The 922746-nt window shown below is 69.8% G+C and carries 793 protein-coding genes, 39 pseudogenes and 1 riboswitch (1 of these 833 running past the window's edge); of the genes and pseudogenes, 351 read left to right on the plus strand and 481 right to left on the minus strand.

Annotated features, from left to right (window positions below; translation table 11 throughout):
* The 5 genes and pseudogenes from MJQ72_RS00730 to MJQ72_RS44980 form a co-directional block, all read right to left on the minus strand.
* On the minus strand, positions 1-1995 hold the 5' portion of the coding sequence (locus MJQ72_RS00730; protein WP_240597058.1) for an amino acid adenylation domain-containing protein. The gene continues 1041 nt to the left of window position 1, outside the view; 1995 of the gene's 3036 nt are visible here — the first part of the coding sequence; the start codon lies at positions 1993-1995; the stop codon falls past the left edge of the window.
* Positions 1996-2106: 111 nt separating this feature from the next.
* Positions 2107-7434, minus strand: a complete 5328-nt coding sequence (locus tag MJQ72_RS00735; protein ID WP_240597059.1) for a type I polyketide synthase — start codon at positions 7432-7434, stop codon at positions 2107-2109.
* 10 nt (positions 7435-7444) lie between these two features.
* Positions 7445-10900, minus strand: coding sequence for an acyl carrier protein (locus tag MJQ72_RS00740; protein WP_240597060.1), 3456 nt, complete (start codon positions 10898-10900; stop codon positions 7445-7447).
* Entirely contained in the window at positions 10897-13341 is a 2445-nt protein-coding gene (locus tag MJQ72_RS00745; protein ID WP_396427035.1) for a beta-ketoacyl synthase N-terminal-like domain-containing protein, read from the minus strand. Before MJQ72_RS00745 ends, MJQ72_RS00740 begins: the two co-directional genes overlap by 4 nt.
* Before the next feature lie 3 nt (positions 13342-13344).
* A pseudogene (locus tag MJQ72_RS44980) lies at positions 13345-14324 on the minus strand (AMP-binding protein); the annotation flags it as partial.
* 1000 nt (positions 14325-15324) lie between these two features.
* Between MJQ72_RS44980 and MJQ72_RS00755 the strand changes: the two are divergent.
* Complete coding sequence (locus MJQ72_RS00755; protein WP_240597062.1) at positions 15325-16302, plus strand: hypothetical protein; 978 nt, start codon at positions 15325-15327, stop codon at positions 16300-16302.
* Positions 16303-16406: 104 nt separating this feature from the next.
* Here MJQ72_RS00755 and MJQ72_RS00760 read toward each other — a convergent pair whose 3' ends face one another.
* On the minus strand, positions 16407-17192 hold the full coding sequence (locus MJQ72_RS00760; protein WP_240597063.1) for a trypsin-like serine protease: 786 nt from the start codon (positions 17190-17192) through the stop codon (positions 16407-16409).
* A 296-nt stretch (positions 17193-17488) separates the two neighbouring features.
* Between MJQ72_RS00760 and MJQ72_RS00765 the strand changes: the two genes are divergently transcribed.
* Complete coding sequence (locus MJQ72_RS00765; protein WP_240597064.1) at positions 17489-18289, plus strand: SAM-dependent methyltransferase; 801 nt, start codon at positions 17489-17491, stop codon at positions 18287-18289.
* An 18-nt stretch (positions 18290-18307) separates the two neighbouring features.
* Here MJQ72_RS00765 and MJQ72_RS00770 read toward each other — a convergent pair whose 3' ends face one another.
* The 3 genes from MJQ72_RS00770 to MJQ72_RS00780 all read right to left on the minus strand — a co-directional run bounded on the left by MJQ72_RS00770 (position 18308) and on the right by MJQ72_RS00780 (position 20737).
* Positions 18308-19507, minus strand: a complete 1200-nt coding sequence (locus tag MJQ72_RS00770; protein ID WP_240597065.1) for an NAD(P)/FAD-dependent oxidoreductase — start codon at positions 19505-19507, stop codon at positions 18308-18310.
* A 463-nt stretch (positions 19508-19970) separates the two neighbouring features.
* Positions 19971-20429, minus strand: coding sequence for a hypothetical protein (locus MJQ72_RS00775; protein WP_240597066.1), 459 nt, complete (start codon positions 20427-20429; stop codon positions 19971-19973).
* Positions 20405-20737: a hypothetical protein gene (locus MJQ72_RS00780; protein WP_240597067.1), complete on the minus strand. Its 333-nt coding sequence runs from the start codon at positions 20735-20737 to the stop codon at positions 20405-20407. Before MJQ72_RS00780 ends, MJQ72_RS00775 begins: the two co-directional genes overlap by 25 nt.
* A 409-nt stretch (positions 20738-21146) precedes the next feature.
* On the opposite strand from MJQ72_RS00780, the gene MJQ72_RS00785 reads away from it, so the two are divergent.
* From MJQ72_RS00785 to MJQ72_RS00795, 3 genes and pseudogenes are all read left to right on the plus strand, one after another.
* Positions 21147-21824, plus strand: a complete 678-nt coding sequence (locus MJQ72_RS00785) for a sensor histidine kinase (RefSeq protein WP_240597068.1) — start codon at positions 21147-21149, stop codon at positions 21822-21824.
* A gap of 5 nt (positions 21825-21829) precedes the next feature.
* Entirely contained in the window at positions 21830-22480 is a 651-nt protein-coding gene (locus tag MJQ72_RS00790; RefSeq protein ID WP_240597069.1) for a response regulator transcription factor, read from the plus strand.
* Positions 22481-22579: 99 nt separating this feature from the next.
* A pseudogene (locus MJQ72_RS00795) lies at positions 22580-23202 on the plus strand (response regulator transcription factor).
* Here the strand turns inward: MJQ72_RS00795 and MJQ72_RS00800 are convergent.
* The 15 genes and pseudogenes from MJQ72_RS00800 to MJQ72_RS00870 all read right to left on the minus strand — a co-directional run bounded on the left by MJQ72_RS00800 (position 23163) and on the right by MJQ72_RS00870 (position 41344).
* A complete protein-coding gene (locus MJQ72_RS00800) occupies positions 23163-24527 on the minus strand; it encodes a hypothetical protein (protein WP_240597070.1) in 1365 nt (454 codons plus the stop codon). The pseudogene MJQ72_RS00795 and the gene MJQ72_RS00800 sit on opposite strands and share 40 nt — an antisense overlap.
* Positions 24528-24830: 303 nt before the next feature.
* Complete coding sequence (locus tag MJQ72_RS00805) at positions 24831-28835, minus strand: DPP IV N-terminal domain-containing protein (RefSeq protein WP_240597071.1); 4005 nt, start codon at positions 28833-28835, stop codon at positions 24831-24833.
* Positions 28836-28899: 64 nt separating this feature from the next.
* Positions 28900-29874 (minus strand): zinc ribbon domain-containing protein, encoded by a 975-nt coding sequence (locus MJQ72_RS00810; RefSeq protein WP_240597072.1) that lies wholly within the window; start codon positions 29872-29874, stop codon positions 28900-28902.
* A gap of 3 nt (positions 29875-29877) precedes the next feature.
* Positions 29878-30417: a phage tail protein gene (locus MJQ72_RS00815; RefSeq protein ID WP_240597073.1), complete on the minus strand. Its 540-nt coding sequence runs from the start codon at positions 30415-30417 to the stop codon at positions 29878-29880.
* On the minus strand, positions 30414-32375 hold the full coding sequence (locus MJQ72_RS00820) for a putative baseplate assembly protein (protein WP_240601598.1): 1962 nt from the start codon (positions 32373-32375) through the stop codon (positions 30414-30416). The genes MJQ72_RS00815 and MJQ72_RS00820 overlap by 4 nt, the downstream gene beginning before the upstream one ends.
* Positions 32375-32785: a GPW/gp25 family protein gene (locus MJQ72_RS00825; RefSeq protein WP_240597074.1), complete on the minus strand. Its 411-nt coding sequence runs from the start codon at positions 32783-32785 to the stop codon at positions 32375-32377. Before MJQ72_RS00825 ends, MJQ72_RS00820 begins: the two co-directional genes overlap by 1 nt.
* Before the next feature lies 1 nt (position 32786).
* Positions 32787-33068, minus strand: coding sequence for a PAAR domain-containing protein (locus MJQ72_RS00830; protein ID WP_240597075.1), 282 nt, complete (start codon positions 33066-33068; stop codon positions 32787-32789).
* Positions 33069-33206: 138 nt separating this feature from the next.
* Complete coding sequence (locus MJQ72_RS00835; RefSeq protein WP_240597076.1) at positions 33207-35027, minus strand: VgrG-related protein; 1821 nt, start codon at positions 35025-35027, stop codon at positions 33207-33209.
* Positions 35020-35784, minus strand: coding sequence for a LysM peptidoglycan-binding domain-containing protein (locus MJQ72_RS00840; RefSeq protein ID WP_240597077.1), 765 nt, complete (start codon positions 35782-35784; stop codon positions 35020-35022). The genes MJQ72_RS00835 and MJQ72_RS00840 overlap by 8 nt, the downstream gene beginning before the upstream one ends.
* 2 nt (positions 35785-35786) lie before the next feature.
* Entirely contained in the window at positions 35787-36233 is a 447-nt protein-coding gene (locus MJQ72_RS00845; protein WP_240597078.1) for a phage tail protein, read from the minus strand.
* Between the two features lie 11 nt (positions 36234-36244).
* The gene (locus tag MJQ72_RS00850) at positions 36245-38737 is read right to left on the minus strand and encodes a hypothetical protein (protein ID WP_240597079.1); all 2493 of its coding nucleotides are present in this window, start codon (positions 38735-38737) and stop codon (positions 36245-36247) included.
* 7 nt (positions 38738-38744) lie between these two features.
* Positions 38745-38903 (minus strand): DUF6760 family protein, encoded by a 159-nt coding sequence (locus MJQ72_RS00855; protein ID WP_016333592.1) that lies wholly within the window; start codon positions 38901-38903, stop codon positions 38745-38747.
* Positions 38900-39339, minus strand: a pseudogene (locus MJQ72_RS00860) (hypothetical protein). The gene MJQ72_RS00855 and the pseudogene MJQ72_RS00860 overlap by 4 nt, the downstream one beginning before the upstream one ends.
* A gap of 4 nt (positions 39340-39343) precedes the next feature.
* Positions 39344-39787 carry a phage tail protein gene (locus tag MJQ72_RS00865; RefSeq protein ID WP_016333590.1) on the minus strand — a complete coding sequence of 148 codons (444 nt, stop codon included), beginning with the start codon at positions 39785-39787 and terminating at the stop codon, positions 39344-39346.
* 15 nt (positions 39788-39802) lie between these two features.
* Complete coding sequence (locus MJQ72_RS00870) at positions 39803-41344, minus strand: phage tail sheath family protein (protein ID WP_240597080.1); 1542 nt, start codon at positions 41342-41344, stop codon at positions 39803-39805.
* 198 nt (positions 41345-41542) lie between these two features.
* Between MJQ72_RS00870 and MJQ72_RS00875 the strand changes: the two genes are divergently transcribed.
* Both MJQ72_RS00875 and MJQ72_RS00880 read left to right on the plus strand, forming a co-directional pair.
* Positions 41543-45028, plus strand: a complete 3486-nt coding sequence (locus tag MJQ72_RS00875; protein ID WP_240597081.1) for a hypothetical protein — start codon at positions 41543-41545, stop codon at positions 45026-45028.
* 122 nt (positions 45029-45150) lie between these two features.
* Positions 45151-45606 carry a hypothetical protein gene (locus MJQ72_RS00880; RefSeq protein WP_240597082.1) on the plus strand — a complete coding sequence of 152 codons (456 nt, stop codon included), beginning with the start codon at positions 45151-45153 and terminating at the stop codon, positions 45604-45606.
* Positions 45607-45667: 61 nt separating this feature from the next.
* Here MJQ72_RS00880 and MJQ72_RS00885 read toward each other — a convergent pair whose 3' ends face one another.
* From MJQ72_RS00885 to MJQ72_RS00895, 3 genes are all read right to left on the minus strand, one after another.
* Positions 45668-46399 (minus strand): DUF4157 domain-containing protein, encoded by a 732-nt coding sequence (locus MJQ72_RS00885; protein WP_240597083.1) that lies wholly within the window; start codon positions 46397-46399, stop codon positions 45668-45670.
* Between the two features lie 112 nt (positions 46400-46511).
* A complete protein-coding gene (locus MJQ72_RS00890) occupies positions 46512-48500 on the minus strand; it encodes an ATP-binding protein (RefSeq protein ID WP_240597084.1) in 1989 nt (662 codons plus the stop codon).
* Positions 48497-49156: a DUF4255 domain-containing protein gene (locus MJQ72_RS00895; RefSeq protein WP_240597085.1), complete on the minus strand. Its 660-nt coding sequence runs from the start codon at positions 49154-49156 to the stop codon at positions 48497-48499. The genes MJQ72_RS00890 and MJQ72_RS00895 overlap by 4 nt, the downstream gene beginning before the upstream one ends.
* A 166-nt stretch (positions 49157-49322) precedes the next feature.
* Between MJQ72_RS00895 and MJQ72_RS00900 the strand changes: the two genes are divergently transcribed.
* Positions 49323-49880 carry a hypothetical protein gene (locus MJQ72_RS00900; protein ID WP_240597086.1) on the plus strand — a complete coding sequence of 186 codons (558 nt, stop codon included), beginning with the start codon at positions 49323-49325 and terminating at the stop codon, positions 49878-49880.
* Positions 49881-50171: 291 nt separating this feature from the next.
* Here MJQ72_RS00900 and MJQ72_RS00905 read toward each other — a convergent pair whose 3' ends face one another.
* Positions 50172-51344, minus strand: a complete 1173-nt coding sequence (locus MJQ72_RS00905) for a carboxylesterase family protein (protein ID WP_240597087.1) — start codon at positions 51342-51344, stop codon at positions 50172-50174.
* 26 nt (positions 51345-51370) lie between these two features.
* Between MJQ72_RS00905 and MJQ72_RS00910 the strand changes: the two genes are divergently transcribed.
* Complete coding sequence (locus MJQ72_RS00910) at positions 51371-52294, plus strand: LysR substrate-binding domain-containing protein (protein ID WP_240597088.1); 924 nt, start codon at positions 51371-51373, stop codon at positions 52292-52294.
* Between the two features lie 5 nt (positions 52295-52299).
* Here MJQ72_RS00910 and MJQ72_RS00915 read toward each other — a convergent pair whose 3' ends face one another.
* The 9 genes from MJQ72_RS00915 to MJQ72_RS00955 all read right to left on the minus strand — a co-directional run bounded on the left by MJQ72_RS00915 (position 52300) and on the right by MJQ72_RS00955 (position 60188).
* Positions 52300-53295, minus strand: coding sequence for an amidohydrolase family protein (locus tag MJQ72_RS00915; protein WP_240597089.1), 996 nt, complete (start codon positions 53293-53295; stop codon positions 52300-52302).
* A gap of 1 nt (position 53296) precedes the next feature.
* Complete coding sequence (locus MJQ72_RS00920) at positions 53297-53818, minus strand: 3-hydroxyanthranilate 3,4-dioxygenase (protein ID WP_240597090.1); 522 nt, start codon at positions 53816-53818, stop codon at positions 53297-53299.
* On the minus strand, positions 53815-54243 hold the full coding sequence (locus tag MJQ72_RS00925; RefSeq protein WP_240597091.1) for a RidA family protein: 429 nt from the start codon (positions 54241-54243) through the stop codon (positions 53815-53817). The genes MJQ72_RS00920 and MJQ72_RS00925 overlap by 4 nt, the downstream gene beginning before the upstream one ends.
* The gene (locus tag MJQ72_RS00930) at positions 54240-54998 is read right to left on the minus strand and encodes a 2-keto-4-pentenoate hydratase (protein WP_240597092.1); all 759 of its coding nucleotides are present in this window, start codon (positions 54996-54998) and stop codon (positions 54240-54242) included. Before MJQ72_RS00930 ends, MJQ72_RS00925 begins: the two co-directional genes overlap by 4 nt.
* A complete protein-coding gene (gene dmpG / locus MJQ72_RS00935) occupies positions 54995-56002 on the minus strand; it encodes a 4-hydroxy-2-oxovalerate aldolase (protein ID WP_240597093.1) in 1008 nt (335 codons plus the stop codon). Before dmpG ends, MJQ72_RS00930 begins: the two co-directional genes overlap by 4 nt.
* Complete coding sequence (locus MJQ72_RS00940; protein ID WP_396426920.1) at positions 55999-56931, minus strand: acetaldehyde dehydrogenase (acetylating); 933 nt, start codon at positions 56929-56931, stop codon at positions 55999-56001. Before MJQ72_RS00940 ends, dmpG begins: the two co-directional genes overlap by 4 nt.
* Positions 56928-57719, minus strand: a complete 792-nt coding sequence (locus MJQ72_RS00945; protein ID WP_240597094.1) for a 2-keto-4-pentenoate hydratase — start codon at positions 57717-57719, stop codon at positions 56928-56930. Before MJQ72_RS00945 ends, MJQ72_RS00940 begins: the two co-directional genes overlap by 4 nt.
* Positions 57716-59185 (minus strand): 2-hydroxymuconic semialdehyde dehydrogenase, encoded by a 1470-nt coding sequence (locus MJQ72_RS00950; protein WP_240597095.1) that lies wholly within the window; start codon positions 59183-59185, stop codon positions 57716-57718. Before MJQ72_RS00950 ends, MJQ72_RS00945 begins: the two co-directional genes overlap by 4 nt.
* An 82-nt stretch (positions 59186-59267) precedes the next feature.
* A complete protein-coding gene (locus tag MJQ72_RS00955) occupies positions 59268-60188 on the minus strand; it encodes a phosphotransferase (RefSeq protein WP_240597096.1) in 921 nt (306 codons plus the stop codon).
* Between the two features lie 418 nt (positions 60189-60606).
* Between MJQ72_RS00955 and MJQ72_RS00960 the strand changes: the two genes are divergently transcribed.
* Together MJQ72_RS00960 and MJQ72_RS00965 are read left to right on the plus strand one after the other, a co-directional pair.
* Complete coding sequence (locus MJQ72_RS00960) at positions 60607-61959, plus strand: MFS transporter (RefSeq protein WP_240597097.1); 1353 nt, start codon at positions 60607-60609, stop codon at positions 61957-61959.
* A 10-nt stretch (positions 61960-61969) separates the two neighbouring features.
* A complete protein-coding gene (locus MJQ72_RS00965; RefSeq protein WP_240597098.1) occupies positions 61970-62692 on the plus strand; it encodes a dienelactone hydrolase family protein in 723 nt (240 codons plus the stop codon).
* 22 nt (positions 62693-62714) lie between these two features.
* Here MJQ72_RS00965 and MJQ72_RS00970 read toward each other — a convergent pair whose 3' ends face one another.
* Genes MJQ72_RS00970 through MJQ72_RS00980 form a run of 3 tightly spaced genes read right to left on the minus strand, consistent with a single transcriptional unit; the run spans position 62715 to position 67397 of the window.
* Positions 62715-65747, minus strand: coding sequence for an amino acid adenylation domain-containing protein (locus MJQ72_RS00970; protein WP_240597099.1), 3033 nt, complete (start codon positions 65745-65747; stop codon positions 62715-62717).
* A gap of 31 nt (positions 65748-65778) precedes the next feature.
* Positions 65779-66144, minus strand: coding sequence for a VOC family protein (locus tag MJQ72_RS00975; protein ID WP_240597100.1), 366 nt, complete (start codon positions 66142-66144; stop codon positions 65779-65781).
* Positions 66141-67397 (minus strand): cytochrome P450, encoded by a 1257-nt coding sequence (locus MJQ72_RS00980; RefSeq protein WP_240597101.1) that lies wholly within the window; start codon positions 67395-67397, stop codon positions 66141-66143. The genes MJQ72_RS00975 and MJQ72_RS00980 overlap by 4 nt, the downstream gene beginning before the upstream one ends.
* Positions 67398-67617: 220 nt before the next feature.
* Here MJQ72_RS00980 and MJQ72_RS00985 point away from each other — a divergent pair, with 220 nt between their 5' ends.
* From MJQ72_RS00985 to MJQ72_RS00995, 3 genes are read left to right on the plus strand one after another with little or no spacing between them, the layout of a single operon-like run.
* Positions 67618-68211 carry a PadR family transcriptional regulator gene (locus MJQ72_RS00985; protein ID WP_240597102.1) on the plus strand — a complete coding sequence of 198 codons (594 nt, stop codon included), beginning with the start codon at positions 67618-67620 and terminating at the stop codon, positions 68209-68211.
* Positions 68208-69848: a DHA2 family efflux MFS transporter permease subunit gene (locus MJQ72_RS00990; RefSeq protein WP_240597103.1), complete on the plus strand. Its 1641-nt coding sequence runs from the start codon at positions 68208-68210 to the stop codon at positions 69846-69848. Before MJQ72_RS00985 ends, MJQ72_RS00990 begins: the two co-directional genes overlap by 4 nt.
* On the plus strand, positions 69845-71035 hold the full coding sequence (locus tag MJQ72_RS00995; protein ID WP_240597104.1) for a cytochrome P450: 1191 nt from the start codon (positions 69845-69847) through the stop codon (positions 71033-71035). The genes MJQ72_RS00990 and MJQ72_RS00995 overlap by 4 nt, the downstream gene beginning before the upstream one ends.
* Before the next feature lie 10 nt (positions 71036-71045).
* On the opposite strand, the gene MJQ72_RS01000 is transcribed toward MJQ72_RS00995, so the two are convergent.
* The 9 genes and pseudogenes from MJQ72_RS01000 to MJQ72_RS01040 form a co-directional block, all read right to left on the minus strand.
* Positions 71046-72245 (minus strand): cytochrome P450, encoded by a 1200-nt coding sequence (locus tag MJQ72_RS01000; protein ID WP_240597105.1) that lies wholly within the window; start codon positions 72243-72245, stop codon positions 71046-71048.
* The gene (locus tag MJQ72_RS01005; RefSeq protein WP_240597106.1) at positions 72242-73687 is read right to left on the minus strand and encodes a prenyltransferase/squalene oxidase repeat-containing protein; all 1446 of its coding nucleotides are present in this window, start codon (positions 73685-73687) and stop codon (positions 72242-72244) included. Before MJQ72_RS01005 ends, MJQ72_RS01000 begins: the two co-directional genes overlap by 4 nt.
* A complete protein-coding gene (locus tag MJQ72_RS01010) occupies positions 73684-74499 on the minus strand; it encodes a hypothetical protein (RefSeq protein ID WP_240597107.1) in 816 nt (271 codons plus the stop codon). The genes MJQ72_RS01005 and MJQ72_RS01010 overlap by 4 nt, the downstream gene beginning before the upstream one ends.
* A pseudogene (locus MJQ72_RS01015) lies at positions 74496-75293 on the minus strand (class I SAM-dependent methyltransferase); the annotation flags it as partial. The gene MJQ72_RS01010 and the pseudogene MJQ72_RS01015, both read right to left, overlap by 4 nt.
* Before the next feature lie 61 nt (positions 75294-75354).
* Positions 75355-76602 (minus strand): cytochrome P450, encoded by a 1248-nt coding sequence (locus MJQ72_RS01020; protein WP_240597108.1) that lies wholly within the window; start codon positions 76600-76602, stop codon positions 75355-75357.
* A 544-nt stretch (positions 76603-77146) separates the two neighbouring features.
* Positions 77147-79840 (minus strand): LuxR C-terminal-related transcriptional regulator, encoded by a 2694-nt coding sequence (locus MJQ72_RS01025; RefSeq protein WP_240597109.1) that lies wholly within the window; start codon positions 79838-79840, stop codon positions 77147-77149.
* A gap of 287 nt (positions 79841-80127) precedes the next feature.
* Positions 80128-80769, minus strand: a complete 642-nt coding sequence (locus MJQ72_RS01030) for an FMN-binding negative transcriptional regulator (RefSeq protein ID WP_240597110.1) — start codon at positions 80767-80769, stop codon at positions 80128-80130.
* The gene (locus MJQ72_RS01035; RefSeq protein ID WP_315860821.1) at positions 80769-82310 is read right to left on the minus strand and encodes an FAD-dependent oxidoreductase; all 1542 of its coding nucleotides are present in this window, start codon (positions 82308-82310) and stop codon (positions 80769-80771) included. Before MJQ72_RS01035 ends, MJQ72_RS01030 begins: the two co-directional genes overlap by 1 nt.
* Before the next feature lie 130 nt (positions 82311-82440).
* Positions 82441-84582, minus strand: coding sequence for an AAA family ATPase (locus MJQ72_RS01040; RefSeq protein WP_240597112.1), 2142 nt, complete (start codon positions 84580-84582; stop codon positions 82441-82443).
* Positions 84583-84661: 79 nt separating this feature from the next.
* Between MJQ72_RS01040 and MJQ72_RS01045 the strand changes: the two genes are divergently transcribed.
* A complete protein-coding gene (locus MJQ72_RS01045; protein ID WP_240597113.1) occupies positions 84662-85237 on the plus strand; it encodes a PadR family transcriptional regulator in 576 nt (191 codons plus the stop codon).
* Between the two features lie 208 nt (positions 85238-85445).
* Here MJQ72_RS01045 and MJQ72_RS01050 read toward each other — a convergent pair whose 3' ends face one another.
* The 8 genes and pseudogenes from MJQ72_RS01050 to MJQ72_RS44990 all read right to left on the minus strand — a co-directional run.
* Complete coding sequence (locus MJQ72_RS01050; RefSeq protein WP_240597114.1) at positions 85446-86255, minus strand: family 16 glycosylhydrolase; 810 nt, start codon at positions 86253-86255, stop codon at positions 85446-85448.
* A gap of 15 nt (positions 86256-86270) precedes the next feature.
* A complete protein-coding gene (locus MJQ72_RS01055) occupies positions 86271-94001 on the minus strand; it encodes an SDR family NAD(P)-dependent oxidoreductase (RefSeq protein ID WP_396427036.1) in 7731 nt (2576 codons plus the stop codon).
* 29 nt (positions 94002-94030) lie between these two features.
* Positions 94031-99313, minus strand: a complete 5283-nt coding sequence (locus tag MJQ72_RS01060; protein WP_240597116.1) for a type I polyketide synthase — start codon at positions 99311-99313, stop codon at positions 94031-94033.
* Between the two features lie 16 nt (positions 99314-99329).
* A pseudogene (locus MJQ72_RS01065) lies at positions 99330-103871 on the minus strand (type I polyketide synthase); the annotation flags it as partial.
* A 101-nt stretch (positions 103872-103972) separates the two neighbouring features.
* Positions 103973-109111 (minus strand): SDR family NAD(P)-dependent oxidoreductase, encoded by a 5139-nt coding sequence (locus tag MJQ72_RS01070; RefSeq protein ID WP_396427037.1) that lies wholly within the window; start codon positions 109109-109111, stop codon positions 103973-103975.
* Complete coding sequence (locus MJQ72_RS44575; RefSeq protein ID WP_315860928.1) at positions 109108-116229, minus strand: SDR family NAD(P)-dependent oxidoreductase; 7122 nt, start codon at positions 116227-116229, stop codon at positions 109108-109110. Before MJQ72_RS44575 ends, MJQ72_RS01070 begins: the two co-directional genes overlap by 4 nt.
* A pseudogene (locus MJQ72_RS44985) lies at positions 116184-120902 on the minus strand (type I polyketide synthase); the annotation flags it as partial. The gene MJQ72_RS44575 and the pseudogene MJQ72_RS44985, both read right to left, overlap by 46 nt.
* 141 nt (positions 120903-121043) lie before the next feature.
* Positions 121044-123872: pseudogene (locus tag MJQ72_RS44990) on the minus strand (type I polyketide synthase); the annotation flags it as partial.
* Between the two features lie 291 nt (positions 123873-124163).
* On the opposite strand from MJQ72_RS44990, the gene MJQ72_RS01085 reads away from it, so the two are divergent.
* Together MJQ72_RS01085 and MJQ72_RS01090 are read left to right on the plus strand one after the other, a co-directional pair.
* On the plus strand, positions 124164-124973 hold the full coding sequence (locus MJQ72_RS01085) for an SDR family NAD(P)-dependent oxidoreductase (RefSeq protein ID WP_240597119.1): 810 nt from the start codon (positions 124164-124166) through the stop codon (positions 124971-124973).
* Positions 124974-125050: 77 nt separating this feature from the next.
* Positions 125051-126991 (plus strand): NPCBM/NEW2 domain-containing protein, encoded by a 1941-nt coding sequence (locus MJQ72_RS01090; protein ID WP_240597120.1) that lies wholly within the window; start codon positions 125051-125053, stop codon positions 126989-126991.
* A gap of 63 nt (positions 126992-127054) precedes the next feature.
* Here the strand turns inward: MJQ72_RS01090 and MJQ72_RS01095 are convergent, their stop codons facing one another.
* Together MJQ72_RS01095 and MJQ72_RS01100 are read right to left on the minus strand one after the other, a co-directional pair.
* Positions 127055-128812, minus strand: a complete 1758-nt coding sequence (locus tag MJQ72_RS01095) for a hypothetical protein (protein ID WP_240597121.1) — start codon at positions 128810-128812, stop codon at positions 127055-127057.
* Between the two features lie 219 nt (positions 128813-129031).
* Positions 129032-130000: a GlxA family transcriptional regulator gene (locus MJQ72_RS01100; RefSeq protein WP_240597122.1), complete on the minus strand. Its 969-nt coding sequence runs from the start codon at positions 129998-130000 to the stop codon at positions 129032-129034.
* A gap of 71 nt (positions 130001-130071) precedes the next feature.
* Here MJQ72_RS01100 and MJQ72_RS01105 point away from each other — a divergent pair, with 71 nt between their 5' ends.
* Positions 130072-130887 (plus strand): dienelactone hydrolase family protein, encoded by an 816-nt coding sequence (locus MJQ72_RS01105; protein ID WP_240597123.1) that lies wholly within the window; start codon positions 130072-130074, stop codon positions 130885-130887.
* A gap of 97 nt (positions 130888-130984) precedes the next feature.
* On the plus strand, positions 130985-131485 hold the full coding sequence (locus MJQ72_RS01110; RefSeq protein WP_240597124.1) for a GNAT family N-acetyltransferase: 501 nt from the start codon (positions 130985-130987) through the stop codon (positions 131483-131485).
* On the opposite strand, the gene MJQ72_RS01115 is transcribed toward MJQ72_RS01110, so the two are convergent.
* Complete coding sequence (locus MJQ72_RS01115) at positions 131482-132258, minus strand: endonuclease I family protein (RefSeq protein WP_240597125.1); 777 nt, start codon at positions 132256-132258, stop codon at positions 131482-131484. The genes MJQ72_RS01110 and MJQ72_RS01115 overlap by 4 nt on opposite strands.
* 174 nt (positions 132259-132432) lie before the next feature.
* Here MJQ72_RS01115 and MJQ72_RS01120 point away from each other — a divergent pair, with 174 nt between their 5' ends.
* Positions 132433-132864, plus strand: a complete 432-nt coding sequence (locus MJQ72_RS01120) for a PPOX class F420-dependent oxidoreductase (RefSeq protein ID WP_240597126.1) — start codon at positions 132433-132435, stop codon at positions 132862-132864.
* Between the two features lie 129 nt (positions 132865-132993).
* A complete protein-coding gene (locus tag MJQ72_RS01125; protein ID WP_240597127.1) occupies positions 132994-133413 on the plus strand; it encodes a hypothetical protein in 420 nt (139 codons plus the stop codon).
* Here the strand turns inward: MJQ72_RS01125 and MJQ72_RS01130 are convergent.
* Both MJQ72_RS01130 and MJQ72_RS01135 read right to left on the minus strand, forming a co-directional pair.
* Complete coding sequence (locus MJQ72_RS01130; RefSeq protein WP_240597128.1) at positions 133405-134580, minus strand: FAD-dependent monooxygenase; 1176 nt, start codon at positions 134578-134580, stop codon at positions 133405-133407. The genes MJQ72_RS01125 and MJQ72_RS01130 overlap by 9 nt on opposite strands.
* Before the next feature lie 17 nt (positions 134581-134597).
* Positions 134598-136040, minus strand: a complete 1443-nt coding sequence (locus MJQ72_RS01135; RefSeq protein WP_240597129.1) for an MFS transporter — start codon at positions 136038-136040, stop codon at positions 134598-134600.
* A gap of 100 nt (positions 136041-136140) precedes the next feature.
* On the opposite strand from MJQ72_RS01135, the gene MJQ72_RS01140 reads away from it, so the two are divergent.
* Both MJQ72_RS01140 and MJQ72_RS01145 read left to right on the plus strand, forming a co-directional pair.
* On the plus strand, positions 136141-136770 hold the full coding sequence (locus tag MJQ72_RS01140; RefSeq protein ID WP_240597130.1) for a TetR/AcrR family transcriptional regulator: 630 nt from the start codon (positions 136141-136143) through the stop codon (positions 136768-136770).
* A gap of 114 nt (positions 136771-136884) precedes the next feature.
* Positions 136885-137781, plus strand: coding sequence for an alpha/beta fold hydrolase (locus tag MJQ72_RS01145; protein WP_240597131.1), 897 nt, complete (start codon positions 136885-136887; stop codon positions 137779-137781).
* A gap of 5 nt (positions 137782-137786) precedes the next feature.
* On the opposite strand, the gene MJQ72_RS01150 is transcribed toward MJQ72_RS01145, so the two are convergent.
* Positions 137787-138449 (minus strand): response regulator transcription factor, encoded by a 663-nt coding sequence (locus MJQ72_RS01150; RefSeq protein ID WP_240597132.1) that lies wholly within the window; start codon positions 138447-138449, stop codon positions 137787-137789.
* On the minus strand, positions 138446-139558 hold the full coding sequence (locus MJQ72_RS01155; protein WP_240597133.1) for a sensor histidine kinase: 1113 nt from the start codon (positions 139556-139558) through the stop codon (positions 138446-138448). Before MJQ72_RS01155 ends, MJQ72_RS01150 begins: the two co-directional genes overlap by 4 nt.
* Before the next feature lie 72 nt (positions 139559-139630).
* On the opposite strand from MJQ72_RS01155, the gene MJQ72_RS01160 reads away from it, so the two are divergent.
* The 4 genes from MJQ72_RS01160 (at position 139631) to MJQ72_RS01175 (ending at position 144024) form a co-directional block, all read left to right on the plus strand.
* Positions 139631-140197: a Chromate resistance protein ChrB gene (locus tag MJQ72_RS01160; protein ID WP_240597134.1), complete on the plus strand. Its 567-nt coding sequence runs from the start codon at positions 139631-139633 to the stop codon at positions 140195-140197.
* Positions 140194-140616, plus strand: a complete 423-nt coding sequence (locus MJQ72_RS01165) for a YkvA family protein (protein ID WP_240597135.1) — start codon at positions 140194-140196, stop codon at positions 140614-140616. Before MJQ72_RS01160 ends, MJQ72_RS01165 begins: the two co-directional genes overlap by 4 nt.
* 114 nt (positions 140617-140730) lie before the next feature.
* Entirely contained in the window at positions 140731-143040 is a 2310-nt protein-coding gene (locus tag MJQ72_RS01170) for a PQQ-dependent sugar dehydrogenase (protein ID WP_240597136.1), read from the plus strand.
* Positions 143041-143445: 405 nt separating this feature from the next.
* Positions 143446-144024: a hypothetical protein gene (locus MJQ72_RS01175; protein WP_240597137.1), complete on the plus strand. Its 579-nt coding sequence runs from the start codon at positions 143446-143448 to the stop codon at positions 144022-144024.
* A 2-nt stretch (positions 144025-144026) separates the two neighbouring features.
* On the opposite strand, the gene MJQ72_RS01180 is transcribed toward MJQ72_RS01175, so the two are convergent.
* From MJQ72_RS01180 to MJQ72_RS01190, 3 genes are all read right to left on the minus strand, one after another.
* A complete protein-coding gene (locus MJQ72_RS01180) occupies positions 144027-144461 on the minus strand; it encodes a VOC family protein (RefSeq protein ID WP_125737675.1) in 435 nt (144 codons plus the stop codon).
* On the minus strand, positions 144461-145447 hold the full coding sequence (locus MJQ72_RS01185; RefSeq protein ID WP_240597138.1) for an aldo/keto reductase: 987 nt from the start codon (positions 145445-145447) through the stop codon (positions 144461-144463). Before MJQ72_RS01185 ends, MJQ72_RS01180 begins: the two co-directional genes overlap by 1 nt.
* Before the next feature lie 63 nt (positions 145448-145510).
* Entirely contained in the window at positions 145511-146059 is a 549-nt protein-coding gene (locus MJQ72_RS01190) for a cysteine hydrolase family protein (protein WP_240597139.1), read from the minus strand.
* Positions 146060-146120: 61 nt separating this feature from the next.
* Here MJQ72_RS01190 and MJQ72_RS01195 point away from each other — a divergent pair, with 61 nt between their 5' ends.
* The gene (locus tag MJQ72_RS01195; RefSeq protein ID WP_240597140.1) at positions 146121-147962 is read left to right on the plus strand and encodes a cellulase family glycosylhydrolase; all 1842 of its coding nucleotides are present in this window, start codon (positions 146121-146123) and stop codon (positions 147960-147962) included.
* 6 nt (positions 147963-147968) lie between these two features.
* Here the strand turns inward: MJQ72_RS01195 and MJQ72_RS01200 are convergent, their stop codons facing one another.
* Complete coding sequence (locus MJQ72_RS01200; protein WP_240597141.1) at positions 147969-148379, minus strand: VOC family protein; 411 nt, start codon at positions 148377-148379, stop codon at positions 147969-147971.
* A gap of 5 nt (positions 148380-148384) precedes the next feature.
* On the minus strand, positions 148385-148933 hold the full coding sequence (locus MJQ72_RS01205) for a PadR family transcriptional regulator (protein ID WP_240597142.1): 549 nt from the start codon (positions 148931-148933) through the stop codon (positions 148385-148387).
* 124 nt (positions 148934-149057) lie between these two features.
* Here MJQ72_RS01205 and MJQ72_RS01210 point away from each other — a divergent pair, with 124 nt between their 5' ends.
* On the plus strand, positions 149058-149441 hold the full coding sequence (locus MJQ72_RS01210) for a nuclear transport factor 2 family protein (RefSeq protein ID WP_240597143.1): 384 nt from the start codon (positions 149058-149060) through the stop codon (positions 149439-149441).
* Positions 149442-149512: 71 nt separating this feature from the next.
* On the opposite strand, the gene MJQ72_RS01215 is transcribed toward MJQ72_RS01210, so the two are convergent.
* The 6 genes from MJQ72_RS01215 to MJQ72_RS01240 form a co-directional block, all read right to left on the minus strand.
* The gene (locus MJQ72_RS01215) at positions 149513-150184 is read right to left on the minus strand and encodes a DNA alkylation repair protein (protein ID WP_240597144.1); all 672 of its coding nucleotides are present in this window, start codon (positions 150182-150184) and stop codon (positions 149513-149515) included.
* Between the two features lie 67 nt (positions 150185-150251).
* Entirely contained in the window at positions 150252-153620 is a 3369-nt protein-coding gene (locus MJQ72_RS01220; RefSeq protein ID WP_240597145.1) for a hypothetical protein, read from the minus strand.
* Positions 153621-153673: 53 nt separating this feature from the next.
* A complete protein-coding gene (locus tag MJQ72_RS01225) occupies positions 153674-156751 on the minus strand; it encodes an ATP-binding protein (RefSeq protein ID WP_240597146.1) in 3078 nt (1025 codons plus the stop codon).
* Entirely contained in the window at positions 156751-157377 is a 627-nt protein-coding gene (locus MJQ72_RS01230) for a hypothetical protein (protein WP_240597147.1), read from the minus strand. The genes MJQ72_RS01225 and MJQ72_RS01230 overlap by 1 nt, the downstream gene beginning before the upstream one ends.
* A gap of 21 nt (positions 157378-157398) precedes the next feature.
* Positions 157399-159033: a CATRA system-associated protein gene (locus tag MJQ72_RS01235; RefSeq protein ID WP_240597148.1), complete on the minus strand. Its 1635-nt coding sequence runs from the start codon at positions 159031-159033 to the stop codon at positions 157399-157401.
* A 3-nt stretch (positions 159034-159036) separates the two neighbouring features.
* Positions 159037-159630, minus strand: coding sequence for a TIR domain-containing protein (locus MJQ72_RS01240; RefSeq protein ID WP_240597149.1), 594 nt, complete (start codon positions 159628-159630; stop codon positions 159037-159039).
* A gap of 222 nt (positions 159631-159852) precedes the next feature.
* Here MJQ72_RS01240 and MJQ72_RS01245 point away from each other — a divergent pair, with 222 nt between their 5' ends.
* Positions 159853-160788 (plus strand): SEFIR domain-containing protein, encoded by a 936-nt coding sequence (locus MJQ72_RS01245; RefSeq protein WP_240597150.1) that lies wholly within the window; start codon positions 159853-159855, stop codon positions 160786-160788.
* A 303-nt stretch (positions 160789-161091) separates the two neighbouring features.
* On the opposite strand, the gene shbA is transcribed toward MJQ72_RS01245, so the two are convergent.
* Together shbA and MJQ72_RS01255 are read right to left on the minus strand one after the other, a co-directional pair.
* Positions 161092-161742: an RNA polymerase sigma factor ShbA gene (shbA, locus tag MJQ72_RS01250; protein ID WP_315860822.1), complete on the minus strand. Its 651-nt coding sequence runs from the start codon at positions 161740-161742 to the stop codon at positions 161092-161094.
* A 4-nt stretch (positions 161743-161746) separates the two neighbouring features.
* The gene (locus MJQ72_RS01255; protein WP_240597151.1) at positions 161747-162334 is read right to left on the minus strand and encodes a hypothetical protein; all 588 of its coding nucleotides are present in this window, start codon (positions 162332-162334) and stop codon (positions 161747-161749) included.
* A 69-nt stretch (positions 162335-162403) separates the two neighbouring features.
* Between MJQ72_RS01255 and MJQ72_RS01260 the strand changes: the two genes are divergently transcribed.
* Positions 162404-164866: an ATP-binding protein gene (locus MJQ72_RS01260; RefSeq protein WP_240597152.1), complete on the plus strand. Its 2463-nt coding sequence runs from the start codon at positions 162404-162406 to the stop codon at positions 164864-164866.
* Between the two features lie 107 nt (positions 164867-164973).
* Here MJQ72_RS01260 and MJQ72_RS01265 read toward each other — a convergent pair whose 3' ends face one another.
* Complete coding sequence (locus MJQ72_RS01265) at positions 164974-165954, minus strand: hypothetical protein (RefSeq protein WP_240597153.1); 981 nt, start codon at positions 165952-165954, stop codon at positions 164974-164976.
* 262 nt (positions 165955-166216) lie between these two features.
* Between MJQ72_RS01265 and MJQ72_RS01270 the strand changes: the two genes are divergently transcribed.
* From MJQ72_RS01270 to MJQ72_RS01285, 4 genes are all read left to right on the plus strand, one after another.
* Positions 166217-166375 (plus strand): hypothetical protein, encoded by a 159-nt coding sequence (locus MJQ72_RS01270; RefSeq protein ID WP_240597154.1) that lies wholly within the window; start codon positions 166217-166219, stop codon positions 166373-166375.
* A 182-nt stretch (positions 166376-166557) separates the two neighbouring features.
* Positions 166558-168735 carry a helix-turn-helix transcriptional regulator gene (locus MJQ72_RS01275; RefSeq protein ID WP_240597155.1) on the plus strand — a complete coding sequence of 726 codons (2178 nt, stop codon included), beginning with the start codon at positions 166558-166560 and terminating at the stop codon, positions 168733-168735.
* 207 nt (positions 168736-168942) lie between these two features.
* The gene (locus tag MJQ72_RS01280; protein WP_240597156.1) at positions 168943-169290 is read left to right on the plus strand and encodes an STAS domain-containing protein; all 348 of its coding nucleotides are present in this window, start codon (positions 168943-168945) and stop codon (positions 169288-169290) included.
* A 22-nt stretch (positions 169291-169312) separates the two neighbouring features.
* The gene (locus MJQ72_RS01285) at positions 169313-170563 is read left to right on the plus strand and encodes a CdaR family transcriptional regulator (RefSeq protein ID WP_240597157.1); all 1251 of its coding nucleotides are present in this window, start codon (positions 169313-169315) and stop codon (positions 170561-170563) included.
* A 4-nt stretch (positions 170564-170567) separates the two neighbouring features.
* Here MJQ72_RS01285 and MJQ72_RS01290 read toward each other — a convergent pair whose 3' ends face one another.
* The gene (locus MJQ72_RS01290; RefSeq protein ID WP_396427038.1) at positions 170568-170915 is read right to left on the minus strand and encodes an STAS domain-containing protein; all 348 of its coding nucleotides are present in this window, start codon (positions 170913-170915) and stop codon (positions 170568-170570) included.
* A 148-nt stretch (positions 170916-171063) separates the two neighbouring features.
* Between MJQ72_RS01290 and MJQ72_RS01295 the strand changes: the two genes are divergently transcribed.
* Positions 171064-172002 carry a universal stress protein gene (locus tag MJQ72_RS01295; RefSeq protein ID WP_240597159.1) on the plus strand — a complete coding sequence of 313 codons (939 nt, stop codon included), beginning with the start codon at positions 171064-171066 and terminating at the stop codon, positions 172000-172002.
* A 3-nt stretch (positions 172003-172005) separates the two neighbouring features.
* On the opposite strand, the gene MJQ72_RS01300 is transcribed toward MJQ72_RS01295, so the two are convergent.
* A complete protein-coding gene (locus tag MJQ72_RS01300; RefSeq protein WP_240597160.1) occupies positions 172006-172365 on the minus strand; it encodes a hypothetical protein in 360 nt (119 codons plus the stop codon).
* Between the two features lie 71 nt (positions 172366-172436).
* Here MJQ72_RS01300 and MJQ72_RS01305 point away from each other — a divergent pair, with 71 nt between their 5' ends.
* Entirely contained in the window at positions 172437-173519 is a 1083-nt protein-coding gene (locus MJQ72_RS01305) for a glutamate--cysteine ligase (RefSeq protein WP_240597161.1), read from the plus strand.
* 132 nt (positions 173520-173651) lie between these two features.
* Here MJQ72_RS01305 and MJQ72_RS01310 read toward each other — a convergent pair whose 3' ends face one another.
* From MJQ72_RS01310 to MJQ72_RS01325, 5 genes and pseudogenes are all read right to left on the minus strand, one after another.
* Positions 173652-174008 carry an SCO4402 family protein gene (locus MJQ72_RS01310; RefSeq protein ID WP_240597162.1) on the minus strand — a complete coding sequence of 119 codons (357 nt, stop codon included), beginning with the start codon at positions 174006-174008 and terminating at the stop codon, positions 173652-173654.
* Between the two features lie 12 nt (positions 174009-174020).
* Positions 174021-174287: a DUF6098 family protein gene (locus tag MJQ72_RS44995; RefSeq protein WP_396426921.1), complete on the minus strand. Its 267-nt coding sequence runs from the start codon at positions 174285-174287 to the stop codon at positions 174021-174023.
* A 188-nt stretch (positions 174288-174475) separates the two neighbouring features.
* Positions 174476-175399 carry an alpha/beta hydrolase gene (locus MJQ72_RS01315; protein ID WP_240597163.1) on the minus strand — a complete coding sequence of 308 codons (924 nt, stop codon included), beginning with the start codon at positions 175397-175399 and terminating at the stop codon, positions 174476-174478.
* Positions 175386-177409 (minus strand): annotated as a pseudogene (locus MJQ72_RS01320) (CocE/NonD family hydrolase). Before MJQ72_RS01320 ends, MJQ72_RS01315 begins: the two are co-directional and overlap by 14 nt.
* A gap of 3 nt (positions 177410-177412) precedes the next feature.
* Complete coding sequence (locus MJQ72_RS01325) at positions 177413-178711, minus strand: acetyl-CoA carboxylase biotin carboxylase subunit family protein (protein ID WP_240597164.1); 1299 nt, start codon at positions 178709-178711, stop codon at positions 177413-177415.
* Positions 178712-178785: 74 nt separating this feature from the next.
* Here MJQ72_RS01325 and MJQ72_RS01330 point away from each other — a divergent pair, with 74 nt between their 5' ends.
* Genes MJQ72_RS01330 through MJQ72_RS01340 form a run of 3 tightly spaced genes read left to right on the plus strand, consistent with a single transcriptional unit; the run spans position 178786 to position 182423 of the window.
* Entirely contained in the window at positions 178786-180300 is a 1515-nt protein-coding gene (locus tag MJQ72_RS01330) for an FAD-dependent oxidoreductase (RefSeq protein ID WP_240597165.1), read from the plus strand.
* Positions 180300-181397: a glutamate--cysteine ligase gene (locus MJQ72_RS01335; protein WP_240597166.1), complete on the plus strand. Its 1098-nt coding sequence runs from the start codon at positions 180300-180302 to the stop codon at positions 181395-181397. Before MJQ72_RS01330 ends, MJQ72_RS01335 begins: the two co-directional genes overlap by 1 nt.
* 18 nt (positions 181398-181415) lie before the next feature.
* Positions 181416-182423 carry an iron-containing redox enzyme family protein gene (locus tag MJQ72_RS01340; RefSeq protein WP_240597167.1) on the plus strand — a complete coding sequence of 336 codons (1008 nt, stop codon included), beginning with the start codon at positions 181416-181418 and terminating at the stop codon, positions 182421-182423.
* On the opposite strand, the gene MJQ72_RS01345 is transcribed toward MJQ72_RS01340, so the two are convergent.
* Complete coding sequence (locus tag MJQ72_RS01345; RefSeq protein WP_240597168.1) at positions 182391-182606, minus strand: CDGSH iron-sulfur domain-containing protein; 216 nt, start codon at positions 182604-182606, stop codon at positions 182391-182393. The two genes, MJQ72_RS01340 and MJQ72_RS01345, sit on opposite strands and share 33 nt — an antisense overlap.
* Positions 182590-183282: a methyltransferase gene (locus MJQ72_RS01350; RefSeq protein WP_240597169.1), complete on the minus strand. Its 693-nt coding sequence runs from the start codon at positions 183280-183282 to the stop codon at positions 182590-182592. Before MJQ72_RS01350 ends, MJQ72_RS01345 begins: the two co-directional genes overlap by 17 nt.
* A 125-nt stretch (positions 183283-183407) precedes the next feature.
* Here MJQ72_RS01350 and MJQ72_RS01355 point away from each other — a divergent pair, with 125 nt between their 5' ends.
* From MJQ72_RS01355 to MJQ72_RS01385, 7 genes are all read left to right on the plus strand, one after another.
* The gene (locus tag MJQ72_RS01355) at positions 183408-183545 is read left to right on the plus strand and encodes a hypothetical protein (RefSeq protein ID WP_240597170.1); all 138 of its coding nucleotides are present in this window, start codon (positions 183408-183410) and stop codon (positions 183543-183545) included.
* 75 nt (positions 183546-183620) lie between these two features.
* Positions 183621-184052 carry a DUF4383 domain-containing protein gene (locus MJQ72_RS01360; protein ID WP_240597171.1) on the plus strand — a complete coding sequence of 144 codons (432 nt, stop codon included), beginning with the start codon at positions 183621-183623 and terminating at the stop codon, positions 184050-184052.
* 28 nt (positions 184053-184080) lie between these two features.
* The gene (locus MJQ72_RS01365) at positions 184081-184230 is read left to right on the plus strand and encodes a hypothetical protein (protein ID WP_240597172.1); all 150 of its coding nucleotides are present in this window, start codon (positions 184081-184083) and stop codon (positions 184228-184230) included.
* The gene (locus MJQ72_RS01370) at positions 184227-184838 is read left to right on the plus strand and encodes a flavodoxin family protein (RefSeq protein WP_240597173.1); all 612 of its coding nucleotides are present in this window, start codon (positions 184227-184229) and stop codon (positions 184836-184838) included. The genes MJQ72_RS01365 and MJQ72_RS01370 overlap by 4 nt, the downstream gene beginning before the upstream one ends.
* 41 nt (positions 184839-184879) lie before the next feature.
* The gene (locus tag MJQ72_RS01375) at positions 184880-185260 is read left to right on the plus strand and encodes a hypothetical protein (protein WP_240597174.1); all 381 of its coding nucleotides are present in this window, start codon (positions 184880-184882) and stop codon (positions 185258-185260) included.
* Positions 185261-185358: 98 nt separating this feature from the next.
* Positions 185359-186033: a DUF6766 family protein gene (locus MJQ72_RS01380; protein ID WP_315860929.1), complete on the plus strand. Its 675-nt coding sequence runs from the start codon at positions 185359-185361 to the stop codon at positions 186031-186033.
* A 62-nt stretch (positions 186034-186095) separates the two neighbouring features.
* Entirely contained in the window at positions 186096-186659 is a 564-nt protein-coding gene (locus MJQ72_RS01385; RefSeq protein ID WP_240597176.1) for a hemerythrin domain-containing protein, read from the plus strand.
* 98 nt (positions 186660-186757) lie between these two features.
* Here the strand turns inward: MJQ72_RS01385 and MJQ72_RS01390 are convergent, their stop codons facing one another.
* The 6 genes from MJQ72_RS01390 to MJQ72_RS01415 are packed head-to-tail and all read right to left on the minus strand — an operon-like array spanning position 186758 to position 192445.
* Positions 186758-187429, minus strand: coding sequence for a PhoU domain-containing protein (locus MJQ72_RS01390; protein WP_240597177.1), 672 nt, complete (start codon positions 187427-187429; stop codon positions 186758-186760).
* On the minus strand, positions 187426-188163 hold the full coding sequence (locus MJQ72_RS01395; protein ID WP_240597178.1) for a metallophosphoesterase: 738 nt from the start codon (positions 188161-188163) through the stop codon (positions 187426-187428). The genes MJQ72_RS01390 and MJQ72_RS01395 overlap by 4 nt, the downstream gene beginning before the upstream one ends.
* Positions 188160-188969: a nucleotidyltransferase family protein gene (locus MJQ72_RS01400; RefSeq protein ID WP_240597179.1), complete on the minus strand. Its 810-nt coding sequence runs from the start codon at positions 188967-188969 to the stop codon at positions 188160-188162. Before MJQ72_RS01400 ends, MJQ72_RS01395 begins: the two co-directional genes overlap by 4 nt.
* Positions 188966-190015 (minus strand): NAD-dependent epimerase/dehydratase family protein, encoded by a 1050-nt coding sequence (locus MJQ72_RS01405; protein WP_240597180.1) that lies wholly within the window; start codon positions 190013-190015, stop codon positions 188966-188968. The genes MJQ72_RS01400 and MJQ72_RS01405 overlap by 4 nt, the downstream gene beginning before the upstream one ends.
* Before the next feature lie 28 nt (positions 190016-190043).
* The gene (locus tag MJQ72_RS01410) at positions 190044-191081 is read right to left on the minus strand and encodes an FUSC family protein (RefSeq protein WP_240597181.1); all 1038 of its coding nucleotides are present in this window, start codon (positions 191079-191081) and stop codon (positions 190044-190046) included.
* Positions 191081-192445 (minus strand): aldehyde dehydrogenase, encoded by a 1365-nt coding sequence (locus tag MJQ72_RS01415; protein ID WP_240597182.1) that lies wholly within the window; start codon positions 192443-192445, stop codon positions 191081-191083. Before MJQ72_RS01415 ends, MJQ72_RS01410 begins: the two co-directional genes overlap by 1 nt.
* A 105-nt stretch (positions 192446-192550) precedes the next feature.
* Between MJQ72_RS01415 and MJQ72_RS01420 the strand changes: the two are divergent.
* Positions 192551-192994 (plus strand): annotated as a pseudogene (locus tag MJQ72_RS01420) (catalase); the annotation flags it as partial.
* Positions 192995-193058: 64 nt separating this feature from the next.
* Here MJQ72_RS01420 and MJQ72_RS01425 read toward each other — a convergent pair.
* The 8 genes from MJQ72_RS01425 to MJQ72_RS01460 all read right to left on the minus strand — a co-directional run bounded on the left by MJQ72_RS01425 (position 193059) and on the right by MJQ72_RS01460 (position 203005).
* The gene (locus tag MJQ72_RS01425) at positions 193059-193913 is read right to left on the minus strand and encodes an SDR family oxidoreductase (RefSeq protein ID WP_240597183.1); all 855 of its coding nucleotides are present in this window, start codon (positions 193911-193913) and stop codon (positions 193059-193061) included.
* Positions 193914-194074: 161 nt separating this feature from the next.
* Positions 194075-195085 carry a TauD/TfdA family dioxygenase gene (locus MJQ72_RS01430; RefSeq protein ID WP_240597184.1) on the minus strand — a complete coding sequence of 337 codons (1011 nt, stop codon included), beginning with the start codon at positions 195083-195085 and terminating at the stop codon, positions 194075-194077.
* Complete coding sequence (locus tag MJQ72_RS01435) at positions 195082-196491, minus strand: cation:proton antiporter (RefSeq protein WP_240597185.1); 1410 nt, start codon at positions 196489-196491, stop codon at positions 195082-195084. Before MJQ72_RS01435 ends, MJQ72_RS01430 begins: the two co-directional genes overlap by 4 nt.
* Positions 196492-197313 (minus strand): dimethylargininase, encoded by an 822-nt coding sequence (ddaH, locus tag MJQ72_RS01440; RefSeq protein ID WP_240597186.1) that lies wholly within the window; start codon positions 197311-197313, stop codon positions 196492-196494.
* Between the two features lie 80 nt (positions 197314-197393).
* Entirely contained in the window at positions 197394-198647 is a 1254-nt protein-coding gene (locus MJQ72_RS01445; RefSeq protein ID WP_240597187.1) for an ATP-grasp domain-containing protein, read from the minus strand.
* Positions 198644-199846, minus strand: a complete 1203-nt coding sequence (locus MJQ72_RS01450; protein WP_240597188.1) for an FAD-binding oxidoreductase — start codon at positions 199844-199846, stop codon at positions 198644-198646. Before MJQ72_RS01450 ends, MJQ72_RS01445 begins: the two co-directional genes overlap by 4 nt.
* Positions 199847-199892: 46 nt before the next feature.
* Positions 199893-201254: a carbamoyltransferase C-terminal domain-containing protein gene (locus MJQ72_RS01455; RefSeq protein WP_240597189.1), complete on the minus strand. Its 1362-nt coding sequence runs from the start codon at positions 201252-201254 to the stop codon at positions 199893-199895.
* Positions 201255-201547: 293 nt separating this feature from the next.
* Positions 201548-203005, minus strand: coding sequence for an NB-ARC domain-containing protein (locus tag MJQ72_RS01460; protein ID WP_240597190.1), 1458 nt, complete (start codon positions 203003-203005; stop codon positions 201548-201550).
* A gap of 187 nt (positions 203006-203192) precedes the next feature.
* Between MJQ72_RS01460 and MJQ72_RS01465 the strand changes: the two genes are divergently transcribed.
* On the plus strand, positions 203193-203885 hold the full coding sequence (locus MJQ72_RS01465; RefSeq protein WP_240597191.1) for a hypothetical protein: 693 nt from the start codon (positions 203193-203195) through the stop codon (positions 203883-203885).
* On the plus strand, positions 203869-204219 hold the full coding sequence (locus tag MJQ72_RS01470) for an MmcQ/YjbR family DNA-binding protein (RefSeq protein ID WP_240597192.1): 351 nt from the start codon (positions 203869-203871) through the stop codon (positions 204217-204219). The genes MJQ72_RS01465 and MJQ72_RS01470 overlap by 17 nt, the downstream gene beginning before the upstream one ends.
* Positions 204220-204546: 327 nt before the next feature.
* Here MJQ72_RS01470 and MJQ72_RS01475 read toward each other — a convergent pair whose 3' ends face one another.
* Genes MJQ72_RS01475 through MJQ72_RS01530 form a run of 12 tightly spaced genes read right to left on the minus strand, consistent with a single transcriptional unit; the run spans position 204547 to position 217837 of the window.
* Positions 204547-204876: a hypothetical protein gene (locus MJQ72_RS01475; protein WP_240597193.1), complete on the minus strand. Its 330-nt coding sequence runs from the start codon at positions 204874-204876 to the stop codon at positions 204547-204549.
* Positions 204873-206117 (minus strand): glutamate synthase-related protein, encoded by a 1245-nt coding sequence (locus tag MJQ72_RS01480; protein ID WP_240597194.1) that lies wholly within the window; start codon positions 206115-206117, stop codon positions 204873-204875. The genes MJQ72_RS01475 and MJQ72_RS01480 overlap by 4 nt, the downstream gene beginning before the upstream one ends.
* Complete coding sequence (locus tag MJQ72_RS01485) at positions 206114-207109, minus strand: asparagine synthetase A (protein ID WP_240597195.1); 996 nt, start codon at positions 207107-207109, stop codon at positions 206114-206116. The genes MJQ72_RS01480 and MJQ72_RS01485 overlap by 4 nt, the downstream gene beginning before the upstream one ends.
* Positions 207106-208416, minus strand: a complete 1311-nt coding sequence (locus tag MJQ72_RS01490) for a methylaspartate mutase (RefSeq protein ID WP_240597196.1) — start codon at positions 208414-208416, stop codon at positions 207106-207108. Before MJQ72_RS01490 ends, MJQ72_RS01485 begins: the two co-directional genes overlap by 4 nt.
* Complete coding sequence (locus MJQ72_RS01495) at positions 208413-208877, minus strand: cobalamin B12-binding domain-containing protein (RefSeq protein ID WP_073842209.1); 465 nt, start codon at positions 208875-208877, stop codon at positions 208413-208415. The genes MJQ72_RS01490 and MJQ72_RS01495 overlap by 4 nt, the downstream gene beginning before the upstream one ends.
* A complete protein-coding gene (locus MJQ72_RS01500; protein ID WP_240597197.1) occupies positions 208874-210154 on the minus strand; it encodes an ATP-grasp domain-containing protein in 1281 nt (426 codons plus the stop codon). Before MJQ72_RS01500 ends, MJQ72_RS01495 begins: the two co-directional genes overlap by 4 nt.
* Positions 210151-211902, minus strand: coding sequence for an ABC transporter substrate-binding protein (locus tag MJQ72_RS01505; RefSeq protein WP_240597198.1), 1752 nt, complete (start codon positions 211900-211902; stop codon positions 210151-210153). The genes MJQ72_RS01500 and MJQ72_RS01505 overlap by 4 nt, the downstream gene beginning before the upstream one ends.
* Positions 211903-211933: 31 nt before the next feature.
* Entirely contained in the window at positions 211934-213190 is a 1257-nt protein-coding gene (locus MJQ72_RS01510) for an MFS transporter (protein WP_240597199.1), read from the minus strand.
* 6 nt (positions 213191-213196) lie between these two features.
* Complete coding sequence (locus MJQ72_RS01515; protein ID WP_240597200.1) at positions 213197-214816, minus strand: class I tRNA ligase family protein; 1620 nt, start codon at positions 214814-214816, stop codon at positions 213197-213199.
* 2 nt (positions 214817-214818) lie between these two features.
* Entirely contained in the window at positions 214819-215184 is a 366-nt protein-coding gene (locus MJQ72_RS01520; RefSeq protein WP_037344297.1) for a cupin domain-containing protein, read from the minus strand.
* A gap of 23 nt (positions 215185-215207) precedes the next feature.
* Complete coding sequence (locus tag MJQ72_RS01525) at positions 215208-216521, minus strand: lysine N(6)-hydroxylase/L-ornithine N(5)-oxygenase family protein (protein WP_240597201.1); 1314 nt, start codon at positions 216519-216521, stop codon at positions 215208-215210.
* Between the two features lie 59 nt (positions 216522-216580).
* The gene (locus tag MJQ72_RS01530) at positions 216581-217837 is read right to left on the minus strand and encodes an ATP-grasp domain-containing protein (protein ID WP_240597202.1); all 1257 of its coding nucleotides are present in this window, start codon (positions 217835-217837) and stop codon (positions 216581-216583) included.
* A gap of 147 nt (positions 217838-217984) precedes the next feature.
* Here MJQ72_RS01530 and MJQ72_RS01535 point away from each other — a divergent pair, with 147 nt between their 5' ends.
* On the plus strand, positions 217985-218536 hold the full coding sequence (locus MJQ72_RS01535) for a dihydrofolate reductase family protein (RefSeq protein WP_240597203.1): 552 nt from the start codon (positions 217985-217987) through the stop codon (positions 218534-218536).
* Positions 218537-218584: 48 nt separating this feature from the next.
* Here MJQ72_RS01535 and MJQ72_RS01540 read toward each other — a convergent pair whose 3' ends face one another.
* On the minus strand, positions 218585-218992 hold the full coding sequence (locus MJQ72_RS01540) for a VOC family protein (RefSeq protein ID WP_240597204.1): 408 nt from the start codon (positions 218990-218992) through the stop codon (positions 218585-218587).
* A 159-nt stretch (positions 218993-219151) separates the two neighbouring features.
* Here MJQ72_RS01540 and MJQ72_RS01545 point away from each other — a divergent pair, with 159 nt between their 5' ends.
* The 3 genes from MJQ72_RS01545 to MJQ72_RS01555 all read left to right on the plus strand — a co-directional run bounded on the left by MJQ72_RS01545 (position 219152) and on the right by MJQ72_RS01555 (position 220795).
* On the plus strand, positions 219152-219742 hold the full coding sequence (locus tag MJQ72_RS01545) for a GNAT family N-acetyltransferase (protein WP_240597205.1): 591 nt from the start codon (positions 219152-219154) through the stop codon (positions 219740-219742).
* Positions 219743-220103: 361 nt separating this feature from the next.
* Positions 220104-220583 (plus strand): DUF2975 domain-containing protein, encoded by a 480-nt coding sequence (locus MJQ72_RS01550; RefSeq protein ID WP_240597206.1) that lies wholly within the window; start codon positions 220104-220106, stop codon positions 220581-220583.
* Positions 220583-220795: a helix-turn-helix transcriptional regulator gene (locus tag MJQ72_RS01555; protein ID WP_240597207.1), complete on the plus strand. Its 213-nt coding sequence runs from the start codon at positions 220583-220585 to the stop codon at positions 220793-220795. The genes MJQ72_RS01550 and MJQ72_RS01555 overlap by 1 nt, the downstream gene beginning before the upstream one ends.
* Here MJQ72_RS01555 and MJQ72_RS01560 read toward each other — a convergent pair.
* Complete coding sequence (locus tag MJQ72_RS01560) at positions 220792-222105, minus strand: cytochrome P450 (protein ID WP_240597208.1); 1314 nt, start codon at positions 222103-222105, stop codon at positions 220792-220794. The two genes, MJQ72_RS01555 and MJQ72_RS01560, sit on opposite strands and share 4 nt — an antisense overlap.
* Before the next feature lie 71 nt (positions 222106-222176).
* On the opposite strand from MJQ72_RS01560, the gene MJQ72_RS01565 reads away from it, so the two are divergent.
* The gene (locus MJQ72_RS01565) at positions 222177-222797 is read left to right on the plus strand and encodes a UdgX family uracil-DNA binding protein (RefSeq protein WP_240597209.1); all 621 of its coding nucleotides are present in this window, start codon (positions 222177-222179) and stop codon (positions 222795-222797) included.
* Position 222798: 1 nt separating this feature from the next.
* On the opposite strand, the gene MJQ72_RS01570 is transcribed toward MJQ72_RS01565, so the two are convergent.
* Positions 222799-222990 (minus strand): hypothetical protein, encoded by a 192-nt coding sequence (locus MJQ72_RS01570; RefSeq protein ID WP_240597210.1) that lies wholly within the window; start codon positions 222988-222990, stop codon positions 222799-222801.
* A gap of 118 nt (positions 222991-223108) precedes the next feature.
* A complete protein-coding gene (locus tag MJQ72_RS01575; RefSeq protein WP_240597211.1) occupies positions 223109-224071 on the minus strand; it encodes a TIGR03557 family F420-dependent LLM class oxidoreductase in 963 nt (320 codons plus the stop codon).
* Positions 224072-224182: 111 nt separating this feature from the next.
* On the opposite strand from MJQ72_RS01575, the gene MJQ72_RS01580 reads away from it, so the two are divergent.
* From MJQ72_RS01580 to MJQ72_RS01590, 3 genes are all read left to right on the plus strand, one after another.
* Entirely contained in the window at positions 224183-224515 is a 333-nt protein-coding gene (locus tag MJQ72_RS01580; RefSeq protein ID WP_240597212.1) for a plasmid stabilization protein, read from the plus strand.
* 64 nt (positions 224516-224579) lie between these two features.
* The gene (locus MJQ72_RS01585; protein ID WP_240597213.1) at positions 224580-225008 is read left to right on the plus strand and encodes an anti-sigma factor; all 429 of its coding nucleotides are present in this window, start codon (positions 224580-224582) and stop codon (positions 225006-225008) included.
* Between the two features lie 19 nt (positions 225009-225027).
* The gene (locus MJQ72_RS01590; RefSeq protein WP_038515256.1) at positions 225028-225816 is read left to right on the plus strand and encodes a SigB/SigF/SigG family RNA polymerase sigma factor; all 789 of its coding nucleotides are present in this window, start codon (positions 225028-225030) and stop codon (positions 225814-225816) included.
* 215 nt (positions 225817-226031) lie between these two features.
* Here MJQ72_RS01590 and MJQ72_RS01595 read toward each other — a convergent pair whose 3' ends face one another.
* From MJQ72_RS01595 to MJQ72_RS01605, 3 genes are all read right to left on the minus strand, one after another.
* Positions 226032-226361, minus strand: coding sequence for a DUF3140 domain-containing protein (locus MJQ72_RS01595; RefSeq protein ID WP_240597214.1), 330 nt, complete (start codon positions 226359-226361; stop codon positions 226032-226034).
* A 28-nt stretch (positions 226362-226389) separates the two neighbouring features.
* Positions 226390-226854: a hypothetical protein gene (locus MJQ72_RS01600; RefSeq protein ID WP_240597215.1), complete on the minus strand. Its 465-nt coding sequence runs from the start codon at positions 226852-226854 to the stop codon at positions 226390-226392.
* Between the two features lie 95 nt (positions 226855-226949).
* Positions 226950-227411, minus strand: a complete 462-nt coding sequence (locus MJQ72_RS01605; RefSeq protein ID WP_037344283.1) for an SRPBCC family protein — start codon at positions 227409-227411, stop codon at positions 226950-226952.
* A gap of 136 nt (positions 227412-227547) precedes the next feature.
* Between MJQ72_RS01605 and MJQ72_RS01610 the strand changes: the two genes are divergently transcribed.
* The 6 genes from MJQ72_RS01610 to MJQ72_RS01635 are packed head-to-tail and all read left to right on the plus strand — an operon-like array spanning position 227548 to position 232155.
* A complete protein-coding gene (locus tag MJQ72_RS01610; protein ID WP_240597216.1) occupies positions 227548-227961 on the plus strand; it encodes a phage holin family protein in 414 nt (137 codons plus the stop codon).
* The gene (locus MJQ72_RS01615; protein ID WP_240597217.1) at positions 227958-228260 is read left to right on the plus strand and encodes a DUF3618 domain-containing protein; all 303 of its coding nucleotides are present in this window, start codon (positions 227958-227960) and stop codon (positions 228258-228260) included. Before MJQ72_RS01610 ends, MJQ72_RS01615 begins: the two co-directional genes overlap by 4 nt.
* Positions 228257-228523: a DUF4235 domain-containing protein gene (locus MJQ72_RS01620; RefSeq protein WP_007030245.1), complete on the plus strand. Its 267-nt coding sequence runs from the start codon at positions 228257-228259 to the stop codon at positions 228521-228523. Before MJQ72_RS01615 ends, MJQ72_RS01620 begins: the two co-directional genes overlap by 4 nt.
* 2 nt (positions 228524-228525) lie before the next feature.
* Positions 228526-229821 (plus strand): NAD(P)/FAD-dependent oxidoreductase, encoded by a 1296-nt coding sequence (locus MJQ72_RS01625; RefSeq protein ID WP_240597218.1) that lies wholly within the window; start codon positions 228526-228528, stop codon positions 229819-229821.
* A 10-nt stretch (positions 229822-229831) separates the two neighbouring features.
* On the plus strand, positions 229832-230335 hold the full coding sequence (locus MJQ72_RS01630; protein WP_240597219.1) for a hypothetical protein: 504 nt from the start codon (positions 229832-229834) through the stop codon (positions 230333-230335).
* A gap of 29 nt (positions 230336-230364) precedes the next feature.
* Entirely contained in the window at positions 230365-232155 is a 1791-nt protein-coding gene (locus tag MJQ72_RS01635; protein ID WP_240597220.1) for a thiamine pyrophosphate-requiring protein, read from the plus strand.
* Between the two features lie 3 nt (positions 232156-232158).
* On the opposite strand, the gene MJQ72_RS01640 is transcribed toward MJQ72_RS01635, so the two are convergent.
* The 3 genes from MJQ72_RS01640 to MJQ72_RS01650 form a co-directional block, all read right to left on the minus strand.
* Entirely contained in the window at positions 232159-232920 is a 762-nt protein-coding gene (locus MJQ72_RS01640; protein WP_240597221.1) for a glucose 1-dehydrogenase, read from the minus strand.
* Between the two features lie 36 nt (positions 232921-232956).
* A complete protein-coding gene (locus MJQ72_RS01645; RefSeq protein WP_240597222.1) occupies positions 232957-233553 on the minus strand; it encodes a TetR/AcrR family transcriptional regulator in 597 nt (198 codons plus the stop codon).
* Between the two features lie 397 nt (positions 233554-233950).
* The gene (locus MJQ72_RS01650; protein ID WP_240597223.1) at positions 233951-234319 is read right to left on the minus strand and encodes a helix-turn-helix domain-containing protein; all 369 of its coding nucleotides are present in this window, start codon (positions 234317-234319) and stop codon (positions 233951-233953) included.
* Between the two features lie 78 nt (positions 234320-234397).
* On the opposite strand from MJQ72_RS01650, the gene MJQ72_RS01655 reads away from it, so the two are divergent.
* Positions 234398-234922, plus strand: a complete 525-nt coding sequence (locus MJQ72_RS01655; protein WP_240597224.1) for a GNAT family N-acetyltransferase — start codon at positions 234398-234400, stop codon at positions 234920-234922.
* On the opposite strand, the pseudogene MJQ72_RS01660 reads toward MJQ72_RS01655, so the two are convergent.
* A pseudogene (locus MJQ72_RS01660) lies at positions 234919-235994 on the minus strand (TetR/AcrR family transcriptional regulator). The gene MJQ72_RS01655 and the pseudogene MJQ72_RS01660 overlap by 4 nt on opposite strands.
* A gap of 107 nt (positions 235995-236101) precedes the next feature.
* On the opposite strand from MJQ72_RS01660, the pseudogene MJQ72_RS01665 reads away from it, so the two are divergent.
* Both MJQ72_RS01665 and MJQ72_RS01670 read left to right on the plus strand, forming a co-directional pair.
* A pseudogene (locus MJQ72_RS01665) lies at positions 236102-237291 on the plus strand (cytochrome P450).
* Between the two features lie 26 nt (positions 237292-237317).
* Positions 237318-238175, plus strand: coding sequence for an LLM class F420-dependent oxidoreductase (locus MJQ72_RS01670; protein ID WP_240597225.1), 858 nt, complete (start codon positions 237318-237320; stop codon positions 238173-238175).
* Here the strand turns inward: MJQ72_RS01670 and MJQ72_RS01675 are convergent.
* A complete protein-coding gene (locus MJQ72_RS01675; RefSeq protein WP_240597226.1) occupies positions 238150-239547 on the minus strand; it encodes a serine/threonine-protein kinase in 1398 nt (465 codons plus the stop codon). The two genes, MJQ72_RS01670 and MJQ72_RS01675, sit on opposite strands and share 26 nt — an antisense overlap.
* A 229-nt stretch (positions 239548-239776) precedes the next feature.
* Here MJQ72_RS01675 and MJQ72_RS01680 point away from each other — a divergent pair, with 229 nt between their 5' ends.
* Positions 239777-240469 (plus strand): IclR family transcriptional regulator, encoded by a 693-nt coding sequence (locus MJQ72_RS01680; protein WP_240597227.1) that lies wholly within the window; start codon positions 239777-239779, stop codon positions 240467-240469.
* 339 nt (positions 240470-240808) lie between these two features.
* On the plus strand, positions 240809-242371 hold the full coding sequence (locus MJQ72_RS01685; RefSeq protein WP_240601602.1) for an amidase: 1563 nt from the start codon (positions 240809-240811) through the stop codon (positions 242369-242371).
* A 232-nt stretch (positions 242372-242603) separates the two neighbouring features.
* Here MJQ72_RS01685 and MJQ72_RS01690 read toward each other — a convergent pair whose 3' ends face one another.
* Positions 242604-243143 (minus strand): TetR/AcrR family transcriptional regulator, encoded by a 540-nt coding sequence (locus tag MJQ72_RS01690; RefSeq protein ID WP_240597228.1) that lies wholly within the window; start codon positions 243141-243143, stop codon positions 242604-242606.
* Between the two features lie 125 nt (positions 243144-243268).
* On the opposite strand from MJQ72_RS01690, the gene MJQ72_RS01695 reads away from it, so the two are divergent.
* On the plus strand, positions 243269-243760 hold the full coding sequence (locus tag MJQ72_RS01695; protein WP_240597229.1) for a DUF1772 domain-containing protein: 492 nt from the start codon (positions 243269-243271) through the stop codon (positions 243758-243760).
* On the opposite strand, the gene kstD (MJQ72_RS01700) is transcribed toward MJQ72_RS01695, so the two are convergent.
* The 6 genes from kstD (MJQ72_RS01700) to MJQ72_RS01725 all read right to left on the minus strand — a co-directional run bounded on the left by kstD (MJQ72_RS01700) (position 243745) and on the right by MJQ72_RS01725 (position 248894).
* Positions 243745-245487 (minus strand): 3-oxosteroid 1-dehydrogenase, encoded by a 1743-nt coding sequence (gene kstD, locus MJQ72_RS01700; protein ID WP_240597230.1) that lies wholly within the window; start codon positions 245485-245487, stop codon positions 243745-243747. The two genes, MJQ72_RS01695 and kstD (MJQ72_RS01700), sit on opposite strands and share 16 nt — an antisense overlap.
* Before the next feature lie 131 nt (positions 245488-245618).
* A complete protein-coding gene (locus tag MJQ72_RS01705) occupies positions 245619-246656 on the minus strand; it encodes an LLM class flavin-dependent oxidoreductase (protein WP_240597231.1) in 1038 nt (345 codons plus the stop codon).
* Positions 246656-247174: an SRPBCC family protein gene (locus tag MJQ72_RS01710; RefSeq protein ID WP_240597232.1), complete on the minus strand. Its 519-nt coding sequence runs from the start codon at positions 247172-247174 to the stop codon at positions 246656-246658. Before MJQ72_RS01710 ends, MJQ72_RS01705 begins: the two co-directional genes overlap by 1 nt.
* Positions 247175-247222: 48 nt before the next feature.
* On the minus strand, positions 247223-247738 hold the full coding sequence (locus MJQ72_RS01715) for a helix-turn-helix domain-containing protein (RefSeq protein WP_240597233.1): 516 nt from the start codon (positions 247736-247738) through the stop codon (positions 247223-247225).
* Between the two features lie 60 nt (positions 247739-247798).
* A complete protein-coding gene (locus MJQ72_RS01720) occupies positions 247799-248722 on the minus strand; it encodes a tol-pal system YbgF family protein (RefSeq protein WP_240601603.1) in 924 nt (307 codons plus the stop codon).
* 10 nt (positions 248723-248732) lie between these two features.
* The gene (locus MJQ72_RS01725) at positions 248733-248894 is read right to left on the minus strand and encodes a hypothetical protein (protein ID WP_240597234.1); all 162 of its coding nucleotides are present in this window, start codon (positions 248892-248894) and stop codon (positions 248733-248735) included.
* Positions 248895-249259: 365 nt separating this feature from the next.
* Between MJQ72_RS01725 and MJQ72_RS01730 the strand changes: the two genes are divergently transcribed.
* Positions 249260-249673, plus strand: a complete 414-nt coding sequence (locus MJQ72_RS01730) for an SsgA family sporulation/cell division regulator (protein WP_038515280.1) — start codon at positions 249260-249262, stop codon at positions 249671-249673.
* Positions 249674-249730: 57 nt separating this feature from the next.
* Here MJQ72_RS01730 and fgd read toward each other — a convergent pair whose 3' ends face one another.
* From fgd to MJQ72_RS01755, 5 genes are all read right to left on the minus strand, one after another.
* A complete protein-coding gene (fgd, locus tag MJQ72_RS01735) occupies positions 249731-250735 on the minus strand; it encodes a glucose-6-phosphate dehydrogenase (coenzyme-F420) (protein ID WP_016333459.1) in 1005 nt (334 codons plus the stop codon).
* Between the two features lie 330 nt (positions 250736-251065).
* Positions 251066-251542 carry a DIP1984 family protein gene (locus MJQ72_RS01740; RefSeq protein ID WP_240597235.1) on the minus strand — a complete coding sequence of 159 codons (477 nt, stop codon included), beginning with the start codon at positions 251540-251542 and terminating at the stop codon, positions 251066-251068.
* A gap of 43 nt (positions 251543-251585) precedes the next feature.
* A complete protein-coding gene (locus tag MJQ72_RS01745; protein ID WP_240597236.1) occupies positions 251586-252113 on the minus strand; it encodes a hypothetical protein in 528 nt (175 codons plus the stop codon).
* A 17-nt stretch (positions 252114-252130) separates the two neighbouring features.
* On the minus strand, positions 252131-252547 hold the full coding sequence (locus tag MJQ72_RS01750; protein ID WP_240597237.1) for a CBS domain-containing protein: 417 nt from the start codon (positions 252545-252547) through the stop codon (positions 252131-252133).
* Positions 252548-252607: 60 nt separating this feature from the next.
* Positions 252608-253801, minus strand: coding sequence for a zinc-dependent alcohol dehydrogenase (locus tag MJQ72_RS01755; RefSeq protein WP_240597238.1), 1194 nt, complete (start codon positions 253799-253801; stop codon positions 252608-252610).
* Between the two features lie 89 nt (positions 253802-253890).
* Between MJQ72_RS01755 and MJQ72_RS01760 the strand changes: the two genes are divergently transcribed.
* Positions 253891-254250 (plus strand): VOC family protein, encoded by a 360-nt coding sequence (locus MJQ72_RS01760; protein WP_240597239.1) that lies wholly within the window; start codon positions 253891-253893, stop codon positions 254248-254250.
* Between the two features lie 77 nt (positions 254251-254327).
* Here MJQ72_RS01760 and MJQ72_RS01765 read toward each other — a convergent pair whose 3' ends face one another.
* Positions 254328-254528, minus strand: coding sequence for a hypothetical protein (locus MJQ72_RS01765; RefSeq protein WP_240597240.1), 201 nt, complete (start codon positions 254526-254528; stop codon positions 254328-254330).
* Positions 254529-254662: 134 nt separating this feature from the next.
* Here MJQ72_RS01765 and MJQ72_RS01770 point away from each other — a divergent pair, with 134 nt between their 5' ends.
* On the plus strand, positions 254663-255169 hold the full coding sequence (locus tag MJQ72_RS01770; RefSeq protein ID WP_378371688.1) for a GNAT family N-acetyltransferase: 507 nt from the start codon (positions 254663-254665) through the stop codon (positions 255167-255169).
* On the opposite strand, the gene MJQ72_RS01775 is transcribed toward MJQ72_RS01770, so the two are convergent.
* Positions 255094-256029 (minus strand): DMT family transporter, encoded by a 936-nt coding sequence (locus MJQ72_RS01775; RefSeq protein WP_240597242.1) that lies wholly within the window; start codon positions 256027-256029, stop codon positions 255094-255096. The genes MJQ72_RS01770 and MJQ72_RS01775 overlap by 76 nt on opposite strands.
* 388 nt (positions 256030-256417) lie before the next feature.
* Between MJQ72_RS01775 and MJQ72_RS01780 the strand changes: the two genes are divergently transcribed.
* A complete protein-coding gene (locus MJQ72_RS01780; protein ID WP_240597243.1) occupies positions 256418-258700 on the plus strand; it encodes a helix-turn-helix domain-containing protein in 2283 nt (760 codons plus the stop codon).
* Positions 258701-258789: 89 nt separating this feature from the next.
* Here MJQ72_RS01780 and MJQ72_RS01785 read toward each other — a convergent pair whose 3' ends face one another.
* Positions 258790-260010 carry a cytochrome P450 gene (locus MJQ72_RS01785; RefSeq protein WP_240597244.1) on the minus strand — a complete coding sequence of 407 codons (1221 nt, stop codon included), beginning with the start codon at positions 260008-260010 and terminating at the stop codon, positions 258790-258792.
* A gap of 130 nt (positions 260011-260140) precedes the next feature.
* Between MJQ72_RS01785 and MJQ72_RS01790 the strand changes: the two genes are divergently transcribed.
* The gene (locus MJQ72_RS01790; RefSeq protein WP_240597245.1) at positions 260141-261649 is read left to right on the plus strand and encodes a GGDEF domain-containing protein; all 1509 of its coding nucleotides are present in this window, start codon (positions 260141-260143) and stop codon (positions 261647-261649) included.
* Positions 261650-261770: 121 nt separating this feature from the next.
* Here MJQ72_RS01790 and MJQ72_RS01795 read toward each other — a convergent pair whose 3' ends face one another.
* The gene (locus MJQ72_RS01795; RefSeq protein ID WP_240597246.1) at positions 261771-262718 is read right to left on the minus strand and encodes a phosphatase PAP2 family protein; all 948 of its coding nucleotides are present in this window, start codon (positions 262716-262718) and stop codon (positions 261771-261773) included.
* A 110-nt stretch (positions 262719-262828) separates the two neighbouring features.
* On the opposite strand from MJQ72_RS01795, the gene MJQ72_RS01800 reads away from it, so the two are divergent.
* From MJQ72_RS01800 to MJQ72_RS01815, 4 genes are all read left to right on the plus strand, one after another.
* Positions 262829-263518 carry a response regulator transcription factor gene (locus MJQ72_RS01800; protein WP_043848050.1) on the plus strand — a complete coding sequence of 230 codons (690 nt, stop codon included), beginning with the start codon at positions 262829-262831 and terminating at the stop codon, positions 263516-263518.
* The gene (locus MJQ72_RS01805; RefSeq protein WP_240597247.1) at positions 263515-264918 is read left to right on the plus strand and encodes a HAMP domain-containing sensor histidine kinase; all 1404 of its coding nucleotides are present in this window, start codon (positions 263515-263517) and stop codon (positions 264916-264918) included. The genes MJQ72_RS01800 and MJQ72_RS01805 overlap by 4 nt, the downstream gene beginning before the upstream one ends.
* Entirely contained in the window at positions 264915-265412 is a 498-nt protein-coding gene (locus MJQ72_RS01810; RefSeq protein ID WP_240597248.1) for a hypothetical protein, read from the plus strand. Before MJQ72_RS01805 ends, MJQ72_RS01810 begins: the two co-directional genes overlap by 4 nt.
* Before the next feature lie 196 nt (positions 265413-265608).
* Positions 265609-266277, plus strand: a complete 669-nt coding sequence (locus MJQ72_RS01815; RefSeq protein ID WP_240597249.1) for a hypothetical protein — start codon at positions 265609-265611, stop codon at positions 266275-266277.
* On the opposite strand, the gene rnhA is transcribed toward MJQ72_RS01815, so the two are convergent.
* The 6 genes from rnhA to MJQ72_RS01845 all read right to left on the minus strand — a co-directional run bounded on the left by rnhA (position 266274) and on the right by MJQ72_RS01845 (position 270464).
* Positions 266274-266756, minus strand: coding sequence for a ribonuclease HI (gene rnhA, locus MJQ72_RS01820; protein WP_240597250.1), 483 nt, complete (start codon positions 266754-266756; stop codon positions 266274-266276). The genes MJQ72_RS01815 and rnhA overlap by 4 nt on opposite strands.
* A 22-nt stretch (positions 266757-266778) precedes the next feature.
* The gene (dinB, locus tag MJQ72_RS01825; RefSeq protein ID WP_240597251.1) at positions 266779-267969 is read right to left on the minus strand and encodes a DNA polymerase IV; all 1191 of its coding nucleotides are present in this window, start codon (positions 267967-267969) and stop codon (positions 266779-266781) included.
* A 42-nt stretch (positions 267970-268011) separates the two neighbouring features.
* Positions 268012-269004, minus strand: coding sequence for a MerR family transcriptional regulator (locus tag MJQ72_RS01830; protein WP_240597252.1), 993 nt, complete (start codon positions 269002-269004; stop codon positions 268012-268014).
* Complete coding sequence (locus tag MJQ72_RS01835) at positions 269004-269663, minus strand: HEAT repeat domain-containing protein (RefSeq protein ID WP_240597253.1); 660 nt, start codon at positions 269661-269663, stop codon at positions 269004-269006. Before MJQ72_RS01835 ends, MJQ72_RS01830 begins: the two co-directional genes overlap by 1 nt.
* 62 nt (positions 269664-269725) lie before the next feature.
* The gene (locus tag MJQ72_RS01840) at positions 269726-270019 is read right to left on the minus strand and encodes a putative quinol monooxygenase (RefSeq protein WP_240597254.1); all 294 of its coding nucleotides are present in this window, start codon (positions 270017-270019) and stop codon (positions 269726-269728) included.
* Between the two features lie 25 nt (positions 270020-270044).
* Entirely contained in the window at positions 270045-270464 is a 420-nt protein-coding gene (locus tag MJQ72_RS01845; protein WP_240597255.1) for a DUF6010 family protein, read from the minus strand.
* 93 nt (positions 270465-270557) lie between these two features.
* On the opposite strand from MJQ72_RS01845, the gene MJQ72_RS01850 reads away from it, so the two are divergent.
* The gene (locus tag MJQ72_RS01850; protein ID WP_240597256.1) at positions 270558-271496 is read left to right on the plus strand and encodes a GlxA family transcriptional regulator; all 939 of its coding nucleotides are present in this window, start codon (positions 270558-270560) and stop codon (positions 271494-271496) included.
* Here the strand turns inward: MJQ72_RS01850 and MJQ72_RS01855 are convergent.
* Positions 271493-271783 carry a hypothetical protein gene (locus tag MJQ72_RS01855; protein ID WP_240597257.1) on the minus strand — a complete coding sequence of 97 codons (291 nt, stop codon included), beginning with the start codon at positions 271781-271783 and terminating at the stop codon, positions 271493-271495. The genes MJQ72_RS01850 and MJQ72_RS01855 overlap by 4 nt on opposite strands.
* Before the next feature lie 118 nt (positions 271784-271901).
* Here MJQ72_RS01855 and MJQ72_RS01860 point away from each other — a divergent pair, with 118 nt between their 5' ends.
* From MJQ72_RS01860 to MJQ72_RS01880, 5 genes are all read left to right on the plus strand, one after another.
* Positions 271902-273161: an MFS transporter gene (locus tag MJQ72_RS01860; RefSeq protein WP_240597258.1), complete on the plus strand. Its 1260-nt coding sequence runs from the start codon at positions 271902-271904 to the stop codon at positions 273159-273161.
* 316 nt (positions 273162-273477) lie between these two features.
* Positions 273478-274776 carry a diguanylate cyclase gene (locus MJQ72_RS01865; RefSeq protein WP_396426922.1) on the plus strand — a complete coding sequence of 433 codons (1299 nt, stop codon included), beginning with the start codon at positions 273478-273480 and terminating at the stop codon, positions 274774-274776.
* A gap of 25 nt (positions 274777-274801) precedes the next feature.
* Positions 274802-276244, plus strand: coding sequence for a glycosyltransferase family 39 protein (locus MJQ72_RS01870; RefSeq protein WP_240597259.1), 1443 nt, complete (start codon positions 274802-274804; stop codon positions 276242-276244).
* A gap of 67 nt (positions 276245-276311) precedes the next feature.
* Positions 276312-277529, plus strand: coding sequence for an HNH endonuclease signature motif containing protein (locus MJQ72_RS01875; protein WP_240601605.1), 1218 nt, complete (start codon positions 276312-276314; stop codon positions 277527-277529).
* Between the two features lie 1127 nt (positions 277530-278656).
* Positions 278657-284149: a carboxyl transferase domain-containing protein gene (locus tag MJQ72_RS01880; RefSeq protein ID WP_240597260.1), complete on the plus strand. Its 5493-nt coding sequence runs from the start codon at positions 278657-278659 to the stop codon at positions 284147-284149.
* Positions 284150-284219: 70 nt separating this feature from the next.
* On the opposite strand, the gene MJQ72_RS01885 is transcribed toward MJQ72_RS01880, so the two are convergent.
* Positions 284220-284762 (minus strand): bifunctional nuclease family protein, encoded by a 543-nt coding sequence (locus tag MJQ72_RS01885; protein ID WP_240597261.1) that lies wholly within the window; start codon positions 284760-284762, stop codon positions 284220-284222.
* A 23-nt stretch (positions 284763-284785) separates the two neighbouring features.
* Positions 284786-286543: a cytochrome c oxidase subunit I gene (gene ctaD / locus MJQ72_RS01890; RefSeq protein ID WP_240597262.1), complete on the minus strand. Its 1758-nt coding sequence runs from the start codon at positions 286541-286543 to the stop codon at positions 284786-284788.
* Positions 286544-286671: 128 nt separating this feature from the next.
* On the opposite strand from ctaD, the gene MJQ72_RS01895 reads away from it, so the two are divergent.
* Positions 286672-287679 carry a serine hydrolase gene (locus MJQ72_RS01895; RefSeq protein WP_240597263.1) on the plus strand — a complete coding sequence of 336 codons (1008 nt, stop codon included), beginning with the start codon at positions 286672-286674 and terminating at the stop codon, positions 287677-287679.
* Here the strand turns inward: MJQ72_RS01895 and MJQ72_RS01900 are convergent.
* From MJQ72_RS01900 to MJQ72_RS01925, 6 genes are all read right to left on the minus strand, one after another.
* Entirely contained in the window at positions 287676-288818 is a 1143-nt protein-coding gene (locus MJQ72_RS01900; protein ID WP_240597264.1) for a glycosyltransferase, read from the minus strand. The genes MJQ72_RS01895 and MJQ72_RS01900 overlap by 4 nt on opposite strands.
* Positions 288819-289610 carry an alpha/beta fold hydrolase gene (locus MJQ72_RS01905; RefSeq protein WP_240597265.1) on the minus strand — a complete coding sequence of 264 codons (792 nt, stop codon included), beginning with the start codon at positions 289608-289610 and terminating at the stop codon, positions 288819-288821.
* Between the two features lie 2 nt (positions 289611-289612).
* Positions 289613-289912: an acyl carrier protein gene (locus tag MJQ72_RS01910; protein WP_240597266.1), complete on the minus strand. Its 300-nt coding sequence runs from the start codon at positions 289910-289912 to the stop codon at positions 289613-289615.
* On the minus strand, positions 289909-294144 hold the full coding sequence (locus tag MJQ72_RS01915; RefSeq protein WP_240601606.1) for a beta-ketoacyl synthase N-terminal-like domain-containing protein: 4236 nt from the start codon (positions 294142-294144) through the stop codon (positions 289909-289911). Before MJQ72_RS01915 ends, MJQ72_RS01910 begins: the two co-directional genes overlap by 4 nt.
* Before the next feature lie 36 nt (positions 294145-294180).
* The gene (locus MJQ72_RS01920) at positions 294181-300651 is read right to left on the minus strand and encodes a type I polyketide synthase (RefSeq protein WP_240597267.1); all 6471 of its coding nucleotides are present in this window, start codon (positions 300649-300651) and stop codon (positions 294181-294183) included.
* A 399-nt stretch (positions 300652-301050) separates the two neighbouring features.
* Positions 301051-301956: a LysR family transcriptional regulator gene (locus MJQ72_RS01925; protein WP_240597268.1), complete on the minus strand. Its 906-nt coding sequence runs from the start codon at positions 301954-301956 to the stop codon at positions 301051-301053.
* Positions 301957-302027: 71 nt separating this feature from the next.
* Between MJQ72_RS01925 and MJQ72_RS01930 the strand changes: the two genes are divergently transcribed.
* Positions 302028-303017 carry a YeiH family protein gene (locus MJQ72_RS01930; protein ID WP_240597269.1) on the plus strand — a complete coding sequence of 330 codons (990 nt, stop codon included), beginning with the start codon at positions 302028-302030 and terminating at the stop codon, positions 303015-303017.
* On the opposite strand, the gene MJQ72_RS01935 is transcribed toward MJQ72_RS01930, so the two are convergent.
* Both MJQ72_RS01935 and MJQ72_RS01940 read right to left on the minus strand, forming a co-directional pair.
* Complete coding sequence (locus MJQ72_RS01935) at positions 302995-304170, minus strand: MFS transporter (RefSeq protein ID WP_240597270.1); 1176 nt, start codon at positions 304168-304170, stop codon at positions 302995-302997. The two genes, MJQ72_RS01930 and MJQ72_RS01935, sit on opposite strands and share 23 nt — an antisense overlap.
* A 156-nt stretch (positions 304171-304326) precedes the next feature.
* Complete coding sequence (locus MJQ72_RS01940) at positions 304327-305223, minus strand: DMT family transporter (RefSeq protein WP_240597271.1); 897 nt, start codon at positions 305221-305223, stop codon at positions 304327-304329.
* Between MJQ72_RS01940 and MJQ72_RS01945 the strand changes: the two genes are divergently transcribed.
* Together MJQ72_RS01945 and MJQ72_RS01950 are read left to right on the plus strand one after the other, a co-directional pair.
* Entirely contained in the window at positions 305222-306646 is a 1425-nt protein-coding gene (locus MJQ72_RS01945) for a PLP-dependent aminotransferase family protein (RefSeq protein ID WP_240597272.1), read from the plus strand. The genes MJQ72_RS01940 and MJQ72_RS01945 overlap by 2 nt on opposite strands.
* A gap of 37 nt (positions 306647-306683) precedes the next feature.
* Positions 306684-307382 (plus strand): Crp/Fnr family transcriptional regulator, encoded by a 699-nt coding sequence (locus MJQ72_RS01950; protein ID WP_240597273.1) that lies wholly within the window; start codon positions 306684-306686, stop codon positions 307380-307382.
* A gap of 10 nt (positions 307383-307392) precedes the next feature.
* On the opposite strand, the gene MJQ72_RS01955 is transcribed toward MJQ72_RS01950, so the two are convergent.
* A complete protein-coding gene (locus MJQ72_RS01955) occupies positions 307393-307989 on the minus strand; it encodes a hypothetical protein (protein WP_240597274.1) in 597 nt (198 codons plus the stop codon).
* A gap of 173 nt (positions 307990-308162) precedes the next feature.
* On the opposite strand from MJQ72_RS01955, the gene MJQ72_RS01960 reads away from it, so the two are divergent.
* Entirely contained in the window at positions 308163-309659 is a 1497-nt protein-coding gene (locus MJQ72_RS01960) for an exo-alpha-sialidase (protein WP_240597275.1), read from the plus strand.
* A 56-nt stretch (positions 309660-309715) separates the two neighbouring features.
* Here MJQ72_RS01960 and MJQ72_RS01965 read toward each other — a convergent pair whose 3' ends face one another.
* The 5 genes from MJQ72_RS01965 to MJQ72_RS01985 form a co-directional block, all read right to left on the minus strand.
* Positions 309716-311125 carry a DHA2 family efflux MFS transporter permease subunit gene (locus tag MJQ72_RS01965; protein WP_240597276.1) on the minus strand — a complete coding sequence of 470 codons (1410 nt, stop codon included), beginning with the start codon at positions 311123-311125 and terminating at the stop codon, positions 309716-309718.
* Between the two features lie 89 nt (positions 311126-311214).
* Positions 311215-311682, minus strand: a complete 468-nt coding sequence (locus MJQ72_RS01970) for a hypothetical protein (protein ID WP_240597277.1) — start codon at positions 311680-311682, stop codon at positions 311215-311217.
* Between the two features lies 1 nt (position 311683).
* Positions 311684-311956: a DUF1905 domain-containing protein gene (locus MJQ72_RS01975; RefSeq protein ID WP_240597278.1), complete on the minus strand. Its 273-nt coding sequence runs from the start codon at positions 311954-311956 to the stop codon at positions 311684-311686.
* Positions 311957-311995: 39 nt separating this feature from the next.
* Positions 311996-312502: a flavodoxin domain-containing protein gene (locus MJQ72_RS01980; RefSeq protein WP_240597279.1), complete on the minus strand. Its 507-nt coding sequence runs from the start codon at positions 312500-312502 to the stop codon at positions 311996-311998.
* An 88-nt stretch (positions 312503-312590) separates the two neighbouring features.
* A complete protein-coding gene (locus MJQ72_RS01985; RefSeq protein WP_240597280.1) occupies positions 312591-313799 on the minus strand; it encodes a nitric oxide synthase oxygenase in 1209 nt (402 codons plus the stop codon).
* A 376-nt stretch (positions 313800-314175) separates the two neighbouring features.
* Here MJQ72_RS01985 and MJQ72_RS01990 point away from each other — a divergent pair, with 376 nt between their 5' ends.
* Both MJQ72_RS01990 and MJQ72_RS01995 read left to right on the plus strand, forming a co-directional pair.
* A complete protein-coding gene (locus MJQ72_RS01990) occupies positions 314176-315192 on the plus strand; it encodes a GTP-binding protein (protein WP_240597281.1) in 1017 nt (338 codons plus the stop codon).
* Positions 315193-315477: 285 nt separating this feature from the next.
* Complete coding sequence (locus MJQ72_RS01995) at positions 315478-315747, plus strand: hypothetical protein (RefSeq protein WP_240597282.1); 270 nt, start codon at positions 315478-315480, stop codon at positions 315745-315747.
* Positions 315748-315804: 57 nt separating this feature from the next.
* On the opposite strand, the gene ligD is transcribed toward MJQ72_RS01995, so the two are convergent.
* The 3 genes from ligD to MJQ72_RS02010 are packed head-to-tail and all read right to left on the minus strand — an operon-like array spanning position 315805 to position 319079.
* Positions 315805-316812, minus strand: a complete 1008-nt coding sequence (gene ligD, locus MJQ72_RS02000) for a non-homologous end-joining DNA ligase (RefSeq protein ID WP_240597283.1) — start codon at positions 316810-316812, stop codon at positions 315805-315807.
* Entirely contained in the window at positions 316809-317888 is a 1080-nt protein-coding gene (locus tag MJQ72_RS02005) for an ATP-dependent DNA ligase (RefSeq protein ID WP_240597284.1), read from the minus strand. The genes ligD and MJQ72_RS02005 overlap by 4 nt, the downstream gene beginning before the upstream one ends.
* Before the next feature lie 39 nt (positions 317889-317927).
* Positions 317928-319079 carry a DUF1015 family protein gene (locus MJQ72_RS02010; protein ID WP_240597285.1) on the minus strand — a complete coding sequence of 384 codons (1152 nt, stop codon included), beginning with the start codon at positions 319077-319079 and terminating at the stop codon, positions 317928-317930.
* 111 nt (positions 319080-319190) lie between these two features.
* On the opposite strand from MJQ72_RS02010, the gene MJQ72_RS02015 reads away from it, so the two are divergent.
* On the plus strand, positions 319191-320711 hold the full coding sequence (locus tag MJQ72_RS02015) for an MDR family MFS transporter (protein WP_240597286.1): 1521 nt from the start codon (positions 319191-319193) through the stop codon (positions 320709-320711).
* A 5-nt stretch (positions 320712-320716) separates the two neighbouring features.
* On the opposite strand, the gene MJQ72_RS02020 is transcribed toward MJQ72_RS02015, so the two are convergent.
* On the minus strand, positions 320717-321607 hold the full coding sequence (locus tag MJQ72_RS02020; RefSeq protein WP_240597287.1) for a TIGR03854 family LLM class F420-dependent oxidoreductase: 891 nt from the start codon (positions 321605-321607) through the stop codon (positions 320717-320719).
* A gap of 137 nt (positions 321608-321744) precedes the next feature.
* On the opposite strand from MJQ72_RS02020, the gene MJQ72_RS02025 reads away from it, so the two are divergent.
* Positions 321745-322491 (plus strand): thioesterase II family protein, encoded by a 747-nt coding sequence (locus MJQ72_RS02025; protein ID WP_240597288.1) that lies wholly within the window; start codon positions 321745-321747, stop codon positions 322489-322491.
* Here MJQ72_RS02025 and MJQ72_RS02030 read toward each other — a convergent pair.
* Positions 322481-325192 (minus strand): AAA family ATPase, encoded by a 2712-nt coding sequence (locus MJQ72_RS02030; protein ID WP_240597289.1) that lies wholly within the window; start codon positions 325190-325192, stop codon positions 322481-322483. The two genes, MJQ72_RS02025 and MJQ72_RS02030, sit on opposite strands and share 11 nt — an antisense overlap.
* A 111-nt stretch (positions 325193-325303) precedes the next feature.
* Between MJQ72_RS02030 and MJQ72_RS02035 the strand changes: the two genes are divergently transcribed.
* Together MJQ72_RS02035 and MJQ72_RS02040 are read left to right on the plus strand one after the other, a co-directional pair.
* Positions 325304-325900 (plus strand): hypothetical protein, encoded by a 597-nt coding sequence (locus MJQ72_RS02035; RefSeq protein WP_240597290.1) that lies wholly within the window; start codon positions 325304-325306, stop codon positions 325898-325900.
* A complete protein-coding gene (locus MJQ72_RS02040; protein WP_240597291.1) occupies positions 325897-326409 on the plus strand; it encodes a YceI family protein in 513 nt (170 codons plus the stop codon). Before MJQ72_RS02035 ends, MJQ72_RS02040 begins: the two co-directional genes overlap by 4 nt.
* On the opposite strand, the gene MJQ72_RS02045 is transcribed toward MJQ72_RS02040, so the two are convergent.
* Complete coding sequence (locus tag MJQ72_RS02045) at positions 326410-326841, minus strand: DUF6292 family protein (protein WP_240597292.1); 432 nt, start codon at positions 326839-326841, stop codon at positions 326410-326412.
* A 100-nt stretch (positions 326842-326941) separates the two neighbouring features.
* Positions 326942-327385: a MarR family winged helix-turn-helix transcriptional regulator gene (locus MJQ72_RS02050; protein WP_073847073.1), complete on the minus strand. Its 444-nt coding sequence runs from the start codon at positions 327383-327385 to the stop codon at positions 326942-326944.
* 104 nt (positions 327386-327489) lie between these two features.
* Here MJQ72_RS02050 and MJQ72_RS02055 point away from each other — a divergent pair, with 104 nt between their 5' ends.
* Complete coding sequence (locus tag MJQ72_RS02055; protein ID WP_240597293.1) at positions 327490-327888, plus strand: DUF5313 family protein; 399 nt, start codon at positions 327490-327492, stop codon at positions 327886-327888.
* A 299-nt stretch (positions 327889-328187) separates the two neighbouring features.
* Positions 328188-329210, plus strand: coding sequence for an IS110 family transposase (locus tag MJQ72_RS02060; RefSeq protein WP_240601607.1), 1023 nt, complete (start codon positions 328188-328190; stop codon positions 329208-329210).
* Between the two features lie 75 nt (positions 329211-329285).
* On the opposite strand, the gene MJQ72_RS02065 is transcribed toward MJQ72_RS02060, so the two are convergent.
* On the minus strand, positions 329286-330473 hold the full coding sequence (locus MJQ72_RS02065; RefSeq protein WP_240597294.1) for a hypothetical protein: 1188 nt from the start codon (positions 330471-330473) through the stop codon (positions 329286-329288).
* Between MJQ72_RS02065 and MJQ72_RS02070 the strand changes: the two are divergent.
* Positions 330463-331420: pseudogene (locus tag MJQ72_RS02070) on the plus strand (RluA family pseudouridine synthase). The gene MJQ72_RS02065 and the pseudogene MJQ72_RS02070 sit on opposite strands and share 11 nt — an antisense overlap.
* A 41-nt stretch (positions 331421-331461) precedes the next feature.
* On the opposite strand, the gene MJQ72_RS02075 reads toward MJQ72_RS02070, so the two are convergent.
* Together MJQ72_RS02075 and MJQ72_RS02080 are read right to left on the minus strand one after the other, a co-directional pair.
* A complete protein-coding gene (locus MJQ72_RS02075) occupies positions 331462-332613 on the minus strand; it encodes an IS481 family transposase (protein WP_240594785.1) in 1152 nt (383 codons plus the stop codon).
* A 164-nt stretch (positions 332614-332777) separates the two neighbouring features.
* On the minus strand, positions 332778-333383 hold the full coding sequence (locus tag MJQ72_RS02080; RefSeq protein WP_240597295.1) for a hypothetical protein: 606 nt from the start codon (positions 333381-333383) through the stop codon (positions 332778-332780).
* Positions 333384-333748: 365 nt separating this feature from the next.
* Here MJQ72_RS02080 and MJQ72_RS44765 point away from each other — a divergent pair, with 365 nt between their 5' ends.
* Positions 333749-334093 carry a hypothetical protein gene (locus MJQ72_RS44765; protein WP_315860825.1) on the plus strand — a complete coding sequence of 115 codons (345 nt, stop codon included), beginning with the start codon at positions 333749-333751 and terminating at the stop codon, positions 334091-334093.
* On the opposite strand, the gene MJQ72_RS02090 is transcribed toward MJQ72_RS44765, so the two are convergent.
* Positions 334065-334886: an alpha/beta fold hydrolase gene (locus tag MJQ72_RS02090; protein ID WP_240597296.1), complete on the minus strand. Its 822-nt coding sequence runs from the start codon at positions 334884-334886 to the stop codon at positions 334065-334067. The genes MJQ72_RS44765 and MJQ72_RS02090 overlap by 29 nt on opposite strands.
* Before the next feature lie 57 nt (positions 334887-334943).
* Here MJQ72_RS02090 and MJQ72_RS02095 point away from each other — a divergent pair, with 57 nt between their 5' ends.
* On the plus strand, positions 334944-335570 hold the full coding sequence (locus MJQ72_RS02095) for an alpha-ketoglutarate-dependent dioxygenase AlkB (protein WP_240597297.1): 627 nt from the start codon (positions 334944-334946) through the stop codon (positions 335568-335570).
* Between the two features lie 3 nt (positions 335571-335573).
* On the opposite strand, the gene MJQ72_RS02100 is transcribed toward MJQ72_RS02095, so the two are convergent.
* Positions 335574-336848 (minus strand): cytochrome P450, encoded by a 1275-nt coding sequence (locus MJQ72_RS02100; RefSeq protein WP_240597298.1) that lies wholly within the window; start codon positions 336846-336848, stop codon positions 335574-335576.
* Positions 336849-337104: 256 nt separating this feature from the next.
* Here MJQ72_RS02100 and MJQ72_RS02105 point away from each other — a divergent pair, with 256 nt between their 5' ends.
* Positions 337105-340230: an AAA family ATPase gene (locus MJQ72_RS02105; RefSeq protein ID WP_240597299.1), complete on the plus strand. Its 3126-nt coding sequence runs from the start codon at positions 337105-337107 to the stop codon at positions 340228-340230.
* Positions 340231-340254: 24 nt separating this feature from the next.
* Here the strand turns inward: MJQ72_RS02105 and MJQ72_RS02110 are convergent, their stop codons facing one another.
* From MJQ72_RS02110 to MJQ72_RS02130, 5 genes are all read right to left on the minus strand, one after another.
* Positions 340255-341106: an ABC transporter permease gene (locus tag MJQ72_RS02110; protein WP_240597300.1), complete on the minus strand. Its 852-nt coding sequence runs from the start codon at positions 341104-341106 to the stop codon at positions 340255-340257.
* Positions 341103-342083, minus strand: a complete 981-nt coding sequence (locus MJQ72_RS02115; RefSeq protein WP_240597301.1) for an ATP-binding cassette domain-containing protein — start codon at positions 342081-342083, stop codon at positions 341103-341105. Before MJQ72_RS02115 ends, MJQ72_RS02110 begins: the two co-directional genes overlap by 4 nt.
* A gap of 23 nt (positions 342084-342106) precedes the next feature.
* Positions 342107-342661 carry an NADPH-dependent FMN reductase gene (locus MJQ72_RS02120; RefSeq protein ID WP_240597302.1) on the minus strand — a complete coding sequence of 185 codons (555 nt, stop codon included), beginning with the start codon at positions 342659-342661 and terminating at the stop codon, positions 342107-342109.
* Positions 342662-342762: 101 nt separating this feature from the next.
* Positions 342763-343662 carry an ROK family protein gene (locus MJQ72_RS02125; RefSeq protein WP_240597303.1) on the minus strand — a complete coding sequence of 300 codons (900 nt, stop codon included), beginning with the start codon at positions 343660-343662 and terminating at the stop codon, positions 342763-342765.
* Positions 343659-345068, minus strand: coding sequence for an APC family permease (locus MJQ72_RS02130; protein WP_240597304.1), 1410 nt, complete (start codon positions 345066-345068; stop codon positions 343659-343661). The genes MJQ72_RS02125 and MJQ72_RS02130 overlap by 4 nt, the downstream gene beginning before the upstream one ends.
* A gap of 217 nt (positions 345069-345285) precedes the next feature.
* Here MJQ72_RS02130 and MJQ72_RS02135 point away from each other — a divergent pair, with 217 nt between their 5' ends.
* Positions 345286-345783, plus strand: coding sequence for a hypothetical protein (locus MJQ72_RS02135; protein ID WP_240597305.1), 498 nt, complete (start codon positions 345286-345288; stop codon positions 345781-345783).
* The gene (locus tag MJQ72_RS02140; RefSeq protein WP_240597306.1) at positions 345780-346703 is read left to right on the plus strand and encodes a hypothetical protein; all 924 of its coding nucleotides are present in this window, start codon (positions 345780-345782) and stop codon (positions 346701-346703) included. The genes MJQ72_RS02135 and MJQ72_RS02140 overlap by 4 nt, the downstream gene beginning before the upstream one ends.
* A 6-nt stretch (positions 346704-346709) precedes the next feature.
* Here the strand turns inward: MJQ72_RS02140 and MJQ72_RS02145 are convergent, their stop codons facing one another.
* Positions 346710-347543, minus strand: coding sequence for a S9 family peptidase (locus MJQ72_RS02145; protein ID WP_240597307.1), 834 nt, complete (start codon positions 347541-347543; stop codon positions 346710-346712).
* Between the two features lie 184 nt (positions 347544-347727).
* Between MJQ72_RS02145 and MJQ72_RS02150 the strand changes: the two genes are divergently transcribed.
* On the plus strand, positions 347728-348807 hold the full coding sequence (locus tag MJQ72_RS02150; RefSeq protein ID WP_240597308.1) for a DnaJ domain-containing protein: 1080 nt from the start codon (positions 347728-347730) through the stop codon (positions 348805-348807).
* Between the two features lie 82 nt (positions 348808-348889).
* Here the strand turns inward: MJQ72_RS02150 and MJQ72_RS02155 are convergent, their stop codons facing one another.
* The gene (locus tag MJQ72_RS02155) at positions 348890-351388 is read right to left on the minus strand and encodes a M14 family zinc carboxypeptidase (RefSeq protein ID WP_240597309.1); all 2499 of its coding nucleotides are present in this window, start codon (positions 351386-351388) and stop codon (positions 348890-348892) included.
* Positions 351389-351622: 234 nt separating this feature from the next.
* Between MJQ72_RS02155 and MJQ72_RS02160 the strand changes: the two genes are divergently transcribed.
* Positions 351623-352312: a DUF998 domain-containing protein gene (locus MJQ72_RS02160; protein ID WP_240597310.1), complete on the plus strand. Its 690-nt coding sequence runs from the start codon at positions 351623-351625 to the stop codon at positions 352310-352312.
* Between the two features lie 92 nt (positions 352313-352404).
* Entirely contained in the window at positions 352405-353070 is a 666-nt protein-coding gene (locus tag MJQ72_RS02165) for a trans-aconitate 2-methyltransferase (RefSeq protein ID WP_240597311.1), read from the plus strand.
* Here the strand turns inward: MJQ72_RS02165 and MJQ72_RS02170 are convergent.
* A complete protein-coding gene (locus MJQ72_RS02170; RefSeq protein ID WP_240597312.1) occupies positions 352976-353620 on the minus strand; it encodes a hypothetical protein in 645 nt (214 codons plus the stop codon). The genes MJQ72_RS02165 and MJQ72_RS02170 overlap by 95 nt on opposite strands.
* Positions 353621-354312: 692 nt before the next feature.
* Here MJQ72_RS02170 and MJQ72_RS02175 point away from each other — a divergent pair.
* The 9 genes and pseudogenes from MJQ72_RS02175 (at position 354313) to MJQ72_RS02215 (ending at position 363370) form a co-directional block, all read left to right on the plus strand.
* Positions 354313-355625, plus strand: a pseudogene (locus tag MJQ72_RS02175) (helix-turn-helix transcriptional regulator).
* Complete coding sequence (locus tag MJQ72_RS02180) at positions 355622-356326, plus strand: hypothetical protein (RefSeq protein WP_240597313.1); 705 nt, start codon at positions 355622-355624, stop codon at positions 356324-356326. Before MJQ72_RS02175 ends, MJQ72_RS02180 begins: the two are co-directional and overlap by 4 nt.
* Positions 356317-356907: a dCTP deaminase gene (dcd, locus tag MJQ72_RS02185; RefSeq protein WP_240597314.1), complete on the plus strand. Its 591-nt coding sequence runs from the start codon at positions 356317-356319 to the stop codon at positions 356905-356907. Before MJQ72_RS02180 ends, dcd begins: the two co-directional genes overlap by 10 nt.
* Complete coding sequence (locus tag MJQ72_RS02190) at positions 356891-357973, plus strand: thiamine-monophosphate kinase (protein WP_240597315.1); 1083 nt, start codon at positions 356891-356893, stop codon at positions 357971-357973. Before dcd ends, MJQ72_RS02190 begins: the two co-directional genes overlap by 17 nt.
* A 375-nt stretch (positions 357974-358348) precedes the next feature.
* The gene (locus MJQ72_RS02195) at positions 358349-359152 is read left to right on the plus strand and encodes a BTAD domain-containing putative transcriptional regulator (RefSeq protein ID WP_378372847.1); all 804 of its coding nucleotides are present in this window, start codon (positions 358349-358351) and stop codon (positions 359150-359152) included.
* Positions 359153-359253: 101 nt separating this feature from the next.
* Positions 359254-360150 carry a helix-turn-helix transcriptional regulator gene (locus MJQ72_RS02200; RefSeq protein ID WP_240597317.1) on the plus strand — a complete coding sequence of 299 codons (897 nt, stop codon included), beginning with the start codon at positions 359254-359256 and terminating at the stop codon, positions 360148-360150.
* A 137-nt stretch (positions 360151-360287) separates the two neighbouring features.
* Positions 360288-361097: a 2-amino-3,7-dideoxy-D-threo-hept-6-ulosonate synthase gene (locus MJQ72_RS02205; RefSeq protein ID WP_240597318.1), complete on the plus strand. Its 810-nt coding sequence runs from the start codon at positions 360288-360290 to the stop codon at positions 361095-361097.
* Between the two features lie 26 nt (positions 361098-361123).
* Positions 361124-362196 (plus strand): annotated as a pseudogene (locus MJQ72_RS02210) (3-dehydroquinate synthase II family protein).
* A gap of 61 nt (positions 362197-362257) precedes the next feature.
* Positions 362258-363370, plus strand: coding sequence for an AMP-binding protein (locus tag MJQ72_RS02215; RefSeq protein WP_240597319.1), 1113 nt, complete (start codon positions 362258-362260; stop codon positions 363368-363370).
* Here the strand turns inward: MJQ72_RS02215 and MJQ72_RS02220 are convergent.
* Both MJQ72_RS02220 and MJQ72_RS02225 read right to left on the minus strand, forming a co-directional pair.
* Complete coding sequence (locus tag MJQ72_RS02220) at positions 363354-364148, minus strand: AfsR/SARP family transcriptional regulator (RefSeq protein ID WP_240597320.1); 795 nt, start codon at positions 364146-364148, stop codon at positions 363354-363356. The two genes, MJQ72_RS02215 and MJQ72_RS02220, sit on opposite strands and share 17 nt — an antisense overlap.
* Positions 364149-364191: 43 nt before the next feature.
* Positions 364192-365637: an MFS transporter gene (locus MJQ72_RS02225; RefSeq protein WP_240597321.1), complete on the minus strand. Its 1446-nt coding sequence runs from the start codon at positions 365635-365637 to the stop codon at positions 364192-364194.
* Between the two features lie 293 nt (positions 365638-365930).
* Here MJQ72_RS02225 and MJQ72_RS02230 point away from each other — a divergent pair, with 293 nt between their 5' ends.
* From MJQ72_RS02230 to pcaB, 8 genes are read left to right on the plus strand one after another with little or no spacing between them, the layout of a single operon-like run.
* A complete protein-coding gene (locus MJQ72_RS02230; protein ID WP_240597322.1) occupies positions 365931-366440 on the plus strand; it encodes a flavin reductase family protein in 510 nt (169 codons plus the stop codon).
* Positions 366437-368023: a 4-hydroxyphenylacetate 3-hydroxylase family protein gene (locus MJQ72_RS02235; protein WP_240597323.1), complete on the plus strand. Its 1587-nt coding sequence runs from the start codon at positions 366437-366439 to the stop codon at positions 368021-368023. The genes MJQ72_RS02230 and MJQ72_RS02235 overlap by 4 nt, the downstream gene beginning before the upstream one ends.
* Positions 368024-368036: 13 nt before the next feature.
* Positions 368037-369662 carry a class I adenylate-forming enzyme family protein gene (locus tag MJQ72_RS02240; protein WP_240597324.1) on the plus strand — a complete coding sequence of 542 codons (1626 nt, stop codon included), beginning with the start codon at positions 368037-368039 and terminating at the stop codon, positions 369660-369662.
* Entirely contained in the window at positions 369659-370720 is a 1062-nt protein-coding gene (locus tag MJQ72_RS02245) for an acetylserotonin O-methyltransferase (RefSeq protein ID WP_240597325.1), read from the plus strand. The genes MJQ72_RS02240 and MJQ72_RS02245 overlap by 4 nt, the downstream gene beginning before the upstream one ends.
* 7 nt (positions 370721-370727) lie before the next feature.
* Positions 370728-372695, plus strand: a complete 1968-nt coding sequence (locus tag MJQ72_RS02250; protein WP_240597326.1) for an FAD/NAD(P)-binding domain-containing protein — start codon at positions 370728-370730, stop codon at positions 372693-372695.
* Complete coding sequence (locus MJQ72_RS02255; protein WP_240597327.1) at positions 372680-373486, plus strand: SDR family NAD(P)-dependent oxidoreductase; 807 nt, start codon at positions 372680-372682, stop codon at positions 373484-373486. The genes MJQ72_RS02250 and MJQ72_RS02255 overlap by 16 nt, the downstream gene beginning before the upstream one ends.
* 13 nt (positions 373487-373499) lie before the next feature.
* Positions 373500-375158: an FAD-dependent monooxygenase gene (locus tag MJQ72_RS02260; protein WP_240597328.1), complete on the plus strand. Its 1659-nt coding sequence runs from the start codon at positions 373500-373502 to the stop codon at positions 375156-375158.
* Positions 375155-376534 (plus strand): 3-carboxy-cis,cis-muconate cycloisomerase, encoded by a 1380-nt coding sequence (pcaB, locus tag MJQ72_RS02265; protein ID WP_240597329.1) that lies wholly within the window; start codon positions 375155-375157, stop codon positions 376532-376534. The genes MJQ72_RS02260 and pcaB overlap by 4 nt, the downstream gene beginning before the upstream one ends.
* 67 nt (positions 376535-376601) lie before the next feature.
* Here pcaB and MJQ72_RS02270 read toward each other — a convergent pair whose 3' ends face one another.
* On the minus strand, positions 376602-376784 hold the full coding sequence (locus tag MJQ72_RS02270; protein WP_240597330.1) for a hypothetical protein: 183 nt from the start codon (positions 376782-376784) through the stop codon (positions 376602-376604).
* Between the two features lie 169 nt (positions 376785-376953).
* Here MJQ72_RS02270 and fabG point away from each other — a divergent pair, with 169 nt between their 5' ends.
* The 7 genes from fabG to MJQ72_RS02305 all read left to right on the plus strand — a co-directional run bounded on the left by fabG (position 376954) and on the right by MJQ72_RS02305 (position 383271).
* A complete protein-coding gene (gene fabG, locus MJQ72_RS02275; protein WP_037344135.1) occupies positions 376954-377715 on the plus strand; it encodes a 3-oxoacyl-ACP reductase FabG in 762 nt (253 codons plus the stop codon).
* A 3-nt stretch (positions 377716-377718) separates the two neighbouring features.
* Complete coding sequence (locus tag MJQ72_RS02280; protein WP_240597331.1) at positions 377719-378171, plus strand: MaoC family dehydratase; 453 nt, start codon at positions 377719-377721, stop codon at positions 378169-378171.
* A gap of 90 nt (positions 378172-378261) precedes the next feature.
* On the plus strand, positions 378262-379287 hold the full coding sequence (locus tag MJQ72_RS02285) for a phosphotransferase family protein (RefSeq protein ID WP_240597332.1): 1026 nt from the start codon (positions 378262-378264) through the stop codon (positions 379285-379287).
* A gap of 2 nt (positions 379288-379289) precedes the next feature.
* Positions 379290-380513, plus strand: coding sequence for an acyl-CoA dehydrogenase family protein (locus MJQ72_RS02290; protein ID WP_240597333.1), 1224 nt, complete (start codon positions 379290-379292; stop codon positions 380511-380513).
* A complete protein-coding gene (locus tag MJQ72_RS02295; RefSeq protein ID WP_240597334.1) occupies positions 380510-381691 on the plus strand; it encodes an acyl-CoA dehydrogenase family protein in 1182 nt (393 codons plus the stop codon). The genes MJQ72_RS02290 and MJQ72_RS02295 overlap by 4 nt, the downstream gene beginning before the upstream one ends.
* Positions 381688-382803, plus strand: a complete 1116-nt coding sequence (locus MJQ72_RS02300; RefSeq protein ID WP_240597335.1) for an acyl-CoA dehydrogenase family protein — start codon at positions 381688-381690, stop codon at positions 382801-382803. The genes MJQ72_RS02295 and MJQ72_RS02300 overlap by 4 nt, the downstream gene beginning before the upstream one ends.
* An 81-nt stretch (positions 382804-382884) precedes the next feature.
* Complete coding sequence (locus MJQ72_RS02305; RefSeq protein ID WP_240597336.1) at positions 382885-383271, plus strand: hypothetical protein; 387 nt, start codon at positions 382885-382887, stop codon at positions 383269-383271.
* A 3-nt stretch (positions 383272-383274) separates the two neighbouring features.
* Here MJQ72_RS02305 and MJQ72_RS02310 read toward each other — a convergent pair whose 3' ends face one another.
* From MJQ72_RS02310 to MJQ72_RS02320, 3 genes are all read right to left on the minus strand, one after another.
* Entirely contained in the window at positions 383275-383892 is a 618-nt protein-coding gene (locus MJQ72_RS02310) for a TetR/AcrR family transcriptional regulator (RefSeq protein WP_016333237.1), read from the minus strand.
* Positions 383893-384117: 225 nt separating this feature from the next.
* Complete coding sequence (locus tag MJQ72_RS02315; protein WP_240597337.1) at positions 384118-385101, minus strand: phosphotriesterase; 984 nt, start codon at positions 385099-385101, stop codon at positions 384118-384120.
* Between the two features lie 5 nt (positions 385102-385106).
* Positions 385107-386762 carry an AMP-binding protein gene (locus tag MJQ72_RS02320; protein WP_240597338.1) on the minus strand — a complete coding sequence of 552 codons (1656 nt, stop codon included), beginning with the start codon at positions 386760-386762 and terminating at the stop codon, positions 385107-385109.
* 76 nt (positions 386763-386838) lie between these two features.
* Here MJQ72_RS02320 and MJQ72_RS02325 point away from each other — a divergent pair, with 76 nt between their 5' ends.
* The gene (locus MJQ72_RS02325) at positions 386839-387669 is read left to right on the plus strand and encodes an enoyl-CoA hydratase-related protein (protein WP_240597339.1); all 831 of its coding nucleotides are present in this window, start codon (positions 386839-386841) and stop codon (positions 387667-387669) included.
* A gap of 217 nt (positions 387670-387886) precedes the next feature.
* Here the strand turns inward: MJQ72_RS02325 and MJQ72_RS02330 are convergent, their stop codons facing one another.
* On the minus strand, positions 387887-388672 hold the full coding sequence (locus MJQ72_RS02330; protein ID WP_240597340.1) for an SDR family oxidoreductase: 786 nt from the start codon (positions 388670-388672) through the stop codon (positions 387887-387889).
* Positions 388669-389424, minus strand: coding sequence for an SDR family oxidoreductase (locus MJQ72_RS02335; RefSeq protein WP_240597341.1), 756 nt, complete (start codon positions 389422-389424; stop codon positions 388669-388671). The genes MJQ72_RS02330 and MJQ72_RS02335 overlap by 4 nt, the downstream gene beginning before the upstream one ends.
* A 124-nt stretch (positions 389425-389548) precedes the next feature.
* On the opposite strand from MJQ72_RS02335, the gene MJQ72_RS02340 reads away from it, so the two are divergent.
* Entirely contained in the window at positions 389549-390163 is a 615-nt protein-coding gene (locus MJQ72_RS02340; protein ID WP_072027781.1) for a TetR/AcrR family transcriptional regulator, read from the plus strand.
* A gap of 158 nt (positions 390164-390321) precedes the next feature.
* Entirely contained in the window at positions 390322-391695 is a 1374-nt protein-coding gene (locus tag MJQ72_RS02345) for an MFS transporter (RefSeq protein WP_240597342.1), read from the plus strand.
* Here the strand turns inward: MJQ72_RS02345 and MJQ72_RS02350 are convergent.
* A complete protein-coding gene (locus MJQ72_RS02350; protein WP_240597343.1) occupies positions 391654-392613 on the minus strand; it encodes a YafY family protein in 960 nt (319 codons plus the stop codon). The genes MJQ72_RS02345 and MJQ72_RS02350 overlap by 42 nt on opposite strands.
* A gap of 118 nt (positions 392614-392731) precedes the next feature.
* Between MJQ72_RS02350 and MJQ72_RS02355 the strand changes: the two genes are divergently transcribed.
* The gene (locus MJQ72_RS02355; RefSeq protein ID WP_240601608.1) at positions 392732-393196 is read left to right on the plus strand and encodes a nucleoside deaminase; all 465 of its coding nucleotides are present in this window, start codon (positions 392732-392734) and stop codon (positions 393194-393196) included.
* Here MJQ72_RS02355 and MJQ72_RS02360 read toward each other — a convergent pair.
* Positions 393193-394452: a GGDEF domain-containing protein gene (locus tag MJQ72_RS02360; protein ID WP_240597344.1), complete on the minus strand. Its 1260-nt coding sequence runs from the start codon at positions 394450-394452 to the stop codon at positions 393193-393195. The genes MJQ72_RS02355 and MJQ72_RS02360 overlap by 4 nt on opposite strands.
* A 228-nt stretch (positions 394453-394680) precedes the next feature.
* On the opposite strand from MJQ72_RS02360, the gene MJQ72_RS02365 reads away from it, so the two are divergent.
* On the plus strand, positions 394681-395631 hold the full coding sequence (locus MJQ72_RS02365) for a chitinase (RefSeq protein WP_240597345.1): 951 nt from the start codon (positions 394681-394683) through the stop codon (positions 395629-395631).
* 199 nt (positions 395632-395830) lie between these two features.
* Here MJQ72_RS02365 and MJQ72_RS02370 read toward each other — a convergent pair whose 3' ends face one another.
* The 13 genes and pseudogenes from MJQ72_RS02370 to MJQ72_RS02430 form a co-directional block, all read right to left on the minus strand.
* The gene (locus MJQ72_RS02370; protein ID WP_240597346.1) at positions 395831-397372 is read right to left on the minus strand and encodes an ABC transporter substrate-binding protein; all 1542 of its coding nucleotides are present in this window, start codon (positions 397370-397372) and stop codon (positions 395831-395833) included.
* Positions 397373-397391: 19 nt separating this feature from the next.
* Positions 397392-399416, minus strand: coding sequence for a hypothetical protein (locus MJQ72_RS02375; protein WP_240597347.1), 2025 nt, complete (start codon positions 399414-399416; stop codon positions 397392-397394).
* Between the two features lie 181 nt (positions 399417-399597).
* A complete protein-coding gene (locus MJQ72_RS02380; RefSeq protein ID WP_240597348.1) occupies positions 399598-400119 on the minus strand; it encodes a hypothetical protein in 522 nt (173 codons plus the stop codon).
* Positions 400120-400239: 120 nt separating this feature from the next.
* Complete coding sequence (locus MJQ72_RS02385) at positions 400240-400509, minus strand: hypothetical protein (RefSeq protein ID WP_240597349.1); 270 nt, start codon at positions 400507-400509, stop codon at positions 400240-400242.
* A gap of 117 nt (positions 400510-400626) precedes the next feature.
* Positions 400627-401229: a TetR/AcrR family transcriptional regulator gene (locus tag MJQ72_RS02390; RefSeq protein WP_037344111.1), complete on the minus strand. Its 603-nt coding sequence runs from the start codon at positions 401227-401229 to the stop codon at positions 400627-400629.
* Positions 401226-402065 (minus strand): NAD(P)-dependent oxidoreductase, encoded by an 840-nt coding sequence (locus tag MJQ72_RS02395; protein WP_240597350.1) that lies wholly within the window; start codon positions 402063-402065, stop codon positions 401226-401228. The genes MJQ72_RS02390 and MJQ72_RS02395 overlap by 4 nt, the downstream gene beginning before the upstream one ends.
* Positions 402066-402133: 68 nt before the next feature.
* Positions 402134-403300: an acyl-CoA dehydrogenase family protein gene (locus MJQ72_RS02400; protein ID WP_240597351.1), complete on the minus strand. Its 1167-nt coding sequence runs from the start codon at positions 403298-403300 to the stop codon at positions 402134-402136.
* Positions 403297-405249: a biotin carboxylase N-terminal domain-containing protein gene (locus MJQ72_RS02405; protein ID WP_240597352.1), complete on the minus strand. Its 1953-nt coding sequence runs from the start codon at positions 405247-405249 to the stop codon at positions 403297-403299. Before MJQ72_RS02405 ends, MJQ72_RS02400 begins: the two co-directional genes overlap by 4 nt.
* 5 nt (positions 405250-405254) lie before the next feature.
* The gene (locus MJQ72_RS02410) at positions 405255-406853 is read right to left on the minus strand and encodes an acyl-CoA carboxylase subunit beta (protein WP_240597353.1); all 1599 of its coding nucleotides are present in this window, start codon (positions 406851-406853) and stop codon (positions 405255-405257) included.
* Entirely contained in the window at positions 406850-407998 is a 1149-nt protein-coding gene (locus MJQ72_RS02415) for an acyl-CoA dehydrogenase family protein (RefSeq protein WP_240597354.1), read from the minus strand. Before MJQ72_RS02415 ends, MJQ72_RS02410 begins: the two co-directional genes overlap by 4 nt.
* Positions 407995-409691 (minus strand): annotated as a pseudogene (locus tag MJQ72_RS02420) (acyclic terpene utilization AtuA family protein). The gene MJQ72_RS02415 and the pseudogene MJQ72_RS02420 overlap by 4 nt, the downstream one beginning before the upstream one ends.
* Positions 409688-410482: a TIGR03084 family metal-binding protein gene (locus MJQ72_RS02425; protein WP_240597355.1), complete on the minus strand. Its 795-nt coding sequence runs from the start codon at positions 410480-410482 to the stop codon at positions 409688-409690. Before MJQ72_RS02425 ends, MJQ72_RS02420 begins: the two are co-directional and overlap by 4 nt.
* 397 nt (positions 410483-410879) lie before the next feature.
* Complete coding sequence (locus MJQ72_RS02430) at positions 410880-411740, minus strand: NAD(P)-dependent oxidoreductase (protein ID WP_240597356.1); 861 nt, start codon at positions 411738-411740, stop codon at positions 410880-410882.
* Between the two features lie 50 nt (positions 411741-411790).
* On the opposite strand from MJQ72_RS02430, the gene MJQ72_RS02435 reads away from it, so the two are divergent.
* From MJQ72_RS02435 to MJQ72_RS02490, 12 genes and pseudogenes are all read left to right on the plus strand, one after another.
* The gene (locus tag MJQ72_RS02435; RefSeq protein ID WP_240597357.1) at positions 411791-412183 is read left to right on the plus strand and encodes a MerR family transcriptional regulator; all 393 of its coding nucleotides are present in this window, start codon (positions 411791-411793) and stop codon (positions 412181-412183) included.
* Complete coding sequence (locus tag MJQ72_RS02440; protein ID WP_240597358.1) at positions 412180-412650, plus strand: tetratricopeptide repeat protein; 471 nt, start codon at positions 412180-412182, stop codon at positions 412648-412650. Before MJQ72_RS02435 ends, MJQ72_RS02440 begins: the two co-directional genes overlap by 4 nt.
* A 42-nt stretch (positions 412651-412692) precedes the next feature.
* Positions 412693-413532, plus strand: a complete 840-nt coding sequence (locus tag MJQ72_RS02445) for an enoyl-CoA hydratase-related protein (RefSeq protein WP_240597359.1) — start codon at positions 412693-412695, stop codon at positions 413530-413532.
* A complete protein-coding gene (locus MJQ72_RS02450; protein ID WP_240601609.1) occupies positions 413529-414137 on the plus strand; it encodes an acetoacetate decarboxylase family protein in 609 nt (202 codons plus the stop codon). The genes MJQ72_RS02445 and MJQ72_RS02450 overlap by 4 nt, the downstream gene beginning before the upstream one ends.
* Before the next feature lie 222 nt (positions 414138-414359).
* Positions 414360-417350: a ribonucleoside-diphosphate reductase subunit alpha gene (locus MJQ72_RS02455; RefSeq protein WP_240597360.1), complete on the plus strand. Its 2991-nt coding sequence runs from the start codon at positions 414360-414362 to the stop codon at positions 417348-417350.
* A 75-nt stretch (positions 417351-417425) separates the two neighbouring features.
* Positions 417426-418501: pseudogene (locus tag MJQ72_RS02460) on the plus strand (ribonucleotide-diphosphate reductase subunit beta).
* A 189-nt stretch (positions 418502-418690) separates the two neighbouring features.
* Positions 418691-418978, plus strand: a complete 288-nt coding sequence (locus tag MJQ72_RS02465) for a transposase (RefSeq protein WP_240597361.1) — start codon at positions 418691-418693, stop codon at positions 418976-418978.
* Complete coding sequence (locus MJQ72_RS02470) at positions 418975-419856, plus strand: IS3 family transposase (protein ID WP_240597362.1); 882 nt, start codon at positions 418975-418977, stop codon at positions 419854-419856. The genes MJQ72_RS02465 and MJQ72_RS02470 overlap by 4 nt, the downstream gene beginning before the upstream one ends.
* A gap of 146 nt (positions 419857-420002) precedes the next feature.
* A riboswitch (cobalamin riboswitch) is annotated at positions 420003-420226 on the plus strand.
* 100 nt (positions 420227-420326) lie between these two features.
* On the plus strand, positions 420327-422600 hold the full coding sequence (gene metE / locus MJQ72_RS02475) for a 5-methyltetrahydropteroyltriglutamate--homocysteine S-methyltransferase (protein WP_240597363.1): 2274 nt from the start codon (positions 420327-420329) through the stop codon (positions 422598-422600).
* A gap of 138 nt (positions 422601-422738) precedes the next feature.
* Positions 422739-424184, plus strand: a complete 1446-nt coding sequence (locus MJQ72_RS02480) for a cytochrome P450 (protein WP_240597364.1) — start codon at positions 422739-422741, stop codon at positions 424182-424184.
* Between the two features lie 209 nt (positions 424185-424393).
* Positions 424394-426241: a bifunctional diguanylate cyclase/phosphodiesterase gene (locus MJQ72_RS02485; RefSeq protein WP_240597365.1), complete on the plus strand. Its 1848-nt coding sequence runs from the start codon at positions 424394-424396 to the stop codon at positions 426239-426241.
* A 17-nt stretch (positions 426242-426258) separates the two neighbouring features.
* The gene (locus MJQ72_RS02490; RefSeq protein ID WP_240597366.1) at positions 426259-426723 is read left to right on the plus strand and encodes a peroxiredoxin; all 465 of its coding nucleotides are present in this window, start codon (positions 426259-426261) and stop codon (positions 426721-426723) included.
* Here the strand turns inward: MJQ72_RS02490 and MJQ72_RS02495 are convergent.
* From MJQ72_RS02495 to MJQ72_RS02510, 4 genes and pseudogenes are all read right to left on the minus strand, one after another.
* Positions 426710-427240: a GNAT family N-acetyltransferase gene (locus MJQ72_RS02495; RefSeq protein ID WP_240597367.1), complete on the minus strand. Its 531-nt coding sequence runs from the start codon at positions 427238-427240 to the stop codon at positions 426710-426712. The two genes, MJQ72_RS02490 and MJQ72_RS02495, sit on opposite strands and share 14 nt — an antisense overlap.
* A 293-nt stretch (positions 427241-427533) precedes the next feature.
* Positions 427534-428742, minus strand: coding sequence for an LCP family protein (locus MJQ72_RS02500; protein ID WP_240597368.1), 1209 nt, complete (start codon positions 428740-428742; stop codon positions 427534-427536).
* 94 nt (positions 428743-428836) lie between these two features.
* Positions 428837-430099, minus strand: coding sequence for a cyclopropane-fatty-acyl-phospholipid synthase family protein (locus MJQ72_RS02505; protein WP_240597369.1), 1263 nt, complete (start codon positions 430097-430099; stop codon positions 428837-428839).
* 21 nt (positions 430100-430120) lie between these two features.
* Positions 430121-430815, minus strand: a pseudogene (locus MJQ72_RS02510) (alpha/beta hydrolase).
* A gap of 131 nt (positions 430816-430946) precedes the next feature.
* Here MJQ72_RS02510 and MJQ72_RS02515 point away from each other — a divergent pair.
* Positions 430947-431674: pseudogene (locus MJQ72_RS02515) on the plus strand (SIS domain-containing protein).
* A gap of 89 nt (positions 431675-431763) precedes the next feature.
* Positions 431764-432957 carry a serine hydrolase domain-containing protein gene (locus MJQ72_RS02520; protein WP_240597370.1) on the plus strand — a complete coding sequence of 398 codons (1194 nt, stop codon included), beginning with the start codon at positions 431764-431766 and terminating at the stop codon, positions 432955-432957.
* 3 nt (positions 432958-432960) lie between these two features.
* On the opposite strand, the gene MJQ72_RS02525 is transcribed toward MJQ72_RS02520, so the two are convergent.
* On the minus strand, positions 432961-434826 hold the full coding sequence (locus tag MJQ72_RS02525) for an ABC transporter ATP-binding protein (RefSeq protein ID WP_240597371.1): 1866 nt from the start codon (positions 434824-434826) through the stop codon (positions 432961-432963).
* A gap of 146 nt (positions 434827-434972) precedes the next feature.
* Here MJQ72_RS02525 and MJQ72_RS02530 point away from each other — a divergent pair, with 146 nt between their 5' ends.
* A complete protein-coding gene (locus MJQ72_RS02530; protein ID WP_240597372.1) occupies positions 434973-436274 on the plus strand; it encodes a glycosyltransferase family 87 protein in 1302 nt (433 codons plus the stop codon).
* Here the strand turns inward: MJQ72_RS02530 and MJQ72_RS02535 are convergent, their stop codons facing one another.
* The 6 genes and pseudogenes from MJQ72_RS02535 to MJQ72_RS02560 all read right to left on the minus strand — a co-directional run bounded on the left by MJQ72_RS02535 (position 436275) and on the right by MJQ72_RS02560 (position 443972).
* Entirely contained in the window at positions 436275-436484 is a 210-nt protein-coding gene (locus MJQ72_RS02535) for a helix-turn-helix domain-containing protein (RefSeq protein WP_003071237.1), read from the minus strand.
* A 178-nt stretch (positions 436485-436662) separates the two neighbouring features.
* Positions 436663-438291 carry an ABC-F family ATP-binding cassette domain-containing protein gene (locus tag MJQ72_RS02540; protein WP_038515461.1) on the minus strand — a complete coding sequence of 543 codons (1629 nt, stop codon included), beginning with the start codon at positions 438289-438291 and terminating at the stop codon, positions 436663-436665.
* A gap of 142 nt (positions 438292-438433) precedes the next feature.
* Positions 438434-439101, minus strand: a pseudogene (locus MJQ72_RS02545) (acVLRF1 family peptidyl-tRNA hydrolase).
* Positions 439102-439338: 237 nt separating this feature from the next.
* Positions 439339-439647 (minus strand): hypothetical protein, encoded by a 309-nt coding sequence (locus MJQ72_RS02550; RefSeq protein WP_240597373.1) that lies wholly within the window; start codon positions 439645-439647, stop codon positions 439339-439341.
* Entirely contained in the window at positions 439563-442232 is a 2670-nt protein-coding gene (locus tag MJQ72_RS02555; RefSeq protein WP_240597374.1) for a S8 family serine peptidase, read from the minus strand. The genes MJQ72_RS02550 and MJQ72_RS02555 overlap by 85 nt, the downstream gene beginning before the upstream one ends.
* Positions 442233-442409: 177 nt before the next feature.
* Entirely contained in the window at positions 442410-443972 is a 1563-nt protein-coding gene (locus tag MJQ72_RS02560; RefSeq protein WP_240597375.1) for a deoxyguanosinetriphosphate triphosphohydrolase family protein, read from the minus strand.
* 43 nt (positions 443973-444015) lie between these two features.
* Between MJQ72_RS02560 and MJQ72_RS02565 the strand changes: the two genes are divergently transcribed.
* Positions 444016-445143: a lycopene cyclase family protein gene (locus tag MJQ72_RS02565; protein WP_240597376.1), complete on the plus strand. Its 1128-nt coding sequence runs from the start codon at positions 444016-444018 to the stop codon at positions 445141-445143.
* Between the two features lie 72 nt (positions 445144-445215).
* On the plus strand, positions 445216-446898 hold the full coding sequence (locus MJQ72_RS02570) for a GGDEF domain-containing protein (RefSeq protein ID WP_240597377.1): 1683 nt from the start codon (positions 445216-445218) through the stop codon (positions 446896-446898).
* Between the two features lie 34 nt (positions 446899-446932).
* Here the strand turns inward: MJQ72_RS02570 and MJQ72_RS02575 are convergent, their stop codons facing one another.
* The 3 genes from MJQ72_RS02575 to MJQ72_RS02585 form a co-directional block, all read right to left on the minus strand.
* On the minus strand, positions 446933-448093 hold the full coding sequence (locus MJQ72_RS02575) for a sulfotransferase (protein ID WP_240597378.1): 1161 nt from the start codon (positions 448091-448093) through the stop codon (positions 446933-446935).
* A gap of 184 nt (positions 448094-448277) precedes the next feature.
* The gene (locus tag MJQ72_RS02580) at positions 448278-449060 is read right to left on the minus strand and encodes an SDR family oxidoreductase (protein WP_240597379.1); all 783 of its coding nucleotides are present in this window, start codon (positions 449058-449060) and stop codon (positions 448278-448280) included.
* On the minus strand, positions 449057-450226 hold the full coding sequence (locus tag MJQ72_RS02585) for a hypothetical protein (protein ID WP_240597380.1): 1170 nt from the start codon (positions 450224-450226) through the stop codon (positions 449057-449059). Before MJQ72_RS02585 ends, MJQ72_RS02580 begins: the two co-directional genes overlap by 4 nt.
* An 87-nt stretch (positions 450227-450313) precedes the next feature.
* On the opposite strand from MJQ72_RS02585, the gene MJQ72_RS02590 reads away from it, so the two are divergent.
* Positions 450314-451192, plus strand: coding sequence for a helix-turn-helix domain-containing protein (locus tag MJQ72_RS02590; RefSeq protein ID WP_240597381.1), 879 nt, complete (start codon positions 450314-450316; stop codon positions 451190-451192).
* A gap of 57 nt (positions 451193-451249) precedes the next feature.
* Here the strand turns inward: MJQ72_RS02590 and MJQ72_RS02595 are convergent, their stop codons facing one another.
* A complete protein-coding gene (locus tag MJQ72_RS02595) occupies positions 451250-451717 on the minus strand; it encodes a nuclear transport factor 2 family protein (RefSeq protein ID WP_240597382.1) in 468 nt (155 codons plus the stop codon).
* 77 nt (positions 451718-451794) lie between these two features.
* Between MJQ72_RS02595 and cysD the strand changes: the two genes are divergently transcribed.
* Positions 451795-452703 (plus strand): sulfate adenylyltransferase subunit CysD, encoded by a 909-nt coding sequence (gene cysD, locus MJQ72_RS02600; protein ID WP_240597383.1) that lies wholly within the window; start codon positions 451795-451797, stop codon positions 452701-452703.
* Positions 452703-454529: an adenylyl-sulfate kinase gene (gene cysC, locus MJQ72_RS02605; RefSeq protein WP_240597384.1), complete on the plus strand. Its 1827-nt coding sequence runs from the start codon at positions 452703-452705 to the stop codon at positions 454527-454529. Before cysD ends, cysC begins: the two co-directional genes overlap by 1 nt.
* A 73-nt stretch (positions 454530-454602) precedes the next feature.
* On the opposite strand, the gene MJQ72_RS02610 is transcribed toward cysC, so the two are convergent.
* The 4 genes from MJQ72_RS02610 to MJQ72_RS02625 are packed head-to-tail and all read right to left on the minus strand — an operon-like array spanning position 454603 to position 458117.
* A complete protein-coding gene (locus MJQ72_RS02610; protein WP_240597385.1) occupies positions 454603-455640 on the minus strand; it encodes a serine hydrolase in 1038 nt (345 codons plus the stop codon).
* Between the two features lie 18 nt (positions 455641-455658).
* Positions 455659-456312 carry a response regulator transcription factor gene (locus MJQ72_RS02615; protein ID WP_240597386.1) on the minus strand — a complete coding sequence of 218 codons (654 nt, stop codon included), beginning with the start codon at positions 456310-456312 and terminating at the stop codon, positions 455659-455661.
* Positions 456309-457538 (minus strand): sensor histidine kinase, encoded by a 1230-nt coding sequence (locus tag MJQ72_RS02620; protein ID WP_240597387.1) that lies wholly within the window; start codon positions 457536-457538, stop codon positions 456309-456311. The genes MJQ72_RS02615 and MJQ72_RS02620 overlap by 4 nt, the downstream gene beginning before the upstream one ends.
* Positions 457539-457547: 9 nt before the next feature.
* Complete coding sequence (locus MJQ72_RS02625) at positions 457548-458117, minus strand: TetR/AcrR family transcriptional regulator (protein ID WP_240597388.1); 570 nt, start codon at positions 458115-458117, stop codon at positions 457548-457550.
* A gap of 89 nt (positions 458118-458206) precedes the next feature.
* Here MJQ72_RS02625 and MJQ72_RS02630 point away from each other — a divergent pair, with 89 nt between their 5' ends.
* Together MJQ72_RS02630 and MJQ72_RS02635 are read left to right on the plus strand one after the other, a co-directional pair.
* The gene (locus tag MJQ72_RS02630; protein ID WP_240597389.1) at positions 458207-459424 is read left to right on the plus strand and encodes an MFS transporter; all 1218 of its coding nucleotides are present in this window, start codon (positions 458207-458209) and stop codon (positions 459422-459424) included.
* 13 nt (positions 459425-459437) lie between these two features.
* Complete coding sequence (locus tag MJQ72_RS02635; RefSeq protein WP_240597390.1) at positions 459438-461402, plus strand: AarF/ABC1/UbiB kinase family protein; 1965 nt, start codon at positions 459438-459440, stop codon at positions 461400-461402.
* On the opposite strand, the gene lepB is transcribed toward MJQ72_RS02635, so the two are convergent.
* The 9 genes and pseudogenes from lepB to MJQ72_RS02680 form a co-directional block, all read right to left on the minus strand.
* Positions 461326-462126, minus strand: coding sequence for a signal peptidase I (gene lepB / locus MJQ72_RS02640; protein ID WP_240597391.1), 801 nt, complete (start codon positions 462124-462126; stop codon positions 461326-461328). The two genes, MJQ72_RS02635 and lepB, sit on opposite strands and share 77 nt — an antisense overlap.
* 18 nt (positions 462127-462144) lie before the next feature.
* Positions 462145-462474, minus strand: a complete 330-nt coding sequence (locus MJQ72_RS02645; RefSeq protein ID WP_125687586.1) for a YnfA family protein — start codon at positions 462472-462474, stop codon at positions 462145-462147.
* 303 nt (positions 462475-462777) lie between these two features.
* The gene (locus tag MJQ72_RS02650; protein ID WP_034311811.1) at positions 462778-463185 is read right to left on the minus strand and encodes a metal-sulfur cluster assembly factor; all 408 of its coding nucleotides are present in this window, start codon (positions 463183-463185) and stop codon (positions 462778-462780) included.
* Positions 463182-463631 carry a Fe-S cluster assembly sulfur transfer protein SufU gene (sufU, locus tag MJQ72_RS02655; RefSeq protein ID WP_240597392.1) on the minus strand — a complete coding sequence of 150 codons (450 nt, stop codon included), beginning with the start codon at positions 463629-463631 and terminating at the stop codon, positions 463182-463184. The genes MJQ72_RS02650 and sufU overlap by 4 nt, the downstream gene beginning before the upstream one ends.
* Positions 463631-464956, minus strand: coding sequence for a cysteine desulfurase (locus tag MJQ72_RS02660; RefSeq protein ID WP_240597393.1), 1326 nt, complete (start codon positions 464954-464956; stop codon positions 463631-463633). Before MJQ72_RS02660 ends, sufU begins: the two co-directional genes overlap by 1 nt.
* A 39-nt stretch (positions 464957-464995) precedes the next feature.
* Positions 464996-465766 (minus strand): Fe-S cluster assembly ATPase SufC, encoded by a 771-nt coding sequence (gene sufC, locus MJQ72_RS02665; protein WP_007029703.1) that lies wholly within the window; start codon positions 465764-465766, stop codon positions 464996-464998.
* Between the two features lie 36 nt (positions 465767-465802).
* A pseudogene (gene sufD / locus MJQ72_RS02670) lies at positions 465803-466974 on the minus strand (Fe-S cluster assembly protein SufD).
* Between the two features lie 2 nt (positions 466975-466976).
* On the minus strand, positions 466977-468425 hold the full coding sequence (sufB, locus tag MJQ72_RS02675) for a Fe-S cluster assembly protein SufB (protein WP_038515497.1): 1449 nt from the start codon (positions 468423-468425) through the stop codon (positions 466977-466979).
* Positions 468422-469222 (minus strand): helix-turn-helix transcriptional regulator, encoded by an 801-nt coding sequence (locus MJQ72_RS02680; RefSeq protein ID WP_378372403.1) that lies wholly within the window; start codon positions 469220-469222, stop codon positions 468422-468424. Before MJQ72_RS02680 ends, sufB begins: the two co-directional genes overlap by 4 nt.
* 280 nt (positions 469223-469502) lie before the next feature.
* On the opposite strand from MJQ72_RS02680, the gene mptB reads away from it, so the two are divergent.
* From mptB to MJQ72_RS02705, 5 genes and pseudogenes are all read left to right on the plus strand, one after another.
* On the plus strand, positions 469503-471089 hold the full coding sequence (gene mptB, locus MJQ72_RS02685) for a polyprenol phosphomannose-dependent alpha 1,6 mannosyltransferase MptB (protein ID WP_240601233.1): 1587 nt from the start codon (positions 469503-469505) through the stop codon (positions 471087-471089).
* Positions 471090-471108: 19 nt separating this feature from the next.
* Entirely contained in the window at positions 471109-472035 is a 927-nt protein-coding gene (locus tag MJQ72_RS02690; protein ID WP_037344043.1) for an ABC transporter ATP-binding protein, read from the plus strand.
* Positions 472032-472831: pseudogene (locus MJQ72_RS02695) on the plus strand (ABC transporter permease). The gene MJQ72_RS02690 and the pseudogene MJQ72_RS02695 overlap by 4 nt, the downstream one beginning before the upstream one ends.
* Positions 472832-472895: 64 nt before the next feature.
* Positions 472896-473864 carry a heme A synthase gene (locus tag MJQ72_RS02700; protein WP_240597394.1) on the plus strand — a complete coding sequence of 323 codons (969 nt, stop codon included), beginning with the start codon at positions 472896-472898 and terminating at the stop codon, positions 473862-473864.
* A 103-nt stretch (positions 473865-473967) separates the two neighbouring features.
* On the plus strand, positions 473968-474915 hold the full coding sequence (locus MJQ72_RS02705; protein ID WP_240597395.1) for an acyl-CoA desaturase: 948 nt from the start codon (positions 473968-473970) through the stop codon (positions 474913-474915).
* Positions 474916-474990: 75 nt separating this feature from the next.
* On the opposite strand, the gene MJQ72_RS02710 is transcribed toward MJQ72_RS02705, so the two are convergent.
* Both MJQ72_RS02710 and MJQ72_RS02715 read right to left on the minus strand, forming a co-directional pair.
* Entirely contained in the window at positions 474991-475857 is an 867-nt protein-coding gene (locus MJQ72_RS02710; RefSeq protein WP_240597396.1) for a RimK family alpha-L-glutamate ligase, read from the minus strand.
* Positions 475854-476162 carry a hypothetical protein gene (locus tag MJQ72_RS02715; RefSeq protein WP_240597397.1) on the minus strand — a complete coding sequence of 103 codons (309 nt, stop codon included), beginning with the start codon at positions 476160-476162 and terminating at the stop codon, positions 475854-475856. Before MJQ72_RS02715 ends, MJQ72_RS02710 begins: the two co-directional genes overlap by 4 nt.
* A 95-nt stretch (positions 476163-476257) precedes the next feature.
* Between MJQ72_RS02715 and MJQ72_RS02720 the strand changes: the two genes are divergently transcribed.
* On the plus strand, positions 476258-477229 hold the full coding sequence (locus MJQ72_RS02720) for a quinone oxidoreductase (protein WP_240597398.1): 972 nt from the start codon (positions 476258-476260) through the stop codon (positions 477227-477229).
* Positions 477226-477753, plus strand: a complete 528-nt coding sequence (locus MJQ72_RS02725) for a GNAT family N-acetyltransferase (RefSeq protein ID WP_240597399.1) — start codon at positions 477226-477228, stop codon at positions 477751-477753. The genes MJQ72_RS02720 and MJQ72_RS02725 overlap by 4 nt, the downstream gene beginning before the upstream one ends.
* 54 nt (positions 477754-477807) lie before the next feature.
* Here the strand turns inward: MJQ72_RS02725 and MJQ72_RS02730 are convergent, their stop codons facing one another.
* The 5 genes from MJQ72_RS02730 to MJQ72_RS02750 all read right to left on the minus strand — a co-directional run bounded on the left by MJQ72_RS02730 (position 477808) and on the right by MJQ72_RS02750 (position 483579).
* On the minus strand, positions 477808-478056 hold the full coding sequence (locus MJQ72_RS02730; RefSeq protein WP_240597400.1) for a cold-shock protein: 249 nt from the start codon (positions 478054-478056) through the stop codon (positions 477808-477810).
* Entirely contained in the window at positions 478056-478628 is a 573-nt protein-coding gene (locus MJQ72_RS02735; protein ID WP_240597401.1) for an FKBP-type peptidyl-prolyl cis-trans isomerase, read from the minus strand. Before MJQ72_RS02735 ends, MJQ72_RS02730 begins: the two co-directional genes overlap by 1 nt.
* Positions 478629-478638: 10 nt before the next feature.
* A complete protein-coding gene (locus MJQ72_RS02740; protein WP_240601234.1) occupies positions 478639-480894 on the minus strand; it encodes a UvrD-helicase domain-containing protein in 2256 nt (751 codons plus the stop codon).
* A 70-nt stretch (positions 480895-480964) separates the two neighbouring features.
* The gene (locus tag MJQ72_RS02745) at positions 480965-482146 is read right to left on the minus strand and encodes an MFS transporter (RefSeq protein WP_240597402.1); all 1182 of its coding nucleotides are present in this window, start codon (positions 482144-482146) and stop codon (positions 480965-480967) included.
* A 452-nt stretch (positions 482147-482598) separates the two neighbouring features.
* Positions 482599-483579 (minus strand): heme o synthase, encoded by a 981-nt coding sequence (locus MJQ72_RS02750; RefSeq protein ID WP_125736362.1) that lies wholly within the window; start codon positions 483577-483579, stop codon positions 482599-482601.
* Positions 483580-483879: 300 nt separating this feature from the next.
* Between MJQ72_RS02750 and tkt the strand changes: the two genes are divergently transcribed.
* The 7 genes and pseudogenes from tkt (at position 483880) to MJQ72_RS02785 (ending at position 493836) form a co-directional block, all read left to right on the plus strand.
* Entirely contained in the window at positions 483880-485982 is a 2103-nt protein-coding gene (gene tkt, locus MJQ72_RS02755) for a transketolase (RefSeq protein WP_240597403.1), read from the plus strand.
* A gap of 18 nt (positions 485983-486000) precedes the next feature.
* Positions 486001-487113: a transaldolase gene (gene tal / locus MJQ72_RS02760; RefSeq protein WP_240597404.1), complete on the plus strand. Its 1113-nt coding sequence runs from the start codon at positions 486001-486003 to the stop codon at positions 487111-487113.
* Between the two features lie 8 nt (positions 487114-487121).
* Entirely contained in the window at positions 487122-488741 is a 1620-nt protein-coding gene (locus MJQ72_RS02765) for a glucose-6-phosphate isomerase (RefSeq protein ID WP_240597405.1), read from the plus strand.
* Positions 488738-490267, plus strand: coding sequence for a glucose-6-phosphate dehydrogenase (gene zwf / locus MJQ72_RS02770; RefSeq protein WP_240597406.1), 1530 nt, complete (start codon positions 488738-488740; stop codon positions 490265-490267). Before MJQ72_RS02765 ends, zwf begins: the two co-directional genes overlap by 4 nt.
* Positions 490264-491265, plus strand: a complete 1002-nt coding sequence (gene opcA, locus MJQ72_RS02775; RefSeq protein ID WP_240597407.1) for a glucose-6-phosphate dehydrogenase assembly protein OpcA — start codon at positions 490264-490266, stop codon at positions 491263-491265. The genes zwf and opcA overlap by 4 nt, the downstream gene beginning before the upstream one ends.
* Positions 491262-492017 (plus strand): 6-phosphogluconolactonase, encoded by a 756-nt coding sequence (gene pgl, locus MJQ72_RS02780; RefSeq protein ID WP_240597408.1) that lies wholly within the window; start codon positions 491262-491264, stop codon positions 492015-492017. The genes opcA and pgl overlap by 4 nt, the downstream gene beginning before the upstream one ends.
* A 617-nt stretch (positions 492018-492634) precedes the next feature.
* Positions 492635-493836: pseudogene (locus MJQ72_RS02785) on the plus strand (sensor histidine kinase).
* 12 nt (positions 493837-493848) lie between these two features.
* On the opposite strand, the gene MJQ72_RS02790 reads toward MJQ72_RS02785, so the two are convergent.
* The 7 genes from MJQ72_RS02790 to MJQ72_RS02820 form a co-directional block, all read right to left on the minus strand.
* A complete protein-coding gene (locus MJQ72_RS02790; RefSeq protein WP_034311760.1) occupies positions 493849-494190 on the minus strand; it encodes an RNA polymerase-binding protein RbpA in 342 nt (113 codons plus the stop codon).
* A gap of 65 nt (positions 494191-494255) precedes the next feature.
* The gene (secG, locus tag MJQ72_RS02795) at positions 494256-494486 is read right to left on the minus strand and encodes a preprotein translocase subunit SecG (RefSeq protein WP_016333144.1); all 231 of its coding nucleotides are present in this window, start codon (positions 494484-494486) and stop codon (positions 494256-494258) included.
* A gap of 140 nt (positions 494487-494626) precedes the next feature.
* The gene (gene tpiA / locus MJQ72_RS02800; RefSeq protein ID WP_063273001.1) at positions 494627-495412 is read right to left on the minus strand and encodes a triose-phosphate isomerase; all 786 of its coding nucleotides are present in this window, start codon (positions 495410-495412) and stop codon (positions 494627-494629) included.
* Positions 495412-496620 carry a phosphoglycerate kinase gene (locus MJQ72_RS02805; protein ID WP_315860897.1) on the minus strand — a complete coding sequence of 403 codons (1209 nt, stop codon included), beginning with the start codon at positions 496618-496620 and terminating at the stop codon, positions 495412-495414. Before MJQ72_RS02805 ends, tpiA begins: the two co-directional genes overlap by 1 nt.
* 9 nt (positions 496621-496629) lie before the next feature.
* Complete coding sequence (gene gap, locus MJQ72_RS02810; protein ID WP_240597410.1) at positions 496630-497634, minus strand: type I glyceraldehyde-3-phosphate dehydrogenase; 1005 nt, start codon at positions 497632-497634, stop codon at positions 496630-496632.
* A 178-nt stretch (positions 497635-497812) separates the two neighbouring features.
* Positions 497813-499000: a winged helix DNA-binding domain-containing protein gene (locus tag MJQ72_RS02815; protein ID WP_240597411.1), complete on the minus strand. Its 1188-nt coding sequence runs from the start codon at positions 498998-499000 to the stop codon at positions 497813-497815.
* 355 nt (positions 499001-499355) lie between these two features.
* The gene (locus tag MJQ72_RS02820) at positions 499356-499778 is read right to left on the minus strand and encodes a nitroreductase family deazaflavin-dependent oxidoreductase (RefSeq protein WP_240597412.1); all 423 of its coding nucleotides are present in this window, start codon (positions 499776-499778) and stop codon (positions 499356-499358) included.
* A gap of 87 nt (positions 499779-499865) precedes the next feature.
* Here MJQ72_RS02820 and MJQ72_RS02825 point away from each other — a divergent pair, with 87 nt between their 5' ends.
* Positions 499866-500804 (plus strand): AraC family transcriptional regulator, encoded by a 939-nt coding sequence (locus MJQ72_RS02825; RefSeq protein ID WP_240597413.1) that lies wholly within the window; start codon positions 499866-499868, stop codon positions 500802-500804.
* A 122-nt stretch (positions 500805-500926) separates the two neighbouring features.
* On the opposite strand, the gene MJQ72_RS02830 is transcribed toward MJQ72_RS02825, so the two are convergent.
* From MJQ72_RS02830 to MJQ72_RS02850, 5 genes and pseudogenes are all read right to left on the minus strand, one after another.
* Positions 500927-501343 (minus strand): type II toxin-antitoxin system VapC family toxin, encoded by a 417-nt coding sequence (locus tag MJQ72_RS02830; RefSeq protein ID WP_240597414.1) that lies wholly within the window; start codon positions 501341-501343, stop codon positions 500927-500929.
* On the minus strand, positions 501333-501599 hold the full coding sequence (locus tag MJQ72_RS02835) for a type II toxin-antitoxin system Phd/YefM family antitoxin (RefSeq protein ID WP_037320919.1): 267 nt from the start codon (positions 501597-501599) through the stop codon (positions 501333-501335). Before MJQ72_RS02835 ends, MJQ72_RS02830 begins: the two co-directional genes overlap by 11 nt.
* 45 nt (positions 501600-501644) lie before the next feature.
* A pseudogene (locus MJQ72_RS02840) lies at positions 501645-506110 on the minus strand (hypothetical protein).
* A gap of 10 nt (positions 506111-506120) precedes the next feature.
* Positions 506121-506861, minus strand: coding sequence for a hypothetical protein (locus MJQ72_RS02845; protein WP_051071906.1), 741 nt, complete (start codon positions 506859-506861; stop codon positions 506121-506123).
* A 47-nt stretch (positions 506862-506908) separates the two neighbouring features.
* Entirely contained in the window at positions 506909-508360 is a 1452-nt protein-coding gene (locus tag MJQ72_RS02850) for a hypothetical protein (RefSeq protein WP_240601235.1), read from the minus strand.
* Between the two features lie 109 nt (positions 508361-508469).
* Here MJQ72_RS02850 and MJQ72_RS02855 point away from each other — a divergent pair, with 109 nt between their 5' ends.
* The 3 genes from MJQ72_RS02855 (at position 508470) to MJQ72_RS02865 (ending at position 512359) form a co-directional block, all read left to right on the plus strand.
* Entirely contained in the window at positions 508470-508907 is a 438-nt protein-coding gene (locus MJQ72_RS02855) for a PPOX class F420-dependent oxidoreductase (RefSeq protein WP_240597415.1), read from the plus strand.
* Positions 508908-509218: 311 nt separating this feature from the next.
* Positions 509219-511723: a PQQ-dependent sugar dehydrogenase gene (locus tag MJQ72_RS02860; protein WP_240601236.1), complete on the plus strand. Its 2505-nt coding sequence runs from the start codon at positions 509219-509221 to the stop codon at positions 511721-511723.
* 126 nt (positions 511724-511849) lie between these two features.
* Complete coding sequence (locus MJQ72_RS02865) at positions 511850-512359, plus strand: NUDIX domain-containing protein (protein ID WP_240597416.1); 510 nt, start codon at positions 511850-511852, stop codon at positions 512357-512359.
* Here the strand turns inward: MJQ72_RS02865 and MJQ72_RS02870 are convergent.
* Complete coding sequence (locus MJQ72_RS02870) at positions 512334-512945, minus strand: TetR/AcrR family transcriptional regulator (RefSeq protein WP_240597417.1); 612 nt, start codon at positions 512943-512945, stop codon at positions 512334-512336. The genes MJQ72_RS02865 and MJQ72_RS02870 overlap by 26 nt on opposite strands.
* 85 nt (positions 512946-513030) lie before the next feature.
* On the opposite strand from MJQ72_RS02870, the gene MJQ72_RS02875 reads away from it, so the two are divergent.
* Positions 513031-513909, plus strand: a complete 879-nt coding sequence (locus MJQ72_RS02875) for a sterol desaturase family protein (protein ID WP_240597418.1) — start codon at positions 513031-513033, stop codon at positions 513907-513909.
* Here MJQ72_RS02875 and MJQ72_RS02880 read toward each other — a convergent pair.
* Positions 513883-514887 (minus strand): glucosyl-3-phosphoglycerate synthase, encoded by a 1005-nt coding sequence (locus tag MJQ72_RS02880; RefSeq protein WP_240597419.1) that lies wholly within the window; start codon positions 514885-514887, stop codon positions 513883-513885. The two genes, MJQ72_RS02875 and MJQ72_RS02880, sit on opposite strands and share 27 nt — an antisense overlap.
* A gap of 86 nt (positions 514888-514973) precedes the next feature.
* On the minus strand, positions 514974-515897 hold the full coding sequence (locus MJQ72_RS02885; protein WP_240597420.1) for a hypothetical protein: 924 nt from the start codon (positions 515895-515897) through the stop codon (positions 514974-514976).
* 51 nt (positions 515898-515948) lie between these two features.
* On the opposite strand from MJQ72_RS02885, the gene MJQ72_RS02890 reads away from it, so the two are divergent.
* The 4 genes from MJQ72_RS02890 (at position 515949) to MJQ72_RS02905 (ending at position 521765) form a co-directional block, all read left to right on the plus strand.
* Entirely contained in the window at positions 515949-518702 is a 2754-nt protein-coding gene (locus MJQ72_RS02890; RefSeq protein ID WP_240597421.1) for an FHA domain-containing protein, read from the plus strand.
* Positions 518703-518896: 194 nt separating this feature from the next.
* On the plus strand, positions 518897-520111 hold the full coding sequence (locus MJQ72_RS02895) for a glycosyltransferase family 1 protein (protein ID WP_240597422.1): 1215 nt from the start codon (positions 518897-518899) through the stop codon (positions 520109-520111).
* Positions 520105-520812, plus strand: a complete 708-nt coding sequence (locus MJQ72_RS02900) for a class I SAM-dependent methyltransferase (protein WP_240597423.1) — start codon at positions 520105-520107, stop codon at positions 520810-520812. Before MJQ72_RS02895 ends, MJQ72_RS02900 begins: the two co-directional genes overlap by 7 nt.
* Entirely contained in the window at positions 520809-521765 is a 957-nt protein-coding gene (locus MJQ72_RS02905) for a prenyltransferase (protein ID WP_240597424.1), read from the plus strand. The genes MJQ72_RS02900 and MJQ72_RS02905 overlap by 4 nt, the downstream gene beginning before the upstream one ends.
* Before the next feature lie 61 nt (positions 521766-521826).
* On the opposite strand, the gene whiA is transcribed toward MJQ72_RS02905, so the two are convergent.
* The 4 genes from whiA to uvrC are packed head-to-tail and all read right to left on the minus strand — an operon-like array spanning position 521827 to position 526662.
* Positions 521827-522816 (minus strand): DNA-binding protein WhiA, encoded by a 990-nt coding sequence (whiA, locus tag MJQ72_RS02910; protein WP_005152315.1) that lies wholly within the window; start codon positions 522814-522816, stop codon positions 521827-521829.
* Between the two features lie 18 nt (positions 522817-522834).
* Positions 522835-523809: a uridine diphosphate-N-acetylglucosamine-binding protein YvcK gene (yvcK, locus tag MJQ72_RS02915; protein ID WP_240597425.1), complete on the minus strand. Its 975-nt coding sequence runs from the start codon at positions 523807-523809 to the stop codon at positions 522835-522837.
* The gene (gene rapZ / locus MJQ72_RS02920) at positions 523796-524653 is read right to left on the minus strand and encodes an RNase adapter RapZ (RefSeq protein WP_240601237.1); all 858 of its coding nucleotides are present in this window, start codon (positions 524651-524653) and stop codon (positions 523796-523798) included. Before rapZ ends, yvcK begins: the two co-directional genes overlap by 14 nt.
* Before the next feature lie 50 nt (positions 524654-524703).
* A complete protein-coding gene (gene uvrC, locus MJQ72_RS02925; RefSeq protein ID WP_240597426.1) occupies positions 524704-526662 on the minus strand; it encodes an excinuclease ABC subunit UvrC in 1959 nt (652 codons plus the stop codon).
* A gap of 249 nt (positions 526663-526911) precedes the next feature.
* On the opposite strand from uvrC, the gene MJQ72_RS02930 reads away from it, so the two are divergent.
* Positions 526912-527646, plus strand: a complete 735-nt coding sequence (locus MJQ72_RS02930) for a trypsin-like serine protease (RefSeq protein ID WP_240597427.1) — start codon at positions 526912-526914, stop codon at positions 527644-527646.
* A gap of 92 nt (positions 527647-527738) precedes the next feature.
* Positions 527739-528518, plus strand: a complete 780-nt coding sequence (locus MJQ72_RS02935; protein ID WP_240597428.1) for an exodeoxyribonuclease III — start codon at positions 527739-527741, stop codon at positions 528516-528518.
* 63 nt (positions 528519-528581) lie between these two features.
* Here MJQ72_RS02935 and MJQ72_RS02940 read toward each other — a convergent pair whose 3' ends face one another.
* The 5 genes from MJQ72_RS02940 to rpe form a co-directional block, all read right to left on the minus strand.
* The gene (locus MJQ72_RS02940) at positions 528582-529025 is read right to left on the minus strand and encodes a PH domain-containing protein (RefSeq protein ID WP_240597429.1); all 444 of its coding nucleotides are present in this window, start codon (positions 529023-529025) and stop codon (positions 528582-528584) included.
* Positions 529026-529042: 17 nt separating this feature from the next.
* A complete protein-coding gene (ribH, locus tag MJQ72_RS02945; protein ID WP_037343973.1) occupies positions 529043-529549 on the minus strand; it encodes a 6,7-dimethyl-8-ribityllumazine synthase in 507 nt (168 codons plus the stop codon).
* A complete protein-coding gene (locus tag MJQ72_RS02950) occupies positions 529546-530820 on the minus strand; it encodes a bifunctional 3,4-dihydroxy-2-butanone-4-phosphate synthase/GTP cyclohydrolase II (RefSeq protein WP_240601238.1) in 1275 nt (424 codons plus the stop codon). Before MJQ72_RS02950 ends, ribH begins: the two co-directional genes overlap by 4 nt.
* Positions 530821-530876: 56 nt before the next feature.
* Positions 530877-531500: a riboflavin synthase gene (locus tag MJQ72_RS02955; protein ID WP_007029651.1), complete on the minus strand. Its 624-nt coding sequence runs from the start codon at positions 531498-531500 to the stop codon at positions 530877-530879.
* A gap of 112 nt (positions 531501-531612) precedes the next feature.
* The gene (gene rpe / locus MJQ72_RS02960; protein ID WP_007029650.1) at positions 531613-532281 is read right to left on the minus strand and encodes a ribulose-phosphate 3-epimerase; all 669 of its coding nucleotides are present in this window, start codon (positions 532279-532281) and stop codon (positions 531613-531615) included.
* A 146-nt stretch (positions 532282-532427) separates the two neighbouring features.
* Between rpe and MJQ72_RS02965 the strand changes: the two genes are divergently transcribed.
* The 3 genes from MJQ72_RS02965 to MJQ72_RS02975 all read left to right on the plus strand — a co-directional run bounded on the left by MJQ72_RS02965 (position 532428) and on the right by MJQ72_RS02975 (position 535564).
* Positions 532428-533663, plus strand: a complete 1236-nt coding sequence (locus tag MJQ72_RS02965) for a sensor histidine kinase (protein WP_240597430.1) — start codon at positions 532428-532430, stop codon at positions 533661-533663.
* Positions 533660-534319, plus strand: a complete 660-nt coding sequence (locus MJQ72_RS02970) for a response regulator transcription factor (RefSeq protein WP_240597431.1) — start codon at positions 533660-533662, stop codon at positions 534317-534319. The genes MJQ72_RS02965 and MJQ72_RS02970 overlap by 4 nt, the downstream gene beginning before the upstream one ends.
* A 129-nt stretch (positions 534320-534448) precedes the next feature.
* A complete protein-coding gene (locus MJQ72_RS02975; RefSeq protein ID WP_240597432.1) occupies positions 534449-535564 on the plus strand; it encodes a serine hydrolase in 1116 nt (371 codons plus the stop codon).
* Here the strand turns inward: MJQ72_RS02975 and MJQ72_RS02980 are convergent.
* The 4 genes from MJQ72_RS02980 to ggt form a co-directional block, all read right to left on the minus strand.
* Positions 535561-536067: a flavoprotein gene (locus MJQ72_RS02980; protein ID WP_240597433.1), complete on the minus strand. Its 507-nt coding sequence runs from the start codon at positions 536065-536067 to the stop codon at positions 535561-535563. The two genes, MJQ72_RS02975 and MJQ72_RS02980, sit on opposite strands and share 4 nt — an antisense overlap.
* Complete coding sequence (locus tag MJQ72_RS02985) at positions 536064-537506, minus strand: RsmB/NOP family class I SAM-dependent RNA methyltransferase (protein ID WP_240597434.1); 1443 nt, start codon at positions 537504-537506, stop codon at positions 536064-536066. The genes MJQ72_RS02980 and MJQ72_RS02985 overlap by 4 nt, the downstream gene beginning before the upstream one ends.
* Positions 537503-538429, minus strand: a complete 927-nt coding sequence (fmt, locus tag MJQ72_RS02990; RefSeq protein ID WP_016333112.1) for a methionyl-tRNA formyltransferase — start codon at positions 538427-538429, stop codon at positions 537503-537505. Before fmt ends, MJQ72_RS02985 begins: the two co-directional genes overlap by 4 nt.
* Positions 538430-538610: 181 nt before the next feature.
* Positions 538611-540422, minus strand: coding sequence for a gamma-glutamyltransferase (ggt, locus tag MJQ72_RS02995; RefSeq protein WP_240597435.1), 1812 nt, complete (start codon positions 540420-540422; stop codon positions 538611-538613).
* A gap of 97 nt (positions 540423-540519) precedes the next feature.
* On the opposite strand from ggt, the gene MJQ72_RS03000 reads away from it, so the two are divergent.
* Positions 540520-541899 carry a hypothetical protein gene (locus MJQ72_RS03000; protein WP_240597436.1) on the plus strand — a complete coding sequence of 460 codons (1380 nt, stop codon included), beginning with the start codon at positions 540520-540522 and terminating at the stop codon, positions 541897-541899.
* 76 nt (positions 541900-541975) lie between these two features.
* Here MJQ72_RS03000 and MJQ72_RS03005 read toward each other — a convergent pair whose 3' ends face one another.
* The 13 genes and pseudogenes from MJQ72_RS03005 to pyrR form a co-directional block, all read right to left on the minus strand.
* Positions 541976-544066 (minus strand): primosomal protein N', encoded by a 2091-nt coding sequence (locus MJQ72_RS03005; protein WP_240597437.1) that lies wholly within the window; start codon positions 544064-544066, stop codon positions 541976-541978.
* Positions 544067-544304: 238 nt separating this feature from the next.
* Positions 544305-545507 (minus strand): methionine adenosyltransferase, encoded by a 1203-nt coding sequence (gene metK / locus MJQ72_RS03010; RefSeq protein ID WP_240601239.1) that lies wholly within the window; start codon positions 545505-545507, stop codon positions 544305-544307.
* Between the two features lie 96 nt (positions 545508-545603).
* Complete coding sequence (coaBC, locus tag MJQ72_RS03015) at positions 545604-546824, minus strand: bifunctional phosphopantothenoylcysteine decarboxylase/phosphopantothenate--cysteine ligase CoaBC (RefSeq protein WP_240597438.1); 1221 nt, start codon at positions 546822-546824, stop codon at positions 545604-545606.
* Positions 546817-547086: a DNA-directed RNA polymerase subunit omega gene (gene rpoZ / locus MJQ72_RS03020; RefSeq protein WP_005152353.1), complete on the minus strand. Its 270-nt coding sequence runs from the start codon at positions 547084-547086 to the stop codon at positions 546817-546819. Before rpoZ ends, coaBC begins: the two co-directional genes overlap by 8 nt.
* Positions 547083-547739, minus strand: coding sequence for a guanylate kinase (gene gmk, locus MJQ72_RS03025; protein WP_240597439.1), 657 nt, complete (start codon positions 547737-547739; stop codon positions 547083-547085). Before gmk ends, rpoZ begins: the two co-directional genes overlap by 4 nt.
* On the minus strand, positions 547736-548053 hold the full coding sequence (mihF, locus tag MJQ72_RS03030; RefSeq protein ID WP_003096398.1) for an integration host factor, actinobacterial type: 318 nt from the start codon (positions 548051-548053) through the stop codon (positions 547736-547738). Before mihF ends, gmk begins: the two co-directional genes overlap by 4 nt.
* Before the next feature lie 107 nt (positions 548054-548160).
* Positions 548161-549000 (minus strand): orotidine-5'-phosphate decarboxylase, encoded by an 840-nt coding sequence (pyrF, locus tag MJQ72_RS03035; protein ID WP_240597440.1) that lies wholly within the window; start codon positions 548998-549000, stop codon positions 548161-548163.
* Positions 548997-552310: pseudogene (gene carB, locus MJQ72_RS03040) on the minus strand (carbamoyl-phosphate synthase large subunit). Before carB ends, pyrF begins: the two are co-directional and overlap by 4 nt.
* Positions 552310-553443, minus strand: coding sequence for a glutamine-hydrolyzing carbamoyl-phosphate synthase small subunit (gene carA, locus MJQ72_RS03045; RefSeq protein ID WP_240597441.1), 1134 nt, complete (start codon positions 553441-553443; stop codon positions 552310-552312). The pseudogene carB and the gene carA overlap by 1 nt, the downstream one beginning before the upstream one ends.
* Positions 553443-553952 carry a transporter gene (locus MJQ72_RS03050; RefSeq protein WP_240597442.1) on the minus strand — a complete coding sequence of 170 codons (510 nt, stop codon included), beginning with the start codon at positions 553950-553952 and terminating at the stop codon, positions 553443-553445. Before MJQ72_RS03050 ends, carA begins: the two co-directional genes overlap by 1 nt.
* Complete coding sequence (locus MJQ72_RS03055; RefSeq protein ID WP_240597443.1) at positions 553949-555241, minus strand: dihydroorotase; 1293 nt, start codon at positions 555239-555241, stop codon at positions 553949-553951. Before MJQ72_RS03055 ends, MJQ72_RS03050 begins: the two co-directional genes overlap by 4 nt.
* The gene (locus tag MJQ72_RS03060) at positions 555238-556170 is read right to left on the minus strand and encodes an aspartate carbamoyltransferase catalytic subunit (RefSeq protein ID WP_016333100.1); all 933 of its coding nucleotides are present in this window, start codon (positions 556168-556170) and stop codon (positions 555238-555240) included. Before MJQ72_RS03060 ends, MJQ72_RS03055 begins: the two co-directional genes overlap by 4 nt.
* A complete protein-coding gene (pyrR, locus tag MJQ72_RS03065; RefSeq protein WP_240597444.1) occupies positions 556167-556763 on the minus strand; it encodes a bifunctional pyr operon transcriptional regulator/uracil phosphoribosyltransferase PyrR in 597 nt (198 codons plus the stop codon). The genes MJQ72_RS03060 and pyrR overlap by 4 nt, the downstream gene beginning before the upstream one ends.
* Positions 556764-557023: 260 nt before the next feature.
* On the opposite strand from pyrR, the gene MJQ72_RS03070 reads away from it, so the two are divergent.
* Positions 557024-557512 carry a transcriptional regulator gene (locus MJQ72_RS03070; protein WP_003096372.1) on the plus strand — a complete coding sequence of 163 codons (489 nt, stop codon included), beginning with the start codon at positions 557024-557026 and terminating at the stop codon, positions 557510-557512.
* A 109-nt stretch (positions 557513-557621) separates the two neighbouring features.
* Here the strand turns inward: MJQ72_RS03070 and nusB are convergent, their stop codons facing one another.
* Genes nusB through MJQ72_RS03085 form a run of 3 tightly spaced genes read right to left on the minus strand, consistent with a single transcriptional unit; the run spans position 557622 to position 559779 of the window.
* Positions 557622-558086, minus strand: a complete 465-nt coding sequence (gene nusB, locus MJQ72_RS03075; RefSeq protein ID WP_063274190.1) for a transcription antitermination factor NusB — start codon at positions 558084-558086, stop codon at positions 557622-557624.
* Complete coding sequence (efp, locus tag MJQ72_RS03080) at positions 558086-558649, minus strand: elongation factor P (RefSeq protein WP_240597445.1); 564 nt, start codon at positions 558647-558649, stop codon at positions 558086-558088. The genes nusB and efp overlap by 1 nt, the downstream gene beginning before the upstream one ends.
* 38 nt (positions 558650-558687) lie before the next feature.
* Positions 558688-559779 (minus strand): Xaa-Pro peptidase family protein, encoded by a 1092-nt coding sequence (locus MJQ72_RS03085; protein ID WP_240597447.1) that lies wholly within the window; start codon positions 559777-559779, stop codon positions 558688-558690.
* A gap of 139 nt (positions 559780-559918) precedes the next feature.
* Between MJQ72_RS03085 and MJQ72_RS03090 the strand changes: the two genes are divergently transcribed.
* Complete coding sequence (locus MJQ72_RS03090) at positions 559919-560338, plus strand: B-4DMT family transporter (RefSeq protein ID WP_240601240.1); 420 nt, start codon at positions 559919-559921, stop codon at positions 560336-560338.
* Here the strand turns inward: MJQ72_RS03090 and MJQ72_RS03095 are convergent.
* The 11 genes from MJQ72_RS03095 to MJQ72_RS03145 form a co-directional block, all read right to left on the minus strand.
* Positions 560293-561777 (minus strand): beta-xylosidase, encoded by a 1485-nt coding sequence (locus tag MJQ72_RS03095; protein WP_240601241.1) that lies wholly within the window; start codon positions 561775-561777, stop codon positions 560293-560295. The two genes, MJQ72_RS03090 and MJQ72_RS03095, sit on opposite strands and share 46 nt — an antisense overlap.
* A 60-nt stretch (positions 561778-561837) precedes the next feature.
* Positions 561838-562764 carry a GNAT family N-acetyltransferase gene (locus tag MJQ72_RS03100; RefSeq protein WP_240597448.1) on the minus strand — a complete coding sequence of 309 codons (927 nt, stop codon included), beginning with the start codon at positions 562762-562764 and terminating at the stop codon, positions 561838-561840.
* On the minus strand, positions 562761-563192 hold the full coding sequence (gene aroQ, locus MJQ72_RS03105; RefSeq protein ID WP_240597450.1) for a type II 3-dehydroquinate dehydratase: 432 nt from the start codon (positions 563190-563192) through the stop codon (positions 562761-562763). The genes MJQ72_RS03100 and aroQ overlap by 4 nt, the downstream gene beginning before the upstream one ends.
* Complete coding sequence (aroB, locus tag MJQ72_RS03110; RefSeq protein WP_240597452.1) at positions 563189-564298, minus strand: 3-dehydroquinate synthase; 1110 nt, start codon at positions 564296-564298, stop codon at positions 563189-563191. The genes aroQ and aroB overlap by 4 nt, the downstream gene beginning before the upstream one ends.
* Before the next feature lie 8 nt (positions 564299-564306).
* Positions 564307-564714, minus strand: a complete 408-nt coding sequence (locus tag MJQ72_RS03115) for a hypothetical protein (protein WP_240597454.1) — start codon at positions 564712-564714, stop codon at positions 564307-564309.
* Complete coding sequence (locus MJQ72_RS03120; protein ID WP_240597456.1) at positions 564711-565235, minus strand: shikimate kinase; 525 nt, start codon at positions 565233-565235, stop codon at positions 564711-564713. Before MJQ72_RS03120 ends, MJQ72_RS03115 begins: the two co-directional genes overlap by 4 nt.
* Complete coding sequence (gene aroC / locus MJQ72_RS03125) at positions 565232-566419, minus strand: chorismate synthase (protein ID WP_037343929.1); 1188 nt, start codon at positions 566417-566419, stop codon at positions 565232-565234. The genes MJQ72_RS03120 and aroC overlap by 4 nt, the downstream gene beginning before the upstream one ends.
* 47 nt (positions 566420-566466) lie before the next feature.
* Entirely contained in the window at positions 566467-567078 is a 612-nt protein-coding gene (locus MJQ72_RS03130) for an A24 family peptidase (protein ID WP_240597458.1), read from the minus strand.
* Positions 567079-567644: 566 nt separating this feature from the next.
* Positions 567645-568274, minus strand: coding sequence for an anti-sigma factor (locus MJQ72_RS03135; RefSeq protein ID WP_240597460.1), 630 nt, complete (start codon positions 568272-568274; stop codon positions 567645-567647).
* On the minus strand, positions 568271-568783 hold the full coding sequence (locus MJQ72_RS03140) for a sigma-70 family RNA polymerase sigma factor (protein WP_125675061.1): 513 nt from the start codon (positions 568781-568783) through the stop codon (positions 568271-568273). The genes MJQ72_RS03135 and MJQ72_RS03140 overlap by 4 nt, the downstream gene beginning before the upstream one ends.
* Positions 568780-569148, minus strand: coding sequence for a hypothetical protein (locus MJQ72_RS03145; protein ID WP_240597462.1), 369 nt, complete (start codon positions 569146-569148; stop codon positions 568780-568782). Before MJQ72_RS03145 ends, MJQ72_RS03140 begins: the two co-directional genes overlap by 4 nt.
* Positions 569149-569279: 131 nt before the next feature.
* Between MJQ72_RS03145 and MJQ72_RS03150 the strand changes: the two genes are divergently transcribed.
* On the plus strand, positions 569280-569723 hold the full coding sequence (locus MJQ72_RS03150; RefSeq protein WP_240597464.1) for a ubiquinol-cytochrome c reductase iron-sulfur subunit: 444 nt from the start codon (positions 569280-569282) through the stop codon (positions 569721-569723).
* A gap of 62 nt (positions 569724-569785) precedes the next feature.
* Here MJQ72_RS03150 and MJQ72_RS03155 read toward each other — a convergent pair whose 3' ends face one another.
* Positions 569786-570241: a PTS glucose transporter subunit IIA gene (locus tag MJQ72_RS03155; protein ID WP_219153092.1), complete on the minus strand. Its 456-nt coding sequence runs from the start codon at positions 570239-570241 to the stop codon at positions 569786-569788.
* Positions 570238-570483: pseudogene (locus MJQ72_RS03160) on the minus strand (glucose PTS transporter subunit EIIB); the annotation flags it as partial. The pseudogene MJQ72_RS03160 and the gene MJQ72_RS03155, both read right to left, overlap by 4 nt.
* 225 nt (positions 570484-570708) lie before the next feature.
* Between MJQ72_RS03160 and MJQ72_RS03165 the strand changes: the two are divergent.
* The 8 genes from MJQ72_RS03165 (at position 570709) to MJQ72_RS03200 (ending at position 580230) form a co-directional block, all read left to right on the plus strand.
* Entirely contained in the window at positions 570709-571497 is a 789-nt protein-coding gene (locus MJQ72_RS03165; RefSeq protein WP_240597471.1) for a GntR family transcriptional regulator, read from the plus strand.
* Positions 571494-572747 carry a PTS transporter subunit EIIC gene (locus MJQ72_RS03170; protein ID WP_240597473.1) on the plus strand — a complete coding sequence of 418 codons (1254 nt, stop codon included), beginning with the start codon at positions 571494-571496 and terminating at the stop codon, positions 572745-572747. Before MJQ72_RS03165 ends, MJQ72_RS03170 begins: the two co-directional genes overlap by 4 nt.
* A gap of 40 nt (positions 572748-572787) precedes the next feature.
* Positions 572788-573054 (plus strand): HPr family phosphocarrier protein, encoded by a 267-nt coding sequence (locus MJQ72_RS03175; protein WP_034318300.1) that lies wholly within the window; start codon positions 572788-572790, stop codon positions 573052-573054.
* A 233-nt stretch (positions 573055-573287) separates the two neighbouring features.
* Complete coding sequence (locus tag MJQ72_RS03180) at positions 573288-574103, plus strand: serine hydrolase (RefSeq protein ID WP_240597475.1); 816 nt, start codon at positions 573288-573290, stop codon at positions 574101-574103.
* A gap of 142 nt (positions 574104-574245) precedes the next feature.
* Positions 574246-575265 (plus strand): iron ABC transporter substrate-binding protein, encoded by a 1020-nt coding sequence (locus MJQ72_RS03185; protein WP_240597482.1) that lies wholly within the window; start codon positions 574246-574248, stop codon positions 575263-575265.
* Between the two features lie 62 nt (positions 575266-575327).
* Entirely contained in the window at positions 575328-576767 is a 1440-nt protein-coding gene (locus tag MJQ72_RS03190; protein WP_240597489.1) for an iron ABC transporter permease, read from the plus strand.
* Entirely contained in the window at positions 576764-577780 is a 1017-nt protein-coding gene (locus MJQ72_RS03195) for an ABC transporter ATP-binding protein (RefSeq protein ID WP_240597491.1), read from the plus strand. The genes MJQ72_RS03190 and MJQ72_RS03195 overlap by 4 nt, the downstream gene beginning before the upstream one ends.
* A complete protein-coding gene (locus tag MJQ72_RS03200; protein WP_240597493.1) occupies positions 577777-580230 on the plus strand; it encodes an AMP-binding protein in 2454 nt (817 codons plus the stop codon). The genes MJQ72_RS03195 and MJQ72_RS03200 overlap by 4 nt, the downstream gene beginning before the upstream one ends.
* Here MJQ72_RS03200 and MJQ72_RS03205 read toward each other — a convergent pair.
* Positions 580164-581105 carry a D-2-hydroxyacid dehydrogenase family protein gene (locus tag MJQ72_RS03205; protein WP_240597495.1) on the minus strand — a complete coding sequence of 314 codons (942 nt, stop codon included), beginning with the start codon at positions 581103-581105 and terminating at the stop codon, positions 580164-580166. The two genes, MJQ72_RS03200 and MJQ72_RS03205, sit on opposite strands and share 67 nt — an antisense overlap.
* A 48-nt stretch (positions 581106-581153) precedes the next feature.
* On the opposite strand from MJQ72_RS03205, the gene MJQ72_RS03210 reads away from it, so the two are divergent.
* Together MJQ72_RS03210 and MJQ72_RS03215 are read left to right on the plus strand one after the other, a co-directional pair.
* Positions 581154-581489, plus strand: coding sequence for an NIPSNAP family protein (locus MJQ72_RS03210; protein ID WP_240597496.1), 336 nt, complete (start codon positions 581154-581156; stop codon positions 581487-581489).
* A 13-nt stretch (positions 581490-581502) separates the two neighbouring features.
* Positions 581503-582132, plus strand: a complete 630-nt coding sequence (locus MJQ72_RS03215) for a maleylpyruvate isomerase family mycothiol-dependent enzyme (protein ID WP_240597498.1) — start codon at positions 581503-581505, stop codon at positions 582130-582132.
* A 68-nt stretch (positions 582133-582200) separates the two neighbouring features.
* Here the strand turns inward: MJQ72_RS03215 and MJQ72_RS03220 are convergent, their stop codons facing one another.
* A complete protein-coding gene (locus MJQ72_RS03220; RefSeq protein WP_240597499.1) occupies positions 582201-583400 on the minus strand; it encodes an endonuclease/exonuclease/phosphatase family protein in 1200 nt (399 codons plus the stop codon).
* 138 nt (positions 583401-583538) lie between these two features.
* Between MJQ72_RS03220 and MJQ72_RS03225 the strand changes: the two genes are divergently transcribed.
* Together MJQ72_RS03225 and MJQ72_RS03230 are read left to right on the plus strand one after the other, a co-directional pair.
* The gene (locus tag MJQ72_RS03225) at positions 583539-583961 is read left to right on the plus strand and encodes a hypothetical protein (RefSeq protein WP_240597501.1); all 423 of its coding nucleotides are present in this window, start codon (positions 583539-583541) and stop codon (positions 583959-583961) included.
* Between the two features lie 17 nt (positions 583962-583978).
* The gene (locus MJQ72_RS03230; RefSeq protein WP_240597503.1) at positions 583979-584644 is read left to right on the plus strand and encodes a TetR/AcrR family transcriptional regulator; all 666 of its coding nucleotides are present in this window, start codon (positions 583979-583981) and stop codon (positions 584642-584644) included.
* Positions 584645-584749: 105 nt separating this feature from the next.
* Here MJQ72_RS03230 and MJQ72_RS03235 read toward each other — a convergent pair whose 3' ends face one another.
* From MJQ72_RS03235 to MJQ72_RS03270, 8 genes are all read right to left on the minus strand, one after another.
* Entirely contained in the window at positions 584750-586009 is a 1260-nt protein-coding gene (locus MJQ72_RS03235) for a GrpB family protein (protein ID WP_240597505.1), read from the minus strand.
* 548 nt (positions 586010-586557) lie between these two features.
* Positions 586558-587412, minus strand: a complete 855-nt coding sequence (locus MJQ72_RS03240; RefSeq protein ID WP_396426923.1) for a shikimate dehydrogenase — start codon at positions 587410-587412, stop codon at positions 586558-586560.
* Complete coding sequence (gene mltG / locus MJQ72_RS03245; RefSeq protein ID WP_240597507.1) at positions 587402-588847, minus strand: endolytic transglycosylase MltG; 1446 nt, start codon at positions 588845-588847, stop codon at positions 587402-587404. The genes MJQ72_RS03240 and mltG overlap by 11 nt, the downstream gene beginning before the upstream one ends.
* Before the next feature lie 352 nt (positions 588848-589199).
* A complete protein-coding gene (ruvX, locus tag MJQ72_RS03250; RefSeq protein ID WP_043848020.1) occupies positions 589200-589703 on the minus strand; it encodes a Holliday junction resolvase RuvX in 504 nt (167 codons plus the stop codon).
* The gene (gene alaS, locus MJQ72_RS03255) at positions 589696-592359 is read right to left on the minus strand and encodes an alanine--tRNA ligase (RefSeq protein WP_240597509.1); all 2664 of its coding nucleotides are present in this window, start codon (positions 592357-592359) and stop codon (positions 589696-589698) included. Before alaS ends, ruvX begins: the two co-directional genes overlap by 8 nt.
* Before the next feature lie 100 nt (positions 592360-592459).
* Positions 592460-592768: a hypothetical protein gene (locus tag MJQ72_RS03260; RefSeq protein ID WP_037343894.1), complete on the minus strand. Its 309-nt coding sequence runs from the start codon at positions 592766-592768 to the stop codon at positions 592460-592462.
* Positions 592765-593163: a DUF948 domain-containing protein gene (locus tag MJQ72_RS03265; protein WP_007031187.1), complete on the minus strand. Its 399-nt coding sequence runs from the start codon at positions 593161-593163 to the stop codon at positions 592765-592767. Before MJQ72_RS03265 ends, MJQ72_RS03260 begins: the two co-directional genes overlap by 4 nt.
* An 84-nt stretch (positions 593164-593247) precedes the next feature.
* Entirely contained in the window at positions 593248-595347 is a 2100-nt protein-coding gene (locus tag MJQ72_RS03270; RefSeq protein ID WP_240597511.1) for a bifunctional polysaccharide deacetylase/glycosyltransferase family 2 protein, read from the minus strand.
* 47 nt (positions 595348-595394) lie between these two features.
* On the opposite strand from MJQ72_RS03270, the gene MJQ72_RS03275 reads away from it, so the two are divergent.
* Positions 595395-595601 carry a hypothetical protein gene (locus MJQ72_RS03275; RefSeq protein WP_240597512.1) on the plus strand — a complete coding sequence of 69 codons (207 nt, stop codon included), beginning with the start codon at positions 595395-595397 and terminating at the stop codon, positions 595599-595601.
* Here the strand turns inward: MJQ72_RS03275 and MJQ72_RS03280 are convergent.
* Complete coding sequence (locus tag MJQ72_RS03280; protein WP_240597514.1) at positions 595585-595938, minus strand: hypothetical protein; 354 nt, start codon at positions 595936-595938, stop codon at positions 595585-595587. The two genes, MJQ72_RS03275 and MJQ72_RS03280, sit on opposite strands and share 17 nt — an antisense overlap.
* 154 nt (positions 595939-596092) lie before the next feature.
* On the opposite strand from MJQ72_RS03280, the gene MJQ72_RS03285 reads away from it, so the two are divergent.
* Complete coding sequence (locus tag MJQ72_RS03285; RefSeq protein WP_240597515.1) at positions 596093-598171, plus strand: phosphocholine-specific phospholipase C; 2079 nt, start codon at positions 596093-596095, stop codon at positions 598169-598171.
* 151 nt (positions 598172-598322) lie between these two features.
* A complete protein-coding gene (locus MJQ72_RS03290) occupies positions 598323-599015 on the plus strand; it encodes a VOC family protein (protein WP_240597517.1) in 693 nt (230 codons plus the stop codon).
* An 18-nt stretch (positions 599016-599033) separates the two neighbouring features.
* On the opposite strand, the gene MJQ72_RS03295 is transcribed toward MJQ72_RS03290, so the two are convergent.
* A complete protein-coding gene (locus MJQ72_RS03295; RefSeq protein ID WP_240601243.1) occupies positions 599034-600338 on the minus strand; it encodes an MFS transporter in 1305 nt (434 codons plus the stop codon).
* A 467-nt stretch (positions 600339-600805) separates the two neighbouring features.
* Here MJQ72_RS03295 and MJQ72_RS03300 point away from each other — a divergent pair, with 467 nt between their 5' ends.
* On the plus strand, positions 600806-603181 hold the full coding sequence (locus tag MJQ72_RS03300; RefSeq protein ID WP_240597519.1) for a chitinase C-terminal domain-containing protein: 2376 nt from the start codon (positions 600806-600808) through the stop codon (positions 603179-603181).
* A gap of 79 nt (positions 603182-603260) precedes the next feature.
* On the opposite strand, the gene MJQ72_RS03305 is transcribed toward MJQ72_RS03300, so the two are convergent.
* The 11 genes from MJQ72_RS03305 to MJQ72_RS03355 form a co-directional block, all read right to left on the minus strand.
* A complete protein-coding gene (locus tag MJQ72_RS03305; RefSeq protein WP_240597521.1) occupies positions 603261-603839 on the minus strand; it encodes an acireductone dioxygenase in 579 nt (192 codons plus the stop codon).
* Positions 603836-604468 carry a methylthioribulose 1-phosphate dehydratase gene (gene mtnB / locus MJQ72_RS03310; protein WP_037343883.1) on the minus strand — a complete coding sequence of 211 codons (633 nt, stop codon included), beginning with the start codon at positions 604466-604468 and terminating at the stop codon, positions 603836-603838. Before mtnB ends, MJQ72_RS03305 begins: the two co-directional genes overlap by 4 nt.
* Positions 604465-605181 carry an acireductone synthase gene (gene mtnC, locus MJQ72_RS03315; RefSeq protein ID WP_240597523.1) on the minus strand — a complete coding sequence of 239 codons (717 nt, stop codon included), beginning with the start codon at positions 605179-605181 and terminating at the stop codon, positions 604465-604467. Before mtnC ends, mtnB begins: the two co-directional genes overlap by 4 nt.
* Complete coding sequence (locus MJQ72_RS03320) at positions 605178-606188, minus strand: methylthioribose-1-phosphate isomerase (protein ID WP_240601244.1); 1011 nt, start codon at positions 606186-606188, stop codon at positions 605178-605180. The genes mtnC and MJQ72_RS03320 overlap by 4 nt, the downstream gene beginning before the upstream one ends.
* Entirely contained in the window at positions 606188-607318 is a 1131-nt protein-coding gene (locus MJQ72_RS03325; RefSeq protein ID WP_240597525.1) for an acyl-CoA dehydrogenase family protein, read from the minus strand. Before MJQ72_RS03325 ends, MJQ72_RS03320 begins: the two co-directional genes overlap by 1 nt.
* Entirely contained in the window at positions 607315-608043 is a 729-nt protein-coding gene (locus tag MJQ72_RS03330; protein WP_240597527.1) for a nucleoside phosphorylase, read from the minus strand. Before MJQ72_RS03330 ends, MJQ72_RS03325 begins: the two co-directional genes overlap by 4 nt.
* Positions 608040-608897, minus strand: coding sequence for an ABC transporter permease (locus MJQ72_RS03335; protein WP_240597530.1), 858 nt, complete (start codon positions 608895-608897; stop codon positions 608040-608042). Before MJQ72_RS03335 ends, MJQ72_RS03330 begins: the two co-directional genes overlap by 4 nt.
* A complete protein-coding gene (locus MJQ72_RS03340) occupies positions 608894-609898 on the minus strand; it encodes an ABC transporter permease (RefSeq protein WP_240597533.1) in 1005 nt (334 codons plus the stop codon). Before MJQ72_RS03340 ends, MJQ72_RS03335 begins: the two co-directional genes overlap by 4 nt.
* Positions 609895-611412: an ABC transporter ATP-binding protein gene (locus tag MJQ72_RS03345; RefSeq protein ID WP_240597535.1), complete on the minus strand. Its 1518-nt coding sequence runs from the start codon at positions 611410-611412 to the stop codon at positions 609895-609897. Before MJQ72_RS03345 ends, MJQ72_RS03340 begins: the two co-directional genes overlap by 4 nt.
* Positions 611393-612430: a BMP family ABC transporter substrate-binding protein gene (locus tag MJQ72_RS03350; protein ID WP_240597537.1), complete on the minus strand. Its 1038-nt coding sequence runs from the start codon at positions 612428-612430 to the stop codon at positions 611393-611395. Before MJQ72_RS03350 ends, MJQ72_RS03345 begins: the two co-directional genes overlap by 20 nt.
* 68 nt (positions 612431-612498) lie before the next feature.
* Positions 612499-614067 (minus strand): metallophosphoesterase family protein, encoded by a 1569-nt coding sequence (locus MJQ72_RS03355; RefSeq protein ID WP_240597540.1) that lies wholly within the window; start codon positions 614065-614067, stop codon positions 612499-612501.
* Between the two features lie 309 nt (positions 614068-614376).
* Between MJQ72_RS03355 and MJQ72_RS03360 the strand changes: the two genes are divergently transcribed.
* The gene (locus tag MJQ72_RS03360) at positions 614377-615630 is read left to right on the plus strand and encodes an HNH endonuclease signature motif containing protein (RefSeq protein ID WP_240597543.1); all 1254 of its coding nucleotides are present in this window, start codon (positions 614377-614379) and stop codon (positions 615628-615630) included.
* 430 nt (positions 615631-616060) lie between these two features.
* Here MJQ72_RS03360 and MJQ72_RS03365 read toward each other — a convergent pair whose 3' ends face one another.
* The 11 genes and pseudogenes from MJQ72_RS03365 to MJQ72_RS44580 form a co-directional block, all read right to left on the minus strand.
* Positions 616061-617428 carry a replication-associated recombination protein A gene (locus tag MJQ72_RS03365; RefSeq protein ID WP_240597545.1) on the minus strand — a complete coding sequence of 456 codons (1368 nt, stop codon included), beginning with the start codon at positions 617426-617428 and terminating at the stop codon, positions 616061-616063.
* Between the two features lie 43 nt (positions 617429-617471).
* Complete coding sequence (locus MJQ72_RS03370) at positions 617472-618320, minus strand: SGNH/GDSL hydrolase family protein (protein WP_240597548.1); 849 nt, start codon at positions 618318-618320, stop codon at positions 617472-617474.
* A gap of 75 nt (positions 618321-618395) precedes the next feature.
* Positions 618396-619583 carry a phosphotransferase gene (locus tag MJQ72_RS03375; RefSeq protein WP_240597550.1) on the minus strand — a complete coding sequence of 396 codons (1188 nt, stop codon included), beginning with the start codon at positions 619581-619583 and terminating at the stop codon, positions 618396-618398.
* A gap of 79 nt (positions 619584-619662) precedes the next feature.
* Positions 619663-620604: a DUF389 domain-containing protein gene (locus MJQ72_RS03380; protein ID WP_240597553.1), complete on the minus strand. Its 942-nt coding sequence runs from the start codon at positions 620602-620604 to the stop codon at positions 619663-619665.
* Positions 620604-622375, minus strand: a pseudogene (gene aspS / locus MJQ72_RS03385) (aspartate--tRNA ligase). Before aspS ends, MJQ72_RS03380 begins: the two are co-directional and overlap by 1 nt.
* A 117-nt stretch (positions 622376-622492) precedes the next feature.
* Positions 622493-623068, minus strand: a complete 576-nt coding sequence (gene merB / locus MJQ72_RS03390; protein ID WP_240597563.1) for an organomercurial lyase — start codon at positions 623066-623068, stop codon at positions 622493-622495.
* Positions 623069-623368: 300 nt separating this feature from the next.
* Positions 623369-625276 carry an intein-containing Rv2578c family radical SAM protein gene (locus MJQ72_RS03395; RefSeq protein WP_240597566.1) on the minus strand — a complete coding sequence of 636 codons (1908 nt, stop codon included), beginning with the start codon at positions 625274-625276 and terminating at the stop codon, positions 623369-623371.
* A 66-nt stretch (positions 625277-625342) separates the two neighbouring features.
* Positions 625343-626386, minus strand: a complete 1044-nt coding sequence (locus MJQ72_RS03400; RefSeq protein WP_240597568.1) for a hypothetical protein — start codon at positions 626384-626386, stop codon at positions 625343-625345.
* Positions 626387-626420: 34 nt separating this feature from the next.
* Positions 626421-627383, minus strand: coding sequence for a sucrase ferredoxin (locus tag MJQ72_RS03405; protein ID WP_240597571.1), 963 nt, complete (start codon positions 627381-627383; stop codon positions 626421-626423).
* Positions 627384-627468: 85 nt separating this feature from the next.
* Entirely contained in the window at positions 627469-628659 is a 1191-nt protein-coding gene (locus tag MJQ72_RS03410) for a cupin domain-containing protein (RefSeq protein ID WP_240597573.1), read from the minus strand.
* Positions 628660-628791, minus strand: coding sequence for a hypothetical protein (locus MJQ72_RS44580; RefSeq protein WP_005157133.1), 132 nt, complete (start codon positions 628789-628791; stop codon positions 628660-628662).
* Between the two features lie 171 nt (positions 628792-628962).
* Here MJQ72_RS44580 and crcB (MJQ72_RS03415) point away from each other — a divergent pair, with 171 nt between their 5' ends.
* A complete protein-coding gene (gene crcB, locus MJQ72_RS03415; protein ID WP_240597575.1) occupies positions 628963-629373 on the plus strand; it encodes a fluoride efflux transporter CrcB in 411 nt (136 codons plus the stop codon).
* Positions 629370-629744 carry a fluoride efflux transporter CrcB gene (gene crcB, locus MJQ72_RS03420; RefSeq protein WP_240597576.1) on the plus strand — a complete coding sequence of 125 codons (375 nt, stop codon included), beginning with the start codon at positions 629370-629372 and terminating at the stop codon, positions 629742-629744. Before crcB (MJQ72_RS03415) ends, crcB (MJQ72_RS03420) begins: the two co-directional genes overlap by 4 nt.
* 1 nt (position 629745) lies before the next feature.
* Here the strand turns inward: crcB (MJQ72_RS03420) and MJQ72_RS03425 are convergent, their stop codons facing one another.
* Positions 629746-630171, minus strand: coding sequence for a MarR family winged helix-turn-helix transcriptional regulator (locus MJQ72_RS03425; RefSeq protein ID WP_072027882.1), 426 nt, complete (start codon positions 630169-630171; stop codon positions 629746-629748).
* Positions 630172-630258: 87 nt separating this feature from the next.
* Between MJQ72_RS03425 and MJQ72_RS03430 the strand changes: the two genes are divergently transcribed.
* A complete protein-coding gene (locus tag MJQ72_RS03430; protein WP_240597577.1) occupies positions 630259-631335 on the plus strand; it encodes an NAD(P)/FAD-dependent oxidoreductase in 1077 nt (358 codons plus the stop codon).
* Positions 631336-631386: 51 nt separating this feature from the next.
* Here the strand turns inward: MJQ72_RS03430 and MJQ72_RS03435 are convergent, their stop codons facing one another.
* The 3 genes from MJQ72_RS03435 to MJQ72_RS03445 are packed head-to-tail and all read right to left on the minus strand — an operon-like array spanning position 631387 to position 635323.
* Entirely contained in the window at positions 631387-632337 is a 951-nt protein-coding gene (locus MJQ72_RS03435) for an LLM class F420-dependent oxidoreductase (protein ID WP_240597579.1), read from the minus strand.
* Positions 632334-634448, minus strand: a complete 2115-nt coding sequence (locus tag MJQ72_RS03440) for an alpha/beta fold hydrolase (protein WP_240597582.1) — start codon at positions 634446-634448, stop codon at positions 632334-632336. Before MJQ72_RS03440 ends, MJQ72_RS03435 begins: the two co-directional genes overlap by 4 nt.
* A 20-nt stretch (positions 634449-634468) precedes the next feature.
* Positions 634469-635323, minus strand: coding sequence for a PPK2 family polyphosphate kinase (locus MJQ72_RS03445; protein WP_240597585.1), 855 nt, complete (start codon positions 635321-635323; stop codon positions 634469-634471).
* A gap of 156 nt (positions 635324-635479) precedes the next feature.
* Between MJQ72_RS03445 and rocD the strand changes: the two genes are divergently transcribed.
* Together rocD and MJQ72_RS03455 are read left to right on the plus strand one after the other, a co-directional pair.
* Positions 635480-636682 (plus strand): ornithine--oxo-acid transaminase, encoded by a 1203-nt coding sequence (gene rocD, locus MJQ72_RS03450; RefSeq protein ID WP_240597588.1) that lies wholly within the window; start codon positions 635480-635482, stop codon positions 636680-636682.
* A 31-nt stretch (positions 636683-636713) separates the two neighbouring features.
* Entirely contained in the window at positions 636714-638075 is a 1362-nt protein-coding gene (locus MJQ72_RS03455; RefSeq protein ID WP_240597589.1) for a DUF2252 domain-containing protein, read from the plus strand.
* Positions 638076-638339: 264 nt separating this feature from the next.
* Here MJQ72_RS03455 and MJQ72_RS03460 read toward each other — a convergent pair whose 3' ends face one another.
* On the minus strand, positions 638340-639215 hold the full coding sequence (locus MJQ72_RS03460; protein WP_240597591.1) for an FAD-dependent oxidoreductase: 876 nt from the start codon (positions 639213-639215) through the stop codon (positions 638340-638342).
* A gap of 70 nt (positions 639216-639285) precedes the next feature.
* Here MJQ72_RS03460 and MJQ72_RS03465 point away from each other — a divergent pair, with 70 nt between their 5' ends.
* Positions 639286-639891: a phosphatase PAP2 family protein gene (locus tag MJQ72_RS03465; RefSeq protein ID WP_240597594.1), complete on the plus strand. Its 606-nt coding sequence runs from the start codon at positions 639286-639288 to the stop codon at positions 639889-639891.
* On the opposite strand, the gene zapE is transcribed toward MJQ72_RS03465, so the two are convergent.
* Positions 639845-640879, minus strand: a complete 1035-nt coding sequence (gene zapE / locus MJQ72_RS03470; RefSeq protein ID WP_240597603.1) for a cell division protein ZapE — start codon at positions 640877-640879, stop codon at positions 639845-639847. The genes MJQ72_RS03465 and zapE overlap by 47 nt on opposite strands.
* A 97-nt stretch (positions 640880-640976) precedes the next feature.
* On the opposite strand from zapE, the gene MJQ72_RS03475 reads away from it, so the two are divergent.
* From MJQ72_RS03475 to MJQ72_RS03520, 10 genes are all read left to right on the plus strand, one after another.
* A complete protein-coding gene (locus MJQ72_RS03475) occupies positions 640977-641723 on the plus strand; it encodes a pyrimidine reductase family protein (protein WP_240597604.1) in 747 nt (248 codons plus the stop codon).
* Entirely contained in the window at positions 641720-642277 is a 558-nt protein-coding gene (locus MJQ72_RS03480) for an RNA polymerase sigma factor (RefSeq protein WP_240597606.1), read from the plus strand. Before MJQ72_RS03475 ends, MJQ72_RS03480 begins: the two co-directional genes overlap by 4 nt.
* Positions 642277-642702 carry a hypothetical protein gene (locus tag MJQ72_RS03485; RefSeq protein ID WP_240597608.1) on the plus strand — a complete coding sequence of 142 codons (426 nt, stop codon included), beginning with the start codon at positions 642277-642279 and terminating at the stop codon, positions 642700-642702. The genes MJQ72_RS03480 and MJQ72_RS03485 overlap by 1 nt, the downstream gene beginning before the upstream one ends.
* 134 nt (positions 642703-642836) lie before the next feature.
* Entirely contained in the window at positions 642837-643298 is a 462-nt protein-coding gene (locus MJQ72_RS03490; protein WP_240597610.1) for an Asp23/Gls24 family envelope stress response protein, read from the plus strand.
* On the plus strand, positions 643298-643474 hold the full coding sequence (locus tag MJQ72_RS03495; protein ID WP_005157087.1) for a hypothetical protein: 177 nt from the start codon (positions 643298-643300) through the stop codon (positions 643472-643474). The genes MJQ72_RS03490 and MJQ72_RS03495 overlap by 1 nt, the downstream gene beginning before the upstream one ends.
* Positions 643471-643827, plus strand: a complete 357-nt coding sequence (locus MJQ72_RS03500) for an Asp23/Gls24 family envelope stress response protein (protein WP_240597612.1) — start codon at positions 643471-643473, stop codon at positions 643825-643827. The genes MJQ72_RS03495 and MJQ72_RS03500 overlap by 4 nt, the downstream gene beginning before the upstream one ends.
* A 14-nt stretch (positions 643828-643841) precedes the next feature.
* Positions 643842-644378, plus strand: a complete 537-nt coding sequence (locus MJQ72_RS03505; protein WP_240597614.1) for a DUF6286 domain-containing protein — start codon at positions 643842-643844, stop codon at positions 644376-644378.
* Positions 644375-644962 carry an alkaline shock response membrane anchor protein AmaP gene (locus MJQ72_RS03510; RefSeq protein ID WP_240597617.1) on the plus strand — a complete coding sequence of 196 codons (588 nt, stop codon included), beginning with the start codon at positions 644375-644377 and terminating at the stop codon, positions 644960-644962. The genes MJQ72_RS03505 and MJQ72_RS03510 overlap by 4 nt, the downstream gene beginning before the upstream one ends.
* A gap of 28 nt (positions 644963-644990) precedes the next feature.
* Positions 644991-646070, plus strand: a complete 1080-nt coding sequence (locus MJQ72_RS03515) for an ATP-dependent DNA ligase (protein WP_240597619.1) — start codon at positions 644991-644993, stop codon at positions 646068-646070.
* A gap of 108 nt (positions 646071-646178) precedes the next feature.
* Positions 646179-647699 (plus strand): alpha/beta hydrolase, encoded by a 1521-nt coding sequence (locus MJQ72_RS03520; RefSeq protein WP_240601245.1) that lies wholly within the window; start codon positions 646179-646181, stop codon positions 647697-647699.
* A 102-nt stretch (positions 647700-647801) separates the two neighbouring features.
* Here MJQ72_RS03520 and MJQ72_RS03525 read toward each other — a convergent pair whose 3' ends face one another.
* Positions 647802-648044, minus strand: coding sequence for a DUF2630 family protein (locus MJQ72_RS03525; protein WP_016333014.1), 243 nt, complete (start codon positions 648042-648044; stop codon positions 647802-647804).
* 90 nt (positions 648045-648134) lie between these two features.
* On the opposite strand from MJQ72_RS03525, the gene MJQ72_RS03530 reads away from it, so the two are divergent.
* The gene (locus MJQ72_RS03530) at positions 648135-648491 is read left to right on the plus strand and encodes a co-chaperone YbbN (RefSeq protein WP_240597622.1); all 357 of its coding nucleotides are present in this window, start codon (positions 648135-648137) and stop codon (positions 648489-648491) included.
* Between the two features lie 82 nt (positions 648492-648573).
* On the opposite strand, the gene MJQ72_RS03535 is transcribed toward MJQ72_RS03530, so the two are convergent.
* Entirely contained in the window at positions 648574-649503 is a 930-nt protein-coding gene (locus MJQ72_RS03535; protein WP_240597624.1) for a proline dehydrogenase family protein, read from the minus strand.
* A gap of 16 nt (positions 649504-649519) precedes the next feature.
* The gene (pruA, locus tag MJQ72_RS03540) at positions 649520-651157 is read right to left on the minus strand and encodes an L-glutamate gamma-semialdehyde dehydrogenase (RefSeq protein ID WP_240597627.1); all 1638 of its coding nucleotides are present in this window, start codon (positions 651155-651157) and stop codon (positions 649520-649522) included.
* Positions 651158-651363: 206 nt separating this feature from the next.
* Between pruA and MJQ72_RS03545 the strand changes: the two genes are divergently transcribed.
* A complete protein-coding gene (locus tag MJQ72_RS03545) occupies positions 651364-652878 on the plus strand; it encodes a CdaR family transcriptional regulator (protein ID WP_240597628.1) in 1515 nt (504 codons plus the stop codon).
* Positions 652879-652960: 82 nt separating this feature from the next.
* Here MJQ72_RS03545 and MJQ72_RS03550 read toward each other — a convergent pair whose 3' ends face one another.
* The 5 genes from MJQ72_RS03550 to MJQ72_RS03570 all read right to left on the minus strand — a co-directional run bounded on the left by MJQ72_RS03550 (position 652961) and on the right by MJQ72_RS03570 (position 656611).
* A complete protein-coding gene (locus MJQ72_RS03550; RefSeq protein WP_240597631.1) occupies positions 652961-653197 on the minus strand; it encodes a S1 RNA-binding domain-containing protein in 237 nt (78 codons plus the stop codon).
* Between the two features lie 152 nt (positions 653198-653349).
* Positions 653350-654390: an LLM class flavin-dependent oxidoreductase gene (locus tag MJQ72_RS03555; protein WP_396426924.1), complete on the minus strand. Its 1041-nt coding sequence runs from the start codon at positions 654388-654390 to the stop codon at positions 653350-653352.
* 7 nt (positions 654391-654397) lie between these two features.
* The gene (locus tag MJQ72_RS03560) at positions 654398-654790 is read right to left on the minus strand and encodes a DUF6221 family protein (RefSeq protein WP_240597634.1); all 393 of its coding nucleotides are present in this window, start codon (positions 654788-654790) and stop codon (positions 654398-654400) included.
* 224 nt (positions 654791-655014) lie between these two features.
* Positions 655015-656034 (minus strand): DNA polymerase domain-containing protein, encoded by a 1020-nt coding sequence (locus MJQ72_RS03565; RefSeq protein WP_072027894.1) that lies wholly within the window; start codon positions 656032-656034, stop codon positions 655015-655017.
* A 19-nt stretch (positions 656035-656053) separates the two neighbouring features.
* Positions 656054-656611, minus strand: coding sequence for a GNAT family N-acetyltransferase (locus tag MJQ72_RS03570; RefSeq protein WP_240597636.1), 558 nt, complete (start codon positions 656609-656611; stop codon positions 656054-656056).
* Between the two features lie 24 nt (positions 656612-656635).
* On the opposite strand from MJQ72_RS03570, the gene MJQ72_RS03575 reads away from it, so the two are divergent.
* From MJQ72_RS03575 to MJQ72_RS45000, 8 genes and pseudogenes are all read left to right on the plus strand, one after another.
* Positions 656636-657322, plus strand: a complete 687-nt coding sequence (locus MJQ72_RS03575; protein WP_240597642.1) for a TVP38/TMEM64 family protein — start codon at positions 656636-656638, stop codon at positions 657320-657322.
* 166 nt (positions 657323-657488) lie between these two features.
* Positions 657489-659090 (plus strand): serine/threonine-protein kinase, encoded by a 1602-nt coding sequence (locus MJQ72_RS03580; protein ID WP_240601246.1) that lies wholly within the window; start codon positions 657489-657491, stop codon positions 659088-659090.
* Between the two features lie 72 nt (positions 659091-659162).
* Positions 659163-659468, plus strand: a complete 306-nt coding sequence (locus MJQ72_RS03585; RefSeq protein WP_240597644.1) for a hypothetical protein — start codon at positions 659163-659165, stop codon at positions 659466-659468.
* A gap of 19 nt (positions 659469-659487) precedes the next feature.
* The gene (gene msrB, locus MJQ72_RS03590; RefSeq protein WP_034318341.1) at positions 659488-659910 is read left to right on the plus strand and encodes a peptide-methionine (R)-S-oxide reductase MsrB; all 423 of its coding nucleotides are present in this window, start codon (positions 659488-659490) and stop codon (positions 659908-659910) included.
* A gap of 77 nt (positions 659911-659987) precedes the next feature.
* Entirely contained in the window at positions 659988-660827 is an 840-nt protein-coding gene (locus MJQ72_RS03595) for a TIGR04222 domain-containing membrane protein (RefSeq protein ID WP_240597646.1), read from the plus strand.
* 113 nt (positions 660828-660940) lie between these two features.
* A complete protein-coding gene (locus MJQ72_RS03600; RefSeq protein ID WP_240597648.1) occupies positions 660941-661864 on the plus strand; it encodes a TIGR04222 domain-containing membrane protein in 924 nt (307 codons plus the stop codon).
* Entirely contained in the window at positions 661854-662669 is an 816-nt protein-coding gene (locus tag MJQ72_RS03605; protein ID WP_240597649.1) for a DUF692 domain-containing protein, read from the plus strand. Before MJQ72_RS03600 ends, MJQ72_RS03605 begins: the two co-directional genes overlap by 11 nt.
* A pseudogene (locus MJQ72_RS45000) lies at positions 662666-662983 on the plus strand (hypothetical protein); the annotation flags it as partial. The gene MJQ72_RS03605 and the pseudogene MJQ72_RS45000, both read left to right, overlap by 4 nt.
* A 42-nt stretch (positions 662984-663025) precedes the next feature.
* On the opposite strand, the gene MJQ72_RS03615 reads toward MJQ72_RS45000, so the two are convergent.
* The 4 genes from MJQ72_RS03615 to hemE are packed head-to-tail and all read right to left on the minus strand — an operon-like array spanning position 663026 to position 667548.
* Positions 663026-664372 carry a CoA transferase gene (locus MJQ72_RS03615; protein WP_240597651.1) on the minus strand — a complete coding sequence of 449 codons (1347 nt, stop codon included), beginning with the start codon at positions 664370-664372 and terminating at the stop codon, positions 663026-663028.
* Positions 664373-664383: 11 nt separating this feature from the next.
* On the minus strand, positions 664384-665076 hold the full coding sequence (gene hemQ / locus MJQ72_RS03620; protein ID WP_126731581.1) for a hydrogen peroxide-dependent heme synthase: 693 nt from the start codon (positions 665074-665076) through the stop codon (positions 664384-664386).
* 25 nt (positions 665077-665101) lie between these two features.
* The gene (gene hemG / locus MJQ72_RS03625) at positions 665102-666481 is read right to left on the minus strand and encodes a protoporphyrinogen oxidase (RefSeq protein ID WP_240597655.1); all 1380 of its coding nucleotides are present in this window, start codon (positions 666479-666481) and stop codon (positions 665102-665104) included.
* Entirely contained in the window at positions 666478-667548 is a 1071-nt protein-coding gene (gene hemE / locus MJQ72_RS03630) for a uroporphyrinogen decarboxylase (RefSeq protein WP_240597657.1), read from the minus strand. The genes hemG and hemE overlap by 4 nt, the downstream gene beginning before the upstream one ends.
* 88 nt (positions 667549-667636) lie before the next feature.
* Here hemE and MJQ72_RS03635 point away from each other — a divergent pair, with 88 nt between their 5' ends.
* The 3 genes and pseudogenes from MJQ72_RS03635 to MJQ72_RS03645 all read left to right on the plus strand — a co-directional run bounded on the left by MJQ72_RS03635 (position 667637) and on the right by MJQ72_RS03645 (position 671151).
* Positions 667637-668200, plus strand: a complete 564-nt coding sequence (locus tag MJQ72_RS03635; RefSeq protein WP_240597658.1) for a DUF3000 domain-containing protein — start codon at positions 667637-667639, stop codon at positions 668198-668200.
* A 901-nt stretch (positions 668201-669101) separates the two neighbouring features.
* Entirely contained in the window at positions 669102-669818 is a 717-nt protein-coding gene (locus tag MJQ72_RS03640) for a response regulator transcription factor (RefSeq protein WP_034318331.1), read from the plus strand.
* A 68-nt stretch (positions 669819-669886) separates the two neighbouring features.
* Positions 669887-671151 (plus strand): annotated as a pseudogene (locus MJQ72_RS03645) (HRDC domain-containing protein).
* A 110-nt stretch (positions 671152-671261) separates the two neighbouring features.
* On the opposite strand, the gene MJQ72_RS03650 reads toward MJQ72_RS03645, so the two are convergent.
* Positions 671262-671918 (minus strand): TetR/AcrR family transcriptional regulator, encoded by a 657-nt coding sequence (locus tag MJQ72_RS03650; protein ID WP_240597660.1) that lies wholly within the window; start codon positions 671916-671918, stop codon positions 671262-671264.
* A 177-nt stretch (positions 671919-672095) separates the two neighbouring features.
* Here MJQ72_RS03650 and MJQ72_RS03655 point away from each other — a divergent pair, with 177 nt between their 5' ends.
* From MJQ72_RS03655 to MJQ72_RS03680, 6 genes are all read left to right on the plus strand, one after another.
* Positions 672096-673562 (plus strand): amino acid permease, encoded by a 1467-nt coding sequence (locus MJQ72_RS03655; RefSeq protein WP_240597662.1) that lies wholly within the window; start codon positions 672096-672098, stop codon positions 673560-673562.
* An 11-nt stretch (positions 673563-673573) separates the two neighbouring features.
* Positions 673574-674407 (plus strand): urea amidolyase associated protein UAAP1, encoded by an 834-nt coding sequence (locus MJQ72_RS03660; protein WP_240597664.1) that lies wholly within the window; start codon positions 673574-673576, stop codon positions 674405-674407.
* Entirely contained in the window at positions 674404-675018 is a 615-nt protein-coding gene (locus MJQ72_RS03665; RefSeq protein WP_240597666.1) for an urea amidolyase associated protein UAAP2, read from the plus strand. The genes MJQ72_RS03660 and MJQ72_RS03665 overlap by 4 nt, the downstream gene beginning before the upstream one ends.
* The gene (gene uca / locus MJQ72_RS03670; protein ID WP_240597667.1) at positions 675015-678581 is read left to right on the plus strand and encodes an urea carboxylase; all 3567 of its coding nucleotides are present in this window, start codon (positions 675015-675017) and stop codon (positions 678579-678581) included. Before MJQ72_RS03665 ends, uca begins: the two co-directional genes overlap by 4 nt.
* Positions 678578-680191 carry an allophanate hydrolase gene (gene atzF / locus MJQ72_RS03675; protein ID WP_240597668.1) on the plus strand — a complete coding sequence of 538 codons (1614 nt, stop codon included), beginning with the start codon at positions 678578-678580 and terminating at the stop codon, positions 680189-680191. The genes uca and atzF overlap by 4 nt, the downstream gene beginning before the upstream one ends.
* Positions 680192-680317: 126 nt before the next feature.
* A complete protein-coding gene (locus MJQ72_RS03680) occupies positions 680318-680905 on the plus strand; it encodes a D-alanyl-D-alanine carboxypeptidase family protein (RefSeq protein ID WP_315860898.1) in 588 nt (195 codons plus the stop codon).
* 106 nt (positions 680906-681011) lie between these two features.
* On the opposite strand, the gene bla is transcribed toward MJQ72_RS03680, so the two are convergent.
* Entirely contained in the window at positions 681012-681920 is a 909-nt protein-coding gene (gene bla, locus MJQ72_RS03685; RefSeq protein ID WP_240597671.1) for a class A beta-lactamase, read from the minus strand.
* Between the two features lie 185 nt (positions 681921-682105).
* Here bla and MJQ72_RS03690 point away from each other — a divergent pair, with 185 nt between their 5' ends.
* Complete coding sequence (locus tag MJQ72_RS03690; protein WP_240597673.1) at positions 682106-683338, plus strand: thiolase family protein; 1233 nt, start codon at positions 682106-682108, stop codon at positions 683336-683338.
* A 1-nt stretch (position 683339) separates the two neighbouring features.
* Positions 683340-685451, plus strand: a complete 2112-nt coding sequence (locus MJQ72_RS03695) for a 3-hydroxyacyl-CoA dehydrogenase NAD-binding domain-containing protein (protein ID WP_240597675.1) — start codon at positions 683340-683342, stop codon at positions 685449-685451.
* A gap of 156 nt (positions 685452-685607) precedes the next feature.
* On the opposite strand, the gene MJQ72_RS03700 is transcribed toward MJQ72_RS03695, so the two are convergent.
* Positions 685608-686165: a permease-like cell division protein FtsX gene (locus MJQ72_RS03700; protein ID WP_240597676.1), complete on the minus strand. Its 558-nt coding sequence runs from the start codon at positions 686163-686165 to the stop codon at positions 685608-685610.
* Between the two features lie 66 nt (positions 686166-686231).
* On the opposite strand from MJQ72_RS03700, the gene MJQ72_RS03705 reads away from it, so the two are divergent.
* Positions 686232-687833, plus strand: coding sequence for a PHP domain-containing protein (locus tag MJQ72_RS03705; RefSeq protein WP_240597678.1), 1602 nt, complete (start codon positions 686232-686234; stop codon positions 687831-687833).
* A 16-nt stretch (positions 687834-687849) separates the two neighbouring features.
* On the opposite strand, the gene MJQ72_RS03710 is transcribed toward MJQ72_RS03705, so the two are convergent.
* The 5 genes from MJQ72_RS03710 to MJQ72_RS03725 all read right to left on the minus strand — a co-directional run bounded on the left by MJQ72_RS03710 (position 687850) and on the right by MJQ72_RS03725 (position 692066).
* On the minus strand, positions 687850-688674 hold the full coding sequence (locus tag MJQ72_RS03710; RefSeq protein WP_240597680.1) for an aldo/keto reductase: 825 nt from the start codon (positions 688672-688674) through the stop codon (positions 687850-687852).
* Between the two features lie 25 nt (positions 688675-688699).
* Positions 688700-689827 carry a cell wall metabolism sensor histidine kinase WalK gene (locus MJQ72_RS03715; protein WP_240597681.1) on the minus strand — a complete coding sequence of 376 codons (1128 nt, stop codon included), beginning with the start codon at positions 689825-689827 and terminating at the stop codon, positions 688700-688702.
* Positions 689824-690501 (minus strand): response regulator transcription factor, encoded by a 678-nt coding sequence (locus tag MJQ72_RS03720; protein WP_007033550.1) that lies wholly within the window; start codon positions 690499-690501, stop codon positions 689824-689826. The genes MJQ72_RS03715 and MJQ72_RS03720 overlap by 4 nt, the downstream gene beginning before the upstream one ends.
* A gap of 81 nt (positions 690502-690582) precedes the next feature.
* Positions 690583-690867, minus strand: coding sequence for a CdaR family transcriptional regulator (locus MJQ72_RS44585; RefSeq protein ID WP_256464119.1), 285 nt, complete (start codon positions 690865-690867; stop codon positions 690583-690585).
* On the minus strand, positions 690849-692066 hold the full coding sequence (locus MJQ72_RS03725; RefSeq protein ID WP_256464120.1) for a PucR family transcriptional regulator ligand-binding domain-containing protein: 1218 nt from the start codon (positions 692064-692066) through the stop codon (positions 690849-690851). Before MJQ72_RS03725 ends, MJQ72_RS44585 begins: the two co-directional genes overlap by 19 nt.
* Before the next feature lie 111 nt (positions 692067-692177).
* On the opposite strand from MJQ72_RS03725, the gene MJQ72_RS03730 reads away from it, so the two are divergent.
* From MJQ72_RS03730 to MJQ72_RS03750, 5 genes are read left to right on the plus strand one after another with little or no spacing between them, the layout of a single operon-like run.
* Positions 692178-693629 (plus strand): sodium:solute symporter, encoded by a 1452-nt coding sequence (locus MJQ72_RS03730; RefSeq protein WP_240597682.1) that lies wholly within the window; start codon positions 692178-692180, stop codon positions 693627-693629.
* Between the two features lie 22 nt (positions 693630-693651).
* On the plus strand, positions 693652-694605 hold the full coding sequence (gene speB, locus MJQ72_RS03735) for an agmatinase (RefSeq protein ID WP_240597683.1): 954 nt from the start codon (positions 693652-693654) through the stop codon (positions 694603-694605).
* Positions 694602-696251: a thiamine pyrophosphate-binding protein gene (locus MJQ72_RS03740; RefSeq protein ID WP_240597685.1), complete on the plus strand. Its 1650-nt coding sequence runs from the start codon at positions 694602-694604 to the stop codon at positions 696249-696251. Before speB ends, MJQ72_RS03740 begins: the two co-directional genes overlap by 4 nt.
* Positions 696248-697654 (plus strand): aminobutyraldehyde dehydrogenase, encoded by a 1407-nt coding sequence (locus tag MJQ72_RS03745; RefSeq protein ID WP_240597686.1) that lies wholly within the window; start codon positions 696248-696250, stop codon positions 697652-697654. Before MJQ72_RS03740 ends, MJQ72_RS03745 begins: the two co-directional genes overlap by 4 nt.
* A 21-nt stretch (positions 697655-697675) precedes the next feature.
* A complete protein-coding gene (locus MJQ72_RS03750; protein ID WP_063274499.1) occupies positions 697676-699118 on the plus strand; it encodes a cytosine permease in 1443 nt (480 codons plus the stop codon).
* Here MJQ72_RS03750 and MJQ72_RS03755 read toward each other — a convergent pair.
* A complete protein-coding gene (locus MJQ72_RS03755; protein ID WP_240597688.1) occupies positions 699115-699930 on the minus strand; it encodes an oxidoreductase in 816 nt (271 codons plus the stop codon). The genes MJQ72_RS03750 and MJQ72_RS03755 overlap by 4 nt on opposite strands.
* A gap of 91 nt (positions 699931-700021) precedes the next feature.
* Here MJQ72_RS03755 and MJQ72_RS03760 point away from each other — a divergent pair, with 91 nt between their 5' ends.
* Positions 700022-700600, plus strand: a complete 579-nt coding sequence (locus MJQ72_RS03760; protein WP_240597690.1) for a TetR/AcrR family transcriptional regulator — start codon at positions 700022-700024, stop codon at positions 700598-700600.
* 17 nt (positions 700601-700617) lie between these two features.
* On the opposite strand, the gene dxs is transcribed toward MJQ72_RS03760, so the two are convergent.
* Entirely contained in the window at positions 700618-702522 is a 1905-nt protein-coding gene (gene dxs, locus MJQ72_RS03765) for a 1-deoxy-D-xylulose-5-phosphate synthase (protein ID WP_240597692.1), read from the minus strand.
* 216 nt (positions 702523-702738) lie between these two features.
* Between dxs and MJQ72_RS03770 the strand changes: the two genes are divergently transcribed.
* From MJQ72_RS03770 to MJQ72_RS03790, 5 genes and pseudogenes are all read left to right on the plus strand, one after another.
* Positions 702739-704223, plus strand: a complete 1485-nt coding sequence (locus tag MJQ72_RS03770) for an aldehyde dehydrogenase family protein (RefSeq protein WP_240597694.1) — start codon at positions 702739-702741, stop codon at positions 704221-704223.
* Positions 704224-704240: 17 nt separating this feature from the next.
* A pseudogene (locus tag MJQ72_RS03775) lies at positions 704241-705751 on the plus strand (APC family permease).
* The gene (locus tag MJQ72_RS03780) at positions 705748-707301 is read left to right on the plus strand and encodes a GMC family oxidoreductase (RefSeq protein ID WP_240597695.1); all 1554 of its coding nucleotides are present in this window, start codon (positions 705748-705750) and stop codon (positions 707299-707301) included. Before MJQ72_RS03775 ends, MJQ72_RS03780 begins: the two are co-directional and overlap by 4 nt.
* A 230-nt stretch (positions 707302-707531) precedes the next feature.
* Positions 707532-708074 carry a DUF1062 domain-containing protein gene (locus tag MJQ72_RS03785; RefSeq protein ID WP_240597696.1) on the plus strand — a complete coding sequence of 181 codons (543 nt, stop codon included), beginning with the start codon at positions 707532-707534 and terminating at the stop codon, positions 708072-708074.
* Positions 708075-708493: 419 nt separating this feature from the next.
* Positions 708494-709751, plus strand: a pseudogene (locus MJQ72_RS03790) (DUF222 domain-containing protein).
* A 259-nt stretch (positions 709752-710010) separates the two neighbouring features.
* On the opposite strand, the gene MJQ72_RS03795 reads toward MJQ72_RS03790, so the two are convergent.
* The 3 genes from MJQ72_RS03795 to MJQ72_RS03805 all read right to left on the minus strand — a co-directional run bounded on the left by MJQ72_RS03795 (position 710011) and on the right by MJQ72_RS03805 (position 713837).
* A complete protein-coding gene (locus MJQ72_RS03795; RefSeq protein WP_240597698.1) occupies positions 710011-710355 on the minus strand; it encodes a hypothetical protein in 345 nt (114 codons plus the stop codon).
* Positions 710356-710607: 252 nt separating this feature from the next.
* Positions 710608-711813: a class I SAM-dependent RNA methyltransferase gene (locus MJQ72_RS03800; protein ID WP_240597700.1), complete on the minus strand. Its 1206-nt coding sequence runs from the start codon at positions 711811-711813 to the stop codon at positions 710608-710610.
* On the minus strand, positions 711810-713837 hold the full coding sequence (locus tag MJQ72_RS03805) for an APC family permease (protein WP_240597701.1): 2028 nt from the start codon (positions 713835-713837) through the stop codon (positions 711810-711812). Before MJQ72_RS03805 ends, MJQ72_RS03800 begins: the two co-directional genes overlap by 4 nt.
* Before the next feature lie 97 nt (positions 713838-713934).
* On the opposite strand from MJQ72_RS03805, the gene MJQ72_RS03810 reads away from it, so the two are divergent.
* Positions 713935-714600 (plus strand): TrkA family potassium uptake protein, encoded by a 666-nt coding sequence (locus tag MJQ72_RS03810; protein WP_240597703.1) that lies wholly within the window; start codon positions 713935-713937, stop codon positions 714598-714600.
* Entirely contained in the window at positions 714600-715256 is a 657-nt protein-coding gene (locus tag MJQ72_RS03815) for a TrkA family potassium uptake protein (RefSeq protein ID WP_016332961.1), read from the plus strand. The genes MJQ72_RS03810 and MJQ72_RS03815 overlap by 1 nt, the downstream gene beginning before the upstream one ends.
* On the opposite strand, the gene MJQ72_RS03820 is transcribed toward MJQ72_RS03815, so the two are convergent.
* Both MJQ72_RS03820 and MJQ72_RS03825 read right to left on the minus strand, forming a co-directional pair.
* A complete protein-coding gene (locus MJQ72_RS03820) occupies positions 715253-715981 on the minus strand; it encodes a DUF3159 domain-containing protein (protein WP_240597704.1) in 729 nt (242 codons plus the stop codon). The two genes, MJQ72_RS03815 and MJQ72_RS03820, sit on opposite strands and share 4 nt — an antisense overlap.
* 9 nt (positions 715982-715990) lie before the next feature.
* Positions 715991-716371 (minus strand): OB-fold nucleic acid binding domain-containing protein, encoded by a 381-nt coding sequence (locus MJQ72_RS03825; protein ID WP_005164535.1) that lies wholly within the window; start codon positions 716369-716371, stop codon positions 715991-715993.
* 103 nt (positions 716372-716474) lie between these two features.
* Between MJQ72_RS03825 and MJQ72_RS03830 the strand changes: the two genes are divergently transcribed.
* Positions 716475-717182: an alpha/beta fold hydrolase gene (locus MJQ72_RS03830; RefSeq protein WP_240597706.1), complete on the plus strand. Its 708-nt coding sequence runs from the start codon at positions 716475-716477 to the stop codon at positions 717180-717182.
* Here MJQ72_RS03830 and MJQ72_RS03835 read toward each other — a convergent pair.
* Complete coding sequence (locus MJQ72_RS03835) at positions 717179-717838, minus strand: DUF3710 domain-containing protein (RefSeq protein ID WP_240597707.1); 660 nt, start codon at positions 717836-717838, stop codon at positions 717179-717181. The two genes, MJQ72_RS03830 and MJQ72_RS03835, sit on opposite strands and share 4 nt — an antisense overlap.
* Positions 717838-718320 carry a dUTP diphosphatase gene (gene dut, locus MJQ72_RS03840; protein ID WP_007033571.1) on the minus strand — a complete coding sequence of 161 codons (483 nt, stop codon included), beginning with the start codon at positions 718318-718320 and terminating at the stop codon, positions 717838-717840. Before dut ends, MJQ72_RS03835 begins: the two co-directional genes overlap by 1 nt.
* Before the next feature lie 24 nt (positions 718321-718344).
* Here dut and MJQ72_RS03845 point away from each other — a divergent pair, with 24 nt between their 5' ends.
* Positions 718345-718845 (plus strand): DUF3093 domain-containing protein, encoded by a 501-nt coding sequence (locus MJQ72_RS03845; RefSeq protein ID WP_240597709.1) that lies wholly within the window; start codon positions 718345-718347, stop codon positions 718843-718845.
* Positions 718846-718929: 84 nt separating this feature from the next.
* Here the strand turns inward: MJQ72_RS03845 and MJQ72_RS03850 are convergent, their stop codons facing one another.
* Positions 718930-719238 (minus strand): DUF4193 domain-containing protein, encoded by a 309-nt coding sequence (locus tag MJQ72_RS03850; protein ID WP_005164528.1) that lies wholly within the window; start codon positions 719236-719238, stop codon positions 718930-718932.
* A 454-nt stretch (positions 719239-719692) separates the two neighbouring features.
* On the opposite strand from MJQ72_RS03850, the gene cei reads away from it, so the two are divergent.
* Positions 719693-720376, plus strand: a complete 684-nt coding sequence (gene cei / locus MJQ72_RS03855; RefSeq protein ID WP_240597711.1) for an envelope integrity protein Cei — start codon at positions 719693-719695, stop codon at positions 720374-720376.
* Between the two features lie 3 nt (positions 720377-720379).
* Here cei and MJQ72_RS03860 read toward each other — a convergent pair.
* Positions 720380-721199, minus strand: a pseudogene (locus tag MJQ72_RS03860) (inositol monophosphatase family protein).
* A 67-nt stretch (positions 721200-721266) separates the two neighbouring features.
* On the opposite strand from MJQ72_RS03860, the gene ppgK reads away from it, so the two are divergent.
* The 3 genes and pseudogenes from ppgK (at position 721267) to MJQ72_RS03875 (ending at position 724286) form a co-directional block, all read left to right on the plus strand.
* On the plus strand, positions 721267-722028 hold the full coding sequence (gene ppgK, locus MJQ72_RS03865; protein WP_240601247.1) for a polyphosphate--glucose phosphotransferase: 762 nt from the start codon (positions 721267-721269) through the stop codon (positions 722026-722028).
* Between the two features lie 246 nt (positions 722029-722274).
* Positions 722275-723674 (plus strand): annotated as a pseudogene (locus tag MJQ72_RS03870) (RNA polymerase sigma factor).
* A 93-nt stretch (positions 723675-723767) separates the two neighbouring features.
* Positions 723768-724286 carry a pyridoxamine 5'-phosphate oxidase family protein gene (locus tag MJQ72_RS03875; protein ID WP_240597713.1) on the plus strand — a complete coding sequence of 173 codons (519 nt, stop codon included), beginning with the start codon at positions 723768-723770 and terminating at the stop codon, positions 724284-724286.
* A gap of 40 nt (positions 724287-724326) precedes the next feature.
* Here the strand turns inward: MJQ72_RS03875 and MJQ72_RS03880 are convergent, their stop codons facing one another.
* Both MJQ72_RS03880 and MJQ72_RS03885 read right to left on the minus strand, forming a co-directional pair.
* Entirely contained in the window at positions 724327-725526 is a 1200-nt protein-coding gene (locus MJQ72_RS03880) for a hypothetical protein (protein ID WP_240597714.1), read from the minus strand.
* A gap of 46 nt (positions 725527-725572) precedes the next feature.
* The gene (locus MJQ72_RS03885; protein ID WP_240597715.1) at positions 725573-725950 is read right to left on the minus strand and encodes a hypothetical protein; all 378 of its coding nucleotides are present in this window, start codon (positions 725948-725950) and stop codon (positions 725573-725575) included.
* Between the two features lie 62 nt (positions 725951-726012).
* Between MJQ72_RS03885 and MJQ72_RS03890 the strand changes: the two genes are divergently transcribed.
* Both MJQ72_RS03890 and MJQ72_RS03895 read left to right on the plus strand, forming a co-directional pair.
* A complete protein-coding gene (locus tag MJQ72_RS03890; RefSeq protein ID WP_240597716.1) occupies positions 726013-726804 on the plus strand; it encodes a bifunctional 2-polyprenyl-6-hydroxyphenol methylase/3-demethylubiquinol 3-O-methyltransferase UbiG in 792 nt (263 codons plus the stop codon).
* Positions 726801-727991 carry a hypothetical protein gene (locus MJQ72_RS03895; protein WP_240597717.1) on the plus strand — a complete coding sequence of 397 codons (1191 nt, stop codon included), beginning with the start codon at positions 726801-726803 and terminating at the stop codon, positions 727989-727991. The genes MJQ72_RS03890 and MJQ72_RS03895 overlap by 4 nt, the downstream gene beginning before the upstream one ends.
* Here MJQ72_RS03895 and MJQ72_RS03900 read toward each other — a convergent pair.
* Positions 727983-728192, minus strand: a complete 210-nt coding sequence (locus tag MJQ72_RS03900) for a hypothetical protein (protein WP_240597719.1) — start codon at positions 728190-728192, stop codon at positions 727983-727985. The two genes, MJQ72_RS03895 and MJQ72_RS03900, sit on opposite strands and share 9 nt — an antisense overlap.
* Positions 728189-728773 carry a hypothetical protein gene (locus tag MJQ72_RS03905; protein WP_240597720.1) on the minus strand — a complete coding sequence of 195 codons (585 nt, stop codon included), beginning with the start codon at positions 728771-728773 and terminating at the stop codon, positions 728189-728191. The genes MJQ72_RS03900 and MJQ72_RS03905 overlap by 4 nt, the downstream gene beginning before the upstream one ends.
* A gap of 110 nt (positions 728774-728883) precedes the next feature.
* Here MJQ72_RS03905 and MJQ72_RS03910 point away from each other — a divergent pair, with 110 nt between their 5' ends.
* The 3 genes from MJQ72_RS03910 to MJQ72_RS03920 all read left to right on the plus strand — a co-directional run bounded on the left by MJQ72_RS03910 (position 728884) and on the right by MJQ72_RS03920 (position 732326).
* On the plus strand, positions 728884-730062 hold the full coding sequence (locus MJQ72_RS03910) for a sensor histidine kinase (protein ID WP_240597721.1): 1179 nt from the start codon (positions 728884-728886) through the stop codon (positions 730060-730062).
* On the plus strand, positions 730059-730721 hold the full coding sequence (locus MJQ72_RS03915) for a response regulator transcription factor (protein ID WP_240597736.1): 663 nt from the start codon (positions 730059-730061) through the stop codon (positions 730719-730721). Before MJQ72_RS03910 ends, MJQ72_RS03915 begins: the two co-directional genes overlap by 4 nt.
* A gap of 165 nt (positions 730722-730886) precedes the next feature.
* On the plus strand, positions 730887-732326 hold the full coding sequence (locus MJQ72_RS03920; RefSeq protein WP_240601248.1) for an APC family permease: 1440 nt from the start codon (positions 730887-730889) through the stop codon (positions 732324-732326).
* Here the strand turns inward: MJQ72_RS03920 and MJQ72_RS03925 are convergent.
* From MJQ72_RS03925 to MJQ72_RS03935, 3 genes are read right to left on the minus strand one after another with little or no spacing between them, the layout of a single operon-like run.
* On the minus strand, positions 732301-732960 hold the full coding sequence (locus MJQ72_RS03925; protein ID WP_240601249.1) for a DUF6885 family protein: 660 nt from the start codon (positions 732958-732960) through the stop codon (positions 732301-732303). The two genes, MJQ72_RS03920 and MJQ72_RS03925, sit on opposite strands and share 26 nt — an antisense overlap.
* A complete protein-coding gene (locus MJQ72_RS03930) occupies positions 732960-733376 on the minus strand; it encodes a GNAT family N-acetyltransferase (protein ID WP_240597737.1) in 417 nt (138 codons plus the stop codon). Before MJQ72_RS03930 ends, MJQ72_RS03925 begins: the two co-directional genes overlap by 1 nt.
* A 46-nt stretch (positions 733377-733422) precedes the next feature.
* A complete protein-coding gene (locus MJQ72_RS03935; RefSeq protein WP_240597739.1) occupies positions 733423-734217 on the minus strand; it encodes a DMT family transporter in 795 nt (264 codons plus the stop codon).
* Positions 734218-734556: 339 nt separating this feature from the next.
* On the opposite strand from MJQ72_RS03935, the gene MJQ72_RS03940 reads away from it, so the two are divergent.
* From MJQ72_RS03940 to MJQ72_RS03950, 3 genes are all read left to right on the plus strand, one after another.
* Positions 734557-734736: a hypothetical protein gene (locus tag MJQ72_RS03940; protein ID WP_016332937.1), complete on the plus strand. Its 180-nt coding sequence runs from the start codon at positions 734557-734559 to the stop codon at positions 734734-734736.
* 105 nt (positions 734737-734841) lie between these two features.
* Positions 734842-735705, plus strand: coding sequence for an alpha/beta fold hydrolase (locus tag MJQ72_RS03945; RefSeq protein ID WP_240597741.1), 864 nt, complete (start codon positions 734842-734844; stop codon positions 735703-735705).
* Positions 735686-736294: a TetR/AcrR family transcriptional regulator gene (locus MJQ72_RS03950; protein ID WP_240597742.1), complete on the plus strand. Its 609-nt coding sequence runs from the start codon at positions 735686-735688 to the stop codon at positions 736292-736294. Before MJQ72_RS03945 ends, MJQ72_RS03950 begins: the two co-directional genes overlap by 20 nt.
* 24 nt (positions 736295-736318) lie before the next feature.
* Here the strand turns inward: MJQ72_RS03950 and MJQ72_RS03955 are convergent, their stop codons facing one another.
* From MJQ72_RS03955 to MJQ72_RS03975, 5 genes are all read right to left on the minus strand, one after another.
* Complete coding sequence (locus tag MJQ72_RS03955) at positions 736319-737500, minus strand: ROK family transcriptional regulator (RefSeq protein WP_240597744.1); 1182 nt, start codon at positions 737498-737500, stop codon at positions 736319-736321.
* A gap of 11 nt (positions 737501-737511) precedes the next feature.
* Entirely contained in the window at positions 737512-738972 is a 1461-nt protein-coding gene (locus MJQ72_RS03960; RefSeq protein WP_240597746.1) for a sugar ABC transporter permease, read from the minus strand.
* Between the two features lie 23 nt (positions 738973-738995).
* Positions 738996-739769 carry an ATP-binding cassette domain-containing protein gene (locus MJQ72_RS03965; RefSeq protein WP_005164482.1) on the minus strand — a complete coding sequence of 258 codons (774 nt, stop codon included), beginning with the start codon at positions 739767-739769 and terminating at the stop codon, positions 738996-738998.
* Between the two features lie 87 nt (positions 739770-739856).
* Complete coding sequence (locus tag MJQ72_RS03970; protein ID WP_240597747.1) at positions 739857-740990, minus strand: sugar ABC transporter substrate-binding protein; 1134 nt, start codon at positions 740988-740990, stop codon at positions 739857-739859.
* A gap of 326 nt (positions 740991-741316) precedes the next feature.
* Positions 741317-743071: a DEAD/DEAH box helicase gene (locus MJQ72_RS03975; RefSeq protein WP_240597749.1), complete on the minus strand. Its 1755-nt coding sequence runs from the start codon at positions 743069-743071 to the stop codon at positions 741317-741319.
* Positions 743072-743336: 265 nt separating this feature from the next.
* Between MJQ72_RS03975 and MJQ72_RS03980 the strand changes: the two genes are divergently transcribed.
* On the plus strand, positions 743337-744461 hold the full coding sequence (locus tag MJQ72_RS03980; RefSeq protein WP_240597751.1) for a YihY/virulence factor BrkB family protein: 1125 nt from the start codon (positions 743337-743339) through the stop codon (positions 744459-744461).
* Between the two features lie 122 nt (positions 744462-744583).
* On the plus strand, positions 744584-747709 hold the full coding sequence (locus MJQ72_RS03985) for an efflux RND transporter permease subunit (RefSeq protein WP_240597752.1): 3126 nt from the start codon (positions 744584-744586) through the stop codon (positions 747707-747709).
* A 59-nt stretch (positions 747710-747768) separates the two neighbouring features.
* Here the strand turns inward: MJQ72_RS03985 and MJQ72_RS03990 are convergent, their stop codons facing one another.
* Positions 747769-748605, minus strand: coding sequence for a hypothetical protein (locus MJQ72_RS03990; protein WP_037343687.1), 837 nt, complete (start codon positions 748603-748605; stop codon positions 747769-747771).
* A 120-nt stretch (positions 748606-748725) separates the two neighbouring features.
* The gene (locus MJQ72_RS03995) at positions 748726-748968 is read right to left on the minus strand and encodes a DUF3039 domain-containing protein (protein WP_007033595.1); all 243 of its coding nucleotides are present in this window, start codon (positions 748966-748968) and stop codon (positions 748726-748728) included.
* 58 nt (positions 748969-749026) lie between these two features.
* Here MJQ72_RS03995 and MJQ72_RS04000 point away from each other — a divergent pair, with 58 nt between their 5' ends.
* From MJQ72_RS04000 to MJQ72_RS04015, 4 genes are read left to right on the plus strand one after another with little or no spacing between them, the layout of a single operon-like run.
* Positions 749027-749833 carry a sporulation protein gene (locus tag MJQ72_RS04000; protein WP_240597753.1) on the plus strand — a complete coding sequence of 269 codons (807 nt, stop codon included), beginning with the start codon at positions 749027-749029 and terminating at the stop codon, positions 749831-749833.
* Entirely contained in the window at positions 749833-750477 is a 645-nt protein-coding gene (locus tag MJQ72_RS04005) for a hypothetical protein (protein ID WP_240597754.1), read from the plus strand. Before MJQ72_RS04000 ends, MJQ72_RS04005 begins: the two co-directional genes overlap by 1 nt.
* Before the next feature lie 9 nt (positions 750478-750486).
* Complete coding sequence (locus tag MJQ72_RS04010) at positions 750487-751401, plus strand: pseudouridine-5'-phosphate glycosidase (RefSeq protein ID WP_240597756.1); 915 nt, start codon at positions 750487-750489, stop codon at positions 751399-751401.
* The gene (locus tag MJQ72_RS04015) at positions 751398-752270 is read left to right on the plus strand and encodes a carbohydrate kinase family protein (protein WP_240597757.1); all 873 of its coding nucleotides are present in this window, start codon (positions 751398-751400) and stop codon (positions 752268-752270) included. Before MJQ72_RS04010 ends, MJQ72_RS04015 begins: the two co-directional genes overlap by 4 nt.
* Positions 752271-752652: 382 nt before the next feature.
* On the opposite strand, the gene MJQ72_RS04020 is transcribed toward MJQ72_RS04015, so the two are convergent.
* Together MJQ72_RS04020 and MJQ72_RS04025 are read right to left on the minus strand one after the other, a co-directional pair.
* Positions 752653-753006, minus strand: a complete 354-nt coding sequence (locus MJQ72_RS04020) for a DUF3099 domain-containing protein (RefSeq protein WP_038515872.1) — start codon at positions 753004-753006, stop codon at positions 752653-752655.
* A 17-nt stretch (positions 753007-753023) separates the two neighbouring features.
* A complete protein-coding gene (locus MJQ72_RS04025; RefSeq protein WP_240597759.1) occupies positions 753024-754289 on the minus strand; it encodes an amidohydrolase in 1266 nt (421 codons plus the stop codon).
* A 27-nt stretch (positions 754290-754316) separates the two neighbouring features.
* Here MJQ72_RS04025 and MJQ72_RS04030 point away from each other — a divergent pair, with 27 nt between their 5' ends.
* The 4 genes and pseudogenes from MJQ72_RS04030 to MJQ72_RS04045 all read left to right on the plus strand — a co-directional run bounded on the left by MJQ72_RS04030 (position 754317) and on the right by MJQ72_RS04045 (position 759566).
* The gene (locus MJQ72_RS04030; protein ID WP_240597760.1) at positions 754317-755813 is read left to right on the plus strand and encodes a methyltransferase; all 1497 of its coding nucleotides are present in this window, start codon (positions 754317-754319) and stop codon (positions 755811-755813) included.
* Positions 755813-756238, plus strand: coding sequence for a D-aminoacyl-tRNA deacylase (dtd, locus tag MJQ72_RS04035; protein ID WP_240597767.1), 426 nt, complete (start codon positions 755813-755815; stop codon positions 756236-756238). The genes MJQ72_RS04030 and dtd overlap by 1 nt, the downstream gene beginning before the upstream one ends.
* Positions 756239-756484: 246 nt before the next feature.
* The gene (locus MJQ72_RS04040; protein WP_016332919.1) at positions 756485-757516 is read left to right on the plus strand and encodes a sigma-70 family RNA polymerase sigma factor; all 1032 of its coding nucleotides are present in this window, start codon (positions 756485-756487) and stop codon (positions 757514-757516) included.
* 390 nt (positions 757517-757906) lie between these two features.
* Positions 757907-759566, plus strand: a pseudogene (locus tag MJQ72_RS04045) (fumarate hydratase).
* A 66-nt stretch (positions 759567-759632) separates the two neighbouring features.
* Here MJQ72_RS04045 and MJQ72_RS04050 read toward each other — a convergent pair.
* From MJQ72_RS04050 to MJQ72_RS04090, 9 genes and pseudogenes are all read right to left on the minus strand, one after another.
* The gene (locus MJQ72_RS04050) at positions 759633-760040 is read right to left on the minus strand and encodes a hypothetical protein (RefSeq protein ID WP_016332917.1); all 408 of its coding nucleotides are present in this window, start codon (positions 760038-760040) and stop codon (positions 759633-759635) included.
* Positions 760041-760212: 172 nt separating this feature from the next.
* Positions 760213-760680, minus strand: coding sequence for a hypothetical protein (locus MJQ72_RS04055; RefSeq protein ID WP_240597769.1), 468 nt, complete (start codon positions 760678-760680; stop codon positions 760213-760215).
* A 51-nt stretch (positions 760681-760731) separates the two neighbouring features.
* Positions 760732-761529 carry an ABC transporter permease gene (locus MJQ72_RS04060; RefSeq protein ID WP_240597771.1) on the minus strand — a complete coding sequence of 266 codons (798 nt, stop codon included), beginning with the start codon at positions 761527-761529 and terminating at the stop codon, positions 760732-760734.
* Positions 761507-762361: a 2-aminoethylphosphonate ABC transporter permease subunit gene (locus MJQ72_RS04065; protein ID WP_240597772.1), complete on the minus strand. Its 855-nt coding sequence runs from the start codon at positions 762359-762361 to the stop codon at positions 761507-761509. Before MJQ72_RS04065 ends, MJQ72_RS04060 begins: the two co-directional genes overlap by 23 nt.
* Positions 762358-763413, minus strand: coding sequence for an ABC transporter ATP-binding protein (locus MJQ72_RS04070; protein WP_240597773.1), 1056 nt, complete (start codon positions 763411-763413; stop codon positions 762358-762360). The genes MJQ72_RS04065 and MJQ72_RS04070 overlap by 4 nt, the downstream gene beginning before the upstream one ends.
* Positions 763410-764429 carry a 2-aminoethylphosphonate ABC transporter substrate-binding protein gene (locus MJQ72_RS04075; protein ID WP_037343652.1) on the minus strand — a complete coding sequence of 340 codons (1020 nt, stop codon included), beginning with the start codon at positions 764427-764429 and terminating at the stop codon, positions 763410-763412. The genes MJQ72_RS04070 and MJQ72_RS04075 overlap by 4 nt, the downstream gene beginning before the upstream one ends.
* Before the next feature lie 16 nt (positions 764430-764445).
* Positions 764446-765120, minus strand: coding sequence for a phosphonatase-like hydrolase (locus MJQ72_RS04080; protein WP_240601250.1), 675 nt, complete (start codon positions 765118-765120; stop codon positions 764446-764448).
* Positions 765114-766226 carry a TIGR03364 family FAD-dependent oxidoreductase gene (locus MJQ72_RS04085; protein ID WP_240597774.1) on the minus strand — a complete coding sequence of 371 codons (1113 nt, stop codon included), beginning with the start codon at positions 766224-766226 and terminating at the stop codon, positions 765114-765116. The genes MJQ72_RS04080 and MJQ72_RS04085 overlap by 7 nt, the downstream gene beginning before the upstream one ends.
* A 181-nt stretch (positions 766227-766407) precedes the next feature.
* Positions 766408-767183: pseudogene (locus MJQ72_RS04090) on the minus strand (GntR family transcriptional regulator).
* Positions 767184-767510: 327 nt separating this feature from the next.
* Here MJQ72_RS04090 and MJQ72_RS04095 point away from each other — a divergent pair.
* On the plus strand, positions 767511-768317 hold the full coding sequence (locus MJQ72_RS04095) for a trypsin-like serine protease (RefSeq protein ID WP_240597775.1): 807 nt from the start codon (positions 767511-767513) through the stop codon (positions 768315-768317).
* Positions 768318-768393: 76 nt separating this feature from the next.
* Here MJQ72_RS04095 and MJQ72_RS04100 read toward each other — a convergent pair whose 3' ends face one another.
* Together MJQ72_RS04100 and MJQ72_RS04105 are read right to left on the minus strand one after the other, a co-directional pair.
* On the minus strand, positions 768394-769500 hold the full coding sequence (locus tag MJQ72_RS04100; protein ID WP_016332907.1) for a nitronate monooxygenase family protein: 1107 nt from the start codon (positions 769498-769500) through the stop codon (positions 768394-768396).
* A gap of 8 nt (positions 769501-769508) precedes the next feature.
* A complete protein-coding gene (locus tag MJQ72_RS04105) occupies positions 769509-771125 on the minus strand; it encodes an acyl-CoA synthetase (RefSeq protein ID WP_240597776.1) in 1617 nt (538 codons plus the stop codon).
* A gap of 73 nt (positions 771126-771198) precedes the next feature.
* Here MJQ72_RS04105 and MJQ72_RS04110 point away from each other — a divergent pair, with 73 nt between their 5' ends.
* Positions 771199-771987: a crotonase/enoyl-CoA hydratase family protein gene (locus MJQ72_RS04110; RefSeq protein WP_240601251.1), complete on the plus strand. Its 789-nt coding sequence runs from the start codon at positions 771199-771201 to the stop codon at positions 771985-771987.
* An 85-nt stretch (positions 771988-772072) separates the two neighbouring features.
* Here the strand turns inward: MJQ72_RS04110 and MJQ72_RS04115 are convergent, their stop codons facing one another.
* A complete protein-coding gene (locus MJQ72_RS04115; RefSeq protein ID WP_240597778.1) occupies positions 772073-773632 on the minus strand; it encodes an acyl-CoA synthetase in 1560 nt (519 codons plus the stop codon).
* 53 nt (positions 773633-773685) lie between these two features.
* Here MJQ72_RS04115 and MJQ72_RS04120 point away from each other — a divergent pair, with 53 nt between their 5' ends.
* The 3 genes from MJQ72_RS04120 to MJQ72_RS04130 are packed head-to-tail and all read left to right on the plus strand — an operon-like array spanning position 773686 to position 776935.
* Positions 773686-774714, plus strand: coding sequence for a Zn-ribbon domain-containing OB-fold protein (locus MJQ72_RS04120; protein ID WP_396426925.1), 1029 nt, complete (start codon positions 773686-773688; stop codon positions 774712-774714).
* A gap of 8 nt (positions 774715-774722) precedes the next feature.
* Positions 774723-775778, plus strand: a complete 1056-nt coding sequence (locus MJQ72_RS04125; protein WP_240597786.1) for a thiolase domain-containing protein — start codon at positions 774723-774725, stop codon at positions 775776-775778.
* Positions 775775-776935: a thiolase domain-containing protein gene (locus MJQ72_RS04130; protein WP_125687929.1), complete on the plus strand. Its 1161-nt coding sequence runs from the start codon at positions 775775-775777 to the stop codon at positions 776933-776935. The genes MJQ72_RS04125 and MJQ72_RS04130 overlap by 4 nt, the downstream gene beginning before the upstream one ends.
* On the opposite strand, the gene MJQ72_RS04135 is transcribed toward MJQ72_RS04130, so the two are convergent.
* Genes MJQ72_RS04135 through MJQ72_RS04145 form a run of 3 tightly spaced genes read right to left on the minus strand, consistent with a single transcriptional unit; the run spans position 776932 to position 780059 of the window.
* Positions 776932-777954 carry a YhjD/YihY/BrkB family envelope integrity protein gene (locus MJQ72_RS04135; RefSeq protein ID WP_240597787.1) on the minus strand — a complete coding sequence of 341 codons (1023 nt, stop codon included), beginning with the start codon at positions 777952-777954 and terminating at the stop codon, positions 776932-776934. The genes MJQ72_RS04130 and MJQ72_RS04135 overlap by 4 nt on opposite strands.
* Before the next feature lie 48 nt (positions 777955-778002).
* Complete coding sequence (locus tag MJQ72_RS04140; RefSeq protein WP_240597788.1) at positions 778003-778791, minus strand: transglutaminase family protein; 789 nt, start codon at positions 778789-778791, stop codon at positions 778003-778005.
* A 41-nt stretch (positions 778792-778832) separates the two neighbouring features.
* Entirely contained in the window at positions 778833-780059 is a 1227-nt protein-coding gene (locus MJQ72_RS04145; RefSeq protein ID WP_240597791.1) for a cytochrome P450, read from the minus strand.
* A 243-nt stretch (positions 780060-780302) separates the two neighbouring features.
* Between MJQ72_RS04145 and MJQ72_RS04150 the strand changes: the two genes are divergently transcribed.
* Complete coding sequence (locus MJQ72_RS04150; RefSeq protein ID WP_240597796.1) at positions 780303-781466, plus strand: steroid 3-ketoacyl-CoA thiolase; 1164 nt, start codon at positions 780303-780305, stop codon at positions 781464-781466.
* Here MJQ72_RS04150 and MJQ72_RS04155 read toward each other — a convergent pair.
* Both MJQ72_RS04155 and MJQ72_RS04160 read right to left on the minus strand, forming a co-directional pair.
* A complete protein-coding gene (locus MJQ72_RS04155) occupies positions 781463-781948 on the minus strand; it encodes a pyridoxamine 5'-phosphate oxidase family protein (protein ID WP_240597798.1) in 486 nt (161 codons plus the stop codon). The two genes, MJQ72_RS04150 and MJQ72_RS04155, sit on opposite strands and share 4 nt — an antisense overlap.
* Positions 781949-781988: 40 nt before the next feature.
* Complete coding sequence (locus MJQ72_RS04160) at positions 781989-782834, minus strand: SCO6745 family protein (RefSeq protein WP_240597800.1); 846 nt, start codon at positions 782832-782834, stop codon at positions 781989-781991.
* A gap of 63 nt (positions 782835-782897) precedes the next feature.
* Between MJQ72_RS04160 and MJQ72_RS04165 the strand changes: the two genes are divergently transcribed.
* Positions 782898-783764 (plus strand): N-acetyltransferase, encoded by an 867-nt coding sequence (locus MJQ72_RS04165; RefSeq protein ID WP_240597802.1) that lies wholly within the window; start codon positions 782898-782900, stop codon positions 783762-783764.
* Between the two features lie 79 nt (positions 783765-783843).
* Here MJQ72_RS04165 and MJQ72_RS04170 read toward each other — a convergent pair whose 3' ends face one another.
* Positions 783844-784365 carry a hypothetical protein gene (locus tag MJQ72_RS04170; RefSeq protein WP_240597804.1) on the minus strand — a complete coding sequence of 174 codons (522 nt, stop codon included), beginning with the start codon at positions 784363-784365 and terminating at the stop codon, positions 783844-783846.
* Between the two features lie 217 nt (positions 784366-784582).
* On the opposite strand from MJQ72_RS04170, the gene MJQ72_RS04175 reads away from it, so the two are divergent.
* A complete protein-coding gene (locus MJQ72_RS04175; RefSeq protein ID WP_396426926.1) occupies positions 784583-785284 on the plus strand; it encodes an NUDIX hydrolase in 702 nt (233 codons plus the stop codon).
* Positions 785281-787224: a 5'-methylthioadenosine/S-adenosylhomocysteine nucleosidase gene (locus tag MJQ72_RS04180; protein WP_240597807.1), complete on the plus strand. Its 1944-nt coding sequence runs from the start codon at positions 785281-785283 to the stop codon at positions 787222-787224. The genes MJQ72_RS04175 and MJQ72_RS04180 overlap by 4 nt, the downstream gene beginning before the upstream one ends.
* A gap of 36 nt (positions 787225-787260) precedes the next feature.
* Here the strand turns inward: MJQ72_RS04180 and MJQ72_RS04185 are convergent, their stop codons facing one another.
* Together MJQ72_RS04185 and MJQ72_RS04190 are read right to left on the minus strand one after the other, a co-directional pair.
* On the minus strand, positions 787261-788166 hold the full coding sequence (locus MJQ72_RS04185) for an SDR family oxidoreductase (RefSeq protein WP_240597813.1): 906 nt from the start codon (positions 788164-788166) through the stop codon (positions 787261-787263).
* Positions 788163-788960 (minus strand): SDR family oxidoreductase, encoded by a 798-nt coding sequence (locus MJQ72_RS04190; protein ID WP_240597815.1) that lies wholly within the window; start codon positions 788958-788960, stop codon positions 788163-788165. The genes MJQ72_RS04185 and MJQ72_RS04190 overlap by 4 nt, the downstream gene beginning before the upstream one ends.
* 91 nt (positions 788961-789051) lie before the next feature.
* On the opposite strand from MJQ72_RS04190, the gene MJQ72_RS04195 reads away from it, so the two are divergent.
* The 5 genes from MJQ72_RS04195 to MJQ72_RS04215 are packed head-to-tail and all read left to right on the plus strand — an operon-like array spanning position 789052 to position 793249.
* The gene (locus MJQ72_RS04195; RefSeq protein WP_240597816.1) at positions 789052-789801 is read left to right on the plus strand and encodes an enoyl-CoA hydratase family protein; all 750 of its coding nucleotides are present in this window, start codon (positions 789052-789054) and stop codon (positions 789799-789801) included.
* Positions 789801-790661: a CoA transferase subunit A gene (locus MJQ72_RS04200; RefSeq protein WP_240597818.1), complete on the plus strand. Its 861-nt coding sequence runs from the start codon at positions 789801-789803 to the stop codon at positions 790659-790661. Before MJQ72_RS04195 ends, MJQ72_RS04200 begins: the two co-directional genes overlap by 1 nt.
* Positions 790658-791383 (plus strand): CoA-transferase subunit beta, encoded by a 726-nt coding sequence (locus MJQ72_RS04205; RefSeq protein ID WP_240597819.1) that lies wholly within the window; start codon positions 790658-790660, stop codon positions 791381-791383. The genes MJQ72_RS04200 and MJQ72_RS04205 overlap by 4 nt, the downstream gene beginning before the upstream one ends.
* Entirely contained in the window at positions 791380-792426 is a 1047-nt protein-coding gene (locus MJQ72_RS04210; protein ID WP_240597821.1) for a nitronate monooxygenase family protein, read from the plus strand. Before MJQ72_RS04205 ends, MJQ72_RS04210 begins: the two co-directional genes overlap by 4 nt.
* A 31-nt stretch (positions 792427-792457) precedes the next feature.
* Positions 792458-793249, plus strand: coding sequence for an alpha/beta fold hydrolase (locus tag MJQ72_RS04215; RefSeq protein WP_240597822.1), 792 nt, complete (start codon positions 792458-792460; stop codon positions 793247-793249).
* A gap of 1 nt (position 793250) precedes the next feature.
* Here MJQ72_RS04215 and MJQ72_RS04220 read toward each other — a convergent pair whose 3' ends face one another.
* Positions 793251-793727, minus strand: a complete 477-nt coding sequence (locus tag MJQ72_RS04220; RefSeq protein ID WP_240597824.1) for a DUF2000 domain-containing protein — start codon at positions 793725-793727, stop codon at positions 793251-793253.
* Positions 793728-793830: 103 nt separating this feature from the next.
* On the opposite strand from MJQ72_RS04220, the gene MJQ72_RS04225 reads away from it, so the two are divergent.
* Positions 793831-794298, plus strand: coding sequence for an Lrp/AsnC family transcriptional regulator (locus MJQ72_RS04225; RefSeq protein ID WP_240597826.1), 468 nt, complete (start codon positions 793831-793833; stop codon positions 794296-794298).
* On the opposite strand, the gene MJQ72_RS04230 is transcribed toward MJQ72_RS04225, so the two are convergent.
* The 4 genes from MJQ72_RS04230 to MJQ72_RS04245 form a co-directional block, all read right to left on the minus strand.
* Positions 794295-794852 (minus strand): sugar O-acetyltransferase, encoded by a 558-nt coding sequence (locus MJQ72_RS04230; protein WP_240597827.1) that lies wholly within the window; start codon positions 794850-794852, stop codon positions 794295-794297. The genes MJQ72_RS04225 and MJQ72_RS04230 overlap by 4 nt on opposite strands.
* A 244-nt stretch (positions 794853-795096) precedes the next feature.
* Entirely contained in the window at positions 795097-796230 is a 1134-nt protein-coding gene (locus MJQ72_RS04235; RefSeq protein WP_240597832.1) for a DUF1996 domain-containing protein, read from the minus strand.
* A gap of 202 nt (positions 796231-796432) precedes the next feature.
* On the minus strand, positions 796433-797188 hold the full coding sequence (locus MJQ72_RS04240) for an anti-sigma factor (protein WP_038515970.1): 756 nt from the start codon (positions 797186-797188) through the stop codon (positions 796433-796435).
* Positions 797185-797736 carry a sigma-70 family RNA polymerase sigma factor gene (locus MJQ72_RS04245; protein ID WP_034317190.1) on the minus strand — a complete coding sequence of 184 codons (552 nt, stop codon included), beginning with the start codon at positions 797734-797736 and terminating at the stop codon, positions 797185-797187. The genes MJQ72_RS04240 and MJQ72_RS04245 overlap by 4 nt, the downstream gene beginning before the upstream one ends.
* Positions 797737-797994: 258 nt before the next feature.
* Between MJQ72_RS04245 and MJQ72_RS04250 the strand changes: the two genes are divergently transcribed.
* From MJQ72_RS04250 to MJQ72_RS04270, 5 genes are read left to right on the plus strand one after another with little or no spacing between them, the layout of a single operon-like run.
* Positions 797995-798555: a hypothetical protein gene (locus MJQ72_RS04250; RefSeq protein WP_240597833.1), complete on the plus strand. Its 561-nt coding sequence runs from the start codon at positions 797995-797997 to the stop codon at positions 798553-798555.
* The gene (locus MJQ72_RS04255) at positions 798539-799306 is read left to right on the plus strand and encodes a DUF4142 domain-containing protein (protein ID WP_240597835.1); all 768 of its coding nucleotides are present in this window, start codon (positions 798539-798541) and stop codon (positions 799304-799306) included. Before MJQ72_RS04250 ends, MJQ72_RS04255 begins: the two co-directional genes overlap by 17 nt.
* The gene (locus tag MJQ72_RS04260) at positions 799299-799904 is read left to right on the plus strand and encodes a ferric reductase-like transmembrane domain-containing protein (protein WP_240597836.1); all 606 of its coding nucleotides are present in this window, start codon (positions 799299-799301) and stop codon (positions 799902-799904) included. The genes MJQ72_RS04255 and MJQ72_RS04260 overlap by 8 nt, the downstream gene beginning before the upstream one ends.
* Before the next feature lie 19 nt (positions 799905-799923).
* The gene (locus MJQ72_RS04265) at positions 799924-800160 is read left to right on the plus strand and encodes a ferredoxin (protein WP_007033644.1); all 237 of its coding nucleotides are present in this window, start codon (positions 799924-799926) and stop codon (positions 800158-800160) included.
* On the plus strand, positions 800153-801475 hold the full coding sequence (locus MJQ72_RS04270) for an NAD(P)/FAD-dependent oxidoreductase (protein ID WP_240597837.1): 1323 nt from the start codon (positions 800153-800155) through the stop codon (positions 801473-801475). The genes MJQ72_RS04265 and MJQ72_RS04270 overlap by 8 nt, the downstream gene beginning before the upstream one ends.
* 301 nt (positions 801476-801776) lie before the next feature.
* Here the strand turns inward: MJQ72_RS04270 and MJQ72_RS04275 are convergent, their stop codons facing one another.
* Positions 801777-802223: a helix-turn-helix domain-containing protein gene (locus MJQ72_RS04275; protein ID WP_240597839.1), complete on the minus strand. Its 447-nt coding sequence runs from the start codon at positions 802221-802223 to the stop codon at positions 801777-801779.
* Positions 802224-802290: 67 nt separating this feature from the next.
* Between MJQ72_RS04275 and MJQ72_RS04280 the strand changes: the two genes are divergently transcribed.
* Positions 802291-803433: an MFS transporter gene (locus MJQ72_RS04280; RefSeq protein WP_240597845.1), complete on the plus strand. Its 1143-nt coding sequence runs from the start codon at positions 802291-802293 to the stop codon at positions 803431-803433.
* Here MJQ72_RS04280 and MJQ72_RS04285 read toward each other — a convergent pair.
* Genes MJQ72_RS04285 through MJQ72_RS04300 form a run of 4 tightly spaced genes read right to left on the minus strand, consistent with a single transcriptional unit; the run spans position 803417 to position 807056 of the window.
* Entirely contained in the window at positions 803417-804568 is a 1152-nt protein-coding gene (locus tag MJQ72_RS04285) for an acetyl-CoA C-acetyltransferase (RefSeq protein WP_240597846.1), read from the minus strand. The genes MJQ72_RS04280 and MJQ72_RS04285 overlap by 17 nt on opposite strands.
* A complete protein-coding gene (locus MJQ72_RS04290; protein WP_315860830.1) occupies positions 804561-805166 on the minus strand; it encodes a TetR/AcrR family transcriptional regulator in 606 nt (201 codons plus the stop codon). Before MJQ72_RS04290 ends, MJQ72_RS04285 begins: the two co-directional genes overlap by 8 nt.
* A gap of 7 nt (positions 805167-805173) precedes the next feature.
* Positions 805174-805941, minus strand: coding sequence for an SDR family oxidoreductase (locus tag MJQ72_RS04295; RefSeq protein ID WP_240597849.1), 768 nt, complete (start codon positions 805939-805941; stop codon positions 805174-805176).
* Positions 805938-807056: an acyl-CoA dehydrogenase family protein gene (locus MJQ72_RS04300; protein ID WP_240597851.1), complete on the minus strand. Its 1119-nt coding sequence runs from the start codon at positions 807054-807056 to the stop codon at positions 805938-805940. The genes MJQ72_RS04295 and MJQ72_RS04300 overlap by 4 nt, the downstream gene beginning before the upstream one ends.
* A gap of 72 nt (positions 807057-807128) precedes the next feature.
* On the opposite strand from MJQ72_RS04300, the gene MJQ72_RS04305 reads away from it, so the two are divergent.
* From MJQ72_RS04305 to MJQ72_RS04325, 5 genes and pseudogenes are all read left to right on the plus strand, one after another.
* The gene (locus MJQ72_RS04305) at positions 807129-808619 is read left to right on the plus strand and encodes a FadD3 family acyl-CoA ligase (RefSeq protein WP_240597852.1); all 1491 of its coding nucleotides are present in this window, start codon (positions 807129-807131) and stop codon (positions 808617-808619) included.
* The gene (locus MJQ72_RS04310) at positions 808616-809449 is read left to right on the plus strand and encodes an enoyl-CoA hydratase (protein ID WP_034317229.1); all 834 of its coding nucleotides are present in this window, start codon (positions 808616-808618) and stop codon (positions 809447-809449) included. The genes MJQ72_RS04305 and MJQ72_RS04310 overlap by 4 nt, the downstream gene beginning before the upstream one ends.
* Positions 809449-810573, plus strand: a pseudogene (locus MJQ72_RS04315) (acyl-CoA dehydrogenase family protein); the annotation flags it as partial. The gene MJQ72_RS04310 and the pseudogene MJQ72_RS04315, both read left to right, overlap by 1 nt.
* Positions 810574-810577: 4 nt before the next feature.
* A complete protein-coding gene (locus tag MJQ72_RS04320; RefSeq protein ID WP_240597854.1) occupies positions 810578-811507 on the plus strand; it encodes an acyl-CoA dehydrogenase family protein in 930 nt (309 codons plus the stop codon).
* Entirely contained in the window at positions 811504-812475 is a 972-nt protein-coding gene (locus MJQ72_RS04325; RefSeq protein ID WP_240597856.1) for an acyl-CoA dehydrogenase family protein, read from the plus strand. The genes MJQ72_RS04320 and MJQ72_RS04325 overlap by 4 nt, the downstream gene beginning before the upstream one ends.
* A 25-nt stretch (positions 812476-812500) precedes the next feature.
* Here MJQ72_RS04325 and MJQ72_RS04330 read toward each other — a convergent pair whose 3' ends face one another.
* Positions 812501-813592 carry an RNA polymerase subunit sigma-70 gene (locus MJQ72_RS04330; protein ID WP_396426927.1) on the minus strand — a complete coding sequence of 364 codons (1092 nt, stop codon included), beginning with the start codon at positions 813590-813592 and terminating at the stop codon, positions 812501-812503.
* Between MJQ72_RS04330 and MJQ72_RS04335 the strand changes: the two genes are divergently transcribed.
* The 4 genes from MJQ72_RS04335 to MJQ72_RS04350 all read left to right on the plus strand — a co-directional run bounded on the left by MJQ72_RS04335 (position 813488) and on the right by MJQ72_RS04350 (position 817371).
* Positions 813488-813880, plus strand: a complete 393-nt coding sequence (locus MJQ72_RS04335) for a nuclear transport factor 2 family protein (RefSeq protein ID WP_240597858.1) — start codon at positions 813488-813490, stop codon at positions 813878-813880. The two genes, MJQ72_RS04330 and MJQ72_RS04335, sit on opposite strands and share 105 nt — an antisense overlap.
* A 352-nt stretch (positions 813881-814232) precedes the next feature.
* Positions 814233-815405, plus strand: a complete 1173-nt coding sequence (locus MJQ72_RS04340; protein WP_240597860.1) for a cytochrome P450 — start codon at positions 814233-814235, stop codon at positions 815403-815405.
* On the plus strand, positions 815402-816268 hold the full coding sequence (locus MJQ72_RS04345) for a bifunctional 2-polyprenyl-6-hydroxyphenol methylase/3-demethylubiquinol 3-O-methyltransferase UbiG (protein WP_240597861.1): 867 nt from the start codon (positions 815402-815404) through the stop codon (positions 816266-816268). The genes MJQ72_RS04340 and MJQ72_RS04345 overlap by 4 nt, the downstream gene beginning before the upstream one ends.
* Before the next feature lie 71 nt (positions 816269-816339).
* Positions 816340-817371, plus strand: coding sequence for an acyl-CoA desaturase (locus MJQ72_RS04350; RefSeq protein ID WP_240597863.1), 1032 nt, complete (start codon positions 816340-816342; stop codon positions 817369-817371).
* Here the strand turns inward: MJQ72_RS04350 and hsaB are convergent.
* Genes hsaB through MJQ72_RS04375 form a run of 5 tightly spaced genes read right to left on the minus strand, consistent with a single transcriptional unit; the run spans position 817337 to position 822482 of the window.
* Positions 817337-817891, minus strand: coding sequence for a 3-hydroxy-9,10-secoandrosta-1,3,5(10)-triene-9,17-dione monooxygenase reductase subunit (hsaB, locus tag MJQ72_RS04355; RefSeq protein ID WP_240597864.1), 555 nt, complete (start codon positions 817889-817891; stop codon positions 817337-817339). The two genes, MJQ72_RS04350 and hsaB, sit on opposite strands and share 35 nt — an antisense overlap.
* Positions 817888-818802: an iron-dependent extradiol dioxygenase HsaC gene (hsaC, locus tag MJQ72_RS04360; protein ID WP_240597865.1), complete on the minus strand. Its 915-nt coding sequence runs from the start codon at positions 818800-818802 to the stop codon at positions 817888-817890. Before hsaC ends, hsaB begins: the two co-directional genes overlap by 4 nt.
* A complete protein-coding gene (gene hsaD, locus MJQ72_RS04365; RefSeq protein WP_240597866.1) occupies positions 818802-819665 on the minus strand; it encodes a 4,5:9,10-diseco-3-hydroxy-5,9,17-trioxoandrosta-1(10),2-diene-4-oate hydrolase in 864 nt (287 codons plus the stop codon). Before hsaD ends, hsaC begins: the two co-directional genes overlap by 1 nt.
* Positions 819665-820840: a 3-hydroxy-9,10-secoandrosta-1,3,5(10)-triene-9,17-dione monooxygenase oxygenase subunit gene (gene hsaA, locus MJQ72_RS04370; protein ID WP_240597868.1), complete on the minus strand. Its 1176-nt coding sequence runs from the start codon at positions 820838-820840 to the stop codon at positions 819665-819667. Before hsaA ends, hsaD begins: the two co-directional genes overlap by 1 nt.
* 43 nt (positions 820841-820883) lie before the next feature.
* Positions 820884-822482, minus strand: coding sequence for an FAD-binding protein (locus MJQ72_RS04375; RefSeq protein WP_240597870.1), 1599 nt, complete (start codon positions 822480-822482; stop codon positions 820884-820886).
* A 141-nt stretch (positions 822483-822623) separates the two neighbouring features.
* Between MJQ72_RS04375 and kstD (MJQ72_RS44595) the strand changes: the two are divergent.
* The 7 genes and pseudogenes from kstD (MJQ72_RS44595) (at position 822624) to MJQ72_RS04410 (ending at position 829081) form a co-directional block, all read left to right on the plus strand.
* Positions 822624-824251, plus strand: a pseudogene (gene kstD / locus MJQ72_RS44595) (3-oxosteroid 1-dehydrogenase).
* Positions 824248-825387: a Rieske 2Fe-2S domain-containing protein gene (locus MJQ72_RS04385; protein ID WP_240597871.1), complete on the plus strand. Its 1140-nt coding sequence runs from the start codon at positions 824248-824250 to the stop codon at positions 825385-825387. Before kstD (MJQ72_RS44595) ends, MJQ72_RS04385 begins: the two are co-directional and overlap by 4 nt.
* Positions 825384-825644, plus strand: coding sequence for a hypothetical protein (locus MJQ72_RS04390; protein ID WP_240597873.1), 261 nt, complete (start codon positions 825384-825386; stop codon positions 825642-825644). The genes MJQ72_RS04385 and MJQ72_RS04390 overlap by 4 nt, the downstream gene beginning before the upstream one ends.
* Positions 825641-826666, plus strand: coding sequence for a ferredoxin--NADP reductase (locus tag MJQ72_RS04395; RefSeq protein WP_240597874.1), 1026 nt, complete (start codon positions 825641-825643; stop codon positions 826664-826666). Before MJQ72_RS04390 ends, MJQ72_RS04395 begins: the two co-directional genes overlap by 4 nt.
* A 191-nt stretch (positions 826667-826857) precedes the next feature.
* On the plus strand, positions 826858-827721 hold the full coding sequence (locus tag MJQ72_RS04400) for a MaoC/PaaZ C-terminal domain-containing protein (RefSeq protein WP_240597876.1): 864 nt from the start codon (positions 826858-826860) through the stop codon (positions 827719-827721).
* 52 nt (positions 827722-827773) lie between these two features.
* Complete coding sequence (locus MJQ72_RS04405; RefSeq protein WP_240601253.1) at positions 827774-828523, plus strand: class I SAM-dependent methyltransferase; 750 nt, start codon at positions 827774-827776, stop codon at positions 828521-828523.
* Between the two features lie 99 nt (positions 828524-828622).
* Complete coding sequence (locus MJQ72_RS04410; RefSeq protein ID WP_240597877.1) at positions 828623-829081, plus strand: riboflavin kinase; 459 nt, start codon at positions 828623-828625, stop codon at positions 829079-829081.
* Positions 829082-829162: 81 nt separating this feature from the next.
* Here MJQ72_RS04410 and MJQ72_RS04415 read toward each other — a convergent pair whose 3' ends face one another.
* The 7 genes from MJQ72_RS04415 to MJQ72_RS04445 form a co-directional block, all read right to left on the minus strand.
* On the minus strand, positions 829163-829732 hold the full coding sequence (locus MJQ72_RS04415) for a DUF5134 domain-containing protein (protein ID WP_240597879.1): 570 nt from the start codon (positions 829730-829732) through the stop codon (positions 829163-829165).
* A 73-nt stretch (positions 829733-829805) separates the two neighbouring features.
* On the minus strand, positions 829806-830975 hold the full coding sequence (locus MJQ72_RS04420; protein ID WP_240597880.1) for a lipid-transfer protein: 1170 nt from the start codon (positions 830973-830975) through the stop codon (positions 829806-829808).
* Positions 830975-831370, minus strand: coding sequence for a MaoC family dehydratase (locus tag MJQ72_RS04425; protein ID WP_038516056.1), 396 nt, complete (start codon positions 831368-831370; stop codon positions 830975-830977). Before MJQ72_RS04425 ends, MJQ72_RS04420 begins: the two co-directional genes overlap by 1 nt.
* Positions 831367-832281: a bifunctional MaoC family dehydratase N-terminal/OB-fold nucleic acid binding domain-containing protein gene (locus MJQ72_RS04430; protein ID WP_240597883.1), complete on the minus strand. Its 915-nt coding sequence runs from the start codon at positions 832279-832281 to the stop codon at positions 831367-831369. The genes MJQ72_RS04425 and MJQ72_RS04430 overlap by 4 nt, the downstream gene beginning before the upstream one ends.
* Positions 832278-833450 carry an acyl-CoA dehydrogenase family protein gene (locus MJQ72_RS04435; protein WP_240597884.1) on the minus strand — a complete coding sequence of 391 codons (1173 nt, stop codon included), beginning with the start codon at positions 833448-833450 and terminating at the stop codon, positions 832278-832280. The genes MJQ72_RS04430 and MJQ72_RS04435 overlap by 4 nt, the downstream gene beginning before the upstream one ends.
* 4 nt (positions 833451-833454) lie before the next feature.
* Positions 833455-834519 (minus strand): acyl-CoA dehydrogenase family protein, encoded by a 1065-nt coding sequence (locus MJQ72_RS04440; protein ID WP_240597885.1) that lies wholly within the window; start codon positions 834517-834519, stop codon positions 833455-833457.
* Positions 834520-834606: 87 nt separating this feature from the next.
* Positions 834607-835998, minus strand: coding sequence for a wax ester/triacylglycerol synthase family O-acyltransferase (locus MJQ72_RS04445; RefSeq protein WP_240597886.1), 1392 nt, complete (start codon positions 835996-835998; stop codon positions 834607-834609).
* Positions 835999-836064: 66 nt separating this feature from the next.
* Here MJQ72_RS04445 and MJQ72_RS04450 point away from each other — a divergent pair, with 66 nt between their 5' ends.
* On the plus strand, positions 836065-837309 hold the full coding sequence (locus MJQ72_RS04450; RefSeq protein WP_240597887.1) for an alpha/beta hydrolase: 1245 nt from the start codon (positions 836065-836067) through the stop codon (positions 837307-837309).
* 47 nt (positions 837310-837356) lie between these two features.
* On the opposite strand, the gene MJQ72_RS04455 is transcribed toward MJQ72_RS04450, so the two are convergent.
* The 3 genes from MJQ72_RS04455 to MJQ72_RS04465 all read right to left on the minus strand — a co-directional run bounded on the left by MJQ72_RS04455 (position 837357) and on the right by MJQ72_RS04465 (position 843497).
* Positions 837357-838541, minus strand: a complete 1185-nt coding sequence (locus MJQ72_RS04455) for an SWIM zinc finger family protein (protein WP_240597888.1) — start codon at positions 838539-838541, stop codon at positions 837357-837359.
* Complete coding sequence (locus tag MJQ72_RS04460) at positions 838541-841327, minus strand: DEAD/DEAH box helicase (RefSeq protein ID WP_396426928.1); 2787 nt, start codon at positions 841325-841327, stop codon at positions 838541-838543. The genes MJQ72_RS04455 and MJQ72_RS04460 overlap by 1 nt, the downstream gene beginning before the upstream one ends.
* Before the next feature lie 94 nt (positions 841328-841421).
* The gene (locus tag MJQ72_RS04465; protein ID WP_240597890.1) at positions 841422-843497 is read right to left on the minus strand and encodes an acyl-CoA dehydrogenase; all 2076 of its coding nucleotides are present in this window, start codon (positions 843495-843497) and stop codon (positions 841422-841424) included.
* Between the two features lie 145 nt (positions 843498-843642).
* On the opposite strand from MJQ72_RS04465, the gene kstR reads away from it, so the two are divergent.
* Entirely contained in the window at positions 843643-844290 is a 648-nt protein-coding gene (gene kstR, locus MJQ72_RS04470; RefSeq protein WP_038523880.1) for a cholesterol catabolism transcriptional regulator KstR, read from the plus strand.
* A gap of 54 nt (positions 844291-844344) precedes the next feature.
* On the opposite strand, the gene MJQ72_RS04475 is transcribed toward kstR, so the two are convergent.
* From MJQ72_RS04475 to icmF, 3 genes are read right to left on the minus strand one after another with little or no spacing between them, the layout of a single operon-like run.
* The gene (locus MJQ72_RS04475) at positions 844345-845334 is read right to left on the minus strand and encodes a TIGR03557 family F420-dependent LLM class oxidoreductase (protein WP_007033688.1); all 990 of its coding nucleotides are present in this window, start codon (positions 845332-845334) and stop codon (positions 844345-844347) included.
* On the minus strand, positions 845331-846176 hold the full coding sequence (locus MJQ72_RS04480) for an LLM class F420-dependent oxidoreductase (RefSeq protein ID WP_240597891.1): 846 nt from the start codon (positions 846174-846176) through the stop codon (positions 845331-845333). The genes MJQ72_RS04475 and MJQ72_RS04480 overlap by 4 nt, the downstream gene beginning before the upstream one ends.
* 43 nt (positions 846177-846219) lie before the next feature.
* Positions 846220-849456 carry a fused isobutyryl-CoA mutase/GTPase IcmF gene (gene icmF, locus MJQ72_RS04485; RefSeq protein ID WP_240597892.1) on the minus strand — a complete coding sequence of 1079 codons (3237 nt, stop codon included), beginning with the start codon at positions 849454-849456 and terminating at the stop codon, positions 846220-846222.
* Between the two features lie 135 nt (positions 849457-849591).
* Here icmF and MJQ72_RS04490 point away from each other — a divergent pair, with 135 nt between their 5' ends.
* The 3 genes from MJQ72_RS04490 (at position 849592) to MJQ72_RS04500 (ending at position 851244) form a co-directional block, all read left to right on the plus strand.
* On the plus strand, positions 849592-849930 hold the full coding sequence (locus MJQ72_RS04490; protein ID WP_240597893.1) for a helix-turn-helix transcriptional regulator: 339 nt from the start codon (positions 849592-849594) through the stop codon (positions 849928-849930).
* Positions 849923-850576 (plus strand): DUF899 domain-containing protein, encoded by a 654-nt coding sequence (locus MJQ72_RS04495; RefSeq protein ID WP_240597894.1) that lies wholly within the window; start codon positions 849923-849925, stop codon positions 850574-850576. The genes MJQ72_RS04490 and MJQ72_RS04495 overlap by 8 nt, the downstream gene beginning before the upstream one ends.
* 110 nt (positions 850577-850686) lie before the next feature.
* A complete protein-coding gene (locus MJQ72_RS04500) occupies positions 850687-851244 on the plus strand; it encodes a dihydrofolate reductase family protein (RefSeq protein ID WP_240597895.1) in 558 nt (185 codons plus the stop codon).
* A 42-nt stretch (positions 851245-851286) separates the two neighbouring features.
* Here MJQ72_RS04500 and MJQ72_RS04505 read toward each other — a convergent pair whose 3' ends face one another.
* The 4 genes and pseudogenes from MJQ72_RS04505 to MJQ72_RS04520 form a co-directional block, all read right to left on the minus strand.
* A complete protein-coding gene (locus MJQ72_RS04505; protein WP_007033694.1) occupies positions 851287-851850 on the minus strand; it encodes an ATP/GTP-binding protein in 564 nt (187 codons plus the stop codon).
* Between the two features lie 28 nt (positions 851851-851878).
* Positions 851879-852625, minus strand: a complete 747-nt coding sequence (locus MJQ72_RS04510; protein WP_240597896.1) for a DUF742 domain-containing protein — start codon at positions 852623-852625, stop codon at positions 851879-851881.
* A gap of 7 nt (positions 852626-852632) precedes the next feature.
* Positions 852633-853084 (minus strand): annotated as a pseudogene (locus tag MJQ72_RS04515) (roadblock/LC7 domain-containing protein).
* Positions 853081-856473, minus strand: a complete 3393-nt coding sequence (locus MJQ72_RS04520) for a nitrate- and nitrite sensing domain-containing protein (protein WP_240601254.1) — start codon at positions 856471-856473, stop codon at positions 853081-853083. Before MJQ72_RS04520 ends, MJQ72_RS04515 begins: the two are co-directional and overlap by 4 nt.
* A 969-nt stretch (positions 856474-857442) precedes the next feature.
* On the opposite strand from MJQ72_RS04520, the gene MJQ72_RS04525 reads away from it, so the two are divergent.
* Both MJQ72_RS04525 and MJQ72_RS04530 read left to right on the plus strand, forming a co-directional pair.
* A complete protein-coding gene (locus tag MJQ72_RS04525) occupies positions 857443-857865 on the plus strand; it encodes a DUF485 domain-containing protein (RefSeq protein WP_240597897.1) in 423 nt (140 codons plus the stop codon).
* Positions 857862-859436 (plus strand): cation acetate symporter, encoded by a 1575-nt coding sequence (locus MJQ72_RS04530; protein ID WP_240597898.1) that lies wholly within the window; start codon positions 857862-857864, stop codon positions 859434-859436. Before MJQ72_RS04525 ends, MJQ72_RS04530 begins: the two co-directional genes overlap by 4 nt.
* Before the next feature lie 58 nt (positions 859437-859494).
* Here MJQ72_RS04530 and MJQ72_RS04535 read toward each other — a convergent pair whose 3' ends face one another.
* Positions 859495-860064 carry a TetR/AcrR family transcriptional regulator gene (locus MJQ72_RS04535; protein WP_240597899.1) on the minus strand — a complete coding sequence of 190 codons (570 nt, stop codon included), beginning with the start codon at positions 860062-860064 and terminating at the stop codon, positions 859495-859497.
* Positions 860065-860201: 137 nt separating this feature from the next.
* Between MJQ72_RS04535 and MJQ72_RS04540 the strand changes: the two genes are divergently transcribed.
* Entirely contained in the window at positions 860202-861131 is a 930-nt protein-coding gene (locus MJQ72_RS04540) for an MFS transporter (RefSeq protein ID WP_240597900.1), read from the plus strand.
* 627 nt (positions 861132-861758) lie between these two features.
* Here MJQ72_RS04540 and MJQ72_RS04545 read toward each other — a convergent pair.
* On the minus strand, positions 861759-862568 hold the full coding sequence (locus MJQ72_RS04545; protein WP_240597901.1) for a GntR family transcriptional regulator: 810 nt from the start codon (positions 862566-862568) through the stop codon (positions 861759-861761).
* Positions 862569-862722: 154 nt separating this feature from the next.
* Here MJQ72_RS04545 and MJQ72_RS04550 point away from each other — a divergent pair, with 154 nt between their 5' ends.
* The 10 genes from MJQ72_RS04550 (at position 862723) to MJQ72_RS04595 (ending at position 870254) form a co-directional block, all read left to right on the plus strand.
* A complete protein-coding gene (locus MJQ72_RS04550) occupies positions 862723-863196 on the plus strand; it encodes a hypothetical protein (RefSeq protein WP_192744128.1) in 474 nt (157 codons plus the stop codon).
* A 303-nt stretch (positions 863197-863499) separates the two neighbouring features.
* A complete protein-coding gene (locus MJQ72_RS04555; protein ID WP_240597902.1) occupies positions 863500-863757 on the plus strand; it encodes a hypothetical protein in 258 nt (85 codons plus the stop codon).
* Positions 863738-864052, plus strand: coding sequence for a helix-turn-helix domain-containing protein (locus MJQ72_RS04560; protein ID WP_240597903.1), 315 nt, complete (start codon positions 863738-863740; stop codon positions 864050-864052). Before MJQ72_RS04555 ends, MJQ72_RS04560 begins: the two co-directional genes overlap by 20 nt.
* The gene (locus tag MJQ72_RS04565) at positions 864049-864309 is read left to right on the plus strand and encodes an AMED_5909 family protein (RefSeq protein WP_240597904.1); all 261 of its coding nucleotides are present in this window, start codon (positions 864049-864051) and stop codon (positions 864307-864309) included. Before MJQ72_RS04560 ends, MJQ72_RS04565 begins: the two co-directional genes overlap by 4 nt.
* Before the next feature lie 10 nt (positions 864310-864319).
* Complete coding sequence (locus tag MJQ72_RS04570; protein WP_240597905.1) at positions 864320-864604, plus strand: helix-turn-helix domain-containing protein; 285 nt, start codon at positions 864320-864322, stop codon at positions 864602-864604.
* A 350-nt stretch (positions 864605-864954) separates the two neighbouring features.
* Complete coding sequence (locus MJQ72_RS04575; protein ID WP_240597906.1) at positions 864955-866538, plus strand: FtsK/SpoIIIE domain-containing protein; 1584 nt, start codon at positions 864955-864957, stop codon at positions 866536-866538.
* Positions 866535-868208, plus strand: a complete 1674-nt coding sequence (locus tag MJQ72_RS04580) for a replication initiator (RefSeq protein WP_240597907.1) — start codon at positions 866535-866537, stop codon at positions 868206-868208. Before MJQ72_RS04575 ends, MJQ72_RS04580 begins: the two co-directional genes overlap by 4 nt.
* Positions 868209-868222: 14 nt before the next feature.
* Complete coding sequence (locus MJQ72_RS04585) at positions 868223-868435, plus strand: helix-turn-helix domain-containing protein (protein ID WP_240597908.1); 213 nt, start codon at positions 868223-868225, stop codon at positions 868433-868435.
* 41 nt (positions 868436-868476) lie between these two features.
* A complete protein-coding gene (locus MJQ72_RS04590) occupies positions 868477-869628 on the plus strand; it encodes a site-specific integrase (protein WP_240597909.1) in 1152 nt (383 codons plus the stop codon).
* A gap of 38 nt (positions 869629-869666) precedes the next feature.
* Positions 869667-870254, plus strand: a complete 588-nt coding sequence (locus MJQ72_RS04595) for an MFS transporter (protein WP_240597910.1) — start codon at positions 869667-869669, stop codon at positions 870252-870254.
* Here MJQ72_RS04595 and MJQ72_RS04600 read toward each other — a convergent pair.
* The 5 genes and pseudogenes from MJQ72_RS04600 to MJQ72_RS04620 form a co-directional block, all read right to left on the minus strand.
* The gene (locus MJQ72_RS04600; RefSeq protein ID WP_005166062.1) at positions 870251-870604 is read right to left on the minus strand and encodes a DUF3817 domain-containing protein; all 354 of its coding nucleotides are present in this window, start codon (positions 870602-870604) and stop codon (positions 870251-870253) included. The genes MJQ72_RS04595 and MJQ72_RS04600 overlap by 4 nt on opposite strands.
* 23 nt (positions 870605-870627) lie before the next feature.
* Positions 870628-870998 (minus strand): annotated as a pseudogene (locus tag MJQ72_RS04605) (hypothetical protein).
* 128 nt (positions 870999-871126) lie between these two features.
* Positions 871127-872011, minus strand: a complete 885-nt coding sequence (locus tag MJQ72_RS04610; RefSeq protein ID WP_240597911.1) for a lytic transglycosylase domain-containing protein — start codon at positions 872009-872011, stop codon at positions 871127-871129.
* A gap of 131 nt (positions 872012-872142) precedes the next feature.
* Positions 872143-872625, minus strand: a complete 483-nt coding sequence (locus tag MJQ72_RS04615; protein WP_240597912.1) for a helix-turn-helix transcriptional regulator — start codon at positions 872623-872625, stop codon at positions 872143-872145.
* 352 nt (positions 872626-872977) lie between these two features.
* Positions 872978-873133, minus strand: a complete 156-nt coding sequence (locus MJQ72_RS04620) for a hypothetical protein (protein ID WP_162182762.1) — start codon at positions 873131-873133, stop codon at positions 872978-872980.
* A gap of 133 nt (positions 873134-873266) precedes the next feature.
* Here MJQ72_RS04620 and MJQ72_RS04625 point away from each other — a divergent pair, with 133 nt between their 5' ends.
* Both MJQ72_RS04625 and MJQ72_RS04630 read left to right on the plus strand, forming a co-directional pair.
* Entirely contained in the window at positions 873267-874052 is a 786-nt protein-coding gene (locus MJQ72_RS04625; RefSeq protein WP_240597913.1) for a crotonase/enoyl-CoA hydratase family protein, read from the plus strand.
* Between the two features lie 10 nt (positions 874053-874062).
* Complete coding sequence (locus tag MJQ72_RS04630; RefSeq protein ID WP_240597914.1) at positions 874063-874587, plus strand: GNAT family N-acetyltransferase; 525 nt, start codon at positions 874063-874065, stop codon at positions 874585-874587.
* 74 nt (positions 874588-874661) lie between these two features.
* Here the strand turns inward: MJQ72_RS04630 and MJQ72_RS04635 are convergent, their stop codons facing one another.
* Positions 874662-875810, minus strand: a complete 1149-nt coding sequence (locus MJQ72_RS04635) for a CaiB/BaiF CoA-transferase family protein (protein WP_034322467.1) — start codon at positions 875808-875810, stop codon at positions 874662-874664.
* A 29-nt stretch (positions 875811-875839) separates the two neighbouring features.
* The gene (locus tag MJQ72_RS04640; RefSeq protein ID WP_240601255.1) at positions 875840-876991 is read right to left on the minus strand and encodes an acyl-CoA dehydrogenase family protein; all 1152 of its coding nucleotides are present in this window, start codon (positions 876989-876991) and stop codon (positions 875840-875842) included.
* 104 nt (positions 876992-877095) lie between these two features.
* Here MJQ72_RS04640 and MJQ72_RS04645 point away from each other — a divergent pair, with 104 nt between their 5' ends.
* The 3 genes from MJQ72_RS04645 (at position 877096) to MJQ72_RS04655 (ending at position 880300) form a co-directional block, all read left to right on the plus strand.
* Complete coding sequence (locus MJQ72_RS04645) at positions 877096-877710, plus strand: TetR/AcrR family transcriptional regulator (protein ID WP_240597915.1); 615 nt, start codon at positions 877096-877098, stop codon at positions 877708-877710.
* A gap of 76 nt (positions 877711-877786) precedes the next feature.
* Positions 877787-878569 (plus strand): hypothetical protein, encoded by a 783-nt coding sequence (locus MJQ72_RS04650; RefSeq protein ID WP_240597916.1) that lies wholly within the window; start codon positions 877787-877789, stop codon positions 878567-878569.
* Between the two features lie 117 nt (positions 878570-878686).
* A complete protein-coding gene (locus MJQ72_RS04655; RefSeq protein ID WP_240597917.1) occupies positions 878687-880300 on the plus strand; it encodes a succinic semialdehyde dehydrogenase in 1614 nt (537 codons plus the stop codon).
* A gap of 73 nt (positions 880301-880373) precedes the next feature.
* On the opposite strand, the gene MJQ72_RS04660 is transcribed toward MJQ72_RS04655, so the two are convergent.
* From MJQ72_RS04660 to MJQ72_RS04695, 8 genes and pseudogenes are all read right to left on the minus strand, one after another.
* Positions 880374-883400 (minus strand): helix-turn-helix transcriptional regulator, encoded by a 3027-nt coding sequence (locus tag MJQ72_RS04660; protein WP_240597918.1) that lies wholly within the window; start codon positions 883398-883400, stop codon positions 880374-880376.
* 63 nt (positions 883401-883463) lie between these two features.
* The gene (locus tag MJQ72_RS04665) at positions 883464-883676 is read right to left on the minus strand and encodes a hypothetical protein (RefSeq protein WP_240597919.1); all 213 of its coding nucleotides are present in this window, start codon (positions 883674-883676) and stop codon (positions 883464-883466) included.
* Positions 883677-883837: 161 nt separating this feature from the next.
* The gene (locus MJQ72_RS04670; protein WP_240597920.1) at positions 883838-884047 is read right to left on the minus strand and encodes a DUF397 domain-containing protein; all 210 of its coding nucleotides are present in this window, start codon (positions 884045-884047) and stop codon (positions 883838-883840) included.
* Positions 884048-884059: 12 nt separating this feature from the next.
* Positions 884060-884946, minus strand: a pseudogene (locus MJQ72_RS04675) (helix-turn-helix domain-containing protein).
* Positions 884947-885401: 455 nt separating this feature from the next.
* The gene (locus MJQ72_RS04680; RefSeq protein WP_240597921.1) at positions 885402-886301 is read right to left on the minus strand and encodes an acyl-CoA thioesterase II; all 900 of its coding nucleotides are present in this window, start codon (positions 886299-886301) and stop codon (positions 885402-885404) included.
* Positions 886302-886711: 410 nt separating this feature from the next.
* Positions 886712-888136, minus strand: a complete 1425-nt coding sequence (gene pyk / locus MJQ72_RS04685; protein ID WP_007033718.1) for a pyruvate kinase — start codon at positions 888134-888136, stop codon at positions 886712-886714.
* Between the two features lie 111 nt (positions 888137-888247).
* Positions 888248-888913, minus strand: coding sequence for a DUF2461 domain-containing protein (locus MJQ72_RS04690; protein WP_005166098.1), 666 nt, complete (start codon positions 888911-888913; stop codon positions 888248-888250).
* A 72-nt stretch (positions 888914-888985) separates the two neighbouring features.
* The gene (locus MJQ72_RS04695; protein ID WP_240597922.1) at positions 888986-890206 is read right to left on the minus strand and encodes a glycoside hydrolase family 18 protein; all 1221 of its coding nucleotides are present in this window, start codon (positions 890204-890206) and stop codon (positions 888986-888988) included.
* Positions 890207-890370: 164 nt separating this feature from the next.
* On the opposite strand from MJQ72_RS04695, the gene MJQ72_RS04700 reads away from it, so the two are divergent.
* Positions 890371-890679 (plus strand): metalloregulator ArsR/SmtB family transcription factor, encoded by a 309-nt coding sequence (locus MJQ72_RS04700; RefSeq protein ID WP_016332802.1) that lies wholly within the window; start codon positions 890371-890373, stop codon positions 890677-890679.
* Here the strand turns inward: MJQ72_RS04700 and MJQ72_RS04705 are convergent.
* Positions 890673-891014 (minus strand): helix-turn-helix domain-containing protein, encoded by a 342-nt coding sequence (locus tag MJQ72_RS04705; protein ID WP_240597923.1) that lies wholly within the window; start codon positions 891012-891014, stop codon positions 890673-890675. The genes MJQ72_RS04700 and MJQ72_RS04705 overlap by 7 nt on opposite strands.
* A gap of 104 nt (positions 891015-891118) precedes the next feature.
* Here MJQ72_RS04705 and MJQ72_RS04710 point away from each other — a divergent pair, with 104 nt between their 5' ends.
* Positions 891119-891493, plus strand: a complete 375-nt coding sequence (locus tag MJQ72_RS04710; RefSeq protein ID WP_240597924.1) for a group II truncated hemoglobin — start codon at positions 891119-891121, stop codon at positions 891491-891493.
* A 131-nt stretch (positions 891494-891624) separates the two neighbouring features.
* Positions 891625-893067: an aromatic amino acid ammonia-lyase gene (locus MJQ72_RS04715; RefSeq protein WP_240597925.1), complete on the plus strand. Its 1443-nt coding sequence runs from the start codon at positions 891625-891627 to the stop codon at positions 893065-893067.
* 68 nt (positions 893068-893135) lie between these two features.
* Here the strand turns inward: MJQ72_RS04715 and MJQ72_RS04720 are convergent, their stop codons facing one another.
* Both MJQ72_RS04720 and MJQ72_RS04725 read right to left on the minus strand, forming a co-directional pair.
* The gene (locus MJQ72_RS04720) at positions 893136-894641 is read right to left on the minus strand and encodes an amidohydrolase family protein (protein ID WP_240597926.1); all 1506 of its coding nucleotides are present in this window, start codon (positions 894639-894641) and stop codon (positions 893136-893138) included.
* Between the two features lie 133 nt (positions 894642-894774).
* A complete protein-coding gene (locus MJQ72_RS04725; protein ID WP_034322513.1) occupies positions 894775-895800 on the minus strand; it encodes a 6-phosphofructokinase in 1026 nt (341 codons plus the stop codon).
* 283 nt (positions 895801-896083) lie between these two features.
* Between MJQ72_RS04725 and MJQ72_RS04730 the strand changes: the two genes are divergently transcribed.
* Positions 896084-897160 carry a 3-deoxy-7-phosphoheptulonate synthase gene (locus tag MJQ72_RS04730; protein WP_240597927.1) on the plus strand — a complete coding sequence of 359 codons (1077 nt, stop codon included), beginning with the start codon at positions 896084-896086 and terminating at the stop codon, positions 897158-897160.
* A gap of 88 nt (positions 897161-897248) precedes the next feature.
* On the opposite strand, the gene MJQ72_RS04735 is transcribed toward MJQ72_RS04730, so the two are convergent.
* Both MJQ72_RS04735 and MJQ72_RS04740 read right to left on the minus strand, forming a co-directional pair.
* Positions 897249-897734 carry a polyadenylate-specific 3'-exoribonuclease AS gene (locus MJQ72_RS04735; protein WP_016332795.1) on the minus strand — a complete coding sequence of 162 codons (486 nt, stop codon included), beginning with the start codon at positions 897732-897734 and terminating at the stop codon, positions 897249-897251.
* A gap of 20 nt (positions 897735-897754) precedes the next feature.
* Positions 897755-898516 (minus strand): 1-acyl-sn-glycerol-3-phosphate acyltransferase, encoded by a 762-nt coding sequence (locus MJQ72_RS04740; RefSeq protein ID WP_240597928.1) that lies wholly within the window; start codon positions 898514-898516, stop codon positions 897755-897757.
* A 214-nt stretch (positions 898517-898730) separates the two neighbouring features.
* Between MJQ72_RS04740 and MJQ72_RS04745 the strand changes: the two genes are divergently transcribed.
* From MJQ72_RS04745 to MJQ72_RS04755, 3 genes are read left to right on the plus strand one after another with little or no spacing between them, the layout of a single operon-like run.
* Positions 898731-899501: a carboxylesterase gene (locus tag MJQ72_RS04745; RefSeq protein ID WP_240597929.1), complete on the plus strand. Its 771-nt coding sequence runs from the start codon at positions 898731-898733 to the stop codon at positions 899499-899501.
* On the plus strand, positions 899498-899989 hold the full coding sequence (locus MJQ72_RS04750) for a hypothetical protein (protein WP_240597930.1): 492 nt from the start codon (positions 899498-899500) through the stop codon (positions 899987-899989). Before MJQ72_RS04745 ends, MJQ72_RS04750 begins: the two co-directional genes overlap by 4 nt.
* Positions 899990-900009: 20 nt before the next feature.
* Positions 900010-901152: a glutamate--cysteine ligase gene (locus MJQ72_RS04755; RefSeq protein ID WP_240597931.1), complete on the plus strand. Its 1143-nt coding sequence runs from the start codon at positions 900010-900012 to the stop codon at positions 901150-901152.
* Between the two features lie 61 nt (positions 901153-901213).
* Here MJQ72_RS04755 and MJQ72_RS04760 read toward each other — a convergent pair whose 3' ends face one another.
* The 7 genes from MJQ72_RS04760 to MJQ72_RS04790 all read right to left on the minus strand — a co-directional run bounded on the left by MJQ72_RS04760 (position 901214) and on the right by MJQ72_RS04790 (position 906524).
* Positions 901214-902086 carry an NUDIX domain-containing protein gene (locus MJQ72_RS04760; protein ID WP_240597932.1) on the minus strand — a complete coding sequence of 291 codons (873 nt, stop codon included), beginning with the start codon at positions 902084-902086 and terminating at the stop codon, positions 901214-901216.
* 4 nt (positions 902087-902090) lie between these two features.
* Entirely contained in the window at positions 902091-903050 is a 960-nt protein-coding gene (locus tag MJQ72_RS04765; protein WP_038516178.1) for an ROK family protein, read from the minus strand.
* Between the two features lie 16 nt (positions 903051-903066).
* Positions 903067-903486 (minus strand): hypothetical protein, encoded by a 420-nt coding sequence (locus tag MJQ72_RS04770; RefSeq protein ID WP_063275077.1) that lies wholly within the window; start codon positions 903484-903486, stop codon positions 903067-903069.
* Entirely contained in the window at positions 903483-904664 is a 1182-nt protein-coding gene (locus tag MJQ72_RS04775) for an ArsA family ATPase (RefSeq protein WP_240597933.1), read from the minus strand. Before MJQ72_RS04775 ends, MJQ72_RS04770 begins: the two co-directional genes overlap by 4 nt.
* A 14-nt stretch (positions 904665-904678) precedes the next feature.
* Positions 904679-905119: an SRPBCC family protein gene (locus MJQ72_RS04780; protein WP_125688204.1), complete on the minus strand. Its 441-nt coding sequence runs from the start codon at positions 905117-905119 to the stop codon at positions 904679-904681.
* Between the two features lie 197 nt (positions 905120-905316).
* Positions 905317-906105 carry a metallophosphoesterase gene (locus tag MJQ72_RS04785; protein ID WP_038516186.1) on the minus strand — a complete coding sequence of 263 codons (789 nt, stop codon included), beginning with the start codon at positions 906103-906105 and terminating at the stop codon, positions 905317-905319.
* 8 nt (positions 906106-906113) lie between these two features.
* Positions 906114-906524: a polyketide cyclase / dehydrase and lipid transport gene (locus MJQ72_RS04790; RefSeq protein WP_072028015.1), complete on the minus strand. Its 411-nt coding sequence runs from the start codon at positions 906522-906524 to the stop codon at positions 906114-906116.
* Between the two features lie 125 nt (positions 906525-906649).
* Here MJQ72_RS04790 and MJQ72_RS04795 point away from each other — a divergent pair, with 125 nt between their 5' ends.
* Complete coding sequence (locus MJQ72_RS04795) at positions 906650-908440, plus strand: long-chain fatty acid--CoA ligase (protein WP_240597934.1); 1791 nt, start codon at positions 906650-906652, stop codon at positions 908438-908440.
* Between the two features lie 159 nt (positions 908441-908599).
* Here the strand turns inward: MJQ72_RS04795 and MJQ72_RS04800 are convergent, their stop codons facing one another.
* The 3 genes from MJQ72_RS04800 to MJQ72_RS04810 form a co-directional block, all read right to left on the minus strand.
* Complete coding sequence (locus tag MJQ72_RS04800) at positions 908600-909697, minus strand: NAD(P)/FAD-dependent oxidoreductase (RefSeq protein WP_240597935.1); 1098 nt, start codon at positions 909695-909697, stop codon at positions 908600-908602.
* Between the two features lie 67 nt (positions 909698-909764).
* Positions 909765-910709, minus strand: coding sequence for a ferritin-like domain-containing protein (locus tag MJQ72_RS04805; RefSeq protein WP_240597936.1), 945 nt, complete (start codon positions 910707-910709; stop codon positions 909765-909767).
* 333 nt (positions 910710-911042) lie between these two features.
* Complete coding sequence (locus MJQ72_RS04810) at positions 911043-912287, minus strand: aminotransferase class I/II-fold pyridoxal phosphate-dependent enzyme (protein ID WP_240597937.1); 1245 nt, start codon at positions 912285-912287, stop codon at positions 911043-911045.
* A 175-nt stretch (positions 912288-912462) separates the two neighbouring features.
* Between MJQ72_RS04810 and MJQ72_RS04815 the strand changes: the two genes are divergently transcribed.
* Positions 912463-912936, plus strand: a complete 474-nt coding sequence (locus MJQ72_RS04815; protein WP_240597938.1) for a hypothetical protein — start codon at positions 912463-912465, stop codon at positions 912934-912936.
* On the opposite strand, the gene MJQ72_RS04820 is transcribed toward MJQ72_RS04815, so the two are convergent.
* The 10 genes from MJQ72_RS04820 to MJQ72_RS04865 form a co-directional block, all read right to left on the minus strand.
* A complete protein-coding gene (locus MJQ72_RS04820) occupies positions 912937-913431 on the minus strand; it encodes a hypothetical protein (protein WP_240597939.1) in 495 nt (164 codons plus the stop codon).
* Positions 913428-913916, minus strand: coding sequence for a hypothetical protein (locus MJQ72_RS04825; RefSeq protein ID WP_240597940.1), 489 nt, complete (start codon positions 913914-913916; stop codon positions 913428-913430). The genes MJQ72_RS04820 and MJQ72_RS04825 overlap by 4 nt, the downstream gene beginning before the upstream one ends.
* Entirely contained in the window at positions 913916-915151 is a 1236-nt protein-coding gene (locus tag MJQ72_RS04830) for an MCE family protein (protein ID WP_240597941.1), read from the minus strand. Before MJQ72_RS04830 ends, MJQ72_RS04825 begins: the two co-directional genes overlap by 1 nt.
* Entirely contained in the window at positions 915148-916350 is a 1203-nt protein-coding gene (locus tag MJQ72_RS04835) for an MCE family protein (protein WP_240597942.1), read from the minus strand. The genes MJQ72_RS04830 and MJQ72_RS04835 overlap by 4 nt, the downstream gene beginning before the upstream one ends.
* On the minus strand, positions 916347-917528 hold the full coding sequence (locus MJQ72_RS04840) for an MCE family protein (RefSeq protein WP_240597943.1): 1182 nt from the start codon (positions 917526-917528) through the stop codon (positions 916347-916349). The genes MJQ72_RS04835 and MJQ72_RS04840 overlap by 4 nt, the downstream gene beginning before the upstream one ends.
* Positions 917525-918556 carry an MCE family protein gene (locus tag MJQ72_RS04845; protein WP_240597944.1) on the minus strand — a complete coding sequence of 344 codons (1032 nt, stop codon included), beginning with the start codon at positions 918554-918556 and terminating at the stop codon, positions 917525-917527. The genes MJQ72_RS04840 and MJQ72_RS04845 overlap by 4 nt, the downstream gene beginning before the upstream one ends.
* Positions 918553-919590: an MCE family protein gene (locus MJQ72_RS04850; RefSeq protein WP_240597945.1), complete on the minus strand. Its 1038-nt coding sequence runs from the start codon at positions 919588-919590 to the stop codon at positions 918553-918555. Before MJQ72_RS04850 ends, MJQ72_RS04845 begins: the two co-directional genes overlap by 4 nt.
* 130 nt (positions 919591-919720) lie before the next feature.
* Positions 919721-921055 carry an MCE family protein gene (locus MJQ72_RS04855; protein ID WP_240597946.1) on the minus strand — a complete coding sequence of 445 codons (1335 nt, stop codon included), beginning with the start codon at positions 921053-921055 and terminating at the stop codon, positions 919721-919723.
* On the minus strand, positions 921052-921900 hold the full coding sequence (locus tag MJQ72_RS04860) for an ABC transporter permease (RefSeq protein WP_016332769.1): 849 nt from the start codon (positions 921898-921900) through the stop codon (positions 921052-921054). The genes MJQ72_RS04855 and MJQ72_RS04860 overlap by 4 nt, the downstream gene beginning before the upstream one ends.
* Position 921901: 1 nt before the next feature.
* On the minus strand, positions 921902-922687 hold the full coding sequence (locus MJQ72_RS04865) for an ABC transporter permease (protein ID WP_125675589.1): 786 nt from the start codon (positions 922685-922687) through the stop codon (positions 921902-921904).
* Positions 922688-922746 lie beyond the last annotated feature (59 nt).

The following is a 922746-nucleotide window of genomic DNA, read 5'->3' on the forward strand; positions in this document are numbered from 1 at the left end:
CGCTTTGACGAACGTCGGGCGGCCGCCGTCGACCACCGCTCCCCCGGCGGTGAGGGTGCCGAGCAGTGTCGTCACGGTGAGGTCGAACGACGGCGACGTGTGCAGCAACGCACGCCCGGCCAGGCCGGGGTACGCCTCACGCGCCCACGCCAGGTACGTGTCGACGGCCCGATGCTCGACCTCGACACCCTTGGGCCGCCCGGTCGATCCCGACGTGTAGATCACGTAGGCGACGTCGCCCGGCCCGGCCGCCGGTTCCGGATCCTCGGCGGCCGCGGCGGACCACTCGGCCGGGTCGTCCAGGGCCAGCGTCTTCGTGTCCAAAGTGGACTCGCCGGTGACCAGCACGAACGGGACACCCGCGTCGGCGAGGATCAGCTCCTGCCGTGGGGCCGGGTTGTCCGGGTCGAGCGGGACGTAGGCCGCGCCGCTCTTCAGCACCCCGAGTACGCCGGTCAGCAGGTCCGCCGAGTTCGGCACGCAGACGCCGACGACGGTGCCGGGACCGGCGCCCAGCTCGCGCAGCCGGTGTGCGACACGGTTGGCCCGCGCGTTCAGCTCGGCATACGTCAAGCGAACCCCGCCGAAGTCGACGGCGGGTGCGTCCGGAGTTCGCCGCGCCTGGTCCTCGAACCTGACGTGCACCGGCTGGGTGTCCGAAGTGGACACTGCCGGGTTCCAGCCGGTCAGGACCAGTTCACGTTCGGCGTCCGACAGCAGCGGCAGATCCGCGACCGACTGAGCGGGATCGGCGATCGCCGCGGTCAGCAGCCGCACGTATCGCTCGGCCAGGGCTTCGGCGGTCTCGCGGTCGAACAGGTCGGTGCGGTAGACGAGCCTGCCGTCCACGGCGGTCAGATCGATCGCGATGTCGTCCTTCGCGGTGGCCGAGCGGATCGGCTCCAGCCCCGAGTCGGGCAGGAAGTTGAACCCGAGCTGGTACAGCGCCTGCACGCCGGGGTCGCGTTCGGCCCCGACCGCCTCGGCGACCGCCTGGAACGGCACCTGGCTGTGGTCGATCGCCTCCAGCAGCGTGGTCCGGACCCGGCCGACCAGCTCGGTGAACGCGGGCGCGCCGGAGCAGTCGACCCGCACGGCCATCTGGTTGACGAACATGCCGATCAGATCGGCCAGCTCGGGCAGGTCGCGGCCGGCGACCGGGACGCCGACGACGATGTCGTCCACTCTGGACAGTCGCGACAGCAGTGCCGCGTAGCCGGCCAGCAGCACCATGAACGGCGACGCCGACAGCTCCCGGCTCAGCTCGCCGACCCGGTCGATCAGACCGTCCGGGAGGGTGAAATGCACCTGGTCACCGGCGAACGTCAGCTCCGACGGCCGCGGCCGGTCGGTGGGCAGGCCGTGCACCGGCGGCAGCCCGGCGAGCTGCTTGCGCCAGTAGTCCAGCTGTTCGCTGGACGTTTCGAGCTGCCCGCGCTGCCAGGCCGAGTAGTCCGGGTACTGGATGGCCAGCTCGGGCAGCTTCGGCTCGCGGCCCTCGAACACGGCGTCGCACGCCTCGCCCAGCTCCGTGCCCAGCACCAGCACCGAACCGGCGTCGAAAACGGTGTGGTGCACGACGAACGTGAGCACCCACTCGTCGTCGGCCATCCGGCACACCTGGGCCCGCCACGGCGGCGGCGCGTCGAGCGGGATGGCCCCGCGCGACACATCACCGACGAGCTCGGCGAGCCGCTCTTCACGGGCGCCGGCGGGCAGGTCCCGCAAGTCGTGCACCTCGGGCTCGATCGGCACCTCGGCGTGCACCACCTGCATCAGCGCGCCGCCGTCCATGCGGAACGACGTGCGCAGGGCCTCGTGCCGCCCGACGATGACGCCGAGCGCGGCGCGCCACTGCTCCGGGGTCAGCGGGCGGTCCAGCCGGGCCTGGCAGTGCAGGTTGTACACCGGGGACGCCGGGTCGAGCTGGCCGGACAGCCAGATCCGCTCCTGCCCGAACGAGGCTGGGAACGTCCATTCCTTCGTGTCGCTCATGATTTCCTGTTCAGTGGGAGGTCAAGCGAAAGTGCCGCGGCGGTCCAGGTGGTCGTGAGTGCTGAGGACGGTTCTAACCGTCCTCAACACTCACGAGACCGCACCCACGGCTCAGCGCTCGAGCTTCGGGATGGTGGTCCGGGCGGGTTCTTCGGCGGGTGCCTCGGCCTTGTCGGCGCGCAGCTCCTCGATCCGCTCGGCCAGGGTGGCCACTGTGGACGCTTCGAACAGCGTCTTCATCGCCAGCCGTGTGCCGGTGGCCTTGCGCACCTGGGCGATGAGCTGGATCGCGACCAGCGAGTTGCCGCCGAGGGCGAAGAAGTCGTCGTGCACGCCGATCTTCTCCACGCCGAGCAGCTCGGTCCACTGGCGGGCGATCTCGGCCTCCAGGTCGGTGCGCGGGGCGACGTAGTCGTCCTCCGAAACCGTCACCGGCGTTTCGCCGGGTTCCTCCAGTTCTTCGGCGCCGACCTGGCGCTCGATCAGCTCCCGCACCGGCAGGGTGGCGATCACCACCTGCCCGCCGAGACCGGGCGACAACGCCCGGACGAACGCCTCGGCGCCGTCCACCGGCCGGATCCCGGTCGACGTCTTGTCCACAGTGGACACAGCTGAGGTCGCGGTCAGGCCGCCGCCGACGGCCTCTTGATCCACTTGCCGCAGCACGAAGTCCTCGATCGTGACGAGCACTCGGCCGGTCTCGTCGCACAGCGACAGATCGGCCGCCACCACCTGGTCGCCGCCGGTGTCGCGGTAGCGCAGGTGGCTGCGGAAACTCGCCGGGAGCGCGTCGTGCACGACGATCCGGCCGTAGCTCATCGGCAGGTAGGTGCCGCTCCCCCGGCCGCGGCCGAACGCGGTCGCCACGTCGAGCAGTGCCGGATGCAGGCCCCATGCGCCGAGGTCACCCGCCGCCGCGCCGGGAGCCGTGATCGTGGCCAGCTCCTCCTGCGCGCCGATACGGTGTTCGCGCAGCGCCGCCCAGCGCGGGCCGAAGGTGACCATGCTGGTGCGGCCGGTGCCGAAACCGTTCCCGTCGTCGATCGGCTCGGTCCGCCCCGTCACCGCGTCGATGTCCACAGTGGACACCGCCTCGGCCGCCGTCCACCCCGCGGCCCCGCGCACGTGGGTCCGGCTCGCGCCGGCGACGTGGCTGGTCACGGTGAATTCGTCGCCGTCGAACTCCACGCGGTACTCCGCGGTCGAGCCGTCCGGGACACCGAACGGCTCCAGGAACACGACGTCCCGCAGTTCGACGACGTGTCCCTCACCGGGCTTCGGCAGCGCCGCGGCCACCGCCGCGCGGACGGTCTCGAGATGTCCCGTGCCCGGCACCACCGGCACCCCGGCGATCCGGTGCTCGTCGAGCAGCCAGTGCGTGGCCGCCGAGACGAGACCGTGCGCGCCGTTCTCGGTGCGCGTGGTGAGCACGGGGTGCTCGACCGGGCCGAGCGCCCGCGACCGGGCGGTGCGGATCGTGGTCGGCGCGGCCACCTCCGCGGCCATGCCGACCTCGTCCCAGCCACCCCAGGCATGCGAGACCAGCCGCGCCTGCCAGCCGTGGCCGCCCCGCGCGTAGGCGTCGAGGAAGTTGTTGGCGGCGCAGTAGTCGACCTGCCCGATACCGCCCGCCACCGCGGTGATCGACGAGCACAGCGCGACGAAATCCATCGGCAGGTCGGCGAACGCCTCGGCCAGCGCCAGCGTCCCGGCGATCTTCGGGGCCAGCACGGCCTCGGCCGCGGCCCGCTCCTTCACCTCGGCGACGCCACCACCGGGCAACCCGGCGGCGTGCACGATCCCGTCGAGACCGCCGAACTCGCGCTCGGCCAGCTCACGCACCTCGCGCAGGCGCGCCGCGTCGGTGACGTCGGCGGCGACGACGTGCACCACCGCGCCCGCGGCCTCCATCCGCCGCACGGCGAGCATCGCGCGCCCGGCGCGGTCGGTGCCGCCGTGCGCGGCGAGGTGCGCGTCCCACTCAGCCCGCGGCGGCAGCCCGGCGCGGGTGAGCAGCACGAGCTTCGCCCGCACCCGGCGGGCGAGGTCCTCGGCGAGCGTGATGCCGATGCCGCCGGTCCCGCCTGTGATCAGGTACCGGCCGCCGTCGCGCAGCACCGGCTCGGCGGCCGCGGGCAGTTCGAGCTGGGTGTAGTCCAGCACCCAGCGACGACCGGCCCGCAGCGCGACCTCGGCCGCCGCGTCGGCCGGGCGGAACAGCTCGGCGACGGCGTCCATGACGTCGGCAGCGTCGATCACGTCGATCCGGCGCACCACCGTGCCCGCGATCTCCAGCGGCACCACCCGCGCGATACCGGCGAGGGTCGCGTGCTCGGGCCGGGTCAGATCGGTTCCGGTGACGTCGGCGGCGCCGGTGCTCACCACGTCGATCCGCACCGGCTCGCCCCAGGCCTGGACGAGGTTCAGCACGCTGAAGAACCCGAGGTCCTGTGCGGCCATGCCGCGCTCTTCCCCGGCCATCGTCCAGGCGTGCACGACCCGCTCGGGCCGGGCGGGCAGCGCGGCGACGAGCGCGTCGTAGTCGTCGCGCACTCCGGGCCGGACGGTGAAGCCGGTCTCCGTCGCGGCGAACGCGTCGCCGGGCCGCACCTCGGTGACCGTCACACCCGCGTCGCGCAGCAGTGCGGGCAGGACGTCTTCGGCGGCGAAGACGAGCGCGTTCGCGAACGGCTCGCGTCTCAGGTCCGGTTCCGCCTGCCGCCACGCGGGAACCGCGAACCACTCGGGCAGCGGCAACGGACCACTCGACCGCACGGGCTGGGTGGCCGTCACCGGGTCCGGGTCGACCCAGTACCGCTTGCGCGCGTACGGGTAGCCGGGAAGCGGGACCCGGTGGCCGGGCGCGCCGAACGTCCGCGGTTCCAGGGAAACCCCGTTCGTCCACAAGAGACCGGCCGCGCCGTAGAGCGTTTCGACGTCGCCGATGCGCTCGGTACGGCCCGGCAGGCTCGGCTGCGGCGCGGGCATGCCCTTCGGCACCTGGCCGCGGGACAGCCCGGACAGCTGATGACCCGGGCCGCATTCGACGAGCGCCCACCGTCCGCCGCGGGCGAACAGGTTCTTGACGCAGTCGCCGAACCGGACGGCCTGACGCAGGTGCGAGGCCCAGTAGGCGGGGTCGGTGGCCTGCGCGTCGGTGATCCACTCGCCGGTGACGTTCGACAGGAACGGCAGCGCGGGCGCGGTGCGCGCGACGGCGGCGACGGCCGCGGTGAACTCGGCGAGGATCGGGTCCATCATCGGCGAGTGGAACGCGTGCGAGGTCACCAGCTCGCGGCATTGCACGCCGCTGGCCTTGAGCGTCGCCGCGAACTCCGCGACCGCTTCCGACGGCCCGGCCACGACGCAGGTGCCGGGCCCGTTCACCCCGGCGATCGCGAGCGTGTCCGGCAGCCGCGAGGCGACGCTCTCCTCGTCGAGCTGGACGGCCAGCATCGCCCCGGCGGGCATCGACTGCATCAGGCGGCCGCGGGTGGCGACCAGGTTCAGCGCGTCCGGCAGGGTGAAGACCCCGGCGACGGTGGCGGCGACGTATTCGCCGACCGAGTGACCGATCATCGCCGCTGGCCGCACACCCCAGCTCTGCCACAGCTTCGCCAGCGCGTACTCGACGACGAACAGCGCGGGCTGGGTCACGCGGGTTTCCCGCAGCGCCTGCTCGCCGCCGCGCCCGAAGATCAGCTCGCGTAGCTCCGGCAGCTCGGATTCGAGCAGCCGCAGGCACTCGTCGACGGCCGCGGCGAACACCGGCTCGGCGTCGTACAGCTCGGCGCCCATCCCGGCGTACTGGGAACCCTGCCCGGGGAAGAGGAACGCCACGTTCGTCTCCCCGGCCCGCGCGGACACGAGACGCCGGGGATCGCGCAGGCCGTCGACCGCGTCCTCCGGGTCACGGGCGACGACGACCGCGCGGTGCGGGTACTCGGTGCGCCCGGCGGCGAGGGTGTACGCCACGTCGGCGAGATCGAGGTCGACGTCCCCGGCCAGCCGGTCGGCGAGCCGGTCGACCGCGGCCGAGAGCGCTTCCGCGGTGTTGGCCGACACCCGCAGCAGATGCGCCGGACGCGGTGTCCGGGACCGCTGCGGGCTCGGCGCCTCTTCCAGCACGACGTGCGCGTTGGTGCCGCCGACGCCGAACGAGCTGACGCCCGCCCGTCGCGGCGCCCGGCCCGCCTCCCATTTCGTCACCTCGCGCGCCGGGTAGAACGGGGTCGCCGGGAAGTCGATCCCCGGGTTGGGTTCGTGGTAGTTGATGGTCGGCGGGATCAGCCCGTGCTCCATGACCAGGACGGCCTTGATCAACGCGACCACGCCCGCGGCCTGCGACAGGTGGCCGATGTTGGACTTCACCGAGCCGATCGCGCACCAGCCGGTGTCCGTGACCCGGTCACCGTACACAGTGGACAGTGCGGTGATCTCGATCGGATCGCCCAGCGCGGTGCCGGTGCCGTGTGCCTCGACGTAGCCGATGGTGCGCGGATCGACGCCTGCCATGCCGACGGCCTGCGCGACCGCTTCCGTCTGCCCGGACACGCTGGGCGCGGAGAAGCCGACCTTGGTGGCGCCGTCGTTGTTGATCGCGTTGCCCAGCACGACACCGCGGATGTGGTCGCCGTCCTCGATCGCCTGCGACAGCCGCTTCACCAGCACGACCCCGACGCCGCTGCTCCAGACCGTGCCGTTGGCGCCCGCGTCGAACGCGCGCACGTGGCCGTCCGGCGAGGTGAAACCGTCGACGCCCATGTAGCCGACGCCGTGCGGCATCTCCACGTTGACCCCGCCCGCCAGCGCCATGTCGCACTCGCCGTTGCGCAGCGCCTCGCAGGCGAGATGCACCGCGACCAGGGACGTCGAGCAGGCGGTGAACACCGCGAGGCTCGGGCCGCGCAGGTTGAGCTTGTACGACACCGAGGTCGTCAGGTAGCTCGGCTGGTTGCCGGTCGAGATGCCGATCCCGCCGTGCTGCGAGGCGAGGAGCCGCTCGTTGCGCATCAGGTTCTCGGTCAGGTAGCCGGTGCCGCCCGACCCGCCGTAGACGCCGATCGCGCCGTCGAAGCGGGCCGGGTCGTAACCCGCGTCGGTCAGCGCGGCGTGGCACGACTGGAGGAACAGCCGATGCTGCGGGTCGGTGATCTCGGCCTCGCGGCTGGTCATACCGAACAGTTCGGCGTCGAACTCGTCGAAGCCGTCGACCACGGCGGTGGCGTTCACCCAGCTCGGATCGTCCACCGTGTCCGGCGCGGCGCCGCGGGCGATCATCTCCTCGCGGGTGGCGGGCACGATCGACTCGACACCGTCGACGAGATTGCGCCAGAACTGGTGCGCGTCACGCGCGCCGGGCACGCGCACGTCGAGTCCGACGATCGCGATCGGTTCGGCTCCGGGATCGCCGGTGCCGGTTTCGGGGAGGTGGGTCACGGTGGTGCTCCTATCCGGGGCCGGCCGGGCCGGCGGTGCGACGGGGTCTTCTGGTCTGGATGCGGCCGCGGCGGGCGGCGACGCGTTCGGCGGCACGGGCCAGCTCCGGGACGGCGGCGCCGCCGGAGTGCAGGTGCGCGGCGAGGGCGCGGACGGTGGGGTGGGTGAACAGGTCGACCATCGGGATCCGGCGGCCGAGCCGGTCGGTGACCTGGGCGTGCACCCGGGCGAGGGCGAGCGAATGGCCGCCCACGTCGAAGAAGTTGTCGGTGTGCCCCACTTCGGCGACGCCGAGGACGTCGCACCAGGCGCGCGCGATCACGGCCTCGGTCGCGGCGAGCGCCGCCGGGTCCGCGGCCACCGACGGCGGCCGTGCTTGGACGCGGGTCGCCGCGGCCGGCGCGGCGGTGCGGACGCTCACCCGCGGCAGTTCCGGCACGCTCGTCCCGACCGGCGCGTCCGGCGCCGCGGCCAGCGCGCCGAGCAGGGCGACGTAGTCCTCGGCGAGCCCGGCCATCCGGGCGTGGTCGAACAGATCGGGGTTGTACAGCAGTTCGACGCCGTCGTCGTGGACGTACACCGTGAGGTCGAACGGCGACCCCGGCTTGTCGACCGGCAGCCACGCCGAGGCCACACCGGGCAGGTCCAGGCGTGGCTCGGCGAAGTTCAGGACGTTGAACATCACCTGCACGAGCGGGGCGCGCGCGGGATCGCGGGGCACGCCGAGCGCCTCGACGAGCCGCTCGACCGGCGCGGCCGGATGCGCGGTCGCGGCGAGGAGTTCCGCGCCGCCGTCGCGGACGTGCGTGGCGAAGGCCGCGGCGTCGTCGGCCCGCAGCCGCACCGGCACGATGTCCACGAAGAACCCCGCGACGTCCTGGCATTCGGCGAGCTGCCGGTCCGCGACGACCGTGGCGACCAGGTGGTCGGCCGCGCCGGTGAGCCGCCGCAGCAGCTGGCCGAACGCGGCGAGCAACACCCCGGCGCGGGTCGTGCCCGTGCGGGCGGCCAGTGCCCGCACCGATTCGGCGGCACCGTCCGGAAAGGACTGACGCAGGCTCGCGCCCCGGTAGGTCTGCACGGCCGGGCGCGGCCGGTCCCTCGGAAGGTCCATTGTGGCCGGTGCACCGGCCAGATGTTCGGTCCACCAGGCGACATCCACCGCTTCCCGGCGTTCGTCGCGGCCAGCCCGCCACACCGCGTAGTCCGCGTAGGACGCCACCGGCGGCGGCAGCGTTTCGCCCCGATAGGCCGCCGACAGGTCGGCGCACAGCAGGTCCTGCGACCAGCCGTCGAACACCGCGTGATGCAGCGTGAAGCCGAGCACGTGCTCCGACTCGCCGAGCCGGTAGAGCCGCACGCGCCAAGGAGCCTCGCGGTCGACGTGCACGGGCGTCGCGGCGTCGGCGGCCAGCCGGGCCCTCAGACCGTCCTCGGTCACCGGCGCCACCGGCAGCGGAACGTCCGACGGCGGCAGGCGATCCGCCACCGGCGCGCCGTCGACGGCCCGGATCCGCCAGCGGAGCACGTCATGCCGCTCGGCGACCGCGCGCAAGGCTTGGCGCAGCGCGTCGACGTCCAGCGGGCCGGTCAGCCGGAACGCCATCGCGATGTTGTACGGCGCCGCCTCCGGGGCGAGCTGGTCGAGGAACCACAGCCGTCGCTGCTGCGGCGACAGCGCGGGCGCGTGCCCGGTGGTCAGCCCCTGGCCGGTCAGCGGCGACGCGGCCGCGACCCGCCGGGTGAGCCCGTCGAGCGTGCCACCGGCCAGGACGTCCTCGGTGGCGACGTCCGCGGCCAGCTCCGTCCGCAGCGCCGCGACCAGGCGCATCGCGGCGATCGAGTTCCCGCCCGAGGCCAGGAAATCCGTCCCCGCGCCGTCGCCGAGCACTCGCCGCCAGATGGCCGCGACCGCGCGTTCGGCCGGGGTGCCGAGCGGGCCGAGGTCTTGCTTGCCCGCCAGTGCCGCTTCGGCCAGGTCGCGTAGTGCGGGCCGGTCGATCTTGCCGGTGAGCGGGTTGACCGGCAGGCGATCGAGCACCCGGATCGCGGCCGGGCGCATCGCCGCGGTGAGCCGGTCCCGGCCCAGTTCGTCCACATCGGACGGTGCGGACGCCGGCGCGAGGAAGGCCACCAGCCGCGTGCCCGCCGGACCGGAGACGGCCGCCACGGCGGCGGCGTCGACGTCCGGGTGGGTCGTGAGCGCGGCCTCCACCTCGCCCAGCTCGATCCGCTGGCCGCGGACCTTCACCTGCCGGTCGGCGCGGCCGAGGAACTCCAGGCGGCCGTCGGGCAGCTCGCGGGCCAGGTCTCCGGTGCGGTAGAGCCGTTCTCCCGGCGTGGCCGGGTCGTCGACGAACTTCGCGGCGGTCAGCTCCGGGCTGCCGAGGTAGCCGTGCGCGACGCCCGGCCCGCCGATGAGCAGTTCGCCGATCTCGCCGGGCGCGACCGGACGCAGCCCGGCGTCCACGACGTACGCCCGGTGGTTCGGCGTCGGGCGGCCGAGCGGCAACGGGTCGCTGGGGATGCCGGTGACCTCGTCGGTGACGACCACGACGGTGGTCTCGGTCGGACCGTAGGCGTTGAAGAACCGCCGTCCCGGCAGCCAGCGCGCGGCGAGCTCCGCGGGCACCGGCTCGCCACCGCAGGCGATGACGCGCCAGCCGGGAACCGCCGCGGGGTCCACCATGGACAGCAGCGTCGGCGTGACGAAGCCCCATTCGACGTCGTGGTCGACGAGGAACCGCCGCAGCCGTTCGGGGTCGGCCCGGTCGGCGGCGCCGGCGAGCTGGACCGATCCGCCGTGCGCCAGCGGGACGAACACGTCCATGGTGAAGGCGTCGAAGGCGGGCGAGGAGATGCCGAGCGCCCGGGCGCCGGGCCGGATCCCGAGCGCGGCGGCGAACCCGGTGACGAACGCGACCACGTTGCGGTGGCTGGTCAGCACGCCCTTGGGGCGGCCGGTGGAGCCGGAGGTGTAGAGGAGGTGGACGAGGTCGTCCGGCCCGGCTGGGCATTCGACGGGTTCCTCCGAAGGCGGTGGCACAGCGAACGCCTCGATGCCCCCCTTGGCACCGAATTCGGCCCGCGCGCGATCACCGACGACGAGGGAGATCTCGGCGTCCTCGGTGATTTCGGCCAGCCGCGCCTTCGGGCCGCCGGGTTCGAGCGGTACATAGGCGGCGCCGGACAGCAGAACCCCCACGACGGTCGAGATCAACTCCGGCCGACGGTCGGCGCAGACGCCGACGCGGGTGCCGGGCCCGGCACCCCTGGCCCGCAGCAGCCGGGCGACGCCGGTCGCCGACGCGATCAGTTCGCGGTAGGTGAGCCGCGCTTCGCCTTGCCGGACGGCGACGGCATCGGGCGTGCGCGCGGCCTGGGCGAGGATCAGCCCGCTGAGCGTCGTGTCCGGATAGGACAGTGGCGGGCCATGGCCACCCGCGACGGGCAAGGTGTCGGTCACCGAGGGATCTCCTGGTCGGTCGTGTGCTGAGGCCGTGGTTCGATCCAGTGCCGCTCGCGCTGGAACGGATAGCCCGGCAACGGGACACGGCCGGGTTCGCCGCCCGCGCCCCACTCGATCTCGCCGCCCCCGGCCCAATGGGCGGCCAGCTCCCGCTCCGTCCCGGCCGGGCCTTCGACGTCGGTTCCGTTCGCCAGCACCGCGTCGAGCGCGGCGACCGCCGACGCGGCCGAATCCGCCACCACGGCGGCCCGGCACGCGAACGCCCGCCGGACGGAAAGCGTGTACGCCACGTCCCCGAGGTCCGGCGCGTCCGTGGCGAGCCGGTCACGCAGCCGGGAAACCGCCTCGCGCAACGCCTTCGCGTCACGCGCGGAAACCGGCAGGACGAACGGGCCGCGCGCCTCCGGCCGTGGCGGGACGGCGGGGGCCTCCTCCACGATCACGTGCACGTTCGTGCCGCCCATGCCGAACGAGCTGACCCCGGCCACCCGCCGCTCGCGGGCGGGCCAGTCGGCGGCCTTCGCCGGGACGTACCAGGGGCCGCCCGCCAGATCGACCTCCGGGTGCGGGGCCGTGAAGTGCAGGTTCGGCGGGATGACGCCGTGCCGCACGGACAGCACGGCCTTGATCAGCCCGGCGATACCGGACGCCGCGTCGAGGTGCCCGATGTTCGTCTTCACCGAACCCAGCGCGCACGTTTCCGGCGGCACGTCCCGGTAGACGCGGTTGAGCGCGGCCACCTCGATCGCGTCGCCGAGCGGGGTGCCGCTGCCGTGGGCTTCGAGCAGCGCGACCTCGTCCGGGGCGACGTCCGCGACGGCGAGCGCCTCGGCCACCGCGGACGCCTGCCCGGCCGGTCCCGGCACGGCGTAACCCGCGCGGTCCGGGCCGTCGTTCGTGATCGCCCAGCCGGGCAGCACGGCGTAGACGTGGTCGCGGTCGGCGAGCGCGTCCGCCAGCCGCCGCAGCACGACGGCCCCGGCGCCCGAGCCGAACCCGGCGCCCGCCGCGGCGACGTCGAACGCGCGGCACCGGCCGTCCGGCGAGACGAGCCCGCCACTGCGGTAGCGCGGCCACGTCACGCTCGCCCCGCCGGCCAGCGCGACGTCGCACCGGTAGTCCAGGAGGCTCTGCGCGGCCAGCGCCACCGCCGCGAGCGAGCTGGAGCACGCGCTCTGCACGGCCACCGCCGGCCCGGTCAGCCCGAGCCGGTACGCGACCTGGCCGGGCAGATGGTCGGTGAGCTGGCGGCCGGGCAGCCGCCCCTCCCAGTCGTCCGGGTCGACGTCGCCGGTCACCGCCGGGTTGCCGAACAGGTGGAACAGGAAGTAGCGGTTCACCGAGGTGGACGTGAAGACCCCGACCGGCCCGGTCTCGGCGGCGGGATCACGTCCCGCGTCCTCCAGTGCCTGCCACGCGGTTTCGAGGAACAGCCGGTGCTGCGGATCGGTCCGCGCGGCCTCGTCGGCGGTGAACCCGAAGAACCCGGCGTCGAACTCCTCGACACCCTCGATCCGGCCGCCCGACCGTACGTACGCCGGGTCGGCCCGCAGGCCCGGCCCGATGCCCAGCGCCGCCAGCTCTTCGTCGGTGTGGTCGTGGATCGAGTCGACGCCCGCGCAGAGGTTCCACCAGAACGAGGCGGCGTCCGGCGCGCCGGGGAACCGGCAGGCCAGCCCGACGACGGCGATGAGGTCCCCGGTCTGTTCCTCCGCGGCGACCGGCTGCCGGGTGTCCGAAGTGGACTCCGTGAGCCAGGCGGCCTGCCCGGCGATCGTCGTACGCTCGAACAGGGCGAGCAGCGGGACGTCCACCCCGAACTCGTCGGCCAGCCCCGCCTGCACCCGGCCGAGCCGCAGCGAGTCGCCGCCGGCGTCGAAGAACGCCTCGGCGCGCCCGACGCGGTCACGGCCCAGCACCGTGCACCAGATCCGGTGCACGCGTTCCTCGGCCGGGGTCAGCCGCTCGGACGGCACGGTCGTGATCGTCCGCGGGTCCGGAAGCGCCAGCTCGTAGAGTTTCCCGGTGACGGTCAGCGGAAAACCGTCCAGCACCGCGACGGCGGCGGGGACCGAAGAGGCGGGCAGGACGTCCGCCAGCGCGGCGCGCAGTACCCGACCGTCCGGACGCGGACCGTCCGCGGTCACATAGGCGAGCAGGTCGCCGTCGCGCACGATCGCGCGCGCCTCGGCCACGCCGGGCTGTTCGGCGAGCCGTGCCTCGATCTCGGTCAGCTCCACCCGGAAGCCGCGGACCTTGACCTGCCGGTCGAGCCTGCCGAGGCAGACGAGATTGCCGTCCGGCAGCAACCGTCCGAGGTCGCCGGTCCGGTAGCGGCGGCCGCCGTCGGCCGTCACCCCGAACGCCGGGCTCGGCTGGTCGAGGTAACCGTCGACGAGGTGCCGCCCGCGCACCTCGATCTCGCCGCTGTCCAGCACGGTGAGCGTGAATCCGGGCAGCGCCCGCCCGATCGGCAGCGGCCCGTCGGCGTCCGGGCCCAGCTCGGCGGCGGTCGTCCGGTAGTGCGCGGCGAAGGTCACCTCGGTGGCGCCGTAACCGTTGACGAACACGCAGTCCGGCGCGAACCGGCCGCGGCGGACATCGGCGTGGGTCGCCTGCTCGCCGCCGAGCAGCACGGTCCGCACGGACGGTAGGCCGGTCTCGTCGAGGACGTCGAGCAGGTGCCGGTAGACCGTGGGCGTCGAGTGGTAGACGGTCACCTCGTGCCGGGCCAGCTCGCGCGCGGCGTGGGCGAGGCCGTGCGCGCGCAGGTCGACCGGTATGAGCGCGGCGCCGCTGAGCAGGGCCGGGTAGAGGTCCGGGATCGCCGCGTCGAAACCGAACGACGCGAGCAGGCTGAGCCGATCGGCCGAGGTGATACCGAGCGCGGTGATCTGGTTGTCGACGACGTGCAGGAGGTTGCGATGGGTCTGCGCGACGGCCTTCGGCCTGCCGGTGGATCCGGAGGTGAACAGCACGTACGCCGGGCTGTCCGGATCGGGCTCGGGCACCGGGAGCCGCGCGGTCTCCGTGCCCGACCGCACGAGCCGCGCGGATCCGGTGCGGCACAAGGACTCCGCGAGCTCTGCGTGGTCCGGATCCGCGAGCACGGCGGTCACCCTCGCGGCCGCGAGCTGGTGGTCGAGACGCTCCCGGGGAAGGTCGGGTCCAGCGGGACGTAGGTGCAGCCCGCGGCGAGGGTGCCGAGGATCGCCGCGATCGCGGCACCGCCGTGCCGGGTGACGAGCCCGACCCGCTCCCCCGGCCGGACACCGGCGTCGCGCAACCGCAGCGCGTGGCCGCCCGCGAGCCCGGCGAGCCCGGCGTAGGTGAGCACGGTGCCGTGTTCGAAGACCGCGATCCGGCCGGGCGATCGCCGGGCGAGCACAGCGAATCGGCCGACGCAGCCGTCTTGTCTCATCGGGCGTCGAGCAGTCGCTCCGAGGCTTTTCGGGCGCGCGACAACAACGGCGTGGACTTCATCTTGCTCCCCAGTGACCGTGCAGGTGAAGAATTACGCAAGGTTAAGACGACCGGCCGCGACGAGGAATACGATTTCCGTCTATTTGGTCCGAATGGCGCATTGATCTTGGACCACAAGACGCAGTTATCCACGTCTTCCAGTCCAATCGCCGTCCCTGACGGCTTTCGCGGCGAACCCCGCCGGCCACCATCGACACTCGGTTGATCACCTTCGGTAATGGTCGGATATTAACCGACACTATGCCCGGGAATGTATTCACGAAAACAAAGTGGACAATTTTCCACAATCGATTCAGAAATGCGAACCACCCCCGGAACGAGTAAGAATTCACCCTTGCTCGCGGCAAGGTGCGGTCGTCGCACATCGCGCGGCAATGGACGAGCCCGGCTCCCTGAGCCGATCGACGACGCCGTTGGCGATCAGCGGCCGAGCTGTCTCCGGCGGGGCGGGCTTCGATGCGCGGCAGGGCGGCGAACGCCCGGCCGATGGATCTCCCGAAGGCCTTGACGGCACTGGCTCGCGGAGCCCTTGGCCGCCCCCTTGAGAGTCAAGGTGAATCCGGCATGATCGGCTCGCATCCACGAAGAACCCTCCCCGATGCCCGATTTGAGCGCTTTGCACCGGGGTCGTGAGTGGCAATGATCGTTCCAACGCTCTCTTTCACTCAGGACCCCCGACAAGAAGCGGACATCACGGCAGCTCATCGAGGATGAACTGTCCCTTGCGGACACTTCGCGGACTCATGCCGGCCGCCGGTCCGAAACCGTGCCTTACTCCTCAAGCGATCCACCGCGCGGCATCGTCGGCGATGCCCGGCGCCGACCGCTCCCCCGCCGCCGTGTCGGTTCGGCGGGAAAGGACGTGAGTCGCCGGAACCACACGCGCCTCCGGCGAGTCCAAGTTGAGAACTGGACGTACGACGACTACAAGGGAACGAATGAAGACGCTACTCAAGAAGGCGACGATCACCGCCGCGGCGAGCACGCTCCTGCTCGGCCTGACGGTGGTGGGCAGCGCCTCCGCTGAGGCCGCGGCCATCACCTGTGACACGAAGTCCAGCGGCAAGGACGGGCCCTTCTACCACGGGGAATCCGCCTCTTACGCCTACGACAACCGGTTCGGCAAGAGTCACCCCGTCCCCGCGCTGGAGACCAACATCCCGCAGGGCACGGCAACCTGGTCGAACTGGGACGGTTCGAACGACCTGATCCTGGTCACCTCGTACGAGTCGGGCCACCGCAGCGCGATCATCATCGGCATCGACGCCAAGACCGGCAAGCAGGTCGGCCAGGCGCTGCTCGCGTACTCGCACGTCGGCGGGATCGCCGTGTTCGAGAAGCAGGGCTGGGCGTTCGTCTCCGGCAAGGGCGACACGATCCGCAAGTACTCGCTGGCGAAGCTGAAGAACGCGATCAAGAAGTCGCTGCCCATCGAGCAGGAGGGGACGGCGCAGACCGTCTACGCCTCCTCGTTCCTCACCAGCCACGGCCCGACGAACACGCTGTGGGCGGGGAAGTTCGAGGACGCCAAGCGCGGGCTGATGCACTCGTACACGGTCGGCTCCGACGGCAAGCTGAGCTACCGGCCGGGATCGTGGGAGGTGCCGACGAAGACGCAGGGCCTCATCGTCACCAAGGACCTGTTCATCTACAGCACGTCGCACGGCAGGAACAACCGCAGCAACATCTATGTCGTCCGGCGCGGTGCCGGCGACAAGGACCTGGACACGGCCAAGAAGCACTGCTTCCGCGCGCCGAGCATGTCCGAGGGGCTGACCGTCTACGGCAGCAACGTCTACCTGGCGTTCGAGTCCGGCGCGCACTACTACAGCAAGGCGGCGGACAAGCCGAGGAACATCATCTCGAACCTGCACAAGGCACCGCTCTCGTCTTTGGCGGAGCTCGCGCCCCGGTGACGGGCCTGGGCACCGGTTCATAGCGAACGGGCGAGGACGGCCGCGTGCCGTCCTCGCCCTGCGACCGTCCCAGCCGCCACATGTCCACTGTGGACCTACGTGCGTCAGGCCACGCTCGGGTGACTCGCCTGCTGCTCGGCGATCCAGTCCCGGTACACCGTCACATCGGTCCAGATGCCCAGGCCGCTGGCGCACTTCGGATCCGCGTCACCGTCGCGGCTGGTGGCACCGACCAGTTCCCACTCGCCCGGCCTGCCCTTGATCTGCGGGCCGCCCGAGTCGCCGTAGCAGCCCATCGCGTCCGGCGTGTCGGAGCCGGTGCAGATCTCCTTGCCCGCGGCCAGATTGCGGCAGTCCTCCGCCGGCCGCACCTTGGTGTCCAGCTCCTGGAGGATCTCCGGCGCCCCGCAGGTCTGGTCGGCGCAGTGCTCACCCCAGCCGAGGATCCGGGTCGCCGTCCCCGCGTCGCCCACCGCCTCGGCGATCTTGATCGGCTTCTCGGTCACCGGTTTGTCCAGCCGCACCAACGCGATGTCCCCGCCCGGCGGGTTCTGCCCGACGAAGTCCGGGTGCACGATGATCCGGCTGACGCCGGTCTCGGTGCCCCCGCTGTTGTGTTGCCGCGCCCCGATCCTGGTCCTGATCTCCCCCGGCTGCGCCCCCTTCACGCAATGCGCCGCGGTCACCACCCAGTTCTCGCTGATCAGCGAACCACCGCAGAAATGGTCGCCGCCCTGCTGCAGCGACACCATGAACGAGTAGTCCTCGGTGGCGTCGTGCCCGCCGATGACGAAGGGCGTCGGCCCGCCGGCCGCCGAAGCGACCCCCGGGATCAGCATCGCTCCCGCCGCGGCCAGCCCGACCGCCAGTACCCCTGTTTTGCGAAGCATTATCGTGATCTCCCCGTAGACGACGAATTACTGACAGTCGTCACACTATGGGGTGGTGATCACCGCTGGATCGGCTCATCGGCCGGGTCCCCATCGGCCGAATGGCCGACCCAGCGTGACCGCGCCACTCGATCGGTGGCGGCGATCATCGTCGAGACACGAGCCTGTCCGGATCCGCGAAAAAGGTAACGACCCCTGGCAAAAGGCCCCGACCGACGGTTTGCCAGCGGCACCGAAGTCGGTACGGTGCTTGTGACAACAGGGGTTCCGCCGGTCGACGCGTTATGAGGTGCAGGGTGTCCGTGCAGGGTGAACGGGTTCCGGAGGGTGTCGACGTCCGCTTGCCCAGCGCGGCCCGGGTCTACGACTGGCTGCTCGGCGGCAGCCACAACTTCGACGCCGATCGCGCCGTCGGGGAAAAGGTCGTGGCCGTCCTGCCGTCCGGGCGCCGGGTCGCCGCGTCCAACCGGGCGTTCCTCCGCCGAGCCGTGCGATACATGGTCTCCCACGGCATCACCCAGTTCCTCGATCTGGGCTCCGGGATCCCGACCGTCGGCAACGTGCACGAGATCGCGCAGGACATGGACCCCGGCTGCAAGGTGGTCTACGTCGACTACGACAAGGTCGCCGTGGCCCACAGCCGCCTCATCCTCGGCGAAAATCCGAACGCCGCCGTCGTCGAGGCGGACCTCTGCCGGCCAGAGGAGGTACTGAACTCCCCGGCGGCGCGGGAAATGCTGGACTTCGATCGGCCGATCGGGCTGCTCATGGTGGCCGTGTTCCACTTCATCCCGGACAGTCTGCGACCCGCCGAGATCGTCGCCCGGTACCGCGAGACGCTGCCGCCCGGCAGCCTGGTGGCGCTCTCGCATCTGACCGCCGACCACGCGCCCGAGGCGATGGCGGCGGTCACCGAGGCGATGAAGAACAGCCGAGACCCCATGTACTTCCGCCCCTACGCGGAGGTCGCCGCCCTCTTCGACGGACTCGACCTGGTCGAACCCGGTGTCGTGAGCGCGCCGCTGTGGCACGCGGAACCGGGCCTCCGCGACGTCGAGCCGGACGACGTCTACGCCGGCGTCGGACGCAAGGTCTGAGAAACCCGGCCCGCCCGGTCAGCCGGCGACGACCTCCGCGAGTGGCACCGAGGTGTCGGCGAGCCTCTCCGGGTTCACCGGCCGTCCGCCGCGGATCAAGGCCTTGATCGGGTCGGTGACGTCCCAGACGTTGACGTTCATCCCCGCCAGCACCCGGTCTTCCTTGAGCCAGAAGGCGATGAACTCCCGGGCCTCGACGTCGCCGCGGAAGACGACACGGTCGTGACCGGCGTTGTGGCCGAGGTACTCCATCCCGAGGTCGTACTGGTCGGTGAAGAAGTAGGGCAGTTCGTCGTAGGTTTCGTCCTTGCCGAGCATCCCGGCGGCCGCGACGGCCGGCTGCTTGAGCGCGTTCGCCCAGTGCTCCACCCGGACCGGGCGGCCGAGGAACGGGTGATCGGCGTTGGCGACGTCCCCGGCGGCGAAGATGTCCGGGTCGCCGGTGCGCAGGTGGGCGTCGACGCGGACCCCGTTGTCCACCGTCAGCCCGGCGGCTTCGGCCAGTGCGGTGTTCGGGACCGCGCCGATCCCGACGAGAACGGCGTCGGCGTCGACCCGTGTGCCGTCGGCGAGCCGGACGTGCCTCGCGCCCGTTTCGGTCACCTTGACCCCGAGCCGCAGGTCGACGCCGTGTGCGAGGTGCAGGTCCGCGAACACCTTGGCCGCGTCGGGCCCCAGCACGGGCAGCAGTGGCAGCTCGAGTGCCTCCAGCACCGTCACGTCGAGACCGGCCTGCCTGGCCGCCGCCGCGGCTTCGAGACCGATCCACCCGGCGCCGACCACGGCGAGCCGGGATCCGCTCGCCAGTACCTGCCGCAGCCGCTCGGAGTCGCCGAGGCGGCGCAGCGTGAGCGCGTCCTCCGCACCCGGCAGGACGCGAGGTTCGGCGCCCGTCGCCAGCAGCAGCTTGCTGTAGCCGACCCGGGTGCCGTCGGCGAGCTCGACCTCGTGGGCGGCGCGATGGATCGCGGTGACACGGGCGCCGAGCCGCAGGTCGACCTCGTGGCCGGAGTACCAACCCTCGTCGTGCACGAAGGCGCTGTCGGACCCGGCCTTCCCGGTGAGCATGTCCTTCGAGAGCGGCGGCCGTTCGTACGGACGGTGCGCTTCCTCGCCGAGCAGCACGATCCGCCCGTCAAATCCCTTGTCGCGTAAGGCTTCCGCGGCCTTCGCACCGGCAAGGCCGGCGCCGATGACCACAAACGTCGGCGATTCCACTGGTCAGCTCCTCAATGGTCGGGCTACAGGTCGGCCGCCCCCGGTCGCGACCGCTCCGTGCACCGGCCGCTTCGCCTGCTCCGGGTCGTTCGTCGTGATGACCCCTTTTCGCCAATGAAGTTTGGTCTTATTCTCGTCGGCGGTCAAGTCCGCAGGCAGGAGTTACCCGATCGAAGCTGGTCCAGCGGGTGACGGTGTTAGTGCCGACGCCCCCAACATCGCCCCCGTAGCCACTCCGCGTGACTGGTGGCATCTGCTTGTCACCGTGTGGAAACAGGGACGTTCACCGTCTCTAGCTCCACACACCCCGTCGTGACCGGTCCTGTCACGCGGGGACCGTGTGGATTTCCGGTCATCCAACGCCCCGAAATCCACACAGTCGCGGGCCGAAGGCTCCCTTCGCCGCGTCTGATGCGGCGAAGGGAGCCTTCGGCCCGAGTCGGGTCACTCGACGGCGGTCGGCCTAGTCGGGACGGCCGACCTGGGTGTTCGACAGGTCGAGCCCGATGGCGAAGTCCGCCACGTAGCCGGTTCCGCTCTGCTGCGGGCGCAGCAGCATTTGGGATCCGCCGTTGCGGTAGATCGAGTCCCGGTTGTTGGTCGTGTCGGCCGGGCCTTTCCGCCGGTACGGATCGGTCCGCAGATAGGCCGCGCCGAACTCGGGCGTGAAGTAAAGCTGCGAGGTGAACTCGTACGGCCTGCCGTTGGTGCCGGTGGTGCGTATTTTGACGTGGATATGCAGCGTGCGTCCGGTGTACCAGCCGGGAAGAATGGTGGTGAACCGGGCCGTGCCCGCCTGGTCGGTGTTCTGATAACCGCGCAGGAAACGGCGGCCGCGGCTTCCCTGGGACGGAATGTCGGAGTACAGCCCGAACGCGTCGCACTGCCAGAGGTCGATCATCGCCCCGGCAGTGGCGTGCACTGCTGCTGGCGAACCTGCTGAATGGTGAAATTGATTACCAGCGCGGTGCCGGGAACCAGTTGTCCAGTGGACGGCTCACTGCGGATATCGGAGCGATTCAGCCGTTCGTCGACGAAATACGGACCCTCCATCTGCTCCGGCTTGACCACGCAATCCAGCGTGCAAACCTCGGGCGTGCCCGCGGTGGAGGTGGTGGCGCTCGCCGTGGCGGAGCCGGCGGCGGCGAGTGTCGCACCGGCGGCGCCGAGCAGAATCAATGCCTGCCGCCTGCCGAGCACCCGGCCTACCGGTTCATCATCGTCATGCATGGGTTTCCTTTTCGCCAAATGATGGGAGCAGGGAACTGAGCGCAACAGACGGAAATTGTTCGCAGGGTGCCGCGCGGATCCGATTGTCCTTCACGGTCTCGTCCACTGTCGAGAAAATTCACTCGCGCGCATCATACTTCGCAGCACGCACCCTCATTTGATGACCCAAATTCTCGAACCCCTATTACGGCATTCGCCGCTGGGCGGGTGCTGACTGCCGGAGGCCGCCGTCCGCATCGGCTCCAAACCGTTACCTGAACCGGCGGCGGACGGGGAAACATCGGGACCGGGTCGCGCGACTAGAACAGCGAGTGACCAGAACGCTACGCCCAACCGAGCCGCGCCACCTGCGAGAACCGGTTCCCCGGACACCAGGGGAGCCGGCTCATGCCGCCCGACGGGGGAGAAGATGCGCCGGACATTCGTCGTCACCGACGTCGTTCATCCTGCCGGGTACGAAGACCGGCTCCGGACGGTGCTCAACGACCTCCACGACGGCGTCGGACCGACACTCGCCATGGCCGTGCTCGGCTTGCGGGCGGCCCGTGACCTGATCGTCCGTGACCGGGCCGGGGCCGAGCGTCTCCTGTGCCGGCTCGAGGAAGAACTCCACGGCGCCATCACCGAACTGCGCCGCATCGTGACCGACGCGCGCCCGCCCGCGCTCGACGAAGCGGGGCTCGTCACGGCCGTGCGCCGGTACGCCGGGATGCTCGCCGACCGGGTACCCGCCGAACACGGTCCGCTCGCGGTGACCGTGGAGGTCCGCCGCGAGCTGCCGCCGCTGTCGACCGAGGTGGAGGTCACCGCGTACCGGATCATCCGCGAGGCACTCGTGAACATCGCCCGCCATTCCGGCGCCCGGCAATGCGCGGTGCGCCTCTGGCCGCTGGACGGCGATCTGCGCGTGGAGATCGTCGACGACGGGGTCGGCACGAGCGGCGAGGCGCCCCCCGTCGTCGGCGGGACCGGGCTGCGTTCGATGCGGGAACACGCCGTCGACCTCGGCGGCGGCTGCGTGATCGAGCCGGTGCCCTCGGGCGGGACCCGGATCGCCGCCTGGCTGCCGCTCGCGACCCAGGAGTGAGCGCGATGTTCCCGCCCCTCCGTGTCCTCGTGGTGGACGACCATCCCGCCTTCCGGGCGGCCATCTGCGCGATGCTCGACGGCACCCACGGCATCGAGGTCGCCGGGCAGGCCGCCGACGGCCGCACCGCCGTCGCGGAAGCGGGCAGGCTGGAGCCCGACGTCATCCTGATGGACCTGAACCTCCCGGACCTCGACGGCGTCGAGGCGACCCGACGGATCGTGAAGGCCTGCCCGCACACCGGCGTGCTCATGCTGACCATGTTCGAGAACGAAGCCGCGGTGTTCGCCGCCATGCGCGCGGGTGCGCGCGGCTACCTGCTCAAGGGGGCGCGCAACGAGCAGGTCGTCCGCGCGGTACGGGTGATCGGCGACGGCGAGGCGATCTTCAGCCCGGCGATCGCGACCCAGGTGCTTTCCCTGCTGGGCACGGAATCCCCGCGCGACGAGTCCTTTCCGAAGCTGACCGCGCGTGAACGGGAGATCATGCGGCTCATCGCGCAGGGCATGGGGAACGCCTCCATCGCCGACCAGCTGGTGCTCAGCCCGAAAACCGTGCGGAACCATGTGTCCCACATCTTCCGCAAGCTCCAGGTCACCGACCGGGCCCAGGCCATCGCCAAGATCAGGAAGGCGGGCGTCGCTCGATCGGAGTAGCAAAGCGGGACATATCGGGACTCCGGATCCCTGTTGGCGAAACCCCGTCCGCACGATCCTGGTGAAGGACGAAACGCCGTTCGCGGGAGGGGTTCATCGATGCTCGTCGACCAGATCCCGGTGCTGCTCCATGCCACCGACACCATCACGCACGCGGGGGTCACCGCCGCGCTGCGCGCACGCCCTGAGATCCGCTTCGCCGACGACACCGACGAGCCGGCCGTCGTACTGGTCATCGTCGAACGCCTGAACGAGGAGGCACGGCAGTTGCTGCGCAGCCTCCATTGCGCCGGCTGCGCCGGGGTCGTCCTGGTCGCCGGGGAGGTGGACGACTCGGAATTGCTGGACGTGGTGGGCAACGGTGTCTCCGCGATCATCCGGCGGGCCGACGCCACCCCGACACCCTGGTGCGGCTGGTGAAGGCCGCGGCCGCCGGGGAAGGCGCGCTGCCGCCGGACCTGCTCGGCCGTCTGCTGTCCCGGGTGTCCCGGCTGCAGCGTGACGTGCTGAAACCGAACGGCTGGGATCTGGCCGGGATGTCGCACCGCGAGACCACGGTGCTGCGGATGGTCGCCGACGGGTTCGAGACGAAGGAGATCGCCGACCGGCTGAGCTATTCCGAGCGGACGGTGAAATCGATCCTGCATGACATCACCAACCGTTTCCAGCTCCGCAACCGCGCTCACGCCGTCGCATTCGCCTTGCGCGAGGGATTGATCTGATCCGGTCTATTCGATCCGCCCGAGAAGGAGACCGACGGCGTGCACCGGCCGCCGCCTCCCGGTGTCTGGCAGCTGACCGCGAGGACGATCTTCTCCCCAGGGGCGAACCGCCATGCCTGCAACCAGTGGTGGTCGAGGTCGCGGAAGTTCGCGAGGCCGACTTCCAGCAGGACGGTCTTGGTGCCTCCGGCGTCCCGCAACAGCCGCAGGGTTCCGTTGTCACCACGCGGGTTCTGCAGGATGAGGTCGGTGACGACCAGCGTTTTCGTGGCGTCCGGCATGGCGTAGGGGAATTCGGCGAAGCGGTTGACGTTCGAGTCGACGGCCGCGTCCGCCGCCACCCGGAAGTCGGTCGGTGTCCCGTTGGCGTTGCCCGCCGGGTTGGGGACACCGTTCGACGCCCTGGGGCCGGGAGGCGCGCCGTCCGGAGGCGGGGTCAGCCCGACGGCCTTCATCGCGTCTTCGGAGTTCTGTTTGGCCTGATCGGCCTCCTTCTTCGCCTCCCCCGCGGCACCGCCGGCCTCCTGCGCGGCCTTGATCACCTCCTGGTTCTGCTCCTGAGCGGCTTCACGGGCGGCCGACTTCACCGCGGGCCTCAGCACGGTGAACCACAGTGTCACCAAGGCCAGCAGCAGCACCAGCAACGCGGCCAGCGCCGGCAGCAGCCACTTCGGCAGCAACTGCCGCTGCACCATGGTGCCTTCGGTTTTGAGCGGTTCGGCATCGTCGGCGACGACGAACACCTGGAAGCGATGACGGACAGGTTGCCCGCGCAGGAACCGTTTCCGCGGCCGGGTCCGCAGACGGATGAACGCGGCGGTGCCCGGCGCGAGATCGGCCCGGTTCCGTTCGAGCTCGAAGTCGAGCTCGTCCTCGGGGTCGAGGGCGCTCAGTTCGATGGCGACCGGGTGGTTGCCGCGGTTGTCGACCGCCACCTCGAAATCGGCCTTGGCACCGGCCTCCACCTTCGCCGGGACGACTTCGGCGGTCACCTCGGTGAACGCGCCGAGCTGGAGGGTGCCCTCCTCGACCACCGACCCTGCCGGGTCCTCGCTCGAGAAAACCCTGACACCGAAGGGAATCAGCCCCGCCCGGACGTCGGACGACCGTGGCGGCGCGAACCGGACGACGACCGTGCCCGTCTCCCCCGGCAGCAGGTTCACCGTCGCCGGTTCCGCGGTGGCCCAGGCACCCGGGTCGCCGACCACTTCGATCGCGAACTGATCGACCACCCGGCCGGCGTTGCGAACGGTCACCGAGCAGCTGATCTCCTGGCCCGGTTCCGCGACCAGGCCCGACTCCGACAGCGTCGCCGTTGCTCCCATACCCGGAAGTCTGCGCGTCCGTCGCCGCGATCGGCACCAGCGGACGGGTGTGCGGCCGTGCGCCGGTCGTTGCCCATAGGGGCAGTGGCCTCCTCGGCCTGCTGGCGGGCTCTGTTGCCGGCCTGGTGTGCGGAGTGGCCGACGCGTCGCGAAAGTGGCTTTCGCGACATGCCAGAACCTCAAGGAGAAGGTCAACCGTGCCGTGTGCGGGGCGGGTGGTGGCTAAAAGCTCCCTTCGCCGCGTCTGATGCGACGAAAGGAGCCTTCAGCCCAGGCGGCGGGCGATCGTGACCCCACAGAAACTCAGCCTCGGGTGATGAACGGGGGTTGCTGGGTGCGGAGCACCACCAGGATCGGATTCGACCCCACCGTCCCGAATTTCACGCCGCCCACCGAGGTCACGTTCACCGTGCGCGGGCCGATCAGGTCGTGGTGGAAGATCAGGAAGCGGGCCTCGAATCTTCCGTCGGCGCCGACGGTGACCAGTCCCGGTGCGGAGATGCCCGCCGACCAGGCCAGCCGGACCACCGCGCCCGGCGGGAAATCCGTTCCCCGCACCCGCGGGACGAAGCCGAGGGTGCCGATCTTCGGATCCAGCTCGACCACCGGCTGCCGGACCACCACACGCGCGTTCGCCGTGTTGTCCGCGGCGTTGTTGTCCGGTCCGGTCGTGCTCACCGTTCCGGACACCTGGCCTTCGAAAGCGGCCTTCGCGGCCAACGAGATCCGGACCGCGACCGTCTGTCCCGGCCCCAGCGTCCCGAGCGCGCAGCTTCCGCCACCGGGCACACAGCCGGGCGCGGCCGAAGTCGCGGGAAGCCCGGGCGGCAGCTGGGTCACGAGCCGGACGGCCGGCATCGCGGCCTGGGAACCGTTGTGCACCAAGTAGGTCAGCACCACGTCGTCGCCGCCGGTGAACAGCGGGACCGCCGAGACCGACATCCCGACCGACAGGGATCCGGGCGTCACCGGCGGCGCCGGTTTTTCGCCGACCGTCACGACCGCGGTCGCGGAGTTGTCCCGTGTGTCGGCGTCCGGGGCGGTCGTGGTGGCCGTTCCGGTCGCCGCCTGTGCCCCGGCTGCCAGGCCGGTCGCGCCGAACCGCACCCGCACCTCCTCGCCCGGCACCAGGGTGCCGAACGCGCACACCAGCTCGGGCGTACAGGTGCCCTTGGTGGGGATTGCGGCCGACGGCCGCAATCCGGCCGTCAGCCGGACGAACAGCCCCACCACGGGCGACGCGGTCGCGCCGCGGTTGGTGACGACGAATTCGACCGTGGTGAGCCCCTCGAACGGGATCGCGGCGGGTACGGCGCTCGTGCTCACGGCGAGGTCGGGGATCCGCTGGAACGTGGGCTGCGAGGCGCCACCGGGGCCGTCGATCAGGATCCGGCCGTCGCCGCCGGTGAACGGAACGACCGCGATCCGTGGCGGATCCTCGCTCGGCGAGTTCGTGTACGCGACGAGCCCGCCGTCCGGCGACCAGGCCGGATCGTCGACGTATCCCGTGCGCTGCACCAGGATCCGGGCCGCACCCCCGTCGGCGGGAGCCACGCAGACCAGCCCGTAGCCGCTCTGGAACGCGAGGGTGGCCCCGTCCGGCGAGACGTCCGCCGCGCCTTCTTCGCCGGTGCCGCAACCGGGGCCGAACAACGACGAAAGGTCACGCTGGTCTCCCGGCACGACGACGTCCGGCGAAGGCTGGGTCAGGGTGACCTGCCACAACTGCCTCCGCCGGTCTTCGCCGGGCGGGGCGACGGCCATGACCGCGGTCTCGACGGCGGTACCGTTCTTTCCTCTCGCCGTGCATGCCACCGTGGTGGCACCGACCGGGAACAGGCTTCCGGACAAGGGAACGCAGCTCGGCTCGAGCCTGCTCCCGTCCACGTCCACCGCGGTCGCGGGGTACTCGATCACCATCGGGCCGGTCCCGGTCACCGTCCGGTCGTGCAGCGTGATCAGTGGCAGAGCCGGATCCTTGACACGCACGGTGACGTTCTCGGTGTAACCCGGCCGCACGGTGGTTTCCCCGTTCAACCGGAACTCCACGCGGCAACGCAGGAAAGAACCCAGCGCGGCCGTCTGGGACACCGTCGCCGTTTCGGTGAACCGCGCCTTCGCGCCGCCTGGAACGCTTTGCGGGCCCGCGGGATCGAACGTCATCGTCAGGCCCGGATCGCAGAAGCTCACCGGCTGGACGCTGACCGGGAGGTCACCGATTCCCGCGATGATCGCCTCCGAGATCCGGCCGGGGTCGGTGCCGGGCGTGAGCACACCGTTGGTGGCGCTGGTGATCGCGGTCGCCTGTCCCCGCGCGTCGAGGCCACGGTCGGGATCCGTGCTCGGCCCGCCGGTGACCGCGGGAACGGCCACCACGCTGATCTTCGCCGCGTTCAAGGCGGCGATCACCTCCGCCCGGGTGTCCGGTGGGGTCTCGTGGCTCGCCGCGTCACCGACCAGGACGATGACCCGGCTGCTGCCCGGGCGGAAGGTGATGGCTCCGGTCGCGATCTTCCGCAAGGCCAGAAGCCAGTCCTCGGCGGTGTCTCCGCCGCCGTCCGACTTGATCCGGGCGAACGCGTCGGACAGCAGTTTCCGCTCGGCGTCGGTACCCGCCGGGGTCAGCGGCTGCTGAACGTGGAACGGCCGCGGGGCCGGGTCTTTCGCGTCGCCGAAGGCCACGACGGCGAAGTTCGCTTCCTTCTCCCGCTCCCGCACGCTGTCGATGACCGCGCCGAGGTTCGTCTTGACGTCCTCGATCACCCCGCCCATGGAGCCGGTCTGGTCCATCAGCAGGACGACGTCCGGCAGGGACCGGATCCGGTCGGTCTCCACCGTCTTGCCGATCCGCGCCGAACCGCCGCGCCCGACCGGGACGTCCACCACCGCGGGGTCCACTCTGGACGGTCCCGGCGGCCCGATCCGGGTGGCCGCGCGGGTGAGCGTGATCTTCGTCCCGTCCGCCGACCACACCGGCTGTGAGTCGTCACCGCGCAGGTGTGCCGGGATCGGGATGTCACCGAGCGGACGGCCGTCCGCGACGCGCACGATCCGCACGAAGCTGTCGGAACCCTCGCCGCTCGACACGGTCCGGGTGAACGCGATCTTCGTCGCGTCCGGCGACCAGGCCGGGTGGCGTTCCCGTTTGCCGCGCTCGGCCGCGGTCAGCGGTCGCGGTGCGTCGCCGTCGGCGTTCGCCACGACGACCTGACTGTTCCGGCTCTCGCCGGTGCCGAATTCCGTGTAGGCCAGCGAAGTCCCGTCCGGGGAGAAAGCGGGATCGGCTTCGTCCGCGTCCGGCCGGTTCGTGAGGTCGCGGCGGTCGCCGCCGCGCGCGTCCGAGCTCCAGATGTCGGTGGTGGCGCCACCGTGGAGCCGGGTGAACACCGGCTGCCCGTCGGCACGGAAGGTCGGTTCGGTCTCGCCGACGCCGGACAGCGCGGAGATCACCGAGACCTGACCGCCCGCGACCTGTTTGACGTCACCGAGCGGATCCGGTTGCCGGGTGGTGAAGGCCAGCCGCGCGCCGTCCGGCGACCACGCGGGCTCGGACGAGTCGCCGGGCTCTGGGACCGCCCGGGTGACCGCGCCACCGGTTTCGGCCATGACCACGACGTCCCCGGCCGGGTCGAACCTGGTGGTGGTGAACGCGATCCGGGAACCGGTGGGGGCCCAGGCGGGCTCGGTGTCGGCACCGGGGTCGTTGGTCAGGCGCGTCGGCGCACCGCCGCCGGACGGCACGGTGTAGAGGTCGCCGGCCGGATCCTCGCCGGTCCCGCTGAACACGAGACGGCCGCCGTCGGGCGACCAGCTCGGCGAATCGTCGGCGGCCGGTCCGGAGGTCACTTGGCGGAGCCCTCGTCCGTCCACGCCGATCACGAAGATGTCCTTGCTGCCCGTACGTTCCGAGACGAACGCGATCGACGAACCGTCGGGCGACAACGCCGGACGTGTGTCGGCGGTCGCGTCGTCGGTCAGGCGCACCGGCACCCGGGTGCCGTCCCGCAGGTACCAGATCTCGCCGTCGCGTTCGGCACCGTCGCGGACGGCCCGTTTGCTCACCCACGCCAGGCCGCCTTTGCCCGCGGACGCGTCGGAATCGACGCCCCCGGCGCCCGGGGGCAAGGCGTCGCCGGTGGCCTGGACCAAACCCGTGGTCGCGGCGCTGACGTAGCCGACGCGGTACGGCGCGGCGGGAGGCGCGGGCTGCTGCGCCGCGGTCGGCGCGAGCACCCCGGTGATCGCCGCTCCGCCCAGCACCGCGACGAACACGATCGCCGCCACCGCTCGGTTCGGGCGCATGGTCATCCGGTCCTTCCTCGGGGGTGGCTGAGGGATCGTGTCGCGAAAGCCACTTCCGCCGTACCTCTCGTCAGCCGGTCTCGAACAGTTCGATCTCGGAGATCGCGACGTCCATGCCTTCCAGCGAGCGATGCAGCCCGACCACGTGCAGCTCGACGCCCGTCGCGCCCGCGCTGTTCTCGATCGGGACCTCCTGGGCGTCCGGCGTGTCGGCCAGCACCATGTCGTAGGTCTTGCCGGTGGAGAACACGAGATGCAGGGTCTTCGGCCGATGCGCGGCTTGGTAGTTCGCGGGGTTGCCGGACCGCACGATCGCCTTTCGCAGGTCCACCGGACGGTCGAAGGTGAACACCAGCACGGGCTCGTTCTGGACGCCTGCCGCCCAGAAGGTGTTCGTGGCGTTGTCGCTGGCCAGGTTTCCCGGATGGCCGGCCGACTGCGCGTTCGCGGTCACCTTGCTCGGGCGCACCGGGTTCAGCTTCGTCTCGAAGATGCCCGTCACCTGGCCCCACAGGCCGACCGCGGCGGTGTTGATCGCGCCACGGAACGGCTGGTACAGCGCGTAGATCAGCGCCGAGAGCACCAGCATCACCGCGATCACCCGGCGGACGGCCTTGCCGACGCTGCGTCGCACGGCACCGGCCCGGCCGACACGGCGGCGGACACCGTCCTTGCCCGGCCGCTCCCCCGCCTTGTGCTCCCGGGGGCCGCGGCGGAACAGCCGGCGCCACCACGAGGTCTTCACGACCTCGGACTCGGCCAGCGACGCACCACACCGGCCGCAGAAGTTGCGGGTGGGCACGTTGCCCTTGCCGCATCTGCCGCAGATCAGGTCGCCCGGATTGAGCACCTGCTCCTCAAGCGTCCGCTGTTGCGGCTGCCGGACCGGCGCCAGCGGCTCGGCCGGCTGCACGACCTGGGCCTGGGCGACCGGCTGGCGCACCGCGACGGGTTCCTCGTCGTCCCATTTCAGGTACCGCCCGCATTCGCCGCAGAACTCGACGTCGGCGGGGCCCTGATGCCCGCATTCCCGGTAGATGACCATCCGCTACCCCTCCACCACTTCGACCGTGACGCGCACGTGGGCGGGTACCGCGTCCACGACCGCCGCCGTCAGCCGCCGTTCGTCGATCCGGTCCCGCTCGGGCACCCGCACCCGCACGTGGACCCACGCCTGCCCCGGATCCGGGAGCGGCGCCCCGGGCTCCGGCGACGCCACGACACCACCGCTGTCGGTCACCTCGACCGCGCCTCCGGTCAGCAGCCGCACGTGCTCGGCGAGGCCGCGCTGCGTACCGCGCCACCGATGCAGCTCGACCGACCGGGTCACGAGTTCGCGCAGCCGCACCGGGCTCCAGCCCTCGTCGACCCGCAACGCCACCCAATGCGCCAGCCAGCCGACGAAATCCTCCGGCGCCAGATTCGGGTCGAGGTAACCGGCGAAGTTGTCCAGCGTCGCGAAGACCGGCGCGAGCACTTCGTCGAGCGCACCGGTGAAGCCCTGGACGAACCGGTCCTCGGCGTAGACCGAGGGCAGTTGCTCGCCGATCGGGTGCGGGCTCGGCAGACCCGGCACGGCCGCTCTCATCGGTCCCCCTCCCGGACCCGGACCTGGTGCCCGAACGAGAACGCGAGCGCGTGGGGCGGCAGGTCGAGCCGGTCGACCTGCTCGCCGCGTTCCCGCGTGACCGGGTTGGCCGCGAACAGGCGCACGTCCTCGACCATCTCGACACCGGGAAGCCGTTGCAGCACCGCGAAGACCTCGCCCGACTGCACCGGCCGCCCGAACGGCCAGCCGTCGCCGTCCGGTCCGCCGGTGAGCGGGTTGAAGTAGTCGTAGAGCGCCTGTGTCGCCCGCGGGCCGAGGGCGCCGGGGCTGGTCCGGCGGCGCGACCGCAGCCGGGCGACGACCGTGACGCCGTGGTAGAACGGCGCTTCCACGGACACGAGCGCCCCGACACAGCGGCGTTCGTCGAGATGGCGCTCGATCCGGGTCCGCATCCCGGGGTCGAGCATCAGCGTCGCGAACTTCAGCTCGCCGGTGTCGGGAACGGCGGGCACGACGAGAACGCGGATCGCGCCGGTCTCACGGCCGTCGGGGCCGTGCGCGGGCACGCAGCGCACCCTCGCCGCCTCGGGCGCCGCTTCGCGCGCGAGCTGCTCGTAGTCCTCGGCGGTGACGGCGCGGTCGCGGGTGCGCAGCAGCAGCGGACCGCGGACCGCCGCGTCCCGCACCGACTCGCCGTCCACCCCACCGGTCGCCGGGCGCCGGTTCACCACGGTGCTGACGAACGGGATCGGATCCCGTTGCACCTCGAGCACCTCGCGGGCGACGTTCCCGCGCCGCCCGCCACCGGCCCGGTAGGCGGGCACCCGGATCGCGGCGGACTTGGCCGGAACGGCGCCGTAGTACCGGATACCGCCCTCGGGCTGGCGCACGGCGGGGCCGAACGCGATCTCACCGGCGACCCGGTCGAGCTGGACGTGCCGGTCGTCCGGGCCCGACTCGGCGAACGAGGACACCTCGGTCCACTCCTGCCAGCCGTCGGGACCGGACACCTCCACGATCAGCTCGTCCCCGCCGGCGACCACCGGACGCCTGCCGAGCGGGAACCGCTGTCCCGGCAGACCGTCCGAGGTGCCGACGATCTCGCCGCGCACGACGTCGGCGTGCACCGCGCCGACCGTGCCGCCGATCGTCGACGCCTCGACCGAGCGCAGCCGCGGCGACCGCTGGAAGAACGGCTGATGCTGCTTCGGTTCCGTCAAACGGCAACGGATCCAGCCCGCGTGCCGCCCGGCGAGCACCGACTCCGTGTGCTCCGGCGGCACGTGCAGCACGACGTCCCCTGGCCGGTTGAACGCGCCGGTGCTGTCCCGGTCGATCTCGCCGACGGCCCAGCCGTGCCCGTCCCAGGCCTCCCACACCCACGGCGGGTCGTGCGGGTCGACGCCCTGCCCCTCGACCTCGCAGTCCATCCGCAGCAGCACCGCGCAGCCGGGCACGGCGCCCGACAGTCCGAAGTAGACGGCGTCGCCGGGCACCGGGCCTTCGCCGAAGCACGCGGGTTCGCCGCCGACCAGCAGCTCGTCGGTGCGGTCGACCGGTGGCACACCGGGGTCGGCGCCGGCGGTCGCCAGGCCCGCGAGCGAACACGGCACGATCGTCAGCGTGCGCTCCACGGTGAACACGACCGGGTCCTCGGCCTCGTCGCGCACACTGGCGACCTGTTTCCCCGCGGTGACGACCACCGGGACGTCACGTGCCGCCGAGAGCCAGAAGGTCACGTCGGTGCGCGCGGCGGTCGGTGCGAACAAGCGCACGCCGATGAGGTCGAGGAACCGCAGGTAATGCAGGTCCGGCACCCGGTTGAGCCGGTAGAGCACCTGGTCGACCATCTGCGCGAACGTCTCGATCAACGTCACCCCGGGGTCGGAGACGTTGTGATCCGTCCATTCCGGACAGTTGCGCTGGACGAGGTACTTGGCTTCGTCGACGAGGTCCTGGAACCGGCGATCGTCGAGGTTGGGCATGGGCAGCGACATCACGCACCGTCCTCAGTGGACTCGTGCGGCGGGATGACGTAGAACGGGAAGACCAGGTTGCGCGGGTCGTTGGTGCCGCGCAGCTGGTATTTGATGTCGATCAGCAGCGTGCCGCGTTCGGCCTCCGAGAACCCGACCACCACGTCGGTGAGCGTGATCCGCGGCTCCCACCGCTCCAGCGCGGTGCGCACCTCGTAGGCGATCTGCCCGGCGGTGGCCGAGTCGGCGGGCGCGAACACGAGATCGTGCACCGCGCAGCCGAACTCCGGACGCATCGGCCGTTCACCGGGAGCGGTGGCCAGTATCAGCCGGATGCTCTCGACGACCTCGCGTTCACCACTGACCAAGGCGATCGACCCCGTCGCGTCGGTGCGCACCGGGAACGCCAGTCCCCTGCCGAGGAAATCCACGTCAGCCTCCGATCAGGACGGTCGGGCAGCCCAGGACGATCGGCGCGCCGCAGGCGGCCAGGTCGCCCATACGCGCCGCGGGCAGACCGCCGATCAGCACCGTCGGGCAGCCCGGCGGCACGATCGGTGTCGGCGGATGCACCGCGGGCGGCGGGAACGAGCAGGTGTGCGGCGTGCCGACGGTGGCGGCGGGCATCCCGCCGATGAGCACGGTCGGCACCCCGGGCCCGGCGATGACGCCCGGATGCCCGGTCGGGTCGCCGACCCTCGCGGCTGGTGGCATGCCTGCTCCCTTCAGTGTCCGTCGGCGGGTATCGGTTGCTGGTCTGGCCGGTGTGCGGAGTCGCCGGCGCGTCGCGAAAGTGGCATTCGCGACATCCCGCAAGCGTCCGTGCCGGTTTCCGCAGACATCTCCGCCCCCTCAGTTGATCTTGACCACGCTGCCGCGCACGGTCACGACACCGCTCGCGGTCAGCTCCGCCTGGCCCTGCCCCTTGACCGACACCGTCGCGCCTTCGACGTTCACGCCCGCCGTGCCGGACAGCTTCAGGCTGCTGCCCGCTTCGATGGTCGCGTCGGTCGACGACTTCACGGAAACCTTCTGGCCCTTGAGCTCCAGCGGACCGGTGCCCGCGTCGATGCTCACCCCGTTCCGCGCCTTCACCGTGACGCCTTTGCCGCTGGTCACTTCGATCATCTGGTTCTTCTGGTCGAGCTTGACCACCAGCTTCCCGTCCCCGGAGGCGACGACGATGCCGTCCTGCTCGGCGAATTCGAGCTTGTGTCCCTTGCGGGAGACGAAGCCCCGCACGGCGATCTCGCCGCTGGTGCCGTCGATCGGCGGCGCGGTGAACTTCGGGACCGCGTCGGCGCCGTTGTAGAGCCCGCCGAGGACGTACGGGGCCTCGAAGTCGCCTTGTTCGAAGCCCACGAGCACTTCGTCGCCGACCTCGGACATCACCATCGCGCCCCGCCCGTTCCCGGCACCGGGTTGCACAGTGCGCGCCCAGTTGCTGGTGAACTCCTGATCCAGCCAGGGAAAAGTGAGCTTGACCCGGCCGAGCCCGGCGGGATCCTTGGCGTCGCTGACCACCGCGGGCACCACTCCGGGCCACGCCGACGTCCTGGAGCCACCGGCGACCAGCCCGTAGAGGGAGCGTTCCTGCCTGCCGGAGACGGCGAACTCGGTGGTGTAACCGACTTCCGCGTTGAACAGATGCCGGGTGCTGGTGAGCGTGTACTTGCCGGCGAACGGCTTTCCGACACCGGTCAGCGTCACCGCCGCGCCCGCCCGGAGCTTCGGGTTGCCCTTGGCCACCCCGTCGAGTTCGGTGCAGGCGCCGCCGAGCCGTTCGGACAGCGCGACCGCCGCCGCCTTGGCCTCGGCCTGGGTCCGGCGCGGGGTGTCCGCCGAGACGTACTTGGGGCTGGAGAACTTTTTCGCGAGCGCGACCGGGTCGACGCCCTCGACCTCGGTTCCCGCGTTCTTCGGCTTTTCGACGGCCACCAAGGGTTTCTTCGCCGTGATGTCCCAGCCTCGGGCCTCGACCTCGGGCACCTGCTCGGCCGCGGTGACACTGGCGCGCAGGCTGACCAGCGTCCGGTGCGCTTCGAGCACCAGCGGGTCGGTGTTGGCCTTCGCGGTGGTGGCGGGTGCGGCCGAAGGCTTCTCCGCGAGGCGGAAGTTCAGCGCGCCCCCGCGCACGGCGATCTGGGCGCCGACCGACTCCGCCAGCCGGGACAGGAAGTCCCAGTCGCTCACGTTGTCCTGGCTGAACTGCGTATGCGCGCGGCCGCCGACACCGGGGACCGGATCGATCTTGCCGACCTTCAGCCCGGCGCGCTGAGTCACCTTCGTGACGACGTCCGCGAGGGTCATGCCCGGGTAGACCGCGACCCGGCGGCCACGGAACAGGCGATGCGCGTGGTCGTAGCCGCGGATCTCGGTGAAGGTGCCGATCCGGTCGAGGTCGATCGCGACCGCGGTGACCTCGCCGGAAAGCAGTTCCTGCGGGGCTTCGGGATCGGAGGTCTGCACCTTCAGCTTGATCTGCGCGCCGACGGTGAACTTCCCCTTGTCCAGCACCACGTGCCCGGAGTCGCGGAACCGCAGGACGAACATGTCCGGCAGGTTCCGGCTGTCGTCGACATAGGCGTAGGAGAGCAGCGTCTTCACGTCGTCGGGCAGCGGTCCCCCGGCGACCTCGACGATGAGGTTGTTCGCGAAACTCTCGTTAGCCATCGAGTTCCTCCAGCGCCGGCACGAGCAGCCGGGTGCCGGGCCGCAACCGCATCGGGTCGTCGATGTCGTTCGCGTCGGCGATCTCACGCCACTTCGCCGCGTCGCCGTAGGCACGGAACGCCACCGCCTGCAGGGAATCGCCGGCGACGAACACATGGGTGTCCCGTGCCGCCAGCGCGCCCGAGGTCGGGTTCTGCCCGCTCAGCTCACCGGCGATCTCCTCCAGGTTCACCGTGCAGACCGCGCGCACCGGGGTGCCCGACGGCGTGAACAGCGTGTACTTCGCGGTCACGTTGGCGACATACGCGGGGAAGCCGGTCATCCCGCCCCATTTGAAGATCACCCACGGCGGCGAACCCTTGCCGTGCTGGCGGCTTTCCTCGGTGGCGACACAGCAGGTGAAGAGCTGCTCGACCTTCTTGACGACGGCGTCGTCCATCTTGTCCGTGGCGTCGAGGAACATCTCCAGCGCGAGCTTGCACGGATCCGAGCCCTTGAACTCGGGTGGCCCGCTCTTCTTCGCGTTGCGCTGCGGATCACGGGCCCATTTGGCGTTCTTGGTGAGCGAGAGTTCCTTGGGGTTGAACTGGAACTTGATCTCGAACAGTTTGGCGCCGGGCTGCCCGGTGCCACCGGACTGCGGGGGTTTGCGGACCTCGAGCAGTGCGCGCTGGAGGTTGTTCGGCGCCGGTTCGCCGGAGCCGTACGCCGCGGGCGGCTGGGATCCGGCGGAGGTGAAGGTGACGGGTGAGGACATGGCTAGCCCTTCTTCGCCGGGCTGAGAAAGCCGTGGTGGGCCAGTTCGAGCGTCTCGGTGGCGACCTTCGGCGAGTCGGGCGAAAGTTGCGGCCCGCTCCAGCGCACGGGCACGACCCCCTCCAGCGACCAGCTGGCGATCACGGTGCCTTCGAGGGTGCGCGCTTCGATGGTCGCGGTCTTGCGCTCGATGCCGCCCGCCATCCCGGCGAACCACTTCGTGATCTGCGAGCTGGCTTCGGTGACCGGACGGGAGAGTTTGATGTTGGAGTACTTGATCCGGGTCGGGAGCTGCCAGACCATGCCGTTGTTGCCGCCCTCTTCCCGCTGCTCCATGACGAACTCGCAGCCCAGCCCGTCACAACTGCTGAACGTGCCGAGGTTCCCGAGGTTCTTGTCGTCGAGCTTGACGACGTAGCAAACGGCGACGGCTTCTTCCGCGTCCGGCATCGGCTTCTCCTTCAGTGCGGGCGATCGGTGAGGGCGCCGCGGCGCTCACGGTCGAGTCGGAGTTCGGTCTTCAGCCGCCGCAGCAGCGGGTCGAAAAGCTTCTTGACGAGTTCCTCGGTCTCCGGCTGCGCGGCCGGTGCAGCCGGACCCGCCGTCGCGGGCACCGGCACCGGCGCCGCGGCCGGCGGTGCGACGGGCTCCGGCGGTGATGCTTCCGGCTCGCGCTGGACGGCCGGGACTTCGGCCGGTCGCGGCACGACGACGGGCGGCAGGTCGAGCACAAGGCCGTTCTCGCTCGGCGCAGCGCGTCGCGCCGTCCGCAGAACGTCCATTGTGGACCGTTCGCCGTTCACGGCTTCGACGGTCCTCGCCACCGGCAACGGCCCGGTTCGCTCGCCGCCCGGCTCAGCGGTTCCCGCCCTTGGAAGCGCCTGCCACGGGGAAGCTCCGGCGTCATTCCGTTGAACGACCGGCGGCAACGCGACCTTCGTGGCCGTAAGCGTCTCCGCGACCTGCGGACTCGGCTCGTGGGCGCGCTGGATCGCCGGTGGTGCCGAGACGTCCACGACACGGGCGGACGGCAGCGCGTTCGTGATCGGCGGAGCCTCGATCACGCGGGACACAGGCAGTTCCGGAAGCGGCGTGGCAGCGCTCCCCCCGCCAGTCAAGGCGGCGAGGGTCGGCCGGTCCACCGCTTCCGGTGTGGGTGATGCCGCGACCGTGCCGTCGACGACTCGTGCCACCGGCAGCGGTGACGTCGAGGTCGCCGCTGCCGGTGGCGCGCCCACCGAGCCGCCCGGTGTCCCGGGCGGCTCCGAGGTTTCTGTTGTCCCGGACCGGATCCGTGGTGATTCGGGCAGGTGGACCGTGGTGCCGGGGGAAGATCGCGACGACGTGACCGTCGTCAGGCCCGGCGGCGGTTCGCTCGCCCGGGAGACCAGGATCGGGGCGTCCGGAGTCTCCCGCGGCGGCTCGTGCACCGGCGTCCGAACCGAGGTCTCGGACTGCGGCACCATGTCGGGTTTCGGCGACGATTCGACCGCCCGCGAGACCAAGATCGGCGCGACCGGAGTCTCGCCCGACGGCTCGTGCGCCGAGTGCCTAACCAAGATCGGCGCGACCGAAGTCTCCCCCGGTGGCTCATGCACCGGCCTCCGAACCGCGGCATCGGACCGCTGCACCACCTCGGGTTCAGCCGGCGATTCGACCGCCCGCGAGGCCAGGACCGGCTCATCGTCCCGCAGACGCTGCACCGGTTCCTGGGCCGAAGGCACGTCCTGCGGTTTCTCCCGGACCGGTTGGACGACCGGATGCCGGGCGGGCTCCGGCGCAAAGGACCGAACCGAAGCCCCGGACCGCGGCACCTCCCGGTGGTCCGGCGCCGGCAGCTCCCGGACCGGGTCGATGTCCGAACCCCGGGCGGCCACCGGCGCGGTGGTAACCGTCGTCTCCACTGCCGTGGCCGGAGGAGCCCACTCCTCCCCCGCCACCATCCGGGCCACCGGCCGCGGGACCTCGTCCGCCACCGGCGCCGGGGCGGCAGGCTCCGCGGGAAGCACCGAGGTCTCGACGTCGCCCGCCAGCGGAGCGTCCGCTTCGGCGACATCGTTTTCGACGACGGGTACCGGGGGAACAGGAGTCTCGATGGGGCCCGGGTCCGGCAGGATCGGTGCGCCGAGCCCCAGCCGCCGCGGGACCGCCTCGACCTGTTCCGTCCGCTGGACGACCGGTAGCGCGGGCCTAGGCGGTTCGACCGGCCGCGAGGTCACCACGTCCGCGGCGGGAAGCGGGTCCGGGGCCTCGACCGGCACGGTCTCGGCGACAACCGGATCGGGCTCGGTCGCGATCGGGCCAGAGGGTGTCGAAGGGAGTTCGACCGCGGGCTCCGGCGTGTGCTGCGGAGCGCTCGGGGTTTCCGCCCGGATCGCCTGGACCGTCCTCACCGGCGGGCGGTCCGGGACCATCGATGGGCCGGCGGAGGTCAACGGCATCGACGGCCGGCCGGCTTCACGCGGCGCGGCCGCGACGGCAGGCAGCACCAGCGCGGCCGTCGGCTCGAAAGCCTCCGGCAACGGCTGCGCGGTCGCCGCCGAGGACGCCGGAGCATCCGGTTCGGGGGCGAGGCTTTCGGCCTCCGGGGCATCCGGTTCGGCGGCACGCTGCACGGACATTCCCCAAAGACGTGACAGCACACCACGTTTGCGGGCCGACCGCTGCACCACGGGCAGGTCCGGCACGGGGGTCTCGGCCGTCCGCGCGAGACCATCGATGACACCCGAGGGCTCCGCCGGACCGACCCGATGCCCCAGCGGCTCCAGGTAGGCCGGGCTCTGCCAGGAGGTCAGCGAGGAACTGAATCGCCGCACCGGATTGATCAGCGGATGTTCGGCGACGGCGCGCTGGATCGGCGGCAGGCTTCGCCATTCGGCACGGGTCACCGGCAGCGTGGCCGGTGACGGCGTTTCCGGGGGCGAGCCCGGCTCCTTCCTGCGCCACGTCCACATCGAAGCGTCACCGTCCCTCGCTCATCCGAGTGTTGATCCGGGCGATCTCGGCGACGTAGGTCAACCGGTCGTGGTGTTCGAGGTCGAGGATGTCGTCCAGCGACCAGTGCAGGTGATAGGCGACGTACGCGACTTCCTCGTGCAGCCGTCCGGCCGCGTACGTCACGATTCCCCCAGGCGGCCGCCGGCGACGTCGACGACGAACTCGTGGCCGCACTCCGGGCAGGCGACCCCGCCCGCGTATGGCCTTCGCTGTTGATCCGCCGGTACATGTCCTGCAGGAACGCCAGATCCGAGGCGAACAGGTTCTCGACGACCCCGGCGTGCACATCGGTGACGTCGCCGATCCGGGTGATCACCCTGGCCAGCAGCACCACCGTGAGGAAGGCCGAGTTCTCGCGGACCCGGTCGTCCCGCAGCGGGACGAGCTCGTCCCGCGCGGTCGCCAGCCGCATCACCCCGGAGTGGTGCACCTTGCCCGCGTCGTCGACGTACCCGCGCGGCAGTTCGAACGCGAACTCGGTCCGCAGCTTCGGCCTGGCCTGCGTCTCCGGCACGACGGGGGCTTCTTCGGCCGGCGCCGACGCCATCACCCTGCGCATGGGCTCACTCGACTTCCATCTGCTCGTAGGTGACCACGAGCTTTTCGGTGAGCACGCTGGTGTCGCCCGCCTTCAGCGAACCGATCTCCAGGCTCTTCGGCCACGCGTTGGTGAGCTTGTAGCGTTTGAGCGCGGTGCCTTCGTAGTCGTAGACGATGATCGCGCCGCCTTTACGGGCGGAGCCCATCTTGCCGAAGTGCGCGTCCTTGACCCACTTCTCGAAGCTGCTGTCGTCGGTCAGGCCGCGGGTCAGCGTCACTTCGCCCGCCTTCGGCCGGCCGGGGAGCTTCTTGATGACGTACTTGCCGTCCACGGTGTTCTGCTTGAGCTCGATGACGTCCTGCTCCATCTTCAGTCCGGAGACCTCGGAGATCTGCTTGATCTGGACGCCATCGATTTCGAGCCCGAAGGAGTGACCGACGGCCTTGTCAAGGTCGGGAAGTGCCATTTCGGAGCCCTTTCACTATTCGTTGACGAGGCTGGTGCCGCCGGACATCTGGGCCAGCCGGAAGATCACGAACTCCGCCGGTTTGACCGGCGCGATGCCCACTTCGCAGATCACCTGGCCGAGATCGATCCCCTCGGCCGGGTTGGTCTCCCGGTCGCACTTCACGAAGAAGGCCTCGTCGGGAGTGAGGCCGAACAACGCGCCCTTGCGCCACTCCATCACCAGGAAGGCGCTGATGGTGCGCCGGATGCGGGCCCACAGCGCGTCGTCGTTCGGCTCGAACACGACCCACTGGGTGCCGTTGAGGATCGACTCCTCGAGGTAGTTGAACAGCCGCCGCACGTTGAGGTAGCGCCACGCCGGATCGCTCGACAGCGTGCGCGCGCCCCAGATCCGGATCCCCTTGCCCGCGAAGGAGCGCACACAGTTCACGCCGATCGGGTTGAGCAGCTCCTGCTCCGCCTTGGTCAGATGCGTCTCGAGCGCCAGCACGCCGCGGACGACCTCGTTCGCCGGTGCCTTGTGGACACCGCGGGTCGCGTCGGTGCGCGCCCACACGCCCGCCATGTATCCGCTCGGCGGCACGTAGGTGTTGGTGCCGCTCGCGGCGTCGAGCACCTGCACCCACGGGTAGTACAACGCCGCGTACTTCGAGTCGTATCCGGCTTGGTCCATGCGCCAGGAGCGGACCTCCTGCGGGTTGAGCCCGGGTGGCGGGTCGACGATCGCCATCCGGTCGCCCATCAGCTCGCAGTGCGCGATCATCGCCAGCTGCACGGCCTTGACCCCGTCGAGGTCGATCAGGTCGCGCTGGTGGGCCGCCATCAGGTCCGGCACCGCGACCATGGTGATCTCGTCGATCGCCTCCAGGCCACCGAAACCGGTGCGATCGGCGACGTCGCCGACGTAGTCGTCGGCCGCGATGCGACGCGGGACGGGCGGTGGCTGCGGCGGCTCGGTGAGCACGGCGGTGCCACGGTCCGGCTTCGCCACGGCGCCACCGGTCGCGAGCTCTTCGATCGTGATGAAGCTGGACTTCTCACGCACCAGCGTGACGACGTTCTCCTTGGTGCGCTTGGTGGTCACGTTGTGGGTCTCGACGACCTTGCCGTCCTTCTTGACGAGCACGGTGAACCGGTCGTCGCCGGGGTTCTCGCCGGCCGGTTCGGTGACCTCGACGGTGAGCTCCCCGGTCTGTCCACCACTCTCGAGCTCTTTCGCGACGAAACGGTAGCCGCCGAGCACGGCCTGGCGAGTCGCCGCCTTGGGCGCCGCACCGTTCTCCTGACCCCGGGGACCGCCGATGCGGACGATGTAGCAATTGGCGCCGCCGTTGAGGAAATAGCCGTAGACCGACTGGGCCAGATAGCAGCCTTCGACGAAGTCGCCGAACGTCTGGGTGAACTGGGTCCAGTTGGACACCAGGGTGGGTGTGTTGAAGGGACCGTCCGCCGCGAAACCGACGAAGGCGGCTACGGCGGTGCCCACACCCTCGATCGGCCGGGCGCCCGCCTCGATCTCCTCGACGTACACACCCGGGGTGAGATAGGTGGGCATGCGGGGCCTCCTTTGTCGGCGCAGTCGGCGCACTCTCTGTCATCGGCGATGCTCCGGTGTGGGCGCGCGCGGCGAAACGACCAAGCGGATAGGTCGGCGGGAACCAATCTCTGCCCGAAAAGGCAGCTGCCCGTTCGGGCAGCCGGGCCCGCCCGTCCGGCTGTTGGCATTCGACACGGCGAAGCCGAAAGTGAAGGCATGCCGGCGGGCCGGGACAAGGTGACACAGGCCCCGGCCGCGCAACCCGCGCGGCCGGTCAAGCCCGCGCGCCGTGCCACCCCGCCCGCGCTGCTGCGGCTGCAGGCCGCCGCGGGCAACGCGGCGGTGACCCGCCTCGTCGGTTTGCAGCGCAGCAGCTGCCCCGCTCCCCCGGTCGCGCCCACCGGCGTGACGCCCGCCTCGGACCCGAAATTCGGGTCGCTCAGGAAGGACGTCAGCGGGCAGGCGAAGGCGGCCAAAGCGCATCCGCCCGCCTCCGCGGAGGTCAGGAAGGCGCAGGACGCCGCGGTCGCGCCCGCCGACGACAAGGAAGCCCAAGCCAAGGCGGCGCAGGCGGACAAGATGGCCGCGGCCAAACCCGCGGGGTTCGACAAGGCCGCCTTCGTCGCCGCGGTGAACGCCGCCGTCGCCAAGCAAGCGCCGAAGAATCTCGACGAGGCCGACAAGTTCGCCTCGTCCGGCAAGGCGGACCAGATCAAGTCCGAAGTGATGGGCAAGGTCACCAGCGGCAAGGACGCTTCCGCCAAGGACGTCACCGACCGCACCAAGGAAGCGCCGGACACCAGCAGGGCCACGGAAAAACCGGTGAAGCCGCTGCCGGAAACCCCGCCGCCGCCCGCGTTGTCCCCGCCGGATGCGCGCAAGGCCACCCCGGACAAGGCCCCGCCCGCCCAAACCGACCTTCGCGCCGACCAATGCGAAACCCACGGCAAGATGGCCGAGGCCGGAGTCACCGACCAGCAGCTGGCGCAGTCCAACGAACCCGAGTTCACCGGCGCCCTCGCGGCGAAACAAGAAGGCGAACAGCATACGGCGTCCGCGCCCGCGGCGGTCCGCGAATCGGAGGCGGGCCAGTTGGCCGCCGTCACGGGCGCGGCGCAGGCGTCCGGGCAGGCCGCGATGGCGGGTATGACCGGCGCGCGGTCGTCCGCCGGGCAGCGCGGGCAGGCGGCGAAGTCGGCCACGAAGGCCAAGGACGAACAGGACCGGGCGCGGATCACCGCGGAGATCAAGGCGATCTTCGAGGAGACCAAGACGAAGGTCGAAGGGGTCCTCGGCGCGCTCGACGACCAGGTGGCCAAACGGTTCGAGACCGGGGAGGCGGCGGCGAAGGCCGCGTTCACCGCCGACCACCAGGCCCGGATGAAGAAGTACAAGGACGAACGCTACGACGGCGTCACCGGCGCGGCCCGCTGGACCTACGACCTGTTCGCCGGCCTGCCCGCCGAGGCGAACAACCTCTTCCTCGAAGCCAAGAAGGTCTACGAGTCGAAGATGCAGGCCGTCATCGGCGAGATCGCCGATTTCGTCGGGCAGCAGCTGACCGAGGCGAAACGGCTGATCGCCGAAGGCCGGGAGCGCGTGCGGCAGAAGGTCGACTCGCAGTCCCCCGCCCTGCGCAAGATCGCGGGCGAGGCGGCCAAGGAGTTCGGGAGCCAGTTCGACGAACTCGAGAACTCCGTCGACGAGAAACAGCAGGCACTGGTCGAGGACCTGGCACAGAAGTACAGCGAAGCCCGCAACGCGGTCGACGAGGAGATCAAGGCGCTGCAGGCGGAGAACAAAGGCCTGTGGGACAAGGCGAAGGAGGCGATCGGCGGCGCGATCGACACGATCCTCAAGCTGAAGGACATGCTGCTGAGCGTGCTGTCCCGGGCGGCGAACGCGGTCGGCCTGATCATCGCCAAACCGATCGAGTTCCTCGGCAACCTGGTCAACGCGGTCAAGACCGGCGTGGTGAACTTCGGCGCGAACATCGTGCAGCACCTCAAGGACGGCCTGAAGGCCTGGCTGCTCGGCAACCTGGCCGGCGCGGGCATCGAGATCCCGGAGACGCTGGACGCCAAGGGCATCCTGAAGATGATCATGTCGATCCTCGGGCTCACGTGGGCGAGTGTCCGCGCGCGGATCCTCCGCTTCATCCCGGAACCCGTGCTCGCCAAGCTGGAGCAGACGCTCGAGGTGGTCAAGATCCTGATCACCGAAGGCGTACCGGGGCTCTGGCGCTGGGTGGTCGAGAAACTGGGCGATCTCAAGGAACTGGTGCTCGGCCAGATCAAGGAATTCGTGATCGAGAAGATCGTCAAGGCGGGCATCACCTGGATCATCTCGATGCTCAACCCGGCGGCCGCGTTCATCAAGGCCTGCAAGGCGATCTACGACATCGTCATGTTCTTCGTCGACAAGGCCGCCCAGATCAAGGAGTTCGTCTCGTCGGTGCTGGACTCGGTCGAGTCGATCGCCCGCGGCGGGGCGGGCGCGGTGGCCGGGCTGATCGAGCGCACGCTGGCGAAGGCGCTGCCGATGGTGCTCGGATTCCTGGCGAGCCTGCTCGGGCTGGGCGGGATCTCGGAGAAGATCAAGTCGATCCTGGAGAAGGTCCAGGCCCCGGTCGCGAAGGTGATCGACACGGTGGTCGGGACGATCGTCAAGGCCGGCAAGAAGATCTGGTCGAAGGTCAAAGGCGTCGGGCGCGATGCCAAGGACAAGGTCATGTCACTGTTCGCGCCGGTGAGGAAGAACGCCGGTATGAAAGGCGCTTCCCATGAACTCACCGCGGCTCCGGGGCCCCCGTTCCAGCTGACGATGGCGTCGAACAACCCCGGCCGCATGGTCGGCCGCATCGACTTCGCCGCCGCCCAGCTCCGGCGTCGCGCGCCGCAGGCCACCGACCAGCTCGACGCACTCGCGAAGCTGCGCGAGTTCGCGATCATGATCGAGAAGACCGGCCTGCGGGCGACACGAGGAGACAACGCCGCCGCCAAGAAACTCGAAAGCCAGCTGGCGCAGCTCGGAACGATGGTGGTCGAGTACGCCAACCGGTTCAACGCGCGCGACTTGGACGATCTCGACCCGGCCAACGATGTGGAGGCGACCGTCCGGACCGCGGAGGCCGCGGCCAACCAGAAGCGCTTGGCCGCCGTCGACATCGCGCTCATCCGGATGCAGATCGAGCGGCATATGGGCCCGGCGTGGCGCGAGTTCGTCGTCACGCTCGGCTCCAACATCTGGACATTGAGCCGCGAATCGCTGATCGCCGTCTATGGCCGGGAGGAAGCGACACGATTGATCAACCACCCGGCCAAGCCGCTGGAGGGCAACGGGCTCTACGATGGCAAACGCAATCAGATGTTCGTCAAGATGGGCCGGTCGATCAACGAGGTGTCGTCCAGCATCATCCACGAGAGCACTCACTCGTTGCAAGAACGGTTCGGCGGCGACATGGCCCGGTTCGAGAAGGAATTCCAGGCCTTCAGCGTGCAGCGGACCTTCCTGCTGCGCCTGAGCCCCGGGGCCCAGGAAAAACTGTCCGACAATTACAAGGCCCTACTACGCTGCGACACGGACCAGAAACTCCGCGACTTCGTTCAGGGCAAATACAACTTCGAGGTCAAGGGCATGCTCGACCAACGTGCGAACGTTCAGCTGATCAAGCGGCTCGTCAAACGGGAGTTCGGACTTTGAGTACCGTCGAACACGCGCGCCGTGTCGTGGCCGAGCATCTCCTGTCACCGGGCGATGAGATCGAAAGCGTCCAAGAAGACTCGAACGGTGTTCTCGTCGAGAGCCACCACTGGCGTTGGCGGATGACGCCCGCACCGGTGTCCACATCGGACTGGCAGCTCTACGACGTAGAACTCGATCTCTTCACGGACCCGCCGATGACGCCCTACGGTTTCGCCGTCGACACGGACGGACGGGTGCTGCGGCTGGACGACCGTTCAGGGTTGTCGGAGTTCTTCCGTCTCGCCGGCACATCGCTGGCACGACGCGACATCGCGATACTGCTGACTCACTACCACGGCGGCCCAGCGCACCTTCTGGACGACGTCACCGACCTCGACCGTGTCGTGGGCCCAGAGGTCGCGGCGGGGATCGACAGCCTTACCGCCCTGGTGACCGAAACCAAGGGTGCGCTGGCCTTCTGCACCTGGCGCGTCGATGCCGACGGCACCGTCGCGATCGACCGCTGGGACGTCGACTTGCCGGAGTGGGAAAAACGCACGCTCGCGAGTCACCTGCCTTGGCGGCGAAGCGGCTGACCCGGGATGAGCACGCCGTCCAAACACCGGCCGTGCCCCAGTTGCCAAGAACGACTGCCGGCTACACCTCTTCTTCGGTTTCTTCCTCCCGCTGCACGTACGTCTGCGCCATCTTCTCCTCTTCGCCTTCCTCGGCTTCAGGAGCTTCTTCACGCTGGACGTGCGCCTCGCCGCCGTCCTCGCACCGCTGAACCGCGGGTCCGGCCGAGGCCGGCGCAGGGGCAGACATCAGCCGGTCCGCGTTCGCGACGGCCTCGCGTTCGAACCGGTCCGAGGGATCCGAAACCTTCACCCCGCCACCGGCGTCCGTGCCCTCGACCGGCCCGCTGCGTTGCTGGACGACATGGGTCAGCTCGTGGGCGAGCATATGCTTGCCCGCGTCGGAACCAGGGTCGTATTTGTCCCGCTGGAACACGATGTTCGAACCCACCGTGTAGGCCTGCGCGTTCACGGACTTCGCCGAATCGTGCGCGGCGCCGTCGGTGTGCACCCGGACGTCGCCGAAGTCGTGCCCGAAGCGGCCCTCCATGTCCGCACGCGTCGCGGTGTCCAACGGCGCGCCGCCGCCGGAGCCGACGACGTCGTGCACCGGCGAGCGTTCTTCTTCGACCAGCGTGCTCACTCCCGCGTTTCCCACCGCCCGCTGCAGGTCCAGCATTCCGGCGGCGCCGAGGACGTCGGTGCGCCCGGCCGCGGCGGCGCGGCCCAGCAGGCCGCCCTCGTCGCGGTCCGCCCGGTCGCCCTTCGGCCGCAGGCTCGGTTCAAGGTCGTTGTCGTGACTGTGCCCGCGCATGGTCCGCTCCCTCGGTCGCTACGCCGCCCGTCCAGCTTGCGCCGTCGCCGCGCCGCGCGCCAGGCTGCGATGCGCGGCCGGAAGGGCGGCATCGGCTGCCCGAACGGGCAGGTCAGCCATCGGTCACCAGCGCCAGGTACGGGCCGAACTCGCGGTCGAGGCAGAGTCTGCCCAGCTTGCGGTACTCCCGCGCGACCGCGCCGACCAGATCCGCCATCGCCACCGGGCGGCCGGCTTCCGCGGCCAGATACGCGCCGGTCACCGCGGCCGAGCGGATATGCCCGCCCGCCAGCTCGAAGGCCTCCGCGAGGAACCCGAGGTCCAGGTCGCCGGAACGGGGCATCCGCTCGCCGAGGCAGCGGTCCCACAGCTGACGCCGCAACTCGACGTCCGGCAGCGGGAAGTCCACGATCACGTCAAGCCGCCGGGTGAACGCGTCGTCGAGGTTCGCTCGCAGGTTGGTGGCCAGCACGGCGATGCCGTCGAAGGTTTCCATCCGCTGCAGCAGGTAGGCGCTCTCGATGTTCGCGTACCGGTCGTGCGCGTCGCGCACCTCGGACCGTTTGCCGAAGATCGCGTCCGCCTCGTCGAACAGCAGCACCCCGTTGACTCCGGCGGCCTCGGTGAAGATCCGTTCCAGGTTCTTCTCCGTCTCGCCGACGTACTTGTCGACCACCGTCGCCAGGTTCACCGTGTAGAGATCCAGCCCCAGCGAGGCGGCGACGACCTCGGCGGACATCGTCTTGCCCGTCCCCGAATCCCCGGCGAAGAGCCCCGTCACACCCCGGCCGCGGCCGCCGCCCGGCCGCATCCGCCACTCGTCGAGCACCTGGTCCCGGTAGCGTGCCCGGGCGGCCAGTTCGTCCAAAAGGGACAGTACGCCCGCGGGCAGCACGAGGTCGCTCCAGCCGACCGCGGGTTCGATCCGCCGGGCGAGCCGCTGCAGACCGGCCGCGTTCTGGCTCCGCGCGCCCGCGCGAAGATGGGACGTCCGCACCGGCCCGCCGTCGGCGAGCGCCGTCACCGACGCCGCCTTCGCCGCGCGGGCGATCTGCCCCGGCCCCAGCACGAAATGCGCGGTCGCCTCCCCCGGATCGACGTCCGGAGCGAGCCTGCCGTCGAGGTGGCTGCGCCAAAGATCCACCCTGCTCGCCGCGGACAGGGGGAAAGCGTCGAGCTGCAACGGCGGGACGGCGCTCCATCGCGGGTCCCAGGCCCCGGTGCCGTGCACGACGAACGGGACCGCCGGATGAGCGAGCCGCTCCAGACGCGGCGAATCGTCGACCGGGCCCAGCACCAGCCCCGCACCGCGCAGCAACGCCTCCCGCACCAGCGAACCGGTGAGCTCGCCCTGCCGGGATTCCGCCTGCCAGCGTGCCGCGTCGACCACCAGCGCGGGAAAGCCAGCACCGGTCAGGGCCGCGACACCGAGCTCTTCCGCGCCTCCGCCTGGATGCTCCTTCAGATAGACCAGCCCGACCTGGCCTCTGATCGCCCGCGCGAGCCGATCGGCGCCGGCCACGTCGGTGCTCTCCGTGCCGAGGCGTGCGCATCCGGCGAGTTCCGGGGCGAGCCGGTCGTCACCCAGCAGGTGGTTCACCACCCGGTCGGGTACCCGGAGCGTGCGTGACAGGAAGGGGCGTTCCTCCTCTTCCATGGTGAGCAGGCCACAGGTGATCAGCGGGGCGTCGGCGTCGAGCCGCGCCCGGCCGGCGGCCGACGCTTCGGGGACGCCGCAGAGGCGCAGGGCCAGACCCGCCGTCGCCCGGCGGCGGGTCACGTCGTCGTTGAGGTAGCCGTAGAACTGCTCGAACCGGCTGTCGAGGTCGGGCGCGAGCGCGACGAGCAGCAGTTCGACGTCGACACCGGTGAGCCCCGCGCGTTCCGCCAGCGGGTACAGCCGACCGCCCGGCACGGAGTCCGTGAACGGCGGGAACGGCTCACGGTGGCCCTCCAGCAGCGCGTCGATCGTCTCGTTCGACAGGTACAGCCCGCGGAAGGGATCGTCGGGGTTCGGGTCGGCGGCGCGGCGGCTCTCGACCGCGTCGCGGATCCGCTGTTCGAGCCGGGCCAGCCGCTCGAACAGGTACTCCAGGCTCATCGGGGCTTCCGGTGGGTGCGCGCCATCGCGACCCGGCGCTGACCTTCGACCGTCCCGCTCTCCGCCACGTGGTGCCCGACCAGCTCGCCGTCGTGGGTGTCGAGCTTCAGGCCTTCCTTCGGCGGCTGTTCGGCCGGGTACACCCGTCCACTGTGGACCGGCGCGGAGATGACGACGTCCAGCGACGGTTTCAGTTCGCCGCCCAAAGCGGTCCAGACGTCGGCGAAGGCGCGGTCCTCGGGCGGCGGCAACGCCACCGTCATCGGCACCGGCAGGCCCAGCTCGGCCAGCGACCCGGTGAGCGCCGACGCCGGGACGGCGTCGTAGGCGAGCAGGCCGAGCAACAGGTCGGACAGCACGCGATGCTCGTCTTCCGGGCGCTGCGTCCATGCGGTGACCAGATAGGACAGCTTGATGTGCCGCGGCGGGAGGTGCCGAGCCGAGACCTTGCCGAGCTGGTCGTACTCGTTGAGCAGGCCCCGCGAGCGGCGTCGCAGGTCTTCGCGGACGTCGTAGAGATAGACGTTCACCGTGGGGGCGTTGCGCCGCGCCGCCCATTCCTTGTTGGGCGCGTCGAACGCGACCTCGATCTCGCTGCCGCGCCGGGTCTCGCCGCGGACGAGCCGCCGCAACGCCTCGTCGACCTCATGGATCACTGCGGACCTCCTCGGACGGCGGTCTTCCCACGATGATCGCGGCGGCGCCGACCGGCCAGCCGCGCAGCGGCAGACCTTCGGGTACGCCAGGCTGCCCGTACGGGCAACACCCCTGGCCGCACCCACATCACCGTGGTCGGACGCGTCGTCGGTTACAGTGCCGGTCGTGCCCGAACAGACATGGTCACCCGCTCCGGGGACGCCCGTAATCGAGTACCGGTCCAGTCGCTGGTTGTTCATCGGCGGACTGGCCCTGTTGATCTTCTTCGGGTTGGCCGCGATCTTCCCGGAAGCCGGGAACTCGTCGTCGTCGCGCAAACTCAAGATGCCCGCGGAACCCGCGGCCTTCATCTTCGGCGCGCTCGCGGTGGGCGGTCTGCTGACGGCGATCGGCTCGGTCCCCCACATGATCCGCTTCGCGGCCGACGAACGTGGACTGTGGTGGCGAGCCGGGCGCAAATCCGACCTGATCGCGTGGGACGAGCTGCGCGCGGTGCGCGGCCAGGAACTACTCCCGCGGGACCAGAGCGACCCGAACTCGAAGGCCGTCCTGCCGGCCATGGTGTTCATCCCCAAGGACCGGTACTTCGAAAGCCGCCACGCGAAACTGTTCACGCGCCCGTCCACCCCCGGTCCCGAGGTGGAACTGAGACTGCCGAACAGCACCATCGTCCGGCAGCTGACCCAGGGGATCGCGAGAGTCCGGCCGGACCTGGTCACCTAGCGCCGCAAGTCCGGTGGTTCCGCGTGTTCGGCCGGACGACACTCGTGATGGGATGGACGACACGCGTGTCGGCGGGGTCTTGCCGAGAGTCGTCCACCTGGACACGCGTGTCGTCCATCGGATCACACGCGCCGTCCCTCCAGACACGCGCAAGTGCCCGACAGCACCTAAGACACCCAGTCCGAATCGCCACTCGCGGCCCGTATCCGACCAAGGGCCGAAGGCTCCCTTCGCCGCATCAGACTCGGCGAAGGGAGCCTTCAGCCCACCATCGGTCCAAGAACACCGGCGTCACCGAAGACCGGCGAACGTGATCGGACGGCCCGAGACCGGAGCGGGGTCGAGCTTCCCGGTACGGGCGAAGGTCGCCCAGACGGAGCGAAGGGCGGTACCGAAGGCGTCGACCTCGGCCCACGGGACCTCGCCCAGCATCGGACTGTCCTGCCAGGCGTGCCGGGTCCCGAGCAGCAGCGGCAGTTCCAGGCAGTGGGTCGCACCGAACTCGGCGCCTTCGGGCCGCCAGTCCAGGCGATACGACGAGACACCGGCTCCCGCCGAGCGCAGCCGGTCGCCGAAGGCGGCCAGCGGTCCGACGTAGACCTCGTCGGTCCCGGCGGCGCCGGGGAACGCGGTCATGTCGTCGGCGTTCCAGCCGTACAGCACATCGAGGTCGCGCACGTTGTCCGCGAAGGGCGCCTTGTCCAGGCTGTCCACCGGAACGAACGCGGGCGCCATCGGGTCGCCGCTGAGCCGCAGGTTGGCCAGCGCGGTTTCCTTCTGCGCGGCGAGGATCTCCGTGATCCCTGCGGTGCGCGGGTCGGTGCCCAGCGCCTCGGCGAACACGTGGCCGAGCCTGTCCGCCTGGTCCGGCGCCCGGGTGGCGAGGCCGAGCGGCGCGCTCTGCAGGATCGCCCGCCGGAACAGGCCGCGCGCCTCGGGCAGGTCCATCAGCAGCCGGATGGAGATACCGCCCGCCGACTGCCCGGCGACCGTCACGTTGCCCGGATCCCCGCCGTAAGCCGCGATGTTCGCCCGCACCCAGCGCAGCGCCTCCAGCTGGTCGGCCAGCCCGAGGTTGCCGGGGCTGACGCCGTCCAGGTACAGGTAGCCGAGCGCGCCGAGCCGGTAGTTCACGCCGACCACCACGAGGTCGCCCTCGGCGGCCAGCGCGCCGCCGTCGTACCAGTCCAGCAACCCGCCACCGCTGGAGAATCCGCCGCCGTGCAGCCACACCAGCACGGGCCTGCGCGCGGCATCCAGGCCGGGAGTGCTGATCGTCAGGTTGAGACAGTCCTCGCCCTGCGGGAGCCGGTCACGCGGCGGGCCCATCACGCGGTCCAGCCGGGACGGCGGCTGCGGGCTGATCTCCCCGCTCGACGGCGCCTGCCCCGAAACGGCGACCGGCGGCGCGAACCGGGCCGCCGTGGCGTAGCGAATCGGTCCGGTTCGGACAATCGTGGTCATACGCACCTCACGGGTAGGATCGGCCGGTGATCTTGCCACGCCTGCTGGACGGCCGACTGAAGTTCCGCCATCTCGTCCTGCTCGACGCGCTGGCCAGGCAGGGCACCGTGGTCGGCGCCGCCGCCGAGCTGCACGTGACGCAACCGGTGGCGACCCGAAGTCTGCACGAACTCGAAGAGATCCTCGACGTGCGGTTGTTCGAACGCGGCCCGCGCGGTGTCACCCCGACCGTGTTCGGCGAGGCGTTCACCGGGCACGCCCGGGCGGTACTCGCCCAGCTCGAACAGGCCGGGCGGCACGTCGCCGAGCTGGCCGACGCGGAACGCGGCACGGTCGTGGTCGGCACGCATCTCGCCGGGTCGAACATGTTGCTGCCGCGCGCCATCGCCGCGATCAAGACCGAGCGGCCGTACCTCACCATCGTGGTCCGGGAGGGTTCTCCGGAAGCGCTGCTGGTGGAGCTGGAGGCGGGCCGGGTCGACCTCATCATCGGCAGGCTGACCGCGCCTTCGGACGAGCGGATCGAGCGGCGCAAACTGTACGACGAGTCGGTGGATCTGGTGGTGCGCACCGCGCATCCGCTGGCGGGCGCGACCGAGGTCGCGCTGGCCGACCTCGCGGAGTACCCGTGGATCCTGCCCGGCGCGGAGACCGCGCTGCGCCGCGAACTGGAACAGTTGTTCACCCGCAACGACTTCCCGCTGCCCGCGAACCGGGTGGAGACCACGTCGTTCCTCACCGTGCGGCAGCTCCTGCTGGAGACCGACGTGATCGCCGCGCTGCCGAGCCTCATCACCAAGGACGATCCGAGGATCACCAGGGTCGCGCTGGCGCTGGAACCCATCGGGCACAGCGTCGGGCTCACCCTGCCCGCCCAGCGCACGCTCAGCCCGTCGGTGGACGCGCTCATCCGCAGCCTGACCGAAGTCGCCACCGGAATGTCCCCTTAGGACGGTCACAACAGGGAGAGGAAGCGTTCGGCGTTCCCGCTGGTGATCAGCCGCCGCTCGGCCTCGGTCAGGAAGCCGCTCTTGCGCACCACCTCACCGACCGGGCGTTCGCCGAGCGGATACGGGTAGTCGCTGCCGACCATCACCCGCTCGGCGCCGAGGGTGTCCACGAGCAGCCGCAGCGCCCGCTCGTCGAAGACCACCGAATCGACGTGGAACCGGTCGAGGTAGTGCGACGGTGGGAACTCCGAAGTGCCGATCACGTCGTTCCGCCGATGCCAGGCGTTCTCCATCCGGCCGAGCCAGAACGCGAACGATCCGCCGCCGTGCGCGAAACAGATCTTCAGGCTCGCGTCGATCCGGTCGAAGACCCCGCCGAGCACCAATGCCAGGATCGACAGATGCGTTTCGGCCGGCATCGCGGTCAGCCATCGCGCCATCCACCGGTCCAGCCGGGGCGAACCGTCCATGTCCCACGGATGCACGAACACCGGGACCCCGAGCGACGCGCAGTGCTGCAGAAAGGTCTCCACCCCGGCGCTGTCCAGATCGCGGTCGCCGACGTGGTTGCCGATCTCCACTCCCCGGTGCCCCGCGGCCAGGCAGCGTTCCAGTTCACGGCACGCGGCGTCGGTGTCCTGCAACGGAACCTGGCAGAACGGGATCAGCCGGTCCGGCGCCGGTGCGACGATCTCCAGCGCCAGATCGTTGAAGATCCGGGCGATCCGGCCCGCCTGCTCGCCGGTCCGGCCGTAGTTGAAGAAGGCGGGCGTCGGGGAGACCACCTGGGTGCGCACGCCGTCGGCGTCCATGTCCAGCAGCCGGGTCTCCGCGTTCCAGCAGTCCGCGCCGATCCGGCGGAACTCCTTGTCCCCCATCATGATCATCGCTTCGGACTCGGTTTCCGCGCGCAGCCACGGCGCCTCCGGTCCGGCGTCCGCACGCAGATCCGGCCAACCGTTCGGCACGTAATGCGTGTGGATGTCGATCAGGCCGGTCATCTCAGCCCTTCCCGGGGTGCAAGGTGCCGCAGTTTCCGCAGGTGCGGGCCTGCTCGTCGCCGTAGAACGCGGTGAAGACCGGCGGCAGATCCTCGACGATGTCGCGCACCTGGAGCTCCACCTCGTGCACCAGAGACGCGCATTCCAGGCAGTACCACTGGAACTTCTCCAGCGTGCCCTCTTCACGGACGCGCTCGATGACCAGGCCGATCGAATCCGCCTCCGGGCGCTGCGGCGAATGCGGGATGTCGCCCGGCAGCAGCCAGGTGTCGCCTTCGGAGATGCGAACGGTCTTCTGACCTTCTTCGGTCATGATGTTCACGTGCATGTTCCCCTTGAGCTGGTAGAACCATTCCTCGTAGGGGTCGACGTGAAAGTCGGTGCGCTGGTTCGGCCCGCCGACGATCTGCACGATGAAATCCTTGCCCAGTGCCATGGTCCGGTTGTTCACCGGCGGCTTGAGCAGATGCTCGTGCTCCGCGATCCAGGCCTGGAAATTGACGACCTCGGGAATGCCGGTCATCGGGGGACCTCCGTGTCTTTCGGTAGCTGGGCGATGGCCTGGATTTCGATCAGCAGATGCGGATGCGGCAGCTGATGCACGGCGACCGTGGTGCGGGCAGGGCCCGTTTCGTCGAAGTACTCGCCGTAGATCTCGTTGTAGCCGCCGAAATCGTTCATCGAAACCAGGAACGTGGTGATCTGCGTGATGTCGGCGAGATCGGCGCCGACCTCGTGCAGGATGCCGCGGATGTTCTCGATCACCGCGCGGGTCTGCGCCCGGATGTCCAGGTTCGTGGTGCCGAGCTCGTCCACCTCGACACCCTCGAACGTGTTGTCCGGGCGCCGGGAACTCGTCCCGGACACGAAGACCAGATCTCCGGCGACCTTCACATGCGGGAACCGGCCCCTCGGCTTGGCCAGCCCGGCGATCACGCGCCCGTTCATGCCAGCCCCCGCACCGAGACCCGGCCGAGCCCGGCGATGTCCGCCTCGGCGACGCCGGGCGCGAACGGCACCGCTTCGGTCGCCGCCCCGGCCAGCACCACCTGCCCGGCCCGCAACGGGATGTCCCGTTTCCGGCACAGCTCGACCAGCGCGTGCAGCGCGCGCACCGGATCGCCGAGGATCGCCGACGTCGAGCCGATCACCTCCCGGTCGCCGGAGCGCAGCCGCACCGCCCGGTTCGCCACCTCGCCGAACGCGCGCCACGGCCCGAGCACATATCCCGCGGCCGAGGTGTTGTCCGCGACCACATCGGTGTGGGTGAACCGGAAATCCCGGTACCGGGAGTCGATGATCTCGATCGCCGGGGCCATCGCGTCCACAGCGGACTCCACGTCGAACGCGGGGTCGGCGAGATCGATGTCGCGGGCCAGCCGGTACGCGACCTCCGGCTCCACCTTCGGATGGATGAAGCGCGCCAACGGGACCTCGCCGCCGTCGGCGACCCGCATCGCGTCGGTGAGCCTGCCGGCGATCACCTCGGACACGCCCATCTGCGCCATCTTCGCCTTACTGGTCAGTCCCAGTTTGACCCCGATCACCCGCTCGCCACGGGTCTCCCGCCGCGCCACCAGCGCGGCCTGGATCGCGTACGCGTCGGCGATGTCCAGCGCGTGGTCGTCGGCGAGGCTCGGCGTGTCCACACGCGTCGTCTGCGCGGTGTCCAGGCGCTCGGCGAGCGCCGCGATGGCCGTCATGTGCCGCTCCGTACCAGGTCGAGTGCGATGTCCACGATCATGTCCTCCTGCCCGCCGACCAGCTCGCGCCTGCCGACCTCGGTGAGAATCCGCCGGGTGTCCAGCCCGTAGCGGGCCGCCGCGCGTTCGGCGTGCAGCAGGAAACTCGAGTACACCCCGGCGTAGCCGAGGGTCAGCGTCTCGCGGTCCACCTGGACCGGCCGTTCCCGCAGCGGGCGGATCAGGTCGTCCGCCGCGTCCTGCAACGCGAACAGGTCCGCGCCGTGCTCCCAGCCGAGCAGGTCGGCGACCGCGACGAACGGTTCGGCCGGGCAGTTGCCCGCCCCCGCGCCCTGCCCGGCCAGCGCGACGTCCACCCGGGACGCGCCGTGCTCGACCGCGGTCACGCTGTTCGCCACCGAAAGGGAAAGGTTCTCGTGCGCGTGGATGCCGATCTCGGTCCGCGCGTCGAGCACCTGCCGATACGCGTCGATCCGTTCAGCGACCCCGTTCATCGTCAGCCGCCCACCGGAATCGGTGACGTAGACGCACTGCGCACCGTAGGACTCCATCAGCCTGGCCTGTTCGGCGAGCGCGGCCGGCGGGGAAAGGTGGCTCATCATCAGGAATCCGGATACGTCCATACCGTGTTCGCGGGCCCAGGCGATGTGCTGCGCGGCCACGTCGGCCTCGGTGCAGTGGGTGGCGATCCGCACGCTGCGCACCCCGAGGTCGCGGGCGCGGCGCAGCTGTCCGATGGTGCCGATTCCGGGCAGCAGCAACGTGGTCAGCGTCGCGTTCTCGATCACCTCGGCGGCCGCGGTGATCCATTCCTCGTCGGTGTGCGCGCCGAAACCGTACGTCGCGCTGGACCCGCCGAGTCCGTCGCCGTGCGCGACCTCGATCGCCGCCACGCCGGCCTTGTCCACGGCGGACACGATCCGCCGGACCTGGTCCACCGTGTACGCGTGCCCCATCGCGTGCATGCCGTCGCGCAAGGTCACGTCCTGCAGGTAGACCTTCATCCGAGCCACCCCCTCAGTTCGGCGATCCGCTCGGCCGTGCGCAGCGCCGCCGAGGTCATGATGTCGAGATTTCCCGCGTAATCCGGCAGATAGTGGGCCGCGCCGAGCACTTCGAGGAACACCGAGACCTTCAACCCGGTGAGCTCCCGGCCCAGTCCGGGCACCCACTGCCGGCGCACCGGGTCGAACTGCACTTCCTGTTTCAGCGTGTAGCCCGGTACGTACTCGCGTACCCGTTCGGCCATCTGCCGGACCGCCGCCGCGATCTTCTCCCGGTCCGGCTCCCCCTCGACGAGGCAGTACACCGTGTCCCGCATGACGATCGGCGGGTCGGCCGGGTTCAGCACGATGATCGCCTTGCCCGTCGCGGCGCCACCGACCTCGCGGATCGCGGCCGCCGTGGTCTCGGTGAACTCGTCGATGTTCGCCCTGGTCCCGGGCCCTGCCGAACGGGACGAAATGGAGGCGACGATCTCCGCGTACGCGACCGGCGCGACCGAAGACACCGCGGCCACCATCGGGATCGTGGCCTGTCCGCCGCAGGTCACCATGTTCACGTTCGGCGCGGCGAGGTGCTCGTCGAGGTTCACCGGCGGCACCACGAACGGGCCGAGCGCGGCCGGGGTCAGGTCGATCATCAGCTTGCCGTGTGCCTCGGCCACCTCGGCGTGCCGCCGGTGCGCACCGGCCGACGTCGCGTCGAAGATCACCCGCACACCGGCGAACTCCGGCAGCGCGACGAGGCCGTCGATGCCGCCGTGGGTGGTGGCCACCTTCAGCCTGGCCGCCCTGGCGAGCCCGTCCGACGCCGGATCGATGCCCGCCATCGCGGCCATCCGCAGCGTCTTCGACAACCGCAGCACCTTGATCATCAGATCGGTGCCGATATTGCCGGAGCCGATGACGGCGACCGGAACCGTTGCTGTCACTGAGTTTCCTCCTCGATCACCGCGTCGACCTCGCCGAGCCCGTCCAGCCGCAGCCGGAACCGGCCCGCTCCCGTGACCGGCACCATCGGGCCGAGCGCCCCGGACATCACCACGTCGCCGGCGCGCAACGGCTGCTCGCGGGCGGCCAGCTCGCGGGCCAGCCAGGCCACGGCGGCCACCGGCGAACCGAGGCAGGCGTGGCCCGCGCCGAAGGACACCGGCTCGCCGTCCAGCTCCAGCGTCATCCCGGTCGCGGCGAGATCCCGGCCGGTCAACGAGAACGGCGTGCACCCCAGCACCACCGCCCCACTGGACGCGTTGTCCGCCACCGTGTCCACAATGGACAGGTCCCAGGCGTCGATCCGGGAGTCCACGATCTCGATCGCGGGCACCACGAACTCGGTCGCCCGCAGCACGTCCGCGACCGAAGCACCCGGCACGTCCAGATCACGGCCGAGCACGAACGCGATCTCGCCCTCGGCCCGCGGTTGCAGGAAGCGCCGATATGGAACGGGCTCGGTGTGCGCGTACAGCATGTCGTCGAACAGCACACCGAAATCCGGCTGGTACACGCCGAACTGGCGCTGCACCGAGGGCGCGGTCAGCCCGATCTTCGCCCCGGCCACCCTGGCGCCCGCCGCGACCCGCTCGTCGCGCAGCCTGCGCTGCACCGCGTAGGCCGCGTCGATGTCTTGCGTACCAAGGAACTCCCGCACCGGCGGGCACGGCGTCGTGGTGCTCGCCGCGGCCGTGAGCCGCGCGGCGGCCGCGTCGACCGGCGCGGTCACAGCCGCACGCACACATTCGTCGGCTCGGTGTAGAAGTGCAGCGAAGACGCGCCGCCCTCCCGGCCGATGCCGGAAAGCCCCATCCCGCCGAACGGCGAGCGCAGGTCGCGCAGGAACCAGGTGTTCACCCACGACATGCCGACGTGCATGGCCTGCGCGACGCGGTGCCCCCGGCGCAGGTCCCGGGTCCACACCGAGGACGCGAGCCCGTATTCGGTGTCGTTGGCCAGCGCGATCGCCTCGTCCTCGGTGTCGAACGGGATCAGCGCGGCCACCGGGCCGAAGATCTCCTCCCGCACTGGCCGGTCCTTGTTGGTCAAGCCGGTCCACAGGGTCGGCTCCAGCCAGGAGCCGCCGTCGAGTTCCGGCCCGAGCTCGGGGATCCCGCCGCCGGTCAGGGTCTTGGCGCCGGCCTCCTCGGCCAGCGCGAGGTAGTCCAGCACCTTGCGCCGGTGCTCCGGCGAGATCAGCGGGCCGGTGGTGGTCCGCTCGGCCTTCGGGTCGCCGAGCCGCAGCCCGCGCGCCCGCTCCACCAGCCCGGCCGCGACGTCGTCGAACACCGAGCGCTGCACGTACACCCGCTCGGTGCACAGGCACACCTGCCCGGTGTTCGCGAACACCGACCGGGTCAGCCCGGCCAGCGTCTCGTCGAGATCGGCGTCCTCGAACACGATGGCGGCGTTCTTCCCGCCGAGCTCGAACGACACCGGCCGGACCCGGGGCGCGACCGTGCGCATCACCTGGGTGCCGGTGGCCGACGAGCCGGTGAACGTCACCCCGTCGATGCCGGGATGCTCGGTCAGATATTGCCCCGCCGAATCGCCGCCGAACCCGTGCACCACGTTGTAGGCGCCTGCGGGCAGGCCGGCCTCGGCCAGCACTTCGGCCAGCAGGGTCGCGGTGGACGGCGTCTGGTCGCTCGGCTTGACCACGACCGCGTTGCCGCAGCCGAGCGCGGGCGCGACCTTCCAGGTCAGCAACAGCAGCGGCAGGTTCCACGGCACGATCACCGCGACCACGCCGAGCGGTTTGCGCACCGCGTAGTTCAGCGCCTGCGCCCCGCCGGGCAGGTCGGTGACGAACGATTCCTGGCCGGCGGCCGCGATCACGTCGGCGAAGGTGCGGAAGTTCGCCACCGCGCGGGCCACGTCCAGCTCGCGGGCCTGCGTGACCGGCTTTCCGGTGTCCGCGACCTCGGCCGCGACGAACTCCTCGAACCGGGCCTCGATCCGGTCGGCCACCCGGCGCAGCAACGCCGTCCGCTCCCGCACCGGGGTGTCCGCCCAGCCGTCGTGCAACGCGGCGCGGGCGCCGGTGACCGCACGGTGCACCAGCGCCCGGTCCGCCTCGTGCACCCGGGCGAACTCCGCGCCGGTCGCCGGATCGACCGCCGGGAACCCCGGTCCGTCCGGCTCGGCGAACCCACCGTCCACGAAGTTGCGGATCCACCGCACTGGCTGTGTCATGCCGTCCACTGTGGCCCGCCGGGCCATGCGGAACAAATGCGTATCCGCTCCCCTGCTATAGCCAAACGAACATATCCCAGGGTCAGGCGTTCGCTCGCCGAAGACGTTCGGCCGCCTGCGCGCGGAGAGCGTCGTCAGCCTTCGGAGCCGTGCCGTGCAGCGCTTCCCAGCGGACGTCGTGCGCCGCCGTCCACAGGCTGGCCGCCCACGCGACCTCCTGCTCCTCCGCGGTGAACCGTCGCCCACGATGGTCCTGATAGGCCGCCAGGAACGCGTCGGAGCTCTCGATCGGCGGCAGCATGGCAGGCCCGGTCTTGGGGAACACGCCACTCGCCGCGCCCACCAGCGCCGCCTCCGGCTGCCACGCCAAGCTGTCCCAGTCGTGCACCGACCACACCTCCGTGCCGTGCCAGCAGAGGTTCTGCGCTTCGAAGTCCGCGTGGCCCAGCACGCACGGCAGCTTCGCGGCCAGCAGCCGCTCGCGTACCCGGCGCGCCGTGTCGACGACATAAGCGGGCACCGCGCTCTGATCCAGCTCGTCGAGAGACCGGATCGACGGCCACACCCCGGGATCCCGGTGATCCCACCGCGACCAGCGCGGATTCGGCAACGGCGGCGAGACGGCCAAGCCGGACAGGCCGGCCATCAGCCGGGCGAACACCTCCGCGTAGCGCACGGCGACGTCCGGCGAGTCGCCGGGCAGCGGCTCACCGCCGGGCCGGAACTCCTCGGCGTGCACGGCCAGCAGGCCGACGCCGATCGCGGACGTGAGCGGCCGCGGACAAGGAAACCCCTTGTCCGCCAACCAGGTCTGCGCGGCGAGACAGGACGCAGCCCGCCCGTCGTCCTCGCGCGCCTTCACGACGACGTCCCGCCCGCCTGCCAGCCGCAGGCCGAAGACCTCCGACATCGACCGCAGTTCGAACCGGACGCCGACCGGTTCGGCCCCCAAGTGCTCCGCACACCAGGCCGGCAGCCAGTCCGGCAGATCGTCCAACGCCACAGGGGGACTGTGCCAGGTTCGCCACCCTCCCGCGCCCCGCCCCGGACCTTGATCAACGGAAGATTCAGGACGCTCACCGTCCCCGATCTTCCGCCAAGCCCGTCGAGCGGGGAGGATTTCGGACGTTGGACGTCCGAAATCCTCCCCACTCACCTCGCCGGCTCCGCCACGGCACCGAGCCGCGATCAGGGTCCGGAGGGTGAGCGACCGACCCGGCCATCGTGTTGCGAAAGCCACTTTCGCAACACACCGCGGCAACGCAAGCCCACCCAAAGCGCCCCACCTCGCCAGCTATACCCATATGGACATAACAGACTGACGATTCGGCATTTGTGGCCTATGCCTCACGGTGTCAGGCTTCTGCCCAATCGCCAGCAGCCGCGCTCGGCTGTCGCCCGACTCGATTGGGTTATCGCAGATGAACGCTCCCGCGCCCCGCAAGATCGCCGCCGCCACCCTCGCCGGGACCACCCTGGAGTGGTACGACTTCTTCCTCTACGGCACCGCGTCCGCGCTGATCTTCAACAAACAGTTCTTCCCCTCGCTCAGCCCCGCTGTCGGCACCCTCGCCGCCTTCAGCACCTTCGCCGTCGGCTTCATCGCCCGCCCGCTCGGCGGTCTGGTGTTCGGCCACTTCGGCGACCGGATCGGCCGCAAGTCCACGCTGGTGGTCTCGCTGATGCTGATGGGCGTCGGCTCCACGTTGATCGGGTTGATCCCGAACTACCAGGCGATCGGCATCTGGGCGCCGATCCTGCTGGTCGCGATGCGGATCGTGCAGGGCATCGGGCTCGGCGGCGAAGGCGCGGGGGCGACCCTGATGTCGATGGAACACGCGCCCGCCGGACAGCGGAACCGGTACGCCGGGTTCCCGCAGATGGGCACGCCCGCCGGGCTGGTGCTGGCGAATCTGCTGTTCCTCGGCAGCAGCGCGGTGATGCCCGCGAGCGTGTTCGCCGCGTGGGGCTGGCGGATCCCGTTCCTCCTGAGCTTCGTGCTGGTCGCGATCGGCCTGATGATCCGGCTGCGGATCACCGAATCACCGTCGTTCACCCGGGCGGCGCAGGACGACAAGGTGGTCCGGTTCCCGCTCGGGGCGGCGTTCAAGGTCGGCTTCGGCAGGCTCGCACTGACCCTGCTGGTCGGCGTGGCGAACTCGGCGGTCGCCTACGTGTTCATGGTCTTCACCCTGTCCTACGGGACCCAGAGCCTCCACTACGACCGGCAGTTCCTGATCCTCTCGGTGACCGGGTCGGCGGTGCTGTGGTTCGCCACCATCCCGCTCTGGACCCGGATCGCCGACCGCCACGGCAGGCGCACCATGTTCGTCGCCGGGTCGGCCGCGCTCCTGCTGTGGTGTCTCGCCTTCTTCCCGCTGCTGAACACCGGGAACACCGGGCTCGCGATGCTCGCGCTGGCGGGCATGGGCCTGGTCGTCCCGATCACCCATTGCGTGCAGGGCGCGATCATCGCGGACACCTTCCCGGTCAACGTCCGGTTCTCCGGGATGTCGCTGCTGCTGCAGGGCGGCGCGATCCTCGGCGGCGGGCTCGCCCCGATGATCGCGACCGCGGTGCTCAACGCCACCGGCTCGACCACCGGCATCACCTGGTATCTGGCCGCGATCTGCGGCGTCAGCATGGTCAGCGCGATGGCCCTGTTCCGCCTGGTCCCGTCCCGCGCCGCGGAATCCACAATGGACGGACCTCGCGACGGGGACGCCGTTCCGCTGTCCGTGAACACCGGCCCGGCCGGGCTCGACGATCATTAGAGTCCGGTTCATGCCGGTCACGACACGCACGGTCGAATACCCCGCCGACGGGCTGACGATGGTCGGGCGCCTCGCGCTCCCCGCCGGGGCCGGCCGCCGTCCCGCGGTCCTGATCGGTCCCGAAGGGCCGGGGCTGAACGACTTCCAGCGCCGCCGGGCCGACGCCCTTGCCGAGCTGGGGTACGTGGCGCTGGCGTTCGACATCAACGGCGGGCGCTGGTTCGCCGACCCCGAAGAGATGCTGGCGTACGCGATGCCGCTGCTCGCCGATCCCGGCCGGATGCGGGAAATCGGTCACGCGGCCCTCGATGTGCTGCGCGCCGAGCCGCGGACCGACCCGGACCGGATCGCCGCCATCGGATACGGCACCGGCGGCGCGATCGCGCTGGAGCTCGGACGGGACGGCGTCGACCTGCGCGCGATCGGCACGGTCAACGCGCTGACCACCGGGCGGCCGGGCGAAGCGGCGCGCATCCGCTGCCCGGTCTGGGCCGGGGTCGGCTCGGAAGACCCGATCATGCCGCCCGCGCAACGGGAAGCGTTCACCGCCGAAATGCAGGAGGCGGGCGTCGACTGGCGGCTCGTGGTCTACGGCGGCGCCGAGCACGCCTTCCACCACCCGACGGTCGACCACGCCGTGCTCCCCGGCGTCGCCTACCACGCGCGGCACGCGGAGCGGGCTTGGCGCGACGTCGTCGGCCTGCTCGCCGAATGCCTGCCCGTGACGGAGTGATCCGAGGCGTCGCGGACCTCGGTCAGCTCGACGCCGAGGCGGCTCGCACGAAGTCCGCGAGTGCCGCCGGCGCCGGATGGGCGAAGACGTCGGCGAGGCGCACCCGTACACCGGTCAGGTGTTTGACCTGCTGGGCCAGTTTGGCCGCCAGCAGCGAATGGCCACCGTGCGAGAAGAAGTTCGTGCCGGGCCCGATGTCACCGCGGTCGAGCAGCTCACGGAACAGCGCGACCACATCGGCGGTCAACGGGTCGAGTTCCTGCTCCTCGCCGGGCGTGGTCGCGCGCTCCGCGGCCCTGTCCGCCGCCCGCCGCACGAGTTCCGGGTAGTCCACCTTGTCGTTGCCGGTGAGCGGGATCCGGTCGACCACGACGAACTCCTGTGGCACCGCGGACTTCGGCAGCAGGGCGCCCGCGTGCGCCCAGAGCCGCTCCTCCAGGCCGGGTTCCGTGTCCGCCTCGACATAGGCGACCAGTACGTCGTCGGACACGACCACCGCCGCGCCCGCGACCTCGTCATGGGCGAGCAGCACCGATTCGACCTCGGTCAGCTCGATCCTGTTGCCCCGCAGCTTGACCTGACGGTCGGCCCGGCCGAGCAGCTCCAGGGTGCCGTCCTCCAGCCAGCGGGCCAGATCCCCCGTCCGGTAGAAGCGGCCGTGGCGGGGGTGCACGGAGAACCGCGCCTCGGTGAGCTCCGGCCGGTCGTGATAGCCCTCGGCCAGCCCCGCGCCCGCGATGCACAGCTCGCCGGTCACGCCGACGGGCAGTTCCCGGCCGCTCGGATCGGCGAGGAACACCGTCGTGTTGCCGATCGGGGCGCCCGCGGTGATCCGGCCGTCGTGCACCCGGCCCGCGGTGGACCAGATCGTCGTCTCCGTCGGGCCGTACACGTTCCACAGCTCGCATCCGGTGTCCACCAGCTGACGCGCCAGCGACGACGGCAGCGGTTCACCGCCGCACAGCACGGTCCGGCCGGCCAGCTCGCCGGACACGTCGTCGACGACCAGACGCCAGGTGGTCGGGGTCGCCTGCAGGGTCGACACCTCGTGGCGGCCCAGCAGTTCCTTCAGCACGCCGCCGTCGACGCGCGCTTCGTCCGGCGCGACGACGAGCCGTCCGCCGGTGGCCAGCGGGAGGAACAGTTCGAGGGCCGAGATGTCGAAGGAGAACGTGGTCAGCCAAAGCGTTCCGGTTTGGCCTCGGTGGCCCAGTTCGTCGGCGAAATGACTGATCAGGTTGGCCAGCGCCGGATGTCCGACGACCGTCCCTTTAGGACGTCCGGTGGAGCCGGACGTGTAGATGAGATAGGCGGGCGCGTCGGTGGCGGGGAGCGGGAGCGCGGGCTTGGCCGGGACGGATCCGATCGGGGTCAACGCGAGTGCCCGGCAGCCGGTCCCGCCCGGGATCGCCGCCTCGGCGAGCGCGACCTTGGCGCCGGAATCCGCCAGCTGGTAGGCGATGCGCTGTTCGGGGTGGTCCGGGTCGAGCGGCAGGTAGGTGGCACCGGCCAGCCAGACACCGAGCGCGGCCGCCGCGAGTTCCGCGCTCCGCGGCGCGACGAGCGCGACGACCTCGCCGGGGCCGACGCCGGCGTCGCGCAGCCGCTCACAGGTCGCGGCCGCGGTGTCCCACAGCTGCCGGTAGGTCACCTCGCGGTCGCCGTCCTCGACCGCGACCGCCTCCGGTGCCGCCTCGACGGCCGCGGCGACGGCCGACGGCACCGAGGGCCACGCGACCGGTTTACCGGTGCGGTTCGCCTTCCCGATCACGGCGTCGTCCTCGGCGCTGAACACCAGGGCGTCACCGACCGGGCGATCGAGATTCTCCGCCAGCGACGACAGCAACGCTTCATAACGCCGGACCAACGCCTGCACGTCCGCCTGCCCGAGCACCTCGGTGTAGTACGCGGCACGCACGCGGAGGCCGTCCGCGGTCGGCAGCAGGAAGAACTCCAGATCGAACTTGCTGAACCCCGGCTCGGCCGCGAGCGGTTCGGCGGGCAGGCCGCCCAGCCGGAACGACGGCGTGCCGGTCTCGGGGATGTAGTTGAACACGTGCCGGAACACGGTGTGCCGCCACGAAGAACCCGTCCGCGGGATCTCGGCGAGCAGGTTGTCCACCGGGACGTCCAGATGGGTGAGCGCGCCGAAGAACACTCCCCTGACCCGCCGGACCAGGCCGCGGAAATCCTCCGCCGGGTCGACCCGCAGCCGCAGCGGCGTCACGTTGACGTGATAGCCGACGGCCTTGGCGGTCTCCCGCCCCCGGACGTTCATCGGCGAGCCCACGACGAGGTCCGGGCCGGCGCCGTGCGCGTGCAGCAGCAGGTAGTAGGCGGCCAGCAGCACCACGGCTTCCGGCACCCGCAACGCTTTCCGGAGCTCCTGCACCACCTCGACGGTCTCCGCGGCGAACTGCCACGTCACCTGCGCGCCCGTGAGATTCGGTTCGGCCACGTCCGGCCTGCCGCAGGACAGTTCGAGCTCGCCGGGCCGGACCTCGCGCAACTGGTCACGCCAGAAGGCCAGGCTCTCCGGCTTCGGCTCCACCTCGTCGAGGGTCACCGCGGTGCCCTCCAGCTCCGGCGGCAAGGCGTCGCCGGCGGCGAAAGCGTTGTAAGCCGCGACGAATTCCTCGTGCAGCACGGCCGCGGACACCGTGTCGAAGTTGAGGTGGTGCACCACGACACAGCACACGTCCTCCCCCGCGCACCGCAGCCGCAGCGCGCGCAGCAAGGCACCGCCGTCGAGTTCGAAAGGCTCGGCGACGAAGGCCGCGAGGCGTCCGTCCACCTCGTCCGCGGGGCACTCCTGGTCTTCGAAGGCGACCGGAAGGTCCTCGTGGATTTCCTTCGACAGGCCGGTCTCGCCCGCGCGGTAAACGGTCCGCAGCGCCGGATGCCTGCGCACCAGCATCGACAGCACCCGGTCGAGCAGCACGAGGTCCAGCTCGCCGGACGCCCGGAAGGCGAGGTGCAGGTTGTTGACCCCGCTGCCCGGCACCAGCCGCTCGAGCAGCCAGAGTGCCTCTTCCTTGCGGGTGGCCGATCGCATCACGCGGGTTCCTTCACGGTCGATGAGCCGCTCAGAGCTCGGCCAGCACGAACAGGTTGCCGAACGGATCCTTGAAATGCGCGAACCGGCCGCCCGCCGACTCGGTCGGCTCCAGTTCGAACTCGACGCCCTTGGCCACCAGCTCTTCGTGCAGGCCGATCAGGTCCTGGCATTCCAGGACGATGCGCGTGAAGACGCCCGCCTTGTCGTCGTGGTGATCCAGCCAGGTGTACGGCGTGAGCACGGTTTCCGCGCCCGGCGGCGCGACCTCGATCCACCTTCCCCGTTCGACAGGGACGTCGACCCGCTTTTCGAAACCGAGGACACCGACGAAGAACTCGACGGCCACGTCCTGGTCGGTGACCGGTACTCCGATGGAAGCCGCCCTGGTGATCACTGCTCGGCCTTTCCGTTCAGCCGGACCGGCAACGACCGGAGTCCGTGGATGAGCGTGCTTTGGGTCCACGCCAGGTCTTTCTCGTCGACGGCCAGCGCGATTTCGGGGAAACGCTCCAGCAGCCTGCCGAGCGCGATACGGCCTTCCATCCTGGCCAGCGGCGCGCCGACGCAATGGTGGATGCCGTGCCCGAAGGCGAGGTTGGAGGTCTGCGGCCGGGACCAGTCGAGGACGTCGGGCCGCTCGAACTGGGCCGGATCGCGGTTGGCGGCGATCAGGGAGACGAGGACCAGCTCGTCCGCCGGGATCACCACGTCGCCCAGCGGGAGCTCCGCCGTGGTCGTCCGGAAGGTGCCGTGACTGCTCGGGCTCTCGTGGCGCAGCAGCTCGTCGACGGCCCGCGGGAGCAGGGAGCTGTCGGCGCGAAGCCGCTCCAGCTGGGGGCGATCGCGAAGCAGGGCGTACACGCCGTTGCCGATCAGGTTGATCGTCGTCTCGTGCCCCGCGATGAGCAGCACGAAGGTGATCGGCACCAGTTCCGCGTCGGCGAGCTGGTCACCGTTCTCGTTGGCCCGGATGAGCTCGGAGAGCAGGTCGTCCGAGGGGTCGGCGCGCTTCCGGGCGACCAGATCGGTCAGGTAGGCGCCGATCTCCTCGGAGGCGGTGGCCATCTCGGCGGGTGAGGCGCCGGAGACGAGACCCTTCGTCCACGACCGGATGGCGTCCTCGTCGGTGGCCGGGATGCCCAGCAGCTCGCAGATGACGATGATCGGCAGCGGCGAGGCGTAGGAGACCAGCAGATCGGTCTCGTCGACGCCGTCCAGCCGGTCGAGCAGATCCGCGGTGATCTGTTCGATCCGGGGTTCCAGCCGCTGCACCGCCCGCGAGGTGAACGCCTTGTTGACCAGCTTCCGCAGCCTGGTGTGGTCGGGCGGGTCGGCGTGCAGCAGGTTGCGGGACAACGCGACGGAGAACGCTCCCCGGCTGTTCCCCGCCCCGCCGCCGAAGAAACGGGCGGTGCGCTGCAGGTCGTTGCTCAGCCGCGGGTCGGCGAGCGCGGCCCGCGCCTCGCGGTAGCCAGTGACCAGCCACACCGGCAGTCCGCTCCACGGCCCCGCGCCGGGCGGCATGATCACGCGCTGCACCCCGGCGCCCGTCTCGTGCAGGCTCCGGTACAGCTCGTGCGGCCGCTGCGACAGGGAGTCGTCCAGTCTCAACGCCGGTTCGGCGGGACGCCCTTGAAGTGCCGACACAGTCGGGAACCACCTTCCTCAGCCTGCGGGTGCGTGCTCGTCCCCAGCGCGTTTGCACAGCTCAGAGCCCCAGAGACGGCTCGACGCTAACAGCGGCCAGCACCGGCGAGGCACCCCTAACGTGCCCTTACCGCGGCGGTCGGCGCCCCGCCCGCCGACCTGCCCGAGGCCAAATAGTCTTTTTGGACTATACTGATCGGACTCGATCGGAGAAGTGTCTATGCGAACCCTCACCATCCTCGGTCTGGCCGTGCTGCGACTGCTCAGCCAGCAACCCCAGCACCCCTACGAAGTCCGGCAGCGCCTGCGAGAACAAGGACTCGATCACTTGATCAAAGTCACCCACGGCGCGCTCTATCACACGTTCGACGTGCTCACGAAGGCCGCGCTGATCGAAATGGTCGAGACCACCCGGGAGGGCAAGCGCCCGGAGCGGACGGTCTACGCGATCACCGACGAAGGGCGCGAGGTCGCCCTCGAACGGCTACGTGAACTGCTTTCCACGCTCCAGCCGGAGTACCCGACCTACTGCGCCGCGCTCGCCTTCATGTCGCTGCTCTCCAAGGAGGACGCGGTCGCACAGCTGGAGCAGCGGGCCGTGCTCCTGGAGGCGTCGCTGGCGTCGGCGACGACCGGGAGCGACGCGCTGGTCAAACGCGGCGTGGCGGCGATCGACATCGTCGAGATCCGGCACCTGCAAGCACATCTGCGCGCCGATCTGGACCTGACGCGCGCGATCGTCGAGGACATCCACGAGGGCCGCCTGGACTGGCGGGCCGGCGAACAGTCAACCGAAGAGAAAGCGGACGGATGAGTAAACTGCGGGGGAATCCCTGGGCCGTGCTGGTGGCCCTCTGTCTCGGGTTCTTCATGACCCTGCTCGACACGACGGTCGTCGGCGTCGCGATCCCGAACATCGTCGAGCGGCTGGGCACGTCCTACAACGAGGTGCTCTGGGTCAGCAACTCCTACGTGCTGGTGCTGGCGGTCTTCCTGATCACCGGCGGCAGGCTCGGCGACCTGTTCGGGAAACGCGGCGTCTACCTCGCCGGGGTCGCGGTGTTCACGCTCGCGTCCCTGCTGTGCGCGCTGGCGCAGGACCCCGGCCAGCTCATCGCGGCCCGCACGCTGCAAGGCCTCGGCGCCGCTTTGCTGATCCCCCAGACGATGTCGATCATCATGAGCGTCTTCCCGCCGGAGCGGCGCGGAGCCGCACTGGGGGTCTGGGGCGCGGTGGCCGGCGTCGCCACCATCACCGGACCGCCGCTGGGCGGCTTCCTCGTCGGCGTGCTCGACTGGCGCTGGATCTTCACCATCAACGTGCCGCTGGGCATCCTGATCCTGGTGTTCGCGCCGATGATCATCCCGGCGGGGGCCAAGCCGCCGAGGACCGGCCGCTTTGACGTGCCCGGCGCGGTGCTGGTGATCCTCGGCCTGTCCTGCCTGGCGTTCGGCCTGCAGGAGGGCCAGCGCTACGGCTGGGGGACGATCTGGTCGTTCGTGAGCATCCCGCTGCTGCTGGTGCTGGGCGTGGTACTGCTGGTCGCGTTCGGCTTCACCCAGCGCAGGCCCGGCACGCGCACGCCCATGGTGCCGTTCGCGCTGCTGGCCAACCGCAACTTCAGCCTGATGAACGCCAGCGCCATCGGCTTGTCGGTCGGCATCATGAGCATGGCGATCGGCTTCCAGCTCTACGCGCAGTCGGTGCTGGGCTTCTCGGCGCTGGCCGCGGGCATGATCAGCCTGCCGATGTCGGCGATCTCCGTGGTGCTCGGCCCGTACGCGGGCAGGCTCAGCGACAAGGTGGGCGGCAAACCGATCGTCGTCACCGGCCTGCTGCTGTTCGGCCTCGGCCTGCTGATCTTCTCCCTGACGTCCACTGTGGACAGTACAGTGTGGACGCTGCTGCCCGCGATGATCGTGATGGGGCTGGGCCTCGGCGCGACGTTCGCACCACTGACCACCGTGGCCATGTACGACGTGCAGCCGATGATGGCGGGCTCGGCGGCCGGCGTGCTGAACGCGACCAGGCAGATCGGCGCGGTGCTCGGCACCGCCGGTTTCGGTGTGCTGCTGCAGAACCAGCTCGTCGGCAACCTGGTGACCCGCGCCGAGTCGGTGGCCGCGACGCTGCCTCCCGAGGTGCGCGGGGAATTCGTCGACGGAGTGCGGCGTGCCACCGGCAGCGGCCTGGACTTCGCCGATCTGCAGGCCGGCACCGCGGTGCCGGTCCCGAGCGGGGCCACCCCGGCCGTCGCCCGGCAGATCACGGCCGCGGCGAACGAGGTGTTCTCCGGCGGTTACGTCGCGGCCATGCACGGCGCGATGGTCCTGCCGATCGCCGCGGTGCTCCTCGGCGCGGTCTGCGGGCTGCTGGCCAAACGCAGGCGGCCACCGGCGCCGGCCGCGGTGGACAGCACGGCGGAACAGTCCGTGGCGTCCGGGGCATGACCGAGCCCGTCGACGGGCCGCTGCGGCTGCCCCAGCCGAGGACCTGCCCGTACGGTCCGCCGACGGCGTATCGCGAGCTGCACGCCCGGCGGCCCGTCTCCCGGGTCACCTTGCCCAACGGCGATTCCGGTTGGCTGGTCACGGGTTTCGCCGAAACCCGTGACCTGCTCGCGGACCGGCGGGTCTCGGCGGACCGGACAAGGCCGGGTTTCCCCGCGCTGCTCCCCTCCCCCGCCGAGGGCACGCCGCTGCGGACGCTGGCCGGGATGGACGACCCGGAGCACCATCGCTTCCGCCGGATGGTGACCTCCTGGTTCACCGTCCGGCGCGTGCGGGAGATGCGCCCGGCACTGCGGCGGCTGGCGGAATCACTCGTGGACGAGATGGCGAACGACGCCCGGTCCGCGGACCTCGTGGCCGCCTACTGCCTGCCCCTGCCGTCGATGGTGATCTGCGAGATGCTCGGGGTCCCCTACGCCGACCACGAGTTCTTCCAGCACCGCACCCGCACGATGATCACCGCCGACGACCAGGCCGAAGTCGTACGGGCCGCGACGGAACTGATCGGCTATCTCAGCGAATTGGCCGAGGCGAAGGCCGATCACCCGGGGCCGGATCTGATCAGTCATCTGCTGGCCGAACAGGTCCTGCCCGGCCGGATGACCATGGCGCAGCTGGTCAACACGATGGTGCTGCTGCTCGGAGCCGGGCACGAGACCTTGTCGAGCAGCATCGCCCTCGGCGCCGCGCTGCTGGCCGGTGACGCGGAGCGGCTGGCCGCGCTCCGCGCAGCACCGGAGGCCGCGGTGGAAGCCCTCGTGCGGCACACCTCCGTGACCGACACGGTCGTCAACCGGGTGGCGACCGCCGACATCGACATCGCCGGCGTCCGGATCCTGGCCGGGGAGGCCCTGATCTTCTCCACCGCGGTCGCCAACCGCGACCACCGCGAGAATCCCGACCCGGACCGGCTCGACCTGAGCGACGGCCACCGCAGGCATGTCGCCTTCGGATTCGGGGTGCACCAGTGCCTCGGGCAGAACCTGGCCCGTCAGGAACTCGAAGTCGCGTTGACGGTGCTTTTCGAGCGGTTGCCGAGGCTGCGGGTGGCGATCCCGGCGGCCGAACTCCCGATCAAGTCGTCGCCTTTGGTCAACGGGCTCAAGGCTTTGCCGGTGCGGTGGTGAACGGCGCCGGTCACCACCGCACCGGCAGCTCCCGCAGGCCGCGGACCACCCGATCGGTGTGCCAGCGCAGTTCCCCGGGCTCCACCGCCAGCCGAAGGCCGGGTACCCGCTCCAGCAGCGCGGTCAGCGCCACCACGAGTTCCATCCGGGCCAGCTGCGCGCCCAGGCAGAAATGCGGGCCGTGCCCGAAGGCCAGATGCGGCGGCCCCACCCGGTCCAGCCGTAGCTCGTCGGTGTCGTCGTACAGGGCCTCGTCGCGGTTGGCCGAATCCAGGTCGACCAGCACCGCGTCACCCGCTTGGATGGTGACACCGCCGAGCGGCACGTCCTCGGTGGCCACCCTGGTGAACCCGGCGCTGGTCGCGATCGGGGTGAAGCGCAGCATCTCCTCGACGGCGCCCGGCAGCCTGGTGAGGTCTTCGCGCAGCCAAGCCATCCGCTCGGGACGGCTGAGCAGATGCCAGGCGAAGTTGCCGATCTGATTGGTCGTCGTCTCCAGGCCGGCCAGCAGCAGTGTCACGCTGATGCCGACCAGTTCCTGCTCGGTGAGCCGGTCCCCTTCGTCGCGCGCGGCGACCAGGACGCTGAGCAGGTCGTCCCGCGGTTCCCGGCGGCGCTCGGCGACCAGGCCGGTCAGGTAGCTGTCCAGCTCGCCGATCGTGGCGATGATCTCGGCAGGCGCCAACCCGGCGCCGCTGACCATGATCTCGGCCCAGCCGAAGAACTTCTCCTGATCTGCGGCGGGCAGCCCGAGCAGCTCCGACATCAGCGCGCTAGGCAGCGGCTTGGCCAGATCACGCACCAGATCGGCGGGTGGTCCCTCGGCCAGCATGCGATCCACCAGCCCTTCGGCCAGCCGCACCGCGTGAGGACGGAGCGCCTCGATGCCACGCGGGCTGAACGCGGGGGCGACCAGCCGCCGCAACCTCGTGTGTTCCGGCGGGTCCATGGTCAGGATGGTGCTCTTCGTCAGCACCCGCGGGGTCACCCTCGGCACGTCGGCGCCGACCAGCGCGGCCCGGCTGAACCGGCGGTCGGACAGCACGGTCTTCACCTCGTGGTGGCCGACCACGAGCCATCCTTCGCCGCCGTACGGCAGCGTGACCCGGCTGACCGGGGCCTCACGACGCAGCTCGGCGGACCGTGGGTCGGTTTCGAGCCGCTCCGCCTGCCGGAACGGATACGGGCAGGCGCCGCTCGTCCCGGTCACCGGCGGCCTGCCTTCGTGGCGGCCAGCACCGCGGCGCAGATCAGGTTCACCGGCGCGTAGAGGTCCTTGCCGACCCAGAGGGCCGGATGCGGATCCGTCGTGCCGGCGCGTTCGAGGTGAGCGACCCCGCCCGCGATCGCGTCCTGGTGGTCTCCGGGCACCCCGGCCAGCAGCAGCACGGCGTACGCGGTCTCCTCGGCCGTGCCGCCGCGAACACCCCACGAACCGTCCGCGTGCTGCCCTGCCCGCACCATCGCCACGGCCCGGTCGAGTGGTTCACCGATCCCGGCGACGGACAGCGCCGCTCCGCAGGAAAACGTGGCGTAGTAAGGCGAAACGTGCCAACGGTCGTGCCAGCCGCCGTCGGGCCGCTGGTTTTCCGCCAGGTAGCGGGCGACGCGCGCCACGGCGTCGGCGTAGCGATCGGCGTCCGGCGGATCCTGCCGCCGGTACCGGTCGAGCACTTCGAGCACGCGGGCGTTGCTGATCACCGACGGCGCGCCGACCGGCACGGTGGTGAGGAAATGCGTGTCCCGGTCGTACTCCCACAAGCATTTCGGCTCGGCCATCCCGCCGGTGCGGTCGGCCTCGGCGAGCAGAAGCAGCGCCGCGGATTCGGAGTCGGCCGCCGCTCCCGGCGCCGAGGGCGCGCCCGTCCGGCCGACGTCGGTGGGCAGACCGGCCAGCAGTGGCGCGATGACCGCCGGGTCCTCGCCCGCCGCGGCCAGCACTCGATAGGACCAGGCTCGCTCGAAGTACGTCATCGAGGTCAGCCCGGCGACCGGACCGTCCAAAAGGGACTGGGTCCGCACGAGGAAGTCCGCGGACGCGTCGCCCGGCTCCGGGGCCTCGGGGCCGAGCCAGGCCGCGGTGGCCGCGGCCGAGCAGCCGATCACGCCGTTCACCGGGGTCACCGCGGCCGAGCCGACCGCCGCGGGGCCGACGATCTCCAGATAGAACGCCGACACCGGATTCCGCCAGCCGTCGGTGCGCAGCGCGGTCAGCGCCGCCGGGTCGAGGCCGTCGGGCAGGGCGAGGCGTTCGTGGCCGAGGCGCTCGTTGATGTCCGCGACCAGCGCGGGCACGATCAGGAAGGGGATCAGCGTCTCCGGCAGCCCGTCGCGCCCCACCTCGGCCAGCAGCCGGGTGGCGGCGGCCAGTCCCCGATCGACGGCGGCGCCGGTCCGGCCCGCGGCGAGCAAGGCCTCCACCGCGCTGAGCGTCGGGACCAGTGCGACCGTGCCCGGCCCGCTCCACGCCCCGTCCGGTTGCTGCGCGGAAAGCAGGAAGCCGATCCGCCGGTCGTGCCCGGCCAGCCAGGGCGCCAGGGAGACCAGCCGTCCCGTTTCGTACACCGAGGGGTACAGCCCGCCGCCGGGATCGGCCACGAGGTCCGCGACCACCTGGCCGGTGGTGTCGTTCAGCGCGTCGATGCCGGTCATCGCGGCACCCTCCCCTTCGCGAGGACCTCGGTGGCGGCGGCCGCGACCGCCGTCGTGCGCAGCAGGTCGGCGTGTTCGACGTCGAAGCGCAGTTCCCGGTCGGTGAGTTCCGCCCGTGCGGCGGGGTCGAGCGGGTTCAGGCCGCTGGTCGGCGTGGCCGAGCTGAACACGTACGCTCCCGCCCAGCGCTTGCGGTGATCGGCCTGCGAAGCCGCGGTGAGGTAGCGGACGAACGAGCGGTAGGTGCCGGTCAGTTCCTCGACGTAGTCCTCTTCCAGGCCCGCTTCGGCGCACGCCGCCCGCGCGGCGCCGACGAAGATCTCGACGAGCGCCGCGCCCACCTGTTCGACGCCGTCGGCCTCGGCCATGGCGCGGTCGCCGTCCGCGACGGCGGCCGCGGTCCGCTCCGCGCCGAGCACCGCGGCCAGGCTCTCCACCACCTTGCGGTACTGGTAGTACATCGTCAGCGGCGTCGGCGACTCGGGATCGAACAGCAGCAGCGGCACCTCCCGCCCGTCACGCTCGGACAGCCGCGCGACGAGCTCACCGGCGAACGCGGCGCCCGCGCAGTACCCGAGCACGGCCTCGACGGGCCGGTCGGGGAGCTCCGCCACCCAGCCGTCCACGTAGTCGGCGAGACCGAAACCGTCCTCCGCGCCGAGTGACGGCTGCACCGTCTCCCACACCGGTCGATCCACGGCTAGGTCACCGAACGCGGCCTCCGGGCGGCCGCTGGCCGCGTAGTCCACCGCGAGCACGATCGGCCCGCCGGGATCGGCGCCGAGGCTCCGCCATGACGGCATCGTGGTCATTTCGCTCCTCCGGTCGCGGGCAGCCGCCCGAGGTAGTGGAAGACGGGGTACACGGCGGTCACCGGCCCGTCCCCGGCGCGGGAGGACAGCTCGGCGGCCAGTTCCGCGGCCACCTCCTCGCGCCGTGCGGCGGGCACGAGTTCCCAGTACACGCGCAAGCCGTTGGACCAGGTCCAGTCGATCAGCGCCTGTGCGGTCGGTGCCGTGAGCACGACGTCGTGGCGTTGTTCGGCGACGTCGGTGAATCCGGCGGCACGCAGGGCGTCGCAGATCCGGCCGGGCCTGCCGAACGGATATTCGCCGTAGAGCGCCGCCACTCTCGGATGCGCGGCGGCGAGCGCCGCCGGATCGGCCGCGGCGATGATCCGGTCGACCCGCAGCGCGCCCAGATCCCATTCGGACAGTGCGGGCGGTGGCACCGGCCCGGTCATCCCGATCCGGCCGCCCGGCCGCAGCAGCCGCGCGTAGTTCTCCGCCGTGGCGAACGGATCCGGGAAGTGCGCGGCGCTCATACTCGCCGTGATCAGGTCGAACGACGCGGCGGGCAGCTCGGGCGCGATCCCGTCGAGCACCTGGACCTCGACGTGGTCGAGTGCCCGCGCCGCCACGTCGGCGGCGGTCGCGGTGACCATCGCCTCCGCGATGTCGATCCCGAGTACGTACCCTTCCGGGCCGACGGCGGACGCGGCCGGGAACAGCACGGCACCCCGTCCGCATCCCACGTCGAGCACGTGCTCCCCGGCCGCGGATCGAGCAGTTCGAGCAGCTTGTGCGCGATCGGGCCGAAGAACTCGACGCCGGTGTTGTCGTACTGCCCGGCCAGTTCGTCGAACACGATGGTGCGCTCCGTCGACTTCACCACGCGACCGGCACCTCGTGGACGCCGTAGATGTTCGCGCCGACCTTGTACCGCAGGTCGTCGACCGGCGCGGTCACCCGCAGGCCGGGCAGCCGCTGGAACAGCGTGCCGAACACGACCTCCAGCTCCAGCCTGGCCAGGTGCAGCCCGATGCACTGGTGGGCGCCGTGCCCGAAGGCCAGGTGGCCGCGGGCCTTGCGCCGGATGTCCAGCCGTTCCGGCTCGTCGAAGACCGACGGATCCCAGTTGGCCGCCCCGGCCAGCGCGATCACGCCTTCGCCGGCGGGGATCGTCACGCCGCCGATCTCGATGTCCTCGAGGGCGACGCGGGAACCCGCCGGGTCGGAGACGCTGAAGTAGCGCAGCAGCTCGTCGACCGCGCTTCCCGCCAGGCCCGGGTCTTCGATCAGCAGCTCGAGCTGGCCGGGGTTCTCCAGCAGCCCGAGGGTGCCCATCGAAATCATGTTGGCGGTGGTCTCGAACCCGGAAATGAGCAGGAACGCCGCCACGCCGACGATCTCGTCATGGCTGAGCACGCCCAGCTCGACGTTGCGCCGCACGATCCGGCCGAGCACGTCGTCCGCCGGATCGGCCTCCTTGGCCTTGATCAACCCGTCGAGTTTGCCGAGCACGTCGAGGTTGGCCTGCAGACGCTGCTCGACCGTGCTCGACTGGTCCACCATCGTGGTCGTCCGGTCGAGGAAGTACTGCCTGTCCTCCTGGGGGACGTCGAGCAGCTCGCAGATCACGCGGGACGGCACCGGCAGCGCGAGCGCCGACATCAGTTCGGCGGGGCTGCCCGCCGCCACCATCTCGTCCAGCACGTCGTCCACGATCTCCTGGATCCGCGGCCGGAACGCCTGCACCCGCCGCACGGTGAATTCCGGTACGACCAGCCGTTTGCGTTCGGCGTGCTCGGGACCGTCGACCCCGAACGCCCGCCCGATGACGGCGGACCCCTTCTTCATCTGCTCGGTCTGCTGCGCCGCCGTCTGCACCCGGCGGAACTGATGCGGGAATCCGCCGAGGAAACGATTGGCGCTGACCCGCGGATCGGTCAGGATCTCTTTGACCAGCTCGTGACTGGCGACCAGCCACACCGGTTTTCCCGACGGGAGAACCGCTCGGCTGACCGGCCGCCGTGTGCTCAGGTCCGCGTATTCCGCGGGCGGGTGCAACGGACAACCCCGGGCCATCGGATACGCGGGGAATTCCGCCGGATCGACGTTATCGGTCGTGCTCACGAGGCAAGGCCCCCAATTCCGGAAAACGAAAGGTGGCAAATTTCCATGCGAAGAGAACGAAGCGAGGCGAGGTGGCGTGATCGAGGCCGTCTCGGGTCATGACGTTCTCGCGGTCACGGCGTGTCGCGAAAGCCACTTTCGCGACGCCTGATGTCCCGAAAGTGGCTTTCGCGACACGAACCCTGGGGGCGGATCGGCGGCGCCGGGGCGAAGGGGACTTTCCCCACATCCGACGCGACGAAAGCCTCCTTCACACCACCTTGCACCTTTGCCTGCTCTTCAAGAGAACGCCCGGCGGGCCGGCCCTTCCCGGAAACGATTATGTCGCCGCCACCGCGCCACCGTCACCATTCCGGCCGCCCCTAGACGACCCCTACCCGACTCCTATCGACCCTGCGGAACCACAGGGATCCACAGCGGACGCGAGAGTCCTGGATGACGTGAAGGGAGCTTTCCCCGCATCGCGTGCGGGGAAAGCTCCCTTCACGTCGTCCGAAGGCCGGGATCGACGCCTCGTTCGGCCTCCTCAACCGTCCATAATGGACTATCGACCCTGCGGTGACGCGGCGGTGCGGGCATAGGCCTCCACCCGGCTTTGCAGATCGCGCCGGGTGGCCGGCCCCGCCTGTGCCGGCAGGCCGAGGTCGGCGGGCAGATCACTCCGGCTCACGTTGAGCTTGCGATAGACGCGGGTGAGGTGCTGTTCGACCGTGCTGATCGTGACGTGCAGGCTGCGGGCGATCTCCCGGTTGGTGTTGCCCCAGGAGGCCAGCTCGGCCACCAGCCGCTCGGCGTCGCTGAGCGATTCCAGCCCCTGCTCGGCACCCGTGCCCCCGGCGCGGGCGGGCCGTTGCTGGCCGGTGAGCCCGGAGACCAGCGGCTCGGCACGGCACAACGTGGCCAGGTGCAGCGCCCGGCGGGTCACCATCCGCGCCCGGCGGCCGTCCCCGGAGGCACGATGCGCGTCACCCAGCACGGCCAGCGCCTTGGCCAGCTCCAGCCGGTCCTGCGCCGCCTCCAGATGCTCCACCGCGACGGCGGCGGTCCGGGCGCGGCTGCGGTCTCCCCGGTCGGTATTGCTCGCCCGGATACGGGCTTCGACCCCGCGCAGTTTGCCGCTGTCACCGCCCGGCAGGCTCGCCTGCTCGTCCAGCAGCCGCACCACTTCCTCGCTCTCGCCGAGCTGCAAGTGGACCTCGGCCGCGTCGGACCGCCAGGGCAGCAGAACCGGGCTGTCCAGCTTCCATTCGGCCATCAGCGAACCGATCGACCTGAAGTCGCCGAGAGCGGCACGGAAACCCCCGGTGTGGAGGTAGTAGTAGCCGCGCGAGCGCAGGAATCGCAGGCCCCACACGGTGCGGAACATGGCGGCGGGCACCGGCCTGCCCAGCTCGGCGGCCGCGTCCTCGAACCGGCCCATCCCCACCAGCGCGGCGACGAGCGTGCTCAGCGGGCCGCCGATGGCGGTGCCCCAGCCTTCGGCGGGCAGGACGTCGAGCGCCCGCCGGGCATGCGTCTCGGCGGCGGGCAGGTCGCCCGCGGTCAGCGCGATATGCGCACGGGAGCCGAGCAGCGTCGCCTCCAGCGACAGGATGCCGCGCCGCTCGGCCTCTTCGAGCAGCTGATCGCACCAGTGCGCGGCGCTGCCCAGCTCGTCGGCGTAGACCAGGGACAGCAACGCGAACAGGCAGGGTTCGAGCGGCATCCGGCGCAGGGCGCAGACTTCCAGCAGGCGCAGCGCCTCGCGCACCAGGTCTTCGCTCGGGCCGTTGACGATCACGGCGCGCAGGACGTGCATCGAATGCAGGAGCGCGTCGCTGGCCCTGGTCACCACGTCGTTGCGGGCCCGCTCGGGATCCACGGAGGCGAGATGCCCGGTCATCCCCGGATGGGTGATCGCGATATGCAGCGAGAGGGTCTGCACATCAGCGGCGTCGTCCGGGGCGAACTTGTCCTCGTTCGTGGCCAGCCAGTCCAGGATCGGGCCTGCCTCGTCGTACCAGCCGTGCCAGAGGAGCTGCCCGGCCAGCATGATCGCCTCGCGGGCGGTGAATCCGCCGCTTTCGACGGCCTGGACGGCACCTCCGAGCCAGCGCGGAACGGTGGCCGGGTCGAGCAGCCAGCCCAGCGAGATCGCGCGGGCGTCGACGCCGGAGGACTCGCGGCCGGGACGGGGATGCGCCGCCAGATGCAGGTACCGGCGCGCCAGGTCGACGTCGCCCTCGTCCAGGCAGCGGCCCGCCGCGTCGAACAGCGCGGTGACCCCCCATTCGTCCGGCGCGCAGCCCGCTTCCAGCAGGAGCGCCGCGACCTCGCCGTCGTCGGCGCCACGGGAACGCAGCGCGGAAGCCGTGCGGACCCGCAGATCGGTGGCACGAGCGGCACTGACCACGGAAAGCACGGCGGCGGCCAGCCCCGGCGACCGGAACGCGGGAGCGTCCCCGTCGGCGAACAGGCCGATGCCGCCCAGAGTGCGCACGAGCGCGGGCAGCCGTGCCTCGTCGACGCCCAGGACGGCGGCGAGCACGGCCGGATCGATCGCTTCGCCGAGCACGGCGGCACATTCCGCGAGCTCGGCCGCCTGCGGTTCGATCCGGCTGAGACAGACCGACACCACCTCGCGGAAGGCGTGTCCCGGTGACAACGGCAGCCGGTCTTCCGGGTCCACGGCGAGCAGGTCTTCCACGAGCGCGCGCACGAGCAGCGGGTTTCCGGCGGTCATGGCGTACACCTCGGCGACGAGCCCGGGGTCGCCGGGGCCGTCCAGGTGGCCGGACAGCACTTCCAGCACCCCGGACGACGTCAGCGCGGGCAGCCTGATCGAGCGGAAACCGGGCAGCCGCAACAGTTCCGCGTACATCGCGGCCCAAGCCGGGGTGACCTCGACGTCACCGGCCAGCACGACCAGCACGCCGAGGGCGCTCAACCGCGCCGCGGCGGCGGGCAGTTCCACCGGGGCGGCGCCCACCCGGTGCAGGTCGTCCACGAACACGGCCAGCGGGCCCTGTGCGACCAGTTCGGTGAGCGCCGCCATCGGGTCGGCGCCCCGGTGCCCCGCCGCGGCGGCGACCTCGGCCGTCAGATTCCAGTGGTTCGTACCGCTCGAAGCGGCCGTGACCGTGACACAACGCACTCCGCCCTCGGCGGCCAGCCGGGCGAATTCCGCCAGCAGCACGGTCTTTCCGCTGCCGATGGAACCGCGCACCGTCACGACACCGCCAAGGCCGGCTTTCACCATCCCTTCCAAGGTCGTCAATTGCCGATTACGTTCGACCAGCGCAACCACAAAGACCCCCACGGCACATTTATTTTGCACAGCGGAGCCAGACCGGCATAATCGCCGGCCGAAAGACCCCAGACACACCCCAGTCATCGGGAAATGAGACTCGGCCCCGATGCTTCGTGTTGATCACGATACCAGAGGAGTAGCCGGGATGTCAGGTTACGCAGAGCAGTCCCGCTTATCACCCATTTGAGCTATTGATATGCGACAGCCGATTCAAAAAGCGTCCACTCTTACACCATTCATGAATATTTGGGAAACGGGTTGTGCTGTTCCAGCGCTTCTGCCATGCGCAGCGAACTCTCGGTTCCCCGTGCCCGAAATGCCTTCGCTTGGGCGGCCATGTCCCGTGGTGTCTTGTTCTGCCCGAGCTTGAATATGCCGTCGATCCGGCCGATGAAGATCTCGAAGCCCTGGATGAGTTGCAGATACTCGTCGAAAAGCTCCGAGGACTCCCGAGGCAGCACGAAGGGCTCTTTGGGGGCCAGACGAGCCTCCTGATCGGCGATCAGGTCGGTCAGCTGCCGCACCGTCCTGGCGTCGTCGAGCAGCCGTGGCCGCCCCTTCACGTGCACCGCCGCGTAGGCCCAGGTGGGGAAATGCGGCTGGCTTTCGTAGTGGTCGGGAGAGATATACGAGCTCGGGCCGGTGAAAGCGACCAGCACCTCGACGTTCTCCGACAACGCTTTCGCGATGGGATTACCCCTGGACAGGTGACCACGCAGCTTGCCGTACGGCCAGGAGTCCCGGTCGAGCACGAACGGGAGGTGCACGGCGGCGGGCGAGCCGAACATGGACAGGGTGAGCAGACCGAACGGGTATTCCTCGATGAGGTCGTGCTGCGCCTCCAGATCGGGGGCGCGGAAGTATTCGGGCCGGTACATCAGTCCTCCACCAGTGCGAAACTGTCCAGTGCGGACAGATAGTCGAGTACCGCCTGCGCGTCGTCCGCCGGCGCGACGAGGCCGATGTAGCCGTCCGGCCGTACCAGGACGAGCCGGTCGTCCGGCGCCGCGTACGCCTCGGGATGTTCGGTCAGGAGGACGGTCCGCACGTCGCCGGGCTGCCGGTCGGCCACGGCGCCCAGCGCGGCGGCGGTGCTCGCGCCGACACCCACCAGCGTCAGGTGCGGGCCGCGGAAGACGTCGAACAGCGTGGTCGCCTCGTCGCCGGCCCCAGGACACGGCGAATCGGGCGCCCGGTCACCCGCGCGGAGCAGCCCGCCGTCGACGAGGTCGCGGCTGAGCGGACCTTCCCGGTAATTCAGGCCGAGCTGCAAGGACTCCTCGGTCAGCCCCTTTTCGGCGCCGCCCTTGCCTGCCAGCATGGCCTCGAAGATCAGGTCGCCCGCGTCGCAGGCGGTCTTGAGCGTCCACTCGGCGATGGGCACCCGTTCGCGCTCGTAGGTGTCGAGCAGCCCGTCGTCGGCGCCGCCGAGGACCCTGGCGAGCTTCCAGCTCAGGTTGTACGCGTCCTGCACTCCGGTGTTCGCGCCCAGCGCGGCCGTGACCGGATGCACGTGGGCGGCGTCCCCCGCCAGGAAGACACGGTCGACGCGGAGGGTGTCGACCATCCGCACGTTCCGCTTCATGGTCGACATCCAGGTGGGGTTGCCGAGCCGGATCGGCATCCCGGTGATCCGGTCCACCGCGGACTGCAACGCCTCGAGCGACGGACCCATCGGCGTGCCGTCGGCGTCCATCGGCGGCGACGCCTGGATCTGCCAGGTGCCGGTATCCGCGAGCGGGCACAGCAAGAGGATGCCGCGCTCCATGTCGTACCACTGGTACCAGGCGTCCGGCTCCAGCCCGTCGACCTCGACGTCCCCGACGAGCAGCTTGCGGTCCTCCTCGGTGAACCCGCGGAACTCCAGCCCGAGCGCCTTGCGCACGGTGCTCGCCCCGCCGTCGCACCCGACCAGGTAATCGGCGGTGACCTCTTCGGACCCTTCCGCCGAGCCGAGTGTCGCTTTCACCCCTTCGGTGCCCTGCTCGAACCGCAGCAGCTCGACACCGGACTCGACCGTGTATCCCGTTTCCGCGAGCCGATCCCGGAGGATCCCCTCGACCAGTGACTGCCGGACGAACAGCAGCCGCCGGTACGGCGCGTCCGGCCGCGGATCGTTGGCCTCGTACGGGACCGCTTCGCTGACGATCCGGTCGCGGTGGTAGCGCCGGAACGGCAGCCGGGTGGTGCCCACCCGCATGACCTGGTCGACGATGCCGAAATCGTCGAACACTTCCTGGGTTCGCGGCTGGATCCCGGCTTTGCCCCGGGACGCGGTGGTGAACTTCGCGTCCCGGTCGATGATGCGCACCGAGACACCTCGCCGAGCGAGGTCGTAGGCCAGTGTGAGACCGGTGGGACCGGCGCCCACGACAAGAACATTGACAGAATTCATTGTTATTCCACATCCAGAATTCATGAGATCTCGCCGACAAGGAGAATCGCCTCAACGATTCACTCACGTTATCCAGCCGCCGAATCCTCCCCCACCCCTAGCCGACCCTTACGCTCCTCTCCGAAACCCGCACCATCTCGGATTCCACTGTGGCCTAATGGATTTCGGCCAGCACACGGTCACCGGCGAGAGCCGCCGGGAGCGGCCGGGCGTGCACGACGTGAAGCCTGCTCACCGCACGGGTCAACGCCACGTACAAACGCTGGAGTCCACGGGGCTCCGCGTCGACGATGCGGCTCGGCTCGACGACCAGGACAGTGTCGTATTCAAGACCTTTCGCCAGGGTGACCGGGGCCAATGTCACGCGTTCCGCGTCCAGGACATCGCCGCCGAGGACAGTGTGCCTGATGCCTTCGGCCGTCAAGGCCGCTTGCAGTTCCGGAATCTCTTCGTCGGCGGCGATGAGGCAAACCGAACCTTCCCGCGACAGCGCGGTTTCGCAGGCCTCGATGAGCGTTTCGGTCCGCCTGTCCTCGCTCGTCCGGGTCACGTGGAGCGCGTCCGCGCTGTGGCGGAAGGAGGTCGGGCCCGTCAGGTCCGGGGCGATATGCGGCAGGAGGCGGGCCGCGTAGTCCAGCACCTCCGCGGGCACGCGATAGCCACGGTCGAGCACTTCGATCCGCCCGCCGGGACGGTCGAGGTGGGCGAGCACCTCCGACCAGTCCCGCACCGCCGACGGACTCGTCGCCTGTGCCAGATCTCCCAGCACCGTGCAGGCACCCGCGACCCGGCGGGAGATCGCCCGGAAATGCATCGGGCTGAGATCCTGGGCCTCGTCGATCACGATGTGGCCCAGCCGGACCGGCCGATCGACCAGGCCCGCGGCTTCGTCGAGGAGGGCCAGGTCGAGCGTCGACCAGACCATCGCCTTGACACTGCGCGGACGCGGGCTGAGCAGGATCGTCCGCTGATCCTCCGGCGACAGGACGCCGTCGGCCGCGGCGGCCAGCCGGTCCGGATCCGTGAGGAGGTCGAAGACCAGGCGGGCGGGATCGATGGCGGGCCACATCCGGCGGATGGCCTGGCCGATCGCCCTGTTGCGGCAAAGCTGGGTCAACGTGGTCCCCGCGCGGCCGACCCGTTCCATCTGGCGCAGCACGCGGTGCGCCAGGCGCTGGACGAGCAGTTCGCGGCCGGCGCCGTAGCCGGTCCGCCTGCCGAGCACGTCTTCGAGTTCGGCGGCCTGCTCCTCGACGGACACCCGCCAGGTGCGGTGCTGGTGTTTGAGTTCGAGCGGCTCCGTCGGCTCGGCGATCTGCGACCACAGGTGACGCCGCAGCACCTCCGCCATCTCCAGGCCGCCTTTGACGTGCGCCGCCGCCGGGCTGTCGACGCGACCGGCCGTGCGGCCCTGACCGGTGAGATCGTCGATGGTGACCTGGGAGACCTCGATCTCGCCCAGTGCGGGCAGGACGTTGCGGATGTAGGCGAGGAACGAGCTGTTGGGGCCGATGACGGCGACGCCGCCCTCCTTGCGCAGCCTGTCCCGCTCGGAGAAGAGCAGGTACGCCAGCCTGTGCAGGCCCACCGCGGTCTTCCCGGTGCCCGGCGCGCCCTGGATGCACAGCGTCTGGTCGACGGCGGCGCGCACCAGGCGCATCTGCTCGGGCTGGATCGTGGCCACGATGTCGCGCATCGGTCCCTGGCGGGGACGCTCGATCTCCGCCGCCAGCAAGCCGCCACCGTCGTCGGAGCGGTTCTCGCCGGTGAGCGGTTCGTCTTCGTAGGCGGTGAGCACGCCGTTCTGGTCGAAGCCGTACCGGCGCCGGACGCGCACGCCCATCGAGTCGCCGGAGGACGCTTCGTAGAACGCGCGCGAAAGCATGGCGCGCCAATCGATCACGATGGGCTCGCCGTCTTCGTCGCGGACACCGCGGCGGCCGACGTAGACGAGATCGCTGTCCTCGGTGCGCGTATGGGAGTCACCGCCGCGGACCGCGTCGGCCTTGATGTCGAAGACATCGCCCGCCGGGTAGTCGAGGCGGCCGAAGAACAGCGGCACGTCGTCGAAGCCGGACAGGTCCTTGACCACCTGCTTGCGGAACTCGCGCAGCGCGTGGTTGAAGTACTTGTCCGTGACGGCGTCGCCCTCGGCCGCGCCGCTGTCGAGCATCGCGGTGACCTCGCCGCGCATGCGGGTCAGCTTCGCGCGGCAGTGCTCCATGAAATCGCGCTCGACGCGGATCTCCGCGTCCTCCTGATGTCCGGTGGGGAGCTTCACGTCCCGCGCAGCCATGTCCGTCGCCCCCTGAAGCCGTCCGTGCAAAATAGTACAATCAGACTATACTTGCCGGACCAAGTTGCGGGGAGCAGGAGTGCGGACTCTCACTGCGCTGGGCCTCACGGTGCTGCGCCTGCTCACCGATCGGCCGCAGCACGCGTACGAGCTGCAGCAGCGGATGCGGGAACAGGGGCTGGACCAGATCGTCAAGGTCACGCACGGGGCGCTGTACAACACGGTGGACACGCTGGCGAAGGCCGGGCTGATCGAGCCGGTCGAGACCGTCCGCGACGGCAGACGCCCCGAACGCACCGTCTACTCGATCACCGCGCCGGGCCGCGAGCAGGCCCGCGAACGGTTGCGCGAGCTGCTGGTCACCCTCACCCCGGAGTACCCCGCGTACTGCGCCGCGCTGGCATTCATGTCACTGCTGACCGCGGAGGACGCCGCGAGCAGGCTCGAACATCGATGCGTGCTGCTCGAAGGCAGGCTCGCGGCTTCGCAGGCCGAGTACGACGCGCTGACCGGGCGCGACGTGCCACGCGTCGCGCTGGTGGAGATGCGGCACCTGCGCGCCCATCTGCGGGCGGACCTCGAGCTCACTCGCGCCCTTGTCGACGAGATCCACAGTGGGCGGCTGGAGTTGAGCGGTTCCGCCGCCGTGCGGTGAAGGCCTTGGCGGGAGGCGAAGGTGGCGTGTCGCGAAAGCCACTTTCGAGACATCCAACGTCGCGAAAGCGGCTTTCGCGACATACGCCCAGCACTCCCGTGGCTCAGATCGCCCGGTTGATGTCGACTTGACCGATCACCGACGTACGTGAAGGCCCCCTTCACTGCGCTAGACGCAGTGAAGGGGGCCTTCACGTACTTGAGCCGGGTCAGGCGGGCGGCGCCACCTCCGCGACGGTGACGCGGTCGACGAGCATCGTCGTCGGGAAGGCGGCGGGATCGGGTTCCCCGGGCATCACGGGGCCGCCCGGGCTGCCGACCACCACGAGCAGTCCGACGAAGACCTCCTGGTTGAACAGCCAGCCCTTCGGGGTGGTGTCGGCCGGGGTGAGCCGCAGGTACTCACGGCCGTCGAGGTACCAGGTGATCGAGTCCGGGTCGCGGGTCCACACGACGGAGTAGGTGTGGAAGTCCTCGCTCAGCGGCCGTCCGTCCGGCGTGGCGGTGGCGGTGCCCATCCCCAGTGACGGCAGCTGGTGGCACTCCGGCGAGTGCACGACGCCGTACACGTTGGCGGGTTCGGAGTTCACCACTTCGAAGATGTCCAGCTCGCCGGAGAGGTACCAGCCCTGCAGCGGCTCGGTCTCCCCGAGGTGACGCATCCGGTTCGCCCACGCGAACATCGCGCAGTCGAGGCCCAGTCCCGGCGCGGTCTTGACCACGGCCTCGATCTTGAGCGCGCCGCCCGGCGCCGGGACGAAATCCTCGCGCACCGTCTCGATCCAGGCCGAGACGTAGCCGTCCTCTTCGCTGTGCGTGGCCGTCATCCGCAGATGGCCTTCGCCGTCCAGGCTCAGGTGGCCGGTGTCGTCCGCGTAGGACTCGATGCCCGCCGCCCAAGGCTTTCCGGTGATCACCTTCCAGCGGTCGCGGTCGAGCGGCGCTCCCCGCGGGCCGTCGAAGTCGTCCTGCCACAGGACCTTCCAGTCCGTCGAGGTGGGCGAGTTCAGCGTTTCCATGGTTCCTCTTCCTTCTTACGGGGTGGCCAGCTCGGCACGCAGGTAGCGCATGAGCTCGAGGGGGGTCGCGTGGTCGAAGACCAGCGTCGGCGCCAAGTCCAAACCGGTCGCCGTGGCCAGCCGGTTGCTCAGCTCGACCGCGGTCAGGGAGGCGAAGCCGAGGTCGAGCAGGTCGGCCTCCGGCGGCACCTCGTCCGGGGAGTCGTGGCCCAGCACGGCCGCGATGGCCGCCCGCAGCAGATCCAGCACCGCCTTGTCGCGGCCGCTCTGGTCCAGTGCGTCGAGCTCCTGGCGGAGATCGGCGACGACGACTTCGTCCGGCTCCGTGGCCGGGCCGGCCGTGACCGGCTCGGCGTCCAGCCAGAAACGCTTGCGCTGGAACGGATAAGTGGGCAGGTCGACCCGGCGGGCCGCGGTCCCTTCCAGTACCGCGGGCCACTCCACGCCGACGCCGCGGACGTGCAGGGCGCCGAGCGCGGCCAGCACCGACTCCGGCTCGGGCCGGTCGGCCCGCAGCAACGCGGTGGCGCCCGGCGTCAGCGCGGAGAGCGGTCCGTCCGGGCCGATCTCGACGAAGGTCGTCACGCCCGCGGCCTGTGCCGCGGCCACGCCGTCGGCGAAGCGGACCGTCTCGCGCACGTGACGGACCCAGTACTCGGGTGAGCGCAGTTCCTCGCCGCCCACCCGGCCGGTCAGGTTCGACACGATGGGCGTCGACGGCTCGCGGAATTCGACGTCGTCGAGCACCCGGCGGAAGTCGGCCAGCATCGGCTCCATCAGCGGCGAGTGGAACGCGTGGCTCACCCGCAGCCGTTTGGTCCGGCGGCCCCAGGCACGGACGGTCTCGGCGATCCGGGTGACCTCCGCGTCGGCTCCGGAGACGACCACCGCCGACGACCGGTTCACCGCGGCGAGGCTCACCGACTCGGTGAGCAAGGGCGTCACCTCGGCTTCGGTGGCCTCGACCGCGACCATCGCGCCGCCTTCCGGCAACGCCTGCATCAGCCTGCCGCGGGCGGCGACCACCCGGCAGGCGTCGGCCGTCGACCAGAGCCCGGCGACGTGCGCCGCCACGAGTTCACCGATCGAGTGCCCGGCCAGCACTTTCGCCGTCACGCCCCACGATTCGAGCAGCCGGTGGAGCGCCACCTCGAACGCGAACAGCGCGGGCTGGGCGAATTCGGTGCGGTCGAGCAGCTCGGGCTTGTCCCACACGATGTCGGCCAGCGGGCCGAACTCACCGCAGATCCCGTCGAAGGCCTTGGCGAACACGGGGAACCGGGCGGCCAGTTCCCTGCCCATCCCGGCGCGCTGGGAACCCTGGCCGGAGAACAGGAAACAGACCGCGCCGGATTCGGGCACGCCGACGCTGACCTGCGCGGCCGGAGTGCCGGTCGCGATCGCGGTCAGGCCGCGCTCCAGGTCCGCGCGGTCGCGGGCGATCACCACAGCCCGGTGGTCGAAGAGGGTCCGGGTGGTCGCCGACGACCACGCGATTCCCGCCGGGTCCTGATCGGCCACGAGCCGGAAGCGCTCGGCCTGCGCACGCAAGGCCTGTTCGGTCTTCGCGGACAGCAGCACCGGGACGGCGACGTCGTCACGCGGCTCCGGAGGCGTGGCGAGTTCGGCGGGCGGGGCTTCGAGGATCACGTGTGCGTTCGTTCCGCTGATACCGAAGGACGACACCGCGGCGCGACGCGCTCGGCCCACCTCAGGCCACTGCTGTTTCCTGGTGAGCAGGGCGACCTCGCCTGCCGTCCAGTCGACGTGGGAGGAGGGCTCGTCCACGTGCAGGGTCTTCGGCAGCACGCCGTGCCGCATGGCTTCCACCATCTTGATGACCCCGGCGACGCCCGCGGCGGCTTGGGTGTGCCCGAGGTTCGACTTCACCGAACCCAACCACAGCGGGTGATCGCGGTCCTGGCCGTACGTGGCGAGCAACGCCTGCGCCTCGATCGGGTCACCCAGTGTGGTGCCGGTCCCGTGCGCTTCGACGGCGTCGACGTCGCGGGCGGCCAGGCCCGCGCTGTCGAGAGCCTGACGGATGACTCGCTGCTGTGACGGGCCGTTCGGCGCGGTGAGGCCGTTCGAGGCGCCGTCCGAGTTGACCGCGCTCCCCCGCACGACCGCCAGCACCGGATGGCCGAGGCGCCGGGCGTCCGACAGCCGTTCCACCAGCACGGCGCCCGCGCCCTCGCCCCAAGCGGTCCCGTCGGCGGCTTCGGCGAACGATTTGCACCGGCCGTCCACCGCGAGCCCTCGCTGGCGGCTGAAGTCCACGAACGCCGCGGGTGTCGCCATGACCGTGACGCCGGAGGCGATGGCGGAGTCGCACTCCCCCTGCCGCACGGCCTGCGCAGCCAGATGCAACGCGACCAGCGACGACGAGCACGCGGTGTCGATGGTGAGCACGGGACCTTCGAGCCCCAGCGTATAGGCGAGCCTGCCGGAGGCGACGCTGCCCGCGTTGCCGCTGCCCAGGTAACCCTCGACGTCCTCGGGAACGGTCAGGAGACGGGCGGCGTAGTCGTGGTACATCATCCCGGTGAACACGCCGGTCCGGCTGCCGCGCACCGAGCGCGGGTCGATCCCGGCGCGCTCGAACAGTTCCCACGTGATCTCCAGCAGCAGCCGCTGCTGAGGGTCCATCGCGATGGCTTCGCGCGGCGAGATGCCGAAGAACGCCGCGTCGAACTGGGCCGCGTCGTGCAGGAATCCGCCTTCGCGGACGTAAGACCGGCCGCGGCGGTCCGGGTCCGGGTCGTAGAGCCCCTCGACGTCCCACCCGCGGTCCGCCGGGAAGGGCGTGATCGCGTCCCGGCCCGCCGAGACGAGATCCCACAGCTCCGACGGCGACGTGACCCCGCCCGGATAGCGGCAGCTCATCGCCACGATGACGACCGGGTCGTCGTCGGCAGGCGCCTGGCGTGCCGTCACCACGCGCTCCGGCGAGGCGCCGTGCAGTTCCTGGCGCAGATGCTCGGCCAGCGCGGCCGGCGTCGGATGGTCGAAGACCAGTGTCGCCGTCAGCCGCAGGCCGAGGGCGGCGTTGAGCTGGTTGCGCAGCTCGACGGCGGTCAGCGAATCGAACCCGAGCTCCTTGAAGGCGCGGTCCGGGTCGATGGCGCCCGCGCCGCCGTGGCCGAGTACGGCCGCGACTTCGGCCAGCACCAGGTCCAGCAGTTCGGCTTCGCCGGGAACGCCGGTGGCGCGGGGTGCCGGAGTCCGGGCAGGTACCCGGACCAGGTCCCGCACCAGCGGATGGGGCTCGGCCTGGTCACGCAGGACGGCGAGGTCGAGCTTGATCGGGACGAGGGCGGGGTGGTCCGAGCCGAGCGCGGCGTCGAACAGCGCGAGACCTTCGTCGGCCGTCAGCGCGGCGGTGCCCCCTCTGGTCATCCTGGCCAGATCGTTCGCCCCGAGGCCGCCCGCCATCCCGCCTTGCTCCCACAGGCCCCAGGCCATGGACGTCGCCGGGAGGCCGCGGGCGTGGCGGGACTGCGCGAACGCGTCGAGGAAGGCGTTGGCCGCGGCGTAGCCCGCTTGGCCCGCTCCGCCGAAGACACCGGCGGCCGAAGAGAACACCACGAATTCGGTGTCGTCGTCGGTGAGCTCCTCGAGGTGCAGGGCGCCGTCGACCTTCGCGCGCAGCACCCGGTCGACCTGGTCCGCGGACAGGCCGCCGACCACACCGTCGTCCAGGATCCCGGCCGCGTGCACGACCATGCCGACGCGTCCCACCCGGGACAGCGCGTCGGCCAGTGCGGCGCGGTCGGCGACGTCGCAGGCGACGACCTCGACGCCGTCCCCGATCCCTTCCGGCACGGTGCCCGTGCGGCTGAGCAGCACGAGGTCGCGGACCCCGTGCTCGGCGGCCAGATGCCGGGCCACCAGCAGACCGAGCCCACCGGTGCCGCCGGTGATCAGCACCTTGCCCCGCGGCTCGCGGCCGTCCGGTTCGTCCGGCAGGGCGGCCCTGCTCAGCCGTGGCACCAGCACCGCGTCGCCGCGGACCGCCAGCTGCGGTTCGGCCGAGGCGGGCACGGCACCGCGCTCGTCGAGGTCGACGAGCCGGAAGCGGCCCGGATGTTCGGTCTGTGCCGACCGGACCAGGCCCCAGACCGCGGCGTTCGTCAGATCCGGCTCGTCGCCCGGTCCGGTGGAGACCGCGCCGCGGGTGGCGAACACGAGCCGCCCTGGCCGGTCCTCGGCCAGCCAGGCCTGGATCAGGTTCAGCGCGCGGCGGGTCGCCGCGTGGATCTCCTCGACGGTGCCGCCACCGGCCGGGAACTCCTCGACGACGGTGTCTTGTTCCGCTGCTTCGCCCGGCTGGGCCGGCTTCCATTCGAGGGTGAAGAGCAAGTCGTGGCCCGCGGGGAGCGGACGCGGGACCAGGGAGCCGATCGACAGCACCGGACGTCCGCCCTCGTCGGTGGCGAGCAGCGAGATCCCTTCCGGTGCCGACGGCGTGATCCGGACCCGGAGCGCGGTGGCGCCGGTCGCGTGCAGGGTCACGCCTCGCCAGGCGAACGGCAGCCCGCTGCCCGCGTACTCCGCCAGCGCCGAGGCGTGCAGCGCGGAGTCGAACAGGGCCGGGTGTAATCCCTTGCCGCCGCTTTGTCCGCCAGGCAGCCGAATTTCGGCGAAGATCTCCTCGCCGCGCGTCCACACCGCTTCCGCACCACGGAAAGCAGGCCCGTACCCGATGCCGTGGTCGGCGAACCGGCCGTACAACTCGTCGATGTCCGCGGGTTCCGCGCCACGCGGCGGCCACTCGTGCATCGCGTCGAAGGAGAAAGCCTCGCCCGCCGTCGTCAGTGAACCGGTCGCGTGGCGGGTCCATGGCCCGTCGGCCTGGCGTGCGAAGAGATTCAGCTCGCGGCGACCCGACCCGTCCGGCTCGTCCGCGGTCAGCTGGAGCTCCACCGCACCTTCGGCGGGCACGACGAGCGGGGCTTCGAGCACGAGGTCGTGGAGGTGGCCCGCACCGATCCGGGCCGCCGCCTGTAGCGTGAAGTCGACGAGAGCCGTGCCGGGAGCGACGACCGTTCCGTGCACGGTGTGCTCGCGCAACCAGGGCTGCGCGGCGACCGAGAGTTCACCGGTGCACACGAAGCGATCCCGGCCGGCGATCTCCACCATCGAGGTGAACGTGGCGGGCTCGGCCGAGCCGTCCCTCAGCCAGTAGCGCTCGCGCTGGAACGGGTACGTCGGGAGGTCGACCCGGCGGGCGCCGTCGAACAGCGGCGCCCAGTCGATCGGCACCCCGCGGACGAACAAGCGTCCCAGCGCGGCCATCAGGGCGGGCTCTTCCGGGCGATCCGCGCGCAAGGCCGCGACGGCGCCCTCGTCCGCCATCGCCGTCAACGCTCCGCCCGGCCCGATTTCCAGGAACGTGGTGACACCGCGAGCCCTGGCCGTGGCGACCCCGTCGGCGAACCGGACCGGCTCACGCACATGCCGCACCCAATAGTCCGGCGAGCACAACTCCTCCCCCGCCACCACACCCGACAGGTTCGACACGACTGTTTTCGAGGGTGTCCGGAACTCCACTTCCTCAAGCACACGACGGAATTCGGCCAGCATCGGCTCCATCAACACCGAATGGAACGCATGACTCACCCGCAACCGCTTCACCTTGCGACCGAGCCCGGTGAACTCCGCGGCCACCGCCAGCACCGCTTCCTCCACACCGGAGATCACCACCGACGAAGGACCGTTCACCGCCGCGACACCGGCCCCCTCGGGCAGCAACGGAAGAACTTCCGCCTCCGACGCCTGCACCGCCACCATCGCGCCGCCCGAAGGCAACGCCTGCATCAGCTTTCCGCGAGCGGCCACCACCCGGCACGCATCATCCAGCGACCACACACCGGCCACATACGCCGCCGCGAGCTCACCGATCGAATGCCCCACCAGCACATCCGCGACGACACCCCACGACTCCAGCAACCGATACAGCGCCACCTCGAACGCGAACAACCCCGGCTGCGTGAACCCGGTGAGATGCAGCTCCTCCGAAGACCACACGACCTCCCGCAGGGACCCGAACCGAGCGCATATCTCATCGAAAGCCTCAGCGAACACCGGGAACCGCGCCGACAACCCACGACCCATTCCCACCCGCTGCGAACCCTGACCAGCGAACAGGAAACCCAGCCGCCCATCCGCGATCGCGGTACCGACGGGCCCGCCGCCGGCGATGGCGTCGAGGCCGCGCAGCAGCTCGTCCCGGTCGGCGGCGACGAACGCCGCCCTGCGTTCCAAACCCGCTCTCGTGGTCGCCAGTGAGAAGGCCACGTCGGTGGGCTCCAGATCCCGCGCGGTCGCGCGCACCCGCCGAGCCGACTCCCGGACCGCCTCGGCGTCGCGACCGGACAGGACCACCGGAAGGGGCACCGGGTCAGCGGGTTCCCTCGGCTCCACGGCGGGCTCTTCGACCGCTTCGAGGATCACGTGCGCGTTCGCGCCGCTCACCCCGAACGACGACACACCGGCCCGGCGCGGCTCGGCGCTCTCGGGCCAGGCGCGGGCTTCGGTGAGCAGCCGCACGTTCCCGGCCGACCAGTCGACATGGGTGGTGGGCCGGTCGACGTGCAGCGTCTTCGGCAGCAGGCCGTGCCGCATGGCGAGCACCATCTTGATCACGCCGGCCAGCCCGGCGGCGGCCTGGGTGTGGCCGATGTTGGACTTCACCGATCCCAGCCACAGCGGACGTTCGCGCCCTTGGCCGTAGGTGTCGAGGATGGCCTGCGCCTCGATCGGGTCGCCGAGGGTCGTACCGGTCCCGTGCGCCTCGACCACGTCGACCTGGCCGGCGGTCACCCGCGCGTTCGCCAGTGCCTGCCGGATCATCCGTTGCTGCGAAGGGCCGTTGGGCGCGGTGAGCCCGTTCGAAGCGCCGTCGGAGTTGATCGCCGACCCGCGGACGACCGCCAGCACGGGATGCCCGTTGCGCCGGGCGTCGGAAAGGCGTTCCAGCAACAGCACGCCCGCGCCCTCGGCCAGGCTGGTGCCGTCGGCGGAGTCGGCGAACGTCTTGCACCGGCCGTCGGGGGCGAGCGCCTGCTGGCGGCCGAACTCGGCGAACGTGCCCGCCGTGGCCATCACCGTGACCCCGGCGGCCAGCGCGAGGGTGCATTCGTCCTGTCGCAGGGACCGGCACGCCAGGTGCAGCGCGATCAGCGACGACGAGCACGCGGTGTCGACGGTGAGGGTGGGGCCTTCGAAGCCGAAGGTGTACGAGACCCGGCCGGAGGCGATGCTGCCCGCGCTGCCGTTGCCGACGTACCCGGCCACTCCGGGCGGGATCGACCGCAGCCGCGAGCCGTATTCGTTGTTGAGCACGCCCGCGAACACGCCGGTCCGGCTCCCGCGCAGGGAGCGGGGATCGATCGCGGCGCGTTCGAGCACCTCCCACGACGTCTCCAGCAGCAGCCTCTGTTGGGGGTCCATCGCGAGCGCCTCGCGCGGCGAGATCTCGAAGAAGGCGGGGTCGAAGTCCGCCGCGTCGTAAAGGAAACCGCCGTGGCGGACTTCGCCGGTGCCGCGCCCGTCGCCGCCCCAGCCGCGGTCGTCCGGGAAGTCCGAGATGGCGTCGGTCCCGCCAGCCAGCAGGTCCCAGAACTGCTCCGGGGAGCGCACGCCACCGGGGAACCGGCAGCTCATCGACACGATCGCGATGGGCTCGTCCGCCGCGGCGGTGAGCTGCCGGAGCCGTTCGGTCTCCTTGAGCGAGGCTCGCAGGGCCTCGACGACCTTGTCGTGCGATGTGGTCATCGGCCCGCTCCCGCTTCCAGCGCCAGGTCGACCAGACCGGCGACGTCCAGTTCGTCGATTTCCGCGACGGCGTCGCGCTCGGGTGCGGTCACGTCCGAAGGTGCTTCCTCCGCCGGGAACAGCCGCTCGCGCAGGAACCCGGCCAGCGCCGCGGAGGTCGGGTGGTCGAACACGAGGGTCGCGGGCAGGCGCAGCCCGGTCGCCGAGCTGAGCCGGTTGCGCAGTTCGACGGCGGTGAGCGACTCGAATCCCAGGTCCGTGAAGGCGCGCCCGGACTCGATCTCCTGTGGCGACGAGTGCCCGAGCACGTTCGCGACATGCCCGCGCACCAAGTCGACAAGTGCCCATTCCCGCTCGCCCGTGGGAAGCCCGGCGAGCCGCTGCCTCAGGCCGCCGTCGACGGCCACGCCCGCCGAGGCCCGGCGCACCGGTGCCCGGACGAGGTCGCGCAGCAGCGTCGGGACGGTCTCCGGACGGGCGCGCAGTTTGGCGGTGTCGAATTTGACCGGCACCAGCGCGGGATGGGCCGAGCCCAGTGCCGCGTCGAACAACGTCAGCCCGTCCCGGGAAGCCAGCGGGATCATGCCGCCCTTCATCATCCGCGCGACGTCGGTTTCGCCGAGGTGCTCGGTCATGCCACTGCGTTGCGCCCACAACGCCCACGCCAGCGACACGGCGGGAAGGCCCTGGGCGCGGCGGTGGTGGGCGAAGGCGTCGAGGAACGCGTTGGCGGCGGCGTAGTTCGCCTGTCCCACGCTGCCGAATGTGCCTGCCGCGGAAGAGAAGAGCACGAAGGCCGAGAGCCCGGCGTCCTTGGTCAGCTCGTGCAGGTTGACCACGGCGTCGACCTTCGGGGTGAACACCCGGTCCACCCGGTCCGGGGACTGGGCGGTGACGACGCCGTCGTCCAGGACGCCGGCGACGTGCACGACCGCGGACAACCGCCCCTCCAGCCCGGACAGCACCTTCGCGAGATCGGCGCGGTCGCCGACGTCGCAGGCATGGATCTCCACCTTCGCCCCGAGCCGTTCCAGCTCCCCGTCCCCTTCGCCGGCGCCGCGACGGCTGAGCAGCACGAGGCTCCGCACCCCGTGCGCCTCGACGAGGTGCCGGGCGACGAGCCTGCCGAGCGTCCCGGTCCCGCCGGTGACCAGCACCGTCCCGGAGAGGTCGACGGAGGTGTCGTCGCCGGGCGAGGTCGCGCGGGCCAGTCGTGGCGCGTGGATCTCCCCCGCGCGGATCGCCAGCTGGGGCTCACCGGTCGCCAGCGCGGCCGGGAGAGCGGCCGCGGACGCCGGGTGTTCGTCGATGTCGAGCAGGACGAACCGGCCGGGGTGCTCGGTCTGCGCGGTCCTGAGCAGGCCCCACACCGTGGCCGCGGCCAGATCCTGGCCGGGGTCGCCGGTCCCGGTGAGCACCGCTCCACGGGTGCGGAACACCAGCGTGCTCTCGGCGAGGCGGTCGTCGGCCAGCCATCGCTGGACCAGTTCCAGTGCCTGTCCGGTGACCGCGCGGGCCTCGGCCGCCAGATCCCCGGTTCCTCCTGCCAGCGTGGCGAGCACGATGGCGGGCGGGGATCCGGCCGCTTCCGCGGGTGAGCCGTAGCGCTCGACGCGCAGGCCGGTGTGCGCGGCGAGCCCAAGGTCGTCGCGGAGCACGCCGATCGTCTGATCGTGCGGCGGATTCCCTTGCCGGACCGGCTTCCAGGTGACGTGGAACAGCGAGTCGTGGCCGGTGCGCAGCCGGTCCTTGGTCACCGGGCGGACCGTCAGCGATTCGACGGTGAGCACCGGCGCGCCGCTCTCGTCGGTCAGCGCCACCCGGTAGGTCTCCGGTCCGGTCGCCGCGACCCGCACCCGGACCGCGGCCGCACCGGCGGCGTGCAGGGTCACGCCCTGCCAGGAGAACGGCAGGTGGGCCTGGTCCGGCTGGGCCGCGGTGAGCGCGACCGCGTGCGAGGCCGCGTCGAGCAGTGCCGGGTGCAGGCCGTAGTGCCCCGCGTGGCCGGTGTGCTCTTCGGGCAGGCGGACCTCGGCGTACACCTCGTCGCCGTGGCGCCACGCGGCGCGCAAGCCCTGGAACGCGGGCCCGTGGCCGTAACCGCGCTCGGCGAACGCAGCGTAGAAACCTTCGACCGCAACAGGTTCCGCGCCCGGCGGTGGCCAGGCCGCGGCCGTGTCGAAGCCGGGTTCGCCGGGTTCGGGGCTCATCACGCCGGTGGCGTTGCGCACCCATTCGCCCGCGTCGCCGGTGCGGGTGTGCACCTGGAACGCCCGGCCACCGTCGTCGCCCTCCGGTTCGGTCACGACCTGGATCCGCACCCCGTCGCCTTCCGGGAGCACCAGCGGCGCCTCCAGCACCAGCTCGTCGACCCGGCCGCAGCCGGCGAGGTCGGCCGCGTGCACGGCGAGCTCGACGAATCCGGTGCCGGGCAGCAGAACCGAGTCGAAGACCCGGTGCTCCGCCAGCCAACCGTGGTCGCGCAAGGAGATCCGGCCGGTGAGGACCAGAGCGCCGTCCGGCGTCTCGAGGGCCGCGCCGAGCAGCGGGTGCCCGGCCTGCCGCAGACCGGCCGACTCGAGATCCGCGCCCGTCGACCCCGACACCGGGAGACGGTGGCGCTGCCGCTGGAACGGATAGGTGGGGAGGTCGACGCGATGCGCTCCGGTGAAAGCCGGGGCCCAGTCGACATCGACGCCCTGAACGTAAGCCTCGCCCAGCGACAACAACATGCGGTCGAGGTCACCGTCGTCCCGACGAAGAGTGCCAACAGCCACCGCGTCTTCCGCGGTCTGCTGAATCGCCATCGTCAAGACCGGATGTGCGCTCGTCTCCACGAACACACCGAAACCCTGCTCCGACAACGACCTGATCGCATGCTCGAATTCGACGGTCTGCCGCAGATTCCGATACCAGTACTCCGCATCCAAACCCGAACCATCGACCAACTCGCCGGTGACGGTGGAGAACAACGGAACCCGGCCCGCCACCGGACCAACCGCGCTCAGCACCTCCAGCAACTCGGCACGGATCTGCTCCACCTGAACCGAATGCGACGCGTAATCCACCGGAATCCGCTTCGCCCGAACCCCGTCCTGGCCACAAGCCGCCATGAACTCGTCCAGCGCCGCGGGATCACCCGACACCACCGTCGCCCCGGAACCATTCACCGCCGCCACAGACAGCGACTCCCCGAGCCGGATGCGCACCTCATCGACCGGCAACGCGACCGACACCATCCCACCCTGACCAGCCAGAGCCGTGATCGCCTTACTCCGCAACGCAACCACCCGCGCACCATCGACCAGCGACAACGCACCACTCACACACGCCGCCGCGATCTCACCCTGCGAATGCCCCACCACCACATCAGGACGGACACCGTAGGACTCCCACACCGCCGCCAACGACACCATCACCGCCCACAACACCGGCTGCACCACATCAACCCGCACCAACGCGGCCTCGTCACCAAGCACATCCGGCAACGACCAGTCCACAAAGGACGAAAGAGCCTCCGCACACTCATCCAACCGTGACGCGAAAACCGGGGAAGACTCATACAACTCCAGGCCCATCCCCGCCCACTGCGAACCCTGACCGGGGAACACGAACACGACCTTGCCCGGATCGCCCGCACTCCCCTGCACCAGACCGGCGACCTCCTTGCCGTCGGCCAACGCCCGGAGTCCCTGTTCGGCCGAGCCCCCGTCGCGGGCCACCAGGACGGCTCGGCGCTCGAAGCCGGAGCGAGTGGTGGCGAGCGAGAAGCCGACGTCGGGCAGTCCGGTGCCCACAAGCGGGGCGAGCTGCCAGGCCGCTTCGCGCAGCGCGGGCTCGGTCTTGGCCGAGAACACCAGCGGTACGACCGAGTCCACAGTAGACGGTTCCGGCTCCTCGGCCGGGACGTGTTCCAGGATCACGTGGGCGTTGGTTCCGCTGACGCCGAACGACGACACACCGGCACGACGCGGACGGTCCACCTCCGGCCAGGGCCGCGCTTCGGTCAGCAACGACACCTTCCCCGCCGACCAGTCCACATGGGACGAAGGCTTGTCCACGTGCAAAGTCTTCGGCAGCAGGCCGTTCCGCATCGCCAGCACCATCTTGATCACACCGGCGACGCCGGAGGCGGTCTGGGCGTGGCCGATATTGGACTTGATCGACCCCAGCCACAACGGTTGCTCGCGGCTCTGCCCGTAGGTCGCCAGCAACGCCTGCGCCTCGATCGGGTCGCCCAGTGTGGTCCCCGTGCCGTGTGCTTCCACGGCGTCGACCTGGTCGGCCGAGAGCCGGGCGTCGACGAGGGCCTGCCGGATGACCTCCTGCTGGGAAGTGCCGTTCGGCGCGGTGAGCCCGTTGGACGCCCCGTCCTGGTTGATCGCCGAACCCCGCACGATCGCCAGCACCGGATGCCCGAGACGGCGCGCCTCCGACAGCCGCTCGACGAGCACGAGGCCGACGCCCTCGGCCAGCCCCATCCCGTCGGCGGCGTCGGCGAACGCCTTGCAGCGGCCGTCGTGGGCGAGCCCGCGCTGCCTGCTGAACCCGGTGAACGAGGCAGGCGTGGCCATCACCGCGACCCCGCCAGCCAGTGCGCGCTCGCACTCGCCGTGCCGCACCGCCTGGACCGCGAGGTGGAGCGCGGTCAGCGAAGACGAGCACGCCGTGTCGATGGTGACGGCGGGGCCTTCGAGCCCCAGCGCGTAGGCGATCCGGCCGGACACCACGCTCGGGTTGCTCGCGGTGACGACGTAGCCCTCGTAGCTGTCCGGCGCCTGCTTCAGCAGCACGCCGTGGTCCTGGTAGTGGCAGCCGACGTAGACGCCGGTGCGGCTGCCCTTGAGCGACAACGGGTCGATGCCCGCGCGTTCGAGGGTCTCCCACGCGGTCTCCAGCAGCAGCCGCTGCTGCGGGTCGGTGGCGGCCGCTTCGCGTGGCGAGATCCCGAAGAACCCCGCGTCGAAGTCGTCCACATCGGACAGGAAGCCGCCTTCCCGCACGTACGTCCGGCCGGGTGTGTCCGGATCCGGGTCGTAGAGCGCGTCGGCGTCCCAGCCACGGTCGGCCGGGAACCCGGAGACCAGATCGGCCTCGGCCACCAACAGCCGCCAGAGCTGCTCCGGCGTGCGCACCCCGCCGGGGAAACGGCAGCCCATGGCGACCACGGCGACCGGGTCGGGTGCCCTGTCCTCCACCTCGGCGAGCCGGCGGCGGGTCTGCCGCAGCTCCGCGGTCACTCGTTTGAGATAGTCCCGGAGTTTCTGTTCCTCAGCCATTTGCGCGGATCCCCCGTCAGGCACTGCCGAACTCGGCGTCGATCAGGTCGAATATCTCGTCGTCGGTGGCGATGTCGAGGCCGTCGTCGGCCGCCGGGTCCACCGCACCGGCGAGGTCGGTCCACTTCCACACCATCGACCGCAGCCGGGCGATGATCTTGGCGGCCGCCTCGTCCCCGGTCTCCGCGCCGAACAGCGCCGCCTCGATCCGGTCGAGCTCGTCGAGTACGGGGGTGGCACGGGGAACCAGCTGAGCGTGGACATAGCGGGCCAGCGCCGCCGGGCTCGGGTGGTCGTAGACCATCGTGGCCGGCAGCCGGACCCCGGTCGCCGCGGTCAGCTTGTTGCGCAGCTCGACCGCGGTCAGCGAGTCGAACCCCATCTCCTTGAACGGCCGGGCGGGCGCCACGGCGTCGGGGGCGGAGTGCCCGAGCACCACCGTCACCTGCGCGCGGACCAGGTCGAGGACGAGACGTTCGCCGTCGGCCGCGGCGGCCACCCTCCGCGCGAGATCGGATCCGGCCGCTTCGGGCACGGTGCCGGCCTGCACCGCGCCTTGGACGTCGGGCAGGTCGTCGAACAGCGGCCGCGCCCTGGTCGAGGTGAAGACCGGGACGAACTTCGCCCAGTCCACGTGGGCGACGGTCAACGTCGTCTCGTCGTGGTCGAGGACGTGCTGCAGCGCGGTGAAAGCGAGCGCGGGATCCATCAGCGGCAAACCGCGGCGGCGCAGCTGATCGTTGTCGATGCCCTCGATGGCCCGGTCGGTGTCCCAGGGGTTCGCCGCGGCCCAGACGCCCCAGGCGATCGAGGTCGCGGTGCGCCCTTCCGCCCGGCGACGCGCCGCGAGCGCGTCGAGGAAGGCGTTGGCCGCGGCGTAGGCGCCGTGGTCTCCGCTGCCCCACACTCCGGCGATGGAGGAGAACAACACGAACGCGTCGAGGTCGTCGTCACGGAAGATCTCGTCGAGATGTCCGGCGCCGTCCGCCTTCGCACCGACGACGTCGGCGAAGTCGGCCAGCGTCGTCTCGTCGAGGGAGCCGAGGCCGATCTGCGCGGCGGCGTGGATGACGGCGCGGATCGGCGGACCGCTGCGCCGCACCCGCGACACGAGGTCCTCCAGCGCCGCCCGGTCGGCCACGTCGCACTCGGCCGGTATCAGCTCGACGCCCTGCCCGGCCAGCTCCGCGGTCAGTTCGGGCATGCCCGGCGCGGCCGGTCCGCGCCGGGAGGGCAGCACGATCCGAGCCGCGCCGTTGCCCGCGAGCCACCGCACGATATGCGTGCCCAGTACGCCGGTCCCGCCGGTGAGCAGGACGGTGTCGCTCGGCCGCCAGGTCCGGTCCGGCTTGCCCGTCCGCGCGGCCCTGACCAGTCGGCGGACGAGGACACCCGGTTCCCTGATCGCCAGCTGATCCTCGGCGCCCGCGCCTGCCAGCACCGCGCAGAGCCGGCCGGCGGCCGCCTCGTCGAACTCGGCGGGCAGGTCGATCAGGCCGCCCCAGCGGTCGGCGTGCTCCAGTCCCGCGACGCGACCGACTCCCCAGGCGTGGGCCTGTACCGGGTTGGTCAGCGGGTCCCGGGGCCCGGTCGTCACGGCACCGCGGGTGAGGATCCACAGTGGAGCGTCGTGTCCGGCGTCGCCGAGTGCCTGGATCAGCTGGACGGTCCTGGCCAAGCCGTCGGACAGCGCCGGGGTGACGGCGTCCGGTCGTTCGTCGAGCGCCAGCAGACTCACCACGCCGCTGAGCACGCCGAGCCCGCGCAGCCGGTCCGCGAGGGCTTCCCGGCCGGGGTCGACGGGCAGGATGCGGGTCTCCGCGCCGCGGGCTTCGAGACTCCGGACGACCGGGTCCACGAGGTCGCTGTCCGTTCCCGCGGGCACGGTGACCAGCCACCGCCCGGTCAGCGATGCTTCGGGGAGAGCTTCGATCGTCTTCCACGTCACCCGGTACCGGATGTCGTCCAGCGGGTCCGCGGCCGTGCCGCCCGCCGTTCGCTGGAGCCAGAACCGCTCGCGCTGGAACGGATACGCGGGCAGGTCGACACGGTGCGCGCCGGCGAAGGCCCGGGTCCAGTCGACCTCGACGCCTTGGACGTACGCCTCGCCGAGCGACAACAGCACACGGTCCAGACCGCCTTCGTCACGGCGAAGGGAACCGGCGACGACCGCGTCCTCGACGGTCTGCTGGATGGCCATGGTCAGCACCGGATGCGCGCTCGTCTCCACGAACGCGCCGAAACCCTGCTCCGACAGTGACCGGATCGCGTGGCCGAATTCGACGGTCTGCCGCAGATTGCGGTACCAGTACTCGGCGTCCAGCCCCGAACCGTCGACCAGCTCGCCGGTGACGGTGGAGAACAACGGGAGGCGGCCGGACATCGGGCGAACCGCGCTGAGAACGTCCAGCAACTCGGCACGGATCTGTTCCACCTGCACCGAATGCGACGCGTAGTCCACCGGGATCCGTTTCGCCCGGACGCCGTCCCGTTCGCACGCCGCCATCAGCTCGTCCAGTGCCTCGGGATCACCCGAGACCACCGTCGCCCCGGCGCCGTTCACCGCGGCGATCGACAGGCTTTCGGTCAGCCGAGCCCGTACGTCGTCCACGGGCAGCGCGAGGGAAACCATCCCGCCCTGACCCGCCAAGGCCGTGATCGCCTTGCTGCGCAACGCGACGACCCGGGCGCCGTCCGGCAAGGACAGAGCACCGCTCACACAAGCGGCCGCGATCTCACCCTGCGAATGACCGACGACGGCGTCGGGGCGCACACCGTAGAACTCCCACACCGCGGCCAACGACACCATCACCGCCCACAACACCGGCTGCACGACATCGACCCGGGCCAACGCGGACTCGTCGCCGAGCACATCCGGCAACGACCAGTCCACAAAGGACGAAAGAGCCTCCGCGCACTCGTCCAGCCGCGCCGCGAACACCGGGCTGGCCTGATACAACTCCAGCCCCATCCCCGCCCACTGCGAACCCTGGCCCGGGAACACGAACACGACCTTGCCCGGATCGCCCGCCACGCCCCGAACGAGACCGGCGGCGTCCCGGCCGTCGGCGAGTGCGGTGAGACTCTCGCGGTCGGCCGCCACCAGTGCCGCGCGGTACTCCCACGCCGAGCGAGTGGTGGCCAGGGACAGGCCGACGTCCGGCAAGCCCGCGCCGAGCGCGGGGACGAGCTGCCGCGCGGTCTCCCGGAGGGCGGCTTCGCTCTTGGCCGAGAACGCCAAGGGGACAATCGAGTCCATAGTGGAGGGTTCGGGTTCCTCGGTGGGAACCTGTTCCAGGATCACGTGGGCGTTGGTCCCGCTGACCCCGAACGACGACACACCGGCACGCCGCGGACGATCCACCTCCGGCCAGGGCTGGGACTCGGTCAGCAGCGACACCTTCCCCGCCGACCAGTCCACATGCGACGAAGGCTTGTCCACATGCAACGTCTTCGGCAACAGGCCGTTCCGCATCGCCTCGACCATCTTGATCACACCCGCGACCCCGGCCGCCGCCTGCGTATGACCGAGATTCGATTTCACCGAACCCAGCCACAACGGTTGCTCGCGGCTCTGCCCGTAGGTCGCCAGTAGCGCCTGCGCTTCGATCGGATCGCCCAGCTTGGTACCCGTGCCATGCGCCTCCACCGCGTCGACATCCGCCGCGGAAAGACCCGCATTCGCCAACGCCGCAACAATCACCCGACGCTGCGAAGGACCATTCGGCGCCGTCAAACCATTCGACGCACCATCCTGATTCACCGCCGAACCCCGCACCACCGCCAACACCGGATGCCCATTACGACGCGCGTCCGATAGCCGCTCCAGGAGCACTACGCCGGCGCCTTCGGCCAGCCCGGTGCCGTCGGCGGCGTCCGCGAACGCCTTGCAGCGCGCGTCCTCGGCCAGTCCGCGCTGGCGGCTGAACTCGACGAGGAACCCCGGGGTCGACATCACCGTCACCCCGGCCGCCAGCGCCATGGTGCAGTCCCCGTGGCGCAGCCCCTGGCACGCGAGGTGCAGGGCGACCAGCGAAGCCGAGCAGGCGGTGTCGATCGTGAGGGCCGGGCCTTCCAGCCCGAAGGTGTACGCGAGCCTGCCCGAAGCGACCGAGGCGGCGCTGCCGATGCCGAGATATCCGGCGACGCCGTCCGGCGTCTCCTGCAAAACTTCGGAGTAGTCGGTCCCGTTGCCACCGACGTAGACGCCGGTCCGGCTGCCGCGCACTGCGGCGGTGGCGATGCCGGCGCGCTCGAACGCCTCCCACGCGGTCTCCAGCAGCAACCGGTGCTGCGGGTCCATGGCGAGCGCTTCGCGCGGGCTGATCCCGAAGAACCCCGGGTCGAATCGGTCGGCGTCGTAGAGGAAACCGCCGTCCTGGACATAGCATTTGCCGGGCTTGTCCGGGTCCGGGTCGTACAGCGAGGCCAGGTCCCAGCCCCGGTTGTCCGGGAAGCCGGACACCGCGTCACGTTCCTGCGTCAGCAGCTCCCACAGGTCCTCGGGAGACCGGACGCCGCCGGGGAACCGGCAGCTCATCCCGATGATCGCGATCGGCTCCCTGTCCCGGCGCTCGTGTGCCCGGATCCGGTCGTGCGCGTCGTCCAACTCGGTCGTGACCCGCTTGAGGTAGTCCCGCAGCCTGCTTTCGTTCGCCGTCACAGCGCGCCCAACTTCCGGTCGATGAGATCGAACAACTCGTCGTCGGTGGCCGCTTCGATCCGCTCCGCCACCGGGGAGGAACCGGCGACCGCCGAAGCGGCGCCGCGCAGCCGGACGGCGACGTCCTCCCGCTCGGCCGCGCTCAGCTCGACGGCCGCGAGTGCGCTTTCGAGCCGGTCGAGCAGCTCGGTCAGCGGGGCGGGCTCGTCCGCGACCAGCTCCGCGCGGAGCTGGTCCGCCAGCGCCCGCGGAGTGGGATGGTCGAACACCAGCGTCGCGCTCAGCCGGACACCGGTCGCGGCGGCGAGCCGGTTGCGCAGGTCGATGCCGGTGAGCGAGTCGAAGCCCAGCTCCTTGAACGCCTGGTCCGCGGCGATCGCGCGAGGGTTCGCGTGTCCGAGCACCGCCGAGGCGTGCCGCCGGACCAGGTCGAGCAGCACGCTTTCCTGTTCCGGTCCGGACAGCCCGGCCAGCCGCCGGGCGAATCCGGGGTCGTCTTCCGCGGCGGCCTCCGCCCGTCGCGCCCGTCGCGGCACCAATCCGCGCAGCAGCAAGGGAAGTTCGTCCGCCTGCTCGCGCAGCACCGTGGTGTCCAGCCGGATCGGCAGCACCACGTCCGCGTCCGACCGGCAAGCCGCGTCGAAGAGCGCGAGCCCCTCGGTCTCGGACATCGCCGCGACGCCGTCACGGCCCATCCGGGCGAGGTCGGCCGCGCCGAGCCTGCCCGCCATCCCGCCGGTCCGCGCCCAGAGCCCCCACGCCAGCGACTGGCCGGGCAGTCCGGCGGCGCGGCGGTGCCGCATGAACGCGTCGAGGAAGGCGTTCGCCGCCGCGTAGCTGCCCATCCCCGGCCCGCCGAAGGTGCCGGCGGCGGAGGAGAACACGATGAAGGCGTCGAGATCGCCTGCCAGCTCGTGGAAGTTGAGCACGGCGTCGACCTTGGCGCGCAGCACCCGGTCGAGACCGTCGGCGGTGAGCGAGGTGAGCATGCCGTCTTCGAGCACGGCCGCCGTGTGCACGACGGCACTCAGCGGTCCGGTCCGCGCGAGCAATGCCGCCAGCGCGGAGCGGTCCGCGACGTCGCAGGCGGCCACCGTCACCTGTGCGCCCGAGCCGGTGAGCTCCTGCCGCAATTCGGTCACGCCGTCGGCGTCCTCGCCCCGTCGGCTGACGAACACCAGGTGCCGCACGCCGTGCTCGGCGGCCAGGTGCCGGGCGACGAGCCCGCCGAGGCCTTCCGCGGATCCGGTCACCAGGACCGTGCCGGTGAACGGGGCCGCCTCGGCGGACTGTCCGGCGCTGGTCAGCCGGGGCCGGAACACGGCACCGGCCCGCAACGCGACCTCGGGTTCGCCCAGTGCCGCCGCGGCGGGCAGCATCCGGAGCGAGTCCTCGTGGCCGTCCGTGTCGACCAGCACGAACCGTCCGGGGTGTTCCCGCTGTGCGGAGCGGACCAGGCCCCATACCGTCGCCGCCGCGGGGGCGGGCGTGTCCAGTACCGCGCCGCGGGTGACGACGGCGAGCGTTCCCCGGCGGTCCGCGGCGAGCCAATCCTGCAGCAGCCGCAGGGCCTGCCGCGCGACCTGGTGGGTCACCGCGCCCAGGTCGCCGGGTGGCTGGTCGCAGGAGGCGATGGTGATCTCCGCCGCCGCGTCCTCGGCCGGGCTCACGTCGGCGACCTCGGTCCATTCGAGGACGAACAGTGATTCCTGCCGGTCGGGCACGCCCGCCGAAACCGGCCGGGACACCAAGGAGTCGACCGTGGCGACCGGAGCGCCGGTGACGTCGGTGGCGAGGACGGCCAGTTTGTCCACCCCCGCCGGGCTCAGCCGCAGACGCACCGTGGCCGCGCCCGTGGCGTGCAGGGTGAAACCGTTCCATTCGAAGGGGCGCCGGTCTTCGTGGCCGTTGACCACGGCCATCGCCGCGAGGCCGGTGTCGAGCAGCGCGGGGTGCAGCCCGAACCGCTCGGCCGCGGCCCGCTCCTCCCCCGCCAGTGCGACCTCCGCGAACACCTCGTCCCCGCGCTGCCACAAGGCACGTACACCGGCGGGTGCGCTGTCGACCGGCAGCCGGTCCGCTCCCGGCGGCGGCCAAGGCTCGGCCGCCGGACGTTCCGCTCCGCCTCGGCCGAGCACACCGGTGGCGTTCCGGGTCCATCCGGTGAGGTCCGGCTTCCGGGAGCGGACCTCGATCCGCCTGGTCTCGCTTTCCGGGCCGACCACGACCTGGACCTCGACCGCGCCGTGCTCGGGCAGCACCAGCGGCGTCTCCAGGGTGAGCTCGTCGACCCGGCCGCATCCCGCCGCGTCACCCGCTCTCACCGCGAGTTCGAGGAACGCGGTGCCGGGCAGCACGACCGAGCCGCCGAGGACGTGCTCGGCGTACCAGGGCTGAACCCCGAGCCGGCAGGCGAGGACGACACCGCCGTCGGGCAGCTCGGCGATCACGTCGAGACCGTCCACATCGCCGCCGGAGCCGGTCGGCCAGAACCGCTCGTACTGGAACGGATAGGTGGGGAGGTCGACGCGATGCGCTCCGGTGAAAGCCGGTGTCCAGTCGACATCGACACCCTGAACGTACGCCTCACCCAGCGACAACAGCACCCGATCCAGACCGCCGTCATCACGACGAAGAGTGCCAACAGCCACCGCGTCTTCCGCGGTCTGCTGAATCGCCATCGTCAAGACCGGATGCGCGCTCGTTTCCACGAACACACCGAAACCCTGCTCCGACAACGACCTGATCGCATGCTCGAACTCCACCGTCTGCCGCAGATTCCGATACCAGTACGCCGCATCCAAACCCGAACCATCGACCAACTCACCGGTGACGGTGGAGAACAACGGAACCCGACCCGCCACCGGAACAACCCCAGCTAGAACGTCCAGCAACTCGGCACGGATCTGCTCCACCTGAACCGAATGCGACGCGTAATCCACCGGAATCCGCTTCGCCCGAACCCCATCCCGCTCGCACACGGCCATCAGCTCGTCCAGCGCCGCGACATCACCCGACACCACCGTCGCCGACGAACCATTCACCGCCGCCACAGACAAACCCTCGACCAAACGACCGCGCACCTCATCAACCGGCAACGCGACCGACACCATCCCGCCCCGACCAGCCAGAGCCGTGATCGCCTTACTCCGCAACGCAACCACCCGAGCACCATCCGACAACGACAGAGCACCACTCACACACGCCGCCACGATCTCACCCTGCGAATGCCCCACCACAGCGTCCGGAACAACCCCATAGGACTCCCACACCGCCGCCAACGACACCATCACCGCCCACAACACCGGCTGAACCACATCAACCCGCATCAACGCGGCCTCATCACCAAGCACATCCGGCAACGACCAGTCCACAAAGGACGAAAGAGCCTCCGCACACTCATCCAACCGTGACGCGAAAACCGGAGAAGACTCATACAGCTCCAGCCCCATCCCCGCCCACTGCGAACCCTGACCGGGGAAGACAAAGGCGACCTTGCCCCGGGTGCCCGCGATTCCCCGCACCACACCGGGAACCTCGTGCCCCGATGCCAGCGCCATGAGCCCGTCTGCCTCGGCCACCACCGCCCGGTGGTCCCACTCCGAGCGGGTCGAGACGAGCGAGAAACCGACGTCCGCGATACCACTGTCGAGTGCCGGAACGAGCTGTCGGGCCGCCTCGCGCAGCGCCGCTTCACTCTTCGCCGAAATCACCAAGGGCGCAGCCGAGTCCACAGTGGAGGGTTCTGACTGCTCGGCGGGAACCTGTTCCAGGAGCACATGGGCGTTGGTCCCGCTCACCCCGAACGACGACACACCAGCACGACGCGGACGATCCACCTCCGGCCAGGGCTGGGACTCGGTCAGCAACGACACCTTCCCCGCCGACCAATCCACATGCGACGAAGGCTCATCCACATGCAACGTCTTCGGCAACACACCATTCCGCATCGCCTGAACCATCTTGATCACACCCGCGACCCCGGCCGCCGCCTGCGTATGACCGAGATTCGACTTCACCGAACCCAGCCACAACGGTTGCTCGCGGCTCTGCCCATACGTCGCCAGCAACGCCTGCGCCTCGATCGGATCACCCAACGTCGTACCCGTGCCATGCGCCTCCACCGCATCGACATCCGCCGCCGAAAGACCCGCATTCGCCAACGCCGCAACAATCACCCGACGCTGCGAAGGACCATTCGGCGCCGTCAAACCATTCGACGCACCATCCTGATTCACCGCCGAACCCCGCACCACCGCCAACACCGGATGCCCATTACGACGCGCATCCGACAACCGCTCCAGCAACAGCACGCCCACGCCCTCGCCCCAGCCGGTGCCGTCGGCCGCGTCCGCGAACGCCTTGCAGCGCCCGTCTTCCGCCAGTCCGCGCTGGCGGCTGAACTCGACGAACGTGCCGGGGGTGGCCATCACCGTCGCGCCGCCCGCCAGCGCGAGCGAACACTCCCGCTGCCTCAACGACTGGCACGCGAGATGCAAGGCGACGAGCGAGGACGAGCACGCGGTGTCGACGCTGAGCGCCGGGCCCTCCAGCCCGAGGGTGTAGGCGACGCGGCCGGAGAACACGCTCGCCGCGTTGCCGGTGCCGGCGTACCCCTCGACGTCTTGCGCGGCCCCGTCCAGCAACGCCGGGTAGTCCTGGCCGTTCGTGCCCGCGAAGACGCCGGTCCGGCTGCCGCGCAACGACCGCGGCGCGATCCCGGCCCGCTCGACCGCCTCCCAGGCGGCCGTCAGCAGCAACCGTTGCTGCGGATCCATCGCGAGCGCCTCGCGGGGCGAGATCTCGAAGAACGCGGCGTCGAAACCCGCCACGTCGTCGAGGAAACCGCCCTCCCGCACGTAGGACGTGCCCCGGCGGTCCGGATCGGGATGATGGAGCGCGCCGGTGTCCCAGCCGCGGTCCTCCGGGAATTCGGCGACGGCGTCCACACCGTCGGCGAGCAATCGCCACAGGTCTTCCGGGGATCGCACGCCGCCGGGGAAGCGGCAGCTCATCCCGATGATCGCGATCGGCTCGTGGTCGGCGGCCTCGGCCGCCCGCAGGCGCTCCTTCACCGACTGGAGCTCGGCGGTGACCCGCCGGAGATAGTCGAGCAGTTTCGGGTCTTCCATCAGTCCGACACTCCGAGTTCGTTGTCGATGAGATCGAGCAGTTCGTCCCGGTCGGCGTCCCACACGTCGCTCGCGGCCACCGGCGCACCCGACCACCTGGCCAGCAGGCCGTTGAGCCGGGCGGCCACCCCCGCGCGGACCTCGTCGCCCGCCGCGGCCATCGCGGCCTCCAGCCGGTCCAGCTCGGTGAACGGATCGGGCCGCCCGTCGTCCTCGTCCGGCAGCAACGTGGCCCGCAAGTGGTCCGCGAGCGCCTCCGCCGTCGGATGGTCGAAGACCAGCGTGGCCGGCAGCCGCACCCCGGTCGCGGTGGCCAAGCGGTTGCGCAGCTCGACGGCGGTGAGCGAGTCGAAGCCGAGGTCCTTGAACGCCCGCTCGGCCCGCACCGAGTCCGGCGAGTGGCCGAGCACGGTGGCCGCGCTCTCGGTCACGAAGCGCACCAGCATGGCCTGTCGTTCCGCGGGTGCGGCCGCGGTGAGCCGGTCCAGCAAGGATTCCGGCTCGCCGTGCGCCGTCCGCACGTTCGGCAGGTCCAGCAACAGCCGGTTCGGGCGGGACAGTCCGCCGGCGAAACGCGCCCAGTCGATGTCGGCGACGACGGCGAACGGGTCGTCCTGCCCGGCGGCGCGCCACAGGGCGTCGAGCGCCCGATCCGGCTCCATCGGCGAAACGCCGTCGCGCCGCAGCCGCTCGGCCGCGGTGGCGTCGGCCGCCATGCCCGCCCCCGCCCAGGCGCCCCACGCCACGGTGGTCGCCGGGAGGCCGAGCCCGTGCCGGTACTGGGCGAAGGCGTCCAGGAAGGCGTTCGCGGCGGCGTAGTTGCCCTGTCCGGCGTTGCCCAGCGTGCCCGCGGCCGAGGAGAACAGCACGAACGCGGACAGGTCGAACCCGCGCGTCAGCTCGTGCAATTCGATCGTCGCGGCGATCTTGGGCGCGAGCACCTCGTCGAGCCGGGCCGGTGACAGCGAGTCGATCACGCCGTCGTCGAGCACCCCCGCCGTGTGCACGACCGCGTCGAGCTCCGGCAGCCGCCCGACGAGCGCGGCCAGCGAGTCGTGGTCGGTGACGTCGCAGGCGGCGACCGTCACCTGGACGCCGAGCCCGCCCAGCTCGGCCGTCAGCTCGGCCGCTCCCGGCGCGTCCGGTCCCTGCCTGCTGGTCAGGACGAGATGCTCGGCGCCTTGGGACGCCAGTGATCGGGCGACCTGCGCGCCGAGCGCGCCCGTGCCACCGGTGACCAGGACCGTGCCCCGAGGCCGCCAGCTCTCGTCTCTCGCGGGCGCACCGGGCACGAGCCGTTTGGCCAGCACCGACGAACGGATGGCGATCTGGTCCTCCTCGCCGTCGGCGATGACGGCACGCAGGCGGTCCCACGTCCGCTCGTCCGGCTGCTCCGGCAGGTCGATCAGGCCGCCCCAGAGTTCCGGGTGTTCGAGCGCGAGCACGCTGCCGAGCCCCCAGACCGCCGCTTGTCCCGGGTGAAGCGGCGTCTGCGAGCCGGCCGCCGTCGCCCCGCTCGTGACACACCACAGCGGGATCTCGGTCCCGCTCAGCGCCTGGATCAGCGCGGTGGTGAGGGCGAGCCCCGTGGACAGCGCCCGGTGGCCGGGCAGGGTCTCCCCCGCCAGCGCGAGCAGCGAGACCACGCCGTCGATCCCGGCCGTCGCGACCTTGGCCGCGACCGCTTCGCGCCCGGTGTCCGCGGCGGTGAGCACCACCTCGGTGAGCCGCGTGCCGCCGAGCGCGCGGCGCAGTCCGGCCACGGCGGGGTCGCCGGTGTGCCCCTCCGGTACGACCAGCAGCCACGTCCCGGTCAGGTCGCGGTCCACCGGTTCGGCCAGTGGCTTCCAGACCACGCGGTGGGTCCACTCGTCCGCGGCCGCCCGGGCCGTCGGCCCGGCCGTGAGCCAATAGTGCTTGCGCTGGAAGGGATACGTGGGCAGGTCGACTCGGTTGGCGCCGGTACCGTCGAAGAACCGGCTCCACGCGACGGGAACGCCGCGCACATGGAGCCTGCCCAGCGCGGACAGCAACGTCTCGACCTCGGGACGGCCGTCACGCGACACGGTGACCACGTCCGCCTCCGTCGCGAGGCCGCCCAGCACGCCTCCGGGGCCGATCTCGACGAACACCGTGACGCCGTCCGCTTCCGCCGCGGCGATCCCGTCGCCGAACCGGACAGCCTCGCGGACGTGGCGGAGCCAGTAGCCGGCGGTGCACAGCTCGTCCCCCGCCACCCGGCCGGTCAGGTTCGACACGATCACCTTGTCCGGCGCGTGGAACTCGACTTGTTCGAGCACCTCGCGGAAGTCGTCCAGCATCGGCTCCATCAGCCCGGAGTGGAACGCGTGGCTCACCCGCAGGCGTTTGGTCTTGCGGCCCAGCGCTTCGAGTGCCGCGGCGACCGCGAGCACCGCCTCCTCCTCGCCGGAGACGACCACCGAGTCGGGGCCGTTCACCGCGGCGATGTCGACGCCGCCGGTCAGCAGCGGCGTGACCTCGTCCTCCGCCGCCTGCACGGCGACCATCGCGCCGCCTTCGGGCAGCGCCTGCATCAGCCTGCCGCGCGCGCCCACCACCAGACAGGCGTCCGCCAGCGACCACACCCCGGCGACGTATGCCGCGGCCAGCTCGCCGATGGAGTGCCCGGCCACCACGTCGGGCGTGACACCCCAGGACTCCAGCAACCGGTAGAGGGCCACCTCGAAGGCGAACAGCCCCGGCTGGGTGAACTCGGTCCGGTGCAGCCGGTCGTCGGTGACGATCAGCTCCCCGAAGTGCTCGCACACCTCGTCGAAGGCGGCGGCGAAGACCGGGAACCGCTCGGCGAGCTCACGTCCCATGCCGACGCGCTGGGATCCCTGACCGGCGAACAGGAACCCGATCCGGTGCTCGGCGCCGGTCTCGGTTCCGGTCACGACGGCCGGATGCTGCTCCGCGCGCCCGATCGACTGCAGTGCTTCGCGCGCCAGATCCGTCGAATCCGCGACGACGACCGCCCGGTATTCCAGCGACGCCCTGGTGGTCGCCGCCGAAAACGCCACGTCGGTCAGGCCGGGTCCGGGGAGCGTGCCGAGGTGGGCACGAAGGCGATCGGCCTGCTCCCGCAACGCTCCCTCGTCCGCGCCGGACACCAGCAGCGGCAGCGCACCGACGTGTGGCGCGGGAACCGGCTCGGCGATCTCGACGGCCTCGATGATCGCGTGCGCGTTCGTCCCGCTCACGCCGAAGGAGGAAATGCCCGCCCGGCGCGGCCTTCCCGTCTCCGGCCACTCCTCGGCGTCGGTGAGCAGCCGGACATCGCCGCGGGACCAGTCCACCTGCGGGGTCGGCTCGTCGGCGTGCAGGGTCCTCGGCAGGACACCGTGCCGCATCGCCTGCACCATCTTGATCACGCCGCCGATTCCGGACGCCGACTGGGTGTGCCCGATGTTGGATTTGAGCGAGCCCAGCCACAGCGGGTGATCCCGGTCCTGGCCGTAGGTGGCGATGATCGCCTCGGCCTCGATCGGATCGCCCAGCCGGGTGCCGGTGCCGTGTGCTTCGACCGCGTCGACGTCGTTCGCGGACAGCCCCGCGGCGGCCAGCGCCTGCCGGATCACCCGCTGCTGGGCCGTGCCGTTCGGCGCGGTCAGCCCGTTGGACGCGCCGTCCTGGTTGATCGCCGAACCGCGCAGCACCGCCAGCACCGGATGCCCGTTGCGACGGGCGTCGGACAGCCGCTCCAGCAACACCATGCCGACGCCCTCGGCCCAGCTCGTGCCGTCGCCGCCGGCGCCGAACGACTTGCTGCGCCCGTCGGGGGCGAGCCCGCGCTGCCTGCTGAATTCGACGAACACACCCGGCGTCGCCATCACCGCCGCCCCGCCCGCCAGCGCCAGCGAGCACTCGCCCTGCCTCAGCGACTGGGCGGCGTAGTGCAGCGCCACCAAGGACGACGAGCAGGCCGTGTCGATCGTGACCGCGGGCCCCTCCAGACCGAAGGTGTAGGCGATCCGTCCGGACGCGACGGCCGACAGGTTGCCGGTCATCAGGTAGCCCTCGACGCCGTCCGCCGCCTCGTGCATCCGCGGCCCGTAGTCCTGGCCGACGGTGCCCACGAACACCCCGGATCGGCTGCCTCGCACCGTGCCGGGGTCGATCCCCGCTCGTTCCAGGACTTCCCACGCGGTCTCCATGAGCAGCCGCTGCTGGGGATCCATGGCGAGGGCTTCGCGGGGCGAGATGCCGAAGAACTCGGGATCGAATTCGGCCGCGTCGTGCAGGAAACCGCCGTGCCGGACGTAGGACCGGCCCGCGCGGTCCGGATCGGGGTCGTACAGCCCGGCCACGTCCCAGCCGCGGTCGACGGGGAACTCCGAGATGGCGTCGCGGCCTTCGAGCACCAGTTGCCACAGGTCCTCCGGCGACCGCACGCCGCCCGGGTACCGGCAGCTCATCGCGACCAGGGCGATCGGCTCGTCGGTGGCGCCGGCCACGATGGCGCTCGTGTCCGCCGCACCACCCGCCAGCTCGGCGGCGAGGAACTCCGCCATCGCCGCGGGGTTGGCATGGTCGAAGACCGCCGACGTGGGCAGTTTGAGACCGGTGGCGGCGCCGAGCCGGTTACGCAGTTCCAAGGCCATCAAGGAGTCGAAGCCCGCCTCGGCGAAGGCCCGGGTGGACCGGACCGCCTCCGGCCCGGCGTGCCCGAGGATCGCGGCGACCTCGGTGCGCACCAGGTGCAGCAGGCGCCGGTCCCGCTCGGCGTCCGAGGCCCCGGTCAGCCGGGCGGCCGACGAGGGTGCCGCCTCGGGCTTGCGTACCCGCGGCACGGCCGACGGGGTGGCGGACGAGGTCTCCAGCCAGAACCGCTCCCGCTGGAACGGATACGTGGGCAGATCGACCCGCCGGCCACCGTCGAACGTGTCCGCCCAGTCGACCTCGACGCCCTGAACGTGCGCTTCGGCCAACGACAGCAGGACACGGCCCAGACCGCCTTCGTTCCGGCGAAGGGTGCCGAGCGCCACGGCGTCTTCGGCGGTCTGCTGGATGGCCATGGTCAGCACCGGATGCGCGCTCGCTTCCACGAACGCCCCGAACCCCAGCCCCGACAACGACCGGACCGCGTACTCGAACTCCACCGTCTGCCGCAGATTCCGGTACCAGTACGCGGCGTCCAGGCCCGAACCGTCGGTCAGCTCGCCCGACACCGTCGAGAACAACGGGACCCTGCCGGACATCGGGCGAACCGCGCCGAGAACGTCCAGCAACTCGGCACGGATCTGCTCCACCTGGACCGAATGCGACGCGTAATCCACCGGGATCCGCTTCGCCCGAACCCCGTCCTGGCCACAGGCCGCCATGAACTCGTCCAGCGCGGCGACGTCACCCGAGACCACCGTGGCCTCGGCACCGTTCACCGCCGCGATCGACAGCGACTCGCCGAGCCGTTCACGTACCTCATCCGCAGGCAACGCGACGGAGACCATGCCGCCCTGACCGGCCAAGGCCGTGATCGCCTTGCTGCGCAACGCGACCACCCGCGCACCATCGACCAGCGACAACGCACCACTCACACAAGCAGCCGCGATCTCACCCTGCGAATGCCCCACCACGGCGTCCGGAACAACCCCATAGGACTCCCAGACCGCCGCCAACGACACCATCACCGCCCACAACACCGGCTGCACCACATCGACCCGCATCAACGCGGCCTCGTCAGCGAGAACGTCCACAAGCGACCAGTCCACAAAGGACGAAAATGCCTCCGCGCACTCGTCCAGCCGCGACGCGAAAACCGGGGAAGACTCGTACAACTCCAGGCCCATCCCCGCCCACTGCGAACCCTGACCGGGGAACACGAACACGACCTTGCCCGGATCGGCCGCGACACCGCGCACCACCCCCGGCGCGCCCACGCCGTCGGCGACGGCACGCACCCCGGCTTGGAATCCGTCCCGGTCGCCGGCCACGACCGCGGCGCGGTACTCGAAATCCGGCCTGCCGGTGAGCAGTGACCAGCCGACGTCCAGCACTCGTTCGTCCCGGACGGACGCGTCGAGCCGGGCCGCCTGCTCCCGGAGCGCGGCCTCGCTCTTGGCGGAGAGCAGCCACGGGACCATCGCCTCGCCGGACGGCAGCTCGGTCTCTTCGGCGGGCGCCTGTTCGAGGATGGCGTGCGCGTTGGTCCCGCTGACCCCGAAGGCCGACACCCCCGCGCGGCGGACCCGGCCGGTCTCCGGCCACGGGCGCGACTCGGTCAGCAGCGACACCTTCCCCGCCGACCAGTCCACATGCGACGAAGGCTCGTCGACGTGCAGCGTCTTCGGCAGGACGCCGTGGCGCAGTGCCAGCACCATCTTGATGACCCCCGCCACGCCGGCGGCGGCCTGCGGGTGGGCGATGTTCGACTTCAGCGAACCGAGCCACAGCGGCGTTTCCCGGTCCTGGCCGTAGGTGGCCAGCAGCGCCTGCGCCTCGATCGGGTCACCCAGCGTGGTACCCGTGCCGTGCGCCTCCACCGCATCCACGTCCACTGTGGACAGACCGGCGTTCGCCAGCGCGTCCATGATCACCCGCCGCTGGGACGGCCCGCTCGGCGCGGTCAGCCCGTTGGACGCGCCGTCCTGGTTGATCGCCGATCCCCGCAGCACCGCCAGCACCGGATGCCCGTTGCGGCGCGCGTCGGACAGCCGCTCAAGCAACACCATGCCCGCGCCCTCGCCCCATGCCGTTCCGTCGGCCGCGGCGGCGAAGGGTTTGCACCGGCCGTCGGGAGCGAGCCCGCGCTGCCTGCTGAACTCGATGAACATGCCGGGCGCGGCCATCACCGTCGTGCCACCGGCCAGCGCCAGCGAACAGTCGCCCTGCCGCAGCGCCTGCGCGGCCAGGTGAAGGGTGACCAGCGAAGACGAGCAGGCGGTGTCGACCGTGACCGCGGGTCCCTCCAGGCCGAGGCTGTAGGCGACCCGGCCGGAGACGACGCTGGACGACTTTCCGGTGACGAGGAAACCCTCCAGGCCCTCGGGGCCTCGTGCAGGCGGGAGCCGTAATCCTGGTACACCATCCCGGCGAAGACCCCGGTACGGCTGCCGCGCAACGACACCGGGTCGATCCCGGACCGCTCGATCGTCTCCCAGGACGTCTCCAGCAGCAGCCGCTGCTGCGGATCGATCGTCAGCGCCTCTCGCGGCGAGATCCCGAAGAACTCGGCGTCGAAATCCGCCGCGTCGTAGAGAAAGCCGCCTTCGCGGACATAGGACTTGCCCTGGGCGTCCGGATCCGGGTCGTACAACCCGGCCACGTCCCAGCCGCGGTCGTCCGGAAGATCGCCGACGACGTCGCGTTCGGCGACCAGCAGTTCCCAGAGCTCGTCGGGATCGGTCACGCCGCCGGGGAACCGGCAGCCCATCCCGATGATCGCGATCGGCTCGTCGGCCGGTCCCCGGCTGACCACGACCGGTGCGGCCGTCTGCTCGGCGCCCACGAGCGCGTCACGGAGGTACGCGGCCAACGAGGTCACCGTCGGGTGGTCGAACAGGACGGTCGACGGCAGCCGCAGCCCGGTGGCGGCGGCCAGCCGGTTGCGCAGCTCGACCACGGTCAGGGAGTCGAAGCCGATCTCCCGGAACGCGCGGGTGGTGTCGACGGATCCGGCGTCCTGGTGCCGCAGCGTCGATGCCGCGTGCGCGCGGACCAGGTCGACCAGAACCCGGAGCTGCTCCGCCTCGCCGAGCCCGGCCAGCTGCTCCGGCAGCCCCGCTTGCTGTCCGTCCGACTGCCCGGCCACCTCCGGCAGGTCACCGATCAGCGAGCTCGCCCTGGCGGCGGTGAACGCGGGAGCGAACCGGTCCCAGCGCACGTCGGCGATGACCACGCAGTCGTCGCCGCGGCTCAGCGCGTCCTGAAGGCCGGCGATCGCGCGATCCGGCGCCATCCCGGGGAGGCCTCGTCCGCCCATCCGGTCCTCGATGGAACCGTCCACCATGCCGCCGCCCGCCCAGATGCCCCACGCCACGGACAGCGCGGGCAGGCCGAGGCCGCGGCGGTGCCGGGCGAGGGCGTCGAGGTAGGCGTTGGCGGCGGCGTACGCGGCCTGGCCGCCGTTGCCCAGCACCCCGATGACGGACGAGAACAGCACGAACGCGTCGAGGTCGAGATGCGCGGTGAGCTCGTGCAGGTTCTCGGCCGCGGTGACCTTCGGCCGGGCGACCCCGGCGAGCCGTTCCGGGGTCAGCGTGTCGATGATGCCGTCGTCCAGCACGCCCGCGGTGTGGATGACCGCGTTCGGGGTGACGGTGTCCAGCAGCGCGGAGAGCGCGTCCCGGTCGGCCGCGTCGCAGGCGGCCAGCGTCACCCGTGCGCCGAGCCCGATCAGTTCGTCGCGCAGCTCCTCCGCACCGGGCGCGGCGGGCCCTCGCCTGCCCGCCAGCACGATGTGCTCGGCGCCGGAGGCGGCCAGCCACCGCGCGACGTGACCGCCCAGCGCGCCGGTGCCACCGGTGACGAGCACCGTGCCGCGCGGGACCCAGGCCGTCGCCGCGGCCGGTGTCGTCGCGTGCGCGAGCCGCCTGGCGAACAGTCCGGAGCCGCGCAGGGCGACTTGGTCTTCCTTGCGCCAGGCCAGAACCGAGCGCACCCGCCGCCACAGCCGATCGTCGGCGTCCACCGGCAGATCGATCAGGCCGCCCCAGCGTTCCGGATGTTCCTGGGCGACGACCTGGCCGAGCCCCCACAGCCGGGCCTGCGCCGGATCGGTCACCTCGTCACCGGGGCCGGTGGACACCGCGCCCCTGGTGACGCACCAGAGCGGCGCGGCGATCCCGGTGTCTCCGAGTGCCTGGACCAAGGTCACGGTGTCGGCCGGGTCTTCGAGCAAGGACAGCACACCGGTCACTTCGCGTCCGGCGAGCCGCCGGGCGAGCCGTTCCCGGCCCTCGCCGGGTTCCACGATCACGACTTCGGCGTCGTCGAGCGGCGAAGTGGCGTGCGTGGGCGGCGCCACGACCAGCCAGATGCCGGGCAGCGTCGCGGTCGTGGGCTCGGTGACCGGCTTCCAGGTCACCACGTAACGCCAAGCGTCGGTCGTGGACCGGCCGCCGGCACGACGGCGCCAGGCGGAGAGCACGGGCAGCGCGGCCGCGAGTTCGTCCCGGTCCGCGTGCTCGACCACGGCGGCCAGCGCGTCGAGATCCTCGCTGTCGACCGCGTCCCACAGTTCGACGTCGGCGGACGCCGAGGCGGGTGCTTCGAGCCAATACCGTTCGTGCTGGAAGGCGTAGGTGGGCAGTTCGACGTGATTGCCGGACAGCACCGCGGTCCAGTCCACCGCGAGACCGGCGACGTGCGCTTCGGCCATCGAGGTCAGCAACCGCCGCCTGCCACCGTCTTCGCGGCGCAGCGAGCCGAGGACGACGGCGGGCGCGCCGTGGTCGCCGATCGTCTCCTGCACCCCGACGGTCAGCACGGGGTGCGGGCTGACCTCGACGAAGGCGTCGTGGCCGTCGTCGAGCAGCGCGCGGACGGTCTGCTCGAAGCGGACGGTGTGCCGCAGGTTGCGGAACCAGTACCCGGTGTCCAGCTCCGCGGTGTCGATCCGGGCGCCGGTGACGGTGGAGTAGAAGGGGATCTCGCCGGGCCGCGCCGTGATTCCGGCCAGCGCGGCCATGAGGGTGTCGTGGATGGCGTCGACCTGCGGCGAGTGGGAGGCGTAGTCCACCGGGATCGCCTTGGCCTGGACACCGTCGCGCGCGCATTCGGCGAGTACTTCGGCCAGCGCTTCCGGTTCGCCCGCGACCACGGTGGAGGCCGGACCGTTGATCGTCGCGACGCCGACCCGGTCCCCCTTGCCCTCGATCCGGGCGCGCACCTCGTCCACCGGGAGCGGCACCGAGACCATGCCGCCCTTGCCCGCCAGCGCGGACAGCGCCTGGCTGCGCAGGGTCACGATCTTGGCCGCGTCCGCCAGGCTCAGCGCGCCCGCCACGTGCGCGGCCGCGATCTCGCCCTGGGAATGTCCGATCACGGCGGCCGGGCGGATCCCGAGCGACCGCCACAACTCGGCGAGCGACACCATCACCGCGAACAGCGCGGGCTGCACGACGTCGACCCGTTCGAGTGCCTCGGCGCTGCGAAGCGCCTCGGTGAGCCGCCAGTCCACGTACGGCTCGAAGGCCGCCTCGCAGTCCCGCAGCTTGTCCGCGAACACCGGCGAGGTCTCCATCAGCTCGACCGCCATACCGCACCATTGCGAGCCCTGGCCGGGGAAGACGAACACCGGCTTGTCGCGCCGGCCCGCGACGCCTTCGACGACCAGGCCGTCGGGTTCGCCGGCGGCGAGCGCCCGCAAGCCCGCCTCGAGTTCGTCGCGGTCGCCGACGACCACCGCGCGCGTGTCGAATCCCGGCCGGGCAGCCAGCGAGACCGCGACGTCCGCCGGATGCGCGCCGGTCACGCCGAGCAGCCGGGCGGCCTGGTCGCGCAGAGCCTGGCCCGTCCGCGCGGAGATCGGCCATGCCAGCAGACCCTCCGTCCGCGGCAGCGGTGCCGGGGGTTCGGGAGCGGCTTCGAGGATGAGGTGGGCGTTGGTCCCGCTGATGCCGAAGGACGAAACGCCCGCCCGGCGGCCGCGGCCGGTGTCGGCCCAGTCGCGGTTCTCGGTCAGCAGCGACACCGCTCCCGCGGACCAGTCGACATGCGGGGAGGGCTCGTCCACGTGCAGGGTCTTCGGCAGGGTACCTGCGCGCAGTGCCATCACCATCTTGATCACCCCGCCGACCCCGGCGGCCGCCTGCGCGTGACCGATGTTCGACTTCAGCGAACCGAGCCACAGCGGGGTTTCGCGGTCCTGGCCGTAGGTGGCCAGCAGCGCCTGCGCCTCGATCGGGTCACCGAGCGCGGTTCCCGTGCCGTGCGCTTCGACGACGTCGACGTCGGCCGCGGTGACACCCGAACGGGCGAGCGCCTGCCGGATCACCTGCTCCTGCGCGGGTCCGTTGGGCGCGGTGAGCCCGTTGCTCGTGCCGTCCTGGTTGACGGCGGAACCGCGGATGACCGCCAGCACCGGGTGGCCGTTGCGCCGCGCGTCCGAAAGCCTTTCCAGCACGACCATTCCGGCGCCCTCGGACCACGCGGTGCCGTCCGCCGCGGCGGCGAAGGCCTTGCAGCGCCCGTCCGCGGCCAGCCCGCGCTGCCTGCTGAACTCGACGAACATGCCCGGGGTCGCGAGCACCGCCACCCCGCCGGTGACCGCGAGCGAGCATTCGCCGTCGCGCAGTGCCTTGGCCGCCAGGTGCAGGGCGACCAGCGAAGAGGAGCACGCCGTGTCGACGGTCACGGCCGGGCCGGAAAACCCGAGTGTGTAGGAAATCCGGCCGGAGGCGACGCTGACCGTGCTGCCCGTCAACGAGTAGCCCTCGTATCCTTCGAGCCCCTCGTGCAGCCGGGGACCGTAGTCCTGGGCCATCGCGCCGACGAAGACTCCGGTGTCGCTGCCGCGCAGCGCTCGCGGGTCGATGCCCGCCCGTTCCAGTGCTTCCCAGGAGGTCTCGAGCAGGAGCCGTTGTTGCGGGTCCATCGCGGTGGCTTCGCGCGGACTGATCCCGAAGAACACCGGGTCGAAATCGCCGGCGTCGTAGAGGAATCCGCCTTCACGCGTGTAGGTTTTGCCGCTGCGTTCCGGATCCGGGTCGTACAGGCCTTCGAGGTCCCAGCCGCGGTCGGCGGGGAAACCACCGATCGCGTCCCGGCCGTCGAGCACGAGCCGCCACAGCTCGTCCGGGGTGGTCACGCCGCCGGGGAACCGGCAGCCCATCCCCACGATCGCGATCGGCTCGTCCGCGGAGCCGCGCACCACCGTGGCGGTGTCGCGCGGGGCTTCGGTGAGCTCGGCCCGCAGATGGCGGACGAGCGCCGCCGGTGTCGGATGGTTGAACAGCAACGCGGCGGGCAGCGACAGCCCGGTCAGCTCGGCCAGCGCGTCGCGGAGTTCGACCGCGGTCAGCGAATCGAAGCCGAGATCCTTGAACGTCAGCTCGGTGTCCACGGTGTCTGTCGCGGCGTGGCCGAGCACCGCGGCGACGTGGGTGTGCACCTGGTCGAGCAGCAACCGGTCCTGTTCCACTTCGGACAGTCCCGAAAGCCGCTGCCGCAACGGCGATCCGTCCTCGGCGGGCCGGGGCGCGGTCGTGGCCGGGCCGTCGAACCAGTACCGCTGCCGCTGGAATTCGTAGGTCGGCAAGGCCACCCGGCGGGCGCCGCTGCCCTCGAACAGCTTCGCCCACTCGACGGTGGCGCCGCGGACGTGCAGCCCGGCGACCGCCGTGACCAGTGTCCGCACCTCCGGCCGGTCCGCCCGCTGGGCGGGGTGGATCGCGACGTCGGCGCCGGCGAGGCACTCGCGTGCCATCGAACTCAGGGTGCCGTCCGGCCCGATCTCCAGGAAGGTGCCGGCGCCCCAAGCCTCGGCCGCGATCACGCCGTCGGCGAACCGGACCGGCTCACGCACATGCCGCACCCAATACTCCGGCGAGCACAGCTCCTCCCTCGCCACCGCGCCGGACAGGTTCGACACGATCACCTTCGACGGTGTCCGGAACTCCACTTCCTCAAGCACACGACGGAATTCCGCCAGCATCGGCTCCATCAGCGGCGAGTGGAACGCATGACTCACCCGCAACCGCTTCACCTTGCGGCCACGATCCGCGAACTCCGCCGCGACCCCGGCGACCGCGTTCTCCTCGCCGGACACCACCACCGACATCGGGCCGTTCACCGCCGCGATACCCGCGCCTTCGGTCACCAGCGGAACCACTTCCGCCTCCGACGCCTGCACCGCCACCATCGCGCCGCCTTCCGGCAGCGCCTGCATCAAACGACCACGCGCACCCACCACCCGGCAGGCATCATCCAGCGACCACACACCGGCCACATACGCCGCCGCGAGCTCACCGATCGAATGCCCGACGAGCACATCCGCGACAACACCCCACGACTCCAGCAACCGACACAACGCCACCTCGAACGCGAACAACCCCGGCTGCGTGAACTCCGTCCGATGCAACCGATCATCGCCCAACACCAACGACCCGAACCGAGCACACACCTCATCGAAAGCCTCAGCGAACACCGGGAACCGCGCCGACAAATCACGACCCATCCCCACCCGCTGCGAACCCTGACCAGCGAACAGGAAACCCAACCGCCCATCCGCGACGACCCGGCCGCGCACGACCTGCGCGGACGGTGTCCCGGCGACGAGCGCGGCCAGTCCACTGTCCAATTCGGACCGATCGGCGCCGAGCACGACGGCCCGATGGCTGTGCGCCGAACGGGTGGTGGCCAGGGACAAGCCCACGTCCACGGGATCGAGCGCCTCGGCGTGCTCCCACAACCGGGCGGCCTGCGCACCGAGCGCCTGGTCCCCCACCCCGGAAACCAGCCAGGGCACGATGTCCAGCGCGGTACGCGGCTCGCCGGAATGCTGGGGCTGCGGGGCGTCGGACAACACCACGTGGCAGTTCGTGCCGCCCATGCCGAACGACGAGACCCCCGCCACCAAGGGCGCGTCGGGCCGGGGCCAGGCGGACAGCGACCGTTGCACGGACAGGTTGAGCCGCTCCAGCGGGATCGCGGGGTTCGGCGTCTCGAAGTTCAAGCTGGCGGGCAGTTCCCGGTGCCTGATGCTGAGCGCGGTCTTCACCAGCCCGGTGATGCCCGCGCCCGCCTCCAGATGGCCCACGTTCGTCTTCGCCGAGCCGACGAGCAGCGGCGAGCCGTCCGGGCGATGCCGTCCCAACGCCGCGCCGAGCGCCGAGGCCTCGATCGGGTCGCCGAGCCGGGTGCCGGTCCCGTGCAGTTCGACGTACTGGACCTCCTCCGGCCGCACTCCGGCGCGCTCGCAGGCGAGACGGACGGCCTGCTCCTGGGCGGCGGCGTCCGGCACGGTGAGGCCGGGGGTCGCGCCGTCGTTGTTGACCGCGCTTCCCCGGATGACGCAGTGGACCTCGTCGCCGTCGGCGATCGCGACGGACAACGGCTTGAGTACGACGACCGCGCCGCCTTCACCGCGGACGTAGCCGTTGGCCCTGGCGTCGAAGGTGAAGCACCTGCCATCCGGTGACAGCGCGCCGAACTTCGCGGCCCCGATCGTGCTCTCCGGCGCCAGGTTCAGGTTCACGCCACCGGCGATGGCCACAGTGGACTCACCGTTGCGCAGGCTCTCGCAGGCCAGGTGCACGGCGACGAGCGAGGAGGACTGGGCGGTGTCGACGGTCAGGCTCGGGCCGTTGACACCGAGGGTGAAGGAGATCCGGTTGGCGAGGATGCCGCGGTTGAGCCCGGTCAAGGTGTGCGGCCCGATGGCCTCCGTGCCGCGCAGGTTCGCCAGCGCGGCATAGTCGCTCGCGGTCGCGCCGACGAACACGCCCGCGTTCGTGCCGGCCAGGCCGGCGGGCACGATCCCGGCGTCCTCGAGCGCCTCCCAGCTCAGTTCGAGCATGAGGCGCTGCTGGGGGTCCATCGCCGCGGCTTCCCGTGGCGAGATCCCGAAGAACGCCGGATCGAATTCGTCGACCCGGTCGAGGAAACCGCCCCGCTCGACGGGAACCCGGCCCGCCTCGTCCACGTCCCAGCGGTCCGCGGGCACCGCGGAGATCGCGTCCGCGCCCTCGCGCAGCAACCGCCAGAACTCGCTCACCCCGGGCGCGCCGGGCAACCGGCAGGACAGCCCGACAATGGCGATCGAATCATCAGTACCGACACCGACCTGCGTCAGAAAGTCCATCTTCCCCAGTCTTTCGGAACGAATTGGCGAAAATGCGCCCCAGGCACACTCGCACGGCTCCCGAATTTCGAGGCTACTGGCGCCCGCGGGGAAGGAATCACCCCAACGTCACCCCCAAAGCACCCCTAGAGGGCCGTTGAAGCGCCCCTACAAGAACTCGATACAGCGCGCCTACCAGCACTTTCGCCGCCGGGAGCCCCCAGGCCCTCGTGCGGGCGGACCATTTCTCCGCCTCGCCGCTTGTGGCAGGATCGCCGACTAAAGTCTTCGCGCCAATCCAGGGGAGAAATCATGCGGGAATTGCGGGGAAGAATTGCCGCCGTCACCGGCGCGGCGAGCGGCATCGGGCGCGCGCTGGCCGTCGAGTTCGCGGCACAGGGGATGCACGTGGCGATCGCCGACGTGGACACCGCCGGTCTCACCGGCACCGCCGACGCCGTCCGCGCCCACGGCGGGCAAGCACTGGCCGTGCCCACCGACGTCCGCGACGCCGCGGCCGTCGAACGTTTCGCCGAAGCGGTGACGACCGAATTCGGCGCGGTACACGTGGTCTGCAACAACGCGGGCGTTTCGCGGATGGGCCTCTCGTGGGAGGTCCCGCTGGAGGACTGGCGGTGGGTGCTCGATGTCGCGTTCTGGGGCGTGGTGCACGGGATCCGCTCCTTCACGCCCCGGCTGCTCGCGCACGGCGAGCCCGGCCACCTGGTCAACACCTCGTCGGTCGGCGGCCTGGCCCAGGTGCCGTACATCGCCCCCTACACGGCGGCCAAGCACGCGGTCGTCGGGCTGACGAGGTCACTCCGGGCCGAACTCTCCGGCACCCCGGTCGGCGTGAGCCTGCTGTGCCCCGGGCCGGTGGTGAGCAACATGGATCCGAACACACCGCGGCCGGGCGAGGTCGAGCATCTCGCCGACGGCCCGGCCGCGCTGGCCGCGCACGCGCGCGAATCGCATCACCAGGGCATGCCGGCCGAACACGTGGCGCGGATGACCGTCACGGCCATCCGAGAGGATCAGTTCTACGTGCTGCCCAACCTCGCGGACTTCCTCCCCGTGCTCGAAAGCGACTTCGAAGAGCAGCTGTCCGCCCCGACGCGCTAGGGCAGAAAACCCCTCTTGACCTGGGCCGCGGCGCGAGACGATGCTGGGAGTCTTGTCTGCTTTTCCGGAGGGGAACAATGCGACGACTCTTCGTGCTTCTCTGCGCCCTTTTCCTGACCGCGACAGCCGTCCCCGCGTGGGCCGATACACCGTCCGATCCGGTTCCCGGCGAAAGACCCCCGCTGGGGATCACCTGGGCGACGGGGGATCCCTACTGCGTCTACCAGTACGGCGAGAACGCCGTGAAGGCCGCGGCGGACCAGCTGGTCAGCTCGGGGCTGCGTGACGCCGGATACGAGTACGTCATGCTCGGCGACTGCTGGCAGGCGGCCCAGCGCGACGCCGACGGCAAGCTCACCGCACGCGCCAGTTTCCCGTCGGGCATCCCGGCGCTGGTGGACTACGTGCACTCGCGCGGGCTCAAGATCGGTTTCTACAGCGGCACGGGCGCGACGACCTGCAGCCGCCAGGCGGCGGGCTCGCTCGACCACGAAGACCTCGACGCCCGGACCTTCGCCGACTGGGGCGCGGACTACCTGCGCTACGACACTTGCCACAGCGTCAACGGCGATGCTCCCGCCCGGGTCAAGAAGATGGCGGACGCGATCAAACGGACCGGCCGTCCGATCACCCTCGAAGTCGACGACTACGACCGTGAGCAGAAGCCGTGGCTGTGGGCACGGGCGGCGGGCGCCCAGCTCTGGCGCACCTACAAGACCGCGACCTTCACCTTTGGCTACTCGACGGGCAGTCTCGACAAGCAGTACGGGCTCGACGGCTACCAGGGCCCGGGTGGCTGGAACATGCCGGGCTCGTTCACCTTCAGCTACCTCGACACCGCGGAGCGCCAGGCCAAACTCGGGCTGTGGGCGGTGCTCAACGCGCCGCTCGTCGCCGACATGGCGCTGACGGCCGACACCACGCTCCCGGCCGCCGAGATGGGCAACCGCGACATCATCGCCGTCCAGCGGGACTGGGCGGGCGTCGCCGGGCACAAGGTCCGCGACACGGGCTGGACCGAGGTGTGGACGAAACCGATGTCCGACGGTTCGGCCGTCCTGGTGCTGTTCAACCGCGGCGAGCTGGCCGCGCCGATCAGCACCTCCGTGGCCGACGCCGGGCTTCCCGCCGCGTCCGGCTATCGCGTGCGTGACCTGTGGACGGGCGACGAGACCGTGACCACCGGCGCGCTCGGCGGCGTCGTCGGGCGGCACGCCGCCACCGTGCTGCGGGTGTGGCCGTCGAACGTGGCCGCCGCGCCGCGGACGTCGCTGACCGTTGACCTGCCCGACTCCGTGCCGCCGTCCCAGCCGGTGACCACCACGGTCAAGTTCACCAACTCCGGCACGACGCCGATCACCGGGGCCCACCTGCGGTTGACCGCGCCCGCGCAATGGCTGTTCGACGGCCCCTCCGAAGCGACCACCGGCACCGTCGAACCGGGTGCCACCTGGGAGACCGCGGTGACCCTGCGCCCGGTGTCGACCGCCACCGAGCCGTTCAAGATGCCGGCCACGGTGACGTACACGACCGCGCAAGGCCCGCGGACCGCGACCGCGTCGGCCGAGTCGCCGCTCATGCTCGCGCCGAACCCGCCTTACACCAACGGATTGCTGAGCACACTCCCGTGGATCTCGACGGAGAACGGCCTCGGCCCGGTCGAGCGGGACAGCATCGACAACGGCCATCCGTTCACGATCAACGGCAAGGTCGAAACGCGCGGCGGGCTGGGCGCGCACGCGCCTTCGGTCGTGCGGTACTACCTCGGCGGCAAGTGCAAGCAGTTCACCGCGACCGTGGGTGTCGACGATCGCGGGCCGAACGGGACGCTCGGGTTCCGGGTGCTCGGTGACGGCGTCGAACTGGAGGCGACGGGGAACATGCGGCACGGGGACGCCGCGCAGCGTCTCGTCGTGCCGCTGACGGGTGTGCAGGTGCTCGTACTCGCCGTCGACGACGCCGGCGACGGCTCCGCCGGGGACTGGGGAGACTGGGTGAACCCGTACATCAGCTGCTGAAGCCTTTTCCGTGAAGGCCCCCTTCATTGCGTCTAGCGCGGTGAAGGGGGCCTTCACGGACCTTCAGGACCCCGGTATTTGGCCCGGACGCAGAATGTCGCCGCAGGACCGCAGATGCGCGACGGCGTTGGTCGCGACGACCTTCTCGGTCTCGGTGGTGACGTAGTTCCGCGCCCCGGCGAGAAGGGCGGGATCCCGCACCAGATCCTTGCGCACCCAGACCCCGACGTCACCGAACGCCGCCGGGCCCCGCGGGCTGCGGTAGAGCACCTCGTACTCCTGCTCGAATCGCGGGTCCTGGGCGAAACCGAGTGTGGTGTCCCAGGTGCCGATGAGCGAAATCAGCTCCGGCCGGGCCACGTCGAAGACGTAACGGCGCTCTCCGGCGAAATCGGCGGTGCGGAGATAGTCGGCGATGACGCGGTCGGCGAGCCCGGCGAGGTCGATCACCTGGAGCCTGCTGACCAGCGCCATACCGCCGAGGTCGATCACCCCGATCTTCGCGGAATCGGGCAGCTTCAACAGATCCGCCACACCATTGGTCACCCGCGCGTCGCGCTCGACGACGCTGCAGAACGGCGTTTTCGGTGTGTCGCGGTAGTTCTTGCCCTGGGTGTGGAAGCCGCTCACCGACGACGCCGCCGCGATGACGAGCGTGATCGCCAGCAGGACACGGCCCCGGACCCGTGCCCGGCGCAGGGTTTCGACGACCACGATCGTGCCGCCGAGCGTGCCGAGCGCCCAGATCGGGGTGGCGAACCGGAGCTGCCCCATCCAGTCGGCCTGGAGAACGCAGAAGGCGATCACCGACAGGGCGAACGGGACCAGCAGCGCGACCATCGCCGCGCGGAGCTTGGACGGCTTCTGCATCACCAGCGCGAGGCAGACGACCGCCACCGCGACCAGCAGCCAGCCCGCGTACTGGAGGACCGTCCCGGCCTTGGCGATGTCGGTGAGAGTCGGCAGCGGCTGCGCCTTGGCGACCGCGGTGTTGGGCAGGAGGCGCCCGTACTCGATCCAGCGGAAGAGCAGGTAGCCACCGAAGGGGACGGCGAACCCGGCCGCGGACAGCAGCACCGCACGGAGGGCGGCGGGCACACCGCCGCGGCGGGTGAACAGCGCGACCACGATCGGGAACGCGGCCGCGTAGATGACCCCGTCCGGGCGGCTCAGCCCGGCGAGGGCGGCGAGCGCTCCGGCGGGCACGGCGATCTTCGCGGTCAGGAGCGTGCCGGAATCGACGCCGCACAGGATCACCACGGCGAGCGCGGTGGCCGCGAGCGCGTAAACGGAGTTCTCCAGACCGGAGAAGGACCAGATGACGAACGAGGGGTTCGCCGCGAGCGCCGCGCCGGCGATCAGCGTGACCAGGGCGGGCCGCGATGTCACGCGCTTCGCCGCGACGTACACCAGAACCAGGATGGCCGCGCAGCAGAGCAGAGCCAGCCCCTTGGGGAACAGGACGTAGTCGGGGATGCCGAAGATCGTGCCGTTGTCGAACAGGCCGAGCAGTTTTCCGAGCGCCAGCAGCACCATCCACAACGGGTTCGAGAATCCCTCGACGGGTTCCACTCCGGGTTGCAGCACCGGCCCGAAACCGTCGGCGAGGTTCCGGGAATACGCGAAGGTGATGGCCGCGTCGTCGATCATCCAGTTGCCGTAGAAACTCGCGTGGACGGCGATCGACACCGTGCCGACGACGACCGCCACGAAGGCCGGGAAACCCCGTCGGGACGGCGGCGCGCCGCCCTGTCTCAGCCGGTTTCCGGCGCGGCCCGGACCCGCCACCTTCGGCGGTCTGGCCAGCTCGACATCGCTCATTTGTGGAACCCCCATCGTCCCGGTTCGAGAATCCGGCGAACGCGCCACGGATCGCCCGAGAAACCCCATCGTTTTCACCAGATGATCCCGGCGGCAGAAAGCCGCACCGAAGATCATCACCCCGAATGAGGATTCTACCGCACGGAAAGTTGATCTTTCATTCCGACGAACGGCACTCGTGAAATCATTTCCGTTGTGCGTCGGCAGGTAATGGGAAAATCACTGAATCGCGTCACGGCGGAAGGCGGCGCGATAGTCCCTTGGCCGCCGCCCCGTGTGCTTCGCGAAAAGAGCGGCGAACGTCCCCGCGTCCCGATAGCCGACGGCGGCACAGATCCCGGCGACCGTGCGATCCGTCGTCTCCAGGAGGTGGCGGGCGCGCCGGACCCGTGAGGAATGCAGGTATTCGAGCGGGCTCTGCCCGGTTTCCTCCGCGAACCGCCGCAACATCGTCCGGGTGCTGACGTTGAACCGTCCGGCCAGGGCGGTGAGGTCGTACCGGGCGGCCAGGTTCTGGTCGAGCCAGCGCATGACCGGGCGGGCGAACCCGCTGCCAGGCCGCGGAAGCAGCCGCGCGTCGACGTACGGCGTCTGCGAAGACCGCGCGTCGTCGACCAGCGCCACCCGCGCCGTCGTCCGTGCGACTTCGGCGCCGCTGTGTTCCCGGATCAGTCCGAGCGCGAAGTCGTACATGGCGCTGAAGGCGGCCGTCGTCGTGACTCCCTTGTCGGTGACGACGAGACGCTCCGGCTGGAGCCGGGCTTCGGGACGACGCCGAGCGAGCTCGTCCGCGAAGAGCCACGAGGTCGTGGCGCGACGATGGTCGAGGAGCCCGGCCTCGGCGAGCAGGAACGCTCCGACACAGATCGAGACCACGACGTTGCCCCCGGCCGCGTGGGACCGGATCGCCTCGACCTCCCCCGCGAGGTGCGCCAGCTTCGCGTCGATGTCCTGGCCTGGCCGGTGCTCGAATCCCGGTACGACGAGGACGTCGACCTCGCGCAGCGGCGAGACGCTCAACGTGACACCGCCCGACGCGACGACCCGGTGGCGGGGCGAGACGACGGAGACCTCGTACCCGGCCTGGTCCGGACCGGCGACGTACGTGGCCATGGTGAGCAGGTCGGGGACACCGAACACTTCGGACGCGAAGCAGCCCGGGTACGCCAGGACACCCACTCGCAGCACGTGGCGAGATTACCCCGATATCCGGCGATCCGGCCTGTTCCCCGGCGGCCGCGCCGGCCGAAGCTGCGGTCATGCGCGAAAACCCGGACGACGCGATCACCGATTTCTCCCACCGCCGGCTGGAGGTGGACGACGTGACGAAGACGGTTCACGTCGCGGGTTCCGGCCCCGGCGTGGTGCTGATGCCGGAGATGCCCGGCATCAGCCCTGACGTCCTTCGGTTCGCGCGGTGGGTGCGAGACGCCGGGTTCACCGTCTACCTCCCCTCGCTCTTCGGCGTCGACGGCGCCTATCCCACCGCCGGGGCAGGTGAGGAAGTGGTCCGCCGCGCCTGTGTCAGCGCCGAATTCCGGGCGTTCGCCGGCGGCGGCACCAGCCCTGTCACAGGGTGGCTCCGGGGGCTCGCGCGGATCGCCCACGCGGAATGCGGCGGCCCCGGAGTCGGTGCGATCGGCCTGTGCTTCACCGGCAACTTCGCGCTCACCATGGCGCTCGAACCCGCCGTCATCGCCCCCGTGGTCAACCACCCGTCACTGCCGCTGGACGACCCGGGCGGCCTCGAACTCGGCGACGAGGACGCGGCCGCGCTCCGTGACCGGATCTCGCGCGACGGGCTGAAGGTGCTCGCCTACCGCTTCGAGGGCGACCGCTGGTGCACCGGACAGCGATTCGCCGCCTACCGGGCCCTCCTCGGCGACGCCTTCGACGGGCGTGTCCTGCCGGACAGCGCCGCGAACACCGACCCGCCACCGTTCTTCCGCGACCTGGTCGGCACGCCGCACAGCGTCGTCACCGCCCACCTCGTCGACTCCGAAGGCCACCCCACGGTGCGGGCCAGGGACGAGATCCTCGCCTTCCTCGCCGAACGCCTGACGGCTCGGCGGTGAGCTGCCGTCCCGGCGAACGGCTGGACGATGCCACGACCCCCGTACGTCGCCTTTCCCTGATAGAAACGAAGATCATCTGCCCCGAGAGGAGAACCCCATGCCGGAACCGCGCCGAGCCGACGTCTCCGATCACGGTGCGATCGTCGACCGTGTCCAGCGGTGGTGGGGCGACTCGCGCACCCCCGCCGAGGCCCGCGAACTCTCGCTGCTGCTCCCCAAGCTGTTCCTCCAGTTCTTCTCCAGTACGAGCCTGGTCCTGGAAGACGAAACCGGCATCAGGGCGTTCCTCGTCGGCCTCCACGCCCCCGACAACGACGTCGAGGCGTACATCCACTTCGTCGGCGTGGACCCGGAACTCCGCGGACAGGGGACGGCGCGTCGTCTGTACACGACCTTCTTCCGGCGCGCCGCCGAGGCGGGCCGCACGGAAGTCCGCGCGATCACCTCCCCGGGGAACACCGGGTCGATCGCCTTCCACCGCGCCATGGGGTTCACGCTCGAAGCAGGCGACCGGGTGATCGACGGTCTTCCCGTGCACGGCGACTACGACGGCCCCGGCCAGGACCGGGTCTGCTTCTTCCGGAAGATCACCCGCTAGCCGTAGATGGAGGCCGCCCATTCCGGGTGGTCGATGAACGGGTTGCGGTTGTGCTGGAACTGGTCGTGGATGATCTGGTTCCGGCGCTGCTCGGTGGCGTCGGGCGGGTCCTGGGTGTTCCAGGTCAGCAGCACCGAGAGCCGGCCGATATTGGGCTTGGAGCCGTTGTCGACGGCGTCATTGGGCTCGAGATCCGGGAAACCGTCGGTTCCGTCGTACCGGACGGACATATACAGGATCATGCGCGCCACGTCGCCCTTGACCGCGTCCCGCGGCTCGAACGAGTCGTCGTCGGTCAGGTTCCCCGGCGCTTCCTCGACCGGAGAGCCACCGGCGTCGAAGTCCTTGTTCCCACGGGTGCTGTTGACCGACGCGTCCTCCGCGCGCAGGTGATGCAGGTCGGTCCCCGGCCCGACGGCCGTGCCGAAATCGCCGTGCGACTTGGCCCAGACGTGTTCCCGGTTCCAGTCGTCGACTCCCCCGCCGTTGGCGGTCTTCGCCTGCGAACGGCCGCTGTAGAGCAGCACGACGTTCGCCTTGTTGGCGGGATCCTCGTCGGTGGCCCTGATCCCGTCCCACACCTGCTCGTAGGTCAGTTTGGTGTTGGTGCTGATGATCTTGTGCAGCGCGGCCTTGAGTTCGGGGCCGGTCTTGCCCAGCGCGTCCTGGTAGTAGTCGTCACCGGACGCCTCCGCGGAAGCCGGTGGTGCGAACGCGAGCCCCGCCGCGGCGCCGAGCGCGAGGACGAACGGGATACGGCGGGTCGGCTGCATGCACAGTTCCTCTCCCCAGAGGCGCCGGCCGGGGCGTCGTCAGTTCGACCACAACCCGGCAACGCACTAGTCATCTAGTTGGAAAAATACTGTCATGCTTGTCAATAGCCCGGTGACATCCGCGGCCGGTCACGCAACAATCGTCGTCCTGATCGCGAACCAGTGGAGGGCCGCGTGGCCGAGTTGAGCGAGCAGATCCGCGAGTGGGTCGTGGCACCGAACTTCTGGCATCTGGCCACGGTGAACGAGGACGGTTCACCTCAGGTCTCCCCCATGTGGATCGACATCGAAGGCGACCTCATCGTCTTCAACACCGCCGTCGGCCGCGTGAAGGAGGAGAACCTGCGCCGCGATCCTCGTGTCTCGTTGTCGTGCCTGGACACGGCCGATCCCTACGACCGGGTCGTGATCCACGGCCGGGCCGTCGAGTTCGTCGAAGGCGACGAGGCGGATCGCTGCATGGACCGGCTGGCGAAGAAGTACGTCGGGACCGACCGGTTCGAATGGCGGATCCCGGGAGAACGACGGGTGAAGGTCCTCGTCGAACCGACCCGCGTCCGCCATGTCGTCGGCGTCGAGCCTTTCCGGCGCGGACGTCTCGGCTGAGGCTGTCCTTTGTGGACGCTTACGCATGTGGCATGTGGCGTGTCGCGAAAGCCACTTTCGCGACGTCCGATGTCCCGAAAGTGGCTTTCGCGACGCAACCGAATGCCCCACCCGTTACGTCCTCGGCACATGAGATGGATCGCAGCGTGTCTTCTCCTGCTCCTGGCGGGATGTGACCTCGGCACGGGCCGGCCGAGGCTGGAGTCCTTCGTGGAACTCGGCTCGGCTCGCCCGCCGGCAGGTTCGAAGGCCGTGGAACTGGGCACGGCCGGCGGTCAGGAGTTCCAGCGCACGCTGGAACGCGCCAAGATCTCGAACCCGGACAAGGTCCGTGCGGCCTTGTCGTTCACACCGACGGCCGATCGGCGCGCTTTCGCGTTCGTCAAGCCCGGCTGTGCCGAGGACGGCGCCGAACTGACCATCGAGCGCGACACGCTGAAAGTGGAGCTCACCGGCGGGGAGAACGTCAACTGCGGCACGGCGAACTACTTCCTCACCGTCTTTTCCGTCGACCGTGACTCGATCCCGGCGACGCCGACGTTACGGTGACTCCACGACGACATCGGGCAGCACCAGTGCGGTGTGCGCCGGACGCCCGCTGTCCGGCGCCGACACGGTCAGGCCACGCAGCCGGCTGTCGCGTCGCGCCAAGGCTTCGGCGGTGACCGGGAAGAGCGCCGCTTCGCCCACACCGACCTGCGCTTGGTTCAGCTCGACGAACTCCCGCGTCTCCCTTTCGTAAGCGTCGAAAGCGCCGGTGGCGGCCAGTGACCTGGCGAGCATGTAGGCCCCGACGAGAGCGAGGCTGGAGCCCTGTCCGGTCAGGAACGACGGCGCGTAAGCGGCGTCGCCCACCAAACCGATCCGTCCCCGGGACCAGCGCGGCAGGTGGATCTGGCTGACGGTGTCGAAGAACAGGTCGTCCGCGTCGCGCAGGGCGCCGATCATGGCCGGGATCTCCCAGCCGTCGCCGTCGAAGGTCGCGGCGATGAGGTCACGTTGCGCTCCAGGATCGCGGAGTACCTCGTACGGCGGTTCGGGGCGGGCGGCGACGAGGAACCCGTGCACCTTGTCGCTTCCCTTGACCGCGTAAAGCGCCGCTCCCCGGCCGGGCGCGTTCCAGATCACGCCTTCCCGTGAGAGGCCGAACGCGTTGGGCAGGGTGAATCCGGCGAAGCAATATCCCAGATAGCGGTGGTACCTGTGTTCCGGGCCGAAAACCAGCTCCCTGGTACGCGAGTGCAGGCCGTCGGCTCCCACCACCAGGTCGAAATCGCGCCGCGCTCCGCCGCGGAAGGTGACTTCGACACCGTGCTCGTGTTCGATGAGCGTTTCGATCGAATCGTCGAAGACGTATTCCACGTCGTCGCGGGTGACTCCGTACAGGATTTCGGCCAGGTCGCCTCGCCGCACCTCGACGTCGTGCCCGTCGACCCCGCCGGTCACCGTCTGCGGATGCAGCGAAGTCACCTCGCCGCCCTCGGTGTCGACGAAGGTCAGCGAACGCGTCTCGATATGCGCTTCGCGAAGCCGCGGCAGGATTCCCATCCGGCGGGCCACCTCCAACGCCGTGCCGCGGACGTCGATCGGGTAGCCGCCGCCACGCAGCCCGCCCGCTTTCTCCACCACCGTCACGGCGAATCCGTGCCGTCGCAGCCAGAACGCGGCCGCGGGGCCCGCGATGCTCGCGCCGGAGACCAGAACCGTGCCTTTCATTTGTTTCCCCACTTCTCTCAGAGAGACGCCAATGCTTGTGTTTTGTTGCCGGAGCGCGTCTTTCGCACCAGCAGGACGACGAGGACCGCGGCCATCGCGAAGGCGACGGAAGCGATCGTGATGTAGCTGAAGACACCCGTGCCCGAGTTCATCGTTTCGCCGCCGACGGACACGGTGGTGGACTTGAGCACCGCGGCGCCCACGAAATCCAGGACCACCGAACCGATCGCGACGACGACCATGACCAGGCTGGACACGATGCCCTGCCGTTCGGCGGGCGCCAGGCTGCCCGCCAGGTTGAAGCCGGAGGTCCCGAGCGCGCCGACCGTGAAACCCAGCAGGAAAGCGAAGAACACCGCGACGGGGAACTGCGAGACACCGGCGAACATCCCGATGGTTCCCACGGTTCCGAGTGCGATTCCGCCCGCCAGCGTCATCGGGGGCCCGACCCGGGTGGCGAGCAGCCCGGCGACCGGACCGCCGATCATGACGCCGACGCCGGGCGCCGCAAGCAGCAGCGCCAGCGTTCCCTGGCCGGCCAGCCCGTACCCGAGGCCCTGATCCGCCGAGACGTCGCTGACCAGAGGGATGAGCTGGAGCATGCTCTGATACGAGCCGGTGCTCAGGACGAGCACGAGCAACGTGAGCGCCAACGGCGCCCCGATGTTCCGGATGTCGATCAGCGCGTCGGGCCTGCGGCTCGAAACCAGCAGCCATCGGGACAACGCGGCGGCACCACCGGCGAGCAGCACCATCGGAGCGAGGGCGAACCAGCCGAACTCCGAGCCGAGGCTGACGTACGCGAGCACCCCGGCCAGGCCACCGCCGAGAAGCAGTGCGCCTCCGAAGTCGATCCGGCCCGGTGTCCTGACCACGGATTCGGGAATGACGCCGCGCACGCAGATCGCCATCGCGATCGCGACGACGGCCGAGACGACGAACAAGATCCGGAAGCCGAACTCGGCGGCCAGTTTCTCGGTGAGGAACCGGGAACCGATGTTGAGCACCGCGGACCCGGAGGTCACGATACCGACCACGACCATCGCGATCCGGGGCGCGCAGAGCTCGCGGACGATCGCGACGGAAAGGAACAGGGCGGCCACGGCCGCCCCTTGCAGCAGGCGTCCGGGCACGAAGAGCCAGAGGTCAGGTGCCACCGCGCAGACGAGCGCGCCCGCACAGCTGAGCAGCAAGGTCAGGACGAGCACCTTGCGCTTTCCGTGCACGTCGGCGCTCTTGCCGAGCAGCGGCGCCCACATCACGCCCGCCAGCATCGCGCTGGCGTTGAGCCACGCCGTCTGATCGGTGCCGAAGTGGTCGAGCATTTCCGGGAGGACGAGCAACGGCGCGGTGATCGCCGTGTCGACCATGAAGTTGACGAGCACCAAGACCGCGACGAGGCCGACGAGCCGTCCGCTCCACCTCGTATGCGGTCCCGCGCCGATCCTGTTCTCCTGCATGAAGGACTCCTTGTGCGGGATTTCAGGGAAAGGCGGTCCGCCCGCCTCAAAAACTACACTACACGGTGCAGTTTTCTTCGGCTGAGAATACGATGAGAACATGGCGACCCCGCGAGCGACCGCGCGAACACCGGGCCGTCGGCTGCGAGCCGAGGCCAAGCAGGCGGCGATCCTTGACGCCGCCGAGGCGTTGTTCGTGTCGGACGGCTACGAACTCACCAGCGTCGACGCGATCTCCGCACGGGCCGGGGTGTCCAAACGCACCGTCTACGACCACTTCGGCGACAAGCAGACCCTGTTCCGCGCCGTTCTGGGCCGGGCGAACGACGCCGTGGTCGCGACCGTGCGCAAGGCGATCGATGAAGAACTCACCGACGACCGCGACCTCCGCGACGCGTTGCTCGGCTTCGCGCGGCGGGTGACGACCGGGATGTTCCCGACTTCGGACTACGCGACGTTCCGGCGGCTGAGTTCGCAGGCCCCGGTGGCGCCGCGGCTGCCGGAAGCGGCACGCGACCAACCGGAACGGATGATGGAGGAACGCTTCGCGAAGTTCGCGGCGGACGGCAAGCTCCGGCCGAGCGACCCGCGACGCGCCATGCAGCATTTCGTCACCCTGACCATGCGCCTCGTCCTCGACGTGACCGACGAGGACCCGACGGTGGGCAAGGCGGAGATCCTCGCGATCCTCACCGACGGGGTGGACGTGTTCCTGCGCGCCTATCGCTGACGCGCTTTGTCACCCTTGAGAGCTACCCGCAGGTGTCCTCCGCATGGTGACGATTCCCGGCGGCCGGATCCGTAGCGTGCCAGGTGAATCGTTCCCCTGTACCAGGAGTTCACCATGTCCCGTAAGGCATCCGCTCTGATCGCGCTGTGCTGCGCAGTGGCAGGCGTCGCGCTGTCGGCCTGCGACGAAGCCACGGAAGCGGAATCGGAGTCGCCCGCGAGCAGCAGCGCCCCGGAGAATCGAGCCGCGTTCACCGGAACACAGAAGCTCAAGGTCGGCGAGCGATCCGTGAACGTGTCGTGCGCGGGGAACCCGGTCGCGGGACGGCCGGTCGTCGTCCTGCTGCACGGCGGGGGCGACGACCTCGGGAAGCTGAGCGGGCTCCAGAACACCCTTGCCGCGCAAGGGCAGGTCTGTTCCTACGACCGGCTCGGCGCGGGCGCCAGCGATCAGCCGGACGGGCCGCAGAGTTTCGAAAGCACCGGGAAGATCCTCACCGGAGTGCTCGACCAGGTCGCCGGCGGCAAACCGGTCGTCCTCGCCGGGCATTCACTCGGCGGGCTGATCGCCGCCAGGTACTCCCCCGACCACCAGGACCGGGTCAAGGGCCTGGTGCTGATGGACGCCACCTCGCCGACCCAGGAAGCCGATCTGCGGCAGCGGATACCGGATTCGGCCACCGGGATGGCGGCCGAGCTGCGGGCGCAGACCTTGGCGGTGTTCGCCGGACAGGGCCCGGAGAAACTGGTGGTCACCGACGCCGAAGTCCGCTCCGCCGGGAACATCCCGGTCGAGGTGATCCAGCACGGCAAGCAGTACCTCACGGCCGTCCCCGAGTACGGACCGGGCCTGGAGCAGGCCTGGTCGGAAGGGCAGCGGAAGTGGCTCGCGCTGTCCGGCCGCAGCAATCTGAGCACCGCGGCGAACAGTGAGCACTACATCTACGTCGACCAGCCCGACCTCGCCGTCCGGGCGATCCAGCGCGTCGTCGGCGAAGCCAAGTCCGAATAGGACAGTCAAGTCACGAGGCCGTGGCGGAAGGCGTAGATGACCGCCTGGACCCGGTCGCGGAGCCCGAGTTTGGCGAGCATGCGCGAAACGAACGTCTTGACGGTCTCCTGGCTGATCATGAGCGCCGCGGCGATCTCGCTGTTGGACCGGCCGTCCGCGATGAGCCGGAGGACCTCCAGCTCGCGGGGAGTCAGCGGGCTTTCGGCCGGGGCTTCGTCCTCGGCGGGCCGGATCCGGGCGGCGTACCGGCCCACCAGCTGCCGGGTCACTTCGGGATCCAGCAGGGCGGCGCCGGCGGCCACGGTGCGGATCCCGTGCAGCAGCCGGTCGGGCGGGCTGTCCTTGAGCAGGAACCCGCTCGCACCGGCGCGCAACGCCCGGTAGACGTACTCGTCGAGATTGAACGTGGTCACCACCAGGACCTTGCCCGGTTCGGCCACGCCGGCGCCCGCCAGCAGGCGGGTGGCTTCGATTCCGTCGAGCACCGGCATGCGCACGTCCATCACCACGACGTCCGGGCGCAGGCGGGCGGCGAGCTCGACCGCCGTCCGCCCGTCACCGCATTCGCCCGCCACCTCGAGGTCGGGCTGCGCGTCGATGATCGTCACCAGGCCGGTGCGCACCAGCATCTGGTCGTCGCAGACCAGCACCCTGGTCGGCGCGGTCACGACGGGTTCCCCGCCGGAATGCGGGCGCGAACGGAGAACCCGCCGTCTCTTCTGCGGCCCGCGCTGAATTCACCGTCCAGGACGTCGATCCGTTCGCGCAGCCCGGCGAGGCCCCTTCCCCCGCCGGCGGATTCCACAGTGGACACGGATTCCTCCGTGTCCACGGAGACGGTGATCTCCCCGTCCCCGTGGCGCACCAGCACCGAGGTGCGGCTGCCGCGGGCGTGTTTCAGCGCGTTGGTCAGCGCCTCCTGCACGACGCGGTAGGCCACCGGACCGGCGCCCCCCGCCGTGGGCTCGCCCTGCTCGGAGAACTCCACCGGCTGCCCCGCCCGGCGCGTGCGCTCCACGAGGGTCGGGATCGCTTCGGCGCCGCGGCCGGGATCGACCACGTCGAGCAGGTGGCGGAGATCGGTGATGGCCAGCCGTCCGGTGTCGGCCACGGCGGTCAAGCTCTGTTCGAGCCGCGCATCGGTCAGATACCGGGCGGCTTCGGCTTGCACGACCATCGCCGTGACGTGATGGGTCACGACGTCGTGGAGTTCGGCGGCGATGCGGGCGCGTTCGGCCGCCCGCGTCTCCTCGGCGACACGGCGGCGACGTTCCACTTCCGCGATCCGGCTGGATCGCAACGCCGTCCCGATCCCCCATGCCAGTACCAGCGCGAGATAGAAGGTCACGTAGCCCGTCAGGGGCTCCGTCCCGCCGAGCGAAACGAACGCGATCGCCGACGCGAGGAACACCGCGGTGAACACGATCGCCACCAGGCGACGACGCCGCTCCAGACGGAGACCCACGGTCAGCACGGCGATCGGCAGCGCCGTGCCGGCGAACGAGTGATAGCCCCCGAACTGGTCGACGGCGAACCCGAGCGACACCAGGGCGAAACAGGTGACCGGCCACCGGCCGCACACGACCAGCGGGACGCATTGCAGGGCGATCCCGACGACGGCCAGCGCGTCGTACGGGCGGTCCGGCAGCCCGCCGAACCGCGTTCCGTGGCTCTGCAACGCCGGGAGCAGTGATCCCACGAAGAGGGTCAGGGCGACCGGGAGGTACCAGGCCGGGCCGTACCGCCACTGCGTCGAGACCCACCGAAGGTTGACCACGCAGCGGATCTTATTCCGAACGGGTGAATCGTCCGTATGCCACTCGCGATGTTACGGGCGTAACATCGCGGTGTGACTGACGAATCCAGCGAACCGGGCTGGCTGGTGATCAGCGTGTCCACCGCCGGCGCGCCGGACTCGCTGCGCGTGCAGGTCTGGCGCAAACTCCGCTCCCTCGGCGCGCTCTACCTGCAGCAATCGGTCTGCCTGCTGCCCGCGCGGACGGAGGTGGTGCGGGAGATCCGCCGCCTGCTCGACCGGGTCCGCCATCAGGGTGGGACGGCTCGCGCGCTGCCGATGGCGTTCACCGCCCCGGCCGAGGAGCGAGCGGTGATCGCCGAACTGAACGAGGCCCGCGACGCCGAGTACGCCGAAGTCCTGGAGCGGCTGCCCGAGCTTCGGCGGGAACTCGCGGACGAGCGGGCCCGCGGCAACGCCACCTACGCGGAAGTCGAAGAATCCGAGGCCGACTTGCACCGGTTCCGCAGCTGGCTGGCCAAAATCGCCGCCCGCGACTATTTCGCCGCACCCCTCGGGCGGGAGGCCCGCGACGCCGTCGAGCTGGCCGCGGCCGAACTCGCCGCCTTCGAGGAAGCCGCCCTGCGCGCTGAAGCGCCCGAGGCGGGGAAGCCGCGATGACCGGGTCGTTCTGGTGGGATCTCCTGCTCGGCCTCGCCGGTGCGCTGCTCGTGGCCTGGCTCGCGCTCGTCGTGGCACTCGTCGTCGCCCGGCCGCGGGGCGGAGCACTCCGGGAAGCACTGCGGCTGCTGCCCGACGTACTGCGGCTCATCCGCCGTCTGGCCGCGGACGAGACCCTGTCCCGCGGCGTCCGGATCAGGCTCGCGCTGCTGCTCGTCTACCTCGCCCTGCCGATCGATCTCGTCCCCGACTTCATCCCCGTTCTGGGCTACGCCGACGACGCCATCATCGTCGTCCTCGTCCTGCGTGGCGTCGTCCGCCGCGCCGGGCTCGACGCCGTCCGCGAGCACTGGCCCGGTACCGACGACGGGTTCGGCGCACTCGCCCGCCTGACCGGTTTCCCCGCCGCCACGGCCTGATCCCGTTGCGCGAGTTGTGCGCATTTCTGTCAGAGGCGTAACAACTTCCGGCCTTCCCACGGCATACCGGAGAGCTGTCTTGTTCTGTCCGGTCCCCGCCGCAGGAGGATTCGCGTGCTGAGTTCCCGTCGTTTCCCGTTCCCCCGAAGATCGCGGCGCGCGCTGGCGGTGGGCGTCGTCGGCCCGCTGGCCGGCGCGCTCGCGGTCGGGCTCGTCGCCGCGGCACCCGCCGGAGCCGCCGTGCCCACCGGTTTCACCGACACGGTGGCGATCGGCGGGCTCAGCTCGCCGACCGCCACCGCTTTCGCGCCGGACGGCCGGGTGTTCGTCGCCGAGAAGAGCGGCCTGGTCAAGGTCTTCGACTCGCTCGCCGACCCGACGGCGACGGTGTTCGCCGACCTCCGCACGCAGACACAGGACTTCTGGGACCGCGGCCTGCTCGGGCTCGCCGTCGACCCCGCCTTTCCCGCCAGGCCGTACGTCTACGTCTCGTACACCCTCGACGCGGAGCCCGGCGGCACCGCGCCGCGATGGGGTGACACCTGCCCGACCCCGCCGGGCGCCACCGACAAGGGCTGCGTCGTGACCGGCCGCGTCTCCCAGCTGACGATGGGCTCGGCAGGCACGGCCGTGAGCGAGAAGCCGCTGGTCACGGGCTGGTGCCAGCAGTTCCCCAGCCACTCGGTCGGTGCCCTCGCCTTCGGCCCGGACGGCGCCCTGTACGCGGGTGGCGGCGACGGCGCCAGCTTCACCTTCGCCGACTACGGCCAGGCCGGGAACCCTTGTGCCGATCCGCCTTCGCCCGCCGGCACGAACCTCACGCCGCCGACGGCCGAAGGCGGCGCGCTGCGTTCGCAATCGCCGCGACGCGCCGCCGGGCAACCGGTCCTGCTCAACGGAACGGTGCTGCGCATCGACCCGGACACCGGCGAAGGCGTCCCTGGCAACCCCTTCGCGAACAGCGCCGACGCCAACGCCCGGCGCGTGATCGCCTACGGCGCGCGGAACCAGTTCCGGTTCGGCTTCCGGCCGGGCACCGGCGAGCTCTGGGCCGGCGACGTCGGGTGGGACACCTGGGAGGAGATCAACCGCGTCGCCGACGTCGGTGACGGCGTGGCGGAGAACTTCGGCTGGCCCTGCTTCGAAGGCAACGCCAGGCAAGCCGGTTACGACGGCGCGAACCTCGACCGGTGCGAATCGCTGTACTCCTCCGGCGGGCACTCCGCGCCGTATTACGCCTACAACCACCGCGCCAAAGTGGTCGCGAGCGACCCGTGCCCCACGGGCGGCTCTTCGATCAGCGGCATCGCGTTCGAATCCGGCAGCAACTACCCCGCCGAGTATTCCGGCGCGCTGTTCTTCTCCGACTCGTCCCGTGGCTGCATCTGGGCCATGCAGACCGTCGACGGCCAGCCGAGCGCGAGCCGTCTCGTGCCGTTCGTGACCGGCGTCAACCTCCCGGTGCAGGTGCTCACCGGACCGGGCGGCGACCTGTTCTACGTCGCGCTCGGCAGCGGCGAACTCCGTCGCGTCAGCCATCCCGGCGGCACCAACCGGCCGCCCACCGCGGTGGCCACGGCGAACCCGTCGAGCGGACCGGCGCCGCTGACGGTGCGATTCGACGGCGCCTCGTCCACCGACCCGGACGCCGGGGACACCCTGTCCTACGCCTGGGACCTCGACGCCGACGGCGCGTACGACGACTCGTCGGCCGCCGACCCCACCTGGACCTACACCGCGGCCGCCGCCGTCGACGCCGGGCTGCGGGTGACGGACTCCCACGGCGCGAGCGCGACCACGACGGTGCGGGTGACCGTCGGGAACCCGGAGGGCCTCGACCCGGTGCCGGTCATCGACGGCCCGGCGGGCACGCTGACCTGGTCGGTCGGCCAGACCGTGGCCTTCTCCGGCCGCGCCGTCGACGCCCAGGACGGGCAGCTCCCGGCATCGGCGCTGACCTGGCGGCTCGCGATCCGGCACTGCGCGACCAACGGCACCTGCCATACGCACAACGTCCAGGACTTCCCCGGCGTCGCGTCCGGCTCGTTCGTCGCGCCGGACCACGACTACCCGTCGTACCTGCAGCTGACCCTCACCGCGACCGACTCCACCGGCCGGACCGGCAGCAAGACCCTCGACCTCCAGCCGAAGACGGTGTCGCTGAACTTCACCTCCAGCCCCAGCCAGGCGACGCTCACCGTCGGCGGCACCCAGCAACGCACGCCGTTCTCCCGGACGGTGATCGCCGGATCCACCAACTCGATCAGCGCGGACAGCCCGCAGAAGCTGCCCCCGCTCAACCTGAAGTACGCCTTCACCGGCTGGGCGCACGGCGGCGCGCGGACGCAGAACATCGTCGCGCCGGGCACGTCCACGACCTACCAGGCGAACTATCGGCTCTGCTGGCTGTTGAACCCCTGCTGACCCAGGGGTCGCGAAAGGCGGTCGTGAGCGGCGATTCGGGTCCCGGTACGAGCTGCGCTCCTGAAGGTAGTGAAGGCCTCCTTCACTACCTTCAGGGTAGGCAAGGAGGCCCTCACGGACCTGACCCGGAACCTGAGGCGCTCTTGGCCCCGGAACACCACTCACGGCCCCTATCCGATCAGGGCCGAAGGCTCTTTTCGTCGCATCGGACTCGGCGAAGGGAGCCTTCGGCCCACCACATGCCCCGCCCGCGATCAGCCCCGGCCGACGCGCCCCGAAACCGTCCATGATGGAGCTCAGCGGCAAGCTTTTCGCGAAGCCGTAAGACCCCTGAAAGGATCGGAACCCCTACCGGAGAAGCCCCGTCGGATCGCCCATTCAGATCCCGCACGGAAGGTGACTCCGATGACCTATCCCGGCCTGCCCGACCAGCAGCACCCCCGTCCCTCGACCGTCAAGCCCGGCGTGGCCGTCGGGATCCTGGTCGCGGTGATCGCACTGGTCGCCTTCTGCATCACCGGTTTCGCCGCCCCCGGTTTCCTGCTCCGCAAGGGCCCCGGGCTGTCGTTGCCCGTCCCGACCGCCGGCTCGGCGCCGACCTCCGCACCCACGAGCACCACGGAAAGCCCGAGCAGCACCAGGGTCAGCCGTCCGAGGATCACCGTCACCCGGCGCCCGGCGGCGCCGCCGGAGAAGGGCGTTCAGGTGATCACGGACTTCCTCGCCAAGATCGCCGGGAGCGACAAGCCGGCGGCGATCGCGCTGGCCTGCGAGGCGCAGAAGAGGTTCATGGACGACAAGATCGATTCCCTGCTGCCGCTGGGGTCACGGGTGCACGTGACCACGGCCAACGGGACGTCCAGGTTCGTTCTCGCCGACGTCGCCGGGGTCGCCAAAGGACGGTCGGCGAAGGGCATCGTGATCTCGGACCAGATGGCGGACGGCGGCTTCTGCATCACGAACTTCAGCATCCGCACCGCGTGAGGTCAGTCGAGACAGAACTCGTTGCCCTCGATGTCCTGCATGACGATGCACGACTCGTTCTCCTCGTCGGCGAGCAGGACACGCTGCTGCACCGCCCCGAGCGCCGTCAGGCGGTCGGATTCGGCCTGGAGCGCGGCGAGGCGCTCCTCGCCGACGAGCCCGGTGCCTGCCCGGACACAGAGATGCACCCGGTTCTTGACGACCTTGCCTTCCGGAACGCGCTGGAAGTACAGCCGCGGTCCCACTCCGGTGGGGTCACTGCAGACGAAGCCGGCGTCCTGCTTCTCGGGCGGCAACGTGCGGTTGTAGTCGTCCCAGGTGTCGAACCCTTCCGGCGGCGAGGGCACGACGTAGCCCAGGATCTCGCACCAGAACCGGGCGAGGCGCTCGGGTTTCGCGCAATCGAACGTGACCTGGACCTGTTTGACCGACACCATCAGACCACCCTAATCGCTGTCGGACGGATCAAGCCCGCGGCCCGCAGATCGGCCCAGACCTGCGCGGGAACCTCCGCGGCGAAGGATTCCAAGTTGCTTCGAGCCTCTTCGGCGGACCGCATCCCGACCGCGATGCCGGCGACGGCCGGATGCTGCAGCGGGAAGGCCATCGCCGCCTGGGGAAGCGTCACGCCGTGCGCCTCGCACACGTCGGCGATCCGGTTCGCCCGCTCCACGACCTCCGGAGCGGCGGCCTCGTAGTCGAAGTACGCACCCTCGGCCGGTCGCGGCACGGCGAGCAGCCCCGAGTTGAAGATCGACGCCGCGATCACCGAGACACCGCGTTCCTCGCACGCCGGAAGGAAAGTGTCGAGCGCGCTGTGGTCGAGCAGCGTGTGACGCCCGGACTGCATGACCACGTCGACATCGGTCTCCCTGACCAGAGTGGTCAGCATGGCCGTGTCGTACATGCCGGCGCCGATCGCGCCGACGATCCCTTCCGACCGCAGCTGCGCGAGGGCCGGATAGCCGTCGCGCAGCGCGTCTTCGAAGTACTCCTCGGCGTCGTGCAGGTACAGCACGTCGATCCGGTCCAGGCCCATCCGCTCCAGCGAATCCTCGACACTGCGCCGGATCCCGTCACGCGTGAAGTCGCGGACCCGGCGGTGCGCCGCGGGCACGTGGAAGCCCGCCGGGTCCAGCTTCCCGTCCGGATCCTGGGGAATCAGCAGGCGGCCGACCTTCGTCGACAGGACGTAGGAAGCACGCGGCCGCGAGCGCAGGAACTCGCCGATGCGGCGCTCGGAATGCCCGATCCCGTAATGCGGAGACGTGTCGTAGTAGCGAATCCCGCCGTCCCAGGCCGCGGCCAGCGCCCCCGCCGCGGTGTCGTCGTCCAGCGGCGCGAACAGGCCACCGAGCGGTCCACCGCCGAACCCCAGCCTCGTCACCTCGACTTCGGTGCGCCCGAGTCGCTTCGTCTCCATCCGCAGCCCCCTTGATCAGCTCGCCGATCACGGTGCCATACCCGGGCGTTTCACTCGCGCGATTTATTCGCCGGGCCAGTCCGCACACTTCACGACCTCGAACCCCCGGCTCGGGAAGACCGCGTCCACGAAGAAGTCGTGCATCGCCTGATCGCCGTCCGCGCAACCGTCGCGCAGCACGGTCACGTGATAGCCGCGGTCCGCCGCGTCGTAGGCCGTCGCGGCCACCATCGCGCTGGTCGCGACCCCGGCGATCGCGACGGTGCCGACGCCGCGGGCGCGGAGCACGAGATCGAGATCGGTGCCCGCGAACGCGCTGGCACGGCGTTTCAGCACGACCACGTCCTCGTCGGCCACCGGCAGATCGATCTCGGTCCCGGCCGAGCCCTCGTGGAAGGTGTCGCCCGCTTCGTGGAAGGACTTGAACAACGCGTTCCCGGGCGGCAGGTCGGCCCCGTTGCCGCGGAGTGCGAAGTGGACGAACACGACGAGCGCGCCGGCCGCCCGCGCCCGCGGCAGCAGACTCCTGATCGGCGGCAGGACTGTTCCGGTGAACGGGTAATTGCCCGTGATACCTCGCTGAAGGTCACCGATGATCAACGCGGTGGTCATGCGGGCAAGCTACCCGATCGTCCGTATACAACCGACCGCGCGAGTGGCTAGCCTGCGGCGGGTGAGGATCAAGAGTGTGCTGCTCGCCGTCCTGGTGACCGCCGGAATCGTGATTCCCCCGACCGCCGTCGCCTCGGCGGACCCGTCGGGTTGGGTGGCGCCGCTCAGCACGCGCGGCCGCTACATCGTCGACGCGGCGGGCGACCGGTTCAAGTTGAAGGCCGCCAACTGGCACGGCGCGAGCGGTACGTGGACCGGGTCGGGCGACGTGAACGATCCGGCCGCGCACCACGCCGGTGAGATCGCCTACCAGACCCCGCTCGGGCTGGACCGGGCGTCGATCGACACCGTCATCGACGGGCTGGCGGAGCTGGGCCTGAACAGTGTCCGGCTGCCCTTCTCCAACGCGATGATCCACGACACCAAGCCGGTCCCCGACCTCCCGGCGAACCCGGGTCTGCGGGGCCTGACCCCGTTGCAGGTCTACGATCGCGTCGTCGAGCGGCTGACCGCGCGCGGGTTCGCGGTGATCCTCAACAATCACACCACGACGTCCCGCTGGTGCTGCGGTCTCGACGGCAACGAACGCTGGAACACCGCGCAGACCGAGCAGCGGTGGCAGGACGACTGGCTGTTCATGGTCCGCCGCTACGCCGCGAACAAGCGGGTCGTCGGCGCCGATCTGTACAACGAAGTCCGTCGTAACGTCTTCGACGATCCCAACTGGGGCTGGGGAAACGGCACGGACTGGCAACGTGCGAGCCAGCGCGTTGCCGACCGCATCCAGACCGAGGCCAACCCCGACCTGCTGCTCATCGTCGAGGGCATCAACTGGACCGGCCTGCCCGTGGACGGCCTTCCCCACGGCAGGCCGACGCTGGAGCCGGCCCGCACGCTCTCGCATACGCTCGTGGACTCCGGAAAGCTGGTCTACGCCGCGCATTTCTACGGGTACACGGGGCCGAATCATTCCGGGGCGACCGGCACCGGCGAGACACACGACCCGCGCTACCGTGACCTGTCACCCCAGGAACTACGCGATGTCCTTTACCGGCAAGCGTTCTTCGTCTCGGCGGAGACCGGCAAGCACTACACCGCGCCGCTCTGGATCAGCGAGTTCGGCGAAGGCCGTCACACCACCGACGCGGCGAGCCGTGCCTGGTTCGAGAACTTCGTCCGCCATCTCGCCGAGACCGACACGGATTTCGCCTACTGGCCCGCGGTCGGTTTCCACCAGGACGGCACGGGCAACGGGTGGTCGCTGCTCTCGTGGGACACCGGCGGCCGACGCGTCGACGTGCTCGACGGCGCGGACTGGCGTGGCCCGGCTTGGCGGCGGCTGGTGGACGCGCCGTCGCGCTCCGGCCGGATCCCCGACGCCGAGCGCTGGTCGATGCTGAACCTCGACTACGCCGATTTCCAGGCCTCGCGCAAGATTCGCGCGATGGCGGACTGGAATCCGGGCGCGCGCAAGGGCGCCTGCCCCGACGGCCAGCGGCTCAGCGCCCTTTCCCACACCGGGAACCGGGGCCTGTGCACCGGCACGCTCGCCGCGCCGGCGGGATACGCCGTGGTCCGCGACGAGTCCTATGTGGACACGGACTGGGCGTCCGGCTACACCAAGGTGCAATGCCCGCCAGGGCACGCCGCCGTCGGCTACAGCGTCACCGGCGCGGCGTTCTCCGCCCTCCTGTGCGGCCGCTCCCCCACTCCGCTGGGCCGCACCGGCCGGACGGTCTGGTTCGACCGCGGCGACAACCGGCCGTCCGGGAATCCCGGCGGAGACTTCGCGTCGGGCCATTACAAGGGGCAATGCGCTCCGGGCGAGTACGTCGCCGGTGTCGCGTATACCGGCCGTGTCGGCTCGAATCGCACTCCGGACGCGTTGCTCTGCCGTGTCTGAGCGCGTTCAGGCGACGAAGACGCAGAACGGATGCCCGGCCGGATCCGCGTACACCCGCAGGGGTTCTTCCGGGTCTTCGCTGCGGTCGTACCGGAGCCGCCCGCCGAGTTCGAGGACGCGGGCGTGCTGCTCTTCCAGGTCCTTGACCGACTCCACGGTCAGGTCCAGGTGGAGTTGCTGGGGTACGGGTTCGGCGTCCGGCCAGCTCGCCTCCGGCAGCCGATCGACCTGCTGGAAGGCGAGTTGCGCCCCGCCGTCCGGGTTTCGCAGCACCAGCCAGTCCTTGTCGTCGCCGGCCTCGTCACCGGGGCGGTAGTCCCAGACCAGAAGACGCCGGTAGAACTCCGCCAGCGCGCGGACGTCGGTGCAATCCAGCACCACCTGACGGAACCTCGGCCCCTTTTTCCGCTCAACCAAGCCGTTCACCTCTGTTCGAGCACCGCGAGAACCTGCTCGCACCAGCGAATGTTCTCCTGCTCGAAGATGATCCCACGGGCAAGGGTCAGATACGGCCCGACGCGGGGCGCAGTGGCGAGGAACTCCGCCTCGACGGAGTCGCCGAGCAAGCGCTCCCGAAGGCGCTCGAACCGTTTGAGCTTCGTTTCGGCGACGGCCATCCTCTCCGCGACCGCGCGCCGGATCTCCTCGTCGTCGCCCGCCTCGACCGCCTGGACCTGCACCAGCAGCTCGTCGCGGATCGCGGTCGGCTTCGGCGCCCGCGTGGTGAAGTCGGCGAGTTCGGCCGCGCCGGCGTCGGTCAAGGAGAAGAGTCGCTTGTTGGGACGCCGTTGCTGTTCCACGATCCGGGCCGCCACCAGGCCCTGCGATTCCATCTTGTCCAGCTCGCGGTAGAGCTGCTGCGGTGTCGCCGTCCAGAAGTTGGCGACCGACGCGTTGAAGCTCTTCGCCAGGTCGTAGCCCGAGGACTCACCGTCCAGGAGCGTCGCGAGGATCGCGTTCCGCAGCGCCATGGCGCGATGATAGGCACCGCGCGGACTAGTCGCAAAGTTGATTAGGCACTTTGATGGACACCGGGATGGCGATCACCTACGCTCGGCGACATCTACTCAACAAGTTGACTATGAGGAGATCGTCATGCCCACGTTCCGTGAAGCAGTCGAAGCGAAGGACGCCGCCGCGATCGAGGCGTTGCTCGCCGACGACGTGGTCTTCACCAGCCCGGTGGCGTTCAAGCCCTATCAGGGGAAGGCGATCACGGCGGCGATCCTGCGCGGGGTCATGCGGGTGTTCGAGGATTTCCGCTATGTCCGCGAGATCCACGACGGCGCGCACCACGTGTACGAGTTCGAAGCGACCGTCGACGGGCTCGAAATCAACGGCTGCGACCTGCTGACCTTCGACGCCGAGGGCAAGATCATCGACTTCAAGGTGATGGTGCGGCCGCTGCGGGCGGCGCAGGCGCTCGCAGCGCGCATGGGCGCCCAGTTCGAGGCCATCAAGGCGGACGCGCTCGGCTGAGCGGGCCGGCACGCGTGACTGGCCGGACGGCGCGTGTGATCAGACGGACGACACGCGTGTCGTCCGTCTGATCACGAGTGTCGTCCGCGCCGCACCATCTCGGCGATCCAGACGGGCGCGAACGGCGACGTGCAGTTCGGCGGGGTCGGATAGTCCTTGAGCACTTCCAGCCGCTCCCCGATGCCGACCGCGCGGGAACGGTGCTCGGCGTGCTCGATGCCGATCTGCGCCAGGCAGTGGTTCATCGCCCACTGCAGGCGGTCCGGCGCGGCCTTCATCTCCGCCTCGATGACGTCGAGCAGCCCGGCGAGGTCAAGACCCTCGGGCTTCTTCGCCACGCGTTCGGTGGTCAGTGCCCAGCCCGCGCTCGCGACCACGGGGTCCGGATCGGCGAACCACGCCTGGCGCAGCTCTTCGGCGTGCGGATTCTTCTTGACCACGTAGTTCACGAGCCAGTCGTGCACCTTCGGGGTGCGGGCCTCGCGCACCATGCGGTCCAGGTCGGCGTGCCCGAACGCCTTCGGGCGGCAGATGAGGAGTGCCAGCAGTTTCGCGGCGGTGTCGTCCGTCTCCCAGAGCTCCAGCGCGAGTTCTTGCTGGGTCTTCAGCCGCTTCGCGACCGCGCGCAGCTTGCCGAGGTTCACCCCGTGGTCGTCGCCGTGCTTCTCGTTCACCTGCCGTACGCGAGGGTCCTCGAGCTCGGCCAGTTCGGCCAGCACCTCGGCCGTCGTCGTCCCGGTCACCTGTCCAGCCTACGAGGCGCTCCGGGTGGAGGAGCCGCTCGGCCCCTCCACCCGGGCGCTTCGACCGCTATCCGCGTCGTGCCAGGTCGTCGGCGTGCTCACGCAGGAGCGCGGCGACCCGCGGCCAGCCGACGTTGATCCGCCGGGCCCAGCCACGATGACGCTGCGCGAGATCCCCCGCGTCCCCGTCCTGGACGGTCAATCCGGTGGCGAAGCCTTCCCGGAGGTACCCGCCGTCGGCGACGTCCAGGACGTCCCGCACCGGCTCCGGCGGCCACCCACCATCGGGAACGGAAGAACCGCTCGCCAGCAGGGTGCCGATCGCCCGGTCGCCGAATTCGGCCCGACCCCGTTCGGCGAACTCCGTGCGGGCACGCGAAACCCAGGCCTTGAGCGCGGCACCGTCGAGACCGGAATCGGTGGTCCCCGGCAGGGTGCGCGTCTCGAAGATCGTCAGCCACGCGCCGACCAGTTCGACGCTCGGAGCGCCGTCGTCCGCGGGCTGGATCCGGGTGCAGAGATCGACGAACGCGCCGGGGTTCTCGGTGAGGATCCGCCGCAGGCTCCGCGGTTTCCGGTGGTGTTTGAGCGCCGCGTGGAACCGCAGCTCCAACCGGGCGACCGCGACGTCCGAGCCGCCCGCCTCGGCCAGCTGGTCCAGCAGCGGACCGACGTGCGCGACAGCCTTGCGGTCCGGGGCCTCGACACCGTCGGCGGACGCCTGGAGCAGCACGTCCTCGATCAGGGACGCGGGCAGGGACGCCGCGGCGCGCACGCCCGCCGCGAGCGCCTTGACCGCGGCCCACGGCCGACGCCGCGCGAGCTGCGTGACGAAGAACGCTTCCTGTCCTTCGGGAAGCGGCCAGGGACCGACGTGCGTCCAGTAGCCCTCGAGAACCCCTTCGTCGGCGGACTCGAAAAGCTCCAGCGCGTGGTCCACCGGAATGGCCAGGAGATAGTCGACCAGCCTGTCCTGCTCCTTGAGCTGGATCGCGACCTCCTGCCGCCATTCTCCGCCCTGCGAACGGGCCATCTCGCCCGCCCAGCCCGCCGCCCAGTCCTCGCGCCCGAGCTCCGCGAGCGCGTCTTCCCGAAGGTCGTCCGCGGCCACGTGCGCCGCGACCACGCCGACCAGCCTGGGCAGGGCACTCTCTGCGGCGAGCGCGCTCAGCCCGGCGGCACCGTGTTCGCGGAGGACACCGCCGACGGCGTCGCGGCGAAGGCGCCCGATCTCCGCTTCACGCGCCTCCGGGTCGAGGGATTCGCCGCCGTCCAGGTACGGACTCCGGCCGAACAACAGGCCGTGCCGCCCGGGATTGACCGCGGGCTCGATCAGCTCGGCGCACGATTCGAGCCATTGCAGCAACTCCTCCGGCAGCGTCCAGCCGGCGCCCGCGTGATGCCGGTGCTCGGCGGTGACTCCGGTGAGCAGGCCCCACAGGCGGAGACGTTCGTCCGCCGAGAGCCGTTCGGTGTCCAGCCGTGTGAAGGCTTCCACGACGCGGTCCCACTGCGCCGCGTTCAGCTCGGGCAGCCGCTCGAAGAACTCGCACCATCGATACGGCCGTTCCGCCAGCGCCGACAACGCCGAGGCGACCAGCTCGTCCTCGAATTCCGGTCCGTCGGCGACGGCCACGGGCGCCGCCGGGACCGTCCATTCGAGCCGGACCTGGGGCCGCCTCGGGCTCGCGAGCAGATGTTCTCGCGGACCGCGTAGCAGCGCGAGAGCCAGCCGCCAGCCCGCTTCCGGCGAGCGACGGCCGATCGCCTTGACCAGCTCCGTCCGCTGCCCGCCGGGTAGGTCGAGGTACGGGTACCACGGTTGCACGAGGGTGATCAGGGATTCGAGCGGCCGGTCGCCCGCCTCCCGTCCCGGCCGCGTCAGCTCGGCCAGCAGGGACACCACCATCGGCAACGCGTCGTCGGACCAGCCGACCGTTTCCAGCGCCGCGATCAGCCCGTCGGAAGTGCCGCTCAGCGGCGACGGATCGCCGGTCAGCGCCTGATCGACGGCGCCGAGGAACTCGTGAGGAGCGGCTTCGGCGAGCAGGGGCAGTACGTCGGCGAGCGACCGCCAGAGCATCCCGTCCCCGTCGTCGTTGGCCCGCCCGAGCACTTCGCGGACGAACCTCGCGGCGTGGTCGGCGCCCGCCACGCCGCCGGACAGCGCCGTCTCCCCCTCGTCGGCCAGGAGCGCCGCGCTCCGCGCCAACCCGTGCCGCATTTCCGCCGACCATTTCCGGCCCGGCTCCCGCTCGGTGAGCACCTTGACGGCTTCTTCGTGCCAGCGCCGCAGATCCTGTGCGCTCAGCCTGCCGTGGAGAAGGGCCCAGGCGTCATGCGGATCCGCCAGCCGGACGACGTCACCCGAGCGGGTGAGCAGCGGATCGTCGCCGGTCTCGGTCCTGGCGAAGAAGCGCGTGAGTTCGTCGGTCTCCCGGCCGGCGATCGCGGCGATCTCGTCCAGGTCGTACCGCGACCCCGCCGACCACCTGCCGATCAGCAGCAGCGGGGCGGCGAGATCGCGCTCCAGCGGATTCACCCATCTCGGGAGGTCGCCGGCGACGGCGAGCTTGCGGCGCAAGGCGCCAAGACTCCGCCGGGCGAGATCCGCGCAGGCGGTCGCGTCGGAGGGAGGGACGCCGGCCGCCGCGAACGCCTCCGCCGCCTCGTCGCGCGGAATGCCGGGCAGGACCAGGAGATCGGCACCGTCACGGTCCGGCGTGCTCCGCACCACGACGACATGGCCGCCGAGCGTCTCCTTCCCCACGTCGACGCCGTCCACCACGGCGACGAAAGGCCCGTCCAGGTCGCGGCATTGTCGCCAGGCCTCCCGACTGGACACCCGCACCGCCCGGAGGCCCGGGCGGTGGGCCGCCAGCACGGTCGCGACGAATGCCGCAGCCTCGGTACGGCTGCCCGCGTACACGGGCAGGACCGACGGATCGGCGTCCACCCATTCGCGCAGCCGTTCCACTTCGCGGGCCCGCCCGAGCAGCGGGAGGCTCTCGGGCAGGACGGGACGCGTCTCGTCCCGCCAGGACTCGAGCCACTCCGCCAGGTCTTCGAGACCAGGGACGACACCGATGCCCAGCTCCGGGGCGACCCGGGTCAGTTCGGTGATCAGGCCCGCGATGTCCTGTTCCGCCGTGCGCCTGCCGAGCCGCCGGTGGGAATCGGCGGCGATTTCCCCGGGTATGACGGCGTCGTCCACAAGGACCGCGACTACCTTCTTCCCGAGCCGCGAGGCTTCGGCGATCTCTTCCTGGACCGCGTCGTCGAGCCCTTCGGTGCCGATCGGTACCACCAGGACGGACGCGGCGTCGCCGGACCGGACGATCCGGTCCTTGCCGAACACGTGACCGAGACTCCGGTCGAGACCGCGGAACCGGTCCTGGCCGTCACCGGCTCGGACGGTGATGAAGATTCCTGCCATGGTGCGAAATCCTTTCCAGCGAGCACAGTTGTCGAGACGAACGGGTTGTGGTTTCACTCGGCTTCGCCGCGGGCGCGGGCCAGCACCTCCTCGACGCTGAGCGGGCTGGCCGGATGATGGGTGAGACACAGCGGGGTGGTCACCCGCTGGAAGCCGAACGCCTCCCCCGACACGTAGAACTGGGCGCGTTCCAGCCGCGAGATGTCGTCGACGGGGCTGCCCTTGGCCCTGGCGAGTTCGTTCGCGGCGGCGATCTGGGCCGGGCTGTTGAGCCTGCCGAAGAACTGCGTCATCGCGTTGCCGACGACCTGGTTGTGCAGCCCCTTCGGCGCCTGCGTCGCGAACAGCAGCCCCAGACCGTACTTCCGGGCCTGCGAGGCGAGCACGATGGTGCTGCGGGTGCTCGCCGTGAGCGTCCCCGACGCGGCGAGCATCTGCGCCTCGTCCATCACGAAGAGGGCGCCGAGCGGCCGGTCACCGGCCGGATTCCGCTTGGCCCAGGCGAAAAGTTCCATCTGGAGCTGGTTGACGAAGTTCTGCCGCTGGTTCTCCGAGGGCAGCCCGACGAAGCTGATCACCGAAACCCTTGCCCGCTTGCCTTCCCCGGGAGCGAGCAGGAGCGCCGGGTCGACGGGCTCGCCGCCGCCCGCCAGGAGGGGGTCGTTGACCATGGAGGCCTTCAGCAGCTCGGCCAGCTCGGCCGCCAGCTTTCGCCCGTCGTTCAACGTGCTCACCCCGTCGGGCAGGTCTTCGAGCACCTCGATGAGTTCGGGCAGGCTCCGTGATCCGGTGCGGGCGTGGTGCACGACGGCCTGCCGCAGCACCGCGAGCCCGACGGTCGCCTTCCCCGTGCTGCCGGTCAGTTTCACCTGCGGTGCGAGGGTCGCCACCGCGACCTCGACGGCCGCGTTGAACTCGTCCTCGTCGTCGAGGACACCGGCGAAATCAGGCAACGGCTGGAACGCGAGCGGTCTGCCGCCCGCACGACCCGGCGTCCACACGACGACGTCGGTCTCGGCCAGATAGCGCTTGGCGAGCTCGGCGTCGTCCGCTCCCCAGGCCTCGGGCGGCTCCGGCCAGGCGTCGCCGAGGCGGGCGAGGTCGTTGTTCGGATCCAGCACGATCGCGGAAACGCCCTGCAGCGCGCACTCCTCCACGATCCGCCGCAGCAGCACCGTCTTCCCGGAACCCGAACCCGCGAACACCGCGGCGTGCTTGCGCAGGGCCGCCAGTTCGATCCGGACCGGTTTCCCGCTGCCGGACACGGTGCCGAGGGTGATCTCGCCTTCCGCCGTCGGGGTCGCATCAGTGGACGCCGCCCTGGGCAACGGTTCCGGCAGGACTTCCGCCAGGAGTTCCGACCGGCCGGCGGGTCGGCGGTCGACGAGCCACTCGTGCAGTTCCCGGCTTCCCTCGGCGAACATCTTGTCCAGTGCCCAGAACGTGCGGACGTCCGCATCGGACATTCCCCGGGATTTACCGCCCTGCTTGAAGAATTCCTTGAGTTCCGCCTGGGTCTTCACCCCTGGCGACCACGCCGGGTTGCGCAGCAGCACCAGATGCCGGTTCTCCGCGCCCTTCCGGACCCCGGCCGCCGATCGCGCCTTGCGGAACCGGTGCAGCGCGGCGATGTGATGCGACGCCGCGATGGCCCGGAACGCCCAGTGTTCCTCCAGGTCCGACGCTTCGTCCACCGTTCGGGTGAGCCAGGCGTGCAGCTCGTTCCGGTCGCTCTTCGCGCCATGGACCCATTCCATGTTGTCGTTGCCGACCTCGGTGATCCAGCCCCGGATCGCGGCGGACAGCAGCCGGGGCATCACCTTGTCCTCGGCCTTCGGATCCAGCAAGGCCGACGGGTCGGCCTTCGAGCGGTGTTCCTCGAACCGCTTGTCCAGTTCCGCGAACCGATCGGCGGCCATCGCCGGACGCGGCGGTCCGGCCGAACGCACACCGCCTTCGTCGAACGTGGTCAGCTCGATCACCCGGCCCGCCCGGACGCAGGCGTCGATATGCGCGCCGATCCGCTTCAGGACGTCTCGCGGCGACATCTCCTCCCATTCGCCATCGAAGGCCGACGGGGACACCGGCCAGGTGGGGTAGGGCGGCACGAACTTCATCGCCTCATACGCGACTCCGAGGCGTTTCTCGACCAAGGCCCTGCCGACTTCGGCATCGGTGACCCGGCCGAGGATCAAGGCTTCACGGAAGCGATCCGGGACGGTGTCGGTGGCCTTCTCCTTGAGCAGTTCCCACGTGCCGGGGAGACACGCGAGGACCGTCATGGTCCTTCTGGTCACTTCCCGCAGGCCCATCAGCCCGTCCGCGATCTGGGCGACGAGCAGATCCTGCTCGTCGCTGTTCTGCACTTGCCGCTGGCCGACGGCGGACCGGGCCACCAGGGTGTCGAGCTGATCGACGGCGATCACGATCGGGCCGGTGAGCGCGAGCAGCCGCGTGATGTTCCTGACCTGCGTCTTCGCGGATTTGGGGTCCGACCGGATCCCCCATTTGCGGCGGTCCCCGGATTTCGACTCCGGGAACACGCCGAGGTAGTCGTCCCCGACGTAGTTCTTGCTCGGGTCTTCGCTCGCGTAGAGCACCAGCGCCCGTGCCGTGTCGGCGCATTCCCTGGCGACGTCCCGATCGAGAGTGCGCAGGCCGTCGATGAACGTGTCGACGTCGGCCCTCGACAGGCCACGCCCGTCCAGGATCTTCTTGGTGACGTTCGCGTCGATGCTCGCGCGGAGGCAGACACGACGGAGGAAGCTGGTGAGCTGAGGGACGCCGGAGCCGTCGAGCCGCGAAAGCCCCCGGCGCATCGCCTCGGCGGTGTTCTCCCAGAACGCGTCGCCCGCCGTGAGGTCGTTGAGGAAGAAGTAGCCGCGGGCGTCGTGGGCCTGTTTCCGGACGAGGCCGAGCAGGTGGGTCTTGCCCACGCCCTTCTTCCCTTGGAGGACCAGCCCGATCGGGCTCGGGCCGTCACTGGCGACGGCCTCCTTGATCCCCGAGCTGACCTGCTTCAGCACACCGGTGTGCAGGCCGTCGACGTGATACGGCGAATCACGCCACACGTGATCGGGAGTGTCGGCCCAGTCGAACCGCAGGGCCGCGAGCGCGCTCAGCTCGTCCATCACGGCGCCTCGATCGAGATCAGATGGTTGTCCTCACCGCCGATGCGGATCGCCGCCTCGTGATCGGCGGCGGTGAGCGCCTTGCGATTCGATTCCGGCACGAGATGCGCCTGTCCCGAGCGGCTGAGCTCCTTCAGTACCGCGTCGACGTCCACAGTGGACGCTTCGCCGAGCATCGGCCGCAGCTCCACCAGCGCGACCCAGTCACGTGGCGAACGGGACAGTTTGCGGTAGGCGATCCGGATCCGGGACTCGATCTCCTCCACCGTCAGGTCGACCTCGGGCATGAAGAGGTCGGCGAGCCGGAGCTTCTCGCGCCGGAGATGTCTGCCGAGCCCGCCGAGCACGACGTACAGGGCACTGCCCAGACTGCTCCGGGGCTGCGGCGCCTCTTCCTGGCTCAGTTCCTCCTCGCACCAGGCCCAGCCGCGCTCGGTCAGCTCGTGGTAGAAGGGACGGCCGCGTTGTTCGCTGGCGACCAGATCGAGGCCGTTGAGCTGACGGCGTTCCTTACCGTCGAGGGCGAAGCCGACGATCTCGCGCAGCTCCGGGTTCGACACCTCGCGGGCGACCACCATCAGCGCCAGCATCGCCGCGGTCTGCTTCTGTCCCAATCGATCCGTCATCCGTGATCCTTCCGTACGTGATTAGCGCTGATCGAGAAATCCGCTGAATCCCTGGCGTGTCACCCTGGCCTCCGAGGTGCGCACGGCCCATTCGATCGCCTCCCGCGTCTCCGGCGGGGCGAGCACGCGATGTCCCGGTGCCGCGTCGGTCGCGCGGACCCGCGTGGCCGACATGAGCTCCTCGGCGAGGTCTTGCACCCGTTCCCGGTCCCCCGCGCCGATCGCGATCTGCAGCTCGGCGACGATCTCGTCCACGAACCCCCACATGGGCGGCCGCAGCCGGGCGTGCGCGGTCTGCCGGAGCACGCCGGCGACGTCGAGGTCGCCCGGTTCGACGAGCGCCGTGGTGCCGGTGAGCTGGTCGACGAGGTTCTGGGCGATCTCCATCGGTCCACGCGACGGGCCGAACTGGAGATGCCGCAGATTGCCGACGTACCCCGGCAGGCTGTTCGGCTCGGTCCCCTTGGTGAGCACCGGGACGACACGGCGGTCCTGCCCGAGTGTCCGGTGCAGGAACAGTTCGACCTCGGCCGACTGCCACCGGCTCACCTCGCGGTCGACGATCAGGCACAGGTGTTTCGCGTCGTCCGCGGTCTTTTCGAGCAGCGACCGCTCCCCGGACAAGGACAGCACCGGCCGGACACCGAGCTCCACCAGGTATTTCATGAGTTCTTCGGCGAGGTACATCGTCGGCCTGGTCGTGCTGACCCGGACGTCGTGGGTGAAGGTGCGCTTCTCGGCCCGGACCGCGGCGACGTAGGCGTCGCGGTTCTCCGCGAGCAGGTCCGTCCGGTCGAAGTCGTGCGCGACGACCGACGCGACCGTTTCCAGTGCGAAACTGATCTGGTCGGCGGTCGGGCTGATCTCCGTCAACACCGGGAGCTGTTCGCCGAAGGTCCAAAAGGAGACGTACGGCAGCGTCAGATGACGTGACATCACGTCCGGCGAGACGTCGCGGTCGAGCCAGCTGCGGAACAGGTCCTTGGTCTCTTCGAGACAGATGCGCCGCCACTCCTCCGAGCGCGCGTATTCCTCGCGGGCGTCGAATCTCGACAGCACCGGAAGAACGGTGAGCTGTGGACGGTCGTAGGGCATGCGGTCGCGCGCCGCGTTGGCGCGTTCGGCGATGTCGACCGCGCCCCGCATGCTCTGCACGTTCGCCGTGAACAGGACGACGAGCCGGTCCGGAAGGTGCGCGGTGCAGATACCCCCGATGTCGGAGATCCCGGTGCGGCTGTCGATGAGGACGTAGTCGTAGGCGGCCGTCCACTGGTCACGGCATTGTTCGAGGTAGTCGCCGAAACCCTGTTCGTACAAGCCTTCCCAGTCGAGATCCTGTACCCGCCGGACGTAGGCGTCGTCCCCGCGGCCGGCGGTGATGACGTCGAGCTTCACTTTCCCGGTGAGCCGGGTCGTATGCGCGCCCGGAGTCAGCCTGCCTTCACGGAAATCGTCGATCAGGTCCACGACGCCGCCCGACGGGGGCGCGCTCATCATCGGCCGGAAGTAGGTGTCCAGACCGGGTGCTTCGAGGTCCCAGTCCAGGCACAACACCCGATATCCCCAGCGTGCCAGGAGAACGGCGATGTTGGCCAAGGTGAAGCTCCGGCCGACACCGCCCTTGTAGGAGTAGAAGGTGACCACGGTTCCCGGCATGGGTCAGAACCTCGGCAGCTTCGACGGTCGTGGCGGCTCGGGTGGTGGTGTCTCAATCGGCCACTCGGGAGACCACGGCGGTGCCTGCGCGATGATCTCCACCAGTTCCTCCACCATCCGCCCCAGCTCGTCTTCGAACTCGATGTACTCGGGGGTCTTCTGGTACTGCGGATGCGGTTTGTTCCAGTCCCGGAAACTGCGCATCCGGCGTTCGTGAGCCCAGTCCGGGTAGTAATCCGAGTCGCTGAAGATCACCGGATAGATCAACCGGCCCGCCTTCGTCACGCCGTCCCGCGCGACGATTTCCTCCCGCTTCGCCATCGTGTGCCATTCGGCCAGGCACCGCTCGTCGCGAAAGTACTTCGGGGAGCAGACCGGGATCAGGATCCGGGCACGCTGCAACGCGTCACGGACTTCCTGAGGCCACTTCCCGCCGACGGCGACACTGTCTTCGAGAAATATCTTGACGTCGTAGTCGACATTGTCGTCCAGAAGTCTCTGCAGCCGAGGGTGGAAGTGATTCCGCACCCAGTCCGGGGCGTCGCCTCCGCCTCGGCGATAGCTGATGAACAGGTGGTACTCGTACACGAGCGCCATCGCCCCTTCGCACCCGGATCCGTTTGACAGCACCGATCGTAGGGGGCGAAGACACTCTCAAAAAGGTACAAAAACACGACAAAAACTGGACACGTACTCGCCTGTGAGTCCACGAAAGACAGAAAGATGACAAGCGGGCGACAATGGCTGCCCGTCGACGTCCGATCGTCGAGAATGCGACCATCCGGCGGGCAGTACGCCCTTCACCTGACAGGAGTTTCGATGGCCGACAACGAGCCACCGCATGTGTTCGTCACTTACGCACATGATTCACCGGAGCACAAGGAACGGGTCCGCCGCTTCGCGGATTTCCTGCACGGCCGGATCGGCCTCGAAGTGCACCTTGATCAATGGGACGACGGCGAACGTCGCGACTGGTCGTTATGGGCGTTGAAGCACCTCGACACGGCGAATTTCGTAGTCGTCATCGCCTCGCCGGACTACAAACGCCGTGCCGAGGGAAACGCGGCGTTCGACGAAGGGCGCGGCTCCCAGTTCGAGGCGGCGCGGATCCGCGATCGCCTGACGAGGGATCTCGGCGGCGAGATCAAGCGGATCCTTCCGGTGGTGTTCCCCCAGCAGTCCGTCGACGACATCCCGAACTTCCTCAATCCGCACTCCACAACGAGGTATCAGGTCGACGTGTTCACCGAGGAAGGGGTGGAGGACCTTCTGGCCGCGATCACCGGCAGGGCCCGGCACCAGCGGCCCGAACGCGGCCAGTGGCGCGGCGGCGCGGTGGACGTGGCCGGCCCCGGCAAGACCTCGGTGGCGACCGGCCTGGAATGGCGGGCGTGCAGCGACGGTATCCGGACCGAAGGCGCGCGGATCAACGACGTGCACTATGCGGACAGCATCGTCTTGCGGGCGGCGGAGCGGCTGGCCTTCGTGGAGGTGGACCTCGGGATGGCCTACCGAAGACTGACCGCGGTGGCCGGCGTCCTCGACGACGCGGCCGAACCCTTCCAGGTCGGGCACTTCCGCGTCCTCCTCGACGGAAGGCCGTCACCCGAGGTCAAGGTGGCATTGGGGAAACCGGCGAAGATCGACATCGGGGTCACCGGCGTGCTGAGGCTCCGGCTGGAGTTCCACCGTCCGGGTACGACGGAGAACAAGTGGCTCCCGGAACTGGCCTGGGGCGATCCCGTCCTGGAGTAGGGCTGATGTCGCCCCCGATCGCGTGACGGGGTGGACGGCACGTGTGCTCAGACGGACGACACGCGTGATTGGACGGACGACACGCGTGTGCGGCCGGGTCCGCCGCGAGTCGTCCGCCTGGACACGTGTGTCGTCCGTCTGATCACAGGTGTCGTCCGCCTGAGCACGCGAAACCGCCGGCTGTGGGGATGCTGGGCAGGCCAGGGCCGAAGGCTCCTTTCACCGTATCTGACGCGGCGAAAGGAGCCTTCGGCCCGCTACTGGCCCCGCTCACGTCGCAACGCGCGCCCTTCCGCCTTGCCCTCAAGAGAAGTCGTCCTCCCGCACCAGTTCGCGCAGCTTCACCAGCCCCCGGTGCTGTTTCACCCGGACGTTCCCCGGCGTCAGCCCGAGCGCGGCCGCGGTCTCGGTGGCGGTCAACCCGACGACGATCCGGAGGGTGAGCACCTCCCGCTGCAGCTTCGGGAGCTGGGCGACGAGCCTGCCCAGACGCGCGCCGAGGTCGACGTCGAGCACGTGGCTTTCGGGCTCGTTGCGGACCGGCCCCGCCTCTGGCAGTTCGGGCACCGGATCGGACCGGTCACGGGACACCGCGCGAAAGGCGTCGGCGACCTTGTTGGCCGCGATCGCCCGCACGAGGTAGAGGAACGAGCCGCCACGATCTTCGTACACCGGCAGCATTTTGAAGACCGCGAGGCACACCTCTTGCGCGACGTCGTCGGCCGACAGGTAGGAAAGGTCGCGCCCGCCCATCCGCGCGCGGCAGTAGCGCACCAGCATCGGTTTGACGACGGCCAGCAACCTCTCGACCGCGTCCTCGTCACCGGCCTTCGCCGCCATGACGAGCGGATCGAGCACCTCTTTGGTCAGCCCGCCCGACGGGCGCGGGAGGGTGTCCAAAGTGCGGTATCCCCGGACTTCGCCGCCGATCGGGCGGGTGTCGATGGTCGGCATCGGATCAGCCCACCACTTTCGCGGTGGAATCGAGCCGCCGCACCTGCGCGACGAAGCCGTTCATCCGCCATCGCAGGCTGTACGCTTTCGCCGTGTCGCCGAAGATCTTCTTGTCGTGGAGGATCGCGGCCAGCTCGCCGACGGTGCGTCCGTCCGCCTCGGAGATTCTGAGGGAGATCCCGTGCCTGGCTCCGTCGAATTCCGCGGATCGGGCGATCATCGGGTTGCCGTCGTCCGCGACGGACCAGCCCTTCCTCGCGATCTTCTTCTTGAAGACCTGCCGCAACTGCTGCCCGGTCAGGGTGGTTTCCACGCGCCGTGGCCGGAATCCGTGTCGTTTGAAGGCGATATAGCCCAGGTACAGAACGGCGATCACGACGAGGATCAGGGCACCCGCCGTGCCGTTTCCCTCGCTCGTGGTGTCAATGGCGATTCCCATGCTCTCTCTCCCGGGCGTTCGCGGTTCGAATGCCCGATAATCGGGGAAATCGGGGACGGCGTTGCGAACCGGGGTTTGTTGTCCTGGTTTTGTCCGTTGCCGTTCGGCGGAAAGCGGGCAGATCAAGGACAGCTTTCGCCACGGCGCGATCATCGGTAGCGAAACCGTCTCCGGGATCGATCCCTGCGCTGTCGAATCGCCACGATCACGGGGAGAGCGCGGATGACGGATCGTTTCGATGTCTTGTTGTGTTTCACTCCGGCCGATCCGGACGGCGCGGCACTGATGGACGAGTGGGAAAGCGCTCTTCGCGACGCGGGGCTCAGTGTTCTCCGGGACACCGCCGTCGACGATTCCGCCGACGCGCTCGCGAACTCGCGTGCCGTGCTGGTCCTTTGCTCGCGTGCCGACCGGGCCCTGGTCGTCGCTCCGGGGGCGGACGGCGAACACGCGGTCGATCCGCGGAACCTGCCCGCCCTCGTCGGACTCGTCCTGCGCAAGGTGGCCGACGTCCGCTGCGGACGCCCGGCCCGGATGGTCGGGCGGTATCGCGAGCTCCTGGCGGTCCATCGTGGTCTGCAGGCCCGCCCGGTCCTGATGGTGCGAGGTCTGCCGGGCGTGGGCAAGACAACGTTGGCCGAAGAGTACGCCCGTCTCTTCCAGGACACCTTCGACGGCGGTGTCCTGCGGCTGGGCCCGTTCGGCCAGCACGCGCCGGAGGACGTCCTGTCCCAGTTCCACCTCGCGCTGGCACGCGCGGCCGGGGATCGGCTGGGCGCCGACCTGGCCGGTGTCGACTTCGACCGGCTGCGCGACCACGTCGCCGAACGGATCGGCGCCGACGGACGTCGCGTTCTCGTCCTCGTCGACGACGTACCGGCGGGGCTCCCTCCGGACGTCCTCGAACGGCTGATCCTCCCCACTTCCGCGGTGTGCACGGTGCTCGTCAGCCGGATGGGGAACTCTCCGTGGGACGTCTCGGCGCTGGACCTCGCCGGGTTGTCACCGGGCGAAGGGCTCGGTTTGTTCAGCGAGTACCGCGCGCCGGCCGACGACGCCGAACGAGAAGCGGTGCTCCGTCTCGTCGAGCACTGTGGAGGGCATCCGATCACGCTGCGCGCCAACGCTTTGGCCAGGCCACGCCAGGGCATCGAGCCACTCGTGTCCTGCCCGGACACGGCACCGCAGGCGATCCGCGGACTGCTCGCCGGCTGCGGCCCGGTCGCCGCCGGGATCGTCCGGCTGGGCGGGCTGCTGGCGCCTGTCCCCTTCCCGCTCGGCATCGCCCATGACGTTCTCGGAGGTGAAGACGGTTTCGCCGAAGCCGTCGGCGAGCTGGAAGAACGAGGTGTCGCCTCGCTTGTGGACGGCGGGTTACGGCTGCAACCCCTCGTGGCGGAAGTCGCCAGGGCCGGGATCGATCCCGGCGACCTGCCCGAGTCCGCGGCGACGTCCTTGCTAAGGCTGCTTTCCGACGATCGCACCGAGTACCGGGACTTCCTCCTCCAGCATGCCCGCGCCCTCGCCGAGCGCACGTCCGCGGTGCTCCGGATCCGGTTGCTGCGCTCGGTCGCGGCCGCTCACGAACGGCACCGGGACTTCTTCGCGGCCGGTGAGATCCACGCCGTGATCTTGTCCACGGAAGGCGTCACGAGCACGGACTTCGCGACGGCCGCACGGGTGGAGATCGCCTGCGGGCTGTCCCCGGAGGCCGTGCGGCACGCCCGGCACGCGCTGCTGTCCGCGGCCGACGACGACGAGCGATACGCGGCCAGGCTGATCGCCGCGCAGGCATTCGACTGTCAGGGTGACTACGACGCCGGCGATCGGACGTTCTGGCACGAGTTCCCGTGCCGGGGTGAGACCCGGTTACCGGTGATCGTGGCGCACGCACGGGCCCTGCGTCTCCGAGGCCGAGCCAGGGAGGCCATCGCCTCGCTCGACGCGATCCTGCCGGAGCTTCACGGCCCGCCGCCCGAAGACCTCCTGCTGGAATACGCCCGCGCTCTGCTTCTCGACGACCGGCCTGGGCGGGCACGCGAAGTCGCGGCGGAGGTGATCGCCGCCTTCCACGCCACCGGCAGGGTGCGGCACTTCCAGTGCGTCGAAGCCGAATTGCTGTGGGCCGAGGCGACGATCACCCTCGAACTTCGAGACGTCCACCCGGACCGCTCCGCCGCCGTATCGCGCGAACTCGAAGCCAGGTATGGCCGATGTCACGGCTCGGAGAGCCCGACGGCCTTGACCGCCGCGGCACTGGCCGGCCGCGCGCTCCTGCTGAGGGGACAGCCTGAGCGGGCCTTGACCGCGCTGAGCGCGACCGAGCGGACCGTGCTCCGCGTGGTCGGCGGCGAGAACCGCCTGCGGTACCGGATCAGGCACGGCATCGCGCTGGCGCACGGACAGCTGCGCGACTTCGGCCGCCAGGCCGAAATCCTCGAGGAGATCCTCCAGCCACAGATCCGCTTGCTGGGCTCGACCCACCCGGAAACCCTCGAGAGCCGGCTCGACCTCGGCCTCGCGCTGGCCTTCAGCGGACGCGACCAGTACCGGCGGGCCACCGAGCTGGTCGACGGCGCCGCGGACGACATCGTCGCGACACTCGGCCATGCCACCGAACTGTCCGAAAAGGCGATCGCGGCGAAACGGGTGTTGCGGGGCAAGGCGATCGCGGCGTGGTCGTGACCCTCGTGAGCGGTAAGGGCGGGTGTGCATGCCGCGAAAGTGGCTTTCGCGGCACGTCGGCGTTCCGTCACCCCGCCGCTTGCCGGAAGTACCCGATCCCGCGGGTTTCAGTTCACCGAGCCGGACTGCGACGGCCTCCAGCGCACCCCGTAGGCGAAACCCGGTGTCAGGCGGCGGAACTGGACGTGGATCTCGCCCGACGCGTCCGGCGTCAAGGCGCACCCGCGCGCCGCATAATCACTCGCGTCGTCCTGGAAGACCCGTTCCAGCAGCACGACCTCCACCGGGATCGGCCGGGCGAACCGGACGTGCAGGTCGAACAGATCGACCGGATGCCGCGGGACGCAGACGAAATGCGGATGCCTGAACTCCGCCCTGAACCGCAACGCGATGTCGTGTTTGCTCTGCCGTTTGAGCGGCCTGGGCAACCGCAACGCCAGCCCGACGCGATCGGTGGACTCCATCACCCGTCCGGTCAGCCGTCCACCGTGGAACACGTCCACGCGGAGATCCTCGCTGCCGATGGCCTCGCCCCGGTAGACCGAGTCGGTCAGGGTGAGCGCGAGGTCCAGTTCGGCGATGTCGTCGGCATCGGCGACGATCCGGCGGGACTCGAGAACCTCCGGCACCGGCTGGTCGAGAGCCACCGCCACGCGCAGTTCCTCCGTATGCCACCTTCGGCTGGGTTGAGCAGCTTCCGCCTCGTCGGATTCGCCTGTGGACGCGACGGCGACCTCGGCGAGCCGATCGATGCCTTCGTCGATACGACGGCGGGCGGTGCGGTCGTCGCGCTGCAGATGCCTGGCCAGCCAGCGGACCCGATCCTGATAGAAGGGGTGCACCGCGTCCGGGTGCAGCCCGAGCGCGGCCAGCACGGCGGTGCACAGATCCTCGGGCAGCGAACGCGCCCATCCGGACAGGCATTCGCCCAGCGTTCGCCGGATCGCCGCGTTCCCGTCGCTCCCGGACGTACCGCAGACCGCGCGTAACGCGGGGCCGGCCCGTTCGGCCAGCTGAGGTGCCGCAATTCCCCTGCCCCGGCGAAGCAGCTTCAATTCGCCGGCCAGATCCGCAGCGCTGACGGTCACCAGTCCTCCCCTAGTGGTTCAAGCACGGTCGTCAATAGTCGCCAGCCCGGCGGCCCGTGTCCAGCCGGTCGCGGCCGTGTATCGCCGATCGTTATTTTGGGTTTTCCTTTCCCGCTCATACGGGAAACAGGAAACTCCTTGTCGCTCCCAGAGCGGCGACGCATTCTTGGTGAGCCGCCCCAATTCGTGGCGATAACACTCCAACCAGCGGTTTTCCCGCGTTGCCGAGTGCTGCCCTCATGCGCTCACCGAAGGAGTCGGAATGACCGTCAAGTGCTCGCTTTCGCTGCTCTTGCGGCTCGCTTTCTGGCTGTGGGTGATCGCGCTCGTCATCGGGCTGGCGCTCGGCGGCGCACAGGGAACCGCGCCCGCGAACCCGGGCTCGCCCGCGGTCGCCACATACGGAAAGGAGGTGGACTGACCATGCAGACCCACGCCATCGGCCTGATCCTGGCCCTGCTCGGCTTCGTGTTCGGCTGAGGACACGGCATGAAATGCGCACGCGCCCTCCGGCCGGATCCGTGGATCCGGCCGGAGGGCGGAAGCCACTGCCGGAACATCGTCCACACGGCCATACTGATCCTCCGACGAGGATGGGTGCCGATGAACGAAAGAGCCACGTTCGGAGCGGAGTTGCGCCGCCGTCGCAAAGCGGCGGGCCTTTCCCTCACCGAACTCGCCGCCCGTACTCACTACAGCAAGGGTTACCTCAGCAAAGTCGAGACCGGTCTTTCCGCCCCGAATCCGGCACTCGCCGCGTTGTGCGAAACGGAACTCGGCGCGGAAGGAGAGCTGAAACCGCTGCTGCCCGGTGGACCCGTGCGGCGCAGGACACGGCCGGACGTGCGGCCGTCCGGCCTGCCGCCGGCGACCTCCTCCTTCACCGGCCGGGCGGCCGAACTGCGGGCGATCCGCACGGCGCTCGAAGCCGACGGAGGCGTCTGTGTCGTGTCCGGTATGGGCGGTGTCGGCAAGACGGAACTCGCGGTGCGCTGCGCGCACCGGCTGGAATCCGGATTCGCCGACGGTTGCCTGTTCGTCGATCTTCGCGACGATGCCGGTGAGTCCGCCGCGGTACACGACAGGCTGCTGCGCGTGCTCGGGGTCCCGGCGGACCGTATCCCGGCCGAACCGGCCGACCGCGCGGCGCTGTACCGGTCCCGGCTTCGCGGCCGCGGTCTGCTGCTGGTGCTCGACAACGCGGTCAGCGCGGCGCAGGTGCGTCCGTTGCTTCCCGCCGAACCGAAATGCCGCGTGCTGATCACGTCCAGATCCCGGCTGAGCGCACTCGACGACGCCACGCACGTCTCCTTGGACATGCTCCCGCTCGACGCGGCGGTCGGCCTCTTCACCACGGTCACCGGCGTTCCCGCCGGACCGGCTGTCACCCGGGTGGTCCGGCGATGCGCCCGGCTCCCCCTCGCGATCCGGATCGCCGCGGCGCGGCTTCGCGCGCACGCCGCGTGGGACGTGGCGGAACTCGACCGGCGCCTGGCGGACGAATCCGCCCGTCTCGGCGAACTCGACGACGGCGAACGCTCGCTCGCCGCCGCGTTCCGGCTGTCGGTTCAGCAGTTGAGCACCGCCGAGGCGAGGCTTTTCGGGCTGCTCACCGTCCACCCCGGAACCGGCGTCGACGTCCATACCGCGAGCGCGCTGAGCGCGCTTCCGTTCCGGGAGGCCGACCGGCTGCTGGACCGTTTGCACGAAGCCCACCTGCTCACTCAACCGGAACCCGACCGATACGGATTCCATGACCTGTTGCGCGCGTTCGCCACCGAATTCGTGCTCACCGACGCGGAGGACGGGATGAACGCATTCAGCAGGCTCGCCGATTTCACGGTCCGGACGGCCGCGCGGGCCGACCGGGAGCTCACCCCGCACCGCTACTTCCCGGAGATCGTCTTCGACCCCGGCGTCCCGGAACCGGCGAGGCTGGACGACAGCGAGATGGCGATGTCCTGGTTCCGCGCCGAATGGCCCGGCCTGGTGGCCCTGTGCAGGACGGCGCGGGAACGCGGCGAACACGAGAGATGCTGGCAGCTCGCCTACTTCCTGCGCGACTTCTTCTTCGTGGCCAAGCTCTGGGATCCTTGGCTGGAGACCCATCGGTGGGCGCGCTCGTCCGCCGAAGCGATCGGGGACACGTGGGCCCTGGCCACCACCACCGCCAACCTCGGGGTCGCGCACGTCGATCGCGGCGATCTGGACGAAGCTTCGGCGTGCTACGGCGAAGCGCTCGCGCTGTTCCGGCGGATCGGCGACGGGCACGGGGAGACCACCACCCTCGCGCACAACGGCTGGGCCGAGCACTATCGGGGCAACCACGACGACGCCTTGCGGGATCTCCGGCAGGCGCACGCGTCCTACGTCCGTGACGGCAATCGCCGCAACGCCGCGATCACCGACCGCGGGATCGCACTGGTGCTGACCGCGTTGGGGCGGCCCGCCGACGCCGCCTCGATCGCCACCCGCACGTTGACCGTCTTCGACGAACTGGGGCTGGACCTCGACGCCGCCATGGCGCTCAACTGCCTGGGCTGGGCCTGGTACCACGCGGAGCGCCACGACCTGGCCGCCTCGGCCTATCGTGCCGCCGCGGACCGGGCCGAGGCCTGCGGAAGCGAGTACGAAACCGCGCGCGCCTACACCGGCCTCGGCAATGTCGCGGCCGCTGAAGGCTCCGCCGAACTGGCGGCCGACCTGTGGAATCGAGCCGACGAGATCCACCCCGGCCTCGATCAGGTCATGGTCGGCGAAGCCCGGGTGCGGATGGCGTGACAGCCGAGGCCGGGTCGCTCAACCGGCGTAACCGGCCGCGAGGCTGCTACGGTTGGCCTTGTCGCGGTTCAGACACCAGCCGCCGGGTCCCTAGTTCTGGGTCCGGCATGTCCACGGGCAGCAGCCGGTCCCCCGTACCGGCAAGGAGTCAACTTGACCGACTACCGCGCTCCCGCTTCCGATCCACCCCGTTCGACACGGAGATTCGTGTCCCCTCTCGACATCTCGATCACGGCTTCCGCCACCGACACGGTGGTCACCGTATCCGGCGAAATCGACCTCAGCGTCTCCCACGACCTGCGGAGGGCGTTGGACGAAGAGCTCCGGTTCAAGCCGGCGCTGCTGATCGCCGACCTGTCCGCGGTCACTTTCTGTGATTCGTCCGGCTTCACCGTCTTCGTTCAGATCCGCGCGGAGGCCGAAGAAGCCGGCGTTCCGTTCATCCTGGTCACCCAGGAGCGGGCCCTGCTGCGCCCGATGGCGCTGCTCGGCCTCGACGCCGTCTTCAACGTGCACCCGACCCTCGATTCCGCACGGGACGTGCTCACACGCTGACCAGCTGTCATGATGGGCGGTTGTGACGGGTGACAAGGATCCGGGCTTCCGTATCGGCGGACGTCCACTGGCGGAACGGCTGACCGAAGTCCTGCCGTCGCTCGCGAAGACGGTGCTCTCCGAGATCGTCCACCGGATCCCGGAGTACGGCCTGCTGCCCGCCGAGGAACTCAGCGGCGACATCACACACGTGATCGAGCAGAACCTGCGTTCGTTCATCGACACTCTGCGCACCGGGGCGCCGCCGACGCGGAAAGAGCTCGACTTCCTCCGCGAATCGGCGGCCCGGCGCGCGGAGGAGGGCATCCCGATCGACATCGTGCTCACCGCGTACCACATCGGCATCCAGGTGGTCTGGGCGTCGCTGACGCCGGACGCGCGCCCGGACGAGGTCGCCGACGTCCTCGCCGTCAACGCGCTGACCCTGCGTTACCTGGAGGTGGTCACGCCCGCGGTCGGCGCGGGATATCTCGACGAACGCCGGACCATGTTCGACGACGAGCGTTCGGCGCGGCACACGGTGCTGTCCGCACTGCTCGACGGCGAACCCGCGGAAGTCGCTGCGGGACAGGCGGGCCTGCGGCTGCCGCCGTGCTACATCGTCCTCGCCGCGTCGGTCGGGGCGCATCCGGACGAGGAGGTCGACGGGGTCGACCCGCTGGTCGCCGGACGCCGGAAGCTCCGGCGGCTGCGGGTCGAACTGGAGCGCCAGATCCGGGGCACCGTCCTGACGTCGCTCACCCCGGACGGCGGGCTTGCCTTGCTACCGCACGAAACCGCGGCCGGTGAACTGTCCACACGAGACTGGGTGCGGCTGGAGCGAGTGCTCGCCGACGTCGCCCGTACGGCGGGCGCCGAGGTCATCGCCGGGACCGCCGCGGCCGAGCCGTCCGGTGTGCCCGCCGCGGCGAGGCTCGCGCAGGACGTGCTCGCGGTCGCCACCGCCTCCGGGCGGCCGCCCGGGCTGTACCGGCTCGACGACGTCCTGCTCGAATACCAGCTTTCGCGCCCTGGCCCGGCACTCGACCGGCTGGCCACCCGGCTGACGCCGCTGGACGGCAACGAGGAACTCCTGCAGACGTTGGAGACCTTCCTCCACCGGGGAGGACGCCGTCAGACCGCCGCGGCCTTGCACGTCCACCCCAACACCGTCGACTACCGGCTCCGCCGGATCGCCGACCTCACCGGGCTGGATCCCACCCGGCTCGAACATATCGCCCTGCTGAACGCGGCTCTCGCGGCTCGCGCCGCCACCGGACCCAGGCCCTTGTGACGCGTCACAGCACGCGGAGGCCTCCGTTCTGGCACAGGCCGAGCAGACGGCAGGCGGAACGGCACTCACCCGCGAAGACGAACAAATCCGTTCCCGTCTCCTCGGCGAGCAACTGGGCGCGTTCGAGTGTCCGGATACCCGTCACCCCGAAGAACTCGAGCTCGGACAGGTTGACGATCACCGTGGTGCCGCTGCCGTGGAGCCGCTGGTCGAGCATGTCCCACAGACGCGGCGCGGTCCCGAGGTCGACCTCTCCGTTCATCTTGACGACGGTGGTCCCCCTGGTCGGCCTGCTCACGTGCAGCCGAAGACGTCCCCGCGGCTCCTCGGGTGCCCTTCGCCGGGCGGACACCGAGAAGGCGGGCTTCTTGTCAAGCGCGCGAGGCGTCGACAGGGAAGTCATATGGGAGAGGTACCCAGGCATACGGTCCGGTGAAACCGGCCGTCCGCTTGAAGACCGCGGAAAGCGGGTATCACCAGCGCGTCGGAGGTGATGTCCCATGTCCGCTGAACAGACCGGCCGCGGGCCGGTGGTGACCGGTTTCGACGGATCGCCCGAGGCCAGGCGCGCCGTCCGCTGGGCCGTCGCCGAGGCGAAGACCCGCGGCCTCGGCCTGGTCCTCGCGTACTGCACCCGCGACCGGCTTCCCCCGCCCGGCTCCGACCCGGTCGCGACGCCGCTGAACGAAGCGGTCCCTCAGGCCGCCGACGAAGCCGCGGAAGTGGAACCCGCGCGGCGGCAGCTCGCCTCGATGGCCGAGGCACTGAAACGATCCGACCCGGACCTCGACGTCCGGACGGTCGTCCGCGGAGGTACTCCGGAGCAGGTCCTGACCTCGGTCGCCGACGAGACGGACGCGGCGATGATCGTGCTGGGCGAATCGCACACGGGGTTGTTCACCAGGGCCGTCCTCGGCTCGACGGAATCCGGCGTGACCAAGACGGCCGGACGTCCCGTCGTGGTCGTGCGCGGGGACGAGCCGCCCCCTGGCGGACCGGTGATCCTCGGCACCGACGGCTCGGAGCACAGCGCGCAGGCGGCCGGGTTCGCGTTCGACTTCGCCGCTCGGCACGGACTCACCGTGCACGCGGTCCACGTCGCGCGGATGCCGCTCTGGGGGCCCGCGAGCGAGCCGCTGCTCGGCGGGCCGGTGCTGGATCCGGCACCCGGTATCCCCCAGGAGGTCGCCGACGAACTCGTCTCCCGGCAGCTCGAACCGTGGCGTGAGCGCTATCCGGACGTCGCCGTGGAGATGGTGCACGGGGTGGGACCCGCCGCGCAGGCGTTGACCGTGCAATCCAGCGAGGCCGCGCTGCTGGTGCTCGGGCGGAGCGATCACGGCGATCTCCGCCGTCTGCTGCTGGGCTCCGTCAGCGACGACGCGCTGCACCACGCGCATTGCCCGGTGGCGGTGGTCCGTGCCCAGCCGGTCGGCTGAGCGTCACGAAGAAGCGAGCTCTCCGAGCGTACGCCGCGAAACCCGCAGTTCCGCGGCCAGCAGAAGGCCGCCCGTGCGGGCCTGGGCGAGGGCGTAACCGACGTCGGCGACCTTGTCCCAGGCCTCGCCCGCCGTGTCGCCCGCGCCGATCCGGCCCGCCAGCAGGCTTTCCTCGAGCTGCGCCTGCAGGCCGGGCAGGACCGCGGTGAGGTCGTCGGCGAGCTGCTGCAGCGCCCCGATGGTCCGGCACAGGTCGGCGGGAGAGGCCTGCTCACCGGCCCGCAACCTGCCGTACAGGTGACGCACGACCGATCCGGCCTGCGCGGCCAGCAGATACGGCGGCTCCTCCGACTTCGGGCTCATTGCCCTGAAATACCCCGTCCACGACCTGCGAAAACAAGTTTGTGCCGAGATGGCCGGGGGTATCACCGGTTGTGAACAACGACGTGCTCACCTTCGGGGTCGAGGAAGAGTTCTTCGTGGTGGACCGGGAGGGTCACCTTTCCCCGGCCGGCGACGCCGTCGTCGACGCCGCGGACGAAGAACAGGGTGAGCTGCAGCAGGAACTCACCCGCTCCCAGGCCGAATCGGCCACCGGTATCTGCACGACACGCGACGAGGCCGAGCGGCAGCTGAGGACCATGCGAACGGAACTGGCCGAAGGCGCCGCAACACGGGGCTGCCGCCTGCTGCCCAGCGGTAGCGCACCGCTCGCGGAAACGGTGCTGCCCGCCATCACCCCGAATCCGCGCTACCAACGGATGTCCGAGCATTTCGGGGCGACCGCGCGGACGTCGCACACCTGCGGCTGTCACGTCCACATCGCCGTCCCCGACCGGGAAACCGGGATCCGGGTGATCGACCATGTGCGGCCCTTCCTGCCCGCGCTGCTGACCGTCACCGCCAATTCCGCGATCTGCGACGGATACGACACCGGGTACGCCAGCTGGCGCTACCAGCAATGGAACCGCTGGCCCTCGGCGGGCGCGCCGCCGCTGTTCGGCTCGCTGGACCACTACGAAAGCATCGTCGACGCCTGGCTCCGGGCGGGCGCCATCCTCGATCGCGCCATGATCTATTGGGACGTAAGGCTTTCCGAGAAACAGCCGACGGTGGAGTTCCGGCTCGGCGACGTCGCGGCCACCGTCGGCGAAGCCGTCCTCTACGGGGTGCTGATCCGCGGCCTGGTCGGCACGATCCTCGCCTCGGACGAACGCCCCTCGAAGCTGTCGAACGAGGTCCTGCGGGCGCAGATCTGGTGCGCGTCGCGCGAAGGACTTTCCGGCCGCTGCCCGCATTTCCGGACCGGGGATCTCGCCCCGGCACGGGACGTGCTCGACGACGTCGTCGCGTTCACCGCCGGCGCCCTGGCCGAGACCGGTGATCTCGACTTCGTCCGCGACGGCTGCGCCCGGCTGGCCGCCGAGGGCGGCGGGGCCGACCGGCAACGGACACGCTTCACGAAACGAAGTGCCGCGGAGGACGTGGTGGACCTGCTGGCGGTCCGCCCGAGCTGACGGCGCCCCCGTGCTTGAAGCTGTAACTCGCGTGACTGGAGACGTAACTCGCGTGCTTGGAGCCGTATGACGTGAGTTACGGCTCCAAGCACGCGAGTTACGGCTTCGAGTCCGGCCGAGCTCCGGAGCCGGTCATCGTGTCAGGCAGGTGAGCGCCTCCGTAGCGAGCCGCCGAACGTCGCTCCAGCCACGGTCACCGAACCAGGCCGCATCCGAACTCATCGGGCCTTGGCGCTCCGACACGGTAACTACCGCGGCCACGACTTCGCGAATCGCGTCGCCTTCACGGCTGTCACGGAGGATCGTCCCGATCGACTTGACCGGATCCACCAAGTCCCACGGGGTGTCGTCCACCAGCCAATGGACGGCATTGGTGAGGTCCGGCCACCGGGTGTCCCGGCCCGCGCCGTCCAGCACCGGAGGCTCTGCCGCCAGCACTCTGAGCGCGGCGAGTACATCCTCACGCCGTTCGGGCCAGGCGACATCCATGGGTCCATGGTGTCAGGTCGGCCCAATCTGACGGCGCCCCCGTGCTTGAAGCCGTAACTCGCGTGACTGGAGACGTAACTCGCGTGCTTGGAGCCGTATGACGTGAGTTACGGCTTCAGGTCCGGCCGAGCTCCGGCGGGCGGCGCAACGGACCCAATCCGCGTTGCGCCGCGCCCGGTCCCGCAACAGCTCCCGAGCCTCCCCGAGGAGCGCGGTGGAGATCCTTCCGACGGGTTCGGGGTCGGTCAGCAGCGGCTCGTTGTCCGGGCCGGAACCCACGATGCGGCGAGGTCTCCCAGTGACTCCAGCTGCTGCATCGAGGACTCCAGGCGGAAGATGGACACGGTGACCGGCGCGCCGGCGTCCCTGCTCCGCCGGGGCTGCCCACGCCGGTCCACCTCACGGCCGGCGGACGTACAACCTCGCTGCGCCGGCCGTTGCTCTCCGGTTACCCACTCTTCGCGCGGCTACACCGATTTCACCAGCGATCGATCCACGAGATGCGCGATCTCCTCCAGCGCCTGCCGCGCCTCCGGGATCGAGGCCAGCATCCACGCGTGGATCATGCCTTCGTACTCGTGATAGCTCAGCGGCACCCCTTGTTCCGTGCACAGGGTGTGGAGGCGACGGGCGTCGGCGAGCAGGACGTCCTTGGTTCCGATGTAGACGGTCAGCGCCCCGAGCCCGGACAGATCGCCGAACAGGGGGCTGAGCCTGGGATCGGTCCGGGGCAACCGTCCACTGTAGAGCCTTGCCGCCTCGTTCAGCCCGGTGAGCGCGAGGTACGGGTCGCGCTCGTCCAGCGAGGGTTGCGCCGGGTGGCTCATCGTCAGATCCAGCCACGGCGACAGCAGGACGGTCTCCTTCGGCACCGGCTTGCCTTCATCCCGCAACGCCTTGGTGAGCGCCAGCGCGATCCCGGCACCGGCGGAGTCCCCCATCACGATCCGGTCCTCCGGATCGACGTCCGCGGCGAACTCGTCGTAGGCGCGGCGGACGAACGCGGTGGTCTCCGGGCATCGATGTTCCGGAGCCAGCGGGTAGATCGGCACGGTGACCGCGCAGCCGGTGCGGTCGATCAGCCTGCCGAAGAACCGCCAATGGTCGTGCTGGATCTGGTGCACGTAGGCGCCGCCGTAGAAGTACAGCACGTGTTTGCCGTTCCCGCCGCGGCGCGGGCGGATCGTGTAGCAGGGTCGTCCGTCCACTTCGGACCGCCGGACGTCGAACCGGCGCCGGATCGAGCGGATCGGGCCCTGATCTCCTTTCGCCTGGCTGTTTTCGATGCTCCGGCGGAATCGGTCGAGCTCGGCATACGTCCGCTTCCGGTTGGTGAGGCGCAGCCAAGCGAGCAGCGATTTCGCCGTGAGACTCGGCTTAGACCTGATCACGGGGAACCGTCCGATGCCAGTTGCGGGAGAACGTCCTTCGCTCGCCCTCGTAAGCGTCGAGTCGCGCGTCGATCACGAACTCGGTGGGAGTGCACGAAACGCGGGTCCGGGTCTCGGACCTGGCCGCCCAATCCCCGCGGGCGAACGTCATCGACCACGCCGTCTCCGCCACCGGGGAACAGAAATCGTCGGCCACCCACGAGTACCGCTCGAACACGTTCCTGGTGACGTCGAGGTCGATGTCCTCGAACCGGACCTTGCCCTCGTTCTTCACGATGTCGAGCGCGGAGCGGTAGTCGATCAGGTCGCGGGAGACGGTCCAGCGCTGTTCGCCGGGTTCGATCCGGGTGGCCGGCAGCGGTTCCGCGCCTTCGGGTTCACCGAACGGCCGGGCCGGGACCTCGTCGGCTTCGGCCATCGGCCGCACCGGCAGCGTCAGCGTGCTCTGTCCGGTGTGGACGGTCACCCTCGCCGGTTCCGGCGGCGGCCACGCCAGCGGCCAGTACGACGACGAGATCGACAGCCGGATCCGGTGCCCGGCGGGAAGGCCTGCGCGACGGCGTTGAGCTCGACACGCACCCGGTATCGCCTGCCCGGTTCGAGCGGCTCCGGGTCGTCGTGCCCGTCCCGGTGGGTCAGGTTCAGCAGCCCGTAGGTCACCCGCGTGGCCCGGCCGTCCGGCGCGACATCGGACAGCCGGACGGCGACCTGCGCCACCGGCTTGTCCGCCGAAACCTCCAGGTCCACCACCGGCGACCCGAGGATCTCGCACGGCTCGGTGAGCTCGTCGGTTTCGAAGACGAGCGAGCCGCCGTCCTCTTCCCGCTGGTCGTACGGCAGGTCGGGCGGAGCGCTGTAGGAAGCCCACTTTCCGGCGAACTGGCCGACCGAGAGCGGCGATTCCACCGGCAGATCCTCCGCCGGGACCTCCTCGCCGGGCCGCGCGATCCGGTGCCGGGCAAGGCGATGCTCCGACGGGTGCACATGCGGCGACGGCCAGGACGGCTCCCCCACCCAGCGGCCGGGGCGGTCCTCGTACGAGGTCGAGGGCGGCACGCTGTCCTGCATCCAGGTCTGCAGCATCGGCCCGTCCATGACGCCGTTTTCGACGTCCTTCAGCCAGTGGTCCCACCAGCGCACCAGTTCCTGCAGGTAGCCGATCGCGGGGCCCGGCCGCCCGAGATGCGGGTACTTGTGCGACCACGGCCCGATCAGCCCGCGCCGCGGCACGTCGAGATGGGCCAGCAGCCGCGAGACCGCGTTCGAGTACCCGTCCGCCCAGCCGCTGGAGGCGAGGACCGGCACCTGGACGTCGCTGTAGTTCTCGCAGACCGACGCGTGCCGCCAGTACTCGTCGCGCCGCTGGTGGCTCAGCCATTCGCCCGCCCAGAGCCCGCAGTTCTCCAGCCGTTCGTGCCACAGGTCGCGCCAGCGCTCCCCCGCCAGCGCGGGGTCGGGCGGCAACGTGGCGTAGGCGAACATCGTGGAGGCTTCGGCGACGTTGTCCGACAGCAGGCACCCGCCCATGTAGTGCATGTCGTCGGAATACCGGTCGTCGGTGAACGAGGAGATCGCGATGGCGCTCAGGCTCGGCGGTTTGCGGGCCGCCACCTGGAGGGCGGCGAACCCGCCCCAGGAGATGCCCATCATGCCGGTCCGGCCGGAACACCATGGCTGCGCGGCGATCCACTCGAGGACGTCCTCGGCGTCGAGTTGCTCCCGTTCGAGGTACTCGTCGGCGAGGACTCCTTCCGACTCCCCCGAGCCGCGGATGTCGAGGCGGACGCACGCGTAGCCGTGCCCCGCGAGATACGGATGGTGCACCGAGTCCCGCACCGAGGTCAGGTCTCGGTGCCGGTACGGGATGTACTCCAGGATCGCGGGGACCGGCTCACGGTCCGAGGCGACCGGCCGCCAGATCCGGGCCGACAACCGGACGCCGTCGGAAACCGGGATCCAGACATGGTCCTCCTCGGTGATCTCGTACGGCAGCGAAGCCACCGTCCGCATGGGCTATCCCTCCTCGAAGTCGAACCGCAGCGCCTCGACGCACCGGCGGTACTTGCTCTCCATCTCCCGTTCGGTCTGCGCCGCGACGAAGACGTGCGCGAGTTCGTAGCTGTAGCTGTCCTGCTCGGGCAGATCGGACAGCCGGACCCCCTTCTCGGCCACCGGTTCGATCTTCACCCCGGGGATCTCCGCCTCCAGGTCGGCGATCTCGGCGCGGGTGGGCACCCGGGTGACCAGCCCGTCGCGGAAACGGCGGTGGTACCACTTGCCCGCGATCCGGTAGTCGCCCCGGTTCCGGCGCGCTCCGGGATCCTGGCCGAGGCCCAGCCGGACCATGATCTGGTGGTTCGCCACCCCGTCCACGTACTCGAACAGCTCCGCGTGGGACTGCGAATGCCGCGGGTTGATCTCCAGCAGGCAGACCTGCCCGGATTCCGGGTGACAGAAGAATTCGATGCTGAACGTCGCGTTGTCGAACCCGATCTGCTCCATCACGCGGATGGAGATCTCCTTCATCCGCTCGACGGCGTCCTCCGGCAGCTGTGACGGGTACTGATGCCGCAGGAAGGACGTCGAATCGGGATAGTTGATCGAATCGAGCACCCCGTAGACCGTGACCTGTCCTTTGTAGACATAGCCTTCGGTCGCGGCCTGCACGCCGTTGAGCTCCCCTTCGGCGAGGCACGCGGCTCCACCGGCGTCCGCCACCTCGACGGGCGGGTCGACCGTGGCGAGGACGCGCTCGAAGGGTTTCCCGACCCTGTCGACCCCCGCCCGGATCTCGGCGACGGCCTTGTCGAACTCGTCGTCGTCGGCGACGTGGAAGGCCAGCTCCGAGGAGAACGACTTCACCGGCTTGAGCCACATGGGGTAGCCGACGCCCTCGGGCGGGCGGGGGTCGTCGTCGTCCAGATCGACGATGCCGAACGACGGCACCTCGTCGATCACCTTCACCTGTTCGAGGCGGCTCCAGTACTTGTGTTCGCATTTCAGCACCGCTTCCAAGGAAACTCCCGGGAGCCCGTACTTCTCGCACAGCATCGCCACCATCGTCGAGGACGGGAAGTCCCAGTAGCTGACGATCGCGTCGATCGATTCGGAGAAGGCGTCCAGCCGCGCCTCCGCCTTCTCCACGAGTTCGATGATCGGGATCTCGCCGTGCTGGAGCTCCTCCGGCGACAGCAGCGGGTGGAAGCGATAGTGGCCGGCACCGGGGATTCGTCTCAGCACCTCGTCGTTGCCCTCGTCGAGACCGATGACGAAGATGTTCTTTTCCTCTGGGGGCCTGGAGGATGTGGTCATAGGCCAGTGCTACCCGCTCGGGTGACCCGGAAAACCATGGTTTGCCCGGCCCGTCCCCAGGGAATCCGGCCCCCATGACGGAGTTGCCCGGAACGCGTTCTTTGTGGCTCGACACCGCTCCCGCTCCCGATCGCACCGGCACGCCGTTGCCGCCGAAGGTCGGCGTCGCCGTCCTCGGCGGCGGCATCGCCGGGCTCACCACGGCGTACCGGCTGGCGAGGGCCGGACGCTCGGTGCTGGTGCTGGAGGCCGGCCGTCTCGCGGCCGGGGTCTCCGGCCACACCACCGCGAAGGTCAGCACCCAGCACGGGCTCAAGTACGCCGCGCTGGCCAAGGCCAAGGGCACCGAAGCCGCCGCGATGTACGCGTACACGCAGGCCGCCGCCCTGGACTGGATCGCGGCGGCCACGGCCGAACTCGGCATCGACTGCGGGTTCACGCGCGCCGACGGCTTCGTCTACACGACCAGGCCCGAAACCGTCGAAAGCCTCGAACGGGAGGCGGAAGCGGCCGCCGAGGCCGGTCTCCCGGCCACCTACGTCACCGAGGTCGGCCTCGACGTGCCCGCCCTCGGCGCGGTCAAGTTCGCGTCGCAGGCCCATTTCCATCCGCGCCGCTGGCTGCTGGCCCTGGCCGATGAGATCGAACGCGCGGGCGGGACGATCGTCGAGGGTGTACGCGCGGAAGGTCTCGACGAATTCGGCGGGACCAAGGTGCGCACCAGCTCGGGCGACGTGCGCGCCGGTGAGGTCGTGGTGGCGACGCACTACCCCGTGTTCGACCGCGGCCTGTTCTTCGCCAGGCTCGATCCGGTCCGCGATCTGGTGGTCGCCGGACCGGTCGCGGGAAATCACCCGCCCGAGGGGATGTACCTGGACGCCGACACCCACCACTCCGTGCGGAGCTACCGCAACGACGGCGTCCCGTACGCGGTCGTGGGCGGCGAGCACTACCGGGTCGGCGACTCCGTCGACGTCGAGAGCCGGTACGAACGGCTGGCCACGTGGGCGGGTGAGCACGCCGGCGTGCACCGCGTCACCCACCGGTGGTCCGCGCACGATCTGTCCACTTTGGACTCCGTGCCGTATGTCGGGCGCTATCACCCGGCGAGCCGTCACCTCTGGGTCGCCACCGGCTTCGGCCAATGGGGCATGACCGGCGGCACCGCGGCCGGGCTGCTGCTCGCGGACCTGCTGACCGGACGCGACAATCCGTCGGCAGGCCTGTACGACCCGAACCGTTTCGACCTCCGGTCCGCGATTTCGACCGTGGAGAACAACGCCACCGTGGCGAAATTCCTGGTGGGCGACCATCTCAGCGCGTTGCGCAAACCGGCTTCCCTGGACGAACTCGTGCCCGGCGAGGCGAAGGTGACCCGTGACGGCGGCGAACTCGTCGCCGCCTACCGCGATCCGGGCGGCGAACTGCACGCCGTCGGCGCCCACTGCACCCATCTCGGCTGCCTCGTCGCGTTCAACAACGCGGAGAAGACCTGGGATTGCCCGTGCCACGGTTCGAGGTTCGGGCTGGACGGGTCGGTGATCCAGGGGCCGGCCGTGCGCGCACTGCCGAAGAAGCGGGAGCGGTGATGACCGGTATCGGCATCGAAGAGGAGTTCCTGCTGGTCGATCCCAGAACCGGGGTGAGCTGTCCTCGGGCCGAAGCCGTGCTCGAACGGCACCGGATCTGCGGTCCGCTGCCGGAGGGCGCGGCCGTCCACCGGGAACTGCGGCCGACCCAGATCGAGGCCGCCACCGGCGTCTGCGACACCGCCGACGAGCTGTACGAGCAGCTGACCGCGGGACGCCGCACGCTCGCGGAAGCCGCCGCGGGCGAGGACTGCGCCATCATCGCCGCCGGCACTCCCCCGCGACGGTCACCCGAGCGCGACTACGACACCGTCGACCGGTTCGGCAAGGTCGACGCGCTGTACGCCGGCGTGGTCAAGGCCTACGAGGCGTGCGGCTGCCACGTGCACGTCGGTGTGCCCGACCGGGAGACCGCGGTCGCCGTGGTGAACCATCTGGGCGAATGGCTGCCCACATTGCTGGCGTTGTCGGGCAACTCGCCTTTCGAAGGCGGCCGCGACACCGGCTACGAGAGCTGGCGGATGGTGGAGCAGAGCCGGTTCCCCGGCGCAGGGGTCGCCCCGTACTTCGTGGACGCCGCCGCTTACGAAGAGCAGGTCGGGAAGCTGGTGGACTGCGGGGTGCTGGTGGACGAGAACCAGACCTTCTGGCTCGCGAGGCCGTCCGCGCGGTGGCCGACGGTCGAGGTCCGCGCCGCCGACACCGCGTCCACAGTGGACGAAGCCGTCCTGCAGGGACTGCTGACCCGGGCGCTGGTGCGCACCGCCCTCACCGCACTCGACCACGGGGTGGAGGCCGCGCCGCTGGATCCGCAGATCGCCGCCGCGGCCGTGTGGTCGGCCGCGCGTCACGGGCTTTCGGGGCCGGCCGTCGACCCGGTGGCGGGAAAGCCGGTCCCGGCGGGCGACCGGGTCGCCGCCCTGCTGGCACATACGCGGCAGGCGCTGGAGGACACGGGCGACGCGGAGCTCGTTCGCATCCTGCTCGGCAGCCTGGAACGGGAGGGCACCGGCGCCGAACGGCAGCGCCGCGCCGCCGCCGACGGAGAGATCGCGGTGGTGCGGATGCTGACCGAAGAGACGGTTCCGCACGCGTAGATCGGGTACCCGCGCGGCATGACGACGATCGACCGTGACGTGGCGAGGCTGCCCGAGATCCGCGGCCCGCTTTCGGCCGCCGTGGTGGACACCCTGGCGGGCGGACGCCGAGACGGTTTCGACCTCGAAGTGGCGACCGGCGCCGACCCGTTCGGTGAAGACCTGCAGCTGGCGCTGCACGTCTGCTACGAGTTGCACTACCAGGGCTTCGACGGGGTCGACTCGGAATGGGAGTGGGACTCGCGCCTGCTCGCCTTCCGGTCCGTGCTGGAGCACGTGTTCCTCGACGGCATCCGTGCCGCCGTACCCGGAGGGGACGACGTCGGCGAGCTGCTGGACGAGTTGCTCGTCGAACCGGCCGATGGCGGCGGCGTGTCCCATTTCCTGCGTGACGAAGGCGAATGGTGGCACGTCGAGGAATACTTCGCGCAGCGGTCGATCTATCACCTCAAGGAGGCCGATCCCCACGCGTGGGTGATCCCTCGGCTGCGGGGCAGGGCCAAGGCCGCGCTGGTCGCCGTGGAGTTCGACGAATTCGGCGGCGGGCGGGCCGATCGGGCGCACTCCCGGCTGTTCGGGGAGCTGCTGACCGCGGCCGGCCTGTCGGACGGCTACCTCGCCTACCTCGACCATGTCCCCGCGTGCATGCTCGCGACGGTGAACATGATGTCCCTGTTCGGCCTGCACCGGGGCCTGCGCGGCGCGCTCGTCGGGCATTTCGCGGCCGCCGAGATCACCACCGCGCCCGCCGCCAGGCGGATGGACCAGGCGCTGGAACGCCTCGGCTCGGCACCGGAATGCCGCTACTTCTACACCGAGCACATCGAGGCCGACGCGGTGCACGAACAGGTGCTGCGGCACGACGTCGTCGGTGATCTGCTCGACCGGGAACCGGAGCTGGCGGCGGACGTCGCCTTGGGCATCCAGGCCACCGATCTGCTGGAGACCCGGCTGACCGAGCACCTGCTGGACTGCTGGTCGGCCGGGGAGAGCTCACTCGTCAGGCCGCTGCGTCCCTTGCCGTGACCGGCGGCGGTGGCTGGTGTCGCAGAACGGGTAGCGCTTGCTGCGGCGGCAGGCGCAGAGGGCGACCACGAAACGATCCGAGGTCACCGTCTCGCCGTCGCCGGTGACGACCTCGACCGGCCCCTCCACCAGGAGGGGCCCGCCGGGTTCGAGCCGGACCCTGGTCCTACGGCCGGTCGGCACGGATCACCACCAGTTCCTCATGGGACTGCCCGGCCTCGATCAGGCCCGCCGCTTCGAGGAAGGCCGCCCGTGCCCGCATGACGGGTCCGAACGGGATCGATCGGGTGGCGACCACCGACGGTGTCAATCCCGCCGCCCGCAACTGCGTCAGCGACGTGCCGGGCCTGGCGACCGCGGAGTGGACCAGCATCAGGTAGCCGCCCGGCGCCACCAAGGTGTCCGCCTGGGCACAGACCTGATCGAGCACGATCCGGCCGTCCGGCCCGGCGTCCCATGCCCGCGCGGCGCCGGCGGCAGGCACGGGCGAGGGAACGTACGGCGGGTTCGCCAGCACGACGTCGAACGGGCCACCGCGGGCCGCCTCGGCCAGGCCGCCGCGAAGCGGCCGGACCGGGAGGCGGCGCAGGCGCGCGTTGACCCACACCGCGGCCAGCGCCCGCCGGGAGATGTCCACGGCGGTCACCGATCTCGCGCCGTGCGCCGCGGCCCTCAGCGCGAGGGCGCCGGTGCCGGTACAGAGGTCGAGAACCCTTGCCCCGGCGGGCATTCCCGACGCGCTCAGCGCGCTCGCCAGGAACCAGGTGTCGTGTTGCGGGCGGTAGACCCCCGGCGGCCGCAGCAGCCATGGCCGCGCCGGGACGAGTGGGATCGTCGCTGTCTGGGAGATCGCGGTCATGTTCCCTCCGGTTCGCCGTCGTTGCTCGGGGCTTCCCCGGCCGCGCGGGGTCAAACGTCCACAATGGCCCGGTTGGAACGGGCGGAAACGGGTAGCCACAAGAAAACCGAGCGAAGGAGACGCTTATGGGCACCGGACCCGCCAAGGGCGATTCCACCGAAAGCGAGAAACTGGACAAGGAAGACCGCGAAGAGACCCGAGGCGAACAGGGCACCTCGTCGGGCGACCCTCACGACGACACCGACCCGCAGTCCGGGGAATGAGGCGTGTCGCTGATCGCGTTTCGCGGCCGCACCACCGGGTACCCATCGGGCCTGCGGTGAAACGGAGGCTTTCCGATGAACCTACGTACGACTGGCTTCCTGCTGCGACCGGTGGTGCTGGTCGTCGCGCTGGTCCACCTCGTCCTGGGTGTGCTCGGCTTCTTCTACCTCCCCGAGGCGAACGAGGCCGGCCAGAACACGCTGTGGGTCTTCAGCGCGACCGGCATGCTCGACGTCATCCGCACCGTGATCGGCGTCCTCGGTCTGGTCGCGGTGGTCAAACCGTCCGCCATCCCGGCCTATAGCTGGCTGATTTTCGTCGCGTTCACGGGTTTGACCGCATTCGGCGTCCTCTCGGCGGGGACCGACTCCGCCGGCGACGCGGTCAACCTCAGCTGGGCCGACAACGCCCTCCACGCGGCGACCGCGCTCACAGCGCTCGTCGTGGGCGTCGTCGCCACTCGCACTTCCCAGCGGAAGCAAAGTAAGACAACGGAAAACGTTTAGCCCGTCCACGACGGGCAACTTGGCGGGTATGACGAAAACGGCCCCGCTCCGGATTCTCCTGTGGCACGTCCACGGTTCGTGGTCCCGCGAGCTCGACTGGGACCGGCTCGCCGCCGTCGGCGAAGCGGGCTTCGTCCACACGGGACTCGGCACCGATCCGAACAGGAGGACAGGATGACCCAGCCGTTGAAGGCCCTCGCACTGGTGTGTTCGCTCAAACCGTCCCCCGCCCCGTCGAGCAGCGCCTTGATCGCGCAGCAGGTTCTCGACGAACTGGCCGGGCACGGCGCCAGCGGGGAACTCGTGCGCGTGGTCGACCACGACATCGCACCGGGCGTGGAGGCCGACATGGGCGACGGCGACGCCTGGCCGGGGATCCGCCGCAAGATCGCCGCCGCCGACATCCTGCTGATCTCGACGCCGACCTGGGTCGGCCACCTGTCCAGCGTGGCGCAGCGGGTGCTGGAACGGCTCGACGCCGAACTGTCCGAAACGGACGACGAGGGCAGGCCCGCGATGTTCGGCAAGATCGGCGTCACCGCCGTCGTCGGCAACGAGGACGGCGCGCACAAGATCACCGCCGACCTCTTCCAGGCCCTCAACGACATCGGCTTCACCGTGCCCGCGCAGGGCGGGACCTACTGGAACGGCGAAGCGATGAAGGGCGGGGACTACAACGACCTGGACGAAACGCCCGAGGCCGTCGCGTCGACCAACGCGACACTGGCCCGCAACGCGATCTATCTGGCGAACCTGCTGCGCGAGCGCCGGTACCCCGCGTCCTGAGCAGACGTGTAGCCACCAGCTGGGCCGGGTACCCGCTTTCCGTGATCGTCAAAACGGTGGCGTTCGGTGCGTGCCTGCTGCTCGCCGGGTGTGCCGGGGCGAGCGGGCAAGAGCCGGTGAAGGAGACCGCCGGGCGGTTCCTCGGCGCGCTCGCGTCGGGGGATCACCGCTCGGCGTGCGCCCTGCTCGCGCCACGGGCCCGGGAATCCTGGGCGCCGGAAAGCTGCGAACGCGGCCTGGCCGGCGCGGACGTCCCGGACGGCGCGCCGGAGACGGTCTCGATCTGGAGCGAGGAAGCCCAGGTGAAGACCGCCCGCGACACGCTTTTCCTGCACGAGTCGTCCACCGGGTGGGTGATCACGGGAGCAGGCTGCCGCCACCGCAACGAACAGGTCTACGACTGCGCGGTGGGTGGCCCATGAGAGCGCGTCCGGTGTTCACCGTCTATCTCGTCTTCGTCGTGGCGGTCCTCGGCTATTGCGTCCTGCTGGGCCTGCTGCACCGGTGAAGGGGGCGGATGATGCGAGGCTTCCTTCGTGACAACGCCCTTTCGCTGGGATTCGGGCTGCTGTTCCTGCTCAGTCTCGTGGGGCAGGCGTTCGCCGGTCTCGCCGCCTACAACGACGGGCGGCTCAGTCACGCCGCCGAACCGGTCGGCCTGCTCGACTACGTCGCCTCCGCGGACTTCGCCGTCGACGTCGCCGAAAACTGGCAATCGGAGTACCTGCAGTTCTTCCTGTACGTGTTCGCGACCGTGTGGCTGCTGCAACGAGGTTCCCCCGAATCGAAACCGGCCGGCCGGGCCGGGCTGGAGACGGACGAGGACCAGCAGGTCGGCCGGCACGCGACGGCCGATTCACCGAAATGGGTAAGGGCGGGCGGCTGGCGCACGAGAATCTTCTCGATGTCACTCGGACTGGTGATGCTGGGCCTGTTCCTGCTGTCCTGGCTCGCCCAGTCCGTCGCCGGGATGAGCGCCTACAACGCCGAACAGCTCACCGAATTCGGCGATCCGGTGTCGTGGTCCGGCTATCTGGTGTCTTCGGACTTCTGGAACCGGACCCTGCAGAACTGGCAGTCGGAATTCCTCGCCATCGGCTCGATGGCGGTGTTCAGCGTGTACCTGCGCCAGCGCGGCTCCCCGGAATCCAAACCCGTCGGCGCGCCGCACCGCGCCACGGACGAATCCGGGTGATTGAACCGCGGGGAACGGGTATCCGTCCGGCGTCGGACTGACGACCACGGACAGGAGTGTCCATGACCACCACCACGAAACACGACCTCGTCACGGTGATCACCGAGGATCACCGGGCCTTCGAACGGATCTTCAAGGAACTGGAGTCCGGCAAGGGCGGTGATCAGCACCGCAAGGACCTCGCGGACCACGTGATCGCCGAACTCGTACGGCATTCGATCGCCGAAGAACAGCACATGTACCCCGCCGCGCGGAAACACCTCCCCGACGGCGACGAGGTCGCCGACCACGAGATCGAGGAGCACGCCGAAGCCGAGCGGGTGATGAACGACCTCATCGGCCTGGAACCGGCGGACAAGCGGTTCGACGAACTGGTCGCCAAGCTGATCGAAGACGTCCGGCACCACATCGAGGAGGAGGAAAGCGACCTGCTGCCCAAGCTCCAGGCCGCCTGCTCTCCGGAGGCCCTGCGGGAACTGGGCGAGAAAGTGTTGCGGGCCAAGGAGATCGCCCCGACCAGGCCGCATCCCGCCGCTCCGGACCGGCCACCGGCGAACCGGATCCTCGCGCCGGGGACGGCGTTCATCGACAAGATCCGGGACGCGCTGACCGACCGCGCCACCTGACTCCACGTCTTTCTTGCGCGGATGTCCGTGAAGGCCTCCTTGAGGGACTCTGGGTCCCTCAAGGAGGCCTTCACGGAACTTCGCAAAACCCAGCCACCTCAGAGCTCGGCAGGCGCATCCCGCACGGAAGACTCCGGCAATTCCCCGGTGAGCGCGAAGTCCACCCGCCGCGCCACGGAGACGACCTGGTCCGCGAACCGTTCGTAGAACCTCGCCAGCAGCGCCACCGAGATCGCCGGGGCGATGCCGTGGGCCCAGTCCGGCTCGGTCACCAGGGTCATCAGCTCCTCGTACAGCGCGTCGACCCGCTGATCGGACCGGGCCAGCGAGTGGAACACCTCCGCCGTCGGCCCTTCGATCGCGGCGCCGAGGTCTTCCGCCATCGAGCAGACGAGCCCGGCCATCTCCCCGAAACGTCCGGTGAGCGCCTCGGGGACGGCGAATTCGGGCGCTCGCAAGGCCTGTTCGGCGATGTGCTGGGCGAGGTCGCCCATCCGCTCCAGCCGGTCGGCGCAGTACACCGCCGCGAGCACGGTCCGCAGATCGCCCGCGACCGGCGCCTGCAGAGCGAGCAGTTTCTGCGCGGACTCCTCGCATCGGGTCCGTGCAGCGTTCAGTCTCGCTTCGACCGTCGCCAGCTCGGCGGCGGCTTCGACGTCCCGGTCGAGGAAGACCCGGTTCGCCAGGTGCAGTTCTTCGCAGGCCATGCCGCACATGCTCGACAGGAGCTCGCCGAGAACGCTCAGCTGACCGTGGAATCGTTCCCTCATATCAGCACTTTCGCAGGTTCGAGGACGTACGTCGCGTACGCCGCGCGGATCACCGGCTGGGCGACGTTGCGCACCGGGACCCCGCCGGGGCTGACCCCTTGTTCGCTGCCGTAGTGCGCGTGCCCGTGCACGGCGAGGGCCACCTGGGCGTCGTCGATCGGCTCGCACAGCAGATACGACCCCAGGAACGGGTGGATCTCCGGCGGTTCACCGTGCAGGGTGCCGGGGATCGGCGAGTAGTGGGTCAGCGCGACGGTCACGTCGGGCTGCTCGTGTTCGAGCCCTTCCAGCGCGGTGCGCAGCCGCTTGGCCGCCGCCATGGTGTGCTCGACGAAGTCCTTCATCTCGCGTTCGCCGAACCGGCTCGCGCATTTGCCCGCGAACCCGCCGCCGAAACCCTTCACCCCGGCGACGCCGAGCTTCCCGCCCTCCAGCTCCACCGTGGTCGCCGAACCCTCGAGGACGGTGATCCCGCTTTCCTCCAGCAGCCCGCTGACCGCTTCGGCCGCGTCCGAGTGGTAGTCGTGGTTGCCCAGCACCGAGATCACCGGGACGGGGAGCCCGGCGAACTCGTCGGCCACCACCCTGGCCTCTTCGACGCTGCCGTGCCGGGTGAGGTCGCCCGCGAGCAGCAGCACGTCGGCGTGTTCGGCGATGTTGTCCAGTGCCGGCCGCAGCAGGCCTCGGTTGTCCTCGCCGAGGTGGACGTCCCCGACCGCGGCGACCCGGATCATCGGATCTCCTCGGCGTGCGACGGCTCCCGGACGTCGGCCGTCCGGACGTCGTTGTGCACCAGCTCGGCCGCGATGTGTTCGCAGACGACCGCCTCGATGTCGGCCTTGCGGTTGGCGCACGGGACCTCGCCGCTGAGCCGGACCTGGTCGCCGCGCACGGTGACGTGCACGCCGAGTTCGGCGGTCCTCGGGTCTTCCGCCAGCGCCTTGGTCAGCCTGGCGACCAGGTACTGGGGCGCTTCCTCGGGCATCGGAAGCTCCTTTCTGTCGATGATGGACAGTGCCGCGAGCAGGGTCAGGAACGACCACGCGTAGGGCGATTCGGAGGTCTCTTCGGCCACCCGGTGCCAGTCGACCTGCTCGCGGAGGTCGCGCGCGATCCGCAGCAGCGGCGCGAAGTCGCACCGGTGCGCGCTGAGTACGAGGGTCTTGTCGACGAGCAGGTCGGTCCCGCCGAGCACGGGCGCGGCGGTCGCCCCGACCCGCATCAGCGAGGCGCGGTCGAGCATCTCGTCGGTGACCGGCCGATGGTTGGGCCGGAAGATCAGGTCGACCAGGCAGTCGCCGTCGTAGACCTTGGTGAGCCAGTCCTCCGGCGGGTGCTCCCGCCGCAGACCCGCGGCTTCCAGGGCCTCCGCCGCTTCCTCGATGTCCTCCTCCTTGAGGAAGAGGTCGACGTCGTGATCGGACGGCGGCCCGCCCCGCGCGTAGACGGCGAGACCGCCCGCGACGGCGAACCGCACCGCGGTCTGGTCCAAAGTGGACACGACCCTGGTCAGGGTGTGCAGCAGCTCCTTCTCGTTCACGGTCGCTCCCCCACCCCGGTGGCCAGTTCGTGTCCCCTGCCGACGTCCGGATTCAGCGGTTCGGTCGGGAATCCTTCGCCTTCCCGCAGTCCCTTGAGGAAGGCTTCGATCGCGTCCTCCGACGAGTATCGGGGTGCCCAGCCCAGTTCTTCCCTGGCGCGCGTGCAGTCCATCACCGGCAGGTGCAGGACGGCGTCGAAAAGCCCTGGCGTCGCCGGGATCAGATGCAACGACCAGGCCGCGGCCAGCGCTCGCCGGACGAAGGACGCCGGGGCCTTCACCGGCTTGGCGCCGAAGATCCGCGCCAGCGCGCGGGTGTCCAGTACCGGATCGGCGGCGATGTTGAAGGCTCCCTTGACGTCCTGGAGCGCGCAGCGGCGATAGGCGTCGGCCACGTCCTCCGTGTGCGCGGTCTGGATCCTCAGTTGCGGGATGTCCGGGAGCACCGGGATCAGCGACGGCCGCACGAGCCTGCCCGGGACGAACGGGCCGCCGAAGAGCCGGCGCTGCTCGGGCGCCGCGGCCTTCTGGAAGAGGAATCCCGGGCGCACCCGAACCACCCGCAGCCGCGGATGACTCCGGTCGAACGCTTCGAGAACCCTTTCCACGTAAGCCTTTTCGCGGGTGTATGCCGCTTTCGGTGACCCATGGGTCGGCCATTCCTCGGTCACCGGATGGTCGTCGTCCCTCGGCGAGTACGCCCCGATCGACGACGCGTACACCAGCGACGGCACCCGCATCACCTGCGCGGTCTCGAACACCCGGATCGAACCCAGCACGTTGGAGCGCCAGGTGACCTCGGGCCGGTGGGTGGGCTGGAAGAGCCACGCCAGGTGGATCACCACGTCGGCGCCGTCGAACACGGCACGGAGGTCGTCGCGGGCGACGTCGGCGGTGACGAACTCGGTCTTCGGGTTCTCCCATCGGCTCGGGCGCCTCGCCACGCCGACGATGGATCCGACCTCGGGGTCCGCGCCCAGCGCACGGACCAGCGCCGTCCCGACGTTGCCGGTGGCGCCGGTGACCACGATCCGTTTACCGCTCATGGGTACGGTTACCCACCGTCGCCTCGCCTTAATCGGCGCGGAGCCGCTGGACGAGCCGCCGGGCGGGCAGCGCCATGGCGCCCAGCCCGATCGAGGTGGTGACCTCGTCCGTGGGCGTCATGAGCAGGTGGTCGATCTCGCCGACCAGGTCGCGGCATCGATCGAGCTTGTCCGGATCACCCGAACGGGCCACCTCGGCGAGGGCTTCGAGCAGGTCGCCGACCACCCCGCGCGCGTGTTCGCCGGGATGCCGGAACGGCTGCTCGCTCCGGGCGGCCTCGCTCACGGCGTCGATCAGCTGGGCGAGCGGATGCCACAGGGAGACGAGGTTCGCCAAGGGCTCCTCCGGCGTCTCACGCCGTCCACGGAGGTTCAGGTACCGGCCCTCCCTGGTCCAGCCGATCGCGTCCTCGGCCTCCGCGACGAGGCTGCGGACGTCCTCCATGCGGTCGTCCAGGCCGTCGGGTGCCTCGCCGCCGCGAACCAGCTCCGCCGTCCGGTCGAGGACGTCGGCGATCGCCGCAGCCAGCCGGGAGGTCGCCGCCCGCAGGCGCTCGCCGTGCAGCGGCGGCAGGATCACCGCGTTGAGCACCGCGCCGATCGCCGCCCCCAGCGCGGTTTCCAGCAGCCGGTCGGCGAGCAGGACGGGTTCGGTCGCGTTTCCGTAGGAGATCAGCAGCATGCCGGTGATCCCGACCCACACCCCCGAATCGCCGAACCCCCGCCACGAGCCGATCAGCAGGCCGACGAAGATGACCAGCCCGAGCGCCACCGTCACCGAGGGGACGACCTGGCCGGCGCCCGCGGCGAGCAGCACTCCCACGCTGACGGCGCCGACCTGCTGTGCCCACCCGCGCAGGGACCGATAGACGGTGGCCTGTACCAGGAACACCGCCGCGTACGGCGCCAGGAAGGGCTGGGGCAGCCGCAGGACCGCCGTCGCGACGATCCACGCGATCACGGCCGCGGACGTGGCCTTAGCCGTCTGGATAAGACTCCGGCGTTCCTCCCCCGGCACCCGGAACGCCCGGGCGATCCAGGCGATCGGGGTCTTCCGGCCACCCATCACGGCCCCGGAGGGCCCAGGTGGACGACCTTGGTCTGCGTCATCTCGTCGAGCAGTTCCGGCCCGTAGCCGTAGCCACTGCCGCTGGCGCCCCGCGGATGGGCGGCCCCGCCGGGTGCGCCGCCGAAGACGTTGTTGATCTTCACGGTGCCGGCCGGGAGTTCGCGCCAGGCGCGCTGCGCGTGGACCATCGAGGTCGTGAGCACGGTGGCCGCGAGACCGTACTCGCCGGCGGCCGCCTGTTCGAGTGCCTGGTCGAAGTCCGCCACCACGGTCACCGGTGCGACCGGGCCGAAGGTCTCTTCGGTCAGGACCCGCATCCCCGGCGTGCACCCGGCGAGGACGGTCGCCGGGTAGTGGGCGCCGGGGCCGTCGGGCAGGAACCCTCCGGCGAGCGGATCGGCGCCTTGCGCGATCGCCTCCGCGACCTGGGCGTGGACCCCTTCGCGGTGGCGCCGGTCGACGAGCGGGGCCAGTTCGCGATGGCCCGCTTCGGCGGCCAAAGCGGTGAGGAAGGCGTCCGCGACGTCCTGGTGCACATGGATGCGTTCGACCGAGACACAGATCTGCCCGGAGTTGGTGAAGGCCCCGATCGCTGCCTGCTCGGCCGCCCAGACCGGGTCCACGCCGGCGTCGACGACGAGCGGGTCGTTCCCGCCGTTCTCCAGCAAGACCTTGGCACCGGTCCGCGCCGCGCTCGCCGCGATCGAGCGGCCCGCGGCCGTGCCGCCGACATGGGCGACGACATCGACGTCCGGCTGGGCCGCGAGTTCGGCGCCGACGCTTCCGTCGCCCTGCACGGTCTGGAGCACGCCGTCGGGGAAGGCCTGCGCCAGCACGTTTCCCAGCCAGGCGCCGGTATGCGGGCAGCGTTCGCTCGGCTTGTGCACCACCGTGTTCCCCGTGACCAATGCCGCGCCCAGCAGCCCGCAGGCCACGGCGACGGGATCGTTCCACGGTGTCAGCGCGACGACCACGCCCCGGGGTTCCGGCACCATCAGGTCGGTGGCCGACGAATCACCCAGCAGAGACTTGCCGCGGTGCACCGGCCCCAGTTCCGCGTACTGCTCCAGGGTCCCGGCTCCGGCCAGGACACCCTCCTCGGCCTCGCCCCGGGGTTTGCCGGTCTCGCTCGCGATGAGGACGGCGAGTTCGCCCGCTCGCGCCCGGAGCGACCTGGCCGCGTCCTTCAGCGCGATCCCGCGGGCGGCCGCCGTCGTGGCGGCCCAGCCCTTGGCCCGACGCTTCGCGGCGGCGATCGCCGTCTTGACCCCGTCGGTCGTCGCCGCCTTGACCGTGCCGACGAGACTGCCGTCGGCGGGATCGCGGATCTCCAGCACGGCCGGCCGGCCCACCGTCGTCATTCGCACCTCCTCGAAGGTCCCGCCCGCCGGTTACCCGGTGTCGTTTCGCCGAAACGGCGCCGGGGTAGCCGCGAGGGAACCCACCACCGCGAAGGGGCGAGACCTGTGCGACAGGACGCGAAGAACGAGCAGCTGCACGGAAGCCGGGTGGATCCGGAAGAGTCCGTGCTGACGACCCAGCAGGGAGTCCGGGTCGACCACACCGACGACTCGTTGACCGCGGGTAGCCGGGGCCCGACCCTGCTCGAGGATTTCCACGCGCGTGGCGCGGGCGCCTACGGCTTCTTCGAAGCCTACGACGACGCGCTGGCCGACTACACGGTCGCCGAATTCCTCACCAGCGGCGAGAAGATCCCGGTGTTCGTGCGGTTCTCCACCGTGGCCGGTTCCCGCGGTTCGGCCGACACGGTGCGCGACGTCCGCGGCTTCGCGACGAAGTTCTACACCCGCCAAGGCAATTACGACCTGGTGGGCAACAACATGCCGGTGTTCTTCATCCAGGACGGCATCAAGTTCCCCGATTTCGTGCACGCGGTGAAGCCGGAGCCGGGCGATCCCGGCGTGAGTTCGTGCCTGGACCGTGTGGCGCCCGAAGCCGACGCCGTGGCGCGCCTCAGCCGGGTGTGGTCTCGCCGCCCAGCGCGGCGATGACCTCACCGCTGTAGTACGACGAAAGCCGGTTGGACGCCAGGAAGACGTACGACGGCGCGAGATCGTCCGGATGAGCGGCACGCTCGAAGGGGACCTGGAGGCCGAACTTCTCCACCTTCTCCGGCGGGAACGTCGACGGGATCAGCGGTGTCCACACCGGACCGGGCGCGACGCAGTTGATCCGGATGCCGCGATCGGCCAGCGCCTGCGCCATCGCGTACGTCCAGGCGTGCACGGCTCCCTTGGTCGCCGAATAGTCGATCAGGGATTTGTTGCCCCGCAAGCCGTTCACCGAACCGGTGTTGATGATGACCGAGCCCTCGCCCAGATGGGGCAACGCGGCGTTCGTCACCCGGAAGAAGCTGTGGATGTTCACGTCGAAGGTATGCGTCCACTGCTCGTCGGTGAGCTCCTCCGGAGAGTCGACCGGCCATTGCGTGGCGACGTTGTTGACCAGGATGTCCAGCCCGCCGAGCTCCTGCACGGTCCGGTCCACGATCTCGCGGCATCGCGTCGCTTCGGCGAGATCACCCGGCAGGAGGAGACACTCGCGCCCTTCGGCGCGGACACGTTCCTCGGTGTACTTCGCGTCCTCGTGTTCGTTGAGATACGCGATCGCCACGTCGGCGCCTTCCTTCGCGAAGGCGATGGCGACCGCGCGGCCGATCCCGGAGTCGCCGCCGGTGATCAAGGCACGCTGGCCCGCCAGCAGCTCGCGGCCCTCGTAGTCCTCCATGGAGTCACGGGGCCGCGGGTCCATTTTCGACGTCACGCCCGGCGGTTCCTGCTGCTGCGGCGGCCGGAGCTTCTCTGTCATCGGGTTCCCTCCCGTCGGGTGCTTTCGCGGACGGTTACCCGGTCGGCCGCTCGCCTGAACATGCCTCGTGCGGCGTCCGCGGAGGCAGGCTGTCCGTGAAGGCCTCCTTGAGGGAATCTGGGTCCCTCAAGGAGGCCTTCACGGACTCGCGACCCGAAACCTCAGTGCACCCGCCGGTCCTCAGCGGTCCCCCGGTACCGGATCGTCCACAGACTCCGCCGGATGTAGGTACGCTGCAGCCACCGATCCCGCCCGTTGTGCCGCGCGAAGAACTGCGACCGCGCGTGCAGCCCCTTCCGGTTGTTGATCAGCAGCGCCGTCCCCGGCTCCAGCTTCACCTGGTGGGCCACCTCGCGGCAGACCCGCTGCAGCTCCTCCAGCGCCTGCTCCGCCTCGACGGTCTCCCCCACCACGCCGTTGGCCGAGACCGCCACTTCCGGCGAATCCGCCGGCCCGGAGATCACCGGCACGAGGTCGGAGAGCACGTCGGCCCCCTTGGCCACGTCGCGCACGTAGCTGCCGGGCGCGTTGAGCCGGAACAGCGGGCGACGCAGGACGTCGAGCACCTCCGGGGCCAGTGCGGCCGAGATGTCCCTGCCGTCGGCGTAGTAGGTGACGGCTTCCTTGTTGCCGTCCTGGCGCACGCAGTTCAGCACCAGGAAGTCCGGATTGGACACGTCGTAGCGACCGACTTCGTCGTGCACGATGTCATTGTGGAAGTTCAGGAACACGTGCGAGCTCTGGTTCGTCTGGCTCCGCGACCCTGCCGACACCGGGACGACGTCGTGTACGAGCCGCCCGCTCTTCTCGGTGGTGAACCCGACGGGCTCGCCGAGCAGCTGGCTCAGTCCCAAAAGGACGGTCTCGGCGACGAACGTCTTCTTGTCCTTGCTGGGCTCGCCGTCGATCGGCGTCTCCGGCAGCTCCGGATCCACCGGCAGGTTGCGCACGAGCGCGACGCCGGGGGTGTCGACGTGCCTGCCGAAGTCCAGGATCGCCTGAAGCTGGTCGATCGGCAGCTTCGAGAACGTGACACGGAGCATCGCCAGCGAGCGGTCGATGTCGTCGACGGGGTTCGGGAAGGACCGCAGGTCGCTCCCGACGGTGTCCCGGACCTCGTCGTCGAGGACGACCTCGGCGAAGGTGCTGACTAGGGTTTCCTTGCTGGTCATGGTGTCCTATCCACTTTCCGCCGCCGCTCTACCGGCGGTCTCGTCTTGAACTTGGCGATGAGGGTGAGCGCCGGGGCGGTGGCGATCGTCGACACCAGCGTCATGATCACGAGCATCGCGAACACGGCCGGGCTGATCACCTTCAGCTGGAGGCCGACGTTGAGCACCACCAGTTCCGTCAGCCCCCGGCAGTTCATCAGCGCCCCGAGGGACAGCGATTCGCGCCAGCCGACCCCGGTCAGCCGCGCCGCCGTCGTGCTGCCCACCCACTTCCCGAACACCGCCACCGCTGTGATCAGCACGGTCCAGAGCCACAGCGACCCGGAACCGAGCAGGCTGAACTCGGTGTGCAGCCCGGTGTAGGCGAAGAAGAGCGGCAGCAGCAACGTCAGGGTCACGCTGCCGAGCTTCCCGGCGGCGCGGGCGACGACCGGCTCCTTCCTCGGCGCGATCACCCCGAAGAGGAAGGCGCCGAAGATCGCGTGGATGCCGATCTCGTTGGTGGCCAGCGCCGACAGCATGATCCCGCCGAGCAGGATCGCGAGCACCGCGGATTCCGGCACGCGCGCGAGCACCTTGGCCAGCAGCGGCTTGACGACGTAGATCATCGCCACGACGAACACCAGGGTGAGCCCGACGGTCAGGAAGACCTCCGACGGCGTCCCGCCCTGGCTGACGGCGACCACCACGGCCAGCAGGCACCAGGCGGCGACGTCGTCGACGGCGGCGCAGGTGAGCGCGAGCGCGCCCAGCGGTGTCTTCGCGAGGCCGCGGTCTGTCAGGATCCGCGCCAGCACCGGGAACGCCGTCACGCTCATGGAGACCGCGATGAACAGGCCGAAGGCGAGGAAGCCGACGTCACCGCCGAAGGCCGGGTACATGCCGAGCGCGAGCACGATGCCGCAGACCATCGGCAGCGCGATGCTGACCTGGCTGACGGTCACCGCGGTGAACCCGCGCCGCCGCACCGCGTCGAGGTCGATCTCGGAACCGACCAGGTACATGAAGAAGATCAGACCCAGCTGCGACAGGATGTTGATCGCCGAGACCACCCCGCCGGGGAACAGCCAGCCGAACGCGGCCGGCCAGACGATCCCGAACAGCGACGGCCCCAGGAGGATGCCGGCGACGATCTCGCCGATCACCGCGGGCTGGCCGAGCCGCCGGGCCAGGACACCCGCCAGATGGCAGGCGCCCAGGATCACCGGAAGCGCGACCAGCAGGCGCGCGTAGGTGTCGGGCCCGCTGCCCGCGGCCTTGGCCCCAGTGCCCGCGACGGGCGCGTAGGCCGATCCCAGGCCGAGCACCACGACGACGACCGCCACCGGAACCGCGATCAGCGCGGCCCCGACGACGATCCGGCGCAATGTGATACGCCCGGATCGCTCCTGTACAGCCGATTCCATCTAGTCTCCTTGAGCGGCACGCAGTTCCAGCGTGCAGCATTTGACGCTCCCGCCCGCCTTGAGCAATTCGGACAGGTCGGCGCCGATCGGTTCGAAACCGTGTTCCCTCAGTTGCGCGGTCAGCTCGGTGGCCGCCTGCGGGAGCACGACGTGCTTGCTGTCGGAGACGGCGTTGAGGCCGAACACGGACGCGTCGGCTTCGGAAGCCAGGATCGCGTCGGGGTAAAGCTCCTTCAGCAGCAGACGACTGTCCTCGGAGAACGCCCCCGGGTAGTACATGACCGTGTCTTCGTCGAGGACGGCGAGTGCCGTGTCGAGGTGGTAGTACCGCGGGTCGATCAGCGTCAGCTTGGTCACCGGACGGCCGAAGAACTCGCGGGATTCGTTGTGCGCCTCCGGGTTCGTGCGGAACCCGGTGCCGGCGAGGATCGTCTTCCCGGCGACGAGATAGTCGCCTTCCCCCTCGTTGACCCATTGCGCCTGCCGCACGTAGCGGTATCCGTTGTCGCGGAACCACTTGAGATACGCGTCGGACTCCCCTGCCCGCTGCACGTGGTGGAACCGCGCCACGAGCACCTGCCCGTCGACCACGGTGGCGCCGTTGGCCGCGAACACCATGTCGGGCAGGCCGGGCAGCGGATCGAGCAGCTCGACGCGATGCCCCAGGTCGGCGTACAGATCACGCAGCCACTCCCACTGCGCGATGGCCAGCTCGGTGTCCGTCGGCTTCTTCGGGTCCATCCAGGGGTTGATCGAGTACTCGACGTCGAAATACGTCGGTCTGACCATCAGGTAGTGCCGTTGGGTGGCAGTCCGTGACACGCTTCCTCCACGCGGTTTTGGGCGTCTTCCGCCACCGAGCCCTTGGGTGTGGGTCCGGTTTCGTCGAACAGGATCCGGTGCTACTTCTGGGTTTCGGAGAGTTTGACCTCGATCTTCCCGGCTAGGTCGTTCGCGTTGCGCATGGCTTCGTCGAAGGACGCGCCGAGTGCGCCGATGCCGCCGAAGATGTTGTTGCCGAGCGGCGGGCGCTTGATCAGGTCACCCGGCTTGGCGAAGATCTTGAGGTAGTACAAGGCTTCCGATTCGTTCACCGCGGGCGGGACCTCGATCGAGGCGATCACCCCGCCCGGGCAGATCAGGCACATCGCGGCGGTGTGCAATCCGGTCGGGCTGAAGTGGTGGACATCCGGCCGGACACCGCGGGAGACGTCCATGAGCCCCCTGATCGGGTCGTAGCCGGCCGAAAGCCGTGCCATGTGGTCGAGTCCGCCGCCGCCCGGCCGCACGGCGATCTCCAGCAGGAACGGTTTTCCCTGATGGAAACGGACTTCGGCGTGCAGCGCGCCGCGGGTGAGGCCCTGTGCTCGCACACCGGCGGCCACTACCGCGTGCACCTCGGCCACCTGCTCGGCGGTGAGCGACGTGGGCGCGTGGTGCACGTCGTCGTCGAAGGTCTCCCCCTCCGAAGTGACCCTGTCCACAATGGAACCGAGGTAGACCTCGTCGTCCCAGGCGACCGCTTCGATGAGATGCTCGTGACCGTCCAGAAAGGACTCGACGAGCAGGCCGTGCGGGCCGAGGTCCAGCCCTTCGGCCTCCATGTTGTACCAGGACATCCCGTCGATGCCTTCGCGTGCCTGCGCGTAGCGTTCCCGCATCTTGTCTTCGTCGTCGACCCGGAAGACGAAGTTGCTCGCCGCGCCGAGGGTCGGCTTGAGGATCACCGGATAGCCGAAGTCCTCGGCCGCCCGCAGGGCCGCGTCGAGGTCTTCGACGAACCGGTAGTCCGGATGCGCGGCCCCGCCCTTCTCGTGCGCCTGCCGCATGATCAGCTTGTTCCGGCTGGTCCGCGCCGCGTCGGCACCGATACCCGGCAGGCCGAGCGCTTCGGCGACCGCGGCGACCAGGACGACCCCGGACTCGGAGAAGGTGAGCACACCGTCGAAGGATTCTTCCGCGTGCCAGGCCTTCGCGTGCCGGATCAGGTCGTCGATGTGGTTGCTGCCGGCGATCCGGTAGCGATCCGACGGCCAGAGATCCTCGGTGCCGATCCCGTTGAGCACGTACAGCACCCCGCCGAAGTCCTCGATCTGCTGGTACCGGGGCAGGTAGTAGTAGGAGTTCTGGCTGGCTTCCAGCGCGAGCAGTTTCACGACACACCTCGTAGGGCAGGACGGATCGGGTGGGCACCGCCCGCTCGCACGAGCGGCCGGTCGAGCGGTTCGAGCCCGGTCCGGACCGGGTCGGCGCCGGTCAGGCGCGCGGCCAGGGACCGGGCGATCAGCGGCGCGAATTTGAACGACGAGCCGCCGCACGCCGCGTAGGACAGGACCCGGTCGCCGAGGACGGCGAGCATCGGGCCGAGGGTGGAGCGCCGGGCCAGGTAGTGACAGTCCCGGGTGTCGACCAGCCAATCCCGGCGGAAACCCGGGATCAGCGCGGCGAACGTGTCGATCAGGTGCTCACGCCACCACGAGGGCACGGTGGCGCCGCCGATCTCGTCGACGACGCGGCACGCGCTCGCGGCGCTGAGCTTCAACGGCGTCCCGGCGACGGGCGGCACCAGCCACGCGCCGCCCGCCGAGCCGAGCGAGGTGATCGCCGGAGTGGCGGCCCACGCGGCGGCGTCGGCGGGTGGGACGTCGCAGTAGAGCATCGTTTGCCGGTGCAGCACGAGCTCCCTGGACAGCGCCGGGGCCAGCAGTTCCCTGGACCACGGGCCCGCCGCCACCAGGACGGCGTCGCCGCGAAGGATCGCGCCATCGGCCAGCCGGACCTCCGCCCGGTCGGCGTCGATCCCGATCACCTTGCGGTGCGGGTGGAGTTCCGCGTTCGCGTGCCACCGCAGGCGGGTGGCGCACGCCGTCAGCACCCGGTCGGCGAGCAGGACCCCGGCCTGCGCCTCGAAGACCGCGCCCGTCCCCGGCACGAACCCGGCGTGCGGGAATTCCCCGGCGAGTTCGTCCGCGCCGAGCACTTCGGCCTTCGATCCCGCCGCGGCCACCAGATCCCGCGCGGCCGCCGCCTCGTCCGGCGGCATCGCGGTGAGCGCGCCGACCTGTTCGTAGAACGACGTGGACAACGAGTGCTCCAGTTCGAGCCACGCGTGATGCGCGCCGACCGCGGCCGCGGTGGCCGCGGGGTCGCCGGGATGCACCGCGCGCAGCACGCGGTGCCGGTCGAACGAGGTCGCGCCGGAGAACGGGATGTCCGCCTGGTCGGCGAGCACCACTTCATGCCCGGCGGACACGCACTCCAGCGCCGTCAGCAGTGCGATGACGCCGCCGCCCGCGAGCACGACTCGCATGGTCTTCCCCGTTCGTTCGGGCACCACGAGGTACCCGGACGCCACTGCTGGGACGGTGGCATCCGGGCCTTACCCCCGTTGGGCAAGGATTTCAGGAGGCGCGCGGGGTCACGAACGTGTCGTTGATGACGTAGCCGTCGAGGCCGTACGTCTCCCCGTACTCGATGAGATCGCTGGTGCGGTTGAGGAAACCGCGCCCGTTGTTGTTCAGCGAGGTGTTGCACAGCACGCTGAACCCGGTCTGCTCGCGGAACGCTTCGAGCAGGTCGGTGATGCCGGCGTTGCGCTCCCGCGTCACCGTCTGAGTGCGCGCGGTCCCGTCGACGTGCGTGATGGCCTTCAACTCGTCCGAGGTGACGTGGTTGAAGTACAGCATGTACGGATCCTGCACCGAGCCGACGAACCATTTGGGTGCGTCGGATTCCAGCGCGATCGGGGCGATCGGGCGGTAGTCCTCGCGGCGCTTGATCTTGTTGAGCCGCACCGTGGTGTCCACGGTGAACGGCGCGGCCAGGATCGACCGGTTGCCCAGCGCCCGCGGGCCCATCTCGTACCGGCCGCGGGCCCAGCCGATGATGTTGCCGTCCTTGAGGTACTTCGCGACCTCACTCGCCACGAGCGGCCGCGTCTCGTACTTCGCGGGATCCGGGACGACGTCCTCGACGAAGTTCTCCCCCGCGTAGACGTCCCATTCGATGGTCGCCTGTCCGGTGTAGAACCATTGCGCGTCGATGGCCGTGCCCAGCGCGGAACCGCTGTCGTTGGGACACGGCGGCACGAACACCGAGGAGAACAGGCCGCTCTCGCGCCACAACCGGTTCCAGTCGCAGTTCAGGCCGCAGCCGCCGGAGATCAGCAGCGGCAGGCCTTCGGTCAGGTTCTTCTCCGCGTAGTCGTAGAACCGGTTGAAGATGGCCTGCGAGTGCTTCGCCGCCGCGTTGCGGTATTCCTGCGACCAGACGCCGGCGTTGTACAGATGGGACCAGGACATCTCCTCTTTGGACAGACCGAGGATGATGCCGTCGCGGTCGAGGATGAAGTCGATGGTCTTCTGCTCGTCCGGCGTGAGCGGGCCCGGCTCGGCGAACCCGGTCAGCGCCATCTGCTTGCCGGCGTCGTTGAACCGGAACTTCCCCTTGCCCAGCGGGAAACCCGGGTCCGCCAGCGCGAAGAGGTACGCGTACTTCGCGCCGGGGTCGGTCAGGACGTGCTGCAGGTGGGTGGCCTCGCCGCGCTCGTCGATCCGGTAGAAGTCACCGATGTTCCCTTCCCACACCAGGGAGTAGTACGCCTGGCCGGGTGCCGCGGGGGCCATCCCGAGGGAGGTGTAGATATGCGAGCGCTCGTGGGTGGAGGAGAAGTAGCGCACGTCCTTGCCGAAGAACCTGCCCGCCTCATCGGAGATCGCGCCCTCGCCGACACCGAAGTACCCGGTGCGCGACGGCGGTTCCACCGAGAACTCCCCTTGACCCAGCCGCCGAGCGCGACCACGTCGGGCTGCTTGTCGAGCATGCCCGCCGCGCGCGCCATCAGCTCGCCGGTGATCCGGTCGTAGCGCGGGTAGTTGTCCTTTTCCGACTCCAGCGCGAACAGCAGCTTGCCGTCCTCGATCGCCACGATCCCGCCATCGTGGCCCTCCTTCATCGACAGAATCAGCATTGTGTCACCGAATTTCGCTCGCCTTCATTCGTCGACTCATTCAAGCCGCGCGGCCCGTTGACCGGAAGCGCCGCGCGGCGAGAACAATCAACCTTCGGACGAGCCTCCCGGCAGGGTGCGCACGGCCTCGTGGCGCAGCGATTCGAACGCGTTCTTCCGCGCCCGGTGGCCCGCCATCGGGACGGCGGCGGCGAACGGTCCGGGCTCCCGCTGCCGTTCGGAGGCGAACGCGCTGACCAACCGGGAGACCGCGTAGCGGCCGGCGACGTTGGCGCGCTGGAGAAGTCCGGCGTCCACCACGGACTCGAGGAGTTCGTCGGCGGTCTCGATCATGATGCCCATCGCCGCGGCGACGCCGATCGACGTCGTCCAGCCCGCCCCGCTCTGCCCGAAGTGGTGGACGGCCTCCCGCTCGGTGGGCGAAAGGTGTTCGTACGCCGCGGTGAACCGGTCCCGCACGTTGACATCACCGACACAGAGGCTGTCCATGAGCCGTTCACGATCGGCGAGCTGGCCCGCCGTGTACGCGATCGCCCATTCCGGGCGGGCGGCGATCTTGCGGCCGACGATGTTGATCGCCAGCGGGAGATCCCCGCACAGTTCGGCGATCGTGTCGGTGGCGTCGTGCTCCGCCCGCACCCGGGCCGGTCCGGCGATCCGGCCGATCAAGGCCATCGATTCCTTGCGGGAAAACGTATCCAGCTCGACACGGTTCGTGTCCTCCAGGCCGAGCAGCCGCGCGCGGCTGGTCACCACGACCTGGCTGTGCGGGGCCTGACCCAGCAGCGGCCGCACCTGGCCCTCGTCGCTGACCCCGGCCAGGAGCACGAACAACTTGCGTTCCGCCAGCAGGGATCGGTAGAGCCCGATCCGCTGCATCGGGTCGTCGGGCACGAGATGCGCCGGCACGCCGAGCGCGCGCAGGAATCCGCGCACGATCCCGTTGGCCGACCGGCCCCCGGTTCCGCTGCCGCCCAGATCGGCGTAGAGCTGCCCGTCCGGGAAGTCCGCCGCCACCTCTTCCGCCAGCCGCAAGGCGAAAGCCGTCTTCCCCACCCCGATCGGGCCGCTGACGAGCAACGGCACCTTGACCGGGCCGCTCGACCCGATCATCTCCGCGGCGTCGGCGAGATCCCCTTCCCTGCCGACGAAAGTCCTCGATCCCATCGGCAGCTGGGCCGGACGGGCGAGGCGGATGACGCCGGATGCCAACGCGTGCACGCCATCCGGCGGTGCTTCGGCCGTCGGTGGCGCGGGCGCGCGTTCCTCGCCGCCACCCCCGGTCTGCCCGGCGACACTCCGCCAGCGCCGTTCCCACGCGGCGCGGTCCCCACCGCACGCGGAGACGAACGCCAGCGTCACGGCGAGCGTGGGCAGCCGGTGGCCGCTGGCCGCGCTGGACAGCACGGAAGGTGCGAACAGTGCCGTCCTGGCGAGCTCCCGGTAACTCGGGTTTCCCGCACGGTTCCTCAAAACGCGCAGATCGTGAGCGAATGCGGCGATCGGACCAGTGGAGCCGTCCAACGGTCGCTCGGGTCTGCCCATGCCATCTCCTCCCCTGGATGGGGTAACGCAATCGCACTGCGTGACCGTCATCCCTGCAGCCTTCCTGGCCACAACCCTAAAGGACCAATGAACCATGCAGCAGATACAAATAGGTGACTCAATGTACAAAGTCCAATAGTTGGACGCGGAAATTCACCCCCTTGGTGGCACCGGATAGGGTTCGCCCATGTCTGACCCCCTGCCGCCACTCGCCGAACTCCGGCGGGCCGCCGAAGTGTTCAACGGCTTCGCGAATGCGGACACCTCGTGGCTTCGACTCAGAGCGGAAACGCGGTCCGCGATCGACCTGTCACTGCCCGCGCATCGCACAATTCTTCTTCGCTGGCTCAACTCGTGGGGATGCCGAATCCGGTACCCGCGGGAAGGCGAGCCCGCCCCCTTCGACGACGGGATCCTGGCCTGGTGGGAGACCTGGGGCGCCACCCTGCCCTCGGCCGATCTCGTCGACCTGACGGACGAGGGGATCGACACCGCCGCGAAGGCGTACGCGGACCTCGCGGGTGTCGTCGTCTCGGCGGGACGGACCAGGCGTACGCTGGGCCAGACCGCCGCGGCCAAGGCACTGTATGCGTTGCGGCCCAACACGATCATGCCGTGGGACGCCGCCATCGCGGCCACTCTCCACGGCGCGCGTGACGGCGCCGCGTTCGGGAGACATCTGCGACTCGGCCGCGCGTGGGCCGCCGCGGTGATCGCGGAGGCGGGAGACGGCGGGGCGGAGATCCCCGCCCTGATGGGCAGGCCCGTGTCACTGGCGAAGATCCTCGACGAATACCTTTACGTCGCCTTCACCATGGGCGCCAAGGGTGACTGGGGAACAGACAGCGGAGAATGGTGGAAAAATGGTAACCGGGGATGACGTCAGAGAGATCGTTTCGGGGCTCCCCCGCGCCTATGAGGCGCTGGTCCGGGACCGGGCGAAGTTCCGCGTGGGGCGAATCGTCTTCCTTTCGCTCTCGCCCGACGAAACCGTGATGGGATTCGGCTATCCCAAAGAGGAGCGGGAAGCACTGGTGGCGGGCGAGCCGGACAAGTTCATGATGCCGATTCCGTCCGATATGCGCTATCAGTGGGTCCGCGCCCGGCTGTCCGCACTCGATTACGAAGAGTTACGAGAGCTGATCGTCGACGCGTGGCGAATGTGCGTGCCCAAGAAGGTCTGGGCGGAATACCTGGAAAAGAACCCGAGCTGAACTACTCCTTTCGGAGTGCGCCGTTCAGCCCTCCCGATTGCCCTTTTCGGTCCCGTGAATTCCCTTTCGGGTGACCGAAAGGCCGGAAGGCGCAGGGTCGCCGACGAAGATGGCGGGTTCGCGTGATTGAACGGACGACACACGTGTCTGCAAGGACGACACGCGTGATCAGACGGACGACACACGCGAACTCCGTCCAGTCACGCGTGTCGTCCGTCTGATCACGCGTGTCGTCCGTCTGATCACGCGAGTTCCGGGGCCGAGCACGTGTGAAGGCCCCTTTCCTCGGCTGAGCCGAGGGAAGGGGGCCTTCACAGGCGAAAGGGGCTACTCCGCGACCTCTTCGATGGCCGAGGTGCCGCGAGAGCCGGGGTTCCCGTACCGCTCCCACACCTCGTTCAGGCGGATCCGCCCGTCCGGCAGGAACTCCGGGGTGTTCGTGCTGTGCCCCGCGATCACCTGCCCGCCGGCCAGGACCATCGTGTAGGCCATGTCGATCGTCCCGTCCTCGCCGCACTTCCCGGTCAGCGAGCCGAGCCGCACCCCGCCGCCGCTCAGCTCGGCCCATACCAGGTCGTCCTTCTGCCGGTACAGGGTGACCGGCGCGTCCGGGTCGCTGCTGACCTTGCGGAACCGTTTCCCGTCGTAGTTGATCATCCGTCCTGCTCCGTCCGAGTCGGGAACCAAAGGTCGTCCGTGGTCAGATCCGCGAGGTCGTACTTCCCGAGCGCGCTGGCGAGCAGCCGCAGTTCGAGTTCGAGGCAGCGCACCAGCCGCACGAGCCCTTCGGTCGCGTCCTCGTCGACGGCGAGCAGCGCCGCCCGCCCGAGGCCGACCGCGGAAGCGCCCATCGCCAGGCACTTCAGCGCGCGGGCGCCTTCCCAGATCCGTCCCGACACCAGCAGCGACGCGTCGTGTTTGCCGACCCGGCGCAGGCATTCCACCAGCGGCAACCCCACCTGGTCGAGGAACACCGACGGCGCCCAGCCGGTGCCGCCCTCCGCGCCGTCCACGGTGACGGCGTCCGCTCCCGCCGCCCACGCGACCCGCGCCGCCTCGCCGACGTCGCGGCCCGGGTGCAGTTTCACCCAGGCACGCGCCCGCGGGTAGTTGTTGCGCATCAGGTGGATCTGCTGGCGCAGGATCTCCCCGGTGAACGTGCCCGGGCTGCTGGACCGCAGCACCATGGCCTGGTCCCTGCCGAAGGCTTCGTCCACTGTGTACTGTTCGGCGATCTCGCCGGCGGCCGTGCGCGAGAGCACGGTCATCCCGCCGAGCCCCGGCTTGGCACCCTGACCGACCTTGAGCTCGAACGCCAGCCGCCCGGTCTCCAGCAGTTCCGTCGCGGACGGGTCGCTGTAGACGAGGTTCCACACCTCCGCGTCGGCGTCTTCGGTGCTCTGCTGGACGACGACACCGCCCAGCCCGTCCGGAACGGCGCCGGCGTACGCGCGGATCCGGCCGAGCAGACCGTCCTCGACGGTTTCGCCCATCCTGCCGTAGCCGTGCATGGGCACGACGTTCTCGCCGATCACCATCGGCATCCCGAGCCTGCCCGCCTGCTCGCTCGCGGCGATCCCGAGCCCGCTGCCCGCCACCTGCGTGGAGCCGAACGCGCACAGGAACACCGGCGACGGCGCGGTGAACCCGCCGAGCACGGTCGACAGCCCGACGTCGCCGTACACCGGTTCGCGGGCGAGGTCGAACATCTTCTCCAGGCGCCGCGGGACGAACACCGGCGGCACGATCCGCGCGCGGTCGAGTTCGTCCGGCGGGGTGCCGGCGTCCGCGCCGAACAGCGACCGGCCGTATCCCGCGACGTCGGGGAAGATCGCCGCGCTGCCTTCCCGTGCCCTGGCCCGGATCGCATCCTCCGGGAGCTGCCGCGCGGTGATCACGGCGTCGCGATCCCGGGCAGCTTCGGGTACGCGTTCGCCTGCCAGATCGCGTCGAGCCCGGCGATGTACCGCGTCACCCGCTCCAGCCCCATCCCGAAACCGGCGCTCGGCGGCAGCCCCTCGCGCGCGAGGTCGAGGTACCAGGCGTACTTGGCCGGGTTCTCCCCCGTCTCCCGCATCCGCTCGATCAGCCGCCGGTACTCGTGCGTGCGCTCACCACCACTGCAGAGCTCGCCGAACCCGTCGGAGGCGATGAGGTCGAAGTTCCGCAGCACCCCCGGTTCGGTGCTGGACTCGCCGTCGGTGAACCCGCGCGACCCCTTGGGGTAGTCGACGATGAAGAACGGCCGGTTCGTCTGCTCGGAGATGATCCGCTCGCCCTGCCAGTCGATCTCCGCGTCGGCGCTCTGCCCGTGCCGCAGCCCCTGCAGCCGCGACACCGCCTCGCGGTGCGTCATCCGTTCGAAGTCCTCTTCCAGCAGCGCCGTGAACGCCTCCTGATCCCGCCCCAGTGTGGCCAAGTCCACTTTGGACTCTCGAAGGGTGTGGGCGACCACGTGCCGCAGCAGTCCCTGCGCGATGTCGAGGACCTCCTCGCGGCTCGCACGGGCGACCTCGACGTCGATCTGGGTGAACTCGACCAGATGCCGTCCGGTGGTCGAGGTCTCCAGCGGCTCCAGCCGCACATTCGGGGCGACGTAGAAGATCTTGTCGAACGCGAGCAGCGACGCCTGCTTGTACAGGATGACGCTGGTCATCATCTTGTACTTGTGCCCGTAGTAGTCGACGTCGACCTGTTTGGCGCCACGGCATCCCGGGTCGGTGACCGGCCCGATCAGCGGCGGCTGCAGCTCGACGAACCCGTTCATGCCGAGGTACTCGCGGGTGCCGGCGGTGATGCTGTTCTGGATGCGCAGGGCAGCCTGCGTCACCGGCGACGTCAGATGTTCGCGGGTGCCCGGCGGCAGCGCCGCCTCCGATGGTCCGGTCATGTCCTACTCCCCTGTGTCAGTCGGTTCACGGTCTCGATTCCCGGTAGCCCGTACTTCTCGTCGAACGACCGCTCGACGTACCGGAGCGCGTCCAGCAGGTCGTTCGAGGTCATCCGCCGGTCGCCGGGCAGGTCGACGAGGTCGCCCAGCGGCATCGCGCCGATCCGCTGCCACTCCAGGCGGCCGTCGCCGGCCAGCCGTCCGCGGGCGCGGCCGGCGTTGTCCGGATGCAGGCAGAACGGGACGTCCAACTGGCCGCGCGCGAACGCGGTGACCAGCGCCCTGCCGAGGTCGGCGTCGAGCGAGAGAACGTTGTCCACCAACGCCTTCGCCTGAGCGTGGATCCCGGTGTCGCCGAGCCTGCCGATCCGGGAGACGCCCCGGGCGGCCTCGGCGGCGTGCTCCAGCGCGGTCACGTTCTCCGCCACGGTCGGCAGCCGGTGCGCTTCGGCGGTGGTCTTGACGATCAGCCTGCTCGCCCCGGAGCGGGCGGCCAGCCGCGCGGACTCGGCGATCAGCTCCAGCGCGCCGCCCGGTGTCCTCGGGTAGACGCCCATGTAGCCGTAGATCACCACGTGCGTCCGCGCGTGCGGCACGTATTCCCTGATCAGCGCGTGCAGCGCGGCGACGGCCTCCTCGTCCTGCCCGGCGTGGGTCTGCTGCGCGTAGCTGAAGGACAAGCAGCGGATCCCGTGCCGCCAGAAGAACATCCCCTCCAGCACGCTGAGCGCGACCAGCAGCGCGGGCGGGCACAGCTGGCCCATCATGCAGCCGCCGAACGTCTCCAGATGCGGCTCCAGCTCGGGACCGCGGGCCTCGGCCAGCGTCTCGCAGGAGCGCCGCCAGTTGTCGACGGCCGCCGAAAGCGGCATCCGGCTGTACGGCAGGCAATACGACACCGGGCCGCCCTCGGTCGCGTGCAGCCCGAAGTCCAGCAGCGCCCGCACGATCCGGCGGGGATCCGCCGAACCGTGCCGCACCTGCACCGGGAAATCCCCGGTCAGCACCCCGTCGAGCAACGCCGTCGTCGTCACGGGGTCGTGGTCGACGAGCGGATACCCGTTGAGGTCGGCGCGCGCCGCCAGCGCCGCGCGCGCCGCCTCGTGGTCGCCGACCCTGGTGTAGCTGTCGATCGTGATCGTGCCGACCGTCGCGGCCCGCGCCGACCGTGTCGCCAGCAGCCCCCTGGCCATCCGTCCCGGATCGGCGAACCCCATCCTGGGCTGGACGACCAGTTCCCCCTGCGCGTGGTGGCGTGCGACCACCTCGCCGAACGAAAGTCCCCGCGGCGGGGCGAGCACGTTCATCCCGCGCCCAGCGGGACACCGGGGGCGCGGACGGACAGCGTGCGAAGGAACGTGCGGAACGGGGTCAGCCCGGCGGAGTCCTCGAACACCGCGTCGAAGCCGGCCTCCAGCAGCCGGGCCGCGTTGCTGCCGCCCGTGACGTCGAGCTTCCCGCCGATGACGACCGGCGTGGTGACCAGCTCCGGCCGGGCGCGGAAGGCCTCCATCAGCCGGACGCCGTCCTGACGGCCGTGCCCGTTGAGGCTGCTGATCACCAGCAGATCCGGCCGCCGGGTGACGCATTCGCGCACGATGGTCGCGTCCGGGACGCAGGCGCCGAGGTTGGTGACCCGGCAGCCCAGTTCCTCCAGCAAGAGCTCCAGGTACACCAGGTTCCAGGTGTGCGCGTCGGACGAGAGTCCGGTGACGATCACGTCGAGGCCGGCGTCCGGGAGCGTGGGCTGGACGGCTTCGATGGTCATGGTGCGGCGTTCTCCCTCTCTCCTCGGTCCGGCCGCACGTCGATCTCGATCAGCGCGACCGCCTCTTCGGCCAGGCGCGACGCCTCCGCCGGGCTGTCCGCGGTCACCATCAGATCGCCGACGCGGTCCCACGAACTGCGCAGCCCGTCGAACCGGTCACCCGCCGAGACACTGACGTCGCACATGAACACGCCTTCGGCCTGCGACGCCTTCTCCACCCCGCGCACGTCCTCGATACGGCCGGGCTCGATCGACAGGAAGCGGACCGCGGCACCGCGTTCGGCCTTGCGCGGCAACACGTCCACGACCGGCTCGTCCTTCATCACCGAGAAGTAGGCGCGGTTCAGCTCCACCGGATAGGCGCGCTGGATCAGCTCGATGATGCCGTCGCCCGCGAACCGGCCGGCGCATTCGACCAGGTACGGCACGCCGTCCGAGACGATCCACTCGCAGTGGACGATCCCGGTGCGGAACCCGGCCGCGTCGGTGAGCCGCCTCGTCTCCTCGGTCAGCGTCGCGGTCAGCTCGTCCGGGATGTCGGCGGGGACGATATGCGCGAGTTCGATCGGACGCGGCCCGGGGAACAGCCGTTTACCGGTGACGTTGGCGAACAGCGGCTCGCCGTCCCGCAGCAGCATCTCGACGCTGAACTCGTCGCCCTCGACGAAGCTTTCGGCGAGCATCTTCAGGTCCATCGCGCGGTCCGGGACGAAGATCCCCTCGTCCTGCACGACACAGTTCGTCCACGCCTGCTCGGCCTCGGCCGGGTCGGTGAGCACCTGCGTCCCCACCGAAGCCTGCCGGTTCGACGGCTTCAGCACGATCTTCCCCGGATGCCGCGCCATGAACTCCCGGACCTGCTCCGGGCTCTCGACGCGCGCCGACGCCGGGTTCGCGATCCCCGCCGCCCGGCTGACCAGGCGCAGCACCGCCTTGTCCCGCAGGATCTGCGCCGCGCCGAACCCCGCTCCCGGCAGGCCGTAGCGTTCCGCGAGCCGGGCCGCGAACGGCGTCGCGTACTCGGTCAGCGGGACGACGGCGGCCGGGTCGAGGTCGTGGTGGACGTGGTAGAACTCGTCCGCCTTGCCGGGCAGGTGGAACTCCCACTCGATGAGCTCGCGCACCAGCGCCGAACCGGCCACCGTCTTCCGTGCTTCGCGTTTGCGGACGACGTCGGGTTCTTCGACGAAGATGACCGAGCCGTCCGGCTGGAAGTCCTTGATGGACGAACCCAATGCCGCGGCCACGAACCCGACCAGCACCACCGGGCGTGTCATGACCCCTCCTCGACGTAGTACCAGTTCTCAGGGTTGATCAAGCCGTACGGGTTGATCGGCGAGAAGCCGCGCAGGTTCCCCGCGACCTCGAACAACCGCCGCGGGAACGTCGGCATGAAGATCACCGGTGCCTGCTCGGCGATGTACTCCTGGTACTCGTAGAGCGCTTCGAGCGAGTCGGTGGTGACCGTCTTCGCGATCAGCTCGTCCGCCTTGGCGTCGCGCCAGTTGCTGAAGTTGCAGGCGGCGCCGCTCTGGAAGAGGTTCTCCCCGGTCGGGTAGTTGTAGACCCAGCCGCCGCCCCAGCAGGACAGCTGCCACATCCGCTTCTCGCCCGGACCGTCCTCCGCCACCAGGACCGAACCCATCACCTCTTCGAGGCGGATCTCGATCCCGGCCTTGGCCGCGTCGTCCCGGAACTGCGCCATGAGCCGCGCCAGCGACGGCCGCCCTTCCCAGTAACGCAAGGAGAAGCTCAGTTCGGTGCCGGCGGGGATGCCTTCACCCGCTTCACCGGGGCCGGTTCCGGGCCGCACGCATACCGCGGGCGAGGTGGTGACGTCCCAGCCGTTGTCGGCGAGCAGCTGCCGCGCCTTCTCCAGGTCGAACGGCCAGAACCCGCCGCGCTCGGTGATCTTCGGCGAGACCAGGTCGCTCTTGGGCAGCACCGGGATCGACCCCGTCTGGCTCCAGCCGTAACCCTGGTAGACCTCGCGAGCCCCGTACTCCTGGTCGAAGCAGCTCTGGAGGGCCTGTCGGACGTACGGCTGCCGGATCATGTTCCCCGCGACGGTCGGGTTGCTGAAGTTGACCGCCATGAAGTTGATGTTGAACAGGATCTGCGGTTCCAGCTGGAAGCCGTCGCCCAGCGGGTTCGGACCGCCCTTCGTCGGGTCTCCGTCCGGCTGGACGCCCATCCCCGGTGGCAGGAAACCGACCTGGACGTCACCGGACTGCAACAGCTCGTACTGCTGCTCGTCCGACGTCGTCGAGACCTGGCGAAGCTCGTCGAGATGCGGCGGGTTGGGCCCGCTGTAGTGCTCGTTGGGGACGAAGGTGACGACACCTTCCTCGGTGTAGCTCTTGAGCCGCCACGGCCCGTTCACGACACTCCACACCGGACTGTCGGCCCACCGTGTGCGGTGCGAGTTGTCCTCTTCGACGACGTCGCCGTTTTCCGCCATCAAGAACTCGTAGACCGCTTCGGCCTGCTCGATGTCGTGCGTCGCGTCGGCCGGGCCGTCCGCGGTGCGGTCCCACGCCTTCGGCATCGGTGTGATCATGGTGAGCTGGTTCAGCAGCACCCAGTTCTTCGAATACGCCTTGTCGAAGGTGAAGCTCACCTTGTCATCGGCGACCTTTTCGAACGACACCAGGTTGTCCGGGAAGTAGCCCTCGGAGTACGCCCCGAATCTCGGCCCCTTCACCTTCAGCATGTTCATCCAGAAGATGACGTTGTCCGCGCAGAGCGTCTCGCCGTTGGACCATTTCCACGGTTTGATCCGGACCACGCAGGTGCGGCCGGTCTCGTCCCACACCGGCTCCTCGCCGACGCTGAGGTCCCAGTCGATCTCCGGCGCGCCGTCCCGGCCCAGCCAGTAGAGCGGCCGGTACATCAGCATCTGGAACTCGTAGAGGCTCCGCACGCCGAAGCGTTCGCCCGGGGTGAAGGGGAAGATCACCGCGGGCGGGAACCCGGGCAGGCAGGCCCAGGTGGCGACGCCACCCTTGATCGGCTTGTCCGTCATGACTTTCGCTTCCTCCGCATGTCGGCCGCGCTCAGGCGGCGGTCGCCTCGAGAACCTCGGCCGGCCGCTTCTCCTGCGCCGACAGCGGTTTCGCCAAGCTGAAGTAGGTACCGATCACGATCGCGCCCTGCAGGATCGCCAAGCCCCAGAAGGCGTAGGGCACGGTGGTCGCGTCCGCCAGCGAGGACAACGCGACCGTCGCGCCGACGCCGAGCCCGAGACCGAGGGCCTGCGTGCCGCCGAAGATCCGGCCGACCCGCTCCTCCGGGCTGGCCCGCATCAGCAGCGTGCGGGCCGCGATCCGGCCCTGCGCGAAGCAGAACCCGGCGAACGGGATCGCCGCCATCAGCGCGATGTAGTGCAGCGGCTGGATCGCGAGGCAGATCAGATTGCCGAGCGTGCCGAACACGGCCAGATGGATCCCCTTGAACCGCTTGCTGACCTTGCCGTACGCCGCGGCGCCGACGATGAACCCGACCCCGGCCAGCGCGTCGACCACGCCGATCATCCACGCGCCCTGATTGAACGTCTGCAGGATCAGCGTCGTCAGGATGACGTTGGCGACCATCAGGCCGATGTTGCCGTTGGCGTACAACAGCGCGAGCCGCTTGATGGGCTGGCGCACGGGGGCTTCGACCGGCGCCGACGGGTCGGTGGCCGTGGTCTCCTCGATCACCGGGGCCTTGGCGGGTTTGCGGCCGATCGCGTAGACCAGCACGGCCGAGAGGACGAAGCTCAGCGAGTTGAACACGAACAACGGCGTGGCGCCGAACCAGATCACCAGGAAGCCGGCCAGCGAAGACGCCAGCAGCATGCCGGCGTTGCTCGCCATCTCGAAATGCGAGTTGAACTTCCCGAGCCGCTCGTCGCGGATCCGTTCCTTGATGAGCCCGTTGCTCGCGGGCATGAACAACGCCGCGGTGCAGGCGAGCATGAAGTTCGCTATGTAGGAACCGAGGTTCGCCGGGCCGCCGATCCACAGCCACACCGGCAGCGCGAACGCGGTCATCGCGCTCACGAGGTCCGCCGCCACGCACAGCATCCGGCGGTCGACCTTGTCGACCAGCTTGCCGAACAGGACCGCGAGCGCGACCTGCGGGATGGACACCGCGATGAACAGCCAGCCGACCGCCAGGGTGGTCTGCTCGGCGTGGAAGACCAGGATCGCGGCGGCGGTGATCTGGAAGGCGTTGCCCGCGGTGGTGATGAATCCCGCCGGGACCAGCAGGCGTTCGGCGAGCCGGGAACTCCGGATCGCGTCGGTGGACAAGGTGCTGTCGAGTGACATGGTGGGTCAGACCTCGCTCGTCAGGGGGAATTCCAGTGAGGGCACAGGGAAGGCCGTGGTGTGCGTGACGTCGAACGCGGCCGGGGTGATCCGGAGGGCGAACCCGCCCGCCGCGGCGGCGCGTGCGGCGAGGTCGATCAGGATCGGCGAGGCACAGCCGATCAACGCCCGCAGTTCGAGGAAGAGGTCGCCGAGCCGCGCGCGGAGCATCTCCTGGTCGAGGTTGCCCTTCAGGGTGCGTTCCGTCGCCGCCCGCAGGCGTTCGACGTGCTGCACGATCAGATCGGCGGCCCGGCTCAGGCTGAAGTCCTCCAGCTCGTAGTTCAGGGCGAACCGGGACACCATCGCCGCGGCCCGCTCCGTGGCCTCGGTCGACACCGGGAGCGAGCCGTTCTCGCCGCCGACCTCGGCGGTGAGCTTGGCCAGTGTCTCGGCGAGCTCGTTCCACGGCGTGACGAGCCGCTCCCCCGCGACCTTCTCCAGCGCGGCGCGGGAGAAGTTGGTCCGCGCGAACTCGGGGGCGGTGAGGTTGAGGTGGAACCGCGCGATGTCGCGGGGCACCTCGGCCGCCAGCTCACGGGCCCAGACCACGTGGCCCTTGCTGGTGGAGAACTTCTCGTTCTCCAGTTCGTAGAACTCGTTGACCAGCAAGGTGTCCGGCAGGACGTAGCGGCCTTCGAGGGCCATCAGCTCCGCGACGTGGACGACGCCCCAGGTGAAGAGGGGGTCGAAACCCATGAACACCACGACCCGTGCGTCGTTCTCCGCGAGCCAGGCGTCGTCGTCGGCGGCTTTCGGCTTCCCGTTGCGCCGCAACGCGTACTCGGTGCAGTACATCGAGGCGGGCATCCCCTCGACCCACGCGTTGAGCCGTTGCCCCGGCGTCTGGAGGAACGGAGCCGGCAGCCCCCACTTCACCGGGTACGTGATCGCGAAGTCGGGCAACGGCCCGGCGAGCAGTTCCCGCATCAGCCCGAGCACGTGCGGCCGCCACGCCGGCCCGCGTTCTTCGTAGTAGGCCAGGAGCTGCTCGCGGTACTCCGAAACCGGGAAGACCATGATCTCGGTCTCCCGGTAGGTCACCTCGTCGGCCGGGTCGAGCACCGAGTACGGCTCGATGAGCGCGTCGAAGTCGATCGGATGCCCGCAGCCCTCGCAGAATCCGCCGCGGCTGTCGGCGAGGCAGGTCGGGCAGCCACCGCCGACGAAACCCTCGACCAGGAACTCGCCCTTGCACTCGTTGTAGGGCAGCCGCACCTTGCGCAGGCGCAGCTTTCCCTTGTCGTACAAGCGCTTCACGTAGTCGTAGACGAGCGCCTTGTAGCCGTCGTCGGTCGGCGAGAAGCCGTCGACCTCGACCCCCATCGCCTCGAACGTGCGCTGGATGTTCTCCGTCGACTGCTCCACCAGTTCGGGCGGCGTCAGCCCGACCCTGGCCGCGCTGGTGACGAGGTAGGTCTGGCTGTCGTCGGTGCAGGAGGCGAACACGGCCTCGCGGCCCGCCGCGCGCAGGTACCGGCGGTGCACGTCGGCACCGAGGTACGGGCCCGCGATATGCCCGATGTGCAGATCCCCGTTGGACGTCGGCGGGCCGCCGATGATCACCACCGGTCGCTTGTCGGCCATCCTCATGCCTCCGCTTCATGGCGAGCGGCGAACTTCACCGTCATGTCGGAGTCCCACCAGATCGCGTACATCTCGAAGTCCTCGGCACCGTCGTTGAGGATGCGGTGCTCGGTGCCGGGTTTGTGGAACTCGATGTCGCCGGGCCGGAACGCGCGGCGCTCTCCACCGGACTCGACGACCGCCTCGCCGCTGACGGCGATGAAGATCTCGTACTCGTGGTGGGAATGCGCACCCGTCGCGCCGTGCGCGGGCACCGTGACCCACGCGCCTTCGAACGGCGCGTTCAGCGCCGCCCACGGCAGGAGCCGCTGGCCGTAGGCACCGTTCTCGAAGACCATCTTTTCCCGCTCGAGCGGCCGGATCTCCATGACTTTCTCTTCCTTCTCGTTGGTCAGCGGGTGGCGACGATGGGGGCGGTTTCCGAAGTCGGCTGCGGTGGCACCGAAGGGGTCTCGCCGCGGTGGGCGAGGATGTCCTGCAGGATGTCGTTGGCACGCGGGGCGAGGACGCTCAGCAGCGAGTCCGCGATCCCGTGCGTCGCCTCGTTGACGCCCTGGAGGTAGACGGCCGCGGTGGCGGGCTGCTCGATCTCCAGCCGGTAGTCGCGGGTCACCTTGATCTCCGACAGCCCGATCGACTTCGCGATCTCCTGGACCATTCTCGGCATCTCCGGGGAGAAACCGGTGCCGAGCAGCACGAGATCGGTGCGCAGTTCCTGGACCTCGCCGGTGCGCCGATCCGTCAGTTCCAGCACGATCTCGTCGCCCTCGTCGCGGGCGTCGGTGATGTCGTTCATCGTGATCATCGACAGCCGCGAACGGCCGGAGAGGCGGTCGAGGTAGATCGAGCGGTAGAGCGCGTCCATCGTGCCCGGGGCGAGCCCGGAGTAGTTCGTGTGGTGCATCTCCTTGAGCATCTGCTCGCGCGCTTCGGGCCGCGCTTCGAAGAACTTGTCCACATGGGACGGGAAGAACAGCTCGTTGTTGAACTTGCTGCTCTCGTAGTAGTTCAGGCCGATCGACCGCATCACCATGGTCGGCTTGCATTCGGGCAGGTCGTTCTGCACCGCGCTGAACAGTTCCGCCGCGCTCTGCCCGGCGCCGATCACCGCGACGCGGTACGGGAGATCCTTGCGCAGCTTGGCGATCCTCGGCAGGTACTGCGTGCTGTGGATGACGCGGTCCTGGTTCACCGTGCGGAGCCGGTCCGGGATCCGCGCGTCGCGGCCCGCGCCGACGACCAGGTACCGGCTGCGGATGGTCTCGCCGTCGGCGACGTGGGTGTCCCAGCCGGTGAGCGTGCCGTCCGTCCACACGGGAGTGATTTCGAGGCATTCGCGGCCGCGCTGCAGGTCCACCAGCGACAGCGAGTCGGCCGTCCACTTGAGATAGTCGGCGAGCTCCACCCGGTACGGGACGAAGCTGCCCATGTTCACGAACTCGTTGAGCCGGTTCGTGGCGTGCAGGTAGTTGAGGAACGAGAAGCGGCTGCGCGGGTTGCGCAGGGTCACCAGGTCCTTGAGGAACGAGACCTGCGAGAGGGCCTCGGGCAGGAGCATCCCCCGCTGCCAGGAGACCTCTTCGTCGCGTTCGAGCAGGACCGATTCGCGGGCCAGGCCGGGCGCGAGCTCTTCCAGCGCCACGGCCAGTGCCAGGTTCGACGGTCCTGCTCCGACTGCGAGCAGCTCGACATCACGGTTCGCCATTTGTTCGCTCCGCCATCTTTGTGAGTGCTGGGAAGGTGTTCTGTGGTACCGGTGCGCGGTCAGCCACCGGCGGCCACCGAGGGCAGCAGGGGGTGCGCGGTCAGCCGGACCTGGGCCATGGCCTTGTCCAGCACCGCTTCGCAGTCGTCGGGGTCGGCGCCCGCGCAGATCACGTACGCGTGGCGCGAAATGAACTCGGCAGGCGGCAGCCGCAGACGCGAACCCGGCTCGACGAGCCGGTCCGCCGCGAGGATTCCATTGTTCCGCAAGGAATCCGGCACGGACACGGACTCGACGACGCAGTCCTGTCTCGGGTAGCCGAACCGGACGCCGACCCACCGGGGCTCCGCCTCGTGCGGGATGTGGGGACGCATGCCGAGCGCGACGTCGACCGCGGCCGCGCCGGGGTCGATCCCGGTCGCGAACTTGGCGAGCAACGGGATCAGGTCGCCGCCGAGCCTGCCATTGATTTCCACGATCACCGGCCCCCGCTCGGTGAGCTTGAGCTCGGTGTGGGTGATGCCGTACCGGAAGTCGATCGCGCCGTGCGCACGGGCCAGTGTCGAGCGCAGGGCCGGGTCGGCGAGCAGTTCGTCCGCGGAACTGACCAGGTGGCCGAGCTCCTCGAAGTACGGATGCATGCCGACCGTTTTGCGGGCGACGAACATCGGCGTGTACTCACCGTCGACGACGGCGCCGTCCACACTGATCTCCGGGCCGCTCAGGTACTCCTCGACCAGCGCCCCGCCCTTGTAGGCGGGAGAGCCGTTGAAGCTGGCGTCCTCCGCGGTCCGGAACGCCTTCCGCACCGCCTCGGCGTCTTCCGCGAGGCTGACGCCGATGCTGGCCCCGCCGCCGCGCGGTTTGACGACGACCGGATACCCGATCCGCTCCGCCACGCGGACCGCCTGCTCGTCGTCGTGCACGAACCCGAAATCGGGCTGCGCGACGCCGGCCGCCGTGAGCGTCCGGCGGCTGAACCATTTGTCACGGCAGCCTTCGATCGCGGAGACCCCGGCGCCCGGCACGCCGAGTTCGTCCGCGACGTGCGCCGCCGCCACGATCAGCGCCTCGTCCCAGCACACCACGCCGAGCACCGGCGTGGTGGCGTGGAGCGCTCGGGCCGCGGCCAGCACGGCGTCCTGGTCCTGCGTGTCCAGCACGGTCGCGCCGGTGATGTAGCGCTCCTGCCAGGTCGGTTCGGTCCCGTTGAACAACCACAAGGGATGCCGGTGCCCGGCCGACGCCAACAGGTACTCCCGGTACGGCCGCATCCCGCAGCCGATCACCAGGACAACACCCTCCGCTGAGCTCATTCCCTCTCCCCACCAGCCCGTCACTTCGTCGCGGGCTACTACATCCCGGGGCGGGTTGACCGGAACCCTTGATTCGGGAAGAACAATCAACGAGATGCGTGGTGCCGAGACGGATGCCATGAGGAATGCGACCGGCAGGAGGCCGTGATGCTCGAACCCCAGACCGCGGACGGGAAGGTGCTCTGGCACTTCACGATGTCGCTCGACGGCTTCGTCGCGGGCCCGGGCCACAGCATGGACTGGATGACCGGCACCACCTTCCGGCCGGACCTGGTCGGCGAATACGCCACGACCACCGGCGCCGTCCTCGGCGGCCGCGACGGCTGGGACGCCTACCCCGACCCGAGCGGCATCTACGGGGGCGCCTGGAAAGGGCCGCTGTTCGTCCTCACCCACCACCCCGAGGACGCCACACCGGCCCCCGGCGTCACGTTCCTGAACTGCGGTGTCGAAGACGCCGTCCGGATCGGCCTGGAAGCGGCGAAGGGGAAGAACCTCGAAGTGTTCTCGCCGGACATCGGCAGGCAACTGCTCGCCTTGGGGTTGATCGACGAGATCGACCTGCACATCGCGCCGGTGCTGCTCGGCGACGGCGTCCGGCTGTACGACCATCCTGGCGGGGCGCCGATCCACCTGCTCGGCGTCGGCCGGGAAGACCCACGCGCTGCGATCGACGTCCGGTTCCGGCCGGACCGGTGAGCCGAGTGCACCCGATGCCATATCGGGCGCACTCGACTCGCCGGGGAGCTAGGATTGGATGACGTTCACCATCCACGAGATGCCGAACTTGTCGGTGCAGGCACCGAATTCGTCACCCCACATCTGCTTTTCGAAGGGCACCGAAACGGTACCTTCGGCGGAGAGTTTCTCCCAGTATCCGCGCAATTCCTCACCGTCGTCACCGCTGAGGCTGACCGACACGTTGGTGCCCGGCCGGTGCCCCATTCCCGGCGGCGTGTCCGACGCCATGATCGTGTAACCGCTCGGGGAATCGAGCTGGCTGTGCATGATCTGATCCTCCGCCGGCGTTCCCGCCATACCGGACTCACCGAACGTATTCAGCGTCAGTTCTCCGCCGAACACCGACTTGTAGAACTCCATGGCCTGCCGGGCGTCGCCGGCGAAGCTGATGTAGGGATTGAGACGAGAAGCCACTGGAACGCTCCTTCTGTTCGGGTCACGAGCATCCTGGCAGACACCCCCTGCCGCGACAACGGACGGACTACGGCCGGGTGAATCCTTCGCGCAACGAAAATTCAACCCCGTTCGCCGAATACGTGAGCGATTTCCCGAGCGCCGCTTTAATGTCGGCACATGCCCGCCTTCCGGATCCACCCCGCGACGGCCGACCGGTTCGGCGACGTCGCGACGATCCTCAATCCGAACGGGAACGACCGCGCCTGCTGGTGTCTCGCCTACCGCGCGAAACCCGCCGACTACAGCCGGCTGCGCGGTGACGAACGCGCCGAACACGTCCGCGCCCTGTGCGCGGCGGATCCGGCGCCCGGCGTGCTCGCCTACCACGGCGCCACCCCGGTCGGCTGGTGCGGCGTCGGCCCGCGCGCGCAGCTGCACCGGATGACGCGGTCGCGCACGATGCCGCCGATCGACGACGTCCCGGCGTGGACGGTCATCTGCTTCGTCGTCCGGGCGGGCCATCGCCGGAAGGGCGTGGCGCACGCGCTGCTGGACGGCGCCGTCTCCTACGCGCGGTCGCACGGCGCCCCCGTCATCGAGGGCTATCCCGTCGACCCCGGCGAAGGGCGGATCAACTCCTCCGCCGCCCACGTGGGGACCATCGGCCTGTTCTCGGCCGCGGGGTTCGAACTGGTCGAAGAGACCAAGGCGCGGTCGGACCGGAAACCGCGCTGGCTCATGCGGCTGGACCTGCGCTCCGGCCCTTGAGCGGCGCGGCGCGAAGCCTCGGACTCCCACCGCCGCAGGGACAGCAGCGTTGCGAAAGCGGCTTTCGCAACCCTCCCCCAAAGCGCCGCGCCCCGGCCGGAAACCCGCGCTGGCTCGTGCGGCTGGTGCTGGGCGCCGGTTCGTGAGCGGCGACCGGCCCGGCCCAGGGTGTCGCGAAAGCCACTTTCGGGACACCAGATCTCCCGAAAGTGGCTTTCGCGACACCACCCCACGAGCCACCCGACCACCGCGGGCCGAAGGGGCCTTTCACCGCGTCAGATGCGGCGAAGGACGCTTTCAGCCCACCGCGCCTCGATAGCTACCGATTGACTTTCGATAGATAACGCGCGAAACTCGATGCATGATCACAGGTCAACGGGCGGTCGCGCCCCTGCGGGTGTTCCTCGTGCTGCTCTTCGGGATCCTGGTCCTCTTCCAGACCATGTCCCTGCCAGGGCAGTTCGCGCATATGGCTCGGCAGGATCCGGAGATGGCGTACCTGCGCTGGCCCGCGACGGCGGTCTCCGTCTTCTGGGTGCTGTGCGTCCAGGTCGTGATCGTCGCCACCTGGCAACTGCTCTCCCTGGTCAAGAAGGACCGGATCTTCACCGAGGCGTCCTTGAGATGGGTGGACGCGATCGTGTGGGCGATCCTCGCGGGCTGGGTGGTGCTCGCGGGCGTGTTCCTCTACGTCGGCTTCAACGCCGACGACCCCGGCCTGCCGCTGTTGTTGTTCCTGGCGTTGATCGGCGTCGCCGTGCTCGGCCTGCTCATGATCGTGCTGCGCACCCTGCTGCGGCAGGCCACCACCCTGCGCTCCGACCTCGAACAGGTGATCTGATGCCGATCGTCGTCCGCATCGACGTCGAGCTGGCCAAACGCAAGATGAGCGTCGGCGAGTTCGCCGAACTCGTCGGGCTCACCCCGGCGAACGTCGCGGTGCTGAAGAACGGCCGCGCCAAGGCCGTCCGGTTCAGCACTCTCGAGGCGATGTGCCGGGTGCTCGAATGCCAGCCCGGAGACCTGCTCGAATGGGTCGAAGACGAGCCTTAAGCCGCCGAGAACCTCAGGTGGAAGTTGTCCAGCGTCGCGGGCAACGGCCGCTCCGGCCCGAGGACGGCACCGGAGGCCAGTTCGAAGCGGCGATCCTTGATCAGGTGCGCCAGCATCGTGCTCGCGCAGAACAGCACCAGATCCCGGCCGGGGCAGATGGCGGGCCCGGCACTGAACGGGACCAGCGCCGGATTCGCCGCCGCGCTGCCGTCCAGCCAGATCCCGGGTTCGAACCGGTCGGCATAGGGCAGCGATTCGGGATCGCGGTGGAAGAACGGGGTGAAGATCAGCACAGTGGTCCCCGCGGGTCCCCACGCCGTCTCGGCCGTGCTCTCACGCAGCAGCGCCGGAGTGGTCGGCCACAGCCGGACCGATTCGAGGGCGCAGGCGCGCAGGTACGGGAACCGGCCGGGCAGGCTGAGGTCGGCGGCCGCGACCTCCTCGTCGGCGCGTTCCCGTGCGGCCGGATGGGTGGCCAGCAGCGCGAGCGCGCGGTAGGTGACGATCCCGGCGGCGTCGAACGCGAAGAGCCAGTGGGCGACCTGGTCGGCGACGACCTCCATCGTCCGCTCGCCCGCCGGGCCCGCCGAGGCGATGGCTTCGGCCAGGCTCCCCGGCTCGGCCCGTTCCAGATGGCCGATGAGCCGGGTGCGGAATTGATCGTGGAGCCGGTCGCGCCGAGGGCGCGCGTACGCCCAGTTCGCGTCCTTCCGCAGCCGGGCGAGCATGTCGGTGAGGCCGTCGTCGCCCGCCGCGGACTCGCCGAGCGTGACCCGGCGGACGATCCGCCACCAAGCGACGTTGAAGGTGTCCCAGTCCAGCGTGCCGCCGTCCCAGAGCGACGCCGTTTCCTCGCCGATCGCCGCGGCGAAGGGGGCGGCGAGGTCGTGCAACGGCTTGCCAGGTTCGAGGACCTCCTCGTTGAAGCCGCGGCGCGGCGCCCGCTCCACCGCGTCCGACACGAGTACGCCGTGGGGCTGGAAATGTCCCAGCGCCGCCCGCTTCTCCTTGGTCGACGGGCTGAACGGGACCGGCGCGGCGGCGAGCACGTCACCGACGTCGTCCCCGGACAGCGCGAGGTCGATCGCCCGGCCGGGCACCCGCAGGCGCAGCGGCCCGGGGCCGTACTGGGACCGGAGCCGGCACAGCAGCCGCACCGCGGGGCGGTCCAGCTGGAGTTTCTGCGCCACGGCCAGCCCCAGCGGCCGCCGTTTGATCACCCCGCCCGCGAGCGTGGGCAGCACGACCCGCAACGCGACACGCACGGTGTCCTGAACGGAAGCGATGGCTGGTTCGGTCGTAGTCGCCATGGCGAGGGGCTACCCGCCGCGGCGCGCACGTAACCGGTTTGCCCCACGGCCGGGCGGGGAATCCGGCGGCCATGGCGACCAAGGCACCCGGGGCGGATCCGCCCGAGACCGCCGACCTGGGCGAGCTGCGTTCGGCGGCGTCCGGGTGCCGCGGCTGCGACCTCTACCGTGATGCCACCCAGACCGTCTTCGGCGAAGGCCCGCGCGCGGCGGAGACCATGGTGATCGGCGAACAACCCGGTGACCAGGAGGATCGCCAAGGCGCCCCGTTCGTCGGACCCGCGGGACGGCTGCTCGACCGGGCCCTCGGCGAAGCGGGCTTCGACCGCCGGAAGATCTACGTCACCAACGCGGTCAAGCACTTCAAGTTCAAACGGGACGAGCGCGGCAAGCGGCGGATCCACAAGACGCCGTCGAAGACCGAGATCGTCGCCTGCCGTCCGTGGCTGCACGCCGAGCTGGCGGCGGTCCACCCGGATCTGCTCATCTTCCTCGGCGCGACGGCGGCGAAGGCGCTGCTGGGCGACGATTTCCGCATCACCCGAAGCCGCGGCGAGCGGATCGGCCTCGCCGAGTTCGCCGCCACCGCGGTCGCCACCGTGCACCCGTCCGCGGTACTGCGCGCGCCGGATCGCGACGAGGCCTACCAGGCCTTCGTCGCGGATCTCGTGGCGGCGCGTGGTGCCCGCTGAATCAAGCCACTTCGGAGCTGCGGCCGCTGTCGTGCAGGCCGAGCATGTCCAGCAGGGTCGCGCAGTCTTCGGGGCTCTTGGCCCGCGAAGCCACGGCGAGGGCCGCCTTACGCCGGATGGCCTCTTGCTCCGGCGTGTCCTGGCCGTCCGGCAGCAGGTCCGGTACCGGATGAAGGCCGAGATCGTTGTGCATCGGTTCCCCCTTGGCTGAAGGATGAGGTGTCTGTCTGGTACCCGCGCTCGCGGGTTTGCACACAGGTGTCCCCGTTCGGGTGCGCGGAGACGCAGCGCTCCTACTCCGTGCGGGTGAATCAGCTCCGCAGCGCCGGGAGCAGCGTGTCCTCGGCGAAGCGCAGGAATCCTTCCTGCTGGTCGCCGCCGATCTGGATCAACGCCAGATCGGTGAACCCGGCCGCCTCGAACTCGCCCGCCCGCTTCACGATCCCGTCCACGTCGGGACCGCACGGGATCGCCGCGGCGACGTCGTCCGGCGTGACGAACTGCGTGGCCCCGGCGAACCCCGACGGCCCCGGCAGTTCGGCGTTGACCTTCCAGCCACCGCCGAACCAGCGGAACTGCTCGTGCGCCCGCCGGATCGCGGCGTCGCGATCCTCGCCCCAGGACACCGGCAGCTGCGCGATCTTCCTGGTGGGCGGGCCGAGTTTGGTGGCGTCCCACTCCCGGCTCAGGGATTCGTCCGGCTCCACCGCGATCATCGCGTCGGCGATGGGCGCGAAGCGGGTCACCGACTGCGGCCCGGACACCGCGACCGCGAGGGGGACGCGCTGCTCCGGAAGATCCCAGAGCTTCGCCGAGTCCACCCGGAAGTGGTCACCCTTGTAGTTGAAGTAGCCGCCGTCGAAGAGCCCGCCGATGATCTGGACCGCTTCGGCGAGCATCTCGTGGCGGACGTTCGCCGGCGGCCAGCCGCGGCCGACGACGTGCTCGTTGAGGTTCTCCCCCGCGCCGAGCCCGAGGGTGAACCGGCCGTCCGACAGCGCCTGGACGGTCGCCGCCTTCTGCGCCACCACCGCCGGGTGATAGCGCATGGTCGGACACGTCACGAACGTCATCAGTTCGACCCGTTCGGTGCTCTGGGTGACCGCTCCCAGCACGCTCCACGCGTACGGCGAATGCCCCTGCTCGTCGAGCCACGGCGAATAGTGGTCGCTCATCACCTCGAAGTCGAAGCCCGCCTTCTCGCCCCCGGCGGCGTGTCCCACCAGGTCCTTCGGTCCGGCCTGTTCGGTCATGAGTGTGTAGCCGATGCGCATCGAAGCCTCCTTCGCGTCCGACCCCCGCGTACCCGCCCGTTCCCGGGGTCAACCGGACGTTTATCCGGCGAATCGAACGGGGTACCTGACCCGAGAAGGAGAGGAGCCGCGATGCCACAGCAGGCTTGGAGCGACAAACGAGAACGTCAGTACGAGCACATCAAGGATTCGGCGAAGGACCGGGGCGCGAGCACCGACCGCGCCGAGGAGATCGCCGCGCGGACGGTCAACAAGAACCGCGCACAGGCCGGCGAGTCCCGCGAGGCGAGCCGGACGTCGCTGAAGGACATGTCACCGCAGCGGCGTGGCGGCAAGCGATCCGGAAACCGGCTGGGCCCGAACGGCCCGACGAAGGACCAGCTCTACAACGAAGCGAAACAGCGCAACGTCAAGGGCAGGTCGAAGATGTCCAAAAAGGAGCTTCAACGAGCTCTGGGCCGTTGAGCACGCGTCACGCGGCGGACCCCCGTCGCGGTCTTCCCACGGCCATGGACGGATGGACTCAGTAATGGATGCATACGGGCGGGGCGGCCTGACCCCGCAGACCCGGTCCCAGTCGGACGGCCTGTCCGACCGGGTCGAACTGCGTCTGCCCGCCGAGGCGGAGCAGATCCCACTCGTCCGCACGCTAGCCCACGGTCTCGTGGCCCGTGCGGACTTCGGCTTGGACGCCATTTCAGACGCGAAGATGGCCGTCGACGAAGCCTGTTCCCAACTTGTCCAGCCCGCAGAACTGGGAGCCGTTCTTTGTTGTGTCTTTCACGAGATACCGGAAGGAATAGCCGTCTCGATCTCCACGCGGACGAGCAGGCCCTACCTGCCGAGCGAGACGACCTTCGGCTGGCACGTCCTGACGACCTTGACCGGGTCGGTGACCGCGCGATGCGAACCGATCCCCGGCGAGCTGGGGGCACGACGACGATCGAGCTCGTCCTGACCCCGGGAACGAGCGACGGGTGAGTGGCGAGCGCAAGACACTCACCCGGCAGGCGGACGACTACGCCCATTGCGAACCCCTCTTCGAAGAACTGTCGTCACTGCCGGAGGACTCTCCGCGCCGCCAAGAACTGCGTGCCCGCCTCGTCACCGAGCTCCTGCCGCTCGCCGAGCACATCGCCACCAGGTTCTCCGGCCGGGGAGAACCCCGCGAGGACCTGGTGCAGGTGGCGCGGATCGGCCTGATCAACGCGGTCGACCGGTTCGACCCCGGCCGTGGGCACGATTTCCTCTCGTTCGCCGTGCCCACGGTGATGGGCGAGGTCCGGCGTCACTTCCGGGACACCGGCTGGTCGGTGCGGGTGCCGAGGCGGCTCAAGGAACTCCACGTCTCGCTCAGCCAGGGCACGGCCGCGCTGTCCCAGCGGCTCGGCCGCGCGCCGACGCCCACCGAACTCGCCGAATACCTCGGGCTCGAGGTCAACGACGTACGCGAGGGGCTGCTGGCCGGCCAGGCGTACCAGACGCTGTCGGTCGACAAACCGGTCCACGACAACGCCACCGAGGCCCTCTCGCTCGCCGACACGATCGGCGAGGAGGACCACGAGATGGCCTTGGTGGAAACCCACGAGGCGCTGCAACCGCTGCTGCGGGAACTCCCGAAGCGCGAACGCGCGATCCTCGTCATGCGCTTCTTCGGCGGCTACACCCAGACACAGATCGCGGAACGGATCGGCATCTCGCAGATGCACGTTTCGCGGCTCCTGTCGCAGACGCTGGAACAGCTGCGCGGGAAGCTCTCGGAGTAGCGGCCCTCAAGTCCGAACTCGCGTGCCTGCAAGCGTAACTCGCGTGCTTGGAGCCGTAACTCGCGTGCCTGGAGGCGGAACTCTCACATCCGGCTTCAAGCACGCGAGTTACGGCCCCGAGCACGCGAGTTACGGCTTCAAGCACCGGACCTGAAGTACACAAAGGCCCCCTTCACCGCGTCTAGCGCGGTGAAGGGGGCCTTTGTGTACAAGGGTCACGCGGGTTTCAGCGGATCGTGCCCCACCGACATCAGCTTGTGCCGCCAGTGCGCCTCGCCCGCGACCGGCTCCAGATCGTCGCGTCGCTCCGCCTCGACCCGCCGCACGACCGAGCGCATCACCCGCTCGTCCTCGGCGGTGAGGTCGGTCCGGCGTTTGCCGAGAATGCCCAGCACATGCCGCCCGGTCGGCGTACCCGCCTGGTCCGGCAGTGCTTCGTCCTCGGCGTCGGCCGACCGCGTGCGCAGCCAGTCGGCCAGTTCCCGCGAGGTCATGTTGACCACGCGATGGAAGTCTTCCCAAAGTTCGTCATCGATCTCGTGCACGGCGAAACCTCCTGCCAGCACTCGACTTCTACGGCGTCGTGTACGGCGCCTGCTGTTCGATGGACGGGCTCGCCGCAGGGTAACGGCCGTCCTGCCCGGGCACCGGCGTCACGGTCGTGCCCTGCTGCTCGGGCTCAACGCGCTGCCTGGGGCGGTTGATGACCGCTTCGGCCTCCTGCTCACCACGGATCCGCGAAAGCACGCTGAGCGTGATCGCGTGGGCGATGGCCAGTACCAGCAGCAGAACACCGAGCCTGCCCACCACACCGGGAAGATCGCTGCCCCCGATGTCGATGGTCGACAGTAGCGCCAAAACTCCCAGCGTCGCGAGGTGGAACAGCACCGTCACGAGCCACGTCATGGACGCGCCGGCGGCCGGATCGCCGTGGGAACCCCGCAGGTAGCGCTTACCGCTCTGGTAGATGATCAGACCGTCGAGCATGACCAGGGCCACCCCGATGACGAGGAAGGCCACGTATGCGTTGGTAGTCATGCCGGAACGCTCCCTTCGTAATGGACCTCACCCCTTGACATACCCGGGACCTCCCCAGGAAAACGCCGTATTCCAGGGGAGGTCCCGGGCGGTGGTCAGCTGCCGGGGCGGTCCACGTCACCGCGCCACGCGCCGGACTCGCGGCCGCGGCTCTCGATGAATTCCTTGAACCGCTTCATATCGCCCTTGATCCGGCGATCGAGCACGCCGAGTTTGTCGGCGACGTTCTCGGCGAAGCCTTCCGGGTCGATCTCCATCTGCGCCGTGACCCGGGTCTTGTTGTCGTCCAAGCGATGGAAAGTGATGACGCCCGCGTGGTCGGGGCCGGAGTCCGACGTCCACGCGACACGTTCGTCGGGATGTTGCTCGGTGATCGTCGCGTCGAATTCCCGGCTCACCCCACCGAATTTGGTCACCCAGTGGGTGTGCGTCGCGTCGATCTGACGGATCTCCTCGACACCTTCCATGAACTGCGGGAAGCTCTCGAACTGGGTCCACTGGTTGTACGCGGTCTTCACCGGGACTTCGACGTCCACCATTTCGGTGATCGTGCTCATGCATCCTCCTGTCGGTTGGGTGCTTCTCGAGCCGGCACTCCCCGGCTACCCGGCGCTCAGTGGAGCGAAACACGCTGTGATTGACCCGCCGGACGGCCGGGTACCCGGCGGGCAGAACGCTCCGAGGAGGTGCCCCATGATCGAAGAGACCCACCGGAAGCCACCCGAGGAACGGTCGGTCGGCGAACTGGTTTCCGATCTCAGTGATGAGGTCAAGCACCTGGTCCGCGACGAGATACGGCTCGCCGTGTTCGAGTTGCAGGGCAAGGGGAAGAAAATGGGCGTCGGCGCCGGATTGTTCGGCGCGGCGGGTATTTTCGTGCTCTTCGGCCTGGCGACCCTGATCGCCGCGGTGGTGCTGGCCCTCGCCTTGGTCATGCCGGCGTGGCTGGCGGCCGTGGTGATCGGCGCGGCGCTGCTGCTGATCGGCGGCCTTTCCGCGGTCGTCGGCAAGAAGGAGGTCACCAGCGCGACGCCGCCGGTGCCGGAAGAGGCCATCGAGGGTGTCCGCGACGACGTCGACACCGTCAAACAGGGAGTGCGCTCATGACCGATTTCCCCAAGAACGCCGAAGAAGCCCGCGCCGACCGCGACGTGACGCGCGAAGAACTCACCGAGACCCTCGACGCGCTGGGCAAGAAGATGGACGTCAAGACGAGGGTGAACGACAACCTCGACGCGAAGGTCGATCAGGCCAGTGCCGCGATCTCGGACAAGGTGTCCGAACCGGCGGCCGAAAAGTTCCGCCAGGGCACCGAAGTCGTGCGTGCCAATCCCCTGCCGATCTTCGCCGGTGTGCTCGCGTTGCTCGTCACGATCCGGCTGATCCTGCGAAAGAGGTCGTCGTGAACAAGGTTCTCTACAAACCGCTGAACATGGTCGTCAGCGCCGCGGGCGGTGTGCTCGCCGGGATCGCGTTCAAGCAGATCTGGAAACGCGTGAGCGGTGAGGAGGACGCGCCGAACGCCACCGACCGGGATTTCACCTGGACCCAGGTGATCGTCGCGGCCGCCGCGCAGGGCGCGATCTTCGGTGCGGTGAAGGCGGCCACGGAGCGCGCGGGCGCGGTCGGCTACCGCAAGGCGACCGGCGACTGGCCCACGGAGGACTGACGATGCGGGTTGTGATCATCGGGGGCGGCTTCGCCGGATACAACGCGGCGAAGACGCTTCTCAAGTCGGTCGGCGACGACACCGAGATCGTGGTGCTGAACCCGACCGACTACTTCCTCTATCTCCCCCTGCTGCCCGAAGTCGCCGCCGGAATCCTGGAACCGCGGCGGATCTCGGTGTCCATTCCCGGCACGCTGCGCGGTGTGCGCCTCGTGCTCGGCACCGCGACGTCGGTCGACTTCGATGGCCACACCGTGACCTACACCGACCCCGAGGACCGCGAGCACCACCTCGGCTACGACCGCCTGGTGGTCGCCGCGGGCAGTGTCAACAAGCTGTTGCCGATCCCCGGCGTGCCGGAGTACGCCCACGGCTTCCGTGGTCTGCCGGAAGCCTTGTACCTGCGGGACCACGTCACCCGGCAGATAGAGCTCGCCGCCTCCGCGAAGGATCCGGCCGAACGCGACGCTCGCTGCACGTTCGTCGTGGTCGGCGCTGGGTACACCGGCACGGAGGTCGCCGCGCAGGGTCCGGCGTTCACCGCCGCGCTCGCCGCCCGGCACTCCGAACTGAAGGAGCAGAAGATCCGGTGGCTGCTGCTGGATCTGGCCGACCGGGTCCTGCCGGAACTCGACCGGCGGCTCGGCTCCACCGCGGACGAGGTGTTGCGCGCACGCGGCGTCGAGGTGCTGATGAAGACGTCGATCGAGAACGCCGGCGAGAAGGGCGTCACCCTGACCTCCGGCGAATCCGTGCCGACACACACCTTGGTGTGGTGCGTCGGCGTCCGGCCGGATCCGCTCATCGAGGACCTGGGGCTGAAGACCGCCAAGGGCAGGCTGGTCGTGACGGCACAGCTGAACGTTCCCGGGCGGCGCGACGTCTACGCGTGCGGAGACGCCGCGGCCGTGCCGGATCTGACCAGGCCCGGCGAGTACACGCCGATGACGGCCCAGCACGCCGAGCGGCAGGGCAAACTCGCCGGACGGAACGTGGCGGCGTCACTCGGACACGGTTCGCACGGCACCTACCGGCACCACGATCTCGGCTTCGTCGTCGACCTCGGCGCCCACCAGGCCGCCGCGAATCCCTTGCACATCCCGCTTTCCGGCTTCGCCGCGAAGACGGTCACCCGTGGCTACCACCTGCTGGCCATGCCGGGCAACCGGCTGCGGACCGCCACGGACTGGGCATTGGAAGCGGTGACGAAACGGCAGACCGTCCAATTAGGACTCGTACGCTCGGGTTCCGTGCCGCTGGACACGGATTCCCCCGAGCTCCCCCGCACGAACCGCTAGAGGAGACGCCATGACCGCCGAATCCGATCCCGTCCGCGCCGAAGGTCCCTCCGTGGTCACCGAAGGCGGCGACGAAGCGGCCAAGCTGCTGGTGCTCGACCCCGCCGGAGAGGGCAAGCACGGCGAACTCCCGGCGACATGGCGGCCGCTCGCGGCCCAGCGTCAGGTCATCTGGTGCAGACTGCCCGTCGACGGCGCGCTCAGCCAGGCCGAAGACGTCCTCGGCGACGCGGAACCCGGCGGCCCGCCGATCGACGTGGTGGCCGCCGGCGGCTCGGCCGCGGACGCGCTGCGCCTGGCCGAACGCCATCCCGGCGCCGCGGCCCATGTCCTGCTGGTCGACCCGGTGCCGGACGAGTCCTCCGCACTGGCCGAACGGGTGCGCTCCGCAGGGACCGCCGTGGACTCGCTCCCGCACAGCACCGGCGAGCCGTACAACCGGGTCCCGCCGCCGCTGACGCTCGGGCATCCGGACGTCGTCGCGGGGATCACCAAGATCCTCGAGGACGTTTAGCCGCCGGACCGGGGCGGTATCCGGCGCCCATGAGCGAAACCGTTGCGGACCATGTTCTGACCAGGCTGCGCGAATGGGACGTGGAGCAGGTCTTCGCCTATCCCGGTGACGGCATCAACGGACTGGTGACCGCGTTCGGCGCGGCGGACGACAAGCCACGTTTCGTGCAGACACGCCACGAGGAGATGGCGGCGTTCGCGGCCGTCGGGTACGCGAAGCTGAGCGGACGGCCCGGTGTCTGCATGGCCACCTCCGGCCCGGGGGCGATCCACCTGCTCAACGGCCTCTACGACGCCAAGCTCGACCATGTGCCGGTGGTGGCGATCGTCGGGCAGACGGCGCGCAGCGCGATGGGCGGCAGCTACCAGCAGGAAGTGGACCTGCAAGCGCTGTTCAAGGACGTCGCGAGCGAGTACCTCGTCGAGGTCAACGTTCCCGAACAGCTGCCGAACGCCCTCGACCGCGCCCTCCGCACGGCCATCGCCCAGCGCGCGCCCACGGCGCTGATCATCCCCGCGGATCTGCAGGAGGAGCCCTATCAGCCGCCACGGCACGAGTTCAAGCACGTGCCGTCCTCCCCGCCCGATCATCCGCGGGCCAGTGTCATCCCGCCGTCGGACGAGGTCGCCCGCGCGGCGGAGGTGCTGAACGCGGGCGAAAGGGTCGCGATCCTGGTCGGCCAGGGCGCGCGCAACGCCGTCACCGAGGTGCGCGAGGTCGCCGACCTCACCGGTGCCGGAGTGGCGAAAGCATTGCTGGGCAAGGATGTCCTGCCCGACGACCTGCCGTACGTCACCGGATCCATCGGGCTGCTCGGCACCCGGCCGACGTACGAGATGATGCGGGACTGCGACACGCTCCTGATCGTCGGCTCGAACATGCCGTACGCGCAGTTCCTGCCGGAATTCGGCCAGGCCAGGGCAGTCCAGATCGACATCGATCCACGGTTCCTCGGGCTGCGTTATCCGACCGAGGTCAATCTGCTCGGCGACGCGAAGGGCACCTTGCAGCAGCTGATCCCGTTGCTGGCAGGGAAAACCGAACGCGGCTGGCGGGAAAAGATCGAGAAGAACGTCGGCGACTGGCAGGAGACGCTGACCCGCCAGGCGATGCTGGACGCGGATCCGGTCAACCCGATGCGGATCGTGCACGAGCTGTCCGAGCGGATCCCCGAAGACGCCATCGTCACCGCCGACTCCGGTTCCGCCACCAACTGGTACGCCAGGAACCTCCGGATGCGCGGCCGGATGCGGGGCACGCTTTCCGGCACCCTCGCGACGATGGGTTCCGGTGTCCCCTACGCGATCGGCGCGAAGTTCGCCCATCCCGACCGGCCGGTGATCGCACTGGTCGGCGACGGCGCGATGCAGATGAACGGGATGGCGGAACTGCTGACCATCGCCCGCTACCGCGAACTGTGGACGGACCCGAGGTGCGTCGTCTGCGTGTTCCACAACGGTGATCTCAACCAGGTCACCTGGGAACTGCGCGCGATGGGCGGCGCGCCGAAGTTCGAGCCGTCGCAGACCCTGCCGGAAGTGTCCTATTCGGACTTCGCGCTGGAGATCGGCCTCGGCGGGATCGCCGTCGACGATCCCGCCCAGCTCGGCGAGGCGTGGGACGTCGCGCTGTCGACCGACGTGCCGACCGTGCTCGACGTCCGCTGCGATCCCGAGGTGCCGCCGATCCCGCCGCACGCCACCTTCGACCAGGTGAAGGCCATGACCGAAGCCGTCCTCAAGGGCGAACCCGACGCCTGGCACCTGCTGACGCAGGGCATCAAGACGAAGATGCAGGAGCTGCTGCCGTCGCGCCGCTGAGGCTCACGCGCTGGCGCCGCCGTCGAGGACGATGTCGTGCCCCACGACGAACGCGGACTCGTCCGACGCCAGCCACAGGACCGCCGCGGCGATCTCGTCGACCGCGCCGATCCGGCCGAGCGGGATGACCGCGCCGAGCCGGGCGGCGCGATCGGCCTCGGTCTCGCCGGGCCGGAACGACATGCCGGTGTCGGTGGCGCCGGGGCTGACCGCGTTGATCCGGATGCCCTCGGCGATGTGGTCGCGGGCGGCGGTCCTGGTCAGCACGTCCACGGCGGCCTTCGAGGCGGCGTAGGCGGCCATCCCCGGCAGACGGGTGTGCGAGCCGACGTTGGACGACATGTTGACGATGGCGCCCCCGCCGGTCTTCCTCATCTGGGCGATCTCGTGCTTCATGGACAGCCAGGTGCCGGTGAGGTTCGTCCGGACGACGGCGTCGAAGCCGTCTTCGTCGAGATCCGCCGCCGGGGCCGGGCTGCCGAGGATGCCGGCGTTGTTGAACGCGATGTCGAGTTTGCCGTGCCTCCGCACGGTCTCGGCGACGAGGCGCTCGACTTCCGCGCCGACACTCACGTCCGCGGTCACCGCGTCGGCCGTTCCGCCATCCGTCTCGATCTCCTTCACGGTCTGGCGCAGCTTCTCGCCGTCCCGCCCCGAAACGACGACCTGGGCGCCTTCGCGTGCGAAGGCCGCCGCCGTGGCGCGCCCGATCCCGGAGCCGCCCCCGGTGACCAGGACGACCTTGCCGCTGAATCGCTTCCCCACAGTTTTATCCAACTTTCTGGTCCGATCGTTCCATTATCACTGTTTGCGAGCGGCTTCGAGGACCGCGATGGCCTGCCTCGCCGTCGCCTTGGCCCGCGCCGCGGGGTCCGGCCCCTTGCTCAGCACCCGCATGCCCTGCAGGACGGTGAGCAGGAATCCGGCCAGCTCTTCGGGATCGGCGGTGGCGTCGAGTTCGCCCTGCGCCTTCGCCCGGCTCAACGCCATCCGCACCGCCAGCTCGAGCGCGTCCCAGCTGCGCTCGATCACCCGCACGACCTCGGGATCCTTCGGCATCATCTCCATGGCGGCGTTGACCACGAAACAGCCCTTGCGCCCCGATTCGCCCAGGATTTCGGCGAGATAGCGATCGATGAGCCGTCGCACTCCCGCGAGCGCCGGCCCCGGCCCGGCGAAGTCCTCGACGAACCGCTCGTTGCCCCGGGCGATGTAGCGATTCAAGGCCGTCAGGTACAGCTCGTGCTTGGTACCGAAGGTCGCGTACAGGCTCGCCTTGCCGATGCCGAGCTCGGCGACCAGGTCACTGACGGAGGTGGCTTCATAGCCCTGCCGCCAGAACAGTTCCAGCGCGGCCTCGCAGGCCGCGTCGACGTCGAATTCCTTCACCCTGGACACGACGGAAGCTTAGCCACATCTGGACCGATCGGTCAAATAAGCGGCGGTTAGCTACCTGGTCTCGTGAGTGGTGAGGACGGTCAGAGCCAAGGGCGGCTTAGGTATCTACCGCCGGTGCGCCGGCGGCGGGTTCGCGTGACTGACCGGACGACACGCGTGGCTGGATGGACGACACACGTGATCAGACGGACGACTCGCGGCGGAACCCGGCCGCGGTCGTGTCGTTCCTCCAGCCACGCGTGTCGTCCGCCGGATCACGCGTGTCGTCCGGTCGGTCACGTGACATCGCCGGTCGAGCTTCCTCGACCGAGCCGAGGTGTCCCTCACGCGCCACCCGCTGGGACCAGTGGCGTCGCCGAGGTCGCGGGGGCGACCGCGTAGTCCGTGAGGAAGCCGCTCAGCTACCCGAGTCGTAAGCCGACCGCGCCTCTTCCACCTTCGGCAGGTTCTCCGTCGACCAGTCCGCGAGGGTCGCGAACAGCGGCGCCAGGCTCCGGCCGAGGTCGCTGATCTCGTACTCGACCCGGGGCGGCACCTCGGCGTGATAGGTCCGGGTGATCAGACCGTCGCGTTCGAGTTGCCGCAGCCGCTGCGTCAGCACCTTCGGCGTGATCGAGCCGATGCGACGCTCGAGTTCGACGAACCGCTGCCTGCCGAACTCGTTGAGCGCCCACAGGATCGGCGTGGTCCAGCGGCTGAAGACGAGGTCGACCACGGGGGCGATCGGGCAGGCTTGGTCAGGGGCGATCGAGGCGTCGGCGCGCATGAAGCCAAGGTACGCGGGTTGCCGAGTTGTCATGATCCGGACACCCCATGGCCCCACCGGTGCGCGTAACGTTCTGTTATGGACTTGACCACCGAGAGGCTCGTCGTCCGTGATTGGTCCGAGGACGACGCCGAAGCCGCGCTGGCGATCTACGGCACCACAGACGTGACCCGTTGGCTCACCCCGGCGATGGACCGGGTGACCGACGCGGCGGCCATGCGTTCGGTTCTGCAGGCCTGGCAGCAGGCGCAGCCGAATCTCGTGCCACCGCGCGGAAGATGGGCGGTGCAGCGCAAGGAAGACGGCATGGTCGTCGGCGGGCTGGGCATCCATCTGCTGCCACCGTTCGAAGAAGACCTGGAGATCAGCTGGCAGCTGCACCCGGACGCCTGGGGCGAGGGTTACGCCTCCGAGGCCGCCCGCGCGCTGATCGGCTGGGCGTTCACCCAGGACACGGACGAACTGTTCGCCGTCGCCCGGCCGAACAACACGCGCGCCATCGCGACCGCGAAACGGCTCGGGATGGTCTGGGTCGGGGAAACCGACAAGTACTACGGGCTTCGCCTGCAGGTGTACCGGATCCGGCACACGGACACGGTTTAGGCACTGTCCACACGGGACACTTCGCCCGAGACCGCGTAGCCCGCGCCGCGCCCGTCCGCCGTGGCGACGATGCGGCCCCGCTCGACCCGGATCGCGGCCTCGGTCTCGTCGCTGACCGCGAGCACCCCTGCCGCGGCCGCCAGTGTGCCGGTCGTGTCGCACACCACGCGCACCCCGGCCACGACGAGTCCGGGAACGCCTGCCGCAGGCCACCGCACACTTCCGCGACGATCAGCCGGGTCAGCGGCACCAGCTCGTCGGGATCACTGGTCACGGCGACGACCGTGACGTCGCGACCCGAGGCCCGGACGGCCTCTTCCGCGGCGGCCAGCCGGTGGGTGCCCAGGACGACGACCACGCCGTCGCCGGGCACGAAGGATTCGGCGCGCACGAGGTCGACGGCCCCGGGCGGTGACCACGGCCGGTCGGCGGCCTGCGCCGTCGGCGTGATCACCGGTGGCGCCCACCAGTCGTTGAAGGCCAGCCCCGCCAGCCGTTCGCACGCGCTCACGACGTCGAAGGGCTCGACGAGCCCTGGCGCGGTAGCCGCCAGCTGGCCGGCGCCGTGCAGCGTGGTCAGCACGGTCTCCGCGAGCCGGACACGCCGCGGGATCGGCGATCCCGCCGGCCGTTCCGGCGGGTCGAGCCGCTCCAGCGCGAGCCCGAGGAGCAGCCCGCTGAGCTTCACCAGCTGGGCGAACGGGCGCCGGACGTGCTCGTCCGCGAGCACCTCGGGCATCAGGTCGCGGGTGAGCCCCGCCTGGTCCTCGTCCAGGGGAAACGCCGCCACCCGAGCCCTGGCCAGCGCGCCCAGCGCACCCTGGAGCGTCTCCCCCGGCACGGCGTGCGGCGCTCCGGCGGACCGTTCGGCCAGCTCGGCGAGGACGGCGAAGTACAGCGCGCGTTTCCCCGGGAAATTCGAGTAGACCGCGCCGCGGGTGAGCTCCGCCCGTTCGGCGATGACGTCGATCTTGGCGTCCCGGAAACCCTGCTCCGCGAACTCGTCGCGCGCGGCGGCCAGCACCTTCGCACGATTGCGCTCCTGCGTCTCCGCCCTGCTCAGCCGGACCATCGGCCTCCCGTCAGCCAGCACGATTGCTCTCGGACCCGGATCAAGATACCTTGACCATTCAGATGATGAGAACATCTGATTTGAACATCCGAACTGGGAGAGCCACCTTGTCCGACGTTCCCGAGATCCTCCTGACCGACCCCGAGGTCCTGCGCGACCCGTTCACCGCCTACGGCCCCGTCCGCGAGCGCTCCCCGATCGCCAAACTCGCCGCGCCGGGGTTCTCGATGTGGGCGGTCCTGCGCCACGAAGAGGCACGGAAGATGCTGAGCGACCCGCGGTTCGCCCTGAGCGCGAACAGCTACCAGCGGATGGACATCCCCGACCACTGCCGCCCGTACATGCGGACGATGCAGGAGGTCGAGGGCCCGGAGCACCTCCGGCTCCGGCGGCTCGTCGCCCCGCGTTCACCCCGCGCAAGGCCGCCGCGCTCCGCGAGGGAATCGAGCGGCTCGTGAACGATCTCCTCGACGAACTCGCCGGAGAAGACCGGATCGACCTGGTCACCGCGTTCGCGCGCCCGCTGCCGGTGGACGTGATCTGCGCACTGGTCGGCATCCCCGAGGCCGACCGTCCGCGATGGCGTGAATACGGCGCCTTGGTCTCGGCCGGCGACGGGACGGGGCTGGCGAAGGCGGTCCCGGGGATCGTCGAGGGCGCGCTCGCCGCCATCGCGGACCGGAAGCTCGATCCGGCCGAGGACGTCGTGTCGCAGCTGCTTCAGATCCAGGCCGAAGACGGCGACAGGCTGAGCGAAACCGAACTGGTCGCCCTCGTCTGGCAACTCGTACTGGGCGGCCAGGTCCCCGGCAATCTCATCGCCAACGCCGTCGAAATCCTGCTGTCCCATCCCGAACAGCTGGCCGAGCTTCGCGAAGACCCGGCGCTCATGCCCGGTGCGATCGAGGAGGTGATGCGCTGGCAGAGCCCGCAGCTGCTGACGATCCCCCGGTTCGCGACCACGGACGTCCGCATCGGCGACACCCTCATCCCCGAAGGAGAACCTGTTACCGTCGCGATCGCCGCGGCGAACCGGGATCCCAGTGCGTTCCCCGACGCGGACGTCTTCGACATCCGGCGCGCGGCGGGACCGGCGTGGCATCTCGCCTTCGCCCACGGGCCGCACTTCTGCCTCGGCGCTTCACTGGCCAGGGTTCAGGTCGAGGTCGCGCTCACCGCCCTGCTGCGCAGGTTCCCCGATCTCGCCCTCGCCGACGGCCTCCTGCGGATCCCGGATCCGGGCACCTGGCGGCTGAACGCCCTGCCGGTCACGCTGCACGCGACGGTTGCGAACTGAAACACGTTCTAATAGCGTGACCGCCTGTGAGACACGGGATTGTGCTGTTCACCAGTGACCGGGGCATCAGTCCGGCGGCCGCCGCGCGGGCGGCCGAAGCCGCGGGCTTCGACGCCTTCCACGTGCCCGAACACACGCATATCCCGGTCAAACGGGAGGCTCCGCATCCGCGCACCGGCGACTCGTCGCTCCCCGACGACCGCTACCTGCGCACGCTGGACCCGTGGGTCGCGCTGGCCACGGCGGCCTCGGTGACCACGCGGATCCGGCTCGCGACGGCGGTGGCCCTCCCGGTCGAGAGCGACCCGATCACGCTGGCGAAGACGATCGCCAGCCTCGACCATCTCTCGGCCGGGCGGGTCACGCTCGGCGTCGGCTTCGGCTGGAACGTCGACGAGCTGGCCGATCACGGCGTCCCCGGCGGCAAACGCCGCACGGTGCTGCGCGAGTACCTGGAAGCGATGCGCGCGCTCTGGACGCAGGACGAAGCCTCGTACGCGGGCGAGTTCGTCTCGTTCGGCGCCAGCTGGGCATGGCCGAAACCGGCTCAAGCGCATATCCCGGTGATCGTCGGCGCGGGCGCGACGGAGAAGACGTTCCGCTGGATCGCGAAATCGGCCGACGGGTGGCTCACCACACCCGGCGACACGGACATCGAGGACAAAGCGCGGCGGCTGCGCGAGATCTGGCACGAAGAGGGCCGCGCCGGGGAGCCGGAGATCTCGGCGCTCGGCGTCCGCCCGGATCCGGACAAACTGGCCGAACTGGAAGCGGCCGGGGTCACCGAGACGATCTTCGGTCTCCCGGACCGCTCCCCCGACGAGGTCGAGGCCTGGCTTCAGCGCCTCGCCGGGAAACTCAACCTGCCCGCTGGGAGTCGATGAGGTACCGGCCGTCCTTCTGGACCAGGACGAAGGTCTCCCGCCCCGTCGTGGTCCCGCCGGAGGCCCGCACATAGGTGAGCGTCGCCGTCACCGTGTTGCCGGATTCGGTCACGTTCGACACGGTCACCGCGCTGAACTGCCTCCAGTAGTTCGAATACCGCTCGAAGCTCTGGTTCCTGGTCTGCTTGAAGTTGTCGCTCAGGGTGGCGAACCCCGCCTGGAGATTCCCCGGGATGAGGGCGTAGTAGGCCGAGAGCGCCTGCCCCGGTGTCTGCGCGGGCGGCGGCGCGACCGAGGAAGACGAGGACGGCGGCGGCGTCGAAGGCGGCGCGGAGGACGGCGAAGGCTGCACCGGCTCCGAGGTGGCCGGGGCCACGGACTGCGACTGGGAAGCCGGCGGCGGAGCCTGCCCCGCCGGGGCGTCGTCGTCGCGGTTGAGCACCACGACCACGGCCGCGGCGGCGGCCGCCGCGAGCACGAGGAACACCGCGAGCACGCCGATCAGCATTCCCTTGCGCGCCTTCGGCGGCGGCTCCTCGGCGACGAGCGTCGTCGGCTCCCCCGCCGCCAGCGCCCGCAGCTCCCGCTCGGTCTCGGACATCGTCGGCCGGCTGTCCGGCCGGACGTCGAGCAGCCGGTTCAGCAGCGGTGTCAGGATCCCGGACCTGGTCGGCGGCGTGATCTCGCCGCTCGACGCGCGGTACAGCAACGCGATCGGGTTCTCCGCCGTGCCGTAAGGCGTGCCGCCTTCGAGCGCGGTGTACAGCGTCGCGCCGAGTGAGAAGACGTCGGAAGCGGACGTGGCGTCCTCACCACGGGCCACCTCGGGCGCCAGGAACGCCGGGGTCCCGGAGATCTCGCCGGTCGCGGTGAGCTGCACGTCGCCCATCGCCCGCGAGATCCCGAAGTCGGTGATCTTGACGGTATCGTCGTCGCCCAGCAGGACGTTGCCGGGCTTGATGTCGCGGTGGACGATGCCCGCCCGGTGCGCGGCCGCCAGCGCCGAGCAGAGCTGGATGCCGAGACGGATGACGTCGTCGACCTCCATCGGCCCTTCACGCAGCTTCTCCGCGAGGCTGGTCGAGGGCAGGTACTCCATGATGATCCACGGGCGGTCCTGCTCGTCGATCACGCCGAAGACGGTGATGGCGTGCGGATGCACCAGCCGCGCCGCGATCCTGGCCTCGCGCAGCGCGCGGTTCTTGGCCTCGTCGGCCTTCTGCTCCCCGGCGCCGTGCGGCAGAAGGAGTTCCTTGACCGCGACCGTGCGCTCCAGATTCTCGTCGCGCGCCCGCCACACGGTGCCCATGGAGCCACCGCCGACAGGCTCGATGAGATCGAACCGATCGGCGAGGCGGCGGATCTCCTCCATTATCGACGTCCCCCTGGAGCTGTGGTGTTCGCGCGAACCTTGCCAGCATGCCAGGAACGCGCCGGGACGCCGGACCCGGCAGGGTGGTTCGCGACGCGGTGTCGGTCACGTCGGCGAAGGGGCCGTTCAGCGGAACCCCGCCCGATCGGCTGCCCGGAAGTTCGTATCCCGGCCGGGTGGGGGCGCACTTTACTTCTCCGGTGTGGCCTGTTTTCGGGAAAGGGCGGCGATGCGGGAAACCATGGGCGGACGCGGCGTGCTCGAAGGCGCGTTCGCGTTGCTCGAAGCACTCAACGAGCACGGCGGGCAGGCCGGGCTGACCCAGCTCGTGCGGACCACCGGGCTCCCGAAGACCACCGCGCACCGGCTGCTGGACCAGCTGGCCGACCTGGGCGCGGTGGAACGGGCGGGCCGCGGCTACCGGATCGGTTCGCGGGTGTTCCGGCTCGGGCGGCACTGGCAGCCCGAACTACGGGACCTGGCCAAGGAATGGCTGCCGGCGCTTTCGGCGCGGATGCGCGCGAGCCTGGTGCTCGTGGTCCCGAGGGAGGGGCGCGCGCTCGTCGCGGCCGGGGCCGTCCTGCCCGCGGACGACGTCCCGGTGTGGCCGGGCAGCCCGCTGCCGCCCGGGACCGCCGCCGGACGGCTCCTCGCCGCCCATCACCCGGCGCTCGCCGAACCGGACACCGACGCGCTGGAGATCCGCGCGGCCGGGTTCGCGGCGGAGTCGGAGACGATCACCGAGGGGCTCGGCTGTGCCGCCGTCGCCGTCCGGACCCCGGACGGCCGGGTCGGCGCGGCACTCGCCGCCGTCCTGCCCGCCCGCCGCGACCCGCTTTCCGCGGTCACCGCCCTGACGAGCACCGCCCGTTCCTTCGGTGCCGCGCTCGCCGAATGTTCGCGCCAGAACCGGGCCGGATGATCGGCGAACCCCGAACAATCCCCGACCAACGCGGGCACCGGGCGATCGATCGAATACGGGCGGAATATTTCCGACGAAATCCCGGGAATCGCCTCACCGTGCGTCCACGACCGGTGCCACCCCGTGCAGAACCGTTGGGCCACCGGCTGTTTGCGTGACCGGCCGCCTACCGGCCGAGGCGTTCGCGAGGCGATTAAATCACCGTCCCGCCACCTTTTCCGGCACTTCCGAAACGGGGTGACACACGTACTGTTCAGGAATTCTTTCGACCAAGGAGGGAATTCCTTGACAAGACATTCCTTGAAAAGACGTGGCGCGGCCGTGGCGGCGTTCCTCGCCATGGTGTCCGTGGCGTCCGCCACCACGGCCGTCCCGGCATGGGCCGCGGAACGGTCCGGGCGCCCCGTCGTGGCCGGGATCGACCTGGAGCGGGCGACGATCCCCGATCTGCAGCGGGCGATGCGCTCCGGGCGGCTGTCCTCGGTCGAGCTGACCGCCTTCTACCTGCACCGGATCCGCAAGCTGAACCCGACGCTGCACGCGGTGCTCTCCACGAACCCGGACGCGCTGCGGCTCGCCGCGGAGAGTGACCTGCGGCGGCACCGGCACCGCTCGAAGGGCCCCATGGACGGCATCCCGGTGCTGCTCAAGGACAACATCGACACCGCGGACCGGCAGCCGACCACCGCGGGCTCGACCGCGCTGCTGGAGTCGCGCCCGTACCGTGACGCCGGCGTGGTCGAGAACCTGCGCGAGGCCGGGGCGGTCATCCTCGGCAAGGCCAACCTTTCGGAGTGGTCGAGCTACCGCTCCACCAGCTCGTCGAACGGCTGGAGCCCGCTCGCCGGCCAGACCGCGAACCCCTATGTCCTCGACCGCAACCCGTGCGGCTCGTCGTCCGGCCCGGGGGTCGCCGTCGCGGCACACCTGGCGACCGTCGCCGTCGGGACCGAAACGGACGGTTCGATCAGCTGCCCATCCGGCGCCAACGGCATCGTGGGCGTCAAGCCGAGCCTCGGGCTCGTCAGCCGCAGCGGGATCGTGCCGGTGTCGAAACAGCAGGACACCGCGGGCCCGATGGCGCGCAACGTGGTCGACGCCGCGATCCTGCTCGCGGCCCTCAACGGCGCCGACCGTCGTGACCCGATCACCGTCGACGCCGCGAGACAGTCTCTCGACGACTACACGAAGTTCCTGCGTCCCAACGCTTTGCACGGGAAACGGATCGGTGTCTGGCGCGAGGTCTACACCCCGGACGACACGACGAAGGCGGCGTTCGAGCAGGCGTTGACCAGGCTGCGGAAGCTCGGCGCGACCACGGTCGAGATCACCATCCCGTACCTGGACGTCATCGCGGCCAACGAGTTCCCCGCGATCAGGACCGAGTTCAAACACGACATCAACGCCTACCTCGCCTCCACCGGCGGCAAGCATCCTGCCGACCTCGCGGGGCTGATCCAGTACAACCTGGACCACGCGGCCGTCGAAATGCCGTACTGGACCCACAATCTCTGGGACCGGTCGCAGGCCACCACCGGTGATCTGAACGATCCGGCGTATCGCGCGATGCGGGAAGCCGCGACGAGCGCCGCCCGGCGAGGCCTCGACGAGACGCTGCGCGGCGCGAAACTGGACGCGATCGTCGCGCCGACGAACAACGCCGCGTGGAAGACACAGCTCGGGGTCGGCGACGGCGCGCTGCTGATCGACTCGTCCGGCCCGGCGGCCGTTTCGGGCTACGCCAACATGACCGTCCCGATGGCGTACGCCGGGCCGTTGCCACTGGGACTGTCGATCATGGGCGGGCGGTTCAGCGAACCGTCACTGCTGGCCGTCGCCTACGCCTTCGAGCAGGACACGAAGGTCCGGCGGCTGCCGACGTTCATCCCGTCGATCGGCTGACCCCAGGCTCGTGGTCACGACGCCCCGCGGCTACCCGACGTGATCGGGGACGCGCGAGTGTCACCGCAGGTGAGGGGTGTGTGGAGATAGGGACGTTCAACGTCCCGATATCCACACACCCCGCCGCGACCGGACCGGTCACGCGGGACCGTGTGGATTCCTGGTCATCCAACGCACCGAAATCCACACAGTCGTTCGAGCTACCCCGACATGACCGTTCCCACGTCCTCGGCTAATGGACCAGAAGCCCGAGGCTGCGCTCAGCCTCCGCCACAGCGGAATCGCGCTCGACGTGACCGTCGATCACGAGCGTGGCGAGCCCATGAAGCAGGCACCAGAGCGTGACGGCGAAGCCGCCCGGATCGTTCCGCTCCCCCACCCGATCGGCCAGTACCGCACAGGTCGCCCGGTGCGCCTCGGCCAGTTCCGGATACGCGGCACGGTCACCGATCCCGGCGCCCGCCATCAAGCGATACAGCGCGGGATTCTCCAGGGCGAAGCCCAGGTAGGAATGCCCGAGCGCGGTGACCGTCCCGTCGCCGCTGCCCCGCAGACACTCCTGCAACCCGGCATGCCCTTCCAGCGCGACCGCCACCAGCAGCGCGTCCTTGTCGCGGAAATGCCGATATGGCGCCGCGGTGGACGCACCCACCTTCGCGACGGCGGCGCGCAAACTCACCCCCTCCGGACCTCGTTCGACCAGGAGCTCCCGTGCGGCGAGGACGAGCGCACGACGAAGATCCCCGTGGTGATAGGCACGTTTGATGATCATGGCGGACCCCCCAGCCCTTGATGCCACGCGAACGCCTCACCTTAACGGAGGCCTTCACGGACTGGCCCGACAGCAATAAATCAGACACGTTGTCAGACTTACTCGATCCGGCTATGTTTGACAGAATGTCAAAGATAAGGTCAGATCTCGTCACCGGCGTCGCCCTCCTGTCGACCGGACTGCTCGCGGGGGCGTTCGGCTACGGCGTGGTCAACGTCGCCGCCACGTTCGACGTCGTCCCGCTCGACGTGCGGTTGACCTTCCACACGGCGCTGATGCAGCGGAACGGCGTGGTCATGCAGTCCGCGATGGCGCTCGCGGCGATCAGCTCCCTCGCGCTCGCCCTGCTGAGCCGCGGGCGGCCGCGATGGCTGGCAGGCGCGGCCGCGGCCCTGGTCGTGACGTCGTTCCTGGTCACCCGCTTCGGCAACGTCCCGATCAACGGCCGGATCAAGGTCTGGGCGGTCACCACGGCCCCCGCCGACCACGCGGCCATACTCGATCGCTGGGAGACCTACAACGTCATCCGGACCGTCGCCGCCCTCACCGCTTTCGCGCTCGTCATCGCCGTTTCACGACTCAAGCTCCCGGATCGCGCCCGTCAGCTCGAAGCCTGATCGGCGAGATCGTTCGCCGCGACGTAACCGAAGGTCATCGCCGGCCCGATCGTCGACCCCGCGCCCGCGTAACTGTTGCCCATCACCGCCGCGCTGGCGTTCCCGGCGGCGTACAGCCCGGGGATGACCGACCCGTCCGCCCGCAGGACCCGCGCCCGCGCGTCGGTGCGCATCCCGCCCTTGGTGCCGAGGTCGCCCGGCACGATCTTGAACGCGTAGAAGGGCGGCTCCCAGAGCGGGGCGAGGCACGAGTTCGGCAGGACGTACGGGTCGGTGTAGTAATGGTCGTAAACACTGGCGCCCCGATGGAAGTCACCGTCCACACCGGACAGTGCCTGCCCGTTGAACCGGTTGACGGTGGCGCGCAACGCCTGCGACGGGACACCGATCGCGGTGCCGAGCGATTCCACGGTCCACGCCTTCTTGACCGCGCCCGCCGAGTACCACTCGTCGGGAAACGGCAGCAGCGGCGCGACGTCGCGGAAGAGATACCGGTTGCGGTAGTGCTGATCGACGACCAGCCACGCGGGAATGGTGGGCGACGTCGGGTTCCGGTCGTACATCGTGTGCACGACATCGCTGTACGGGGCAGCTTCGTTGACGAACCGCCTGCCCGCCGCGTCCACCATCAGCCCGCCGGGCAGGGTCCGCTCGGCGAGGCAGAAATACGGTTCGCCGGGCAGCGGGATCGCCGGGCCCCACCAGGCGTCGTCCATCAGGTCCAGCGCCGCCCCGGCGCGCTTTCCGGCCAGGATCCCGTCGCCGGTGTTCGACCGGGCGCCGACAGTCCATTGTGTACCGATCGGCTGGCGCTGGTATTCGGCCCGCATGGCGGCGTTGTGCTCGAACCCGCCGGAGCCGACGATGACCCCGCGCCGTGCCTTCACCACACCCGCCGCGACGGTCACCCCGGCGACTTTCCCGTTCTCGATGACGAGATCGGTCAACGGCGTGTTCAGCCAGACCGGGACACCGGCGCGCTGCAGCCCGGCCCGCAGTCCCGCGGCCAGCGACTGGCCCATGGTGAGCGGTTTCTGCCCGGCGAGCGCCGCGGCGGTGCCGCGGGCGAGGCAGGCGGCCGCCACCGCGGCGCCCTTCGGGTTGACCGCGGCCAGCGCGAGCCATTTGTAGTCCGCGCTGAAGACGACCATGCCCGCGGGTGTGGCGAGATAGGGCGGGTTCAGATTGGCCAGTTCGGCGCCGAGGATGTTCCCGTCCAGCTGGTCGGGTTCGATCGAGCGGCCGTCCGGCATGCCGCCGGGCAGTTCCGGGTAGTAGTCGCTGTAGCCCTCCATCCACCGGAACCGCAGCGGGCTGTTGGCCATCACGAAGGACAGCATCGCCGGGCCGTTGGCGAGGAACGCTTCTTGCCGCGAGGCGGGGATCGACGGGCCGACCACGGCGGCCAAGTACCGTGCGGCCTGTTCCGGGGTGTCGCGGACGCCGGCCTGTGCCAGCACCGAGTTGCACGGAATCCAGATCCCCGCCCCGGACCGGGCGGCCGAACCACCGAATTTCGCCGCCTTCTCCAGCACCACGCAGCTGAGGCCCCGCTTGGCCGCCGTCAGCGCGGCGGTCATCCCCGCCGCGCCCGCCCCGACCACGACGACGTCGTACTCGCCGACCACCGAGGAGGCGGCCGAAGCCGTCCCGGCGAACGGCAGCCCCGAAGCGAGCGCGAGCCCGGTGCCGCGCAGGACCTGACGGCGGGACAGATCGGGACCCATGAATCCTCCTCGCGTGGGAAACGAGCGAGGTCATGTTCTCCGGACGGCGGGCGAAAGTGAAACAAGTTCTACCCGCTTGGAGCAGGCGTCCGCCGTCGCGCTCGGCCGGTCACCTCAACCGGCGCGGGCATTCAGCCCAGCGCCCGGACCAGGTCCAGCGCGCGTCCCAGGGTCGTGAGCCGGTCGGCGACCGTCTCCCCCGCCGGATACAGCCGGACCGTGTCGACGCCGGCGTCCCGCCAGACACGCAGCCGTCGCGCCACCATCGGTTCGGTGCCGATCAGCGTCGTGCCGAGCACCATCTCGTCGGTCACCAGCGCGGCCGCGCCCTCCCGGTCGCCCGCCTGCCAGCGTTCCCGCACCGCCGCGGCGGCCTCGGCCCAGCCTTGCCTGCTGTAGGCGTTGTTGTAGAAGTTCGTCTTCGCCGAGCCCATCCCGCCGAGGCTGAACGCGAGCTCGGCCTTGCGGCTCGCGACCATCCCGCGCAACTCGTCCTCGTCTTTAGCGAAGGCGACCTCCGCGCCTTGGCAGACTTCGAGGTCCGCCCGCGATCGGCCCGCCTTCGCGAGGCCTGCGTCGAGATGCGAGAAGTAGGCCTGCGCCCCTTCCGGCACGAAACTGGTCCCCAGCCAGCCGTCCGCGATCTCACCGGTCAGCTCCAGCAGCTTCGGCGAAAGCGTGGCCAGATGGATCGGGATGTCCGGGTTCGGCGCCGTCGAAAGCCGCATCGGCCTGCTCTCCCCCGGCAGCGGGATCTCGAACTCCTTGCCGGAGAACGCGATCTTCTCCCCGGCGAACGCCTGACGGATGATCGCGACCGTCTCCCGCATCCGCGTCAGCGGCCGGGCGAACGGAACACCGTGGAGCCCCTCGATCACCTGCGGCCCCGAGGCACCGAGCCCGAGGACGAACCGGCCTTCGGAAAGCTCCGAGAGCGTCAGCGCGGCCTGCGCGATCGCCACCGGGGTCCGGGTGCCGAGCTGGATGATGCCCGAGCCGAGCCGGATCCGCTCCGTCCGCGCCGCGAGATAACCGAGCACCGACGGCGCGTCCGAACCCCACGCCTCGGCCACCCAGCACTCGTCGAGACCGAGTTTTTCCGCCTCCAGCACGAAATCCAGCGTCTCCCGAGAGCCACGGGAAGCCTCGACCGTGGTCGCCGTCCGCATCACGCGCCGTCCGCCTCGGCCCGCTCCTTGATCGCGGCGAGAGTGCCGGTCATCGCCTTCTCGAATTCACGCAACCGGACGAAGACGATCTTCTCCTCTTTGTCCGGCATCCGGTCGATGGCCAGCGAAAGACCCGACCGTCCCGGCCCCAGCTGCATCCATTGCCGGAGTTTCGTCCCGCCGTTCTCGGGTTCCAGCGTGAAGCGCCACAGCGCGGTGGGGGTCTCGGCGTCGTGCACGGCCCAGGCGAACACGCGCGGCTCGTCGCATTCGACGACATGCGACGTGGTCTCCCATTCGCCGAGCGCGTCGTGTTTGCTGCGGCCGACGAACCGCCTGCCGACCGCGGCCGCGCCTTCCGCGCCGTCACACCATTCCGCGGCTTGGAGCTCCTGGCTCATCTCCGGCATCAGCCGCACGTCGGAGACGATCGACCAGACCCGTTCCGGGACGGCGTCGACCCACGCCTCGACCTCGACCGTCGGCTTGTCGGCGTACTTGGCGCCCGTCCACTCCATCGTGGCCCGCCTCCCATGCTCGTGACCTCGATAGTTGCGTAGATGGACTTACCTTGTCAAACCCTCCTGCGCGGCGAAGCGGCGCACCACATCGGGCCGGTCCGCGAGCTTCGGCGGGTAGCCGGGCCCGAGCCGCGCCCGGGTGTTCTCCCCGGTCAACGGCCCGGCGCACCGCGCGCAGACGACCTCCGCGTGCGTGTCCTGCCCGCAGGTCTCGTGATGAAGGGTGACGGGCGGCCCGGCCTCCCCGGAGAGCCAGCGGTCGCCCCAGCGCGACATCGCGGCGAGCACGCCGTAGAAATCCGCGCCCTTCTCGGTCAGGACGTAGTCGTAACGGACCGGGTCGGCCTGGTAGGCGCGCTTTTCCAGCAACCCCTCCCCGACCAGGCGGCGCAGCCGGTCGGCGAGGGTGTTCCGCGCGATGCCGAGCTCCTGCTGGAACTCGTCGAACCTGCGGATCCCGTAGAACGCCTCGCGCAGGACCAGCGGCGTCCACCAGTCGCCGAGCAGGTCCATGGTGCGCGCGATCGAACACGGCCACTGCGCGAACGAAGTCCGTTTCATACCCGCGAGCCTACGCCCGGCGAAATTGATCCGGTCATTCCTCCACCTATTCTCCGGCGCTCAGGCACTGGCTCGAAAGGTTGCGATCCGGTCAAGGATATCTCGCGCATTAATATCGCCGACTCGCTTCCGAACGCTTTCCGACAGGGGTTTCAAACGATCTCGCGTCCGCGCGGAACGGATCCCATCCGCGATCTCCATCGCGGCGAGACCGACCTCCGCGGCCCGGTCCAGATCGCCTTCCAGCGCGTGGTCGACGGCGAGCCAGATCATCGTCAGCGACCGGCTGCGCAGCATGTCCGGGCCGTAGCCGTCGATGGCCCGGGTGAGCGCGGGAATCGCCTCCCGGCAGTGCCGGACGTCGACGAGCCTGGCGAGTTCGGTCCGCACCGTGCCGATCATCGCGGCCAGGTCGTTGGCCGTGAAGAAGGCGGACCACGAGGGGACGGCGTCGCCGACGGAGTTCGCGAATTGTTCCGGGGCAAGGGAAAGCTTGTCCAGCGCTTGGCGGACGTCACCGAGCAGCGCGTACGCCCACGCCTCGTTCGCCGAAAGGATCGCCTGCGACAGCGGCCGCCCCGCGCGGCGCGCCGCGAGCTGGCCTTGTGCGAACTGCTCGAGCGCGTCCGCCGGCGAGCGGTGATGCAGGTACATCCGGCCGAGCCGGTAACGGATATTCGCGACGAGGTCGTCGTCGCCCGCCTCCGCCGCGAGTTCGAGCGCGCACCGGAAGTGCCGCTCGGCCCGCGCGGGGCGGCCGGAATCGAACTCCGTCCAGCCCCTGAGGTTGTGCAGATCGGCGACCACGCCCGCCAGCCGCCGGGCCAGCGGCTCGGGCATCATCCCCCGCCGCAGCGCCGCGCCGTAGGGCTCCAGCACCTGGAGGAGTTCCCGGCAGGAGCCGCCGCCCTCCCGGTAGTCGCGTGCCCGGAGCGCGGCGATGACACCCTCGAGCCGGTCGATGTCGGCCTGCCCGACCCGCATCGGGAGCCGGTCAATCACGGCGACGCCCCTGGACACGGGGCACCGCCGGCGCGGTCACCACACCCGGCGAGACCGGCGCGCAGTTCGGAACCACCCGGCCGCGCGGCCCGTGAACCGTGTTCCGCTGCCCGGCGTCCTGCCTGGGAATGGCGACGGTGATGCGTACGCCCATTACCGCTCCTTTCCCTATCCGCAACGACCATGCTCGCCGGGGTCCAGGACGGAGCCACGCCGATCTCCTGGAATACGTGAACGACGCACAATGATGTTAACCACGAGGAAAAGTGATTCACTCCGCCGAACGGCTGGCTATTCTCATTCACCGGAATATGCACGTGCGGAGTCTCTTTCTTTTGCACGGCTGATCGCATTTACCGGCCGCTCACCGCACGTGCCCGACGAGAACCGTCCGTGAGCACGTGAGACGCAGCTCTCAGCCGAACGTGTGAACCTTGTCAACTCGGGTCACGAAAAGGCTTCACATTGCGTTATCAATAGCTGAAGATCAACAGCAACCGAACGTAAGGGGCTGAAGCGTTGGACAAGGAAAGCGACCTCATCCGGGGGACGATCGTCTTCGGCCTGCGCACTTTCGGTGCGGATCCGCTCCCCGTCCAAGCCGATCTCGAATACGACCCCGAAGACCCCTATGCCGTCGTGGTGGCCTACCACTCGGGCGGCGGGACGGTCCGGTGGATGTTCGGCCGTGATCTCCTCGCGGACGGGCTCCTCACCCCATCGGGTGAGGGCGATGTGATCATCAGCCCGGCCGACGACACCTCGATCGTGATTTTCGCGCTCAGCGCGCCCGACGGCTGCGCGGTACTCGAAGCCCCGGCGCAGGAGCTGGCCGAATTCCTCGACCGTACCTACGACGTCGTCCCCGCCGGGTCCGAGCCGGAATGGTTCGACTTCGACCAGGAGATCGGCAAACTCGTCACCGAGTCCTGACCACCGGTCTCGACCCGGTGGCGGCACCGCTCGCGCGGTGCCGCCCGCAACCTCGGGTCAGGCGAGTTCGCGCAGCCCCGGGACGACCTGCTCGGAGAACGACCGCAGGAACCGCTCCTGGTCGTGGCCGGGACCGTGGAAGACGAGGTGGTTGAAGCCCGCCTCGACGTACGGCTTGATCTGCTCGACGGCGTCGGCCGGGTCGGAGGTCACGATCCAGCGGCGGGCGACCTGTTCGATCGGCAGCGCGTCCGCGGCCTTCTCCATTTCGGCCGGGTCCTCGATACCCGCCTTCTGCTCCGGCGTCAGTGAGAGCGGAGCCCAGAACCGGGTGTTCTCCAGCGCCTGCGCCGGATCCGGGTCGTAGGACAGTTTGATCTCGATCATCTTGTCGATGTCGCCGGTGCTGCGGCCCGCCTGCTCCGCGCCTTCCGCGACCGCGGGCAGCAGCTTCTCGGTGTAGAGCTCCATCCCCTTGCCGCTCGTGCAGATGAAACCGTCACCCTGCTTGCCGACGTACTTCGCCATCACCGGGCCGCCCGCCGCGATGTAGATCGGCACCCCGCCCTCGGGCCGGTCGTACACGGTGGCGTCGGTGGTCTGGAAGTACTCGCCCTCGAACGTGACGCGCTCCTCGGACCACAGTTTGCGCATCAGGTCGATCGCCTCGCGCAGCCGCGCGAACCGCTCCTTGAACGCGGGCCACTCGATACGGGCGACCGCGACCTCGTTGAGGGCCTCACCGCTGCCGACGCCGAGCAGGACGCGGCCCGGGTACAGGCTGCCGAGCGTGCCGAACGCCTGCGCGACCACGGCCGGGTTGTAGCGGAAGGTCGCGGTCAGCACGCTGGTGCCGAGGACCACCCGTTCGGTGCGCTCGCCGACCGCCGCCATCCACGCGAAGGAGAACGGCGCGTGCCCGCCCTGGTGCCGCCAGGGCTGGAAATGGTCGCTGACCATCACGCTGTCCAGCCCCACCTGCTCGGCGAGCACGGAGTACTCGACGAGGTCGCGCGGGCCGAACTGCTCGGCCGACGCCTTGTAACCGATCTTCAGTGCCATCCGGGGTCACCACCTGGGCTCTTGGGTTGTTCCGCTCTTCACCTTGGCACAGAGTCGATCAGCCGCGCCCATGCCTCGGCGGGGTGAAGATGTCGGGAACACCACTGCGCGCACGGGAATGCGCGTGGAAAGGCCCCGTACCCGCCCTCGCCCTCCGGGACCGGCACGTGGTGATGAACTGTGCCGTTTGCGCCGTCACCTGTGTGCCGTGCTGGGCGGGTGATCGGGGAGTCGAACCCCACGCTGCCCGCGACGTACCAGGAGGCGGACCGGAATACCGCCGGTCCTCGGCTTGTGCCCGCTTCCCGGAGGGCTACCTTCTTTCCACGTTCAGTCCAGGAGGTCGGTCTCCCAGTTGGTGCGCTGGATCTCGACGTCGACCACCCGGATCTCCCCGGCGACGCGGTCCGCGCGGGACCGCAGTTCCGCGACCGGCAGCGCGGAGAGGTAGCGCAGTTCCGAACGGAGCTGGCGGCCGTAACCGCCCTGGTTGCGCCCCGCGGCGGCGTCGGCGGCCGCGGTCAGGACACCGTGCCTGAGCCGGAGGACGTCCCGGCGCGCGATCGCGTCGGTGATCGTGCCCTCCCCGAGCGAGGTCGCGGCGTTGGTCCGGTTGATCCGCCGGATCAGCGATTCCAGTTCGTCCAGCGCGGTTTCGGCTTCGACGAGCAGGGCGGAGGCGTCTTCCGACGGTTCCTCGCCCTCCTGGTGCCGCGCGTTGTCGACGATGCGGGAGCGCAGTGCCTCCACCTTCTTGGTCGCGTCGGCGCGCAGAGCGAGCGCTTCGGCCAGCTTGATCCGGGACATGCCGGGAAGTATCGCCAAGATCCACGGCGGCCGCACCCGGTTTTCAGCCCGCCGGTGAATGTCTGCGGTAGGACGAATCGGGCTCGGTGTACTCGATGCCGTTCTCGTCGAGCGCGTTGAAGACGGTGAACCGGCCGTGCGGGAAGACGAAGCCGAGCGCGACCATGCCGTTCGCCATGTCCCGTGTCGCGCACTCGAGCAGCTCGACGTCTTGGAGCACCTGACCCTCCAAAGCGGACAGTTCCGGGAAGACGTCCTGCCGCCACCGGAGCGGGCTGGGCTCGGCCGGGTCACCCCAGTCCCATGAGGACTTCCCGTACGGATCGATCGTGTTCCAGGTCAGGGAAAGCTCGTCGAACTTCCAGTGCGTGATCTCCAGCCGCTCTTCGCCGAAGTCGGCCACGACAGGCGCGTCCGAGAGCCACTCGGCGTACTCGGTGAACCAGGTCAGGTGGACAGCCCGCAACCGCTTGCCCACCAGGGAACGCAAGCGATCCCCGTGCGCCCTCCGGATCGCCTGGAGCCCGGAGAGCCACACGGGTTCGTAACCCTCGATGTCGAAGAACGCCACCGAGCGAGTATGCCGGGTCAGTCGTAGGACAGGGCTTCCACCAGTTCACCGCTGTCCGGGTTGGGCAGGGCCCTGGCCACGTCGGCCTGCGCCACGATGCCGACGAGCTTGTGCCCGTCGATCACCGGCAGGCGCCGGACCTTGTGGTTCGCCATGGTGCGCATGATCTCCTCGGCGTCGTCGTCCGCGCCGATCGTCACCGCCTCGCCCTGAGCCAGCTCCGAAGCGTGCAGCGCCCTCGGGTCCTTGCCTTCGGCCAGCACCTTCACCACGATGTCGCGATCGGTCAGCATGCCCTTGAGCTTGCCGTCCTCGCCGCAGATCGGTACCGCGCCCACGGACTCGGCGGCCATCTTCTTCGCCGCGTCGAGCACGGTTTCGGAGGCGGACACACAGGTCGCGCCCGCGGTCATGATGTCTCGTGCCGTGGTCATCCCATCGCTCCTTCCGTCAGGGTCCATCCACCGGATACCCGGCTTCGGCGGGCCGACACCTCAGGCCGCCGACGGCTCCAGAAGGATCTTGACGGCACCGTCCTGCTTCTTCTGGAAGATCTCGTAGGCGTGGGGCGCGTCCTTCAGCGGCATCTTGTGCGTCGCGAATCCCTCGACGCCGAGCGGATCGGCGGAGTCGGTGATCAGCGGCATGATGTCGTCGATCCAGCGCCGGACGTTGGCCTGCCCCATCCGCAGGGTGAGCTGCTTGTCGAACAGGTCCATCATCGGCAGCGGGTCGACCATGCCGCCGTAGACGCCGCTCAGCGAGATCGTGCCGCCGCGACGGACGCAGTCGATGGCCGCGTACAGCACGCTGAGCCGGTCGATCGCGGCCTTCTCGGTGATCTTCGCGCCGATCGGGTCGGGCAGCAGGGCGACCAGGTTCTGCGCCATTCGCCCGATCGGGGCACCGTGTGCCTCCATCCCGACGGCGTCGATCACCGAGTCCGCTCCCCGGCCGCCGGTGGTCTCGCGGATGAGGTCGCCGAGGTACTTGTGTTCACGCGTGTCGAAGGTGATGGCTCCGGCCGCGGCCGCCTTCGCGAGGCGTTCCGGCACCAGGTCGATGCCGATCACCTTGCCGGCGCCGCGGTGTTTCGCGATCCGGCAGCAGAACTGCCCGATCGGACCCAGCCCGAAGACCACGACCGTGCCGCCTTCCGGGATGTCCGCGTAGTCGACGGCCTGCCAAGCCGTGGGCACGACGTCGGAGAGGTACACGAACCGCTCGTCCGGCGGGCCGTCCGGCACCTTGATCGGGCCGTAGTGAGCCTGCGGGACGCGCAGGTATTCGGCCTGGCCGCCCGGGACCTGCCCGTAGAGCTTGGTGTAGCCGAGCAGCGCCGCGCCCTTGCCTCGTTCGGTGACCTGGGTGGTCTCGCATTGCGATTGCAGGCCGCGGTCGCACATGAAGCAGTGGCCGCAGGAGATGTTGAAGGGGACGACGACGCGATCGCCGGGTTTCAGGTTCCTCACGCCGGAACCGACCTCTTCGACGATGCCCATGGGCTCGTGCCCGAGGATGTCGCCCTCGTCGATGAAGGCGCCGAGGACCTCGTAAAGGTGCAGGTCGGACCCGCAGATACCGGTCGAGGTGATCCGCACGACCGCGTCGGTCGGTTCGACCAGTTTCGGATCCGGGACGGTGTCGACCCGGACATCGCGTTTGCCGTGCCAGGTGACGGCCTTCATGGTGCTCCCTTCGGCGAGTGGCTCTGCTCCCCGCCGGATGCCCGTCCGCGTATCCGGCAAACCTCGCCGTTCCGTGCCACCGTGGATGCATGCGCACCCGGATGCTCGCCGTCGCCGTCGACTGCCGTGAGGCCGAAGCACTGGCCGCGTTCTGGAAGGAAGCACTCGGCTACCCCGAGACCGAGCGGTGGACCGACGGTCATGGCGTGACCTATGTCGAGCTGAAGAGCCCCGGCGTGCCGAGCCTGCTCTTCCAGCCGGTGCCCGAGGGGAAGTCGGGCAAGAACCGGCTGCACCTCGACCTCGCGCCCACCGAACTCGAGCAGCGCGAAGAGGTCGCCCGGCTCGTGTCACTCGGCGCCAGGATCGTCGAAGACCCCGAGTCGGACGACTGGGTCGTCATGGCCGATCCGGAAGAGAACGAGTTCTGCGTGCTGCCGCGGCGTTGAACCTCCTGAGCCGTTTGGGGCTCGTGAGTGGCAAGGACGGTTCTAACCGTCCTCAACACTCACGAGCCCGAATGGCCTCAGGCGGCCTCGTCCTCGGTCCGCACCGCCTTTTCGGAATGCAGCCCCAGCATCTCCAGCAGCATCCGGCAGTCCGTCGCGTCGCGGGCGTTCGCGACCACCGCTTCGGTCGCCTTGCGCAACACCGCCGCCCGCACGGTCGTCGCCCCACCGTCGACCAGTTCCCGCACCGGACGCAATTCCTCGATCGGGTTCCCCATGACCCACCTCCGTCGTCCCTTTCGTTGATACCGGATTCCGGCTGGGAAAGCCCCCGTGTTCTTGCGGTCCGGCGGCGCCTCCGCCGGTTTCTCCCTAGACTGAAGCCATTCGGACGAGCGGACGGAGCGGGGAACTGACCACCGAGTTGCGCGGGGAGATCGTGACACTGACCCCGGTCACCGAGGCCCACGTCCCGGACCTGCGGCGGATCCGCGGCACGGCCGAGGTCGGGGCGCGCTGGGGTTCGGTCGACGACTCCCCCACCTGGCCGTTCGACGACCCCACGACCGCCTGTTTCACGGTACTGGAAGGGAACGTCGTCCGAGGCTTCGTCCAGTACGGCGAGGAGGAGGACCCGATGTACCGGCACGCGTCGGTCGACCTCTTCCTCGACCCGGCCGCGCACGGCCGGGGGCTGGGCACGGACACCGTCCGCACGATGGCGCGGCATCTCCTGCACGATCGCGGGCACCATCGGCTGGTGATCGATCCCGCCGTGGACAACGACGCCGCCATCCGCTGCTACAAGGCCGTCGGCTTCCGCGAGGTCGGTGTGATGCGCGGCTACGAACGCGACACCGACGGCGAGGGCTGGCACGACGGGTTGCTGATGGACTTGCTCGCCGAAGACCTCACGTAGCGCGTCAGCGCGACTCCGAGCAGCACCACCGCCATCCCGGCGAGCACCCGCGGGCCGAGGTCCTCGCCGAGCACGATCGCGCCCAGCGCGACCGAGACGACCGGCAGCAGGTACCCGACCGTCGCCGCGGAGGTCGCGCCTTCGTCGGCGATGAGGCGGTAGTTGAGGTAGAAGGTGACGCCGGTGCCGAAGATCCCGAGGACCACGACGGCGAGCACCGCGGTCACGTTCAGCGGCCCGGCCGGTGCGGCGTCGAAGGGCAGCGCGAGCGCGCTGAGCCCGGTGGCGGTCAGCAGCTGGGCGGCGGAGATCGCGACCGGACCGCCTTCGCCGACGAGTTTCCTTCCCATGTAAGCGAAAGCGACCGCGTAACTGATTCCGGCGCCGAGCAGGGCCAGCGTCCCCCAGCCCAGCAGGCCGCTCTTCTGCCAGGGCGCGAAGATCAGCAGGATGCCGGCGAAACCGAGGACGAGCCCGCCAACGCGGACCACCGTGAGCCGTCGTTCGGTGCCGATCCCGATCCCGATCAGCAACGACCACAGCGGCGTCGTCGCGTTCATCACCCCCGCGACGCCGGAATCCACGGTCAGTTCACCGATACTGAACAACGCGAACGGCAAGGCGTTGCAGAAGAACGCGGCGACGAGGAGCCTGCCCCAGATCCGGCGGCCGCGCGGGAGGCGTTGCCCGGCCCATCGGCTCAGCACGAGAAGGACGGCCGCGCCGAGGGCGCAGCGGATGACGGTCACCTGAACGGGCGGCAGCCCGGTCAGCGCGAGCTTGATCCACAGGAACCCCGATCCCCACGCCCACGCGAGAACGCCCATCCGGGCCAGGGTTCCCGGCGCGCCGATGTTCACTTGGTTCCTTTCGCCGGGCCGCTCGATACCTCTCCAAGCTGCCTCGGGCGACTCGTCAGGACAAGTGAAAAGATCTACACCGACGTTAAGCGGTCCTACATGTTCCGAAAGGTCCCGGTCGTGGCCGCCGGAACGGGCGGCCACGACCGGTTTCCGAGGAGATCAGCACTCGCCCGGTGTTCGCAAGGCGGAACAGGGCCTGCTCACATTTCGCGGTCGCGCATGATCCACCTCCCTTTCGACCGGCGCACCGGTGGGGAACGGGCGCGTTCTCGCACAGTTTGGGGGCAGAGTTCGCGTCCGCGCACACCCGGTGGCCATGTTGTGACCCAGGTAATGGGAAGGTTGTGGCACGATCTGCCGCGAAGCGGGGAGAAAGGTGCTTCTGGTGACCGAGAATTCCGGTTCGGCCAGATCCGGGGAGACCGGGAAAGCACGCGCGGAACCGAGGCCGGTTTCGACGGCCGCGTCGACGTTCGGCCGCGCCTTGCGGCAACGGCGGCAGGCCTGCGGGCTGGCGTTGCGCGAGCTTCAGAAACTCGCCTATGTCGACAAAAGTCTCATCAGCCGGGTCGAACGCGGGCTCACCCCGCCGAGCGCGGAATTCGCCGAAGCCTGCGATCGCGCGCTGGGCGCGGGCGGGACACTGATCGTGCTCGCCGAGGCCGCCCGCGCGGAACCGTATGTGCATCTTCCCCCGCCGCCTGATCATTTCGTCGGCCGCGAAGAACATTTGGCGTTGCTGGACGAAAAGGTCTTCACCGAAAAGGCGAAAGTGGTCTTCGTCGCCGGGCCGCCCGGGGTCGGGAAGACCGCGCTCGTGCTGAATTGGGCGAACCGGCGCCAAGAAGAGTTCGATTGCGTCCTCTGGTCGGATCTGCGCGGCTACGCGGCGGGCTCGCCCGCGCAACCCGCCGACATCCTCGACGACCTCCTTCGCTGTGTCGGCGTCCGCCCCGACCGGGTCCCCGCCGAGGAGCACATGCGGCTCGCGCTCCTGCGCGGCCTGTTGCGCGGCCAGCGCACCCTCGTCGTACTGGACAACGCCCTCGACTCGCCCCAGGTGCGGCCGGTGCTGCCCGGCACGCCGGACACCACCGTGCTGATCACCAGCAGGCGGCGGCTTTCCGGGCTGGTCGTCGGCGGCGGCGCGGTCGGGGTTTCCTTGGAGCCGCTGCGAGAGCTCGAAGCGACGCAGCTCATGGCCGACCTCATCGGCGACGACCGCGCGGCGGGCGATCCCGAAGGCGTCGGCAGGCTCGTCCGGCTGTGCGCGGCACTGCCGCTCGCGGTGAACATCGCCGCCGAACGGGTCGCCACCCACCCCCATCAGAGCGTCGGCGACCTCGCGCGCGAACTCGTCGCCGAGGGGCGGCGGCTGGAACTGCTCGCCGTCGAGGACGACACCGTCGGGGTCAAGGCCGCCTTCAGCTGGTCGTATCGCGCGCTGGAGGCCGACACCGCCCGGATGTTCCGGCTGCTCGGTCTCCATCCCGGCCCGCGGTTCACGGCGGGTGCGGCTTCCGCGCTCGCGGGGCTGCCCGAGCACGACGCGCGAAAGCTGCTGGACCGGCTCGTGCAGGCGCATCTCGTCCAGCAGGTCGGCGCGCGGTACTACCGGTTCCACGATCTGCTCCGCGTCTACGCCGCCGAAGAGGCCAACGCCGGGCAGTGGCGGGACGAGCGGCAGGCGGCGGTCTCCCGGCTGGCCCACTGGTACCTGTACGCGGCCAACGCGGCGAGCTGGACGCTGACCCCGGCCCGCGACCACCACATCGATCTGGGCCCCGCGCCCGACGGTGTCGAGCCGCTCCGGTTCGCCACGTTCGACGAGGCCTACATCTGGTGCGCGTCGGAGATGCCGAGCATCACCGGCGTCGCCCGGCTGGCGCTGGACCACGGGCTGTACGAGGTCGGCTGGCGGCTGCCGGTGGAGCTGTTCGACTACCACCTGCTCGGCAGGCCGTGGCAGACGTGGATCTCCAGCCACGAGGTGGCGATCGAGTCCGCGAAGGCGGGCGATGACCTCGGCGGGCTGGCGTGGTCGGCGATCAACCTCGCCGAGGCGCACCGGCGGCGCGGCGACCTCGATCGCGCGCGCGATCTGTTCGGCCAGGCCGTCGAGATCTCCGAGGAGATCGGCGAGAATCCGAGCCTCGGCTGGGCGCTGGTCGGGCTCGGCAACATCGCGCACGAACGCGAGGACTACGCCGAAGCCGTCCGGCTCGCCGAGCAGAGCGTGGAGGTGAACGCGCGGATCGGGTACCGGCTCGGCGAAGCGACCGCGCGGGTCCATCTCGGCCGCGCCTACCGCGACCTCGGGGAGCGGGACCTGGCCCTCGATCACGGCCTGCGCGCCTTCGACGCCTACGCGAAGGACGCCGACCAGCACGGAATGGGTTTCGCGCTGGTGCCGCTCGCCAGGACCTGCCGCCGGTTCGGCGATCTGGACCAGGCGCTCGGGTACTGCGAGCAGGCGCTGACCGCCTACCGCAACTGCGGCGACGTCTGGGGTCAGGCCGACGCGCTCGACGAACGCGGCTGCGCGCTGGCCGACCAGGGGCACAAAGACGAGGCGATGGCCGCGTGGCGCGACGCGCTCCAGCTCGTCATGGATCTCGACGACCGGAAGGCGAACGTGCTGCGGGGCCGTCTCGAAGGCGCGGTCTAGAGCGAGCTGAAGGGGACTTTCCCCGCATGCGACGCGGTGAAGGACGCTTTCACCGCATGAGATGAGGTGAAGGACGCTTTCAGCCCACGCTAGAGCTTCACCGGCAGGTTGTGCAGGCCGCGCGTGATCGCGCTCGGCCACCACACGAGCCGGTCCTCCGGCACGGTCAGCGTCATCGACGGCGCGCGGCCGAACAACGTCTCCAGTGCCGCGGACGCCTGCATCCGCGCGAGCGCGGCGCCGATGCAGATATGCGGTCCGACGCCGAAGGCCACGTGCCGCACCGGCCGCTCGCCCGGCCGGAAGGCGAGCGGTTCGGGATGGACCGCCGGATCGCGATTGGCCGCCAGCAACGACAACAGGATCGGATCGCCCGGTTCCATCCGCTGCCCGGCGAGTTCCATCGGTTCGGTGACGAACCGCCAGCTGGTGTTCTGCAGCGGGGTGTCGCGGCGCAGGACCTCTTCGATGACGAGCGTCAGATGCGCACCGTCGGCGCGGGCGCGGGCCGCCTCCTCCGGATGCGTGATGAGGGTCAGCGCGGTGGACGCGATGAGGCTGATCGTCGTCTCGTGCCCGGCGATCAGCGACAGGAACGCCGTCGCGGCGACCTCGTCGTCGGTCAGTTTCCCGGCCGACTCCTGGGTGAGCAGATCGCTGATCAGGTCCGCCCCCGGTTCGGCGCGTTTGCGGGCGACGACGTCGGCGAGCAGCGCGTCGAGGTCGTCGGTCGCCTTGAGCATCGCCGCCATGTCCGTGACGTCGCCGGCGGCGACCACCAGCGCGGGCGGGCGGACCTCGTCGAGCAGGCTTTCCGGGATGCCGATCAGCTCGCAGATCGACCGGATTCCCAGCGGGTACGCGAAATCCTCGACGAGGTCGCCTTCGCCGCGGTCCAGGATCGGGTCGAGCAGCTCGTTCGCGAGCCGGTGCGTGCGGTCGCGCATATGCTGCAGCCGCCGCGGGCCGAAGGCACCGGCGCAGGCCTTGCGCAGCCGCGCGTGTTCCTCGCCTTCGAAGTTGTTCATATGCCCGATGAGCGTCGGCCGGTGGTCGGCGGGCAGCCCGAGATTGGCCTTGCGCCAGTGCTCCGCGGCGACGGACGGGCATTTGGACAACCGGGGGTCGGCCATCGCGGAAACGACGTCCGCGTGCCGGGTCAGCAACCAGGTCCACGTGTCGCCGGGCAGCGGGAGCCGGAACGCCGGGGCGTTGCTCCGAAGCCATTCGTAGGCGGGCGAGGGATCCCTGTCGAAGTCCGGGCCGAACATCACGGGAACCTCGGCGGCGTCGTATGCGGCGTCAGGCATACGAGCCACCATGCCAGCCCGCGGCGGAATCGCGTCCGGCGAACGTGGGTATCGGCCTGTCTCACGCGATCGTCAACGCGGTCCCCCTGTCACCCCCTTGTGGTGACCCAGCAAGATCGAAGCGGGTGCGGTGCGTAACGGGTTGGAGGTGACCCTCGTCAGCGAGTTCGGCAAGCACGACCGTGACGCGGTCTCGGCGCGGCCGCGCGGTTCGCTCCGGGGTTTCGCCGACACCCTCGGCCTCGCCTCCGCCCGCGTCTGGCGGCTGCGTGGCCGCGCCTGGAACACCCTGCGGCATCCGGCGGGGTGGGAACTGTGGCGCCTGCCGCCCGCGGCGATCGTCTGGATGCTCGGCACCGAGATCGCGGTCGCGTTCTGGGCGCTCTACAGCGGTTTCACGACCTCCGCCACGACAACGGATCTCGTCCGCTTCGGCGTGATCGCGGGCTGCACGATCTGGTATCTGGTCCAGACGCAGCATCCGGAGGAGCAACGCCGGGCCGACGACCGCCGCGGCGAGCACATCGACCAGACCGCCGTCTGGCTCGGCGGGGCGGCCGTGCTGCTGCCGCCCGCGTTGTCGCTCGCGCTGCTGCTGATGGTGCGCGTGCAGCGCTACTCCATCGCGCACAAGGCGATGACGACCTTCCTCTTCACCACCGCCGCGCACGCCGCCTCCATCCTCGGCGTGCACACGATCACCCGGCTGACGTCACTGCGCACCTGGCTCGAATCGGGCACGCTCCCCCAGCGTCCCGGCGACATCGCGGTGGCCGCCGTCGCGCTGGTGGGCGCCGCGCTCTGGTACTTCGCGTCCCAGACACTGCTGATCAGCATCGCGCGTGGCCTGGCGTGGGGCGGCTGGCGGCGGCAGAAGCTGATCGGCAGCTGGGCCGACAACGCGGACTTCGTCTACGCGCTGCAGCTCGCCGCGTGCACGACGATCCTCGGCGCGGTCAACATCGCGCTGGTGCCGCTGGTGATGATCGGGATCGCGCTGCGCTCGACCCGGCTCTCGCAGGCGCTGGCGGACACGATCGCGCGCAGCCAGCGCGACCGGAAGACCGGGCTGCTGACCGAAGACTCCTTCCACGCCCCGGCCGCGCTCCGGCTGCTCGAAGACCAGACCGGGCGGCGGCCGACGGCGTTCTTGATGCTGGACCTCGACCACTTCAAGCAGTGGAACGACAAGTACGGGCACTCCGGCGGCGACATCGTGCTCGGCTGTGTCAGCGCCGTGCTGCGGCAGAACACCCGCTCCACGGACGTCGTCGGGCGGTGGGGCGGCGAGGAGTTCTCGGTGCTGCTGCCGGACACCACGCGCGAGGAGGCGATGCGGATCGCCGAACGGATCCGGGTGGCCGTCGCGAAGACCGCGATCACCGGCCTGACCGAACTCGCCAGCGGGCACGCCACCAACGAACCCCGTGCGGTGGGGCCGATCCACGGATGCACCGTGTCGATCGGCGTCGGGCTGTCGCCCGAACACTCGACGGACTACGGCGAGCTCTTCCGCGCCGCGGACGCGGCCATGTACCAGGCGAAACGGAGCGGGCGGAACCGGGTGGTCGTGGCACCCTCGGCGGTTCCGCCTTCGCCGCGGGTCCCGACGTCGCCGTTGAGCCGGGCCCGGGATTGACGCATTCGGTCCGCTGAATGCGCTCGGCGGGACTCGACCGGCGTTGTGAAAGCACCGATGTCACGTACGGGACCCGAACGGTCCCATACGTGACATTCCGGAGCGCCTCCGAAGACCCGCGTCAGCGGCGGGTCACGAGGCGGGTCTCGAGCAGATCGTCGACCACCCTGGTCTCCACGCCGGTCCGCCGTTCGAACGCGGATCCGCGCAGCGGCCACAGCGCGACCAGCACGACCCCCACCGCGGACAGGGCGGCCAGCACCAGCGCGGCGACGAACTGGGCGGCGCCGTCGGTGGCCGTGCTCAGCACCGCGAATCCGATCAGGACGATCCCGGTCGGCAGCACGGTGGCCAGCGCGACCAGGTAGGCGGGCGTGCGGCGCAGGTCGCGGCGCCGGGTGGTCAGCCAGGCGGCGAGCAGGCAGGCGAACGACGCCCCGAGCAGGCAGGCGCCCGCCGTGTCACTGAGCCGGTGCCAGCCGAGCGCGATGGTCGACGACGCGACCCAGGCGACGGCGACGCCGCCGATCCCGATGATCGCCGGACGGAACCGTTGGGGCAGAACGAAAGCGAGCGCCATCAGGATGGCCATGGCGGCACTGACGTGACCGCTGGGGAAGCTGTTGTGTCCCGGCCCGCGGCCGCCGTCGGGCAGTTCGGGACGGACGAGCACGTAGAGCTTGAGCAGCTGCGCGGCGACGAGCGGGAGCACGAGGACGCTCAGCGCGGGGATCAGGAGGCCGGGTTTGCGCCGCAGCAGCGCCAGGACGACGAGCCCGATCCCGGCGGCGCCGATCACGAGCACCATGTCCTGGTCGCGCAGCGGCCCCGCCCAGTCCATTGTGGACCACCGGCCGGACTGCGCGCTCCGGACGACACCGTTCTCCGCGAGCTGCCCGGCCGACGTGTGCACGAACAGCACGTAGGTCACGACGAACGCGACGGCCAGTCCCAGTCCGGTGGCGAGCTGGAACACGGCCCTGGACAGGGTGCGCCTGGTCTCGGCGTGCCGTCCCGGCAGCGGACGGCGGGCGGGGGTCGGCTTCGCTTCGTGGATGAGGAGGGCCATGGGTCCCACTGTCCCCACGCCGTTTAGCCGTGAGGTCCGGACAATGTCATGGTTCTGCTACAAGATCGAGCCGAGTCGCACACGCGCGGAGAGATCCGAATAATGGCGGCGTGGCAAGTGTCCTTGTGATCGAAGACGACGCGTCCGTGCGGGAGGGGCTGGAACTCGCGCTGCGACGGCAGGCGCACACCGTGTACACCGCCGAGAGCGGTGAGCTGGGGCTGGAGAAACTGCGGGTGTTCCAGCCCGACATCGTCGTGCTGGACCTGATGCTCCCCGGCATCGACGGCTTCGAGACCTGCCGCCGCATCCGCTCGGCGGGTGAGGTGCCGATCATCATGCTCACCGCCCGCAGCGACGACTTCGACATCGTGGCCGGGCTGGAGGCGGGCGCCGACGACTACGTCACCAAGCCGATCGAGCCGCGCGTGCTCGACGCCCGGATCCGGGCGGTGCTGCGGCGCGCGGTGAGCGAGAAGCCCGCGAGCGACGACGCCGCCGGGGAACGGCACGGCGGCCTGGTCATCGACCGGGCCGGGCTGGTGGTCACGAAGAACGGCGAGCCGGTCTCGCTCACCCCCACCGAGCTGAAACTGCTGCTGGAGCTGTCGCGCACGCCGGGCCAGGTCTACAGCCGCCAGCAGATCCTCTCCGCCGTCTGGGATCACGACTACCTCGGCGACTCCCGGCTGGTCGACGCCTGTGTCCAGCGGCTGCGGGCGAAGATCGAAGACGTGCCCGCGAAACCCGAACACGTCCAGACCGTCCGCGGCTTCGGGTACCGGTTCGGCCGTTCATGAGGCTGCTCTCCGGGCTGCGGCCCCGGCTCATCCTGGCCTTCGCGGCGATGACGATCATCGGGGCGGCGGCCGCGGCGGGGGCCAGCTACGTCTCGGCCCGGACCGAGATCCTCGAGGCGGTCCAGGACGCGGCGATGAACCAGCTGAAGGACCGGGTCAGCGCCTACGGCCGCCCGCTGTCCACGCCGCCGACCCAGGATCAGCTCAACGACTTCGCCGGCAGCCTGCGCTTGAACGCCGTCGCGGTCTACCGCGATATGCGATCGGTCAACGGGCCGGACCTGACCACCTTCTCCCCCGAGCTACGGCAGACCGTCGCGAGCGACGGCCGTATCCAGTTCCAGCGCGTGGACCGCGGCACCATCCCGGAACTGCTGGTCGGGCTGCCGGTGCTGGCCCGGCAACCCGACGGGACGATGAGGAACAGCGGCGTCGAGGTGTACTCGCTCACGTCACTAGTGCAGCAGCAACAGGCCATCGACGAACTCGCGAAATCCGCCTGGCAGACGGCCGCGCTCGTCCTTCCGCTGGCCGTCGCGCTCGCCCTGCTGGCGGCGAGACAGGTGCTCAGGCCGGTCCGGGCGCTCAACACCGCCGCCGCACAGCTCGGCGAGGGCAGGCTCGACGTCCGGCTGCCTGCCAAGGGCTCCGACGAGCTGGCCGAACTGGTCACGACCTTCAACAACACCGCCGCCGAACTGGAGCGCACGGTCGGGGAGCTGAGAGCCATGGAGGCCGACGCCCGCCGGTTCGTGGCCGACGTCTCGCACGAGCTCCGCACCCCGCTCGCCGCGATGAACGCGGTCACCGACGTCCTCGACGAAGACGCCGAGACACTGCCGCCCGACACCGCCGTCGCGGCGCGGCTGGTCTCCGGCGAGACCCGGCGGCTGACCCGGCTGGTGCAGGACCTGGTCGAGATCTCCCGGTTCGACGCCGGCCGCGCCGAACTCGTCCTCGACGAATGGGATCTCGCGACGGCGATCCGGGACAGTCTCGACGCGAGGGGCTGGCGCGACGGCGAAGGCTTGGTCACCGACCTGCCGGAGGGCGTCCTAGCCCGGGTCGACCGGCGGCGGCTCGACCTGATCGTGGCCAACCTCGTCGGCAACGCGTTCCGGCACGGCGCGGCCCCGGTCGAAGTGCGGCTGCGCGACGACGGCGGCGAAGTCACCCTGACGGTCGAAGATCACGGACCCGGGATCGATCCCGCGGTCCTGCCGCACGTGTTCGACCGGTTCACCAAGGCCGACACCGCCCGTGCCCGGTCGGAAGGCAGCGGGCTGGGCCTGGCGATCGCGCTGGAGAACGCCCGCCTGCACGGCGGCGACATCACGGCGGCCGACAGCGGGCACGGTGCCCGGTTCGTGCTGCGCCTGCCCGCAGGAGGGACGCGATGAGGAAGACCCGCGTACTGCTCGCCCTCGCGGCCGCCGCGCTGACGGCGGCCTGCGGCGTCCAGCCGACCGGCGTCGTCCCGGCCGGGCCGGGGCCGTCGATCCGCGCCACCGCGGGGCAGAGCTTCCTCGGCGGCCTGACGCTGTACTTCGTCTCCGACGGCCGGGTGATCCCGGTGACCCGGCCCAGCGAAGGCTTCATCTCCCCCGAAGGCGCGATCACACTGCTGCTGAAGGGACCGACGGAACGGGAAGCCGCGCAAGGGCTCACCACGTTCGTCCCGCCGGAGGTGGGGCGGGTCGAGGTGTACTCGGGCGACCCGGCGTCCATGGTGGTGCCGTTCCCGGTCCGGAAGTTGTCCAACCAGGCCATCAACCAGCTGGTCTGCACGGCGATCGCGGCCTCGATGGCGAGCGACCGGACTCCGCGGCCCCAAGGGGTCAACGTGACCTCGCCGGACGGGCCGATGTACTTCCAATCCTGCAAAGCGGACTGAATTCGTCACTCACAGTGCTCACATAAAAGCACTTCTCGTATCTGTACGGACGTGAGCCTCTTTTGGTTCAACGATCAAGGTAACTGTGGGCGAACACACTCGGGCGTGACATTGCCGTGTCCTTTTCGTAATGTTGCCCGGAGCTCGCGGCCCCCGACGCGAGTTCCCGTCCCCGAAGTGGTGAGTGATCAGAGAAATGGCCGGCAGACATCGCAAGAACAAGGCTCCGCAGTGGAAGCTCCCCGCGGGTATCGCGGCAGCGGTCGCCACGGCGCTCCCGGCGTCGATGTGGCTGACCTCCGCGGGTTCCCCCGACGTCGAAGCGGCCAGCGCCGCGCTCGCGCTGAAGGCTCCCCCGGTCTCCAGCGTGACTCCCCCGCCGTCGACCAGCAGCACCCCGCCCTCCAGCACGAGTACCCCGCCCCCGTCGACCTCCTCGGCTCCCCCGAAGCCGACGACGTCGACCAAGGCCCCCGCCCCGGTCAAGAAGACCGTGCCCGCCGCGACGGCGTGCTCGACCAGCCTCGCCGGCACCAAGCCGCACGTGGCCCAGGTCGGTAACCACGTCAAGGCGAAGTTCGGCGTGACGAACGTCGGCGGTGTCGCCGGCCGGGCGAACGCCAGCGACCACCCCTCCGGCCTCGCGCTGGACTTCATGGTGGACACCGCCACCGGCAACGCCATCGCCGAGTACCTCATGGCCAACCAGAAGGACTTCGGCATCACCTACGTCATCTGGCGCCAGCGCTACAACGACGGCAGCGGCTGGGACACCATGGAGGACCGCGGCGGCGCGACCGCCAACCACATGGACCACGTCCACGTCTCCTTCGCCAAGAGCGCGAAGGTGAACGTCAGCTGCTAACCGTGCCGGGCGGACCGCTCGCCGGGCTGGATCACGGGTCGCCCCACGACCTCTTCCAAGCCTTTGACGGCGAGCCGGTCCGCTCGCTCGTTCTCCGGATGCCCGGCGTGGCCCTTGACCCAATGCCACTCGACGTCGTGCCGTGACGCGGCTTCGTCGAGACGGCGCCACAGGTCGGCGTTCTTGACCGGGGTCTTGGCCGAGGTCATCCAGCCGTTGTTCTTCCAGTTCCGCACCCAGCTGGTGATGCCGTTCCGGACGTAGGTGCTGTCGGTGTAGATGTCGACCGTGACCCGGCGCTTCAGGCTTTCCAGCGCCTCGATCGGCGCGGTCAGTTCCATCCGGTTGTTCGTGGTCGGCCCGGGGTCCCCGCCGTAGATCTCCTTCTCGACGGTGCCGTACCGCAGCACCGCGCCCCAGCCGCCGGGACCGGGATTCCCGCTGCACGCGCCATCGGTGTAGATCTCGACTTCCGCCACCGGGACACCCTAGCGACGGGGTTCAGTCCGGCAAGAGCGGCACCCACGGCTCCTCGACCTGTCCCAGATGCACCGCGCGCGTGATGGACTTCGAGCCGAACCGGTCCCGGACGGTGTCGAGCGTCGAGTCGAGCGCGTCCCTCGGCTTCGCCCCGAACGGCAGGGCCAGCTGGATCGCGTCGTCCTTCGACAGGTTCGTGAGCGCGAGCCCGATCAGGGTGAGGCCGCGTTCGTCGATCAGCGGTCTCGCCGTCGCGAGCAGGTCACGCGCGGCCGCGACGATCGCGCCGGTCTGCTCGGTCGCCTCCATGAGGGTGTGCGAACGCGTCGCCTTCGTGAAATCGGCGAACCGCATCCGCAGCACGACGGTGCGGCACACCCGGTGCGCGGCACGCAGGCGGCGGGCGAGCCGATCGGCCAGGGTCAGCAGCGTCGCGTCGAGTTCGGCAGGCGAACGCGGCCTGCTGCCGTGCGCGCGCTGCGCCCCGATCGACCGGCGGCGACGGCCCGTCTGCACCCGGCGGGGATCGTCGTTGTGGGACAAGGCGTGCAGATGCGCGCCGACGCCGCGGCCGAGCATCCGGACGAGCTCCTTCTCCCCGAACCCCTCCATCTGCCCGACCGTCGTCACCCCGCGCTCGCGGAGCTTCCGCGCCGTCACCTTGCCCACCCCCCACAGCCGCTCGACCGGGAGCGGATGCAGGAACTCCAGCTCCTTGTCGTGCGGCACGACAAGGAGGCCGTCGGGTTTCGCGACCCCGCTGGCCACCTTCGCGAGGAACTTCGTCCTGGCGACGCCGACCGTGATCGGCAGGCCGACCTGCTCCAGGACGTCCTTCCGCAGCTTCGCGGCGATCCGGCTCGGCGTGCCCGCGATCTTCAGCAGCCCGCCGACGTCGAGGAAGGCCTCGTCGATCGAAATGCCTTCCACGAGCGGCGTCGTGTTGCCGAAGACCTCGAAGACCGCCTTGCTCGCCGCCGAATACGCGCGCATCCGGGGCGGGACCACGATCGCGTCCGGGCACAGCCGCCGCGCCTGGCCGCCGCCCATCGCCGTGCGCACGCCGAACGCCTTCGCCTCGTAGCTGGCCGCCAGCACGACACCGCCGCCGACGATCACCGGGCGCCCGCGGAGCCTCGGGTCGTCACGTTGCTCGACCGACGCGTAGAACGAGTCCAGGTCGGCGTGCAGGATGGGACCCTCGGTCGTCATAGAACATATGTTCGCATCAAATGGCGCAGTGGCCAAGCGGTCTCACCCGAGCGTTCCCGCCAGGGCCGAAGCGAGGAGGGCGACGGTGCGATCGTCGTCTTCGGCCAGGTCGCGCAGCACGTCCAGCGCGAGCGCGGGCGGCATCTCGACGAGGGCCTGGGTGAGGCGGATCCGCGCCGCGGGTTCCGCGGTGGCGAGCTCGCCGGTCAACGCGCTCATGATCCGGCCAGCGGTGCCGTCGTCACGTGCCAAGGCGCCGAGGACCTCGGCCGCCTCGACGTCGGTCGTGCCCTCGACCACCATGCGGACGAGCTCCGGCACGGCCGTGTCCTCACCACGCGCCCCCAGGGCGAGCGCGGCGCGGGCACGGACCGCCGGGTCCGCGTCGCCGAGTGCCTCCGCCAGCGCCGCGGTCGCCTCGGCACCGGGCATCCCGGCGATCGCGAGGATCGCGCGCCGCCGGACGTCGACGTCCTCCGAACGCGCGCCGGACGCCAGGCTCGCCACGCCGTCACCGCCCGCCCTCGCGAGAGCCCAGCGCAGCGCTCCGGCGACGTTCGGATCGGCTTCGGCGAGCACCGCACCGGCCAGCAGCTCGGTGGGGACCGGGGCGTCCTCGGCCGGGGAAAGAACGGCCTGCTGCCGTCGCGCGGCGTGGGGCGAGTTGAGCCCGTGCAGGAGCTCGACGATGCGCAAGACCCCTTCCCAGCCCGTGGGTGCCGAACCGTCGACCGCGCGGAGCCGGTCGAGCAGCTCCTGCTCCCGGTTCAGGCGCTCCTCGGTCCGCTTGATGAGGTCGCGGACGAGATCGGACGGCTCGAAGGCCGGATCCTCCAGGGCGCGTCCGATCTCGCGCAGCGACAAGCCGAGGGACCGCAGGCTCTCCACGTGGAAGATCCGGCGGATGTCCTCGTCGGAGTACTCGCGGTAGCCGCCGAAGGTGCGGCCGGTCGGCCGCACCAGCCCGAGGGAGTCGTAATGCCGGAGCATCCGGCTGCTCACCCCCGAGCGGCGCGCCACCTCACCGATCAGCATCAGGCCCCCTCCGGTCCCAGCGCGACGATCCGTTTCGACTCGTCGAAACCGGCGTCCGGGTCGCGCAGGAGCCGCTCCGTGGCGTGGGCGTGCGCCCGCACCTCCAGGTCGGCACTCGCCGAGCCCGCCCGCAAGACGGGCTCGATCACGGTCCCGAGCGCGACGAGCGCCCTGCTGAGGCTCAGCCGGACCGTCCGGTCGCCCCGGCCGAACTGGTCGGCCAGGTCACGGGCCAGCCGAGGCCGCTCCCCGTCGGGGACGAGGACGACGGCGGCACGCCACGCGCTCCGGGCGACCTCGTCGTCGGCGTCGTGCAGCAGCGACCTCGTGATCGCGGGCCACGCGGCGCGGTCCCCGATCTTGGACAGCGTGTGCAACGCCTGGCTCCGGGCCTGGGCGACCTCCGAACCGAGCTCGGCCAGCAGCACCGGCACCGTGTCCGCCGCGGGCAGCCGGGTCAACGCCCAGGTCAGCATGTCCCGGACGTAGAAGTCCGGCTCGATCGCGCACCGCGCCACGAGCGGGCCGACGAACCGGACGTCCGGATGCGTCCCGGCCGCCAGCGCCGCCTGGAGCCGTGTCGACGAGCTGTCGGAGCCCAGCGCGTCGAGCACGCGCAGGTCCGGTGAAGTCCTCTGTGTCGTGTTGATGGGGATCACCTCCTGCGCTCCAGTGAAGACCTTGTCACGATGTCAAGGTCAAGTCCGGCGCTCCACCGCGATCAGTCGAACGGGGGTCCGGAGTAGGAGACCCGGTGCTTGAAGACCTCGCCGTCCAGGATTTCGGCGGAGTACGTCGGCCTAGGCGAGACCGCGCGCCAGGCGTTCAGTACCTCCTCCGACTCCCAGCACTCGAAGATGTTCACCCGGCCCGGTTCGAGGGTGTCCGCCGAGATCACCAGGTCGAGGCAGCCGGGATGGGCCCGCGCCTTCTCGACGATCACCTGGTGTCCTTCGACGTATCGGTCCCGTTCCTCCGGGGCGACGTACACCTTTCCCGCCACGATCACCGTCATTTCAGCGTCCTTTCGTCCGGTCGGTTCACCCCACCGACGAACGGGGACGACGCGAACCGACACGGGCGCGGACGAAATCCGTCACCGATCGCCCGCCGGCGAAACACCAGATCGCGATCACCGGGTCGCAGATCGCGCAGCCGAACGAGGAATCGTCCAGGAACGGGATGATCGGGGCGCCCTTCAGATGGTGCACGACGTCCCAAGCCGTGTGCAGCAGCCAGCCGATCCCGATGAACGTCCACGATTCGAGCCCGCGGTACGCCACATAGGCCATCAGCGCGGTGAAGACGAGTTCCCAGATCCCGAGCCCACCGCCGCTGGCGTAGGCCGCGCCCGCACCGGCGATCATGACCGCGTTGAAGCGGCGGCGGTGCGGCTCGTGGATCAACGACATCAGGACGACATAGGCGAGGCCGACGAGAATCGGCGCGATGATCATCATGGTTCGACGCTAGAACCGGGCGGCCCCCGCTCCCAGTGGCGTGAACGACGCCTTCCAACGGGATCTCGCCATCGGGCGGGTACGTTGCGGTCCATGCACACCGTCGCCGTGCTCGCGCTGGACAAAGTGGTCCCGTTCGATCTCTCGACACCGATCGAGGTCTTCACCAGGACCCGGCTAGCCGACGGGAGCGCGGCCTATCGCGTGGTCGTCTGCGCCGAACACCCGGACGTCGACGCCGGGCACTTCACCCTGCGCGCGCCGCGAGGGCTGGACGCGCTGCGCGAGGCGGGCACGATCATCGTCCCCGGCACCACCGAGCCGGCCCGGACGTTGCCGGAATCCGTCCACGCCGCGCTGACCTCGGCCGCCGCGAGGGGCACGCGGATCGCCTCGATCTGTTCCGGCACCTTCATTCTCGCCGCCGCGGGCCTGCTCGACGGCCTTCGCGCCACCACCCACTGGGTCGCCGCGGAGGCGCTGGCCGCGGCGTATCCGGAGGTCGACGTCGACCCGGACGTGCTCTATGTCGACAACGGGCAGATCCTGACGTCCGCGGGCGCCGCCGCGGGCCTGGATCTGTGCCTGCACCTGATCCGGCGGGATCACGGTTCCGCGATCGCGGCCGACGCCGCCCGCCTTTCGGTCATGGCGCTCGAACGCGAGGGCGGACAGGCGCAGTTCATCGCGTTGCGGCATCCACCCGCTCCGCGAGGCGCGACGCTGGAGCCGACCCTGTTGTGGATGCAGGAAAATCTCGCGCGCGAACTCACACTGGCCGACATCGCCACGCGCGCCGGGATGAGCACGCGCACGCTGATCCGGCATTTCCGCGAGCAGACCGGGACGACGCCGTTGCAGTGGCTGCACCGGACCCGTGTCCGGCAGGCGCAGCATCTGCTGGAGACCACCGAGTACGCCGTCGAACGGATCGGCGCCGAAGTCGGGTTCGGTTCGCCCACCTCGTTCCGCGACCGGTTCAAGCGCACGACCGGCGTCAGCCCGGGCACCTATCGGCGCGCTTTCCGTTAAGCGGCGAGAGCCAGAGCGGTGTCCGAAGCCCGCGCCCGGGCCTGGTCGGCGAACCGCCTCCGCGCGACGACGACTCTGAGCCACCGTTCCGAACGCTCGGCGTCCAGCTCGGAGGTGGCGCGGGCGAGCACCTCGGCGGCGTGCGCGGCGGAATCGATCTCCGCGGCGGCGCCGAGGTAGTCGCCCGCCTCGATCAGCTTGTAGGCGTGGCGCATCTCGGTCTGCGCGGTCGAGTAGATGGCGTAGGCGGTGAGGTTGTTCGCCAGCGGGCCCAGTGAATGCGACATCGGATTCTCCGTTCCTTCTCTTACTGACACGTCGAACGGGCCCGCGCCGGTTCGACATGGCGGACGGATTTTTTCCGAGGGTTGCGCAAAGTGGCCGCTTCACGACAGCCTGAGGCGCATGCCAGCCCGAGCGGCGTCGTTCCGCAGCGTCTTCGCGGTCGCCGGATTCCGCCGGATCTGGCTCGCGCATCTGCTCTCGGTCGCCGGCGACCAGCTGGCCAGGGTCGCCCTCACGGTGCTGGTGTTCGACCGGACGTCGTCGGCGGGCTGGGCTTCGGCGGCGTACGCGCTGACCTTCGTGCCCGACCTCCTCGGCGGCGCGCTGGGCGGTGTCGCGGACCGGTTCTCGCGACGCACCGTGATGGTGGTGACCGACGTCGGCCGCGCGGTCCTGATCGCGCTGATGGCGGTCCCCGGACTCCCGCTGCCCGCCGCGGCGGCGCTGCTGTTCCTCGTCCAGCTCATGGCCGGGCCGTTCCACGCGGCCCGCCAGGCGATGCTGCCCGATCTGCTCGATCCGGACCGGCTGGTCGTCGGCCAGGCCGTCATCTCGTCCACGTACCAGGCCGGGCTCGTGGTGGGCTTCGGCGCGGGCGCCGCCGTCGTCACCGGCCTCGGGGTGCCGGGGGCACTGCTCATCGACGCGGGAACGTTCGCGCTTTCCGCGCTCATGCTCCGCTTCGGGCTCGAACGCTTCCCGCCCTCGGCGCCCGTCCACCACGAACGCCCGTCCCTGATCGAGGGCTGCCGCCTGGTGGCGCGCGACCGCAAACTGCGCTGGCTGCTGCTCATCGCCTGCTGCTGCGGCTTCTACGTCGTGCCGGAGGGCCTCGCCGTCCCGGTCGCCGCCGAACTGGGTGGCGCGGGCGCGCTGCCGTGGCTGCTGGCCGCGAACCCGGTCGGTTCGGTGCTCGGCGGCATCCTGCTGAGCCGGATCCCGCGCGAACGGCAGATCCGGGTGCTGGGCGCGCTGACGGTGGCGAGCAGCCTGGTGCTGATCCCGACCGGCTGGGCTCCCGGCCTGGTCACGATCGTCGTGCTGTGGACGATCTCCGGCGTGTTCTCCGCGCACGACATGATCACGCAGACGCAGTACAGTCTCGCCGCTCCGCCCGCCCATCGCGGCCAGGTGATCGGGGTCGCGATCGCGGCGTTGCGGGCGGCTCAGGCGGCCGGGATCGCGGCGGCCGGGCTGCTGGCCCAGGTCGTCGCGCCGACCACCGTGGTCACCGTCGCGGCGACCGGCGGTGTGGTGGTCGCCTTCGTCGCCGGAGTGGGCTGGTCACGGGCGGTGTCGTCCCGCCGCGGCCCCGGGGAACCCGAAGATCCCGTGGGTCCGGCAGGCGGGACGACACCCGTTGGCGAACACGGTTCCTGACACATCACGTCCAGTTGTTGTCACGACGGGTCGTCCAGTTGTTGTCACGCACTACGTTCACCTCCCTTCGCGAAGCCGCGCTCTCGTGGGCGAGATCACTCACGTCCAGTTGTTGTCCCGCATGCGGTTCACCTCCCTCGAAATAGCGATCTATCCGGCAAAACACTCACCAGTTGTTGTCCTGCATCGGTGCACCTCCCTCGTTTCGGTTGGGCTGTCCGGGGGAATTCGGGGCCACGGCTCTCATCGTCCGGACAACGACGGTCGTCGCAGTCCCGGTTCGATTACGGTGTAGATCACCGACGGAAGAGGGTGCGTGGACGGACGACTCGGCGGCGCGCGGCGGCGGCTCAGGGCCTGGCACCTGTGGAGCCTGCCGCGACCTGTGCGTTCCTACGTCCTGGTCGTGAATCTCATCGCAGTCCTCTCGACCGCCGCCACGGCCCGGCTGATCCCGGTGACCGGTACCGACCTGGTCCGGTTCGGCGTGCTGACGCTGTGCGCGGCCATCGCGATCGAGGGCACCCGGCAGATCGAACGCCAACGGGAGTACGACAGGGCCCCGTCGGTCGCCTACGTCGACACCAAGGCGGTGTGGAGCGTCGCCGCCGTCATCGCGCTGCCTCCGGTGCTCGCCGCCGCGATGGTCGTGGTGACCTACACCATCGCATGGCTGCGGATCTGGCCACATCAACGGCCGGTTCTCCCCCATCGGTGGATCTTCTCCGCCGCGACGGTGCTCTGCGGCACGCAGGCCGCCGTCGTCGTCCTCAGCCTCGGCATGCGCCACTACCCCGGCTCGCCCGACTCCGGGCTGCTCGCCGGGCTGGGCGACCTCGCCGTCATCATCGTGGCCGCCGCCTTGCGCTGGGCGATCAACACCGCGCTGGTGATGATCGCGATCGCGCTCTCGTCGCCGCCGAAGTCGATCGGCGAACTGTTCTCCGGGTTCGGTGACCAGATCCTCGAAGCGGGCGCGCTCGGCCTCGGCCTCGTGACGGCCGTCGTACTCGTCCAGGCCAACCCGCTGGTGCTGGTCGGCGTCGTCATCGCGCTGGTCGCGCTGCACCGCGGGCTGCTGCTGACGCAGTACCGGCGCGACGCGCATACCGACGCCACCACCGGTCTCGTCACGAAACGCCGCTGGCGCCAGCTGGCCGAAGAACAGCTGGGCCGCACGCGCGCCGGCCGCAAACTCGGCGTGCTGTTCCTCGACCTCGACAACTTCAAGACGATCAACGACACCTACGGCCATCCCAACGGCGACCTCGTCCTGCGCGCGGTCGGCGACGCGCTGCGCGCCGAGATCCGCGAGCAGGACGTCTGCGGGCGGTGGGGCGGCGAGGAGTTCGCGATCGTCATCCCGGACATCCACGGCGAGGAGACGCTGCGCCAGGTGGCCGAACGGATCCGGCACCAGGTGGCGGTGGTCTCGGTCGCGCTGCCCGATCGCGACACGGTGCTGACCGATCTGACGGTGTCGATCGGCGGGGCCATGTACCCGGCGGCCAACATCTCCAGCGTCGACGACCTGCTCGTCGCCACCGACATGGCGCTCTACCGCGCGAAGCAGGGTGGCCGCAACAGGGTCGAATTGGCGCCGCCCGCGCAGTAGGATTCCCCGCGTCTGGGGAGGCGCGATGGAGCGATTCGCTCGCGGTCCGGTCGGTCTGGTGGTCGCGATCCAGGTCTTGGTGCTGACGCTGGTTTCGGGGCGGTACGGCTTCCATCGCGACGAGCTGTACTTCCTCGCCGCGGGGAAACGGCTTGCCTGGGGCTATGTCGATCAACCGCCACTGACACCCTTGCTCGCGAGGATCTCCACCGACGTCTTCGGCGCCACTCCCGCCGGCCTGCGCGTGGCCGCGACACTCTGCGCCGCCGCGACGGTGGTCCTGCTGGCGCTGGTCGCCCGCGAGTTCGGTGGCGGCCGTGGCGCGCAGGTCCTCACCGCGGCGGCGACCGCGCTGGCGGCGTTCGTCGTGGTCGACGGGCACATGCTGTCGACGGCCACCGTCGACCTGCTGATCTGGAGCGCGCTGGGCCTGGTGACCCTGCGCCTGTTCCGCACCGGCGACGGACGGTGGTGGCTCGCGATCGGCGCCGTCGTCGGTATCGGGCTGGAGGGCAAATGGCTTGTCCTGCTGATGGTCGCCTCGATCGGCCTGGCGGTACTCGTCACCGGGCCGCGGACGGTGTTCCGCAGCGGCTGGCTCGCCGTCGGGATCCTGCTCGCGCTCGTGCTGGCCGCACCGGGCCTGATCTGGCAGGCGGCGCACGATTTCCCTTTGCTGACCGTGGCTTCCGGGATCAGCGAGGACGACGGTGCGGAGAACCGGATCCTGTTCGTGCCGATGCAGCTGGTCTATCTTTCGCCGGTGGCCGTGCCGATCTGGATCGCGGGCGGTCTCCGGCTCTGGCGTGATCCGGCTCTGCGCTGGGCGCGCTCCCTGGCACTCGCCTATCCGGTGCTGTGCGTGATTTTGTTGGTGCTGGGCGGAAAACCGTACTACTCGGCACCGTTTCTGTTGCTGCTCACCGCAGCCGGCGCCGAGCCCTGCCTGCGCTGGCTCGACCGGACCTGGCGCCGTACTTCGGCTGTCCTGCTGGCTTTCGTGGGCGCGGCAGTGTCACTCGTCGTCGGACTGCCACTGCTGCCGGTGTCCGCGCTGGACCCGGTCCTGGTGGTGAACAAGGAACAAGGCGAGCAGGCCGGCTGGCCGGAGCTGGCCACTTCGGTCACCTGGGTCTGGGAGCAGATCCCGGCGGAGCAGCGCTCGACCGCGGTGATCTTCACGCGGAACTACGGACAGGCGGGGGCTCTGGAGTACTACGGGCTTCCCGGCGTGCACTCGGGGCATATGTCCTATGCGGACTGGGGGCCGCCTCCTGCTACGGCTTCGGGACCCGTGGTCGTCGTGGGCCCGTATCGTCCGGCTTGGTTCACCGGATGTCGTGAGATGGCCGTTCACGACAACGGTCTCGGGGTCGAGAACGACGAGCAAGGGGTGCGGATTTCCTTGTGTACGGGGACTTCCCGGCCCTGGGCCGCGCTTTGGGGCGAGTTGAGGCACTACTACTGAGTCGCTCTCGCCGGAAACTGTCGGTGGTCGGTTGTACGTTCTGCGTGTGGACACTCTCAACGCCACTGTGGCGCTATTGAAGGAAATCACGTCGTCGGACGCTCTTCGGGAGGTCAATGCTTCGCTGGATTCGTTGGGGGACAACGATGCCATGGACGCCGCCGTCGCGGCGTCGGAAGGCATCGCACGCCTGGAGGCGGTCCGGTTCCGCGCGCTGGGGCGGTTGAGCCGCCATCGTGACGGGGCCGGCAGTGTGGCACAGGAGGTCGCGCTCGCTCTGTCCGTTGTGGACGGTCACGCTGCCGGCCTGGTGTCCACCGCTGAGGCGTTGACCACCCGCCTGCCCCACACGCTGGGGCTGCTGGACCGGGGGAAGGTGGGCGGCTTCGGAGCGATGAAGGTCGCCGCCGCCACCGCGTGGCTGTCCGACGACGACGCCCGCGCGGTGGACGCGGCCCTGGAAGACCGGCTACCGGACAAGAACTCCGACCAGATCCGGAAAGCGGCAAACCACGCCGCGATGATGACCGACCGCGACGGCGCCGCCCGGCGGACCGAACGGAACCGCGCCGGACGCCGGGTGACGGTGCGACAGGGCGAGACCGGAGTGGCCTCCATCGAGGTCGAAGACGGCCCTGTCGAGAAAGTCGCCGCCGCCTACACCCGCATCGACCGCGAAGCACGCGCACTACGCGCCGGTGGCGAGACGCGCACACTGGACCAGCTGCGCGCGGACGTCGCCCTCGATCTTCTACTCGACGGCCAAGGAGGGAAGACCGAACGATCCGAGGTGTTCCTCTACATGGACCTGCACACCTACCTCGGACTAAACGATGACCCCGCCGAGCTAGCCGGACACGGCCACATCCCCGCCTCACTAGCCCGGCACATCGCCTCCGGACCCAACACGGTGTTACGGCGAATCATCACCGACCCACTCTCCGGACAGGTCCTCGACCTCGGCCGCGACCGATACCGACCCACCGCAGGCCTGGACGAATTCGTCCGAGTCCGAGACCGCGAATGCCGAAGACCCGGCTGCCACCGCGTCGCCCAAGCCTGCGACCTCGACCACTCACTCCCCTGGCAATTCGGCGGCCACACCACCGACACCGAACTCATCGACCTCTGCCGCCGCGACCACCGCCTGAAAGACGAACCCGGCTGGAACTACCGACTAGGCCCCGACGGAACCCTCACCATCACCACACCCACCGGACAAAGCCACGACAGCACACCCCCACCACTACACACGCCGCGCACTGACGAACCACCACCGTTCTAAGCCATCGCCGAAAAACGACAACAGCCCGCGAACGGCACTGATCCGCTCGCCGCCGTACGGCCACAGCGCACACCGGCCGACTCCGAATCACTACGTTCCCAACGTCGCCGCAAACCGCGCACGAAGACGCCCTTCAGCCATCGCCGAAAAACGACAACGGCACCGTGGCCGCGAACGCCACTGCCCTGCTGGCCGACACACAGCCAGAGCCCGGTCGCGGGCAGGCCGACTCCTGCCGAGGAATCACTACATTCCCAGAGTCGCCAACCGCCCAAGGCCGTCGCCGAAAAGCGCCTACCGTGCCGCACGCCGCGAACCGACTGACTCCGGCTGAGAACCACCACCGTTCTCGACGTCGCCCCAAACACCCAAGACGACACCCCCACCCGTCGCCGAAAAACGACCACGATGCCGCACGTCACGAACCCGGCCGCCGTTTCCCCTGCCTGAGAACCTTCGACATTCGTTTGCCGAGAAACGGCGACGTCCACCGAGCCGCCTCGCAGGCAGCCAGCGCATCAAAACGACGCCACACTCCACCGTGACCGAAAACCGGCCAAGGCTCGGCAACCTCCACTTCAAGACCCGCCGCTCAGCTCGACGCCGAACACGCGCAGCCGGCCCTCGCCGAAAACCGACCCCAGACCCGATACCGCGAACCCGACCACTCTCGCTCGTCGTCGCCGGAAAACGGCAACCGCCACCCGACGGCCCGCCCGAAAGTGCCCAGCGCATCACAACGACGCCGCGACTTGCCGGCCGAACGCCCGTAGCCGAAAACCGACCACACCCACCCCAACCGCCGAGACCCAGGACAACGACCCGTCACCAGAAACGGCCGGCAAGCCCCGGGCACCCCGGTGAAACCGGCGTGAACACCCGGTGACACCTCGCGACCCCGCCCGGCAAGCCGAGCCGTCAGTTGTCCACTTCATGACGTCATCGGGCCCCTCCGCTAGGTGTTCCACGACACTTTTTGGCGGGTTCCTACAATCCCCGGCCCCCGGCATGCGCCACCGGCGACATTCTCGTACCGGCCGGTAAGAGGCAGGCTGTTAGACAGGTACAGAAGACTGCCCCGCGCGTGATCCGGCGGGGCGGTGTCGCGCACTTGGGAGGCTCAGTCGGTGTTCAGTCGTGTCGCCATCGTCAACCGCGGAGAAGCCGCGATGCGGCTCATCCACGCCGTCCGCGAGCTTTCGGCGGAGACCGGACGGCGGATCGAGACCGTCGCGCTCTTCACGGACGCGGACCGGTCGGCGACGTTCGTGCGGGAAGCCGACATCAGCTACAACCTCGGCCCCGCGTCGGCTCGCCCGTATCTCGATTTCGCCGTGCTGGAGCGGGCGCTGACCGAGACCGGGGCCGACGCGGCCTGGGTCGGCTGGGGTTTCGTGGCCGAGGATCCGGCCTTCGCCGAGCTGTGTGAGCGGCTGGGCGTCACCTTCATCGGGCCGAGCGCGGACGCGATGCGCAAGCTCGGCGACAAGATCGGCGCGAAGCTGATCGCCGAAGAGGTCGGCGTGCCCGTCGCTCCGTGGAGCCGCGGCGCCGTCGCGGATCTCGACTCCGCCATCAAGGCCGCCGCCGAGATCGGTTATCCGCTGATGCTCAAGGCGACCGCAGGCGGTGGCGGCCGCGGTATCCGCGTCATCACTTCCGCCGACGAGCTCAAGGACGCCTACGAGCGCACCAGCCTCGAGGCCGAGCGCGCCTTCGGCAGCGGCGTCGTCTTCCTGGAGCGCCTGGTCACCGGCGCCCGGCACGTCGAGGTCCAGGTCATCGCCGACGGCCAGGGCACCGCGTGGGCGCTCGGCGTCCGCGACTGTTCGGTGCAGCGCCGCAACCAGAAGATCATCGAGGAGTCCGCCTCCCCGGTGCTGAGCCCCGAGCAGGCCGACGAGCTCAAGCGGTCCGCCGAGCGGCTCGCGCTCGCGGTCGATTACCGCGGCGCCGGAACGGTCGAGTTCCTCTACCACCCCGGCGACAAGCTGTTCGCGTTCCTCGAGGTGAACACCCGCCTGCAGGTCGAGCACCCGATCACCGAGCTGACCACCGGCATGGACCTGGTCAAGGCCCAGCTGCACGTCGCTTCCGGCGGCAAGCTCGACGGCGTCCAGCCCGTCGAGTTCGGTCACGCCGTCGAGGCGCGGCTCAACGCCGAGGACCCGGACCGCGACTTCGCGCCGTCGCCGGGCCGTATCGCCCGCCTGGACCTGCCCGCCGGCCCCGGCATCCGCGTCGACACCGGGGTCAGCGAAGGCGACACGATCCCGGCCGACTTCGACTCGATGATCGCGAAGATCATCGCCTACGGCCGCGACCGTGACGAGGCGCTCGGCCGTCTGCGCCGCGCGATGGCGCAGACCACGGTCATCATCGAGGGCGGCGCGACCAACAAGAGCTTCGTCCTCGACCTGCTCGACCAGCCCGAGGTGATCGACGGCAGCGCCGACACCGGCTGGATCGACCGCGTCCGCGGCGAAGGCAAGCTGGTCACCCACCGCCATTCCGCGATCGCGCTCGCGGCCGCCGCGATCGAGGCCTACGAGGACGAGGAAGCCGTCGAGCGCCAGCGGCTCCTCTCCACCGCGCACGGCGGCCGCCCGCAGGTCCAGCACGAAAGCGGCCGTCCGCTCGACCTCAAGCTGCGCGGCGCCGCGTACCGCGTGAGCGTCGCCAGGATCGGCCACCGCCGGTTCCGTGTCGGCGTCTCGGCGGGCGGCGGCGACATCCACCCCGCCGACGTCGAGGTCGACCGGTTCGACGAGCACACCGGCCAGATCACCGTCAACGGCACCCGGTTCCGCCTGGTCACCGGCACCCACGGCCCGATCCACCTGGTCGAGGTCGACGGCATCACCCACCGCATCAGCCGCGACGAGGGCGGCGTCGTCCGCTCCCCCGCGCCCGCGCTCGTCGTCGCGACCCCGCTGGAGGTCGGCGCCGAGGTCGAGGCGGGCGCCCCCGTGCTGGTGCTGGAAAGCATGAAGATGGAGACGGTGCTCCGCGCGCCGTTCCGCGCGAAGCTGCGTGAGTGCGTCGTCTCGGTCGGCAGCCAGGTCGAGACCGGTGCTCCCCTGCTGCGGCTCGAGCCGCTGGCGGAGGAAGGCGCCGAGGTCGCGGAGGACGCGGGCAGTGTCGAGATCGAGCTGCCCGCCGAACCGGACGGGACGTCGGCCGCGCAGCGGATCACGCGGGGACAGCAGGATCTGCGCAGTCTCCTGCTGGGCTTCGACGTCGACCCGCACGACGAGCGCCGCACGCTCAGCGCGTACCTCGCCGCCCGTGACGAACTGGAGGGCAACGGCGACCGCCCGCTGGAGGGCGAGGTCGAGCTGCTGACCGTGTTCGCGGACCTTTCCGAGCTGATGCGCAACAAGCCGGCCCGCGAAGACGCCAAGACGGACACCCGGGTGCACAGCTCCCGCGAGTTCTTCCACACGTACCTGCAGAGCCTCGACGTCGAACGCGCGGGGCTGTCGGAGTCGTTCCAGAACAAGCTCAAGAAGGTGCTGGCGCACTACGGCATCAAGGATCTGGAGCGGACGCCGGAGCTGGAGGAGGCGGTCTTCCGCATCTTCCTCGCCCAGCAGCGGACCTCGTCCGACGTCGCGATCGTCACCGCGCTGCTGCGGCAGTGGCTCACCGAGCCGCAGCCGTTCGAGTCGATGCGCGAGCCGGCGGGCAAGGCGCTGGAGCAGCTCATCGCCGCCACCCAGCTCCGCTTCCCGGTCGTCGGCGACCTGGCGCGCAGCGTGGTGTTCCGCTGGTTCGCCCAGCCGCTGCTGCGCCGCACCCGCGCCGAGGTGTACAGCGAGGTCCGCAAACACCTGCGTCACCTCGACCTGCACCCGGATTCGCCGGACCGCGCCGAGCGGATCGCGAGCATGCTGGCCAGCGCGCAGCCGCTCGTCCGCCTGCTCGGACAGCGGATCGGCCGCCCCGGCACCGACCACACGCCGCTGCTGGAAGTGCTGAGCCGCCGCTACTACGGCAACCGCGCGCTCACCGGCGTCGGCCAGGTCACCGTCGGCGGCTGCACCTTCGTCACCGGCGACTACGCCGACGCGAACGAGCGGTTCCACATGGCCACCACCGCCGTCGACCGCGCCGGCCTGCCCGGCGCGATCAAGGCGGTCGCCGATCTCGCCGCCCAGCTGCCCGCCGACACCGACGTCGAGGCGGACGTGTACCTGACGTGGGACGACGAGTCGGCCGACGACGACGCGATGGCCGCCGGGCTGCGCGAGGTCCTCACGGCCGGGGCGTTGCCGAGCCGGATCCGGCGGATCACCACCACGGTCGCCGGGCACGGCGGCGCGGTGATGCACCACCACTTCACCTTCCGCCCGTCCTCGACCGGGTTCAGCGAAGAGCGGCTGATCCGCGGCCTGCACCCGTTGATCGCCCAGCGGATGCAGTTGCAGCGGCTGGCGAACTTCGACCTCACGCGCCTGCCGTCGGGCGACGAGGACGTCTACCTGTTCAAGTGCGTCTCGCCGATGAACCCGTCGGATCAGCGGCTGGTCGCGCTCGCCCAGGTCCGTGACCTGACCCCGTTGCGGGACAACGACGGGAAACTGCTGGCCCTGCCCGCGGTCGAAGGCACGCTGGCCGGCTGCCTCGACGCGATCCGTGAGGTGCAGGCGAAGCTTCCGCCGAAGAAACGCTTCGACACCAACAGGATCATGCTGTACGTGTGGCCGACCAGTGAGCTCACCGGCGAGGAGCTGGACACGGTCGCCCAGCGGGTGCAGCCGTCGACGGCGGGCGCGGGCCTCGAAGAGGTCCAGTTCCTCGGCAGGCAGCGCGACCGCGCGACCGGCGAGGTCAAAGAGGTCGCCGTGCGCATCGGCTACGACGTGAGCGGCGGCGTGCAGATGTCGCTGTCCGAGCCCACCACCGAGCCGATCCTCCCGCTCGACGACTACCGCCAGAACGTGCTGCGCGCCCGGCGCCGCGACACCGTGTACCCGTACGAGCTGACCGAGATGCTCGGCTCGTTCACCGAGTACGACATGGACGACACGAACACCCTCGTCCCGGTCGACCGGAAGAAGGGGCGCAACAAGGCGGCGATCGTCGCCGGTGTGGTCACCACGCCGACCGAACGCCACCCGGAGGGCGTCAAGCGCGTGGTGCTGCTGGGCGACCCGACAAAGGCGCTCGGCGCGCTGTCGGAGCCGGAATGCTCACGCGTGATCGCGGCACTGGACCTCGCCGAGCGGCTGCGCGTCCCGCTGGAGTGGTACGCGCTCTCGGCGGGCGCCCGGATCTCGATGGAGTCCGGCACCGAGAACATGGACTGGGTCGCGGCCGCGCTCAAGCGGATCGTGCACTTCACCCAGGACGGCGGCGAGATCAACATCGTCGTCGCGGGGATCAACGTCGGCGCCCAGCCGTACTGGAACGCCGAAGCGACGATGCTCATGCACACCAAGGGAATCCTGGTGATGACGCCGGATTCCGCAATGGTGCTGACCGGTAAGCAGTCCCTCGACTTCTCCGGTGGCGTCTCGGCCGAGGACAACTTCGGCATCGGCGGCTACGACCGTGTCATGGGCCCGAACGGCCAGGCGCAGTACTGGGCGCCGAACCTCGCCGCGGCGCGTGACGTGCTGATGTCGCACTACGACCACACCTACGTGGCACCGGACGAGTCCGGTCCGCGCAAGGCGGTCACGAACGACCCTATCGACCGGGACATCTCGTCGTTCCCGCACGCGGCCGTCGACAGCGACTTCACCACGGTCGGCCAGATCTTCTCGCGGGAGGCCAACCCGGACCGCAAGAAGCCGTTCGACATCCGCACCGTGATGCGCGCGCTGTCGGATCAGGACCACCCGGTGCTGGAGCGCTGGCCCGGCATGGCGGACGCGGAGACCGCGGCCGTGCAGGACGTGCACCTCGGCGGACGGCCGGTGTGCCTGCTCGGTATCGAGTCGCGTTCGGTGCCGCGCCGCGGCTTCCCGCCCACCGACGGCCCGGACACCTACACCGCGGGCACGCTGTTCCCGCGGTCGTCGAAGAAGGCGGCGCGGGCGATCAACGCGGCCAGCGGCAACCGGCCGCTGGTGGTGCTGGCGAACCTGTCCGGCTTCGACGGCTCACCGGAGTCGATGCGGAAGCTGCAGCTTGAGTACGGCGCGGAGATCGGCCGGGCGATCGTCAACTTCGAGGGCCCGATCGTGTTCACCGTGATCTCGCGGTACCACGGCGGCGCGTTCGTGGTCTTCTCGAAGGCACTGAACCCGAACATGACGGTGCTGGCGCTGGAAGGCTCGTTCGCCTCCGTGCTCGGCGGGGCGCCCGCCGCGGCGGTCGTGTTCGCCGGTGAGGTCAACGCGCGGACCGCGGCGGATCAGCGGGTGCGGTCGCTCACCGAGAAGCTCAGCGGGGCGGCGGGTGCCGAACGCGCCGCGCTGGCCGCGGAGCTGGCCGAGGTGCAGGCGTCGGTGCGGGCCGAGAAGCTGGGCGCGGTCGCGTCCGAGTTCGACGGCGTGCACAGCATCGAGCGCGCGGTGAAGGTCGGTTCGGTGGACGCGATCATCAGCGCCGCCGAGATGCGGCCGCGCATCATCGAGGCGATCGAAGAGGGCCTGGCGAAGCTGCGGTAACACGCGCCATGAAAGGTCCTTTCCTGGCGAAATTCGCCGGGAAAGGACCTTTCATGACATCCGGGGATGGCTAGCGCAAAGGCGGATCGGGCGGCTGGTCCCCGAAGTCCTCCGGCGCGATCTTGTCCAGCGCCGCCCGGAACTCCTCGACCTCCCGCTCCTGCGCGACCGGGTCGGACGGCACCGTCGGGAGTTCCGCGTCGGGCCCGGTCCCCACGATCTCGACCCGCACCGAAGCGACCTCCAGTACCGCGTCCGCCACCTCGATCCCGACCCCGGCCCGCAAACCGATCGCGACCGCGTCGCTCGGCCGGGCCGAAACGCGGATCCCGGAATCGAGTACCAGGTCGGCGAAGAAGATGCCGTCCCGCAGCGCGGTGACCTGCACTCCGGTGACCCGGTGCCCGAACGACTCGACGACCTGGCCGATCAGTTCGATCGTGCCGGGCCTGGGCAGCCGGATCCGCTCCTGAGCGAGCGCCACCGCGCTCGCCTCCGGGCCGCCGATCGTGATCGCCAGCCAGCGGCGTTCGCCTTCCCGTTCGCGGAGCAACATCACCGGTGCCGCTTCCGGGGCCAGGACTGCCATCCCCTCGACGTCCATCGAAATCATGCGCGGTACCTCATTTCCTCGCCTCAGGTGGTGTGGTCGTCCTTCAGTGCCTTGTCCGCCACCACTTCCGACGGGGCGGGCCGGTTACGGCGCTGGAACGGGGTCGTATGCCCCTCGGCGCGCAGCCGGGGAACCATATGCGGATAGTGGAGTTCGAACGCCGGCCGTTCCGACCGGATCCTCGGCAGGTCGTAGAAGTTGTGCCGGGGCGGCGGGCAGGTCGTCGCCCACTCCAGGGAGTTCCCGTGTCCCCACGGGTCGTCGACTTCGACGACCTCCCCGAACCGGTAGCTGCGGACGACGTTCCAGAGGAACGGCAGTACCGACGCGCCCAGCAGGAACGCACCGATCGTGGAAATGGTGTGCAGCAGGGTGAAACCGTCCGTGCTCAGGTAGTCGGCGTAGCGGCGCGGCATTCCCTCGTTGCCGAGCCAGTGCTGGACGAGGAACGTCATGTGGAAGCCGATGAACGTCGTCCAGAAATGGAGCTTCGCGAGCCGCTCGTCGAGCATCCGCCCGGTCATCTTGGGGAACCAGAAGTAGATCCCGGCGAAGGTGGCGAACACGATGGTGCCGAACAGCACGTAGTGGAAGTGCGCCACCACGAAATAGGTGTCGTGGATGTGGAAGTCCAGCGGTGGCGCGGCGAGGATGATCCCGGTCAGCCCGCCGAGCAGGAACGTCACCATGAACCCGATCGACCACAGCATCGGCGACTCGAAGGTGAGCTGCCCCTTCCACATGGTGCCGATCCAGTTGAAGAACTTGATCCCGGTCGGCACCGCGATGAGGAAGGTCATGATGGAGAAGAACGGCAACAGCACCGCGCCGGTGGCGAACATGTGGTGCGCCCACACGGCGAACGACAGCGCCGTGATCGCGATCGTCGCGAACACCATGAGTTTGTAGCCGAACAACGGTTTCCGGCTGAACACGGGGACGATCTCGGTGATGATGCCGAAATACGGCAACGCGACGATGTACACCTCGGGATGCCCGAAGAACCAGAACAGGTGCTGGAAGAGGATCGCGCCGCCGTTCGCCGGATCGAACACGTGCGCGCCGAGCCGCCGGTCCGCCTCCAGCCCGAACAGGGCGGCGGTGAGGATCGGGAAGACCGCCAGGATCAGGATCGTGGTGAACAGGATGTTCCAGGTGAACAGCGGCAGCCGCCACATGGTCATCCCGGGCGCGCGCAGGCAGAGGATCGTGGTGACCATGTTGACCGCGCCGAGGATCGTCCCGAGCCCGGACACGATCAGGCCCATGAGCACCAGATCGGCGCCCACTCCCGGCGCGTGCGCGGCGTTGGACAGCGGCGTGTACATCGTCCACCCGAAGTCGGGCGCGCCACCCGGCGTCAGGAACGAGCTGAGCACCATCAGCCCACCGAAGAGGTAGAGCCAGTAGGAGAACGCGTTCAGGCGCGGGAACGCGACGTCCGGGGACCCGATCTGCAGCGGCAGGATGTAGTTGGCGAAGGCGAAGAGGTTCGGCGTCGCGTACAGCAGCAGCATGATCAGGCCGTGCATGGTGAACAGCTGGTTGTACTGCTCCTGCGACAGGAACTGCATACCCGGCCTGCCCAGCTCGCCGCGCATCAGCAGCGCCATGAAGCCGCCGGCGAGGAAGAACGCGAACGAGGTACTCAGGTAGAGCAGACCGATCGTCTTGTGGTCGGTGGTGCGGACGACGCTGAGGAAGACACTCCCCTTCGGGGCACGGATCCTTCCGCCGAAGCGGACGGCCTCCGGTCGCGGAGAGGGCTTCACGGCGGTCATGGCGACTCCCAGCACGAGGACACACCTTCTGAAGGCTGGTACCCCTCCAGGAGAGTCCCTACACGCGGGCTTTTCAAGGGCTAGCCGAGTAGAGGACCCTGGCCACCGTGCGTGAAGGGGGGTCTTCTGTGAAGCTGTCCGTCATCCGTGCCGCCGCGGCGGCACAGCAGGCGCGTGTCACGCCGGGAATCGAAGACATGGCGAGCTACCTGGAGTCTCAGGTGGCCGACGCTTCCCACCGGGAGGTGATCGGGCCGGTGCTGCCCGCGTCCGGAGCGAGCGGGGTGGTGGTCCACGGCGGGGAACGCGTCGCGTCCTGGGGTGATCCCGATGTTCCCGAAATGGCGTTCAGCGCCACGAAGAGCGTCGTGTCGACCGTCGCGGGCCTCGCCTTCGATGCCGGACTGATCCCCGATCTCCACCGGCCGGTGACCGAAACGCTCGACCTGCCCGGACTGCGCGTCCCGAGCGCGATCACCTGGCACCACCTGCTGCAGCAGACCAGCCAATGGGACGGCGAGCTCTGGGGCAAACCGGCCTGGGCGGACGCTTCGAGCCATCGTCCGGAGAGCGCGCCATGGGACGCCCCGCCGGGCGCGGGCTGGGCCTACAACGACGTCCGGGTGAATCTGCTCTGTCTCGCCCTCACCCGTCTGTTCGCCCGGCCGCTGCCCTCGGTGCTGCGGGACCACGTCCTCGGGCCGATGGGCGCGTCCGGCACCTGGTCGTGGCACGGCTACCGCGGCGCGACGACCGACATCGACGGCGAAGCCGTTCCGGTCGTCAGCGGTGGAGCGCACTGGGGAGGCGGCCTGTGGATCTCCGCCGGCGACCTCGCCTTGCTCGGCCTGCTCTACCTTCGCGACGGCGAACACGACGGCCGCCGCCTGCTCAGCAGGGAGTGGATCGATCGCACCTGGAGCCCGTGCGACCACAACCCGGACTACGGCTACCTCTGGTGGCTCAACGACCGGCGGCAGGTCTACCCCACCGCCCCGCCGAGCGGCCGGTGCGCCCGGGGAAACGGCGGCAGGCACCTGCTGTGGGTCGATCCCGGACGCGACCTCGTCGTCGTTTCCCGCTGGGGCGAAGACGCCGGAGAACTCTTGCGCGAGGTCTCGGCCGCGGTCTCCTAGGCGAGCAGAGCCTCCAGGTGGTCCGCCGCCGCCGCGGCCCCGCCCGCCTCCCGGAACGACGCGCCCACCTTTTCGGCGGCCGACCGGTAGCCCGGATCGCCCAGCACCCTGGTCACGGCGGCCGCGATCCGTTCGGGTTTCGCCTTTCCGAACCGCAGCCGGACGCCGGCGCCCGCGTCGACGACCTGACCGGCGATGATCGGCTGGTCGTCCCGGATCGGCGCGACCACGAGCGGCACCCCGTGCCACAGGCTTTCGCAGACGGTGTTGTGCCCGCCGTGGCAGACGACGGCGTCCACCCGGGCCAGAAGGGCCATCTGGGGTACCTGCGGCACCACGAGCACCGTGTCTCCCACCGGCCCCACCGCGCCACCGGGATCGGTGATGACCGTCCGGATCCCGTCGACCTCGGAGAGTCCCTTGGCGGCCGCGCGGAGGAAGTCCCCGACGGCGTCGGCGTTCGCGGTGCCGAGGGTGACGAACACCGTCGGCACCGCCCGGTCGAGCCGGTCCCACGGGAAGCCGCCGGTCGGCGCGCGCCCGCCGATGGACGGCCCGACCAGCCGGACCCGGCTCGGGAGCGTGGCCGGGCCGAGCAGCTCCCGGGTGGTGAACGCGAGCACGCCGTGCGGCGACATCCTCGGGTCGGCGGGGCCGCCGTCGATCCGCGCGCGCAGGCCGTCGAGGAGGTCGTCGAGCCAGGCCGCCACCTTGGGGAGCCCGGCCAAGGGATCGACGAGTTCCGCGGACGTCGTCGCGGAGGTGACCCACGGCAGGCCGAGCCCGTCGGCGACGAGACCGCCCGCGACGGCCTGCTGGTCGGCGACCACCACCTGCGGGCGGAACCGGCCGATCGCGGCGCGGACCCCGGGCGCCATCGCCTCGGCCAGCGGGATCAGGAACTCCTCCCACAGGAACCGGAACGCCGCAGGCCCTTTGAGGCTCGCGTCGCGTTCGGGCAGGCGGCGCGGGATCGCGCACGGGAACACGTCGGCGCCGTCGCCGGCGAGCCGCCGGATGACCTCGGGCCGCCCCGCCCAGGCGACCTGGTGCCCGCGGGCGGTGAGGGCGGCCGCGACCCCGACCGCGGGGTTCACGTGCCCGGTCAGCGGCGGGGTGACGAAGAGGAATCTGCCCACTCAGGCCGCCGTTTCGCACGAGTGTTCGCGAACCCAGTCCAGGATCAGCTCCGACGTCTCCGCAGTGCGCTCGACGAGCACCGAATGTCCCTGGTCCGGCAGGACGACGGTGCGGCAGCGGCCGAGGTTCGCCTCCAGGTCCGGGACCTGCGCCGAGAGCCCGGACAGGTCACCGAACAGCGCGAAGACCGGGCAGCGGACGGCCGCGAGGTCGTCGTCGATGGTCCGGCTCAGCGGGACGTCCTCCGCCAGCGTGGTGGCCGCGAGGATCTTGTACGCGGATTTCGACAGCCGGGCGGTGTGCGCCCCGTGGTTCTCGGCGATCCAGCCGATCACCTCGTCGCGCGCGAGCCGGTTCTTCGCGTCGGCGAGCCCTTCGGCCATATGCCCGGCCCACGCCCGTACCGGTGGCTCCGCTTCGATGGCGACGACGCTGGCGACGCGCTCCGGACGCGAAGCCGCGAGCCCGAAGGCGATCGAGCCGCCGAAGGAGTTCCCGGCCACGTGCACGGGCCGGTCGATCCCCAGCGCGGTGAGCAGGCCGTCGAGATCGGCGACGAACTCCTCCAGCCGGTAGCCGGTGGCGGGCCGCGTCGTGCGGCCATGCCCGCGAAGGTCGTACATGACGACGTCGATGCCCTGCGCCGCGAAGGCGGGCCCGAGCGTGAAATAGTAGCTCGCCAGGCTGTCGGTGAGGAGGCCGTGGACGAACACCACGACCGGCGCCGCGCCGTCCGACGGCCCGAGCCGCTGGACATGGACGTCGAGGTCGCCGACCTTGACCTTCGCCATGCTCAGGCCTTCCCGTCGAGGGACACGACCACGTGGTCGACGAGTTCGCCGACGGTCAGCGCGATGATCTCGTCCAGTTCGCGTTCCGCGATGAACTCGGCGAAGTTGACCTTGTCGCCGTAGTGGTCGCGCAGCCGCCCGGACAGCGTCACGAGGTCGATGCTCTCCAGTTCGAGGTCGTCGTGGAATTTCGTGTCCCGGCCGATCTCGGCGTCGTTCAGGCCGTATTCTTCGAGCAGTTCGCGCAGCATCACGGTGAGGTCGGCCAGCACGGCCCCGGCCGCCACGGTCTCAGTGGTCATTCTTCGTTCTCCGTCCAAGCCACGACATAGTCCTTCGCCCGGGTGGTGATCGTGGTGTGCCACACCGGATACCGGGCACCGCCCACCTCGACGGTGAGCCGCCCGTCGTCCGCGCCGACGACGGCGAAAGCGCGCGGATCACCGCGCAGGCCGGTGCGGAGCCGTTTCGCGACGGCCTCCTTGGCGGCCCAGAATCTGGTGAACCACAACGCTTCCGGCTCGCCGAGCAGGGCACGTTCCGGCGCGCCGAGTGCGGCGGCGACCGTGCTCTCCGGCCGGTCTTCGATGGCTTCGATGTCGATCCCGCAGAGCCCTCGGCGGGCGATGGCGACGCCGAGTGAGTCCCGATGGGCGATCGAGACGGTGAGCTCCGGCAGGCTTCTCCCGTACGCTCCCGAGACGATCGGCGCCCCCGACGAGTCGTTCCCGACCCGCAGCTCGGCGGGAAAGACGTCTCCCGCGCCGTCTGTCCACAAGAGACGCCGGACGGCGTCCTTCACCGCGATCCGGCCGAGCAGCCATGTCCGTTTCCGGCGCGGGGACTGGCCGGCGTAAGCCTGTCTTTCCTCCCCCGCCAGCACGTTCCGCATGATCAGCTCGCGGGTGGCCAGATCCGGCCACTGCTCGCGGACCAGCGCCCAGCCACCGGGACGTTCTTCGGACAGCGTGGCCCGCTCGGGCCGCCGGTCCATCGCCCGGATCACCGGATTGCTGTCGAACCGGCGATCGCGCCAGCCCTCGATCTCGGCCCAGACCCGGCCGCCGCGGATCAGCTGGACGTCCGCTTCGAGTTCCGCGTCGGTCACCGAAACGACGCGCACGACACAGTCGACGCGGTCTCCTGGCAAGGGATGCTCGCCGTAGAACCGGATCCGCCGCATCCCCACCGGGAACACGGTGGTCCGCGCGGGCAACCGGGACATGATCCAGTACCCGAGCAACTGTCCCGCGTTGTCCAGCAGCGCCCCCGGCGCGTCCGGTGTCCGCAGCACTCCGCGCACGTGGCGATCCCCGACCGCGACCAGTTCCTCGACGCCCTGGAACCGCGGCCCGTGGAACATCCAGCGTTCGGTGTAGAGCTGCTCGGCGCGCAGGTCCGGTGTCCGTTCCCGGGCGGCCGGGAAGGTCCACGGCCCGGGCGGATCGGCGGGGAACGCGGCGTCCAGGTCGATGACGGCCCTGGAGTAGTCGCCGAGGGAGACACCGGCTCGCGAAACCCCTTGCGGGACAACGGTCACCGGTACGTCCAGCGCGGGGATCGCGGCGATCCACTGGTTCAGCCGGACGTCTTCCAGCGCCACCGCGCGGCTGCCCGGCGCGGCCTGCTCGGCGAAGTCCATCAGGTGCCCGATCACCGTCGTGGCGGGCACGACCGGCCACGAGTCGGCGGGATCGGCACCTGGTGGCTGTTTGAAGAAGCAGTGGTCGAGCAGATACGGCATGGTCTCGACGGAGACGCGGAGTTCGGTGCGCAACGGCCGGATCCGGGGCGCCGGCCTGGCGGCGAACAGTTCGGCCGCCAGGCCGGCGGTGTCGGCCAGCAACCCGGAGAATTCGGCTGCCAGCGGGTTCCGTCGTCCGATCCGGTCCAAAGTGGACGTGTTCGCCCCCGGCGGCCGGAAGCCGCGCCGGACGCGCTCGTCGAGCGACACCAGCGCGCCGCCGAGGTCGAGCCGGATCGTCCGGCCACGGTTCGCGCCGCGTTGGCCGGGAAGGAGTTCGAACGCCGGATCTGCGCCGTCGGCCCACAAGGCCGTCGCGGTCCTCAGCAGTTGCGGAACACCGGGGCGGTGCGCGGAATGCGCGGCGACGACGAGGTGTTCGCGGTCGTGCAGGGTGTTCCCGATCAGCGACCCGAGCTGTCCGGCACCCGTCTGCACGAACGCGCGGAACCCGGCCGCGTACATGTTCTCCACGAGGCCGCGGAACCGCACCGGCTCCAGCAGATGCCGGACGAACAGGTCCCGGATCCCCGCGGCGGCCGCCGGGTACGGCTTTCCGGTCGTGGCGGACCAGACCGGGAGTTTCGCCGGATGCAGCGTGTAGCGTTCGGCGGCCTCGCGGATCGGGCCGAGATACGGCGCGAGCATCGGCGTGTGGAAACCGGACCGGAACGGCAGCACCTGGGAGATCACGCCGTCCGCGCGGAATCCGCGGACGAAGCCGTCGACGGCCTCGGCGGGCCCGCAGATCATCGCCTGATGGGGCGCGTTGTCGTGGGAAAGGACCACTTCGGACTGTCCTTTGAGGACATCGGTGACCACGGGCGCGGCCGCGCCGATCACCGCGAACGCCAGCCCCGGCACGTTGAGCGCGTCGGGATCGAAGCCCGCCAGGAACGCGTCCACCTCGGTGTCGGCGTGGATCCCGGCGACGGCCATGGCGGTCCACTCCCCCAGACTGTGCCCGGCGAGCGCGTCCGGCGTGACGCGCAGTGCGCGCAACGCCGTGTCGAGCAGCCTGCCCAGCTGGAACACGCCCTTGCCGTGCCTGCCGACGTCGCCGATGGTGACGTCCGGTGCTTCCCAGCGAATACCGAAATGCCGGGCCACGTCATCTGCGTGGGCCTCGAATTCGTTCTCCAGCCCGGGGAAGACGAACGCGAGCCTGCCCCCGCCCTGGCCGAGCAGCGGTTCCGGAACGAACCAGAGGTCGTTGCGGCCGCGCCAGGGTTTGCCCTTCGCGACCACTTTCCTGGCCAGGTTCAGCCGTTTGGGCGTCGGATCGACGAGCCCGAGCCGGACCCGGCCGCGACCGGTGTCACCCTCGCTCAGGACGTCGTCGTGGTCGAGCAGGCATCCCATTTCGGCGACGGTCGGCGCCGAGAGCCGCAGGACCTGCTCGGGCTCGGAAACCTCCACGGCGGGCCGTGTCGCGGCCTGCTCCAGGACCACGTGGGCGTTGATCCCGCCGAAACCGAACGCGTTGACCCCGGCCCGCCGCACCGGCCGCCGGTCGTCGGTCTCCCAGGCCTTCGCGGCGCCGAGCGTCTCGAACCGGGTCGCGGCCAGCGCCGGATGCGGGTTCTCGCAGTGCAGGGTCGGCGGGAGAACCCCGTGGTACACGGCCAAAGCGGCCTTGACGAGTCCGGCGACGCCCGCCGCGGGCATGGTGTGCCCGATCATCGACTTCACCGAGCCGAGCACCGCGGTCGGCCGGTCCGTCCGCCCGAAGACCTCCGCGATCGTCGCGAGTTCGGCGGCATCGCCCGCCGGTGTGGCGGTCCCGTGCGCTTCGAGCAGGCCGATCGTGGCGGGGTCGATCCCCGCGGCGCTCCAGGCCTGCCGCACCGCGCGGACCTGTCCGGCGGTGTCCGGAGTGGACAGTCCGGCGGTCCGGCCGTCGCTGGCCACCCCGGTCCCGGTGACGACGGCGTAGACCCGGTCACCGTCCCGTTCGGCGTCCGCGAGCCGCTTGAGCACGACGACCCCGGTGCCCTCGCCGATCAGCACCCCGTCCGCGTCCTGATGGAACGGCCGGATCCGCTGGCTCCGCGACAACGCGCCGAGCTGGGAGAACACGCTCCAGAACGTGACGTCGTGGCAGTGGTGCACGCCGCCGGCCAGCACGACGTCGCACCGCCCGCTCCCCAGTTCGCGGACGGCGTGGTCGACGGCGACGAGCGAGGAGGCGCAGGCGGCGTCCACCGTGTACGCGGGTCCGCGCAGGTCGAGCCGGTTCGCCAGCCGCGAAGCCGCGAGGTTGGGCACGAGCCCGATCGCGGCGTCGGGGGCTTCGGGACCGAGCCGGTCGGTGAAGGCCCGGCGGAGTTCCTCCAGCCGCTCGCGGCCGAGTTCGGGCATCAGCTCGCCGAGCGTGCGGACGACCTGGGTGGCCGTGCGGACCCGCTGGTCGAGCCGCACCAGACCGGGTGTCAGATAACCGCCGCGGCCGAGGATGACCCCGGTCCGCTGCCGGTCGGTGGGCAGCCGGTGCTCCCCGCCCGCGTCGGCGATGGCCTGTGCGGCCACCCGCAGCGCGATCAGCTGGTCGGGTTCGGTACCCGGGACCGACGACGGCATGACACCGAAGCCGGTGACGTCCACTTCGGCCAGTTCACCGACGAAACCGCCGCGATGGCAATAGAGCCGGTCCGCCCGTGGTTCGGCGTCGGGCTGGTAGAAACCCGGATCCCAGCGGTCGGCCGGGACCTCGGTGATCGCGTCGACCCCGTCGACGATGTTGCGCCAGTAGGTGTCGAGATCAGGAGCGCCGGGGAAGAGCACCGACATTCCGACGATCGCGATCGGGGGCGTTTCGGCCACCGGTCACCACCCCGACGCGGTGTAGGTGACGGCCGTCAGTCCCTCGTCGCCCCACGCCAGTTCACGCAGCAGGCTCAAGGTGCCTTCCTCGGGGTCGATCAGCTCGATCCCGCGCCGGGCGTAGTCCCGCATCAGTTCCGGGGTGACCATCCCGTTGTTCACCCCGGTGGGCGCCCACGGTCCCCAATGGACGGTGAGCCCGCGACGTCCGTACACAGTGGACCACCGGTGCCCGAGCGCCTCCAGCGCGTCGTTCGCGGCCGCGTAGTCGGCCTGGCCGCGGTTTCCCAGTGTCGCGGCGACGCTGCCGAACAGGACGGCGAACTTCGGCGCCTCCGGCAGTTCACCGGCCGCCGCGAGCAGGGTGCTCGCCCCTTCGACCTTGGTGGCGAAGACCCGGTCGAACGACGCCGGGTCCTTCTCCGCGATCAGCTTGTCCTCGATGACGCCCGCCGCGTAGACGATGCCGTCGAGCCTGCCGTGTTCGGCGTGGATCTCCTTGACCGCGCGGTGCACGGCCTCCGCGTCGAGCATGTCCACCGAGTGGTACCGCACCGGGCTGCCGAGGTCGCCGATCCGCCGCAGCGTCCCGCGGACCTCGCGTTCGGACTCGATGAGCCGGATGGTCCGCTCGATCTCGGCCGGTTTGGACAGCCCGCTCCCGATCAGGGCGGCGCGCAGCTCTTCCGTCGTCGTCGCGGTCGCGATCTCCGGCTCCTCGCCGTCGATGGGCACGGCGGTTCGGCCGAACAGTTCGATGCGGCACCGCGACGCCGAGGCCAGCGTGGTGGCCAGCCGGGCGGTGATGCCCTTCGCCCCGCCGACCAGGAGGACGACCGAATCCCGGTCCAGGCCGAGCGCTTCGGCCTCGGCCGTCCCGTCACCGGCCGGGCCGGCGCCCGTGCTGCCGAGCAGGCCGAGGCCTTCCTCGGTCATCCGCAGCCCTCGCCGCGCGCCGCCGCGGCGGACGACGACCGGCTCCCAGTCCCCGGCGGACAGCTCGGCGAGCAGGGTCTCCACTTGTTCGTCCACAGTGGATTCGGGATGCTGCTCCACCACGCGGGCGACCGTGTCCGGGTATTCCTTGGCCACCGTCCGGAAGAAGCCGCGGGCACCGTCGGCGGGGCCGTTCGCGATGAGCCAGCGCGGTCCGCCCGCCAGGACCGCTTGGTACAGCGGGAAATCGTCGGGGAAGGACGGTGACAGGTGGAACACGCCGTCCGCGCCGTGCTCCGGCACGCCCTGGACCAGTTCGACTTCGGCGCCATACCCGGAGAGGCGGGCGGTGAGCATCTCCGCGACCTGGCCTTCCCCGACGACGGCGAAGCGGAGCCCGGCGAGTTCTTCGTCGGTGGGGTTCGGGGCGGCGAGATCGAATTCCCGCATGAGATAGCGCTTCGGCGCCACCACGACGGCGTCGCTCTCGTCGGCGGGCTGGTCACCGGCAGGGGCGCCACCGAGCAGGTCGGCGAGTTCCGCCGCCGTGCGGGCCTTGGCGAGGACTTCGGGATCGCCGCCGGTCAGGCCCAGCCGGGTCGCCAGTTCCCCGGCGATCTCGGCACGTTTGATCGAGTCGACGCTCAGATCCGCTTCGAGGTCCAGATCCGGCTCGATCATGTCCACCGGATAGCCGGTCCGCTCGCCGATCACCTCGACGACGGTGCCGAAGATCGAGCGTTCGGGCGCTGGAGCGGGGGCGGAGACGGGTACGGGTACCGGCTCGGGAAGGCTGAGGGGTGCGGGCGGCCGGACACCGGGATCGGTACCGAGGTAGCCGAGCAGGACGTCCCGTTGCGCGGCGATCATCTCGCGGCTGGTGCGGAGGAACTCCGAGATGAGCGCCTCACCGCCGTCGGTGCCGGGCCGGGAAGTCACGATCGCCTCCGTGGGGATTCGCTGGGGTGGGTGCAGGGCGGTGGCGGGGATCTCACCGTCGGCGGTGCGGACGAGGTGTCCGTCGACGGTCCAGCCCGCCTTCTTCGGTGGCCGCGCGGACAACGCGTCCGTGCAGGTGCGGCCGGTGAACAGCCGGCCGGTGCGGACGTCCGCACCGGCGACCGCCAGCCTCGCCAACGCGGCGAGGAAACCGGGGATCCCGGTACGGCGGCCGCCTTCGAGGGTGACCGTCCGATGTGGACGGCCGTCGAGCACGGCGGCGACGAGCCTGGTGAGGACCGAGCCTGGGCCCGCTTCGACGAAGGTCCGGGCGCCCGCCTCGTACATGGCCTCGATCTGGTCGGCGAACCGCACCGGCGCGCCGATCTGCGCGGCCAGTTCGGCGCGGATCCCGTCCGGCGCGGCCGGGTAGGGTGCGGCGATCCGGTTCGCCCACACCGGGATCTCCGGTTCCGTGACCGTGACGGTGCCGAGCACGCGGGCGAACTCCGTCTCCGCCGGGGCGACCATCGGGCTGTGGAACGCGCACGCGACCGAGAGCGGCTTCGCCCCGACCCCTCGGGCCCGCAGCCGGTCCACCGCCACGCCGACGGCGGCGGTCGGTCCCGAGATCACCGTCTGTTCCGGTGAATTCCGGTTCGCGGTGACGACGCTCCCGGTCAGGCCCTCGGCGGCGAGCACCTCGGTGACGTCCGTGGCGTTCGCGGCGACGGCCGCCATCGTCCCCGGGTCGCCGGCGCCGGTCGCGCCGAGGATCGCCGCCGCCCGTGCCCGGCTGAGCTCCAGCAGGGAAGCCGAACTCAACGCACCGGCGGCGGTCAGCGCGACCAGTTCGCCGTAGCTGTGTCCCGCCACCATCGAAGGCCGGACCCCGGCCATGCCCAGCAGATGGTGCGCGGCGAGCCCCACGATCCCGAGCGCGGGCTGCGCGGCCCGGGTGTCGGTCAGCCCGTCACGCTGCGCTTCACGCCCGGCCTCGTCGAACACGGCGGGCGGGAACAGGACGTCGACGGTGCTCCCGCCGCGCGCGAGGTAGCGCCGCAGCTCGGGAAAGGCGACGAACAGCTCCGCGAACATCCCCGGCCGCTGGCTGCCCTGCCCGGGAAAGAGGAACGCGATCTCGCCCACCGGCCCGTCGCCGCCGCCGAAGATCCCCGTCTTCTCGTCCCGCTCCCCCGCGATGGCCCGGCGCAGCGACGAGGCCAATCCGTCCACTGTGGACGCCAGGATGGCGAACCTCGTCCGGCCGCCCCGGCTTTCCGCCCGGCGGGACGCGGCGAACGCCAGATCCCGCAGCCGCCAGCCCTGTCCCGTGGCGGCCAGGAGATCCTGGGCGTCCTTGTCACCCGCGAACAGGAACAGCTCGGCAGGCCATTCGTCGAGAGTCTTCGCGGGCGGGACGGCGCCTTCGTGCGAGGTGAGGACGACGTGGAAGTTCGTGCCGCCGAACCCGAAGGCGCTCACCCCGGCGACGCGTTCGGAGTCGGCCCACGGCCGGGCCTCGGTGTGGAACGCGAACGGGCTGGTCTCCGGGTCCCACGCCGGATTCGGCTTCTCCAGATGCAGCGTCGGCGGTTTGACGCCGGTGTGCAGCGCGAGGCTCGCCTTGATCAACCCGGCCAGCCCGGCGGCGCATTTCGTGTGCCCGATCTGGGATTTCACCGAACCGAGCGCGCACCGGCCGGGTTCGGCGCCCGCTTCGGCGAACACCTTGGTCAGGGTGGCGAGTTCGGTGCGGTCGCCGACGACGGTGCCGGTGCCGTGCGCTTCGACGAGCCCGGCTCGCGACGGAGAGATCCCGGCGTTGCGGTACGCCCTGGTGAGCGCGTTGTACTGCCCCTCCGGCCGGGGCGCGGTGAGCCCGAGCGCCCGCCCGTCGCTGGCGCTGCCGACGCCCTTGATGACGGCGTAGACGCGATCGCCGTCGCGTTCGGCGTCCGCCAGCCGCTTCAGGACGACGCACGCGACGCCCTCGCCCAGCGCGATCCCGTCGGCGTCGCTGTCGAAGGTGGCCGAGCGGCCGGACGGCGAGAGCGCGTGCACCGAAGAGAACAGCAGGTAGTCGTTGATGCCGTTGTGCAGGTCGGCGCCGCCGCACAGGACGAGGTCGCTGGTACCGGTGACGAGCTCCTTGCAGGCGACGTCGACGGCGGTCAGCGACGACGCGCACGCCGCGTCGACCGTGTAGTTCGCGCCGCCGAGGTCGAGCCGGTTCGCGACCCGGCCCGCGATGACGTTGGCGAGCACCCCGGGGAACGAGTCCTCGGTCAGGCGCGGCAGCTGGCGGTCGAGGTCGGCCGGGAGTTCGCCGAGGTAGGACGGGAGCACGGTCCGCAGGGTCATCGCGTTGGACAGATCGCTCCCGGCTTCCGCGCCGAAGACCACCGACGTGCGGGACCGGTCGAAGGCGCGTTCGGCGTATCCGGCGTCGGCGAGCGCCCGCCGCGACACCTCCAGCGCCAGCAGCTGCACGGGTTCGATACTCGCGAGCGACGCGGGCGGGATGCCGTGGTCGAGCGGGTCGAACGGGATCTCCGGCAGGAAACCGCCCCAGCGCGACGGCGTCTTCTCGCCGTCGCCGTCGGGCGCGTAGTAGAGCGCCGGATCCCAGCGCCGGGCCGGGACCTCGGTGACGGAATCCGCTCCGGACAGGATGTTCGCCCAGAACGCGGCGAGATCCCCGGCCTGCGGGAAGACACCGGCCATCCCGACGATGGCGATGTCGAGCGGTTCCGGCACGGGCTCGTCGTCCACGCCGTCCAGCAGCTCGGCGGCGCGGGCGGCGAGAAACGCCTGGGCTCCCGGCCCGACGGCCTCGTGCAACCGGGCGATCGTCGTGACCTCGGACCGCAGCACGGCGACGTCGCCCGCCATGAACATGCCCTCGGCGAGCTGCCGGTCTTCGGCGACCGGGCCGAGCGTGTCCCCGACTCGCTCGATTCCCTTGCTCGCCAGGCGAAGCCGTCCGACGTTGAGCTTCTCCAGCCGCTCCCAGGCCTCACGGTCCGGCACCGCCTGGTCCTTCAGTGCCCGTTTGAGTTCCGCGTATTCGGTGGTGAACGCCGAACGTACGCATCGTGTCGCGTGTCCCGGCGCGGTCTCCAGCAGGTCGGTGCGCGTGGCTTCGACGACCTGGCGCTGGAACAACGGCAGGACGGCGCCCGCGCGGACGGCCTCCTCGGTGAACAGATACGCGGTGCCCATCACCAGGCCGGCCGTCGCGCCGAGCCGGGTCAGCGGTGCCGCGGCGGCGGTGACCATCGCGGCCGATCGCTCGTCGTGGACCCCACCGGCGAAGTACACCTCGACCTCGGCCGCGTAGTCGCGGAGCACGTCGATCTGGGCTTCCCACAAGGGAAAACTCGCCCGCGGCCCGACGTGCCCACCGCATTCGGAGCCTTCGAAGACGAACTTGCGCGCGCCCGCTTCGAGGAACTGGCGCAGCAATCCCGGCGACGGGACGTGCAGGAACGTCGAGATGCCGTCCTCTTCCAGCGCCTTCGCCTGTGCCGGACGGCCACCGGCGATGATCGCGTGGCTCGGCCGGATCTCCCGGATCACCTCGAGCTGCGCGGCACGGACGTCCTCGGCCGCGAACCCGAGCACCCCCACGCCCCAGGGCGCGTCACCCAGCGCGGTCTTGGTCGCTTCGAGCATCTCGCGGGTCTGCTCAGGCCCGGACAACGCCAGGGCCAGGAACGGCAGCGCTCCCCCGGCGGCGACGGCCCGTGCGAATTCGGGCCGGTCGCTGACCCGGGTCATCGGGCCCTGCGCGAGCGGCAACGGGCCGCCGGAAGCGGTGAGCCCCTCGGCGATCGACGCGCGAACGCCGTGGATCGCGGCGGGGAGGGTTCCCCAGCGGTCGCGGAACCGCTCGGGCAGGAAGGCGTCCTGCCCGGCTTCCACCGGCAGGCGGCGGAGCCGTCGGACACCGCCGTCCACAATGGTCTCGGAACCGTCGAGGCCTTCCAGCGCCCTCGTGACGTCCGACGGGAGCTCCGCTTCGGGGAGCAGCGCGAACGCCGTGTCGAGGACGACACCGGCGGCACCTCCGGCCACCGCGGCGGCCGCGGTGTGCGCGCCGATCCCGCCGTACGCCCAGACCGGGACGCCGATCGCCGGATCGGCCAGCAACTGCTGCAGGAACACGAACGTGCCGAGTTCGCCGATCCTGCCGCCCGCCTCGTGGCCACGGGCGACGAGCCCGTCCGCTCCGGCGGCGACCGCTCGCACGGCTTCGTCCCGGCTCGTGACCTCCGCGAGCACGCGCCGTCCCGCGAAGTCCACAGTGGACTTTCGCGCATCGGCGGCGAGCAGCACCGTGTGCACCGCGGCAGGAAGGTCGGCCGACCCCGCGACGCGGACACCGAAGCCGGTCGCGAGCCAGTCCCCGGCCAGGTCGAGTTCTTCGCGGGCCGCCCGGTTTCCGCTGGTCAGGTCCAGGACACCGAGCGCGCCCGCCCGCGTCGCCGCGGCGGCGAACCGCGCGGACGGCACACCGAAGGGGTGCACCGCGATGAGCAGATCCGCCGTCCCGGTCGACGGTGAGGCATCGGCGCCACGAATCGACTTACCCACGGGAAGCCTCCGGCACACGGAAGAGTGACTTGGTTACCGGGCGTACTTAAACGCAGGCGAGGCTTCACGTCAATACTCGACAGTAGGGTTTCCGGTCACAGGAACCGGATGGCGGTACGCCGACCTGCGAAACGCGAAGTCCGTCGCGAGAATTTAGCGTTCCGGATACACACGGGACATCGTTTTTCCGTGCTCCCACAGGAAAGAACCGGCAACGACCAGGTGTCCCAACGGCCGATACGCCATCCGGCCTGTTACCCGGAGTTCACCATTCCGCTTTCATCGGACCACTGGAATTAGTGGTCCGTACCCATTTCGGGAAATCGACTCCGATTCGCCCTATCGTCGGTATCACGCCGCCCGGGGATTCGGTATCACGCGCGAAAAACATGAAGGGATTCAGCGGGATTTCGCATTCCGGACCGCGATGCTCAGCAGTTCCGCGGCCGGACCGGCGAGCCGCCGCCCGGCGGGCCACACCGCGCGCAGCTCCCGGCCGAAGTCGACGCCGTCCACCGCGACCGCGACGAGCCGCCGGTCGGCGACGTCACGGGCGATGGCGAGCTCGCTGATCACCGCCGGTCCGGCGCCCGCGATCACGGCGTTGCGGACAGCGGAGGCGGAGCCCAGTTCCAGCAACGGTTTCGCCGGGCCGACCCCGGCCTTGCGCAGGGCGGCGTCGACCGTCTCCCTGGTCCCGGAACCGAGTTCGCGGACCACGAGCGGCGTGATCGCCAGCTCGGCCGCGGTCAGCGGACGGCGTTTGCGCGCCCACGGATGACTCGCGGGCACGACGAGGACGAGGCGGTCGGTGGCCACCCGCCGGGACGAGAGCCCGGGCAGCGAACCGGGCGACTCGACGAACCCGAGATCGACCTTGCCCTCTCGCGCCATTTCGGCGGCCTGGTCGGAGTTGGTGACCTCCAGCCCGAGATATAGCCCGGGGTCGCCGCGTTTGAGTTCGCCGATCCAGCCCGGCACCAGATACTCGGCCAAGGTCATGCTCGCGGCGACGCGCAGATGCGCCTCGTGCTGGGTGCGCAGGGCTTCGGCGCCGTCGAGCAGACCGTCGAGTTCGGACAGCACGCGGTGCGCCCAGCCCGCGATGACCCGGCCGTCGGGGGTGAGCGCGGAGCCGCGCCGCGTACGGTCGACCAGCACCAGACCCAGCCGTCGCTCGACTGTGGACAGTCGTTTGCTCGCCGACGGCTGCGCGATCCCGAGGCTGGCCGCGGCCTGCCCGATACTGCCGAGCTCGTCCACGAGCACCAGCAGGCGCAGGGAGTCCAGATCGGGTGTGGTCATAGCCCAAGTGTATGACCTACCCCCGGTATTCCCGGCTACCGAGGCCACCTGTGCCGGGCGAAGCTCGAATCATGAGCACCACGCACGCGAGACCGACGAAGCCCTACCTCACGGCCCTGGCCGTCACCGGCGCCGGAGTGGCCGCCGCGTACCTGGTCGGCACCGCTTTCCCGGTCGTCAGCGCGCTCACCGTCGCCGTCGTGCTCGGCATCCTCACCGGCTCGCTGTCGTCGGTCTCGGAGGAGACCCGGAAGGCCATCGCCGGGATCACCAAGAAGCTGCTTCGCGCCGGTGTCGTGCTGCTCGGCCTGCAGCTCTCTCTCCCGGCCGTCCTCGCGCTGGGCCCCGGGACCCTGCTCGCCGTCGTGCTCACGGTCGGCATCACGTTCCTCGGCACCATCGGCCTCGGCAGGCTCCTCGGCGTGCCTCGCGGCCTGGCGATGCTGGTCGCGACCGGGTTCTCGATCTGTGGCGCGTCCGCGATCGCCGCCATGGAAGGCGTGGTGAAACGCGAGGACTCCGACGTCGCGACCGCGGTCGCGCTGGTCACCTTCTACGGCGGGCTCGCCATCGCGGCGGTCCCGCTGATCGGCGGCTGGCTGCGGCTCGACGCGGCCAGGATCGGCGAGTGGGCCGGGCTCAGCGTGCACGAGGTCGCGCAGGTCGTCGCCGCGGCCACGCCCGCGGGCAGCGCCGCCATCGCGGTGGCGATCGTGATCAAGCTCAGCCGGGTGGTCCTGCTCGCCCCGATGGTCGCCGCGGTCGGCGTGCACGAACGGAAGCGCCCCATCGACGGCAAGCGGCCGCCGCTGGTGCCGCTGTTCGTCGTCGGTTTCCTGGCGATGGCCGCCCTGCGCAGCACCGGGATCCTGCCGGGGCTCGCGCTCGACGTCGCCAAGATCGCCTGCACGCTGCTGCTGGCCGGAGCGCTGTTCGGGCTCGGCTGCGCGGTCCGGATCGGCACGCTCGTCCGCACCGGCGGCCGCGCCCTGCTGCTCGGTCTGCTCTCCACCCTGCTGGTCGGGACCACCGCGCTGGTCACGCTGACCGTGCTCGGCTGAGGACCGCCACCGCGAGCAGCGCGACCACGCCGCCGGTGACCATCACCGCCGGGACGGAGACCGCGTCGACGACCAGACCCCCGAGCAGTGCTCCCGCCGAAAGGGTCGCCTGGAACGACGAGGTGAACAGCACCGACGCCGCCTCGGGCGCTTGCGGAGCCGCCCTCGCGAACCACGTTCCCGAACAGACCGGGACGGCACCATAGGCGAAACCCCAGAGCACCAGCAGCGCGAGCGCGCCCGGTTTCGAGCCGCCGAGGAACGGCAACGCGCAGGTCACCACGCCGATCAGTCCGGCAGCGGTGAGGAAGGTCAGCCGGAGGTCGCGCGCGATCGCCGCGCCCGCGGCGAAGTTGCCGGCGATCCCGGCGGTGCCGTAGACGAACAGGAAGACGGTGATCAGCTCCGGGCTCACCTGCGTCACCTGGCGCAGCAGCGGCGTGACGTAGGTGTAGGTCCCGAAGTGGGCGAGCACGACCAGCACCGTGACGAGCAGGCCGAGCCGGGTCGCGCGCTGACGGGTCATCTCGCGCAGGACGCCGAGCCGGGTCGCACCCGCCGACGGCAGCGGGGGCAACGCCCACGCCAGCGCGGCGAGGACTCCGGCCGTGAACACCGCCATCACGGCGAACGCCGCCCGCCAGCCGAAGAGTTCACCGAGGAAGGTCCCCGCGGGCACCCCCAGCACGGAGCCGAGCGGCACGGCGGAGAAGATCACTGCGGTCGCCGTGCCCGCGCGTTCCGGGCCGATGAGCCGGGCGGCGAGCCCGGAACCGATCGCCCAGAAGGCGCCGATCACCAGCCCGACCAGGACTCGCGAGACCAGCACGGCCCAATAGGCGTTCGCCGTCGCCGCGAGGACGTCGGACAGGGCCAGCACCACCATCAACGCGCACAGCAGGATCCGGCGGTCGAGCCGTCCGGCGGCGACGGTGACCGCCGGGGCCGCGAGCGCGGCGAGGAAACCCGGCAGGGTCATGGTCAGGCCCGCCGTCCCCGGCGTGATCCGGAAATCCTCGCCGATCGGGGTCAGGAGGCCGATCGGCAGGATCTCCGTGGTGACGAGGGAGAAGATCCCCAGCGTCACCGCGAGGACGGCGAGCCATCCCTTCAGCGGGGTCCGTGCGGAGGTGTCGAGGGTCGAAGCGGTCATGTGCTCCAGCCCATCACCGCGCGGGCACCGCGGTCTGGCGGATTCGCGACGTCGATCTTGTTCGAGGGGCTGAAGGGGACTTTCCCCGCATGCCATGCGACGAAAGCGTCCTTCACCGCGTCGCATGCGGCGATGGGCCCCTTCAGCCCACGGGGTCTAGGTACGGGACCGCTGGGTCACCACGATGCAGGCGACGACGATCAGCGCGGTCACCGGCGCGGCGGCCGGGAGATGCTCGCCGAGCAGCAGGACCGCCCAGACCAGCGTCAGCAGCGGCTGGGCGAGCTGCAGCTGGCTCGCCCGCGCGACACCGATCTCGGCCATTCCCCGGTACCAGGCGAAGAACCCGCCGAACTGCGAGATGAGCGCGACGTACAGCAGGCCGGCGATCCCCTCGCCGGTGACGTGCAGCGGCTCGGTCGCGAGCCCGAAGACGGCGAACGCCCCGGTGACCGGCAGGGCCATCACCAGCGCCCAGGCGATCACGTGCCAGCCCGCCATCTCCCTGGCCAGCCTGCCGCCCTCGGCGTACCCGAACGCGCACAGCACGAGCGCGCCGAACAGGAACAGGTCCGCTGTGGACAGTCCGCCGCCGCTCTGGGCGACGGTGAACACCACGACCGCGCTCGCGCCGACCGCGGCGGCGAGCCAGAACCGGCGGGGCGGCCGGTTCCCGGTCAGCTTCGAGGAGATGACGGCGGTGGCCAGCGGCAGCAGCCCGATCACCACCGCGGAATGCGCCGTCGACGACGTCTTGAGCGCGAGCGTGGTCAGGATCGGGAAGGCGAGGACACAGCCGAGGGAGACCACCGCCAGGCCCCGCCATTGGTCGCGCCTCGGCAACGGGACCCGGAAGACCCGGAGACAGGTGCCGGCGACCAGCGCGGCCAGGACGCTGCGCAGCCCGGTGGCGGTCCACGGGTCGAAGCCCTTGAGCGCCCACACGGTGGCGGGGAACGTGAACGAGAAGGCGAGGACACCCAGCGCCGCCAGCGCGGTCCCGGAGCGGACCGCTACTGCCCGGTCCGCGATAGCGCTATCATCCAGTCTCATGTCCGATGGTAGCAGCGTCACCAGCCTGGTCATACAGCTGCGGTCCACTTTGGAGCGCTATCCGATTGATGGAAAGCTCCCGTCGAGCCGGGAGCTGGTCCGGGAGCTGAAGGTGAGCCCGGTGACGGTGTCGCGCGCCATCGCCGCGCTGGCCGCCGAAGGACTGGTGATCACCCGCCCCGGTGCCGGCGTCTTCCGCGCGCCGCCGCCTCGTGAAGCGGCGGTGTCCGGCGACGTGTCGTGGCAGGAGGTGGCGCTGAGCTCCCAGTCCGGCACCCGCGCGATCGACGCGAGCGGCGTGCTCACCGCGCTGAGCGATCCGCCCTCGGGCGTCATCGACCTCAACGGCGGCTACACGCATCCGAGCCTCCAGCCGGAACGCGAACTCGCGGCGGCGTCGGCCCGTGCCGGCCGCCGTCCCGGCGCGTGGACGCGGCCGCCGATCTGCGGCCTGCCCGAACTGCGGGCCTGGTTCGCCCGCGACATCGGCAGCCCGGTGAACGTCGAGAACGTGCTGGTCACCTCGGGCGGGCAGAGCGCGCTGACCACGGCGTTGCGCGCGCTCGGCGCCCCCGGCGCGCCGGTGCTGGTGGAATCCCCGACGTATCCGGGGATGCTGGCCATCGCGCGGGCGTCCGGGCTGCGGCCGGTCCCGGTGCCGATCGACCGGGACGGCGTCCGGCCCGAACTGCTCGCGGACGCCTTCCGCGACACCGGAGCCCGGCTGTTCGTCTGCCAGCCCGCGTTCCAGAACCCGACCGGCGCGGTGCTGTGCGCCGAACGCCGCGCCGAGGTGCTGCGGATCGCCCGTGACGCGGGCGCCTTCGTGATCGAGGACGATTTCGCCCGCCTGATGGCGCATCCCGGCAGCCCGGCTCCCCCGCCGCCGCTGGTGGCCGACGACCCCGACGGCGTCGTGGTGCACATCCGCTCGCTCACGAAACCGGCGTCGCCGAGCCTGCGGATCAGCGCGCTGGCTGCCCGCGGCCCGGCACTGGAACGGCTGCGCGGCCTCCACGCCGTCGAGAGCTTCTTCGTGCCGCGGCCGCTGCAGGAAACCGCGCTCGAACTGGTGAGCTCTCCGGCTTGGTCACGTCACCTGCGGACGCTCGCGGCCTCGCTGCGGGAACGTCGCGACGTGGCCGTCTCGGCGCTGCGGGAGTTCCTGCCGTCCTGGCAAGCCGTGCCGGTCCCGACCGGGGGCTACCACCTGTGGCAGCCGCTCCCCGGTTTCGTCGACGAAGTAGCGCTGACCAGCGCCGCTTTCCGCGCGGGAGTAGCGGTCACCCCCGGCAGGATGTACTTCGCGGCCGAGGCGCCGGGCCCGTATCTGCGCCTGAGCTACGTCAGCGCCGCGACAGGCGCGCAGCTGCGCGAAGGCGTCCAGCGCCTTTCCCAGGCGTACCAGGAGATCCCCGGCTGACATCTCGTACGATCGCGCACGGAGGCGACGAGAAGGCATGACTCAGCCGGCGGCGGAGCCGCACGATCCACCCGGCAGGCTCTGGGAGCTGCTCGACGACGGCCAGCGCAAGGCGCTGCGGGCCGAGGCCGAACTGCGCCAGTACCCGGCGGGCACGGTGATCATCCGCGAGGGTGACCGCTCGGACTGGGTGCTGATCCTGATGACCGGGCGGGTCAAGATCACGTCGGTGTCCACCGGCGGCTACGACGCCGTGCTGGCCGTCCGCGATCCGGGCGACATCATCGGCGAGATGGCGTCGATGGACGGCAGCCTGCGCTCGGCGACGGCGATCGCCGTCGAGCCGGTCACCGGGCTGTGGCTGTCTTCGCGGGCCTTCAACTCCGTGCTCCGCGAACAACCCGGCATCTCGGTGGTCCTGCTCCGGATCATCACCTCCCGCCTGCGCTACGCCAACTCGCGCCGCACCGAATTCGGGGACAGCACCGCCGCCGAACGCATCGCCGCCATCCTCGTCGACCTCGCCGAGCGCTACGGCGTACCCGTCGCCGAAGGCACCCTGATCGCCCTGAAGATCAACCAACGCGACCTCGCCGGGCTCGCGTCCGCGTCGCGCGAAGCCGTCGCGCGGACCCTGCGGACCTTGCGCGCCGACGGGCTGCTCAGCACCGGCCGCCAAAGGCTGGTCGTCCGGAGCCTGAACGACCTCAGGCAGCTGGCGCCCGACGACCACTGAACCAGCGTCCTCATCGGCGCACGGCTCTCCGGCGAAGCAGGGTCCGATGGCGTTCCACCCGAGCCCCGAACCGGGTGAGCGTTTCGTGCACGGCCGGGTCGCCGGGGTCGAACATCACGCGGTCGCGCACCAAGGCGCGCAGTTCGATGATCAGCGGCCCCGCCAGGCCTTCATGGACCTTGAGAATCGTCAGCGAGGCCAGACCACTCTGCTCCTTGTGCCAGGCGAGGACGTCGACGCGGACCGGCGCCCTCCGGAACCTCCGCACGCCCATGGCGACGAGCCCCGCGACACCCTGGCACAGCAATTCCAGCACCAGGAACGGCAGCAGGAAGAGCCCCAGCAGCAAGTACACCGGTATATGAACGAGTGCTTCCAAGAAGACCAGCAGCCCGAAAACACCCGTCGCCACCTTGTCCAGAGGTCCGTCGTCTTCGGCCTCGTCCCGGGCCTTGGGCTCGTCGTCGAGGTAGAGCCCCCAGTCCGGGGTGAGCTTGTAGTGCCGGTAACCGCCGGCGAGTCCAGCGAACGGCTGGACCCACCGGCGCCACGGGGCGAACCGGCGATCGACCGCCCATTCGCGCCCCTCCGGATCGAACACCTTCATCGCCCTCCCCCTCTCGATCTCGCCCCGTGTCGGCGGGATCGAGCTTGACAGGAAAAGCACCGTCGTTCTGCGTCACCTGACACAGAACGCGAGACCGGTTGTACGCGCCTTGTACGACCGAGAAGGACGCTGATGCCCCGTCACCCGGAAACCATCCAGGACGGAGCAATCCCTTGAAGATCTCTCGCGTCGCACAGGGCCTGTTCGCGGCCCTCGTCGCCATCGCGGCGGTCGGCGCCTTCCCGGTCACCTCATTCGCCGCGACCGCCGCCGTCGGGAACACGGTGGTGTACAAACAGAAAACAGAAGGTTACGACTGTTTCAGAATCCCCGCGATCGTCAAGGCGAACAACGGCGAGCTGCTCGCGTTCGCCGAAGGCCGCAACGGCGGCGCCAGCTTCTGCAACGACAGCGGCGACATCGACCTCGTCGTGAAACGCTCCGCCGACAACGGCAAGACCTGGAGCGCCCCGAAGATCGTCATCGAAGGTTTCGGTGACACCAAAGGAAACCCGACGCCGATCGTGATCCCCTCCACCGGGCGGATCGTGCTGCTGTCGGTGATGGAATGCGTCAAGAACCCCGACTGCAACCGGATTCCGCGCGTCTCGATCAGCGACGACCACGGCAAGACCTGGACCGCGCCGAAGGTGCTCACCACGCAGCTCGGGTTCAGCACGGCGCCGGGCTGGCTCGCGACCGGCCCGTCACACGGCATCGTGCTGACGCGCGGCGCGCACGCCGGCCGGATCGTCGCCGGGATGAGCTACACCGTCGACGGCAAGAACAGCGGCGCGCTGATCTACAGCGACGACCAGGGTGTCACGTGGAAGCGTGGCGCCACCGACACCCCGGCGTCGACGGCCGGGCTCAACCCGCAGGAGATCAGCGTCACCGAGCTGCTCGACGGGCGGGTCTACGCAGCGGCGCGCAACCAGGCGAACAACGACGACAAATGCCTCAGCGGGGGCGCGAAGAACCGTGCCTACGCCATCAGTTCCGACGGCGGGGCGAGCTTCTCCACCAAGTTCACCTTCGAGGAGGACCTGATCACGCCGGTGGTGCAGGCCTCGACCGCGCGGATGACCGCGACCGACAAGGCGGGCAAGTACAACCGGATCCTGTTCGCCGCGCCGTCGGTCTGCGACCGCCGCAAGGAACTCGTCGTGCGCTCGTCGTTCGACGAGGGCGCGAACTGGCAGGGCAACTCCGCCGGAACCCTGGTGTGGAGCGGTGACGCCGCGTACTCCGACATGGTCCAGCTTTCGTCGGGCTCGGTCGGCGTGCTGTACGAAGCCGGGCCGGCGGGCAACGCCAACGAGACCATCCGCTTCTCGACCGTCACCGAGACGACCCTCGGCGCCCCGGTGTGCGGCGGCGGATACGGCGTGATCGACTCGGCGCCCCTCGGGACGGCGGGCACGGTTTACCTGTCCTACAACGCTTCCAACGGTCAGAACTGTGTCAGCACGATGAAGAGCGAAGCCGCGGGCACCGCGACCGCGACGTCGGCCTACCTCGAAGTGTCAGGGTCGTCCCGGATCACCGACTCCGGCTCGTTCTCGTGGTTCGCCGGTCCGGTGCGGGCGGCCGCGGCGGGCAAATGCGTGAAGTGGGGCGGTTCCGCGGGCGGGATCAAGTACGACAGCCCGTCCGAACACTGCGGCTGAGCACTACGTCTCGTGAGTGGTAAGGACGGTTCTAACCGTCCTTACCACTCACGAGGTCACGCGCGGCGCGTCACCCACCAGAGCCTCGCGCCCAGCACCGCGGCGACGGCGGCCGCGGCGGTGAGCCACCAGAACGTCGCTTGGAACGCCGAATCCGCTCCCGCGGGCAACAGGTTCGCCAGTACGACGGCGAACAGGGCGGTCCCGGCGGCCCCGCCGACCCGGCTGACGATGTTGATCTGCGCGGCGGCGTCGGGCAACTGGTCCTTGGTGACCGCGGCGTACCCGGCCGTCGTCGCGGGCATCAGCAGGAAGGCCACGGCGATTCCCCTGGCCAGCAACAGGATCTGCACGACGGCACCGTCCGGCGGGAAGCCGCCGATGGCGAAGGGGACGGTGGTGGCGAGCGTCGCGACACTCCCCCAGGCGGCGACGAGGCCCGCGCCGTAGCGGTCGGTGAGCTTGCCGGAGATCGGCAACGCGATCGCCGAACCGACCCCGAGCCCCATCAGCAGCAGCCCCGTCTCGACGACCCCGCTCCCGCCCAGCACCTGGAAGTACAGCGGCAGCAGGAAAAGCGCGCCGAACAACGCGGGCGCGGCGAAGAAGGACAACGCGGCCGCGGCGGTGTAGACGCGGCTGGAGAACAACGTCAGGTCCAAGACCGGGTTCTCCCGGCCCCACGACCGCCGGACGAACAACGCCAGCAGCACGACCCCCGCCACGAGCGGCGCCAGCACCCCCGCGCCGAACTCCTCGCCACCCTCGCCCCAGGTGGTGAGCCCGTACAGCAGCGCCGGGATTCCCGCGCTCACCAGGACGAAGCCGAGCCAGTCGGGCCGGGTCGCCGCTCCCTTCGCGCCGCGAGGCACCAAGCGCAGCCCGAGCACCAGCGCGATCACGCCGACCGGGATGTTGATCAGGAACAGCCATTCCCAGGAAAGACCGCGCAACAGCAGCCCACCGAGAACCGGGCCGAAGGCCGGGCCGACGCTCATCACGATGCCCAGCGTCCCCATGACGCGGCCGAGCCGGGTGGGGCCGACCGCCTGACCGAGCACCGTTTGCCCGGCGGGCAGGAGCAGACCGGCGGCGAGCCCCTGCAGCACCCGCAGCCCGATCAGCCAGCCGACGTTCCCGGCGAGCGCGCACAGCACCGAAGCCACGGTGAACGCCGCCAGCGACACCAGCCAGACCCGGCCCGCGCCGAAGCGGCGGCTGAGCCAGCCGCACAACGGCAGCGCGACCGCCAGCGCGACCAGGTACGCGGTGAAAACCCATTGCACGGAGGCGATTCCGGCGCCGAGTTCACGGGTGAGCGTCTCGGCCCCGACCGCGAGGACCGTGGTGTCCAGCATGGTCATGAACGCGCCGAGCACGATCACCCAGGCCATCCGCCAGGTCTCGGCCGGAATCCTGTCCGGCGGCGGGGCCGGGTTCGCCCGCCGTTCCAGCGAAACAGCCATCGGGGTGTTCTCCTCACGTGCCCGGGGATCTTGACCCGGCTCACGCTAAGACCTCTACTTAACTCAAGGTCAAGTGAAGAACACCTCGATCACTTCGGCGGGCGCAGCCGCGGGGAAAGCTTGGTGAGCGCCAATTCCTCCAGCCGGCTCGAGATCTCCGCGAGCCCGGCGTCGAACCGGTCCAGATCCACCCCCTTCTCGGACAGGTCTTCGCGAACGTGCTTCTCCACCTTCGCCCAGTCGTTGCGGTACCGGGTGGCGAGTTCCTTCCACGGCACACCGGCCAGCCCGGCGGCGAGGCCGCAGTCGTAGGCGAGCACGCCGCGCTCCATCAGGTACGCGATACCCGGGTAGCCGAGGTACCCCTGCCAGTAGGACCCGTTGTCGTTGGCCGTGATCGATCCCGCGGCCGGATCGTGGCGGACGTCGTAGGTCTTGGCCTTGTCCGACGACGTGACGCGCGCCGTGTCACCGTCGATCTCGACCCGTCCGTCGGCCACCGCGCCGAGCGCCTCGTAGATCTTGATGACCGGGGACGGCTTCCATGCGGTGGCCAACTCAGCCCTCGAGCCGTTCGAGCAGGACGATGTCGACGGTGTCACCCTCCTCTTTGCCGATCGCCTTGCGCACGTCGGCCTTCACCGGCAGCTTGTGGGTGCCGTCCCCCAGCGCCATGAACGAGCTCCGGAACGGATGCCCGTCGATCGTCCCGCGCACCTTCACCAGCCCTCTGGTGCCGAAGAACTCGGCGGAGCCGGGCATGATCACGTACGTCCAGCCGCCCTTCTCCGGGCTCTTGAGCAGCTTCGCGGTGAACTCTTTCTTGTCCATGGAGCCACCCTACGACAGCGCACCGACGAAACCAGGCCCTCAGAGGGTGACTCGGATGCGCACGCGGCGGCCGACATCGCGGGCCCATGCCCGGATCGACGGCCAGTCGCGGAAATCGCCCGCCCACGGGCCCGCCGCCATGATCTTCCAGAACAGGCCGCTCGCGGTCTCCGGAGTGAGCTTTCCGCCGAAAGTGGCCGTGCGTTCGGCGTCGATCCTCGCGGCCAGCAGGGCGACTCCGGCGGGCAGGCTCACCCGTTTGCCCGCGGCGAGCGGCCCGCAAGGCCCGCTATGGAACAGCCAGACGGGGCGGTTCCGAAGCGCCTCCTCGTGCTCGGCGAGCAGGCGGACCGCCTCCGGGCGCCAGCGCCGGTGGTACAGCGCGCTTCCCACGATCACCGCGCCGTACGGCTCGACGTCCTCGACCTCGGCCGCGTCCAGCAGGTCGGCCGTCAGACCGCCTTCCCGCAGCTCGGCGGCGATCACCTCGGCGATCTCCCTTGTCCCACCGGATCTCCCGGCGTGGACGACGAGCACTGCGGTCATGTCCCCATTGTCCGCGCGGTCGCAACCCGTGCCACCGTTCAGTCCATCGACACGCCGCATTCGGCTCACCTCTTCACCCGTCGGAGCGCTACCCGGGAGGCAGGAAGGCCGGCCTCGCGGCCGGGTCGGGTTCGTCGTAGTAGCGGTGGAACACGGCGGTCTGCCCGCCGGACAGCGGAGGGACGATCCAGCTCCACTCGGCCCGGCACCGGCGTCCCGCGCGCTCTTCCTTGGCGATATGCGTGAGGAACCGCCGCGATTCGGTGTGGTGGTCGGCGACGGTCACGCCCGCCGCGTCGAAGGAGTGCTGCACGGCCAGCGTCAGTTCCACCAGCGCGCGGTCGCGCCACAGGGTGCGCTCGGACTTCGTCGACAGGCCCATCAGATCGGCGATCACCGGCAGCAGGTCGTAGCGGTCGGCGTCGGCGAGGTTGCGCGCGCCGACCTCGGTGGCGAGGTACCAGCCGTTGAACGGTGCCGCGGGGTAGGTGAGGCCGCCGATGACCAGCCGCATGTTGCTGATCGCCGGTACCGCGTGCCAGCGCAGGCCGAGCCCGGCGAACCAGCGGTGGTCGGGATGCGACAACGGGACTTCCAGCACGGCGTCCGGCGGCAGCCGGAACAAGCGCCGCTCCCCCGGCTCGGATTCGACGAGGAGCGGGAGGACGTCGAAGGAGCCTTTCCGTTCGGGCGGACGCCAGCCGTGCTCCCGGACGGTCTCGGTGAAGTCGGCGTGGCGCGGATCGCCCAGTACCGAGCCGTCGCCGAGCCGATAGCCCGCGTACCGGACGAGCTGATCGTTGTGGATCTTCGGGCCGGGCCCCGCCGGGCCGTCCGGCGCGAACACGGTGATGGTCGAGCGGATCCGGCCACCCCGGGTCGCCTCCCGCAGATGGGCGACGCACTCGTCGGCGACGGCGGCGGCGCCGACGACGTCACGGCGGTCCCGCACCTTCAACCCCTGCCAGTACAGCCTGCCGATGCACCGGGCGGAGTTCCGCCAGGCCACCCTGGCGCCGAACTCGAGCTCGGCGGCCGTGTGCCGGTAGGTACCGGTCGCGTCGATCTCGGCACGCACCCGGTCGAGCCGCGCGTCCAGCCGCGCCTGCCCACCGTCCGTTTCGGCGTGGAAGAGCCGGAGGAAGTCCTCGGCCTCCGCCAGGTCCACGCTCCGTTCCCGCGGCCGCACCTCCGGAGGCAAGCGAGGGATATCCGTCACCCGCATGGACGCCGTCGCCACCTCGGCTTCCCACTCTCCGAATTCGACGCCGGCACCGGCGGCGGGAACGATCACCATTCCTCCTGCACTCGGAAATGCCCGGAGGATCCCGTCTGATCGACGGGATGGCCAGGTCCGGACCAGGCAAAAGACGATACCCCACAGAAACGGGGCCACTATCCACCAAATGGCAGAAGCTTCGACCAGGCTGACATTTCGGCAGGTAGAAAGCTTGCCGACGACAATATTTGGAATTGAGTAAGACTTCGCGGGATATTCACCGAGTTTCCCCGAACGAAATGATCAAACGCGGCCAAGATCACTTTATGATCGTCATTAATCACTCTTTCGAGCGTATTCACGCCTCACCCCTTCTGCTCTTTCCCCGTGCCGGTGTATTGACCCGCTTCCGCCGCCGCTAGAGTGCGGGGAGCTCCGAGGCGAAAGGAAAATCGTGGTCGACAGGCGGATTCCGGTCATCCTGGTCGCGGGCTTCCTCGGCTCCGGCAAGACCACCCTGCTCAACCACCTGCTGGCGAACCGGCAGGGTGCGCGGATCGGGGTCGTGGTCAACGACTTCGGCAGCATCGCGGTCGACGCGATGGCCGTCTCCGGCCAGGTCGATACCATGATGTCGTTCGGCAACGGCTGCCTGTGCTGCGCCGTCGACGCGAGCGGCCTCGACGCCATGCTCGCGAAGCTCTCCGAGGCCGAGGCCGGGATCGACGTCATCGTGATCGAAGCCAGCGGACTCGCCGAACCGCGTGACCTCATCCGCCTGATGATCGCCAGCGAGAACCCCGCCATCGCCTACGGCGGACTGGTCGAGCTCGTCGACACCGCCGAGTTCGAGTCGACCAGGAAGCGGCATCCGGAACTGGACGAGCACCTCGGGTTCGCCGACCTCGTCGTGCTCAACAAGACCGACCGGACCGACGAGGACACCCTGGCCAAACTGCGCGGCACGATCGACGAGATCGCGCCCGGCACGCCGGTGATCGAGACCTCCCACGGCCGGATCGATCCCACCCTGTTCTTCGACGCCCGGCCGCGTGAACGGGCGGGCCAGATGTCGTTCGACGACCTCCGCGAGGAGGAGCACGACCACGAGCACCACTTCCACACCGCGTACGACAGCGTCGCCTTCACCACCGAACGCCCGCTGGACCCTCGACGGCTGATGGACTTCCTCGAACAGCGCCCCGGCGGGCTCTACCGGATCAAGGGGTTCCTCGACTTCGGCCCGAACGGCCCGCGGTCCCGGTTCGGCCTGCACACGGTGGGCTCGTTCATCCAGCTGGACCGGTCGGCGTGGCCGTCCGGCCAGCCGCGCCGGAGCGAACTGGTGCTGATCGGTTCGGGGATCGACACCGACGCCGTCACCGCGCGCCTCGAAGACTGTGTCGCGGACGATCCCGGCGTCGTCGACGAACGCGCCATGCTGCGCGTCCTGCGGTTCATTCAGGACTGACACGCTCGCCCCGCTCACCAGCCGATCTCGCGTGTCCGGGCCCGTATCTCCCGTGATCAGAGACGACACTCGCGTGCTTGGACGCGTATCTCACGTGATCGAAAGCGATACTCGTCCTGATGGCGAGTTACGCCTCCAAACACGCGAGTGTCGCCGCCAAGCACGCGAGTTACGCCTTGCGAGACACGCCGAAGGCCGAAATACCGCGAATCGCGGCGCGTCTGCTTGACACTGGTTTCCGGAAGGAATCTCGAGCTGGACCACCTGTATCGGGAGGACAGTTCCATGACGAACACCGCCGGACGCTGGTACCTGGTCGGCGCGCTGCCGGAGGACTCCCCCGCCGCGCACCTGATGACCCGCTCCGAAGACCTCCGGTACCGGCGTTCCGCCTGCGGGGACAAGGAATCCCGGCTGTGGACGCCGGTGGATCTCACCACCACCGACGTCGCCCCGTGCCCGCGGTGCGCCGCGACCCTGCCCGGCCACCGGTCCGCCCGCAAGGCCGAACCCGCCGCCGTGAACACGCAACTCGCCTTCGACCTGCCGCTCTGAACCGCGTTTAGTCCTCTGAATGCGGTAATTGCGCGCGCAAGGACCGCGTTCAGAGGACTAAACGCCTTCTTTCTTCGCCCGGCTCGGCGCCACCCGGGGCGGCTCGTTCGGCATCTTCGGGTAGACGGGCGGCCAAGGCGCGTCCATCAGCCCGTTCGCCATGTCCTTCCTGGACATTTCCAGCAGCGGCTCGATCGACTGCGGTTCCGTTGCCGCCCAAGGGTCTCCGCGTTCGGCGAGACGAGCGGGCACAGTGGACAGGGTGAGCTTGTCCGGCTCGACGGTCTCCAGTTCGTCCCAGCCGATCGGCGTCGACACCTGCCCGCCGACCCGCGGCCGCACGCACCACGCGCCGAACACCGTCTTGTGCGGCGCGTTCTGGTTGAAGTCGACGAACACGCGGGAGCCGCGTTCTTCCTTCCACCACTGCGCCGTCATCTCCTCCGGGTGGCGGCGTTCGAGCTCGCGGGCGAGCGCGACGGCGGCCGCGCGGACCTCGTAGGCGTCCCACCTCGGTTCCAGTGGCACATAAAGATGCAGGCCGCGCGAGCCCGAGGTCTTCAGCTGCGCGGTGATGCCCAGCTCGTCGAGCAACGCCTTCGTGAGGATGGCACCGTGCCGCAACTCGGGGAACCCGATCCCCGGTGACGGGTCGAGGTCGACACGCAGCTGGTCGCTGATGTCCGGCGCGTCGGCCCGGTTCGGCCAGACGTGGAAACCGAGGCAGCCCTGATTGACCGCCCAGACGACGTGCGCGAGGTCCTTCGCCACGAGCGCGTCCGAAGTGGTGCCGTTCGGAGTGGACACCACGGTCGTGGTCAGCCAGCCGGGCGCGTTCTTCGGGACCCGCTTCTGGAACCACGACTTCCCGCCGGCCCCGTCGGGATAGCGTTCCAGCAGCAGGGGCCGGTCGCCGAGTTGCGCCAGCAGCGGGACCGAGACCGCGCGGTAGTACTCGACGAGGTCCAATTTGGTCTCGCCGTGCTCCGGGAAGTAGACCTTGCCCGGATTGGACACCGTGAACTCGACGCCGTCGAGGTCCAGCGTGACCGGCTCCGCTTTCATGTTTCCCCCAGCTCGGTGAACATGGTGACCAGCTCGGCGGGCGGGACCTCTTCGAGCTGCGCGTACGTGCAGGAGGCCGGGTCACGGTCGGGGCGGAAGCGCACGAGCCTCCCGCCATGACGGAACCGGGTGCCCTCGACGTGTTCGTAGCGGACCTCGGCGACCCATTCGATACGCACCGGCTCCCAGCTCAGGTCCTTCTTCGGCGCCCACCGGCTGCCCGCGCCCGGCATCCGCCCGCCGGCCTCCTCGTGGGCTTCGGCCCACTCGCGCCAGGGATGATTCTCCAGCGCGTTCTCCCGCAGCGGCGCGAGCTCGTCCACCAGCTCACGGCGCCTCGCGGCGGTGAAACTGCTGGCCACGCCCACATGGTGCAGGACGCCTTCGTCGTTGTAGAGCCCGAGCAGCAGCGACCCGACCCCGGCCCCGTCCTTGTGCCACCGGAATCCGGCGACGACGCAGTCCGCGGTGCGCTGATGCTTGACCTTCCACATCACCCGCTTGTCCTGTTCGTACGGCGCGTCGGCGGGTTTGGCCATCACTCCGTCGAAGCCCGCGCCCTCGAAGCGGGTGAACCAGTCCTGTGCGACGTCGGGATCTTCGGACAGAGGGGTGAGGTGCACCCGGGCGAACTTCGTGTCGACCACGCTTTCGAGCAGTTTCCGCCGCTCCGCGAACGGTTCCGGCGTGAGATCCCGCTCGTGAAGGGCGAGCAGGTCGAACACGACGAAACTGGCCGGTGTCTCCTCGGCGAGTTTGTTCACGCGGGACGCCGCCGGATGCAGGCGCAGCTGGAGCGCCTCGAAATCGAGCCCTCCCTCGGTGACCAGCACGATCTCGCCGTCGACGACGCAGCGCTCGGGCAGCGCGTCCTTGAGCAGCTCGACCAGCTCGGGGAAGTACCTCGTCAGCGGCCTGTCGTTGCGCGAGCCCAGCACGACCTCGTCGCCGTCGCGGAAGACCACGCAGCGGAAGCCGTCCCACTTCGGCTCGTACAGCAGCCCCGGCGTGCGCGGCAGTTCGTGCACGGCCTTGGCCAGCATCGGCTTGACGGGCGGCATCACGGGCAGTTCCACGAGGCGATCCTAAGCCGCGCCACTGACAAAAGCGCGACGTCAGAGCTCGGCAAGCAGGAGCCCGCTGCGCGGTTTCGGCGTGAAATAGGTGGCCTTCCTCGGCATCCGCGACCCGGCCGCGTGCACGGCGAGCACCTCCGCGTACGGGACCGGGGCCAGCAGCAGCACCGCGTCCGCGTCGTCGGGCACCGGCACGCCGGGCAGCAGCGGACGCACGTTCGGCCCTTCCGGATCGACGCCGAGCGCCGCGCGGAGCAGCTCCTGCTCGACCACCGCGTGGTCTCCGCCCGCCTTGCCGAGCGACACGCGGAAAGCCGACGTCCCCGCCACCACGGTCACCTCGCCCGCCTCGGACGGCGGCGCCGCCGGACCGGGGTGGACGTCGTATCCCGCCTCCGTCCAGCGCCGGATCAGGGTGTCCGCGTCGAATCCGGTGCCGGCGAGCACCCGGTGGATGGGCCCGATCCGCAGCCCCGGCCCGCCGGTGACCAGCGCCAGCAGCGCGCCGCGCCCCGAAGCGGCGGCGGCCGCGACCCGGTGGTTGCCGTCCGCGACCAGGAGGTCCAGGCCGTCCAGGGTCGCCAGCAGCCGGTCCTGGTCTTCACCGGGACCGGTGAGCCACAGTTCGTGCTTGCGGCCCGCGCCGTCCACTGTGGACAGGCTGGGCACCCGGCCCCGGCAGATCCGTTCGATCAGCGCGGTCAGCCCGCGACCGCCGGTCGCGGGGACCAGCATCGCCGCGCTCGTCGCGACACCGAGCCCGGCGAGCATCGCGGCCCGTTCCGCGACGACGTCCGGATAGACGTCCTCGGTGTGCCGGACCCTGGTCACGCCGTCGTCCCGGACCGCGGCCGGGTCGACCAGGCAGAGCACGCCCAGCGCGACCCCGTCCGGCCCGTCGATGCGATACGGCGCGACCACGGCGGAGACCGGGCGGTAATGCCGCTCCCGGATCCGCTCGAACGTCGCCCTGGCCTGCGGCAACGCGGCCTCGATCGAGAGCCCGCCCGCCAGCGCGGCCGGGGTCCTCGCCGGATGCTGCACCGCCAGCAGGCTGTCGCCGTGGGCCCCGGCGAGCGCGGCGGCCACCCGGTCCGGGTCGGCGAACTCGTCGACGTCGGGCCCCGGGACGGTGTCGCGGACTACCCAGCCACGGTCGATCGGGCGGATCCAGGTGCTCATCCGATCCATTTTGCGGGATAGCTCACGGAAAAAATCGGTCCCATGACCGGGTGTCTCCGTGGAATGCTTACCCATGCGAAGTAGTTGACGTCGTTCATGAGCCTGAGGAGACCGTCACAGATGACCACCCCGGCCCCGGTCACCGCGAAGGAAGGGGTCGGTTTCCGGTCCGAACGCGGCCCCGTCCTGATCGCCGTGATGCTGTGTTCCGGCCTGATCGCGCTGGACTCGACCATCATCGCCACGGCGGTGCCCTCGGTGGTCGCCGATCTGGGCGGGTTCTCGCAGTTCCCGTGGCTGTTCTCGATCTATCTGCTGACCCAGGCGGTCACCGTCCCGCTGTACGGCAAGTTCGCGGACGTCCTCGGCAGGCGCCCGGTGATGTTCTTCGGCATCGCGGCGTTCCTCCTGGGCTCGGTGCTGTGCGGCGCGGCCTGGAGCATGCCGGTGCTGATCGCCGCCCGCGCGGTGCAGGGCATCGGCGCGGGCGCCATCCAGCCGATCGCGCTGACCATGGTCGGCGACATGTACACCGTCGAGGAACGCGCCAGGGTGCAGGGCTATCTCGCCAGCGTGTGGGCCATCTCGTCGGTGGTCGGGCCGACGCTGGGCGGGGTGTTCGCCGAGTACCTCGACTGGCGCTGGATCTTCTTCATCAACCTGCCGCTCGGCGCGCTGGCGGCGTGGATGCTGTTCCGGAACTTCCGCGAGCGCGTCGACCGCCGCTCGCACCGCATCGACTACCTCGGCGCCACGCTGCTCACCCTCGGCTGTTCGCTGCTGATCCTCGGCCTGCTGGAGGGCGGGGTCGCCTGGGGCTGGGCGTCCGCGCCGAGCCTGGCGATCTTCGGCGGCGCGGTGGTGCTGCTGGCGGCGTTCGTGTTCGTGGAACGCAAGGCCGACGAACCCGTGCTGCCGCTGTGGATCTTCACCAAACGGACGCTGATCGGCGGCAACCTGGTCGCCGTCGTCGTCGGCATGCTGCTGATGGGCCTGACGTCGTATCTGCCGACCTTCTCGCAGGGCGTGCTCGGCACGGGCGCGCTCGTCGCCGGTTTCGCGCTGGCGGCGCTGACCGTCGGCTGGCCGATCTCGGCGTCGCTGGCAGGCCGGATCTACATGCGGATCGGGTTCCGGGACACCGCGCTGATCGGCAGCGGGGCGGTCATCGCGGGCGCGGCGCTCACGGTGTTCCTGGCCGCGGGGTCGTCCATCTGGCTGGCGGCCGCGGCCGCGTTCGTCCTCGGGCTGGGACTGGGGCTGGCGTCGAGCCCGACGCTGATCGCCGTGCAGTCCACCATCGGCTGGGAACGCCGCGGCGTCGTCACCGCGACCAACATGTTCAGCCGTTCGCTGGGCAGCGCCGTCGGGGTGGCGATCTTCGGCGCGATCGCGAACGCGACCCTGGCGAACCGCTTCGCCAACCCGCCCGCCGGGGTCACCGGGCTGCCGTCCGGCGTCGACGCGACCAGCGTCGTCCTGGAGGGCAACGGCCCGGAGACCCCGACGACGACGTTCGTGCGCGGCGCCCTCGCGGACGCCACGCACCACGTCTTCCTGGCGATGCTGGTGGTCGCCGTGCTCAGCGTCGGCGCGCTGCTGCTGATGCCGCGGCGGACCGAAGAACTGAAGTTCGACTGAGCGCCTCAGTTCTGCAGCGGGACGGCGTGCTCGGCGAAGTTCTCCAGGAACCGCTCGATCGGCTCCGGCCCGGCCGGGTACAGCACGAACTTGCTGAGCCCGGCGTCGATGTGCTCGGCGATCAGGTCGCGGGCGGCGCTCCAGCCGTCCGCGATCAGCCGGGACGGGTCCGCGCCGGACCGTGCCGCGACCGAAGCCGCGAGCGCGTCCGGGATCCCGTCCTCCGAGACGAGGAGACTGATCCCGAAGTGGTCGGCCTCGATCTCCCGGTCCGCCTCGGCGGCCGCCTCCTGGATGGCCTCGCGGCCGGCCCGCGCCTCCTCCGGCGTGAGGAAACTGGCCAGCCAGCCGTCCGCGAGCCTGCCGACCCGCCGCAGCGCGCCGGGTGCCTTCCCGCCGAGCCAGAGGTCGAGCCGCTTGAGCGGGGTGAGGCCGAGACCCACCCCTTCGACGCGGAAGAACTCGCCGTCGAAGGTCACTTCCTCCTGTTCCAGCAGAGCCCTGATCAGCCGCAACGACTCGTCGAACACCGCGGCGCGGCGGCCCTGCGGCACCGGGAACAACGGCAGTTCCGCGTCGCGCGCGGGCTTCAGGCCGAAGACCGGGAGCACCCTTTTCGGCGCCAGCGCGGCGAGTGAGGCGAGCTGTTTGGCGACCAGCACCGGATCACGGCCCGGCAGCACCATCACCCCGGTGCCGACCTTCAGTTTCGTGGTGCGGGCGAGCCCGTGCGTCAGCCCGACGACCGGATCGATCCTCGGCGAGTACACCGCCTCGGGCAGCCAGAGCGAATCGACGCCCGCCCGCTCCAGCAGGTCGACCGCGGCGCCGAACTCCCCGGGCGCCGTCCCGGTCCCCAGCCCGACGCCGATCCTGATCTTCAGGTCCTCCGCCACATCCGCTCCCTCCACCGAGCCCCGGTGTCCAGTGTTCCCAGCGTGAACAACCCCGCACAAGCATGGACTCATTCCGCGAATCCCCCGTACATTCCAGTGTCGTGCGGGTCGTTCCCGCGCGGATTGGGGGATTTTCGATGGCAGGACGGGCTCTGAGCAGTTGGACGCGCTGCTTCCACCCGGCACCGTCGGCCGGGATGCGGCTTCTCGCCTTCCCGCACGCCGGTGGGTCCGCGAGCGCGTACCGCTCGTTTTCGGCCGCTCTCTCACCCACCGTCGAGGTGCACACCGCCCAGTACCCGGGGCGGCAGGACCGGATGGGCGAGCCGGTCGTCGACGACCTGCACGTCCTCGCCGAGCAGCTGGTGGACGTCGTCGCCGCGTTCCCGAAACCCTTCGCGCTCTTCGGCCACAGCATGGGCGCCATCGTCGCGTTCGAGGTCGCACGGCGGCTCGAAGCGCGCGGCATCGTGCCGGCGGCGATGTTCGTCTCGGCCCGCCGCGGCCCGGACATCCACAAGGAGAAGGCGCACCACCTCGCCGACGACGACACGTTCCTCAAGGAGGTCAGCCGTCTCGGTGGCACGGATCCCACGATCTTCGACGATCCGGACATCCGCGCGCTCGCGTTGCCCGCGCTGCGCGGCGACTACAAGGCCGTCGAGACCTATCGGTACCGGCCCGGCCCCGACGTGAGCTGCCCGATCGTGGCGCTCGCGGGCGACGCGGACCCCGTCCTGGAGGTACCGGACGCCGAAAACTGGCGCGAACACACCAGCGGCTCCTTCGAGCTGGAAGTGTTCGAAGGCGGGCACTTCTTCCTCGACGACAACCTGGACGCCGTCGCCGCGCGCATCCTCGGCAAGCTGACCGTCAGTCCCTGAGACCTTCCCTGCTCGCCCACGCGACGACCTCGGTCCGGTTCGCCAGGCCGAGTTTCGCCAGGATGCTCCGGACGTGGCTTTCCACCGTACGTTCGGAAAGCACCAGCTTCTCGGCGATCCGGCGGTTGCTCAGCGCGTCGGCGAGCAGGGCGACGATCTCGCGTTCGCGCCCGGTCAGCGGGTCCGCGGCGCGGCGTTCGGCGCGGATCCGGTCGAGCAGCGCCGAGGCCCGCGCGAGCGGGCCCGGCATGGCCAGCCGCCGGAACTCGTCGAGAGCCTCGCGCGCGATCCCTCGCGCACGCCCGAAATCGCCCCTGGCGGCCAGGACTTCGGCGAGCAGCAACCGCGCCTGGGCGACGCCTGGCCGCGCGCCGATGCCTTCGTTGACCGCGATGGCCTGCTCGGACAACCGCACCGCCTCGTCGTGGCGGCCCAGCAGGGCGTTGAGCCGGGCGGGGTGTTCCAGGCTCGATCCGGTGCAGAAGACGCCCGCGCCGCCGGACACGATCGGGCGCACCTCTTCGAGACGCCGCAACAGGTATTCCGCCATCTCGACGTCATGAAAGGCCTCGACCAGCGGCATGAGATTGGGCAGCGCGCCGGTGGCGTGCAGCGCGAACTCCGGGCTCCGCACCAGCGGGACCAGCTGTTCGTACCGGACCCTCGCCTCGTCGAGGTCGCCCGCGAGCAGGCTCAGCAACGGCCGCGACACCAAGGTGACCGGCAGATGTGGTGCCCGGTCCAGCAAACCCGCGTAGTCCCTTCGCAGGTCGCCGGGATCACCCGTGAGCAGCACGAGCTGCGTGCGGAACGCATACGACATCCCTTTCGCGGAAAAATCGTCCGCGAGTTCGGTGTCCGCCAGTTCCTCCGCCGCGAGGTCGAGTTCGCGCGCCTCGGCCAGATCTCCGCGCAACGCCAGCACCGAACTGCGCAGCCGCAGGTCGTGCCAGCGGATCAGCGGCAGCCTCGTCAGCCGCGCCAGCGCGGTCACCGCGACGAGTTCGTCGTCGACGAGCGTCATCCGCCCGTCCGCCAAGGCCGCGTCGATCCGCCATTTGTGTCCCCACAACGAAACCAGCGGCTGCCCGGTGCGCGAGCCCAGCTCGGCGGCCAGCGCGCCGAGCCGTAACCGTTCGGACAGCGGCAGTTTCTCCGGAGCGACCTTCATCCGGGCGCGGACGGCGTCGACCAGCGCCTCCGGATCGCCTGATTCCTCGGCGAGCGCGAAGGCTTCGTCGGCCAGCTTCTCCGCGTCGGCGAACCGGCCGTAGTCGGCTTCCACCGACGCGCTGTGCGCCAGCAGGCGTGCCCGCGTCGTCCGGTCGACCCCGTCGGCGGCGAGCGCGCGGACGGCGAGGTCGCGGATGCCGGGCAGGAGATCCGGCGCCGCGACGTCGCGGACCACCAGTGCCGCGCGGGCGACCAGCCCCGCGTCGGCGGCGAGCCGGGCATGGTCGAGACTTCGCGCGAACCGGCCCGTCCGGTATTCGGCGACGGCGAGATCGAGGAGCAGCCCGGCACGGTCCACTTCGGACAGTCCGGCTTTCGCGCGGGCGTCGAGCGCCATCGCGAGGAAGCGCGCCGCTTCGTCGAAGGCCAGTGCCCGGTTCGCTTCCGCGGCCGCGAGCGCCGCCCAGTCCGCCGTCTTCCCCGGCGCGGTCGCCGAGCGCAGCCAATGCCCGGCGACCGTCCCGGCGAGCGCGGGTTCACGCCGGGCACGCGCTTCGAGCGCGGCCGCGGCGCGACCGTGCAACGCTTCCCGTTCGGCCTGGCCGAGATCCGCGTAGATCCCGTCGCGGACGACGGCGTGCGCGAACCGGCCGGAACCCAGCACCCCGGCTTTCTCGGCTTGATCGAGCCCGGCGGCGACCTCGCCTGCCGGCAGGCCGGACACCTCCGAGAGCAAGGCGGCGTCGACGTCCTCACCGAGCACCGCCGCGATGGCGAGCAGCCGCCGCGCCTCCGGTTCGAGGGCGGCCACCGCGGTCCGCACGAGGTGGCCGAGTTCCGCCCCACCGGCCGATCGCGCGATCGCGCCGAGGTAGAGCGGGTTCCCGCCGGAGCGGCGATATGCCTCGTGTATCTCCTCTTCCGACAGTCCGGTGAGCAGCGCCCGCGCGTCGGGCTCGGCCAGTGGCGGCAGCGAGATGCTCCGCGCGCCCGGACGGCGCAGGAGATCCGGCAGGGCCGCGTCCAGCGCGGGGGTGTGCCCGGTGTCCCGGTGCGTCGCGACCACGGCCAGCTTCGAGCGCCGCAGCTCCCCCGCCAGATGCCGCAACAACCGCAACGACGCCTCGTCGGCCCAGTGCAGGTCTTCGAGGACGACGACCAGGCCCGCCGGTTCCGCCGCGGCCACCAGCGCGTCCGACGCGGCGGCCACCAGCCGGAACCGCGCCGCCTGGACGTCGCCGGCGCCCTCGGTCTCGGCGAAAGCGGTCTTCACGGCCGAATCGACCGACGGCAGCGCCTCGACGACACGGCGCCACGGCCACAGCGGCGGCGCACCCGGATCGTCGGCGCACCGGCCCCACACGACGGCGGACGCCGCGGCCGTCGCCTCCTCGACCAGCCGGGTCTTGCCGATCCCGGGTGGACCCGAGACGAGCACGAGCCCGCCGGAACCCAGGGCGGCGTCGGCGAGCCTGCCGCGCAGAGTCGCCAGCTCGCCTTCCCGGCCCACGAACGGTTCCCGGTTCACGCAAGGAGTATCGCTCCCCGGACCCGATTCCGTACCGCCCTGCGTACTGGCACTGATGTCCGGCGGCCGCCGGGGGCGCAGAGTCGGCACGTCCGACGGAAAGGAAAGCCCATGTACGCCACCGTCCACCAATTCCGGCGTTCGCACGCCGACGAGTCCGCGGGCTGGGGCCACGCCCTCGCCGCCGAACTCCATCCCGGCACCGGTTCGCCGGGCACCTGCACCCTCGCCCAGGTCGGCGGCCTCGGCGGGCTCGTCGTCGCGTTGTGGCGCGACCGCGGGTCCGCGCTCGCCGCCGCCGACCGCCGCGTCTCCCGCGTCTCCGACGCCCGCGTCTACGCGGTCGCCGACGTCGAAAGCGGTGTGGCCGAGCCCAGGATCGCGCAGGCGACCTGGTTCGACCGGCCGCTCACCCAGGCACAGGCCGACGCCGCCCGGTTCGGCGGGCGCGAGCGGATCTGGCCCGCCGTGCGGGGGCTCGACGGGGTCGGCGGCTTCTACGTCCTGACCGCCGAGGACCGGTCCAGCCTCGTTCTCGGCTTCACCGAGTCGATCGAAGCGATGGAGAGCGTCCAGAAGACGATCATGAGCACGGACCTGCTGCCCGGCGAGGATCCCGCGCTGTTGCCGGGGCCGGACCGGGTCGACGTCCACCGCGTGCTCCACACGTCCCTGCCCTCGCTCGGCCTGGTGGGTGAGCCGCGATGACCGCCGGGACGTCCGCACGGGTCGGCACCTGGACCGTGCTCGCCGACCGGACCTCGGCCACGTTCACCGTCCGGAACTTCGGGTTCCGCGTGGTCCACGGCTCGATCCCGGTCGATCTGGGCTCGGTGCGGGTCACCGCCGACGGCGTCGTCGTCGTCGAAGCGGCACTGGACCTCGACAAGATCGACACCGGCAACGCCAAACGCGATGCCGACCTGCGTAAACCCCGTCTGCTGGCGATCGACGCGCAGCCCGTGCTGACCTTCGCGGCGGACCGGGTCGGCGAGGGCCCGGACGGGTGGTCGGTCGAGGGCACTCTCGGCGCGCGCGGCGAGTCCTGTCCGCTCACGGTGACCGCGACCGGGCCGGAGGACAACGGCGACGGCACCTGGCGGGTGCTCGCCGGGGCCGTTTTCGACCGGCGGGCTATCGGTCTCCGGGCGCCGAGGTTCCTGATCGGCAGGGAGATCACGATCGCGCTCGACGTGGTCCTCGCCCCGCCGGCGTGATCAGGCCCAGGCGGCGAGCTCCTTGGCGAGGGAGGAAGGTCCGGCGGCGGTGCGCAACGCCGGCGGACCGGGCCAGCAGTCCTGGTGGTCGCCGGTCCGCAGGGTCTCCGCGAACCTCGCGACCAGGCGCGGATGCGACGCCACCGTGCGGCCACCGAGGTAGGCGACGACGACATGGTGGTCGTCGTCCGCGTGCGTCGCCACGGCGGCCGACCAGCCGTGCTCCTCGTGCCACATCAGGTCGGCTTCGCGCTCGGGGAAGCCGGGGAGGCGCCAGTTCAGCCTCAGCCGGGCGGTGACCGGACCGGTGAGGTCGACCGTGCCCGAATCCCGGCGTATCCCCAGTGCCGCGGCCACGTCCTCCAGGTAGGCGTTCAGCCTGGTCATGAGCTCCAGACCTGCTTCCGTGGGCGCGGGGGTCGAGGTGGTCACGGTCCCTCATCTTCCTGTCACTGTGTGCTGGCGTGACGGGAATTACCCACCCCGGAGCGGCTTCACACCCTCATTTCGTCACACCCCGGTTTCGGTTCGCTCAAGCCGTGGCTTCGATGACCCGGGTGAGGGCCTTGTGCAGCGCTTCCAGCTCGGAGACCTCCATGCCGAGCTTCTCCACGACGCGATACGGGATCTTCTCCGCCTCCGCGCGCAACGCGCGACCGGATTCCGTCAGCTCGACCGTGAGCAGCCGCTCGTCCTCGGAGCTGCGCCGTCGGGTGACGTAACCGATCGTCTCCAGGCGCTTGAGCAGCGGTGACAGCGTCGCGGGTTCGGCGCGCAGGGCGACGCTCAGGTCCTTGACCGCCTGCGGGCCCCGCTCCCACAGCGCCAGCATGACCAGGTACTGCGGATGGGTGAGCCCATGGGGTTCCAGCAGCGGACGGTAGATGGCGATGACGCTGCGCGACGCGACCGACAGCGCGAAACACACCTGACGCTCCAGCGCGAGCGGGTCCTCGCCCAGATCGATCGACTTCATCTGGCGCCCCTCCGAGTTCATACCGCCGATCCTAGCCGCGACGCTAATATTTAGCGCACTAATCATTAGTGTACTGTGAGGACATCGACGGAAGGAGTCGCCCGATGCCCCGCAAGCGCCCGGACGTGTTCCGCTGGCTGTGGTACTCACTCGGCGGCAGGCTGCCCGAGCACTACCACGACTGGATCCTCCACGACGCGACCACCGGAAGCTGGCGCTGGCGGCACGTCGCCCGCAGCACGGTGATGATCGCCCCGCTCTGCACGGTGTGGCTGCTCCTGCCCGGTCCGCTCCCCCTGCGGCTGGCGATCGTGCTGATGGCCGCGCTCGTGGCGTACTTCTACTCGATGGCCTACATGGAGGAGAGCATCGAGCACCGGCTCGCCAAGAACGGCTTCCCGCCGGGCATCGGGCGCCGGACCCGAGCGGAGGCCGCCGCGGTCGCGGAAGCCGAGGTGACCGAGCGGTATCTCGCGCGGTACCGGGACCAGGCGGACTCCTGACCCCTTTCCGCGCGGGCGCCCGTCGTTGCGAAGGTGTCGCGAAAGCCACTCAGTGTCAGGGTGGTTGCGCTGCTCGTGTGAGTGGTTAGGGTCCGGACTTGGTCGCGTGGTGACTCAGAAAGCCACTGCCTTGCTGGCTTGTGAAAGAACTGTCCAGCGTGATCAAGGTCCGGGCCTGGCTGGCCTGACTTGATAGAAGCGTGGACTAGACGCATCAACCTCGACTGAGGTGTGTCCGACCAGCCCGGCCCGGAAAGGTGCACCCGTTCTCCGGCTAGGGAAGGAACACGCGCGTGTCCATGGTGGTCATCGGGATAGATCCGCACAAGTCCAGTCACACCGCGGTCGCTGTCGATCAGGCTGGACGGAAACTGGCCTGCAAGACCGTCCGCTCCGACAACGACGGACTCCTCCGCCTGCGGGCTTGGGCCGCCCGGTTCGGCACCGAGCTGATCTGGGCCGTCGAGGACGGCCGCGGCGTCGCCGGGCGGCTGGTCCGCGCCCTGATCGGCACCGGCGCCACAGTGAAATGGGTGCCCCCGAAGCTGATGGCCGCCTGCCGGGCCTCGGCCCGCACCCGCGGCAAGTCCGACCCGATCGACGCCCTCGCCGTCGCCCGCGCCGCCCTGCGCGAACCCGATCTGCCGACCGCGCACCTGGACCAGCAAGCCCTGGACCTGCGGCTGCTGACCGACCGACGCGAGAACCTGGTCAACCGCCGCACCGCCAGCATCAACCAGCTGCGCTGGCACCTGCACGACCTCGACCCCGCCCTCGACCAGAACCACCACGACCTGACCAGGCCACGCGCACTGGCCACCCTCACCAGCGCGATCACTGCCCTCGATCCTGGCGTCCGCCGCGACCTCACCCTCGATCTGCTCACCGAGATCACCACCCTCGGCCAGCAGATCACCCAGCTCGAACACCAGCTCACCGACCGAGTCCAGCCCCTGGCCCCCAAACTCCTGTCCATCACCGGCGTCGGCGCGATCACCGCCGCGAAAATCATCGGCGAAACCGCCGGCATCACCCGATTCCGCTCACCAGCCGCCTACGCCATGCACACCGGCACCGCACCCATCCCCGTCTGGTCCAGCAACAAACCCCACTACCGCCTCAACCGCGGCGGCAACCGACAACTCAACACCTGCATCCACCGCATCGCCATCACCCAACTCGCCCACCACCCACCAGCCCGCCACTACCGCGACACCTGGACCACAAACCACCCCCACGCCACCACCAAAGCCGCACTCCGAGCACTCAAACGACACCTCACCAACACCATCTACCAAGCACTCAAAGCAGACTTGACATAGAAGCTTCTTTCGAGACGTCTGATGTCCCGAAAGTGGCTTTCGCGACACTAGAAGCGACGCGGCCGCCCTATCCGATCAGGCAGCGCGACGCATACGAGCCTCGGCGGCACGGTACGCGGCCACGAGTTCCGCGGCGACCCGCTTCGGCTCCGTTCTCAACCGACTGGGCAAGGTCTGAAGGACCACGATGCCGGCGGCCGCATACCTGGCGTTTCTCGCCACCGTCGCGGCGTACTGCTGCTTGCCGAAGTGGAAGTCGTACGAATCGACCTCCCAGGCCATACCCGCCGACACGAAGTAGCCATCGGCGGTCGCGATGTATTCGCCGTTCTCATCCCGTAGCTCGTGATTCCACAAGGGTTCCGGCAAACCGCTCATCCGCCACACCTTCATCGCGTCGACCTCGGCTGCCGACCGGGCCCCGTCGGCGATCCGGTGCAACGCCTCTCGCGGAATCGCGGTGCCACGGCTGCTCCCGGCGTCGAGTTCGGCGAATAATTCGAGTAAGGGCGCACCGCGCTGGACCGCTTCGGCCAGCAATGCGGAAACCTCTTGTCGCGAGCCGAGCCGACGACACTCGTCGAGGACCGACCTGACCAATGGTGCCAGTGGAACACCGCTGAACATGACAGCCTGCGGCAGCCGGGTCGTTCGTTCGACGATCACGTGCCCGGAACTGCCGACCTTGTGCTCGAGCGGCACCAGGAGGTGAACCCGGAAAGTACCGTCCGGCAGCATTTTCAGCCCGTGCCGACGGCACGAGGCAGCTCCGGTCACCACTGCATCCGGCCCCGCGTACAACAGGGCCGCATCGACCAGCTGGCGTCGAGTCGGCTCCCCGGAATTCAGCATCAAGACTCCCGGCAGCAGCCGGCGCCACTGCTTTCCCGGACGGCACCGGCGATAACAGGTCCTCGACGGAACGCCGAGTTCCGTCAACCGGGCGACGGTGATCACGCCCCCGCGACTGTGCTGGTAGAGCCCCTCGGGATCACGAGCCCATTCTCCGGATTTCACCCCATGATCGTCGGCTCCCCTGCCTTCGGTCGCCAGTACCTTTCGCCCGCCCTGTGGACAACTCGCCACACCAGCCCCACTGTGGATAAGTTCCCATGGCCCCGTCGCCAAAGGTGTCGCGAAAGCCACTTTCAGGACGTCTGATGTCCCGAAAGTGGCTTTCGCGACACCGGCGAGCGCCCTGGGACACCACGGAAGCCGCTCGCGACCAGCAGCACGGCTAGAGTGCGCGGTGATGAGACGCAAGCTCCGCCCGCCGCTCCCGCCCCGCCACGGGCTCGACCCCGCGAGGCTCAAGATGCCCGCAGAGGGGCCGTGGACGACGCTGCGGGAGCACCTCGTCGAGCGTCTTCCCCGCGTCGCGCCCGAACGGATCGAGGAGATGCTCCGCGAGGAGCGCATCGTCGGCCTGGACGGTCCGCTGGGCGTCGATTCGCCGTTCGTGCCGGACTCGTTCATCTGGTTCCATCGCGACCTGCCCGACGAGGTCGAGGTGCCGTTCGAGGTTTCCGTCCTGCACCGCGACGAGCATTTCCTCATCGCCGACAAACCACATTTCCTCGCGACGATCCCGCGTGGACGGCACATCCTGCAGACCGCGCTGGTCCGGCTGCGCCGCGAGCTCGACCTCCCGCGGCTCACCCCCGCGCACCGGCTCGACCGGGTCACCGCGGGGCTCATCCTGTTCGTGAGTACCCCGAGGTCCGCGGCAAATACCAGACGATGTTCCGGGACCGGTTGGTACACAAGGAATACGAGGCGGTCGCGCGCTACGATCCGGCCGTCGCGATGCCGCGCGAGATCAGCAGCCGCATCGTCAAGGAACGCGGGGTCATCGCCGCGCAGGAGATCGACGGGCCGCCCAACGCCGAGACCCGCGTCGAGCTGATCGAGCACCGCGACGGCCTCGGCCGCTATCGCCTGATCCCGCGACCGGCCGCACCCACCAGCTCAGGCTGCACATGAGCGGCCTCGGATTGCCGATCCTCGGCGACGACTTCTACCCGGAGCTGACCGAGACCCCGCTCGACGACTTCACCGAACCCTTGCAACTGCTGGCGAAAGTCCTCGAGTTCACCGATCCGGTCACCGGGGAACGCCGCCGGTTCGAGAGCAGGCGGACGCTCCAGGCGTGGACGGACCTCGACGCTTGGAGCCGCGGCCCGGGCCTCGTGAGTGGCAAGGACGGTTAGAACCATCTGTGCTGTTTCAGGACCTCACGGACAGATGTGTTTCAGGACTTGTCGGACAGTTTGTTGTTGAGTGGTTGGTAGCGTACTGCTCGGTTGAGGGTGAGCTGGCGGGCGATGGTGTCGCCGATCATGATGGTGACGCGGTCGCCTTGCCAGAACACGGTGGCTGTGTGTCCGGTCCAGTTTCGGCCCAGGACGATGGAGCAGCCGGAGAAGGCGATGACGCCGGTGGCTGAGACGGTGCGTTGAGTGCGGCCGCTGGGGGCTTCGCGGCCGGTGGCGGGGGTGGCTTTGGGGCTGGCGTCGTAGCGTTGCCGTGGGGTGTGGCCGTCGAGGCTTTGGTGGCGCCGGTGGTTGTTGTAGATGTGGCGGTAGTCCTCGAGAAGCTGTTGCAGGACGGCAAGGTTCTCGGCCGGTGGGCGGGCGGCGAGCCATTTCCGCAGGGTTCGGTGGACGCGTTCGTTCTTGCCGCAGGTTTGCGGGCGATAGGGCCTGGAGGCGATGGCGGTGACGCCGTGTTCGGCGAGGTGGCGTTCGAGTTCGACCATCTGCCCACGGTGTTTTCCGGAGAAAGCCAATCCGTTGTCGGACAACACTTTGACCGGTAGACCGTGGCCGGCGAAGGCCTGTTGCAGCGCGGCCCAGGTGTCGGTGCCGTTCTCACTGCTCGCGGCGTAGGAGCCGACGTCGAGGCGGGAGTGGTCGTCGAGGATCTGGATGATGCAGACCTTCTGGCCGTCGGCCAGGTAGTACTCCATGCCGTCGATCTGCCAGCACCCGTTCGGGTCGGAGTACTCGAACCGGCGTCTCGTGCGGGGTCTCTTGCGGGGCTCCGGTTCGATCTGGCCGTGCTCGCGCAGGATCCGGTAGATCGCCGACTTCGACGGCAACGGTATGAACCCGGCCTTCTCCAGCCGCCAGCGGATCGAGATCGGCCCGTTGTCCCAGCCCTCGTCCGCGAGTTCCTTGCGGGCCCGCAGCACCGCCTCGACCACCTCCGCCCCGAACGCGGTGGGACGGTGGTGCGGGGCGGTGCTGCGGCGGATGAACCCGTTCGCCGCCTCGTTCCGGACCCGGGTCACATACCGATAGAACGTGTCCCGGGACACCCCGTGCTCGCGGCAGAACTGCGCCACGTTGACCTTCTCGCCCGCGGCCGCCCGAGCGACCGCGGCGACGAACTCAGGATCCATCGAAAACCCTGTACTGCCCATCGTCGCATGATCACCACGAAAGCCCTGGTCACCACACCGACAGGCCGGTCAGTGTCCGTGAGGTCCTGAAACATCAACTGTCCGACATGTCCTGAACTCAGACAGACGGTTAGAACCATCCTTGCCACTCACGAGGCGGCGGCTCACTTGCGCCAGAACTTGATCCCGCTCCAAGTCACCTTGACCGGCCCGGCGCCACTGGCCGTCCGGTAGGCGCCGAACTTGTCGTAGTAGCTCCCGCCGCTGCTGCTCACGGTGTGCTTCAGCGAACCGTTGAGGTACACCTTGTGCGTGCTCCCGACCTGGTGCACGGTGTTGACCCGCACCGACGTCCCGACGGTCGCGCCGCTCCCCACGGTGTCCCCGCCGTGCACGGCGTAGAGCCGCCCGCCGCGTTCGACCGCGAGCATGAAGTACGGTCCGGCGGTCGGCGCGTCGCGGAAGGTCTGCTTCAGGCTGATCCGGGTGCCCGCCATGCTGGTGATCCGGAACGACCCCTCGAACTGCCGGGTCCCGCCGGTGTAGGTGACGTAGCGTCGCTCCGCCCGTTGGTCCCCGCTTCCGGTGGAGCAGGTCAGCTCGAAGTTCAGCCCGTCCACTTGGCCGCATCCGCGTTCTTGCACAGTGAACGACGGGTTCTCCGCCGTCCACGGCCCCGTTCCGACCTGGGCGTTCGCCGGCATCGCCGACGCGATCAGGCCGAGGACGGCCGTCGCGACCACCCCGGCGGTCCGAAGTCGTCTCCGCATCCTGCCTCCTGCGTACTCGGGGCGGCGGTGGTCCAGACCAGGACCAGGCTGCGACTGTACGAGCACGAACCGTCGTCGTACAAGACGTTGACGCTCCGGCGTCCCGCTGATTGGGTAACGACGGTGATCCTCTCCTTGACGGTCCTCGAAGGACTGGCGGCCGGGACGATCGACCTGGCCTTCCGGCGCTGGTCGAAACCGAACGTCCGTCCCGGCGACGTCATGCGCCTGGAGGCCGGGGTGATCGAGGTCGTCTCGGTCGAGATAGTCGACCCCGACGGCATCACCGACGCCGACGCCCGCCGCTCCGGCGCGGAGTCCGCGAACGCGTCCGCGGGACACTGCGCGGCCCCGCGGACGCGCCGGTGTACCGGATCGGCCTGCGCCACCTCGGTCCCGATCCCCGGCGTGCGCTCAGCGCGGACGCCGAACTGTCCGAAAAGGACGCCGAGGCCATCGGCCAGCGCTTGTCCAAGATGGACAGACGCCGCCCGTGGACACACGAGACCCTGCGGCTCATCGCCGACAACCCCGGCCGCCGGGCGCAGGAGCTCGCCGACCTCCTCGGCCGCGCGAAGGAACCGCTGAAGGCCGACATCCGCAAGCTGAAGAACCTCGGCCTGACGCTCAGCCTCGAAGTCGGCTATCGGATCTCCCCGCGCGGCGCGGCCTATCTGCGCCTTATCGAGGATCCCGGTAGAACGCGCTGAGTTCCGGCGCGAGCCGCTCCGGCCGGACACTGTGGAACTCCCCGTCCAGCTCGACCTGCCGTGCACCCGGGACCGTCTTCGCCGTGGCGAGCGCCGCGGCCTTCAGCCAGTCGGTGCTGCCGTTGCTGTTCACCACGAGCACGGGCGTCTCGATCGACGCCAGTTCGCCCGGCACCTTGGCATCCCTCATCACGAAGGCGTCGTAGACGAGCGTGGGCGCGAACGAGCGCAGCTCCGCCCACATCGGCGTCGCCTTGGCCGCGGCGACGGCCTCCGCCGGGGTGCCGACCGCGGACATCGTGAACAGCGCGACGGCGTCGTCCCACCGGTCCGCCGCGACCAGCTCGCGCATCTCGCCGGCATACCCCTCGGGGACTTCCTCCGTCTCGCCGCGATAAGGCGGCTCGAAGACCGACAGGCGCGTCATCGGCACTCCCGCCGCGGCCGCGAGCAGCGCCAGCGCGCCACCGGAGGAGATGCCGTGCACGATCACCGGCTCACCGAGCGCGGCGACGACCGCCGCCAGGTCCTCGATCTCCCGCTCGACCGCGTACGGCGCGGTGTCCCCGCTGCCGCCGCGGCCCCGGCGGTCGTAGGTCACCACCGAGAACTCGGCCGTCAGCTCCGCGACCAGCGGTTCGTCTCCGTGCCGGTCGTTGCCCGCGCCCGCGACGACGACCAGCGCCTGCCCCTCGCCGCGTCGTTCGAACGCGATCGGCGTCCCGTCCGCGGACCTCGCTGTGTGGATCATGCCGACCATCGTGCCCGACGGCACCGACAGAAAGCAGGTCATTTACCCACTCGAACACCCGTTCGACAAATGATCGGATCCGGAGTAGGTTCGGTTGCCATGACCCCCGCCCTTCAAGCCTCGCTGTTCGACGAGTGCGCCGCGCTCGGGCTCGGCTCGCTCGACGGGCTCCGGCGCACCGAGCTGACCCGCGGCGCCTGGATCGACGTGCTGCCCGGCTGGCTCGCCGGCGCCGACGAACTGTTCACCCGGCTCGCCGAAGACGTGCCGTGGCACGCCGAACGACGGCAGATGTACGACCGCGTCGTCGCCGTTCCCCGGCTGCTGAGTTACTACCGCGAAGGCATGCCGCTCCCCCACCCGATCCTCACGGAGGCAAGGGAGACGCTTTCGGCGCACTACGCGGAAGAGCTCGGCGAGCCGTTCGTGACCTCCGGCCTGTGCTTCTACCGGGACGGGCGCGACAGTGTCGCCTGGCACGGCGACGACACCGGCCGCTCCCGCACCGAGGACACCATGGTCGCGATCGTCTCGGTCGGCGCCGCCCGGCAGCTGGCGCTGCGCCCGCGTGGCGGAGGCGAGACGGTCCGCCACGCCCTCGGCCACGGCGACCTGATCGTCATGGGCGGCAGCTGCCAGCGCACCTGGGAACACGCCGTCCCCAAGACCGCCAAACCGGTCGGGCCGAGGATCAGCATCCAGTTCCGCCCGAGAGGAGTCGCCTGAGGATCAGTCCAGCAGCACGGGCAGCGCGTCGACGCCGTAGACGATCGAGACCTTCCGGAAGCCCACCTCTTCCGGCGCGATCGCCAGCCGCATCTCCGGGAACCGGCGGACCAGCGCGGGATACGCGGTGCGCAGCTCCATCCTGGCCAGTTCGGCACCGATGCAGCGGTGGATGCCCCAGCCGAAGGCGAGATGCGACGTCGGCTCGCGGGTCGCGTCGAACTTCTCCATGTCCTCGCCGAGGACGCCATCGCGGTTCGCGACGCTGAGCGACACCAGCACGATGTCTCCCTTCGCGATCCGGACGCCGGCGATGTCCATGTCCTCCTTGGCGAACCGCGGGAAGGCCATCTGCACCACGGTGAGGTACCGCAGGAGTTCCTCGACGAACTTGTGGACGGCCTCGTCGTCGCCGCGGACGGCCTCGAACAGCTCGCGATCCTTGAGAAGCACGAGCGCGCCGAGCGCGAGCATGCTCGCCGTGGTCTCCAGCCCGCCGGTGAGCACGCCGTCGGCGAGACCGGCCAGTTCGCGGTCGTCGATCTCGTCGCCGTGCTCCTTGATGAGCATGCCGAGCAAGCCGTCGCCCGGCTTCTCGCGCTGCTTCTTGACGATCTCGTCCAAATAGGACAGTGACTCGGTCATCGCGCCGAGTGACGCGCCCGCGCCACCGAAGAGATCGAACCGCGCGGTGCTCAGCCGCTGGAAGTCGTCGCGATCCTCGTACGGGACGCCCAGCAGCTCACAGATCGTCAGCGACGGGATCGGCAGGGCGAAGGCCTCCCACAGATCGACGGGGCCGTCCGCCTTCGCCATCGCGTCGAGCTGGTCGGCGACGATCTCGTCGATCCGCGGTGTCAAGCGTGACAGCCGCCGCATGGTGAACTCCGGCGTGAGCAGCCGCCGCAGCCGGGTGTGCACCGGCGGATCGGCGAACCCGAGCCCGCCCGGGTTCTGGTCCTCGGTCACGCCGGCGTTCCCGACCAGGTTCGTGAAGTCGCTGCTGAACTCGCCGACCTTGCCGAGCACGGCCTTGGCCTCGTCGTAGCCGGTGACCAGCCAGCCGTTCATCCCGAACGGCAGGTCGAGTTTGCTGATCGGCTCCTCGGCGCGGATCCGGCCCAGCTCGGCCACCGGGTCGAGACCGTCGCGCTTGAGAGGCAGCAGCGCGTTGTCCGGGATGACCGACATCTTGGCCAGGTCGAACCCGTTCTTCTGCTGACGCGCGAGGTAACGGCGGCCGATCCAAGCCAGCACGCGCGAGCGAATGCTCCCCATACGTTGCACCCTACTCCAGCCCGCGACCACCTGACCTGGCACAACAGGCCGCCTTCGCCCATCGGGGCAGGAACTTCGACGGCTGTTCACCCGCCGTCCCACTCGATTACTCACGTCCAGAAAGTCGGTTTTCCCCGGTCGAAGGTTCCCGGCGGCCGGGAGACGTCGGTCACCGTCGGTCACCACGGACCGGAGGTAACGCCTGACAGCGGGCGCGCGTCGTGAGATTGTCGGACCCTACTGGGAGGATTCGGACATGTCAGCCGCGCTCATCGGACGTGACCATCCCGCGGGGGTGCTCCGCGCGGAGATCGCCCGTGCCACCGAAAGCCACGGCGGGCTGGTGCTGGTCACCGGGGAAGCCGGGATCGGCAAGACCACGCTCGTCACCGGCGCCGCCGAAGAAGCGAAGCGTCTCGGCGCCCTCGTGCTCAACGGGTCCTGCTGGGACTCGGCGAGCGCTCCTGGCTACTGGCCCTGGACACAGGTGGTCCGCGGGCTGCGGCGCGCGGTCGGCGAGCGTTGCTGGGCCGCGATGGCCGACAGTGCGCTCGATGTCCTGCTCGGAGAGGCACGCGGCGACGGCGCGGCGGACGGGTTCCGGTTGTACGACGCGGTGACGAGCGTGCTGGTGGCCGCCTCCCAGGACCAGCCGGTCGTCGTGGTGCTCGACGATCTGCACTGGGCCGACGCCGCGTCGCTGCGGTTGCTCGAGTTCGCCGCTCAGCACACCTGGTTCGAACGGCTGCTTCTGGTCGGCACGTACCGGGATGTCGAGGTCGAGGCGACCGATCACCCGCTTCGCTCGCTCATGCTGCCGCTGCTCGCGAAGGCCACTTCGGTCACTCTCACCGGCCTCGAACCGGACGAGGTCGGCACGCTCATGGCCAGGACGGCGGGCGCGGAGCCCGACGACGCGCTGATCGCCGAGGTCCACCGCCGCACCGGCGGGAATCCGTTCTTCGTCGAGCAGACGGCGCGGCTGTGGCACAGCGGCGGTTCCGCCGAGACCATCGCCCCCGGCGTGGCCGATGCCCTGCAGAGGCGGCTTTCCCTGCTCCCCCAGCCGGTTCTCGCCCTGCTGACCACCGCGTCCGTACTGGGCAGGGAATTCCACCGGCGGCTGCTCGCGGGGGTGGCGTCGGCGCCCGTGCCCCAGGTGGACCGGCTGCTCGATCAGGCCGTCGCGGCGCGGCTGGTCGTGGTGCACGGGCAGGGCCGGTTCGCCTTCGCCCACGACCTGGTCCGCGAGACGCTGTACGCGAGCCTGTCCGAACCGGAGCGCCGCAACCGTCACGCCGCGGTCGTCGCGGCGGCCCGCGAGACGCCGTCTTCGTCGGACAAGCTCTTCCCCGCGGACATGGCCCGCCACGCGTTGCTCGCGGGCCGGGAACTCGATCCGGACCAGGCCGTCGACCTGCTGCTCGCCGCTGCGATCGACGCCACCGGCCGGATGGCGATCGAGGAGACGACCACGCATTACCGGCGGGCGATGGAAATCGTCGAAGACCGGCGGCGCCAGGCGGTCATCGCGCTCGAATTGGGCGCGCATCTGACCCGCCACCACGACACGGAGGAGGGCAGGAAGGTCCTCGACGACGTCTCGGTGCTCATCCGTGAACTCGACGACGACGATCTCCTCGCCCGGCTGGCGCTGACCCTGATCCGCGCCGATCACAAGGGCCTGCGGCCCGACGAGACGGTCAAGGTACTCACCGAAGCGCATGGACGGTTGTGCGGCCGTGAGCCCGGCCGGGACGTCACCGTCGAAGAGATGACGCAGGAACTGACCGCGCACATCATGATCACCGCCCGCGACGACCAGGACGATTCCGCCCTGTTGTTCGGTTTGTGGGCCCGGCACGACGCGATCTGGGGGCCGGGCAGCGCCGCGGAACGCGAGCGGCTCACCGACGAACTGGTCCTCGTCGGCCGCCGCACGTCGAACGCGGAATTGGAGCACTACGCGGCGTCGTTCAAATGGGTGGCGCTGCTCGAACAGGGCGATCCCCGGTATTTCGAGCAGTATCAGGAATTCCTCGCCCTGGCGGCCACCGGCAGGGCGCCGAGTTCGCAGCTGGCGTCCCGGATCGACCAGAGCATCATCGCCACGCTCCAGGGCCGGTTCGCCGAAGCCGAGGCGTTGATCCAGCAGGTGATCTCGTGCCACGAAGGCGACGAGCATCCCCATTTCGGTGACCTGAACCAGTTGCAGCGGTGGGTCCGGTGGTGTCTGGAGGGGCGGTTCGACGAGCTCGCCGGGCTGCACCGCGAGATCTCCCGCGGTGGGTACGCGTACGGCCGGCTGCTGGAGGCGATCACCGCGGCCCAGCGCGAGGAAGCCAGGGAGGCCGTCCGGCTCACCGATCTCGCGGCCGACGTGAAGCCGTATCCGCGTGACCTGGAAGCGTTGTGGTTGCGCTGTCAGGCGCATACGGCGGCGGTCTCCCGCGATCCCGAACGCTGTGAAGCGGCCCGCGCGCTCCTCCTGCCGTACAGCGGGGAATGGCTGGTTTCCCTGTACGGCTGCGAGATCTCCGGCCCGGTCGACCTCTGGCTCGGCAGGCTCGATCTCGCGCAGGAACGGTGGAACGAAGCGGTGGACCGGCTGCGCGGTGCCCTGCTCTCCGCGGATCGTCTCAGGGCGACCGTCTGGGCGACCGAAGCCAAGTCCTGGCTGGCGAACGCCCTGCTCGGCCGTAACCTCGACGGCGACGCGACGGCCGCGGTGAACCTGCTGTCCGAAGTGGCCGAAGAAGCCACCGCGCTCGGTATGCGCCCGGTCATGGCCAGGGTGACGCGGGCGCGGGAGACCGCACGGACCCCGGCGGCGCCGACGGCCGAGTTCCGCCGCGACGAAGCCGTGTGGACGCTGCGCTTCGACGGCGTCACCGCCCACCTTCCGGACTCGAAAGGCTTGCGGGATCTGCATTTCCTGCTCGGCAGGCCGGGCTCGGAGGTGGCGGCCGTCCGGTTGCTCGATCCTGAGGGAGGCGAGGTGGTCGTCGCCGCGAAGAGTCTCGGCGGGGACGCCGTCCTCGACGAAGAGGCGAAGGCCCGGTACCGCGCGCGGCTGGACGAGCTCGACGAGCTGATCGACACCGCGACCGGGCTGGGACAGGACACGCGCGCCGCCGCGCTGGACCGGGAACGGGACGCGCTCCTCGCCGAGCTGCGGTCCGCGGCCGGGCTCGGCGGCCGCACCCGGCGGCTCGGCGACGAGGCCGAACGCGCCCGCAAGACGGTCACCGCCCGGATCCGGGACACCCTGCGCAAACTCGACGAGCAGCATCCGGCGCTGGCCGCGCACCTGCGCGCGTCGGTCACCACCGGTTCTTCGTGCCGGTACGCGCCCGAGAACAAGGTCCCCTGGCGGCTGTGAGCCGCCAGGGGACCTACCCCCGGCTCATTTGCGGTTGTAGAGCCGCATCGTCAAGGTGCCGAAGATCGCGAGGATGACCGCGCCGGCGATCAGCACCCAGCTGATCTCGCCGCCGTTCCAGTCGCCCTCCATCATCGAGCGGACCGCCGCGACCACGTGGGTCACCGGGTTCACGTCGACGAAGGCCTGCAACCAGCCCGGCATCGTCTCGGGGTTGACGTAGATGTTGCTGAGGAAGGTCAGCGGGAACAGCACCATCATGCTGACGCCCATCACCGACTTCTCGCTGCGCAGCAACAGGCCGAACATCGTCCAGATCCACGAGAACGCGAACGAGAACGCCAGCAGCAGGAGGATCGCTGCGGCCACGCCCCCGACTCCCCCGGCGGGGCGGAAGCCCATGATCAGCCCGACGCCGAGGATCACCAGCGAGGCGATGAGGTAGCGCAGCATGTCGCCGAGCAGGTAGCCGACCATCGCCGACGGCCGCCAGATCGGCAGCGTGCGGAACCGGTCGAAGACACCCTTTTCGATGTCGGTGTTGACCGAGATCCCGGTGTACATGGTGATCATCAGGATGCTGCTCGCCATGATGCCCGGCAGCAGATACTGCAGGTACTGCGTCGGCGAATCGGACAGCGCGCCGCCGAACAGGTAGGTGAACATCAGCGTCATCATGATCGGGAACGCCGTGACGTCGAACAACTGCTCGGGCACGTGCTTGATCTTCAGCATCGCGCGCCACCCGAAGGTGACCGACGTCGACAGCGCGCTGGGGCGCTGGGGGCGGTTCTTCGAGAGCAGGACGGCGGCGAGGTCCTCCGCCTTCGGTGCCGCGAGAACGGGTTCGTTGTCTTTGACTGCCGTGGTGCTCAAGCTGCACTCTCCTCAGGCGTGGCGGTGCGGTCGGTGAGGGCCAGGAAGACCTCGTCGAGGCTCGGCTGGCCGAGGGAGAAGGTGTCGACGACGATGCCGGCGCGGGCGAGTTCGGCCAGTGCGCGCGCGGCGTGCTCGGCGGCACCCTGTTCGGTGCTTTCGCCGGTGAGCCGCGCGGTGAGCGCGACCGGGTCCGGCTCCAGGAGCACCTGCGCCTCCAGGTGGCTGACGAGCAGCGCCTCGGCCGCGGGCCGCTGGTCGGCCTCGCGCAGCCGGACGTGGACGGCGCCCGCCCCGACCGACGCCTTCAGCTGCCCCTTGGTGCCTTCGGCGATCACCTTGCCGTGGTCGATGACCGCGATCCGCGAAGCCAGCTGGTCGGCCTCGTCGAGGTACTGCGTGGTCAGCAGGACGGTCGTGCCGTGCTTCACGATCGCGCGCACGATGTCCCAGACCTGGTTGCGGCTGCGGGGATCGAGACCGGTCGTCGGCTCGTCGAGGAAGAGCACGTCCGGGGTGTTGAGGATGCTCGCGGCGATGTCGATCCGCCGCCGCATCCCGCCGGAGTAGTTCTTCACCTGCCGTCCCGCGGCCTCGGTGAGGCCGAACGCCGCCAGCAGCTCCGCGGCCCGCGCGCGGGCCGCCGGTTTGCGGTGCCCGGTCAGCCTGCCGATCAGCACCAGGTTCTCGGTGCCGGTCAGGTCTTCGTCGACCGAGGCGTACTGCCCGGTCAGGCTCACCATGGACCGGACCGCGTCGGCGTCGCGGACGACGTCCTTGCCGAAGATGCGCGCTTCACCGCCGTCGGGGCGGAGCAGGGTCGCGAGCATCTTCACCGCGGTGGTCTTGCCGGCGCCGTTCGGCCCGAGGACGCCGTACACGGTGCCGGCGGGGACCTTCAGGTCGATCCCGTCGACCGCCCGGTTCTCGCCGAACACCTTGACCAGCCCCGAGGCTTCGATGGCCAGTTCACTCATTTTCCGTTTCCTTTCAGAAGCTTTCAGCAGACGTAGGGGCGGGCGGCGCGCGCGTCGCGCAGGGCGAGACCCCACCAGGCGAGTGCGTCGAGCAGGGTGGTCACGGCCTGCACCTGGCCGTCGGAGTCGAAGAGGGTGCCGTCGAGGAGGTTGAAGGCCACGGTGTCGCGCATGGTCACCGTGTGCAGCTCGGTGAAGATCGTGCGCAGCTGCTCCACGGCGTAGAGCCCCTGGGAGCGGTAGCCGTAGGAGACGAAGGCGACCGGTTTCGCGCGCCACTCGTCGTAGGCGCAGTCGATCGCCTGCTTGAGCGACGCCGGGAAACTGCGGTTGTACTCGGGGGTGACGACGACGAACGCCTCCGCCTCGTCGACCAGCCGCGCGAACCGCTGCATGTCGTGAGTCGGGTGCTCCGGCAGCCCGGCGGGCAGGTCGAAGTCGACCAGGTCGAGCACTTCGGTGACGAGGTCTTCCCGGTTTTCCGCCCGGTCGGTGAACCACTTGCCGACGGCGTCCCCCACCCGCCCTTCGCGGGTGCTGCCGACGATCACCGCGACCCGCAGCGGACTGACGTCCATGACCGGCCTCCTCTCGCCTCACCCCTTGGGCGCGAGAAAGCCGCCGGACTTTCGCTAGATCGGATCTAGCGAAAGTCCGGCGGCTCCGGTCGGTGATCTCGCTATGCGTCCAGCGCGATCGCGATCGCGCCCAGCAGGGACGCGTCCTGGTCGAATTTCGCCGACACCAGTTCCGGCGGGAACGGCACGGCCCGCGCCAGCCGCTCGCGCAGCGCGGGCAGCAGGATGTCGGCCGAGCGCACCAATCCCCCACCGACGGCGATGCGCTGCGGGTCGAGGGCGATGGCGAGGTTCGCGACGTGCATCGACAGTTCGTCGAGCGCCGCGCCGACGAGTTCCTTCGCCTGCGCGTTCTCCCTGGCGAGGCCGAACAGCTCGCCCGCGGTTACCGGGCGGCCGAGCAGCACACTCGCCCGGCCGCCCAGCCCACGCCCACCGACGGCCTCCTCCAGCGGCGCCGCTCCGCTGGCGAACCCGTCGGTGTCCTGCGGCGAGAGGAGGTTGTACCCGATCTCTCCCGCAGCGCCGTTGGCGCCGGCCAGCAGCCGGCCGCCGACCAGGACCGCCGCGGCGATCCCGGTCCCCAGCGAGAGGAACACCGCCGGATCGGTGTCCGCCAGTGCCCCCCACCGCCATTCCGCGAGCGCCGCCGCCTTGGCGTCGGTGCCCACCTCGATCGGGACGCCCTCGAACTCGGCCGCGACGAGGTCACGCAGCCGCAGTTCCTCCCAGCCCGGCACGTTCGGCGCGAGCAGGATGCGATCCTCCAGCACGATGCCCGGGCTGACGACGCCGATCGCGGCGAGCCGGTCCGCGGCGCCTTCGTCGGCGAGCAGTTTCCGCGCCGCGGCGAGCGCCCGGCTCACCACCTGCTCGGCGCCCGCTTGCGCGTCGGTGTCGAGCCGCCGGGTGACCAGCAGGCTCCCCGCTCTGTCGGCCAGCCCGATCGCGACCTTCGTCCCGCCGAAGTCGATCCCCAGGATCAGTTCTTCCCCCGTCACTTCCCGGTCCCCTCTGCCGCCCCCGCGAACGTTTCCTGAATCCCCTTGGGCCCGAACGGCCACACGCGCTCCGCCTTCGCGTAGGCGAGGAACGCCGCCACGCCCAGCACGATCCAGCCCACCGAAAGCCCGATCGAGAGCAAGGTGGCGGAGAAGTAGATGTAGACCCAGCCGAGCAGCGCGATGATCGTCGGGATCGGGTAGAGCCATTGGCGGTACGGCCGCTCCAGCTCCGGCCGTCGCCGCCGCAGCACCACGATCGCCGCGACCTGCGCGAGCGACTGGACGATCACCAGCACCGTCACCGCCGCGTTGATCACCGCGGTCAGGGTGAACAGCGAGCCGATCGCGGCGATGGCGCCCATCGTCAGCACACCGGCCGTCGGCAGGTTCAGTTTCGGGTGCAGCCTGGCGAACACCGGCAGGAACACCTTGTCGCGCGCGGCCTCGAACGGGACCCGCGATCCGCCGAGCAGGCCCGCGAACACCGAACCGATCGCCGCGATCACGATGAACACGGTGATGACCTTGGCCGCGCCGGTGCCCCACGCCTGTTCGAGCACGGTGGAGGCGACCGAAGTGGCGTTCTTCAGCTCTTCCAGCGGGATCGAGCCGAGGACGCCGAGCTGCAGCAGGAAGTACAGGCTCATGATGCCGAGGATCGAGAGGATGATCGAGCGCGGCAGCGTCCGGCCCGGATCGCGCACCTCGCCGCCGAGGTAGGCGCTGGTGTTGTAGCCGAGGTAGTCGTAGATGGCGATGATCAGGCCCGCGCCGAGCCCGGCCCAGAACGCGCCGCCGTCGAACGAGAAGGCGCCCGGCGTGAAGGCGAACGCTTGCGCGCCGTCGAAATGCGTGAAGGCCGCGACGATCACCGAGAGTGCGGCGAACAGCATGATCCCGAACAGGACGGTGGTCAGCTTCCCGATCTCGCCGATCTTGCGGAACAACGCCAGCACGATCAGGGCGATGATCCCGAGACCGATCACCTTGCCGAGCGCCGTCGTCCCGCCGTCGTCGGCGACCCCGGGGATCAGGTACCCCAGGTACTGGACGAGCCCGATGATGCCGGTGGACATGATCAGCGGGATGAACAGCACCGCGCTCCAGGCGAAGAGGAACGGCATGAGCCTGCCGGTGCGGGAGCCGAACGCCTCGCGCAGGTAGACGTAGGTGCCGCCGGCACCGGGGAGGGCGGCACCGAGTTCCGCCCAGATGAGGCCGTCGGCCAGCGCGATCACCGCGCCGATGAGCCAGCCGAACATGGCCTGCGGGCCGCCGAGGGTCACCACCATCGCGGGGATGGTGACGAACGGGCCGATCCCGCACATCTGGGTCATGTTGATGGCGGTCGCCTGGAGCGGCCCGATCTTCCGCTCGAGCCCCGGCCGCGGGGATGAACTCAAAACGCGCCTCCCTGTTAGTTAGTAAAGTTTCTTAACATAATTTCGGGCGTGTCGGAAGGCCGTGCGGCGAAGTTGTCGCGCACCGGTCCACCCGGATTTGCCCGAAAGGGCGGAATCCCGGGGAATACGCCCGAACGGACCAGCCGTGGACGTATCAGGGCCTCCCCGTCCCGCGTCCTTATCCAGAAGGGCGTCTTCCCCAAGGACGGTGAGGTCCATGAAACGGCTGTTCAGCGTGGCGATGGCGATCGCCGCACTCGGGTTCACGACGGCCTGCGGCGGGACGTCCGCACCCCGCGACACGGCGCCGGGCGATCTGACGACCGACAGCGGGATCACCACGGAGACGGCGCCCACGGCGACCTCCGAGCCGCCCCCGACGGGACCGGGCCCGACGAAGGACTCCCCGCCGCCCGGAGTCGTGCCCGGGAGCCCGATCAGGTACAACAGCGACCTTCTCGGCACCGACCCCGCCACCGCCAAGGACGCGATCGAGCAGCACCTCGAACGCCTCTGCAAGAGTTCCCGTCGGTGCGGGGTCTCGGTCGAGATCGTGGGCGAGGGGAAGTGCATCCGCGAGATCGGCCCGAATCCGGTCCAGCCCGGCAAGACGATCAAGATCCGGGCCAAGGCCTGCGAAACCGAGACGACGGAGGAAAGCTCGGCGCCTCCGAAGCCGGAAAGCACGCCGCCGAGCGAAACCACGGGCGGATGAGCGCCCGGAAGCCACTACGCCGGGGCCTGCGCGCCCCCACCCCGCCGGAGCCCGAACCCGCGGCGGGCCCGTCGCACGCGCTCAGGCTGGTCGGCACCGTGCTGGCCAACACGACCCTGCTCACGGCGTTGCTCTACTACTTCGGGCTCGTCTACACGCAGACGTACTTCAGCTATTTCCGTGTGCACTACACCCTGCTCGGCCAGACCCCGGACGAGATCTTCGGGCGGGGCGTCGACGGGGTGCTCCTGCCCCTGACCGGTGCCGCGGGCGCCGCGTTGCTCTTCCTCGTCCTGACCCGGTTCCTGAAGATCCGCCTCGGTGAGGGTTCCTGGGCCCGGCTGCTGCGGATCTGCTCCCCCGTCGCGGGTGTCCTCGGCCTCGCGCTGCTCGCCGTCACGACCGCGACCGCCCTCGACCCGGAACCCTTCCGCGATCATCCCGGCGCTCCCGGGCTCGGCTTCGCGATCGGGGTCCTGATGGTGCTCTTCTCCTGGCGCCACTGGACCTCGCGCCGAACGGGAAGCACCCGGTCGAGCGTCGCAGAACTGGTGACCGGCTACGCCCTGGTGAGCATGGGTCTCTTCTGGGCGGTCGGCGACTACTCGGGAGCCGTCGGCACGAGCCGCGCCTTCGAGGCCTCCGGGCTGATCGGGACCAGACCGGCCGCGACCTTGTACAGCGCGGAAAGCCTCAACCTGACCGCGAGCGGTGTCCAGCAGGTGAAATGCGCCGACCCCGGATCGGCCTACAAGTACCGGTACACCGGGCTGAAGCTGCTGCTCCAGTCCAGCGGCCAGTACGTCTTCCTCCCGGCGAACTGGCGGGCCTCGACCGGCGTCGCGTTCGTGATCCCGAAAACCGACAAGCTGCGCCTCGAATTCGGCCCGGCCCGATCGGTCCCGCCGCCCGCCTGCTGACGTGCGTCAGCCCAGATGCCGCACGAGCCACTCCGAGACCGTGTCGTCCACCAGTTTCGCGATCGGCAGCTGCGGCGCGGGCTCGATACCCGGCTCTTCGGCCAGCGGATGGGCGAGACCGGGCACCTCCGCCAGGCGGACGTCGTCCGGACGGGTGTACCGCTCGCGCAGCGCGGCGACCAGATCTCCGGCGTCGGTGCGCAACGACGGATAGTCGTCCTCGCCGCTGACGAGCAGCAGCGGAACTTGCGTTTCCCGCGCCGAAATTTCACCCGATCGTGCGACGAAGTCGAGCTGATCCGCGGCCTGCCGCGCCTCGTCGTTCCACGGATACGGCTGTTCCAGCAGGCCTTCCACCAGGCCGACCACCGAACGCGCCCGCACGGCGGGGTTGATCAGGGCCGCCACGCGGACCGGGATCTCGCGCGTGGCCAGGATCGTCAGCGCCACCGCACCACCCAGCGACCCGCCGACGACCGCCGTGCGGGACGTGTCGAAGCCGAAGCGTTCGCGCAGTTCGGCCAGCGCGGCGGGGAATTCCAGCGCGGCCTGCCGGACGAACGGGTCGACGTAGGCGAGCATCGCGTCACGCCGGGCGCGTTCGACCACGGCGTCCATGGCGCCGCCGACCATTCTCGCGCCGCACAACGGCATTCCGAGATACACCCGCCACGCCGGCACCCCCGCCAGCGGCAACGCGGCCGCGAACGCCGCGTCGGAGCGGGGCGCGTCGATCATGTGCCAGGCGACGACCACCGGCGCCGGTCCGCTGACCTCGGCGGATGGCGGCAAAACGGTGAACGGCACCCCGGCGGCCGTGCCCGTGACCGGTTCTCCCACCGCGATCCTTCCTCGTGTGCTGTCGATCTCCACGATATCCAGGACGCGGCGGAGGCGGACCTCGTTCCGCCACAAGCGAAACAGTATGCCCGCGACGTCACCCCGACGCGCCGCGGAGGTGGTTGCGAGCGAGCGGCGGCGGCCGAATAGTGTTGCGGCCCGGCCCTTTGGAGGTGAACCGCCCGTGCCCGACGTCGACTATTACGAGGTGCTCGGCGTGGGCAAGGCCGCCTCGGTCAACGAGATCAAGACCGCGTACCGGCGGCTGGCGAAATCGCATCACCCGGACACCGGCGGATCCGCCCTCACGTTCCAGCTGGTCCGCGAGGCCTACGACACGCTCAGCGATCCGATGCGGCGCGCGGGCTACGACGCGGGCGGACGCTCGGTGCGTGCCCCGATCCGGCCGCGGCCGCGACGGCGCTTCGGCGAAGAACCGGGTTACGAGCCCGAGCCGGTCGTGATCGATCCGGACGACCTCGAATGGTGGGAATTCGCCGCACAGGACGAGCGCGTGCGCCATGGCCGCCGTCGCGGGCCCGGGCACACCCCCGTGGTGGCGGCGGTCGGCGGGATGGTGCTGGTCCTGCTGCCGGTGCTGACCGGCGTCGGCTTCTCGGCCCCCACGCTGATCGTCTGGCTGCTCCTGACCGCCGGAACCGCCCTGCTGGTGCAACGGCTCGCGCGCGGCTATCTGGCCGCTTCCCGCGCCAAGAACCGGTTCGCCGCCGAATTCGGCGGGAAACGCGTGTTCGGCACCCCCGGCGTCGAGACCGACGAACTCGCCGAACGGCTCACCGCCGACCTGCTCGAGCGCTACCTGACCCGGCTGCCCGGCGCGCGGATCTTCCACGGCCTCTCGTGGCCGGATTCGGTGTTCGCCGACATCGACCACGCGGTGCTGTGCGGGAAGCGGCTCGTGCTCGTCGAATCGAAGCTGTGGCTGCCGGGACACTACGAAACCGGTGACGACGACCGCCTGCTGCGCAACGGCCGCGCCTTCCGCGGCGGCGGGAGCAGGCTGGAGGAAAGCCTCGCCGAGTACCGGCGGATCCTGCCCGGCGTCACGCTGCGCGGGGCGATGATCGTGTACCCGAGCCGGACCGGTGAGATCACCACGGACCTCGACGATCCCTCCCCCGCGCCGCCGATGACGCCGGAGCAGTTCCTGCACGAGATCGGCGGCTGGCTGGCGGCGGAGCCGTCCACTGTGGACACGGCGACGATGCGGGTGGTGCGGGACCGGGTGGTCGGCACCGGCTGAAGGGGACTTTCCCCTCGTGTCACGCGACGAAGGGCCCTTTCCCCGCATCGCATGCGGGGAAAGGGCCCTTCAGCAGCTTGAGCTACCGGCCCGAGCGCTCCTTCTTGGCACGCGCGGACCGGGTGCAGACCTCACCGACGTCGACCGTCTGGCCGCGGTCGATGTAGACGTCCGCCAGCCCGACGAGCTGGCCCCTCGGCGACGTACAGGTCAGCTGGTACGCCTCCTTGGGACCGTAGGTCGGCGGGATCGGCGACTGGAACGACACACCGCCGGTCCAGTCGTCCACAGTGGACGGGTTTGCCTGCGAGTAGTTGACCAGCACGGCCCGGTAGTCCCCGGCGGGCGGGTCGTACAGGATCGCGTGTTCCTCCGTGGTCGAACCGTTCGCCGACGAAGACACCATGTTGCCCGCGGAGTCGAAGACGTACAGGTCCCAGTCGGTGTCCTGGCTGGCCCACTTGACGTCGACGCTGAACTTCCCGTTGTCGACCTTGGGGAGCCCGTCCACGTGGAAGGTGAAGCTCTCCGAGGTCGGGTCCGTCGGGTAGTTCTGGTTGATCGCCGGGACCCCGGCCGGGTTCACGGCCTGGATCGCGGGCTGCGCCGGCCCCTGCGGCTCGCGGCCGTAACGGCCCGCGACGTAGGGACGGGTCGACGGGTTGATCGACCACGCGAACCGGCCACCGGTCGACGACAGCGACGAGTTCAGATCGTCGGTCACGTAGATCGGCGGCTTCGTCGAGCCGTCCGGCTGCACCACCGGGGAGGTCGGCGTCTGGAAGGTCTTGTGCAGCTTCAGCTGGTAGCCCTTCGGCGCGGTGCCGATCAGCGTCGAGTGCGCCGCCGGGTCCGCGGTGTTGGCCAGCATGTCGATGAACGCGGCCCGGTTGCCGCCCTTGCCGGCACCCGCCGCGGGGGCGACACCGGTGTACTCGGCGACGACACCGTCGGAGAACGGCGGGTGGAACTCGTTCGGGCCGACCTCGAAGGTGAAGCCCCAGCCACCGGTGGCCCAGTACGACCAGTCCTCGGTCGAGCCGGTCGTGTCGTAGAGCGCCCACGACGGCTGGCTGGTGTACCCGTTGCGCGAGGCCATCTTGTCGCCGAGCGCCTTGTACGCCGGCTCGTCGAGCGGCGGGCGGACGGCGGCGACACCCGGGACACGCAGCACCAGGTTCGAGAAGGTGTGCAGCGTGATCAGGTTGGTCACCTGGCGGTTCGACACGATCGAGCGGACGTTCTGCGTCTCGGGCTCGGAGAACGGTCCGGCACCGCGGAACGTGTCGCTGCGCCACAGCGTCGACGCGCCGGCGCCGCCCCAGAAGCCCGCGTAGTTGCGGTTCGGGTCGGTGCCGCGTTCACGGCCGCCGGGGTTGGCCTTGCAGACGCCGGTCGCGAACTCCTTGGGCGAGTCGTTGACGTTGCAGTTCTTGCGCTTCATTTCATAGTCGAAGCGCGAGAAGTCGCCCCTGGGCTCGGCCTCACGGGAGATTTCGAAGCCGTCGGGGTTGACGATCGGCACGATGATGTTGCGTGTCCGGCCGACCAGCCCGCGGATCTCGGCGTTGTTGCCGGTGTAGCCCTTGACCAGTTCGTAGGCCCATTCCATGGCGTGTTCGCCCGCCGGCCACTCACGGGCGTGGTGCACGCCCATGGTGAAGTTGACGGGTTTGCCGTCGGCGATGTTCTTGACGTCGGTCGCGATCTCGAGACCGACGACGTCACGACCTTCCCAGGTCGGCTGCGGCAGCGTGAACGCCGTGACGAGCCGGGGGTTCTTGCGGGCCAGTTCCTTGACCTCGAACTGGTAGTCGTAGAGATGCCGGTAGCTCGTGCGCCCGGACGGCAGGGTGGAGCCCGGCGTCTTCGCGGCGTACTCGCGGTCGGTCTTGGCGTTCTGGATCGACCGCGCCGAAAGGTCGCCGTCGACCACCTTCGCCTTGAAGCCGTTGTCCGCCAGCGTCTTGCGGTCGGCGTCGTTGGCGAGGACGACCTCGACGCCGGTGGCGTCGGCCTTCTCCGTGACGTCCAGCCCGAGCCGGAGGAGCTTGTCCTTGTCCTGCTTGGCGGGCGTCTCGACCCGGACCAGCTCGGCGCGCTGCGGCGCGGGCGCGGCGCCGGTCGGGGTCCCCTGCGGGGTGAGCGCGAGGAAGTCGACACCCAGTACCGCGTCGCGTGTCCGCCCGTCGTACCGGCAGGTCTGCACGACCAGCTTCTGGTCCTTCTTCACGAAGCCTTCGGCGAGCTCGTGGGTGCGCAACGCGGCGGACGCCGCCACCACGGCACCGGTGGCCTTGTCGAAGACCGCGAGGTCCCAGTCGCCCTCGTTACCGCCCCGCGGCGCCAGGCGGGCCTGCAGCAGACCGTCTACTGTGGACGTGAACTCGCGCCGATCGGTGCCGGACGCACCCGGCTTCTGCAGCGCGGCGAAACAGGAACGCGGCACGGCCTGATCGGCTCGCACCACGTTGTCCGCGGCCCCCGCCGTCGTGGCCGACGGAAGTGCCACGAAGGTGCCGGCGAGCACCAGGGTCGCCGCCGTCCATCCCGCTCTTCGCCGGTTTGGTGAATACCCCACAGACTGACCTCCTTGGACAGTCCGGTGACCGGGTGAGGTCACCGGTAGCGAGACCCTAGACCCGAGGCCCCGCCGGAGGGACCCGCCACAAGTCGCCTACACCTCTTTCGGCCCAACGATCTCACCGTCAGTGCTGGAACGATCACTCGCACACGCAGATAAATGGGGACTTCCCTGTCGATTTCGACAGGTCGGCCTAAGAAAACCTTCAGGTTGGGTGGTTACCTTTCAACCATGACGACGCCCCAGGTCACCGCCCGGTCACCGCTGGCCCTGCTGGCCGCCGTGGTCTCCGTCGCCGGCGGAGCGCTGCTGATCCTGTTGCTGCAGGTCCTCCCCGCCACCAGCGACATCAGCCCGGTCCGCCGCACCATCAGCGAATACGCGCTCAGCGAGAACAAGTGGATCTTCGACGTCGCGGTCCTGCTGGTCGCGTTCGGCTCGGCGATCGGCTTCGGCGCGCTGATCCGCCGCAAGCACCTCCCCGCCCTGTCCGCGGCGTCGGCCTTCTGCGCGCTCTGGACGGTGAGCCTGGTGGTGATCGTGGCGTTCCCCAAGAACAACTGGGCGATCGGGCCGAGCACCGGCGGGACGGTGCACCGGATCGCGAGCGTCGTCGCCTTCGTCTGCCTGCCGCTGGCCGTGTGGTTCGCGGCGAAAGCCGTCTTCCCCTCCTCCCCCGCGCGGCGCGTCGTGACCCGGGTGCTCGCGGTGGCGGCACTGGCCTGGTTCGGCGTGATCCTCGGGGCGATCGTGGTCTCGATGAACGGCGGCGAGCCCTGGTGGCGCGCGATCCCGCTCGGGCTGGTCGAACGCGCGATGGCGCTGACCGGGCTGATCGCGCTGGCGTCTCTGCTCATCCCCGCGCGGGTGGTCACCGCCCCGGTGACCGAGCAGGCCGAAGCCCTGGAGATCGCGTCCTGACCGCCGAACGCCTCGCCCGTGCCTGGGACGAAGCCGCCGACGGCTACGAGGCCTACTACGTCCCGCGGTTCGCGCCCTGGGTCTCCGCGGCGGTGCGCGCCCTCCCCCAGGCTCTGCCCGAGGGTCCCGTCTTCGTCCCCTGCTGTGGCACCTTCCCAGAGCTCGACGTGCTCACCGGGCACCTGCCCGGCCGCGAGATCGTCGGCATCGATCTGTCCGCGGGCATGGCCGCGAGGGCCAGAAACCGGGCCTCGGGCAACGCGCTCGTCCGCGTCGTCGAGGGCGACGCTTCGGAGCTCGACCCGGGCTCGGCCGCCGCGATCGTCTCGGTCTTCGGCCTCCAGCAACTGCCCGAACCCGACGCCGCGCTCCGGTCCTGGTGCGGCGCGCTGCGCCCCGGCGGAGTGCTTTCGGTCGTCTACTGGCCGCACAGCACCGAACCGGGCGGGGCGTTCACGGTGCTGTCCGACGTACTCCGGAAACACGTCCCGGCCGGTGATCGCTCTTGGGAGGAACGGCTCGTTCCCGCGCTGGACGGCGCCACGATCGACCGGGACCAGCCCTTGTCGTTCCCGATGACCCACCCCGACGCCGACACGTTCTTCACCGCGCACACCCGCTCGGGGCCGATGCGGCCGCTGGCGGACGCGCGCGGTGAAGAGTTCATCGCCGTGCTGCGCGAGGAATTCCTGCGAAGGGCGCCGGAAGGGGAATGGCGGCACCGTCCGTCTGCCCGGCATATCGTGGCGCGGGCGTGAGCTCGGCGGCGTCGTCGACGGCGTCCTTGCGCAACCGCGCCGTGCACACCGAAAGGTGCACCACGTTGGCGCGCTTGTGGTGGCGGTACACGTGGACGTCGGTGGCGAAGCACGCCGCGGCCAGCAGCGCCCGCCGCTGTTCGATGCGCTCGTAGCCGACCCCCGCCGGGCAGAACACGGTGACCTCGACCTCGTCGCCGCGCGGCCTGGTCCACAGGATCACCGGCAGCTTGCCGTCGAGGGTGCACACCCTGGCCCGGGCGAACCCGGTCCGCAGCCGGTGCTGCACGACGACCGAGCGGAGCCGGTCACGGAGGAACCTCCGCGCCGATTTCCAGTAGAACAGCCAATTCGCGACGCCGAACAGCACGACCGCGCCCCAGATCGGGCCGACCGCCTGGAAAAGCGAGAACAGCGCGTACGGGAGGACGAGGAGCGCGCCGATCTCGTATCGCCAGTGATAGAGGGCGGTGACCGGGTTGGGCCTCCTGACCACCGTGATCTCCCTGGCCAGCTCGGCGATCGCCTGAGGTTCCTGCCAACGGCTCATGACCTTCCTCCTGTCCGTCCGGCGGTTTGCTCGGCGGCCACGGCCGCCGCGGGAATGGAGCGGACGACACCGGCGCCGGCGCAGTCCGGGCAAACGGAGTCCTCGTAGGGCCACCACCCCGTGCCTCCGCACGGTTCGCACGCGTGCACGGTGTCCCAACGGGGATCGCGGTAGACGCGGCGCCTGCTGTTCGGCACCCGGGCCACCTGCCAGCCACGAGCGACCGCTCTCGCGTCCTCGCCGGACGCGAAAAGCCATTCGTGGAAGCGTTCGAGAAGTCGATCGAACCAAGATCGGGGCGCTGCCGTGTGGTTCTCGTGGTGGGACATGAGGTTCACCCCCGATGCGGCGAAGCACTGACTCGGGTCGGCACACACGACGCCTACTCCGGCATTCGTGTGGCCCGCAGGCGACGCGAACCGAAACGGATGCACAGCGTCACATTCAGATGGCTGACAGCATCCGCTCTCCGGTCGTGCCCTGTTCGGACCGGCCCTCGCGGCCGGGTGGGTCACGCACCCCAGGACCAGGTAGAACAGGCCCCGATGCGGCTACCCGCCCGCCGTGACACGACATTGACCGACGCGCCAGCGCGGTCCGATCCGCTTGCTGTACTCTCCCCGTTGTGTGCACGTTCAGTCACCGCCCTACTTTGCCTACTAAAGGTAGGTAAGCCTGTGTCTAGTGCCTACATGAAGCCTACATCGGCCGGACGGCGGCCGGTAAGCCCCGATGCGGAAACCGTTACCGCGTCGGGTGTCGGACGTGAGCTGCGGCGGCTGCGCAAGGCTGCGGGGGAAACCCAGGCCGAAACGGCCCGGATCATCGGCGTGACCAGGGCGAACCTGACCCAGTGGGAGACCGGCAAATACCTGCCGTCGACGCATAACGCCCGCCAGCTCGACGACCACTTCCGCGCCGCGAACGCACTGTTCACCCTGGTGGAGACGGCCCGTTCACCCCAGGAACACCCCCCGCCCACCGTCGGCGACGCCGGCGTCGTCGACACTTCGCGGTCGCTGCTGCAGGTGTTCCACACCGTCGGCGCCAAGCTCGCCGAGCGGTTGATCCGCGACGAGCACGGGAAACCGCTGGGCTGGCGGCACAACCTGCAGAAGAGCACCGGGCCGAAGGCACTCAGCACCGCCTACGGGATCAACACCATGCTGGTGGTAGGCGATCCCTACATCGACCTACATACGCTCGCCGAGGATCTCTACCGGCTCCAGTCGGCGCACGGCTGGCGTGGCCGCGCGGGCGGCAGGCGGCCGGAGACCACCGCGTCGGTGGTGGACGCGCTTTTCCGCACCAGCACCATGTCCGCCGAAGACGGGCTGAAACAGCTCGAAGGGTCGCTCCTGACCGACAAGGGGGAGCTCGACCCGTACAGCCGGACCCGTCCGTACCTGTTGTCCGCCGTGTTGCACACGGCGGTCCGGCTGCGGCCGGACGCCCCGCTGACCGACCGGCTGATCGACGCCCTCCTGGCGGCCCGGCTCGACTTCGACGGCTCACTGCTGTGGCCGGAGAAGAACGAGGCCGGGCTCGTCGCCCCGGAGGCCTCGGTCGTGCACACCGCGCGGTCGGTCGTCGCCCTGCGGGACGTCCTGCGCAGCCGTGAAGATCGCACCGACGTCCGTGAGGCGGCCGACGAAGCCACACAATGGCTCATCGATCGGTCGCATTCGGACGATGGCGTGGCAGAGGATCTAGAAAGGCCTCGCCCCGACGGTGAAGGAACGACCCGGATCATCATCCGGCACTTCACCTCCGCCTGGGTCGTCCAAGCGCTCGCCACCGCCCCCTTCCTGCCACTCCCCCGGCTCAACCGGGCGCTCGGAACCCTTTGGGAGCGCTACGACGCCGACCAGGGCTGTGGGCCTGGGAGAGCGGAGATCTACCGATTTGGCAGACCTTGGACGCAGTCACCGCGCTCCGCGCGGCCGCCTTCGCCGCCGCGGCGCCCCCGCTCAGCCCTCCAGGAATTCCAGGTACAACTCAATGATCGACACCCCGCCATCGACCCTGGCCGCCATTCCGGCGGACGGTGACGCCGACCTTCCCTGGCTGCGCACGGTCGCGCACCGGGTCCAGGACTCCCCCGACGTTTTCCTTTCGTGGCTCGAAGAAATCCTCGGTGACGAAGAAGCCGTCCGCGCCGCGGCGAAGCGTTCCTACTGGCATCCCAACGGATTCGCCAAAATGGTGCTGCACGCCTCGCCCGATTTCCGGATCCGGCTCCACGTCTGGCCCGACTCCGCGGAACCGTCCCGCGGCGAGTCCAATCCGCACAGCCATCGGTGGGAGTTCGCCTCGGCCATCGTCGCGGGCGAAGGCCTGCACATGGTCGAATTCCACGAAACGGCCGACGGCGGCAAGCCGTACGACCGGTACCGCTACGGCGCCGATCCGGCCAACCCGGCCGCACTGCTCGCGGACGGCGGAGCCCGGCTCGCGGTGGACAAGACCCCGCACGTCCGGCTCGGCGACGTCTACTCGTGCGACACCTCCGTCGTGCACACCGTGCGGCCGATCGCCGCGGGATTGACCGCGACGGTGGTGGTCCAAGGACCGCATCGCACCAGCACCACCGTCGTCTACTGCGAGCCCGGCGAGTCCGACGACCAGCCCAACGGCGAACTGACCGAGGCCGATTTCCGCGTCCTGGTCGGCGCGGTCGCGGAAGCGGTGGCGTCATGCCGCTGAGCCGGCCGCGCCGCGGCATCCTGACCGACCGGGCCATCAAACGCGCGCACCGCACCGGGGAGCTCACGATCACCCCGTTCGAGCCCGCCCTCGTCCGCCCCGCCGCGATCAGCCTGCGGCTCGGGCACGAGGCGTTCGCGCTGGAATCGACCGGCACCGTCGACATCGCCGACCGGAGCACCTATCCGGATCTCCGGCCGAAGGAACTCGACGCCGAAGGACGGCTGAGCGTCGAGCCCGGCGAGGTCGTCCTCGCGCCGACGCTGGAGAAGATCGGGCTTTCGGAGAAGCTCGCCGGCCTCGTCGACGGCACGAGCGACTACGCGCGGCTCGGCATCAGCGTCGTCCTTTGTGGACAGGTCAGCCCCGGCTTCGGCAGTGAGAAGGGCGCCGTGCTGACCTTGGAGATCGTGAACCACCTGCGGCATCCGGTACTGCTGCATCCCGGGGCGCGGATCTGCAACCTGATGCTGTTCGCCTCCACCGGGAGCGACCAGCCCTACGGCACGCTGCCGCACAACTATTCCAGCGACCACAACGTGGCCCCGTCCCGATTGGCGGATCATGTCGGCCGTAACTGAAATCTCGCCGGTCGGCGACGACGTCCGCCTCGGCGACCTCGGCGAGCACGCGATCCTGGAGCACATCCTGCGGCCGCGCTACGGCGGCGTCCGCGGGTTCGGGGACGACTGCGCCGTCCTCGACGCCGAGGAGGGGCTTCGCGGCGAGCTGGTCGCCACCACCGACAGCTGTCCCACGCCACTGGTCACCATCCTGGGTGAAACGGATCCGTATCACGCAGGCTGGCTGCTGGCGACGATCAACCTGTCCGATCTGGCGGCGGCCGGCGCGACGCCGCTCGGCCTGGTCGTCAACTACACCCTGCCGAAGACGACCACCGCGGGCGAGTTCCGGCGGCTTCTCGACGGCGTGGACGACTGCACGAAGGTGCACGGGACCAAGGTCGTCGGCGGCGACCTCCGTGACGGCCCGGTCCGGCAGCTCACCGCCACCGCGATCGGCCGCTGCGTCCCCGGCGGCAGGCTCGGGCGTATGGGCGCCGAGGCCGGCGACCGTCTGCTGCTGGTCGGTTCGCCCGGTTACCTGTGGTCGTACGCGTTGCTCGTCGAAAAGCAGGCGCGGCTCCCCGATTCGCTCGTCGCCGAGATCCGCGAGCGCGCCTGTGAGCCGATGGCGCAGGTGGCCGCCGGGAACGCGCTCGCCACGGCGGGGCTGGCCCGCGCCGCGATGGACGTCTCGGACGGGCTTTTCCCGACCGTGCGGACCCTGTGCGGGGCCAACGGCCTCGGCGCGCGGATCACGACGGCCATCCGGCTGGACGAGCCGCTCGCCGACGTCTGCGCGCAGTCGGGGCTCGGCCGCTTCGAGCTCGCGCAGGCTTGGGGCGACTGGACGCTCGTAGTCGCCGTGCGGCCGGAGGACGTCGAGCTCGCCAAGAAGACCCTCGCCGGCGAACGGGTCGCGGCGCAGGAGATCGGCGTGCTCGTTCCCCGCGAGGAAGGCATTTCGCTGGACGACGGCGAGCCTTGGGACGGGATCGCGCAGGAGCGGTTCTCGCCCAGTTCGTGGCACGGCGGTGAGCTGCCGAGGCTGATCACCGAGGTGCTGGGCAAGCGGGCGAGCTGATCCGCGGGGCGCGGAAAGCCGCTCCGCGCCCCGCTTTCACCAAAGGACGCCTCAACGGACATTGACCGCGTCGGCAGTAATGCCGTTCGGTGAATCCATAAGATCACGTAGCGTTCTCCGATCACCTCGAAACGTCCGCACGCGGGCGGCGCCGGTTGTCACGCGTGGCCACGGGCCACCCGGGGAAGGGACGAATGGACCAGCGGCGAGGAAATCCCCTGTCACGTATGTCGCCGTGTGTCAGCGATTCGCCGCCTCGCCGCCTTTGGGAACACCCATTCGGCCCAGAAACTTCCTGCTAGGATTAAAACATAGGATGTTTGGCCGGATTTTCCGCCATATGAGAACAATGTCCATTGCGCATACGGGGGTATCATGAGGTTGCGTATACTTGGCCGTCTTTCCTTGACCGCGAATGGCGTCGACTACACGCCGACGGCACCCAAGTTACGGCACCTTCTCGCATTGTTCATGATTAATTCCAATGAAGTCGTTTCGGTCGACTGCTGCATCGACGAACTGTGGCCGACGGACCCACCCAAGAGCGCTTTGTCGACGCTGCAGACCTATACCCTGCAACTGCGCAAGATCCTGCGCTCCATCCCGCCGAGCGCCGGCGCGACGCTCGAATTGCGCACCAGGCACCAGGGTTACCAGCTGGTGGTACCGAAGGAATGTCTCGACAGGGAACTGTTCGACAGGCAGGTCGAGGCGGCAAGGGAAGAACTGGCCCGGGACAACGTGTGCCGGGCCGCCACGCTGTTCCACTCCGCCTTGCGGCTGTGCGAAGAGCCCGTCCTCGCCGATGTCCGGCTCGGCCCTTCGGTCGCCGCCTACCAGCTGGAGATCAAGGAGACCAGGTTCAGCGTGCTCGGCGAACGCATCGACGCGGACCTCAGACTGGGACGGCATCGTGCGGTCATCGCCGAACTGCGGCAACTCACGACCAGCCATCCGATGGACGAGAACATCCACGCCCAGTTGATGGTGGCGCATTACCGTTCCGGTCAGCGCGCGGAATCGGTGATGGTGTTCCACCGGCTCCGCCGCACCCTCGCCGAAGACCTGGGACTGGAACCCAGCCCGCAGACGAAACGGCTGTTCGAGGCCATTCTCCAGACCGACACACTCCGCACCATGGAAGCGCCCGACACTTTGTCCGGCCTCCGGCTCGCCTGAGCGCCCGGTATCGAAACCCAGTAGTGGTAACCGCCAGCCTAGTACTGGCATTACCAGCTTTCCGAGGTTGTTCACCGCATCCGTTCCGCCATAATGGGTAGGTGCAGGCAAGGAAGGAACTCAGCGATTTCCTGCGGTCCCGGCGTGATCGGCTGCGGCCGGAGGACGTGGGACTGACCTCGGTCGGCCGCAGGCGCACGCCGGGCCTGCGGCGCACGGAGATCGCCCATCTGGCCGGGATCAGCGTCGATTACTACGTCCGGATGGAGCAGGGCCGGGACGGGCGGCCTTCGCCCACCGTGCTGGAGGCGCTGTCGCGGGTGCTGGGCCTCGACGAGGACGAACGCAGCCACCTGTACACGCTCGCCCGCTCCGAACCGGCGCCGCGCCGGGAGAATTCCGACGAAGAGGTCCGGCCGAGCGTGCGCAGGCTGCTCGAACTGCTCAACCCGAGCACGCCCGCGTTCGTCGTCGGGCGGCGGATGGAAGTGCTCGCCTGGAACGATCTCGCGGTCGCGCTGCTCACCGATTTCGAAGCCTGCCGCCCGCCCCTACGCAACATGGTGTGGCACGGTTTCTGCGACCCCGCCGCGCGACAGCTGTACGTGGACTGGGAACAGATGGCGCGGCAGGAACTGGCGCATCTGCGGGTGGCGGTCGGCCGCTATCCGGACGATCCCGGCATCGTCGCGCTGGTCGGGGAACTGTTCCTCAAGAGCGAGGATTTCCGCCAGTGGTGGGAGAACCACGACGTCCAGGACCGGAGTCACGGCCTGCGGGAGTTCGACCACCCGTTGGTGGGCAGGCTCGAATTGCACTATGAATCCCTTTCCGTTCCGGGTGTGCTCGACCAGAAACTGGTCACCTACACCGCGGACAAGGGCAGTCCGTCCCAAACCGCCCTCGAAGCGCTCGCCGCGGCGGCGGCCGAGACGAAGCGCGCCCACGCGGAGCGCGAAGCCGGACCGGAGAACAGGGTCACGGCGCCGGGCGCCTGACCTCTGCCGATTTTCGCCCGGTTCTTCAGCGTGCGCTGCCAGCCTGGCTCAAGGGAGAACCCGCACCGCTCGAATACCGGACGCGGAGCCCAGCAGCCCAAGGCAGGTACTTCGGATACGACACGCTAGGCGGGCAGATGTCAGTCAATCTTCTCACCGGGAAATCACTACGCATGGCGCGCCTGTCCCGGCGCGGCGACAACAGATACCTCTTCGTGCCGCTGGACCATTCGATATCCGATGGTCCCATCGGCACCGCGGCGGCTTTCACTCGCTTGATCGAAGACATCTCGGACGGCGGCGGCGACGCGATCGTCGTGCACAAGGGACGCGCGCGGATGGTCGATCCGGCGGCGCTGGGCGATTGTTCCCTGGTGGTGCACCTTTCCGCCAGCACCACGCACGCCAGCGATCGTGACGCCAAGGTGCTCGTCGGCGGTGTCGACGAAGCGGTCCGGCTGGGCGCGGACGCGGTCAGCGTGCACGTCAACATCGGGTCGGAGACCGAGGCGGTGCAACTGGCCGACCTGGGCGCCGTCGCGTCGGCCTGCGCGGACTGGGGAATGCCGTTGCTGGCCATGATCTATCCACGCGGCCCGCGGATCAGCGATCCCGGTGATCCGGCGCTGCTCGCGCATGTGGTCGGCATCGCGGCCGACCTCGGCGCCGACATCGTCAAGACGGTGCTGGCCACGCCCGCCGAGCGGATGGCCCAGGTGGTGCTGAGCTCGCCGATCCCGGTCGTGGTCGCGGGCGGCGCCGCCGTCGAAGGCGGCCTCACCGAGTTCGCCACCTCGGCCCTGTCGGCGGGCTGCCGAGGCGTGGCCGTGGGCAGGCGGGTCTTCGACAGCCCCGACCCTCGCCGCGCGGTCCGTGAACTGGCCGCGGCGATCCACGGCCCCCGGATGACCGACTCCCTGCGCAAGGAACTGGTGGGTGCCCCGTGAAGTTCGCCTGGATCGACCTCCGCACCGTGCCCGACGCCCAGCGGGAGGCGGTCGTCGACGCGGCCGTGCACGCCAGGGTGGACGCCATCGTGCACGACGACGTAAGCCTCCTCGACACCCTTCCCGCCACCGTCAAACGCGTCCTGGTCCAGAAGGACGGCGGCGGCTCGGGTGAGGGCTTGGTCCACCTCCGCGCCGTCGGCGGGGAAACCGAACTGAACGCCCTCAAGAGCGCGTGGTACGACGACAAGACCGACATCGCCGGGCTGGTGCACGTGCGCGACGACGCCACGCTGACGCTCGCCTGCGAATCCGCGCGTGCGCTGCCTTACACGGTGGTGGAATTCCGCGATCCGACGAAGATCCCGCTGGAAATCGTGATCGCGGCCGCGGACGGCTCGCCGGGACAGCTGATCTGCCAGGCCGCCGATCTCGAAGAGGCGCAGATCATCGTGGACGTCCTCGAAAAAGGCTCCGAAGGCGTGTTGCTGGCGCCTCGCGACGCCAACGACGTCTTCGGGCTGATGGAGCTCCTGCGCGACAAGACCCGCAGCTGAGCCTGGCCAAACTCACCGTCGAGTCGATCGAGCACTGTGGACTCGGCGACCGGGTCTGCATCGACACCTGCACCCATTTCGGCGAGGACGAGGGCATGCTGGTCGGCTCGTACTCGCAAGGTTTCATCCTGTGCTGCAGCGAAACCCATCCGCTGCCCTACATGCCGACGAGGCCGTTCCGGATCAACGCCGGGGCACTGCATTCCTACGTCTTCGGGCAGGACAACCGGACGAACTACCTGAGCGAACTCAAAGCGGGCAGCACCGTGCTCGGCGTCGGAGCCGACGGGCGCACCCGCCGGATCGTGGTCGGGCGGATCAAACTGGAATCCCGGCCGTTGCTGAGCATCAAGGCCGTCTCGGAAGACGGCGTCGGCGTCAACCTGATCGTGCAGGACGACTGGCACGTGCGGGTGCTCGGCCCCGGCGGCGCGGTGCTCAACGTCACCGAGCTCACGCCGGGCACGCAGGTGCTGGGCTACCTGGCCACCGACCAGCGGCACGTCGGCTGGCCCGTCGGCGAATTCTGCCTGGAAAAGTGACCTCCGCCGGTCCGCCCGTGTCACCGGGCCCGGGCGGACCGGCCTTCGGACGGTGGTGGGCATGCGAACGCGATCCTGGTGGGGAGAGGATCTTCTCGGCCGCGGCGCCGACGACGAACCGTGGGCGTGCGGGGAGCGCGCCGTCACCCGGGGCAAGCTCCGGGCGGAGGTGGCCTGGCTCGCCAAGGCCTACCGCCATCACGGCATCGGCGCCGGCACCACGGTCGCCCTGCACGGAACCCCCAGCTTCACCCAGTTGTGGTCGGTGTTCGCCCTGTGGGAGCTGGGCGCGCAGATCGCCTTGATCGAACAGAAGACCTGCCTCGCCGAGATGACCTGTCTGCTCGGCCGGTGGCGGCCGCAGTACTTCGTCACCTTCGGCGGCAGCGGGCGCAGGCACCGGCCGTTCACCGACGAATGCGAAGTGCTGGTGAGGCGGCTGCCGGACGGCGAGCCCGCCTCGACCGGCCACTGTCTGCTCCAGCTCTCCTCGGGCACCACCGGCGCGGGAAAGCTCATCGGCCGGACGCCGGAGTCGATCCTCGCCGAACTCGGGCGGATCGCCGCCGTGGAAGGCGTTCCGGGTCCCGGTGAGCGGGTGCTGCTGCTGAACTCCCCCGCGCGTTCCTTCGGGCTCGTCGGCGGCGTGCTGCACGGCCTCGACACCGCCGCGGTGCTGCTGTTCCCCGCCCCGGCCGCGGCCACCCGGACGGCCGACGTCGTCATCGGGGAACCCCGGCATTTCGCGCGGCTCGGCGAAGACTCCGTCGAGCCCTTCACGTCCCTGCGTGCCGCGATCTCCGGCGGCGACGTCCTGCGCCACGACGTCTTCGACCGGTTCCGGGACCGGCACGGCGTGCGCATCGGCCAGGCCTACGGCACCACCGAAACCGGCGTGATCTCGATGGACGTCACGGGCCGGTTCGCGGTGTGCGGGGTCGGGAAACCGGTGCCGGGGATCAGGATCCGCGTCGCGGACGGCGTGCTGGACGTGCATCTGGCGCGTTCGCCGTACGTCATCGAGACCGATCCCTGGAACGGCGGCTGGCTGTCCACCGGTGACCGGGTCCGGCGGGACCCGGTCACCGGCTCGTTGCAGCTACTGGGCCGCGCGGGCGACGACCGGCGGGATCCGGACCGCCCGCCGGCCGTCGCGGCTAGCGCGCGGAGATGAGGTCCGCGCCGAGACCGGAAGGGGTCAGCGCGGGCCCTTCCAGTACCGGGTCGGCCAGCAGGATGGCGGTCTGAAGCTCGCTCAGCGCACGGGAACCCGTCTCGGCGGCGGTCAGGAACCGTTGGTACACCGCCAGCGCGTCGGCCTGTCTGCCGCTGCGGTAGAGCGCCGTCATCAGCTGCGCGGTCAGCTGTTCGTCCGCGGGGTGCCGGTGCACCAGCGCGGTGAGCTTGCCCAGCACCTGGCGGTGCTGACCGAGCCGGAGGGCGAGGTCGGCGCAGAGGACGACGGCCTCCATCCGCTTGGCCCGAAGCCCGACGAGCGTCCGCTGGGCCCCCGGCCCGATCTTGACGTCGACGAGTGCCTCGGTGCGCCACAGGTTCAGGGCTTCGGTGATCAGCCTGGCCGCGTCACCGAGATTCCCGTCGGCACGCCGGATCCGCGCGGTGCCGACGAGCCGGTCGAACCGGTCGAGGTCGAGTTCCCCCGGTTCGGTGGTGAACAGATAGCCCGCGTCGGGCCCGGCCCCGGTGGTGCGCAGACGTTTCGCCGCGGGACCGAGCGCCTTGCGCAGCTGCAGGATATGCGTGTGCACGGTCGACACCGAACAGTTCTTCGACGCGCCGTCCCCGAGCTCCTTGGCGCACTGGACGACGCTCACCTCGTGGTTGGCGTTGAGCAGCAGGAGCGCCAGCAGCGTTCGCTGCTTCGGCGCCGAGGGCGCGAGCGGCCTCCCGTCGTACAGCACCTCGAGCGGGCCCAGCAAAGCGATCCTCACGGTGACTCGACTCCCTTCGATCCACTGCGCTGACAAGTGATCCTCATCCGGTGACCGGGGTGCCCACTTCCGTCACCCGATCGTCGGCACGACGGCCGAACAAGGCGGCGGTGACCAGTGCGCCCACGACGACGACACAGCCGATCACCAGGTAGACCGCGTGATAGGTGGACAGGCGATCGGCCTGCTCCTCCGATCCGGAAAGCGCCGAAGCGAACGCCACGAGCGCGGCGATGCCGACGCTCGAACCGACCTGCTGGGCGGTGATGTTGAACGCGCCGGCGACACCGTGCCGCTCACCGGGCACGCCGGTGAGCGAGGCGGCGGTGAGCGCGGTGTAGGCCAGGCCCTGTCCGATGGCCATCACCGCGACCCCCGGCAGGATGTCGGTCAGGTAGTCGCCGTCCAGCGGTGTGCGGACCCAGAGCGCGACACCCACCGCGAGCAGGAGGAGGCCGGCGACGAGGATCCGTCGCTGGCCGAATCGCGTCAGCAGACGGCCGGCGACGTTCGAGAACACGGCGACGAGCAGGCTCATCGGGAGCACCGCCAGCCCCGACTGCAGGGGCGTGTAGCCGAGCATGCCCTGCATGTAGAGCGGCGCGAAGAACAAGACCCCGTTGAGCGCGAAGAAGAACAGGCCACCGGCGAGGGTCGCCGCCCGGACCGGCCGCGACCGCAGGATGCCGACCGAGAACAGCGGCTCGGATGCCCGGCGTTCCCAGGCCACGAACCCGGCGAGCAGCAGGAGCGCGAGCAGCGCCGACACGATCGTGCCGGTGTCCGACAGGCCCACTTCGCCCGCCCTGGTCACCGCGAAGATGCCGGCCAGCAGGCCGGCGGTGACCATCGCCGCGCCGGGCAGGTCGATCGGCCGTCGCTCGCCGACGGAACTCGGCAGGAGCGGCCGGATGCCGAGCAGCACCAGCACGCTCGTCACGGCGCTGAAGGCGAACACCGCGTGCCAGCCGAACGCGCTGGTGAGCACACCGCCGAGGACCAGGCCGACGCCGAAGCTCGCCGCGCCCACCGCGGTGTAGATCCCCAGCGCGCGGTTGCGCAGCCGTCCCGGCGGGAAGACCTGGAACAGCAACGCCATCGCCGCCGGAACGGACAGGGCCGCGCCGATCCCCTGCGCCGCCCTGGCGGCGATCAGCACCTCGGCGGTGGGCACGACGACCGGGGCGAGCGCGCCCGCGGCGAAGACGGCGATCCCCACCGCCAGCACCAGCCGCCTGCTGAACACGTCGGCCAGCCTGCCGCCGAACAGCAGGCAGCCCGCGAACGTGATCCCGTAGCCGGTCATCGTCCACTGGAGCAGCGCGTCGTCCATCTCCAGATCCCGCCCGATGTCGGGCAGCGCCGGATTGACCACGGCCACGCTGCCGACATCGAGCGCCACCGCCGCCGCCAGCAGGATCAGGGTCCACCACAGTCGTGGGGTGAAACCGGCAGCCGGTTCCTCGACGCGCGGCACTTGGTTGGCCACCAGAACGCTCCTTGGGTCGTGACTGGGCGACAAACCGGATCGGCGCTTTCCGATCCGGGGATTCCGCCAGCCTCGCAGGACCAGCGTCCGGCAGGTAGTGCTCTGTCATTCCTAGTAATCCGCGGGCTAGCCAACCGGATACCAGGAATCACGGGCATGGCTATAGCGGACCTTGCTCGATTTTTCATCGGACCTCGTGAGCATGGGACGAGTACGAGTTCGGTCACGGAGGGAGATACGGTGTCCGGCCAAGAACCCCACCCGCCCTTTCCCCGGCGAATCGGAAGTGGGCGGTGAACCAGGCGCTCCGGAACTGTCTCGCCCAGTTCGCCACCGGCGTCACCGTGGTCACCGTTCGCCATGAAGGCGCCGTCCACGGCGCGACGGTGAACGCTTTCGCGTCGATTTCGCTCGATCCGCCGCTCGTGATGGTCTCACTGGACCGGCGCAGCAGATTGTGTGCGCGACTCGACGGCGCCGCTTTCGAAATCAACATCCTTTCGACGTGGCAGCAAGGAATAGCCCGGCATTTCGCGGGCCGCGGCACGGATCCGGCACCGGAAATCCGCTGGGACGTGTTCCCGCATTCCGTCCGGCTCGCCGGCTGCGCCGCGTATCTGAGCTGCGTGCCGTGGGCCTCCTACGACGGCGGCGACCACGTGATCTACCTCGGCGAAGTGCGGAACTTCGAGATCCGGGGCGGTCCCCCGCTCGTCTTCCACCGCGGCGCCTTCCACGAACTGGGCCGAACCGCCACCGAAGCGCTCGCCCCCACCACCGACGGGACAGGAATCCTTCGATGACACTCCAGCAGGAAACCACCGCTTCGGCGAACGGCCGGACCCCGGTTCCCCGGCCGATGAACGGGAAGGAATACCTGGAAAGCCTGCGCGACGACCGGGAGATCTACCTCTACGGCGACCGTGTCGCCGACGTCACGAAGCATCCGGCGTTCCGCAACTCCGCCCTGATGACCGCGCGGCTCTACGACGCGCTGCACGATCCGGCCAAACACGACGTGCTCACGACCGCCACCGACACCGGGAGCGGCGGTTACACGCACAGCTTCTTCCGCACCCCGCGCAGCCCGCAGGACCTCCTCGACGATCGCGAGGCCATCGCCGAATGGGCGCGGCTCACCTACGGCTGGATGGGCCGGAGCCCCGACTACAAGGCCAGCTTCCTCGGAACGCTCGGCGCCAACGCGGACTTCTACTCGCCGTTCCAGGACAACGCGCGCCGTTGGTACCGCGAGTCACAGGAGAAGGTGCTCTTCTGGGACCACGCGATCGTGCACCCGCCGGTCGACCGGCACCTGCCGTCCGAAGCGGTGAAGGACGTCTTCGTCCACGTGGAGAAGGAAACCGACAGCGGCCTGATCGTCAGCGGGGCGAAGGTCGTCGCCACCGGCTCCGCGATCACCAACCTGAACTTCATCTCGCATTACGGCATGCCCATCAAGGAACGCGAGTTCGCGCTGATCGCGACGCTGCCGATGACCGCACCAGGGCTCAAGCTCATCTGCCGCCCGTCCTACGCGGCCACCGCCGCGGTGATGGGCAGCCCCTACGACCATCCCCTGTCCAGCCGGTTCGACGAGAACGACACGATCTTCGTGATGGACAAGGTGCTCATCCCATGGGAGAACGTCTTCATCTATGGCGATTCCGCCAAGGTGAACGAATTCGTCGCCGAGTCCGGTTCCCTGGAACGGCTGACCTTCCAGAGCTGCATCCGGCTGGCGGTGAAGATCGACTTCATCGCGGGTCTCCTGCTCAAGGCGATCGAGATGACCGGGACGAAGGACTTCCGCGGCGTGCAGGCACGGGCCGGTGAGGTACTGGCCTGGCGAAACCTGTTCTGGGCGCTCAGCGAGGCGATGGCAAGGAATCCCCGGGAATGGCGGGACGGCTCGCTGCTGCCGCGCAAGGACTACGGCCTCGCGTACCGCTGGTTCATGACGCTCGGCTACCCGCGGATCAAGGAGATCATCGAGCAGGACGTCGCCAGCGGCCTCATCTACGTGAACTCGAGCGCGGACGACTTCAAGAACCCCGCGATCCGGCCTTACCTCGACAAGTACGTCCGCGGTTCCAACGGGCACGACGCGGTGAGCCGGGTGAAGCTGATGAAGCTGTTGTGGGACGCCATCGGCACCGAGTTCGGCAGCAGGCACGAACTGTACGAACGCAACTCCTCCGGGAACCACGAGTCGATCCGCACCGAGATCCTCGCGGCGCAGACCGAAAGCGGTCAGGTCGACGGGTACAAGGGCTTCGCCGAACAGTGCCTGCGCGAGTACGACCTCGACGGCTGGACGGTGCCGGACCTCGATTCCTTCGACGAGCTGAAACACGTCATGCGCGGCCTCGGCCGCACGTCTTGAGCCGGAGGGCATCGTGTATCTGCTTGGCACGCACCGGTCCGTCGCCGACCGGCTGAAACTGTCGACCCGGCGCGAGCTCGGCGCGGGGAATTTCTTCTGGCACGTCTGCGAAATCGCCCGTGACCCCGACCGGCCGCTGTTGTTCCGGATCGAGGACGGCGCGGTGACCGGACGCTCCCTCGCCGAGCTGCGCGACGACGTACTGCGCCGCGCGCACTGGTACGCGCAGGAGGGCGTGAAGCCAGGGACACGGGTCGGTGTCCACCTGCGTGACGGGCTCGCCGGATTCCTGCACCACATCGCGATCACCACGCTCGGCGGGGTCACCACGCTGACCAATCCGCGGCTGCCCCCGGACGTGGCCGCGCACTACTTCGACCGCACGGAAACCGCTTTGGTGATCACCGACATCGAGGTGCCCGCCGGATCCGGAAGGAGGTACGTCGACGAGAAGACGGTCGACGTGCCCTGGGACGGCCCGTCTCCCCCGTTGCCGGATACCCACCGGCACACCGACGACGACCTGGTGCTGATCTCCCATTCCTCCGGCACCACCGGGGTGCCGAAGCCGACGGCCTTCGCGCACCGCACGTTCTCCGTCGGCAAACGGGAACGGCTCTGGAAGTTCCCGTCCCTGCGGACGGACCGGATGCTCACCGCGCTGCCGCACAGCCATTCCTCCGGGATCAGCTACCTCAGCCTCGCCCTGATGCTCGGGATGCCGACCATGCTGGCCGACGGGACATCGGGCGCAGCGGTCGCCGAGGCGATGAACGCCTTCCGGCCCACGCTCGTGCTCGGCTTCCCCGGCACGCTCGCGGAACTGCCGATCTCTTCACTGACAACGGAAGCGGCGGACGCCGTGCACACCTGGATGGGCATGGGCGACGCGTCCCACGAACGGCACATCCGTCCGCTGGTGACGCTCGGGCGCGGCGGATCGACCTATGTGGACGGTCTCGGTTCGTCCGAAATGGGCATGGTGCTGTTCAAACACGCCTACACCGCAGGCTCCACCACTTACGCGCGGGCGATCGGCAAGCCGGTGCGCGTGGTCCGCGAGGCCGCCGCACTCGACGACGAGGGCCGGGTCCTGCCGCCGGGCGAGGCCGGGCTGCTGGGAGTGCGCACGCCGAGCGTCACCCCGGGCTACGTCAACGACGAGACGCTGAACCACCTGGCCCGCAGCGGCGGTTTCTTCCTCACCGGCGACGTCGTGCGCCAGGACGAGAGCGGGATCTGGTACCACCTCGACCGGACGCCGGACGTCATCGAGACCGCCGGCGGCCCGGTGTACAGCCTGCCGCTGGAAGAGGTCGTGCTCAACGAGACGAAGGCCCTCGACGCCGCCGTGATCGCGGTGGCCGACCCCGCCGCACCGGGCCGGTCCGTGCCCGCCGCCGTGGTGCTGTTCGGGCACGGCGAAGTGCCGGACGCCGAAGAGATCCGCGCGTCGTGCAACCTCGCGCTCGCGCGGGCGGGGCTCACGACGCTGGCCGCCGTGGTCGTGGCCTGCTCACGGAGCGAACTGCCGGTGGGCGTCACCGGGAAGGTCCTCAAACGTGAGCTCCGGGAAAGACATCGGGAGCTGCTCACCGGCGCGGCGAACGGCGCCGAACCGAAGGGATGGCACGGATGACCGCGATCGACCCGGAAGTGCGCACCGGGAACGGGACGGACGAGACGGCCGCGCGGGCCGTGGTCGACATCGTCACCGGGACCTGGCGTGCCCAGGCGCTCCACGCGGCGGTCGCGCTCGGCCTGCCCGATCACCTCGCCGAAGGACACGTCACCAGTGCTTCCCTCGCTGCCCGCGCGCAGGCCGATCCCGACGGCGTGCTCAGGCTGATGCGGCTGCTCGTCGCGATCGGCGTGTTCGGCGGCGACGACCGGACCGGCTACCGCCTGACGCCGATCTCGCAGCTGCTGCGCACGGGCACCGCGACCTCGATGCGCGAGATGTGCCGTCTCTACGGCGAGGAGTTCCACCAGGCCTGGGGTTCGGTCGTCACCGCAGTGCGGACCGGGCGTTCCGGCTTCGAGCACGCTTTCGACCGCACCCTCCACGAGTACCTCGCGGAGGTGCCAGGGGCAGGGCAGCGGTTCCTCGACGCCATGAACGCCGGGAGCACCTTCTTCGCCGACGTCCCCGCCGCGTTCGACTTCACGCGGGGGAAGACGATCGCGGATCTCGGCGGCGGCAGCGGGAACCTGATGTCCACCGTGCTCCAGGCCCATCCGCATCTGCGCGGCGTGCTCGTGGACAAGGAGCACATGCTCCCGGTGGCCAGGAACCAGCTCGTCGCGCGCGGCTGCGCCGATCGCTGCGAAGTGGTGGCCGGCGACATCTTCGAAGGCGTGCCGAAGGACGTCGATTTCTACCTGCTGTCCCGGATCCTGCAGGACTGGGACGACAGCGAGTGCATCACGCTGCTGACGCACTGCCGCCGTGCCATGGCGGACGATTCCGCGCGCGTGCTGATCCTGGAGCGGGTCATTCCCGATTCCGGGACCGAGGTGCTGCCGCTGTTGTGGGATCTGCACCTGCTGATGATGGCGGGCGGCCGCGAGCGGACCCTGGCGAGCTACGAGTCCATTCTGGACGGTGCGGGGCTGCGCCTGGAGTCCGCGCATCCGCTGGCACTGGAGACCACCCTGCTGGTCGCGGCGCCGACCCGGCCCGACCGGTCGCGGTGACGTCGTCGTGGAGATCTGCATCATCGGCCTCGGCCCCCGCGGGCTTTCGGTACTGGAACGGTTGTGCGCGAACGCTTCCGCCAAGGTTCCCGACGGCCGCGAACTCGTGGTGACCGTCCTCGACTCCCATGTGCACGACGGCGGGCTGGTGTGGCACCGTCGCCAGGACCCGAAACTGCTGATGAACACGGTGGCCGCCCAGATCACCATGTTCCTCGACGACACCGTGGAGGCGGCGGGCCCGGTGCGGGACGGGCCGAGCCTGTACGAATGGGCGAAGTCGATCGCGGAGGCACCGTCGTCCGACGAGATCCCGGACACGGTGCGCGCGGAGGCCGGGACGCTGGGGCCGGATTCCTATCCGTCGCGGGCGTTCTACGGGTCGTACCTGTACTGGACACTGCGGCGGATCATCAGGACCGCTCCCGCCGCCGTGCGGATCGTGCTGTGCGCGGAGAAGGCCGTCGACCTGCGGGACGCCGAGGACGGTTCGCAGCGCGTCTGGCTGTCCGGCGGCACCGTGCTCGACGGACAGGACGTCGTGGTGCTCACACAGGGCCATCTGGACACGCTCCCGACCCGCGAAGAGGCCGCCATGGCGCGGTTCGCCCGGAAGCACGGCCTGCGGTATCTCGCTCCCCGCAACCCGGCGGGCGCCGAACTCGACGGGATCGGGCCGGGCGAGCCGACCGTCCTCAGAGGAATGGGACTGGCCTTCTTCGACTACCTGGCGCTGCTGACCGAAGGCCGGGGCGGTCGTTTCGTCCGCACCGGCGAGGGCCTGGTCTACCGGCCGTCCGGCCGCGAGCCCCGGATCGTCACCGGATCCCGGCGCGGCGTTCCGTACCACGCGCGCGGCGAGAACCAGAAAGGCGCCTTCGGCAGGCACGAGCCGTTGTTCCTCACCCCGAAGGTGATCGAGCGGCTGCGCGGACGCGCGGAGCCGGCCGACTTCCGGGCCGACGTCTGGCCGCTGATCGATCGCGAGGTCCGCGCGGTGTTCTACGGCACGCTGGTGCGTGACCGTGGAACGCCGGAGAGGGCGCGGGAGTTCACCCGTGCCTTCGTCGCGGCGGCGGGAGACGGGTCGCCGACCCCATCGGATCCACTGGCGCCGGAGCCGTCGCCCGCGGAAGAACGGGTGCTGGCCGAATTCGGCATCGGGAAACGCTGGGATTGGCGCCGTGTGGCGCAACCGATCCCGGCGGACGCCCTCACCGGCACCGGCCGGTTCCGCGGCTGGCTCCGGTCCTATTTGGACGAGGACATCGCGGAAGCAAGGCGGGGCAATGTGCACAGCCCGCTCAAGGCCGCGCTCGACGTACTTCGGGACCTGCGCAACGAGATCCGGCTCGTGGTCGATCACGGCGGTCTCTCCGGCGACTCCTACCGCGACGATCTCCAGGGCTGGTACACGCCGCTGAACGCGTTCCTCTCGATCGGCCCGCCCGTGCGGCGGATCGAGGAGATGGCGGCCCTGATCGACAGCGGTGTGCTGAGCGTCCTCGGCCCGCGGCTGTGCGTGCGGGCCTCGCCGGACGCGCGCCGGTTCCTCGCGCACTCGGCGCGGCTGCCCGACACCACCGAAGCCGCGACCACCCTGATCGAAGCCCGGCTTCCCGACGCCGATCTCCGGCGGACCCAGGACCTGTTGCTGCGGAATCTGCTGGCACGCGGCGAATGCCGGCTCCACCGGATCCCGATCACCCGGGGCGGTTCGTATCCGACCGGCGGCCTCGCCGTCACCCGCCGTCCGTATCGCCCGGTGGATCTCGGCGGCAGGCCGCACCCTCGCCGGTTCGCCTTCGGCGTGCCCACCGAGACCGTGCACTGGGTGACCGCCGCGGGAATCCGTCCCGGCGTCAACTCGGTCATCTTGACCGACGCGGACGCGGTCGCCAGGGCCGCTCTCGCGATCGCTTGCCCCGCACCATCCCGACCGAAGGAATCAGGAGAATCATGGATCTACAGCTGACCGGCCGCATCGCGGTGGTCACCGGCGCCTCCAAGGGAATCGGGCTCGCGATCGCCCGGACACTGCACGAGGAGGGCGCACGGGTCGTCGCCGTGTCCCGCAAGAGCAGCCCGGAACTCGACCTGCTCGCCGGCGCCGGCCTGACGCACGTCGCCGCCGACCTGATGGATCCCGGAGCGCCGGCGGAGGTGGTGGCGCGGGCCGCGGACCTCTACGGCGGTCTCGACATCCTGGTGAACAACGCGGGCGGGCCGCCGCCGGGGGTGACCCTGCCGCGCGACTCCTTCCTGGACGCGACGGACGAGGAATGGGGGAAGATGTTCGAGTTCAACCTGTTCTCCGCCGTGCGCGCCATCCGGGCCGCGCTGCCGCTGATGATCGAGCGCGGCGGCGGGTCGATCGTCAACATCTCCTCGTGCAACGCGCGGCAGCCCTCCCCGATCAACGTCGACTACGGCGCGGCCAAGGCGGGCTTGAACAACGTGAGCAAGGTGCTCTCGGACGAATTCGGCCCGCAGGGCATCAGGGTGAACGTGGTCTCGCCCGGGCCGGTCCGCACCGCGTGGTGGACCGAGGAAGGCGGCGTCGCGGATCTGTTCGCGGCCAAGACCGGCAAGGACCCCGAAACCGTGATGACCGAGGTGGTCCCGGCGATGATGGGGCTGGCCACCGGCCGGATCGCCGACCCGCGGGAGGTCGCCGCCGTCGTCGCGCTGCTGGCGTCGCCGCTTTCGGCCAACACCACCGGCGCGGAGTTCGCGGTGGATTCCGGGTTCGTCAAGACGATCTAGGAGGGCGACGGTCATGAACGCACCGGCGAGGACTCCGGTCGCCATCGTGGGCGGTGGACCGGTGGGCCTCCTGCTCGCCCTGTTCCTCGACCGCCACGGTGTCCCGTCGGTGGTGTTCGACCTCGCCGAGTCCACTTCGGACCAGCCGAGAGGGAGCACGCACGGCGCCCGCAGCATGGAACACTATCGGCGGCTCGGGCTGGCGGGCGAGGTCCGCGAACTCGGCCTGCCTTGGGACCATTCCACGGACATCGCGTTCTACACCCGCTACAACGGGTTCCGGCTCGCCCGCAATCGACGCCCCGCCGTGCGGGACCTGCTGCGTGAAGTCGCTTCGGGTCCGCGCACGGCGCAGGTGCCCGAGCCGATGCACCGCGCCAACCAGATGTACGTCGAACGGTTGCTGTATCGCCGGGCCCGCGGCCGGTCCCGCATCGACCTGCGGTTCGGCTGGCGGGTGACCGGGATCGCCGCCGACGCGGACGGCATCGACGTCCGGGCCGAGGACTCGGACGGCCGGATCCGGGCCTGGCGCGCGGGTTACCTGGCCGGCTGTGACGGCGCCCGCGGTGTCGTCCGGCCTCATCTCGGCTCCCGGTACGCCGGGGAGGGCGGGGTCGAGCAGGAGATCCTCGGCGGCCGCACGGTCGCGGCGCATCTGCGTGTTCCCACGCTGTACCGGGATTTCCTCGTCGACGGCGGGGCGTGGAGCCACTGGGCGGTGAACTCCGATCTGGTGCTGAACCTCATCGCGCTCAACGGCAAGGACGAGTTCTTCCTGCTCACCAGCTCCGCCGATCCGGACTCGGCACCCGACGGCGAGCTCGTCTCCCTCGTGCGACGGGCGGCGGGCGCGCCGATCCCGGTCACCGTGCTGGGCAGGCGACCGTGGACGTCGGGGATGGCGCTGGTCGCGGACGATTTCGGCACGGACCGGGTGTTCCTGGCCGGGGACGCGGCGCATCTGTTCACGCCGAACGGCGGTTTCGGGATGAACACCGGACTGGACGACGCGGCGAACCTGGCCTGGAAGCTGGCCGCGGCGGTGCAGGGCTGGGCCGGACCGGGCCTGCTCGCCTCCTACCACCACGAGCGTCGGCCGATCGCGATCCGCAACACCGGCGCGGCACGGGAACTCAACCTCGGCCTGGCGAACGTCGCGCGATCCCCCTCCATCGAACGGGACACCGAAGAGGGCCGTGCCGAACGCCGCCGGCTCGGGCGGCTGCTGGCGGACTACGGCGACCGGACGCTCGACACCCTTGGTATCCAGCTCGGTGCGCGGTACGACGGCTCCCCGATCGTCGCGTCCGCGGACGCACCGCCCGCGGACGCGTTCGACACCTACACCCCGACCAGCGTGCCGGGCGGCCGGGCGCCGCATCTGTGGCTGGACGACACCCGCGCGGCGGGCAGCTCGCTCTTCGACCACTTCGGCGTCGGATTCACGCTGCTTCGCCTGGGACCGGACGCGCCGCCCGCCGCCGGCCTGCGCACCGAGGCGGCGCGGCGCAACGTCCCGCTGAAGGTGCTCGACCTGGCCGATCCGCTGGCGCGAGACCTCTACGAAAAGGATCTGGTGCTGATCCGTCCCGACCAGCACGTGGCCTGGCGGGGCAACCATCTCGACCGCGCCGACCGGATCTTCGCCACCGTGACGGGAGGGACATGAACGACTCGGATTCCGGGCTGCTTTCCCCCGTCCGCGCCGGGACATCGGTCGAAGCGGCCACGTCCGACGAGGCGTGGCTCCAGGCCCTCCTCGACGCGGAGGCGGGTCTGGCCCGTGCCCAGGCCGAACTCGGCGTCATCCCCACGGAAGCCGCCGAACGGATCGGCGCGATCGCACGGGCGAAGGCCATCGACCTGGTGAGCCTCGCGAGGCGGAGCCGCGAATCCGCGAACCCGGTGGTCGCGCTGGTCGCCGACCTGACCGCGCTGGCCGATCCGGAAACCGCGGAGTACGTCCATCGCGGCTCGACCAGCCAGGACATCGCCGACAGCGCGGCGATGCTGGTCGCGCACCGGGCGACCGGGCTGATCCTGGCCGATCTGGAGCGGGTGGCCGAAGGACTCGCCAGGCTCGCGGAAGAGCACCGCGACCTCGTCATGCCGGGCCGCACGCTCGCCCTGCAGGCGGTGCCGGTGACGTTCGGGCTGAAGGCGGCCGGATGGCTCCAGCCGATCCTGGCGGCCGAAGACGGGCTGCGCCGGGTACGGGCCATGCTCCCCGTCCAGCTCGGCGGCGCGGCGGGCACGCTCGCCGGTTACGTCGAGTACGCCCGCCCCCTGTGCGGCGAACGGTATCCCGATGAGCTCCTCGCCGGATTCGCCCGCGCGCTGGGCCTCGCCACGCCGGTGCTGCCGTGGCACACCGCGCGCGTCCCGCCGGCCGAACTCGGCTCGGCGCTTTCGGTGGTCTCCGGGGCGCTCGGCAAGCTGGCCATCGACGTCCAGACGCTGTCCCGCACGGAAATCGGCGAGGTCTCCGAGCCGTCGGGTGCAGCGCGGGGAGTGTCTTCGGCGATGCCGCACAAGCGGAACCCGGTGCTGGCCACGCTGATCCGCACGGCCGCGCTCCAGGTGCCCGCGTTCGCCCTGATCCTCACGCAGGCGATGCTCGCCGAGGACGAGCGGCCCGGCGGCCCGTGGCACGCCGAATGGCTGCCGTTGCGGGACTGCCTCCGGCTGACCGGTGGCGCCGCCGCCACCGCGGCCGAACTGGTGGCGGGGCTGGTGGTACATCCGGATCGGATGCGGGAGAACCTGGACCGCACCGGCGGCCTGATCCTGACCGAGCGGCTCGCCGCCGTCCTGTCGCCGTCGCTGGGCCGGGTCGCGGCGAAGGCCTTGATGACCGAGGTGTCGGCTGAAGCCGCGCGCACGGGCCGTTCCCTCCGCGAGACGCTACTGGCCGACCAGGCCCTCGCCGCCCGGTTCGACGGCGAGGACCTGCCTGCCCTTCTCGATCCTGAGGGGTACACGGGCGCGGCCGGGCGGCTGGTGGACCGGGCGCTGGCCGATTACCGGCGACGCCGGAAGGGGTGAGGCGACGCGTCGCGAAAGCCACTTTCGGGACACCTGATGTCTCGAAAGTGGCTTTCGCGACGCGCGCTCACCGCGGGCGGTAGACGTCCGCGTCACCGAATTCCGGCCAGAATCGGCCGCGACGACACGAAAGCCGGAGAACCGAACGGCGGCGCCACGACAAGGGCCTGCCGCCGTCGAAAAGACGCCCGGTCACTCCGAGCACGATCACCAGGAGCAGACCGGTCAGGACAGGGGCTCTTCGGCGCATGTGGCACCTCCGTGTGCGCTCGTATCGGCGGGCCGAGGCTTTCGGAAGTAGCCGTTCGGGCACCCGTGATTACGATCACAGCGAGACTCCTGGCCTGACATCTCTACAAACCGACCGCTCAGTACGGCAGACTCGACGGCACTTCCACTCGACGACGAGGAGAACACCCGTGACCGAACACCCCTCCCGTGTAGCGATCGTCACCGGCGCCGGCCGCGGCATCGGGGCGGCCGTGGCCAAGCGGCTCGCTTCCGACGGATTCGCCGTCGGCCTGCTGGACCTCGACGAGGCCGGCGTCAAGCAGGGTGCAGAAGCGATCGTCGCCGAGGGCGGCAAGGCCGTCGGTGTCGCGCTGGACGTCAACGACGCCGCGCAGGTCGAAGCCGCGGTGACCCGGGTGGCCGAGGAGCTCGGCGCGCCGACCGTGCTGATCAACAACGCCGGTATCACCCGCGACAACCTGCTGTTCAAGATGACCGAACAGGACTGGGACTCGGTGCTGGGCGTGCACCTGAAGGGCTCGTTCCTGATGACCCGCGAGGTGCAGAAGTACCAGACGCAGGAGAAGTGGGGCCGCATCGTCAACCTGTCCAGCACCTCGGCGCTGGGCAACCGCGGCCAGGTCAACTACTCCGCCGCCAAGGCGGGTATGCAGGGCTTCACCAAGACCCTCGCGATCGAACTGGGCAAGTTCAACGTCACCGCGAACGCCATCGCCCCCGGGTTCATCGCCACCGACATGACCGCGGCGACCGCCGAGCGGCTCGGCATGTCGTTCGAGGACTTCAAGGCGGCGGCCGCGTCGCAGATCCCGGTGCAGCGCGTCGGCACCCCCGACGACATCGCCAACCTCGCGTCGTTCCTGGTGAGCGACGGCGCCGGATTCATCTCCGGCCAGGTCATCTACGTCGCCGGCGGACCGAAGGACTGAGCCATGCGCGCATTCGCCTCCCTGCAGGAGTTCGAGAACGCCGTCGGTGAGCATTTCGGCTACAGCGACTGGCTGACCCTCACCCAGGAACGGGTGAACCTGTTCGCCGACGCCACCGACGATCACCAGTGGATCCACGTCGACGTCGAGAAGGCCGCCCAAGGCCCGTTCGGGGCGCCGATCGCCCACGGCTTCCTGACGCTGTCGCTCATTTCGGGTTTCGTCGGCAAGCTCTACCGGGTCGACGGGCTCAAGATGGGCATCAACTACGGCCTGAACAAGGTCCGGTTCCCCCAGCCGGTCAAGGTCGGCGCGAAGATCCGGGCGGGTGCCGAACTGGTCGAGGTCACCGACGTCGCCGGCGGCAAACAGGCCGTCGTCCGGTGGACGATCGAGATCGACGGCGAGCCCAAACCGGCGTGCGTCGCGGAGATGGTCGTCCGGCTGATCGCCTGAGAAGTGACCTCCGGCACCTCGCCGGACCAGCCCTACCCGACATACCGACTGGTCGGTACTGTAACCGGAAAGCGAGACGCTGGAGGCACCATGAACCAGTCCGACCTGCCGGGCCTCGACCTGGCCAGGCTCAAGGCCCATCTGGACGAGCACCGGCCGGGTCTCGTCCAGGGCGACCTGAGCGGCCAGGTCGTGGAAGGGGGCCGGTCGAACCTCACCTACATCGTGGGCGACGGCCGGTCCCGCTGGGTGGTCCGCCGCCCGCCGCTGGGCCACGTCCTGCCGACGGCGCACGACATGGGCCGCGAGTACCGGGTGATCTCCGGCCTGCACGGCACGGCCGTCCCGGTGCCGGAAACCGTGCTGTTGTGCGAAGACACCGACGTCATCGGCTCGCGGTTCTACGTGATGGAGTTCGTGGAGGGCACGCCCTTCCGCTCCGACACCGAACTCGCCGCGCTCGGCCCCGCCCGGACCAAGGCGATCGCGGAGGAACTGGTCGACACCCTGGTCGCCCTGCACGCCGTCGAGCCGGAATCGGTGGGGCTGGGCGATTTCGGCCGCCCCGAGGGCTTCCTCGAACGCCAGCTGCGGCGCTGGAAGAAGCAGCTCGACGGCAACCGCAGCCGCGACCTCCCCGGCGTCGACGAACTGCACGACCGGCTCGCCTCGTCGGTGCCCGAGTCAGGGAAGCCGTCGATCGTCCACGGTGACTACCGGCTGGACAACGTGCTGGTGAACGCCGACGACCGGATCACCGCGGTGCTGGACTGGGAGATGTCCACCCTCGGCGACCCGCTGACCGACCTCGCGCTGCTGGTGGCCTACGCCGAACGCGACAAGGTCTCCTTGCAGTTCGTGTCCAATGCCAGCTCGGCGCCGGGTTATCCGCGCAACGACGAGGTCATCGCGCGGTACGCCGAGCGCTCCGGCCGCGACGTCTCCCGGCTCAACTGGTACGTGAGCTTCGCGTTCTTCAAACTCGCGGTGATCCTGGAAGGCATCCACCTCCGCTACAGCAAGGGGCAGACCGTCGGCGCCGGGTTCGACGGCATCGGCTCGGGCGTGGTCCCGTTGATCGCGCACGGCAACGAGACTCTCAAGGAAGAGGGATAGAGATGGACTTCGCCTTCGACGCGAAAACCGAGGAACTGCGGGGAAAGCTCCTCGAGTTCATGGATTCGCACATCTATCCGGCCGAGGCCGTCTTCGAGCGGCAGCTGGCCGAGCGCGACAATGAATGGTCGCAACCGCCGATCGTCGAGGAACTCAAGGCCGAGGCCCGCAAACGCGGGCTGTGGAACTTCTTCCTCCCCGGCGACCACGGCGCGGGGCTGACGAACCTGCAGTACGCGCCGCTGGCCGAGATCACCGGCCGCAGCCTCCGGCTCGCGCCGACCGCGGTGAACTGCGCGGCGCCGGACACCGGGAACATGGAAGTGCTCACCATGTTCGGCACCGAGCAGCAGAAGAAGCAGTGGCTGCAACCGTTGCTGGACGGCGAGATCCGGTCCGCGTTCGCGATGACCGAGCCCGACGTCGCCTCCTCCGACGCGCGCAACATCGCCACCAGCATCCGGCGTGACGGCGACGAGTACGTCATCAACGGCCGCAAGTGGTACATCTCCGGCGCGATGAACCCGAACTGCAAGATCTTCATCGTGATGGGCAAAACCGATCCGGACGGGCCCGCCCACAAGCAGCAGAGCATGATCCTGGTCCCCCGCGACACCCCCGGCATGACCGTGAAACGCGGTATGCACGTGTTCGGCTACACCGACGGGGACCACGGCGGCCACGCCGAAGTGCTCTTCGAGGACGTCCGCGTGCCGGCGGAGAACCTCATCGCCGGCGAGGGCGACGGATTCGCCATCGCGCAGGCACGCCTCGGGCCGGGCCGGATCCACCACTGCATGCGCGCCATCGGCATGGCCGAACGTGCGCTGGAACTGATGTGCCGCCGTGCGCTCTCGCGCGAGACCTTCGGCAAGCCGATCGCCGAACAGGGCGTGGTGCAGGACTGGATCGCCGAAGCGCGGGTCAAGATCGAGCAGCAGCGGCTGCTGGTGCTCAAAACCGCGTGGCTGATGGACACCGTCGGCAACCAGGGCGCGCACACCGAGATCCAGGCGATCAAGATCTCCACGCCGATCACCGTCGAGTGGATCCTCGACAAGGCGGTGCAGCTGTTCGGCGCGGGCGGGGTCAGCCAGGACTTCCCGGTCGCCGAGATGTGGGCGCAGGTGCGGACGCTGCGCCTGGCCGACGGCCCGGACGAGGTGCACAAGCGCTCGCTGGCGCACCGCGAGCTGAAGAAGTACCGCGGGGAGGCCTCGAAGTGACCACTGTGGACGATCTCAAGCGGCGCGTGGCCGACCTGCTGGCCGCGTATCCGCCGGAAAGCACGCCGCGCCAGGACTTCCTTGACGCGCGGTTCGACGCCGGGCTGGCGTGGATCCACTTTCCGGAAGGCCTGGGCGGCCTCGACGCGCCCCGCTCCCTTCAGTCCGTTGTCGACAAAGAGCTCGCCGCGGCGGGCGCCCCGGACAACGACAAACGGCGGATCGGGATCGGCCTCGGCATGGCCGCGCCGACCATCCTCGCCTTCGGCACGCCTGAACAGCATCAGCGCTTCTTGCGTCCACTGTGGACCGAGCGCGAGGTGTGGTGCCAGCTGTTCAGCGAGCCCGGCGCCGGATCCGACCTGGCCGCGCTGGGCACCCGCGCGGTCCGCGACGGCGACGACTGGGTGGTCACCGGCCAGAAGGTCTGGACGTCGGGCGCGCACAAGTCGCAGTGGGCCATCCTGGTCACCCGCACCGATCCCGACGTGCCGAAACACCGCGGCATGACGTACTTCCTGTGCGACATGACCGCGCCGGGCGTCGAGGTCCGGCCGCTGCGGCAGATCACCGGGGAGGCCGAATTCAACGAGGTCTTCCTCAGCGAGGTCCGCATTCCCGACGCGCACCGCCTCGGCGCCGTCGGTGAAGGCTGGAAGGTCGCGCAGACCACGCTGATGAACGAACGGGTCGCGATCGGCGGGACCGAGTTCCCGCGCGACGGCGGCATGGTCGGCGTCGTCACGGAAGTCTGGCGGGAGCGCCCGGAACTGCGCACGTCCGAACTGCACGACAAGCTGCTGAAACTGTGGGTGGAGGGCGAAAGCCTGCGCCTGGTGAGTTCGCGGCTGCGGCAGCAGCTCGCCGCGGGCGCGCCGGGGCCGGAGGGTTCCGCGGTGAAGGTCGCCTTCTCCGAACTGAACCAGGCCGCGTCCGGGCTGGAGATCGAGCTGCTCGGCGACGAGGGCCTGCGCTACGACGACTGGACGATGCGCCGTCCCGACGGCGTGAACTTCCTCGGCCGCGAAGCCGGCTATCGCTACCTGCGCGCGAAGGGGAACTCCATCGAGGGCGGCACCTCGGAGGTCCTGCGCAACATCATCGCCGAACGCGTGCTGGGGCTGCCGTCCGAGCCGCGGATCGACAAGGACGTCGCCTGGAAGGACCTGCCCCGATGAGCGACCTGCTGTACTCCGAGGTCGAAGAGGACCTTCGCGCCAGCGTCCGCGACCTGTTCAAAGACCGCGCCGAACCGGCGGCCCTGATCGCCAGGACCGAAACGGCGGAACCGTACGACCTCGAGTTGTGGCGCACGCTCGCCGCCGACCTCGGCACGGCGGGCCTCGCCGTCCCGGAGGCGCTGGGCGGGCACGGCGCTTCGGCGCGGGAAGTCGCCGTCGTGATGGAGGAGCTCGGGCGCAGCGTCGCCCCGGTCCCCTATCTCGGCAGCGCCGTCCTGGCGACGTCGGCCCTGCTGGCGACCGACACGTCGCAGGCGGAAGTGACCGAGCGGCTCGGGAAACTGGCCGCGGGCACGCTCATCGGCGCGCTGGCCGTACCGCTGTCGACCGCGCCCGGCGCCGAGTTCCCCTCGGCGGTCACCGCGGCGGCCGACGGCACGCTGAGCGGCCAGGTCCGCAGCGTCGTCGACGCTTCGGTGGCCGAACTGCTCGTCGTCCCGGCGGTGGGGCCCGACGGCCCCGGCCTGTACACGGTCGACGTGTCGTCGGCCGGTGTGACGGTCACCGAGGCCATTTCCCTCGACCTCACCCGGCGCATCGCCGACGTCACCCTGGAGAACGTGGTCGCGAAACACGTCGCCGACTCCTCGGTGGCCACGTCCGCGCTCGACACGGCGCTCGTGACCGCGGCGGGACTGCTCGCCTCGGAGCAGCTCGGCATCGCCGAGTGGGCGCTGACGGAAACGGTGCGCTACCTCAAGGAGCGCTACCAGTTCGGCCGCCAGGTCGGTTCCTTCCAGTCGCTGAAGCACCGGCTGGCGAACCTGTACACGGATCTCGTCAACGCCAGGGCGACCGCGCGGTACGCCGCCGACTGCCTCGCTTCCGGTGACGACATCGCGATCGCGGTCGCGGTGGCGCAGGCCCGCAACTCCCCCATCGCCGTCCACGCGGCCGAAGAGGCGATCCAGCTGCACGGCGGGATCGGCATGACCTGGGAGCACCCCGCGCACCTGTACCTGAAGCGCGCGAAGAGCGACGAGATCGCCTTGGGCACGCCTGGACGGCATCGCGCCGCCCTCGCGCCGCTGATCGACCTTCCCGCCTGACCCGCCCGGCGGGGTCCGCCCGGAAACTGTCGGACCCCGCCGGTACAACTGTTCGAACATCCGATCGAACAGGGAGACGGCATGAAACTGCTCGTGGCCACCGCGAAGACCCAGGGCGCGCGGGAGAACGACTTCGATCACTGCGTGGAAGGCGAACTGATCTGGGTCGCCCCGCCCTGCGGCGACGGTGAGCGTTCGCCCGATTCCCGCTGCGGCTGCGGCCGGGCGTTCGGCGGGCTGAGCTCGCACCGCGGAACGACGACGGCGCTCGTCGCGGACCTGCCCGGTTTCACCTTTTCCGACTACGCGGACGCGTTGCGGTCGAGTCTGGCCGCTCAGGGCTGGCCGCCCGAAGCCGCCGAGGACGTGGCGACGGATCTGCTCGCCCTCGCCTCCGAATGGGCGGTGGGAACGGTGCTCGAACGCCGCGAAGACTGGTTCGCCGAACGGCTGGTACCTGGGGGCTGAGCGCTACTCCGGCCGCAGCGCGGCCAGCAGGAGGTCGGCGAAGTGGTCGCCGATCTGGCGGGCCGAGAGCGCGCCGCCACGCCGGTACCACGAACCGAGGTGGTGCACCGAGCCGAAGAAGAAGTCGACGATCACGTCCGCCGGTTTGTCCCCGCGGAATTCGCCGGACTCCTGCCCTTCCTCGATCAGCGTGCGGAACCGCTCGTGGTACTTGCGGCGTTCCGCGCGGACGGCCTTCTGCTTCTCCACGCTGAGCTGATGCATGGACTGCATGAAGATCGTGTTGTCGTCGAGGTTGTCGATCGTGCTGACGATGACGTCGGAGGCGGCGGAACGCAGCCGCTCCCGCAGCGGCGCCTCACTCGAGGCCACCTTTTCCAGTTGCTCGGTCTGCGAGCGCAGCACCCGGGCGTAGATCTCGTAGAGGAGGTCGTCCTTGGAGCCGAAGTAGTGGTACATCGCGCCCTTGGTGACCCCGGCCGCTTCGACGATCTCCTGCACGGAGGTGCGGTCGAAACCCTTCTTGGCGAAGAGCTTCGTGGCGTGCGACAGCAGACGGCGCGGGACGGCGGCCTGGTCTTCGCCGCCTGCCTCGGCCTTCCGGGTGGTCGCTCGTGTCATGACCGGCTCCTTCTCGTGCGGACACTCAGCATACCGGCCGGTTTGTCGACTCACCGGGAAAGGGGACTCGAGGCCGCATGGACGCACCGGGAAAGGAGGGACGCAAGGCCGCATGGCTGCGCCGTGGGGCGAAGGGCGCCATCCCCGCATGCCATGCGCTGAAAGCTCCCTTCACCACGCGAGACGCGGGGAAAGGGACCTTCAGCGCCCGCCCGGGACGAAAGGTCAATACGCGCCGCCGTGCTCGAAGAACCGGCGGGGATTCGTCACCAGCATCGTCGTTATGTCCTTTTCGGAAACACCCCGCTCCCGTAAGGCGGGCAGCACGTCACGGGTGATGTGGAGGAAATGCCAGTTGGGCGCCACGGCGGCGATCTTGTCCTGCTCGAACCAGTCGATGAAACAGGAGGCGTCATGGGAGAGCACCATGCTTCCGGCGTAACCGCGCTCGCACATCGCCGCGACCGTGGCCACCCGCTCGTCGAACGACAGCAACGGGTCGAGCCCGAACCGGTCCATCCCCAGCAACGAGCCCTTGTCGGCGATCTCGGTGAGGTAATCGAGGTCGGTGCTGTCACCGCTGTGGCCGATGAGGACCCTGCCCAGGTCGACACCTTCGGCCGCGAAGACGGCCTGCTGCTCGAGGCCGCGCCGGGTGGGCGCGTGGGTGTGGGTCATGATCGGCGCGCCGGTCTCCCGGTGCGCCTTCGCGACCGCACGCAGGACGCGTTCGACGCCGGGAGTGACCCCGGGCTCGTCGGTCGCGCACTTCAGCAGGGCCGCCTTCACCCCGGTGCCGGCGATCCCGTCGACGATGTCGCCGGTGAAGAGGCCGACGAGCGGGTCCTCGCCGTCGTCGAAGATGAGGCCCGGCCCGCGATGGTGGAGGTAGTGCGGGACGTCGTTGTAGGTGTAGAGCCCGGTCGCGACGATGATCCGGAGCTCGGTTTCGGCCGCGACCCTCCGCACGCGCGGGATGTAGCGGCCGAGCCCGATCACGGTGGGGTCGACGATGGTGTCGATCCCGGCGGCCTTGAGCTCGTCGAGCCGCCGGATGGCGTCGGCGACGTGTTCGTCCTCGCGGAATCCGTCGTGCTCGGGATGGTTCGCCATGAACTCGGGACTGAGCACGAACAGGTGCTCGTGCATGAGCACCCGGCCCAGTTCACCGGTGTCGACGGGCCCGCGGACGGTTTCGACCTGTGCCATGCCGCTCAGCCCCTTTCCCGGAGTTCGCGGCGGAGGATCTTGCCGCTCACCGTCTTCGGCAGTTCGTCGAGCACCTCGATCACGCGCGGGTACTTGTACGCGGCGAGGCGTTCCTTGCAGTACGCGACGAGGTCCTGCGGATCGGGCGTGGTACCCGGCGCCGGGCTGACGTAGGCCTTCACGGTCTCGCCCCGGTATTCGTCCGGAACGCCGACGACGGCCGCTTCACGCACCGCCGGATGCGTGTACAGGACGTCTTCGACCTCACGCGGCCAGACCTTGAACCCGGAGGCGTTGATCATGTCCTTCTTGCGGTCGACGACGTAGACCCAGCCGCTCGGCTCCATGAAGCCGATGTCACCGGTCAGCAGCCTGCCGCCGGGCAGTGCGGCTTCGGTCGCCTCGGGCCGGTTCCAGTAGCCGGGGATCACCATCGGACCTTCGACGGCGATCTCACCCGCCGTCCCGAACGGCAGTTCCTCGCCGTTTTCGCCGAGGATGCGCACGATGGTCCCCGGTACGGGCAGGCCGATCGAGATCGTGCCGGACGCTTCGTCGATGGGCGCTTCGAGACTGCTCGGCACGACGATGCAGCCAGCGGTCGTCTCGGTGAGCCCGTAGCCGTTGTGGATGTAGTGGCCGAACCGTTCGCGGAACGTGCCGACCACGGCGGGCGGCAGCGCGGCACCACCGGAGTACAGCAGCTCGAAGGAGGCGAAATGTTCGCGGCCGACGCCGGGATGGGCCAGCAGCGCCATGTACGCCGTGGACGGCCCGACCGTGTACACGGGCTTGTGCTCCAGGAAGGCGTCGAGCACCACTCCGGGTTCGAACCGGTACGCGAGCGCGAGTGTGCCGCCGATGTCGATCGCGGAGGCGATCTCGCAGACCATGCCGGTGATGTGGAACAGCGGGGCCAGGCCGAACAGGGTGGCGCCCTCGCCGAGACCGCTGAACGCGCTGAGCACGGCCGCGTTCGCGCCGAGGTTGCCGTGGGTGTTCATCGCCCCCTTCGGTGTCCCGCTGGTGCCCGACGTGTAACTGATCAGCGCGACGTCGTCGAGCCCGAGGCCGGGATCGGGGAGCGGCTCCCCCGCCGCGGCCCGCGCGACCGTCAGCAGATCGGCGGCGCCGGGGGTCGGCTCCCGCACGATCCCGCCGAACACGCGTGCGTCGTCGCGGCCCTGCAGGTCGAGTTCGCTGGTGGTCAGCGCGATGGTCACGCCGCTGCCGGGGACGAGCGGGCCGATACGGCGGTTCCAGCCGCTCTGCGAGCAGACGACCGCGCGCACCCCCGCGTCGTCGAAGACGTGCCGGAGTTCCCGCTCGCGGTACATCGGGTTGACCGGGACGACGATCCCGCCGGCCTTCCAGGCGCCGAGCAACGCCAGCACGAACTGCGGGATGTTCTGCAGGACCAGGGCGAGCCGGTCGCCCGGAGCGAAACCGGAGGCCAGCAGATGACGTGCGACGCCGTCGGAGAGCTCGTCGACCTCGCGGTAGCTCATCCGGCCGTCGAAGTAGGCGATCGCCGTGGCCTGCGGAGAGCGCTGGACCGCCCGCCGGAAGGATGCCGGGACCGTGGTCGTTTTCGGCGCCTCCGCCGCCTTCATCCGATCTTCGTAGGCGGCCAGCCACGGCTTCGCTTCGTACCGGCTCATGCAGGTTTCCTCCCTGACAAGTCTCGACGATCCTGTAAGCATCCGCTTAGTATGTCGATGACGCAAGGAGGTCGCCGTGACCGATCAGCTCTCACCGTCCGAAGTGGACACTGTGGACACCGCGGACACCGTCCGGTACGCCGTGGACGGCGCCGTCGCCACGATCACCTTCGACAAACCCGGGCGCGGCAACGCGATGGACCAGCCGATGCAGATCCGCTACGGCAAGCTGCTGGGCGAAGCCGCAGCCGATCCCGGGGTCCGCGCCGTCGTCGTCACGGGCAGCGGGCGTTCCTTCTGCCCCGGAGCGGACCTGGGGTTGCTGGAGGACATCTCCGTCAGCGGCACGGGCGCGCCGGAACGGGAGGGCTTCCGGGACGTCCTCGCCGCCGCGTATGCCGACGTGCCGGTGGTCGCGGCGATCAACGGCGGCTGCGCCGGGCTCGGTTTCGTGATCGCCTGCGCCGCCGACGTCCGGTTCGCCGCGGCGGGCGCGAAGTTCACCACCGCCTTCGCGCGGCGGGGCCTCATCGCCGAATACGGTGTGGCGAAACTGCTGCCCGAACTCGTCGGCCGCGGCCGGGCGCTCGATCTGCTGCTCTCCGGACGGACCTTCACCGCCGAACAGGCGTACGAGTACGGCCTGGTGCAGGAAGTCGTGCCGCCGGAAGAGCTTTCGGCGCGGGCGATGGCCTACGCCACCGAACTCGCGACCTACAGCGCACCACGCTCCATGGCGCTCATGAAACGGCAGGTTCTCCGGGAAGCCGGGCTCTCCCTGGAGGATTCCGCCCGCGAAGCCACCGCGCTGATGCTCGAATCCTTCGGCCATCCGGAACTTCCCGAAGGTCTCGCGAGCTGGAACGAACGCCGCCCGCCGGCTTTCCCGCCGTACCAAGGAGACTAGGCCGCCCGGACGCGTTTCCAAGGCGCTCGCGCGTGGTCACCGCGGCCTTCCCGGACGGCACTCGGGTGACTGGAGCTGGATCACGCGTGCCCGGGGACGGATCTCCGAGTTCCGCCTTCAAGCACGCGAGTTCCGTCTCCAAGCACGCGAGTTCGCCTTCCGGGCACGCCGGGGGTTCTGGATCCCGCCCGGCGGGCTCGACCGCGGCCCCCGAAGATCACTCCCCGATGACCTGCTCCACCTTGCGCTGCAGCTTGTTCATCCCGCCGAGCCAGCGGTCGGTCTGCGTGGCCCGCGCGGCGTAGTAGTCCGCGACCTCGGGATGCGGCAGCACCAGGAAGCGGTCGGCGGCGATGGCCTCGAACAACGCGTCCGCGACCTGTTCCGGCTGGATCGCCGAAGCGCCCATCAGCAGCTCGCCCGCGGGGCCGGTGTTCTCCAGCATCGCCGTCCGCACGCCCTGCGGGCAGATGGCCTGCACGGTGAGCCCGCGGTGCCGGTACGTCGCCGACAGCCATTCGGCGAAGGCGAGCGCGCCGTGTTTGGTCACCGAATACGACGCCGAACCGAGGCTGGTCAGCAATCCCGCCGCCGACACCGTCGAGATGAAGTGCCCGCGCCCGCGTTCGAGCCACGGCGGCAGGAGCAGCCGCGCCGCGCGCACGTGCGCCATGACGTTGACGTCCCAGATCCGCGCCCAGTCCTCCTCGGGCGCGTCCACGCCGCCCATCGGCGCGATCCCGGCGTTGGCGCAGAAGACGTCGATCTCGCCGAGGGTTTCGCGGGCCGCCTCGATCAGCGACGCGACGCCCGCTTCGCTCGCGGCGTCACCGGCGACGGCGGTTCCGCCGATCTCCTTCGCGACCTCCGCCGCGGCGTCCCCGTTCAGGTCGCCGACGACCACGCGCGCGCCCTCGGCGGCGAACCGGCGGGCGAGTACGGCACCGATCCCGCCGCCCCCGCCGGTGACGACGACACCGGATCCGGTGAAGGACGGGGTCACAGGCCACCGGCCAGTGTCACGCCGCCGTCGAGGACCATCGTCTGCCCGGTGATCCAGCCCGCCTCTTCCGAAAGCAGGAACGACACGGCGCTCGCGATGTCCGCCGGGACGCCGAGGCGCTTCATCGGGTACGGCTCCGAGACCTCTTCTTCGCGGCCTTCGTACAGCGCGGTCGCGAACTTGGTCTTGACCACGGCCGGCGCGACGGCGTTCACGCGGATCTTCGGGCCCAGCTCGAAACCGAGTTCCTTGGTGAGCCGGATCAGCGCGGCCTTGCTGACGCCGTACATCCCGATCCCGGGCGACGCGCCGAGCCCGGCGATGGACGCGACGTTCACCACCGCGCCGCCGTGCTCCCCCATCCAGGCGTCCCGCGCCTTGCGGGTCCACGAAAGCGGGGCGAGCACGTTGACGGCGAAGATCTTCGCGGCGGCGGCGGGGTCGACGTCCAGAGTCGGCCCGAACACCGGGTTGATGCCGGTGTTGTTGACCAGCATGTCGAGCCGTCCGAAGGCCTCGATGGTCTTGGCGACGGCCTCGTCCTGATGCGCGTCATCGTCGGCCTTGCCCGGCACGGCGATGGCGACCGCTTCGCCGCCGAGTTCGGCCACTGCCTCGGCCAGCGGCTCCGGCTTGCGCGCGGTGATGCACACCTTCGCGCCGCGCTCGACGAGGTCCTTGGCGATCCCGAGGCCGATACCCCGGCTGGCGCCGGTGACGATCGCGACGCGATCCTTGAAGGAGTGGTTCACTCTGTCGATCTCCTCTGTGTTCACTAGCGAGCGCATTCACTAAGCGAGCGCTCACTTACAATGGGAAGGTCCGGAGGCGCTGTCAAGCCCACACTCCGGTTCGAGCGTCTGGGAGGATCTGCGGATGACCATGTCGCTGTCGGCCGAACTGTGGCCCGACGTCCAGCCGGAGACGGCACGGCGGCTGATGCTGGCCGGGGTCGAATCCTTCGCGCGGCGCGGCTATCACGCGACCACCACCAGGGACATCGCCTCGGCGGCGGGCATGAGCCCCGCGGCGCTGTACGTGCACTTCCCGTCCAAGGCCGCGCTGCTGTTCGCGATCTCGAAGTACGGCCACGAGCAGACACTCTCCCTCGTCGAGAGCGTCGTGGCACGGGAGTCCGACCCGGTCGAGCGGATCCGGCTGCTGGTGGAGGACTTCGTGGCCTGGCACGCGCGGAGGCACACCGTGGCCCGCGTGGTGCAGTACGAACTGCAGGCACTGCCCGACGAGGAGTTCGAGATCGTCGCGAAACTGCGCCGCCGCATCGAGCAGGTCGTCCGCGAGGTCATCACCGAAGGCGCCCAGGCGGGCGTGTTCACCGTCGGCGACCCGCACACCGCGGCCCGCGCCGTGCTCTCGCTCGGCGTCGACGTCTCCCGCTGGTACAGCGAGCGGGCCCGCCAGACACCCAAGAAGCTGGGCCAGGAGTACAGCGAGCTGGTGCTGCGCATGCTCGGCACGAAACTCTCCTGACCAGTACTGATCGACCTTCCCCGGCGATACCGCCACCAGAGTGACATACCAACTGGTCGGTATCTAGAATTACCCGTTGAGACGTTGACCACATACTAAGCGGTTGTTAACTTGCCCGGACTGCATCGCCGCAGCAGCGCCGAGCGAAGGGCATCCAGATGGCCGACACCGCACCGAACGCCCCCGAAACCGCCGCCGAACCGACGATCACCGTCTCCCAGCGCAGGAGGGCCGCGACGGCGGCGGCACTCGCCTCATCGGTCGAGTGGTACGACTACTTCGTCTTCGGGATCGCCGCCGCCCTGGTGTTCGGGAAGACCTTCTTCCCCACCACCAACGCCGCGGCCGGCGTCCTCGCCTCATTCGCCACCTTCGCGGTCGGCTTCCTCGCCAGGCCGCTCGGCGGGATCATCGCGGGCAGCCTCGGCGACAAACGCGGCCGGAAACCCGTGCTGGTGCTGGCGATCGCGCTGATGGGCGCGGCGACCACACTGATCGGCCTGCTGCCGACCTACGACTCGATCGGCATCGCCGCGCCGCTCCTCTTGGTGCTGCTACGGCTCGTGCAGGGCGTCGCCGTCGGCGCCCAATGGGGTGGCGCGATGCTGCTCGCCACCGAATACGCGCCGCCCGGGAAACGCGGCCTCTACGGCAGCCTCGTCCAGCTCGGCGTCCCGATCGGGGTCGTGCTGGCGAACACGGTGTTCCTGGTCGCCGCGCAGGTGGCGCCGCCGTCGGATTTCCTCGTGTGGGCGTGGCGGATCCCGTTCCTGGTCGGCGTCCTCGTGCTCGGGCTGGCCTGGTACATGCACGTCAAGATCGACGAGACGCCCGAATACCGCCGTGCCGAAGCGAAACTCGCCGCCGAGGAACGCGGCCGCGCCAAGTCGCCGCTGCGTGACGTCCTGCGCCACCACAAGGGCACCGTGCTGCTGGCCGGTGGTTCCTTCATGGTCAACACCGCCACCTTCTACATCCTGCTGAACGGCGTCCTCGACTACGCCACCCGTCATCTGGGCATGTCGCGGACCACCGTGCTCGTCGCGACCCTGCTGATCAGCACACTCCAGCTGGCGATCATCCCGCTGGCGGCGAAGCTGTCCGACCGGATCGGCAGGCTCAAGATCTACACCTTCGGCGCGGTGGGGGTCGCTCTCTGGGCGATTCCGATGTTCCTGCTGATCGACACGGCGTCGCTGCCGCTGTTCGTGGTCGCCTCGTTCGTCGGGTCGCTGTTCCTCGGCATCATGTACGGCCCGCAGGCGGCGCTGTTCGCCGAGCTGTTCACCGCCGAGATGCGCTACACCGGCGCCTCGCTCGGCTACCAGATCAGCGCGGTCGTCGGCGGCGGGCTCGCGCCGTTCATCATGGTGCTGCTGCTGGAATCCACCGGGACGTCGATGTCGGTTTCGCTCTACATCATCGTGCTGGCCCTGATCTCGCTCGGTTCGATCGGACTGCTGGCCAAACGCGCACGGTCCACTTCGGACTCAGCCGACCGCGCGCGCGAAGCGGTCGGCGACCAGCCGTAGCCGCTCCTTGACCTCGTCCGGTGCCTCCTCCACGACGAAGTCGACGTCCCAGTGGGCGAGGTAGTAGGGCATCACGGAGAGGTCGTTGGAACCGACCCTGACCCGGCAGGTGCGCTCGTCGATGGCCTCGATCGTCCCGGCGGTCGGTGACACGTACTCGGCGAGCGCCTCCGCCGAGGCCTCGACCCGCAGCACCATCTGGTGCGGATACGGCGATGACGTGATCCCGCGGGAAACGTAGGCCGCGAGGTCCTCGGCGGGCGGTTCCCTCGGCGTGAACCGGAAACTCGTGTCCGGGACACCGTCGATCCGGTCGACGCGGAAGGTCCGCCAGTCGTCACGATCGAGGTCGAACGCGACCAGGTACCACCGGCGCCCGGTGTGCACCAGGCGCAACGGCTCGATGTAGCGCTCGGTGACGTCACCGCTGTGGCTGCGGTAGCCGAACCGGAGCCGCTGATGGTCGCGGCACGCGGACGCGATGACCGTCAGCGCCGCCGCGTCGATGACCGGGACGACGCCGCCGAGCGGGATCATCGCGGCGTTCAGCGCGGTCACCCGGTGCCGGAGCCGGGCGGGCAGCACCTGCTCCAGTTTCGTGAGCGCGCGCACCGAGGTCTCCTCGATGCCCGACACCGTGCCGTTCGCGGCGGTGCGGAGCCCGACGGCGACCGCGACCGCCTCGTCGTCGTCCAGCAGCAGGGGCGGCAACGCGGCCCCCGCACCGAGCCGGTAGCCGCCCGCGACCCCGGGGGTGGCGTGCACCGGGTAGCCCAGCTCCCGCAGCCGTTCGACGTCGCGCCGGACCGTGCGGACGTCCACCTGCAGCCGGTCGGCCAGGTCGGCGCCCGGCCAGTCGCGCCGCGCCTGCAGCAGGGAGAGGAGCCTCAGCAGCCGGGCCGACGTACCCGTGGTCATCGGTTCGCTCGCTTCATGGGAGGGAGTCTGGCAGATATTCAGGACAGGTCCGGTCCGCATTTGGGCTCGTGAGTGGCAAGGACGGTTCTAACCGTCCTTGCCACTCACGAGCCGTAAGCTGACCCAGGTGATCGATCCCGCGCAGCTGCTGTCCGTCGCCCGCGAAGAGGCCGAACTCGGCAAGGCCGAGGGCGGGGTTCCGATCGGCGCCGCCCTCTTCGACACCACCGGTGCCCTGCTCGGCCGCGGCCACAACCGCCGGGTCCAGGACGGCGACCCGTCGATGCACGCCGAGACCTCCGCGTTCCGGAACGCGGGCAGGCGGCCGCACTACCGGGACACGATCATGGTCACCACCCTCTCCCCCTGCTGGTACTGCAGCGGGCTGGTACGCCAGTTCGGCATCGGCCGGGTGATCATCGGCGAGGCCACCACGTTCGAGGGCGGGCACGGCTGGCTCGAAGAGAACGGCGTCGAGATCACCCTGCTGGACGATCCGGCCTGCACCGCGCTGATGACGGAGTTCATCCGGGATCACCCGGAGCTGTGGTTCGAGGACATCGGCGTCCCCGCCGAGGACTAGCTTTCGGCCTCGAAGACGACGGTCCGGTTGCGCCCGGCCCCCTTCGCCGCGCGCATCGCCTGATCCGCCGCGCCGACAAGCCGGTCGAGCGTCTCGCCACCGGCGGGATGCGACGACACCCCGATCGAGACGGTCGCCCCGGCGAACGTCCCACCCAGTGAGACGAACGTCGAGGAGATCCGCATCCGGATGCGTTCGGCGATCGCGTGCGCGTCGAACCGGCTGGTGCCGGGCAGCAGGACGACGAATTCCTCACCACCGAACCGGCCGACCAGGTCCGCCGCACGGACCTCGGCGCGCAAAGTGTCCGCCACCGCGCGGAGGACGTCGTCCCCGACGTGCCTGCCGTGCCGGTCGTTGAGCCGTGCGAAGTGGTCCAGGTCGAGCATCAGCAGCGAAAGATCGGCGCCACGGCCCCGAAGCAGTTCGAATTGGGTGCGCGCACCGTCCAACCAGGACGACGCGGTGAGCAGCCCGGTGCCGGCGTCCGTACCCGCGTGGCCACGCAGGGCGCGCATCGTCCCGGCCCGGTGAAGTACCACGAGTGCCCCGGCGAGTACCAAGGTGACGTACGGCCAATCCGCCGCCGACCACGCGAGCAGCAAGCCGAACGCGACCATCGCCGCGTCGAAGGCGAACCCCGACGGTTCCGCCCCGAATTCGGCGGCCGGCGCGGCCAAAGCGGCGTCGACGGACAGGAAGATCAGGCCGGTCGCGAAAACCAGCGCGAAACTCTCGAAATCCCTTGCCGCGTCGGCGAACGGCGGCGCGCCCAGCAGTACCGGGATGATCGAGGCACCGAGCGCCGAAAGCATGGTGGCGGAGGCCGCGAACACCTGGCGATGCGGGATCCCCCGCCGGATCCGGAACCAGCGGTAGCCCGCCGAAGCGACGACGAGCACCGCGGCGAGTGCGGGCGGCAGCAGCAAAGCGCCCGCGAAAATCCACGCCGCGTCCAGTCCGGCACCGAGCCGGGTGTCGGCACGCGACCGCTCGACGGGCCGCGAAAGCTCCGAGCTCAGGATCATTCCCGTCAGCAGAGCCGAAAACGGGAGCAAGGACGACGGCGCGGGCGGCCGTAACACGAAGAGGTAGGCGGTGGCGGCGAAAGCGGCGAAGTCGACGAGGAGCAGGTACCCGATCAGGCCTCGCCTGGGTAGTTCCCACAGGCTCCAGGACCCCAGTATCCGGCGCGGCGCGGCGAGCCGGTCTCTCCGGCCGCGGCTTCCGGTCGCCATCAGGGAGTCCCCCACCATTTCGGCAAACTAGCCGGTAATCGCGGTGGTGTCGATCCGCTTTCCGGGTCATCACCCCCCTACTAAGGTCGGTCGTTTCCCCGGGAAACCCGGTGAATTCTTGACAGTCCTCAATGGTCTAGTCCACTGTGAGTGAGCACACAGTGACCTCCCGGTTGATACGCCGCGTCAAGACGGAGGTGCTCCACACCTGCGCGCCTCGCCGCGCGCGTACCAGTTGGAGGACCTATGAAATCCCTACGACGCTGGGCAACACTGGCCACCGCCGCCGGCGCCGCTCTCGCCACGGCCGTCGGCCTCGCCCCCGTCGCCTCGGCCGCCCCGGACCCGGTGCTCGCCTCGCCCTATCTGTACCAGTGGTCGGGACAGACGGACCCGATCGCCGCGATGAACGCCACCGGGGTCAAGGCCTTCACCCTCGCGTTCATCCTCTCCGACGGCGGCTGCAACCCGAAATGGGACGGGAGCCGTTCCCTCACCGGCTCCGACGCCACGATGATCGCCAACATCCGGGCCAAGGGCGGCGACGTCATCCCGTCGTTCGGCGGCTGGTCCGGCACGAAGCTCGGGCCGAAATGCGGCACCCCCGCCGCACTCGCCGGCGCGTACCAGAAGGTCATCGACGCCTACAAGCTCAAGGCGATCGACCTCGACGTCGAGAACACCGACGAATTCGAGAACTACACCGTCCAGGACCGGATCCTGAACGCCGTCAAGATCACGAAGCAGAAGAACCCCGGCCTGCGCGTGGTCATCACCATCCCGACCGAGGTGGGCGGCCCCAACGCGCACGGGAAGCGGCTGATCAACCAGTCGAAGGCGCTCGGCGCGGGGGTCGACGCGTGGTCGGTCATGCCGTTCGACTTCTCCAGCGGCGGTGACATGGCGGGCAAGACCCGCAGCGCCGTCGACGGGCTGAAGAACGTCGTGAAGTCCACCTTCGGCCTGAGCGACGACGCGGCCTACCGGCGCAGCGGGCTTTCGTCGATGAACGGGAAGACCGACGTGGCGGGCGAGACCGTCAGCGTCGCCGACTTCCGCGCGATCCGCGACTACGCGGCGAGCAAACATCTCGCCCGGCTGTCGTTCTGGGCGGTGAACCGCGACTGCAACAACTGCGCGGGAATCTCGCAGGGCAAGTACGACTACACCAAGATCGTGGCGGGTTACACCGGCTGACTTCCGTTCCCCACCGGTGTCAGTCCGTGAGGGCCTCCTTCCCTACGCTCAAGGTAGGGAAGGAGGCCCTCATCGCTTCCAGCCCAGATGCCCCGTGTCGCGAAAGCCACTTTCGGGACATCAGACGCCGCGAAAGTGGCTTTCGCGACGCGCCTCCACCCCGCTCATGCCGCCTACCGCCCGCAGTCCGGATTCGTGTTCAGCGGCCGCCCCTCGACCACACCAGGTCGACCGGATGCACCGAACCGTCCGGATCGATCGACAGGATCGGCAACGCCTTGTCGAGCTGATTCCCCGTCGCCTGATCGAACGCGACGAACCCCGTCGCGCCGGGCACCGGGGAGTTGCAGTCGATGCTGCGCAACACGTCCGGCACCGAAACCGGATCCGACGACACGTTCTGCACCGCGGCTTCGACGGCCGCCGCGACCGCGTCGTGTTCGATCATCGCGGCGCCGTCCCACAATTCCGCCTTGGGAAAACCGTGGGTACCGGTGAATTCGGCGACGAAGTTGTCGTAATTCTTCTTGTACGTCGGATGCGCCGGATCGGCGGTGAACATATCCCACTGGTCGGGATACGCGAGGGCCGTGTAGCGGAGCCGGACACTGATGTCCTTGTTCAGCTGCAAGGGTTTCCCGGCGAGCGTGCTCGCGTCGTCCCCGGTCATCACGGTCACCGTTTCGAGCCCTTCGCAGGCGCCGTCGCCCGCCAGCGCCGCCACGAGGGCACCGAGGTCGAGCCCGCGGCCGGCGAAGTAGATCAGATCGGGTCTCGCACCACAGATGTCGTTGTGCCATCTGCTGAACAGCCCTCGCAGATACGCCTCGCGCGAGGTGTCGGTGAGCGGTTTGACGTCGTAGGTCTTCGTGAAGATGACCGGGACCTTCGAGGAGCTCTGGAAGGCTTCGGCGAGCGTGGTCGCGTAGGTGTCCTCTTTGCTGACTCCCTGGATCATCATCACGCGCTTGAAACCGTGCGAGGCGATGTACCCGGCCGCGGCGCGGGCCTCGTCGGTGTTGGTCGGGCCCACCCGGAAGAAGTTGTCGATCCGCGCGCCCTTCGGGTCGGTGTTCATGTTGTCCGCGGTGACGGTCGCGCCGATCGTGGCGATGCCGTGGCGGGACAGTTCGGCCACCAGCGCCCGGCTGCTCTCCGTGCTGATGCCGATGTCGGTGACCGCCACGATGCGCTGGGCGGTGGCCGCGGCGACGATCTCGTCGGCGACGACGCGCCAGTGTTCTGCGTTGCTCCCGTAGTTGGCCAGCAGGAGCTTGATCCCCGGCGGCCCGTTCTTCGGCCACGCGGCGGTGATCGCGCCCTGGACCTCCCGCCGGACGAACGGGAACGGCTGGCTGTCGATCTTCGGATCGGGCGCGAGGTTCTCCAGCACCACGATGGTCTTGAAGTTGTCGCCCGCCCTCTCGTTGCGGCCCTTGATGAGCTTCTCCAGCGGGTCGAGCGGATCGTCGTCCCGCATCGGGCCGGAGTCGAGGTTCAGCCCGACGCAGACGTACGACGAGCCGACCGACTCCTCGTCCGCGTCCACCGCGTGCAGGCCGGCACCGCAGGACTCCCACGGCCGGAACGACACCAGCACGGCGCTCAGCAGCAGGACCACGACCGCGATCAGCAGCACCCGATGACGGCGCGCCCAGCCGCGGGGCCGCACCGGAGGTCCCGTCGCCGCGCGTTCACGGGCCTCGGACATACGAGTTCTCAACGAATCGAGCCAGGACATCACTGGGTTCCGTTCAGGTTCAGGGGAATTCACCGCGACGGGCGGCTTCCTTGGCCGACACGAGCGCGCCGACGTCGGGCTGGTGCGAGGTGGTGGCCAGCGCGGCGAAGGCGTTCGCGATCACCTGGTGCTGGGCTTGCCCGCGGACCGCGAAGGGGTTGGCGGTCAGCCAGCCCGCCGCGATGAGCCGGGCGACGTTGTTCCGGATCTCGGACCGGTCTGCCGGGCATCGCGCGTTGTCGAGGTTGACGAGTTCTTCGTACAGTTCCGCGTGATCCCGCTCGGGCGGCAGGTCGTCCGGCGCGTTCAGCACCAGCTCGAGTTTCGCGATCCACTCCGCGTGCGGGATCCGGTTGAACTCGCGCTCGAAGAACGTGACCACTTCGCCGATGTCGCCCAGCGCGAGATTGCAGTAGGCCAGGCGCACCGGATCCTGCGCGGTGTCCGGATCGTCGCGCAGAGCCTTGAACTGGTCGGTGTAGGTGGGCCCGTCCCCGTCGCCGCGCCGGGCCAGCGCGGACACCAGGTTCGCGGCGATCCACGGATGCAGTGCCGCTTGGTCGGTCGTCGAACCGGGCGAGTTCTTCGCCGTCACCCACAACGACGTGCGCAGTTCGGTCAGGATCCGCCCGACGTGCGGCTGGTCGATCCGGCTCTGCGCGGCGTCCGGGATCAGCCAGGGCGCGGTCGCGAACGGGGCCGCGGTCACGAAGTCGTCGACGTGGACGTCGTCGAGGTGCTCGGTCAGGGCGAGCTCGGTCAGCCTGCGGTAGCAAGGATCCCGTTCGCCACGCGGATCGGTGGTGAGCAGGTCGCGGCCCCCTTCGCGCGCGTCGCTCGCCCGCAACCGCCCGGTGAGCTGCTCGACCGCCGACGGCAGCCCGCCGGTCGCCCGGTGCGCGAGCGTGACCTTCGGTGTCCGCGCGCCCGAATCGAGGATCCGCGCGATCCGCCCGATCGACTGAGGCGAGATCCGGACCGGGTAGTAGGCCGAGTCGAGCGCGCCATTGCCCGGGTTCGCCCAGTCGTCGTACGAGGCCTCCTCGCAGTCCACGATCGGCCGGACGGCGGGCGGGGCGCCGGACGCGGGTCTCCACGGCGCCAGCCATGCGGTGCCCCAGTCGTCGTGCCACCGCCCGCTGGTGGCGATGACCAGCAGTGCGTCGTGTGCCTCGCGGTCGTTCGGATGCTGGACGGCATGTCGTTCCCTGGCGGCGATCAGGTCGGCGAGGAACTCGGTCCCGCCGGGATGGTCGACGTCGTCGAGCACCACCACCCAGTTGTGCCAGTGCCTGCGCTGCTGCGAGATGTCGCAGGTACAGGGGCTCTTCTCCTCCGGCCTCGCCATCCGCGGATGGTTCTCCCGGACATCGCCGAGGAACGCCGCCATCAGCCACTCGGTGACCGCTTTGGCGTCACGGGCGCTGCCATGCGCCAGCCGGTTGAGTTCGAGCAGCGCGTCGAACGGGGATCTCCCCTCGGCGTGCGGGAAGTCCGCCAGCGACCGCAGCGCCTTCCCGAGTCTTGGCCGGATGTTCCGGACCAGATGCGGGAACGTCTGGCGGAACAGATCCGCGTACGGGGGCTCGACGAGACCGGTCGCCTTCGCCGTCTCGGTCAGCGTGTCGAGCGTGCTGTCCATCGCCGGGGTCCAGATGATCCGGTCGAGACTGCCGAGCAGCGACTTCAGTTGCGCCAGGTCTTCGTCGCGATTTCGACCGGAAAGCTCCGCCTGGACTGCGATCAGCGCAATCGTGAAACGAATGAACTGCGGTTTCGGCCGGTTTCGCCATTTACTCGACAACGAGTAGGCCAGTTTGGTGAGCACGTCGATCGTGCCCGCTCGGCCACCTTGCCCGAAATCGAATCCGGCGTGCACGACGCCCCAGCCCAGATCTCGGCGGATCGCCTCCAGTGCCGTGGTCTTCCCCGAACCGACCGGTCCGAGCAGCAGCGTCACCGGCTGCGGGCGGGACGGATTCCCCGTCTCGCGGTTGATCAGCATTCTCCGCGCGAACTGCACCGCGGGAGAATGTCGGTCCACACTCATTTTCCTGTTCAGCCCCTAGCCGTGCTCCGGGAGGAATGGAGAGTGCGAACCATCGTAGGTATCCGGCCGAAGGCGGGACACCGGAAAAATGACAGCAGACACGAACGGCCGAAACTGGGGGTGAATCGTAATTCTTCTTCGACGGTGAGCGACGCCGTCGATCACCCGATCGGCGCTACCGGCCCCATTGTGGCCAGCGACCGCCTTGATGACCGCCGCCGTAATACCAGTCGTAGTACTCGTCGAAATCGTGGTGACCGGCGCGCGGATCCGGCCGCTCTTCGGGTTCCGGGGTGGGTGTCGGGGACGGCGTCTCCGAGCCGTGCAGCGACGCGGTCATCGGCGGCGGGGGTGCGACATCGCCGCCCGAAGGGCCGGACGGGACGGGTGAGGACACCGCGTCGGCCGGGACGTCGATCGCCTGCGGGGCGATGGTCAGCGACGGCGGCGGGAGTGGGGTGCCTGGGACCACCTCGGCCGGGTCGGCCGGGACGAGCAGGACGGCCAGCAGCCCGCAGACGAGCACGCCGCCCGCCGAAAGCGCCGAAATCCGCCGGATCCGGCCGGTGCCCGGAGCGGTTTCCGGAGCCCGGTGCTTCGGCCCGCGCGGTCCCCGGCGACGGGGTGCCGCGCCGGCTTCCCGCATCAACGTGCTCAGGGCGTCCTCACCGGTATCGCGGCGAGCCGTGCGTGCCATCGGCACCTCCCAACCCGGTCCGTCGCCCGGCGACGGCCTCATCCCGGGGTGGATCCTAGGAACGCGGGAGGTGGTTGTAAACGGTCGTCGTCCACTGCGGACAGACGATGCGCCGAAAGGTCAGGCGGCGGCGGTGACCGCGATCGCGGCTTCGCCCGCCTCGGTCAGCTCGGCGGGCACCCGGCCGGTGACCGCGGAGGGTCCGGTGGACTCGGCGGGGCGGATGTACCCGCCGTGGGCCAGCGCGTGCGCGGTCATCTGATCGCAGCAGGCGAACCCGTCGATGAAGAGATCCGGCTCGCAGCTGCACGACATCTGGGCGCGGCGCGCCGCGACCGCTCGCAGCATCGCCATCGCGCGATGGGACAGTTCGACCTCTGAACCGGACACCGGACTGGACCTCTCTCGATCAGCCACCTGAATCAGCAGCACTCACACCGTGTTATCGGCCGCTGCTCCATCAGTGTTAACAAGATCTCGGACGTTGTCGGTGCCATGTCGGTTCCGTCAGATCTTCGCCGACGCCAAGGTCGGTTCCAGGACCCGCGCCCACTGCGCGACGATCTGCTTGCGCCGCTTCGTGTCGTCGGTCAGCAGGTTCGCCAGGCCCAGGCCGCGGGCAAGATCGAGAGTGGCCTGGACCAGCTCGCGAACGCCCTGGTGGGACTCGTCGACGCCGAGCAGCTCGACGGTGACGCGGTGGGCTTCCCGGCCGACCCGGGCCTCCAGCGGCACCAGCGTCGCGCGCAGCGAGTCATCGGTCGAAGCCGCGACCCACAGATGGAGCGCGGCACGGAACAGCGGCCCGCTGTAGAGGTTGAGCACCATGTCGACGGCCCGCTCGATCCGCGACCGGCCCGACGGCAGTTCCGCCGCGCGGGCGCGCAGTTCCACTATCTGGATCTCACCGACGTGCTCGACCGCGGCCGCGACCAGATCCTCCCTGGTCGGGAAGTGGTGCTGGGCGGCGCCGCGCGACACCCCGGCGCGTTCGGCGATGACCGCGACGGTGGTCCCGTGCCAGCCCAGCTCCCCGATCGTCTCGACGGCGGCCTCGACCAGCCGCCGCCGGGTCGTGCGGCTGCGCTCCTGCTGCGGTTCGCGGATCACGGGGTGCGGCCCTCGACCCAGAAGTCGAGCTGCAGGTCTTCCTCCCGCCCGCCGACGCGGTACTTCGAGAAGTCGGTGACGCCCTCGGCGGCCAGCACCTCGTCGTCGAGGTAGAAGTTCCCCGTCGCCTCGGTGCTCGGTTTGGTGAGGATCGCGTGCGCGGCGTCCGCCATGATCTCCGGCGTCCGCGATTTGGCCGCCAGTTCCGCGCCGACGACGTTGCGGATCGCCGCGGTGTCGATCGTCGTGCGCGGCCACAACGAGTTCGCCGCGATCCCGTACTGCCGCAGTTCCGCGGCGAGCCCGACGGTCACCAGGCTCATCGAGTACTTCGCGATGCTGTACGCGAGATGCCCGGCCTGGAACCACTTCTCGTCGAGGCTGATCGGCGGCGACAGTGTCAGGATGTGCGCGTTCTCCGCGAGCTTCAGGTACGGGATGGCGAGTTTCGACAGCAGGAAGGATCCGCGCGCGTTGATGTCCTGCATCAGGTCGTAGCGCTTCATGCTGACGGATTCGGTCGGGGTCAGGTCGATCGCGCTCGCGTTGTTGAGCACGATGTCGATGCCGCCGAACTGCTCCGCGGTCCGCGCGATCGCGGCCTCGACCGACGTGTCGTCCCGGACGTCGCCGACGATCGGCAGCGCCTGCCCGCCGGCGTCCTCGATCGCCTTGGCCGCGGTGTAGAGCGTGCCCGGCAGCTTCGGATGCGGCTCGGCGGTCTTCGCCAGGAGGGCGATGTTCGCCCCGTCGCGGGCGGCGCGCACCGCGATGGCCTCGCCGATCCCGCGGCTGCCGCCGGAGATGATGATCGTCTTGCCGTGGAGTGTGCTCATGGAGCTCGCCTTCCGTAGGACGCTCGTGAGTGGCAAGGACGGTTAGAACCGTCCTTGCCACTCACGAGTCAGTAGGAGCGGGGCAGGCCGAGGCTGTGCTGGCCGACGAAGTTGAGCACCATCTCGCGGCTCACCGGCGCGATCCGGCCGAGCCGGACGGCCGCGACCAGCGTGCCCAGCCCGTATTCGCTGGCGAGCCCGTTGCCGCCGTGGGTCTGCACGGCCTGGTCGACGGCGCGGATGGCGACCTCGGCGGCGGCGTACTTCGCCATGTTCGCCGACTCGCCCGCGCCGAAGTCGTCACCGGAGTCGTAGAGCGACGCCGCCTTCTGCGTCATGAGCTTGGCGAGTTCCAGCTCGATCTTGATCTCGGCCAGCGGATGCGCGAGCCCCTGGTGGGTACCGATCGGCGCGCCCCACACCTTGCGGTCGTTGGCGTAGGCGACCGCCTTGCCCAGCGCGTAGCGCGCGATGCCGAGCGAGAACGACGCGCCCATGATGCGTTCGGGGTTGAGCCCGGCGAACAGCTGCGCGATCGCCGCGTCCTCCTCGCCGACCAGTGCGTCGGCGGGCAGGTGGACGTCGTCGAGGAACAGGCCGAACTGCTTCTCCGGCGCGATCAGGTCCATCTCGATCTGCTTGTACTCGAAGCCGGGCGCGTCGGTCGGGACGATGAACAGCGCGGGCTTGAGCTTGCCGGTCTTGGCGTCCTCGGTGCGGCCGACGACCAGGACGGCGTCCGCCTCGTCGACACCGGAGATGAAGACCTTCCGTCCACTGAGGACCCAATCGCCACCGTCGCGTTTCGCGGTCGTGGTGATCTTGTGCGAGTTCGACCCGGCGTCCGGTTCGGTGATCGCGAAGACCATCCGCCTGCTACCGTCGGCGATCCCCGGCAGCCAGCGCTTCTTCTGCTCGTCGGTGCCGAAACGCGAGATGACCGTGCCGCAGATCGCCGGCGAGACGACCATGAGCAGCAGCGGGGAGCCCGCCGCGGCGAGTTCTTCGAGCACCGCGGCGAGATCCGCGATCCCCGCTCCCCCGCCGCCGTACTCCTCGGGCAGGTTCACGCCGAGGTAGCCCAGCCGTCCGGCTTCGGCCCACAGTTCCTCGGTCTTGAGCCCGGCACGCGCCTGCTTGGCGTAGTACTCGTGCCCGTACTTCTTGCCGAGTTCGGCGACCGCGGCCCGCAGCGCGACGCGCTCCTCGGGCTCGGTGAAGTTCATCGCGTTCATTCGTCGTCTCCTACCACCGCGAGGATCGTGCCCACTTCGACCTGCTGTCCGACCACCACCGGGAGTTCGGTCACGACGCCGTCGGCGGGCGCCGCGATCCGGTGTTCCATCTTCATCGCTTCGAGCCACAGCAACGGGTCGCCGGTCTTGACGGTGTCGCCCGCCTCGACCGCGAGCCGGACGACCGTGCCCGGCATCGGCGCCACGAGCGACCCGGCGGCGAGCGCCGCGTCGGGATCGGTGTACCGCGGCACCACGTCCAGTTCGACGGCGCCGTCCGGAGAATCGACGTACACCGTGTCGCCGTACCGGGCGACGGCGAACTTCCGCCGCACCCCGGAGACCTCCAGGACGACGCCGCCGCTCTCGGCGGAAACCAGCTCGACGCCTTCGAAACCGTCGGCGCGCAGGCCGTCCCGGCCGAGGCTGTAGCCGACCTCGATCTCGTCGTCGCCGTGACGAAAACGTTTGCGCTGCCCTTGGGAACGGACGTTGCGCCAGCCGCTCGGCAGCCTGCCCTGCACCCGGGCGGCCGAGCGATTCGTGGCCGCACCGGCCAGAGCCACGGCCAGCGCCGAAATCCGTACAGCGTCCACAGTGGCCAGTGGCTTCGCCAGGGTTTCGAGACCATGCCGGTCGAAGAACGCGGTGTCGGTCTCCCCGGCGAGGAAAGCCTCATGGCGCAACACGTTCACCAGCAGGTCGCGATTGGTCACCACTCCGTGGATCTCCGCACCGGCCAACGCCCCGGCCAGTGCCCGTGCCGCGCTCCGGCGATCCGGGGCAAAGGCGATGACCTTGGCGAGCATCGGGTCGTAGTGCACGCCGACGGTCTGGCCGCTGACGAAACCCGAGTCGAGCCGGACACCCGGGCCGACCTCGAATTCCCGCTGTGCCGCGGGAAGCTCGAACCGGTGCAAGGTGCCGCTCTGCGGCTGCCAGCCCGCGGCGGGGTCTTCGGCGTACAGCCGGACCTCGATGGCGTGGCCGGTCGTCTCCGGCTCGTCGATCGGCAGGTGCTCACCCTCCGCGATCCGCAACTGCAGCGAGACGAGGTCGAGCCCGGTCGTGGCTTCGGTGACCGGATGTTCGACCTGGAGCCGGGTGTTCATCTCCAGGAAGTAGAACCGCCCGTCCGGTCCGGCGAGGAACTCGACCGTCCCGGCGCCGACGTAGTCGATCGCCTGCGCGGCCTTGCGCGCGGCGTCGAACAGCGCCTCCCGCATGGCCTCGTCGACGAACGGCGACGGCGCCTCTTCGACGACCTTCTGGTGGCGGCGCTGGATCGAGCACTCGCGCTCCCCCACCGCCCACACCGTGCCGTGGGTGTCGGCGAGCACCTGGACCTCGATGTGACGGCCGGTCTCCAGGTACCGCTCGCAGAACACGGTCGGGTCGCCGAACGCCGACGCGGCCTCCGCGCTCGCGCCTTCGACGGCCTCGGCGAGTTCGCCGAGCGTGCGCACGACCCGCATCCCGCGTCCGCCACCGCCGGCGGAAGCCTTGACCAGCAAGGGAAGGTCGGCTTCGGTGACCTCGGCGGGGTCCAATTCGGACAAGATCGGGACTCCGGCTTCGGCCATCATCCGCTTGGACTCGACCTTAGAGCCCATGCTCTCGATGGCTTCCGGCGGCGGGCCGACCCAGGTGAGTCCCGCGTCGAGCACGGCACGGGCGAAGGCGGCGTTCTCGGACAGGAACCCGTAGCCGGGGTGGATCGCGTCGGCGCCGGTCTCGACGGCCGCCTTGATCAGCAGTTCGGCCCGCAGGTACGTGTCGGCGGGCGCGTTGCCCGGCAACCGGACGGCGACGTCCGCCTCGGCGGTGTGCGGCGCGTCGGCGTCCGCGTCGGAGAACACCGCGACGGTGCCGATCCCGGCGTCGCGGCAGGTGCGGAACACGCGGCGGGCGATCTCGCCGCGGTTGGCGACCAAGAGTTTCTGGATCATGCCGCTCACATCCTGAAGACGCCGAAGCCTTCGGCGCCCTTCACTGGTCCATTGTGGATCACGGACAGGCTGAGCCCGAGCACCGTGCGGGTGTCGCGGGGATCGATGATCCCGTCGTCGTAGAGCATCCCGGAGAGGAACATCGGCATCGACTCGGCCTCGATCTGGCCTTCCACCATGGCGCGCATGGCGGCGTCGTGCTCCTCGTTGTACTCCTGCCCGCGCGACGCGGCGGCGGCACGGGCCACGATGGACAGCACGCCCGCCAGCTGCTGCGGCCCCATGACCGCGGATTTCGCACTAGGCCAGGCGAAGAGGAACCGGGGATCGTAGGCGCGGCCGCACATGCCGTAATGCCCGGCGCCGTAGGAGGCGCCCATGAGCACCGACAGGTGCGGCACCTTCGAGTTCGACACGGCGTTGATCATCATCGCGCCGTGTTTGATGATGCCGCTCTGCTCGTACTCCTTGCCGACCATGTAGCCGGTGGTGTTGTGCAGGAAGACCAGCGGCGTGTCGATCTGGTTGGCCAGCTGGATGAACTGCGCGGCCTTCTGCGACTCCTCGCCGAACAGCACACCCTGCGCGTTGGCCAGGATGCCGACCGGGTAGCCGTGGATACTCGCCCAGCCGGTGGCGAGGCTGCTGCCGTACAAGGGTTTGAACTCGTCGAAGTCCGAACCGTCGGCGACCCTGGCGATCACCTCGCGCGGGTCGAACGGCACCTTGAGGTCGGTGGGCACGATGCCGAGCAGGTCTTCCGCGGAGTACAACGGCTCCGCGTAGTCCGGCTTCGGCGTCGGGCCCTGTTTGGTCCAGTTGAGCCGTTTGACGATGCTGCGGCCGAGCCGGATCGCGTCCTCTTCGTCCGCCGCGAGGTAGTCCGCGAGCCCCGACGTGCGGGCGTGCATCTCGGCGCCGCCGAGCGATTCGTCGTCGGACTCCTCGCCGGTGGCCATCTTGACCAGCGGAGGTCCGCCGAGGAACACCTTCGCGCGTTCCTTGACCATCACGACGTAGTCCGACATGCCGGGCAGGTACGCGCCGCCCGCGGTCGAGTTGCCGAACACCAGCGCGATCGTGGGCACCTTCGCCGCCGACGAACGCGTGATGTCACGGAAGATCCGGCCGCCGGGAATGAAGATCTCCTTCTGCGTCGGCAGATCCGCCCCGCCGGACTCGACGAGGTTGATCACCGGCAGCCGGTTCTGCGCGGCGATGTCCGCCGCGCGGTAGCTCTTCTTGGCCGTCCACGGATTGCTCGCCCCGCCTTTGACCGTCGGGTCGCTCGCCGAGATCATGCACTCGACGCCTTCGACGACGCCGATGCCGGTGATCACGCTGGCGCCGACCTGGTAGTCCGAACCCCAGGCCGCCAGCGGCGACAGCTCCAGGAACGGCGAGTCCTCGTCGAGGAGGAGCTCGATCCGCTCGCGGGCCAGCAGTTTGCCGCGTTTGCGGTGGCGGGCGACGTACTTCTCGCCGCCGCCCGCGATCGCCTTCGCGTGCTCGCCGTCGATCTCGGCGAGTTTGCCGAGCATGGACTCGCGGTTGGTGGCGAACTCCTCGCTCCGCGTGTCCACAGTAGACCTGATCGTGCTCATGCGGTGTATCCCAATCGCTTCGCGGCCAAGCCGGTGAGGATCTCGTTCGTCCCGCCGCCGATACCGAGGATGCGCACGTCACGGTAGTGACGCTCCACTTCGGACTCCCGCATGTAGCCGAGTCCGCCATGCAGCTGCACGGCCTCGTTGACCACCCATTCGGCGGTCTCGACGGCGGTGTTCTTCGCGAAACAGGCTTCGGCGATGACCTCTTCGCCCGCGACGTGCCGCTGGGCGACCTGCCGGGTGTAGGTGCGGGCGACGTCGATCCTGCGGGCCATCTCGGTGAGCTTGTGCTGCACCAGCTGACGGGAGATCAGCGGGCGGCCGAAGGTCTCGCGCAGGCGGCACCAGTCCAAGGTCAGGTCGAGTGCCCGCTGGGCGTGCGCGTAACCCTGCACGGCCAGCGAGACCCGCTCGGTGACGAACTGCGTGGCGACCTGCGCGAACCCGCTGTTCTCGGCGCCGATCAGGTTCTCCGCGGGCACCCGGACGTCCACATAGGACAGCTCGGCGGTGTCCGAGCAGAGCCAGCCCATCTTCTCCAGCTTGCGGGAGACGGTGAAGCCCGGTGTGCCGCGTTCGACCACGATGAGCGAGATCCCGTGGGCGCCCGCTTCACCGGTGCGGACCACGGTGGTCACGAAGTCGGCGCGGCAGCCCGAGGTGATGAAGGTCTTGGCGCCGTTGATGACGTACTCGTCGCCCTCGCGCACCGCCGTCGTGCGGATCCCGGCGACGTCGGAGCCGCCGTCGGGTTCGGTGACCGCGAGCGAGCCGATCTTGGCACCTTCCAGCGTCGGCCGGACCCAGCGTTCGATCTGCACCGGATCCCCGGCCGCCGCGATATGCGGGACGGCGATGCCGCAGGTGAACAGCGAGGCGAACAGACCACCGGAACCGCCCGCGTAGTGCAGTTCCTCGGCGATGACCACCGCGTCGAGATAGTCGCCGCCCCCGCCTCCGACCTCTTCGGGGAAGCCGACGCCGAGCAGCCCGAGTTCCCCGGCCTTGCGGTGCAAATCGCGGGGCAACTCGCCCTCGCGCTCCCAGTCGTCGAGGTGCGGCAGGATCTCGGTTTCGGCGAACCGCCGCACGGTCTTGCGCAGTTCGGCGCGTTCCGGCGTGGCGAAGGGGTCGGTCACAGGAGGGCCTCCGGGATGTCGATCTCGCGGGAGCGCAGCCATTCCCGAGCGCCTTCGCCTGCGGGTCGAACCGCGCCTGCGACGCGACGCCCTCGCCGAGGATGCCTTCGACGACGAAGTTGACCGCCCGGAGGTTCGGCAGCAGATGCCGCCGGACCTCGAGATCCGCGGTCTCCGGGAGCAGCAGCTTGAACTCGGTGACGGTGAGCCGGTGCGCGAGCCAGCGCCACGCCTCGTCGGAACGCGCCCAGACGCCGACGTTCGCGTTGCCGCCCTTGTCACCGCTGCGGGCGCCGACGACCTTGCCCAGCGGCACACGGCGGACCTCGGCCTGGGTGAACGGGGCGGGCAGCTGCTCGTTGTCCACTTCGGACAGTGGCAGGGTTTCGGCGGCGGGCGCGATGTCGCGGCGCGTTCCGTCCGGCAGGACGACGACGTGCGGGACCTCGTGCGCGTCGACGAACGCGGGCCGGTACACGCCGTAGGGCGAGGCGGCCGCGGGTGGCGCGGTGACGTGGAACCCGGGATAACTCGCCAGCGCGAGCTCGATCGCCGCGCCGCTGAACGCGCGCCCGGCGACCTCGGGATCGGGGTCCTTCACCGCGACGTGCAGCAGCGCGCTCGCCTGCTGCTCGGTTTCGGCGTCGGGCCGGTCGGTGCGGGCCAGGGTCCACTGGACGTCGGCGGGCGGGCGGGCCTTGAGCGCGCCTTCGAGTTGTTCCTTGACCAGCGCGGCTTTCGCCTCGATGTCGAGCCCGGTGAGGACGAACGTCGTCTCGTTGCGGAAACCGCCGAGCCCGTTCAGGCAGACCTTGAGCGTCGGAGGCGGCGGCTCGCCCGTGACGCCGCTGATCCGGACGCGGTCCGGGCCGTCCTCGGTGAGGGTCAGGGTGTCGAACCGCGCCGTGACGTCCGGACCGGCGTACCGGGCGCCGGTGATCTCGTAGAGCAGTTGCGCCGTCACGGTTCCGGCGTTCACCACGCCGCCCGTTCCGGGGTGTTTGGTGATCACGCTGGAGCCGTCGGCGGCGATCTCGGCGATCGGGAACCCCGGGACGCCGATCTCGTGCTCGGCGAAGAAGGCGTAGTTGCCGCCGGTAGCCTGCGTCCCGCATTCGATCACATGCCCGGCCGCGACGGCGCCCGCCAGCGCGTCGTAGTCGTCGCGCGCCCAGCCGAAGTGCGCGGCGGCGGGGCCGACGATCACCGAAGCGTCGGTGACGCGGCCGGTCACCACGATGTCGGCGCCCGCGTTCAGGCATTCCGCGATCCCCCACGCGCCGAGGTAGGCGTTCGCGGTCAAGGTCTTGCCGAAGCCGAGCTCTTCCGCGCGCTGGACGAGATCGTCGCCCTCGACGTGCGCGATCGCGACGTCGACACCGAGCTTCGCGGCCAGTTCGCGGAGCGCGTCCGCGAGACCGGCTGGGTTGAGCCCGCCGGCGTTCGCGACGATCTTGACGCCCTTTTCCTTGGCCAGCGCGAGATTCTGCTCCATCTGGCGCAGGAAGGTCTTGGCGTACCCGCGGTTCGGGTCCTTCATCCGGTCCCGGCCGAGGATGAGCATGGTCAGCTCGGCCAGGTAGTCGCCGGTCAGCACGTCGAGCGGGCCGCCGGTGAGCATCTCGTGGACCGCGGAGAACCGGTCGCCGTAGAACCCGGACGCGTTGCCGATGCGGATCGGGGCGGCGGTCATGCGAACTGCCCCGGCCGTCGCCCTGCCCCGGGCGGCCCGGCGAACGCCTGGGCGATCCCGAGCCATTCCTCGACGTCCTTGCCCGTGGCCACCAGGTCGGTGTCGGCGGGGTGACGCCGCTGGGTGATGACGAGGCAGAAGTCGACCGCGCTCCCGGTGAGCCGCTGCGTCGCGTCCTCGGGCCCGAACGCCCAGGTGGTGCCGTCGGGCGCGATCAGCTCCACACGGAACTCCCCGGCGGGCGGGGACAGCGAGTTGAGCTTGTAGGCGAAGTCGCGGGTGCGGGTGCCGAACCGGGCGATATGCCAGAGCCGGGCCGTGTTCTCCCGCGCGACGCCGAGCGTGTCGAAGATGTCCTGGCCGTGCGCCCACGTCTCCATGAGGCGCGCCGTCACCATGGACGCGGCGCTCATCGGCGGGCCGTACCAAGGGATCTTCTGCCCGTCGGGCACCGCGGCGAGCGCTTCGGCGAGCTCCGCGCGACCGGCGCGCCACTCCTCCAGCAACTCACGGGGCGGCGTCTTCGCGCCCTCGGCGGCACCGTCGTCGACGTAGGACTCGCCCGTCGCGAGCAGCCCTTCGATCTCGGCCTGCCACTCGGCCTCGGATCCGCGCGCCGCGATCAGCGCCTTCCTGTCCGTCCAGGCCAGATGGGCGATCTGATGGGCGATCGTCCAGCCTTCGGCCGGGGTCTGCCGTGCCCAGTCCGACGCGGGCAGATCCGCCACCACGTCGTCGATGGCCTGCGATTCCGCCGCGAGATCCCCAAGGATCACGCCCAGGTCAGCCATACCCGCCTCCTCGCGTCCTCCTCAGGCTGACACCCGGCGCCGGAAAAATCAAGCACGCCTGATTGTTTTAACGGCGGAAGCCACCCATCGGTCAGCCGGAGAGGATGGCGACACCCGCGTCACAGCCGCGCCGTCCGCCTAGTCACGCGTGTCGTCCGTCTGATCACGCCTGCCGTCCGCCCAGTCACGTGAAGCTCCCGGAGGGGTGGCCAGTTCGCTCGCGACCTCGCCGGCGCTCGTGTCGCGAAAGCCACTTTCGGGACACCAGACGTCTCGAAAGTGGCTTTCGCGGCACGCCACCTTTGCCGCTCCCACCCCCACCGGGACCGAACGGACGGCTCACGTGATCAGACAGACGACACGCGTGACTGGGAGGCGCTCAAGACACGGCGCCGCCTTACTCCCCCGCCCGCTCGAATTCCCGGATCAGCACCGGGTACTGCTCGCCCCCGTGCCCGGCGGCGATCGCGCGGTCGGCCATCGCCTTGATCAGCTTCGGCAGTTCGGCGTTCACGCCCAGCGCCTCGCTCTCCTCGACCATATGCGCCATCGCCCGCGCGTCGGTCTCCAATGCCGCCACTTCGGCGGGGAAGGCACCCTTGTCGATCTGTTCCGCGTAGCCGGGCAGCCAGTCCGCCACCCCGGCGGCGATCTGCCGCGCGAAGGGCGCGTACGTCGCGGCGCCGACACCGGCCGTCCTGAGCATCGCGGTGCCCTGGAGCCACGCGTTCAGGACGCTCCACATCATCGTCAGGCCGGCGACGTCGTACAGGGACGCGAGTCCGGGGTCTTCGCCGAGATGGCTGATCGTGCCGAGCGCGCCGAGGTCGAAGTCCGGGAGCGGTCCGCTGAGCAGGATCACCGCCTCGTCGGTCCCGATCACCGACGGGATGGCCATGATCGCGCCGTCCAGGTAGCGGGCGCCCCGCTTTTCGGCCCAGGCGGCGGTTTCCCGTGCCTGCGCGGAGTCGCCCGAGGTGAGGTTGACCAGTGTCGTGCCCTCGATCCCGGCGTCGCCGAGCAGTTCGCGCGCGGCGGAATAGTCGGTGAGGCACAGGATCGTCACGCCGTCCGGGCCGAGCGCGTCGCCGATCGTCGGCGCGAGCCGCGCGCCTTCGGCGACCAGGGAGTCCGCCTTGGCGGCCGTCCGGTTCCACACGGTCGTGGGATGTCCCGCCTTCAGGAACGCGCGGGCGAGCGCGGTGCCCATCAGGCCGAGGCCGACGACCGAAATCGGGGTGTTCGCGTTGTCTGTCATGGCACGATCGTCAACGTTGATACCGGTATGAAGGTCAAGTGGGGAAAGCGATGAAGATCGGTGAACTGAGTCACCGGACGGGCGTCAACGCCCACCAGTTGCGCTACTACGAAGCACAAGGCCTCTTGGAGGCGAGCCGTGGTTCGAACGGTTACCGCGAGTACGACGAGACGGCTTTGCTGCGGGTGAAGCAGATCCGCCATCTGCTCGCCGCCGGCCTGTCGTCCGAGGACATCGCGTACCTGCTCCCCTGCGCGATCGGCGAGGAGCCCGAGCTGATCGGCTGCCCCGAGCTGCTGGCCGCGATGCGCGAGCGGCTCGGCCGCCTGGACGAGCAGCTGGCCAAGCTGACCCGGTCGCGTGACGCGCTGGCGGGGTACATCGTCGTGGCCGAGCGGGTCGGCGCCGAGACCTACCCGCCGTTCGACGGCACCGCCGCGTGAACGAGGCGATCCGGCTGCGGCAGCAGGGCACCGACGAGGCACGCCTGCGGCTGATCGAGCTGGCCGAGAAGAATCCGCGGGACGCCGTGATCGCCTACCAAACCGCGTGGGCGCACGATTCAGCCGGGCTGGAAGCCGAAGCGGCCCCGTTCTACGAACAGGCGCTCGCGGGCGAAGGTCTGTCCACAGAGGACAGGCACGGGGTGTTCGTCGGGCTCGGCAGCACCTATCGCGTCCTCGGCCGGTACGACGAGTCGCTCGAGACCTTGCGGCGCGGTCTCGGCGAATTCCCGGACGATCCCGCGCTGAGGACGTTCCTCGCGATGGCGCTCTACAACGTCGGCGAAGCGCGCGAGGCGGCGGGAACCCTGTTGAAGGTGCTCGCGGCGACCAGCGCGGACGACGGTGTCCAGCGGTACCGGCGAGCGGTCGAGTACTACGCCGACCATCTGGACGACGTCGAATGAGCCTTGTTGACACTTTGTCAACACTGGCTTACTTTTCACGTCATGAGCGCGTACGCCGAAATCACCTACGAGGTCGAAGACCGCATCGCGACGGTCACGCTCAACCGGCCCGAGGCCCGCAACGGCTACACCATCCGCATGGCCGACGAGCTCGGCGACGCGATGGACCGCGCCGACCGCGACGAGGACGTCCGCGTGGTGATCCTGACCGGCAACGGCAAGGACTTCTCGGTGGGCGCCGACCTCACCCAGGGCGGTTTCGACTTCGATCCGGAGACCGGGCCGGACGCGGCGTGGCAGGAGCCGGCCGGACGCTGCTCGAAACGGATCTTCACGATGAACAAGCCGGTGATCGCGGCCCTGCGGGGCGCGGCCGTCGGCGGCGGCGTCACGATCACGCTGTCGTGCGACTACCGCCTCGCGTCCACGGACTCCCGGTTCGGCTTCGTGTTCGTCCGCCGCGGGATCTACCCCGAAGGCGCGTCCGCGTGGTTCCTCCCCCGGCTCGTCGGGATGGGCACGGCACTCGACTGGATGATCAGCGGCCGCGTCTTCGGCGCCGAAGAGGCGAAAACCGCCGGACTGGTCCACAGTGTCCACGAGCCCGGGGAAGTACTCGGCAAAGCCCGCGAACTGGCTCACGAGATCGCCGCGACCACGTCGCCGGTCTCGGTCGCCGTGACCCGCCAGCTGCTGTACCGGATGGCGAGCGCGGAATCGCCGTTCCCCGTGCACGAGCTGGACTCCCGGCTGATCGGCGGCCTGGGCTCCAGCCCGGACGCGGTCGAAGGGGTCGTGTCCTTCCTGCAGAAACGACCACCGGAGTTCTCGATGCGTGTCGACACCGACCAGCCCGACTACCTGCCGTGGCGGAACTCGTGACCGCCTATCCCCCGGAGCCCTGGAACCTGGCAGGCCAGGCGTACCTGTCGATCTGGCGTGTACCGGTGAGCGAACTGCCCGGGCTGCCCGGCGGCGTCGAGCCGATCACGCTGGGCGGCCGCGCCCAGGTGTTCACCGCCTGGATCGACTACCAGGAACCCGGACAGCTCCAGTACCACGAGCTGCTGGCGACGGTCGCGGTCCGCGGCGAACGCCTCTCCAGCTCCATCACCGACATCTGGGTCGACAGCGAGGTCTCGCTCGCCGGCGGACGGGCGCTGTGGGGTATCCCCAAGGATCTCGCCGCGCTCGACTTCGCCCACGGGCGGACCTTCACCGCCTCGGCGGCCACCCACGAAGACTGGATCGCGACGGCCGCCTTCACTCCCCGCCCGAGCCTCCCGCTGCGGATGCCCGCCGCCTTCGACGTCGTCCAAATGCTGGACGGCCGTCTCAAAAGGAGCCCCGTCCGGGCGACGGCCAGGCCTTGTCCGGCGGCCGCGGACTGGCGGATCAACGAGTCCGGACCGTTCGGCTTCCTCGCCGGTCAGCGGCCCGCGCTGAACGCCTGCCTGCGCGATTTCAAGATCGTCTTCGGCGGCTGACCAGCCGCTCAGCGTGATCGTCTAACCCGCCAGGGTGAGCCCACGACACGCCACCCATTGGGGCACGTGCAGCCTCCGACCCCTACATGTAGTCTCTGGGAACCGGCACCGCCCAGCGACGGGGAGACCGCTCGGGAGCGGTGGTCGGACAGCTTTGTGAACGTGCAGCGCACGGCCTTGTGAGGCCTTGTGGTGCTTCAACGCGCCCTTTTGGAGACATGCATGTCAGTGGAAACCGGTCAGCGGCCGCCCTCGTCCTCGGACACCACGCCCGCGACCGTGCGAGTCATCCGGCGGGACGGCAGCGTGTCCCCCTTCGACGCGAACAAGATCTCGGTCGCCGTGACCAAGGCCTTCCTCGCCGTCGAGGGCGGTGACGCGGCCGCCTCGTCGCGGATCCACCACCTGGTCAAGGAACTGACCGAGCAGATCGAGACCACCCTGCTCCGCCACGCCGGTCCCGAGACCGCGCTGCACATCGAGCAGATCCAGGACATCGTCGAGCTCGCGCTGATGCGCGGCGAGCACCACAAGGTCGCCCGCGCGTACGTCCTGTACCGCGAGGAGCGCGCGAAGGCCCGCGAGGCCGAGAAGCCGGCCTCGTCCGACGTCGCCATCAGCGTCAAGGCCGCCGACGGCTCGCTCCGCCCGCTCGACTGGGCCCGGGTCTCGCACGTGGTCGGGGAAGCCGTCGCCGGTCTCGAAGACGTTTCGGCCGAGCCGGTGCTGGCCGAGACCAAGCGCAACGTCTACGACGGCATCAGCGCCGACGAACTCGCCCTCGCCCAGATCATGGCCGCGCGCGTGCTCGTCGAGCAGGAGCCGAACTACTCCTACGTCAGCGCCCGGCTGCTCGCGGACAAGCTCCGCGGCGAAGCGCTCAGCTACCTCGCGGGCGTTCCGCAGCAGGCCAGCCAGGACGAGATGACCACCCGGTACCCGCAGTACTTCCGGGACTACCTCAAGCGCGCCATCGAGCTGGAGCTGGTCAACCCCGAGCTGCAGACCTTCGACCTGGACAAGATCACCGCGGCCATCCACGCCGAGCGCGACCTCGACTTCGGCTTCCTCGGCCTGCAGACCCTGTACGACCGGTACTTCCAGCACCACGACGGCGTCCGCTTCGAGCTGCCGCAGGCGTTCTTCATGCGCGTCGCGATGGGCCTGGCGATCCGCGAGGACGACCGTGAGGCTCGTGCCATCGAGTTCTACGAGCTGCTCTCGACGTTCCACTTCATGGCGTCCACCCCGACGCTGTTCAACTCGGGCACCACGCGTCCGCAGCTGTCGTCCTGCTTCCTGACCACCGTGGACGACGACCTGGACTCGATCTTCCAGGCGTACAAGAACAACGCGCTGCTGGCGAAGTACTCGGGCGGTCTCGGCAACGACTGGACCCCGGTCCGCGGTCTCGGCGCGCACATCAAGGGCACCAACGGCCAGTCGCAGGGTGTCGTGCCGTTCCTCAAGATCGCCAACGACACCGCGGTCGCGGTGAACCAGGGCGGCAAGCGCAAGGGCGCGGCCTGCGCGTACCTCGAGACCTGGCACGTGGACATCGAGGAATTCCTCGACCTGCGCAAGAACACCGGTGACGACCGTCGCCGCACGCACGACATGAACACCGCGAACTGGGTGCCGGACGAGTTCCTGCGCCGCGTCGAGGCCGACGCGCAGTGGACGCTGTTCTCGCCGAACGAGACCCCGGACCTGCACGACCTCTACGGCAACGCGTTCGCCGAGCGCTACCGCGAGTACGAGGCCGCCGCCGAGCGTGGCGAGCTGAAGGTGTTCCGCAAGGTCCGCGCGGTCGACCTGTGGCGCCGCATGCTGACCATGCTGTTCGAGACCGGCCACCCGTGGATCACCTTCAAGGACCCGTGCAACCTGCGTTCGCCGCAGCAGCACGTGGGTGTCGTGCACTCGTCCAACCTGTGCACCGAGATCACCCTGAACACCACCACCGACGAGGTCGCGGTCTGCAACCTGGGCTCGGTGAACCTGCTCAAGCACGTCACCCCCGAGGGCCTCGACACGAAGCGCCTCGAGAAGACCGTGCGCACGGCCGTTCGCATGCTCGACAACGTGATCGACATCAACTTCTACACGATCCCGGAGGCGCGCCGCTCCAACCTGCGTCACCGCCCGATCGGGCTGGGCCTGATGGGCTTCCAGGACGCGCTGTTCGAGATCGGTGTCCCGCTGTCCTCGGATGAGGCCGTCCAGTTCGCGGACACCAGCATGGAGCACATCAGCTACTACGCGATCTCGGCATCGACCGACCTCGCGGAGGAGCGCGGCCAGTACCAGACGTTCGAGGGTTCCTTGTGGAGCAAGGGAATCCTGCCGATCGACTCGATGCAGCTCCTGATCGACGCCCGCCAGGGCGACGCGCTCGACGTCGACACTTCGTCCACTTTGGACTGGGCGCCGCTGCGCGAGCGGGTCAAGACCGTCGGCATGCGCAACTCCAACGTGATGGCGATCGCGCCGACCGCGACGATCTCCAACATCTGCGGGGTCGGGCAGTCGATCGAGCCGCTGTTCCAGAACCTGTTCGTCAAGTCGAACATGTCCGGTGACTTCACCGTGGTGAACCCGCACCTGGTCCGCTCACTCAAGGAGCGCGGGCTGTGGGACGAGGTCATGGTGTCGGACCTGAAGTACTTCGACGGCAGCCTCGGCCAGATCGACCGCGTGCCGGACGACTTGAAGGCGCTGTACGCGACCGCGTTCGAGATCGAGTCCAAGTGGCTGGTGGACGCCGGTTCGCGGCGCCAGAAGTGGATCGACCAGGCGCAGTCGCTGAACCTGTACATCGCGGCGCCCAGCGGCCGCAAGCTCGACGAGCTGTACCGCTACGCCTGGCACAAGGGCCTCAAGACCACGTACTACCTGCGGGCGCGGTCCGCGACGCACGTGGAGAAGAGCACCCTGCGCGGCACCGACGGCAAGCTGAACGCGGTCTCGGCCACCCCGGCCCCCGCCGCACCCGCTTCGCCGAAGCCCGCCGCCGCCGCTCCGGCTCCCGCCGCTTCGCCCGCCCCGTCGGCTTCCGCCGCGGTGTCGCCGTCGCCTGCCGCCGCTGTTCCGGCCGTCCCGGTGACCGCCCCGGAGCCGAAGGAGATGCCGAAGGTCTCGGACGTCGACTTCGTCGCCACCGACGGCGCCGCCTGCCGGATCGACGACCCCGACTGCGAAGCCTGCCAGTAAACATCCTCGTGAGTGGTAAGGACGGTTAGAACCGTCCTTACCACTCACGACCCCCGACTCGTGAAGTGAGCTTTCATGACCACCTTTGACGCCTCCACCGACGCCACCGGGCTCGGTGAGATCGAAGTCGGCGCCGCCCGCATCAACGTCGACGACAAGCGGATGATCAACGCCCGCGCCGACGTCAACCAGCTGCTGCCGATGAAGTACACCTGGGCGTGGGAGAAGTACCTCGCCGGCTGCAACAACCACTGGATGCCGACCGAGGTCGCCATGCAGGCCGACATCGCGCTGTGGAAGTCGCCCGACGGCCTCACCGAGGACGAGCGCACCATGCTCAAGCGCAACCTCGGCTTCTTCGCCACCGCGGAATCGCTGGTGGCCAACAACATCGTGCTCGCGGTGTACCGGCAGATCACCAACCCGAATGCCGCCAGTACCTGCTGCGCCAGGCGTTCGAGGAGGCCGTGCACACGCACACCTTCCAGTACATCTGCGAGAGCCTCGGCCTGGTCGAGGGCGAGCTGTTCAACATGTACCGCGAGGTCCCGTCGATCTCGGACAAGGACGCGTGGGCGCTGAAGTACACGCAGAACCTGGAGAACCCGGACTTCGAGACCGGGACGCCGGAAGCCGACCAGGCCTTCCTGCGTGACCTCGTCGCGTTCTACGTGATCTTCGAGGGCATGTGGTTCTACACCGGCTTCGCGCAGATCCTGTCGCTCGGCCGCCGGAACAAGATGGTCGGCATCGCCGAGCAGTACCAGTACATCCTGCGCGACGAGTCGATCCACCTGAACTTCGGCATCGACTGCATCAACCAGATCAAGATCGAGAACCCGCACCTGTGGACCGAGGAGTTCCAGGCCGAGGTCCGCACCATGCTCACCGAGGCGTGCGAACTCGAGGTCGCCTACGCCCGCGACACGATGCCGCGCGGCATGCTCGGGCTCTCGGCCGAGCTGATCGAGCAGTACATGCACTTCATCACCGACCGGCGGGCCCAGCAGATCGGTCTCGCGCCGATCTTCGGCGAGACCGAGAACCCGTTCCCGTGGATGTCGGAGGCGATGGACCTCAAGAAGGAGAAGAACTTCTTCGAGACCCGCGTCATCGAGTACCAGTCGGGCGGCGCCCTCGACTGGGACTGACCCCGAACGCGTAACTCGCGTGCTCAGACACGTAACTCGCGTGCCTGAGCGCGTAACTCACGTGATCGAGCACGGAACACGCCGGGCGGCTTCCGCCCGGCGTGTTCCGTTTCCAGACACGCGAGTGGAGTTGCCCCCTGGGAGCGGACACCTTGATTCCAGACACAGGTCTGGAGGGAGGATGTCCTGGTGTCTCGCAGGTCGAAGTATCCGGAGCAGTTCCGTCGTGACGCGATCGAGCTGGTGAACACGAGTGGTCGCCCGTTGCGTCAGATCGCTCGTGAGCTGGGTGTCAATCACGAGACCTTGCGGTCGTGGGTGAATGCCGCCAAACAGGCCGTGGAAGTCGGGCCGGTGGAGGATCGCGCGGTCGTCGATGAGGTGCAGCGGTTGCGGAAGCAGGTCGCTGAGCTGCAGAAAGAGAAGGAGATCCTGCGTCGAGCGGCCGCTTATTTTGCCAAAGAGATGGATCGATGATCTACCGCTACCGGTTCATCTCCGAGCATCGCGCCGAGTTCGGTGTGAAGCGGTTGTGTCAGGTCCTGGGTCTGCGCCGGCAGGGTTTCCACGAGTGGGCCGCGGCCGGGGCGGCCCGTGAGGCCGCGGCGGAACAGGAGCGGGAGCTGGTGGTGGTGATCGCGTCGATCCACGCGCAGCACCGGGGTGCCTATGGGCGGCCCCGGATCACCGCGGAGCTGCGCCGGCGCGGGCGGGTGGTGAACCACAAGCGGGTGGAGCGGTTGATGCGTGAGCAGGGCCTGGTCGGGAGCACCCGCCGCAAACGCCGGTCGCTCACCAAGGCCGATCCGTCGCCGGTCGCGGTGGTCCAGGATCTGATCCGCCGTGATTTCACTGCCGAGCGCCCTGGTCAGCGGTTCGTCGGGGACATCACCTATCTGCCCACGTTCCAGGGCTGGCTTTACCTGGCCACGGTGATCGATCTGCACAACCGTGAGGTCGTCGGGCACGCGATGGGCGATCACCTGCGCACAGACCTGGTCTGCGACGCGATCGCCCTGGCCACCGCACGCGGCTTGATCCGCCCCGACGCGGTGTTCCACTCCGACCGCGGCGTCCAGTACACCTCCGGCCGATTCCGCGCCGCGCTCACCGAGCACAGGATCCGGTCCTCGATCGGACGGGCCGGATCCTGCTACGACAACGCCGTCGCCGAGTCGTTCTTCGCCACCCTCAAAACCGAGATCGGCACCACCATCTGGCGCACCCGTGACCAGGCACGACACGACCTATACCGCTACCTCCACTACTACAACCACGACCGTCTACATTCGACAGTCGGCCACCGAACACCCCACGAAACCCGAACCAGCTACAGCCACCACCAAACCGCGTGAAAACCCCGTGTCCGCCATCCGGGGACAACTCCACGAGTTGCGCCCTCAATCACGCGAGTTCGCCGTTCAATCACGCGTGTCGTCCGTCTGATCACGCGTGTCGTCCGGTTCGTCACATGTCCGGCGGCGCCGTTGCGTCCCTGAGTACGCTCCGAAGTGCTACTGGTTCGCCCGGCCGTCCAGGCCGGGCGAGGTAACAGGGAACCCGGTGCGAATCCGGGACTGCCCCGCAGCGGTATGTGGGAACGAAAGCCGTCACCGTGCGAGACACGGTAAAGCACTGGGACATGGCGCCCCGGGAAGCGACGGCCGGTAGGAGCGAGCGAGTCGCCCACGAGTCCGAAGACCTGCCCGTGGTACGCGCGCCGACGGCGTGCGTGAGTCCGGGCCTCGTGGGATGGGCACGACCGAACGGCGGTCACTCCTGCGCGCGCTCCGGGCTCCGACGACAAGCTCGCGAGGAGAGAGCTGTGACCGAAATCGGCACGACGGTGCTGGGCCACCCCCGGATCGGACCGGACAGGGAACTCAAGCGTTCACTCGAACGCTATTGGGCGCGCAAGATCGACGAAGCCGAGCTACTCGGCACCGGCCGCGCGCTGCGCACCCGCGCCTGGCGGGAACTCAAGGACGCGGGGCTCGATTCCGTCCCCTCCAACACGTTCTCCCATTACGACCAGGTGCTCGACACCACCGAGCTGTTCGGGGCGCTGCCGGAGCGCTTCACCACGCTTGGTCTCTCGCCGCTCGACACCTACTTCGCCGCCGCGCGCGGAGTGCAGGACGCGCCGGCGATGGAGATGACGAAGTGGTTCGACACGAACTACCACTACATCGTCCCCGAACTCGGCCCGGGCACGACGTTCTCGCTCACCGGCACCAAGCCGCTCGACGAGTACCGCGAAGCCCGCGCGATCGGCGTCGAGACGCGGCCGGTTCTGGTCGGACCGGTGACGTACCTGCTGCTCGCGAAGCCGGCTGAAGACGCACCGGAGGGTTTCCGCCCGCTGGAGCTGCTCGACAACCTTCTCGACGGCTACGTCGAACTGCTCCGCCGCCTGCACGACGAAGGCGTCGAGTGGGTCCAGCTCGACGAGCCCGCCTTCGCCGCGGACCGCACGGAGCGGGAGCTCAACGCGCTCATCCGCGCCTATCACCGCCTCGCGAAGGAGACCGCGCGGCCGAAGATCCTGGTCGCCGGGTACTTCGGCGGGCTCGGGCGCGCCCTCGGCGTGCTCGCCCGCTCCCCGATCGACGCCATCGCGGTCGACCTCGTCACCGATGGGTCCTTTGTGGACGCGGTCGCCGCCGAACCCGCCTTGCGGGACAAGGAGGTCCTGGCCGGTGTCGTGGACGGGCGCAACGTCTGGCGCACCGACCCGACCCGCGCGCTCAGCCGCGCGGCGATGCTGCTGGGCACCGCGAAGTCGGTCAGCGTGTCGACGTCCTGCTCGCTGCTGCACGTGCCCTACGACGTCGAGCGGGAGGACGGGCTCCACCCGCGCCTGAAGGGCTGGCTCGCTTTCGCCAGGCAGAAGGTCGACGAGGTCGTCCTTCTCGGGCGCGCCTTGAAGGAAGAAGGAGTCGACCTCTCGGCCGCCCGCGCCGCGGCCGCGGATCGCGCGACGGCGGCCGACCTGGCCGACTCCGGAGTACGCGCCCGGCTGGAGGCGTTGCGGCCGGAGGACACCGTCCGCTCCCCCTACGCCGAGCGCGCGGCGGCGCAGCAGGCCGCGCTGAAGCTGCCGCCGTTGCCGAGCACCACGATCGGCTCGTTCCCGCAGACCACCGAGGTCCGCAAAGCGCGGGCCGCGCACAAGGCGGGTTCGCTCGACGACGCGGGCTACGAAGCCGCGATGAAGGCGGAGATCGAGCGCGTCGTCCGGCTGCAGGAAGACCTCGGCCTCGACGTGCTGGTGCACGGCGAGCCCGAGCGCAACGACATGGTGCAGTACTTCGCCGAACGGCTGGCCGGGTTCGCGGCCACCGACTTCGGCTGGGTGCAGTCCTACGGTTCGCGCTGCGTCCGGCCGCCGATCCTGTACGGCGACGTCTCCCGCCCGGAGCCGATGACGGTCGAGTGGGCCCGCTACGCGCAAGGCCTCACCGGCAAACCCGTCAAGGGCATGCTGACCGGGCCGGTGACGATCCTGGCGTGGTCCTTCGTCCGCGACGATCAGCCGCTGGGCGAGACCGCCCGTCAGGTGGCGCTGGCCATCCGCGACGAGGTGCACGACCTCCAGGAGGCGGGCATCCGCGTCATCCAGGTCGACGAGCCGGCGCTGCGGGAGCTGCTCCCCCTGCACGCGGCGGCGCACGAGGCGTACTTCGCGTGGGCGGTTTCGTCGTTCCGGCTGGCGACTTCCGGGATCGACGACGCCACCCAGATCCACACGCATATGTGCTATTCGGAGTTCGGTGAGGTGGTCAAGGCGATCGACGCGCTCGACGCCGACGTCACCAGCATCGAGGCCGCGCGGTCGAAGATGGAGGTCGTCACCGACCTCGGCGCGGCGGGCTACGGCCGCGGTGTCGGGCCGGGTGTCTACGACATCCACTCCCCGCGCGTGCCCGGCGTCGACGAGGTCAGCGACCTGCTGAGGACCGCGGTCGGCGCCGTGCCTGCCGAGCGGATCTGGGTCAACCCGGACTGCGGCCTGAAGACCCGCGGCTACGCCGAGGTCGAACCGGCCCTGCGGAACCTGGTCGCGGCCGCCCGCGTGGTCCGCTCCGAGCTGGCCTGACCGGTCCGTGAGGGCCTCCTTCCCTACCTTCAAGGTAGTGAAGGAGGCCCTCACGGAACTTCCATCGAGGTATTGTCAGGACGTCAACAAGGGTGCGATGGTGGACCGGTAACCGATCTCAGCGGGGAGATGGTCACCATGGCGAACGCCGTCGAAAAGGTCACCGGGGCGCTGCGCGAGCGGGTTCCGCCGCTCACTTCGATCCCCCTGCCACGCTCGGTCGACCAGCGCTGGCTCGGCGCGACCTGGCCGGTCCGCGAACTCGCGCCCGCCCCGCCGGGCCTCAAACCCGTCCTCGGCGACGAAGGCCCGCCGGTCGTCGGGCACGCGCTGGACTTCATGCGCTTCGGCATCGAGTTCGGCCTCAAACGCTACGAGACCTACGGGCCGGTGTCGTGGATGGGCGCGTTCGGACGCCGCATCGTCGCGCTCACCGGCCCGGAGGCCACCCAGATCGCGCTGGTGAACAAGGACAAGGCCTTCTCCCAGGAGGGCTGGAAGTTCTTCATCGAGCAGTTCTTCGACCGCGGCCTCATGCTGCTCGACTTCGGCGAGCACCATCTGCACCGCCGGATCATGCAGGCGGCGTTCACCCGGCAACGGCTCACCGGGTACGTCGACCAGATGGGACCGGCCCTGCGCGACGGCATCGCCGCGTGGGCCGACCGGCCGAACCCGCGGATCTACTGGTCCCTCAAACAGCTCACGCTCGACGTCGCGACGCGCGTGTTCATGGGCATGCGCTCCGGCGACGACGCGGCCGCGATCAACCGCGCGTTCGTGAACTCCGTGCGCGCGGGCACGGCCATCGTCCGGTTCCCCGTTCCCGGCGGCCGCTGGGCCGCGGGATTGCACGGCCGCAAGGTCCTCGAACGCTACTTTTCGGCGAACCTGCCCGCGAAACGGGCGAGCGACGGCGACGACCTCTTCACCGCGTTGTGCCACGCCACCACCGAAGACGGCGACCGCTTCACCGACTCCGACGTCGTCAACCACATGATCTTCCTGATGATGGCCGCGCACGACACGTCGACCATCACCAGCGCCGCCGCCGTCTACCACCTCGCCAAGAACCCCGAATGGCAGGAACGCGCGCGCCAGGAATCGCTCGCGCTCGGCGACGACGTGCCGGACATCGAGGCGCTGGAGACGCTGACGACGCTGGACCTGGTGATCAAGGAGGCCCTGCGGCTGGTGGCCCCGGTTCCTTCCCTGACCAGGAAGACCGTGAAGGACACCGAGGTTCTGGGGCATTTCATTCCCGAAGGGACACTCGTCGGGGTCTCTCCGACCGTCAACCATTTCTCGCCGGAACACTGGACCGACCCGATGCGGTTCGACCCGGACCGGTTCGGCGAGGACCGCCGGGAGGACAAGTCGCATCGTTACGCGTGGATGCCGTTCGGCGGCGGGGCGCACAAGTGCATCGGGCTGCATTTCGGGACGTTCGAAGTGAAGGCGCTGCTGCACGAGATGCTGCGGGCGTACCGGTGGTCGGTCCCGGAGGGCTACACCGCGCGCTGGGATTACGTCTCGCTGCCCGTTCCCGCGGACGGCCTGCCGATCCGGCTGGCCGCCCGCTGAAGCCGGACCAAACGGACAACCACGATCGAGTACTCTTGGTAACTTCCGGTCACCACTCGTGTAGCAGCGATCACCCTTTCAGCCGGTAGACACCCCGGATCGCGCATGATGCCGTGGCACTACACCCGGTCGGCTCATACCTAGTGTGGGCCCATGGGCTCGGACACCCGGTCTGAGCTGGCCATCAACCGCGCATGAAGAGGTGAAGTGTGCCCGAACCTGGTTCCGCGCCAGGGTTGGTGGACGTCGCTCGGAGATGGGCCGAGACGCTCGCTGACACTAAAGGAGTATCGCTTCCCAAGGAGCAACTCGAACAGCTGCTGCTCGGCGTCGCGCAGGACGCCGTCCGCGCCGAGCCCGATCACCAGCCCGCGCTGCTGCGCTTCTCCAAGCTCTACTCCGCCTCCCCCATCGGGATCGCGCTGGCCGACTCCGACGGCTCGATCGTCGAGGCGAACGCCGCGCTCGGCACGCTTCTCGGCTGCCGTCCCGCCGAGCTGCGCGGACGGAAGATCCCCGATCTCGGCTCCGCCGACCACGACGTCGCCCGCCTGCGGAACGGGCTCGCGCAGCTCATGACGCTCGGCCAGCCGACCCAGCAGGAACGGCTGCTGATGGACCACACCGAGGAAGGCACGCTCTGGGTCGACGTGACCCTGACCGACCTCCCGGGTGACCGGCCCGGTACGACCTATCCGGTGCTGATGGTCGCCGACGCCAACGAGATCCACCTGCTCCAGGAACGGCTGCTGCACCAGAACGTGCACGACCCGCTGACCGGCCTGCCCAACGCCACCGCGTTCGGCAACGCCCTCGAAACCGCGCTGGCCGGCTCCGTCGGCGATCAGGTCGCGCTCGTCTATCTCGACGTCGACGGCTTCAAGGTGATCAACGACGGTCTCGGGGCCGGCGTCGGCGATCAGGTGCTGCGCGGGGTGGCGAAGAAGCTCACGTCCGTGTTCACCGGCAGGCACGACGGTTCGGTCGCCCGGCTCTCCGGCGACGGGTTCGCCGTCCTGTTGCGCGGCGACTTCACCCCGCCCGAGGTGATCACGCTGGTCGAGCAGGCCTTGGAGGAACTGGTCGAGCCGATCTACGTCGGCGGGCACGGGATCGGGGTCAGCGCGAGCGCGGGCATCGTCGTCCGCCCGGTCGCCGAAGGCGGTCCCGAAGACCTGCTTCGCGCCGCGGAGATCGCCCTGCACCGCGCCAAGGAGGCGGGCAAGGCGCAGTGGATGCTGTTCGACCCGGAACTCGACGCGCGTGACCGTGGCCGCTACCAGCTCGGCGCGGTCATCGCGGGCGCGCTGGAGAACGGCGAGTTCTCGCTGATCTACCAGCCGACGGTGAAGCTCGCGAATCCCGACCAGCTGGCCGCCGTCAACGCCGGGCTGCGCTGGAGCCATCCGGAGAAGGGCGAACTGGATTCCGACGAGTTCTATCCGCTGGCACAGATCACCGGGATGACCATCCCGCTCGGCCGGTGGCTACTGGCCGAATCGCTCGCCGCCACCGCGCGATGGCGGAGCAGGTTCGGCGACGCGGCCCCCGACGTCTGCGTGCGGCTGCCGAACCGGCTGGCCATCGAGCCCGATCTCGTGCTGCTCGTCAAGGAACAGCTCGACCGGCACAACCTGCCCGCCCAGGCGCTGCGGCTGTGCACGGACCGCGAATCCGTGCTCGATCCCCACGGTGAGGTCCTCGACTCGTTCGCCGTACTGGCCGATCTGGGTGCCCAGCTGGTGCTGACCATCTCCGGTTCGGACGATCTGGAGCTGATCCCGCGGCACGGGCTGCCCGTCCGCCACGTGATCCTGTCCGGCGCGGTCGTCGACGCGCTGGCCGACGGCGAGGACGAGGCCGACGTCCGCCATCTGTGCCAGCTGGTCGCCAGGGCCAAGGAGCTGAAACTGCGCATCGGCGCGGAAGGCGTCCACAGTCACGAACAGGCCGAACGGCTGCGGCGGTACGGCGTCCTCGCGGCACGTGGTTCGTTCATCGCGGATTCCGCGACCGGGGACGAGGTCGACGAGCTGATCGAACGGCACGCCCACTGACGTGACAGGATCGGTCCATGGACCAAGGTGACCTCGCCCCGGACTTCACGCTGCCCGACGACAAGGGTGAAGAGCGCACGCTTTCGGACTTCCTCTCGTCCGGCCCGGTGGTGCTGTTCTTCTACCCCGCCGCGATGACCAGCGGCTGCACCGCGGAAAGCTGCCATTTCCGCGATCTGGCCGCGGAATTCGCCGAAGTGGGCGCGCACCGCGTCGGCATCAGTCCGGACGCCGTCGCCAAGCAGCAGGAGTTCTCCGCCAAACACGGCTTCGACTACCCCCTGCTGTCCGATGTGGACGGTGTGGTGGCGAAACAGTTCGGCGTATGGCGCAAGTTCAGCCCGCTGCACGCCAAGCGGCACACCTTCGTCATCGACACCGACCGCAAGGTGCTCGAAGTGATCAAGAGCGAGCTGAAGTTCACCGTGCACGCCGACAAGGCGCTCGCGGCCTTGCGCGAGCGCGCGGCTAAGGACGCTTGAGCCGCCAGATCTTCATGACACCCGCGCAGGCGGGGGCGAGCGGTGGTTCGGCGGCCTCGTCGCCGATCATCGTGAACCCCAGCCGCGCGGGCACGGCCCCGCTCGCGAGGTTCTTCTCGTCGTGCCGGATCTCGACCTCCGGCGCGCCGAGCCGGAAAGCCTCGTCTGCCAGGAGCTTCGCGGCCCTGGTCGCGAAGCCGCAGCCGGTGTGGTGCCTGCCGAGCCAGTAGCCGATCTCGATCCGGTCCGGATGCGTGATCATGCCCGCGCCGCCGACGAGGTCTTCCCCGGTGAGGATCGCGAAGTCGTAGGTCTTGCCGTCGGCCCAGTTCTTCGCGGTCAGCTCAAGGAAGTCGGCGGCTTCGGGGCGGCCGTAGCCGAAGGCGGCCCAGATCATCCAGGCGCCCAGATGCCCGGCCGAGTCCCCCGCGACGGCCGCGAGGGTTTCGAGCTGCTCCGGCTTCCAGCGGCGCAGCGTGACGACTTCGTCGGCGAGGGTTTCGGCAGGCGCTTCCATCAGGCTCCTTGTGAGTGGTAAGGACGGTTAGAACCAAGACGTTGGCCTGGTGGTCGCAGGTCCGTGAGGGCCTCCTTCCCTACTCTCAAGGTAGGGAAGGAGGCCCTCACGGACTACGCGATCGCTATCCGCAGCCTCGGCGACACCACTGGTCCCAGCAGTCATCGCGGGTGACGCCGAGGAAACTCGACCTTCACACCTCGCCAAGTACGTGATGGCCCCCTTCACTGCGCTAGACGCAAGGAAGGGGGCCATCACGTACCTCCGGGCCGAGCAAGGGGTGAGACCGGAGGTCAGGTCAGGATCGCGCTGTCCGGGATCTCCGTGTCGTTCTTCAACGCGTCGAAGAGCAGCTTCGACTTCGTCTTGTCCCAGTTCTCCGCCGAACCGCTGGTCACCGGCACCGTCGTGGTGACGACGCCACCCGAGGAGATCCCGCGCATCGCCAGCGCCAGCCCGACCAGGTTGTGCACGTGGTCGCCCGAATCCATGGTCAGCGCGTCCGGCGCGGTCGACAGCAGGGGGAACAGCGTGAACGGGTTCAGCAGCGTGCCCGGGCTGCCGATCTCGCTGACCATCGCGCCGATGAACTTCCGCTGGTTGGCGACGCGGTCGAGGTCCGAACGCGGGGTGGCCTCGCTGTGCCGCATGCGGACGAACCCGAGCGCCTGCGGGCCCTGGAGGTCCTGGCAGCCCGCGGGGATCTTGATCTTGGTGAGGGTGTCCTCCATCGGCTTCTCGACGCACATGTGCACTCCGCCGATCGCGTCGACGATCTTCGCGAAGCCGCCGAAGCCGATCTCGGCGTAGTGGTCGATGCGCAGGCCGGTGGCGCCTTCGACGGTCTGCGCGAGCAGCGTCGGGCCGCCGATCGAGAACGCCGCGTTGATCTTGTTCTTGCCGTGCCCGGGAATGCTCACCTGCGAGTCGCGCGGGAGGCTCAGCAGCGTCGGTTTGACGCTGTTGGACGGGATGTGCGCGATCATGATGGTGTCGGTCCGCTTGCCGCCGCCGGCGGCCTTGGAGTCACCGGTGACCAGCTTCTCCTGCTCTTCGGGGGTCAGCCCGTCCCGGCTGTCGGAGCCCACGATCAGCCAGTTGGTGCCCTCGGCCGCGACGGGACGGCCGGAATAGTCGGCCAGCGCGTCGACGCGGTTGATCGAGAACTCCAGGTACACCCACACGCCGGCGAGGAACACCACGAACACGGTCAGCAAGGTGAGCAGCACCTTGCCGAAGCCCCAGCGCTTACGCCGCCGCGGCGGGCGCGCGTCGTCCATCGGGCGCCCCGGAGGGGGCTGCGGCGGGCCTGGGCGGCGCGGAGGCGGGCCCGCGGGGCGCTCCTGGCCTCCGTGCCCCATGGGCGTCGTCCGCTCGTCGTACGGGCTGCTCCCCCGGCCCGGCAGCGGCATCATCTGCGCGGGCTGGTGCCGCCGGGGGCGGCCGGACGGCGGCCGTTGTGGCGGCATCCGTCGCCCTCGGTCGTCGCCTCCATACGTCATGCCGAATCACCCGTCCCGATCTCGCGTGTGGGGCCCAGTCAACCGCAGACCCTAGGTGAAGGACGTCCGGCACCCCGCATCGGTTGGGTGGTCGTCACCGTCCGTTTTCGGCGAATCCGAACTGGTGGACCTTGAGATACCCGGAACGGAACCCCGCTTCGGAGTACGCCAGATAGAACTCCCACATCCGTTTGAACACGTCGTCGAAGCCCAATTCGGTGATCTCGCCCCACCGCTGGGTGAACCTTTCCCGCCACAGCCGCAACGTGCGGGCGTAGTCGTGGCCGAATTCGCGCACCCCCTCCAGCCGCAACCGCGCGTGCTCCAGCAGGCCCTGTTCGACGGAGGTGGTCGACGGGATGAGCCCGCCGGGGAAGATGTACTTGTGCATCCAGGTGTACGAACGGGCCGCGGCCACCATGCGCTCGTGGTCCATGGTGATCGCCTGAAGCCCCAGTCTTCCGCCCGGTTTCAGCCGTTTCCCGATGGTCTCGAAGAACGTCGGCCAGTACGCCTCCCCGACCGCTTCGATCATCTCGACACTCACCACGGCGTCGTACTCGCCGGAGGAGTCGCGGTAGTCGCACAGCCGGACGTCGACGCGGTCGGCGAAGCCCGCCGCCGCGATGCGTTCGGTCGCCAGCGCCGCCTGCTCGTCGGAAATGGTCAATGACGTGACCGTGGCCCCGCGCGCGGCGGCCCGGATCGAGAGTTCGCCCCAGCCGGTGCCGATCTCGAGCACCGTGCTGCCTTCGCGGACGCCGGCGTAGTCGAGGACGCTGTCGATCTTGCGGTGCTGGGCGGCGGTGAGGTCGTCGTCCGGACCGAACAACGCCGACGAGTACATCATCGACGGGTCCAGGAACGCGCCGAACAGGTCGTTGGACAGGTCGTAGTGGCGATGGATGTTCGCCCGCGCACCCTCGACGGTGTTCTCCTCGCCGTCCGGGTGGCCGCGATCGACGAACCGGCGGAACCGCTGCAGCAGCGGCGGGATGAGCGTCGCCATCCGCTCCGCGAACGGGGTCAGCACCTCGGCGAGCGCGTCGCTCGTCCAGTCGCCGACCATGTACGCCTCGCCGAAGCCGATCTTCGCGTCCACGCCGAGGCGATGGAAGAAGGCGGCGGGACGGTTGAGCCGCATTTCGGGCGCGTCCGGGCCGCCCGCGCCCAGCTGTGAGCCGTCGGGCATGCGCACGCGGACGTTCAGCGGGCGCACCGCGTGCCGGAACAACTGCTCGGCGATCCGCGCCCGGAACGGGGAATGCGGCGGGGTGGCCAATCCCGGCCACCGGGTTTCGTCGGGACCGGGCAGGCCGGACGAACCTGCCGTCCGATCGACGCTCGACGTGGACATGGGTACTCCCTCCCGCCCGGTCTAGACCGGGATCCGCAGCCGTTCCGAGCTCGGCCGATCCCAGGCTCCGCTCAGTGTTTCGTCAGTGCCCCCGGCTTCGATGAGCTCGAGTGCGAATGCCCGTACGAGACGGTTCCAGACGCGAGACCTTCGTAGCATCGCGTGCCCTTCACCGCCGATTTCGAACCGCGCCGACCGCGACGTCACCTTTTCGGCGCGTTCGGCGAAAGCGTGTGATGCCACCGGATCGGTCATGCGGTCCTTGGTCCCGTGCGCGATGAGCACGGCGCGGCCGCCGACGGCGTCGATGGGTTCACCCGGTGGTGTCCAGGGTGCCAGCGCGCAGACGCCGATGACGGCCGGATCGTCGGCGACCCGCAGGCCGACCCGTCCCCCATCGAATGGCCGACGAGGATCACCGGGACGCCAGGGTGGTCCTCGTGGATCCGGTTCAGCGCCCAGCGCGCGTCGGCGAGCGCGTCGGCGCCGTGGTCGTTCCAGCCGTAGATCCGGTTGCGCAGCAGCCGCACCTCGACCCCGTGCCCCCGGCCGGCCCGGTGCACGTCCTTCGCCAGCGGCACCATCCGCTGGTACGCCAGCCGCCACGGCGCCACGCGGGCATGACTGTGCTCCGCGCCGCCGTGCAGTACCAGCACCACGGCTTTCACCTGGCCGCGTGCTCGCCAAGTCCGCACCGCGGGATCAGCCTCGCTCACCCTGGACCCTCCAGTCTCCGAAACCCCGGCCGCAGTGATCGGGTCAACCTCGATCATGACCCCATGTATTCCACTTCGGCGATTGGTCCACGCGCTACATTCGTCGCTGATCTCCAGACGGAAGGGCGGATGTGGTGAGCACCACCGAACGTTGTGCAGACGTCGCCGGACGGCTCGCGGAGGCCGAACGGGGTAACGCGGAGCAGATCCGGAAGTCGGCCGAGCTGATCCTGGGGTCATCCGGGCCGACGCCCTGGTGTTCACCGCCGGGGCCGGTCATTCACTGGCCGCGGTCGCCGAAACCTTCTACCGGGCGGGCGGGCTCGCCTGTGTCTACCCGCTCTACCACCCCGAGCTGCTGCCGCTGCACGGCGCGCAGCACAGCACCAAGACCGAGCGCCGCTCCGGGCTCGCCGAAGAGGTGCTCGCCGAGCGCGCCCCCGGCCCGGACGACCTGCTGGTGGTGTTCTCGACCTCGGGGGTCAACCCGTACCCGGTCGAACTGGCCGCCGGGGCGCGCAAACGCGGCGCGTCGGTCATCGCGGTGAGCTCGGCCGCGTCCGTGGCCGCGGCGCCCAAACGCGCGGCCACGACGCTGATCGAAGAGGCGAGCATCGTGCTCGACTCCCACGTCCGTCCCGGCGACTCGAGCTATCCACCGGAGGCGCCGCGGACCGCGCCACTGTCCACAGTGATCAACGCGTTCCTCTGGAACCTCGTGCTCGCCGAGGTCGTGGACCTCGGTGCGGCGCAGGGCGTCGACATCCCGCTGTGGCGCAGCTCCAACGTGGACGGTGGCGACGAGGCCAACGCCGCGCTGCTGGCCAAGTACGGCGCGCGGGTCCCGGCGCTGCGGTAGCGATCCGCAGGGACGGGCCTCTTGACTCGTCCCCGCGACACTCCTACGGTCACATACCGACCGGTCGGTGTCCGCAGGAGGTCCGTGCCATGACCGAGATCCACGGTGAATGCGCGGCGGACTTCGAACCCGTCCGGGCCGCCTTCGAGGAGAACTTCGCCGCACGCGGTGAGATCGGCGCCGCGTTCTCGGTGACCCGGCACGGCGAGACCGTGGTCGACCTCTGGGCGGGCTGGGCCGATCCGGACCGGACGACCCCGTGGCGAGCGGAGACGCTGACCAACGTCTGGTCGACCACCAAGGGCATGACCGCGCTCTGCGCGCACCACCTCGCCGACGCCGGCGCGCTCGACATCGAGGCTCCCGTCGCGAAGTACTGGCCCGAGTTCGCGGCCGCGGGCAAGCAGGACATCCCGGTGCGATGGCTGCTCTCGCACCGCTCCGGGGTGACCGGGATCGGCCTCGACCGGCCGGTGGCGGTCGAGGAACTGTACGACTGGGACCACATCACCGGACTGCTCGCCGCGCAGCCGCCGCTGTTCGAGCCGGGGACGGCCAGCGGCTACCACGCGCTGTCGTTCGGCTTTCTCGTCGGCGAGGTGATCCGCCGGGTGAGCGGGCAGGACGTCCGCGCGTACTTCGCCGAGCACATCGCCGGTCCGCTGGGCGCGGACTTCCGGATCGGCCTGGATTCCGACGACGATCTGGCACGCTGCTCCACCCTGGTCGAGCCCGTGCTCAGCGCCGAGATGAAGACCGCGCTGACCCAGGCGTTCGCCAACGCCGGCCCCGTCGCCCTCGCGGCGCTGGCGAACCCGCGCGTCCAAGGCCGCGACGCCAACGAACCCGGCTGGCGGCGCGCGATCCTGCCCGCGCTGAACGGGCACGGCACCGCCCGGGCCATCGCGACCGTCTACGGCGCGCTCGCCTCCGGGCGGCTGCTCTCGGCGGAAGCGCTCGCGACGGCCCGCGAAGGGCAGGGCCGGGAGGCCGACGTCGTCGGCGGGCTGGGCAACGAATGGGCGCTGGGGTTCTACCTCGGCAGCGAGGAACGCGGCTTCGGCCCGAACCCGCGCGCGTTCGGGCACGACGGGCTCGGCGGCTCGTCCGGCGGCGCCGATCCCGAGAGCGGGATCGCCTTCGGCTACACGATGAACCGGATGGGGCCGCTGATGCGGGACGATCCGCGGAAGATGGCGCTGGTGAACGCGACCTTCGCGTCTCCCGCCCTCGTGAGTGGCGAGGACGGTTCTAACCGTCCTCGCCACTCACGAGGCACCTGAGGGTCACGCGGCCGCGGGTTCCTCCGAGAACTGCGTCAGGTACAGCGACGCGTAGCGGCCTTCGCGCGCGAGGAGCTCTTCGTGCGTCCCCCGCTCGACGATCTCCCCGTGCTCGATCACCAGGATCTGATCCGCTGCGCGGACCGTCGACAACCGGTGCGCGATGACCAGCGCCGTCCGCCCGTCCAGCGCGTCGGTCAGCGCTTCCCCCACGGCCGCTTCGGACTGGGAGTCCAGATGCGCGGTCGCCTCGTCGAGGACGACGACCCTCGGCTGTGCGAGCAGGAGCCGGGCGATGGTCAGCCGCTGCCGTTCGCCGCCGGAGAGCCGGTAGCCGCGCTCCCCCACCACGGTCTCCAGCCCGTCCGGCAGGTCCCGGATCAGCTCGGCCAGCCGGGCGCGGTCCAGCGCCGACCAGATCTCGGCGTCGGTGATCCCCGGCCGCGCGTACTCGAGGTTCGCGCGGATCGTGTCGTGGAAGAGGTGCCCGTCCTGGGTCACCACGCCGACGGTTTCCCGCAGCGAGGCGAACTCCAGCTCGCGAACGTCCACATCGGACAGGCGAACCGAACCGGCATCGACGTCGTACAGCCGCGGCAGCAGCGAGGCGATCGTCGACTTGCCCGCGCCCGACGATCCCACCAATGCCACCATCTGCCCGGGTTCGGCGCGGAAGCTGATGCCGTGCAACACCTCCTCGCCACCCCGGTGATCCAAAGTGGACACATCCTCCAGCGACGCCAGCGAGTACCGGTCCGCCGCCGGGTAACCGAACCGGACGTCCGAGAACTCCACCGAAACCGGGCCTTCGGGAACCCGTCGCGCGTCCGGCTTCTCCTCGATCATCGGCTTGAGGTCGAGCACCTCGAAGACCCGCTCGAACGACACCAGCGCCGTCATCACGTCCACCCGGACGTTCGCCAGCGCGGTCAGCGGCGAGTACAGCCTGGTCAGCAGCAACGCCAGCGCCACGACGGTGCCCGGCGCGAGCGCCCCGGTCAGCGCCAGATAGCCGCCCAGCCCGTAGACCAGCGCCTGCGCGAGCGCGGAGACCGTGGTCAGGCTGGTCAGGAACCAGCGCGTCAGCATCGCCGTGCGAACACCGATGTCGCGCACCCGTCCGGCCCGCGCGCCGAACTCGCCGGTCTCGCGCTCCGGGTCGCCGAACAGCTTCACCAGCGTCGCGCCCGGCGCGGAAAACCGTTCGGTCATCTGCGTGGTCATCGACGCGTTGAGCCCGCCGGCCTCCCGCTGCAGCCCGGCCATCCGCCGCCCGAGCCGCCGCGTCGGCAGGATGAACACCGGCAGCAGCACCAGCGCCAGCAGGGTGACCTGCCAGGACAGCGTCACCATGACCACCAGCGACAGCGCCAGCTGGATCACGTTGGTGACCAAGCCCGACAGTGTCGCGGTGAACGTGCGCTGCGCGCCGATGACGTCGTTGTTGAGCCTGCTCACCAGCGCGCCGGTGCGGGTGCGGGTGAAGAACGCGACCGGCATCCGCTGCACATGGCGGTACACCGCGAGCCGCAGGTCGAGGATGATCCCCTCGCCGATCCTCGACGACTGCGCCCGTTCGGCCAGCCCGAGCCCGGCGTCGATCAGGGCCAGCGCCGCGATCACCACGGCGAGCCACACCACCAGCGCGACGTCGCGCCCGCCGACGATCGCGTCGACCACCTTCCCGGCCAGCACCGGCGTGCTCACCGCCAGCACCGCCGAAACGACGGTGAGCACCAGGAATATCATCAATCTCCGCCAGTGCGGCCTGGCGAACCGCGCGACGCGGCGGAGCGTCCCCTTGTGCAGCCCCTTCGGAACGTCGGCGGATCTCATCGCCGAGTTCATCAGCGCGTACGTGTTGTCCATGAGAACCCTCTCTCAGCCCCCAAAACCTCGATATTAGTCGAGAGTTTTCCCGGATATAAGCAAGACCAACACCGCGGCGCACCGGATGCTTCCCGGTTTCCGCGTCCTCTTTCCGGCGGGCGTGGCCGCGTCGGTAGCCTGAGCCTGTGACCAAGGACCCAGACCGGCGGCGACTGACCATCGACCTGGTCTTCTACACGGGCTGCCTGATCTTCGCCGTCGTGAACACCGCCGTCGCGGAATTCTACGGTTATCGCGTGTGGGCGAACTTCGCTGTAGCGGGTTACGGGCTCGCCGTGGTCCACACCGGCTGGCTGACGATCGCCGCGCGGCGCGGCAAGCGGCTGCCCGGCGCGCTCGGTTCGCGGTGGATCGGTATCGGCGCCATCGGCTTGTTCGCCATGATCCTTCCGTTGGGAATGCTCGTCATTCGCCGTCTGACCGGAGTGGACTGGCTCATCACGCCGGTCTCATGGGCCGCGCAGCCCGAGGTCTGGGTCATCGAACGGTCGGCGAAACTCCTTCTGGAGAACGGAACCCCGTACGTCGACGTCACCGCGCTCGGTCGCGCGGTGGAAGTAAACGATTACACGCCATACGGTCCGGTGATGACCGTCTTCGGCCTGCCGCGCGCCTTGCTGGGCGGCGGGCCGGTCGCGAACGCCCTCACCGACGCGCGCTGGATGTTCGCGCTGGCGGCCGTCGCGTGTGTACTGCTGACGCTGCGGCTGCTGAAGTGGCCGAAAATCCCCGTCAGCGCGGCACAACTCGCGCTCGCCTGCCCGCTGACCGCGCTGACCTGGGCGGTCGCCGGCCCGGATCTGGCCATCGTCGGGCTGCTGGTGCTGTCCTTCGCGCTGGCCACGACGGGCCGCGTGGTCCTGTCGGGCCTGGTGCTGGCCTTGGTGGTCAGCGCGAAACTCATCGTCGCGCCGGCGATCGTGGTGCTGGGTGTCCTGGTGATCACGCGGCGTGGCCCTCGCGCACTGGGCGGATTCGCCGCGGCACTCGTGGTGACGACCCTCGTCCTGCACGTACCCGTGTACCTGGTGGACCCCAAGGCGTTCGTCGAGCACGTCTTCCGGTTCCCGCTGGGAATCGGCGTGATCAAGTCACCGGCGGCGAGCCCGTTGCCCGGCCACCTCATCGCCTCGCTCGGCCCGGTGGGCACGGCGGTTTCCTTCGCCCTGCTCGGGATCGCGGCCGTCGCGATCCTTCTCTGGCTGCTGCGACGCCCGCCCGCGACCGGTTCGGACGCGTTGCTGCGCATGGCCGTCGGGCTCGTCGCGCTGATCATGCTCACTCCGGCGACGCGGTACGGCTACCTGGTGTATCCGCTGGTCCTGCTCGGTGCCAGGCTGGCCTTCCTGGCCGCGGAAACCCGTGAAACAGCGGTCCCTGGAAAGGGAACTGCGCCCCCCGCGCAGCAGTCCGCTACTTCCTCGTGACTACTTCTTCTTGACCCTGGTGGCACCGCCACGGCCGCGCAGCTGGACGCCGGACTCCGAGAGGACCCGGTGCACGAACCCGTACGAGCGGCCCGTGGACTCCGCGAGAGCGCGGATGCTCGAGCCCTTCTCGTATTTCTTCTTCAGGTCAGCGGCCAGCTTGTCACGCGTGTTGCCGGTGATCCGCGCGCCTTTCTTGAGATCAGCCACGTCGATCGCCTTCCCGCCGAGAGTGTTCTGGGCCACATAACGGCCCCTGTCGCCGCAATGATCGAACACTGAGCGCCGGAATGCCAGACGACGAGCGCAAAACTGCTGAAACCGCGATCACATTGGGCCATTTCAGTGGCCGGATGGCATCGATCAAGCACCCGAACGGACGCAGGGCTCACGCAAGCTGGACAAGTTCCAGATAATCCGCCGACCAATGGTCCTCGGTTCCGTCCGGCAGGAGGATCACGCGTTCCGGCTCCAGCGCCTCGACCGCGCCCGGGTCGTGCGTCACCAGGACGACCGCTCCGGCGAAGCTGCGCAAGGCGTCCAGGACCTGGGCACGGCTGGCCGGGTCCAGGTTGTTCGTCGGCTCGTCGAGCAGCAAAACGTTGGCAGCGCTGGACACCAGACCGGCGAGCGCGAGCCGCGTCTTCTCGCCGCCGGAGAGCGTGCCGGCGGGCTGATCGAGCTGCTCGCCGGTGAACAGGAACGAGCCGAGAAGGTTCCGCAACTCCTGCGCGCCGGTGTCCGGCGCGAGGTGACGGATATTTTCCCACACGGACGCATCATGGTCGAGCGTTTCGTGTTCCTGTGCGTAATAGCCCAAACGCAATCCGTGACCTGGAATGGTCTCGCCGGTATCCGGAGTTTCCATTCCGCCGAGCAGCCGGAGCAGAGTCGTCTTTCCGGCACCGTTCAATCCGAGCACGACGACCTTCGAACCACGGTCGATGGCGAGGTCGACCCCGGTGAAGATCTCGAGCGAGCCGTAGGACTTCGAGAGCCCCTCCGCGGTGAGCGGGGTCCGGCCGCACGGGGCGGGCTCGGGGAACTTGATCCGGGCGACCTTGTCGGCCTGCCGGGTCTCGTCGAGCGCGGACAGCATCTGCTCGGCGCGGCGGGCCATGTTCTTGGCGGCCACGGCCTTCGTCGCCTTGGCACCCAGTTTGGCGGCCTGCTGCTGCAGCGCGGACGCCTTCTTCTCGGCGTTCGCGCGTTCGCGACGGCGGCGCTTCTCGTCCGTGGCGCGTGCGTCGAGGTACCGCTGCCAGCCCATGTTGTAGAGGTCGAGCTCGCCGCGGGTCGCGTCGAGGAACCACACCTTGTTGACCACGTCCGCGAGCAGTTCGACGTCGTGGCTGATGACCACGAGACCGCCGTCGTGCTGCTTCAGGAATCCTCGAAGCCAGTTGATGGAGTCGGCGTCGAGGTGGTTGGTGGGCTCGTCGAGCAGCAGGATCGTTTCGGACTTGCCGCCCGCGCCCGCTTCGGCGGCGGCGAACAGGATCCGGGCCAGCTCGACACGGCGTCGCTGACCACCGGAGAGCGTCTGCAGCGTCTGCGCGAGCACCCGGTCGGCGAGGCCGAGGTTGGAACAGATCCGCGCGGCCTCACTCTCGGCGGCGTACCCACCGAGGGAGGCGAAGCGCTCTTCGAGACGGCTGTAGCGGTTGACCGCCTTGTCGCGTTCCTTCTCGTCCACCAGCTCCGACATCGCGTTCTGCGCTTTTTCCATGTTGCGCAGCAACGAGTCGAGGCCGCGCGCGGAGAGCACACGGTCCTTCGCGGTGACGGACAGGTCGCCCTCACGCGGGTCCTGCGGGAGATAGCCGAGCTCGCCGCTGCGGCGGACCTCGCCCGCGTACGGCTCGCCCTCCCCCGCCAACACCTTGAGCGAGGTGGTCTTGCCGGCGCCGTTGCGGCCGACCAGGCCGATGCGGTCGCCCTGCTGGATGCGGACGTTGGTGTCGTCGAGCAGGATGCGCGAACCAGCGCGCAGCTGCAGGCCAGAGGCCGTGATCACGGGAACTCCCGGTACAAGGGGTGGATGAGCGGACAGCTTCGACTCGCCGGCCGACGGGCCGGCGAGGAGCTACTCCAAGAGGATGTCCACGCGATCAGTGTACGGGCCGGTGTCGAACGGTTTTATCGGACCGTGCCCGACGTCACGGCCCGGCGAGGGTGATTTCGACCGCGACGGCCCGTTCCGCCGCGTCTTCGAGCACCGTGCGGCGCGGTTCGGGGATGTCGAGAACGCGGGGCTCGGCACGCCGGAACAACGGGGTCAGCCGCCTGTCCTCGCGGAGGGTGTCCACGGCCCGGCGGTCACCACCGAGGACGACTGCGTCCACTTCGGACAGTTGAGGGACGAGCACCTCGAAGGCGTCGTCCGCCGCGGAGCGGAGCGCCGTGCGGGCCTGCCCCTCCCTGCGCCGCGCGAACCGCTGCTGCGACCACCCGCCCGCCGCGGACCGGCCTTGGACGAGATGCCGGTCCGTCCTGGACTGGACGAGCACTCCCCGCGCGCGATCCCGACGCTGTGCCCGCCGCGGCGCACCAGCAGGAGCGCGATCCGCCGCGAGATCAGCGCGTGCTCGACGAGCGGGCCGACGGCCAGTCCCGTCACTGTTCCTTCCGCCCGCAGCGGTCCGAAAGGGACGGTCGCGACGGCGACGACGCCGTTTCCGGCGACGACGGTGACGGTGTCCGGCTTCAGCTCCGTCGAGCGCACGCCGTCGTTGCGGACGGCGAAGCGGGCGTACCAGCCTTCGAGGCGCTCCGGGGCGACCTCGACCGCCCGGCCCCCGCCCGCCACCTGCCGCTCCCTCGCCATGGGTCCAACCTACGGGGCACGGGCGGATCGGCAACACCGCACTCGCGTGCTCGAAGACGTAACTCGCGTGCTTGGAGACGTAACTCGCGAGTTACGTCTCCAAGCACGCGAGTGTCGCGTTCAAGCACGCGAGTTACGCCTTCGCGCCGCGGGCCCCGACGCGTGTGAAGGCCTCCTTCCCTCGGCTGAGCCAAGGGAAGGAGGCCTTCACACACAAACCAGAGGACTAGACCGGCTTCACCGGCCCTTCCCTACGGACTTCCCGACGCTCGCCGGCCGCTCAGCCACGCCAGGCTGCACGAAACCGTTGATGTGCAAGGAAATCGAGCGGATCGACCCGGTGTCGCCACCGGCGACGTCGACCGCGGTGAACTTCCACGTGCCGTCGGCCGCCGCACCGGCCAGGCCGCCGAGCGCCTGCGCCGGCTTGTAGGTGCCGGTGAACGGCGCGTTCGCCGCGCTCACCGAGCTGAACGCGGCGGCCGCGTTGTCGGCGAAGACGACCTGGCACAGGTTGTTGCCCGAGCCGCCGCTGCGCTGGAACACGGTCGCCTTCGCCCCGCGGGCGACGTCAGCGTGCCGACCAGGTCACCGGCGTACGAGTGGTTGATGCCCACCGTCGTCGAGGTCTGGTCGGTGTTGCAGGTCGCGCCGTCCACCGAGAACGTCAGCTTCGACGCGCGTCCGACGCCGCTCACCGTGATCGGCACGGTCACACCGGTCGGGTCGCTGTCCGGGATCGCCACCGCGTCACCGGCGTAGGCGAAGTTCTGCGTCACCGGCGACGGGGTGCCGACCGGCAGCGAGAACGTGGACGTCGTCGGCGAGTACGAACCCGCGAACGTCACGCGCGCGTTCAGCACCACCGGCACCCCGAGTTCCTGCGTGGCGGGGACGGTGATCGTGAAGTCGTTCACGCCGGTCTGCCCGGGGCTGATCGTGCCGTACGACTTCGACCGCGGCGCCACCGTGACACCGGGGGTCGGGCTGGAGAGCACGACGCTGGTGGACGTCGCGGTGCCGTCGCCGCGGTTGGTCACCGGCAGGGTCACCTTGGCGGTGTCGCCAGGGTCGAGCGCGGAGCCGCCGTCGGCCGGGGTGACCGTCGGCTGCCCTGCGGACGCGAGCGGCTGCGGGCTGGCGCCGGTGTAGGCGAGCACCTTGTCGGCGAGGATGACGCCCGCGCCGCTGGAGTCGTCGCGGCCGGGGGCCAGGATGTCGACGGCGGTGGTGATCAGCGCCTCGCGCACCTCGGCCGGGGGCAGCCCCGGGTTGCCCGAGAGCACCAGGCCCGCGATCGCGGCGGCGTGCGGCGCGGCGGCCGACGTGCCGTAGAACGTGGTGAAGCCGGTGACGCTGGTGGAAACGCCGTCGGCCGCGGTGATGTCCGGCTTGGCGCGGACCTCACCACCGGTCCCGGACACGTCGCCCGGGGTGATCGGCGTGCCGTCGGCCTGGTAGAACATCCGCCGCGGACCGTCCGAAGTGAACCGTTCGACCTTCGACGTCGTGCCGAACGCGCCCGGGAACGGGCCAGCCGGGTTGGCCGGGTCGCCCGGTTCGAGGGCACGGGGGAACGCCTTGGCGGCCGGTGCGGCCGCGACGCTGAAGGCGTCCCGCGCGGCCGAGTGGCCCACGGTCACGCCGGGTTTGGTGTAGGCCTTGAGGCCGTCGGCCGAATCGGTGAACCGGCCGCGCAGCGCGGACAGCGAAAGGTAGCGGCCCTCACCGGAGAACTTGACGATGGCCAGCCGCAGCCCGGCGACGCCCGTGGTGTCCACCCGTTCGTAGGCGTCCTGGGTGCCGGTCTGGACGTCCTGGCTGAAGTCGACGACGTTGCCCGCCGCGTTCAGCAGGTACAGGTCGTAGTCGTTGTTCGAACGGCCCAGCGGGTCCGACCAGAACAACGTGACCGGCACCCGGCCCGACGCGCTCGACAGCGGCTGGAAGACCTGGTTGCCCTCGGCGCCGGCGAAGTTGTGCGCGGTACCGGCGTATTTGCCGATGCTCTTGCCGGAGTCGACGAAGTCGCCTTCCCAGTGGCCCGAAGTGCCGTCGGCGACGTTGCCCTCGTTACCGGCCGAGGAGAAGTACAGCGCGCCGTTCGCGGTCACGTCGTTCACGGCCTGGGCGATGATCCAGTCCTGGAACGGGGATTCCTTGAAGTACAGGACATCGTCGACGATGACGTCGCAGTGCGCGTCGAAGCGCAGCTTGCGGATGTTGTCGGCGAAACTGGCGTCGGAGTTGAACGCGCTGGCGAAACCGAGTTCCGCGTTCGGCGCGAGATCGTGGATGATCTCGAGCATCGCGGTGCCCTCGTCACCGTCGCCTTCCTGGCCGGGGATCACGTCGACGCCCGCCGGGAGTTCGCCGCGCGCCTGCGAGGTCGCGAGCGAATCGATGCCGTCGGACAGCGCGCAGATCTTCGTGCCCACACCGGTGACACCGAACTGCTGGCGCGCGGTGTCGGCGTTGTGCGCGCGGTCGCCTTCGCTGTTGACCGGCCCGGCCGCGATACCCGGCTGCCCCTTGGCTTCGACGGCCTTCTTCAGCTCGTCCGCGATCCGGGCGGCCTTCTCTTCCTTGCTCTCCCGTTTGCCCGCGGTGGCGGGCTCGGCGAGCTGGCGGGCGGTGAACGCCTCGTTGGCGGTCTCGACCTTCTTGACGTCGGCGCGGGCCGCGATCGCCGGGACCGCGTTCAGCGGCACCTCGGCGCGGACACTGCCGTACCGCTCGGAGACCGCGCGGATCCCCGCACCGGATTCACGCAGTCCCTTGAGGAGTTCTTCCGAGACCTGGCCACGGATGTCCACGAGTACGGTGCCGGCCGCGGAGACATTCGCCCCAGACCCCAGTGCGGGAACCGCGGAGGCCGACATCCGCTGCGCGCGGAGTTTCTGCTCGACGAGCAGTCGGCTGTCCATTTTGGACTCACCGGCGCTCTGGCTCTTCTTGATCGACTGCAGCGCTTCGATCTGCCGGACGGTGTTCGCCGAGAACGCGTCCGGGGACTGCGTGGTCTCCGCCGTCGCGACGGGCGGGCTCACCAGGCCGAGCGCGGTGACGAGGGCCGCGGTGCCCGCGGTCAGGATCGTTCTTCTTCTCCTACTAGAACGGGTTGGACGCACGTGCGCCTCCGATTCCTAGGCGCGTGCCCCGACTCACGCTGACCGACGCCGGCGATCACCGGCTGGATCAAGCTAAGTACCGGGCGTGCACCGGCGGCAGGAGCCGTTCGGGTGACGTCGGATGGAGAATTTCCGGATTCGGCCGCAGGTCGTGGGCCGTTCAGGGTAATCGCGCGATCACAGGACGAAGGAGTCCGACCAAGGCTGCGAAGCACGGCCCGACAAGCCGTCCAAAAGGGTCACCGCCTGCTTGTCCGTCAGCGACGCCACGAAGTCGACGACCGCCCGCCCTCGCGCCAGGCCTCGTACGGCGTCGGCACCGGTGACCGGTTCCCCGGTCGCCCCGACGAGCAGTTCCGGCGACGTCCGCGCCAGCGCGGAGAACTCGGACCGCGCCAGCTCCACCAGATCGTGCAGCCGTCGTGGGAGGCGGTAGAACTCGTCGCGGTCGAGCAGCCACGCGTCGAGCGCGTCGACCAGGGTGGTCACCAGGCTCGCCTGCCCGCGTTGGTGCAGCGCGAGTTCCGGGCGCAGGAGGACGAATTGCCGGTGCACGAACTTCAGCACCTGCACCTCGTGCCACTGCGCGGGACGCAGCGTGAGATGCCCTGTCCGGGTGGAGGGCGACGCCACCACCTGGACACCGTCGACGAGCCGCGCGGTCCATTTCGCGGAGAAGGCGGCGGTGGCCTGTTCGGCCTCGATGGAACCGTCGAACCCGGTGGCGAGCAGACCGTCGACGAGTTCGGCGCGCACCCGGACCACGGCGCTGGTGAAGGCGTCGTCGTCGACGATCCATCCGTCCTTGGCGTGCATCCGGCGGCGCAGCCGTTCCAGCGAACGGCCGGGCAGCCGCCGTTCGGCGGTCAAGGTCGCGTCGTCCAGCGCGGCCAGTGCCACCGCGTGGTCGACCCAGCCGGTGAACTCGGCGGCGACCGGAGCGTGCTGCAGCACACCGATCCGGTGGAAGTCCTGGAGATCGTGGATGGCGTACGCGATGTCGTCGGCGGTGTCCATCACGGACGCTTCGACGGTCTGCTGCCAGGGTTCGATCCGGCCGTCGAATGGGGCCCGCGCGTGGGTGAAGTCGTCGAGTTCGGTGCTGTAGGCGGAGAACTTGCTCGCGCCGGTGCCGGGAGCGTCGGCCGGTTCGGCCGCGCCGCGTGGCTGGACGGGCATCGACGTCGGATGCGGATCGGGCACGTGCAGCCGCGCCCACGGGTATTTCAGCACCGCGGCGCGCACCGCCGTCGTGAGGTCCAGACCGGAAGCGGACGGGCCGCGGACGTCGGTGGTGGTGATGATCCGGAACGATTGCGCGTTGCCTTCGAAACCGTCGGCGAGGCCGAACCGGTGCCGGGCGATCCGGTCCAGGGTCTGCTCGCCGAGGTGCCCGAACGGCGGATGCCCCAGATCGTGCGCGAGCGAGGCGGCCTCGGCGACGTCCGGATCGCACCCGCCCAGTTTCGCGGCCAGTTCGGCGGAATCGCTCGCGGAATTGATCCGCTCGGCGATCGCGCGGGCGACCTGCGCGACCTTGAGGCTGTGGGTGAGCCGGTTGTGCAGGAGCCCGGAACCGCCGGCGCTGACCACCTGCGTCACCCCGCCGAGCCGCGCGAAGAAGGGCGAGGCGGCGATCCGGTCGCGGTCGATCCGGAACGGGCTCGTGGCGAGGTCGGTGAACCCGGCGCTCTCGCTCGCCGGATCGCGCCGCCACGTCCTCGGGTCCGTCTGTTCCATGCGCAACACCGTATCCGTCGGGGCGGCGTGATGAGATACGAAGGTGGCGGACGTGGTGATCGCGGGCGGCGGCCCGGCGGGCCGGGCGCTCGCGCGTGCCTGCGCCCGGCGAGGCCTGGCGACGACCCTGATCGACCCGGCACCGGGGAGACGCTGGCGGGCGACCTACGGGCTGTGGGCCGACGAGCTGCCCGCGCTGCCCCGGAGCGCCGTCGCGTGCGCTCCTTCGGCCACGCTCGCCTTCGGGACCGGACCGCACGTCCTGGATCGTCAGTACCTCGTGGTGGACAACGACGGCCTGCGCCGATGGCTCGACGAGGGCTACGACGTCGTCGCCGGGACGGTGTCCGACGTGGACCATGGCGGCCAAGGCTCGTCAGTGCGCCTCGACGACGGCCAGGTCCTCGCGACAGGTCTGTACGTGGACGCGTCCGGCGTCCGACCGCGGGGGAACCGGTACGAACAGACGGCGGTCGGCGTCGTCCTCCCCGCCGAGGACGCGCTGCGGCTGGCCGAAGGCCCGGACACCGCCGTGTTCATGGACTGGCGGAACACGGAGTCCGGATTCCTCTATGTACTGCCGCTCGGCGACGGCACCGTGCTGGTCGAGGAGACCTCGCTCGCCCGCAAGCCCGGGCTGCCCCTGGACGTCCTGGCGGCGCGGCTGCGCACCCGGCTACGGACCGTCGGCGTGACCTCACGCGGACGCGAGGAGCGCGTGCGGATCGTGCTCGACCAGCCCGTGCCCCGGCGCGGCCGGACGGTGCCGTTCGGGGCCGCCGGAGCGCTGGTGCATCCGGCGACCGGGTACAGCGTCGCGACGTCGGTGCGGCTCGCGGAGCCGGTCGCGGACGCGATCGTCCGGGCTTGGGACCGTGGGCCCGCCGCGGTGGCGTCGGCCGCGCACAGGGCGTTGTGGCCGTCCTCGGCACGCACAGTGCACGGGTTGCGACGGTACGGATTGCGCGCGTTGTGCGGGATGCCGCCCGAACTGGTCCCGGTGTTCTTCGATCTGTTCTTCACGTTGCCCGCGGAGCTCCAGCGCGCATTCACCAGCGGTCGCGAAGATGTTTCGGGTACCGCCGAAGCGATGTCGGCGCTTTTCCGAATGTCACCGTGGCCAGTAAGAAAACACCTGATCGGGTGGCGTGCGTTACGCCGTTCTAGGTAACCCAGGTGCCTTCACGATGAACATCAGTTGACACGTGTTTTGTTTCGCGCCGCCACCGGCGAACATTCGCTTGTGACGTTGCAGATCGCTGTCCGCTTCGCTTACCAGCCGTTGTACAGCCTGCACACCGGCGGCGTCGTCGCGTTCGAAGCCTTGGCGCGGCCGGGCCGTGGTACCGCCCACGAGCTGCTCGCCGACGCCCGGCGCAACGGCAGGCTGGCCGAGGTCGACGTCGGGCTGGCCGCCGAGGCCGTCCGGCAGCTGCGCGAACCGCAGGCCGCCCTCCCCCTGCACCTGAACCTGTCCGCGCGGACGGTGGCGGCGCCGCCGTCACAGTTCGACCCGCTGACCGACGCGCTCAGCCTGGTGGGCCGCCGGACCAGGGACGTGGTGCTGGAGATCGGGCCGCCGTTCACCCAGATCCCCGCCGACCTGCTGCTCACCGGTATGCGGCGGCTCACCGAACTCGGCTTCCGGCTCGCGCTCGACGGCCTCGGCCGCGGCGACCTCCCGCTGACGCTGCTCGCTTCGGCGCCCGTGGACCTGGTGAAACTGGACCGCAGCGTGCTGCGGGGCCTGCCGCACGACCCGGCCGCCGTCGCGGTGGTCGAAGCGGTGCTGCACTTCGCGTCGCGCACCGACAACCGCCTGGTCGCGACCGGGCTCGAGACCACGGAGCAGCTGGAGTCCGCCCGGCGGCTCGGCGTGCGGATCGCGCAGGGCAACCTGCTCGCCCCGCCGGACGGCGACCACGCGCCGCTGCCCGCGCCGGACGCGCCGGGGCCGTTCATCCCCGGCACCGCCCGCGCCCGCCGCGTCGGCGACTTCCTCCGGCCCGCGACCACGCTGCCGGAAGACGCGACCTGCGACGACGTGCGCGAGGTACTGGCCGCCGCCGACGGCCCGAGCGGCATCGTCGGCATCGACGACCGCCACCGTCCACAGTGGTCGATCGACCGGACCCGGTTCCTGGTCGCGGTCACCGGGTTGTACGGCCACGCCCTGCACGCCAAACGGCCGGCGTCGCGGCTCGCCGACCGGCCGCACACGATCCACGCCGACGCGAGCGCGCTCGAATTCCTCGAACTGGTCACCGACGCGGACTGGGGCCGGACCGGCGACGACGTCGTCGTGGTCGACGACCGCGGCCGGTGTGTCGGCGTGGTGCTGGTGAACGAGGTCGTCCGCGGGGTCGCGGAGGCGAAGGTCGAGGAGGCGGTCTCGCTGAGCCCGCTGACCCGCCTGCCCGGCAGCGACGCGGTCGCGAGGGATGTCGACCGCCGTATCAACGCCCGGGAGCCGTTCGTCGCCGCTTGGCTGGACGTCGACTCGTTCAAGACGGTCAACGACACCGCCGGGTTCGCCGCGGGCGACGACCTGATCCGCACACTCGGCCGGACGCTCACCGATCTGGAGGCCCGGCTGCGCCGGATGCGCGTCAGCCACGTGGGCGGGGACGACTTCCTGATCGCCTGCGACGTCGACGAGATCGGCACGGTCGCCGCCGCGCTGCTGGACACGCCGTGGTCGGCCGACGGGCTCCCGGTGACGGTCTCGCTGGCGACCCTGGTGTGCGGGAACGGCGCCATCCGGTCCTACAAGGACGCTTCCCGGCTCCTGGCGCCGTTGAAGAAGCAGGCCAAGGAGGTCCCGGGATCGAGCTGGGTGCTCCGGCGGCCGGGCTCGGACCGCGTCGAGGTGCTGCGCGGGATCACGACGCGCGGCCTGCCCTCGCAACGCGTCGCGGGCTTCTGACCCCTTCCGCGTTTCGTCCTCTGAACGCGGGAGGTCAGAGGTCGTAGGCGGCGCGATAGGACGAGAAGCGCTCGTCGACCTCGCCGGCGGTGAGCCCGAAGTCCGCGAGGTCGTACCGGTGCACGGGTTTCCTTTCGCCGGAACGGCTTTCGGCGTGCACGACGGTCATCGCGTCCCGCGCGGCGTCGCTCAGCGGGAGGCCGAAATGCCGGTAGACGCCCTCGACCGTGCCGATCGGGTCGGCCACGAAATCCTCGTACCGGACATCGCAGAACTGCGCCGGATCATGCCGCTTCCGCGCCTCCAAGGACTTTTCCGCACCCCGCGCCCAGAGATCCAGCTGGCTTCGGCCGATCACGTCGCCGCGGAAGACGTCGGACCAGCCCTCCGAAGCCTGCTCGTTCAGGCTGCACACCGACGCGACGATGGTGCTCGGCGCGCGATGGGTCTGGACGATCAGCGCGTCCGGATACACCTCCAGCAGGGCGTCGAGCGCGAAGAGGTGGCTCGGGTTCTTGAGCACCCAGCGGCGGCCGGCGTCGGGCAGACCGATGAGCTGCAGGTTGCGCCGGTGCCTGCGATAGGCGTCGGTCCAGCTCTGCCCGTCCAGCCACCGCGAGTACGACGGCACGTGCGCGAGGCATTCGTAGGACACCGATTTCAGGGACTGCCGCAGGAGCTGCCAGCATTCCTCGACCTGGTCGGCGGACATGTGGTGCAACCCCATGAACTCGGGATGCTCGACATGATGCTTCTCATAGCCCGCCTGGATCCCTTGGAAGACCGGGTTTTCCGCCCACGTCTCGCGCGGTGGCCGCGGTTGCGGCACCTCGGTCAGCCAGACCTCCAGCCCCTGATGCGCCGGATCCTCGGTGAGCAGCCGGTGCAGGGCCGTGGTCCCGGTGCGCGGCAAGCCGGTGACGAAAATGGGCCGCTCGACGGGAACCTCGGCGTACTCCGGGTTCTGCTTCCACGAGGCCTCGCTCAACGACCTCGCCACCAGTGCTCCGCGCAGGAAGGCGCGATGGATCTTGTTGCCGTACGGGGTCAACCCCGCCTCGCCGGCATACGAATCGAGCAGCACGCCGAGACCTTCGAGATGGTCTTCGTCGCCGAAGTCGTCCAACCCGGTGAGCTTCGCCGCCGACGCGTGCAGATCTTCCACGGTGCCGACGTTTTCCCGCCCTGGCAGCATGTTCTCTCCTTTGGAGCCGGTTGGCGGAGCTGAAGATGGATCTTGAAGGGTGACCGAACGCGTGAACCCGCCCTCGGCCGAAGGCCCCGCTGTCGCGGTGGCAGGGCGCCCTCTCCTCCTCCGTGAGCTGGAAGCCAGCGGCGCCCTGCCGACGTCGATCGCGGACGCGGGTTCCCCCATGGATTCAGTGGTGATATTCACCGGCGTTGACGTCGAGGCACTGGCCGGTGACGCACCGGGCGAGCGACGAGGCGAGGAACACGACGGTGTCGGCGATCTCGTCCGGCTCCGGCAGGCGGCGCAGGTCGATCGTCTCCGCCGTCTCGGCGTACACCTGCTCCGGCGGCACCCCGCGTTCCTTGGCCAGATAAGCGAAATACCATTTCAGCGAGTCCGCCCAGATGTAGCCGGGCGCGACGGAATTGACCCGGATCCCCCGCGGCCCGACCTCCGAGGCGAGGCTCTGCGCGAGCGCGAGCAGGCTCGCCTTCGCCATCTTGTACGCGCCGAACGTCCGCCGGGAATGCCGCAGTACGGCCGAATTGATCATCACGACCGAACCGCCGCTCTCGGCGAGCGAAGGAGTGAACAGCCGCGTGAGCCGCAGGGCGGCGAGCACGTTGGTTTCGAAACCCGCCCGCACGTCGGCCAGGTCGACGTCGGCGAGATCCATGATCGGCGGGATGGCGAAAGCGTTGTTCACCAAGGCGTCCACCCGGCCGAACGCCTTCAAGGCGGCGTCGGCGAGGTTCGTGGCCGAAGCGTCGTCGGTGATGTCGGTGGGCACGGTGACCGCGCGGCGGCCGAGCGCGTCGACCTCCTTCGCGACCTCGGCGAGCCTCGATTCGGTGCGGGCGGCGAGGACGACGTCGGCGCCCGCCGCGGCACAGCGCGTGGCGATGGACCGGCCGAGCCCCGGCCCGACACCGGAAACCACGACCACCTTGTCCCGCAACAGATCCGTCATCCCAGCATCCTCGCCGCGACGGCGGTCTGCCGGGCCGAGATCCGGTCCGCCCATTCCTCCGGGGTCACCCGCGCCTCGTCGTGGAACGGCAACCGGTCGGCGAGTTCGCCGAACTTCACCACCTCGACCTCGGGACCGTCGGCTTCGTCGAGCGCACGGGAGAGGCGCTGCCAGCGGATCTGGACGTACCCGCGGTCGTGCCCGGTGCGTTCGAGCCAGTTGGCCAGCCCCGGGTCGCGTTCGCTGATCACGAAGCGAATCTTGCCGTCCGGGTCGACCCGCGCCTGGTCGGCGGTGAGGCTCGTCTGATGGTTGATGTAGTCGAGCGAGAGGTACCAGACGCTGCCGAGCTGGATGCCCTGATAGGGCGCGTCCGACCGCGGCACCGTCACGATCATGACCTCTTCGTCGCCGAGTTCGTAATGCCCGGCCGACGAATACTGCGTGGTCAGCCCGCCAGGGGTGGGACGTGGCTCGGTCATCGTGTTCACCGGCAGGTTCAGATAGAACCACTTCGGGAAGGCGAGGAAGGTGCGCAGCCTGCTCAGCAGGATCTTGCCGGTGACGCCATAACGCTTGGCCAGCCCGTCGCGGGTGAGCGGCGCGGGCGAGCCGCCCGCGGTGTCGGCGCACTGGATCTGGATCGTGCCGCGGCGTTCCGTGGCCCAATCGCTGTAGACCTCGCGCACCACGAGCATCGACGACCCCGGGCCGAGGACGAAATAGTTGGGGCCCGGGTCGGGTTTGGCCGGTCCGAAGCGGAGCTCGAAAGAGCCGTCTTCGGCGATCTCGATCTGACGGTCGTCGAAGGCGGCGAGGCTGTCCGGCACCTCGACGGGCGAGTAGTCGCCGTTGAGGACCTGGAAGCTGACGTCGGCCGTGCTCCCCCGCGTCCCGGTGACGACGTATTCACGGTCCTCGCGGATGTTCGCGTTGAAGTACAACGTGTCCGGGTTGTCCAGGCCCATCTTCGTGTACGGCCCGGTGGACTGGGTGAAGAACGGATAGTCGCGTTCGTAGGCCCATGCCATCTGCAGAGAGGCGCGGATGCTGCCGGCGAGGTAGTCGTACCCCTCGATCAGATCCTGTTCGGTGCGGATATGCGGCGCCTCCGCGATGACCTTCTCGGCTTCGGCGATCGCGTCCGCCAACGGTTGAGTGAGCACCGGCGACTCCTCATACTGGTACAAATACGTACCGACTTGGTACGTTCTTCGCATCATCAGACTAGAACGCGTTCTAAGGATGGGTCAATGGCCCGGCATTCCCCGCCCACCGAGCGAGTCGTGAAGCTGCTCGACTTCTTCGCCGCGCACCCCGGCCGGCGCTTCGGCCTTTCGGAGCTCGCCCGCGAGCTGGACCTGGCGAAACCGACCTGTCTCGGCATCCTGACCGAGCTGACGACGGGCGGCTACCTGGTCCGAGACCCGCAGCCGGTCACCTACCGGCTGGGGCCCGCGATGGTCGCCGCCGGCCGTGTCGCGAGCGAGGGCTTCGGCGCGAGCGAGGTGGCGCGACGGCATCTGGAAGAGCTGAGCAGGCGCTACGGCGCCACGTGCACGGCGTCGGCCGTGGTCGGCGACCGGATCCTGATGCTGCAGAGCGCCGGTCCGGGCCGGGTCAAACTCGGCGAGACGTATCCGTTCGCGCCGCCGGTCGGCCTGATGTACGTGCTGTGGGATTCCGACGCGGCGTTCGACGCGTGGCTCGCCAAACCCCCGGCGGTGCCGGTGCGGCTGGACGAAGCGCACCTTCGCCGCGTCGTCGCCGAATGCCGGGAGCACGGTTATCTGGTGGAGAGCCTGACTTCCGCGGGGCGGCGGCTCTACGCGCTGATGGCGGGCGTCGGCGCGGAGGAACTGCCGCCGGAGGTGCGGGGCCTGGTGGGAGAACTCGTCTCGAGTCTCGGCGAGCGCGTCTACCTCGGCGCCGATCTGGAGCCGCGCCGCAAGCACGCGGTGAGTCTGCTGGCCGCCCCGACGTTCGACGCTTCCGGGCGGCAGGAACTGGTGCTCACGCTGTCGGTCGGCGAGCCGGTCACCGGCGCCGAGATCGCGCGGCGGGGCGCGGCTCTGGTCGCCGCCGCCGATGCCGTCACCGCCGAATCCGGCGGCCGGCACCCGCGCGTTTAGTCCTCTGGATGCGGTAGTTGCGCGCGCAAGGACCGCATCCAGAGGACTAAACGCGGGTCAGGAGGACCACCGGTTGGCGGTGAGCTTCAGGCTCGGCACGTCGTCCATCGACATCATCGTTTCGTACAACCGGTCGTACTGGGTGGACGCGGTCAGCCATACGCCGTCCACCCGCCGGTAGGTGTCCTCGTAGTACGCCGCGCCCTCGATGATCACCCGATGCTCGGGCACGATCACCTTGTCCCGCATCAGCCAGGTGCCCGTCGCGGTGTCGCCGTCGACGTCGATCTCCGGCTGCCCGGCGAAGTGCACCGTGGTGACGCCGGGGCCGACCGCGTTCCGGAAGAACTCGACGATCGCTTCGCGGCCTTCGAAGGTCAGGGGTTTGCCGTACGACGGCGTTCCGTACCGCGCGTGCACGTCGGCGGTCAGTGTCCCGGCCATCTCGTCCCACAGCTTGAGGTCGAGGCAGCGGAGGTAGCGGGCTTTGAGGCGTCGGATGTCTTCGAGCGCGACCAGGTCCATGCCGACAGCGTCCTCCTCCCCTTGACCAAGCACAAGAACTTGTTCTACTTTTCTGATCTCGAACGACGGAGGTCACGATGGCGTCCCCGGCCTACGAGCTCACCCATCTCGAAGCACTCGAAGCCGAAGCCGTGCACATCTTCCGCGAGGTCGCGGCGACCTTCGAACGGCCCGTGCTGCTGTTCTCCGGCGGCAAGGACTCGATGGTGATGCTCCACGTGGCGGCCAAGGCCTTCTGGCCGTCGCCGCCCCCGTTCCCGGTGATGCACGTCGACACCGGGCACAACTTCGACGAGGTCATCGAGTTCCGGGACCGCACGGTCGGCACATACGGGCTCCGGCTCGTCGTCTCCAGCGTCCAGGACGACATCGACGCGGGCCGGGTCGTCGAAGACCCGAAGGCGGGCCGTAACCGTCTCCAGACCGCCGCCCTGCTGCGCGGGATCCGCGAGCATTCCTTCGACGCGGTCTTCGGCGGCGCCCGGCGCGACGAGGAGAAGGCCCGCGCGAAGGAACGAGTGTTCAGCTTCCGCGACGAGTTCGGCCAGTGGGATCCGCGCAATCAGCGGCCGGAGCTGTGGGATCTGTACAACGGCAGGCATCGCAAGGGCGAGCACATCCGCGTCTTCCCGCTGTCGAACTGGACCGAACTCGACATCTGGCAGTACATCGAAGCGGAGAACATCGACCTGCCGTCGATCTACTACTCGCACCGGCGTCCGGTCGTCCAGCGGGACGGCATGCTGCTCGCGCACACCCGCTTCCTCACCTTGAACGAAGACGAAATTCCTTACGAGGCAACGGTTCGCTTCCGCACCGTCGGCGACGCGACCTGCACCGGCTGCGTCGAGTCGGCGGCGGCGTCACCCGGCGAGGTGGTCGCCGAAGTGGCGGCCAGCAGGCTCACCGAACGCGGCGCCACCCGCGCCGACGACCGGATCTCCGAGGCGGGCATGGAAGACCGGAAGAAGGAAGGCTACTTCTGATGGGCGCTTCACTGGTCCGCCTCGCGACCGCGGGCAGCGTCGACGACGGGAAATCGACCCTGATCGGCCGTCTGCTGTTCGATTCGAAGACGGTGTTCACCGACCAGCTCGAAGCCATCGAACGCACCAGCCGCGACCGCGGCGAGGCGTACCCGAACCTCGCCCTGCTGACCGACGGCCTACGCGCCGAACGCGAACAAGGCATCACGATCGACGTCGCCCATCGGTATTTCGCCACCCCGCGGCGGAAGTTCATCATCGCCGACACGCCGGGACACGTGCAGTACACCCGGAACATGGTCACCGGCGCGTCCACGGCGGATCTCGCGCTGATCCTGATCGACGCCCGCAAAGGCGTGCTCGAACAGTCGCGGCGGCACGCGTTCCTGGCCAGCCTGCTGGGAATCCCGCATCTGGTGCTCTGCGTCAACAAGATGGACCTCGTCGGCTGGTCACAGGAACGCTTCGAGGAGATCCGTGAGGATTTCCGCCGCTTCGCCATGAAACTCCAGGTGCACGACCTCACCTTCGTGCCGATGTCAGCCTTGCACGGCGACAACGTCGTGCACCGGGGCGCCAGTATGCCTTGGTACGAAGGGACTTCCCTGCTGCATCACCTCGAACAGGTGCACGTGGCCTCGGATCGCAACCTCATCGACGCGCGATTCCCCGTGCAGTACGTGATCCGGGAGCACAGCCGCGACTTCCGCGGCTACGCGGGCACTGTCGCGGGCGGGGTGTTCAAACCCGGTGACGAGGTCGCTGTCCTGCCGTCCGGTTTCACCACCACGGTGCGCGCGATCTGGGGGCCTGGCGGCGCCGCGGTCACCGAGGCCTTCGCCTCGCAGGCCGTCACGATCGAACTCGAAGACGATCTCGACCTCGGCCGCGGCGATCTGATCTGCCGTCCCGGCAACCGGCCCCATTCGAGCCGGGACGTCGACGCGATGGTGTGCTGGTTCTCCGAACAAGGCGCCCTGTCCCCCGGCTCGAACTACCTCGTGCGGCACACCACCAGGGAGACCAAGGCCGAGATCCGCGACCTGGACTACCGGCTCGACGTCACCACCCTGCACCGCGACGAGACCGCGAAGTCGTTGTCACTCAACGAAATCGGCCGGATCCGGCTACGCGCCCGGCAGCCGCTGCTGTTCGATTCCTACCGGCGCAACCGATCCACCGGAGGGTTCCTGCTCGTCGACGAGCACTCCGGGGCGACGGTCGCCGCGGGCATGATCACCGGGCCGAGCGTCACCGCGTCGAACGTCGTCTGGCACACCGCCGCGGTCACCAGGGCCGAACGCGCGACGCGCGGGCTCACCGTCTGGCTCACCGGGCTTTCCGCGTCCGGGAAGTCGAGTGTGGCCGTGGAACTGGAGCGGCGGCTGGTGGCGTCGGGCAGGCCCGCGTACCTGCTGGACGGCGACAACCTGCGGCACGGGCTGAACGGGAACCTCGGCTTCAGCCCCGCCGATCGCGCCGAGAACGTCCGCCGCGTCGCCGAGGTCGCGAAGCTGTTCGCCGACGCCGGTGTGGTGTCGGTGGTCTCCTTGATCAGCCCGTACCGGGCCGACCGCGAACTCGCCCGCGCCACGCACGAGGCCGCCGGGCTGCCGTTCCTCGAGATCTTCGTCGACACCCCGCTGGAGGTCTGCGAAGACCGCGACCCCAAGGGGATGTACGCGAAGGCGCGGGCGGGCGAGATCAGCGGGTTCACCGGGGTGGACGCTCCGTACGAGCAACCCGAGAGCCCGGAACTGGTGCTGCGCCCGGAAAACGGGGATCCCGCGGCGATGGCCGCGCTGATCCTCGCCGCCCTGGAGTAGCCGAAGGACGCTTTCCCCGCATCAGATGCGACGAAAGCGTCCTTCGCCGCGTCCTATGTGGCGAAAGCGTCCTTCAGCCGCCGTTGGTCGCCCGGTACGGAGCGGCCGCGTACGTCCGGGCGGTGGCGGCCGTCAGCTTCTCGACCGAACGGAACATCGTCTTGCCGAGCTTCGCCCGCGCCCGCAACGCCGGATGCGTCGCGGCGTAGTCGTCCTTGTTCACCGCCGGATCTCCGGCGAACTCACCGGAGGCGAACAGCGAATAGGTGAGGATCGGCTTGCCGTCCGCGCTGAACATCACGCCGGCCTCGTTGCGGCCGTCGTTGAACCAGCCCGCCTTCGTCGCGACCCGCAACCGCTCGGCCGAGGTCAGGCCCAGCCGCACACCGTCGGTGAACGCGCTCAGCGAACGCAGGATGTTCAGCAGGTACTCGGTCGACTTCGCCGAAAGCAGCGTCCCGCCGACCAGTTTCCGCAGCAGCGTATGAGTTTCGGCCGGGGTCGTCTTGCCGAGGAAGAAGCGGTTCGGGTTCGCGACCGGAACCACCTGGGTGTGCACGAAACCCTTGCCGCGCAGGATCTCGTTGAGTTCCGCGGCCGGGCAGACCAGGCCGCACAGGCGGACGGCGGTGTTGTCGGACAGTGTCAGCAACGCGGCCATCGCGTGCCCGAGCGTCACCGAACTCGGGTACGCGCCGTCGAGGGCGAAGATCCCGTCGGTGTCCTTGATGACGATGTCGGCCGTGACGTCGACACGCTGGTCCAAAGTGAGCAGTCCGCGGTCGATCTTGTCGAGGACCGCGGTCGCGACGGCGATCTTGTTGACGCTGTACGCCTCGACGATCTGGTCGGCCCGCTCGGAGACGGCGGGAACCAGGTTCCCGGCGGAATCCGCGACACTGACGTAGGAGGACCAGGTGCCGCCCGCCTTCCCGGTTTCGCGGGCGTAGACCTGGGAAATCCGGCGCGCGGCGGCCGAAGCGTCGACGGCGGGAGTGTCTGATTCGGACTCTTCGGCGGCTTGAGCGACCTGCGCCGTCCCGAGCACCGCGCCCGCGGCGGCGACCGTGCCCAGCCCCAGCAGGCGACGACGATTGACGTTGGTATCCACGCCGGAACCCTACCGCGTTCAGCCAGCCGGCGTGACGAATCCGGTGTCGTAGGCCTTGATCACCGCTTGCGTCCGGTCCCGCGCGCCGAGCTTCGCGAGCACGTTCCCGACATGGGTCTTGACCGTCTGCACGCCGAGGTACAGCTCACCCGCGATCTCCACATTGGACAGTCCGCCCGCCATCAGCCGCAGCACCTCGCTTTCGCGTTCGGTGAGCCCGGCGCCGGCGAGACCGTCCAGCGGCCCCCGGTTCGCCTGCTGCGCGGCCAGCCGCCGGATCGCCGCCGGGAACAGCAGCGACTCCCCCGCCGCCACGGTGCGGATCGCCGCGACGATCTCCTCGGGACGGGCCCGCTTCAGCAGGAAGCCGCTCGCCCCGGCGAGCAAGGCGTCGTAGACGTAGTCGTCGTTCTCGAAGGTGGTCACCACGATCACCTTCGGCGGATTGTCCATAGTAGACATCAGATGCGTGGTCGCGCGGATCCCGTCGACCGAAGGCATCCGGACGTCCATCAGCACGACGTCGGGCCGGAACCGCGACACCAGCCCCGGCACCTCGGCGCCGTCGGCCGCTTCGCCCACGACCTGCAGGTCGGGTTCGGAGGCGACGATCGCCCGCAGCCCCGCCCGGATGAGCTGTTCGTCGTCGACCAGCAGCACTCCGATGCTCATCGCCGGTTCCCCCATGGCACCGCCACCTCGACCTTCCAGAATCCGTCCGCCCGGCCCGCGGCGATCGTGCCCCCGAGCACTTCCACCCGTTCCGTCATTCCCCGCAGCCCCCGGCCGCCCCCGTCGCGTGACGGCTCCGCGGCGCCGAGCGGGTTGGACACCCGCAGGCGCAACAGCTCCGTCCCGGCGTCGACGAGGACCGTCACCGGAACCTTACCGGCGTGCCGCAGCGCGTTCGTCAGGCATTCCTGCAAGATCCGGTACGCCTCGCGGGAGACGACCGGCGGCACCGAGGACGGCTCACCTCGCACCTCGGCCGAAACCTCGGCACCCGCCAGCCGCGTCGCCTCGACCAGTGCGGGCAACTCCGCGAGCCCCGATTGCGGTGTCCGCGACGACGCCTCGTCGCGCAGCAGCCCGAGCACGTGGTCGAGATCGTCCAGCGCGGCGCGGGCCGAGTCCTCGATCGCGGTGAGCGCCTGCTCGGTGAAATCCGGATCGGACCTCAGGGTGCGCCGCGCCGCGCCGGCCTGGATGGTCACGACGCTCAGCGCGTGCCCGACCGAGTCGTGCAGTTCGCGCGCGAGCCGGTTGCGTTCGGCGAGCTGTTCGGTGCGTTTCTCCAGCTGGGCGATCCGTTCCGCGGCCGAGATCCCCAGCAGGCTCTTGGCGCAGCGGGTCAGCACCGCGCCCGCGCCCCACACGACGTAGGCCAGCGCGACGACGCCGAGCAGGAACGCCACCGGGATCCACGCGCTCGCCCAGCCCTTCGGCACGTCGATCGCGCTCTCGGCGGTCAGCGCGATCCGGCCGCTGAACGGAGCCGCGATCGTGAAACCGAACGCGACCGGGACGAACAGGCTCACCAGGCTGACGACACAACCGGTGATCACGTGCAGCAGGAACATCGCGCTCGAACGCAGGCGCACGGGCCAGCTCCCCGCGGGCCCGAACACGACTCCCGGCACGGGGTCGTCCAGCAGCTCCCGCACGGCCGCGCCTTCCAGCACGCGGACGGCCGGGATGAACGACGACGCGATCATCACCAGGACGACGGTGATCATCCCGATGACAGCCCCGCGTTCCATCGTCACGACGAGGGGCAGCAGCGACGGCACCATGATGGCGGCGAAGAGCACGTACGGCACGCTCAGCGCGCCACCGAGGATGAAGTAGACCCATCGACGATAGGTCGCCCGATCCAGGAGCGGGCCGAAAAGTCGCATGCGCTCTTTCTAGCGTGCGCCGGCGTCGTGCGTATCCCTCACGAGTATCTCCGCGATCTCCCTCGCGAGCGTGACCCGGTGCGCATCCCCGTCGATGCCGGTGTGCGCGACCGCGCCTTCGAGCAGGAGGAAGAGCTGCTCGGCGAGCCGCTCCGGATCGGCCGCGCCCGGGGCGTCCTCGCGGAGGAGTTCGGCGAACTTCGCCCGCACCGCCGCCTTGTGCCGCCGGATCACGTCGAGCCCGGGATGGCCCGCGGGCAGTTCGGCGGCCGCGTTGAGGAACGCGCAGCCCCGGTCGCTCCCGAGCTTGGGGTGATCGACGTAGGCGTCGAAGACCGTCAGCGCCCGGGGCGCTTCGGCCTCCGCCAGCCGCTCTTCGAGGTACGCCCACCAGACGTCGTGACGGCTTCGCAGGTACGCGATCGTGAGCTCCGTCTTCGACCCGAAGGACGCGTACAGCGTCTTCTTCGTGACGCCCGCGGCCTCGGCGATGGCCGCGACGCCCACGGCGTTCAGGCCCTCCCGGTAGAAGAGCTCGCTCGCGGCGCTCAGGACGCGCTCGCCGGCCGGTGTCAGCATGCTTCGACTATACCGATCGGTTGACCCGAGCGCCAAATGCGGGAACACTCCAGAAGTATACCGCTCGGTATACCTCTGAAGGAGAGCTGATGGTTTCTTTGTACAAACGCGAGCTGACGCTCACCGCGGCCGGGTTGTCGCTGATCGCGGTCTCGTACGGACTCGCGAGGTACGCGTACGGCCTCTTCGCGCCGACGCTCCGGACGGAGTTCGATCTCGACGGCGGCACGCTCGGCGCCATCGCGGCGGGCAGCTATGTCGCGTACTGCCTCGCGGTCGTCGCGTCGACCGCCGTGACGGCCCGCCGGGGCGCGCGGGCGGGCGCGCTCGCCGCCGGGACGACCGCCACCGCGGGGACCGCCCTGATCGCGGCCGCGCCGAACGCGGGCGTCCTCGCGCTCGGCGTCGTCCTCGCCGGAGCCAGCACAGGCCTGGCTTCCCCCTCACTCGCCGACGCGGTCTCACGCGTCGTCCGCGTGACCCGCCGGGACCGTGCCCAGTCCGTGGTGAACGCCGGGACCGGACTCGGCGTGCTGATCTCGGGCCCGGTCTCCCTGCTCGCCGTCGGCGACTGGCGAATGGCCTGGTGGGCCTTCGCCGGGGCGTCGGCCCTGGTGACCTTGTGGATCGCCCGTGTCGTGCCGCCGGTGAAGGACGACCGCGCGCGGGGCCTGCCGTCACCGCTGTTCCCGCCCGCCACCGGACGGCTGCTGCCCGCCGCCGCGGCGCTCGGCCTGGCGAGCGCCGCGATTTGGACGTTCGGCCGGGACATCGCCGTGAGCGTCGGCGGGCTCGACGAGACCGCCTCGACGGTGGTGTGGATCGTGCTCGGCGCGGTCGGCCTGGCGGGGGCGTTCACCGCGGAACTGACCTCCCGGGCGGGGCTGCGCCGCGCCTGGTCGGCGGGGATGGTCCTGTTCGCCGCCGCCACGGGCCTCTTCGCCCTCGCCACCCGGTCGCTTCCGGCGCTCGTCATCGCGGCGGCGGTCTTCGGCGCCGTCTACATCGGACTGACCGGCGTGCTGATCCTCTGGGGCACCAGGGCTTACCCGGCGGCGCCCGCGTTCGGTGTCGGCGTGGCCTTCCTGATGCTGGCACTCGGGCAGGCCGCCGGAGCGCCGCTCATCGGTCTCCTCGGCGATCTCCTCGATCTTCGCGCCGGCTTCCTCGCGGCGGCGGCGATCGCCGTCCTCGGCGTCCTGTTCGCGCCCAGGGAGGCGACCACGACCTACAACTTCGGGGTCCGCTCCCTCTCAGGGGTGAGCACCGTCCCGCCGGAGCGGGAATCCCGCGCCGGCTGCGCGTGATGTCCTCTTCCGCATGAACCTGCTGCTCGGCCTGCTCACCCTGCCCGTTTACGCGCTCATGCTGTGGCCGCTCGTGGTCGGCGCCCGCCGCGTCCTCGGGGTGCGGATCGGACTGGTCCGCGCGGGCTGCGCCGCCGGCTTCGGCTGGCTGGTCGCGGGCGGCATCCTCAGCGCGTTCCCACGGGCGATGTACGCGGGTGGCGCCTTCGCCGGGCTGGTCATCCCGGTGGCGGGCGGCGCCTTCCTGGCGACGCTGATCTTCCTGTTCGTCGCGGAACTCGCGCTGCCCTCCGGCTCGGGCCTCGGGCTGATCGGCAGGATCCGGTCGATGCGCCGCCGCGCGGCCCGCACCCGGCGCTACTCGCAGATCACCCGGATCGCGATCAAGCACGGCCTCGGCCGCTACCTCACCGGCCGCCGCGAACCCGGCCTCGCCCAGGTCCGCCACGCCAAACTGGCGCGCTCGCTGCGGCGCGCGCTGGAGGAGGGCGGCGTGACGTTCGTGAAACTCGGCCAGCTGCTCTCGACCCGATCCGATCTGCTCCCCCCGGTTTTCGTCGACGAACTCAGCAAGCTCCAGGACCAGGTCGCCTTCGCCGACGCCGACGAGGTCGCGACGGTGCTGCGGGAGGAACTGGGCGGGGACCCGGACGAGGTCTTCGCCGAATTCGACCCGGAGCCGATCGCCGCCGCGTCGATCGCACAGGTCTACCGGGCCAAGCTGCGCGGCGGGCAGGACGTGGTCGTCAAGGTGCAGCGGCCCGGCGTGCAGGCCTTGGTCGAGCGGGACCTCGACATCGTCCGCCGGGTGGCGGCCGCGCTGGACCTGCGTGCGGGCTGGGCGCGCTCGCTCGGCGTCGTCGACCTCGCCGAAGGATTCGCCGACGCGCTGGTCGAGGAGCTCGATTTCCGCACCGAGGCCAGGAACATCGAAGCGGTCGCCGCCGCCTACCCCGGCACCGAGGTCGCTCTTCCGACCGTCCACAAAGAACTGTCCACCGAACGGGTACTGGTGATGCGGCGCCTCGACGGCAAACCGCTCGCCGCCGCCAAGGAGCGGGTGCCGGTCGCGGAACGGGCGAAGCTCGCGCGATCGATGCTGCGGTGTGTGCTCGGCCAGGTGATGGGCAGCGGTGTCTTCCACGCCGACCCGCATCCCGGCAACGTCCTGCTGCTCGCCGACGGCAGGCTGGGCCTGCTCGACTTCGGCTCCGTCGGCAGGCTCGACGCGGGTCTGCGCGGCGGGCTGCAGAACCTGATCCTCGCCCTGGACCGCGGCGACCCGGCCGCGTTGCGCGACGGCCTGCTGGAGATCGTCGACCGGCCGGACGAGATCGAGGAACGACGGCTGGAGCGGGCGCTGGGTGCCTTGGTGGCCAAGCATTTCAACCACGGCCAGGCGCCGGATCTGGACATGTTCACCGACCTGTTCCGGGTGATCGCCGACTTCCGGCTCAGCGTGCCCCCGCCGATCGCCGCGGTGTTCCGCGCCCTGGCCACTCTGGAGGGAACGCTGGCCGCGCTGGCGCCGGGATTCAACATCGTCGTCGAATCCCGCGCCTACGCCGCCGAGCAGGTCGGCGCCGGATTGCGTCCGGAGTCGTTGCGGGCCACGGCCACCAACGAACTGATGGCGCTCCTGCCGGTATTGCGACGGCTGCCCCGCCGTGTCGACCGGATCGGCGACGCACTGGAGCAGGGCAGGCTTTCGGTCAACGTCCGGCTGTTCTCCGACGAACGCGACCGCGACGTGGTCACCGGGCTGGTGCACGAGATCCTGCTGGCGTTCGTCGGCGTGGCCACCGGCCTGATGGCCGTGCTGCTGCTGGGCAGCGCGACCGGCCCGGAGGTGCTGACCGGGGTCACGCTGCACCAGATGTTCGGCTACAACCTGCTGGTGGTCAGCGCGCTGGTGGGATTGCGGCTGCTCTTCGTCGTTTTCCGGCGGAGCGGACAACGCTCACGATCGCCCCGATGACCCCGACGGCGACAAGCCCGGCACCGCCGAGCGCGAGGTTGCGCGAAGTGCGGAACCCGGTGTCGGACACCGGATCGCCGGGCAGGCCTGCCTCGACGAACGCGGTGGTCTGCGGGAACGGGTCGGCGGCGAGGACACTGCCCAGCCCGACGACGACTCCGTTCACCTTCGACAGCGGCACGGCGCCGTCGCCCGGCATGCCGACGTAAAGCCGCGAGTCCCGGGAGTTGTTCCGCTGATCCCCCACGACAAACACGGCCTCGGGCGGCACTTGGACGCTGAACGGCCGGTACTCCTTGCGGCCGTAACCGTTGTCGTCGTCGGCGTACGGCTCCTTGACCGGCTTCCCGTTGACGGTGATCAGGTTGTCGTTCGTGCAGCAGACGACCTGATCACCCCCGACGCCGATCACCCGCTTGATGATCTGACCGTCGCCGGGGCTCGCGTCCGGGAACGCGGAAAGATCCATGAGAACCACCGCGCCGCGAGGGATCTCGGCAAGCGGGGTCCAGCGGTAGAGCACTACCGTCCCAGGCTGGACCGAGGGCAACATACCGCCGCTGGGAACACTCACCATGCGATAGCTCAGCAGGGTCCAGAACCCGTATCCGCCGGTGCCGACGCCGACGACCGCCAGCAGGATCATCACGAACAGGAGCGGGGAGAATCTTCGCTTCGGCCCGGGTCTGTCGGCGGGCGGAGCGGGGAAATCCGTTTCAGTCACAGCGCAGAGTAGCGCCACTCAACCTCGGGGCGCGTACATGATGACGCCGACGCCGGCCAGGCAGATGAGCGCACCGATCACGTCATAGCGGTCCGGCCGGTAGCCGTCGGCGACCATCCCCCACGCCAGCGAACCCGCGACGAACACTCCGCCGTACGCGGCGAGGATACGGCCGAAGTTCGCGTCAGGCTGCAGTGTCGCGACGAAGCCGTAGAGGCCCAGCGCGACGACACCGGCGCCGATCCAGAGGTAGCCGCGGTGCTCCCGGACGCCCTGCCAGATCAGCCAGGCGCCGCCGATCTCCAGCAGGGCGGCGAGTGCGAAGAGCGCGATGGACCGGACGATCATCGGTGCAGCCTATTGCGGCAGGGTCGCGTGCTTGACCGGACGACTCGCGTGATCCGACGGACGACACGTGTGTCTGGATGGACGACACGCGCCCGGCCGAGGTTTCGCCGCGAGTCGTCCGCCCAATCACGCCTGTCGTCCGTCGGATCACGCGTGTCGTCCATCCAGACACGCGAACCGGCGCTACCCGCACTCGCGATGCGGTATAGGTCGTTATACGCCACCGCAAGCCCCAAAAGCGCGTGAAGGCCCCCTTCACCCGGCTGAGCCGGGTGAAGGGGGCCTTCACGCAAAAGCAGGGAATCAGACGGTGAAGCCGAGCGCCCGCAGCTGTTCGCGGCCGTCGTCGGTGATCTTCTCCGGACCCCACGGCGGCATCCAGACCCAGTTGATCCGGAAGTCCTTGACCAGTCCCGTTCCCCCGCCGACGAGTGCGGCACCGGTCTGGTCCTCGATGACGTCGGTCAGCGGGCAGGCCGCCGAGGTCAGGGTCATGTCGATGGTGGCGGTGTTGTCCGCCTCGACGCGGATGTCGTAGACCAGCCCGAGGTCGACGACGTTGATGCCGAGTTCGGGGTCGACGACGTCGCGCATCGCCTCTTCGACGTCCTCGACCTTCGCCACGTCGGCGGCGTCCGGGGCGGCGGCGGTCTCGGCGTCGAGGTCGGCGGCCGTGCGCCCCTCGCGGGTTTCGGTCTGCTGTTCGGTCATGCCGTCTCAACTCCGTTGGTCGTGCGGGCGACGGCGTCCTTGAACGCCATCCACCCGAGCAGGGCGCATTTCACGCGGGCCGGGTACTTGGCCACGCCGGCGAAGGCGATGCCGTCCTCCAGCACGTCCTCGTCGGGTTCGATCTGCCCTTTGCCCTGCATCAGCTCGACGAAGGCGTCCATGGTGGTGAACGCCTCCTCCACGGTGTGCCCGACGACGAGATCCGTCAAGACCGACGTGGAAGCCTGGCTGATCGAACAGCCCTGTCCCTCGTAGGAGACGTCGTCGACCTTCCCGTCGTCGACCTTCACCCGCAACGTCACCTCGTCGCCGCAGGTCGGGTTGACCTGGAACGACTCGGCGTCGAACGGCTCGCGCAGACCGCGGCCGTGCGGGTTCTTGTAGTGATCCAGGATGATCTCCTGGTACATGCTCTCCAGGTTCATCACGCCACCCCGAAGAACTTCTGCGCCTCACGCACACCGTTCACCAGCGCGTCCACTTCGGACAGTGTGTTGTAGACGTAGAACGACGCGCGCACGGTCGCGGGCACCGAGCAGGCCCGGTGCAGCGGCCACGCGCAGTGGTGCCCGACGCGGACGGCGACACCGAGGCTGTCCAGCACCTGCCCCGAGTCGTGCGGGTGGACGCCGTCGATGACGAACGACACCAGTCCGCCGCGGTCGGCCATGTCGGTCGGGCCGATGATCCGCACACCCGGGATCTCGCCGAGCCCGGCGAGCGCCGCCTCGGTGAGGAGATGCTCGTGCGCGGCGACCCGGTCCATGCCGATCGCCGACAGGTAGTCGGCGGCCGCGCCGAGACCGACGGCCTGCGACGTCATCGGCGTGCCGGCCTCGAACCGCTGCGGCGGCGCGGCGAAGGTGGTCTGCTCCATGCGGACCAGCTCGATCATCGAGCCACCGGTCAGGAACGGCGGCATCGCTTCGAGCAGCTCACGGCGGCCGTACAGGACACCGATACCGTACGGGCCGACCATCTTGTGCCCGGCGAAAGCGGCGAAGTCGACGTCCAGCGCGTGCAGATCCACGGGGAAGTGCGGCACCGACTGGCAGGCGTCCAGCACGACCAGCGCGCCGACCTTGCGGGCCTTCTTCACCAGGAACTCGACCGGGTTGATCGTGCCGAGCACGTTGGACTGGTGCGTGAACGCGAGCACCTTGGTCCGCTCGGTGATCAGCTCGTCCACATTGGACAGATCGAGGCGGCCGTCCGCGGTGACGGAGAACCACTTCAGCGTGGCGCCGGTGCGCTGGCAGAGCTGCTGCCACGGCACCAGGTTCGCGTGGTGCTCCATCTCGGTGATGACGATCTCGTCACCGGGACCGATCTTGAACCGCTCGGCCCCGGGACCGGCCGTGGCGGCGTTGCTCATCGCGTAGGCGACGAGGTTGATGCCCTCGGTGGCGTTCTTGGTGAACACCAGCTCGTGCGGGGAGGCGCCGACGAACTCCGCGATCCGCACGCGGGCGGATTCGTAGGCGTCGGTCGCCTCCTCGGCGAGCTGGTGCGCGCCGCGGTGCACCGCGGCGTTCGAGGTCTCCAGGAACCGGCGCTCGGCTTCGAGCACCTGCGCCGGCTTCTGGGACGTCGCACCGGAATCCAGATACACCAAGGGTTTCCCGTCCCGCACGGTGCGGGTCAGGATCGGGAAGTCGGCCCTGATGGCCGCTACGTCCAGCGGAACACGACCCGACGTACTCGTCTCAGCGGAGGGTCCATCAGGAGAGTTAGCCGTGGTGGTGGTCATCGGGCCAACTCCTCTCGGTGTAGTCGTGAAGTTCAGTGATCAGACGGCGGCGGTCTCGGCGGAGCCGGTGTACTTCACGTACCCGTTCTCCTCCAGCTCGTCCGCGAGCTCACGGCCACCGGACTCGACGATCTTGCCGCCGGCGAAGACGTGCACGAAGTCGGGCGTGATGTGCCGCAGGATCCGCGTGTAGTGCGTGATCAGCATGACGCCGGCGTCGTTGTTGGCCTTGAACTCGTTGACGCCCTCGGACACGACGCGCAGCGCGTCGACGTCGAGGCCGGAGTCGGTCTCGTCGAGGATGGCGATCTTCGGCTTGAGCAGCGCCAGCTGCAGGATCTCGTGGCGCTTCTTCTCGCCGCCGGAGAAGCCCTCGTTCACCGAACGCTCGGCGAACTCGGACGAGATCTCCAGCTTGCCCATCTCCTCCTTGACCTCCTTGACCCAGTGGCGCAGCTTGGGGGCCTCGCCACGGACCGCGGTGGCCGCGGTGCGGAGGAAGTTGGACATGGACACGCCCGGCACCTCGACCGGGTACTGCATGGCGAGGAACAGGCCCGCGCGGGCACGCTCGTCGACGCTCATCTCCAGCACGTCCTCACCGTCGAGCAGGACCTGCCCGGAGGTGACTTCGTACTTGGGGTGACCGGCGATGGCGTAGGACAGCGTGGACTTGCCCGAACCGTTGGGGCCCATGATCGCGTGGGTCTCGCCCGACTTGATGGTCAGGTTGACGCCCTTGAGGATCTCCTTGGGGCCCTCCTCGGTCGTGACCGAGGCGTGCAGATCCTTGATTTCCAGCGTAGGCATTTCTTTCCTAAAAGTCTGATGTGGACGGACGAGGGCTCAGGCGCCCACGGCTTCGAGTTCGGCTTCGATCGCGGCCTCGAGACGCTCGCGCACCTCGGGAACGCCGATCTTGACCAGGATCTCGTGGAAGAACCCGCGTACGACCAGGCGGCGCGCGGCGTCTTCGCCGATTCCGCGCGACTGGAGGTAGAACAACTGCTCGTCGTCGAACCTTCCCGTCGCGCTCGCGTGGCCGGCGCCTTCGATCTCGCCGGTCTCGATCTCGAGGTTCGGGATCGAGTCCGCCCGCGCGCCCGGCGTCAGCACCAGGTTGCGGTTGAGCTCGTAGGTGTCGGTGGCCTCGGCGGCCGCCCGGATCAGCACGTCGCCGACCCATACGGTGTGCGCGTCGTCGCCCTGCAGCGCGCCCTTGTACATCACCCGCGACTTGCAGTTCGGCACCGCGTGGTCGACGAAGAGACGGTGCTCCTGGTGCTGGCCCGAGTCCGCGAAGTACAGGCCGAGCATCTCGACGTCGCCGCCCTTGTCGGCGAAGGTCGCCGTCGGCGAGACGCGGACGAGGTCACCGCCCAGGGTGATGACGATGTGCTTGAGCGTGGCGTCGCGGCCGAGCTTGAGGTGCTGCTCGGAGACGTGCACCGCGTCGTCGGCCCAGTCCTGGACGCTGACCACGGTGACGTTCGCCGAATCGCCGATGACGAACTCGACGTTGTCGGCGTAGGTGCCGGAGCCGACGTGGTCGAGGACGATGACGGCCTCGGAGAACTGCTCGGCGCGCACCTGCACGTGCCCGTAGGCGACCTTGCCCTCGCCGGGTCCGGTGATCTTCACCGTCGACGGCTTGGACGTCTTCGTCTCCTTGGGCACCGTGATGACGGTGGCCTCGGTGAACGAGGAGTAGGCCTGCGCGGCGATCCGGTCGCTCGGGACACCCGCGGCGCCGAGGCGCTCGTCGTCCCGGCCGACCGTCTCGATCTTCAGTTCGGGGGCGGCGTCGGCGTCCACGGTGGCCGAACCCGAGGCGGCGGCGGACCCGTCGTGCAGGCCGCGCAGCCGCTTCATCGGAGTGAAACGCCAGTTCTCCTCACGGCCGCCGGGACCTCGAAGGCCTCGACGTCGTAGGAGGTGAAGCGCTCCGCGCGAGAGGTCGCCGGGATGACGACCCCTTCGCGCATCGCTTCGGAAACGTTGTTCTCGGTAACCGACATGACTAGCCGACGGACCCTTCCATCTGAAGCTCGATCAGGCGGTTCAGCTCGAGCGCGTACTCCATCGGCAGCTCACGCGCGATCGGCTCGACGAACCCGCGCACGATCATCGCCATGGCCTCGGCCTCGTCGAGACCGCGCGACATGAGGTAGAACATCTGGTCTTCGCTGACCTTCGAGACGGTCGCCTCGTGGCCCATGGAGACCTCGTCGTTGCGGATGTCGACGTACGGGTACGTGTCCGACCGCGAGATCGTGTCCACCAGCAGCGCGTCACAGACGACGCTGGAGCGCGAGTGGTGCGCCCGCTTCGCGACCTTCACCAGGCCGCGGTACGAGGTGCGGCCACCGCCGCGCGCCACCGACTTCGACACGATGGTCGAGGAGGTGTGCGGCGCCAGGTGCTCCATCTTCGCGCCGGCGTCCTGGTGCTGTCCCTCGCCCGCGAACGCGACCGAGAGGACCTCGCCCTTGGCGTGCTCGCCCATGAGGAACACGGACGGGTACTTCATCGTGACCTTGGACCCGATGTTGCCGTCGATCCACTCCATGGTCGCGCCCTCTTCGCACTTGGCGCGCTTGGTGACCAGGTTGTAGACGTTGTTCGACCAGTTCTGGATGGTCGTGTAGCGGCAGCGGGCGCCCTTCTTCACGATGATCTCCACGACCGCCGAGTGCAGCGAGTCGGACTGGTAGATCGGCGCGGTGCAACCCTCGACGTAGTGCACGTAGGCGTCTTCGTCGACGATGATCAGGGTCCGCTCGAACTGACCCATGTTCTCGGTGTTGATGCGGAAGTACGCCTGCAGCGGGATGTCCACCTTGACGCCCTTGGGCACGTAGATGAACGAACCGCCGGACCACACCGCGGTGTTCAGCGCGGAGAACTTGTTGTCCCCGGCCGGGATCACGGAGCCGAAGTACTCCTTGAAGATCTCCGGGTGCTCCTTGAGCGCGGTGTCGGTGTCCAGGAACAGGACGCCTTGGGCCTCCAGGTCCTCGCGGATCTGGTGGTAGACGACCTCGGACTCGTACTGCGCGGCGACACCGGCGACGAGGCGCTGCTTCTCCGCCTCGGGGATGCCCAGCTTGTCGTACGTGTTCTTGATGTCCTCGGGCAGGTCTTCCCAGGAAGTGGCCTGCTTCTCCGTGGACCGCACGAAGTACTTGATGTTGTCGAAGTCGATCCCGGAGAGGTCCGCACCCCAGTTGGGCATCGGCTTCAAGTCGAAGAGCTTGAGCGCCTTCAGTCGCGCTTCGCGCATCCACTCCGGCTCGGACTTCTTCGAGGAGATGTCGGTGACGACGTCCTCGTTCAGTCCGCGACGGGCCGTTGAGCCCGCCTCGTCGGAGTCCGCCCAGCCGAACGCGTACTTGCCAAGGGACTCGATGGTCTCTTCCTGGCTCATGGGCGCGGTGGTGGGAGTGCGCTGCTCGGCAGCGGCAGTCATGCGGGTTTCCCTCCATTCGGGATCCGTGCTGTGCGCCCTGGGGAGGGCGCCGTGCTTCCCGGCCCGGGTGTGGCCGGGTGACCCGCCGGAACGACGGGTACGTGTGTGGTGCACGCGTTGTCACCGCGCGCGATGGTCGCCAGCCGCTGGACGTGAGTACCCAGAAGTTCCGCGAAAGCCTCTGTCTCGGCTTCGCACAACTGAGGGAACTCGGCGGCGACGTGGGCGACCGGGCAATGGTGCTGGCAGAGCTGTTCGCCGACACCGACCTGACGGGTCGACGCAGCGTAGCCCTCCCTGGTCAGCGCCGCAGCGAGAGCCTCGGCACGGGCGGCCGGGTCCGTGTGCTTGGTGATCGCGTCCTGGTGCGGGCCGACCAGCGAAGCGACGCGAGCCTCCGCGAAGGCCTTCACGGCGTCTTCCCCGGCGTGTTCGGCGAGGAAGCGGATGGCCGAGGACGCGAGGTCGTCGTAGGCGTGCCCGAACCGGGCACGGCCCGCTTCGGTGAGCAGGAAGTTCTTGGCGGGACGGCCTCGTCCGCGGGGGCCGCGGCGGGGCGCGTCCCGGGTTTCGGCCTCGCCGTCGGCGAGCAGCGCGTCGAGATGACGGCGGACGGCGGCGGCGCTGATCCCCAGCTGCTCGGCCACCACGACGGCGGTCATCGGACCCTGTTCCAGCAGCAAACGGGCCACTTCGTGCCTGGTCCGCCCCTCGGGGCCGACCTGCGCGGGGACAGGCTGAACCTCGGCGCGGGGCATGTCGCCACCGGCCTCGTCCTGCGTCCCCGTCTTTTTCACAACACAAGTGTGACGTATTTCCGGGGAGACGGCAAAGAGGGGTGCCTCACGGAGTGGCGTGGGTCACTTCACGGGGCTGAAGGACGCTTTCCCCGCATGCGATGAGACGAAAGCGTCCTTCACCGCGTCGCATGCGGGGAAAGTCCCCTTCAGCCCCCGGTAACCACGTACCCGCCCGGTCTGTTCCCGCGATCGCTACCCTTCGTGCGTGGCAGTGGGCGATCACCCGGCACAGCGGGACACGGACGGGGCAGAGCCGGAAGACCGGGATCCGGGGTCGGTGGCGACGCTCGTTCCCGGGCGCCCGCACGATCCGGAACCACTGGACGACAAGGAACTGCGCGGGCTGAACGTGGTCCGCCGGTTCGGCGCGGTCGGTTCCCTGTTCCTCGCGCTGGGCTCGCTCGGCGCGGGCGCCGCCCCGGTGATCAACCCGGTGCAGGAGATCCCGGTCCTGCGGCTGTTCACCCGGATCCCGATGGTCTCGCTCGCGATGGGCCTGGCCGGGATGGCGATCATCGTGCTCAGCTGGCTGCTGCTCGGCCGGTTCGCGCAGCCCGCGCGCCGCCGCCTCGCCACCCAGGGCCAGCTCGCCCGCACCATCGCGCTCTGGTGCGCGCCACTGCTGTTCATCCCCCCGCTGTTCTCCCGCGACGTCTACAGCTATCTCGCGCAGAGCGAGATCGTGGCCCGCGGGATGGACCCGTACTCGCTCGGCCCAGCCGAAGCGCTCGGCGTCTCCGACCCGCTGACCTCGGGCGTCTCCAACATGTGGCGCGAGACCCCGGCGCCGTACGGTCCGCTGCTGCTGCGTCTCGGCGGCTGGCTCGCCCCGCTCAGCAGCGGCAACATCGTCACCGGTGTGCTGCTGCAGCGCGGGCTCGCGCTGATCGGCGTCATCCTGATCATCTGGGCGCTGCCCCGGCTGGCCCGGCGGTTCGGCGTGCAGCCCGCCACCGCGTTGTGGCTCGGCGCGGCGAACCCGCTGCTGATCTTCCACTTCGTCGCGGGCGCCCACAACGACGCGCTCGCGATCGGGCTCATGGTGGCCGGGCTGGAGGTCGGCCTCCAGCGGATGCCGGTGCGGTTCAAGAACGACACCGTCCCCCCGCTGGCCAAGGGCGAGCTCCTCTACATCGGGCTCGGGGTGGTGCTCATCACCCTCGGCGTCGCGGTGAAGATCAACGCGATCCTGGCGCTGCCGTTCTTCACCGTGATGGTGGCCAGACGCTGGCACGGCCGGATCAAGGACCTGGTCACCGCCGCGGTGCCGATGGCGTTGCTGTTCGGGGTGACCCTGGTGGCGGTCTGTTACGGCACCGGACTCGGTTTCGGCTGGGTCGGCGCGCTCGGGACGCCCGGGCTGGTCCGCTCGTGGATCTCGCCGACCTCGGAGCTCGCCGCGCTCGGCGGTGTCCTCGGCATCGCGCTCGGCCTCGGCAACCACACCAACGCGATGGTGCCGATCCTGGGCGCCCTCGGCTATCTCGTCGCGGGCGCGGTGACGGTCAAATTCCTCTGGGACAGCTTCAAATGGCGCTACCGGCCGATCATCGGCCTCGGTGTCTCCCTCGGCGCGGTGATGGTGCTGCACGTCGCGCTGCAGCCCTGGTACCTGCTGTGGGCGATCATCCCGCTCGCCGCGGCGGCGGGGACCTCGCGGTTCCGCATCGCCGCGACGATCGTCACCGCCGTCCTGCCGTTCCTGCTGCCGACGACGGGAAGCACCTTCGAGGGCCGCGGTTTCGTCCTGCCGTTCGCGTGGGCCGCGGCCGGGGTCGTCACGCTGCTGGGGCTGTTCATCGTCCACCGCCTCTCACCACTGCTGCTGTCCAGACCGTCCCCGGAGCATTCGGTCCCGGCGTGAGGCCGTATCGTGACCTGTCGTGAACGCCCCCGCCGTCGAGATCACCGGGCTGGTGAAGCGCTACGGATCCACCACCGCCGTCGATGGACTCGACCTGCGGATGGAACGTGGCACACTGCTCGCGCTGCTCGGCCCGAACGGGGCCGGCAAAACCACCACCGTCGAGATCTGCGAAGGCTTCCTGCGGCCTGACGACGGCGAAGTCCGGGTGCTGGGCCTGAACCCGGCCCGCGACGGCGCCGCGCTGCGGCCCCGGATCGGCGTGATGCCCCAGGGCGGCGGCGCGTATCCCGGCGTCCGCGCCGACGAGATGCTCGGACTGGTCGCCGCGTGCGCGGCGAATCCGCTCGACCCGGCCTGGCTGCTGGACGTGCTCGGTCTTTCGGGAGCGAGGAAGACGCCGTTCAAACGGCTTTCCGGCGGGCAGCAGCAACGGCTCTCGCTCGCCTGCGCGCTCGTCGGACGGCCGGAGCTGCTCTTCCTCGACGAGCCGACGGCCGGGATGGACCCGCAGGCCCGCCGCCTGGTCTGGGATCTGCTCGAAGCGCTGCGCGCCGACGGCGTCAGCGTGCTGCTCACCACGCATCTGATGGAGGAGGCCGAAACGCTGGCCGACACCGTGGTGATCGTCGACCACGGCAAGGTCGTCGTCGAAGGCTCCCCGCAGTCGCTGACCGTCGAAGCCGGCGAGACGGCGCAGCTGCGGTTCAAGGCCCGCACGCGGCTCGACACCGCGCTGCTGACCGCGGCGCTGCCCGAGGGTCACCTCGTCCACGAGTCGGCGCCGGGGACGTATCTCGTCGAGGGCGCGATCGACCCGCAGGTGGTGTCGACGGTGACCGCGTGGTGCGCGCAGCAGGGTGTCATGCCGGAGGAACTGCAGGTCGGCAGGCGCACGCTGGAAGAGGTCTTCCTGGAGCTGACCGGACGGGAACTGCGCGCATGACCACCACGCCCACCCCCCGGTTCGCCCCGGGCACGTTCACCCCCGCCCCGGTCGCGGGTCGCTCGGCAAGATGCTCCGCACGCACGCGAAGGTCGAGGCGAGCCTGACGCTGCGCCACGGCGAGCAGATCCTGCTGACCCTGCTCATCCCGCTCGCGCTGCTGATCGGCCTGTCGCTGCTGGACATCCTGCCGTCGTCGCAGCTCGGCGATGCGTCCAAAGTGGACTGGATCACGCCGAGGATCCTGGCGCTGGCGGTGATGTCGTCCGCGTTCACCGGGCAGGCCATCGCGCTGGGCTTCGACCGTCGTTACGGCGTCCTCAAACGGCTTTCCGCCACCGCGCTGCCCCGCTGGCTGCTCGTCGCGGGCCGGGTGGCCGCCGCGCTCGTGGTGGTCGCGCTGCAGGCGGTGATCCTCGGTGTCGTCGCCGCGCTGCTGGGCTGGTCGCCGTCGCTCGGCGGGATCCTCGGCGCGATCCCGTTCCTGATCGTCGGCACGCTCGCGTTCGGCGCGCTGGGCCTGCTGCTCGGCGGGGCGCTGCGCGCGGAGGCCGTGCTGGCGCTGGCGAACATCGTGTGGTTCGTGCTGCTGCTCGCCGGCGGCATCCTGCTGGCGCCGTCGACGATGCCGTCCGGCGTCGCGTGGATCGTCGAACTGCTGCCCTCGGGCGCGCTCGCCGAAGGCCTGCGGTCGGTGCTGCTGGACGGTTCGTTCGGCTGGGGCCCGTTCGCGGTGCTCGTCGGCTGGGGCGTCGTCGCGGGCGCGGTGGCGAGCAAGACCACCAAGCTCACCTGAGGCGGCCGACACAGCCGGTGCGGCCGGTGCAACGCTCTCAGGAAGGGCGTTCTAGCATCGGACGGTGCCGTTCCAGAGCCTTGTAGCGCGTCTGCCGTATCCCTCGTTCGCGGTCCAGCGGGCGGTCGCGATAGCGGCGGTGATCGCCCAGGCCGGAATCGGCGTCACCGGATCGGTCGTCCGGGTCACGGGTTCGGGTCTCGGCTGCCCGACCTGGCCGCAGTGCGTCGAAGGCAGCATCGTGCCGGTCGCGCACCCCGAGTTCGACGCGCTCACCCAGTGGATCGAGTTCAGCAACCGGATGCTGACCGGGGTGGTCATCCTGGTCGCCGCCCTGTGCGTGATCACCGCGTGGCGCGTGCAGATCGAGCACCCGAGCCGCCGTCGCCTGGTGAAGCTGGCCTGGACGATGCCCGCGGGCGTGATGCTGCAGGCGGTCGTCGGCGGGATCACCGTGCTCGCGAAGCTCGAATGGTGGACCGTCGCGCTCCACTTCCTGGCCTCCACTCCCCTGGTCTGGCTCGCGGTACTGCTGCTGCGGGCGTTCAAGGAGGGCGACGAGCCCGCACGCTGGCTCATCCCGGACGCGGGCCGCAAGACGCTGATCGTGCTCGCCGCGGCCATGTGGGCCGTCCTCGTCGCGGGCACCGTGGTGACCGGCGCGGGCCCGCACGGCGGCGACCCCGGCACCCACCGGCTCCAGGCCCCGATCGAGACGCTCACCCAGATCCACGGTGGTCTGCTCGTGGTCTACCTGATCGTGCTGGCCGTCTTCGGGCTCCAGCTGATGCGGGGCGAGACGCCGAAGCAGCTGTGGCAGCGCTACGCCATCGTGTGGGTCGTGGCGGTCCTCCAGGGCGTCGTGGGCTCGGTCCAGTACGGCCTCGGTGTCCCGGAGGCGCTGGTCTCCTTCCACGTCCTCGGCTCCGCGCTGGTGATCATCTCGACGGCGGCGCTGTGGTGCAGCTCGCGCGACCGTGGTCCCGTGGCCTCGGCGAACGCGCCGGAACGCGAACTCGCCACCTCGAACTGAACCGGACGTAACCCCCAGGCGGCGTGTTCGCCAGACGGTGCCCTTACGCTGCGCTCGGTGCCCCACACGGGGGTCACCACCGAGTCGAGGCACGAGGTGTCGCATGACCGCCAGCACGGAGCCGGACGCACCGGCCAGTCCGTCCAAACCCCTGATCTCCCACCGCCGAGGCTCCGGGGAGATGCTGATACTCAAGACCTTCCTGCTGGTCCCGTTCGTCGCGCTGCTCGCCGCCGTGCCGATCGTGTGGGGCTGGGGCATGACCTGGGTCGATCTCGCGCTGGCGGCGGTGTTCTACACCCTCGGGACGCTCGGGGTGACCGTCGGCTACCACCGGTACTTCACCCACGGCGCCTTCAAGGCCCGGCGCCCGCTGCGGGTCGCGCTCGCCATCGCCGGCAGTTTCGCGGTGCAGGGTTCGGTGATCTTCTGGGTGGCCAGCCACCGTCGCCACCACGCCTTCGCCGACCGTGAAGGCGACCCGCACTCCCCCTGGCTGTTCGGGACGTCGCCCGGGGCGCTGCTGCGCGGCTTCTGGCACGCGCACATGGGCTGGATGTTCAGCCGCGAGGTGACCAACTACGACCGTTTCGCGCCGGACCTGGTGGCCGACAAGGACCTTCGCGTGGTGAACCGCTACTTCTGGCTGTGGATCACGCTGAGCCTCGCGCTGCCCGCGGTGCTCGGCGGGCTGATCAGCTGGTCGTGGTGGGGTGTGGTGACCGGGTTCTTCTGGGCCGGGCTGGTCCGGATCGCGTTCCTCCACCACGTCACCTGGTCGGTGAACTCGATCTGTCACCTGGTCGGCGAGCGCCCGTTCGCGAGCCGGGACAAGGCGGCGAACTTCTGGCCGCTGGCGATCCTGTCCATGGGCGAGTCGTGGCACAACTCCCACCACGCCGACCCGACCTGCGCGCGGCACGGTGTCCTGCGCGGACAGGTCGACGTGTCGGCACGCGTGATCTGGCTGTTCGAGAAGTTCGGCTGGGCGCGGGACGTGCGGTGGCCGAAGCCGGAGCGGCTGGCGGCGAAGCTCGTGAAACCCGCCTGACCCCGTCGCATTTAGTCCTCTGAATGCGGTACTTGCACACGCAAGGATCGCGTTCAGAGGACGAAATGCGGGGTGTCAGGCGAGTTGCTGCCGCACGGCGGAGGCGAAGCGCCACGCGGCGGCCGCATCGGTCTGCCGGAAACCGAGCGAAGGCTCGACGAGCTCCAGTTCCAGCAGCAGCGGCCGTCCGTCCGGCCCGGCGACGAGGTCGACACGGGCGTAGAGCAGCTCCGCGCGCAGGATGCCGAGCAGCGCCGCTGTCGCGTCGAGAGTGTCTTCGGCCAGCGCGCGGAATCCCGCGGCGGGCTGCACGGGCGCGAGCTTCTCCGTCACGTACAGCCCGGATTCGTCGAGTTCCCGGCCCAGCATCGCGGCCTTCGAGAACGCGTGCGAGTACACGCCGCCGAAGTACACCAGCGCGATCTCGCCCTCACTGTCCACACTGGACTGATACGGCTGGAGCAGCACGGTGTTCCCGTCCGCCTGCAGCCCGGACAGGTGCGCTGCGGCCTCGTCGCCCGCGGTGAACCGGCCCGCTCCGCGCGAACCGGCGCCGATGGCCGGCTTCAGCACGAACTCGCCCTTGGGCCAGCGCGGGGCCTTGTCGTCCGGCGCGATCAGGGTCGTCGGCACGACCGCGACCCCGGCGTCGCCGAGTTCGGCCAGATAGGACTTGTCGGTGTTCCAGCGCACGACTTCGGCCGCGTTGGACAGCGCCGGCACGGATTCGGTCCAGGACAGGAACTCGTCGTGGCGCTCGGCGTAATCCCAGGTGGCGCGCAGCACCACGATATCCGCGGCGCCGAAGTCGACCGTCGTGTCGTCCCAGGCGGCCCAGCGGGTCTTGAAGCCGAGGTCGGCCAGCGCCTCGGGAACGGCGTGCTCGTCGCCGTCGCCTTCCGGCAGGGTGGAACAGGCGACGAAGATCGCGGAGCCGCTCACTTCCCCGCCATCCGGCGGCGGTGCTCGGCGCCGATCTTGGTGGCCTTCACGGTCTCGCTGTCCCATTCGGCCGGTTCGAGGTCTTCGACGGCCTCGACCAGCGCCTCGCCCGCTTCCACGGAGGCGACGACGACGTCGCCGAGCGCGCCGTCGGCGCCCACGAGCACGACCCGCGCGCCGACCCGGCCGATGTTCTCCACCACCGCGCGCGAAGGCTTCCCGTGCCGCTTCACGAAGTCGCGGGCGGCCGCGACCTGGCGCGACGTGGGGGCGGCGGTCTCGGTCTTCTCTTCGGTCTCAGCCACGCGCCGAGCTTAACCGCGAAAGGCCCGGGACGCGGAATAACCGTGGCGTCGGCCATAGTTGTGCCGGTCGGAACGACCTTGAACGAGGAGGATGTATGCCCGCGGCAGTGCAGATCCGGCGAACCGGTGGCCCCGAAGTCCTTGAGCTGTCGGAAGTCGAGGTCGGCGAACCCGGTTCCGGCGAACTGCTCGTGGACGTCGCCGCGGCGGGCGTCAACTACATCGACACCTATCACCGCGAGGGCATCTACCCGGTCGACACGCCGTTCGTCCTGGGCATGGAGGGCGCCGGCACGGTGGCGGCGGTCGGCGCGGACGTGACCGGTTTCGCCGTCGGCGACCGGGTCGCCTGGCAGGGTTCGCTGGGCAGCTACGCCCAGCGTCGTCTGGTTCCGGCGACGATCGCGGTGAAGATCCCGGACGGCGTGTCCGAGGAGACCGCCGCCGCGACGATGCTCCAAGGGATCACCGCGCACGCGCTGATCGCCTCGACCTACGAGGTCAAGGCCGGTGACGACGTGCTCATCCACGCCGCGGCGGGTGGTATGGGCCTGCTGCTGGTCCAGCTGGCGAAGGCCCGCGGTGCCCGGGTGATCGGCACCGTCTCCACCGAAGAGAAGGCCGGACTCGCCAAGCAGGCGGGCGCGGACGACGTCATCCGTTACGACCAGGTCGACTTCGCCGAGGCGACCCGGGACCTCACCGGCGGCAAGGGCGTCGACGTGGTCTACGACGGCGTCGGCAAGTCCACTGTGGACGGCAGCCTGGCGAGCCTGAAGATCCGCGGCCTGCTCGCCCTCTACGGTGCGGCCAGCGGTCCGGTGCCGCCGATCGACCCGCAGCTGCTCAACCGCAGCGGCTCGGTGTACCTCACCCGCCCGACCTCCGCGCACTACGTGCTCACGCGCGAGGAACTGGAGTGGCGCGTGAACGAACTGTTCACCGCCGTCCAGGACGGCTCGCTGACCATCCGGATCGGCGGCCGCTACCCGCTGGCCGACGCGCGCCAGGCGCACGAAGACCTCCAGGGGCGCCGCACCACCGGCAAGCTCCTGCTGATCCCGTGACGAACCTCTGGCCGGAGGAGGTCCGGCTCACCGGTGAGGGACTCGTCCTGCGGGAGTGGGCCGAGGACGACATCGCGTTCATGCCGGGGCTGTTCGACAACCCGGCCGTCGCGCGGTTCACGCCGCTGCCCTCCCCGTTCGACGAGGTGGCGGCGAAGGCGCACTATGAGAAGTACGTCACCCGTCGCGCGGAGGGCACGGGGCTGCGGCTCGCCATCACGGACGACGGCGGCGAACCGCTCGGCGAGGTGGTGCTGTTCCTGAACGAGGATGCGGCCGAACTCGGGTACGCCGTCGGCCCCGCCCACCGCGGGCGCGATCTGGCGGCACGGTCCCTGCGGGTGCTCACCACGCACGCGCTGGACCTCGGGCTCGGACCGCTCCGGCTGAAGATCGACGCCGAGAACGCGGCCAGCCAGGCCGTCGCTCGCCGGGTCGGCTACGCCCTGACCGACCTGCCGCCCGAGGCGAAGGTCGAGAAGGGGCTGGAGATCACGCTGCTCACCTGGGAGTACGCCGGCTGACCAGGAAGTCCGTGAAGGCCTCCTTGAGGGACCCTGGGTCCCTCAAGGAGGCCTTCACGGACTTGCGGCACGGACCCAGAGCGCCCGCAGCCGGAACTCGTCCTGTTCCGCGTGCTCGACGGTCAGCTCGACCTCGTCGCCCACGTCGAGCTTCCGGAATTCTCCGGGCCCGAAACCCTCCAGCATCGAATAATGGACCCAGATCGGGTCGGCGAAATCGGCCGACCCGACCACTCCCCAGCCGTCGTCCACCAGCCAGGAACGAACCCGTCCGCGGTGGACGCGGCCGTCGGAGGTCCCCATCAGCCCTTGTCGGTCGGGACACTCACCGCGTCGGTCACGAACACCAGGGTCTCGTTCGGCGCGATGCCGTTGCCGCCCTGGCCGTAGCCGAGGTCCGGCGGGATGATCAGCAGCCGCCGCGCGCCCTGCTTGATCCCTTCGAGGCCCTTGTCCCAGCCCTGGATGACCATGCCGGCGCCGAGCGTCAGCTCGAACGGTTCACCGCGGTCGAACGAGCTGTCCAGCTTCTGCTTGTTGGACCAGGTGACCAGCGAATAGTTCATCTTCAGGTTCGCGCCGGCCTTGGCGCCCTCGCCGGTGCCCGGCTCGAGGTCCTTGGTGATGAGCTTCTTCGGCGGATCGCAGTCGTCCGGGATGGTGATGGTCGGCGCCTCGCCGAACTTCCCGGTGGTCTTCACGTCCTCCGCCGTGCATTCCTTGCCCTTGGGGGCGGCCGGAGCCGACGACGCCGCCGACGCGGGGGCCGCGCCGGAGGACGACTGGACGGAACCTGCGGTGTTCTGCTTTTCGCCACAGGCCGCCAGGGCGAGGACGCCCGCGCCGATGACCACGATCTTGCCGAATGTGCGCATGCGGCCGACCTTAGCCAAGACCCTCCAGCGCGGGAACAAGGTCACCGGTCTGCACTACGCCCATCCGCCGGGTCGCCCTGGTCAGGGCCACGTAAAGATCGTTGAGCCCGCGCGGCGACTCGGCGACGACCTCGTCCGGGGCGACCAGCAGGACCGAATCGAACTCCAGCCCCTTCGCCCGCTCGACCGGCATCACCGACACCCGGTCCCCCGCCTCGCCGAGCGTCTCCGAAAGTGTCGAGACCAACGACGACGGGCACAGCACCGCGACCGTCCCACCGTCCACCGCGGACAGTTCGGCGCCGACGAGACCGGGCAGTTCCGCGGCGAGATCCGCCGGGTCCACCACCCGCAGCCAAGGCTCGAAACCCGTCTCCCGCACCGAAACCGGCGCCTCCAACTCCGGGTTGACGTCGGCGAGCACCCGGGACGCGACGGCCATGATCTCCGCCGGGGTCCGGTAGTTGACGGTCAGTTCTTCGAGGCGCCAGCGGTCGGCGACGTACGGCGAAAGCGCCTCTCCCCACGACTTCGCCCCACCGGCCGCGCCGGTCTGGGCGACATCGCCGACCAGCGTCATCGACCGGTTCGGTGACCGGCGCATCAGCAGCCGCCAGTCCATCGCGGTCAGCTCCTGCGCCTCGTCGACGATCACATGCCCGAAGGTCCAGGTCCGGTCCTGGGCGGCCCGCTGTGCCGCGGTCATCTCGCTGCGGCGCTGCTGACGTTCGGCGAACAGTTCGGCGTCGAGGACGTCGCCCACCCGCAGCAGTTCCTCGTCGACGATCTCCTCGTCCTGTTCGAGGATGTCGAGCACGCCTTCCGCGTAGGCGCGGTCCTCCCGCTCACGGCGGGCGGCCTCGGCGCGGGCTTCGGTGTCGTCCTCGCCGAGCAGTTCGGCGAGTTCGTCGAGCAGCGGGACGTCCGACGGGCTCCATTTCGCGTCCGTCGGACTGTAGAGATGCTCACGATCGGTGTCCGACAAGGCTTTCCCGGCCGCGCTGCGTAGCCGTTCGCGGTCGGCGAACAGCTCGTCGAGCACGATCTCGGGGGTGAGTTTCGGCCACAGCCCGTTGATCGCGGCGGCCACGTTCTTGTCCGCCGCGACCTCCGCGCGGATGTCCTGGACATCGCGCGCGTCGAGCAGGTCCTCCCCCAGTTTGCGGGCGGCCTGCCGGGTCAGCGCGTCGAGGAGGTCCGAGACGAAGATCCGCCGCGCGAGGTTGTGCGGACGGCGCGACCGGCGGGCCCGTGTCCGCGCTTCGGTGCAGGTCTTGCGGTCGAGCATGAGGATCTCGCGTTCGAACTCGATCTCCAGCACCGGCTCCGGCACCCGCTGACGGTCGCGGACCGCGTTGGCGAGCACGTCGGCCATCACCGGGCGCCCCTTGATCTCGGCCGCTTCGCGGGTCACCGGCCCGGCGGCGTCCAGACCCGGGTACAGCTGCCCGATCGTGGCCAGCAGCACCCCGGTCTCGCCCAGCGACGGCAGGACCTGCCCGATGTAGCGGAGGAACGTGCTGTTCGGCCCGACCACCAGCACGCCGCGCGTGGTGAGCTGCTGGCGATGCGTGTACAGCAGGTACGCCGCGCGGTGCAGCGCGACGGCGGTCTTGCCGGTGCCCGGCCCGCCCTGCACCACCAGGACGCCGTTCGGCGACGCACGGATGATGCGGTCCTGTTCGGCCTGGATGGTGGCGACGATGTCGCTCATCTCGCCGGTGCGGCGGCGCTCCAGCGCGGCCAGCAGCGCCGCCTCGCCCGCGAGCCCGAGGTCCTGGCCCTGGTCGGCGGCGGAGAGGTCGAGGATCTCGTCGTCGACGCCGACGACCTTCCGGCTCAGCGACCGGATGTGGCGACGGCGCCGGACACCTTCGGGCGAGGCGGCGGTGGCGAGGTAGAAGGGCCGCGCGACCGGCGCGCGCCAGTCGACGAGCAGCGGGCGGTAGTCGTCGTCCTCGTCGAACAGCCCGAGCCGCCCGATGTAGGTGGTCTCCTCGGCGTGGTCCGGCAGGAAGTCGAGGCGGCCGAAGCACAGGCCCTGCTCGACGGAGCTCAGCTGGGACAGCCTGTCGGTGTAGAGCGTCGTGGCGACGTCGCGTTCGGTGCGCGCCTGCGGGGTGCCGCCGGTCTGGCGCAGCGTCTCGTCGAGCCTGCGCTGCGCGTCGGCGCGTTCGGTGTCGAGCTTGCGGTAGAGGGTGGTGACGTACTGCTGCTCGAGCGCGACGTCCTGCTCGAGCGCGTCGAGTTCCCGGTCCGGGGACACGGACAAAAGCAGCCTGCTTTCGAGAGGTGGGACAGGGGCCGAACGAAGTACAACGGCGCCCTCCATCCTCTCATTCCCGCACTCGCGCCCGGACCAGGAGGAAGGCGGCGAGGGACAGGACGGTGGCCACACTCGCCCACACGACGTTCGCGTGGAGCAGCGCGGCGAAGGTGGCCGCGACACCCGCGATGGACTGCGCCACGAACCCGCACAGCGCGACGGCATACGCGCCGTGCCCGGGCACTTCGCTCACGGCGACGGCCATGCCGCTCGGGAAGAGCGCGGCCTGGCCGAAGGTGATCCCGCAGTAGAGCGCGACGAACGTCACGAGCGCGGCCGTGAGCGGGATCGCGGGCAAGAGCCACAAGACGACCGTCAGCAGGCCGGCGCCGGTCATGACCAGCGCGCCCGCGCGCATCAGCCACGGCGAGCCTTTGCGCCCGGCCAGCCGGTTGACCAGCAGCGCACCGGCGAAGTAGGCCAGTCCGAAGAGGAGGCCGAGGCCGCCGTACTGGTCGACGCTCAGCCCGAAGTGCCGCTGGAAGACGAACGGCGAGACCTCTTGCAGGAGCACGATCGTCGCGAAGCCGAGTCCGGCCGCGATCGTCGGCCGCAGGAACGCCGGAACGGCGAGGATCCTGAGGTAGATCCGGACCATTCCGGTCTTCTCCGCGCGGCCCTTGGCGAGCGGGATCGTCAGCGTGCCCAGGACGCAGAGCACGCCCGCCGCCGTCAGCACCGCGAAACCGCCCTGCCATCCGCCGAGCAGCCCGCCGGCGAACTGCCCGCCGCCGAGTGCTGTGACGAACGCGATGGACAGCACCGAAAGCCGTCGGGCTAGCGCGTCGCCGTCGCCGAGGTCCCGCACGACGATACGGGCGACGATGGCCGCCCCTCCGGCACCGATCCCTTGCAGGGAACGGAGAAGGAGGAGCCACGTGGGTGAGGTGTTGACGATGAGCGCCTCGCTGGCGACGACGAACAGGCCCAGCGACGCCAGCATCGCGGCCCGGCGCCCGAGACGGTCGGCCGCCCGGCCCCACAGCACCACCGGCGCCGCCGCGCCGATGACGAACAGCGACACCGAGAGCGCCGCGAAGCTGCGCGACACCGCGAAGTCGCGTTCGACCATCGGGAGGGAGGGGAGGTAGATCGTCGTCGCCATCTGCGCGGTGAAGACGATCAGGCAGGCGACCGCCATGGTCCCGCGTCCGGCGCGGACGGTGGCCGGGCGCTCGGTTGTGCTCGTCACTCCGCCGGAAGGTACCGACGGGTAGCCGGGCTGGGTAGCGCGCTCCAGCAGGTGGGAAGTCGGGCTCACTTGACGTACATGAAGGCCCCCTTCCTTGCGTCTAGCGCAAGGAAGGGGGCCTTCATGTACTTGGGAAGGCGTGAAGGTCGAGTTTCAGCCGAGGGAAGGGGCCCTTCACACGCCGCCGCCGTGACTGCTGGGGCTGGTGGTGTTGCAGAACCGCAGGTGGCGATCGAGAAGTCCGTGAAGGCCTCCTTCCCTACCTTCAGGGTAGGCAAGGAGGCCTTCACGGACCCTGCGGCCAACGGCCACCCATCTTCAGTAGGCAGCCTTGGCCCTAACCCGAATCGCCACTCACGACCACATGGACCGAGCCCCCCACCACCCAGACACGCGTGAAGGCCCCCTCCCCTCGACTCAGCCGGGGAAGGGGGCCTTCACGCGCTACAAGATCAGAAAGGCAGCCCGATGGCGGGAAGCCCGATCGCCGAGTCCACCGCCAGCGCGACGAACACGATCATCAGGTACGTGTTCGACCGGTGGAACAGCGACATCGGCTTGGTCTCCTCGCCGCGCCGCACCGCCGCGTTCAGGCTGTGCGCGTAGAAGAGGAACCAACCACCGGCGAGCAAAGCGAACGTCGTGTAGATCCAGCTCGTCACCGGGACCAGCAGGAGCGTCCACGCGACCATCACCCACGAGTAGATGACGATCTGCCGCGCCACGTGCTGCGGGGTGGCGACCACCGGCAGCATCGGCACGCCGGCGCGCTCGTAGTCCTCGCGGTACTTCATGCCCAGCGCCCAGGTGTGGGGCGGGGTCCAGAAGAAGATGACGCCGAACATCACGAACGCGGGCCACTCGACGGTGCCGGTGACGGCTGCCCAGCCGATGACGACCGGCATACAGCCCGCGGCGCCGCCCCAGACCACGTTCTGTGACGTACGCCGCTTCAACACCAGCGTGTAGACGAAGATGTAGAAGAGGATCGTCACGATCGCGAGGATCGCCGAGAGCAGGTTCACCGTGAAATAGAGCACGACGAACGACAGGACGCCGAGCACGAGACCGAAGATCAGCGCGCCGCGCCGGGGAACGGATTCCTTCACCAGCGGCCGGCGCTTCGTGCGGTTCATCACCTTGTCGATGTCCGCGTCGATGACGCAGTTCAAGGCGTTGGCGCTGCCGGCGGCCATGGTGCCACCCACGAGCGTCGCGAGAACCAGCCACGGGGACGGGATTTCCCGGCCCGCCAGGAACATCGCGGGAATCGTGGTGACAAGGAGGAGCTCGATCACCCTGGGCTTCGCGAGGGCGGCGTACGCGCCGACGACCTGGCGGATTGTTCGCCGGCCACCGTGCGGTCGTTCACCGGTCGGATGTACGGCGCTGGTGCTGTCACTGCGTCCGTGCGCAGCGTTCACCAACGACATTTCACTCCCTGCGTCAGTTTTCGGGGCGGGGTCCACCAGGCTTCCGGGTGATGTGGCGGCCCCGGATCCGGAGTGTTCTGAACCCTTCCCCGATGGTAGACGTGCTGTTTCCAGAGGGTGATCGCGGGTCCTCGACCGGCCGAACCATTAGGCTGGCCGCGGTAGCTCGCGGCGTGCCCCTGCGAACGGCCCGGAGCAGGAATATCGTCCCTTCCGGATCGATTGAGATTAGTAGCGGTACCCGTGGGCTATCCACGAGGGAAGAGAAGCCACAACCTGATGACGGGGAGTTCGAGTTCAGTGTCCGAAACCGCCTCTACCAGCGAGAAGAACCCACTCCTCCGGCGCAACGTGCCCGCCGACTGGACCGAGAACGACACGCGGGCCGTCGACACCGTGCGGGTGCTCGCCGCGGACGCGGTCGAGAACTGCGGCAGCGGTCACCCCGGCACCGCGATGAGCCTCGCGCCGCTCGCGTACACGCTCTTCCAGCGGACGCTGCGTCATGACCCGGCCGACCCGGAGTGGCCCGCCCGTGACCGCTTCGTCCTCTCCGCCGGGCACTCGAGCCTCACCCTCTACATCCAGCTGTACCTCGCCGGGTTCGGCCTGGAGCTGGAAGACCTGAAGCAGCTGCGCAAGTGGGACTCGAAGACCCCGGGTCACCCGGAGTACCGCCACACCAAGGGCGTCGAGACCACCACCGGCCCGCTCGGCCAGGGCCTGGCCAACGCGGTCGGCATGGCGATGGCGGCCCGCCGCGAGCGCGGCCTGCTGGACCCGGACGCCCCGCAGGGCGAGAGCATCTTCGACCACTACGTCTACGTGATCGCCTCCGACGGTGACATCGAAGAGGGCGTCACCGCCGAGGCCTCCTCGATCGCCGGTCGCCAGGAGCTGGGCAACCTGATCGTCTTCTGGGACGACAACGAGATCTCGATCGAGGACGACACCAAGATCGCCCTCTCCGAAGACGTCGTGAAGCGTTACGAGGCCTACGGGTGGCACACCCAGGTCGTCGAGGGTGGCGAGGACGTCGTCGCGATCGAAGAGGCCATCAAGGCCGCGAAGGCCGAGACGGAGCGCCCGTCGTTCATCGCGCTGAAGACCGTCATCGGGTACCCGGCGCCGAAGAAGATGGGCACCGGCAAGGCCCACGGCGCCGCGCTCGGCGCCGAAGAGGTCGCCGCGGTCAAGGAGATCCTCGGCTTCGACCCGGAGCAGAGCTTCCAGGTCGACGACGAGGTCATCACGCACACCCGCCAGGCCGTCGACCGCGGCAAGACCGCCCGCGCCGAATGGCAGGAGAAGTTCGAGGCGTGGGGCGCCGCGAACCCGGAGCGCAAGAAGATCGCGGACCGGATGGCCACCCGCTCGCTGCCCGAGGGCTTCGCGGACAACCTGCCGACGTGGGAGCCGGACGCCAAGGGCATCGCGACCCGCAAGGCCTCCGGTGAGGTGCTCAACGCCCTCGCCGACCCGCTTCCCGAGCTGTGGGGCGGTTCCGCGGACCTCGCGGAGAGCAACAACACCACCATGAAGGGGGCCGACTCGTTCGGCCCGGAGAAGGCTTCCACCGACATGTGGAAGACCAGCCCGTACGGCCGGACGCTGCACTTCGGCATCCGTGAGCACGCGATGGGCTCGATCCTCAACGGCATCGCGCTGCACGGCGGCACCCGCCCCTACGGCGCGACGTTCCTGATCTTCTCCGACTACATGCGCCCGCCCGTCCGGCTGGCCGCGCTGATGAAGGCGCCGGTCACCTACGTGTGGACGCACGACTCGATCGGCCTGGGCGAGGACGGCCCCACCCACCAGCCGATCGAGCAGCTCTCCTCGCTGCGCGCGATCCCCGGCCTCAACGTCGTCCGCCCGGCGGACGCCAACGAGACCGCGTACGCGTGGAAGGCCGTCCTGGAGGACGTCCACCACCCGTCGGGTCTCGCGCTCACCCGGCAGAACGTGCCGGTCCTGGAGGGCACCAGCGCCGAAGGCGTCAAGCGGGGCGGTTACGTCCTCGCCGAGGCGTCCAACGGCAGCCCCGAGGTCGTGCTGATCGCGACCGGCTCCGAGGTCCAGCTGGCCGTCGAGGCCCGCAAGACCCTCGAAGCCGACGGCATCCCGGCGAGCGTCGTCTCGATGCCGTGTGTCGAGTGGTTCGACGCGCAGGACCAGTCCTACAAGGACGCGGTGCTCCCGCCGTCGGTCAAGGCACGCGTCTCCGTCGAGGCCGGTGTCGCCCAGTCGTGGCACCGCTTCACCGGTGACGCCGGGGTGAACGTTTCGATCGAGCACTTCGGTGCGTCGGCCGACGCCGCCACACTGTTCCGTGAGTTCGGTTTCACCGCGGAGGCAGTCGTCGAGGCCGCCCGTCGCTCGATCGCCAACACCAAGAACTGAAGGGGAAAGAGGAACAGCATGAGCAACGACAAGCTCGCGCAGCTGTCCGAGGCCGGGGTGTCGATCTGGCTCGACGACCTGTCCCGTGAGCGCCTGAACACGGGCAACCTCGCCGACCTGATCCGCGACAAGCACGTCGTGGGCGTGACGACCAACCCGACGATCTTCGCCAACGCGATGTCGAAGGGCGAGGCGTACGACGAGCAGACCAAGGAGCTCGCCGCCCGCGGCGCCGACGTCGAGGCCACCATCCGTGAGCTGACCACCACCGACGTGCGCAACGCCGCGGACCTGTTCCGCGACGTGTACACCGCCACGAACGGGGTCGACGGCCGGGTGTCCATCGAGGTGGACCCGCGGCTGGCCAAGGACTCCGACAAGACGGTGGCCGAGGCGCAGGACCTGTGGAAGACCGTGGACCGGCCGAACGTGCTGATCAAGATCCCGGCCACCGAAGAGGGCCTCCCGGCGATCACCAAGACCCTGGCGGAGGGCATCAGCGTCAACGTCACGCTGATCTTCTCGGTCGAGCGGTACCGGGCGGTCATCGAGGCCTACTTCGCCGGCCTGGAGCAGGCGAAGGCCAACGGCCACGACCTCAAGGGCATCCACTCGGTCGCGTCGTTCTTCGTGTCCCGTGTGGACACCGAGATCGACAAGCGCCTCGACGCGATCGGCACCGACTCCGCCACCGCGCTGCGCGGCGAGGCCGCGATCGCCAACGCGCGGCTCGCGTACGCGGCGTTCGAGGAGCTCTTCGCTTCGGACCGCTGGAAGGCGCTCGCCGAGGCCGGCGCGAACCCGCAGCGTCCGCTGTGGGCCTCCACCGGCGTGAAGGACCCGCAGTACTCCGACACCCGCTACGTGGACCAGCTCGTCGTCAAGGACACGGTCAACACGATGCCGGAGAAGACCCTCGACGCCGCGGGCGACCACGCCGAGATCACCGGTGACACGGTGACCGGCAAGGGCCCGGACGCGCAGGTCGTCTTCGACAAGCTGCGTGTGGTCGGCATCGACATCGAAGACGTGTTCAAGGTCCTCGAAGACGAGGGCGTCGAGAAGTTCGAGAAGTCGTGGACCGAGCTTCTCGAGACCGTCACCGGGCAGCTGGAAAAGGCGAAGGACTGATCTGGACCATGGCAGGGGAAACGACCGGCGTCGAAATCGTCGACGCCGCCCTGGCCGGCGAAGCCGCTCCGTTCGCGGAGCGGCTCGTCGCCGACCAGGTCGCATCGAAACTGGCGTCCCAGGACGCCACACTGTGGGGTCCCGAAGCCGAGTCCGAAGCGTCGATCCGTCTCTCGTGGACGACGCTGCACAAGTCCTCGCGGCCGTTGATCGGCGAGATCGAGGCACTGCGGACCGACCTGCGTTCCGAGGGCGTCGACCGCGTCGTCCTCGCGGGCATGGGCGGTTCGTCGCTGGCCCCCGAGGTCATCACCGCGACCGACGGCGTCCCGCTGACGGTCCTCGACACCACCGACCCGGGTCAGGTCGCCGACGCGCTGGCCGGTGACCTGGAGCGCACGGTCATCGTCGTGTCGTCGAAATCCGGCGGCACCGTCGAGACCGACAGCCACCGCCGGATCTTCGCGAAGGCCTTCGCCGACGCGGGCATCGACGCGGCCCGGCGGATCGTGGTCGTCACCGACCCCGGCTCGCCGTTCGCGGAACTGTCCGAAAAGGAGGGTTACCGCAAGGTCTTCCTCGCCGACCCGAACGTCGGCGGCCGGTACTCGGCGCTGACCGCGTTCGGGCTCGTCCCGGCAGGGCTCGCCGGCGCGGACGTCGCCCGCCTGCTCGACCAGGCCGCTTCGGTGGCCGACGAGCTGGCCACCGACTCCGTCGACAACCCCGCGGTCAAGCTCGCGGCGGCTTGGGGCGCGGCGCACGAAAAGGGCGCCGAGAAGGTCGTCATCGGCGACACCGGTTCCGGGATCAAGGGTTTCGCCGACTGGGCGGAGCAGCTGATCGCCGAATCCACCGGCAAGCAGGGCACCGGTCTCCTGCCGGTGGCCGTCGAGGGCCCGGACTCCCCCGGTTTCGCCGACGCCAAGGGCGACGCCACCCCGGTGGCCGTCGGCGCGGCGGAAGGCGCGGCGAAGATCGCCGTGACCGGTTCGCTCGGCGCGCAGTTCCTGCTGTGGGAGTTCGCCACCGCACTGGTCGGACGGCTGCTCGGGATCAACCCGTTCGACCAGCCCGACGTCGAGGCCGCCAAGAAGGCCGCGCGTTCGCTGCTCGACAACCCGGACAAGCTCAAGGGCGGCGAGAAGCCGTCCACTGTGGACGGCGCGGTCGAGGTGTTCGGCTCGGAAGGCGTTTCGACGGACGGAAAGCTCGCGGACATCCTGCGGGCTTTCTTCGATTCCGCCCCGGAAAACGGCTACATCGCGGTGCAGGCGTACCTCGACCGGCTCGACGACGCGTCGACGGCGGTCCTGCGCGGCGAGATCGCCAAGCGCACCGGGCGCCAGACCACCTTCGGGTGGGGGCCGCGGTTCCTGCACTCGACCGGGCAGTACCACAAGGGCGGGCACCAGAACGGTGTCTTCCTGCAGATCACCGGCGCCGTCGAGGACGATCTCGACGTTCCGGACCGGCCGTACACGCTCGGCGTCCTGCAGCACGCGCAGGCACTGGGTGACGGCCAGGTGCTCGCCGAGCACGGCCGTCCGGTGCTGCGCCTGCACCTCACCGACCGGGCCGCCGGCCTGGCCGGACTGGTCCGCGCGGTACAGGAGGCCGGCGAGTGACACGAGCCTGGAACAACCCGCTGCGCGACCCGCGCGACAAGCGGCTGCCGCGGATCGCCGGGCCGTCCAGCCTGGTGATCTTCGGTGTCACCGGTGACCTCGCCCGCAAGAAGCTGATGCCGGCGATCTACGACCTCGCCCACCGCGGGCTGCTGCCCGCCGGGTTCTCGCTCGTCGGGTTCGCCCGCCGGGACTGGGAGCACCAGGACTTCGGCGAGCTCGTGCACGACTCGGTCAAGGAGCACGCGCGGACGCCGTTCAAGGAGTCGGTGTGGAACCGGCTCGCCGAAGGCATCCGGTTCGTGCAGGGCACCTTCGACGACGACGACGCCTTCGACCGGCTCGCGCAGACGGTCAAGGACCTCGACGCCGAGCGTGGCACCGGTGGCAACACCGCGTTCTACCTGTCGATCCCGCCGAGCGCGTTCCCGGTGGTGACCAAGCAGCTCGCCCGCTCCGGCCTCGCCGAGGCGAGCGAGGACACCTGGCGCCGCGTCGTCATCGAGAAGCCGTTCGGCCGCGATCTCAAGAGCGCCAAGGAGCTCAACGAGATCGTGAACGACGTCTTCCCCGAGGAGTCGGTGTTCCGCATCGACCACTACCTCGGCAAGGAGACGGTGCAGAACCTGCTGGCGCTGCGTTTCGCGAACCAGCTGTTCGAGCCGATCTGGAACGCCAACTACGTCGACCACGTGCAGATCACCATGGCCGAGGACATCGGCCTCGGCGGCCGCGCGGGGTACTACGACGGCATCGGCGCGGCCCGCGACGTCATCCAGAACCACCTGTTGCAGCTCCTCGCGCTGACCGCGATGGAGGAGCCGGTCTCGTTCGCCCCGCGTGCTCTCCGCGCGGAGAAGGTCAAGGTGCTCTCGGCGACGAAGCCCCTGGGCCCGCTCGACGAGACCACCGCGCGCGGGCAGTACGCGGGCGGCTGGCAGGGCGGCATGAAGGTGCCGGGCCTGCTGCAGGAAGGCGGTTTCGCGAAGGACTCGACCACCGAGACCTACGCCGCGGTGACGCTGGAGGTGCAGAACCGCCGCTGGGCGGGCGTGCCGTTCTACCTGCGCACCGGTAAGCGGCTGGGCCGCCGGGTCACCGAGATCGCCGTGGTGTTCAAGCGGGCGCCGCATCTGCCGTTCGACTCGACCTCGACCGAGGAGCTGGGCCAGAACGCGCTGGTGATCCGGGTGCAGCCCGACGAAGGCATCACGCTGCGGTTCGGGTCGAAGGTGCCGGGGACCACGATGGAGGTCCGCGACGTCACGATGGACTTCGGTTACGGGCACGCCTTCACCGAGTCGTCCCCGGAAGCCTACGAGCGGCTCATCCTGGACGTGCTGCTCGGCGAACCGTCGCTGTTCCCGGTGAACGAAGAGGTCGAGCTGTCCTGGGAGATCCTGGACCCGATCCTCGACCACTGGGCCAAGAAGGGCGCGCCCGAGGCGTACCCGCCCGGTTCGTGGGGACCGCCGTCCGCCGACGAAATGCTGGAACGTACCGGCCGGAACTGGAGGCGTCCGTGATCATCGACCTGCCGTCGACCACGACGTCGCAGCTGAACAAGAAACTCGTCGAGATCCGTGAACAGGGCGGGCAGGTCGCGCTCGGGCGCGTGCTGACGCTGGTCATAGTGGCCGACGACGACGACCGGCTCGAAGAGGCGATCGAGGCCGCCAACGAGGCCAGCCGCGAACACCCCTCGCGGGTGATCGTGGTGGCCAAGGGCGCGCGGACCGCCGCACCGCGGATCGACGGCCAGATCCGGGTCGGCGGCGACGCCGGCGCGAGCGAGGTCATCGTCCTGCGGCTCTACGGTCCGCTGGCCACGCAGGGGCAGAGCGCGGTCGTGCCGCTGCTGCTGCCGGACGCGCCGATCGTCACCTGGTGGCCCGGCACCGGTCCGAAGGCCCCGGCCAAGGACCCGCTCGGCGAGCTGGCGCAACGCCGGATCACCGACTCGGCGGCGGAAAAGGCGCCCATAAGGGCACTCACCACGCGGGCGAAGTCCTATGTGGAGGGTGACACCGACCTGGCGTGGACCCGGCTGACCCGGTGGCGCGCACAGCTGGTGTCCGCTTTGGACCTTCCGCCGTACGAGAAGGTCACCGGCGCGACCGTGACCGGCGAGGCCGACTCGCCCTCGACCGAACTGCTCGCCGGCTGGCTGGCCGAGTACCTCAAGGTGCCGGTGAAGCGGGTCAAGAGCAGCGGCGCGGCGGGCATCATCTCGGTGACGCTGGACCGGCGGTCCGGCCCGGTGGAACTGCACCGGCCGGACGGACGGGTCGGCATGCTGACCCAGCCTGGCCAGCCGACGCGCCGGATCGCCCTGCAGCGGCGGGACAACAAGGACTGCCTGATCGAGGAGCTGCGGCGGCTCGACCCGGACGAGGTCTACGAGGCTTCGCTGAACGGGCTCGGCAAGATCTCGACAGGCACCGCGAAGCCCGCTCCGGCGAAGAAGGCTGCTCCGGCGGCGAAGAAGGCTCCGGCCGCCAAGACCGCGAAGAGCGCCTCATGAGCAAGACCGAGGTCGTCGTCTACGAGAACCCGGACCTCCTGGCCGCCGCCGCGGCGGCCAGGCTGGTCACCCGGATCGTGGACGTCCAGGCCGCCAAGGGTTCCGCTTCGGTGGTGCTCACCGGCGGCGGCACCGGGATCGCGATCCTGCGGGAGCTCCGCGACTCCAGTGCCCGCGACGCCATCGACTGGTCGCGGCTGGACGTCTACTGGGGCGACGAGCGCTTCGTCCCGGCGGATTCGGACGACCGCAACGAGAAGCAGGCCCGCGAGGCGCTGCTCGACCACGTCCCGCTCGACCCGAAGCGGGTGCACGCCATGGCACCTTCGGACGGCGAGTTCGGCGATGACGTGGATGCCGCCGCCGCGGCTTACGCGGAGGTCCTGGCGGCCAACGACGCGGCGTTCGACATCATGCTGCTGGGGCTCGGCGGGGAGGGGCACACCGCCTCGATCTTCCCCGACAGCCCGGCGGTGCACGAGAAGGAGCGCTCGGTCGTCGCGGTGCGGGACTGCCCCAAGCCGCCGCCGACCCGGATCTCGCTGACCCTGCCCGCGATCCGTCGCGCGCAGGACATCTGGCTGGTCACCGGCGGCGACGCCAAGGCCGACGCCGTCGCGCAGGCGCTGGCCGGTGCGGGCGAGGTCGAGATCCCGGTCGCCGGGGCACGCGGCTCGCGCCGCACGCTCTGGCTGCTGGACCGAGGCTCCGCCTCGAAACTCACGAAGGTCTACCAGCCACCTACGGGCTGACCTTTCAAGTACGTGAAGGCCCCTTCCTTGCGCCTACCGCAAGAAAGGGGGCCTTCACACGTTCCGGGCAAGGTGCCCCAAGGCGTAACTCGCGTGATCAGGGACGTATCTCGCGTGCTTGAAGGCGTATCTCGCGAGTTACGGCTCCAAGCACGCGAGTTACGTCTCCAAGCACGCGAGTTACGTCTCCAGGCACGCGAGTCACGGGTTCGAGCACGACCACCGGTGGTGACACCCTCATGGCGGAAGTCCGTGAAGGCCTCCTTCCCTACCCTGAAGGACGGGAAGGACGCGCGGCGGGGTCACCGCGCGGCCACGAAACGTGACATAGATCAACTTCCGGGGCTTCGGCATCAGAGAGGACTTCTTCGCGCGTCGAAACGATCAACGGACCACCGAGCCCGGGTGGTCCGGTGTGGATTCGACCGACCGAACGTTCATGCACTTGTCCGCAGAACGGACAGTGACCGGCCAGTCGCTAGCCCGACTGGGGGAAACTTACCGCCCTTGTACATCCACCCGTTAGCATCCGCACATTTGTTCGTTCCTGCGCGTCCCGATCGGGCGAAGAACACGTCTCACCATTCAAGTCCACAAGACGAGTGAGGTCGCCAGCGATGAGCACAGAGGGTCTCTCGATGCCAGGTATCTCGGTGGGCGGCTCCGGAGCGGACGCCGCCGACCGGATGCGCCGTGCTGCCGGGGTCATGTCGTTCGCCAAGATCAAACGCCCGGCGCTGGTCGCGCTGGGCATCGACACGCTCGCGATCTTCCTGGCCGCGCTCGACGTCTGGCTGGTGATCCCGAGAAGGCCCAGCCGTACTCGATCTACCTGTCCGGCGCCGCGTGCCTCGGCCTCGCCTTCCGGCGCAAGCTGCCGTTCCTCGCGGTGATCGTCACCGTCCCCGGCTTCCTCGCGGGCTGGTCACAGCTGGCCGCGATGATCGCGCTGGGCTTCCTCGCCACCCGCAAACAGATGCACTGGCAGACCTGGACCGGGTTCGCGCTCGTCTTCACCTGCCGTTTCGTGCAGTGGCCGCTGGCCGACTTCGTCGAGCTCAGCTGGCGCGAACACGTCTTGGACGGCATCTACGGCGTCATCGTCGCCGGGATGCCGGTGGCCATCGGCCTGCTCATCGGAGCGCGGACCGAGATCTCGCAGAAGCTCTCCGAACTCGCCGCCAGCCGCGACCGTGAACGCCGCTTCCACGCCGACGCCGTCCGCGCGGAGGAGCGCGCCCGCCTCGCGCGGGAGATGCACGACGTCGTCTCGCATCAGATCACGCTGATCGCGATGCAGGCCGGCGCGCTGCAGGCCCAGACCACCGACGCCCGCTCGCTCGAAACCGCGCAGGTCATCCGGAAGCTGAGCACCAAGACCCTCGAAGAGCTGCGCTCACTCGTGAGCGTGCTCCGCTCGGGCTCCGAGGACGACGGGCCGCGGCCGGGCATCAACGAACTCGACCGGCTGATCCGCGGCTCGGACGTCCCGGTGCACCTCACCGTGGAGCGGATCCCCGACCTGCTGCCCAGCCAGGTTTCGGCGGCGGCCTATCGGACCGTGCAGGAATGCCTCACCAACGTGCACAAGCACGCACCGGGCGCCACCGCGACCATCCGGATCCAGGGCGAGCACGGTTCGCTCAAGGTCGAAATACGCAACGAGCGCGCTCGGACCCCCGGTGCGGCCCTGCCCTCGGGAGGGCACGGGCTGACCGGGCTGGCCGAACGCGCTCGACTGCTGGGTGGGAGCTTCGAGACCGCCGACACCGAGGACGGCGGGTTCCGGGTGCGTGCCCGGTACCCGCTCGACCGGTGAGCGAAGGCTAGGTCAGATCTCCCGGCGCTGGCGCAACCGCTCCAGCGCCTCGGCGAGGATGGCCTCGCCGTCGGCGTCGGAACGCCGTTCCTTCACGTACGCGAGGTGAGTCTTGTAAGGCTCGGTCCGCGGCGCGGCAGGAGGGTTCTTCTCGTCCTGCCCACCGGGGAGCCCGCAACGCGGGCAGTCCCACTCGTCGGGAATCTCGGCGTCCATCGAGAACGAGGGCTGTGCCTCGTGCCCGTTGGCGCACCAGTAGGAAATACGGCGCCGCGGCGCCGACTCACCCCGCTCCGATTCGCCCGAAGGACCGGCACCCACACGGGTGCCCCGAATCGCGTTACCGCCAACCATGAATCCTCACACCTATAGGGATCGGCGGCGCGCCCCCCATAGGCACGCCGAAACACCTGGATCGATCAGACCTTGAGCAGGAGCCCGAGGCCGATGATGCTGATCAGCCACACCGCGCCCAGCAGCAGCGTGATCCGGTCGAGGTTCTTCTCGGCCACGCTCGAGCCGGAGAGGCTCGACTGCATACCGCCACCGAACAGCGAAGACAGACCGCCACCACGGCCGCGGTGCAGCAACACGGCGACCACCAGCAGCACGCTGGAGGCGATCAACAGGATTTGCAGGAACAGCTTCATGTCATCCTCTGCGCTCTTGGAGAATGCAGGAAAACGGTGTGCCACCAGCGGCTCTTGACCGCCAGAACACACCGTACTCCTGGACTCGTCCACTGCTGTGTGACGGACCGGATACCCAGGTTACCCGGTAGGTGCCCCGATCAGGGCAGGGGCCCGCCCGCGGCGAGTGCGCAGAGTTTGGTGAACTCGTCACCATCCAGGCTGGCACCACCGACGAGCGCACCATCGATGTTCTCGCAGGCGACGAGGTCACTGATGTTGTTGGCCTTGGCCGAGCCGCCGTAGAGCACGCGGACCGAGGACGCGACCTCGGCACCGTACTTCTCCGCGAGGGTGGCGCGGATGGCTCCGCACACCTCCTCGGCGTCCTGCGGGGTCGCGACCTTGCCGGTCCCGATCGCCCAGACCGGCTCGTAGGCGACGACGACGTCCTTGACCTGCTCGGCCTTGAGCCCCTTGAGGCCCTCGACCAGCTGGGTCGTGGTGTGGGTGATGTGCTCCCCGGCCTCGCGGACCTCGAGCTTCTCCCCCACGCACAGGATCGGCGTGATGCCGTGCTTGAGCGCGGCCTTGACCTTCTTGTTCACCAGTTCGTCGGATTCGCCGTGGTACTCACGCCGCTCCGAGTGCCCGACGGTGACGAAGCTGCAGCCCAGCTTCGCCAGCATCGGGCCCGACACGTCACCGGTGTAGGCACCGGAGTCGTGCGGCGACAGGTCCTGGGCGCCGTAGGTGAGCGACAGCTTGTCGCCGTCGGTCAGCGTCTGGACGCTGCGGATGTCGGTGAACGGCGGCAGGACCGCGACGTCGACCTTCGCGTAGTACTTCTCCGGCAGGGCGAAGGCGATCTTCTGAACCAGCGCGATGGCTTCGAGGTGGTTCTGGTTCATCTTCCAGTTGCCGGCGATGAGCGGTTTGCGCGCCACTAGTCGTTCTCTCCCAGCACAGCGACTCCGGGCAGTTCCTTGCCCTCCAGGTACTCCAGCGACGCGCCGCCGCCGGTCGAGATGTGCGAGAAGCCGTCCTCCGGCAGGCCGAGCTGCCGCACGGCCGCGGCGGAGTCGCCACCGCCGACCACGGTGAAGGCGTCGCTCTCGACCAGCGCTTCGGCCACGGCACGGGTGCCGCCGGCGAAGGACTCGAACTCGAACACGCCCATCGGGCCGTTCCAGAACACGGTCGCGGCGTCGGCCAGCTTGCCCGCGAACAGCTCACGCGACTTCGGGCCGATGTCGAGGCCCATACGGCCGGCCGGGATGGCCGTCGCGTCGACGACGTCGAACTCCGCGTCGGCCGCGAAGCCCGTCGCGGCGAGGACGTCCACCGGCAGGATCAGCTCGACGCCGCGCTTCTCCGCCTCGGCGAGGAAGCCGCGGACCTGGTCCAGCTGGTCCTCCTGCAGCAGCGAGTTCCCGACCTCGTGGCCCTGGGCCTTGAGGAAGGTGTACGCCATGCCGCCGCCGATGAGGAGCCTGTCGACCTTGGTCAGCAGGTTGGCGATGACGCCCAGCTTGTCCGACACCTTCGCGCCGCCGAGGACGACGACGTACGGCCGCGCGAGGTCCTCGGTGAGCTTTTTGAGGACGTCGACCTCCGCCAGCACGAGGCCGCCCGCGTACGCCGGAAGCGCACGGGCGATCTCGTAGACCGAGGCCTGCTTGCGGTGCACGACACCGAAACCGTCGGAGACGAACGCGCCGCCCGGGACGAGCGCGGCCAGCTCGGCGGCCAGCTCCTGACGCTCGGCCTCGACCTTGCTGGTCTCGCGCGCGTCGAAACGCACGTTCTCCAGCAGGGCCACCTGGCCGTCGTTCAGGCCGGCGACGGTCGCCTTGGCGGACTCGCCGACCAGGTCACCCGCCAGCGGGACGTCGACGCCGAGCAGCTCGGTGAGCTTCGCGGCGACGGGCGCGAGCGAGAACTTCGGGTCCGGCTCGCCCTTGGGACGGCCGAGGTGCGCCGTGACGACCACCTTCGCGCCCGCCTCGGCGAGCCGCTTGAGGGTCGGCAGGGCCGCGCGGACACGGCCGTCGTCGGTGATGGTCTCCCCGTCGAGCGGGACGTTCAGGTCGGAACGTACGAGTACGTACCGGCCTGAGACGTCCTCGCCCAGCAGGTCTTCGAGGTTCTTCAGCGCCATGGCTCAGGAGAGCTTGGTGCCGACGAGCTTGACGAGGTCGGCGAGGCGGTTGGAGTAGCCCCACTCGTTGTCGTACCAGCCGACGACCTTGACCTGGTTGCCGATGACCTTGGTCAGCGGCGCGTCGTAGATGCAGGACGCCGGGTCGGTGACGATGTCGGCCGAGACGATCGGGTCGTCGCTGTAGCGCAGGATGCCGGCCAGGGGGCCCTCGGCGGCGGCCTTGTACGCGGCGTTGATCTCGTCGAGGGTCGCGCTCTTGGTCAGCGTGACGGTGAGGTCGGTGGCCGAACCGGTCGGGACCGGGACGCGGACCGCGTAGCCGTCGAGCTTGCCGTTGAGCTCCGGCAGGACCAGGCCGATGGCCTTGGCGGCACCGGTCGAGGTCGGGACCATCGACAGCGCGGCGGCGCGGGCGCGGCGCAGGTCCTTGTGCGGCGCGTCCTGCAGGTTCTGGTCCTGCGTGTACGCGTGGATCGTGGTCATCAGGCCCTGCTCGATGCCGAAGGCGTCGTTGAGGACCTTGGCCAGCGGGCCGAGGCAGTTGGTGGTGCAGGACGCGTTCGAGATGATGGTCTGCGAACCGTCGTACTTGTCGTCGTTGACGCCCAGCACCACGGTCAGGTCCTCGCCCTTGGCGGGCGCGGAGATGATGACCTTCTTGGCGCCACCGGCGATGTGCGCCTTGGCGGCGTCGCCGTTGGTGAAGAAGCCGGTCGACTCGACGACGACGTCCACGCCGAGGTCGCCCCAGGGCAGGTTGGCCGGGTCGCGCTCGGCGAGGGCCTTGATCGTCTTGCCGTCGACGACGATGCCCTCGTCGCTGACGCTGACCTCGCCCGGGAAGCGGCCGAGGATGGAGTCGTACTTCAGCAGGTGGGCCATGGTGGCGACGTCGCCGAGGTCGTTGAACGCGACCACCTCGATGTCGTGACCGGCGGCCTGCACGGCCCGGAAGAAGTTGCGGCCGATGCGGCCGAAGCCGTTGACACCTACGCGAACCGTCACTGCTGCCACTCCCTTGAGACTCGTCCGGGATCGCCCCGGTAAGACGTCCTTTACTCGGGCGCAACCCTAGCGTGCGTGCTCGGGCGGCCCTCTTTGCCCTGACGAGACTTCCACCACTCGGTGGGTCAGGTCAAGAATCGATTAAGTGCGTCGCTACCAGGACGTCTTGGGAAAACTCTCAGCTTCGCTGTGCTAGCCGTCGCTCCAGCGGCGTGCGCATCCGTGGCGTGACTCGCACCTCCCCGAACCACTCGGCCAGGTGGTTCGCCTCCGCCTCGACGGCCCGTTCGACGTCCGCGCCCACGTCTTCCAGGAGGTGGTGGACGACCTCGCCGTCCGGCCGCTGCGCCCAGCCGCCGACGATGCGGCCGTCGGCCCAGACGGTGGGCCCGATGTTGCCGGTACCGTCGAACAGCGGCGCCTTGTGCGGGCCGAGATACCAGTCGCGCTCGATCCACCCCATCGCCGTCGGGTCGAGGGACGGGAGCAGGGCGACCCAGGGCTCGGGCTCGGCGACCGGCTCCAGATCGTCGGCGAGCACCACGCCGGGAACGCCGTCGAGGTCGACCTCGACCGGTTGAATCTCCGCGAGCGCCTTCTTCGTCTGGCCGATCGTCCAGCCCGTCCACCAGCGGAGGTCCGCGATCGGGGCGGGGCCGTAGGCGTACAGCCACCTGCGGGCGAGCTCGACCCTGGCGGCGTCGGCGTCCCATTCGGCGAGGCCTTGCGGCAGCCAGCCCGCCATCGGCGCCCAGTAGTACTGGCTGCTGATCCAGCTGCCGCGCGGGCGGCCGCGCACGATGCGGCCGTCGACCGCGAGCTGGAACAGGACCCGGCTGGTGACGTTGGCGATCGCCTCGTACGGCTTTCCCTTCGCCATCAGGAGTTGCTGCTTCAGGCGCGGCTCGTCCTGGGAAAGCTCCTGCGCCGTGGCGGAACCGCGGGCCTTCAGCGCGCGCTCTGTCGCGTCCTCGACCTCGGCCAGCCAGCGCCCGGGTTCGGGGACGTTCTCCGGATGGCCCTGCGTGCCGAGATGCTGTTCGAGCAGGCGGCGCTGCTTCTTGGCGATGTCGGCGGAACACGCGGCCTGCACGAGGGCCGCGTTCTCGTGCCCGAGGACGAAGACCGTACGGCGCATGCCGAGCATCCGGATCAGCGTGCGCTCCTCGTAGAGCGCGCTCTCCAGCTCGGCGACGCCGTCTCCCTTCATGCGCGCCCACGCCGACAGGTGCACCGACGCCGGATCCGTGGCGTGCAGCGCGACGACCGCGTCCGCGGCGGCGAGCACCGACTCGGCGGGCGTGGTGAGGCGATGACGCGTCGCGAGGCGGGCGCGGCGCTGCGCGGTGTCGATCTTGGGGGTCACGGATCGGTTCTATCACCGGGGTCCGACAAAAGCGCCGGATCCGCGTGGGCTCGTGAGTGGTGGTTCCGCGACTGCCGGGCGCGACGATGGAGGATTTGGGACGTTGAACGTCCCAAATCCTCCATCGTCGCCAGGGACGCCCGGTCTTGGACCTTGATCAACGGAAGGTTCGGGGCACTCAACGTCCCCGATCCTCCGTTGATCAAGGTCGCGCCAGGCGTGACCGGTGGCAGACGAGGTGACGGGGGAAGATTCCGGACGTTCAACGGCCGGAATCTTCCCCCGTCGACCGCCAATCACACCTGTGGGTAGGTAATACGAGTCCATTAGAACCGTCCTCACCACTCACGAGGGGCTAGACGCGCTCCAGCTCGAACACCGGGATGACCCGGCTGGTCTTGCTCTGGTACTCGGCGAATTGCGGCATGACGGCCGACTGCCTGGCGTAGACCTCGTCGCGCTCGGCGCCGGTGAGCACGCGTGCGCGGACGGGAAAGGTCTCGGTGCCGAGCTCGACCTTGGTGTCCGGGTTGGCCACGAGGTTGTGGAACCACGCCGGATTGTCGTCGGCGCCGCCCTTGCTCGCGAAGATGTAGATCCGATCGTCCTCGAGAAGCGGGACGAGCGGCGCGATCCGCTCGGTACCGGACTTCGCGCCGGTGTGGTGGACGAGGACGAGCGGATAGCCCTCGAACATGCCGCCCGCCTTGCCGCCCCTCTCACGGAACTCGGCGATCACGCTTCGGTTGATCTTGTCGAAGTCGAACGTTTCTGTCATGACCTCGATCGTATGGCGCACCGCGTGACCGTATCGATGCTCGAAACCGCCATGAACATATCCATCTGTCGCATTACCCTCACTGCCATGGACCTCTTGGCCGAAGTGCTCGCCGTGGGCGGAGTCCGGGGCGCCGCCGGGGCACGCATCGAGGCGTCCGGGCCGTGGGGCATCCTGTGGCACGGCCTCCCCCGCGCCGCCTTCTACGCCGTCACCTGCGGGACGGCCTGGCTGGAACTGGCCGGGCACCCGCCGCGGCAGCTCATGCCCGGCGACGTCGTCCTGTTGCCGAACGGGCCGGAACACACCCTGCGCAGCGCCCCGGACGTCGCGATCATTCCCAATGTGTGCACCGCGGCGGAGGAGGCGCGGGACTGCGGCGGTGTGCTGCGCCTCGGCTCCGGGGAGGTCGAGACCCATGTCCTCGGCGCGTCCTACGACTACGACCCGGCGGTGTCCACCCAGGTGCTCGCCACCCTGCCGGAAGTGGTGCACATCCGCGCGAACCGCGGCAGCGACGGGCTGGACGACACAGTGCGGCTGCTGTCGCGGGAACTGGCGAGCCCGCAGATCGCCACCGAGTTCGTCCTCAACCGGCTCGTCGACATCCTCCTGGTCCAGCTGCTCCGCGCTTGGCGGACCGAGAAACCGGCCGAGACGCGGGGAACCTGGCTCGGCATCCTGGGCGATCCGCTGATCGGCGTGGCGCTGGCCAAGATCCACGAAGACCCGGCGAAATCCTGGACGACCGACCTGCTCGCGGCGGAACTGGCGACCTCGCGCAGCACGTTGACCCGCCGCTTCCGCGAAACCACCGGCCGGACGCCCGGCGACTACCTGACCCTGTGGCGGATGGACCTGGCCGCGGTCCGGCTGCGCGACACCGACGACACGGTGGACACCATCGCGCGCTCGGTCGGCTACACGTCGGTGTACGCGTTCAGCCGGGCTTTCCGGCGGGCCCGTGACCAGGCGCCGGGGCAGTACCGGACCTCGACGCGGAAGCGCCTCACGACGGCCGGGTGAGCGGAACCGAGGTGGTCACCGGGCGAACGTGTGTCGGCTTGGTGGGCGGAAAGCTCCTTTCGCCGCGTCTAATGCGGCGAAAGGAGCCTTCGCTCCTGGTCAGCAGTGAGGTCGTGGGCCGGTCAGGCGCCCGGCCGGGTGACCGGAACGACCTCGAGAAGTTCCTTCAGGCCTTCGAAATCCTGCGGATTCGTCGTGTAGAGCGGCATCCGGTGCGCGATGGCCACGCTGGCGATCATCAGATCGGCCACCCGGCGCCGGGGTGTCCTGCCCATCGCGAGCACGGACGCCGACACCCGGCCGAAGATCCTGGCCGCTTCGGTACCGAAGGGCAGCGGGTCGAATTCGGACTCCACCCGTTGCAGCAGATCCGTACGCCGGGCCCGCTCGGCCGGATCGGTGGCGTAGTGCGGCCCCGCCGACAGTTCGGCGAGCGTGATCGTGCTGATCGACATCAGGTCCGGCAGCTGGGCGTGGTCGATCGTCCTCCGGAGGATGAGGATGTTCGTGTCGAGCAGGCCGTGGACCTCAGCGGCCATAGGGATCTTCCGCCTCCCCTTCGAAAGCGTCATCGAGGTCGGCACGGAACCTGTCCGGGTCGATGAGCGGAGCGTTGGCCGAGCCGGTGGCGAATTGGTCCCGCGAAACGGCGTGACGGCGACAAAGCGGGACCAGTTGGGCGATGGGCGAGCCGCTACGGGTCACGGTGAAGGTCTCGCCGTGCTCGACCGCGTCCATGATCTCGCCGGACCGGTTCCGGAGATCACGCTGGGAGATCTCGTGCTGAACGCTCATGAAGTCGAGGGTAGCGCAACGTGGCACGGTGTGCCACGTTGCGCGTCAGGCCGTCTCTTCCTCCTGCTCAGGCTCCTCCGACGGCCGGGTGAACAGCCGTGTCGCCGAAAGCCGCGCGACACCGTCCGGCTCGCCGAGTTCGTCGGTCGCGTTCCGGATCGTCGCGTCGACGGACAGGTACTTGCGCCCCGCCCGCAGGTCCGCGTCGTTGCGCAGCCGCACGATCAACGGGAACTCGCTCAGCGCGCCGGCGTCGAACAGGCCGGTGGTGTAGATCAGCTGGACGCCCAGCGCCTCCGCGACCGCGCGCTGCAGTTCCAGCAGGTAGCCCGCCGACGCGCGGCCGATCGGGTTGTCGAGGAACAGCACGCCGGAATGCCGGTTGCGGGCCTTGCCGCGGTTGTTCGCCCGCAGCGCCGCCAGGGTGCAGTACAGGATGATCGCAGCGGTCAGCTGCTGCCCGCCGGAGAAGACGTCCCGGATCTCGGAGACGCGCTGCCGTTCGGTCCGCAGTACCGAGTCCGGCTTCAGCATGTCGACCCGGAAACCCTTGGGAGCGGCGGCCTGCACGCCACGCAGCACGAGCGAAAGCCCGTCCCGTTTGACGTCACGGCCGTCGGAGGTCTTCCCCACCGCGGCCTCGTCGACGACCTCGCCCAGCTTCTCGGCGAGCACGTTCTCTTCGAGTTCGGTGAAGCGGATCCGCAGGAACTCCTGCCCGGACCAGTCGCCGAGACCATCGGGCAGCCGCGAAACCCGTTGTGCCGCACGGAGAGTACGCAGCGCGCCGTCGACCATGCCCTGCAGCCGGGTGATGATGCCGCCGCGGTGCCGGTCGATCTGCGCCAGATCGTCGGTGAGCGTGCGCAACCGGGGCCGCAACGCCTCGGCCCATTCGCCGGCGTGGGCGGGCAGCTGGTCGCGGCGGACCGAGATCACCTGCTGCCGCACCGGCGTGCTGAGCTTTTCGAACCGCTTGTCCGTGGCGTACTGCGCGAGCTGGTCGGCCGCGGCCCGCACCCGGCGGTCACCCGCGTCGGCCGCGTCCTGCGCCTCGGTGAGCGCCGTGTTGAGCCGGGAGTGCTTGGTGCGCGCGGATTCGACGTCGCCCTCGAACGGCGCTTCTTCGTCCTCTTTGGACAACAGATGCGCCATCGATTCGGCCAGGAGACCGAAGCCGGACGCGGATGTCTTCGCGGACTCCAGCGTCGCTTCGGCAGCGGCGCGGCGCTCCTGCAGTTCCTCCCATTTCCGCGCGGCGGCGGACACTTCGAGACCGGCTTCGTCGATCAGCTCCAGGCCGTGCTCGATGTCCTTCGGCCTCGCGTCGAGGGCGAGTGCCGAGGGCTGTTCGGGGAGCTGGCCCAGTTCCGCCTTGCGGGTCGCGACGAGGCCGACGATCTCGGTGCGTTCGTCCTCAAGCACCGCGACGGCCCGGTTCGCCCGTGCCTGCGCCGCTGCCCGCGCCGAAGCGTCGGAGCCGTCCGGTGTCTCCAGCAGGGCCGAGGCCCGCTCGCGGACGGCGTCGTCCAGCGCTTCGAGGGCCGCCCGCGCAGACGCCTCGACGCTCTCGGCCTGCTCGAGTTCGGCACGGAGATCACTGCCGACCTCCACTTTCGCGTACGCCTCGGAAGCCGACGCGAAAGTACGCCGCAACGCGTCCACCGGTTCGGCGGGCACGGGATCGTCCTCGGTGACGTCGCTCGATCCCGGCACCTCGGCCAGTTCCGCCTTCGCGGTCGTCGCCGTGCGCCGGTGCCCGTCGGCGGTGCGTTGTTCCTCGCCCGCCTGCTCGCGCAGCCGGGAAGCCTTCACCGCGGCTTCGGACGCCGTGGCCTCGGCCCGCTCGGCGTTCTCGGTCGCGCGTTCGACGTCGTCCGTCCACTCGGGATCTTCGCGGCACGGGTGGCGAGTGCTTCCAGCCCGCGAACGCGCTCCCCCGCCTCGGCCGAGGCGGTGCGCAGCTCGGGGATCCGTTCCCGCAGCCCGGCCGCCTTCTCCCCGAGCCGCTGGAACTCCTTTTCGGCCTGCTCCAACGCGGTCCGAGCGGTCTCGTGCGCGGTGCGCGCGTTCTGGAGCTGTTCGGCGAGCGTCGCGATGCTGCCGGGCGGGTAGTCCTCGCGCCAGGTCTTGAGCTTCCACGACAGCGCGCTGTCGTCGGCCAGCGACGTCGCGAGTGCCTCCAGCCGGCGCTGGCGTTCCGCGTGCCGGAGCGCGATGGCCTCACGTTCGGCGTCGGCGGCCTCCTCGTCGTACATCGCCGGGTTGGGCGGCACGAGGAATTCGATCCCGGCCTCACCGGGCAGGCGGTCGGTCGTGGTGGCCTCGGTGGTGGCGACCGGGATGATCGTGGTGGGCAGCAGACGCCGCTCCGCCAGGACCTTCTCGGCGAGCCGGACCTGTTCCGGTTCGTTGAGCAGGATCCCCGAGACCAGCTGGGGTGCGCGGGCCAGCACGGCCGCCCGCCGCTTCTTGTCCAAAGTAGACAGGTAGCGCCAGCCGGACCACGCGTTCATCCCGGCGGCTTCCAACGCGTCCAGTGCCGCTTGGACCTCTTCGGTGGCGGGCAGGAGGCCGCCCGAACCGAGCGCGTTCAGCGCGCGCTCGTCGACGGATTCCTCCATCCGCAACGCCGTCTGTTCCTTCTCCGCGGCCGAACCCGCCTCGCGCAGACGTTCCAGCAGCACCGGGAGATCCGTCTCCAGCGCGACGTCGTCCACGCCGAGGAGTTCACTCAGCCGGGGTTCGACGGCGAGCGCGTCCGTGCGCCGGTTGGCGCGGTCGAGTTCGTCGGCCGCGCGCTCCAGACGGTCCTTTGTGGACCCCGCGAGGCGGTGCGCGTCGTTGACCGTGGCCTGCGCGGCACGCAAATCCTCGGCGACCCGTTCGAGTTCCTGTTCACGGCGGGCGAGCTCCGCGGCGGTCGTCTCGGCCTCGGCCCTGGCCGCGCGCGCCGCTTCGGCGACGTCCGCCCCGGCCTTGAGCGCGCCGGACCGGACGGTTTCCGCGATCTCCTCACGGATTTCGGCGATCCGCGCGCCCAGCCCGCGAGCCTCCGCCCGGCGCGAGGCCGCGAGATTCGCCGACTCGTCGCGTTCCGCCTGTGCCTTCTCCGCCTCGGCCCGCAAGGCGCCGACATGGGCTTCGGCCTTCGCCGCCTGCTCGGTGGCGTTCTTGGCCAGCCCCAGCAGTCCCCTGGCGAGCGCGCCCGCGGCGGCGTTGCGCGCCTGCAGCGCGGGCTGCGCCTTCTGCTCGCGATTCCCCACCAGTTCCCGGAAATCGCGGGCCTTGCGGGCGGCGTTGAGATGGTTGAGCACGGTGGCGCATTCACGCCAGGCCTCGGCGGCGGTCTTGGCCTCGGCCAGTTCGCCGTCGATCCGCTTCTTGCTCTCCTGCGCCTCTTCGAGCCGCAGTTTCCCGACCAGACGGCGGAGTTCGGTGACCCCGGCGGTGAGCCGGCGGTGGTCGCCCTCGGCCAGTTTCTCCGCGGACTTCACCTCGTCGACGTGCTGTTCGAGCCCGCTCAGCCGCTCGTTCTCCAGCTTGTCGCGGGCGGCGACCTGCCCGGCCAGCGTCCGCATCTCGGCGCGGGCGGCGTCGGCGAGCTTCCGTGACGCGGCGGCGACGCCTTCCTCCTCCGCCAACGGCGTGAGCAGGTCGAGCGCGCCCGCGACGAAGTCCCGCTCCGACAACAGGTCCCCGCGCTGGGCGAGGTTGTGCGCGTAGGTCGCGACGACCTCGGCGAGGTCCTTCGGCTCCTCCTCCGAAAGCACCGCGCGCAACAGGAACTCGACGAACGCCTCGTCGGTGCTGAAGGCGAAGGCGTCGGCCGCCTCGCCCTCACCGGCGTTCATCGCGCGCTGGTAGCGGAAAAGCTCGGTGTCGAGGCCGAGACCGTCGAGCCGGGACGTCCATTCGTGGTGCCGCCGGGTCCAGAACAGCTCCAGTTCCGGCTCGTCGCCGTGCACCTTGTCGAGCTGGTCGTGGAAGCCGGACATCGTCAGCAGCCTGCCGTCCGAGGTCAGCGGCAGCGAGTCCAGATCGAGCGAGGGCGTCGGCCGGAAGCAGTACCAGGAATCGACGAGGTTCTCCGAGTCGGCCGACACCACGTGCCCGCGCCATTCCGACACCTTGCCGGTGATCACCCGGTGGCCGGTCTCGACCTGCAGCCACTCCAGCACGACGTGCGAAACGTCCTTGGCGGCGACGAATTTCTCCAGCACCTTGGTGTTCGTCGTGCCGACGACCTGGCGGCGGCCGGGCAGCATCACCGAGAAGATCAGCTTGATCAGGACGGATTTGCCGCCGCCGTTCTCCAGGAACAGCACGCTCGCGGGCGACGGGCGCCGCGGCGGCCCCTCCCCCGCCAGATGGATCCCGGCGCTGAACAACGCGTCTTGTTTGGGCGCGGTGATGGCGGCGCCGACGCCGCTGAAGTCCAGCACGACGTCCTGGTAGCGCGCGCCCGCCGGACCCACCGAGTGCAGGCGAACCCGCGAAAGCTCGTACATCGATTCCCCTCTAAAGCGTGTCCGACGCGGCCGCGCGCAAAGTCCCGCCGCCGTTGGCGACGGATACCACGTTCAGCTCCAGCAGATCGTCGAAGGCCGCGTCGGCGGCGAGTTCCCGCACCTGCACCTGATAGCGCGGTGTCGTCCGGTAGGTCCCGCCCTGTTCTCCGCTGACCTGGACGAGAAAGCCTTGATCGGCGAGGAAGCGCAGCGCCCGCGCGACCATGCCGCGTGTGGTGTCCGACGACAGCCTGCCGTCCTTGGTCGCGGCGGCCGCCGGACGCCGCGCGTAGGCCCGCCAGGCCTGTTCGAGTTCGGGCGCGTCGGCCAGCGGGTCGTTGTTCGCTTCGGCCTCCGCCGCGCGCTCGTCGAGGATCCGGCAGGCCTCGCGCACCATCGCGTCCACCTGCTCGACGCTGACGCGGCCGATGTAGGTGTCGTTCGCGAGATCGTCCGGTCGCGGGTAGCCGAGCGCGGCGGTGGCGAGGTGGACGAGCCCGTGCAGGACCTTCTCGGTCTCCCGGCGTTCGCGGATCTTGCTCTGCCGCGCGTAGCTGTCCATCTTGATCTCGAAGACGGACTCGTCGGTCGCCGCCAGCACGGCACCGGCCTGGAGGTTGACCTCCAGCACCATCAGCCCGAGCCCGGCCGCGACCGCGTGCGTGAGCTGCTTGAACGCCCTGTCCTCGCCGTAGCGCCGGACCAGGTCGCCGTACACGACGTCCCGCGACGGCAGCTGTTTCGGGCGCATGCCGAACGAGACGAGCCGGGCCGCGGATTCGACGTCCCCTGTGGTCGTCACGCGACCTCCTCCTCTTCTTCGTGGCGATCGACCGCGGCCGACGAGAGCAACAGATCCGCGCCACCGAACTCGGGGTCTTCGAGCAGCGTGCCGTCGTCGACGGCCAGCAGCACCTGGCGCTCCCCCTGCCGGAGCGCCGCGCCGACCTCGGGACTGTAGGCGTGCACCGCCCGCAGTGCGACCAGGGCGGGCAGCCCCGGATCGATCCGGCGCGCCTCTTCGAGCAGCCCGGACAGCCGTCGCGGCACCTCCGGGAGGTCGAGCAGGTCGTCGGCGAGGCGCCACTGCTCGTCGCCGAACCTGTCGGTGACGTCGGCGGGCATCAGCTCGGGCTCGGGGATCTCGCCGACGAGCTGGTCGCGTTCGGGAGCGGGCCGCAGCAGCAGCGACACCAGCGACGACAGCGACGGCACGGTCGGCGGGGAGATCCCGGCACCGGCGTGGAAGAACGACTCGGCGGGCGCGACGGCCTCGGCGATCGGCAGGCGCAGCGTCGGCATCAGGAGCTGGCCGAACAGATCGATCGTGGCGCGCTGCGGCGGCCCGGAGAACTGCTGGCGGTCCTGTTCGGCGCGGAACACCGCTCCCGCGTCGGCGAGCCGGGACTGGAGCCGGGTGTGACGGCGGATGCAATCGCCGACGATGTCGACCAGTTCGGCGGCGCGGCGTTTGCGGTCGGGGTCTTCGGTCTCGTCCCGTGACGCGGTGATGTTCTTGAGGATCGCGTTCTCGGCGCGGAACCGGGACTCGATATGGGACAGCGCCTGATCCAGCAGATCCGGGACCTCGCGCTCCCAGTCGACCGCGCGCACGTCACGGCGGGTGGCGTCGAGTTTGGCGCGCAACGTCTCGCCGTACTGGACCGTCCGGTAGCGGGCCTGTTCGGCGGCGAGTTTCGCGTCGGCGAGGCGGCCGCGGTTGATCAGGTTCTCCAGTTTGACCTCGGCCGCGATCTGCGCGGACTCGACGTCGGTGTCCAGCGCGCCGACGAGCACGTTGATCGCCTCGTCGGTGGCGCGCAGGTAGACCTCGCCGTCGGGCGCGGCCAGCTCGACGAGCAGCTTGAAGTCGAACTGGCGGCGCTGGTAGCCGCCGCCGGGGCCGATGGAACCGTAGACGCGGCGGAACCCGCGATCGGTGGTGCCGACGTTGATCAGGTTGTCGAGCACCCACCGGGCCACCTTGGCGTGCTCGTCGGGCGTCCGGCCGGGTGCCTGGAGCGCGACGAACGGCAGCAGCCGCGCGATGACCTGATCGTGGTCGGCGCCGGTGTCGAAGTCCATCGACACGGTGACCTGGTCGATCGTGTGCAGGGCGATCTCGGCCATCTGGTAGATCGTGGCGTCCGCCCAGTCCAGCTTCGACTTGCGCGCGTCGAGGTCGTGCAAGGGCGCTGTGCAGGCCAGCGCCTTGAGGCGGCGCGTCAGCCCCTCGTCGGCCAGCCCCATCCCGGTCAGCTCGTCGTCTCGCACAGCAGGCCAGGCTAGTCGCCGTCCCCTCCACCCCGCACGGGTGACCTGGGTGCCCGGCCCTCGGGGCGGCGGTAGCGTCTGGTCCATGCGTGAAATGAGCAGGGACGAATGGTGGGAGTTCGCGAGCGCGGGCACGCGGACGGGCATGCTGGGGCTGGTACGGGCGAACGGGGCACCGATCGTGACGCCGGTGTGGTTCCTGCTGAACGAGGGGCCGGACGGTGACGAACTGATCTTCACCACCGGCACGGACACCCTCAAGGGGAAGGCGCTGCGGCGAGACCCGCGGCTCTCGCTCGCCGTCGACGACCAGAAGCCTCCTTACTCGTATGTGCAGTTCACCGCCGAAGCCGTGTTGCACAGCGACCTCGACGAAATGCTCGAATGGGCGACCAGGCTCGGTGGCCGGTACATGGGTGAGGACAAGGCCGAGGCCTACGGCAAGCGCAACGCTGTCCCGGAGGAGTCCTTGGTACGCGCGCGGATCACGAAGGTGATCGCCCGGGCGGACATCGCCGGCTGACGCTCCCCCACTTCTCGCGTTTAGTCCTCTGGATGCGGTACTTGCACACGCAAGGACCGCATCCAGAGGACTAAACGCTTTCAGGGGCGTGACCCTCCGTGTTGATGTTGGTCAAGTATTGACACGAAGCACCCACTGGTGTGTGATCTGAACCATAGATAGGAAAGTTTCCTAACTAAAACTCCACCTCCCCGCCGGGCCCCGCCCGGTCCGCCGTTGTACCTCCCGACCCCCGAACTTCCCGCATGGAGGCTCCAGTGGCACCCCGACCACCGTGGCGCGCGCTGCTCACGTGTGCCGCCGCGACGGCGATGACGTTCGCCGTCCTGCCGGCCCCACCCGCCGGCGCGGCACCGACCGATCACGAATCCGAAGCCGCGACGATCTCCCAAGGCGCCGTCGAAAAGAACCACGCGGGCTATTCCGGCACGGGGTTCGTGAACTTCGACAACGTCGTGGGCAGCTATGTCGAGTACACGGTGAACGCCGCACAGGCCGGAACCCAGACACTGACCTTCCGCTACGCCAACGGAACCACGATCGACAGGCCGGTGTCCCTCAGCGTCAACGGCACCGCGGCCGGGACGCTGTCGTTCCCCGGCACCGGCGCGTGGACCACCTGGAAGACCGTCACCAAGGACGTCGCGCTGGCCGCCGGGGCCAACAAGATCCGCACCACCGCGACGACCGCGAACGGCGGGCCCAACGCGGACAAGCTCACCGCGAGCGGCGTGACCGACGCCGAGGCGCCGACACCGCCGAAGAACCTGGCCGCCAAGGACATCAAGGCCCGCAGCGCCACCTTCACCTGGGAGGCCGCGACCGACAACGTCGGCGTGGTCCGCTACGACGTGATGCGCGGCGGCAACGTCCTCAAGACCGTCGACGGGACCACGCTCACCACGACCGTCGACGACCTGCAGCCGAACACGGCCTACGACATCTCCGTAGGCGCCTTCGACGCGGCCGGGAATCCTTCTCAGCAAAGCAATGTCGTCCAGTTCACGACGCCGCCCAGCGGGGACACCACCCCGCCGACGGTGCCGGGCAACCTGCGCTCGACGTCGGTGACCGCGAACAGTGTTTCCTTGGCGTGGAACGCCTCCACGGACAACAGCGGCACCATCGCCGGTTACGACGTGTACCAGGGCACCACGAAGGTCGCGACGACGCCGTCGCTCGAAGCCACGGTCACCGGGCTGACGGCGAACACTTCGTACACGTTCACGGTGAAGGCGCGTGACCTCGACGGCAACGCTTCCGCCGCGAGCAACGCGCTGACCGCGAAGACGAGCGGCGCCGCGGGCGGCGGGATTCCCGAGTACGACAAGGACATCACGAAGGTGGACCTCGCCTGGTCCGTCGACTTCCTGCCGGACGGCACGGCGCTGGCGACCGAACGGGACCGCTTCGAGATCCTGCGGATCACGCCGTCGGGCGAGAAGACCGCGCTCGGCAAGGTCCCCGGCGCGGTCGGCACCAACGGCGAGGGCGGCCTGCTCGGCATCGCGATCTCGCCGGACTACGCCACCGATCACGCGATCTACCTGTACCACACGGCATCCGGGGACAACCGGATCGTGAAGATGACCTACGAGAACGGAAAGCTGTCCTCGACGTCGACCCCGGTGCTCACCGGGATCGCCAAGAACCGTTACCACAACGGCGGAAGGGTGCGGTTCGGCCCGGACGGCAAGCTCTACGCCACCGTCGGCGACGGGCAGAACAAGGCGACGGCGCAGAACAAGAGTTCGCTCAACGGGAAGATCCTGCGGCTCAACCCCGACGGCTCGGCACCGAGCGACAACCCGTTCTTCTCCACCGGCGGCAACGCCCGGTACGTCTGGAGCTACGGGCACCGCAACCCACAGGGCCTGGCGTGGGACTCCCGCGGCCAGTTGTGGTCGTCGGAATTCGGCGACGGCACCCAGGACGAGCTCAACCTGATCCAGAAGGGCGGCAACTTCGGCTGGTCCCAGTGCGAAGGGACCACCGGCAGCTGCGCCGGCACGATCGCGCCGAAGAAGACCTGGCCGACCAGTTCCGGCGGGCCGAGCGGGATCGAGATCGTCAACGACTGGATCTATGTCGCGGCGGTCACCAGCGAGCAGCTCTTCGCGACGCAGATCAACGCGGCGGGCAACGGCGTCGGCTCGGTGCAGTCGCTGTTCTCCGGCCGCTGGGGCAGGCTCCGCTCGGTCACCAAGACGCCGGACGGCGGGCTGTGGGTCACCTCGACCAACGCGGACAAGAACGGCGGCACGCCGAGCGGGATCGACAACGTGGTGGTCCGGCTGAAGTTCCCCGGCACCTCGCAGCCGGGAGCGTTCAAGCTGACCAGCTCCGCGTTCGCCGACAACGCGACCATCCCGGACAAGTTCACCTGCGCCGGTGACGGCACCGCGGGGCAGGACACCTCGCCGCCGCTGGCGTGGAGCGCCGGCACCACCGGCGCCAAGGGATACGCGATCGTCTTCGCCGACGTGGCCAACAACGGCAACAAACTGCACTGGGCGATCTGGGACATCCCGGTGTCGGCGGCGTCACTGCCGGAAGGGCTGGGCTCCGGCTTCACCGTCCCGAACCAGAACGGGGCCAAGCAGAAGGCCATGGGCAGCGGGGCGAACTCGCAGAAGTACTTCGGCCCCTGCCCCGGCGGCTCCAGCCATCCCTACACCTTCACGCTCTACGCGCTGAAGTCGGCGACGGTGCCGGGCTTGTCCTCGTCCTCGACGATGGCGCAGATCGAAACGGCCATCAAGAACGCTTCGACGGCCAACGTCAAGCTGCGCGGCAAATCCAGCGCCGCGTCCTGAGCACGGCCGGGGTGTCCGGAGCGGCGCCGGGCACCCCGACCGTATCCAGTGTGACTGGAGGAACGCCACCCCGTCCGGGATTTCCCGGCGGGGTGGCGTTTTCGTGGGGCCAGTAGGCTTCGGTGGGTGAAGGACTGGACGTTCTGCCCGCGCTGCGGAGACCGGACGAGACTCGACGGCGACGGCGAGGACACCCATGTCCGCTGCCCCGCCTGCGGCTTCACCAAATACGACAACCCGCTGCCGACCACGGTCGGTCTCATCCTCGACGGCGACCGGATCCTGTTGCTGCGCCGGGCACACGAGCCCCGCAAGGGCGGCTGGGACACCGTCGGCGGTTTCCTCTCCGGCACCGAAACCGCCGAGGAGAACCTCGTCCGCGAAGGGCTGGAAGAGATCGGCTGCGAACTCCGGAACCTCAGCTTCACCGGGACTTATCCGTCGGTCTACGGCGAAACAGGCCTGAAGACGATCGGCCTCGCCTTCACCTGCGAACTACCGCCGGACGCGGAAATCGTGCTGTCGGAAGAGAATTCCGCGTACGCCTGGTTCCCGCTGGCCGGTCGCCCGCCGCTCGCCTTCGCCGACTGCGAAGCCGCGGCCGCCTCCCTCACCAGCCGAACAGGTTCCGCATGATCCGCGAGCACCGCTCGGTCATCGCCGCGGCGTCCTGATCCGGCTGGTCGATCCACCAGCTGATCAGGGAGTCGACGACGCCGGTCCACACCTGGGCGATCGCCTCGATGTCGCGATCGTCGTCCAGCCCCCGCGAGTGCATCAGCTGGGCGGCGCCGACCAGCGCGAACCCGTCGAGCCGGTAGCGGTAGCCGACCGCGACGCCGGCGATCTCACCGGTCGAGGGCACCGTCGGGTCGCGAAGCAGCTTCCAGGCGTACCGGTCCTTGTCGAACGTCTCGAAGATGGCCGAGAGCACCGCGAGCGGCATCCGTTCCGGCGGCTCGCCGTCGGCCGCCATCGTCTCGGCGACCCCTTCGGTCAGCCTGTCCCCCGCCCGGTGCAGGCAGGCGAGGTACAGCCCGTCCTTCGAGCCGAAGTACTGGTACAGCAAAGGTTTCGTGACGCCGACCCGGCGGGCGATCTCCACCATCGACGCCCCGGCGTACCCGTTCTTGCCGAACTCCTCCGTCCCGGCGCGCACGATCTGGGTCTCCCGCTCTTCGCGGGGCACCCCCTTCGTGCCGACGGCCCTTGCTTCTGTCACGGCGGTTATCTTACCCTGAGGTAAATGACCCTAGGGTAAGTTACCTGATGGTCAGATAACCGGGGGCGAGACAGGGAGAGGTGCGGTGGCGGATTTTCTTGCCCATCTGAGTGACCCGGTGCTGATGGCGACACCGGTGTTCCTGCTGTTCGTCGCGATCGAGATCCTCGCGCTGCACGTGCTGGGGCACGACGACAACGTCATCGGCTACAGCGTCAAGGACACCCGCACCAGCATGTCCATGGGCGCGGTGGCGGTGGTGATCAACGGTGTCTTCCGCATAGCCATGCTGTTCGTGTTCGCCGCGCTCTACGAGCTCGCGCCGGTGAAGTTCAGCCCGCACGACTGGTGGACCTGGGTCCTGATGCTGCTGGGCCAGGAGATCGTCTTCTACGCCTACCACCGGGCGAGCCACCGCGTCCGGCTCATGTGGGCGGGCCACCAGGTGCACCATTCGAGCGAGCACTACAACTTCTCGACGGCGTTACGGCAGAAGTGGACGCCGTACTTCCAGCTGCCGTTCTGGTCGATCCTCGCACTGGCGGGCATCCCGCCGTGGATGATCCTCACCGGCCTGTCGATCGACCTCGTGTACCAGTTCTTCGTGCACACCGAGAAGATCCGGAAGCTGCCGCGCTGGTTCGAGTACGTGTTCAACACGCCGTCACACCATCGTGTGCACCACGGCAGCGACCAGGAGTACCTGGACGCGAACTACGGCGGGATCCTGATCATCTGGGACCGGATGTTCGGCAGTTTCGTGCCGGAGGGCAAACGCCCGACCTACGGGCTGACCAAGAACGTCGAGTCCTACAACCTGCTCAAGGTGGGCTTCCACGAGTACGGCTCGATCCTGCGCGACGTCCGCGCGGCCGGCTCGTGGCGGGACAAACTCGGGTACGTGTTCGGCCCGCCGGGCTGGCAGCCCAAGGAGGCGCTAAGCGCTCCTGCGCAAAGCGGGTGAGTTCTCCGGGCGGATCTCCGGCGGGAGGCTTTCCAGCGGCGGCCGCTGAGTGAGGCCCACGTCGGTGAGCACGAGTTCCCGCTCCACGGCCTCCCCCGCGCCGCGCCGGAACTGGGCGAGCGACGTCGACGGCGGGGCCGCGGAGATCACCCGGCCGCCGCGTTCCAGCCGGTCCATCAGGGTCAGCATGATCTGCGCGGCCATCCGGCCGAGTGCCTGGGTGCCCTGATGCCGGTGGGCGCGGTGGCCGAGGTCGACCTGCGCGAGCGCGTCGAGCCCGTGCAGTTCGAGCAGGTCGATCAGGTGGCCGACCTCGACACCGTAATGCGTGACGAACGGGATGCCTTCGAGCACTTCACGCCGTCCCGCGTACTCACCGGCGAGCGGCTGGACGAAACCGGCCAGCTCCGGCCAGTACATGTTGAGCAGCGGACGGGCGACGAGTTCGGTGACCCGGCCACCGCCGTCGGGTTCGACGCCCGCCGCCCCGGCGAGCGGACGGTGGTAGAACCCTTTGACGTAGGCGACCCCCGGGTCGGTCAGCAGCGGCCCGAGCAGTCCGGTCACGTAGTCCGCGGTGAAGTCGCGGAGATCGCCGTCGACGAAGACGACGAGGTCCCCGCTGGTTTCGGCGACCCCCTTCCAGAGCGCTTCTCCCTTGCCCGCAAGGCTTCCCAGCGCCGGGAACACCGCGTCCTGCGCGACGACGTCCGCCCCGGCCGCCGCGGCGACCTCGGCCGTCGCGTCCGTGGAATGGCTGTCCACCACCAGGATCTCGTCCACCAGGGGAAAGCGTTCGACGAGTTCGCGCCGGATGGTGCCGACGATCGCCCCCACCGTCTCCGCCTCGTCGCGGGCCGGGATCACCACCGAAACCCGCGTCCCGCGTTTGGCGGCGACCAGCTCCGCCGCCCACCAGTCACCCGCGCGGCTGCTGCGCCGCGCGAGCCATGTGCCGACCTCCGCCGATACCCGCATGGCTTCCTCTTTCCCTCGAAGATCACCTCACCGGTGAGCTTCGAGGGCGACTGTTTCCCTCCGTCGTCGCCGCGGAAACCGTCGCGTTACGCCTGCCCGCCGGAGGTTAACGACCGCGAGAGCACCTCACCGGTCCGTCGTTTGGCGAGGTAGAACGCCGCCTCGTGCGGCTTCGCCCCGTTGTCGACCGTGTAGCCGCTGTCCAGGACTCCGTCGGCGCCGGGGAACAGCCCGCTGAGGTCGGGCCGGGCCGCGACGAGATCGTCCCGGTCGGCCAGGTTCACCCAGCTCGCGACGCCGGGCGGGACGGACGGCGGCTGCGGGCGGGTCCGTTCGTAGACCACCGTGCGCAGGCCCAGCGGCGAGCCGAGGGTGAGCAGCAGCGGCAGCGGGCGGCCGTGCCGATGGGCGGCTTCGTACGCGACGACCGAGCCGAGGGAATGCCCGATGATCGCCTCGGTCTCCGGTCCGATGTGCTCGGCGACGCGGTCCTGCACGCGTTCCCGGATCGTCTCGTCGGTGAGGTACAGCGTCACCTGTTTGAGTGCCTTGACCACCACGCGTTCGGCGAACGCCACCCCGAGCCTCGCGAACGGCTTCAGCCGCACCAGCGCGTTCAGCACCGGGCGGGCGGCCGCGCGGACGCCTTGGGTCTCCCCCGCCGGGCCACCGAGCAGGTCCAATTCGGCCTTGGCCCGGTTCCGGTCGGCCTCGCGGGACGCCGAAGAAGCCGCGTTCCGGAGCCATTCCGCCGCCAGCGCCTCGGCCAGCCCCCACTCGTCCTCGGTGAGTTCGTCCGCGCCGCCCTGCTGGCCGTCCTTGAGGAAAAGGTCGCCGTAGAAGGCCATCCGCGCGTCTCCGGGCCGGGCGTCGCGCCACAGGGTGTCGGCCAGCGCGGCGTCACCGGCGAGCCGGACGCCGCCCGCCAGACTCGGCAGCCATTCCGCCTCGAGAGTGTCCGCGGACTTCTGTTCCTGGGCGATGCCGTGCACCAGAACGATCCGAGCCATGGCGCACAGTATCGCGGGCCGCCCTTGCCGGTGGCCGCCCGATGAGACAAAGTGATCTCCGTGGGAGAGCGGAGGTCGTTGGTGGTCGCGTCGCAATGCGACTCACTGAACCTTCTCTCGTTCCTCCCCGACGCGGGCCACCAGGTCTCGACGGCCCTGCTCGACCCCGAGATCGGCGGCTGCGTCCCCGCGCTCGAAGACGGTCGCGGCCTGCTCGTCGACCCGACGATGGTCGAGCTGGACGACGCGCTGGTGGAGGCCTTCGAGCGCGCGTCGGAAGACGAGGCGACGCTCTTCCTCTCACTCGTCGGGCACGGCGAATACGCCGACGACGACTTCTACTTCCTCACCAAGGACACCGGCCTGCCGGTGGACAGCCGCCGCTCCTTCCTGTTCGCCCAGCGGATCAAGGAACTCCTCGGCCGTCACTCGATGCTCGACGGGCTGGTGATCCTGCTCGACACCTGCCACGCCGGCATCGGGGCGAGGCAGGCTGGCCAGCGCTGGCTGCGGATCGTCGGTGAGGCAGGCAAGCGGTTCGACCTGCTCACCGCCTCGGACGACCGTGTCGCCGCGAACGGGTGTTTCAGCCGGTCTCTGGTCTCGGTCCTGCGGACGGGGCACGCGGAGTTCGGCGAGCGGGTGCGATGCGCGGATCTCAAACGGGTGATCACCGGCCTGTGCCCGGCGCAGACCGCCGTCCACCTGGGTTTCGACGGCACCCGCGAGGTGCCCGAGGCCGATCAGGGCCTGTGGCTCGCACTGAACTCCTCCCCCGCCTGGCGGCGTTCACCGCTGGCGGGCAACCCGGCCGCGCCCACGATCGAACGGCTGACCGCGGGCTACCAGCCGGATCCGAAACTCGGCGAGACCGTCGGGCATCTGCTCACCGGTGCCCGGCTGGTCGCGATCACCGGTGAGGAGGGCGCGGGGAAGTCGACCATGCTCGCCGCGCTCGCCCGGCCTTCGGTGGCCGGATCGTATGTACCGCCCGACTTCCTGCACGCCGTGCTGTTCGCGAGCCGCGGCGACACGGCCGAGCGGCTCGCGCACGAACTCGCCCGCCAGTTGCGGCGCACCGTGCCCGGTTTCGCCGACGCCGAGCAGGCGTACCGGACCGGGCTCGGCGACGCCGCCCTCAGCGGTGCGAGCGCTTTCGATCTGGCGCTGCTCGGTCCGCTGCGAACCCTCGCTCCACAGTGGACCGGAGCCCCCGTGCGGATCGCGGTCGACGGGCTCGACGACCTCGATCCCGGCGTCCGGGAACGGCTGTGCGGTCTCCTCCGGAGCCTGTCGACGGCACCGGAGCTGGCACTGGTCAAGACGGTCGCGACCACGCGGGATCCGGCCTGCCTCCCGCCCGCGGTCGAGGTTCGCCTGGAGATGGCCGGCGGTTTCGAGCCGCCCGACGCGGCTCCCGTGGTGCGGGAACCGGAAGACAGTGGACCTTGGGGCGGCTGGCCGGGCTACGACACGGGTTCGCCCACCTCGCCGAGGATCACCCCCGCCACGCTGATCATCGACGTGCCGGGGCAGCCGCCCGCGCACCACGAACTGTCCTTCGGGCTCACGACGCTCGGCCGCAGCAGGAACGCCGCGGTCCGGCTCGGCGACTCGCGGGTGTCCCGGCTCCATTGCAAGATCCGCTGGGACGGCACGAACGCGTGGCTGACCGATCTCGACTCCGCCAACGGCACCTTCGTCAACGGGCAGCGCGTGCCGAGCGCCGAGCTGGCGCACGGTGACGTGCTCCGGCTCGGTGATTCGACGGTCACCTTCATCAGCGTGGCACAAGAGGAGGCCGACATCGACCAGAGCACCGGCGCCGTGGCCTCGCCGCGGCCCGGTCACGCGGTCCTGCTGGAGTTGCTGGGTCTCGCGGCCACCCGCGGGCCCGTCCCGATCTCGATCCTCACCGCGGCGAGCGCGGCGGCGGGCGGCCCGGACCGGCGGGTGCGCGTCCGCGATTTCCTGGCCGGGCTCGGTGACTCGGTCAGCCGGACGCGCGCCGGCCTCGACGACGAAACCGTCCTGCTGACCTCCGACGCGCCCGTGCTCTCCCCCGATACGGTGACCCGGTTGCACGCCCGGCTGGCGGCGGCGACCTCGGAGGTGGCACTCGTGGCCGGAGACGACGAGCCGACGCTCGAACAGAGCTACGCGGCGGCCAACGAGGCCGAGCACTTCTGGCTCGCGGGGCTCCGAGAAGACGCCCTCGCCGCGTTGGAGCGACGGGCCTCCCACATCCCCGTCGAGAACCGGGAACGCTGGGCGGCCTGGGCGAACCGTGCGGCCCTGGAGCTCGGCGACACCGACCGGATCACGTTGCGCTGCAAGGCACGGCATGCGACCTGGACCGGTAAGGCTGGCGACGCGGCCGGAGCGCTCGCCCGGTTCGAGGAGCTGCTGCCGGTCGCCACGGCCGCCCTCTCCGGTGGCGACGAAGAGGTCTTGAGCATGCGCCACAACATCGGCTACCTCCTCATGGAACTCGGCCGTTTCGAAGAGTCCCGGGCCGCGTTCGAAGCCCTCGTCCGCGACGCCACCCACGCTCTCGGCGCCGATCATCGCGAGACACTGCACGCCCGGCACCTGCTCGCGGTGACGACGGGCAAGACCGGGAACGGGGAGGAGTCCCTCCGCCTCTCCCGGGAGCTGCTGCCGCAGGCGAAACAGGCGCTGGGCGACGACGAGATCGTCGGCCACGTCCAGCACAACATCGCGTTCTGGAGCGCCGAAATCGAGCACCCCCCCCCGTTGTTTCGGAGTATCGACAGCTCATCGACGAAGCGACGGGACGGCTGAGTGAACGGCATCCCGACGTCCTCGACCTCCGGTTCGGTCTCGCGCTGGCCCTCGCCAAAGCGGGCCGGGTCACCGAGGCGCTCTCGGTCTGGACCTTGCTGCTCGGCGATTCCGTCGAGGTCCGCGGCGAACGGCACGAAGAAACCCGGAAGATCCGCGAACAGCTCGAGTACTGGGGTACGCCGGAGTGAGCGGTGAGCGCCCTGCGGATCGCGCTCCTGACCTACCGCGGAAACCCGCGCAGCGGCGGTCAAGGCGTCTATGTTCGGCATCTGAGTCGCGAACTCGCCGCGCTGGGGCATCATGTCGAGGTGCTGTCCGGGCCTCCCTACCCGGAGGTCGATGAGGGCGTGCGGCTGACGAAGATCCCGAGCCTCGACCTGTTCGCGGAGCCGGATCCCTTCCGGACCCCGCGCCCGCGGGAGCTGCGCGATCTGCCGTCGTGGGTCGAGTTCCTCGGCATGCGCCGCGGCGGCTTCCCCGAACCCCTCGCGTTCTCGCTGCGTGCCGCGCGCCATCTCGCGAAGCGCCGGGACGAATTCGACATCGTCCACGACAACCAGGGACTCGGCTACGGGATGCTCCACTGTGGACTGCCGACGATCGCCACGATCCACCATCCCATCGCCGTGGACCGGACGCTGAAGCTCGCCACCGTCACCGGGCGGGAGGCGGAGCGGGTCAAGCGGTGGTACGGCTTCGTGGACATGCAGCATCGCGTCGCACGACGGCTGCCCGCGCTGACGGTGTCGCGGGCTTCCCGGGCGGCCATCGGCCGGGAGATGGGTGTCCCGGAAGACCGGATCCACGTCGTCCCGCTCGCCGCGGACACCCGGATCTTCCGGCCTCGGCCCGAGATCCCGCGGATCCCCGGCCGGGTCGTGGCCACCGCGAGCGCGGACGAACCGTTGAAGGGGCTCGAACATCTGCTGGCGGCGTGGGACCGGATCGAAGGCGAACTGGTGATCGTCGGCAAACCGAAGCCGGACGGCCCGGCGGCGCGGGCCCTCGCCCGGCTCGGTCCCGGAGCCGGCGTCCGATTCGTCAGCGGGCTGACCGACGACGAACTCGCGCGGTTGCTGTGTTCGGCCGAAATCGCTTGCATACCCTCACTGTTCGAAGGTTTCTCGCTGCCGGCGGCCGAGGCCATGGCCTGCGGGACGCCGATCGTCGCGACGACCGGCGGGGCGTTGCCCGAAGTCGTGGGTGACGCGGGGATCCTGGTGCCGCCGGGCGATGTCCCGGCGCTCGCGGAAGCGCTCACCAAGGTCCTCGGTGACGAACACCTGCGCGCCGATCTGGCGGCTCGTGGTCTGGCGACGGCGGGGACGCTGAGCTGGCGGCGCACCGCCGAGGAGACCGCCGCGTACTACCGGCGCGTCCTCGGCCGGGAGCGTGCGGAGTGCTGACCGTCGATTTCGACCGGTTCCCCGTCGGCCCCGGCGACCGGGTGCTCGATCTCGGCTGCGGGGACGGCCGTCACGCCTACGAGGCGTACAAACGCGGCGCGGACGTGGTCGCCGCCGACCTCGACGACATCGCGCTCAAACACGTGCGGGACATGTTCGCCAATCTGGCGGAGGCGGGCGAAGCACCCGCGTCGGCTTCGGCGCTGGCCGTCCGAGCGGACGCCCTCCGGCTCCCGTTCCCGAGCGGCTCCTTCACCCGGGTGATCGTCGCCGAGACGCTGGAACACATCCACGCCGACCGGACGGTGCTCGCGGAGGCGAGCCGCGTGCTGGCGCCCGGCGGCAGGCTGGTGGCGACCGTGCCGCGCTGGTGGCCGGAGCGGATCTGCTGGCTGCTCTCGGACGCGTACCACGAGGTCGAAGGCGGGCACATCCGGATCTACCGGCGCCGCGAACTGCTCGGCAAGCTCACCGAGGCCGGGCTGCGGACGACCGGCGGGCATCACGCGCACGCCCTGCACTCGCCGTACTGGTGGCTGAAATGCGCGGTCGGCCCCGACGAGGAGCACCGGCTCTGCGCGCTGTACCACCGGTTCCTCGTCTGGGACATCATGCGGAGCCCTCGGCCGGTGCGGTTCGCCGAGTGGATGCTGAACCCGGTGCTCGGCAAGAGCCTCGTCGTGTACGCGCGCAAGCCGTGAAGGCCACCGCCGCCGGCATCGCGGCCGTCCAGCGGTCCGACGGCGGGATCCCCTGGGAGCCCGGCGGGCACCTCGATCCGTGGAATCACCTCGAAGCCGCCATGGGACTGGACGTCGCCGGGCTGGGAGCGGAGGCCGAAGCCGCGTACGAGTGGCTGGTCCGCAACCAGCGCCCTGACGGATCCTGGGCGGCCCGCTACCGCGACGGCCGCGTCGATTTGTCCACTATGGACACGAACTTCACCGCCTATGCCGCGGTCGGGGCCAGGCACCACTTCCTCCTGACCGGGGACGACGCCTGGCTGGAGCGGATGTGGCCGGTCGTGGACAGGGCCGTCGGCGCCGTCCTGCGGCGGCAGCAGCGCTCGGGTGCCTTCTCCTGGCGGGACGACGAACCCGGCATCCGGCTGGTCACGGGCTGCAGCAGCATCCACCACGCGCTGACCCAGGCGCTGGCGCTGGCGTCCGCGCGAGGACTGGACCGTCCACAATGGCGAGTCGCGGCGAACCGGCTCCGTGCCGCCCTGCTCGGCGAGCCGGGGCTCTTCGCCGCGAAACCGCACGCGATGGATTGGTACTACCCGGTTCTGGGCTCGGTCGTCACCGGCGCCGACGCGACGGCGCGGCTGGCGGCGGGCTGGGACCGGTTCGTCGAGCCCGGGCTGGGCGTGCGCTGTGTGCACCACGAGCCCTGGGCGACCGGCGGCGAGACGGCCGAACTGGCGCTCACCCTCGCCACTCGCGGCGACCGTGCCCGCGCGGGAGAACTCCTCGCGTGCCTTGCCCGGCTACGCCACGACGATGGCTCGTACTGGACCGGCTACCAGTTCGCGGACGAGGAATTCTGGCCGGACGAACGGACCACGTGGACCTCGGGCGCGGTCCTCCTGGCGACCGCCGCCTTCGACGGCGACCCGGCCACGTGCGAAGTCTTCGGCGAGCAACGCGTTTAGTCCTCTGGATGCGGTCCTTGCACACGCAAGTACCGCATCCAGAGGACTAAACGCGGGCCGATCAGGCCTCGTCTTCTTCCAGCATGTCCGGCGTGACGGCGGATTCGGTGTCCGGAATGCCTTGTTCCTTCGCCTTCTTGTCGGCCATCGCCAGCAGGCGGCGGATCCGGCCGGCGACCGCGTCCTTCGTCATCTGCGGATCGGACAGCTGGCCCAGTTCCTCAAGCGAGGCTTGCCGGTTCGACAGCCGCAGCTTGCCCGCCGCGAGCAGATGCTCCGGGGCGGATTCGCCGAGGATGTCCAGCGCGCGCTCCACCCTGGCCGCCGCCGCGACGGCCGCGCGGGCCGAACGCCGCAGGTTGGCGTCGTCGAAGTTCGCGAGCCGGTTCGCGGTGGCGCGCACCTCGCGCCGCATCCGCCGCTCTTCCCAGGCGAGCACGCTCGTATGCGCGCCGAGCCGGGTCAGCAGGGCACCGATGGCGTCACCGTCGCGCACCACGACCCGGTCCGCGCCGCGGACCTCGCGCGACTTCGCCTGGATGCCCATCCGCCGGGCGGCACCGACGAGCGCCAGCGCGGCCTCCGGGCCGGGGCAGGTGACCTCGAGCGACGACGAACGGCCGGGCTCGGTCAGCGAACCGTGCGCCAGGAACGCACCACGCCAGGCGGCTTCCGCGTCGGCGACGCCACCGGACACGACGGCGGCGGGCAGCCCGCGCACCGGGCGGCCGCGCTGGTCGATCAGGCCGGTCTGCCGGGCGAGCCCCTCGCCGTCCTTGACCACCCGGACGACGTACCGCGTGCCCTTGCGCAAACCGCTGGAGGAAATGACGTGCACGTCGGACTGGTGTCCGTACAGTTCGTGGATCTCCTTGCGCAGCCGCCTCGCCACCGAACCGGTGTCGAGTTCGGCCTCCACCACGACGCGGCCGGCCACGATGTGCAGCCCGCCCGCGAATCGCAGCATCGACGCGACCTCCGCGCGGCGCGGGCCGATCTTGGTGATCTCCAGCCGGCTCAGCTCGTCCTTCACGGCGGCGGTCATCGCCATCGCTGCCCCTCCATACCTTCAGCTCCTCCCCCGGTGAGACTCCAGAGCGTCTCGCATACAGCCCGCGAGCGCATCAGGATCATGCCGCCCCGTCACGACCGGGTCAGCCACCGCCCCCAGCAACGCCCGCGCGCCCAGTCTCCCGGCCGCGTCCCGCAATCGGGCTGGTGAGGGCACCGAGTCCCGGTCTGCGATGACCGCGTCCACCCGTAATTCCGGGGCGTGTTCGAAGAGTACGTCCAAATGCTTCTCCGGCGAGAACCCCGCCGTCTCCCCCGGTTGGGGGATCAGGTTGAGGATCACGACCTTCGTGGCGTCCGTTCGGAGCAACGCGTCGTGCAGATCCGGCACCAGCAGATGCGGCAGCACACTCGTGAACCACGAGCCCGGACCGAGGAACACCACGTCCGCGTCGAGCACGGCCTCGATCGCCTCGGCGCAGCCGCGCGGCGGCCGGTCGGCCTGCCCCGTCGGGTGCAGGCTGATCCGGTGCACCTGTCCCGGGGTCGTCGCCACCGCCACCTGACCGCGGATCCGCCGGAGCGCCTCGGGATTCTCGGCGTCCAGCCCCGAAACCTCGCCTTGGATCTCCAGCGGTTCGGGTGACATCGGCAGGACCCGGCCGGAGATGCCCATGAGCCTGCTCGCCTCGTCGAGCGCGGCGACCGGATCCCCGAGCACCTCGAACAGCCCGGCCAGCAACAGGTTCCCGACCGCGTGCCCGGCGAGCGCGCCGTCGCCGCCGAAGCGGTGCTGGAACACCTCCGCCCACAGGGTCCCGCCGTCTTCGGCGGCGAACGCGGCGAAGGCCTGCCGCAGGTCGCCCGGCGGCAGCAGCCCGAGCTCCCGGCGCAGCCTGCCGGACGAGCCCCCGTCGTCCGCGACGGTGACCACGGCGGTGACCTGCGAGGTCACCCGGCGCAACGCGGTGAGGGTGGCGTGCAGGCCGTGCCCGCCCCCCAGTGCGACCGCGCGCGGTTCACTCGCGGCCAAGGTCGCGGTGCACCACCTTCACGGCCATACCGTCCTCATTGGACAGACGCTGGGCGAGCTCCTCGGAGATGGCGACGCTGCGGTGCTTTCCGCCGGTGCAGCCGACGGCCAGCGTCAGATACCGCTTGCCCTCGCGCTTGTAGCCCGCGCCGATCAGGCGCAGGAGCTGGTGGTAGCGGTCGAGGAACTCGTCCGCTCCTTCCTGGCTGAGCACGTAGTTGCGGACCTCGCCCTCGAGACCGGTGTGGTCGCGCAGTTCCGGGATCCAGAACGGGTTCGGCAGGAAGCGGACGTCCATCACCAGGTCGGCGTCCATCGGCAGGCCGTACTTGTAGCCGAACGACAGCACGGTGACGCGGGTCTGCGTGCTCGCCTCGGAGCCGAAGGCGTCCTCGATCTTGGCGCGCAGGTCGTGCACCGAAAGCGACGACGTGTCGAGCACGAGGTCGGCCTCTTCCCGCAGCGGCTCCAGGAGCGTGCGCTCGGCGGTGATGCCGTCGGCGAGCCTGCCGTCGGCCTGCATCGGGTGCCCGCGGCGGACGGCCTCGAACCGGCGCACCAGCACCGCGTCGGTGGCCTCCAGGAACAGCACGCGCGGCTTGTAGCCACGGGCGTCGAGGTCCTTGATGACCGAGGCCAGGTCGTCGGTGAACGCGCGCGAGCGCACGTCCATCACCACGGCGACCTTGGTGATCGCGCCCCGCGCCTGCGCGCCGAGCTCGACCATGGTCGCGATCAGCTCGGGCGGCAGGTTGTCCACCACGAACCAGCCCAGGTCTTCCAGGCATTTCGCGGCGGTGCTGCGGCCGGCGCCGGACAGACCGGAAACGACCGCGACCTCCATCCCGGAACCGCGGCCTTCTTCTTGCGCACTCACAATGGTCCCTTCACCGATCACGTACTGGACTCCCCCGCCGTCTGCGGCTGCTCCCCTGCGAGTGCCGCGACGACCGCTTCCGCGGTGCGCCTGCCGAAGCCGGGCACCGCCTCGATCTCCTCTATCCGCGCTTCGCGGAGTTTCTTCACCGAGCCGAAATGCTTGATCAGCGCGGTACGGCGAGCCTGCCCCAGCCCGGGCACACCGTCCAATGCGGACACCTGCATCCGCTTGGACCGCTTCTCGCGGTGGTACCGGATGGCGAAGCGGTGCGCCTCGTCGCGCAGCCGCTGCAGCAGATACAGCGCGTCGGAGGTGCGCGGCAGGATCACCGGATCGGGGTCGCCCGGCAGCCACACCTCCTCCAGCCGCTTCGCCAGGCCGACCACGGCGATGTCGGTGACGCCCAGTTCGGAAAGGACGTCCGCGGCGGCGGTGGCCTGCGGGCCCGCGCCGTCGACGACGAGCAGATTCGGCGCGTACGCGAACTTGCGCGGCTTGCCGGTCTCCGGGTCGATGCCCGGGCGGTCCGGATCGACGGCGGCGTCTTCGGCGTTTTCCTTGAGATACCGCGAAAACCGGCGGCGGACGACCTCCGCGATCGACGCGACGTCGCCTTCCTCCGCGGCCTCACGCAAGGCGAAGCGCCGGTACTCGGACTTGCGCGGGATGCCGTCCTCGAACACCACGAGCGAGGCCACCACGTCACTGCCCTGGATATGGCTGATGTCGACGCATTCGATGCGCAGCGGCGCGGTTTCCAGCGCGAGGTAGTCCTGCAGTTCCGCCAGCGCCGCCGAGCGCGCGGTGAGGTCACCCGCGCGGCGCAGTTTGTGCTGGGTGAACGCCTCGCCGGCGTTGCGTGTCACGGTCTCGGCGAGCGCGCGTTTGTCGCCGCGCTGCGGCACCCGCAGGCTCACCTTCGACCCGCGCAGCCCGGACAGCCATTCGCCGAGCGCTTCCGCGTCGGCGGGCAGCTCGGGGACGAGCACCTCGCGCGGCACCGGAGAGCCGCCGTCGGGATCGTCCGCCCGTTCGGCCTGCTCGCCGTAGAACTGCGTGATGAAGTGGTCGACGAGATCCTTGACGTCCATCTCTTCGGCCTTGTCGATCACCCAGCCGCGCTGCCCGCGGACCCGGCCGCCGCGCACGTGGAAGACCTGGACGGCGGCTTCGAGTTCGTCGTGGGCGAAGGCGACGACGTCCGCGTCGGTGCCGTCGCCGAGCACGACCGCCTGCTTCTCCATCGCCCGCCGCAGCGCGCCGAGGTCGTCACGCAGACGCGCGGCGCGCTCGAACTCCAGCTCTTCGGACGCGGCCGCCATTTCCTGTTCCAGGCGGCGGATCAGCGCGTCGGTGCGGCCGGCGAGGAAGTCGCAGAAGTCCTCGACGATCTCCCGGTGCTCGTCGGCGGAGACCTTGCCGACGCACGGCGCGGAGCACTTCCCGATGTAGCCGAGCAGGCACGGCCTGCCGATCTGGCCGTGCCGTTTGAAGACGCCCGCCGAGCAGGTGCGCGCCGGGAAGACCCGGAGCAGCAGGTCGAGCGTTTCGCGGATGGCCCAAGCGTGCGCGTACGGCCCGAAGTACCGCACGCCCTTCTTGCGCGCGCCGCGATAGACGTGCAGGCGCGGGTACTCCTCGTTCATCGTCACGGCGAGGACCGGGTAGCTCTTGTCGTCGCGGTACCGGACGTTGAACCGCGGGTCGAACTCCTTGATCCAGTTGTACTCGAGCTGGAGCGCCTCGACCTCGGTGCCCACGACGGTCCACTCGACGCTCGCCGCCGTCGTCACCATCTGGCGGGTGCGCGGGTGCAGGCCCGTGATGTCGGCGAAGTACGAGTTCAGCCTGCTTCGGAGGCTTTTCGCCTTGCCGACATAGATGACCCTCTTCGTGGCGTCACGAAATTTGTACACGCCAGGGGCGTCCGGGATGCTCCCCGGCGAGGGACGGTAGGTGGTCGGGTCAGCCACATCGTCAAGCCTATGGGGCACCACCGACAGTCTTACGAGGCCCCGTCCTTACGCGCGGCCGGGTCAACCCTTCGAGTGGCCGTTCCCACCATCCGGTCCGTATTTCACTACGTATACCGACCTAAGTCTGGTCTTCGGCCGGAACCGACGTTCGTTGGTTCCAGGCGGGTGAATCGGTTGATTACTTTCCGTCCCAGTTCCACTTCATTCGGTTCTTCGTCAGATGACGCTCGAAAGGACTCCTGCACCGTGAGCCGTCTTCGTACGCTGGGCGCCGCCACCCTCGCCGCCGCAGCCCTCACCATGACCGCCGGCGTCGCCTCGGCGGGCACCCCGACCGGTGTCCAGCCCAACATCGTGGGCGGCGGCACCGCCCCCACCGTGAGCTGGGGTGCCCAGGTCTACGTCAACACCCCGGGCCGTCAGTGGGACGGGTTCAACTGCTCCGGCAGTGTCATCGCCCAGCGCTGGGTCCTGACCGCCAAGCACTGCCTCGACTCCGACGGCACCGGCATGCGGGTCCGCGTCGGCAGCAACCAGCTGCAGGGCGGCCGTGAGATCGCCGTCGACCGCAAGGTGTCCTCGCCGAACGGCGCCGACATCTCGCTGCTGCACCTCGCGTCCGACGCCGGTGTCACGCCGATCAGCCTGGCGAGCTCGAACCCGTCGGTCGGCAGCACCAACCAGCTCTACGGCTGGGGCCGCGAGACCCCGACCGGCCCGCCCGCCTCGGCGCTGAAGGTGGCCGACGTCCGCGTCACCGGCAGCTCGCGCGACGCCTACGGCGGCCCGGCCATCCAGAGCGTCGGCATCAACGGTTCGGCGTGGAAGGGCGACTCGGGCGGCCCCCAGGTCTACAACGGCGTCCAGGTCGGTGTCGCTTCGACCGTGCAGAACCAGAGTGGTTCGAACATCCGCGGCACCAACAACTACGGCAGCGTCGCTTCGGCCCGCTCCTGGATCCGCTCGACCACCGGGGTCTGACCTCCACCCCGGCGGCCCCTGTCACGACGTGACCCGTCGTGACAGGGGCCTTTCACGTCGGAGTGTCGGTGGGGTGTGGGACGCTCGCGGGCATGCGGATCGCGACCTGGAACGTGAACTCGATCGGGCCCCGGCTGCCGAGGGTGCTGGAGTGGCTCGGTTCGGCTCAGCCGGACGTGCTGTGCCTGCAGGAACTCAAATGCGGCACCGACGCCTTCCCCTTCGACGCAGTGAAGGAACTGGGCTACGAGACGGCCGCCTACGGCATCGGGCGCTGGAACGGCGTCGCGATCCTGTCGCGCGTCGGGCTGGAAGACGTGACACGCGGGCTGACCGGCGAGCCCACCTTCGAGGACAAGACCGACGCGCGGGCCATCGGCGCCACCTGCGGCGGGCTGCGGCTGTGGTCGGTGTACGTGCCGAACGGGCGCGACCTGGAGAACCCGCACTACGGCTACAAACTCGCCTGGCTCTCGGCGCTGGAGGCGACCGTGCGGGAGGAGCAGGCGCGCGGCCTGCCGTTCGCGGTGCTCGGCGACTTCAACATCGCGCCGACCGACGCGGACGTCTGGGACATCGCCGTATTCGCCGAATCGACGCACGTGACCGAGCCGGAGCGGAAGGCGCTCGCCGCGCTGCGGGACCTCGGGCTGTCCGACGTGTTCCCGCGGCCGCTGAAGTACGACCACCCGTTCACGTACTGGGACTACCGGGCCGGGAACTTCCCGAACAACAAGGGAATGCGGATCGACCTCGTGTACGCCGACGCCGTCGTGGCTGGCGCGGTGACGGATTCCTATGTGGACCGTGAGGCGCGGAAGGGGAAGGGGCCCTCGGACCACGCGCCGATCGTGGTGGACCTCTCGCTCTGAACAGTGGGTCCGGTCTCGTGAGTGGCGAGGACGGTTAGAACCGTCCTCGCCACTCACGAGAGGTCAGGCTTCCCAGGCCGCCTTGTGCAACTTCCGCAGCGCCCGCACCGCCGCCACCGCGCGTTCCCGGTCCACGGCCTGCACGGCCATGACCGAGTAGTACTCGTCCTCCGGCAGCTCCAGCCGGGCCCACGAGGCACCGTCCGGGAAGCTCACCGAGAGCACCTCGCTCCACGCGAACCTCTTGGTCATCAGCACGTTCCGGACCTCGATACCGTCCGCGTCGGCCTTCACGCGCGCGGTCGCGAACAGCATCGTGCCCAGGGCGAGCAGGACCCCGATGCCGATCATCGCCGCCTGGTCGGACGGCTGGAAGATCACGCCGGTGTCCGAGCCGCGCAGCAGGACCGCGACGACCACGAACGTCGCCAGCAGGATCACCGCCAGCACGGAGCACATCACCAGGGCGCGGCGGGGCCGCACCACCACGACCTCGGACTCGGTCATCACATCCGCCTCGACGCTCACACGAATCCCCGCTCGGTCCACGGCTGGCGCAGGTTCCGCAGCGCGTGCGCGGCGTCCAGCGCGGCGACCGTCGCTTCGTAGCCTTTGTCCTCGACGGAGCCGGGCAGCCCCGACCGGTCGAGGGCCTGCTGCTCGGTGTCGCAGGTGAGGACGCCGTTGCCGACCGGGGTGCTCTCGTCGAGCGCGACCCTGGTCAGGCCCGCGGTGACCGCGTCGCAGACGTACTCGAAATGCGGCGTCCCGCCCCGGATGACCACGCCCAGCGCGACGACCGCGTCGTGCGTACGGGCCAACGCCTGCGCGGCGACGGGCAGTTCGACGGCGCCCGCGACGCGCACGACCGTCGGCTCCTCCTCCAGGTCGGCCGCCTTGGCCGCCTCGAGGGCGCGGTCCAGCAGGGCGCTCGTGATCTTCGTGTGCCAGCGCGTGGCCACGATCCCGAGCCGGATGTTCTTACAGTCGGACAGGTCGAGTTCGACGTCCGGACGGCCTTCGCCGCTCACCGCGTGCCACCTCCGTTGCCCTGGTCGACCTCGGCGCCGACCTGGTCGAAATGCTCGAGCTGGGACAGGTCGTGCCCCATCCGGTCCCGTTTGGTCTTGAGGTAGCGCAGGTTCTCCGGGTTCGGCGAGATCGGCAGCGACACCCGCCCGCTCACCCGCAGGCCGTAGCCCTCCAGCCCGACGCGTTTGGCCGGGTTGTTCGTCAGCAGCCGCATCGAGCGGACGCCGAGGTCGCACAGGATCTGCGCGCCGGTGCCGTAGTCCCGCGCGTCGGCGGGGACGCCGAGCTGCAGGTTCGCGTCGACGGTGTCCGCGCCGGCGTCCTGCAGCTGGTACGCCTGCAGTTTGTGCAGCAGCCCGATGCCGCGGCCCTCGTGGCCGCGGATGTAGAGCACGACGCCGCGGCCTTCCTTGGCCACCGCTTCCAGCGCGGCTTCCAGCTGCGGGCCGCAGTCGCAGCGCAGCGAGCCGAAGACGTCACCGGTCAGGCACTCGGAGTGCACGCGGACCAGGATGTCCTCGCCGTCGCCGATCTCGCCGTAGACGAACGCGATGTGCTCGATGCCGTCGAGCAGGCTGTCGTAGCCGACCGCCCGGAACGTGCCCGCGTTCAGCGGGATCCGCGCCTCGGCGACCCGCTCGACCTGCTTCTCGGTGCGCCGCCGGTACGCGATCAGGTCGGCGATGGTGATCATCTTGAGGTCGTGGTCCGCGGCGAAGACCTCGAGCTCGTCGCGGCGGGCCATGTCGCCCTCGTCCTTCTGCGACACGATCTCGCAGAGCACCCCGGACGGCGAAAGACCGGCCAGCCGGGCCAGGTCGACGGAGGCTTCGGTGTGCCCCGGGCGCCGCAGGACGCCGCCCTGCTTGGCGCGCAGCGGGACCACGTGGCCGGGCCGCCGGAAGTCCGACGCCTTGGACGCCGGATCGGCGAGCAACCGGATGGTGTGCGACCGGTCGGCCGCGGAGATCCCGGTGGTGATGCCCTCGGCGGCGTCGACCGTGACGCTGTACGCGGTGCCGCGCTGGTCCTGGTTCGTGTGGTACATCGGCGGCAGGTCGAGCCGGTCCGCCTCGGCCTCGGTCAGCGCCACGCAGACGTAACCCGAGGTGTAGCGCACCATGAAGGCCATCAGTTCCGGCGTGGCCTTCTCCGCCGCGAAGATCAGGTCGCCCTCGTTCTCGCGGTCTTCGTCGTCCACCACGACGACCGGACGGCCCGCCTTGATGTCGGCGATCGCCGCCTCGATGGCATCGACGTTCACGGCCACCACCCCGCCCGCACAGGGGGTCAGATCGGCCGACCCCGGAATCGCACTCGTCTCGCTCACGCCCGCTCCTCCGTACCGCCATTGTCCCCCTGCGCGCGCAGGTGCGGCATGGCCAGCTTCTCGACGTACTTGGCGACCACGTCCACCTCGAGATTCACCAGGTCACCCGGGGTGTTCCGGCCGAGCGTGGTGAGTTCGAGGGTGGTCGGGATCAGGGCGACGGAGAACTCCTCGTCGGTCACCGAAGCGACCGTGAGGGAGACGCCGTCGACCGCGATCGACCCCTTCTCGACGACGTACCGGGACAGCTTCTTCGGCAGCGCGAACGTGGTGAGTCCCTGCTCGTCGCGTTTGAGGAAGACGCCGGTGCCGTCGACATGGCCCTGCATGATGTGCCCGCCGAGCCTGCCGCCCGCCGGCGTCGCGCGTTCGAGGTTGACGACGTCGCCGACGTGCACCTTCGCGAGGCTGGAGCGCTGCAGGGTCTCGTGCACGACATCGACGGTAAACTCACCGCCCGCCACCGCGACCACGGTGAGGCACACGCCACTCACCGCGATGGAGTCGCCGTGCCCGGCGTCGCTGGTCACCAGCGGCCCCCGAACGGTCAGTCTCGCGGCGTTCGGGACCTGCTCGACCGCGGTGACCTCGCCGAGTTCCTCGACAATGCCGGTGAACACTCCTGCTGCCCTCCTCCTGGCTCGCACCGTCGCTGGGAACGGTGCTCCCCTCATCCAACACCCATCGGCGCCGATTCCTTCTCCTGACCCGACGGCGGATCACGAGGCGGGATCAGCCGCGGACGCGGGCCGCCTGCTCGCGAAGCGCCGCGACGGCCTTACCAGGGTCTTCGGCGCCGTAGACGGCGGAACCGGCGACGAAGCAGTCCACTCCGGCTTCGGCGGCCTGCTCGATGGTGTCGGCGTTGATCCCGCCGTCGATCTCGACGACGAGCTTGAGGTGGCCGGTGTCGACCAGGCGCCGCGCGGTGCGGACCTTGTCGAGGACGCCCTCGATGAACGACTGGCCGCCGAAACCGGGCTCGACCGACATCACCAGGAGCGTGTCGTAGTGCTTGAGGGTCTCGAGGTGGTCCTCGATCGGCGTGTTCGGCTTGATCGACAGCCCGGCCTTCGCCCCGGCGGCGCGCAGGTTCTTCGCCAGCGCGATCGGGTCGTGCGCGGCCTCGACGTGCACGGTGACGTTGTAAGCGCCCGCTTCGGCGTACCCGATGGCCCACTTGTCGGGGTTCTCGATCATCAGGTGGCAGTCGATCGGGACGTCGGTGGCCTTGAGCAGCGACTGCACCACGGGCAGGCCCAGGGTCAGGTTCGGCACGAAGTGCGCGTCCATGACGTCGACGTGGACCCAGTCCGCGCGAGTGTCCCCCTCGCCCGCGACGGCGCGGATCTCGTCGCCGAGCCGGGCGAAGTCCGCGGAGAGGATGCTGGGTGCGATCAAAGGTCGGTGAGCCACGCGCCCGAGTGTAGGAGGGCGCCGCTAACGCCCGCTAACCGGCTGTGACGCCTCGACCCGGCCTGGAGTATGACGCGAAATGGCACCGCAGTGGGAGGTGCGCGCACGCGCCGCCGAATAGCGTTCCCCTCATGGTCAACCCACTCAAGCCCCTCGTGCGGATCGGCAGCTACCGCAGCCTGCCGTTCGGTTTCCTCGGCATGGCGATCACCGCGATCCCGTTCCCGATCGCGCTCATCCCCGCCGTTCTCATCCCGGGCGACGTGCGGGCGAAGATGGCCTACGGCGTACTCGCCATGGGCTTGCTGGTCGCGCTGGCAGGCTTGCCGGGACCGATGCGGCGGGTCGGCATCTGGTTCTCCAACCAGATGCTGGGCACCCGGATCGCGCAGCCCCCGCCGAACACGAAGGTCGCCTGGGCGGAGCGCCGGCGCTCGGCGGCCTGGCTGGTCGTGCACACCGCGCTCGGCTGGGTGCTGTTCGGCCTCGGCTGCTTCCTGTTCCTGGGGTTCGTCCTGACCCTGGTGTGGGCAGGAGGCGGTGGCAGCCCCATCGCGATCTTCGGTGAAGAGGTGACGATCGAACCCGGCATCGCCGGTGCGTGGACGCTGCCGATCGGGTTCTTCACGCTCGTCGTCATCGCCTACGTCCTCGCGGGTTTCACCAAGCTGTTCCAGTACAGCGCGGTGACCCTGCTGGGCCCCTCAGCCGCCGAACGCGTCGCCGCGGCCGAAGTCCGGGCGAACCATTTCGAGCAGCGCAACCGGCTGGCCCGCGAACTGCACGACTCCATCGGTCACACGCTGACGACGTCGACCATCCAGGCCGCCGCGGCCGCCGAGCTGGTCGATTCCGAACCGCAGCTGGTGCGCCGGGCACTGGGCACCATCGAGGAGTCTTCGCGGGCGGCGCTCGAAGACCTCGACCACGTGCTCGGCCTGCTGCGGGACGACCGGTCGTCCCGCGAGCCCGAGCGGCGGCTCATCGAGGCCGGGACACTGGCCGAACGGGCCCGCGCGGGCGGCGCGGTGATCGACTACGAGCTCACCGGTCCCGCCGCCGAACTGCCCGCGACCCTCTCGCGGGAGGCGTACCGGATCGTCCAAGAAGGACTGACGAACGCGTTGCGGCACGCCCATCCGGGCCCGGTGACCGTGCGGGTCGCGGTCCTCGCCGACGCGTTGCGGATCGAGATCGTGAACCCGCTCATGGAGCACGCGGCCGCCTCCGGCCGCGGCGGCAACGGGCTGCCGGGGCTCACCGAACGCGTCGAGGCCCTGCGCGGGGAGCTCGTCGCGGGGCCCGCCATCGACGGGGAACCGTTGTGGCGGCTGGTGACCACGATCCCGCTACGGTCGCACTCATGACACTGCGCGTCCTGATCGTCGACGACGAACCCTTGCTGCGAGCCGGATTGCGCTCCCTGCTGGACAACCAGCCCGACCTGACCGTGGTCGGCGAGGCGGGTGACGGCGGGGAGGTGGTCGATCTGGTGCGGCGGACGCGTCCCGAGGTGGTCCTGATGGACGTGCGCATGCCAGGGATGGACGGGATCGAGGCGACCCGGCGGATACTCGCCGAGATCCCCGACCCGCCGAAGGTCCTCGTGATCACGACGTTCGACAACGACGACTACGTCTACGACGCGCTGCTGGCCGGGGCGAGCGGATTCCTGCTGAAGCGGGCGCGCAAGGAGGAGTTCGCGCACGCCATCCGGACGATCGCCGCCGGGGAGACGCTCCTGTTCCCCGACGCGATCCGCCGGATGGTCACCGCGCGCCCGGCGACGTCCGGCCTCGCTCCCCGCCCGTCGTCGCTGACGAAACGGGAGACCGAGGTGCTGCGGCTCATCGCCACCGGGAAGTCCAATGTGGACATCGCGGCCGAGCTCGTCATCAGCCTCGAAACCGTCAAGACCCATGTGGGCAACATCTTCGGGAAACTGGGCGCGGCCAACCGGAGCCAGGCGGTGGTGTTCGCCTACGAGACCGGCATCGTCGCGCCGGGGCACAGCCTGCGCTGAGCCTCTCGGCGCGCGGTCCCACGCCAGGCTGTGTCACGCGACGGCCGGCCGGACAGGTGGGGCAAACCTCAGTATGACGTGGGGGCGTACCCCATGGTCACCGCACGCACCCGTCTCTAGCTTGGATTCATGCGAAAATCCTTGCCAGGCAAGAAGATCATCGCCGTCGGTTCACTGGTCGCACTGCTCGCCGCGACGACCGCCACGCCGGCCCTCGCCGCGACCCATCCGCGGGACGAAGTCGACAAAGCGCTGAAGACGCTGGTGCAGGACGGCGTCCCCGGCGCGCAGGCGACCGTGACCAGCCGGTCCGGGCGGACGTGGTCGGAGCGCGAAGGCGTCGGGAACGTCGAGACCGGGACACCGTTCCCGCACGGCTCGAAGTTCCGGGCGGCCAGCATCACCAAGACCTTCGTCGCCGTCGTGGTCCTTCAGCTGGTCGCCGAGGGGAAGGTGCGGCTGGACACTCCGATCGAGGAGTACCTGCCCGGTCTCGTCCGCGGGAACGGCAACGACGGCACCAAGATCACCGTGCGGCAGCTGCTGCAGCACACCAGCGGGATCTACAACTACCTCCGCGACCTCGACCTCGAAGAGTGGCGCCATCGCGGCGCCGAACCGGAGGAGCTGGTCGCGATCGGTCTCGCGCATCCACCGCTGTTCGCCCCCGGCACGAGCTGGTCGTACTCCAACACGAACTACATCATCGCCGGGATGCTGATCGAGAAGCTCACCGGTCGTTCCGTCGCCGGCGAGATCCGGAGCAGGATCACCGGACCGCTGGGCCTGCGTGACACCTCTCTGCCGTCGCGCGGCGACGAAAGCCTGCCGTATCCGCACGCCAGGGGCTACGGGCCCGGCCCCACCGACTACACCGAATTCGATCCCTCGGCCGCCGGTGCCTCCGGCGGGCTCATCTCGACCGGCGCGGACCTGAACCGGTTCTACGGCGCGCTCGTCGACGGCCGTCTCCTGCCGCGCGCGCAGCTGGCGGAAATGCAGCGGACCGTTCCGGCGCCCGTCGGGCTCCCCGGCGCGGAGTACGGCCTCGGGATCGCGTCCGTCCCGCTGTCGTGCGGCGGCAGGTTCTGGGGGCACGGCGGGAACATCGTCGGCTACGCGAACCTGTCCGGCGCCGTCCCGCACGGCAGGCGGGTGAACGTCGTGGTGAACCTGAATCCCGCGCCGCCCAAGGTGGCCGACGACCTCGCCAAGGCGCTGGACACCGGGTTCTGCGCCCGCTAGGCCGACGGCAGCAGGTCCAGCACGGAGGTCCACGAGGCCTCCGGGCTGAGCCTCGTGGTGGTGACCCCGGCCGAGGCGAGCGTGTCGAGATGGCGTCGCCACGCCGGATGGTGGATCCGTGTGTCCTGGATCTGGTAACCCAGCACGATCGTGATGCCCGGTGTGCCGAGGACGTCGCCCAGCAGGGTCAGCGCCTGGTTGTCGGCGATGCCCAGCGCCAGTTTCGCCACGGAGTTGGCGGACGCGGGCGCGAACAGGAACACCGTCGGGTCCGGATGTGGGCGGGGTTCGCCCGGCAGCCGGGATGTGCTGCGGACCGGCAGCTCGGTGCACTTTTCGAGGTCACCGAGCCCGCCGGTCGTCTCCAGCCAGCGGGCCGCGGTGGGGGTCAGCGTGATCGCGAGCTCCCAGCCGCGGTCCGCGGCCGGTTTCGCGAGCTGCGCGGCGAACCGGGTGTCCAGTCCGCCGCACGAGCTCGCGACCAGGCCGAGGACCCTGCTCACCTGGCGGAGTCCGGCTTCCGCAGGACGGCGCAGAACATCGCGTCCGTGCCGTGGCGGTGCGGCCACAGCTGGACGTACGGGCCGTTGCCGAGCTGCGGGACACCGGGGAAGAACTCCCGCGCGTCGACGATCTGGGCACCGGCGCGGCGCGCGGTCTCCCCCACGACGCCTTCGGTCTCGGCCAGATGCGGCGAGCAGACGACGTAGGTGACGATGCCGCCGGGCCGGACCAGGTCCAGTGCCGCGGTGATCAGCTGGCCCTGCAGTTTCGTCAGGTCCGCGATGTCGCTGGGCTGACGGCGCCAGCGTGCCTCGGGGCGGCGCCGCAGCGAGCCGAGACCGCTGCACGGCGCGTCGACGAGGACGCGGTCGTAGCCCGGTTCGAGACCGGTCTCGCGGCCGTCGGCGACGTGCACGGTCACCGGCAGGTCCTGGACGGCCTTTTCGATCAGCTTCGCCCGGTGCGGCGCCTTCTCGACGGCGTCGACGGTGGCGCCGGCGGCCACCGCCAGCGCGCCGAGCAGCGCCGCCTTGCCGCCCGGACCGGCGCACAGGTCCAGCCACCGCACGTCGGAGCCGGAGCCGGAGAGCGGGACCCTCGTGACGGCGTAGGCGCAGAGCTGGCTGCCCTCGTCCTGCACCGCGGCCAGCTTTTCCTTGATCGGCTCGAGGTCTCCGGGGTCGCCGGAACCCGCGGGCAGCCGGACGCCGTAGGGCGAGTACGGCGCGACGTCGCCACCGGTGATGGCGGCCAGTTCCTCGGCGCTGATCTCGCCGGGCCGGGCGACCAGGTGGACGTCGGGGCGGTCGTCGTCGGCCTCCAGTGCCGCCTTCAGCTCCGCGCCCTTGTCCCCCAAGGCTTCCGCGAACGACCGCGCGACCCAGCGCGGATGCGCCGTCCGCAGGGCGTAGGCGCCGATCGGGTCGGCGGCCTCGTCGGGCGCCAGTTCGTTCAGCCAGGTCTCTTCGTCCTTTTCGGACACCGAGCGCAGTACGGCGTTCACGAAACCCGCGATCCAGGAACCGACTTCGGCGCGGACGAGGTCCACAGTGGACCCGACGGCGGCGTGCTGGGGGATGCGGGTGCGCAACAGCTGATAGGCGCCGAGGCGGAGCCCGTCCAGCACGATGGCGTCGACCTTCTCCAGCGGGCGATCCAGGCAGGCCGCGATGACGGCGTCCAGCATGCCGACCGCGCGGCAGGTGCCGTAGGTCAGTTCGGTGGCCAGCGCGGCGTCGCGGCCGGAGATCCGGCGGTTGCGCAGCAGCTGCGGCAGCACCAGGTTCGCGTACGCGTCGTCCTCGCGGACCGCGCGCAGGACGTCGAAGGCGACCTGACGAGCCGGGTCGATCTGCGGCGGGCGGCTCGGCCCTTCCTTGCGCGGGGCCGGACGGCCTCGCTGCGGCCTCGACGGCCGGCGTTCCCTACGCTCGTTCACTGCAGGCGCTCTCCTTGTTCGATCCTCGTACCGCGCGCCCAGTCGGTGGCCGCCATCCGCTTCTTCCCCTGCGCCTGCACCTCGCCCAGCCGCACCGGCTTCGACGCCGTGCCGACCAGGACCCGCTTGCGCTCCACGACCAGTTCGCCGGGCGGGGGCCCCGGCTCGTCGACGATCGTCACCGGACCGAGTTTCAGCCGCTCGCCCCGGAACTCCGCCCACGCGCCCGGCTCCGGCGTGACCGCGCGGATCTGCCGGTCGACCGCGGCGGCCGGATCGGCGAACGACACCCGCGCGTCCTCGACCGTCACCTTGGGCGCGTAGCTCACGCCGTCGCCGGTCTGCGCGACCGCGCGCAGCGAGCCGTCGGCGATTCCGTCCATCGTGGACACGAGCAGCTTCGCCCCGGACTCCGCCAGCCTGCCGAGCAGTTCCCCGGCGGTGTCGGTGGCGGCGATCTGCTCGGTGACCACGCCGTAGACGGGGCCCGCGTCGAGTTCCTTGACGATGCGGAACGTCGAGGCGCCGGTGATCTCGTCCCCGGCGCGGATCGCGGCCTGGACCGGCGCGGCGCCGCGCCACGCGGGCAGCAGCGAGAAGTGCAGGTTGACCCAGCCGTGCGCCGGGATGTCCAGCGCGGCCTGGGGCAGCAATGCCCCGTACGCGACCACCGGGCACGCGTCGGGCGCGATCTCCGCGAGCCGGGCGAGGAACGCGGGGTCGCTCGCCTTCGGCGGGGTCAGCACCTCGATCCCGTGCTCGTCGGCCAGCGCGCCGATCGGCGACCGGACGACCCGGCGGCCGCGGCCTGCCTGCGCGTCCGGCCGGGTCACGACGGCGACGACCTCGTGCTGCTCGGACGCGAGGAGCGCGCGCAGCGACGGGACCGCGGGTTCGGGGGTGCCGGCGAAGACGAGGCGCATCAACGCACCTCCGCCGGGGGGACGGGTACCTCTGACTGGGCGAACATCGCCGCTCAGTCTAGAAGGACCCCACCGCCGGGGCGCGCTCGCTCCACTCGTGGGGGCTGAAGGACGCTTTCCCCGCATGTCATGTGGGGAAAGCGCCCTTCACCGCGTGGGATGCGGGGAAAGCGTCCTTCAGCTACCTGGGCGGCCAGGGCAGCACGACGGCCGCCGAGCCACCACCCCGGCGCGTGGGTTCGGCGGCCGCGAGCCACCGGCCGTCCTTCAGCCGCTCGACGCCGGTCGCCGCCCCGATCTCCCCTGGTGACGTCGAGAAGCCCTGTCCCTTGGCCTTCAGCGCCTTGAGCACCTCGGTCTGGTCCAGGAACGCCTGCTCCACCTGCGCGGCCGCGGAGTTCCGCTGTGAGGCGCGCGGTTCCGCGATCGCGTCGACCAGCTTCAGCCCGCGGTCGATGCGGCCGGTCAGGATCTGCAGCACCGTGGTGATGATCGACGCGCCACCGGGCGAGCCGACGGCGAGGAACGGCTTGCCATGATCGAGCACGATGGTCGGCGCCATCGACGAACGCGGCCGCTTCGCCGGGCCCGGCAGGTTCGGGTCGGGCACGCCCGGCGTCACCGGGGTGAAGGAGAAGTCGGTCAGTTCGTTGTTGAGCAGGAACCCGCGGCCCGGCACGACGATGCCGCTGCCGCCCTCCTGCTCGATGGTCAGCGTGTAGGCGACGACGTTGCCCCACCGGTCGGCGACCGTGAGGTGTGTGGTGTTCTCGCCCTCGTACGGCGTCGGCGCGGGGTTCGTCCCGGCCACGCACGGCGTGGGCTTACGCGGGTCGGCCGGCGCGACCGGGCTGGTCCCGGCTTTCGCGGGGTCGATCAGGCACGCGCGGCTGTCGGCGAACTTCTGGCTGATCAGTTGCTTCGCCGGGACGTCGACGAAGGCCGGGTCGCCGATCCACCGGTTGCGGTCGGCGAAGGCGTACCGGGTCGACTCCAGGAAGTAGTGCAGGTAGTCGGCCTTCTCCAGCTTCGAGAGCTTCGTGTTCTCGAGGATGTTCAGCGCCTCGCCGACGGTCAGCCCGCCGGACGACGGCGCGGGCATGCCGTACACGTCGAGGCCGCGGTACTGGGTCTTGGTCGGCTTCCGCTCGACCACGCGGTACTTGGCGAGGTCGGCCGCGGTCATGTCGCCGGGGCGCACCTTCAGCGTCGAGGCGGGGTCGACCGGCGGCTTCCGCACCGTGTCGACGACGTCCGCGCCGATCTGGCCGCGGTACAGCACGTCGGTGCCCTTCGCGGCGAGCTGCGCGTACGTGCCCGCGAGATCGGGGTTCTTGAACGTCGTTCCGACCGCGGGCGGGGCGCCGCCGGGCAGGTACAGCGACCGGGTGGACGGGAACGCCGAGAAGCGGGCGGCGTTGTTCGCGATCTGGGTGTTGAAGGTCTGGTCGACGGTGAAACCCTTGCGGGCGAGGTCTTCGGCGGGCTTGACCGCCTTCGCCAGCGACTTGGTCCCCCACTTGCGCAGGGCTTCGTCCCAGGTGGCGGGTGTGCCGGGCACGCCGACGCCCAGTCCGCTCGTGACGGCCTCGGCGAACGGGATCGCCTTGCCGTTCTCGACGAAGAGGTTCTCGTTCGCCGTCGACGGCGCGGTCTCGCGGCCGTCGAGGGTGTGCACCTTACCGGAGCGCGCATCGTAGTAGACGAAGAAGCCGCCACCGCCGAATCCGGCGGAGAACGGGTCGGTGACGCCGAGCGCGGCCGCTGTCGCGACCGCGGCGTCGACGGCGTTGCCGCCCTCGCGCAGGATCTTCGTGCCGATCGCGGTCGCGTCCGCGTCGATGCTCGACACCGCGCCCAGATAGCCGACGGCGGTCGGCGACTTGGGTGTCGGTGGTGCCGCGGCCGCGGTACCCGGCGCGGCGGTGCCGACCAGGACGGCGATCGCGGTGACTGCGGTGATGCGTACCGGAATGCTTCTGTGCGCGGCCATGGCGCGAGTCTGCCCCGCCTGTCCACCCCGGACAAGACCCGCCGAGACCTGCGAACGTCGGTGGTGCGGCCAGGCCCGGCTGAGAAGAATGCGGTCCATGAAGACTCCCGGCAGGCGGTGGGGCGTGTTCCTCCCGCTGCTCATCGCTCTTCCCGTCCTCGCTGTCCCCCGTGTCGCGCAGGCAGAAGGCGCGAGCTCCTGCTTCGACGGCTCCGCCGCGATCACCGTCGAGGAGAAGCGGCTCACCGCGACCATGCCTTCGGGTGGCCCGGCGGTCGGCCCGGAACTCGTCCGGCTCGCCGGATTCGACAAGCTCGTCTCCGACTTCACGGCGCGTCTCTGCGCCACGAAGACCGCTTTGCGGGCCGAGAAGCTCGCCGAGACGGCTGGTGAGGGGCTCTGGCGCACCGCGGTCGACCGCGCGCAGGGCCGCCGTCCGGACCTCGGCGGGCTCGACAAGGCCGACGACCGGCCGCTCTATTGGGCCCGCCTCCAGATGAGCAAGGCGTTGCGGCAGTGGACGCCGCGTTTCCCGCTGTCCGCGCCCGCCCGCGCGGAGCTGCTGAAGACGTTCGACTTCGGCGCGCGAGGACTCGACGACTCCCGCTTCCCCTCCGGCCCGAAGCTGCGCAGGGTGTTAGTGAGCGGTTTCGACCCGTTCACCCTCAACGGCGCGGGCGTCCGCATCGCGAACCCGTCGGGCGCGGCGGCACTGCATCTCGACGGCAAGACGATCCAGACGCCGACCGGGCCCGCGCTGGTGCAGGCGGTGTCGTTCCCGGTGGTGTGGAGCTACTTCGACGCCGGCATCGTGGAAGCCGCCTACGGCAAGGCGTTCCAGGACCGTTTCCGCCGCCCGGAGCTGATCATGACGATCAGCCAGGGCCGTCCCGGCCGGTTCGACATCGAGCGGTGGGCCGGTGCCTGGCGCGGCGGTTCGCCGGACAACCTCGACGAGCCCGTCCGCGGCCAGGTCCCGCCCGCCGATGGCTGGCCGCAGCCGGACGTCCAGTTCATCGAGACCACGCTGCCGTACGAAAAGATGCTCGCCGCGCCCGCCGGGGCGTATCAGGTGCTGTACAACCAGGCTTTCTGTGTCTGGCCGGACAGCACGAAGCCGGGCACGGGAACCGCGGTGTGCCGGACGGACGCGCCGAAACCCGGTGAGGTCGCCGCCTCCGGGGGCGGCGGCAACTATCTCAGCAACGAGTCCATGTATCGCAGCAACCGGCTCCGGACGGGGCTCGGCCTGGACGGGATCGCGGGCGGGCATCTGCACACGCCCGTCCTCGGCACGCCCGCCGATCCGTCGGCGCTGACCGACGCCGATTTCGAGGCGCGGCGGGCGGCGATCACTTCGCAGATCGTCACCCTGCTCACGGCGGCCCTCAGCGGCTCCGCCACGAAGGCCGCTTCGCCCGCTCCGGGCGCTTCGGCTCGCGCCGACGTCCTCTCCACCCCCGGCACCACCCTCTGACCCCGCGCATTCAGTCCTCTGGATGCGGTGGTTCGACACCGAACTACCGCATCCAGAGGACGAAACGCGGGGCGCGCTAGATGAGCTCCAGCGGGTCCAGCTGGATCCGGATGGGCTCGGACGCCTTGCGCGCGTCCCGGCGGGCGGCCGCGGCGTGGACGGCGGCGGCGAGCGCCTTCCCGTCCGGGCGCGCGACGCGCACCAGTGCCCGCTCCCGTTCGGCGTTGCCGTCCTCGTCGACGTCGCCGAGCGGCACCGGGCCCAGTACCTCGCCGGTTTCCGGGAGGGCCAGGTCGTCGAGCAGTCCGGCGACCGCGTCCGGCGTGCCTTCGATACTCGCCATCCGCATCGCGGGCGGGAACCCGAGCTCGCGCCGCTCGGCCAGTTCGAGGCTCGCGTGCCAGCCCGGGTCCCAGCGCACCAGCGCCTGCACCACCGCGAGGCCCGCTTCCGCGCCGACGAACACGCGACCGCCTTCGGTCCCCGGCCGCACCAGGGCCGCCGCCGCCATCCACCGGCGCAGGGTCTCCTCCCCCGCGCGCAGGTCTTGCCGGCCCAGCAGCGCCCAGCCGTCCAGCAGCAGCGCCGCGCCGTAGCCGCCTTCCGCGACCGGCTCGGCGCCCGGCGTGCACACCACCAGCGCCGGTTTCCCGGGCACCGAAGCCAGAACCTCCGTCGCGCCCGAGGTCCGCACGGGGAATCCGGAGAAAGCGCGGCCCAGCTCCTCCGCGGTGCGCTTCGACCCGACGACGACCGCCCGCAGCCGCACCGAACCGCAAGCCGCGCAATGGAAGTTCGTCTCGGGGACGCCGCACCACCGGCAGGCGGGCGGCCTCGGCGCGCCGTCGATCAGCCCGCCCGGCAGGGAAAGCGGGCCGGCGCACCGGCGGCAGTGCGCTGAGGTCCGGCAGTTGCCGCACGCGAGCCCCGGGACGTACCCGCGACGCGGAACCTGCACCAGCACGGGGAATCCGCCGGCCAGCGACTGCCGCGCCGCCTCGAAGGCGACCGACGGGAGCCGCGCGGCCTTGGCCGCTTCGTCCCGGGCGACGTCGAAGTCCTCGCCGACCGGCGTGACCCGCGGCGCCGCCGCCCGCAGTTCCGGCCGGGCGGCCACGAGGGGCTGCGCCCAGCCCGATTCCACGAGGAACTGCGCTTCCGCGGTGCGCGCGAAACCCGCGACGAGCATCGAGCCCTTCGCGGCGTGCGCGCGGTCCATCAGCACGTCGCGGACGTGCGGATACGGCGCGTGCTGGTCGAGGTGGACGTCGTCGCCGTCGTCCCACACCACGAACAGGCCGGGATCGGCGACCGGCGCGAACATCGCCGCGCGCGTGCCGACGACGACGCGCACCGCGCCACGCAGCACCGCGAGCCACCGGCGGTACCGCTCGGCAGGCCCCAGCCCGGCGATCAGCGCGACCACGGAATCGGCGCCCAGCAAGGAAACGCACGCGTCGTGCAGCCGGGTCAGGTCACGATGGTCGGGAACGACCATGACGACGCCCCGGCCCGCGGAAGCCGCGACGGCCGCCGCTTCGGCGAGACGGCGCGGCCAGGCCTCCCCCGGCAGCGCCTGCCAGACCGCGTTGGCCGGACGCCGTTCCGCGACGGCCTCCAGGAACGCCGGACCGCTCTGATACCTCTCCCAGGCGGTGGTTTCGGGCGGTTCCGGCGTCGGCGCGGGCTCGGCGGGTGGCTCGCCCTCGACCTTCGCGTGCCGGGACGGAATCGCGAGCCGCAGGACGTCGCTGAGCGTGCCGCCGTAGCGGTCCGCGACGGATCGGCAGAGCTTGAGCAGCGCCGGGGGCAGCACGGGCTCGCTGGAGGTCACTCTGTCGATGTACGCGAGCTTCCCGGTGAACTCCGTGGTGTCGGCGCGCTCGACGAGGTACCCGTCGACGAGCTGGCCCGCGAACCGGACCCGCACCCGGCAGCCGGGGACGGCGGTTTCGTGCAGTTTCTCGGGGATCCGGTAGTCGAAGGTGCGGTCGAGGTGGGTGAGCGGGATGTCCACGACGATCCGCGCGACCGGGTTCTCGGGCGCGGGGTTCTGCGCTCCGCGCCGGCTGGCCGTTTTCGCGCGCGCCGGTTTGGCCTTCCGCGCCGGCTCGGCCTTCGGCTCCGGAAGGTCCCACAGCGGGGTCGGTTCGGGACTGCTGCTCACCCGGTGATCTCTACCAGACTCCCCCGTCACCGGCCGTACCGCGTGGCCGGGGTGACCGAACCCGGAACTCGCGTGCTTGAAGCCGGAACTCGCGTGCTTGGAGACGTAACTCGCGTATGTCGCCTCCAAGCACGCGAGTTACGTCTCCAAGCACGCGAGTTACGCCCTGGGGCACACGCCGTGAGGGCCTCCTTCCCTACCCTCAAGGTAGGCAAGGAGGCCCTCACGGAACGGCGGATCAGGCGCCCGCGGCCGACTTCAGGTCCGCGGCCCGCGCCGTGCTCTCCCACGGGAGCGACAGCTCAGGACGGCCGAAGTGGCCGTACGCGGCCGTCGGCGCGTAGATCGGGCGAAGCAGGTCGAGGTCGCGGATGATCGCGGCCGGGCGCAGGTCGAAGACCTCCGTGATGGCGGCCTGGATCTTCGTCGGGTCGACCGTCTCGGTGCCGAAGGTCTCGACGAAGAGGCCCACCGGGGCCGCCTTGCCGATCGCGTACGCGACCTGGACCTCGGCGCGGGCGGCGAGCCCGGCGGCGACGACGTTCTTCGCCACCCAGCGCATCGCGTACGCGGCCGAGCGGTCCACCTTGGAGGGGTCCTTGCCCGAGAACGCGCCGCCACCGTGGCGGGCCATGCCGCCGTAGGTGTCGACGATGATCTTGCGGCCGGTCAGGCCCGCGTCGCCCATCGGGCCGCCGATGACGAAGCGGCCGGTCGGGTTGACCAGCAGCCGCACGTCGGAGGTGTCGAGCCCGAGCTCGGCGATCTCCGGGGCGACCACGTGCTCACGGACGTCGACGCCGAGCATCTGCTCCAGGTCGATGCCGTCCGCGTGCTGGGTGGACACGACCACCGTGTCGAGCCGCACCGGCTGGTCGCCGGCGTACTCGATGGTGACCTGGGTCTTGCCGTCCGGGCGCAGGTACGGCAGCACGCCTTCCTTGCGGACCCGGGTCAGCCGCTGCGAGAGCCGGTGCGCCAGCGCGATCGGCAGCGGCATCAGCTCGGGGGTGTCCGAGCAGGCGTAGCCGAACATCAGGCCCTGGTCGCCCGCGCCCTGGCGGTTGATCTCGTCCTCGTCGGATTCCACACGGGATTCGTATGCGGTGTCGACGCCCTGCGCGATGTCCGGCGACTGGGAGCCGATCGCGACGTTGACGCCGCACGAGTTGCCGTCGAAGCCCTTGGCCGAGGAGTCGTAGCCGATCTTCAGGATCACGTCGCGGACGATGGTCGGGATGTCCGCGTAGGCCTCAGTGGTCACCTCGCCGGCGACGTGCACCTGCCCGGTGGTGATGAGGGTTTCGACGGCCACCCGGCTGCGCGGGTCCTTGGCCAGCAGGCCGTCCAGGATCGAGTCGCTGATGGCATCGCAAATTTTGTCGGGATGACCCTCAGTCACCGATTCCGATGTGAACAGTCTGCTCGTGGACGCGGTCACGGTGCCCGTCACTCCCTCACCTAGACGTCTGATGCCTAGAAAGTTAGGCACCCCTCAGCTCGAACTCAAGCCTACTGACTATCGCTTTGGGGGCTCTCAACGCTTCATCAAGGTCACAACAGCATCCCACAATGTGGACGCCAGTTCGGCCTTGGCGCCGAGCGGGATCGGGATTTCGGTGCCGTCGGCCCCGAGCAGCCAGCCCGAGTTGTCCTCGGTCCCGAAGGCCTTCCCTTCACCGACGGCGTTCACCACCAGCAGATCCGCGCCCTTGCGCTTGAGTTTGACCCGGGCGTGGTCGAGGACGCCACCCTTATCGTCCCCTGTTTCGGCGGCGAACCCGACGACCACCTGCCCCTGGGCGCGATTCCGCACCAGCTCGGCCAGGATGTCCGCGTTGCGGGCGAGCTCGACGACGGGATCCGGCGTGTCGTCGGACTTCTTGATCTTGTGGTCGGCCCGGTTCGACGGCCGGAAGTCGGCGACGGCGGCGGCCATCACGAGCACGTCGGCGGAGGCCGCCTCGGCGTGCATGGCCTGGCGCAGCTCCTCGGCGGTCGACACGTGGACGACCTTCGCGCCCGCGGGCTCCGGCAGCGCGACTGTGTGCGCGGTGACCAGGGTGACCTCGGCGCCACGCTGGGCGGCGACGCGTGCCAGCGCGTACCCCTGTTTGCCCGACGAGCGGTTGCCCAGATACCGGACCGGGTCCAGCGGTTCACGGGTGCCGCCCGCGGAGATCGCCACGCGCACGCCTTCGAGGTCGCGCGGGAGGGCGTTCGGCACGGCGAGCAGGAGCCGGGCGAGGTCGACGATCTCGGCGGGGTCGGCGAGCCGTCCCTTGCCGGTGTCGGCGCCGGTGAGCCTGCCGGCGGCGGGTTCGGCGACGATCAGGCCGCGCGAACGCAGCAGCGCCACGTTGTCGCGGGTGGCCGGGTGCTCCCACATCTCGGTGTGCATCGCCGGGAAGAAGGCGACCGGGCACCGGGCGGTGAGCAGGGTGTTCGTCAGCAGATCGTCCGCGATGCCGTGCGCGGCCTTGGCGAGCAGGTTCGCCGTGGCGGGCACGACGATCACCAGGTCGGCTTCCTTGCCGACGCGGACGTGCTGGACCTCGGGCACTTCGGTGAACACGCCGGTGTGCACCGGGTTCCCGGAGAGTGCCTCGAAGGTGGCCGCGCCGACGAAGTTCAGCGCGGCTTCGGTGGGGACCACGCGGACGTCGTGACCGGATTCGGTCAGTCCGCGCAGGACCTCACAGGCCTTGTAGGCGGCGATCCCGCCACCTACGCCCAGTACGACGCGAGGCTTATTCACCCTCGGTGTGCTCGAGCAGGCCGCCGTGGATCTCGCGCAGGGCGATGGACAGCGGCTTCTCGCGCGGGCCCGGCTCGACCAGCGGGCCGACGTACTCCAGCAGGCCCTCGCCCAGCTGGGCGTAGTAGTCGTTGATCTGGCGAGCGCGCTTGGCCGAGTAGATCACCAGCGCGTACTTCGAGCTGACCTTCTCGAGGAGGTCGTCGATGGGCGGGTTGGTGATGCCTTCGAGCTCTTCGTGCAGCGTGGCCTGAGTCGTCACTCGTGGTGCTCCGAATCTTCGGTAGAGATGTCGCCGGTTATCAAGTTTAGCAACCGCTCGGCGGCCTCTCGCACGTCGGCGTTGACGACGCGCTCGTCGAACTCCCCGGCGGCGGCGAGTTCGCGTTCGGCCTCGGCGAGCCTGGCCTTCACCGCGGCCTGGTTCTCGGTGCCGCGGCCGGTCAGCCTGCCGACCAGTTCTTCCCACGACGGCGGCATCAGCATCACCAGCCGGGCCTCCGGCATCGCCTTGCGGACCTGCCGCGCGCCCTGGAGTTCGATCTCCAGTATCGCGTTGCGGCCTTCGGCTAGCACCCGCTCGACGGGCCCGCGCGGGGTGCCGTAGCAGTTGCCCGCGAACTCGGCGTGTTCGAGCAGTTCGCCGCCGGCGACCATGCGGTCGAACTCGGCCCGGTCGATGAAGTGGTAGTGCTCGCCGTCCACCTCACCCGGCCTCGGCTTCCTGGTGGTCACCGAGACGCTGAAATAGATCTCCGGATCCAGCTTGCGTAGCTCCTTGGCCACGCTCGACTTCCCGACCCCCGAAGGCCCTGAGACGACCGTGAGCCGGTGCCGGGATTCGACTCCCGCCACCGGCTCACCGCCGCGGTCAGCGCCCGGGTTCACCGGGTGGTCCTGACCGGTGCCGCTCACTCGCCGCTGAATTCGGCCAGCAGCGCCTTGCGCTGCCGGTCGCCGAGGCCGCGAAGACGACGGCTGGGTGCGATCTCCAGTCGTTCCATGGTCTGCTGGGCACGGACCTTGCCGACGCCCGGAAGAGCCTCGAGCAGAGCCGAGACCTTCATCTTGCCGAGGACTTCGTTCTCCTCGGCCTGCTTCAACACGTCGACCAGAGTGGTACCGCCCCGCTTCAGCCGCTCCTTCAGCTCAGCACGGATGCGGCGGGCGGCGGCGGCCTTCTCCAGCGCCGCAGCGCGCTGTTCCTCTGTCAGCTGGGGAAGTGCCACGTTTTCCTCCGGTAGTTCTCAAATCTGGGTGGGTGTGGCGACGGTACCCACCCGTTACCTCGGGCCACAATGCGGGGGTGGCTGGTCATGACGGATTCCCGGGCCTGCTATTGGCCTTTTTCCAGGGGACCGAGGGAATCCCGGGTCCGCCGAACGGCCGCACGCAACGCCTCCGGGTCCGGTCCGTTCTTGAGGACGTCACGGGAGGACGCCGGGAGCACACCCGGGAGTCCTGGGCCGAAAAGGCCCCGAAGATCGGCCACGGTGGCTCCCTGGGCCCCGAAACCGGGCGCCAGGATCGGACCGTTCAGCTTGCTCAGGTCGAGCTCCCCCGGCGCGACGGTGGCGCCGACGACGACGCCGATGTCACCCAGGGGGCCGACGCCCGCGTTGTACGCGGCCGCCGTGTCGACGATGTCCTGCGCGACGGTCTTTCCGTTGGGCAGCAAGGCGTTCTGCAATCCCTGCGCCTCCGGGTTGGAGGTGCGCGCGAGGACGATCAGCCCCTTGCCCTGCGCCTGCGCGACGTCGATCGCGGGAGCGAGCGAACCGAACCCGAGGTACGGCGACACCGTGATGGCGTCCGCCTCGAACTCCGCCCCGGACGGCAGGAACGCCGCCGTGTACGCCGCCATCGTCGAACCGATGTCGCCGCGTTTGACGTCCAGCAGGACGAGCGCGCCCGCTTCCCGGCACACCTTCATCGTCTTGGCCAGAACAGCGACCCCAGGAGGCCCGTAGGCCTCGAAAAAGGCCGACTGGGGCTTGATCACCGCGACCTCGGGCGCGAGCGTCTCAGCGGCCGTGAGGGCGAACTTCTCCAAACCGCTCGCGTCCGCGGGGAGACCCCACGCCTGGAGCAACCCGGGATGGGGGTCGATCCCGGCGCAGAGCGGCCCCTTCTCCGCGACCGCCCGCGCCAGCCTCGCCCCGAACCGCTCGCTCATGCCTTGGCCTTCAGCGCCGCCTGCAGGCTCTGCAGCGACCGCACGCCGATGTCGCCCTTGATGACGGCCTCTATCCCGTGCACGGCCGCCGCCGCGCCCTGCACCGTGGTGATGCAGGGGATGTCCCGCGACACCGCGGCGGTGCGGATCTCGTAGCCGTCGATGCGGGGACCGCTGTTGCCGTAAGGGGTGTTGATCACCATCTGCACCTCGCCGCTGAGGATGACGTCGACGACGTTCTGTTCGCCTTCGGCGGAACCCTCGTAGTGCTTGCGCACGACGGTGCAGGCGATCCCGTTGCGCCGCAACACTTCCGCGGTGCCCGACGTGGCGAGGATCTCGAAACCGAGGTCCGCCAGCCGCTTCACCGGGAACACCAGCGAACGCTTGTCGCGGTTGGCGACGGAGACGAACACCTTGCCCGACGTCGGCAGCGAACCGTAGGCACCGGCCTGCGACTTGGCGAACGCCTTGCCGAAGGAGACGTCCACGCCCATGACCTCGCCGGTGGACTTCATCTCCGGGCCGAGCAGCGAGTCGACGCCGTGCCCCTCGGGGGTGCGGAAGCGGTGGAACGGCAGGACCGCCTCCTTGACCGCGACCGGCGAATCGGCGGGCAGGTGACCGCCGTCACCCTCGGCCGGGAGGACACCGGACTCGCGCAGATCCTTGATCGACGAGCCGGTCATGATCAGCGCCGCGGCCTTCGCCAGCGGCACCGCGGTCGCCTTCGACACGAACGGCACCGTCCGCGACGCGCGCGGGTTGGCCTCCAGGACGTACAGGACGTCGTCCTTGAGCGCGTACTGGACGTTCAGGAGCCCACGGACGCCGACGCCGCGCGCGATGGCCTCGGTCGAACGGCGCACCGTCTCGATGTCGGTCCGGCCCAGTGTGATCGGCGGCAGCGCGCACGAGGAGTCGCCGGAGTGGATCCCGGCCTCCTCGATGTGCTCCATGACGCCGCCGAGGAAGAGCTCGTCGCCGTCGAACAGCGCGTCGACGTCGATCTCGATGGCGTCGTCGAGGAACCGGTCCACCAGCACCGGGTGCTCGGGGTGACCTCGGTGGCGCGGTGGATGTACCCGGCGAGGGACTCCTCGTCGTAGACGATCTCCATGCCGCGCCCGCCGAGCACGTAGGACGGCCGCACGAGGACCGGGTAGCCGATCTGGTCGGCGATCCGCTTCGCGCCCTCGAACGAGGTCGCCGTGCCGTACTTCGGCGCGGGCAGCCCGGCGTCGGTGAGGACCTCGCCGAACGCGCCGCGGTCCTCGGCGAGGTGGATCGCGTCCGGGGAGGTGCCGATCACCGGGACACCGGCGTCGGCGAGGCGCTTCGCGAGCGAGAGCGGGGTCTGGCCGCCCAGCTGCACGATCACCCCGGCGACAGTGCCCGACTCCTGCTCCGCGTTGACCACTTCGAGGACGTCCTCGAACGACAGCGGCTCGAAGTAGAGCCGGTCCGAGGTGTCGTAGTCGGTGGAGACGGTCTCGGGGTTGCAGTTGACCATGACGGCCTCGAAACCGGCCTCGCGCAGGGCGATCGCGGCGTGCACGCACGAGTAGTCGAACTCGATGCCCTGCCCGATGCGGTTCGGCCCGGAGCCGAGGATCAGCACCTTCGGCTTCTCGGTCTGCGCGGTGATCTCCGACTGCGCCGCGGGGTCGGTCTCGTAGGCCGAGTAGTGGTACGGCGTCTTGGCCGCGAACTCGGCCGCGCAGGTGTCGACGGTCTTGTACACCGGCCGCACCCCGAGACGGCGGCGCAGCGCGCGGACGCCGTCCTCCCCGGCCAGTTCCGGCCGCAGCGAGGCGATCTGGCGGTCGGAGAGGCCGATCCGCTTGGCGCGCCGCAGCAGCGGCTCGTCGAGGACCTGGGCGTCGCGGACCTCGGCGCCGACCTCGCCGATGAGGGCGATCTGGTCGATGAACCAGGGGTCGATCCCCGAGGCCTCGTGCACCTGCTGGACGGAGGCGCCGAACCGCAGCGCCCGCTCCACCTCGTAGAGACGCCCGTCGTGCGGCGTGCGCAGCGCCTCCAGGACGGACTCCAGCGTCGCGCCCTCGGGGTCGGGGCGGGTCCAGAAGCCGGTGGCCTTGGTGTCGATGGAGCGCAGTGCCTTGCCGAGCGCCTCGGGGAAGCTGCGGCCGAACGACATCGCCTCGCCGACGCTCTTCATGGTGGTGGTGAGTGTCGGGTCCGCGCCGGGGAACTTCTCGAAGGCGAACCGCGGCACCTTCACCACGACGTAGTCCAGCGTCGGCTCGAAGGCCGCCGGGGTCTCGCCGGTGATGTCGTTGCGGATCTCGTCGAGGGTGTAGCCGATGGCGAGCTTCGCGGCGATCTTGGCGATCGGGAACCCGGTCGCCTTCGACGCCAGCGCGCTGGAGCGGGACACGCGCGGGTTCATCTCGATGACGACCATGCGGCCGTCCTCGGGGTTGATCGCGAACTGGATGTTGCAGCCGCCGGTGTCGACGCCGACCTCGCGCAGCACCGCGATGCCGACGTCGCGCATGTGCTGGTACTCGCGGTCGGTCAGGGTCATCGCGGGCGCGACGGTGACCGAGTCGCCGGTGTGCACGCCCATCGCGTCGATGTTCTCGATCGAGCAGACGACCACCACGTTGTCGTGCCGGTCGCGCATGAGCTCGAGTTCGAACTCCTTCCAGCCGAGGACGCTCTCCTCGATGAGCACCTCGGTGACCGGCGACTCGGTGAGCCCGGTGGAGGCGAGACGCTCCAGTTCCTCGTCGGTGTGCGCCATGCCGGAGCCGAGCCCGCCCATGGTGAACGACGGCCGGATGACCACCGGGAGGCCGACCTCGGCGACGGTCGCGCGGACCTCGTCCATGTCGTGGCAGACCCGCGAACGCGGCACCTCGCCGCCGATGGTGCGGACGATGTCCTTGAACTTCTGCCGGTCCTCGCCGCGCTGGATGGCGTCGACGTCGGCGCCGATCAGCTCGACGCCGTACTTTTCGAGCACGCCGCGCTCGTGCAGGGCGACCGCGCAGTTCAGCGCCGTCTGCCCGCCGAGGGTCGCGAGGATCGCGTCGGGGCGTTCCTCGGCGATGACCTTCTCGACGAATTCCGGCGTGACCGGCTCGATGTAGGTGGCGTCGGCGAACTCGGGGTCGGTCATGATGGTCGCCGGGTTCGAGTTCACCAGCGAGACGCGCAGTCCCTCTTCGCGGAGTACGCGGCAGGCCTGGGTGCCGGAGTAGTCGAACTCCGCCGCCTGGCCGATCACGATCGGCCCGGAGCCGATCACCAGCACGTGCTGGATGTCTGTCCTCTTCGGCATTACTTGGCCTTCTCCATCAAAGCGACGAACTCATCGAACAGGGGGGCCGCGTCGTGCGGGCCGGCGGCGGCCTCGGGGTGGTACTGCACCGAGAACGCGGGGACGTCGAACGCGCGGACACCTTCGACGGTGTCGTCGTTCGGGCAGTAGTGCGAGATCTGCGCGGCGCCGAACGGCGACTCGAAGCGCTGGCCCGGCTCGCCTTCGAGGGCGAAACCGTGGTTCTGCGCGGTGATCGCGACCCGTTTGGTGGCCACGTCGATCACCGGGATGTTGATGCCGCGGTGGCCGTAGCGCATCTTGTAGGTGCCCAGCCCCAGCGCGCGGCCGAGGATCTGGTTGCCGAAGCAGATGCCGAACAGCGGGATCTCCCGCTGCAGCACCGATTTCGTCAGCTCGGTGGCGTGCGCGGTGGTCGCCGGGTCTCCGGGACCGTTGGACAGGAACACGCCGTCGGCCTCGACCGCGAGCAGGTCGTCCACAGTGGACGACGAGGGCAGCACGTGCACCTCGATGCCGCGCGCGGCCATCAGGCGCGGGGTGTTGGACTTGATGCCCAGGTCCAGCGCGGCGACACGGAACTTCCGCTCTCCCTGCGCCTCGACGACGTACGTCTGCTTCGTGCTGACCTCGCCGGCGAGGTCAGCACCCTTCATCTGCGGGCTCGCCTGCACCTGCGCGAGCATCTCCTCGTCGGAGCCCAGCGCGTCGCCCGAGAAGACGCCGGACCGCATGGCGCCCTGCTCGCGCAGGTGCCGGGTCAGCGTGCGGGTGTCCACCTCGGAGATCCCGACGACGCCCTGGCGCTCCAGTTCCTCGTCCAGCGTGCGCTTGGAGCGCCAGTTGGACGGGGTGCGCGCGGGGTCGCGGACGACGTAGCCCGAGACCCAGATGCGCGAGGACTCGTCGTCCTCGTCGTTCCAGCCGGTGTTGCCGATCTGCGGCGCGGTCTGGACCACGATCTGCCGGTGGTAGGAGGGGTCGGTCAGCGTCTCCTGGTAGCCGGTCATGCCGGTGCAGAACACCGCCTCACCCAGGCTGCGGCCGCGGGCGCCGTACGCGGAGCCGCGGAAGACCCGGCCGTCCTCCAGGACGAGCGCGGCGGGGGTCCTGGTGCTGTTCGCGGTGCTCATCAGGCACCTCCCTTGATGTCGTTGCGGGTGTCTTGCAAAGCTTCGATCCACTGTGGATAGTCGTCGACGTCGTCGCCGCGGAATCCGGTGTCCAGTTCGACGTCCCCGGCCAGCCAGGTGATGACGAGCAGCGCGTCGATGCCCATCACCTTCCCGGCCATCCCCTTGTCCTTGCGGACGCCGGTGACCGAGGCGCGCGGGATCCAGAAGTCCGGGGCGCCGCCGCGCTCGATGGCGATGCCGTCTTCGTGCAGGCGCCACACCGCGCCGGTGCGCAGGCCGGCGCCGCGCGTGACGACACGGTCCTGCCAGTGCCCGGCGGTCGTCGTGCTGACGTAGAGGCCGGTCGATTCGAGCGACGCCTCGCCGGGCTCCGCGGGGATCTGCGGGAACGGCGGCACCTGGACGCTCTGCGCCCGGGACTTCCGCCGCCAGCCGCGCCACATCAGGAACACGCAGAACAGGAAGAAGGCGAAGACCGCCAGGGTCAGCAGGATCCGGTCACTCATTGCGCGATCTTCCCTTCCCGCGCGGTGATCCGCCCGCGCAGCAACGTCGCCGTCACCACGCCGGGGAGCCGCATTCCTTCGTACGGGGTGTTGGCCGCGATACTCGCGAACTCGGCCCCTCGCACGGTCCATTCGGTGTCCGGGTCCACCAGCGTCAGGTTGGCGGGTTCGCCGACCTCGATCGGGCGGCCGTGGTCGGTCAGGTTGCCGATCTCGGCGGGCCGCTCGCTCATCACCCGCGCGACGCCCCGCCAGTCCAGCAGGCCGGTGCGGACCATGGTCTCGACCACGATCGACAGCGCGGTCTGCAGGCCGAGCATGCCCGGCCGGGCCGAGCTCCACTCGCAGTCCTTGTCCTGGACCGCGTGCGGCGCGTGGTCGGTGGCGACGCAGTCGATGACGCCCTCGGCCAGCGCGGCGCGCAGCTTCTCGGCGTCGGACTCGGTGCGCAGCGGCGGGTTGACCTTGTTGACCGGGTCGTAGGTCGCGAGCCGCTCGTCGGTCAGCAGCAGGTGGTGCGGGGTGACCTCGGCCGAGACCTTGGTGCCGCGGTCCTTGGCCCATTTGAGGATGTCCGCGGTCCCCGAGGTCGAAACGTGGCAGACGTGCAGCCGCGCGTTCGCGTGCTCGGCGAGCAGGCAGTCGCGGGCGACGATCGACTCCTCCGCCGAGGCGGGCCAGCCGGTGTAGCCCAGGCGCGCGGCCTGCTCGCCTTCGTGCGCCTGCGCGCCGACGGTCAGCCGCGGCTCCTCGGCGTGCTGGGCGATGACCACGCCCAGCGCCGTCGAGTACTCCAGCGCGCGGCGCATGAGCAGCGGGTCCGCGACGCAGAGGCCGTCGTCGGAGAACACCTTCACCTGGGCTTCGGATTTCGCCATGGTGCCCAGTTCGGCGAGCTTCTCGCCCTTGAGCCCCACGGTGACCGCGCCGACCGGGTGCACGTCGACCAGCCCGGCCTCCTGCCCGCGCCGCCACACGTGATCCACGATCACCGCGTTGTCGGCCACCGGGTCGGTGTTGGCCATGGCGAACACCGCGGTGTAGCCGCCGAGCGCGGCCGCGGCCGAACCGGTGGCGATGGTCTCGGTGTCCTCGCGGCCGGGTTCGCGCAGGTGGGTGTGGAGGTCGACGAAACCGGGGAGCAGCACCTGGCCGCCCGCGTCGATCACTTCGGCTTCTTCCGGCGCGTCGAGGGAGCCGATGTCGGTGATGACCCCGTCCTCGACGAGCACGTCGACCGGATCGCCCTCGCCGTAGGGTCGGGCGCCCTTGATCAGGACGGTGGTCACGCGGCGGCTCCTTCGCTGGCGAGCAGGTGGTAGAGGACCGCCATGCGCACGTGGACGCCGTTGCGGACCTGTTCGGTGATGGCCGAGGCCGGGGAGTCGGCGACCGCCGAGGCGATCTCCATCCCGCGCAGCATCGGGCCGGGGTGCAGGACGACGGCGTGCTCGGGCAGCAGCTTCATCCGCCGTTCGTTGAGGCCGTACGCGATCGAGTACTCGCGCGCGCTCGGGAAAAAGCCCCCGTGCATCCGCTCGGCCTGGACCCGCAGCATCATGACCGCGTCGAGCGCGGGCAGTTCGGCGTCGAGTTCGTGCGAAACGGTGACCGGCAGGCTCTCCACGCCGGCGGGCAGCAGCGTCGGCGGCGCGACGAGCACCACCTCCGCGCCCAGTGCCGACAGCAGGTGGATGTTCGACCGCGCGACCCGGCTGTGCAGGACGTCGCCGACGATCCCGATGCGGCGGCCCTCGAAGGAACCGAGGCGCTCCCGCAGCGTCGCCGCGTCGAGCAGCGCCTGCGTCGGATGCTCGTGGGTGCCGTCCCCGGCGTTGACGACCGCCGTCCCCGCTTCGGCGAGCCAGCCCGAAAGCCGCTGCGCCGCACCGGACGCGGGGTGCCGGATGATCACGCAGTCGGCGCCGGCCGCGGCCAGCGTCAGCGCGGTGTCCCGCAGCGATTCGCCCTTGTTGACCGAGGAACTGGACGCGGAGACGTTGATCACGTCGGCGCTCATCCACTTCCCCGCGATCTCGAACGAGACGCGGGTGCGGGTGGAGTTCTCGTAGAACAGCGTGATGACGGTGCGGCCGCGCAACGTCGGCAGTTTGCGGACCTCGCGGCCCAGCAAGGTGTGCTTGAGCTCTTCGGCGGTGTCCAGCACGGCTGTCGCGAGCGCCGGGTCGAGCCCGTCGGTGGCGAGCAGGTGCTTCACGATCGATCTCCTTCTGGTTGCGCGCGAAGCAGAACCGTGTCCCGTCCGTCCACTTCGGACAGCAGGACCTCGATCCCCTCGGCGCGCGAGGTGGGCACGTTCTTGCCCACGTAGTCGGCGCGGATCGGCAGTTCGCGGTGGCCGCGGTCGACCAGCACGGCGAGCTGGACCGCGCGCGGGCGGCCGTGGTCGCGCAGGGCGTCGAGGGCGGCACGGATGGTGCGGCCGGAGAACAGCACGTCGTCGACCAGGATCACCACCGCGTCGTCGATACCGGTCGGCGGCAGCTGCGAATGTTCGAGCGCGCGGGGCGGGCGGCGGCGGAGATCATCGCGGTAGAGCGTGATGTCCAGCGCGCCGGTCGGCGGACGGATGCCGGAGAACTCGGCGATCTTGTCCGCGAGCCGCAGGGCGAGCGGGGTTCCCCTGGTGGGGATGCCCAGCAACACGGGCGGGTTCGAGCCACCGGCACCGAGAGCGGTCTTCTCGATGACCTGGTGGGCCATTCGGGCGATCGTGCGCGCGACATCGCCGGACGAGAGCAGCTCGCGCTCTCCCGCCGGTTCCGCCGCGCCACGCGGGCGTGACGACAAGGCGGACCTCCTTCCCCGCCTCTCTGGACGGGTCCTTAAAGGACGTCGACTTCCTGCGTAGCGAGGAAATCTCCCCGACACTAGCAGGAGCGATGGCTCATTCTTACGAGTGGCGCGCCCCAGGTGACGAAGGCCTCTCGAAAGCACCCGCTTGACCTGGTGACAACTATGCGTAACCATTACTCTGAGTATTCGACTCTAGGAGTCCCCTGGATCGGTCACCCCGACCGGTTGGGGGTGAGGAAACGGAGAACCACCAGATGGGCGATTACGCCAAGGCGCTCGGGGCCAAGCTCCGCGGGATCCGCCAGCAGCAGGGCCTGTCCCTGCACGGGGTCGAGCAGAAGTCCGGAGGCCGCTGGAAGGCCGTCGTCGTCGGTTCGTACGAGCGCGGCGACCGCGCCGTCACCGTGCAGAAGCTCGCCGAGCTCGCCGATTTCTACGGCGTCCCGGTGGTCGAGCTGCTGCCGGAGGGCCGGGTGCCGTCGGGCGCCGAGCCCGCCACGAAGATCGTCATCAACCTGGAGCGTCTCCAGCAGCTCCCGGCGGAGAAGGTCGGGCCGCTCGCCCGCTACGCCGCCACCATCCAGAGCCAGCGCGGCGACTACAACGGCAAGGTGCTCTCCATCCGCACCGAGGACCTGCGTTCGCTGGCGATCATCTACGACATGACCCCCGGCGAGCTCACCGAGCAGCTGATCGACTGGGGTGTGCTGCCGCCCGAGGCTCGACCGTCCAAAGAGGACTAGAGATGGCGACGTTTTCGGTCCGGGGGGACCGGAAACGCCAACCGGCACCACCGAGCACGAGAACGGGCCGTGCCCTCGGCAGAGGACACGGCCCGTCGCAGTACGTCTTCTAGAGGACCGCGCGCAGCCTGTCGGCGATCGTGCCGATCCGGCCGAGCACGCCGTTCACGAAGCGCGGCGAATCGTCGGTCGACAGCTCCTTCGCCAGCCCGACGGCCTCGTCGATGGCGACCGGGTCCGGTACGTCCTCGGCCCACAGCAGCTCGTAGACGCCGACCCGCAGCACCGCCAGGTCCACCGGCGGCATCCGGTCCAGCGTCCAGCCCTGAGCGTGCTCGGAGAGCAGCTCGTCGATCTGGGTCTTGCGGCCGGTGACGCCCTCGACCAGCGAGATCGTGTAGTCCGCGATCGGGTCGACCTCGACCGAACCGACCCGGTCCGCCAGCAGCGTCACCGCGTCGGCACCGCGCTGGGCGGCCTCGTACATCATCTCGACGGCCCGCTTGCGGGCCTGACGACGGCTGATCGGCCCGCCGCGGTTCGGCGACTTGCCGGATTTGGCTGAGTCGGCCATCAGCTGGAAACGCGGCCCAGGTAGCGGCCGTCACGGGTGTCGACCTTGATCTTCTCGCCGGTGGTGAGGAACAGCGGCACCTGGATCTCGGCGCCGGTCTCCAGGGTGGCGGGCTTGGTGCCACCGGTGGAGCGGTCGCCCTGCAGGCCGGGGTCGGTGTGCTGGACGACGAGCTCGACCGAGGTCGGCAGCTCGATGTACAGCGGCGTGCCGTCGTGCACCGCGACCTGGACCTCGAAGTTCTCGAGCAGGTAGTTCGCGTTGTCGCCGACGGTCTCGGCCAGCACGGTGATCTGGTCGTAGGTCTCCGCGTCCATGAACACGAAGTCCGCGCCGTCCTTGTACAGGTACGTCATGTTGCGGCGGTCGACGGTGGCCGTGTCGACCTTCGTCCCCGCGTTGAAGGTCTTGTCGACGACCTTGCCGGTGAGCACGTGCTTGAGCGTGGTGCGGACGAACGCGCCGCCCTTGCCCGGCTTGACGTGCTGGAACGCGGTGACGGTCCAGAGCTGGCCGTCGAGGTTGAGGACGAGCCCGTTCTTCAGGTCGTTGGTGGTGGCCACGAGTGTGCAGTCTCCTGTGTCGATCTTCCGGGCCGTCGTCAGACGACCACGAGTTCCTTGGTGCTCAGCGTGAGGAGTTCGGGCGTACCTTCCCGCACGACCAGCGTGTCCTCGATGCGCACGCCTCCGCGTCCGGGCAGATACACACCAGGCTCGACGGTGACGGCCATACCGGCGGACAGTGTACCGACGCCGGTGGTGGCGAGGCTGGGCGCCTCGTGCACCTGCAGTCCGACGCCGTGGCCGAGGCCGTGGCCGAACTCCTCGCCGCGCCCCGCGTCGACGATCACGCCACGAGCCGCTTTGTCCACTTCGGACACTTCGGCACCGGGCAGGACGGCGTCGCAGCCCGCCGCCTGCGCGCGCTGGACCAGCTCGTAGATCTCCTCCTGCCAGGCCGCGGGCTTGCCGAGGACGAACGTGCGGGTCATGTCGGAGTGGTAGCCGTCGACCGTGGCACCGAAGTCGATCTTGACGAAGTCCCCGGTCGCCAGCACGGCCGAGGTGGGCCGGTGGTGCGGGATCGCGGAGTTGGCGCCCGCCGCGACGATGGTGTCGAACGAGGGCCCGGTCGAGCCGTGGCCGAGCATGCGGTTCTCGAGGTCACGGGCGACGTCGAGCTCGGTGCGGCCGGGGCGGAGCCCGCCGGCGGACACCAGGTCCTCCAGCGCCCTGTCCGCCGCCGCGCACGCCTGGCGCAGCGCCTCGATCTCCTGCTCGTCCTTGACCAGCCGCAGCTGCTCGACGAGACCGGGCGTCCGGACCAGCTCGACGCGGTCGAAGCGGACCTTGAGCTCCTCGTGCTGCTCGACACTCACGTGCTGGCTCTCGAAGCCGGTCTTGCCGAGCTTCTTCCCCGCCGCCAGATCGGCCAGCTTCGCCGCGCTCGCGCGGTCCAGCACCCGTTCGAGATCGGGGACCTCCGTCGCCGACTGGACCTGGTAACGGCCGTCGGTGCAGAAGATCGTCTTGTCGTCGCCGCTCCCGTGGACGAGGAGAGCGGCGTTGGACCCGGTGAAGCCGGTCAGGTACCTGATGTTGAGCAGGTCCGTGACCAGCAGCGCGTCCACCCCGGAGTCGGCCAGCAGGGAACGCAGCGCCGCGCGGCGGCGAGAGAAGTATTCACGCACGTCATGGAGTTTAGGGGGTGGGCCGCCGGTGGCACGCTTTTCGCCTGCTGCTGGCGCTCGCTGTGGCTCGTGGGCGCGTGGGTCGCTACTGGCGAGTTAAACTCCCCCAATGGCACCGTGGCTGACTCGTGGACTCGTGATGGCGCTGCTGCACGGCGCGGCCGTCACCGTGCTGGCCAAGTACGAGGTCTTCAACCCCACCGACAAGACGCTCGTGACCTCCCTCGCCCTCGCCGTCCTGGTCGGCGCGGCGGCGGGCTGGGGTGCCGTGGACGCCTGGCAGGGCAAACCCGAACGCGGCAAGAACTGGTTCATCGCGGCGCTGATCGCCGGCCCGGTCTCGGGCGTGCTGTACGTGATCGGCCGGGCGGTATTCGTCGACCAGACCGGCGCTTCGGAGCTCGGCGGCGCGCTCACCGGCGGCGCCGCCTTCTCGGCCCTGCTGGTGCTCATCCCGGCCGGGCTCGGCCTGTTCGTCGGCGGCCGCATCACCAGGACCGGCGACGACGAGGATCAGCCGGCGAGCGAGAAACCGGCCGGGAAGCCGTCCCAGGCCTGATCACTGATCTCTTCGACGGTCGAGTCGTTCAGCGCCGCCATCCCGGCGTCCGGCACCGTGTACAGCTTGCCGTCGAGCACCACGCCGAACCCGCGACCGGGCGCGTGCACCGCCTTCGCCCCGGCGCTCAGCCGCGCGGCCTGCGGGAACTTGTCGACGACCTTGAGCCGCTGGTCCAGCACCTCGCCCGCGAGCGCCGCCGCCACCGAGCGCCGGTCGACCCGCACGAGCTTGCCGTCGGCCACCAGATCGATGGTCCGCTGCGGCGACGGCATCGCGACGCCTTCGAACGAGGTCCGGACGCGGGCGTCGCCGTCGCACGCGCGCGAGCCGCGGACGTCCAGGCCGAAATGCTTCAGGTCGGTCGGTGCCCCCGCGCCGCCGACGACCGTGGCGCGGACGACATCGAACGGCACCCGATCGCACACGTCGCCCGACGAGAGCGGCGCGTGCCCGTCGGGCCGCCGGACCAGGCCGGGGCCTTCCTTCCAGGCGCCGGGGATGAGCGACGGCCGGTACGGCTGCGCGGAGAAGTCCCTGGTCCAGAAGGTGAGCGTGGTCCCGGCGTCGGTCTCGTGCGCGATCACGAAGGCGTCGAGCGCACCGACCCACATGAGGTCGGTGCTGAACCCGTCGACCAGCGAGCGGGTGCGCGGCGAGATCGTGGTGGGCTTGGCGACGAAGCCCTGCTCCCCCAGCGTCTCCACGCCCCGGGTGAACGCCGCGTCCCTGGCGCGGAGCAGGAACTGCCCGGCACCGTTCCACCCGGCGGCCTTGGCCGTGGTGTCGGTGAAGAGCACGTAGAACCAGCCGTCGAGGTACACCGCCGAGGGCTGGCCCGCGCCGTAGACGTTGGCGCGGTGGACGTCGTGCGCCGGTCCGATGATCGGCTGCCCGCCTGCCGCGCGGGTCCAGTTGAGCCCGTCGGGGCTGGTCGCGAGGCCGATCGAGTTGCCGAGGGCGTGATCGCCCGCCGCGCCGGTGTAATACATGTAGTAGGTCGAGCCGACCTTGATCACCGACGGGTCGCAGGTGTGCATCCCGTCGAAACCGCCGGGCGCGCCGGAGAACACCGCCGCCGGGCCACCGCCGGACGGGCCGGTGAAGGGTCCGTCGAGCGAGGGCGACTGCGCGTAGAGGACGTCGTCACCGGGCGGCTGGGCGCTGCCGTACTGGCTGCACCACCACATCTTGAGTTTGCCGCCGTCCCGCATCACGGTCGGGCTGTAGTTGTAGACCGCGTCCTGATCGCCCGCGGCGATCACGCCGCCGCTGGCCCGGGGATCGCTCGTCGCGAGCTCGACGTCCATCGGCCGCGGCTTTTCCTGGGGCGCCTGCTGGGCGCCGCCGATCCCGCCGCCCTTGCCGTCGGCCTGGGACTGCACGTTCCCGTCGCTGCACGCCGCGAGGACCGCGCCCGCCGCGACGACGGCCACCACGGCACGGGCGGGTCGCCGACCCCCACGAAAAAGGCGCATGATGGCCGAGTGTAGCGAGGCTTAACCCGGCCGGGTGACGTCAGTACCCGGGAGGGCGACCAATTCCACTTCGAAGCCGTCGGCGTTTTCGAGGTAGGCGGCGTAGTGATGGTCACCGCCCGCATTCGGATAGCGGTCCGCGAACATCGGCGACCAGCCGTGTTCGACGGCCCGCGAAGCCAGTTCATCCACCCGATCGCGTGACTCGACGTGCAGCGCGAGGTGGTTCAGGCCCGGCGCGGTGCGGTCGTGCTCTTCGCCGCTGAGCGCCGGAGAACGTTCGACGACCAGGTAGGTCACGCCGTGCTTCCAGCTGACCCCGGCGGGCCAGCGCTGGAACTCCCGCCAGCCGAGCTCGCCCAGCAGCCAGCCCCAGCTCTCCTCGGCGCGGCCGAGATCGGGCACCCACAGCTCGATGTGGTGCGCGCGGCCATGCGCCGACGGCAACGCGACGAAGACGCGATGCGGCCCGCTGCCGTAGTGGTCGCCGCCGCCGACATCAAGGAAACCCAAGCGCCGCACCAGGTTCTGACTGGCCACATTGGACTCCCCGACCAGCGCCCACACCGAGGACAGGCCCAGCCCGACGAGCCCGTGCTCCAGCAGTGCCTTCGCGGCCTCGGTCGCCAGCCCCTGCCCGCCGTGCGCCCGCGACAGGTAGTACCCGAGCTCCGGAACGTCGCCGGGAAGCTCCTGCGACGGCCGCAGATGCGCGAGCCCGATCACCTCTCCGTCGCGCTCGATCGCCCAGTGCCCCATTCCCGCCGGGCCGTCGTAGGACAGCCTGCGGCCGACCATGGCGCGGACCAGATCCGGCTCGGTCAGCGGTGTCGCGAAATGCGCGCTCATCGCCGGGTCGGCGAAGAGTTCGACGATCGCGTCGGTGTCGGCTGCCGTCAGCGCGCGCAGCCGCAGCCTCGCGGTCTTGAGCTCGGGCGGGTGGTTCACGCCGCGTTCGCGGCCATCCAGCGCAGGGCCAGCGGGTAGCCGTCGACCCCGAGCCCGGCGATCACCGCGGTGGCGATATCCGACAGCACGCTGTGGTGCCGGAACGCCTCGCGTTTGTGCACGTTGGAGATGTGCAGTTCGATCAGCGGCGCCTTGAGCTGGGCGGCGGCGTCGCGGACGGCGATCGAGTAGTGCGTCCACGCGGCGGCGTTGAGCACCACCGGCCAGCCCGCGTCGGCGGCTTCGTGCAGCCAGCCGACCATCTCGCCCTCGTGGTCGGTCTGCCGGACCTCGACGTCGATCCCCAGCTCCTTGCCGGTTTCGACGCAGGTGGAGGCCAGATCCGCGTGGGTGGCCGAACCGTAGATCCCGGGCTCGCGCAGGCCGAGCCTGCCGAGGTTGGGGCCGTTGAGGACGAGCACCTTCACAGCAGCACGCTCCCGCCCGGTTTGGGGGCCTCGCCCGCCACCACCGAGTACGCCGCGGCGAGCAGCGACGGGTCCGGGCCTTCCAGCCTGCCGGGCTTCGCGAGCCCGTCGAGGACGACGAAACGCAGCACGCCCGAACGGGTCTTCTTGTCGCCCTTCATCGTCTCCAGCAGCTGCGGGAGCGCGTCGGGGTCGTAGGTGGTCGGCAGGCCCAGCAGCTTGAGCACCTTCGAGTGCCGCTCGGCGGTGGCGTCGTCGAGACGACCGGCCAGCCGCGCGAGCTCGGCGGCGAACACCAGGCCGACGCTGACCGCCGCGCCGTGACGCCACCGGTACCGCTCACGGCGTTCGATGGCGTGGGCGAGCGTGTGCCCGTAGTTGAGGATCTCGCGCAGATCCGATTCGCGCAGATCCGCGGCGACGACGTCGGCCTTGACCTGGATCGAGCGGCGGACCAGCTCGCCGAGGACCTCGCCGGTGGTGTCCAGCGCCGCGGCGGGATCCTGCTCGACGAGCTCGACGATGCGCGGGTCCGCGATGAACCCGGCCTTGACCACCTCGGCCATTCCGGCGACGAGTTCGTTGGGAGGCAACGTTTCCAGCGTCGCGAGGTCGACGAGGACCGCGCTCGGCTCGTGGAAGACGCCGACCAGGTTCTTGCCGGCCTCGGTGTTGATGCCGGTCTTCCCGCCGAGGGACGCGTCGACCATGCCCAGCAGCGTGGTGGGCACGTTGACCAGCCGGACGCCGCGCATCCAGGTGGCGGCGACGAACCCGGCGAGGTCGGTCACGGCGCCGCCGCCGAGCCCGACGACCACGCCCTGGCGGTCGAGGCCGATGCGGCCGAGGACCTCCCAGCAGAAGCTGGCGACGGTGAGCGCCTTGCCGTCTTCGGCGTCGGGGATCTCGACCCGGTGCGCGTCGATGCCGGCCTCGGCCAGCTCGTCGCGGATGGCCTCGGCGGTGGTCGTCAGCGTCGGCGGGTGGATCAGCGCGACCTTGGAGGCGTCGGCGAGCTGCTCGGTGAGCTCGCCCAGCAGGCCGCGGCCGACGACGACGTCGTACGGCTTGGCGGTGTTGACGGTGATGCGGACCGGCTCGGTCATCGTTCCCCTCACTTCGGCGGAAGCCGCTTGGCCCTCGCGACCTCACAGGTGATCTTGCCCTTGACCGGGGTGTCCCCCGGGATCTCTTCGGTCACCGTCTGGCCGGGCGTCATCCGGTTCTTCGCGAACAGCGCCTCACCGGAGGCCTTGCCCTCGGCGTCCTTGATCGCGATGGTGACGGCGTACCGCGCGTCCTCACCGGTGCTGTTGGTGACCTCGATGGTGATCTTCGGGGTGTAGCCGCCGCTGTCGCATTTGGTGACCTTGACGTCGGCCGCGACATCCGTCTCCGGTGCGGCGCCGGTGGCCGCGCTCGTCTGGATCACGTCCGCGCCGGGAGGCTGTTTCTCCTCGCCGCACGCGGTCAGGGTCAAGGCCGCGACGGCGAGAAGGACTCCGGCGGTGGTGCGCTTCATGCTCGTTCCTTGCTGATCTCGGTCAGCCCGATGACGGCGGCTTCGACGACCTCGTCGGCGGTCAGCTGGTCGGTCTCGATCTCGAACGAGGCCACCTCGCGGTACACCGGCAGGCGCGCGTCGAGGAGCGCTTTGTAGGTGGCGCGGGGGTTCACCCCGGCCAGCAGCGGGCGCGCGGTCGAGAGCCCGGCGCGCTGGACACCCGCGGCCATCCCGACGTTGAGGAAGATCACGGTGTGCCCGGCGAGGCGTTCGCGGGTGCCCGGCGTGATCGGCGCTCCCCCGCCCAGGGAAAGGACGCCTTCGTGTTCGGCCAGCGCCTTCGCGACCATCTCCTCCTCCAGCGCGCGGAAGGCGGGCTCGCCCTCCTCGGCGAAGATGTCGGTGATGGGCTTGCCCGCGCTCGCGACGATGTCGTCGTCGCTGTCGCGGAAGGCGAGACCGAGCCGGGCGGCGAGCGCCGGGCCGACCGTGCTCTTGCCCGAGCCCGGCGGCCCGATGATCACCGCGCGAGGGGTCACCAGCGCTCCTCGAGCGCCTTCAAGTAGGCCTCGACGTTGCGCTTGCCCTCGATCAGCGAGTCGCCGCCGAACTTCTCCAGCGCGGCGTCGGCGAGCACGAGCGCGACCACCGACTCCAGCACGACCCCGGCGCGGGGTACCGCGCAGACGTCGGAACGCTGGTGGATGGCCACCGCGGGTTCCCCGGTGGTGACATCCACAGTGGACAGTGCTTTGGGGACGGTCGAGATCGGCTTCATGGCGACGCGCACGCGCAGCGGCTCGCCGTTGGTGATGCCGCCTTCGAGCCCGCCCGCGCGGTTGGACCGGCGGGTCACCCCGACCGGGCCGGTGCCGCGGTCGATCTCGTCGTGGGCCTGGCTGCCCCAGCGCTTGGCCGTGGTGAAGCCGTCGCCGACCTCCACGCCCTTCATCGCCTGGACACCCATGAGCGCGCCGGCGAGGCGGGCGTCGAGCCTGCGGTCCCAGTGGACGTGCGAGCCGAGGCCCGGCGGCAGGCCGTACGCGATCACCTCGATCACGCCGCCGACGGTGTCACCCGCCTTCCGCACGGCGTCGACCTCGGCGACCATCGCGTCGGTCCCCTCCTGGCCGAAGGCGCGGACCGGGCTCTCGTCGATGGCCGGGAGGTCCGACGGCACCGGCAGCGGCCCCTCGGGCGCCGAGGCGCCGCCGATGGAGACGACGTGGCTGAGGATCTCGACCCCGAGCAGCTGCTTGAGGTACGCGCGGGCCACCGTGCCGAGCGCCGTGCGGGACGCCGTCTCGCGGGCACTCGCGCGCTCCAGCACCGGACGGGCCTCGGGGAAGCCGTACTTCTGCATGCCGGGCAGGTCCGCGTGGCCGGGCCGGGGACGCGTCAGCGGCTCGTTGCGCGCGAGGCCTTCCAGCTCCTCGGCGGGCACGGGATCGGCCGACATGACCTTCTCCCACTTGGGCCACTCGGCGTTCTCGATCTGGACCGCGACGGGGCCACCCTGGGTGAGCCCGTGCCGGACACCGCCGGTGAACTCGATGTGGTCGGTCTCGAACCCCATCCGGGGGCTGCGGCCGAACCCGAGCCTCCGGCGCGCGAGCTGCTCGCCCACTTCGGCGGTGGTGACCTCGACCCCGGCGGGCATCCCTTCCAGGATGGCGGCGAGGGCGGGTCCGTGCGATTCCCCTGCGGTTATCCAGCGCAACACCTGACAGATCCTGTCACAACCTCCCAACCTTCCTAGGAAGGGTCGGGCTATCCAGGGCCGGGTCCGGCGAAGACGGCGAGCGCCCACGCCGCGACCAGGAGACCGGGACCGTGCGGCACCGTGGGATGCCGGGGCCCGCCCACCGCGAGCGCCACGCTCAGTAACGCGGCTGCGACGGCGCCGAGCACGATGGACGGCCAGCCCGTCGCAGCGAGGACCGCGCCGAGGCTGCCGGCGAGCTTCACGTCCCCGGCGCCGAGCGAGCGCGGCGACACCGCGTGCACGAGCGCGTGCGCCCCGCCGAACACCAGCGCGCCCAGCACCGCCCGCCACGCGATGGCGGCCCCTCCCCCGTGCGCGGCGAGCGCAAGCGCGGCGGCCAGCGCCGGGTAAGCGGGCAGGGTCAGGATGTCGGGCAGGCGGCGGTACTTCAGGTCGGCGAGGGTGAGCGGGACCGCGAAGACGGTCAGCACGGCCGGGACCGCGAGCCACCACGACGGCCACGCTCCCGACTGGTACCTGAGGCAGACCGCGACGAGCGCCGCCGCGGTGAGGGCGGCGGCCCAGGCCGTGATCGGCGCTCCGGCGCGGCGCAGGCAGGAGCGCGTGGCGAGCGCCGATCCGGCGCCCGCCACCGCGAAGGCGATCGGCGTGAACACGAGATCAAGAGTGCGTCCGGTGGTTCACCGGGGCAAGATTTTCTTTTCGTGACAGGGACTTTCACGCCTTTTCGCCAGGTCGGGCGGGGGTGCGGAAGTCGTGAACGGACCGTTCACGCACGGGCGCGCGGCGCGGGGGCGGCCGGGTTGGTCGTGAGTGGCGTTTCGGGTTAGGGCGGATCTGTATTTGTTCACCCACTCCTGAGCAGGGCGAATGTCGAGAGTCGTACGAGTCTCGGGGGTGATGGTCGTGCCAGGTGCCGACGATGTAGGAATCGGGACGTTGAGCGTCCCGATTCCTACATCGTCGAGGGGGCCCTCGGGCCTAGGAGCTTGATCAACGGAAGATCGGGGACGTTGAATGTCCCGAATCCTCCGTTGATCAAGGTCATGCCGAGCGGGGAATCCTCCCCACTCGCCGATATCGGCTCCGCGACGGCAGCATGACGGCGTCAAGCCGAGTGGGTAAGCAAATACAGGTTCACCAGAACCCGAAACGCCACTCACGACCAACTGGACCCAATCCACCCCGTCCCCGGCTCCGAAGACCTGTCATGACACCGGGATCAGGGGTTCATCCGCAGCAGCGGGAGACCCGAGGGCGTGCGGATCTCCAGCGCCTTGATGTCCCCGGCGCGCATCGCGGTGCCGACCACGATATGCGCGGTGTCCTTGGGCATCGCGCGCCAGGACGCGAGCTCGCTGGTGCCGCCGTCGGCGCCGACGGCGACCAGGATGTAGTCCCCGGTGCGGGTGCCGCCGTAGCTGCAGGTCATGTCGACCTTCGTGCCGGTGTCCGTGGCGGACATGGCGACTTCGGCGGTCACCGGGTAGTCGCCGAGCGGGGTCATCGGGTCGCCCGCCGCCGCCATCGGCCCGGTCAGGACCACCACGAGCGCGACGCCGGCGGCCACGGCCAGCCCGGCCGCGGTGGTGGTGATCGCCCGTTGGATCCGCCTTCCCCGGCGGACCCGTTTGAGCACGGTCGGCAGCAGGTCCGGCGAGGGCGCCGGTTCGTCTTCCAGCAGGGCGGGAGCGCCGGCCTGGGCGAGCAGCCCGGGGATCCCGGCCAGGTCGCGCACGGACGCCGCACACCGGTCGCAGACGCGAAGGTGCTTTTCGTAGGCGGACCGGTCTTCCGGGGACAACGCACCGAGCACGTAGGCCGCGTCGTAGGTGGCGAAGGGGTCGGTCATTGAGTCACCCCTCTTTCCTCCAATATCAGCCGCAGCGCCCGCAGCGCGTAGTGCGTCCGCGACTTGATCGTCCCTTCGGCCACACCCAGCCGCTTCGCGGCGTCGGCGACGGAGTAACCCTGGAAATAGCACAGGACGAGGACGTCCCGGTGCCTCGGCGAGAGCTCGCCGAGCGCTTCGGCGACCAGCCAGCCCTGAACCGCCCGTTCGGTGCCGTCCGTGACCGCCGTTTCGGGCGGTTGCCCGGTCACCACCTCCGGATGCGCCTCGGAGGCGCGCCAGTCGTCGATGGCGATCCGTCTCGCCACGGTGAACAGCCAGCCCCGCGCCGATCCCTCGGACTGGTCGAGCACCTTGGCGTTGCGCCAGGCCCGCAGCAGCGTCTCCTGGACCACGTCCTCCGCGCGGACCCGGTCTCCGCTGGTGAGGTGCAGCGCGTAGGACCAGAGTGCCGCCGCGTGCTCGTCGTGCAGAGCCCGCATCAGCCGGTCCTCCGCGAATTCCTTCACCGATCCGTGCTTTCCCGGTTCAGGAGCAGCGGGAGCGCGAAGACCACGCAGGCCACTTCGGTGATCAGGCCCCACAGCTCGGCCTGGGTGGTGAAGCGCTCCGAGACGCCGAAGAATCCCGTGGTCAGCGAGAGCACGTACGCCCCCAGCGTGGCCAGGCCGAAGCCGATCGCCGCGAGCGCGGGAAGCCAGTGGTGCCACGCCAGGACGGCGATCGCGATGACCACGCCCGCCACGACGTTCACCAGGAAGAGCGGACCCACCACATCCGTTTCCGAGGCCCAGTCCTGCCATACGACGTAATGCACCCACGCCGAGCCGAGGAGGCCCGCCGCCACCACCGCCCGCAACAACCACCGGATCATGTCCGTATCTCTTTCCGCGTGTTCGGTTCCCCTATGCCTTTGAACACGGAAAAGAGGGCCTCTCGGTTCAATCCGGCACCCGATGGACGGCGAAATTGAACCGGATGGCCGCTCGGACCGTGTGTATGGGCATGACTGCCGAACTCCACTCCCGCCGCAAGGTCCTGACCACGGGCGCCGCCGTCGCCGGTGCCGCCGCCGGGACCATGGCCCTCACCGCCTGCGGAAGCGACGGCAACCCGCCGTCCGGTTCGACCGCCGCACCGCCCGCCGCGGCGCCGGGCGAGACCCTGACCGCGCTCTCCGACATCCAGGTCGGCCAGGCGAAGGCCGCCAAGACCGCCGACGGCAAGGACGTCATCGTCACCAGGACCGCCGAAGGCACGGCCGCCGCGTTCAGCGCGATCTGCACCCATCAGGGGTGCGCGGTCGTCCCCGAGGGCGCGGAACTCAAATGTCCCTGTCACAACTCGATCTTCGACGCCGTGACCGGCGCGGTCAAAAAGGGGCCCGCGGACCAGCCGCTGCCCTCGATCGCGGTCAAGGTCACCAACGGCCAGGTCGTCACGGCCTGAAACGCGAGAAGGGTCCCTTTAGGACGTGAATACCGTCCTAAAGGGACCCTTCTCGCGAGCTTTCAGCTGTCCCAGGTGAAAATCGCGTCGCCCGCCTCGACGTCTCCGCCGGTGAGCAGTCCGGAAAGGACCTCCGCCTTCGCGTCGAGCGCCACCACGGGCACGATCGGCGAGTAGCCCGCGGCCTTGACCGCGTCGGGGTCCCAGCCGACCACCGGCTGCCCGGCACGGACGGCCTCACCCTTGACGACGTGGAGGGTGAACCCCTCGCCCTTCTGCTTCACCGTGTCGATCCCCAGGTGGACCAGCACGCCGCGGCCGTCCTCGGTGGCCACCACGAACGCGTGCGGGTGCAGGGTCACGACCGTCCCGTCCACCGGGGCGACCGCGTCCTGGCGCCCGCCCGACGGCAGGACCGCGATGCCGGGGCCGACCATCGCCTGCGCGAAGACCGGATCGGGCACTTCGGTCATAGCGGTCGTCTTGCCGCCCACCGGGCTGAGGATTTCGAGACTCACAGCAGATCCTCGATGTCGCTGGCGATGTTGTCGGCCTCGGGGCCCACGATGACCTGAACACCGGCCCCCATGCGGACCACGCCCATCGCACCGGCGGCCTTCAGCGCCGCTTCGTCGAGCAGGCTCATGTCTTCGAGCTCACAGCGGAGCCGGGTGATACACCCCTCGACCTCGATGACGTTCTCGGCACCGCCGAGGCCCGCGAGGATCTTTTCCGCCCTGTCATCCGCCATCGCGGTCTCCCTGTTCCCTGTCGGTTTCCCACATGCGAACCAGCTGTACTACGCCGTTCGCCGACTCGCACCCGATCCCTGGCCACGAACGCGTAACGGTGGTTGACACCCGCTCGTGCGACGGAGCATCCTGCCCCATCGGATCATTGGTCTAGACCGGAACGTACCAATCTTCCGGACCAGATGCGAGTACGGGTTGCCCAACACGACCGGCCCGAAAGGACGGTGACCTTCATGAGCGCTTCGGCGCAGGTGCCGCCGTCCGACCGTGTGATCAACGGACCGACGCCCAAGCACGCCCAGCTGCGGGAGATTCTGCGCCGCACGGTGGAGCGTGAGCTACCCCCCGGCTCGCCGATCCCCTCGGAACGTGACCTCGCCGAGACCTACCAGGTGTCGAGGCTCACGGTCCGCTCGGCCATCGGCAAGCTGGTCGAAGAAGGGCTCTTGTCGCGGGTGCGCGGCAAGGGGACGTTCACCGCCGCGAGGCGGATGGAACTGCAGCTCTACCTGATGTCCTTCACCGAGGACATGCGCCGTCGCGGGATGACGCCGACCACGGAGGTCGTCAAAACGGCCACCGAGGTCCCGCCCGCCCCCTCGGCGCACGCGCTCGGCCTGACCGCCGGGACACCGGCGCACCACCTGGTGCGGCTCCGCCGTGCCGACGGGGTGCCGCTGGCGGTCGAACGCGGCTGGTATCACGCCGGCCGGATGCCCGGTCTGCTCGACCTCGATCTCACCCGATCGTTGTACGTCCAACTCGCCCAGTCGTACGACCTGCGCCCGGACCACGCGTGGCAGACGGTCTGGGCCGAATCCGCGGACCGCGAAACGGCACGCCTGCTCGGCATGCGCGCGGGCAGTCCGCTTCTCGTCTTCCGCCGGGTCTCCAGCGTCAACGGGGAACCGATCGAAGACATGACTTCCTGGTACCGGGGCGATCACTACCAGGTCACCATGCAGCTGGACCGGAACACCCCGGATTCCGGTCATCATCCTCACTACGGAGGTACCCGATGAGCTCCACCACCGCGGAGGGGGCGAAGGGCAAGGGCAAGGGACTGGCCGGGCTTCAGCGCTTCGGCCGCAGCCTCATGCTCCCCATCGCCGCTCTTCCCGCCGCAGGCCTCCTGTCCAGGCTGGGCCAAGACGACCTGCTCGGCAAAGACGGGCTCGGCTGGGACAAGGTCGCCGCGGTCCTCGGTTCCGCCGGCGACTCCCTGTTCAACTGGTTGCCGCTCCTGTTCGCGGTGGGTATCGCCGTCGGCTTCGCCCGTAAGAGCGACGGTGCCACCGGCCTCGCCGCCGTGGTCGGCTTCTTCGTGTTCACCAGTGTCCTCCGGGTGTTCGCGCCGTTCGCCGAGCTGCCGGGCTGGAACCCCGAAAAGCCCGCGGGCCTGATGCTCAACCCGCTCAAATGGCCCTACAGTGTGCTGGCCGGCGTGATCGTCGGTCTGGTCACCGCGCTGCTGTGGCAGAAGTTCTATCGCATCAAGCTGCCGCCGTACCTGGCCTTCTTCGGCGGCCGCCGGTTCGTGCCGATCATCACCGCCCTGACGCTGATGATCCTCGCGGTGCCGCTGGGCCTGGTCTTCCACTGGGTCAACGACGGCATCCAGGCGGCGGGCGAAGCGGTCACCGGCTCACCGGTGGTCGGTGGCGGTATCTACGGTGTGCTCAACCGGTTGCTGATCCCGGTCGGTCTGCACCAGCTGCTGAACGTGCCGGTGTGGTTCATCTTCGACGGTGGCGACCTGACCGAGTTCTTCAAGGGTGACCCGACCCGCGGCACCTTCATGACCGGGTTCTTCCCGATCTTCATGTTCGCCATCCCCGCCGCGGCGCTGGCGATCTGGCAGACCGCGAAGCCCAGCCAGAAGAAGATCGTCGGCGGTGTGATGATCGCCGGTGCGCTGACCTCGTTCCTGACCGGTGTCACCGAGCCGATCGAGTTCTCGTTCATGTTCGTCGCGTGGCCCCTGTACCTGATCCACGCGGTCCTGACCGGAACCTCGCTGGCGCTGGTGAACGCGCTCGACATCCACCTCGGCTTCTCCTTCTCCGCCGGGGCGATCGACTTCGCGCTCAACAGCTCACACCCGGCGGCCAGCAAGGCGTGGCTCCTCATCCCGATCGGCCTGGCCTACGGGGTCATCTATTACGTGATCTTCCGCTTCGTGATCAAGAAGTGGAACCTGCGTACCCCGGGCCGCGAGGACGACTCGATCGAGGCCGACCTCGAAGCCACCGCGGCCAAACCCGCCAAGTAGTTTCAGCTCAGCAGTACCGAAGGCACGAAAGGGAAAGAACATGCCGGAGAAACGCGTCACCGTGGCCAGCAAGGTGGGCCTGCACGCCAGGCCCGCGGCGACGGTCGCCAAGGCGGCCGCGGCGCAGCCCGTCGCGGTGCACATCGCCAAGGCGGGCGGTGACCCGGTCGCGGCCGGCAGCGTGCTGAACCTGATGACGCTCGCCGCCGGTTTCGGCGACGAGGTCATCATCAGTGCCGAGGGTGAGGGGGCCGAGGCGGCCGTCGACGCCATCGCCGAGCTGGTGGCGACCGACCTCGACGCCTGATCCCGATCTTGGCCGTCCGTGGTGAACCCGCGACCGCGATCGACGTCGGCAGGGCGCCACCTGATCGTCCACGTCACGGCTGTGGACGAGGCGCCCTGCCACCGCGATAGCGAGGCCTTCGGCCGGGGCGGGTTCACGCGTACGGTCGCCTGACAGGTACATCTCCAGCTCCGCCATCGATCTCCGCGAAGCCCGGGCCGCCCCGACCGGCCCGGGCTTCGTAGGGTGTGGACATGGACAGCGTGCGCAGGATCGAACAGTGGCCGGTGGACAACGCCGCCACGGCCGTGGTGACCGCCGCCGGTGACGTGCTGGGCACGCACGGCGACACGACGAAGGTGTACCGGCTGGCGTCGGTGACCAAACCGCTCACGGCCTACGCCGCGCTGATCGCCATCGAAGAGGGCGTCGTCGAACTCGATACCCCCGCCGGGCCGGAGGGCTCCACGATCCGGCATCTGCTCGCGCACACCTCGGGCCTGGCCTTCAACGAGCACAAGCCGATGGCCGCTCCCGGCAACCGGCGCCTGTACTCGAACGCCGGCTTCGAACAGCTCGCCGACGCGCTCACCGAGCATTCCGGCATCCCCTTCGCCGACTATCAGGCAGAGGCGCTCTTCCAGCCGCTGGGCATGAAGTCGACCAAGCTGACCGGCTCCCCCGCTTCGGGCGCGGAGTCCACTGTGGACGATCTGGTCGCGTTCGCCGCCGAACTGCAGGCCCCGAAGCTCATCGCCGCCGAAACGGTGCGCGAGGCGACTTCCGTGGTCTTCCCCGGGCTTTCCGGTGTCCTGCCCGGCTTCGGCCACCAGAAGCCGAACGACTGGGGCCTGGGCTTCGAGATCCGTGACCACAAGAGTCCACATTGGACCGGATCGTCGAGCTCCCCGCGGACCTTCGGCCACTTCGGGCAGTCCGGCACCTTCCTCTGGGTCGATCCCGACGCCGGCGCCGCCTGTGTCGCGCTCACCGACCGCGCCTTCGGCCCGTGGGCGGCCGAGGTGTGGCCGCCCTACACCGACGCCGTGCTCGCGGAGCTGGGTCAATAACCCACCCCGAACCCGGTCATCCCTCGAATGAGTGACGTGACCGAGGTTGCATCACGCAATGGCCACGATGCCTTGTCAGCCCATTAGGTGAGCTTTACCTTAGCCGCGGCACAACCGTGGGGGCTGACCGAAGGAGGACCCCGTGGCTGTGGGCCGAGTAGCCGTCGTCCTGTGCATCGCGGCGCTGCTGACGACTTCCGTCGCCGCTTGCGACAGCGCGGAGGAATCCGACGCGCTGGTGATCTACTCCGGACGCAACAAGGAGCTCGTCGGCGGGCTCCTCGACCGGCTGAAGCAGGCCACCGGGACCCCCGTCGAAGTGCGCTACGGCGGCAGCGGGGAGATGGCCGCGCAACTGCTGGAAGAGGGTGAGCGGACCCAGGCGGACGTCTTCTTCGCCCAGGACGCCGGCGCGCTCGGCGCGGTCGCGGGCCAGGGCAGGCTCTCGCCCCTCCCCGCCGACGTGCTGGACCTGGTGCCCGCCGGGTATCGCGCCGACGACGGCCGCTGGGTCGCCACCTCGGCGCGGGTACGGGTCGTCGCCTACGACCCACGCGCGGTCGCCGAAGCCGACCTGCCGAAGGGCCTCGACGACATCGTCGACCCGAAGTGGAAGGGCAGGCTGGGGTTCGCCCCGACCAACGGCTCCTGGCAGGCGTTCGTGACCTCGGTCCGGGTCCTCAAGGGCGAGGACTTCGCCCGCGACTGGCTGCGCAGGTTCGCCGCGAACGAACCGAAGCGGTTCGACAACAACGTCGCGATCCTCAACGCCGTCAACGACGGCCAGCTCCCCGCCGGGTTGATCAACCACTACTACTGGCACGCCAAGGTCGCCGAGATGGGCGCGGGCGCGGTGCGGGCGAAACTGCACCACGTGCCCGGCGGCGACCCGCTCGGCCTGGTCAACGTCGCCGGCGCGGGGGTCGTCGAGGGGACCGACCGGAAGGACGCCGCGCTGAAGGCCGTCCGGTTCCTGCTGTCCGAGGAGGCGCAACGGCACTTCGCCGACGTCACCGCGGAGTACCCGGTCGTCCCGGCGGTGAAGGGGTCGAAGCACCAGTTGCCTCCGCTCACCGAGCTGCACGGTCCCGACATCGATCTCTCCAAGCTGTCGTCGCTTCAGCAGACCGTCGCGCTGCTTCAGGAAACGGGCCTGTCCTGAAAGGCGTCTTCCGCGCCGCCCCGGCACTGACGACGCTCGGTGTCCTGGTCGCGGCCGCGGCGGTGACGCCGCTCGGCTACCTCGCGGTCCGCTCGTTCGACCGCGGGGTGGGCGAGGTGTGGCGCGTCCTGTGGCGGTCGCGCACCTTCGACCTCGCCGCGCGCAGTGTCGCGCTGGCGGTGGCGGTCACCGCGGCCTGCCTGGTCCTCGGTGTGCTCTCCGCGTGGCTCGTCGTGCGCAGCGACCTGCCGGGACGCCGGTTCGCCGGGATCCTCCTGGTACTGCCGCTGGCCGTGCCGTCCTACGTCGCCGGGTTCACCTGGCTGGCGCTGGCTCCGGGCCTGACCGGGTTCTGGGGCGCGTTCCTGGTGCTGACGCTGGTGTCGTACCCGTATGTCCTGCTTCCCGTCGCGGCGGCGCTGCGCACCGCGGATCCGGCGGTCGAAGAGGTCGCGCGATCGCTGGGCCGCACGAGCGCGCGAACGTTCTTCTCGGTGACGCTGCGGCAGATCCGGCCCGCGGCCACCGCGGGCGGGCTGCTGGTCGCGCTGTACGTGCTGAGCGACTTCGGCGCGGTGTCGCTGATGCGGTTCGAGGCGTTCACCCTCGGTATCTACACCAGCTATCGCGGCACCTTCGACCGGACGCCCGCCGCCATCCTCGGCTGCGTCCTGGTCGTCCTCGCGATCCTGCTGACCGTCGGCGAACGGCGCGCCCGGGGCGCGACCGGCGGCCGGGGTGACCGCGAGCCCGTCCGCGTTCCCCTCGGCGGGGCGAAGATCCCGGCTGTGGCCGGGACGGCGGTGGTGCTCCTGCTCGCCCTCGGCGTGCCGGTGGCCAGCCTCGTCCGATGGCTGGTCGCGGGCAGTTCGGCCGCGGGCGGCGATCTGCTCTCGACGGCCGGGAACACCGTGGCGGTGGCGGCCTACGGCGCGCTCCTCACCGTCGTGTTCGCCCTGCCGGTCGGGATCCTCGCGGCACGGCACCGGGGGCCGCTCGTCCGCGGGATGGAAGTGGCGAGCTTCGCCGGGCACGCGCTGCCGGGTATCACGGTCGGGCTCGCGCTGGTGTTCTTCGGGATCCGCGTGCTGCCGGAGCTCTACCAGACGACGTCGATGTTGGCCTTCGCCTACGCGGTGCTCTTCCTCCCGCTGGCGGTGAGCGCGGTGCGGACCGCCGTGGCGCACGCGCAACCGGTACTCGAAGACGTCTCGCGGTCGCTCGGGAAGGGCCGTTCGGCCACCCGGCTGCTGGTCACCGTGCCGCTGGCGGCTCCGGGCATCTCGGCGGGCGCGGCGCTCGTCTTCCTCACCTGCGCCAAGGAACTGCCCGCGACCTTGCTGCTCCGGCCGACCGGGGTGGACACGCTGGCCACCGAGCTGTGGACGAAGACCGAGATCGGCGCCTACGCCGCGGCCGCGCCCTACGCGGCGGTCCTGCTGGTGGTGGCGGCCGTCCCGGCCGTCGTCCTCGACCGGTTCCTGCGAGGAGTGACGCGATGAGCGGCTTGGACGTGAAGGGCCTGATCGCCGGGTACGGACCGGAACCGGTGCTGCGCGGGCTGGATCTGCGGGTGCCCGAGGGCGGGCTCGTGGCGGTGCTCGGGCCGTCCGGCTGCGGGAAGACGACCCTGCTCCGGGTGCTCGCCGGGTTCCACCCGGTCCGCGACGGCGAGATCCGCCTCGGTGGCAGGCTGCTCGCCGGCGGATCCGCGCACGTGCCGCCGGAACGACGCGGCATCGGGATCGTGCCGCAGGAGGGCGCCCTGTTCCCGCATCTGAGCGTCGCGGGCAACGTGGGTTTCGGCTTGTCCCGCGCCGGACGGCGCGACGGCCGGATCGGCGAACTCCTCGATCTGGTCGGGCTTTCCGGTTACGACGCGCGAAAACCCGGCGAACTGTCCGGCGGGCAGCAACGCCGGGTCGCGCTCGCCCGCGCGCTCGCGCCGCGGCCGGGTGTCGTGCTGATGGACGAGCCGTTCTCCTCGCTCGACGCGAGCCTGCGCGACGAACTCCGGGTGGACGTCCGCGCGGCGCTGCGCGCGTTCGGCGCGACGGCGTTGCTCGTGACGCACGACCAGGAGGAGGCGCTCGGCATGGCCGATCTGGTCGCGGTGCTGCGTGACGGCGTCGTCGCGCAACTCGGGACACCACAAGAGATCTACGCCCGGCCCGCCGATCTCGGTGTCGCGCTCTTCGTCGGCGAGGCGGTCACTTTCCCCGGGCACGCGGAAAACGGGACGGTGGACACGCCGCTGGGCAGGCTCCCCGTCCAGGGCGCCGGCGGCGGAACCGTCCTGCTGCGCCCCGAACAACTGCACGCCGACGCCGAGGGCGTACCGGCCACAGTGGACGATGTCCGGTTCCACGGGCACGACGCCACCGTGTCGCTTCGGCTCGCCGGAGGCGAGCGGGTACGCCAGCGTGTCCAAGGACCGCTCGCGTTCTCCCCTGGTGACGAGGTCCGCGTGCGCGTGTCGGGCCCCGCCTTGTTCTTCGCCGGGGAACCGGCATGACCAAGGCGGCCGGTCTCGGCTTCCTCGGCGACCTGGCGATCCATGGCGACCGGACCGCGCTGATCGCCCCGGACGGCTCGGCGCTGAGCTATCGGGAACTGGACCGGCGAGTGTCCACTGTGGCCGATCGGCTCGGGCCGGTCCGCCGGTTGGTGTTGCTGGCCGCCGCCAACGACGTCGACACCCTGGTCGCCTACCTCGCGGCGCTCCGCGGCGGGCATCCCGTGCTGCTGGTCCCCCGCGGCCAGGCGGACACGCTGACCGAGAGCTACGACCCCGACGTCGTCATCGACGGCGGCCTGACCGAACGGCGGCCGGGCACCGCCCACGAACTACATCCCGAGCTGGCGTTGCTGCTTTCCACCTCGGGGTCCACCGGTTCACCCAAACTGGTGCGCCTTTCGGCCGAAAGCCTGCGGGCCAACGCCGCCGCCATCGCCGAGTACCTCGACATCCGGGCCGGCGACCGCGCCGTCGCCGCGCTGCCGTTGTCCTACTGCTATGGGCTTTCCGTGGTGAACAGCAACCTCCTGCGCGGCGCGTGCCTGCTGCTGACCGAGCGGTCCGTCCTCGATCCCGCGTTCTGGACGCTGGTGAAGGAGCGGCGCGCGACGAGCCTGCACGGTGTCCCGCATACCTTCGCCCTGCTCGACCGGGCCGGGTTCGATCGGCTCGAACTGCCCGATCTCCGCTATGTCACGCAGGCGGGCGGCCGGCTCGATCCCGCGAAGGTGGCCGAGTACGCCGAGCTCGGACGGCGGCGCGGCTGGCGGTTCTTCGTGATGTACGGCCAGACCGAGGCCACCGCCCGGATGGCGTATCTGCCGCCGGAGCTGGCGGGCGCGCATCCCACCGCGATCGGCCTGCCCGTCCCGGGCGGCGAGTTCGACCTCGCCGACGACGGGGAGCTGATCTATCGCGGCCCGAACGTGATGCTCGGCTACGCGCACACCCCCGCGGACCTGGCCTTGGGCCGGACCGTCCACGAACTCCCGACCGGCGACCTCGGACGGCGGAACCCGGCCGGGCTGTACGAGGTGACCGGCCGCAAGAGCCGCTTCGTCAAGCCGTTCGGGCTGCGCGTCGACCTCGACCGGGTGGAACGCCTCCTCGCCGAGGCCGGGATCGAGGCCGTGGCCGCGGGTGACGACACCCGGGTGGTGATCGCCGTCCACCGGTCCGCCGAGCGGGCGGCCGCCCTCGTCCGCGCCCGGTTCGGCCTGCCGCCGTCGAGCGTCTTCGTCCATCGCATGCCTGAATTCCCGTTGCTGCCCAACGGAAAACCCGACTACCGGGCCATCGCCGCGGCCGGGGAACCGGCGAACGCGGAGCCTGGATCCGTACGCCAGGCGTTCGCCGCCGTCTTCGGCCGCCGCGACATCCCCGGTGACGCGACCTTCGTCGGGCTGGGCGGCGATTCCCTTTCCTACGTCAGGATGTCGATCGCGCTGGAACGGGTGCTCGGACGGCTTCCCGACGACTGGCCGTCCACACCGGTCTCGGACCTCGAGCACCTGCGCGCGACACCCTCGCGGTGGGCGACGCTGGAGACCAACGTCCTCCTTCGCGCGCTGGCGATCGTCTTCATCGTGGGCACGCACATGGAGTTGTTCACCGTCCACGGCGGCGCGCATCTGCTGCTGATCGTGGCGGGCTGGAACTTCGCCCGGTTCGTGCTGCCCGGCCCGGCGACGCGGATCGCCCGCGCCGCGCTGCCGATCGCCGTACCCGCGATCGCCTGGCTCGGCTACCGGCTCGCCGTCACCGACGACGTGTCGTGGACGAACGTGCTGCTGATCAACAACTTCACGCTCACCGGCGCATACGGGTACTGGTTCGTCGAAGTGCTCGTGCACGCCTTCCTGGCGCTGTCACTGGTGTTCGCGATCCCGGCGGTACGCCGTGCCGAGCGGGAGCACGGGTTCGCCACGGCGCTGGTCGCGCTCGGCGCCGGGCTCCTGCTCCGGGTGAGCCTCGGGGAGGCTCCGTCGTTCCCCGAGCTGCACTGGACGACGCTCGGCACGGTCTGGTTCTTCGCGCTCGGCTGGCTCGCCCACAAGGCGCGCACGGGCACGCAGCGGGCCGTCGTGCTGGCGTTCGGTTTCCTGCTCGTCCCGGGGATGGTCGGCGACCCGCTGTGGGAGGCCGTGGTGCTGGGCGGGCTGGTGCTGGTGCTGCTCCAGATCCGCGTGCCGGTGCCGGGCGTGGCGGTCGGCCCCCTCGGGCTGCTCGCGAGCGCGTCGCTCTACGTCTACCTGACCCACTGGACGGTCTTCCCCGCCCTGCTGCCGTACCTTCCGGCGCCGGTCGTGCTGGCGCTGAGCCTGGCGGCGGGCACGGCCGTGTGGTGGATCGTGCAGCTCGTCACGCACCGGGTGCGGCGCTACTCCATGACGCGGATCGGCGAACCCGCCTGGAAGGCCGCGATGTCCTCGACCGCGTCGCGGTAGAAGATCTCGTAGGCCTCCCGGGTGACGTAGCCGATATGCGGCGTGAGCACGACGTTGTCCAGCGTCCGCAGCGGATGCTCCGAGGGCAGCGGCTCGACGTCGTACACGTCCAGCGCGGCGACCGCGATCTCCTTGCGGCGCAAGGCGTCCACGAGCGCGGCTTCGTCCACGATCGGGCCTCGTGAGGTGTTGACCAGCATCGCCGTCGGCTTCATCGCGGCGAGTTCGGGCGCGCCGACGAGCCCGCGGCTGCGGCCGCTGAGCACCAGATGGACCGACAGGACGTCCGCGCGGGCGAACAGTTCGTCCTTCGACACCGCGGTCACGCCGTGCGGGTCGGCCTTCTCCTGGGTCAGGTTCTGGCTCCACGCGATGGTCTCCATGCCGAACGCCTGGCCGATCCTGGCCGCGCCGGCGCCGAGCCTGCCGAGCCCGAGCAGCCCGAGCGTCTTGCCGGACAGGATCGTGCCGACGGTGGTCTGCCAGCCGCCCTCACGCATGTTCCGCGACTCCACCGGCACGTTCCGCGCGGCGGCGAGGATCAGCGCCCAGGTGTGCTCGGCCGCGGGGGCCGCGATGTACCCGGTGGACGAGACGACCACGCCGTTGCGCCGGGCGGCGGCCACGTCGATCGCGGCGTTGCGGTGGCCGGTGCTCACCAGCAGCTTGAGCGCGGGCAGCCGGTCGAGGACTTCGGCGGGGAAGCGGGTGCGTTCGCGCATCGCCACCACCACCTCGAAGTCACGCAGGCGGCCCACCACGTCGGCGGGATCCGCGAACGGCTTCGTGAACACCTCGATCTCGGCGCCGAGGGAGTCCCAGTCCCCGAAACCGAGCGCCACTTCCTGGTAGTCGTCGAGAATCGCGATCTTCATGTCCCCCAGGCTAGAGTCGGCGCCGAAGCCATGCCTGGGGAGGCCACCGTGATCCTGGAAGTCCGCACCTACCGGTTGAAACCGGGCACGAGCGAAGAGTTCCTCCGCGTGATGACCGAAGAGTCCGTTCCCCTGCTGGAGCGCGCGGGGCTGCGGGTCGTCGGCTTCGGACGTTCGCTGGTCGCCGAGGACGGACACGAAGAGGCCTACCTGATCCGCGCATTCGGCTCTCTCGAAGAACACGAACGGCAGGAACGCGAGTTCTATGGCAGTGAGGCCTGGCGGACGGGCCCCCGCGAGGCGATCGTCTCGCGGATCGAGAGCTACCACACGATCGTCATGGAGACCTCCGAAGAGGCGGTCGAGGCGCTCGGGCAACGGTGACCGGAGGAGTGGGATGCACGAGGGCGAGATCCTGGCCTGGACCGAGGCGGAGCGGTTGAGCTTCGCCGAGCTGCTGGAGGGGCTCGGCGACAAGGACTGGTCGGCGCGCACGCTGTGTCCGGAGTGGACGGTCCACGCGATGGCCGCGCATCTGGCGCAGACCACCAGGAACCGGCTCACGGACACCCTCGCCGGCATCGTGAAGGCCAGAGGGAACTGGGACCGGATGAACACCGGCCAGGCCATCGCCTACGGCACCCGGTTCTCCCCCGCCGAACTCGTCGCCCAGATCCGCGAGGACGCCGCCTCACCGCGCCGCTCGCCCGGGGCCAAACCGATCGACCCGCTCGCCGACGTGCTCATCCACGGCCAGGACGTCGCCCGCCCGCTCGGGATCGCGCGGCCGATGCCGGAAGAGCCCGCCATCGCGGCACTGGAGCATCTGCTCGTCAGCCCCTTCTGGGGCGCCAAGAAACGCTGCAAGGACCTCCGGCTGATCGCCACCGACGCCGCCTGGACCGGCGGAACGGGCCCCGAGGAAGTACGGGGCCCGCTCGTCGATCTGCTGCTGTCCGTGAGCGGCCGGAGCACCGGGCTGGCCACTCTGACCGGCCCGGGCGCGGCGCTGCTCGGCGCCCGCTGAGACGCCGGCGGTGGGCTGAAGGCTCGGTGCCGTCCGATCACACGAAATCGCCGGACCGGCTGCGAGACCTACCAGCGCGGGACGAACACGTCGACGCGCACCAGGTGGTGGTCCGAGGCGTCGTTGAGCCTGGACAGCGGCGAATCGGGCAGCGGCCAGAAGACCTCGGCCCGCCAGGGGAACAGGCCCTTCGACGGCAGGACGTAGTCGATCCGCAGGTTCCCCGGCGCCTTGTCGTTGAAGTCGCCGGTGTCGAAGTACGGGTCGCCCTTCTGGCCGATGTTGGCGCCCGCCTGGTCCTGAGCGGCCCGCACGCCGCCTTCGCTGCCCGGCCGGGTCTCGATGACGCGCGGGGCGTTCAGCAGCCGCGAGATGGCGCCGGGGACGCTGTCGCCGTCGAGCGGGTCGGAGTTCTGGTCGCCGGCGATGACGAACTTCTCGTGCGCGCCCAGCCCGCCGCGGCGGCCGCGGTCGTCGTGGATGTAGCGGCCCTTGCCCGGGGTCACGTAGTCCGCCCAGAAGCGGATCTCGTCGTGGTTGCGGGTGCCGTTGCGGTCCTCGGGGCCGTCGAAGGTGGGCGGCGTCGGATGCGAGGCCAGGAAGTGCACGGTCGAGCGGCCGACCCGGATCGGCACGTCCCAATGGGACTTCGACGACAGGCGCAGCACGTCGAGCGCCTGCGGCGAGTACCAGTCGTTCGGCGCCGGGGTGGCCGGGTCGTCCGGCAGCAGCGCACCCGGCATGTCCTTCCAGAGGAATTTCTGGAACGTCCGCACACGGCCGGTGTCGATCGGGTACTTGGAGAGCACGAGCATGCCGTACTGGCCCTCGAAGAGGCCGAAGCCGTGCGCGTCGTTGCCGCCGCCGACCTTGCCGTCGCGGTCGAGGTCGAGGCCGGTCGCGACGCCGGTGTTCGAGGGCGCGGTGAAGGCGTACGGGTAGTCGATCGGCGCGGCCCCGTTCTGGCCGTGCTTCAGGTAGTTCTCGCGGAACAGGTCCGCGGCGCGGTTGCCGGGCACGTAGTCGAACTCGTTGATCAGCAGCACGTCGGGCCGGTTGCGCTGGATCACCTCGGCGACCTCGTTCGCCTGGGCGTTGCCCGGCTGCGACAGGTCGGTCACGAGCTGGCCGGCGGCCCCGCGGTTGAGCGAAGCGTTGAACGTCGCGAAGCGGACGCTCTGCCCGACGGCGGCTTCCGCCGGTGTGGCGGCCAGCACTGTGCCGGCCAGCAAGGCGCCCGAGGTGAGCACGGCGGCGATGCGTTTCACGGTCTTACCTCCCAGAGTCGGTGCGACCTTACGCACCTGTCGTGGCCACTGGGGTGAGGTTCAGGTGAACAGCATCTCTTGAACGCGTTCAAAATCTGGGCTACGGTTCTTCTTGAACACGTTCAAAAGGAGGTCCCCATGCAACCCGTAGTCGTGGCCTACGCGCTCTACCTGGTCATCACCGTCCCGTTGACCGTGCTGGTCGCCCGCACGCTGAGCAGGCACGGCAAAACGTTCCTGGAAGACGTCTTCCAGGACAAACAAGCGCTCGCCCATTCGGTCAACCAACTGCTCGTCGTCGGGTTCTACCTGGTCAGCCTGGGTTTCGTGACCCTGTTCCTGACCAGTGACGACACCGTCCTCGACGCCCGCGACGTCTTCGAGATGCTGTCGGTCAAGGTCGGCACCGTGGCGCTCGTGCTCGGCGTGATGCACGTCGGGAACGTGCTGGTGTTCAACGGGATCCGGCGCAAGCACCTCAACCACGCCACCGCGCGGCCCGCGCCGGTGCCGCCGCCCTACCCCGGCTACCCGGCGCCCGCTCCACACCCCGCGCCCTGACCGGATAACGTGCAGTGGTGGCGAAGAGTGAGGAAACCAGGTCACTGATCGTGGCGACCGCGTTGCGGCTGTTCGCCGAGAACGGCTACGACCGCACGACCATGCGGGCCATCGCCGCCGAAGCGGGGGTGTCGGTCGGGAACGCCTACTACTACTTCGCCTCGAAAGACCAGCTGATCCAGGGTTTCTACGACGAGATCGCCAACGCGCACCTGACGAAGGCGCGCGAGACGATCGAAGGTGAGCGGGACTTCAGCGCCCGGCTCAAAACGGTCCTGCTCACCTGGCTCGACGTCGCCGAGCCGTATCACCGCTTCGGCAAGCAGCTCTTCGTCAACGCCGCCGACCCGGACTCGCCGCTGAGCCCGTTCAGCGAGGAGTCCTCGCCCGCGCGGGACGCCTCCGTCGGCCTGATGCGCGACGTCATCGCGGACTCCGACGTCAAACTCGACCCGGACCTGCGCGACGACCTGCCCGATCTGCTGTGGCTGTACCAGATGGGGGTCGTGCTGTTCTGGGTCCACGACCGGTCCGCCGGGCAGAACCGCAGCCGGATCCTGGTGGAACGGACGGTGCCGCTGATCGCGCGGCTGGTGGGGCTTTCGCGGTTGCGGGTGCTGCGGCCGGTCAGCCGGGAGATCGTTTCGCTGATCCGGGACCTCTCGAAACGAGACGACGTCTGAGCCCCAGGGCCGCCCACGTCGCGAAAGCCACTTTCGCGACCTCAGATGTCCCGAAAGTGGCTTTCGCGACGCCTCCGGTCTCCCGAGCCAGCCGCATTCAGAGGACTAAACGCGGGATTCGCGCACGGTCCGGAAGTACAGGAACCGCGGCTCGGTCCGCAGCTTCGCGTACCACCGCGGGTCCGCTTCGGCGATCGACTCGTCCGGCATCGGCTCGACCAGCCTGTCGACGGCGAACCCGGCTTCCCGCACCGCGTCGAACGTCCAGCTCAAGGGCCGCCGGTAGAAGTGGACCTTCTGCCCCGCCGGGAACTCGTCCTCCAGCAGTTCGAGCTCGAAGTAGTTCCGCTTCCCGAACCACCGCCAGTCCTCGCCCGGATGATGCACCGAGAACACCAGGAGCCCGCCCGGTTTGAGCACCCGCCGGAACTCCGCCAGCGCGGGCGTCCAGTCCTTCAGGTAGTGCAGCACCAGCGAGGCCGTGACGACGTCGATCGAAGCGTCCTCCACAAAGGACATCGGCCGCGAAACGTCCGCCGTCTCGAAACGGACGACATGCCCGAACTTCTCCCTGGCGACGGCGACCATGCCCTCGCTGGCGTCGACGCCGAGGACGTCCGCGCCCTTCTCGGCGAGCAGGGCGCTGAGGTGTCCCGCCGCGCTGCCGACGTCCAGCACCCGTTTGCCCGCCACGTCCCCGGCCAGCTCGACGATGGCCGGCCGGTCGTAGTGGGCGTTGGTGCTGCTGGTCTCGGCGTGCGCCGCGTAGAGCCGCGCGAAGCCGTCGTACTGGGCCGCGCGCGCCCGCTCGATGATCTCGTCGATCACCTCCGTCTTGGCGTCGGCGTAGTGCTGGATGTACTTCCAGGTGCGCGACGCCAGCTCGCGCTTCTTCGCCTCGTAGAGCTTCCGCTCGTCCTCGTGCGCGATGAGACGGTTGCGAAAGAGGCGGTAGCGCTCGGTCTGGCCGTTGTCCGGCGAGTAGACGTGCAGGTTGATGTTCGTGTCCGGGCCTTTGAAGCACCGGTGCTTCTCCCACTCCGGCTCGCGGATGACGAGTTTGTAGCCCTCGGCCTCCAGCTGCGGCACGTAGGCGTCCTCGTCGTCCGAATCCGCGACGATCAGCATGATGTCGATGATCGGTTTCGCGCAGAGCCCCGGCACCGACGTGGAGCCGACGTGCTCCAGGACCAGCGCGCGCTCCCCCAGGATCTCCCTGACGCGCTTGGCCTCCCGGTCGAACAGCCCCGGCCACTCCGGGTCGTATTCGGCCAGGGTGACGGTGGAATTCAGCACCGGGGCCTGTTCGACCCAAATATCCTGGATGTCTTCTTCGGTGTAGGCGTCTTGATCGGGTTTGGGCATCGACCCGTGTTCCTTCCTCGGCACTCCTCGGCGAATCTGCGCGCGACGTGATCACGTCGCCAGGGCGCAAGGAGGAATCAGACGTCCCGTCCCCCAGCAAGAGCGCCCTGCCGCCGAGATCGCGGGCCGTTCGGCCAAGGGCGCGCGGTCACCTGGTCGCCGCGACGCCCCTCTCGAGGCAGTCGGCCAGATTATCGAATCCGGGCGCTCTTGTCAGGTTTTCCGCTGAAAGACAGCTGTGAGGGATGGGTTACCGGCCGCCTATCGGTGTTCGAGACTCGCCGCCTGTGGCCCGGCACCTCCACAGGCATTTCCGACATACCAAAAGTCTGATTTGGGCGCTTTGCGCGCGAGGGTGAGTGGGTCGATGGCGGGATGAAGGGTCCCTTCACCGCGTCTAATGCGGTGAAGGGAGCCTTCGGCCCTGGTCAAGCGGGTCGGAAGCCGTACCGAGACACATCGAACCCCACCTGGCGCCTGACGTCCTTTGTGGACATCGTCTGCCCCGCTCCTACCCGCCGAGCCGCGCGACCTGGCCCCGGGCCCGGTCAGGAGATCGGCAAAGAAAGAATCCCGCCGGTGGCCTCGCGCAGCGCGTCCCGCATCTCCGCCCGCGGCGCGGGCCGCCCGGTGAAGTACTCGGACTGCCCGAAGGCCTGATGCAGCAACATGTCCAGCCCGGTCGCGAGCCGCCCGCCCCGTTCAGCGACGGCTTCGGCGAGCGCGGTCGGCCAGGGGTGGTAGATGACGTCGAGGACGCAACCGATCGTGGACAGCTCCGCCAGATGCGGCCGGACGGCGTCCGGGGGCACGGTGTTCACGAGCACCGCAGAATCGGCCGCGAGCTTCCCGAAACCGGCGTCGGCCCAGCGGAGGACCTCGACGTCGAGCCCGGCCCGCCGAGCCGCCTCGACCGTTTCCGTGGCCCGTCCCGGATCCCGCACGACGAGCCGGACCGTCCGCACGCCGAGCGAAGCCAGCCCGACGACGGCCGCGGCGGCCGTCCCGCCCGCACCGAGAACGACGGCGGCGTCGTCGGCCCCGGGCGAGTACTCCCCCGCGATCCGCAATGCCTCGGTGACCCCGTCGACGTCGGTGCAGTCGGCGAGCCAGCCGGTTTCGCGGCGCACCAGCGTGTTCGCCGCGCCGACGGCGGCCGCGCGCGGCGTGACCTCGTCGGCGTACTCCAGCGCGGCCCGTTTCCCCGGCATGGTCACCGAAAGGCCGGTCCACTCCGGACCGAGACCGTCGACGAACGCGGGCAGCCCGGGACCGTCCATCTCGACCCGCTCGTAGGTCCAGCCGTCCAGCCCCAGCGCGCGGAAGGCGGCGCCGTGCAGGACGGGCGAGAGCGAGTGTTCGACCGGCTTCCCGAGGATCGCGGCCCTGCGGTCAGATGACACCTCGCCTCACCGCGTCATCTCGGTTCTTCAGGTGGTCTCCGAAGGTCACCGCGAAGCAGGAAAGCCCGTTCTTCTCGCATTTGACGAAGAACAGCCACTCACCCGCCGCCGGCTTCAACGCGGCCTGGATCGCCTCCGCGCTCGGGACCGCGATCGGCGTCGGGGTCAGGCCGATCATCTTGTAGGTGTTGTAGGCGCCCGCCTTTTCCCGTTCTTCGGGTTTGGTGAGCAGGGTCGGCCGGTCGAGGACGTAGTTGACCGTCGAGTCCATCTCGAGCCGCATCTTCTTGTCGAGCCGGTTGTAGATGACCCGCGAGATCTTCCCGAAGTCGGCCTTCACCGCTTCGCGTTCGATGATCGACGCGATGACGAGCGTCTCGTACGGGGACTTGCCCTCGCCCTTCGACTGCTCGCTCAGCCCGGCGTTGAGGATGCGATCCGCCGACGTCTTGACGACGTAGGTGAGCAGTTCTTCGGCCGTCCAGCCGGGTTTGACGTTGTAGATACCCGCGGCGATCAGCCCTTCGAGACGGCGGTCCTTGTGCTCGGCGTTCGTGGCGGCCTCGACGGCCCACGACGGGACGCCCAGCTTCGCCAGATCCGCGGTCTCGATCGTCTTCCGCAGTTCCTCGACCGGGATGCAGGTGCTCTTGCCGTTCAGATCGGCGCAGGAAGCCTTGGACAGCAACGTGTACACCCCGGGCGTCACCTTGCCGTCGGGCTGGGTGATGTCGTGGAACTGGGTGTACGGCCGGATCTCGACCTGGCCGACCTTCGTCGTGGGAGCGAGCATCTTCTCGACCGCGCTGGCCCCGGACATCTTCGTCTTCATGACGTAGTAGCCCTGCTGGAGCCGCGAGACGGCGGCGTTGTCCTCGCCCGCCTTCACGAACGCCTTGCCGCTGGCGACCACCCCGGCCGCCTGCAGCCGGTTGCCGATCGCCGACGTCGAGTCGCCCTTCTCCACCTGGACGAGGACGTCGCCCTCGCCGGTGCCCTCGTAGTCGTCGTAGCCGAAGATCTCGGTGAAGCCGTAATAGGCACCACCGGCGAGCAGGACGAGCACCGTCAGCGCGGCGATCCAGCCCAGCGCGCGCTTCTTCCTGCGCTTCTTGGGCGGCGGGCCCTGACGTTCCGGGCGCTCGTCCTCGATGCGCTCCGGCTCGGCACGGTCCTCGTCGTCGTAGTCCTCGTAATCCTCGTAGTCGTCGTACTCGTCATAGTCGTCGTACGCGTCGTCGCCGAAGATCTCGTTGTATTCCTCTTCGCTGCCCTGCGGCGGCGAAGAAGGAGCCGCGCCGGGGCGCCGTGCCATCGGCGCCTCCTGGATCGCGGGGAGGATGTCGGTCGGCCGCTCGTCCGGGAGCGGGCCGTCGTCCTCGCGGCGCCTGCGGCGGCCGGGACGAGGCGTCTCGTCCTGGGCGTAGGCGGGCATGCCAAGACCCCGGTCACCCGGCTGGGGGACCGCCGCTGCGGTGCGGGTGGCGGCGGGACCGCCTGTTCCGGAGCCCGCCTGGCCGGGGCCGGACGCGGCGCCCGCGGCGGCGGTTCCTCGGCGGCACGCCGGGCACGCGGCGGCGGCTCTTCCGGCGACCGGCGGGCACGCGGCGGCTCTTCCGCCGGGCGCCGCACGGGTGGCTCCGGCGGTTCCTCGCGGATGTGCCGTCGTCCCGTCGGCTGGGGTTCGGGCCGCCGACGCGGCGGGACCGGTGGCGGGCTGGCCTCCTCAGGCTCCCGTAACCGTCGTCTACCGCCCTGACGGCGCTCGGGCCGGCCGTGGGGCTCGGTCATGTATCGCCCTTCCGTGCGCGATGTGCCGCTACCGCGTCGATCCACGCCTGCAGGATCTCGACCGCGGCCGCCTGATCGACGACGGCACGTTGCTTACGTCCCTTCACCCCACGCTGCGACAGCATCCTGGATGCCGTCACCGTGGTCAACCGCTCGTCGGCCAGTCGCACCGGCACCGGCGCGATCCTGGCGGCGAGCTTTCCGGCGTAGTCGAGCGCCGCTTCGGCCGCCGGGCCGTGACGGTCCTTGAGCGTCCTCGGCAAGCCGACGACGACCTCGACCACGTCGTGTTCCGTGACGAGTTCGACGAGCTGGTCGACGTCCTTGTCGCCCGCCGCGTCGCGAGTGAGGGTAACGAGCGGGCTCGCGAGGATGGGGTCGGGATCGCTGAGCGCGATCCCGACCCGGACGGATCCGACATCCACCCCGAGCCGCCTGCCGCGCCCCGGATCGGACTCCCCTGGCCGATCCGGGCGCCGCTGAGGGGCGTCGTCAGCCAACTTGGGCGACCGCCGCGCGCAGGGAGGCGATGGCCTGGTCGGCCCCGGCCGGGTTGGTGCCCCCGCCCTGGGCCATGTCCGGCTTGCCGCCGCCACGGCCGCCGATCGCCTCGGCGAACGACGGGACGAGCTTGCCCGCCGCGACGCCCTTGGCCTGCGCCGCCTTCGTGGTGGCGACGACGAAGGCGACCTTCTCGCCCTGCGGGGCGAACAGCGCGACGATGCCGGGCCGGTCGCCGAGCCTGCCGCGGATGTCCGAAGCGAGCGCGCGCAGACCGTTCGAGTCGACGCCTTCGCCGAGCTTCTGGGCGACGACCGCGATCCCGCCGATGTCCTCGGCCTTGTCCGCGAGCGAGCCCGCCGAGCCGAGCACCTGCTGGGTGCGCAGCTGCTCGATCTCCTTCTCCGCGTTCTTGAGCCGGGTGAGCACGTCGTCGATCCGCGACGGCAGCTGCTCCGAGGGCACCTTGAAGGTGTTCGCGAGCTGCGAGACGAGCAGCTGCTCCTTGCGGACGTACTTGAGCGCGTCCGTGCCGACGAGCGCCTCGACGCGGTGCACGCCGGAACCGATGGACGAGTCGCCCACCAGCTTCACCAGGCCGAGCTGGCCGATGCGGTCGACGTGGGTGCCACCGCAGAGTTCGCGGGAGTACTCGCCCATGTCGACGACGCGGACGTCGTTGCCGTACTTCTCGCCGAACAGCGCGACCGCGCCCAGTTCGAGGGCCTTGTCCTTCGTGGTGACGAAGGTGTTCACCTCGACGTTGGTCTGGAGGTAGTCGTTGACCTCCTCCTCGACCTCGGTGAGCACGTCGGCCGACACCCCGCCGGAAGTGGTGAAGTCGAAACGCATCCGGCCCGGCGAGTTCAGCGAACCGGCCTGTGCCGCGCGTTTGCCGTACGCGCCGCGCACGGCGGCGTGGACGAGGTGCGTCGCGGAGTGCGACCGCTCGATCGACAGGCGGCGGTGCTGGTCGACCGAACCGGTCAGCGAGCTGCCGATGCCGACCTCGCCGTCGAGCACCTCGACACGGTGCACGAACAGGCCCGGCACGATCTTCTGCACGTCGTGGACCTTGAGCTCGACGCCGTCGCCGAGCAGCACGCCGGTGTCGGCGACCTGGCCACCGCTTTCGGCGTAGAACGGCGTGCGGTCCAGGACCAGCTCCGCCTTCTTGCCCGCGCCGACGCTGGACACCGGAACGCCGTCTTCCAGCAGCGCGACGACCTTCGCCTCGGCCTGCAGGTCGGTGTAGCCGAGGAACTCGGTCTCACCGTTCCGCTCCAGCACCTTGCGGTACTCGGACAGGTCGCCGTGGCCGGTCTTGCGCGAGGCCGCGTCCGCCTTCGCGCGCTGCCGCTGCTCGTTCATGAGCGTGCGGAAGCCCTCTTCGTCGACGGTGAGGCCCTGCTCGGACGCCATCTCCAAGGTCAGGTCGATCGGGAAGCCGTACGTGTCGTGCAGCTGGAACGCCTTGTCCCCGGCCAGCAGCGAACCGCCGGACCGCTTGGTCTCCTCGGCCGCGAGGTCGAAGATGCGCGAACCGCTGGTGAGCGTGGAGAGGAAGGCCTCCTCCTCGACGCGCACGACGTCCTCGATGCGGTCGAAACCGGAGACCAGCTCGGGGTACGTCGGGCCCATCGTGTCGCGGACGACCGCGGCGAAGGCGGGCAGCACCGGCTCGTGCACGCCGAGCAGGCGCGCGGAGCGGATGATGCGGCGCAGCAGGCGGCGCAGCACGTAGCCGCGGCCGTCGTTGCCCGGGGTGACGCCGTCGCCGATGAGCAGCACACCGGTGCGGGCGTGGTCGGCGATGACACGGAAGCGGACGTCGTCGGTGTGGTCGGAGCCGTAGCGCCGGCCGGAGAACTCCTCGGCGCGGCCGATCACCGGGCGGACGAGGTCGGTCTCGTAGACGTTCTCGACGCCCTGCAGGATCGTCGCGACCCGCTCGACGCCCATGCCGGTGTCGATGTTCTTCTTCGGCAGCTCGCCGATCGGCTTGTGGCCGTGCTTCGGGCTCTTGTCGCCCCGCACGTCCTGCATGAAGACGAGGTTCCAGATCTCGATGTAGCGGTCCTCGTCGGCGACCGGGCCGCCCTCGCGGCCGTAGTCGGGGCCGCGGTCGTAGTAGATCTCCGAGCACGGGCCACCGGGGCCGGGCACGCCCATGTCCCAGTAGTTGTCCTTGCCGTCACGGGACTGGATCCGCTCGCCGGGCAGGCCGGTGAGCTTCTTCCACAGGCCCGCCGCCTCGGAGTCGTCCTCGTAGACGGTCGCCCAGATGCGGTTCGGGTCGAGGCCGTAGCCGCCTTCGCTCTGGGGCTTGGTGATCAGCTCCCAGGCCGCCTCAATGGCGCCTTCCTTGAAGTAGTCGCCGAAGGAGAAGTTCCCGGCCATCTGGAAGAACGTGTTGTGCCGGGTGGTCTTGCCGACCTCGTCGATGTCCGGCGTGCGGACGCATTTCTGGACGCTGGTCGCGCGCGGGTACGGCGGCGGGGCCTCGCCGAGGAAGTACGGCTTGAACTGGACCATGCCCGCGTTGACGAACAGCAGGTTCGGGTCGTCCAGGATCAGGGGCGCGCTGGGGACGCGGGTATGTCCCTTGTTCTCGAAATGGCTCAGAAAACGCTGGGTGATTTCGTGTGTTTCCACGGGATCGTCCTTGTATACGGGCTCGCGCGAAGGCGCGGGGAATGCGGACAGGCGAGAACGGCGAAGGGCTGGGGATCTTCCGGTCGCGGACGCGACCCGATCAGCCCTCCGCCCGGCGAGCTCGCCGGACCGGGCGCCGCGACTGCGCCGCGTGCCTGCCCTCGGTCACGGGGGCCGTGCTCAAGCCGGTCCGTTCGGACACCATGTCGTGCAACTCCTGTTCCCGTTCGCTCATCCCGGCGCGGACCTCCGCGCCGAACGAACCGACGGCGCCCGCGAGTTCCCGCACGGCGTCGCCCAGGTTCGAGGCTAACCCCGCCGGCGTGGCCTGGCGAGCGGTTTCCGTCGCTTTGCGTGACAAGGCGACGCCGGCGACCACGCCGACGCCGAGCCAGAACAGGCGCTTCATTTGCGGCCCCGCTTCTTCGCCGGGCGGGAGGCTTTCGCTTCCGCCTTCTTCCGGCGGGCCTTGATGGCCTTGCTGAGGCCGTAGGACAGTGCGGCCGTCTTCACCAGCGGGCCGCCGAGCGTCGCGGTGAACACCGACGACAGCGCGGACACGTTGCCGGAGACGGCCTGCGCGTTGGCGGTGATGCCGTCGACCCGCTCCAGCTGCGTGTTGACGTGCGTGATCGTCTCGTTCGCGCCGATCAGCAGCGGGTCGGTGTTCTCGTGCGCCTTGCGGATGGCGATCGTGGCCTCGTCCAGGGTCCGGCCGAGCTTGAACAGCACGATCGCCAGCAGCACGACGAGTACGACGAATGCTCCTGCGGCGATCAGCGCGGCGATCTGCCCTGCCGACACGGGCCCTCCTCAAGGGTCTGCGGTCTTGGTGCACGTGAGGTTACCGCGCAGGTGGCGTTCCGGCGGTGCCACCCCGCCGGACGGTCACTCAGCGTCCACAAGTGACCTCGGTGGAGCGCTCTGGCCGAGGCGATCGAGCTTGTGCCAGGGCAGCCGGGCCCCCGCCAGCGCCGTCATCACCGACTGGATGACCACGAGGTACATCAGCTGGCGGTAGACGAACTGTTGCAGGGGAAGGAAAAGCAGCGGGCGGAGCGATTCCCCGTCGAGCCGGAAGGCGATCACGCCCGGCACGAGCTGCAGCAGCAGGAACACCGACCAGTACAGCAAGGCCGTCTTCCAGTCCCCGGTCAGCACGCCGAAAAGGGCGGCGACGTCGACGAACGGCGCGAGCACGGGCAGTGCCACCTGGAACAGCAACAGATACGGGATGCCTCGGCGGCCGAGCCTGCCCGCCGCGCCCTTCGAGACGACGGCGCCCCGGTGCTTCCACACCGCCTGGAGCGTGCCGTAGCACCAGCGGTAGCGCTGTTTCCACAGCTGCCCCAGCGTCGCGGGCGCCTCGGTCCAGGCGCGGGCCTCCTGTTCGTAGACCACCCGCCAGCCGTCGCGCTCCAGCGCCATCGTGAGGTCGGTGTCCTCGGCGAGGGTGTCCTCGGGGACGCCGCCGAGCGCGAGCACCGCCGACCGGCGGAAGGCCCCGACCGCGCCGGGCACCGTCGGCATGCACTCGCCGACGTCGTACATCCGCCGGTCGAGATTGAAGCCGATGACGTACTCGATGTGCTGCCAGCGGCCGAGCAGCCCGCCGCGGTTGGCGACCTTGGCGTTGCCCGAGACCGCGCCGACGGACGGGTCCGCGAACGGCTGGATCACCGCGCCCACGGTGCCGGGTTCGAGCACGGTGTCGCCGTCGACCATGACCACCAGTTCGGTGCGGGCGGCGGCGAGGCCGGTGTTGAGCGCGGCCGGTTTGCCCGCGTTCCGTTGCCGGATCAGCGTGACCCGGCGCAGGGCGAGCCGCTCGACGACGTCGGCGGTGCCGTCGGTGGAGCCGTCGTCGACCACGATCACCCAGGTGGGATGGTGGTCGGAGGCGAGGATCGAGCGGATGGTCGCCTCGATCCCGGCGGCCTCGTTGTAGGCGGGGACGATCACGGTCACCGGTTCCCGCAGCGGCGGGCGCGAGGGCGCGGTCCTGCCCCGCCGGACGTGGATCGCAGTGGTGACCAGGACCAGGACGGTGCGCAGGAGGGCGAGCACACTCGCCGCGACGAGCAGCCAGCCCAGCGCCGTCGAGAGGGCCTCGCCCGTCTGGACGGCGGCGATCAGGAGCCAGCCGCCGAAGCGGGTGAGGCCGTCCACTCCGGCCGTGGTCCCGCTGAGCCCGGCGGCCCCGCTGACGGTGTCGAACCGCCAGCCCTTGGCCTTGAGCTCGGGGATCACGCGGTCGAGCGCGGCGAGGGTCTCCGAACGGTCGCCGCCCGCGTCGTGCAGGAGGACGACGGCGCCGTCGTCCGTCCGAGGGGTGATCGCGGCGGCGATGGCGTCGACGCCGGGCCGCCGCCAGTCCTGGGAGTCGAGTTCGGACAGCACGATCAGCCTGCCCTCGCCGCCGAGGCGGCTCGCCGCGCGCCAGCCCGCGTCGTCCACCGCGTCGGCGGTCGAGGAGTAGGGCGGCCGGACCAGTGAAGTCCCCGTCCCGGCGGCACCGGCGATGGCGAGGTCGGTGGCCCGGAGCTCGATCTGCGCCCGGACGTCCCCGGCCGAGCCGAGGTCGGTGTGGGTGGCGGTGTGGTTCCCGAGTTCGTGACCACGGTGGACGATGTCCGCCGTCAGCCTGGGATGACGCGTCACCTGCCCGCCGGTCACGAAGAACGTGGCGTGGACCCCGTGCCGGGCGAGGGCGTCGAGGATCCGTGGCGTCCACTCCGGATCGGGACCGTCGTCGAAGGTGAGCGCCACCGTCTTCGGCTGGAGCCGGGAAGTGACGGGCTCGGCTCCGCGGGAGTCGATGATCGGCCCGCCGTCGCGCACCGCGGCCGGGACCTCCGCCGCGGTGCGCGACGCGTGCGTACCGTCGGCGGCGAACCCGCCGCCGACCAGGGCGGTCAACCCCAGCAGGACGGTGACGGCGAACAGCAGGGTCGCCAGGAGCGCCCAATGCGCCTTGGGCGGCGGCAAACGCCGATGGTGGGACAAGTGGGTTTCCTCGGTGTCAGTGTCTGTCGGTGAACCCGCATCCGCGATCGACCTTTCGAATCCTTCTGCGGCTCCGGCAACCGGCTCAGTGCCCGTTGCCGGGAGGCGCGGTCCTCGTCTGTCCTGGCGGGACGTCGGGCGCGCGGCTGTTGCGGCGGTCGATACCCGGCGAGGAGGTGCTCGTGAGCCCCGGCGGCGTCGTCCTGGACGAGACCGGGTTCACCGGCGGGGCCTGACCGGCGCTCGTGTCCACCGGCTCACCCTCGGTGGCGGGCGAATCGGCCGGGTCGGCCCGGGTGGACGTGGGCCGGGGCCGGCGGAAGTCGTCTCGGGCGGCGGTTCGGTGGTCGCCGAGGGCGCGGGCGCCGGAGCGGGGATCAGCGCGGAAGGCAGGGTCGGCGCCCCGAAAAGCGCGGCGGTGAGGAGGATCCCATAGCCGACGACGACCGCGCAGGCACCGATCGCGATCCGCCGGACGACGGTGCGGCGACGGCCGCTGGGGTCGACGAACACCGGTCTCGCGGGGTCTCCCGCGCTCTCGTTTTCGTTGTGATGATCAGGAAACACGGCCATCCAGGGGTTCGTACGGGCGGCATACTCTAAACACAGGGATCGCCGGAGACCAAGCCCGCGACGACGGATCGACGCGGTGTCACCACCCGGCTACGACTCCGAGTCGACCTGTTCGGTTCTTGTGACGTTCATGTTCCTGGGACAAGGTTCCGGCATGCCTGAACTGTCACGCCGTACGTTGCTGGGCGTCACCGGCGCCGCGGCCGCCACCACGCTTCTCCCGCCGTCCGTGCACGCCGCCATGGCCGAACCCATGCGCCGGGGCGGACTCGACGCCATCGAGCACGTGATCGTGCTGATGCAGGAGAACCGGTCGTTCGATCACTACTACGGCAGCCTGCGCGGTGTCCGCGGTTTCTCCGATCCGCGTCCGCTCGAACTGCCGTCGGGGAGATCGGTGTTCGAGCAGCCGAATCCCGCCGGCGGCACGGTGCTGCCGTTCTCGGTGCGCAAGGCGGCCGAACTCGCCGGCCGGAAACCGGACGACATCCAGTACCTCGGCGACCTCGACCACAGCTGGAACGGCAGCGGCAAGGCGTGGGCGCGCGGCTGGAACAACGGCTGGATCGCGGCGAAGACGCCGGCGACCATGACCTACTACGAGCGCCGCGACATCGCGCTCCAGTACGAACTCGCGGACACCTTCACCATCTGCGACGCCTACCACTGCTCGATCTTCGGCTCCACCAACCCGAACCGGAACTTCCTGTGGACCGGGACCACCGGGTTCGAACCGGGCAGCACGACGAACCGCGCAGTCACGAACGCGGCGTACTCCTACGACCACAAGGGCTACGACTGGACGACGTACCCGGAACGCCTCGAAGCCGCCGGGGTGCCGTGGCGGATCTACCAGGAGTGGGACAACTTCACCGACAACGCGGTCGAGTACTTCGTGCCGTTCAAGAAGGTCGGCACGAAGATCCTCGCCTCGGTCGAGGAGAAGTTCCGCACCACCGAGGAGTTCTACGACGCGTTGCCCAAGAAGACCGCCGAGGAGCGCGCCAAGCTGCTGGCGCAGTTCGACGCCGGCGTCGCCAAGCTGACGCCCGCCGAGCGGAGTCTGTTCGAGAAGGCCATGTACCGCAGCGAGCCGGAGACGCTGGTGACCCGGCTGAAGGCGGACATCCAGGCGCGGCGCCTGCCCGCGGTGAGTTGGCTGGTGCCGTCCGCGAAGGACTCCGAGCACCCTGGCGCGTCCACTCCGGTCGGCAGCGCGAACCTGATCTACCGCGTGCTCGACGCCCTGGCGTCCGACCGTGAGACGTGGTCCAAAACGGTGCTGCTGATCAATTTCGACGAGAACGACGGCTACTTCGACCACGTCCCGCCGCCGATGCCGCCCGGGAACGCGGCCAACGACGCCGACCACTTCAACGGCCAGCCGCTCGGCTTCGGCCCGCGCGTGCCGATGACGGTCGTCTCGCCGTGGTCGATCGGCGGCCACGTCGACTCCACCGTGTACGACCACACCTCGGTGCTGCGGTTCCTCGAACGCTGGACCGGGATCGCCGAGCCGAACATCAGCAAGTGGCGGCGGACCGTCGCGGGCGATCTCACCGGCGCCTTCGACTTCTCGCGCGCGGGACGTCAGCCGCGGGTGAACCGGCCCGGCCCGGTGCCCGCGCCGATCAGCCGCTGGCGGCCGTCCGCCCCGGCGGAGCAGAGCCTGCCCGTGGCCGAGCCCGGCAACCGGCCGTCGCGTCCGCTGCCGTACCAGGTTTCGGTGTCCGGCGCGGTGGACAAGTCGGGGAATCTGGCGCTCTCGCTGGCGAACAGCGGCTCTTCTTCGGCGCATTTCGCGCTGTACCCGTACAAGGGCGAGTTCGCCGAGCCCGCGCACCGCGACGTGCGCGGCGAGGCGCCGGAACTCGTGCGGCTAGCCGGTGACGAATACCGCGTCGTCGTCCAGGGGCCGAATCGGTCGTGGTGGGAATTTCGCGGGAACCGTCGCGGGGCCGCCGCGGGTGTCGACGTCCGGACGCGGTTCCTGACGTGGCGCTCGGGCGTCGAGTTCAAGCTGTCCAACTCGGGCACTTCGGCACTGACGCTGCGGCTGTCTTCTTCGCGCTTCACGCGTGTCGTGCGGGTCGGGGCGGGGCGTTCGGTCACGGTGGACTGGCCGGTTTCGGGCGGCTGGTACGACGCTCGCGTGACGGCGGACGGGGACCCGTCGTTCCTGCGGACGCTGACCGCGCGGGTGGAGAACGGACGGCCCGGCGTCTCCTGCTGACGGTCCCGAAGACGTGACTCGCGTGATCGGGCACCGCACGCCTGAGTGCGCCGTCCGATCACGCGAGTTACGCGTTTGATCACGCGAGTCACGTCTTTGATCACGCGTTAATCGAGTTGCGTGCCGGGCGCCGCTGTTCCTAGCGTCGCTTATGGCCGCCACCCTGCACGCGCTCCGTATCGCCGCGCACGATCCGCACGCCCTCGAACGGTTCTGGTCCGGACTGCTCGGCCGGGCGATCGAGGACATAGGTTTCCGGCTGAGTTTCGTGCGAAGCGACGAACCGAAGACCCGCCAGAACCAGATGCATTTCGACCTGACGAGTGAGTCGCTAGAGGACCAGCGGCGCACGGTCGCGACGGCACTGGAACTCGGCGGACGGCACATCGACATCGGCCAGCTTCCCGAAGAGCAGCACGTCGTGCTCGCCGACCCCGAGGGCAACGAGTTCTGCGTCATCGAGCCGGGCAACGACTTCCTCGCCGAATGCGGTTTCGTCGGCGCCATCACGAGCGACGGTTCACAGGAAGTCGGCTACTTCTGGAGCGAGGCGCTCGGCTGGCCGCTCGTGTGGGACCAGGACCAGGAGACCGCGATCCGGTCGCCGCACGGTGGCCCGAAGATCACCTGGGGCGGTCCGCCGTTCACGCCGAAGACCGGACCGAACCGGCTGCGTTTCGTTATGACCGGACCGCTTTCCGAGGTCGAGCGGCTGGTTTCGCTCGGCGCCGCCCGGCTCGGCACCGGCCGCGAGGGACAGGTGGAGATGGCGGATCCCGACGGGAACGAGTTTTCCTTCGTGGTGTTCGGCGGTACCGGCGGCACACAGGATGCGTCGTGCTGAAACCACGCCCCTCCGGCATCAGGTGGCGTCGGACGCCGCGAGATTCCGGACCGAGTGCAGAGCCAGTGGCAGAAGCGCGACCACGAAGTAGATGATCCCTCCCAATATCACGACCCGTGGCATCCCCGCTGCCGACGCGATGGGCACTACGGCCAGTTGCCCGACCGGTATGGCCACATAGGAGCCGAAGTCGTCGTATGAGGTCACCCTGGAGATCAGGGTGTTCGGGATGTTCCGTTGGCGCACTGTGTCCCAGACGATGCCGAAGAACGCGGAGCCCAGCCCGGAGACGAAGGTCGCGGTAGCCAGCAGGACGAGGTTCGAGCCGGCGCCGAGCATGACGAGCGGGATCGCCGTCGCCGACATCGCGATCAGGCCTGTCAGGAGCAGCCGCCGGACCGCGATCTTGATCATCGCCAAGCCGGCGATCACCAGTCCTGCCGCCTTCACGCTGACGACCAGGCCCCAGCCTGTCGCGCCGATCGTCGTCAAGGCCATGGCGGGGCCGAGTACCTGCCAGACGCCCATCTGAATCGCGTTCAGAAACATAAAAGCGAGGGTGATCGACGAGATCCACGGCGTCGAACTGAAATAGGACCATCCCTCACAGAGGTCTCGCAGCAGGTTGGCGGAGGCCGACTTCGCCTTCGTCGGCAGGACGACGCAGGTCAGGCACGCCGCGGCGACGAGAAAAGACGCGGCGTCCAGCGCAATCGCCCATCCACCGCCCGCGACCGCGACGAGAACACCGGCCACGGAAGGGCCCAGGACGCGGGCCGTGTTCCGGGAGGCGCTGAGCATCGAGTTCGCTTTTTGAATATTCGCACTGCCGACAAGCTGTGGAACGATGCCTTGCATCGCCGGGCTGATGAAGGCCTGCAACGTGCCGTTGACGAGTGCCAGGACTATCAGGAACAGCGGATCCTGTTTCGTAAGCACGCAGAACGCGACACAGGCTTGGGAGAGCCCGGCCCCGACGTTGGTGATCCGCAGTACTACGTCACGTCGCCAACGGTCGGCCACGCTGCCACCGACGAGGACGAACACAATCTCCGGCACCATCGCGGCGGCCAGGACGAAGCCGAGATACTCCGGACTGGATGTTGTTTCCAGTACGGCGAAGGCAAGCGCTACCGGCGTCATGGAACTTCCGAGCACCGACACGACCCTGCCGACGAAGAACCACCGAAAGGGGCGTGCGCTCAGCGGCCCATCGACCTGACTTCGGAACCTTGGATCAGTGCCCGAGGTGCTCGCCATCGCCACCCCTTCTTCGATGCCACCTTGACTTCCGGAATTCAGGTCCGACGAGATGAATACCATGATCACGGCCAGGGGATGCCCTGGCCGGACCGGCGAGCAAGACAACAAACCTAGACGAGGCTAAAACAGACAATCTGACCACGGTAAAGGGATTGCCGATTCTTCTCATCTTCGAACAAATGGATGCAGACCGGAATTTCCGGCATTTACGCGCAGGGGCCAAGGATTTTCCGCGTCGACACCATGGTTACCGCGCGAGGTTTGGTCGTGCACACGCGCGCCGAAGGACACGGGGTCATAGCACTCAAGGGATATGGCCGACAGTATGGCCATGCACGAACCCTGTTGCGTGGCCTGACTTACCGAACCGGCGCCCCACTCCTCGACGAAGACCGGACCTGACGGACCACAGGTACGCTCCGCCGTACGACACAGGATGGAAATTGGTCTACACCTATTGACGCGCGCCAGGTCGGCGGCTCAAGCTGCTGTGACCGAGGGCCATCTTCCACTGTCGGAGGTTCGGCGTGCCAAGGAGAACCAGGAAACTACTCCCCCTGCTGGCGTCACTCATCACGCTGGCCGGACTCATGATCGTCGTCATCAGCCCGACCACGTCGAGCGCGGCAGGCCACGAGGACTGCCGTCCCGACGGGCTGTACCGGACACCCGGCGTCGACACCCCCTACTGCACCGTCTACGACACGAACGGCCGGGAATCCCTGGGAGAAGGGCATTCCCGCCGCGTGATCGGCTACTTCACCAGCTGGCGCACCGGAAAGAACGGCGCGCCCGCGTATCTGGCGAGCAATATCCCGTGGACCAAGGTCACCCACCTCAACTACGCGTTCGCGCATGTCGACGCGCAGAACAAGGTGTCGGTCGGCGCCGCGGGCCCGAACAACGAGTCCATCGGCATGGAATGGCCGGGCGTGCCCGACGCCGAGATGGATCCCTCGTTGCCCTACAAGGGACATTTCAATCTGCTGAACAAGTACAAGAAGCAGTACCCGAACGTGAAGTCGCTGATCTCGATCGGTGGCTGGGCCGAGACCGGCGGTTTCCTCAACCCGGACGGCACGCGCAACGCGTCGGGCGGTTTCTACAAGATGACGCAAAGCCAAGCGAGTATCGACACCTTCGCGGATTCCGTCGTGAAGTTCCTGCGCGACTACGGATTCAACGGCGCGGACATCGACTACGAGTACGCGACGTCGGCGAACTACGCCGGTAACCCGGACGACTACTGGATCGCGCAGGCGAACCGCGGCACCCTCTGGGCAGGCTACGAGAACCTGATGCGCACGCTGCGCCACAAGATCGACCAGGCCGGCGCCGCCGACGGAAAGCACTACCTGCTGACCGCGGCCGTCCCCGCGTCCGGCTGGCTGCTGCGCGGCCAGGAGGTCTACGGCGTCACGCAGTATCTCGACTACGCCAACATGATGAGCTACGACCTGCACGGCGCGTGGAACCAGTTCGCCGGGCCGAACGCCGCGCTCTACGACAACGGCAAGGACGCCGAACTCGCGCACTGGCAGGTGTACACGACACCGCAATACGACGGGCAGGGCTACCTCAACACCGACTGGGCGTATCACTACTTCCGCGGCGCCATGCAGGCCGGCCGGATCAACATCGGCGTCGGGTTCTACACCCGCGGCTGGCAAGGCGTGTCCGGCGGGACCAACGGTTTGTGGGGCACCGCTCCACTGCCGGACCAGAAACAGTGTCCACCGGGAACCGGATCCCATGTCGGCTCGACGGTGCCGTGCGGCAACGGCGCGATCGGCATCGACAACCTCTGGCACGACATGAGCCTGACGGGCGCCGAGGTACCGGCGGGCGCGAACCCCATGTGGCACGCGAAAAACCTCGAGAACGAGATCACCCCGGACTACCTGGAGAAGTACGGGCTGGATCCGAAGAACAACCCGAAGGACCGGCTCTCCGGCTCCTACAACAGGTTCTACGACAACACGATGGTGACGCCGTGGCTGTGGAACAACGACAAGAAGGTGTTCCTGTCCACTGAGGACGAAGAGTCGCTCGCCACGAAGGCCAAGTACGTGGCCGACAAGGGCATCGGCGGCATCATGATCTGGGAGCTGGCGGGCGACTACGCCTTCGACAGTGCCAAGGGCCAGTACTTCATGGGCGACACGCTGATCACGAAGATCAACGACGGCCTGCGCGGCGCCGCCCCGTACGGCAACGCCAAGTCGCCGCGTCCCGCGCCTTCGTCGGTGCTGAACGCGCATGTCAACCTGACCGGTTTCGCGCTGGGCGACGCGAACTACCCGATCACCCCGCGGATGCGCATCACCAACAATTCGACCACCACCATCCCCGGTGGGACGAAGATCGAGTTCGACTACGGCACGAGCGCGCCCGGCAGCATGTCCGACCAGTCCGGCTTCGGGCTGACGGTCACGAGCAAGGGCCACAGCGGGCCCAACGTCGGCGGGATGAAGGGAGACTTCCAGCATGTCGCGGTGACCGTGCCCAGCTGGCAGACCATCGCCCCGGGCGCCACGATCGAGATCCGGCTGAACTACTACATGCCGATCGCGTCGCCGTCGAACTTCACGTTCACCTTCGGCGGGACGACGTACGCGATCGCGTCGGACAACCCGCGTGGTGGCGGCGCCCCGCCGACGACCACGACCACACCGACGACGGGAACCACGACCACGACCAGTCCGACGACCACGACCAGGACGACCACCACCACCCCGACGACGACCACGTCGGTGCCGTCGGATGCCTGGAAGCCGGGTGTCGACTACGCCACCGGCGCCAGGGTGACCTACAACGGCACGGCGTACGTGTGCCGGCAGGGCCACCGGTCGCTGTCCGGCTGGGAGCCGCCGAACGTGCCCGCCCTCTGGGCACCCGCCTGACAGACCCCGGCAGCGCGCGAAGGCTCGTGAGTGGCGAGGACGGTTAGAACCGTCCTCGCCACTCACGAGCCCCAAGCGCTCAGTAACGCCCGGCGGTGAGCTCGTCGAAGCCCGGGAAGTCCCCCGCGAGCGTCGCGCCGGTGAAGTTGCCGACCCAGCCGCCGTCGTCGTGGAAGAACCGGATGGACACGTAGTCGGGCCGCGTCCCCATGTCGAACCAGTGCGTGGTGTTCGCGGGCACGCTCAGCAGGTCCCCCGCCTCGCACAGCACCGCGTACACCTTGCCCCCGACGTGCAGGTAGAACACGCCGGACCCGCGCGCGAAGAAGCGGTCTTCGTCATCGTCGTGGGTGTGCTCGGCGAGGAACTTCTGCCGGGCTTCGGCGGCCGTGGCCGCCCAGCCGGGCTCGTCGGACGGGGTCATGCGCACGGCGTCCACGAAGGTGTAGCCCTCGGCCGCCGAGACCTTGGCGATCGGCTCCTCGTAGGCGGCCAGCACCTGCTCGGGCGTCACTTCGCGCGGCAGGCCGGGCACGAGGTCCCACCGGTCGAAGCGGACACCGAGCCGCCCCAGTTCCCCGGTGATCACGGCCGGATCCTCGGTCCTGAGCGCGATCTCGCCGGGCCGGTCGTCCGGCCATACGGTCAGCAGGGTCATCGCACTCCCCTTTCTTCACCCACGAGTCTTGTCTCTACCCGGAACCGGAGCAACCACTCCAAACATTCCAGGCGATGACGCGCGTGGCGCAGGTCATCTCCCCAGACGTAGATCCCGTGCCGCGCGACGATCACCGCCGGCGTGTCCGCCCGGAACCCCGCCTCGAACGCGTCGCCGAGGACCCGCATGTCCTGGCCGTTGGCGATCACCGGGATGGTCACCAGGTCGTCGTGCGCGGCGCGGCCGAAACCCTTGAGCATCTCCAGGTCGCGCAGTTCGACACCGTCCGGCCAGTGCTCGGCGGCCACCACCGGCGCGAGCGCGTGCACGTGGATCACCGCGCCCGCGCCCGACACCGCCGCGATCCGGGCGTGCAGCCCGGCCTCGGCCGACGGCACCTTGTCCGGATGCGGCTGGTCGGCGACGGCGAGCCCGTCCTCGCCGACCACCACGACGTCGTCGCTGGTCAGCTCGCCTTTGTCCCGTCCGCTGACGGTGACGGCGACCCGCAGCGGGTCGCGTCCGAGCACCACCGAGAGGTTGCCGGACGTGCCCCGCATCCAGCCCAGCCCGGCGAACCGGGCGGACTCCTCGGCCAGCGCGCGTCCGGCGAGTTCCAGCACACTCATCGAGGAACGACCTTGATCTCGTCGAACGTCCGGATGGTCCGGTGTGTCCCGAAATCGGCGTCGCCGAACGGTTCACCCTCGCGGGCGAGCCCGACGGTCTGCCAGCCGTCGGCCGCCGCCCCGTCGAGTTCGGCCGGGACGTCGGAGAAGAACACGACGTCGCCCGGCTCCGCCTCCAGCGCGGAGGCGATCGCGCGGTAGGACGGCGCCTCGCGCTTCGGCCCGGCGTTGACGGTGTCGAAATGCTTCTCGAACAGGCCGGTGACGTCGCCGTCGGTGGTCCGCGAGAACGACGCGATCTGCCCGGCGACCGAACCGGACGAGAACACCGCGAGCCGCAGCCCCGCCTCGTGCCACGACCGCAGTGCCGGGGCGACGTCGCCGAAGAACTCCGTCGTGAGGTCGCCCTCGGCGTACCCGCGCTGCCAGATGAGCCCCTGCAACGTCTTCAGCGGCGCGATCTTCCGATCCGCGTCCATCCAGCCGTGCAGCACCCGCACGATGTCCACTGTGGACGCGTCGGCCGGGAGCCCGCCGAGTTCCTTGATCTCGGCGACAGCGCCGACGACTTCGGGGTCCTCCGGGTGGTCGTCGATCCACGGGCCCAGCCGCGGCCGCGCGTAGTCGTAGAGGGTCACGTGCACGTAGCTGGTGGCGGTCAGCGTGCCCTCGATGTCGAGGACCACCCAACGGGCGGTCAGCGTTGCGGTCACTGGTTCGCTTCCCCTTCTGCGTAGTACTCGCGGAGCCGTCCGGGCTCGAAGGCCCCGCGGTCGGTCACCACCGTGGTCACGAAACGCGGTGGTGTCACGTCGAAAGCCGGATAGTGCCCCCGGACGCGTTCGCTCGCGACGCGGTGGCCGAGCGCGCTCAGCACCTCGTCGCCGTCGCGGTATTCGATCGGCACGTCGGCGCCGGTCGGCGTGGCCTGGTCGGGTGCCTGGACCATCGCGTGGAACGGCACGCCGAACGCCTCCGCCGCCACCGCGAGCCCCAGGGTGCCGATCTTGTTGACGACGTGACCGTCCATGGTCACGCGGTCGGCCGCGGTCACCAGCGCGCCGACCTCGCCGGAGGACAGCACCGCGGCGCCCATCCCGTCGGTGATCAGCCGGGTGTCGGCGCCCATCTCGGCGAGCGTCTCGGCGGTCAGCCGCGCGCCCTGCAGGTACGGCCGGGTTTCCGTGCAGAAGAAGGAGAACTCCTTGTTCCGCCGCCGCGCGGCGAGCACGAATTCGACGAGGTACAGATCCGCCCAGCAATGCGTCAGCACGGTCGCCCCGTCCGGCACCAGCGCGGCCGCGTGTTCGCCGAGCGCGCGGCTACGCGAACGGTATAACTCGTCACCCGCCCGTGCCCCGGCCGTCGCGGCCTCGACGAGGTCGCCCGCCGCTTTGTCCACTTCGGACAGTACGGCGGCGACGGCCTTGCGCAGGTGGTTGTTCGTCTTGCGGGTCGCGACGATCCGCTCCCCCATCCGGTCCAGATACGCGCGAGGGTCGGCGAACCCGGACGCCTCACGGGCGGCAAGCACCATCGCGCCGAGCGCGGCGAAATACGGCCCGGACGACTGCGTGACCATGTCTTCGATGGCCACCGCGACCTCTTCCGAGGTCCGGCACAGCACCCATTCCCGCTCGAACGGGAAGACCCGGCGGTCGAGGATGTGCACGCCTTCGTCGTCGAGGCGGACGCTTTCGGCGAGGATCGGCAGCGTCATCAGCTGTACCCCGAAAGGCACGGCGGGATCCCGTTGAGGAAGTGGTCGCCGACCTCCCGCGCCTTGTATGTCACGGGATCGTGCAGGGTCAGCGTGCGGGCGTTGCGCCAGAAGCGGTCGAAGCCGTACTTCGTCGCCGTGGCCCGCGCGCCGGTGAACTCGAAGACCTTGCTGGTGGTTTCGACCGCGGCCCGGCTCGCCACGATCTTCGCCGACGAAATGGCGATCGCCGCTTCGGCGCGCTCGGCCGGGGTCAGGTCGAAGCCGCGTTCGTCGGCCTCGCCGAGCGCGGAAACCGCGGCGTCGACGGCGAATCCGGCCGCTCGCGCCGTCGCGACCAGCTCACCGTAGCCCGCCAGTGTGTACGGATCCTGGGCCGCTTTGTCCACATCGGACAGTGTCCAGGGCCGGGCGGTCTCCCGCGTGTAGACGGCCGCCGCGTCGAGCGCGCCGAACGCGAGGCCGACGTACACCTGCGCGAGCATGAGCTGGAACCCGATCGCCGCCAGGGAAATGCGGGGCACCTTCGGATCGGACTGGTCTTCCGGCTGGGCGCCGAGCACGTCGTCGCGAGCGACACGGACGGCCTCGAACCGCACCGCGCCACTCGCGGTGAGCCGCTGGCCGATGTTGTCCCACTCACCGGGGAAGGTGATCCCGTCGGCCCGCGCGTCGACGACGAAGGTCAGCTTCTCGCCGTTGTCGGTCCTGGTCGCGCTGACCACCAGACGGTCGGCGACGGCCGCGCCGGTCGCGAAGGTCTTGGTGCCCTCGACGGTGAACCCGCCGTCGACCGGGGTCAGCAGGAGGGCTGCGTCGAGCGGGTTGCTCACGCCCGCCCAGAACCAGCCCGGTTCGCTCGCCGCACGCGGCCCGAACAGGCCGGTGCGCCAGAGCTGCAGGTAGTGATAGCCGAGCAGATGGCCGACCGACGCGTCCGCGGCGGAGACGATCCGGGTGGCCTCGTTCGCGGCCGCCCACCCGGCGGTGTCGAGCAGGGGCAGCAGCCCGGACTCGCGCAGCAAGCCGACCTCCTGCACCGGGAGACGTCCGGCGAGGTCCCGCTCGGCCGCGTCCGCCGTCAGGGTGTTCGCCAGCTCGTGAGCCGCCTTGCGCCACACTTCGGTCATTCCGCCCCTTCCACGTCGATGAGAGCGTCGAGGGCGACACGAGTTGCCCTCGCCACCCCCTCGGCCACGACGTCGCGGTGCGGGTCGTAGGCCGACGGGTCGGGGTGCTCGGGCCGCGCGTCGCCGTCGATCACGAGCACACCACCGGCCCGCAGGCCGCGCAATGCCGCGAACACCAGCAACGTGGAGAGTTCCATCTCAATGGCGATCACCCGTGCGGCCAGGTACTCGCTCATCGGGAGGGTGAGCACCAGCGGGCTGAACGCGGCCCGCGTCCACACCACGCCGCGGTGCGCCTCCGGTGCCGCGCGGCTCAGCGCCACGACGAGCTCCGGGGTGGCGAACGCCGGGTACTCCGGATGGATGAGCTGCTGGGTGACGCCGTCGTCGCGGACCGCCGCCTCGGCGATGACGAGGTCGCCATCGACGATCCCCTCGGCCAGGGAGCCGGCGGTACCGAGGCGCAGGAACGTACGGACGCCCGCTTCGGCCAGCTCGCCGAACTGGCACAACGCGCCCGGCCCGCCGACGCCGTGCGACGACACGACGACCGGGACCCCCTTCCAGGCTCCGGTGTAGCTGCGGTATTCGCGGTTCTGGCCGACGAGGACGGCGTTCTCCAGCGATCCGGCCACCGCGGTCGCGCGGTCGGGATCGCCCACGACCAGCGCACGCGGCGGCAGTCCGTGCCGGGAGATCTTGGTGATGGGCAGGACGTCGCTCACGCGGGCTGTCCCTTCTTGCGCTTGATATTCGACAGGAACAGCGCCACGAGCGTGACGACATAGGGTGCGGCGTCGGTGGCCTGCTGCGGCAACCCGATGCCCTGGAGCCGGAAGCCGAACGCCTCGGCGAGGCCGAAGAGCAGCGCCGCGAGCAGCACGCCGAGCGGATGCGCACGCCCCAGCATCACCGCCACGACGGCGATCCAGCCGCGACCGGCGGTCATGTTTTCGGCGAAGAGCGTCACCGAGCCCAGCGCCAGCTGCGCGCCGCCGAGACCGCACAGCGCTCCCCCGGCGAGGATCACCCCGTAGCGGTACTTGGTCACGTTGACGCCGAGGCTGGACGCGGCCTCCGGACGCTCCCCGACGCCGCGCAGCCGCAGCCCCCACGGATGCCGGTACAGCAGCACGGCGAGCGCGGGCACGGCCAGCCAGGACAGGTAGACCAGCAGCGACTGCCCCGGAATCGGGCCGAACTGGCCCAGCCCCTGCAACGACGGATCGCTGAAGGAGCCTTCGGTGCCGAAGACGGTGCGGATGAGGAAGCTCGTCAGGCCGACCGCGAGCAGGTTGCTCGCGACGCCCAGGACGATCGGGTCGCCGTCGAAGGTGATCGAGCCGATCGCGAGGATCAGCGAGTACGCCGTCGCCGCGATCACCGCCACGACGACACCGATCCAGGCGCTGCCGGTGTACCAGCTCCCGGCGACGGCGCCGAAGCAGCCGACCAGCAGCGAGCCTTCGAGGGAGATGTTGAAGACCCCGGCCCGCTGGCACAACGCGCCCGCGAGCGCGGCGAACAGGATCGGCGTCAACGCGGTGAGCGCCGAGGAGAACAGGCTCGCGTCGATCATGCGCGCCTCGCCTTCCGCTTGAAGACTCCCGAGGCCGCCGCCAGGAAGATGATCAGCACCGCCTGCAGGACCGCGGTGAGTTCGCGCGGGACCTGGGTGGCGCGTTCCATCGCGAACCCGCCGCTGGTCAGCGCGGCGAAGAAGACCGCCGCGAGCAGCGTGCCGAGCGGGCTGGCCCCGGCGAGCAGCGCCGCGAGCAGGCCGATCCAGGTGTACTGCGGCGTGATCAGCGCGCCGTCGATGAACCGGTACGGGAAACCGAGGACGGCGATCGCGCCGACCAGCCCGGCCGTCCCGCCCGAGGCGGCCAGCAGCCGCAGGGTGAGTTTCGGCCGGTCGATCCCGGCGTAGGCGGCGAACCGCGGCGCCCAGCCGGTCACCTTGGTCTCGAAACCGGCCGGGGTGCGGGCGTCGATCACCGTGTAGACCGCGATCACCGCCACCACCAGGAAGATCCCGGTCGTCACGCCGTCGATCTCGGGGAGCCGCGCGCCTTCGGTCAGTTGCGGGCTCTGCGGCAGGCTGGAGCCGGCGTCCTTCATCGGGAAACGCACCAGATACCCGGCGAGCGACATCGCCGGATAGCTCAGCAGCAGCGTGCTGATCAGCAACGGGACACCGAGCCGGTTCTCGCAGACCGCGGCCAGCGCGGCGTACGCGGCTCCGGCGATGACCCCCGCGAGCAGCGCGAGGATCACCTTGACCGGTCCGGGGCCGGGCACGTACAGGCCGACGGCGAGCGCGCTGACCGCGCCGAGCACCAGCTGTCCCTCGCCGCCGAGGTTCACCATGCCCGCGCGCAGCGGGATCGCGAGCGCCGTGGCCATCCCCGCGACCGGGACGGCGTAGGCGAGGGTGTCTCCGATGCCGTCGGGGCCGAACGCGCCGGAGACGATCGCGCCATAGGCCGCCAGCGGGTCGGTTCCGGTGGCCAGCAACAGGATCGCGCCGAGGACGAGCGCGGCGGCGACCGGCACGGCGATGAGGCGGACGCGGCTCATCCGGCGCCTCCCGCCATCGCGAGCCCGACCGTGTGCCGATCGGCGTCGTCCTTGGTGAACTCCGCGACGATCCGGCCCTCGAACAGCACCAGCACCCGGTCCGACAACGCGAGAACCTCGCTGAGCTCGGCGGAGATCAGCAGGACGGCGTGCCCGGCGTCGCGATGGGCGACGAGCCTCGCGTGGATGTTCTCGATCGCGCCGACGTCGACACCGCGGGTGGGCTGTTCGATCAGCAGGAAGGGCGCGTCGTGGGTGAGTTCGCGGCCGAAGATCGCCTTCTGCTGGTTGCCGCCGGACAGCGTGCCCATCGCGGCGGCGGGGCCGGACGCGCGGACGTCGTAGTCCTCGATGATCGTCGACGCGTGCTCGTCGATCGCCTTGCGGCGCAGGAATCCCTTACGTACCAACGGTCGTTTGCGGTGGAAGCCGACGGCCAAGTTCTCCCGGAGTCCCGCCGCGGGCGCCGATCCGACCTCCGACCGATCTTCCGGGACGTGGGCCAGCCCGGCGTCCCTCCGCGCTCGGACCGACAGCCCGCCGAGGTTCTGTCCATTGAGGACGATCGTCCCGGCGGTCTTCAAGAGGCCGGTGATGGCGCCGGAAAGCTCCGCCTGCCCGTTGCCCGCGACCCCGGCGACGCCGACGATCTCCCCGGCGCGCACGGTCAAGGACACGTTGTCCAGCAACGGTTTTCCTTCCACCCCGGGTACGGTCAGGGAACGGGCTTCGAGGACGGCGCCGCCGGGAGTCCCGGCCGGGTGGACGCGATCGAGGTCGACCTCACGCCCGGTCATCGCCTCGGCGAGCCCGGCGGCCGTCTGGTCGGCGGTGCGCCCGCGCGCGCTGACGCGGCCGTCCCGCAGCACCGTGACGTGGTCGCTGACGGCGAGGACCTCCTGGAGTTTGTGCGACACCAGCAGGATCGTGCGGTCCTCGGCGGCGAGGGCGCGCAGCACGCCGAACAGCCGCTCGGTTTCGGGCGGGGTCAGCACGGCGGTGGGTTCGTCGAGGATCAGCACTCCCGCGTCGCGGTACAGCAGTTTGAGGATCTCGACGCGCTGCCGGAGCCCGACCGGCAGGTCACGGACCCGGTCGCCGGGCCGCAGCCGCAGTTCGTGGCGTTCGATCAGCTCGGTGACGCGGGCCGTCGCCGCCTTGCGGTCCAGCAGGCCGCGACGGGTCGGTTCGCTGCCGAACACCACGTTCTCGGTGACGGTGAGTTCGCCGAACAACGCGAACCCCTGCTGCACCATGCCGACACCGGCTTCGATCGCCCGCGCGGGCGAGCCGAAGGAGACTTCCTGGCCATGCAAGGAGATCGTGCCCTCGTCGGGCCGGTGCAGACCGTAGAGCACGGACATGAGCGTCGATTTGCCCGCGCCGTTCTCCCCCATCAGGGCATGGATCTCGCCCCTGCCGACGTCGAGGTCCACGTGATCGTTCGCGAGCACTCCGGGGAACCGCTTGACGATCCCCCGGAGCGAGACGGCGTCAGGATTTGGCCGGGTCATCGACGACGATCGCGCCCGAGATGATCTGGTCCCGCAGTTCGCCGACCTTGGCCAGCACGTCGGGATGGCTCGCGACGACACACTGCGACGTCGCGGCGTCGGGCTCCAGCCCGGTCAGGGAAATGCCCTTCTCCTTGACGCCGTAGGACTTCGTCTCGCCGGTTTTGCCGCCGAGGATCGCGTCGACCCCGTCGCCGATGACCACGTTGGTACGTTTGACGACGTTGTCCACGACCTGGCCGGGGCTGGCCGGGCACTGGTTGGCGTCGACGCCGAACGCGAAGAAACCACCCTGCTTGGCCGCCTCGAACACGCCGAGGTTGCCCGCCGCGGAGGCCGCGCCCATGACCTGGTCGACGCCCTGACCGGCGAGCGTGGCGGCCAGCGCCTTCGCCCGCGCGGGATCGTTGAACGGGTTCGCGCCGCCGATGAACAGCGGCGCCAGCGTGGTGCCGGGCTTGGCCTTCTCGGCGCCCTGCCCGAACGGGATCGAGTACCGGCGGAACTGGGGCGTGTCGAGGACGACGACCGCGCCGACCTTGCCGCTCTTGCTCAGCAGCCCGGCTTCGGCGCCGGCGAGGTAGCTGCCTTCGTGCTCGCGGAACACCGCGCAGGTCACGTTCGGGAACGGTTTCGTCGTGCAGGAGTCCACGAACAGGAACTTCTGCCCGGGATTGCGCTCGGCCTCGGCCGCGATCGCGTCGGCGAAGTTGAAGCCGACGGCGACGATCACGGCGGGCTTCTCCCGCACCGCCGCCGCGAGGTTCTGCTGGATCGAGGCCGGATCGGTGCTCTGGTACACCTTCTGCGTCCCGTTGTGCTTCTTGGCCGAATCCTCGATGCCCTGGACGGCGAGCTTGAGGAAGTCGTTGACGCCGACCGGGCTCGGCGTGATCAGGACCAGCGCGGGCCCGGCGGTGTTCTGCGCGGCCGGGTCCTTGGCCGAGGCGTTGCACGCGGCGAGGAGCGTGACGGCGGAAACGGCCATGACGGCCCGCAGGAGGGTTCTCGGCGACATGTCCCGGACTGTATGTCTCCGGTCCACGATATGGCACCGAGTCCCACCATGCGGAACCGTGTAGGTCGTTATACGTCGCCAGGGTCGGCGCCGAGGGCCGCGTGCCCCGGCCGATGAAGACCGGCGGTGCGGCTGAGCGTGAACCGGTCGATCTCGGCTCCATCGTTGCGCAGGGTGCGCACGGTCAGCGTCGTCCGGCGGCCGGGCCAGGCGGGCTCGACGTCGATCGCGAGGAACGAGTATCCGGTGTAGCGCACGCGCGACCACGAGACGGTCTCGGTCACCTTCTCGCCGCCCTGGACCCAGTGATACGACTGGAACTCCCCCGCGAACGTGTCGGGCACGGGGAAGCTGTAGAGACTCTTCCCGCCGCCACCGCAGGTCGCGTACACGGTGCCGTCGCGGTCCGGCTCGACGGTGTCGCCGATCTTCACCTCACGGGTCACCTTGCCGCCGCGCAGGGCGTCGGTGCGCTCGTAGATGTGGTTGTGCCCGTTGATCACGAGATCGACCCGGTACTCGTCGAACAACGGGACCCACTGCTCGCGGACGCCGCCCTCGGACGCGTGCTGGTTGGTCGTCGAGTAGGCGCAATGGTGGAAGAACACCACGATGAAGTCGACGTCCGGCTGCGACCGCAGATACCGCAGGCGGCGTTTGAGCCACGCCGTCTGGGAGCCGTGCGAGTAGCCGAGGTTGGCGGGAATCTCGTAGGAGACGTCGTTGGCGTCGAGCGAGATCACCCCGACGTTGCCGTAGATGAAGGAGTACACGCTGGGGCAGTCGTGCGGGCCGGTGCCGGGGAAGTCCCAGCGTTTGACCTGGCCGCCGTAGCCGTCGGGCGAGTAGAGGGCCTCCATGTCGTGATTGCCGGTGGTGACCATCCACGGCACCGACGCCGCGACGCCCTCGATCTGACGGTAGTAGGCGTCCCAGACCTTGGGGTCGAAGAGATCGTGGTCCGCGTCGGGCTTGGACCCCGGCGGCTTGCCCGCGCCGCTCGGATCGGCGTACGCGATGTCGCCCGCCAGCAGGTGGAAACGCGGGTTCTGGCGCGCGACGGCGCCGTCCTGCGCGAGCGCCGTCGTCGAGACCCCCTGGTCACCGAACGCGGTGAAGGTGAACTTGCCCGCCGGGATCCCCCGCGCGGGCGCGGTGGTGAAGGTCGAGATCGCGGCGGGGCCGCCGTCGCCCGAAGCCGGGTCGAAGCCCTCATGCCCGACGGCGTACCGGTAGGTGTGGCCGGGCCAGAGATGGTCGGCCTCGGCGTGCAGGTAGTACTGGTCGTACGGCGCGATGACCCCGGCGACCTCGGAATGCAGCGCGCGGACCTCGGCCGGGATGCGGTGACTCCAGCCGCCATGCGCGTCGGCGATGCGCAGGAACGGCTTCCGCACCGGCGCGGGCACCTGCCACGCGACCCGCATCGACGTCCGCGGATTCCGGCCGAACGCGAGATGCCGCCCCGCCGGGACGACCTTGTCGCCGTCGGCATACGCGGTGCCCTGCAAGAGAAGCGGACCGGCCGCGAGGACGGCGCCCTTCAGAATCGTGCGGCGGCTGAGGAATTCGTGCTGTTCGGCCATCGTGAGACGCGAGGCCAGCGCGTCGGGAACACCGCCCCTGGGGATTTCCATGCGCGGATACTCGCCGACGGACATGTTCGGCTCGCGACGGTGAGACCAACGGGAGTGGTCGAGCTGCCCAGGGTGGGATCAAGGGGTTCTCAAGCGGGCTTTACCTTTTCGGCCTCGTGAGCTTTGTGCGCTCGCCGCATTTAGTCGACTGACTGCGGCACCACCCTTCGCATTTAGTCGGCTAAATGCGGGGGTTGCCCAAGGTGATTCGACGTTGACGACCGTTTCACTCTTCAGTGTTGTTCGCACGTTTCGCTGGTTGCTTAAAATTACGAACACGTGTTCGAATTCTTCGGGTATGATGGAGGCGTGTCCGAGACCTTCCTCCCCGAACTGCCGCAGGAACTGTGGCGCGCTGGCAAGCTGGAGCTTGCTCATGGCGTGCAGCAGTCCTTGCAGGTGATCCGGATGGCGACCGCCGCGCTGGGGCAGTTCTTGGCGGAGATCGAATCTCGGGGCGTCAAAGACTTGTACGGCCATGGCAGCACGGCCAGCTGGTTTGCGGAGATGGCGGGATTGTCCCGCGGTGAGGCCGGTGCGGTGGTGAAGCGGGCCATCGCCCTGAACCCCACCCGCGCTCTGGACGGCACCGAAGTCCCCGCCGTTGCTCCTGCCACCGCCGCGGTCGCCGCCGCGGGACTGGTCGGGAACGAGCGGATCGACCAGATCCTGGAGATCCTGAAACGACTCCCCGCCGATACCTCTGCCGAGGATCGGGCGAACGCGGAGAAGATCCTCGCCGACCTGGCCCCGAACGCCGGACCCGCACAGCTCACCAAAGCTGAGGCGAACCTGCTGGGCTGGCTCGACCCGGACGGCAAGGAACCCAAGGACCCCGAACCTAAGGAACCACGCCGCGAGATCACCCTGGAACGCCGCAAAGACGGCTTCTGGAAACTCACCGGCCTCCTCGACGACGAAACCGGTGCACGCACCGCCGCCGCCCTGGAAGCGCACGCCCAGCCACGGCCAGTCGACGAATTCGGCCAAGCCGACCTGCGGATGAAATGCGAACGCATGGGAGACGCCTGGGCCGACCTCCTCGACCTGGCCATCGCCTGCCCCGACCAACCCGGCACCAGCGGCTACCGCACCCTCGTGAACGTCACCATCGGACTCGAAGAACTCAAATCCGGCCTAGGCACTGCCTGCTTGGATTTCGTCGGGACGATGACCGCGCGGGAAGCGAGGCTCGCGGCCTGCGACTGCCTCATGCTCCCGGTCGTCATGAGCGCCTCGGGTGAGCCCCTCGATATGGGACGCCTGCGAAGATTCGTCACACCCGGCCAGAGACGTGCGTTGAACATCCGTGACGGTGGCTGCGCCTTTCCGGGTTGTCATCGGAAACCCAAGAATTGCCACGCTCATCATATCGAGCACTGGGTAGACGGCGGGCCGACGGATCTCCGGAACCTGGTCCTGCTCTGCAGCTTCCACCACCGGCTAATCCACCACGGCGACTGGGAAGTACGCATGGCCGCCGACGGCCTACCCAAGTTCATCCCACCCCAATACCGGGATCCGCTCCGACAACCCCGGCGCAACACCCTGCACCACGTATAGGCCCGAGGAGCCCGCCAGCCACCAGGCGACGGGCTCCTCGGCATGCCCGCCTACAGCCAATGCCTAGGTCCGGCCGTTCACTAGCCACCCTTCCTGACCCGACCGATCACGCACGGCTGTGTGGGCTTAAGTCCCAAAACCCACACAGCCCATCGCCAACGGGCCAGTCACGACCGAAAGAACCAGCACCCGTCAAAGGCACCCGAACCTTGATCGACGGAAGATCCGGGACACTCAACGTCCCCGATCCTCCGTTGATCAAGCCCCAGCCGCACACGACCGGACCGACCACACAACCGTGCGGAGGCCGAGCCACCCAACCGAAGATCTCCCCCTGCAAGGCGCGACAGCCGGCAGCCCGACCCGACCACCGATCCTCGCCCGGGCCCAGATCCCGCGCACCAAAGGCCCTGCCTGCCCCGAATGCGGACTAACGCTCACCGCGGATGGTTCGCCGCAGCTTCGGCACCCGCTCGTGCAATGTCCGCTCCGCCCCGCGCTGCGTCGGCTCGTAGTAGTCCCGCCCCACCAGCTCGTCCGGCGGATACTGTTGCGCCAGAACACCTTCCGGCACGTTGTGCGGATACCGGTAGCCCTTCGCGTTGCCGAGCTTCTCCGCGCCCGCGTAGTGCCCGTCACGCAGATGCGGCGGAACCGTCCCGATCCGCCCGGACCGGACATCGCTGAGCGCGGCGTCGATCCCGGTGATGACGGCGTTCGACTTCGGCGCCGTCGCCAGGTGCACGGTCGCCTGCGCCAGCGCGAGACGGCCTTCCGGCATACCGATGAACTGCACGGCGTGCGCCGCCGCGACGGCCGACTGCAACGCCGTCGGGTCGGCCATGCCGATGTCTTCGCTCGCGTGCACCACCAGCCGCCGGGCCAGGAACCGCGGGTCCTCCCCCGCCTCGATCATCCGCGCCAGGTAATGCAACGCGGCGTCCACGTCCGACCCGCGGATCGATTTGATGAACGCGCTGATGACGTCGTAGTGCTGGTCGCCGTCGCGGTCGTAGCGCACCGCCGCCTTGTCCACTGTGGACTCGACGATGGCGAGATCGATCGTCTTGGCCTCGGTCGCGCTCGCCGCGTCGGCCGCCGCTTCCAGCGCGGTGAGCGCTCGCCGCGCGTCGCCGGAGGCCAGCCGCACCAGATGGTCCCGCGCGTCCTCGGTCAGGGTGAGTTCGCCGCCGAGACCGCGTTCGTCGGCCAGCGCGCGCTCGATCAGCTCGACGATGTCGGCGTCGGTCAGCGGCCGCAGCTGCAGCACCAGCGACCGCGAGAGCAGCGGCGAGACCACCGAGAACGACGGGTTCTCCGTGGTGGCGGCCACGAGCAGCACCGTTCGGTCCTCCACCGCGCCGAGCAGGGCGTCCTGCTGGGTCTTGGAGAACCGGTGGACCTCGTCGATGAACAGCACGGTGTTCTCGGCGTTGTAGTTCCGGCGGCGGCGGGCTTCTTCGATGACCCCGCGCACCTCCTTCACCCCGGCCGACAGCGCCGACATCGCCACGAACCGGCGGCCGGTCGCGGCCGAGACGAGGTTCGCCAGCGTGGTCTTGCCGGTTCCCGGCGGGCCGTAGAGCAGCACGGAAGCGGGGGCCGCGCCTTCGACGAGCCGCCGCAGCGGCGCGCCCTCACGCAGCAGGTGCTGCTGGCCGACGACCTCGTCGAGCGACCGCGGCCGCATCCGCACCGCCAGCGGCGAGCCCGCTGGAACAGCGACGTCCCTCGGCTCGGCCGGCTCCGGCGGCGGACCGAGGTCGGGGTTCACGGTGAAGAGTTCGTCCTGTGCCACGGTGTCGACGGTAGCCGTACCCACCGACGGTTCCGGCCACAGGTCAGCGCAGCCGCTCCCGGAACGAATGCCACATGATCACGGCCGCGTACGGCACGAACTCGCGGCCCCGCCGCCACACCCACGGGATGCCCTTGAGCACCAGCCAGCCGACGTGCCCGGCGGTACTCGGCTCCACGCCTCCCGAGCAGGTCAGGCTCACCGGCCGCGGCACCGCGAACCCGGCCTCGGCGAGCCGTTCGGTGAACCCGGCCGCCAGCATCCGGTGCCCGAGTTCCGACGGGTGCAGCCGGTCGACGCTCCACGCGGTGAGGTCGTAGGCGCCGGGCAGCAGTTCGAGGTCGAGGCACGGCACGCCCTCGCGTTCGACGACCCCGTCGATGGCGGCGTTCAGCTCGGCCACCCGCTGGCTCAACGCGCGCCGCAGCGACTGCGGGAGGCGGAACACCTTCCCGTGGTCGTGGTAGCGCACCGGGACCACGACGGTGCCGACCGCGGCCAGCGAACGGATCACCTCGGTGAGGTCCGCGGCGATCTTCTCGGCGCTGAAATCGGGGCGCAGCGTGTCGTTCATACCCGCCACCACCAGCGCGACGTCCGGCCGGTGCGCCACGGCCTCCGGAAGCTGCTTGGTCAGCACGCAGCCCATGCGCGCTCCGGTGAACGACGGGTTCAGGTAGCCGTCCGGCTCGACGCCGAGCGCGTCGGCGACGAGCGGGCCGACCCCGCGCCAGCCGCCCCGGTCCGGCAGCGGGTCGCCGAGGCCCACGGCCGTGGAATCGCCGAGCACGACCAGTCTGCGAGCGGACCGCGGGACGGCCGGTGCGGGAGGAAGGAGGGGTTCGGGACTCGGAGTGACTTCGACACTGATCACGGTCACGGTAGCCACCATCGGCCACGCAGACTCACCCGTGGTGATGCCTGGGTAACGCGGCGAGGACGGTCGAGCGAAAAGTCCGTGCGGCGGTTACCGGAAGGCCGGATAGAACGCGAGGTCGGCGTGCGGCCCGAGCCTGGCGCCGAGGGCCGCGGCGACCCGGGTGGCGTGCTCGGAGATATGCGTCAGCCGGGCACGCAGCGAGTGTTTGGCCAGCTCACGCCACCAGGTGACCAGCGCGGCCTCCCGGCTGATCGGCGTGGCGTGCCGGTCCAGATCCAGCTCCGGGAGGATCTCCCAGGTGAGGACCCACAGCAGGAGCAGCTGACCGTCCATCAGGTGCTCGGCCAGCGCGTCCTCGTCGGCGAGCCCCGGCCAGACCGAGACGACCTCGGATCGCCAGGCCGCGATCATCGCCTCGCTCATCCCCGGCGGCAGGGCCAGCGCGTCCGCGCTCGACGCGAACGGGAGCCGCAGGTACGCCACGTCCATCAGGGTGCTGCGCACCCGGCCGCGTTCGAAGTCGAGGAACCGCACTCCGCCACTGGTCACGAGGTTGTTGTCCGGGCTGAGGTCGACGGGGCTGAACGCTCGGTACGACGGCGCGCCCGCCCGCCCGGCGACCTCCATGACCCGCTGTTGCACCGGCTCCGGCGTCTCGACGTCGAGCACTTCCTCCAGCAGTCCCGGCAGCTGCGCGCAGACCGCGGGCAGCGGCGCGTCCTCGTTCTTGACCGGACCGCCCAGACGGCGCAGCAGCGCGTTGAAATCGGGCTCGCGGCTCGCGGTGGTCGCGTGCAGCCTGCCCAGCGACCGCGCCCAGGACAGCAGCGCTCGTTCGGCGCCGCGGGCGTCACGGGCGTGGAGCTTGTCGTGCAGTGTCGGGACGCCGCCGAGGTCCTCGATCACCAGCACCCGGTCCCGGCCGTCGTGGGCCAGCAGTTCCGGGCACATCCGGTCCTCCGGCGCGAGCGCGGTGAACAGCTGGTAGCTGACCGCCTCCTGCGCGAACGGATCGGGCCGTCCCGGTTCGGGTGGATCGGGGTAGTGCTTGATGACCAGGGTGCGCGGCAGCGCGAACGGCGACGACGCCACCCGCGCCCGCACGACCGTGGCCGGGCCGCTGCCGGCGAGGTCTTCGGGGGCGACGAGGGTGATCGCGCTGCCGAATCGGCGCGTGAGGACCGACTCGCCGGCGGCGACCGCGGCCGCGACGGCGAGGGTTTCGGCTCCAGCTCCGACGGTCGAATCGTCGGCAGAGGAGGTATCGACTGTCATTGCCACCGACCCTACTCGTGACTGAGCAACCATGACCACTGAGATCCGGGCAATCGCGCGCACTGGCGCGATCCGGGGATCATCCGCGTGAAAGCGGACGTTCCGTCACCCTCGATCGTTGCCCACGACGGCGCAATGTCAGCACAATGGCCGCAGCTGCAACGATTCCGATGAGATTGACCAGCAGCTGGCCCGCCGAATAAAGGCACCGTTCCCACTGACCGGCAACCGCCGCGACCACCGCGTAGCCGGCCGCGGGCACCGTCGTCACCGAGATGAACACGCCCACGAGCGCGGCGGATTTGGCCGACGTCATGGAAAGCATGCCCGCGGCGCCGGCGAGCAGCGCGACGATCAGTGACGGGATTCCCACCTGGTAAACGAAATCCACCTCGTGGTTCTCGGCCAGCTTGCTGACTTCGAGCACTCCGGTCGCGTTGCCCACGAGCACGACACCGAGGGTGATCAGCATGGCGATCGGGAAACCGCCGAGCAGCGCGACGGTGCCCTGCTTCACGAGATCTCCCCGCCGGAGCACCAACCCGACGGCGATGGCCGCCAGCGGCCCGAATTCCGGCCCCACGACCATGGCGCCGACGATGGTGACGGCCGAGTTCGTGATGACGCCGACCGACGCCAGCAGGCACGCGATGGTCAGGAATGCCTGAAATGTCCAGGTGAGCCGGGACTCCTCGCCGGAGCGGCCGACGAGTTCCTGCCACACCACCGCGTCCGCGCCTTCACCCGGCGCGGTTTCTTCGGCCTTGTCCGCGGCGTCGGACACCGCGGTGTCCAGCGCTTCCAGCGTGATGCCGCCGGTGTGGTCGAGATCGAGTCCGCACAGCGACTCGACGATCTCGTCGGTCGCCTCGCGGGCGATGTCGGCCTCGATCAGGTCGCCCTCCGGCGCGACCGCCACCCCGCGATGCACGACGAGGTGTGCGGTCCCGGCGTGTGCCCGCAGGATCCGGATCGCTTCGTCGGTCCGGTCCGGCGGGCACACGGCCCTGAGGTGGAGCATCAGTTCTTGACGGGCGGCGCGGGCTTGGCGTCGATGCCCGCTTCCTTGCGCTGCTCCGCGGTGATCGGCGCGGGAGCGGCGGTCAGCGGGTCGTACCCGCCACCGGTCTTCGGGAACGCGATCACGTCACGCAGCGACTCGGCCTTGGCCAGCAGCATGACGATCCGGTCCCAGCCGAACGCGATCCCGCCGTGCGGCGGCGGGCCGAAGGCGAAGGCGTCGAGCAGGAAGCCGAACTTCTCCTGCGCCTCCTCCTCGGACAGGCCCATCAGCTCGAAGACCTGCTTCTGCAGCTCCTGCTGGTGGATACGGATCGAGCCGCCGCCGATCTCGTTGCCGTTGCAGACGATGTCGTAGGCGTAGGCCAGCGCGTTGCCGGGGTCGTCGGCGAGTTTGCCGATCCACTCCGGGGTCGGCGAAGTGAAGGCGTGGTGCAATGCCTTCCACTTGCCGCCGCCGACGGCGACGTCGTCGGACTCCTCGGCCGAGATGAACATCGGGAAGTCGACGACCCAGACGAACGACCAGGCGTTCTCGTCGATCAGGCCGAGACGGCTGCCGATCTCGAGCCGGGTGGCGCCCAGCAGCGCACGCGCGTCGGCGGGCTTGCCGGCGGCGAAGAAGACGCAGTCGCCGGGCTTGGCGCCGACCGCTTCGGCGACCGTCTCGCGCTCCTTCTCCGACAGGTTCTTCGCGACCGGCCCGCCGAGCGTGCCGTCCTCGTTGACCAGGATGTAGGCGAGGCCGCGGTGCCCGCGCTGCTTGGCGAAGTCCTGCCAGGCGTCGAGGGTGCGGCGCGGCTGGTCGGCGCCGCCCGCCATCACGACGGCGCCGACGTACGGCGCCTGGAACACGCGGAACGGGGTGTCGGCGAAGAACGCCGTCATGTCGGTGAGTTCGAGGTCGAAGCGCAGGTCCGGCTTGTCCGAGCCGTACTTCTCCATCGCCTCGGCGTAGGTGATGCGACGGAAGGGCTTCGGGATCTCGGCGCCGATCAGCTTCCACAGCGCGGTGACGATCTCCTCGCCGAGCGCGATGACGTCGTCCTGCTCGACGAAGCTCATCTCGATGTCGAGCTGGGTGAACTCCGGCTGCCGGTCGGCGCGGAAGTCCTCGTCCCGGTAGCAGCGCGCGATCTGGTAGTACCGCTCGAGGCCGCCGACCATGAGCAGCTGCTTGAACAGCTGCGGCGACTGCGGGAGCGCGTACCAGGAGCCGGGCTTGAGCCGGGCCGGGACCACGAAGTCGCGGGCACCCTCGGGGTGGAGCGGGTCATGGTCGGGGTCTCGACCTCGACGAACTCCTGGGCGTGCAGCACCTCGCGGGCGGCGCGGTTGACCTCGCTGCGCAGGCGCATCGCGGCCGCGGGGCCGCTGCGGCGCAGGTCGAGGTAGCGGTGCTTGAGGCGCACCTCCTCGCCGACGTCGACCCGGTCGTCGATCGGGAACGGCAGCACGGCGGCCTCGGACAGCACCTCGAGCTCGGTGACCAGCACCTCGATCTCGCCGGTGGGGATCTCGGCGTTGGCGTTGCCCTCGGGCCGCTTCGAGACCTCGCCGACGATGCGGACGCAGTACTCGGAGCGCAGCTGGTGGGCGCGCTCGGCCATCTCGCCCTCGCGGAAGACGATCTGGCTCACGCCGCTGGCGTCGCGCAGATCGATGAAGATGACGCCGCCGTGATCGCGCCGCCGAGCCACCCATCCGGTGAGGGTGACCGTCTGACCGGCGTGCTCGGCACGCAAGGTGCCGGCTTTGTGGGTGCGAAGCACTGCGGGTGCTCTCCTTCGGCATCACGATTCTGCGATTCGACGGCGCTGCGGTTCGACTGCTCCGCGCCGACGTCAAAGGCTAACGAATCGCCCCGGATGCCTCGCGACCAGGTGTTCTCAGATCGTCGGCCAGGCCTCCAGCGCCGCGACCATCCGCCGCGTATGCGCCAGATAGCCGGGCACGGACAGGACCCGGCCGTCGATGTTCTCCAGCAGCCAGCCCGAGGCCGCCTCCTTCGACGCGAAGAACTCCGTGCAGACCAGCGCCTCGACGTAGTCCTGGCCGAGGGCCAGGTCGATCCCGGACAGCCGTGACGCGGCGACCACGGCATGCGGCGGGTCGACGCTCAAGACCCGCTCGCGGGTGAAGTGGACACGGACGCGCGCGCCGGTCGCCGGGCAGACGGCGTCCGCGTGCACCGGTTCGCCGGTGGCGACGGCCAGGAGGAACAGGTCGACCCGGTACCGGTCGGAGCCGGCCCGTTCGGCCGGGCGCGAGCCGCGGTCCATCACGACCAGGCCGTCGCGGATGACGAAACCCATCAGGTCCATCAACCGGTGGGCTTCGGCCGGGTCCATGCCGACGGTGGCGGCGAGTCTTCCTATGGCGATGGGGTGTCTGCCCGCTCTGGTCAGCTTGGTCGCGGCCCAGGCGATGCGGACAGCGGCGGTGCGATCCGTACGGGTGGTCAACAGGCACCTCCTCGCCTTCCTCCCGTTGAGATTAGGCACGAAAAGGTTTTCCGCCAAGCCACTGCGCCGAACGGCCGAATCCGTTGTGCGGTAAGAAAATTCACAGTGCGTGACGGGCAACGGGACGCCGTTCCCGCGGTTGGCGCGGAAAGGAGACACACTTTCGGCCACACGAGGCGAAAGTGGCATGCGCCGCCCCGGCCGGCTGTGAGCTTCCGGCGGCGCTGCGAAAGTGGCTTTCGCAACGCGCCATCGTCGCAGGTGAACGCACCTGGCGGAGCGCGGGAGCCGCGGGGCACCTCACAGCAGTTTCAGTTGCTCGGCCGCCGGAATCACCGCCTCCTCCGAACGCTGCACGGGCATCGTCACCTGCATCCGTTCCCCTTCATCCGCACGGGAACCGAAGCCGTGGCGGCGCAGCAACGGGCCGACCCTGGCGCCGAGCCGTTCCCGATAGGACTTCGGCAGATACGCGCCGCGCGAGTACAGCTCGCGGTATTTCGGCACCAGCACCGGATGTTCCCGGCCGAGCCAGCGTGCGAACCATTCCCGCGCGCCCGGCCGCAGATGCAACGGAAGGACGGTGACCCGGGTGGCACCGGCCTCGGCCAGCCTGGCGAACAGCGCGTCGAGCGCGGCCACCGAGTCGGTCAGGTACGGCAGCACGGGCGCGACCAGCACCGAACACGGCAGCCCGGCGTCGCGTGCCTTGCGGATCAGGTCGAGCCTCGCCCGCGGGCCCGGCGTCCCCGGCTCGAGGCGGCGTTGCAGCTCCTCGTCCAGCAGCGCGAGCGAGATCGCGAGCCCGGCGGGCACGTCCTTCGACACCGACTCCAGCAACGGGAGATCCCTCGCCAGCACGGTTCCCTTGGTCAGGATCGACAGCGGCGTGCCCGAATCGGCCAGCGCGGTGATGATGCGCGGCATCAGCTTGTACCGGCCCTCGGCGCGTTGGTAGGGATCGGTGTTCGTGCCCATCGCGACGTGCTCGCGTGTCCAGCTCGGCCGCCGCAGCTGCGCGGCCAGCACCTCGGGCGCGTTGACCTTCACGACCACCTGCGTGTCGAAATCGCGTCCGGCGTCGAAGTCCAGATACGTGTGGGTGTTCCTGGCGAAGCAGTTGTGCGTGACCATGCCGTCGGCGATGAAGTCGCCCGTGCCGGTGGTGATGTCGAACAACGGCAGCTCGATGCCCAGCGGCTCGATCGACGTCACCTTCCGCCTCGTCCGGCCGATGGGGAGGCCGTCGAGCGACCGTTTCCAGCCGACGGCCGGGTCCGCGAGCTGGAAGAACCGCACCTCCTCCGAAGGCCCGCCGAGGATCTGCACCGTCCACAACGGACGGAACTTGGCATTCTCGCTTCTGACGTAACGGAAGCCGAAGTTCCCCAGCGCGGTGCAGAAGGTCGAGACGATGTCCTGTTCGTCATGGGTGACGCGCAACGCGCCGTGCCGGTAGCTCCCGGCGAGGTCGAACAACCCGGCCAGGAATCCGCGCAGCCAATGGGAATCCGGCGACGGCGGCACCTGCACGAAGCCGACCGACGCGCCGAAATCGGGCAGGTATCGAAGCGCGCGGTCCGCGGCGTCCTTCTCGGCGGAGAACCCGCCGGAGCGCAGCATCCCGCACAGATATCCGGCGCGATAGCCGAGGTTGTCGTCCGGGGTGCGCGCGAGCTTGCCGACGCCGACGAGTTCGGTGCCGCCGACCAGATGCGGCCGCTGCGCCGCGCCGAACCGGGTGCCGGTGACGTGTTTCCAGCCGCGACCGGTCAGGAACCGGTGGTCGCCGCTGGCCACGATGGACGTCCCGTCGTCGAGGGTCAGGCGGTACGCCGGTTTCAGCGTCGACCAGTGCGCGAGGACCTTCGTCGGCACCAGGCGTCGCCCCGCGCCACGCCCGCGCGTCCCGTAGATCGCGTCGCCGGGCGCCAGCTCCGCCAGCGCCTTCGTCCTGCCGTCGGCCATCAGGACCGGTGTCGCGCCCTCCAAGCAGTACGTGCACGCGTGCGAACAACCGCGATACGGGTTCACCGTCCATCCGAACGGGACACCCGAGCCCTCGGGCACCTTGTTCAGCACGGATTTGGCGTGCACCTCGTGAAAGGTGACGCCGTCGAACTCGGGTGTGCGCACCGAACGCAGCAGCCCGTCCAATCCGGGCAGTACCGGCTCGCCGCCGTCCGCCCGCTGTCGATCCCATCGCACCCGGCCAGTCGAACACACGTTCTAGACGGGTGTCAAACGTATGTTCGAACGCGGGTGAGAAGGGGCTCAGCCCGGAAAGACCGGGCTGAGGTCCATCGGCGACCGCAGGTGGAGGTCCGGGGGCCAATAGCGGGCAACCATCCGGTGATAGACGCCCTCCGGATCATTTCCGTCGAGGTAGGCCCACGGCCGCCCGTAGAACCGGTCCCTGGTGCCGAGCAGATGCAGGAAGGCCCGCTCGGCGTTGCCGCCGCAGGCGAACGCGGCCGCGAAGTAGTGGTGCGCCTGCAGACCGCGCGAGTGCGGCTTCTCCTCGGCCAGCCAGCGGTCCGACGCGGCCACCAGCGTCGCCTGCATGCGCTCGCTGGAAAAGTAGCGCTTCTCGAACTCGTCGAGGCGGTCGTCGTCCAGCTGCCTCGACGCCATCAGGTAGATCTCGAAGCAGGCGGCTGGCTGGATCGCGGTCAACGGGTCGCCCGGCGGCGCGGCGCGCGCGGTTTCGAGGGCGAACGCCAGCATTTCCTCCTCGGTGCCGCCCCACTTAGGCGCCAGGGTCTGAAGCCGGATCATATGCGCGGAGAAGTGAGCCGGGCTCCGCCGGACTGCTTCCCGCCACACCTCGTCCCGCTGGTCGCGGGGCGCGCTGAGGACGAGCGCCGCCGACATCAGGTTGACCCACGGCGTCGAGTCTTCCGGCATCAGTTCGGCGGCGCGGTGCAGCGGGCCGATCGCCTTGGCACCCACCTGGTGCACCATTTTGAAGCGGTCCTGGCCGACGCCGTCGGCCCAGCCGGTGCCGCGGATCGCCATGGCCTCGTCGAGATAGGCCGCGCCCGCCATCAGCCACAGCTCGGGCTCGTCGTGCTGCCGGGCGAGATCCGCGATCTCGTCAGCGTGCCCGACCAGCCCTTTCGCCAGCAGGTCCAACCGCAGGCCGCGGGTCTCGGCGTCCTCGCGAGATTCGGCCAACACGGTTCGGGCCGCGCGAAGGTCACCTTCGCGCAGCCCATCGAGCGCCGCGTCGAGCGCGAGGTCGTCATAACAGTGATCGAGGATCAGCGTGCGACGTTCGGGCTCGGGCCGCGGCACACGTCTGCCAAAGAGCTTCACCACAGCACTCTATCGGGCGAAAAACCTCGCTCTGTCAGAGCTTCGTGATCTCTTCGGCCACGTACCCGGCGGGCTGGATCAGCCCCGCGCACCGGCTCTCCCCGCGCGGCGCCGTCGAGCGTCGCCGCACCGTCACCGAGTAGAAGTCCTCGCCGCCGCGCACGGTGACGACCCGCGCGTCGGATTCGAGCAGCGGCTCCTCCTGGACGGCGAGCACGTCGTCCAGACCGGTCAGGTCCAGCCTCCGCCGGAGTGCGATCTCCGCGAACTGCGCCCACGCCGTCCGGGCGGACGTCCGGCCGCGAAGCTGCTCCGGCTCGACCTGGCCGCGCAGCGCGGCCTTGGCGACGAGCGCCGCCTCGGCCGGGTTGAGCTGGCCGTGCAGGAAACCGTCGGGGACCACCAGCAGGTTGCCCGCCCAGCGATCGCCGCCGACGTGGCTGACCTCCCAGGCGCGGCCGGGGTGGTTGGTGTTGAGCGTCGAAGCCAGCGGGCGGCCGAGGACCGCGCAGCACATGTCCTTGGTGCCGTGGGTGCAGACCAGGAACAGCGGCCCGTCCACCCGGGTGCCCAGCCCGCCGGTGCCCTCGGCGACGGCTTCGAGGTCCAGCGCGGCCAGTTCGCCCAGGTCGTGGAGCTCGAGGCGTTCCAGCCAGCGGTTACCCGGTTCGCCCCCGCCGACGTACACCGAACGCGGGCGATCCGGGTCTCGCTGGTGTTTGCCGGGGCGGCGGATGAGCAGCGGACGGAGCCCGTGCGACCGTCTCAAGTTCTCGAGCAGCTCACGGCGCTCGGCGGGGAAGGCCTCGTCGAGGACGTTCTCCAGCGCGTCCGCGGGCCAGGGGCCCGGCTGCTCGATGAGCAGCCAGCACCGCATGTCCGCCGCGGTGCCGGCGGGGCTCGCCCCGAGCATGCGCGCGACGGTGGCGCAGCCCGGCAACGCGGCGGGCGGCGCTTGACCGTCCGGGGCTGGGGTGTCCGAGAGCTGAACGGTCATCGGCTGACCCCTCCGGACCTCACCTTAGGCATGCCTTAGCTTACCCCGTCCGGGCTCCCTTCACACTTCTCGTCTCCTGTGACCTTCAGCCGATCGAGAGCAGCCCCTGCGTGGTGAGCTCGCCGAGGAAGGCCCGCACCGTCCCCCGATCGAGTTCGGACAGCTCGGCGAGTCGTTTGACCGCCTGCGGCGTTCCGTCGAGCAGCGCCTTCAGCAGCGGGGCCGCGGCGCCCGCGAAGACGAACCGTTTCCCGTCCGCGAGCAGGGTCACCCGGCCATCGCGCGCGCTGTCTTCTTCGAGCACCGCCCTCGGGACGAGGAACCGGACTTCGGTCTCGTCTCCGTCCGGCAGCAGGCCGGGGGTCGCCGCCCAGGGCAGGCCGACGCGCGGATGCGCTGGGGCCGCCGAGTCGCGTTCGGCGAGGAACCGGTCGACGACGTCGACGGTCAGCGTGGCTTCCAGTTCCGCGCGCAGGGCCGCGGCGCGGGCCGCGCGCTCCTCCGCCGTCCCGAACCTCGGGAGGTCCTGCCGGAACGTGGTACTCGCCCGCAGCTTGTCGGCGAGCCACGAGACGAGGTCGATCCCCGTCGCCGGGCTGAAGCCGAGCGTGAGATGCAGCGACATCTCCCCCACCGCGGTGACGTCGTGCCAGTGCCCGCGCGGGACGTAGAGGACGTCGCCGTCTTCGAGCACGAAGTCGTCGATCGGCTCACCGGGCCGCTCGGGCTGCTCGACGTCGCGATGCAGCGGCGCCGGCCTGGTCGGGCCGTGCATCCGCCAGCGTTTGCGGCCGGCGACCTGGATGATGAACGCGTCGTGGTCGTCCCAGTGCACGTCGAAACCGTGGGTCACGCCCCAGCCGGCGTAGAGGTTGACCTGGACGCTCTCCCGGAGGTCGTGTTCGAGGCTCCTGGCGAGATCGCCGATCGGGTCGCTGAGTTCCTGGATGGCGTCGAGCACCATCGTCGCGCCGCCGCGCAGGTGCTCGGTGAACGGAGCGGCCTGCAGACGGGGGACGGTGCCACTGCGGCGGGTGGGGACGAGATCGGTGTAGCTCTCCATGGGCACCGGGGTGCCATCGAGCGCGAGGCGCAGCCGCGGGAACTCCAGGCGATGCTGCCGGAGGATCGCGTTCAGCGCCGACCACGGCAACAGGTCGGCGAAGCGGCCCGCGCGGCCTTCGAAACGGCGGTAGGTCTCGCCCTGGACGTCTTGGAAGAACTGGCTGACCCCGAGCGGAGCCACGAGGTCAGCCAGCGTCGGCGTTTCGGGCACTCAGCCGTCGTTGCCGTCGTTGTCGGCGGCCGCGCCGTTGGCCTTCCCGCGGTCGACCGCGGTCGGGATCTTCTCGACCTCCAGCAGCAAACCGCTGTCGGGAGCCTGCGTACCTGACTGTTCCTGTGCCATCCTGCCACCTTTTTCTAGACGAGCGGACGGACCGAAAATCGGCCTGGAGCGCAGCCCAGCCTACGACACGTTTCCGGAAAATTCACTGTCCAGCAGGGAAAAACGGCCTTGCGAGCGATCTTCGACACCGTGGCGCCGGTTCACCCGGACAGCGGTTCTAAGCTGGCATTCATGGCTGATCCGGCATCCGTCCCCCGCCCGCGATGGGACGTGCTCGCGGCCATCGGCGCGGGTGGCGCGCTGGGCAGCCTGGCCCGCTACGGCCTCTCGGTCGCGATCCCTCATTCCCGGGCCCAGTTCCCGCTTTCCACCTTTGCCACCAACGTTTCCGGCTGCCTGCTGATCGGCGTCCTGATGGCGCTGCTGACCGCGGCGACGAACCCGCACAGACTGCTGCGGCCGTTCCTCGGGGTCGGGATCCTGGGCGGCTACACCACGTTTTCGACCTATGCGACGGACACACTCGATCTCGTGACGGCGGGACATCCGTTCACCGGGTTGGCGTACGCGTCCGCCACGGTGGCCGCCGCGCTGGTAGCGGTCTACGCCGGGCACGAGATCACCCGCGCGGTGAGGAAATGACCGTTCTGTTCGTCGCGATCGGCGGCGGCCTCGGCGCGATCCTGCGCTACCTGACCGACCGGCGCGTCCAGGCGTGGCGGAATTCCGCGTTCCCGTGGGGCACGCTCACGGTGAACGTCGTCGGCTCGGCGATCCTCGGCGTGCTGACCGGCTGGGCACTGCACGGCGGGCAGCCGGACGAGGTCCGCGCGTTGCTGGCCGTCGGATTCTGCGGCGGGCTCACGACATTCTCGACCTTCGGGTACGAAACCCTGCGCCTGGTCACGGAGAAGGCGCGGCTCCACGCCGTCGTCAACGTCTGCGTGACGGTCTTCGCCGGGCTGGCCGCGGCGGCCGCGGGACTGCTGCTGGCCGCCGCCGTGTGGCACTGACTCAGTCTTCGGGCGCCATCCGCCACGCGGCCGCCGCGATCGCCTCACGCTGCTCGACCGGAAGGTCGGCCGCCATCTCCTCCAGCTTCTCGACGACGCCTTCGTGAGCGGCGTTCGCCAGCCGGAGCCCCTCTTCCGTCAGCGTGATCTTCAGCGCGCGGCGATCGCAGGAATCCGCGACCCGCTCGACGAGCGCGCGCCGCTGCACGCGGTCCACCAGGCCGGTGACGCTGGACTTCTCGAGGTTCAGCATCTTGCCGAGGTCGGTCATCCCGACGCCCGTCTCCCCCTGCGCCAGCACGCAGAGCAGCTGCGCCTGCTGCGGCGTGAGGTCGTGAGACCGGCCGACATCGATGAAAGCCCGCTGCACGAGATGCGAAAGCCGCACCAGCGCCGTCGCGAATCCGAGGTCTTCGGCCGTGGTCATGACCGAAGTCTACTTGACGATCGTTCGGAGTACGAACTACTGTAGTTCGCAGTACCAACATTACGTACTACGAACTAGGGGATTCTCATGACCACGACCGTGGCCGTCATCGGCGGGGGATACGGCGGCACGACCGTCGCCAAGGAGCTGGACTCGTTCACCGACGTCGTGCTCGTCGAGCCGCGCGAGGACTTCGTCCACCACGTCGCCGCGTTGCGGGGGCTCGTCGATCCCGAGTGGACGGATCGGCTCTTCTACCCGTACGCGGGGCTTCTCGAACGGGGACGGGTGCTGCGCGACCGCGCGGTGAGCGTGGACCAGAGCGGCGTCACGCTCGCGTCGGGTGAGCGGCTCGCGCCGGACTACGTCGTGCTGGCGACCGGCTCGGCGTACCCGTTCCCGGCGAAGATCGATTTCCACGACAGCGCTTCGGCGAAGGCGAAGATCCGCGCCACGCGCGAAGAACTCGCGGGAGCGGAGAAGGTGCTGCTGCTCGGCGCGGGCCCGGTGGGGCTCGAACTGGCAGGCGAGATCAAGGCGGTGTGGCCGGAGAAGGCCGTGACGATCGTCGACCCGGCGAAGGAGATCCTGCCCGGCTTCCCGGAGGACTTCCGCGCGGAGATCCTCCGGCAGCTCGACGGCCTGGGCGTCGAGCTCCTGCTCGGCACTTCACTGACCGAGGCCCCCGTGTCGGAGCCCGGGCAGGCCAAGACGTTCACCTCGGGGCTCACCGGCGGCGGCGAGGTGACCGCCGATCTGTGGTTCCAGTGCTACGGCGGCGCGCCGCACACCGCGTACCTCGACGGCGAACTGGCCGCCGCACGGCAGGCGAACGGGCAGGTCGAGGTGACGCCCGAGCTGCGTCTGCCGGGGCAGCCCCGCGTGTTCGCGCTCGGCGACATCACCGCGTTGCCGGAGGGGAAGCTCGCGAAGGTGGCCGGTGACCACGCGGAGGTCGTCGTCGCCAACATCCGGGCGCTGATCGACGGCGGCGAGCTGCGTGCGCACACCCCTGGCGCGCCGATGATCTCGTTGCCGCTCGGGCCGTCCGGGGGCGCGACCTACACCGAGGAGACCGGGATCCTGGACGCGGCGACGACCTCGGAGATCAAGGGTTCGCACATGATGGCGTCCAGGTACGAGGAGATGTTCCGGGGCGCCTAACGCTCGTGAGTGGCGAGGACGGTTCTAACCGTCCTCGCCACTCACGAGGCTTTAGCGCGGAGCCAACCCACGCACGTGCGCGAACGGGTCCTCCCCCGTCGGCAGCAGCGCGATGATCGGCGTCGTCAGCCCGTTGTCCACATAAGACTGCACCTGCTCGCGGCAGGAGTCGAGGCTGCCATGGACGATCAGGTCGTCGACGACCTCGTCCGGGATGACCTGGTTCGCCTTCTGCCGGTCGCCCGCCGCCCACGCCTCGTGCATCGGCGCGAGCGCGTCGCCCCGGCCGAGCCATTCGTGGAACGCGGCGTACACCGGCACGGTGAGATAGCTCGAGATGAGCATCCGCCCGAGCCCGCGCGCGGCGTTCTCGTCCTCGGTGGGGCACACGAAGATCCGCGCGGCCAGTTCGACGTCCGGCCCGATCTCCGCGCGGACCTTGGGCACGTCGGACGCGGCGAGCCAGTTGGTGATGGCGCCATCGGCCTCCTTCGCGGCCAGCCGCAGCATGCCCGGCCGCAGCGCGGCGAGCATGATCGACGGCGGCGGGTCGGCGGGCCGCTCCAGCCGGAACTTGCTGACGGAGAACGACTCGTACTCCTCGGTGACCTTCTCCCCCGCCAGCGCCGAGCGCAGGAAGCGCAGAGTATCCCGCGAACGCGCGAACGGTGCCTCGAACTCGGCGGCGTTCCAGTTCTTCACGATCACCGGCGACGACGCGCCGATGCCGAGCACGAACCGGCCGGGCGCCAGTTCCGCGACGGTCGCCGCGCTCATCGCCAGCAGCCCGGGCCCGCGCGTGTACACCGGCACGATCGCGGTGCCCAGCCGCAGCTGCGGCGCCCACTGCGAGGCCAGCACCAGCGGGGTGAAGGCGTCGTGGCCCGCCGTCTCGGCCGACCACGCGTCGGTGTAGCCGAGATCCGGCAGCTCCCGCACCATCTCCTCGTGCGCCGCGAGCGGCACCCCGGTCAGCGGAATGGTGATGCCCCACCGTTTCATGCGTTCTCCTCGCTCTTGACCGCGGCACCGGACAGCTCACGCACGATCCAGTCCACCTGCGTGCGCATCAGGTTCTCCGCGACCTCTTCGGCTTGCGGCGTCATATGCGTCGCGCCGGCCAGCGGCAGGAACACGTGCGCGCGTCCCTTGGCCAGCAAGGCCGACGACAGGCGCAACGAGTGGGCGACGAAAACGTTGTCGTCGGCCAGTCCGTGCACGATCAGCAGCGCCCGCGAGAGGTCGCCGGCTCCGGCGATCAGCGAATTGTGCTCGTAGGCGGCCGTTTCCTCCTGCGGCAGCCCGAGGTAACGCTCGGTGTAGTGCGTGTCGTACAGCGACCAGTCGGTCACCGGGGCACCCGCGACGCCGGCGTGGAAGACGTCCGGTCGGCGCAGCACGGCCAGCGCGGACAGGTAACCGCCGTAGGACCAGCCGCGGATCGCGACCCGTTCCAGATCCAGTTCCGGATGGAGCGCGGCCGCCGCGTGCAGGGCGTCGACCTGGTCGGCGAGGGTGACGTCGGCGAGCTTGCCCGCGATCTCCTTCTCCCAGGCCGAACCCCGGCCGGGGGTGCCGCGACCGTCGGCGACCAGCACCGCGAAACCCTGGTCCGCCAGCCACTGCGGGGTGAGGAAGGCGTTGCGGGTCTGCAGGACACGCTGGGCGTGCGGGCCGCCGTACGGGTCGAGCAGCACCGGGAGCTTGCCCTCGCTCTCCTCGTACCCGGTCGGCAGCACCAGCGCGGCACGCAGGCCCCGCTCCCCCAGCGTCAGCCAGGTCAGGTTCGGCACGACGTCGGGATCCACGGTGTACGAACCGATGCGCGCCACCGTCTTCTCACCGGACACCACGGTCACCACCGGGCCGCTGCGCTCCAGGCTCCACGACGAGAGCACGGTCAACGCCGCGTTCCCGGAGCCGACGTGCACACCGTCCTCAGTGGACAGACGGCGCAGCTCGCCGCCCTCGGTGCGGAAGACGTGGATCTGGGTCGGGTCGGCCTCCGACGCGCTGAACAGCACCTCGTCGCCGACGTGCAGGATCGAGCGCACCTGCAGTCCCGGCGGGGTGACGGCCACGCCGTCGACGACCAGCCGGTGGTCGCCGTCGGCGGCGCTCTCGCGCACCAGACGGCCGTCGGCGGTCCACGCCGGGACACCCGCGGTGAGCTCGACCCAGTGCTCGTCGGTCTCGGTGTGCAGCACCTCGACCGAACCGGTCGCCGGGTCGACCGCCTGGATCTCCAGCTTCCGCTGGTCACGCGGCTGGACCGACAGCAGCGGCTTGCCCGCGGCGGACCAGTGCACCGCGGCCAGGTACTCCCAGCCGGTCTTCGTGACGTCGACGCGGGAACCGTCGAGGCCGAGGATCGCCAGCGTCACGTCCGCGTTCGTGGTGCCCGCGGCCGGATACGCGACGACGTTGGCCGCCGACTGCGGGTTGGCCGGATCGGCGATCGTCCAGCGCGGCACGGCCGCCCGGTCGGACCGCTCGGCCAGCAGGCTCTTCCCGTCCGGCGACCACCAGTACCCGCGGGTGCGGCCCATCTCCTCGGCCGCGATGAACTCCGCGAGCCCCCAGGCGATGTCTTCCCCCGCCTCGTCGACGAGCAGGCGATCTTCACCGGTGGCCCGCTCGATCACCCGCAGGCGCCGGTCCCGGACGTAGGCGACGTGCGTGCCGTCCGGGCTGGGCCGCGGGTCGACGACCGAACCGTCGACCAGCACCGCGACCTCGCCGGTGGCCAGGTCGAGGGTGTGGAGCTTGCCCGAGAGCGAGAACGCGGCGACGGTGAAGGCGTCGTCGACCGCGTAGCCGACCACGCCGCCGCCGGTCTCCCGGCTGCGCTCGCGGCGGGCACGCTCCTCCGGCGGCAGATCCTCTTCACCGGGCAGCAGTTCGGCCGCGTCGACCAGCTTCGTCTCCTCGCCCGACGCGACGTCGAACGACCACAGGCTGTGCCGCGGGTCCGTCCCGGACTCGGTCCGCAGGAACAGGATGCGGGAGCCGTCCGGGGCGACCTTGAACTCTTTGGGCGCGCCGAGGGTGAAGCGCTGGGTGCGGGCCTGACGGCGAAGGAACGGGAGATCTTCGAGGCTGGTGTCGGTCACCTCCGCACTCTCTCAGACGATCAACCGGAGACGCCAACGCCTTCCAGCTTCTTCAGTTCCGTCTCGGGATCGAAGTCGGCGGGCGGGAACTTCGGGTCCATCCCCTCGATCGTCTCGATCAGCAGCCGCGCGACCAGCCAGTTGCGATACCACTTGCGATCGGCCGGGACGGCGTACCAGGGCGCGGCCGCCGTCGAGGTCTTGGCGAAGATGTCGGCGTACGCCTTCTGATAGTCGTTCCACTGGGCGCGTGCGTCGAGGTCGGCGGGGTTGTACTTCCACCACTTCGCCGGGGTCTCCAGCCGCGCCTTGAGCCGCTTCAGCTGCTCCTCCGGCGAGATGTCGAGGAAGACCTTCACGATGGTCGTGCCCGCCTCGGTCAGCTCCTTCTCGAACGCGTTGATCTCGGCGTAGCGCTTGCGCCATTCCGCCGCGGGCACCAGCTTCTGCACGCGCGGGACCAGGATGTCCTCGTAGTGGGAACGGTCGAAGACGCCGATCTGCCCCGGCCCGGGGAGCTGTTTGCGGATCCGCCACAGGTAGTGGTGACGCCGCTCGGCCGCGGTCGGCTTCTTGAACCCGGCGTACCGCACGCCCATCGGGTTGACGAGCCCGAGGACGTGGCCCACCGTGCCGCCCTTGCCGGAGGTGTCCATCCCCTGCAGGACCAGCAGGAGGCTCCGGTTCCCGCCGCCGACGCCCTCCGCGTACAACGCCTCTTGCAGCTCGGCGAGCCTGCCTCCGGCGTCCGCGAGGTCTTTGAGCCCCTTGGGCTTCTTGTTCGGCCCGATCGGGAACGTGCCCGGGTGGTGCCGCTCGCCGCCCTTGCCGATCCTCAGCGTGTCCCGGACGGAGACGGTGTCCTTTTTCGCCATCCGGCGACCATAACCGCGGTCCGGGCAGCTCGCCTCCGGTGATCGACGACGCCGCTGCACGATTTCGCCACTCGATGGAGTCGATACGCAACGAACAACGGGTCAAAGCAACGTTTCCCGGATGAAAGCCGCCGGACGGGCATCTAACCTGAACGCATGACGACCGCCGACTTCATCGCGCTCGACGAGCAGTGGAGCACGCACAACTACCACCCCCTGCCCGTGGTGATCGCCACCGCCGAAGGCGCCTCGGTCACCGATGTCGAGGGCAAGACCTACCTCGACTTCCTCTCCGGCTACTCGGCGCTGAACTTCGGGCACCGGCACCCCGGGCTCGTCGCCGCCGCGGTCGAGCAGTTCGGCCGGGTGACGCTGACCTCGCGCGCCTTCCACCACGACCAGCTCGGGCTGTTCTGCCGGGAGCTCGCCGAGCTGACCGGCACCGAGATGACCCTGCCGATGAACTCCGGCGCCGAAGCCGTCGAATCCGCGGTGAAGATCGCCAGGAAGTGGGCGTACCGGGTCAAGGGCGTGCCCGACGGGACCGCGGAGATCGTCGTCGCGGGCTCCAACTTCCACGGCCGCACGACCACCATCGTGTCCTTCTCCACCGACGAGACCGCGCGCGCCGACTTCGGCCCGTTCACGCCGGGCTTCGTCACGGTCAAGTACGGCGACGCCGAAGCGCTGCGCGACGCCATCACCGAACGCACCGCCGCGGTCCTGCTGGAGCCGGTGCAGGGCGAGGCAGGCGTGATCGTGCCGCCCGCCGGCTACTTCGCCGAGGCGCGACGGCTGTGCGACGAGCACAACGTCCTGCTGATCGCCGACGAGATCCAGTCCGGTCTCGCCCGCACCGGCACCGTCCTCGCGCTCGACCACGAAGGCGTCCGCGCCGATGTCTACACGCTGGGCAAGGCGCTCGGCGGCGGCATCATGCCGGTCTCGGCGGTCGTCGGGAGCAAGGACGTGCTCGGCGTGCTGCGGCCGGGTGAGCACGGCTCCACCTTCGGCGGGAACCCGGTCGCCTGCGCGATCGGCCGTGCCGTCGTGGGCCTGCTGAAGACCGGCGAGTTCCAGGAGCGCTCGCGGGAACTGGGCGCCCACCTGCACTCGCGGCTCGGCGAACTGGTCGGCAACGGGCTGGCGGAGGTCCGCGGGCGCGGGCTCTGGGCCGGGATCGACATCGCGCCCGGCGGGCCGACCGGCCGCGAGGCGTCCACCGCGCTCGCCGAACGCGGCGTCCTGTGCAAGGAGACGCACGACCACACGCTGCGGATCGCGCCGCCGCTGGTGATCAGCCGCGAGGAGCTCGACCGCGGTATCGACGCGATCACGGAGGTCGTCGAGACGCGGTGAACCTTTCGGACGGGTTGTACGTTGCCTGTCCATGGGAGAAGAGCGGGAGTGGGTGGAGCGGCCGCTGGTCGGCACCGAGACGGTGTCGCCGGAGGACTGGTCCGCCAGGGGTAAGGCGCTGCGGGCCGAGGCGCCGACGTCCGCGCACGATCACGCGGCGGCGGGCGAAGGACGGCCGAGTGTGGCGGAGTTCTTCGCGCGGAGCAACGAAGGCCGCCTGCCGGAACTGGTGGACCTGCGGCGCGAGCGCATGCTCGCGTCGCCGTTCACCTTCTATCGCGGGGCCGCCGGGCTGATGGCCGCCGATCTGGCTGGTTCGCCGTCTTCCGGGCTGACGGCGCAGCTCTGCGGCGACGCGCACGCCGCGAACTTCGGGCTGTACGGCACGCCCGAAGGCCAGATCGTCATGGACATCAACGATTTCGACGAATCGGTGCCGGGACCGTGGGAGTGGGATCTCAAACGGCTCGCCGCGAGTCTCGTCCTGGCCGGGCGCGAGGGCGGCATCGGTGAATCCGGCTGCCGTGAAGCCGCCGAGGACGCGGTGAAGTCGTACCGGCGCACCATCCGGGGGCTGGCGGAGCTGCCGTTCCTGCGGTCGTGGAACGCGTTGCCGGACGCGTCGGTGCTGAGCAAGGTGCGCGCGCACGATCTGATCGACGACTTCGAGGAAGCGGCCGAGAAGGCGCGGAAGAACACCAGCGCCAAGGTCACCGCGAAGTGGACCAGGCGGATCGACGACCACGAGACCGGCCTCGAACGGCACCGCTTCGTCGAAGACCCACCGGTGCTCACGCACGTCGACGACGCGACCGCCGAAGCCGTCGTCGCCGGGCTGGTGTCCTATGTGGACACGCTGCGTGAGTCGCGGCGGACGCTGCTCTCGCGGTACCGGGTGTCCGATGTGGCCTTCCGGGTGGTCGGCACCGGGAGCGTCGGGCTGCGCAGTTATGTGGCGCTGCTGCACGGGAACTCGGGCGAAGACCTCGTGCTGCAAGTGAAACAGGCCGTCCCGTCGGCGCTCGCGCCATTCCTCGGCCTGCCCGCCCCGGAGCACGAGGGCCGCCGGATCGTCGAAGGCGCGCGGCTCGTGCAGGCTGAAACCGACATCCTGCTCGGCTGGACGACCATCGACGGCGTGCCGTACATCGTGCGGCAGTTCCGGAACCTCAAGGGCGACATCGATCCGGCGGAGCTGAAGAAGGACCACCTCGACGACTACGGCCGCCTGGCCGGCGCATTGCTGGCGCGGGCGCACGCGCGATCGCTGCATCCGCGGATGCTGGCGGGGTACTTCGAGGACGACGAAGACCTCGATGAGGCCATCGGGGCCTACGCCGTGCGGTATGCGGATCAGACCGAAGCGGACTTCGCCGCCTTCGGCCGCGTTTAGTCCTCTAAATGCGGTAGGGGGCGGTCGGGGGACAAACCGATCCGGCACTTCGCGTGACTGATCGGACGGCATGTGTGATCCGACGGACGACACACGTGATGGAGTGGACGACAAACGGAGAGCCCGCCCAGGCACGCGTGTCGTCCATCTGATCACGTGTGTCGTCCATCCAGACACGCAACATCGCCAGTAGGTATCTACGACACCGTTGGGCCCTCACGACCCCGAGCACCCCCTGCCGCATTTAGAGGACTAAATGCGGGCTTAGACCAGGGCCAGGACATCGTCGGCGCAACCCCAGGCCACCGTGATCCCCGCGCCCCCGTGCCCGTAGCAGTGCACGACGCGGCCCTCCCGCTCCAGCCGCACCTCGGGCCGGAACGGCCGCAAGCCGACCTTCGCGCCCAGCACGGGCGCGTCGGCCAGCGCGGGCACGAGTTCGCGGCACCGGCGCACGATGTCGGCGGTCACGCCGGGGTCCGGCTCGACCGAATCGCGGCCGGGCTCCTGCGTGCCACCGCAGACGACGTGACGGCCGTGCGGGATCACGTGCCGCAGCACCGGCGTCGAGCCGTCGACGATCCATTCGGTCAGCCCCGGATCGGCGAGGTGGACGACCTGGCCGCCGACCGGCACCACCGTGCCGTCGCCCGCCAGCCGTCCCCCGCCGAGCCCGGCGGCGTTCACCACGAGATCCGCGTCGAGGTCGGCCAAACGCGACACGGTGCGATACTCGGTCCGCACGCCCAGCGCGGCGACCTCCCCGGCGAGCCAGGCGAGGTACACCGGGGTGTCGACCAGCGCGGTGGTGAAGGTGAGCCGCCCGGGTTCGTGGTCGAGGCCCGGCATGGCCAGCGCCCACGACGGCGGCGCCGCCTCGCGCGGGACGATGTAGGTCCCCCGGAGCATGCGGATCCCGGGAGCACCGAGGGTGCGGTACTCCTCGACGCTCGTCGTGGTCCAGCGGTCGACCCGGTCGGAGTTCGCCGCCAGCGGTGGAAACAGCACGCCACCCGCGACCGCGGAGGTCGTCTCCCCCGGTGCGGCGTCGGTGAGCACCGTGACGTCGTGCCCGGCGCCCGCCAGCCGGTGCGCGCAGCTCAGCCCGATCACCCCGCCGCCGACCACCGTGATCCGCATCGAAAGCCCCCTTCGTCCTCGCGAGCCGTCCCTGCATGGTGACTGATCACCCGTCACGTAATCTCGCCGGATGAGCGGAAGAGCGCCGTACGGGCTGGTCGCGGTGACGTGCGCCGTGATCATGGTCGTGCTCGGGGTGCTGGTCTCCGGCGAAGGTCTCTCCGGCCCCGACGAACTCGCCGTCAAGTGGGTGGAGCGCAGCTTCGGCCCCGACACCGTCCTCCTACGGCTCCTCGTGCTGCCGACCGAGGCCTACGTCCTGATCCCGGTCGCGGTCCTCGCCGTCCTGTGCCTGATCGGCGGCCGCAGGCTCGAAGCGGTGCTGACCATCGTGGGCCCGCTCGTCGCGATCCTCGCGAACACCTGGGTCCTCAAACCGCTCTTCGACCGCTGGAAGTACACCTACCTCGCCTACCCCAGCGGGCATACCGTCGCGCTGGTCGCGGTGCTGACCGTGCTCGTCCTGCTCGCCCGCCCCGGCGTCGCGACGGCGGTGATCGCGACCGTGGGCGCGGTGGTGCTCTGCGGCGTGACGATCGGCATGATCGGCCTCGGCTACCACTACCTGACCGACGTCGTGGGCGGCACGCTGTTCGCCGTCGCGACCGTGTGCGCCACGTGGGTCCTGCTCACCTGGGCTGCACGGCGTCGCGCGCCAGTGCCGTCAGACGGCTGACGGCGCGCAGGTACTTCTTGCGGTAGCCGCCGTTCACCATCTCTTCGGTGAACAGCTCGGGCACCGGCTCGCCGGAGACCACCAGCGGGATCGCGCGGTCGTAGAGCCGGTCGGCGAAGGCGACCAGCCGCAATCCGACGTTCTGGTCGGGCACCGGGTGGATGTCGCGCAGATGCACCCGGGTCACGCCGTCGAGAAGCCTGCCGTAGCGCGAAGGGTGCAGCTTGCCGAGGTGCTCGCACAGCGCGTCGAAATCGTCCACAGTGGACTCGGGATGGGTGGCGGCGGAGGCTTCCAGCTCCTCGGGGCTCGCGGGCGGCGGCGCGTCCGGCAGGCCGCGGTGGCGGTAGTCCGGGCCGTCGACGCGGCAGACACCGAACCGGGCGGACAACGACTGGATCTCGCGCAGGAAGTCCGCGGCGGCGAACCGGCCTTCGCCGAGTTTGTCCGGGAGCGTGTTGGAGGTCGCCGCGACGAACACCCCGGCCGAGATCAGCTCCTGCAGCAGCCGGGTGACGAGCATCGTGTCGCCGGGGTCGTCGAGTTCGAACTCGTCGATCGCCAGGAACCGGTGCTCCGACAGGCGCCGCACCGCCTCGGCGAAGCCCAGCGCGCCGACGAGGTGGGTCAGCTCCACGAACGTGCCGTACGCCTTGGGCGACGGCGTCTCGTGCCAGGTCGAGGCGAGCAGGTGCGTCTTGCCGACACCGAAACCGCCGTCGAGATAGAGCCCCATCGGCCCGGACGGCGCCTCGTCCCCGCCGCCGAACAGCGCGCGCAGCTTCGACTTCGGCTTCCGGTTCGAGGCCTCCGCCACGCGCTTCGCGAACGCGCCGCAGTCGACGACGGCCTGTGCCTGGCTCGGCTCGTCCGGATTGGGCACATAAGTGGAGAACCGGACCGCGTCGAACCTCGGCGGCGGGACGAGCGCGGTGATCAGCTCGTCGGCGGACAGCTCCGGACGGCGATCGATCAGGCGGGCGGGCATTCGCCGAGCGTAACGGCACCGTCGTCGCGGGTTCACTCTCCCTGACCGGGCGTATCCCCGCTCAGCGGTGCCGTCGGGCGCGTGCTGGGATGGCGGTGTGCAGCTTTTGTGGCCAACGACACCGGCGGAACCCGTCTCCGATGGCGACCTCGAACGGCTCTACGGGTATCCGGAAGGCCTGACCCGCCCCTGGGTCCAGGTCAACTTCGTCAGCTCCGCCGACGGCGCGGTGGCGGTCGACGAGCTGTCCGAGGGGCTCTCCTCCCCCGCCGACAAGCGGATCTTCGTGATGGGGCGGCTGCTTTCCGACGTGATCCTGGTCGGCGCCGGCACGGCGCGCGCCGAGGGCTACCGCGGCGCGCGGATCACTCCCGAACGCGCCGCCCGCCGGGTCTCGCTCGGGCTGTCCGAAGTGCCGCCGATCGCGGTGGTGACCCGTTCCGGTGAACTCGACCCGGAAGGCCCGTTGTTCACCGACACCAAGGTCCCGCCGATCGTCATCACCACCGAAAAGGCGCCCTGGGCGGCGCTGGAGCGCGCCGGCGCCGAGGTGCTCGTCGCCGGGACCCAGGACGTCGACCTCCACCGCGCGCTCGCGCTGCTGAACGAACGCGGGCTGCGCCGGATCGACTGCGAGGGCGGGCCGGCGCTGTTCGCCGACCTGATCGCGGCCGACCTGGTCGACCAGCTGTGCCTGACCGTCGCCCCGCTGCTGGCGGGCGCGGGCGAGCGCCGGATCGCCGACGGCCGCCCGGCCCCGGAACCGCGGCGGATGGACCTCGCGTCCGTGCTCTTCGAAGACGGCTTCACCATGCTGCGTTATCGCCGCCGGGAGGGCGGGTGAGCGAGGCCGTGCCGGTTCCGGACGAGGAACTGGCGGCCAGGGCCGCCGGCGGGGACCACGGCGCCTTCGACATCCTGGTCCGGCGGCACACGGCCAGGATGTACCGGGTGGCGCTGCGGATCACCGGCAGCTCGTCGGAAGCCGAGGACGTCGTCCAGGAGGCCTGGCTCTCCGCGTGGCGCGCGCTGCCCGGCTTCCGGTTCGAATCGGCGGTGTCGACCTGGCTCTACCGGGTGACGACGAACGGCGCGCTCGGCACGGTCCGGCGCCGGAAACCGACGGTGCCGCTCGACGAGGGCGACGCGGGTGTCGTGCCTGGTCCGGAGGGGTACGTGGTGAGCGCCGAACAGGTCGGCACGGTGCTGCGCGCGATCGCCGAACTCGACGTCGGCCAGCGGATCCCGCTGATTCTGCGAGAATTCGAGGGGTTGACCTACGAAGAGGTGGCCGAGGTGCTGGAAGTCAGCGTGCCCGCACTGCGCGCCCGCCTGCACCGCGCGCGGGTGGCGCTGCTGGCGAAACTCGGCGACAACTTCCGACCCGGGGAACGGTGATGAGCGAGGATCCGCGCGACGACCCCCGGTGGCAGCAGGTGCGCGCCGCCGCGAGCCGTCCGGTGCCGACGCCGCCGGGGCTCGTCGAACGCGTGCTCCGCTCGGTCGGCGGCGTCCGCGGCGGGCACACCACCGCCCCGCTCGATCTGCCCTCGTCGGGCGGCAAGACCCAGGTGTCGGAACGGGCGCTGGTGCTGATGACCAGAAGCCTCGCCGCCGAGATCGGCCGCGAGCTCGGCGGGGTCCACGTCTCGGCCGTCGCGCTCGAAGAGGACGTGCTCCAGGTGCTGGTGACGATCCGGTTCGGCGTCGAGGCGGCCGTCGCGGACCTGTTGCGGCAGCGGGTCAGCGCGGCGCTGACCGGCCAGCTCGGGTCGGCCCCGCCCACGATCAACGTCCACGTCGTCGACGTCCACCCGGACTGAACCCCCGCAACTGATTACCCCATCCGGGGGACATCGCGTGACGGCTCGGCATGCGCGCGTGTCCTGGTCGGTGAGAGCGTAGGGACCGCCGCGCGCGCAGGTCGCGCGGCACAGGCCGAGAAGGAGCGAACTTCATGGCGCAGCCGAGCGCGAGCAAGCCCGACACCCCCTCGGTGGGGGCTGGGTCGGGGTCGTCCCTCAACGAGGAAGGAGCCGCCGGCAAGACCACGATCTCGTCGGTGGTGGTGCAGAAGGTGGCGGGTCTCGCCACCCGCGAGGTGACCGGGATCCACGCGCTGGGCGGCGGCGTCTCGCGGGCCTTCGGCGCGATCCGCGAGCGCATCCCCGGCTCCGGCACGGTCACCACGTCCGGCGTGTCGGTCGAGGTCGGCGAGAAGCAGGCCGCGATCGACCTCGACGTGGTCGTCGAGTACGGCGCCCGCATCGTCGACGTCGCGCGCGCGGTGCGCCGCAACGTGATCGGCCAGGTCGAGCAGATCACCGGCCTCGAGGTGATCGAGGTGAACATCGCGGTCAACGACATCCACCTGCCCGACGAGAACGGCGGCGAGACCGAGTCCTCGCGGGTCGAGTGATGAACGGGACCCAGACCGGCCTGCTCGCCGGCCTCATCCTCGGCCTCGCCGCGACCCAGGGCTTCACCGCGTTCCTGGTGACGCTGGCCGTCGGCGTCATCGGCCTCGTCCTCGGCCGCGTGCTCGACGGCGAACTCGACCTCGGCGACCTGTTCGGCCGGGGCCGCGACAAATGACCCTCCCGGCCGAACCGGAGGACCGCGGCACCCTCACCATCGCGCCGGCCGTGGTCCGCAAGATCGCGCAGCACGCCGCGGACCAGGTCGACGGGACCACGCGCGCCGAGCGGCGGATCGCCGGGCTCGGGCTGGGGACGCACGGCGCGAGCGCGAAGGTCGGCGGTGAGGGCAACGACGTCGATCTCGTGCTCGACGTGGCGCTGCACTACCCGGCGCCGGTGCGGCGGATCGTCGGCGATCTGCGCGCCAAGGTCACCGAGGAGGTCGAGCGGATCACCTCGTACCAGGTCCGGGACGTCTCGGTGACGGTGTCCGCGCTCCTGCCCGACATCGCGCCCCGCGTCCGTTAGAAGGAGCGAACCGCATGCGTGTGATCGTCCGCCTGCTGTCGGCCCTGATCGGGCTGGCACTGGCCGCCGCCGGGGTCCTGCTCGCGTTGGAGGTCGGCTGGGGCTGGTGGCGGCCGGGACGCGGGCCGCTGTTCGTCCCGTGGGACGACTGGCGCGACAGGCTCGCGGAGCTGTCCTGGAGTGATCCGGCGGTCCGGTACCTCTCGATCGCCGTCGCGGTCGTCGGGCTGCTCCTGATCGTGGCGGCCGCCTCGGCCGGGCGGCGGGCCATCCGGCTGACCGATCCGGCGAACGAGGTCAGCGTGACCACGTCGCCGCGTTCGCTGGCGAGGCTGGTCGGGGTGACGGTGCGCGCGCAGGACAACGTCGCGGGCGCGAAGGTCACGGCCACCGCCAAGAAGATCCGTGTCCGCGCGACGAGCAGGCTGGAAACCGAAGGCGAGCTGCGGCCGCGGCTGCTGGAGACGGTCTCCGGCCTGCTCGACGACGTCCCGCTGGTGCGGCGGCCGAAGGTGTCGGTCGTCGTCGACTCCCCGAAGGACCGCCGATGACCCGTTCGGTCTCCGCCAAGGCACTCGGCCGGTCCACCGGCACGGAACGGACGCTGACCGTCCTCATCGGACTCCTCGCGCTGCTCGGCGGGGCGGCGGCGCTGGTGGTCGGCGCGGGCTGGCTCGGCACGTACCGCGCCGACCGGCCGCTCGTGGACCCGATCGCCCTCGACTGGCTGTCGCGGCACGCGCTCGCCGGCCGTATCGGTGCGATCGTGCTCGGCCTCCTCCTGCTGTGGCTGGGCCTGTGGTGGTTCTTCCGGTCGCTGCGCCCGGAAGGCCGCCCGGACCTCGAACTCGACGACGACCTGGTGGTGACCTCCTCGGCCATCTCCGAGGCCGTCCGCCTCGACGCCGAGACGGTCGACGGGGTCGGGCGCGCCCGGGTCCGCGCGGTCGGCGACAAGGAGAACCCGGCGCTGCGGATCACGCTCTGGCTCGTCGAGGGCACCGACCTGAAACGGGTCTGGGAACAGCTCGACCACACCGTGCTGGCCCGCGCGCGGGAATCGCTCGGCGTGGACGTGCTGCCGACCGCCGTCCGGATCGAACTCGACACGACGGCACCGCAACGGGTGCGCTGACCGCGCCGGTGCGGCAAGAATGGCCGTCATGTCGCTTCCCTTGACGCCGCCGGTCAAACCGATGCTCGCCAAACCGGCGAAGGCGATCCCCGATTCCGGCGGGCTGCTGTTCGAGCCCAAATGGGACGGGTACCGCTGCCTGGTGTTCCGCGACGGCGACGAGCTGACCCTGCAGTCACGGTCGGAGAAACCGCTGAACCGGTACTTCCCCGAGGTCGTCGAGCGGTTGAAGGCGACGCTGCCCGACCGGATCGTGCTGGACGGCGAACTGGTGGTCGCCCGGGGCGGGAAGCTGGACTTCGACGCGCTCACCGACCGGGTCCACCCCGCCGAGAGCCGGGTCAAGCTGCTGGCGGAACAGACCCCGGCGGAGTTCGTCGCGTTCGACCTGCTGGCACTCGGCGACGAGTCCTTTCTGGACGAACCGACCTCGAAACGGCGGGAACGGCTGGAGAAACTCGCCTCCGACGGGATCCATCTCACCCCGGCCACCGCGGACCCGGCGGTCGCGCGGCACTGGTTCGAGCTGTTCGAGGGCGCCGAGCTCGACGGGGTCATCGGCAAGCCGCTCGACGAGCCGTACACGCCAGGCAAACGCGTGCTGCTGAAGTACAAGCACTCGCGCACCGCCGACTGCGTGCTCGCGGGGCTGCGCTGGCATGTAGACGGCGAGCCGGGCGAGCTGGTCGGCTCGTTCCTGCTCGGGCTCTACGACGAGAACGGCGTGCTGCACCATCCCGGTGTCGTCGGCTCGTTCCCGGTTACCCGGCGGCGTGAACTGGCCGAGGAGCTGGCGCCGCTGATCACCGACGGGGCCGATCACCCCTGGCTGGGCGACAACGTGCGGGAGCACCAGCGGATCCCCGGCGGGATCACCCGGTGGAAGGCGAAGGAAGCCCCGTGGGTGCCGCTGAAACTGGAAAAGGTGGTCGAGGTCGGCTACGAGCACACGGAAGGCGGATATCCGTCGCGGTTCCGCCACACCGCGCAGTTCAAACGCTGGCGCCCCGACCGCGAACCGGACTCCTGCACCTACGCCCAGCTCGACGAGGTCGCCCGCTACGACCTGGACGCCGTGTTCCGCGGCGAGGTGAAACGCACCCGCTAACCGTGTCCTGACATCCGACCTGCGAAGCTCTGTTCCGAGCTTTTGTCATGCCCTGGAAGTGAGGACCAGCCCGTGAGCACCGCCCGCCGCACGCCACGGCTGTTCCTGATGACGACCGTGGTCGCGGCCGTGCTCGCGGGCTGCACCGCCGGGCCGTCGGTCCGGCCCGCGGTGATCGACAACGACGGCAAGCCGGATCCCGGCGGCCAGACGACGGCGCAGCAGGTGCCGCTGCCGCCGCTCGCCGAACCCCGGTCGCCGTCGATCAAATGGGAGGACTGCGACGAGGCGACCCGGCAGCGGCTGGGCCAGCCGTCCGTGCCGGACACACTGAAGTTCTCCTGCGCCAGGGTGGCCACGACGCTCGACGCGCCGGACCTGCCGGGCCGAGGGCTCTCGCGGCTGTCGGTGGTCAAGACCGGCGGCGGGCCGATCCCGCTCGTCGTGGTGAACGACGTCGACGGTGAGCCGGGGTCGCTGTACGCCGCGCGGCTGGCCGCGACGCTGCCGCCCGAGTTCCTGCAGAAGTTCTCCCTGGTCGGCGTCGACCGGCGCGGGACCGGGTCGTCCGCGCCGGTGCAGTGCATCCCGGCGGAGATCCGCACCGATCTGCTGAGCGGCGACCCGACGGCCGCCGACCTCGAAGGCGTCGTCGACGCGGCGCGCAAGGCCGGTCAGCAATGCGCGATCGAACTGGACGACTCGCAGGTCGCGATGGACAGCTGGCGGGCGGCGGGCGACCTCGAAGAACTCCGCGAGCAACTGGGCATGGACAAACTGCACGCGCTGGGACGGGGCGACGGTTCGAAGGTCCTCGCCGAATACGCCGTGCGGTTCCCGGCGCAGGTCGGCCGCGTGATGCTCGACGGGCTGCCCGATCCGGCCCCCGACGCGGCCGCGGTGCAGGAACAGGTCGCCGCGAGCGCGCAGGCCACCCTCGACGCTTTCGGCGCCGACTGCATCGCGAGGGGCTGCCCGATCGGCGACGCCCGCTCGGCCGTGTCCGCCGTCGCGGACCGGCTCCGCTCCGCCTCCGCGACGACCACCGACGGCACGGAGATCACGCCGGGGATCGCCCTGTACGCCATCTACTCCGGGCTCGCGCAGCGCTCGCGCTGGGTGGAACTCGCCGAAGCGCTCAAGACCGCGCAGACCGGCGACGTCACCCCGCTGGCCGCGTTCGCCGAACCGGTGCTGAAGGACTCCCGGGCGCGGCCTTCGCGACTGGACGGCACGCTCGCGACCAAGTGCAATGACAGCGCGACCCGGCTCTCGGCCGAGGAACTCACGCGCGTGACCACGACGCTGCGCGACAAGTACCCGCAGTTCGGTGTCTTCGCCGCGCAGCAACTGGCCTGGTGCAGCCCGTGGCCCGTGCGCCGCGAACCGCTCCCGCCCGCGGGCGCGCCCGGTGCGCCGCCGATGCTCGTCGCGGGCACCGCGACCGACCCGGTCACCCCGGAACAGGGCACCGGCCGGGCCGCCGACCAGATGCCGAGCGCGGTCACGATCACCTGGCAGGGTGCCGGGCACGGGGCGCTGAGCCTGTCGCCGTGTGTCGCGGACGCGACGCGGGCGTTCCTGATCGACGGGAAGGTGCCCGTGGACGGGACCCTCTGCCCGGCCTGACCCGTCGCGGGGGCTGAAGGACGCTTTCACCGCATGTGATGCGACGAAAGCGCCCTTCACCGCGTGACATGCGGGGAAAGCGTCCTTCAGCCGCGCGAAGCGCTACTGCCGGTAAGACTCCACCTCGGACACCGGACGCGCCGTGGCCTGATCCGGGTCGTCGTCGAACTCGACCCGCGCCCGCCGCTGCCGCAGCAGGTCCCAGCACTGGTCCAGCTGCTGCTCCACACTCGCGAGGCGGGACCGGTCGTCCGAGCTGAGCCCGGTGCCGATCGCCCGCGAACGGAGTTCGTGCTCCTCGCTGACCAGCTCGTCGATCCGGCTGAGGATGTCCCCGTCGGCCATACGCACCTCCCGCGAAACGTGGGTTGCTCCATCCGAGACGCTACGCGCACTCACGGGAATGCGCGTACCGCCCGATTCGTTACGCCGGGCATGAGCACAGTGGAGCTGACCGCCGCCAACTTCGACCAGGTCGTGTCGGACAACGACTTCGTCATCATCGACTTCTGGGCCGGCTGGTGCATGCCGTGCCGTCAGTTCGCGCCGACCTACGAGAAGGTGTCGGAGAACCACGACGACATCGTGTTCGCGAGCGTCGACACCGAGGCCGAGCAGCAGCTGGCCGCCGCCTTCGACGTACGCTCGATCCCCACCCTCGCGGTCATCCGCGACAAGACGGTGATCTACGCCCAGCCCGGCGCGCTCCCGGAGAAGACGCTCGAAGACCTCATCCAGCAGGCACGCGACATCGACATGGACAAGCTCAAGGAAGACGCGCAAGAAGCCTGACGAAAGAAGGGGCCCTTCCCGGCGGATTTCGCCCGGGAAGGGCCCCTTTGTACTTCAGCGGAACTGTGCCACCGGGGCCGGGTCAGCCCCTGGTGGCGAGTCCGCGCAGGAAGAACGCCAGGTTCGCCGGGCGTTCCGCCAGCCTGCGCATGAAATAGCCGTACCATTCGTCGCCGTAGGGGACGTAGACGCGCATCGTCTTGCCGTCGCCCGCGATCCGGCGCTGCTCTTCGGGACGGATCCCGTACAGCATCTGGAATTCGTGGTCGTCCGCCTTGCGGCCCGCGTCGGCCGCGAGCTTCTCGGCGATCGCGATCATCCGCGGGTCGTGCGAGGCGACCATCGGATAACCCTTGCCCTGCATCAGGATCTTCAGGCAGCGCACGTAGGACCTGTCCACTTCGGACTTGTCCTGGAACGCGACCTCCTCGGGTTCGGCGTACGCGCCCTTGCAGAGCCGGACGCGGGAACCCTCGGTCGCCAGGTCGCGGCAGTCCTGCTCGGTGCGCCGCAGGTAGGCCTGCAGCACCGCGCCGACCCAGGGGTACTCGGTGCGCAGCTCCTTGAGGATGCCCAGCGTCGAGTCGGTGGTGGTGTGGTCCTCCATGTCGAGGGTCACCGTGGCCCCGACCGCTTCGGCCGCCGCGCAGATCTTGCGGGCGTTCTCCAGCGCGACCTTCTCACCGTCGGCGGGCAGGAACTGGCCCACCGCGGACAGTTTCACCGACACGTCGGCGCCGAACGCGAGGCCGTCGGCCGCCAGCGCGGTCAGCAGCTCCTCGTAGGCGCGGACGGTCGTCGCGGCCTGCTCGGCGTCGGTGGTGTCCTCGCCGAGGTGGTCGAGGGTGACCCGGAGGCCGTCGTCGGCCAGTCCGCGGACCACCCGGGCGGCGTCGGGCGTCTTCGCGCCGGCGACGAACCGGCTCACCACCGATCGGGTGGCGGGGACGACCTCGACCAGCTTGCGCATCCGCTGGGATCGAGCGGCGGCGAGCAACGGGGCACGCAACATCACGAACTCCTGGTTCTCAGCCCTGGTGGGGGTAACGGACGCTGGTGGGCGGCACGAAGGTCTCCTTGACCGAGCGCGGGCTCGTCCAGCGGAGCAGGTTGAACACCGAACCGGCCTTGTCGTTGGTGCCGGACGCGCGACCGCCGCCGAAGGGCTGCTGGCCGACGACCGCGCCGGTCGGCTTGTCGTTGACGTAGAAGTTGCCGGCGGCGAAGCGCAGCGCCTCGGACGCCTTCGCCACGGCGGTGCGGTCGTTCGCGATGACCGCGCCGGTGAGCGCGTAGTCGGCGGTCTCGTCGACCAGCTTCAGCACCTTGTCGAAGCCCTCGTCGGTGCTGTCGTCGTACACGTGCAGCGCGAGGATCGGGCCGAAGTACTCGGTGCGGAAGATCTCGTGGTTCGGGTTGTCCGACACCAGGATCGTCGGGCGCACGAAGTAGCCGACGCTGTCATCGGCGGTGCCACCGGCGATGACCTCGATCTCGGCGTCCTCGGCCGCGCTCTTCAGCACGGCGGCGTGCTTGTCGAAGGCGCGGCGGTCGATCACGGCGCCACCGAAGTTGCCCAGGTCGTTGACGTCGCCGTAGGTGATGGCCTCGGTCTCGGAGACCAGGTCGTCCTTCAGGCTCGCCCACAGCGAGCGCGGGACGTACGCGCGGGACGCGGCCGAGCACTTCTGGCCCTGGTACTCGAAGGCGCCGCGGATCAGCGCGGTGCGCAGGATGTCGACGTCGGCGGAGGCGTGCGCGAGCACGAAGTCCTTGCCGCCGGTCTCGCCGACCAGGCGCGGGTACGTGCGGTAGCCGGAGATGTTGGCGCCGACGGTGGCCCACAGGTGCTGGAAGGTCGCGGTGGAACCGGTGAAGTGGATCCCGGCCAGGTCGCGGTGGGTCAGGGCGACCTCGGAGACGGCCTTGCCGTCACCCGGCAGCAGGTTGATCACGCCCGGCGGCATACCGGCCTCTTCGAGCAGCCGCATCAGCATGTGCGCGGCGTAGCTCTGCGTCGGCGACGGCTTCCACAGCACGACGTTGCCCATCAGCGCGGGCGCGGTCGGCAGGTTGCCGGAGATCGCGGTGAAGTTGAACGGGGTGATGGCGTACACGAAGCCCTCGAGCGGGCGGTGCTCCATCCGGTTCCAGATACCGGGCGAGCTGACCGGCTGCTCGGCGAGGATCTGACGGCCGAAGGCGACGTTGAAGCGCCAGAAGTCGATCAGCTCGCAGGCGGAGTCGATCTCGGCCTGGAAGGCGGTCTTCGACTGGCCGAGCATGGTGGCGGCGTTCAGCTTGGCGCGCCACGGGCCGGCGAGCAGGTCGGCGGCGCGCAGGATGATCGCGGCGCGGTCGTCGAAGGACAGCGCGCGCCAGCCGGGGGCGGCGGCCTTGGCGGCGGCGATCGCGTCGTGGGTGTCCTGCGCGGTCGCGCTGTGGATGACGCCCAGCACCGCCTTGTGGTTGTGCGGCTGGACGACCTCGATCTTCTCGCCGCCGCCCTTGCGCTGCTCACCACCGATCGTCGCGGTGATGTCGATGGGGTCGGCGTTGCCCAGCGACTTGAGCGCGCCCTCGAGTTCAGCGCGCTCAGCGCTGCCCGGCGCGTAGTTCAGCACCGGCTCGTTCTTCGGGGCGGGGGTCTGGGTCACGGCGTCCACTGACTGCTCCTGACTTCACTTCGCCGGATAGAGGTCTCACCCCGAACGGTAGACCGGACGGCTTCGCCACGGCTTGTCCGACTGGCTAGAATCAGGGTGACCATCTTGTCCGATCGGCTTAATCCGGTGATGACCTGACCACGGATACGACACCAGGCGCCTCCCTCCGGCATGTCCTCGCCACGCTCGGGGAACCGCTGGTCAGGGTGCTCGCGGCCCCCGGCGGGCTCGGGGTCGGAGTGGAGGACGTCGTCATCCACGATCCGGAGGATCCGCCCGACGCCCATCCGGGTGACCTCGTCCTGGTGATCGGCGCTCGCGGACGCTCGGCGTCCGGGGCGATCCGGGCCGCGGGGCGGTCCGGCGCGGCCGCCGTCGCGGTCAAGAACGGCTCGGCCGTCGTCAACGTCGCGGCCGACGCGGGGATCGCGCTGATCGAAGTCGGCCACGAGGCGCGCTGGGAGCAGGTCGAAGCACTGGCCAGAGGCGTCGTCGACGCGGCCCGCGCCGGTGGCGAGGCGGACAGCGGTGAGGTACTGGGCGATCTGTTCTCGCTGGCGCAGACCATCGCGACGCTGACCGGCGGCCTGGTCAGCATCGAGGACACCGCGAGCCGCGTGCTCGCCTATTCGCGGGCGGGCGACGAGGTGGACGAGCTGCGCCGGCTCTCGATCCTCGGCCGCGAAGGCCCGGAACGCTATCTCGCGATGCTGCGCGAATGGGGTGTCTACCAGCGGCTTCGTGCCGGTGAAGGCATCGTCCGCATCGACGAGCGGCCCGATCTCGGCATCCGGCGGCGGATCGCGGCCGGGATCCACGCCGGATCGCAGCCGCTGGGAACGATCTGGGTCCAGGAGGGCGCGCATCCGCTCACCGAAAGCGCGGAGGTCGCGTTGCTCGGCGCGAGCCGGGCGCTGGCACCGCAGCTGATCCGCCACCGGACGCTGCCCAGCCCCGAACTCCGGCTGCGCGAGGATCTGCTGGCAGGGCTGCTCGACGGACGCGTCGACGCCGAGTCCGTCGCCGACGACATCGGCGCGGATCCCGGGAAACCCGCCATGGTGCTGGCGTTCTCGCTCCCCCGGGACCGGGCCGCGACCGACCGGCAGCTGCGGCGTGCCGAACTGGTGCACCTGATCACCGTGCACACCGCCGCGTACCGGCGCAGCGCGCTGGTGAGCGTGATCGGCGGCCGGGTCTACGCGCTCCTCCCCGACCTCCCGGAGCACGCCGAAGCGCCGATCCTGGCGCTGGCCAAGGAGATCGTCGGCACCGCGCAACGGCATCTCGACGTCCGGGTGCGCGCGGCGCTGGGCGGTGTCGTGCCCCGTCTCTCTGAGGCGGCGGCCTCCCGCGGCGACGCGGACCGCGTGCTGGCGACGATGGCGCGCGGGCACGAGACCGCGGACGTCGCCTCGCTGGCCGACGTCCGCGCCGAAGTCCTGCTCTCGGAGGTGCTCGCGTTCCTCGGCGAGCAGCCGAGGATCCGCGATCCGCGGCTGACCGACCTTCTCGCGCACGACGCCGAGCACGGCGGCATCCTGGTGCCCGCCGTGCTCGCGTACCTCGACGCGTTCGGGGACGTCCGGAGCGCGGCGCGCGAGCTGAACATCCATCCGAACACGGTCCGCTACCGGGTGCGCCGCGCCGGCGAGGTGTCCGGGATCGACCTGGACGACCCCGCGCAGCGCCTGCTCACCCAGCTTCTGTTGCGCCTCTAGGGTTTCCCCTGCCCGCATTTAGTCCTCTGAATGCGGTCCTTGCGCGTGCAAGTACCGCATCCAGAGGACGAAACGCGTGGGGTCAGGCCAGGGTCAGGCTGAACCGCCGGTTCTGGACGTCCAGCTTGTCCAGCCGCACCGCGACGGCCGCCCCGGCGGCGAACGGGCCGGTTCCGCCGACGGTCGGCAACAGCCCTTCCATCCCGGGGGCCACTTCGACGAACGCGCCGAACGGGAGCACCCGCGTGACGACGCCGTCCAGAATGCCGCCATCGGCATGCGCGGCGACGAAAGCGCGCCAGTTTTCGGTGGGAGACATGCGATTCACCTCCTTTCCGCGCATGGTCCACATATGAGGACACCTACGCGGAGGCGGGCTGCGGGCCCGCGCGGAGATCAAGCGGCGGCCGGGGAACCCGTCCGCTCACGGCACGAGGCCGACCCGGCAGTCATGCCGCGACAGTAGCAAAGTCACGACACCGCGGCGAGGCTCCGCGAGCCGGCGACCTCGGCCAGCGCGCGATAGGACTCCAGCCGCTCCGCCTGGTCGAAAGTGCTGGTGGTCACGAGGATCTCATCGGCGCCGGTCTTGGCGACGAGATCGGCCAGCCGGTCCCCCACCTCGTCCGGGGTGCCGGCGAGCTGACCGTCGAGCGCCCGGTCCAGCCGGTCCCGGTCGCGCTCCGACAGCGGCCCGGCGAGGATCTCCTCCGCCGGCGACAACGGCGGGAAGACACCGTGCGTGCGCGAATAGACGGTCGACCACGCTTCGGGGATCAGCAGCCGCCGCGCCCGTTCGGCCGTCTCGGCGACCGCGATGGCCGTGGACACCACGACATACGGCCGCGACGCCCGCGGGGAAGGGCGGAATCCGGAGCGATATCCCTCGACGGCTTCGAGCATCGGTGCCTCGCCCCGGACCGGCGCGATCACCAGCGGCAACCCCAGTTCCGCGGCCAGCCGCGCCCCGGCGCCGGTGGCCAGCAGGAACGCGGGCACGCGCAGGCCTTCCGCGGGAATGGCGTGCACGCCCGGATACGTCGTCTGATCGCCCGCGAGGAAGCCCAGCAGCTCGCGAACCTGCTCGCCGAAGCGATCGGCGTCGTCCTTGTCGTGCCCGAGCGCCTGCCGGACCCCGCCGGTGAACCCGACCGAACGCCCCAGCCCCATGTCGATCCGGCCGGGGAAGAGCGATTCGAGCACGCCGAACTGTTCCGCGACCACGAGCGGCCGGTGGTTGGGCAGCATCACGCCGCCGGTGCCGACCCGGATCCGCTCGGTCGCCGAGGCGACCGCCGCCGCCAGGACGGTGGGCGCGGAACCGGCGACACCGGGCACGCTGTGGTGTTCGGAGACCCAGAACCGGTGATAGCCGAGCGCTTCGATCTCCCGCGCGAAGGCGACCGTGTCCCGCAAGGCGCGGGGTGCGTCGCCGCCGCGGCGGGTCGGGGACCGGTCCAGTACCGAAAGCGTGATCACCTTCGGCTCAACGCGTCCGGGGCGGGCGCGCATTCCCCGCTCAGGGGCGCCAGCGCTCGCTGTAGTCCGGGTGGTCGGCGTGCGGCAGGGCCAGCAGCCGCAGGGTCAGGCACCAGTTCGTCCCGGCCTCGTCGGCGGGCACATGGCACGTCTCGCACCAGTACTCGTTGCCGTACAACGGAAATCCCGGGACCTTCTCCGAAACCGTGGTGCGATGCGCCTGCAGGAGCCGCCGGGTCGCCTCGATCTCGTTGATCATCTGATTGACCGCGTCGAGTTCGATGTCGTTGAGCGAGCGGATCTTCTTTTCGATGACGACCTTGGTCTCACCGCGAGTGAGCGATTCGTTGATCTCGGTTTTCTTGACCGCCTGCATGATCAACGCCTGGCGTTGCCCCACACGCGCGGCGAGAAAGGCGATCAGGTCGTCCACGGGTACTCCTTCGTCTCCCCCAGCCTAGTGTTCGGAGGGAAATGTCGCTGGCAGGAGGCCCGGCGTTACGGCTGAGTCCCGCGCGTCACACAGTCTCGTATCGATCCACCGCGCGGCGGTGACTGGTTTCTGGATCGACACAAAAGCGCAATCACTCCGGGAGCAAAACGAAGGAAAAACGTGAATTCGTCACCGACGCCGCACGCGTCGTCACTTGATGCGTGCTACGTGTCGTCCCGCGCCTTGCTGGGCTGGACGCGCTTCGGCTCGCCGGGCATCTTCGGGTAGTCCGGCGGATACGGCATCTCGCCGAGGCCGTGGTCGCGTTCGTCCCGCGCGTACCACTCCAGCAGCGTCTCGATGCCGAACGCCTGCTCGTCCATCGGCGCGTGGAGGTCGCCACGCTCGGCGTAGAAGGCGCCGGCGGTGAGGACGTCGAAGTCGTCCGGGTCGACCTCGGTCAGCAGATCCCAGGTCAGCGGCGTCGACACCGTCGCCCTCGGGGTGCCGCGGACCGACCAGGACGACGCCACCGTGCGGTCGCGTGCCGCCTGGTTGTAGTCGATGAAGACCCGGCCGCCGCGTTCTTCCTTCCACCACGCGATGGTCGCCTTGTCCGGGATCCGGCGCTCGACCTCGCGGCCCAGCGCGATCACCGCGTGCCGCACGTCGATGAAGTCCCAGTCCGGCCGGATCCGCACCAGGACGTGCACGCCACGCCCGCCCGACGTCTTCGGATAGCCGGTCAGACCGGCCGAGTCGAGGACTTCGCGGACGACGCCCGCGACCTCGACCGCGTCGGAGAAGCCCGCCTCGTCCGGCGGGTCCACGTCGATGCGGAGTTCGTCGGGATGGTCGACGTCGGGCCGCCGCACCGGCCACGGGTGGAAGTCGAAGGTGCCCAGATTCGCCGCCCACGCGAACACGGCGGGCTCGGTCGGGCAGACCTCCTCGGCCGTCCGGCCCGACGGGAAGGTGATCTTCGCGGTCTCCACCCAGTCCGGGGCGCCCTTCGGCACGCGCTTGGCGTAGAACCACTCGCCCTCGACGCCGTCGACGTAGCGCTTCAGCGTCGTCGGCCGCTCCCCGATCGCGCGCAGCAACGGCTCGCCGACCGCGACGTAGTGCTCCACGACCTGGCGCTTCGTGATCCCTCGGGCCGGGAAATACACCTTGTCCGGGCTGGACACCCGGACCTTGCGCTCGCCTGCCTCGACCTCGATCGGCTCACCGTTCTTGGGCATGCGCCCACCGTATCGCCGATCAGGGCCGGGGATCGGTCTCCACGACGGCCATCGTGACGACGTCATGCCACTCGCCGTCCCACCACAGCGCTTCCCGCTGAAGCCCCTCACGGACGAATCCGGCCTTCTCGTAGACACGCTGGGCCCGCGGGTTGTAGTCGAACACCTCCAGCGAGACACGGTGCAGGCCGACGGAGCCGAACGCGTAGTCCAGGAGGAGCCTGGTCGCCTCGGTGCCGTAGCCCTTGCCGAAGAACTCCGGCCCGTTCAGCGCGATGCGGAACGCCGCGGAACGGTTGTCCTTGTCGATGTCGGTGAGCGCGAGATCGCCGACGTGCGCGCGATCGGCCTTGCGCACGATCGCGTAGTCCGCACGGTCGTCGAGACCGGTCCGCCCGGCCAGCCAGGTCCGGATCTGCTCGGGGGTGAACTTGGTGTGCGTACCGGTCAGCCGGGTGGTTTCCGGTTCCTGGAGGGCCTTCCAGGCGGTCTCGAAGTAGGTCTCGTCGAGCTGCGTGAGCACGACGGTCTCGCCGGCGAGTTCGGGCTGCGCCCGCAGCGCCTCGGTGTCGATCACGGCGGACACGGTACGGTGGACGCGGTGTCCGGGCGTACCAAATTAATTCTCGCGCTCACCGTGCTCGCCCTGTTCGTGGCGGCCGCGGTGCTGCTGCCGATCCCGAGCCCGGCCGGGCTGCGGGCCTGGGCCGCCGACACCGGCCCGGCCACTCCGCTGGTGTTCTTCCTGGTCTATTCGGTGCTGACGGTGGCGCCGATCCCGCGCACCGTGTTCAACCTGGCCGGCGGGCTGCTGCTCGGCGCCACGACGGGAATCGTCGTCGGCATCCTGGCGACCACGGTCGCCTCGGGGCTCTCGTTCGCCCTTTCGCGGGCACTCGGCCGCGATCTGGTCACCCGGCACCTGCACCGGGCGAAGGTCCGCGCGGTCAACGACCGGCTTTCGGACGGCGGCGTTCTGGCGATCACCTCCTTACGGCTGATCCCGATGGTGCCGTTCGCTCCGTTCAGTTACCTGTGCGGAGTGTCATCGGTCCGTTTCGCCCCGTATCTGATCGGGACCGCGCTCGGCAGCCTGCCGGGTACGGTCGCGGTCGTCGTCCTCGGCGACGCGCTGACCGGGGAAACGCCTCCCGCCCTGCTGATCTGTTACGCCGTGTTCGCCGCCGCAGGCGCCATCGGGCTGGTGAAGGTCTTCCGGCGCAAGGCCCGTCCGGTGCCCGAACCGAGCGGCGAGGAAGAATTGCCCGCTTCCGCACCGGCGAGCTGACGGGGAGCCGAAACCGCCGCCCGCTACACTCGATCGAGTGCGCGGGACCTGTCAGGCCGCGTAGCGCCACCATCACCCGGAGAATGTGTCAGGAGCAGTCGCCATCGACACCGGTCAGCTGATCGCTGGGCACTATCGCCTGGTCGAGCAAATTGGTAGCGGTGCCATGGGGGTGGTCTGGCGTGCCATCGATGTCCGCCTCGAGCGCTCGGTGGCGGTCAAGCAGATCCTCCCGCAGCCGGGTGTCTCCGAGGCCGAACGCGACAACATGCGCCAGCGCGCCATGCGCGAGGCGAAGAACGCGGCCCGGTTCCAGCATCCGAACGCGATCGTGGTGTTCGACATCGCCGAGCACGGCGGCGACCCCTGCCTGGTGATGGAGTACCTGAACGGCCCGAGCCTCTCGGCGATCATCTCCGATGAGGGCACGCTGCCGCTGGGGCGCGTCGCGAAGATCGGCGAGCAGGTCGCGTCGGCGCTGGTCGCCGCGCACCGCGCCGGGATCGTGCACCGCGACGTCAAACCGGGCAACATCCTGATCGACGAGGCCGGCACCGCGAAGATCACCGATTTCGGCATCTCCCGCGCGGCCGGGGACATGACGCTCACCCAGACCGGCCTGATCGGCGGCACCCCGGCGTACCTCGCGCCCGAGCTGGCGCGCGGCTCGGACCCCGTGCCCAGCTCCGACGTCTTCGCGCTCGGCGCGACGCTCTACCAGGCGATCGAAGGCCAGACGCCGTACGGGAACAGCTCGAACCAGCTGGCGCTCCTGTACGCGGCCGCGAACGGCCAGATCAACCCGCCGCAGCAGGCGGGCCCCGCGACGGCGCTGCTGATGAGCCTCCTGCGCACCGAGCCGACCGAGCGGCCCACCATGGCCGAGGCCAGGGAGCGCCTCGCCGCGCTGGCGGCGAACGAATCGGGCGCGGGCACGGCCGCGTCGCCGCGGCTTTTCGGAGCGGGCGGCGGTAGACAGCCCGCCGTGCCCGAGACTCCCGGGCACGGCATCCCCGGCGGGGACCGCCCGCCGTGGCAGCGGACCGACAAGCCGGTCCCCTCCGCCGCGGCTCCTCCGCAACCCGCCAAGACGCACACGCCGACGGCCGCGTTCATCCCGATGCGCTCGCCGTCCGCCCCGCCGAACACCCCGCCGCGTCCGGTCGCCGCGATGAGCCCGCCGCCGTCCGCGGCAGCTCCGATGCGGCCGTCCCCGGCCAAGCCGACCGACGCGAAGCGCAAGGCCGTCCTGTTCGCGGGCGCCGGTGCCGCGGTCGTGGTGATCGCGGTGATCGTGTTCCTGATCCTGAACTCGAGCAACGGGGGTAATACCCCGGGTGGCAACAACGCCGGGGCGAACCCGCAGCCCGGCACCTCGGCGCCGCCGAAGAGCGGCTCGTCTTCGTCGCGTCCCGCACCCGCGGGCCTGGGGAAGACCCCGAGCGAGAAGGTCACCAGCTACTCCAGCGTGGGGCAATTCCTGCTGGACTTCTTCGACACCGACAAGATCGGGACGTCCGCGAGCTGGAACAAGCTCACGGAGGCCGCGAAGGCGGTCTACGGCTCGGAGCAGGCGTTCGCCGAGTACTGGAGCACTCACAAGGTCACTGGTGCCGAAACCGCGCGAGCGGACAGCGGTGGCGGAAACCCCGACGGCTCGATCGACATGAACATCACGCTCAACAAGGGACCGCGGCCGGCGCTGCGCGTGGTCCAGGTCGGCGGGCAGTACTACATCGACGCCGACACGCGAGTACTCGGCAACTGACGCAGAGTGGCGGTGGTGAGACCCGCCTCGCTGGTGGTAGGCCAATCGACGATCGTGGCTTACTGTTGCTCCATGGCCGATAGCGGACCTTTCGGGCCTGGCCAGCACCCTCGTTTCGACGAGGATCTGGTAGGCCTCGACCCGGACGATCCCGAAGCCCGGGCCTTCGCCGAGCATCTGGACCGCATCGAACGCTGCGGCCCGAACTTCACCGTGGAGGCCTGCCTCGACGGTGTCTCCGATTTCGCCGACTCCAGCAACCGTCTCGGCGGCCTGCGCTGGTGGGTTTCGGCACTCGTCGTGGTCCTCATCGTGCTCGGCGTGATGGTCACCGCATGGGACATCATCGGCCGGGCCATCGCGTGGCTCGCGGGGTAACGTGGAACCGGTGAAAGGCATGAAACCCGTTGTCGGAGCCACGCCGCGCGTGGTCAAGTCCGAGCAGGAATGGCGGGAGCAGCTCAGCCCCGACGAGTACGCCGTCCTTCGCCAGGCGGGCACCGAGCGCCCCTTCACCGGTGAGTACACCGATGAGAAGACCACCGGGGTCTACCAGTGCCGGGCCTGTGGCGCCGAACTGTTCCGCAGCGACACGAAATTCGAGAGCCACTGCGGCTGGCCGTCGTTCTACGACCCGGCCGACACCGACGCCGTCCTCCTCCGCGAGGACACCACCATGGGGATGCGCCGGATCGAGGTGCTGTGCAAGTCGTGCCACAGCCACCTCGGGCACGTCTTCGAAGGCGAGGGCTACGCCACGCCGACGGATCAGCGGTACTGCATCAACTCGATCTCGCTGAAGCTCGTTCCCGAGTCGTAACCGAACGAAGCGAACCACCTCCCTTCCCAGCGCGTTCCCGGATGACAGGAACAGCGTCGGGGAGGGCGGTGTCGCGTATGAACGAACCCTGGGGAATCTCCGGACCGGCTTTCGCGTGGCTGTACGGAGTCTGTGCCGTGCTGCCGTTTCTCGTCGCCGGCTTGTGGACACATTCGCTCCGGCGCCGTGCCGCCGACGAGCGGACGCCGCCGAGCCCATATCACCTCGCCGCTCTGGCCGGTGGCACCGAGCGGGTCGCCGATGTCGCGGTGGCCACCATGGTCGCCGGTGAACAGATACGGCTGGACAGCCGAGGGCGGGTCACCGTCCTCCGAGCCGCATCAGGAGACCCGCTCACACGCGCCGCCGCCGAACTCGTCCCGCGGGCGGGCGACGGTGGACTCTACCGGTTGAAGAAGCTGCTGAGCCGGAGCGCGGCCGTCCAGGAAGTGCGCAACGATCTTCAGCTGAGCGGCCTGCAAGTGGATGAACGTCGCCGTCGCACCGGGTGGCTGGTGGCCTTGATCGTCTACCTCCCCGTGCTCGCGCTCGGGCTGGCGAGGCTCGCCAACGCCATCCCGCTGGGTCGCCCGGTCGGGGTGCTGACGGGTCTCCTCCTCGCAGTGGTCGCGGCCATCGCCGGGACCGCCCTTCTCCAACGGCCGAGCCGCACCGTCCTGCCGACCTTGGCCGGGCTGGGCGTCATCGGCGCGGCCCGGCGGAACCCGCTTCTGGTCCCTGGAGTGGCGGGCGCGGTGGCGCTCGGCGGGTTGGCGGCGTATCCCGATCCGGTGATGGCGGACGTGCTGGTCAGGACCGGCGACGCCACCGCCAAGGGATCGGCGGGTTCGTCGGGCAGTGGAAGCGGCTGTGCGAACGGTTCGTCCTGCGGTGGCGGAGGCGGTTGTGGCGGCTGACGGCCCAACTGCCGTCGCCGGACACCGCACCGGATGCTCGAATCACGGAACCACCACCGGACGGAAAAGCGTCCGACTACGGTAAGTGCACCTGCTCGTGAAAGGCCCGTGCGATGGAAGACACCTGGGGCATCCCCGGACCTACTTTCCTGGCGATCTATGGCGCCCTGATCGTGTTCCCGGTGGTCGCCGGTTTCGTGTGGACGATCGCGGCCAAACTGGGCAACAGAGGGCCACGCGCCGAAGTGAGCGGCCCGCAGCCGACCGTGTACGAGTTCGCCTATCTCGCCGGCGGCCCGGACCGGGTGGTCGACACGGCCATCGCGACGCTGGTCGACCGCGGGACCTTGCGGGTCAGCAGTTCGAAGCAGCTCCAGCTGACGGGCCCCGAGCCCGCCGACCCGATCGAGAAGGCCGTCGCCAAGGGCGCGCGGCCGGGCCACAACGCCACGACCCGCGGCATTCGCGACCGGTTGCGGCTGTCGGGTCCGATGCAGGCGCTCGCCAAGGGGCTGGAGACGCGAGGGCTGGTCGTCGTCGATCAGACGCCGCGGATCCGCCGGGTCGTGTACTTCCTGTACCTCGCCGTCCTGATCCTCGGCGTGGCGCGCCTGATCGCCGGGATCGCCGGGGACCGCCCGGTCGGATACCTGATCCCGCTGCTGATCTCGGCCGTGTTCGCGACGGTGATCGCCCGTGCGCTCAAGAACAAGCGGCCGGGCCCGCGTCCGACCAGCGAGGGCGCCCGGGTCCTCCACAAGGCCAGGTCCGCGCACGGGCGGGAGCGCAAACGCGGCATCCCGAACGGACCGGGGTACGCCGGCGGCGCGGTGCTGGGCGGCGCCGCCGCGGCGGTCGCGTTCGGCGGTCTCGCCTCGTACCCCGACGAGGAGCTGAGCGCGGCCCTGATCCCGCCGCCGGTCTCCAGCGGGTTCGGCGGCGGTTCGTCCGGCGGCGGCTCTTCGTGCAGCAGTGGCGGAAGCTCGTGCAGCAGCGGCGGCAGCTCCTGCGGTGGAGGCGGCGGTTGTGGCGGCTGACGGGCCCGGCAGGCTCGGGATCGGCATCGGCTGGCGGCACGAGCTCGACCTTTCGATCGCGCGGCTGCCGGGCGTCGACTGGGTCGAGGTCGTCGCCGAGAACCTGCACGCCGGGCATCTTCCGGAGACCTTGGTCGCGTTGCGCGACAAGGGAATGCCGGTCCTGCCGCACGCCGTCTCGCTGTCGCTGGGCGGGGCCGAACCGCTGGACACCGCGCGCGTCGAGCATCTCGCGGTCCTCACCCGCGAGCTCGGCGCTCCGCTGGCCAGCGACCACGTGTGCTTCGTGCGCGCGGGCGGCCTCGACTCGGGTCATCTGATGCCGCTCCCCCGCACCCGGGAGGCGCTGGACGTCCTGGTGGACAACGTCAACCTGACGCAGTCCATCGTGGAGGTCCCGTTCGCGCTGGAGAACATCGCGGCCGTGCTGGAATGGCCGGACGCGGAGTTCACCGAGTCGGAGTTCCTGCGGGAGCTCACCGAGCGGACCGGCTGCCTGCTGATCGTCGACGTCGCCAATCTGTACGCCAACGCCCGCAACCTCGGCACCGATCCCGAGCGGTTCCTCGACGAGATCCCGTGGGAGCGCCTGGCGTACACCCATATGGCGGGCGGTGTCGAACGCGACGGCGTCTATCACGACACGCACGCCCATCCGGTGGTGCCGGAGGTCCTGGAGCTGCTGCGCGAACTGCGGCGCCGCACCGAACCGCCCGGCGTCCTGCTGGAACGCGACGACGACTACCCGTCCGACACGGAACTGGCGGCCGAGCTGGCCGCGCTGCGGGAAGCGGTCTCGCCGTGACGTCGCCCCGGGAGCGGCTCGCCGGGCAGCAGGCGGAGCTGCTCAAGGCGCTTCTCGCCGGAGGCGAGGCTCCGGCGGGCTTCGACGCGGACAGGCTCCGCATCGAGGCGAACGTCTTGCGGAACAAGCAAAGCAGGCTGGCCGCCTACCTCCGCCCGGATCTCGCCGAGGCCCTCGGCGACCGGTTCGCCGCCCTCTTCCGCGAGTACGCGGTCGCCCACCCGAAGACCGACGCGATCCGCGCGCGTGCCTACGCGGATGCTTTCGGCACGTGGCTCGTGGAGCGCGGCGAGGTCCCGAAGCCCCGGGCCGGCTCGCGAGCTGGCTACGCCGCATTTAGTCCTCTGAATGCGGTTTCACCAAACCGGGCGGTCGCTCCCCGCCACGTGCGTCGCTTCCGTCCATTGTGGATTCGAGCCCGGGAGGGTGCCTGCCATCTTCACCCGGGTGACCCGGCCGAGCTGGCCGTCGACGTCTTCGAGCCACTCGCCGCCGTCGAAGCCGGTGGGCCCAGGCTCCTTGCGTCCCAAAGAGTTCAGCCACTCCCCGGTCCCGGCGAGCGACGTCCGGACATGCTGACTGCCGCCTTCGGTGACGGCCCGGCGGACGGCGGTCATGATCGCCGCCGCGGTGAGCCAGCCGGTCGCGTGGTCGAGTGCCTGCACCGGAAGCGGTCCCGGGCCGTCGAGCCCGGCCGTCTTGCCGCCTTCGTCGGCGATCCCCGACGCCATCTGCACCAGGCTGTCGAACCCGCGCCTGCGCGCCCACGGCCCTTCCCAGCCATAGGCGGAGAGGTCCGCGACCACGATGCCCGGCCGCAGCTCGGCGATCGCTTCCGGCGAGAAACCCTTGGCCGTCAACGAACCCGGCCGGAAACCCTGCAGCACGACGTCGGCGCGGGCGATCAGCTTGCGCAGCCGTGAGCGCCCGGCCTCGGTCTCCAGGTCGACGTACGCCGAGAGCTTCCCCATGCCGGTGTCGACGGCCAGCGGCGGCACGGTCGGCAGCTGCGCCGAACCGATGTGCATGACGGTCGCGCCGTGCGCGGCGAGCACCCGGCCCGCGACCGGCCCGGCGATGACGTGGGTCAGGTCCAGGATCCGCACCCCGCCCAGCGGCCGGCCGGATTCGAAGAGCCGCACGGGTTCCGACGGGCCGAGCGGCCGGATGTCGGCGACCGGCAACGCGCTCGACGCCTGTCCCTGTTTGTGCGCCAGCCACTCGTCACGGGTCCGCATCACGGCGGCGGCACCACCGGCGCCGACCACGGCCGACTCGACCTCGTACTTCGACTTGGCCGCCACGACCTTCTCGAACGCCGCCCGTGTCGCGGGTACGCCGAGACCCCAGCACACGGCGGACACGTGACGCGGGTAGTTGCAGTGCAGCCGCACCCAGCCGTCGTTCGCGCGGTAGTCGCCGGACAGCGGGGCGCTGAACGGCACCGGCTCCCCGTCGACGCGGACGTACTGCTCGCTGTGGAACGACGCGGCGGCGTGCCGGGTGTCGACCGAGACCTTGCCCGGCTCGATTCCCCTCAGCCTCAACAGTTCCCCGGCCGCGAGCGTCGCCGCGGCGATACTCGTCGTCGCCGCCTCCTCGACCCGGAAGGTCCCGGGCAGCACCGACTCGGGGCCGGTGATCTCGACGGCGTCTTCGGCGAGGGCATCGCCGGTGAGCGTGGTCCAGACGCGGGTGTCCACGGAGGCCTTCACTAGGGCAGGAGCGCGATCAGCTCGGCCGGTTCCACCTTGGTCCCGGTGTAGAACGGGATCTCCTCGCGCACGTGCAGGCGGGCCTCGGTGCCACGCAGATGACGCATCAGGTCGACGATGCGGTGCAGTTCGTCGGCCTCGAAGGCCAGGATCCACTCGTAGTCGCCCAGCGCGAACGACGCGACCGTGTTGGCGCGGACGTCCGGGTAGTCGCGGGCCTCCTTGCCGTGGTCGGCGAGCATCTTGCGGCGCTCGTCGTCGGGCAGCAGGTACCACTCGTAGGAGCGCACGAACGGGTACACGCAGATGAACTTGCGGGCCTCTTCCCCGGCGAGGAACGCCGGGATGTGGCTCTTGTTGAACTCCGCCGGGCGGTGCAGCGCGACCTGGCTCCACACCGGCGCCGACGCGCGGCCGAGCGGCGTGTGCCGGAAACCGCTGTACGCCGCCTGGACCTGCTCGATCTCCTCGGCGTGCCACCAGATCATGTAGTCGGCGTCGGCGCGCAGGCCGGAGAGGTCGTAGACACCGCGGACGACGACGCCCTTGGCCTCCAGCGCGTCGAGGTACTCGGTGGTCTCCGCGGTCGCCTTCGCCCGGTCTTCGCCGAGCTTGCCCTGCTCGGCACGGAAGACCGACCAGGCGGTGTAGCGGATGGTGTCATTGAGCTCGTTGTAGTTCAGCCGCGCCATACCGCCATCTTGGCACTGCCGGTGCTCAGGAGCCCTCGTGGGGCGGTGTGATCCCGGCGATGCGGCGGGCGGCCGCGTCGGCGGTCGCGATACAGGCGGGCAGCCCGACGCCGTGCAGCGTCGCGCCCGCCACGGCGAGCCCCGGGACGGCCGCCACGGCACGTTCGATCCGCTCGACGCGGACGAGGTGCCCGGTGCCGTACTGCGGGAGCCCGCCGCCCCATCGGGTCACCAGGGTGTCGATCGGCTCGGCCGTGACGCCGGTCAGCCGGGCCAGGTCGTCACGGACCACGCGCACGAGTTCGTCGTCGTCGGCGTGCAGCGCCCCCGGTTCGCCGAAACGGCCGACCGAGCCACGCACCAGCACCGGGCCTTCGCCGTACTGCGCCCACTTGCGGGAGGAGAACGTGAACGCCTTGGCGGCGAACGGCTTCCCGGCCGCGTCCCGCTCCCCCGCGCCGATCAGCACCCCGGACGACTCCGGCAACGCGGTCCCCGGCGGCAGCGCGAGCGCGACCACCGCCATGGACGCGAGTTCGATCTTGGCGAACACCGACGAGGCCACTCCCGCGACACCGTCGAGCAGTCGCCGCGCCGAGGGCGCCGGGACGGCGAGGAGGACGGAGTCGGCGTCGAGGTCGTCGACCTTCCAGCCGCCGGCGGTGCGTTCGAGCGCCGTCACCGTGGTCCCGGTCCGGATCTCGGCGCGGGACAGCTCCGCGAGCCGGGCGATCAATGTCCCGAGGCCACCCAGGAGGGTGCCGAAGACCGGGGCCGTATTCGGCGAGGCGGGCGTGAGCGACGCGGCGCCTTCGGTGAGCGAACGCGCGCCGCGATCGATCGCGGACGCGAGACCGGGCATGGTCGCGCGCAGCCCGAGGCCGTCCGCTCCCCCGGCGTAGACCCCGCCGAGCAGCGGATCGACGAGCCGGTCGACCAGTTCGTCGCCGAACCGTTCGCGCAGCAGCGGGCCGAGCGGCACATCTTCCGCGGGCAGTTCCAGCGGAGGCAGCGACGCCTCGGCCTCGACCAGGGCGCGGCCTTTCTCCGACAGCACCCCCGCGACCGCGTCGGCGGAGGCGGGCACACCCATGACCGTGCCCGGCGGCAGACCGAGCACGGAGCCACCGGCGTGGATCTTGGCGCGGGCCTTGGTGGGGTGGACGAGGATTTCGCCCAGTCCGACCTCGCGGACCAGGGCGAGCGCCTCGGGACGGCGGGCGAGGAAGGCCTCCGCGCCGACGTCGTAGCGTTCTCCGGCGAGTTCCACCGTGCGGAGCTTCCCGCCGAGCGAACCCGTCGCCTCGAAGACGACGATCCGGGCGTCTTCGCCGAGCAGCGTCCGCAGCCGGTACGCCGCGGTCAGTCCCGAGATACCGCCACCGACGACGGCGATGGTCCTCACGGGAGCTCGTGCACCAGCCCGACCACGCGCGTCAGCACGTCCGGGTCGACGCCGGGCAGCACGCCGTGGCCGAGGTTGAAGATGTGGCCGTCGGCCGCGCGGCCCTCGGCGTGGATCCGCCGGACCTCGGCCTCGACGACCGGCCAGGACGCGTGCAGCAGCGCCGGGTCGAGGTTGCCCTGGACCACGCCGCCGCCGAGCCGCCGGACCGCCTCGTCGAGCGGAATGCGCCAGTCGACGCCGACGACGTCGGCGCCCGCGTCGCGCATGGCCACCAGCAGCTCGCCGGTGCCGACGCCGAAGTGGATCCGGGGCACACCGTAGCCCGCGACCGCGGACAGCACCTTCGCCGAATGCGGCAGGACGAACTCGCGGTAGTCCCGCTCCGAGAGCGCGCCCGCCCACGAGTCGAACAGCTGGATCGCGTCGGCCCCGGCGTCGAGCTGCGCGGAGAGGAAGGTGATCGCCATGTCCGCCAGGCGCCCCGCCAGCTCGTGCCACAGCCCCGGCTCGGAGTGCATGAGCGCCTTGGTGTGCTCGTGGTTGCGGCTCGGCCCGCCCTCGATGAGGTACGAGGCCAGCGTGAACGGCGCGCCGGCGAACCCGATCAGCGGCGTCTCGCCCAGCGACCCGACCAGCAGCCGGACCCCCTCGGCGACCCGCTCCACCTGCTCCGGCTCCAGCACCGGCAGCGCGCGCACGCCCGCGGCGTCGCGGATCGGCTCGGCGACGACCGGGCCGGTGCCCGCGACGATGTCGATGTCGAGGCCCGCCGCCTTGAGCGGGACGACGATGTCACTGAAGAGGATGGCCGCGTCGACGCCGTGACGGCGGATCGGCTGCAGCGTGATCTCGGCGAGCATCTCGGGGTCGAAGCACGCCTCGAACATCGAGGTGCCCTCGCGCAGCGCCCGGTACTCGGGCAGCGACCGGCCCGCCTGGCGCATGAACCACACGGGGGTGTGGGCCGGGCGTTCGCCGCGCGCGGCGGCCAGGAACGGCGCACCGGGCAGGGCGCGCCGGGCCGCCGGGACGGTCTGCGCGGGAGAAGCAACTGAAGGAGACATCACGGTTCATGGTGCCATGTGCGCTCGGAGGCCTTACTCTCGGCGCGCCTGCGCCCCGAACCGGACGATCGCGTCTTACAGTCGGTTGGTGACCGCGATGACGTCAGTACCCGATCTCTTCCGTGAAGCCGTCGCGGCGTTGCAATCGGTCCGGCCCCGCCCCGAAGTCCAGCTGGAGACGATGCGCCCGCCGCAGCGGCTGGCGCCGTGGTCCTACGCGGTCAGCTGCGAAGTGGAAGGGCCGGCGGACGTGCTGGCGTCGGGGCGGCTGGTGCTGTTGCACGATCCGGAGGGCCAGGAGGGCTGGGACGGGGTCCTGCGGCTGGTCATGTACGTCCGCGCGGAACTCGACCGGGAACTGGCGACCGATCCCTTCCTGCCCGCCGTGGGCTGGTCGTGGCTGACCGACGCTTTGGAGACCTCCGGCGCGGAGTGGACGGCGCTGGGCGGCACGGTCACCGAGACCTCGTCGGCCCGCTTCGGCGACATCTCCGGGCCCGCGCGTACCGACGATCTGGAGCTCCGGGCGTCCTGGACACCGACCGACGCCGCGCTGCGGCCGCACGGGCAGGCGTTCTGCCAGGTGATGGCGAGCGTCGTGGGGCTGCCGCCGGTCGGCGTGACCCTGTTCGAGCAGCGCCAGTCCTCCTGAGCCACTTCTCCGCAAGTCCGTGAAGGCCTCCTTGAGGGACTCTGGGTCCCTCAAGGAGGCCTTCACGGACTCGGCCACGGTCCCCGACACGCCGGGTTCCCATCAATCGAGACATAGCATTCGGGTTATATTGCGATCGTCGGCCATCTAGCGCCGCTAGGAAAACTAGCGCTGTAGCAAAGGTCCCTTGCTCCACTCGCGGAGCCGTGAGGGACTCCTTCACTACCCTCAAGGTAGGCAAGGAGGCCTTCACGGACAGCCGCGATGCCGCGAAGGGCCTGAAGCGACTTCGCTTACCCCATTCGCGAGCCTCTCAGAGCGTCCGTACGCCGCCGAAGGTCACCAAGCGGCCATCTGGACTAGACCAGCCCCCACCTGCGCGGAGCCGTCCACCCAGAGGTCTGGACCACCCCGTTCGTGCTACCCCGGCTGTCACCGTCCGCAACAAGATCGAATACGTCCGCGAGTGAGCCGAGACGCTTCCGGAGCGTTACCACCTCCGTCACCGAGCGAAGCGATCATGACTCTCCGCGAAGTTGATCAAGGCCGACGCCAGAGGCACTTTCCGGCCTCGGTCACCCCGCCCCGCGAAGGTCCCGGGCAGAGGCACCGGCAGGTGCACGGCTCATCTGCACAGTCGATTGGACCCCGGTAACCCCAGTGCATCGTGTTCTTTCGGCGATGTGTTAGCCACCGGCTGTGTACTAGCCCGATCGTGTTACTACGAACTCCCTGAGTGACCACTGGTTTGAGATAGATACCCATTCGATCCCCCGCGAAGGCCTCAGGGCGGCTACAGTGCCATCGACGACACCACTTTCGGTCTAAAGCTGGCGCGGCTAAACGGCCGAAAGTCCCGGTGCCGGTCGGGGGGCACGACCGACTCCAGGGAGGTAGTGACGTGGCTACCGTCGGCATTTCTCAGGCCGTCCGATCCACGCCAGCCGGTTCATTGCCGGCGAGCATGGTTCCGCACCCGCGGGAAGAGCTTTTTTCCGTGTTGGTGGTCGATGACCACCCGCTGTTGAGGGAGGCAATCTCAGCAAGACTCGCACAGATGGGTGCGGGCACCGTCCACGAGGCCGCCACGGTGGCCGAGGCGAGGGCGCGAGCACAGGCCACCGGGCCTTGTGACCTGGCGATCCTCGATCTCGGACTGCCGGATGGCAGCGGCATCGAGCTGGTTACGGAACTCCGTAGCCACGGCTGGCCTCGAGTAGTGGTGCTCGCTTCATCAGACGACCCGTACGCGGTCAGGTCGGCGTTCCAGGCCGGCGCCCAGGCATACCTGCTCAAGTCGGCTTCGCCGGTCGTGGTGACCGACGGCGTCCGCAGGGTGCTCGAGGGCGGCGTCTACGCGGACCCGAGCGTCGCACCGGTCTTGGCCACCGGCACCCGGGTCGCCGGCACCGACAACACCCCGCGCGAGCTTTCCGCGCGCGAGGTCGAGGTGCTGCAGCTCGTGGCCGACGGCCAGAGCAACAAGGAGATCGGCGAGGAACTCAGCCTCTCCGCTCTCACGGTGAAGTCGCACCTCTCCCGCATCGGGCGCAAGCTCGGCACGGGTGACCGGGCTCAGATGGTGGCGCTGGCCATGCGTGCCGGCGTGATCCGCTGACAAAGGCGAACAGCCCTGCGGGGCGGGCGGACCAGGCGCGGTCCGCTCGTCCCGTAGGGTCTTCACCTATGGAAGGCGACCGACCCGGAGAACCGCAGACGGACCCGAAGACCGGCACCGACGACACCGGTGGACCGGTCCTGCTGCGCGAGCCCGCCGAGGGCACTCCACCGGTGATCGCCGACGCGACCGCCCTCGCCGAAGCCTGCGTGAAGATCGCGGGCGGCAGCGGGGCCATCGCCGTGGACACCGAACGCGCGTCCGGCTACCGATACTGGCCCAAGGCCTATCTCGTGCAGCTGCGCCGCGAAGGTGCCGGCTCCTTCCTCATCGACCCCATTCCGCTCGAAGGGCAGCTCGAACCCCTCGCGGAAGTCCTCAACAACGCCGAATGGGTGTTGCACGCGGCCTCGCAGGACCTGCCGTGCCTCGCCGAACTCGACCTGCACCCGAAGAGCCTGTTCGACACCGAACTCGCCGGACGGCTCGCCGGGTACGAACGGGTCGCCCTCGGCACCCTCGTCGAACTCCTCCTCGGCTACCAGCTGGAGAAGGGGCACAGCGCCGCCGACTGGTCGAAGCGCCCGCTTCCCGTCGACTGGCTGAACTACGCCGCCCTCGACGTCGAGCTGCTCATCGAGCTGCGCGAGAAGCTCGAAGCCGACTTGGCCGCCCAGGGCAAGCTCGAATGGGCCCAGCAGGAATTCGAGGCCGTCCGCACCGCGCCGCCGCCCGCCCCTCGGGCCGAGCCGTGGCGCCGGACGTCCGGCGTGCACAAGATCCGCAGCGCCCGCGGCCTCGCCGCCGTCCGCGAGCTGTGGCAGGCGCGCGACGAGCTCGCCCGCAAACGCGACCGCGCGCCGAGCCGGATCCTGCCCGACAGCGCGATCATCAACGCCGTCACCGCCGACCCGAAGACCGTCGAGCAGCTGCAGGCGCTGCCGGTGTTCAGCGGCCGGGTGCAGCGCAAGTACACCGCGAGCTGGCTGCGGCATCTGCAGGCCGCCCGCGCGCTCCCCGCCGACGAACTGCCCACCCCGCGCAGCAGACCGACGGGCCGCCGCCGGTGAACCGGTGGTCGGACAAGGATCCCGACGCCGCCGCCCGGCTTTCCGCCGCCCGCGCGGCGCTTTCGGCGATCGCGGAGGACCGGCGGCTGCCGGTGGAGAACCTGCTGCTGCCGGAACTGGTGCGCCGCACCTGCTGGCGTCCGCCCGCGGAGCTGAGCGAGGACTCCGTCGCCGAGGTCCTGCGCGACGGCGGTGCCCGGCCCTGGCAGGTCGAGCTGACGGTCGCGGTGCTGAGCAAGGCGCTCCACTCCACCGCGACCTGAGCGGGAGCTGAAGGACGCCTTCACCGCATGTCACGCGGTGAAGGACGCTTTCGCCTCGTCGCACGCGGTCAAGGACGCTTTCGCCTCATGGCATGCGGTGAAGGACGCTTTCAGCCCTCCAGCAGCGCTCGCGCGGAGCCGCGCAGGACGGTGTCCGGCTCCCCGAGCCCGACGAGCCTCAGCACGCTGTCGGCCCCTTCGACGGCGTGCGCCTCGACGTCCAGGTCCGGCTGGTCTCGCCGGACGATCGCGATGCTCTCGACGAGCCCGAACACGAGGTCCGTCCGGATCGCCTGGAGGGCGGCCGTGACGCCCGCCGCCGCGACGAGCGAGCCGTACACGCGTTTGAGCTCCGCCCGTTCGGCCCGGAACCGCGCGAGCCGCGGCGACGAGATCTCCGGCAGCAGGTACAGGGCGCCGAGGTTGTGCCGCGCGCTGCCGAGCAAGTGGATGTCCGCGTAGGCCAGCGCCCACAGCCTCGTGCCGACCGGCGCGAGCTTGGCCGACAGCCCGCCCGCGACGTCCAGCGACGGCCGGACGGTGTCCTCCAGCAGCGCCGCGAGAATGTCCTCTTTGGACGGAAAGTGGTAGTAGAGCGACGCCTGGCGCAGGCCGGCGCGTTCGGCGATGGCCCGCGTGGTCGTCGCCGCGTAGCCGGCGCCGGTGAACAGCTCCCCCGCCGCGTCCAAGACGGCGAGCCGCGCCTCCCGCTTGCTCGCGGCCGCGCCGCTGGCTCTCGGTCTGCCCACCCCGGTCGTTTTCGTCATCTATCCGATCCTGCCATTTCTCCGCGAAGATCTTTGTTACGTCCGGCGGTCGGCCCAGGTTACCGAATCCGGTATCTGTTAACACCGCGCTTACCCGGCGGAGATCGGAAGGATCCCGCACGCGCTTAATTTCGGTCAGCCGATCGAAATCCGGCCCTTGAGACAGGAGCCTCCGCAATGCCCTCCGAGGACCTTTCCGCCTTCGGGTACCGCCAAGAACTTCGCCGGACACTGGGCGGTTTCTCCGCCTTCGCCGCCGGTTTCTCCTTCGTTTCCATCCTTACGACGGTGTTCCAGCTGTTCGCCTTCGGCTATTCGTTCGGCGACACGCTCTTCTTCTGGACATGGCCGCTGGTGATCGCCGGGCAATTGCTCGTCGCGCTCAACTTCGCCGAACTCGCCGCCCGATTCCCGCTGGCCGGATCGGTTTACCAGTGGGCGAAACACCTCTCCCCCGGATTCGCGGGGTGGCTCGCCGGCTGGATGATGCTGGTGGGCTGCGTCGTGGCACTCGCCGGTGCCGCGATCGCGCTGCAGGTCGTCCTCCCGTCGGTCTGGAGCGGGTTCCAGCTCGTCGGCGGGGATCCGGCGATCACCTCCCCGACCGGTGCCAGCAACGCGGTCCTGCTCGGCACCGCGCTGATCGTCGTCACCACCGCGATCAACGCGGGCGGCGTGCGGCTGATGGCGCGGATCAACGACGTCGGGGTCGCGGCCGAACTCGTCGGCGTCCTCGTGCTGATCATCGGGCTCGCGCTGTTCGCCGTCCGCGGTCCGCAGGTCGTGCTCCAGCCCGCGTGTGACAGCCCTGGAGCCGGCGGTGTCCTCGCTTCGGCGTTGATGGCGGCGTACGTGCTGTACGGCTTCGATACCGCCGCCTCCGTCGCCGAGGAGACGAAGGACGCCCGCCGCACCGCTCCTCGCGCCGTGCTTCGCGCCCTCCTGATCTCCGGGATCGGCGGGCTCGCGGTCGTCATCACCGCGTTGATGGCCGCGCCGAGCCTGACCGACGGGCAGCTGGCCGGGAAGGGCCTGCCGTATGTGATCACGGCCGTCTTCGGCGACACGCTCGGCCGGGTCTTCCTCGCCGACGTCGCGATCGCGGTCGTCGTCTGCACCCTGACCATCCAGACCGGCACGGTCCGGCTGTTCTACTCGATGGCCCGCGACGGCGCGCTCCCCGGCGCCAAACGCCTTTCCGCGGTGAACGCCCGCACCGGCACGCCGATCGCGCCCGCGGTGCTGTCCGGGGTGCTCGCCATCGGGCTGCTGCTGCTGAATCTGGGGAACCCGACGATCTTCAGCACCATCACCGGCACTTCGGTGGTCGTGGTCTATCTGGCCTATCTGCTGGTGACCGGACCCCTGCTGATCCGCCGCCGTCAAGGCCGTTTCACCGCCGAACCCGGCCATTTCTCCCTGGGGCGATGGGCTATTCCGGTCAACATCGCGGCAGTAGGGTACGGCGCGATGATGATCGTCAACATCGCCTGGCCACGAGCCGAAATCTACGACCTGGCGGGCACCGGTTCCGTCTGGGTCCTGTTGTTCCCGATCGAGTTCGTCGGCGCCGCGCTGCTCACCGGCTATCTCTGCTGGCGCCGCCGCTCCGCGCTCACCACGGTTCCCGTCCCCGCGACCTGAAGGAAGGTTCCATGAGCACGACATCGACCACGTACGGCGCGCGCGACCATGCCCGCGCCCAGGCGGGCACGGTGGCCGAAGCGATGCCGTCCATCCCGGCGTCCACCTGGCCGGACCCGCCGCCCGGGATCGACCCGGCGAAGCTGGTCTGGGCCGAGACCGTCGCCGGCGGCGGCTACACCCACAAGGTCCTCGCCCGCGGCACCGAACTGCGGCTGACCGACCTCGAAGGCGACGCCTGCGCGCATGTGCTGCTGTTCAACGCCGACCAGCCCTGGGAACGGCTGAACGTCGCGGACACGGTGAAGGTCCAGTGGAACGCCTACCTCGACGAGTCGATCGCCTTGCTTTCGGACCAGGCGCGGGTGCTCGCGACCGTCGTCACCGACGAAAGCGGGAAACACGACGCCCTCTGCGGAACGTCCACTGTGGACGGCAACGCCGAGCGCTACGGCGACGGGAGCCCACAAGGCGATTCGCCGTCGGGCAACGCGCTGTTCACCCTCGCCGCCGCCAAACACGGCCTCGCGCCGCGCGATCTCCCGCCGAGCCTGTCCTTCTTCCAGGGCGTCCACGTGGAGACCGACGGCGGGCTGACGTTCACCGGTTCGGCGGGCCCCGGCAAGACCGTGGTCCTGCGCACCGAACTCCCGGTGATCGTCCTGATCGTCAACGTCGCGCACCCGCTCGACCCGCGCCCGGACTACACGGTCACCCCGTTGCGCGTCCTCGCCCAGCGAAGCGCGCCGTCCACACCGGACAGTCCTGAATGGACATCCTCTCCCGAAGCACAGCGCGCCTTCGAGAACACCGCCGACTACCTCACCGCTAGGGGCCTGGCATGACGACGATCATCTCCGACACCGAGGTCGCCGCGCGGGCGCCGTATTCCACCGTGCTGCGCGAGGGCGAGACGCTCGCGATCATCGATCTCGGCGGCAACCAGGCCGTCGACTTCCTCTGCTACGACGCCGCCGACACGGCGAAGAGGTACAGCGCGGCCGCCACGATCGCCGCGCAGCGCAACATCTTCCTCACCACCGGCAGCGTGCTGCGCACCGGCGAGGGCGCACCGCTGCTGACCGTCGTGGAGGACACCTGCGGGCGGCACGACACGATCGGCGGCGCCTGCAGCAAGGAATCGAACAGCCTCCGCTACGGCCAGCACACGCGGTACCAGCACGCCTGCGTCGAGAACTTCCTGACCGAAGGCGCCAAATGGGGGCTCGGCAAACGGGATCTGGTCAGCAACGTCAACTGGTACATGAACGTGCCGGTGGAACAGGACGGCACGCTCGGTATCGTCGACGGCATCTCCGCGCCCGGTCTCGAAGTCCGGCTGCGCGCCGAGACCGACGTGCTCGTGCTGGTGTCGAACTGCCCGCAGATCAACAATCCGTGCAACGGTTTCGACCCGACGCCGGTCCGGATGATCGTCACCGGCGGTGGCGCGTGAAACTGCTCGTCGCCAACCGGGGGGAAATCGCCGTCCGGATCATCCGGACGGCAAGGGAGATGGGCATTCCGACGGTCGCCGTCTACTCCGACGCCGACCGCACGGCCGCGCACGTACGGCTTTCCGACGAAGCCGTCCGTCTCGGCCCGGCGCCGGCGAGAGAGAGCTATCTCCTCGGCGACGCCATCATCGAAGCCGCGCTGAAGACCGGGGCGGACACGATCCACCCTGGTTACGGCTTCCTGTCCGAGGACGCCGCCTTCGCCAGGGCCGTGGAAGCGGCCGGGATCCGGTTCGCCGGTCCCGCGGCGGAGCATCTGGAGGTCTTCGGCAGCAAGCACACCGCACGGGAAAAGGCCGTCGAAGCCGGCGTTCCGCTGCTGCCGGGTACCGGCTTGCTGGCCGCCCTGGAAGACGCCGAGAGGGCGGCAGCGGAGATCGGTTATCCCGTGATGCTCAAGGCCACCGGCGGTGGCGGCGGGATCGGCATGCGGGCCTGCGCGTCCGCCGGGGAACTCCGCGACGCCTGGGAGGCGGTGCAGAACATCGCGGCCAAGAGCTTCTCGACGTCGGGCGTGTTCCTCGAACGGCTCGTGACCCGCGCGCGGCATGTCGAGGTCCAGGTGTTCGGCGACGGCACGGGTGAGGTGCTGGCGCTGGGCACGCGGGACTGCACCCTGCAGCGGCGCAATCAGAAGGTGCTCGAAGAGTGCCCCGCGCCGGGGCTTTCCGAAGCGGTGCGGGAGAAACTGGTCTCGGCGGCCGTCGACCTCTGCGCTTCGGTGCGCTACCGGTCCGCCGGAACGGTCGAGTTCATCTACGACCCGGAGCGCGAAGAGGCCGCGTTCCTCGAAGTCAACACGAGGCTGCAGGTCGAACATCCGGTCACCGAGGCGGTCTACGGCATCGACCTGGTCTCGTGGATGCTCCGGCTCGCCGACGGCGACACCGGGATGTTCGCCACCACGCCGTCGCCGCGCGGGCACGCGATCGAAGCCCGCGTGTACGCGGAGGATCCGGCCGCCGGGCACCGGCCGAGCGCGGGCCTGCTGACCCGCGCTCATTTCCCCGAGGGCGTCCGGGTCGACACCTGGGTCGAGGCCGGGGCGAAGGTGACGACGCATTACGACCCGCTGCTCGCCAAGGTGATCACCGTCGGCGCGGATCGGCGCGAGGCGCTTTCCGCGCTGAGCGAGGCGCTCGGGATAAGCCGGGTGGACGGCGTCCGGACGAACCTCGGCCAGCTGCGCGCGGTCGCCGCGGATCGGCGGCTGCACGAGGTCACGCACGACACCGCGACCCTCGGCACGATCACCGATCCCGAACCGCGGATCGAGGTCCTGCGGGGCGGCACGATGACCACCGTCCAGGACTGGCCGGGCCGGCTGGGGTTCTGGCACGTGGGTGTCCCGCCGAACGGGCCGATGGACGACCTGTCCCTGCGGCTGGGCAACCGCGCCCTCGGCAATCCCGAAGGCGCGGCCGGCCTGGAGTGCACTGTGGACGGTGTCTCGCTGCGGTTCACCGCGGACGCAATCGTTTGCGTCACGGGTTCTCCTTCGCCGGTGACCGTCGACGGTTCCTCTGTTCCACAATGGACACCGGTCGAGATCCCCGCGGGCGGCGTGCTCGACGTCGGCACCGGGACCGCCGGGCTCCGCGCGTACGTCCTCGTGCGCGGCGGGATCGACGTGCCGGACTTCCTCGGCAGCGCGGCGACGTTCACCCTCGGCGGTTTCGGCGGGCACGGCGGGCGCGCGCTGGCGACCGGGGACGTCCTCTCCCCCGGGCCGCTTCCGGAGAACGCCGTCACCGGTCCCGTCCCCGAGGCCGAACGCCCGGTCTTCGCCACGCACTGGGAGATCGGCGCGGCCGAGGGGCCGCACGCCGCGCCGGAGTTCTTCACCACGGACGACGTCGAGACCTTCTACGCCACCGATTGGGAGGTGCACTTCAACTCCGCGCGGACCGGCGTCCGGCTCGTCGGGCCACGGCCGCGCTGGGCGCGGGAGGACGGCGGCGAAGCGGGACTGCACCCGTCGAACATTCACGACACGCCGTACGCGATCGGCGCCGTCGACTACACCGGCGACCTGCCGATCCTGCTGGGCCCGGACGGGCCGAGCCTCGGCGGGTTCGTCTGCCCGGCGACCGTGGTGACCGGGCAGCGGTGGAAACTCGGCCAGCTGCGGCCGGGCGACACCGTGCGGTTCGTGCCGATCACCACCGAGCACGCGGGCGCGCTGCGGGACGAGCCGGCGACTGCGGTCAAGGCGAGCCGGAAGCCGATCGACGACGGCGGCATCCTCGGCCGTCTGTCCACAGCGGACGAGAACCCCGAGGTCACCTACCGGCGCAGCGGCGACGACAACCTGCTGATCGAGTACGGGCCGATGAAACTGGACCTGGCGCTGCGGATGCGGGTCCACGCCCTGGCCGATCGGCTGGCCACGGAAGGGCTCGACGGCGTGATCGACCTGACTCCGGGCATTCGCTCGCTGCAGGTCCACGTCGATCCGGACGTGCTCCCGGTGCCGAAACTGCTCGGCCTCGTGCAGGAGGTGGAGCACGACCTGCCGCGCACCGCCGATCTCGTGGTGCCGAGCCGGACTGTGCGGATGCCGTTGTCCTGGGACGACCCGGCGACGCGTGAGGCGATCGAGCGGTACATGGCGGGCGTGCGGGACGACGCGCCGTGGTGCCCGTGGAACATCGAGTTCATCCGCCGGGTGAACGGTCTGTCCAGTGTGGACGACGTCTACCGCACGGTGTTCGACGCGGAGTACCTGGTGCTCGGCCTCGGCGACGTCTATCTCGGCGCGCCGGTGGCCACTCCCCTGGACCCGCGGCACCGGCTGGTGACCACGAAGTACAACCCGGCCCGCACCTGGACCGCGGAGAACTCGGTCGGCATCGGCGGCTCGTACCTGTGCATCTACGGTATGGAGGGCCCCGGCGGCTACCAGTTCGTCGGGCGGACCGTGCAGGTGTGGAGCGGCTGGCGGCAGCGCGGGTCGTTCGAGCCGGGTTCGCCGTGGCTGCTGCGGTTCTTCGACCGGATCTCGTGGTACCCGGTGAGCGCGGAGGAACTGCTCGACCTGCGGGCACGGAGTTCGGCGGGAGAGCTCGAACTCGACATCACCGACGGCGAGTTCGCGCTGGCCGACCACGAACGCTTCCTGGCCGACAACGCGGCCGACATCGCCGCGTTCCGGGCGAAGCAGAGCGCGGCGTTCGAGGCGGAGCGGCAGGCGTGGGCGGCGGCGGGCGAGTTCGACCCGCGGCCGGAGCCGGTCGGCGCGAAGGTCCCGACCACGAAGGTCGAGGCCCCGCCCGGCGGGCACGTCGTCGAAGCGCCGTTCGCGGCGACCGTGTGGCGGGTGGACGTCGAGCCCGGGAAGAAGATCGACGCGGCCGAGACGCTGGTGATCCTCGAAGCGATGAAGACCGAGGCGCGGATCCCCGCGCCCGCGGCCGGTGAGGTCGTCGAGGTCCTCGTCTCGCCGGGTGATCAAGTCGCCCCCGGCACACCGCTGGTGGTAGTGGGAAGGAGCGCGGGATGAGCGTGCCGGAGCGGGTGCGCGCCGCGTACCACCGGATCGCGCGGGCCGGCCGGCCCGAGATCTGGATCGACCTGCGTCCCGAGGCGGACGTGCTCGACGACGCGGAGAAGCTGGAAGCCCGTCGCGCGGCGGGGGAATCCTTGCCGCTGTACGGGAAACTCGCCGCGGTCAAGGGCAACATCGACGTCGCCGGGCTGCCGACCACGGCGGCTTGCCCCGAGTACGCCTATCGGCCGGACGAGGACGCGCCGGTGGTGGCGCGGCTGCGCGCGGCCGGGGCGCTGATCCTGGGCACGACCAATCTGGACCAGTTCGCGACCGGGCTGGTCGGCACGCGCAGCCCGCACGGGGCGGTCCGGAACGCGATCGATCCGGCGTACGTCTCGGGCGGGTCGAGTTCGGGGTCGGCGGTCGCGGTGGCGCTCGGGATCGCGGATCTCGCGCTGGGCACGGACACCGCCGGATCCGGCCGGGTCCCGGCGGCGTTCAACGGGATCGTCGGGCTGAAGCCGACGCGCGGACTGCTGCCGACGACCGGTGTCGTGCCCGCGTGCGCGAGCATCGACTGCGTCACGGTGTTCGCGCGGACGGTCGACGAGGCGATGGCGGCGTTCGCCTGCCTGAGCGAGCCGCGTGATCTTCCGGTGCCGAACCGTCCTTTCCGGATCGGCGTGCCGTCCGAGGTGGGCCCGTTGCAGGACGGCTGGGCCGAGGCGTTCGCCGAGGCGGCTCGCTCGTATCGGGAGGCGGGCGCGGAACTGGTCCCTGTCGACATATCACCGTTCCTGGCCGCGGCGCGCCTGCTGTACGAAGGCGCTTTCGTGGCCGAGCGGTACTCGGCGGTCGGCGAGTTCATCGACAGGCATCCGGATGCCGTCGATCCGGCCGTGCGGCAAATCATCGGCGCGGCGAGGGACATCCCGGCGCATCGGTTGTTCAGTGACCTCGCCACGCTCGACGGTCTTTCCGGCGAGGCGTCGGCAGTGTTGTCCACTGTGGACTGCATCCTGCTGCCCACGACGACGGAACACCCGACGATCGCCGAAGTCGAGGCCGACCCGCTGGGCGTGAACGCGCGGCTGGGCCGGTTCACGAACTCGACGAACCTGCTGGGCCTGTCGTCGCTCGCCGTGCCCGCCGGAACCGTGGGCGGGCTGCCGTTCGGGGTGATGCTGGTCGGGCCCGCGTACGCCGACCGGATCCTCGCCGACGTCGCCCGCTCGGTGCCGCGGCGGACGCGGATCGCGGTCGTCGGCGCGCATCTGCGCGGGCAGCCGCTGAACCACGAGCTGACCTCGCGTGGTGGCCGGTTCGTTTCCGCGGGACCGACGGCGGCGGAGTACCGGCTGTTCGCGCTGGACACCGTGCCGCCGAAACCCGGCCTCGTCCGGGTCGCTTCGGGCGGTGCGGCGATCGAGGCCGAGGTGTGGGACCTGCCCCTGAGCGGCTTCGGCGAGTTCGTGGCGGGTGTTCCCGCGCCGCTGGCCATCGGGAAGGTCCGGCTGGCCGACGGGAGCGAGGTGCCCGGATTCGTCTGCGAGCCCGGCGCCGTGGAGGGTGCCGAGGACATCACGGGGTACGGCGGGTGGCTCGGGTACTTGAGTCGTTGAGTCCCGCCTCGTGAGTGGTAAGGACGGTTAGAACCGTCCTTACCACTCACGAGGTTGTCTGGTTCCGCCGTTCTGGGAACAACCTCACAAACCGTGGCGGCCCGCCAGGCGCTGGGTAACTTCGGAGTGGTGCCCACCACATCCACCTCCAGCCGCCGGACCGTGATCAGCGTGTTCGCGGCGCTGGGACTCGTCGTGGCCGCGATGGTGACGCTCGGCGCCACCGGCCTGGCCGTCAAACCGGTGAACGGGCAGGCGCTCGCGGTCCTCGAAGAGGTCCCCGGCCCCGAGAGCGGCCCGACCTGCGCCGTCGACAAGCGCTATGTCGACGAAGACACCTTCGGGATGCGCACGGACGTGATCGAGGCGTGGAACGCCATGCGCGCCAAGGCCAAAGCACAGAACATCACGCTCTGCGTGAACGACGGCAAGCGAAGCCGGGCCCAGCAGCAGCGCGAATTCGACAAGGCCGTCGAGCGGTTCGGCTCCGTGGAGCAGGCCAAGAAATGGGCACTGCAGCCGGAGACGTCCATGCACGTCAAGGGGATCGCCGTCGACATCCAGCCGCTGAATTCGGCCGCGTGGGTGGACAAGAACGGCGGCGCGCTCGGCTGGTGCCGCCGCTACGACAACGAGAAATGGCATTTCGAGTACGACCCGGCTTACAAGACCGCCGGTTGCCCCGCCCTGCTCCCCAGCGCCACCGGCAACTAAGCCGTAACTCGCGTGCCTGGACGCGTAACTCGCGTGCCTGGAGCCGTATCTCATGAGTTACGGCTCCAAGCACGCGAGTTCCGTCTTCGAGCACGCGAGTTACGGGTTAGGCGAGCGTTTCCACGACGTATTTCGCGGCCTCGGCGAGCAGCGCTTCGTCGTACGGAGCGTCCTTCGCCGCCTTGCTGGACATGATCGCCAGGACGATCGGCGCCTTGTCCGGCGGCCACAGGACGGCGATGTCGTTCAGCGTGCCGTACTCACCCGTTCCGGTCTTGCCGGCGAGGGTCCAGCCGGGCGGCAGGCCCGCCCGGATCCGGCCGGCGCCGGTGACGGTGCGCTGGAGCAGATCGCGCAGGAAGTCGCGTTTCTCGGCGGGCAGCGTGTCCCCGAGCACGATCTCCCGGTAGTCGGCCGCGAAGGCCCGCGGCGTGGTGGTGTCGCGAAGGTCGCCCGGCGTGGCCTCGGTGATGGCCGGTTCGACCCGGTCCATCCGCGTGACCGTGTCGCCGAGACCGCGCGTGAACGCCGTCAGCGCGGCGGGGCCGCCGAGATCCCGCAGCAGGAGGTTGCCCGCGGTGCCGTCGCTGAACCGGACGGCGGCGTCGCACAGCTGGCGGATCGTCATGCCCGTGGCCACGTGCCGCTCGGTGACCGGGGCGTGTTTCATCAGGTCGTCCCGCGAGTAGCGGACCCGGGTTTCCAGATGCGACAACGGGTTGCGCTGCAGGACCGCGGCCGCCGCGACCCCTTTGAACGTCGAGCAGAACGCGAACCGCTCGTCGGCACGATGCTCGACGGTGCCGCCGCCTTCGGTGTCGAGCGCGTACACGCCGAGCCGGGCGTCGAACTTCTTCTCCAGCTCCATCAACCGGTCGTGGAACTGCCGCGTGGTGGGTGGCGGAGGGGCGGGCGGCGGCGCGGGCGGGTTCGCCCGAGTGCAGGCGGCCAGTGACGCGAGGACCGCCGTCCCCAGTAGCGCACGACGGGTGACGGCAGGCCCCGGCGAGTTCATCGTGATCCCTCCCCCTGATCACTTCGAACATAGCAACTTCCCCACCGCCCCCGGATCGGCCAAGCGGCCGAGGCGGGTGACCCCGGGAGTGTGCCTTCCCCCACTCGACCGGGCCACCAACCTGGTTACCGACGGGTAACCGGGGCTAGGGTGCGGTCAGGACAACCTCTACTTCAGGAGCATTCGTGGCCGCAGGAGCAACACCGCTCGCGCCGAACGCGCGGTCGGTACGCAATGTCGCCTTCGTCGAAGGGGTGCGGACGCCCTTCGGCAAGGCAGGCGAAAAGGGCATGTACGCCGGCACCCGTGCCGACGACCTCGTCGTCAACGCCATCCGTGAACTGCTGCGGCGGCACCCCGAGCTGCCGCCCGAGCGCGTCGACGAGGTGGCGATCGCCGCCACCACGCAGATCGGCGACCAGGGCCTGACCATCGGCCGCACCGCCGCGCTGCTGGCGGGCCTGCCGAAGTCGGTGCCCGGTTTCGCGCTGGACCGGATGTGCGCGGGCGCGATGACCGCGGTCACCACCACCGCGAGCGGGATCGGCTTCGGCGCCTACGACATCGCCATCGCCGGCGGCGTCGAGCACATGGGCCGCCACCCGATGGGCGAGGGCGTGGACCCGAACCCGCGCATCATCGCCGACAAGCTCGTCGGCCCGACGGCGCTCGTCATGGGCCAGACCGCGGAGAACCTGCACGACCGGTTCCCGGCGATCACCAAGCAGCGCACCGACGCCTTCGCCGCGCGCAGCCAGGAGAAATACGCCGAAGCCGTGAAGACCGGCAAGATCGGCCCCGAGCTGGTCCCGGTCGCCACCCGGTCCAAGGAACTCGGCTGGGGTCTCGCGACCGAGGACGAGCCGCCGCGCCCGGGCACCACCGTCGAGCAGCTCGCCGGGCTGAAGACGCCGTTCCGCCCGCACGGCCGGATCACCGCGGGCAACGCGGCCGGGCTCAACGACGGCGCCACCGCGGCCCTGCTCGCCGACGAGGACACCGCCCGCGAGCTCGGCCTGCCGATCGGCATGCGCCTGGTGGGCTACTCCTTCGCCGGCGTCGAGCCGGAGGTCATGGGCATCGGCCCGGTGCCCGCCACCGAGAAGCTGTTCAAGCGCACCGGCCTGTCGATCGACGACATCGGCCTGTTCGAGATCAACGAGGCGTTCGCGGTCCAGGTGCTCGCGTTCCTCGACCACTTCGGCATCGCCGACGACGACCCCCGCGTCAACCAGTGGGGTGGCGCGATCGCCTGCGGTCACCCGCTCGCGTCCTCCGGGGTCCGGCTGATGACGCAGCTTTCGCGTCAGTTCGCCGAGCGTCCCGACGTGCGCTACGGCCTGACCACCATGTGCATCGGCATCGGCATGGGCGGCACGGTCATCTGGGAGAACCCGGCTTTCGAGGGGGCCAAGTAACATGACTTTCACCGCTGAGCAGGCGAAAGCCGCCTTCCCCGACGAGGTCGTCACGAACGCGGTCACCCGGCTGGTGAAGGTGCCCGGGCTCGACAAGCCCGTCGCGCTGATCACCCTCGACAACGGCCACGACCACACCCGGCCGAACACCTTCGGCCCGCAGGGCCTGGTGAGCCTCAACACCGCGATCGACGCCGCCTTCGCCGCGGAACCCGCCGCGATCGCGGTCACCGGCAAGCCGTTCATCTTCGCCGTCGGCGCCGACCTTTCCGGCGTCGAAGCGGTCGCGGATCCGGCGCTGGCGCGGGAGATCGCGCAGACCGGGCACGACGTGTTCCGGCGCCTCACCGAATCCGAGATCCCGACGTTCGGGTTCGTCAACGGCGCGGTGATGGGCGGCGGGCTCGAACTCGCGCTCTCCTGCCACTACCGCACGCTTTCGGAGAACACCGCCGCGATCGCGTTCCCCGAGGTCTTCCTCGGCCTGTTCCCGGGCTGGGGCGGCACGCAGCTGCTGCCGAACCTGATCGGGCCGGACGCCGCGGTCACCGTGATCATCGAGAACGCGCTGGCCCAGAACAAGATGCTGAAGGTCGCGCAGGCGGCGGAGCTCGGCATCGTCGACGAGGTCTTCGGTTCGGCCGATTACCTCGAACAGTCCCTGCTGTGGCTGGCGAAGGTCGTCAACGGCGAGATCACCCCCGCCCGCCGCGAGATCGACCGCGGCGCGGGCTGGGACGCCGCGATCGCCCGCGCCAAGGCCATTGTGGACGGACGCACCAAGGGCGCGTCCCCCGGTGCGACCAAGGCCGTCGAGCTGCTGGAGCTGGCCCGCGAGAACGACCTCGACCGCGGCTACGCGGCCGAGACCGACGGGCTCGCCGAACTGCTCATGGACGACACCCTGCGGGCCGGGCTGTACTCGTTCAACCTGGTCAACAAGCGGGCCAAGCGGCCGGCGGGCGCGCCGGACAAGTCGCTGGCGCGCAAGGTGAACAAGGTCGGCATCGTCGGCGCGGGCCTGATGGCCAGCCAGATGGCGCTGCTGTTCGTGCGCCGTCTCAAGGTGCCGGTGGTGCTCACCGACGTCGACCAGGAACGCGTCGACAAGGGTGTGTCCTATGTGCACGGTGAGATCGACAAGCTGCTGGCCAAGAAGCGGGTTTCGCCGGACGGCGCGAACCGGCTGAAGGCGCTCGTCACCGGCTCGCTCGACAAGTCCGCGTTCGCCGACGCCGACTTCGTGATCGAGGCGGTGTTCGAGGAGCTGGGCGTCAAGCAGAAGGTCTTCGCCGACCTGGAGCAGTACGTCTCGCCCGAGGCGATCCTGGCGACGAACACCTCGTCGCTGTCGATCACCGCGATGGCGTCGCAGCTGAAGCACCCGGAGCGCGTGGTCGGGTTCCACTTCTTCAACCCGGTCGCGGTGATGCCGCTGCTGGAGATCGTCCGCGCGGAGAAGACCGACGACGCCGCCCTGGCGACGGCGTTCGCGCTCGGCAAGCAGCTCAAGAAGTCGAGCGTGCTGGTCAAGGACGCGTCCGCGTTCGTGGTCAACCGGTTGCTGCTGCGTTTCCTCGGCGAGGTGCTGGTGACCGTGGACGAGGGCACGCCGTTCGACGTCGCGGACAAGGCACTGGAGCCGTTGGGCCTGCCGATGACGCCGCTGACGCTGATGCAGCTGGTCGGCCCGGCGATCGCCCTGCACGTCGGGGAGACCCTGCACGGGGCGTTCCCGGACCGGTTCACCGTCAGCGAGAACCTCGACCGCTTCGTGAAGGCGGGCAAGAAGGGCGTCTGGCAGTGGGACGACAAGGGCAACGCCACCGTCGACCCCGAGGTGGCCGAGCTCTGGCAGCAAGGCGACTCGCCGTCGACGTCCGAGCAGGTGCGTGACCGCGCTCTGGCCGCGATCGCCGAGGAGATCCGGATCATGCTCGACGAGGGTGTGGTCGCGGAGGCGCAGGACATCGACCTGTGCCTGATCCTCGGCGCGGGCTGGCCGTTCTGGCTGGGCGGCATCACGCCGTACCTCGACCGGGCGGGTGTGTCCGAGAAGGTCAACGGCAAGCCGTTCCTGGCCCCGGGTGTGGCGAGCGTGCCGCTCTCCTGAGCCACGACGAAAGGCCACCGTCGGCGATCCCTTGATCGCAGGCGGTGGCCTTTCACGTTTTTCGTGGATTTGATGGCGAACGGCTACGTTTTCGTGAAAGCCTTGGGTGGTACGGGAAAGTTCGTCTCCCCGGCCATCCCCCGGGGAGACGGGCCGTCAGCGTTCCCCCGAAGGCGGGCAGGGCGACGGAGTGGTCGTCAGCTGGGCGGCGATCCGCGCGGGGTCGAGCACGTCGACCTTCTTCGCCTTGGGGAACCGCTGCCGCAGCTCGTCCGCCCACGCTGGGACATCGGTTCCGGCGACGGGCACGAGGTGCACCACCGCGGGAAGCGTGTCCGGCGTCGTCAGCTCCAGCAGTTCCGGCCGGTCCGCGAAGAGCTTCTTGAAGCGCTCGTACGCCTCGGCCTTGGTTTCGGTGAGCACCCGGCGTGCCTTCTGGTCGTCCTGGAGCGTCCGAGCGGCGGCGACCATGTCCTCGTCGGCGTCGATGAACATCGCCAGCCGGAGCCCGCAGAGCTCCCGCTCCCCCAGCGGGACGGGCGCCGTGTCCCGGGGCAGCGCCGCCGGGACGGGCCTCTCGGCGACCTGGTTCAGGAGGACGACGGCGGTCGTCGCGACGGCCGCGAGGACCAGGGCCGCGGCGGCGACGACCACCCAGAGCAACCGCCGTGACGCCTTCGGTGTCCGTTCCGGTTCTTCCACAGGGACGATCATCACACGGAGCGGTTCCTTCGCCGTCCGGACATCGTCCGTTCAACGAGGCTCTTTAGCGTCCGGCCGGTGAACAGCGAAAAACCCGGCGTCGACCGCCGCGGATTCCTCAAGCGCGCGGGCCTCGTGTCCGCGGCGGCCGCGGGCGCCCCGCTCGCCGCCACCGCCCCGGCGGAGGCCCTCGACCTGAATCTCGACCTCGATCTCGGCCTCGTCTTCGGCCGCGACCGCTATCGGTGGCTGGCGGGTGATCACCACATCCACACGCAGTACTCCTACGACGCGATGTACACAGTGGACGGAATCGCCGCCGACGCGCTCCGTCACGGCGCGGACTGGGCGGTGATCACCGATCACGGCCACGCCGCGCACGAGAAGTCTTCGGTCGAGCGCACGAACGCCGCGATCCGGGCCGCGCAGCGCGAGCATCCCGATCTCCTGCTGTGGCAGGGCATGGAGTGGAACGTGCCGGGCGCCGAGCACGCGACGCTGTTCTTCCAGGCCGGTGCGGACCAGGCCGCGAAACTGCGCGAGTTCGAGCGCGCCTTCGACTGGCGGCTGACCGGGACCGAACCCGGCACGCCGGACAACGAGGCGCTGGCCGTCAAGGCGATCCGCTGGCTCGCCGCCGAGGAACGGGCACGCCGGATCCACGCGCCGGTGGTGGTGATCAACCACCCGCTGCGCAACGGCCGGATCGCCCCGCACGAGATCCGCGCGCTGCGCGACGCCGCGCCCGGCATCGTCATCGGCATGGAAGGCGCGCCGGGAGCGCAGGCCGACGGTTTCCCCAAACCGCTCGGGAGCGGTGGTGGCGCGCGTGGCGGATACGGCAACTCGCCCGGCTCGAACTCGTGGCCCGGGTTCCCGGAGTCGGCGTACCGCACCTACGGCGGCTTCGACTGGAGCACCGCGACCGTCGGCGGGCTCTGGGATTCGCTGCTGGCCGAAGGAAAGCCGTGGTGGATCACCAGCAACTCCGACTCGCATTACAACCGCGGCGACACCCATGTCCGGCCCAGCGTCCCCGACGGCTACTACGACGAGCACGGCGGCTACCCGGACCCGATCGACACCGGTGTCCCGCAGACCCTACCGCCGTACGCGGACTTCGCTCCCGCCGAATTCAGCCGGACGATGGTCGGCGTGACCCGCCGAAGCCACGAAGGGGTGCTGGAAGGGCTGCGCGCTGGCCGCGTCTGGGTGGCGCACGGCGGGCTCGCGCAGGAACTCGAATTCGGCGCGTACAGCGGCTGGAGCTCGGCGACGATGGGCGGCAGGCTGCGGGTCCGGCGCGGATCCGACGTCACGGTCGTCGTCTCGGCGAAACTGGCGGCCCGGCCGAACGGTGGCGGCACGATCCCGCGGCTCGCGCGGCTCGACCTCGTGTCCGGACCGGTGACCGGCCCGGCCGCCGACCGCGACACGCAGACCGCCCCGGGCACGCGGGTGGTGCGGTCCTTCGAGCCGCGATGGGCGCCCGGGCGACGGGTCACCTTCCGACACACGTTCCGCGACGTGCGCGAGCCGTTCTTCGTGCGAACACGCGGAACGGACGGCAAGAAGCACGTGCCCGGCGGGATCGAGCCGAGCGCCGACGTGATCGGGCAGTCGAACCCGTTCGAAGACCTGTGGCTGTACGGGAACCCGATCTTCGTCGACGTGCGGTAGGCGACCGGGGCCGGGTCTAGGCGCCCAGTGTGTCCGGATCCGGCCCCAGCCGCTTCCCCTGCTCAAGCGTCGCGATCGCGGCGGTGTCGTGCGCGTCGAGCGCGAAGTCGAAGACGTCGATGTTCGCCTTGATCCGTTCGGGCGTGACGGACTTCGGGATCACCAGATGGTTCATCTCGACGTGCCAGCGCAGCACGACCTGAGCCGGCGTCTTGCCGTGTTTCCCGGCGATCGTGGTGATCTTCTCGTCGGCGAGCAGGTCTCCGCCGCGCGCCAGCGGGCCCCACGCCTCGGTGACGATCTCGTGCTTCTCGTGGAAGTCCCGCAGCAGCGGCTGCTGCAGCCACGGATGGCATTCGATCTGGTTCACCGCGGGAACGGTCCCGGTCTCCTCGATCAGCCGCTCCAGATGCGGGATCTGGAAGTTCGAGACGCCGATCGCCTTCGCCCGGCCGTCGGAGGCGATCTTTTCCAGCGCCCGCCACGTTTCCACGTACTTGTCCTGCGCGGGCAGCGGCCAGTGGATCAGGTACAGGTCGACGTACTCGAGCCCCAGCTCGTTCAGGCTCGTGTCGAAGGCGCGCAACGCCGGTTCGTAGCCGTGTTCGGTGTTCCACAGTTTCGTGGTGACGAACAGTTCCTCACGCGGCAGCCCGCTGGTGCGGACGGCCTCGCCGACACCGCGTTCGTTGGCGTACAGGGTCGCCGTGTCGATGGCGCGGTAGCCCGCCTCGATGGCGGTGCGGAGGGCACCGGCGACCTCGTCGTCGCCGATCTTGTACACCCCGAACCCGAGTTGCGGGAGGGATGTTCCGTTGTTCAGCCGAATACTGGGAACCATGCTCGAACCGTAACCCCAGCCGGGGTCAGGGCAGAGCGGGCAGGTGCACGGTCACCGAAAGACCGCCGCCCACAACGGGTTCCGCGGACACCGTGCCGCCGTGCGCCTGCACCGCGGCCCGCACGATCGACAGCCCCAGCCCGGCACCGGTGCGGGCCGTCCTGGCGACGCCGGCGCGGCGGAACGGCTCGAACAGTTCGGGGACGGCGGCCGGATCGAGCAGCCCGCCCGAAGACCGCACCCGCAGCACCGACCACTGTGGACCGGCCTGCGTGACGACGTCCAGCCAGCCGCCGTCGACGTTGTGCCGCACCGCGTTCTCCAGCAGATTGCCCGCGATCCGCTCCAGCAGCGCGGGATCGCCGAACGTCGGCGCCCCCGGGGTCGCGAATTCGGTGCGGATGCCGCGCTTTTCGGCTTCGGTGCGCACCGCGCGCCACGCGCTCGCGACGATCACCGCCAGATCGACCGGTTCCCTGGCCACCAGTCCCGCGCCGTCCGTGCGCGCGAGCAGCAGCAACGAGCCGACCAACCGCTCGGCCCGTTCGGTCGCGTCGCGGACGACACCCGCCATCCGGCGTAATTCGGCTTCGTCCGCGTGCTCGTCGGCCAGGGTGACGTCGAGTTCGGTGCGGATGACCGCGAGCGGCGTCCGCAGTTCGTGGCTGGCGTTCGCGACGAAATGCCGTTGCGCGTCGAACGCGGCCTGCAGCCGGTCGAGCATGTCGTCGAAGGTCTCGGCCAGTTCGGCGAGCTCGTCCTTCGTGCGGACCTCGCCGATCCGCTCCCCCATCGACTCGATCGAGAGACGGCGCGCGGTGCCGGTGATCTCGCGCAGCGGCTGCAGGACCCGCGCGGTGAACGTCCACGCGAGGATCCCGGCCGCCAGCACGACGAAACAGAACGCGACCGCGCCGAACAGCAGCACCCGGTTCCGGGCGTAGACCCGCAGATGCTCGGTGACGGCGGACGCGTCGACCTCGACGCCGTCGACGCGCACCGTGGTGCCCGGCGGCAGCTGCGGCACGGCGGAAACCGCGTCGCCGACCAGATTCCAGGTCAGCCAGAGCAACAGGAGGCTGACCAGCGCCACCAGCCCGGTCGCGAGCAGCGTGACCCGCGCGCGCAGGCTGCGGGCACCGGACAGGTTCACCCGCGTGCGGTCCCCTGCTCCGGCACCCGGTAGCCGGAGCCGACGACGGTTTCGATGATGCCCGGCTCGCCGAGCTTCTTGCGCAGGGTCATCACGGTGACCCGGACGGTGGTGGTGAACGGGTCGGCGTTCTCGTCCCACACGCGTTCGAGCAGTTCCTCGCTGCTGACCACCGAACCGGCGGCCGACAGCAGCACCTCCAGCACGCCGAACTCCTTGCGGGTCAGCTCCACCGGACCGCTCGCGCGGCGGACGGTCCGCCTCGCCGGATCCAGTTCGACGTCGCCGGAAGTCAGCAGCGGCGGCGCGGCCGGGGTCGCGCGGCGGCCCAGCGCCCGCACGCGGGCGACGAGTTCGGGGAAGGCGAACGGCTTGGCGAGATAATCGTCTGCGCCCAGGGAAAGCCCGTCGACCCGGTCCGAAACGGAACTGCTCGCGGTGAGCATCAGGACGCGGGTCAGCTCGCCGGACGCGACGATCTCGCGGCACAGATCGTCACCGGACATACCGGGCAGGTCGCGGTCGAGCAGGACGACGTCGTACCGGGTGACGGCGGCCTTCTCGTGCCCGTCGTCCCCGGTGAGCGCGATGTCCACCGCCATGCCCTCGCGCCGCAGGCCGCGTGCGATCGCGTCGGCGAGGGGTTCTTCGTCTTCGACTACCAGAATTCGCACGACCCTACGTTGCCACAGATTCCTGAGAGTGACCTTATTGGACTCGTGAGTGGCAAGGACGGTTAGAACCGTCTTTACCACTCACGAGGCCCAACGCAAGGCGAACCACAGCCGCATCCGGGTCTCCGGATCCGCGAGATCCATCCCCAGCGCCCGTTCGATCTGCCCGATCCGGTGCCGGACGCTGTTGCGGTGCACGCCGAGTTCGGCGGCCGTGCGGTCCCAGCCGCCGTGGTTCGCGAGCCACGTCCGCAGCGTGCCGACCAGTTCGCGGTCACCCTTCCGGTCGAGTTCGCGCAGCGGCGCCAGCACCTGGGCGGCGAACCCGGCCGCGGCGCCCGGATCGATCAGCGCGTCCAGCCCCAAGGACCTTCCGCCACCACCGGCCGTCCCAGCGCGATGGCCCGCGTCAGCAGCAGCTCGATCTCGCCCGCCGCTTCGGGAAGCCGTGCGGGCGGGACGGGCGAACCCACCACCGCGAGCCAGCCGTCGGCACGGAGCCGGTCGAGGTCGCCTGCCTCCGGCGCCTCGCGGACGATCGCGTCGAAGCGCGGCCCCTGCCGCAGCCGCACGAGCGGGGTGTCGAGCCGGGCGCGCAGCCAGTCGTAGCGGACGGCGACCTCGTTCGGCCCCCGGCGGTACGCGACCCCGGCGACCAGACGGCGTTCGTCCCCGCCGATCACCTTGGTCTCGCCCAGCAGCAGCCCCGTGGCGGTCGCCCCCAGCCCGGCCGCGTCCGAACCCGCGCGGCCCGCCAGCCCGAGCAGCGCCGCCCCGACCGACAGGATCGAGCGGTCCGCGCCGTCGAACCGCGCGACGCGGCCGACCACGACCAGATGCGACGCCGTCGCCTGCGGATACACCGGCTGCGCGACGACGTGCGTGCCGTCGGCCAGTTCCGTGGTCGCGCTGCGGATCCCCCGGCCCGCCCGCAGCGTGGCGACCAGCTCCCGGACCTCGGCGGGCAAGGGTGACGGCGCCCCGTGGTCCGCGGCCAGGACGTCGCCGTCGCCGACCAGCGCCACCCACGCCCCCAGCCGTCCGGCCAGCGCGCTCGCCAGTTCGCCGAGTCCCTCGCCCGCCGCCCTGGTCAGGGCCTCGCGCGCGACCGCGATCCGCCGCTGTTCGGCCTGCCCCGCCTCGGCGAGCGCGACCGACACGGCCCGGCTGATCGCGAGGAACGGCGTCCGCGGCTGGACGACCAGCAGCGGGAGACCGTGCCGGGCGCACGCCGCCGGCAGAGGCGGCGGCAACGTCTCGTAGGCGCCGGGGGTGAGGCCGAACCCCAGCGCGGAGATACCGCTGCCCGCCAGCCGCCGGACGTAGCGGTCGATCTCGATCGGTTCCACCGGCAGGTTCACCCCGGCGGTGAGCAGCAGCTCCGCCCCGAGCAGGTACGGCGCGGGATCCAGCAGCTCGCTGACGTGGGCCCAGCGCACCGGGGCGTCGAGCGCGCCCGGGCGCAAGGTCTCCACGACCGGGTCGAGTGCCAGTTCCGGGTTGCCGACCACGGCGTGTAACGGGACATTCACATCCGAGTCGAACGGAGCGCTGCTTTGGGTCATTTCATCCTCGATCTCCGATGACTTCGGATGGATCATCCCATGTCGTTCAAGCCGCGAACGAACCTACGGTGACCCGAACGAAGCGAACAGCCCCAAGTCAAGGAGGACACCGTGGCCGGTGACTACGCGGTGATCGCGCTCTACATAGCGGGCATGATCGGGGTCGGCTGGTTCGGGCTGCGGCTCGCCAAGACCAAATCCGACTATCTCGTCGCGGGCCGCCGCCTCGGCTGGTTCATGTACTCCGGCACGATGTCCGCGGTCGTCCTCGGCGGCGCTTCGACGGTCGGCGGGGTGAAGCTCGGCTACACCTACGGCATCTCCGGCGCCTGGCTCGTGATCGCGATCGGCGTCGGCATCCTGGTCCTGCACACGCTGTTCGCGCGGCGGCTGGTGAAACTGCGCGTCTACACCGTCGGCGAGATGCTCGACCTGCGCTACGGCGGGTCCACCAGCACCATCTCCGGCGTGGTCATGTGGGGCTACACGCTGATGCTGACCGTCACCTCGACGCTGGCGTTCGCCACCATCTTCAAGGTCCTCTTCAACGTGCCGAGCTGGGCCGGTATCGCCATCGGCGGCTCGATCGTGGTGCTCTACTCGGTGCTCGGCGGCATGTGGTCGATCACGCTGACCGACATCGTCCAGTTCGTCATCAAGACCATCGGCATCCTGCTGATCCTGCTGCCGGTCTCGATCGTCTCGGCGGGCGGTTTCGACGGGATGGCCGCGCGGCTGGACGAGAGCTACTTCGAGCTGACCGCCATCGGCGGCGACACGATCTTCACCTACTTCCTCATCTACAGCTTCGGCCTCCTGATCGGGCAGGACATCTGGCAGCGCGTGTTCACCGCGCGGACGCCGGGCATCGCGACCGGCGGCGGCGTCATCTCCGGTGTCTACTGCCTCGTCTACGGTCTCGCCGGCGCGCTGATCGGCACCGCGGCCAAGACGCTGTACCCGAACCTCGCCAGCGCGCAGGACGCGTTCGCGACCATCGTCGAGGAGCAGCTGCCCGCCGGGGTCCGCGGGCTGGTGCTCGCGGCTGCGCTCTCGGCGATGATGTCGACCGCGAGCGGCGCGCTCATCGCCTGCTCCACGGTCAGCACCTCGGATCTGCTTTCCAAGCTGGGCCTCAAGAAGGCCGCCGACGAGGTCAGCAGGAACCGGGTCACGACGCTGGTGCTCGGCATCGTCGCGATCGGCATCGCGATGGTCGTGGACGACGTCGTCAACGCGCTGACCATCGCCTACGACATCCTCGTCGGCGGCCTGCTGGTGGCGATCATCGGCGGGCTGGCCTGGAAACGCGGTACGCGTCAGGGCGCGCTCGCGTCGATGGTCGTCGGCACCGTCGTGGTCATCACGTTCATGTTCGTCGACGGCGTCGAGGCCAACAGCCCGATCTACTGGGGCCTCGGTTCGAGCCTCGCGGTGTACCTGCTGGTCAGCTTCCTCACCCCGCGGACCTCCGACGAAATCGTCACCGTGTGGACCCGCCGCCTGAACGGCAGCGCGGCCGCCGAAGAAGAAGAGGCGAAACTCGCCGCTTCGCAGTCCTGAAAACCCGTTAGAAGGAGACACAGTGCCTGAGCAGAACCCGATCGGACCCGTCGACTCTTCGAAGGTGCCCCGGTTCGCCGGTTTCGCGACCTTCGCGAGGCTTCCGCGGCTCGATCAGGTCGCGCACGCCGACGTCGCCGTCGTCGGGGTGCCGTTCGACGCCGGGGTGTCCTACCGCCCCGGCGCGCGCTTCGGCCCCTCCGCGCTCCGTGAGGCCAGCCGGCTCCTTCGCCCGTACCACCCGGAACTCGACGTTTCCCCGTTCGCCGAAACGCAGGTGGCCGACGCCGGCGACATCGCGCTCAACCCGTTCAACATCGGCGAGGCGATCGAAACGCTGCAGAGCGAGGCCGAGGCGCTCACCGCGGACGGGACGAGGCTGGTGACCGTCGGCGGCGACCACACGATCGCGCTGCCGCTGCTGCGGGCGGCGGCGAAGAAGCACGGACCGGTGGCACTGCTGCACTTCGACGCGCACCTCGACACCTGGGACACCTACTTCGGCGAGCCGTACACCCACGGCACCCCGTTCCGGCGGGCGTCCGAGGAAGGCATCCTCGACACCGAAGCGCTGTCCCACGTCGGCACGCGCGGCCCGCTGTACGGCAAGCGGGATCTGGAAGAGGACCGCCGCCTCGGATTCGGCATCGTCACCTCCGGCGACGTCATGCGCCGCGGGGTCGCCGAGACCGTCGACGCGCTGCGCCAGCGCATCGGTGGCCGCCCGCTCTACATCTCGGTCGACATCGACGTGCTCGACCCGGCGCACGCACCGGGCACCGGCACCCCCGAAGCGGGCGGCATGACCAGCCGCGAACTGCTGGAGATCCTGCGCGGGCTGCGGGACTGCAATCTCATCGGAGCCGATGTGGTGGAGCTGGCCCCGGCTTACGATCATGCCGAGATCACCGCCATCGCGGCTTCCCACGTCGCCTACGACCTGGTGAGCCTGCTCAGTTTGGGGAAGAGCGCATGACACAACGCATCGGCGGCGACGTCGTCGTCGAAACCCTCCACGCGCTCGGCGCGGACACCGTGTTCGGCCTGCCGGGCCAGCACGCGCTCGGTCTGTTCGAAGCGTTGCGGCGCACGGACGACCTGCGCGTCATCAGCTCGCGGGTGGAGAACAATCTGGCGTTCGCGGCCGACGGGTACGCCCGCGCCCGGCTCGCGGCGGATCCCGAAGGCCCGGTCCCGGTGACGCCGATGATCGTGTCGACCGGCCCCGGCGCGCTGCTGACTTTGGCTTCGTTGCAGGAATCGCGGGCGGCCTCGGTGCCGGTGCTCGGGATCTCCAGTCAAATCCCGGTCGCCGGGCTCGGCGGCGGGCGGCACGGCTACCTGCACGAGCTGCCCGATCAGCAGGCCAGTTTCCGTGACGTGGTGAAGTCGGTGCACGTGGTGCGCACCGTCAGCCAGATCCCGACGGCACTGCGCGAAGCCTGGGAATCGGCGGCGACCGCGCCGTACGGCCCGGTGTGGGTCGAGATCCCGCAGGACATCCTGCTGGCGACGACGGATCTGCCGCGGATCACGTCCGTGACCGCGCGGCCCGCACCGCTGGAGCCCCTGCCCGAGCTGATCACCGAAGCCGCGAATCTCCTTGGCTCGGCGAAGAATCCGGTGATCCTCGCCGGTGGTGGCGCGCTGCGCTCCGGCGCGCACGCGGAGCTGAAGGCACTCGCGGAGGCACTGCGCGCGCCGGTGCTGTCGACGTTCGGCGGCAAGGGCGTCTTCGGCTGGGATCACGAGCTGTCCGGGCAGTCGTGGCTGGAGGACTGGCACAGCACCGAGTTCCTCTCGGCCGCGGATGTGCTGCTGGTGCTGGGTTCCGGGCTCGGCGAGCTGTCCAGCAACTACCGCGAGTTCGCCCCGCGCGGCCGGGTGATCCAGGTCGAGGCCGATCTCGGGAAGCTGGAGTCGAACTACCCGGCCCTGGGCATCCACGCCGACGTCCGCCTTGCCCTGCAAGGACTTCTGGAGCAGGTGCCGTTCCGTCAGGCCGACGGCGCGGCCGAAGCGGCGGTGACGGAGCTGCTGGCCAAGGTGCGCGAACGCCTCGACGGCCAGCCCCTCGAAACCGAGCGCAAGCTCATCGACGACATCCGCGCGGCGATCCCCGAAGGCACCCAGACGTTCTGGGACATGACGATCGCGGCCTACTGGGCCTGGTCGGCGTGGAATCCCGAGGGTGCGCCGATCCACACCGCGCAGGGCGCGGGCGGCCTCGGCTACGGCCTGCCCGGCGCGCTCGGCGGCGCCGCGGCGACCGGCGGCCCGGCGCTCGCGGTGTCCGGCGACGGCGGCGCGATGTACGGCATCGCGGAGCTGGCCACGGCGGTCCAGCACGGGCTGGACGTCACGTGGCTCGTCGTCGACGACGGCGGTTACGGCATCCTGCGCGAGTACCTGACCGGCGCGTTCGGGCAGTCGACGGCCACCGAACTCGCGCGGCCCGATTTCGCCGCGCTGGCACGGTCCTTCGGCGTCCCGGCCACGGTGTCCTCTTTGGACACCGTCGGGAAGGACCTTGCCGAAGCCCTCGGCACACCCGGTCCGTCGCTGGTCGTCCTCCCCGCCCTGCTGAAGATGTTCGAGCCGACCCACCTGGAGAAGAAATGACTCAGGTCCTGAATCTCATCGACGGCGCCGAGGTCCCGGCGTCGGGTTCGCGCACGCTCGACCTGGTGAATCCCGCCACCGGCGAGGTCTTCGGCACCAGTGTCCTGTCGGAGCAGTCCGATGTGGACGCCGCGCTGGCCGCGGCCGAACGGGCGTTCAAGGTGTGGCGCAAGAGCACACCCGCCCAGCGTCAGCTCGCGCTGCTGAAGATCGCCGACGCGCTGGAGTCCCGCGCGGAAGAGTTCGCCGAGCTCGAAATCCGCGAGACCGGCAAGATCCGCGCCGTCGTACTGGACGAGGAGATCCCGGAGTGCGTCAGCGCGCTGCGGTTCTTCGCCGGTGCGGCACGGCAGCTCGAAGGCACCGCGTCCGGGGAGTACCTGCCCGGGCACACGTCGGCGATCCGCCGGGAGCCGGTCGGTGTCTGCGCGCAGATCGCGCCGTGGAACTACCCGCTGATGATGGGTGTCTGGAAGATCGCCCCCGCGCTGGCGGCGGGTAACACCGTGGTGCTGAAGCCCGCGGAGACCACGCCGTCGACGGCCGTGCTGCTGGCGAAGGTCGCGGCGGAGTTCCTGCCGCAGGGCGCTTTCAACGTGCTGTGCGGCGACCGCGACACCGGGCGCGCGCTGGTGAGGCACCCGATCACCGAACTGGTGTCGATCACCGGCTCGACCCGGGCGGGCATCGACGTCGCCACCGTCGCGGCGGCCGACCTCAAGCGCACGCATCTCGAACTCGGTGGCAACGCTCCACTGCTGGTCTTCGGCGACGTGAACCTCGCCGAGGCGGCCGAGGGCATCGTCGGCGCGGCGTTCTACAACGCCGGGCAGGACTGCACGGCGGGCAGCCGGGTCCTGGTGGACGCGGCGATCCACGACGAGTTCGTCGCGGAGCTGACCAAGGCCGCCGCCGCGCAGACTCCGGGCGAGGACTTCGGCCCGCTCAACAGCGAGGCGCAGTTCGGGCGGGTCCGCGGGCTCGTCGAGCGGCTGCCGTCGCACGCTCGTGTGGAGACCGGCGGCGCGCCCGCCGGCGACCGCGGTTTCTTCTTCTCCCCCACGGTGATCTCGGGCCTGAACCAGGATGACGAGATCGTGCAGGAGGAGATCTTCGGCCCGGTGATCACCGTCCAGTCCTTTGTGGACGAGGACGAGGCGGTGCGCCTGGCGAACGGCGTCCCCTACGGGCTGGCGTCGTCGATCTGGACCAACGACCTGGCACGCGCGACCCGCGTTTCGGGCGAACTCGACTTCGGCTGCGTCTGGGTCAACACCCACGGGCCGCTGGTCTCGGAAATGCCCCATGGCGGCTTCGGGCACTCGGGCCACGGGAAGGACCTCTCGTCCTACTCCTTCGCCGAGTACACCCGCGTGAAGCACGTCATGACCCGCTTCGCCTGAAGCTCTTAGCCGGAGGTCCCCATGGGTGACAAGGTCACCGAAGTCGAGCAGCACGGTATCGCGCCGATCCCGCCGGAAGAACAGACCTCGCGTCCGCGCGACCTGTTCCGGATGGCGTTCGGCGGCGCGAACACCTTCGCCACCATCATCCTCGGGACACTCCCGATCGCCTTCGGCCTGAGCTTCTGGGCCGCGGTGGCGGCCACCGTCGCGGGCGTGGTCGTCGGCGCGCTCGTGCTCTCGCCGATGTCGTTGTTCGGCCCGCTCACCCGGACCAACAACGCGGTCTCCTCCGGCGCGCACTTCGGCGTCGTCGGCCGCTGTGTCGGCTCCTTCCTCTCCCTCCTGACCGCGATCACCTTCTTCGCCATCTCGGTCTGGGTGAGCGGCGACGCCGTCGCCGGTGCGGCACAACGGCTTTTCGGTTTCGACGGCGGCGAAGTGCTCCGCGGCGTCGCGTACGGCGTCATCGCGATCGCGACTCTCGTGGTGTGCATCTACGGCTACCGGTTCATGCTGCTGGTGAACCGGGTCGCCGTGGTGCTGGGCACGGCGATCATGCTGCTCGGGATCGTCGCCTACGGCGGCACTTTCGACCCCGGGTTCGCCGGCACCGGCACCTACGCGCTCGGGGACTTCTGGCCGACGTGGATCCTCGCCGCGCTCACCACGATGGCGAACCCGATCTCGTTCGGCGCCTTCCTCGGCGACTGGACGCGCTACATCCCCGCACGCCACAGCCGCCGTTCGCTGCTGGCCGCGCCGTTCCTGGCGCAGGTGGCGACGCTGCTGCCGTTCGGGTTCGGCATCGCCACCGCGACCCTGGTCGCGGATCCGGCCGACTACATCACCGGCCTGACCGCGATCTCCCCGCTCTGGTACGCGATCCCGCTGATCGTGGTCGCGCTGATCGGCGGGCTGTCCACCGGCACGACGTCGCTCTACGGGACCGGGCTGGACTTCAGCTCGATCTTCGTGAAGCTGAGCCGGGTGCAGGCGACCCTGCTGATCGGCTCGCTCAGCGTCGTGTTCATCTTCGTCGGCAATTTCGTGCTGGACATGGTGTCCAGCATCAACGCCTTCGCCACGTTGATCGTGCTGTGCACCTCGCCGTGGATGGTGATCATGATGATCGGTTTCGTGCTGCGGCGCGGGTTCTACGACCCGGACGACCTCCAGGTCTTCAACCAGGGCCGCAAGGGCGGGCGCTACTGGTTCACCCGCGGCGTGAACTGGCGCGCGATGGCCGCGTGGATCCCGGCGACGACGCTGGGCCTGCTGACGGCCAACACCCCGATGATCGCCGGGCCGTTCAAGGACATCGCGGGCGGCGTCGACATCAGCATGGTGGTGACGCTGTGCACGGCGGCGATCGCGTACCCCGTGCTGGTGAAGCTCTTCCCCGAGCCGCGGGAGGTCTACTCGTACGCGGAGCCTGTCGCGGAACCGGCCGTCGCCGTCTAGGCGAAACGGCGCAGCGCCCCGAGGAACACCGCGTCGAAGGCGCGGTCCGGGAGCACCCGGCGCACGAACAGGATCGGCTTCGCCCCGAAACCGGCGGCGTAGCGGGTCTTCGGGCGCCGGGCCCGGACGGCCTTCAGGATGACGTCGGCGATCACCTTGGGGTGGGAACCGCGCGCGGCCTGGTCGAAGAACTTCGCCAAGGCCTTGGCCTGCGGCGCGTAAGCGGTGTCGCCCGAGGTCTTCATCAGGTTCTCGATGGCGATGCCGCCCCATTCGGTCTTGATGGCGCCGGGCTCGACCACCACGACGTCGATGCCGAACGGCTTCAGCTCCAGCCGCAGTGAGTCGCTCAGGCCTTCGACCGCGAACTTCGTCGAGTGGTACCAGCCGCCGAGCGGTTCGTAGATCTTGCCGCCGATCGACGAGATGTTCACGATCTTGCCTGTCCCCTGGGCACGCATATGCGGCGTGGTCAGCTGGACGAGCCGCGCGAGCCCGAACAGGTTGACCTCGAACTGGTATTTCCCTTCCGAGAGCGGCACATCCTCGAAGGCGCCGTACGAACCGTAGCCCGCGTTGTTGACCAGGACGTCGATGCGACCGGACTCCTCGATGATCCGCTCGATGCCCGCGACCATCGACGCGTCGTCGGTGACGTCCATCGCGAGGACCTTGACCCCGCGTTCGGCGAGCCCCGCCATCCGCTCGACGCGCCTCGCGGCGCCGTAGACCGTGTAGCCCGCCTCCTGCAGCGCGAGCGCCGTGGCTTCGCCGATCCCCGCGGAAGCGCCCGTGACCAGTGCGACCTTCATGTCCCTCTCCTAACTAACCAGTTGGTTGCCAACTCAGGGTGCCACGCGTCCAGACTGGCTGTCAACCAACCGGTTAGTTAGACTGGGTCATATGGTCAGGGACAAGGAAGCGACCAAGCGGAAACTGCTGGACGCGGCGACGACGGAGTTCGCGACGTACGGCATCGCCGGCGCCAGGGTGGATCGCATCGCGAAGAACGCGGGCGCGAACAAGGCGCTGATCTACGCCTACTTCTGCAGCAAGGAATACCTGTTCGAGATGGTCGTCCAGGAGCAGGTGGACCTCGCCATCCGGACCCTCACGATCACCCCCGAAGACCTGCCCGGCTACGCGGGGAAGCTGTTCGACCGCTACCTCGAACATCCCCATCTCCTCCGGCTCATGGGCTGGCTGCGCCTAGAGAACGGCTTCGACGCGACGCCGGAGGCCGAGGTCCGGGCGCACGCGGACAAGGTCGCCGCGATCCGGGACGCGCAACGCGCGGGCACCGTGCCGGACCACTTCGACGCCGAGGAACTGCTGAGCCTCGTCGTGCACCTGTCGATCCTCGGGTTCTCCTCCCCCACCGCGACCCGCGACCTCGTCGTCCGCGCGGTCGGCCGGATCGTGGGGGCTGAAGGACGCTTTCCTCGCATGACATGCGAGGAAAGCGTCCTTCACCGCGTCTGATGCGGGGAAAGTCCCCTTCAGCGCCGCGTGTCCTCCGGCGCCGGAGTCCGGCTCGCCAGCTTCGCCGACCACTCGGTCACCCGCCGCGCCACGTCCTGCGCGGTGAGCCCGACACGGGCCAGCACCTCTTCACGCGAACCGTGGTCGTGGAACATCTGCGGCACCGCGAGATCCCGCAGCGGCACGTCGCATTCGGCGTCACGGAACAGCGCGGCCAGCGCGGAGCCGAAGCCACCGTGCCGCCCGCTGTCCTCGACGGTCACGACGAGCTTGTGCTGCTCGGCCAGCGCCACCAGTTCGGCCGGGGCCGGGACGACCCAGCGCGGGTCCACCACGGTCACGCCGATGCCCTGATCCGCCAGCCGGTCCGCGGCGGCGAGCCCGAGCATCGCGAACGCGCCCACCGCGACGAGCAGGACGTCGGCCTCGCCGGTGGGTTTGCGCAGCACGTCCACCGTGCCGACGCGTTCCACGGCGGGTACCGAGTCGATCACGCCGCCCTTGGAGAACCGCAGCGCCGTCGGCCCGTCCTCGACCGCGACGGCCTCCCGCAGTTCCTCGCGGAGCGTTCCGGCGTCACGCGGAGCGGCGACCCGCATCCCGGGCACCATGCCGAGCAGCGAAAGGTCCCACATGCCGTGGTGGCTGGGGCCGTCCGGACCGGTGATGCCCGCGCGGTCCAGCACCAGCGTCACCGGCTGGCGGTGCAGCGCGACGTCCATCAGCACCTGGTCGAACGCCCGGTTCAGGAAGGTCGAGTAGACGGCGACCACGGGGTGCTTGCCGCCCATCGCGAGCCCGGCGGCCGAGGTCACCGCGTGCTGCTCGGCGATCCCGACGTCGTACCAGCGGTCGGGGTACGCCTCGGCGAACTTGTGCAGCCCGGTCGAGCGCAGCATGGCCGCGGTGATCGCGACGACGTCCTCGCGATCGGCGCCGATCTTGACCAGTTCGTCGGCGAAGACCCCGGTCCAGCTCGGGCCCTTGACCGGCGGGAGGCCGGTTTCCGGGTCGATCGGGTCGGTCTGGTGCATCTGGTCGGCCTGGTTGGTCACCGCGGGCTCGTAGCCATGGCCCTTCTCGGTGACCACGTGCACGATGACCGCGCCGCCGAAGTCGCGGGCGCTCTGGAACGCCTTCTCCAGCGCGACGAGGTCGTGCCCGTCGACCGGGCCGAGGTATTTGAGGCCGAGGTCGGAGAACATCATCTGCGGGCTCAGCGCGTCCTTCAGCCCCGCCTTCGCCGCGTGCAGCGCCGCGTAGATCGGCTTGCCGACGACGGGCGTGTGCCGCAGCAGTTCCTTGCCGCGGTCCAGCACGCGCTCGTAGCCCGGCTTGAGCCGCAGCGACGCGAGGTGGTCCGCGACGCCGCCGATGGTCGGCGAGTACGAGCGGCCGTTGTCGTTGATGACGATGACGACCGGGCGGCGCGGGTTCGCGGCGATATTGTTGAGCGCCTCCCAGCACATGCCGCCGGTCAGCGCGCCGTCGCCGACGACGGCGATCGCGTGCCTGCCACCGCCTTCGAGCTCGAACGCCTTCGCCAGACCGTCCACATAGGACAGCGCGGTCGAGGCGTGGCTGTTCTCGACCAGGTCGTGCTCGCTCTCGCAGCGCGCCGGGTAGCCGGTGAGGCCGCCGAGCTGGCGCAGCTTGCCGAAGCCGTCGTGACGGCCGGTGACGATCTTGTGCACGTACGCCTGGTGGCCGACGTCCCACACGATCGCGTCGTCCGGTGAATCGAAGACACGGTGCAGCGCCATGGTCAGCTCGACCACACCCAGGTTCGGGCCGAGGTGACCACCGGCGAGCCGCACCTTCTCGACGAGGAAGTCCCGGATCTCCGCGGCCAGCTCGCCGAGCTGGTCCTGGGTCATCCGCTTCAAGTCGGCCGGTCCGTGCACGGACTCGAGCAACGTCACTCTCCCACCTCGCCTGGTTCCTCTTCCGCCGTTCCGACCAGTCTACGGAGGTCGCCTGAGAGTCTTCCGTCCGCCGCGTCACGGGTCACATGTCAGAAAATCACCACTCGACACCCAAGGGTGTGAACATGGTCTCTTTTGCCAAGTAGCGGTCACGTCGGGTGGCCGCGATAATCGCTGATCGACGGTTGAGCAGAAGCCGGTTCGGAGGGCTTGATGGCGGACTTTTTCATCGGTGGCGAGTGGGTCGACGCGGTCGGCGGTGGTCGCCGGGAGATCCGCTGCCCCGCGGACGGGTCGCTGGTCGCGGAGGTCGCCGAGGGCACCAGGGAGGACACCGAAGCCGCCATCGCCGCCGCGCGGAAGGCGTTCGACACCGGCCCGTGGCCGCACACACCCGCCCCGCAACGCGGTGACCTGCTGCTGAAGGCCGCCGACCTGCTCGACCGCGACGCCGCCGCCTTCGCCCGCGCCGAATCGCTCGACACCGGGAAACGGCTGGTCGAGAGCGAATACGACATGGCCGACATCGCCGCGTGCCTGCGCTACTTCGGCAAGCTCGCCGCGAACGACGCGGGCCGCGTGGTCGACACCGGCAACCCGGACGCGTTCAGCCGGATCGTGCACGAGCCGGTCGGCGTCTGCGGCTTGATCACGCCGTGGAACTACCCGCTCCTGCAGACCATCTGGAAGGTCGCCCCCGCGCTCGCGGCGGGCAACACCTTCGTCCTCAAGCCCAGCGAGCTGACCCCGCACACCTCGATCATGCTGATGAAACTGCTGACCGAGGCCGGGCTCCCCGGCGGCGTCGCGAACCTGGTGCTCGGCGCCGGCGCGCAGGCCGGGGCACCGCTGTCCGAGCATCCGGACGTCGACCTCGTGTCGTTCACCGGCGGCCTCGCGACCGGCAAGATCATCGCCGCCTCCGCGGCCGCGACCATCAAGAAGGTCGCGCTGGAACTGGGCGGCAAGAACCCGAACGTCGTCTTCGCCGATTCGGACTTCGAGACCGCCGTCGACTACGCGCTGACCGCGGTGTTCCTGCACTCCGGGCAGGTCTGCTCGGCGGGCGCGCGTCTGATCGTCCAGGAGGAATGGCATGACCGGTTCGTCGACGAACTCGTCCGCCGCGCCGAACTGATCCGACTGGGTGGACCTTTCGACCCGAAGGCTGAAACCGGCCCGCTGATCTCGGCCGCCCATTTGGAAAAGATCGAACGTTACGTCGCCGCGGCGCTCAAAGAGGGCGCCGTCCTGCGCACCGGTGGCAAACGCCCCGACGATCGCGAGCTCGCGAAGGGGCACTACTACCTGCCGACCATCCTCGACAACGTGAAGCAGGGCAGCAGCGCCGTCGTCGACGAATCGTTCGGCCCGGTGCTCACCGTCGAGACCTTCACCGACGAGGACGACGCCGTCCGCATCGCCAACGACACCCACTACGGCCTCGCCGGCGCGGTGTTCACCTCGGACGCCTCCCGCGCGCAGCGGGTCGCGAACCGGCTGCGGCACGGCACGATCTGGATCAACGACTTCCACCCGTATCTGCCGCAGGCGGAATGGGGCGGCTACAAACAGTCCGGCTTCGGGCGCGAACTCGGCCCGACCGGGCTCGCCGAGTACACGGAGGCGAAGCACATCTACCAGAACCTCCGGCCCGCTCCACAGCGCTGGTTCTCCGGGGAGCCCGCGTCCAACTGAAGAGGGGAAAATTGCCGATGAGCAATCCTTCCGACGACGGCTTGGCCGGTTTCGGCTACAAACAGGAACTCGAAAGAACGCTCGGCAATTTCCACACCTTCGCCGCCGGGATCAGCTACATCTCGATCCTGACGGGGACCTTCCAGCTGTTCTACTTCGGCTTCAGCTTCGGCGGGCCGGCGTACTGGTGGTCGTGGCCGATGGTGTTCGTCGGCCAGCTGATGGTGGCGCTGTCGTTCGCCGAGCTGGCCGCGCACTATCCGGTCGCCGGTTCGATCTACAACTGGTCGAAACGGCTCGGCAGCCCGCACGTCGCCTGGTTGGCCGGGTGGATGATGCTCACCGCGTCGATCGTCAGCATCGCCGCGGTCGCGCTCGCGTACCAGATCACGCTCCCCCAGATCTCGTCGTTCTTCTCCTTCTCGGGCGACAGCGCGGTGAACGCGGTCATCCTGGGTACGGCGCTGATCGTGTTCACGACGCTGGTGAACGCCTGGGGCGTCAAGCTGATGGCGCGGATCAACAGCGCCGGGGTGTTCATCGAGCTGATCGCCGCGGTCCTGCTGATCGTCGCGCTCGCGGTGAACATCACGCGGGGCCCCGAGGTCGTCATGCAGACCAACAACACCGGCGCCGACCAGCCGTGGGGCTACTTCGGGGCGTTCCTGGTCGCGTCGCTCGCGTCGACCTACGTCATGTACGGCTTCGACACCGCCAGCTCGCTCGGCGAGGAATCGCACGACCCGCGCAAGAACGCGCCCAAGGCGATCCTGCGCGCGCTGATCGCGTCGTTCGTCATCGGCGGGCTCATCCTGATCCTCGCGCTGATGGCCGTCGGCGACATCAACAACCCGGAGATCTCGACCGGCGGGCTCCAGTTCATCGTGCTGGACGTCCTCGGCAGCACGATCGGCACGATCTTCCTACTGGCGGTGGTCGTCGCCATCACCGTGTGCAATCTGGCCGTGCAGTCGGCGGCGATCCGGATGATGTTCGCGATGGGCCGCGACAACAACCTCCCCGCCGGGAAGCATCTGGCGAGGGTGTCGCCGAAGACGAAGACGCCGGTGATCCCCGCCATCGTGTCCGGCGTGATCGCGGTGCTGATCCTGGTGGTGAACGTCGGCCAGCCGCAGATCTTCACGGTGATCACCAGTATCGGCATCATCATGATCTACCTGGCGTACCTGCTGGTCACCGTCCCGATGCTGGTCAAGCGTTTCCGCGGGCAGTGGCCGCCGCCGAAGGTGGCGGGCACCAAGTACTTCTCGCTCGGCAAGCTGGGGCTGCCGGTCAACATCCTGGGCGTGCTGTGGGGCGGCGCGATCGTGGTGAACCTGGCCTGGCCGCGGCGCGAGGTCTACAACGCGACCGAGCCGTATCACTGGTACCTCGAATGGGGGCCGTGCTGTTCGTCGGCGCGGTGGCGGTCGTCGGTTTCGCGTATTACTGGTTCGTCCTGCGGCACAAGAGCGGCGTCCTAGCCGATCACGCCGCGGAAGCACTTCCCGAGGAGGCAGCACAGTGACCGGAGAGTTCGACTACATCGTCGTCGGCGGCGGGACGGCGGGTTCGGTGGTCGCGGCGAGACTCTCGGAGGATCCGGACGTCACCGTGGCCCTCCTCGAAGCCGGACCGTCCGATGTGGACGATCCGGCGGTGCTGGAACTGACGAAGTGGATGGCCCTGCTGGAATCCGGCTACGACTGGGACTACCTGGTGGAGCCGCAGGAATCCGGCAACTCGTTCCTGCGGCACGCCCGCGCGCGGGTGCTCGGCGGCTGCTCGTCGCACAACTCGTGTATCGCGTTCTGGGCACCGGCCGAAGACCTCGACGAATGGGCGTCCCTCGGCCTGCCCGGCTGGTCTTCGAAGGATGTTTTCCCGCTGTACCAACGTCTTGAGACCAACGACGGCCCCGGTGACCACCACGGCCGCTCGGGTCCGGTGACCATCCGCTCGGTGCCGCCGAACGACCCGACCGGCGTCGCGCTGCTGCAGGCGTGCGAGCAGGCGGGGATCCCGAGGACGGAGTTCAACTCGGGCAAAACCGTGACACACGGGGCGAACTGGTTCCAGATCAACGCGCGCGAGGACGGCACGCGGTCGTCGGCGTCGGTGTCGTACCTGCACCCGATCATCGGCAAGCGGCCGAATCTGGAGATCATCACCGGTGCCCGCGTCCGGCGGCTGCTGTTCGACGGCAAACGCTGCACCGGCGCGGAATACCTCGCCGACGACCTGATCCACGGCGTCCGGCTGCGCGCGCGGCGCGAGGTGATCCTGTCTTCGGGCGCGATCGACACCCCGAAACTCCTGATGCTGTCCGGGATCGGCCCCGCCGAGCATCTGCGCGAGGTCGGCGTCGACGTCCTGGTGGACTCCCCCGGTGTCGGCGAGAACCTGCAGGATCACCCCGAAGGCGTCATCCAGTGGGACGCGCTGCAGCCGATGACCACCGAATCCACGCAATGGTGGGAGATCGGCATCTTCACCACCACCGAGGACGGCCTCGACCGGCCGGACCTGATGTTCCACTACGGCTCGGTGCCGTTCGACATGAACACGCTCCGGCAGGGGTATCCCACCACGGAGAACGGTTTCTGCCTGACCCCGAACGTCACCCGGTCACGGTCGACCGGCACCGTGCGGCTGCGCAGCCGCGACTACCGGGACAAGCCGAAGGTGGACCCGCGGTACTTCACCGACGAGCACGACATGCGCGTGATGACCTACGGCATCAAACTGGCGCGCAAGATCGCCGAGCAGCCCGCACTCGACGAATGGGCGGGCACGGAACTGGCGCCCGGCAAGGACGTCAAGACCGACGACGAGATCGCGGACTACCTGCGCAAGACGCACAACACGGTCTATCACCCGTCGTGCACCGCGAAAATGGGCGGCGACGGCGACCCGATGGCCGTCCTGGACGCCCGGCTGCGCGTGCGCGGCGTCGAAGGCCTGCGGGTCGCCGACGGTTCGGCGATGCCGTTCCTGGTCGCGGTGAACCCGTGCATCACGACGATGGCGATCGGTGAGAAGTGCGCGGACATGCTGAAGGAGGACGCGCGCTCGTAGGACTCGCTCGTTCGGCCCCCTGGTTTCGGCCAGGGGGCCTTTTCGTGCCCGAAAACCGGTGGAGCGGCCGCCGCCGGGCCATTACCGTGCTGCCGGACCACGTCGCCGAGCCGAGGGCCCGCCGTTGTACACCCTGTGAGACCTCCCGAGCGCTGATTTCGTCGCGCGTCGCGCCTTTCGCGCCGCGCCTCCTTTTGCTGCGGATTTCTCACTGAACGGGTGTGCTTCCCATGCTCGAAAACTGGGTGGTCGTTCCCACCTGCCTTCCTGCCGTCCTCCGCCGTTGCCACGCCTGCGGGTCCGGGCGTTTCCGGGCGAACGGCAAATTCCGGGTCAACGCCAACCACAAACTCCTCGATGTCTGGCTTCTCGTGCTCTGCACCGGGTGCGGGGACACCGCGAAACTCACGATCCTGGAGCGGGTGAACGTGCGCTCCGTCCGGCCCGAGTTGCTGAACCGGCTGCACGAGAACGACCTGGGGTTGACGGCCGAACTGCTTCAGGATCCGGCCGTGCTCCGCCGTAACCACGTCTCTCTCGACTGGGAGGGCGCCTGGCGGCTCGATACCGGCTCTACATGTCATGAGGACTTTCGCGATGTCTCGGTTCGCTTCGAGGCTCGCATTCCGCTCCGGCCCGTGCGGCTGATCGCCGAAGGGTGCGGTCTTTCGCGGGGCGAGGTCGAGAGGCTGATCGAGGCGGGGAAGGTGGTTTCGGCGGTGCGGTTGCGCGGGAAGGTGTCCGGGGACTTCACCTTTACGCTGAAACGCTGACCTTGGGTCTCGTGAGTGGTAAGGACGGTTAGAACCGTCCTTACCACTCACGAGGACGCGGCACCGCACTCACGTGATCAGCGGCGTGACTCGCGTGATCGAAGGCGGAACTCGCGTGATCAGCAGCGGAACACCCCGAGTGCGACCTCCAAGCACGCGAGTGACGTCCCTGATCACGGGAGTCACGCCTCCGATCACGCCGCGCCCTGTGCGCCCGGTCCGTGAAGGATGGAGCCCTTAGCACCTTCAGCGTCGCGAAGAGGCTTTCGCGACACGCTGACCTCCCGTCCGCCACCTTCACGAATCGCGAGAGTCACGGCACACAGCACTCAAATCACTCATCAGTGGTAAATGCGCAATTACCGTTGTAGCTTAAAATTACGAATGATTCCGGTGGCATTTTTCGGTAATATGGAGACGTGCCCGAGACGACCATTCCCGAACTGCCGCAGGAGCTGTGGCGCGCCGGCAAGCTGGAGCTTGCCCACGGCGTGACGCACCTGCTGCAGGTGATGCGGGTGGCCTCCGCAGGGCTGGGGAAATACCTGGCGGAGGTCGAGTCGCGGGGGCGCGGAAGACCTGTTCGGCCATGGGAGCGCGGCATCGTGGCTCGCCGAGGTCGCCCGGATCTCCCGGGGCGACGCGCAAGACATGGTGAACCGGGCCCTGGCCTTGAACCCCGCGCCGAGCGTCGGTGGCGAGGCTGTCGTGTTCGCGCCCGCGACCGCCGCCGCGGCCGAGGACGGCGCGCTCGGGGAGCAGCACATCGACCTGATCCTGGAGATCCTGCGCAAGATCCCGTCCGACGTGCCCATGGAGGAACGAGACGGGGCGGAGCAGATCCTCGCCACCCTCGCCCGCCACGCGGGACCGAAAGAGATCGCCGAGGTCGGAGCCGACCTGCTCGCACACCTCGACCCCGACGGGAACGAGCCGAAGGACCCCGAGCCCGCCCCGCCGCGCCGCGAGGTGTTCGTCGAGCGCCGCAAGGACGGCTTCTGGAAGCTCTCCGGGCTCCTGGACCCCGAGACCGGCGCCCGCACCGCGGCCGCGCTGGACGCCTACGCCGCGAAGCGGCCGGTCGACGAGTTCGGCCAGGCCGACCACCGCACCCTGCCTCAGCGCCGGGGCGACGCGTGGGCCGAACTCCTCGACCTCGCCATCGCCTGCCCCGACCAGCCGGGCACCTCCGGCTACCGCACGCTGGTACACGTGACCGTCGGGCTCGATGCACTGAAGACCGGACTGGGGACCGCGTGCCTCGACTTCGTCGGCCGGATCACCGCCCGCGAAGCCCGGTTGGCCGCCTGCGACTGCCTGATGATCCCGGTGGTGCTCGGCGCCGCCGGCGAGCCTCTCGACGTCGGACGGATGAAGCGCTTCGTCACTCCCGGCCAACGCCGGGCCCTGAACATCCGCGACGGCGGCTGCGCGTTCCCTGGCTGCCATCGAGCGCCGAAGCACTGTCACGCCCACCATATTCGGCACTGGGCCGACGGCGGCCCGACCGACCTGCGGAACCTGGTCCTGCTCTGCTCCTTCCACCACCGGCTCATTCACCACGGTGACTGGCAGGTCCGGATGGCTCCCGACGGGATACCGGAATTCGTGCCGCCCCAATACCTCGACCCGCTACAGGTGCCACGGCGCAATACGCTCCACCGCGTCGTGACCTGACCCCTTGCCCCATCCCGAGGAGCCCGCCGACCGCACTGGCGACGGGCTTCTCGGCATGCCCATGTCGCGCTTCTCCGTGGTTGACGCGTCCGCGTCCTCGTCGGGCGGTGCCTCGATGATCCCGATGTGGACGAAAGCGAGGCGACTGGGACGAGGCAGGCGCGCGGTCGTCTTCACGGCGGCCCGACTTCAACCAGCCCACTGACCCCGCTCAAGTCCGATGAGTCCCGACAAGTCACATTCCGACGCGTCGCGAAATTCAAATCGAAACAACGGCCGGAGTACCCCGGTCACCGGTGATCTGCTCCAGCGCCCACGCTTTGCCGAACTCCGCCAGCGCCGGCCCAGACCAGTAGGCGCGAATCCTGATTCCGGACCACAGCGGCATTTTCGGCCCACCCAGCGTTCCGTGGCTGACCTGGACGCGAACCGCGCCTTCCAGCCACGTGAAGACGAAGTGGGCGTACATGAACATCCATGCCTGCCTGCCCATCGCGTCCCGCACGAGCACCGGACCTTCGGACTGGTACGGCGCCGTGTAGATGACCTGCTTCCGGCCGTTGCGGTAGCGGATCTCCTGGGCGGTCACACCCGGAGGAAGCATCAACGGTTCCACTCGGTCAGTCCTCCACAATGGTGATCGTGCCGTGCCCGTCGCAGCCGACACAGCCTTTTCCGTCGCAATCACCACATACCGAAGTAAGATAATCCATGATCCGGAAATCCGTTCGCGTCGAAGAGAAGTGCCCGAAGTACCCGAATTACCTCGTGAGCACGAAACTCAAGTTAACGAGCACGACGACACCCGGACAAGCCGAACGAAGCCAGTCCATTCCGACGGATTACAAATCCCGAATTATTGCAACAACGCAACACATTCGACGTGGTGCGTCATCGGGAAAGCGTCGAAAGCGCGGAGATCCACCAGCCCGTATCCGTGCTCCTTGAACAGCGCGATGTCGCGCGCCAAGGCGGCCGGGTCGCACGCCACGTAGACGATCCGGTCCGGAGATCCCTCCACAATGGACTCCACGACGGCCTTGCCCGCACCCTTGCGCGGCGGGTCGAGGACGACGACGTCGACCGGTTTCGGGGCGTCGGCCAGCAGGTGTTCGACGCGGCCGGAGCGCCAGCGGACCTGGGGGAGGTCGGCCAGGTTCTCCTCGCCGTCGGCGACGGCCCGCCGTCCGGATTCGATGGCCAGGACGCGCCCGCGCGGGCCGACCTGCGAAGCAAGCACCGATGCGAAGAGGCCGACGCCGGCGTACAGGTCCCACGCCACGCCGTCGCGCGGCGCCTCCGCCCATTCCGCGACGACGGCGGAGAGCGCGTCCGCGGCGGCCGGGTGGACCTGCCAGAAGCCGTGGGCGTCCAGGCGCCAGTCGCGGCCGGCGGCGTGCTGCACGGCGATGCCGCCCGCCAGCTGCCGTGACCGGGTCTTCCCGTGGACCGTCGACAGGTCGCGAAGATGCACCTGTCCCTCACCGTCCTTGGTGACCTCGATTTCGCTGCCGGGCCGCCACTTGCGCGACACGACGTCGTCGAGCGCGCCGGGGACGGTGATCGGGCAGTCGTCGATCGCGATCACGCGGTGACTGTGGTGCGCGCGGAAACCGGCCTTGCCGTCCTTGCCCGCGACGAGCCGGACCCGGCTGCGCCAGTCCAGCGGGCCGCCGTCGAGCGCTTCGACGACGACGTCGCGCTCGATCCCGGCGAGCCGCTTCAGCTGCTCCATCACCACGGCGGCCTTGAGTTCACGCTGATGTTCGGGCGTGGCGTGCTGCCAGTCGCAGCCGCCGCACTCCCCCGGCGCCGCGAGCGGGCACGGCGGCTCGACGCGTTCCGGGGATGCCTCAAGGACCTCGATCGCGTCGGCACGGCAGAACGAGCCGCCCTTGTCCTCGGTGACCGAGGCCAGCACCCGCTCCCCGGGCAGCGCGTGCCGGACGAACACGACCCGGCCCTCCGTCCGTGCGACGCAGTGCCCGCCGTGCGCGACCGCGCCGACCTCCAACTCGATCGTCCGTCCGAGCCAGGTGCCGGTCGACGCGTCCACACTCATTCTGCTTTGTCCTTGTTCTTTTCAGGTTGCTTGACCACCGGGGAGAACCCTCGGCGCACATCGCCGGCCGCCGGACGTGCCTTCCGGTCGCGTTTGATCGCCTTTTCCGACGATTCGAGCTGCCACGGCACGCTCGTCACCATGACGCCGGGCTGGAACAGGAGACGCCCCTTGAGCCGCAGCGCGCTCTGGTTGTGCAGGACCTGCTCCCACCAGTGCCCGACCACGTATTCGGGGATGAACACGGTCACCACGTTGCGCGGATTGTCGCCGCGGACCCGCTTCACATAGTCCAGCACCGGTTTCGTGATTTCGCGATACGGCGATTCGATCACCTTCAGCGGTACCTTGAAATTGTGCTCGTCCCATTCCTGGACGAGTTTGCGCGTCTCGACGTCGTCGACGTTCACCGTCACGGCTTCGAGGACGTCCGGCCGCACCGCCTTGGCGTACGAGACCGCGCGCAGGGTCGGCAGGTGCAGTTTCGAAATCAGCACGATCGCGTGGTTGCGCGAGGGCAATACGGCCGGTTTCCGGTCCATTTCGCGCAATTCCTCGGCGACCCGGTCGTAGTGTTTCCGGATCGCGGTCATCAGCACGTAGATCGCCACCATCGCCGCGATCGCGATCCAGGCGCCGAGCAGGAACTTCGTCACCAGCACGATGATCAGCACGGTGCCGGTCATGGTGAGGCCGATCGCGTTGACCGTCTGCGACCGCCGCATCCGCCGCCGCACCGCCGGATCGGTTTCCCTGGCGAGCAAGCGGTTCCAGTGCCGGATCATGCCGGCCTGGCTGACCGTGAAGGAGACGAACACCCCCACGATGTAGAGCTGGATGAGCTTCGTGACCTCGGCGTCGAACGCGATGATCAGCACCAGCGCGAACGCCGACAGGAACAGGATGCCGTTGGAGAAGGCCAGCCGGTCGCCCCGGGTGTGCAGCTGACGCGGCAGGTAGCGGTCCTGCGCGAGGATCGAGCCGAGCACCGGGAAACCGTTGAACGCGGTGTTCGCGGCCAGCAGCAGGATGATGCCGGTGGCGAAGGAGATGTAGTAGAACGCCGGGGTGAAGTCGGCGAACACCGCCTGCGCGATCTGCGCGACGATCGTCTTCTGCTCGTAGCCCGCCGGAGTGCCGGTGAGCTGCGTCTCCGGATGCTCGGCGAATTTGACGTCGGTGATGATCGCCAGCGTGATGATGCCGACCAGCATCGTCACCGCGAGCACGCCCATCATCAGCAGGGTGGTCGCCGCGTTCTTCGATTTCGGCTTCTGGAACGCCGGGACACCGTTGCTGATCGCCTCGACCCCGGTCAGCGCCGCCGCGCCGGAGGAGAACGTGCGCAGCAGCAGGAAGAAGAACGCGAAGCCGGTCAAGGAAGCTTCTTCGTGCAGCTGGAAGTCCGCGCTCTCGGCCCGCATGTCGGCTCCGGAGGCCGCCTCGATCAGGCCCCAGATCACCATGCCGAGGATGCCGATGATGAAACCGTAGGTCGGGATCGCGAACGCTTTGCCCGATTCGCGTACTCCGCGCAGATTCAGCGCGGTCAGCACGACCACGATGATGACCGCGGCGATCACCTTGTGCTGCGCCACCCACGGAATGGCCGACCCGATGTTCGCCACGCCGGACGACGTCGACACCGCGACGGTGAGCACGTAGTCGACCAGCAGCGCGCTGGCGACGGTGAGGCCGAATTTGCCGCCCAGGTTGGTGTTCGCGACTTCGTAGTCACCGCCACCGCTGGGATAGGCGTGCACGTTCTGCCGGTAGGACGCCACCACGACCAGCATGACGAGCGCGACGGCGACGCCGATCCACGGCGCGAACGCGTACGCCGACAAACCGGCGACGCTGAGGGTCAGAAAGATTTCCTCAGGCGCGTAGGCGACGCTCGACAACGCGTCGGACGCGAAAATCGGCAGCGCGATGCGCTTCGGCAGCAGCGTATGCGAGAGGCGGTCACTCCGGAATGGACGTCCGAGGACGAGCCGCTTCAATACGGTCGGGAACTTCGACACCACGGAAGCGTAACGGGCGGTGCTCACGGTAGGTTCGGCGCTGGTATGTCTGGGTACCTGCGGACGGGTGAACGTCCGACGACGAAGGAGGCAGGGCGTGCACGTGGTGATCATGGGATGCGGCCGGGTAGGCGCATCCCTGGCCGCGGCGCTGGAGCGGCTGGGGCACGAAGTCGCCATCATCGACAAGGCCCAGCAGGCGTTCCGGCGGCTCGGCAGTGATTTCCACGGCCAGCAGGTGGTCGGCGTCGGCTTCGACCGGCAGGTGCTGATCGAGGCCGGGATCGAACGTGCGGGGGCCTTCGCGGCGGTGTCCAGCGGCGACAACTCCAACATCATCTCGGCGCGGGTGGCCAGGGAGAACTTCGGCATCGACAAGGTCGTCGCCAGGATCTACGACCACAAGCGCGCGGCGGTCTACGAACGGCTCGGCATCCCGACCGTGGCGACCGTGCCGTGGACCACCGACCGGTTCCTGCGCACCCTGCTCCCCGACGGCGTCGCTTCGGAGTGGCGGGACCCGTCGGGCAGCGTGGCGCTGCTGCGGCTCCCGCTGAACGAGGGCTGGGTCGGGCACAGCGTGCGTGATCTCCAGGACACCACCGGCGCGCGGATCGCGTTCATCATGCGGTTCGGCACCGCGGTGCTGCCCGACACCAAGGCCGTGATCCAGGCGGACGACGTCGTCTACGTCGCCGCGAAATCAGGCACTGTCAGCGACGTGACGAGCGTCGCCGCTCGCGAACCGGAAGAGGAGAACTGATGCGGGTCGCGATTGCCGGGGCCGGGGCGGTCGGCCGGTCGATCGCCGCGGAGCTGATCGACGGGCGCCACCAGGTGATGCTCATCGAACGCGAGGCCGACCAGTTCGAGCCGCACACCGTCGAGCAGGCGGACTGGGTGCTGGGCGACGCGTGCGAGGTCTCGATCCTCGAGGAGTCCGGGATCGAGGAGTGCGACGTCGTGATCGCCGCGACGGGCGACGACAAGGCGAACCTGGTGGTCTCGTTGCTCGCGAAGACCGAGTTCGCGGTGCGCCGGGTGGTGGCGCGGGTCAACAACCCGGCCAACGAATGGCTGTTCAACGACGCCTGGGGCGTCGACGTCGCCGTCTCGACCCCGCGGATGCTCGCGGCGATGGTCGAGGAGGCGGTGAGCGTCGGCGATCTGGTGCGGCTGATGACGTTCCGGCAGAGCCAGGCGAACCTCGTCGAACTCACCCTCCCGGAGGAGACGCCGCTCGCGGGCAAGGCGGTCAGCGAGATCAACCTGCCGCGTGACGCGGCGCTGGTGACGATCCTGCGCGGCGACCGCGTGATCGTGCCGCAGCCCGAAGACCCGCTGGAGCCGGGCGACGAGCTGCTGTTCGTGGCGACGTCGGACGTGGAGCCGGAGATCCGGACCGCGCTGGGGTATTAGTTGTCGACGGCGGGCGCCTGCGCGTACTTCGCGCGCAGGCGGGCCTCGACCTCTTCATCGGTCTCTTCGCGCGGGGCCTCTTCGGCCAGCGCCTTGAGGTGCTTGTCCGACCGCCGCACCGCCCAGACGACGGTGAGCAGGCCGAGCGCGTACAGCGGGTAGCCCATCGCGATCTTCGCGAACGCCAGCCAGCCGGTGTAGTCCTCGTCGTAGAGCCAGCGCTGCACGACGAACCGGGCGCCGAAGATCAGCGCCATCGCGGCGGTCGCGATCGAGTAGGAGATCAGCGACTTCTTGTCCTTGCGCCAGGCGTGGCCGCTGCCGTTGAGCGCGTTCCACACCACGCCGGCGAGCGGCCAGCGGACGACGATCGACAGCACGAAGACGCCGCAGTAGACCAGGCTCGTCCAGATGCCGAACAGGAAGAAGCCCTTCGCCGAGCCGGTCCGGTAGGCGATGAACGCCGCGATCGCGACGCCGAAGAACCCGGAGATCGCGGGTTGCAGCGGCTCCTTGCGGACGATCCGCAGCACGGTGATCGCCACCGCGCTGCCCACCGCGGCCCAGATCCCCACCGTGAGCCCGAAGATCGCGTTCGCGATCACGAACACGATGACCGGCAGCGAGGAATAGAACAGCCCGGACAGTCCGCCCATCTGTTCCAGCAGGGTGGGCTGGGGCTTCTTGTCTTCGGTCTTCTCTTCGCCGCCGACGGGTTCAGTCACGATGCGGGATCAACTCACAGGGCTCTGAAGTTCGTAATAGGGGTTGTACAGCACCTTCTGACCATCACGTTCGGCCATCCGGCCGCGCACCTTGATGGTTCGCCCGGGTTCGATCCCGGGGATCCGGCGGCGTCCGAGCCAGATTAGCGTCACACCCTGTGTGCCGTCGAACAGCTCGGCCTGCAGTGTCGCGGCCTCGTTGGTCGGGCAGAGCTCCACACTGCGGAGTCTGCCGAGCACCGTCACCTCTTGTCCCGACCGGCAGTCGCAGGCGCGCTGCGCTCCGCCGGCCTCGGATTTTTCGGACAGATCGTCGGCGTCGAGATCCTCGACGTCGCTGGTCAGCTTGCGGACCAGCCGGCTGAAGTAGCCGCCGTCTTTGGCGGGCATAACGGTGCTCCTGTGCTCCGGGGCCCCCGACTCGAACGGCCCGTGCGTAATCCAGCGTAACTGTGCTCGGACCAGGACAACGGGTTTGGGAGAAGATCGCAACGTGACCTCCGCTATTCCGCCTACGACGGCAGTAGTACTCCCCGGCACCGGGTCCGACGAAGTGTTCGTGCGCGCCGTGTTCGCCGGGCCCCTGCGGGCGCTCGGCGTCCGGCTGATCGCGCCGCCCCCGCCCACCGGCGACCGGCTCGCGGACGGCTATCTGGCGGAGCTGGACCGGCTCGCCGACGAGCATGGTCCGCTGCTCGTCGGCGGCATCTCGTTCGGCGCGCACCTCTCGGCGGAGTGGGCCGCGCTCAATCCCGGCCGCTGCACCGGCCTGCTGGCCGCGCTCCCGGCCTGGAACGGCCCGGCCGGACGAGCACCCGCGTCGCTCGCCGCGCGGCTGTCAGCGGATCTGGTGGCCGAAAACGGGGTCGACGGCGCGCTGGCGAAATCCTCCGACGGTGTCCCGGAGTGGCTCGCGGCGGAGCTCGGCCGCGCGTGGCGGCGGCACGGCGACGGGCTGGCGGCGAGCCTGCGGACGGCGGCGGCCCGTCCCGCGCCGACGCTCGAAGTCCTCGAGGGCCTCGACGTGCCCGCGGGGATCGGCGCGTGCGTGGACGATCCGATCCACCCGGCGGAGATCGCCCGCGCCTGGGCGGACGCCCTGCCGCGCGCCGAGGTCGGCGAGTCGACGCTCACCGCCCTCGGCGCGGACCGGGAGTCACTGGGCCGGGCGACCGTGCTGGCCTGGCTGAGGGTGCTTTAACCCTGCTGCTCGGCGATGTGCTGCGCGACGGCGTCGGGCAGCGTGATGGTCAGCGGGGTGCGGACCGGCATCGGCGCGTCACCGCGGTCGACGATGGTGTGCCGCACGATCTCCCGCAGCACGGCGGGCGCCTGCGACGCCTGCGACTGCGGCCCGGCGATGACGCCGCGGAGCATCCAGCGCGGGCCGTCGACCCCGACGAACCGCAGCGCGACGTCGCCGACGATCGCGGACAGCTCCAGCCCCCACTCCCCCATACCGACCGAGACCTTGGCGCCGTCGGCCCGCAGCTGCTCGGTGAGTTCGGTGCTGACGTCCTTCCACAGGCCGCCGGACCGCGGAGCCGCGTAACCGCTGACGGTGATCTGCCCCTGCTCGGTGACGACGTGCACCGCGCGGACGCCGCCGCTCTCCGGGTCCATCTCGACCTGGACCTGCGAACCGTCGGGCACCGGCACCTTCACCGAGCCGAGGTCGATCCTCGGGATCCCGTCCTCGGGCGCGTCGGCGAGGTCGAAGGGGCCGTCGGAGGTCTCCGACAGCTGCGACTCGATCTCGTCGGCGTCGTCGGCAGCGCTGTCGGGGCGCTCCTCGACCTCCGGCGCGGCATGCCGTCCGCTCGGCTTCGCCGCGCGCTTGCGTCCGAAAATCCCCACTAGTTCTCCGTTCCTTCCCTGGCTCCGGCTCCCAGTGTGGCGTGTCCGCCCGTGGAGCCATACCCTCCCTCGCCGCGCTCGGACGGCTCCAGCTCGGCGACCTCGACGAACTCGGCCTGTTCGACCCGTTGCACGACCAGCTGCGCGATCCGGTCGCCGCGGGTGAGCACGACCTTCTCGGAGAGATCATGGTTGATCAGGCAGACGCGGATCTCACCGCGGTACCCGGAGTCGATCGTGCCCGGGGTGTTGACGACCGAGAGGCCGACGCGGGCCGCGAGACCGGAGCGCGGGTGGACGAAGCCCGCGTACCCGGGCGGCAGCGCGATCGCGACACCCGTGCCGACGACGCCGCGTTCACCGGGCGCGAGCACGAGATCCGAGGTGGTGACGAGGTCCGCGCCCGCGTCGCCTGGGCGCGCGTAGGCGGGGAGGGGGACCGAAGGATCGATCCGGGAAAGCAGTACCTGAACGGTGGACACGGGCGGCGAGACTACCCTGAAGGCGTGGGTGAAAGCGTGAACGCGGCCGAAGGCGGCGCCGTCAAGCATTCAGAGCGGCTCTACGTCCCGTGGTGGGGCTGGCCGTTGCCGCTGCTGGGCGGCGGGCTGCTGGCGGCGGAGATCGACATGGGCTATCCCGGGCTGCGCGGGTGGCTGCCGTACGTGGTGCTGATCCCCGCGGTGATCGCGCTGATGGTCTCGCTCGGCCGGTCCCGCGTGAAGGTGACCGGCGGCGCCGAGCCGGAGCTGTGGCTGCGCGACGCGCACCTGCCGCTGAAGTTCGTCGGCGATGTCGACGTCATCGACAAGGAAGCGAAGCGCAAGGCGCTCGGCCGCGACGCCGATCCGGCGGCGTTCGTGCTGCACCGGGGCTGGGTCGGCCCGGTCGTGCGGGTCTGGCTCACCGACCCCGACGACGCGACGCCGTACTGGCTGTTCAGCACCCGGCATCCGGAGAAGGTGGCGGAGCTGCTCCGCCAGCCCGCCTCGAAGTCCCAGGCATAGGAAAGGGGGCCGGCCACCTGGCCGGCCCCTTATTCCTGTTCAGTCCCCGAAACCCCTGTCGCGCCGTCCCCTGTGCCCGTAGGCTCAGGCGCAGTCGCGGCAGATGAGCCGTCCGCCACTCTCCTCGGCCAGCCTGCTGCGGTGGTGCACCAGGAAGCAGACGGAGCAGGTGAACTCGTCGGCCTGCTTGGGCACGACCTTGACGGTCAGGTCCTCCCCGGAAAGTCCGGAGAGGTCCGCGCCCGGCAGCTCGAAGTTCTCGGCGGTCGCGTCCTCGTCGACGTCCACGACGCCGGACTGGTTTTCGTTACGCCTTGCCTTCAGCTCTTCCAACGAGTCTTCGGCCAGCTCGTCGGCTTCGCTGCGGCGCGGAGCGTCGTAGTCGGTCGCCATTAGTCCCTCACCCCTGCGATGCTTTCGATGTCAGATGGCCCGGACCCGCGAGCGCGCGGCTCGTGAGTCCTTCGTGCCGCTGGTTAACGTCCCAGCGCCCCTGTTTGTGCCCGGCTGGGCAGTGAGCGAGGTCTCTCTTTTGCGCCTCTTACTGCCGCCTGAGCCCGCGAAGGGTAGCTCACGTCGATACCGGCTCTGCAACGAGTCAGACATTGCCGCGATTACGTCACCCAACAGGGGGAACCCTGCTGTCAAGACGCCTGTCGTCCGAATGGGTTGCCCCCGCGTCGGGTACCTCACCCCTTGGGCCTGGCTGCTTGCCCGGAGTGGCCATCGCGTGGTGCTATCCGGAGGCCCGCGCCGATCATCCTCGCCGCAACGCATAGGCTGATCGGACACGATGGTGAGATGAAGCACCGTCCGGGGATCCGGGCTTTGGGGAAGGGACTGGCAGGTGGCGTCGGGGAACGGCATCGGGGACCGCGGGGCGAGGCCGTATCGCAAGCACAAGCCGCTGCCCGCGCTCATCGTCATCGGGGTGATGGCCCTCGGCGCGGTGATCGTCTGGGTGAACGTCGTCGCGAGCAAATCCGATATCGACGCCAGGGTCCGCTGCGATCCGCCGCCCGTCCCGCAGCAGGGCGTCACCTACACGCCGCTGGCGCACAACGGCCTCGACGACCGCGCGCCGGTCCCGCCGGACAAGGTCGCCGTCCAGGTGCTCAACGGCTCCCAGGTCCGCGGCCAGGGCGGCATCGTCACCAGCACGCTCCGGGAGCTCGGTTTCTCCCAGATCGTCGAACCGGACGTCGACCCGGCCTACAAGAACGCCGAAGCCAAATGCCGCGGCCAGATCCGCTTCGGCGAGAACGGCGCCGCGGCGGCCCGCACGCTGAGCCTGGTGGTCCCGTGCGCCGAACTGGTCAAGGACAACCGCAAGGACGCTTCGGTCACGCTCACCACCGGCACCCTGCTCGGCGACATCCGCCCGAAGGCGGAGGCGCGCCAGGTGCTCGACCAGCTCACGCAGTGGTCGAAGGCGCAGCAGGGCAGCGGCGGCGGTGAGCAGTCCGCGGGCGGCGGTGCCCCGGTGATCGACCAGGCGCTGCTGAAGGCCGCCCGCGAAGCCCCCTGCTGAGGCTCAGATAGCGCCCACGCCCGATTCGATCAGCGCCTCACGCAACGGCGCCGCGATCGACGGAGCCACCGCGAAGGTCGCGTCGGGCCCCAGCTCCGTGTCCTCCCCCGGCAGCGACACCTGAGCGCCCGCCTCGGCCGCGATGAGCGCTCCGGCGGCCCAGTCCCCAGTGCCCGAGGCCGTGTTCGACGTAGGCGTCCAGCCAGCCCGCCGCGACCGCGCACAGATCGAGTGACGCGGCCCCGTTGCGCCGGACGTCCCGCACCCGGGTCGCCAGTTCCGCGACGAACCGCGCCTGCTTCGTCCGCCGTTCGACCTTGTAGGCGAATCCGGTGCCGACGAGCGTCAAATCCAGCCGGGAAGGGGCGTTGACCGACAGCGGCCGCCCGTCGAGGAACGCGCCCCGCCCGCGCGCGGCGGTCCAGCGGCGCCCGCTGACCGGTTCGACGACGGCGCCCGCCACCGACACCCCGCCGACCTGCGCGGCCACCGAGACGGCGAACCAGGGCAGCCCGTAGAGGAAGTTCACCGTCCCGTCGATCGGGTCGACCACCCAGGTCACCCCGTCACCGGCGATCCCCCCGCCCTCCTCGCCGAGCACGGCGTCGTCCGGGCGCAGTTCGGCCAGCCGGGCGCGCACCAGCCGTTCCGACTCGTGGTCCACCGCGGTCACCACGTCGGTGTCGGCGGATTTGGTGTCCACCCGCACCTCGCGGCCCGCGTTCATCCCGGTCCAGGCCTCGTGGACCAGCTCGGCGGCCTCGCCCGCGACACGCTCGGCGACACCCTTCAGCAACGTCTCGTCAACTCCCACGTCCGCCATGTCACCACATCCGGTTAAAGTCTCCGAGGCAGGCTTCTGAATCGTGCGAGAAGGGACCACGTCCGTGGTGGAGGCGACCCGAGGGTTCGGTATCGACATCGGCGGCAGCGGGATCAAGGGCGCGCTGGTGGACTTGGCGCAGGGACAGCTGATCGGCGACCGGATCCGCATCGACACGCCGAAGCCGTCGACCCCGGAGGCGGTGGCGGACGTCGTCGCCGAGATCACCGGCCAGGCGGGCTGGGACGGCCCGGTGGGGGTCACGCTGCCCGCGGTGGTCAAGAAGGGGGTCGCGCACACCGCGGCCAACATCGACCGCAAGTGGATCGGCACCGACGCCGACGCCCTGTTCGCCAAGCGGCTCGGCCGCGGCGTGGACGACATCGCGATGCTCAACGACGCGGACGCCGCCGGCATGGCCGAGATCCGCTGGGGCGACCCCGCGGCGCGGCGTGGCGTGACGGCGCTGCTGACCTTCGGCACCGGCATCGGCAGCGCGGTCTTCCAGGACGGCAAGCTCGTGCCCAACACCGAGTTCGGCCACATCGAGGTCGACGGCTTCGACGCGGAGAAGAAGGCCGCGGCGTCGGTGAAGGACAACGAGGAGCTGTCGTATCCCGAATGGGCGGAACGGGTGAACAGGTATCTCTCCGTGCTGGAAAACCTGATCTGGCCGGATCTGTTCATCGTCGGCGGCGGGGTCAGCAAGAAGTCGCACAAGTGGGTCCCGCTGCTGGACATCCGCACGCCGGTCGTCGTCGCGTCGTTGCAGAACAACGCGGGCATCGTCGGCGCGGCGGCCGCCGCGGCGGAGGGCATCGAACACTGACCCGCCCACGCTGACATCCATGCCCCGGATGTCACTTCGGCGCGTCGCACGGCGTGTCGCGCCCGCCGGTCGGTGGTCCGCGCCGCGACGCTGTCACGTATCGTCGTTACAATGGAACACGGCCCCCGGCGGCGGCACTCACGAGAACGAGGGAAACCGCAGGCCGAGGGGTGTTCCCCGAAGTTTGAGGCAGCCGAGACCATCACGCCTCGGCTCGTCATGATCGACCGCTGCGAAAGGGCGTAAGTGGCAGCCGCAAGAACCGCAACCCGAAGCGGGACGAAGACAGCGACCGCAGCCGGCGAGCCGGCCGACGAGGCAGCCACCGACGCGGCGAAGCCCGCGGCGCGCAAGACCGCCGCCAAGGCGGCCGGCGCGAAGAAGGCCCCGGCGAAGAAGGCTCCGGCCAAGAAACCCAGCACCAAGAGTGCGAAGACCGAAGACGGCGACCCGGAAGACGGTCCCGGCGACCTCGACGAGGCCGACCTCGAGACCCCGGATCTGTCCGACCTCGAAGAGGTCGAGGTGGATGTCGTCGACGCTTCCGTCACCGAGGAGACGGACGAGGACGCGGAGTCCGAGGAGGACGTCGAAGAGACGCCCGCCCGCGGGCGCCGCACGTCGACCGACAAGAACGCCGGCAAGTCTTCCGACAACCCGGACTTCGTCTGGGACGAGGAAGAGTCCGAGGCGCTGCGCCAGGCCCGCAAGGACGCCGAGCTCACCGCTTCGGCCGACTCGGTCCGCGCGTACCTCAAGCAGATCGGCAAGGTCGCCCTGCTGAACGCCGAGGAGGAGGTGGAGCTCGCCAAGCGCATCGAGGCCGGGCTCTACGCCGCCGAGCGCGTCCGCAACGCCGAGGAGGAGGGCGAGAAGCTCGTCACCCAGATGCGGCGCGACCTCAAGTGGATCGTGCGCGACGGTGAGCGGGCGAAGAACCACCTCCTGGAGGCGAACCTCCGGCTCGTGGTCTCGCTGGCCAAGCGCTACACCGGCCGCGGCATGGCGTTCCTGGACCTGATCCAGGAGGGCAACCTCGGCCTGATCCGCGCGGTCGAGAAGTTCGACTACACCAAGGGCTACAAGTTCTCCACGTACGCCACCTGGTGGATCCGGCAGGCGATCACCCGCGCGATGGCCGACCAGGCCCGCACCATCCGTATCCCGGTGCACATGGTCGAGGTCATCAACAAGCTCGGCCGTATACAGCGCGAACTGCTGCAGGACCTCGGTCGCGAGCCCACCCCGAAGAGCTCGCGAAGGAAATGGACATCTCCCCGGAGAAGGTCCTCGAGATCCAGCAGTACGCCCGCGAGCCGATCTCGCTCGACCAGACCATCGGCGACGAGGGCGACTCGCAGCTCGGTGACTTCATCGAAGACTCCGAGGCCGTCGTCGCGGTCGACGCGGTGTCGTTCACGCTGCTGCAGGACCAGCTCCAGTCGGTGCTGCAGACCCTGTCCGAACGTGAGGCGGGGGTGGTGCGGCTGCGGTTCGGCCTCACCGACGGCCAGCCGCGCACGCTCGACGAGATCGGCCAGGTGTACGGGGTGACCCGTGAGCGCATCCGGCAGATCGAGTCGAAGACGATGTCGAAGCTGCGTCACCCGTCGCGTTCGCAGGTCCTGCGCGATTACCTGGACTGAGCCCAGGGTTCACGGAAGACCCCGTCACCGTTTCGGTGGCGGGGTTTTCCGCGTCCGGTGTCGAATCGCGGCCCGCCCGTTCGACGCGTGGGTATGACGAAACCTCACGCCACCAAGAACCTCGACCGCTACGGCTCCGCGGAACTCCCCTGGAGCCGCGCGCGGGACGTCCTCGCCGAGGACACCCCGACCGCCGACCTGACCTTCTTCGTGACCACCGTCCGTCCCGACGGGCGCCCGCATTCGGCGGGTGTCGGCGCTGTCTGGGTGGACGACGCCCTGTACTTCAAGGGCGGGCCGGGCACCCGCCGGTCCCGCAACCTGGCCGCGAACCCGGCATGCGCCGTTTCGGTGCGGCTGCGGGGAATCGACCTCACGCTGGAGGGCGAGGCGCACCGGGTCACCGACCCGGCGACGCTGGAACAGGTGGCGGCGGTCTACCGGAGCGGCGGCTGGCCAGCGACGGTGGAGGGCGACGCGCTCACCGCTCCCTTCAGCGCGCCCAGCGCGGGCGCCCCGCCGTGGTATCTGTACCGCCTCACCCTGCGCCGGGCCATCGGCGTGGCGGGCGCCGAACCGCACGGCGCCACGCGCTGGGACTTCGCCCCCTGACCTCGTGAGTGGTAAGGACGGTTCTAACCGTCCTTACCACTCACGACCTCCCCGTCAAGGTGGTCCACGGGACGTGCACGGTCACCCGCTCCCGGAGCTGTTCGTTCATCAGCCACAGCTCCCCCGTCGCCGGCCAGTACGACAGGTTCTGCGAGTTCACCGGCGCCCGGCCGCTCAGCCGCGACGTCGAGGTGCCGCCGACCCCGCCGTGCAGGCACGAAGGATGGTCGCCCGCCACACCGGCGTACTCGGGGCAGACGCCGGTCAGCACGAAATATCCGTTGCGCGCCACCGCTCCCTGCATGCCCCACACCGGTGACACGAAGCCTTCCTTCGCGTGCACGGTGCCGTCGGCGGACACCTTGGGCAGGCCGGTCGCGCGGTCGAACGGCCACCGCAGCACCCGGCCGCCCGAGGCGTTCGGGATGTGCTCCGAAGTCACGATCGAGCCGTCGCTGTGGTCGAACGACATCGTCGCGAGACACGGCCGCGTGCCGGGAGCGTTGGTGCAGGCGCCGCCGCCGGGGTACCAGTAGGCGCCGATCTGCGGCATCGCGTAGTCGTAGAAAGCCGCGTGGTACTTGCCGTCCGAGCCCTTGCCGACGACGCCGGAGCTGTCGTCGACCTTCCAGAAATGCGTGGTGTCGAAGACCCGCACCACACCACCGGTGGTCGCGACGAACAGCCGGTTCCCGATCCAGGTCATCCCGTGGCCATGTCCTTGCACGACGGCGAAGTTGTCGTTCGACGTCGGTTCGACGAGCAGCACGTGCCGGTATCCCAGCCCGGTGGCGTCCACAAAGGACAAACGGACCATGGTGTCGCCGGGAGTGTGCCAGGACGTCGCCACCACGCGTTTGCCGCCGACCTTCCCGGTCGCCGCGTCGGCGTCACCTGAACCGGTGAGCCCCTGCGGGATCCAGTCGTTGGTCTTGTCGTCGTTGGCGTCTTCCCAGCAGAATCCCGCCGGGTTCAGCGCCGCCGCGAGATACGTGGCGTGGCACAGCGGCCGCGCCTTCCGGTTCGCCGACGACAGGATCTCCGGCAGCCCGCGCGCCGGGAGGTGCTTCTCCAGCGCGGCGATCCGGGCGCCGTAGGTGCCGAAGCTCGAACCCGAGGTCCAGCGGAAGCCGTCGACCGTGGCCGCGTCCATCCTCGGGAAGGCGGCCGCGGCGGAGGCGACGCCCGGGATGAGCGCGAACACCAGCAGGAGCGAAGCGAGAAGTCCCAGCCTCTTCATGCCCGCGAGCCTCCCGGCCGCGCGCATACTTTCGATACAAACCGCTTCAGGACACGGAAAGCCCGCGCTCGGCCAGGGATTCCTCGACGCGCAGCCGTTCGATCTCCCGGTCGAAACCCTCCGGCAGTTCGGCCAGCCGGTGCTCGATCTCCACCTCCCGGCAGGCCTGCACGAGCAGCGCGTCGTACGCCTGCCTGGTGCCGTACCGGCGGACGGCGGAGGTGCCGGGCGGAAGCTCCGCCAGCAGCCGATGCACCCGGCGGAGATCGGCGGCGAGTTTCTCGATGGGCGGCCCGGCCGGGAGTTCCGGTCGACGGCGGCCGCGCCACCACCGCACTGCGGCCGGCGCTTTCAGCGCGCACCAGAAAAGCACCGAAGGCGCCACGGCGACAACGGCGTACAGCGCGACAGGCCCGATGGCCATGACTCATGGTAATCCCGCGCGGAGCACCGGAGAACCCGCGAATCCGGGCTATATTCGCGACTGTGCTGACCGAGGGCTACCGCTACCCGGACGCCGGCGACCACGTCACCGGCGTGTTCATCCGACGGCACGAACCCTACGACGGCTACTGGACGGCCAGTGAGGACCGCGCGCTCGGGAAGGCCGCCGGACGGCTCGCCGCGATCCTCGGCCCGCGCGAAGAGGTCAAGGCGCTCGACGCCGGCTGCGGAGAAGGCCGCCTGCTCCCCTGGCTCGCCCGGTTCTCCGCCGACGTCACCGCCGCGGATCCCGACCCGGACAGGCTGGCCAAGGCTCGCGAGACCGTCGTCGAGGACACCGAGTTCTCCTTCGCCGTCTCGCCGATCACGGGCTTGGACGGCGGCCCGTACGACCTCGTGGTGTGCAGTCACGTCATCCAGCACGTGCCGACACCGGACGTCGGGCCGATCCTGCGGCGGCTGGCCGGGATCACCGCACCCGGCGGCGTACTGGTGCTCGCCTACAGCCGGTCGCCGATCGGGCAGGGCGCGTTCAGCCTCGACAGCGTCGAATCGGGCGACGAAGTCCGCTCACGCCGGGTGTCGCGTGAAGAGTTCGACAAAGCGCTCCACGACGGCGGTCCGGCGCTCCCGGTGCGTTATCTGGACCCGGCGGAGATCGCCGCCGACGCGGCCGAAGCGGGCTGGCGGACCGAGTGGGAGTGGACGTACCACGTCCTCGACGATCTCGGCCCGGCCGACGAGCACATCGACCGCGACGAACTGGTCAACGCCTCCGGCCCGCTGCGCCGCCACCTCGGCCGGGACCTGATCACGCTGCTGCGCCGCGGATGACCGCGGTGCTCCTCACCTTCGCGTGGGCCGTCCCGCTGTCCGAGCGGGAGGCCGGGAAGGTGCTGGACGGCGGGCGGGACCGCGGGCTGCTGGCCCACCTCGACGGGAAGCTCGGCGACGAGTGGACGGCGGCGGAGAACTTCCTGGCCAGTTACACGCAACCACCGCGAAGACGGGTGCTGCGCAAACGACGGCTGTCGATCCGCCTCGGCGAGACGGGCCTGCCGTGCGAACTCGTCGTCACCTGGCATCCCGCCTACCACGCGATGACGCTGGTCCTCGCCGCCACGATCACCGGCGCGGCGGCGGACGGGCCCGCCGCCGAATTCGATCTCGTCATCGCGATCCTGCAAAGCCTGCAGGGCCGGGAGACGGCGAACGGGGAAGAAGGGCTGCACGGTGTTTACGGCGAGAAGACCTTCCCCTCGCTCCTCAAGGCCGTCACCCACGTCTTCGAGGACCTGACCAAGGGCTGCGGCCTGACCGAGGGGCTCGGGCGCAAGGGCTGGTGCGTCGAACTGCGCTCCCACGACGGGCATCCGCCCGCCCAGCGGGTCGCCGCCGATCCCCGGCCGTTCTACGGGATGGCGACCAGCGACGAGGGCTGGCGGTTCGTCCCCCGCGAAGTCGCCAGGGACGCGCTCGGCCCGTCGTGGGGCACGCGGTCCTTCGTCGCCGCGTACACGATGGCGGGCGGGATCGTCTGTCTCAACAGCAAGGATTCCGAGTACGTCGAGCAGCAGGCCGAGCTGATGCGCGGCCCGTTCGGCGACGCCGAACCGTATTTCGGCATCGACAGCGAGATCGGCGGGCTCGACCACGGGATGCTCTTCATCCTCGAACGGGTCCTGATCCGGATGGCGCTGGCCGACCAGTGGCTGGCGTCGATGAAGACGGCCGGGAGCCGCACCAGGCTCCTGCGCGGCTCGCTCGACGACATCCTCGAAATGCTGCATTCGGTGCTCCCGCCCGAGATCGATTCGCTGGAGCGCCGCCTGGTCACCAGCATGGGCGTGGAGCGGATCATCGCCCAGCTCGACCGTCAGGCCGAGGCGATGGACGAGGAGACCAGATACGCCTACGAGAACACGGTGAGCGCGCGGGTCACGCGGCTCACCGTGGTGACCGTCGTGCTGACGGTCGTCACCATCGTCCTCGGAGTCCTCCAGGTGCTCGTCTCACTCTGACCGGCGACGCTGTTTGCGGGCGCGTTCGGCGAACAGCACCACCACGCCCGCGGCCACCATCAGCGCGCTCGCCACCACGTGCATCCCCGGCGGGAGCAGGTGGAGCTGGACGAACCAGCTCGGGTTCGTGCTCCCCAGCAACCGGTTGATCAGCCCGCCCCCGCCCTGTACCAGCAGGAGGATCCCCAGCAGTTCGATCATCGGCGTACCCCTTCCTCGACCCTGTCCTTGGGTGAAAGCTCCTGCCACAGCGGCCCGGTGGCGAACCAGATGGCCGTCACGACCCCCAGCCGCGGCAGCCACCCCCACAACGGGTCGACCTGCGCGGTGCCGCCGGCCATGACGATCAGCAGGAGCAGCACCCCGGCGGCCAGCCCGCAGGCCAGCACGCATTTGAACCAGTCACGCCATTCGGCGCGCAGCTTCTCCCGGCCCCTCGGCTTGGGCGGCGGTGGCGGCCCGCCCGCGAACCGGTGCGCGAACCGCACGTCGGCCCACTTGATCATCGAATGCCCGAACACCACGCTGAAGCCCAGGTACACCGCGGCGAGGCCGTGCACGAAGTTCGCCGTGGCACCGTTGCGCAAGTCGACGACCGTCGCGACCAGCACGACGACGTCGATCACCGGGGTCAGGAGCAGCAGCGCGACGCCCGTGCGCTTCAGCTTGAGCGGATAGCGGGCCACGAGGCCGGCGAGGATGGCGACCCAGAAACCGATCTCCCCGCCGGCGATCACGGCCGCCATCGGGTTTTCCGCGATGAAGTCCCAGATCTTGTTCACGAACCGAGTCTCGCTCGCGAGCCGCCGGGGCCGCGTCGGCGTACGGCACGAGATCATCGTCATCAGTTCGTAGGACCCCGTGGCGGGTGCCGGTGTGCTGGGATGGAACGGTGCCCACGTTCGTCCCGCGCCTGAACCACCTCGCCGAATGGAAACAGGACCTCGTCATCGCCGCCGGCACCTGGGTCCTCGGTGTGCTGGTCTACCTCAGCGGGATGCACGTGCTGCTCGGCGGCAAGGACGACACGCCGCTGTGGATCCGGCTGACCGAACTGACCGTGTTGTGCCTCCTGCAGTTGCTGCGCCGCAAGGTCCCTTGGGGACTGATGTGCGGGCTCGTCGTCCTCGGCGTGGACATCGCGTTCGGTCCCTCGCTGCCGATCTTCGTCATCTTCACCGACTTCCTCTACGCGACGACCCTGTACGGCTCCCGGCGCGTCAGCCGGGTGATGATCGGCATCGCCGCGGTCGGGACGCTCGCGGCGGTCTGTCTGGCGCTCCTCTTCTCCTCGCAGTGGCGTACGGCGATCCTCGTCGCGTTCGCGTTCCTGCCGTTCCTGGTCACCCCGGTGTGGTGGGCGGCCAACGTCCGCCAGCAGCGGGACATCGCCCACAACGAGCGGGCGAACGCGGTCCAGCTGGCCACGATCGGCGAACTGGACCGGAAGGCCGCCGTGGCGGGGGAACGGTCGAAGATGGCGCGGGATCTGCACGACGTCATCGCCGGGCATCTCTCGGCGATCGCGATCCAGTCCGAGGCCGCGCTGTCGATGGCCACCGCCGACCCGAAGCTGTCCAGGAAGGTCCTGGAATCGGTGCGGGAGAACAGTGTCAGCGCGCTGGAGGAGATGCGCGCGATGATCGGGCTGCTGCGCGCCGACACCGAGATCGAGCCGACCGCGCCCGCCCGGCTGGCCGAACTGTCCAAACTGGTCGAATCGGCGCGGGCGAGCGGGCTGACGGTCGAACTCGGTGCCGTGCCGGACCGGTCCGCCCACCTGCCCGCCGCGGTCGACCTGACCGCGTACCGGATCGCGCAGGAGGCGCTGACCAACGCGATGAAACACGCTCCCGGCGGGCGGGCCGTCCTCGATATCCGTTCCAACGGCGGCATACTCACCGTCGAGGTGCGTAACGATCTTCAGCCGGGCCGCCCCGGCGACGGCGGGACCGGCCTCGGCCTGCTGAACATGCGGGAACGCGCCGCCGCGGTGGGCGGCACCTTCACCGCCGGACCGTCCGGCGGCCGCTGGCTGGTCCGCGCCGAACTGCCTCTGGAGGGGTCTTGAGCGACGGGAACATCAGGGTGCTGGTCGCCGACGACCACGGCGCGATCCGTGCCGGGCTGATGATGATCCTCGGCAACGCCGAGGGAATCGAGGTGGTCGGCGAGGCCGCGGACGGTGCCATCGCCGTCCGCCAGGCGAAGGCGCTGAAGCCGGACGTCGTGCTGATGGACGTGCGGATGCCCGGGGTCGACGGCATCGCGGCCACGCGGGAACTGACCGCGGAGGGGCTGTGCGAAGTCCTCGTGCTCACCACCTTCGATCTCGACGAGTACGTCCATGCCGCCCTGCGGGCGGGCGCGGCCGGGTTCCTGCTGAAGTCGGTGGAGGCGTCGCGGCTGATCGAGGCGGTGAAGCTGGTCGCGGCGGGCGAAGGTGTGCTCGCGCCGCAGGTCACGCGGAAGCTGATCGCCGCCTTCGCCGCCGGGACCCGTGAGCCTTCCGCTGTGCCCGCCGGGCTCGGCGACCTGACCGAACGCGAGCGCGAAGTGCTGGCTTGCCTGGGCGGCGGCCTGTCCAACGCGCAGATCGGGACGCGGCTGCACATCGGCGAGACCACGGTGAAGACGCATGTCTCCCGGGTGCTGACGAAACTGGAGCTGCGGTCACGGGTGCAGGCGGCGATCCTGGCGCAGGAGAACGGTGTCGTGCTGGAGGGGTGAACTCCCATCGCAGGGTTCACCGCCGTCGCGCATGGGCTGAAGGCTCCCTTCACCGCGTCTGATGCGGCGAAAGCTCCCTTCGCCTCCGCCGGATACGGGCTCCCACCGATCTGCGAGGTGGACGGCGATCTTCTAGCGTGACCCTTCATGCGGCGAACTCTGGACGTGGACGAGGTCCTGAAACGGCAGGATTCCGGTGAGCTGAAGCGCCGCCTGCACGGGCGCGATCTGATCGGGTTCGGGGTCGGCATCATCATCGGCACCGGCATCTTCACCCTCGCCGGGGTCGAGGCGAAAACCCATGCGGGACCGTCGGTCACGCTGTCGTTCGTGCTCGGCGCCGTGGTGGCCGGGATGGCCGCCCTCTGTTACGCCGAACTCGCTTCCAGCGTGCCGACGGCCGGAAGCGCCTACACCTACGCCTTCGCCACCCTCGGCGAGACCTTCGCCTGGATCATCGGCTGGGATCTGCTGCTCGAGTTCGCCCTCGGCGCGGCCGTCGTGTCGCGCGGCTGGTCCGGCTATCTCGCGAATCTGATGGGGCTCTCCCCCGACTGGTTCGGCGAAGACGCGAAGGTCAACATAGGCGCGGTCGTGATCATCGCCGTGCTGACCGTGATCGCCGTCCTCGGGATCAAGGAGTCGGCGAGGGTGACGAATCTGCTCGTGCTGGTCAAGGTCGCGGTCTGCGTGCTGATCCTCGCGGTCGGCGTGTTCTACGTCCGCGGCGAGAACCTCACCCCGTTCATCCCGGCCGCGCAGCCGCCGACGGAGACGGCCGGGACCCTGCACCAGCCGATCGTCCAAGCCGCGCTCGGGCTCGAACAGTCCGTCTACGGCATCGCCGGGATGGTGACCGCCGCCGCCGTCGTCTTCTTCGCCTACACCGGTTTCGAGGCGCTCGCCAACCTCGGCGAGGAGACCGTGAACCCCAAACGCGATCTGCGGGTCGGCATCCTCGGCGCGCTCGGCGTCTGCGCGCTGCTCTACATCGGAGTCTCGCTGGTGCTGACCGGGATGGTGCCGTTCGCCGAGATCGACGCGGGCGCCCCGCTCGCCGACGCCTTCGACCGGGTCGGGCAGCACTGGGTTGGCGCGCTGATCTCGCTCGGCGCGGTCACCGGGCTGACGTCGGTGATGATGGTGGAACTGGTGACGATCGGCCGGATCGGCTTCGCGATGGGCCGCGACGGCCTGCTGCCGAAGAAGTTCGGCACGGCGCATCCGCGCTGGGGCACCCCGCACCGGATGACGATCACCGGCGCGGTGCTGATCGCGGCGCTGGCCGCGTTCGTCCCGATCTCCGAACTCGCCGACATGGTCAGCATCGGCGCCCTTTCGGCGATGATCATCGTCGCGCTGGCGGTCCCGGTGCTGCGCAGGCGCCGCCCGGACCTGGAACGGCCGTTCACCGTGCCGTTCTCGCCCTACCTGCCCATCGTGGCGGCGCTGGCGTGCTTCTACCTGATGCTGAACCTGGACGTGATGACGTGGCTGCGGTTCGCCGCGTGGCTGCTGCTCGGCCTGCTGATCTACGTCTTCTACGGACGCAAGCATTCCCGTTTCGCGAAGGACGACCTCAGCTCCACAGACCGGCCGTCGTGATCGCGTCGACGGCGGCCTCGGTGTCGCCGTCGTCCACCACGACCAGCATCCGCTTCAGTGCCGCGGCCACCCATTCCACCGGCTGGTCGTGCAAACCGTTGTCCCCCAGGGACGGATAACCGTCCATAATGGACACCAGGGTGCCTTCGGCGCCGATGCGCATCCCGGCCGCCAGCACGAAATGCCCCTCGGGCGGGCGCCAGCGCGACGACCACAGCGGCGGGATCCCGGTGTCGAGATAGTCGAGCAGCGCTCGCACCGGGGTGTCGTGCGCGCCGAATTCGGCCGGGTCGACCTCCGCGATCAACGCCACCCTCGGCAGCCGCCACAGCGCCGCCAGGAGCATGAACAACGAGTGCGGCGCCCAGTTCCCGGTGGCGGGCACGGCGACGAGCCGTCCGCCCGACAGCGTCCCGATCGCCCGTGCCAGGCCCTCGCCCGCGGCCGCCGCGACCTCGTCCTGGCCCGCGACGTCGAAACCCGCCGCGCGCAGGGCGGCCAGCGCCGTGAACGGCCCGGCGAGCCCGTCCCGCTGCGGGAGTTCGGCCCGTGCGACGGCGACGAGGTGCTCGCCGCCAGGCAGCCAGCGGCGACCGGACAGCCCCGTCCGGTCGCCGTCGATTCCGGAGGACATCAGTCTTCGAACGTCCACGACTGCATGATGAACGGCCCGTCGTTCGACGCCCCGGCCGAGGTGTAGGTCGCCAGTGCGGCCTTGTTGTCCGTCTCGACCCCGACCCACATCCCGCGGCAGCCGCGTTCCCGCGCGATCCCGGCCAGCGCGTCGACGAGGTCGCGGCCGATCCCGCGCCGCTGGTAGTCCGGGCTGACGTCGAGCTCGTTGAGGAACATCTCGGTGCCCTTGTCCGGATGCGTCACCTCGGTGCCGGTGATCATCCCCGCGGGCTCGCCGTCCTCGTAGGCGATGAGGAGATGGTTCTCCTCCCCCGCGAGGAACTTTTCGGACGCCTCCCGCTGCGCGGGGCCGTCGAACAGGTGCTGGGCGGCGACGACCTCCTCGACGGTGACGGCCCGCCGGATCTCGGCCACGTGTCCTCCCGGTGCTGAAAGCGCCTCAGACCGCTCAGTATCCCGCTCAGAGGGGCGCCGAGTCATCACGTTTCCCCGGGGAGCGCAGCGCCACCCCGGCGACGACGGCCAGCGTGCCGAGCGCTTCGGGCAGGGCCGGGACCTGACGGAGCCAGAGGAAGCCGACCACCCCCGCCGTGACCGGCAGCAACGCGAGCAGCAGCGCGAACCGCGCCTGCCCGGCCTTGCGCAAAACCACCTGGTCGAGCGCGTACGGCACGACGGTCGAAAGCACACCCACTCCGATGCCGAGCAGCAGCAAACGTGGCGAACCCCACACCGCCCCGGTGCCGAGCGCCAGCGGCGACAGCACGACGGTGCCGACCGCGAACCCGACGGCCAGCCCGTCGATCCCGTTCCCGGCGACCGCGACCCGCTTCCCGAGCAGGATGTATCCCGCCCAGGCGGCCGCCGCGCCGAGGGCGAACAGCACGCCGAGCAGGCTGCCTTCGAGCCGGACGTCCGCGATGGCGAGTACGCCGGCCGCCACCAGCACCAGCGCGAAGACGTCACGACGGGTCCGCGAGCCGAACGCGGCCACCACCACGGGCCCGGCGAACTCGAGCGCGACCGCGGTGCCCAGCGGCAGCCGCGCGATCGCCTCGTAGAAGAGCACGTTCATCCCGGCGGTGACGACGCCGAAGGCACCCGCGAGCAGGAACGTGCGGCCGGTCCACGCCGAGCGGGGTGGCCTGCGCCACGCGAGGAGGACCAACGCCGCCCCGAGACAGCGGAGCCAGGCCACCCCCGCGGGGGAGGCGACCGAAAAGAGACCTACGGCGACGGCCGCACCGGCGTACATCGAAATTCCGCTGAGAACGAACAAGATCGGCGACGGCACGCTCGGAAGACGGTTCCGGACGACTGCGATTCCCACCCCCGCATGGTGCCTGACGTGGGAAAAGAGCCTTCGGCGGGGAGTCTTCTCCCACGTTGCGTGATTACGCTACGGCATCCGAGGTAATTACCAGTGACAAACGAAACACCCGCACGGGAACACTTGCGGGCCGCCAAACGTCTGGAAGAGTGGAAGCACGAACACGGCGGGGCCGGGAACGAACGTTGCCGGCATCAGTGCCGAAGTGGTCGTAGCTGGATCGATGGCACCGGGCCACCGGTGCCGGGACGGAGGGAGACTCCAATGACTTCACCGACGCTCACCCGCCCCGAACTGACCGCTGCCGACCGATGCGACCGGTGTGGAGCTGCAGCCCAGGTTCGAGCCATTCTCAGCACCGGTGGCGAGTTGCTCTTCTGTGGTCACCACGCCCGCGCACACGAGACGAAGCTCAAGGAAATGTCCGCGGACATTCAGCGGTAACCCACCAGTCCACGACCACCGGCGGCCGGCTACTCCCCAGGGAGAGAGCCGGCCGCCCTGTTTTTGTGGTTCAAAAACATACAGACAGCATGTATGTTAGTTGCCATGACGACCAGCGACCTCCTCGGCGAAGCCCACGTGGTGGATCTCGGCGACGCCCGCATCCGCTACCGCGACCGCGGCGACGGCCCACCCGTGGTCTTCGTGCACGGACTGCTGACCAACGGCCTGCTCTGGCGCAAGGTGGCGCCCGCCGTCTCCGACGCCGGTTTCCGCTGCCTGACCCCGGACTGGCCGCTGGGTTCGCACGAGATCCCGGTCCCCCACGCCGACCTGAGCCCGCCCGGCGTCGCGGCGCTCATCGCGCGGTTCCTCGAAGCGCTCGACCTGACCGGCGTCACCGTGGTCGCGAACGACACCGGCGGCGCGCTGACGCAACTGCTCATGACCACGAGTCCGGAACGGGTGGGCCGGGTCGTGCTGACCCCGTCGGACTCCTTCGAACGCTTCCTGCCGCCGTTGTTCGCGGGGCTGAGCCCGCTGGCGCGGATCCCCGGTGGCGTCGGGCTGGTGACCGCGGCGCTGCGCTGGCGGTGGCTGCTGAAGACGACGGACTTCCTCTGGCTGGCCAAGCACCCGGTCCCGGACCACGTCCTCGACGCGTACCTCCTGCCCAGCCGCCGGAGCGCGGAGATCCGCGACGACCTGCGCCGGTTCACGGCGAGCGTCGACAACCGCTACACCCTCACCGCCGCCGAGCGGCTGCCCGCGTTCACCAAGCCCGTCCTGCTGGCCTGGGCGCCGGAAGACCGGCACTTCCCGTTGTGGGTGGGCCGCAAGCTCGCCGGGGTCCTGCCGAACGCCGAACTGAAGACGATCGAGGACTCCTACGCCTTCGTGCCGGAGGACCAGCCGGAGCGGCTGAGCGGCATGATGGTGGAATTCCTGCGTGCCCACGCCACGACGTAGCCAGACCGAACGTTCGCAATCGACGCAGGCCGCGTTGATCACGGCGGCGCGGACGCTGTTCGCCGAACCGGGTTACGCCGCAGTGCCCGCCGACGAGATCGTTCGGTTGGCCGGCGTCACCCGTGGCGCGCTGTATCACCACTTCGGGGACAAACAGGGGCTGTTCCGTGCCGTGATCGAGCAGATCGAAACGGAGATCACCGAGGAACTCCAGGCCGTCCGGCTGGCGACGGACGACCCGTGGGCGGGGGCGCTCGGGGTGCTGAGCCGGTTCCTGGACCTGTGCCTGCGGCCCGAGGTGGTGCGGATCGCGCTCACGGACGCCGTCTCCGTCCTCGGTTGGCAGGAATGGCGGGAGCTGGAGAACCGGTACGGGCTGGGGCTGATCACGGAGATCCTGGAGTCCGCCGCGGCGGACGGGCTGCTGATCGACGCGCCGATCCCGGAGCTGGCGCAACTGGCGCTGAGCGCCTGCGCGGAGGCGGCGCTGATGATCGCGCACGCCGAAGACCGCGAAGCCGCGAAGGAAAAAGCCCTGGCCGCCCTCGTGGCCCTTCTGTCCGGCCTCGTGAGTGGCAAGGACGGTTAGAACCGTCCTCGCCACTCACGAGGTCTAGACGGTGTCCAGGATCATCTCGAAGGCCGCTTCAGCGGCACCGAGCAGTTTCACGTCCGCCCCGAGCGCCGAGCTCACGATCTGCGTCCCGCCCACGGCCCGGCTGACCAGGCTCCGCCGCCGGACCTCGCCCGCCACCGACTTCACGATCGAATCGGGCAGCACGGTGAGCAGATCGCCCAGCACCACCAGCTGCGGGCCGAGCAGGTTGACCACGTTCACCAGGCCCAGGGTCAGCCATTCCGCGAACTCCGAGAGCCGTTCTTCGGCCGCACGCGGATCCCGGCCCAGCTCGCGGAGCTCGAACAGGATCGCCCCGCGCGGGGTGTCCTCGGGCAGGTCGAGCGCGCGGCACAGCGCCGCCTCGCCGACCTCGGTCTCCCAGCAACCGCTGGACCCGCAGTAGCAGGGGCGGCCGCCCGGCCGGATCGCCATATGCCCGATCTCGCCGACGTAGCCCGCGCCGCCGCGCAGCGACGAGCCGTCCGCGATGATCCCGCCGCCGACACCGACGTCGGCGGAGACGTACACGGCGTCGGAGGAGCCCCGCGCGGCGCCGCGCAGGTGTTCGGCGATGGCGCCGAGTTCGGCGTCGTTGCCGACCAGGACGGGAATACGCAGCACACCGCCGAGCCGTTCCCCCAGCGCCACGTCGGTCCAGCGCAGGTTGGGCGCCTCGTGGACGTGCCCGTCGGCCCGGCGGACGACACCGGGCACGGACACGCCCGCGGCGATCGGCTGGACACCCAGGTCACCGGCCAGGACGGTGGTCGACTCGATCACATGCGTGATCACCTCGTCGGCCTCCCGCGTCCGGCCGTGCAGGTTCCAGCTGTTGCGCCCGAGGATCTGGCCGCCGAACCCGACCAGCGCGATCGCCACGTGTTCGACCTGGAGGTCCACCGCGAGCACCACCGCCGCGTGCGGCTGCGGCAGGACCAGGAGCGAGGGACGGCCCGCCCCTCGTCCCGGCCTCGGGACCCGCTCCTCGACGACCCCCGCTTCCGCGAGGCCGTCGACGAGGGTCTTGATGGTGCTGCGGTTGAGCCCCAGCTCGGTGGCGAGGGTCGCCCTGGTGCTCGGGCCGCTGACGTGCAGCAACCGGAGCAAGGTCGTGCGGTTGTGCCTGCGCACCTCGTCTGGTCGTGCAACGGGTGTGCTGGTCACGGGCTTCATCATTCCATGCGGACTCAGCGCGGCGACGCAGCCGCGCGGCGCCGGGACAGCGCGTCCACCGTGGCCGCGAGAAGCAGCACCAGACCGGTGACGATGTTGACCACCGCCGCCGACTGCTTCAGCAGGCCCAGCGCGTTCTCGACGACCGCCAGCACGAGACCACCGATCACCGCGTCGACGACCCGGCCCTTGCCGCCGAACAGCGACGTACCACCGATGACGGCGGCACCGACCGCGAACAACAGCGTGTTGAGGCCACCGGCCTGCGGGTCGACCGAACCGACCTTCGACGAGTAGACGATCGCGCCGACCGCCGCCACCGCCGAGCAGATCACGAACACCGAGGCGCGGATCTTCTCGACGTTGATACCGGCGCGGCGGGCCGCCTCGCGGTTGCCACCGACGGCGTAGATGTGGCGGCCGTACTGCGTGCGGTTGAGCACGTAGGTCCCGAGCACCAGCAGGCCGAGCACGATCGGCACGACGTACGGGACGCCGGAGATCACGATGTTCGGGTTCGGCGCGCGGTTCAGCGTGAGCAGATAGGTCGCGACCGCGGCGACCACGCCGATCGCGCCGACCTTGAACAGCACCATCGGCGTCGGCTGGGTGACCAGGCCGCGTTTGAGCCGCGAGAAGTGCTGGCCCAGCGTCACCGCGGCGAAACCACCGGCGGCGATCAGGAACAGGACCCAGCTGCCCACAGTGGACAGATTGCCGTTGGCGACCTTGAACAGCACGTCCGAGGTGCTGATGCCGAGCGTGCCGCCCTCACCGATGAATTGGAGGATGACACCCTGCCAGGCGAGGAAGAGCGCCAGCGTCACGACGAACGAGGGCATGCCGATCTTCGAGACGAGGAAGCCGGTGAGGACACCGATCGCGCCACCGACGCTGATCGCGAGGAGCATCTCGATCCACGCGTTGGCCGCGGTTCCCGACAGCACGAGCGCGATGGCGAGCACGGCGAACCCGACGCCCGCCCAGATCCGCAGGATCACCCCGAGCAGAGCGGCGATCGCGAGGACGACGAGGAACGCGATGAACACGCCGTTCCCCATACCGCCCAACAGGTTTCCGTTGCGCACGTAGTGCATCGCCAGCACCGCGGCGGTGACACCGGAGGCCGTACCGGCGGAGAGGTCGATCTCGCCGAGCAGCAGCACGAACACGATGCCCATCGCGATGATCGCCTTGCCGGCGCCCTGTGCCATCAGGTTCGCGATGTTGTTCATCGTCAGGAAGGTGTCCGACAGCGAGGCGAACACGATCACCAGCACGAGCAGGCCGAGCAGCGCCGGGAGCGAACCCAGCTGTCCGGCCTTGAGCCGGGAGAAGTAGTCGCCGACGGCTTCGCGCGTCGACATCGATGTCGTGTCGATGCCGAAGTCCGTGATGGCCGCCGACGGGTTGAGCGCGGCGGCCGCCGACTTGCCCCCCTCCGGCGAGGCGGGCTTTGCAGGTGTCTCAGTCATTTCCGGTTCTTTCTCGCCTCGGGTCAGAGGACGGCGGCTTCGGGGCGGGCAAGGCCGAGGTCGCCGGAGCGACCGGCGGTGATCAGTTCCACGACCTGGCCGTGGGTGACGTCCTTGGTGTGCACCTCGGCGACGAGACGGCCGAGGTAGAGCACCGCGATCCGGTCGGCGACCTCGAAGACGTCGGCCATGTTGTGGCTGATCAGCACCACACCGAGGCCCTGTTCGGCGAGGCGGCGGACGAGGTCGAGCACCTGACGGGTCTGCGCGACACCCAGCGCGGCGGTGGGCTCGTCGAGCAGGACGACCTTCGAGTCCCACAGCACGGATTTGGCGATCGCGACGGTCTGCCGCTGCCCGCCCGAGAGGGCCGAAACGGGCGTACGGACCGATTTCACGGTGCGGACCGAGAGCGACGCGAGCGTCTCGCGGGCCGCCTTCTCCATGCTGGCCTCGTCGAGCAGCCATTTGCTGCCGCGTTCCCGGCCGAGGAACATGTTCTGCACGATGTCGAGGTTCTCGGCCAGCGCGAGGTCCTGGTAGACGACCTCGATGCCCAGATCCGCGGCGTCGCGCGGGCCGTGGATGTTCACCTGCTTGCCCTGGAACGTCACCGTTCCCGAGTCGTAGCCGTGGATCCCGGCGATCGACTTGACCAAAGTGGACTTACCGGCACCGTTGTCGCCGACCAGCGCGGTGACCTCACCGGCCCGCACGTTGAAGTCCACGTCGTGGAGGACGTGGACCGGCCCGAAGCTCTTGTTCAGCTGCTTCAGTTCGAGGATGGGTTCACTCATGGGGGTTCTCGAATTCTCCCGGCTGGGTACCGGGCCGGTGCGCGCTGTCGGGAGCACGCACCGGCCCGGTCGTCTGGATTTAACGGGTCAGGAGATACCGAGCTGCGTGCACGCCGCGGCCAGGTCGCCGCCGCAGATCTCGGCGGCCTTGACGTAGCCCTGCGTCACGACCTCCTTGACACCGTCCTTGGTGGTCAGCTTCGGCTCGAGGAGCACGGACTTGACCTCGCGGTTGCCCTTCGGGTCCTTCGCCTTGCCGGTGGCCAGCGCGTCGGCGCCCGCCTTGTCGCCCTTGGCCAGCAGGACGGCGAGCTTCGCCGCGGCCTCGGCCTCTTCCTTGATGGGCTTGAAGACCGTCATGTACTGGTCGCCGCGCAGGATCGCCATGAGGCCGTCCGCGGTGGCGTCCTGGCCGGTGACCGGGACCTTGCCGTTGAGGCCGTTCTTCTTCAGCACGGTGATGACCGCGCCGGCGAGACCGTCGTTCGCGGCGACGACGCCGTCGACCTTGCCCTTGTTGTCGGTCAGGATCTGCTCGAAGGTCTGGCCGCCCTTCTGGTTGTCCCAGTTGTCGATGGCCTGCTCGCGCACGAGCTTCAGGTCACCGGCGGCGAACTTCGGCTGCAGGACGGACTTCTGGCCGTTGGCGAACAGCGTCGCGTTGTTGTCGGTCGGGGCACCCTCGATCATGACGACCTCGGCGCCCTTCTTGTCCTTCAGCGCGTCGGCGAGGCCCTGGCCCTGGAGCTGGCCGACCTTCTCGTTGTCGAACGAGACGTAGTAGTCGGAGCTGCCGCCGAGGTTGAGGCGGTCGTAGTCGATCGTCGGGATGCCCGCGGCCTGCGCCTTGCGGGCGACCGCCGCGCCGACCTCGCCGTTGATGGCGGCGATGATGAGGACCTTGACGTTCTGCGCGATCATGCCGTCGGCCAGGGTGGTGAACTTCTGGACGTCGCCCTGGGCGTTCTGGACGTCGGCGTCGAAGCCCGCGTCCTTGAGCGCCTTGGTCAGGAACGGCTTGTCGAAGGCTTCCCAGCGCGCGGAGGTGGCGGTCTCCGGCAGGATGACGCCGACCTTGCCACCGGCGGCGGCACCGCCCGGGGCGGGCGCGGACTGCGAGGAGTTGCCGCTGCCCGAGTCGGCGGTGTTGGCGCCACAGGCGGAGAGCACCAGGCCGGCGCCCACCGTCGCGGCGAGGAGGGTAAGGGTTCTGCTGCGCATCCTCTGTCCTTCCGGATCTTGCTCGCGGGCGGCGATCCCCGGAGGACCGGTCGCACCATCGCGCATATGTTGTGGGCGACAACATATGCCGCCGAACGTGTTTCGCGGAAGACGGCTGAATCGATTAAGCCGCATCAAATGGACACGGTTTGGCAACGTGGCCGTAGCAAGACGTACGAAGTCTAGGTGCGCTGACGGTGTGACCGCCACCACTCACTGAGCGTGAACAGCGCGGCTCCGGTTCCCCGCCCCCGAACGCTATGAACGGTCCGTTCCTTGCAAATTTTGCAAGGAACGGACCGTTCATAGTGCTTGCCAGGGGGCAGCTACCAGGAACGCAGGGTGACGATCCGCTCTTCGAGCTGTTCGACGGACGCCATCGCGGTCGGCGGCCCGCCGCAGACCCGGCGCAGCTCGTTGTGGATCGCGCCGTGCGGCTTCTTCGTCCGGTGGTGGTGCACGCCCACCAGGGCGTTCAGCTCCTTGCGCAGGCTGCCGAGCCGCTCACTGACCGACTGCGGCCGCGCGACCGGAGCCGCCTCCTCGGCCTTGGGCTTGCGCCGCTTCTCGTCGGAGAGCTGCTCCTCCTGCCGCTTACGCAGCAGCGCGCGGACCTGGTCCGGCTCCAGCAGCCCCGGCAGGCCGAGGTACTCCTGCTCCTCGTCGGAACCGGAGAACACCGCGGTGCCGAACGAGTTGCCGTCGTAGATCACCTGGTCGAGCTCCGCGGAGGCGCCCAGCGAGGTGAACGCCTTCTCCTCCTCGCCCGGCTCGTCCTCGGTGCGGTTGGCCTGGGCCAGGAGTTCGTCGTCCCAGCCCTCCTTCTCGCGGTGCGGCTTGCCGAGGACGTGGTCGCGCTGCGCCTCCAGCTCGCTGGCCAGCTCCAGCAGCACCGGCACGCTCGGCAGGAAGACCGAAGCCGTCTCGCCGGGCTTGCGCGACCGCACGTACCGGCCGATGGCCTGCGCGAAGAACAGCGGCGTCGACGCGCTCGTGGCGTAGACACCGACGGCCAGACGCGGGACGTCGACGCCTTCGGACACCATCCGGACCGCGACGAGCCAGCGGTCGGTCGAATCGGAGAACTCCTTGATCCGCCCGGACGCCTTGGGGTCGTCGGAGAGGACGACCGTCGGGTTCTGGCCGGAGATGCGCTGCAGGATCTTGGCGTAGGCGCGCGCGGAGTCCTGGTCGGTGGCGATCACCAGGCCGCCCGCGTCCGGGATGCCGTTGGCCCGGAGCTGCGCGAGACGCGTGTCCGCGGCCTGCAGCACCGACGGGATCCACTCGCCGGCCGGGTCGAGCGCCGTGCGCCAGGCCCGCGCGTTCTGCTCGGCGGTCAGCGGCTCGCCGAGCCGCGCGGTGAACTCCTCCCCCGCGCTGGTGCGCCAGGAGGCCTCACCGGAGTAGGCGAGGAAGACGACCGGCCGGACCACGCCGTCGGCGAGCGCGTCGGCGTAGCCGTAGGAATGGTCGGCCTTGCTGCGCTGGAAACCCGAGCCGTCGGCCTCGTAGGTGACGAACGGGATCGGCGAGTCGTCGCTGCGGAACGGCGTCCCGGTGAGCGCGAGACGGCGGACGGCGGGGGTGAACGCCTCGCGGATCGCGTCGCCCCACGACTTCGCGTCGCCGCCGTGGTGGATCTCGTCCAGGATGACCAGCGTCTTGCGGTTCTCGGTGCGCACGCGGTGCAGCGTCGGATGCGCGGCGACCTGCGCGTAGGTGAGCGCGACACCTTGATAGTCACGCGAGGTGACGCCGGTGCCGTTGCGGAAGTTCGAGTCGATCGCGATACCGGCGGCCGCGGCGGAGGCGGCCCACTGGTGCTTCAGGTGCTCGGTCGGCGCGACGATGGTGATCCGCTCGACGGTCCGGTCGCTCAGCAGCTCGGCGGCGATCCGGAGACCGAACACCGTCTTGCCCGCGCCCGGCGTCGCCACGGCCAGGAAGTCCTGCGGTTTCTTCGTGAGGTACTTCGTCAGCGCTCGCCGCTGCCAGGCACGCAGCGGGCGGGCCGTGCTGTCCTTCGCCGCGGGAGGCGCGCCAAGCTCGCCTCGATCGCGTTCAACCGTTTCCGACATGCCGGTTCCCCACCTCCCTCATCGAAAACCGCTGGTCAATCGCCTTGTCACAAGCGAAAACCCCCACTTGGGTATCCGGCCGCGACGCCGGCGCCTGAGGTGAGGGCACTGGAGACAAGCCTACCTCGCGGGCCCGTGGAACGCGGGAAGCGCCACCCCCGTTGTCGGGTTACTCACCCGAAAACCCAGGGGTGGCGAGCCGAATGGCGCGGCATGGACCATGCTGGACACCGTCAAGGGCGCTCGGCGCCGGCGGAGGAGCTGCATGAGCGAGGAGAACGGCCGTCCCGGCACGGCCGCCGAGGTCGCGAAGGGCCGCAGGGGTCCGTTGCGCCTGCTCAGCCGCACGCTCAGCAAGGCGTGGGACGGCAACATCTTCTCCGAGGCCGCCGAAGCCGCCTTCTGGCAGACACTCTCCCTGCCGCCGCTGCTGCTCGGTCTCCTCGGTTGCCTCGGCTTCGTCGGCGACTGGTTCGGCCAGGAGGTCGTGACCGCGGTCCACGACCGGATCATCACCTTCAGCAAGACGATCTTCAGCGACAACGCCGTCCACGACATCATCGAGCCGACGGTCAACAGCATCCTGTTCGTCGGCAAGGGAGAGATCGTCTCCGTCGGCTTCCTGATCTCCCTGTGGGCCGGTTCGTCGGCGATGTCGTCGTTCGTCGACGCGATCACCGTCGCGCACGACCAGTACGGCGTCCGCAACGACGTCTGGCAGCGGATCTTCGCGCTGCTGCTGTACCTGGCCGGGCTGGTCATCCTGGTGGTCGGGCTGCCGCTGCTGGCGATCGGGCCGGATCTGCTCCCCCAGTTCTTCCCCACCGACTGGCGCGGCACGGTGTCGTACTGGGTCGGCACGCTGTACTACCCGGTGCTGGCCGTGATGATCGTGCTGGCGCTGACGACGCTGTACAAGCTGGCCCTGCCGCGCCGGCTGCCGTGGCACCGCGGGCTGCCGGGCGCGATGCTCGCCATGGTCGTGTTCCTGCTCTCCAGTATCGGGCTGCGGATCTACCTGAACTGGATCACCAAGACCGGCTACACCTACGGCGCGCTCGCCGCGCCGATCGCGTTCCTGTTGCTGATGTTCTTCATCGGGCTCGCGGTGGTCGGCGGCGCGTACTTCAACAGCGCGATCCAGGAACTGTGGCCCGCCAAGGCGACGAAACGCCAGCGCCGGAAATGGCGGCGGCTGGAAATGGAACGCGCCAGCGAACGGATCCGTGCCGAAGAGGGCCGCAAACTGTGGGAACGGACGACCGTCCCGCTCCGCCGCCCCCGCCAGAACGGCGATTCCCCCGATGGTGACGCGGAGCACGCTTCGGAACAATCGGTGAACGCGGAAACGCAGAGCGAAACCGATTCGGTGACCGAACGGCGAAGTTGAGCGGGGCCTCATCCCGAAGTCGTACTCCGATTCCACCCGTGGTGTGAATCCACTCCACCCCCTCCCGTGAAAAGCTCGCGGTAATCCGCACGTTCCCGAGCTGTCTTCCTGGGGATCCCGTCATGTCCACGCTGGCCAGACTGAGCCTGCGCAACCGAAGTCTCATCGGGCTGCTCGCCCTGGTGGTGATCGGCTTCGGCGCCTTCGCCCTGCCGCAGCTGAAGCAGCAGCTGTTCCCGTCACTGCAGTTCCCGCAGGCGCAGGTCATCACGCCGTACGCGGGCGCGTCGCCGGACGCGGTCGACCGTCAGGTCACCGAGCCGCTCGAAGGCGGGCTGCAGGGTTTGAAGGGGCTCGAAGAACTGAGCTCGACGTCGTCGGAGGGGCTGTCGCGGATCACCGCGCAGTTCGAATTCGGCACGGACATCGACGCGGCCGTCGGGCAGATCCAGCGCGTCGTCGACGGGCTCAAGGCCCGCCTGCCGCAGAACAGCGAGCCGACGGTTTCGGCGGGGTCCACCGACGATCTCCCGGTCGTGCTGCTCGCCGCCGGGACCACCGGTGACCCGCAGGCGCTCGCGCCCGCGCTGACCGGGGAGGTCGCGCCGGAACTGCGCAAGATCGACGGCGTCCGCGAGGTCGAGGTGACCGGTGCGCGGCAGCCGCGGGTCACCATCGCGCTGGACTACGCGAAGCTTGCGGCCGCGGGGGTCGACCCGTCGTCCATCGCCACCACGTTGCAGACCGCCGGTGCCGCCGTCCCGGCCGGAACGCTGACCGAAGGCGGCAAGACGCTCACCGTCCAGGTCGGCGGCGGACCGACCACAGTGGACACGATCAAGAACCTTTACCTGACGCCCGCTTCTCGTCCCGGGGCGCAGGCTAAACCGGTGAAGCTCGGTGATGTCGCGGATGTCCAGGCCGGCTTCGCGCCGCCGACGTCGATCACGCGCACCAACGGCAAGCCGAGCCTCGGGCTCTCAATCACCATGGTGGAGAACGGGAACGCGGTCGCGATCTCGGAAGCGGTGCGGGACAAGCTGCCCGAGCTGTCGAAGAAGATCGGCGCCGAGATGAGCGTCGTGTTCGACCAGGGCACCCCGGTCAAGGACGCGATCAGCGGCCTGACCACCGAAGGCCTGCTGGGGCTGGCGTTCGCGGTCGTGGTGATCCTGCTGTTCCTGCTGTCGGTGCGCTCGACGCTGGTGACGGCGGTGTCGATCCCGCTTTCGGTGGTCGTGGCGCTTTTGGCGTTGTGGACCGGCGATCTCTCGCTGAACCTGCTCACCCTCGGCGCGCTCACCATCGCCATCGGGCGGGTGGTCGACGACTCGATCGTGGTGCTGGAGAACATCAAACGACATCTGGCCTACGGCGAGGAGAAGGAGCGCGCGGTGCTCGACGGCGTGCGCGAGGTCGCGGGTGCCGTGACGTCGTCCACCCTCACCACGGTCGCGGTGTTCCTGCCGATCGCCTTCGTGGGCGGGTTCGTCGGCGAGCTGTTCTCACCGTTCGCGATCACGGTCACCGTGGCGCTGCTGGCGTCGCTGCTGGTCTCGCTGACGATCGTGCCGGTGCTGGCGTACTGGTTCCTCAAGCCGCCCAAGGCCCCGGCGGACGAACGCGAGGCCGAGCTCACGCGCCAGGCCGCCGAGGACAAGGAACGCCGGGGGCTGCTGCAGCGCGGGTACGTGCCGGTGATCCGGTTCGCGACCCGGCGCCGCGTCACCGTCGTGCTGCTGGCGCTGATCATCTTCGGCGGCACGGTCGGGCTGGCCTCGCGGCTGAACACGAACTTCCTCGACCAGTCCGGCTCGACGACGCTGAGCCTTTCGCAGAAGCTGCCGCCCGGCACCAGTCCCGAGGCCAAGGAGAAGGCCGCGGGCGCGGTGGAGCAGGCGCTCGCCGCCGAACCGGCCGTCGAGACCTACCAGGTCAGCATCGGCGGGGGCAACTTCTTCGGCGGCGGCGGGACGGCGACCAGCATCCAGGTCACCGTCGCCAAGGACACCGACCTCGACGCGCTGTCGGATCGCCTGCGGGGCAAGCTGGACAAGCCGGAACTCGGCGAGGTCAAGATCGGCGCGGAGGCGGGCGGGTTCAACTCCGACCAGATCTCGATCACCGTCACCGCACCGGACGAAGCGGCGCTGAAGCCCGCCGCCGAGCAGGTCCGCCAGGCCCTGTCCGGCGTCCCGGACCTCACCGAGGTGACCAGTGACCTCGCGCAGGGCTCGCCGCGCGTGCAGGTCGAGGTCGACGCCGCCAAGGCGGCCGCGAGCGGGCTTTCGGCGACCACGATCGGCCAGATCGCGAACCAGGCCATCGCCGGCCGCACGGTGACGCAGCTGCCGGTCGACGGCAGGCGCACGGACATCGTGCTGCGCGCGGGCACGGCCCCGGTGTCGGTCGACGCGGTCAAGGCGCTGCCGATCCCGAGCGCGACCGGCGTGGTGCGGCTGGATTCCGTCGCCACCGTGTCCACAGTGGACGGACCGGCCGCGGTGCACCGCACCTCGGGCGAGCTGAGCACCACGGTCACCGCCAAGAACACCGGAGCGGACCTGGCCGCCACCACGAAGGCCATCCAGTCCAAATTGGACGGACTGACCTTCAGCGGCGGCGCGGCGTACAAGCTCGGCGGGGTCAGCGAGGACCAGCAGGAGGCGTTCGGGAACCTGTTCCTCGCGCTGCTGGCCGCGGTCGCGATCGTGTACCTGATCATGGTGGCGACGTTCCGCAGCCTGATCCAGCCGCTGATCCTGCTGGTGTCGATCCCGTTCGCGGCGACCGGCGCGATCGGGCTGCTGCTGGCCACCGGGACCGCGCTGGGCCTGCCCGCGCTGATCGGGATGCTGATGCTCGTCGGCATCGTGGTGACCAACGCGATCGTGCTGATCGACCTGATCAACCAGTACCGGGCTTCGGGGATGAGCGTCGCGGACGCCGTCGTCGAAGGCGGGCGGCGACGGCTGCGGCCGATCCTGATGACCGCGGCGGCGACCATCTTCGCGCTGGTCCCGATGGCGCTCGGGCTGACCGGGCAGGGCGGGTTCATCGGGCAGCCGCTGGCGATCGTGGTGATCGGCGGGCTCGTCAGCTCGACCCTGCTGACGCTGATCCTGGTGCCGACGCTGTACACGATGGTCGAGACGCGGAAAGAGAAGCGCCGCGCCAAGAAGGCGGCCCGCCGGTCCCCTTCGGAGGCACCCACGACGGAAACGCTGACGCCGGAACCGACCGCATAGGGTCTCGTGAGTGGTAAGGACGGTTAGAACCGTCCTTACCACTCACGAGCCTGCGGGAGTCACGCCTTACGGAACCGCCAGGTCTTGCTGTCGAAGGCCACGCACCACGAAGGTGACAGCACGACGACCCGCAGGGTCCCGTCGGCGGCGACGTCGATGCCCTCGGTCTCGAAGTTCCCGCTGCAGGTGCTCTTCAGGGGCAGCTGCCCGAGCGACGTCACCCGCCCGGTCACGTCCGAACCGGACAGCGCGCCGGAGAGGTCGACCTGCAGCAGCGGCTTCGTGGTCCCGAACAGCGACCCTTCGGGATCGTCGGACGAGCACAGCAGCCGGGTCGCGGTGACGAAGTCGCAGCCCTGGATGTCCCGCACCGGCTTGTCGAGCCGGATCGCGGACGAGTACGGCAGGTTCGCCGAGGGATTCGTGTGCGCGACGCCGGGCATCGGGTGCACGAGGAGCCGGTCCATCGTGCCCCACTCGCCCGCCACCATCCAGCGCGCGTCGGGGGTCACGGCGGCGAACGAGTTGTTGTTCGCCTCCCACGATTCCAGCGTGTGCGTGTAGTTCGCCCACTTCCCGTCGGGCGACTCGACGCGGAAGAGCTTCGCTCCCCGGTCGTCGCGCTGGTACGGCTCGACGTACCAGCCTTGCGCGGAGCCCGGGTCGCCGACGTGGTTCCAGCCCTGGGTCGAGAGGCTCATCGGGACGGTCGCGATCCCGGTGTAGCGGTAGATCGTCCCGGACGGCCGTTCGATGGTGGCCAGGCCCTGGCCCTCGTCGAGCGGGCGGGCGTTGTCCGAACCGACCGTGGTCCAGCCGGTGACGGCTTGGGCGGCGGCGGGTGAGAACACCGCGACCAACGCGGCGATGGCGAGCACGATCCCGGTTCTACGCATGAAGGCTCCGTCCCGGCTGGGTTTCGCTGGCGGGTACTGATTACCAGCGAAAACCGGGCCGGGCAGCCACCATGTGAAGGATTTTCAGATTTTGTCCGGTTTCGGACACCGGACGGACACTCAGTCGCCCGGCTTGAGACCGTCGTAGATCTTCTTGCAGTCCGGGCAGACCGGCGAACCGGGCTTCGCCGACTTCGTCACCGGGAAGACCTCACCGCACAGCGCCACCACGTGCGTGCCCATGACCGCGCTTTCGGCGATCTTGTTCTTGCGCACGTAGTGGAACATCTTCGGCGAATCGTCGTCGGTGCCGTCGGTGCCCTCGGGACGGGTATCCGGCTTCGGAAGGGTCTGAGTACTCACCCCTCCATAATGCCCCAAATCCTCCTGCGCACACCGGCGACCTGGCAGGATCTCGCCCATGTTCCAGAAGGTGCTCGCGACGTTCGGCTCGGGCGGGGCGAAGATCGACGCCCGGCTGCTCGACCGCACGGTCTCCCCCGGCCGCCCGTTGCGCGGCGAGGTCCTGCTGCTCGGCGGCGAAGTCGATCAAGAGATCAACGGTCTCTCGGTGAAGCTGCTCGCCAGGGTCACCGTCCCCGACGAACGCCGCCCCGGCGTCGAGGACCTCGAGTTCGGCACCCAGCAGCTGGCGGGCAACGAGCGGATCGGGCCCGGCCAGCAGGTCCGGATCCCGTTCGAGGTGGCCTTGCCCTGGGAGACGCCGATCTCCAGCGTCTTCGGCAAACCGCTGACCGGGATGGCCGTCGGCCTGCAGACCAGCCTCGACATCGCCAACTCCGTCACCGACCCGGTCGACGTCGACGGCGCCGCGATCGAGCCGCTGCCCGCGCAGAAACGGATCTTGGACGCCTTCAGCCGGATCGGCTTCGTCTTCCGCGAAGCCGTGCTGGAACGCGGCCGGGTGGACGGCGCGGTCCAGCAGCTCCCGTTCTTCCAGGAGATCCGCTTCACCCCTTCGCCGCGGTTCGCGCCCGTCTTCACCTCGGTGGCGGTGACCTTCCTGTCCTCGCCGTCGGAGACGCAGGTCGTGCTGGAGGTGACCAAACGGGTCCGGGTGTCCAAGAGCGGCGGGTTCGGCGGCCGCGGCCAGGAGTTCCTCGGCCTGTTCAAGGTCGACCACGCCGCGGTGGAGCGGGTCAAGTGGGAGCCGCAGCTCGAAGGCTGGCTGCACGAGGTGGCCAAGGCACGCGGGATCTTCGACTGATGGACTGGCCGACCGCGATCACCCGGCTCGGTGGCGATCACCGGATCGCCGCCGTCGCGTGGGACGACCTGCAGACCCGTTACGCCGAACCACACCGCCGCTACCACGACCTCCGGCACGTCACGGCCGTCGCCCGGGACAGCGGGGCCCTCGCCGTCGCCTTCGGCCTGGGCGCCCGCGAGCGCGCGCTCGTCGCCATCGCGGCGTGGACGCACGACGTCGTCTACGACGCCCGCCCCGGCGAGGACGAACGGGCCAGCGCCGCCTGGACCCGCGACGAACTCACCAACGCCGGGGTCCCCGCGGCCGACGTCGACCGTGCCGGGGAGCTGGTCCTCAGCACGATCCACCACGCCGCCCCCGACGAAGACCTCCTCGCCACGGCGCTGCTGGACGCCGACCTCGCGATCCTCGGCGCCGCGCCGGAGGACTACGAGCAGTACGCGAAAGGTGTCCGGGAGGAGTACTCGATCTACTCCGACGAGGACTGGCGGGCCGGACGCACGGCGGTGCTGAAGAACCTGCTGGCCAGGCCGCGGTTGTACCGCAGCGACATCGCGCGGGCACGCTGGGAGGGCAAGGCGCGCGAGAACCTCTCGAACGAACTGACCCGATGGCGTGACGCGGACCCACATCACCGATGATGTTCGTTCGTGACTCCGCAACTGTCCCTTCACGAAGAGGTCGCCTCCGCCCTCGCCGGCGGTGACCCCGTCGTCGCGCTGGAGAGCACCATCCTCTCCCACGGTCTCCCGCCCGGCCGCAACCTCGACGTCGCCCGGCGGCTGGAGAAGGTCGTGCGCGACGGCGGCGCCGTCCCCGCGACCATCGCCGTCCTCGACGGCGTCCCCCTGATCGGCCTCACCGGCGAGCAGCTGGAACGCGTGTGCGCGCCCGGCGCGGACCTGGACAAGCTCTCCCTGCGTGACATCGGCCCGGCCGTCGGCCTCGGCCGCTCCGGCGCGACCACGGTCGCGAGCACCGCGGCACTGGCCGCCGCGGCCGGGATCGGGATGTTCGCCACCGGCGGGCTCGGCGGTGTGCACCAGGGTGCGGCACAGAGCTGGGACGTGTCGGCGGATCTGGGCGTGCTCGCGAAGGTGCCCACCACGGTCGTCTGCTCGGGCGTGAAGTCGGTGCTCGACATCGCCGCGACCCTCGAAGTGCTGGAGACCAACTCGGTGCCGGTGCTGGGGTACCGCACCGGCGAGTTCCCGGCGTTCTACCTCCGCTCGTCCGGTTTCGAGGTGCCATGGCGGGTCGACGACGCCGCGCAGGCCGCCGCGGTCATCGCCGCGCACCGGGCGCACGCGTCTTCCGGTGTGCTGCTGGCGAATCCGATCCCGGAAGCGTCCGAAATGGACCGGGAGCTGCACGACCGGCTGCTCGCCGAAGGGCTGGAACTCCTCAAGACCCGTGGTGTGCACGGGAAGGACGTCACGCCGGTGCTGCTGGAGCACTTCCACACCGCCAGCGAAGGTGTGAGCCTCGACGCGAACGAAGCCCTGGTGCTGTCCAACGCCGAACTGGCCACTTCGGTCGCCGTCGCGCTCGGGACCGCCGCATGAGCGGCATTGTCGTCGTCGGCGACGTCGGTCTGGACGTCGTCGCGCGGCACGAAGGCCCCATCCCGCACGGCGGCGACATCCGCGCGAAGGTCCATTTCACCAGCGGCGGCGCGGGCGCGAACACCGCGCTGTGGCTGCGGGCCGAGGACACGGAGACCACGCTGGTCGCCCGGATCGGGGACGACTCCGGCGGCCGCATGGTGAAAAGCGAACTGGAAGCGGCGGGCGTCCGCTGCGAGTTCGCGGTGGACCCCGAGGAACCGACGTTCTGCGTCGTCGTGCTCGTCGACGGCGCGGGTGAGCGGAGCATGCTGGCCGACCGCGCGGCGAACGCGAAGTTCAGCCCTTCCGACATCACCGAGGCGGCGCTGGCCGGGGCGAGTCACCTGCACCTCTCGGGGTACGTCCTGCTGTACCCGTCGTCACGGCCCGCAGCGCTCGCGTCCCTGGCGGCGGCGAAGAAGGCCGGGCTGACGACGTCGGTCGACCCGCAGGCGGCGACGCTGATCACCGATCCCGCGGCCTTCCTCGACGACGTGCGCGGCGTGGACCTGCTGATGCCGAACACCAGCGAGCTCGTCGCGCTGACCGGGTCGAGTGATCCCGAGGCGGCGAAGGAACTGCTGGACTACGTCGGCGAGGTCGTGGTCACCGCCGGTCTCGACGGCGCCAGCTGGGTGGACGCGAGCGGCACCATCACGTCGGTGCCCGCGCAGCCGGCGGAGTGCGTCGACTCGACCGGCGCCGGGGACGCCTTCGACGCCGGTGTGCTGGCGGCGTGGCTGCGCGGCGAGTCCACCGTGGAGGTGCTTCGGGCGGGGACGCGGCTGGGTGCCCGCGCGGTTTCGAAGGTCGGCCCGCAGCCGTAGTCCCACCCCTCGTGAGTGGTGAGGACGGTTCTAACCGTCCTCACCACTCACGAGGCCTGACCCATTCGGTACCGGGGTTCTGCTGGGTGCTGGGCTTGGCCGAGGGTTGCGAAAGCCACTTTCGCAACGTTGAAGGTTGCGAAAGTGGCTTTCGCAACGTCGGCCGTGGCCGGGCCCGGGACCGTCCTGGTGATCATGTCCCGAAAGCCACTTTCGAGACGTCTGATGTCCCGAAAGTGGCTTTCGCGACACCGGCTCCAGACCCCCACGCCTTCATAGACCTGGCCCGGGATCAAGGGCGGCCGGAAGCCACTAGGTCCCACCCTCGTGAGTGGTGAGGACGGTTCTAACCGTCCTCACCACTCACGAGGCGCGAAACGGGTCAGCCGCCGTCGATGACGCGGTGACCGGAGCTCTCGATGCGGGTCGGTTCGGACTGGTACCGGTTGACCTTCTCGCTCTTGCGCGGCGGCCGGTCGTTGGCCACCAGGACGGCGATCCACGGCAGCGGGATCGAGATCGCGATCAGCGCCAGCGCGAGCCACCAGGTCTGGTAGAAGATCCCGGCGAGGATGAGGCACGGGATGCGGAACGACATCATGATGATGTACTTCCGCTTCCGCTTGGCCAGCTGGTCTTCGTAGGACGGGGCGGCTTCGGTGATCAGCACCGGAGCGGGTTCCCTCGGTTCGGGACCGTGGGCGGGCGCGTTCACAGCACCACCTCCGGCTTCCATGCTCCCACTCGCCGGGCTCATCCGACACCCGGGTGGGTGAGCCGGTGCAAAGCCGCGACCACGAGTGTCTCGACGCCGGCCGAAAGCGTCGGATGCGGGACCGGCGCGAAGAGCGGCGAATGGTTCGACGGGATGTCCTGTTCGAAGCGCCCGGCGGTCATCGCGGCGATCACCTTGCCCTCGTCCAGGCCGCCGACCAGCCAGAACACCGACGGAACCCCGGCGGCGCGGCCGAATTCGCTGAAGTCCTCGCTGCCGGTGACCAGCGGCGCGGGCATCACCCGGCCCTCGCCGAAGTGGTCGCGGAAGGCGGCGGTGAGCCCCTCGGTGGCCGCGTCGTCGTTCTCGGTGACCGGGAACGCGCCGATCCGCTCGATCTCCGGCGGTTTCGGCGCGCCCGCGGTGGCCGCCTCGCCCTGGACGATCCGCTCGACCGCCGCGACGACCTTCTCCCGCACGGCCTGGTCGAACGACCGGATGTTGACTTCGAGGACGGCGTGGTCGGCGATGATGTTGTGCGCGGTGCCGACGTGCAGTGACCCCACGGTCACCACCGCCGATTCGGTCGCCGAGATCTCCCGCGAAACGATGGTCTGCAGCTTGAGCACCACGGACGCGGCGAGCACGGCGGGATCCACCGTGGTCTCGGGGCGCGAACCGTGCCCGCCCCGGCCGTGCAGGGTGATGCGGAGCGCGTCGGTCGCCGCCATGATCACGCCCGGCCTGGTCAGCACCCAGCCCGCGGGACCGGGCACGACATGCTGGCCGAGCACGACGTCGGGCTTGCCGGCGGGGGCGAAGACGCCGTCGCGGACCATGCCGGCGGCACCGTCCCCGGCCTCCTCCCCCGGCTGGAAGACGACCATGAGCGTGCCGGACCAGTGCTCGCGTCCGGCCGCGAGCAGCGACGCGGCGCCGGAGAGCCAGGTGGCGTGCATGTCGTGACCGCAGGCGTGCATCACCGGGACGTCGCGGCCGTCGGCGTCGACCCCGCGCGCGGTGCTCGCGTACGGCAGGCCGGTCTTCTCCTCGACCGGCAGCGCGTCGATGTCGGCGCGCAGCATCACCTTCGGGCCGGGGCCGTTGCGCAGCACGCCCAGGACGCCGGTGCGCCCGATGCCGGTGTGCACCTCGTAACCGTCGGCCTCCAGGCGCCGCGCCAGTTCGGCGGCGGTGCGGGTTTCGGCGAACGACAGCTCCGGATGCCGGTGGAGGTCGGTGTACAGGTCTTCCAATCCGGGCAGCGCCGCCTTCAGCGGTGCCAGGACACTCTCAAGGCTCACGACGTCATCCTGGCAGTATTACCCACCGTGAGCACACGAGCGGCCCTCCCCGAACTGTCCGACGACGTCTGCGCGAGGCTCCGTGACGCCTTCCGCCGGACGGGTTACGACGCCGACGGCGTGGTCGGCGCCCTCGGCTCCGCGCACGGCGCCCTCGGGCGCGGCGAACCCGAACTCGCCTACCGCGCGACCCGCGACGCGGGCGAACTCGGCACGCTGATCCGGCTGTTCCTGCTGGGTTCGACCGAACCGGAGAAGGACGTCGAGGCCGCGTTCGCGCCGCTGTCCCTCGATGACGCGGTCGCCGCCACCCTGCTCGTCCCCGCGGCCGACGGCTACCGCGCCGGTCTCGACGTCCGCCCGCACGGCGACGACGAAGGCTCGTGGTGGGTCGTCGCCGACCTCGACGCCGACATCCTGGGCGGGACCGTGCCCGAGGACCACGTGCTCGGTGTCGGGCACGCCTCCCTCAGCCTGATCCGCGCGACCAGCCGCCGCGAGGTCGGCAGCCTGCTCGACGTCGGCACGGGCAACGGCGTCCAGGCGCTGCACGCCACCCGGCACGCGAAGAAGGTCACCGCGACCGACGTCTCGGCCCGCGCGCTGGCGCTCGCCGCGGCCACGTTCCGGCTCAACGAGCTGGACGTCGAACTCGTCCGGGGCGAATGGTTCGCGCCGGTCGCGCGGCGTCGGTTCGACCAGATCGTCTGCAATCCGCCGTTCGTGGTGGGCCCGCCGCGGGTCGACTACACCTACCGCGACTCCGGTCTCGCCGGTGACGACGCCAGCGCGCTCGTGGTGCGGCAGCTGCCCGGGTTCCTCAACGACGGCGGCACCGGCCAGCTCCTGGCGTCCTGGCTGCACGTGAAGGGCGAGGATTGGGGCGATCGGGTGACCCGCTGGCTGCCCGCCGAGACCGACGCGTGGTTCGTCCAGCGGGACATCGCCGATCCGGGCCTCTATGTCGGCACGTGGCTGCGCGACGCGGGCATCGACCCGCGCTCCCCCGAAGGCCGCGCGAAATCGGGCGCGTGGCTCGATTGGTTCGCCGAGAACGACGTCCAGGGCATCGGTTTCGGCTTCGTCACCCTGCGCCGGGCGGACGGCGCGACCCCGACGATCGTGTGCGAGGACCTGCGCCAGGCCTACGACGACCCGCTGGGCGCCGAGGCCGCGAACTGGCTCGATCGGGTGGAATGGCTTCGCACCAACGGGGATTCGCTCCTCGATGTCCGGTTCCGGGTCCCGGAGACCGTTCTCCTGGAGAGCGTCGCCGAGCCGGGCGAGGAGGGCTGGGCCACGACCGTCCAGCGGCTGCACCGCACCGACGGTCCCGGTTGGTCGCACGAAGTGGACGAGCTCGCGACACGGCTGCTCGCCGGTTGCCAGGGCGCGTTGCCCTTGGAGGACCTGATCGTGCTCCTGGCGGCCGCCCAGGGCCTGGAACCGGAGGAACTGGCCGAAGCCGCGTTACCGGTCGTCCGGGAACTGGTCCGGCACGGCATGCTGCTGCCCGCCGTCTGATGCGGGCGGTGGTGGCGAGGGTCACGGAAGCGAGCGTGACCGTCGGCGACGAGGTGACCGGCGCCATCGGCGAGCCGGGTTTGCTGGTGCTGCTGGGAATCCACGTCGACGACGATGCGTCGAAGGTTCCGGCGATGGCCCGCAAACTGCACGAAGCTCGCATACTTCGCGACGAGGAGTCGTGCGCCACCACCGGCGCTCCGCTTCTCGTCGTAAGCCAATTCACCCTTTACGGCGACACCCGCAAAGGCCGCCGTCCCTCCTGGACCGCGGCCGCCCGGCCCGAGGTCGCCGAACCGCTCGTGACGGCCGTCGTCGACGCGTTGCGCGAACGCGGCGCCCGGGTCGAAACCGGCCGGTTCGGGGCCATGATGGCGGTCCGGAGCGTGAACGACGGTCCGTTCACCCTCCTCATAGAGGTCTAGACCACGTTTCTTCGTCCCCGGCACGGGCATTCTCAGGAAAAGCTCAGGGTTGGTCGAGCAACGCCCCAGGTCAGCCGCCCGTCTCCTCTATAGCGGCCGGGAACGTTTTCGGACCTCCCGGCGTTGAGCCAAGTGTCCAGCCAAGCTGGGCCGACGAGGAGTAGCCGGTTTCCACAGGGCCTGCTACGCCGAGGCGGATCCGGCGGACACATCGCAGCACGTTCAGCCCGTGACCGGGGAGGCAGAATGTCAGTCCAGACTCTCGAACGCGAAGCGCGCGGGATTCGCGAGCGCCGTATCCCGGCGCAATCCACCCAGGAGCCGGTGAGCACGGGGGCGCTCACCGACGCCGACCTCGACGCCCAGAGCCCGGCCGCGGACCTCGTTCGCGTGTACCTCAACGGAATCGGCAAGACGGCGCTGCTGTCCGCCGCCGACGAGGTCGAGCTGGCCAAGCGCATCGAAGCCGGCGTGTTCGCCCAGCACATGCTGGACACGGCCGAGGGCCTCACGCCGAAGCGGCGTTCGGAGATGTCCGCCCTCGTGCGTGACGGACACAGCGCGAAGAACCACCTGCTGGAGGCGAACCTCCGCCTCGTGGTCTCGCTCGCGAAGCGGTACACCGGCCGGGGGATGCCACTGCTCGACCTGATCCAGGAGGGGAACCTGGGTCTGATCCGCGCGGTGGAGAAGTTCGACTACTCCAAGGGATTCAAGTTCTCGACGTACGCCACCTGGTGGATCCGCCAGGCCATCACCAGGGGGATGGCCGACCAGGGCCGCACCATCCGGCTGCCGGTCCACCTGGTGGAACAGGTGAACAAGCTGGCCCGCATCAAGCGCGACCTGCACCAGCAGCTCGGCCGGGACGCCACCCACGAGGAGCTTGCCGCCGAATCGGGCATTCCGGCGCACAAGATCTCGGACCTGCTCGACCACTCGCGTGACCCGGTGAGCCTCGACATGCCGGTCGGCACCGAGGAGGACGCCCCGCTCGGTGACTTCATCGAGGACTCCGAGGCGACCGACGCCGAGAGCGCCGTGATCTCCGGTCTGCTCCAGGACGACCTGCGCCGCGTGCTCGCGACGCTGGACGACCGCGAGTCCCAGGTGATCCGCCTGCGCTACGGCCTCGACGACGGCCAGCCGCGCACGCTCGACCAGATCGGCAAGCACTTCGGGCTCTCCCGTGAGCGCGTTCGTCAGATCGAGCGAGAGGTCATGTCGAAGCTGCGTCAAGGTGAGCGGGCGGACCGCCTGCGCGCCTACGCTTCGTAGCGCCACAGAGCCATTCGGCGCGGAAAAAGCAACACCCGTTCGGCAGCGTTGACTTATGACCTGCGTCACGAGACCGTCGAGCAGGTAAAAAGTCTTCGCGGTCGGGTGTTCGCGCCCGGATCGCTTTCCCCGGGAGGTCGGGTCCGTCGGGGTGGGCCCGGCCTCCCGAACTATTTGTGCGGCGCGGCGACAAATTGCAGCGCGGGAATTGCATTCGGTCCCGAGCCTCGTGAGTGGCAAGGACGGTTCTAACCGTCCTTGCCACTCACGAGGCCGGTGACGGCGCCCACCGGAAGTGGCCTCGGTTACGTCAGCCGTGGCCTCTCGGGCGCCTTGCCCGGGCTTGGGTACCGTGGGCGGGTTCCCGATGCCGGCAAAGGAGCCCGCGCAGTGGCGCCCACCACGTTCCAGTACACCGAAGTCCTTCCGCTCGCGAAGGACACCCACACCGAGTACCGGCTGATCGGCACCGAAGGTGTCGAGGTCGTCGAAGCCGCGGGCCGGAAGTTCCTCAAGGTCGAGCCCGAGGCGCTGACCAAGCTCGCCAAGACCGCGATCACCGACATCCAGCATCTGTTGCGCTCGTCACACCTGGCGCAGCTGCGAGCGATCGTCGACGACCCCGAGGCCAGCGGCAACGACCGGTTCGTCGCGATGGACCTGCTGCGCAACGCGGCCATCTCCGCCGGCGGCGTCCTCCCGATGTGCCAGGACACCGGCACCGCGATCGTGATCGGCAAACGCGGCGAAGGCGTGCTCACCGGCGCCGACGACGAGCGCGCGCTCTCTCGCGGTATTTTCGACGCCTATCAGGAGTTGAATCTGCGCTATTCGCAGATGGCGCCGGTGAATTTCTGGGATGAGCGCAATACGGGTACCAACCTGCCTGCCCAGATCGAGCTCTATCACAAAGATGGACAGGGCGACCCGAGCTATGAATTCCTGTTCATGGCCAAGGGCGGCGGCAGCGCGAACAAGACGTTCCTCTATCAGGAAACGAAAGCCGTCCTGAACCCGAAGCGGGCTCGCGAAGTTCCTCGACGAGAAGCTGCGCAGCCTCGGCACCGCGGCCTGCCCGCCGTACCACCTCGCGATCGTCGTCGGCGGCACGTCGGCGGAGTTCAACCTGAAGGTCGCGAAGCTGGCCTCGGCCCGCTATCTCGACGATCTGCCCACCGAGGGTTCCGAGCTGGGTCACGGTTTCCGCGACGTCGACCTCGAACAGCAGGTGCTGGAGATGACGCGCCAGTTCGGCATCGGCGCGCAGTTCGGCGGCAAGTACTTCTGCCACGACGTCCGCGTGATCCGCCTGCCGCGCCACGGCGCGTCCTGCCCGGTCGGGGTCGCCGTGTCGTGCTCGGCCGACCGCCAGGCGAAGGCGAAGATCACCGCCGACGGCGTGTTCCTGGAGCAGCTGGAGCGCGATCCGGCGCAGTTCCTGCCGGACGTCACCGAGGACGACCTGTCCGACGAGGTGGTGACCGTCGACCTCAACCGGCCGATGGCCGAGATCCGCGCCCAGCTCTCGCAGCTGCCGGTGAAGACCCGCCTGTCGCTGACCGGTCCGCTCGTCGTCGCCCGCGACATCGCGCACGCGAAGATCGCCGAGCGGCTCGACGCGGGCGAAGAGATGCCTCAGTACCTTCGCGACCACCCCGTGTACTACGCGGGCCCGGCGAAGACGCCCGAGGGCTACGCGTCGGGGTCCTTCGGGCCGACCACCGCGGGCCGCATGGACTCCTACGTCGAGCAGTTCCAGGCCGCGGGCGGTTCGCTGGTGATGCTGGCGAAGGGCAACCGGTCCAAGAAGGTGACCGCGGCGTGCAACGAGCACGGCGGGTTCTACCTCGGCTCGATCGGCGGCCCGGCCGCGCGGCTCGCGCAGGACTGCATCAAGAAGGTCGACGTCCTCGAGTACGCCGAACTGGGGATGGAAGCGGTCTGGAAGATCGAGGTCGAGGACTTCCCCGCGTTCATCGTCATCGACGACAAGGGCAACGACTTCTTCGAGGCCACGTCGGAACCGGTGCTGCAGATCAGCTTCCGCTGAGATCCGTGAAGGCCTCCTTCGCTACCTTCAGGGTAGCGAAGGAGGCCTTCACGGCATTACGGTCGGTCAGCGCATCTGCTTCAGGACCACGGTCCGCTCCCCCAGCGGCGCCGACAGCGCCACCGAGATCACCGGATGCCGGATGTCCATCGTGCACATCTGGCCGGTCTGGCCCTTGAGTTCGGTCAGGTTGACGGTGACCCTGGTCCCGTCCTGCTGCGCGGCCTCCGCCGTCGCGTGCCCGCAGCCGCCTTCCTGGCCGCGGATGTTCAGGATCGTCCCGCCGTTGCTGGTGTACACCTCACGCGGATAGTCCGCGGGCAGTGCCGACGCGTCGAGCTGCTTGTCCGGCAGCTTGGTGCTGCCTTCCGGCACCTCCTGGCGCGGCGCGCCCGGCACACCCGGCTGGCTCCCGGGCTTGCTGCTCGGTGCGGGCGCCGACGACGAAGGCGGCGCGGTCGGGGACGGCGGCACGGTACTCAGGGTGCCGCTCCCGGGTCCGGCCGCGGGTTCCGCTGCCTGGTTCTGCGCCCCGCAAGCGGATACCGCAACGACGATCAGGCCAAGGCCGATGACATTCGTTAAGTACCTCATGTGACTGGGACGGAACGAAGGCGCCGTGGGGTTGCACATGATCCCGGCCCGTTCACAAGACCACGGTCCGGGTGCCGAGCGGCTCGGCGAGTTTCACCGGCAGGACGGCGTAGCGGATCACCTGCGGGCACATCTGCCCCGGCTTCCCGTGGTCGATGGTCACGGTGACCACGACCCGCTGCGCGTTCTCTTCGGCGAGGTCCGCCCTCGCCTCGTCGCAGCCGCTCAGTTCGAGGTGCACGTTCAGGCCGCCGTTCTCGGCGCTGACCCGCACGGGCAGCTTGGTGTCGACCTGGGACGGCGGCAGCATCTTGTCCGAGGGCGGCGGGCCGACGGTCGGCCGTGACATCGGCGGTTTCGCGACCGGCGGGCTCGCCGGGAGCGAGGTGGGCAGATCCGAAGGTGTGGTGACGACCGGAGGGGTGCTCGTGTTCGCCGGTGCTCCGGGGCCGCCCGCGCCGCAGGCCGCCGTCGCGGCGAGCACGAGTCCCGCGCCCAGCGTCTTCGCTGCGTTCATCATGGTTTCAAGACGGAACGAAGCGGACAAACGGTTGCATCAACGCTGTGTCATTCAACGCTGCGCCGCGCGGCCACGGGCAAGCCCGAGGATCACCACCCCCGCGAGGGTGACGGCCAGCAGCAGCACCGTGCTCGCCGACGCGAGGAACACCTGGCCCCGGTCGGTGAGCGCGAAGATGCTCGCGGGCAGCGTGCGCCAGTCCGGCGGGTACAGCATCATCGTCGCGCCCAGTTCGCCCATCGACATCGCCAGCGCGAGGCTCGCCGACGCCGAGATCGACGGCAGCAGGACCGGCAGCCGCACCCGCAGCAGCACCCGGACCGGCGAGGCGCCGAGGCTCGCCGCCGCCTGTGCCAGCAGCGGATCCATCCGCGCGATCGCGGCCGAGACCGTGCTGTAGGAGAACGGCAGCAGGATCATCACGTGCCCCAGCAGCACGATCCAGCGCGTGCCGTTGAAGGCGAGCGGAGGACGGCTGAACGCGACGAGCAGCGCCAGCCCCAGCACCACCGACGGCACCGCGATCGGCAGATGGAACAGGGTGTCGACCGCCTTCCGCAGCTTCGACGGCGCCGACTGCGAAGCGAGCGCGGCCCACGTGCCGAGCAGTACCGACACCAGCGACGCGATGACCCCGGTCTGGACGCTCACCGAGAGACTCGCGAACGTCTCCCCGGACAGCGCCCGCGCGAAATGCGAGCCGGTGAACGCGCCCGGCAGCAGCCCCGTCCAGTTCCCGGCGACCGACGCCAGCACGATCATCAGCAGCGGCGCCAGCACGATCGCGGTGAACAGCACCGCGAACACCACCCACAGCAGGACGCGGCTACGCCTGGTCCACAGCAGCACGGCTGCCTCCCTTCGTCAGTCGCCGGTAGGTTCCGTACAGGGCGAGGGAGAAGACCACGTTGACCACCGCGATGACACAGGCCTGCGGGAAGTCGAAGGTGACGATCCCCTTGCCGTAGACCAGCATCGGCAGTGTCGTGACGTCCTTGGCGCCGAGGAACAGCACGATGCCGAACTCGTTCATCGCCAGCAGCATGGTCAGGCAGGCGCCGGAAGCCAGTGACGGCAAGGCCTCCGGCAGGATCACCTGGCGCAGCACGCGGCCGGGTTTCGCGCCGAGGCTGGCCGCGACCTCCATCTGCGCCGAGGAGACCTGACCGAACGCGGCGAGCGCGGGCCGCATCACGAACGGCGTGTAGAAGGTGATCTCCGCCAGCAGGATCCCGAACGGCGAGTACAGGAACCCGCCCGCGCCGAGGATTCCGGCGCTGCCGTAGATGAAGGTGAACGCGAGCGCGATGAGGAACGACGGGAACGCGAGCACGGTGTCCACCAGCCGCGAGAGCGTCCGCGCGCCGGGGAACGGCACGAACGCGATCACCAGCGCGAGGAACGTCCCCAGCACCACGCAGCCCGCGGTGGCGCCGAGCGCGAGCGCGACGGTCTTCCAGGCGGCGTCCCGGAATTCCGCCGAACCCAGCACATCCAGCCAGACCGACAAGCCGAACTCGCCGGTCTTCGATTCCAGTGACTGCAGGACGACCAGCACCAGCGGGTAGCCGAAGAAGCCGAGCAGGGCGAGCACCGGTGGCAACAGGAGCCAACCGTGGCCGGGCCGTTTCTCCCGCCGCCGCGCCGGTGCCGCCACGGCGGCGAGCGCGAGGCCGGTCATCCGACACCCACCAGCGGGCAACCGTCCGGAATGGACACTCCGACCCGCTCCCCCACACTCGGCAGGCCGTCGATGTCCGGCACTTCGGCCCGGATCTCGTTCCCATCGAGGTCCAGATCGAGCCGGAAACCCGTGCCACGCCACTGGACACCGCGCAGGACCGCGGGCAGCGCGCCGGGAGCGTCCGCCGCGGTGATCCCGACCCGATGCGGCCGGACACCGAGCGCGACGGGCCGGCCCGCCCGGAAGGTCCCGGACGGATCGGCCGCCAGCTCGCGGTCGCCGAGCCGGACGCGGGTGCCGTCGGGCTGGATCAGCTCGACCGGGATGAGGTTGGACGCGCCGAGGAAGCTCGCGGTGAACTCCGTCGAGGGCCGCTGGTACAGCTCGCGGCTGGGCCCGAGTTCGACCAGTTTCGAGTCACGCATCACGGCGATGCGGTCGGCCAGCGCCAGCGCCTCGCCCTGGTCGTGGGTGACGTAGATCAGGGTGGTGTCGGGGAGTTCGGCCCGCAGCCGCAGCAGTTCCGCGACCATGTCCTCGCGCAGGGCGGCGTCCAAAGCGGACAGTGGTTCGTCGAGCAGCAGCACCCGCGGCCGGATCGCCAAAGCCCGCGCGAGCGCGACGCGTTGCTGCTGCCCGCCCGAAAGTTCGCGGGGGTAGCGGCGGGCGTATTCGCCCATCCCGACCAGCTCCAGCGCCTCGGCGACCCGGCGCGCGGTCTCGGCCCGAGGCGTTTTCCGTGCCTTGAGACCGAAAGCGACATTGGCCTCGACCCGCATATGCGGGAACAGCGCGTAGCTCTGCACGACCACGCCGAGGCCGCGCCGGTGCGGCGGCAGAGCGGTGACGTCCTCGCCGTCGAGCAGGACCCGGCCCGTGCTCGGCACGACGAAACCCGCGAGTGCCTTCAGCGCCGTCGACTTGCCGGAGCCGGACGGCCCGAGCATCGCCAGCGTCTCCCCTCTCGCCACGGTGAGGTCCAGTGGCGAGAGGGCGGTCGTCCGGCCGAAGCGGACGGAAACGCCGCGGAATTCGACCGCCGGGGTCATCGGCCCACGGCCTTCTTGTACGCGGCGAGGTCGGCGTCGAGCTTCGCCAGGACCGCGTCCCAGTCCGGCTGCCAGATCTCGACCCCGGCGAGGGCGGCCTTCACCTTGTCCGCGCGCGGGCCGGACGGCGTGACGTCGGTCCGCGACGGGGCACCGAAGGCGTCGACGGCCTTGCCCTGCACCTCGGGCGAGAGCAGGAAGTCCAGGAACTTCTTGGCGTTCTCGGCGTGCGGCGCGTTGTTCACCAGCCCGGCGTAGTACGGGAGGGCGAAAGTGGAGCGCTTGCCCTGCGCGTCGGCCGGGAAGAAGACCTCGAAACCGCCGCTTTTCTCGATTTCGGCGAGGTTCATCTGGACGTCGCCGTTGGCCACCAGGATCTCGGCCTTGGCCACCTTCGGCTGCAGTTTGCCGGTGGAGGACGACGGCCCGACGTTGTTGGCTTCGAGCTTCGCGAGGTAGTCGAGCGCGCCCTGATCACCGAGGACGTGCTGGAGCTGCAGCAGGACCGCGGTGCCGTCGCCCGCCTCGCCGGGGGTCGAGTACTGGAGTTTGCCCTTGAGCGACGGGGACAGGAGGTCGTCCCACGTCTTGGGCGAGGCCTGCGGGTTGCGGATGAAGCTGAGGTAGTTGTTCATGAGCGCGAAGTAGCGGCCCTGGCCGTCCTTCTGCCCGGCGGGAACCTGGTCGATCCCGGCGGGCGCCGTGGCGGCGAGCAGCCCCTGCGACGCGGCCCGCTGGATGAACGGCGGCAGCGTGACCAGGATGTCGGCCTGGGTGTTGGCCTTCTCCTTCTCCACCCGCGAGGCGACCTCGCCGGAGCCGGCGGTCACCGCCTGGACGGTGATCCCGGTTTTGGCCTTGAACTCCTCGATGCGCTGGGCGTACCAGTCTTCGAGACCGTCCACTGTGTACAGCGTGACGGTCTGGTCGCCGGACGCGCCACCGGCGGTCCCGCCGCAGGCGCCCAGGGTGAGGGCGAGCAGGCCCGCGAGGGCGGTGGCCGCGAGTTTCTTCATGTCGTCAAAGCTCCTTTTAGGACAGCAGGGCGGGGAGGTCGCGGACGGAGTCGAGGACGTGGGTGGCGCCGGCGGCTTCGAGTTCCGGCTTCTTCGCCGATCCGGTGAGCACGCCGGCGACGAGCGAGGCACCGGACCGCAGCCCGGTCAGGACGTCCGAAGGGGTGTCACCGGCGACGGCGACGCGGCGGACGTCGGTGACTTCGAGCCGCAGCGCGGCGGCGAGGACGAGGTCGGGGAACGGGCGGCCGCGCACGCCGTCGCCCGGCGCCAGGACGGCGTCGGCGAGGCCGTGCCAGCCCAGCGCGTCCAGGATCGCGTTCTGCGTGTCCGGCGCGAAGCCGGTGGTGAGCGCGACCTTCACGCCGTGCGCGCGCAGTTCCTGGATCGTCTGCTCGGCGCCGGGGATCGGCTCGCAGTGGCCGTCGGCGACGAGTTTCCCGTAGGCGTCCTGGAAGGCGGTGTTCGCGCGCTGGGCGAGCTCCTCGTCCCCGTCGAGCAGGGCGCGGAAGACGACGATCTTGGACTGTCCCATGGTTTCGACGACGTAGTCGAGCATGGCGGGGAAGCGACCGTCCTCTTCGGACACTCCGGCGGCGGCGATCGCGGCGGTGAAGGCGCGGATCACCAGGCCGTCGTCGGCGACGGTGGTCCCGGCCATGTCCAGGACGACGAGTTCGGTGTTCACCAGGACAGCTCCTCGGCGGTGTCTTCGGCGATGGCGGGGGAACAGGTCATGCCGCGGCCGCCCGGACCGGTGACGAGCCACGCGTTGTCCGCGACGCGGGCGCGGTGCACGATCCGGGAGGTGTCGGTCGTCTGGGCGTAGACGCCGGCCCAGCGGCGGGTGATGCGCGGGAGCGGGCGTCCGAGCAGCGCCCCGGCGACCTCGGCGAGGTGGTCGTACGGGGCTTCGGTGGTGTCGAACGAGAACGGCTCGTCGTATTCGTGGGTGTCGCCGATGGTCAGCGAGCCGTCGAGGCGCTGGACCATGAGCAGCTGCATCTTGGCGGCCGCGGCGATCTCGCCCTGCGGCTGGCCCGCGTTGAGGCCGTCGAGCGCCTCGCCCTGGTAAGCCGGGTAGTACCGGAAGCTGTCCGCGTCGGCGACCGTGGTGGTGAGGGTTTCCCCGAGCGGCTCGGTCTGGGCCATCTGCAGCCGCACGCGGCGGACCGGCGCCGTCCCGGCGAGCTCCTTGACCAGGCCGCCGGTCCAGGCGCCGGTGCACAGCACCACGACGTCGCCCTCGTGGGTCTCGCCCGCGTCGTCGACGACACCGCGGCCGGTCAGGTCGCGGATCTCGCGGCCGGGCACCCAGGTGTAGCGGCCGGATTTCGCGAGTTCGGCGCGCAGCGCGGGCTGGGCGACGCGCGGTTCGACGGCGGCGTCGCGGTCGCACCAGAGCGCGCCGAGGAAGTCGCCGCGCAGGGCCGGGTTGAGCTCGCGGGTCTCGGCGGCGTCGAGCAGCTTGAATCCGCGGTCCTCCGTGCTCGCGGCCGCGGCCGCGGCGACGGCGAGTTCGGCCTCGGTGCGGACGACGGTGAGCGAGCCGTTCGGCCGGAAGCCGATCCCTTCGACGCGTTCCCCGATGCGCTCCCACAGCACCCGCGCCCTGGCGGCGGTCTCCAGTTCGGGGCCACTGGCGCGGCCACCGACCCAGACCAGGCCGAAGTTGCGCACGGACGCGCCCCTGGCCTCGGGTTCCCGTTCGATCTGGACGACTTCGTGGCCGCGTTCGACGGCCTGCCAGGCGTGCTGAGTGCCGAGCACTCCGCCGCCGATGATGAGGATTCGCACACCGCAGACGCTCGCCTGCGCGCACCAACGCTCCGTGGCCCTGGCCCTAACCCCAGGTGAAGTGCCCGCCAAATCTGGACCAGACCTGTTATCTTCGCGTTACATTACGCCGCGTTTCGTCCTCTGGATGCGGTCGTTGAATCCGCAAATATCGCGTTCAGAGGACTAACTGCGGTAGTGGCTACTCCACTCGGCCCAAGCGGGTCTCGAAGGAGAGCCGGTCACCGCGGAACAGCGACCGGACACGTTCGAACGGGACCCCGTCGGTCCCCCACGAGGTCCGGTGCATCAGCAGCATCGGCAGCGCCGGGTTCGTCCCGATCAGCAGCGCCTCCCGCGGCGTGGCGAGCACGGTCTCGACCCGCTCCTCCGCGCCGTCGAAGACCACCCCAGCCTTTCCCGCAAACAGGCGTAGAGCGACTGTGTGGGATCGAACACATCCATGAGCGTCGGGAATCGCGCGGCGGTGAGATAGGTCGATTCCAGCCCGACCCGCTCGTCGTCGGCGAGCAGCACCCGTTCGATGTGGATGACGTCGTCTTCGGGATCGATTTCCAGTTCCGAAGCCAGCGACGGACCCGCCTCACGGCGTTCCAAAGAGATCAAATTCCGGCCAGGCTCGATGCCCTGCCTCCTGAGTCCTTCGGTGTAACTCACCAAGGCGAGCGGCTGGACGAGCTTGGGGCCCGCGACGTACGTGCCGCTCCCCTGTCGCCTGCTCAGCCGCCCTTCCAGGACGAGTTCACCGACGGCCTGGCGGACCGTCGCACGGGAAACCTCGAATCTTTCGGACAGTTCCCTTTCGGTGGGAAGTACCGCCCCTTGGCCTAATTCGGAGATCACGTCGAGCAGATCGACTTTGACCGCGTAATAGCGGGGAATGCGGCCGTGCTCGGGAATTCCGTCCCGAACCGGGCCGTCGGCGGGGGGATGCAGTCTAGGCGAACGCGCTTTCACGATCCAGATCCTAGGCCCGATTCCCCATGCCTGTACTGACCCGAACGAAGTGTTCATGCCACGCTCACACTGGTGGCCGAAAAGGGCACCCTCGGCGGGTGTTCAGCCTTCCGGCGGTTCCGGCGATCACCGGTCCGGGAGTAGGGGCGTTGGGCGCTCCGGCCTACGCCATTCGTCGGCAACCAGGCCCGGACGTCCGTTAATCACCACCAACGGCCGAAAGATCCGAAGAAAGTTGGTTGTCCCCGTGTATGCCCACCTGCTGTAGTCAGGTGGCCGCAGTCAGTCTCCCTGCCTCCACTGTGGACAGCCGGAAGGAATGAACCCTTGAACATCAAGCGTCGGTTCAGCCTGCTCAAAAAGACCCTGATCGCCGTCGCGGCGGCCGGAACCCTGGCGGGTCTCGCCACGGCTCCGCAAGCCGCCGCCGCGCAGCCGCCGTCCACCGACGTGGTCGGTGGCACCCGGGCCGCTCAGGGCGAATTCCCTTGGATGGTCAGGCTTTCCATGGGTTGCGGTGGTGCGCTCTACACCCCGCAGATCGTGCTGACGGCCGCGCACTGTGTGTCGCGGACCGGGGCCAACACGGGTATCACCGCCACCCTCGGCGTGGTGGACCTGCAGAGCACCGCGGCCAAGAAGGTCAAGTCGACCTACGTGTACCGGTCGCCGACCTACCCCACCTCCACCGGTGGTGACTGGGCCCTGATCAAGCTCGCCAGCCCGGTCAGCGGCATCCCGACGCTGCCGATCACCACCTCGACCGCCTACAACAGCGGCACGTTCACCGTCGCCGGCTGGGGTGCCGCGACCGAGGGCGGCGCGCAGCAGCGTTACCTGCTCAAGGCCACCGTCCCGTTCGTCTCCGACTCGACCTGCAAGGCGCAGGGCGGCAGCTACGCCGACCTGATCGACAGCGCCGAGATCTGCGCGGGCAACATCGACTCGGGCGGCGTCGACACCTGCCAGGGCGACTCGGGCGGCCCGATGTTCCGTCGCGACAGCGCCGGGGCCTGGATCCAGGTCGGCATCGTCAGCTGGGGCGAAGGCTGCGCGCGGGCGCACGCTCCCGGCGTCTACACCGAGGTGAGCACCTTCGCGACCGCGATCAAGAACGCGGCCGCCGGGCTCTAGTTTCCACCCGCACGGCATGCCCTGACTCGTGAGTGGCAAGGACGGTTCTAACCGTCCTTGCCACTCACGAGTCTTTTCAGCGGGTCTTGTCCAAACGCGACAGTGTTTCTTCGTACCCCGAAACGAGTTCCGCGATCACGTCGGCGACCGGGCGCACCCGGTCCATCCGCCCGACGATCTGCCCCACCGGCATCGAGACCACGCTCGGATCCGCCGCGTGGTGGATCCGGTTGTGCGCGTGGGAGACCAACAGGTTCTGCAGCGGCATCGGCAGCGGCTCGGGCGCGCCGGGCGCGGCCCACGCCTCGGTCCACCGCGTCTTGAGCAGCCGCGCCGGTTTGCCGGTGTAGATCCGCGTCCGGACGGTGTCGGACGACCCCGCCGCGACCAGCGCCCGCTGCATCGCCTCGGACTCCCCCATGGTCTGGAGGTATTCCTCGGTGGCGAGCCAGAAGGAGCCCATCCAGACCCCGGACGCGCCCAGCGCGAGCGCGGCCGCGACCTGCCTGCCCGAGCCGATCCCGCCCGCGGCGAGCACCGGGACCCGGTCGCCGACGGCGTCCACCACCTCGGGCAGCAGGACCATCGACGCGATCTCGCCGGTATGCCCGCCCGCCTCATAGCCTTGTGCCACAACGATGTCGACGCCGTTGTCGACGTGCCGGACGGCGTGCTCGGCCTTGCCGGCCAACGCCGCGACCGGCACGCCCTTCGCGTGGCACTGCTCGATGACGTCCACCGGCGGTGACCCCAAGGCGTTGGCGATCAACCGGATGGGGTGTTTCAGCGCGACCTCGACATGGGACCGGGCGACCGAATGCAGCCAGCCCAGCACGCCGGCGCGTTCGTCGGTGTCGTCCGGCAGCGGCGGCACCGCGAGGTCGCGCAGCGTCCGCTCCACGAAGTCGCGATGCTCCTGCGGGATGTGCTTCGCGAGATCGATCGACGTCCCTTCGGCCGGGATCTTCGCGGGCATCACGATGTCGACGCCGTACGGCTTCCCGCCGGTGTTCTCGTCCATCCAGGACAGGACGGCGTCGAGTTCGGCCGCGTCGTTGAACCGCACACAGCCCAGCACGCCGAGACCGCCCGCCCGGCTGATCGCCGCGGCCACGTGCTCGGACGGGGTGAACCCGACGATCGGCAGGTCGATCCCGAGCCGGTCGCACAGAGACGTCCGCATGAAACTCCTTACGCCGGTTGGATGGAAACGGGCTCGTTCTCGGAGGCGTAGCGCTGCGCCCAGGGATAGTCCGGCTTCCCGCTGGGGGAGCGCCCGATCTCCTCCGCGAGCCAGAGACTGCGCGGCACCTTGTACCCGGCGATCTCGGTCCGTACGTGCGCTTCGAGCGCGGCGACGTCGAGTTCCTTGCCGGACCTCGGCTGGATCACCGCGGCCACCCGCTGGCCGAGCCGGTCGTCGGGGATGCCGATGACGAGCGCGTCGAAGACGTCCGGATGCGATTTGAGCGCGCCCTCGACCTCTTCCGGGTACACCTTCTCGCCGCCGGTGTTCACGCACTGCGACCCCCGGCCGAGCAGGGTCACCGTGAGGTCTTCCTCGTAGCGCGCGTAGTCACCCGGGACGACGTACCGCTTGCCGTCGATCTCGACGAAGATCTTCTCGGTCTTCGCGGGATCCTTGTAATACCCGAGCGGGACGTGCCCGCGCCGGGCGATCAGGCCGATGGCGCCCGGTTCCGGCTCGACGAGCGCGCCGTCGTCGTCCACGAGGATCGCGTCCTTGCCGAAGTTGACCCGGGGGCCGGCGGAATGATCGCTGTCCTTGCTGACCATGCCGATGCCGGTGAACCCGCTTTCGGAGGAGCCGATCGCGTCGGTGATCACCACATGCGGGAGCAGCGCCAGGAATTCCTGCTTCACCGATTGGGAGAACAGGGCGGCGTGACTCGACACCGCCACGATCGACGACGCGTCGTAGTCGCCCTCGCGATAGGCGTCGATCAGCGGCCGCGCCATCGCGTCGCCGACGATGGTGAGCACCTGGACCTTGTTGTCCTGCACGGCTTTCCAGACGTCGTGCGCGTCGAACCGCGGGACGAAAACGACCGGGCTGCCGGTGAACAGCGCGCCGAACGCGGCCCACTGCGCGGCGCCGTGGATCAGCGGCGCGGCCGGGAGCCGGACCAGGCTGCCCGACTTGCCCTGTTCGGCGAGCGTCCACTCGTCGGGGACGTACTCGCCGGTGACGAAGTTGATGCCGCCGCCGAGCGCGCGCCAGATGTCCTCGTGGCGCCACAGGACGCCCTTGGGATAGCCGGTGGTGCCGCCGGTGTAGAGGATGTAGATGTCGTCGGCGCTGCGCTCGGCGAAGTCCCGCTCGGGCGAGCCTTCCGCGAGCGCGGTTTCGTAGTCCACGCCGCCGTAGGACGAGTAGTCGCCGTCGCTTCCGTCGTCGATGACGACAACGTGTTTCAATTTCGGCGTTTCCGGGAGGACGGCGGCGACCTTGTCCGAATAGCCGCGTTCGTGGACCAGCGCCACGAGGTCGGCGTTGTCGAACAGGTACCGCAGTTCGCCGTGGACGTAGCGGTAGTTGACGTTGACCGCGATCGCGCGCAGCTTGTACGCGGCGATCATCGATTCCAGGGCCTCGATCGAGTTCCGGGAATAGACACCGATGTGGGATCCGGGTCCCACGCCGTGTGCCGCGAGGTGATGCGCCAGCCGGTTGGCGCGCTCTTCCAGTTCGGCGAAGGTGACCCGCCGATCGCCGCAGACGACCGCGATGCGCTCCGGCACGGCGTCGACGGCGTGCTCGAGTAGATCCGCGATGTTGAGTGCCACTTCCCCAAAGTAGAACATGTTATCGTTCTGGGCAATGGCCGCTCTATGGGAGGCTGAAACTTTGAAAAATGTGGTGAACGAACCGCACGCGCTGGTGGAAAAGACCGGACACACCCTCGTGGTGACGATGAACCGGCCGGAGGCCCGCAACGCGCTCAGCGGCGAGATGCTCGGGATCATGGTCGAGGCGTGGAACCGGGTCGACGAGGACGACGACATCCGGTGCTGCGTGCTCACCGGCGCGGGTGGCGCGTTCTGCGCGGGCGCGGACCTGAAGTCGATGTCGAAGAACTCGCCGTCCGATTCGTTCGAGAAGGGCACTTTCGACCCCAGCAAGATCGAGGGGCTGTTGAAGGGGCGGCGGCTGACGAAGCCGTTGATCGCGGCCGTCGAGGGCCCCGCGATCGCGGGCGGGACCGAGATCCTTCAAGGCACCGATATCCGCGTCGCGGGCGAGAGCGCGAGGTTCGGCGTGTCCGAAGCGCGATGGAGCCTGTTCCCGATGGGCGGTTCGGCCGTGCGGCTCCCCCGGCAGATCCCGTACACCGTCGCGGCCGACCTCCTGCTGACCGGACGCCACATCAAGGCGGCCGAGGCACTGGAGATCGGCCTGATCGGCCACGTCGTGCCGGACGGCAAGGCGCTGGACAAGGCGCTCGAACTCGCCAGCCTCATCTCCCAGAACGGCCCGCTCGCGGTCCGCGCGATCCTCAAGACGATGCGCGACACCGAGGGCATGCACGAGGAAGAGGCCTTCAAGCTCGACGCCCAGTACGGCATCGAGGTCTTCGCGAGCGAAGACGCGAAGGAAGGCCCCCGCGCCTTCGCCGAGAAGCGCAAGCCCGTCTTCCGAGGCCGCTAACCCGTAACTCGCGTGATTGAGGCCGTAACTCACGTGATTGGAGGCGTAACTCCCGAGTTACGCCTCCAATCACGCGAGTTACGAGTTACGGCACGCGGTGGCCTTCCCAGTACGGGTCGCGGAGCTTGCGCTTGTAGAGCTTCCCGTTCGGATCTCGCGGGAGTTCGGGCAAGTAGTCGACGGAACGCGGGAGCTTGAACTTCGCGAGGCGTGACGCCGCGTACTCGAGGATCTCCGCGGTCAGCTCGTCGGAGGGCTCGACACCGTCCGCGGGCTCGACGACGGCCTTGATCGCCTCGCCCCAGTCCTCGTGCGGGACGCCGAACACGGCGACGTCGGCGATCTTCGGGTGCATCACCAGTTCGCCCTCGATCTCCGCCGGGTAGATGTTGACCCCGCCCGAGATGATCAGATCCGCCTTGCGGTCGTGCAGGAAGAGGTAGCCGTCCTCGTCGAGATGCCCGACGTCGCCGAGGGTGAACAGGTCCCCGACCCGCGCCTTGTCCGTCTTGGCCCGGTCCTTGTGGTACTCGAACTTCGAGTCGCCCATCTTCATGTACACCGTGCCGGTCTCGCCCGCGGGGAGTTCCGTGCCTTCGTCGTCGAGGATCTTGATCGTCGAACCCGGCCACGGCAGCCCGACCGAACCCGGTTTCTTCAGCCATTCCTCGCCCGAGATCGCCGTGCCGCCACCTTCGGTGGCCGCGTAGTACTCGGTGACGACCGGGCCCCACCAGTCGAGCATCCGGCGTTTGACCTCCAGCGGGCACGGCGCGGCGCCGTGGATCATCACGCGCAGCGAACTCAGGTCGTAGGCCGCGCGGACGTCGTCCGGCAGCGCGAGCAGGCGGCGGAACTGCGTCGGGACCATATGGCTGTGCGTGACGCGGTGCCGGTCGATCAGCCGCAGCATGTCCTCGGCGTCCCAGCGGTCCATCAGCACCGCGGTATGGCCCAGCTGCAGGGAAATCGCGACGAAGTTGAGCACGGCCGTGTGGTAGAGCGGCGATCCGCACAGGTGCACGTGGCCGTCGTGCGGCGCGAGCCCGAAGATCCCGAAGAACCACGTCGACGCGGCGGGCACGGAGTCGGGGTCGGCGCCGGTCAACGGCCGCCGGACACCCTTGGGCCGCCCCGTGGTCCCCGACGTGTAGAGCATCGGCGAGCCCGCCGTACGCCGCTCCGGGCGCCCGTCGCCCTCTCCGGAGCCGAGTTCCTCGATCCGGCGGAAGCCCTCGACGTCGCCGACGGCGAACCGGCCCCATTCCGGGATCCCGGCCTCGTCGGCGGCGGCGATCGCGACGTCGGCGAACCGTTCGTGCGCGAGGAAGGCCTTGGCGCCGCTGTCGGACAGGATGTAGGCGACCTCCGGCCCGACCAGATGCCAGTTGACCACCACGATGTACAGGCCGGACTGGATGGCGGCGAAGTAGGCCGCCACGAGTTCGTCGCCGTTGGGCTGCAGGACGACGACCACGTCTCCGGCCTCCAGCCCGAGGGCCTGCAGGCCACGGGCGTACGCGTTCGCTTTCGCGGCGAGGTCCCCGTAGCCGATCGAGCGGCCGTCCGGATCGACGAGCGCGACCCGCTCCGGCTCCTGTGCGGCGATGTTCCAGACCCCAAGTGTCCCGGTGGCAGTCGACATACCCGCAAATCTAGAACGCGTTCCACTCAAGGGCAACCGTCAGCCAAGCCCAGATGGCCGATCTTGCCGAGAAATCGAGAACATGTTTCACTCAGGATGTGAGCGCACCTGAACTTCCGCTGTCGGCCCCGCTCAACGTGGGCTTCGACTACACGCGTTCGGTCGGCCCGGTACTCGGCCGGTTCGTCGACGCCCTGCGCGAGCGCCGCGTCGAAGGCGTCCGGGGCAGCGACGGCCGCGTCCACGTGCCCCCGCTGGAGTACGACCCCGTGACCGCCGAAGCCTTGTCCGAGTTCGTTCCGGTGGCCTCCGAGGGCGAGATCGTCTCCTGGTCCTGGATCGCCGAACCCGTCGACGGTCAGCCGTTGTCGCGGCCGTTCGCGTGGGCGCTGATCCGCCTCGACGGCGCCGACACCTCGATGCTGCACGCCGTCGACGCCGGCTCCCCTTCGAATGTCCACACGGGACAGCGGGTCCGGATCCGCTGGGCGGACGAGACCGTCGGCCACATCCGGGACATCGCCTACTTCGTCCCCGCCGACGGGCCCGACACCGAAACCACCGAGCCGCCTCCTCCGGTCGCGAAACGCGAGGACGGCGCGCCGGTCAGCGTGGTGATCACGCCGATCCACCTGCGCTACGAGCATTCCGCGTCGCCGGAGGAAAGCCGGTACCTGCGCGGGCTCGCCGAGGGGAAGCTGATCGGCCAGCGCTGCCCGTCGTGCGAGAAGGTCTACATCCCGCCGCGCGGCGCGTGCCCGACCGACGGTGTCCCGACCACCGACGAGGTCGAACTGCCCGACACCGGCATCGTCACCACGTTCTGCATCGTGAACGTGCCGTTCCTCGGCCAGAAGATCAAACCGCCGTACGTCGCCGCGTACATCCTGCTCGACGGCGCGGACATCGCGTTCCTGCACCTCGTCCTCGGCTGCGACGCCGCCGACGTCCGGATGGGCATGCGGGTCCGGGCCGTCTGGAAGCCACGGGACGAATGGTGGACGTCGCTGGAGAACATCGGCCATTTCGAACCGACCGGCGAACCCGACGCGCCCTACGAATCCTTCGCCCACCATCTGTGAGGACCACCGTGCCAGATGTAGCAGTCGTGGGCTTCGCGCAGGCCCCCAACGTCCGCAGCACCCCGGGCACCACCAACGGCGTGGAAATGCTGGTGCCGATCTTCGCCGAGGTCTTCGAGCGCACCGGTCTGTCCAAAGAGGACATCGGGTTCTGGTGCTCGGGTTCCTCGGACTACCTCGCCGGCCGCGCGTTCTCGTTCATCGCCGCGGTCGACGCCATCGGCGCCTTCCCGCCGATCCACGAGTCGCATGTCGAGATGGACGCCGCCTGGGCGCTCTACGAGGCGTGGCTGAAGATCCGGATGGGCGAGGTCGAGACCGCGCTGGTCTACGGCTTCGGCAAATCCTCCGCCGGACAATTGCGGCGGGTGCTCGCCTTGCAGATGGATCCTTACGTCGTCGCGCCGCTGTGGCCGGATTCGGTGAGCGTCGCCGGGATCCAGGCGCGGCTGGGGCTCGAATCCGGGCTGTGGTCGGAAAAGGATCTCGCCGAGGTCGCCGCGCGCAGCCGCGCCGACGCCGCCGGCAATCCCGCCGCGCAACTCTCCGGAACGGTCGAGGTCGCGGAGCTTCTCGACGCCCCGTACTTCGCGGATCCCTTGCGGGCCCACGACATCGCGCCCATCACCGACGGCGCCGCCGTGCTCGTCCTCGCGTCGGCCGAACGGGCGGCGGACCTCGTCGACAGCCCCGCGGTGATCACCGGGATCGAGCACCGCGTCGACTCCCCCGCGCTCGGCGTGCGGGACCTCACTAAGTCGCCGTCGACGGCCGCCGCCGGACGGGCGCTCGACCTCGACGGCGTCGAAGTGGCCGAACTGCACGCGCCGTTCACCCATCAGGAATTGATCCTGCGCGACGCGCTGGGCCTCGGCGACCAGGTGCGGATCAATCCCTCCGGCGGCGTCCTGACCGGTAATCCGATGTTCTCGGCGGGGCTGGCGCGGATCGGCGAGGCGGCGAACCGCATCCTCGACGGCAGCGCGCGCAAGACCCTCGCCCACGCGACCAGCGGCCCCGTCCTCCAGCAGAACCTGGTCGCGACCTTGGAGGTCCTCTCGTGAAGCACCTCGCGGCCGTGTTGGGAACCGGCCAGACGCACCACAAGGCCAAACGCACCGACGTGTCCATGCCCGGCCTGCTCCGGGAGGCCATCGACCGGGCGATGCTCGACGCGGGGACCGGTTGGGACGACATCGACGCGGTCGTCCTCGGCAAGGCGCCGGACCTGTTCGAGGGCGTGATGATGCCCGAACTGTTCCTCGCCGATTCGCTCGGCGCCACCGGGAAACCGTTGCTGCGGGTGCACACCGCGGGTTCGGTCGGCGGCTCGACCGCGCTCGTGGCGGCGTCGCTGGTGCAGGCGGGCGTGCACAAACGGGTGCTGACCGTGGCTTTCGAGAAGCAGTCAGAGTCGAACGCGATGTGGGGCCTGTCGATCCTGCCGCCGTTCCAGATGCCGGTGGGCGCCGGGGCGGGCGGGTATTTCGCGCCGCACGTGCGCTCGTACATCCGGCGATCCGGCGCGCCCGACCACGTCGGGGCGATCGTCGCGGCCAAGGACCGGCGCAACGGCGCGCTGAATCCGTACGCGCATCTGCGGCAGTCCGACATCACGGTGGAGTCGGTGCGGGCGTCGCAGATGCTGTGGGATCCGATCCGTTACGACGAGACGTGCCCGTCCTCGGACGGCGCGTGCGCGATGGTGATCGGGGACGAGGCGTCGGGCGATGCCGTTCCCGGTGGCGCGGCGTGGATCCACGCGACCGCGATGCGCACCGAACCGACCACGTTCGCCGGTCGCGACCAGGTCAACCCGCAAGCCGGCCGGGACGCCGCGGCGGCGTTGTGGCGCGACGCGGGCATCACCGACCCACTGTCCGAAGTGGACGCCGCCGAGATCTACGTGCCGTTCTCGTGGTTCGAGCCGATGTGGCTGGAGAACCTGGGCTTCACCGACGAGGGTCAGGGCTGGAAGCTCACCGAGGCGGGTGAGACCGCGCTCGGCGGACGCCTGCCGGTCAACCCGTCGGGCGGCGTGCTGTCGTCGAACCCGATCGGCGCGTCCGGGATGCTCCGGTTCTCCGAGGCGGCCAAGCAGGTGATGGGCCGGGCCGGGGACTACCAGGTCGACGGCGCGCGGATCGCGCTCGGGCACGCGTACGGCGGCGGTTCGCAGTTCTTCTCGATGTGGGTGGTGGGGTCGGCCAAGCCGAGCTAGATCCGGCGGCGGGGCCGGAGGCGTTGCGCGGCCAAGGTCGCGACCACCCCGGTCACCGCGCCCACCAGCACCGGCTTGAGCCCGTGCCGATCGGGTGCCGCGACCACCGGCCGGACCACCACCGGAGGCGGCGGTTCGACCGGGTCCGGCGGGGCGTCGCGCGCGGTCGCCGTCCAGGCCGTGACGAACACCAGCATCCGCGCCACCAGTGAGATGAAGAAGATCAGACCGATGATGGAACCGAACGCGACCCCGGTCGGCGAGTTCCCGATCAGGCGCAGGTAGATCCCACCGGCCTGCTTCAGCAGTTCGAAGCCCAGCGCCAGCGCGACCGCGCCGCGCATCGCGCTCGAGACCCCGACCGGTTTCCGCGGCAACCGGGTGAGCACCCAGAGGAACACGAGCCAGTTCGCCAGCAGCGCCAACGGGATCGAGATCGCCGACAGCACGTTGTGGCCCCACGCGGTGTCGTCCACCCCGGCCAGCCCCAGCAGGTACCGGCCGAGCGCGGACCCCGAGATGGTGATGGCGAACGAGAGCAGCAGCGCGCTCGCGAGGCCGAGCAGCGCGAGCAGGTCCGCGGCGATCGTACGCAGCAGCGGGAGATCCGACCGGTTCTGGCCCCACAGCGCGGTGAGCGCGTCCCGCAGCGAGTTCATCCAGTTCCAGCCGGAGTACAAGCCGATGATCAGACCGATGATCCCGACACTGGTGCGCTGCTCGACGAAGCCGGTGAGCAGCTCCCCCGCCTTGTCACCGAGGCCGCCGGGCAGGGTGCCGGTGATCGCGTTCAGCATCGACTCGATCAGCTGCGGCTGGCTCGCCAGCACGAAACCGGCCACCGAAACCGCGACCATCAGGATGGGCACCAGCGAGAACAGGCTGAAATAGGTGATCGACGCGACGTAGTGGTAACCGCCGTACTCGATGTAGCGGTTCACGGCCCGCGCCACGTGGTCCAGCCAGCGGTAGCGGGCACGCAGCCGCTTCCATTTCGTCGATGCTTGCTTCTCCCTCACACGCCAATGTCTACCTCAGGCAGGTCACGGGTCGGGGGCAACACGCGATCAAGCGAGCGCGATCAGCCGCGAGCCGTCGTCCTCCGGCAGCGACGGGCCCGCGGTCGCCAGCACGGTGTTGCCGAGAAAGTCCAGCTCACAGCCGAGGGTGGAGAGGAACGCGGTGTCGGCGGCGTCCCGGCCGGTGGCGATCCGGCAGAGGCTCTGCCTCGGCGCGAGGCCGGTGGCGTCGAACACGTACCAGCGGCCGTCGATCGCGGCCTCGAACACGGCGTGGAAGTCCATTGGGGACAGTCCGGGCGCGTAGACGGCGGCGAACCGGGCGGGGATGTCGAGCACACGGCACAGCGAGATGCAGACGTGCGCGTAGTCGCGGCAGACCCCTTCCCCGGCGAGGTAGGTGTCGACGGCGTCGTCGGTCGGCGAACCGGAACCGACCACATAGGACAGGTGCTCGCCCACGTGCCGGACGATCGCCTCCACCTGGGTTCGCGCGTCGGGCAGGCCGCCGAAGCGGGACAGCGCGAGCCCGCCCATCCGGTCCGAGGGGCAGTACCGGCTGGGCCTGGTGTAGCGGATGACGTCGTCCATAGCGACCGGCTCGGCGTCGGCCGGGTCGAGCGTGCGTCCGGCGCGGTACCGCACGACGTGTTCACCGGGCGGAAGCTCGACGACCTGGGCCCGGGTCCCGTGTTCGAACGCCACCTGGCGCGGCGGCGCGGGATAGGCGAACTCCTCGTGCCCGGCCCCACCGGCGAGCGCGATCACGAACGCGGCGGGGCCGGGTTTCGTGACCCGGAAGGACATTTCGACGTCGACCTGTACGTGGGGACCCATGGCCCCATGGTGCCCCACGGGGTCGCGTCCGGCCGATCAGGTCAGGCGTAGCGGACCTGGTAGTGCTTGATCCCGTTGAGCCAGCTCGACCGGAGGCGGTCGGGCGGGGCGAGTTCGGTGATGTCCGGCATGACATCGGCGATGGCGTTGAAGATCAGGTCGATCTCCAGCCGCGCGAGGTTGGCGCCGATGCAGTAGTGCGAACCCGTGCCGCCGAATCCGACGTGCGGGTTGTCCTCGCGGAGGATGTCGAACTTCTCCGGCCGGTCGAAGTGGTCCGGGTCGAAGTTCGCGGAGCTGTAGAACATCCCGACCCGGTCGCCCTTGCGGATGTGCTGCCCGCCGAGTTCGGTGTCCCGGGTCGCGGTGCGCTGGAAGGCGACCACCGGGGTGGCCCAGCGGACGATCTCGTCCGGCGCGGTCTTCGGGCGCTCCTTCTTGTACAGCTCCCACTGGTCGGGGTGATCGAGGAACGCCTTCATCCCGTGGGTGATCGCGTTGCGCGTGGTCTCGTTGCCGGCGACGGCGAGGAGGATGACGAAGAAGCCGAACTCGTCCGACGCCAGCGATTCGCCGTCGACGTCGGCCTGCACCAGCTTCGTGACGATGTCGTCCATCGGGCACTTGCGGCGTTCTTCGGCCATGTTCCAGGCGTAGCCGACGATCTCCGCGGACGCGGCGAGCGGTTCGACCTCGTACTCGGGGTCGTCGTAGGAGACCATCTGGTTCGACCAGTCGAAGATCTTCAGCCGGTCTTCCTGCGGGATGCCGATCAGTTCGGCGATGGCCTGCAAGGGAAGTTCGCAAGCGACGTCGACGACGAAATCGCCGGAGCCCTTCTTCTTGGCCTCGCTGACGATCTTCTCCGCGCGATCGCGCAGGGTGTCCTCGAGCTTCGCGATCGACCTCGGCGTGAAACCCTTCGACACGATCCGGCGCAGCTTCGTGTGCTGCGGGGCGTCCATGTTGAGCAGGACCAGACGGTTGGCTTCGAGGCTGTCGTCGGTCATGTTCTCGTCGAACCGGATGATCGCGGTCTTCTCCCGGGAGGAGAACAGCTCGCTGTCCCTCGACACCGCCTTGACGTCATCGAGCCGGCTGACCACCCAGTAGCCGTCATCGCGGAAGCCCGCGGTGTTGTGCGGCTGGGGGTTCCACCAGACCGGTGCCGTACGGCGGAGTTCGGCGAACTCCTCCAGAGGCAGTCTGGTGGCGTACAGATCCGGATCGGTGAAATCGAAACCGGCGGGGATCAGGGGAGCGGCCACGGGCTACCTCCTACGCGGTTCGCCAATGAAACACGTTCTAGACCCGATTGAAGCATACGACGTTTACCAAGTGAAGAGTTTCAGTGAAACCCGTTTACTCGGCGCACGTGGATCTTGCGATCCCTGCAAGAAGCGGGAACGGCGACCAGTGATCAAAATCCGGCCGCCCCTGGGATCGCTTGCTCAAATCAAGAACGTGTTCTACTTTTCTCGGTAGTGAACAGTGTTTCCCAGGAGGCGAACGTGGGTAGTCCGGTGATCGTCGAGGCGGTCCGCACCCCTGTCGGCAAGCGCAGGGGGCACCTGGCGGGGCTGCACGCCGCCGAGATCCTCGGCGCGGCGCAGCGCGCGCTGCTCGAACGCGCGGGAGTGGATCCCGCGCTCGTCGAGCAGGCGATCGGCGGCGCCGTGACCCAGGCGGGCGAGCAGGCGGGCAACGTCACGCGCACGGCGTGGCTGCACGCCGGGCTCCCGGAGACCACGGGCGCGACGACCATCGACGCCCAATGCGGCTCGGCACAGCAGGCGACGCATCTGATCGCCGGGCTCATCGCGGCGGGCGCGATCGACGCCGGGGTCTCGTGCGGCGTCGAGGCGATGAGCCGGGTCCCGCTGGGCGCGAACCGCGGCGAGGGCATCGGCGCGCCACGGCCGGAGTCGTGGTCGATCGACATGCCGAACCAGTACGGCGCGGCCGAGCGGATCGCGGAACGCCGCGGGATCACGCGCCTCGACGTCGACGAGTTCGGGACCGCCTCGCAGGCCAAGGCCGCCGCCGCGTGGGCCGCGGGCCACTTCGACCGCGAAGTCGTCGCCGTGAAGGCGCCCGTGCTCGGCGAAGACGGCACGCCGACCGGCGAGACCCGGCTGGTGTCGCGCGACCAAGGACTTCGCGAGACGACCGTCGAAGGCCTCTCCAAGCTCAAGCCCGTCCTCGAAGGCGGCGTGCACACGGCCGGGACGTCGTCGCAGATCTCCGACGGCGCGGCCGCGCTCCTCCTCATGGACTCGGACCGGGCCAAGGCACTGGGCCTCAGGCCGCGGGCGCGGATCGTCTCGCAGGCGTTGGTCGGCGCGGAGCCGTACTACCACCTCGACGGCCCCGTGCAGGCGACCGAACGCGTCCTCGCCAGGGCGGGGATGACGATCGGCGACCTCGACCTCTTCGAAGTCAACGAGGCGTTCGCTTCGGTCGTGTTGTCATGGCAACGGGTGCACCGGCCCGACGAGGCCAAGGTCAACGTGAACGGTGGCGCGATCGCGCTCGGGCATCCCGTCGGCAGCACCGGCGCCCGCCTGCTGACGACGGCGTTGCACGAACTGGAACGCCGCGACGCGAGCACCGCGCTGGTGACGATGTGCGCCGGCGGCGCGCTTTCCACCGGCACGATCATCGAACGGATCTAGCTCAAGGCGACCTCGACCACCGGACCGTTGTCCGGCCTCGCGAGCCTTTTGAGCCCCTGCCCCTCCTTCCAGAAGTCGAAATAGATGGTGTTGCCCTCGACCCAGGTCAGCACCGCCTCGGTGAGGTCGAGCCGGAAGACGTGGGCCTCCCCGTCGTCACCCTGCAGGCGGGCGACCTCCGCCGGATCGGTGATCTCGACGGCCTTTCCCGACACCTTCGCGTCCGCGCCGCCCTCGTCGATCGCCGAGGCGGCGTGGATCGCGAACCTGCCGTCGTGCTGCAGATCCTTCGCCTTCATCGCGCCGATCATCGAACCGATCAGCAGGTCCTGCTCACGGAAGTCGACCTCACTGCCACTGACCCGGGGCGAACCGTCCCGCCGGACCGTCGCCAGCACATGCGACTTCGCCGCGGTGAACCGTTCCTTGATCTTCTCCGCCAGCGCGGGTGCCTCTTCACTGAACTGCTGCCACGTCGCCATGCCGCACAGCGTCCCACCGGGGTCCGACAGTTTCGAACGATCAGGGCCGCGGCGCCCCCATCGGGTTCGGCAGCGGGATCGCGCCGACGTCGAAGATCCGGCGGCTCAGCGGGACGGCGATCCGCACGGCCTCGGCCGCCCCGTCCTCCCCCAAGGCGTCGAGCGGGCCGATGGCGAGGCGGTCCGTCTCGTCCTCGATGCGTTGGCGCAGCTCGATTCCCGGGCCGGTGAGGCTGAGATCGCCGTCGAGGATTCCCCGGTCCGAGAGCCGCGCGACGCTCGCGTCCCACTCGCCGTCGGACCAGCCACGGTTGATCTGGATGACCTCGCGGGTCACCGCGCCGCTGCCGATGTGGGTCAGCGTCGTGTCGAGCCCGCGCAGCCCGGCGGCGACGGCGGAGAGCACATGACCGTCCCCGCGATGCTCGCGCAGCACCGTCGCCGCGAGCCAGACCCGGCCCGCCGGCGACGCCGGCCTGGCGACCGAGGACCAGGCGGCGGCGAGCGGCCTGGCCTCGTAGTCGCAGCCGGTGACGGCCTGTTCGAGCAGCTCGGCGAGGGCTGCGAGTGGCGCGCCGGCGGGAAGGATCCGGTTCAGGGCTTCCTCGACGGCCTCCATCCGGCTCTGGAGGACGACCGCCGGTTCGGCGTACTTCCACGCGTCGGGCAGGGATCGCGCGACCATCCTCGGGGCGAACCCGAAGAGCATCGCGGTCGCGGGTGGTTCCGGCAGGGGCCCGAGCGGCGCGACCCGGCCGGCGAAATAGCCCATCCACCAGCCCGGCAGACCTGCCGCCTTGGCCGCGGCCGCGGTCTCCGGGGCGAAGTAGACGACGGCGTGCAGCGGCTCGACCGCTTCCCAGAGACGGCGCTGAAGTGACTTCACTCCCCCATCTTGCCCCGCCGAAAACCGAATGCGGCTCCTCGCGGCGTGGTGTGTGATCGCGACATGGTGATCAGTTTGGAGAAACCGGGGCTCGATGGGCTGAACGAGGCCGTCGGCGCGCTGCGGGAGTGGCAATCCGAAGGCGTGGCTTGGCAAGTGCATCCCGGTGACCTCGGCTGGTTCTGGCGTTCGGGGGCGGAAGCGACGGCCGCGGCGGTGCGGATCTGGCGCCGGGACGGGCGGATCCTCGCCGTCGGGCTGCTGGACGGAGCCGACCTCCTGCGGCTCACGACCGCGCCGGACGTCCGCCGGGACGAAGACCTGGCACGGCGGCTGGCCGAAGACGTGCACGCGCCGGATCGCGGTGTGCTCCCGCCCGGAGAGGTGTCCATCGAAGCGCCGATGGACGCGCTGCTCCAGGATCTGCTGCCCGGCCACGGCTGGCACACCGGCGAACCGTGGACCCCGTTGCGCCGCGATCTCACCGAACCGGTGAAGGCCCCGGACCTGCGGATCGAGACGATCGGGCCGGACGACTGCCGGGTATGGGCCGACGTGATGCGCGGCGCCTTCGACGGCTCGACGTTCACGCCCGAGAAGTGGCGCACGCTGGCGACCGGCGCGCCGTACGCCGACGCCCGGTTCCTGGTGGGATACGACGAGAAGGACGACGCTGTCGCGGCGGTCGCGGTGTGGTCGGCCGGTCCGGGGAAACCCGGTGTACTGGAGCCGATGGGCGTGCACCGGGACCACCGCGGGCACGGTCACGGGCGCGCGATCACCTTCGCCGCGGCTGCCGCGCTCCGGGAGCTCGGCTCGTCGAGCGCGGGCGTGAACACGCCGAGTTCCAACGTCGCCGCCGTCGCGACCTACGAATCGGGCGGGTTCCAGCGGCTGCCCGAGGTCCGGGACCTGACGCGGGACGCCTGAGCTGAAGGACTTGGCTGAGACGTCGCGAAAGTGGCTTTCGCGACACACTTCGGCTCTGAAGGTACTTCATCGGCCGCATTCACCGTGGCTGAGGCGGACGGGCACCGATTCCCTTTGCCGACAAGGGGCCAGGTGACGGCGAGCCAGACCGGGTCCCCTTGGGGGTATAGCCGTCACACCCCCATTTTCCGTGCGCCCAGGCCGCCACCGCAGCACCCACGACACTCAACGCCACCACCGCGCAGCCCGAATCATTCGAAGCGGCGTTCCGGCGTGTGTTCAGCAGTCGTCGCCACAGCTCCTTCTCGTGATCCGCCAGGTAGAAACCAGCCGCCTGCCCGGTGGCTACGCCGTCCGGCACCCGGTACACGAACCAGGCGTGCGTCGGCGGTGCCGTCACCAACAGGCCATTGCCGGTCGGCGCCGCCTGCCGTACCAAGGGCGCGGCGACCTCGCATGTCGGATTCCCGACGTTTTCCAGATACAGCAGGAGATGCTCCTGCGCGCGGGCCTTCGATTCGAACGAGTCCGGATAGGTGGTGATGTCCCCTCGGTACGGGCCGATGGCGACGAACTCCGACCAGCCCCATCGCTCTCCCATTCCCTGGCCTCCTCAGGCGAGTATCGCTCCGATGACCACGCCGACCCCGGCCGCCCACACCGCGATCAAGATCAAGGTGCGCATCGAACAGATGACCTTCATCTGCCCTCCTCCGAGTGTCGAGGGTCTTATGGTCAGATTGACTATTAGCGACTATCCGGACGATACCGTTAACAACCTCTTTTGGTCAATGCGACCAGAAGGTAGGGTGGAGTTCGTGAGCAAGCTGGAAACCCCTCCCGCCGCGGTCGCGGTCGACCTGGCCGTGCTGACCATCCGCGAGCGGTCCCTGCATGTCCTGGTCGTCGAACGCGCCACTCCGCCCTACCGCGGCCGGTTCGCGTTACCTGGCGGATTCCTCGAAGACGGCGAAGACCTCGACCAGGCCGCGTATCGGGAACTGGCCGAGGAGACCAGCTTGGACGCCGCCTGGCTGCGCGTCCGACAGCTCCACAGCTATGGCGCGCCGGACCGGGATCCGCGGGGCCGCGTCGTATCCGTCTGTTACGTCGCGCTGATGCCGGACCTGCCCATGCCCGTGGCCGGCGGCGACGCCCGCGCCGCTCATTGGCTCCCCGTCCGCGATTTGCTGGACACGGAGGCGAAACTGGCTTTCGACCACCACCGTTTGCTGACTGACGCGGTCGAACATGCCCGAGAAGCGCTTACCAGTACCACCCTCGCGACCGCGTTCTGCCCACCGGAGTTCACCATCGGCCAGCTACGCGACGTGTACGAAATCGTCTGGGGTATCCGGCTGGATCCGGCGAACTTCCACCGGAAGGTGACCGGCGTACCTGGTTTCCTGATCGCCACTGGCGGAAAGTCGTCCGAGACCGGAGGCAGGCCCGCGGCCCTGTACCGGGCCGGACCGGTGACCCGCCTGCACCCGGCGATCCTGCGCGAGCAGACGGCATGAGCGCCGGGGAGGTCTCGGTGGTGGTCTGCGCCGCACTGGGTGTGGAGTACCTTGCCGTTCGCGACCATCTGCGCGGGCCGTTCGCTGAACGCGAGGAACGCGGCACCCTCTATCAGATCGGCGTCTTCCCCACCGGCCGCGGCCCCTGCCGGGTGGCACTCACCCAGACCGGTGCCGGCGCCACCCACGCGGGAATCGAGCTCGAACGCGCCATCTCCGTCTTCCACCCCCAAATGGTGCTGTTCGTCGGGGTGGCAGGCGGCCGCAAGGACGTGTCCCTCGGCGACGTCGTGATCGCCGACCACATCTACGACTACGAATCCGGCAGGGAGACTGCCACCGATTTCTTGCCCCGCATCAAAACCGCGGCCCCGACCACGCGGCTGCTCCGCCGCGCCCAGCAGCTCGCCCGCGACGAGGCGTGGCAACACCGTATCCTTCCCGCCACTCCGGCGACCGCACCGAAAGCCGTGGTCAAGCCGATCGCGGCGGGCGGCAAGGTCGTCGGCGACACGGGCTCGGCCACCGCGCGCTTTCTGGACCGGCACTGTGGGGACGCGGCCGCGGTCGAAATGGAAGGCCACGGCTTCCTGCACGGCGCCTACCTCAACGACGGCGTCCAGGCCCTGGTCGTGCGCGGCATCTCCGATCTGCTGTCCGGCAAGAGCGGCGCTGCCGACGAACACTGGCAGCCCGTGGCATCCCGGCACGCGGCCGCGTTCGCTTTCGAACTGCTCGCACACGAAGCGGTGCCCGAGGCCGTTCTCGACGGCACTCATGCCTATGAGACCGCCCGCGAACTGGAAATGCGGTTCGAGACGACGGTCGAGGACCTGGTCGAAATCGAACGGCTCTACCGCGAAGCGGCGGCCGCCGGGCACGCCGACGCGATGGCTCGGGTGGGCTTGATCGCCGAAGGCCGACTACGGGCATCGCGGCGCGGGCAAGAGTCAGGTGAGCCGTCCGCCGCTGATGTGGAAACCGCGATGTACTGGTACGCCAAATCCGCGGAACTCGGCAGCGTGTTCGGGGCGCTCTACCTCGGACGGCTCTACGAGGAACGGCTGGGAAAGCCCGCCGAAGCGCTCAAGTGGTACGAGAAATCCGCCGACGGCGGTCACGGTGGCGCGCGATCCCGCCTGGAGGGCTTGCAACGCAGACTGGCGATGGGGCTCGGCCCGCTACAGGGCCGCGCCCAGTTCGATTCCACACCGCAGCTCCCCCACCCGGACGAAAGGAAGCCCATGGCCACCGACACCGAGTACGAACGCTGGGTCGAACGGGAATGGGGAGGCTCCAAGTACCGAATGTTCGCGTTCTGCCTGGGCGACCTGGATCGGGAGTGCGGTGGGACCTACGGAGAGTGGGGGACCCTGACCGAAGACGAAAGCGTGGCGATCCTCGGCCATTTCACCCTGCTCATGCCCACACGGATCCATTTGCCGGCGGTCGCGCTCGAATACTGCCGGAGCATCGGCGAAGGGAACCTTCGGAAATTCGCGGCCGATCTGCGACAGGGTTCCGGCCCCCGGCCCGAAGAGCTGGCGCCGGTCTGGTGGCGGCAGCGCGCGGAGAACCGGATCTGTACCGAGCTGTTCCACTACAACTTCGTGCTCTCGGTGCAAGACTACGATTCGCTCGTCTCGCTGGTGGATGCCCTCATCGGGCACATGGCGGACGACAGCGCTTCGAACCCCGAAGCTCTCCTGAACCTGCGGATGCTCTCGCGGGAGCTGGCGAAGCGACGCGAGCAGGCTCTCCCGACGGAGAGTGAAGGCGATTGGGAGTTTTCGTTGCTTGTCACGCAGGAGCAGATCGGAACCTTCCGCCGCCTCGCCGCCATGCAATCAGGCAACCAGGAGGCCGATGCGGACTTCCGGGCGTTCTGGCAACGTGTCCACGCAGCCCTCGAAGCCGCCACGACGGCCCCTTTCGTCTAGTTCCGCGACGGGGCCCGGATCACTGATCGAGCGCCACTACGCCCCATAAACGGGTTCAGGCTCGGGAGCCTCCGCCAGCAGCTCCCCCACCACCGGACCGAGTTCGGCAGGCGACCACCGGGAACCCTTGTCCCGCACCGTTCCGTGCCGCCAACCCTGCGCGATCGAGACGCGTCCGCCGTCGACCTCGAACACCCGGCCGGTGACCCCGGACGACTCCTCGCTGCCGAGCCACACCACCAGCGGCGACACGTTTTCCGGTGCCATCGCGTCGAAACCGTCCTCCGGCGCGGCCATGTCGTCGGCGAAGGCCACTTCGGTCATGCGAGTGCGGGCGGCCGGGGCGATCGCGTTCACGGTGACGCCGTAGCGCGCGAATTCGGTCGCCGCGACCAGCGTGAGGCCCAGGATGCCGGACTTCGCGGCCGCGTAGTTCCCCTGCCCGACACTGCCGAGCAGCCCGGCACCGGAGCTGGTGTTGATCACCCGCGCGGCCCGCGTCCGGCCCGCCTTCGCTTCGGCCCGCCAGTACTCGGCGGCGTGCCGCGTCGGCGCGAAATGCCCCTTCAGGTGGACGCGGATGACGGCGTCCCATTCGTCCTCGCCGAGGTTGACCAGCATCCGGTCGCGCAGGAAGCCCGCGTTGTTGACCAGGACGTCCAGCCCGCCGAAGGTCTCGACGGCCGTCCGCACCAGCGCCGCGGCGCCGTCCCACGAGGCGATGTCGTCGGTGTTCGCCACCGCTTTGCCGCCGAGCGCCTCGATCTCGTCCACGACGTCCTGCGCGGGCCCGGCCGATCCGCCGCTTCCGTCGATCCCGGCGCCGAGGTCGTTCACCACCACCCGTGCGCCCTCGGCGGCGAACGCGAGCGCGTGCGCCCGTCCGATGCCGCGACCGGCTCCGGTCACCACCACGATCCGGCCGTCGGCGATCCCGCTCACACCGGCTCCTTTCGTTCTTTCACCAGGGAATTGGATGCGGCGAGGAAGGCAGGCACCTCTCCCCCGCCGTGGACGGTCAGGCAGGCTCCGCTGACATAGGAGGCCAGCGGGGAAGCCAGGAACACCGCGCAGGAACCGATCTCGTCCGGATCGGCCAACCGTCCTAACGGGACAGTCGCGCCCACGGCCTCGATGCCCGCTTCGTCGCCGTAGTGCAGATGCGAGTGCTCCGTCCGCACCATGCCGACGTCGAGCCCGTTGACCCGCACCTTCGGCGCCCACTCGACGGCGAGCGACGCGGTCAGGTTGTCCAGGCCCGCTTTCGCCGCGCCGTAGGACGCCGTCCCCGGCGACGGTCTCGTCGCGCTGACGCTGCTGATGTTCACGATGACACCGCCGCTTTCCTGCTCCTGCATGACGGCGTTCGCCGCACGGGCGACGGCCAGCGGCGCCAGCAGGTTCAGCGCGACGATCTTCTCGTGGAACCGCGGCGACGCGTTCGCGGCCTCGGCGTACGGCGCGCCGCCCGCGTTGTTGACCACGACGTCGATCCTGCCATGGCGCCGGACTATCTCGTCGACGAGCGCGTCGACCTCCTTCGGGTCGCGGACGTCGCAGGAGATGAAGCTCGACGCCTTCTCCCCGGCGCACACCGGCCGCTCGGGTTCGGTGCGGGCGCAGGTGACGACTTCGGCGCCGGCGCGCAGAAAAGTCCTGGTGACACCGGCGCCGACGCCGCGGACGCCACCGGTCACCAGCACCACGGCGCCGTCGAGCCGGAGTTCGAGTGCCATGCCGGGCCTCCTTCACGTCGCTGTACCCGGGCCGGACGTCCTGCTAACGTACCAAGCAAGTGCTAGGTTTGGTAGCGGAGAAGGGTGCACGATGACCGTTTCCACCCACTCACCGGAGCCCGGCATCGCCGTGGTCACGGTCGACGCGCCCCCGGTGAACGCGCTGAGCGTGAAGGGATGGTTCGCCCTCGCGTCCGCCGTCACCGACGCCGGACGCGACCCCGCGACCCACGTGGTGGTGCTGCGCGCGGAAGGCCGCGGGTTCAACGCGGGGGTCGACATCAAGGAGATCCAGCGCGATCCGGGATATGGCGCGCTGATCGGCGCGAACGAGGGCTGCGCGGCAGCGTTCTCCGCGGTGTACGACTGCGCGGTCCCGGTGATCGCCGCGGTACAGGGTTTCTGCCTCGGCGGCGGGGTCGGCCTGGTCGGCAACGCGGACGTCGTGGTCGCCAGCGAGGACGCCACCTTCGGGCTCCCCGAGGTCGATCGCGGCGCGCTGGGCGCGGCGACCCATCTCGCGCGGCTGGTCCCCCAGCATCTGATGCGGGCCCTGTACTACACGGCCTCCACGATCACCGCGGCCCAGTTGCACCACCACGGTTCGGTCTACGCCGTCGTCCCGCGCGAGGATCTCGACGAGACCGCGCTCGGTGTCGCACGGCAGATCGCGGCGAAGGACACCCGCGTGATCCGCGCCGCGAAACAGGCCATCAACGGCATCGACGTCCAGCCCGTGCACCGCAGCTACCGCTTCGAGCAGGGATTCACCTTCGAACTCAACCTGGCGGGCGTCTCGGACGGCGCACGCCAGGAATTCTTGGACGGTAAGGGGAAGTGATGGCCGACAAGCGGATGACGCCGGACGAGATCGTCGCCGAGCTGAAGGACGGCATGACGATCGGGATCGGCGGCTGGGGCTCGCGGCGCAAACCGATGGCGCTGGTGCGCGCGATCCTGCGCTCGCCGGTCAAGGATCTCACCGTGGTCTCCTACGGCGGTCCGGACGTCGGGCTGCTGGCGTCGGCGGGCAAGATCAAGCATCTCGTCTTCGGCTTCGTCACGCTGGATTCGATCCCCTACGACCCGTGGTTCTCCCGGGTGCGGGAATCCGGGGCGATCACCGTCACGGAATACGACGAGGGCGTGTTCGGCACCGGGCTTTCCGCTGCCGCGCAACGGCTTCCGTTCCTGCCGACGCGGGCGGGCCTCGGCTCCGGCGTGATGGACCTGAACCCGTCGCTGCGCACCGTCCGTTCGCCGTACGACGACGCCGAAGAACTGCTGGCCGCGCCCGCCCTCAGGCTCGATGCCGCCTTCGTCCACCTCAACCGTGCCGACGCCCGGGGCAACGCGCAGTATCTCGGGCCGGATCCGTACTTCGACGAACTGTTCGCGCTCGCCGCCGACAAGTGTTACGTGTCCACGGAAAAGATCGTCGAGACGGCCGAGCTCACCGAAGCGGGTCCGGTGCAAAGCCTGCTGCTGAGCCGGATGCTCGTCACCGGGGTGGCCGAAACGCCGAACGGCGCGCATTTCACCACGGCCGTCCCGGACTACGGCCGCGACGAACGTTTCCAGCGCCACTACGCCGCATCGGCCAAGGACCTCGACGCGTGGCCGGAATTCGTCGACAGGTTCCTGTCCGGGGACGAAGCGCACTATCAGAAGGCCGTCGCCGAATTCGGGGAGTCCGCGTGAGTGACATCAGCCGTGCCGAAGTGGCTGTCGTGGCCTGTGCCGAATTGTTCCGCGGTGACGGCGAGATCGTGGTGAGCCCCATGGGTTTCATCCCGTCGCTGGGCGCGCGGCTGGCCAGGCTGACGTTCGAGCCGGACATCCTGCTGTCCGACGGCGAGGCGTACCTGATGACCCCGGACGCCGTCGTCGAAGGCTGGCAGCCGTTCCGCAAGGTCCTCGACACCGTGGTACCGCGAGGGAAACGGCATGTGGTGATGGGCGCCAACCAGATCGACGGCGAGGGCAACCAGAACATCTCGGCGATCGGCGAGCATTCCCGGCCCAAGAAACAACTTCTCGGCGTGCGAGGCGGGCCGGGCAACACGGCCAACCACCGCACGAGCTACTGGGTCCCCCGGCACGGCAAGCGGGTCTTCGTCGATCGGGTCGACGTCGTGTCCGGTGTCGGCTACGCCAGGGCGCGCGCGGCCGGCTTGCGGCATCACGACGTCCACCGGATCGTCACGAACCTCGGCGTCCTGGACTTCGGCGGTGAAGACCACGCGCCACGGCTGCTTTCCGTACATCCGGGGGTTTCCGTGGACGAGGTCGTCGAGGCGACGTCGTTCCCGCTGATCACCGAAGGCGTCACGGAGACCCGGCTGCCGACCGAGTCCGAACTGCTCCTGATCCGCACCAGCCTGGACCCGAAGTCCTTGCGGGACAAGGAAGTCCCGTCATGAAGACCGCGCTGACCGAACTGGCGGGCATCCGTCACCCGATCGTGCAGACCGGGATGGGCTGGGTCGCCGGGCCGCGGCTGGTGTCCGCGACGGCGGAGGCGGGCGGCCTCGGCATCCTCGCCTCCGCGACGATGACCTACGACGAGCTGGCGGCGGCGATCAAGGAGGTCAAGAGCCGCACGTCGGAACCGTTCGGGGTCAACCTCCGCGCGGACGCCGACGACGCCGCGCGCCGGGTCGAGCTGCTCATCACCGAGGAAGTCCGCGTCGCGTCCTTCGCGCTCGCGCCGAAGAAGGACATGATCGCGCGGCTCAAGGACAACGGCGTCCTCGTCGTTCCCTCGGTCGGCGCGGCCAGGCACGCGGAGAAGGTCGCGGGCTGGGGCGCCGACGCCGTCATCGTGCAGGGCGGCGAGGGCGGCGGGCATACCGGCGGGGTCGCGACGACACTGCTGCTGCCCTCGGTGCTGGACGCGGTCGACATCCCGGTGGTCGCGGCGGGCGGCTTCTTCGACGGCCGGGGCCTGGCCGCCGCGCTCGCCTACGGGGCGGCCGGGGTCGCCATGGGCACCCGGTTCCTCCTGACGAGGGAAAGCACCGTCCCCGACGAGATCAAGCAGGCGTACCTCGCCCGCGACCTCAACGGCACCGTCGTCACCCGCAAGGTGGACGGCATGCCGCATCGCGTGCTCCGGACGGAACTGGTCGACGCGCTCGAGTCCGCCGGTCCGGTGAGCGGGCTCGCCCGTGCCGCCCGCAACGCCGCGAAGTTCCGGAAGCTCACCGGGCTGTCGTGGCGTTCCCTGGCCACCGAAGGGCTGCGGATGAAACGCGGCGGCGACCGGACGTGGTCGCAGGTCCTGATGGCCGCCAACACGCCGATGCTGTTGCGCGCCGGGCTTGTCGAAGGCGACCGGAGCGCCGGGGTGCTGGCGTCCGGGCAGGTCGTCGGCCTGCTCGACGACCTGCCCGCCGTCGGCGACCTCATCGAGACGATCGTCGCCGACGCCACCGGCATCCTGCGGCGGCTGGCCTCGGAGTGAGCGGCCGGGCGCGCTGTGCTTGACTTCGGCCATGATCTCGGAGAGTCGTTGTCCGGTCGAGGACGGTGAGCTGTACGTCCGCAGCACCGGCGAAGGGCCGCTTCTGCTCCTGATCGCGGGCGGGCTGGGCTCGGCGGACACCTTCCGGGCGATGACGAAGCTGCTCGCGGACGACTACACCGTCGTCACCTACGACCGGCGCGGCCACTTCCGCAGCACGGACACCAGCACCGGCCCGGTCAGCGTGCCCAAGCAGGCCGACGACGCCCACGCGGTGCTCCAGCACGTCGGGGGCGGCCCCGCGAGCGTGTTCGGGACCAGCGCGGGCGCCATGATCGGCCTCGACCTCGTGGCCCGTTACCCGGACGCGGCGACGGTGCTGGTCGCGCACGAACCGCCGGCCATCCAGCTGCTGCCCGACGCGCTCGGCTGGCTCGACGAGGCCAACGCGCAGGTCCGGCTCGCCCAGGCCGGTGACCTGATGGGGGCGTTCAAGCGGTTCACCGACGGGATCGCCGGCGCCGCGCTGCCCGAACTGCGCGCGATCCGGCTGCCGAACGAGGAGGACTGGAAACGGCTGTTCGGCCGCGAGCTGGCCGAGATCCTCGACTACCTCCCCGATCTGCGGGCGCTGCGCAGGAGCAGGACCGAGATCGTCCCCGTCGCGGGTGTCGGCAGCCGCGGGCACTACCACTACCAGCCCGCGAAGATCCTCGCGCTGGAGCTGGGGTTGCCGTTCACGGAGGTACCCGGCGCGCATCTGGCGCCGCAGCGGAACCCCGCCCAGTTCGCCGAAGCGCTGCGGGGCCTGCTCGAAGGCTGAGTCACGGCATCAGCGGCAGCTTCCCGACCAGCTTGTCGATCCGGTTGCGCGGGCCCACGATGCCGATCGCGCAGAAGTCCATCTCCTCGGTCGGGATCTCCTTCATCGTCGCGAGGAAGTCGGTGTAGACCCGGATCTGCTGCGCGACGGCGGGCATGTCGGCGACGTGGCAGCCCGGCGAGGCCGCGGCCTTGGCGCGGATGGCGCGCAGCTTCTCCGCATCGGCCGACAGGATCGAGCAGCCGGTCCACGGCAAACCCGTGTAGTGCTCGCCGCCGGCGTCGACCGCTTCGTCGCCGAGCAGACCGGTGACGCCCCGCGCGGTGGCGACGGCGGTGCAGACCGCCGCGTTGACCGCGCGGCCGGGCGGCAGCTCGCTGTTGACCACGATCACCCACTTCAAGCGGGCCGACCGGGTGGACGCGGAGAAGTCGATCTCCTCGGGGGCGAATCCGATGGCCGTACCGTACTCGGACATTCAGCTGATCTCCTGCTCACTTCAACGGATGAACAGGGCCAAGCTAAGAGGACATACGAGTACTGTCCACCGTGTTCGTACTTAATACGGCGAGAGGGCCACGATGACCCGTTTGGACGAACTTGATAAGGCGATCCTGGCGCAACTGCAGTCGGACGCACGGAAGACCAACCGCGAAGTGGCCGCGGCGGTGGGCGTTTCGCCGACGACCGCGCTGGACCGCACCCGCGGGCTGCGCGAACGCGGCGTGATCCGCGGCGCGCTGCTGGACGTGGACCTGCCCTCGATCGGCCGCGGGGTGCAGGCGCTCATCGCGGTGCGCGTCCGCCCGCCCTCGCGGCGGAACATCGAGGGCTTCCGCAACTGGGTCAACGCGCTGCCCGATCTCGTCGGGCTCTACGTGACCACCGGGACCGAGGACTTCATCCTGCATGTCGCGGTCCCCGACAACGACGCCCTCTACGCCTTCGTGATCGACAAGCTGACCGAACGCCCCGAGGTGGCCGACGTGCGCACCTCGATGGTGTTCGAGCACAGCAGGCGCACCAAGATCACGCCGGTGGACCGCTAAAGCTCCCGGATGACGCGGGCGGGGTTGCCCGCGGCGAACACCTTCGACGGCAGGTCACGCGTGACGACGCTGCCCGCGCCCACGACGACGTCGTCGCCGATGGTGACGCCGGCGCAGACGATCACGCCACCGCCGAACCAGACGTTGTCCCCGATGGTGATCGGCGCGGCCGATTCCCAGCGCTGCCGCCGCAGTTCGTGGTCCTCCATGGGATGCAGCGCGGTCAGCAGCTGGCAGCGCGGGCCGATCGAGCAGTCCGAGCCGATCTTGATCGGCGCGCAGTCGAGCAGGATGGCGTCGTAGTTGAGGAAACTGTTGGCGCCGATCTCGATCAGGTAGCCGTAGTCGCACTGGAACCGCGGCATGATCCAGGAACCCTCGCCGAGCTTTCCCAGCAGCTCGCGCAGAATCGTGTCCCGCTCACCGGTCTCCTCGGCGCCCGTGCCGTTGAACCGGTCGACGAGCGCCTGTGCGCGTCGGCGGTCCGCCACCAGCTCGGGGTCGTTGTCCCGGTACAGCTCTCCGCGCAGCATGCGGTCCTTCTGCTCACCCATGCCGCCAACCTACCGAAGAGCCCTGCCGGCGAGCCTCCCTCGGGAAGCCACCGGCAGGGCGGGGTGAATGCTTGCGGAGCGTTCTTCAGTTGTGTCGATCGGTTTCCGAGTAGGGCCGGCCCGGCGGGTGGGTGAGGTGTAGGGGGACCCGCCGGGCCGGAGTTTCTTCCTCCTGTTCGCCGGTTCTTCCGTACATCCCCGGCCGTCGGAGTGTGCCGAGGAGACTTGGCGCCGCTTCAGCGGCCTATTCGCGGCACTCGCGGCCTTCGTTGACGCAGTCGACGAGGCGGTCCATGACCCGGTCCGGCATCACGTTCGCGAAATCGTCGTGGTCGGAGAAGGGGTTGTGGTCCTCCTCGGGGAACGAGTCCACTTTGTACTGTCCATTGGCCTGTATCTGCCGCGGGATCTCGTAGGTCAGCGAGATGGTCAGCTCCGGGACGGCGGTCAGGCCGTTCGCGCATTCGCCGTTCTCGTCCGGGTACTTGATGTGGTCCCGATGGTTCTCGCTGTCGATGTTGTTCCCGTCGAGACAGCTCGGGAACGTGTGCACCCGTTTGACGTCACTGCCCTCGGGGCAGATCGGGTACTGCTTGATGAGCCGGTTCTCGAAGCCGGTGCACGTCCAGCTCTCCCGCGCGTTCGCCGGGCCGTTCGTGGTGACTTTCGCGTCACCGTAAAGGATCCGGAGGAACTTCGGCATCTCTTTCACCTTCTCCCTGGCGTTGCCCTTGAAGGTGATGTCGACGACCGCGGGACGCTGGATCTCACCGTCGTTGCCGGCGAGTTCGTTGTCCGCGTTCGGTTCTTCCAGCTGAGCCTGCTCGTTGTTCTGGTTGTTCTGCTCGTTGTCGTTCTGCTCCTGGTTGTCCTGGTCCCGGCGGCGATTCCGGTCGCCGTCGCGGTTCTGCTGCTGCCCGGCTTCTTCCTCCCCGGTGTCGATCCGCACCACGGGCCAGAAGTACGCCGACTCGTCGCCGTTCGCGCAGGTCGTCCCGGCGCCCAGCAGGCTGTCGTTGTCCGAATCCGCGTTCGTGGACAGGTTTCCGACGTAATCGTGCAGATGCTGGGCGCCGTTGCGGACACCCGGCTGCGCGATGAAGTTGTCGGGATTGAAATGCCCGTTCTCGTTCCTGCCGCAGTCGACGGTGAACGAACCCGTGGACGCGTTCCGGCCCGGCCTCGGCTCGTCGACGTTCGGCCGCACCTTCGTGATGTCCACGAACTGCGACCTGTCCACCTCGTCCGCGGAGGCGCGCTCGGGTTCGCCGGTCGTGGTGGACACCACCAGCCCGCCGACCGCGATCGACAGGCCCAGCAACGCGGTCGCGATCTTGGTCCTGCGGGCGATACGATGGCGCCCTTGATTTCGTGCCATTGGCTGCTCACCTCATTCTTTTCCGGGCACGCCGATCACTCGCGCCCGGGCATGAGCCACGCATTTGTCGAATACGGGAATAACCGAATTCGCGGCGAACCCTTCTGTTCGCCCGCCGATTCAGATCCGGCTATCTGGAGATACGGACCCCAGGCGGACCCGGTTCAAAACGCGATCCGGCCGTTATCTTTCCGTTATAAGACTAGCGGCGTACGACGGCCAGCACGGTGCCGTCCCGCTTGTGAACCTCGAAGCGTTCGATGTCGGCCTTCTGCAACGCCGTCGAACCGGTGATCACGAGGGGATCCGGGGAACCGGGGACGCCGTAACCCTTGGACGGCACGCTCCAGTTGTTGACCACGTAGGCCTCGCCGCCGTGGGAGTAGGCGAAAAGCTGACAGGTCATCGGCCCGATGAGGCCGCGCAGTTCGAGCTCGACGGCGCTGCCCCACTCCTTCTCCTGGACCGTGACCTCGGCCGCGACGGCGTTGCCCGCTTCGGACCAGCCGAACGGGGCGGCGCCGCCGTCCGGGCCCGCCTCGCGCTCCCGGGACGACAACGGAGACGGCACCACCGACGTCACGACGGAGGGCGCCGCCTGCGTGACGACCGGCTCACGATCGGTGAGCGAAAGAACCGTGAGCGGCCCGCCGACGACGAGCACGAGCACGGCGGCCGCCGTCGCCAGCCGGACGACCTTGCGCCGGCGGCCCGCCTTGGCGGCGTCCGCGAGCAGCATCCGCAGCACCCGCGGGCCCGGCCCCTTCACGGGCGGGTCCGGCCAGCTCTTCTTGACCATGTCCAGGATGTCGGGCAGGTGGTACATCTCCACCAGCTCGACCTGACATTCGGGGCACTCCAGCAGATGCGCCTCGAACCTGGCGTGATCCTCCTCGCCGAGGACGCCCAGCACGTAGGCGGCGATATCCGTGTGGACGGCTCCGGACACTTCGCTCACCCCCGCTCCTGCAGCGCCCTGCGCAGCGCGCGCACAGCGTGGTGGATCCGCGATTTCACCGTACCCGGCGGAACCCCGAGCGTCGCCGCGACCTCGTTCACGGTGCGGTCACGCAGGTAGGTCTGCTGGACGGCCTCACGTTGCTCCGGGGAAAGATTGCGCAGGGCCTCGTAAACGATCATGGCCGCGAGCGTCTTCTCCGATTCGTCCGGCACTCCGATCGAATCCGACTCCAGTTCCTCCACCTCTTGAGGGCGGGCGCTCCGGCTCCGCCAGCCGTCGATGACGATGCGCCTGGCCACGGTGAACAGCCAGGCGCGCAGCATTTCCGGCTGCCGGTCGAGTTTGCCGGCGTTGCGCCACGCTTTGATGAGCGTCTCCTGGACCACGTCCTCGGCCCATTGGCGATCGTGGCCGGTCAGCTTCAGCACGAAGGCCATCAGGCTGGACCCGAACTCCTGGTACAACGCCCTGATGAGGTCGTCATGCCCGTTCGACGCGGGTTCATGATCGACTATTGGCTGCAGTATCCGAGAGTGGCGTCCCACGCGGCACATCTTTGTGGGCGCGGGGGCGATAAGTCCAGTACCAAAACCGTTCCGGCCCGGTTCATCGCACGCGGGAAAGTTTTTTGAACCGTTTCCCGCCCGTGACCGTATCCCCTACCGAAGACCCCGACCCGGCGCTGTCCCCCGCACCGCCGAATCCACTGTGGATCATGACTGTCCACAGTGGAATTGAACCTGCCTGCACACCATCTCCCCGCGGTGATGGCGTTCTCCTCTGGCCCCGACAGGAGGATTTCCGTGAACCCCGTGTCACGCTCGGTCATACCTCTGCCCCTCATCCTGGCCGCGGTCGCGCTGACCGCCGCCTGCACCACCGGTACCGCGGGACCGAACGGCGCTCCCGGCGCGGCCTCCACCGCGGGAGCGGCGCAGATCCCGGGAATGCCCGACCCCGCGGCCGAACCCGCCCCCGGTGTCACGGCGGCGATCCTGTTCGACCTCGGGCCGATCGTCACCGACACGAACGGCTTCACGCTTTACCGCTACGACAAGGACACGGTGAATCCGCCCAAATCGAATTGCGCCGAAACCTGTGCGCGGACCTGGATTCCCGCCAAAGCGGGCGCCGACCTCGTGGTCACCGGGATCGATCGGGCCCTGGTCGGCACCGTGACCAGGGACGACGGCACCGAGCAGCTCACGCTCGCGGGCTGGCCGCTCTACCGCAACGCCAAGGACGCGATGCCCGGCAACACCGGCGGGCAAGGCGCCGACGACGCGTGGTTCCCCGCCAAACCGGACGGGACGAAAGTGCTGCTGACCGCCGAGACCTGGCAGGCCGATGACCTCGGCATCTGACCTCCCCAGACTCGTCCGCCCGCTGCTCGTCCTGCTGGCCGCGGCCATGGTGAGCCTCTTCGGCCCTGTCCGCGACGCGCAGGCCCAGGAACTCTCCGCCGCGGACAAGAACCTGATCGTCAACGTGAAACTGGCCGGGCTGTGGGAAATGCCCGCCGGGATGTGGGCGCAGGAACGCGGGAAGAGCAAACGGACCCGCGAAGTCGGCCGGACGTTGATGATCGACCACGGCAGGCTCGACACCGCGACGCACGCCATCGCCGACCGGTTCGGCATCGCCCTGCCCGCCGAGCCGTCGGATCAGCAGTCCGCGTGGCTCGGCGAGATGAAGGCCGCCCGCGACGACACCGAGTTCGACCGGATCTTCGCCAACCGGCTCCGGTACGCGCACGGCGTGCTGTTCCCCGTCATCGCGCAGGTCCGGGCCGGTACCCGCAACGACGTCGTCCGCGACTACGCCACCACGGCCAACCAGGCGGTGCTGCGGCATATGACGCTGCTGGAGAGCACCGGCCTCGTCGACCAGTCGCTGATGCCGGAAGCCCCGGTGCCGCAGTCGAATTCCGCCAACTCCGCGATGGACGTCGGTTTCGGCGACTTCGCGCTCGGCCTGCTGCTCGCGGTGGCGATCGGCGGCGGACTGTTCCTCGCCGTGCGGGCCCTGCGCAGCAAGAACACCCGGACCCGCAACCGCGCGGCCGTCCCCGAACCGGATCCGGTTCCCGGTGCCCCAGGAGAGATCAATGTATGACCAGTGGTCCGAGGTGGTGATCGTGCTGACCCAGAAGGCGGACACCGACCCCGGCATCAAGGGTATGGCGCAGACCTCCGCCCGGATCTCGTACGGCTTCATGTGCCTCACCCTGTGCTGGGGCGTGTTCACCGCGACCGGCTGGATCAAGTCGCTGACCGGGCGGAAGGCGCTGCGCAACTCGCATATGGTGCTCGGCATCCTGACGTTGTCGTTCGGCGTCGTGCACGCGATGTCGTTCCTGTTCCTGCCCGACGGTTTCACCCTGGCGCAGGTCACCATCCCGCTCCTGCCGGGCACGCTGGCGCGGCACGAACTCGGCGTCGTCGGGCTCGAGGTGATGATCGCCGTCGCGCTGACCGGCGGGATCAGCCGGTTCAGTTCCTATCGGCGCTTTCTGTGGATCCACCGGCTCGCCTATCCGGCGGTCGCGATCACCGCGCTGCATTCGTTCTTCGGCGCCATGGCCAACGGGCATCTCGGCCTGCTGTGGTTCGGCGGCATCACCCTGCTGGTCCCCGTGGTGCTGCTGACCGCGCTGCGGTTCACGCCGGCCAGGTACCTGGAACGACTGGGCCTGGTCGAAGAGCTGGTCTGAAGACTTGGAGAGACGAAAGATGATCTTCGGAAGCATACGGCGTGGCACCCGCGTCAGCGTCGACAACGAGCGGTGCGAGATCTTCGGCTTCTGCGAGATGGAGGCGCCGTCCACCTTCAAGATCGGACCGGACGGCAAGCTCCGCATCCGCCGGATGGTCGACCGGGACGGGCTGGACCAGGCCATCTCCGCCGCGCGGCTCTGCCCGAAACAAGCCATCAGAGTCAAGGGAGAAGGAGCGTACGACGATGAGTGACGGAGATCGGATCGTCATCGTCGGCGCGGGCGTCGCCGGTCTCCGCTCCGCGGAACGGTTGCGGGAGCTCGGTTTCGACGGCGAGATCGTGCTGGTCGGCGACGAGCCGCGCAAGCCGTACCACCGGCCGATGGTGTCGAAGGAGCTCATCACCGGCGGGGTGAAACCGGTGGCCGCGAGCCTGGAACCCTACGTGGATCTGGACGTCCACTGGCGGCTCGGCACCCGCGCGACCTGGCTCGACAGCAAGGAGCGCACGGTGCACCTGCCGGGCGGGGAATCCCTTTGGTACGACGGGTTGATCATCGCGACCGGCGTCTACCCCCGGCATCTCCCGGGCTCGCCGCGCCACGACCCCAGGGTCCGGGTGCTGCGCACCGTGGAGGATTCACTGGCCGTCCGGCGGGCTTTGGGCAACAGCACCAAATCCGTCGTGGTGATCGGCAGCGGCCTGATCGGGAACGAGTTCGCCGCGTCGATGCGGTACATGGGCCGGGACGTCACGCTCATCGGTCACGCGAAGGCGCCTTTGCACCGCTTCGGGGAACGGATCGCGTCGGCGCTCACCAAGGAGCATCAGCACCATCGCGCCAAGCTGGCGATGAACACCGAGGTGCGGAACTGGATCAGCACCAAGGAGACGGTCGGCCTGCACCTGACCAACAACCAGTTCCTGGTGGCCAGTTGCGTGGTGCTTTCGATCGGCAGCGTGCCGGCCGTGGATTGGCTGCGCGGCTCGGAGCTGACCATCGACGACGGCGTGCTGTGTGAAGCGACCTTGTTCGCCACCGGGGCGGAGGACGTCGTGGTCGCCGGTGACGTCGCGAAATGGCCGAACCTGCGGATCGACGAGACCCCGCGGCGGGTCGAGCATTGGATGAACGGCGTCGAATCCGGGCGCGCGGCGGCGGAAAGCCTGATGCTGGGCCGCGGCAACGCGCGGCCGTACACGCCGCTCCCCCGCGCCTGGTCGTCGCTCTACGACGCGCGGCTGCAGACGGTCGGGATGCCTTCGCTGGGCAAGGACACGATCGAACTTTCCGACGGCGTCACCGGTTTCGTCCGCGACGGCAGGCTGATCGGCGCGGCGGGCTGGGACCGGCCGAAGGCGATGATGCACTGGACGGCCGAACTCGACCGGCGGCTGCCGGTGCCCGAGCCGGTGTTCTCCGCGCCCGCCGAACCCTCGTTGCCGTCGACACCCATCGGCGAGGACATCCTCGCCCCCTTCGAGCGGGACTTCCTGTCCGAGACCCCGACCGAGGCCGTTCCTGCGCCGGAAAGGATGCCCTGGGCTCGCGTTCCCGCCGGGTGACCCGGGAGCGCGAACGGACCGGGGCCGCGCGCGGCGGCCGCGGTCCCCTCAGGTGGCGGTGGGCAGCTGGGCCTCCGCACCCACCGCCACCCCCTGGGGACGCCGGGAGGTACCGGGACCGACGGTGATTCGGGCTCCGTCGGGTACCGCCCTCCGGGTTCCCCGTATCCGGTCGGGGCCCTTCCAGGCCTGACTCACCTGGGAGGGCCCCGATCCACGGCTGCTGAAGGACGCTTTCGCCGCATGCGATGCGGTGAAGGGCGCTTTCACCGCATCGCATGCGGGGAAAGCGTCCTTCAGCTCACGGAGCCTTCACGACCACGGTGTCCTCCGGCCCGACCACCCGCCCGTCCGAGGCCCGGACCTCCAGCCCTCGCAACGCAAGGCCGCCATCGCGGTCCACCAGTTCCGACCGCGGCTCCCCCTCGGCGAAGAAGTGCGCCTCGCCCCATTGCCGCAGCGCGACGATCACCGGGAACAGGTCTCGCCCCTTCGGCGTCAGGACGTACTCGCTGTACGCGCTCCCGTCCGAAGCCGGGACCACGTCGAGCACCCCGTGCCCGACGAGCGCCCGCAGCCGCGCGGACAGGATGTTCTTCGCGACGCCCAGGCTCCGCTGGAACTCCCCGAAGCGGCGGACGCCGTCGAAGGCGTCGCGCACGATCAGGAGCGACCACCAGTCGCCGATCGTGTCGACCGAGCGCGCCACCGGGCATGAGGCTTCGTCGAACGTCGTCCGCTTCACCATGGTTGCATCTTACAACCGCAGTGCCCTACCGTCAGGTGGTAGCAAGTTGAAACCATCTGGAGGGTCTGTGCATCGCGGTGTCGTCCTGTTGTTCGCCGTGGCCGCCGGGACGGCCGTCGCCACGATCTACTTCGCCCAGCCCCTGCTCGTCACCATGGGCGCCGATCTCGGCATCGCCGCCTCGACCGTGGGCGGCATCGTCACGCTCACCCAGTTCGGCTACGGCCTCGGCCTGTTCCTCCTGGTCCCGCTCGGTGACCTGCTCGACCGGCGGCGGCTCGTCGTCGGCCTGCTGGCGCTGCTGGCGGTCGCCGAACTGGTCGCCGCGACCGCCGCGAACGGGCTGGTGCTGTTCGCCGGGATGGCGGCGATCGGCGTGCTCGCGGTGGTCACACAGCTCCTGGTCGCGTTCGCCGCGTCGCTGGCCGCGCCCGCCGAACGCGGACGCGTGGTCGGTCTCGTGACGACCGGTGTCGTCCTCGGGATCCTGCTCGCGCGCACGGTGTCCGGTACGCTCGCCGACCTCGCCGGCTGGCGCGCGGTGTACGTCGTGTCCGCGGGGGTGACCGCGGTGATCGCGATCGTGCTCTACCGCGTCCTTCCTGCCTCACCAGGCGGAAAGACCATGGGCTACGGGCGGTTGCTGCGGTCCACGCTGTCCCTTTTCGCCGAGGAGCCCGTCTTCCGGACACGCGGAACACTGGCGCTGCTGATCTTCGCCGCGTTCGGCACATTGTGGAGCTCGGTCGCCCTGCCGCTGAGCGAAGACGGCCTGTCACACACCGCGATCGGCGCGTTCGGGCTGGCCGGGGCCGCGGGCGCGCTGGCGGCCGCACCCGCGGGACGGCTCGCCGATCGCGGCCGCGCGCGGTGGACGACCGGGATCGCGCTCGGCCTGCTGCTGCTTTCCTGGGTGCCGCTGGGTTTCACCCGCGTGTCACTGTGGGCGCTGGTGGCTGGCGCGATCCTGCTCGATCTCGCCGTCCAGGCCGTGCACGTCACGAGCCAGACCCTGATCTACCCGCTCCGGCCGGACGCCGGAAGCAGGCTGATCGGCGGGTACATGATCTTCTACTCCGCCGGCAGCGGCCTGGGCGCGATCGGCTCGACCGCCGTGTACGCCGTCGCCGGCTGGACGGGCGTCTGCCTGCTCGGCGCGCTGTTCAGCGCGTCGGCACTCGCCGTGTGGGGTGTCAAAGCCGCTCGATGATCGTGACGTTCGCCGTGCCGCCGCCCTCGCACATCGTCTGCAACCCGTAGCGGCCGCCCCGCCGTTCGAGTTCGTGCAGCAGGGTCGCGAACAGTTTCGTCCCGGTCGCCCCGATGGGATGGCCGAGCGCGATCCCGCCGCCGTTGACGTTGACGCGGTCCGGATCGGCGCCCGTCTCCTCGATCCACGCCAGGACGACACTCGCGAACGCCTCGTTGACCTCGAACAGGTCGATGTCGTCGATGCTCAGCCCCGTCTTCCGCAGCGCGTGCGCGGTCGCCGGGATGGGCCCGGTCAGCATCCACACCGGATCGGCCGCCCGCACGGAAAGGTGATGGATCCTGGCGCGCGGGGTGAGGCCGTGTTCCTCGACGAACTTCTCCGACGCGATGAGCGCCGCGCTGGCGCCGTCCGAGATCTGGCTGGCCACGGCGGCGGTGATACGCGAACCCTCGCTCAGCGGCTTGAGCCCGGCCATCCGTTCCATGCTGGTGTCGCGCCTGGGCCCCTCGTCCAGGGCGGCACCGGCGAACGGCGTGATCTCGGCGGCGAAGCGCCCTTCGTCGATGGCCGCGATCGCTCGCTGATGGCTGCGGAACGCGAACTCCTCCATCGCCTCGCGGGTCAGATCCCAGTGTTCGGCGATCATGTCGGCACTGCGGAACTGCGAGACCTCGACGCTGCCGTACCGCTCCTGCCAGCCTTTCGAGCCGGAGAACGGGTCTTCGAAGCCGTACTCGCGCCCGGCCAGCATCGCCGCGCTGATCGGGATGGCGCTCATGTTCTGCACGCCACCGGCGAGGACGAGGTCCATCGTCCCGGACAGCACCGCCTGCGCGGCGAAGTGCACGGCCTGCTGGCTCGAACCGCACTGCCGGTCGATCGTCACACCCGGCACGTGGTGCCCGAACCCCGCGGCGAGCCACGCCGTGCGCGCGATGTTCCCGGACTGTGGCCCGAGTGTGTCGCAGCAGCCGAGGATGACGTCGTCCACCAGATCGGCGTCGACCCCCGTCCGCTCGACGACGGCTTGGATCACGTGGGCGCCGAGGTCCGCGGAATGGACACCACTGAGGGCTCCCCCGCGTTTGCCGACCGGGGTCCGGACCGCGTCGAGAACATACGCTTCAGCCACGCCGCCTCCTTTTCGTCGTCGCGATGCCGTCCAGCAGGATCCCGAGGTACTGCTGCGCGACGTCGTCCGCGCTCAGCGTGCCGCCGGGGTTGTACCAGCGCACCGCCACCCAGACGGTGTCGCGGATGAACCGGTAGGTGAGTTCGACGTCGAGATCCTCGCGGAACACGCCCGCCGCGATGCCGTCGGTGAGGATCCCGTTCCACAGTTTGCGGAATTCGGTGTTGCGGTCGTTGAGGTAGTCGAACCGCGGCAACTGCATGAGATGCTTCGCCTCGGATTGGTAGATCGCCACCTCGGCGGGCCGCCGGTGAATGGATTCGAACGACGCCACGACGACGGCTTCGAGCGTTTCCCTCGGCCCTTTCCCTTTCGCGACGATCTCGGCGTAGGCGCCGAAGAGTTCGTCGAGGAATCCGGTGAGGATCTCGTCGGCCATCGACTCCTTCGAGTCGAAATGGTGGTAGAGACTGCCGGAAAGGATGCCCGCCGCGTCCGCGATGTCCCGCACCGTGGTGGAGACGTAACCGCGCTCGGCGAACAGCTTCGCCGCCAGGGCGAGCAGTTCGGCGCGGCGGGACCCTGGGCTGGCTTTCATCGCTACCTCACGCATGCTGGGAACTCACGGACACGACCTCGCCGGTGAGGTACGACGAGTACTCACTGGCGAGGAACACCATCACATTCGCCACTTCCCAGGGTTCCGCCGCCCTCCCCGAGACCTCGCGCGCGGTGAGCTCGGTGAGCAGCTCCTCGCTGGTCACCTTGGCCAGGAACGGATGCATCGCCAGGCTCGGCGCGACCGCGTTGACCCGGATGCCGTGTTCGGCGACATCGACGGCCGAGCAGCGCGTGAGCGCCATGACGCCCGCCTTCGCGGCCGCGTAATGGGCCTGCCCGGCCTGCGCCCGCCAGCCGATCACCGACGCGTTGTTGACGATCACCCCGCCGTCGCCTTGGGCGATGAACCGGTTCACCGCGGCCCGCGTCGCGCGGAACGTGCCGTTGAGGGTCACGTCGATGACCCGCGCCCACTCGTCGTCCGCCATGTCCACAATGGACTTCGTGCCGCCGAGCCCGGCGTTGTTGATGAGCACGTCGACCCGGCCGTAGTGCGCGGCCGCACCGTCGATGAGCGCCTGTACCTGCTCTTCTTGCGTGACGTCGCAAGGGATCGCGTGGACGTCACCGAGTTCGGCCGCCTTCTCGCCGAGGCGCCGCTCGTGCCAGTCGCTGATCACGACGCGCGCGCCCTCCTCCAGCGCGCGTTTCGCCACCGCCGAACCGATCCCGGTGCCGGCCGCCGCCGTCACCACGACCACCTTGTCCCGCAGGAGGTTCGCCCCCTCGGGGTACTTCGGCACCGGGATCACGGGCGTACCTCCCTTGGCAGGCCGAGCACCCGCTCGGCGATGACGTTGCGCTGGATTTCGTTGGAGCCGCCGTAGATCGTGTCGGCGCGGGTGAAGAGGAAGAGCCGCTGCCAGGCGTCGAGCCCGTCTTCAGCGATCATCCCCCGCGCTCCGCGGACGAGCATCGCGAGCTCCCCGAGGTCACGATGCCAGTTCGCCCAGACCAGTTTGGACACTTCGGCGACACCCGGCGAAGAGTCGCCAAGGGTGCGGATCGCCTGTGCCCGCATGACCTCCAGGCCCACCCACGCGCGATCGATCCGTTCGGCGATCACCGGATCGCCGGGAGCGATCCTGGTGAGTTCTTCGAGTTCCCGGCGGAAGCCGACCTGCTGCCCGAGCGTCGCGACGCCGCGCTCGAAGGCGAGGGTGCCCATCGCCACGCGCCAGCCGTCGCCGGGTTCGCCGACGACGAGATCCTTCGCCGTGCGGGCGCCGTCGAAGAAGACTTCGTTGAACTCGGAGGTCCCGGTGAGCTGCTGGATCGGCCGGACCACGACGCCGGGCTGGTTCATCGGGACGAGCAAATAGGACAGTCCTTTGTGGCGTTTCGAGCCGGGCTCGGTGCGGGCGAGGACGAAACACCAGTCGGCGACGTGCGCGAGCGACGTCCACACCTTCTGGCCGTTCAGCACCCACTCGCCGCCTTCGAGTGTCGCGGTGGTGGACACGGCGGCGAGATCGGACCCCGCGCCGGGCTCGGAATACCCTTGGCACCACAGTTCTTCGACACCCACGATCGGCGGAAGGAACCGCTTCTGTTGTTCAGGCGTACCGAAAGTGATCAGGGTGGGGCCGAGGAGCTCTTGCGCCAGGTGACTCACCCTCGCCGGCGCGTTCGCTCGCGCGTACTCCTCGTGGAAGACGACCTGCTGTTCGAGCGTCGCGCCCTGGCCGCCGTGCTCGACCGGCCAGCCGACGCAGGTCCAGCCCGCCGCCGCGAGCCGCCGCTCCCACTCCACGCGTTCGTCGAAGGCCTCGTGCTCCCGCCCAGGACCGCCCAAGCCGCGCAGTTCCGGCGGCAGGTTGTCCGCCAGCCAGGTGCGCACACGGTCACGGAAACCGTCCTGAGCCACGCCTGCCTCCTCTAGCCAAACCAGAGCCTGCTGCGTAGGCTACCCTACCAAGCACTTGCTAGGGAGACTTCGATGACTGAAGGAACCATCCCGGCGGCGCTCGACAGGGCCGCGGAGCGCTTCGCCGGGCGGGAAGCGCTGGTCGACGGCGAGGTCCGGCTCACCTATGCCGAACTCGCCCGCCGGGTGCGGCAGGCCGCGCGGTTCTTCGAGGGCCACGAACGGGTCGCGATCTGTTCCCCCAACACCTGGCATTGGGTCGTCGCCGGGCTCGGCGCGCTGTACGCCGGCGCGACACTGATCCCGGTCAACACCCGCTTCACCGCGCGCGAGACCGTCGATGTCCTTCACCGCGCGAAGGTTTCCGCGCTGGCGATCACCGGCACGTTCCTCGGCACGGACCGGCTGGCGGACCTCGGCTCCGCGCGCCCGGGCACCGTGGTGCGCATCCCCGTCGAAGGCGCCGAAGACCCCGTCGACGGCGTCACGGAATGGGACACGCTCTCCGGTCTCGACAGTGACTTCGCCAGTCCCGCGCGGCCGGGCGACGTCAGCGACATCCTGTTCACTTCCGGGACCACCGGCCGCAGCAAGGGCGCGATGAGCAGTCACCGGCAGGCCTTGAGCGTCGCCGAAGCCTGGGCCGAGTGCGGCGGTTTGACCGAAGAAGACCGGTATCTCGTGATCAACCCGTTCTTCCACAGCTTCGGGTACAAGGCGGGGATCCTCGCCGCCGTGCTGCGCGGCGCGACCCTGCTGCCCCAGCGCACCTTCGACGTCCGGGAGACCCTGCGGCTCATCGAAACCGAGCGGATCACCGTGCTGCCCGGCGCGCCCACGATCTACCAAGTGTTGCTCGAGGCGCCCGAACGCGGGAACCACGACCTGTCCAGCCTCCGGCTCGCCGTCACCGGCGCCGCCACCGTGCCGGTCACGCTCGTCGAGAGGATGCGGACGGACCTGGGCATCGACACGGTGCTCACCGCGTACGGCCTCACCGAAGCCGTGGTGGCCACGATGTCGCGCCCCGAGGACGACGTCGAACTCGTGGCGAACTTCTCCGGCCGCGCCACGGCCGGCTTCGAGGTGAAACTCGGCGAGCACGACGAAGTCCTGCTGCGCGGCCCGAACGTGATGCTCGGCTATCTCGACGATCCGGACGCCACCGCGAAAGCCGTCGACGCCGACGGCTGGCTGCACACCGGCGATGTCGGCGTGCTGAACGAACGCGGGTATCTGAAGATCGTCGACCGGATCAAGGACATGTACGTCTGCGGCGGCTTCAACGTCTACCCGGCCGAGGTCGAGCAGGTGCTGAGCCGTCTGGCCGGGGTCGCCGAAGCGGCCGTCGTCGGTGTTCCGGACGAACGACTCGGCGAGGTCGGCAAGGCCTTCATCCGGCTGACCCCTGGGGCTTCACTGTCCACAGAGGACGTATTGACTCATTGCGAAGGCCAGTTGGCCAACTACAAGACCCCTCGATTTGTCGACTTCGTGGCGGAGCTTCCGCGGAATCTGTCGGGGAAGGTACTGAAACGCGTGTTGCGGGAGGAGAACGGATGACCGTCGAGTACGAGCGGCGCGGGCCGGTGGCCGTCGTCACGATGAACCGGCCGGAGTACCGGAACGCGCAGAACTCGGCGATGACCTACGCGCTCGACGCCGCGTTCACCCGCGCCGTCGACGATCCCGAGGTCAAGGTGATCGTGCTGGCCGGGGCGGGCAAGCATTTCTCCGCCGGGCACGACATCGGGACACCGGAACGGGACGTGGACGTCTCGTTCGAGCGCAAGGCGGTGCTGTGGTGGGACCACGTCGGCGCCGAGGGCGGTGATCAGCGGTTCGCCCGCGAGTCCGAGGTCTACCTCGGCATGTGCCGCCGATGGCGCGAGATCCCGAAGCCGACCATCGCGAGCGTGCAGGGCGCGTGCATCGCGGGCGCGCTGATGCTGGCGTGGGTCTGCGACATGATCGTCGCCTCCGACGACGCGTTCTTCGCCGATCCCGTGGTGCGGATGGGAATCCCCGGTGTCGAGTACTTCGCGCATCCCTGGGTGCTCGGTCCGCGCGCGGCCAAGGAGGTGCTGTTCACCGGTGAGCGCTTCACGGCGCAGCAGGCCAAGGAGTGGGGCATGCTGAACCGCGTCGTCCCCCGCGCCGACCTCGAAACCGAGACGATGGCGCTGGCGGAGAAGATCGCGGTGATGCCGCGAATGGGGCTCGCGCTCGCCAAGAAGGCCGTCAACCAGGCCGAGGATCTGATGGGTCTCCGGTCCGGAATGGACTCGGTGTTCGGGCTGCACCACTTCGCGCACGCGCACAACGCCGAGGTTTCCGGCGGTGACTCGCTGGGCGGGCAGGACGCGCGCTCGATGCGGGACGCGAGTTCATGATGAACCTCGACCTGGACGAGCGCACGCTCGCCTTCCGCGACGAAGCCCGCGCCTGGCTCGCCGCGAACATCCCCGCCGAGCCGCTGAAGTCGTTCGACACCGCCGAGGGATTCGCTCAGCACCGCGAGTGGGAGGCCCGGCTGGCCGACGCCCGCTGGTCGGTCGTCTCGTGGCCGCGCGAGTTCGGCGGGCGGGACGCGAGCCTTTTGGAGTGGGTGCTGTTCGAGGAGGAGTACTACGCGGCGGGAGCGCCGTCGCGGGTCAACCAGAACGGCATCTTCATGCTCGCGCCCACACTGTTCTCCCATGGCACGGAAGAACAGCAGCGCCGCGTCCTGCCGAAGATGGCGCGCTCGGAGGAGGTCTGGGCGCAAGCATGGTCGGAACCCGAGGCGGGCAGCGACATCGCCGCCCTCCGGAGCACCGCGACCCGCTGCGACGGCGGCTGGCGGGTCAGCGGGCAGAAGACGTGGAGCTCGCGGGCGGCGTTCGCCGATCGCGCGTTCGGCCTGTTCCGCAGCGATCCGGAGTCGGTGCGGCACAAGGGACTCACCTATCTGATGGTGGATCTGCGGGCCGAAGGCGTCACCGTGCGGCCGATCCCCCAGCTGGACGGCGAACCGGGGTTCGCCGAGATCTTCTTCGACGACGTCTTCGTCCCCGACGAGGACGTGATCGGCGCGCCGGGCGAGGGCTGGCGGGTCGCGATGACCACGGCGAACAACGAACGCGGTCTGTCGCTGCGCAGCCCCGGCCGGTTCCTCGCCGCGGCGGACAGGCTGGTCTCGCTCTGGCGCGACGCCGGGCGCCCCGCGCACACCGCGGACCGGGTCGCCGACGCGTGGATCGGCGCGCGGGCCTACCAGCTGTACACCCTGGGCACGGTCACCCGCCTCTCGGGCGGTGCCGAGCTCGGCCCGGAATCCAGTGTCAACAAGCTGTTCTGGTCACATCTCGACGTCGCCCTCCACGAGACCGCGCTCGACGTCCTCGGCCCGGACGCCGAACTGCGGGGCCGCTGGAGCGACGGCTGGCTGTTCTCCCTGGCGGGACCGATCTACGGCGGGACCGACCAGATCCAGCGGTCCATCGTCGCCGAACGGTTGCTCGGCCTGCCGAAGGGGCTCGATGAGGTTCGCACTCTCCGGCGAGCAGGAGCAGTTCTCCCGCAGCCTGAACGATCTCCTGTCCGGTGTGGACACCGATTCGGCCAACCGTGCCTGGGCGGCGGGTGATCCCGGCCCCGGGCTCAAGATCTGGCGCCGCCTGGCGGAGCTCGGCGTCACCGCGCTGGCGGTCCCCGAGAAGTACGACGGGGTCGGCGCCACCCCGGTGGATCTGGCCGTCGGCTTCGAACGGCTCGGCTACCACTGCGCTCCAGGGCCGTGGACCGACACCGTGGCCGTCCTGCCGTCCTTGCTGGACGACGAGCTGCTGACGTCGGTCGCTTCCGGTGAGACGCTGGCGTCGGTCGCGTACGCGCCACACGTGCCGTACGCCTTGGATTCCGACGTTGCGGACGCGCGGTTGTCGGTCGAGAACGGCAGGCTCCGCGCGTTCACCCCCGGCGCGCTTTTGTCCTCTGTGGACGGTTCGCGACGGCTTTTCCCACCGGTGGCCGGGGACGACCTCGGCACGGCACTCGACGCGGACCGAGCGTTCGAACTGGGCTGTCTCGCCACCGCCGCACAACTCCTCGGCGCGGGACGGTGGCTGCTCGACACGTCGGTCGCCTACGCCGCGCAGCGCAAGCAGTACGGCCGAGAGATCGGCGGATACCAGGCGGTCAAACACCTGCTCGCCGACGTGGCGACCGCGCTCACGCTGGCCGAACCGTTGCTGTTCGGCGCGGCCGTCACCCTGGACCGGCGCGACGTCTCCGCGGCCAAGGTGGCGTGTGGCGACGCCGCGCATCTCGCCGCCCGGACGGGGCTGCAGGTGCACGGCGCGATCGGCTACACCGCGGAACACGCGCTCGGCCTGCGCCTGACCAGGGTCCGCGCGCTGGTCGGCGCCTGGGGCACGCCGCGGTTCCATCGGGAGCGGGTGCTGTCATGACGTTCACCGCCGAGCAGGACGCGCTGCGGGACAGCGTCCGGAAACTGCTGGACCGGGAAGCGGATCCCTGGCCGGAACTGTGCGAACAGATCGGCGTCGCGGCGCTGGCCGTGCCCGAGCGCTTCGGCGGGCTCGGCGCCGGGACGGCGGAGCTGCAGGTGGTCGCCGAGGAACTGGGCAGGGTTCTCGCCGACGTGCCGTTCCTCGGCTCGGCCGTGCTCGCCGTGCACGCCGTCCTGGCCACGGGAAACGACGAGGCTTGCGAACGGCTGCTCCCCCGCCTCGCCGAAGGCACCGTCGGCGCGGTGGCCTGGACCGGCGCCGATGGCCGTTGGGACACGTCTGCCTGCCGGGTCGTCGGCTCCGCGCTGGAGGGCGAGGCGCACTACGTCCTCCACGGTGACGAGGCCGAGATCCTCCTGGTCGTGGCCGGCGGCTCGCTGTACGAGGTCTCCGATGCCCGGCGTGTGCGGACTCCGGCGATGGACGAAACCCGGCGGCTGGCCCGCGTGAGCTTCGAGCGCGCTCCTGCCCGGCTGCTCGGCCCCGTCGACCTCGGCGCCTTGCGGGACGTCGCGTGCGCCGTCCTGGCCGCCGAACAGGCCGGGGCCGCGGCGCGGGCGTTCGAGCTGACCGTGGAGTACAGCAAGCAGCGGCACCAGTTCGGCAGGCCGATCGGCGGCTTCCAGGCGCTGAAGCACCGGATGGCGGATCTCCACGTGCTGGTGGAGACCGCGCGCTCGGCGGCCTACGCGGCTCCGGAGTCGAGCCGGCTGGCGGCGGTGGCGAAGGTGCATTGTTCGGAGGCGCTGGCGACGGTGGCGGGCGAGATGATCCAGCTGCACGGCGGGATCGCGATCACCTGGGAGCATCCGGCGCACCGCTATTTCAAACGGGCGCACGGCGCGGCGCAGTTGTTCGGCTCGCCCGGGGAACACCTGGCGCGGGTGCGGCCACCGATGTCGTGAGTGGTAAGGATGGTTCTAACCGTCTTTACCACTCACGAGGCCCAAGGAACCGGGTGATGGCGCGAACACGGTCGCCGTCGAGCGTGAGGACCATCAACCCGGCCGGTGTCCCACCGTGACGACAGGCGAACGCGGGCTGGTTGTTCGCCCGCGCCGGCGTCATGGTGAAACCCTCCACGGGAACGGCCATCGTGACGCGGAGGAAACCGGCGATCGCTTCGAGACCGTGGTACTCGTGCGGTGCCGGCGGCATGGCGAGCCAAGCGTCGTCGGTGAGCAGCCCGAGGACGCCATCGAGGTCGCCCGCGGTGAAGGCGTCGGCGAATCGCCTGGTCAGCTCGCGTTCTTGAGGTGACGGCCGGTGCCCGGCGCGCTCGCGATGCTTGTCGAGGGAGGCACGGGCGCGCTGAAGGATGCCTTTGACCGCCGTCTCGGTGGTGCCGAGCATGCCCGCGACCTCACCGGCGGGGAAACAGAGGACGTCCCGCAGGACGAGCACGGCGGCCTGCCTCGGCGGGAGGAGCTGGAGTCCGGTGATGAAGGCGAGCTCGACCGCCTCCCTGGCGGTGTAGCGCGCTTCGGGGCCGGGTTCGCGGTCGGCGACGCGTTCGAGGAACTCGTCCGGATACGGCTGCAACCAGGTCACTTCACCACGGCGGCTCGGCTCCGGCGGGTCGAACGGCGGCACCGGCTCGGGCGGGCGACGGCGGCCCGCGTCCCTCAGGGCGTTGAGGCAGCGGTTGGTGGCGATGCGGTACAGCCAGGTGCGAAGCGATGAGCGCCCCTCGAAGCCGTCGAGGCCGCGCCATGCGGCCAGGAGCGTCTCCTGGACGGCGTCCTCGGCGTCGGTGAGAGAGCCGAGGATCCGGTAACAGTGCAGGTGGAGCTCGTGCCGATACGTCTCGGCGAGCTCGCGAAACGACTGCTCGTCCGTTGCCGTGGTGCTCACAGACCGTTCCTTTCGCGGCGGGGCTGGTGTCTGACTGGGTGAAGACCGACGAAAGGAACCATCATGACCAGTCCAGCCTTGGATGTCGCGCTCTCCTACCACCACGCGTGGACGGGCAAGGACTTCGAGAAGGCGATGACCTACGTCGCCGACGACATCGTCTGCCACACACCCGGCGGACCGCTCTCCGGTGCGGGAGCGTTTCGCGGGTTCATGGGCCCGTTCACCGAGATCCTGACCGGTTCGACCCTGCTTTCGGCGTTCGGGGACGAGACGACGGCGTTGCTGATGTACGACACGGCGACCCTGCCGGTGGCGAGCGCGCCGGGGGCCGAGCTGCTGACGGTGCGGGAAGGGAAGATCGTGGAGTTGCGCATCGTGTTCGATCGGGCTCCTTTCGACGCGGCACGGGAAGCGGCCACGAAACCCGCACAAGAATCACTCATCGACCAATGATTCCGTAAAGCCGAGAAATCGCCCATGCACCGACACCATCCACAAAGGACAGTCCGGTTGCGGTGAAGGGCAACGAAATCAGCAGTCCCTTCAGGTCTTGACAACGAGTGGTCATCCGATCATGGTGGATGAGGACCTGCGGGAGCCATCGCGACAATCGATCACCACGGCAATGGGGAATTCCTCTCCTGCGCAATTCCCACTCGGCCGAGCCCAAGCCGAGAAACGGAGTCACGCCCGGAGGGAGGTTCGATCATGAAGCACCTGTACTGATGGATCGTGATCCGTTGTACCCCGTGTTCCCGGGTCCGCCCGGGAACACGGGAACACCACACCGGAAATCGGAGCCGCCGTGCCGACCACGCTGACGTGGGATCCGCTCGACCCCGCCTTCCTCGCCGACCCGTATCCGATCTATCGAGAACTCCGTGAGCGGCATCCGGTCCATTGGCATCGAACGCTCGAATCGTGGGTGGTATCGAGATATTCGCACTGCCTTGCGGTGCTGGAGAACACCGATGCCTTCGGGGCGGACCCACGAAAGATCGGCGAGGACCTGCCCGAGCCGGGCGGCAGCATCCAGACCCTCGATCCACCGGAACAGACTGTCGTCCGGCGGATGATCGTGCACGCGATGCGCTCCCTCGACCTCGACGAGATCGTACGGACCGCCTGGCGACGAGCCGATGAGCTCGTCCGGGCGGCCGAGGGCCGGGAAATCGACTTCGTCGAAGCGGTGTCCCTGCCGATCACGACGGAGCTCACGATGACCGCGGTCGGCGCGCCGGACAGCGCGGCCCACGACTTCGGCGAGGTGTCCGCCGTGATCATCCGCGGGATGATGAGCGGGCTCCTCCCCGACGGACGGGAAGCCGAACTGGCGGCGGCACGCAGGCAGCTCAGCACGATGCTCGAGCAGTGGTGGCACGGGCCCGCGGGCGGCGTACTGGCCGCACTGCGAGAGAACCCGCTGGCCGGGAAGGCCGATCTGCGGGTGCTGATGAACTCGGTGCGGGTTCTGCTGCTGGCGGGGATCAATTCGACCCAGCGGTTCGTGTCACTCGCCCTGTACGCGCTGCTGGCCAGACCCGGCGGGCTGAGGTCGATCGCCGGGACCACCGATCTCAAGCGACTGTTGCACGAGCTCATCCGCTTCGACGGCAGCGCGCAGGTGGCCAGCCGCTACTGCGTCAAGTCCACCGTGCTCGGCGAGCAGAGGATCGAGGCCGGCGAGACCGTCATCTTGCTGCTGGGTGCGGCGAACCGGGACGAGAGGCGCTTCGGTGACGCCGCGGACCTCGTACCGGATCGGGCGGCCAACCCGCATCTCGGCTTCGGCCACGGCACCCACGCCTGTGTCGGGATCTCCCTCGCGCTCGCGGTCGGCGACGGCGTCCTGCGCGCGCTGGCCGCCCACTATCCGGACATGTGCCTCGCTCCGGGCGCGATCCGGGATCCCAATCCCGCCCTGCGCGGCTTTCAGCGACTGCCGATCGCCCCGGGCGGCAGAAGGGAGCGCGGGTGACCGACCAGGACGCGACCGAGATCAACCGCGCCTGGTGGGACCACCTGGCCGGTCTGCACGGTGACGACGACTATTACGACGTCCCCGGGTTCCTCGACGGCGGGTCCAGTCTCGACGAACGCGAGTGGGCCGAGGTCACCGCGGCCGTCGGGCAGGTGTCCGGCATGACCCTGCTGCACCTGCAATGCCATATCGGACTCGACACGCTGTCCTTCGCCAGGAAGGGCGCCGTCGTGACCGGAATCGACTATTCGACGACCGCGATCAGGCGGGCACGCGAGCTGGCGGCGGCGGCCGGCCTTCCCGCGACCTTCCGGCTCGCCGACGTCCAAGACCTGCCGACGGATCTGCATGGCCGGTTCGACCTGGTGTTCGCGTCGTACGGGATCTTCTACTGGATCGAGAAGCCGCTTTCGTGGATGCGGTCGGCGGCCGCGGCGTTGCGCCCCGGCGGCGGGCTCGTGATCGTGGAGACCCATCCGCTGTTGCAGATGTTCCGCTCCGGCGACCCGGCCGTCGCCGTCTTCCCCTACGGTGGCGGACAACCCCAGCGCCGGCCGGTCGGCAGCACCTATGCCGGGGTCAGCCTGCCGCCCGCGCGGAGTATGACCGTCGGGTTCGCCCACGGGATCGGGGAAATGGTCACGGCGGCGGCCGAGTCCGGTTTCCGGATCGACACGGTCACCGAGTACCTGGATCGCGCGACACCGGAACTCGGAGCACCGGAGACGCTCACGCGAGGCTCGGACGGCAGGTACCGGCTCGTGGTCGGCGGGCAGGCTTTGCCCGTGGCGTACGGCATCCGTGCGACCAAACCCGGGACCGGCCACGCTGATCGCGAACACCCACCGGCACCAGGGTAGGGCCAGCCCCCGCATCAACCCACCGGCGCACCGCATTCACCCCGCCCCGGTCCCGAGCCAGACTCACAACGGTGACCGCAAACCTCCGCACAGGCAGCGATTTCGCCCGCCTGTCCCGCCGCGTCAGCGAAGCGGGCCTCCTCGACCGCCGTCCCGGCTACTACGTCTTCCGCATCGGCCTGGTCGCCACCCTCTTCGTCTCCGGCTGGATCGCCTTCTTCGCCATCGGGGATTCCTGGTGGCAGCTGGGGATCGCTGTCTTCCAGGCGGTGATGTTCGGCCAGATCGCCCTGCTGTCGCACGATCTCGCGCACCGCCAGGTGTTCCGCACCCGCCGCCCGAGCGAGATCGCCGGCCGGATCGCGGGCAATCTCGGTGTCGGCATGAGTTACGGCTGGTGGATGGACAAGCACACCCGCCACCACGCGAACCCGAACCACGAGGACCTCGACCCCGACGTCGATCCGGACATCCTCGTCTGGTCGAAGGACCAGGCGCGGGCCAGCAAGGGACTCCCCCGTTTCATCGGCCGGTACCAGGCGTTCCTGTTCTTCCCGCTGCTCACCCTCGAAGGCCTGAACCTGCACTTCTCCGGGATCCGCGCGGTCGCGAAGCCGGGCCTCCGGCGGCGCGGGCTCGAAGCGGCCTTGCTCCTGGCGCATTTCGCGCTCTACTTCAGCGCGCTGCTCGTGGTCCTGTCCCCCGGTAAGGCGCTCGTCTTCTTCATCGTCCACAAAGCACTGTGGGGTGTCTACATGGGATCGATCTTCGCGCCGAACCACAAGGGGATGCCGATCCTGTCCGGCGACACCGAGCTCGACTTCCTCCGCAAGCAGGTGCTCACGTCACGCAACGTCCGCGGCGGCCGGGTGGTCGACGTCGCGCTCGGCGGGCTCAACTACCAGATCGAGCACCATCTGTTCCCGAGCATGCCGTCTCCGCATCTGCGCCGTGCGCGGCCCATCGTCCAGCGGTACTGCGACGAGATCGGCGTGCCGTATCACGAGACCGGGCTCATCGAGTCGTACTCGCTCGCGTTGCGCAGTCTGCACGAAGCCGGCGAGCCGATCAGAGCCAGTCGTCGGGACGCGGCCAGGGCATGAGCGCGGCCAGCGCGTCCGTCACCGGCTCGGTCACCGTGTACCGCCCGCGGTGGAACAGCAGCGGCCGATCGTCCGACGGTTCCCCGAGCGCGGTGACCCGGCCGACGACGACATAGTGGTCCCCCGCCTCGTGCACGGCTTCGAGCGTGCAGTCGATCCACGTCAAGGCCCCGGTCAGCAAAGGGGATCCGGACGGGGCGGGGGTCCAGTCGACCGACGCGAACTTGTCCGCGCCCCGCGCGCCGAACACCGCGCTGACCTCTTGCTGGTCTTCGGCGAGCACGTTGACGGCGAACCGGCCGGACTCGGCGAGCACCGCCCAGGTCCGGGAGGTCTTGGCAGGACAGAAAAGCACCAGCGGCGGATCCAGCGAAAGCGCCGCGAACGACTGGCACGCGAAACCCACCGGTGCCGTGCCGTCGTGCCCGGTCACCACCGCGACACCGGTGCAGAAATGCCCGAGCACCGTGCGGAACCGTGCCGGATCGATATCCGCGCCGAGGTCCGTCACCGGGGTCACGACTGCCCCGGCGGACGGGCGCCGACTGAAAAGTCGTGTCCCCACAAGGAAACCGCCGTACTCTCTCGGGCGATCCAGCTCTCGTCGTCCACTTGACGCCCCTCGCAGCCGTATTCGACGTCGAAGCCGCCGGGGGTCTTCATGTAGAACGAGAGCATCAGATCGTTGACGTGCCGCCCGAGGGTCGCCGACATCGGCACCTTCCGGCGGATGGCCCGGTCGAGGCAGAGGCCGACATCGTCGGTGTTCTCCACCTCGACCATGAGGTGCACGATGCCGCTCGGTGTCGGCATCGGCAGGAACGCGAGACTGTGGTGCCGCGGGTTGCAACCGAAGAACCGCAGCCAAGCCGGTGCGCCGTCCGCGGGCCTGCCGACCATCTGCGGCGGCAGTTTCATCGAATCCCGAAGCCGGAACCCGAGCACGTCACGATAGAAGCGCAAGGAGGCCTCGTCGTCGTGCGTGGACAGCACGACGTGCCCGAGTCCTTGCTCACCGGTCACGAATTTGTGCCCGTACGGGCTCACCACGCGCCGGTGCTGCAGCGCGACACCGTGGAACACTTCGAGCGTGTTGCCGGAAGGGTCCTCAAAGGACACGAGGCCGTCGACCCGGCGATCGGCCAGCTGATCCGGCGTGCCCTCCTTGTACGGCACCGAGTGCGCGTCGAGTGACGCGCGGATCTCGTCGAGTTCGCCGGCGTTGGCGACCTCCCAGCCCGCGACGGCGAGCCGGTCGCGCTCGCCGGGGAAGATCACGAGCCGCGCCGGGAAATCGTCCATGCGCAGGTAGAGCGCTTCCGGATTCGTGCCGGAACCCTCGACCATGCCGAGGACCTTCAGCCCGTATTCGCGCCACGCGGCCATGTCCGTGGCTTCGATGCGGAGGTAGGCGAGCGAGCGGATACCCATCAGGAGGCTCCCAGGAAGTCGAGTGCCAGCCGGTTGAATTCGTCGAACTTCTCCAGCTGCGCCCAGTGCCCGCAGCCGCCGAACACGTGCAGCTGGGCACGCGGGATCGTCTTGAGCGCGAGCAACGCGCCGTCGAGCGGGTTCACCCGGTCTTCCCGGCCCCAGATCAGGAGCACGCGCTGGCGCAGGCGATGCGCCTCACGCCACAACATGCCCTCTTCGTAGGTGTCGGGCTGGGCGAACGACTTGCCCATCGCCTTCATCGCGGCCAGCGACTCCGGCGCGCTCGCGGCGGCGAACCGCTCGTCGATCAGCTCGTCGGTGATCAGCGACTGGTCGTGCACCATGATCCGGAGGAAGGCTTCGAGCTTCTCGCGGCTCGGCCCCGGCGGAGCACTGAACCTGCCGAGGTTCTTGATGCCTTCCGTGGGATCGGGCGCGAACAGGTTCACGCTCAGGCCGCCCGGCCCCATCAGGACGAGACGCCCGGCGCGCTTCGGATGGTTGAGCGCGAGCCGCACGGACGCCCCGCCGCCGAGCGAATTCCCGACGAAATGCGCCCGCTCGATGCCGAGTTCGTCCATGAGCCCGACGACGGCGTCCGCGCTGTGCCGGAAGTACTGCGGATGCTCGGTCGGTTTGTCCGAGCGGCCGAACCCGGGCTGATCGATGGCCAGCGTCCGGTAGTTCTTGCCGAACACCGGCAGGTTGCGGCCGAAGTTGCTCCACGCCGACGCGCCGGGCCCGCCGCCGTGCAGCAGGATCACCGTCTCTTGGTGTTCCGTGCCCGCCTCGTGGTAGTGCAGCTTCAGTCCGCCCTCTTGTTCACCGGTGCGGACGGTGACGTACTTGCCTTCGGTCATCAGACCATCGCATTCTCGACGGGCAGCCCGAAGGCGCCGGTTCCGAACATGACGTAGGCGCGCTCGGCGTCGTTCGCCGCGTGCACCCGGCCCGCGTGCGCGTCGCGCCAGAACCGCTGGATCGGCGTTCCGGCCTGCAGCGCGCGGCCGCCGGAGTTCTCGAAAAGCCGGTCGATGGCGAAGATCGCGCGTTCCGTGCCGCGGACCTGATCACGGCGGACCCGCAGCCGCGTCGGGAACGGGAGCTTCTCCCCCTGGCACGCCAGCTGGTACAGCTCGTCGATGTTGTGCGTCAGCTGGAGCCAGGCCGCGTCGATCTCGCTGGCCGCCTCCGCGATCCGCACCTTGGCGAACGGGTCCTCTTTGGACTGTTCACCGGCGTACGCCGCGCGGACCCGCTTGCCCTGGTACTCGACGTGCGCGTCGTACGCGCCCTGCGCCATCCCGATGATCGGCGCGGTGATCGTGCTCGGATGCACCGAACCGTAAGGGAGTTTGTACAGCGGACCGGGGTTGATCTCCTGCCCGGGAGTCTTGCACTTCGAGGTCGCGATGAAGCTCAGCGCACGGTGCTTCGGCACGAAGACGTCGTTCACGATGATGTCGTTGGACCCGGTGCCGCGCAGGCCCACGGTGTCCCAGACGTCTTCGATCGTGTAGTCGGAGATCGGCACCAGGTAGGTGCAGAAGTCGACGGGTTTGCCGCCGGAGAACGTCGGCCCGCCCAGCAGCACCCAGGTCGCATGGTCGCAGCCGGAGGAGAAACTCCAGCGCCCGCTCAGCCGGTAGCCGCCGTCGACGACGTCCGCCTTGCCCATCGGCGCGTACGACGACGAGATGCGGACATCGGTGTCGTCACCCCAGACGTCCTGCTGCGCCTGCGCCTCGAACAGACCGAGGTGCCACGGGTGGACGCCGAGGATGGAGGCGACCCAGCCGGTGGACCCGCACGCGCTCGCGACGAGTTTGACCGCGGTGTAGAAGCTCACCGGGTCGGCTTCGATGCCGCCGAACGTCTTCGGCTGCAACATCTTGAAGAACCCGGTCTCCTGCAGGGATTTGACGGACTCCTCGGGAACGCGCCTGGCGTCCTCCGCCTCCTGCGCCCGTTCCCGCAGGACCGGCAGCAGCTCCCGGATCCCCGCGATCACGTCCTGCGCGGCGTGCTCGCTCATATGCGTTCCCTCTCTCGCCATACTCCGTGAACCGGATCCAAGACTAGAACACGTTCTCGTTTTTGTCGACCGATCCCCGGTCGAGCGCACTGTGCAGTCCGGCACGCCGCCCGGAAAACACGCAGTCGGCCAGCGACAGACCACTCACGTAGGACCTAGAACAGATTCCCACCGCGGTCCGCCCCGCCGCGTACAGACCGCGAATGGGCACGCCGGCACCGGACCGGACGGCACCGGTCTCCTCGTCCACGACCAGGCCGCCCAACGTCAGCATCGGGCACGGATAGCCGAGGTTCGGCTTGATCGAGACGTCGATCAGCGAGTACGGCGCCTGGTCCAGCGGCCGCGCGAACTCCGCGGGCTTGCCCGTCGGATCCGCGCCGGACCGCGCCGCCTCGACACTGGTGGCCAGCCCGCCGGGATCAACGCCCGCCTTGCGCGCGACCTCGTCGAGCGAACCGGCGACGACGCGCTGCCGCAGCAGATACCGCACCTGAAGCCCTTGGAACCATTGACTTTGCCCGCGCGCGTCCCGTTTGACCTCCTGGACGATGGCGTCGTCGACCAGCAGCCAGCCTCGTCCGTCATGTTCGGTGATCATCCGTTCGCCGACGGCGGCGCCGTACCGGGATTCGTCGATGATGCGGCCGCCCGTCTTGTCCACGAGCAGGCCACCCAGGAATGCCGACGGCGGGGTGATGAACCGCCACGCGGAGATCCGCCCGAGTTCGGCGGTGGCCCCGCCCGCCTCGACGCCCATCCGGATGCCGGACCCGTCGTCGGCGGAGGTCCCGAGCGCCAGCCCGCCCCGATACGCGGGCGCGTGCTCGCGCACCATCTCGCGGTTCGCGATGAACCCGCCCGCCGCGAGAACGACTCCGCGGGTAGCGGAAATCCGCAGTTCACGGCCGTAGCGGCGTTCGATCCGCTCCGCTCGCCGGTGCAGCGACTTCCGCAGCGAGGGCACGTAGATCCCCGGTTTGGCGGCATACGCCGACAGCCTCCGGTGCGCGGCCCGCACGCGAGCGGGGGCGTCCCGCAAAGACGAGACGACGACACCGGTGACTGCCCCGTCCTCATCGACGATGAGGTTCCGCGCGGCGGTCTGCGGCAGCACCTGGATCCCGCGGCTCCGGACCGCCTCCATCAGCCGCTTCATCAGCAGTTTTCCCGAAGTGCCCGGCCCCTTGACGCGATGCCCGCGCGGCGCCGGCTTGGCCGCGTCGCGGAAACCGCCCGCCGCCTCGCTGCCCGAGTAGTACAGATAGTGCTTGTCGCTCGGGTAAGACGTCTTGTACGGGCACAGACTGCCCTCGAAGGGCACGCCGTTGCCTTCCAGCCAGGAGATCATCTCCGTACTACCCGCGCAGAACCGCCGCAGCGTCTCCTCGGAGACGACGTCGCCGACCTCCAGCCGCAGGTAGTCGTACATCGCGTCGACGCTGTCGTCGACGCCGGCGTCCCGCTGCTGCGCCGTCCCGCCGCCGGCGTAGACGACACCGCCACTGACCGCGCTCGCGCCACCGCCGGAGAACCGGTCCAGCACGAGCACCCGGGCACCGGCGTCGGCCGCTTCGATCGCCGCGCAGGCGCCCGCCGCACCGAAACCCACGATCACCACATCCGCGACGAGGGAGTCCATGGCCCTACCCTAGAACTAGAACACGTTCTCGTCTATGGTGACTGGAGCAGCGCGGATGCTGCTCGATACTTCCTACAACGTGTTTCAGGTGAGGGGCGTATGGAGTTCGACGTGATCGTGGCGGGCACCGGTGCCGCCGGGATGACCGCCGCACTGTCCGCAGCCCACCGGGGACTCGAGGTCCTGGTCGTGGAGAAGGCCGCCCACTTCGGCGGCTCCACCGCGCGCTCCGGCGGCGGCGTCTGGATCCCCGGCAACCACGCGCTGCGGGCGGCCGGGATCTCCGAACCCCCCGAGCGGGCGCGCGAGTACCTCGAAGCGATCGTCGGTGACGTGGTCCCCGCCGAACTCCGCTCGGCCTTCCTCGACCGCGGCCCCGAGGTCCTCGCCTTCGTCTGCGACAAGACGCCGTTGCGCTTCCGCTGGGTCCGCGGCTACTCGGACTACCACCCGGAAGCCCCCGGCGGGCGCGCGGGCGGACGGTCGGTGGAGCCGGCCGCGCTCGACGGCAACCTGCTCGGACCGGAGCTGGCGAATCTGGAGCCGCCGTACAGCGCTCCCCCGCTGGGCGCGCCGATCACCCAGGCGGACTACCGGTGGCTGAGCCTGCTCGCCCGGCATCCGCGCGGCATCCTCCGCGTACTGAGTCTCGGCGGCCGCTGGCTCGCGGGCCGGATCCGCCGTCAGCGGCTGCTGTCCATGGGGCAAGCGCTTGCGGCCGGGCTGCGCGAAGGACTGCGGCGGGCGGAGGTCCCCGTCTGGCTGAACACCCCCTGGTGGATCTGGAGATCGAAGGCGACCGGGTGACCGGCGTCGTCGTGCGCCACGAGGGCGAGGACAAGCTGATCCGGGCTCGGCTCGGCGTCGTCCTCGGCGCCGGCGGGTTCGAACGCAACGAGGAGATGCGGGTCAAGTACCAGCGGGCGCCCATCGGCACGGAATGGACCGTCGGCGCGGAGGCCAACACCGGCGACGCCATCGACGCCGGGCTCAAACTCGGCGCGGCCGTCGACCTGATGGACGACGCCTGGTGGGGTCCGTCCATCCCGCTCACCGGCGGCCCGTGGTTCGCGCTCGCCGAGCGGTCGCGGCCGGGCTGCCTGATGGTCAACGCGCGAGGCGAGCGCTTCGTCAACGAGTCGGCGCCCTACGTCGAGGCCGTGCACGCGATGTACGGCGACGGGGACGGACCCGGCGAGAACATTCCGACCTGGCTGGTGTTCGACCAGCGCAACCGCAACCGGTACATGTTCACCGGCCTCGGCCCGCGCCAGCCGCTGCCCGGCCGCTGGTTCAAAGCGGGCATCGCGGTCAAAGCGAGCACCATCGCGAAACTCGCCGAGCGGATCGAGGTCCCGGCCGACGCGCTGGAGAACACCGTGCGCCGCTTCAACGGCTTCGCGAAAAGCGGTGTGGACGAGGACTTCCACCGCGGGCGCAGCGCGTACGACCACTACTACGGCGACCCGCGGAACAAACCCAACCCGAGCCTGGGTCCGCTGGACGTCGCGCCGTACTACGCGGTGAAGATCGTGCCCGGCGACCTGGGCACCAAGGGCGGATTGAGGATCGACCCGCACGCGCGCGTCCTGCGCGAGGACGGGTCGGTCATCGACGGGCTTTACGCGGCGGGCAACACGAGCGCGGCGGTGATGGGCCGCACCTACGCGGGCCCCGGCGCGACGATCGGCCCGGCGATGGTGTTCGGCTACCTTGCGGCCGAGCACCTCGCGCAGCAAGATCACACCAAAGCGGGAGGCAGCCGATGACGACGGAATCCGTACGGCAGATCGACGCGGGCGCGCCCCCCACGCGGTTCGCGCGCGGGTGGCACTGTCTCGGCCTGGCCGAGTCGTTCCGCGACGGGAAACCGCACGCCATCACCGCGTTCGGGACGAAACTGGTGGTCTTCGCCGATTCGTCCGGCAAGCTGAACGTGCTCGACGGGTACTGCCGCCACATGGGCGGCGACCTCACCCAGGGCGAGGTCAAGGGCGACGAGATCGCCTGCCCGTTCCACGACTGGCGCTGGAACGGCAACGGCAAATGCGTGTCGATCCCCTACGCCAAACGGGTTCCGCTGCGGGCGCGGACGAAGTCGTGGACCGTGCTGGAGGAGAACAAGCAGCTCTTCGTCTGGCACGACCCGGAGGGCAACCCGCCGCCGGAAGACGTCGTCATCCCGCGGATCGAGGGCATCTTCACCGGCGAGTGGAGCAACTGGACCTGGGACTCGGTGCTCATCGAGGGCTCCAACTGCCGCGAGATCATCGACAACATGGTCGACATGGCGCACTTCTTCTACATCCACTACGCCTTCCCGACCTACTTCAAGAACGTGTTCGAGGGCCATATCGCCACGCAGTACCTGAACACGAAAGGCCGCCCGGACAAGGGGATGGCGTCCAACTACGGCGGCGAGGAGAACCTGCTGCGGTCGGAGGCGTCGTACTTCGGCCCGTCGTACATGATCAACACGCTGCTCAACACGTACCAGGGTTTCGAGATCGAGAACGTGCTGATCAACTGCCACTACCCGGTCACCGAGAACTCGTTCGTCCTGCAGTGGGGCGTGAGCGTGAAGAAGTTCGAGGGCGTCTCGGACGAGCACGCGGACAAGATCGCCGGGAAGTTCGCCAAGGGCATCGGCGTCGGGTTCCTGCAGGACGTCGAGATCTGGCGCAACAAGACCCGCATCGACAACCCGTTGCTGTGCGAGGAGGACGGGCCGGTGTATCAGCTGCGCCGCTGGTACGACCAGTTCTATGTGGACGCCGCCGACGTCACCGAGGACATGACGCGGCGGTTCGAGTTCGAAGTGGACACCAGCCGCGCCAACGAGGTCTGGGCGGCGGAGGTGGCCGACAACCTGGCGCGGCAGCAGGCGGAAGAGGCCGGGGTGTGAAGCCCGAGACCGTCGAATTCCTCACCGCCGGGCTGCGGCCGCTGAGCTGCCGCGCGTGCGGGACCTGCGTGCTGGTCAAGAAGAACAGCATGCAGCACACCAGCATCCAGTGGACGAGCGACGCGTCCCGGAGCTGCCCGGTGTTCGCCGAGCAGAAGGCCTCCGGCGCGCAGACGGCGTTGCTCGACACCTGCGGCAATCTCAGCGACAGCATCGAGATCGCCTTGAAGGACGGCCTGCTGGAGGTGCCCGAATGAGCGGCCCCGTCACCGTGACCGTCGCCGAGGTGATCACCGAGACGCCCGACGCGCGCTCGATCGTGTTCGAGATCCCGGCCGAGCACGCCTCCGTTTTCGCTTACACCCCAGGGCAGTTCCTCACGCTGCGCGTGCCGAGCGACCGGACCGGTTCGGTGGCCCGCTGCTACTCGCTCTCCAGCGCGCCGCACGAGGGCCGGGTGCAGGTCACCGTCAAGCGCACCGCCGACGGCTATGGGTCGAACTGGCTGTGCGACAACCTCCAGGCGGGGCAAGAGGTCCAGGTGCTGCCACCGGCCGGGGTGTTCAGCCCCGCGTCGCTCGACGAGGACTTCCTGCTGCTCGCGGGCGGCAGCGGCATCACCCCGGTGATGTCGATCCTCAAATCCGCGCTGGAGCACGGCACCGGCAAGGTGGTGCTGCTGTACGCCAATCGCGACGAAGGTTCGGTGATCTTCGCCCGGGAGCTGGCGGATCTCGCTGCTCGGTATCAGGACCGGCTGGTCGTCGTGCACTGGCTGGAGAGCCTGCAGGGGTTGCCGACGGAGGCGCACCTGCGCGCGCTGGTGACGCCGTACACCGCGCACGAGGCGTTCATCTGCGGCCCGGGGCCGTTCATGGACGCCGCGCGCACGGTGCTCAAGGACCTCGGGTTGCCGCGCAAGCGGATCCACCTGGAGCGGTTCCTGTCCCTGGGCGGGAACCCGTTCGAGGTGGCCGAGCCCGTCGCCGTCGAAGAGGCCGAGACCCCGGCGTCGGTCGAAGTCACGCTCGACGGCGAGACCAAGAACCTCACCTGGCCACGCCGGACGAAGCTGCTGGACCTGTTGCTGGAAAAGGGTTTCGACGCGCCGTACTCCTGCCGCGAGGGCCAGTGCAGCGCGTGCGCCTGCCGGGTCACCTCCGGCGAGGTGAAGATGCTGAACAACGAGGTCCTCGACGGCGACGACATCGCCGAAGGCATCGTGCTGGCGTGCCAGTCCCTGCCGCTGACCGACGAGGTCACCGTCACCTACGAGTAGGAGATGCCGGTGGTTTCCTCAGCGCCAGCCCGTGTCCAGACCCGTAACTCGCGTGCTCAGAGCCGTAACTCGCGTGATCGGGGCCGTATGACGCGCGGCCCGCGAGTTACGCCCCCAATCACGCGAGTTACGCCTTCGATCACGCGTGATCGCCCTGTCCCGAACAAACCCACAGCACCGTAGGAGTCCCCATGCCCATCGATCCTTCGGTCGCGATCGGCGCCGACCTCGGCGAGGTGAGTTTCGCCTGGACCGCGTCGGACGTGCAGCTCTACCACCTGGCGCTGGGCGCCGGCGCGGACCCGATGAGCCCGCGCGAACTGCGCTACACCTACGAAGACGGCCTCCAGGTGCTGCCGACGTTCGCCACCGTGGCGGCGAACTTGCGGGTGTTCGAGCCGCCGGCGGTCTCGTTCCCCGGCGTCGAGGTCGACCTCGGGAAGGTGTTGCACGGCAAGCAGGAGGTGATCGCGCACCGGCCCATCCCGGTCTCGGGGAAGGCCGTGGCGCGGACGCGGATCGTCGACGTGTTCGACAAGGGCAAGGCGGCCGTGATCGTGAACGAGACGGTCGCCACCGACTCGGATGGGACTCCACTGTGGACACTGCGGTCTAGCATCTTCGCCCGTGGTGAAGGAGGTTTCGGCGGCGAACGCGGACCCTCCGACCGGGTCGAACCCCCGTCTCGGGAGCCGGACGCCGTCATCGACACACCGACGCTGCCGCAACAGGCGCTGCTCTACCGGCTCTGCGGGGACCGCAACCCGCTGCACGCCGATCCCGCGTTCGCCGCGGCGGCCGGGTTCGACCGGCCGATCCTGCACGGCCTGTGCACGTACGGCGTCATCGCGAAGGCCGTCACCGACGAATTCCTCGACGGCGACGCCGCCCGCGTCGCGTCGTTCTCGGCCAAGTTCGCCGGCGTCGTCTTCCCCGGCGAACCGCTGCGGACCCGGGTCTGGCGCGAGCCTGCCGGGCTGCTGATCGCGACCACGGCGCCGGACCGGGACGACGCGCCCGTCCTTTCCGACACTTTCTTGACCACGACAGACTGAATCATCGTTCCCGCAGGTAGCGGACCTGGCTAGACTCGACCGAGTGCGCCCCTTGATCTCGGACCCGTATGCCGAACTCGGCCGGGACTACGCGCGATCGAGACGGCCGGATCCCCGCGTCGCCGCCGCCATCACCGCCGCCCTCGGTGACGCGCGCTCGGTGGTCAACGTCGGGGCCGGAGCCGGTTCCTACGAGCCGGAAGACCGCGACGTGGTGGCCGTCGAGCCGTCGCGGCGGATGATCACGCAGCGTCCGTCCACCGCCGCCCCCGCCGTCCAGGCGTGCGCGGAAGGGCTGCCCTTCGCCGACGGCGCCTTCGACGCCGCGCTGGCGGTGCTCACCGTCCACCACTGGACGGACGTGACCGCCGGGCTGACCGAGTTGCGGCGCGTCTCCCGCCGCCAGGTGATCGTGACCTGGGACCAGGCGGTGTTCGCACGGTTCTGGCTGGTGCGGGACTACCTGCCGGAGATCGCCGAACACGAGAGCAGGCTGGCCTGCCTCGACCGGGTCGTCGAAGAACTGACCGCGGCGGGCCGGGCACCCACGGTGGCCCCGCTGCCGGTGCCGTCCGACTGCGTCGACGGGTTCCTCGGCGCGTATTGGCGCAGGCCGGAGGCCTACCTGTCCGAGCGCGTGCGCGCGGGGATGTCCGGGGTGGCCCTGCTGGACCAGAACGTCGTCGCGACGGCGGTCGGCCGGCTGCGCGCCGATCTCGCGGACGGGCATTGGCACCGGCACCACGTCGGCCTGCTCGGCCGGACGGAACTCGACCTGGGCTACCGGCTCGTCACGGCGTGATTCAGTACACAGTGGACACTCTCGCGGCGTGGACGGCGGTCGACCCCGGCCGCGAGGCGTGGTATTCATGGCTCTCGTGACGGCAGGGACGGGAGCGGCATGACGACGGAGTACTTCGTGGTCCGTGGCCAGGTGGAGAAGGGCGATCAGCGCGGCAGGGAGCTGGGTTTCCCGACCGCCAACATCGCGCTGCGCGACCAGGACGGCCAGGTCGGCGACGGGGTGTGGGCGGGCTGGGCCGAACGCGCCGACGGCACCCGGATCGCGGCCGCGGTCTCGGTCGGCAGGCGGCCGACCTACTACGGCGCGGACGGCTACCGGCTCGTCGAGGCGCACCTGCTGGACTTCAGCGGAGACCTCTACGGCGAGGTGCTGACCGTCTGGCTGGGCCACCACTTGCGCGAGCAGGAGGCGTACCCGTCGTCGGAGGCGCTGATCGTCGCGCTCAACAAGGACATCGCCGACGCCCGCAAGTGGGCCGCGGAGAACCCGGCCGAGGGCCTGCCGGACGCGGGCGCCGCGGAGGCCGGTGTCGTGCGGCGCGTCCCGCTCGCCTGAGCTGAAGGACGCTTTCCTCGCATAAGACGCGGTGAAAGCGCCCTTCACCGCGTGACATGAGGGGAAAGCGTCCTTCAGCCGCTACACCGCCGCACCCAGCAGCATGTAGCCCATGCCGAGCCCCATGATCACCCGGCACACCCGCCGCGACGTCTGACCGGAGACCGAGGCGCCCCGCGCCGCGAGCACCCCGGCGCGCACCGCGTCCGCCGCGAAATACGCGGCCACGGCGCCGAAGATCAGCGAGAGCCACAACGCCGAAGTGCCGCCGGGGCCGGACATCACCAGCCACGGGCCGTGGGTGACGTCACTGTGCGGCATGAACGTCACCATGAACAGCATCGCGACGGCCGAGACGGCGTGATGCCCGCACGACGCGTGCCCGGAGCGCCGCCCCTTCCACCACGAGACGGCGAACCAGCCGGCCGTCAGCGCCAGCACCGCCTGCCAGCCCGCCGCCGGGATCGGGCCGCCCACCGGCGACAGCATCGCGACCATGGCGACGACGAGCAGCAGTTCGGCCAGGTCGCCGTTGCGGACCGCCGTGCCCTGCCTGCCGTAGTCCAGCCGGACGAGTCTCAGCACGCACGGCAGCACCAGCGCGGCGAACACCGCGGTCAGGGCCCACGCGACGACGATTGGTCCAGACATGGCACCTCCCGGCCGGTAGCCCTTTCACCGTGGCAGGTACCGCTCTAGTACACCATCGGGCATTGAGGTGATCTCAACCCGCGGTCAGGACCAGTCCGCTCGTGGGTACGCCCGTGCCGGCGGTCACCAGCACACGCGAGGCCCCGTCGACCTGGTTGACGGCGTCGCCCCGGAGCTGCCGGACCCCTTCGGCGATCCCGTTCATCCCGTGGATGTAGGCCTCCCCCAGCTGCCCGCCGTGCGGGTTGAGCGGGAGCTTCCCGTCGAGCTCCAGGGTGCCGCCGCCGATGAAGTCCTTGGCCTCCCCCTTCCCGCAGAAGCCGAGTTCTTCCAGCTGCATCAGGACATAAGGGGTGAAGTGGTCGTACAGCACGGCGAGGTCCATGTCGCCGGGGCCCAGCCCGGACTGCTCCCACAGCTGCCGTCCCACCACGCCCATCTCGGGCAGCGCCGGCAGGTCGTCGCGGTAGTAGCTGGTCATCACGTACTGGTCCGGCCCGCTCCCCTGCGCGGCCGCCGCGATCACGGCGGGCCGGTGCGGCAGGTCGCGCGCCCGCTCGGCACTGGTGACCACCAGGGCGACCCCGCCGTCGCTCTCCTGGCAGCAGTCCAGCAGATGCAACGGTTCGGCGACCCAGCGGGAGGCCTGGTGCTCTTCGAGCGTGATCGGCTTGCCGTAGAACCACGCCTGGGGGTTGGTCGCCGCGCGGGCGCGGTCGACGACGGCCACCCGGCCGAAGTCCTCGCTGGTCGCGCCGTACTCGTGCATGTAGCGCCGGGCGAGCATGGCGACGGTCGCGGCCGGGGTCGCGATGCCCATCGGGTAATGGAACGCGTTGTCGACGCCGGACGAGTTCACCTGCCCCGCCGCGGCCGAGGACACCTGCCCGAACCGCATGCCGGACCGTTCGTTGAACGCCCGGTACGCGACGACGACGTCCGCGATCCCGGTCGCGACGGCCATCGCGGCCTGCTGCACGGTCGCGGCCGCGGCCCCGCCGCCGTAATGGATCCGGCTGAAGAACTTGAGCTCCGGGATGCCGAGCTCCCGCGCGACGGCGATCTCGCTGTTGCCGTCCATGGTGAACGACACCAGTCCGTCCACATCGGACGGAGTGAGCCCGGCGTCCTTCAGCGCGCTCGAAACCGCTTCCGCCGCCAGCCGCAGCTCACTGCGCCCGGAATCCTTGGAGAACTCGGTCGCACCGATCCCGGCGATGGCCGCCCGTCCGGAGAGGGTCATCACTCGCCTCCCAACGTGATCGCCACGGTGCCCACCACATGCTCGCCGAGACTGTCCACACCGGACACCGAGACCACGACGTCGTCGCCGTCCCGTTCCGTGACCCGGCCGGTGAAGGTCAGCGTGTCGTAGGCGTAACAGGGCACGCCGAGCCGGATCTTGATCGACCGCACGAACGCCTCCGGGCCCGCCCAGTCGGTCACGAACCGTTGCACCAGGCCGGTGTCGGTGAGGATGTTGAGGAAGATGTCCTTCGAGCCGCGCTGCACGGCGGCGTCGCGATCGTGGTGGACGTCCTGGAAATCCCGGGTCGCCAGCGCGGTGCTCACCACGAAGGTCGGGGTGGCCTCGATCGTCAGCGGCGGCAGCTCGGTGCCGACCGAACAGTCCTTCATCGCGCGACCCTCCAAGCGGGCAACGTCAGTTCGTCGTCGATCTTCACGAACGCGGCCTCCACCGGGAGTCCGATGTGGACGGACTCGGGATCGGCGTCGAGCAGCTCGCCCATCACCCGGACACCCTCCTCCAGTTCGACCAGCGCGACCACGAACGGCAGATCCTTGCCGGGGACCTTCGGATGGTGGTGCACCACGTAGCTGTAAACCGTTCCGCGTCCGCACGCCACGACGTAGTCGGGCTTGGCGTCGAAATCCCCGTCCGGTGGCATGGGGCCCGGCGGATGCCGCAAGGTCTCACCCCAGCGCTGGATCCGCAGTTCCCCTTCCCGCAGACCGGCCCAGAAGAACTCGGTGTCCTTGCTGATCACCGGCCGCAGGACGGGCGCGGCCGTCTTGGCGGGCCCGGCGCCCGGCGGTCGGAACTTCAGCACCCGGAACACCATGTCCGCGACGGCCTCGTCGCCGACGTACCAGGTGGTCTTCGTCGTCACGAACCAGCCTTCGCCCAGCGCGGTGCGTTTCGGCCCGACGACGCTTTCGAGTTTCGCGGTCGCGGCGACGCGTTCCCCGTGCCGGAGATACCGGAAGTAGTTCTGCTCGGAGTTCGTCGCGACGACCGAGGTGAACCCGGCCTCGTCGAGCACCTCCATCATCGCGCCGAGCGGATCGTCCGACGCCCTCGTCCAGTGCAGCCCGCCCATCGTCCACACCTGCGCCATCGCGGGTGGCGCGACAAGTCCCTTGTGGACACTCGCGGCGGCGAACTCCTCGTCGACGTACACCGGATTGCGGTCGCCGATGGCTTCGACCCAGTTGTTCACCATCGCCTGGTTGACCGCGTCACGCGCGGCCCTCGGCGCGGATTCCCCGCGTGCGGCGATGCGTTCAGCCGCTTCCTGGATGCTCATCGCGGCACCCTCGGCAGGCCGAGCCCGGCGGTGGCGATCAGCTCGCGCTGGATTTCGCTGACGCCGCCGCCGAAGGTCAGCACCAGATTGCGTTTGGCCACCACGTCCAGCCACCGCGCCAGTTCCGCGGTTTCGGCGTCGGCTTGATCGCCGTGTCGCGCCACGATCTCCTCCAGTTTCCTGGTCAGCCGCTGGATGCGCTCGGAGCCGACGATCTTGGTGGCCGACGCGTCGGCCACCGCCACCGGCCCGGTCGCCGACGACGCCGCGACCTGCCAGTTCAGCAGTTCGTTGATCCGGGCGGTCGCCAAGGTCTCCGCGAGGACGGCCCGGACGTCGGGCAGGTGGAGCAGCGGGGCGCCGTCCGGGGTCTTCCGCGACGCCGCCCACTCGCGGACGCGGTCGTGGAGACCGCCGATCCGTCCGGCGGGGCCGAGCATGACGCGTTCGTGGTTCAGCTGGGTGGTGATCAGCCGCCAGCCCTCGTTCTCCTTGCCCACCAGCATGTTCGCGGGCACCCGGACATCCGAGTAGTAGGTGGCGTTCACGTGGTGGGCGCCGTCGCAGGTGATGATCGGCGTCCACGAATAGCCCGGGTCGCGGGTGTCCATGATGAGGATCGAGATTCCCTTGTGCCGGGGCGCGCCGGGATCGGTGCGCACGGCCAGCCAGATGTAGTCGGCGTCGTGCCCGCCGGTGGTGAAGATCTTCTGGCCGTTGACGACGTACTCGTCCCCTTCGCGCACCGCTGTCGTGCGCAGCGCCGCCAGGTCCGTTCCCGCCTCGGGTTCGGTGTAGCCGATGGCGAAATGCACCTCGCCCGCGAGGATCTTGGGCAGGAACAGGGATTTCTGCTCCTCGGTGCCGAACGCCTGCAACGTGGGGCCGACGGTCTGCAAGGTCACCGACGGCAGCTGGACGTCGGCGCGGGCGGCCTCGTCGACGAAGATGTGCTGCTCGATCTCGCCGAAACCCCGGCCGCCGTACTGTTCCGGCCAGCCGACGCCCAACCAGCCGTCACGGCCCATCCGGCGCACGATCTCGCGGTACACCGGCCCGTGCCGCTCCCGCAGCATCGCGCGCCGTTCGTCGGCGCTCACCAGCCCGGCGAAGTACTTGCGCAGTTCGGAGCGCAACTCGTGTTGCGCCGCGGTCAGTTCGATCAGCATCGGTTCACCCCGCCACCAGTTCGCCCAGACCGGCCAGCCGATGCGAGGCGCCGCCGAGCGTTCGTCCCAGATCCTTGACCGCCGACGAGAACCGGTGCAGCGGATACGTTTCGTCCACGCCGATCCCGCCGTGCAGGTGATGACAGACGGCCAGCGCCGCGGGCGCCTCCTCCGCCAGCCAGTAGGCCGCGATGTCGAGTTCAGCGTCGGCGTCGAGCCCCGCCGCGAGCCGCCAGACCGCCGACCGGGCGGCCAGCTGGACCGTCCTCGAAGCGATGTAGACGTCCGCGATCTGTTGCGCCACCGCCTGGAACGCCGCCAGCGGGCGCCCGAACTGCTCCCGCTCGCCGACGTGTTTCGTGGTGAGCGCGAGCGCGCCGGCGAGCAGCCCGTCGCCGAACGCCACGGCACCCGCGAGCGCGAAGCGGTGCAGCGTCGCGATCGACTCGCCGGGGCCGTGCCCGTTGAGGAGATCGGCGTCGGTGACGGTCACCGAATCGAGCGTCATCGTGTAATCCGGTGTGCCGGAAGAGGTTCTCGTCGGGGTCAGGGTCACGCCGTCCGCGTGGGGATCGACGAGGAAGACGCCGGTGCCGCCGGGCAGCGAAGCGGGCGTCAGGATCCGGGTCGCTTCCGCCGCGAACGGCACGCCGACCTTGACCCCGCTCAGGCGCCAGTCCCCGGCCGATTCCGCGACGGTCGCGGGCCGGGTGGTGAACGGCGCGGAAGGTTCGTGCAGCGCGGCGGTGAGCACCGATTCCCCCGCGGCGACCGGCGGGAGCAGCGCCGAGCGCTGATCCGGCCCGCCGAGCGCGGTGACCGGCAGGACCCCGAAGGCCAGCGACGCCAGCGCGGGCGCCGTCGAGGCGACGCGGCCGAGTTCGGTCAGCACCAAGGCGACTTCGGCGACACCGAGACCGTCGCCACCGAGTTCGGCGGGCAGCGCCAGCGCGAGCAAACCGGCGTCGGCCAGCGCGCGCCACGTGTCCGCGGGCTCACGCTCCTTGCCGAGCACGCGCGCGGCCAGCGCGGTGACCTCGGTCTGCGTCTCGTCGAACTGGAAGTCCACACTGGCTCCTCACCGGGGCGAACGGGCACAATATTGAAACCTGTTCTAGTCTTATCCGGAAGGAGCCGCGACGGCAAGGGGGAGGATCTAGGAGGTGGCCTTGAGCAGTTCCGCGAGCGCGTCGGCGAAGTGGTCGGCGAGCGGCCACAGGTCCCCGGTGAGTTCACGGGCGCCGAGCAGGCCGACGTCGACCCGGCCCGCGTTGGACAGCACGGTGATGTTGAGCCCGGCGCCGTGGAACACCGGGCCGAGCGGGTAGAGCCCGGTGATCCGGCAGCCCAGCAGGTACAGCGGCATCGGCGGACCGGGCACGTTGGAGACCACCAGGTTGTGCACCACCGGATGCCGTTCGGCCAGGCGCAGCGCGGAATACGCGCGTACCGCGAGCCCGAACATGGTCGCCGCCGAGAACTGCGCCCAGTCCTGGAGCATGTCCGCGTCGATGTCGTGGTGATGGTCCTTGGACAGCCGGTTCGACTCCGCGAGCATGAACACGCGCGCGGCCGGATCGTCCAGATGGGTGGGCAGCGACGCGAAGAACGCCGAGACCTTGTTGTTCCCGTGCTCGCGTTCGGTGCGGCCGTGCACCGACACCGGCACGGTCGCCACCAGCGGATCCGCCGGCAGTTCGCCCCGATCTCGCAGGAACTGCCGCAGGGCACCGGCCACCACGGCGAGGACGACGTCGTTGACCGTCACCCCGAAGGCGTTCTTGATCCGTTTGACGTCGTCGAGATCGAGGGAGGCGTAGGCGACGCTGCGATGCGCGGTGATCGTCCCGTTGAACGACGTCCGCGGCGCCGTGAACGGAACCGGCATCCCCTTGCCCTGCAACGCTTTGCCCAGCCATCTCGGCACGAGTTCGACCAGGCCGGGAAGTAGCTTCACCACCTCGACCGGGCGTTTCGCGAACGACGTCAGCCCGGCGCCGAACAGCGCGCGCCTGCCGGGAACGTCCGCGTTGCGGCGTTCGTCCCGTGCGATCTCCGGCGGCGGGGCGTCCGGTTCGAGCCCGGCGAGGGAGGCGATCAGGCTGGCGCCGCCGACCCCGTCGACGCTGGCGTGGTGCATCTTCAGCAGGACCGCGATCCCGCCGCCGGCCAGGCCCTCGATGACGTACAACTGCCACAGCGGCTGCGCCCGGTCCAGCCGTTGTCCCGCGATGTGGGCGCAGAGCTCGGCCAGTTCCCGCCGGTCACCGGGCGCGGGTACGCCGATGCGGTGAACATGGGCTTCGAGGTCGAAGTCCTCGTCCTCCACCCACACCGGATGCGCCAGATTCCAGAGTGGATTGTGCAGCTTGCGCCGGAACGCCGGGATCAGCTCCACCCGTTCGGCCAGTTTCTCCTTGAAACGCTCGAAATCGTAGCCGCCGGGCATGGTCGAACCGTCCAAGGTGAGCAGCCCGCACACGTGCAGTACCTGGGCAGGTGTCTCCAGGTACAGAAAACTCGCGTCCAGACCACTCAATCTCTGCATGAGAATCACCTTAAGTGAACTTTGCAACCCGTTCTAGCCGGTCACCCGGCGGTAGGATCGGTGCCCATGCAGCCGAGTTTCGTCGTCCGCCAGGCCCTCCAGCTCGCGCTCACCGCGAACGCGCTGAAGCCGCCGAGAGGCGCCCGGACGGCGGTCCCGGCGTTCTTCGCGGGCTGGCTCACCGGGGAGCTCGCCCCGCATCTGCTCGCGCTCACCGCGGCCGACGCGGCGGCGCACGTCGCCCGGCACCGCGGCGGGTCGAGCAAGGCGGGGCTCGCCCTCGCGGCGGCGTCGGCGGCCGGGCTCGGCACGCTGATCGCGCAGTCGCAGCGGGCCCGCGACGAGATCGAGACCGCGCTGACCGAGGGCATCGGCGAGGCGTACGTCGACGAACTCGAGCACCCGCCGAGCCTGACCGACCTCGCGACGCCGTGGGGCCAGCTGGCCATGCCGTTCCGCATGCGCGACCCCGAGGTCCGGCGGACCCGCAACATCGCCTACGCGCCCGGCGGGAAACGGTTCCTGCTCGACATCTACGCCCCGCGCGAACCGGTCACCGGCGCGCCGATCCTGCTCCAGGTGCACGGCGGCGCCTGGGTGATCGGCAACAAGGACCAGCAGGGCCTGCCGCTGATGCTGCACATGGCCAAACGCGGCTGGATCTGCGTCGCGATCAACTACCCGCTCTCCCCCGCCGCCCGCTGGCCCGCGCATATCGTCGCCGCGAAACGCGCGCTGGCCTGGATCCGGGACAACGCCGAGACCTACGGCGGCGACCCGTCCTTCGTCGCCGTCACCGGCGGATCCGCGGGCGGGCATCTCGCCGCGCTGCTGGCCTTGACCGCCAACGACCCGGCGCTCCAGCCCGGCTTCACCGAAGCCGACACGAGCATCCAAGCGTGCGCCCCGCACTATGGCGTGTACGACTTCGCCGCGACCAGCGGACGGCGCTCCAGCCAGACCCGGCTGAAGACGCTCATCGCCCGGCACGTCTTCGAGGCGGACCGGGATCCGGTGAACTTCCTCGACGACTACATCGCGGCGTCCCCGCTCGACCGCATCACCGAGGACGCGCCGCCGTTCTTCGTCATCCACGGCGTCCACGACTCGCTGGTGCCGGTGGGCGAGGCACGCGAATTCGTGCGGCGCCTGCGGGACAAGTCCCAGCGTGAGGTCGCGTACGCGGAGATCTCCGGTGCGCAGCACGCCTTCGACGTCTTCCCGTCCATCCGCAGCGCCCATGTGGTGCGCGGGGTGGAACGGTTCCTGGAGTGGAGCTATCGCACCTGGCTGCGGTCCGGCTCCTCGTGAGTGGCAAGGACGGTTAGAACCGTCCTTGCCACTCACGAGACGGGAGGTCAGGGCGGGTAGATCACGTCGGCCGGCCGCGCGGAAGACGGCCCGTCGACCCGCCAGCCTTCGCCGTCGCGCACGAACCGGTACCACCGTTCGTCACGGCCGTAGCGCAGTTGCAGATCGCCCTGGGTGATCCGGTTCCGCCAGGTCCTGGGCTCTCCCGGCAATCCCGACTCGGCCAGGTCCGCCTTGGCCTGGGCGAGCGGCGCCTGTCCCGGCCGCCACGCCTCCCGGACCGCCGCCATCCCGCCCCGGCCCGCCTCACGCCAGGCCTGCGCCCACAAGGCCAGATCCCGCGCCGCCACCCCGGCCGCCTCGGCGAGTTCGGCGACCACGTGCGGATCGCTCGCCGCCGCGCGGCGCGCGAGGTCTTCTTCGAACGACAGCTCCACCTCGCGCTCGGGCCCCATGACCAGCAGCTCCCATGCCCTCGCGGCGGCGTCGGCGGCCAGTTCGACGAACATCTCCCCGCTCCAGCCGGTGCGGTGCGGCGGGTCGACGTCGAGGACCGCGGGCGGCCCGACCGTGCCCGGGACGGCCGGCCGCGGCGGCAGCGCGGCGATCCGCCGGGTGTAGGCCCGCCTTGGGTCCACGCCGGGCGCGGCGGGGGCGCGCACCCGTTTGCCCGGCTCGCTCGCGGGCGCGCGGCGGGACCGCAGTTCCGCGAGCACGGCTTCCCTCGGCCTGCCGCGCAACAGGAACAGCACGAACGGATCGGCGTCGACCTCGTCCGCGACCAGGTAGTACACCGCCGCGACGTGCTTGCACGGGTTCGCGCTGTCCGGACAGGAGCATTTCGGGCGCAGATCGCCGGGGCCAGGCAGCAGATCCGCGCCCGCGGTCCGCGCGTCCTCGGCCAGCTCGCCGGGCAACTCGCCGTCGAGGAGGGCGGCGACGTGCCCGAGCCGCGAGCCCACCATGCCGAGCAGGCTCTCCCACTGCGGCTCGGTGAACGCCCGCATGTGGATCGTCACCCGGTACGGCACCGCCCGGCTGCCCTGCACCCAGGCCGTCACCTCGCCCGCACCGACCGCGAGCTTGCTGACGGTGCCTTTGCGCGCGTACGTCCGGCCGCGCGGCAGGCGGTTCGGGTCGAGTTTGGCGCGCTCCTCCAGCGCCTCGACCCACGCCTTGCCCCACCACGTGTTGCCGAAGGTGCGCCGCTTCCGCCCTGTCACGCCGGGCATCACGTCTCCCCGAGCCGGACCAGGTCTGCCAGTTCGTCGTCGGACAGCTCGGTGATCCAGTCCTCGCCCGCGCCGATGACCGCGTCGGCCAGCCCGCGTTTGGTCTCCAGAACCTTGGCGATGCGCTCTTCGAGCGTGCCTTCGGCGATCAGCCGGTGCACCTGGACCGGCCGGTCCTGCCCGATCCGGTACGCGCGGTCGGTCGCCTGATCCTCGACCGCCGGGTTCCACCAGCGGTCGTAATGGATCACGTGGGTGGCCTTGGTCAGGTTGAGCCCGACCCCGCCCGCCTTGAGCGAGAGCAGGAACACCGGGACCTCGCCGGCCTGGAACCGGGCGACCATGTCCTCCCGGACCTTGGGCGTGCTCGACCCGGACAGCAGCATCGTCGGCAGCCCGCGTTCGGCCAGGCGTTTCTCCAGCAGGCGGCACAGCTGGACGTACTGGCTGAACACGAGCACGCTGTCGCCCTCGTCGAGGATGACGTCGAGCAGTTCCTCGAACGCGGCGAGTTTGCCGGACCGGCCGTGCAGCACGCCGGGCTCCTTGAGGTACTGCGCCGGATGGTTGCAGATCTGCTTGAGCTCGGTGAGCAGTTTGAGCACCTGCCCGCGCCGGGCCACGCCGTCCAGCTCGCGGATCATCGCGAGGTTCTCCCGGACCACGGCCTCGTACAGCGTCGTCTGCTCGGCGGTGAGCGGGACGAACCGGTCGGTCTCGGTCTTGCGCGGGAGCTCCGGCGCGATATCCGGGTCGGTTTTCTTGCGGCGCAACAGGAACGGCCGGACGGTCGCGGCGAGCCGTTCGGTCGCCGCGGTGTCGCGGTCCCGTTCGATCGGGCGGGCGACCTTGCGGCGGAACCCGTCGAGCGAACCGAGCAGGCCTGGCGTCGTCCAGTCGATGATGGACCACAGTTCGGTGAGCCGGTTCTCCATCGGCGTCCCGGTCAGCGCGACCTTCGCCGCGGCCGGGATCTTCCGCAGTTCCTTGGCGGTGACCGAAAGCGGGTTCTTGACGTGCTGCGCCTCGTCGGCGGCGATCATCCCCCAGTCCACTTCGGACAGTGCCTCGCGATCGCGGCGGAGCACACCGTACGTGGCGAGCACGACCTCGTCCGGCGCGACCTCGTCGAGATGGCGTCCGCCACCGTGGAACCGGCGTACCGGGATGTCCGGCGCGAACCGGGCGAATTCCCGTTCCCAGTTGCCCAGCAACGACGTCGGGCAGAGGACGAGCGTGGGCCCCTCGCCGCGCGGGCGGCGGTGCAGGTGCAGGGAGATGAGCTGGATCGTCTTGCCGAGCCCCATGTCGTCGGCGAGGCAGGCGCCGAGACCGAGCCCGGTCATCGTCGCCAGCCAAGCCAGCCCCGCCTTCTGATACGGCCGCAGGGTGGCCTTCAGTTCCGCGGGCTGCTCGATCGGTTCCGCGGCACTGTCCCGGATTCGCTGGAGCAGCCCCGTCAGCGCCGACGGGGCGGTGAACTCGACCTTTTCGCCGTCCAGCTCCAGTTCGCCGGTGAGCGCCGCGGCCAGCGCCTCGGCCCCGGTGAGCTTCTTCGCCCGGTGGGCACGCACCTTGGCGATCAGGCGGGCGTCGACCTTGACCCATTTGCCCCGCAGCCGCACCAGTGGCCGCTTCGCCTCCGCGAGCGCGGTGACCTCGGCGTCGGTGAGGTCCTCGTCGCCGAGACTCATCCGCCAGTGGAACCGCAGCAGGCTCTTGAGCGTGAACTCGGGCCCGGTGACGCTACCCGGAGCCTGCGTCGCACTCGCCTTCGCCTTGAGCTCGCCCGCGAAGAGATCCTTCGGCCACTGCACCTCGATGCCGGCGCCGCCCAGCGCCGCGTCCCCGTGGGTCAGCAGGTCGACGACCTCGTCGTAGTCCAGCACCAGCCCGGTCGGCGCGGCGGACTGGAGCATGCGGCCCAGCGGCGCCCACGCCCTCGCTCCTCGGCGCAGGCCGAGCAGCAACTGCGTCTCGACCTGCTCACCCATGCGTTCCAGCACCGCCTCCGGCGCGTCCCACAGCGTCGCCGCCTCGACGATCAGGCTCGGATCGGCGGCGCTCCGCACGGCGAGAACGGCCTCGAAGGTCGGCTCGTCTTCGGGATTTTCGGGCTCGTGCACCTCCATGCGCAGGATGAGATGCGCGCCCTGGGCCTGCCGGGCGCTCAGTTCCGCCAGCCACGCGGCGCCGTCCGGCCCGACCAGCGTCGGCTGGGCGGCCGCGAACGCCGGACCGCCCGCCGCGACGCTCGCGGCGGGCGTGCGGACCAGCACGTCCGCCGTCGCGTCCCAGAGCGCGCGGATCAGCGACTCCGGCGAATGCAGGCGGATCCGTTTCAGCCCGGACAACGGCAGCGCGTGCGCCTCGGGAGGCAGCGCGGCGGCGAGCCCGCGCAGCAGCTCCTCGTCGGCGACGTCGAGCGGGCCGACCCGCCACGAATCCACCCCGCCGGGTGAGGCCGCGGGCAGCAGCCTGCCGCGGGCGATGAGGTTCACCCCGGCCTCGGCGACGGCCGACCAGGCGGCGATGGCCGGGCTCAGCTCGCCCTCCGCGGTGAGCAGCCGCGGAATCGCGCGTGACAACGGGACGAGTGCCGCGTCGACCTTCGTGCGCCGGAAGATCTTGCCTGCCGGAAGCACGAGTTCGATCGCGGTGTCACCCGCTACGCCGTCTCCCCAGAGCGCCAGCACGCCGTCCCGCGGGGGATCCGACGGGACGAAGGTGGCTTGGGTTCCTGTGCCGAACTCCACGCCTCGCACGCTAGAGCACGGGACCGACATCGTTCGGGCGGCGGTGCCGTGACAGGACCTTTCCCGGCGGATTTTGCGAGGAAGGGACCTTTCATGGCACACGAAAAGGCCGTGACAGGGACTTTCAGGACCGAGGCAGCCCCAGCAACCGCTCCGCCGTCAGCGACAGCAGCACCTGGGTCGTCCCGCCCGCGATGCTGAGGCACCGGGTCAGCAGGAACTCGTGCTGCGCCGGGTCGCCGTCCACGAGGGCGCGCTCACCGAGCGACTCCAGCGCGAACTCCGCCACCGCCTGCCGATGCCGCACCCCCAGCAGCTTGCGCACACTCGACTCGGCGCCGGGGTCTTGCCCGTCGAGCCGCCGCAGCGTCGCCCGCAGGTCCAGCACCGAACAGGCGCTCCCGTCGGCGATCAGCGCACCGAGCCGCTCCCGATCGGCGTCCTCGCCGAGCGTGGCGAGCAGATTCTCGACGCCCTCCCCCACCGCCGAGCCGCTCCCGAGGGCGACCCGCTCGTTCGCCAGCGTCGTCCGCGCGAGCCGCCAGCCGCCGTCGACCTCCCCGACCACCATCTCGTCCGGCACGAACACGTCGTCGAGGAACACCTCGTTGAAGACGGCGTCGCCGGTGATCTCGCGCAGCGGTCGCGTACTGATGCCGCCGGACGTCATGTCGACCAGGAAGTAAGTGATCCCCTGGTGTTTCGGCGCGTCGGGATCGGTGCGCGCCAGGCAGATCGCCCAATCGGCTTCTCGCGCGAGAGACGTCCACACCTTCTGGCCGTTGAGCAGCCATCCGCCGTCGACGCGCCGGGCCGTCGTGCGCAGCGACGCGAGATCCGAACCCGCGCCAGGCTCGCTGAACAACTGGCACCAGATGATCTCGCCGCGCAAAGTCGGTGCGGCGAAACGTTCGCGCTGCGCCGGGGAGCCGTGTTCCAGCAACGTCGGCACGGCCCAGCCGCCGATGACCAGATCCGGCCGCCGGACACCCGCGCCGTCGAGCGCGGCGTCGATCCGCAGCTGCTCGGCCGCGGTGGCACCCCTGCCGTACGGCGCGGGCCAGTGCGGGGCCAGCAGTCCCGAATCGGCCAGCGCGACCCGTCGCTCCGGCTCGGGCAACGCGGCGATTTCGCTTACCAGGTCACGAAGTCCGGCGTCTTCGCCGACATCGACGCTCAACGTCCGGCGGTCGCCGCGCAGCGCGAGTTCGGCGGCGCGACGACGCCAGCGGGCCGAACCGCCGAGCCACTGCCGCAGGGCGACGGCGCGACGCAGGTAGAAGTGCGCGTCATGCTCCCAGGTGAAGCCGATACCGCCGAGGACTTGAATGCAGTCCTTCGCGTTGGCCACGGCCGCGTCGAGCGCGTAGGCCGCCGCTGTCGCGGCCGCGAGGGCATGCTGCGCGGGGTCTTCGGCAGCCCTCGCCGCGTCCCACGCGAGCGCGTCGGCGGCTTCGGCCCGGCACAGCATTTCCGCGCAAAGATGCTTGATCGCCTGGAACGACCCGATGGGGCGGCCGAACTGCTCCCGGACCTTCGCGTACTCGACAGCGGTCCGGAGACACCATCGGGCGATCCCCGCGGCTTCGGCGGCACCGAGCGTGGCGGCGTAGGAATCCACCGGCAGCGCCTCGAAAACCGCTTCGGCCCGCACCTTCGAGCACCGGACTCGCCCGACCTGCCGCGAGAGATCGAACGGCTCGCACTGCTCGATGTCCATTCCGGACGCTCCGGGCGGGATGAGCGCGGTGACGGCGCCGTCGGAGACCAGCGTCCACGCCGACGGGTGAACGTCGAGAGCAGGTCCCGATTCGCCGTCGACCACCGAATCCTCGATGCGGAAACCACTGCCCAGCACCACCGCCAGCCGTTCGGTCCCGTCCGCGAGACCGGGCAGGATCTCCTTGGCGGTCTGGGGCACCGTCGCGAGCAGCGCGCCACCCAGCGCCGTCCCGAGGACAGGGCCGGGTACGAGCGCTTCGGCTGCTTCGGCGAGCCCGGCGGCCAGATCGGCGAGCGTACCGCCGGCGCCGCCGACGTCTTCGGGAATCGCCACGCCGAACAGGCCGAGGTCCGCCAGCCCCGGCGGCGGCTCGGCGATCCGGCCACTTCGGACGGCGTCGACGGGACGGACGGAAGCCGCCCAGGCGCGGATCGACGCGGCCAAGGCCGCTTGTTCTTCGGTGAGCGCGATCGACACGGGTGAGACCTCCTCGCCGGACCTACCCGCGAGTGTAGAACGTGTTACAGTTTCTTGCCCAGTGGGTCACGTCTTGAACAGTTCGTCCGCTTAGGTACGCTACGTGAGGAAAGTGGAACAAGTTCCGACGAAGGGGGACGTGGCGATGCCAGGGAAGGCCAAGGCACCCACGAGCGCGAAGGCGCGAAGCGGCAACGGTCTCTCCGCGCTGGGCGGCGAGGAACTCGGCTCCGCGGCCCAACGCGACCGGCGGCGCCGCATCATCGACGCGACCCTGACGCTCGCCGCGAAGGGCGGCTACGACGCCGTCCAGATGCGGGCGGTCGCCGAGAAGGCGGATGTCGCGCTCGGCACGCTGTACCGCTACTTCCCCTCGAAGATCCACCTGCTGGTTTCCGGGCTGGCCAGGGAATTCGAGCGCGCGCAGGAGAAACTCGACCGCGCCGCCATCCCTGGCGACACCCCGAGCGAGCGGCTGATGTTCGTCCTCGGCCGCAACACCCGGCTGATGCAGCGGGACCCGCACCTCACCGAGGCGATGGTCCGCGCGTTCATGTTCGCCGACACGACCGCGGCCGCCGAGGTCGAACAGGTCGGGCGGCTGATGGAGAACATGTTCGCCAAGGCCATGGGCATCGAAGACCCGACCGAGGCCGATCGTGACATCTTCCACGTCATCGCCGACGTCTGGATGGCGAATCTGGTCGCCTGGGTGACGCGGCGCGCGTCGGCGGCCGACGTCGCGAACCGGCTGGAGCTTTCCGTGCACCTGCTGCTGGACAAGAACGTCTGAAACCTCGTGAGTGGCGAGGACGGTTAGAACCGTCCTCACCACTCACGAGGCGGGTCAGGCGGTCAGCTTCGGCAGCACGTCCCGCCCGAAGGTCTCGATGAACTCGTCCTGGTTCCGGCCCACGTTGTGGATGTAGATCCGGTTGAACCCGGCGTCGACGTACTTCTGCAGCGCCGCGCGGTGCACGTCCGGATCGGACGAGACGACCATGCGCCCCTCGAAGTCCTCACGCCGCACCAGTTTCGCCATCTGCGCGAAGTCGAACGGCGAGCGGATGTCGGCCTTCGGGAACTTCATGCCGCCGTTGGGCCACTGGTCGAGCGCGTTGGCCCACGCCGTCTCGTCGTCCTCGGCCCACGACAGGTGCACCTGCAGCAGCTTCGGCATCGAGTCCGGGTCCTTGCCCGCCTTGCGCGCGCCGGTGCCGAAGTTGTCGAGGATCCCCGCCAGCTTCTCGATCGACGCGCCCGGCGTGATCAGCCCGTCCGCGAGCTCGCCGGTCTTGCGCGAGGTGTACGGGCCTGCCGAAGCGATGTAGATCGGCGGCGGCTCGTCCGGCAGCGTCCACAGCCGGGTGGTGTGCAGCTTGAAGAACTCGCCGCTGTGCTTGACGTCCTTGCCGGTGAACAGCTTCCGGATCACTTCGAGTGCCTCGAACATCCGCCGGACGCGCTCGGGCGCTTCGGGCCAGTAGCCGCCGATGATGTGCTCGTTGAGCGCTTCGCCGGAGCCGATACCGAGCCAGGTGCGTCCCGGGTAGGTCGCCTCCAGTGTCGCCGCGGCTTGCGCGACCATCGACGGGTGCAGCCGGAACGACGGGCACGTCACGCCCGGCCCGAGGTCGCCCGTGGTGTTCTCCGCCAGCGACGCGAGCACGCTCCACACGAAGGACGCTTCACCCTGTTGAGGGACCCAGGGCTGGAAGTGGTCGGCGGCCATCTGGCCGGAGAACCCGTGCTGTTCGGCCAGTGCGGCCAGCCGGATCGACTCGCGCGGAGAGAACTGCTCCAGCGCCGCGGCCAAGCCGATTTGAACCTCAGTCACGCCTGCTGCCCCTTTCGAAAGCTCTCGGCGACCTTCGCGAACCGGTCGAGTCGTTCCAGTGTCGCCGCTTCGGGCTCGGTCGGCAGGAAGAGCGTCGCCTCGTCGACACCGCCCTCGGCCAGCCTGCCCAGCGCGCCCTCTTCCGGGGTGGCACCGAAGGCCGAGAACTTGAGATCACCACGGCCCTGGTCCGCCAGCCACTGCCGCGCCCGGCGAAGCTCTTCCGGCGGGGTGTGCGCGTGCGGCAGCCAGCCGTCGCCGTACTTGGCGATCCGCTCCATCGCCTTCTGTCCCGCGCCACCGATGTAAATGGGCGGATGCGGCTTCTGCACCGGCTTCGGCCACGCGAAGATCGGGTCGAAGTCGACGTGCTCGCCGTGGAATTCGGCCTCGTCCTTCGTCCAGATCTCCTTCAGGGCCGCGAGCTGCTCGTCGACGAGCGCGCCGCGGGTGCGCGGATCCGTGCCGTGATTGCGCATTTCCTCCCGGTTCCACCCGACACCGACGCCGAAGACGAACCGGCCCCGCGAAACCAGGTCGAGCGAAGCGACCTCTTTCGCCGTGTGGATGACGTCGCGCTGCTGCAGCAACGCGACGCCCGTGCCCAGCTTCAGGTTCGACGTGGCCCCGGCCGCCGCCGTCAGCGCGACGAACGGGTCCAGGGTCCGGTAGTACACGCGCGGCAGTTCGCCGCCGCCCGGGTACGGCGTCTCCCGGCTGACCGGGATATGCGAATGCTCCGCGATGTGGAGCGAGCTGAACCCGCGCTCTTCGGCTGCTGCGGCGAGGACGTCCGGCCTGATGCCCTCATCGGTGATGAAGGTGGCGATTCCGATCTCCATGCCCGGTAACTACCCGGACACGCCGCGCCATATTCCCGCCCCGCTAGACGTTGCGCCGGTACTGCCCGCCCACCTCGAAGAACGCCTCGGTGATCTGGCCGAGCGAGCACACCCGCGCCGCGTCCATCAGCACGCCGAACAGGTTGCCGCCGCGGGTCGCGGCCTCGCGCAATGTCTTGAGCGCGACCAGCGCCTCGGCCTGGTGGCGGTGCTGGAAGTCCTCGAGCCGCTCCAGCTGCGAACGCTTCTCGTCCTCGGTCGCCCGCGCGAGTTCGACCTCGACGTCGTCCTCGCCGCCGTTCGGGTTGCGGAAGGTGTTGACGCCGATGATCGGCAGGGTGCCGTCGTGCTTCTGGCGTTCGTACAGGATCGACTCGTCCTGGATCTTGCCGCGCTGGTAGCCGGTCTCCATCGCGCCCAGCACACCGCCGCGCTCGGAGATCCGGTCGAACTCCAGCAGCACGGCCTCTTCGACCAGATCGGTCAGCTCGTCGATGATGAACGAGCCCTGCAACGGGTTCTCGTTCTTCGACAGGCCCCACTCCTTGTTGATGATCATCTGGATGGCCATCGCGCGCCGCACCGAGCTCTCCGACGGCGTGGTGATCGCCTCGTCGAAAGCGTTGGTGTGCAAGGAGTTCGCGTTGTCGTAGAGCGCGCACAGCGCCTGCAGCGTGGTGCGGATGTCGTTGAAGCTCATCTCCTGCGCGTGCAGCGACCGGCCGGAGGTCTGCACGTGGTACTTGAGCTTCTGCGAGCGCTCGTTGGCGCCGTAGCGCTCCCGCATCGCGACGGCCCAGATCCGGCGCGCCACCCGGCCCAGCACCGAGTACTCGGCGTCCATGCCGTTGGAGAAGAAGAACGACAGGTTCGGCGCGAAGTCGTCGATGTTCATCCCGCGCGCCAGGTAGCTCTCGACGTAGGTGAAACCGTTCGACAGGGTGAACGCCAGCTGCGAGATCGGGTTCGCCCCGGCCTCGGCGATGTGATAGCCGGAGATCGACACCGAGTAGAAGTTCCGGACCCCGTGCTCGATGAACCATTCCTGGATGTCGGCCATCATGCGCAGGCTGAACTCGGTGGAGAAGATGCAGGTGTTCTGCCCCTGGTCCTCCTTGAGGATGTCCGCCTGCACGGTGCCGCGGACGTTGCGCAGCGCCCATTCGCGCAGTTCGGCGGCCTCGGTTTCGGACGGCTCGCGGCCGTGTTCGGCCTTGAACGCCGCCATCCGCTGGTCGATCGCGGTGTTGAGGAAGAACGCGAGGATCGTCGGCGCCGGGCCGTTGATCGTCATCGACACCGAGGTGCTCGGCGAGGTGAGATCGAAGCCGTCGTAGAGCACCTCCATGTCCTCCAGTGTCGCGATGGAGACGCCCGAGGTGCCGACCTTGCCGTAGATGTCGGGGCGGGTGTGCGGGTCGTGCCCGTACAGCGTCACCGAGTCGAAGGCGGTCGAAAGGCGCTTCGCGTCGGAATCGGCCGAGAGGAGCTTGAACCGCTTGTTGGTCCGGAACGGGTCGCCTTCGCCGGCGAACATCCGCGCCGGGTCCTCACCCTCGCGCTTGAACGGGAAAACGCCCGCGGTGTAAGGGAAGTATCCGGGCAGGTGCTCGCGGCGCAGGAACGACAGCAGCTCGCCGGACTCGGTGTAACGCGGCAGCGCCACGCGCGGGATCCGGTTGCCGGACAGCGTGTCGCGCCAGAGCTGGGTGTGCAGTTCCTTGTCGCGGATCTTCACGACCAGCTCGTCGGCGCGGTAGGACTCGGCGAGCTCCTGGAAGCGGGCCAGCAGCTTCGTCGACTCACCGTCCACATCGGACTCGGCGGCGGCGAGCAGGCCGTCGAGCGCGTCGGTGCTCGCGTCGACGGCGGTCAGCGCCTCCTTGGCGGCGGCGAGGTGTTCGCGTTTGCGCAGCGCGGCGACCTGCTGCTCGGTCTTGGCGTGGTAGCCGCGGACGGTGTCGGAGATCTCCGCGAGATAGCGCGTCCGGTTGGCCGGGATGATCGTGCTGGCGTCGGTGGAGACCTTGCCCTCGACCTTCGGGAGCACCCCGGCCGAGACGGTCAGGCCGCGTTCGGCGAGAGTGTCGCGCAGGTGCTGGTAGAGCGCGGTGACGCCGTCGTCGTTGAACTTCGCGGCGCTGGTGCCGTAGACCGGCATGTCCTCGGGCGAGGAGCTGAACGCCTCGCGGTTGCGCACGAGCTGGCGCGCGACGTCGCGACGGGCGTCTTCGGCGCCGCGGCGCTCGAACTTGTTGATCGCCACCGCGTCGGCGAAGTCGAGCATGTCGATCTTCTCCAGCTGCGACGCCGCGCCGAACTCCGGCGTCATGACGTACAGCGACTGGTCCACGTAGTCGACGATGCCGGCGTCGCCCTGGCCGATACCGGGCGTCTCGACGATCACGAGGTCGAAGCCCGCCGCCTTGCAGGCGAGGATGGACTCGGAAAGCCCGGTGGGGATCTCGCCGCTGGTGGTCCGCGTGGCGAGGGAACGGAAGTAGACCGGGCTGCCGTCGAGGCAGTTCATCCGGATGCGGTCGCCGAGCAGCGCTCCCCCGCCCTTGCGCCGCGACGGGTCGACGGCGAGCACGGCGATGCGGAGCTTGTCCTCCTGGTCCAGCCGGAACCGGCGGATCAGCTCGTCGGTGAGCGACGACTTGCCGGAACCACCCGTCCCGGTGATGCCGAGCACCGGCACCGTCCGCGATTTGGCGGCCTCGGTAATCTTGCCGAGCACGTCCTGCGGCAGGGCCTCGCGCTGGAGCTGCGTGATGACCCGGGACAACGCCGGGATGTCACCCGAAAGCAGTTTGTCGAGCGAACCAGGCGACTGCGCGGACAGATCCGTGTCGCAGGCCTTGATCATCAGGTTGATCATGCCCGGGAGGCCCATCTCGTAGCCGTCCTCGGGCGAGAAGATCCGCGCGACCCCTCGCGAGTGCAGCAGGTCGATCTCCTCGCGGACGATGACGCCGCCACCGCCGCCGAACACCTTGATATGCCCGGCGCCGCGTTCGTTGAGCAACTCGACCAGGTAGCTGAAGTACTCGACGTGCCCGCCCTGGTAGGCGCTGATGGCCACACCCTGGACGTCCTCGGCGATGGCCGCGGTCGCGACCTCGTCGACCGACCGGTTGTGCCCGAGGTGCACGACCTCCGCGCCCTGCGACTGCAGGATCCGCCGCATGATGTTGATGGACGCGTCGTGTCCGTCGAAGAGGCTCGACGCCGTCACGAAGCGAACGGGGTTCACGGGCCGGTGCAGGTCGCTGCTCATCCCTCCAAAATACTAGGACTTCCTACTGTTTTAAACCCATCCACTCGCGTGACGGCGCTCTCACTCGTCCTTGACAGATCGACTCGCACCAGTATATTCAACCCAAGGGTTAAACAACCGATCGATTGAGCAGCGATGACCACTGATCAGCTCAGCGCCACGTTCGCCGCCTTGGCGGACCCCACCCGGCGGGCGATCCTCGCCCGGCTCGCCACCGGCGAGGCCAGCGTCAACGAGCTGGCCGAACCCTTCTCGGTCAGCCTCCAAGCCGTCTCGAAACACCTCAAGGTCCTCGAGCGCGCGGGTTTGATCAGCCGGAGCCGGACGGCGCAATGGCGGCCCTGCCGGCTGGAGGCCGCCCCGCTCGGCGAGGTCTCCGACTGGGTCGAGCGCTACCGGCGCTTCTGGGAAGGCGGTTTCGACCGCATGGAAGAACACCTTGCCGAACTTCAGAAAGGCGAAAACGATGCCTGAGACCACCACCCTGCCGTCGATCGTCTCGGCCGACGAATGGCGGATCGCCCGAGACGCGTTGCTGGAGAAGGAGAAAGAGCTCACCCGTGCCGCGGACGCGATCGCCGCCGAACGACGACGCCTGCCGATGGTCCGGTTCGACGGCGGCTACGAATTCGAAGGCCCCCAGGGCAAGATGACCCTGCTGGACCTCTTCGAGGGACGACGCCAGCTGATCGTCTACCACTTCATGCTCGCCCCCGGGCAGAAGGCGGGCTGCCCCGGCTGCTCGATGCTCGTGGACAACATCGGCCACCCCGCCCATCTGCACGCCCGCGACACCACGCTGTACGTGGTCGCGCCGGCGACGCTGCCCGAGATCGAGCGGTACAAGGAGCGCATGGGCTGGACCGTGCCGTGGGTCTCGACCCTCGACGACTTCAACCCGGACTGCGGGATCGATGGCGGGTTCGGCGTCAGTGTCTTCCTGCGCGACGGCGACGACGTGTTCCGGACGTACTTCACCACCGGCCGCGGCGCGGACCAGCTGGTGGGGACGCTGCGTTATCTGGACCTGACGCCGCTCGGGCGGCAGGAGGCCTGGGAGGAAGGCGGCCGCGGGACCGACGGCCCCGGGTACTGGTGGAAGCGGCACGACGAGTACTGACGCATTCAGAGGACTAAATGCGGGGAGGCATGTCGAGAACCCCGCGACCGCTCCGACCCCTCGGTGTCCGGCGCCCGGAAGGCGGGCGCCACACCGGAGGGATCCAAGCCATGCGCAAGCTCGTCTACGCCGTCCACACCTCGCTCGACGGCCACATCGAAGGCCCGAACGGCGAGTTCGACTGGGCCATCATGGGCCCGGAGCTGTCCGCCCACTCACGGGAACTGACCGACCGCACCGGCACTCTCGTATACGGACGGCGGGTCTGGGACATGATGTCGTCGTACTGGCCGCGGGCGGAGGAGCTCTCGGACCACCCGCACGACCTCGCGTACGCGCCGGTCTGGCGGGAGACACCGAAGGTCGTCTTCTCCCGGACGCTGGAAAAAGCGGACTGGAGCACCGAAGTCGTGTCGGGTGACCTCGCCGAACGCACGGCCGGGCTGAAGAGCGGGCCGGGCAAGGACCTGCTGCTGATGGGCGGGGCCGAACTGGCGGGAGCGCTCGCCGATCTCGGTCTGATCGACGAGTTCCACATCGTCGTGCACCCGGTGGTGCTCGGCGGCGGCAAGAAGGTCTTCCCCGGCGGCGTCCGCACGGATCTGCGGTTGACCGGGACCCGCACGCTCGACGGGCGCGCGGTCCTGCTGACCTATGAGAAGAAGTGAGGTGAAACCCGGGCGGCAGCCCCTACGCTGCCGCCGTCAGGATCACCTCGCGTTGCTCGCCCGCAACGCGATCCACTGCCGCATCGCGTACTCGACCAGCGTGATCAACGTCTGCTTCGTCGACTCCCGCTCCCGCGCGTCGCACCGGACGATCGGGATGTTGGGGTCGATCGACAGCGCTTCACGCACGTCGTTGATGTCGTGCTCGAGGATGCCGTCGAAGGTGTTCACCCCGACGATATAGGGCAGGCCCCGGTCCTCGAAGAAGTCGATCGGCGCGAACGAGTCGGCCAGCCGCCGCGTGTCGGCCAGCACCACGGCGCCGATCGCGCCGCGGACGAGGTCGTCCCACATGAACCAGAACCGCTGCTGCCCGGGCGTGCCGAACAGGTAGAGGATCAGGTCCGCGTCCAGGGAGACCCGGCCGAAGTCCATCGCGACCGTGGTGGTCGATTTGTTGGGCGTCTGGTCGAGGTTGTCGATCCCCCGACTGGCGTCCGTCATCATCGCCTCGGTGGTGAGCGGGACGATCTCCGACACCGAACCGACGAAGGTCGTCTTACCCGCACCGAAGCCACCCGCCACGACGATCTTCGCGGATGTCATGGTCGGGGGCGCGGTTTCCCGCGGTGCCTTAAAGCCGACGGAGTCCACTCAAAACCCTTTCCATCAACACCAGATGTGCCTCGGCGCCGTCATTGCCCGAAATCGTCTTGTGCACGCTGACCAGACCAGCGTCCGCCGCGTCGCTGATCAGCACGCGTGCCACACCCAGCGGTACGCGCAGGGTCGCCGCGATCTCGGCGACCGAACGCGGGGTGCGGCACTCCTCGATGATCGAGACGCACTCGATCTGGTCCGCGGCCACCGCGGGGAGGCTACCCGCGGCGACATGGTCCTTGGTGGAGATGAGGGTCTCCAGCTCGAGAGCGTAGTTCGCCTTGGTCCGGCCACCGGTGAGGGCATAGGGACGGACGATCGCCGTCTCTTCGAGCGGCGACGGCGACTGCTCGAAGACGGCGGGCATGATGAACTCGCCGCTGGGCGGGCCCGGGTCGAAAAGACCACCTGGTCTCGGCCCGACGGCGCCTGCGCCGCTGTCGGGTGGAGAGGCAAGTGAGGTCACGCGGTCTCCTTGATCGGTCGGCTGCGGGACTGCCGGTTCCCCGGCGACGGATGGCCCGCCCGCCTGGGAATCCTCTGACTGCTTGCTCTTCTTGCGCTTCCGACGACCACGACCCGAATCCAAGGTGAAGCCGTTCAGGACGTCGGCGAAGGTGCCGTCGTCCCGTGAACCGGCGGCATTGGCAGCCCCCGCGTGCGGGGGCTGGTTCTCACCCGTCCCCGGCGGTTCGCCGAAGGATCCGGATCCGGTGCTCATCGGGACATCATCCCACCGGTTCGCCGATCAGCGACCCACCGGCGCCCTGCAATTGTGCGCGGAGTTCCGGCGTGAGGATCTGGCCGACGCGATCGACGAGCATCGTCATCTCGTAGGCGACCTGTCCGATGTCGCAGTTGGGGCGGCGAGGATGGCCAGGCAGGAGCCGTCGCTGATGGACATCAGCACCATGATGCCGAGTTCCATCTCGACGACGGTCTCGTTGACCGCGCCCGCCTCGAAGCAGCGCGCGGCGCCCTGGGTCAGGCTCACCAGGCCGGATGCGACGGCGGCCAGCTGATCGGCGCGGTCCAGCGGAAGCCTGCTGGACGCCGTGAGCAGGAGGCCGTCCGCCGACACGACCACGGCGTGCGCCACTCCGGGTACCCGCTCGGCGAAGTCGTTCACCAGCCACCCGAACTGGTTCTGCTGGGGCTGGGCCGGGTTCGGCGAGGTCATTCACCCTCCAGGGTTTCGTGGTTGGCTTCGGTCGCCTGGGCTGTGTGGTGCCGTCCGCGCTGGATGCCCTGCTGGAAACTGCTCAGGCGACCGCGCACGTCGTGCGCGTCTCGCTGTGGTCGGGGGGCGACCGCCCCGGCGGGCGGTCCCGCGCTGCCCGGGAGCAGCTGCTCCCCGCGACGGCGCCTGGGTAATCCTGCCGAAGTCATCCGCGAGGGCACGGACTGGGACACCGCTTGGGCGGCTTTCCAGCCCTCGTCGGAGCCGAAATTCCAGGCGTCCGTCTGCTCGGTGGCGGCGACCGGCTCCGGTTCCGGGCTCGCTGCCTGCGGTTTCCGGCTGGGCAACGCGGCGGGCGGGGCCGCCGGACGCTCGGCCGTCTCGGGCGCCTTCGCGGGCTCGGGCGCCTTCGCCGACTCGGGGGCCGCCGCCGGCTCGGGCTTCGTGTCCGGCTGGGCGGTCGCCGGCTCGGCGGCCGGCGTGGCCTTGTCCGCCGCTTCCTTGCGTCCTCGTTTGACGCCCTGCTGGAAGCTGCTCAGCCTGCCGCGCACGTTCGCCGGGTCGCGGACCGGCAGTTCCGATTTGGCGGTGGGTTCGGCGGCCGGGGCCGACGACGCCGCGCTACCCGGCAGAAGCTGCTCGCCCTTGCGGCGGCGCGGCAACCCGGCCTCGGTGAACGTCGACGGGGCGTTCTGGGAGACCTCCTGCACCGTGCGGAAGGCCTTGTCGCTGGCGAAGTCCCAGTTGCGGGCTTCCTGCTCGGCGGTGGGAGCGGCCTCGGCCGTCTTCTCCGCTTCGGGCTCCTTCTTCCCCGGCTTCTCCTTCTTGGCCGCGGGCTTCTCCGGAGCGGGCGCGGGCGAACGGAACCACGCCGAGAGCATCTCGTCGAAGATCGGCGTGGTCTCCGACTTGGGCGCTGCAGTGGGCGCCGCCGGGGCGGCCGGGGCCGGGGCGGGAGTGGCCGCCTGGTTCCACCACTCGCTCAACGTGGTGTTGTTCTTGGCCTCGAACAGTTCCTTGCCGCTGGGCAGATCGCCTTCCGCCGGGGCGGGCTTGTCCGCCTCCTTGGCGACCGGCTCGGGCTCGGCGGCGGGTTCCGGTTCGGGACGGCGGGGCTCCGGCGCGGGCGGAGGTGTCTTCTCGTCCTTGGGGATCGGGCTGAACAGCGCCGTTCCCGAGATCTCCAGATCGGACGGCGGCCGCGACTCCGGGGAGTGGCTGTGCCCGTTCACCCCGGGTTTGGCGTGCCCGGCCAGATCGTTCGCCGACGGCCACCGCTCGCCGCCCTGCGGCGGGACGCTCGGCATCGCCGGGCGTGAACCGTTCGCGGGCCGCTGGCGGCGGGGCAGGCCGCCCGGCTGCTGCGGCGGCAACGGCGCGAGACGCTGGGTGATCGGGCCGGTCGCGGGGCCGGGGTCTCCCCCGGGCGGGACCATCACCAGGTCCGCCGGCACCGAGACGGTGGCGCGCACGCCGACGATGTCCTTGCCGCCGTGCAGGGAGACACCGATGCGGTGCCTGCTGGCCAGCCGTCCGACGACGAACAGGCCCATCCGGCGCGAAGTGGTGAGGTCGACGTTGGGGGCCTCGGTGAGCCGGGCGTTGGCCTCGGCGACCTCGGCCTCGTTCATGCCGATGCCCTTGTCGAGGATGTCGATGCCGAACGAGCCGTCTTCGACGAGCCTGGTCGCGACGGTCACCTGGGTCTCCGGCGCGGAGAACGCCGTGGCGTTGTCCAGCAGTTCGGCGATCAGGCGCATCAGGTCGTTGGCCGCGTACCCGACCAGCCGCACCGGCGGCGGGTTCTGCACGGTGACCCGTTGGTACTGCTCGATCTCGGACACCGCCGCGCGCACGACGTCGGTGGCGGAGACCGGCTGGCCGGACCGCCTGCCCGGCTCGGCGCCGGAGAGCACCATCAGGTTCTCGTTGTTGCGGCGCATACGGGTGGCGAGGTGGTCCAGCTGGAACAGCGTGGCGAGCTGGTCGGCGTCCTCCTCGTCGCGCTCCAGCCGCTCGATCAGCTGCAACTGCCGCTGCACGAGGCTCTGGCTGCGACGGGAGAGGTTGACGAACACGTTGCTGTAGCCGGTGCGCATCGAGGCCTGCTCGGTGGCCAGGCGCAGCGCCTGGTGGTGCACCTTGTCGAAGGCCCTGGCGACCTCGCCGATCTCGTCGTCGCTGCCGACCGGGACCGGCCGCACGTCGGTGCCCTGCGAGCGGCCTTCCTGGATGTTGCGGACCGCGTCGGGCAGCTGCTTCTCGGCGACGTCGAGTGCGCTGGCGCGCAGCACCTTCAGCGAGCGCAGCAGCTGGCGGGTGATGAGGAAGACGACGGCGACGGCGAGCACCATCGCGCCGAACAGCAGGACCGCGAGCAGGCCCGCGCCGCTGCTGGCGTCGTCGACCAGTTCGGCCGACACCGCGCTCGTCTCGGCGCCGAATTTGTTCGCGACCTCGCCGACCTTGCCGATCACCGCGGTCGAGGCGTCGGTCCAGCCCTGCGCGGACAACGTGCGGAACGCTTGCGCCGACGGGGTTCCCTGCTCGCCGAGCGCGGTTTTCGCGAGCCTGTCACGGTTTTCCATCGCCTGGTCGGTGACGGCGGCGCCGAATTCCTGGCGCTGCCGTTCCGAAGCCGCGGCACGGAAGTCGGTGAGCCGATCGGTCAGCCGGAGTTCGGCGGTGCGCAGCTGGTCGAGTTCGCTCGGCGCGAGACCCGACCGCGCGATGCCGAAGGAGACCAGCGCCTGGCTCAGCGACAGCTGTTCCTTCATCACCGCGAGGTCGTGCAGCGCCGTCGGGGTGCCGCCGAGGTCGTCCTGGCTGGCGCCGGCCGCCAGCGCGGTGTCGAGGGCGAGCAGCGCGGTGGTCACCTCGGTGTACTCGCCGATCGCCTGGACGGGGTCGAGCTGCCCGGAGGACGCCCGCTGCCGGATGTCGGGCAGCCGGTCGAGCTGGGCGGCCGCCGCTTCACGCGCCGGACGGAGCGACGGCTCGTTCTCCACGGCCCGGGACGCGGCGGCGCCGTAGAGCGGGATGGCGGTGTCGACGTCGGCGCGGGCGGAGCCGAGCTCCAGGGTCCCGCCGACGGTGCCGGCGGTCAGCCCCGCGGCGGACTGGGTGCGTTCGCGGCCGAGGCCGTCAGCGAGGGTGCGGATGTGCCCGCTCAACGCGACGAGACGGTCCAGCCGCTGGTAGCCGTCGGAGCGGCCGACCTGGCCGGCGATGGTGGCGATGCCCAGCGCGAGCGCGATGAGGATCGGCACCAGCGTCACGGCCGACAGCTTCACCGGCAGGCTCCAGTCCCGCCAGCGCACGAGCGTGCGCCAGCCGGTGGCCCACCGAGATGGCCGGGGAGTGCGTCCCAGCAGCTCCCCGACCGGCACTTGGCCTTCTCCTGCAACGGTCACGTAGGTGACTCCCTGTCCGGCGTCCTGGCACGGTCTGAGGCGTCCGTTCCCGCGAGGTACCTGCCTGCGGGGAACTCGACCCCGGCCTGACCACGTGATCGATCGCGACGTGGGAGACCTCGTCCGGCGATGCCGGTGTCCCCAGGAACACCTGTCCGCTTCGGGAGGTCTTGCACCTGCACGTGCAGGTCGCAACCTGCGAAGTGCATGGTCGTCGAGATCAACTTTTCTTTGCCAATCGATCACTGCGGGTCGGCCGGGCCAAAGAATCGTACACCAATCCGGGTGCCGTCAATTCCGTTCAGTACACGGGTGCTGACCAGCGAAAAGTGTGCTCCCGAACGATCCGCGACGCTCGAAAACCGCCCGCACGTCACAAACGAGGGAATTCCGGTTACGGGTTGCGCGGATGCACAGGGTGCCCTAATCACCCGATCAGCCTACGTACGGTAGCCACGTCGCCCGGTCGAACTACTTTCCGTGCCCCCAACGGGTGGGTCAAGCCCAAATATGTGCCCGATGTTGTGGCCTTGCCGCCCAAGCCGGTTCGATGTCGCCCGACATGGTGATTTCTTTCGAGACACCCGGTGAAGCGGGGGATCTTCCCCGGTCCGGGATGGCGGGCACGGTATCGAAACCCGCCGCCGCCCGGTAGCGAAACTACGATCTGTCACCAAATTGAGGGACAGAGCGTGGTCATCGTCCGTCGTTTGCCGCAGTGGGCCGTTCGGGCGACGACCGCGCGTGACAACTCCGCTCACTATGACGAGTGATTAAGCCGGTTCATTCCGATCGAAACGATTTTCCGAAACACTAATACGAGGTAAAACCGAATACCCGCTCACGCCTTCGCGGAACCGGGGTCGCCTATTCAGAGCGGGTGAAGCCGTAGTTAGTATGTGCGCTCCCCGTACCGCGCCACGGATGCAAGCCCCGGAGGAACCCATGCCCGACGTCGCGCGTCCCTACGCGGCGAGCAACGCCCTGGAGGACACCGGGCAGATGCCCGCGCTGTTCGTCCGCGAGCGCCAGCCCACTCCCCCGCCGCCGCGGCCCGCCGGCCCGGACTTCGACCGGATCCAGCACGGCAAGGAGTTCGTCGCGCTGCGCAAGACCTTCCGGCGGTTCGTGTTCCCGATGAGCCTGCTGTTCTTCACCTGGTACATGACGTTCGTGCTGCTGGCGGCCTACGCCCACGACTTCATGAGCCGGAAGGTGTGGGGCGAGATCAACGTCGGCATCCTGCTCGGGCTCGGCCAGTTCGCCAGCACGATCCTGATCACGGTCGCGTACCTGAAGTTCGCGAAGAAGCGGCTCGACCCCAAGGTCGAGGCGCTGCGGGCCTCCGTCGGGGCCGGTGAGCGATGAGCATCCCCGACAACGACCCGGTGCTGAACATCGCGGTGTTCGCGCTGTTCGTCGCGATCACCCTGTACGTGGTGTACCGCGTCAGCACCCGCAACTCGTCCACTTCGGACTACTACGCCGCGGGCAGCGCCTTCACCGGACGCCAGAACGGCATCGCTCTTTCGGGTGACTTCCTCTCGGCGGCGTCGTTCCTCGGCATCGCCGGGGCGATCGCGATCCACGGCTACGACGGCTTCCTGTACTCGATCGGGTTCCTCGTCGCGTGGATGGTCGACCTGCTGCTGATCGCGGAACTGCTGCGCAACACCGGCCGCTTCACCATGGGCGACGTGCTGAGCTTCCGGATGAAGCAGCGCCCGGTCCGCGCCGCCGCCGCGACGTCGACCCTGGTGATCTCGTTCTTCTACATGCTCGCGCAGATGGCGGGCGCCGGTGGCCTGGTGGCGTTGCTGCTGGACATCCACGGCGGTATCGGCCAGGCGCTCGTGATCGGCGTCGTCGGCGTGGTCATGGTGCTGTACGTGCTGGTCGGCGGGATGAAGGGCACCACGTGGGTGCAGATCATCAAGGCGACCATCCTGCTGCTGACCGGTGCGCTGATCACCGTGTTCCTGTTCGGCAAGTTCGGCTTCAGCTTCTCGAACCTGCTCTCGGCCGCCGCCGACAACAGCCCGCTCGGCGACGAACTGCTGGAGCCCGGCGGTTCCTACGGCAAGAGCGAGGTCACGAAGCTCGACTTCGTCTCGCTGGCGCTGGCACTGGTGCTGGGCGCCGCCGCGCTCCCGCACGTGCTGATGCGCTTCTACACGGTGCCGAACTCGCGCGAGGCACGGCGCTCGGTGGTGTGGGCGACCGCGTGCATGACGATCTTCTACCTCTGCACGCTGGTCATCGGCTTCGGCGCGGCCGCACTGGTCGGCCCGGAGGCGATCAAGAACGCGCCCGGCGGGGAGAACTCGGCGGCGCCGCTGCTCGCGCTGAACATCGGCGGCACCGTCCTGCTCGGCATCGTCTCGGCGGTCGCCTTCGCGACCATCCTCGCCGTCGTCGCCGGGCTGACGATCACCGCTTCGGCCTCCTTCGCCCACGACGTGTACGCCAACATCTTCAAGCGCGGCAAGGCGGAACCGGCCTCGGAGGTCCGCGTCGCCCGGCTGACCGCGGTCGCCGTCGGGGCGCTCGCGATCATCGGCGGCATCCTGGCGAACGGGCAGAACATCGCGTTCCTGGTGGCGCTGGCGTTCGCCGTCGCGGCGTCAGCGAACCTCTCGACGCTGCTGTACTCGCTGTTCTGGAAACGCTTCAACACCACCGGGACCCTGTGGGGCATCTACGGCGGGCTGATCGCCAGCCTGGTGCTCGTGTTCTTCTCGCCGGTGATGTCCGGGGCGGCGGACTCGATCATCAAGAGCGTGGACTTCCACTGGTTCCCGCTGAAGAACCCGGGCCTGGTGTCGATCCCGTTCTCGTTCCTGTGCGGGTTCGTGGGCACCTTCGTCGGCCGGTCGAAGGCCGATCCGGTCAAGCACGCGGAGATGGAGGTGCGGTCCCTCACCGGGATCGGCTCCTGACACTCTCGTGAGTGGCGAGGACGGTTAGAACCATCCTCGCCACTCACGAGCCAGGACCTCATGGCGCGCGGAGACCGTCCAGCACGATCGTGAGAAGCCGCTTCGTGTCCTCCTCCGAAGCCTTGCTCGCCGCCGACCCCAGCCCGTGCCCGAGCCGCAGGATGTCGACCCCCGCGACGTCGGGCCGGAGCACACCCTCGTCCTGAGCCGCCTTCACGATCGTGTCGGCCGCGGCCCGCAACCGCGCCTGACACCAGCCGAAGACTTCGGAGCCGGCATCGACCGACGCCTTCAGCGTCATCGCGAGACCGTGCTTCTCCACCACGTAGATGACGTGCGTGGCCAGCCACGTCTCGAGCGCCTTCCCCGGCGGCAGCTCGTCGAGCAGGTCGTACGCCTGTTGCGCCAGCCCGTCGATCTCGTCTCGGTAGACGGCCTCGATCAGCTTGTCGCGCGTCGGGAAGTGCCGGTACAACGTGCCCGCGCCGACCCCGGCGCGTTTGGCGATGTCGTCGGCGGGCACGTCGATGCCGTCGGCGGTGAAGGCCTCCTTCGCCACGGCGACGATGCGCTCGTAGTTGCGCCGCGCGTCCGCACGCATGGGGCGGGCCGGATCGGCCGTGACCATCTGCACCTCCTCGGGCGACGAAAACGGAGACGTTCTCCGAATTCACTTGCGTAAGCGGAGACTGTCTCCATATCATCGCTCACGCCCTCAAGTGGAGAGTCTCTCCGCTTCATCTCGTTACGTCTTTGGAGTATTCCTTGACCGAACGAACCCTGCGTGCCGAGCCTAGGCCGGAGACGGCCGGGGCCCCACCACCTCCGCACCGGCTGGTCCTCCCGATCATCCTGACCTGCCAGCTCATGCTCATCCTCGACGCGACGGTGATGAACGTCGCGCTCCCCCGCATCCAGTCCGAACTGGGCTTCACCGACACCGGCCTGTCCTGGGTGATGACGGCGTACAGCCTGGTCTTCGGGGGCTTGCTGCTGCTCGGCGGCCGGGCAGGCGACCTGTTCGGCCGCCGCCGGACGTTCGTCGCCGGCGCGGCCGTGTTCACCGCCGCCTCCCTGCTCGGCGGCCTCGCCGGTTCGGCGGAACTGCTGATCGCCGCCCGCGTCGCGCAGGGCGTCGGCGCCGCGCTCGCCGGGCCGAGCACGCTGGCGCTGATCACCAGCACGTTCACCGAAGCCAAGGCGCGGGTGCGCGCTTTGGCGTTGTTCTCGGCGATGTCCAGCAGCGGTTTCGCGATCGGACTCCTGCTCGGCGGCCTGCTGACCGAATGGATCTCGTGGCGCGCGGCGCTGTACATCAACGTCCCGTTCGGGCTCGCGATCGTCCTGCTCACCTCGCGGTACGTGGCCGATCCGCCCCGGCGGCGCGCCAGGCTGGACCTCCCCGGCGCGTTCACCGGCACCCTCGGCGTCGGCTCGCTCGTGTTCGCCTTCACCCACGCCGCGTCGCACGGCTGGGGCGACATGATCACCCTCGGCGGCCTCGGCGCCGGGCTGGCCTTGCTGGCCGCGTTCCTCACCATCGAGACCAGGGTGAGCGAGCCCCTGATCCCGTTGCGCCTGTTCGCCGAACGCGACCGTGCCGCGGCCTACGTCAACTTCTTCCTCGGGCCGATGGCGATGATGTCGATGTTCTTCTTCCGCGAAAAGCAGACCAGCGCGCCAACCACGTCGTAGGCCGCTGATCTGCTCTTTTGCGCTGGTTGCGTCCGGTTGGGTTTGGTCCCGTCCGGACGTCTGACGGCCTGTAGACGGCCTGGCGCTGGTCGCTGCCTCGGTCCAGCGAGCAAGTTCAAAGAGGCTGAATAGAGCCGTTTGGTTCGGGCTGAGCTGACGGCTTGCCTGCTTCATCCTGGGACCTCCCGTGAGTCGACGACGGCGGTTGAGATGCCCGGGTGCCTGTTCGCCCCCGTTTCCCTCGCCCCTGCCGCGCCTTGCGCTGAGTCGGTCGTGTCAAGGCACGCTTTCCCGCCTTGATACGGGCGGCTCGGCGTAAGACGCTGAGAAGCGAGGGACCCTCAAGTGACCACTGCACGTCGGCTGAGCGGGTCGGGTGATCTAGCCGTGTTGCTCCTGGGTCTCCGTCGTCGTTGGCGGCGCGCTGCGGGTGCTGCCCTGCGGCGGGCTCGCCCGGCGGCGCCTGCCGGAGCGGAGCGGGAGGCCGGCGTCGCCTTCTTGGGCGTTAGCCCGCCGGACGGGTGGTGACCCGCGCGCCGCCAACGGCGGCGCCTTGATCCCATAGAGCCAAATTCGGCAGCAAAAAGCCCGGCCGGAAGAACCAGCCGGGCTCAGTGCTGCGTGGTGCTAGTGGATCTCCATGACGTAGCGCATCTCGTAACGGTCGACGGGGAACAGAATGTCGGCCGTTTCGACGGCGATATCGTCGGTCCCCCACTCCTCGACCTTGCGGAAGGTCTGGGTGATCTGGACTACTGGCCGAGTGGCTGAAATGTCGAGAAGCTTGGCTTCCTCGGCCGTGGGAGTACGGATGTCAAGCACTTCCTCGACCTGGTTTACGTAGATCTTGATGGCGGCGAACCGATCAGCTACGCCCTTGTCGGCATGCGGCCCTTCGTGCGGTAGCTCAATCTCAGTTCCGCCAGTGATGGCCAGAGGCTCCCACGCGTAGCTGCTGGTGACGGGCTGAGGCGGATTGCCCATGCGGATGAAGTAGCGCGTGCACGTAACGGGGTCGCCCTTTTCGATACCGAGACGTTCCGCGATGTTGGCGGGGGCGGTGGTCTTGGTCGTGTGGTGCTCGACCGTCATCCCGACGTCGGCAGCCTCGGCCTCCCGTACGTACGTACGCGCCTGCTGCCCTCGGAAGTAGCGCATCGGAGCTATCCGCGTGAGCTTTTGGAGGCGGCGGACGAACACGCCCTTGCCTTTGATCCCGTTCGCGAAGCCCCAATCGCGAAGCTGGCGCATCGCGGAACGCGCGGTGATCGGTGAGACGTCGTGTAGTTCACAGAGCTGCGCTTCGCTCGGCAGCTTCGCGCCGTCCTGAAGCTCGCCGTCGATGATCTTCTGTCGGTACTCCTTGGCGATCTGCTTGTAGCGGGGCTCGTCGTTGTCCGGCCACTCCGGATGGTCGCCGAACATCAGTTCTGACATGTCGTCCTCCCTGTGCGCGTTGTCGGTCAGTGTCTCATGAACCTCGTATGTTGACAGCTTCACATACGAGGTTTAACCTCGTATACGAGGTTGGCCCGATGGGCGTAACCGAAGGCCCGGACGGCGGGCACCGTACGAGCAAGGGACAGAAGTCATGGCGATCAGTAGGGGTCACAGGTTCGCGATCAGCTTCGACGAGGCGTTCCCGCAAGGGTTGGTCCTCGTCGGCGTCGTGACACCGGACAACGAATTCCAGTCGCGAGAGGACAAGGCGGCTGGTCGACCCGCAAGGCAGCGTGTGGACGAGATCACTGGCAAGCGGCAGTGGAAGGCCACGGTCACTGACCCGAGTGAGGAGAAAGCGAAGCGTGCTTCGTTCGAGGTGACGTTCTTGGCGGATGTGCAGCCGGTGCCGTCGACGTCGGAGGTGCTGCCGGGTATGCGGCCGATCGAGCTGGAAGGGCTGACGGCTGAGCCGAAGGTGGCTGGTCAGGGTGAGTACAAGTACCAGTCGTACGCATTCCGGGCGACCGGCTTCAAGGCGGCTGCTGCGGGCGGCGGCTCGAAGTCGGCTCGGGCTGGTTCCGGCGCTGCGGGCACCGGCGACGCGACGTCCAAGGCGGCGTGATGGTCGGCGGGGTGCGGACGGGGCTCGGCTTCGCTGTAGTCCCTCCGCCCCTGGTCGTGGCCTGGGAGCAGGCTTACCGCAAGTTTGGTGACCTGAACGACCGGGCGGCGTCTGGGGTTAACGCACGTCTGGCGCATGAAATGTCGCTGGCGTGTGAAGCGGTCGCCGACGCATTCAAGGCGCTGGCGGCTGAGGGCCGTTTGTCGTGGTGGGTGCGAGCTGCCGTTGTGTCGGCGGCTGAGGGATTCCAATACGACGCGCGCGAATGGGAGGCGCGCGCCCATAACGAGGGAAGGCGGGGCGATGGCGTTCAACGCGCTGTGGAAACCGGGGCCGAAGGCGGTCGCGGGAATGCAGGGAAATGGTTCGGCGAACCCGGCCTTGGTGATCTACCTCGATCCGGACAGTCTGGCGATTCTGCCTCCAGCGGACCCGGCTATGTGGCCGGAGTTCATCCGCCTGCTTCGGGAAGTACGGGACGGAGCGGACGAACTGGCGGTGTTTCTCACCAAGCACGCGGCAGGCACGCGGCAGGAGAACGATGATGCTGCAAACGACTAGGGCGCCGAACACGTTCGCGCCGGTCAAGCTGCCGGATATCGACAACGGTCGGTACGTGCCGCTTGGGGTACTGATTGCACGGGTTCGCCTGTGGAACCGCTGGTCGGTAATCGCGACGGCAAACCGGGCCGGAGTCAAAGAGCAGACGATACGCAAAATCGAAAATGGCGAACGTCAGCTAACACGCGTTCCGACAATTATGCGACTGGCGGATGCATTGGAAATGCCGCGAGAACAACTGTTCAACTGGGTCGTCAAGGAACAGGAGTACCGCGCAGCAAGGAAGGAGGCATGATGGCCGACTCTAAAGCACCTCAGACGCTCAAGGATGCACACGCCATCGCCTCGTCGACCCGCCCCCTGCCGGGCTCGAATCAGGCTACGTGGCTGAAATGGCACAAGGCGAATGCGCGAATGTATCGCGAAGTGTCCGATATCGATCGGTGGCACCACCACGAACTTCGGTACTGGGTGGGCTACGAGGAGAGCAAGGCGGAAGAAGTGGCGGCACAGATTCAGGCAAGGAAGGCGGAATCCGTCGATGTTGCTTGACTCTCAGGCCGTGGCAAAGCTGGTAGCCCGCTACGCGCACGGGGACACCATCGAAGGTCTCGCCAAGCAACATCAGCTCAGCTACCACAAAGTCCGCAATGCGCTCCTTGACGCGAACGTCAAGCTGCGGCCCCCAAAGATTCCCCTGCCACCAACGCCTCCAGGCATGGTCAACGCATACAACGGTGGCCGTTCGATCCGGCAACTGGCTGCCATACATGGCATGAGCTACTGCCAGACCCGGCGGATTCTTCTGGCGGAGGGGGTTCAGCTACGGCCGCGCGGCAGGCAGTAGGGAGCCGTCGGCACATAACAGGCGAAAAATCGATATAGAAACAAGAAACGCGCGTAGGGACGTGCGGAATATAAACACGTCCCTACGCGGCTAAAAGTGTCCCTTAAAACGCAGAACCGGCCCTTGGCTACCAACCTGTTCCGGTTCTGCGCCTGTCCACTGGAGCAGTGAACAATGAAGAAGATAAATGACGGCACACAGTGCGAGTCAACGGGGGTCACCCGAACGCGCTGTTCGGAATGCAAACGGTTCGCTCGGCTGCTGCCGGGTGAGGAGAAGTGCTCCCCGTGCATGGGGATGCTGCCGCTGCCGATCGTGGTTCCCGCTGCTGGTCTGCGGGGTGGTCGGCGATGAACACTCAGGAGATCATGACCACCCTCGCTGTCGGCGGCGGGCTCGCGGTGGTGCTGTGGGTACTGGCCAAGGTCGGCCGTGTCCTGGCGAGTGTGCTGGAGGCGCTGGCCGCGCTGGCAGTGCTCGGCGTAGCGCTGTGGGGCCTGCTGCGGGCGGTCGGCTGGATTGTTCGGCAACTGGTCACGCACTGGCGTACCTGCCTGGCCCTGCTGGGATTGTGGGCCTGGTGCACGTGGTTGGGCTGGGTATCCCTCGTCGTCACGGTCGGCGTGCTGGCGGTCATGCTGCTGGTGTGGCGGCGGCTGGACGCGGTGGGCTATGACCAGTGGTGCGGCCGGTGGCTGCGGGCGTGGTGGCTGCGCTGGGCGCTCTACGGGCGCAAGCTCGCCGGTTGGCTGCACGCCTGCGGGCTGACGGTCCGGGATGACGCGATTCCCGTTGATGTGACGGTGAACCTGGTGTCTCGGCGGCGTAAGCGTGAGGCGGTCGCGAAGGCTCGTCAGGAGTCCGGGGTGGCGGTGCCGAAACTGTTGTCCGTGCGCTCCGGCCCGTCGTGGGATGAGGTCCGGGTCCGGCTGGTTCCGGGCCAGAAGCCCGAGGACTTCGATGAGGTCGCGCGGGAGCTGGCGGTAGCGCGCAAGGTCGCGCGGTGTCAGGTGCGGGAGCTGGAACCGGATGTGGTGTCCATCGACTTCATGCGCCGAGATCTGCTCGACTCGGCGGTGACGTGCCTACCGGTTCCGGAGCTGATGCCTACGGACGGGTCGGGGGTGGATCTGCGGGCGGTATACGCGGGGTCGACGGAGTACGGCACGCCGTGGACGCTGCCGCTGATGGGCCGTGGCGCGCACACGTTGGTGGCTGGCGCGACGGGTGCAGGTAAGGGCTCGGTGATGTGGTCGCCGTTGGTGTCTGCGGCTCCGGCCATCCGCGCGGGCCTGGTGCGTATGTCGGGGATCGACCCGAAAGCCATGGAACTGTCCTACGGGCGCGGGATCTTCACCCGCTACGGCCAGAGCGGCAAGGAGGCTCTGGAAATCCTCGACGCGCTGATCGATGAACTGAACAACCGCAAGCGCGTCTTCGCGGGCAACACCCGTGAGGTGCCGCTCTCGACGGAGTATCCGTTGGAGCTTCTGGAGTTCGACGAGATCGGCGCGTTGACCCGCTACACCGACCGCAAGACCCGTGAGGCCATTGTGGAGCGGGTGGCGGTGCTGGCCACGCAAGGCCGTGCGCTGTTGTTCACGGTGCGCGGCTATGTGCAGGAGCCGACGAAGGAAACCGTTCCGGTGCGGGAGTTGCTGCCCCGGCGGGTGGCGCTGCGGGTGACGTCGAAGTCGCAGGTTCCGATGGTGCTCGGGGACGGTGCGTTCGAGCGCGGCGCGTGGGCCAACCGCATCCCGGAGTCGGCGGCCGGTGTCGGCTACGTCTGGGGTGAGGGCCTCCGCGAACCCCTGCGCGTGCGGGCGGGCTGGGTGTCGGATCAGACGATCAAGCATCTGGAGCACTACGTCACCAACGGTGGCGCGTCGGTGGTGCACCTGTCAGAGCGGCGCGGCGAGAGGGGGACGGCATGACCACCACCGAAATCACGAATTCGCAGGTCGAAGCGGGCGCGGACGCTCGGCCGGCACCCCCGAATGGAGTAGGGGTCAAGGTAAGCCGCGGGACGCTGTCAGCGGAGGTCGTAAAGGCCACTGCGGAGAAGCACGGCGTGTGTGTCCGGCCGTTCACGATGGAGGTCGGCGACACCGAAACCGGCGAGATCCGCTACGTGCCCGTGCCGTGCGGGTCCACTGTGGAGTCGGTGTGCCTTCCCTGTGCTCGCAAGGCAAAGGCGCTCCGGCAGGCGCAGTGCCGCGAGGGCTGGCACATGACCGAAGAACCCGTGATCACCCGCGAGCGGCCGTCGGAGACGCAAACGGAGCTACTGGAGTTCCGGGCTGACCTGGCGGCGCACTACCGGGACGCTGTGGCGGCCGGTGATGAGGTCGAGGCGGAGGAGCTGCGGGCAGAGGTCGCCTCGGTGGACGAGGAGCTGCGGGCGTCGGGCATGACGGGTCGCCTGCCCGCGCTCGACGTCCCGGAGAAGCGTCCGGTGAAACGGTCGACCAAGCGGCGGCAGGACGCACCGAACCTGCCACGCCGCAAGCTCGCCAAGACCACCGTGGGCCGCGAGTACGCGGGGAAGTTCCGGCCGTCGATGTTCGTCACGCTCACCTGCGACACCTACGGCCCGGTCCGGTCCGATGGTTCGCCGGTGAACCCCTCGACGTATGACTACCGGCGGGCTGCTCGGGACGCGGTGCACTTCTCGGCGCTGGTGGACAGGTGGTGGCAGAACCTGCGGCGCGTGGTCGGCTGGGATGTGCAGTACTTCGCCACCGTGGAACCCCAACGGCGGGCGGCTCCCCACCTGCACACCGCCCTACGCGGGTCCATCTCGCACGAGGTCATCCGGATGGTCACGGAGGCCACCTACCATCAGGTGTGGTGGCCCAACCATGACGAGATCGTCTACACGGACCGGGAACCGTTGTGGGACATGGATTCCCGGACGTTTGTGGACCCGGATACGCGGGAACCTCTGCCGTCGTTCGACGAAGCTCGGGAGGCAGTGGACGAACCCGCGCACGTCGTCACGTTCGGCCGTCAGGTGCACTCCAAGGGGATCTTGGGCGGCACGGAGGAATCCGGCCGTCACATCGGCTACCTGACCAAGTACCTGACGAAGTCCACGGGTGAGGTCGTGGAGGCCGATTCTGCGGCGCAGCGTGATCACCACGACCGGTTGCACGCTGAACTGTCGGTGACCCCGTGTTCGCCTCGGTGCGCGGTGTGGCTGCTGTACGGCATCAACCCCAAGGGAGCCAACGGAAAAACCGTCCCCGGACACTGCAAGGGACGCGCTCACCGCCGGACAACGCTCGGGCTGCCGGGGCGGCGAGTGCTCGTGTCGCGCAAGTGGTCGGGAAAGACGGTGGCCGATCACAAGGCGGACCGGAAGGCGTTCGTAGTGTCCGCGCTGGCGGATATCGGTGTGGTGAAAGAGGAACCGGCGGCGGATCGGTTCGTGTGGCGCAAGGTCGAACCCGGCGACACCCACTGCCCACCGAGGGACCACCTGGTGATGCGCGCCATCGCCGAACGGATCACCTGGCGGGCCGAGTACGACCGGGCGTTACTCGCCGCACAAGGCCCACCCGGCGACAGTCCGGAAACTTCGGCAACTCGGCAAGCGGCTTGACCTTGGGGGATGACATGACCGTGCGAATCAGGGTGGTGAGCATCGAAGGTCTGTGGACACCGGAGGAACTGGCCACATTCCTTGGCATACCAGAGAAGACGCTCCGGGATTGGCGGTTCAAGGGCTATGGACCGTCTTGGATCAAGATGGGGAAACACGTCCGGTACAGCCCCGACGTTGTCCGCGACTGGCTGACGTACCTCACCGAGACCACCGGCGCCGCATAACCGCGCACTCTTTCGGCAACTTCAAACAGAGAGGCATCTTCATGGCACACATCCAAGATCGTTGGTACCAGGACAAAAAAGACCCGGTAACCGGCGAAATTGTGTTGAACAGCAAGGGAAAGCCTGTCCAGGAACCCACCTCGGACCATGGGAAGGGCTTGCGCTACAAGGTCCGCTACCTCGACCCCGACAAAATCGAACGTGCGAAATCGTTTCCAGATAAGCAACTCGGCAGGGCCAAGGAATTCAAGACCAAAGTAGAGAACGATCTCTACGCGGGCACCTACGTAGACCCCAACGCGGGGAAGGTGGAATTCAGGGTCTACGCAAAGACGGTCCTTTCTGGACGGTCACAAGACGAGTCCACCGTAACCGTGGAGCGGATACGTCTGGAGAACCAGGCGTATCCGTTCCTCGGCCGGAAACTGCTGTCGTCGTTCAACACCCCCGACGTCATTCGAAAGTGGCTGGCGTGGATGAATGAGCGGGACCGGGAAACTTCGGCAACATATCAGCGGCTCGTGTTCGACCTCGTGTCTTCGATCCTGGATGCGGCGGTAGCGGATGGGAAGCTCAAGGTCAACCCGTGCCGTGACAAGTCGATCCAGGCTCCGAAGCCGATCCGGCGGAAGGTCACCCCATGGCCGGATGCGCGGTTGCGTCGCGTGGAGCTGGCGCTCCCGGCTCGGTTCAAGCCCTGCGTGCCGCTCGGGGCCGGGCTGGGGCTGCGGCAAGGTGAGATCCTGGCGTTCAGCCTCGACAACGTCGACCGGGACGAGATGGTGTACCACTGCACCCGGCAGATGGTCACCGTGGGCGGTGTACGCAAGTTCAAGCTTCCGAAGGGCCACAAGACCCGGTCTATCCCGCTGGGGCGGGGCGTGCTCGAACTGCTCGACGCGTACGCCGAGACCTACCCGCCCGTGTCGATCACCCTGCCTTGGGCGGAACGTGACGGACGGGCTACCGAGACAATCCGGGTTCTCATGGTCAACGATGCCGGGGACCTCTACACGGGCCAGACGTTCAACAAGTCCGTGTGGAAGGCCACCTTCAGGCGGGCAGGACTGCCTTACCAGGATCGTGAGGACGGCATGCACGCGATGCGGCACCTGTTCGCCTCGGCGATGCTCGCGCGGGGTGTGTCGATCAAGCCCCGTCAGGCACCACCAAGCGCCGAAGAGACGGCCTGACGGCCTGTAGACGGCCTGAGCACGTAGAGGAGCCCGGAATGACCCCTAAAATGCCTGCTCAGGCGCTAGATCCGGTTAAGACGTCGATGTTCTTCTTCCTGACCCAGTTCCTGCAGGACATCGCGGGTTTCGCCGCACTGGAGACCGGCTTCGCGTTCCTGCCGATGGCGGTCTGCATGTTCCTGCTGAGCAGGCTGATCCCCAAACTGCTCCCCCGGTTCGGGCCGAAACCGCTCGCGCTCACCGGTACCGCGCTGATGACCGGCGGGGTCGTCTGGCTGACCGCGCTCACCACCGGCAGCGGCTACTTCTCGCACCTGCTCGGGCCGATGCTGCTGATGGGCGTGGGCGCGGGGCTGGCGTTCTCCCCGCTCAGCGTGATCATCATGGCGACGGTGCCCACCGACGACGCGGGGGCCGCCGGCGGCGCGTTGCAGACGTTGCAGCAGGTCGGGGCGACCTTGGGGCTGGCGATCCTGATCACCGTGTTCGGCGCGGTGACCCGGACCCCGTCCGGGAGCCCGGCGGAGACCACCGTCGGCGGGATGACCGCGGCCTTCACCGTCGCCGCCGTGGTGACGTCGCTGTCGTTCCTGGTGGCACTGACCTTCCGGCGCCGGGCTTAGAGCTTCGCGCCCGCCTGGACCTTGTGCGTGACCTTGCGCTCCATCACGAACGAGAAGAACGGGATGCAGCCCGCGATCAGCACGAGCAGGGTGCCCTTCATCGACCAGCGGGCCTTGATCGCGAGGTCGACCGCGAGCAGCAGGTAGATCAGGTAGAGCCCGCCGTGGACCATGGGGATCATCTTCACGAACTGGGGAAGCTCCACCCGGAAGACGTACTGCAGCAGCATCTCGACGACCAGCCCGAGGAGGGCCACACCGGTGGCGTACGCCGCGACGCGGAACCGGATCAGCGGTCCGCCCAGCGAGACCGGGCGGGCCGGGGCGGCGTCGTCAGTTCGGGTGGTCATAGGGTCTCGAACCTCTCTGGGGACTACTTGTCGCGGGCGTTGAGTTCGCGCAGGTACCTGTTGTACGCGGCGAGCTCGTCGTCCTCGGGGGCGGCGGCACCGGGGCACGCCGCTGCCGGGGCGCCGGCACCTCGGGGACGGCGGTCTCGGCCACCGTCTCCTGGGCGTCGGCCTCGGCGGCGCGGCGGCGGAGCTTGCGGATCCGCCAGAACATGAAGGCGGGGAACAGCCCGAACAGCGGCCACTGCAGGACATAGCCGAGGTTCTGGAACGTCCCGCTGGCCGAGGAGAACCGCTCCCACTGCCACCAGGCGAGCCCGCAGCACAGCGCCAGGCTCACCAGGCAGACGCCGGCGATGCCGAGACGGCGCAGGATGACGGGCGAAGCGGACACACATCGACGCTAGCACTGGGCGCGCGGCGAATCGTCGCCGACCTGGGCGGTCGGGACCTTGGTCCCGCCTCGGGTCTCGTGAGTGGCAAGGACGGTTCTAACCGTCCTTGCCACTCACGAGACACCAGTCACGAGGCGGCGGCGACGGACTTCGCGTATCCGTCCGCCAGCCCGAAGACCTTCTGCGCGTACTCGGTCGAGTTGTTGTACGACAGGATCCCCTGCCACCACCCGGAGGCGGCCGACATGTCGCGGTTGTTCACGCACAGATAGCGCGCCGCCGCCAGCGTCGCGTCGTCGATCTGCTGCGGGTCGCCGACGCCGTCGCGGTTGCCGTCGGCGGCGTACCGGCGCCAGGTGCTGGGGATGAACTGCATCGGGCCGACCGCGCGGTCGACGGCCGCGTCGCCGTCGAACTGACCGCCGTCGGTGTCGCCGATGGCCTTCACCCCGGGCGATCCGTCGAGCGGTACGCCGATGATGGGCTTCGACGGCCGTCCGTCCTGGCCGAGGACGGCGCCGCCGTACTGGCCGTGGTTCGACTCGATCCGGCCGATGCCCGCCAGGGTCGCCCACGAGATCTTGCAGTTCGGCTGCATCTGGCGCATCGCCAGTTCGGCGTGGCCGTAGGCGAGCAGCGCCCTGGCCGGGATGCCGGTGGCCTGGGCCGCCCGCTCGGTCCAGGCGGTCAGGGGGTCCTTGCCGGGTTTCGGCTGCGCCTGCTGGGGCGAGGTCTGCTGGGTGGCGCCACCCGCGAGGGTGGCGTTGACCGGGGCGACCGAACCGGGTTTGACGTCCGCCGCCTTGACCTGCAGGGCGGGGATCTCCATCGTCGTGGGGCTCGCGACCGGGGCGGACGCCTTGGTCACCAGCCAGATCCCGCCCCCGGCGAGGCCGAGCACGGCCAGCACGATCACCAGCCTGCCGAGTACGGCGGCGCCCACCCCGCGGCGTGGCGGAGCGGGCGTGGCCGGGTCGTCGACGAGCTCGTCGTTTTCCGGGGTGGTGCGCACGAAGCGGGTCCTCCAGCGTGGGCGGCGATCACGACCGATGCTCGAACAACGAGCCCGCGCAGGTTAGCGTTACGCGGTAGCCGAGATCGCCCCTGCCACGCCGGTTCACCCGCGCGTGCGAGAAGTTCTCATCAGGCGGACTTCTGCTGCCTCGCCAGCCGCGCCACGCACCAGGCCGGGGCGCTGCCGCGGCGAAGGTGCTGCAAAACGGTCATCGGGCCGAGGCGACGGCTCAGGTCGGACGGGGCGAGCCCGGCCGCGCGGTAGTCGAGCGCGCGCTGGTCGAGCGGGCTGATCCCGGCGTCCCACCAGGCTTCGGCCTCGGCGACGTCGCCCACCATCTGCCACCAGCCGGCGGCCGCGACGAGCAGGTCCTGCGGGACCTCCGGGAGACGACGGCTCATGGCGTCGAGGTAGCCGGGGTCGGCGGCCTCGACCGGCGCCCAGCGCGCCTGGCCGGACTGCTGACGCTGGCCGGGGATTCCGGGAGCCTGCCTGGGCACGTCGGCCAGCCACGCCGACGCGATGCGGTCGGCCTCCTGCTCCTCGGGGGTCTGCTCACGCTCGGCCGCCCACTGCCGGATCAACGCATCGACTCCGGGATCTCCGGTCATCCCTGCCTCCTCATGATTCCCCGACTGACAAGTCCTGACTTACTTGCCCGGCTGGAAGTTCCCGCTGCCCTGGGGCTTGCACCTGCGGAAACTCCTCGCCCAGGAGGCCGGCTCCGGCGCCTGGAGGACCAACCGATCACGCAATGTGAGCACCGTAGGGGCGCGGAGGTCTTTTCCGCCAGAGCTTCCAGGGCACGAATTCGTCGACCAGCGGGTTTTCGGGGGCAATCCACCCGGATGGTCGAGTCGTCCGACCGAAATCCGAGACGGGTGACACTGAGTGATAACCGCAGGTGGCTGCGCACGGTGATCACCGGCGTCGCCGAGGACACCGGTGATCACGGGAGGCAGGTCAGGAGAAGAGGCTCCGGACGAACGTCACGATGGCTTCGGCACCGGACCGGAGCCAGCCGAGCGCGGTGTGGACGGCATCGGCGGATTGCGTCGGCCTGCTGATCAGAAAGAAGAGCACGAGCGCGACGACGGCGATCACAACGAATTTCTTCAAGCCGGGCGACATGGCTCCATCCCATCACACCGTAGTGTCCAGACGATGACTCCGCGCGCACTGCGGACTTTGTCACCACTTTAAGGAGAATCGGGCCCTGTTGCCCACCCGTATTCGCCTGAGGGAGCGATCGATGAGCGAAAACGTTCTCGTCCACCGGGAAGGGCCGGTGACGACGATCACGCTGAACCGCCCCGCGTCCCGCAACGCCGTGGACGGGCCGACCGCGGCCGCGCTGGCGGACGCGTTCCGCGCGTTCGACACGGACGGGGAAGCCGCGGTCGCCGTCCTCACCGGTTCGGGTGACGCCTTCTGTGCCGGAGCCGATCTGAAGGCCGTCGGCACCGACCGCACCAACTCCCTCAGCCCCGCAGGTGACGGGCCGATGGGCCCGACGCGCATGGCCCTGTCGAAGCCGGTGATCGCCGCGGTCCACGGGCACGCCGTCGCGGGCGGGCTGGAGCTGGCGCTGTGGTGCGACCTGCGGGTCGCCGACACCACGGCCGTCTTCGGCGTGTTCTGCCGCCGCTGGGGCGTGCCGCTCATCGACGGCGGCACGGTGCGCCTCCCCCGGCTGATCGGCCACTCGCGGGCGATGGACCTGATCCTCACCGGCAGGCCGGTCGACGCCGACGAGGCGCTCGCCATCGGGCTTGCGAACCGGGTCGTGCCGGACGGCGAGGCGCTGGCGGCCGCGCAAGCGCTGGCACGCGAACTGGCCGCGTTCCCCCAGGCGTGCCTGCGCGCGGATCGCAAGTCCGCGTACGGCCAGTACGGGCTCACCGAAGACGAGGCGATGCGGGCGGAGTTCTCGAACGCGCTGATCGGCGGCGGGCTCGCCGAGGAGGCCGTCGCGGGCGCCGGCCGGTTCAGTGACGGCGCGGGGCGTCACGGCAGCTTCGACGGCCCGCGCCCCTAGGGTCTGTCGGATGACCGAAACCGGAGTCGCGCTCAGACCGGTGTCCGAAGAAGACCTGCCGATGCTCGAAGCGCTCACGAACGACCCGCGGGCGGCGGGCCCGTTCGAGTGGCACGGCTGGCACGATCCGCATTTCCTGCGCCGCCGCTGGTCCGAGTCCGGCATGCTCGCGGCGGACAACGGGATGCTGATGATCGATCTCGGCGGGCAGCGGCTCGGTTTCGTCTCGTGGCACAAGACCAGGACCGGCTCGACGTCGTACTGCTGGAACGCCGGGCTCGTGCTCATCCCCGAGGCGCGCGGCCACGGCTACGGGACCGAAGCTCAGCGGCTGCTGGTCCGCTACCTCTTCGCGCATACGCAGATGAACCGGGTCGAAGCGTCGACGGAGGCCGGCAACGTCGCCGAGCAGCGCTCCCTGGCGAAGGCGGGCTTCACCAGGGAGGGCGTGCTGCGCGGCTACGGGTTCCGGGACGGGGCCTGGCGCGACCACGTCCTCTATGCGGTGCTGCGGTCCGATCTCGACGTGGGCTGAAAGCGTCCTTCACCGCGTGTGATGCGGTGAAGGACGCTTTCGCCGCGTCTCATGCGGGGAAAGCGTCCTTCAGCTCACGCGATGGTGCCCGCGGCCCTGAGCCGTTCGATCCCGTCGGCGTCCACGCCGAGTTCGGCGAGGACCTCGGCGGTGTCGCCGCCCTTGGGGCGCGGCGGTTCCGGCGTCTCGGCCGGCGTGCGGTCGAACCTCGGCGCGGGCGCGGGCTGCATCATGCCGCCGACGTCGACGAAGGTTTTGCGCGCGACGTTGTGCGGATGCGACGGCGCCTCCTTCGGGGAGAGCACCGCCGTCAGGCACGCGTCGGTGCCCTCGGCCTTCGCCACGAGTTCGTCGCGAGTGTGCTTCGCGACGGCTTCGGCGACGATCTTGCGCAGCTTCGGCCACTCGTTCTTGTCGACGTGGACCGGGGTCTCCTCGGGGTCGAGCCCGAGCACCTTCACCAGATCGCCCCAGAACCGCATCTCGATCGCGCCGATGGCGACGTACTTGCCGTCGGCGGTCTCGTAGGTGTCGTAGAACGGCGCGCCGCCGTCGAGCATGTTCTCGCCGCGCCCGCCGGACCACAGCCCGGAGTCCAGCAGCCCGTGCAGGCTGGTGGTCAGCAGCGCCGCACCGTCCACCATGGACGCGTCGACCACCTGTCCCTTGCCGGAGGTCTGGCGTTCGAACAGCGCCGCCAGCACACCCATCGCGAGCAGGAGGCCACCGCCGCCGAAGTCACCGACGAGGTTGAGCGGTACCACCGGCCGCTGCCCGGCGTGCCCGATGGGTTCGAGCGCACCGGAGATGCCGATGTAGTTGATGTCGTGCCCGGCGACGGTCGCGAGCGGGCCGTCCTGGCCGTAGCCGGTCATCCGCCCGTAGACCAGCCGCGGATTGCGGGCGTGGACCTGCTCCGGCCCGATGCCCATCCGCTCGGCGACGCCGGGACGGAATCCCTCGATGAGCACGTCGGCGTCGTCGGCGAGTTTCAGCACCAGTTCGACCCCCTCGGGGGTCTTGGTGTTGATCCCGATCGACCGCCTGCCGCGCGCGAGCGGATCGTTCGGGAACCCGATGACGTCGTTGCCGGGTGTCGCCCGGTCGATCCGGACGACCTCCGCGCCGAGATCGGCGAGGATCGTGCAGGCGAACGGCGCCGGGGCGAGCCCGGCCAGTTCGACGACCTTGAGCCCGCTGAGCGGGCCGGCCTTTTTCGCCACGTTCTTCCTTCCTGCGCCAACGGTTTCCGCTACAGCGTGCGGGAGATGATTTCCTTCATGATCTCGCTGGTGCCGCCGAAGATCCGGGAGATCCGGATGTCGGCCCACGCCCGCGCGATCGGGTACTCGGTCATGTAGCCGTAGCCGCCGAAGAGCTGCAGGCAGTCGTCGACGACCTTGTTGACCCGTTCGGTGGTCCACAGCTTCGCCATCGCCGCGCCCTGCACGTCGAGTTCCTTGCGCAGATGCCGTTCGATGCACTGGTCGAGGAAGGCGCGCGACACCGCGGCCTCGGTCGCGGCCTCGGCGAGCTTGAACTTGGTGTTCTGGAAGTTGTAGACCGGGCGGCCGAAGGCCTGGCGGTCCTTGGTGTAGGCGATGGTCTGGTCGATCGCGGCCTCCATCCCGGCGACCGCGGTGACCGCGATGATCAGCCGTTCCTGCGGCAGCTGCTGCATGAGCTGGATGAAGCCGAGCCCTTCCTGCGCGCCGAGGAGGTTGGCGGCCGGGACGCGGACGTCGTCGAAGTTCAGCTCCGCGGTGTCCTGGCCCTTGAGGCCGATCTTGTCGAGGACGCGGCCACGGCTGAAGCCCGGGGTGTCGGTCTCGACGGCGATCAGCGAGACACCCTGCGCGCCGGCGTCCGGGTCGGTCTTCACCGCGACGACGACGAGGTCGGCGTGGAAACCGTTGGTGATGAACGTCTTCGCGCCGTTGATCACGTAGTGGTCGCCGTCGCGCACCGCGCGGGTCTTGATGCTCTGCAGGTCCGAGCCCGTGCCGGGTTCGGTCATCGCGACCGCGCCGACCATCTCGCCGGAGGCGAACTTCGGCAGCCACGCCTTCTTCTGTTCTTCGTTCGCGTACTCCAGGATGTAGTGCGCGACGATTCCATTGTGGACGGTGACGCCCCATGCGCTGTCTCCGGACCGGGCCTGCTCCTCGTAGAGCACGGCCTCGTGGGCGAACGTGCCGCCGCCACCGCCGTACTCCTCCGGGATGGACAGTGCCAGCAGGCCGACCTCGCCCGCCTTCGTCCACAGCTCGCGGTCGACCTTCTTCTCGGCCGCCCAGCGCTCCTGGTTCGGCACGAGTTCCTTCTGGCAGAAGGTCCGGGCGAGGTCCCGGAGGTCTTCGAGCTCCGTCGTGCTCCACGAACTCTTCTGGATCTGCAAGGGCACGGCCAACGCCTCCTGATCGGACCTGGAAAACATGACGCTTAGGATGTAAGTTCCATTCGGAATGTACATCCGTACCGAGCTGCACGTAAAGGGGGCTGGATCCGGTGAGTGTGCTCGGCAGGACCCACCGCACCCAGGCCGAGCGACGGGAGCAGACCCGCGCCGCCCTGCTCGACGCGACCATCGACTGCCTCGTCGACCTCGGCTACGCGCGCACCTCGGTGCAGGAGATCTGTGCCCGCGCGGGTGTCTCGAAGGGCGCCGTGCAGCATCACTTCTCCGCGAAGGCCGAACTGATGGCCGCGGCGGTCGAACATCTGACGGAGAAGCTGCGCGGACGCCTGGCGACGTCGATCTCGGCGCTTCCCGGTGGCGCCTCCGGTGTCGCGGCGGCGATCGACCTGCTCTGGGAGGGCTACTCGGGCACGCTGTCCACGGCAGCGACGGAACTGTGGGTCGCGGCGCGCACCGACCCCGAACTCCGCGAGGCGATCCGCCCGGTCGACCGGGCGCTGGGCCGCTCGACGCTGGAGCATGTCACCGCGGTCGCCGGTGACCTCCCGAAGGAACGCGCGGAAATCCTCTTCTGGCTGACCGTGAACCTCACCCGCGGCCTGGCGCTGGACGCCGAACTCGGCGGCGATCCCCAGCGGCGGCGGCAATTGCTCGACGAATGGAAACGCGTCGCGGTCGTGTTGTACGAGGACGGCTCCGTGTAGCAAATGGCACTTATCTCCTCGGCCGATTCGTGGTGGAATTCCTTGCTGGCCACCAAAACCGGCGGAGGAGCCGACCATGAGCGCGCCGCAGCAGCAGCCGTACCAACCGACTGGCCCGTTCAGCTCAATCCCGCCGTCCGATGCCCGGCTCCCGCGCCTTTTCGCCGCGATGATGGGGGTTTTCGCCGGTCTGCTGGTCCTTCTCGCGACTTTCCTCCCGCAGTCGACGTACGAACAGATCTCCGAAGGCAAGCCGGTGTCGAAATTCGCCGAAACCGGCTGGACGCGGACCTTCGACATCGAACCTTCGGCCGAGGAGAAGGAGTTCTACGACAAGACCCATGTCGCCCGCTACGGCATCCCGCTGTCGGCCGCCGCGCTGACGCTGTTCGCCGGGGCCGCGGTGGGTTTCGCCGCGTACCAGCGGAGTTCGACCTCCATCGCCGCGACGACGTCGAGGACACTGCTGGTCGCCGGCGGGGCGGGGACCGCGATCGGCGTCTGGATGCTCGGCATGGACATCTCGGCGAGCCTGAGCTTCGGCCAGGACACCGGCCGCTTCGTCTCGCGTTATGGGACCGGCAGCGGTTTCTGGATCCTGCTCGCGGGCGGGCTCGTGGCGTTGCTCACCATCGGGCTGGCGATCGTGGCCAACCGGCGTGAACCGGCGCCGCCCCGGCAAGTCCCTTATCCGGTCGCCTATCCGCCTTACGCGCCCGGCGTCCCCCAGCAGCAGTATCCGCAGCAACAGCCCTACGAGCCGCCGTCTCCCCCGACGCCGCCCGCGGGGTCCGCGTTGCAGCAGCAGGACATCCTGCGCCCGTCCCCGGACAACCCGCCACGACCCGACAATATGTGAAACTTATTCATATCAGCGGTGGACAGTCTCCATACCGGCAGTATGCTGTACTCGTCGGTAACACCTGGGCTCTGCGTGGCGCCTCCCCGGCTCCGCGCGGCATGGAACGGAGACGGCATGACGAGCACGACACCGGCGAGCGCGGGCCACCACACCGAAGGACCGGCCACCATCGGCGACGTCCCCGGCGCCCCGGCCGCGGCCAGGGCGGAACGGCTCGTGCGGCGGGTCGTGGGCGGCGCGGATTCCGCACCGGTCCAGATGCGCGCGCCCTTCACCGGGCAGCCGATCGCGACGCTGCCCCAGGCCACCGACGCCGACGTCCGTGCCGTGTTCGACCAGGCCAGGGAGGCTCAGCGCGCGTGGGCCGAACGGCCGGTCGAAGACCGCCAGCGCATCCTGATCCGCTTGCACGACCTGGTCCTGAAGCGCCAGGAAGAAGCGCTCGACCTCGTGCAGATCGAGGCGGGCAAAGCACGGATGGACGCCTTCGACGAGGTCAGCGCCACCGCGCTCGTCGCCGCCTACTACGGCAAGCACAGCGCGAAGATCCTCTCCCCGCGTCGCGCCGCCGGGCTGATCCCGGTGCTGACGAAGGTCGGCGAGGTCCGGCACCCGAAGGGCGTCGTCGGGATCATCTCGCCGTGGAACTACCCTCTCGCGCTGACCGCGATGGACGTCCTCCCCGCGCTCGCGGCGGGCAACACCGTCGTGCAGAAACCGGACAACCAGACCGCGCTTTCGGCGCTGTGGCTGCAGGAGGTCGCCGAGGAGGCCGGGCTGCCCGCCGGGGTCTGGCAGATCGTGCTCGGCCGGGGCTCGCGGATCGGCGACGCCCTGGTCGAGGAATCGGACTACCTGTGCTTCACCGGATCCACGCCCACGGGTAAGGGGCTCGCCGCGAAGGTGGCGGAGCGGCTGACGAGCTACTCGCTGGAACTCGGCGGCAAGAACCCGATGATCGTGCTGCCCGACGCGGATATCGCCAAGACCGCCACGGGCGCGGTGACCGCGTGTTTCTCGTCCGCGGGGCAACTGTGCGTCTCGGTCGAGCGCATCTACGTCCACGAGTCGATCCGCGAAGAGTTCACCCGTGCCTTCGTCGCCAAGACCGCCGCGCTGCGGCTCGGCGGCGCGCTGGATTACCAGGCGCGGATGGGATCCCTGACTTCCGAGTCCCAGCTCGCGACGGTGTCGGCGCACGTCGAGGACGCCCGGTCCAAGGGCGCGAAGGTGCTCACCGGCGGCAAGGCCAGGCCCGACCTCGGCCCGCTGTTCTACGAGCCGACCGTGCTCACCGACGTCACCGAGGACGTCAAGCTGTTCGCCGAAGAGACCTTCGGGCCGGTCGTGTCGATCTACGGCTACACCGACGTCACCGACGCGATCGAGCGCGCCAACGACACGAAGTTCGGGCTGAACGCGAGCGTGTGGTCGCGTAACGGCCGGGCGGGCTGGGAGGTCGCGGCGCGGCTGAAGGCGGGGACCGTCAACGTCAACGAAGGCTTCGCGGCGACCTTCGGGACCGTCGGGCTGCCGATGGGCGGAATGAAGGAGTCCGGTGTCGGACGGCGCAACGGCGCCGAAGGACTGCTCAAGTACACCGAGGCCCAGGCGATCGCGGTGCAGCGCGGGATGCCGCTGCGGCCCGGTAAGGGAATCCCGCCGAAGCTGTGGGCGCGAGGCCTGAGCGCGGGCCTGAAGGCCCTCCGCCGCCTCCCGCGCCGCTGACCCCTTCCCGCGTTTCGTCCTCTGAACGCGGTACTTGCACGCGCAAGGATCGCATCCAGAGGACGAAACGCGGCTAGGAGGACGAAGACGGTGCGGCCAGGAGGCCCCGGTCGTAGGCGATCGCGACGGCCTCGGCCCGGCGGCTCGCGCCTAGTTTCGCCATCACGCGCGAGAGGTGGACGCTCACCGTCTTCTCGCTGATGTACAGCTCTTCGCCGACCTGCCGGTTGGTCCGGCCGAGCGCGACGCGCTCCAGCACGTCGCGCTCGCGGTCGGTGAGCGGGTCGACGACGTCACGGCGCGGCGGCAAGGCTTCCCCGGGCAGCTCGACCCGTGCCCGGTGGCTGAGCTCCCGGACGGCTTCACGCAACGGGCACGCGCCCAGCCGATCGGCCACCTCGTGCGCGGCCAGCAGCTCCGACGCGGCGAGCGCGGTGTCGCCGTCCGACGCCAGCAAGGACTTCGCGTGCTGCAGGCGGCACATGGCCTGCTCGTACACCGCGCCATACCCGAACGCCTCGACCGCCTTCGCCCACAACGCCGGATCCCCCGCGCCGCGCAGGCACGCACCGAGTGCCTCCAGCCGGGCGAGCCACGCCAGCGCCTCCGGACCCAGCGACACCGAACGCGGGATGCCGTGCTCGGCGCAGTGGCGGCCGTGGGCGAGCAGTTTCTCACCCGCTTCCACCGCGGCCTCGGCCGTCGCCAGATCGCCGCGCACCCGTGCTTCGGCGGCCTGCGCGACGGCCGCCGTGAGACCGTGCACGCTGATCCGGATCCCGCCGAGGACCGCGGGTTCGACCTCTTCGAGCCAGTCGATCAGTTCCTGTGCCTGCCGCACCGCCCCCGCGTGATCCCGGCGCCAGGACGCGAGCTGGATCGCGGCGTCGGCGGACGCGAGCGCGATCGAGTAATCCGCGCTCCAGTGCTGACGCAGGCTCGGCAGGATCTTGTCCGCGTCCGCGAACCGGCCCCGGCCGACGACGAACTGCGCCCAGATCCCCAGGAACCGTCCGGCGACGACACTCGACACCCCGCGGCCCGCGCGGCCGGCGTCGTCGTCTTCCGGCCAGTCCCCGCTGACATACCGCAGCGTGAGGTGCTTGGTCCGCAGCTCGATGCCGAACGAGCTCCAGGTCAGCCCGGTCTCCTTGGCCCGCTGGATGCCCTTGGCGTAGTACTTCAGCGCGGAACGGATCTCGGCCCGGTCGTCGTAGCTCAGCCCGAGGAAGTGCAGGGCCCGCAGTTCGCCGTTGAGCGCACCGGAATCCCTGGCCTTCCGCTCGGCCTCGCGCAGCCGCTCCCGCGCCTGCTCGACATCGCCCGCCGAATCGGCCAGCGTCCCGAGCGAGACCAGCGCCGCCGCCTCCGCTCCGCCCGCGCCGACTGCCCTGGCGTCGGCGACCGCGGCCAGCGCGCACTGCAGCGCCTCGTCGTGCCTGTCGATCAGCCGCAGGATCCCGGCGCGGGTGGCGAGCACCCACGCCCGCGCGGCACTCGCCTCGGTGTGTTCGACCAGCTCCCAGGCCTTGTCGATCGCCTCGACGACCTCGTCGATCGTGCCGTCGACCGAAAGCAGCGCCTCCGCGTGCCGTCGCCAGACCTTGGCGGCCCGCTCGTTGCCGGTGTCCGGGCCGAGGGCCTCGGTCGCGGACCGCGAGTAGGCGACCGCGCGCTCCGGCTCCCCCGACGTGCTCGCGAAATACGACGCCTCGTGCAGGAGGCGCAGCTCGTCGACGTCCGACGGCCGGTCCGCCGCGGGCACGGCGTCCCAGATGGACAGTGCCTGCTCGACGTGCCGCAGCGCGGAACCGGGCGCGCCCAGCTTCTCCGCCTCGTCCATCGCGCGCAGCAACGCGGCCAGCGCGGTGACGAAATCCTTGCTCTCCAGGCTGTGGTGCGCGAGCCTCGCGTCCTGGCCCCGGCCCTGTGTCCGGTTCCGGATCCGCGCCGCGTACGCCGCGTGCATGCGTACCCGCTCCCCCGGCAGGAGGTCGCCGTACACCGCTTCCTGCAGCAGCGCGTGGCGGAAGGTGTAGAAACCGTTCTCGATCACCAAGACGTGATGCTGCACGGCCTCGCGCAGCGCCTCGTCGAGTTCGAGCTCGTCCAGCCCGGAGATCTCGGCGAGCGCGGCGTGCGCCACCGCGTCCTTGGCGACCGAGACCACGCGCAGCACCCGGCGGGTGATCTGGGAGAGCTGCTCCACCCTGGCGAGGAGCACTTCGGCCAGCCCGGCGGGAAGCTCACGGCAGTCCTTCGCGGACGCGAGCAGCTCCTCGACGAAGAACGGATTGCCTTCGGACCGGGCGACGATGTCGGCGATCATGTCCTGGCCGATCGGCTCGTCGGCCAGCGCTTCGACGAAGGCGCGCGCGTCCTCGGCGCCGAACGGTTTGACCTCGACGCGTTCGACCGCGCCCAGCCGCACCACCTCGGACAGCAGCGCCCGCAGCGGATGCCGCCGGTGCACGTCCTCCTCGCGATAGCTCGCCACCACCAGCAGCCGCTGGGTGCGCAGCCTCGTCAAGAGGAAGGACAGCAGGTTCCGGGTGGAGCCGTCGGCCCAGTGCAGGTCCTCCAGGAGGATCACCACGGGCCGGCGCTGAGCGATGACGGTCAGCACCCCCAGTACCGCGTCGAACAGCTGGAGCTGGCCGAGGTCCTGTTCGGGCCCGAGCCGTTGCGTCGACATCCGTTCGCTCGCGGTGAGCTGACCGTCTTCGATGGCGGGGTAGTCCTCCGCCTGCTGCATCTGCGGGAGCAGCCTGCCCAGCGCCGGCCGGGCCCGGAGCGCGGCGGTGACCGCGGGATCGGAGGTCGTCGCCAGCGGCGCGAGCGCCTCGGCGAACGGAAGATAAGGAAGACCGCCCTCATGGACGTCGATACAGCGCCCGGTGAGCACCAGGGCGCCCGCGCCCGCGGCGTACTCGCCGAGCGCGGTCAGCAGGCGGGTCTTTCCGACGCCGGCGTCACCGGAGAGCAGCACCGCGCCGGCCTCAGCCCGTTCTGCACGGGCGAAGGCGGCGCGGAGCTGCCGCATCTCCTGTGTGCGGGCGACGATCGGGATTCCGGAGCCAAGACGGGGCACGAGGTGCATTCTTGCCTACCGGACCGACAACTTCGCCTGTGTTTTCGCCGAGAGCTTCATCGCACTCGACCTCTACCGGGTGATGTCGCCGCTGCGGGCGGGCACCTGCCGGGCCTCGCGGCGCTCCTGGGCGGGCACCTGGACTTCGGCGCGGTGCGCGCGGATCCGCTTGCTCGCCCGGCGAGCCCGCTCGACCCACATGCTGCGGCCCGCTCGCTGCAGCTCCTCCCGCCGGTACTCGACCTCGGCCAGTACGCCGGTGAGAAGGGCGTCGTTCGTGTTCATCTTTTCCCCTTAGGAACTTCACTGCCTTGTTGGTAGTGAAGAGATTCGTCCTGAGGGGTGCCCTGAGGCATCGGGTGATCACCTACACCCGGACGTGATTCGACCCCTTACGCCGGCCCATCCCCTGCTCGGGGGGCGTAAGGGGTCGAGTTCGAGGGTGTCTAGCCGTGATCGGGGCCACTCGCACGCACCGCACCGAGCAGCCCGCGCCAAGCCTGCGGCGAGAGGCGGAAGGAACCTCCCTCGGGGTCCTTGGAGTCCCTCAGCGCGGCACCGGAACCGGTGAAGGCGACCTCGACACAGTCGTTGCCGCCACCGCTGTGGCTGCTCTTGAACCACCGGGCCTGGGAAAGGTCATCGTTGGGCGTCATGCTCCCCACTCCTTACTTTGTTTCCAGGGACTTCTCCGGAAGGGCCGCCTGTTCGGCGAACCTCCCGGCGGCCTCGGCGATCACCTCGACCGAGTCGTCCGGCTTCAACGCGGCGGCACGCAGATGGTCGAACATCAACGCGTATCGCCGGACGTCCGGTGGTTCCTCCAGGTAGAGCCCGCTGGAGGTGCTGTCGACGTAGACCACGTCGGTGTCGGCCAGTTCGGGGAAGCCCATGATGAGGAACGGACCCTCCATCCCGGGATGGGCGCCCGCGCCGAACGGCACGATCTGGACGGTGACGTTCGGTTGGGCCGCCATCGTGACCATCCGGTACAGCTGTTCCGCCATCACCTCGGGCCCGTCGACCACGCGGTGCAGGACCGCTTCGTCGATGACCGCCCAGTACTCCGGGGCGAGGGATCGGTCAGCAGCTCCTGGCGCGCCATCCTCGCCGCCACCCGGCGCCTGATCTCGGCGTCCTCGGCGTCGGGCCGCATCGCCCTGATCACGGCCTTGGCGTAGCGCTCGGTCTGCAGCAGGCCCGGCACCAGCAGCGCCTGGAACGCCCGCAGCGAACTCGCGTCCGCCTCCAAACCGACGAAGGTGCCGGTGAACACCTCGTTATACGCGTGCCACCAGCCGCGTTTGCGGGCTTCCCTGGCCAGCTGGACGAGCGCCTCCTGCTCGTCACCGGCGATGCCGTACAGCTCCAGCATGTCGCGCGCGTCGCGCGGGGTGACCCCGACGTGCCCCGTCTCGATGCGGCTGACCTTCGACGCCGAGCATTCGAGCTTCTCGCTCACCTCGTCGATGGTGAGGTCGGCCGCCTCGCGCAGCCGCCTCAGCTCGCTCGCCAGCCGCCGGCGGCGCACGGTGGGCCCCTGACCCCTCGTCATCACGGCACCTCCACAAGCTGTCCGAGCAACACCGATCGCGACACGGCGAGGAGAACAGTGTTCGGCAACCCCGCACGAAGCACATCTAACCAGCCCGAGACACATTCGGTGAGATGGTCACACGACCATTTTCACCCACGCGTCGATTTTCATCCTGCAAATTGCAGATTGCCGTTGTAGGTTGAGCATTGTGCAACGCGGTACGCCCGCCCTCACCGGCGGCAGCGGATCCGCTCGCGGCACGGGCGCGGGGCCGCGAGCTGCACCGATGGGCTTTCGGAAGGATACCCGTCGAAGCCGGATTCACCCCCGGTGCAGGGCCGGAGCCGTCCCCCGATCGGTTCCGGCCCTCCCTTTATGCCCGCACCCATTCGGTAATACTCTGGCTCCAGATGTTAATGCGTTTCGCCATTCCCTCTAAAGGGTGGACAAGACCGGATCCCGACTGCGGAACGTCACACGACTCGGAGAAGACCTTCCTGTACGACGGTGGCGATATGCGTTCCGTCCGCGGCGAAGAACCGGCCGGTCGCCAGCCCCCGGGCACCCGACGCCGTCGGCGACGCGCTGTCGTAGAGGAACCACTCGTCGGCCCGGAACGGGCGGTGGAACCAGAGCGCGTGGTCGAGGCTCGCGCCGAGCACCTTATCGAGATCCCAGTAGACGCCGTGGCGCGCGAGGACCGAGTCCAGGAGCGTCATGTCGGAGGCGTAGGTGAGGACGCAGACGTGCAGCAGCTGCTCGTCCGGGAGCTTGCCGTCGGCCCGCATCCAGACCTGGTTCCTGGCGGGACGGTCGCCCGACTTCCTGGTCACCCACGGCGGATCGTTGACGTACCGCAGGTCGATCGGACGCGGCCGGTCGAGATGGCCCATGAAGTAACCCTCGGCCCGTTCCTGCAGCGTCGGGAGTGAGTCCGGGGCCGGGACGTCCGGCATGGCCTCGGAGTGCTCGATGCCGCCCTCGTCCTTCTGGAACGAGGCCGACAGCGAGAAGATCGCCTTGCCGTGCTGGATGCCCACGACGCGGCGGGTGGTGAACGAGCGGCCGTCGCGGATGCGGTCGACCTCGTAGACGATCGGGACACTCGGGTCGCCGCCGCGGATGAAGTACGCGTGCAGCGAGTGGACCTTCCGCTCCTCGGGGACCGTGCGGCCGGCGGCGACCAGCGCCTGCCCCGCGACCTGCCCGCCGAACACCCGCACCGGCGAGTGGGCGGGCGAGACGCCGCGGAAGATGTTCTCTTCGATCTTCTCCAAGTCCAGCAGCGCGACCAGCCGGTCGAGCACGGGCTGTCCGCCCACCCCGCCGGCGTTGTCGAAACCGGCCGCGGCTTCCCTGGCCATCTCAGTCATGTCCTGAACTTTAGGCCGTGCGGGTGCCCGGAGCCTCCGTGAGGCGGGACGTTTGTCGCGAAGGCCACCTTCGGGACACCTCGGTCGGTACCGGCACGGAACCCGGCCTCGGCGAGTTCCGCCTTCAAGCACGCGTGTCGCGCCTTGAAGCACGCGAGTTCCGCCTTCAAGCACGCGTGTCGCGGTCTCGGGCACGCGTCCGAGGCCCGTTCATAGCACCCGCCAACGGGCTGAAGGGGCCCTTCACCGCATGGCATGTGACGAAAGGCCCCTTCGCCACACGGACGCGGCATCAGCGAGCTTCCCACCGGGGTCGCGCCGCCTTCGGGACACCTCGGATGCCGTGAAGGCCTCCTTGAGGGACCCAGAGTCCCTCAAGGAGGCCTTCACGGACTTGCGTCCGAAGCAGGTCAGGCGTGGTCGTCTTCGCCGAGCCGGTGCACTCGGATGAGGTTGGTCGAGCCGACGGTCCCGGGCGGGGAGCCGGCCACGATGACCACCAGGTCACCCTTGGCGTACTTGCCCATTTCGAGCATCGCGTGGTCGACCTGCTGGATCATCTGGTCGGTGGAGCCCACCTTCGGCACGATCCGCGTCGTGGTGCCCCAGGTCATCGCGAGCTGGCTGCGGACGCTCTCCTCCGGCGTGAACGCCAGCAGCGGCAGCCGCGTGTGCAGCCGCGCGAGCCGGCGGACGGTGTCACCGGACTGGGTGAAGGCGACCAGGGCCTTGGCGTTCAGCCGCTCCCCGATGTCCCGCGCCGCGTAGGAGATGACGCCGCGCTTGGTGCGCGGGACGTGCGACAGCGGCGGCACGACCGGCGAGTCGGTTTCGACGGCTTCGATGATCCGGCCCATGGTCTTGACCACGTCGATGGCGTAGCGGCCGACGCTGGTCTCACCCGAGAGCATGAGCGCGTCCGCGCCGTCGAGCACCGCGTTCGCGACGTCCGAGGCCTCGGCGCGGGTCGGGCGGGAGCTGTTGATCATCGATTCGAGCATCTGCGTCGCGACGATGACGGGCTTCGCGTTCTCGCGGGCGATCTGGATGGTGCGCTTCTGCACCAGCGGGACCTGCTCCAGCGGAAGCTCGACGCCGAGGTCACCGCGGGCGATCATCACCGCGTCGAAGGCGAGCACGATGGCTTCGAGGTTGTAGACCGCTTCGGGCTTCTCGATCTTCGCGACCACCGGCAAGCGTCCCTTGCCGACGCGGTCCATCACCTGGTGGACCAGGTCGATGTCGGCGGGCGAGCGGACGAACGACAGCGCGATGAAGTCCACACCGAGTTCCAGCGCGAACTCGAGGTCTTCGATGTCCTTTTCGGACAGCGCCGGCACCGAGACGTCCATACCCGGCAGGGAAACGCCCTTGTTGTTGCTGACGGGGCCGCCTTCGGTGACCTCACAGACGACGTCCGGGCCCTCGACCTGCTTGACCACGAGGCCGACCTTGCCGTCGTCCACGAGGAGACGATCGCCGGGCTTCGCGTCGTCGGCGAGTCCCTTGTAGGTGGTCGAGACGCGGTCGTGCGTGCCCGCGACGTCCTCGACGGTGATGCGCACGATGTCGCCGTTGTGCCACTCGACCGGCCCGCCCGCGAAGGTGCCGAGACGGATCTTCGGCCCCTGGAGGTCGGCGAGGATGCCCACCGCGCGGCCCGATTCGGCGGCGGCGGTGCGGATGAGGTCGTAGACCTGCTTGTGGTCGCTGTGCGTCCCGTGGCTGAAGTTCATCCTCGCGACGTCCATCCCGGCGTCGACGAGTTGCCGCATCTTCTCCGGCGTAGCGGTCGCGGGGCCCAGGGTACAAACGATCTTCGCGCGTCGGCTCACGTTCGCACAGCGTAGTCCCTCATCGTGGCTACGTCTGTACCGATACCGAAAGTTCAAGAAAAGTGTCAGTTGACCTGGGCGACGGTGAAACCGCCGAACCGGGTTCGACGGTTATCGGCGCGGCTTCTCGCTCGGGCCGACGCGGTCCCGCGCCCATTCGTTGAACGCGCGGACCTGCCGCCACGCCTTCCGCACCCGGTCGAGGGCGCCGCGTTCGTGCAGGACGTCGTCCGGTTCCCAGCCGCGGACGGCGTACACCGAGCGGTACTTCAGCAGGTCGATGCGGGGATGGTCCTCGGCGAAGCCGCGCGGCTTCGACTTGAGCCTGTCCCCCTTGACCTCCCAGCCCGCCTTCTCCAGCTTCGCGAGGATCTTGGCGAGCTCGGCACCCCGGAGTTCCGTGTCGACGGCCTTGCGGAAGCGGGCGAGCTGATCGGACTCGAAGTGGAAGCAGCCGCCGCCGACGCGCAGCCCGGCCGGGCCGACCTCGACGTAGTACGCGCCGCCGCCGCGGCCCTGCTCGATCACCGCGCCGCAGTGGGTCTTGTACGGCGTCTTGTCCTTGGCGAACCGGACGTCGCGATACGGGCGGAAGACCTTGCCCTCGCCGAAACCGTCGCCGAACTCCGGGACGAGTTCGGCGAGCAGCGCCTCCATCGGCGCGCGGACGTCGGCCTTGTAGGTGGCGAGATTCGCGTCCCAATAGGACTTGGAGTTGTCCGCCTCGAGACCGTCGTAGAAGTCGATGGCGTACTCGCCGAAACCCTCGAAACCCATGCGGTGACCGTAATCCTCACCACCGACAGAAGCGCGTGAAGGGGGCCTTCACGCGCTTCTGCCGGAGAGGTCTTACTTGGCCAGCGCGGTGATCAGCTCGCCGTCGGCCGTGTCACCGGACAGCTCCCAGAAGAAGGCGCCGCCGAGACCCTGGTCCTTGGCGTAGGTGACCTTCCCGCCGATGGTCGCCGGGGTGTCGTAGCTCCACCAGTCGCTGCCGCATTTGGCGTACGCGGTGCCCGCGACGGTGCCGGTGGCCGGGCAGGTGGTCTTCAGGACCTTGTAGTCCTGGATGCCCGGCTCGGTGCCCGCCGCCGGACCGGTCGCGGTGCCGCCCGGGGCCTCCTGGGTGACGCCGGTCCAGCCTCGGCCGTAGAAACCGATGCCCAGCAGCAGCTTGTTCGCCGGGACTCCCTTGCCCTTCAGCTTCTGGATCGCCGCGTCGGAGTGGAAACCGGCGGTCGGAATGCCCTCATAGCCGGTCAGCGGCGAGTGCGGGGCCGTCGGGCCCTGCGCAGCCCAGGCACCGAAGTAGTCGTAGGTCATAACGTTGTACCAGTCGAAGTACTGCGCCGCGCCGCCGTAGTCCGCCGCGTCGATCTTGCCGCCGTCGGTGCCGTCCGCGGTGATCGCGGCGGTGACCAGCTTCGAGCCGAACTTCTCCCGCAAGGCCTGCGCGAGGTTCTTGATCGCGGCCGCGCCGCTGGTGTCACAGGAGAGACCGCAGGCGTTCGGGTACTCCCAGTCGATGTCGATACCGTCGAAGACACCGGCCCACCGCGGGTCGTTGACGAGGTTGTAGCAGGACTCCGCGAACTTGGCGGGGTTCTTGGCCGCCTCGCCGAATCCGCCGGACCAGGTCCAGCCGCCGAACGACCACAGCACCTTGAGGTTCGGGTACTTGGCCTTGAGCTTCTTCAGCTGGTTGAAGTTCCCGCGCAGCGCGCCGGTGTCCCAGCTGTCGGCGACGCCGTCCACACTGCCCGCGGCGTCGTAGAACTTGCTGGTCGCCGCCTCCGCGTCACCGAGCGCGCAGCCACCGTTCGTCACGTTGCCGAACGAGTAGTTGATATGCGTCAGCTTGCTCGCCGAACCCGACGTGTCGATGTTCTTCACGTGATAGTTCCGCTGGTAGACGCCCCATTCGGCGAAGTACCCGAGCACCTTGCCGACCGAGGCGTCCGGCGTTTCCGGTGCGGCCGAGGCCTGCTGCGCGGGCGCGGCGACGGCCAGCGCGCCGAGCGCGACGGCCGCGGCACCCAAGATCGCGGTGAACCTTTTCGAACGGGGCATGCGTTCTCCCTTCACGGTCACCAGCGGTGACGAGAGGACTGCGGCGGGACACGCACAAGCTAAGTGGACTAGACCACTCCGTCAATGGTTCAGACCAAGACTTTCGGATGGACATTTTCGAACATTCCTTGACGGAAATATGCCGCACGGGGCACATTTCCCGGATGATGCAGACTTTCGAGATCCTCGCCGAACCTCGGCGCAGGACCATCCTCGACCTCTTGCGCGGCGGCGAAAAGTCGGTCAACGAGCTGGTCGAGGTCCTCGAACTGAGCCAACCGGCCGTATCGAAGCACCTGCGTGTCCTACGCGAGGCCGGCCTGGTCACCGTCCGCGTCGCCGCCCAGCGCCGGTGCTACCGGCTCCGCCCGGAGCCGCTCGCGGAGGTCGACGCCTGGCTCGCGCCGTACCGCCGATTCTGGGAGGGCCGCATCGACGCGCTCGAACGGCACCTCGACGACGACAGTCAGTGAATAGGTAACGGCTCGAACGTGAGGCCGCGGTCGGCCGCGCGCCGCGTCCCCCAGTCGTAAAGCGCCTGGAGCGCGGGGCGTAACCGCTCCCCTTCCTCGCTCAGCCGGTACTCGACGTGCGGCACCCGGCCTTCGCGGCTCTCCCGGAGCACGAGGCCGTCCGCCTCCAGTTCGCGCAGATGCTGGGTCAGCATCTTCTCGCTCACGCCCGGCATCCGGCGCCGGAGTTCGCCGTAGCGGTGCACGCCTTCCTTCAGATGCGCCAGGATCACCGGCTTCCACTTGCCGCCGATGACGTCGACCGCGAGCTCGACCGCGCAGTGGTACCGCTTCATCGCCGCTCCCCTTGGCACGCACCGAAAAGTAAGCGGTTGTCCCCGGCGATCCGGGGTGGTTGCCTTGCCGGACCGGGAGATCATCGCCGCTGGGAGGACCTTACGTGACCGAGACGCCGACACTGTACGAATGGGCGGGCGGGCTGGCCGCCCTGCGACGGCTGACCACCGTCTTCTACGGCCACGTGCTGAAGGACCCGTTGCTGGAGCCGGTCTTCCGCCACATGGATCCCGGCCACCCCGAGCACGTGGCGGTCTGGCTGGCCGAGGTGTTCGGCGGGCCGGAGACCTACAGCGGCGAACACGGCGGGCACCGGCACATGGTCGGACGGCATCTGGGCCGGGCCATCACCGAGGAGCAGCGCCGGCGCTGGGTGAACCTGCTCTTCGACGCCGCCGACGAGGCCGGACTCCCGGCCGACCCCGAGTTCCGCTCCGCGTTCGCCGCGTACGTCGAATGGGCAGCAGGCTCGCGGTGATGTTCTCCCAGCCCGGCCGCGAGGTCACCGTTCCCGAGCCCATGCCGAAATGGGACTGGGGAAACCGCCCGCCCTGGCAGCCGCCGTCGGGCTGAGAGCGCATAGTGGGGCGGTCTTGAAAGGAGGCCGCCGTGATCCGGGTGGACGGCCGGACCCTGCGCTGCGCGGACGTCGTGACCGCCGCGAGCACCGAGGGCCCGCTGGGAATCGATGTTTCGATCGCCGCGCTGCGAGGCGCGGAAAGCGCGTGGAAGCTCGCCGAAGAACTGAGCACACGCAGGATCGTCTACGGCCGCACCACCGGCGTCGGCGCCAACAAGGAGGACCCGGTCGGCGAAGGCGAGTCGCCGGATCACGGGCTGCGGCTGCTGCGCAGTCACGCGGGCGGCAGCGGCGACGTCATGTCCCCCGGCCAGACCAGGGCGATGATGCTCATCCGGCTCAACCAGCTGCTGGCCGGGCGCGCCGGGCTCAGCCCCGTGCTGATCGGGGCGCTCGCCGACGCGGTGCGGACGGGGGCGCTGCCGCTCGTGCACCGGCTCGGCGCGATCGGCACCGGCGACCTCGCGCCGCTCGCGGAGACCGCGCTCGCCCTCACCGGCGAACGGCCGTGGCTGACCGGCGGGGTGCCCCCGGTGCCGGTCCAGGCGGGTGACGCGCTCGCGTTCATGAGCAGCAACGCCGCGACACTGGCCGAGGCGACTCTCGCGGCGATGCGGCTCGACACGCTGACGCGGGCGAGCCACGTCGTCGCGGCGCTCACCTACATCGCGCTCGACGGGAACCCGGAGGCGTACGCGACCCCCGTGCACGAGGCGCGTCCGCACGCCGGGCAGGTCGCCTGCGCGGCGGAGATGCGGCGGCTGCTCGGGATGGAGGGCACGCCCAAACCGGGCAGGCGTATCCAGGACCCGTTCGGGCTGCGTGCTTTCCCGCAGGTGCAGGGGCCCGCGCTGGACGCGATCCATTACCTGCGCGACGTCCTCGCGGTGGAGATCAACGCCAGCACCGAGAACCCGATGATCTCGACGGTGCACCAGGACGCCTACCACCACGCGCATTTCCACACCGCGTACGTCTCGACCGCGCTCGACCAGGTGCGCGCGACCGTCCACCAGGTCGCCGAGCTGTCCGTGGCCCGGCTGGGTGATCTGGTGGAACCGGAGTTCACCGGGCTGCGGCCGTTCCTGGCGGCCGGGCCGTCGGGCAGTTCGGGCGTGATGATCCTGGAGTACGTCGCGCACGACGCGCTGACCGAACTGCGGCAGGCCGCGCTCCCGGCGACGCTGGGCACGGCCGTCGTCTCGCGCGGTATCGAAGACCACGCGAGCTTCTCCACGCAGGCCGCGCGGGCGGCGACCGCGGCCGGGTCGGCGTACCAGCAGGTGCTGGCGTGCGAACTGGTCGCGGCCGTCCGGGCGCTGCGGATGCGCAAGGCCGAACTGGTCTCCTTGCCCGCGCGCGACGCCTACGAGACCGCCGCGGCCGTGCTCGACCCGAGCGTCGAGGACCGGCCGCTCACCGAGGACATCGCCCGCGCCGGGGCGCTCCTGGACACCCTTGCCCGGATCTGATCCGCCTGGGGCTCGTGAGTGGTAAGGACGGTTAGAACCGTCCTTACCACTCACGAGACCCAACCAGCTCAGCAACAGCAACCGGTGCGCGCGAGGGAGCGCGTCCGGGCGCTCGCAGGCGGAACCGTCCGGTTCGCGGCCGCCTCGACGGCGTCGAGCATCCGCCGTCGCTCCGCCTTGCCGAGCACCCGGCCGCGGGTGATCACCGTGTCGATCTTCGCGACGTTGCGGATGTCGGCGGCCGGGTTCGCGTCCAGCAGCACGAGATCCGCCTCCTTCCCCACCGCGACCGTGCCCGACGTCGCTTCCCTGCCGAGGAACCTCGCCGCGTCGGCCGTGACGGTCTTCAGCGCCCGCACCGGCGAGAGCCCGGCCTCGACCAGGAAGGCGAGCTCCTCGTGCAACCCGCTGCCGGGGAAGGTGTACGGGTTCAGGCAGTCGGTGCCGCCGATGAGCCCGACACCCGCATCGTGCGCGACGCCGACCAGCCGCAGCGTCTCCTGGTAGTACCGCTCCTGGAGGGCGATGTCCGCCGGGGTCTTCGGCGCGAAGCGTTCGATGCCCATGACCCAGCTCTCGCGCACCTCGGCGGGTACGTATTTCAGCCGCGGGTCCCCCTGGTGGGTCTCGGCGGGCTGCGTGACCACCCGGTTGATCGTCAGCGTCGGCGAATGCCAGGTGCCGTTGCACCGCAGCCGCTCGAAATAGGCCCGCGCCGCACCGCGGTCGTACGTGCCGACCGACCCGAACTCCAGCCGCCGCGCCAGGTTGAAGAAGTCCCGCGGCGCCGCGGGGTCGTAGGGCGTGGTCCTCAGCCTGGCCAGGATCTCGTCGCGCCGGGACGAGCAGTGGATGGAGACCCCGAAGAAATGCTCGAGGCTGTGCTGGCCGAGGTCGCTCACGTCGAGGTGGGACAGCCGGTACGGCCAGTGCCCGGAGAACCGCAGGCCCTGGGCGCGGGTCTCGTCCGCCACCGCGCGCACGACGTCGGGGGCGAGGTAGGAGTAGGTCTTGACGAACTCGGCGCCCGCGGCCTTCTCGGCGCGGACGACGGCCCGCGCTTCGTCCTCCGTCGACACCTGGAGCACCGGCGGGCCCAGGAGCGTGACCGGCCCGTCGACGATCCCGCTCGCCAGCACGACGCGCGGGCCGAGCAGCTCACCGCGGTCGATCTTGCCCTTCGTGGCGCGGTTCTCCGCGTACCCCCACATCTCCCGGACACCCGTGACGCCGTGGACCAGATGCAGCGGCGGGACGATGTCCTCGAGATCCGAGCCGTGGGTGTGCATGTCCCACAGTCCCGGGATGAGGTACTTGCCGCGGCCGTCGATCACCCGCGCGCCGGCGGTTTCCGGGACCGGACCGGAGCCGACCCAGGCGATCCGGTCGCCGACGAGCACGACCGAGACGTCACGCCGAGGGGCCGAACCCGTGCCGTCGATCAGCGTGACCCGGGTGATGACGACGATCGCGCCCGTCTCCGCGGCGGCCATACCGGGCAGCAGCCCGGCGAGCGCCACCCCGGTCCCGCCGGCGGCCAGCCACCTCAGGAACTCGCGCCTGCTGGATCCCATGAGAACCGCCGCCCTTCCACCCAGATCCCCCAGGTGGACGATTCAACTCGCCGCGATGGCGGTGCCGCAACACAAGCGAAGGCCCCTTACCCGAGGTCAGCACACAGTAAGGGGCCTTCTCCTGAAACAGGGCTCAGCCGAAGAAGACCTCGGCCTCTTCGTACCGCTCGACCGGGACGGTCTTCAGCTCGGCGGTCGCCTCGGAGAGCTTGACGCGGACGATGTCCGTGCCGCGCAGCGCCACCATCACGCCGAAGTCTCCGTCGGCCACGGCGTCGACGGCGTTGAGGCCGAACCGGGTGGCGAGCACGCGGTCGTACGCCGTCGGGGTGCCGCCGCGCTGGACGTGCCCGAGCACGACCGCGCGGGACTCCTTGCCGGTGCGGGCGGCGATCTCGTCGGCCAGCCAGGTGCCGATGCCGCCGAGCCGGACGTGCCCGAAGGCGTCCTTCTCACCGGTCAGCAGCTTCTCCTCGCCGCCCTCGGGCAGCGCGCCCTCGGCGACCACGATGATCGGCGCGTACTCCTTTTCGAAGCGGCGCTCGACCCACGAGACGACCTGGTCGACGCTGAAGTGCCGCTCCGGCACCAGGATCACGCTCGCGCCGCCGGCGAGGCCGGAGTGCAGCGCGATCCAGCCCGCGTGCCGCCCCATGACCTCGACGACCAGGGCGCGGTGGTGCGACTCGGCCGTGGTGTGCAGCCGGTCGATGGCCTCGGTGGCGATCGAAACGGCCGTGTCGAAGCCGAAGGTGTAGTCGGTGGCGCCGAGGTCGTTGTCGATCGTCTTGGGCACCCCGACGACGCCGACGCCGTCGTCCGTGAGCCGCTTCGCGACGCCGAGGGTGTCTTCGCCGCCGATCGCGATCAGCGCGTCGACCTGCTGCTCGGCAAGCACGGCCTTGATCTTGTCGACCCCGCCGTCGACCTTGTACGGGTTGGTCCGCGACGAGCGCAGGATCGTGCCGCCGCGGGTCAGGATGTCCTCGACGTCGTTCAGGCCGAGCGGGCGGCTGTCCCCGGTGAGGGGACCGTTCCAGCCGTTGCGGAACCCGACGATGTCCCAGCCGTGCACCTCGATGCCCTTGCGCACCACAGCGCGGATCACCGCGTTGAGCCCCGGGCAGTCGCCACCGCCGGTCAGCACACCGACACGCATGAGAAGCCTCCGTCTTGTGTTCCGTAGAGATGACAGTCACATGTCCCGCCGCCAGCGTAGCGGGAGTTCTCTGGATCGGTGCAGGGCGGACCACCTCGGGAATCGGTCCACGTCCGGGATGTGCTAGCTTGGCCCCGTGCAGCGCTATTTCTGGTTTACGAAGCCGGCCCCGGGTGGGCACGGCGGCGTGAACCTGCGCTGACCTCCACCCCGAGCCGGATTTCACACCGGCTCGGCGAGTTCCCGCGGGTCGGTATCCCTTTCGAAAGGAACCAGACCCGCGATGTCTCCCTCCGCTGACACCCTGATCGCCCTCGACGGGCACCGCACGGCGGCCATCGACCCGCTGCTGTCGCCCGCGATGCTGCGGCACGAACATCCGATGACGGCGGAAATCGCCGATACCGTCCTAGCCGGGCGGGCCTCCGCCGTCGACATCCTCGACGGCCGGGACGACCGGCTCCTCGTCGTCGTCGGACCCTGCTCGGTGCACGACGCGGACGCCGCGCTCGACTACGCCCGCCGTCTCGCCGCCAAGGCCGAGGAACACCGCCGCGACCTGCACATCGTCATGCGCGTCTACTTCGAGAAGCCGCGGACCACGCTGGGCTGGAAGGGCCTCATCAACGACCCCGGCCTCGACGGGACGTACGAGGTCAACCACGGCCTGCGGATGGCGCGCAAACTGCTGCTCGACATCTCCGCGCTCGGCCTGCCGGTGGGCTGCGAATTCCTCGACCCGATCACCCCGCAGTTCATCTCCGACACCGTGACCTGGGGATCCATCGGCGCGCGGACCGCGGCGAGCCAGGTGCACCGGCAGCTGTGCAGCGCGCTGTCGATGCCGGTCGGGATCAAGAACTCGACCGAGGGCGACGTCCAGGTCGCCGTCGACGCCACCCGCGCGGCCGGCGCGAGCCACGTCTTCGCCGGGATCAACCCCGACGGGCTCGCCGCGCTCATCACCACCGCGGGCAACGAGGACTGCCACGTCATCCTGCGCGGCAGCTCCGCCGGTCCGAACTACGACCCCGCGACGGTGGCCGACACGCTGGCGCGGCTGGCGAAATCGGGGCTGCCGGAACGCGTGATCATCGACGCGAGCCACGGCAACAGCGCGAAGGACCACGTGCGGCAGGCTTCGGTCGTCCGCGAGCTCGCCGGGCGGATCGGGGCCGGTGAGCGGGGTATCGCGGGGCTGATGCTGGAGAGCTTCCTGGTGGAGGGGCGGCAGGACCTGACGCTCGGCTCGGCCGCTTCGCTGACCTACGGGCAGTCGATCACGGACGCTTGCCTCGGGTGGGAGACGACGGCGGAGTTGCTGGACACCCTCGCGGAGGCGGTCGACTCGCGGCGCTGACCCCCTGCCTCGTGAGTGGCAAGGACGGTTCTAACCGTCCTTGCCACTCACGAGACGCGCCCCACCACGCCACCGCCGCCCTGACTCCTTACCGGTGCCAGTAGGACTCGATGATCTGCCACCGCTGGTAGTTGTGCCGCGCGTCCGCCAGCGCGTCGTGCTGGTCGTCCGGGGCCGACGGCAGCTTCGGCTTGCCCGCGTCCTCCCAGCGTTGCCGCAGGTCACGCGTGAAGCGCGGCAGCTGACGCGGCAGCGCGGGCATCGGCCCCCACAGCTGCGCCAGCGCGACGTGGTCGTAGGCGGCGAACCAGGCCCACAGTTCGATCCCGCCGGGCGGTTTGCCGAAGAACTCGAGCAGATCCGTGCGGATCTTCTCGCGGCTGCGCCACGCCGGGTCGGCGGGCGACGGGAGTTTCGGGAGCACGTTGTCGCGGACCCAGGGGCCGGCCTTGCCGGGATCGAAATCGGTCGAGACCGCGTAGAACTCGCGGCCTCTTTCGTCCACGACACCGATCGACACCAGATCGATGGTCACGCCGTCCTCAATGAATTCGGTGTCGTAGAAAAAGCGCACCGGAGAACCCTAGTGGGGCCTCAGCCGACCTTGGTGTCCGGGATACGGGCGACGTCCTGGGCGGACGGCTGCGCGGGCACCTTCGGGCGGACTCCCGCCTCCTCGGCGGCGATCAGTTCCTTCGCCTTGGCGGCGTAGATGTCGACGTACTCCTGGCCGGACAGCTCCATGAGCGCGTACATGATCTCGTCGGTGATGGACCGCTCGATGAAGCGGTCGCCGGCGAGGCCTTCGTAACGCGAGAAGTCGAGCGGCTTGCCGAAGCGGATCTCGAGGCGGCGCGGCCACCACATCTTCGAGCCGATCGGGTTGACCTTGTCGGTGCCGATCATGGCGACCGGGACCACGACGCCGCCGGATTCGAGCGCGATCCGCGCGACACCGGTCTTGCCCTTGTACAGGCGGCCGTCCGGGGAGCGGGTGCCTTCGGGGTAGATGCCGAGGAGGTGTCCTTCACGGACCAGCCGGGTCGCGGTGTCGAGCGCGGCCTGCGCCGCGTTGCCGCCGGAGCGGTCGATCGGGAACTGGCCGACGCCGGTGAAGAACCATTTCTTCAGCAGGCCCTTGAAGCCCTTTTCGGTGAAGTACTCCGATTTGGCCGGGAAGGTCACCTTGCGCTTGACGCGCAGCGGCATGAAGAAGGAGTCGGCGACCGCGAGGTGGTTGCCCGCGAGGATCGCGCCACCGTCGTCGGGGATGTTCTCCGCGCCGACGACTTTGGTGGGCCACAGTGCCTTGAGCAGTGGCCCGATAAACACGTGTTTCATGAGCCAGTACAGCACTGCGAAAACTCCTCCTAGCAGCTCAACCCCTGCGCCCGATGGTCAAGACTACGAATCGCGCACCCCGGACACAACGAAGTCCACCCGGTTACCCGCACCCAGCGACGGATCTCACACCCGAACCGGCCCGATTCCGGCAGTGGCCGGGGCCCCACAAGCCGCTCCGGTCGTGCGAACATAGTAGACCTACCCAGCTCTCACGGAAGGCGATCGCATGGCCGTCCTCGCCGGCGCGGAACCGTTCGCTCACACCGGTTCGACCGAAGCAGGGTTCCTGCTGTGCCACGGATTCACCGGCACTCCCGCGAGTATGCGGCCGTGGGGCGACCATCTCGCCGAAGCCGGGTACACGGTGCGCTGCCCGCTGCTGCCCGGGCACGGGACCCGGTGGCAGGACATGAACCGGACAGGCTGGGAGGACTGGTACGGCGCGGTCCGCGAAGAGCTGCTGGCGCTCTTCTCGACCTGCGAGACGGTGTTCGTCGCGGGGATGTCGATGGGCGGGACGCTGACCCTGCGGCTGGCCGAGGAGTTCGGCGACCGGATCGCCGGCATCGTGCTGGTGAACCCGTCGGTCATGACGCTGCGCTGGGACGCCAAGCTGCTGCCCGTCCTGTCGAGGATCCTGCCCTCGGTCCCGGGCGTGGCCAACGACATCGCGAAGCCGGGCGAGACCGAGCTCGCCTACTCGCGGACGCCCGTGCGCGCCGCGGCGAGCCTGGCGAAGCTGTGGAAGCTCACCCGCGCGGATCTGCGCAAGGTGACCCAGCCGGTGCTCCTGCTCCACTCGGCCGTCGACCATATCGTCGAGCCGGTCAACTCCCGGGTGATCCTGGACGGGATCGGCAGCGACGACGTGACCGAGGTGGTGCTGGAGAACAGCTTCCACGTCGCCACGCAAGACCACGACGCGGGCCTGATCTTCACGCGTACGGTGGACTTCGCCCGGTCCGTGCGCCGGGCGGGACAGGTGGACGCCGGATGAGCAGAGGCAAGGACGGGCCGGAGGACGTCGACGCGACGTTCGCCGAGATCGTGGCCGACCTCCGTGCGGAGGGCGTCGGCCTGTTCCCGGAAGACGACCTGGAGAAAACGCCGGAGAAGCCCGCCGAGAAGGCACCCCGGCCCGAGCCGTCGGACGCCGAACCCGAACCGGGCTGGCGCGGCGGCGGCACCAGCTGGGACAAGACTCTCTTCGAGGACGACCCGGCCGGGTCGAGCGACGACGAGGGCCACTTCGTGCCGCCCGAGCCGCCTCCACTGCCGCGTCCGCGCAAGGGCGCGTTCATCGTCCTGCTTTTCTTCCTGCTCGGCCTGCTGCTGCTGATCGCGCCGACCCTGATCGGCATGGGCACCCGGCTCGGCACGCCGCTCGGGATCCTCGCCCTCGCGACCGCGATCGCCCTGCTCCTCCTGCGGGTGCGCCAGGGGCCGCCGCCCGGCGCGGATCCGCACAACGGCGCCCAGGTCTGAACTACCGGACAATTCGGAAGATGAAGATCGACTTCACTCCCTCGCGCCGGTCGACGGTCGGCGCGGAATGGGAACTCGCCCTCGTCGACCGGCGGACCGGTGAGCTCTCGTCGGTCGCGGAGCAGGTGCTCGACGCCGTCCGTCCCGACGGCGAGGAAGAGCATCCGAAGATCAAACAGGAACTGCTGCTCAACACCATCGAGGTGATCAGCGGGATCTGCGACACGATCGCCGAGGTCAAGGCCGATCTGAACACCTCTCTCGACGTGGTGCATTCGGTGCTGGACCCGCTGGGCGTCGAGCTGTTCTCCGCCGGTTCGCATCCGTTCTCGACCTGGTACCAGCAGAAGGTCACGGACAAGGAGCGCTACGCCAAGCTCATCGACCGGACCCAGTGGTGGGGGCGGCAGATGCTGATCTACGGCGTCCACGTGCACGTCGGCGTCGACCACCGGGACAAGGCCCTGCCGATCCTGGACGCGCTGCTCAAGTACGCGCCGCACCTGCAAGCGCTTTCGGCGTCTTCGCCGTACTGGGGCGCGGAGGACACCGGGTACGCGTCGAACCGCGCGCTGATGTTCCAGCAGCTGCCGACCGCCGGGCTGCCGTTCCAGTTCCGGAAGTGGACCGAGCTGGAGAGCTACGTCGACGACATGTTCACCACGGGCGTGATCGACCACTTCTCCGAGATCCGCTGGGACATCCGGCCCGCGCCGCATTTCGGGACGATCGAGATGCGGGTGTGCGACGGGCTGCCGACGCTGGAGGAGGTCGGCGCGATCTCGGCGCTGACCCAATGCCTGGTCGACGACTTCAGCGCGCGCCTCGACGACGGCGAGATCCTGCCGACGCTGCCGCCGTGGCACGTCCAGGAGAACAAGTGGCGCGCGGCGCGCTACGGCGTCGACGCGATCGTCATCCTCGACGCGGCGGGCAACGAGCGGCTCGTCACCGACGACACCTACGACCTGCTGGACCGGCTCGAACCGGTGGCCCGGCGCCTGGACTGCGCCGACGAACTGCGTTCGGTGGAGACCATCCTCGAGTACGGGCCCAGCTACCTGCGGCAGCGCGCGGTGGCGAAGCAGTACAACGGCAGCCTTCGCGCCGTCGTCGCTTCGCTCATCGCGGAGATGCGGGACGGGAAGATCGCGCGCCCCTGACCCTCGCGCGTTTAGTCCTCTGAATGCGGTCCTTGCGCGTGCAACTACCGCATTCAGAGGACTAAACGCGGGAGTCGAGGTGCCCCAGGAGAGTGCCGGGGCCGAAGGTGGACGCGCCCAGGGCCTCGACGCGGGACCGCAGCTCCCGGTCGGCGGTCACCACGACGACGTGGTCGTCCGGGCCCGCGGCACGGGCTTCCCGCGCGACGGCCACGATCTTGTCGTCGCCTTCGCCGTCGGCCTCGACGACCTCGACCCCGGGCACCGGCGCGACTCCCCGCGCCTTGCCCTCGACGACCAGGACGACCTTCGGCCACCAGGACCATCCGCCGCCACCGGGCAGCGCCGGATCGGCGAGCCCGGTCCCGGACAGGGTCGCGAGCTTGTCCCGCAACCGTTCCGCGGCGCCGCGCCGGTCCCGCCACCAGCCGTCCGGCCGCGATCCGACGACGTTCGCGCCGTCGACCACCAGTACCAGCCCGCGATCCACGTGTTCCCTCAATCCCGGCCACGCCGCCGCGAAGTCGCGATGCAACCGGAAGTCCGCGACCTCGCCCGCGCGTACCCATCGCAGTTCCGCGCTCTCCGCGCTCTTCACCCTGGCCGAAAGCGGGCCGATCGGCACGGCCAGGACCGTGGTGTAGCGCCAGTTCCCGTGGTCGACGTGCGACGCGGCCAGCGGACGGACCCGCGCGGGCGGGATGTCGGCCTCCTCGTGCGCCTCACGGGTGGCCGCGTCACGCGGACTCTCCCCCGCCTCGACGGCGCCCCCGGGCAGCGCCCAGGTGCGTCCATGGTGGACCCACCAGGCCCGCCGCTGCAGCAGGACACCGCGCGCGGGATCGGACAGCAGCAACCCGGCCGCGCCGTGCAAACCCCAGTGAAGATGCCCGAAGTCGCACTTCACGAAGCCGTTGCCGTCCTGCCGGGTCACGGCTTCAGCGTGTCACACCGATCTCGGCACCGGGAGCCTTCGCCGCGTCGACGGCGAGCGCGGCGGCGCCCACGATCGCGGAATCGTCGCCGTGGTGCGCGGCCCTGATCCGCGCCAGCGGACGGTGCCCGGCACCGGTGATCTTGTCCGCGTAGTGCTCGCGGGCCTCGTCGAGGAACAGCGGAGCCGATTCCGACACACCACCGCCGATCACGATCAGCTCGGGATCGAAGACGTCGGCGACCAGCGCGAGCCCCTCGGCCAGCCACTTCGCCAGCTCGGTCATCGCGCGCTGGGCGATCGGGTCGCCGTCGCGGGCGGCCCCGGCGACGCGACGGCCGGTGACCGAGCCGGGGTCTCCCCTGGTCTCGCGCGCCAGCACGGTCGAGCGGCCGGGATGGCGCGCGAGCAGTTCCACCGCCGTCGCGGCCAGCGCCGTCCCGCTGCAGTACCGCTCCCAGCAGCCGTACTTCCCGCACGGGCAGGGCCTGCCGCCGGGGACGACGGTGAGGTGCCCGAGTTCCGGCGCGACACCGTACGCGCCCCGGTAGATCTTGCCGTCGAGCAGCAGTCCCGCGCCGATCCCGGTGCCGAGGGCGATCAGCGCGGCGACATGAGCGCCGCGGGCGGCCCCGAAGCGGTATTCGCCGACCGCGGCGGCGTTCACGTCGTGCTCCAGGGTCACCGGCAGGCCGACCCGCTTTTCGATGCGCTCGGCGACCGGCGCGGCACGCCAGGACAGATGCGGCGCGAACATCACCGTCCGCCGGTCCTTCGCGACGAATCCGGCGACCGCGAGCCCGACGCCGGACACATCGTGCCGGTTGCGGAGGTCTTCGACGACCCCGGCGATGGCGTCTTCGAGCGCGTCCTCCCCGCTGGGCGTCCCGACCCTGGCGGTGTCCATCAGCGAGCCGTGCTCGTCCACCACGCCGGCGCGCACGCTCGTGCCCCCGACGTCCACCCCTACCGTCAGCAACTCAGTTCTCCCGGTCCGGCTGCCAAGCGTCGCGCCTGGTCACCGTGATGTGCTGGACCCGCGAAGCTCCCATCGGCACATCTTCGGCCGCGGGCTCCTTCCGCGCAGGCTGGAACCCCGGCATGTGCACGCCCGCCTCGGGCTCCCACCGATCGGCGAGCACCGCCCGCAGTAAAGCGACGAGCTGCGCGGCCTGCTCCATCAGGCGGGCCACGAACTCGGGCCGTTCCCCTCGGAAGATCCCGACGATCGCGCAGAGCGGGCACCACCCGTCGGCGTCGTGGTCGGTGCAGCCGTGCCCGGCGGAGATCAGGCCCTCCAGCCACGGTGCGGCGTGCTCGACGACCAATTCGACCAGGAGGCGGATCTCTTCGGCCAGTTCGAGCGGCTTCGATCCGGTGTACTCGTTGTTCTCGCTCACCCGGGTCCCCGGTTCCCGGCCAGGCTCACGACCAGGCCGTGCGCGTCGGATTCCGCACCGGTGATCCGGCACGGGCGCAGCATCTCCGGCAGCGCGATCAGCCGCCGGAAACCGTCCACGGTGACGGCGAGATCATCGTCCACTCTGGCCAGGTCCACTTCGGAATCGCGGTGCAACGGCACCGCGACACGCAGCTCGTAGCCGTCGTCCGATTCGGCGACCTGCAGCAGCGGGGTGACACCTTTTTCGTTCCCTGCCAAGGGATCCAGCCCTTGATAGAGCTCGTACGCGATTTCCTGCAGCGCTTCGAGCCCCACCGGCTCGACGGCGCGGTGCTCGACGGGCTTCACCTGTCCGGGCCCGAAGCCCGCGTCGGCGAGTTCGGCGAGGACCGCGTTCTGCTGGGTGCGCCGGGTCCGCATCCACGTGGCCGCGGCGCCGCGCCAGAACCCGGGCGCGGGCATCAACCGGTTGACGATCAGGCCGTCGACCAGGATTCCGCGCAGGGCAAGGGAACTGAGCGTGCGGCGAGCTTCGGCGACGACGACGCGCTCCGGCGTCAGCACGAGCCGCACGGTGGTGGTGGCCGGGTCGGTCAGCAGCGTGCGCAGCGACTCCAGATGCGCGCCGAGCCGCCGCACCGCGGCCGCCGTCCGCCGCGCGCCGGGTTTGAACATCCTCGACAGATAGCCGGAGACGGCTTCGGGCAAAGCCAGCAGGCGCAGGGTTTCCGCGGTCGGACCGCAGTCGACGACGACCGTCTCCCAAGGACCGTGCTCGGCGAGCCGCTGGACCTCGGTGAGGGCGAGGAGTTCGTCGACGCCGGGCACCACGGTGAGTTCTTCGGCGTCGAGCGAGCCGAGGCCCACGCCCGCGAGCGCGGCCTGCAGTTCCCCCCGGAGCTCGCGCCAGGTGCTGTCGACGAGGCCGCGGGTGTCGATCTGGGCGGCGTGGAGCAGTCCCGACGTACTCCCTACCGCGGAGGGACCATCGGACACAGCGTCCACTTCGGACGGTTCGCCGCCGAGCGGGCGGCCGAAGGCGTCACCGAGGGAATGCGCCGGGTCGGTCGAGACCACGAGCGTCTTCCTGCCCCGCCCGGCCAGTGCCGCCGCCGTCGCCGCGGCCAGCGTGGTCTTGCCGACACCCCCCTTGCCGGTGAACAGCAGGATCCGCATGCCTACCCTTCGACTCAGGATGCTTCAGCGCGCTTCTTGAGCTCCTTGAGCGCGGTGTCCATGACCATCTTCTCGGCCTTGCGGCGCAGCAGCCCGATCATCGGCAGCGCCAGCTCGACGGACAGCGTATACGTCACCTTGGTGCGTCCGGCGCCCAGCGCTTCGAGCGCGTAGCGGCCGTTCTGCGCCTTCTGCATCTGCCCCTTGACCAGGTGCCAGCTGACTCCGTGGCCGTCGGCGTCCCAGTCGTACTCGAGGGTGTAGACGTCCTTGATGGGCCCGGCGTCGAGGGTGAGTTTCACCTGCTTGGCGCGGCCGTCGGCGTCCTCGCCGAGCACCTCGGTCTCCCGGACGGCCTTGGCCCATTCCGGGTACGCGGGAAAGTCGGCGATGACGGCCATGACCCGCTCGGGCTCGGCGTCGACCTCGATGGATTGCGTGGACTGCTCGGCCATGGAGTGAAGCCTAGAGCGTGTCGTGCGGTTCCCGGGCGGGCGGGTGACCACACGCGCGCGTTTCTTTGCGCCGAAGGCCCGGATTCGAGGAGGCGGGCCGCCGATCGACGTAAAGCGACATCGCGGCTGAGCCTCGGCCCGGCTGCTCGAATCCGGCAGCGCGCGCCCGAGGATCAGCACCTAGCCGGAGCCGAGCGTCACCAGCGCAGCACGTACGGCTGCGCGGTCTCTTTGAAGTGACCGACGTTACGGCATTCGGTCCTGCCGAGCCTCGTCCTCGGGGTCAGCGGCTGGTGGACGTGCCCGAAGACCGACCAGCGCGGCCGCTGTTCGCGGATGAGGTCCACCAGCGCCGCCGAGCCGATCTCGGAGCGCCGCGCGATCACGTCGTAGGTCAGCTCCGGGACGGCGGGCGGGATGTGGGTGCACAGGACGTCGACGTTCTCCAGCCCGGCGACCGCGACGTCGTACTCCTCGCGGGTGCGCAGGTACGGCCGCCAGAAACCGTTGCGGCGCGGGACCACGTTCGGCGGGAGGAGCGCGCCGCCGATGAAGCCGAACCGCAGGCCGCCGAACTCGGCGACCTCGCCGTCGAGGACGGTGATGCCGTCGCCGGCGAACTCGGGCCACAGCGAGGGGTCGTCGACGTTGCCGGGGGTCGCGAACGTCGGCGCGGTCAACGCGCCGAACAGGACGCCGTACTGGTCGTGGATCGCCTCGCCGACGGCGGCGGCGGGATCGGCCAATGTGGCCCACAACGATCGCGAGAAGGCAACGGTCTCATCACGAGTGCCCTCACGCCGCAGGCGCGCGAACTCGCCGACCTTCTCGGCGCCGAACAGCGCGCCCATGATGCCCTTGTCGTGCTCGCGGTAGTCGACGAAGTCCAGCAGGTCGCCCAGGACGATCAACGCGTCGGCGCCGTCACCCGCGCGTTTGAGCGCGTCGGCGTTGCCGTGCACGTCCGACACCACGTGAACCCGCATGCTCTCCCCTACTCGGCCCGGGGACCGACCCCGGGCTCGCGCCCGTCCTCCAGGACCTCCTTGAGCCCGAGCGCGATCGCCTTGGCGGCGCGGGCGCGGCGGTCGAACTCGCGGCGCAGTTCCCGCGGTGCCAGGCCGATCGGCTCCCCGTCGGGGCCGGCGGGGGTGGCGCGCAGGAAGTAGTGCAGCAAGGTGCCGTCGAGCACCGGCTCGAGCCAGACCTCCATGGTACCGATCAAGGCACCCCGCACGGTCCAGCGCAATCCTTGGTCCCCGCGGTCGGTGTAGACCTCCAGGACGAGGTCCGGCCAATAACGTGACCAAGATCGCGGATCCGCGAAAGCGGCGGCCACGGTGGAGGGCGGGACCACGAGGAAGGTCTCGTCGACGATGTCGAGAGCTGGCGGCGCCTGGTTCACAACGGCAGAATGTCATGCCCTGGGTATGGCCGATTCGTCAGCATGGTCTTAAGGTGCACGGCACGCTAAGTTGACTGGCGGGTAACACCGGTCACACCACTTGCACGCGAACACGGAGGTTCCTCGTGCGCGAATACAGCGCCCCCGCCGCCAATCCGGTGACCGACGACGAGAATCTCGCCGACGTCGTCTGGGCGAACGCCGAGCGGTTCTCCGATGTGGTGAGTTTCCGCCGCCAGGTCGACGGTACCTGGTTGGACGTCACCGCCAAAGACTTCGCCGCCCAGGTTCTGGCCGTGGCCAAGGGAATGGCCCAGGCGGGTATCGCACCGGGCGACCGGGTCGGGCTCATGTCCAAGACCCGCTACGAATGGACCCTGATCGACTTCGCGATCTGGGCCGCCGGCGCGGTCACCGTCCCGATCTACGACACGTCGTCGGCCGAGCAGGTCCACTGGATCCTCTCGGACTCGGCCGCGAAGGCCGTCTTCGTCGAGACCGACGACCACGTCGCGACGCTGGAGACCGTCAAGGGCCGTCTCGACGCGCTGGAGCACACCTGGCAGATCGAGGCGGGCGCCGTCGACCAGCTCACCACGCAGGGCGCCGACCTGAGCGACGACGACCTGCACGAGCGCCGCCGCACGGTGAAGGCGGGCGATCTGGCCACGATCGTGTACACCTCGGGCACGACCGGCCGCCCCAAGGGTGTCGAGCTCACCCACCGGAACCTCCTCGCCGAGATCCGCGCCGACATCGCCGCGTTCCCGCAGCTGATGGAGCAGGGCAACTCGCTACTGGTGTTCCTGCCGCTCGCGCACGTCCTCGCCCGCGCCATCGCGGTGACCGCGCTCAGCGCTCGGGTGACGCTCGGGCACACGTCGGACGTCAAGAACCTCGTCGCCGACCTCGGCACCTTCCGGCCGACCTTCGTCGTCGCCGTGCCGCGCGTGTTCGAGAAGGTCTACAACGGCGCCAAGCAGAAGGCGCACGGCGACGGCAAGGGCAAGATCTTCGACGCCGCCGAAGCCACCGCGGTCGCGTACAGCCAGGCTCAGGACACCGGCGGCGCCGGGCTGGGCCTGAAGGTCAAGCACGCGCTGTTCGACAAGCTCGTGTTCAGCAAGCTGCGTGCGGCCCTCGGCGGCCGGTGCGTCGCCGCGGTGTCCGGCGGTGCCCCGCTCGGTGTGCGGCTGGCGCACTTCTTCCGCGGCATCGGCGTCCCGGTGTTCGAGGGCTACGGCCTGACCGAGACCTCCGCCGCGGCCTGCGTCGGCACCCAGAACGGCTTCCGCGTCGGCACGGTGGGCCGCCCGGTCGCCGGCACTTCGGTCCGCATCGCCGACGACGGCGAGATCCTGCTCAAGGGCGACGTCGTGTTCGGCGGCTACTTCAACAACGCCGAAGCGACCGCCGAAGCGCTGGAGGACGGCTGGTTCCACACCGGCGACCTCGGCGAGCTGGACGACGACGGCTTCCTGAAGATCACCGGGCGCAAGAAGGAGATCATCGTCACGGCGGGCGGCAAGAACGTCGCCCCGTCCGGGCTCGAGGACACCATCAAGGCCAGCCCGCTGGTCAGCCAGGCGATGGTCGTCGGCGACCAGCGGCCCTTCATCGGCGCGCTGATCACCATCGACGAGGAGTACTTCCCGTCGTGGAAGTCGCAGCACGGCAAGCCCGCCGACGCGTCGGTGTCCGATCTGGCCGACGACGCCGAACTGCGCGCCGAGATCCAGACGGCCGTCGATCAGGCCAACAGCGCGGTGTCGCAGGCCGAAGCGATCAAGAAGTTCACGATCCTCTCGAAGGACTTCACCGAAGCGGGCGGGGAGATCACGCCGAGCCTGAAGCTGAAGCGCAACATCGTGAACAAGAACTACGCGACCGACATCGAAGCCCTGTACAAGAAGTAGCTTTTCGCGCGCTCCAGGCAGAGCAATCGTCCATTGTGGACATTTCTGCCCTGAAGGTGGCCTTCAGGACAGTCGCCCCGGGCGCTGTCGCCGTGAGGGCCTCCTTCCCTACCCTGAAGGTAGTGAAGGAGGCCCTCACGGGCACTCGCGGTCGGTCGGCTAAACGCGAATGGTCTCGTCCCAGTCGATGTGGTGCCGGTACAGCCAGTTCCGGTCCCGGTCGGAGTTCACCCCCGACGACACCGCCGCGCTGCTCGCCACCAGCTCCTCCACCCGCGCCCGCCGCAGCCGCTCATAGGCCGCGAAAGCCGTTGGCGCGTCGGGAAGATCCCGCAGACACTGCGCCAGCACGACACTGTCCTCCAGCGCCATCGACGCGCCCTGTCCCGCGGCGGGCGAGGCCGCGTGCGCCGCGTCGCCGACGAGCACCATCGACGCGTTGGACCACACCGGCGTCGAGGGCACGTCGTAGGAATGGCCGCCGAACACGTCGTCGCCCGTCGACGCGATGATTTCCGCGGCGGGCAACGGTTCCCCGTCGAAAGCGGCGAAAGCGGCCGAGCGCCATTCGGCCGGCGAAAGGCCGGAGCGCACGCCTTCGGCCGTGGGAAGCCGCGCGAACCAGTACGTCACGCCGTCGGGCGTGCTCGTGTAGCCGAAGAAGGCGTGCAAGCTCTGGATCATCCGATAGAGGGACGGCGCCTGCGGGATACCCGGGTCGGTCGTGTAGCCGTAAACGACGTCGAGGCCCGTCGAGCGCGGCGGCGGGCAGTCCGGGTCGATGATCGTCCGGACGACCGAGCGCAGGCCGTCGGCGCCGATCAGGATGTCGCCCTCGGCCACGGAACCGTCCTCGAAGCGAGCGACCCCCGGCGAGGCTGAAACCAGCCGTTTCCCGCGTTCGAAGGTGATCCCGCGTGAGATCGCCTCCTCCTGCAGCGCGCGGTAAAGCGACGCCCGCGTCATCGTGCGCGGCCCGGCGAGGCCCTCGATGTCGAAGGAACGTCGTTCGACCGTCCGTCCGTCCGGCGTCACGAGTTCCAGACCCGCCGCGCTGAAGGAGTTGCCGATCACCGGCCCGTCGGCATCGATGGCGCGCAGGGCGTCCATGCCGTTGTGCATGATCGTCAGGAACGCGCCCGCGTCCTCGCCGCCGGACGGGTACGCCTCGTGGACGCTCGCCTCGATCCCCGCCCGCCGCAACGCCATCGCGGTCACCGTGCCCGAGACGCCGCCGCCGATGATCACTGCCTTCACCGCGAACCCCCTCCTCGTGTCGCCGGCCCCCGACGGTACCGGGAAACGGCGACACGGCAGAGGAGGATCACGCGCCGCCGCTGGCCACGATGTCGCCGTTGACGCCCTTGGGGAAGAACCCGCCCTCCTTCACCGCGCCCGCGTTCAGGTAGACGACGTTCAGCACCCGGTCGGCGCTCCGGCCGAAGCAGATGCCGTTCTGGTCGGCCGGCACGATGTTGGCCTGGTTGCCGAGCAGGATGCCCTGGTCGTCGTCTCCGGGACCGTCGAGGGCGTCGCGCGCGTTGGAGATCTTGGCGGCCGCGTCGCCGAGTTCCCGGTCGAACAGCGCGGTCCGGATGGTGGCGGCGTGGTAGGCCTCGGCGGCCAGGATGCCGGCGGCCGCGTCGAGGAACGTCTTGTTGGTGATCAGCGGGGCGGCGCCCTTGTAGGCCGTCACGCCGACGTCCTCGAACAGGAACGCCGCGAGCAGGAAGTTCTTCTCGTTGGCGAACGGGTCGAACTGCTGGTACTCGCTGATCAGCCCGGCGGCACGGGCGGCGGCGGTGAAGCTGTTCTTGAGGTCGATCTCGGGCCGCGACACCGCCGCCTCACCCAGCGCACCGCGCAGGAACTTGACGTGCGCGACCTCGTCGCCCGCGATCTCCTTCGCGAACTGGTGCAGCGCCTTGTCGTGGAACATCACCTTCTTGCCGCCGGCGACCCCGCCCTGGGTGCCGGCGCCACCGGTGAGGTCGTCCGGCAGCCCGCGGCCGTGGACGGCGAAGGAGTAGAACTCGGCTTCGAGGTACTCCAGGTTGAGCGCGAAGTTGAGGACGGCCGCGTCGCTGGGCGCGTCCGCGGCGGCGGCCTCACCCGTCGCGGACGCGGATGAAGTGGCCTGAACCCCGAGGTAGGTCGCGCCGACGACACCGAGCCCCGCCGCGCCCGCGGCCTTCAGGAACCGGCGGCGGTCCGTGCGGTTCTCGGCGCTGCGGGAGATCAGGGTACGAACGAAGGGCTTTCCGAACACGAGTGGTTCCTCTCGTCTTTGCGGTGCACACCCACCCACTCGGACGTTCGGAACCACTCGCGGCCCGGATTGGAGAAGATCTCGGACTTGTTTTCGGGACAGGGCAGACGTGTCACGGACGATGTCGCGTGACCGAATGGCCGACACACGTGATCAGACGGACGACACGCGTGTCCAGAGGGACGGATCGGGGCGCGACCCCGGCCGTGCGCGTGCCGTCCGGCCAGTCACGCGTGTCGTCCGTCTGATCACGCGTGCCCGCCGGAGCGGTACCCCGGCGGGTCACGTCGCGAAAGTGGCTTTCGCGACATGCCCTCTGCCTGGGCCTCGGACTTAGTCCTTCGTCGCCGCGGCAAGGCGAACGCAGACGGCGAGGCCGCGGATGGCCTCTTCCACCTCGGCCAGCTCGGGGTACGTCGGCGCGATGCGGATGACGGCGTCCTCGGGGTCGTCGCCGTACGGGTGGGTCGCGCCGGCCGGGGTCAGGGCGATACCCGCCTCCTTGGCCAGCCGCACGACCTCCTTGGCGGTCCCGGACGGCACGGTCAGCGAGATGAAGTACCCGCCGGTCGGCTTGGTCCAGGACGCGAGGCCCGATTCGCCCAGTTCCTTGGTGAGGATCTCGTCGACGGCCGCGAACTTCGGCCCGATGAGCTCGGCGTGCTTGCGCATGTGCTCGCGGACGCCGTCCTCGTCGCGCAGGAACTGCGCGTGGCGGAGCTGGTTGACCTTGTCCGGGCCGATGGTCCGCTTGCCGATGAGGCCGGTCCACCAGGCCAGGTTCGCCTCGGAGGCGCCGAAGAAGCCGACACCGCCACCCGCGTAGGTGACCTTCGAGGTGGAGCCGAAGACGAACACGCGGTCGGCGTTGCCCGCCTCGGTGGCCAGCGCGAGCAGGTCCGCCAGGTGCGCCTCTTCGTCGGTGAGGTGGTGCACGGCGTAGGCGTTGTCCCAGAAGATCCGGAAGTCCGGGGCGGCCGTGACCATCGTCGCCAGGCGGCGCACGGTGTCGTCGCTGTAGGTGACGCCGGTCGGGTTGCTGTACTTCGGCACGCACCAGATGCCCTTGATCGCGGCGTCCTCGGCGACGAGACGCTCGACGAAGCCCATGTTCGGGCCGGTTTCGGTGAGCGGCACCTGGATCAGCTCGATCCCGAAGCGCTCCGCCAGCGCGAAGTGCCGGTCGTAGCCCGGCACGGGGCACAGGAACTTGACGCTCGGCTCGTCGGCCCAGCGGCGCTCGGCGCCGGGGAGCTTGCTGAGGAAGGCCTGCACGATCGAGTCGTGCATGAGCTCCAGGCTGGAGTTGCCCGCGGCCAGCAGCTGCTCGGCCGGGACCTGCAGCGGCCCGGCGAAGATGCGGCGGAGCTCGGGCAGGCCCTTGAGGCCGCCGTAGTTGCGGACGTCCGTGCCGTCCTCGGCCTTGCGCACGTCTCCGGGGAGGGCGAGCAGCCCGTCGGCGAGGTCCAGCTGGCGAGGGGACGGCTTGCCGCGGGTGATGTCCAGGGAGAGGCCACGGTCGACGAGGGCCGCGTAGTCGCGGCGGGCGCTCTCGACATCGACAGGTGCAGTGGTCATGCCTAACGCTAAACCCGGTGGCGATCCGGCGTGAGACGAGGGTGGCCCTCGGCCCGCGCGCGCAAGATCCGATAACGGTTCCGGTGCGTTTTTCAGCACTCGTAACGAGGCCAAATCCCCTATTGGCCCGGCACCGTTTCCCGCATTCTCGGCGCACGAGGAAAAGGGGAGAAAAATGGGAGCGAAGAAATGGGCGGCGGCGACGCTGATGACGGCGGGCGCGCTGGCCGCGTGCGCGGTCCCGAATCAGGGAACGGCGACTCCGGCCGTCGCGGTGGCCGCTCCGCCGAACACGATCGTGATCCAGCCGCCCGCGGTCGCCGCCCCGCCGCAGACGGTTTATGTCGCACCCTCGGTTCCCGTGGCGCAAACGGTGATCGCCTTCTACGACGCGATCAACCGGCGTGATTTCCCCACCGCGTGGAATCTCGGCGGGCAACGACTGGCGAAAGGCGGCACTTTTGCGTCCTGGGCCAGTGGATACGCGACGACTTCCTGGACCGTCGTCACCGTGCGGAACGTACGCGGGAACACCGTCCACGTCGATCTTTCGGCCCGGCAGACCGATGGGTCACTCCGCACTTTTTCCGGTTCTTACACCGTTTCCGGCGGCACGATCACCGGCGCGAACATGAAACGCGTCTCCTGATCACAGCGGGATGAGCTGGGAGATCTTCCACCGTCCGTCGACGCGCTGCGCGATGACCGAAAGCTGGGACACCGTCGACTGCGGCGCCCCGCCACCGGCGGTCATCGTCTGCTGGTCGAGGAACAGCAGCACCTCGGCCTGGTCGCCGCGCAGGGACCGCACGCCCAGTGACCGCACCGTCGTCGTGCGCACCAGCTTCCCTTCCTCGGCCCGCTTCCGCGCCGACGCGAACTGGTCCCGGTACTGCCCGGTCGCCTCGCCGGTCAGCACGTCGGCGGCGGCCCGCTCGGTCCGCGCGAGGTTGCTGTAGTCGTAGGAGAACACCGCCTTCACCCCGGCGCCGACCTGGTCCGCGACCTCGGCCGTGGCGGCCTGGTCCACCAGCGCCGCGTTGCCGTCCGAGCCCAGCGAGGACGCCTGGAGGCCGAACCACACCGCGCAGCCGCCGGCCAGCACGATGATCGCGATCAGGAGCCGCGGGACACGCCCGGTCATGAGCCCGCCGCCTGGACCGCGCTGACCTTCCAGCCGTCCGCGACGCGCTGGTAGTCCACCGTCAGCCTGCTCACCTTCGGCGCGGCCGACCCGCCGCCGGTGCTGACCCGTACGTCCAGCACGGCCATCAGGCGCGCCGTCCCGGCGACGGCGTCGAGCTCGGTGACCGCGGCCTGCTTGAGCTTGGCGGTGGCGACGGTCTTGCTCGCGGTCGCCCGGTCGATCTGGATCTGCCGGTCGCCGGTGAGGTCCTTGCCGAGCCGTCCGGTGGTGACGCCGAGCCAGCGGTCGACGTCCTTCGCGCCGCTGCGGTAGTCGATCGTGTTGAGCACCTCCAGCTGGCCGGACGCGGCGGCGAGGACGGCCTCGCGTTCGCGGCCCCTGGCCAGGCCGTCGTCGCCCGCGGCACGCCACCACGACCAGCCGAACCAGGCGGCCGCGAGGACCGCCAGCGCGGCCACGACGGTGAGGGCGCGGGTGAGCATCACTTCCCGCCCAGCAACGCGCCGAGCCCGCCGGGCGCGGACCCGGAGAGCAGGCTCAGCACACCCGGCAGCTGAGCAGATTCCGCCGCCTGCGGGGTCTGCTTCGGCCGCTCCGGAACCGCGGGCGGCTTTCCGGCGTACGGAGCGTTTTGCGAGCCGCGCACGCCGGTGGGGCTTCCCGGCGGCTCGGCGCAGTACGCCTGGGTGTTCACCGGCGCTTCGGTGGTGTCGTTGGCGGGACGCTGCTTCGTGCCCTCGTAGCCCTTCGTGCACGAGACCGGGTCGAAGAAGTTGAACACCACGCCGAGGTGACCGGTGCCGTCCGGCGACGTCGAACGCGAGAACGCCGAGATGATCGGGTACGCGACCAGGAGTTCCTCGATGGCGTCGGTGCGGGCGGAGGTGATCTGGGCGGTCGTGAGCGTGTTCGCGAACAGCACCCCGAGGTCGGTCCCGGACACCGCGAGCACGTCGCTGATCTGGCGGCTCAGCTTCGGCGCCTCGTCGATCACGCGCCGCAGGTCCGGGTCGGACGTCTTCAGCTGCGCGGCGATCGTCTTGAGCCCGCTGGAGAACTGGGTGATGTTGTCCGCCTGCCGCCGCTGCGTGTCCAGCACCGTCCGCGAGTTGGCGAGCAGGCCCTGGGTGTCGGGCAGGTACTGCGTCGCGGTCGCGGTGAGCGAACCGGTGCTGTTCAGCAGCTGCCGCAGATCCGGGCCGGCGTTCGCGAACGCCTCGTAGGTCTCGTCGACCACGGTCCGCAACGATTCCGGCTTCACACTCGACACCAGTTTGTCCAAATTGGACAGCACGGTGTCCGGGGCGAGCGGGATCGAGGTCTTGTCGCGTTTGATGACCGAACCCTCGGTGAGGTACGGCCCGTTTTCGTGCATGGGCAGCAGATCGACGTATTGCTCCCCCACCGCCGACCGGTTCGCGACCGCGGCCTTGGTGTCCGCGGGGATCTTCGGCGCGTCCGAATCGATGTCGAGACCGAGGTCGATGCCGTGCTCGGTGAGCGTCATCGACGCGACCTTGCCGACCGCGACGCCGCGATAGGAGACCTCGGCGTTGACGAAGATCCCGCCGGAGTCCACGAGCTGCGCGGTGACGAGGTAGCCGCGGGTGCCGAAGAGCCGGTCCAGCCCGGCGTAGTTGCCACCCGCGTAGACGACCGAAACCACCGCGATGACGACGAACACCGCCAGCTGGATCCTGATCTTGCGCGTGATCACCGGCCACCTCCCAGCAGCGGCCCGAGGATCCCGCCGAGCACGCCGCCCAGCGCGTCCCCTTGGGCAGCCGGAGGCGCTTGCGGGAGATCACCGGGCAACGGCAACACCGGCGGGGCCGCACCGTTGTTGAACGGGATCGCCCCGGGCGTGCCGGTGCCCTGGGTGCCCGGCAGCTGGATGATCGGTTGCGACGAGTTGTTCATGTTCTCCAGGAACGTGTCCAGCTTCAGATCGATCTTGGCCTCGACGTTCGCGTAGTCGCCCTTGATCACGTTGCCCGCGTAGTCCGGGAACGGATACGTGAGCAGGATCCGCAGCGCCGTCGGCAGGTCCTGGCCCGCCTCGGTCAGCTTCTTCAGCGTGGGCTGCAACGCGCGCAGGTTCGCGACCAGCTTGTCCTTGCTCGCGTTGATCGTCTCGGTCGCGACCCCGGACAGCGTGTTCAGCGACTGCAGCATGCCGACGAGCTGATCCCGCTGCTCGGTCACGACCTTGAGCCCCGGCGAGAGGTTGTCGAGCGCGTTCGTGATGTTCTGTGTCTGGCCGACCAGGGTCTTGGACAGTTTGTCGAGACCGTCGATCGCACGCAGGATCTCGCCCTTGTGCCCGTCGAGTTCCGTGGCGAGCTTGTCCACTTGGGACAGCAGGGAGCGGACCTCGGCCTCGTTGCCGGTGAGCGCCTCGTTGAGCTCGTGGCTGATCTTCTGGATCTGCTCGACGCCGCCGCCGTTGAGCAGCAGGGAAAGCGCGCCGAGGACCTCTTCGACCTCGGGGTTGCGGTTCGTGCGGTCCAGCGGGATCTTCGCGCCCTCGGCGAGCGCTCCCTCGGGCTTCTCCGGGGCGTGCAGATCGACGAACTTCTCTCCGAGCAGGCTCGACTGCCGCAGCTCGGCACGCGCGTTCGCGGGCAGCGCGATGTCGCCGTTGACGACCATGCTCACCCATGCCGAACGGGTGTCCGGCGCGAGATCGATCTTCTCGACGCGGCCGACCGGGACGTCGTTGACCTTCACGCTCGCCTGCGGCACGAGGTCCAGGACGTCGGAAAACTGCGCGGAGAGCCGGTACGGGTGATCGCCGAGATCCGCGCCACCCGGCAACGGAGTGTTGTACAGCCCCGAAAAACCGCCGTCACTGCAGCCGGCGAGCACGAGGACGCCCGCCATCACTCCCGCGATCTTCTGCCGTTGCCGCCTCATTTCGGGATCCCCTTGGTCATGACGTCGACGAGCGGGAGCGGCAGCGGCGGCAGTTCGCCACTCTGCAGCGAGGCCAGGACCTGCGGGACCGACGGGAGCTTCAGCGTGCCGTCGAGGACGGGCGCGAGCTGCTTGCAGATGTTGCCCAGCGCGTCCGGGATCGGTTTCGGCGTGCTGGCGCTGATCAGGCGGCAGACGGTCAGGATCGGCGGGTGGGTCAGCTCGTTCAGGTTGTCGCGCACCGCGATCGTGCCGGACGCGGCGTCGTAGGAGTTGATGAAGTTGGTCGCCCCGGTCGGCGCGATGTCGATCACCTCGGCGAGCGAGGCCCGCTGGTCCACGAGCACCTTCGTCAGCCCGGCCAGCTTGTCCACATTGGACGAGAGCAGGTCCTTGTTCTCCGCGACGAACTTCTCGACGTCGCCCATCGCCGTCGCCAGGGAGCTCAGCGCGCCGCCCACGTCCGCGGAGTCCGCGGCCAAGAACCCGCTCACGTCCGCCGCCCGGCGGTAGAACTCGTTGAGCTGCTTGTCGCTTTCGGCCAGCGCGCCGGTGAAGGAGTTCAGGTTCTGCACGGTGGTGAACAGGTCGCCTTTGGAGCTGTCCAGGGTCTTGGCCAGTTCGGACAGCCGCGTCACCGTGGTGTTGAGGTTCTTCCCGTTGCCGGCGAGGTTCGCCGCCGCGGTGTCGAGCACGTCGGAGAGCGCGCCGTTCTTGTTGGCGCCGTTGGGGCCGAGGCTGGTCGAGAGCTTGTCGAGGCTCGTGTAGAGGTCGTCGAGTTCGGCGGGTGTCGCGGTCTTCTCCTTGGCGATCACCGTGTCCGTCGCCATTTCGGGGCCGCTTTCGTAAGCCGGGGTCAGCTGGACGTAGCGGTCGCTGACCAGGCTCGGCGCTACGACGACGGCGCCCGCGTCGGCCGGGATCGGGGTGTCGCCGTCGATCCGCATGTCGACCCGGACCGCCTCGCCCTGCGGGGTCACGCCGGTGATCTCCCCGACCTTCACCCCGAGCACCCGGACCGACGAACCCGCGTAGAGCCCGACGGTCTTGCCGAAGTAGGCGCTGATCCTGGTCCCGCCCGGTTCCTTGAACACCAGCCACAGCCCGGCGGTCAGGAGCAGCACGAGGACGCAGGCGAACGCCACCCAGTTGTACAGCGTGCGGGTCCGGGTGCTCATCGTCCGCCCACCCCCTGGTTCGGCGCAGCGATCGGCGGGGTGCAGCCCTCCGGGTTCACCTGGAACGCGCCCGCGATGATCGTCGGCGGCAGCAGGCCGCACAGATAGCCCTCGAACCAGCGTCCGTTGCCGGTCGCGTTGGCCCCGACGCGGGCGAACGGCGCCATCAGCGCGAGGCTGCGGCTGAGGTTGTCCTGGTTGCGCTGCAGGATGTCGGTGACCTTGCCGAGTTTCTCCAGTGTCGGCTTCAGCTGTTGCCGGTTGTCGGCGACGAGACCGGACAGCTGCGCGGAAACCTGTTGCGTGCCCTTGAGCAAGGTGCTGATCGCGTCCTTCCGGTTCTGCAGTTCGGCGAGCAGGAGGTTGCCGTCGTCGAGGATCCGTTTCAGCTGCGCGTTGCGATCGGACAGCGTCTTGGACACCTTGCTCGTGTTGGCCAGCAACGTCTTCAGCTCACCGTCGCGGGAGGACACCGTCTTGGACAGGGAGGAAAGCCCGCCGAGGGCGTCCTTGAGGTACTGCGGGCTGTCCTTGAGCGCGTCGGAGAGGACGGTGAAACTCGTCGCCAGCTGCGCGGTGTCGATGTCGCCGACCGTGCCCGAAAGCTCCTGGAACGCGTCCTGCAGCTCGAACGGTGTCCGCGTGCGGTCGAGCCCGATGGTGGTGTTCGGGTCCTGGTTCCCCTTGCCTTTCGGGGTGAGCGCGAGGAACTTCTCGCCCAGCAGCGTCTTGATCTCGATCGACGCGGCGGTCGCGTCGCCGACCCGGACGTCCTTGACGCGGAACTTCACAAGCACCTTCTTGCCCGCCAGTTCCACCGAGCTGACCTGCCCGACCTTGACCCCGGCGACCTGGACCTCGTTGTCCGGCGCCAGCCCGGCCGACTCGCCGAAGTACGCCGAGTACGTCGTCCCGCTGCCGAACAACGGGATCCGGTCGGAGAAGTAGGTCGTCGCCGTGATCAGCACGATCAGGATCAGCGTCACGCCGCCGACCACGGCCTGGTTGCGTTCCTTGAGCGGCTTCACGGCCCGCACCTCTCCGGTCGCTGCGTGCCGGGCAGCGGCGTGATCGGCAGTTCGATGTCGAGCGACTTGATGCCGATGCTGCCGGAGATCCCGCACAGGTAGTAGTTGAACCAGCTGCCGTAGCTCAGCGTCCTGGTGAACTTCTGCAGGTTGCCCGGCAGCACCTGCAGGAGATGGTCGAGCAGCTGTTCCGAATCGCCGAGGTTCTGCGACAGCGCGCCGAGCTGCGCGACGTCGTCCTTGATCGCGGGCCGCGCGTCGGCGAGCAGGCCGGTCGTGGCGACGGTGAGGTCGCCGAGTGCCTTGACCGCCTCCCCGATCGGCTGCCGCTGCTCGGAAAGCCCCGTGACCAGCCGCTGGGTCTGATCGATCAGCTCGCCCAGCTGCGGCGAGCGTTGCTCGACCGTGCCCAGCACGGTGTTGAGGTTCGCGATGACCTCACCGATGATCTTGTCCTTGCCCGCGATGGCCGACGTGACCGACGCGGTGTGCGCGAGCAGGCTGGTGATCGTGCCGCCCTCGCCCTGGAAGACCTGGATGATCTCGTAGGACAGTTTGTTGACGTCCTCGGGGTTCAGCGCGCGGAAGAGCGGCTTGAACCCGTTGAAGAGCACCGTCAGGTTCAGCGCCGGCTTGGTGCGCTCGGGCGGGATGACCCCGCCGCGGGGCAACGACTTCTCGTCCCCGATATCCGTGCCGAGCGAGAGATACCGCTGCCCGACGAGGTTGCGGTACTTGATGGTCGCGGTCACCGACGCGGGCAGCCGGTGCGAGGTCTGGACGTCGAAATGGACCTGGGCGAAATTCCGCTCGCCCTCCTCGACCTCGATCTTGCCGACCTGGCCGACCTTCACGCCGACGATGCGGACGTCGTCGCCCTCCTTCAGGCCGGACGCGTCGGTGAACTTGGCCGTGTAGCCCGAGGTCTCGCCGAAGTTGGTGTTCGCGATGGTGGCGCCGAGGATCGCGGTGAGCAGCACCGTGACGACCGCGAAGACGAGGATCTTGACCAGATCCGGGACGAAGGACCTCATCGGGTGCCCCTCCCTTCCCGGGGGCTGAAGGACGCTTTCACCGCATGCGACGTGGTGAAAGCTCCCTTCACCGCGTGGCATGCGGTGAAGGACGCTTTCAGCCCGGCCCGGCCCGAGCTCGGCTGAGTCCTCATCGCAGCTCCACCTCCGCCCCGCGGTACAGCGGCCCCACCAGCAGGCTGCCCCAGTTCGGCACCTGGTCCGGCGGCGTGCCCATGGCCGGCGACACGAGCAGATCGATCAGCCGCTGCTCGTCCGGCGAGTTCACCACCGAACCACCCGCACCCCCGCCCGCGGGAATGGTCCCGTCCGAAGGCAGGGTGCCGTCGGGGTCGCGCGGCGGCGCGGGCTTCGACGATCCGTCGTCGATGGCGCCGTCCGGCGGATACTGGGGCCAGCGGCCCGGCGGCGGGAGCTCCGGATAGCACCGCGGCCCGCGTTTGTCGTTGTACTTCGGCTCGTCGACCCCGGGCAGGTACTTGCCCCGGCTCGGCGTGAACTCGATCGTCACCCGGCTGACCTCGGGATGCGCGGTGCCCTTGCCGAACGCGAGTTCCGCGCGCGGCACCGATCCGGCGAGCTGTTTGAGCAGGCACGGGTACTCCGGCGCGTATTTCGCGAGGACGTCCAAAGTGGGCTGCAGGTTCGTGGTGAGGCGGATCAGGTTGTCCTGGTTCACTTTCAGGAAGCTCGTCAGGTCGATCGACGCCGCCGTCACCGTCGAGTAGACGTCGGCGAGGCCGCGCTGGCTCTCCACCAGGGTCTTGCTCGTGGTGGTCAGATCCGAGAGCGCGGCCAGCAGATCCGGCGCGGCCTTGTCGTAGATCTTGGCGGCGTCGGCGACTCCGGTGATGTCGGCCTTGAGGTCGGGCAGCGACGGGTTCACCTTGCCGAGGTAGTCCGAAAGCCCCGCCATCGTCGCGCCGAGCTGTTTGCCCTGACCGTCCAAAGCGGACGCGACGGCGTTGAGCGTGCTGGCCATCTTCTCCGGCTGGACGGCCTGCAGCAACGGCATCACGTTGCCGAGCACGGTTTCCAGCTCGATCGCGCTGCTGCTGCGGTCCTGCGGGATCACGTCGCCCTCGGCGATGTGGCGCTCGGGTTTCTCGGGGATCTGCAAGGCGACGTACCGCTCGCCGAACAGCGTCTTCGGCAGCAGCCGCGCGGACACGTTCGACGGGATGACCGGCGTCTTGTCCGGCTGCAGCGCCAGATCCATCGTCGCGCGATCCCCGTGGGCCTGGATCGACCGCACCTCGCCGACGACCATCCCGCGCACCTTGACGTCCGCGCCCGCCCGCATCTGGTTGCCGATGCGGTCGGTCTCCAGTTTCACCAGCGTCACCGACGTGAAGGCCTTCTGGTAGAAGGCGATGGTGGTGACGAAGAACAGCACGACCACCACGAGGAAGATCAGGCCCAGCACCTGGTGCCGGAGCCGCTGCAGCAGAATCCTCCTGTTCACCCGGAAATCCTCACTGTCGTGGTGGCGCCCCAGATCGCGAGGCTCAGGAAGAAGTCGAGCACCGAGATCAGCACGATCGACGTCCGCACCGCGCGGCCGACCGCGACACCGACCCCGGCGGGCCCACCGCTGGCGGTATAGCCGTAGTAGCAATGCGACAGGATGACCAGCACGCTGAAGATGATCACCTTGAGGAACGACCAGAGCACGTCCTCGGGTGGCAGGAACAGCGTGAAGTAGTGGTCGTAGGTGCCCGCGGACTGGCCGTAGAGCCAGATGGTGATCTGCCGCGAGGCGAGATAGGACGAGAGCAGGCCGACGGCGTAGAGCGGGATGACCGCGGTGACACCGGCGATCACCCGCGTCGTCACCAGGTACGGCATGCTCGGCACACCCATCACTTCGAGCGCGTCGATCTCCTCGGAGATCTTCATCGCGCCCAGTTGCGCGGTGAACCCGCAGCCGACGGTGGCCGAAAGCGCGAGCCCGGCCGAAAGCGGCGCCACCTCGCGGGTGTTGAAGTAGGCCGAGATGAACCCGGTGAGCGCGGCGGTGCCGAGCTGGTTCAGCGCCGAATACCCCTGCAGGCCGACGATGAGACCGGTGAACAGCGTCATCCCGATCATCACGCCGAGCGTCCCGCCGATCACCGCGAGCGCGCCGGTGCCGAAGCTGACTTCGGTCAGCAGGCGGAAGATCTCCCGGCCGTAGCGCCGGATCGTGCGCGGGGTCCAGGCCAGCGCGCGGAAGTAGAACGACAGCTGGCCGCCGAAGCCTTCCAGCATCGCACCGGGACGCGCGATGATCTCGAGCGTCCGGTCGGAGACAGCGGGTTCGCCTGCCATGTCACATCGCCTTCGGCGGCACGATCCGCAGGTAGATCGCCGTCAGCACGACATTGATCAGGAACAGCAGCAGGAACGTGATGACCACGGCCTGGTTCACCGCGTCGCCGACGCCCTTCGGCCCGCCCGCCGGGTTCAGCCCGCGGAACGCCGCGACCACCCCGGCGACGAAACCGTAGAGGAGCGCCTTGATCTCGCTGATCCACAGATCCGGCACCTGCGCGAGCGCGTTGAAGCTCGCGAGGTACGCGCCCGGGGTGCCGCCCTGCATGACGACGTTGAAGAAGTAGCCGCCGAGCACGCCGACGACGCTGACCAAACCGTTCAGCAGCACCGAAACCACGATCGCGGCGAGGACGCGGGGCACGATCAGGCGCTGGATCGGGTTGACCCCGAGTACCTCCATCGCGTCGATCTCTTCGCGGATCTTGCGGGCGCCGATGTCGGCACAGACGGCGCTGCCGCCGGCGCCGGCCACCAGCAGCGCGGTGATCAGCGGGCTCGCCTGCTGGACGATCGCGAGGGCGCTGGCGGCGCCGGTGAACGACTGCGCGCCGATCTGCTGCGTCAGCGAGCCCAGCTGCAGGGCGATGACCGCGCCGAACGGGATCGCCACGAGTGCCGTCGGCAGGATGGTGACACTGGCGAAGAACCAGCACTGCTGGATCCATTCGCGGAACTGGAACGGGCGTTTGAAGATCGCGCGCAGGACTTCCCACGACAGCGTCGCCAGCCTGCCGACCTGTGTGAGCGCACCCGTACCGGGGACGGACACCGTCGCTCCCACAGAACCTCCCAGTCGCCTGCCCCGAGTCTTACTCCACCTGTCAACGCCCCATTGCGTTA

The organism is Amycolatopsis sp. EV170708-02-1 (assembly GCF_022479115.1).
Classification (GTDB): Bacteria; Actinomycetota; Actinomycetes; order Mycobacteriales; family Pseudonocardiaceae; genus Amycolatopsis.

What these genes read in the sequence shown, in the direction of transcription:
- crcB (WP_240597575.1), top strand. Translation starts at nt 628,963, where the DNA reads ATGGCTGATCCGGCATCCGTCCCCCGCCCGCGATGGGACGTGCTCGCG.
- MJQ72_RS04820 (WP_240597939.1), bottom strand. Translation starts at nt 913,431, where the DNA reads ATGACCGGGCGTGTCCCGCGGCTCCTGATCGCGATCATCGTGCTGGCC.
- MJQ72_RS01500 (WP_240597197.1), bottom strand. Translation starts at nt 210,154, where the DNA reads ATGACACGCCCGGTGGTGCTGGTCGGGTTCGTGGCCGCGGCATTGGGT.
- MJQ72_RS01945 (WP_240597272.1), top strand. Translation starts at nt 305,222, where the DNA reads ATGTCCGATGGTAGCAGCGTCACCAGCCTGGTCATACAGCTGCGGTCC.
- MJQ72_RS01850 (WP_240597256.1), top strand. Translation starts at nt 270,558, where the DNA reads ATGCACACCGTCGCCGTGCTCGCGCTGGACAAAGTGGTCCCGTTCGAT.
- MJQ72_RS01425 (WP_240597183.1), bottom strand. Translation starts at nt 193,913, where the DNA reads ATGACAGAGAAGCTCCGGCCGCCGCAGCAGCAGGAACCGCCGGGCGTG.
- MJQ72_RS02720 (WP_240597398.1), top strand. Translation starts at nt 476,258, where the DNA reads ATGCCCGCGGCAGTGCAGATCCGGCGAACCGGTGGCCCCGAAGTCCTT.
- MJQ72_RS03490 (WP_240597610.1), top strand. Translation starts at nt 642,837, where the DNA reads ATGGCGCAGCCGAGCGCGAGCAAGCCCGACACCCCCTCGGTGGGGGCT.
- MJQ72_RS02575 (WP_240597378.1), bottom strand. Translation starts at nt 448,093, where the DNA reads ATGCTGCCAGGGCGGGAAAACGTCGGCACCGTGGAAGATCTGCACGCG.
- MJQ72_RS01905 (WP_240597265.1), bottom strand. Translation starts at nt 289,610, where the DNA reads ATGGCGAAGGTCAAGGTCGGCGACCTCGACGTCCATGTCCAGCGGCTC.
- MJQ72_RS02735 (WP_240597401.1), bottom strand. Translation starts at nt 478,628, where the DNA reads ATGCGCACATTCGGCAAGATCGTGGTCATCGGCGCGGGCGTCCTCGCC.
- MJQ72_RS01190 (WP_240597139.1), bottom strand. Translation starts at nt 146,059, where the DNA reads ATGACCACCGCGTTGATCATCGGTGACCTTCAGCGAGGTATCACGGGC.
- MJQ72_RS01550 (WP_240597206.1), top strand. Translation starts at nt 220,104, where the DNA reads ATGATCACAGGTCAACGGGCGGTCGCGCCCCTGCGGGTGTTCCTCGTG.
- MJQ72_RS03445 (WP_240597585.1), bottom strand. Translation starts at nt 635,323, where the DNA reads ATGGCGAAAAAGGACACCGTCTCCGTCCGGGACACGCTGAGGATCGGC.
- MJQ72_RS00965 (WP_240597098.1), top strand. Translation starts at nt 61,970, where the DNA reads ATGCCGGTCACGACACGCACGGTCGAATACCCCGCCGACGGGCTGACG.
- MJQ72_RS01415 (WP_240597182.1), bottom strand. Translation starts at nt 192,445, where the DNA reads ATGACGACGGTGGGCCGGCCGGCCGTGCTGGAGATCCGCGATCCCGCC.
- MJQ72_RS02290 (WP_240597333.1), top strand. Translation starts at nt 379,290, where the DNA reads ATGGACTTCGCCTTCGACGCGAAAACCGAGGAACTGCGGGGAAAGCTC.
- tal (WP_240597404.1), top strand. Translation starts at nt 486,001, where the DNA reads ATGAGCAACGACAAGCTCGCGCAGCTGTCCGAGGCCGGGGTGTCGATC.
- MJQ72_RS01695 (WP_240597229.1), top strand. Translation starts at nt 243,269, where the DNA reads ATGTCAAAGATAAGGTCAGATCTCGTCACCGGCGTCGCCCTCCTGTCG.
- MJQ72_RS04810 (WP_240597937.1), bottom strand. Translation starts at nt 912,287, where the DNA reads ATGACCACTGCACCTGTCGATGTCGAGAGCGCCCGCCGCGACTACGCG.
- MJQ72_RS03405 (WP_240597571.1), bottom strand. Translation starts at nt 627,383, where the DNA reads ATGACCGTTCAGCTCTCGGACACCCCAGCCCCGGACGGTCAAGCGCCG.
- MJQ72_RS02395 (WP_240597350.1), bottom strand. Translation starts at nt 402,065, where the DNA reads ATGAGCACACTCCACGGCAAGACGATCATCATCTCCGGCGGCAGCCGC.
- MJQ72_RS00800 (WP_240597070.1), bottom strand. Translation starts at nt 24,527, where the DNA reads ATGGGAGCAACGGCGACGCTGTCGGAGTCGGGCCTGGTCGCGGAACCG.
- MJQ72_RS04335 (WP_240597858.1), top strand. Translation starts at nt 813,488, where the DNA reads ATGACCAGTCCAGCCTTGGATGTCGCGCTCTCCTACCACCACGCGTGG.
- MJQ72_RS04415 (WP_240597879.1), bottom strand. Translation starts at nt 829,732, where the DNA reads ATGTCTGGACCAATCGTCGTCGCGTGGGCCCTGACCGCGGTGTTCGCC.
- MJQ72_RS04705 (WP_240597923.1), bottom strand. Translation starts at nt 891,014, where the DNA reads ATGAAGCGGTACCACTGCGCGGTCGAGCTCGCGGTCGACGTCATCGGC.
- MJQ72_RS00880 (WP_240597082.1), top strand. Translation starts at nt 45,151, where the DNA reads ATGACGCCCGCACCGGTGTCCACATCGGACTGGCAGCTCTACGACGTA.
- MJQ72_RS04420 (WP_240597880.1), bottom strand. Translation starts at nt 830,975, where the DNA reads ATGACCCTCTCCGGACGGGCGGCCATCGCCGGGATCGGTGCGACCGAG.
- MJQ72_RS02160 (WP_240597310.1), top strand. Translation starts at nt 351,623, where the DNA reads ATGACGACGCCCCAGGTCACCGCCCGGTCACCGCTGGCCCTGCTGGCC.
- MJQ72_RS03785 (WP_240597696.1), top strand. Translation starts at nt 707,532, where the DNA reads ATGCTCGAAAACTGGGTGGTCGTTCCCACCTGCCTTCCTGCCGTCCTC.
- MJQ72_RS04215 (WP_240597822.1), top strand. Translation starts at nt 792,458, where the DNA reads ATGATCTCGGAGAGTCGTTGTCCGGTCGAGGACGGTGAGCTGTACGTC.
- MJQ72_RS03305 (WP_240597521.1), bottom strand. Translation starts at nt 603,839, where the DNA reads ATGACCCTGCTGACCGTATGGCCGGACGACCGGCCCGGCGAGATCGCG.
- MJQ72_RS01145 (WP_240597131.1), top strand. Translation starts at nt 136,885, where the DNA reads ATGTCCCGTAAGGCATCCGCTCTGATCGCGCTGTGCTGCGCAGTGGCA.
- MJQ72_RS01615 (WP_240597217.1), top strand. Translation starts at nt 227,958, where the DNA reads ATGACCGATTTCCCCAAGAACGCCGAAGAAGCCCGCGCCGACCGCGAC.
- MJQ72_RS02180 (WP_240597313.1), top strand. Translation starts at nt 355,622, where the DNA reads ATGATCGACACCCCGCCATCGACCCTGGCCGCCATTCCGGCGGACGGT.
- MJQ72_RS01810 (WP_240597248.1), top strand. Translation starts at nt 264,915, where the DNA reads ATGAGGAAGACCCGCGTACTGCTCGCCCTCGCGGCCGCCGCGCTGACG.
- MJQ72_RS01395 (WP_240597178.1), bottom strand. Translation starts at nt 188,163, where the DNA reads ATGATCCGGGTCGCCGCGGTCGGGGACGTCCACCTCGGCGAGGACAAC.
- mltG (WP_240597507.1), bottom strand. Translation starts at nt 588,847, where the DNA reads ATGCCCGCCTACGCCCAGGACGAGACGCCTCGTCCCGGCCGCCGCAGG.
- MJQ72_RS02410 (WP_240597353.1), bottom strand. Translation starts at nt 406,853, where the DNA reads ATGAGCACGATCAGGTCTACTGTGGACACGCGGAGCGAGGAGTTCGCC.
- MJQ72_RS04600 (WP_005166062.1), bottom strand. Translation starts at nt 870,604, where the DNA reads ATGACCACCCGAACTGACGACGCCGCCCCGGCCCGCCCGGTCTCGCTG.
- sufB (WP_038515497.1), bottom strand. Translation starts at nt 468,425, where the DNA reads ATGACTGCCGCTGCCGAGCAGCGCACTCCCACCACCGCGCCCATGAGC.
- MJQ72_RS03900 (WP_240597719.1), bottom strand. Translation starts at nt 728,192, where the DNA reads ATGATCGAACTGCTGGGGATCCTCCTGCTGGTACAGGGCGGGGGCGGG.
- MJQ72_RS02830 (WP_240597414.1), bottom strand. Translation starts at nt 501,343, where the DNA reads ATGGCCGCTGAGGTCCACGGCCTGCTCGACACGAACATCCTCATCCTC.
- MJQ72_RS03975 (WP_240597749.1), bottom strand. Translation starts at nt 743,071, where the DNA reads ATGTCGGAAACGGTTGAACGCGATCGAGGCGAGCTTGGCGCGCCTCCC.
- MJQ72_RS04490 (WP_240597893.1), top strand. Translation starts at nt 849,592, where the DNA reads ATGACCACTGATCAGCTCAGCGCCACGTTCGCCGCCTTGGCGGACCCC.
- MJQ72_RS03165 (WP_240597471.1), top strand. Translation starts at nt 570,709, where the DNA reads ATGAGCGCTTCGGCGCAGGTGCCGCCGTCCGACCGTGTGATCAACGGA.
- MJQ72_RS01650 (WP_240597223.1), bottom strand. Translation starts at nt 234,319, where the DNA reads ATGCGCGCCGACGCCTCGATCGCCCCTGACCAAGCCTGCCCGATCGCC.
- MJQ72_RS02625 (WP_240597388.1), bottom strand. Translation starts at nt 458,117, where the DNA reads ATGCTGACACCGGCCGGCGAGCGCGTCCTGAGCGCCGCGAGCGAGCTC.
- MJQ72_RS04455 (WP_240597888.1), bottom strand. Translation starts at nt 838,541, where the DNA reads ATGCCCGGCGTGACAGGGCGGAAGCGGCGCACCTTCGGCAACACGTGG.
- MJQ72_RS03485 (WP_240597608.1), top strand. Translation starts at nt 642,277, where the DNA reads ATGAGCGAGGATCCGCGCGACGACCCCCGGTGGCAGCAGGTGCGCGCC.
- MJQ72_RS01035 (WP_315860821.1), bottom strand. Translation starts at nt 82,310, where the DNA reads ATGAATTCTGGATGTGGAATAACAATGAATTCTGTCAATGTTCTTGTC.
- MJQ72_RS01385 (WP_240597176.1), top strand. Translation starts at nt 186,096, where the DNA reads ATGACCACCACCACGAAACACGACCTCGTCACGGTGATCACCGAGGAT.
- MJQ72_RS02560 (WP_240597375.1), bottom strand. Translation starts at nt 443,972, where the DNA reads ATGGAACAGACGGACCCGAGGACGTGGCGGCGCGATCCGGCGAGCGAG.
- MJQ72_RS03260 (WP_037343894.1), bottom strand. Translation starts at nt 592,768, where the DNA reads ATGAAGCGCCTGTTCTGGCTCGGCGTCGGCGTGGTCGCCGGCGTCGCC.
- MJQ72_RS04230 (WP_240597827.1), bottom strand. Translation starts at nt 794,852, where the DNA reads ATGGGTGAGCAGAAGGACCGCATGCTGCGCGGAGAGCTGTACCGGGAC.
- MJQ72_RS01995 (WP_240597282.1), top strand. Translation starts at nt 315,478, where the DNA reads ATGACGAACACCGCCGGACGCTGGTACCTGGTCGGCGCGCTGCCGGAG.
- MJQ72_RS00885 (WP_240597083.1), bottom strand. Translation starts at nt 46,399, where the DNA reads ATGCGCGGGCACAGTCACGACAACGACCTTGAACCGAGCCTGCGGCCG.
- MJQ72_RS04290 (WP_315860830.1), bottom strand. Translation starts at nt 805,166, where the DNA reads ATGAAAGCCAGCCCAGGGTCCCGCCGCGCCGAACTGCTCGCCCTGGCG.
- MJQ72_RS02205 (WP_240597318.1), top strand. Translation starts at nt 360,288, where the DNA reads ATGTCAGTCAATCTTCTCACCGGGAAATCACTACGCATGGCGCGCCTG.
- dtd (WP_240597767.1), top strand. Translation starts at nt 755,813, where the DNA reads ATGCGGGCGGTGGTGGCGAGGGTCACGGAAGCGAGCGTGACCGTCGGC.
- MJQ72_RS01005 (WP_240597106.1), bottom strand. Translation starts at nt 73,687, where the DNA reads ATGACCGGCATCGACGCGCTGAACGACACCACCGGCCAGGTGGTCGCG.
- MJQ72_RS01110 (WP_240597124.1), top strand. Translation starts at nt 130,985, where the DNA reads ATGCCGGAACCGCGCCGAGCCGACGTCTCCGATCACGGTGCGATCGTC.
- bla (WP_240597671.1), bottom strand. Translation starts at nt 681,920, where the DNA reads ATGAACTCGCCGGGGCCTGCCGTCACCCGTCGTGCGCTACTGGGGACG.
- MJQ72_RS04270 (WP_240597837.1), top strand. Translation starts at nt 800,153, where the DNA reads ATGAGTGACGGAGATCGGATCGTCATCGTCGGCGCGGGCGTCGCCGGT.
- MJQ72_RS03180 (WP_240597475.1), top strand. Translation starts at nt 573,288, where the DNA reads ATGGACAGCGTGCGCAGGATCGAACAGTGGCCGGTGGACAACGCCGCC.
- MJQ72_RS00875 (WP_240597081.1), top strand. Translation starts at nt 41,543, where the DNA reads ATGCCGGCGGGCCGGGACAAGGTGACACAGGCCCCGGCCGCGCAACCC.
- MJQ72_RS04665 (WP_240597919.1), bottom strand. Translation starts at nt 883,676, where the DNA reads ATGAACACGAACGACGCCCTTCTCACCGGCGTACTGGCCGAGGTCGAG.
- MJQ72_RS01555 (WP_240597207.1), top strand. Translation starts at nt 220,583, where the DNA reads ATGCCGATCGTCGTCCGCATCGACGTCGAGCTGGCCAAACGCAAGATG.
- MJQ72_RS01210 (WP_240597143.1), top strand. Translation starts at nt 149,058, where the DNA reads ATGCCCACGTTCCGTGAAGCAGTCGAAGCGAAGGACGCCGCCGCGATC.
- MJQ72_RS01815 (WP_240597249.1), top strand. Translation starts at nt 265,609, where the DNA reads ATGGCCGGCAGACATCGCAAGAACAAGGCTCCGCAGTGGAAGCTCCCC.
- MJQ72_RS04065 (WP_240597772.1), bottom strand. Translation starts at nt 762,361, where the DNA reads ATGACCGGCCTCGCGCTCGCCGCCGTGGCGGCACCGGCGCGGCGGCGG.
- MJQ72_RS02215 (WP_240597319.1), top strand. Translation starts at nt 362,258, where the DNA reads ATGCGAACGCGATCCTGGTGGGGAGAGGATCTTCTCGGCCGCGGCGCC.
- MJQ72_RS01845 (WP_240597255.1), bottom strand. Translation starts at nt 270,464, where the DNA reads ATGATGATCATCGCGCCGATTCTCGTCGGCCTCGCCTATGTCGTCCTG.
- MJQ72_RS01410 (WP_240597181.1), bottom strand. Translation starts at nt 191,081, where the DNA reads ATGGGTGGCCGGAAGACCCCGATCGCCTGGATCGCCCGGGCGTTCCGG.
- MJQ72_RS00820 (WP_240601598.1), bottom strand. Translation starts at nt 32,375, where the DNA reads ATGTCGCTGCCCATGCCCAACCTCGACGATCGCCGGTTCCAGGACCTC.
- crcB (WP_240597576.1), top strand. Translation starts at nt 629,370, where the DNA reads ATGACCGTTCTGTTCGTCGCGATCGGCGGCGGCCTCGGCGCGATCCTG.
- hsaA (WP_240597868.1), bottom strand. Translation starts at nt 820,840, where the DNA reads ATGAGCGAGCACGCCGCGCAGGACGTGATCGCGGGGATCCGGGAGCTG.
- MJQ72_RS03800 (WP_240597700.1), bottom strand. Translation starts at nt 711,813, where the DNA reads ATGAGTGTGGACGCGTCGACCGGCACCTGGCTCGGACGGACGATCGAG.
- MJQ72_RS04165 (WP_240597802.1), top strand. Translation starts at nt 782,898, where the DNA reads ATGGTGATCAGTTTGGAGAAACCGGGGCTCGATGGGCTGAACGAGGCC.
- MJQ72_RS04745 (WP_240597929.1), top strand. Translation starts at nt 898,731, where the DNA reads ATGGCCGTCCTCGCCGGCGCGGAACCGTTCGCTCACACCGGTTCGACC.
- MJQ72_RS00925 (WP_240597091.1), bottom strand. Translation starts at nt 54,243, where the DNA reads ATGAACGGGCGCGTGATCGCCGGGCTGGCCAAGCCGAGGGGCCGGTTC.
- MJQ72_RS01175 (WP_240597137.1), top strand. Translation starts at nt 143,446, where the DNA reads ATGACCTATCCCGGCCTGCCCGACCAGCAGCACCCCCGTCCCTCGACC.
- MJQ72_RS02455 (WP_240597360.1), top strand. Translation starts at nt 414,360, where the DNA reads ATGTCAGTGGAAACCGGTCAGCGGCCGCCCTCGTCCTCGGACACCACG.
- sufU (WP_240597392.1), bottom strand. Translation starts at nt 463,631, where the DNA reads ATGAACCTGGAGAGCATGTACCAGGAGATCATCCTGGATCACTACAAG.
- MJQ72_RS00865 (WP_016333590.1), bottom strand. Translation starts at nt 39,787, where the DNA reads ATGGCACTTCCCGACCTTGACAAGGCCGTCGGTCACTCCTTCGGGCTC.
- MJQ72_RS00755 (WP_240597062.1), top strand. Translation starts at nt 15,325, where the DNA reads ATGAAGACGCTACTCAAGAAGGCGACGATCACCGCCGCGGCGAGCACG.
- MJQ72_RS03585 (WP_240597644.1), top strand. Translation starts at nt 659,163, where the DNA reads ATGGCCGATAGCGGACCTTTCGGGCCTGGCCAGCACCCTCGTTTCGAC.
- MJQ72_RS03985 (WP_240597752.1), top strand. Translation starts at nt 744,584, where the DNA reads ATGTCCACGCTGGCCAGACTGAGCCTGCGCAACCGAAGTCTCATCGGG.
- MJQ72_RS04120 (WP_396426925.1), top strand. Translation starts at nt 773,686, where the DNA reads ATGGCCGATCTTGCCGAGAAATCGAGAACATGTTTCACTCAGGATGTG.
- MJQ72_RS04530 (WP_240597898.1), top strand. Translation starts at nt 857,862, where the DNA reads ATGAGCATCCCCGACAACGACCCGGTGCTGAACATCGCGGTGTTCGCG.
- MJQ72_RS02620 (WP_240597387.1), bottom strand. Translation starts at nt 457,538, where the DNA reads ATGCGACTTTTCGGCCCGCTCCTGGATCGGGCGACCTATCGTCGATGG.
- MJQ72_RS04425 (WP_038516056.1), bottom strand. Translation starts at nt 831,370, where the DNA reads ATGAAGGACTGTTCGGTCGGCACCGAGCTGCCGCCGCTGACGATCGAG.
- MJQ72_RS02615 (WP_240597386.1), bottom strand. Translation starts at nt 456,312, where the DNA reads ATGAGCATCGGAGTGCTGCTGGTCGACGACGAACAGCTCATCCGGGCG.
- MJQ72_RS02140 (WP_240597306.1), top strand. Translation starts at nt 345,780, where the DNA reads ATGAGCGCCCGGAAGCCACTACGCCGGGGCCTGCGCGCCCCCACCCCG.
- MJQ72_RS01515 (WP_240597200.1), bottom strand. Translation starts at nt 214,816, where the DNA reads ATGGCCGACAAGCGACCGGTGGTGATCATCGGCGGCCCGCCGACGTCC.
- MJQ72_RS03825 (WP_005164535.1), bottom strand. Translation starts at nt 716,371, where the DNA reads ATGCCCGCCAAAGACGGCGGCTACTTCAGCCGGCTGGTCCGCAAGCTG.
- MJQ72_RS01530 (WP_240597202.1), bottom strand. Translation starts at nt 217,837, where the DNA reads ATGAGCTCAGCGGAGGGTGTTGTCCTGGTGATCGGCTGCGGGATGCGG.
- MJQ72_RS03650 (WP_240597660.1), bottom strand. Translation starts at nt 671,918, where the DNA reads ATGACGAAAACGACCGGGGTGGGCAGACCGAGAGCCAGCGGCGCGGCC.
- MJQ72_RS01325 (WP_240597164.1), bottom strand. Translation starts at nt 178,711, where the DNA reads ATGACCACATCCTCCAGGCCCCCAGAGGAAAAGAACATCTTCGTCATC.
- MJQ72_RS01380 (WP_315860929.1), top strand. Translation starts at nt 185,359, where the DNA reads ATGCGAGGCTTCCTTCGTGACAACGCCCTTTCGCTGGGATTCGGGCTG.
- MJQ72_RS03520 (WP_240601245.1), top strand. Translation starts at nt 646,179, where the DNA reads ATGACGACCGTGGTCGCGGCCGTGCTCGCGGGCTGCACCGCCGGGCCG.
- MJQ72_RS04525 (WP_240597897.1), top strand. Translation starts at nt 857,443, where the DNA reads ATGCCCGACGTCGCGCGTCCCTACGCGGCGAGCAACGCCCTGGAGGAC.
- MJQ72_RS01185 (WP_240597138.1), bottom strand. Translation starts at nt 145,447, where the DNA reads ATGGAGACGAAGCGACTCGGGCGCACCGAAGTCGAGGTGACGAGGCTG.
- MJQ72_RS03795 (WP_240597698.1), bottom strand. Translation starts at nt 710,355, where the DNA reads ATGCTTCCTCCGGGTGTGACCGCCCAGGAGATCCGCTACCGCAACGGC.
- dmpG (WP_240597093.1), bottom strand. Translation starts at nt 56,002, where the DNA reads ATGAAGGTCTACCTGCAGGACGTGACCTTGCGCGACGGCATGCACGCG.
- MJQ72_RS01705 (WP_240597231.1), bottom strand. Translation starts at nt 246,656, where the DNA reads ATGCGGACGGCGACCACGGTCGAGGCTTCCCGTGGCTCTCGGGAGACG.
- MJQ72_RS02040 (WP_240597291.1), top strand. Translation starts at nt 325,897, where the DNA reads ATGACCGCCGGGACGTCCGCACGGGTCGGCACCTGGACCGTGCTCGCC.
- MJQ72_RS00785 (WP_240597068.1), top strand. Translation starts at nt 21,147, where the DNA reads ATGCGCCGGACATTCGTCGTCACCGACGTCGTTCATCCTGCCGGGTAC.
- MJQ72_RS02730 (WP_240597400.1), bottom strand. Translation starts at nt 478,056, where the DNA reads ATGGGGACCTCCGACGGCCGCGTCCACCGCGGACGGGTTCGTTCCTGG.
- MJQ72_RS02705 (WP_240597395.1), top strand. Translation starts at nt 473,968, where the DNA reads ATGACCGCCAGCACGGAGCCGGACGCACCGGCCAGTCCGTCCAAACCC.
- MJQ72_RS02500 (WP_240597368.1), bottom strand. Translation starts at nt 428,742, where the DNA reads ATGACGTATGGAGGCGACGACCGAGGGCGACGGATGCCGCCACAACGG.
- MJQ72_RS02315 (WP_240597337.1), bottom strand. Translation starts at nt 385,101, where the DNA reads ATGGCACAGGTCGAAACCGTCCGCGGGCCCGTCGACACCGGTGAACTG.
- MJQ72_RS04680 (WP_240597921.1), bottom strand. Translation starts at nt 886,301, where the DNA reads ATGACTGAGATGGCCAGGGAAGCCGCGGCCGGTTTCGACAACGCCGGC.
- MJQ72_RS03815 (WP_016332961.1), top strand. Translation starts at nt 714,600, where the DNA reads ATGCGGGTCGCGATTGCCGGGGCCGGGGCGGTCGGCCGGTCGATCGCC.
- aroB (WP_240597452.1), bottom strand. Translation starts at nt 564,298, where the DNA reads ATGACCGAGCCGGTCCGCATCACCGTCAACACCGCCAAGCCGTACGAC.
- MJQ72_RS03740 (WP_240597685.1), top strand. Translation starts at nt 694,602, where the DNA reads ATGACACAACGCATCGGCGGCGACGTCGTCGTCGAAACCCTCCACGCG.
- MJQ72_RS01870 (WP_240597259.1), top strand. Translation starts at nt 274,802, where the DNA reads ATGGAGCGATTCGCTCGCGGTCCGGTCGGTCTGGTGGTCGCGATCCAG.
- MJQ72_RS03700 (WP_240597676.1), bottom strand. Translation starts at nt 686,165, where the DNA reads ATGATCGTCCCTGTGGAAGAACCGGAACGGACACCGAAGGCGTCACGG.
- MJQ72_RS04480 (WP_240597891.1), bottom strand. Translation starts at nt 846,176, where the DNA reads ATGGAGATCGGAATCGCCACCTTCATCACCGATGAGGGCATCAGGCCG.
- MJQ72_RS02120 (WP_240597302.1), bottom strand. Translation starts at nt 342,661, where the DNA reads ATGGACGTCAGTCCGCTGCGGGTCGCGGTGATCGTCGGCAGCACCCGC.
- MJQ72_RS04650 (WP_240597916.1), top strand. Translation starts at nt 877,787, where the DNA reads ATGAGCGCGCCGCAGCAGCAGCCGTACCAACCGACTGGCCCGTTCAGC.
- MJQ72_RS02365 (WP_240597345.1), top strand. Translation starts at nt 394,681, where the DNA reads ATGAAATCCCTACGACGCTGGGCAACACTGGCCACCGCCGCCGGCGCC.
- MJQ72_RS01460 (WP_240597190.1), bottom strand. Translation starts at nt 203,005, where the DNA reads ATGGGCAGACCCGAGCGACCGTTGGACGGCTCCACTGGTCCGATCGCC.
- MJQ72_RS03345 (WP_240597535.1), bottom strand. Translation starts at nt 611,412, where the DNA reads ATGACCCGGCCAAATCCTGACGCCGTCTCGCTCCGGGGGATCGTCAAG.
- MJQ72_RS03770 (WP_240597694.1), top strand. Translation starts at nt 702,739, where the DNA reads ATGGCGGACTTTTTCATCGGTGGCGAGTGGGTCGACGCGGTCGGCGGT.
- MJQ72_RS04510 (WP_240597896.1), bottom strand. Translation starts at nt 852,625, where the DNA reads ATGAGCACCGGATCCGGATCCTTCGGCGAACCGCCGGGGACGGGTGAG.
- MJQ72_RS00890 (WP_240597084.1), bottom strand. Translation starts at nt 48,500, where the DNA reads ATGAGCCTGGAGTACCTGTTCGAGCGGCTGGCCCGGCTCGAACAGCGG.
- MJQ72_RS02435 (WP_240597357.1), top strand. Translation starts at nt 411,791, where the DNA reads ATGAAGATCGGTGAACTGAGTCACCGGACGGGCGTCAACGCCCACCAG.
- MJQ72_RS02880 (WP_240597419.1), bottom strand. Translation starts at nt 514,887, where the DNA reads ATGCGGGTATCGGCGGAGGTCGGCACATGGCTCGCGCGGCGCAGCAGC.
- MJQ72_RS04730 (WP_240597927.1), top strand. Translation starts at nt 896,084, where the DNA reads ATGTCTCCCTCCGCTGACACCCTGATCGCCCTCGACGGGCACCGCACG.
- MJQ72_RS01940 (WP_240597271.1), bottom strand. Translation starts at nt 305,223, where the DNA reads ATGAGACTGGATGATAGCGCTATCGCGGACCGGGCAGTAGCGGTCCGC.
- carA (WP_240597441.1), bottom strand. Translation starts at nt 553,443, where the DNA reads ATGAGCACCGCGAACAGCACCAGGACCCCCGCCGCGCTCGTCCTGGAG.
- MJQ72_RS03370 (WP_240597548.1), bottom strand. Translation starts at nt 618,320, where the DNA reads ATGGTGGCTACCGTGACCGTGATCAGTGTCGAAGTCACTCCGAGTCCC.
- MJQ72_RS02195 (WP_378372847.1), top strand. Translation starts at nt 358,349, where the DNA reads ATGAGGTTGCGTATACTTGGCCGTCTTTCCTTGACCGCGAATGGCGTC.
- MJQ72_RS01740 (WP_240597235.1), bottom strand. Translation starts at nt 251,542, where the DNA reads ATGTCCCGGATCAAGCTGGCCGAAGCGCTCGCTCTGCGCGCCGACGCG.
- MJQ72_RS04155 (WP_240597798.1), bottom strand. Translation starts at nt 781,948, where the DNA reads ATGGCGACGTGGCAGCAGTTCAGTGAAGAGGCACCCGCGCTGGCGGAG.
- MJQ72_RS01935 (WP_240597270.1), bottom strand. Translation starts at nt 304,170, where the DNA reads ATGACCGCTTCGACCCTCGACACCTCCGCACGGACCCCGCTGAAGGGA.
- MJQ72_RS02380 (WP_240597348.1), bottom strand. Translation starts at nt 400,119, where the DNA reads ATGGCACGCACGGCTCGCCGCGATACCGGTGAGGACGCCCTGAGCACG.
- MJQ72_RS03665 (WP_240597666.1), top strand. Translation starts at nt 674,404, where the DNA reads ATGACGACGATCATCTCCGACACCGAGGTCGCCGCGCGGGCGCCGTAT.
- MJQ72_RS01405 (WP_240597180.1), bottom strand. Translation starts at nt 190,015, where the DNA reads ATGAGCGGTAAACGGATCGTGGTCACCGGCGCCACCGGCAACGTCGGG.
- nusB (WP_063274190.1), bottom strand. Translation starts at nt 558,086, where the DNA reads ATGGCCGACTCAGCCAAATCCGGCAAGTCGCCGAACCGCGGCGGGCCG.
- MJQ72_RS03170 (WP_240597473.1), top strand. Translation starts at nt 571,494, where the DNA reads ATGAGCTCCACCACCGCGGAGGGGGCGAAGGGCAAGGGCAAGGGACTG.
- MJQ72_RS03875 (WP_240597713.1), top strand. Translation starts at nt 723,768, where the DNA reads ATGACGAAACCTCACGCCACCAAGAACCTCGACCGCTACGGCTCCGCG.
- MJQ72_RS01475 (WP_240597193.1), bottom strand. Translation starts at nt 204,876, where the DNA reads ATGATCAACTACGACGGGAAACGGTTCCGCAAGGTCAGCAGCGACCCG.
- MJQ72_RS00990 (WP_240597103.1), top strand. Translation starts at nt 68,208, where the DNA reads ATGAGTAAACTGCGGGGGAATCCCTGGGCCGTGCTGGTGGCCCTCTGT.
- MJQ72_RS04750 (WP_240597930.1), top strand. Translation starts at nt 899,498, where the DNA reads ATGAGCAGAGGCAAGGACGGGCCGGAGGACGTCGACGCGACGTTCGCC.
- MJQ72_RS04450 (WP_240597887.1), top strand. Translation starts at nt 836,065, where the DNA reads ATGCAGCCGAGTTTCGTCGTCCGCCAGGCCCTCCAGCTCGCGCTCACC.
- MJQ72_RS03115 (WP_240597454.1), bottom strand. Translation starts at nt 564,714, where the DNA reads ATGAAGCGCACCACCGCCGGAGTCCTTCTCGCCGTCGCGGCCTTGACC.
- MJQ72_RS03940 (WP_016332937.1), top strand. Translation starts at nt 734,557, where the DNA reads ATGACTTCACCGACGCTCACCCGCCCCGAACTGACCGCTGCCGACCGA.
- MJQ72_RS02820 (WP_240597412.1), bottom strand. Translation starts at nt 499,778, where the DNA reads ATGACAGAAACGTTCGACTTCGACAAGATCAACCGAAGCGTGATCGCC.
- MJQ72_RS04550 (WP_192744128.1), top strand. Translation starts at nt 862,723, where the DNA reads ATGGCGATCAGTAGGGGTCACAGGTTCGCGATCAGCTTCGACGAGGCG.
- MJQ72_RS04265 (WP_007033644.1), top strand. Translation starts at nt 799,924, where the DNA reads ATGATCTTCGGAAGCATACGGCGTGGCACCCGCGTCAGCGTCGACAAC.
- MJQ72_RS03500 (WP_240597612.1), top strand. Translation starts at nt 643,471, where the DNA reads ATGACCCTCCCGGCCGAACCGGAGGACCGCGGCACCCTCACCATCGCG.
- MJQ72_RS01060 (WP_240597116.1), bottom strand. Translation starts at nt 99,313, where the DNA reads ATGGCTGAGGAACAGAAACTCCGGGACTATCTCAAACGAGTGACCGCG.
- MJQ72_RS02300 (WP_240597335.1), top strand. Translation starts at nt 381,688, where the DNA reads ATGAGCGACCTGCTGTACTCCGAGGTCGAAGAGGACCTTCGCGCCAGC.
- rocD (WP_240597588.1), top strand. Translation starts at nt 635,480, where the DNA reads ATGACGACCGCCGACTTCATCGCGCTCGACGAGCAGTGGAGCACGCAC.
- MJQ72_RS02105 (WP_240597299.1), top strand. Translation starts at nt 337,105, where the DNA reads ATGTCAGCCGCGCTCATCGGACGTGACCATCCCGCGGGGGTGCTCCGC.
- MJQ72_RS01600 (WP_240597215.1), bottom strand. Translation starts at nt 226,854, where the DNA reads ATGACTACCAACGCATACGTGGCCTTCCTCGTCATCGGGGTGGCCCTG.
- MJQ72_RS04225 (WP_240597826.1), top strand. Translation starts at nt 793,831, where the DNA reads ATGACCCGTTTGGACGAACTTGATAAGGCGATCCTGGCGCAACTGCAG.
- MJQ72_RS03455 (WP_240597589.1), top strand. Translation starts at nt 636,714, where the DNA reads ATGGGAGAAGAGCGGGAGTGGGTGGAGCGGCCGCTGGTCGGCACCGAG.
- MJQ72_RS01095 (WP_240597121.1), bottom strand. Translation starts at nt 128,812, where the DNA reads ATGAGCGATGTCGAGCTGGCCAGACCGCCGAAGGTGGCGGGTCCGGGC.
- MJQ72_RS04815 (WP_240597938.1), top strand. Translation starts at nt 912,463, where the DNA reads ATGGGAGCGAAGAAATGGGCGGCGGCGACGCTGATGACGGCGGGCGCG.
- MJQ72_RS02970 (WP_240597431.1), top strand. Translation starts at nt 533,660, where the DNA reads ATGACACTGCGCGTCCTGATCGTCGACGACGAACCCTTGCTGCGAGCC.
- MJQ72_RS04190 (WP_240597815.1), bottom strand. Translation starts at nt 788,960, where the DNA reads ATGGCACTCGAACTCCGGCTCGACGGCGCCGTGGTGCTGGTGACCGGT.
- MJQ72_RS02765 (WP_240597405.1), top strand. Translation starts at nt 487,122, where the DNA reads ATGGCAGGGGAAACGACCGGCGTCGAAATCGTCGACGCCGCCCTGGCC.
- MJQ72_RS02525 (WP_240597371.1), bottom strand. Translation starts at nt 434,826, where the DNA reads ATGGACAACACGTACGCGCTGATGAACTCGGCGATGAGATCCGCCGAC.
- MJQ72_RS01335 (WP_240597166.1), top strand. Translation starts at nt 180,300, where the DNA reads ATGACCGGTATCGGCATCGAAGAGGAGTTCCTGCTGGTCGATCCCAGA.
- MJQ72_RS04505 (WP_007033694.1), bottom strand. Translation starts at nt 851,850, where the DNA reads ATGACATCCGCGAAGATCGTCGTGGCGGGTGGCTTCGGTGCGGGTAAG.
- rapZ (WP_240601237.1), bottom strand. Translation starts at nt 524,653, where the DNA reads ATGGAGGTCGCGGTCGTTTCCGGTCTGTCCGGCGCCGGCCGCAGCACC.
- MJQ72_RS04195 (WP_240597816.1), top strand. Translation starts at nt 789,052, where the DNA reads ATGACCGTTTCCACCCACTCACCGGAGCCCGGCATCGCCGTGGTCACG.
- MJQ72_RS00810 (WP_240597072.1), bottom strand. Translation starts at nt 29,874, where the DNA reads ATGGTCATCTACCGGGAATGCGGGCATCAGGGCCCCGCCGACGTCGAG.
- MJQ72_RS04220 (WP_240597824.1), bottom strand. Translation starts at nt 793,727, where the DNA reads ATGTCCGAGTACGGTACGGCCATCGGATTCGCCCCCGAGGAGATCGAC.
- MJQ72_RS01365 (WP_240597172.1), top strand. Translation starts at nt 184,081, where the DNA reads ATGACGAAAACGGCCCCGCTCCGGATTCTCCTGTGGCACGTCCACGGT.
- zapE (WP_240597603.1), bottom strand. Translation starts at nt 640,879, where the DNA reads ATGCCCGCCCGCCTGATCGATCGCCGTCCGGAGCTGTCCGCCGACGAG.
- MJQ72_RS02520 (WP_240597370.1), top strand. Translation starts at nt 431,764, where the DNA reads ATGACCGAGATCCACGGTGAATGCGCGGCGGACTTCGAACCCGTCCGG.
- MJQ72_RS04210 (WP_240597821.1), top strand. Translation starts at nt 791,380, where the DNA reads ATGAAGACCGCGCTGACCGAACTGGCGGGCATCCGTCACCCGATCGTG.
- MJQ72_RS04375 (WP_240597870.1), bottom strand. Translation starts at nt 822,482, where the DNA reads ATGGACTCCCTCGTCGCGGATGTGGTGATCGTGGGTTTCGGTGCGGCG.
- MJQ72_RS02405 (WP_240597352.1), bottom strand. Translation starts at nt 405,249, where the DNA reads ATGATCCAGAAACTCTTGGTCGCCAACCGCGGCGAGATCGCCCGCCGC.
- MJQ72_RS04625 (WP_240597913.1), top strand. Translation starts at nt 873,267, where the DNA reads ATGAGCGAAAACGTTCTCGTCCACCGGGAAGGGCCGGTGACGACGATC.
- kstR (WP_038523880.1), top strand. Translation starts at nt 843,643, where the DNA reads ATGCCAGGGAAGGCCAAGGCACCCACGAGCGCGAAGGCGCGAAGCGGC.
- MJQ72_RS02095 (WP_240597297.1), top strand. Translation starts at nt 334,944, where the DNA reads ATGACCCCCGCCCTTCAAGCCTCGCTGTTCGACGAGTGCGCCGCGCTC.
- MJQ72_RS01840 (WP_240597254.1), bottom strand. Translation starts at nt 270,019, where the DNA reads ATGACGGTGATCGTGGCGGGAAAGGTGTACGTCGCCCCGGAGGAACGG.
- MJQ72_RS02060 (WP_240601607.1), top strand. Translation starts at nt 328,188, where the DNA reads ATGGTGGTCATCGGGATAGATCCGCACAAGTCCAGTCACACCGCGGTC.
- MJQ72_RS04100 (WP_016332907.1), bottom strand. Translation starts at nt 769,500, where the DNA reads ATGCGGACGTCTCTGTGCGACCGGCTCGGGATCGACCTGCCGATCGTC.
- MJQ72_RS01105 (WP_240597123.1), top strand. Translation starts at nt 130,072, where the DNA reads ATGCGCGAAAACCCGGACGACGCGATCACCGATTTCTCCCACCGCCGG.
- MJQ72_RS02235 (WP_240597323.1), top strand. Translation starts at nt 366,437, where the DNA reads ATGACACTCCAGCAGGAAACCACCGCTTCGGCGAACGGCCGGACCCCG.
- hemQ (WP_126731581.1), bottom strand. Translation starts at nt 665,076, where the DNA reads ATGGCGCGGCTGAACTACAACGAGCTCAATGACACCATCCGCTACACC.
- MJQ72_RS04590 (WP_240597909.1), top strand. Translation starts at nt 868,477, where the DNA reads ATGGCACACATCCAAGATCGTTGGTACCAGGACAAAAAAGACCCGGTA.
- MJQ72_RS03495 (WP_005157087.1), top strand. Translation starts at nt 643,298, where the DNA reads ATGAACGGGACCCAGACCGGCCTGCTCGCCGGCCTCATCCTCGGCCTC.
- MJQ72_RS03280 (WP_240597514.1), bottom strand. Translation starts at nt 595,938, where the DNA reads ATGGCCGTGTTTCCTGATCATCACAACGAAAACGAGAGCGCGGGAGAC.
- MJQ72_RS00905 (WP_240597087.1), bottom strand. Translation starts at nt 51,344, where the DNA reads ATGACCACGATTGTCCGAACCGGACCGATTCGCTACGCCACGGCGGCC.
- MJQ72_RS02350 (WP_240597343.1), bottom strand. Translation starts at nt 392,613, where the DNA reads ATGACCACGGGTACGTCGGCCCGGCTGCTGAGGCTCCTCTCCCTGCTG.
- MJQ72_RS02305 (WP_240597336.1), top strand. Translation starts at nt 382,885, where the DNA reads ATGAAACTGCTCGTGGCCACCGCGAAGACCCAGGGCGCGCGGGAGAAC.
- MJQ72_RS03000 (WP_240597436.1), top strand. Translation starts at nt 540,520, where the DNA reads ATGAAGACTCCCGGCAGGCGGTGGGGCGTGTTCCTCCCGCTGCTCATC.
- MJQ72_RS01340 (WP_240597167.1), top strand. Translation starts at nt 181,416, where the DNA reads ATGACGACGATCGACCGTGACGTGGCGAGGCTGCCCGAGATCCGCGGC.
- MJQ72_RS01860 (WP_240597258.1), top strand. Translation starts at nt 271,902, where the DNA reads ATGCCAGCCCGAGCGGCGTCGTTCCGCAGCGTCTTCGCGGTCGCCGGA.
- MJQ72_RS04180 (WP_240597807.1), top strand. Translation starts at nt 785,281, where the DNA reads ATGAGCGCCGGGGAGGTCTCGGTGGTGGTCTGCGCCGCACTGGGTGTG.
- sufC (WP_007029703.1), bottom strand. Translation starts at nt 465,766, where the DNA reads ATGCCTACGCTGGAAATCAAGGATCTGCACGCCTCGGTCACGACCGAG.
- MJQ72_RS00830 (WP_240597075.1), bottom strand. Translation starts at nt 33,068, where the DNA reads ATGCCACCAGCCGCGAGGGTCGGCGACCCGACCGGGCATCCGGGCGTC.
- fmt (WP_016333112.1), bottom strand. Translation starts at nt 538,429, where the DNA reads ATGCGCCTCGTCTTCGCCGGCACCCCCGAACCCGCGGTCCCGTCGCTG.
- MJQ72_RS03970 (WP_240597747.1), bottom strand. Translation starts at nt 740,990, where the DNA reads ATGCGCAGCAGAACCCTTACCCTCCTCGCCGCGACGGTGGGCGCCGGC.
- MJQ72_RS03235 (WP_240597505.1), bottom strand. Translation starts at nt 586,009, where the DNA reads ATGCCCAAACCCGATCAAGACGCCTACACCGAAGAAGACATCCAGGAT.
- MJQ72_RS03295 (WP_240601243.1), bottom strand. Translation starts at nt 600,338, where the DNA reads ATGGTATTCATCTCGTCGGACCTGAATTCCGGAAGTCAAGGTGGCATC.
- MJQ72_RS01910 (WP_240597266.1), bottom strand. Translation starts at nt 289,912, where the DNA reads ATGACCACTGAGACCGTGGCGGCCGGGGCCGTGCTGGCCGACCTCACC.
- MJQ72_RS02190 (WP_240597315.1), top strand. Translation starts at nt 356,891, where the DNA reads ATGTCGGCCGTAACTGAAATCTCGCCGGTCGGCGACGACGTCCGCCTC.
- MJQ72_RS04850 (WP_240597945.1), bottom strand. Translation starts at nt 919,590, where the DNA reads ATGAGGTCCTTCGTCCCGGATCTGGTCAAGATCCTCGTCTTCGCGGTC.
- MJQ72_RS01330 (WP_240597165.1), top strand. Translation starts at nt 178,786, where the DNA reads ATGACGGAGTTGCCCGGAACGCGTTCTTTGTGGCTCGACACCGCTCCC.
- MJQ72_RS00850 (WP_240597079.1), bottom strand. Translation starts at nt 38,737, where the DNA reads ATGTGGACGTGGCGCAGGAAGGAGCCGGGCTCGCCCCCGGAAACGCCG.
- MJQ72_RS01485 (WP_240597195.1), bottom strand. Translation starts at nt 207,109, where the DNA reads ATGACCGGACCATCGGAGGCGGCGCTGCCGCCGGGCACCCGCGAACAT.
- icmF (WP_240597892.1), bottom strand. Translation starts at nt 849,456, where the DNA reads ATGAGCAGCGACCTGCACCGGCCCGTGAACCCCGTTCGCTTCGTGACG.
- MJQ72_RS04595 (WP_240597910.1), top strand. Translation starts at nt 869,667, where the DNA reads ATGACCCCTAAAATGCCTGCTCAGGCGCTAGATCCGGTTAAGACGTCG.
- MJQ72_RS02425 (WP_240597355.1), bottom strand. Translation starts at nt 410,482, where the DNA reads ATGGCTGACCTGGGCGTGATCCTTGGGGATCTCGCGGCGGAATCGCAG.
- MJQ72_RS01625 (WP_240597218.1), top strand. Translation starts at nt 228,526, where the DNA reads ATGCGGGTTGTGATCATCGGGGGCGGCTTCGCCGGATACAACGCGGCG.
- MJQ72_RS01260 (WP_240597152.1), top strand. Translation starts at nt 162,404, where the DNA reads ATGACGGATCGTTTCGATGTCTTGTTGTGTTTCACTCCGGCCGATCCG.
- MJQ72_RS01240 (WP_240597149.1), bottom strand. Translation starts at nt 159,630, where the DNA reads ATGGCGCTCGTGTACGAGTACCACCTGTTCATCAGCTATCGCCGAGGC.
- MJQ72_RS04020 (WP_038515872.1), bottom strand. Translation starts at nt 753,006, where the DNA reads ATGGAAGCCGGAGGTGGTGCTGTGAACGCGCCCGCCCACGGTCCCGAA.
- ctaD (WP_240597262.1), bottom strand. Translation starts at nt 286,543, where the DNA reads ATGACCGCCGTGAAGCCCTCTCCGCGACCGGAGGCCGTCCGCTTCGGC.
- MJQ72_RS02855 (WP_240597415.1), top strand. Translation starts at nt 508,470, where the DNA reads ATGCGTGAAATGAGCAGGGACGAATGGTGGGAGTTCGCGAGCGCGGGC.
- MJQ72_RS00780 (WP_240597067.1), bottom strand. Translation starts at nt 20,737, where the DNA reads ATGCATGACGATGATGAACCGGTAGGCCGGGTGCTCGGCAGGCGGCAG.
- MJQ72_RS04140 (WP_240597788.1), bottom strand. Translation starts at nt 778,791, where the DNA reads ATGGGTCCCCACGTACAGGTCGACGTCGAAATGTCCTTCCGGGTCACG.
- MJQ72_RS01350 (WP_240597169.1), bottom strand. Translation starts at nt 183,282, where the DNA reads ATGACCGCGATCTCCCAGACAGCGACGATCCCACTCGTCCCGGCGCGG.
- MJQ72_RS03960 (WP_240597746.1), bottom strand. Translation starts at nt 738,972, where the DNA reads ATGACTGAGACACCTGCAAAGCCCGCCTCGCCGGAGGGGGGCAAGTCG.
- MJQ72_RS01275 (WP_240597155.1), top strand. Translation starts at nt 166,558, where the DNA reads ATGAACGAAAGAGCCACGTTCGGAGCGGAGTTGCGCCGCCGTCGCAAA.
- MJQ72_RS04305 (WP_240597852.1), top strand. Translation starts at nt 807,129, where the DNA reads ATGACTGAAGGAACCATCCCGGCGGCGCTCGACAGGGCCGCGGAGCGC.
- MJQ72_RS01685 (WP_240601602.1), top strand. Translation starts at nt 240,809, where the DNA reads ATGGTGTCCGTGGCGTCCGCCACCACGGCCGTCCCGGCATGGGCCGCG.
- MJQ72_RS03935 (WP_240597739.1), bottom strand. Translation starts at nt 734,217, where the DNA reads ATGTACGCCGGTGCGGCCGTCGCCGTAGGTCTCTTTTCGGTCGCCTCC.
- MJQ72_RS03660 (WP_240597664.1), top strand. Translation starts at nt 673,574, where the DNA reads ATGAGCACGACATCGACCACGTACGGCGCGCGCGACCATGCCCGCGCC.
- MJQ72_RS02075 (WP_240594785.1), bottom strand. Translation starts at nt 332,613, where the DNA reads ATGGATCCTGAGTTCGTCGCCGCGGTCGCTCGGGCGGCCGCGGGCGAG.
- MJQ72_RS01355 (WP_240597170.1), top strand. Translation starts at nt 183,408, where the DNA reads ATGGGCACCGGACCCGCCAAGGGCGATTCCACCGAAAGCGAGAAACTG.
- MJQ72_RS00790 (WP_240597069.1), top strand. Translation starts at nt 21,830, where the DNA reads ATGTTCCCGCCCCTCCGTGTCCTCGTGGTGGACGACCATCCCGCCTTC.
- MJQ72_RS01785 (WP_240597244.1), bottom strand. Translation starts at nt 260,010, where the DNA reads ATGCCTGACGCCGCATACGACGCCGCCGAGGTTCCCGTGATGTTCGGC.
- MJQ72_RS04840 (WP_240597943.1), bottom strand. Translation starts at nt 917,528, where the DNA reads ATGAGCACCCGGACCCGCACGCTGTACAACTGGGTGGCGTTCGCCTGC.
- MJQ72_RS01360 (WP_240597171.1), top strand. Translation starts at nt 183,621, where the DNA reads ATGAACCTACGTACGACTGGCTTCCTGCTGCGACCGGTGGTGCTGGTC.
- MJQ72_RS03600 (WP_240597648.1), top strand. Translation starts at nt 660,941, where the DNA reads ATGGAAGACACCTGGGGCATCCCCGGACCTACTTTCCTGGCGATCTAT.
- mtnB (WP_037343883.1), bottom strand. Translation starts at nt 604,468, where the DNA reads ATGAGTGTGCTGGAACTCGCCGGACGCGCGCTGGCCGAGGAGTCCGCC.
- MJQ72_RS01225 (WP_240597146.1), bottom strand. Translation starts at nt 156,751, where the DNA reads ATGGACGAGCTGAGCGCGCTCGCGGCCCTGCGGTTCGACTGGGCCGAC.
- MJQ72_RS03425 (WP_072027882.1), bottom strand. Translation starts at nt 630,171, where the DNA reads ATGACCACGGCCGAAGACCTCGGATTCGCGACGGCGCTGGTGCGGCTT.
- MJQ72_RS01975 (WP_240597278.1), bottom strand. Translation starts at nt 311,956, where the DNA reads ATGGACAAGAAAGAGTTCACCGCGAAGCTGCTCAAGAGCCCGGAGAAG.
- MJQ72_RS01675 (WP_240597226.1), bottom strand. Translation starts at nt 239,547, where the DNA reads ATGGAGGAGATCCGCCGCCTCGCCGATCGGTTCGATCTCATCGAGCCT.
- MJQ72_RS01295 (WP_240597159.1), top strand. Translation starts at nt 171,064, where the DNA reads ATGTCCGCTGAACAGACCGGCCGCGGGCCGGTGGTGACCGGTTTCGAC.
- MJQ72_RS03755 (WP_240597688.1), bottom strand. Translation starts at nt 699,930, where the DNA reads ATGAAGGTCGCACTGGTCACGGGCGCTTCCGCGGGGATCGGCGAAGCC.
- MJQ72_RS04690 (WP_005166098.1), bottom strand. Translation starts at nt 888,913, where the DNA reads ATGGGTTTCGAGGGTTTCGGCGAGTACGCCATCGACTTCTACGACGGT.
- MJQ72_RS04725 (WP_034322513.1), bottom strand. Translation starts at nt 895,800, where the DNA reads ATGCGTGTCGGTGTGCTGACCGGCGGTGGCGACTGCCCGGGGCTCAAC.
- MJQ72_RS04040 (WP_016332919.1), top strand. Translation starts at nt 756,485, where the DNA reads ATGTCAGTCCAGACTCTCGAACGCGAAGCGCGCGGGATTCGCGAGCGC.
- MJQ72_RS00845 (WP_240597078.1), bottom strand. Translation starts at nt 36,233, where the DNA reads ATGCCGGACGCGGAAGAAGCCGTCGCCGTTTGCTACGTCGTCAAGCTC.
- MJQ72_RS01115 (WP_240597125.1), bottom strand. Translation starts at nt 132,258, where the DNA reads ATGCAGCCGACCCGCCGTATCCCGTTCGTCCTCGCGCTCGGCGCCGCG.
- MJQ72_RS01690 (WP_240597228.1), bottom strand. Translation starts at nt 243,143, where the DNA reads ATGATCATCAAACGTGCCTATCACCACGGGGATCTTCGTCGTGCGCTC.
- MJQ72_RS01025 (WP_240597109.1), bottom strand. Translation starts at nt 79,840, where the DNA reads ATGGTGAAAGCCGGCCTTGGCGGTGTCGTGACGGTGCGCGGTTCCATC.
- MJQ72_RS01885 (WP_240597261.1), bottom strand. Translation starts at nt 284,762, where the DNA reads ATGATTTCGATGGACGTCGAGGGGATGGCAGTCCTGGCCCCGGAAGCG.
- MJQ72_RS03580 (WP_240601246.1), top strand. Translation starts at nt 657,489, where the DNA reads ATGGGGGTGGTCTGGCGTGCCATCGATGTCCGCCTCGAGCGCTCGGTG.
- MJQ72_RS03135 (WP_240597460.1), bottom strand. Translation starts at nt 568,274, where the DNA reads ATGACCGACCCCTTCGCCACCTACGACGCGGCCTACGTGCTCGGTGCG.
- MJQ72_RS01715 (WP_240597233.1), bottom strand. Translation starts at nt 247,738, where the DNA reads ATGAAACGGACTTCGTTCGCGCAGTGGCCGTGTTCGATCGCGCGCACC.
- MJQ72_RS02650 (WP_034311811.1), bottom strand. Translation starts at nt 463,185, where the DNA reads ATGACCGAACAGCAGACCGAAACCCGCGAGGGGCGCACGGCCGCCGAC.
- MJQ72_RS03565 (WP_072027894.1), bottom strand. Translation starts at nt 656,034, where the DNA reads ATGCCCAAGAACGGTGAGCCGATCGAGGTCGAGGCAGGCGAGCGCAAG.
- MJQ72_RS03325 (WP_240597525.1), bottom strand. Translation starts at nt 607,318, where the DNA reads ATGACCGAAGTGTGGCGCAAGGCGGCTCACGAGCTGGCGAACACCCTG.
- MJQ72_RS02965 (WP_240597430.1), top strand. Translation starts at nt 532,428, where the DNA reads ATGGTCAACCCACTCAAGCCCCTCGTGCGGATCGGCAGCTACCGCAGC.
- MJQ72_RS04720 (WP_240597926.1), bottom strand. Translation starts at nt 894,641, where the DNA reads ATGGGATCCAGCAGGCGCGAGTTCCTGAGGTGGCTGGCCGCCGGCGGG.
- MJQ72_RS04310 (WP_034317229.1), top strand. Translation starts at nt 808,616, where the DNA reads ATGACCGTCGAGTACGAGCGGCGCGGGCCGGTGGCCGTCGTCACGATG.
- MJQ72_RS01085 (WP_240597119.1), top strand. Translation starts at nt 124,164, where the DNA reads ATGCGGGAATTGCGGGGAAGAATTGCCGCCGTCACCGGCGCGGCGAGC.
- MJQ72_RS03535 (WP_240597624.1), bottom strand. Translation starts at nt 649,503, where the DNA reads ATGTTGCGTGCCCCGTTGCTCGCCGCCGCTCGATCCCAGCGGATGCGC.
- MJQ72_RS04275 (WP_240597839.1), bottom strand. Translation starts at nt 802,223, where the DNA reads ATGGTGAAGCGGACGACGTTCGACGAAGCCTCATGCCCGGTGGCGCGC.
- MJQ72_RS03200 (WP_240597493.1), top strand. Translation starts at nt 577,777, where the DNA reads ATGACCAAGGCGGCCGGTCTCGGCTTCCTCGGCGACCTGGCGATCCAT.
- MJQ72_RS01565 (WP_240597209.1), top strand. Translation starts at nt 222,177, where the DNA reads ATGGCGACCAAGGCACCCGGGGCGGATCCGCCCGAGACCGCCGACCTG.
- MJQ72_RS04780 (WP_125688204.1), bottom strand. Translation starts at nt 905,119, where the DNA reads ATGGCCGAGCAGTCCACGCAATCCATCGAGGTCGACGCCGAGCCCGAG.
- MJQ72_RS02360 (WP_240597344.1), bottom strand. Translation starts at nt 394,452, where the DNA reads ATGGTGGGGGACTCCCTGATGGCGACCGGAAGCCGCGGCCGGAGAGAC.
- MJQ72_RS00835 (WP_240597076.1), bottom strand. Translation starts at nt 35,027, where the DNA reads ATGGCTAACGAGAGTTTCGCGAACAACCTCATCGTCGAGGTCGCCGGG.
- MJQ72_RS02400 (WP_240597351.1), bottom strand. Translation starts at nt 403,300, where the DNA reads ATGAACGCGATGAACTTCACCGAGCCCGAGGAGCGCGTCGCGCTGCGG.
- MJQ72_RS03850 (WP_005164528.1), bottom strand. Translation starts at nt 719,238, where the DNA reads ATGGCGACCGACTACGACGCTCCGCGCCGCAGCGAAGCCGACGAGCTG.
- MJQ72_RS02135 (WP_240597305.1), top strand. Translation starts at nt 345,286, where the DNA reads ATGAAACGGCTGTTCAGCGTGGCGATGGCGATCGCCGCACTCGGGTTC.
- MJQ72_RS02860 (WP_240601236.1), top strand. Translation starts at nt 509,219, where the DNA reads ATGACGTTCGCCGTCCTGCCGGCCCCACCCGCCGGCGCGGCACCGACC.
- MJQ72_RS03355 (WP_240597540.1), bottom strand. Translation starts at nt 614,067, where the DNA reads ATGGAAATCCCCAGGGGCGGTGTTCCCGACGCGCTGGCCTCGCGTCTC.
- MJQ72_RS01925 (WP_240597268.1), bottom strand. Translation starts at nt 301,956, where the DNA reads ATGACCACACCCGATCTGGACTCCCTGCGCCTGCTGGTGCTCGTGGAC.
- MJQ72_RS04460 (WP_396426928.1), bottom strand. Translation starts at nt 841,327, where the DNA reads ATGTCGGTCCCGTGCTCTAGCGTGCGAGGCGTGGAGTTCGGCACAGGA.
- MJQ72_RS01165 (WP_240597135.1), top strand. Translation starts at nt 140,194, where the DNA reads ATGACCGGGTCGTTCTGGTGGGATCTCCTGCTCGGCCTCGCCGGTGCG.
- MJQ72_RS04200 (WP_240597818.1), top strand. Translation starts at nt 789,801, where the DNA reads ATGGCCGACAAGCGGATGACGCCGGACGAGATCGTCGCCGAGCTGAAG.
- MJQ72_RS02170 (WP_240597312.1), bottom strand. Translation starts at nt 353,620, where the DNA reads ATGAGCCGTTGGCAGGAACCTCAGGCGATCGCCGAGCTGGCCAGGGAG.
- MJQ72_RS04495 (WP_240597894.1), top strand. Translation starts at nt 849,923, where the DNA reads ATGCCTGAGACCACCACCCTGCCGTCGATCGTCTCGGCCGACGAATGG.
- MJQ72_RS03195 (WP_240597491.1), top strand. Translation starts at nt 576,764, where the DNA reads ATGAGCGGCTTGGACGTGAAGGGCCTGATCGCCGGGTACGGACCGGAA.
- MJQ72_RS04660 (WP_240597918.1), bottom strand. Translation starts at nt 883,400, where the DNA reads ATGCACCTCGTGCCCCGTCTTGGCTCCGGAATCCCGATCGTCGCCCGC.
- MJQ72_RS04655 (WP_240597917.1), top strand. Translation starts at nt 878,687, where the DNA reads ATGACGAGCACGACACCGGCGAGCGCGGGCCACCACACCGAAGGACCG.
- MJQ72_RS01955 (WP_240597274.1), bottom strand. Translation starts at nt 307,989, where the DNA reads ATGAAGGTGTTCGATCCGGAGGGGCGCGAATGGGCGGTCGATCGCCGG.
- MJQ72_RS01930 (WP_240597269.1), top strand. Translation starts at nt 302,028, where the DNA reads ATGAGCACCACGCACGCGAGACCGACGAAGCCCTACCTCACGGCCCTG.
- hsaC (WP_240597865.1), bottom strand. Translation starts at nt 818,802, where the DNA reads ATGGGTATCCGCTCGCTCGCCTACCTCCGCATCGAAGCCACGGACATG.
- MJQ72_RS01965 (WP_240597276.1), bottom strand. Translation starts at nt 311,125, where the DNA reads ATGGCTGTTTCGCTGGAACGGCGGGCGAACCCGGCCCCGCCGCCGGAC.
- MJQ72_RS01750 (WP_240597237.1), bottom strand. Translation starts at nt 252,547, where the DNA reads ATGACCACGGCACGAGACATCATGACCGCGGGCGCGACCTGTGTGTCC.
- MJQ72_RS01220 (WP_240597145.1), bottom strand. Translation starts at nt 153,620, where the DNA reads ATGGCAGGAATCTTCATCACCGTCCGAGCCGGTGACGGCCAGGACCGG.
- pyrF (WP_240597440.1), bottom strand. Translation starts at nt 549,000, where the DNA reads ATGAGCGAGCGGTTCGGGGCGAGGCTGGCGCGGGCGGTCGCGGAGAAG.
- MJQ72_RS04615 (WP_240597912.1), bottom strand. Translation starts at nt 872,625, where the DNA reads ATGACCGGAGATCCCGGAGTCGATGCGTTGATCCGGCAGTGGGCGGCC.
- MJQ72_RS00815 (WP_240597073.1), bottom strand. Translation starts at nt 30,417, where the DNA reads ATGAGAGCGGCCGTGCCGGGTCTGCCGAGCCCGCACCCGATCGGCGAG.
- MJQ72_RS04555 (WP_240597902.1), top strand. Translation starts at nt 863,500, where the DNA reads ATGGCGTTCAACGCGCTGTGGAAACCGGGGCCGAAGGCGGTCGCGGGA.
- MJQ72_RS03375 (WP_240597550.1), bottom strand. Translation starts at nt 619,583, where the DNA reads ATGACAGTCGATACCTCCTCTGCCGACGATTCGACCGTCGGAGCTGGA.
- MJQ72_RS01755 (WP_240597238.1), bottom strand. Translation starts at nt 253,801, where the DNA reads ATGAAGGCCGTCACCTGGCACGGCAAACGCGATGTCCGGGTCGACACC.
- MJQ72_RS03435 (WP_240597579.1), bottom strand. Translation starts at nt 632,337, where the DNA reads ATGAAACGGTGGGGCATCACCATTCCGCTGACCGGGGTGCCGCTCGCG.
- MJQ72_RS02245 (WP_240597325.1), top strand. Translation starts at nt 369,659, where the DNA reads ATGACCGCGATCGACCCGGAAGTGCGCACCGGGAACGGGACGGACGAG.
- MJQ72_RS01605 (WP_037344283.1), bottom strand. Translation starts at nt 227,411, where the DNA reads ATGAGCACGATCACCGAAATGGTGGACGTCGAAGTCCCGGTGAAGACC.
- MJQ72_RS03725 (WP_256464120.1), bottom strand. Translation starts at nt 692,066, where the DNA reads ATGACCCAAAGCAGCGCTCCGTTCGACTCGGATGTGAATGTCCCGTTA.
- MJQ72_RS03175 (WP_034318300.1), top strand. Translation starts at nt 572,788, where the DNA reads ATGCCGGAGAAACGCGTCACCGTGGCCAGCAAGGTGGGCCTGCACGCC.
- MJQ72_RS01180 (WP_125737675.1), bottom strand. Translation starts at nt 144,461, where the DNA reads ATGGTGTCGGTCAAACAGGTCCAGGTCACGTTCGATTGCGCGAAACCC.
- MJQ72_RS01140 (WP_240597130.1), top strand. Translation starts at nt 136,141, where the DNA reads ATGGCGACCCCGCGAGCGACCGCGCGAACACCGGGCCGTCGGCTGCGA.
- MJQ72_RS01255 (WP_240597151.1), bottom strand. Translation starts at nt 162,334, where the DNA reads ATGATCGCGCCGTGGCGAAAGCTGTCCTTGATCTGCCCGCTTTCCGCC.
- MJQ72_RS01050 (WP_240597114.1), bottom strand. Translation starts at nt 86,255, where the DNA reads ATGGAAACGCTGAACTCGCCCACCTCGACGGACTGGAAGGTCCTGTGG.
- MJQ72_RS03965 (WP_005164482.1), bottom strand. Translation starts at nt 739,769, where the DNA reads ATGAGTGAACCCATCCTCGAACTGAAGCAGCTGAACAAGAGCTTCGGG.
- MJQ72_RS01915 (WP_240601606.1), bottom strand. Translation starts at nt 294,144, where the DNA reads ATGTCGGTGCTCTTCCCCGGCGCTCCTGATCTCGACACCTACTGGCGC.
- hsaD (WP_240597866.1), bottom strand. Translation starts at nt 819,665, where the DNA reads ATGACCGAAGGCAAGTACGTCACCGTCCGCACCGGTGAACAAGAGGGC.
- MJQ72_RS02280 (WP_240597331.1), top strand. Translation starts at nt 377,719, where the DNA reads ATGCGCGCATTCGCCTCCCTGCAGGAGTTCGAGAACGCCGTCGGTGAG.
- MJQ72_RS04695 (WP_240597922.1), bottom strand. Translation starts at nt 890,206, where the DNA reads ATGCCCCGTTCGAAAAGGTTCACCGCGATCTTGGGTGCCGCGGCCGTC.
- cysC (WP_240597384.1), top strand. Translation starts at nt 452,703, where the DNA reads ATGGGCGCTTCACTGGTCCGCCTCGCGACCGCGGGCAGCGTCGACGAC.
- MJQ72_RS04015 (WP_240597757.1), top strand. Translation starts at nt 751,398, where the DNA reads ATGAGCGGCATTGTCGTCGTCGGCGACGTCGGTCTGGACGTCGTCGCG.
- MJQ72_RS01580 (WP_240597212.1), top strand. Translation starts at nt 224,183, where the DNA reads ATGCCACAGCAGGCTTGGAGCGACAAACGAGAACGTCAGTACGAGCAC.
- MJQ72_RS00960 (WP_240597097.1), top strand. Translation starts at nt 60,607, where the DNA reads ATGAACGCTCCCGCGCCCCGCAAGATCGCCGCCGCCACCCTCGCCGGG.
- MJQ72_RS03285 (WP_240597515.1), top strand. Translation starts at nt 596,093, where the DNA reads ATGCCTGAACTGTCACGCCGTACGTTGCTGGGCGTCACCGGCGCCGCG.
- MJQ72_RS03760 (WP_240597690.1), top strand. Translation starts at nt 700,022, where the DNA reads ATGGTCAGGGACAAGGAAGCGACCAAGCGGAAACTGCTGGACGCGGCG.
- MJQ72_RS01980 (WP_240597279.1), bottom strand. Translation starts at nt 312,502, where the DNA reads ATGACCGCAGTGCTCGTCGTCCACGCCGGGAGATCCGGTGGGACAAGG.
- MJQ72_RS03090 (WP_240601240.1), top strand. Translation starts at nt 559,919, where the DNA reads ATGGCGCTGCTGCACGGCGCGGCCGTCACCGTGCTGGCCAAGTACGAG.
- MJQ72_RS01630 (WP_240597219.1), top strand. Translation starts at nt 229,832, where the DNA reads ATGACCGCCGAATCCGATCCCGTCCGCGCCGAAGGTCCCTCCGTGGTC.
- MJQ72_RS00995 (WP_240597104.1), top strand. Translation starts at nt 69,845, where the DNA reads ATGACCGAGCCCGTCGACGGGCCGCTGCGGCTGCCCCAGCCGAGGACC.
- MJQ72_RS04055 (WP_240597769.1), bottom strand. Translation starts at nt 760,680, where the DNA reads ATGATGAACGCAGCGAAGACGCTGGGCGCGGGACTCGTGCTCGCCGCG.
- MJQ72_RS00870 (WP_240597080.1), bottom strand. Translation starts at nt 41,344, where the DNA reads ATGCCCACCTATCTCACCCCGGGTGTGTACGTCGAGGAGATCGAGGCG.
- MJQ72_RS00950 (WP_240597095.1), bottom strand. Translation starts at nt 59,185, where the DNA reads ATGACACAGCCAGTGCGGTGGATCCGCAACTTCGTGGACGGTGGGTTC.
- MJQ72_RS01465 (WP_240597191.1), top strand. Translation starts at nt 203,193, where the DNA reads ATGTCTGACCCCCTGCCGCCACTCGCCGAACTCCGGCGGGCCGCCGAA.
- ligD (WP_240597283.1), bottom strand. Translation starts at nt 316,812, where the DNA reads ATGAAAGCGGAGCCGGTCACGCTGGACCTCGACGGCGTCGAGTTCACG.
- MJQ72_RS02885 (WP_240597420.1), bottom strand. Translation starts at nt 515,897, where the DNA reads ATGGCTCGGATCGTTCTGGTGCACGGCATCGCCCAGGAACAGAAGTCC.
- MJQ72_RS01520 (WP_037344297.1), bottom strand. Translation starts at nt 215,184, where the DNA reads ATGGAGATCCGGCCGCTCGAGCGGGAAAAGATGGTCTTCGAGAACGGT.
- MJQ72_RS03225 (WP_240597501.1), top strand. Translation starts at nt 583,539, where the DNA reads ATGCAACCCGTAGTCGTGGCCTACGCGCTCTACCTGGTCATCACCGTC.
- MJQ72_RS01545 (WP_240597205.1), top strand. Translation starts at nt 219,152, where the DNA reads ATGCCCGCCTTCCGGATCCACCCCGCGACGGCCGACCGGTTCGGCGAC.
- MJQ72_RS00840 (WP_240597077.1), bottom strand. Translation starts at nt 35,784, where the DNA reads ATGTCCTCACCCGTCACCTTCACCTCCGCCGGATCCCAGCCGCCCGCG.
- MJQ72_RS04560 (WP_240597903.1), top strand. Translation starts at nt 863,738, where the DNA reads ATGATGCTGCAAACGACTAGGGCGCCGAACACGTTCGCGCCGGTCAAG.
- MJQ72_RS01235 (WP_240597148.1), bottom strand. Translation starts at nt 159,033, where the DNA reads ATGCCGGGAACCGTGGTCACCTTCTACTCCTACAAGGGCGGTGTCGGC.
- MJQ72_RS03335 (WP_240597530.1), bottom strand. Translation starts at nt 608,897, where the DNA reads ATGATCGACGCGAGCCTGTTCTCCTCGGCGCTCACCGCGTTGACGCCG.
- MJQ72_RS01505 (WP_240597198.1), bottom strand. Translation starts at nt 211,902, where the DNA reads ATGACGGACAAGCCGATCAAGGGTGGCGTCGCCACCTGGGCCTGCCTG.
- MJQ72_RS01635 (WP_240597220.1), top strand. Translation starts at nt 230,365, where the DNA reads ATGAGCGAAACCGTTGCGGACCATGTTCTGACCAGGCTGCGCGAATGG.
- MJQ72_RS01830 (WP_240597252.1), bottom strand. Translation starts at nt 269,004, where the DNA reads ATGCTGATCGGTGAGGTGGCGCGCCGCTCGGGGGTGAGCAGCCGGATG.
- MJQ72_RS03895 (WP_240597717.1), top strand. Translation starts at nt 726,801, where the DNA reads ATGACCGCGGTGCTCCTCACCTTCGCGTGGGCCGTCCCGCTGTCCGAG.
- MJQ72_RS02430 (WP_240597356.1), bottom strand. Translation starts at nt 411,740, where the DNA reads ATGACAGACAACGCGAACACCCCGATTTCGGTCGTCGGCCTCGGCCTG.
- MJQ72_RS02660 (WP_240597393.1), bottom strand. Translation starts at nt 464,956, where the DNA reads ATGACCACCACCACGGCTAACTCTCCTGATGGACCCTCCGCTGAGACG.
- MJQ72_RS03460 (WP_240597591.1), bottom strand. Translation starts at nt 639,215, where the DNA reads ATGCGGATCACGGTGGTCGGCGGCGGGGTGATCGGGCTGAGCTGCGCG.
- MJQ72_RS01270 (WP_240597154.1), top strand. Translation starts at nt 166,217, where the DNA reads ATGACCGTCAAGTGCTCGCTTTCGCTGCTCTTGCGGCTCGCTTTCTGG.
- MJQ72_RS01230 (WP_240597147.1), bottom strand. Translation starts at nt 157,377, where the DNA reads ATGACGGATCGATTGGGACAGAAGCAGACCGCGGCGATGCTGGCGCTG.
- MJQ72_RS01535 (WP_240597203.1), top strand. Translation starts at nt 217,985, where the DNA reads ATGCTCGAACCCCAGACCGCGGACGGGAAGGTGCTCTGGCACTTCACG.
- MJQ72_RS02850 (WP_240601235.1), bottom strand. Translation starts at nt 508,360, where the DNA reads ATGGGGCTGGCCGACGAGGGGCTGACGCGCCGCCTCAAGGCGCTGGCC.
- MJQ72_RS02090 (WP_240597296.1), bottom strand. Translation starts at nt 334,886, where the DNA reads ATGACCTGCTTTCTGTCGGTGCCGTCGGGCACGATGGTCGGCATGATC.
- MJQ72_RS04385 (WP_240597871.1), top strand. Translation starts at nt 824,248, where the DNA reads ATGACGACGGAATCCGTACGGCAGATCGACGCGGGCGCGCCCCCCACG.
- ggt (WP_240597435.1), bottom strand. Translation starts at nt 540,422, where the DNA reads ATGGCCGCGCACAGAAGCATTCCGGTACGCATCACCGCAGTCACCGCG.
- MJQ72_RS03695 (WP_240597675.1), top strand. Translation starts at nt 683,340, where the DNA reads ATGACTTTCACCGCTGAGCAGGCGAAAGCCGCCTTCCCCGACGAGGTC.
- MJQ72_RS02490 (WP_240597366.1), top strand. Translation starts at nt 426,259, where the DNA reads ATGGACCAAGGTGACCTCGCCCCGGACTTCACGCTGCCCGACGACAAG.
- MJQ72_RS01760 (WP_240597239.1), top strand. Translation starts at nt 253,891, where the DNA reads ATGCGCACCCGGATGCTCGCCGTCGCCGTCGACTGCCGTGAGGCCGAA.
- MJQ72_RS01575 (WP_240597211.1), bottom strand. Translation starts at nt 224,071, where the DNA reads ATGCGCATCGGCTACACACTCATGACCGAACAGGCCGGACCGAAGGAC.
- MJQ72_RS02255 (WP_240597327.1), top strand. Translation starts at nt 372,680, where the DNA reads ATGGATCTACAGCTGACCGGCCGCATCGCGGTGGTCACCGGCGCCTCC.
- MJQ72_RS02310 (WP_016333237.1), bottom strand. Translation starts at nt 383,892, where the DNA reads ATGACACGAGCGACCACCCGGAAGGCCGAGGCAGGCGGCGAAGACCAG.
- MJQ72_RS03050 (WP_240597442.1), bottom strand. Translation starts at nt 553,952, where the DNA reads ATGAGTGACCGGATCCTGCTGACCCTGGCGGTCTTCGCCTTCTTCCTG.
- msrB (WP_034318341.1), top strand. Translation starts at nt 659,488, where the DNA reads ATGAAACCCGTTGTCGGAGCCACGCCGCGCGTGGTCAAGTCCGAGCAG.
- MJQ72_RS02345 (WP_240597342.1), top strand. Translation starts at nt 390,322, where the DNA reads ATGGCCGACACCGCACCGAACGCCCCCGAAACCGCCGCCGAACCGACG.
- MJQ72_RS02940 (WP_240597429.1), bottom strand. Translation starts at nt 529,025, where the DNA reads ATGACCGAGTCCGAGGTCGTGGTGGTGCGGCCCCGCCGCGCCCTGGTG.
- MJQ72_RS01470 (WP_240597192.1), top strand. Translation starts at nt 203,869, where the DNA reads ATGGTAACCGGGGATGACGTCAGAGAGATCGTTTCGGGGCTCCCCCGC.
- MJQ72_RS03380 (WP_240597553.1), bottom strand. Translation starts at nt 620,604, where the DNA reads ATGCTCCACCTCAGGGCCGTGTGCCCGCCGGACCGGACCGACGAAGCG.
- MJQ72_RS02495 (WP_240597367.1), bottom strand. Translation starts at nt 427,240, where the DNA reads ATGGAAGCGCCTGCCGAAACCCTCGCCGACGAAGTCGTCACGCTGCGC.
- MJQ72_RS02835 (WP_037320919.1), bottom strand. Translation starts at nt 501,599, where the DNA reads ATGAGCGTTCAGCACGAGATCTCCCAGCGTGATCTCCGGAACCGGTCC.
- kstD (WP_240597230.1), bottom strand. Translation starts at nt 245,487, where the DNA reads ATGGGTCCCGATCTGTCCCGCCGTCAGGTCCTGCGCGGCACCGGGCTC.
- MJQ72_RS04575 (WP_240597906.1), top strand. Translation starts at nt 864,955, where the DNA reads ATGAACACTCAGGAGATCATGACCACCCTCGCTGTCGGCGGCGGGCTC.
- MJQ72_RS01130 (WP_240597128.1), bottom strand. Translation starts at nt 134,580, where the DNA reads ATGAAAGGCACGGTTCTGGTCTCCGGCGCGAGCATCGCGGGCCCCGCG.
- MJQ72_RS04585 (WP_240597908.1), top strand. Translation starts at nt 868,223, where the DNA reads ATGACCGTGCGAATCAGGGTGGTGAGCATCGAAGGTCTGTGGACACCG.
- MJQ72_RS01390 (WP_240597177.1), bottom strand. Translation starts at nt 187,429, where the DNA reads ATGAGGGAACGATTCCACGGTCAGCTGAGCGTTCTCGGCGAGCTCCTG.
- MJQ72_RS04825 (WP_240597940.1), bottom strand. Translation starts at nt 913,916, where the DNA reads ATGCTCACCCGCGCCCTCACCGTCGTGGCCGCGCTGGCGGTCCTCGCG.
- MJQ72_RS01490 (WP_240597196.1), bottom strand. Translation starts at nt 208,416, where the DNA reads ATGAACGTGCTCGCCCCGCCGCGGGGACTTTCGTTCGGCGAGGTGGTC.
- MJQ72_RS03145 (WP_240597462.1), bottom strand. Translation starts at nt 569,148, where the DNA reads ATGATCCGGTGGTTGTTGCGGGCGGTGGTGGCGGCGGGCCTCCTCGGC.
- MJQ72_RS02470 (WP_240597362.1), top strand. Translation starts at nt 418,975, where the DNA reads ATGATCTACCGCTACCGGTTCATCTCCGAGCATCGCGCCGAGTTCGGT.
- MJQ72_RS03515 (WP_240597619.1), top strand. Translation starts at nt 644,991, where the DNA reads ATGTCGCTTCCCTTGACGCCGCCGGTCAAACCGATGCTCGCCAAACCG.
- MJQ72_RS03150 (WP_240597464.1), top strand. Translation starts at nt 569,280, where the DNA reads ATGACTGCCGAACTCCACTCCCGCCGCAAGGTCCTGACCACGGGCGCC.
- MJQ72_RS02635 (WP_240597390.1), top strand. Translation starts at nt 459,438, where the DNA reads ATGAACCTGCTGCTCGGCCTGCTCACCCTGCCCGTTTACGCGCTCATG.
- MJQ72_RS01135 (WP_240597129.1), bottom strand. Translation starts at nt 136,040, where the DNA reads ATGCAGGAGAACAGGATCGGCGCGGGACCGCATACGAGGTGGAGCGGA.
- MJQ72_RS03945 (WP_240597741.1), top strand. Translation starts at nt 734,842, where the DNA reads ATGACGACCAGCGACCTCCTCGGCGAAGCCCACGTGGTGGATCTCGGC.
- MJQ72_RS02750 (WP_125736362.1), bottom strand. Translation starts at nt 483,579, where the DNA reads ATGTCGTTGGTGAACGCTGCGCACGGACGCAGTGACAGCACCAGCGCC.
- MJQ72_RS02590 (WP_240597381.1), top strand. Translation starts at nt 450,314, where the DNA reads ATGGCCCGGCATTCCCCGCCCACCGAGCGAGTCGTGAAGCTGCTCGAC.
- MJQ72_RS02320 (WP_240597338.1), bottom strand. Translation starts at nt 386,762, where the DNA reads ATGAGCCGGTACGAAGCGAAGCCGTGGCTGGCCGCCTACGAAGATCGG.
- fgd (WP_016333459.1), bottom strand. Translation starts at nt 250,735, where the DNA reads ATGGCACTGAAGATCGGTTACAAGGCGTCGGCCGAGCAGTTCGGCCCG.
- MJQ72_RS02595 (WP_240597382.1), bottom strand. Translation starts at nt 451,717, where the DNA reads ATGGACCTGGTCGCGCTCGAAGACATCCGACGCCTCAAAGCCCGCTAC.
- MJQ72_RS04630 (WP_240597914.1), top strand. Translation starts at nt 874,063, where the DNA reads ATGACCGAAACCGGAGTCGCGCTCAGACCGGTGTCCGAAGAAGACCTG.
- MJQ72_RS02100 (WP_240597298.1), bottom strand. Translation starts at nt 336,848, where the DNA reads ATGGGGAGCATTCGCTCGCGCGTGCTGGCTTGGATCGGCCGCCGTTAC.
- MJQ72_RS03955 (WP_240597744.1), bottom strand. Translation starts at nt 737,500, where the DNA reads ATGATGAAGCCCGTGACCAGCACACCCGTTGCACGACCAGACGAGGTG.
- MJQ72_RS02645 (WP_125687586.1), bottom strand. Translation starts at nt 462,474, where the DNA reads ATGATCGTCCGGTCCATCGCGCTCTTCGCACTCGCCGCCCTGCTGGAG.
- MJQ72_RS04755 (WP_240597931.1), top strand. Translation starts at nt 900,010, where the DNA reads ATGAAGATCGACTTCACTCCCTCGCGCCGGTCGACGGTCGGCGCGGAA.
- MJQ72_RS00920 (WP_240597090.1), bottom strand. Translation starts at nt 53,818, where the DNA reads ATGACCGGCATTCCCGAGGTCGTCAATTTCCAGGCCTGGATCGCGGAG.
- shbA (WP_315860822.1), bottom strand. Translation starts at nt 161,742, where the DNA reads ATGCCGACCATCGACACCCGCCCGATCGGCGGCGAAGTCCGGGGATAC.
- MJQ72_RS00915 (WP_240597089.1), bottom strand. Translation starts at nt 53,295, where the DNA reads ATGACCGGCCTGATCGACATCCACACGCATTACGTGCCGAACGGTTGG.
- MJQ72_RS03510 (WP_240597617.1), top strand. Translation starts at nt 644,375, where the DNA reads ATGACCCGTTCGGTCTCCGCCAAGGCACTCGGCCGGTCCACCGGCACG.
- MJQ72_RS03925 (WP_240601249.1), bottom strand. Translation starts at nt 732,960, where the DNA reads ATGTCCTCCGGAATCGACGGCGACCGGACGGGGCTGTCCGGTCGCCGC.
- MJQ72_RS04115 (WP_240597778.1), bottom strand. Translation starts at nt 773,632, where the DNA reads ATGTCGACTGCCACCGGGACACTTGGGGTCTGGAACATCGCCGCACAG.
- MJQ72_RS02050 (WP_073847073.1), bottom strand. Translation starts at nt 327,385, where the DNA reads ATGAAGTCGATCGATCTGGGCGAGGACCCGCTCGCGCTGGAGCGTCAG.
- MJQ72_RS04445 (WP_240597886.1), bottom strand. Translation starts at nt 835,998, where the DNA reads ATGCAGAGATTGAGTGGTCTGGACGCGAGTTTTCTGTACCTGGAGACA.
- MJQ72_RS01795 (WP_240597246.1), bottom strand. Translation starts at nt 262,718, where the DNA reads ATGGCCCTCCTCATCCACGAAGCGAAGCCGACCCCCGCCCGCCGTCCG.
- MJQ72_RS02055 (WP_240597293.1), top strand. Translation starts at nt 327,490, where the DNA reads ATGCCCCGCAAGCGCCCGGACGTGTTCCGCTGGCTGTGGTACTCACTC.
- MJQ72_RS03885 (WP_240597715.1), bottom strand. Translation starts at nt 725,950, where the DNA reads ATGGCCATCGGGCCTGTCGCGCTGTACGCCGTTGTCGCCGTGGCGCCT.
- MJQ72_RS01435 (WP_240597185.1), bottom strand. Translation starts at nt 196,491, where the DNA reads ATGGAATCGGCTGTACAGGAGCGATCCGGGCGTATCACATTGCGCCGG.
- MJQ72_RS02285 (WP_240597332.1), top strand. Translation starts at nt 378,262, where the DNA reads ATGAACCAGTCCGACCTGCCGGGCCTCGACCTGGCCAGGCTCAAGGCC.
- MJQ72_RS02370 (WP_240597346.1), bottom strand. Translation starts at nt 397,372, where the DNA reads ATGTCCTGGCTCGATTCGTTGAGAACTCGTATGTCCGAGGCCCGTGAA.
- MJQ72_RS04785 (WP_038516186.1), bottom strand. Translation starts at nt 906,105, where the DNA reads ATGCGGGTTCACGTGGTGTCGGACGTGCACGGCAACGCCGACGCGCTC.
- MJQ72_RS02260 (WP_240597328.1), top strand. Translation starts at nt 373,500, where the DNA reads ATGAACGCACCGGCGAGGACTCCGGTCGCCATCGTGGGCGGTGGACCG.
- MJQ72_RS02975 (WP_240597432.1), top strand. Translation starts at nt 534,449, where the DNA reads ATGCGAAAATCCTTGCCAGGCAAGAAGATCATCGCCGTCGGTTCACTG.
- MJQ72_RS01560 (WP_240597208.1), bottom strand. Translation starts at nt 222,105, where the DNA reads ATGGCGACTACGACCGAACCAGCCATCGCTTCCGTTCAGGACACCGTG.
- MJQ72_RS02270 (WP_240597330.1), bottom strand. Translation starts at nt 376,784, where the DNA reads ATGCGCCGAAGAGCCCCTGTCCTGACCGGTCTGCTCCTGGTGATCGTG.
- MJQ72_RS01725 (WP_240597234.1), bottom strand. Translation starts at nt 248,894, where the DNA reads ATGGGCGTACGCATCACCGTCGCCATTCCCAGGCAGGACGCCGGGCAG.
- MJQ72_RS01245 (WP_240597150.1), top strand. Translation starts at nt 159,853, where the DNA reads ATGGCCGACAACGAGCCACCGCATGTGTTCGTCACTTACGCACATGAT.
- MJQ72_RS03070 (WP_003096372.1), top strand. Translation starts at nt 557,024, where the DNA reads ATGGGCGATTACGCCAAGGCGCTCGGGGCCAAGCTCCGCGGGATCCGC.
- MJQ72_RS03555 (WP_396426924.1), bottom strand. Translation starts at nt 654,390, where the DNA reads ATGCGCGCCCGCCCCGGACGCGTTGAGCCGAAGGTGATCACGCTTTCG.
- MJQ72_RS04535 (WP_240597899.1), bottom strand. Translation starts at nt 860,064, where the DNA reads ATGGTCACGGCCGATCCGGCCCGCCCCATGCGTGCGGACGCGCGGCGC.
- MJQ72_RS03340 (WP_240597533.1), bottom strand. Translation starts at nt 609,898, where the DNA reads ATGAGCCGCGTCCGCCTCATCGCCGTGCCGGTCGCCGCCGCGCTCGTC.
- MJQ72_RS03205 (WP_240597495.1), bottom strand. Translation starts at nt 581,105, where the DNA reads ATGAAGATCGCGATTCTCGACGACTACCAGGAAGTGGCGCTCGGTTTC.
- MJQ72_RS03745 (WP_240597686.1), top strand. Translation starts at nt 696,248, where the DNA reads ATGACTCAGGTCCTGAATCTCATCGACGGCGCCGAGGTCCCGGCGTCG.
- MJQ72_RS03505 (WP_240597614.1), top strand. Translation starts at nt 643,842, where the DNA reads ATGCGTGTGATCGTCCGCCTGCTGTCGGCCCTGATCGGGCTGGCACTG.
- MJQ72_RS01205 (WP_240597142.1), bottom strand. Translation starts at nt 148,933, where the DNA reads ATGGCGCTGCGGAACGCGATCCTCGCGACGCTCCTGGACGGTGAGTCC.
- MJQ72_RS04435 (WP_240597884.1), bottom strand. Translation starts at nt 833,450, where the DNA reads ATGCTGATCGAACTGACCGCGGCGCAACACGAGTTGCGCTCCGAACTG.
- MJQ72_RS03215 (WP_240597498.1), top strand. Translation starts at nt 581,503, where the DNA reads ATGCACGAGGGCGAGATCCTGGCCTGGACCGAGGCGGAGCGGTTGAGC.
- MJQ72_RS04260 (WP_240597836.1), top strand. Translation starts at nt 799,299, where the DNA reads ATGTATGACCAGTGGTCCGAGGTGGTGATCGTGCTGACCCAGAAGGCG.
- MJQ72_RS04325 (WP_240597856.1), top strand. Translation starts at nt 811,504, where the DNA reads ATGACGTTCACCGCCGAGCAGGACGCGCTGCGGGACAGCGTCCGGAAA.
- MJQ72_RS01300 (WP_240597160.1), bottom strand. Translation starts at nt 172,365, where the DNA reads ATGAGCCCGAAGTCGGAGGAGCCGCCGTATCTGCTGGCCGCGCAGGCC.
- whiA (WP_005152315.1), bottom strand. Translation starts at nt 522,816, where the DNA reads ATGGCGATGACCGCCGCCGTGAAGGACGAGCTGAGCCGGCTGGAGATC.
- cysD (WP_240597383.1), top strand. Translation starts at nt 451,795, where the DNA reads ATGGCGTCCCCGGCCTACGAGCTCACCCATCTCGAAGCACTCGAAGCC.
- MJQ72_RS04395 (WP_240597874.1), top strand. Translation starts at nt 825,641, where the DNA reads ATGAGCGGCCCCGTCACCGTGACCGTCGCCGAGGTGATCACCGAGACG.
- MJQ72_RS03430 (WP_240597577.1), top strand. Translation starts at nt 630,259, where the DNA reads ATGACCACGACCGTGGCCGTCATCGGCGGGGGATACGGCGGCACGACC.
- MJQ72_RS04075 (WP_037343652.1), bottom strand. Translation starts at nt 764,429, where the DNA reads ATGAAGAAACTCGCGGCCACCGCCCTCGCGGGCCTGCTCGCCCTCACC.
- MJQ72_RS03990 (WP_037343687.1), bottom strand. Translation starts at nt 748,605, where the DNA reads ATGCGTAGAACCGGGATCGTGCTCGCCATCGCCGCGTTGGTCGCGGTG.
- MJQ72_RS04000 (WP_240597753.1), top strand. Translation starts at nt 749,027, where the DNA reads ATGTTCCAGAAGGTGCTCGCGACGTTCGGCTCGGGCGGGGCGAAGATC.
- MJQ72_RS04070 (WP_240597773.1), bottom strand. Translation starts at nt 763,413, where the DNA reads ATGACCCCGGCGGTCGAATTCCGCGGCGTTTCCGTCCGCTTCGGCCGG.
- MJQ72_RS01570 (WP_240597210.1), bottom strand. Translation starts at nt 222,990, where the DNA reads ATGCACAACGATCTCGGCCTTCATCCGGTACCGGACCTGCTGCCGGAC.
- MJQ72_RS01720 (WP_240601603.1), bottom strand. Translation starts at nt 248,722, where the DNA reads ATGCGGGTCGGGCAGGCCGACATCGACCGGCTCGAGGGTGTCATCGCC.
- MJQ72_RS04255 (WP_240597835.1), top strand. Translation starts at nt 798,539, where the DNA reads ATGACCTCGGCATCTGACCTCCCCAGACTCGTCCGCCCGCTGCTCGTC.
- MJQ72_RS01585 (WP_240597213.1), top strand. Translation starts at nt 224,580, where the DNA reads ATGGATGCATACGGGCGGGGCGGCCTGACCCCGCAGACCCGGTCCCAG.
- dcd (WP_240597314.1), top strand. Translation starts at nt 356,317, where the DNA reads ATGCCGCTGAGCCGGCCGCGCCGCGGCATCCTGACCGACCGGGCCATC.
- MJQ72_RS01805 (WP_240597247.1), top strand. Translation starts at nt 263,515, where the DNA reads ATGAGGCTGCTCTCCGGGCTGCGGCCCCGGCTCATCCTGGCCTTCGCG.
- MJQ72_RS04580 (WP_240597907.1), top strand. Translation starts at nt 866,535, where the DNA reads ATGACCACCACCGAAATCACGAATTCGCAGGTCGAAGCGGGCGCGGAC.
- MJQ72_RS02580 (WP_240597379.1), bottom strand. Translation starts at nt 449,060, where the DNA reads ATGACGGATCTGTTGCGGGACAAGGTGGTCGTGGTTTCCGGTGTCGGG.
- MJQ72_RS04860 (WP_016332769.1), bottom strand. Translation starts at nt 921,900, where the DNA reads ATGGCAGGCGAACCCGCTGTCTCCGACCGGACGCTCGAGATCATCGCG.
- MJQ72_RS01985 (WP_240597280.1), bottom strand. Translation starts at nt 313,799, where the DNA reads ATGGTGATCGTTCCCGCCGCCGGTGCCGGCGTCGAATTCGGAGAGTGG.
- MJQ72_RS03710 (WP_240597680.1), bottom strand. Translation starts at nt 688,674, where the DNA reads ATGGTTCCCAGTATTCGGCTGAACAACGGAACATCCCTCCCGCAACTC.
- MJQ72_RS01495 (WP_073842209.1), bottom strand. Translation starts at nt 208,877, where the DNA reads ATGACCATCGAAGCCGTCCAGCCCACGCTCCCGGACGCCGGCCTCGAC.
- MJQ72_RS02825 (WP_240597413.1), top strand. Translation starts at nt 499,866, where the DNA reads ATGGACCTCTTGGCCGAAGTGCTCGCCGTGGGCGGAGTCCGGGGCGCC.
- MJQ72_RS02790 (WP_034311760.1), bottom strand. Translation starts at nt 494,190, where the DNA reads ATGGTTGGCGGTAACGCGATTCGGGGCACCCGTGTGGGTGCCGGTCCT.
- MJQ72_RS04005 (WP_240597754.1), top strand. Translation starts at nt 749,833, where the DNA reads ATGGACTGGCCGACCGCGATCACCCGGCTCGGTGGCGATCACCGGATC.
- MJQ72_RS04400 (WP_240597876.1), top strand. Translation starts at nt 826,858, where the DNA reads ATGCCCATCGATCCTTCGGTCGCGATCGGCGCCGACCTCGGCGAGGTG.
- MJQ72_RS03880 (WP_240597714.1), bottom strand. Translation starts at nt 725,526, where the DNA reads ATGAAGAGGCTGGGACTTCTCGCTTCGCTCCTGCTGGTGTTCGCGCTC.
- MJQ72_RS04430 (WP_240597883.1), bottom strand. Translation starts at nt 832,281, where the DNA reads ATGAGCATCCAGGAAGCGGCTGAACGCATCGCCGCACGCGGGGAATCC.
- MJQ72_RS44580 (WP_005157133.1), bottom strand. Translation starts at nt 628,791, where the DNA reads ATGGCACAGGAACAGTCAGGTACGCAGGCTCCCGACAGCGGTTTGCTG.
- MJQ72_RS01765 (WP_240597240.1), bottom strand. Translation starts at nt 254,528, where the DNA reads ATGGGGAACCCGATCGAGGAATTGCGTCCGGTGCGGGAACTGGTCGAC.
- MJQ72_RS04670 (WP_240597920.1), bottom strand. Translation starts at nt 884,047, where the DNA reads ATGACGCCCAACGATGACCTTTCCCAGGCCCGGTGGTTCAAGAGCAGC.
- MJQ72_RS04235 (WP_240597832.1), bottom strand. Translation starts at nt 796,230, where the DNA reads ATGGCACGAAATCAAGGGCGCCATCGTATCGCCCGCAGGACCAAGATC.
- MJQ72_RS03655 (WP_240597662.1), top strand. Translation starts at nt 672,096, where the DNA reads ATGCCCTCCGAGGACCTTTCCGCCTTCGGGTACCGCCAAGAACTTCGC.
- MJQ72_RS01525 (WP_240597201.1), bottom strand. Translation starts at nt 216,521, where the DNA reads ATGGCGAACCGTGATGTCGAGCTGCTCGCAGTCGGAGCAGGACCGTCG.
- MJQ72_RS00760 (WP_240597063.1), bottom strand. Translation starts at nt 17,192, where the DNA reads ATGCTTCGCAAAACAGGGGTACTGGCGGTCGGGCTGGCCGCGGCGGGA.
- MJQ72_RS04500 (WP_240597895.1), top strand. Translation starts at nt 850,687, where the DNA reads ATGCGCAAGCTCGTCTACGCCGTCCACACCTCGCTCGACGGCCACATC.
- MJQ72_RS03530 (WP_240597622.1), top strand. Translation starts at nt 648,135, where the DNA reads ATGAGCACAGTGGAGCTGACCGCCGCCAACTTCGACCAGGTCGTGTCG.
- MJQ72_RS02340 (WP_072027781.1), top strand. Translation starts at nt 389,549, where the DNA reads ATGACCATGTCGCTGTCGGCCGAACTGTGGCCCGACGTCCAGCCGGAG.
- MJQ72_RS01040 (WP_240597112.1), bottom strand. Translation starts at nt 84,582, where the DNA reads ATGGCTGCGCGGGACGTGAAGCTCCCCACCGGACATCAGGAGGACGCG.
- MJQ72_RS03290 (WP_240597517.1), top strand. Translation starts at nt 598,323, where the DNA reads ATGGCCGCCACCCTGCACGCGCTCCGTATCGCCGCGCACGATCCGCAC.
- MJQ72_RS02035 (WP_240597290.1), top strand. Translation starts at nt 325,304, where the DNA reads ATGTACGCCACCGTCCACCAATTCCGGCGTTCGCACGCCGACGAGTCC.
- atzF (WP_240597668.1), top strand. Translation starts at nt 678,578, where the DNA reads ATGAGCGTGCCGGAGCGGGTGCGCGCCGCGTACCACCGGATCGCGCGG.
- MJQ72_RS01010 (WP_240597107.1), bottom strand. Translation starts at nt 74,499, where the DNA reads ATGACCACGATGCCGTCATGGCGGAGCCTCGGCGCCGATCCCGGCGGG.
- MJQ72_RS04835 (WP_240597942.1), bottom strand. Translation starts at nt 916,350, where the DNA reads ATGAGGCGGCAACGGCAGAAGATCGCGGGAGTGATGGCGGGCGTCCTC.
- MJQ72_RS02935 (WP_240597428.1), top strand. Translation starts at nt 527,739, where the DNA reads ATGCGGATCGCGACCTGGAACGTGAACTCGATCGGGCCCCGGCTGCCG.
- MJQ72_RS01950 (WP_240597273.1), top strand. Translation starts at nt 306,684, where the DNA reads ATGACTCAGCCGGCGGCGGAGCCGCACGATCCACCCGGCAGGCTCTGG.
- MJQ72_RS01370 (WP_240597173.1), top strand. Translation starts at nt 184,227, where the DNA reads ATGACCCAGCCGTTGAAGGCCCTCGCACTGGTGTGTTCGCTCAAACCG.
- MJQ72_RS02505 (WP_240597369.1), bottom strand. Translation starts at nt 430,099, where the DNA reads ATGTCCACGTCGAGCGTCGATCGGACGGCAGGTTCGTCCGGCCTGCCC.
- MJQ72_RS04170 (WP_240597804.1), bottom strand. Translation starts at nt 784,365, where the DNA reads ATGGGAGAGCGATGGGGCTGGTCGGAGTTCGTCGCCATCGGCCCGTAC.
- MJQ72_RS02010 (WP_240597285.1), bottom strand. Translation starts at nt 319,079, where the DNA reads ATGGATCGGATGAGCACCTGGATCCGCCCGATCGACCGTGGCTGGGTA.
- MJQ72_RS03350 (WP_240597537.1), bottom strand. Translation starts at nt 612,430, where the DNA reads ATGTCGCCGAGAACCCTCCTGCGGGCCGTCATGGCCGTTTCCGCCGTC.
- MJQ72_RS03550 (WP_240597631.1), bottom strand. Translation starts at nt 653,197, where the DNA reads ATGTCTCCCACCGAAAACTGGCGCGCTTTCGTCGCCGCGCATGCCGAT.
- MJQ72_RS04410 (WP_240597877.1), top strand. Translation starts at nt 828,623, where the DNA reads ATGACGACGGAGTACTTCGTGGTCCGTGGCCAGGTGGAGAAGGGCGAT.
- MJQ72_RS00985 (WP_240597102.1), top strand. Translation starts at nt 67,618, where the DNA reads ATGCGAACCCTCACCATCCTCGGTCTGGCCGTGCTGCGACTGCTCAGC.
- MJQ72_RS01710 (WP_240597232.1), bottom strand. Translation starts at nt 247,174, where the DNA reads ATGGAGTGGACGGGCGCCAAGTACGCCGACAAGCCGACGGTCGAGGTC.
- MJQ72_RS03595 (WP_240597646.1), top strand. Translation starts at nt 659,988, where the DNA reads ATGAACGAACCCTGGGGAATCTCCGGACCGGCTTTCGCGTGGCTGTAC.
- pcaB (WP_240597329.1), top strand. Translation starts at nt 375,155, where the DNA reads ATGAACGACTCGGATTCCGGGCTGCTTTCCCCCGTCCGCGCCGGGACA.
- dinB (WP_240597251.1), bottom strand. Translation starts at nt 267,969, where the DNA reads ATGACGACCGAGGGTCCCATCCTGCACGCCGACCTGGACTCGTTCTAC.
- MJQ72_RS03525 (WP_016333014.1), bottom strand. Translation starts at nt 648,044, where the DNA reads ATGGCCGACGGGGACATCCTCAGCCGGATCGACGAGCTGGTCAGCGAG.
- MJQ72_RS01855 (WP_240597257.1), bottom strand. Translation starts at nt 271,783, where the DNA reads ATGTCGCATTCACTGGGCCCGCTGGCGAACAACCTCACCGCCTACGCC.
- MJQ72_RS02480 (WP_240597364.1), top strand. Translation starts at nt 422,739, where the DNA reads ATGGCGAACGCCGTCGAAAAGGTCACCGGGGCGCTGCGCGAGCGGGTT.
- MJQ72_RS02630 (WP_240597389.1), top strand. Translation starts at nt 458,207, where the DNA reads ATGGTTTCTTTGTACAAACGCGAGCTGACGCTCACCGCGGCCGGGTTG.
- MJQ72_RS02015 (WP_240597286.1), top strand. Translation starts at nt 319,191, where the DNA reads ATGACCACCCCGGCCCCGGTCACCGCGAAGGAAGGGGTCGGTTTCCGG.
- MJQ72_RS04545 (WP_240597901.1), bottom strand. Translation starts at nt 862,568, where the DNA reads ATGTCAGAACTGATGTTCGGCGACCATCCGGAGTGGCCGGACAACGAC.
- MJQ72_RS00930 (WP_240597092.1), bottom strand. Translation starts at nt 54,998, where the DNA reads ATGACGGCCATCGCGGCGCTCGCCGAGCGCCTGGACACCGCGCAGACG.
- MJQ72_RS03320 (WP_240601244.1), bottom strand. Translation starts at nt 606,188, where the DNA reads ATGACGCTGCCGATCCTCGCCGAAAGCGTCCGCCTCGACGACGAAGGC.
- MJQ72_RS01030 (WP_240597110.1), bottom strand. Translation starts at nt 80,769, where the DNA reads ATGTACCGGCCCGAATACTTCCGCGCCCCCGATCTGGAGGCGCAGCAC.
- MJQ72_RS01610 (WP_240597216.1), top strand. Translation starts at nt 227,548, where the DNA reads ATGATCGAAGAGACCCACCGGAAGCCACCCGAGGAACGGTCGGTCGGC.
- MJQ72_RS04320 (WP_240597854.1), top strand. Translation starts at nt 810,578, where the DNA reads ATGAGGTTCGCACTCTCCGGCGAGCAGGAGCAGTTCTCCCGCAGCCTG.
- MJQ72_RS02845 (WP_051071906.1), bottom strand. Translation starts at nt 506,861, where the DNA reads ATGCGCCCGAAACAGCTGCCGTCGCGGGACGTCGTGTACGGCGACCTG.
- MJQ72_RS03980 (WP_240597751.1), top strand. Translation starts at nt 743,337, where the DNA reads ATGAGCGAGGAGAACGGCCGTCCCGGCACGGCCGCCGAGGTCGCGAAG.
- MJQ72_RS01655 (WP_240597224.1), top strand. Translation starts at nt 234,398, where the DNA reads ATGGACTTGACCACCGAGAGGCTCGTCGTCCGTGATTGGTCCGAGGAC.
- MJQ72_RS01430 (WP_240597184.1), bottom strand. Translation starts at nt 195,085, where the DNA reads ATGACCAGCAAGGAAACCCTAGTCAGCACCTTCGCCGAGGTCGTCCTC.
- MJQ72_RS00970 (WP_240597099.1), bottom strand. Translation starts at nt 65,747, where the DNA reads ATGCGATCGGCCACCCGCAAGGAAGAGGCACTCTGGCTGCTCGAGCGG.
- pgl (WP_240597408.1), top strand. Translation starts at nt 491,262, where the DNA reads ATGAGCAAGACCGAGGTCGTCGTCTACGAGAACCCGGACCTCCTGGCC.
- MJQ72_RS01310 (WP_240597162.1), bottom strand. Translation starts at nt 174,008, where the DNA reads ATGGATGTCGCCTGGCCCGAACGGCGTGAGGATGTACTCGCCGCGCTC.
- MJQ72_RS02025 (WP_240597288.1), top strand. Translation starts at nt 321,745, where the DNA reads ATGGCAGGACGGGCTCTGAGCAGTTGGACGCGCTGCTTCCACCCGGCA.
- MJQ72_RS03465 (WP_240597594.1), top strand. Translation starts at nt 639,286, where the DNA reads ATGAGCGGAAGAGCGCCGTACGGGCTGGTCGCGGTGACGTGCGCCGTG.
- MJQ72_RS04700 (WP_016332802.1), top strand. Translation starts at nt 890,371, where the DNA reads ATGATGCAGACTTTCGAGATCCTCGCCGAACCTCGGCGCAGGACCATC.
- hemE (WP_240597657.1), bottom strand. Translation starts at nt 667,548, where the DNA reads ATGTCTCCTTCAGTTGCTTCTCCCGCGCAGACCGTCCCGGCGGCCCGG.
- secG (WP_016333144.1), bottom strand. Translation starts at nt 494,486, where the DNA reads ATGAAGCTGTTCCTGCAAATCCTGTTGATCGCCTCCAGCGTGCTGCTG.
- MJQ72_RS04565 (WP_240597904.1), top strand. Translation starts at nt 864,049, where the DNA reads ATGATGGCCGACTCTAAAGCACCTCAGACGCTCAAGGATGCACACGCC.
- MJQ72_RS01125 (WP_240597127.1), top strand. Translation starts at nt 132,994, where the DNA reads ATGAGATGGATCGCAGCGTGTCTTCTCCTGCTCCTGGCGGGATGTGAC.
- MJQ72_RS01510 (WP_240597199.1), bottom strand. Translation starts at nt 213,190, where the DNA reads ATGTCACTCGACAGCACCTTGTCCACCGACGCGATCCGGAGTTCCCGG.
- MJQ72_RS04775 (WP_240597933.1), bottom strand. Translation starts at nt 904,664, where the DNA reads ATGCGGATCCTGCTGTTCACCGGCAAGGGGGGTGTCGGCAAGACCACG.
- MJQ72_RS01680 (WP_240597227.1), top strand. Translation starts at nt 239,777, where the DNA reads ATGCGGGAAACCATGGGCGGACGCGGCGTGCTCGAAGGCGCGTTCGCG.
- MJQ72_RS01090 (WP_240597120.1), top strand. Translation starts at nt 125,051, where the DNA reads ATGCGACGACTCTTCGTGCTTCTCTGCGCCCTTTTCCTGACCGCGACA.
- MJQ72_RS00805 (WP_240597071.1), bottom strand. Translation starts at nt 28,835, where the DNA reads ATGACCATGCGCCCGAACCGAGCGGTGGCGGCGATCGTGTTCGTCGCG.
- MJQ72_RS02115 (WP_240597301.1), bottom strand. Translation starts at nt 342,083, where the DNA reads ATGAGTGAACTGGCCATCGAAGCCTCGGGGCTGGTCAAGGTGTTCGGC.
- MJQ72_RS02080 (WP_240597295.1), bottom strand. Translation starts at nt 333,383, where the DNA reads ATGCGGAGACGACTTCGGACCGCCGGGGTGGTCGCGACGGCCGTCCTC.
- MJQ72_RS03750 (WP_063274499.1), top strand. Translation starts at nt 697,676, where the DNA reads ATGGGTGACAAGGTCACCGAAGTCGAGCAGCACGGTATCGCGCCGATC.
- MJQ72_RS02445 (WP_240597359.1), top strand. Translation starts at nt 412,693, where the DNA reads ATGAGCGCGTACGCCGAAATCACCTACGAGGTCGAAGACCGCATCGCG.